This window comes from Pseudomonas sp. B14-6, from assembly GCF_013260315.1.
Taxonomy (GTDB): domain Bacteria; phylum Pseudomonadota; class Gammaproteobacteria; order Pseudomonadales; family Pseudomonadaceae; genus Aquipseudomonas; species Aquipseudomonas mandelii.
Window position 1 is genome coordinate 173,015 of record NZ_CP053929.1, and the last position, 922,746, is coordinate 1,095,760.

General features: G+C 58.9%; 827 protein-coding genes and 45 pseudogenes (2 of these 872 only partly in view). 423 read left to right on the forward strand and 449 right to left on the reverse strand.

Going from position 1 to position 922,746, the window contains the following annotated elements:
• From nuoN to HP062_RS00825, 22 genes and pseudogenes are all read right to left on the reverse strand, one after another.
• Positions 1-842 carry the 5' portion of an NADH-quinone oxidoreductase subunit NuoN gene (gene nuoN / locus HP062_RS00720; RefSeq protein ID WP_010458846.1) on the reverse strand. The gene continues 622 nt to the left of window position 1, outside the view, so 842 of the gene's 1,464 nt are visible here — the first part of the coding sequence; its start codon is at positions 840-842; the stop codon falls past the left edge of the window.
• Positions 843-849: 7 nt separating this feature from the next.
• On the reverse strand, positions 850-2,382 hold the full coding sequence (gene nuoM / locus HP062_RS00725; protein ID WP_010458848.1) for an NADH-quinone oxidoreductase subunit M: 1,533 nt from the start codon (positions 2,380-2,382) through the stop codon (positions 850-852).
• A 40-nt stretch (positions 2,383-2,422) separates the two neighbouring features.
• Positions 2,423-4,276, reverse strand: coding sequence for an NADH-quinone oxidoreductase subunit L (nuoL, locus tag HP062_RS00730; protein ID WP_010458850.1), 1,854 nt, complete (start codon positions 4,274-4,276; stop codon positions 2,423-2,425).
• Positions 4,273-4,581 (reverse strand): NADH-quinone oxidoreductase subunit NuoK, encoded by a 309-nt coding sequence (gene nuoK / locus HP062_RS00735; RefSeq protein WP_010458852.1) that lies wholly within the window; start codon positions 4,579-4,581, stop codon positions 4,273-4,275. Before nuoK ends, nuoL begins: the two co-directional genes overlap by 4 nt.
• Before the next feature lie 2 nt (positions 4,582-4,583).
• Positions 4,584-5,087: an NADH-quinone oxidoreductase subunit J gene (nuoJ, locus tag HP062_RS00740; protein ID WP_007905076.1), complete on the reverse strand. Its 504-nt coding sequence runs from the start codon at positions 5,085-5,087 to the stop codon at positions 4,584-4,586.
• Positions 5,088-5,096: 9 nt separating this feature from the next.
• Positions 5,097-5,642, reverse strand: a complete 546-nt coding sequence (gene nuoI, locus HP062_RS00745) for an NADH-quinone oxidoreductase subunit NuoI (RefSeq protein WP_007905075.1) — start codon at positions 5,640-5,642, stop codon at positions 5,097-5,099.
• 12 nt (positions 5,643-5,654) lie between these two features.
• Positions 5,655-6,662 carry an NADH-quinone oxidoreductase subunit NuoH gene (nuoH, locus tag HP062_RS00750; protein WP_008146046.1) on the reverse strand — a complete coding sequence of 336 codons (1,008 nt, stop codon included), beginning with the start codon at positions 6,660-6,662 and terminating at the stop codon, positions 5,655-5,657.
• Positions 6,659-9,373, reverse strand: a complete 2,715-nt coding sequence (gene nuoG / locus HP062_RS00755) for an NADH-quinone oxidoreductase subunit NuoG (RefSeq protein WP_172790605.1) — start codon at positions 9,371-9,373, stop codon at positions 6,659-6,661. The genes nuoH and nuoG overlap by 4 nt, the downstream gene beginning before the upstream one ends.
• A gap of 137 nt (positions 9,374-9,510) precedes the next feature.
• Positions 9,511-10,866: an NADH-quinone oxidoreductase subunit NuoF gene (gene nuoF, locus HP062_RS00760; protein WP_010458862.1), complete on the reverse strand. Its 1,356-nt coding sequence runs from the start codon at positions 10,864-10,866 to the stop codon at positions 9,511-9,513.
• Positions 10,863-11,360: an NADH-quinone oxidoreductase subunit NuoE gene (gene nuoE / locus HP062_RS00765; protein ID WP_007946422.1), complete on the reverse strand. Its 498-nt coding sequence runs from the start codon at positions 11,358-11,360 to the stop codon at positions 10,863-10,865. Before nuoE ends, nuoF begins: the two co-directional genes overlap by 4 nt.
• Before the next feature lie 2 nt (positions 11,361-11,362).
• Positions 11,363-13,147 (reverse strand): NADH-quinone oxidoreductase subunit C/D, encoded by a 1,785-nt coding sequence (gene nuoC, locus HP062_RS00770; protein ID WP_010458865.1) that lies wholly within the window; start codon positions 13,145-13,147, stop codon positions 11,363-11,365.
• Positions 13,148-13,219: 72 nt separating this feature from the next.
• Positions 13,220-13,893, reverse strand: a pseudogene (locus HP062_RS00775) (NADH-quinone oxidoreductase subunit B family protein).
• A gap of 10 nt (positions 13,894-13,903) precedes the next feature.
• On the reverse strand, positions 13,904-14,317 hold the full coding sequence (locus tag HP062_RS00780; RefSeq protein WP_003223812.1) for an NADH-quinone oxidoreductase subunit A: 414 nt from the start codon (positions 14,315-14,317) through the stop codon (positions 13,904-13,906).
• Positions 14,318-14,952: 635 nt separating this feature from the next.
• Positions 14,953-16,278, reverse strand: coding sequence for an isocitrate lyase (gene aceA, locus HP062_RS00785; protein ID WP_010458877.1), 1,326 nt, complete (start codon positions 16,276-16,278; stop codon positions 14,953-14,955).
• 499 nt (positions 16,279-16,777) lie between these two features.
• A complete protein-coding gene (locus tag HP062_RS00790; protein ID WP_077748740.1) occupies positions 16,778-17,539 on the reverse strand; it encodes a secretin N-terminal domain-containing protein in 762 nt (253 codons plus the stop codon).
• A gap of 252 nt (positions 17,540-17,791) precedes the next feature.
• Positions 17,792-18,217, reverse strand: a complete 426-nt coding sequence (locus HP062_RS00795; protein ID WP_010458881.1) for a GNAT family N-acetyltransferase — start codon at positions 18,215-18,217, stop codon at positions 17,792-17,794.
• Positions 18,210-19,379 (reverse strand): cupin domain-containing protein, encoded by a 1,170-nt coding sequence (locus HP062_RS00800; protein WP_010458883.1) that lies wholly within the window; start codon positions 19,377-19,379, stop codon positions 18,210-18,212. The genes HP062_RS00795 and HP062_RS00800 overlap by 8 nt, the downstream gene beginning before the upstream one ends.
• Positions 19,380-19,465: 86 nt before the next feature.
• Entirely contained in the window at positions 19,466-20,836 is a 1,371-nt protein-coding gene (gene purB / locus HP062_RS00805; protein ID WP_010458886.1) for an adenylosuccinate lyase, read from the reverse strand.
• Between the two features lie 126 nt (positions 20,837-20,962).
• On the reverse strand, positions 20,963-21,586 hold the full coding sequence (gene hflD, locus HP062_RS00810; RefSeq protein WP_010458887.1) for a high frequency lysogenization protein HflD: 624 nt from the start codon (positions 21,584-21,586) through the stop codon (positions 20,963-20,965).
• On the reverse strand, positions 21,583-22,707 hold the full coding sequence (gene mnmA / locus HP062_RS00815; RefSeq protein WP_010458889.1) for a tRNA 2-thiouridine(34) synthase MnmA: 1,125 nt from the start codon (positions 22,705-22,707) through the stop codon (positions 21,583-21,585). Before mnmA ends, hflD begins: the two co-directional genes overlap by 4 nt.
• Positions 22,708-22,766: 59 nt before the next feature.
• Entirely contained in the window at positions 22,767-23,213 is a 447-nt protein-coding gene (locus tag HP062_RS00820) for an NUDIX hydrolase (RefSeq protein ID WP_172790606.1), read from the reverse strand.
• Positions 23,214-23,426: 213 nt separating this feature from the next.
• Positions 23,427-25,652 (reverse strand): NADP-dependent isocitrate dehydrogenase, encoded by a 2,226-nt coding sequence (locus tag HP062_RS00825; protein WP_172790607.1) that lies wholly within the window; start codon positions 25,650-25,652, stop codon positions 23,427-23,429.
• A 494-nt stretch (positions 25,653-26,146) separates the two neighbouring features.
• On the opposite strand from HP062_RS00825, the gene icd reads away from it, so the two are divergent.
• Complete coding sequence (gene icd, locus HP062_RS00830; protein WP_010458895.1) at positions 26,147-27,403, forward strand: NADP-dependent isocitrate dehydrogenase; 1,257 nt, start codon at positions 26,147-26,149, stop codon at positions 27,401-27,403.
• 74 nt (positions 27,404-27,477) lie between these two features.
• Here icd and HP062_RS00835 read toward each other — a convergent pair whose 3' ends face one another.
• The gene (locus HP062_RS00835) at positions 27,478-27,759 is read right to left on the reverse strand and encodes a cold shock domain-containing protein (RefSeq protein WP_042932186.1); all 282 of its coding nucleotides are present in this window, start codon (positions 27,757-27,759) and stop codon (positions 27,478-27,480) included.
• A gap of 224 nt (positions 27,760-27,983) precedes the next feature.
• Between HP062_RS00835 and clpS the strand changes: the two genes are divergently transcribed.
• Both clpS and clpA read left to right on the forward strand, forming a co-directional pair.
• The gene (gene clpS, locus HP062_RS00840; RefSeq protein WP_010458899.1) at positions 27,984-28,367 is read left to right on the forward strand and encodes an ATP-dependent Clp protease adapter ClpS; all 384 of its coding nucleotides are present in this window, start codon (positions 27,984-27,986) and stop codon (positions 28,365-28,367) included.
• A gap of 30 nt (positions 28,368-28,397) precedes the next feature.
• Entirely contained in the window at positions 28,398-30,668 is a 2,271-nt protein-coding gene (gene clpA / locus HP062_RS00845) for an ATP-dependent Clp protease ATP-binding subunit ClpA (protein WP_007946437.1), read from the forward strand.
• Between the two features lie 242 nt (positions 30,669-30,910).
• Here the strand turns inward: clpA and infA are convergent, their stop codons facing one another.
• The 4 genes from infA to trxB all read right to left on the reverse strand — a co-directional run bounded on the left by infA (position 30,911) and on the right by trxB (position 33,698).
• The gene (gene infA, locus HP062_RS00850; protein ID WP_002553999.1) at positions 30,911-31,129 is read right to left on the reverse strand and encodes a translation initiation factor IF-1; all 219 of its coding nucleotides are present in this window, start codon (positions 31,127-31,129) and stop codon (positions 30,911-30,913) included.
• A gap of 100 nt (positions 31,130-31,229) precedes the next feature.
• Complete coding sequence (locus tag HP062_RS00855; RefSeq protein WP_154911560.1) at positions 31,230-31,937, reverse strand: arginyltransferase; 708 nt, start codon at positions 31,935-31,937, stop codon at positions 31,230-31,232.
• Positions 31,938-31,994: 57 nt separating this feature from the next.
• On the reverse strand, positions 31,995-32,675 hold the full coding sequence (gene aat, locus HP062_RS00860) for a leucyl/phenylalanyl-tRNA--protein transferase (protein ID WP_010458902.1): 681 nt from the start codon (positions 32,673-32,675) through the stop codon (positions 31,995-31,997).
• A gap of 63 nt (positions 32,676-32,738) precedes the next feature.
• Entirely contained in the window at positions 32,739-33,698 is a 960-nt protein-coding gene (gene trxB, locus HP062_RS00865; RefSeq protein WP_172790608.1) for a thioredoxin-disulfide reductase, read from the reverse strand.
• Positions 33,699-34,005: 307 nt separating this feature from the next.
• On the opposite strand from trxB, the gene HP062_RS00870 reads away from it, so the two are divergent.
• The 6 genes from HP062_RS00870 (at position 34,006) to cysG (ending at position 41,667) form a co-directional block, all read left to right on the forward strand.
• Positions 34,006-36,414 (forward strand): DNA translocase FtsK, encoded by a 2,409-nt coding sequence (locus tag HP062_RS00870; protein ID WP_010458906.1) that lies wholly within the window; start codon positions 34,006-34,008, stop codon positions 36,412-36,414.
• 66 nt (positions 36,415-36,480) lie between these two features.
• Positions 36,481-37,104 carry an outer membrane lipoprotein chaperone LolA gene (gene lolA, locus HP062_RS00875; protein WP_007904916.1) on the forward strand — a complete coding sequence of 208 codons (624 nt, stop codon included), beginning with the start codon at positions 36,481-36,483 and terminating at the stop codon, positions 37,102-37,104.
• A 174-nt stretch (positions 37,105-37,278) separates the two neighbouring features.
• Positions 37,279-38,601: a replication-associated recombination protein A gene (locus HP062_RS00880; RefSeq protein WP_027925133.1), complete on the forward strand. Its 1,323-nt coding sequence runs from the start codon at positions 37,279-37,281 to the stop codon at positions 38,599-38,601.
• Complete coding sequence (gene crcB, locus HP062_RS00885) at positions 38,602-38,976, forward strand: fluoride efflux transporter CrcB (RefSeq protein ID WP_010458911.1); 375 nt, start codon at positions 38,602-38,604, stop codon at positions 38,974-38,976.
• Between the two features lie 15 nt (positions 38,977-38,991).
• Positions 38,992-40,272, forward strand: coding sequence for a serine--tRNA ligase (serS, locus tag HP062_RS00890; protein ID WP_010458913.1), 1,281 nt, complete (start codon positions 38,992-38,994; stop codon positions 40,270-40,272).
• Positions 40,273-41,667, forward strand: coding sequence for a siroheme synthase CysG (cysG, locus tag HP062_RS00895; protein WP_145309611.1), 1,395 nt, complete (start codon positions 40,273-40,275; stop codon positions 41,665-41,667).
• Between the two features lie 134 nt (positions 41,668-41,801).
• Here cysG and HP062_RS00900 read toward each other — a convergent pair.
• The 9 genes and pseudogenes from HP062_RS00900 to HP062_RS00940 form a co-directional block, all read right to left on the reverse strand.
• Positions 41,802-42,802 (reverse strand): annotated as a pseudogene (locus HP062_RS00900) (glutathione S-transferase family protein).
• A gap of 90 nt (positions 42,803-42,892) precedes the next feature.
• Positions 42,893-43,894, reverse strand: coding sequence for a glycosyl transferase family protein (locus tag HP062_RS00905; protein ID WP_154911561.1), 1,002 nt, complete (start codon positions 43,892-43,894; stop codon positions 42,893-42,895).
• On the reverse strand, positions 43,891-44,226 hold the full coding sequence (locus HP062_RS00910; RefSeq protein WP_010458921.1) for a TusE/DsrC/DsvC family sulfur relay protein: 336 nt from the start codon (positions 44,224-44,226) through the stop codon (positions 43,891-43,893). The genes HP062_RS00905 and HP062_RS00910 overlap by 4 nt, the downstream gene beginning before the upstream one ends.
• On the reverse strand, positions 44,223-44,516 hold the full coding sequence (gene tusB, locus HP062_RS00915) for a sulfurtransferase complex subunit TusB (RefSeq protein WP_172790609.1): 294 nt from the start codon (positions 44,514-44,516) through the stop codon (positions 44,223-44,225). Before tusB ends, HP062_RS00910 begins: the two co-directional genes overlap by 4 nt.
• Positions 44,516-44,878: a sulfurtransferase complex subunit TusC gene (gene tusC / locus HP062_RS00920; RefSeq protein ID WP_010458926.1), complete on the reverse strand. Its 363-nt coding sequence runs from the start codon at positions 44,876-44,878 to the stop codon at positions 44,516-44,518. Before tusC ends, tusB begins: the two co-directional genes overlap by 1 nt.
• Before the next feature lies 1 nt (position 44,879).
• The gene (gene tusD, locus HP062_RS00925; protein ID WP_172792520.1) at positions 44,880-45,272 is read right to left on the reverse strand and encodes a sulfurtransferase complex subunit TusD; all 393 of its coding nucleotides are present in this window, start codon (positions 45,270-45,272) and stop codon (positions 44,880-44,882) included.
• A 222-nt stretch (positions 45,273-45,494) separates the two neighbouring features.
• Entirely contained in the window at positions 45,495-46,199 is a 705-nt protein-coding gene (locus HP062_RS00930) for a YoaK family protein (RefSeq protein WP_042932182.1), read from the reverse strand.
• A gap of 35 nt (positions 46,200-46,234) precedes the next feature.
• Positions 46,235-46,564, reverse strand: coding sequence for a DUF6388 family protein (locus HP062_RS00935; protein ID WP_077748751.1), 330 nt, complete (start codon positions 46,562-46,564; stop codon positions 46,235-46,237).
• 22 nt (positions 46,565-46,586) lie between these two features.
• Complete coding sequence (locus tag HP062_RS00940; RefSeq protein WP_008154823.1) at positions 46,587-46,835, reverse strand: hypothetical protein; 249 nt, start codon at positions 46,833-46,835, stop codon at positions 46,587-46,589.
• Between the two features lie 161 nt (positions 46,836-46,996).
• Between HP062_RS00940 and HP062_RS00945 the strand changes: the two genes are divergently transcribed.
• Entirely contained in the window at positions 46,997-47,347 is a 351-nt protein-coding gene (locus HP062_RS00945; RefSeq protein ID WP_010458939.1) for a hypothetical protein, read from the forward strand.
• A 142-nt stretch (positions 47,348-47,489) separates the two neighbouring features.
• On the opposite strand, the gene HP062_RS00950 is transcribed toward HP062_RS00945, so the two are convergent.
• Positions 47,490-47,921: an N-acetyltransferase gene (locus tag HP062_RS00950; RefSeq protein WP_010458941.1), complete on the reverse strand. Its 432-nt coding sequence runs from the start codon at positions 47,919-47,921 to the stop codon at positions 47,490-47,492.
• Between the two features lie 151 nt (positions 47,922-48,072).
• Here HP062_RS00950 and HP062_RS00955 point away from each other — a divergent pair, with 151 nt between their 5' ends.
• The 4 genes and pseudogenes from HP062_RS00955 (at position 48,073) to HP062_RS00970 (ending at position 51,146) form a co-directional block, all read left to right on the forward strand.
• Positions 48,073-48,510: a hemerythrin domain-containing protein gene (locus tag HP062_RS00955; protein WP_010458944.1), complete on the forward strand. Its 438-nt coding sequence runs from the start codon at positions 48,073-48,075 to the stop codon at positions 48,508-48,510.
• A 221-nt stretch (positions 48,511-48,731) separates the two neighbouring features.
• Entirely contained in the window at positions 48,732-49,367 is a 636-nt protein-coding gene (locus tag HP062_RS00960) for a lytic polysaccharide monooxygenase auxiliary activity family 9 protein (RefSeq protein ID WP_172790610.1), read from the forward strand.
• A gap of 43 nt (positions 49,368-49,410) precedes the next feature.
• Positions 49,411-50,445, forward strand: a pseudogene (locus tag HP062_RS00965) (chitinase); the annotation flags it as partial.
• Positions 50,446-50,552: 107 nt separating this feature from the next.
• Positions 50,553-51,146, forward strand: a complete 594-nt coding sequence (locus HP062_RS00970) for an NUDIX domain-containing protein (RefSeq protein ID WP_042932180.1) — start codon at positions 50,553-50,555, stop codon at positions 51,144-51,146.
• Between the two features lie 165 nt (positions 51,147-51,311).
• Here the strand turns inward: HP062_RS00970 and HP062_RS00975 are convergent, their stop codons facing one another.
• The gene (locus HP062_RS00975; protein WP_010458952.1) at positions 51,312-51,827 is read right to left on the reverse strand and encodes a methylated-DNA--[protein]-cysteine S-methyltransferase; all 516 of its coding nucleotides are present in this window, start codon (positions 51,825-51,827) and stop codon (positions 51,312-51,314) included.
• 149 nt (positions 51,828-51,976) lie between these two features.
• Here HP062_RS00975 and ggt point away from each other — a divergent pair, with 149 nt between their 5' ends.
• The gene (ggt, locus tag HP062_RS00980) at positions 51,977-53,704 is read left to right on the forward strand and encodes a gamma-glutamyltransferase (RefSeq protein ID WP_010458954.1); all 1,728 of its coding nucleotides are present in this window, start codon (positions 51,977-51,979) and stop codon (positions 53,702-53,704) included.
• A gap of 52 nt (positions 53,705-53,756) precedes the next feature.
• Here ggt and HP062_RS00985 read toward each other — a convergent pair whose 3' ends face one another.
• Positions 53,757-57,002 (reverse strand): Ice nucleation protein, encoded by a 3,246-nt coding sequence (locus HP062_RS00985; RefSeq protein ID WP_172790611.1) that lies wholly within the window; start codon positions 57,000-57,002, stop codon positions 53,757-53,759.
• Between the two features lie 493 nt (positions 57,003-57,495).
• On the opposite strand from HP062_RS00985, the gene HP062_RS00990 reads away from it, so the two are divergent.
• Entirely contained in the window at positions 57,496-58,035 is a 540-nt protein-coding gene (locus HP062_RS00990) for a cysteine hydrolase family protein (RefSeq protein ID WP_172790612.1), read from the forward strand.
• Here the strand turns inward: HP062_RS00990 and HP062_RS00995 are convergent.
• Positions 58,025-58,924: a LysR family transcriptional regulator gene (locus HP062_RS00995; protein ID WP_010458960.1), complete on the reverse strand. Its 900-nt coding sequence runs from the start codon at positions 58,922-58,924 to the stop codon at positions 58,025-58,027. The two genes, HP062_RS00990 and HP062_RS00995, sit on opposite strands and share 11 nt — an antisense overlap.
• A gap of 148 nt (positions 58,925-59,072) precedes the next feature.
• On the opposite strand from HP062_RS00995, the gene HP062_RS01000 reads away from it, so the two are divergent.
• The 5 genes and pseudogenes from HP062_RS01000 to HP062_RS01020 all read left to right on the forward strand — a co-directional run.
• A complete protein-coding gene (locus HP062_RS01000) occupies positions 59,073-60,572 on the forward strand; it encodes a cytosine permease (protein WP_172790613.1) in 1,500 nt (499 codons plus the stop codon).
• Positions 60,569-61,408, forward strand: a complete 840-nt coding sequence (locus HP062_RS01005) for a nitrilase family protein (protein ID WP_172790614.1) — start codon at positions 60,569-60,571, stop codon at positions 61,406-61,408. Before HP062_RS01000 ends, HP062_RS01005 begins: the two co-directional genes overlap by 4 nt.
• A gap of 259 nt (positions 61,409-61,667) precedes the next feature.
• Positions 61,668-61,964, forward strand: coding sequence for a helix-turn-helix transcriptional regulator (locus HP062_RS01010; RefSeq protein WP_102595367.1), 297 nt, complete (start codon positions 61,668-61,670; stop codon positions 61,962-61,964).
• A gap of 55 nt (positions 61,965-62,019) precedes the next feature.
• A complete protein-coding gene (locus HP062_RS01015) occupies positions 62,020-63,030 on the forward strand; it encodes an NAD(P)-dependent alcohol dehydrogenase (protein ID WP_083377148.1) in 1,011 nt (336 codons plus the stop codon).
• Positions 63,031-63,150 (forward strand): annotated as a pseudogene (locus HP062_RS01020) (transposase domain-containing protein); the annotation flags it as partial. It abuts the gene before it with no gap.
• A gap of 144 nt (positions 63,151-63,294) precedes the next feature.
• Here the strand turns inward: HP062_RS01020 and HP062_RS01025 are convergent.
• Positions 63,295-64,257, reverse strand: coding sequence for an AraC family transcriptional regulator ligand-binding domain-containing protein (locus tag HP062_RS01025; RefSeq protein ID WP_010458969.1), 963 nt, complete (start codon positions 64,255-64,257; stop codon positions 63,295-63,297).
• Positions 64,258-64,324: 67 nt separating this feature from the next.
• Here HP062_RS01025 and HP062_RS01030 point away from each other — a divergent pair, with 67 nt between their 5' ends.
• Positions 64,325-65,182: a sterol desaturase family protein gene (locus tag HP062_RS01030; protein ID WP_172790615.1), complete on the forward strand. Its 858-nt coding sequence runs from the start codon at positions 64,325-64,327 to the stop codon at positions 65,180-65,182.
• The gene (locus tag HP062_RS01035) at positions 65,179-65,772 is read left to right on the forward strand and encodes an NADPH-dependent FMN reductase (RefSeq protein WP_172790616.1); all 594 of its coding nucleotides are present in this window, start codon (positions 65,179-65,181) and stop codon (positions 65,770-65,772) included. The genes HP062_RS01030 and HP062_RS01035 overlap by 4 nt, the downstream gene beginning before the upstream one ends.
• A 374-nt stretch (positions 65,773-66,146) precedes the next feature.
• Here HP062_RS01035 and HP062_RS01040 read toward each other — a convergent pair whose 3' ends face one another.
• The 3 genes from HP062_RS01040 to HP062_RS01050 form a co-directional block, all read right to left on the reverse strand.
• The gene (locus HP062_RS01040; protein WP_083377145.1) at positions 66,147-66,446 is read right to left on the reverse strand and encodes a hypothetical protein; all 300 of its coding nucleotides are present in this window, start codon (positions 66,444-66,446) and stop codon (positions 66,147-66,149) included.
• Between the two features lie 238 nt (positions 66,447-66,684).
• The gene (locus HP062_RS01045) at positions 66,685-67,167 is read right to left on the reverse strand and encodes a hypothetical protein (RefSeq protein ID WP_010458980.1); all 483 of its coding nucleotides are present in this window, start codon (positions 67,165-67,167) and stop codon (positions 66,685-66,687) included.
• A 180-nt stretch (positions 67,168-67,347) separates the two neighbouring features.
• Positions 67,348-68,421, reverse strand: coding sequence for an FAD-binding oxidoreductase (locus tag HP062_RS01050; RefSeq protein ID WP_172790617.1), 1,074 nt, complete (start codon positions 68,419-68,421; stop codon positions 67,348-67,350).
• A gap of 233 nt (positions 68,422-68,654) precedes the next feature.
• On the opposite strand from HP062_RS01050, the gene HP062_RS01055 reads away from it, so the two are divergent.
• From HP062_RS01055 to HP062_RS01065, 3 genes are all read left to right on the forward strand, one after another.
• Positions 68,655-69,116, forward strand: coding sequence for a hypothetical protein (locus HP062_RS01055; protein ID WP_148058605.1), 462 nt, complete (start codon positions 68,655-68,657; stop codon positions 69,114-69,116).
• A 75-nt stretch (positions 69,117-69,191) separates the two neighbouring features.
• The gene (locus HP062_RS01060; protein ID WP_172790618.1) at positions 69,192-70,628 is read left to right on the forward strand and encodes an IS1182 family transposase; all 1,437 of its coding nucleotides are present in this window, start codon (positions 69,192-69,194) and stop codon (positions 70,626-70,628) included.
• Between the two features lie 668 nt (positions 70,629-71,296).
• A complete protein-coding gene (locus tag HP062_RS01065; protein WP_010458984.1) occupies positions 71,297-71,656 on the forward strand; it encodes a DUF6124 family protein in 360 nt (119 codons plus the stop codon).
• 250 nt (positions 71,657-71,906) lie between these two features.
• Here HP062_RS01065 and HP062_RS01070 read toward each other — a convergent pair whose 3' ends face one another.
• Both HP062_RS01070 and HP062_RS01075 read right to left on the reverse strand, forming a co-directional pair.
• Positions 71,907-72,890, reverse strand: coding sequence for an AEC family transporter (locus HP062_RS01070; RefSeq protein WP_224795470.1), 984 nt, complete (start codon positions 72,888-72,890; stop codon positions 71,907-71,909).
• Positions 72,891-72,952: 62 nt separating this feature from the next.
• The gene (locus tag HP062_RS01075; protein WP_172790619.1) at positions 72,953-74,059 is read right to left on the reverse strand and encodes a mandelate racemase/muconate lactonizing enzyme family protein; all 1,107 of its coding nucleotides are present in this window, start codon (positions 74,057-74,059) and stop codon (positions 72,953-72,955) included.
• 260 nt (positions 74,060-74,319) lie between these two features.
• Here HP062_RS01075 and HP062_RS01080 point away from each other — a divergent pair, with 260 nt between their 5' ends.
• Positions 74,320-75,054 carry a FadR/GntR family transcriptional regulator gene (locus tag HP062_RS01080; protein WP_010458990.1) on the forward strand — a complete coding sequence of 245 codons (735 nt, stop codon included), beginning with the start codon at positions 74,320-74,322 and terminating at the stop codon, positions 75,052-75,054.
• Between the two features lie 133 nt (positions 75,055-75,187).
• Here the strand turns inward: HP062_RS01080 and HP062_RS01085 are convergent, their stop codons facing one another.
• On the reverse strand, positions 75,188-76,120 hold the full coding sequence (locus HP062_RS01085) for a LysR family transcriptional regulator (protein WP_083377141.1): 933 nt from the start codon (positions 76,118-76,120) through the stop codon (positions 75,188-75,190).
• Between the two features lie 138 nt (positions 76,121-76,258).
• On the opposite strand from HP062_RS01085, the gene HP062_RS01090 reads away from it, so the two are divergent.
• The 3 genes from HP062_RS01090 to HP062_RS01100 all read left to right on the forward strand — a co-directional run bounded on the left by HP062_RS01090 (position 76,259) and on the right by HP062_RS01100 (position 79,488).
• The gene (locus tag HP062_RS01090; protein WP_077748771.1) at positions 76,259-77,572 is read left to right on the forward strand and encodes an MFS transporter; all 1,314 of its coding nucleotides are present in this window, start codon (positions 76,259-76,261) and stop codon (positions 77,570-77,572) included.
• 62 nt (positions 77,573-77,634) lie between these two features.
• A complete protein-coding gene (locus HP062_RS01095) occupies positions 77,635-78,384 on the forward strand; it encodes a creatininase family protein (protein WP_033038802.1) in 750 nt (249 codons plus the stop codon).
• A 273-nt stretch (positions 78,385-78,657) separates the two neighbouring features.
• Positions 78,658-79,488 (forward strand): type 1 glutamine amidotransferase domain-containing protein, encoded by an 831-nt coding sequence (locus HP062_RS01100; RefSeq protein WP_145310802.1) that lies wholly within the window; start codon positions 78,658-78,660, stop codon positions 79,486-79,488.
• A 1,193-nt stretch (positions 79,489-80,681) separates the two neighbouring features.
• Here the strand turns inward: HP062_RS01100 and HP062_RS01110 are convergent.
• Together HP062_RS01110 and HP062_RS01115 are read right to left on the reverse strand one after the other, a co-directional pair.
• Positions 80,682-81,713, reverse strand: coding sequence for an IS110 family transposase (locus tag HP062_RS01110; protein WP_172790620.1), 1,032 nt, complete (start codon positions 81,711-81,713; stop codon positions 80,682-80,684).
• A gap of 264 nt (positions 81,714-81,977) precedes the next feature.
• A complete protein-coding gene (locus tag HP062_RS01115; protein ID WP_172790621.1) occupies positions 81,978-82,583 on the reverse strand; it encodes a TetR/AcrR family transcriptional regulator in 606 nt (201 codons plus the stop codon).
• Positions 82,584-82,743: 160 nt separating this feature from the next.
• Between HP062_RS01115 and HP062_RS01120 the strand changes: the two genes are divergently transcribed.
• The 4 genes from HP062_RS01120 (at position 82,744) to HP062_RS01135 (ending at position 88,646) form a co-directional block, all read left to right on the forward strand.
• Entirely contained in the window at positions 82,744-83,910 is a 1,167-nt protein-coding gene (locus HP062_RS01120) for an ATP-NAD kinase family protein (protein WP_172790622.1), read from the forward strand.
• 34 nt (positions 83,911-83,944) lie between these two features.
• Positions 83,945-85,348 (forward strand): aminomethyl-transferring glycine dehydrogenase subunit GcvPA, encoded by a 1,404-nt coding sequence (gene gcvPA / locus HP062_RS01125; RefSeq protein ID WP_172790623.1) that lies wholly within the window; start codon positions 83,945-83,947, stop codon positions 85,346-85,348.
• A complete protein-coding gene (gene gcvPB / locus HP062_RS01130) occupies positions 85,345-86,901 on the forward strand; it encodes an aminomethyl-transferring glycine dehydrogenase subunit GcvPB (protein WP_172790624.1) in 1,557 nt (518 codons plus the stop codon). The genes gcvPA and gcvPB overlap by 4 nt, the downstream gene beginning before the upstream one ends.
• Positions 86,902-87,023: 122 nt before the next feature.
• Complete coding sequence (locus HP062_RS01135) at positions 87,024-88,646, forward strand: acyl-CoA synthetase (RefSeq protein WP_172790625.1); 1,623 nt, start codon at positions 87,024-87,026, stop codon at positions 88,644-88,646.
• Positions 88,647-89,055: 409 nt separating this feature from the next.
• Here the strand turns inward: HP062_RS01135 and HP062_RS01140 are convergent, their stop codons facing one another.
• The gene (locus tag HP062_RS01140; protein WP_172790626.1) at positions 89,056-89,493 is read right to left on the reverse strand and encodes a nuclear transport factor 2 family protein; all 438 of its coding nucleotides are present in this window, start codon (positions 89,491-89,493) and stop codon (positions 89,056-89,058) included.
• Between the two features lie 415 nt (positions 89,494-89,908).
• On the opposite strand from HP062_RS01140, the gene HP062_RS01145 reads away from it, so the two are divergent.
• Positions 89,909-90,667 (forward strand): SDR family oxidoreductase, encoded by a 759-nt coding sequence (locus HP062_RS01145; RefSeq protein ID WP_172790627.1) that lies wholly within the window; start codon positions 89,909-89,911, stop codon positions 90,665-90,667.
• 44 nt (positions 90,668-90,711) lie between these two features.
• Here the strand turns inward: HP062_RS01145 and HP062_RS01150 are convergent, their stop codons facing one another.
• On the reverse strand, positions 90,712-91,605 hold the full coding sequence (locus tag HP062_RS01150; RefSeq protein ID WP_306163354.1) for a LysR family transcriptional regulator: 894 nt from the start codon (positions 91,603-91,605) through the stop codon (positions 90,712-90,714).
• Positions 91,606-91,921: 316 nt separating this feature from the next.
• On the opposite strand from HP062_RS01150, the gene HP062_RS01155 reads away from it, so the two are divergent.
• The 5 genes from HP062_RS01155 to HP062_RS01175 all read left to right on the forward strand — a co-directional run bounded on the left by HP062_RS01155 (position 91,922) and on the right by HP062_RS01175 (position 98,396).
• Positions 91,922-92,962 (forward strand): helix-turn-helix domain-containing protein, encoded by a 1,041-nt coding sequence (locus HP062_RS01155; RefSeq protein WP_172790628.1) that lies wholly within the window; start codon positions 91,922-91,924, stop codon positions 92,960-92,962.
• 82 nt (positions 92,963-93,044) lie between these two features.
• Positions 93,045-93,839, forward strand: coding sequence for an SDR family oxidoreductase UcpA (gene ucpA / locus HP062_RS01160; protein WP_172790629.1), 795 nt, complete (start codon positions 93,045-93,047; stop codon positions 93,837-93,839).
• A 133-nt stretch (positions 93,840-93,972) separates the two neighbouring features.
• A complete protein-coding gene (locus tag HP062_RS01165; protein ID WP_256666061.1) occupies positions 93,973-95,331 on the forward strand; it encodes an APC family permease in 1,359 nt (452 codons plus the stop codon).
• A 195-nt stretch (positions 95,332-95,526) separates the two neighbouring features.
• A complete protein-coding gene (locus tag HP062_RS01170) occupies positions 95,527-97,503 on the forward strand; it encodes a primary-amine oxidase (protein ID WP_172790631.1) in 1,977 nt (658 codons plus the stop codon).
• A gap of 395 nt (positions 97,504-97,898) precedes the next feature.
• Entirely contained in the window at positions 97,899-98,396 is a 498-nt protein-coding gene (locus HP062_RS01175; protein WP_172790632.1) for a hypothetical protein, read from the forward strand.
• Positions 98,397-98,603: 207 nt separating this feature from the next.
• Here HP062_RS01175 and HP062_RS01180 read toward each other — a convergent pair whose 3' ends face one another.
• Positions 98,604-99,233: a TetR/AcrR family transcriptional regulator gene (locus tag HP062_RS01180; protein ID WP_172790633.1), complete on the reverse strand. Its 630-nt coding sequence runs from the start codon at positions 99,231-99,233 to the stop codon at positions 98,604-98,606.
• A 105-nt stretch (positions 99,234-99,338) separates the two neighbouring features.
• Between HP062_RS01180 and HP062_RS01185 the strand changes: the two genes are divergently transcribed.
• Both HP062_RS01185 and HP062_RS01190 read left to right on the forward strand, forming a co-directional pair.
• A complete protein-coding gene (locus HP062_RS01185) occupies positions 99,339-100,544 on the forward strand; it encodes an MFS transporter (protein ID WP_172790634.1) in 1,206 nt (401 codons plus the stop codon).
• A 62-nt stretch (positions 100,545-100,606) separates the two neighbouring features.
• Positions 100,607-101,557, forward strand: a complete 951-nt coding sequence (locus HP062_RS01190; RefSeq protein ID WP_172790635.1) for an alpha/beta fold hydrolase — start codon at positions 100,607-100,609, stop codon at positions 101,555-101,557.
• Between the two features lie 265 nt (positions 101,558-101,822).
• On the opposite strand, the gene HP062_RS01195 is transcribed toward HP062_RS01190, so the two are convergent.
• A complete protein-coding gene (locus HP062_RS01195; RefSeq protein ID WP_172790636.1) occupies positions 101,823-102,719 on the reverse strand; it encodes a LysR substrate-binding domain-containing protein in 897 nt (298 codons plus the stop codon).
• 221 nt (positions 102,720-102,940) lie between these two features.
• On the opposite strand from HP062_RS01195, the gene HP062_RS01200 reads away from it, so the two are divergent.
• The 9 genes from HP062_RS01200 (at position 102,941) to HP062_RS01240 (ending at position 111,211) form a co-directional block, all read left to right on the forward strand.
• Positions 102,941-104,017, forward strand: coding sequence for an ABC transporter substrate-binding protein (locus tag HP062_RS01200; RefSeq protein ID WP_172790637.1), 1,077 nt, complete (start codon positions 102,941-102,943; stop codon positions 104,015-104,017).
• Positions 104,018-104,085: 68 nt separating this feature from the next.
• Positions 104,086-105,159: an ABC transporter ATP-binding protein gene (locus HP062_RS01205; protein WP_172790638.1), complete on the forward strand. Its 1,074-nt coding sequence runs from the start codon at positions 104,086-104,088 to the stop codon at positions 105,157-105,159.
• Entirely contained in the window at positions 105,146-106,018 is an 873-nt protein-coding gene (locus HP062_RS01210; RefSeq protein WP_172790639.1) for an ABC transporter permease, read from the forward strand. The genes HP062_RS01205 and HP062_RS01210 overlap by 14 nt, the downstream gene beginning before the upstream one ends.
• Positions 106,019-106,024: 6 nt before the next feature.
• Positions 106,025-106,822 (forward strand): ABC transporter permease, encoded by a 798-nt coding sequence (locus HP062_RS01215; RefSeq protein WP_172790640.1) that lies wholly within the window; start codon positions 106,025-106,027, stop codon positions 106,820-106,822.
• Positions 106,819-107,961: an FAD-binding oxidoreductase gene (locus HP062_RS01220; protein ID WP_172790641.1), complete on the forward strand. Its 1,143-nt coding sequence runs from the start codon at positions 106,819-106,821 to the stop codon at positions 107,959-107,961. Before HP062_RS01215 ends, HP062_RS01220 begins: the two co-directional genes overlap by 4 nt.
• Positions 107,951-108,304 carry a (2Fe-2S)-binding protein gene (locus tag HP062_RS01225; RefSeq protein WP_172790642.1) on the forward strand — a complete coding sequence of 118 codons (354 nt, stop codon included), beginning with the start codon at positions 107,951-107,953 and terminating at the stop codon, positions 108,302-108,304. The genes HP062_RS01220 and HP062_RS01225 overlap by 11 nt, the downstream gene beginning before the upstream one ends.
• Positions 108,301-109,677 (forward strand): NAD(P)/FAD-dependent oxidoreductase, encoded by a 1,377-nt coding sequence (locus HP062_RS01230; RefSeq protein ID WP_172790643.1) that lies wholly within the window; start codon positions 108,301-108,303, stop codon positions 109,675-109,677. The genes HP062_RS01225 and HP062_RS01230 overlap by 4 nt, the downstream gene beginning before the upstream one ends.
• Complete coding sequence (locus HP062_RS01235; protein WP_172790644.1) at positions 109,670-110,848, forward strand: FAD-binding oxidoreductase; 1,179 nt, start codon at positions 109,670-109,672, stop codon at positions 110,846-110,848. Before HP062_RS01230 ends, HP062_RS01235 begins: the two co-directional genes overlap by 8 nt.
• 9 nt (positions 110,849-110,857) lie before the next feature.
• Positions 110,858-111,211: a RidA family protein gene (locus tag HP062_RS01240; protein WP_172790645.1), complete on the forward strand. Its 354-nt coding sequence runs from the start codon at positions 110,858-110,860 to the stop codon at positions 111,209-111,211.
• 167 nt (positions 111,212-111,378) lie between these two features.
• On the opposite strand, the gene HP062_RS01245 is transcribed toward HP062_RS01240, so the two are convergent.
• A complete protein-coding gene (locus HP062_RS01245) occupies positions 111,379-112,278 on the reverse strand; it encodes a LysR family transcriptional regulator (RefSeq protein WP_010459000.1) in 900 nt (299 codons plus the stop codon).
• Between the two features lie 191 nt (positions 112,279-112,469).
• Between HP062_RS01245 and HP062_RS01250 the strand changes: the two genes are divergently transcribed.
• The 4 genes and pseudogenes from HP062_RS01250 (at position 112,470) to HP062_RS01265 (ending at position 117,668) form a co-directional block, all read left to right on the forward strand.
• Complete coding sequence (locus tag HP062_RS01250; RefSeq protein WP_172790646.1) at positions 112,470-113,498, forward strand: alpha/beta hydrolase; 1,029 nt, start codon at positions 112,470-112,472, stop codon at positions 113,496-113,498.
• Between the two features lie 71 nt (positions 113,499-113,569).
• A complete protein-coding gene (locus HP062_RS01255; RefSeq protein ID WP_010459004.1) occupies positions 113,570-114,763 on the forward strand; it encodes an MFS transporter in 1,194 nt (397 codons plus the stop codon).
• A 534-nt stretch (positions 114,764-115,297) separates the two neighbouring features.
• A pseudogene (locus HP062_RS01260) lies at positions 115,298-116,472 on the forward strand (DUF2252 domain-containing protein).
• Between the two features lie 83 nt (positions 116,473-116,555).
• Positions 116,556-117,668: a hypothetical protein gene (locus HP062_RS01265; RefSeq protein WP_010459008.1), complete on the forward strand. Its 1,113-nt coding sequence runs from the start codon at positions 116,556-116,558 to the stop codon at positions 117,666-117,668.
• 20 nt (positions 117,669-117,688) lie between these two features.
• Here HP062_RS01265 and HP062_RS01270 read toward each other — a convergent pair.
• The 5 genes and pseudogenes from HP062_RS01270 to HP062_RS01290 form a co-directional block, all read right to left on the reverse strand.
• Positions 117,689-117,811 (reverse strand): annotated as a pseudogene (locus tag HP062_RS01270) (GNAT family N-acetyltransferase); the annotation flags it as partial.
• A 168-nt stretch (positions 117,812-117,979) separates the two neighbouring features.
• Positions 117,980-119,545 (reverse strand): amino acid permease, encoded by a 1,566-nt coding sequence (locus HP062_RS01275; protein ID WP_083377137.1) that lies wholly within the window; start codon positions 119,543-119,545, stop codon positions 117,980-117,982.
• Between the two features lie 133 nt (positions 119,546-119,678).
• Positions 119,679-120,839 carry an iron-containing alcohol dehydrogenase gene (locus HP062_RS01280; protein ID WP_083377136.1) on the reverse strand — a complete coding sequence of 387 codons (1,161 nt, stop codon included), beginning with the start codon at positions 120,837-120,839 and terminating at the stop codon, positions 119,679-119,681.
• Positions 120,840-120,842: 3 nt separating this feature from the next.
• The gene (locus HP062_RS01285; protein WP_145310792.1) at positions 120,843-122,234 is read right to left on the reverse strand and encodes an aldehyde dehydrogenase family protein; all 1,392 of its coding nucleotides are present in this window, start codon (positions 122,232-122,234) and stop codon (positions 120,843-120,845) included.
• Positions 122,235-122,244: 10 nt separating this feature from the next.
• On the reverse strand, positions 122,245-123,618 hold the full coding sequence (locus tag HP062_RS01290) for a glutamine synthetase family protein (protein WP_172790647.1): 1,374 nt from the start codon (positions 123,616-123,618) through the stop codon (positions 122,245-122,247).
• A gap of 394 nt (positions 123,619-124,012) precedes the next feature.
• On the opposite strand from HP062_RS01290, the gene HP062_RS01295 reads away from it, so the two are divergent.
• The 4 genes and pseudogenes from HP062_RS01295 (at position 124,013) to HP062_RS01310 (ending at position 127,522) form a co-directional block, all read left to right on the forward strand.
• Entirely contained in the window at positions 124,013-125,914 is a 1,902-nt protein-coding gene (locus HP062_RS01295; RefSeq protein ID WP_172790648.1) for a potassium transporter Kup, read from the forward strand.
• 72 nt (positions 125,915-125,986) lie between these two features.
• Positions 125,987-126,229 (forward strand): annotated as a pseudogene (locus tag HP062_RS01300) (cytosine permease); the annotation flags it as partial.
• Between the two features lie 159 nt (positions 126,230-126,388).
• Positions 126,389-127,042 carry a peroxiredoxin gene (locus tag HP062_RS01305; protein ID WP_172790649.1) on the forward strand — a complete coding sequence of 218 codons (654 nt, stop codon included), beginning with the start codon at positions 126,389-126,391 and terminating at the stop codon, positions 127,040-127,042.
• A gap of 21 nt (positions 127,043-127,063) precedes the next feature.
• Positions 127,064-127,522: an N-acetyltransferase gene (locus tag HP062_RS01310; RefSeq protein WP_172790650.1), complete on the forward strand. Its 459-nt coding sequence runs from the start codon at positions 127,064-127,066 to the stop codon at positions 127,520-127,522.
• Between the two features lie 103 nt (positions 127,523-127,625).
• Here HP062_RS01310 and HP062_RS01315 read toward each other — a convergent pair whose 3' ends face one another.
• Both HP062_RS01315 and HP062_RS01320 read right to left on the reverse strand, forming a co-directional pair.
• Positions 127,626-129,086 (reverse strand): M15 family metallopeptidase, encoded by a 1,461-nt coding sequence (locus HP062_RS01315; protein WP_172792522.1) that lies wholly within the window; start codon positions 129,084-129,086, stop codon positions 127,626-127,628.
• Positions 129,087-129,259: 173 nt separating this feature from the next.
• Complete coding sequence (locus HP062_RS01320) at positions 129,260-130,462, reverse strand: NAD(P)/FAD-dependent oxidoreductase (RefSeq protein ID WP_172790651.1); 1,203 nt, start codon at positions 130,460-130,462, stop codon at positions 129,260-129,262.
• Positions 130,463-130,787: 325 nt separating this feature from the next.
• Between HP062_RS01320 and HP062_RS31375 the strand changes: the two are divergent.
• The 4 genes and pseudogenes from HP062_RS31375 to HP062_RS01335 form a co-directional block, all read left to right on the forward strand.
• Positions 130,788-131,009 (forward strand): annotated as a pseudogene (locus HP062_RS31375) (hypothetical protein); the annotation flags it as partial.
• 130 nt (positions 131,010-131,139) lie between these two features.
• Positions 131,140-131,727 (forward strand): lecithin retinol acyltransferase family protein, encoded by a 588-nt coding sequence (locus tag HP062_RS01325; RefSeq protein WP_145310779.1) that lies wholly within the window; start codon positions 131,140-131,142, stop codon positions 131,725-131,727.
• A gap of 103 nt (positions 131,728-131,830) precedes the next feature.
• Positions 131,831-132,481, forward strand: a complete 651-nt coding sequence (locus tag HP062_RS01330; RefSeq protein WP_172790652.1) for a response regulator transcription factor — start codon at positions 131,831-131,833, stop codon at positions 132,479-132,481.
• Between the two features lie 159 nt (positions 132,482-132,640).
• On the forward strand, positions 132,641-132,976 hold the full coding sequence (locus HP062_RS01335; protein ID WP_372242746.1) for a hypothetical protein: 336 nt from the start codon (positions 132,641-132,643) through the stop codon (positions 132,974-132,976).
• Between the two features lie 150 nt (positions 132,977-133,126).
• Here the strand turns inward: HP062_RS01335 and HP062_RS01340 are convergent, their stop codons facing one another.
• Genes HP062_RS01340 through glcD form a run of 4 tightly spaced genes read right to left on the reverse strand, consistent with a single transcriptional unit; the run spans position 133,127 to position 137,333 of the window.
• Complete coding sequence (locus tag HP062_RS01340; protein ID WP_172790653.1) at positions 133,127-133,528, reverse strand: heme-binding protein; 402 nt, start codon at positions 133,526-133,528, stop codon at positions 133,127-133,129.
• Complete coding sequence (gene glcF, locus HP062_RS01345; protein ID WP_154911589.1) at positions 133,525-134,766, reverse strand: glycolate oxidase subunit GlcF; 1,242 nt, start codon at positions 134,764-134,766, stop codon at positions 133,525-133,527. The genes HP062_RS01340 and glcF overlap by 4 nt, the downstream gene beginning before the upstream one ends.
• Positions 134,767-134,769: 3 nt before the next feature.
• Entirely contained in the window at positions 134,770-135,834 is a 1,065-nt protein-coding gene (gene glcE / locus HP062_RS01350) for a glycolate oxidase subunit GlcE (RefSeq protein WP_172790654.1), read from the reverse strand.
• Positions 135,834-137,333, reverse strand: a complete 1,500-nt coding sequence (gene glcD / locus HP062_RS01355) for a glycolate oxidase subunit GlcD (RefSeq protein ID WP_010459055.1) — start codon at positions 137,331-137,333, stop codon at positions 135,834-135,836. Before glcD ends, glcE begins: the two co-directional genes overlap by 1 nt.
• Positions 137,334-137,568: 235 nt before the next feature.
• Here glcD and glcC point away from each other — a divergent pair, with 235 nt between their 5' ends.
• On the forward strand, positions 137,569-138,336 hold the full coding sequence (gene glcC, locus HP062_RS01360; protein ID WP_077748786.1) for a transcriptional regulator GlcC: 768 nt from the start codon (positions 137,569-137,571) through the stop codon (positions 138,334-138,336).
• 107 nt (positions 138,337-138,443) lie between these two features.
• Entirely contained in the window at positions 138,444-139,079 is a 636-nt protein-coding gene (locus HP062_RS01365; RefSeq protein ID WP_010459059.1) for a hypothetical protein, read from the forward strand.
• Between the two features lie 38 nt (positions 139,080-139,117).
• Here the strand turns inward: HP062_RS01365 and HP062_RS01370 are convergent, their stop codons facing one another.
• Positions 139,118-139,663 carry a hypothetical protein gene (locus HP062_RS01370; RefSeq protein WP_145310771.1) on the reverse strand — a complete coding sequence of 182 codons (546 nt, stop codon included), beginning with the start codon at positions 139,661-139,663 and terminating at the stop codon, positions 139,118-139,120.
• Between the two features lie 304 nt (positions 139,664-139,967).
• Here HP062_RS01370 and HP062_RS31280 point away from each other — a divergent pair, with 304 nt between their 5' ends.
• From HP062_RS31280 to HP062_RS01395, 5 genes are all read left to right on the forward strand, one after another.
• Positions 139,968-141,971 carry an aminotransferase class I/II-fold pyridoxal phosphate-dependent enzyme gene (locus tag HP062_RS31280; protein WP_010459066.1) on the forward strand — a complete coding sequence of 668 codons (2,004 nt, stop codon included), beginning with the start codon at positions 139,968-139,970 and terminating at the stop codon, positions 141,969-141,971.
• A gap of 28 nt (positions 141,972-141,999) precedes the next feature.
• A complete protein-coding gene (locus HP062_RS01380; protein ID WP_154911592.1) occupies positions 142,000-142,788 on the forward strand; it encodes a transporter substrate-binding domain-containing protein in 789 nt (262 codons plus the stop codon).
• Positions 142,789-142,960: 172 nt separating this feature from the next.
• Positions 142,961-143,674 (forward strand): ABC transporter permease, encoded by a 714-nt coding sequence (locus tag HP062_RS01385; RefSeq protein ID WP_172790655.1) that lies wholly within the window; start codon positions 142,961-142,963, stop codon positions 143,672-143,674.
• Positions 143,675-143,679: 5 nt separating this feature from the next.
• The gene (locus HP062_RS01390; protein WP_010459072.1) at positions 143,680-144,378 is read left to right on the forward strand and encodes an ABC transporter permease; all 699 of its coding nucleotides are present in this window, start codon (positions 143,680-143,682) and stop codon (positions 144,376-144,378) included.
• Positions 144,378-145,385, forward strand: coding sequence for a DMT family transporter (locus HP062_RS01395; RefSeq protein ID WP_154504172.1), 1,008 nt, complete (start codon positions 144,378-144,380; stop codon positions 145,383-145,385). Before HP062_RS01390 ends, HP062_RS01395 begins: the two co-directional genes overlap by 1 nt.
• On the opposite strand, the pseudogene HP062_RS30865 reads toward HP062_RS01395, so the two are convergent.
• A pseudogene (locus HP062_RS30865) lies at positions 145,341-145,826 on the reverse strand (TetR family transcriptional regulator C-terminal domain-containing protein); the annotation flags it as partial. The gene HP062_RS01395 and the pseudogene HP062_RS30865 overlap by 45 nt on opposite strands.
• A gap of 173 nt (positions 145,827-145,999) precedes the next feature.
• Between HP062_RS30865 and HP062_RS01400 the strand changes: the two are divergent.
• Positions 146,000-147,016 (forward strand): succinylglutamate desuccinylase/aspartoacylase family protein, encoded by a 1,017-nt coding sequence (locus HP062_RS01400; RefSeq protein WP_169857332.1) that lies wholly within the window; start codon positions 146,000-146,002, stop codon positions 147,014-147,016.
• 63 nt (positions 147,017-147,079) lie between these two features.
• On the opposite strand, the gene HP062_RS01405 is transcribed toward HP062_RS01400, so the two are convergent.
• Positions 147,080-147,229, reverse strand: coding sequence for a hypothetical protein (locus tag HP062_RS01405; RefSeq protein WP_162179681.1), 150 nt, complete (start codon positions 147,227-147,229; stop codon positions 147,080-147,082).
• A 162-nt stretch (positions 147,230-147,391) separates the two neighbouring features.
• Between HP062_RS01405 and HP062_RS01410 the strand changes: the two genes are divergently transcribed.
• The 8 genes from HP062_RS01410 to HP062_RS01445 all read left to right on the forward strand — a co-directional run bounded on the left by HP062_RS01410 (position 147,392) and on the right by HP062_RS01445 (position 153,450).
• Positions 147,392-147,772 (forward strand): RidA family protein, encoded by a 381-nt coding sequence (locus HP062_RS01410; protein WP_010459079.1) that lies wholly within the window; start codon positions 147,392-147,394, stop codon positions 147,770-147,772.
• 236 nt (positions 147,773-148,008) lie between these two features.
• On the forward strand, positions 148,009-148,635 hold the full coding sequence (locus tag HP062_RS01415; protein WP_083377122.1) for a hypothetical protein: 627 nt from the start codon (positions 148,009-148,011) through the stop codon (positions 148,633-148,635).
• Entirely contained in the window at positions 148,635-149,066 is a 432-nt protein-coding gene (locus HP062_RS01420; RefSeq protein ID WP_083377121.1) for a phage holin family protein, read from the forward strand. The genes HP062_RS01415 and HP062_RS01420 overlap by 1 nt, the downstream gene beginning before the upstream one ends.
• Positions 149,063-149,902: a DUF3618 domain-containing protein gene (locus tag HP062_RS01425; protein ID WP_172790656.1), complete on the forward strand. Its 840-nt coding sequence runs from the start codon at positions 149,063-149,065 to the stop codon at positions 149,900-149,902. Before HP062_RS01420 ends, HP062_RS01425 begins: the two co-directional genes overlap by 4 nt.
• A 313-nt stretch (positions 149,903-150,215) precedes the next feature.
• Entirely contained in the window at positions 150,216-151,082 is an 867-nt protein-coding gene (locus HP062_RS01430) for a manganese catalase family protein (protein WP_172790657.1), read from the forward strand.
• Between the two features lie 83 nt (positions 151,083-151,165).
• Positions 151,166-151,336 (forward strand): hypothetical protein, encoded by a 171-nt coding sequence (locus HP062_RS01435; RefSeq protein WP_154504182.1) that lies wholly within the window; start codon positions 151,166-151,168, stop codon positions 151,334-151,336.
• The gene (locus HP062_RS01440) at positions 151,336-152,265 is read left to right on the forward strand and encodes a ZIP family metal transporter (RefSeq protein ID WP_102593353.1); all 930 of its coding nucleotides are present in this window, start codon (positions 151,336-151,338) and stop codon (positions 152,263-152,265) included. The genes HP062_RS01435 and HP062_RS01440 overlap by 1 nt, the downstream gene beginning before the upstream one ends.
• Before the next feature lie 33 nt (positions 152,266-152,298).
• Complete coding sequence (locus HP062_RS01445; protein WP_172790658.1) at positions 152,299-153,450, forward strand: carboxylate-amine ligase; 1,152 nt, start codon at positions 152,299-152,301, stop codon at positions 153,448-153,450.
• 285 nt (positions 153,451-153,735) lie between these two features.
• On the opposite strand, the gene HP062_RS01450 is transcribed toward HP062_RS01445, so the two are convergent.
• Entirely contained in the window at positions 153,736-155,442 is a 1,707-nt protein-coding gene (locus HP062_RS01450; protein WP_172790659.1) for an amidase, read from the reverse strand.
• Between the two features lie 261 nt (positions 155,443-155,703).
• Between HP062_RS01450 and HP062_RS01455 the strand changes: the two genes are divergently transcribed.
• Positions 155,704-156,096, forward strand: coding sequence for a GFA family protein (locus HP062_RS01455; protein ID WP_172790660.1), 393 nt, complete (start codon positions 155,704-155,706; stop codon positions 156,094-156,096).
• 18 nt (positions 156,097-156,114) lie between these two features.
• Here the strand turns inward: HP062_RS01455 and phnE are convergent, their stop codons facing one another.
• Genes phnE through HP062_RS01475 form a run of 4 tightly spaced genes read right to left on the reverse strand, consistent with a single transcriptional unit; the run spans position 156,115 to position 159,345 of the window.
• On the reverse strand, positions 156,115-156,882 hold the full coding sequence (gene phnE, locus HP062_RS01460; RefSeq protein ID WP_172790661.1) for a phosphonate ABC transporter, permease protein PhnE: 768 nt from the start codon (positions 156,880-156,882) through the stop codon (positions 156,115-156,117).
• Positions 156,879-157,706, reverse strand: coding sequence for an ABC transporter permease (locus tag HP062_RS01465; protein ID WP_172790662.1), 828 nt, complete (start codon positions 157,704-157,706; stop codon positions 156,879-156,881). Before HP062_RS01465 ends, phnE begins: the two co-directional genes overlap by 4 nt.
• Positions 157,700-158,497 carry a phosphonate ABC transporter ATP-binding protein gene (locus HP062_RS01470; RefSeq protein ID WP_172790663.1) on the reverse strand — a complete coding sequence of 266 codons (798 nt, stop codon included), beginning with the start codon at positions 158,495-158,497 and terminating at the stop codon, positions 157,700-157,702. The genes HP062_RS01465 and HP062_RS01470 overlap by 7 nt, the downstream gene beginning before the upstream one ends.
• Positions 158,494-159,345, reverse strand: a complete 852-nt coding sequence (locus HP062_RS01475) for a putative selenate ABC transporter substrate-binding protein (RefSeq protein WP_010459090.1) — start codon at positions 159,343-159,345, stop codon at positions 158,494-158,496. Before HP062_RS01475 ends, HP062_RS01470 begins: the two co-directional genes overlap by 4 nt.
• A 645-nt stretch (positions 159,346-159,990) precedes the next feature.
• Between HP062_RS01475 and HP062_RS01480 the strand changes: the two genes are divergently transcribed.
• The 3 genes from HP062_RS01480 (at position 159,991) to HP062_RS31380 (ending at position 161,586) form a co-directional block, all read left to right on the forward strand.
• Positions 159,991-160,353, forward strand: coding sequence for a DUF6124 family protein (locus HP062_RS01480; protein WP_010459091.1), 363 nt, complete (start codon positions 159,991-159,993; stop codon positions 160,351-160,353).
• A gap of 444 nt (positions 160,354-160,797) precedes the next feature.
• A complete protein-coding gene (locus HP062_RS01485; RefSeq protein ID WP_172790664.1) occupies positions 160,798-161,205 on the forward strand; it encodes a hypothetical protein in 408 nt (135 codons plus the stop codon).
• Between the two features lie 204 nt (positions 161,206-161,409).
• Positions 161,410-161,586: a hypothetical protein gene (locus HP062_RS31380; RefSeq protein ID WP_372242832.1), complete on the forward strand. Its 177-nt coding sequence runs from the start codon at positions 161,410-161,412 to the stop codon at positions 161,584-161,586.
• 1 nt (position 161,587) lies between these two features.
• On the opposite strand, the gene HP062_RS01495 is transcribed toward HP062_RS31380, so the two are convergent.
• From HP062_RS01495 to HP062_RS01525, 7 genes and pseudogenes are all read right to left on the reverse strand, one after another.
• The gene (locus HP062_RS01495; RefSeq protein WP_145310895.1) at positions 161,588-162,391 is read right to left on the reverse strand and encodes a 2OG-Fe(II) oxygenase; all 804 of its coding nucleotides are present in this window, start codon (positions 162,389-162,391) and stop codon (positions 161,588-161,590) included.
• 83 nt (positions 162,392-162,474) lie between these two features.
• The gene (locus HP062_RS01500) at positions 162,475-163,281 is read right to left on the reverse strand and encodes a glycosyltransferase family 2 protein (protein WP_083377112.1); all 807 of its coding nucleotides are present in this window, start codon (positions 163,279-163,281) and stop codon (positions 162,475-162,477) included.
• Positions 163,282-164,018: 737 nt separating this feature from the next.
• A pseudogene (locus HP062_RS01505) lies at positions 164,019-165,151 on the reverse strand (aminotransferase class V-fold PLP-dependent enzyme).
• A gap of 499 nt (positions 165,152-165,650) precedes the next feature.
• Positions 165,651-167,086, reverse strand: a pseudogene (locus HP062_RS01510) (IS1182 family transposase).
• 120 nt (positions 167,087-167,206) lie between these two features.
• Entirely contained in the window at positions 167,207-167,449 is a 243-nt protein-coding gene (locus HP062_RS01515) for a hypothetical protein (RefSeq protein ID WP_081853949.1), read from the reverse strand.
• 385 nt (positions 167,450-167,834) lie between these two features.
• On the reverse strand, positions 167,835-168,866 hold the full coding sequence (locus HP062_RS01520; protein WP_172790620.1) for an IS110 family transposase: 1,032 nt from the start codon (positions 168,864-168,866) through the stop codon (positions 167,835-167,837).
• 350 nt (positions 168,867-169,216) lie between these two features.
• Positions 169,217-170,485, reverse strand: coding sequence for an OmpP1/FadL family transporter (locus tag HP062_RS01525; RefSeq protein ID WP_172790665.1), 1,269 nt, complete (start codon positions 170,483-170,485; stop codon positions 169,217-169,219).
• A 220-nt stretch (positions 170,486-170,705) separates the two neighbouring features.
• Between HP062_RS01525 and HP062_RS01530 the strand changes: the two genes are divergently transcribed.
• A complete protein-coding gene (locus HP062_RS01530) occupies positions 170,706-171,500 on the forward strand; it encodes a transporter (protein ID WP_256666187.1) in 795 nt (264 codons plus the stop codon).
• Between the two features lie 109 nt (positions 171,501-171,609).
• On the opposite strand, the gene HP062_RS01535 is transcribed toward HP062_RS01530, so the two are convergent.
• From HP062_RS01535 to HP062_RS01550, 3 genes are all read right to left on the reverse strand, one after another.
• Complete coding sequence (locus tag HP062_RS01535; RefSeq protein WP_010459100.1) at positions 171,610-173,268, reverse strand: arylsulfatase; 1,659 nt, start codon at positions 173,266-173,268, stop codon at positions 171,610-171,612.
• Positions 173,269-173,580: 312 nt separating this feature from the next.
• Positions 173,581-174,030, reverse strand: coding sequence for a hypothetical protein (locus tag HP062_RS01540; RefSeq protein ID WP_010459101.1), 450 nt, complete (start codon positions 174,028-174,030; stop codon positions 173,581-173,583).
• Positions 174,031-174,744: 714 nt separating this feature from the next.
• Positions 174,745-175,032, reverse strand: a complete 288-nt coding sequence (locus tag HP062_RS01550) for a barstar family protein (RefSeq protein WP_105642014.1) — start codon at positions 175,030-175,032, stop codon at positions 174,745-174,747.
• Positions 175,033-175,154: 122 nt separating this feature from the next.
• Here HP062_RS01550 and HP062_RS01555 point away from each other — a divergent pair, with 122 nt between their 5' ends.
• Positions 175,155-176,585 (forward strand): IS1182 family transposase, encoded by a 1,431-nt coding sequence (locus HP062_RS01555; protein ID WP_172790667.1) that lies wholly within the window; start codon positions 175,155-175,157, stop codon positions 176,583-176,585.
• Positions 176,586-176,835: 250 nt separating this feature from the next.
• Here the strand turns inward: HP062_RS01555 and HP062_RS01560 are convergent, their stop codons facing one another.
• Entirely contained in the window at positions 176,836-177,318 is a 483-nt protein-coding gene (locus HP062_RS01560; protein WP_172792524.1) for an HIT family protein, read from the reverse strand.
• Positions 177,319-177,550: 232 nt separating this feature from the next.
• Between HP062_RS01560 and HP062_RS01565 the strand changes: the two genes are divergently transcribed.
• Positions 177,551-177,895 (forward strand): VOC family protein, encoded by a 345-nt coding sequence (locus tag HP062_RS01565; RefSeq protein ID WP_172790668.1) that lies wholly within the window; start codon positions 177,551-177,553, stop codon positions 177,893-177,895.
• Positions 177,896-178,030: 135 nt separating this feature from the next.
• On the opposite strand, the gene HP062_RS01570 is transcribed toward HP062_RS01565, so the two are convergent.
• Positions 178,031-178,279 carry a hypothetical protein gene (locus HP062_RS01570; RefSeq protein WP_172790669.1) on the reverse strand — a complete coding sequence of 83 codons (249 nt, stop codon included), beginning with the start codon at positions 178,277-178,279 and terminating at the stop codon, positions 178,031-178,033.
• Positions 178,280-178,486: 207 nt separating this feature from the next.
• Between HP062_RS01570 and HP062_RS01575 the strand changes: the two genes are divergently transcribed.
• The 3 genes and pseudogenes from HP062_RS01575 to HP062_RS01585 all read left to right on the forward strand — a co-directional run.
• Positions 178,487-178,828: a hypothetical protein gene (locus tag HP062_RS01575; RefSeq protein WP_010459105.1), complete on the forward strand. Its 342-nt coding sequence runs from the start codon at positions 178,487-178,489 to the stop codon at positions 178,826-178,828.
• Between the two features lie 248 nt (positions 178,829-179,076).
• Complete coding sequence (locus tag HP062_RS01580; RefSeq protein ID WP_172790670.1) at positions 179,077-180,075, forward strand: acyltransferase; 999 nt, start codon at positions 179,077-179,079, stop codon at positions 180,073-180,075.
• Positions 180,076-180,090: 15 nt separating this feature from the next.
• Positions 180,091-180,543, forward strand: a pseudogene (locus HP062_RS01585) (MBL fold metallo-hydrolase); the annotation flags it as partial.
• Between the two features lie 21 nt (positions 180,544-180,564).
• On the opposite strand, the gene HP062_RS01590 reads toward HP062_RS01585, so the two are convergent.
• Positions 180,565-180,936: a helix-turn-helix domain-containing protein gene (locus HP062_RS01590; protein WP_234452946.1), complete on the reverse strand. Its 372-nt coding sequence runs from the start codon at positions 180,934-180,936 to the stop codon at positions 180,565-180,567.
• A gap of 117 nt (positions 180,937-181,053) precedes the next feature.
• On the opposite strand from HP062_RS01590, the gene HP062_RS01595 reads away from it, so the two are divergent.
• The 4 genes from HP062_RS01595 to HP062_RS01610 all read left to right on the forward strand — a co-directional run bounded on the left by HP062_RS01595 (position 181,054) and on the right by HP062_RS01610 (position 183,693).
• The gene (locus tag HP062_RS01595; RefSeq protein WP_172790671.1) at positions 181,054-182,190 is read left to right on the forward strand and encodes an alkene reductase; all 1,137 of its coding nucleotides are present in this window, start codon (positions 181,054-181,056) and stop codon (positions 182,188-182,190) included.
• Between the two features lie 179 nt (positions 182,191-182,369).
• Positions 182,370-182,534, forward strand: a complete 165-nt coding sequence (locus tag HP062_RS01600) for a DUF2986 domain-containing protein (RefSeq protein ID WP_010459110.1) — start codon at positions 182,370-182,372, stop codon at positions 182,532-182,534.
• 90 nt (positions 182,535-182,624) lie between these two features.
• A complete protein-coding gene (locus tag HP062_RS01605) occupies positions 182,625-183,215 on the forward strand; it encodes a DUF4157 domain-containing protein (protein ID WP_083377108.1) in 591 nt (196 codons plus the stop codon).
• 19 nt (positions 183,216-183,234) lie between these two features.
• Complete coding sequence (locus HP062_RS01610) at positions 183,235-183,693, forward strand: metallophosphoesterase family protein (RefSeq protein WP_172790672.1); 459 nt, start codon at positions 183,235-183,237, stop codon at positions 183,691-183,693.
• 93 nt (positions 183,694-183,786) lie between these two features.
• Here the strand turns inward: HP062_RS01610 and HP062_RS01615 are convergent, their stop codons facing one another.
• Positions 183,787-184,851, reverse strand: a complete 1,065-nt coding sequence (locus HP062_RS01615; protein ID WP_042932165.1) for an alpha/beta fold hydrolase — start codon at positions 184,849-184,851, stop codon at positions 183,787-183,789.
• Positions 184,852-185,130: 279 nt separating this feature from the next.
• On the opposite strand from HP062_RS01615, the gene HP062_RS01620 reads away from it, so the two are divergent.
• The 6 genes from HP062_RS01620 (at position 185,131) to HP062_RS01645 (ending at position 190,683) form a co-directional block, all read left to right on the forward strand.
• On the forward strand, positions 185,131-186,066 hold the full coding sequence (locus HP062_RS01620) for a Ppx/GppA family phosphatase (protein WP_145310873.1): 936 nt from the start codon (positions 185,131-185,133) through the stop codon (positions 186,064-186,066).
• Positions 186,067-186,196: 130 nt separating this feature from the next.
• The gene (locus HP062_RS01625; protein ID WP_172790673.1) at positions 186,197-186,622 is read left to right on the forward strand and encodes a DUF1801 domain-containing protein; all 426 of its coding nucleotides are present in this window, start codon (positions 186,197-186,199) and stop codon (positions 186,620-186,622) included.
• Positions 186,623-186,926: 304 nt separating this feature from the next.
• Complete coding sequence (locus HP062_RS01630; protein WP_172790674.1) at positions 186,927-187,931, forward strand: PdxA family protein; 1,005 nt, start codon at positions 186,927-186,929, stop codon at positions 187,929-187,931.
• 41 nt (positions 187,932-187,972) lie between these two features.
• Positions 187,973-188,851 (forward strand): alpha/beta fold hydrolase, encoded by an 879-nt coding sequence (locus HP062_RS01635; protein ID WP_010459117.1) that lies wholly within the window; start codon positions 187,973-187,975, stop codon positions 188,849-188,851.
• Between the two features lie 63 nt (positions 188,852-188,914).
• A complete protein-coding gene (locus HP062_RS01640; protein ID WP_172790675.1) occupies positions 188,915-190,195 on the forward strand; it encodes an MFS transporter in 1,281 nt (426 codons plus the stop codon).
• A 152-nt stretch (positions 190,196-190,347) separates the two neighbouring features.
• Positions 190,348-190,683 carry a hypothetical protein gene (locus HP062_RS01645; protein ID WP_010459119.1) on the forward strand — a complete coding sequence of 112 codons (336 nt, stop codon included), beginning with the start codon at positions 190,348-190,350 and terminating at the stop codon, positions 190,681-190,683.
• A 142-nt stretch (positions 190,684-190,825) separates the two neighbouring features.
• Here the strand turns inward: HP062_RS01645 and HP062_RS01650 are convergent, their stop codons facing one another.
• Positions 190,826-192,511: a diguanylate cyclase gene (locus tag HP062_RS01650; RefSeq protein ID WP_172790676.1), complete on the reverse strand. Its 1,686-nt coding sequence runs from the start codon at positions 192,509-192,511 to the stop codon at positions 190,826-190,828.
• Between the two features lie 143 nt (positions 192,512-192,654).
• Entirely contained in the window at positions 192,655-193,548 is an 894-nt protein-coding gene (locus tag HP062_RS01655) for an AraC family transcriptional regulator (protein WP_077750090.1), read from the reverse strand.
• Between the two features lie 138 nt (positions 193,549-193,686).
• Here HP062_RS01655 and HP062_RS01660 point away from each other — a divergent pair, with 138 nt between their 5' ends.
• Genes HP062_RS01660 through HP062_RS01670 form a run of 3 tightly spaced genes read left to right on the forward strand, consistent with a single transcriptional unit; the run spans position 193,687 to position 195,815 of the window.
• A complete protein-coding gene (locus HP062_RS01660; RefSeq protein WP_172790677.1) occupies positions 193,687-194,430 on the forward strand; it encodes an SDR family NAD(P)-dependent oxidoreductase in 744 nt (247 codons plus the stop codon).
• Positions 194,431-194,448: 18 nt separating this feature from the next.
• Positions 194,449-194,847 (forward strand): VOC family protein, encoded by a 399-nt coding sequence (locus HP062_RS01665; RefSeq protein WP_172790678.1) that lies wholly within the window; start codon positions 194,449-194,451, stop codon positions 194,845-194,847.
• On the forward strand, positions 194,847-195,815 hold the full coding sequence (locus HP062_RS01670) for a trans-acting enoyl reductase family protein (RefSeq protein ID WP_172790679.1): 969 nt from the start codon (positions 194,847-194,849) through the stop codon (positions 195,813-195,815). Before HP062_RS01665 ends, HP062_RS01670 begins: the two co-directional genes overlap by 1 nt.
• Here HP062_RS01670 and HP062_RS01675 read toward each other — a convergent pair.
• A complete protein-coding gene (locus tag HP062_RS01675) occupies positions 195,812-196,117 on the reverse strand; it encodes a hypothetical protein (protein WP_010459128.1) in 306 nt (101 codons plus the stop codon). The two genes, HP062_RS01670 and HP062_RS01675, sit on opposite strands and share 4 nt — an antisense overlap.
• A gap of 171 nt (positions 196,118-196,288) precedes the next feature.
• On the opposite strand from HP062_RS01675, the gene HP062_RS01680 reads away from it, so the two are divergent.
• From HP062_RS01680 to HP062_RS01690, 3 genes are all read left to right on the forward strand, one after another.
• The gene (locus HP062_RS01680) at positions 196,289-196,669 is read left to right on the forward strand and encodes a cytochrome c family protein (protein ID WP_077750094.1); all 381 of its coding nucleotides are present in this window, start codon (positions 196,289-196,291) and stop codon (positions 196,667-196,669) included.
• A gap of 868 nt (positions 196,670-197,537) precedes the next feature.
• Positions 197,538-198,746, forward strand: coding sequence for an MFS transporter (locus HP062_RS01685; RefSeq protein WP_172790680.1), 1,209 nt, complete (start codon positions 197,538-197,540; stop codon positions 198,744-198,746).
• A 118-nt stretch (positions 198,747-198,864) separates the two neighbouring features.
• A complete protein-coding gene (locus tag HP062_RS01690) occupies positions 198,865-199,344 on the forward strand; it encodes a VOC family protein (protein WP_010459133.1) in 480 nt (159 codons plus the stop codon).
• A gap of 25 nt (positions 199,345-199,369) precedes the next feature.
• Here HP062_RS01690 and HP062_RS01695 read toward each other — a convergent pair whose 3' ends face one another.
• The 9 genes from HP062_RS01695 to HP062_RS01730 all read right to left on the reverse strand — a co-directional run bounded on the left by HP062_RS01695 (position 199,370) and on the right by HP062_RS01730 (position 211,516).
• Positions 199,370-200,233, reverse strand: a complete 864-nt coding sequence (locus HP062_RS01695; RefSeq protein ID WP_172790681.1) for a hypothetical protein — start codon at positions 200,231-200,233, stop codon at positions 199,370-199,372.
• The gene (locus HP062_RS30870) at positions 200,230-200,637 is read right to left on the reverse strand and encodes a hypothetical protein (protein ID WP_306163361.1); all 408 of its coding nucleotides are present in this window, start codon (positions 200,635-200,637) and stop codon (positions 200,230-200,232) included. Before HP062_RS30870 ends, HP062_RS01695 begins: the two co-directional genes overlap by 4 nt.
• Positions 200,547-201,203 carry a hypothetical protein gene (locus HP062_RS01700; RefSeq protein WP_256666065.1) on the reverse strand — a complete coding sequence of 219 codons (657 nt, stop codon included), beginning with the start codon at positions 201,201-201,203 and terminating at the stop codon, positions 200,547-200,549. The genes HP062_RS30870 and HP062_RS01700 overlap by 91 nt, the downstream gene beginning before the upstream one ends.
• On the reverse strand, positions 201,200-201,853 hold the full coding sequence (locus HP062_RS01705; protein ID WP_172790682.1) for an alginate O-acetyltransferase AlgF: 654 nt from the start codon (positions 201,851-201,853) through the stop codon (positions 201,200-201,202). Before HP062_RS01705 ends, HP062_RS01700 begins: the two co-directional genes overlap by 4 nt.
• An 8-nt stretch (positions 201,854-201,861) precedes the next feature.
• Positions 201,862-204,405, reverse strand: a complete 2,544-nt coding sequence (locus tag HP062_RS01710) for a bacteriophage N4 adsorption protein A (protein WP_172790683.1) — start codon at positions 204,403-204,405, stop codon at positions 201,862-201,864.
• Complete coding sequence (locus HP062_RS01715) at positions 204,402-206,516, reverse strand: glycosyl transferase family protein (RefSeq protein ID WP_083377094.1); 2,115 nt, start codon at positions 206,514-206,516, stop codon at positions 204,402-204,404. Before HP062_RS01715 ends, HP062_RS01710 begins: the two co-directional genes overlap by 4 nt.
• A gap of 12 nt (positions 206,517-206,528) precedes the next feature.
• On the reverse strand, positions 206,529-208,742 hold the full coding sequence (locus tag HP062_RS01720; protein ID WP_172790684.1) for a hypothetical protein: 2,214 nt from the start codon (positions 208,740-208,742) through the stop codon (positions 206,529-206,531).
• 41 nt (positions 208,743-208,783) lie between these two features.
• Entirely contained in the window at positions 208,784-210,022 is a 1,239-nt protein-coding gene (gene wecB / locus HP062_RS01725) for a non-hydrolyzing UDP-N-acetylglucosamine 2-epimerase (RefSeq protein ID WP_081854013.1), read from the reverse strand.
• A gap of 606 nt (positions 210,023-210,628) precedes the next feature.
• On the reverse strand, positions 210,629-211,516 hold the full coding sequence (locus HP062_RS01730; RefSeq protein ID WP_102593380.1) for a LysR substrate-binding domain-containing protein: 888 nt from the start codon (positions 211,514-211,516) through the stop codon (positions 210,629-210,631).
• A 134-nt stretch (positions 211,517-211,650) separates the two neighbouring features.
• Between HP062_RS01730 and HP062_RS01735 the strand changes: the two genes are divergently transcribed.
• From HP062_RS01735 to HP062_RS01750, 4 genes are read left to right on the forward strand one after another with little or no spacing between them, the layout of a single operon-like run.
• A complete protein-coding gene (locus HP062_RS01735) occupies positions 211,651-212,703 on the forward strand; it encodes an agmatine/peptidylarginine deiminase (RefSeq protein WP_010459143.1) in 1,053 nt (350 codons plus the stop codon).
• 4 nt (positions 212,704-212,707) lie between these two features.
• Positions 212,708-213,616 (forward strand): N-carbamoylputrescine amidase, encoded by a 909-nt coding sequence (gene aguB / locus HP062_RS01740; protein ID WP_077750105.1) that lies wholly within the window; start codon positions 212,708-212,710, stop codon positions 213,614-213,616.
• Position 213,617: 1 nt separating this feature from the next.
• Positions 213,618-214,715 carry an extracellular solute-binding protein gene (locus HP062_RS01745; protein ID WP_172790685.1) on the forward strand — a complete coding sequence of 366 codons (1,098 nt, stop codon included), beginning with the start codon at positions 213,618-213,620 and terminating at the stop codon, positions 214,713-214,715.
• Between the two features lie 23 nt (positions 214,716-214,738).
• Positions 214,739-215,857, forward strand: coding sequence for an agmatine/peptidylarginine deiminase (locus HP062_RS01750; protein WP_172790686.1), 1,119 nt, complete (start codon positions 214,739-214,741; stop codon positions 215,855-215,857).
• Positions 215,858-215,906: 49 nt separating this feature from the next.
• On the opposite strand, the gene HP062_RS01755 is transcribed toward HP062_RS01750, so the two are convergent.
• Positions 215,907-216,857 (reverse strand): AraC family transcriptional regulator, encoded by a 951-nt coding sequence (locus HP062_RS01755; RefSeq protein ID WP_172790687.1) that lies wholly within the window; start codon positions 216,855-216,857, stop codon positions 215,907-215,909.
• Positions 216,858-217,151: 294 nt separating this feature from the next.
• On the opposite strand from HP062_RS01755, the gene HP062_RS01760 reads away from it, so the two are divergent.
• From HP062_RS01760 to HP062_RS01785, 6 genes are all read left to right on the forward strand, one after another.
• Positions 217,152-218,459, forward strand: coding sequence for a sugar ABC transporter substrate-binding protein (locus HP062_RS01760; RefSeq protein ID WP_010459149.1), 1,308 nt, complete (start codon positions 217,152-217,154; stop codon positions 218,457-218,459).
• A gap of 196 nt (positions 218,460-218,655) precedes the next feature.
• On the forward strand, positions 218,656-219,429 hold the full coding sequence (locus HP062_RS01765) for an L-iditol 2-dehydrogenase (protein WP_172790688.1): 774 nt from the start codon (positions 218,656-218,658) through the stop codon (positions 219,427-219,429).
• Between the two features lie 227 nt (positions 219,430-219,656).
• Positions 219,657-220,583 (forward strand): Gfo/Idh/MocA family protein, encoded by a 927-nt coding sequence (locus tag HP062_RS01770; protein WP_172790689.1) that lies wholly within the window; start codon positions 219,657-219,659, stop codon positions 220,581-220,583.
• 91 nt (positions 220,584-220,674) lie between these two features.
• Positions 220,675-220,977 carry a helix-turn-helix transcriptional regulator gene (locus HP062_RS01775; RefSeq protein ID WP_010459152.1) on the forward strand — a complete coding sequence of 101 codons (303 nt, stop codon included), beginning with the start codon at positions 220,675-220,677 and terminating at the stop codon, positions 220,975-220,977.
• A 64-nt stretch (positions 220,978-221,041) separates the two neighbouring features.
• On the forward strand, positions 221,042-222,025 hold the full coding sequence (locus tag HP062_RS01780) for a zinc-dependent alcohol dehydrogenase family protein (RefSeq protein WP_172790690.1): 984 nt from the start codon (positions 221,042-221,044) through the stop codon (positions 222,023-222,025).
• A gap of 33 nt (positions 222,026-222,058) precedes the next feature.
• Complete coding sequence (locus HP062_RS01785) at positions 222,059-222,409, forward strand: antibiotic biosynthesis monooxygenase (protein WP_172790691.1); 351 nt, start codon at positions 222,059-222,061, stop codon at positions 222,407-222,409.
• Positions 222,410-222,468: 59 nt separating this feature from the next.
• On the opposite strand, the gene HP062_RS01790 is transcribed toward HP062_RS01785, so the two are convergent.
• Positions 222,469-223,164, reverse strand: coding sequence for a tRNA (adenine(22)-N(1))-methyltransferase TrmK (locus HP062_RS01790; protein WP_186353611.1), 696 nt, complete (start codon positions 223,162-223,164; stop codon positions 222,469-222,471).
• A 276-nt stretch (positions 223,165-223,440) separates the two neighbouring features.
• Between HP062_RS01790 and HP062_RS01795 the strand changes: the two genes are divergently transcribed.
• The 3 genes from HP062_RS01795 (at position 223,441) to HP062_RS01805 (ending at position 226,765) form a co-directional block, all read left to right on the forward strand.
• A complete protein-coding gene (locus HP062_RS01795) occupies positions 223,441-225,300 on the forward strand; it encodes an ABC transporter ATP-binding protein (protein WP_172790692.1) in 1,860 nt (619 codons plus the stop codon).
• Positions 225,301-225,554: 254 nt separating this feature from the next.
• A complete protein-coding gene (locus HP062_RS01800) occupies positions 225,555-226,049 on the forward strand; it encodes a cupin domain-containing protein (RefSeq protein ID WP_077750116.1) in 495 nt (164 codons plus the stop codon).
• Between the two features lie 257 nt (positions 226,050-226,306).
• Positions 226,307-226,765 carry a MarR family winged helix-turn-helix transcriptional regulator gene (locus HP062_RS01805; RefSeq protein WP_172790693.1) on the forward strand — a complete coding sequence of 153 codons (459 nt, stop codon included), beginning with the start codon at positions 226,307-226,309 and terminating at the stop codon, positions 226,763-226,765.
• A 14-nt stretch (positions 226,766-226,779) separates the two neighbouring features.
• On the opposite strand, the gene HP062_RS01810 is transcribed toward HP062_RS01805, so the two are convergent.
• The 4 genes and pseudogenes from HP062_RS01810 to HP062_RS01825 form a co-directional block, all read right to left on the reverse strand.
• On the reverse strand, positions 226,780-227,232 hold the full coding sequence (locus HP062_RS01810; protein WP_172790694.1) for a hypothetical protein: 453 nt from the start codon (positions 227,230-227,232) through the stop codon (positions 226,780-226,782).
• 108 nt (positions 227,233-227,340) lie between these two features.
• Complete coding sequence (locus tag HP062_RS01815) at positions 227,341-227,769, reverse strand: nuclear transport factor 2 family protein (RefSeq protein WP_010459164.1); 429 nt, start codon at positions 227,767-227,769, stop codon at positions 227,341-227,343.
• A gap of 201 nt (positions 227,770-227,970) precedes the next feature.
• Positions 227,971-228,252, reverse strand: a pseudogene (locus HP062_RS01820) (phage infection protein); the annotation flags it as partial.
• 131 nt (positions 228,253-228,383) lie between these two features.
• Positions 228,384-228,956: a chorismate mutase gene (locus HP062_RS01825; RefSeq protein ID WP_172790696.1), complete on the reverse strand. Its 573-nt coding sequence runs from the start codon at positions 228,954-228,956 to the stop codon at positions 228,384-228,386.
• Positions 228,957-229,347: 391 nt separating this feature from the next.
• Here HP062_RS01825 and HP062_RS01830 point away from each other — a divergent pair, with 391 nt between their 5' ends.
• A complete protein-coding gene (locus tag HP062_RS01830; protein WP_172790697.1) occupies positions 229,348-230,193 on the forward strand; it encodes an AraC family transcriptional regulator in 846 nt (281 codons plus the stop codon).
• Positions 230,194-230,239: 46 nt separating this feature from the next.
• Here the strand turns inward: HP062_RS01830 and HP062_RS01835 are convergent, their stop codons facing one another.
• The gene (locus HP062_RS01835; protein WP_077750358.1) at positions 230,240-230,749 is read right to left on the reverse strand and encodes a YkgB family protein; all 510 of its coding nucleotides are present in this window, start codon (positions 230,747-230,749) and stop codon (positions 230,240-230,242) included.
• Between the two features lie 363 nt (positions 230,750-231,112).
• Entirely contained in the window at positions 231,113-232,039 is a 927-nt protein-coding gene (locus HP062_RS01840) for a LysR family transcriptional regulator (RefSeq protein ID WP_102594917.1), read from the reverse strand.
• Between the two features lie 142 nt (positions 232,040-232,181).
• On the opposite strand from HP062_RS01840, the gene HP062_RS01845 reads away from it, so the two are divergent.
• Positions 232,182-232,583, forward strand: coding sequence for a RidA family protein (locus tag HP062_RS01845; protein WP_010459176.1), 402 nt, complete (start codon positions 232,182-232,184; stop codon positions 232,581-232,583).
• Positions 232,584-232,669: 86 nt separating this feature from the next.
• On the opposite strand, the gene HP062_RS01850 is transcribed toward HP062_RS01845, so the two are convergent.
• Positions 232,670-233,074, reverse strand: a complete 405-nt coding sequence (locus HP062_RS01850; RefSeq protein ID WP_172790698.1) for a DUF6632 domain-containing protein — start codon at positions 233,072-233,074, stop codon at positions 232,670-232,672.
• Between the two features lie 396 nt (positions 233,075-233,470).
• Here HP062_RS01850 and HP062_RS01855 point away from each other — a divergent pair, with 396 nt between their 5' ends.
• Positions 233,471-234,013, forward strand: coding sequence for a DinB family protein (locus HP062_RS01855; protein WP_172790699.1), 543 nt, complete (start codon positions 233,471-233,473; stop codon positions 234,011-234,013).
• A gap of 180 nt (positions 234,014-234,193) precedes the next feature.
• Here the strand turns inward: HP062_RS01855 and HP062_RS01860 are convergent, their stop codons facing one another.
• Positions 234,194-235,069, reverse strand: coding sequence for a DMT family transporter (locus HP062_RS01860; RefSeq protein ID WP_172790700.1), 876 nt, complete (start codon positions 235,067-235,069; stop codon positions 234,194-234,196).
• A 133-nt stretch (positions 235,070-235,202) separates the two neighbouring features.
• Between HP062_RS01860 and HP062_RS01865 the strand changes: the two genes are divergently transcribed.
• Entirely contained in the window at positions 235,203-236,057 is an 855-nt protein-coding gene (locus tag HP062_RS01865) for a LysR family transcriptional regulator (RefSeq protein ID WP_145309523.1), read from the forward strand.
• 204 nt (positions 236,058-236,261) lie between these two features.
• Here HP062_RS01865 and HP062_RS30875 read toward each other — a convergent pair whose 3' ends face one another.
• From HP062_RS30875 to HP062_RS01885, 5 genes are all read right to left on the reverse strand, one after another.
• Positions 236,262-236,561, reverse strand: a complete 300-nt coding sequence (locus tag HP062_RS30875) for a hypothetical protein (RefSeq protein WP_077750366.1) — start codon at positions 236,559-236,561, stop codon at positions 236,262-236,264.
• A 92-nt stretch (positions 236,562-236,653) separates the two neighbouring features.
• On the reverse strand, positions 236,654-237,373 hold the full coding sequence (locus HP062_RS01870; RefSeq protein WP_172790701.1) for an NADPH-dependent F420 reductase: 720 nt from the start codon (positions 237,371-237,373) through the stop codon (positions 236,654-236,656).
• A gap of 343 nt (positions 237,374-237,716) precedes the next feature.
• Entirely contained in the window at positions 237,717-238,277 is a 561-nt protein-coding gene (locus HP062_RS01875) for a hypothetical protein (RefSeq protein ID WP_172790702.1), read from the reverse strand.
• A gap of 60 nt (positions 238,278-238,337) precedes the next feature.
• The gene (locus HP062_RS01880; RefSeq protein ID WP_077750369.1) at positions 238,338-238,832 is read right to left on the reverse strand and encodes a PaaI family thioesterase; all 495 of its coding nucleotides are present in this window, start codon (positions 238,830-238,832) and stop codon (positions 238,338-238,340) included.
• Between the two features lie 80 nt (positions 238,833-238,912).
• Positions 238,913-239,917: a LacI family DNA-binding transcriptional regulator gene (locus HP062_RS01885; RefSeq protein ID WP_077750370.1), complete on the reverse strand. Its 1,005-nt coding sequence runs from the start codon at positions 239,915-239,917 to the stop codon at positions 238,913-238,915.
• Positions 239,918-240,117: 200 nt separating this feature from the next.
• Between HP062_RS01885 and HP062_RS01890 the strand changes: the two genes are divergently transcribed.
• The 3 genes from HP062_RS01890 to HP062_RS01900 are packed head-to-tail and all read left to right on the forward strand — an operon-like array spanning position 240,118 to position 243,655.
• On the forward strand, positions 240,118-241,272 hold the full coding sequence (locus HP062_RS01890; RefSeq protein WP_172790703.1) for a Gfo/Idh/MocA family protein: 1,155 nt from the start codon (positions 240,118-240,120) through the stop codon (positions 241,270-241,272).
• Positions 241,269-242,366 (forward strand): sugar phosphate isomerase/epimerase, encoded by a 1,098-nt coding sequence (locus HP062_RS01895; RefSeq protein ID WP_172792525.1) that lies wholly within the window; start codon positions 241,269-241,271, stop codon positions 242,364-242,366. Before HP062_RS01890 ends, HP062_RS01895 begins: the two co-directional genes overlap by 4 nt.
• A 56-nt stretch (positions 242,367-242,422) precedes the next feature.
• Positions 242,423-243,655, forward strand: coding sequence for a nucleoside permease (locus tag HP062_RS01900; RefSeq protein ID WP_077750373.1), 1,233 nt, complete (start codon positions 242,423-242,425; stop codon positions 243,653-243,655).
• Here HP062_RS01900 and HP062_RS01905 read toward each other — a convergent pair.
• The 4 genes from HP062_RS01905 to HP062_RS01920 all read right to left on the reverse strand — a co-directional run bounded on the left by HP062_RS01905 (position 243,640) and on the right by HP062_RS01920 (position 248,213).
• On the reverse strand, positions 243,640-244,332 hold the full coding sequence (locus HP062_RS01905; RefSeq protein ID WP_172790704.1) for a bifunctional 2-polyprenyl-6-hydroxyphenol methylase/3-demethylubiquinol 3-O-methyltransferase UbiG: 693 nt from the start codon (positions 244,330-244,332) through the stop codon (positions 243,640-243,642). The two genes, HP062_RS01900 and HP062_RS01905, sit on opposite strands and share 16 nt — an antisense overlap.
• An 86-nt stretch (positions 244,333-244,418) precedes the next feature.
• The gene (locus HP062_RS01910) at positions 244,419-244,949 is read right to left on the reverse strand and encodes a glyoxalase superfamily protein (protein WP_154911630.1); all 531 of its coding nucleotides are present in this window, start codon (positions 244,947-244,949) and stop codon (positions 244,419-244,421) included.
• 314 nt (positions 244,950-245,263) lie between these two features.
• Entirely contained in the window at positions 245,264-247,237 is a 1,974-nt protein-coding gene (locus HP062_RS01915) for a TonB-dependent siderophore receptor (protein WP_256666067.1), read from the reverse strand.
• Between the two features lie 550 nt (positions 247,238-247,787).
• The gene (locus HP062_RS01920; protein WP_145309509.1) at positions 247,788-248,213 is read right to left on the reverse strand and encodes a hypothetical protein; all 426 of its coding nucleotides are present in this window, start codon (positions 248,211-248,213) and stop codon (positions 247,788-247,790) included.
• Between the two features lie 154 nt (positions 248,214-248,367).
• On the opposite strand from HP062_RS01920, the gene HP062_RS01925 reads away from it, so the two are divergent.
• Positions 248,368-249,042, forward strand: a complete 675-nt coding sequence (locus tag HP062_RS01925) for a TetR/AcrR family transcriptional regulator (protein WP_077750378.1) — start codon at positions 248,368-248,370, stop codon at positions 249,040-249,042.
• A gap of 662 nt (positions 249,043-249,704) precedes the next feature.
• Here the strand turns inward: HP062_RS01925 and HP062_RS01930 are convergent.
• A complete protein-coding gene (locus tag HP062_RS01930) occupies positions 249,705-250,397 on the reverse strand; it encodes an RES family NAD+ phosphorylase (protein WP_010459214.1) in 693 nt (230 codons plus the stop codon).
• Positions 250,391-250,795 carry an antitoxin Xre-like helix-turn-helix domain-containing protein gene (locus HP062_RS01935; protein WP_172790705.1) on the reverse strand — a complete coding sequence of 135 codons (405 nt, stop codon included), beginning with the start codon at positions 250,793-250,795 and terminating at the stop codon, positions 250,391-250,393. Before HP062_RS01935 ends, HP062_RS01930 begins: the two co-directional genes overlap by 7 nt.
• Positions 250,796-250,990: 195 nt before the next feature.
• On the opposite strand from HP062_RS01935, the gene HP062_RS01940 reads away from it, so the two are divergent.
• Both HP062_RS01940 and HP062_RS30880 read left to right on the forward strand, forming a co-directional pair.
• Positions 250,991-251,461, forward strand: coding sequence for an anti-virulence regulator CigR family protein (locus tag HP062_RS01940; RefSeq protein ID WP_145309503.1), 471 nt, complete (start codon positions 250,991-250,993; stop codon positions 251,459-251,461).
• Between the two features lie 171 nt (positions 251,462-251,632).
• On the forward strand, positions 251,633-252,109 hold the full coding sequence (locus HP062_RS30880) for a hypothetical protein (protein ID WP_172790706.1): 477 nt from the start codon (positions 251,633-251,635) through the stop codon (positions 252,107-252,109).
• A gap of 182 nt (positions 252,110-252,291) precedes the next feature.
• On the opposite strand, the pseudogene HP062_RS01950 reads toward HP062_RS30880, so the two are convergent.
• Positions 252,292-252,743 (reverse strand): annotated as a pseudogene (locus tag HP062_RS01950) (GFA family protein).
• Positions 252,744-252,789: 46 nt separating this feature from the next.
• A complete protein-coding gene (locus tag HP062_RS01955; protein ID WP_172790708.1) occupies positions 252,790-253,731 on the reverse strand; it encodes a carbon-nitrogen hydrolase family protein in 942 nt (313 codons plus the stop codon).
• Positions 253,732-253,835: 104 nt separating this feature from the next.
• On the opposite strand from HP062_RS01955, the gene HP062_RS01960 reads away from it, so the two are divergent.
• On the forward strand, positions 253,836-254,525 hold the full coding sequence (locus tag HP062_RS01960; protein WP_010459223.1) for a helix-turn-helix domain-containing protein: 690 nt from the start codon (positions 253,836-253,838) through the stop codon (positions 254,523-254,525).
• A gap of 109 nt (positions 254,526-254,634) precedes the next feature.
• Here HP062_RS01960 and HP062_RS01965 read toward each other — a convergent pair whose 3' ends face one another.
• From HP062_RS01965 to HP062_RS01985, 6 genes are all read right to left on the reverse strand, one after another.
• Positions 254,635-254,922, reverse strand: a complete 288-nt coding sequence (locus HP062_RS01965) for a cyd operon YbgE family protein (protein ID WP_010459225.1) — start codon at positions 254,920-254,922, stop codon at positions 254,635-254,637.
• On the reverse strand, positions 254,919-255,041 hold the full coding sequence (gene cydX, locus HP062_RS01970) for a cytochrome bd-I oxidase subunit CydX (RefSeq protein WP_010459227.1): 123 nt from the start codon (positions 255,039-255,041) through the stop codon (positions 254,919-254,921). Before cydX ends, HP062_RS01965 begins: the two co-directional genes overlap by 4 nt.
• 22 nt (positions 255,042-255,063) lie before the next feature.
• Entirely contained in the window at positions 255,064-256,200 is a 1,137-nt protein-coding gene (cydB, locus tag HP062_RS01975; protein WP_172790709.1) for a cytochrome d ubiquinol oxidase subunit II, read from the reverse strand.
• Positions 256,193-257,764 carry a cytochrome ubiquinol oxidase subunit I gene (locus tag HP062_RS01980; RefSeq protein WP_010459231.1) on the reverse strand — a complete coding sequence of 524 codons (1,572 nt, stop codon included), beginning with the start codon at positions 257,762-257,764 and terminating at the stop codon, positions 256,193-256,195. Before HP062_RS01980 ends, cydB begins: the two co-directional genes overlap by 8 nt.
• Positions 257,761-257,961: a cytochrome oxidase putative small subunit CydP gene (gene cydP / locus HP062_RS31385; RefSeq protein ID WP_331460111.1), complete on the reverse strand. Its 201-nt coding sequence runs from the start codon at positions 257,959-257,961 to the stop codon at positions 257,761-257,763. Before cydP ends, HP062_RS01980 begins: the two co-directional genes overlap by 4 nt.
• 147 nt (positions 257,962-258,108) lie before the next feature.
• Positions 258,109-259,434 (reverse strand): sigma-54-dependent Fis family transcriptional regulator, encoded by a 1,326-nt coding sequence (locus HP062_RS01985; RefSeq protein WP_172790710.1) that lies wholly within the window; start codon positions 259,432-259,434, stop codon positions 258,109-258,111.
• A gap of 236 nt (positions 259,435-259,670) precedes the next feature.
• Here HP062_RS01985 and HP062_RS01990 point away from each other — a divergent pair, with 236 nt between their 5' ends.
• The 6 genes from HP062_RS01990 (at position 259,671) to HP062_RS02015 (ending at position 264,296) form a co-directional block, all read left to right on the forward strand.
• Complete coding sequence (locus HP062_RS01990) at positions 259,671-260,549, forward strand: MBL fold metallo-hydrolase (protein WP_145309493.1); 879 nt, start codon at positions 259,671-259,673, stop codon at positions 260,547-260,549.
• A 52-nt stretch (positions 260,550-260,601) separates the two neighbouring features.
• Complete coding sequence (locus HP062_RS01995; protein ID WP_010459240.1) at positions 260,602-262,272, forward strand: bifunctional protein tyrosine phosphatase family protein/NAD(P)/FAD-dependent oxidoreductase; 1,671 nt, start codon at positions 260,602-260,604, stop codon at positions 262,270-262,272.
• 28 nt (positions 262,273-262,300) lie between these two features.
• A complete protein-coding gene (locus HP062_RS02000) occupies positions 262,301-263,101 on the forward strand; it encodes a sulfite exporter TauE/SafE family protein (protein ID WP_172790711.1) in 801 nt (266 codons plus the stop codon).
• Positions 263,102-263,213: 112 nt separating this feature from the next.
• Positions 263,214-263,654, forward strand: coding sequence for a YeeE/YedE family protein (locus HP062_RS02005; protein ID WP_010459244.1), 441 nt, complete (start codon positions 263,214-263,216; stop codon positions 263,652-263,654).
• The gene (locus tag HP062_RS02010) at positions 263,651-264,070 is read left to right on the forward strand and encodes a DUF6691 family protein (protein ID WP_172790712.1); all 420 of its coding nucleotides are present in this window, start codon (positions 263,651-263,653) and stop codon (positions 264,068-264,070) included. The genes HP062_RS02005 and HP062_RS02010 overlap by 4 nt, the downstream gene beginning before the upstream one ends.
• Positions 264,071-264,083: 13 nt before the next feature.
• The gene (locus tag HP062_RS02015; protein WP_010459248.1) at positions 264,084-264,296 is read left to right on the forward strand and encodes a DUF2892 domain-containing protein; all 213 of its coding nucleotides are present in this window, start codon (positions 264,084-264,086) and stop codon (positions 264,294-264,296) included.
• A gap of 50 nt (positions 264,297-264,346) precedes the next feature.
• On the opposite strand, the gene HP062_RS02020 is transcribed toward HP062_RS02015, so the two are convergent.
• Complete coding sequence (locus HP062_RS02020; protein WP_172790713.1) at positions 264,347-264,997, reverse strand: FMN-dependent NADH-azoreductase; 651 nt, start codon at positions 264,995-264,997, stop codon at positions 264,347-264,349.
• Positions 264,998-265,100: 103 nt separating this feature from the next.
• Between HP062_RS02020 and HP062_RS02025 the strand changes: the two genes are divergently transcribed.
• Positions 265,101-265,955 carry a LysR substrate-binding domain-containing protein gene (locus tag HP062_RS02025; protein ID WP_172792526.1) on the forward strand — a complete coding sequence of 285 codons (855 nt, stop codon included), beginning with the start codon at positions 265,101-265,103 and terminating at the stop codon, positions 265,953-265,955.
• 159 nt (positions 265,956-266,114) lie between these two features.
• Positions 266,115-266,444 (forward strand): DHCW motif cupin fold protein, encoded by a 330-nt coding sequence (locus tag HP062_RS02030; protein ID WP_010459253.1) that lies wholly within the window; start codon positions 266,115-266,117, stop codon positions 266,442-266,444.
• 176 nt (positions 266,445-266,620) lie between these two features.
• Here HP062_RS02030 and HP062_RS02035 read toward each other — a convergent pair whose 3' ends face one another.
• Positions 266,621-267,061, reverse strand: coding sequence for a phage infection protein (locus tag HP062_RS02035; protein ID WP_145309481.1), 441 nt, complete (start codon positions 267,059-267,061; stop codon positions 266,621-266,623).
• 107 nt (positions 267,062-267,168) lie between these two features.
• Between HP062_RS02035 and HP062_RS02040 the strand changes: the two genes are divergently transcribed.
• Positions 267,169-267,819, forward strand: coding sequence for a transporter substrate-binding domain-containing protein (locus HP062_RS02040; RefSeq protein WP_256666068.1), 651 nt, complete (start codon positions 267,169-267,171; stop codon positions 267,817-267,819).
• A 23-nt stretch (positions 267,820-267,842) separates the two neighbouring features.
• Here HP062_RS02040 and HP062_RS02045 read toward each other — a convergent pair whose 3' ends face one another.
• Positions 267,843-268,760, reverse strand: a complete 918-nt coding sequence (locus tag HP062_RS02045; RefSeq protein ID WP_172790714.1) for a LysR family transcriptional regulator — start codon at positions 268,758-268,760, stop codon at positions 267,843-267,845.
• Between the two features lie 125 nt (positions 268,761-268,885).
• Here HP062_RS02045 and HP062_RS02050 point away from each other — a divergent pair, with 125 nt between their 5' ends.
• The 6 genes from HP062_RS02050 (at position 268,886) to HP062_RS02075 (ending at position 274,634) form a co-directional block, all read left to right on the forward strand.
• Positions 268,886-269,644, forward strand: a complete 759-nt coding sequence (locus HP062_RS02050) for a 5-oxoprolinase subunit PxpA (RefSeq protein WP_010459262.1) — start codon at positions 268,886-268,888, stop codon at positions 269,642-269,644.
• A gap of 92 nt (positions 269,645-269,736) precedes the next feature.
• Positions 269,737-269,982 (forward strand): acetyl-CoA carboxylase, encoded by a 246-nt coding sequence (locus HP062_RS02055; RefSeq protein ID WP_077749837.1) that lies wholly within the window; start codon positions 269,737-269,739, stop codon positions 269,980-269,982.
• 10 nt (positions 269,983-269,992) lie between these two features.
• The gene (locus HP062_RS02060; protein ID WP_172790715.1) at positions 269,993-271,366 is read left to right on the forward strand and encodes an acetyl-CoA carboxylase biotin carboxylase subunit; all 1,374 of its coding nucleotides are present in this window, start codon (positions 269,993-269,995) and stop codon (positions 271,364-271,366) included.
• On the forward strand, positions 271,363-272,235 hold the full coding sequence (locus tag HP062_RS02065) for an allophanate hydrolase subunit 1 (RefSeq protein WP_010459270.1): 873 nt from the start codon (positions 271,363-271,365) through the stop codon (positions 272,233-272,235). Before HP062_RS02060 ends, HP062_RS02065 begins: the two co-directional genes overlap by 4 nt.
• Entirely contained in the window at positions 272,232-273,206 is a 975-nt protein-coding gene (locus tag HP062_RS02070; protein ID WP_172790716.1) for a biotin-dependent carboxyltransferase family protein, read from the forward strand. Before HP062_RS02065 ends, HP062_RS02070 begins: the two co-directional genes overlap by 4 nt.
• A 111-nt stretch (positions 273,207-273,317) precedes the next feature.
• Positions 273,318-274,634: a cytosine permease gene (locus tag HP062_RS02075; protein WP_172790717.1), complete on the forward strand. Its 1,317-nt coding sequence runs from the start codon at positions 273,318-273,320 to the stop codon at positions 274,632-274,634.
• A 112-nt stretch (positions 274,635-274,746) separates the two neighbouring features.
• On the opposite strand, the gene HP062_RS02080 is transcribed toward HP062_RS02075, so the two are convergent.
• Positions 274,747-275,232: a DUF6130 family protein gene (locus HP062_RS02080; RefSeq protein WP_172790718.1), complete on the reverse strand. Its 486-nt coding sequence runs from the start codon at positions 275,230-275,232 to the stop codon at positions 274,747-274,749.
• 331 nt (positions 275,233-275,563) lie between these two features.
• Here HP062_RS02080 and HP062_RS02085 point away from each other — a divergent pair, with 331 nt between their 5' ends.
• Positions 275,564-275,839, forward strand: a complete 276-nt coding sequence (locus HP062_RS02085; RefSeq protein ID WP_077749842.1) for a hypothetical protein — start codon at positions 275,564-275,566, stop codon at positions 275,837-275,839.
• Positions 275,840-275,936: 97 nt separating this feature from the next.
• On the opposite strand, the gene HP062_RS02090 is transcribed toward HP062_RS02085, so the two are convergent.
• From HP062_RS02090 to HP062_RS02110, 6 genes are all read right to left on the reverse strand, one after another.
• Positions 275,937-276,263, reverse strand: a complete 327-nt coding sequence (locus HP062_RS02090) for a hypothetical protein (protein WP_256666069.1) — start codon at positions 276,261-276,263, stop codon at positions 275,937-275,939.
• A 202-nt stretch (positions 276,264-276,465) separates the two neighbouring features.
• A complete protein-coding gene (locus HP062_RS02095; RefSeq protein ID WP_077749843.1) occupies positions 276,466-279,048 on the reverse strand; it encodes an EAL domain-containing protein in 2,583 nt (860 codons plus the stop codon).
• A gap of 278 nt (positions 279,049-279,326) precedes the next feature.
• Positions 279,327-280,781, reverse strand: a complete 1,455-nt coding sequence (locus tag HP062_RS02100; protein WP_010459284.1) for a TrkH family potassium uptake protein — start codon at positions 280,779-280,781, stop codon at positions 279,327-279,329.
• Between the two features lie 261 nt (positions 280,782-281,042).
• Positions 281,043-281,177: a hypothetical protein gene (locus HP062_RS30885; protein WP_256580182.1), complete on the reverse strand. Its 135-nt coding sequence runs from the start codon at positions 281,175-281,177 to the stop codon at positions 281,043-281,045.
• Positions 281,178-281,227: 50 nt separating this feature from the next.
• The gene (locus HP062_RS02105) at positions 281,228-281,950 is read right to left on the reverse strand and encodes an NERD domain-containing protein (RefSeq protein ID WP_154911655.1); all 723 of its coding nucleotides are present in this window, start codon (positions 281,948-281,950) and stop codon (positions 281,228-281,230) included.
• Between the two features lie 171 nt (positions 281,951-282,121).
• The gene (locus tag HP062_RS02110) at positions 282,122-282,394 is read right to left on the reverse strand and encodes a hypothetical protein (RefSeq protein WP_077749846.1); all 273 of its coding nucleotides are present in this window, start codon (positions 282,392-282,394) and stop codon (positions 282,122-282,124) included.
• 553 nt (positions 282,395-282,947) lie between these two features.
• Here HP062_RS02110 and HP062_RS02115 point away from each other — a divergent pair.
• Positions 282,948-284,105 carry a hypothetical protein gene (locus HP062_RS02115; protein WP_172790720.1) on the forward strand — a complete coding sequence of 386 codons (1,158 nt, stop codon included), beginning with the start codon at positions 282,948-282,950 and terminating at the stop codon, positions 284,103-284,105.
• Between the two features lie 374 nt (positions 284,106-284,479).
• Here HP062_RS02115 and HP062_RS02120 read toward each other — a convergent pair whose 3' ends face one another.
• The 7 genes and pseudogenes from HP062_RS02120 to HP062_RS02145 all read right to left on the reverse strand — a co-directional run bounded on the left by HP062_RS02120 (position 284,480) and on the right by HP062_RS02145 (position 292,337).
• Positions 284,480-284,746 carry a hypothetical protein gene (locus HP062_RS02120; RefSeq protein ID WP_172790721.1) on the reverse strand — a complete coding sequence of 89 codons (267 nt, stop codon included), beginning with the start codon at positions 284,744-284,746 and terminating at the stop codon, positions 284,480-284,482.
• Between the two features lie 482 nt (positions 284,747-285,228).
• A complete protein-coding gene (locus HP062_RS02125; protein ID WP_172790722.1) occupies positions 285,229-286,785 on the reverse strand; it encodes a methyl-accepting chemotaxis protein in 1,557 nt (518 codons plus the stop codon).
• Between the two features lie 721 nt (positions 286,786-287,506).
• A pseudogene (locus HP062_RS30890) lies at positions 287,507-287,726 on the reverse strand (hypothetical protein).
• Between the two features lie 915 nt (positions 287,727-288,641).
• Positions 288,642-290,078: an IS1182 family transposase gene (locus HP062_RS02130; RefSeq protein WP_172790618.1), complete on the reverse strand. Its 1,437-nt coding sequence runs from the start codon at positions 290,076-290,078 to the stop codon at positions 288,642-288,644.
• Between the two features lie 75 nt (positions 290,079-290,153).
• Positions 290,154-290,615, reverse strand: a complete 462-nt coding sequence (locus HP062_RS02135) for a hypothetical protein (RefSeq protein ID WP_148058605.1) — start codon at positions 290,613-290,615, stop codon at positions 290,154-290,156.
• A 557-nt stretch (positions 290,616-291,172) separates the two neighbouring features.
• Entirely contained in the window at positions 291,173-291,490 is a 318-nt protein-coding gene (locus tag HP062_RS02140) for a hypothetical protein (RefSeq protein ID WP_172790723.1), read from the reverse strand.
• A gap of 217 nt (positions 291,491-291,707) precedes the next feature.
• The gene (locus HP062_RS02145; protein ID WP_145310732.1) at positions 291,708-292,337 is read right to left on the reverse strand and encodes a DUF3885 domain-containing protein; all 630 of its coding nucleotides are present in this window, start codon (positions 292,335-292,337) and stop codon (positions 291,708-291,710) included.
• Positions 292,338-292,437: 100 nt separating this feature from the next.
• Between HP062_RS02145 and HP062_RS02150 the strand changes: the two genes are divergently transcribed.
• The 3 genes from HP062_RS02150 to HP062_RS30895 all read left to right on the forward strand — a co-directional run bounded on the left by HP062_RS02150 (position 292,438) and on the right by HP062_RS30895 (position 295,356).
• Entirely contained in the window at positions 292,438-292,704 is a 267-nt protein-coding gene (locus HP062_RS02150; RefSeq protein ID WP_172790724.1) for a hypothetical protein, read from the forward strand.
• A 41-nt stretch (positions 292,705-292,745) separates the two neighbouring features.
• Positions 292,746-295,010, forward strand: a complete 2,265-nt coding sequence (locus HP062_RS02155) for a restriction endonuclease (RefSeq protein ID WP_172790725.1) — start codon at positions 292,746-292,748, stop codon at positions 295,008-295,010.
• Positions 295,011-295,173: 163 nt separating this feature from the next.
• Entirely contained in the window at positions 295,174-295,356 is a 183-nt protein-coding gene (locus tag HP062_RS30895) for a MerR family DNA-binding transcriptional regulator (RefSeq protein WP_256666071.1), read from the forward strand.
• Between the two features lie 79 nt (positions 295,357-295,435).
• Here HP062_RS30895 and HP062_RS02165 read toward each other — a convergent pair whose 3' ends face one another.
• On the reverse strand, positions 295,436-295,813 hold the full coding sequence (locus tag HP062_RS02165) for a cytochrome c (protein ID WP_172790726.1): 378 nt from the start codon (positions 295,811-295,813) through the stop codon (positions 295,436-295,438).
• A gap of 392 nt (positions 295,814-296,205) precedes the next feature.
• On the opposite strand from HP062_RS02165, the gene HP062_RS02170 reads away from it, so the two are divergent.
• The 7 genes from HP062_RS02170 (at position 296,206) to HP062_RS02200 (ending at position 303,863) form a co-directional block, all read left to right on the forward strand.
• Positions 296,206-297,111 carry a LysR family transcriptional regulator gene (locus tag HP062_RS02170; protein ID WP_172790727.1) on the forward strand — a complete coding sequence of 302 codons (906 nt, stop codon included), beginning with the start codon at positions 296,206-296,208 and terminating at the stop codon, positions 297,109-297,111.
• Positions 297,112-297,214: 103 nt separating this feature from the next.
• Positions 297,215-298,228, forward strand: coding sequence for a succinylglutamate desuccinylase/aspartoacylase family protein (locus HP062_RS02175; RefSeq protein WP_172790728.1), 1,014 nt, complete (start codon positions 297,215-297,217; stop codon positions 298,226-298,228).
• Positions 298,229-298,259: 31 nt separating this feature from the next.
• Positions 298,260-299,615, forward strand: coding sequence for an MFS transporter (locus HP062_RS02180; RefSeq protein WP_172790729.1), 1,356 nt, complete (start codon positions 298,260-298,262; stop codon positions 299,613-299,615).
• A gap of 37 nt (positions 299,616-299,652) precedes the next feature.
• Positions 299,653-300,516 (forward strand): MBL fold metallo-hydrolase, encoded by an 864-nt coding sequence (locus tag HP062_RS02185; protein ID WP_172790730.1) that lies wholly within the window; start codon positions 299,653-299,655, stop codon positions 300,514-300,516.
• A gap of 123 nt (positions 300,517-300,639) precedes the next feature.
• Complete coding sequence (locus HP062_RS02190) at positions 300,640-301,581, forward strand: MBL fold metallo-hydrolase (protein ID WP_172790731.1); 942 nt, start codon at positions 300,640-300,642, stop codon at positions 301,579-301,581.
• A gap of 38 nt (positions 301,582-301,619) precedes the next feature.
• Positions 301,620-302,204, forward strand: a complete 585-nt coding sequence (locus HP062_RS02195; protein WP_172790732.1) for a cysteine hydrolase family protein — start codon at positions 301,620-301,622, stop codon at positions 302,202-302,204.
• A 300-nt stretch (positions 302,205-302,504) separates the two neighbouring features.
• Entirely contained in the window at positions 302,505-303,863 is a 1,359-nt protein-coding gene (locus HP062_RS02200; protein ID WP_042932146.1) for an MATE family efflux transporter, read from the forward strand.
• A 70-nt stretch (positions 303,864-303,933) separates the two neighbouring features.
• On the opposite strand, the gene HP062_RS02205 is transcribed toward HP062_RS02200, so the two are convergent.
• Entirely contained in the window at positions 303,934-304,860 is a 927-nt protein-coding gene (locus HP062_RS02205) for a universal stress protein (RefSeq protein ID WP_077749851.1), read from the reverse strand.
• Positions 304,861-305,133: 273 nt separating this feature from the next.
• On the opposite strand from HP062_RS02205, the gene HP062_RS02210 reads away from it, so the two are divergent.
• A complete protein-coding gene (locus tag HP062_RS02210) occupies positions 305,134-306,375 on the forward strand; it encodes an MgtC/SapB family protein (protein WP_172790733.1) in 1,242 nt (413 codons plus the stop codon).
• A gap of 15 nt (positions 306,376-306,390) precedes the next feature.
• Here HP062_RS02210 and HP062_RS02215 read toward each other — a convergent pair whose 3' ends face one another.
• On the reverse strand, positions 306,391-307,290 hold the full coding sequence (locus HP062_RS02215; protein WP_172790734.1) for a diguanylate cyclase domain-containing protein: 900 nt from the start codon (positions 307,288-307,290) through the stop codon (positions 306,391-306,393).
• A gap of 211 nt (positions 307,291-307,501) precedes the next feature.
• Here HP062_RS02215 and HP062_RS02220 point away from each other — a divergent pair, with 211 nt between their 5' ends.
• Positions 307,502-308,425, forward strand: a complete 924-nt coding sequence (locus HP062_RS02220) for a universal stress protein (RefSeq protein WP_010459306.1) — start codon at positions 307,502-307,504, stop codon at positions 308,423-308,425.
• Between the two features lie 53 nt (positions 308,426-308,478).
• On the opposite strand, the gene HP062_RS02225 is transcribed toward HP062_RS02220, so the two are convergent.
• Positions 308,479-309,042 carry a GNAT family N-acetyltransferase gene (locus HP062_RS02225; protein ID WP_077749854.1) on the reverse strand — a complete coding sequence of 188 codons (564 nt, stop codon included), beginning with the start codon at positions 309,040-309,042 and terminating at the stop codon, positions 308,479-308,481.
• A gap of 228 nt (positions 309,043-309,270) precedes the next feature.
• Here HP062_RS02225 and HP062_RS02230 point away from each other — a divergent pair, with 228 nt between their 5' ends.
• Entirely contained in the window at positions 309,271-310,182 is a 912-nt protein-coding gene (locus tag HP062_RS02230; protein WP_010459308.1) for a universal stress protein, read from the forward strand.
• Here HP062_RS02230 and HP062_RS02235 read toward each other — a convergent pair.
• Together HP062_RS02235 and fnr are read right to left on the reverse strand one after the other, a co-directional pair.
• Positions 310,172-311,155 (reverse strand): zinc-dependent alcohol dehydrogenase family protein, encoded by a 984-nt coding sequence (locus tag HP062_RS02235; RefSeq protein WP_172790735.1) that lies wholly within the window; start codon positions 311,153-311,155, stop codon positions 310,172-310,174. The genes HP062_RS02230 and HP062_RS02235 overlap by 11 nt on opposite strands.
• Positions 311,156-311,178: 23 nt before the next feature.
• Positions 311,179-311,922 (reverse strand): fumarate/nitrate reduction transcriptional regulator Fnr, encoded by a 744-nt coding sequence (gene fnr / locus HP062_RS02240; RefSeq protein WP_102593859.1) that lies wholly within the window; start codon positions 311,920-311,922, stop codon positions 311,179-311,181.
• A 251-nt stretch (positions 311,923-312,173) separates the two neighbouring features.
• Between fnr and HP062_RS02245 the strand changes: the two genes are divergently transcribed.
• On the forward strand, positions 312,174-314,546 hold the full coding sequence (locus tag HP062_RS02245) for a phosphoketolase (protein WP_172790736.1): 2,373 nt from the start codon (positions 312,174-312,176) through the stop codon (positions 314,544-314,546).
• Between the two features lie 52 nt (positions 314,547-314,598).
• The gene (locus tag HP062_RS02250; RefSeq protein ID WP_077749857.1) at positions 314,599-315,483 is read left to right on the forward strand and encodes a universal stress protein; all 885 of its coding nucleotides are present in this window, start codon (positions 314,599-314,601) and stop codon (positions 315,481-315,483) included.
• 33 nt (positions 315,484-315,516) lie between these two features.
• On the opposite strand, the gene HP062_RS02255 is transcribed toward HP062_RS02250, so the two are convergent.
• On the reverse strand, positions 315,517-315,942 hold the full coding sequence (locus HP062_RS02255) for a potassium channel family protein (protein WP_010459314.1): 426 nt from the start codon (positions 315,940-315,942) through the stop codon (positions 315,517-315,519).
• 9 nt (positions 315,943-315,951) lie between these two features.
• The gene (gene ftsH / locus HP062_RS02260) at positions 315,952-317,796 is read right to left on the reverse strand and encodes an ATP-dependent zinc metalloprotease FtsH (protein WP_010459316.1); all 1,845 of its coding nucleotides are present in this window, start codon (positions 317,794-317,796) and stop codon (positions 315,952-315,954) included.
• Positions 317,797-318,099: 303 nt separating this feature from the next.
• Between ftsH and HP062_RS02265 the strand changes: the two genes are divergently transcribed.
• Positions 318,100-319,020: a universal stress protein gene (locus HP062_RS02265; protein WP_172790737.1), complete on the forward strand. Its 921-nt coding sequence runs from the start codon at positions 318,100-318,102 to the stop codon at positions 319,018-319,020.
• Positions 319,021-319,116: 96 nt separating this feature from the next.
• Positions 319,117-320,505 carry an MBL fold metallo-hydrolase RNA specificity domain-containing protein gene (locus HP062_RS02270; protein ID WP_256666073.1) on the forward strand — a complete coding sequence of 463 codons (1,389 nt, stop codon included), beginning with the start codon at positions 319,117-319,119 and terminating at the stop codon, positions 320,503-320,505.
• 52 nt (positions 320,506-320,557) lie between these two features.
• Here the strand turns inward: HP062_RS02270 and HP062_RS02275 are convergent, their stop codons facing one another.
• From HP062_RS02275 to HP062_RS02285, 3 genes are all read right to left on the reverse strand, one after another.
• Positions 320,558-321,100, reverse strand: coding sequence for an Hsp20/alpha crystallin family protein (locus HP062_RS02275; RefSeq protein WP_010459321.1), 543 nt, complete (start codon positions 321,098-321,100; stop codon positions 320,558-320,560).
• 84 nt (positions 321,101-321,184) lie between these two features.
• Positions 321,185-322,678, reverse strand: coding sequence for an arginine-ornithine antiporter (gene arcD / locus HP062_RS02280; protein WP_077749859.1), 1,494 nt, complete (start codon positions 322,676-322,678; stop codon positions 321,185-321,187).
• A gap of 205 nt (positions 322,679-322,883) precedes the next feature.
• Positions 322,884-323,951 carry an ArsO family NAD(P)H-dependent flavin-containing monooxygenase gene (locus HP062_RS02285; RefSeq protein ID WP_172790739.1) on the reverse strand — a complete coding sequence of 356 codons (1,068 nt, stop codon included), beginning with the start codon at positions 323,949-323,951 and terminating at the stop codon, positions 322,884-322,886.
• Between the two features lie 210 nt (positions 323,952-324,161).
• Between HP062_RS02285 and HP062_RS02290 the strand changes: the two genes are divergently transcribed.
• Together HP062_RS02290 and HP062_RS02295 are read left to right on the forward strand one after the other, a co-directional pair.
• Positions 324,162-327,002 (forward strand): cation-translocating P-type ATPase, encoded by a 2,841-nt coding sequence (locus HP062_RS02290; RefSeq protein ID WP_256666074.1) that lies wholly within the window; start codon positions 324,162-324,164, stop codon positions 327,000-327,002.
• 66 nt (positions 327,003-327,068) lie between these two features.
• Positions 327,069-327,521 carry a hypothetical protein gene (locus HP062_RS02295; RefSeq protein ID WP_172790741.1) on the forward strand — a complete coding sequence of 151 codons (453 nt, stop codon included), beginning with the start codon at positions 327,069-327,071 and terminating at the stop codon, positions 327,519-327,521.
• Positions 327,522-327,569: 48 nt separating this feature from the next.
• On the opposite strand, the gene HP062_RS02300 is transcribed toward HP062_RS02295, so the two are convergent.
• Entirely contained in the window at positions 327,570-328,934 is a 1,365-nt protein-coding gene (locus HP062_RS02300; RefSeq protein ID WP_083377027.1) for an erythromycin esterase family protein, read from the reverse strand.
• Between the two features lie 353 nt (positions 328,935-329,287).
• Between HP062_RS02300 and HP062_RS02305 the strand changes: the two genes are divergently transcribed.
• Complete coding sequence (locus HP062_RS02305; protein ID WP_172790742.1) at positions 329,288-329,935, forward strand: c-type cytochrome; 648 nt, start codon at positions 329,288-329,290, stop codon at positions 329,933-329,935.
• Between the two features lie 56 nt (positions 329,936-329,991).
• Here the strand turns inward: HP062_RS02305 and HP062_RS02310 are convergent, their stop codons facing one another.
• The 4 genes from HP062_RS02310 to HP062_RS02325 form a co-directional block, all read right to left on the reverse strand.
• Entirely contained in the window at positions 329,992-330,639 is a 648-nt protein-coding gene (locus HP062_RS02310; protein ID WP_077749865.1) for a BON domain-containing protein, read from the reverse strand.
• A 125-nt stretch (positions 330,640-330,764) separates the two neighbouring features.
• Positions 330,765-330,908, reverse strand: coding sequence for a hypothetical protein (locus HP062_RS02315; RefSeq protein WP_154504316.1), 144 nt, complete (start codon positions 330,906-330,908; stop codon positions 330,765-330,767).
• A 1-nt stretch (position 330,909) separates the two neighbouring features.
• Positions 330,910-332,256, reverse strand: a complete 1,347-nt coding sequence (locus HP062_RS02320) for an HlyD family type I secretion periplasmic adaptor subunit (protein WP_172790743.1) — start codon at positions 332,254-332,256, stop codon at positions 330,910-330,912.
• A complete protein-coding gene (locus HP062_RS02325) occupies positions 332,257-333,990 on the reverse strand; it encodes a type I secretion system permease/ATPase (protein ID WP_154912522.1) in 1,734 nt (577 codons plus the stop codon).
• A gap of 314 nt (positions 333,991-334,304) precedes the next feature.
• On the opposite strand from HP062_RS02325, the gene HP062_RS02330 reads away from it, so the two are divergent.
• Positions 334,305-334,991 (forward strand): response regulator transcription factor, encoded by a 687-nt coding sequence (locus HP062_RS02330; RefSeq protein ID WP_010459343.1) that lies wholly within the window; start codon positions 334,305-334,307, stop codon positions 334,989-334,991.
• 12 nt (positions 334,992-335,003) lie between these two features.
• On the opposite strand, the gene HP062_RS02335 is transcribed toward HP062_RS02330, so the two are convergent.
• Entirely contained in the window at positions 335,004-336,488 is a 1,485-nt protein-coding gene (locus HP062_RS02335) for a sensor histidine kinase (RefSeq protein ID WP_083377024.1), read from the reverse strand.
• Between the two features lie 399 nt (positions 336,489-336,887).
• On the opposite strand from HP062_RS02335, the gene HP062_RS02340 reads away from it, so the two are divergent.
• Genes HP062_RS02340 through HP062_RS31285 form a run of 4 tightly spaced genes read left to right on the forward strand, consistent with a single transcriptional unit; the run spans position 336,888 to position 343,283 of the window.
• A complete protein-coding gene (locus tag HP062_RS02340; protein ID WP_218585111.1) occupies positions 336,888-339,776 on the forward strand; it encodes a peroxidase family protein in 2,889 nt (962 codons plus the stop codon).
• Positions 339,689-340,666 carry a calcium-binding protein gene (locus HP062_RS02345; RefSeq protein WP_172790744.1) on the forward strand — a complete coding sequence of 326 codons (978 nt, stop codon included), beginning with the start codon at positions 339,689-339,691 and terminating at the stop codon, positions 340,664-340,666. Before HP062_RS02340 ends, HP062_RS02345 begins: the two co-directional genes overlap by 88 nt.
• Positions 340,642-340,917 carry a hypothetical protein gene (locus tag HP062_RS02350; protein WP_172790745.1) on the forward strand — a complete coding sequence of 92 codons (276 nt, stop codon included), beginning with the start codon at positions 340,642-340,644 and terminating at the stop codon, positions 340,915-340,917. The genes HP062_RS02345 and HP062_RS02350 overlap by 25 nt, the downstream gene beginning before the upstream one ends.
• Positions 340,914-343,283 (forward strand): calcium-binding protein, encoded by a 2,370-nt coding sequence (locus HP062_RS31285; protein ID WP_172790746.1) that lies wholly within the window; start codon positions 340,914-340,916, stop codon positions 343,281-343,283. Before HP062_RS02350 ends, HP062_RS31285 begins: the two co-directional genes overlap by 4 nt.
• A 71-nt stretch (positions 343,284-343,354) precedes the next feature.
• On the opposite strand, the gene HP062_RS02360 is transcribed toward HP062_RS31285, so the two are convergent.
• From HP062_RS02360 to HP062_RS02380, 5 genes are all read right to left on the reverse strand, one after another.
• Complete coding sequence (locus HP062_RS02360; RefSeq protein WP_010459348.1) at positions 343,355-344,056, reverse strand: VIT family protein; 702 nt, start codon at positions 344,054-344,056, stop codon at positions 343,355-343,357.
• Positions 344,057-344,087: 31 nt separating this feature from the next.
• Positions 344,088-345,065 carry an FAD:protein FMN transferase gene (locus tag HP062_RS02365; RefSeq protein ID WP_256666075.1) on the reverse strand — a complete coding sequence of 326 codons (978 nt, stop codon included), beginning with the start codon at positions 345,063-345,065 and terminating at the stop codon, positions 344,088-344,090.
• Positions 345,049-347,229 carry a PepSY domain-containing protein gene (locus HP062_RS02370; protein WP_172790747.1) on the reverse strand — a complete coding sequence of 727 codons (2,181 nt, stop codon included), beginning with the start codon at positions 347,227-347,229 and terminating at the stop codon, positions 345,049-345,051. The genes HP062_RS02365 and HP062_RS02370 overlap by 17 nt, the downstream gene beginning before the upstream one ends.
• Positions 347,230-347,254: 25 nt before the next feature.
• Positions 347,255-347,725, reverse strand: coding sequence for a DUF2271 domain-containing protein (locus HP062_RS02375; protein WP_010459354.1), 471 nt, complete (start codon positions 347,723-347,725; stop codon positions 347,255-347,257).
• Positions 347,726-347,817: 92 nt separating this feature from the next.
• Positions 347,818-348,141 (reverse strand): PepSY domain-containing protein, encoded by a 324-nt coding sequence (locus HP062_RS02380; protein WP_154912524.1) that lies wholly within the window; start codon positions 348,139-348,141, stop codon positions 347,818-347,820.
• A gap of 132 nt (positions 348,142-348,273) precedes the next feature.
• Between HP062_RS02380 and HP062_RS02385 the strand changes: the two genes are divergently transcribed.
• The 5 genes and pseudogenes from HP062_RS02385 to HP062_RS02405 all read left to right on the forward strand — a co-directional run bounded on the left by HP062_RS02385 (position 348,274) and on the right by HP062_RS02405 (position 353,374).
• On the forward strand, positions 348,274-348,933 hold the full coding sequence (locus HP062_RS02385; protein WP_010459359.1) for a response regulator transcription factor: 660 nt from the start codon (positions 348,274-348,276) through the stop codon (positions 348,931-348,933).
• A pseudogene (locus tag HP062_RS02390) lies at positions 348,930-350,272 on the forward strand (sensor histidine kinase). The gene HP062_RS02385 and the pseudogene HP062_RS02390 overlap by 4 nt, the downstream one beginning before the upstream one ends.
• 562 nt (positions 350,273-350,834) lie before the next feature.
• Complete coding sequence (locus tag HP062_RS02395) at positions 350,835-351,482, forward strand: hypothetical protein (protein WP_042932140.1); 648 nt, start codon at positions 350,835-350,837, stop codon at positions 351,480-351,482.
• Positions 351,483-351,752: 270 nt separating this feature from the next.
• A complete protein-coding gene (locus HP062_RS02400; RefSeq protein WP_102593872.1) occupies positions 351,753-352,880 on the forward strand; it encodes a saccharopine dehydrogenase NADP-binding domain-containing protein in 1,128 nt (375 codons plus the stop codon).
• A gap of 2 nt (positions 352,881-352,882) precedes the next feature.
• Positions 352,883-353,374 carry a DUF2269 domain-containing protein gene (locus HP062_RS02405; RefSeq protein WP_010459366.1) on the forward strand — a complete coding sequence of 164 codons (492 nt, stop codon included), beginning with the start codon at positions 352,883-352,885 and terminating at the stop codon, positions 353,372-353,374.
• Positions 353,375-353,413: 39 nt separating this feature from the next.
• Here HP062_RS02405 and HP062_RS02410 read toward each other — a convergent pair whose 3' ends face one another.
• Positions 353,414-354,160, reverse strand: a complete 747-nt coding sequence (locus HP062_RS02410; protein WP_010459367.1) for an SDR family oxidoreductase — start codon at positions 354,158-354,160, stop codon at positions 353,414-353,416.
• Between the two features lie 179 nt (positions 354,161-354,339).
• Between HP062_RS02410 and HP062_RS02415 the strand changes: the two genes are divergently transcribed.
• Positions 354,340-354,909, forward strand: coding sequence for a YceI family protein (locus HP062_RS02415; RefSeq protein WP_172790748.1), 570 nt, complete (start codon positions 354,340-354,342; stop codon positions 354,907-354,909).
• Positions 354,910-354,922: 13 nt separating this feature from the next.
• Here the strand turns inward: HP062_RS02415 and HP062_RS30915 are convergent, their stop codons facing one another.
• Together HP062_RS30915 and HP062_RS30920 are read right to left on the reverse strand one after the other, a co-directional pair.
• On the reverse strand, positions 354,923-355,366 hold the full coding sequence (locus HP062_RS30915; RefSeq protein WP_256666076.1) for a hypothetical protein: 444 nt from the start codon (positions 355,364-355,366) through the stop codon (positions 354,923-354,925).
• A 237-nt stretch (positions 355,367-355,603) separates the two neighbouring features.
• Positions 355,604-355,735 (reverse strand): hypothetical protein, encoded by a 132-nt coding sequence (locus HP062_RS30920; RefSeq protein WP_256666201.1) that lies wholly within the window; start codon positions 355,733-355,735, stop codon positions 355,604-355,606.
• Between HP062_RS30920 and HP062_RS02425 the strand changes: the two are divergent.
• Positions 355,730-356,790 (forward strand): annotated as a pseudogene (locus HP062_RS02425) (diguanylate cyclase). The gene HP062_RS30920 and the pseudogene HP062_RS02425 overlap by 6 nt on opposite strands.
• 105 nt (positions 356,791-356,895) lie before the next feature.
• On the opposite strand, the gene HP062_RS02430 reads toward HP062_RS02425, so the two are convergent.
• Positions 356,896-357,336 carry a hotdog fold domain-containing protein gene (locus HP062_RS02430; protein WP_010459379.1) on the reverse strand — a complete coding sequence of 147 codons (441 nt, stop codon included), beginning with the start codon at positions 357,334-357,336 and terminating at the stop codon, positions 356,896-356,898.
• Between the two features lie 162 nt (positions 357,337-357,498).
• Here HP062_RS02430 and HP062_RS02435 point away from each other — a divergent pair, with 162 nt between their 5' ends.
• The 4 genes from HP062_RS02435 to HP062_RS02450 all read left to right on the forward strand — a co-directional run bounded on the left by HP062_RS02435 (position 357,499) and on the right by HP062_RS02450 (position 361,316).
• Positions 357,499-358,134 carry a TetR/AcrR family transcriptional regulator gene (locus tag HP062_RS02435; RefSeq protein ID WP_172790749.1) on the forward strand — a complete coding sequence of 212 codons (636 nt, stop codon included), beginning with the start codon at positions 357,499-357,501 and terminating at the stop codon, positions 358,132-358,134.
• A 24-nt stretch (positions 358,135-358,158) separates the two neighbouring features.
• Positions 358,159-358,869, forward strand: a complete 711-nt coding sequence (locus HP062_RS02440; RefSeq protein WP_172790750.1) for a GNAT family N-acetyltransferase — start codon at positions 358,159-358,161, stop codon at positions 358,867-358,869.
• Positions 358,870-359,186: 317 nt separating this feature from the next.
• Positions 359,187-360,839 (forward strand): malate dehydrogenase (quinone), encoded by a 1,653-nt coding sequence (gene mqo, locus HP062_RS02445; protein WP_172790751.1) that lies wholly within the window; start codon positions 359,187-359,189, stop codon positions 360,837-360,839.
• Between the two features lie 180 nt (positions 360,840-361,019).
• Positions 361,020-361,316, forward strand: a complete 297-nt coding sequence (locus HP062_RS02450; RefSeq protein ID WP_177346275.1) for a hypothetical protein — start codon at positions 361,020-361,022, stop codon at positions 361,314-361,316.
• 80 nt (positions 361,317-361,396) lie between these two features.
• Here the strand turns inward: HP062_RS02450 and HP062_RS02455 are convergent, their stop codons facing one another.
• Positions 361,397-362,377, reverse strand: coding sequence for an AraC family transcriptional regulator (locus HP062_RS02455; RefSeq protein ID WP_256666077.1), 981 nt, complete (start codon positions 362,375-362,377; stop codon positions 361,397-361,399).
• Positions 362,378-362,403: 26 nt separating this feature from the next.
• On the opposite strand from HP062_RS02455, the gene HP062_RS02460 reads away from it, so the two are divergent.
• Positions 362,404-363,372: an oxidoreductase gene (locus HP062_RS02460; protein WP_145309403.1), complete on the forward strand. Its 969-nt coding sequence runs from the start codon at positions 362,404-362,406 to the stop codon at positions 363,370-363,372.
• Positions 363,373-363,443: 71 nt separating this feature from the next.
• Here the strand turns inward: HP062_RS02460 and HP062_RS30815 are convergent.
• Both HP062_RS30815 and HP062_RS02465 read right to left on the reverse strand, forming a co-directional pair.
• Positions 363,444-363,551, reverse strand: a pseudogene (locus HP062_RS30815) (integrase); the annotation flags it as partial.
• A 67-nt stretch (positions 363,552-363,618) separates the two neighbouring features.
• Positions 363,619-364,176: an ATP-dependent Clp protease proteolytic subunit gene (locus HP062_RS02465; protein ID WP_145309368.1), complete on the reverse strand. Its 558-nt coding sequence runs from the start codon at positions 364,174-364,176 to the stop codon at positions 363,619-363,621.
• A 264-nt stretch (positions 364,177-364,440) separates the two neighbouring features.
• Between HP062_RS02465 and HP062_RS30925 the strand changes: the two are divergent.
• Positions 364,441-364,602: pseudogene (locus tag HP062_RS30925) on the forward strand (general stress protein); the annotation flags it as partial.
• Positions 364,603-365,202: 600 nt separating this feature from the next.
• Here the strand turns inward: HP062_RS30925 and HP062_RS02475 are convergent.
• Both HP062_RS02475 and HP062_RS02480 read right to left on the reverse strand, forming a co-directional pair.
• The gene (locus HP062_RS02475; RefSeq protein ID WP_172792533.1) at positions 365,203-365,784 is read right to left on the reverse strand and encodes a hypothetical protein; all 582 of its coding nucleotides are present in this window, start codon (positions 365,782-365,784) and stop codon (positions 365,203-365,205) included.
• Between the two features lie 96 nt (positions 365,785-365,880).
• The gene (locus HP062_RS02480; protein WP_172790752.1) at positions 365,881-366,816 is read right to left on the reverse strand and encodes a LysR substrate-binding domain-containing protein; all 936 of its coding nucleotides are present in this window, start codon (positions 366,814-366,816) and stop codon (positions 365,881-365,883) included.
• A 211-nt stretch (positions 366,817-367,027) separates the two neighbouring features.
• Between HP062_RS02480 and HP062_RS02485 the strand changes: the two genes are divergently transcribed.
• From HP062_RS02485 to HP062_RS02510, 6 genes are all read left to right on the forward strand, one after another.
• Positions 367,028-367,996 (forward strand): LysR family transcriptional regulator, encoded by a 969-nt coding sequence (locus HP062_RS02485; RefSeq protein ID WP_172790753.1) that lies wholly within the window; start codon positions 367,028-367,030, stop codon positions 367,994-367,996.
• 68 nt (positions 367,997-368,064) lie between these two features.
• Positions 368,065-369,702, forward strand: coding sequence for a GMC family oxidoreductase (locus tag HP062_RS02490; RefSeq protein ID WP_172790754.1), 1,638 nt, complete (start codon positions 368,065-368,067; stop codon positions 369,700-369,702).
• A gap of 19 nt (positions 369,703-369,721) precedes the next feature.
• Positions 369,722-371,179 (forward strand): aldehyde dehydrogenase family protein, encoded by a 1,458-nt coding sequence (locus HP062_RS02495; RefSeq protein WP_172790755.1) that lies wholly within the window; start codon positions 369,722-369,724, stop codon positions 371,177-371,179.
• Positions 371,180-371,292: 113 nt separating this feature from the next.
• Entirely contained in the window at positions 371,293-372,222 is a 930-nt protein-coding gene (locus tag HP062_RS02500; RefSeq protein WP_172790756.1) for a catalase family peroxidase, read from the forward strand.
• On the forward strand, positions 372,219-372,767 hold the full coding sequence (locus HP062_RS02505; protein WP_172790757.1) for a hypothetical protein: 549 nt from the start codon (positions 372,219-372,221) through the stop codon (positions 372,765-372,767). The genes HP062_RS02500 and HP062_RS02505 overlap by 4 nt, the downstream gene beginning before the upstream one ends.
• A gap of 392 nt (positions 372,768-373,159) precedes the next feature.
• Entirely contained in the window at positions 373,160-373,522 is a 363-nt protein-coding gene (locus tag HP062_RS02510; protein WP_010459485.1) for a DUF6124 family protein, read from the forward strand.
• 836 nt (positions 373,523-374,358) lie between these two features.
• On the opposite strand, the gene HP062_RS02515 is transcribed toward HP062_RS02510, so the two are convergent.
• From HP062_RS02515 to HP062_RS02545, 7 genes are all read right to left on the reverse strand, one after another.
• Positions 374,359-375,375 (reverse strand): AbrB family transcriptional regulator, encoded by a 1,017-nt coding sequence (locus HP062_RS02515; protein WP_172790758.1) that lies wholly within the window; start codon positions 375,373-375,375, stop codon positions 374,359-374,361.
• Positions 375,376-375,563: 188 nt separating this feature from the next.
• The gene (locus tag HP062_RS02520; RefSeq protein WP_010459492.1) at positions 375,564-375,782 is read right to left on the reverse strand and encodes a PLD nuclease N-terminal domain-containing protein; all 219 of its coding nucleotides are present in this window, start codon (positions 375,780-375,782) and stop codon (positions 375,564-375,566) included.
• Between the two features lie 174 nt (positions 375,783-375,956).
• Positions 375,957-377,372 carry a cytosine permease gene (locus HP062_RS02525; RefSeq protein WP_172790759.1) on the reverse strand — a complete coding sequence of 472 codons (1,416 nt, stop codon included), beginning with the start codon at positions 377,370-377,372 and terminating at the stop codon, positions 375,957-375,959.
• 286 nt (positions 377,373-377,658) lie between these two features.
• Positions 377,659-378,810 (reverse strand): acetylornithine deacetylase, encoded by a 1,152-nt coding sequence (argE, locus tag HP062_RS02530; RefSeq protein WP_169857252.1) that lies wholly within the window; start codon positions 378,808-378,810, stop codon positions 377,659-377,661.
• Positions 378,807-379,484, reverse strand: a complete 678-nt coding sequence (locus tag HP062_RS02535) for a DUF1028 domain-containing protein (protein ID WP_154912544.1) — start codon at positions 379,482-379,484, stop codon at positions 378,807-378,809. The genes argE and HP062_RS02535 overlap by 4 nt, the downstream gene beginning before the upstream one ends.
• A gap of 166 nt (positions 379,485-379,650) precedes the next feature.
• The gene (locus HP062_RS02540) at positions 379,651-380,067 is read right to left on the reverse strand and encodes a RidA family protein (RefSeq protein WP_172790760.1); all 417 of its coding nucleotides are present in this window, start codon (positions 380,065-380,067) and stop codon (positions 379,651-379,653) included.
• A 24-nt stretch (positions 380,068-380,091) separates the two neighbouring features.
• Complete coding sequence (locus HP062_RS02545; protein WP_172790761.1) at positions 380,092-381,402, reverse strand: NAD(P)/FAD-dependent oxidoreductase; 1,311 nt, start codon at positions 381,400-381,402, stop codon at positions 380,092-380,094.
• A gap of 269 nt (positions 381,403-381,671) precedes the next feature.
• Here HP062_RS02545 and HP062_RS02550 point away from each other — a divergent pair, with 269 nt between their 5' ends.
• Positions 381,672-382,655 carry a GlxA family transcriptional regulator gene (locus HP062_RS02550; RefSeq protein WP_077750153.1) on the forward strand — a complete coding sequence of 328 codons (984 nt, stop codon included), beginning with the start codon at positions 381,672-381,674 and terminating at the stop codon, positions 382,653-382,655.
• Positions 382,656-382,684: 29 nt separating this feature from the next.
• On the opposite strand, the gene HP062_RS02555 is transcribed toward HP062_RS02550, so the two are convergent.
• Both HP062_RS02555 and HP062_RS02560 read right to left on the reverse strand, forming a co-directional pair.
• Positions 382,685-383,173 (reverse strand): copper chaperone PCu(A)C, encoded by a 489-nt coding sequence (locus HP062_RS02555; RefSeq protein ID WP_083376987.1) that lies wholly within the window; start codon positions 383,171-383,173, stop codon positions 382,685-382,687.
• Positions 383,173-383,778: an SCO family protein gene (locus tag HP062_RS02560; RefSeq protein WP_010459508.1), complete on the reverse strand. Its 606-nt coding sequence runs from the start codon at positions 383,776-383,778 to the stop codon at positions 383,173-383,175. Before HP062_RS02560 ends, HP062_RS02555 begins: the two co-directional genes overlap by 1 nt.
• 328 nt (positions 383,779-384,106) lie before the next feature.
• Here HP062_RS02560 and HP062_RS02565 point away from each other — a divergent pair, with 328 nt between their 5' ends.
• Together HP062_RS02565 and HP062_RS02570 are read left to right on the forward strand one after the other, a co-directional pair.
• Entirely contained in the window at positions 384,107-384,307 is a 201-nt protein-coding gene (locus HP062_RS02565) for a YbdD/YjiX family protein (protein WP_010459510.1), read from the forward strand.
• A gap of 191 nt (positions 384,308-384,498) precedes the next feature.
• Positions 384,499-385,305 (forward strand): hypothetical protein, encoded by an 807-nt coding sequence (locus HP062_RS02570; RefSeq protein ID WP_172790762.1) that lies wholly within the window; start codon positions 384,499-384,501, stop codon positions 385,303-385,305.
• A 39-nt stretch (positions 385,306-385,344) separates the two neighbouring features.
• On the opposite strand, the gene HP062_RS02575 is transcribed toward HP062_RS02570, so the two are convergent.
• From HP062_RS02575 to HP062_RS02590, 4 genes are all read right to left on the reverse strand, one after another.
• Complete coding sequence (locus HP062_RS02575; RefSeq protein WP_172790763.1) at positions 385,345-386,088, reverse strand: hypothetical protein; 744 nt, start codon at positions 386,086-386,088, stop codon at positions 385,345-385,347.
• A gap of 254 nt (positions 386,089-386,342) precedes the next feature.
• Positions 386,343-386,591, reverse strand: a complete 249-nt coding sequence (locus HP062_RS02580) for a hypothetical protein (protein WP_083376984.1) — start codon at positions 386,589-386,591, stop codon at positions 386,343-386,345.
• A 189-nt stretch (positions 386,592-386,780) separates the two neighbouring features.
• Positions 386,781-387,206 (reverse strand): hypothetical protein, encoded by a 426-nt coding sequence (locus HP062_RS02585; RefSeq protein ID WP_077750125.1) that lies wholly within the window; start codon positions 387,204-387,206, stop codon positions 386,781-386,783.
• Between the two features lie 172 nt (positions 387,207-387,378).
• Positions 387,379-389,055: an MFS transporter gene (locus HP062_RS02590; RefSeq protein ID WP_010459519.1), complete on the reverse strand. Its 1,677-nt coding sequence runs from the start codon at positions 389,053-389,055 to the stop codon at positions 387,379-387,381.
• Positions 389,056-389,388: 333 nt separating this feature from the next.
• Here HP062_RS02590 and HP062_RS02595 point away from each other — a divergent pair, with 333 nt between their 5' ends.
• Entirely contained in the window at positions 389,389-390,057 is a 669-nt protein-coding gene (locus HP062_RS02595; RefSeq protein WP_172790764.1) for an ATPase, read from the forward strand.
• 275 nt (positions 390,058-390,332) lie between these two features.
• Here HP062_RS02595 and HP062_RS02600 read toward each other — a convergent pair whose 3' ends face one another.
• Positions 390,333-391,214 (reverse strand): serine hydrolase, encoded by an 882-nt coding sequence (locus HP062_RS02600; protein ID WP_172790765.1) that lies wholly within the window; start codon positions 391,212-391,214, stop codon positions 390,333-390,335.
• 113 nt (positions 391,215-391,327) lie between these two features.
• On the opposite strand from HP062_RS02600, the gene HP062_RS02605 reads away from it, so the two are divergent.
• Positions 391,328-392,116 carry a DeoR/GlpR family DNA-binding transcription regulator gene (locus HP062_RS02605; RefSeq protein ID WP_010459523.1) on the forward strand — a complete coding sequence of 263 codons (789 nt, stop codon included), beginning with the start codon at positions 391,328-391,330 and terminating at the stop codon, positions 392,114-392,116.
• A 203-nt stretch (positions 392,117-392,319) separates the two neighbouring features.
• On the opposite strand, the gene yghX is transcribed toward HP062_RS02605, so the two are convergent.
• Together yghX and HP062_RS02615 are read right to left on the reverse strand one after the other, a co-directional pair.
• Positions 392,320-393,207 (reverse strand): YghX family hydrolase, encoded by an 888-nt coding sequence (gene yghX / locus HP062_RS02610; RefSeq protein ID WP_172790766.1) that lies wholly within the window; start codon positions 393,205-393,207, stop codon positions 392,320-392,322.
• Between the two features lie 58 nt (positions 393,208-393,265).
• Entirely contained in the window at positions 393,266-394,111 is an 846-nt protein-coding gene (locus HP062_RS02615; protein WP_083376979.1) for a LysR family transcriptional regulator, read from the reverse strand.
• A gap of 143 nt (positions 394,112-394,254) precedes the next feature.
• Between HP062_RS02615 and HP062_RS02620 the strand changes: the two genes are divergently transcribed.
• A complete protein-coding gene (locus tag HP062_RS02620; RefSeq protein WP_172790767.1) occupies positions 394,255-395,202 on the forward strand; it encodes a DMT family transporter in 948 nt (315 codons plus the stop codon).
• Positions 395,203-395,680: 478 nt separating this feature from the next.
• A complete protein-coding gene (locus HP062_RS02625) occupies positions 395,681-396,040 on the forward strand; it encodes a DUF6124 family protein (protein ID WP_010459527.1) in 360 nt (119 codons plus the stop codon).
• A 951-nt stretch (positions 396,041-396,991) separates the two neighbouring features.
• Here HP062_RS02625 and HP062_RS02630 read toward each other — a convergent pair.
• Positions 396,992-397,255 carry a DUF2790 domain-containing protein gene (locus HP062_RS02630; RefSeq protein WP_010459529.1) on the reverse strand — a complete coding sequence of 88 codons (264 nt, stop codon included), beginning with the start codon at positions 397,253-397,255 and terminating at the stop codon, positions 396,992-396,994.
• A gap of 175 nt (positions 397,256-397,430) precedes the next feature.
• Positions 397,431-397,844 carry an ester cyclase gene (locus HP062_RS02635; RefSeq protein ID WP_172790768.1) on the reverse strand — a complete coding sequence of 138 codons (414 nt, stop codon included), beginning with the start codon at positions 397,842-397,844 and terminating at the stop codon, positions 397,431-397,433.
• Between the two features lie 101 nt (positions 397,845-397,945).
• Between HP062_RS02635 and HP062_RS02640 the strand changes: the two genes are divergently transcribed.
• A complete protein-coding gene (locus HP062_RS02640; protein WP_256666079.1) occupies positions 397,946-398,734 on the forward strand; it encodes a LysR family transcriptional regulator in 789 nt (262 codons plus the stop codon).
• Positions 398,735-398,882: 148 nt separating this feature from the next.
• On the opposite strand, the gene HP062_RS02645 is transcribed toward HP062_RS02640, so the two are convergent.
• Positions 398,883-400,646, reverse strand: coding sequence for an L-lactate permease (locus HP062_RS02645; RefSeq protein WP_102595342.1), 1,764 nt, complete (start codon positions 400,644-400,646; stop codon positions 398,883-398,885).
• A 243-nt stretch (positions 400,647-400,889) separates the two neighbouring features.
• Between HP062_RS02645 and HP062_RS02650 the strand changes: the two genes are divergently transcribed.
• Entirely contained in the window at positions 400,890-401,126 is a 237-nt protein-coding gene (locus HP062_RS02650) for a hypothetical protein (RefSeq protein ID WP_010459533.1), read from the forward strand.
• A gap of 31 nt (positions 401,127-401,157) precedes the next feature.
• Here the strand turns inward: HP062_RS02650 and HP062_RS02655 are convergent, their stop codons facing one another.
• Positions 401,158-402,009 (reverse strand): CAP domain-containing protein, encoded by an 852-nt coding sequence (locus tag HP062_RS02655; protein WP_010459535.1) that lies wholly within the window; start codon positions 402,007-402,009, stop codon positions 401,158-401,160.
• Positions 402,010-402,175: 166 nt separating this feature from the next.
• Between HP062_RS02655 and HP062_RS02660 the strand changes: the two genes are divergently transcribed.
• From HP062_RS02660 to HP062_RS02670, 3 genes are all read left to right on the forward strand, one after another.
• Positions 402,176-402,796, forward strand: a complete 621-nt coding sequence (locus HP062_RS02660; protein WP_172790769.1) for a cell wall hydrolase — start codon at positions 402,176-402,178, stop codon at positions 402,794-402,796.
• Between the two features lie 107 nt (positions 402,797-402,903).
• On the forward strand, positions 402,904-403,842 hold the full coding sequence (locus HP062_RS02665; protein WP_172790770.1) for a GlxA family transcriptional regulator: 939 nt from the start codon (positions 402,904-402,906) through the stop codon (positions 403,840-403,842).
• Between the two features lie 87 nt (positions 403,843-403,929).
• A complete protein-coding gene (locus HP062_RS02670) occupies positions 403,930-404,904 on the forward strand; it encodes a nitrilase-related carbon-nitrogen hydrolase (protein WP_172790771.1) in 975 nt (324 codons plus the stop codon).
• Positions 404,905-405,070: 166 nt separating this feature from the next.
• Here the strand turns inward: HP062_RS02670 and HP062_RS02675 are convergent, their stop codons facing one another.
• From HP062_RS02675 to HP062_RS02690, 4 genes are read right to left on the reverse strand one after another with little or no spacing between them, the layout of a single operon-like run.
• Positions 405,071-405,769: a dienelactone hydrolase family protein gene (locus HP062_RS02675; protein WP_010459541.1), complete on the reverse strand. Its 699-nt coding sequence runs from the start codon at positions 405,767-405,769 to the stop codon at positions 405,071-405,073.
• A 37-nt stretch (positions 405,770-405,806) separates the two neighbouring features.
• Positions 405,807-406,430 carry a glutathione S-transferase family protein gene (locus HP062_RS02680; RefSeq protein WP_010459543.1) on the reverse strand — a complete coding sequence of 208 codons (624 nt, stop codon included), beginning with the start codon at positions 406,428-406,430 and terminating at the stop codon, positions 405,807-405,809.
• 53 nt (positions 406,431-406,483) lie between these two features.
• Positions 406,484-406,999, reverse strand: a complete 516-nt coding sequence (locus tag HP062_RS02685) for a DoxX family protein (RefSeq protein ID WP_172790772.1) — start codon at positions 406,997-406,999, stop codon at positions 406,484-406,486.
• A gap of 57 nt (positions 407,000-407,056) precedes the next feature.
• Positions 407,057-407,260 (reverse strand): hypothetical protein, encoded by a 204-nt coding sequence (locus HP062_RS02690; protein ID WP_077750139.1) that lies wholly within the window; start codon positions 407,258-407,260, stop codon positions 407,057-407,059.
• A 393-nt stretch (positions 407,261-407,653) separates the two neighbouring features.
• Here HP062_RS02690 and glsB point away from each other — a divergent pair, with 393 nt between their 5' ends.
• The 4 genes from glsB to HP062_RS02710 all read left to right on the forward strand — a co-directional run bounded on the left by glsB (position 407,654) and on the right by HP062_RS02710 (position 411,347).
• Entirely contained in the window at positions 407,654-408,562 is a 909-nt protein-coding gene (gene glsB / locus HP062_RS02695; protein WP_010459549.1) for a glutaminase B, read from the forward strand.
• Positions 408,563-408,646: 84 nt separating this feature from the next.
• Positions 408,647-410,149, forward strand: a complete 1,503-nt coding sequence (locus tag HP062_RS02700) for an aldehyde dehydrogenase family protein (protein WP_172790773.1) — start codon at positions 408,647-408,649, stop codon at positions 410,147-410,149.
• A 74-nt stretch (positions 410,150-410,223) separates the two neighbouring features.
• Positions 410,224-410,571 carry a BON domain-containing protein gene (locus HP062_RS02705; protein ID WP_172790774.1) on the forward strand — a complete coding sequence of 116 codons (348 nt, stop codon included), beginning with the start codon at positions 410,224-410,226 and terminating at the stop codon, positions 410,569-410,571.
• Positions 410,572-410,723: 152 nt separating this feature from the next.
• Positions 410,724-411,347 carry a DJ-1/PfpI family protein gene (locus HP062_RS02710; RefSeq protein WP_010459555.1) on the forward strand — a complete coding sequence of 208 codons (624 nt, stop codon included), beginning with the start codon at positions 410,724-410,726 and terminating at the stop codon, positions 411,345-411,347.
• A gap of 96 nt (positions 411,348-411,443) precedes the next feature.
• On the opposite strand, the gene HP062_RS02715 is transcribed toward HP062_RS02710, so the two are convergent.
• The 3 genes from HP062_RS02715 to cynS all read right to left on the reverse strand — a co-directional run bounded on the left by HP062_RS02715 (position 411,444) and on the right by cynS (position 412,927).
• Complete coding sequence (locus HP062_RS02715; protein ID WP_172790775.1) at positions 411,444-412,103, reverse strand: carbonic anhydrase; 660 nt, start codon at positions 412,101-412,103, stop codon at positions 411,444-411,446.
• Between the two features lie 34 nt (positions 412,104-412,137).
• The gene (locus HP062_RS02720) at positions 412,138-412,374 is read right to left on the reverse strand and encodes a DUF2790 domain-containing protein (protein WP_172790776.1); all 237 of its coding nucleotides are present in this window, start codon (positions 412,372-412,374) and stop codon (positions 412,138-412,140) included.
• A gap of 85 nt (positions 412,375-412,459) precedes the next feature.
• Complete coding sequence (gene cynS, locus HP062_RS02725) at positions 412,460-412,927, reverse strand: cyanase (RefSeq protein WP_010459558.1); 468 nt, start codon at positions 412,925-412,927, stop codon at positions 412,460-412,462.
• Positions 412,928-413,049: 122 nt separating this feature from the next.
• On the opposite strand from cynS, the gene cynR reads away from it, so the two are divergent.
• Positions 413,050-413,946: a transcriptional regulator CynR gene (cynR, locus tag HP062_RS02730; RefSeq protein WP_172790777.1), complete on the forward strand. Its 897-nt coding sequence runs from the start codon at positions 413,050-413,052 to the stop codon at positions 413,944-413,946.
• Here the strand turns inward: cynR and HP062_RS02735 are convergent.
• The 5 genes and pseudogenes from HP062_RS02735 to HP062_RS02755 form a co-directional block, all read right to left on the reverse strand.
• Complete coding sequence (locus tag HP062_RS02735) at positions 413,932-414,234, reverse strand: hypothetical protein (RefSeq protein WP_077750146.1); 303 nt, start codon at positions 414,232-414,234, stop codon at positions 413,932-413,934. The two genes, cynR and HP062_RS02735, sit on opposite strands and share 15 nt — an antisense overlap.
• A 133-nt stretch (positions 414,235-414,367) precedes the next feature.
• Positions 414,368-414,697, reverse strand: a complete 330-nt coding sequence (locus HP062_RS02740; protein WP_042932832.1) for a hypothetical protein — start codon at positions 414,695-414,697, stop codon at positions 414,368-414,370.
• 518 nt (positions 414,698-415,215) lie between these two features.
• Positions 415,216-415,719, reverse strand: coding sequence for a GNAT family N-acetyltransferase (locus HP062_RS02745; protein WP_154504378.1), 504 nt, complete (start codon positions 415,717-415,719; stop codon positions 415,216-415,218).
• A gap of 50 nt (positions 415,720-415,769) precedes the next feature.
• Positions 415,770-416,398, reverse strand: a pseudogene (locus HP062_RS02750) (glutathione S-transferase family protein).
• A 116-nt stretch (positions 416,399-416,514) separates the two neighbouring features.
• The gene (locus tag HP062_RS02755) at positions 416,515-418,464 is read right to left on the reverse strand and encodes a DNA topoisomerase III (RefSeq protein WP_172790778.1); all 1,950 of its coding nucleotides are present in this window, start codon (positions 418,462-418,464) and stop codon (positions 416,515-416,517) included.
• Positions 418,465-418,746: 282 nt separating this feature from the next.
• Here HP062_RS02755 and HP062_RS02760 point away from each other — a divergent pair, with 282 nt between their 5' ends.
• Positions 418,747-419,115 (forward strand): DUF427 domain-containing protein, encoded by a 369-nt coding sequence (locus HP062_RS02760; protein ID WP_077750150.1) that lies wholly within the window; start codon positions 418,747-418,749, stop codon positions 419,113-419,115.
• A gap of 238 nt (positions 419,116-419,353) precedes the next feature.
• Here the strand turns inward: HP062_RS02760 and lldD are convergent, their stop codons facing one another.
• From lldD to HP062_RS02775, 3 genes are all read right to left on the reverse strand, one after another.
• Entirely contained in the window at positions 419,354-420,496 is a 1,143-nt protein-coding gene (gene lldD / locus HP062_RS02765) for an FMN-dependent L-lactate dehydrogenase LldD (RefSeq protein WP_077750151.1), read from the reverse strand.
• A 198-nt stretch (positions 420,497-420,694) separates the two neighbouring features.
• The gene (locus HP062_RS02770) at positions 420,695-422,317 is read right to left on the reverse strand and encodes an MFS transporter (protein ID WP_077750152.1); all 1,623 of its coding nucleotides are present in this window, start codon (positions 422,315-422,317) and stop codon (positions 420,695-420,697) included.
• 1,011 nt (positions 422,318-423,328) lie between these two features.
• Positions 423,329-424,978 (reverse strand): GMC family oxidoreductase, encoded by a 1,650-nt coding sequence (locus HP062_RS02775; RefSeq protein ID WP_077750502.1) that lies wholly within the window; start codon positions 424,976-424,978, stop codon positions 423,329-423,331.
• Positions 424,979-425,109: 131 nt separating this feature from the next.
• Between HP062_RS02775 and HP062_RS02780 the strand changes: the two genes are divergently transcribed.
• Both HP062_RS02780 and HP062_RS02785 read left to right on the forward strand, forming a co-directional pair.
• Positions 425,110-425,994: a LysR family transcriptional regulator gene (locus HP062_RS02780; RefSeq protein ID WP_172790779.1), complete on the forward strand. Its 885-nt coding sequence runs from the start codon at positions 425,110-425,112 to the stop codon at positions 425,992-425,994.
• A 174-nt stretch (positions 425,995-426,168) separates the two neighbouring features.
• Positions 426,169-426,384, forward strand: coding sequence for a DUF4287 domain-containing protein (locus HP062_RS02785; RefSeq protein ID WP_172790780.1), 216 nt, complete (start codon positions 426,169-426,171; stop codon positions 426,382-426,384).
• Positions 426,385-426,574: 190 nt separating this feature from the next.
• On the opposite strand, the gene HP062_RS02790 is transcribed toward HP062_RS02785, so the two are convergent.
• The 7 genes from HP062_RS02790 to HP062_RS02820 are packed head-to-tail and all read right to left on the reverse strand — an operon-like array spanning position 426,575 to position 432,920.
• Positions 426,575-427,993, reverse strand: coding sequence for an ATP-binding protein (locus HP062_RS02790; RefSeq protein WP_172790781.1), 1,419 nt, complete (start codon positions 427,991-427,993; stop codon positions 426,575-426,577).
• Positions 427,990-428,652 (reverse strand): response regulator, encoded by a 663-nt coding sequence (locus HP062_RS02795; protein ID WP_010459585.1) that lies wholly within the window; start codon positions 428,650-428,652, stop codon positions 427,990-427,992. Before HP062_RS02795 ends, HP062_RS02790 begins: the two co-directional genes overlap by 4 nt.
• Before the next feature lie 11 nt (positions 428,653-428,663).
• Positions 428,664-429,308 (reverse strand): tetratricopeptide repeat protein, encoded by a 645-nt coding sequence (locus HP062_RS02800; RefSeq protein ID WP_172790782.1) that lies wholly within the window; start codon positions 429,306-429,308, stop codon positions 428,664-428,666.
• Positions 429,305-430,114: an SDR family oxidoreductase gene (locus tag HP062_RS02805; RefSeq protein WP_010459589.1), complete on the reverse strand. Its 810-nt coding sequence runs from the start codon at positions 430,112-430,114 to the stop codon at positions 429,305-429,307. The genes HP062_RS02800 and HP062_RS02805 overlap by 4 nt, the downstream gene beginning before the upstream one ends.
• The gene (locus HP062_RS02810) at positions 430,101-430,775 is read right to left on the reverse strand and encodes a TenA family transcriptional regulator (protein WP_172790783.1); all 675 of its coding nucleotides are present in this window, start codon (positions 430,773-430,775) and stop codon (positions 430,101-430,103) included. The genes HP062_RS02805 and HP062_RS02810 overlap by 14 nt, the downstream gene beginning before the upstream one ends.
• A complete protein-coding gene (locus HP062_RS02815) occupies positions 430,772-432,253 on the reverse strand; it encodes an AMP-binding protein (RefSeq protein WP_172790784.1) in 1,482 nt (493 codons plus the stop codon). The genes HP062_RS02810 and HP062_RS02815 overlap by 4 nt, the downstream gene beginning before the upstream one ends.
• Entirely contained in the window at positions 432,243-432,920 is a 678-nt protein-coding gene (locus HP062_RS02820) for a thermostable hemolysin (RefSeq protein ID WP_042932122.1), read from the reverse strand. Before HP062_RS02820 ends, HP062_RS02815 begins: the two co-directional genes overlap by 11 nt.
• 204 nt (positions 432,921-433,124) lie before the next feature.
• Between HP062_RS02820 and HP062_RS02825 the strand changes: the two genes are divergently transcribed.
• Entirely contained in the window at positions 433,125-433,697 is a 573-nt protein-coding gene (locus tag HP062_RS02825; RefSeq protein ID WP_172790785.1) for a cytochrome b, read from the forward strand.
• 540 nt (positions 433,698-434,237) lie between these two features.
• Here the strand turns inward: HP062_RS02825 and HP062_RS02830 are convergent.
• From HP062_RS02830 to HP062_RS02840, 3 genes are all read right to left on the reverse strand, one after another.
• Positions 434,238-435,797, reverse strand: coding sequence for a sulfite reductase flavoprotein subunit alpha (locus HP062_RS02830; RefSeq protein WP_172790786.1), 1,560 nt, complete (start codon positions 435,795-435,797; stop codon positions 434,238-434,240).
• 5 nt (positions 435,798-435,802) lie between these two features.
• On the reverse strand, positions 435,803-436,222 hold the full coding sequence (locus HP062_RS02835) for a PAS domain S-box protein (RefSeq protein ID WP_010459602.1): 420 nt from the start codon (positions 436,220-436,222) through the stop codon (positions 435,803-435,805).
• Between the two features lie 181 nt (positions 436,223-436,403).
• Positions 436,404-436,754, reverse strand: a complete 351-nt coding sequence (locus HP062_RS02840) for a hypothetical protein (protein WP_042932121.1) — start codon at positions 436,752-436,754, stop codon at positions 436,404-436,406.
• Positions 436,755-437,292: 538 nt separating this feature from the next.
• Between HP062_RS02840 and HP062_RS31390 the strand changes: the two are divergent.
• Together HP062_RS31390 and HP062_RS02845 are read left to right on the forward strand one after the other, a co-directional pair.
• Positions 437,293-437,427, forward strand: a pseudogene (locus tag HP062_RS31390) (DUF6124 family protein); the annotation flags it as partial.
• Between the two features lie 630 nt (positions 437,428-438,057).
• Entirely contained in the window at positions 438,058-438,420 is a 363-nt protein-coding gene (locus tag HP062_RS02845) for a DUF6124 family protein (protein ID WP_172790787.1), read from the forward strand.
• A 216-nt stretch (positions 438,421-438,636) separates the two neighbouring features.
• Here HP062_RS02845 and HP062_RS02850 read toward each other — a convergent pair whose 3' ends face one another.
• From HP062_RS02850 to HP062_RS02865, 4 genes are all read right to left on the reverse strand, one after another.
• On the reverse strand, positions 438,637-438,993 hold the full coding sequence (locus tag HP062_RS02850; protein WP_154912578.1) for a hypothetical protein: 357 nt from the start codon (positions 438,991-438,993) through the stop codon (positions 438,637-438,639).
• A 263-nt stretch (positions 438,994-439,256) separates the two neighbouring features.
• Positions 439,257-439,613 (reverse strand): hypothetical protein, encoded by a 357-nt coding sequence (locus HP062_RS02855; protein ID WP_172790788.1) that lies wholly within the window; start codon positions 439,611-439,613, stop codon positions 439,257-439,259.
• Positions 439,598-440,380, reverse strand: coding sequence for a hypothetical protein (locus tag HP062_RS02860; protein ID WP_172790789.1), 783 nt, complete (start codon positions 440,378-440,380; stop codon positions 439,598-439,600). The genes HP062_RS02855 and HP062_RS02860 overlap by 16 nt, the downstream gene beginning before the upstream one ends.
• A gap of 10 nt (positions 440,381-440,390) precedes the next feature.
• Entirely contained in the window at positions 440,391-440,936 is a 546-nt protein-coding gene (locus HP062_RS02865; protein ID WP_083376951.1) for a PAAR domain-containing protein, read from the reverse strand.
• A gap of 291 nt (positions 440,937-441,227) precedes the next feature.
• Between HP062_RS02865 and HP062_RS02870 the strand changes: the two genes are divergently transcribed.
• The 3 genes from HP062_RS02870 to HP062_RS02880 all read left to right on the forward strand — a co-directional run bounded on the left by HP062_RS02870 (position 441,228) and on the right by HP062_RS02880 (position 442,810).
• Positions 441,228-441,650 (forward strand): hypothetical protein, encoded by a 423-nt coding sequence (locus tag HP062_RS02870; protein WP_083377318.1) that lies wholly within the window; start codon positions 441,228-441,230, stop codon positions 441,648-441,650.
• Between the two features lie 181 nt (positions 441,651-441,831).
• Positions 441,832-442,149 carry a hypothetical protein gene (locus HP062_RS02875; protein WP_009048737.1) on the forward strand — a complete coding sequence of 106 codons (318 nt, stop codon included), beginning with the start codon at positions 441,832-441,834 and terminating at the stop codon, positions 442,147-442,149.
• Between the two features lie 484 nt (positions 442,150-442,633).
• A complete protein-coding gene (locus HP062_RS02880) occupies positions 442,634-442,810 on the forward strand; it encodes a hypothetical protein (RefSeq protein WP_154504397.1) in 177 nt (58 codons plus the stop codon).
• A 254-nt stretch (positions 442,811-443,064) separates the two neighbouring features.
• Here HP062_RS02880 and HP062_RS02885 read toward each other — a convergent pair.
• Positions 443,065-444,167, reverse strand: a pseudogene (locus tag HP062_RS02885) (DNA alkylation repair protein).
• Positions 444,168-444,519: 352 nt separating this feature from the next.
• On the opposite strand from HP062_RS02885, the gene HP062_RS02890 reads away from it, so the two are divergent.
• The 3 genes from HP062_RS02890 (at position 444,520) to HP062_RS02900 (ending at position 447,672) form a co-directional block, all read left to right on the forward strand.
• Positions 444,520-445,431, forward strand: coding sequence for a LysR family transcriptional regulator (locus HP062_RS02890; protein WP_172790790.1), 912 nt, complete (start codon positions 444,520-444,522; stop codon positions 445,429-445,431).
• Positions 445,432-445,536: 105 nt separating this feature from the next.
• Positions 445,537-446,559 carry an LLM class oxidoreductase gene (locus HP062_RS02895; protein WP_256666080.1) on the forward strand — a complete coding sequence of 341 codons (1,023 nt, stop codon included), beginning with the start codon at positions 445,537-445,539 and terminating at the stop codon, positions 446,557-446,559.
• A 21-nt stretch (positions 446,560-446,580) separates the two neighbouring features.
• Entirely contained in the window at positions 446,581-447,672 is a 1,092-nt protein-coding gene (locus HP062_RS02900; RefSeq protein ID WP_172790792.1) for an alkene reductase, read from the forward strand.
• 71 nt (positions 447,673-447,743) lie between these two features.
• Here HP062_RS02900 and HP062_RS02905 read toward each other — a convergent pair whose 3' ends face one another.
• Positions 447,744-448,355 carry a glutathione S-transferase gene (locus tag HP062_RS02905; protein ID WP_010459617.1) on the reverse strand — a complete coding sequence of 204 codons (612 nt, stop codon included), beginning with the start codon at positions 448,353-448,355 and terminating at the stop codon, positions 447,744-447,746.
• Between the two features lie 75 nt (positions 448,356-448,430).
• Positions 448,431-449,350: pseudogene (locus HP062_RS02910) on the reverse strand (MurR/RpiR family transcriptional regulator).
• Positions 449,351-449,661: 311 nt separating this feature from the next.
• On the opposite strand from HP062_RS02910, the pseudogene iolC reads away from it, so the two are divergent.
• The 13 genes and pseudogenes from iolC (at position 449,662) to HP062_RS02975 (ending at position 466,638) form a co-directional block, all read left to right on the forward strand.
• Positions 449,662-451,598 (forward strand): annotated as a pseudogene (gene iolC, locus HP062_RS02915) (5-dehydro-2-deoxygluconokinase).
• A 137-nt stretch (positions 451,599-451,735) separates the two neighbouring features.
• Positions 451,736-452,629 carry a myo-inosose-2 dehydratase gene (gene iolE, locus HP062_RS02920; protein ID WP_010459620.1) on the forward strand — a complete coding sequence of 298 codons (894 nt, stop codon included), beginning with the start codon at positions 451,736-451,738 and terminating at the stop codon, positions 452,627-452,629.
• Positions 452,626-453,435: a 5-deoxy-glucuronate isomerase gene (iolB, locus tag HP062_RS02925; protein ID WP_083376941.1), complete on the forward strand. Its 810-nt coding sequence runs from the start codon at positions 452,626-452,628 to the stop codon at positions 453,433-453,435. The genes iolE and iolB overlap by 4 nt, the downstream gene beginning before the upstream one ends.
• Before the next feature lie 44 nt (positions 453,436-453,479).
• Positions 453,480-454,982, forward strand: a complete 1,503-nt coding sequence (locus HP062_RS02930) for a CoA-acylating methylmalonate-semialdehyde dehydrogenase (RefSeq protein ID WP_172790793.1) — start codon at positions 453,480-453,482, stop codon at positions 454,980-454,982.
• Between the two features lie 25 nt (positions 454,983-455,007).
• On the forward strand, positions 455,008-455,829 hold the full coding sequence (locus tag HP062_RS02935) for a TIM barrel protein (protein WP_172790794.1): 822 nt from the start codon (positions 455,008-455,010) through the stop codon (positions 455,827-455,829).
• A gap of 130 nt (positions 455,830-455,959) precedes the next feature.
• Entirely contained in the window at positions 455,960-457,891 is a 1,932-nt protein-coding gene (gene iolD, locus HP062_RS02940; protein WP_010459624.1) for a 3D-(3,5/4)-trihydroxycyclohexane-1,2-dione acylhydrolase (decyclizing), read from the forward strand.
• 32 nt (positions 457,892-457,923) lie between these two features.
• A complete protein-coding gene (locus tag HP062_RS02945) occupies positions 457,924-458,934 on the forward strand; it encodes a Gfo/Idh/MocA family protein (protein ID WP_172790795.1) in 1,011 nt (336 codons plus the stop codon).
• A gap of 145 nt (positions 458,935-459,079) precedes the next feature.
• On the forward strand, positions 459,080-460,132 hold the full coding sequence (locus tag HP062_RS02950; RefSeq protein ID WP_169857943.1) for a Gfo/Idh/MocA family protein: 1,053 nt from the start codon (positions 459,080-459,082) through the stop codon (positions 460,130-460,132).
• Positions 460,133-460,289: 157 nt separating this feature from the next.
• A complete protein-coding gene (locus tag HP062_RS02955; RefSeq protein WP_010459630.1) occupies positions 460,290-461,216 on the forward strand; it encodes a sugar ABC transporter substrate-binding protein in 927 nt (308 codons plus the stop codon).
• A gap of 70 nt (positions 461,217-461,286) precedes the next feature.
• Positions 461,287-462,852 (forward strand): sugar ABC transporter ATP-binding protein, encoded by a 1,566-nt coding sequence (locus HP062_RS02960; protein WP_010459632.1) that lies wholly within the window; start codon positions 461,287-461,289, stop codon positions 462,850-462,852.
• 210 nt (positions 462,853-463,062) lie between these two features.
• On the forward strand, positions 463,063-464,085 hold the full coding sequence (locus HP062_RS02965; protein WP_008153855.1) for an ABC transporter permease: 1,023 nt from the start codon (positions 463,063-463,065) through the stop codon (positions 464,083-464,085).
• 327 nt (positions 464,086-464,412) lie between these two features.
• Complete coding sequence (locus tag HP062_RS02970) at positions 464,413-464,817, forward strand: TraR/DksA family transcriptional regulator (protein ID WP_010459637.1); 405 nt, start codon at positions 464,413-464,415, stop codon at positions 464,815-464,817.
• 597 nt (positions 464,818-465,414) lie between these two features.
• Entirely contained in the window at positions 465,415-466,638 is a 1,224-nt protein-coding gene (locus HP062_RS02975) for a methyl-accepting chemotaxis protein (RefSeq protein WP_370655171.1), read from the forward strand.
• A 160-nt stretch (positions 466,639-466,798) separates the two neighbouring features.
• Here HP062_RS02975 and HP062_RS02980 read toward each other — a convergent pair whose 3' ends face one another.
• The 3 genes from HP062_RS02980 to HP062_RS02990 all read right to left on the reverse strand — a co-directional run bounded on the left by HP062_RS02980 (position 466,799) and on the right by HP062_RS02990 (position 467,798).
• Positions 466,799-467,038: a DUF2789 domain-containing protein gene (locus HP062_RS02980; protein WP_010459641.1), complete on the reverse strand. Its 240-nt coding sequence runs from the start codon at positions 467,036-467,038 to the stop codon at positions 466,799-466,801.
• A gap of 121 nt (positions 467,039-467,159) precedes the next feature.
• A complete protein-coding gene (locus tag HP062_RS02985; RefSeq protein ID WP_010459643.1) occupies positions 467,160-467,390 on the reverse strand; it encodes a hypothetical protein in 231 nt (76 codons plus the stop codon).
• Between the two features lie 159 nt (positions 467,391-467,549).
• The gene (locus HP062_RS02990) at positions 467,550-467,798 is read right to left on the reverse strand and encodes a hypothetical protein (protein WP_010459645.1); all 249 of its coding nucleotides are present in this window, start codon (positions 467,796-467,798) and stop codon (positions 467,550-467,552) included.
• 55 nt (positions 467,799-467,853) lie between these two features.
• Between HP062_RS02990 and HP062_RS02995 the strand changes: the two genes are divergently transcribed.
• From HP062_RS02995 to HP062_RS03010, 4 genes are all read left to right on the forward strand, one after another.
• Positions 467,854-468,222: a hypothetical protein gene (locus HP062_RS02995; RefSeq protein ID WP_146012942.1), complete on the forward strand. Its 369-nt coding sequence runs from the start codon at positions 467,854-467,856 to the stop codon at positions 468,220-468,222.
• Positions 468,209-468,679 (forward strand): hypothetical protein, encoded by a 471-nt coding sequence (locus HP062_RS03000; RefSeq protein ID WP_042932119.1) that lies wholly within the window; start codon positions 468,209-468,211, stop codon positions 468,677-468,679. Before HP062_RS02995 ends, HP062_RS03000 begins: the two co-directional genes overlap by 14 nt.
• Positions 468,679-468,882 (forward strand): hypothetical protein, encoded by a 204-nt coding sequence (locus tag HP062_RS03005; RefSeq protein WP_010459649.1) that lies wholly within the window; start codon positions 468,679-468,681, stop codon positions 468,880-468,882. Before HP062_RS03000 ends, HP062_RS03005 begins: the two co-directional genes overlap by 1 nt.
• Before the next feature lie 118 nt (positions 468,883-469,000).
• Positions 469,001-470,017, forward strand: a complete 1,017-nt coding sequence (locus HP062_RS03010) for an ABC transporter substrate-binding protein (RefSeq protein ID WP_172790796.1) — start codon at positions 469,001-469,003, stop codon at positions 470,015-470,017.
• A gap of 48 nt (positions 470,018-470,065) precedes the next feature.
• Here the strand turns inward: HP062_RS03010 and HP062_RS03015 are convergent, their stop codons facing one another.
• Positions 470,066-472,213 (reverse strand): TonB-dependent siderophore receptor, encoded by a 2,148-nt coding sequence (locus HP062_RS03015; protein ID WP_172790797.1) that lies wholly within the window; start codon positions 472,211-472,213, stop codon positions 470,066-470,068.
• A gap of 89 nt (positions 472,214-472,302) precedes the next feature.
• The gene (locus HP062_RS03020) at positions 472,303-472,689 is read right to left on the reverse strand and encodes a DUF2946 domain-containing protein (RefSeq protein ID WP_077749714.1); all 387 of its coding nucleotides are present in this window, start codon (positions 472,687-472,689) and stop codon (positions 472,303-472,305) included.
• A gap of 95 nt (positions 472,690-472,784) precedes the next feature.
• Here HP062_RS03020 and HP062_RS03025 point away from each other — a divergent pair.
• A pseudogene (locus HP062_RS03025) lies at positions 472,785-473,221 on the forward strand (DUF3995 domain-containing protein).
• Positions 473,222-473,349: 128 nt separating this feature from the next.
• Here HP062_RS03025 and HP062_RS03030 read toward each other — a convergent pair.
• The 7 genes from HP062_RS03030 to HP062_RS03060 form a co-directional block, all read right to left on the reverse strand.
• Positions 473,350-473,712 (reverse strand): Na+/H+ antiporter subunit G, encoded by a 363-nt coding sequence (locus tag HP062_RS03030; RefSeq protein ID WP_010459660.1) that lies wholly within the window; start codon positions 473,710-473,712, stop codon positions 473,350-473,352.
• Positions 473,709-473,987 (reverse strand): K+/H+ antiporter subunit F, encoded by a 279-nt coding sequence (locus HP062_RS03035; RefSeq protein WP_007935991.1) that lies wholly within the window; start codon positions 473,985-473,987, stop codon positions 473,709-473,711. Before HP062_RS03035 ends, HP062_RS03030 begins: the two co-directional genes overlap by 4 nt.
• Entirely contained in the window at positions 473,984-474,472 is a 489-nt protein-coding gene (locus HP062_RS03040) for a Na+/H+ antiporter subunit E (RefSeq protein ID WP_145310302.1), read from the reverse strand. Before HP062_RS03040 ends, HP062_RS03035 begins: the two co-directional genes overlap by 4 nt.
• Positions 474,469-476,154 carry a monovalent cation/H+ antiporter subunit D gene (locus HP062_RS03045; protein WP_102595422.1) on the reverse strand — a complete coding sequence of 562 codons (1,686 nt, stop codon included), beginning with the start codon at positions 476,152-476,154 and terminating at the stop codon, positions 474,469-474,471. The genes HP062_RS03040 and HP062_RS03045 overlap by 4 nt, the downstream gene beginning before the upstream one ends.
• Complete coding sequence (locus HP062_RS03050) at positions 476,151-476,495, reverse strand: Na+/H+ antiporter subunit C (RefSeq protein WP_007986256.1); 345 nt, start codon at positions 476,493-476,495, stop codon at positions 476,151-476,153. Before HP062_RS03050 ends, HP062_RS03045 begins: the two co-directional genes overlap by 4 nt.
• Positions 476,495-479,413 (reverse strand): monovalent cation/H+ antiporter subunit A, encoded by a 2,919-nt coding sequence (locus HP062_RS03055; protein WP_154504430.1) that lies wholly within the window; start codon positions 479,411-479,413, stop codon positions 476,495-476,497. The genes HP062_RS03050 and HP062_RS03055 overlap by 1 nt, the downstream gene beginning before the upstream one ends.
• A 270-nt stretch (positions 479,414-479,683) precedes the next feature.
• A complete protein-coding gene (locus HP062_RS03060) occupies positions 479,684-480,709 on the reverse strand; it encodes a DMT family transporter (RefSeq protein WP_172790798.1) in 1,026 nt (341 codons plus the stop codon).
• Between HP062_RS03060 and HP062_RS03065 the strand changes: the two genes are divergently transcribed.
• The 5 genes and pseudogenes from HP062_RS03065 to HP062_RS03085 all read left to right on the forward strand — a co-directional run bounded on the left by HP062_RS03065 (position 480,704) and on the right by HP062_RS03085 (position 485,088).
• Positions 480,704-481,267, forward strand: a complete 564-nt coding sequence (locus HP062_RS03065; RefSeq protein WP_172790799.1) for a helix-turn-helix domain-containing protein — start codon at positions 480,704-480,706, stop codon at positions 481,265-481,267. The two genes, HP062_RS03060 and HP062_RS03065, sit on opposite strands and share 6 nt — an antisense overlap.
• 35 nt (positions 481,268-481,302) lie before the next feature.
• A pseudogene (locus tag HP062_RS03070) lies at positions 481,303-481,567 on the forward strand (ABC transporter ATP-binding protein); the annotation flags it as partial.
• 14 nt (positions 481,568-481,581) lie between these two features.
• Positions 481,582-483,015, forward strand: a complete 1,434-nt coding sequence (locus HP062_RS03075; protein WP_172790800.1) for an FAD/NAD(P)-binding protein — start codon at positions 481,582-481,584, stop codon at positions 483,013-483,015.
• Positions 483,016-483,141: 126 nt separating this feature from the next.
• Positions 483,142-484,638 carry a helix-turn-helix transcriptional regulator gene (locus tag HP062_RS03080; protein ID WP_077749707.1) on the forward strand — a complete coding sequence of 499 codons (1,497 nt, stop codon included), beginning with the start codon at positions 483,142-483,144 and terminating at the stop codon, positions 484,636-484,638.
• 195 nt (positions 484,639-484,833) lie between these two features.
• Positions 484,834-485,088, forward strand: coding sequence for a DUF1652 domain-containing protein (locus HP062_RS03085; RefSeq protein WP_010459680.1), 255 nt, complete (start codon positions 484,834-484,836; stop codon positions 485,086-485,088).
• Positions 485,089-485,579: 491 nt separating this feature from the next.
• Here HP062_RS03085 and HP062_RS03090 read toward each other — a convergent pair whose 3' ends face one another.
• Entirely contained in the window at positions 485,580-486,695 is a 1,116-nt protein-coding gene (locus HP062_RS03090) for a Gfo/Idh/MocA family protein (RefSeq protein WP_102595515.1), read from the reverse strand.
• Positions 486,696-487,307: 612 nt separating this feature from the next.
• Here HP062_RS03090 and HP062_RS03095 point away from each other — a divergent pair.
• Positions 487,308-488,855, forward strand: coding sequence for a TerC family protein (locus tag HP062_RS03095; RefSeq protein WP_172790801.1), 1,548 nt, complete (start codon positions 487,308-487,310; stop codon positions 488,853-488,855).
• A 62-nt stretch (positions 488,856-488,917) separates the two neighbouring features.
• Here HP062_RS03095 and HP062_RS03100 read toward each other — a convergent pair whose 3' ends face one another.
• From HP062_RS03100 to HP062_RS03120, 5 genes are all read right to left on the reverse strand, one after another.
• Positions 488,918-489,685 (reverse strand): SDR family oxidoreductase, encoded by a 768-nt coding sequence (locus tag HP062_RS03100; protein ID WP_010459689.1) that lies wholly within the window; start codon positions 489,683-489,685, stop codon positions 488,918-488,920.
• A 45-nt stretch (positions 489,686-489,730) separates the two neighbouring features.
• Positions 489,731-490,798 (reverse strand): phosphotransferase family protein, encoded by a 1,068-nt coding sequence (locus tag HP062_RS03105; RefSeq protein WP_010459691.1) that lies wholly within the window; start codon positions 490,796-490,798, stop codon positions 489,731-489,733.
• A 144-nt stretch (positions 490,799-490,942) separates the two neighbouring features.
• Positions 490,943-491,908, reverse strand: a complete 966-nt coding sequence (locus tag HP062_RS03110; protein ID WP_010459693.1) for a 2-hydroxyacid dehydrogenase — start codon at positions 491,906-491,908, stop codon at positions 490,943-490,945.
• Positions 491,909-492,009: 101 nt separating this feature from the next.
• Entirely contained in the window at positions 492,010-492,606 is a 597-nt protein-coding gene (locus tag HP062_RS03115; RefSeq protein WP_077749703.1) for a TetR/AcrR family transcriptional regulator, read from the reverse strand.
• A 168-nt stretch (positions 492,607-492,774) separates the two neighbouring features.
• Positions 492,775-493,158, reverse strand: a complete 384-nt coding sequence (locus HP062_RS03120) for a tautomerase family protein (RefSeq protein WP_172790802.1) — start codon at positions 493,156-493,158, stop codon at positions 492,775-492,777.
• 322 nt (positions 493,159-493,480) lie between these two features.
• On the opposite strand from HP062_RS03120, the gene HP062_RS03125 reads away from it, so the two are divergent.
• Together HP062_RS03125 and HP062_RS03130 are read left to right on the forward strand one after the other, a co-directional pair.
• A complete protein-coding gene (locus HP062_RS03125) occupies positions 493,481-494,761 on the forward strand; it encodes a serine/threonine transporter (RefSeq protein WP_010459699.1) in 1,281 nt (426 codons plus the stop codon).
• A 225-nt stretch (positions 494,762-494,986) separates the two neighbouring features.
• Positions 494,987-496,648, forward strand: a complete 1,662-nt coding sequence (locus tag HP062_RS03130) for a SulP family inorganic anion transporter (protein ID WP_010459701.1) — start codon at positions 494,987-494,989, stop codon at positions 496,646-496,648.
• 80 nt (positions 496,649-496,728) lie between these two features.
• On the opposite strand, the gene acnB is transcribed toward HP062_RS03130, so the two are convergent.
• Entirely contained in the window at positions 496,729-499,338 is a 2,610-nt protein-coding gene (gene acnB, locus HP062_RS03135; protein WP_010459703.1) for a bifunctional aconitate hydratase 2/2-methylisocitrate dehydratase, read from the reverse strand.
• A 408-nt stretch (positions 499,339-499,746) separates the two neighbouring features.
• Here acnB and HP062_RS03140 point away from each other — a divergent pair, with 408 nt between their 5' ends.
• Positions 499,747-500,217, forward strand: a complete 471-nt coding sequence (locus HP062_RS03140; protein WP_010459705.1) for a DUF1289 domain-containing protein — start codon at positions 499,747-499,749, stop codon at positions 500,215-500,217.
• A gap of 127 nt (positions 500,218-500,344) precedes the next feature.
• Here HP062_RS03140 and HP062_RS03145 read toward each other — a convergent pair whose 3' ends face one another.
• Positions 500,345-501,208, reverse strand: coding sequence for a universal stress protein (locus HP062_RS03145; RefSeq protein WP_010459707.1), 864 nt, complete (start codon positions 501,206-501,208; stop codon positions 500,345-500,347).
• 161 nt (positions 501,209-501,369) lie between these two features.
• Between HP062_RS03145 and HP062_RS03150 the strand changes: the two genes are divergently transcribed.
• From HP062_RS03150 to HP062_RS03160, 3 genes are all read left to right on the forward strand, one after another.
• Positions 501,370-501,978 (forward strand): tRNA-(ms[2]io[6]A)-hydroxylase, encoded by a 609-nt coding sequence (locus HP062_RS03150; RefSeq protein WP_010459709.1) that lies wholly within the window; start codon positions 501,370-501,372, stop codon positions 501,976-501,978.
• Between the two features lie 176 nt (positions 501,979-502,154).
• Positions 502,155-502,862, forward strand: a complete 708-nt coding sequence (locus tag HP062_RS03155) for a winged helix-turn-helix domain-containing protein (RefSeq protein ID WP_010459711.1) — start codon at positions 502,155-502,157, stop codon at positions 502,860-502,862.
• On the forward strand, positions 502,863-504,149 hold the full coding sequence (locus HP062_RS03160) for an ATP-binding protein (protein WP_172790803.1): 1,287 nt from the start codon (positions 502,863-502,865) through the stop codon (positions 504,147-504,149).
• Positions 504,150-504,369: 220 nt separating this feature from the next.
• Here the strand turns inward: HP062_RS03160 and HP062_RS03165 are convergent, their stop codons facing one another.
• From HP062_RS03165 to HP062_RS30935, 3 genes are all read right to left on the reverse strand, one after another.
• Entirely contained in the window at positions 504,370-505,158 is a 789-nt protein-coding gene (locus HP062_RS03165) for a MipA/OmpV family protein (protein WP_172790804.1), read from the reverse strand.
• 102 nt (positions 505,159-505,260) lie between these two features.
• Positions 505,261-505,749, reverse strand: a complete 489-nt coding sequence (locus tag HP062_RS03170; RefSeq protein ID WP_010459717.1) for a GFA family protein — start codon at positions 505,747-505,749, stop codon at positions 505,261-505,263.
• A gap of 46 nt (positions 505,750-505,795) precedes the next feature.
• Complete coding sequence (locus HP062_RS30935; protein ID WP_256666082.1) at positions 505,796-506,449, reverse strand: PaaI family thioesterase; 654 nt, start codon at positions 506,447-506,449, stop codon at positions 505,796-505,798.
• Between HP062_RS30935 and HP062_RS03180 the strand changes: the two genes are divergently transcribed.
• The 3 genes from HP062_RS03180 to HP062_RS03190 all read left to right on the forward strand — a co-directional run bounded on the left by HP062_RS03180 (position 506,448) and on the right by HP062_RS03190 (position 509,657).
• A complete protein-coding gene (locus HP062_RS03180; RefSeq protein ID WP_077750496.1) occupies positions 506,448-507,332 on the forward strand; it encodes a LysR substrate-binding domain-containing protein in 885 nt (294 codons plus the stop codon). The genes HP062_RS30935 and HP062_RS03180 overlap by 2 nt on opposite strands.
• Before the next feature lie 100 nt (positions 507,333-507,432).
• Positions 507,433-508,557 carry an agmatine deiminase gene (aguA, locus tag HP062_RS03185; protein ID WP_172790805.1) on the forward strand — a complete coding sequence of 375 codons (1,125 nt, stop codon included), beginning with the start codon at positions 507,433-507,435 and terminating at the stop codon, positions 508,555-508,557.
• 2 nt (positions 508,558-508,559) lie between these two features.
• Positions 508,560-509,657 carry an extracellular solute-binding protein gene (locus HP062_RS03190; RefSeq protein WP_010459725.1) on the forward strand — a complete coding sequence of 366 codons (1,098 nt, stop codon included), beginning with the start codon at positions 508,560-508,562 and terminating at the stop codon, positions 509,655-509,657.
• A 132-nt stretch (positions 509,658-509,789) separates the two neighbouring features.
• Here the strand turns inward: HP062_RS03190 and HP062_RS03195 are convergent, their stop codons facing one another.
• The 6 genes from HP062_RS03195 to HP062_RS03220 all read right to left on the reverse strand — a co-directional run bounded on the left by HP062_RS03195 (position 509,790) and on the right by HP062_RS03220 (position 515,678).
• Positions 509,790-510,407, reverse strand: a complete 618-nt coding sequence (locus HP062_RS03195) for a DNA-3-methyladenine glycosylase (RefSeq protein WP_172790806.1) — start codon at positions 510,405-510,407, stop codon at positions 509,790-509,792.
• Between the two features lie 5 nt (positions 510,408-510,412).
• Complete coding sequence (locus HP062_RS03200; protein WP_172790807.1) at positions 510,413-511,216, reverse strand: isocitrate lyase/phosphoenolpyruvate mutase family protein; 804 nt, start codon at positions 511,214-511,216, stop codon at positions 510,413-510,415.
• Between the two features lie 40 nt (positions 511,217-511,256).
• Complete coding sequence (locus HP062_RS03205) at positions 511,257-512,339, reverse strand: bifunctional transcriptional activator/DNA repair enzyme AdaA (RefSeq protein WP_172790808.1); 1,083 nt, start codon at positions 512,337-512,339, stop codon at positions 511,257-511,259.
• Positions 512,340-512,570: 231 nt separating this feature from the next.
• Complete coding sequence (locus HP062_RS03210) at positions 512,571-513,611, reverse strand: DMT family transporter (RefSeq protein WP_172790809.1); 1,041 nt, start codon at positions 513,609-513,611, stop codon at positions 512,571-512,573.
• A gap of 73 nt (positions 513,612-513,684) precedes the next feature.
• Complete coding sequence (locus tag HP062_RS03215; protein WP_172790810.1) at positions 513,685-514,305, reverse strand: LysE family translocator; 621 nt, start codon at positions 514,303-514,305, stop codon at positions 513,685-513,687.
• A gap of 476 nt (positions 514,306-514,781) precedes the next feature.
• Entirely contained in the window at positions 514,782-515,678 is an 897-nt protein-coding gene (locus HP062_RS03220; protein ID WP_042932113.1) for a DMT family transporter, read from the reverse strand.
• Positions 515,679-515,769: 91 nt separating this feature from the next.
• Here HP062_RS03220 and HP062_RS03225 point away from each other — a divergent pair, with 91 nt between their 5' ends.
• The 5 genes from HP062_RS03225 to HP062_RS03245 all read left to right on the forward strand — a co-directional run bounded on the left by HP062_RS03225 (position 515,770) and on the right by HP062_RS03245 (position 520,907).
• A complete protein-coding gene (locus HP062_RS03225) occupies positions 515,770-517,101 on the forward strand; it encodes a PLP-dependent aminotransferase family protein (protein ID WP_172790811.1) in 1,332 nt (443 codons plus the stop codon).
• A gap of 156 nt (positions 517,102-517,257) precedes the next feature.
• Complete coding sequence (locus HP062_RS03230; protein ID WP_083376912.1) at positions 517,258-518,229, forward strand: tripartite tricarboxylate transporter substrate binding protein; 972 nt, start codon at positions 517,258-517,260, stop codon at positions 518,227-518,229.
• Positions 518,226-518,720 carry a tripartite tricarboxylate transporter TctB family protein gene (locus HP062_RS03235; RefSeq protein ID WP_172790812.1) on the forward strand — a complete coding sequence of 165 codons (495 nt, stop codon included), beginning with the start codon at positions 518,226-518,228 and terminating at the stop codon, positions 518,718-518,720. Before HP062_RS03230 ends, HP062_RS03235 begins: the two co-directional genes overlap by 4 nt.
• 14 nt (positions 518,721-518,734) lie before the next feature.
• The gene (locus HP062_RS03240) at positions 518,735-520,243 is read left to right on the forward strand and encodes a tripartite tricarboxylate transporter permease (protein WP_010459748.1); all 1,509 of its coding nucleotides are present in this window, start codon (positions 518,735-518,737) and stop codon (positions 520,241-520,243) included.
• A 76-nt stretch (positions 520,244-520,319) separates the two neighbouring features.
• Positions 520,320-520,907 (forward strand): LysE family translocator, encoded by a 588-nt coding sequence (locus tag HP062_RS03245; RefSeq protein ID WP_010459750.1) that lies wholly within the window; start codon positions 520,320-520,322, stop codon positions 520,905-520,907.
• 66 nt (positions 520,908-520,973) lie between these two features.
• On the opposite strand, the gene HP062_RS03250 is transcribed toward HP062_RS03245, so the two are convergent.
• Positions 520,974-521,807, reverse strand: a complete 834-nt coding sequence (locus HP062_RS03250; protein ID WP_172790813.1) for an AraC family transcriptional regulator — start codon at positions 521,805-521,807, stop codon at positions 520,974-520,976.
• A gap of 35 nt (positions 521,808-521,842) precedes the next feature.
• A complete protein-coding gene (locus HP062_RS03255) occupies positions 521,843-522,340 on the reverse strand; it encodes a VOC family protein (RefSeq protein WP_010459755.1) in 498 nt (165 codons plus the stop codon).
• A 266-nt stretch (positions 522,341-522,606) separates the two neighbouring features.
• Here HP062_RS03255 and HP062_RS03260 point away from each other — a divergent pair, with 266 nt between their 5' ends.
• Positions 522,607-522,855 (forward strand): transmembrane sensor/regulator PpyR, encoded by a 249-nt coding sequence (locus HP062_RS03260; protein WP_077750507.1) that lies wholly within the window; start codon positions 522,607-522,609, stop codon positions 522,853-522,855.
• Positions 522,856-523,044: 189 nt separating this feature from the next.
• On the opposite strand, the gene HP062_RS03265 is transcribed toward HP062_RS03260, so the two are convergent.
• Positions 523,045-523,962, reverse strand: a complete 918-nt coding sequence (locus tag HP062_RS03265) for a LysR family transcriptional regulator (protein ID WP_172790814.1) — start codon at positions 523,960-523,962, stop codon at positions 523,045-523,047.
• Between the two features lie 113 nt (positions 523,963-524,075).
• Between HP062_RS03265 and HP062_RS03270 the strand changes: the two genes are divergently transcribed.
• From HP062_RS03270 to HP062_RS03290, 5 genes are all read left to right on the forward strand, one after another.
• On the forward strand, positions 524,076-524,921 hold the full coding sequence (locus tag HP062_RS03270) for an oxidoreductase (protein WP_172790815.1): 846 nt from the start codon (positions 524,076-524,078) through the stop codon (positions 524,919-524,921).
• Positions 524,922-525,303: 382 nt separating this feature from the next.
• Positions 525,304-525,759 carry a (2Fe-2S)-binding protein gene (locus HP062_RS03275; RefSeq protein WP_010459764.1) on the forward strand — a complete coding sequence of 152 codons (456 nt, stop codon included), beginning with the start codon at positions 525,304-525,306 and terminating at the stop codon, positions 525,757-525,759.
• 24 nt (positions 525,760-525,783) lie between these two features.
• Positions 525,784-527,952 carry a xanthine dehydrogenase family protein molybdopterin-binding subunit gene (locus HP062_RS03280; protein ID WP_172790816.1) on the forward strand — a complete coding sequence of 723 codons (2,169 nt, stop codon included), beginning with the start codon at positions 525,784-525,786 and terminating at the stop codon, positions 527,950-527,952.
• 1 nt (position 527,953) lies between these two features.
• Positions 527,954-528,532, forward strand: coding sequence for a hypothetical protein (locus tag HP062_RS03285; protein ID WP_172790817.1), 579 nt, complete (start codon positions 527,954-527,956; stop codon positions 528,530-528,532).
• Positions 528,533-528,606: 74 nt separating this feature from the next.
• The gene (locus tag HP062_RS03290; RefSeq protein WP_010459770.1) at positions 528,607-529,200 is read left to right on the forward strand and encodes a GGDEF domain-containing protein; all 594 of its coding nucleotides are present in this window, start codon (positions 528,607-528,609) and stop codon (positions 529,198-529,200) included.
• Here HP062_RS03290 and HP062_RS03295 read toward each other — a convergent pair.
• Positions 529,191-530,468 (reverse strand): amidase, encoded by a 1,278-nt coding sequence (locus HP062_RS03295; RefSeq protein WP_172790818.1) that lies wholly within the window; start codon positions 530,466-530,468, stop codon positions 529,191-529,193. The two genes, HP062_RS03290 and HP062_RS03295, sit on opposite strands and share 10 nt — an antisense overlap.
• Positions 530,465-530,890, reverse strand: coding sequence for a VOC family protein (locus HP062_RS03300; protein WP_172790819.1), 426 nt, complete (start codon positions 530,888-530,890; stop codon positions 530,465-530,467). Before HP062_RS03300 ends, HP062_RS03295 begins: the two co-directional genes overlap by 4 nt.
• A gap of 114 nt (positions 530,891-531,004) precedes the next feature.
• Here HP062_RS03300 and HP062_RS03305 point away from each other — a divergent pair, with 114 nt between their 5' ends.
• Both HP062_RS03305 and HP062_RS03310 read left to right on the forward strand, forming a co-directional pair.
• Complete coding sequence (locus HP062_RS03305; RefSeq protein WP_172790820.1) at positions 531,005-531,871, forward strand: LysR family transcriptional regulator; 867 nt, start codon at positions 531,005-531,007, stop codon at positions 531,869-531,871.
• A 195-nt stretch (positions 531,872-532,066) separates the two neighbouring features.
• Positions 532,067-533,278 (forward strand): hypothetical protein, encoded by a 1,212-nt coding sequence (locus HP062_RS03310; protein ID WP_172790821.1) that lies wholly within the window; start codon positions 532,067-532,069, stop codon positions 533,276-533,278.
• Positions 533,279-533,482: 204 nt separating this feature from the next.
• Here the strand turns inward: HP062_RS03310 and fabI are convergent, their stop codons facing one another.
• The 8 genes from fabI to gloB all read right to left on the reverse strand — a co-directional run bounded on the left by fabI (position 533,483) and on the right by gloB (position 544,340).
• Positions 533,483-534,277: an enoyl-ACP reductase FabI gene (fabI, locus tag HP062_RS03315; protein ID WP_010459780.1), complete on the reverse strand. Its 795-nt coding sequence runs from the start codon at positions 534,275-534,277 to the stop codon at positions 533,483-533,485.
• Positions 534,278-534,298: 21 nt separating this feature from the next.
• Positions 534,299-535,909, reverse strand: a complete 1,611-nt coding sequence (locus HP062_RS03320) for an ABC transporter ATP-binding protein (protein ID WP_010459782.1) — start codon at positions 535,907-535,909, stop codon at positions 534,299-534,301.
• Position 535,910: 1 nt separating this feature from the next.
• Positions 535,911-536,930, reverse strand: coding sequence for an ABC transporter permease (locus HP062_RS03325; RefSeq protein WP_010459784.1), 1,020 nt, complete (start codon positions 536,928-536,930; stop codon positions 535,911-535,913).
• 1 nt (position 536,931) lies between these two features.
• A complete protein-coding gene (locus HP062_RS03330) occupies positions 536,932-538,005 on the reverse strand; it encodes a microcin C ABC transporter permease YejB (protein WP_010459785.1) in 1,074 nt (357 codons plus the stop codon).
• A 4-nt stretch (positions 538,006-538,009) separates the two neighbouring features.
• Positions 538,010-539,851: an extracellular solute-binding protein gene (locus HP062_RS03335; RefSeq protein ID WP_077749642.1), complete on the reverse strand. Its 1,842-nt coding sequence runs from the start codon at positions 539,849-539,851 to the stop codon at positions 538,010-538,012.
• Entirely contained in the window at positions 539,848-541,656 is a 1,809-nt protein-coding gene (locus HP062_RS03340) for an extracellular solute-binding protein (RefSeq protein ID WP_372242833.1), read from the reverse strand. Before HP062_RS03340 ends, HP062_RS03335 begins: the two co-directional genes overlap by 4 nt.
• Positions 541,657-542,018: 362 nt before the next feature.
• Positions 542,019-543,473: a transglycosylase SLT domain-containing protein gene (locus HP062_RS03345; RefSeq protein ID WP_154911790.1), complete on the reverse strand. Its 1,455-nt coding sequence runs from the start codon at positions 543,471-543,473 to the stop codon at positions 542,019-542,021.
• 99 nt (positions 543,474-543,572) lie between these two features.
• A complete protein-coding gene (gene gloB / locus HP062_RS03350) occupies positions 543,573-544,340 on the reverse strand; it encodes a hydroxyacylglutathione hydrolase (RefSeq protein ID WP_010459793.1) in 768 nt (255 codons plus the stop codon).
• Positions 544,341-544,405: 65 nt separating this feature from the next.
• Here gloB and HP062_RS03355 point away from each other — a divergent pair, with 65 nt between their 5' ends.
• Both HP062_RS03355 and rnhA read left to right on the forward strand, forming a co-directional pair.
• Positions 544,406-545,164 (forward strand): class I SAM-dependent methyltransferase, encoded by a 759-nt coding sequence (locus tag HP062_RS03355; protein ID WP_010459795.1) that lies wholly within the window; start codon positions 544,406-544,408, stop codon positions 545,162-545,164.
• A 92-nt stretch (positions 545,165-545,256) separates the two neighbouring features.
• Positions 545,257-545,709: a ribonuclease HI gene (rnhA, locus tag HP062_RS03360; protein WP_008152099.1), complete on the forward strand. Its 453-nt coding sequence runs from the start codon at positions 545,257-545,259 to the stop codon at positions 545,707-545,709.
• Positions 545,710-545,847: 138 nt separating this feature from the next.
• Here the strand turns inward: rnhA and HP062_RS03365 are convergent, their stop codons facing one another.
• Complete coding sequence (locus HP062_RS03365; protein WP_049870729.1) at positions 545,848-546,150, reverse strand: DUF2388 domain-containing protein; 303 nt, start codon at positions 546,148-546,150, stop codon at positions 545,848-545,850.
• A 190-nt stretch (positions 546,151-546,340) separates the two neighbouring features.
• Between HP062_RS03365 and dnaQ the strand changes: the two genes are divergently transcribed.
• The 3 genes from dnaQ (at position 546,341) to HP062_RS03380 (ending at position 550,187) form a co-directional block, all read left to right on the forward strand.
• On the forward strand, positions 546,341-547,099 hold the full coding sequence (gene dnaQ, locus HP062_RS03370; protein ID WP_010459800.1) for a DNA polymerase III subunit epsilon: 759 nt from the start codon (positions 546,341-546,343) through the stop codon (positions 547,097-547,099).
• A 203-nt stretch (positions 547,100-547,302) separates the two neighbouring features.
• Complete coding sequence (locus HP062_RS03375; protein WP_172790823.1) at positions 547,303-549,558, forward strand: Orn/Lys/Arg decarboxylase N-terminal domain-containing protein; 2,256 nt, start codon at positions 547,303-547,305, stop codon at positions 549,556-549,558.
• Between the two features lie 14 nt (positions 549,559-549,572).
• Positions 549,573-550,187 carry a GNAT family N-acetyltransferase gene (locus tag HP062_RS03380; protein ID WP_010459805.1) on the forward strand — a complete coding sequence of 205 codons (615 nt, stop codon included), beginning with the start codon at positions 549,573-549,575 and terminating at the stop codon, positions 550,185-550,187.
• Here the strand turns inward: HP062_RS03380 and HP062_RS03385 are convergent.
• Positions 550,153-551,046, reverse strand: coding sequence for a LysR substrate-binding domain-containing protein (locus HP062_RS03385; protein WP_010459807.1), 894 nt, complete (start codon positions 551,044-551,046; stop codon positions 550,153-550,155). The two genes, HP062_RS03380 and HP062_RS03385, sit on opposite strands and share 35 nt — an antisense overlap.
• An 88-nt stretch (positions 551,047-551,134) precedes the next feature.
• The gene (locus HP062_RS03390; RefSeq protein WP_077749645.1) at positions 551,135-551,395 is read right to left on the reverse strand and encodes a hypothetical protein; all 261 of its coding nucleotides are present in this window, start codon (positions 551,393-551,395) and stop codon (positions 551,135-551,137) included.
• 175 nt (positions 551,396-551,570) lie between these two features.
• Here HP062_RS03390 and HP062_RS03395 point away from each other — a divergent pair, with 175 nt between their 5' ends.
• On the forward strand, positions 551,571-552,131 hold the full coding sequence (locus tag HP062_RS03395; protein WP_154911789.1) for an NADPH-dependent FMN reductase: 561 nt from the start codon (positions 551,571-551,573) through the stop codon (positions 552,129-552,131).
• A gap of 112 nt (positions 552,132-552,243) precedes the next feature.
• Entirely contained in the window at positions 552,244-553,527 is a 1,284-nt protein-coding gene (locus HP062_RS03400; protein WP_010459813.1) for an arsenic transporter, read from the forward strand.
• Positions 553,528-553,657: 130 nt separating this feature from the next.
• On the opposite strand, the pseudogene HP062_RS03405 reads toward HP062_RS03400, so the two are convergent.
• Positions 553,658-554,607 (reverse strand): annotated as a pseudogene (locus HP062_RS03405) (DUF1853 family protein).
• A 107-nt stretch (positions 554,608-554,714) separates the two neighbouring features.
• Here HP062_RS03405 and HP062_RS03410 point away from each other — a divergent pair.
• The 8 genes from HP062_RS03410 (at position 554,715) to HP062_RS03445 (ending at position 565,092) form a co-directional block, all read left to right on the forward strand.
• On the forward strand, positions 554,715-555,605 hold the full coding sequence (locus tag HP062_RS03410; RefSeq protein ID WP_010459816.1) for an NAD(+) kinase: 891 nt from the start codon (positions 554,715-554,717) through the stop codon (positions 555,603-555,605).
• Positions 555,602-556,576, forward strand: a complete 975-nt coding sequence (locus tag HP062_RS03415; RefSeq protein WP_370654424.1) for a metallophosphoesterase — start codon at positions 555,602-555,604, stop codon at positions 556,574-556,576. The genes HP062_RS03410 and HP062_RS03415 overlap by 4 nt, the downstream gene beginning before the upstream one ends.
• Entirely contained in the window at positions 556,573-557,442 is an 870-nt protein-coding gene (locus tag HP062_RS03420; protein WP_010459820.1) for a rhomboid family intramembrane serine protease, read from the forward strand. Before HP062_RS03415 ends, HP062_RS03420 begins: the two co-directional genes overlap by 4 nt.
• Before the next feature lie 30 nt (positions 557,443-557,472).
• Entirely contained in the window at positions 557,473-557,733 is a 261-nt protein-coding gene (locus HP062_RS03425; protein ID WP_010459822.1) for a YeaC family protein, read from the forward strand.
• Complete coding sequence (locus HP062_RS03430) at positions 557,730-558,560, forward strand: DUF2797 domain-containing protein (RefSeq protein WP_042932108.1); 831 nt, start codon at positions 557,730-557,732, stop codon at positions 558,558-558,560. The genes HP062_RS03425 and HP062_RS03430 overlap by 4 nt, the downstream gene beginning before the upstream one ends.
• A gap of 10 nt (positions 558,561-558,570) precedes the next feature.
• Positions 558,571-561,228 carry an aminopeptidase N gene (gene pepN / locus HP062_RS03435; protein ID WP_154911786.1) on the forward strand — a complete coding sequence of 886 codons (2,658 nt, stop codon included), beginning with the start codon at positions 558,571-558,573 and terminating at the stop codon, positions 561,226-561,228.
• Between the two features lie 383 nt (positions 561,229-561,611).
• Positions 561,612-562,679 (forward strand): YCF48-related protein, encoded by a 1,068-nt coding sequence (locus HP062_RS03440; protein ID WP_083376878.1) that lies wholly within the window; start codon positions 561,612-561,614, stop codon positions 562,677-562,679.
• A 28-nt stretch (positions 562,680-562,707) separates the two neighbouring features.
• Positions 562,708-565,092 carry an RND family transporter gene (locus HP062_RS03445; protein WP_042932105.1) on the forward strand — a complete coding sequence of 795 codons (2,385 nt, stop codon included), beginning with the start codon at positions 562,708-562,710 and terminating at the stop codon, positions 565,090-565,092.
• Between the two features lie 113 nt (positions 565,093-565,205).
• Here the strand turns inward: HP062_RS03445 and HP062_RS03450 are convergent, their stop codons facing one another.
• Entirely contained in the window at positions 565,206-565,925 is a 720-nt protein-coding gene (locus tag HP062_RS03450) for a FadR/GntR family transcriptional regulator (RefSeq protein WP_010459832.1), read from the reverse strand.
• Between the two features lie 188 nt (positions 565,926-566,113).
• Positions 566,114-567,850 carry an IlvD/Edd family dehydratase gene (locus HP062_RS03455; protein ID WP_010459835.1) on the reverse strand — a complete coding sequence of 579 codons (1,737 nt, stop codon included), beginning with the start codon at positions 567,848-567,850 and terminating at the stop codon, positions 566,114-566,116.
• Positions 567,851-568,043: 193 nt separating this feature from the next.
• Between HP062_RS03455 and HP062_RS03460 the strand changes: the two genes are divergently transcribed.
• From HP062_RS03460 to HP062_RS03495, 9 genes are all read left to right on the forward strand, one after another.
• Positions 568,044-569,366 carry an MFS transporter gene (locus HP062_RS03460; protein WP_172790824.1) on the forward strand — a complete coding sequence of 441 codons (1,323 nt, stop codon included), beginning with the start codon at positions 568,044-568,046 and terminating at the stop codon, positions 569,364-569,366.
• A 150-nt stretch (positions 569,367-569,516) separates the two neighbouring features.
• Entirely contained in the window at positions 569,517-570,509 is a 993-nt protein-coding gene (gene araD1, locus HP062_RS03465) for an AraD1 family protein (protein ID WP_010459837.1), read from the forward strand.
• 10 nt (positions 570,510-570,519) lie between these two features.
• Positions 570,520-572,100 (forward strand): aldehyde dehydrogenase (NADP(+)), encoded by a 1,581-nt coding sequence (locus HP062_RS03470; protein WP_010459838.1) that lies wholly within the window; start codon positions 570,520-570,522, stop codon positions 572,098-572,100.
• 200 nt (positions 572,101-572,300) lie between these two features.
• Positions 572,301-572,597 carry a DUF5629 family protein gene (locus HP062_RS03475; protein WP_010459840.1) on the forward strand — a complete coding sequence of 99 codons (297 nt, stop codon included), beginning with the start codon at positions 572,301-572,303 and terminating at the stop codon, positions 572,595-572,597.
• Entirely contained in the window at positions 572,584-573,759 is a 1,176-nt protein-coding gene (locus HP062_RS03480) for a lactonase family protein (protein WP_172790825.1), read from the forward strand. The genes HP062_RS03475 and HP062_RS03480 overlap by 14 nt, the downstream gene beginning before the upstream one ends.
• 156 nt (positions 573,760-573,915) lie before the next feature.
• On the forward strand, positions 573,916-574,095 hold the full coding sequence (locus HP062_RS03485; protein ID WP_010459844.1) for a hypothetical protein: 180 nt from the start codon (positions 573,916-573,918) through the stop codon (positions 574,093-574,095).
• Positions 574,096-574,305: 210 nt separating this feature from the next.
• The gene (locus HP062_RS30940; RefSeq protein WP_255311789.1) at positions 574,306-574,431 is read left to right on the forward strand and encodes a hypothetical protein; all 126 of its coding nucleotides are present in this window, start codon (positions 574,306-574,308) and stop codon (positions 574,429-574,431) included.
• Positions 574,432-574,546: 115 nt separating this feature from the next.
• The gene (locus tag HP062_RS03490; protein WP_010459849.1) at positions 574,547-574,759 is read left to right on the forward strand and encodes a hypothetical protein; all 213 of its coding nucleotides are present in this window, start codon (positions 574,547-574,549) and stop codon (positions 574,757-574,759) included.
• Positions 574,756-575,013, forward strand: coding sequence for a hypothetical protein (locus HP062_RS03495; RefSeq protein ID WP_010459851.1), 258 nt, complete (start codon positions 574,756-574,758; stop codon positions 575,011-575,013). Before HP062_RS03490 ends, HP062_RS03495 begins: the two co-directional genes overlap by 4 nt.
• Before the next feature lie 25 nt (positions 575,014-575,038).
• On the opposite strand, the gene HP062_RS03500 is transcribed toward HP062_RS03495, so the two are convergent.
• From HP062_RS03500 to HP062_RS03545, 10 genes and pseudogenes are all read right to left on the reverse strand, one after another.
• Positions 575,039-575,635 (reverse strand): glutathione S-transferase, encoded by a 597-nt coding sequence (locus HP062_RS03500; RefSeq protein WP_172790826.1) that lies wholly within the window; start codon positions 575,633-575,635, stop codon positions 575,039-575,041.
• The gene (locus HP062_RS03505; RefSeq protein WP_172790827.1) at positions 575,632-579,273 is read right to left on the reverse strand and encodes an AAA family ATPase; all 3,642 of its coding nucleotides are present in this window, start codon (positions 579,271-579,273) and stop codon (positions 575,632-575,634) included. The genes HP062_RS03500 and HP062_RS03505 overlap by 4 nt, the downstream gene beginning before the upstream one ends.
• Positions 579,270-580,514, reverse strand: coding sequence for an exonuclease SbcCD subunit D C-terminal domain-containing protein (locus HP062_RS03510; protein WP_010459857.1), 1,245 nt, complete (start codon positions 580,512-580,514; stop codon positions 579,270-579,272). The genes HP062_RS03505 and HP062_RS03510 overlap by 4 nt, the downstream gene beginning before the upstream one ends.
• Positions 580,515-580,769: 255 nt before the next feature.
• Complete coding sequence (locus HP062_RS03515; protein WP_145310122.1) at positions 580,770-582,407, reverse strand: BatD family protein; 1,638 nt, start codon at positions 582,405-582,407, stop codon at positions 580,770-580,772.
• Positions 582,404-584,142, reverse strand: a pseudogene (locus HP062_RS03520) (tetratricopeptide repeat protein). The gene HP062_RS03515 and the pseudogene HP062_RS03520 overlap by 4 nt, the downstream one beginning before the upstream one ends.
• Complete coding sequence (locus HP062_RS03525; RefSeq protein ID WP_172790828.1) at positions 584,139-585,218, reverse strand: VWA domain-containing protein; 1,080 nt, start codon at positions 585,216-585,218, stop codon at positions 584,139-584,141. The pseudogene HP062_RS03520 and the gene HP062_RS03525 overlap by 4 nt, the downstream one beginning before the upstream one ends.
• Positions 585,211-585,705, reverse strand: a complete 495-nt coding sequence (locus HP062_RS03530; protein ID WP_010459865.1) for a DUF4381 domain-containing protein — start codon at positions 585,703-585,705, stop codon at positions 585,211-585,213. The genes HP062_RS03525 and HP062_RS03530 overlap by 8 nt, the downstream gene beginning before the upstream one ends.
• On the reverse strand, positions 585,702-586,646 hold the full coding sequence (locus HP062_RS03535) for a DUF58 domain-containing protein (protein WP_010459867.1): 945 nt from the start codon (positions 586,644-586,646) through the stop codon (positions 585,702-585,704). Before HP062_RS03535 ends, HP062_RS03530 begins: the two co-directional genes overlap by 4 nt.
• Positions 586,647-586,651: 5 nt before the next feature.
• Complete coding sequence (locus tag HP062_RS03540) at positions 586,652-587,611, reverse strand: MoxR family ATPase (protein ID WP_003218556.1); 960 nt, start codon at positions 587,609-587,611, stop codon at positions 586,652-586,654.
• Positions 587,612-587,905: 294 nt separating this feature from the next.
• Positions 587,906-588,259, reverse strand: a complete 354-nt coding sequence (locus tag HP062_RS03545) for a hypothetical protein (protein ID WP_010459880.1) — start codon at positions 588,257-588,259, stop codon at positions 587,906-587,908.
• 503 nt (positions 588,260-588,762) lie between these two features.
• On the opposite strand from HP062_RS03545, the gene HP062_RS03550 reads away from it, so the two are divergent.
• Positions 588,763-593,664, forward strand: a complete 4,902-nt coding sequence (locus HP062_RS03550; RefSeq protein ID WP_172790829.1) for an NAD-glutamate dehydrogenase — start codon at positions 588,763-588,765, stop codon at positions 593,662-593,664.
• 100 nt (positions 593,665-593,764) lie between these two features.
• On the opposite strand, the gene HP062_RS03555 is transcribed toward HP062_RS03550, so the two are convergent.
• The 4 genes from HP062_RS03555 to HP062_RS03570 form a co-directional block, all read right to left on the reverse strand.
• Complete coding sequence (locus tag HP062_RS03555; RefSeq protein ID WP_010459884.1) at positions 593,765-594,475, reverse strand: hypothetical protein; 711 nt, start codon at positions 594,473-594,475, stop codon at positions 593,765-593,767.
• Between the two features lie 226 nt (positions 594,476-594,701).
• Positions 594,702-595,115, reverse strand: a complete 414-nt coding sequence (locus HP062_RS03560; RefSeq protein WP_010459886.1) for a cupin domain-containing protein — start codon at positions 595,113-595,115, stop codon at positions 594,702-594,704.
• Positions 595,116-595,271: 156 nt separating this feature from the next.
• Positions 595,272-595,565, reverse strand: a complete 294-nt coding sequence (locus HP062_RS03565) for an antibiotic biosynthesis monooxygenase family protein (RefSeq protein ID WP_010459887.1) — start codon at positions 595,563-595,565, stop codon at positions 595,272-595,274.
• Positions 595,566-595,688: 123 nt separating this feature from the next.
• Positions 595,689-597,122, reverse strand: a complete 1,434-nt coding sequence (locus tag HP062_RS03570) for a PLP-dependent aminotransferase family protein (protein ID WP_010459888.1) — start codon at positions 597,120-597,122, stop codon at positions 595,689-595,691.
• Positions 597,123-597,329: 207 nt separating this feature from the next.
• Here HP062_RS03570 and HP062_RS03575 point away from each other — a divergent pair, with 207 nt between their 5' ends.
• The 3 genes from HP062_RS03575 (at position 597,330) to HP062_RS03585 (ending at position 599,490) form a co-directional block, all read left to right on the forward strand.
• The gene (locus HP062_RS03575; protein WP_010459889.1) at positions 597,330-597,770 is read left to right on the forward strand and encodes a carboxymuconolactone decarboxylase family protein; all 441 of its coding nucleotides are present in this window, start codon (positions 597,330-597,332) and stop codon (positions 597,768-597,770) included.
• Positions 597,771-597,856: 86 nt separating this feature from the next.
• Positions 597,857-598,777 carry a LysR family transcriptional regulator gene (locus HP062_RS03580; RefSeq protein WP_172790830.1) on the forward strand — a complete coding sequence of 307 codons (921 nt, stop codon included), beginning with the start codon at positions 597,857-597,859 and terminating at the stop codon, positions 598,775-598,777.
• A gap of 191 nt (positions 598,778-598,968) precedes the next feature.
• On the forward strand, positions 598,969-599,490 hold the full coding sequence (locus HP062_RS03585) for a GNAT family N-acetyltransferase (RefSeq protein WP_154504499.1): 522 nt from the start codon (positions 598,969-598,971) through the stop codon (positions 599,488-599,490).
• A gap of 1 nt (position 599,491) precedes the next feature.
• Here the strand turns inward: HP062_RS03585 and HP062_RS03590 are convergent, their stop codons facing one another.
• Entirely contained in the window at positions 599,492-600,184 is a 693-nt protein-coding gene (locus HP062_RS03590; RefSeq protein WP_010459892.1) for an aspartate/glutamate racemase family protein, read from the reverse strand.
• A 78-nt stretch (positions 600,185-600,262) separates the two neighbouring features.
• On the opposite strand from HP062_RS03590, the gene HP062_RS03595 reads away from it, so the two are divergent.
• Positions 600,263-601,039, forward strand: coding sequence for a helix-turn-helix domain-containing protein (locus HP062_RS03595; RefSeq protein WP_172790831.1), 777 nt, complete (start codon positions 600,263-600,265; stop codon positions 601,037-601,039).
• A 70-nt stretch (positions 601,040-601,109) separates the two neighbouring features.
• Entirely contained in the window at positions 601,110-601,604 is a 495-nt protein-coding gene (locus HP062_RS03600) for a hypothetical protein (RefSeq protein WP_010459894.1), read from the forward strand.
• Between the two features lie 130 nt (positions 601,605-601,734).
• Here the strand turns inward: HP062_RS03600 and HP062_RS03605 are convergent, their stop codons facing one another.
• Positions 601,735-601,956 (reverse strand): hypothetical protein, encoded by a 222-nt coding sequence (locus tag HP062_RS03605; RefSeq protein WP_042932102.1) that lies wholly within the window; start codon positions 601,954-601,956, stop codon positions 601,735-601,737.
• 8 nt (positions 601,957-601,964) lie between these two features.
• Positions 601,965-603,392 carry a cytochrome-c oxidase, cbb3-type subunit I gene (ccoN, locus tag HP062_RS03610; RefSeq protein ID WP_010459896.1) on the reverse strand — a complete coding sequence of 476 codons (1,428 nt, stop codon included), beginning with the start codon at positions 603,390-603,392 and terminating at the stop codon, positions 601,965-601,967.
• A gap of 273 nt (positions 603,393-603,665) precedes the next feature.
• On the opposite strand from ccoN, the gene HP062_RS03615 reads away from it, so the two are divergent.
• The 3 genes from HP062_RS03615 (at position 603,666) to HP062_RS03625 (ending at position 607,039) form a co-directional block, all read left to right on the forward strand.
• The gene (locus HP062_RS03615; RefSeq protein ID WP_077749666.1) at positions 603,666-605,339 is read left to right on the forward strand and encodes a nitrite/sulfite reductase; all 1,674 of its coding nucleotides are present in this window, start codon (positions 603,666-603,668) and stop codon (positions 605,337-605,339) included.
• Positions 605,336-605,815, forward strand: coding sequence for a DUF934 domain-containing protein (locus tag HP062_RS03620; protein WP_172790832.1), 480 nt, complete (start codon positions 605,336-605,338; stop codon positions 605,813-605,815). The genes HP062_RS03615 and HP062_RS03620 overlap by 4 nt, the downstream gene beginning before the upstream one ends.
• A gap of 255 nt (positions 605,816-606,070) precedes the next feature.
• Entirely contained in the window at positions 606,071-607,039 is a 969-nt protein-coding gene (locus HP062_RS03625) for a hypothetical protein (RefSeq protein WP_010459899.1), read from the forward strand.
• A 115-nt stretch (positions 607,040-607,154) separates the two neighbouring features.
• Here HP062_RS03625 and HP062_RS03630 read toward each other — a convergent pair whose 3' ends face one another.
• On the reverse strand, positions 607,155-609,509 hold the full coding sequence (locus HP062_RS03630; protein WP_172790833.1) for a tetratricopeptide repeat protein: 2,355 nt from the start codon (positions 609,507-609,509) through the stop codon (positions 607,155-607,157).
• 214 nt (positions 609,510-609,723) lie between these two features.
• Here HP062_RS03630 and HP062_RS03635 point away from each other — a divergent pair, with 214 nt between their 5' ends.
• Positions 609,724-610,395 carry a DUF3313 domain-containing protein gene (locus tag HP062_RS03635; protein WP_102594860.1) on the forward strand — a complete coding sequence of 224 codons (672 nt, stop codon included), beginning with the start codon at positions 609,724-609,726 and terminating at the stop codon, positions 610,393-610,395.
• Between the two features lie 136 nt (positions 610,396-610,531).
• Here the strand turns inward: HP062_RS03635 and HP062_RS03640 are convergent, their stop codons facing one another.
• The 7 genes from HP062_RS03640 to HP062_RS03670 form a co-directional block, all read right to left on the reverse strand.
• On the reverse strand, positions 610,532-611,527 hold the full coding sequence (locus tag HP062_RS03640; protein ID WP_172790834.1) for a DUF3829 domain-containing protein: 996 nt from the start codon (positions 611,525-611,527) through the stop codon (positions 610,532-610,534).
• Entirely contained in the window at positions 611,524-612,897 is a 1,374-nt protein-coding gene (locus HP062_RS03645; RefSeq protein WP_172790835.1) for a J domain-containing protein, read from the reverse strand. The genes HP062_RS03640 and HP062_RS03645 overlap by 4 nt, the downstream gene beginning before the upstream one ends.
• Before the next feature lie 146 nt (positions 612,898-613,043).
• The gene (locus tag HP062_RS03650; RefSeq protein ID WP_172790836.1) at positions 613,044-614,072 is read right to left on the reverse strand and encodes an HAD family phosphatase; all 1,029 of its coding nucleotides are present in this window, start codon (positions 614,070-614,072) and stop codon (positions 613,044-613,046) included.
• A complete protein-coding gene (locus tag HP062_RS03655) occupies positions 614,069-614,335 on the reverse strand; it encodes a hypothetical protein (protein ID WP_178119842.1) in 267 nt (88 codons plus the stop codon). Before HP062_RS03655 ends, HP062_RS03650 begins: the two co-directional genes overlap by 4 nt.
• A 58-nt stretch (positions 614,336-614,393) precedes the next feature.
• Complete coding sequence (locus HP062_RS03660) at positions 614,394-615,794, reverse strand: DUF1254 domain-containing protein (RefSeq protein WP_172790837.1); 1,401 nt, start codon at positions 615,792-615,794, stop codon at positions 614,394-614,396.
• A gap of 16 nt (positions 615,795-615,810) precedes the next feature.
• A complete protein-coding gene (locus HP062_RS03665) occupies positions 615,811-616,023 on the reverse strand; it encodes a hypothetical protein (protein WP_145307337.1) in 213 nt (70 codons plus the stop codon).
• Between the two features lie 322 nt (positions 616,024-616,345).
• The gene (locus HP062_RS03670; RefSeq protein WP_172790838.1) at positions 616,346-616,771 is read right to left on the reverse strand and encodes a YciI family protein; all 426 of its coding nucleotides are present in this window, start codon (positions 616,769-616,771) and stop codon (positions 616,346-616,348) included.
• A gap of 495 nt (positions 616,772-617,266) precedes the next feature.
• On the opposite strand from HP062_RS03670, the gene tpx reads away from it, so the two are divergent.
• From tpx to HP062_RS03705, 7 genes and pseudogenes are all read left to right on the forward strand, one after another.
• Entirely contained in the window at positions 617,267-617,767 is a 501-nt protein-coding gene (tpx, locus tag HP062_RS03675) for a thiol peroxidase (RefSeq protein ID WP_077749974.1), read from the forward strand.
• 444 nt (positions 617,768-618,211) lie between these two features.
• Positions 618,212-619,527 (forward strand): annotated as a pseudogene (locus HP062_RS03680) (MdtA/MuxA family multidrug efflux RND transporter periplasmic adaptor subunit).
• On the forward strand, positions 619,524-622,628 hold the full coding sequence (locus HP062_RS03685; RefSeq protein ID WP_010459912.1) for an MdtB/MuxB family multidrug efflux RND transporter permease subunit: 3,105 nt from the start codon (positions 619,524-619,526) through the stop codon (positions 622,626-622,628). The pseudogene HP062_RS03680 and the gene HP062_RS03685 overlap by 4 nt, the downstream one beginning before the upstream one ends.
• Entirely contained in the window at positions 622,625-625,732 is a 3,108-nt protein-coding gene (locus HP062_RS03690) for an efflux RND transporter permease subunit (RefSeq protein WP_010459913.1), read from the forward strand. The genes HP062_RS03685 and HP062_RS03690 overlap by 4 nt, the downstream gene beginning before the upstream one ends.
• A complete protein-coding gene (locus HP062_RS03695) occupies positions 625,729-627,210 on the forward strand; it encodes an efflux transporter outer membrane subunit (RefSeq protein ID WP_102593609.1) in 1,482 nt (493 codons plus the stop codon). Before HP062_RS03690 ends, HP062_RS03695 begins: the two co-directional genes overlap by 4 nt.
• Positions 627,211-627,417: 207 nt before the next feature.
• A complete protein-coding gene (locus tag HP062_RS03700) occupies positions 627,418-629,517 on the forward strand; it encodes a bifunctional diguanylate cyclase/phosphodiesterase (protein ID WP_172790839.1) in 2,100 nt (699 codons plus the stop codon).
• A gap of 136 nt (positions 629,518-629,653) precedes the next feature.
• Positions 629,654-630,400: an SDR family oxidoreductase gene (locus HP062_RS03705; protein ID WP_010459916.1), complete on the forward strand. Its 747-nt coding sequence runs from the start codon at positions 629,654-629,656 to the stop codon at positions 630,398-630,400.
• A gap of 151 nt (positions 630,401-630,551) precedes the next feature.
• Here the strand turns inward: HP062_RS03705 and mapR are convergent, their stop codons facing one another.
• The 3 genes from mapR to HP062_RS03720 form a co-directional block, all read right to left on the reverse strand.
• Positions 630,552-631,961, reverse strand: coding sequence for a GntR family transcriptional regulator MpaR (mapR, locus tag HP062_RS03710; RefSeq protein WP_010459917.1), 1,410 nt, complete (start codon positions 631,959-631,961; stop codon positions 630,552-630,554).
• Positions 631,962-632,091: 130 nt separating this feature from the next.
• Complete coding sequence (ccoG, locus tag HP062_RS03715; protein WP_172790840.1) at positions 632,092-633,519, reverse strand: cytochrome c oxidase accessory protein CcoG; 1,428 nt, start codon at positions 633,517-633,519, stop codon at positions 632,092-632,094.
• A gap of 196 nt (positions 633,520-633,715) precedes the next feature.
• On the reverse strand, positions 633,716-633,949 hold the full coding sequence (locus HP062_RS03720) for a DUF3203 family protein (RefSeq protein ID WP_010459921.1): 234 nt from the start codon (positions 633,947-633,949) through the stop codon (positions 633,716-633,718).
• Between the two features lie 125 nt (positions 633,950-634,074).
• Here HP062_RS03720 and HP062_RS03725 point away from each other — a divergent pair, with 125 nt between their 5' ends.
• Positions 634,075-634,587 (forward strand): MgtC/SapB family protein, encoded by a 513-nt coding sequence (locus tag HP062_RS03725; protein WP_010459923.1) that lies wholly within the window; start codon positions 634,075-634,077, stop codon positions 634,585-634,587.
• A 10-nt stretch (positions 634,588-634,597) separates the two neighbouring features.
• Here the strand turns inward: HP062_RS03725 and HP062_RS03730 are convergent, their stop codons facing one another.
• Entirely contained in the window at positions 634,598-634,765 is a 168-nt protein-coding gene (locus HP062_RS03730; protein ID WP_167362284.1) for a hypothetical protein, read from the reverse strand.
• 208 nt (positions 634,766-634,973) lie between these two features.
• Here HP062_RS03730 and HP062_RS03735 point away from each other — a divergent pair, with 208 nt between their 5' ends.
• From HP062_RS03735 to glgB, 3 genes are all read left to right on the forward strand, one after another.
• Positions 634,974-636,971, forward strand: coding sequence for an alpha-1,4-glucan--maltose-1-phosphate maltosyltransferase (locus tag HP062_RS03735; RefSeq protein ID WP_010459925.1), 1,998 nt, complete (start codon positions 634,974-634,976; stop codon positions 636,969-636,971).
• Between the two features lie 197 nt (positions 636,972-637,168).
• Entirely contained in the window at positions 637,169-640,510 is a 3,342-nt protein-coding gene (gene treS / locus HP062_RS03740) for a maltose alpha-D-glucosyltransferase (RefSeq protein WP_102593613.1), read from the forward strand.
• A gap of 2 nt (positions 640,511-640,512) precedes the next feature.
• Positions 640,513-642,744, forward strand: coding sequence for a 1,4-alpha-glucan branching protein GlgB (glgB, locus tag HP062_RS03745; RefSeq protein WP_145307317.1), 2,232 nt, complete (start codon positions 640,513-640,515; stop codon positions 642,742-642,744).
• Between the two features lie 158 nt (positions 642,745-642,902).
• Here the strand turns inward: glgB and HP062_RS03750 are convergent, their stop codons facing one another.
• Positions 642,903-643,976, reverse strand: coding sequence for an autotransporter outer membrane beta-barrel domain-containing protein (locus HP062_RS03750; protein ID WP_172790841.1), 1,074 nt, complete (start codon positions 643,974-643,976; stop codon positions 642,903-642,905).
• A 527-nt stretch (positions 643,977-644,503) separates the two neighbouring features.
• Here HP062_RS03750 and HP062_RS03755 point away from each other — a divergent pair.
• Entirely contained in the window at positions 644,504-645,274 is a 771-nt protein-coding gene (locus HP062_RS03755) for a DUF2092 domain-containing protein (protein ID WP_010459933.1), read from the forward strand.
• 1 nt (position 645,275) lies between these two features.
• A complete protein-coding gene (locus tag HP062_RS03760) occupies positions 645,276-645,839 on the forward strand; it encodes a hypothetical protein (protein ID WP_010459935.1) in 564 nt (187 codons plus the stop codon).
• A gap of 12 nt (positions 645,840-645,851) precedes the next feature.
• Here HP062_RS03760 and HP062_RS03765 read toward each other — a convergent pair whose 3' ends face one another.
• The 14 genes from HP062_RS03765 to HP062_RS03830 form a co-directional block, all read right to left on the reverse strand.
• Positions 645,852-646,652 (reverse strand): endonuclease/exonuclease/phosphatase family protein, encoded by an 801-nt coding sequence (locus HP062_RS03765; RefSeq protein WP_010459937.1) that lies wholly within the window; start codon positions 646,650-646,652, stop codon positions 645,852-645,854.
• Between the two features lie 196 nt (positions 646,653-646,848).
• Entirely contained in the window at positions 646,849-647,607 is a 759-nt protein-coding gene (locus HP062_RS03770) for a PIG-L deacetylase family protein (protein ID WP_077749963.1), read from the reverse strand.
• 124 nt (positions 647,608-647,731) lie between these two features.
• Entirely contained in the window at positions 647,732-648,391 is a 660-nt protein-coding gene (locus tag HP062_RS03775) for a glycosyltransferase family 2 protein (protein ID WP_010459942.1), read from the reverse strand.
• Positions 648,388-648,987, reverse strand: a complete 600-nt coding sequence (locus HP062_RS03780; protein ID WP_083376847.1) for an SAM-dependent methyltransferase — start codon at positions 648,985-648,987, stop codon at positions 648,388-648,390. Before HP062_RS03780 ends, HP062_RS03775 begins: the two co-directional genes overlap by 4 nt.
• A complete protein-coding gene (locus tag HP062_RS03785; protein ID WP_172790842.1) occupies positions 648,984-649,742 on the reverse strand; it encodes a PIG-L deacetylase family protein in 759 nt (252 codons plus the stop codon). The genes HP062_RS03780 and HP062_RS03785 overlap by 4 nt, the downstream gene beginning before the upstream one ends.
• Positions 649,739-650,728 (reverse strand): acyl-CoA dehydrogenase, encoded by a 990-nt coding sequence (locus HP062_RS03790; RefSeq protein WP_172790843.1) that lies wholly within the window; start codon positions 650,726-650,728, stop codon positions 649,739-649,741. The genes HP062_RS03785 and HP062_RS03790 overlap by 4 nt, the downstream gene beginning before the upstream one ends.
• A gap of 1 nt (position 650,729) precedes the next feature.
• Entirely contained in the window at positions 650,730-652,889 is a 2,160-nt protein-coding gene (gene glgX / locus HP062_RS03795) for a glycogen debranching protein GlgX (protein WP_077749961.1), read from the reverse strand.
• Between the two features lie 194 nt (positions 652,890-653,083).
• Positions 653,084-653,398, reverse strand: coding sequence for a DUF2934 domain-containing protein (locus tag HP062_RS03800; protein WP_083376845.1), 315 nt, complete (start codon positions 653,396-653,398; stop codon positions 653,084-653,086).
• Positions 653,399-653,419: 21 nt separating this feature from the next.
• Entirely contained in the window at positions 653,420-656,200 is a 2,781-nt protein-coding gene (locus tag HP062_RS03805; protein WP_172790844.1) for a malto-oligosyltrehalose synthase, read from the reverse strand.
• Positions 656,197-658,275: a 4-alpha-glucanotransferase gene (gene malQ, locus HP062_RS03810; protein ID WP_172790845.1), complete on the reverse strand. Its 2,079-nt coding sequence runs from the start codon at positions 658,273-658,275 to the stop codon at positions 656,197-656,199. The genes HP062_RS03805 and malQ overlap by 4 nt, the downstream gene beginning before the upstream one ends.
• The gene (gene treZ / locus HP062_RS03815) at positions 658,268-660,067 is read right to left on the reverse strand and encodes a malto-oligosyltrehalose trehalohydrolase (protein ID WP_102593620.1); all 1,800 of its coding nucleotides are present in this window, start codon (positions 660,065-660,067) and stop codon (positions 658,268-658,270) included. Before treZ ends, malQ begins: the two co-directional genes overlap by 8 nt.
• Positions 660,068-660,083: 16 nt before the next feature.
• Positions 660,084-661,670, reverse strand: coding sequence for a glycogen synthase GlgA (gene glgA, locus HP062_RS03820; protein ID WP_172790846.1), 1,587 nt, complete (start codon positions 661,668-661,670; stop codon positions 660,084-660,086).
• A 597-nt stretch (positions 661,671-662,267) separates the two neighbouring features.
• The gene (locus tag HP062_RS03825; protein ID WP_010459960.1) at positions 662,268-663,281 is read right to left on the reverse strand and encodes an aldo/keto reductase; all 1,014 of its coding nucleotides are present in this window, start codon (positions 663,279-663,281) and stop codon (positions 662,268-662,270) included.
• Between the two features lie 68 nt (positions 663,282-663,349).
• Positions 663,350-664,249, reverse strand: coding sequence for a LysR family transcriptional regulator (locus HP062_RS03830; protein ID WP_102593622.1), 900 nt, complete (start codon positions 664,247-664,249; stop codon positions 663,350-663,352).
• Between the two features lie 211 nt (positions 664,250-664,460).
• On the opposite strand from HP062_RS03830, the gene HP062_RS03835 reads away from it, so the two are divergent.
• From HP062_RS03835 to HP062_RS30795, 3 genes are read left to right on the forward strand one after another with little or no spacing between them, the layout of a single operon-like run.
• A complete protein-coding gene (locus tag HP062_RS03835; RefSeq protein WP_172790847.1) occupies positions 664,461-666,065 on the forward strand; it encodes a hypothetical protein in 1,605 nt (534 codons plus the stop codon).
• 44 nt (positions 666,066-666,109) lie between these two features.
• The gene (locus tag HP062_RS03840; protein WP_172790848.1) at positions 666,110-667,351 is read left to right on the forward strand and encodes a hypothetical protein; all 1,242 of its coding nucleotides are present in this window, start codon (positions 666,110-666,112) and stop codon (positions 667,349-667,351) included.
• 2 nt (positions 667,352-667,353) lie between these two features.
• Positions 667,354-668,430 carry a hypothetical protein gene (locus HP062_RS30795; RefSeq protein WP_178119843.1) on the forward strand — a complete coding sequence of 359 codons (1,077 nt, stop codon included), beginning with the start codon at positions 667,354-667,356 and terminating at the stop codon, positions 668,428-668,430.
• 520 nt (positions 668,431-668,950) lie between these two features.
• On the opposite strand, the pseudogene HP062_RS03850 reads toward HP062_RS30795, so the two are convergent.
• A pseudogene (locus HP062_RS03850) lies at positions 668,951-669,064 on the reverse strand (IS6 family transposase); the annotation flags it as partial.
• 446 nt (positions 669,065-669,510) lie between these two features.
• Here HP062_RS03850 and HP062_RS03855 point away from each other — a divergent pair.
• The 3 genes from HP062_RS03855 (at position 669,511) to HP062_RS03865 (ending at position 671,666) form a co-directional block, all read left to right on the forward strand.
• Entirely contained in the window at positions 669,511-670,143 is a 633-nt protein-coding gene (locus HP062_RS03855) for a hypothetical protein (RefSeq protein ID WP_172790849.1), read from the forward strand.
• Positions 670,119-670,919, forward strand: a complete 801-nt coding sequence (locus tag HP062_RS03860) for a hypothetical protein (RefSeq protein ID WP_172790850.1) — start codon at positions 670,119-670,121, stop codon at positions 670,917-670,919. Before HP062_RS03855 ends, HP062_RS03860 begins: the two co-directional genes overlap by 25 nt.
• Positions 670,920-671,303: 384 nt before the next feature.
• Entirely contained in the window at positions 671,304-671,666 is a 363-nt protein-coding gene (locus tag HP062_RS03865) for a DUF6124 family protein (protein ID WP_010459965.1), read from the forward strand.
• Positions 671,667-671,988: 322 nt separating this feature from the next.
• On the opposite strand, the gene HP062_RS03870 is transcribed toward HP062_RS03865, so the two are convergent.
• Entirely contained in the window at positions 671,989-673,299 is a 1,311-nt protein-coding gene (locus tag HP062_RS03870; RefSeq protein ID WP_010459966.1) for an MFS transporter, read from the reverse strand.
• Positions 673,300-673,468: 169 nt separating this feature from the next.
• On the opposite strand from HP062_RS03870, the gene HP062_RS03875 reads away from it, so the two are divergent.
• The 5 genes and pseudogenes from HP062_RS03875 (at position 673,469) to HP062_RS03890 (ending at position 679,158) form a co-directional block, all read left to right on the forward strand.
• The gene (locus HP062_RS03875) at positions 673,469-674,587 is read left to right on the forward strand and encodes a sugar diacid recognition domain-containing protein (RefSeq protein ID WP_172790851.1); all 1,119 of its coding nucleotides are present in this window, start codon (positions 673,469-673,471) and stop codon (positions 674,585-674,587) included.
• 225 nt (positions 674,588-674,812) lie between these two features.
• Positions 674,813-675,955, forward strand: a complete 1,143-nt coding sequence (locus tag HP062_RS03880; RefSeq protein WP_172790852.1) for a glycerate kinase — start codon at positions 674,813-674,815, stop codon at positions 675,953-675,955.
• Positions 675,956-676,301: 346 nt separating this feature from the next.
• Positions 676,302-677,021, forward strand: a pseudogene (locus HP062_RS31395) (MCP four helix bundle domain-containing protein); the annotation flags it as partial.
• A gap of 309 nt (positions 677,022-677,330) precedes the next feature.
• Positions 677,331-677,927 (forward strand): annotated as a pseudogene (locus HP062_RS31400) (methyl-accepting chemotaxis protein); the annotation flags it as partial.
• Positions 677,928-677,970: 43 nt separating this feature from the next.
• Positions 677,971-679,158, forward strand: coding sequence for a pyridoxal phosphate-dependent aminotransferase (locus HP062_RS03890; RefSeq protein WP_172790853.1), 1,188 nt, complete (start codon positions 677,971-677,973; stop codon positions 679,156-679,158).
• Positions 679,159-679,252: 94 nt separating this feature from the next.
• Here the strand turns inward: HP062_RS03890 and HP062_RS03895 are convergent, their stop codons facing one another.
• The 10 genes from HP062_RS03895 to HP062_RS03940 form a co-directional block, all read right to left on the reverse strand.
• Positions 679,253-680,251: an NAD(P)-dependent oxidoreductase gene (locus tag HP062_RS03895; RefSeq protein WP_172790854.1), complete on the reverse strand. Its 999-nt coding sequence runs from the start codon at positions 680,249-680,251 to the stop codon at positions 679,253-679,255.
• Between the two features lie 21 nt (positions 680,252-680,272).
• Positions 680,273-681,571, reverse strand: a complete 1,299-nt coding sequence (locus tag HP062_RS03900; protein ID WP_102593756.1) for an MFS transporter — start codon at positions 681,569-681,571, stop codon at positions 680,273-680,275.
• Positions 681,572-681,616: 45 nt separating this feature from the next.
• On the reverse strand, positions 681,617-682,654 hold the full coding sequence (locus tag HP062_RS03905; protein WP_172790855.1) for a sugar kinase: 1,038 nt from the start codon (positions 682,652-682,654) through the stop codon (positions 681,617-681,619).
• Positions 682,647-683,429 (reverse strand): sugar phosphate isomerase/epimerase, encoded by a 783-nt coding sequence (locus HP062_RS03910; RefSeq protein WP_010459976.1) that lies wholly within the window; start codon positions 683,427-683,429, stop codon positions 682,647-682,649. The genes HP062_RS03905 and HP062_RS03910 overlap by 8 nt, the downstream gene beginning before the upstream one ends.
• Before the next feature lie 140 nt (positions 683,430-683,569).
• Positions 683,570-684,595: a LacI family DNA-binding transcriptional regulator gene (locus HP062_RS03915; protein WP_083376832.1), complete on the reverse strand. Its 1,026-nt coding sequence runs from the start codon at positions 684,593-684,595 to the stop codon at positions 683,570-683,572.
• 132 nt (positions 684,596-684,727) lie between these two features.
• A complete protein-coding gene (locus tag HP062_RS03920; RefSeq protein ID WP_172792536.1) occupies positions 684,728-685,336 on the reverse strand; it encodes a LysE family translocator in 609 nt (202 codons plus the stop codon).
• Between the two features lie 52 nt (positions 685,337-685,388).
• On the reverse strand, positions 685,389-686,228 hold the full coding sequence (locus tag HP062_RS03925; RefSeq protein WP_010459981.1) for an AraC family transcriptional regulator: 840 nt from the start codon (positions 686,226-686,228) through the stop codon (positions 685,389-685,391).
• Positions 686,229-686,304: 76 nt separating this feature from the next.
• Positions 686,305-686,946, reverse strand: a complete 642-nt coding sequence (locus tag HP062_RS03930; RefSeq protein ID WP_172790856.1) for a DUF1345 domain-containing protein — start codon at positions 686,944-686,946, stop codon at positions 686,305-686,307.
• A 102-nt stretch (positions 686,947-687,048) separates the two neighbouring features.
• Positions 687,049-690,147: an efflux RND transporter permease subunit gene (locus HP062_RS03935; protein ID WP_172790857.1), complete on the reverse strand. Its 3,099-nt coding sequence runs from the start codon at positions 690,145-690,147 to the stop codon at positions 687,049-687,051.
• 14 nt (positions 690,148-690,161) lie between these two features.
• A complete protein-coding gene (locus tag HP062_RS03940; RefSeq protein ID WP_102593762.1) occupies positions 690,162-691,319 on the reverse strand; it encodes an efflux RND transporter periplasmic adaptor subunit in 1,158 nt (385 codons plus the stop codon).
• A 294-nt stretch (positions 691,320-691,613) separates the two neighbouring features.
• Here HP062_RS03940 and HP062_RS03945 point away from each other — a divergent pair, with 294 nt between their 5' ends.
• The 4 genes from HP062_RS03945 (at position 691,614) to HP062_RS03960 (ending at position 696,067) form a co-directional block, all read left to right on the forward strand.
• Positions 691,614-692,315, forward strand: coding sequence for a response regulator transcription factor (locus HP062_RS03945; RefSeq protein WP_010459989.1), 702 nt, complete (start codon positions 691,614-691,616; stop codon positions 692,313-692,315).
• Between the two features lie 4 nt (positions 692,316-692,319).
• Positions 692,320-693,633: an ATP-binding protein gene (locus HP062_RS03950; protein WP_172790858.1), complete on the forward strand. Its 1,314-nt coding sequence runs from the start codon at positions 692,320-692,322 to the stop codon at positions 693,631-693,633.
• Between the two features lie 158 nt (positions 693,634-693,791).
• Positions 693,792-694,982, forward strand: coding sequence for a hypothetical protein (locus tag HP062_RS03955; protein ID WP_172790859.1), 1,191 nt, complete (start codon positions 693,792-693,794; stop codon positions 694,980-694,982).
• A 50-nt stretch (positions 694,983-695,032) separates the two neighbouring features.
• On the forward strand, positions 695,033-696,067 hold the full coding sequence (locus HP062_RS03960) for a hypothetical protein (protein WP_172790860.1): 1,035 nt from the start codon (positions 695,033-695,035) through the stop codon (positions 696,065-696,067).
• 137 nt (positions 696,068-696,204) lie between these two features.
• Here HP062_RS03960 and pncA read toward each other — a convergent pair.
• The 4 genes and pseudogenes from pncA to HP062_RS03980 all read right to left on the reverse strand — a co-directional run bounded on the left by pncA (position 696,205) and on the right by HP062_RS03980 (position 698,729).
• Positions 696,205-696,833, reverse strand: a pseudogene (pncA, locus tag HP062_RS03965) (bifunctional nicotinamidase/pyrazinamidase).
• A 49-nt stretch (positions 696,834-696,882) separates the two neighbouring features.
• On the reverse strand, positions 696,883-697,650 hold the full coding sequence (locus HP062_RS03970) for an anti-sigma factor (protein ID WP_010459997.1): 768 nt from the start codon (positions 697,648-697,650) through the stop codon (positions 696,883-696,885).
• A complete protein-coding gene (locus HP062_RS03975; protein ID WP_077748369.1) occupies positions 697,647-698,132 on the reverse strand; it encodes an RNA polymerase sigma factor in 486 nt (161 codons plus the stop codon). The genes HP062_RS03970 and HP062_RS03975 overlap by 4 nt, the downstream gene beginning before the upstream one ends.
• A 66-nt stretch (positions 698,133-698,198) precedes the next feature.
• Positions 698,199-698,729, reverse strand: coding sequence for a tetratricopeptide repeat protein (locus HP062_RS03980; protein ID WP_083376824.1), 531 nt, complete (start codon positions 698,727-698,729; stop codon positions 698,199-698,201).
• A 194-nt stretch (positions 698,730-698,923) separates the two neighbouring features.
• Here HP062_RS03980 and HP062_RS03985 point away from each other — a divergent pair, with 194 nt between their 5' ends.
• The 3 genes from HP062_RS03985 to nudC all read left to right on the forward strand — a co-directional run bounded on the left by HP062_RS03985 (position 698,924) and on the right by nudC (position 701,533).
• Positions 698,924-699,697: a class I SAM-dependent methyltransferase gene (locus HP062_RS03985; protein WP_172790861.1), complete on the forward strand. Its 774-nt coding sequence runs from the start codon at positions 698,924-698,926 to the stop codon at positions 699,695-699,697.
• Between the two features lie 187 nt (positions 699,698-699,884).
• Positions 699,885-700,697: a crotonase/enoyl-CoA hydratase family protein gene (locus HP062_RS03990; RefSeq protein WP_010460005.1), complete on the forward strand. Its 813-nt coding sequence runs from the start codon at positions 699,885-699,887 to the stop codon at positions 700,695-700,697.
• Positions 700,698-700,702: 5 nt separating this feature from the next.
• Positions 700,703-701,533, forward strand: coding sequence for an NAD(+) diphosphatase (gene nudC / locus HP062_RS03995; RefSeq protein WP_010460006.1), 831 nt, complete (start codon positions 700,703-700,705; stop codon positions 701,531-701,533).
• On the opposite strand, the gene HP062_RS04000 is transcribed toward nudC, so the two are convergent.
• From HP062_RS04000 to HP062_RS04010, 3 genes are all read right to left on the reverse strand, one after another.
• On the reverse strand, positions 701,501-702,280 hold the full coding sequence (locus HP062_RS04000; RefSeq protein ID WP_010460008.1) for a TSUP family transporter: 780 nt from the start codon (positions 702,278-702,280) through the stop codon (positions 701,501-701,503). The genes nudC and HP062_RS04000 overlap by 33 nt on opposite strands.
• 264 nt (positions 702,281-702,544) lie before the next feature.
• Entirely contained in the window at positions 702,545-703,021 is a 477-nt protein-coding gene (locus tag HP062_RS04005; RefSeq protein WP_010460010.1) for a nuclear transport factor 2 family protein, read from the reverse strand.
• Positions 703,022-703,077: 56 nt separating this feature from the next.
• Complete coding sequence (locus HP062_RS04010; protein ID WP_102593770.1) at positions 703,078-703,641, reverse strand: TetR/AcrR family transcriptional regulator; 564 nt, start codon at positions 703,639-703,641, stop codon at positions 703,078-703,080.
• 236 nt (positions 703,642-703,877) lie between these two features.
• On the opposite strand from HP062_RS04010, the gene pssA reads away from it, so the two are divergent.
• Positions 703,878-705,221, forward strand: a complete 1,344-nt coding sequence (pssA, locus tag HP062_RS04015; protein WP_010460013.1) for a CDP-diacylglycerol--serine O-phosphatidyltransferase — start codon at positions 703,878-703,880, stop codon at positions 705,219-705,221.
• Positions 705,222-705,224: 3 nt separating this feature from the next.
• Here the strand turns inward: pssA and HP062_RS04020 are convergent, their stop codons facing one another.
• From HP062_RS04020 to efeU, 5 genes are all read right to left on the reverse strand, one after another.
• Positions 705,225-706,394: an MFS transporter gene (locus HP062_RS04020; RefSeq protein ID WP_154504577.1), complete on the reverse strand. Its 1,170-nt coding sequence runs from the start codon at positions 706,392-706,394 to the stop codon at positions 705,225-705,227.
• 161 nt (positions 706,395-706,555) lie between these two features.
• Positions 706,556-707,380, reverse strand: a complete 825-nt coding sequence (gene efeO, locus HP062_RS04025; RefSeq protein WP_172790862.1) for an iron uptake system protein EfeO — start codon at positions 707,378-707,380, stop codon at positions 706,556-706,558.
• Positions 707,381-707,404: 24 nt separating this feature from the next.
• The gene (gene efeB / locus HP062_RS04030; RefSeq protein ID WP_010460019.1) at positions 707,405-708,703 is read right to left on the reverse strand and encodes an iron uptake transporter deferrochelatase/peroxidase subunit; all 1,299 of its coding nucleotides are present in this window, start codon (positions 708,701-708,703) and stop codon (positions 707,405-707,407) included.
• Positions 708,704-708,721: 18 nt separating this feature from the next.
• A complete protein-coding gene (gene efeO / locus HP062_RS04035; RefSeq protein WP_172790863.1) occupies positions 708,722-709,921 on the reverse strand; it encodes an iron uptake system protein EfeO in 1,200 nt (399 codons plus the stop codon).
• 8 nt (positions 709,922-709,929) lie between these two features.
• Complete coding sequence (gene efeU / locus HP062_RS04040) at positions 709,930-710,769, reverse strand: iron uptake transporter permease EfeU (RefSeq protein WP_010460022.1); 840 nt, start codon at positions 710,767-710,769, stop codon at positions 709,930-709,932.
• Positions 710,770-711,061: 292 nt separating this feature from the next.
• Between efeU and HP062_RS04045 the strand changes: the two genes are divergently transcribed.
• From HP062_RS04045 to HP062_RS04070, 6 genes are all read left to right on the forward strand, one after another.
• Positions 711,062-712,078: an AraC family transcriptional regulator gene (locus HP062_RS04045; RefSeq protein WP_172790864.1), complete on the forward strand. Its 1,017-nt coding sequence runs from the start codon at positions 711,062-711,064 to the stop codon at positions 712,076-712,078.
• A gap of 168 nt (positions 712,079-712,246) precedes the next feature.
• A complete protein-coding gene (locus HP062_RS04050) occupies positions 712,247-713,905 on the forward strand; it encodes an AMP-binding protein (RefSeq protein ID WP_169857793.1) in 1,659 nt (552 codons plus the stop codon).
• A gap of 20 nt (positions 713,906-713,925) precedes the next feature.
• Positions 713,926-714,687 (forward strand): SDR family NAD(P)-dependent oxidoreductase, encoded by a 762-nt coding sequence (locus tag HP062_RS04055; RefSeq protein WP_172790865.1) that lies wholly within the window; start codon positions 713,926-713,928, stop codon positions 714,685-714,687.
• 12 nt (positions 714,688-714,699) lie between these two features.
• Positions 714,700-715,893, forward strand: a complete 1,194-nt coding sequence (locus tag HP062_RS04060; protein ID WP_172790866.1) for an acetyl-CoA C-acyltransferase — start codon at positions 714,700-714,702, stop codon at positions 715,891-715,893.
• A 142-nt stretch (positions 715,894-716,035) separates the two neighbouring features.
• Positions 716,036-717,163 (forward strand): acyl-CoA dehydrogenase, encoded by a 1,128-nt coding sequence (locus HP062_RS04065; RefSeq protein ID WP_102593773.1) that lies wholly within the window; start codon positions 716,036-716,038, stop codon positions 717,161-717,163.
• 13 nt (positions 717,164-717,176) lie between these two features.
• Positions 717,177-717,950 carry an enoyl-CoA hydratase gene (locus HP062_RS04070; RefSeq protein WP_077748383.1) on the forward strand — a complete coding sequence of 258 codons (774 nt, stop codon included), beginning with the start codon at positions 717,177-717,179 and terminating at the stop codon, positions 717,948-717,950.
• A 116-nt stretch (positions 717,951-718,066) separates the two neighbouring features.
• On the opposite strand, the gene HP062_RS04075 is transcribed toward HP062_RS04070, so the two are convergent.
• From HP062_RS04075 to argH, 11 genes are all read right to left on the reverse strand, one after another.
• Positions 718,067-719,218 carry an acyl-CoA dehydrogenase family protein gene (locus HP062_RS04075; protein WP_077748384.1) on the reverse strand — a complete coding sequence of 384 codons (1,152 nt, stop codon included), beginning with the start codon at positions 719,216-719,218 and terminating at the stop codon, positions 718,067-718,069.
• A gap of 3 nt (positions 719,219-719,221) precedes the next feature.
• Entirely contained in the window at positions 719,222-720,328 is a 1,107-nt protein-coding gene (locus HP062_RS04080) for an enoyl-CoA hydratase/isomerase family protein (protein WP_077748385.1), read from the reverse strand.
• Between the two features lie 218 nt (positions 720,329-720,546).
• Positions 720,547-721,254, reverse strand: coding sequence for an HPP family protein (locus HP062_RS04085; protein WP_172790867.1), 708 nt, complete (start codon positions 721,252-721,254; stop codon positions 720,547-720,549).
• A 160-nt stretch (positions 721,255-721,414) separates the two neighbouring features.
• Positions 721,415-722,593, reverse strand: coding sequence for an MFS transporter (locus HP062_RS04090; protein ID WP_172790868.1), 1,179 nt, complete (start codon positions 722,591-722,593; stop codon positions 721,415-721,417).
• A gap of 106 nt (positions 722,594-722,699) precedes the next feature.
• Entirely contained in the window at positions 722,700-724,079 is a 1,380-nt protein-coding gene (locus HP062_RS04095; protein WP_172790869.1) for an MmgE/PrpD family protein, read from the reverse strand.
• The gene (locus HP062_RS04100; protein WP_077748388.1) at positions 724,076-724,963 is read right to left on the reverse strand and encodes a polysaccharide deacetylase; all 888 of its coding nucleotides are present in this window, start codon (positions 724,961-724,963) and stop codon (positions 724,076-724,078) included. Before HP062_RS04100 ends, HP062_RS04095 begins: the two co-directional genes overlap by 4 nt.
• Positions 724,956-725,804 carry a polysaccharide deacetylase gene (locus HP062_RS04105; RefSeq protein WP_083376810.1) on the reverse strand — a complete coding sequence of 283 codons (849 nt, stop codon included), beginning with the start codon at positions 725,802-725,804 and terminating at the stop codon, positions 724,956-724,958. Before HP062_RS04105 ends, HP062_RS04100 begins: the two co-directional genes overlap by 8 nt.
• 140 nt (positions 725,805-725,944) lie before the next feature.
• Entirely contained in the window at positions 725,945-726,769 is an 825-nt protein-coding gene (locus tag HP062_RS04110) for an ABC transporter substrate-binding protein (protein ID WP_042932091.1), read from the reverse strand.
• Between the two features lie 39 nt (positions 726,770-726,808).
• Complete coding sequence (locus HP062_RS04115) at positions 726,809-727,573, reverse strand: amino acid ABC transporter ATP-binding protein (protein ID WP_010460050.1); 765 nt, start codon at positions 727,571-727,573, stop codon at positions 726,809-726,811.
• A gap of 10 nt (positions 727,574-727,583) precedes the next feature.
• Entirely contained in the window at positions 727,584-728,462 is an 879-nt protein-coding gene (locus HP062_RS04120) for an amino acid ABC transporter permease (RefSeq protein WP_010460052.1), read from the reverse strand.
• A 153-nt stretch (positions 728,463-728,615) separates the two neighbouring features.
• Positions 728,616-730,043 carry an argininosuccinate lyase gene (gene argH, locus HP062_RS04125; protein WP_172790870.1) on the reverse strand — a complete coding sequence of 476 codons (1,428 nt, stop codon included), beginning with the start codon at positions 730,041-730,043 and terminating at the stop codon, positions 728,616-728,618.
• Positions 730,044-730,402: 359 nt separating this feature from the next.
• On the opposite strand from argH, the gene HP062_RS04130 reads away from it, so the two are divergent.
• Complete coding sequence (locus HP062_RS04130) at positions 730,403-731,368, forward strand: LysR family transcriptional regulator (RefSeq protein WP_172790871.1); 966 nt, start codon at positions 730,403-730,405, stop codon at positions 731,366-731,368.
• Positions 731,369-731,755: 387 nt separating this feature from the next.
• On the opposite strand, the gene HP062_RS04135 is transcribed toward HP062_RS04130, so the two are convergent.
• The 9 genes and pseudogenes from HP062_RS04135 to arnB form a co-directional block, all read right to left on the reverse strand.
• Entirely contained in the window at positions 731,756-733,321 is a 1,566-nt protein-coding gene (locus HP062_RS04135; RefSeq protein WP_256666192.1) for a glycosyltransferase family 39 protein, read from the reverse strand.
• A 45-nt stretch (positions 733,322-733,366) separates the two neighbouring features.
• Positions 733,367-734,748: pseudogene (locus HP062_RS04140) on the reverse strand (UDP-glucose/GDP-mannose dehydrogenase family protein); the annotation flags it as partial.
• The gene (gene arnF, locus HP062_RS04145; protein WP_172790873.1) at positions 734,745-735,146 is read right to left on the reverse strand and encodes a 4-amino-4-deoxy-L-arabinose-phosphoundecaprenol flippase subunit ArnF; all 402 of its coding nucleotides are present in this window, start codon (positions 735,144-735,146) and stop codon (positions 734,745-734,747) included. The gene arnF and the pseudogene HP062_RS04140, both read right to left, overlap by 4 nt.
• Entirely contained in the window at positions 735,143-735,487 is a 345-nt protein-coding gene (gene arnE, locus HP062_RS04150) for a 4-amino-4-deoxy-L-arabinose-phosphoundecaprenol flippase subunit ArnE (protein ID WP_010460060.1), read from the reverse strand. The genes arnF and arnE overlap by 4 nt, the downstream gene beginning before the upstream one ends.
• Positions 735,484-737,133: a lipid IV(A) 4-amino-4-deoxy-L-arabinosyltransferase gene (gene arnT / locus HP062_RS04155; RefSeq protein WP_172790874.1), complete on the reverse strand. Its 1,650-nt coding sequence runs from the start codon at positions 737,131-737,133 to the stop codon at positions 735,484-735,486. The genes arnE and arnT overlap by 4 nt, the downstream gene beginning before the upstream one ends.
• Positions 737,130-738,014 carry a 4-deoxy-4-formamido-L-arabinose-phosphoundecaprenol deformylase gene (gene arnD, locus HP062_RS04160; RefSeq protein ID WP_172790875.1) on the reverse strand — a complete coding sequence of 295 codons (885 nt, stop codon included), beginning with the start codon at positions 738,012-738,014 and terminating at the stop codon, positions 737,130-737,132. The genes arnT and arnD overlap by 4 nt, the downstream gene beginning before the upstream one ends.
• A complete protein-coding gene (gene arnA, locus HP062_RS04165; RefSeq protein WP_172790876.1) occupies positions 738,014-740,020 on the reverse strand; it encodes a bifunctional UDP-4-amino-4-deoxy-L-arabinose formyltransferase/UDP-glucuronic acid oxidase ArnA in 2,007 nt (668 codons plus the stop codon). The genes arnD and arnA overlap by 1 nt, the downstream gene beginning before the upstream one ends.
• Entirely contained in the window at positions 740,017-741,036 is a 1,020-nt protein-coding gene (gene arnC, locus HP062_RS04170; RefSeq protein WP_172790877.1) for an undecaprenyl-phosphate 4-deoxy-4-formamido-L-arabinose transferase, read from the reverse strand. Before arnC ends, arnA begins: the two co-directional genes overlap by 4 nt.
• The gene (gene arnB / locus HP062_RS04175; protein WP_172790878.1) at positions 741,033-742,181 is read right to left on the reverse strand and encodes a UDP-4-amino-4-deoxy-L-arabinose aminotransferase; all 1,149 of its coding nucleotides are present in this window, start codon (positions 742,179-742,181) and stop codon (positions 741,033-741,035) included. The genes arnC and arnB overlap by 4 nt, the downstream gene beginning before the upstream one ends.
• Before the next feature lie 402 nt (positions 742,182-742,583).
• Here arnB and xerC point away from each other — a divergent pair, with 402 nt between their 5' ends.
• Positions 742,584-743,474 carry a tyrosine recombinase XerC gene (xerC, locus tag HP062_RS04180; RefSeq protein WP_010460071.1) on the forward strand — a complete coding sequence of 297 codons (891 nt, stop codon included), beginning with the start codon at positions 742,584-742,586 and terminating at the stop codon, positions 743,472-743,474.
• A gap of 10 nt (positions 743,475-743,484) precedes the next feature.
• Here the strand turns inward: xerC and HP062_RS04185 are convergent, their stop codons facing one another.
• From HP062_RS04185 to HP062_RS04230, 10 genes are all read right to left on the reverse strand, one after another.
• Entirely contained in the window at positions 743,485-744,555 is a 1,071-nt protein-coding gene (locus HP062_RS04185) for an ABC transporter ATP-binding protein (RefSeq protein ID WP_172790879.1), read from the reverse strand.
• On the reverse strand, positions 744,552-746,150 hold the full coding sequence (locus HP062_RS04190; RefSeq protein ID WP_372242834.1) for an ABC transporter permease: 1,599 nt from the start codon (positions 746,148-746,150) through the stop codon (positions 744,552-744,554). Before HP062_RS04190 ends, HP062_RS04185 begins: the two co-directional genes overlap by 4 nt.
• A gap of 3 nt (positions 746,151-746,153) precedes the next feature.
• Positions 746,154-747,164, reverse strand: coding sequence for an iron ABC transporter substrate-binding protein (locus HP062_RS04195; protein WP_154504613.1), 1,011 nt, complete (start codon positions 747,162-747,164; stop codon positions 746,154-746,156).
• Between the two features lie 205 nt (positions 747,165-747,369).
• On the reverse strand, positions 747,370-747,930 hold the full coding sequence (locus HP062_RS04200; protein WP_083376798.1) for a membrane integrity-associated transporter subunit PqiC: 561 nt from the start codon (positions 747,928-747,930) through the stop codon (positions 747,370-747,372).
• A gap of 16 nt (positions 747,931-747,946) precedes the next feature.
• Positions 747,947-749,602 (reverse strand): intermembrane transport protein PqiB, encoded by a 1,656-nt coding sequence (locus HP062_RS04205; protein ID WP_010460081.1) that lies wholly within the window; start codon positions 749,600-749,602, stop codon positions 747,947-747,949.
• Positions 749,583-750,242 (reverse strand): paraquat-inducible protein A, encoded by a 660-nt coding sequence (locus HP062_RS04210; RefSeq protein WP_077748399.1) that lies wholly within the window; start codon positions 750,240-750,242, stop codon positions 749,583-749,585. Before HP062_RS04210 ends, HP062_RS04205 begins: the two co-directional genes overlap by 20 nt.
• Complete coding sequence (locus HP062_RS04215) at positions 750,239-750,835, reverse strand: paraquat-inducible protein A (protein WP_010460085.1); 597 nt, start codon at positions 750,833-750,835, stop codon at positions 750,239-750,241. The genes HP062_RS04210 and HP062_RS04215 overlap by 4 nt, the downstream gene beginning before the upstream one ends.
• Before the next feature lie 212 nt (positions 750,836-751,047).
• Positions 751,048-752,340, reverse strand: coding sequence for an FAD-binding oxidoreductase (locus tag HP062_RS04220; RefSeq protein ID WP_172790881.1), 1,293 nt, complete (start codon positions 752,338-752,340; stop codon positions 751,048-751,050).
• Positions 752,337-753,425: a polyamine ABC transporter substrate-binding protein gene (locus HP062_RS04225; RefSeq protein ID WP_010460089.1), complete on the reverse strand. Its 1,089-nt coding sequence runs from the start codon at positions 753,423-753,425 to the stop codon at positions 752,337-752,339. Before HP062_RS04225 ends, HP062_RS04220 begins: the two co-directional genes overlap by 4 nt.
• Positions 753,426-753,569: 144 nt before the next feature.
• The gene (locus tag HP062_RS04230; protein WP_145307202.1) at positions 753,570-754,928 is read right to left on the reverse strand and encodes a glutamine synthetase family protein; all 1,359 of its coding nucleotides are present in this window, start codon (positions 754,926-754,928) and stop codon (positions 753,570-753,572) included.
• 162 nt (positions 754,929-755,090) lie between these two features.
• On the opposite strand from HP062_RS04230, the gene HP062_RS04235 reads away from it, so the two are divergent.
• Complete coding sequence (locus HP062_RS04235) at positions 755,091-756,005, forward strand: helix-turn-helix domain-containing protein (protein WP_010460092.1); 915 nt, start codon at positions 755,091-755,093, stop codon at positions 756,003-756,005.
• Between the two features lie 59 nt (positions 756,006-756,064).
• Here the strand turns inward: HP062_RS04235 and HP062_RS04240 are convergent, their stop codons facing one another.
• On the reverse strand, positions 756,065-758,452 hold the full coding sequence (locus HP062_RS04240; RefSeq protein ID WP_172790882.1) for a DUF3772 domain-containing protein: 2,388 nt from the start codon (positions 758,450-758,452) through the stop codon (positions 756,065-756,067).
• 209 nt (positions 758,453-758,661) lie between these two features.
• Here HP062_RS04240 and HP062_RS04245 point away from each other — a divergent pair, with 209 nt between their 5' ends.
• Positions 758,662-759,117: a YMGG-like glycine zipper-containing protein gene (locus HP062_RS04245; protein ID WP_145307195.1), complete on the forward strand. Its 456-nt coding sequence runs from the start codon at positions 758,662-758,664 to the stop codon at positions 759,115-759,117.
• On the opposite strand, the gene HP062_RS04250 is transcribed toward HP062_RS04245, so the two are convergent.
• The 5 genes from HP062_RS04250 to HP062_RS04270 form a co-directional block, all read right to left on the reverse strand.
• The gene (locus HP062_RS04250) at positions 759,102-760,127 is read right to left on the reverse strand and encodes a DUF2955 domain-containing protein (protein WP_077748404.1); all 1,026 of its coding nucleotides are present in this window, start codon (positions 760,125-760,127) and stop codon (positions 759,102-759,104) included. The genes HP062_RS04245 and HP062_RS04250 overlap by 16 nt on opposite strands.
• Complete coding sequence (locus tag HP062_RS04255; protein ID WP_172790883.1) at positions 760,117-761,256, reverse strand: HlyD family secretion protein; 1,140 nt, start codon at positions 761,254-761,256, stop codon at positions 760,117-760,119. The genes HP062_RS04250 and HP062_RS04255 overlap by 11 nt, the downstream gene beginning before the upstream one ends.
• Positions 761,253-762,791 (reverse strand): efflux transporter outer membrane subunit, encoded by a 1,539-nt coding sequence (locus tag HP062_RS04260; RefSeq protein ID WP_172790884.1) that lies wholly within the window; start codon positions 762,789-762,791, stop codon positions 761,253-761,255. The genes HP062_RS04255 and HP062_RS04260 overlap by 4 nt, the downstream gene beginning before the upstream one ends.
• Positions 762,792-763,010: 219 nt before the next feature.
• The gene (locus HP062_RS04265; protein WP_010460104.1) at positions 763,011-763,643 is read right to left on the reverse strand and encodes a response regulator transcription factor; all 633 of its coding nucleotides are present in this window, start codon (positions 763,641-763,643) and stop codon (positions 763,011-763,013) included.
• A gap of 33 nt (positions 763,644-763,676) precedes the next feature.
• The gene (locus tag HP062_RS04270; protein ID WP_077748407.1) at positions 763,677-765,044 is read right to left on the reverse strand and encodes a cache domain-containing protein; all 1,368 of its coding nucleotides are present in this window, start codon (positions 765,042-765,044) and stop codon (positions 763,677-763,679) included.
• Positions 765,045-765,424: 380 nt separating this feature from the next.
• On the opposite strand from HP062_RS04270, the gene HP062_RS04275 reads away from it, so the two are divergent.
• The 4 genes from HP062_RS04275 to HP062_RS04290 all read left to right on the forward strand — a co-directional run bounded on the left by HP062_RS04275 (position 765,425) and on the right by HP062_RS04290 (position 771,765).
• Positions 765,425-767,482 (forward strand): carbon starvation CstA family protein, encoded by a 2,058-nt coding sequence (locus HP062_RS04275; RefSeq protein ID WP_172790885.1) that lies wholly within the window; start codon positions 765,425-765,427, stop codon positions 767,480-767,482.
• A 16-nt stretch (positions 767,483-767,498) separates the two neighbouring features.
• Positions 767,499-767,696 (forward strand): YbdD/YjiX family protein, encoded by a 198-nt coding sequence (locus HP062_RS04280; RefSeq protein WP_010460111.1) that lies wholly within the window; start codon positions 767,499-767,501, stop codon positions 767,694-767,696.
• Positions 767,697-767,916: 220 nt separating this feature from the next.
• Positions 767,917-768,738 carry a polyphosphate kinase 2 gene (gene ppk2, locus HP062_RS04285; protein WP_010460112.1) on the forward strand — a complete coding sequence of 274 codons (822 nt, stop codon included), beginning with the start codon at positions 767,917-767,919 and terminating at the stop codon, positions 768,736-768,738.
• A gap of 141 nt (positions 768,739-768,879) precedes the next feature.
• Positions 768,880-771,765 (forward strand): EAL domain-containing protein, encoded by a 2,886-nt coding sequence (locus HP062_RS04290; RefSeq protein WP_172790886.1) that lies wholly within the window; start codon positions 768,880-768,882, stop codon positions 771,763-771,765.
• Between the two features lie 11 nt (positions 771,766-771,776).
• On the opposite strand, the gene HP062_RS04295 is transcribed toward HP062_RS04290, so the two are convergent.
• The 6 genes from HP062_RS04295 to HP062_RS04320 form a co-directional block, all read right to left on the reverse strand.
• On the reverse strand, positions 771,777-772,685 hold the full coding sequence (locus HP062_RS04295) for an amino acid ABC transporter substrate-binding protein (RefSeq protein WP_172790887.1): 909 nt from the start codon (positions 772,683-772,685) through the stop codon (positions 771,777-771,779).
• A 47-nt stretch (positions 772,686-772,732) separates the two neighbouring features.
• Entirely contained in the window at positions 772,733-774,073 is a 1,341-nt protein-coding gene (potE, locus tag HP062_RS04300; protein ID WP_010460119.1) for a putrescine-ornithine antiporter, read from the reverse strand.
• 113 nt (positions 774,074-774,186) lie between these two features.
• A complete protein-coding gene (locus HP062_RS04305; protein ID WP_077748409.1) occupies positions 774,187-775,620 on the reverse strand; it encodes an efflux transporter outer membrane subunit in 1,434 nt (477 codons plus the stop codon).
• Position 775,621: 1 nt separating this feature from the next.
• Positions 775,622-778,831, reverse strand: coding sequence for an efflux RND transporter permease subunit (locus HP062_RS04310; RefSeq protein WP_169857770.1), 3,210 nt, complete (start codon positions 778,829-778,831; stop codon positions 775,622-775,624).
• Positions 778,806-780,041, reverse strand: a complete 1,236-nt coding sequence (locus HP062_RS04315; protein WP_256666086.1) for an efflux RND transporter periplasmic adaptor subunit — start codon at positions 780,039-780,041, stop codon at positions 778,806-778,808. Before HP062_RS04315 ends, HP062_RS04310 begins: the two co-directional genes overlap by 26 nt.
• Before the next feature lie 76 nt (positions 780,042-780,117).
• Positions 780,118-781,308 carry a sodium:proton antiporter gene (locus HP062_RS04320; protein ID WP_010460127.1) on the reverse strand — a complete coding sequence of 397 codons (1,191 nt, stop codon included), beginning with the start codon at positions 781,306-781,308 and terminating at the stop codon, positions 780,118-780,120.
• Between the two features lie 469 nt (positions 781,309-781,777).
• On the opposite strand from HP062_RS04320, the gene HP062_RS04325 reads away from it, so the two are divergent.
• The 10 genes from HP062_RS04325 (at position 781,778) to HP062_RS04370 (ending at position 793,815) form a co-directional block, all read left to right on the forward strand.
• On the forward strand, positions 781,778-782,221 hold the full coding sequence (locus tag HP062_RS04325) for a CopD family copper resistance protein (protein WP_083376787.1): 444 nt from the start codon (positions 781,778-781,780) through the stop codon (positions 782,219-782,221).
• A 116-nt stretch (positions 782,222-782,337) separates the two neighbouring features.
• The gene (locus tag HP062_RS04330) at positions 782,338-783,684 is read left to right on the forward strand and encodes a coproporphyrinogen III oxidase (RefSeq protein ID WP_172790888.1); all 1,347 of its coding nucleotides are present in this window, start codon (positions 782,338-782,340) and stop codon (positions 783,682-783,684) included.
• Between the two features lie 22 nt (positions 783,685-783,706).
• A complete protein-coding gene (gene hemN, locus HP062_RS04335; RefSeq protein ID WP_172790889.1) occupies positions 783,707-785,095 on the forward strand; it encodes an oxygen-independent coproporphyrinogen III oxidase in 1,389 nt (462 codons plus the stop codon).
• A 110-nt stretch (positions 785,096-785,205) separates the two neighbouring features.
• On the forward strand, positions 785,206-787,386 hold the full coding sequence (gene nosR / locus HP062_RS04340; protein ID WP_256666088.1) for a transcriptional regulator NosR: 2,181 nt from the start codon (positions 785,206-785,208) through the stop codon (positions 787,384-787,386).
• 53 nt (positions 787,387-787,439) lie between these two features.
• Entirely contained in the window at positions 787,440-789,362 is a 1,923-nt protein-coding gene (gene nosZ, locus HP062_RS04345; RefSeq protein WP_372242835.1) for a TAT-dependent nitrous-oxide reductase, read from the forward strand.
• Positions 789,363-789,389: 27 nt separating this feature from the next.
• Positions 789,390-790,679, forward strand: coding sequence for a nitrous oxide reductase family maturation protein NosD (locus tag HP062_RS04350; RefSeq protein WP_172790892.1), 1,290 nt, complete (start codon positions 789,390-789,392; stop codon positions 790,677-790,679).
• Positions 790,676-791,599 carry an ABC transporter ATP-binding protein gene (locus tag HP062_RS04355; RefSeq protein WP_172790893.1) on the forward strand — a complete coding sequence of 308 codons (924 nt, stop codon included), beginning with the start codon at positions 790,676-790,678 and terminating at the stop codon, positions 791,597-791,599. The genes HP062_RS04350 and HP062_RS04355 overlap by 4 nt, the downstream gene beginning before the upstream one ends.
• Positions 791,596-792,426, forward strand: coding sequence for an ABC transporter permease (locus tag HP062_RS04360; protein WP_010460145.1), 831 nt, complete (start codon positions 791,596-791,598; stop codon positions 792,424-792,426). The genes HP062_RS04355 and HP062_RS04360 overlap by 4 nt, the downstream gene beginning before the upstream one ends.
• Positions 792,427-792,459: 33 nt before the next feature.
• Entirely contained in the window at positions 792,460-792,963 is a 504-nt protein-coding gene (locus HP062_RS04365) for a nitrous oxide reductase accessory protein NosL (protein ID WP_010460147.1), read from the forward strand.
• 108 nt (positions 792,964-793,071) lie between these two features.
• A complete protein-coding gene (locus HP062_RS04370) occupies positions 793,072-793,815 on the forward strand; it encodes an SDR family NAD(P)-dependent oxidoreductase (RefSeq protein ID WP_172790894.1) in 744 nt (247 codons plus the stop codon).
• A gap of 672 nt (positions 793,816-794,487) precedes the next feature.
• Here the strand turns inward: HP062_RS04370 and HP062_RS04375 are convergent.
• The 11 genes from HP062_RS04375 to nirS all read right to left on the reverse strand — a co-directional run bounded on the left by HP062_RS04375 (position 794,488) and on the right by nirS (position 803,404).
• Positions 794,488-795,981, reverse strand: a complete 1,494-nt coding sequence (locus HP062_RS04375; protein ID WP_172790895.1) for a nitrite reductase — start codon at positions 795,979-795,981, stop codon at positions 794,488-794,490.
• Complete coding sequence (gene cobA, locus HP062_RS04380) at positions 795,978-796,817, reverse strand: uroporphyrinogen-III C-methyltransferase (protein WP_077748420.1); 840 nt, start codon at positions 796,815-796,817, stop codon at positions 795,978-795,980. Before cobA ends, HP062_RS04375 begins: the two co-directional genes overlap by 4 nt.
• Before the next feature lie 70 nt (positions 796,818-796,887).
• On the reverse strand, positions 796,888-798,066 hold the full coding sequence (gene nirJ, locus HP062_RS04385) for a heme d1 biosynthesis radical SAM protein NirJ (RefSeq protein ID WP_172790896.1): 1,179 nt from the start codon (positions 798,064-798,066) through the stop codon (positions 796,888-796,890).
• 26 nt (positions 798,067-798,092) lie between these two features.
• On the reverse strand, positions 798,093-798,596 hold the full coding sequence (locus tag HP062_RS04390; RefSeq protein WP_172790897.1) for a nitrite reductase: 504 nt from the start codon (positions 798,594-798,596) through the stop codon (positions 798,093-798,095).
• Complete coding sequence (locus HP062_RS04395; protein ID WP_010460162.1) at positions 798,571-799,014, reverse strand: Lrp/AsnC family transcriptional regulator; 444 nt, start codon at positions 799,012-799,014, stop codon at positions 798,571-798,573. The genes HP062_RS04390 and HP062_RS04395 overlap by 26 nt, the downstream gene beginning before the upstream one ends.
• Positions 799,007-799,522 (reverse strand): AsnC family protein, encoded by a 516-nt coding sequence (locus HP062_RS04400; RefSeq protein ID WP_172790898.1) that lies wholly within the window; start codon positions 799,520-799,522, stop codon positions 799,007-799,009. The genes HP062_RS04395 and HP062_RS04400 overlap by 8 nt, the downstream gene beginning before the upstream one ends.
• Complete coding sequence (locus HP062_RS04405) at positions 799,519-799,977, reverse strand: Lrp/AsnC family transcriptional regulator (RefSeq protein WP_172790899.1); 459 nt, start codon at positions 799,975-799,977, stop codon at positions 799,519-799,521. Before HP062_RS04405 ends, HP062_RS04400 begins: the two co-directional genes overlap by 4 nt.
• Position 799,978: 1 nt before the next feature.
• Complete coding sequence (locus HP062_RS04410; RefSeq protein ID WP_169857764.1) at positions 799,979-801,157, reverse strand: cytochrome D1 domain-containing protein; 1,179 nt, start codon at positions 801,155-801,157, stop codon at positions 799,979-799,981.
• Positions 801,154-801,477, reverse strand: coding sequence for a cytochrome c (locus tag HP062_RS04415; protein ID WP_017338897.1), 324 nt, complete (start codon positions 801,475-801,477; stop codon positions 801,154-801,156). Before HP062_RS04415 ends, HP062_RS04410 begins: the two co-directional genes overlap by 4 nt.
• Positions 801,478-801,496: 19 nt before the next feature.
• Positions 801,497-801,811: a c-type cytochrome gene (locus HP062_RS04420; protein WP_172790900.1), complete on the reverse strand. Its 315-nt coding sequence runs from the start codon at positions 801,809-801,811 to the stop codon at positions 801,497-801,499.
• 24 nt (positions 801,812-801,835) lie between these two features.
• Positions 801,836-803,404: a nitrite reductase gene (gene nirS / locus HP062_RS04425; protein ID WP_256666194.1), complete on the reverse strand. Its 1,569-nt coding sequence runs from the start codon at positions 803,402-803,404 to the stop codon at positions 801,836-801,838.
• 322 nt (positions 803,405-803,726) lie between these two features.
• Between nirS and HP062_RS04430 the strand changes: the two genes are divergently transcribed.
• The 6 genes from HP062_RS04430 (at position 803,727) to HP062_RS04455 (ending at position 809,392) form a co-directional block, all read left to right on the forward strand.
• Positions 803,727-804,518 carry a CbbQ/NirQ/NorQ/GpvN family protein gene (locus HP062_RS04430; protein WP_172790902.1) on the forward strand — a complete coding sequence of 264 codons (792 nt, stop codon included), beginning with the start codon at positions 803,727-803,729 and terminating at the stop codon, positions 804,516-804,518.
• Positions 804,502-805,089, forward strand: coding sequence for a cytochrome c oxidase subunit 3 (locus HP062_RS04435; RefSeq protein ID WP_077748427.1), 588 nt, complete (start codon positions 804,502-804,504; stop codon positions 805,087-805,089). The genes HP062_RS04430 and HP062_RS04435 overlap by 17 nt, the downstream gene beginning before the upstream one ends.
• A 10-nt stretch (positions 805,090-805,099) precedes the next feature.
• Entirely contained in the window at positions 805,100-805,357 is a 258-nt protein-coding gene (locus tag HP062_RS04440) for a cytochrome C oxidase subunit IV family protein (protein ID WP_077748428.1), read from the forward strand.
• Positions 805,358-805,600: 243 nt separating this feature from the next.
• Positions 805,601-806,041, forward strand: a complete 441-nt coding sequence (locus HP062_RS04445; RefSeq protein WP_010460184.1) for a cytochrome c — start codon at positions 805,601-805,603, stop codon at positions 806,039-806,041.
• Positions 806,042-806,044: 3 nt separating this feature from the next.
• On the forward strand, positions 806,045-807,472 hold the full coding sequence (locus HP062_RS04450; RefSeq protein ID WP_172790903.1) for a cbb3-type cytochrome c oxidase subunit I: 1,428 nt from the start codon (positions 806,045-806,047) through the stop codon (positions 807,470-807,472).
• Between the two features lie 78 nt (positions 807,473-807,550).
• A complete protein-coding gene (locus HP062_RS04455; RefSeq protein WP_077748498.1) occupies positions 807,551-809,392 on the forward strand; it encodes a nitric oxide reductase activation protein NorD in 1,842 nt (613 codons plus the stop codon).
• Between the two features lie 14 nt (positions 809,393-809,406).
• Here the strand turns inward: HP062_RS04455 and HP062_RS04460 are convergent, their stop codons facing one another.
• Entirely contained in the window at positions 809,407-809,607 is a 201-nt protein-coding gene (locus HP062_RS04460; protein WP_077748430.1) for a protein DnrP, read from the reverse strand.
• Positions 809,604-810,287 (reverse strand): Crp/Fnr family transcriptional regulator, encoded by a 684-nt coding sequence (locus HP062_RS04465; protein WP_010460193.1) that lies wholly within the window; start codon positions 810,285-810,287, stop codon positions 809,604-809,606. Before HP062_RS04465 ends, HP062_RS04460 begins: the two co-directional genes overlap by 4 nt.
• 484 nt (positions 810,288-810,771) lie before the next feature.
• Here HP062_RS04465 and HP062_RS04470 point away from each other — a divergent pair, with 484 nt between their 5' ends.
• Both HP062_RS04470 and HP062_RS04475 read left to right on the forward strand, forming a co-directional pair.
• The gene (locus tag HP062_RS04470; RefSeq protein WP_172790904.1) at positions 810,772-811,962 is read left to right on the forward strand and encodes an NnrS family protein; all 1,191 of its coding nucleotides are present in this window, start codon (positions 810,772-810,774) and stop codon (positions 811,960-811,962) included.
• A 28-nt stretch (positions 811,963-811,990) separates the two neighbouring features.
• Positions 811,991-812,428 (forward strand): CopD family copper resistance protein, encoded by a 438-nt coding sequence (locus HP062_RS04475; RefSeq protein ID WP_172790905.1) that lies wholly within the window; start codon positions 811,991-811,993, stop codon positions 812,426-812,428.
• Between the two features lie 136 nt (positions 812,429-812,564).
• Here HP062_RS04475 and ytfE read toward each other — a convergent pair whose 3' ends face one another.
• Positions 812,565-813,239 (reverse strand): iron-sulfur cluster repair protein YtfE, encoded by a 675-nt coding sequence (ytfE, locus tag HP062_RS04480; protein WP_017338886.1) that lies wholly within the window; start codon positions 813,237-813,239, stop codon positions 812,565-812,567.
• Between the two features lie 155 nt (positions 813,240-813,394).
• On the opposite strand from ytfE, the gene norR reads away from it, so the two are divergent.
• From norR to HP062_RS04515, 7 genes are all read left to right on the forward strand, one after another.
• Positions 813,395-814,924 (forward strand): nitric oxide reductase transcriptional regulator NorR, encoded by a 1,530-nt coding sequence (gene norR, locus HP062_RS04485; protein WP_010460201.1) that lies wholly within the window; start codon positions 813,395-813,397, stop codon positions 814,922-814,924.
• An 88-nt stretch (positions 814,925-815,012) separates the two neighbouring features.
• Entirely contained in the window at positions 815,013-815,660 is a 648-nt protein-coding gene (pdxH, locus tag HP062_RS04490; protein WP_010460203.1) for a pyridoxamine 5'-phosphate oxidase, read from the forward strand.
• A gap of 243 nt (positions 815,661-815,903) precedes the next feature.
• Positions 815,904-816,458, forward strand: a complete 555-nt coding sequence (gene moaB / locus HP062_RS04495) for a molybdenum cofactor biosynthesis protein B (RefSeq protein WP_172790906.1) — start codon at positions 815,904-815,906, stop codon at positions 816,456-816,458.
• Positions 816,455-817,690 (forward strand): gephyrin-like molybdotransferase Glp, encoded by a 1,236-nt coding sequence (glp, locus tag HP062_RS04500; protein WP_172790907.1) that lies wholly within the window; start codon positions 816,455-816,457, stop codon positions 817,688-817,690. The genes moaB and glp overlap by 4 nt, the downstream gene beginning before the upstream one ends.
• A 122-nt stretch (positions 817,691-817,812) precedes the next feature.
• Positions 817,813-818,808: a peptidase U32 family protein gene (locus HP062_RS04505; protein ID WP_010460211.1), complete on the forward strand. Its 996-nt coding sequence runs from the start codon at positions 817,813-817,815 to the stop codon at positions 818,806-818,808.
• Between the two features lie 10 nt (positions 818,809-818,818).
• Positions 818,819-819,709: a U32 family peptidase gene (locus HP062_RS04510; RefSeq protein ID WP_172790908.1), complete on the forward strand. Its 891-nt coding sequence runs from the start codon at positions 818,819-818,821 to the stop codon at positions 819,707-819,709.
• The gene (locus HP062_RS04515; RefSeq protein WP_172790909.1) at positions 819,703-820,173 is read left to right on the forward strand and encodes an SCP2 domain-containing protein; all 471 of its coding nucleotides are present in this window, start codon (positions 819,703-819,705) and stop codon (positions 820,171-820,173) included. Before HP062_RS04510 ends, HP062_RS04515 begins: the two co-directional genes overlap by 7 nt.
• Positions 820,174-820,308: 135 nt before the next feature.
• On the opposite strand, the gene HP062_RS04520 is transcribed toward HP062_RS04515, so the two are convergent.
• The 4 genes from HP062_RS04520 to HP062_RS04535 form a co-directional block, all read right to left on the reverse strand.
• The gene (locus HP062_RS04520; RefSeq protein WP_102593695.1) at positions 820,309-820,695 is read right to left on the reverse strand and encodes a putative zinc-binding protein; all 387 of its coding nucleotides are present in this window, start codon (positions 820,693-820,695) and stop codon (positions 820,309-820,311) included.
• 74 nt (positions 820,696-820,769) lie between these two features.
• Positions 820,770-821,444, reverse strand: coding sequence for a Crp/Fnr family transcriptional regulator (locus tag HP062_RS04525; RefSeq protein WP_172790910.1), 675 nt, complete (start codon positions 821,442-821,444; stop codon positions 820,770-820,772).
• A gap of 86 nt (positions 821,445-821,530) precedes the next feature.
• Entirely contained in the window at positions 821,531-822,178 is a 648-nt protein-coding gene (narL, locus tag HP062_RS04530) for a two-component system response regulator NarL (RefSeq protein WP_010460222.1), read from the reverse strand.
• Entirely contained in the window at positions 822,175-823,977 is a 1,803-nt protein-coding gene (locus HP062_RS04535) for a HAMP domain-containing protein (RefSeq protein WP_077748433.1), read from the reverse strand. The genes narL and HP062_RS04535 overlap by 4 nt, the downstream gene beginning before the upstream one ends.
• Before the next feature lie 304 nt (positions 823,978-824,281).
• On the opposite strand from HP062_RS04535, the gene HP062_RS04540 reads away from it, so the two are divergent.
• From HP062_RS04540 to HP062_RS04595, 13 genes and pseudogenes are all read left to right on the forward strand, one after another.
• Positions 824,282-825,586, forward strand: a complete 1,305-nt coding sequence (locus HP062_RS04540; protein WP_172790911.1) for a nitrate/nitrite transporter — start codon at positions 824,282-824,284, stop codon at positions 825,584-825,586.
• On the forward strand, positions 825,564-826,961 hold the full coding sequence (locus tag HP062_RS04545; protein WP_077748435.1) for a NarK family nitrate/nitrite MFS transporter: 1,398 nt from the start codon (positions 825,564-825,566) through the stop codon (positions 826,959-826,961). The genes HP062_RS04540 and HP062_RS04545 overlap by 23 nt, the downstream gene beginning before the upstream one ends.
• A 69-nt stretch (positions 826,962-827,030) precedes the next feature.
• Positions 827,031-830,804 (forward strand): nitrate reductase subunit alpha, encoded by a 3,774-nt coding sequence (locus HP062_RS04550; protein ID WP_172790912.1) that lies wholly within the window; start codon positions 827,031-827,033, stop codon positions 830,802-830,804.
• 1 nt (position 830,805) lies between these two features.
• Entirely contained in the window at positions 830,806-832,344 is a 1,539-nt protein-coding gene (gene narH, locus HP062_RS04555; protein ID WP_010460230.1) for a nitrate reductase subunit beta, read from the forward strand.
• A gap of 2 nt (positions 832,345-832,346) precedes the next feature.
• Positions 832,347-833,102, forward strand: a complete 756-nt coding sequence (gene narJ, locus HP062_RS04560; RefSeq protein WP_010460232.1) for a nitrate reductase molybdenum cofactor assembly chaperone — start codon at positions 832,347-832,349, stop codon at positions 833,100-833,102.
• A complete protein-coding gene (gene narI / locus HP062_RS04565) occupies positions 833,095-833,775 on the forward strand; it encodes a respiratory nitrate reductase subunit gamma (RefSeq protein WP_010460234.1) in 681 nt (226 codons plus the stop codon). Before narJ ends, narI begins: the two co-directional genes overlap by 8 nt.
• Positions 833,776-833,785: 10 nt before the next feature.
• A complete protein-coding gene (locus HP062_RS04570; RefSeq protein ID WP_077748439.1) occupies positions 833,786-834,745 on the forward strand; it encodes a peptidylprolyl isomerase in 960 nt (319 codons plus the stop codon).
• A gap of 25 nt (positions 834,746-834,770) precedes the next feature.
• The gene (gene moaA / locus HP062_RS04575; RefSeq protein ID WP_154911717.1) at positions 834,771-835,763 is read left to right on the forward strand and encodes a GTP 3',8-cyclase MoaA; all 993 of its coding nucleotides are present in this window, start codon (positions 834,771-834,773) and stop codon (positions 835,761-835,763) included.
• Between the two features lie 263 nt (positions 835,764-836,026).
• Positions 836,027-838,042: a ribonucleoside triphosphate reductase gene (locus HP062_RS04580; protein WP_083376764.1), complete on the forward strand. Its 2,016-nt coding sequence runs from the start codon at positions 836,027-836,029 to the stop codon at positions 838,040-838,042.
• Positions 838,043-838,074: 32 nt separating this feature from the next.
• The gene (nrdD, locus tag HP062_RS04585; protein ID WP_010460242.1) at positions 838,075-838,242 is read left to right on the forward strand and encodes an anaerobic ribonucleoside-triphosphate reductase; all 168 of its coding nucleotides are present in this window, start codon (positions 838,075-838,077) and stop codon (positions 838,240-838,242) included.
• Positions 838,239-838,934 (forward strand): anaerobic ribonucleoside-triphosphate reductase activating protein, encoded by a 696-nt coding sequence (locus HP062_RS04590; protein ID WP_172790913.1) that lies wholly within the window; start codon positions 838,239-838,241, stop codon positions 838,932-838,934. The genes nrdD and HP062_RS04590 overlap by 4 nt, the downstream gene beginning before the upstream one ends.
• A gap of 162 nt (positions 838,935-839,096) precedes the next feature.
• Positions 839,097-839,507 (forward strand): annotated as a pseudogene (locus HP062_RS31405) (MCP four helix bundle domain-containing protein); the annotation flags it as partial.
• A 3-nt stretch (positions 839,508-839,510) separates the two neighbouring features.
• A complete protein-coding gene (locus tag HP062_RS04595) occupies positions 839,511-840,647 on the forward strand; it encodes a methyl-accepting chemotaxis protein (protein ID WP_372242836.1) in 1,137 nt (378 codons plus the stop codon).
• Positions 840,648-840,680: 33 nt separating this feature from the next.
• On the opposite strand, the gene HP062_RS04600 is transcribed toward HP062_RS04595, so the two are convergent.
• From HP062_RS04600 to HP062_RS04620, 5 genes are all read right to left on the reverse strand, one after another.
• Entirely contained in the window at positions 840,681-842,060 is a 1,380-nt protein-coding gene (locus HP062_RS04600; protein WP_172790914.1) for a 4Fe-4S binding protein, read from the reverse strand.
• Complete coding sequence (locus tag HP062_RS04605) at positions 842,048-842,902, reverse strand: FTR1 family protein (RefSeq protein ID WP_172790915.1); 855 nt, start codon at positions 842,900-842,902, stop codon at positions 842,048-842,050. Before HP062_RS04605 ends, HP062_RS04600 begins: the two co-directional genes overlap by 13 nt.
• A gap of 22 nt (positions 842,903-842,924) precedes the next feature.
• Complete coding sequence (locus HP062_RS04610) at positions 842,925-843,257, reverse strand: cupredoxin domain-containing protein (RefSeq protein WP_077748444.1); 333 nt, start codon at positions 843,255-843,257, stop codon at positions 842,925-842,927.
• Positions 843,258-843,788, reverse strand: a complete 531-nt coding sequence (locus HP062_RS04615) for an iron transporter (protein WP_172790916.1) — start codon at positions 843,786-843,788, stop codon at positions 843,258-843,260.
• An 87-nt stretch (positions 843,789-843,875) separates the two neighbouring features.
• The gene (locus HP062_RS04620; RefSeq protein ID WP_172790917.1) at positions 843,876-844,214 is read right to left on the reverse strand and encodes a hypothetical protein; all 339 of its coding nucleotides are present in this window, start codon (positions 844,212-844,214) and stop codon (positions 843,876-843,878) included.
• A 157-nt stretch (positions 844,215-844,371) separates the two neighbouring features.
• Here HP062_RS04620 and HP062_RS04625 point away from each other — a divergent pair, with 157 nt between their 5' ends.
• The 6 genes and pseudogenes from HP062_RS04625 (at position 844,372) to HP062_RS04650 (ending at position 849,624) form a co-directional block, all read left to right on the forward strand.
• Positions 844,372-844,611, forward strand: coding sequence for a DUF3079 domain-containing protein (locus HP062_RS04625; RefSeq protein WP_077748447.1), 240 nt, complete (start codon positions 844,372-844,374; stop codon positions 844,609-844,611).
• A 382-nt stretch (positions 844,612-844,993) separates the two neighbouring features.
• Entirely contained in the window at positions 844,994-845,572 is a 579-nt protein-coding gene (locus HP062_RS04630; RefSeq protein WP_172790918.1) for a hypothetical protein, read from the forward strand.
• Positions 845,573-847,030: 1,458 nt separating this feature from the next.
• A pseudogene (locus HP062_RS04635) lies at positions 847,031-848,364 on the forward strand (tyrosine-type recombinase/integrase).
• 228 nt (positions 848,365-848,592) lie between these two features.
• Positions 848,593-848,859: a tyrosine-type recombinase/integrase gene (locus HP062_RS04640; RefSeq protein ID WP_256666090.1), complete on the forward strand. Its 267-nt coding sequence runs from the start codon at positions 848,593-848,595 to the stop codon at positions 848,857-848,859.
• A gap of 196 nt (positions 848,860-849,055) precedes the next feature.
• Positions 849,056-849,253: a hypothetical protein gene (locus HP062_RS04645; protein ID WP_172790919.1), complete on the forward strand. Its 198-nt coding sequence runs from the start codon at positions 849,056-849,058 to the stop codon at positions 849,251-849,253.
• A gap of 59 nt (positions 849,254-849,312) precedes the next feature.
• Positions 849,313-849,624 carry a hypothetical protein gene (locus tag HP062_RS04650; RefSeq protein WP_172790920.1) on the forward strand — a complete coding sequence of 104 codons (312 nt, stop codon included), beginning with the start codon at positions 849,313-849,315 and terminating at the stop codon, positions 849,622-849,624.
• Between the two features lie 268 nt (positions 849,625-849,892).
• Here the strand turns inward: HP062_RS04650 and HP062_RS04655 are convergent, their stop codons facing one another.
• Positions 849,893-850,324 carry a hypothetical protein gene (locus HP062_RS04655; protein WP_256666091.1) on the reverse strand — a complete coding sequence of 144 codons (432 nt, stop codon included), beginning with the start codon at positions 850,322-850,324 and terminating at the stop codon, positions 849,893-849,895.
• Positions 850,325-851,238: 914 nt separating this feature from the next.
• Between HP062_RS04655 and HP062_RS04660 the strand changes: the two genes are divergently transcribed.
• On the forward strand, positions 851,239-851,604 hold the full coding sequence (locus HP062_RS04660) for an MbcA/ParS/Xre antitoxin family protein (protein ID WP_172790921.1): 366 nt from the start codon (positions 851,239-851,241) through the stop codon (positions 851,602-851,604).
• Between the two features lie 823 nt (positions 851,605-852,427).
• Here HP062_RS04660 and HP062_RS04665 read toward each other — a convergent pair.
• Positions 852,428-852,922, reverse strand: a complete 495-nt coding sequence (locus HP062_RS04665) for a hypothetical protein (protein WP_172790922.1) — start codon at positions 852,920-852,922, stop codon at positions 852,428-852,430.
• 358 nt (positions 852,923-853,280) lie between these two features.
• Positions 853,281-857,626 (reverse strand): annotated as a pseudogene (locus HP062_RS04670) (NACHT domain-containing NTPase).
• Between the two features lie 211 nt (positions 857,627-857,837).
• Between HP062_RS04670 and HP062_RS30820 the strand changes: the two are divergent.
• Entirely contained in the window at positions 857,838-859,838 is a 2,001-nt protein-coding gene (locus tag HP062_RS30820) for a hypothetical protein (protein ID WP_218585112.1), read from the forward strand.
• 392 nt (positions 859,839-860,230) lie between these two features.
• Here HP062_RS30820 and HP062_RS04680 read toward each other — a convergent pair whose 3' ends face one another.
• The 5 genes and pseudogenes from HP062_RS04680 to HP062_RS04700 all read right to left on the reverse strand — a co-directional run bounded on the left by HP062_RS04680 (position 860,231) and on the right by HP062_RS04700 (position 864,529).
• Positions 860,231-861,268 (reverse strand): DUF4238 domain-containing protein, encoded by a 1,038-nt coding sequence (locus tag HP062_RS04680; protein ID WP_172790923.1) that lies wholly within the window; start codon positions 861,266-861,268, stop codon positions 860,231-860,233.
• Between the two features lie 127 nt (positions 861,269-861,395).
• Positions 861,396-861,617: pseudogene (locus tag HP062_RS04685) on the reverse strand (restriction endonuclease); the annotation flags it as partial.
• Positions 861,618-861,622: 5 nt separating this feature from the next.
• A pseudogene (locus HP062_RS04690) lies at positions 861,623-861,772 on the reverse strand (IS3 family transposase); the annotation flags it as partial.
• A 258-nt stretch (positions 861,773-862,030) separates the two neighbouring features.
• On the reverse strand, positions 862,031-862,885 hold the full coding sequence (locus HP062_RS04695) for a hypothetical protein (protein WP_172790924.1): 855 nt from the start codon (positions 862,883-862,885) through the stop codon (positions 862,031-862,033).
• 90 nt (positions 862,886-862,975) lie between these two features.
• Positions 862,976-864,529 (reverse strand): caspase family protein, encoded by a 1,554-nt coding sequence (locus HP062_RS04700; protein ID WP_172790925.1) that lies wholly within the window; start codon positions 864,527-864,529, stop codon positions 862,976-862,978.
• A gap of 240 nt (positions 864,530-864,769) precedes the next feature.
• Between HP062_RS04700 and HP062_RS04705 the strand changes: the two genes are divergently transcribed.
• Positions 864,770-865,714 (forward strand): DUF6685 family protein, encoded by a 945-nt coding sequence (locus HP062_RS04705; RefSeq protein ID WP_256666092.1) that lies wholly within the window; start codon positions 864,770-864,772, stop codon positions 865,712-865,714.
• A 52-nt stretch (positions 865,715-865,766) separates the two neighbouring features.
• On the opposite strand, the gene HP062_RS04710 is transcribed toward HP062_RS04705, so the two are convergent.
• A complete protein-coding gene (locus HP062_RS04710; RefSeq protein WP_172790926.1) occupies positions 865,767-866,084 on the reverse strand; it encodes a hypothetical protein in 318 nt (105 codons plus the stop codon).
• A 198-nt stretch (positions 866,085-866,282) separates the two neighbouring features.
• On the opposite strand from HP062_RS04710, the gene HP062_RS04715 reads away from it, so the two are divergent.
• Together HP062_RS04715 and HP062_RS04720 are read left to right on the forward strand one after the other, a co-directional pair.
• A complete protein-coding gene (locus tag HP062_RS04715) occupies positions 866,283-866,543 on the forward strand; it encodes a hypothetical protein (protein WP_172790927.1) in 261 nt (86 codons plus the stop codon).
• 67 nt (positions 866,544-866,610) lie between these two features.
• Positions 866,611-867,830, forward strand: a protein-coding gene (locus HP062_RS04720) for an IS3 family transposase (protein WP_372242693.1) whose coding sequence is annotated in 2 segments (ribosomal slippage) — positions 866,611-866,956 and positions 866,956-867,830 — 1,221 coding nt in all. Because the reading frame shifts where the segments join, the coding sequence is not laid out codon by codon here.
• 705 nt (positions 867,831-868,535) lie between these two features.
• On the opposite strand, the gene HP062_RS04725 is transcribed toward HP062_RS04720, so the two are convergent.
• Positions 868,536-869,000, reverse strand: a complete 465-nt coding sequence (locus tag HP062_RS04725) for a hypothetical protein (protein ID WP_172790929.1) — start codon at positions 868,998-869,000, stop codon at positions 868,536-868,538.
• Positions 869,001-869,091: 91 nt separating this feature from the next.
• Positions 869,092-870,054, reverse strand: a complete 963-nt coding sequence (locus HP062_RS04730) for a restriction endonuclease (protein ID WP_172790930.1) — start codon at positions 870,052-870,054, stop codon at positions 869,092-869,094.
• 365 nt (positions 870,055-870,419) lie between these two features.
• Between HP062_RS04730 and HP062_RS04735 the strand changes: the two genes are divergently transcribed.
• The gene (locus HP062_RS04735; RefSeq protein WP_172790931.1) at positions 870,420-871,082 is read left to right on the forward strand and encodes a histidine phosphatase family protein; all 663 of its coding nucleotides are present in this window, start codon (positions 870,420-870,422) and stop codon (positions 871,080-871,082) included.
• Between the two features lie 52 nt (positions 871,083-871,134).
• Here HP062_RS04735 and HP062_RS04740 read toward each other — a convergent pair whose 3' ends face one another.
• Positions 871,135-872,298, reverse strand: a complete 1,164-nt coding sequence (locus HP062_RS04740; protein WP_172792539.1) for a restriction endonuclease — start codon at positions 872,296-872,298, stop codon at positions 871,135-871,137.
• A 224-nt stretch (positions 872,299-872,522) separates the two neighbouring features.
• Between HP062_RS04740 and HP062_RS04745 the strand changes: the two are divergent.
• From HP062_RS04745 to HP062_RS04770, 6 genes and pseudogenes are all read left to right on the forward strand, one after another.
• Positions 872,523-874,807 (forward strand): annotated as a pseudogene (locus tag HP062_RS04745) (AAA family ATPase).
• On the forward strand, positions 874,804-876,675 hold the full coding sequence (locus HP062_RS04750) for a UvrD-helicase domain-containing protein (protein WP_172790932.1): 1,872 nt from the start codon (positions 874,804-874,806) through the stop codon (positions 876,673-876,675). Before HP062_RS04745 ends, HP062_RS04750 begins: the two are co-directional and overlap by 4 nt.
• A gap of 276 nt (positions 876,676-876,951) precedes the next feature.
• Positions 876,952-877,170, forward strand: a complete 219-nt coding sequence (locus HP062_RS04755) for a hypothetical protein (RefSeq protein ID WP_172790933.1) — start codon at positions 876,952-876,954, stop codon at positions 877,168-877,170.
• Between the two features lie 68 nt (positions 877,171-877,238).
• Entirely contained in the window at positions 877,239-877,793 is a 555-nt protein-coding gene (locus tag HP062_RS04760; protein WP_172790934.1) for a restriction endonuclease, read from the forward strand.
• A gap of 286 nt (positions 877,794-878,079) precedes the next feature.
• On the forward strand, positions 878,080-878,475 hold the full coding sequence (locus HP062_RS04765; RefSeq protein WP_172792540.1) for a GFA family protein: 396 nt from the start codon (positions 878,080-878,082) through the stop codon (positions 878,473-878,475).
• Between the two features lie 487 nt (positions 878,476-878,962).
• Positions 878,963-879,820 carry a sensor domain-containing diguanylate cyclase gene (locus HP062_RS04770; protein ID WP_154503754.1) on the forward strand — a complete coding sequence of 286 codons (858 nt, stop codon included), beginning with the start codon at positions 878,963-878,965 and terminating at the stop codon, positions 879,818-879,820.
• A gap of 526 nt (positions 879,821-880,346) precedes the next feature.
• On the opposite strand, the gene HP062_RS04775 is transcribed toward HP062_RS04770, so the two are convergent.
• Positions 880,347-880,682 (reverse strand): hypothetical protein, encoded by a 336-nt coding sequence (locus HP062_RS04775; protein ID WP_154503751.1) that lies wholly within the window; start codon positions 880,680-880,682, stop codon positions 880,347-880,349.
• Positions 880,683-880,750: 68 nt separating this feature from the next.
• On the opposite strand from HP062_RS04775, the gene HP062_RS04780 reads away from it, so the two are divergent.
• Positions 880,751-880,975: an AbrB/MazE/SpoVT family DNA-binding domain-containing protein gene (locus tag HP062_RS04780; RefSeq protein ID WP_256666093.1), complete on the forward strand. Its 225-nt coding sequence runs from the start codon at positions 880,751-880,753 to the stop codon at positions 880,973-880,975.
• A 253-nt stretch (positions 880,976-881,228) separates the two neighbouring features.
• On the opposite strand, the pseudogene HP062_RS04785 reads toward HP062_RS04780, so the two are convergent.
• A pseudogene (locus HP062_RS04785) lies at positions 881,229-882,265 on the reverse strand (GGDEF domain-containing protein).
• 297 nt (positions 882,266-882,562) lie between these two features.
• Between HP062_RS04785 and HP062_RS04790 the strand changes: the two are divergent.
• Positions 882,563-882,874, forward strand: coding sequence for a hypothetical protein (locus HP062_RS04790; RefSeq protein WP_172790936.1), 312 nt, complete (start codon positions 882,563-882,565; stop codon positions 882,872-882,874).
• Positions 882,875-882,921: 47 nt separating this feature from the next.
• Here the strand turns inward: HP062_RS04790 and HP062_RS04795 are convergent.
• The 4 genes and pseudogenes from HP062_RS04795 to HP062_RS04805 form a co-directional block, all read right to left on the reverse strand.
• Positions 882,922-883,021: pseudogene (locus tag HP062_RS04795) on the reverse strand (LysE family translocator); the annotation flags it as partial.
• A 43-nt stretch (positions 883,022-883,064) separates the two neighbouring features.
• Positions 883,065-883,281 (reverse strand): annotated as a pseudogene (locus tag HP062_RS30945) (hypothetical protein).
• A gap of 248 nt (positions 883,282-883,529) precedes the next feature.
• Positions 883,530-883,982, reverse strand: a complete 453-nt coding sequence (locus HP062_RS04800; protein ID WP_218585113.1) for a hypothetical protein — start codon at positions 883,980-883,982, stop codon at positions 883,530-883,532.
• Positions 883,969-884,445, reverse strand: coding sequence for a DUF3429 domain-containing protein (locus HP062_RS04805; RefSeq protein WP_172790937.1), 477 nt, complete (start codon positions 884,443-884,445; stop codon positions 883,969-883,971). Before HP062_RS04805 ends, HP062_RS04800 begins: the two co-directional genes overlap by 14 nt.
• Before the next feature lie 566 nt (positions 884,446-885,011).
• On the opposite strand from HP062_RS04805, the gene HP062_RS04810 reads away from it, so the two are divergent.
• Positions 885,012-885,476 (forward strand): hemerythrin domain-containing protein, encoded by a 465-nt coding sequence (locus tag HP062_RS04810; protein WP_172790938.1) that lies wholly within the window; start codon positions 885,012-885,014, stop codon positions 885,474-885,476.
• An 88-nt stretch (positions 885,477-885,564) separates the two neighbouring features.
• On the opposite strand, the gene HP062_RS04815 is transcribed toward HP062_RS04810, so the two are convergent.
• Complete coding sequence (locus HP062_RS04815) at positions 885,565-886,251, reverse strand: N-acetyltransferase (RefSeq protein WP_172790939.1); 687 nt, start codon at positions 886,249-886,251, stop codon at positions 885,565-885,567.
• A 447-nt stretch (positions 886,252-886,698) separates the two neighbouring features.
• Between HP062_RS04815 and HP062_RS04820 the strand changes: the two genes are divergently transcribed.
• Entirely contained in the window at positions 886,699-886,911 is a 213-nt protein-coding gene (locus tag HP062_RS04820; RefSeq protein ID WP_172790940.1) for a hypothetical protein, read from the forward strand.
• 118 nt (positions 886,912-887,029) lie between these two features.
• The gene (locus HP062_RS04825) at positions 887,030-887,212 is read left to right on the forward strand and encodes a hypothetical protein (RefSeq protein WP_172790941.1); all 183 of its coding nucleotides are present in this window, start codon (positions 887,030-887,032) and stop codon (positions 887,210-887,212) included.
• 97 nt (positions 887,213-887,309) lie between these two features.
• On the opposite strand, the gene HP062_RS04830 is transcribed toward HP062_RS04825, so the two are convergent.
• Positions 887,310-888,095: a CHAD domain-containing protein gene (locus HP062_RS04830; RefSeq protein ID WP_172790942.1), complete on the reverse strand. Its 786-nt coding sequence runs from the start codon at positions 888,093-888,095 to the stop codon at positions 887,310-887,312.
• Positions 888,096-888,260: 165 nt separating this feature from the next.
• Positions 888,261-890,162, reverse strand: a complete 1,902-nt coding sequence (locus tag HP062_RS04835; RefSeq protein ID WP_172790943.1) for a potassium transporter Kup — start codon at positions 890,160-890,162, stop codon at positions 888,261-888,263.
• Between the two features lie 470 nt (positions 890,163-890,632).
• Here HP062_RS04835 and HP062_RS04840 point away from each other — a divergent pair, with 470 nt between their 5' ends.
• The 3 genes and pseudogenes from HP062_RS04840 (at position 890,633) to HP062_RS04845 (ending at position 891,982) form a co-directional block, all read left to right on the forward strand.
• Positions 890,633-890,842, forward strand: a complete 210-nt coding sequence (locus HP062_RS04840) for a hypothetical protein (RefSeq protein WP_166589644.1) — start codon at positions 890,633-890,635, stop codon at positions 890,840-890,842.
• Positions 890,843-891,005: 163 nt separating this feature from the next.
• A pseudogene (locus HP062_RS30950) lies at positions 891,006-891,356 on the forward strand (hypothetical protein); the annotation flags it as partial.
• Positions 891,357-891,436: 80 nt separating this feature from the next.
• A complete protein-coding gene (locus tag HP062_RS04845; RefSeq protein WP_172790944.1) occupies positions 891,437-891,982 on the forward strand; it encodes a hypothetical protein in 546 nt (181 codons plus the stop codon).
• A 44-nt stretch (positions 891,983-892,026) separates the two neighbouring features.
• Here the strand turns inward: HP062_RS04845 and HP062_RS04850 are convergent, their stop codons facing one another.
• The 9 genes from HP062_RS04850 to HP062_RS04890 all read right to left on the reverse strand — a co-directional run bounded on the left by HP062_RS04850 (position 892,027) and on the right by HP062_RS04890 (position 898,452).
• Positions 892,027-892,398: a cation diffusion facilitator family transporter gene (locus HP062_RS04850; RefSeq protein ID WP_172790945.1), complete on the reverse strand. Its 372-nt coding sequence runs from the start codon at positions 892,396-892,398 to the stop codon at positions 892,027-892,029.
• 175 nt (positions 892,399-892,573) lie between these two features.
• Entirely contained in the window at positions 892,574-893,794 is a 1,221-nt protein-coding gene (arsJ, locus tag HP062_RS04855) for an organoarsenical effux MFS transporter ArsJ (RefSeq protein ID WP_172790946.1), read from the reverse strand.
• Positions 893,795-893,806: 12 nt separating this feature from the next.
• A complete protein-coding gene (locus HP062_RS04860) occupies positions 893,807-894,811 on the reverse strand; it encodes an ArsJ-associated glyceraldehyde-3-phosphate dehydrogenase (RefSeq protein ID WP_172790947.1) in 1,005 nt (334 codons plus the stop codon).
• A 23-nt stretch (positions 894,812-894,834) separates the two neighbouring features.
• Positions 894,835-895,347 (reverse strand): tyrosine-protein phosphatase, encoded by a 513-nt coding sequence (locus HP062_RS04865; protein ID WP_172790948.1) that lies wholly within the window; start codon positions 895,345-895,347, stop codon positions 894,835-894,837.
• 12 nt (positions 895,348-895,359) lie between these two features.
• On the reverse strand, positions 895,360-896,076 hold the full coding sequence (gene arsH, locus HP062_RS04870) for an arsenical resistance protein ArsH (protein ID WP_172790949.1): 717 nt from the start codon (positions 896,074-896,076) through the stop codon (positions 895,360-895,362).
• Between the two features lie 4 nt (positions 896,077-896,080).
• Entirely contained in the window at positions 896,081-897,142 is a 1,062-nt protein-coding gene (gene arsB / locus HP062_RS04875) for an ACR3 family arsenite efflux transporter (RefSeq protein WP_172790950.1), read from the reverse strand.
• A 16-nt stretch (positions 897,143-897,158) separates the two neighbouring features.
• A complete protein-coding gene (locus tag HP062_RS04880; protein ID WP_172790951.1) occupies positions 897,159-897,629 on the reverse strand; it encodes an arsenate reductase ArsC in 471 nt (156 codons plus the stop codon).
• A gap of 45 nt (positions 897,630-897,674) precedes the next feature.
• Positions 897,675-898,031, reverse strand: a complete 357-nt coding sequence (locus HP062_RS04885; protein ID WP_028621210.1) for a metalloregulator ArsR/SmtB family transcription factor — start codon at positions 898,029-898,031, stop codon at positions 897,675-897,677.
• A gap of 7 nt (positions 898,032-898,038) precedes the next feature.
• Positions 898,039-898,452: an arsenate reductase ArsC gene (locus HP062_RS04890; RefSeq protein ID WP_172790952.1), complete on the reverse strand. Its 414-nt coding sequence runs from the start codon at positions 898,450-898,452 to the stop codon at positions 898,039-898,041.
• Between the two features lie 266 nt (positions 898,453-898,718).
• On the opposite strand from HP062_RS04890, the gene HP062_RS04895 reads away from it, so the two are divergent.
• The 5 genes from HP062_RS04895 (at position 898,719) to HP062_RS04915 (ending at position 903,733) form a co-directional block, all read left to right on the forward strand.
• Positions 898,719-898,991 (forward strand): hypothetical protein, encoded by a 273-nt coding sequence (locus tag HP062_RS04895; protein ID WP_090182426.1) that lies wholly within the window; start codon positions 898,719-898,721, stop codon positions 898,989-898,991.
• Positions 898,992-899,082: 91 nt separating this feature from the next.
• Positions 899,083-899,430: a helix-turn-helix transcriptional regulator gene (locus tag HP062_RS04900; protein WP_172790953.1), complete on the forward strand. Its 348-nt coding sequence runs from the start codon at positions 899,083-899,085 to the stop codon at positions 899,428-899,430.
• Positions 899,431-899,467: 37 nt separating this feature from the next.
• Positions 899,468-900,553 carry an NAD(P)/FAD-dependent oxidoreductase gene (locus HP062_RS04905; RefSeq protein WP_172790954.1) on the forward strand — a complete coding sequence of 362 codons (1,086 nt, stop codon included), beginning with the start codon at positions 899,468-899,470 and terminating at the stop codon, positions 900,551-900,553.
• Between the two features lie 163 nt (positions 900,554-900,716).
• The gene (locus HP062_RS04910; RefSeq protein ID WP_172790955.1) at positions 900,717-901,238 is read left to right on the forward strand and encodes an arsenate reductase (azurin) small subunit; all 522 of its coding nucleotides are present in this window, start codon (positions 900,717-900,719) and stop codon (positions 901,236-901,238) included.
• Positions 901,239-901,249: 11 nt separating this feature from the next.
• Entirely contained in the window at positions 901,250-903,733 is a 2,484-nt protein-coding gene (locus HP062_RS04915) for an arsenate reductase (azurin) large subunit (RefSeq protein ID WP_172790956.1), read from the forward strand.
• A 126-nt stretch (positions 903,734-903,859) separates the two neighbouring features.
• On the opposite strand, the gene HP062_RS04920 is transcribed toward HP062_RS04915, so the two are convergent.
• From HP062_RS04920 to HP062_RS04930, 3 genes are read right to left on the reverse strand one after another with little or no spacing between them, the layout of a single operon-like run.
• Entirely contained in the window at positions 903,860-905,218 is a 1,359-nt protein-coding gene (locus HP062_RS04920) for an NAD(P)-binding domain-containing protein (RefSeq protein WP_172790957.1), read from the reverse strand.
• 15 nt (positions 905,219-905,233) lie between these two features.
• A complete protein-coding gene (locus tag HP062_RS04925) occupies positions 905,234-905,737 on the reverse strand; it encodes an arsinothricin resistance N-acetyltransferase ArsN1 family A (protein ID WP_172790958.1) in 504 nt (167 codons plus the stop codon).
• 60 nt (positions 905,738-905,797) lie between these two features.
• Positions 905,798-906,295 (reverse strand): MarR family winged helix-turn-helix transcriptional regulator, encoded by a 498-nt coding sequence (locus tag HP062_RS04930; protein WP_172790959.1) that lies wholly within the window; start codon positions 906,293-906,295, stop codon positions 905,798-905,800.
• Positions 906,296-906,491: 196 nt separating this feature from the next.
• Between HP062_RS04930 and HP062_RS04935 the strand changes: the two genes are divergently transcribed.
• Positions 906,492-907,631, forward strand: coding sequence for an MFS transporter (locus HP062_RS04935; RefSeq protein ID WP_172792541.1), 1,140 nt, complete (start codon positions 906,492-906,494; stop codon positions 907,629-907,631).
• 192 nt (positions 907,632-907,823) lie between these two features.
• Here the strand turns inward: HP062_RS04935 and HP062_RS04940 are convergent, their stop codons facing one another.
• Complete coding sequence (locus HP062_RS04940) at positions 907,824-908,189, reverse strand: histone-like nucleoid-structuring protein, MvaT/MvaU family (protein WP_172790960.1); 366 nt, start codon at positions 908,187-908,189, stop codon at positions 907,824-907,826.
• Positions 908,190-908,556: 367 nt separating this feature from the next.
• Complete coding sequence (locus HP062_RS04945) at positions 908,557-909,474, reverse strand: LysR family transcriptional regulator (protein ID WP_172790961.1); 918 nt, start codon at positions 909,472-909,474, stop codon at positions 908,557-908,559.
• A gap of 74 nt (positions 909,475-909,548) precedes the next feature.
• Here HP062_RS04945 and HP062_RS04950 point away from each other — a divergent pair, with 74 nt between their 5' ends.
• The 8 genes from HP062_RS04950 to HP062_RS04985 are packed head-to-tail and all read left to right on the forward strand — an operon-like array spanning position 909,549 to position 917,331.
• Positions 909,549-910,349: a sulfite exporter TauE/SafE family protein gene (locus HP062_RS04950; RefSeq protein WP_256666094.1), complete on the forward strand. Its 801-nt coding sequence runs from the start codon at positions 909,549-909,551 to the stop codon at positions 910,347-910,349.
• A gap of 51 nt (positions 910,350-910,400) precedes the next feature.
• The gene (locus tag HP062_RS04955; RefSeq protein ID WP_172790962.1) at positions 910,401-911,252 is read left to right on the forward strand and encodes an oxaloacetate decarboxylase; all 852 of its coding nucleotides are present in this window, start codon (positions 910,401-910,403) and stop codon (positions 911,250-911,252) included.
• A 38-nt stretch (positions 911,253-911,290) separates the two neighbouring features.
• Positions 911,291-912,334: an aromatic ring-hydroxylating dioxygenase subunit alpha gene (locus HP062_RS04960; RefSeq protein ID WP_172790963.1), complete on the forward strand. Its 1,044-nt coding sequence runs from the start codon at positions 911,291-911,293 to the stop codon at positions 912,332-912,334.
• Between the two features lie 15 nt (positions 912,335-912,349).
• A complete protein-coding gene (locus HP062_RS04965; protein WP_218585114.1) occupies positions 912,350-913,729 on the forward strand; it encodes a diaminobutyrate--2-oxoglutarate transaminase family protein in 1,380 nt (459 codons plus the stop codon).
• Positions 913,726-915,027 (forward strand): SidA/IucD/PvdA family monooxygenase, encoded by a 1,302-nt coding sequence (locus tag HP062_RS04970; RefSeq protein WP_172790965.1) that lies wholly within the window; start codon positions 913,726-913,728, stop codon positions 915,025-915,027. The genes HP062_RS04965 and HP062_RS04970 overlap by 4 nt, the downstream gene beginning before the upstream one ends.
• Entirely contained in the window at positions 915,020-916,279 is a 1,260-nt protein-coding gene (locus HP062_RS04975; protein WP_172790966.1) for an FAD-binding oxidoreductase, read from the forward strand. Before HP062_RS04970 ends, HP062_RS04975 begins: the two co-directional genes overlap by 8 nt.
• 28 nt (positions 916,280-916,307) lie before the next feature.
• Entirely contained in the window at positions 916,308-916,934 is a 627-nt protein-coding gene (locus tag HP062_RS04980) for an FMN-binding negative transcriptional regulator (RefSeq protein WP_172790967.1), read from the forward strand.
• Between the two features lie 7 nt (positions 916,935-916,941).
• On the forward strand, positions 916,942-917,331 hold the full coding sequence (locus tag HP062_RS04985) for a tautomerase family protein (protein ID WP_172790968.1): 390 nt from the start codon (positions 916,942-916,944) through the stop codon (positions 917,329-917,331).
• Between the two features lie 1,144 nt (positions 917,332-918,475).
• Here the strand turns inward: HP062_RS04985 and HP062_RS04990 are convergent.
• From HP062_RS04990 to HP062_RS05010, 5 genes and pseudogenes are all read right to left on the reverse strand, one after another.
• Positions 918,476-918,886 (reverse strand): annotated as a pseudogene (locus HP062_RS04990) (transposase); the annotation flags it as partial.
• A gap of 79 nt (positions 918,887-918,965) precedes the next feature.
• Positions 918,966-919,631: a polysaccharide lyase family 7 protein gene (locus HP062_RS04995; RefSeq protein WP_172790969.1), complete on the reverse strand. Its 666-nt coding sequence runs from the start codon at positions 919,629-919,631 to the stop codon at positions 918,966-918,968.
• A 678-nt stretch (positions 919,632-920,309) separates the two neighbouring features.
• Positions 920,310-920,675 (reverse strand): histone-like nucleoid-structuring protein, MvaT/MvaU family, encoded by a 366-nt coding sequence (locus HP062_RS05000; protein ID WP_172790970.1) that lies wholly within the window; start codon positions 920,673-920,675, stop codon positions 920,310-920,312.
• Between the two features lie 591 nt (positions 920,676-921,266).
• On the reverse strand, positions 921,267-922,547 hold the full coding sequence (gene umuC, locus HP062_RS05005; RefSeq protein ID WP_306163363.1) for a translesion error-prone DNA polymerase V subunit UmuC: 1,281 nt from the start codon (positions 922,545-922,547) through the stop codon (positions 921,267-921,269).
• Positions 922,534-922,746: the final stretch of a LexA family transcriptional regulator gene (locus HP062_RS05010; RefSeq protein ID WP_172790972.1), read on the reverse strand. The gene runs 222 nt beyond the window's last position; the window shows 213 of its 435 coding nt (coding positions 223-435); its start codon lies beyond the right edge, outside the window — the gene reads right to left on this strand; its stop codon occupies positions 922,534-922,536. Before HP062_RS05010 ends, umuC begins: the two co-directional genes overlap by 14 nt.

Consider the following 922,746-nt stretch of genomic DNA (forward strand, 5'->3'; position numbering starts at 1 on the left):
GCGATGATGGTCAGCACGTCGCTCAGCACACCGCTGCTTGCCGCCGGGGAGATCTGGAACAGACGCACCATCACCGCGAACACAGCCACTTTGGACGCGGTCGCCAGGAACGCCGCTACCGGTGCCGGAGCACCTTCGTAGACGTCCGGGGTCCAGAGATGAAACGGAACCAGCGACAGTTTGAACGCCAGACCGATCAGCATCATGCCCAGGCCCAGTTGTGCCAGCGAGCTTGGCAGGCCGGTGGCCGCGAGGGCCTGGCCGATACCGACGAAGCTCAGGCTGCCGGAGTCGGCGTAGAGCAGGGCCATACCGAACAACAGGAACGCCGAACCGGCCGCCGACAGCACCATGTACTTGATACCGGCTTCCAGCGAGCGCTTGTTGAAGAAGGCATAAGCCACCAGACCGTAGACCGGCACCGAAAGCAGTTCCAGACCGATGAACAACCCGGCCAGGTGCTGCGCGCTGACCAGGACCAGGCCACCGGCGGCGGCCATCAGGATCAGCAGGTAAAGTTCTTCACGGTTGCCCGGGTAACCCGAGCCGCCATCGCCGAGGTAGGCGTGGGCGAGGGTTACACAGGCGAGGGTGGCGACCAGGATCAGCGCCATGTACAGGCAAGCGAAGGTGTCGATCTGCAGCAACGGAGTCACGGCCAGGGGCGCGACTTTCAGGGCTGGCAGGATCGACAGCAACGCCAGGTTCAGACCCGCCACGGAGATCAGGAAGGTCTGTGAGTGGTTGCGGCGCCAGGCGATTGCCAGCATCACCACGATGATCGTGGCGCTGGTGATCAACAACGGCGCAAGCGCAATAAAGTGTTGAGTCGTGAATTCCATAGCGCTCTTACCGGGCCGAAGCGAGTTGAGTGAAGGCGGTGCCGAGCCATTGCTGCACGCCATGCATCGTCGCAGCAGAGGTATCGAGGAACGGTTGCGGGTACACGCCGATGTAAATCAGCAGTGCCGCCAGACCGACCACCATGATCAGTTCGCGACCATCCATGCCATGCAGCACCGCGTCCGATTTGGACGGGCCGAAGTAGGCACGGTGGATCATGATCAGCGAGTAGACCGAACCGAACACCAGACCGGACGTCGCGATGATCGTGATCCATGGGGCGGCCGGGAACGTGCCGATCAGGATCAGGAACTCACCCACAAAGTTACCGGTACCCGGCAAGCCCAGGGACGCGGCGGCAAAGAACAGGCTGATGGCCGGCAGGTAAGCGATCTTCGACCACAGGCCACCCATTTCACGCATGTCGCGGGTGTGGGTGCGTTCGTACAACTGACCGCTGAGGATAAAGAGTGCCGCGGCCGACAGACCGTGCGCCAGCATCTGCATCACCGCGCCCTGCAGCGCCAGTTGGCTGCCGGAGTAGATGCCGATCAACACGAAGCCCATGTGGGAAACGGAGGAGTAGGCGATCAGACGCTTGATGTCGGTTTGGGCGAAGGCCAGGAACGCACCGTAGAAGATCCCGATCAGACCCAGGGTCATGGCAATCGGCGCGAACTCGGCCGAGGCATTCGGGAACAGCGGCAGGGCGAAACGCAGCAGACCGTAAGCCGCCGTCTTCAACAAGATACCGGCCAGGTCGACCGAACCCGCTGTTGGCGCCTGGGCGTGAGCGTCAGGCAGCCAGGAGTGGAACGGCACCACGGGCAGCTTCACCGCAAACGCGATGAAGAAGCCGAGCATCAGGATGTACTCGGTGGTGAGCGACATCTTGGTTTTCAGCAGGTCGGCGTAATTGAACGTGATCACGCCGGTGCTGTTGAAGTTGACCAACACCAGACCCAGGATCGCCACCAACATGATCAGGCCGGACGCCTGAGTGAAGATGAAGAACTTGGTCGCCGCGTAGATCCGGGTTTTCTTGCCGTCCGAAGAACTGTGACCCCAGAGCGCGATGAGGAAGTACATCGGCACCAGCATCATTTCCCAGAAGAAGAAGAACATGAACAGGTCGAGGGCGAGGAACACGCCGACGACACCGCCCAGGATCCACATCAGGTTCAAGTGGAAGAAGCCAACGTGACGCTGGATCTCTTTCCACGAGCAGAGTACCGAGAGGATACCCAGCAGACCGGTCAGCAGGATCATCAGCAGCGACAGGCCATCGAGCGCCAGGTGCACGCTGATGCCGAAGCGCTCGATCCAGATGTGCTTGAACTCAAGCGCCCAGGTCGGATCGGCGCCAGGCGCCGGAGCAAATGAATAATTACCGTGGGCCCACAGCCAGAGGCCGAGTGCGAGTTCCAGGGTCATGGTCAACAGCGCAATCCAGCGGGGGAGGGTAGCGCCGAAGCGCTCACCCATCCAGCACAGCAGGCCGCCGATGAAGGGGATCAGGATTAGCCAAGGCAGAATCATGACGGGCTCAATTCCTTTCGCAAGTTCGCAAGGTTCATATTCAGACCGCTACCAGCACGATGGCGCCGATGACCAGCACGGAGCCGGCTGCCATCGATGCCGCGTACCAACGCAGTTGACCGGTTTCGGTACGGCTCAGGGCGGTGTGACCGCCTTTGGCCATACGCGGGATCAGACCGATGGTCTGGTCGAGCGGGTCTTTGCGCAGTGCGTGGCTGATCGCAAGGTATGGCTTGACGAACAGTTTGTCGTAGATCCAGTCGAAGCCCCAGGCAGCGAACCACCAGGCCGAAAGGAAGCGGCCGATGCCGCTGTTGGCGATTGCAGTGACGAAACGACGCTTGCCGAGGAACAGCAGCGCGGCCAGCAGGATACCGGCCAGGGCGATGGCGCCCGAGGCGATTTCCAGGCTGTGCTTGGCTTCGCCGCCGGCATGGCCGACGCTTTCCGGCAGCACGCCGTGCAGTGGCGGAACGATCATGGCGCCGACGAAGGTCGACAGGACGATCAGCACCGACAGCGGCAGCCAGTGAGCGATGCCGTGACCGGCGTGCGCTTCAGTCTTCGCTTCACCGTGGAACGCGATGAAAATCAGGCGGAAGGTGTACAGCGAAGTCATGAACGCGCCGACCAGACCTGCGTAGAGCAGACCGTGGTTGCCGCTGGCAAACGCTTCCCAGAGGATTTCGTCCTTGGAGTAGAAGCCTGCGGTCACCAGTGGCAGGGCGGACAGTGCCGCGCCGCCGACGATGAAGCTGGCGTAGGCCAGCGGCAGTTTCTTCCACAGGCCGCCCATCTTGAAGATGTTCTGCTCGTGGTGGCAGGCAACGATCACCGCACCGGACGCAAGGAACAACAGTGCCTTGAAGAAGGCGTGGGTCATCAGGTGGAAAATCGCGCCATCCCATGCGCCAACGCCCAGCGCCAGGAACATGTAGCCGATCTGGCTCATGGTCGAGTAGGCGAGGATACGTTTGATGTCGGTCTGGACCAGTGCGGCAAAACCGGCGAGTACCAGGGTCACGCCGCCGACGATGCCAACGAGCTGCAGGATGTCCGGCGCCAACGCAAACAGGCCGTGGGTACGGGCAATCAGGTAGACGCCCGCGGTCACCATCGTTGCGGCGTGGATCAGTGCCGAAACAGGGGTAGGACCGGCCATTGCGTCCGCCAGCCAGGTTTGCAGTGGCAGTTGCGCGGATTTACCGACAGCGCCGCCCAGCAGCATCAGGGTGGCCATGACCATCCAGAAGTCGCCGGCCTGGAATTTCTGCGGTGCCAGCACCAGCAGTTCCTGGATGTTCAGCGTGCCCAACTGTTGGAACAGGATGAACAGGCCGATCGCCATGAACACGTCGCCGATACGGGTCACGATGAAGGCTTTGAGTGCCGCGTTACCGTTGTTGCGGTTGCTGTAGTAGAAACCGATCAACAGGTACGAGCACAGGCCCACGCCTTCCCAACCGAAGTACAGGAACAACAGGTTATCGCCCAGGACCAGGAACAGCATGCTGGCGATAAACAGGTTGGTGTAGGCGAAGAAGCGCGAGTAACCGGCTTCACCGCGCATGTACCAGGACGCGAACAGGTGGATCAGGAAGCCGACACCGACGACCACGCCGAGCATGGTCACGGACAGGCCATCCAGGTACAGCGCGAAGTTCGGCGTGAAGCCTTCCACCGCCATCCACTGCCACAACACTTGCGTGTAGTGACCGCCTTCAGGCGGGGCGACGTTGAATTGCCAGATCACGTAGGCCGTGACAATGGCAGACAAGCCGATGGAACCGACGCCAATCAGCGCCGACAGGTTTTCCGAGAAGCGGCCGCGTGAGAACGACAGCAGCAGGAAACCTATGAGAGGGAATACGAAAGTCAGATAGAGAAGATTCATCCGCGCATCTCGCTGGCAGCGTCGATATCGAGAGTGTGGAAGCGGCGATACAGCTGCAACAGAATCGCCAGGCCAATACTGGCCTCGGCGGCTGCCAGGCTGATCACCAGGATGAACATGATCTGTCCATCCGGCTGACCCCAGCGGCTACCGGCGACGATGAAGGCCAAGGCGGAGGCATTCATCATGATCTCCAGGCTCATCAGCACGAAGAGAATGTTGCGCCGGACCATCAGGCCGACCAGACCGAGGCAGAACAAGATGCCGGCGACCGCCAGACCATGCTCCAAAGGGATAGCAGGCATCGTCATTGCTCCTTGGCTTCGTTGCGGCCCAAGTGGAACGCCGTGACGGCTGCGGCAAGCAGCAGCATCGAGGCGAGTTCGACCACCAGCAGATAAGGACCGAACAGGCTGATGCCCACGGCCTTGGCGTCTACGGTGGTGTGGCCGATGGCCTGGCCGCTGGCGTCGCTGAACAGTACGTACAACAGTTCAACCAGCAGCAGGGTGCCGAGGGCGACCGGTCCGAGCCAGATGCCGGGCTTGAGCCAGACGCGCTCTTGCTGAACCGAGGCCGGGCCCAGGTTCAGCATCATCACCACGAACACGAACAGCACCATGATGGCGCCAGCGTAGGCGATCACTTCCAGCACACCGGCAAACGGTGCGCCGAGGGCGAAGAACGTCATGGCCACGGCGATCAGCGAAATGATCAGGTAGAGCAGGGCGTGCACAGGGTTAGTGTTGGTGATCACGCGAAGCGTGGACACCACAGCGATACCCGATGCGAAATAGAAAGCGAATTCCATCTTTCTTCCTTAAGGCAGCAAGCTCTTCACGTTGATCGGCTGGGCTTCATTCTGCGCGGAGCCTTTAGGCTTCCCGGCAATCGCCATACCTGCAACACGATAGAAGTTGTAATCAGGGTTTTTACCGGGGCCGGAGATCAGCAGATCTTCTTTCTCGTAAACCAGGTCCTGACGTTTGAACTCGGCCATCTCGAAATCCGGTGTCAGCTGGATCGCGGTGGTCGGGCAGGCTTCCTCGCAGAGGCCGCAGAAAATGCAGCGCGAGAAGTTGATGCGGAAGAAGTCCGGGTACCAGCGACCGTCTTCGGTTTCAGCTTTCTGCAGCGAGATGCAGCCAACCGGGCACGCCACGGCGCACAGGTTGCAGGCGACACAACGCTCTTCGCCATCAGGGTCGCGGGTCAGGACGATACGGCCACGAAAGCGCGGCGGCAGGTACACGGCTTCTTCCGGGTACTGCAGCGTGTCGCGCTTGCGGAAGGCATGGCCGAAGATCATCACCAGGCTGCGAAGCTGGGTGAAGAAGCCATGCACGATGTCAAAAATGTACTTCATGATTCTCTATCCTCACTGAGCCGCGACGGCGGGCGTGTTGAGCAACACGATCGCAGCGGTCACCAGCATGTTGACGAGGGTCAGCGGCAGGCAGAACTTCCAGCTGAAATCCATCACTTGGTCATACCGTGGGCGCGGGATCGAGGCGCGCAGCAGGATGAAGAACATGATGAAGAACGCGGTTTTGAGCGCGAACCAGATGAACGGGATCTGCGGCAGAATGCCGAACGGACCGTGCCAGCCACCGAAGAACAAGGTCACCAGCAGCGCCGAAATCAACACGATGCCGATGTACTCGCCGACGAAGAACATGCCCCATTTCATGCCGGCATATTCAATGTGGTAACCGTCGGCCAGTTCCTGCTCCGCTTCCGGCTGGTCGAACGGGTGACGGTGAGTCACGGCGACGCCGGCGATGAAGAAGGTCAGGAAACCGAAGATCTGCGGAATCACGAACCACAGGTTCTGCGCCTGGTATTCAACGATGTCGCGCATGTTGAACGAGCCGACCTGGATCACGATGCCCATCAGCGACAGGCCCATGAACACTTCGTACGACACGGTCTGTGCCGAGGCCCGCAAGCTGCCCAGCAGGGCGAACTTGTTGTTGCTGGACCAGCCGGCAAACAGCACCGCGTAGACCGACAGACCGGCCATGGCGAAGAAGAACAGGATGCCGATGTTGATGTCCGCCACACCCCAGGTCGGGGTGATCGGGATGATCGCGAAGGCAATCAGCAAGGCGCTCATGGCCACGACCGGTGCCAGGGTGAAGATCACCTTGTCGGCGAACGGTGGCGTCCAGTCTTCCTTGAAGAACATCTTGATCATGTCGGCTGCAATCTGGAATGCGCCGAACGGGCCGACGCGGTTCGGACCGTAACGGTCCTGCCAGAGGGCGAGCAGACGACGCTCGACCCAGCTCAGCAGCGCGCCGCACACCACCACGGCGAGCAGAATCACGATGGCCTTGAGGACCGCGATGATCACGTCAATCACTTCAGGCGTGAACCAGGTCATTGAGCTGCCTCCTGCAGACCGTCAACGGTTTTGCCAAAGATCGCTGGCGGAATGCCGGCGATACCGGCCGGCAGTGCGACCAGACCGGCACCCAGCTCTTCGTTGATGCGCAGCGGCAGACGCAAGGTCTGGCCAGCCACGTTCAAGCTGAGCAGGGCGCCGTCATTGACACCCAGGCGATCGGCTTCGGATTTGGCCAGCGACACGTAAGCGGCCGGGATGCGTTCCTGAACCGGCGCGGCTTTGGAAGAGGTCTCTTCGCTGCCGAACAGGTGGAAGAACGGCACAACCTGCCAGGTGCCCGGCGCCGGGTTGAATGCACGTGGAACAGCCGCGAACCAGTTCAGCGAATCACCGGTGCTTTCGATCAGGCGGGTGCCCGGGTCGCCAGCGCGGATGTGACCACCGACTTCGTCCTGGAACTTGTTCCAGGCTTGCGGCGAGTTCCAGCCCGGAGACCAGGCGAATGGCACTTGCTGACGCGGTTCGACCGAGCCCGAGTAACCTTCCATGGAGAAGGAGAACGCGGTGTCGATGTCCTGGGAAGTACGCGGTTCGTGCACGCTGATGTCGGCGCGCATGGCGGTACGGCCGGAGTAACGCAGCGGTTCGCGAGCCAGTTTCAGGCCTTTGATACGGAACGCGGCGGACGGCGCAGCGTCGACGATGCCCGCCAGTTGCGGTGTGCTGGCGGCGACGGCGGCGGTGACGTGGTCCAGTTGGGTCCAGTCGATCGGCTGGTTCAACAGGGTGGCGCGCAGGGCATGCAGCCAGCGCCAGCCTTCGTGAACCAGGATGCTCGCGTCGAGGTAAGTCGGGTCGAACACCTGGAAGAAGCGCTGGGCGCGACCTTCCTGGCTGACCAACGTACCGTCGCCTTCAGCGAAGCTGGCCGCTGGCAGAACCAGATGCGCGCGATCGCTGGTGGCGGTTTTCTGATGGTCTGCAACGATCACCACTTTCGCGGCGGTCAGGGCAGCATCAACCTTGGCTTTGTCGGTGCGGGTGTACAGATCGTTTTCCAGCACGACGAGGGCATCAGCCTTGCCGTCGATCACGGCTTGCAGCGCTGCGTCGACCGAGTCACCACCGAGCATGGCCAGGCCGAGGCTGTTGGCCTCTGGCACGATCAGGCTGATGGAGCCGTTCTTCTCGCGCAGCTTCAAGGCTTTGGCGATGTTGGCGGCGGCTTCGATCAGGGCTTTGGAGCCCAGGGAAGTGCCAGCAATGATCAGCGGGCGCTTGGCCGCGAGCAGGGCGTCGGCGATGCGCTTGGCCAGTTCGAGGGCTTCAGCATCGAGGCCTTCAACCGCCGGGGCGCTGGCGTCGAGGGCGTGAGCCACGGCGAAACCGATGCGCGCCAGGTCGTCTGGAGCGGCGTGAACGCATTCTTCAGCGATGTCGTCGAGCTTGGTTTCAGCCAGGCTGGCGATGAACAGCGGGTTCAGCGCGTGCTGACCGATGTTCTTCACTGCCGCGTCGAGCCAAGGCTGAACGCGCATGGCATCGGCCATGTCTTCGGCTTTGCCCTTGACCGATTGACGCAGGGATAGGGCCATACGTGCAGCGGTCTGGGTCAGGTCTTCGCCGAGGACGAAAATCGCATCGTGATCTTCGATGTCGCGCATGTTCGGGATCGGCAGCGGGCTGTCTTTCAACACCTGCATGACCAGGCGAATGCGTTCCAGCTCGGCGGCTTCGATACCGGAGTAGAAGTGCTCGGCGCCGACCAGTTCGCGCAACGCGTAGTTGCTTTCGAGGCTGGCACGTGGCGAACCGATACCGACAATGTTGCGACCGCGCAGCAGGTCGGCGGCTTTATCCAGCGCTTCGTCCAGGCTCAGCTTGGCGCCGTTGGCCAGCAATGGCTGACGCGGGCGGTCTTCGCGGTTGACGTAGCCATAGCCGAAACGGCCACGGTCGCACAGGAAGTACTGGTTGACCGAACCGTTGAAGCGGTTTTCGATACGACGCAGTTCACCGTAGCGCTCGCCCGGGGAGATGTTGCAACCGCTGGAGCAGCCATGGCAGATGCTCGGCGAGAACTGCATGTCCCACTTGCGGTTGTAGCGCTCGGAGTGAGTCTTGTCGGTGAACACACCGGTCGGGCAGACCTCGGTGAGGTTGCCAGAGAACTCGCTTTCCAGGGTGCCGTCTTCAACGCGACCGAAGTACACGTTGTCGTGGGCGCCGAACACACCGAGGTCGGTGCCGCCGGCGTAATCCTTGTAGAAGCGCACGCAGCGGTAGCAGGCGATGCAGCGGTTCATTTCGTGGGAAATGAACGGGCCCAGTTGCTGGTTCTGGTGAGTGCGCTTGGTGAAGCGATAACGGCGCTCGTTATGGCCGGTCATCACGGTCATGTCTTGCAGGTGGCAGTGACCGCCTTCTTCACAGACCGGGCAGTCGTGAGGGTGGTTGGTCATCAGCCATTCGACTACGCTGGCGCGAAACACTTTCGCTTCTTCGTCGTCGATGGAGATCCAGCTGCCGTCGGTGGCGGGGGTCATGCAGGACATGACGATCCGACCACGCTTGTCGTTCTCGTCGGTGTACTGCTTGACCGCGCACTGGCGGCAAGCGCCAACGCTGCCTAGGGCTGGGTGCCAGCAGAAATAAGGGATATCGAGGCCTAGCGACAGACATGCCTGTAACAGGTTGTCTGCCCCATCGACTTCGAGCTCTTTGCCGTCTACGTGGATAGTGGCCATGGTTCAAAGTTCTTCGTTGGCCCGGTGTCAGCGGGCGTGGCTAATGGAATCTTGTTATTCGCGTGAATCAACACAGCCGTTTACGGCGTCATCACACGACAAAGCGAAGGGCACGGACCCTTCGCTTTTTTAAGCGTTTACGCGCCGACTACGATCGGCCTTGCCAGAGGCGGGACGACGGCGCTGGTGGGCGCGATGCCGGCTTCGAACTCGTGGCGGAAGTATTTGATTGCGCTGCCCAACGGCTCCACGGCGCCCGGTGCGTGAGCACAGAAGGTCTTGCCTGGGCCGAGGAAACCGACCAGACCCAGCAGGGTCTCGATATCGCCGGCTTGCCCTTCACCGTTTTCGATGGCGCGCAGAAGCTTGACGCTCCACGGCAAACCGTCACGGCACGGGGTGCAGAAACCGCACGATTCACGGGAGAAGAACTCTTCCATGTTGCGCAGCAGGGACACCATGTTGACGCTGTCGTCCACCGCCATGGCCAGGCCGGTACCCATACGGGTGCCCACTTTGGCGATGCCGCCGGCGTACATTTGTGCGTCGAGGTGTTCCGGCAACAGGAAACCGGTACCGGCGCCGCCTGGCTGCCAGCACTTGAGCTTGAAGCCATCGCGCATGCCGCCGGCGTAGTCTTCGAACAACTCGCGACCGGTGACGCCGAACGGCAATTCCCACAGGCCCGGGTTCTTGACCTTGCCGGAGAAGCCCATGAGCTTGGTGCCCATGTCTTCGCTGCCTTCGCGGGCCAACGATTTGTACCAGTCCACGCCGTCGGCAATGATCGCCGGCACGTTGCACAGGGTTTCAACGTTGTTCACGCAAGTTGGCTTGCCCCACACGCCAACGGCGGCAGGGAAGGGCGGCTTGGAGCGCGGGTTGGCGCGACGGCCTTCCAGGGAGTTGATCAGTGCGGTTTCTTCACCGCAGATGTAACGCCCGGCGCCGGTGTGGACGAACAGCTCGAAATCGAAGCCGCTGCCCAGGATGTTCTTGCCCAGCAGACCGGCTGCCTTGGCTTCTTCCACGGCACGGTTGAGGTGCTTGGCGGCGGTGGTGTATTCGCCACGCAGGAAAATGTAGCCACGGTAGGTTTTCAGCGCGCGAGCACTGATCAGCATGCCTTCGATCAGCAGATGGGGCAGTTGCTCCATCAGCATGCGGTCTTTCCAGGTGTTCGGTTCCATCTCGTCCGCATTGCACAGCAGGTAGCGGATGTTGATGGATTCGTCTTTGGGCATCAGGCCCCACTTCACGCCCGTGGGGAAGCCTGCACCGCCGCGACCTTTAAGGCCGGCGTCTTTCACGGTCTGGACGATGTCGTCCTGAGCCATGTCAGCGAACGCTTTGCGCGCTGCCGCGTAACCGTTCTTGGCCTGGTACTCGTCGAGCCAGACAGCTTCGCCGTCGTCGCGCAGACGCCAGGTCAGCGGGTGAGTCTCGGCCGAACGCTTGATGCGGTTGGCTGGACCGAAGGAAGTCAGGGTCATACGTAGCCCTCGAGCAATTTGGCAACGCCGGCAGGCTGCACATCGCCGAAAGTGTCGTCGTCGATCATCAACGCCGGCGCCTTGTCACAGTTGCCGAGGCAGCAGACCGGCAGCAGGGTGAAACGACCGTCGGCGGTGGTCTGACCCAGGCCGATACCCAGATTGCTCTGGATTTCGCTGACCACCGATTCATGGCCGCCGATGTAGCAGACCATGCTGTCGCAGACGCGAATGATGTGACGGCCCACTGGCTGACGGAAGATCTGGCTATAGAACGTTGCCACGCCTTCAACGTCGCTCGCCGGGATGCCGAGGATCTCGCCGATGGCGTAGAGCGCGCCGTCAGGCACCCAGCCACGTTCCTTCTGGACGATCTTCAGGGCTTCGATCGACGCCGCGCGCGGGTCTTCGTAGTGATGCAGCTCGTGCTCGATGGCCGAGCGCTCGGTTTCACTCAAGGTGAAACGGTCTGTCTGGATAAGCGTGCTGTTCATGCTTAGCGGTCCACGTCGGCCATAACGAAATCGATACTACCCAGGTACGCGATCAAGTCCGCGACCATGCTGCCTTTGATCACCGAAGGGATCTGCTGCAGGTGCGGGAAGCTTGGGGTGCGAATCCGGGTGCGGTAGCTCATGGTGCCGCCATCGCTCGTCAGGTAATAACTGTTGATGCCCTTGGTCGCTTCGATCATCTGGAAGGATTCGTTGGCCGGCATGACCGGGCCCCACGAAACTTGCAGGAAGTGCGTGATCAGGGTCTCGATGTGCTGCAGCGTGCGTTCTTTCGGTGGCGGCGTGGTCAGCGGGTGATCCGCCTTGTACGGGCCTTCCGGCATGTTGCGCATGCACTGCTCGATGATCTTGATGCTCTGGCGCATTTCTTCGACGCGCACGATGCAACGATCGTAGGCATCGCCATTGACGGCCAGCGGCACTTCGAATTCGAAGTTCTCGTAACCGGAGTACGGGCGCGCTTTGCGCAGGTCGAAGTCGCAACCGGTCGAACGCAAGCCTGCACCAGTGACGCCCCATTCGAAGGCTTCTTTGGTGTTGTAGGCGGCGACACCGATGGTCCGGCCTTTGAGGATGCTGTTGTCCAGCGCGGCTTTCTGGTATTCGTCCAGGCGCTTTGGCATCCACTCGACGAAGTCTTTCACCAGTTTTTCCCAGCCGCGCGGCAGGTCGTGAGCGACGCCGCCGATGCGGTACCAGGCCGGGTGCAGACGGAAACCGGTAATGGCTTCGATCACCGTGTACGCCTTCTGACGGTCGGTGAACGTGAAGAACACCGGGGTCATGGCGCCGACGTCCTGGATGTAAGTCCCCAGGAACAGCAGGTGGCTGGTGATCCGGAAGAACTCGGCCATCATGATGCGGATGACGTCGACCTTCTCTGGCACCTTGATGCCGGCCAGCTTCTCGACCGAGAGCACGTACGGCAGGTTGTTCATCACGCCGCCGAGGTAGTCGATACGGTCGGTGTACGGAATGAAACTGTGCCAGGACTGACGCTCGGCCATCTTCTCGGCACCACGGTGGTGGTAACCGACGTCCGGCACGCAGTCGACGATCTCTTCACCGTCCAGCTGCAAGATGATGCGGAACGCACCGTGCGCAGAAGGGTGGTTAGGACCGAGGTTGAGGAACATGTAGTCTTCGTTCGCCCCGGAACGCTTCATGCCCCAGTCTTCAGGCTTGAAGCGCGCGGCTTCTTCCTCAAGCTGTTGCTTGGCCAGGGTCAGGCTGAACGGATCGAACTCGGTGGCACGGGCCGGGAAGTCTTTGCGCAGCGGGTGACCTTCCCAGGTCGGCGGCATCATGATGCGGGTCAGGTGCGGGTGACCGGCAAAGTTGATGCCGTACATGTCCCACACTTCACGCTCGTACCAGTTGGCGTTCGGCCAGATACCGGTCACGGTCGGCACGCTAAGGTCGCTCTCGGACAAGGCGACCTTGATCATGACGTCACTATTACGTTCGATCGACATCAAGTGATAGAACACAGTGAAGTCGGCGCCGCTTGGCAGCCCTTGACGCTTGGTGCGCAGACGCTCGTCCACGCCGTGCAGGTCATAGAGCATGACGTACGGCTTGGGCAGGTTGCGCAGGAAGGTCAGGACTTCGACGAGTTTGGCGCGGGCAACCCAAAGCACCGGCATGCCGGTGCGGGTAGGCTGGGCGGTGAACGCCTCGGGGCCAAAACGGTTGTTCAGTTCGACGACCACATCCTGGTCGTCTGCCTTATAAGGCGGGATGTACAGAGCACTGCCTGTAGTCATGGTTATTTATCGCTTTCGGTCAACGTAAAGAATGAAGCCAGGTTCTCGTTCTATTAAAGAAGCAGAGCTGGATCAGACTTCGTCGGGGCTGCGCAGGTTGGTGACTGCGATTCGCTGTTCGCGGCGCTGTTCCTTTTGCGAAGGCATCTCGGCGCGGTACACGCCTTGATCACCGACGACCCAGGAAAGCGGACGACGCTCCTGTCCAATCGACTCTTGCAAGAGCATCAAGCCTTGCAAAAAAGCTTCAGGGCGGGCGGGCAGCCAGGCACGTAGACGTCCACGGGCAGGAACTTGTCCACCCCTTGAACGACGGAGTAGATGTCGTACATGCCACCGGAGTTGGCGCACGAACCCATGGAGATAACCCATTTAGGTTCGAGCATTTGCTCGTAGAGACGCTGAATGATCGGCGCCATCTTGATGAAGCAGGTACCAGCGATAACCATGAAATCCGCCTGACGCGGCGATGCCCGGATAACCTCGGCGCCAAAGCGCGCGATGTCGTGGGGCGCCGTGAAGGCGGTGGTCATTTCCACGTAGCAGCACGAAAGACCGAAGTTATACGGCCACAGGGAGTTCTTGCGCCCCCAGTTGACTGTGCCGTTAAGCACGTCTTCGAGCTTGCCCATGAAGATGTTTTTGTGGACTTGATCTTCTAACGGATCGGAAACGGTTTCCCGTTCGCCAATCGGATACTGCTCGTTAGGAGCATCGGGGTCGATCCTGGTGAGATTGTATTGCATTGCCAAAGCCTCATTGTTTCAGCTTCGCCTGCCGCTTGCGACGAGCTTCCGGAGCCCAGTCAAGGGCGCCCACTCGGAACAGGTAGACAAGACCTGCCAACAGAATTGCTATGAAAACGAGAGCTTCGACGAATCCGGTCCAGCCGCTTTCGCGGACGGACACAGACCAGGCAAAGAGAAAGAGGGCTTCGATATCGAAGATCACGAAGAGCATCGCGACCAGATAGAATTTGGCTGAGAGCCGCAAGCGGGCGCCACCTGTAGGTAGCATGCCTGACTCGAACGGTTCGTTTTTGCTGCGGCCCCAGGCTTTTGACCCGAGGAGGCTGGAGACGCCGAGCATGAAGGCGCAGAGGCCGACAACGCCCAGAAGGAAAATGGCAAAGCCCCAGTTGTGGGCCATGAGTCCTGTCGCTTCGGGCATGCTGGAAATCCTTAACAGAGAGCAAAGGTCTCTGAGCTTGAAAAAGAAACAACGCAGTGACGATATGTCGCAGCAATCAATCCCGCTGATTTTATGGCACAACACCGTGCAAGTAAAATTCCTATAGCGAAATTATTTACAGGAATAAGGACATAGCGCACCTCCAAAGCCACGCAGCCCATGCGTTGCGGGCATTAGCCGGGTTTTCATCAATATTGTTTTGTAGGGAATGTAACGAACATAGTTGCCGCCAAATGACAATCATTATTGTTTGCGATGGTTTTTAAACTGGTTATCCAGGTTGGGGCGGGGAAGTTGTCTTATATGCGCGTTACTACAAGTAGCGGGCGGGGTTGTTTTACCCTGCTTTCCTGATCTTGAAACTGCTCTGAATCAAGGTTTTTGGCTGCACGCGTTCCCCCGTAGGAGCGAGGCTTGCCCGCGAAGAATACGCCGCGGTGCTCCAGACTTACCGCGTCATCGTTCTTCGCGGGCAAGCCTCGCTCCTACGGGGCGGTGGTGTTTCAAAAAATGCAGGCAAAAAAACGCCCCGAACCAGTCGGGGCGTCAGATGTGCGACGTTGCGGTTAGCTTTCTATTCGGTCCGCAACGGCCGTTTGCTCAGGCGAATCGGATCAGTGGAACTGTTCTTCTTCGGTCGAACCGGTCAGGGCGGTTACCGAAGACGTGCCACCTTGAATCACGGTGGTCATGTCGTCGAAGTAGCCGGTGCCCACTTCCTGCTGGTGAGCCACGAAGGTGTAGCCCTTCGAAGCGTCAGCGAACTCTTGCTCTTGCAGTTTCACGTAGGCAGTCATGTCGTTGCGGGCGTAGTCGTGCGCCAGGTTGAACATGCTGTGCCACATGTTGTGAATGCCGGCCAGGGTGATGAACTGGTGCTTGTAACCCATGGCGGACAGTTCGCGCTGGAACTTGGCGATGGTCGCGTCGTCCAGGTTTTTCTTCCAGTTGAAGGAAGGCGAGCAGTTGTACGACAGCAGTTGGTCCGGGTATTCCTTTTTGATCGCTTCAGCGAAACGACGAGCTTCGTCCAGGTCCGGCTTGGCGGTTTCGCACCAGATCAGGTCGGCATACGGAGCGTAAGCCAGGCCGCGAGCGATTGCCTGGTCCAGGCCGGCGCGTACTTTGTAGAAGCCTTCCTGAGTACGTTCGCCAGTCACAAACGGCTGGTCGTATGGGTCGCAATCGGAAGTCAGCAGGTCAGCCGCGTTAGCGTCGGTACGAGCCAAAATGATGGTCGGTGTGCCAGCAACGTCAGCTGCCAGACGAGCAGCGGTCAGCTTCTGTACAGCTTCCTGGGTAGGAACCAGTACCTTGCCGCCCATGTGGCCGCATTTTTTCACGGAAGCCAGTTGGTCTTCGAAGTGAACGCCGGCGGCGCCTGCTTCGATCATGCTCTTCATCAGCTCGTAAGCGTTCAGAACGCCGCCGAAACCGGCTTCAGCGTCAGCCACGATCGGTGCGAAGTAGTCGATGTAACCTTCGTCGCCCGGGCCTTTGCCGGCTTTCCACTGGATCTGGTCGGCACGACGGAACGAGTTGTTGATGCGCTTGACCACGGTTGGAACCGAGTCCACCGGGTACAGCGACTGGTCCGGGTACATCGATTCGGCGGAGTTGTTGTCCGCAGCAACCTGCCAGCCCGACAGGTAGATTGCCTGGATACCGGCTTTGACTTGTTGTACAGCCTGGCCGCCGGTCAGGGCGCCCATGCAGTTGACGAAATCTTTATCAGGACGGAAGGATGGCTTGGCGCCCTGGGTGACCAGGTTCCACAGCTTCTCGGCGCCCAGTTTTGCAAAGGTGTGCTCAGGTTGAACCGAGCCACGCAGGCGGACGACGTCAGCAGCGGAGTAAGCGCGTGTCACGCCTTTCCAGCGTGGGTTTTCAGCCCAATCTTTTTCGAGGGCTGCAATTTGCTGTTCGCGTGTCAGTGCCATGGAGATAAACCTCGTCGCATAGGTCTGTGTGGAAAATTCCTGCTCCTGCCAAGTACGCGATTCAATTGGGGCGTAAGAGGCTGCTCGCTGACCAGAAGCTTAGGTGGTCAAGTCGGATTCGGCGGGATTGGCGACGGGATGAACGATGGGCTCGAGGGGAAGTGAGCAGGTAAGGGCGAACTGGCGAGCGCATTCGGGCGTCGTGGGCCTTGGTACGAACTTCAGTGTGGAGCCGGGTTACCTAATTACGCTTCCGTCCCTCGGGACAACTTCGTTCCAGTCGGCAACCTCGTCAAACACACCTTGTGGGCGGTACAGACACGAAGCGGCTCGCGGGGTAGATGCGAGCAGCGCCTCGAAGGCCCTTGCCAGGGCCCCTGATTAGCGGGAGCGAGGCCATCATGCCTTTGCTTTTTTGTATCGTCAAACGTTTTGTAGTGCTTTTTTTCGGGCACTACATCTTTGGTCTAATACGACTAATCAGTCAGTTTTCGGTGGTTTAGTCCAAAGTATCGACTTTCACCCGCAACGTCATGTCATCCCGGCCCTGAGTCGAGTAGCTGCGGGTCTGGCCCTGTTTATCGGCTTGGGTCTGACGGTTCACACCGGCCAGGGTGATCCACTCGCCCAAGCGTCCTGTGACAGTTGTGTCGGTACTTTGCACATTCACTACATCTGGACGTTCCTGGCTCATACGGTCACGGTTGGTACTGATCGCCAGGTGAACGATGTCGCCGGTGACGCTGGCGGTGACGTAGAAGCCCTGAGTGACGTTGCGGTACTCGGTCTGGCTGCGCAGATCACCGTAGGAATCGGTCTGAGTGCTGGTGAGCGGGACGCTTTGGCCGACCTGAATCAGCGCCGGTGTGCCTTCACTGGCCTGAATCTGCTGGATGCCGCCATCACGGCTATCGGTGCTGCGATTGATGATGCGCGTCTGGCTCGGTTTGGCGCCGTTGACCGAGTAGCCCTGGTCGCCCTGGAAGTTGTTTTCGTTGGTGTCGACCGTGATCAGCAGGCGCTTTGCAGCAACGTCGAGTTGTGCGACAAGGGCCTTAAGTTCGTCGATCTTGCGCTGTTCTGCGTTGACAATCAGTTGGTTGCCGTAAGCGCTGACCTGGCCGTCCTTGCCGATGAAATCCTGTGCCATGGGTAGCATATCGGCGCTGGTGTGGTAATTCAGGGGCACGATCTCGGTGGCTGCCATGACTGAAAAACTGCACGTCAGCAGCAGCGTGGTGAGCAGGGTGCGTAGGGACATATCCGTTATCTCCGACATCTTGAAGTGTTGATATTGCCAGTTTGTCGGCCCGGCGTGGGGCAAGTTGAATCGTAGACAGCAAAACGCCCCGGCATCGGTCGATGGCGAGGCGTTTTGTGGTGTTCTGGCGGGCTTTTGTGGCGAGGGAGCTTGCTCCCGCTGGGCTGCACAGCAGCCCTAAAAATCTTGGGGCCGCTTCGCGCCCCAGCGGGAGCAAGCTCCCTCGCCACAGTAATCTCCCATCACAAGGAATTAAGCGGAGTGCCGCACCATGTCCACATGAGAAATCCCGGCTTCCAGGAATTCCTCACTGACCTGTCTGAAGCCCAGGCGCTCATAGAACGCCGTGGCCTGGACCTGTGCGCTCAGCATCTGCTGCTTCAGATCGCGCTTCTCGGCTTCACCGATCACCGCTTGCATCAGCGCATCGCCGACTTTCAAACCGCGCCAGTCTTTCAGCACCGAGACCCGGCCAATGTGCCCATCGGGCAGCAGGCGGGCGGTGCCAATCGGAAAGTCGCCTTCGAAGGCCAGGAAATGCACCGCCGTTGCGTCATCCGCATCCCATTCCAATTCTGGCGGAACGGATTGCTCGGCAATGAACACCGTCTCACGAATGCGCCGGATCTCGGCGTTGTCCTTTTGCCAGTCTGCGACACGAACGTGAATTTTATTCATCGGCAAACCCCAGGCTTCCTTGCTTGATCAGTTCGCACAGCAAGCCGCGGCTGTCTTCGTCGGTCAGCCACTCGCCCAGATTGTCAGCGTGCAGGGAGTCGGCAGCGCAGATCATTTTCAGCAGCTCACGCAGCTTGCCTGGCAGATAACGGCTCTGGCCGCTGGCGAACAGCAACAGATCGTCATCGACTTCGGACCAGGCCAGGCGTGCGCTCGGGTTGCGGATCAGTATTGCGCCTTGCTCCAGGCTGGCAAGCAGGTCGTCTTCTTCGATCTCTTCCGGGCCTACCACGAGTTCCGGGTAGCGCGGCTCGGTCATGTACTGGCCAAACCAGGTCAGCAGCAGGCGCTCGTCGCTCATGTGCTCGGCCAGCAAGGCTTTCAGGCGATCAAGGGCGTCGTGCTGAATCTGGTGCGGATCGACCGCCGGCAGGGCGTCGGCATCGGTGTAGCGCTCTTCATCGGTCAGGAACTGGCTGAGGAAGTCAGTGAAGTGAGTCAGCACTTCAGAAGCGCTCGGGGCGCGGAAGCCGACCGAGTAGGTCATGCAGTCATCAATCGCAACACCGCAGTGGGCCAGGCGCGGCGGCAGGTAGAGCATGTCGCCAGGCTCCAGGACCCACTCATCGGTGGCTTCGAAATCAGCGAGGATGCGCAGGTCCGCGTGTTGCAGCAGCTTGCTCTCGGAATCGCACATCTGGCCGATTTTCCAGTTGCGCTTGCCGTGACCCTGCAGCAGGAACACATCGTAGTTATCGAAGTGCGGACCGACGCTGCCACCCGGGGCGGCGAAGCTGATCATCACGTCGTCGACGCGCCAGCTCGGCAGGAAGCGGAAGTTTTCCAGCAGCTCAGAAACTTCCGGGACGAACTGGTCAACCGCTTGAACCAGCAGGGTCCAGTCACGTTCCGGCAGTTTGCTGAATTCGTCTTCGGCGAACGGACCGCGACGCAATTCCCAAGGGCGCTCGCCGTTTTCGATTACCAGGCGCGATTCAACTTCTTCTTCCAGCGCCAGGCCAGCCAGTTCGTCGGCGTCAATCGGACTTTCGAATTCAGGAATCGCCTGACGGATCAGCAGGGGTTTTTTCTGCCAGTAGTCGCGCAGGAATTCGCGCGCCGTGATGCCGCCCAGAAGTTGAAGAGGAATGTCAGGATTCATGTGTAACCTATTGAAAAAATGCACTTTTCAGACGGGAATAAAAACGCCCGGCGCTGCCGGGCGTCTCAAACGGGTAAAACGGTCGATCAGATGCGTTTGGCTTGTGCCACGGCGTTACCGATGTAGTTCGCCGGGGTGAGCAATTTCAGCTCGGCCTTGGCAGCGGCTGGCATGTCCAAGCCGTCGATGAAAGTTTGCAGTGCTTCAGGGCTGATGCCCTTGCCACGCGTCAACTCTTTCAGCTTTTCATACGGGTTTTCGATGTTGTAGCGACGCATCACGGTCTGGATCGGCTCGGCCAGCACTTCCCAGCACGCGTCCAGGTCAGCTGCGATCTTCTGAGCGTTGAGCTCCAGTTTGCTGATGCCCTTGAGGCTGGCTTCGTACGCGATCACGCTGTGGGCGAAGCCGACACCGAGGTTGCGCAGCACGGTGGAGTCGGTCAGGTCACGCTGCCAGCGGGAGATCGGCAGCTTGCTCGCCAAATGCTGGAACAGCGCGTTGGCGATACCCAGGTTGCCTTCGGAGTTTTCGAAGTCGATCGGGTTGACCTTGTGCGGCATGGTCGACGAACCGATTTCGCCAGCGATGGTGCGCTGCTTGAAATAACCCAGGGAAATGTAGCCCCAGATGTCGCGGTCGAAGTCGATCAGGATGGTGTTGAAGCGGGCGATCGCGTCGAACAGCTCGGCGATGTAGTCGTGCGGTTCGATCTGCGTGGTGTACGGATTGAAGCCCAGGCCCAGCTCGTCTTCGATGAAGGCGCGGGCGTTCTCTTCCCAGTCGATCTCAGGGTAGGCCGACAGGTGAGCGTTGTAGTTGCCGACAGCGCCGTTGATCTTGCCCAGCAGCGGAACGGCAGCGACTTGAGCGATCTGACGCTCCAGACGGTAAACCACGTTCGCCAGCTCTTTGCCCAGGGTGGTCGGCGAGGCCGGTTGACCGTGGGTGCGCGACAGCATTGGCACGTCAGCGAAACGGATGGCCAGTTCGCGGATGGCTTGAGCGGTCTGGCGCATCAGCGGCAGCATCACATCATCACGACCTTCGCGCAGCATCAGGGCGTGGGACAGGTTGTTGATGTCCTCGCTGGTGCAGGCAAAGTGGATGAACTCGCTGACCTTGGCCAGTTCCGGCAGCTTGGCCGCCTGCTCTTTGAGCAGGTATTCGATGGCTTTGACGTCGTGGTTGGTGGTGCGCTCGATCTCTTTGACACGCTCGGCGTGCTCCAGAGCGAAGTTCTCCGCCAGGGTGTTCAGCACCGCGTTGGCTTCGGCGGAGAACGCCGGCACTTCGCTGATGCCTGGGTGAGCGGCCAGGCGCTGGAGCCAGCGCACTTCAACCAGAACGCGAGCACGGATCAGGCCGTACTCGCTGAAAATTGGGCGCAGGGCCTGGGTTTTGCCGGCGTAGCGGCCGTCAACAGGGGAAACCGCAGTGAGCGAAGAAAGCTGCATGGGGTGTTCTCGGACAGTCGGGCAACGAAATGGGGCGCGTATCATACATGAAAAAATCCGCCGGTCCGTTGCCAACTGACCGGCGTATTACGCGTTACAGATCTAAAGCGGTGTTGCGGGCGCGGTTCAGCTGCTGCGCATCAGCGGGTAAAGCTCTTTGAGCAGCTTGCGACGGCTGATCACCAGCTGCCAGCGATGGCCGCCCAACTGCCGCCACAGGCGCGCCGAACGAATCCCGGCCAGCAACAGGGCGCGGATTTTCGAGGCGTTGCTCGGTTGCTGCAGGTTGCGCATGTCGCCGTGGACCTGAATCCGTTGGCGCAAGGTGCTCAGGGTGTCCTGGTACAGTGCACCGCAGGCCGCAATCACGTTTTCGTGGGCTGGGCCGAAGTGCTCGACCTGGGATTGAATCTGCGGCAAACGCTTGCCGATCACATCGAGCAAGTCGTCGCGCTTGGCCAGCTGACGCTCCAGGCCCAGCATGGCCAGGGCGTAACGCAGCGGTTCGCGCTGCAGGGTGCTCGGGTCGCGTTCCAGAGCGCCGATCAATGCGCGATAGCCTTCGCGCAGATTGAGGTCGTCGCCGCCGTACACTTCCAGCGTGTCCTTGGGGTCGCGGATCAGCAGGCTGCCGAGCATGCAGGTCAGGCCGGCTTCGGTGGTCTGGCCGGTCTTGGCAATCTTGTCGACGAGGACGGCGGCGAGGAACACGCCGCCCAGCGCCGTCAGTTGCTCCTGAGTGGGGTTCATGCCTTGCTGCTCCATGGCTCTGCGACTTCAATCACGCCGCCGCCGAGGCAGATTTCACCGTCGTAGAACACCACGGACTGGCCCGGGGTGACCGCGCGCTGTGGGTCATCGAAGGTGGCGCGATAGCCGGTGGCGGTTTTTTCCAGCGTGCAGGGCTGATCGCTTTGGCGATAACGAACCTTGGCGGTCAACTTGCGCGGCTCGGTCAGATCGATCGGGTTGACCCAATAGATGTCCGAGGCGAGCAGGGCGCGGGAGAACAGGTACGGATGGTCATTGCCCTGGCCGACGATCAGCTCGTTGTGTTCCAGGTCCTTGATCAGCACGTACCATGGCTCGTCACCGGCGTCTTTCAAGCCGCCGATGCCCAGGCCCTGACGCTGGCCGATGGTGTGATACATCAAGCCGTGGTGACGGCCGATGACTTCACCTTCGGTGGTCTTGATCTCGCCCGGTTGGGCCGGCAGGTATTGCTTGAGGAAGTCGCTGAAGCGGCGTTCGCCGATAAAGCAGATCCCTGTGGAATCCTTTTTCTTCGCGGTGGCGAGTTCGTGTTTCTCGGCAATCGCGCGCACTTCGGGCTTTTCCAGTTCACCGACCGGGAACAGCGTCTTGGCGATCTGTTCGCCGCCGACGGCGTGCAGGAAATAACTCTGGTCCTTGTTCGGGTCCAGGCCCTTGAGCAGTTCGGTGCGGCCATCGATGTCGCGGCGGCGCACGTAGTGGCCGGTAGCGATCAGGTCGGCGCCGAGCACCATGGCGTAGTCGAGGAACGCCTTGAACTTGATCTCGCGGTTGCACAGGATGTCCGGGTTTGGCGTGCGACCGGCCTTGTACTCGGCCAGGAAGTGCTCGAACACGTTGTCCCAGTACTCGGCGGCGAAATTGGCGGTGTGCAGCTTGATGCCAATCTTGTCGCACACGGCCTGGGCATCCGCCAGGTCGTCCATGGCGGTGCAGTATTCCGTTCCATCGTCTTCTTCCCAGTTCTTCATGAACAGGCCTTCCACCTCATAACCCTGCTCGATCAGCAGGAGAGCGGAAACGGAAGAGTCCACGCCGCCGGACATGCCGACAATGACGCGCTTCTTTTGTGTGTCAGAAGGGGCTGGATCACGCATAGGGATTCAATGAGTGTCTTGAAAAAGGACGCGATTCTAACAGGCCGAAGCCCGCAAGGCTAAAGAGAAGGGCGGATCAGTTCGAGACTGTAGTGCTGGCCGTCCAGATAATCATCGATACAGCGGATGATCAGCTCACTGCGCCAGTTTGCGCGCTGTGCCAGCAATTCGTCACGCGTCAGCCATTTTGCGCCGACGATGCCGTCATCCAGTTGATAGTCGGGGTAGTGTTTGAGCGGCTTTGCGGTGAAACAGACCCGCTGGTAGGTCACGCCGTTGCTGGGGGCGGTGTAGAGGTAAATGCCCACCACGCCGGTCGGTTCGACGTCCCAGCCGGTTTCTTCCAGGGTTTCGCGCACGGCGGCTTCGATCAGGGTTTCGTCCGGGTCCAGATGGCCGGCGGGCTGGTTGAGCACCGTTCGTCCGTGCTTGGTTTCTTCGACCATCAGAAAGCGACCATTGTCTTCGACGATGGTGGCGACGGTGATGTGGGGTAGCCAATCCATGAAGCTTCCTCGGTTTCTAATATTGGAATAAAGAACAGTGTGGGAGCGAGCCTGCTCGCGATGACGGTGGGTCAGTCGACATCAATGTTGAATGATATATCGCTATCGCGAGCAGGCTCGCTCCCACATTGGTGCGTATTTCATAGATGAAAAGTGTGGGGCACAAACAGAAACCCCGGCACTGGGCCGGGGCTTCTTTGCATCCTTACAACCTTAAACCAACGCAGCGATCGCGGCGTTGAAGGTGTTGCTTGGGCGCATGGCCTTGCTGATCAGCTCGGCATTAGCGTGGTAGTAACCGCCGATGTCCACTGGCTTGCCCTGAACGGCGTTGAGCTCGGCAACGATGGTTGCTTCGTTCTCGGCCAGGGTCTTGGCCAGTTCGCCGAACTGCGCTTGCAGTGCAGCGTCTTCGGTCTGGGCGGCCAGGGCCTGGGCCCAGTACAGCGCCAGGTAGAAGTGGCTGCCGCGGTTGTCGATATTGCCGACTTTGCGCGATGGCGACTTGTTGTTGTCCAGGAACTGGCCAGTGGCCTGATCCAGGGTCTTGGCCAGCACCAGCGCTTTCGGGTTGTTGTAAGTAACACCCAGATGCTCAAGGGAAGCGGCCAGGGCCAGGAACTCGCCCAGGGAATCCCAGCGCAGGAAGTTCTCTTCCAGCAGCTGTTGAACGTGCTTCGGTGCCGAACCGCCGGCGCCGGTTTCGAACAGACCGCCGCCATTCATCAGCGGAACGATCGACAGCATCTTGGCGCTGGTGCCCAGCTCCATGATCGGGAACAGGTCGGTCAGGTAGTCGCGCAGTACGTTGCCGGTCACCGAGATGGTGTCCTTGCCTTCGCGGGTACGGCCCAGGGTGAAGGCCATCGCGTCGACTGGCGACATGATGCGGATGTCCAGGCCGGAGGTGTCGTGATCCTTCAGGTAGGCCTGAACTTTCTCGATCACTACACCGTCGTGGGCGCGCATCGGGTCCAGCCAGAAAATAGCCGGGGTTGCGCTTGCACGGGCACGGTTGACGGCCAGTTTGACCCAATCCTGGATCGGCGCGTCTTTGGTCTGGCACATGCGGAAGATGTCGCCGGCTTCAACCGACTGCTCCAGCAGGGTGCGGCCAGCGCTGTCGGAAACCCGAACCACGCCGTTGGCCTTGATCTGGAACGTCTTGTCGTGGGAACCGTACTCTTCGGCTTTTTTCGCCATCAGGCCAACGTTTGGCACGCTGCCCATGGTGGTCGGATCGAAAGCGCCGTGCAGCTTGCAGTCTTCGATCACCGCCTGGTAGATGGTGGCGTAGCAGCGATCCGGGATCACCGCCTTGGTGTCGTGCAGCTGACCGTCAGTGCCCCACATTTTGCCGGAGTCACGGATCATCGCCGGCATCGAGGCGTCGACGATCACGTCGCTCGGCACGTGCAGGTTGGTGATGCCTTTGTCGGAGTTGACCATGGCCAACGACGGACGAACGGCGTAGACCGCCTGGATGTCCGCTTCGATCTGCGCTTGTTGCTCGGCCGGCAAGGCCTTGATGCGAGCGTACAGGTCGCCGATGCCGTTGTTCAGGTTGAAACCGATCTGTGCCAGCACGTCAGCGTGCTTGGCCAGTGCGTCTTTATAGAACTCGGCAACGATCTGGCCGAACATGATCGGGTCGGAGACCTTCATCATGGTGGCTTTCAAGTGAACCGACAGCAGCACGCCTTTTTGCTTGGCGTCCTCGATCTCGGCAGCGATGAAGCTGCGCAGAGCGTTTTTGCTCATGACCGCGCAATCGAGGATCTCACCGGCTTGCACGGTGGTTTTTTCTTTCAGGACGGTGGTGGTGCCGTCTTGAGCGATCAGTTCGATTTTGACGGCATCAGCGGCGTCGATCAGGGCGGCTTTTTCGCTGCCGTAGAAATCACCGGTGCTCATGTGTGCGACATGGGACTTGGAGTCCGCAGCCCAGGCGCCCATTTTGTGCGGGTGCTTGCGTGCATAGTTCTTGACCGACAGCGGTGCACGACGATCAGAGTTGCCTTCGCGCAGAACCGGGTTCACGGCGCTGCCCTTGATCTTGTCGTAGCGCGACTTGGCGAGCTTGTCGGCGTCGGTGGCCACGGTTTCCGGGTAGTCCGGCAGGGCGAAGCCCTGGGCTTGCAGCTCTTTGATTGCGGCTTGCAGTTGCGGAACCGAGGCGCTGATGTTCGGCAGCTTAATGATGTTGGCTTCAGGCGTAACGGCCAGATCGCCCAGTTCGGCGAGGTGGTCGGCTACGGCTTTGTCACCCAATTGCTCGGGGAAGCTGGCCAGGATGCGCCCTGCAAGAGAGATATCGCGGGTTTCCACGGCGATATCAGCCGAAGCGGTGAACGCTTCTACGATAGGCAACAGTGAATAGGTGGCGAGGGCGGGAGCTTCGTCGGTGAAGGTATAGATGATCTTCGAGCGGGTGGGCATATTCGGATTAACTCTCTCTTCTTTGCTAAAGCGTGCGCAGAAACTCGAGGGGCGCCGGGTAAGCGCGTTCGTTCAAAGTCATCCATGAGCCGAATGTCGAGGTTTCTTTGCGGTGATGTTGGGTGCATCGGTCGAGCGTCAAGCGGGTGGGTTGCGGTAACAACCCTGCTTTTTCAGGCCCCAAGCCTCGTAGTAGAGAGGTCGGCCATCGTGACTCTGCGGTCAGCGGGCGGCATTATACATAGGTAGCTGGCAATCTGCCGATGGTTCATACGCAACGATTCTCGTCCATTGGTCTAAAGGTCGCAGGGGCGAGGGGGGCGTAGAGTCTTGCACCGTGCTTGAGTTTGGCGCTTTTCCCTTTGCTTTCAGGCTTGTACGTCGCGAACTGTGCAGCTTTGCGGCAGATGGATGGAACATAGGGTTTGCGTGCCGATTTAACTGGGGTACGCTCGAACGAAGCCAGATGTTCAATCCAAACAATGGAGTTCAGCATGGGATACAAGAAGATTCAGGTTCCAGCAGTCGGCGACAAAATCACCGTCAACGCGGACCATTCTCTCAATGTTCCTAACAACCCGATCATCCCCTTCATCGAAGGTGATGGTATTGGCGTTGATATCAGCCCGGTCATGATCAAGGTTGTCGATGCTGCTGTTAAGAAGGCTTACGGCGGCGAGCGCAAAATTTCCTGGATGGAAGTCTATGCCGGGGAGAAAGCGACTCAGGTTTACGATCAGGACACCTGGCTTCCCCAGGAAACCCTGGACGCAGTCAAGGATTACGTGGTTTCCATCAAGGGCCCTCTGACCACCCCGGTCGGTGGCGGTATCCGTTCCCTGAACGTGGCCCTGCGTCAGCAGCTCGACCTTTATGTATGCCTGCGCCCGGTGCGCTGGTTCGAAGGCGTGCCTAGCCCGGTCAAGAAGCCAGGCGATGTCGATATGACGATCTTCCGTGAGAACTCGGAAGACATCTACGCCGGTATCGAATGGAAAGCCGGTTCGCCGGAAGCGACCAAGGTCATCAAGTTCCTCAAAGATGAAATGGGCGTCACCAAGATCCGTTTCGACGAAAACTGCGGTATCGGCATCAAGCCGGTTTCCCTGCAAGGCACCAAACGTCTGGCGCGCAAGGCGTTGCAGTATGTGGTCGACAACGACCGTGACTCGCTGACCATCGTGCACAAAGGCAACATCATGAAGTTCACCGAAGGTGCCTTCAAGGAATGGGCCTACGAAGTGGCCGCTGAAGAATTCGGTGCGACCCTGCTCGACGGCGGTCCGTGGATGCAGTTCAAGAACCCGAAAACCGGCAAGAACGTCATCGTCAAGGACGCCATCGCCGACGCCATGCTCCAGCAGATCCTGCTGCGCCCGGCCGAATACGATGTGATCGCGACCCTGAACCTGAACGGCGACTATCTCTCTGACGCCCTGGCGGCGGAAGTGGGCGGTATCGGTATTGCACCGGGCGCCAACCTGTCCGACACCATTGCCATGTTCGAAGCGACCCACGGTACTGCGCCGAAATACGCCGGCAAGGACCAGGTCAACCCGGGTTCCCTGATCCTGTCCGCAGAGATGATGCTGCGCCACATGGGTTGGACCGAAGCGGCAGACCTGATCATCAAGGGCACCAACGGCGCGATTTCCGCCAAAACCGTGACCTATGATTTCCATCGTCTGATGGAAGGCGCGAAGCTGCTGTCTTCTTCTGCGTTTGGTGATGCGCTCATCTCGCACATGTAAGCGAGTTCCCGCATAACAAAAACCGCCCGATTCAGTGATTGAGTCGGGCGGTTTTTTTATGACTGAATGATGCGTCAGCTCGTTACTGTTTCCTGCGGGGTGACAGCGGCAGTCTGTTCATTTTCGGTTGTCGCAGCCTTGATTTCGACGGCATGCAGCCCCTTGGGGCCCTGAACAATCTGGAAACTCACGATTTGCCCGGCCTTGAGGGTTTTATATCCGTCCATCTCAATGGCCGAGTAGTGGGCAAAGAAGTCGATATCTTTTCCATCTTCGTCACGACCTTCTCTGGCGTCGGTGTTAATGAAACCGAACCCCTTGGCATTGTTGAACCATTTCACCTTGCCGACTGACATACCCATATCCCTCTGCAACAGACTCCATCACTGGAGTATCATCCAGTACATCCGCAGTCGAATCTCGAAATAAGATTGACTCCGCGGACCTTTTTTACCCACTGTGGGCTCTATTGGTTGTAACACCGTTTTGCCGATAGTCAAGGTGACCGGGCGGTCGGAGTTGAAATCGTCCATAGCCGCCCCCACCACTGTATTTGAACAACTGACGAACCTTTCTTTCCATGCATGCAATCAGCCAGATTCGACTAACATTCAATCAGGATCGCCCGGCTCTCCAAAAAGATCACCCGGAGCCCCACGACGACGATTCCGCAGGCATTGCTGTTCAGGAGGCAAAGCCTGCATTACAGGCGCCGCCGATGTACAAGGTGGTTTTGTTCAACGATGACTACACACCGATGGATTTCGTCGTCGAAGTGCTCGAGGTGTTTTTTAACCTGAATCGGGAGCTGGCGACCAAGGTCATGCTGGCCGTCCACACAGAAGGACGGGCAGTATGTGGAGTGTTTACCCGCGACATCGCCGAGACTAAGGCCATGCAGGTCAACCAGTACGCCAGGGAAAGCCAGCATCCGCTACTCTGTGAAATCGAGAAGGACGGTTAATCGCCGACCACTTGGGTATGAGGTGAAGCTATGTTAAACCGCGAGCTCGAAGTCACCCTCAATCTTGCCTTCAAGGAGGCTAGATCGAAGCGTCATGAATTCATGACCGTCGAACACCTCCTGCTGGCCCTATTGGACAATGAGGCTGCCGCCACCGTTTTGCGTGCCTGCGGCGCAAACCTCGACAAACTCAAGCACGATCTGCAGGAGTTCATCGACTCCACCACGCCCTTGATCCCCGTCCATGACGAAGATCGCGAAACCCAGCCAACCCTGGGCTTCCAGCGTGTCCTGCAACGTGCTGTTTTCCACGTACAGAGCTCGGGCAAACGCGAAGTGACTGGCGCTAACGTGCTGGTCGCCATCTTCAGTGAGCAAGAGAGTCAGGCAGTGTTCCTGCTGAAACAGCAGAGCGTTGCGCGCATTGATGTCGTCAACTACATCGCCCATGGCATTTCCAAAGTGCCTGGGCATGGCGATCACTCTGAAGGTGAGCAAGATATGCAGGACGACGAGGGCGGTGAGTCTTCTTCTTCAGGCAATCCTCTGGATGCTTATGCCAGCAACCTCAACGAACTCGCGCGCCAGGGTCGTATCGATCCGTTGGTAGGCCGTGAGCTGGAAGTCGAGCGTGTCGCGCAGATCCTGGCGCGTCGTCGCAAAAACAACCCGCTGCTGGTGGGCGAGGCGGGCGTGGGTAAAACCGCGATTGCCGAAGGCCTGGCTAAACGCATTGTCGACAACCAGGTGCCGGACTTGCTGGCCAACAGCGTGGTCTATTCCCTCGATCTGGGGGCCTTGCTGGCCGGGACCAAATACCGTGGCGATTTCGAGAAGCGCTTCAAGGCGCTGCTCAATGAGCTGAAAAAACGTCCGCAGGCGATCCTGTTCATCGACGAGATCCACACCATCATTGGTGCGGGTGCCGCGTCCGGTGGCGTCATGGATGCCTCGAACCTGCTCAAACCGCTGCTGTCGTCGGGCGATATCCGTTGCATCGGTTCGACCACGTTCCAGGAATTCCGCGGGATCTTCGAGAAGGACCGTGCCTTGGCCCGGCGCTTCCAGAAGGTCGATGTGTCGGAGCCTTCGGTTGAAGACACCATCGGCATCCTGCGCGGCCTGAAAGGGCGTTTTGAAGCGCACCACAACATCGAATACAGCGATGAGGCGTTGCGTGCCGCCGCTGAACTGGCGTCGCGCTACATCAATGACCGGCACATGCCGGACAAGGCCATCGACGTCATCGACGAGGCGGGCGCCTATCAGCGTCTGCAGCCGATCGAGAAACGCGTGAAACGCATCGAGGTGCCTCAGGTCGAGGACATCGTCGCGAAAATCGCGCGGATTCCGCCTAAGCACGTCACCAGCTCCGACAAAGAGCTGCTGCGCAACCTTGAGCGTGACCTGAAGCTGACGGTATTTGGCCAGGATGCCGCGATCGACTCGCTGTCGACCGCGATCAAACTGTCCCGTGCTGGCCTCAAGTCGCCTGACAAGCCAGTCGGTTCGTTCCTGTTCGCAGGGCCGACCGGCGTCGGTAAAACCGAAGCGGCGCGTCAGCTGGCCAAGGCGTTGGGCATCGAGCTGGTTCGTTTCGACATGTCCGAGTACATGGAGCGCCACACCGTATCGCGTCTGATCGGTGCGCCTCCAGGTTATGTCGGGTTCGATCAGGGGGGTCTGCTGACCGAAGCCATCACCAAGCAGCCTCACTGCGTGCTGTTGCTCGATGAGATCGAGAAGGCGCATCCGGAAGTCTTCAACCTGCTGTTGCAGGTGATGGACCACGGTACGCTGACCGATAACAACGGGCGCAAGGCGGATTTCCGTAACGTGATCGTCATCATGACGACCAACGCCGGTGCCGAAACAGCAGCGCGTGCTTCGATCGGTTTCACCCATCAGGACCACTCGTCCGATGCGATGGAAGTGATCAAGAAGAGCTTCACGCCGGAGTTCCGCAACCGTCTGGACACCATTATCCAGTTTGGTCGCCTCAGCCATGAGGTCATCAAAAGCGTGGTGGACAAGTTCCTTACCGAGCTTCAGGCGCAGCTGGAAGACAAGCGCGTGCAGCTGGAAGTGACCGACGCTGCGCGAAGCTGGCTGGCAGCAGGTGGCTACGACTCGGCAATGGGTGCTCGACCAATGGCGCGTTTGATCCAGGACAAGATCAAGCGTCCGCTGGCGGAAGAGATCCTCTTTGGCGAACTGGCCGACCATGGTGGCGTGGTGCACATCGACCTCAAGGACGGCGAGCTGACCTTCGAGTTCGAAACCACGGCCGAAATGGCCTGACGTTAACCGCGACAAAGCAAAAGGCGCCGAGAGGCGCCTTTTTGCTGTTCGCCGAATTTGAACGCCTGACACCTCGTCCTGTGGGAGCCTGCTCGCGATGGCGGCGGGTCAGCTTGCATTGATGTTGAATGCAATGCCGCTATCGCGAGCAGGCTCGCTCCCACTGGGGGATGGTGTTGATCCATCAAATCGCAGACAAACAAAAACGCCCGGCATAAACCGGGCGTTTTGTATTGACTTGATTAGCGAGCGCGGTAAGTGATACGCCCTTTGCTCAAGTCATAGGGCGTCAGCTCGACGCGCACTTTGTCACCGGTAAGAATACGAATGTAGTTCTTGCGCATCTTGCCGGAGATATGCGCGGTTACGACGTGCCCATTTTCCAACTCCACACGAAACATGGTGTTGGGCAGGGTGTCGACGACAGTGCCTTCCATTTCGAAGCTGTCTTCTTTCGACATGCAGTAAAGCCCTCGGTGTCCAATGAATGGCCCGGTGCAACTGCGCCAGGCAAAAGCGGCGTGCATTGTGCCCGAAAAATGGGGTTTAAGCCAAGGGGTTCTAGTTCAGGATGACCCAGCGCTGATTAATTAGCAGTTCGATAGGTCGATATTGCGTCTTGTAGCTCATCTTTTTGCAGTTTTTGATCCAGTAGCCGAGGTAGACCGCTTCCAGTCCAAGGCGCCGGGCCTCGGCGATTTGCCAGAGGATCGCGTAGCGACCCAGGCTGCGACGTTCTTCATCGGGCTCGTAGAAGGTGTAGACCGCCGACAGACCGTTCGGCAGCAAGTCGGTAACGGCCACTGCCAGGAGCCGGCCTTCGAGACGAAATTCGTAGAATCGCGAGAATGGCAGGTCGCGCACCAGGAACGTCGAAAACTGGTCGCGACTCGGCGGGTACATGTCGCCATCGGCGTGACGTTGTTCGATGTAGCGCTGATAGAGATCGAAATACTCTTCGCTGAATTTCGGCCGGGCCGGGCGCACTTGCAGGTCGGCGTTACGTTTGAAAATGCGCTTCTGCTGACGGTTGGGCGAAAATTGCGCCACAGGGATGCGCGCCGGGACGCAGGCATTGCAATTCTGGCAATGAGGCCGGTAGAGATGATCGCCGCTGCGACGAAAACCCATTTCAGACAGGTCTGCGTAGACATGCACATCCATGGGCTGGCTAGGGTCGAGAAACAGGGTCGTGGCCTGCTCCTCGGGCAGATAGCTGCAAGAGTGGGGCTGAGTGGCATAAAACTTCAAACGCGCCAACTCGGTCATGATCAACCCTCGGGAATAAGCTTTGGATTAAGTGTAAGCCACACGGGCAAAAGTCGCTCAGCAAACCCAGGTTGCACGGCTGGGTTGATCCAGATGTTGTGCGAGGAAGTTGGCGAAATCGCGCCGAGGAATCGCTCGGGCGCCGAGGCTGTGCAGATGGTCGGTCGGCATCTGGCAGTCGATCAGCACAAAACCTGAGTCTTTCAGATGTCGCACCAGCGTGGCAAAGCCATATTTCGAGGCGTTGTCGGCGCGGCTGAACATGGATTCGCCGAAAAACAGCTGACCCATCGCCAGGCCATAGAGCCCGCCGACCAGCACGCCATCATCCCAAACCTCCACGGAATGCGCGTAGCCACGTCGATGCAGCTCGAGGTAAGCCGTCTGCATCGCGTCAGTGATCCAGGTGCCGTCGGCGTAGTCCCGAGGCGCGGCGCAGGCGCTGATCACCGAGGCAAAGTCCTGATCGAAGGTCACTTGATAGCGTTGCTGGCGCAGCAATTTATTCAGGCTGCGCGAGACATGCAGTTCGTCGGGAAATAAGACGGTGCGCGGATCCGGCGACCACCAAAGGATCGGCTGGCCTTCCGAGAACCATGGAAAGCAGCCGTGGCGATAAGCCTGAATCAGACGATCGGCGGACAGATCTCCACCCGCGGCCAGCAACCCGTTGGGGTCGCGCATGGCTTTTTCCAACGGCGGGAACGTCAGGGTGTTGCGTTGTAACCAAGTCAGCATGGCATCCGGGCTTGCAGAAGGGGAGGGCGGTGACGGGCTGGCGGCCCGCCGTGAAGTGTGCCGTCAAACGGTGGGAATGTCGTCGAGGTATTTCTCGGCGTCCAGCGCGGCCATGCAGCCGGCCCCGGCGGAGGTTACGGCCTGGCGGTAGACGTGATCGGCCACGTCGCCGGCGGCGAACACGCCCGGGATCTCGGTAGCTGTGGCATCGCCATCGCTGCCGCCCTTGACCAGCAGATAGCCGTCGCGCATTTTCAACTGGCCCTCGAACAGGTCAGTGTTGGGCTTGTGGCCGATCGCGATGAACACGCCGGCCAGTGGCAATTCACGGGTTTCGCCTGTGTGGCTGTCGCGCAGGCGGGCGCTGGTCACGCCACTGGCATCACCCAGCACTTCATCGAGATTCTGGTTCCAGTGCAGGCGGATATTGCCGTTGGCGGCTTTTTCGAAGAGTTTGTCCTGGAGAATCTTCTCCGAGCGCAACTTGTCGCGCCGGTGAATCAGGTGGACTTCCTTGGCGATGTTCGACAAGTACAGTGCTTCTTCAACCGCAGTGTTGCCGCCGCCGACCACCGCGACCACTTGGTTGCGATAAAAAAATCCGTCGCACGTGGCGCAGGCCGAAACCCCTCGGCCGGCAAAGGCCTCTTCCGAAGGCAGCCCCAGATATTGCGCCGAGGCGCCGGTCGCGATAATCAGCGCGTCGCAGGTGTATGTGCCGCTGTCGCCGATGAGCTCGAACGGGCGTTGTTGCAACTTGGCGGTGTGGATGTGGTCGTAAACGATCTCGGTGGCAAAGCGCTCGGCGTGTTTTTGCATACGTTCCATCAGCACCGGGCCGGTGAGGCCTTCAACGTCGCCGGGCCAGTTATCGACTTCGACGGTCGTGGTCAGCTGGCCACCTGCCTGTATGCCGGTAATGACAACGGGTTTGAGGTTGGCGCGGGCGGCATAAACGGCTGCGCTGTATCCGGCAGGGCCGGAACCCAGAATGATCAGGCGGGAATGCTTCGGTTCGCTCATAAAAACACCTCATAAGCCTTTGTCACAAAAGAGAATGCATGCTCAAATTGAAACGCGCGTAACGTGCTTTTGGCTATGCTACACCGAAGGGCTTCAAGCATGGCATCGGGCGAACAAACCCGTACAATGCCGTCTGTAACAGTGATTGAAACAAAATAAGCTGTGCGTACCGTGTTTATAAAAACCGGGGTGCAATGTTAAAAGTAGTCCCAGTTGCGCGTGTTAACTTTTTTACCTGCCTGGATTGGGCAGTTTTTTATAGTCATTCAACAGATGGACGCGCCATGGGCGCAGGAAAAGAAGCGTTTTGAAGAAATCCACCGCAGCACCCAAAACAGTCGTCGTTCCACTCTGGCGCCAGCACTTGCACTACCGGCTCAAGGAAGGTGCATTGATCGCCATCGGTGGCCTGTGCCTGTTCCTGATGATGGCCTTGTTGACCTATGGCAAGGACGATCCTGGCTGGAGCCATAACAGCAAGATCGACGACGTACAGAACTTCGGCGGGCCGGTCGGCTCCTACAGCGCCGATATCCTGTTCATGGTGCTGGGTTACTTCGCCTACATCTTCCCTTTGTTGCTGGCGATCAAGGCTTATCAGATCTTCCGTCAGCGCCACGAACAGTGGCAGTGGAGCGGCTGGCTGTTCTCCTGGCGCCTGATCGGCCTGGTGTTTCTGGTGCTGTCGGGCGCGGCACTCGCGCATATCCATTTCCATGCGGCGACTGGTCTGCCGGCTGGTGCGGGCGGCGCGTTGGGCGAAAGTCTTGGTGACCTGGCCAGGAACGCGCTGAACATCCAGGGCAGCACGCTCTTGTTCATCGCGCTGTTCCTGTTCGGCCTGACGGTGTTCACTGACCTGTCGTGGTTCAAGGTGATGGACGTTACCGGCAAGATCACCCTCGACCTTTTCGAACTGTTCCAGGGCGCGGCCAATCGCTGGTGGAGCGCCCGTGTCGAGCGCAAACAACTGGTGGCGCAGCTGCGTGAAGTCGACGATCGCGTGCATGACGTGGTCGCCCCGACGGTCACGGACAAACGCGAGCAAGCCAAGGTCAAGGAACGCCTCATCGAGCGTGAGCAGGCCCTGAGCAAGCACATGTCGGACCGCGAGAAGCAGGTGCCGCCTGTCATCGCACCTGCGCCGCCCAAGCCGGCAGCGCCGAGCAAGCGCGTCGAGAAAGAGAAGCAGGCGCCGTTGTTCGTTGACAGCGCCGTCGAAGGCACCTTGCCGCCGATCTCGATTCTCGACCCGGCCGAAAAGAAACAACTCAATTACTCTCCAGAATCGCTGGCCGCCGTCGGCCACTTGCTGGAAATCAAGCTCAAGGAATTCGGCGTCGAAGTCTCGGTGGATTCGATCCATCCGGGCCCGGTCATTACCCGTTACGAAATCCAGCCGGCCGCCGGCGTCAAAGTCAGCCGCATCTCCAACCTGGCGAAAGACTTGGCGCGATCCCTGGCCGTGACCAGCGTTCGTGTGGTGGAAGTGATTCCGGGCAAGACCACCGTCGGTATCGAGATTCCCAACGAGGACCGCCAGATCGTGCGTTTCTCCGAAGTGCTGTCGACCCCTGAGTACGACAACTTCAAGTCGCCGGTCACCCTGGCCCTGGGCCACGACATCGGCGGCAAGCCGGTCATCACTGACCTGGCGAAAATGCCGCACTTGTTGGTGGCCGGTACGACCGGTTCCGGTAAGTCGGTGGGTGTGAACGCGATGATCCTGTCGATCCTGTTCAAGTCCGGCCCGGAAGACGCCAAGCTGATCATGATCGACCCGAAAATGCTCGAGCTGTCGATCTACGAAGGCATTCCGCACCTGCTGTGCCCGGTCGTGACCGACATGAAGGACGCGGCCAACGCCTTGCGCTGGAGCGTGGCGGAGATGGAACGTCGCTACAAACTGATGGCGAAGATGGGCGTACGAAACCTGTCGGGCTTCAACGCCAAGGTCAAGGAAGCTCAGGACGCGGGCACGCCGCTGACCGATCCGTTGTACAAACGCGAAAGCATTCACGACGAAGCGCCGCTGCTGACCAAACTGCCGACCATCGTCGTGGTCGTCGACGAATTCGCCGACATGATGATGATCGTCGGCAAGAAGGTTGAAGAACTGATCGCCCGTATCGCCCAGAAGGCCCGGGCGGCCGGTATCCACTTGATCCTCGCGACCCAGCGTCCGTCGGTTGACGTGATCACCGGTCTGATCAAGGCCAACATCCCGACGCGCATGGCGTTCCAGGTGTCGAGCAAGATCGACTCCCGGACGATCATCGACCAGGGCGGTGCCGAACAACTGCTGGGCCACGGTGACATGCTCTACATGCCGCCGGGCACCAGCCTGCCGATCCGTGTTCACGGTGCGTTCGTGTCCGATGACGAGGTTCACCGGGTGGTTGAAGCCTGGAAACTGCGCGGTGCACCGGAATACAACGACGAGATCCTGGCCGGTGTTGAGGAGGCCGGTAGCGGTTTCGACGGTGGCAGTGGCGGTGGCGACGAAGACAGCGAATCCGATGCGCTTTACGACGAAGCGGTGCAGTTCGTCCTGGAAAGCCGTCGTGCGTCCATCTCTGCGGTTCAGCGCAAGCTGAAAATCGGCTACAACCGCGCCGCACGCATGATCGAAGCCATGGAAATGGCCGGGGTCGTGACGTCCATGAATACCAACGGTTCGCGTGAAGTCCTGGCGCCTGGCCCGGTACGCGACTGATTTGATTTTGAAAGGATGGCGCAGTGATGCGCCACCCGAACTCCCACGAATGTTATGAGGACTCCCATGCGTCTTATCCGCATGCTGTTGCTGCCGGTACTGGCTTTGACCACGCTCTCGGCCCACGCCGATGACAAGGACGTGGCGCGTCTGACCCAACTGCTGGAAAAATCCCAGACCCTGACTGCGCGCTTCTCTCAGCTGACGCTGGATGGCAGCGGCACCCAGTTGCAGGAAACGGCCGGGCAAATGTCCCTGCAGCGTCCTGGCCTGTTCTACTGGCATACCGACGCACCGCAAGAGCAATTGATGGTTTCCGATGGCAAGAAGGTGTCCCTGTGGGACCCGGACCTGGAACAGGTCACCATCAAGACCCTTGACCAGCGCCTGACCCAGACACCTGCGCTGCTGCTGTCCGGCGACGTGTCCAAGATCAGCCAGAGCTTTGACATCAGCGCCAAGGAAGCCGGCGGCGTGATCGACTTCACCTTGAAACCTAAAACCAAGGACACCCTGTTCGACAGCCTGCGCCTGTCGTTCCGCAATGGCCTGGTCAATGACATGCAACTGATCGACAGCGTCGGTCAGCGCACCAATATCCTGTTCACCGGTGTGAAGGCCAACGAGCCGATCCCGGCGTCCAAGTTCAAGTTCGACATTCCCAAGGGTGCCGACGTCATTCAAGAGTAAGACGCAAAACCTGTTGGAGCTGGCTTGTGTGGCGAGGGAGCTTGCTCCCGCTTGGGGCGCGAAGCGCACCCCGAAATGGGACCGCTGCGCAGTCCAGCGGGAGCAAGCTCCCTCGCCACAGGATTTCGCCAGACTTGAGAACTGCGTAATAAAGCGAGGTTTCAACCGCACGTGATGGACCTGTTTCGCAGTGCCCCGATCGCTCAACCCTTGGCCGCCCGCTTGCGCGCAGCCAATCTGGACGAGTACGTCGGTCAGGAACACCTGCTGGCTCGCGGCAAGCCTTTGCGCGAAGCCCTGGAGCAGGGTGCCCTGCACTCGATGATTTTCTGGGGCCCGCCGGGCGTGGGCAAAACCACCCTGGCGCGGTTGCTCGCGGAAGTCTCGGATGCGCACTTTGAAACGGTCTCGGCGGTACTGGCTGGCGTGAAGGAAATCCGTCAGGCAGTGGAAATCGCCAAGCAGCAGGCCGGCCAGTACGGCAAGCGCACCATCCTGTTCGTCGATGAAGTGCATCGCTTCAACAAGTCGCAGCAGGATGCATTCCTGCCATACGTTGAAGACGGCACGCTGATTTTCATCGGCGCAACCACGGAAAACCCTTCCTTCGAACTCAACAACGCGTTGCTCTCCCGGGCACGCGTTTACGTGCTCAAAAGCCTCGACGAAGCGGCCCTGCGCAAACTGGTGCATCGGGCGCTGACCGAAGAGCGTGGCCTGGGCAAGCGCCAGCTGACCCTCAGCGATGAAGGCTTCCAGATGCTCCTGTCGGCTGCCGATGGCGATGGCCGACGTTTGCTGAACCTGCTGGAAAACGCCTCGGACCTGGCAGAAGACAACAGCGAGATCGGCGTCGATCTGCTGCAAAGTCTGCTCGGCGATACCCGCCGGCGTTTCGACAAGGGCGGCGAAGCGTTCTACGACCAGATTTCTGCGCTGCATAAATCGGTGCGCGGCTCCAATCCCGACGGCGCGCTTTACTGGTTCGCGCGGATGATCGACGGCGGTTGCGATCCGCTGTACCTGGCCCGGCGCGTGGTGCGCATGGCCAGCGAAGACATCGGCAACGCTGACCCGCGGGCCCTGAGCCTGTGCCTGGCGGCGTGGGAAGTGCAGGAGCGCCTCGGCAGCCCTGAAGGCGAGTTGGCGGTGGCCCAGGCCATCACTTATCTGGCTTGCGCGCCGAAAAGCAACGCGGTGTACATGGGGTTCAAGGCCGCCATGCGCAGCGCCACCGAACACGGTTCGCTGGAAGTGCCGCTGCATTTGCGCAACGCACCGACCAAGCTGATGAAGCAATTGGGTTACGGCGATGAATACCGTTATGCCCACGATGAGCCGGACGCCTATGCCGCTGGCGAAGACTATTTCCCGGAAGAACTCGAGCCGCAACCGTTCTATCAGCCCGTGCCTCGCGGCCTGGAGCTGAAGATCGGCGAAAAGCTCAATCACCTTGCACAACTTGACCGTCTAAGCCCCCGGCAGCGGAGAAAATAAGTGATTCCTTTGGTTATTGCGGTCTCCGTTGGCGGTGTCGCCGGGACTCTGTTGCGCTTTGCCACCGGTAATTGGGTCAACGCTAATTGGCCGCGGCACTTCTATACCGCGACGCTGGCCGTTAATATCGTCGGCTGTTTGCTGATCGGCGTTCTATACGGTCTGTTTTTGCTACGCCCGGAGGTGCCGATCGAGGTGCGCGCCGGGTTGATGGTCGGCTTCCTCGGGGGGCTGACGACTTTTTCATCCTTTTCACTGGATACGGTGCGCCTGCTCGAAACCGGGCAAATGCCGCTGGCCCTGGGCTATGCTGCCATCAGCGTATTCGGCGGGCTGCTCGCCACCTGGGCTGGCCTGTCCTTGACCAAACTTTGATAACGAGAGACCGACATGCTCGATTCCAAACTGTTACGTAGCAACCTTCAGGACGTAGCGGACCGCCTGGCATCCCGTGGCTACACGCTGGATGTTGCGCGCATCGAAGCGCTGGAAGAACAGCGCAAGACCGTCCAGACCCGCACCGAAGCACTGCAGGCTGAACGTAACGCGCGCTCCAAATCCATCGGCCAGGCAAAGCAGCGCGGCGAAGACATCGCGCCGTTGATGGCCGACGTCGAGCGTATGGCGAACGAATTGAGTGCCGGTAAAGTCGAGCTGGACGGGATCCAGACCGATCTGGATTCGATCCTGCTCGGCATCCCGAACCTGCCGCACGAATCCGTGCCAATCGGTGATGACGAAGACGGCAACGTCGAAGTGCGCCGCTGGGGTACCCCGACCGCGTTCGATTTCCCGGTCCAGGACCACGTGGCCCTGGGCGAGAAGTTCGGCTGGCTGGACTTCGAAACCGCCGCCAAGCTGTCCGGCGCCCGTTTCGCCCTGTTGCGCGGCCCGATCGCCCGTATGCATCGCGCCCTGGCGCAATTCATGATCAACCTGCACACCAGCGAACACGGTTACGAAGAGGCTTACACGCCGTATCTGGTCCAGGCGCCAGCGCTGCAAGGCACCGGTCAACTGCCGAAGTTCGAAGAAGACCTGTTCAAGATCAGCCGCGAAGGCGAAGCCGATCTGTACCTGATCCCGACCGCTGAAGTGTCGCTGACCAACATCGTCGCCGGCGAGATCGTCGATTCGAAGCTGCTGCCGATCAAGTTCGTCGCCCACACGCCTTGCTTCCGCAGCGAAGCCGGTGCCTCGGGTCGCGATACTCGCGGGATGATCCGTCAGCACCAGTTCGACAAGGTCGAGATGGTCCAGATCGTTGAGCCGTCGACCTCGATGGACGCGCTGGAAGGTCTGACGGCCAACGCCGAGAAAGTCCTGCAACTGCTGGAACTGCCTTATCGCACGATTGCACTGTGCACCGGTGACATGGGCTTCAGCGCAGTCAAGACTTACGATCTTGAAGTGTGGATCCCGAGCCAGGACAAGTACCGCGAGATTTCGTCGTGCTCCAACTGCGGCGACTTCCAGGCCCGTCGTATGCAAGCGCGTTTCCGCAACCCGGAAACCGGCAAGCCTGAACTGGTTCACACCCTGAACGGTTCGGGTCTGGCAGTCGGTCGTACCCTGGTGGCGGTGCTGGAAAACTACCAGCAAGCCGACGGTTCGATCCGTGTGCCTGAAGTGCTGAAACCTTACATGGGTGGCCTCGAGGTCATCGGCTAAATGGACTATCTGCCGCTGTTCCATAACCTTCGCGGCAGTCGTGTGTTGGTCGTTGGTGGGGGGGAGATTGCCTTGCGCAAATCCCGCCTGCTGGCCGAAGCCGGTGCGCTGCTGCGGGTGGTCGCACCTCAAATCGAACCGCAGCTGCGCGAGCTGGTTGTCGGCAGCGGCGGCGAGTGCCTGTTACGGGGCTACGTCGAAGCGGACTTGGACGGTTGCGGGCTGGTCATCGCCGCCACCGACGACGAACCGCTGAACGCGCAAGTTTCCGCTGATTCCCATCGGCGTTGCGTGCCGGTCAATGTGGTGGATGCGCCGGCTTTGTGCAGCGTGATCTTCCCGGCGATCGTCGACCGTTCTCCCTTGATCATTGCGGTGTCCAGCGGCGGCGATGCGCCGGTGCTGGCGCGGCTGATCCGCGCCAAACTGGAAACCTGGATTCCGTCCACCTACGGTCAACTGGCCGGTCTGGCGGCGCGTTTTCGCAGCCAGGTCAAACGCCTGTTCCCGGACGTGCAGCAGCGTCGGGCATTCTGGGAGGATGTGTTCCAGGGCCCGATTGCCGACCGGCAACTGGCCGGGCAGGGTGCTGAAGCCGAACGCCTGATGCTGGCGAAGATCAATGGCGAAGCGCCGGTCGCTACCGGTGAAGTGTATTTGGTGGGCGCGGGTCCCGGTGATCCCGACTTGCTGACCTTCCGTGCCTTGCGCCTGATGCAGCAAGCCGATGTGGTGCTCTACGACCGCCTGGTCGCCCCGGCGATTCTCGATCTGTGCCGTCGCGATGCCGAGCGGGTCTACGTCGGCAAGCGTCGCGCCGATCACGCGGTGCCGCAGGACCAGATCAATCAGCAATTGGTCGACCTGGCCAAGCAAGGCAAGCGGGTCGTGCGATTGAAGGGCGGTGATCCGTTCATCTTCGGTCGTGGCGGTGAAGAGATCGAAGAACTGGCGGCCCATGGCATCCCGTTCCAGGTCGTGCCGGGTATCACCGCCGCCAGCGGTTGCGCGGCATATGCCGGGATTCCGCTGACCCATCGCGATTACGCGCAGTCGGTGCGATTTGTCACCGGGCACTTGAAGGACGGTTCCACCGATTTGCCGTGGGCCGACCTGGTTGCGCCGGCACAAACCCTGGTGTTTTACATGGGGCTGGTGGGCTTGCCGATCATCTGCGAGCAACTGATCAAGCACGGTCGCGGGGCGGACACCCCAGCGGCGCTGATTCAGCAGGGCACCACGGTCAATCAGCGGGTATTTACCGGCACGCTGGCTGATCTTCCTCGACTGGTGGCGGAGCATGAAGTGCATGCGCCGACGCTGGTGATCGTTGGGGAAGTGGTGCAATTGCGCGAGAAACTGGCCTGGTTTGAAGGGGCTCAGGCGCAAGTCTGATCGGACCGAGTCGGTCGAGCGCGACCCCGGCCCATCGCTGGCAGGCTATCGTCCACAGGGGATTTGAGAAAGACACAAATCCAGTGTGGGAGCTAGCCTGCTGGCGATTGGGGGCCTCAAAAACGGCACAAACCTCAGGCCCTGCGCCAAACCCCTTTCCCGTTCAACCGCGCCCGATCATGGGTTGCTGTGAAATCCTGCGCCGGCCCTTTCGGCACAATCCCGGTCGGGTTGATGGTCTTGTGGCTGCCGTAGTAATGATTTTTGATGTGCTGAAAATCCACCGTCTCGGCAACGCCCGGCCATTGGTAAATCTCCCGCAGCCAGTTCGACAGATTCGGATAATCGGCAATCCGCCGCAGGTTGCACTTGAAGTGGCCGTGATACACCGCATCAAAGCGAATCAGCGTGGTGAACAGCCGAATATCCGCTTCGGTCAGGTACTCGCCGACCAGGTAACGGTTGGCGCCCAGCAGTTGCTCCAATCGATCCAGTTCGGCAAACACATCATCAAACGCTTCTTCATACGCCTGCTGTGACGTGGCAAACCCTGCGCGATAAACGCCGTTGTTCACGGCCGGATAAATCCGCTCATTCAACGCATCGATCTCGCCGCGCAGGGGGCCGGGTAGAAATCCAGGTCATTGCCGGTCAGGTCATCGAAGGCGCCGTTGAACATGCGGATGATCTCCGCTGATTCATTGTTGACGATGCGGTTTTGCTGTTTGTCCCAGAGCACCGGCACGGTGACGCGACCGGTGTAGTTGGCGGTATCGGCGGTGTAGCGCTGGTGCATGAAATTGAAATGATCGAGTTTGTCGCCGGTCGAGCCCAGGTTCTGGTCGAAGGTCCAGCCGTTTTCCAACATCAACCAGCTGACCACCGAGACGTCGATCAGGTTTTCGAGGCCTTTGAGTTTGCGCAGGATCAGCGTGCGATGCGCCCACGGACAAGCGAGGGATACATAAAGGTGATAGCGGCCAGCTTCGGCTGCAAAGCCACCGACGCCCGTCGGGCCGGGCTTGCCGTCGGCGGTCAGCCAGTTGCGACGTTGCGCCTGTTCGCGCTGGAACGCGCCGTCCTTGCTGCTTTCGTACCACTGGTCCTGCCAGCGACCTTCAACTAACAAACCCATGTTCAAGACTCCTCAATCAATAAGCGTTGGAGAGGAGTCTATTCATATAGGTTCGATTAAATAGCGCAAAGGTTCGAGGGTTATGATCGGTTAAATCGATCTGTCCCGAGCGTCCCAATACTGCTGCGCCGTTTCGAAGGCGTGTTCCCGGGTCTGACCAAGGCCACGCAATGCGAGGGCCATGGTCGAGATCAAGGCCATTTGCGGGTAGCTGTCGACCACGTCACCGCGCCAGACGGCTTTCAAATGTTCAGGATCGAGCGAGGCGGGTTTGACGTGGCGTTGACTCGACAACTGCGGCCATTCCTCGTCCCAGCTTTCGCCGCCGGTGGTGCCGTACAGGTGGCTGTCGGCATCCGGGTTGATCTCGATTTCGCCACCGTCGCCCTTGACCACAATCGCGGTGTCGCCGAGCAAGCCGCTGGCATCGCGATGCACCGCCTGGTAACCCGGGTGGAAAATGCTTTGCAGGCCGCAGCGAGCACCCAACGGGTTGAGAATGCGGGTGAGGGAGTGGATCGGCGAACGCAGGCCCAAGGTGTTGCGCAGGTCGATCATGCGCTGCAACTGCGGTGCCCAATCCACCAGCGGCATAAACGCCAGGCCTCCGTTATCGAGCGCCGAGCCGACCTGTTGCCAGTCGCGGCACAACGGGATGTTCAAGCCTTCCAGCAGTTGTTCGCTGTAGAGCCGGCCGGCCGTATGGGCGCCGCCGCCGTGCATGAAGATGCGCACGCCGTTTTGCGCCAGGCATTTGGCCGCCAGCAGGTACCACGGCAGGTGACGCTTCTTGCCGGCATACGTCGGCCAGTCCAGGTCCACCGCCAGGGCTGGCGGGTTCAACCGTTCGCGCAGGGCTTCGGTGAAACCGGCCATTTCCTCGGCGCTTTCTTCCTTGTGCCGCAACAGCATCAGGAACGCGCCGAGCTGGGTGTCCTCGACTTTGTCGTCGAGCACCATGCCCATGGCTTCACGCGCTTCGGCCCGGGTCAGGTCGCGGGCACCGCGCTTGCCTTTGCCGAGGATCCGCACGAACTGGGCGAACGGGTGTTCGGCGGGCGTTTCGAGGGTCAGCGCTGGAAAGTCAGTCATAAGCAATTCGTCGGTTTGGGCAGGCCCGCCAGTTTCGCGGCGAGTTTGGCAGGGGTGCCTTTGAACAGTCGGTTGAGGTGCAGGCTGTTGCCTTTTTCCGGGCCGAGCTTCAACGCGGTGTACTTGATCAGCGGTCGGGTGGCCGGGGATAGCTGGAATTCGGCGTAGAAGTTGCGGAGCAATTCGAGGATTTCCCAGTGCTCCGGGCTCAACTGGATGTCTTCGGCGGCGGCGAGGGCGCTGGCCACCTCGCTCGACCAGTCACTCAGTTCGACCAGGAAACCGTCCTTGTCCAACTCGATGGCGCGTGCGCCGACTGTCAGGGAATTCATAGCCAACTGTTCACCTTGTCGTAGTGAATCGACAACTCGACGAAGGCGGGGTAATCAATGGCTTTGGCCGCGTCAGGAACCGCCAACGCACGGGCCTGGGCGTCTTCGGCCAGTACGAACAGGTTCAACGGGCGGGCATTCAGCGCGTTGAACGGCGCGGTGCCCGGTTGCAACGCATAGACGGCGTCGCCGGTCAGCAGCAACGCGTCGTTTGTGCCGATCACGCGCAGGCAACTGGTCAGGCGGTCATCGCTGAACGGGGAATGAGACAACACATGCAAAGTCGACATCAGAGGGTGATCACCTGGTCGTAACGGTCAATAAGTGCAGTGACTTCCTGGGTGGCCAGCACCCGGGCTTCTTCAAGCGACCGACCGTTGAGGTCCAGACCTCGTTCGGCAGCGCTGTGGCCACAGACATACAGGTCTTCCACACCGAACATCGGCAACGCTTGCAGGTTGGCGCTCAGGTCTTTTTGTTGCAGGGCCTTGGCGTCTTGTTTCGCAGCGAGCTGGAACACCCCGTCATCGAGAAACAGCAAGCCAATCGGCAGGTCGAACGCGCCACCAGCCAGCACGATGTCCAGCGCTTCCCGAGCGTTCGGCCCGGACCACGGGGCCTGGCGGCTGATAATCAACAAGGATTTAGCCATCTCACGCGCCTCCGAAACAGATCAGGCGGTCAGCGTCTTGCACCGCGTCATGCAACTGGCCGAGGCCGGACAATTCCCACGGTGCGCCCACGGCAACGGCGTCACGCTGATAGCGTCCGGCTTCCTCTGCGTTCAACACGCCACGGCGCAGGGCGGCGGCAATGCACACGACGCCATCCAGCTGATGCTCGCTGACAAAGGCGCGCCATTGCTTGGGCAGGTCCTGCTCATCCTGCGGCGTGACCACGCTGCCGGAGGCGTTGTAGACGCCGTCCTGATAGAAAAACAGCCGGACAATCTCATGCCCGCCGGCCAGCGCTGCCTGGGCAAACAGCAAGGCACGGCGCGAGGAGGGCGCATGGGCGGCGGAAAACAGCGCGATGGCGAACTTCATGACGGACTCGATCAGCAAAACTGCGGTCATGATAAAGCTTTATCGCGAGTGCGGCGAAGGGGGTTTACTCGTAGACCGAGTCGCGGCCATCGCGAGCAGGCTCGCTCCTGCAAGGTATTTGGTGGTGCATGACACTGAAATCCACCACAGAACCCTGCGGGAGCGAGCCTGCTCGCGATAGCGGTCTGTCAGGCGACATCAATGCGGGACGTGATAACCCGCTCAACGCGGCATATACCCCAACTGCCATCGCCGCGGAATCTTCAGCGACAGCAATCCAATCGCGCCCGCCAGCAACCCGCTGACAAACAACGCCTTGAGCCCAAGGTGGTGTTCCAGCACCGCGCCGAGCACGGCACCTGCAAACATCCCCGTCCAGGGAATCAACTGAACCCGCCAGCCATTACGCCGCTCACCGAGCATCCAGCGCCCCAGCCCACGCCCGAAGCGCGACAGGGCGCCGGTGACGTAAGTGAGGCCGACCGGCAAGCCGTTCACTTCCTCCACCGCCGCGTTGAGCATGCCCATGGCGATGATTGTCGCCAGCAGTGCCGGTAATTGTTCGTCAAAAGGCCAGGCCGCGGCGCCGCAGAGCAGCATTGCGATGCCCAGCAGCAAGGGCAGCGCCCGGCGGCCACCGAGGCGGCTGACGACAATGCCCAAGGCGTTGCCGACAATGAAGGTGGTCACGAGAATCAGCAGGCGCAGGGTCAGCCCGAGATCGCCGTCGCTGATGGCCACGGCGAGGCGGGTGGTGTTGCCGCTCATGAAGGAGACAAAGTCGCCGCTGGCCATGAAGCCGATGGCGTCAGTCATGCCGGCGAGTACCGAGAGCGCGGCCACCAGCACCATGCCGATGCGTCCGCGCCATTTCTGGATATGAAGATGGCCCGGGCTGGCGCGAGAAGTCGAGAGGGATGGCAACATCGGCGAAAGTCGTCCTCAGGCAGCGACCATCAGGGTCACTTGATCAATCCATGTAGTTCGCAATACTCCAGCCAGTCCATACCGGCCATCTCGGCCACTTCCTTGTGCACTTCAAGACGCTGAGAATCGTAGTCTTCAGGCGTCACGGCGGTCAATTGCAATGTCAGCTCCCAGGCAAACAGACCCAGGCGCTCGGCTTCGGCCTCGAAGGCCTCATGCAAGCGCTCGTCACGATATTGCGCCGCGGTCTCGCCTTTGGCCTGGGCCAACAGCGGGTTGAGGTTGTCGAGCTCATTGCGCAGCTCAGGACGCTCATCGAGAAACTTCTTCAGCGCTTTCTCGTGTTGCTGTTCGGTTGCCGCCATGGTCGCTCCTTGAGGCCCGGGTTTACGAAGATTGCTTCTTGCTGGCCTTGGCCGCAGCCGCCAGGCACTCGAGGGCAAACTGCTCGGGGTAGGTCATCTGGATCGGCGTGGTCTCGCCTTTGACGGTGCGTTCGCCGTCGAGGATGTAACGGATTCGTTTGTCGGTGACGCCAATGCGCTTGGCGATCCAGGACGGCGTCTGACCGATCTGGCTGATCAGCTTGTCAGCGTATTCGGCGGTCGGTTTGTAATACTCGGCGTTGGGTGTCATGACCTTTCCAGAAAATGAGCCCGGAAAAACGGGCGATGCGACGTTAATGGCGCGACAGGGTGCGCGAATCGTCACGCGATGTCGCGGTATAAATGAAGTAAAGCAGAACGATACGCCGTGCCACGGTGATACAGTCCGCTTTTTCTTGATGAGCGAACACAATGCGAATTCTGATGGTGGCGCTGGCCGTGACGTTGCTGGCGGGATGCGCCGGCTCGGTGATGAACGATGCCCGCACCAAAGCCCCTTACAAAACCCTGAAATCGGACAAGCCGGAAAAAGTCGTCGCCCAGTGCGTGCAGTTTTCCTGGCAGGACGAGGCGGTGTTCGGTGTCGATGCCGGCGCGTATTTGCAGCCGGGAGAGAAGGGTGGGTCCACCGTTTACACGCGTTCTGCGGAGTCCTTTGTCGACGTGACCACCGATGCGTCAGGCACCGTGTTGAGTTACTACGCACAGCAAGATGACTTTGTGGCCAAGCGCCGCCTGGCGGCGCTGGCGACCTGCCTCTGACCTGAGGCGTTGACCCCCATCCCCTGTAGGAGTAAGCCTGCTCGCGAAAGCGGCGGGTCAGTCGACATCAATGTTGGATGTCACCCCGCTATCGCGAGCAGGCTCACTCCTACAGTTGGATGGTGTGGATCATACGAGCAGGTTATGCGTCGTTGATCAGGCGCTTCTGGAAAAAGAAGCGCTTATGCCCCGGCGGGTAGTCGACAATCTGCCCCACCTCGCTGTAGCCCAGCTTCTTGTAGAACTCCGGCGCCTGGAAGTCGAAGGTGTCGAGCCAGACCCCGATGCATTCCTTCTCCCGCGCCACGTCTTCGGCCATCCGCATCAACTTCGAGCCTATGCCTTGTCCCCGACCCTGTTCCGGTACCGATAGCAACTCGATGTACAACCACTGATAAAAAACCCGACCATACAGACCGCCAAGAATCTCGTCATGCTCGTCGCGAATCAGCAGGGCAATGGGCTCCTGCTTCGAAACGCCTGCCTTTGAAGCGTTATAGGCGCGCAACGGCAGCAGGATCGCCTGCTCCTCGGCTTCGGTGGGGTTTTGCGACTGTTCGATACGCAGTTCCATCAGCTCAATCCTTATGGCCATGAGGGGCAACAGCCGCAAGCCTAACGCGACCCCCTGCGGTTGTTCCAGCCCCTTGAGTGGAACCCTCGCTCGCGCCCGGATGTCTAGCCTGAAGAGCGTCCTTCCGGAACGCGGCCAATGAGGATCACCCGTGAATATTTTTGAAGCCCTGCGTGAAAGTCACGACCGCCAGCGCACCTATGCCAAAGCGCTCATCAAGACCAGCGGCGACACCGCGGAGCGGGTCGAGGCTTACAAGCAGCTCAAGTCTGAACTCCAGGCCCACGAAACCGCCGAAGAGCGCCATTTCTACATCCCGCTGATGGCGTTCGACAATGGCGTCGATCTCAGCCGCCACGCCATCTCCGAACACCATGAGATGGACGAAATGATGGAAGAGCTGGATGAGACACAAATGTCCAGCCCGGCCTGGCTGGCGACCGCCAAGAAGCTGTCCGAGAAGGTTCATCATCACTTGGAAGAGGAAGAGCAAAAGTTCTTCCAGATGGCCGGCAAGCTGCTCGACGACAAGCAGAAAGAGGCCCTGGCCGGCCAATACGAAAAGGAATACAAGGCACAGCTTCCCTAGTCGGTACGATGCCCCGATTGCTACCTGGTGATGTAATCCTTTTGCTACACAGGACGTAGGACTTGGATCAGGGTACTGGTTTTATATCCAGTATTTGCGAGTGATCTGCGAAGGCGGGTTCATTCGGGGCTCAAATGGGCTGATGGACAAAAAAAACAGCGCCGTTAGGTTGGAGGCCTCTCCTCAGGAAGGAGAGTTCTCAAAATCAACGGAGTGAAAAAATGAACCAACCACAGACTCAACCTCAACTTCGACACGGTCGTGTCACATCCCCCTCCAGCCGCGGTGCGGTCGCCGTAGAGCTGGGGTTGCTGAGTAGCTGGCAAGTCAACGAAATGGAAGGCGGCAAGAACTTCCCTTCGCTGACGGCGGGGCCCTTCGCGGCGCCGTATCAAACCGACAGCGACAGTGTCACGCCACCTGCCGACCGCTACATCCTCAGCGGTGGCAAGACGGATGCCCGAGACTGCATCAACTTCACCAACAAGGAAATGAGCCTCAAGCTCGGCCGCCCCTTCACCTGGCCTTTGTTGAACGTCGATCCGGGCCAGACCTTCAAGGTCACCTGGGAATACACCGCGCCCCATGTCACCCGTGGCTACAGCTGGTTCATCACCAAGGATGGCTGGAGCCCGGAACAGCGCATCGGCCGTGCGCAATTGGAGCCGACATCGTTCTTCGACGACTTCTACACCCAGGTCCCGTACTACAGCCATTCCGCCGAGATGAAGGCCAAGGTCAACCACGAAGTGAAATTGCCGGGCAACAAGAAAGGCCATCACGTGATCGTGCTGATGTGGATTGTGGCCAACACCGGCAACGCCTTCTACCAAGCATTCGACGTGGACTTCAAGTAAGCCCGCAGCGTTAATCCCCCCACACGTTCTGAAGGAATAGAACATGTCAAAATTCGACTTTACGTTATTGAAATCGCCACTCGCCGATGCGGCATCGTTGATGCCGAGCATTGCCGGCAAAAAGATCCTCATGGGCTTCTGGCACAACTGGCCCGCCGGGCCGAGCGACGGTTATCAGCGTGGCCAGTTCGCCAACATCGCGCTGCAGGATGTGCCCAAGGATTACAACGTGGTGGCCGTGGCCTTCATGAAGGGCAACGGCATCCCGACCTTCAAGCCTTACAACTTGTCCGACGCCGAGTTCCGTCGCCAGGTCGGCGTGCTGAACAGCCAGGGCAGGGCGGTGCTGATTTCCCTCGGTGGCGCCGACGCGCACATCGAGTTGCACAAAGGTAACGAACAGCCGCTGGCCAACGAAATCATCCGTCTGGTGGAAACCTACGGCTTCGATGGGCTGGACATCGATCTTGAACAGAGCGCGATTGATTTCGCCGACAACAAGAGCGTCCTGCCTGCCGCGCTGAAGCTGGTCAAGGACCATTACGCCGGTGAAGGCAAACACTTCATCATCAGCATGGCGCCGGAGTTCCCGTACCTGACCACTGCCGGTAAGTACGTCGGTTATCTCCAGGCCCTGGAAGGCTATTACGACTTCATCGCCCCGCAGTATTACAACCAGGGCGGCGACGGAATCTGGGTGCCGGAAGCCAATAACGGCAATGGCGCGTGGATTGCCCAGAACAACGACGCGATGAAAGAGGACTTCCTGTTTTACCTGACCGAAAGCCTGGTGAGCGGCACTCGCGGGTTCACGAAGATCCCGGCGGACAAGTTCGTGATCGGCCTGCCTGCCAACGTCGACGCGGCGGCCACCGGTTACGTGATCAATCCGGCGGCAGTGGTGAATGCCTTCAAGCGTCTCGACGCCAAGGGGCTTTCGATCAAAGGCCTGATGACTTGGTCGGTGAATTGGGACAACGGGGTCAATAGGGACCACGTGCCTTACAGCTGGGAGTTCAGCCGTCGTTACGGGCCGTTGATCAATGGCAAGCAGCTCTCTTCACAGGAAGACAGCGCGATACCTGACGTCGCCAGCCAGCAGTAAAAAGAAGCCCGGCAGTGATGCCGGGCTTTTTGGTTTTCGCCTACCATGGGGACCTTCTGACGAAAAAAGGATGCGTTGTGATGGCGAACACAGCCGAGCGGGTCAACATCATCGAGTCCCAGGTGTTGTCCCACGACTGGTACTTGCTGAAGAAAATCACCTTCGACTATCTGCGTAACAACGGCGACTGGCAGCGCCAGACCCGCGAGGTGTACGACCGTGGCAATGGCGTGGCGATTCTGTTGTTCAACCGCGACAAAAGAACCGTCGTCCTGACGCGTCAGTTTCGGTTGCCGGTGTTTGTTAACGGCCACGATGGTTTGCTGATCGAAGTGGCGGCGGGGCTGCTCGAAGGCGCGGCACCTGAAGAACGCATCCGCGCCGAAGCCGAAGAGGAAACCGGTTATCGCGTGCACCACGTGCAAAAGGTGTTCGAGGCCTACATGAGCCCAGGCTCGGTCACCGAAAAACTGCACTTCTTCATCGCTGAATATGACGCGGCGTCGAAAGTCAGCGAGGGTGGCGGGCTGGAAGAAGAAACCGAAGAACTGGAAGTGCTGGAGTGGACATTCGACGAGGCGCTCGAGGCGTTTTATCGCGGGGAGATCTGCGATGCGAAGACCATCATGCTGCTGCAGTATGCGGCGATGAAAAATATCTTCACCGCTACCTGAGACCTGAGTCCCGAGATCTGAACCCTTAACCCTGTGGCGAGCGAGCTTGCTCGCGCTGGGCTGCGAAGCGGCCCCAAAATACTGGCTTAGTCGGAGATTTTTGCCAGTGCTGCGCACTGGAGCGGGAGCAAGCTCCCTCGCCACAAAGATCGGGGGGCAGTCGGCTTAAAACAGCTCGCCCGTCCGGCTAGCCCCGGACCACTCGCAACCTTCCAGCGTCAACAACCGTTCCTTTGCCTCAAGTCCGCCGGCAAACCCCGTTAACTTCCCCGACGCCCCAATCACCCGATGGCACGGCGCAACAATCGAAATCGGATTCTTGCCATTCGCCGCGCCCACCGCCCGGACTGCGCTTGGATTGCCGATCTGCTCGGCGATCTCGCTGTAACTGCGCGTTTCGCCAAACGGAATGGTCAGCAGCGCCTGCCACACCTTCTTCTGAAAGTCCGTCCCGGCAAAATCCAGTTCCAGATCGAAGCTATTGCGCGTGCCGGAAAAGTATTCCTGCAACTGCTGAACGGCGCGTAGGAGGATCGGGTTATCCGGTGCCTCGCTCATCGGGCCAAGCCGAACCCGGTTCGGCTTGTCGTTTTCCCAGAGGATGGCGGCCAGTCTTGAATCTTTCGCAACCAGTTTCAGCTCGCCGACCGGGGACGCCAGGGTGGTGAAGGTGTAAGTCATGCCGGCGAACTCCTCAGAAGGGCTGAACAGCGGCCAAGCATACTGCCTCGGCGAGGAGGCGCAAAACGCAATCCCGGCCATACTTGCGTCTGCTTTGAAGCGTTTTCTCCGTTTTTAAACAGAGCCTAAAAACAAAAAGAGACCGACTCATGAAGTTCGAACCTTTTGCCAAATCGCTGATTGCGACCTCATTGGCGCTCAGTTGCCTCAGTGCTTACGCAGCCTCCGTGGCCCCGGTCGCGGCCGAAAACGGCATGGTTGTCACGGCCCAGCACCTGGCCTCCCATGTAGGCGTCGATGTGCTCAAGAACGGTGGCAACGCCGTCGATGCCGCTGTCGCCGTGGGTTATGCGCTGGCGGTGGTTTATCCCGCTGCGGGTAACCTGGGGGGCGGTGGATTCATGACCGTTCAACTGGCAGACGGGCGCAAGACCTTCCTCGATTTCCGCGAAAAAGCGCCGCTGGCCGCGACAGCAGACATGTACCTCGACAAAGAGGGCAACGTCGTGCCGGACCTGAGCACCCGTGGTCACTTGGCCGTTGGCGTGCCCGGCACCGTGTCCGGCATGGAACTGGCGCTGAAGAAATACGGGACCAAACCGCGCAAGGAAGTAATCGCCCCGGCGATCAAACTTGCCGAAGACGGTTTTGTGCTGGAGCAGGGCGATGTCGAATTGCTGGAGTACGCCACCGACGTGTTCAAGAAGGACATCAAGGATTCCGGCGCGATCTTCCTCAGCAATGGCGAACCGATGCAGGTCGGGCAAAAACTGGTGCAGAAGGATCTGGCCAAAACCCTGCGGGAAATTTCCGAGAAGGGCGAAGACGGTTTCTACAAAGGTTGGGTGGCCGACGCCATCGTCACCTCCAGCCAGGCCAACAAGGGCATCATCACCCAGGCCGACCTCGACAAATACAAGACCCGCGAACTGGCGCCGATCGAGTGTGACTACCGCGGTTATCACGTGGTGTCGGCACCGCCGCCCAGCTCCGGTGGTGTGGTGATCTGCGAGATCATGAACATTCTCGAAGGCTACCCGATGAAGGATCTGGGCTACCACTCGGCCCAGGGCATGCATTACCAGATCGAAGCGATGCGCCATGCCTATGTGGACCGCAATAGCTACCTCGGCGACCCGGACTTCGTTAAAAATCCGATCGAGCATCTGCTGGACAAGAACTACGCGACCAAAATCCGCGCGGCGATCAATCCGCAAAAAGCCGGAGTGTCCCGCGAGCTCAAACCCGGCGTAGCGCCCCATGAAGGCAGCAACACCACGCATTACTCCATCGTCGATAAATGGGGCAACGCGGTGTCAGTGACCTACACCCTCAACGACTGGTTCGGTGCCGGTGTGATGGCCAGCAAAACAGGGGTCATCCTCAACGACGAAATGGACGACTTCACCTCGAAAATCGGCGTGCCCAACATGTACGGCCTGGTGCAAGGCGAAGCCAACGCTATTGCGCCCGGCAAGGCACCGCTGTCGTCCATGAGCCCGACCATCGTCACCAAGGACGGCAAAGTGGTCATGGTTGTCGGCACCCCCGGCGGCAGTCGCATCATCACCGCCACCTTGCTGACCATGCTCAACGTGATCGACTACGGCATGAACATCCAGGAAGCGGTCGATGCACCGCGTTTCCACCAGCAATGGCTGCCGGAAGAGACCAACCTGGAGACCTTCACCACCAGTCCGGACACGGTGAAGATGCTTGAGAGCTGGGGCCACAAGTTTGCCGGGCCGCAGGATCCCAACCATTTGGCGGCGATCCTGGTGGGCGCGCCTTCGCTGGAAGGCAAGCCGGTGGGCAAGAACCGCTTCTATGGGGCCAATGACCCGCGCAGGAATACGGGTTTGTCGCTCGGCTACTAAGGCGTAAGTCCATGGCCACCCTCAAGCTGCGAGGGTGGCCCGACCGAGAAAGTTATTCGTCGGGCTTGGTGACAAGGTTATCCGCCTCGTCCACCTGATACGGCACATGCGCTTCCACGCCATCCTTGCCGGTATGCGCCACGACATTCTTGAATCGCTTGCCGTTCCAGCATCGGAAAATCAACGTCGCATTCTCGCCTCCGGTCAACGTTGAACCCAGGCTGCCAATCAGCTTGCTGCGGGCGCCGCCCACCAGGATGCTGTTTTTGCCCGCCGTCAAAACGCTTTTATCGCCGCCCATCAACGTACAGTCATCGCCCGCCGTCAGCTTGCTGCGATCACCGGCCGTGAGGTGGCTATTGCTGCCCGCCAACAGCTTGCTGCGGTCGCCGGCGATTTGGGTGCTGTCCTTGCCGGCTATCAATTTGCTGCGATCACCCGCCGTCTGGACGCTGCCGGCGCCCGCGATGAGGATGCTGCGATAACCCGCGGTCTGTGAGCTGTCCTTGCCGGCAATCAACATGCTTTTGTGCCCGGCAATTTGCGTGCTGTCGGGGCCGGCGATCAATGAGCTTTGATAACTGGCGATCTGGTTACTGCCGTATCCGGCGGTCAGGGTGCTGTGCATGCCGGAGGTCAGGCTGCTGCCATAACCGGCGGTCAATACACTGCGCAATCCGCTGATCAGCGTGCTGCCGTATCCGGCCGTGAGGAAGCTGCGGATGCCGCTGGTCAGGCTACTGCCGTAGCCGGCGATCAGGGAACTGTCCTGGCCCGCGGTTTCGGTGCTGCCGTAGCCGGCGGTGAGGGTGCTGTTGTGCTGAGCGGTAAGGGTGCTGCCGTAGCCAGCGATCAATGTACTGTCGTAACCCGCTGTTTCGGTGCTGCCATAACCGGCGGTAAGGGAGCTGCTGTCCTGAGCGGTGAGGGTGCTGCCGTAACCCGCCGTCAGCGTGCTGTCGTAACCGGCGGTTTGCGTGCTGCCGTAACCGGCGATCAACGAACTTTCGTAGCCGGCGGTTTCGGTGCTGCCATAACCCGCGGTGAGGGAGCTGTTGTCCTGAGCGGTGAGGGTACTGCCATTACCTGCCGTCAGCGTGCTCTCGTAGCCAGCGGTTTGCGTGCTGCCGTATCCGGCGATCAGCGAGCTGTTGCTGCCGGCGGTTCCGGTACTGCCGTAGCCGGCGGTGAGAACACTGCTTTCCCGTGCGGTTTGCGTACTGCCATAACCAGCGGTCAGAGTGCTTTTGTAACCCGCCGTCTGGGTGCTGCCGTAGCCGGCCGTGAGTGAACTGTTTTCCCGAGCGGTGAGGGTGCTGCCGTAACCTGCCGTCAGCGTACTGTCGTGGCCGGCGGTTTGCGTGCTGCCGTAGCCGGCGATCAACGAGCTGTCGCCGCCCGCCGTCGCGGTGCTGCCATAGCCAGCCGTCAGGACACTGCTTTCCCTTGCGGTTTGTGTGCTGCCATAACCGGCGGTCAGGTGGCTTTCATATCCCGCCGTCTGGGTACTGCCGTAGCCGGCGATCAGCGAACTCTCATGCCCGGCGGTTTCCGTGGTCCCGTAACCGGCCGTGAGAGAACTGCCGTCCTGCGCGGTGAGGGTGCTGCCATAGCCGGCGGTCAGACTGCTGTCATAACCGGCGGTCTGAGTGCTGCCGTAGCCAGCGATAAGCGAACTGTCGCCGCCGGCGGTTTCCGTACTGCCGTAACCGGCGGTAAGGGAGCTGCTTTCCTGAGCGGTGAGGGTGCTGCCGTAACCCGCCGTCAGACTGCTTTCATAGCCTGCGGTCTGGGTCGTGCCATAACCGGCGATCAGGGAACTGGCGTACCCGGCGGTTCCGGTGCTGCCGTAGCCTGCCGTCAGGGAACTGCTTTCCTGGGCGGTCTGAGTGCTGCCGTAGCCGGCGGTCAGCGTGCTCTCATAACCGGCCGTTTGCGTACTGCCGTATCCGGCGATCAGCGAACTGTCGTGCCCGGCCGTTGCGGTGCTGCCGTAGCCTGCGGTGAGCGAACTGCTTTCCTGTGCGGTCTGGGTGGTGCCATACCCGGCGGTTAGCGTGCTTTCATGACCGGCTGTTTGTGTACTGCCGTAACCGGCAATCAACGTACTGTCCGATCCCGCCGTGGCGGTGCTGCCGTACCCGGCCGTGAGGGAACTGTTTTCCTGAGCGGTTTGGGTGCTGCCATACCCGGCGGTCAGGGTGCTTTCGTGGCCGGCAGTTTGTGTACTGCCGTAACCGGCGATCAAGGAGCTTTCCGGCCCCGCTGTGCCGGTGCTGCCATAGCCAGCGGTGAGGGCGCTGCTGTCTTGGGCGGTTTGGGTGGTGCCGTAACCCGCGGTCAACGTACTGTCCTGTCCCGCCGTTTGCGTGCTGCCGTAACCGGCAATCAAGGCGCTATCCGATCCGGCTGTTTCGGTGCTGCCGTAGCCGGCGGTGAGGGCGCTGCCCTCTTGGGCGGTTTGAGTGCTGCCATAGCCTGCGGTCAGCGAGCTGTCGCTTCCCGCCGTTTCGGTACTGCCGTAACCGGCGGTGAGGGTGCTGCCGTCCTGGGCGGTCTGGCTGCTGCCGTAATCGGCGGTCAGCGTGCTTTTCTGCCCGGCGATCTGGGTGCTGCCGTACCCGGCGATCAGCGAGCTGTCATCGCCAGCCATTTCCGTACTGCCATACCCGGCGGTCAATGAGCTGTTGTCGGCGGCGGTCAGGGTGCTGCCGTAACCGGCAATCAATGAGCTCTGACCGCCGGCTGTTTCCGTACTGCCGTAACCCGCCAGCAGATAACTTTGATGCCCACCCGTGAGCGTACTGCCGTACACAGCAGTTTCGAAAGTTTGCGAGGCGTCGGTTTTAGCGCCGATGCCGGAAGGACTGTAACCCTGTGCTCGCCGACTTTCGAATTCGCGACTGGAGGTTTTATTTGGTGATTCAAGTGGGGTGTCGATTAAAGGGATGTTTGCTGATTGATAGTGTTCAATGTGCGCTGCAATGTAATTGATCGAGCTGTCTTGAGTGCCCGTGTGAACAACTTCCGCCTCTGGAAACTTGATCATGCCGTCTTCATCAAGTTTTATAATGTGACCAATGTGAACTTCGCACACAACCCATTTGGCATCGGCTCGCAAACTCAGTTGAGTAGAGGAACCTTCTCCCCACAATAAGCCGACCAGGCCGTTCTCGAGTTTCTTGCTGGGCTTCCAGTGCTTGCACACCACCAGGCCGGCGTCCGGCCAGACTTGGCCGGCATGGTCCGACATGTCGTTGGCGCAAGTGCGCAAGACAAGGACTTTGTTGTCACTCATATCATATGTGCTCAATGAATATAACGGCATCAGCGGGAATCAGGATTGTAAGTACCCATAGCGTTCAAATAGAACGGTCAGGTATTACTTACACGTCACTGGCTGAAATCCATTAAGAGCCAGCGGCAAAGCCGCAGTCCTGTCATTAAACAGGTCGCAGTCCCTGGCGAAACTTCTCGATATCGAAGATTCACCCTAAAGCAATGACTCAGGCATGACCACACTTATTGTGCTTTGGAAGTGTTTAATGTTGTTCGTTACAATAGATAAAGTAATACCGTAATAGTTGATGTGGTTTAATGAATTTTCAATTCAGCTTAGCGGTGTTGGGGCGGGCTGTGTCCGACTGGATAAATTCGCGGACAGGCAGCGATTTCAAGCTATTCCATCGTAGGTGTTTTGCGGCATTATCGACGGTACGCACTCTTTGCTCGGCCCCAGGGAGCAGGTGGCGTACCCCTTAATCTGAAGGACTACTTTAAGGCCTGAGCCCATGACCACTGCATTGCTGATCATCGACGTCCAGGACGCCTTGTGCACTGGCGAGTACGAATGTTTTGAGATCAAACGCGTCATCGAGAATATAAACGGCCTGAGTGCCAAGGCCAGGGAGGCAGGAATTCCGGTCATCCTCATCCAGCACGAAGAAAAGGGCGACCAGCTGCAACATGGTTCTGAAGGCTGGCAACTGGCCGAAAGCCTGAAGACTTCACCGCAAGACCGTCGGGTGCGAAAAACCAATCGAGATTCGTTCTACCAGACCCACTTACAAGCCCTACTGCAAGATTTTGGCTCCGACCGCCTGATCATCTGCGGGCTGCAAACCGACTATTGCGTCAACGCCACCGTCCGCCAGGCCCTGAACCTGAACTATGACGTGGTGCTCGCCGCCGACGCGCATTCCACCGTCGACAACGGCAACCTCGCCGCCGAAGACATCATCGCCCAGCACAACGCGGAGCTGGCGCACTTGACGGGGCCCGTGGCACGGATCGACGTCATCCCGGCCAGCGAGATAGCGATTAAGAACTGAAAATATCGATTAGCTCATTCAGGAACGCACTCACCAGATCCCGCTGCCGCGCCGAATGCCGAACCGCCGCATGAAACCCCACCTCATAACGCAGCAGCTCGGGATTCAGCGGATGCAACTGCCCCAGCTGTTCATGCTTCGCCGCATAGTGCTGCGGCAAAAAGCCCAAATGCTGCCCCGACAGAATGAGCAGCGCCGCGCCGTCCATGCTGTCGGTGAGCACGGTCAGGCGTTCGATCGAGGTGGGTGCAGGCATTTCCGGCAAGGGGTGACTGGGCCATACCCAGTCGTAATCGCGGACGTCATCCCGGGTCAGATCCCCCACGTGCTCAAACAGCGGGTGAGCCGGGGCGCAGTAGGCGATCTGGGTTTCCTGGAACAAGGGGAAGTAATCGATGTTGGGCAAGCGGTGCCAGAAGTAACCGATCGCCAGATCGATATGGCTATTGATGATTTTCTCTTCCAGCAGCGACGAAGACAGTTCCGTGAAGTGGAAATACAGGCCTTCATGACGAGCCCTTAAACGCGCGATGGCCAGGGCGATTTTCTTGTTGGCAACAGGATCGATCTGGCCGAGCAAACCGATATTGATGTTGCCCGACACTTTGCGATTGATGTGCTGGACCTCAACCCGGAAACCTTCGGCTGCCGCCAGCAATCGGCGGGCCGCTTCGACAAACTGACCGCCCTTGGGCGTCACCGAAAATCCGCCGCGACCGCGCTCGCACAGTCGAAATCCCACCCGCGCTTCCAGCGTCGCCAATTGCGCACTGATGGTCGGTTGGGTGGTGTTGAGCGCAGTTTGCGCGGCCGAGATGCCGCCCGCTTCAACGACGGTCAAAAAGACCCGGATCAAGCGCAGATCCAGTTCCGATACAGTGCCCAGCATGGGTGTCCCTCAATGTTCATTCACATAGACGCGGATCTATGTAAACAGTGTGCCTGCGATATTTTATAGCCCTGACCCAGGCCCTACATTGCAATGAAACCGGCGCTTTGCCCATAAAAACAACAATCAACTGCATAGGAACAATCGTATGTCAGGGTCTCCTCATTCTGCGCACGCCCTCGAGGCGAGTGGCGGGTTGGCCATCGAAGGCCACTCGATCGATTACATTCCGGAAAACGAACGTCACGCCAAGCTCAGCAGCCAGGGCCCTTTCTGGTTTTTAGGCAACTTCCACTTCTTCACCATCTCCATCGGTTTTGTCGGCCCAAGCCTTGGCTTGTCGGCGCTGTGGACGATGCTGGCCGGTGCGCTCGGGATCATGTTCGGCACCATCTTCATGGCTTTTCACGGCTCGCAAGGTCCCGAAATGGGCCTCCCGCAAATGATCCAGTCCCGTGCCCAGTTCGGGTATCGCGGAGTGATCCTGGCCTTGATGGCGACGATGTTTGTGTTCGTCGGCTTCAACGTGGTGAACATCTCGCTGATCATGAACGGCCTTGAACACGTCTTCGGCATCGACCCAACCATTGTCGCCATCGTCGTGGTGGTGATCGGCGCGCTGCTGTCGATCTACGGCCACGACCTGATGCACAAAGCCTTCAAATGGGCGTTGCTGGCGACCTTGCCGCTGTATGCGCTAGTCACCATCGCCCTGATGTTCGGTGCAGGCCAGGAAGGCGTCGCCCCGGCGACCGACCTGGGCTTCAGCTGGGTTGCGTTCGCCACGCTGTTTGCCATCGGCGCGAGCTACAACATTTCCTACGCGCCCTATGTCTCCGACTATTCCCGTTACCTGCCGAAAAACACCAGTCGGCCAAAACTGATCGCCGCCGTGTTCATCGGCGCATCGTTGTCGGGGAGCTGGATGATCGGCCTCGGCGCCTGGCTCGCGCAGCAGTTGAAAGCGGCGGATGCGCTGGTGGCGCTTAACCAGGTCGGATCGTCGATGATCCCGGGCCTGGGCAACGTGTTGGTCATCGTCTCCGTGGCAGGCTTCCTGCCGATCATCGCGCTCAACACTTACAGCGCGATGCTGACGTTATTGACCGGCGTCGACTCGATCAAAAAAATCACGCCAACCCCTCGCGCCCGGGTCATGTCGATCTCCGCGATCAGCGTCATCCTGTTGACCTGCGTGCTGTCGATCAAGGGCGATGGCATCGCGCTGTTGAACACCTTCCTCGTGCTGCTGTTGTACTTCCTCGTGCCCTGGACCGCGGTCAATCTGGTCGACTACTTCTTCGTGCGCAAAGGCCGCTACGCGATCCCGCATTTCTTCACACCGAAGGGCATCTACGGCGCCTGGCAATTCCGAGGGATCGTTTCGTACCTGATCGGATTTGCCGCGATGGTGCCGTTCTTCTACATCTTCGATGCCGCCGCCGGCAAAGAAGTGTTCGTCGGCCCGCTGGCGCGCATGCTCGAAGGCGTGGACATCGCCTGGCTGGTCGGCCTGGTGGTTTCGGGCCTGGCGTATTACCTGCTCAGCCGTTCGATCGACCTTGAATACGAACGCCGAATCATCGACTCGATCACCGAGAGCGACATTGTTGCCATGGCTCATCAGCCAGTGGAGGAGGGACGTTGAACAGCGTGAAAAATACCGTGGTCGCCTGCTGCCAAGTGGCACCGAAAATAGGCGACCTCGCTTACAACCGGACACTGACAGAACGAGCGATTCGCTCGGCGGCGTTGCAAGGCGCCCAAGTGGTAGTGCTGCCCGAACTGGTGCAGAGCGGCTACCTGTTTGCTGACTGCGACGAAGCGTTGTCCCTGTCCGAAACAACCGACGGACCGGCCCTGCGCCTGTGGACGGCGTTGGCGAAAGAATTGAACGTCGTTGTAGTGGGCGGATTCTGCGAACGACTGCAAGGCGATGCACTGGCCAACAGCGCGGCGATGATCGACCCCCAAGGCCTGCGCGCCGTGTATCGCAAGGCACACCTGTGGGACGCGGAAAGCGAAATCTTCAGCCCCGGCAACGACGCGCCGCCGGTGGTCGAAACGGTCCATGGACGGATCGGCATGCTGATTTGCTACGACCTGGAGTTTCCGGAATGGGTGCGACTGCCGGCGCTGGCGGGTGCAGAATTGCTCTGCGCTCCCGTCAATTGGCCCGATGGACCGAGGCCACCAACCGAGCGCCCGGCCGAGGTGGTGCGGGTTCAGGCCAATGCGTCGGTGAACCGGATGTTTATTGCCGCGTGTGATCGGCATGGGCATGAACGCGGGGTTGGATGGGTGCAAGGTTCGGTGATTGTCGATGCTGATGGTTATCCGTTGGCGGGGCCGGCGGAGCAGGGGGGAGAGCAGATTTTGTTGGCGACACTTAACCTCGCTGAGGCGCGGAATAAGCGGATTAGTGCGCGTAATGATTTGCATCGGGATCGGCGGTTGGGGTTGTATGGAGTCGGCGAGGAGTGAAGCGGTAGGCTGTGCCTATTGGCTATCCGCCCATACTGCTTCTGGCCGATTTTCTGCCTGGTACGAAGGACAGCAATCGGCCAGACGTTCAAACATAGACCGGGGATGTCTACCAGAGCGGAACAGTTCAAGCAGTCATTCAGTACATCGACAAAAGTAGGGGTGATTCAGCTGGATGAGTTTGTTTGATTTCAAACCCTTGCCAATGCTAATAGATTATTTATTGAACATTTCGTAAAAAAGCGTAGCATTGCCGACCATGATACTCGAACAGCTCAAAGCCCTGGCCAATGACACTCGCATGCAAATGATGGAGTGGCTCAAAGACCCACTTAATAATTTCCCACCTCAGGATCATGGAGATCCTGCGATAGGGGTGTGCGTAACCCATTTGCAGCACAAGGCAGGGCTTTCACCTTCTACCGCGTCTGCACACTTAGCTATCCTGCAGCGCGCAGGCTTCGTGCTAACCACCCGCATCGGAAAGTGGACTTACTACCGGCGCAACGAGCAGGCGATTGACGACTTTGCGGCCAAGTTGATCATCGAATTGTAATTTTTAAACTTTCATTTCGTTATTTCGCGTAATTAGAAAACATAAGGAATTCCCTATGAGCAGCAAAACGATCTTCGTCCAACCCGGTGGCGGCTATGAAAACGTTGTGGTTGGCAGCAGCGAAGTCCAAGCCGCAGCGCTTGGCGAAATCACCGTACGACTTCACGCCAACTCGCTCAATTACCACGACTTCGCGGTGGTCAGCGGTATGTGGGGCCCTAGCGAAAAACGCATCCCCATGGCCGATGGTGCAGGTGAAGTCATTGCTGTCGGCCCTGATGTCACTGAATTCAAGGTGGGTGACTCGGTCGTCAGCACCTTCTTCCCGGAGTGGATCGACGGTGTGCCACTGGTTGAAGGCTTTGTCAGCGTGCCAGGCGATGGCATTGACGGCTACGCTCGTGAGCAAGTGACGGCCAAAGCCACATCGTTTACCCTCGCGCCTACTGGCTACAGCCATGCTGAAGCGTCGACGCTTACCACCGCTGGCCTTACTGCATGGCGCGCCCTGATGGCCGATGACTCGCTCAAGCCGGGCGACACCGTGCTCGTCCAAGGCACTGGTGGTGTTTCAATTTTCGCCCTGCAGTTCGCTAAAATGGCCGGTGCTACCGTCATTGCTACCTCTTCAAGCGACGAAAAACTTGAACGTCTGAAAGCTCTAGGCGCCGATCATGTCATCAATTACCGCAAAGACCTTAACTGGGGCGAAACTGCACGCGCTCTAACGGGTGGCCGTGGTGTTGACCACATCATCGAAGTCGGCGGCCCTGCGACGCTTGAGCAATCGATGATTGCAATTCGGGTTGCTGGTCACATTTCCGTCATCGGGATATTGAGTGGCGTAAGCGGTGCAATGAATTTTGTACCGGCACTGATCAAGCAAGTGCGTCTGCAGGGTGTATTGGTGGGTAGCCGCAGCCAGCAGCAAGACATGATCCGAGCCATCAATGCTAATGGCATGCGCCCGATTATTGATCGTCATTTCCCTTTGAGCGAGATTGTCGAAGCGTTCAAGTATCAGGAAACCAACCAGCATTTCGGCAAAATTTGTCTGGATATCTAAGCCCGCATGAATGGGCATGATCCATATGCCTATCTCAAAGAGATGCTGACATGGCTGCCGACGTGGCGGACGAGAGAGATTGGCCCCATTGCTCCCTGTCGCACCGGCAGTTTTGTGTAAAAGGGGGCTGATTTATTTGTGATCCAGGTGCCTGAAGCGCTGTTAAAAATAAATCCGTCCCCTTTTTTCAAAGGAAATTACTGGCGTGGGATGAGGTGATTTGTGAGGTAACGCTGTTGTTCCGAAAAGTTCGGGCCCGCCACATTACTTCCTGTCACGCCATCGACTTCGGGCGTGGAGATACGCCGTCAAATCGCTGTAGCCTAGTTGAGCTGCAATCTCCGTTAATGACTCTCCTTGCAATTCAAGATGCAGTTCCAATTCTGCGCGAATCTGATCGAGCAATTGCCTGAAGGTTGTACCTTCCTCTTCCAGTCGTCTCCGTAAGGTCCTTGGCGTCTGGTGCAGCGCCTTCGCCAGATTGTCCAGATTGGGAGTTTCACCTCTCGCTAGAGATCGTCGCGCTCCTTCAGCAACCTTGGCTGACCAACCGCTGAAATTCCGATGCACGGCGATCCGTCGATCCAGTTCCTGGGTCAATAACTCAAGCATCCCGTGATGACGTGTCTGCATCGGCAGGCTCAAGCTTCGAGCATCGAAATAGAAGCAGTTAATCGGACAGTCAAACTCGACACGGCCCCCAAACCATTGGGTGTATTGCTTGTAATACGACGGACGAGAGTGAGTAAATCTTGCCAGGACCGGCTGCACCTGCTGCCCTGTTCCACGCCGCAACTGCGCGATGGACATTGCGCCGTAGTGCTCAATGACATAGCGCGCCAGCTCACTGGGCGCATCGACGCACAGCTCGATGCCGACGCCGTTTTCATCATTGAGCAGTCTCACCGTGTCTGTGTCCGCCGCAAGCCGCGCGTACCGGGCCCAAAGCTTCATGGATGATAAAACGTCGGGGCTGTACAAGCACAGATAGGCCAGGACGTGCCAGTCCTGAGGCGTGAATAGCGTGAACAGTTTCAACCCGATCGCCGGATCGATGCGCGCCGCCTCGCGCCAAAGCTGATCCAGCTCGATCAGGCTGTAATCCCTGTTTTCTCTCAGGGCCTGGCTATCCAGGAAACGCTCCAGCACCTGGCCCAGTTTGCCGCGGTGAAAGCGCTGGGGGGAACGATTGACCTGTTCTCGCTCAATTTTGTCCGTTTCGCGCATAGGGACGGCTTACTCGTTGGCTTCTAATGAAATGGCATTGCCCGCAAGGGCCTTAATCGAGAGTGCCATGAATACAATAATGCTCGCCAACAATCCTTCCGTAATAGTGGCCGGGATATTCCTTGCCTTCATCTTGCTGGAACTCGCGTGTTCTTCGCTCCGACACCCGTTGAGCCGGAAGCGTGACGTACTGATCGAAGTCATAGGCTCCGGGATCCTGGTTGCAATCACGTTCCCCAGTGTCATGTGGCTCAGTGGAAAAATCCTGAGCCTGGCTGTTCCGGAAATGAAAGGCGCCCTGGCCACCATTCCTTGGGTCGCAGGGTTCGTGTTGTTTCTAGTACTGGATGACATGACTCAATACTGGTGGCATCGACTGACACATCGGGTCCCGGCACTTTATGCGCTGCACCGCGCTCATCACTCCGCGCCCTACATGAGTGTCCGCATCGTTTATCGAAACAACAGCTTCTACTACATGCTGATGCCCGGCATCTGGCTGTCCGGCATACTGATCTATCTAGGGCTTGCGCATATTTACTATGTTTATCTGATCCTGAAGATGATCGTCATCTTCGCAGCGCACAGCAGCGTTGCGTGGGATGACAAACTGTATGGCATCCGTGTGTTGCGTCCTATTGTCTGGGTTCTGGAGCGAACGATTTCCACCCCCTCCACTCATTCAGCCCATCACGGCTTGACTGCCGAGGATGGTGTCACGCATTACAAGGGCAACTTCGGCAACCTGTTGTTCTTCTGGGACATCCTGTTCGGTACGGCCAAAATTACCCGCCGGCGTCCGCCCTTATACGGTATCGAACACTTGTCACCGATCAGCTGGAAAGAAGAGTTGTTCTGGCCCATCGTGCGTTCACGCCGTGTCGCCCCCAAAGCACACAAGGCTAAACAGAAGGTGGCGCAATGAGCCGTCATATCGTTCTGCTGTCTGGATCGAATAGATCAAACAGCCAATCACTCAAAGTCGCAAAATACTTGCGCGACCGATTAGAGCAACTTGGTCTTTGTGATTCAGGCGAACTGCTGAACTTGGCTTCCAGTCGGCTACCGCTGTGGCCAGAAGAAGACATTGATGGAATCTGGAGTGTCCAGCAAACCATCCTCAAAAAAGCTACCGCACTGATCGTGATCAGCCCGGAGTGGAATGGCATGGCTTGCCCGGCGCTGAAAAATTTCTTTTTGTACGCAGGACTCGGTGAACTTGGACACAAGCCTGCGCTCCTGGTGGGGGTTTCGGCTGGGCTCGGGGGAGCCTATCCAATTGCTGAATTGCGTGCTTCGAGCTACAAAAACAGCCGGATCATGTATTTGCCTGAACAACTCATCATAAGAAATGTTGAATCGATGATGAATAGCGAAATTCCCTCAGACGAAAATGATATTCGCATCCGCACACGTATCGACTGGGCTTTGCATTTACTTTGTCAATACGATGACGCCTTACGCACGATACGAACTGCAATCAAACACCCACCTGAGTTCTCTACGGGGATGTAAAACTGTCGCACCTCAACGAATTGAATAAATAAACCTTGCGCTAATGTGTGCATTTCAACCACGTCGATGCAAAAACATTCAATATTGAGCCAGCAGGGTGTTGCATCGACGGGTTGATCTAAGTCAAACGGATACGCGGTTGGTATGGTTAAAAACCACCATCAACGCACCAGCAATTAAGATGCAGCGATTAATTAAAAATGCGATTGTTTACAACTCAATCTTAATAGCTCATGACGCTGGAATAACTATTTCGCGACAGACAACCGTCGGCCAATAATTGCCTGCCATGAATGTCCGTTTAGGGCCGTTTTCTACCCGTCGCGAAGGGCAGTTATCGACCCAAAGCTGACCTTCAGATGGGTAAATTTTTGTCACCTCGTGAATGGCATCTTCAAGGACTTCGCGATCCGACCTAAAATTTTTATGCATTTTTCAGAAACAACGAGCGGTGGTTCGTTAATCATGTAAAGCAGGTGTTCGAACGCTACTCCAGCCTCGTTGTGATCGACATAATCCAGAACTATTTCACCACCATTCTCTAAACCTGCCTGAGCTAATGCATGGTCTTCCGGTACAGGGCCGAGCTGGTCGTATGCAATGGACATCAGCGTCGAGATTTCCTCAAGTGCCTCAACGAAATCGGCCCTCAAGTCGTTGTTAAGGTGGCTCATAACAAACATTCCTTCGATTATGGTGACCTGCGTTCCGTTCCCGTCTGGTCGATTGTTGCCCAAGACCTGGTCTTTGCGCACTGAGCCGATGGACCTGCGTGCCGGTACCGAGACGGCATTGGGCCGGGTGATCGCATTCTTTGGTCGCAAGGAGGCGATCGGCAAGTGAACACAGTATTGGCGCAATTGCTAAAAGCCAACGCTGAATCGGACTTGTGCAGTGTCTGGTTGGCTAGCGTCACCGATGAGTGTAATGCTGCTGTATAAAGTCGTGATCGACTTCGACCAGTCGAGGGTATCTGCTTTCGTCAAGCGTTTCGCGAAGTCGCCTAGAGTAGCTTGCCTGCTCAAAGGCAACCTGGCACCTGGCGCTGTCAAAGAATGACCGGAGATGGGCGAGTGCCTGATCAAATGCAGGGCTTTCAATACGCAGAAATAGACCTGTCAAATCTTGCTGGTCCGTGAGCTCTCGATACAAGTCGATTGCGAAAATACTGCCTCCGTTATTTTGAGCATGATACACATGCACGTCGCCGTAGCCGTTGTAAAGGTGGGCGAAATACAACTCGTGGAGTTCGATAATGTTGACGGGAATTTCAAGGGTGGTAAATACCGCCTGCAGGTCGGCGCTGGGAGCCTTCCGGTCACCTTCCCAGGTTACTAAATCTGACATCGAAACACAGATGTCGAATTCTTTGGCATAGATGGTTTTTTTGGACATTCTCATTCCATCGCTGAGTGTTGGAATTTTTAAGGGTGGAGCTTCATAAGGCATCGACTACGGGTTATGCCTGATATCGACCGGACGAAGCATCAGCTCATCACAGAAAGAACCAGCGGTCGCTATTCTATCTCCGCGAGAGGCCGGAAATGACCTATTGCTGCCTCACAAGAGGATCCCCTACGCCTGCAAAAATCGATCGGGCCGGCATGGGCAAAGGGAACTGGACGCCTTGTCATCGATGATCTCCTCGCTGGCCAGACGTCCCACTATTGCCGCCAAAGTAATTCCGGGGTGCATTGCACAAACATAGACGCCACCTACTTTGGGTAGATAACCGATGATGGGGATGCCATCGGCAGGCATGGGCCTGAGTCCGACACAAGCCCATTCCGGAGCTATGGAAACAACACCATGGAGTTCGTTCTGGATTGTCTTGGCAGTTCGAAGCGCTATCGCTGCCGGCTGATTTTCCATGGCGTCGTCCAGGTAATCTTCTGCCGCCAGCAACGCACCATCCGAACTTTGCCTCACTTCCATTTCAGGGCTGGAGATGAGGGTGTGCACGAGGTTGGGTTGTGACTTGTAACGGATGAAAATGGCAGGCGAGGCCTCTATCGGCAGGGACACTCCAAGCATGTCTGTCAGCTTCGTGATGCCTGTCCCGGCTGCCAATACGACAATATCGGCATCGATGATGCCTATTGTTGTTTCGACTCCGGTCACCGTTGCACTCTGGGTTACAAAACCGAGCACTCGCGTCTGAGTGAGAATCTTCGCCCCATACGCCTGGGCACCTGCGATCAACGCATGCGTAGCTGCCACTGCGTCCAGCGCTCCTTCTTCAGCCGCATATAGAGCAGACTGGGGAGGGTTCTTGAGATTTGGTTCAAGGTCGAGAATCTGCGATCGAGACACCAGATTTGCCGAAGCCTGGTGACCTGGGATCGGCAGCGCTCCAATCGCCATCACGCTGTAAGACAAGGCACCTGTCCATCGTATCTCCAGACCAGGCAGCTGCGTTTCGAGTCGGCGGTACTCCTTGATGGCAGAGCCGCGCAGTTGCGCAATTGGATCAGGTTCGGGGTGTGAGGTATTGAGCCAAGCGAATGAGCTGCCAGTCACTCCCGAAGCTATATCTTCAGCCTCTACCAAGGTGACATTCGCGCCTTTACCCGCCAAGTGATACGCCAATGACGCGCCAACGATGCCTGCACCAATGACAACGACTCGTCTGCCCTGACCATTTCCCATATCAACCTCCGTTCTGTCGATGTGACGATGGTACGACAGCTGGATGATTTCATGACATGAGAACCTGATCGTTCAGGACGCTTTTTGAGTGTCTGCTTTTGGTCCAGGCTGTGTGAAAACACATTTTTATAACGATTCGGCCATGGGGGCATTTGTCCAGGTTTTGAGGCACCATATGGTCTCTAGGAATCCAGCAGCTCGACGCAGCTCGCAAACCAAATCAGGAAGAATGAATGCCTTCCCGTCGCCGCCTCAGTAGTGTCTGTCAAAGTATTGCGCATCACGCTGCCAGCGGTCTGTCGTACGTACACCCACATCTGTTGCAAGCGCTCAAAGTAACCGGGGAGCCTATCGCGACGGTGGATCTACTGAGTGCGACCCCATACCCGAAGGAGCTTCGCAGTCATCCCCACCTTCCCACCGCCCTCTCTTCATTACGTGATCGTTTTGAACAAATTTTGAAATCTGAAGGATTTTTAATAACCGACCTCAACGAGGCCAAACTATTTTTCAAACCTGATGGCCAATACCACGACGAGTATTGTTGCGAATGTCACGCAAGGTTGTCCCATTCAAGCGGCCGTAAATACTTTGCGGCAGTCAATTGCATGGGTAAATCCATTGTTCCCCAGCTCGCCAATTTATGTCCAATCCCCACCGGCAATGTCCTCAATCCAGATGAAAAGCGAGCTTAGCTTTAAGGCCAAAAGCCGAAATACAGCGAGGATGATCTAAGCTTCTGATCGTCTAGATCGTATCGGGGGGCGATCATGAAGCGATTCATTGAAGGCGAGGCCCGGACGCAAGTGACTCTTCTGCCGGAGTGCCTGGACGATTACGTAACCGAAGAAAATCCAGTCCGAGTGGTCGACGTTTTCGTCGATGAACTCGACTTGGGGGCACTTGGGTTTGAAGGTGTTGATCCTGCTGCAACGGGTCGTCCGGCCTATCATCCAGCGGTCTTGCTAAAGATCTATATCTACGGCTATCTCAATCGGATTCAGTCCAGCCGCCGGCTTGAGCGTGAGGCCGAGCGCAACGTCGAGTTAATGTGGCTAACGGGGCGCTTGGCTCCGGACTTCAAAACCATTGCCGACTTTCGCAAAGACAACGGCAAAGCCATTCGCAGCGTATGCCGCCAGTTCGTAGTTCTTTGTCGCAACCTCAATCTCTTCTCCCAATCGATCATCGCCATCGACGGCAGCAAATTCAAAGCCGTCAATAATCGCGACCGCAACTTCACTCAGGGCAAGGTGAAGGCACGCATGCAGCAGATCGAGCAGAGCATTGATCGATATCTGGCGGCGATGGATTCGGCGGATCGGGCAACGCCCGAAGTGGCCGAGGCCAAAGCAGAGCGGCTTAAAGAAAAGATAGAAACACTGAAAAAGCAGATGCAGAAACTCAAGGACATCGAGACGCAGCTCCACGAAAGTCCAGACCAGCAGATCTCCCTCACAGACCCAGATGCACGCTCAATGGCTACGAGCGGCCGAGGCACCGGAACGGTTGGCTACAACGTACAAACAGCTGTCGACGACAAACACCATCTGATCGTTGCCCATGAGGTGACCAACGTTGGTAATGATCGTGGGCAACTGAGCAATATGGCGAACCAAGCGCGTGAAGAAATCGAGGCTGAGTCGCTAACGGTGGTGGTCGACCGAGGCTATTACAAAGGTCTGGAAATCCTTGCTTGCGAGCAAGCCGGCATCACTACCTTCGTACCGAAACCCCTCACATCGGGCAGCAAAGCCGAAGGCCGATTTGGTAAGCAGGACTTCATCTACCTTGCTGCATCGGACGAGTATCGATGCCCTGCGGGACAGTTACTGACCCGGCGGCATTCTTCGGTGGAAGACGGCATGCTACTGCACTGTTATTGGTTCTCGGGCTGCCAGTCCTGCGCAATGCACAAGCAATGTACGACGGGTAAGGAGCGCCGGGTAAAGCGCTGGGAACATGAAGCCGTAATCGATGCGATGCAGGTACGGCTGGAAAATGATCCAACGATGATGAGGCGCCGCCGACAGACCGTTGAACATCCTTTTGGAACGCTCAAATATTGGATGGGAGCCACCCACTTCCTGACCAAAACACTTCCGCGGGTAAGTACCGAAATGAGTCTTCATGTACTCGCCTACAACCTCAAACGAATGATGAGCATCTTCGGCATTGTAGGACTGCTTGAGGCGATCAGGGCGTAAATCCAGCCACTTGGCTCGCCAGTTAGTAGCCGTTTGGGCCGCTGACGCGGCCCAAACGGCATTACGGACGTCTATGTAGCTGACTAAGGTAATTCGCGCTTCCGCCCGCTGATTTCACAGGCAATCCTCGCGCCTCTCAGTTTTCGAGGTATTTAGCGCGTTTTCACACAGCCTGGGTCGATAACAGGCTGATTCAAGAGACCACGTTGCTATCACACTTGTGACGGTCATCTTGTAAATACGGCAGTGGCTTCCTGAATTTTTTTCGAAGCTTTCACCGCCTGTAGGAAGCGCGTATCAGCTTTTTCAACAAACCTTGAGCGCGCATGTTTAAACGCCCTCAAGGTTACGTCCTGAAAGCTACAAAACCTTGCGCCGTTGCCTACGGCTGCACCAGAATCCGCCGGCTTGTGCGCTTTTGGGCTGCTCGGTAACTTGATTCCCGTCACTGCCCTTCAGTGATCGGGTTTAGCAGCCCGGGGTTACAAGCAAGCTGCACGAGCTCTTGTCAGTCAGGCATTCCCACGCCTGCACTTGATGGTGGTTGTGCGCAGGGCGCCTTCGGGCGCGCCGGCTTTGCTAGCTTCCCCGGTCTGCTAACCTGCGTACAGCTGCCTCCCTCTCGTTTAGCAGCAAGAAGGTTGGCGCTCAATTTGAGAAGCGAGCTTATGTTCAAAATTACACCTAACCCACCAGACACCGATCCAGTGTCCCCCTACGAACCCGATTCAAAAAAACTCAACGAAGCCGCCGAACGCGCCCTCGATTTCCACTTCCCATCAAGCGCCGATATCAAAGCCACCCCGCGTACCTCCAGCAAACTGTTTTCCGTGGACCCGGAGGCCACAGCCGAAACCCTGGCGGTTTTTTTGGTCGAGACGTTGGCGTCGGTCGACGTGATGGTCCATCAGTTGGTGGATCATCTGGAGGGGGAGTCGCGCTATGCCTTGCTGGGCATTTCAAACAGCATCATGGTGGCGGAGATCACGGCGAACCGGGTGTTGGATAGGGTTGAGCCGTCTAAGTAGTTGCTGACCTGTGGTGAGGGGGATTGCTTGCACTGGGTGGCGAGGCGGCCTTAACAGATGGGCCTGCTGCGCAGGCCAGCGGGAGCAAGCTCCCTCGCCACAGGTTGTTTGTTGTTTGTTCTATTTGTGTTTGTAAAAACGGGACGCTTGGCGTCCCGTTTTTTAGGGGTGTGGTATCAGCCTCCGGCGCGTTTATTTAACGCCTCTGCCGCTGCAGCGATTCCAGCCTGGCGCCTGCGCGAGCCAGCAGTCAAGCAGCGGCAAGCCCGCCATCAATCAGGTAGATCGCAAAGGAGAACGTCACGATCGACAGCACGGTGCTGACCAGAATGGAGGTCGCGGCTTCGCTTTGATAGGCGCCGGTCTGGTTCGCAAACATTGCCGGGATCGTCGCCGATGGAAGGGCGCAAAGCAGGATCATCTGTTGTGCGTACAGGCCATGAGTGCCGAGCAGTACCGTGGCGCCGAACATTAACACCGGGTGAATTAGCAGCTTGAGCCCAAGGTTGCCCCAGACTTCACCGGACATTTTCAGTTTCTCCGACGACATGATCAGTCCCAGGCACAGCAGGGATACACCGGGCGTGGCCTTGCCGAGAAGGGTGAAAGACTCCGCCGCAAGCGCAGGCAACTCGACCTGCAGCACGGACAGTAGAATCCCCAGGGCCGGCGCCCACATCAGGGGACGACGTACCGCCCCTGAAAGGCTCGACAAAAACGCCTGGCCGCCACTGGCCTTTCCATCGGCGATGGTGAGCAACATGGTCGTCAGCGGGATCATCACCAGGCTCGCGACCAGGTTGAGTACCAGCACCGAGTAGATGCTGCCCGCGCCGAACATTGCACCCAGGATAGGGATGCCCATGAAGGCGGCGTCTGGATAACCGTTCACGAAGCCCTTGAGCGTTGCCACCTTGAGATCGCGAGTGCTGAACCAGCCGATTGCCAGCGCTATCGTGTACATGCCCATGATGCCGATGAACGTCGCCACGATAAACTTGAAGTCGAAGAGCTGTTCACGGGGCGTGCTCGCCATCCCGACAAAAAGCAGCGCCGGGAATATCCAGCCCAGCACCAGGCGGCTGATCAGCAGGCTGTCCGAATGGGTCAGCCGTCCGCGCTTGCCGGCGATATAGCCCAGCGCGATCACAAAGGCGACGGGCAAGATGGGTCCTACGATCCTGTCTAACATGTCATCAATCCTCGTATTTATTTTTATCAAGAATGTCGTCATGGCTGATCGAGGCCGACACGTCGGCGTCGATCAACGTTGCAATGAGCCAGCGGCTTATGGGGTCAAGGTTTGAAGCGGTAATCCCGGATGACGTCCTGGTCAGGCTCGATGCCGAGTCCCGGCCCTTGCGGTACGTCGATGCGTCCGTTACGCGGGATGATGGCGTCGCCATAGAGTTGCGCTTCGAGGTCGAAGTAACGCCATTCGACCAGTGACTTGGCGCCGCCCAGGGCTGCACTTCCATGCACCGCCGCCAGCAGGCCGGGGCCGTCATAAAAGGCGTGGACCATCACGGTGACGCCATGGGCGTTGGCCAGTGCATAGACTTTTTGCAGTTCGGTGATGCCGCCCATTTTGGCGGGGCTTGGCTGCACGAAATCCACCGCGCCGGCCTCAAGCAGGTGCTGGAAGTCCATGAGCGTCGAGGCATTTTCGCCAGCCGCAACCGGGATGCCGCCGTGCGCGCGCACCCTTGCCAGCCCTGAATAGTCTTCCGGCGGCCACACCGGTTCTTCGATCCAGCGCAGGTTCAACGGGCGAAGTTTCTCGGTCATGTCCAGCGCTTCGCGCACCGTCCACGGAGCGTTGACGTCGAGGGTGATTTCCACGCCGGGGCCAGCGGCTTCGCACGCAGCGCTGATGACGTCGATATCCACTTCGTGCAGCTTGAGGTGGCGGAAACCGCTGTTGACTGCGCGCTGCACATTGACGCGGATGAGTTCGGGGTCTGCATACCGGATCAGGCTTGCGTACGCCGCAAGAGACGTGGCCTCACTGCCGCCCAGCAACTGGTAAATCGGTTTTTCGGCGGCTTTGCCCGCGATATCCCACAGCGCGATGTCAATCGCCGAGAGGCCATAGATGAACGCGCCGCTGCGACCGAAAACGTGAAACTTTCTCTGCAGATCGCCCTGTAATTTCTCCCGTCGAGTGACATCGCTGCCAATCAGTTCAGGCGCAAGGATGGTGTCGATCACCACTTTTACCGCCGGGATTGCGGTGAAGCCGAAGGTTTCGCCCCAGCCAACGATCCCGTCGTCGGTGGTGATCTTGACCACGAGAGAGTCGACCATTTGCAGGTCTTTCGGCCCCCAGACCCCGCCGGCCGATGGGCCGCCCGTGGTGAAGGGAATACGAAGCGGAATGGTTTCAATGCTGGCAATTTTCATAGGATTGCGCCTCAAGCGGATTGCGAAGCTGACACGGCAATTTTTTATTCGTCCGTGTCAGGTTGAGGGCAACGTACATCACATCCTGTTGTCCTTCAACAGAACAACTGCGGCATTTCAGCAGGCTTTAACCTATTTATTAGGTAAGGTATTGTTTTAATTGAATTAAGTGTTTGATGTGTTTTGCGAATTTCAGTTTCAACTGTCAGGAACAAGTCTTCTGATGTAGATTAAGTAGACAAGTGAGGGGAGAAAAAAGAATGAGTGAAATGAATGTGCAACCCGTAACCCGCCGACCTCATCTGGCCGAGCACATCGCCCGCTCGCTGAGCGATGAGATTGCTTCCGGGCGGCTGCGGCCGGGAGACCGTTTGCCCACTGAACAGTTTCTCTCGCAGAACTTCGGCGTCAGCCGCAACGTGGTGCGCGAGGGCATCGCCACGCTGCGGGCGCAGGGGCTGATTCAATCTCGCCAGGGCGTAGGCGTCTTCGTCTCCGCCACCTCCCAAGCGTCAGAGCCTTTGGCACCGCAGGCGAGTGCGCCGATGCTGGACGGTGACAACACCATCCGAAACATGTTTGAAGTGCGGGCCGTCCTGGAAAGCCAGGCCGCCGCGCTCACCGCCTCGCACATGACCCCGGCCAAGTTGAAAGTCATTCAGGCCGCGGTCCTGCGCATGCAATACGAAGGCGAACCGACCCTGGAAACGGTCAACGCCGACCTCGATTTTCACAGGGCCGTTGCGGCAGCGTCGGGCAACGACTATCTCGAGACGATGATTCGCACAGTGCTCGAGCCAATGCGCGCACTGATCACCATGAACTTCGCGCGGCGCGGCCCGGTGTTCAGCAACATTCCTCACGCGGCGCGCGGGGAGCATGAAGAACTCGTGCAGGCTTTTATCGATCGAAATGCGACGGCGGCACGCCAGATCATGGGGGAACATATCGTCAACGCAGCCTCGCGATTCGGCTACGAGATCACATTTTTCTGATGATTTGAGCCGAGCGGATCTTGTTTCGTTGTTCTACAACCTCGTCAGGTTGTTCCTTTGGCCTTCCGAGCATATCGAACACGTCTGTTCCATCAGGAGAGAAGGCGAGGCAATAGGGATGACTTGTCTCTGGTCAGGCACTCGGCACTCCCGTATCAGACGCAAACATCGGCAAGCGCTGCAACATCCAGTTCAGTAGCTCTTGAGCAGGGGCGGCCAACGGTCGGCCGGATTTCACCAACAGTTTTGCTTCGACCCCAAGAAACAACGGATGGTCGATCGATACCGCCGCTAGGCTGCCGTTGGCGATTTCCCGATAGGCCGCGAATTCGCCGAGCAACGAAGCAAAACCGCCGTCCTCCACCATGCGCTTGAGCGCCGCGAGGGAGTTGCTGACGAGTACCGGGCGGATCTCGATTTTCTCGGCATACTCGAGCATCTTGATCGCATGACCGATACCGAACGTCGTGGGTGTCAGGACCAGTTGGCAGGCGAGGATATCCTCGACGGTTGCCGCCGCGCCCCGCGATGCCAACGGATGATCCGGGCGAACCAGCAGCATCACCGGTTGCGAAAACGTCGCGCGGTAGTCGATGTGCGGATGCGGCGGCGGATTGTACGCAAGGCCGATGTGCGCACGATTTTCGGCGACTTCGTTGAGAACATCGTCGACGGGCAGAATGTCCAGCCGCACATCAAGCTTGGGGTACTGCTTGCAGAACGGCGCGAGCACGTTGTCGACCAACGCATCGACATAGCCCTCGCTGATGACGACGCGCACATGGCCTTGCTGCAGGCCCTTGATCGCTTGCAACTGATCTTCGAGTTTCTCCTGGTGCGATCGATAGCCGCGCCAGAACTCCAGCAAGTGCGCCGCGGCCTCGGTGGGCTGAACACCGCGTGCCTGGCGCTCGAATAGTTTGGCGCCGATTTCCTCTTCCAGCAGCTTGATCTGGCGCGTGATCACCGAGGGCGACGTGTTGATGTTGTCGGCCGCGCCACGAATCGATCCGTGAGTCAGCACCTCATGAAAATACCGAAGCCGTTGTTGATTGATTTCGCGCATGCCGGGAACTCTCTCCAGAGATGTTGCGTTGCCTGTAGAGCAACACTACACGAACTTAGTTGCTCTTGCTGGTCATGAGGTGCCGGTGCAACATTCTCTGACACGAACTCGGACCAACAAGAATAACGGGAGATTCGCATGTCAATTCTTCAGGCGCCGGCACGAAGTGATGCCATTTCAGCCCTTTACCGCAAGCTCAACTGGCGGCTGCTGCCGCTGCTGTTCATCTGTTACGTATTTGCGTATCTGGACCGGATCAACGTCGGCTTTGCCAAACTGCAGATGCAAAATGACCTTGGGCTTTCCGATGCGGCCTATGGTGCGGGCGCCGGTATTTTCTTTCTGGGATACGTATTGTTCGAGTTGCCGAGCAACCTGATGCTGCCGAAGGTCGGTGCGAGGAAAACCTTCAGCCGTATTCTGGTGTGTTGGGGCATCACCTCGGCCTGCATGTTGTTCGTGCGCAACGTGCCGATGTTTTACGCCATGCGCTTTCTGCTGGGTGTGTTCGAAGCCGGTTTTGCACCGGGCATGATTTATTACCTGTCCTGCTGGTACGGTCCCAAGCGTATGGCGCGGGCCATTGCGATCGTATTTATCGCCGGCCCCATTGGCGGCATTGTGGGCGGCCCACTGTCTGCGTGGTTGATCACAACGTTCGAAGGCGTTGGTGGTCTGGCCGGCTGGCAGTGGATGTTTTTGATTGAAGGCTTGCCGTGCGTTTTCCTCGGTGTGCTGACTTTTTTCATCCTTTCCAATCGACCCGCTGAGGCGCGCTGGCTGAGCCAGGAAGAAAAGGCCTTGCTGGCCAGTGAGCTGGGTGAATCGACCGGGCGCGTCCATTCGTTCCGTGCAGTGTTGCGCGACCCGAAAATCTACATTCTCGCCAGCGCCTATTTCTGCATCATCTTCTCGATCTATGCCATGAGTTTCTGGCTGCCGGCAATCCTCAAGGCCCAGGGCGTCAACGACACCATGCAACTGGGTTGGTACGCCGCGATTCCCTATGTCGCCGCCGCTTGCGGCATGTACTGGATAGGGCGCCGGTCCGACCGTGTCGGTGAAAGACGCTATCACTGCGCAGTGCCGGCGGGGATCGGCGCGATCCTGCTGCTTATGTACCCTTTTGCCGACGGCAACCTGATGGCCGCGCTGGCACTGCTGACCGTGGCAACCGCCATGATGTTCATGGCCTACACCGTGTTGTGGGCGATGCCCTCCGAACACATCAAGGGCGAGGCGGCGGCAGGGGGCATTGCCTTGATTAATACCATCGGTCTTTCCGGCGGCTTCTGGGGGCCGGCCATAATCGGCTGGGCAAAAACCGCAACCGGCAGCGCAAATCTTGGCGTCGTTATCGTGGGTTGCGTATTTTTGTGCGCAGCATTGGTGATCCTGTCGACCAAGCCGAAAACGCGTGACGGCGCGATTCCGGAATACAGTGCGGGTTGATCTGTTGCCACCCGCGTCCTTTGTCATGTTCCGCAAGGAACCCTTTAAAAGAGAGAACTCAAATGCTTTTACACCTGTCGACCTGGGCCGAGATCGGCCAATTTCTTCAACGCAGCCGCACCATCGTGATCCCGATTGGTTCGAACGAACAACACGGTCCTACCGGTCTTCTGGGAACCGACTGGATGTGCCCGGAAATCATTGCCGGTGAAGCGCAAAAAAACGCAGACATCCTGATTGCACCGACCTTCAATATCGGCATGGCCCAGCACCATCTTGGGTTCCCTGGAACCATCTCGCTGCGTCCGTCGACCTTCATTGCGGCGATTGGCGATTGGGTGCGCTCGCTGGCCGCTCACGGGTTTGAAAAAATCCTCTTCCTCAATGGCCACGGTGGCAACGTTGCATCGATTGAGGCGGCGTTCTCTGAGCTCTACGCCGAAGCCAGCTTCGCTCGACGCCCAGCAGGGTTCGCGCTGAAGTTGTGCAATTGGTGGGACCTTGAGGGGGTAGGGGAGCTTGCGCGCGAGCAGTTTCCTACGGGGCACGGCGTTCATGCCACGCCGTCCGAGATTGCGGTCACACAATGGGCCTACCCGGATTCGATCAAATCGGCTGAATACTCGCCGCAGATCGCCCCTTGGGGCCCGATCCGCGAAGCGATGGACTTCCGCGCACGCCACCCCGATGGCCGCATGGGTTCGGACCCGGCGCTGGCGACGCCAGACAAAGGTCGTGAACTGGTCATGCTGGCAGCACAGAGCCTGGTGCGGGAGCTGGACGCTTTCAGCCGCGAATCAATGCCTGGCTGAACAATCACAGTCTTTTCAATTGGCCAACGCCCGGTATTTCCGGGCGTTGGCACGTCCTGTTTGAGGAAATCCCTACGATCGTTGATACGGAGGGTTATCCATGCCCCGGAGTTTTCACCGAGAAAATTTCAACCACAGGCCTAGCACTTCAGCGACAGCAAGCTCCAACTATTGATTACTCAGTGTAATAAGTGAAATTCAATTCTGGGGCTCTATCACTCTCTGCTCTAGTAATAAGATGGCGCCAACAAACCATTGCTACTGGAGAATCGCGTGAAAAAAACCATTATTGCCGCCCTGCTAACCGCTGCCGCTAACTATGCCAACGCCGGCACGGTATTGGTTGTACTGTCGGATCAGGCTCAACTGGACCTGAAAGACGGCAAGGTCATGCAAACAGGCTTCTTCCTGAACGAATTAATGCAACCGGTGCAGACCTTCATCGAGGCGGGTCAAACCGTCGTATTTGCCACCCCTAGCGGCAAGGCGCCAACCGCAGACCAGAAATCCAATGATGTGAGCTTCTGGGGCGGCGATGAAAAGGCCCGTCAGGAAAGTCTTGCGCTGCTGGACACGCTGAAGCTGACCTCGAAGAGCGGCTCGCCGGCAATCAGCTTCGCGCAGGTTCAGAAAATCGGCTACGACAAGTTCGATGCCGTATTCGTGCCTGGCGGTCATATCCCGATGCAGGATCTGCTGAAGGACAAGCAACTGGGCCAACTGCTGACCAACTTCCACGAAAAAGGCAAGATCACCGGCTTCACCTGCCATGGCACCATAGCCATGTTGTCGGCGATCCCGGATGCGCACGGTTTTGTCTCCGCACTGGAATCGGGCAAACAGCCGGCAGCGCCAGCCAATTGGATTTACAAGGGCTACAAAGTCACCGCCTTTACCGACGCGGAAGAGGAGCAGGCCAAAGGTTTCCTCGGCGGCGGCCATATGAAACTGTTCCCGCAGGATGGCCTGACGGCAGCCGGTGCTAACTTCTTTGAAGCCAAGCCATGGAGCGAGAACGTGATCGAAGATCGCGAAGTCATTTCCGGCCAGAACCCACAGTCGGCCAAGGCAGTCGCCGTGGCCATGCTGGCGAAACTGAAGTAATCCTGGGCGGCCGTTCCGGGCAAACCGGGCCGTAGGTGCTGGGGTCGATCTGCATTGGCTCCAGCGCCACCGTCTATCCCGACACGCTGCACGCTTATGTGTCGGAAGACGATACCCGCACATTTCGTTCAAGCCCAAGGGCGGCTCGTAATGCCCTCGTTTAGAGATTTACCGCCCGATAGTTGTTGTTCCCGCCTTCCAATGCCCGGCTTCAAATTCTTGTGCCAACGACGTTATCGCTTGGTAGAGGGCCTTGTACCAAGTACCGGATTGGTCCGAACTGAAGTCAAGATGTGATCGATAATCTGCTAAGTCGCATCTCACCTGCCTCGAAGCGAACGGTTTGAACCGCTTTTTATACGTTAACCCTGTAGCTCAAGGTTGCCTCATCGCCTGTGATCCCTCGGAATCCCCAGCAATGACTTGGCTGCTCAAGTATTGTGATTTCAACATCAACCGGATTTATAGCCAAGTTTCGCTCAAAGGTATTCGACAACTTCCGGTAGATAGTCCGTGATGTGTTCTACATGCAGGGGTGAAAAAAATCATCAGCCTCGGACCACTCCATACCGCACCACAGATACCAGCCGGTTGTGCCGTTTTCCGGATTAACCTTTAGCCCGTTTATGGGCCGAAGCCCCAGAGTCCCCAGCGCTATCCCGACTTTTGACCCGGCGTGTGGACGATCAGGGGTAACTCCCTGCCATTCACAAACGCTTTGCTCCTTCTTTACTCGCAACCTCTCTAGAGGTGTGTCCCATGCCTCCTTGCAACGCTTCATTAGCCCTGTGTGGTCAACCCCACTCATGGGCCTTAAAAATTCGAGACCGCCTGAGTGGAGGTCATGAACCTGCCTTTGAGAGAAATTGAAGGGCTGGTAATTTCGCACGCTAGGGAGACAGATGGATAGCGATATTGAATGACCGTATATGGACTCCTCCTCGTTGCAAGCTTCCCTCGCTTTGGCGCCCGTGCCGACTGCACACGTATATTCGGCCTCTGGATACAGCATCGTTTCGATGCAGGGCCATGATGGGCTATTCGCGCGCCGGCTCCCAATCGCTTCTACGTGCTTCGCGCACCTGGACACTTGAGGGGTTTGCCGACGCCGGTTCGACCGGTTTGCCATCGTTCGGGTTGCTTCGCAATCGTGGTAGACAGTTTTTTACTCGTTGGCGTAATAGATTCGTGGATCAGGCCGCGGCCTTGTCCGGTTGGTAATCAGTGTCGTTGCGCAGCATCGCCCAAGCCATGCGTGCAGTTTTGTTGGCCAGCGCGATAGCGGCCACATTGGGATGTGATCGCTCGGCTAAACGGACGGCCCACTGGCTGAGCCGGTCGTCTTTGGATTTGGCCGTGCGTAGTGCCGAGCGAGCACCATGGATCATCAGCGTTCGCAGATACGCATCACCACGCTTGCTGATACCGAGCAGTCGATCCTTACCCCCAGAACTGTGTTGCCTCGGTGTCAGTCCCAGCGAGGCGGCAAACTGTCGGCCATTGGCAAACTGACGGGCATCACCGAGAGCGACGACGAGTGCTGTGGCGATCATTGGGCCGACGCCACGCAGCTGTTGAAGACGGACGGCGGACGGCTCGCTTGTCGCGATCGCAGTGATCTCGCCGTCGAGTTTGCGTACGCGTTCATCCAGCGCACGAAGGTCGCCCCACAAACCATCCAGCAGACAACGAAAGCGAGCCGTCAAACCGTTATCCGCATCTTCTAGCCAGCACGGTATCGCACGACGCAGCATCAGTAATTCTTTCGGTGCAACGAGGCCGTACTCGGCGACCAGCCCGCGGATCTGATTGGCTTTGGCCGTCCGCTGTTCGATTAAACCGGCCCGAATGCGATGCGTCGCCTGGATATCCTGTTGTTCGATTGTCTTGATGGCGACGAAGCGCATGCTGGGACGGCTCATCGCTTCACAGATTGCCTCGGCATCGTTCGCGTCGTTCTTGTTGCTTTTGACATAGGGTTTAACGAACTGGGGGGCGATCAGCTTGACTCGAAATCCGCGAGTTTCGAGTTGCCGCGCCCAATGATGGGCCCCGCCGCAACTCTCCATGCCGATCTCACAACCAGGTTCGACCTTTTCCAGCACCGTTTGAAGCCAGCGATCACGTGGTAGCCGCTGCCGCCAGACCGGCTTCTCATGGCAATCCACACCGTGGATCTGAAACACGTTCTTGGCCAGGTCGACCCCAATGCGCATAAGCTTCATGTGTGGACTCCTTCTCACTGTTGACTGTGGTTCGCACCTTCAGTCTGGCACTCAAGATGCCGAGGCGAGGAGGAGTCCATCCCATTGCTTCTGGCCGTTTTCAGCCTGTCACGAAGGGTCGCTATCGATCCAGAGTGAGTAAAGAAGCTTACGGGCGTCATCGCTTGGAGCATCGACGTTTGTGAGTATTTCGCCCCGTTTTGAAAAGGCTTCGTCAGCGGCAGCGTTTTGCGCAGAAACGACGTCCGCCGAACTGCCTGATTGCTACTGATGCGCGGTTTTATTCTCCAGCAGCAATCCCGAAGCCAATGCCAGGAAACCTTTAGCCACATGTTCTGAAGCTGCTTGCGGATCTTCAGCATTAGCAATCCATAAAGAGGCGCCGAGCAGTGCACCCATGATCAGTCGCGCCGTGGCCTCGGTATTGACCGCGCGGATCGTCCCTTCATCAATCAGCTTCTGGATGCTGCGCTGAGTGCTGCGGATACACGCATTCTTGCTTGGCCATTGTGATGGATCACCCAGTACCGACGGGCCGTCGAGGAACACAATGCGCTGGATTTCAGGCTCCAGAGACATCTTGATGTAAGCGATGGATTCATCAATAAAGCCCTCCCAAGTCGTGCTGGCCTCAGCAATGATGAGCGACAACCGCGCCATCATCTCTTCATCTATCTGTGCGATGACCACCTGTAGCAAACCTTTCTTGTCACCAAAGTGATGGTAAAGCGCGCCTCGGGTCAGCCCGGCTTTAGCGGTTAAATCATCCATAGAACTGTCCGCATAGCCCTTCGCAGCGAATGCGTCCCGCGCCGCCTTGATCAGCTTGCCGCGGGTCTCGGTAATCATGTCCGCACGCTTCTGTGCCATCGACCTCTTCCTTATCAAAAAATTAACATTCGTGACGTATGTTAGTTGACATGCGCAGCGTATGTCGTATTGTGACTGACATACGAGGCGTATGCAATATATCTGAGCAGTGTGCTGCTCAGGCTGTGATACGCCGTCATTCAGCACAGGATACCGAGCAATGCGTGAGCAGCGCGATTCCGATATTTCACGCCTTGACGCCAGCCAGGGCAAAACCATCGGGCTGATTGTCAACCCTGTCGCCGGCATGGGCGGGCGTGTTGGCTTGAAAGGCACCGATGGTCCTGAAGTTCTGCAGGAAGCGATACGCCGTGGCGCGCGGCCGGTCTCAAGCGAACGGGCCACCCTGGCGCTCAAGCGCCTGGCGGCCTCGGCCACGCCATTTCGATTGATGACCGGCGCCGGCGACCTGGGCGAAGACGTCGCTCGCGCCGCCGGTCTCGCCCCGGTCGTCGTATACCGACCATCTTCTGGATCGAGCCGGCCCGAAGACACTCGAAAGGCGGCCCTTGTCATGGCAGACGCCTGCGTCGATCTGCTGCTTTTCGCCGGGGGCGATGGGACCGCGCGTGACGTGCTGGAAATGGTCGGCGATCGCGTGCCCATCCTCGGTATCCCGACAGGCGTGAAAATGTACTCCGCCGTCTTCGCTACCAATCCGCAGAACGCCGGGAGCCTCGCGGCACGCGTTATTGCCGGCGAGTCCAAGGTGCGCCTTCGCGAGGCTGAGGTCATGGACATCGATGAGGCCGCCATGCGCACTGATCAGATGTCGGCGCGCCTGTATGGCTACGCACTCAGTCCGCACGAACGCCACCTGGTGCAAAACGCCAAGGCCGGTTCCGTCCCCAATGAAAACCTGGCGCTCGACGCCGTGGCCCGGCAGGTCGTCAGACAGATGAAAACCGGCTGCCTTTACCTGCTGGGGCCCGGCACCACGACGCGACGGGTGATGACCGAGCTCGGCCTGCCATCGACCCTGCTTGGCGTCGACGCGGTCATGGACGGCGCACTGGTGGGCGCCGACCTCAACGAACAAGCGTTGATCTGCCTAATGGAAGGCCATGAGACCCGAATCATCGTCGGCGTGCTTGGCGGCCATGGAAGCTTGTTCGGACGCGGCAATCAGCAGATCAGCGCCGAGGTGATCCGCCGCACCGGGCGCGAAAACATCATCGTGATCACCTCGATGGACAAGCTCATTTCCCTCGACGCCGGCTGCCTGTGCGTCGACACCGGTGACGGCGAAGTCGACGCCATGCTCAGTGGCCATATACGCGTTCACACAGGACCCGACCGGTCCGTCATTTTCAGGGTTCGATCCTGATCATTTGTTCCATCCGAAAAACGAGGATAACCCCATGAGTAATCATGTCGCCCACCCCTACATGGCGAACTCTGTTCCCGCACTCAAGCAGGAGATGCTCGATTCGATCGGTGTCGACAGCATCGAAGAACTGTTCCAGCAAATTCCCGAAAGCCATCGCCTGCAACGTCCGATCAACCTGCCGCCGGCACTGAACGAGAGCGAGCTGCGTCGGCACCTGGTCAGTACGCTATCGAAGAACAAAACGTGCGAGCAAAACCTTAACTTCCTGGGCGCCGGCTGCTGGCAGCACCACGTTCCGGCAGCGTGCGACGAGGTTGTGCGCCGCAACGAGTGGCTGACGTCGGTGTTCGGCGAGCCAAGCTCCGACCATGGCCGCAACCAGGCCTGGTTCGAGTTCTGCAGCCAGCTCGGCGAGCTGCTGAACATGGACCTGGTGGGACTGCCGGTGCGCAGTTGGGGATGCGCTGCGGGCCACGCGATTCGAATGGCCACGCGCATTACCGGGCGCAACGAAGTAGCGGTGGTCCGCGCCATTGACCCGGAGCGGCTTTCGATCATCCGCAACTATTGCGAACCGGTCGACATGCCGAGCCACATCGTCGTACGTCTTGTCGACTATGACCCGGCAACCGGATTGCTCGATCTTGATCACCTTCGCGCCTCGATCGGCGCGCAAACGGCTGCCGTCTATTTCGAAACCCCGTCCTACTTCGGGGTGATCGAACAGCAAGGCGCCGAAATTGCCGCCATTGCCCATGCGGTAGGTGCCGAAGTGATTGTCGGTGTCGACCCTATTTCGCTGGGCGTACTGGCTGCACCGATCGATTTCGGAGCGGACATCGTGGTGGGTACCACGCAGCCGCTTGGGGTGCATATGAATTGCGGTGGCGGCGTCAGCGGTTTCATCGCGACGCGCGACGAAGAACTTTATGCCCACCAGTACCCAACGCTGTTCATCAGCATCGGCGAAACCACCAAACCTGGTGAATATGGTTTTGGCCTGAGCCTGTTCGAGCAATCGTCATACGGCTTGCGTGATAAAGGAAACGATTGGACCGGACACTCGGTGTACATGTGGGCCATCGCCAATGCCGTGTACATGGCAATGATGGGGCCCCAAGGCTTTGAAGACGTGGGCAATGTCATCCTGCAACGAGCTCACTATGCGACGAAGTTGCTGGCTGACATTCCAGGCGTGCGCGTGACGTTTCCAAGCGGTTTCTTCAAGGAATTCGTGGTGAATTTTGACGCGACCGGACTCAGTGTGAAGGACATCAACAAGCGGCTTCTCGCACTCGGGATCTTCGGCGGCAAAGACCTGACACAGGACTTCCCGGAGCTGGGCGCCAGCGCCCTTTACTGCGTCACCGAGATTCACACTCAAGCAGATCTCGAGCGTCTGACCGCTGCACTCAAAAAGGTAATCGCACAATGAACACAACACTCAAGGAATACCACGCTCCCGTCTGGAGCGAACCGGTCATTCTGGAGATGGGCTATCCCGGCCGTCGCGGAGTGATTTTTTCTGACGTGGAAGCCGATGTTCAAGCTGCTGTCGGGAGTGCCGACGGCTTGATTCCCGCGAATATGCGCCGCACGCGCAAACCGGCATTGCCGGAAATGTCCGAGCCCGAGGTGCTGTATCACTATTTGCGCCTGTCACAGCAGACTCTGGGCATGATGAACATCAGCCTGTTCGGCACCTGCACCATGAAGTACAACGCGCAGATCAACGAGGCGATGGCTTGGCGGCCGGAAATCACTCATGTGCATCCGTATCAGGATGAGGACACCCTGCAAGGCGCGTTGGAAGTGGTGCATGGCATGGACACGATCCTGCGCGAATTGTCCGGGATGGATCAGTTCATCTTCCAGGCGGGTGGCGGTGCCGACGCGGCGTACACCAACTGCGCCGTGACACGTGCTTACCACGCGTCCCGTGGCGAACTGGCACAGCGTGACGAGATCATCACCACGATCCAGACCCACCCGAGCAGTGCGGCGACCGCCGCTGCGGCCGGGTTCAAGGTGATTACGTTGATGATCGAGGAGAACGGTTACCCGTCGCTCGAATCCCTCAAGGCCGCCGTGTCTGATCGCACCGCGGCGCTGATGGTGAACAATCCCGATGACATGGGCGTGTACAACCCGGAAATCCGCGAGTGGGTGAGGGTGGTGCACGAGGCGGGTGGTCTGTGCTTCTACGACCACGCCAACTTCAACGGCGCGATGACCAAGATCCGTGCCCGCGAACTCGGTTTCGATGCGTGCATGTTCATGTTGCACAAGACCTTTGGCGCACCGAAAAGCGGGGTCGGCGGCCCAGCGGTGGGTGCCTATGGTTGTTCGGCGGAACTCGCGCCGTTCCTGCCGGCACCGGTGGTGGCGTTCGACGGTGAGCGCTACAGCCTTGATTATGATCGGCCGCAGAGCGCCGGCAAGATCCGTGAATTCTGGGGCAACGTTCCCGTTATCCTCAAGGCCTATGCCTGGTCACGGGCCATGGGTGCTCAAGGCATGGCCGAAGCGTCCGATATCTCGGTTCTGGCCAACAACTACATGGAAAAAGGTCTGCTGGCTATACGCGGCGTAACCCGTTCCCACCCCGAAGCCACAAGTCCGCGAATGGAGATGACGCGCTACAGCCTTGAGCAACTCAAGGAAGACACCGGGGTCGACGTCCACGACGTGCAGAATCGCATGAGCGATTTCGGCATTGATCCGATGTGGAGCAGCCATCACCCGTGGTTGGTGCCGGAGCCTTTCACGCCCGAGGCGGGCGAAATGTATGGCAAGGAGGCGCTGGATACCTGGATCGCCGTGCTCGCGCACATTTCGGACGAGGCCTATTCGAACCCGGAGATCGTCAAGACCTCGCCGCATAACCAAGCTATTCACCGGATGAAAAGCGCGCCCCTGGAAGACCCGCAACACTGGGCAATGACCTGGCGCTCGTACCTGCGCAAAAACAACAAGCAGACTGTCTGAGCCGTTGCAGCGTCCCCCCGATGAGGCGGGGACGTCATCGAAACCTGATCAGAGCTAACAATCAGCCATCGGAGGTTGCCAGCATCGCTACACGGCTGGCGACTTCCCCACAGGAAAACGTCATGTCTATTTTCGAAACGGGCCTGATGCCCTCGTCAGTCAACCATATTGCCCTCTCGCCGCTGAGCTTCATCGAGCGGACGGCCTCTGTCTACGGTCAGTATCCGGCGGTGATCCACGGCGCTGTGCGGCGCAACTGGCAACAAACCTATGAACGCTGCAGGCGCCTGGCCAGTGCGCTCAGCGGGCGGGGCATCGGCAAGGGGGATACGGTGGCGGTCATGCTGCCCAACATCCCGGCGATGCTCGAAGCGCACTTCGGTGTGCCGATGATCGGCGCGGTTCTCAATACCCTGAACATACGCCTGGATGCCCAGGCCATTGCCTTCATGCTGGAGCACGGCGAGGCCAAGGTGTTGATCACCGACCGTGAGTTCCACGAGGTCATCCGTGAGGCCTTGAGCGGGCTCTCCAATCCGCCGCTGGTGGTGGATGTGAACGATCCGGAGTACGGCGAAGGCAGTGCCGTCAGCGCGCTGGACTACGAAGCGTTCCTCGCTGAGGGCGATCCGCAGTTTGCCTGGCAATGGCCCGAGGACGAGTGGCAAGCCATCTCCCTCAACTACACCTCCGGCACCACCGGTAACCCCAAGGGCGTGATTTATCACCACCGCGGCGCCTACCTCAATTCCCTGGGCAATCAGATGACCTGGGCGATGGGCAATCACCCGGTGTATCTCTGGACGTTGCCGATGTTCCACTGCAATGGCTGGTGCTATCCGTGGACCGTCACCGCGTTGGCCGGGATTCATGTGTTCCTGCGCCGGGTCGACCCGCAGAAAATCCTCACACTGATTCACGAACATAGGGTCAGCCATTTGTGCGGTGCGCCCATCGTCCTCAATGCGCTGGTCAACCTGCCGGACTCGGCCAAGACCGCCATCGATCATCCAGTCAATGCCATGGTGGCGGGCGCGGCGCCACCGGCCAAGGTCATTGGCGCGGTGGAGGCCATGGGCATCAAGATTACCCACGTTTACGGGCTCACCGAAGTCTACGGTCCGGTGACCGTGTGCGCCTGGCATGAGCAATGGGATCAGCAGCCACTGGATGAGCGTGCGAAGATCAAGTCGCGCCAGGGCGTACGCTACCCGACCCTCGAAGGGCTGATGGTCGCTGACCCGCAAACCCTGGAACCCGTGCCTTGCGACGGCACCAGCATGGGTGAGATTTTCATGCGCGGTAATACGGTGATGAAGGGCTATCTGAAAAACGCCGAAGCCACGGCCGAAGCCTTCAAGGGCGGCTGGTTCCATACCGGCGACCTGGCGGTTCGTCACCCGGACGGCTATATCGAAATCAAGGATCGCCTCAAGGACATCATCATTTCGGGTGGCGAGAACATTTCCACCATCGAAGTCGAAGGCGTCCTCTATCGCCACCCGGCGGTCCTGGAAGCGGCAGTGGTTGCGCGCCCGGATAACAAATGGGGCGAAACACCCTGCGCGTTTATCACGCTCAAAGTCGGGCATGAGGACACACGAGAGGCCGACGTCATTCAGTTCTGCCGTGAGCATCTGGCGGGATTCAAACTGCCCAAAACAGTGGTCTTCGGCGAGCTGCCGAAAACCTCGACGGGCAAGATTCAGAAGTATTTGTTGCGCGACTGGGCCAAGGCATTCTGACAAGAGCGCCCCCTTGGAAACACCTGCGTGGATCGTATGTTGCACATAGACGGGATCGGCCCACTCCCGTATGACAACGGAGGAGGGCCGGGGACATACCGGCCCGGTCTACAGGTTTCCACCGAGTGTCCGGAACATCCCGCTAACGTTCAGCAGCAATCAGGTGACGCCACAGGGGAACCTTGTCGTGGGCGCGCAGCGGATGTCGGTAGTTCGCGGAGTTCATTGGATTCCGTAGCGTCACCCGCGTCGGTGTCCTCTTGTATCAAGGTATCGCAGGCAAGAAAATCGGCGGGTCGGCACTTCTCGATAGAAGCACCGTCAAGATGAAAGGCATACGTTCTGAAAAATGGCATTTCTGGCCTCCGGTGCAATCCTGATGACAGGTTGATGAACAGCGGCTGGCTGACTACAGCCGGGCATCTTTCTGCGGTTCACTGCCACCCCAATACAGCCACGTCCAACCGTCACCCTTGCGCTGGAAGATCCCGGTCGCAACATATTGGACGACCGTTGGCTCTTCGTTCTCAATCGTGTGACCGTCGATGCGGATTTGTGCCCAGGCAATGTCTCCGCGCATCCAGGACACCACGAGCCGTGGTTCCCAGCGGATGTTCAAGGTGGTCACCCAGGTCACTCCATTCTGTACTGCCTCGGCTCCCATGAAGTTCTCGTCCAGGCCGGAACCGGCGATCGCGACGTCAGGATCGGCGAAGTACTTGGCGACGTCCGAGCCTGGGGTGGAAAACCCCTGCAGAACCTTCGTAATAAACGCATTGAGAGATTCCCGGGTGGCCGTGTCGGTGATCATGGACGGCGACTGGTATCCGGCGAGGCGGTCGATCATAAAAACTCCTGATTGCGTGGGCGTTGTAGGGGTTGTCTTCGGCTGACGGAGATGTGTCTGTCCGTTGCTTCTGGTAGTTCATACGCGGCGTATGTATTCATGTTATTTTGCATACGTCACGTATGTCAAGGTGTATGCATGCCGTATGTTTTTGTGTCAGCCGCAGCCGAGGAAGGTAGAAAGCTGGGGGAAGCCTTTGGAGGAAAACGCTGCCGGCGTGGGGGGAGTGATGCGCGCCAGCACTTTCTACCGGCCGTTTTCACTCATCATTTCGCGGATTTTCATTATCCATAGACATGGATACACAAATTGGATTTAGCCCGTTTCTCTAAGTAATCCGACGGCTTAGAGTGAATTCGCCGGTTTGAAAAGCCGAGCTGAAAACCCCACTACGACCTCAATCGGAGATTCAACGTTGAGCAATAAATTGGCAGGTAAAGTTGCATTGGTCACCGGCGGCTCCACCGGCATTGGTCTGGCTTCGGCCCAGGAGTTTGCCGCACAGGGCGCAACGGTGTTCATCACCGGGCGCCGTCAGGCTGAACTGGATGCGGCGGTCGCGCTGATCGGCGATAAGGCGGTCGGGATCAAGGGCGACGTGGCCAACCTGACTGATCTGGACCATGTGTTCTCGCTGATCGCGGCACAAGCCGGGCATCTCGATATTGTGTTTGCCAACGCGGGCGTTGGCGATATGGCGCCGCTGGGCGAGATCACTGAAGAGCATTTCGAGCACATTTTCGGCATCAACGTGAAAGGCCTGCTGTTCACCGTGCAGAAGGCGCTGCCGCTCCTGAGAAATGGCGGTTCGGTGATCCTGAATGCGTCCACCACCGCCACCAAAGGCACCGAAAACTTCAGCGTCTACAGTGCGAGCAAGGCTGCTGTGCGTAACTTTGCCCGCTCCTGGTTGCTGGATCTAAAGCCGCGCAACATTCGTGTGAACGCCATCAGTCCTGGCCCGGTCACCACGCCAGGTGTGGCAGGTGTGGCAGGTATGGTGCCAGCCGAACAGCTCGATGGCCTGTACGCTCATCTGGCCAGCCTGGTTCCGATGGGGCGTATGGGTGATCCAGGAGAGGTTGCCAAGGCTGTGTTGTTCCTGGCGTCGGATGACAGCAGTTTTATCAACGGCATCGAACTGTTCGTTGACGGTGGTGCTGCGCAAATCTGATGGCGAAGGCATGAGTCAAACACACCCTGTGTGGGTGCTTCACTTCAATGTGGAAAAATGTTCAACCAGCCAATCGATGAACACACGAACCCGATTGCTGAGATGTCGGTTGGGTGGGTAAGCCACATGGAAGGGGTAGGGGCTGGACGCCAGTCCTGAAGGATGGGGACCAATGCCCCGCTCTCGATGTAGTGTTGCACGGCATACGTGAACGTATGGATTACGCCCAGACCCGCTAACCCGGCAGCAATGTGTGCGTTGCTTTCATTGACGCTCAACACGCTGTTACCGATCACTTCGACTTTCTCGTCGCCGCGCTGAAAGGCTGCCGGGACCAGTCGATTGGTTCCAGCCGAGTGATAGCTGACAATGCGATGTGCATTTTCCAGCTCCCGTGGATGATTGGGTTCACCGAAACGTTGCAGATACGCAGGGCTTGCGCAGGTGGTACAGGAGGCCTTGCCCAAGAGCCTTGCCGCCAGCGACTGCTGCGCGATGGGACCGCCGCGAATGACACAGTCGACGTTGTCGCTGATCAGGTCGACAGTCCGATCGCTCACGCCCAGGTCGATCTTGATGTCGGGAAACCGTGCATAGAACTCAGGCAGGGCGGGAATGATCAGCGCGGTCGCCACGGAACCGCCGACATTGACATGGATTTTGCCGCGAGGATTGCACTGCTCGCCTTGAAAGCCGGCATTGATCTCCTCCAGATCCAGGATGACCCTTGCGGTCAGTTCGTAGTATTTCGCCCCGTCTACGGTGACCGTCACACTTCGCGTTGTACGCTGGAGCAAGCGTACTCGCAGAAAACTTTCCAGGTCCTGGATCAGCTTGCTGACAGTCGCCTTGGGCATATCCATAGAGTCCGCGGCCTTTACAAATGAGCCGGCTTCAACGACTCGGGCAAACACACGAATGGCTAAAAGTTGGTTCATGTCGCGTGCTCTCCAGAGGGGTGAGTTCTGCCGCAGTGTAATGCGTCACTGGTCGATAACCGTATGCACATGTCCTGAGCGTGAGATAAATCCCGACTGGCGAGTGATTTTGATGCCACGCGCGGTAAATCCGCGGCCCTCGGCGACCAGCTATCAAATAAATGCGCAATCTCGGGCCCCCGTCCGCAGGCCCGCCGAGTATGGTGTAGATTGAAACCGTAGCCATTGAGCGAAGGACGCGGGGCACAGGCTCGACAGGCGCTGAACAGCGCACTTCGAATGATAAAAAGAACAGAACGCGCCCAGGAGATATGGCATGAGATCGCAATTGATCCAGCAAAAATCTCATCAAGTGGCAAGCCACCCCGGTGGCATCCCACTTTCGGCTGCCAAAGCAGGCTTGCAGTGTATTTCCGTCACCGATGCGAATGTATTGGCGAAATCGTTACCGGAATGGCAGCAGGAATACTTGCAGATCAGCCCAGGGCCGTTTGCCGGCTCGGTCAGCGAAATTTCCGTCGGAGTGGTGCAGATCTTTCGCGAAGTGATCAATCAGTCGGTTGATCAGCATGGGCAGACCTTGCCGGGCAAGTTTGCCTTGGGCATTCCGGTTGCCCTGCGCGGCCGGGGTTTTTGGTGTGGAAAAGAGCTTGATTGCATTGATTCGGTGTTCTTTCTTCGTCCGGACTCCGAACTTAAGTTCAAGACCCCTGGCTACTCGGATATCTACGGCGCCTCCGTAGATGTCGAGGCGTTCAGCCAGTATGCTTTGAATGATGAATTCGAAGACAGAAGTATCATCAGTAGAACCAAAGAAGTCAGTGTACTGGCACCACAGAAGTGCGCCGCGTTCAGACTTGGCTTCGATAGTTTCTTCCGTGCTGTCGAGGCCAACCCGCTTATTCTTCAGTCCGCCTCCGCTAGGAAACAACTGACGTTCGATATCATGCACCTGCTGTTGAGCATGACCGCGGACTTGCCGCTGTCGAAGAAAGCCTATGCAGAGCAATTCATTCACCGTCATGTTGTCGACAGTGCGCGTGATTATATTCTTTCAAGAAAAAGTGAAGCGTTAACGGTGACCGATTTGTGTGAAGGCCTGCGCACCAGCCATCGTTCGCTGCATTACGCATTCAACAAAGTCCTGGGTATCAGCCCGGTGACGTATCTGCGTTATGTACGCCTGAACGGCGTCCGGGCAGACCTTATCGCCAGCGATAAGTCGACCCTGGTCAGTGACGTCGCGTCCAAGTGGGGCTTCTGGCACATGGGCATGTTCAGCGTCTACTACAAACATCTGTTTGGCGAACGACCTTCGGAAACGCTGAAAGTCTATCGTTCAACGCCAGTCATATAACACATCAGTTGTAAACAACAGGCCCGGACATATTGCCCGGGCGTGTGAAGGGTTTCGTTTGCCCAAAAAACTGGAGAGAACCATGAGCAAGTTAACTGGAAGGGTAGCCTTGATTACGGGCGCCTCAAAAGGCATGGGTAAGTCACATGCCACTGTTTATGCAAAATATGGCGCTAACTTGATCCTGGTTGATCTGGATGAGTCAGTTCACGAAGTTGCCGCGGATATTCAAAAGCAATATGGCGTGGAAGTGCTTGCCCAGGTCTGTGATGTCACCGATCCGCAAGCCATGCGGCTGATTGCCGACAAGGGCATGCAGCGCTTCGGCAAGTTGAACGCACTGGTCTGCAATGCCGGTGTGTGCCGTTTCGCCAGGTTTCTCGATTCCAGCGACGCCGAGCTCGACCTGCACATCAACGTCAATATCAAGGGCGCCTGGCATACCGCCCGCGCGGTTCTCCCGCACATGATCGAATCCGGCGGCGGTGCCGTGGTGGTCATGTCCTCCATCACCGGCGACATGACCGCAGACCCCGGTGAAGTGGCCTACGCGCTGTCGAAGTCGGCCCTGATCGGTTTCACCAAAGCGCTGGCGGTCGAAATGGCGCCCTACAACATTCGAGTGAATGCCATCTGCCCGGGTTTTGTGCTGACGCCGATGGCCGATCAGGTCGCACGCCAGGTCAACCCGGATGATCCCGAGTCGGTGCTGGTCGAATTGGCCAAGGCGATTCCCATGAAACGCCTGGCCAGGCCGGATGAAATCGGTGAGTTGTCGGCATTCCTGGCGTCCGAGGAGTCCAGTTACATCAATGGCGCGCAAATTGTGATCGACGGTGCCAGCAGCATTACCGAAACCGTCAGCGTCGGTATTTGATCGGCATTCAACACTTGGCAAGGACGCTCTTTCATCCGATCCGTTCCATTTGATCCATAACAATAAATAGCGTGGAGCATCTGTCATGACAGAGTTTACTGACGCACTGAGTCACAACGAGCCTCGAACTTCCGTGGCACTGCGCGGCAATCTGGGTATTTTTCAAATCACCTTGTTGGTCATCGCAGCCGCAGCGCCTTTAGGGGCGGTGGTGAGTGCGGCACCTATCGGCTTCATGGTCGGCAACGGGCCTGGGCTCGCGGGCGCGTTCCTGGTGGCGGGCTTGATGATGCTGTGTTTCTCGGTGGGCTACGGTGAACTTATTCGCGCGATTCCCGGTGCGGGTGCTTTTTACAAATATCTGTCGGTGGTCTTTGGCGCAAGAGTGGGCGTCGGCGCGGCGTGGGTGGCGTTGGCGTCTTACCTGGCGATAGCGATTTCTCTGGCTACCGTCACCGGTTATTTCACCGATTTGACCATGCAGTCCCTGGGCATCAATTTGGGCTGGAAAACCTGGACGGTATTGGTTATCGCACTGACGGCGTATTTGGGCCGGGCCAACATCGATTTTGCCGCCAAGGTGCTGGTGCCGCTGGTGCTGGCAGAGTTCTTCATGCTGTTTGTCCTGGGCTTGTCCATTTTCATGGATAAGGGCAGCGCCGCGCTGCCATTGCAGGCTATTTCGGTCAGTGCCATAACAGCCCCTGGAATGGGGGTCGGTTTGATGATCGCATTGGCGGCGTTCCTGGGTGTCGAGTCTGCGGCGCTCTACGCAATGGAAGCCCGGCGCCCGGAAAAATCCATTCCGGGTGCTACTCGTCTAGCCGTGGCGTTGGTCGCCGCCACCTACTTTGTGGTGATCTGGTTAGTCGTGGGCGATATTGGTGTCGACACGATCAAGGAGGAGGCCTCAACGGCTCAGGGCGAACTGGTGATCAACTTGTTCTCCAGTCATCTGGGCGGGACGGTTGCAACCATTGTCTCGATCATGTTGTGTACCAGCAACTTTGCTTGCCTGTTATCACTGCATAACGCCGCCACTCGCTACGTCCATGTACTGGCCCAGGACAAACATCTACCGAGCGTTCTGGCGAACACCCATCTGCAAAACAAATCTCCAGCCAACGCGAGTCTGTTCGTCACCGTATTGGTTGCGATATGCATCGCCGTTCCAGCGTCATTGGGTTATGACCCGTTTGTATTTCTTTTTCCGGTAACCCTGGCACTGGGCACGATTGGTTTGATTGGACTCCAGGCGTTTGTTTCGCTGGCGGTCATCGCCCACTTCAAGAAAGTCAGTGATCGGCGCTATTTCAGAATATTGATCAGCCCGCTCTGTGCGTTAGGCGGGCTGAGCGTAGCGGTCTACCTGATCTGCGCGAACTACGGGTTGCTGACCGGAAGTGAATCGGTATGGGTGAATGGCTCGCCAATTCTTCTGCTGGTGCTGTTCTTCTACGGCCTGATCAAAGGCCATTCAAAACGTGTTTGATGCAAACGCCTGTCGGACGTTGTAGCACCGCCCAGGACTTCGCCCACTCCGTTTCTGCCAGTTTGTGTTAATGCGCCTGCGCAAGTTGGCCGCAGCCTTTATGTGGTCGTCATTACCGCAGTGCCGCAGTGCCGCAGTGATCAGCGTGCGCGCGCTTTTTAAGTGAACAGCCCATTTGACTGGAAGAGTACAAACATGACCGTGAATTTAAACTTGACGAGTGCATCACACCCCCTTGATCCACTGTCACTCCAGGAACTTGCTCTGGCGAGCAGCATTCTCAAGCGGGAAAAGAACCTTGGCGATAAGTGTCGCTTTCCCTATCTGCATCTGGCCGAGCCAGATAAACACCAAGTGCTGGCCCATGTTCCGGGCCAACCCATTTCCCGGCGCGCATTTGCGCTGGTCCTGGATAAGTTGACCGGGCATACATTCGAGGCGCTGGTCGATCTCAATAGCCAGACACTTGTCAGCTGGCAGCCACTCGACCTCGACACCCAAGGGCATGCCCCCATCATGATCGAGGAGTTCGACCTGTGTGTGGAGGCCGTGCAAAAAGATCCGGCCTGGCGCGCGGCGGTCAAACGCCGTGGTCTGACCGATGCCGATATTGAAAATGTGCAAATCGATCCGTGGTCATTCGGCCATTTCGGCGACGAAGAGCGCTATCGAGGCAAGCGCCTGATGCGCGGTGTCGCCTTTTACCGCGACAAGCTCACCGACAATGGCTACGCCCACCCGATCGAAGGGCTGGTCGCAATCATTGATCTGAATGCCGGAAAGGTTATCGAACTGCTGGATGACGGCCGCCTGACGCCGATCCCCAAAGCCACGATCAACTACGACTCCGCCTCCCTCGGCCCGCCGCGCGAAGGGCTCAAGCCTTTGCACATCACCCAGCCCGAAGGCGTGAGTTTCACCGTCGACGACTGGAAGGTCAGTTGGCAGAATTGGGAGTTTCGCGTCGGCTTCACCCCCCGTGAAGGGCTGGTCCTGCATCAATTGGGCTACAAGGACGGCGAGGTGGTTCGGCCGATCCTGTATCGCGCCAGTGTCACGGACATGGGCGTGCCCTATTCGGACAACGAGCTGAATCATTACTGGAAATGCGCCTTCGATGGTGGCGAGTACGGGCTCGGTCGGCTGGCCAACCAACTGGAGCTGGGCTGCGACTGCCTGGGCGCGATTCGCTACTTCGATGTGCCCTCGGTGAACGACCAGGGCGAACCCTTTTTGATGAAGAACGCCATCTGCATGCATGAGGAAGATTACGGCACGCTATGGAAGCACTATGAATTTCGCACCGGCGTGTTCGAGATGCGGCGTTCCCGGCGTCTGGTGATCAGCTTCTTCTGCACCGTGGCCAACTACGACTACGGCTTTTTCTGGTACCTCTACCAGGACGGTACCATCGAGCTTGAAGCCAAGCTGACCGGGATCATCCAGACCGCTGCGCTGGCACCGGGTCAACGCCCGGGCAGTGGCGGCGGCATGGTAACTCCGGAGTTCTACGGCCCGACTCACCAGCATTTCTTCAGTGCGCGCTTGCACATGATGGTGGACGGCGAGCACAACTCCGTTACCGAAACCAATTTTCAATCGCGCCCGCAAGGTAAGGGCAACACCTGGGGTAACGTCTTCGACAGTATCACTACCACGTTTACCCATGAACTGGACGCGGCACGGGAGGCCAACGGCCAATCCGGGCGTTTCTGGAAGATCATCAATCCGAACGTCAGGAACGCCGTCGGCAATCATCCGGGCTACAAGCTGATGGCAGAGCACAACCCGGTCATGCTCGCCCAGCCAGACAGCCCGTTCGGCCGCCGCGCCGGGTTTGCCAGCAAGCACTTGTGGGTAACGCCTTACGCCGCGAACGAGCGTTACGGCTCGGGCGACTACCCCAACCAGCACCGTGGTGACGGACTGCCGGTGTACACGCAAAACAATCGCCGGATCGACAATCAGGACCTGGTGGTCTGGCACACTTTCGGCCACACCCACATCTGCAAGCCGGAGGACTTTCCGGTGATGCCTGTGGAATACGTCGGCTTCAAGCTCAAGCCCAACAACTTCTTCAACGGCAACCCGGCCATGGATTTACCGGCGAGCAGGGACCACGCCAGTGTCCAGGACGGCCAAGCGGCCAGTTGCTGCAAACACAACGCCTGATCAGGCCTCAATCGATGAATGCCCAAGTGCTCCGGCGCTTGGGCGGAGGGTGTTGTCATGTCTGAATTATCGGGTTGGGCCTGGCTGGAGTGGGTGACGATAGCCGTGTTTGTTTGCTGGGTGAGCGGGGGACCGAAGGGGTGGAACCGTCAACCTGTATTGCTGGGCGGAGCCGCGCTGGTGTTTTTTCTCGGGATGCAGCCAGCGCTGGACCTGGCTGCGCGTCACAGTGTGTGGTTGCACTGCCTGCAAAGCGCGTTGATTCATCACCTGGCGCCCATACTTCTGTTGTTTGCAGTCGCTCGGGAGCCAGTCAGCCAAGCGAGATTCGTGGGGGGAGGCGGGGTCTGCGAGTGTGGGTGGTCGTGGCTTTCGGGGCAATGAGTGGTGTATGGATGCTGCCACAACTGCATCAAAGACTGATGGACGATGCCACGCTGTATGCGCTGATGAAATGGGGTATGGCGGTAAGCGGGCTGTGGCTCTGTCGGGTCATGGGTCGCTACTGCCATAGCGCGCACATCCCTTCGTACAAACAGTGGTCGTTCAGCCTTGCCGTTGCGCTGCCGCAGCTACTGGTGGGGCTGATGCTGCTGTTCAGTCCGCCGCTGTATCCGATGCCTGTCCAGCCGATGGCGCACCTGCACGGGATGGAGATGACGGCTGGCGGCATGAGCGCGCGACTGGACCAGGCAATCGGTGGTGCACTGATGGGCCTGTCAGCGCTGCTGTTGCTGTGGGCCGATCGCGTTATGCAGCGCAAGTCACGTCGGAGAGGCAGCGCCTGTCCTGCGGCGGTGAATGCCGGAACAAGCGCTTGTACTCTTGGCTGTGTAAAAACGTTTTTTCAGCGCGATTGGATCTCAGTGTTGGACCGGAAATCGCGTTTCTAAGCAAAATCCAGATCGGCTGAGCAACCGATAATTTTCGGATTTCACATCGACGCGCAAACTTCAATTTTGACGAAGCGTTTTTTCACACTCTGGACCCAAAGCGGACATTCTTCAGGTACAACAAGCTCATCAACAGCCAAAGAGCTATCTATACCGATGCGCTTACTGGGAACAGGGTTCGCTGTTTACTGCCGTTTAGGGATTGCCTTAACCAATCGCCGGACGTCCGATACACGACGCATCCCATACCGTCATGATTTGTGTCACCGCGTCATCTATCTGTTTGAGGGGGACGCCGTCTCGGACCAGTACCGAAATCCCCAGCAGGAAGCTGTCAAACACTGTCGCCAATGCTTCGGGCACAACCGTGGGTGACAGCTCCCCGGATGCGATAGCGCGTTCGACACACGCCACCATCCCTTCACGGTTCAAGGATCTCGCGTCAGCCAGCGGCTGGGAGATGGCTTTGCTTTCATCCGTGCAGGCACTCAGCAGACCCAGCGCCACCAGGCATCCTGTCGGGTGGTCGGTCTCACACTGCATTTTCGCGGAGCGCCGCAGCGTGAGTTCGATTGACTCTCTCGGAGATAGCGTGGTGTCAAACAGGCTATCGGTCACCCGGCCGTGGGTGTTCAGATAACGTTCCATCACTTCATTGAATAGCGCCTGCTTTGAGCCGAATGCCGCGTAGAAGCTGGGTGCGGTGATGCCGCCGCCGATATGTGCCTTGAGCTGGCTGAGGGATGTTGCGTCATAGCCGTGCTCCCAGAACAAATGCATTGCCTGATTAATCGCCACGCCACGGTCAAAGGTGCGTGGACGTCCCATCTGTGCCATGTGAACCTCCTTTAGATCACTTAAATACTAATCGATATATAAGTCGTTGACTACATCGTGGCACACCTCCATATTATACCGATCGGTATATATGTGAGGTGGCAAATGACTAAAGATGAGCAACAGAGCGGAAAGCTTCCGCTTGGGGCCCTGCTTGCACTGGCGATGACGGGTTTCATTTGCATTGTCACTGAGACCTTGCCAGCAGGTTTGCTACCCGAAATCGGCAGTGGCCTGGGTGTCTCTGCGTCTCTGGCCGGACAGATGGTGACTGTCTATGCGTTGGGGTCGTTGCTGGCAGCAATCCCGCTGACCATTGCCACGCAAAGCTGGCGCCGCAGGACGGTGCTGCTGGTGACGATTGTCGGCTTTCTGGTATTCAACTCCCTCACGGCGCTGTCTTCCGATTACTGGCTGACGCTGATTGCACGGTTTTTCGCCGGGGTTTCAGCGGGGCTGGCCTGGAGCCTTATCGCGGGCTACGCACGGCGCATGGTCGCCCCTTATTTGCAGGGGCGCGCATTGGCGGTGGCGATGGTGGGTACGCCCATCGCGTTGTCGTTGGGGGTGCCGATGGGAACCTGGTTGGGTGGATTCATGGGCTGGCGCATGGCCTTTGGATTGATGTCTGGCATGACCCTGGTGTTGATCGTTTGGGTGCTGATCAAAGTACCGGATTACCCAGGCCAATCATCCTCACAGCGCATGCCGTTACGCCAGGTGTTTTTCACCCCAGGCGTCCGCTCGGTATTGGCTGTCGTCTTCACCTGGATGCTGGCTCACAACATTCTTTACACCTATGTCGCGCCTTTCGTTTCCAAGGCTGGGCTGAACAGTGACGTCGATTTGGTCTTGCTCACATTTGGTGTCGCGGCGCTGGCCAGCATCTGGCTCACGGGCCGACTGGTCGACCGGCACCTGCGAACAACCGTGCTGGCCAGCCTTGCAACCTTCGCAGCGGTTTCGATTTTCCTCGGCGTGTTCTCAGGCTCCGCCGCAGCCATCTACGTGGGTGTCTTCATGTGGGGGCTGACCTTTGGTGGCGCGGCCACCCTGCTGCAAACAGCACTCGCCGACGCCGCAGGCAAGGGCTCTGACGTGGCGCTCTCCATGAACGTAGTGGTCTGGAACAGCGCTATTGCCGGCGGTGGACTGCTGGGTGGCGTGTTACTCGGCCAATGGGGAACGAGTGCATTTCCTGGCGTCTTGCTGGCGTTGCTATTGATCAGCCTGGCCATTGCATTTCGGGCACGGGCGCATGGTTTTCCGCAAGGTCAACGGCACACCACTCAGGCGATCCACGGTCATTGATCGGGGGATAGCACGCCTGCGCACAGTCGTAATTTTCAGCCATAACTCGATGGAGAAATAAAATGAAAAAGCGCATTAGATTGGCACTCGCAGCAGTCGCAATCACCCTGGCTTTGCCATGCTTGGCTCAAGCGGCAGAGTTTCCTGTTCCAGCAGGATTCAAGAGTGAATTCAAAACCATAGACGGCGTTAGGCTCCACTATGTGAAGGGCGGTTCCGGGCCTTTGGTTTACCTGGTCCACGGATTTGGTCAAGCCTGGTATGAGTGGCACAGCTTGATGCCCGAACTCGCGAAGACTCACACCGTAGTTGCGGTGGATTTACCGGGCCTGGGCGAGTCGGAACCGCCCAAGACCAGTTACTCCGGCACTGACGTCTCGAAATATCTGTTCGCCCTCGCGACACAGCTAAGCGGGAACCAACCGTTTGACTTGGTTGCGCATGACATCGGTATCTGGAACACCTATCCCATGGCAGTCACCCACCAAAGTCAGATAAGGAAACTGGTGTACATGGAGGCGCCGATTCCCGACAAGCGCATTTACGATTTTCCGGCATTCTCACCACAGGGTGAGTCGCTGGTCTGGCATTTCAGCTTCTTTGCCGCTGGCCACCAATTGGCCGAAAAGTTGATCACCGGGCATGAAAAATTGTTCCTATCGCACTTCATCAAAGAACACGCGACCAACAAGGATGCCTTTACGCCCGAGCTGCTGGATCTTTACGCCACGTCATACGCCAAGCCCCATACGTTGAACGCGTCGTTCGAATACTACCGAGCGCTTAACCAATCGGTCACTGAAAACGTCGAGCTGTCGAAGACCTCCCTGAACATGCCCGTGCTGGCAATCGGCGGTGGAGGGCACGGCGGAATGGGGCAATTTCAAGTCGATCAGATGAAAGAGTACGCGACCAATGTACAAGGCCAGGTCTTGCCCAATTGCGGGCACTGGTTGCCGGAGGAATGCTCCGCTGAATTGAATCCTCTGGTGGTCAAATTCTTGAATAACTGAAGGATATTCTTGATGCGTAAGGTGGCTGCTATTTGAGGCGTGGCGGCCACCGGTGTGAACCGCGGTCGGGGCTTGGCGCATGTCCGCTTTTGGCCGATCTCTGCCGTTCACGTATTAGCAGAGTTTCTCTGTTGAACTGTTCAGCAGATAGCTGCGTCAGACGCAAAATCATGTCGAGCGGACGCCGTGTCCAAAGTCGAAATAAAAGCCTTATCTATCCTGTTTGAAAAACTCCGGGTCTATCCCTATTGCCCGCGATCGACTTCTAAATAGAGTTCAGCGAGTCTCTGTAATACGTCTTCAGCGTATCGGCGAATTCCTCGGCCAGTCGCGTCCTTGACTGGGCTGTCGGCCAGATCAAGTAGGTTGGAAATAGGATGTCCGGTCTGAACGGTCTAATCACGATATCCCGATGCTGATAATCCTTGGCGACCAATGGATGGGCGAGGGTGATGCCCATGCCGAGCGCAACCATTTCGCAGTTGATCGCGCTGTATTGCGCTTCGACTGCCATCACCCGTTCGACGCCAGCTTGCTCGAACAAACCATCCACCAATGAGCGTGTGCCATCGCCATGACAGAGCGAAATGAATGCTTGCCCTTCGAGGTCTTCGTAGGTGATCTGCGAGCTTTCTGCCAGCACATGTGAGCGCGGCAACACGCACACGGCCGCTATTTCGGCGAGCAACTCGACCTGTTGACTGTTGACGTCGCCGGGATGAACCACGATGCCGAGGTCGCAAAACTGCGATTTCACCCATTGCTCCACCGTCGGCGAAGAGTTCACGTGCAACGACACCGTGAGCTCCGGGCGTGAATCGGTGAAGTGCTTGATCACCCCGGGAAGCACGCTCATGCCCGTTGAGGGCACGGCCGCCACGCGCAAACGTCCGGTGCCCAGATTGCGGATGTTCTTCGCCGAATGCTTGAGACTGTCGAGGCCGACATAAGCGCGTTCCACTTCATGAAAGAACGCCTGACCCTCCTGAGTCGGAATCAGCCGCACTCCCGCGCGTTTGAACAGGGTCAACCCGGTGCTCAGTTCCAGTTGTGCAATCAGCCGACTGACATTGGGCTGCGAGGTATACAGCACTTCCGCCGCGGCGGTCATGGAACCCAATCGCATGACGCTGCGGAACGCTTCTATCTGCCTGAGATTCATGCCGACCATCCATATCAAATATGAATAACTAACCCGGATATTGTGATTTGACCACATGGATAGTGCATCGCAATACTCCAGACCAGCAACCCATAGCGCACATGAAGATGCGCCATCCCGTGATGTATTCGCCGGGACATGCACCACGGTGCATGGCTTCGATTGACACCGAAGCGACTGACGCATTGTTCGATCTGCCCCACGCACTTCGGAGATAGTCTGTGAATAACCCTAACTCGACCTTGATCACGCCGTCGTTTCGCCCTCTAACCCGCATCGCCACTGCTGTCGCTGTCGCCCTTGTCGGGCTGGGCAGTGGCGCCGCATTCGCCGAGCCGACGCTGTATGTCGCGGGTGTCGGCGGTTCCACCGAGCAGATGTACAAGACTCAAGTCATCCCCGCGTTCGAGAAACAGCACAACGTCAAAGTGGTTTACGTCGCAGGCAACTCCACCGAAACCCTGGCCAAACTGCAGGCTCAGAAAGGTCGTCAGCAGATCAATGTGGCGATGATGGACGATGGGCCGATGTACCAGGCACTCCAGTTGGGCCTGTGCGAAAAACTCAGCGATGCTCCCGTCTACAAAGACCTCTATCCGCTGGCGCGACTCAGCCCTGAAGCAACCGCTGTCGGCATGGTCGCCACTGGCATTGGTTACAACGAAGAGGCGTTCAGGAAACGTGGCTGGGCACCACCCGATTCCTGGGAAAACCTGACCGACCCACGCTACAAGCAATTGCTTGGCATGCCGCCAGTCACCAACACCTACGGCTTGCACACCCTGGTGGAAATGGCCCGTCTGCGCGGCGGGGGTGAAAAGGACATCGACCCCGGCTTCAAGGCGCTCAAAGATGAAATCGGCCCGAACGTACTGGCCTGGGTATCGGCGCCCGGTGAAATGGACGGGATGATGCAGAACGGTGACGTGGTCATGGCGGTGTATGGCAGTGGTCGTGCGGTGGCGCTGCAGGAGACCGGTTTCCCCCTCAAATTTATTTACCCCAAAGAAGGCGCGATTGCTTTGCAGGTCGCCGCTTGTGGCATCACGCCCAACGCGCAGCCCGAACTGTCGCAGCAATTCATTCAGTACGTGTTGTCACCTGAAGTGCAGAAAATCCAGGCCCGGCAAAACGGTTTCGCCCCGGTCAACCAGACCGTCACCCTCGAGCCGGACATTGCCGCACGCATGCCCTATGGCCCGGAGAAGGTCAATGCGTTGATCAAAGTCGACTGGGACACGATCAACCCGCAGCGCAGCGAGTGGACGACGCGCTGGAATCGCACGGTCGAACGCTAGCCGCTCATTGCTCCGATCCTTCCCGAAATCATTCTGGAGACGCAGGCCCGTGCCTGCGTGGCAAGCCAATGGCATTTCTCACACTTGAAGGCATCGTCAAGACGTATGGCAGTTTCAGGGCCATCGACGGATTGAACCTGGAAGTCCGGCACGGCGAATTCATCGCGTTGCTCGGGCCCTCTGGATGCGGCAAGACCACCACGCTGCAATCCATTGCAGGCTTCGTCCAGCCAACCGAAGGGCGCATCGTCCTCGATGGCCGCGACATTACCCATGTGCGTCCCGAGCAGCGGGGCTTGGGCATCGTCTTTCAAAGCTACGCGTTGTTCCCGCACATGACCGTGGCGCAAAACATCAGTTTTGGCCTGGAAATGCGCGGCGTACCAAAGGCCGAACGCAGCCAGCGCATCGACGAAGCTCTGGGTCTGGTGCGCCTCGGTGGCCTGGGTGAGCGTTATCCCAAAGCGCTGTCCGGCGGGCAACGGCAACGGGTTGCCATTGCTCGGGCCCTGGCGATTCGACCTAACCTGTTGCTGCTCGACGAGCCCATGTCCAACCTCGATGCCAAGCTGCGCGAAGAGATGCACATTGAGTTGCGGGCGATTCAGCGTGACCTGGGCATTACCACGATTCTGGTGACCCACGATCAGGTCGAGGCCATGACCATGAGCGACCGCATCGCGGTGATGCAAAAAGGTCGAATCGTGCAAATCGATACGCCGTACGAAGCGTACGAACGGCCGCATTCACCGTTCGCCTCAGCGTTCCTGGGCAAGACCAACGCCTTCGCCGGCGCGGTGCAAACCCGTAACGATCGCTGCTGCAATGTGCAGGTCAAGGACACGTTGTTGCACGTGCCCCACGAAGATCGCTCGCTGGGTAACGACGTCAATGTCTACATCCGTCCGGAAAAAATACGTCTGACGGAGGCGGGCAGGGGGCGTTTGAACGGACGCATTCGCTTGCGCGTGTTCCTCGGCAACCTGTGGTTGATTGCGGTGGAAAGTAACTTTGGTGTGGTGCACATGACCCAGCCCAACCTGGGCACGCCACCGCCCGATGAAAGCACTGAAGTCGGGTTGGACTGGTCCGACGACGACCTGCGCCTGTTGGACCGGGAGGTCGCCCATGGCCAGGTATGATGCCGAACACGTCGGCGTGGCGCCGTGGTTGCTGAGTGGCCCGGCGTTGCTGGTCTTCATCGCGCTGTTGCTGGTGCCTCTGCTATTGACCGCGGTGTTGTCACTCAACCTGTTCAGCGACACCGAAGGCGTGTTGCCGGTCTACAGCCTCGGTAACTATCTGGAGGTGTTCAAGGACGGTTATTTCCACGAAATCTTCCTGCGCACCGGCGGCATGGCGCTGGCTGTCACGGTCCTCTGCGTGCTGCTCGGCGTGCCGGAAACTATCATCATTGCGCGCATGGCACCGCGTTGGCGTTCGTTGTTTCTGCTGGTGGTGCTGGGGCCGCTGCTGATCTCGGTGGTGGTCCGCACGCTCGGCTGGGCGATCCTGCTGGGCAACAACGGCCTGATCAATGACGCCTTGCAGACGTTGGGAATTACTGATCAGCCGGTGAAGATGTTGTTCACCCAGCTCGGTGTGATCATCGCCCTGACCCACGTGCTGGTGCCGTTCATGGTGATTGCCGTGTGGGCCACCTTGCAGCGCCTGGATCTGCAGGTGGAATGGGCCGGACTGTCCCTCGGTGCGTCGCGTCTCACGGTGTTCCGCCGCATCATCCTGCCGCAGATCATGCCCGGCATTCTCTCCGGCTCGATCATTGTCTTCGCCCTGGCGGCGTCAGCTTTCGCTACCCCCGCGATCATTGGTGGTCGACGCCTGAAAGTGGTGGCGACGGCGGCCTACGACGAATTCCTCGGCACCCTCAACTGGCCTCTCGGCGCCGCCATCGCAATGCTCCTGCTGGTTGCCAACCTGATCATCATTCTGGGTTGCAGCAAGCTGGCCGAGCGTCGCTTCAAGCAAGTCTTCGAGTAACCCGCCATGCACAAGAACGGATTTTTCTCGCTGCTGTTTCATTTGCTGTTCATCACTTTTATCGTCGCGCCGCTGGTGGTGGTCATGGCGATGGCATTTACCGACAAGGGCTATCTGTCACTGCCCACCAATGGTTTGTCGTTGCGCTGGTTTCGGGCATTGCTGGAGAACCAGGAAATGCTCGATGCGTTCATTCTGTCACTCAAGCTGGGCTTGGTGTCGGCCACCGTCGCCACGTTGCTGGCCGTCCCGGCGGCCCTGGCGATCAGCCGTTACGAGTTTCCGGGGCGTGGCACCCTGACCGGCTTTCTGCTGTCGCCGCTGATGATTCCCTCCGTGGTGCTGGGCATCGCATTCCTGCGGTTCTTCTCCATGGCGCAGATTGGCGGATCATTTTGGGCGCTGAGCATTACCCACGTGATCGTGGTGCTGCCCTATGCATTGCGCCTGACATTGGCCTCGACCATTGGCCTGGAACGAGACATCGAACAGGCTGCCCTGTCGCTCGGCGCCCCGCGCTGGACCGCCTTTTACCGGGTGGTCCTGCCACGGATTCGCACCGGTGTCATCGGTGGCTGGATGCTGGCCTTCATCCAGAGCTTCGACGAACTGACGATGACCGTATTCGTCGCCACGCCCGGTACCACCACCTTGCCGGTGGCCATGTACAACCAGATTTCCCAGACCATCGATCCACTGATCACCGCCGTCTCCACGGTGCTGATCGTCGGCACTGTGTTGTTGATGCTGGTGCTGGATCGCATGGTCGGGCTGGATCGAGTACTCATCGGAGAAGGCAAATGAGCCAGGACAGACACAGCGTCGTGCAGTCGGACGTGATTGTGATCGGCGGCGGGCTGGTGGGGACGGCGGTGGCCTATGGGTTGGCACGCAGCGGTGTCGACACGGTAGTCCTCGATCAGGGCGACGATGCGTTTCGTGCCTCGCGGGGCAATTTCGGTCTGGTCTGGGTTCAGGGCAAAGGCCATGACCTGCCGGATTACGCGCGCTGGACCCGGTCTTCTGCGAATCGCTGGCCGGCGTTCGCGCAAGCACTGATGGCGGACAGCGGCGTCGACGTCCAGCTCAAGCAACCGGGTGGTTTTCACCCGTGCTTCAGCGACGAAGAACTGCTGGAGCGCCAGTCACGCTTGCAGACTTTGCAGGATGCGCTGGGCGATTACCCGTTCGAGATGCTGGACGCCGCCGAAGTAAAAGCGCGATTGCCGCTGATCGGGCCCGCAGTGATCGGCGCCAGTTACACGACGCAGGACGGCCACGTCAATCCATTGAAACTGCTGCGTGCTCTGCACACGTCGGCGCAGGCCAAGGGCGCGCGACTGCATGGCGGCGTGCAGGTCGAGCGCATCGATTGCGCCCCCGGAGAATTTCGTGTCAAAGCCGGCCAGCGTTGCTTTGTCGCGCCACGGGTCGTGCTGGCTGCCGGGCTGGGCAACGCGGCGCTGGCGCGGCAGGTGGGTCTGTATGCACCGGTGACGCCCAATCGCGGCCAAGTGTTGATCAGCGAACGGGTCCGGCCATTTCTCGAGTACCCGACCTTCAACGTCCGACAGACCGACGAAGGCACGGTGCAGCTTGGCGATTCCATGGAGGAAGTGGGGTTCGACGACGGCACTTCCACTGAAGTCTTGGCGGCCATCGCCAAACGCGGCGTCTCGACTTTTCCGTTGCTGCGTGATGTGCGGTTGGTCAGGGCCTGGGGCGCATTGCGGGTGCTGAGCCCGGACGGATTTCCCATCTACCAGCAATCCAGCGCCCACCCTGGTGCCTTCGTGGTCACCTGCCACAGCGGCGTGACCCTGGCGGCGGCCCATGCCTTGCGCATCGCGCCGTGGATCATGGGCGGGGCTCCCCCCGATGAGCTGGAGGTGTTTACCGGTGATCGCTTTCTAACTGACAAGGTGTTTTCACATGCGCACTGATCCGCTGTTTCAACCGATCATCAGTGAAGTCAGGGCGACGCGGACCGTGAGCCTGACCTTCAACGATCAACCGCTGAATGTGCCCGCCGGCATAAGCGTTGCCGCTGCATTGCTGATGTCCGGCATCAGCCGCTTTCGCGCCACGCCGGTCAGCGAGTCGCCCCGTGCACCGTATTGCATGATGGGCGTGTGCTTCGAGTGCCTGGTGGACATCGACGGCGTGCCCAATCGCCAAAGTTGCCTGATCGAAGTGGCCGACGGCATGCGCATTCGTTCACAGGAAGGCGCTCGGGATTTGATCTATCAACCGATGAATGTCCAGGCCGTGGAGGTGCAGTCATGAACCGCGAAACCGTCGATGTTGTAGTGGTGGGTGCAGGCGCGGCCGGCATGGCGGCCGCGACGCAGATGGCCGGGCTGGGCTTGCAGGTGGTGTTGCTGGATGAGCAGGGCAGTCCGGGTGGACAGATTTATCGGGGCATCACCCTGGCACCATTGTCCCGCCGGGATCTGCTGGGGCCGGATTATGCTCACGGCAATCAACTCGCCCAAGCCTTGGCGTCCTCGAATGTGCGCTATGAAAAAGGTGCCTCGGTGTGGCAGGTGAACCGGGATCATCAGGTCAGTTATCTGCGCGACGGTCGTCTGTACACGCTGGACGCCAGGGCCGTGTTGCTGGCGACCGGTGCCATGGAACGGCCGTTTCCGATTGCTGGTTGGACCTTGCCCGGGGTGATGAGCGCCGGTGCGGCGCAGATCCTGCTGAAAAGCTCTGGCCTGGCGCCGAGCGAACCGGTGGTCCTGGCCGGTTGTGGCCCGCTCCTGTATTTGCTCGGCTGGCAGTACCTGCGGGCCGGCGTGACGATCAAGGCCTTGGTCGACACCACGCGCCCCGAAGATTACTGGCGTGCCCGCCGTCACCTGTTTGCCGCTCTGCGCGCCTGGCCTTATTTGCGCAAGGGGCTGGACTTGATGCGCAGTCTGCGCGGCGCCGGGATCGCTCATTACACGGGGGCCGAGCAACTGGCGGTCGAAGGCGAGGAGGCGGCGCGGGCACTGACATTCAGCGTGTCCGGCACGGCGCAGCGCATCGCCACCCGCTGTGTGCTGCTGCATCAGGGTGTGGTGCCGAATATCCAGTTCAGTCAGGCGTTGCGCGCCCGACATGAATGGGACCTGGATCAGCTGTGTTTCCGGCCGGTCACCGATCCATGGGGCGAGCTGGATGTGCCGGGTGTCTACGTTGCCGGCGACGGTGCCGGTATCGGTGGCGCCCAGGCCGCGGCGGTGCAGGGGCAACTGGCGGCGTTGGGGATCGCCTCACAACTCAAGACCCTCAGCACCGCTGAGCGTGATGACAAGGCTCGCTCGTTGCGCGTGCAACTTGAGACCAACTTGCGGATTAGGCCTTTTCTCGATGCGCTCTATCAGCCAAAAGAACAAAACCGTATTCCGGCCGATGAGGTCATGGTCTGCCGCTGCGAAGAAGTGACGGCGGGTGAACTGCGCAGCTTTGTCGCCCTGGGTTGCGCAGGTCCGAATCAGGCCAAGTCATTCGGTCGCTGTGGCATGGGGCCATGTCAGGGGCGCATGTGCGGCCTGACCGTGACCGAAGTCATCGCCAAGGCCCGCGGCGTGTCGGCGGCAGAGGTGGGTTACTACCGCATCCGTCCGCCGATCAAGCCGATTACCCTGGGAGAGCTGGCCGGTGAGTGAGTCGAGCAAACGCCAGGCAGATGTGCTGGTGATCGGCGGCGGCATCCATGGTCTGAGCACCGCGTTTTACCTGGCGCAAGCCGGCGTCAAGGTGATCGTCCTGGAAGCGGAGTATTGCGGGCGCCATGCCTCCGGCGTCAATGCCGGTGGCGTGCGTACCCTGGGCCGTCACCTGGCGGAAATTCCATTGGCGCTGGCGTCGCGTGATCTGTGGCATGACCTCAAAAATACCTTGGGCGACGACGGCGGTTTTGTCCCCAGCGGGCAGCTCAAACTGGCGGAGAGCCTGGCCGATCTGGAGGAATGCCGGTTGCGGGTCGAGCAACTTCAGGCGTTGGGTTTCAGCCATGAAGTGTTGATCGATCAGCAACAGGTGTTCGACACAGTGCCGACCGTGTCACGGCATGTGACGGGCGGCATCTGGGTCAAGGACGATGGTCACGCGTTACCTTTCAAGACCGTCACCGCGTTTCGCCTGGCCGCGCAAAAACACGGCGTACAGATTGACGAAAATACCCCGGCGCAACAGATCGAACAGACAGGTAACCAGTGGCGGGTGAGCACACCCCAAGGCATGTACAGCGCGGAACACCTGGTAGTGACGGCGGGCGCCTGGGCCGGAGGACTGGCGGCGCAGATTGGCGAGCCGGTGCCGGTGCATCCGGAAGGTCTGATGCTGATGGTCACCCATCGCGTCGCACCTTTCTGTGTCCCAGTGCTGGGTGCCACAACCAGAGCGCTGTCGTTCAAACAGTTTGCCAATGGTACGGTGGTGATCGGTGGCAAGCTGATCGGGTCGCTGGATTTTCTGTCACGCCATGGCGAAGTCGAGATGGAGCGTCTGGGCAGCAGCGCACGCACGGTCACCGACTTGTTTCCGCATTTGCGACACTTGGGCGTCAACCGCGTCTGGGCCGGTGTCGAGGCCTTCACCGCCGATGACCTGCCGGTGATAGGCTCCAGCCGCAAAGCCAGTAACCTGAGTTATTCATTCGGTTTTTGCGGCAGCGGCTTTCAGATGGGCCCCGGCACCGGTAAACGGCTGGCCCAACTCATTCTTGGCGAGCATTCGGACATATCACTGGAGCCGTTCGCCATCGACCGTTTCAAACTGGCTACCAGTGCGCAGCCTTCATCTTTTCAATCTGCTTCAACCATCGCGAAACATTGAGGAGTTCACATGCTGGAAATTAAACGCATCGAAACCAACCAACGCATGAGCCGCGTCGTTCAATGCAACGGTTTCACCTTTCTTGGCGGCCAGACGGCCACCGACCGCACCCAGGACATCAAGGGCCAGACCGCTCAGGTGCTGGCCAAGATCGACAATTTCCTGGCCCAGGCCGGCTTGGACAAAACTCGTATCCTCACCGCGCAGGTCTGGCTGTCGGACATCCAGGCCAACTTCGCTGGCATGAACGAGGTGTGGGACGCCTGGGCACCCGAAGGCCACGCGCCTGCACGTGCCACCGTTGAATCGCGTCTGGCTGCGCAGGACCTGCTGGTGGAAATTACCGTTGTCGCGGCGGGCTGATAACAAGTGGCTCATGGAGTGGACCGGGAGTACCGGTTGACTCCATAGTTCTTCAACATTCCCACCCGTCTTCTGCGTGTCTTGTGGTTATTGTTTAAGCGGCATCTTGATGGGAGTGTGGCGGTAACCGCATTCGATCCAACACAACCCCCATCCCATCCGCCGCGTTAATAGAAAGCTTCACCGCGTAGAGCATTCAGAACGAGCGAGAAGGCTGGAGTCGGCAAACGACGGCTTGGGTAGTACAGGTGATAACCCGGGAATAAAGGGCACCAGTCTTCCAGTACCCGCACCAAGCGGCCCTCTTCAATGTGCGGTGCAAATTCTTCCTCCGGTAAGTATGCGATGCCCAAACCGTTAACTGCCGCTGCCGGGACATGTGCGCTGGTATTCACAATGACCTGGCCCACGACACGCACGTTGATCTTTCGACCACGCTTTTCGAATTCCCAGGCGTCAACTCCGCCAAGGGTTGGATAGCGTATGTCGATGCATGTGTGATTCACCAGATCCTGCGGTTTCTTGGGCATGCTGTTGCGTGCGAAATACGAAGGCGATGCCACCGCAGCCATCCGTACTTCAGGTCCGATAGGCGCGGCGATCATATCTTTATCGACGGTGTCGCCGAATCTGATGCCCGCATCGAAGCGATCTGCAACGATGTCCCGGAAGCCATAGTTGATATCAAACTCAACCTTGATGTCAGGGTATTCGAGGAGCAAAGGTGTGAGTCGCGGAAGGAGAATTGTCTTCAGGACAAAATCACCGCAAGTAATGCGCACCGTGCCCGCCGGCTTGTCACGAAGTTCGGTCAAAGCATCCAGTTCAGCCTCGATCTCGTCAAAACGATGACCAATGGCTTGCATCAGGCGTTCCCCCGCGCTCGTCGGCGAAACGCTGCGAGTGGTACGCGTCAGTAGGCGAATTTTCAGGCGCTTTTCAAGCCCGGAAACAGTCTGGCTCAGGGCGGATTGCGTGACACCCAAGAGGGCGGCCGCTCGGGTGAAGCTGCCTTCCCTGGCGACCGTCACAAAGGCCAGAAGGTCGTTCAAATTATGTCGTGGCATCGGAGCCTGCCTATCGCAATTGATTAGCTGGGCTTATAACTTCAACAAGCTTTCATTAGATTATCAAGCACTGCGTATTCCCAGAGAATAGGGCAAGCCTCACCTGTGGTCACAGGCAGAGCCCACACGATCCGCTGATCCAGGCCCGGCAACCATGTCGATCAGCACCTATTCACTGATGGGAGCAGCACATGAGAAAACTCGTTATCTTGCTCGGCCTTCTGATGGCGTCGCTCTCTGCACTGGGAGCCGACATGTCTAACGGAGCCGATAACTTTTACAAAAGTGAGAAGGTCACGATGAAGAAGGTGACCTTCAACAATCAGTACCAGATGAAAACTGCAGGGAATCTGTTTGTTCCTAAAGATTTGAAACCAGGCGGCAAAAGCGCAGCGATCATCGTTGGCCATCCCATGGGCGCGGTCAAAGAGCAGAGTTCGAGCCTGTATGCCCAGAAACTGGCGGAGCAAGGTTTCGTGACCCTTGCCATCGACCTGTCGTTCTGGGGCGAAAGTGATGGGCAACCGCGCAACGCGGTCTCGTCAGAAATTTATGCTGAGGACTTCAGTGCCGCTGTTGATTACCTTGGCACACAGACGTTCATTGATCGGAACCGGATTGGTGTCCTGGGCATTTGCGGTAGCGGCAGCTTCGTCATCAGCGCTGCCAAGATCGACCCTCGGATGAAGGCCATTGCCACGGTCAGCATGTACGACATGGGCGCGGCCAATCGAAATGGCCTGAAGCATTCCGTCACTGTCGAGCAGAGGAAACAAGCGATCGCCGCTGCTGCCGCGCAGCGCTATGTCGAGTTCATCGGGGGCGAAACCCAGTACACCAGCGGAACTGTCCATGAGCTGACGGACAAGTCCAACGCTATCGAGCGTGAGTTCTACGATTTTTACCGCACGCCACGCGGTGAGTTCACCCCCAAAGGCCAGTCGCCGTTACTGACCACTCACCCGACGCTGGCCAGCAATACCAAGTTCATGAATTTCTATCCGTTCAACGATATCGAGACGATCTCGCCACGTCCGATGCTGTTTATCGCCGGTGAAAACGCTCACTCCCGTGAGTTCAGTGAAGAGGCCTATCGTCTGGCTGGTCAACTCAAAGAGCTTGTCATCATTCCAGGTGCGGGCCACGTGGATCTCTATGATCGGGTCGATCTTATCCCGTTTGCCAAGCTGACCTCGTTCTTCCAAACCAACCTTAAGTGACACTGATCGTTGGGCTATCAGGCCATGCGCTCTCAACAGGCGTTGGCGCTCTACGTATTGAAGGAAATCAGATGAGCAGCACTGCCTTACCTATTCAAGCCGCGAGCCGACAGGTATGGGGCGCCGTCCTGGCGATGTCGCTGTGCGCCTTTGCGTTGGTGACATCGGAGTTTCTGCCGGTGAGCTTGCTCACACCGATTGCGACCGATCTCGCGCTGACAGAGGGGCAGGCCGGACAAGCGATTTCAATTTCCGGCCTCTTCGCGGTTGTCACCAGCCTTTTCATCTCTTCAGTCATTCGCCGGCTCGACCGAAGACCCGTTTTGCTTTTCCTGACGGCCTTGATGATTGCCTCTGGCACGCTCGTCGCTTTTGCCCCGAACTACTCGACACTGATGGTGGGTCGAGCCATTTTGGGGATCGCCATTGGTGGCAGTTGGTCAATGTCGACCGCTGTCATGATACGGATTGCTCCCGAAAGTTTTGTGCCTAAAGCCATCGCTTTGATTCAGGGCGGTACCGCACTCGCCACTGCAGTCGCAGCCCCCATTGGCAGTTTCATGGGCGGGCTGATCGGCTGGCGAGGTGCATTCTTCTGCGTGGTTCCGCTCGCCGCTCTGGCGCTCTGTTGGCAAGCATTCACGCTGCCGAAAATGCCTGGGCAAATTGAGTCTGGATCTGCACTTGATGTGTTTCGGCTGTTAGGTAGCGCCAACGTCTCGCTGGGCATGGCCGCAGTGGCATTTTTGTTTATGGGGCAGTTCGCGTTATTCACCTATCTGCGTCCGTTTCTAGAGTCGGTGACCCGCGTTGATGTGTCTGGACTGTCACTGCTATTGCTGATTATCGGAATGGCCGGATTGGTGGGCACCATGGTGATCGGCCCGGTGTTGAACAGAAGCCTAAATCGAGTGCTGATGATCATTCCACTGCTGATGTCGGGGATTGCTGTGGCTCTACTCGTCTTCGGCAACTCGATGTGGGCGACAGCCGTTTTGCTGGGTGTGTGGGGCCTGATTGCTACGTGCGCGCCTGTGGGCTGGTTCACATGGCTATCACGCACGCTTCCCCGTGATGCCGAAACCGGAGGCGGTTTGATGGTGGCGGTTATTCAGTTGGCTATCACACTCGGCGCGACGCTGGGTGGGCTGCTTTATGACGGAGCTGGCTACCAGGCAACATTCATCGCGAGTGGACTATTTCTTCTGGTGGCTGCCGTGCTTGCACTGTTCGTATCACGATCGGATCTGCCCCCGTTGCGATGACAATGCCGCTGTTGCGTGGGGGGAAGTGTGAGAGGAAAAAAAGGGAAGGGAAAAAAAGGGGACGGATTTATTTTTCCATCGAACGCCCGGTAGATCCGGGCGTTGGCACATCTGCTTGAAGGCATCCCATCACTGAACGCTTTTCCCGTCGCTGCATTGATTTTTGTCAGAAATGCCAATGCCATCTGGTGTTAGCGTTTTGATGAACAATGGCTACGGCCTTGCCCTGATATGGCTCATTACAACCGTGGTTGACTCAATGGTGCCCCAGAGAACAAAGGAGCGGACATGTCTCGCAACAAGCAGAGTCCTATCAAAGGTACGTTGAAGGACGCAAAAGGCATGGAGAGCGATGAACCGATATTTCGCTCGCGCAAAGAACGACTGGAAGCAGGTGAGCGTTTATCCGAGAGCGTGCCGCACGCACTTCACGCCGTTTGGAAGCCGAAGCGTAAACACCGCGACCCGATTGAAATCCTGGAAGCGTCTAACCGATATCGCCTGCCCAATCTGATTCCGGTTCGCTACGGGCGCATGTTACGCAGCCCGTTTACCTTTTTGCGTGGCTCTGCCGGGGTGATGGCTCATGACTTGGCTAATACGCCGAACACAGGCATTCAAGTCCAAGCCTGCGGGGATTGTCATCTTTTGAACTTCGGACTTTTTGCCACTCCTGAACGCAACCTGATTTTTGACATTAACGATTTCGACGAAACGCTTCCAGCCCTTGGGAATGGGATGTAAAACGCCTCGCAATCAGTTTCGTCGTGGCTGCCCGTGACAACCGGCTCAGCGACAAAGACGCCCAGGCGATAGCGGTCCAGTGTGTTCGTGCTTACCGCGAGCGCCTGCGCAAACTGTCGAAGATGAGCCCGCTGGACGTCTGGTATGACCGCCTGGACGCTCAAACGATCATCGACATGGCCCCCAACGCCAAAATCAAAAAGAACCGAGTTCAGCTGATTGCCAAGGCCAAAGCACGCATCGGCGAATACCTTTATCCGACAATCAGCAGCGTAGTAGCGGGACGTCGACGCCTGCTCGATCAGCCACCGATACTGTTTCATATCTATGAAAAGGACTTTGCACAACGTGTGCAGGTGGCGCTGCAAGACTATCGATTATCGCTACCGCTTGAACGGCGTGTGCTGTTCGATCGTTACCGTCTCGAAGACTTTGTCGTCAAGGCTGTCGGGATCGGAAGCGTCGGCACCTATTGTTTTGTCGGCCTGTTCTTTTCTGCTGAAAATCACCCGTTGCTCCTTCAATTCAAGGAAGCCTGTCCTTCGGTGTTGGCTCCTTTTGCGGGCAAGAGTGACTTTGAGAATCAAGGTGAGCGCGTGGTCACCGGGCAACGCCTGATGCAGTCCTCCAGCGATATTTTCCTGGGCTGGACGCAGGGGGAAAGTGGCCGGCATTTCTTCGTCCGGCAGTTACGAGACATGAAAATGGCGGCCCCTGTCGAGGGCGCGACGGTCGATCAGATGAAGCTGTATGCCGAGTTGTGCGGTCTCACACTGGCCCGTGCCCACGCCAAATCCGGGGATGCTGCGCTCATCAGCGGCTATTTGGGCAAGTCGGACACCTTCGATCTGGCTATTGGCGAATTTGCCCAGAGCTACGCCAAGCAAAACGCGAAAGACCATGCCTCGTTGGTGGCCGCTGAAAAATCAGGGCGCATCAAAGTGTTGATAGAAGAAGACTTATGAAACCGATCCAGTGCGCAGTCATTACCTCGCGTGCTGAACCCGATTGCCCAGTGCAACAGAACAATACGTTGTGAGGCAAGGTCATGGATCACGATCTTTCAACGGCGAAGACCAGGCTATTGCCGGGCCGTACTCGTCAAGTAGCGCTCTTCTTCGTTGCCTGCTGCGTGACCGGGTGCACAACGATGGGACCGAACTCGATTCAGCGTGACCGTACAGATTACAGTGCAGTTATTGCCTCGACCTGGAAAGAACAGACACTGCTCAATATCGTCAAATTACGCTACGCAGATGCGCCCGTGTTCCTCGAGGTTTCCTCGGTCATTGCCTCCAGCGCGATGCAGAGCCAGGTCACCCTCGCAGCGAGTTGGTATTCTGGACTTCCCAGCGATGGAAACAGCCAGGCCATAGGGGCATCCGGGGTGTACACGGATCGTCCGACGATCAGCTACACCCCGCTTTCCGGGGAGAGATTCTCTCGTTATTTATTGCAGCCCCTATCGCCGGCTGCCGTGTTTTCCCTGATTCAGGCCGGCTATCCTATCGATCGCGTCCTGCAATTGACCACCAGCGCCGTTAATGGTGTCTATAACCGATCCACATCCCCCTCGCGTTTTCGAGCAGCAGATCCGCGTTTCTACGAGTTACTGGAGGCCTTCAGACGGATCCAGCGCTCTGAGTCGCTGGGGATGCGCATCAATCAACGAAGCAACGATGAAAGCATGCTCGTCCTGATCTCGCGGGACGTCTCCGACGACATCGAGAAAGATCGCCGAAAGGTGCGCGAACTCCTTCACTTGAGCCCCGATGCCAGCGAGCTGAATCTAAAGTTCGGCATGGTGCAGCAGGATGATACCGAGGTCGTGCTACTCACTCGTTCCATGTCGGAAATCTTCGTGGAGCTGGCCGCTACCATCGAGGTTCCACCTGCCCATGTGCAAGAAGGACGTGCAAACCCGGCGCCTGCCGCGCCTGAGCATCCAAGCCCATGGGACGAACCATTAGTGCGCATTCACTCAAGCAGGGAGCGGCCAATCGATGCCTATGCAGCCGTTCGCTATCGCGACTATTGGTTCTGGATCGATGACCGTGACATGAAATCCAAATCGGAGTTCTTGTTTATTCTTGTACTGTTTTCGCTGGCCGAAACGGGCGTGGCGCCACAAACGCCTGTGATCACCGTGCCCGCAAACTGAGCGACTAGGGGGGTAGCCTCAAGCCGCTTTTCCATAACGATGGTGTGCTCAGCCCCATGGAACTCGTCGCGGATGTTCTGATAACCCAACGCAGCGTAAAACTCCTCTGCTGTAATCGACGACGGTACCCGCACAGCGGCAACACACCTCGGGATTGCTGCCGGGGAACAGGCTCAGGCGGTAGTGGCTTTGTGGGCGTTGTCGAAGCTATCAGTGCCCGTAGGAAGTGAATGTCAGTTCATTAAACAACTCCTGATCTATCTGTTTTCATAAAACGGGACGCTTGGCGTCCCGTTTTTATGGTGGTGGCATCAGTCTCCGAAACGTTTGTTCAGCGCCTCTTCCGCCGCAGCGATTTCAGCCTGACGCCTGATGATCACGTCGCCCACCGGCGGCCCCTGGAAGCGGCGGGCTTCAAAACCGAACCAGACAATCGCCGTCAGCACCAGGAAACCAATGGTGATGTACAGCGCCCAATCGTTCGGTGGCTGGATGCCGATGACGAAGATGATCACCATCGAGAGGATCGAGAGGAGGGCGAACACGGTGAACCAGAAGCGTCCCATGTTCCACGGTCCCATGGTTGGCCACCTCGAGGTCCCGTAGGTGAACAGGCCGAGCACGATAGGGATGATGAAGGAGAAGAACAGGAAGATCACCGTGCAAGACACGACGATGGTGTAGACCGGTGTTTCACCGATCGAGATCACCGACGAGCCCCAGACGAACAACACCGCGAGGGTGGCGCCGGTCCAGATTGCCGCCACCGGGCTGCGCAGGGTTGGCGAGACCGATGACAATGCTCTGGAGAAGGGCAGGCCTCCGTCGCGGGAGAAGGCGAAGATCATGCGCGAGACCGAGGTCACGGTCGCCAGTCCGCAGAGGAATTGCGAGATGAAAATGGCCACGTACAGCGCCGTTTTTACCGTCGGGTTCACTTGCGTGTCCATCGCCCAGAAAAACACGGTCCAGCCATGCTTCGCCGCTTCGTCCATGCTCGGCAGCATCAGCACGAACGAGCTGAGCATCACCCAGCCGAACAGCATCGACCAGACCACCGACATGACCATGCCCCGTGGCACGGACAGGGCGGCATTGCGGGTTTCTTCGGAGGTGTGCGCGGAGGCGTCATAACCGGTGATGGTGTAGATCGGCAAGAGCAGGCCGAGCATGAAGATCCAGCCGTTCGAGACCTGCGGCCAGACGTTGCCGCCTGCTTCGCCGGAGTAGTTGCTGAAGGTCCATAACCGGGCAAACTCATAACTGGGCGCCGAGATCAGGCAGACGATGGTCAGCGCCAGTGCAGTGGCGAAGATCAGATAGCCCGAGAAATCGGTGAGCTTCGCGGTCAGGCCAATCCCCAGGTGGTTAAACAAGGCCTGCAACCCCGTGAGGATCGCCAGGAAAATCATCCGTGTCGTGATGGTGTCTTCCATCCCCAATGCGGGTCCGAAAGCACCAAAAAAGAAGTAGTAAGTGCCGACGTTGATCGCGCCGAGCACGGTCACCAGCCCCAACAAGTTGAACCAGGCCGTCAGCCACCCGGTAAAGCGGTTCCCGAGAATCGAGCCCCAGTGATAGAGGCCGCCAGCGGTTGGGTAGGCTGATGAGATCTGCGCCATGGCCATGGCGAAGACCCCGGAGATCAGGCAACCGACCGGCCAGCCGATGCCGATGGACGCACCACCCGCGCCCGAGGTGCCCTGGGCGAGTGAGTTGATGCCACCCGAGAGGATGCAGATGATCGAAAAGGAAATGGCAAAGTTGGAGAAAACGCCCATTCGTCGCGAGAGTTGCTGGGCATAGCCCATGCTGTGCAGCACCTTGACGTCATCGTCGTGCGACGCGTTGGTGCCGGCTTGGCTTGCTGGCTTCATGTTGTGTGCCCCTTCAGGTTTTGATACGCATCCATCCGTGTCCCGGATGGGCTGGCTTTCAACCCCTTGTCGTACTGCTCCTTTTTCAACCGGTACACCCTGTCCATGCCCGATGTCTGGACAGACAACTGCTCTAGATACGGCCGTGATAAGCCGCGTCGAAAATGCTTGCCGCGCCAGCCCGGGTCAATGGCAGCGGGTTGCCGCCGGCAGAGGGGTCGACAATGGCCATGTCCGCGATCAGGTCGGCCTGTTGGTCATCCACGCCCAACTCGACCAGCGTGTGCGGCACGCCGATGTCTTTGCGCAGTTTGAGGATGAAGGCCAGAAAGCTGTCGAAGCCGGGCGAGGGCAGGCGCAGATAAGCCGCCAGGCGCGTGATGCGTTCTTCGATGGCGGGGCGATTGAATTGCAGTACGTAGGGCATGAAGGTGGCGTTGGTCATGCCGTGATGGGTGTCGTACAGCGCGCCGACCGGATGCGAGAGGGCGTGCATGCCGCCCAGGCCTTTCTGGAATGCGGTGGCGCCCATCGCGGCGGCGGCGAGCATTTGCGCTCGCGCATCGAGATCGGACGGGGTGTGGACTGCCCGCACCAGCGCGTTGGCCACCAAGCGGATGCCTTCCACTGCGATGCCATCGGCCAGCGGGTGAAAACCAGGCGCGCAGTAGGCTTCCAGGCAGTGCGCCAAGGCGTCCATGCCGGTGCCGGCGGTGACTTTGGCCGGCATGCCGACGGTCAGGGCCGGGTCGCTGATGACCACGCGCGGCATCATTTTGGGGTGGAAGATGATGCGTTTGGTGTGGGTGCGTTCATCGATAATCACCGCTGCGCGGCCTACTTCCGAACCGGTGCCCGCCGTCGTCGGCACCGCGATAACCGGAGCGATTTGGCTCTCGTTGGCGCGTGTCCAGTAGTCGCCGATGTCTTCGAAATCCCAGACCGGCCGGGTCTGGCCGCTCATGAAAGCGATGAGCTTGCCCATGTCCAGGCCGCTGCCGCCGCCAAAAGCCACCACGCCATCGTGTTTGCCGGCGCGCCAGGCATCGAGTCCGCCTGCGAGGTTGGCTTCGACAGGATTGGGCTTGAGGTCGCAAAACAGCGCGACGCCGAGGCCGGCGGCGCGCAAGGAATCCAACGCTGCCGTGGTGATCGGCGCGCGCCCCAGGCCGCTGTCGGTGACCAGCAACGGTCGCTGGATACCCTGGCTGCGACAGACCTCGGCCAGCTCGCCGATGCGACCGACACCGAAGCGGATGCTCGTGGGGTAGTTCCAGTTTCCGGTCAGGCTCATGGCTCAGATCTCATGGCGCAAATGGAAGGATTTTGCTCGGGTCAGATGCTCGTAGCCCAGGCGCGATAGCGTCACGCCGCGACCGCTGTTCTTGACGCCGGTCCAGGCCAGGGCCGGGTCCAGGTAATCGCAGCGGTTCATGAACACGGTGCCGGTGTCGATCGCGTTGCCCAAGCGTTCGGCGGCGGCGAGGTCCTGAGTCCAGACGGAAGCGCTGAGCCCGAACTCGCTGTCGTTCATCAAGGCAATGGCCTGGTCATTGCTGGTCACCGGCATGATGCCGACCACGGGACCAAAACTTTCTTCGCGCATCACCGACATGTGATGGCTGACATCGACCAGCACCTGGGGCGCGAGGTAGGCGCTGCCGGGTGCGTCGAGGGGAAAGGCCTTCGGATCGATCAGCGCTGTTGCGCCCTTGGCCAGCGCATCGGCGATTTGCCCGCGCACAAATTCAGCCGCGCCCGGATTGACCAGCGGACCGAGTGTGGTGGCTTCGTCCAATGGATTGCCCAGTACGTATTGATTCGTCAGCGCGACGAATCGCTCGACAAACGCCGGGTAGATTTTTTCATCGACATAAATGCGCTCGACGGCGCAGCAGCTTTGCCCTGAGTTGAAGAAGCTGCCGTCCACCAGGTTCTCCACCGCGTGGTCGAGGTTGGCGTCTGCGCGAACGTAGGCCGGGTCCTTGCCGCCGAGTTCCAGGCCGAGGCCGAGGAAGTGGCCTGACGCTGCGCTTTCCATCGTTCTGCCACCGCCGACCGAGCCGGTGAAGTTCACCTGCTGCACGCGGCCAGAGGCAATGATTGCGGCGGTCTGGTCATGATTGAGCAGCAGGTTATGGAACAGGCCTTCGGGCAGATTGGCGCGGCGAAACGCTTCGGCGAACCGTTCGCCCACCAGCAGCGTTTGTGAGGCGTGTTTGAGGATGACGCTGTTGCCGGCCATCAGTGCCGGAATGATCGTATTCACTGCCGTCAGATAGGGGTAATTCCAAGGAGCGACGACCAGCACCGTACCCATCGGCTCGCGCTTGATACAGCGGCGGAAACCGGCGACAGGTGTGGGTTCAATGGCTGCCAACGCTTCGGGTGCAATGGCGATCATATGCCGGGCGCGCTCTTCGAAACCGCGCAGTTCGCCCGCGCCAAAGCGCACGGGGCGGCCCATTTGCCAGGCCAGTTCCGGGACGATTTCGTCCTTCATGGCCAGCATCGCGTCCACGGCGGCATCGCAAAAATCGGCGCGCTCGTTCAGCGGTCGGTGCTTCCATTGCGCCTGGGCCGCTGCGGCAGCCGCCAGCGCCTGCTCGATCTGCGCAGCATCGGCGCAGCGACGTTCGGCATAGACCCGGCCATCGACCGGTGAAATGAGTTGAATCGTTGCAGTCATGATGGCGGTCTCAATAGCGCTCGAAACCGCGCTGCAATTCCCAGTCGGTGATGCGCCGGTCGTACTCTTTCTGCTCCCACTCGGCGGTGTGCACGTAGTGGTCGATCACTTCATCACCGAATGCCTCGCGCAACATGGTGGAGCCCTGAAGGGCGGCGCAGGCTTCGCGCAGTGTCTTCGACACTTCAGGCAAGTGTTCGTCGACGTAGGCATCGCCTTCAAAGGGCGGCGTGAGGTTGAGCTTCTCGTCGATACCGGCCAGCCCCGCAGCGATCAACGCGGCAAAGGCCAGATAAGGGTTGAGGTCGGCGCCGCCGATGCGGCATTCGATGCGGATGGATTTGCTGCTTTCTGCACACAGACGAAAGCCTGCGGTGCGATTGTCGCGGCTCCAGACCGCCCGGGTCGGCGCAAAGGTGCCGGCCTGAAAGCGCTTGTAGGAGTTGATGTACGGCGCGAGAAAGCAGGTGATGTCGTTGGCGTATTTCAGCTGGCCGGCCACCCAGGCACGCATCAACTTCGACATGCCGAACTCGGCCTTGGCGTCGAAGAACAGCGGCTTCTTGGCGTTTTTGTCCCACAGCGAATTGTGAATGTGGCTGCTGGACCCGGCGGCGTCATACCGCCACTTGGCCATGAACGTGATCGCCTTGCCCTGCAACTGCGCGATCTCTTTGCAGGCGTGCTTGATGATGACGTGGTGGTCCGCCATCGTCAGCGCATCGGCGTAACGAATGTTGATCTCTTCCTGGCCCGGGCCCCATTCACCCTTGGAGTTTTCCACGGGAATGCCGGACGCTTGCAGATGCTTGCGAATCGCCCGCAGCACCGGCTCCTCGCGGGTGGTCTGGAGGATGTTGTAATCCTCGATGTAGTGGCCGGCGGTTTTTGGCTTGTGGTAGTTGCGCTCGTGGATGGCCTCGTAGCTTTCGTCGAACAGATAGAACTCCAGTTCCGAGGCGAACATGCCGGTGTAGCCGCGTTCGCGCAGTCGCTCGATCTGCTTTTTCAGAATCGCCCGCGGGCTGTGCGGCAGATCCCGCCGATGGTGATGATCGAGGACATCACACAGCACCAGCGCCGTGCATTCCAGCCAGGGTACCCGCCGCAAGGTCGACATGTCGGGCTTGAGGACGAAGTCGCCGTAGCCTTTGCTCCAACTGGCGGCGGCGTACCCCGGCACGGGTTCCATGTCGATGTCGTCGGCCAGCAGGTAATTGCAGCAGTGGGTTTCTTCGTGGCCGCTGTCGATAAAAAACTCGACCTGGAATCGCTTGCCGACCAGTCGGCCTTGCATGTCGACCATGCAAACCAGAACAGTATCAATCTCGCCGGAGGCGGCAGCACGTTTGAGTTGATCAAAACTGAGGAAGGGCTCGGTCATCACGTAGTCCTGCGTGAATAGGTTGGGCCTGTCTGAAATAGCTGTTGCAGACGCTCTCCAGAACAACCCCAAACCTGCAGACGCGAGCATCGTGTGCAATAAGCTGCTCTAAGCTTAGCTTACGGTTGCTGAACGCAAGTTTTCTCGCGACGAGACAAAAAAAGCGCAAAAAAAAAGTGCACAACAGCTACCCACGTCTCGAACAGCAGCCCCCGGATTACCTGGCTGCCGTAAAAATTTTTACGCTTTCTTTACGATCGGTGTTTTTGCCCGCAACGATACTGGGCGCGATTTTTTTGATCGTCCATGCGCCTTGCTTTTCAAATGGCCCTGGCAAACTGTATTGCCCAAGGATGGGATGCACTTCCTCCCCGTAATTTGAGAGAAGCGACCCTTGAGTAAGACAGCAACCGTTGCATACGAAGACTCCCCATCAAAAACGTCAGGAGTGGGCTTGCTCGTCGCCGCTGTCGGAGTGGTTTACGGGGACATTGGCACCAGCCCCCTCTACACGCTGAAAGAAGTATTTTCCGGCCACTACGGCGTCCAGGTAAACCATGACGGCGTGCTGGGCATTCTGTCGTTGATCTTTTGGTCACTGATCTGGGTCGTCTCGATCAAATACGTACTGTTCATCCTGCGTGCCAACAATCAGGGTGAAGGCGGCATCATGGCGTTGACGGCCTTAGCACGTCGTGCGGCCGCACCTTATCCGCACATGAGCAAGGTCCTGGTGTTGCTCGGCCTGTTCGGTGCGGCACTTTTTTACGGGGACAGCATGATCACCCCGGCTATTTCGGTGCTCTCTGCGGTCGAAGGACTTCAGCTGGCGTTTGACGGGATAGAGCACTGGGTCGTGCCCTTGTCAGTGATCGTGTTGGTGGCGCTGTTCTTGATCCAGAAACATGGCACGGCCCGAATCGGCATCCTGTTTGGCCCTGTCATGGTGCTGTGGTTTGTGGTGTTGGGTGCACTCGGTGTCTACGGTATTTTTCAGCGCCCCGAAGTCCTGCAAGCGCTCAACCCCGCTTGGGCCGTGCAATTTTTCGTGGTTCATCCGGGCATGGGTGTAGCGATTTTGGGCGCTGTCGTGTTGGCACTGACCGGTGCTGAGGCGCTGTATGCCGACATGGGCCACTTTGGTCGCAAACCGATTGCCCGTGCCTGGTTCATTCTGGTGTTGCCAGGGTTGGTACTCAATTATTTTGGCCAGGGAGCCTTGATCCTGGGCAACCCGGAGGCTGTGCGCAATCCGTTCTACCTTCTGGCTCCCGAGTGGGCACTGCTGCCGATGGTCGCGCTCTCCACGCTGGCAACCATCATCGCGTCTCAAGCCGTGATCTCTGGTGCTTTTTCCCTGACGCGCCAGGCCATCCAGTTAGGGTACGTCCCTCGCATGTTCATCCAGCACACTTCGAGCAAGGAGCAGGGGCAAATTTACATCGGCACGGTTAACTGGGCGTTGATGGTCGGTGTTGTGCTGCTTGTGATCGGCTTCGAGTCGTCCAGTGCCTTGGCTGCTGCCTATGGGGTCGCTGTGACGGGCACCATGTTGATCACCACCATTTTATCTTCAGCTGTCGTCCTGCTTCTTTGGAAAACGCCGCGCTGGCTGGCCATCCCGATGCTGATCGGATTTTTGCTGGTAGACGGTCTGTACTTCGCCGCCAATGCGCCGAAGATTTTTCAGGGCGGTGCGTTTCCGGTGATCGCCGGTATTGGCCTGTTCATCTTGATGACCACCTGGAAGCGAGGGCGAAAAATCATCGTCGAGCGGTTGGACGAGACCGCGCTGCCTCTGCCGTTGTTCATCAGCAGCATTCGTTCGCAGCCTCCGCATCGGGTGCAGGGAACGGCGGTTTTTCTGACGGCCAGGGCCGATGCTGTTCCGCATGCGTTACTGCACAATCTGCTGCATAACCAGGTTTTGCACGAGCAGGTGGTACTTCTAACCGTGGTGTCTGAAGACAGTCCTCGGGTGTCTGCTGATCGACGGTTTGAGGTTGAAGCCTATGGCGAAGGGTTCTTCCGAGTCAGTCTGCACTTCGGTTTCATGGAGGAGCCCGATGTACCGATGGCCTTAAGTCTTTGTCACTTGAATGAGCTGGATTTCAGCCCGATGCGCACGACCTATTTCCTCAGTCGGGAGACGGTGATCCCTACCAAGCGCATTGGGATGGCGCGCTGGCGAGAAAGTCTGTTCGCGTTCCTGCTGAAAAACGCCAACAGCAACCTGAAATATTTCAGATTGCCACTAAACAGGGTGATTGAACTGGGGACTCAGGTGGAGATGTAAGGACAAACAAGGACGCGAATATGGTCAGTTCACTCACAGAGTTTCTGTGAGTGTCTTGAGGTGCAGATTGAGCTGTCCGATCCGGCGGGCCGGTATGGTCGCTGGAACGCGCGCGGGATCAGCGTGTATGTCATCGGCGTATTGATCCAGTTGCCTTTCGTCGACACGCATTTCTACTCCGGGCCGATGGTCGCGCAGCTCGGCGGTGTCGATGTTTCCTGGATCGTGGGACTGGTGGTGCCGGGCATTCTCTACTACCTGATGGCGAGAACATCAGCGCTGGCGGTGTTGCCTGAGCAGCCTTCAAGGGCCTGAATCAACGACTTACAAAGTGAATGTCCCGGTTACCGGCAGGTCTTGAAGCGTCTCCTATACTGATGCGCGTTGATCGGCTCAACACAGATCCCGAATGCCGTTGGAACAGCGACTCGCGTTCCGGCGGCTTCCCTGCGAACTCACAGTCAGGAGAACGATATGACCATCCGCATTGGCGACGAAGCACCGGACTTTACCGTCGAAAGCACCGAGGGCACGCTGCATTTCCATGAGTGGATCGGCGACAAGTGGGCGATTCTGTTCTCGCATCCCAAGGACTTCACCCCGGTGTGCACCACTGAGCTCGGTTACATGGCAGGGCTCAAGCCGGAATTCGATAAACGCAACACCAAGGTGGTCGGGCTCAGCGTCGACCCCGTCAGCAATCATGCGAGCTGGGCCAAGGACATCGAAGAAACCCAGGGGCATGCGGTCAACTACCCCATGATCGGCGACGAAAACCTGGTGGTGGCCAAGCTCTACGACATGATCCATCCGAATGCCAGCGGCGGTGCACGCACGGCCGTGGACAACGCCACGGTGCGTTCCGTGTTCATCATCGGGCCGGACAAAAAGGTCAAGGCGATGCTCATCTACCCGATGAGTGCCGGGCGCAACTTTGATGAGGTATTGCGTCTGCTCGATGCACTGCAGCTGAACGCCAAGCACACCGTTGCCACGCCGGTGAACTGGCGTCCGGGCGAGGACGTGATTATTCCGACTTCCGTCTCCGACGAGGACGCGAAGAAAAAATACCCGGAGGGTTTCAAGACAGTGAAACCTTATTTGCGCACGGTGGCGCAACCCAAGTAACCGCCTACGGAGACCCCAGGCATGGCCGTCCAAGTCTTGCGCGTCGAGGCAACGCACATCGACAAAATCGCCCACCTCTTCGACGCTTATCGAGGCTTCTACGGCCAGCCCTCGAACCTTCAACAGTCCCGGGACTTCATCGCCGAACGCATTGCGCGGGATGAATCCGTGATCTTTTTCGCATCGGACCTTTGCGGTGATGCGTTGGGGTTCGTCCAGCTGTACCCGACGTTCTCCTCCATCGACGCCCACCGCACCTGGCTGCTCAGCGACCTGTTCACCGCTCCCGAAGCCCGGGGGCAGGGCGTAGGCAGGTTGCTGATGAATGCTGCCCGGGCCTTTGCGCTGTCGACCGGCGCCAAGGGCATGGTGCTGGAAACGGCCACGGATAATTTCGGCGCGCAGCGGTTGTATGAATCATTGGGTTACGTGCGCGATCCGGGGTATTACACCTACTGCCTTGATTTGAAGCAGGGCTGACCAAGGCCTGGCGAACACCCTTAAACACCAACGTTCATGCTGCAGCTGCCCGGTGATTAACCCGCCGGAACGTGGTTATCCAGCATTCGAGTCACCTGTTCCATCAACGCCGCGGCAACTTCCATCGCTCGCGCAATTGCTCATATTCCCCTTCAGGCATCTGCACCAACACCGGAGACTCACGGGGATTCAGCCACTCGAACAACCGCGAAATATCCCCCTGATCCATTGCCGTACACCCCAACGTAGGCGAGGCAGGTCCCCGCCAGATATGGAAAAAGATGCACGAACCTGCACCCGGTGACGCTGGCGTGTTGTGCTCGATAAAGATCCCTTTGCGATACCCAGCCTCTTCGCGCATCTGCTCGGAACTGTTCCAGTCCTTGGCTATCGCCGCGCCGTCGACCAATTCGTTGTAACGTTCGGATTTTCTGTCATCCACGCACTCTGTGGTCGAGGTCAGCGCAAGATAAGGCAGCTTTGTCGCGGCCGTCGCGTCATAACCAAACGCAGTCCCGAGTCTGAAGATCCCGGCAGGTGCTTTCCCATCACCTTCACGTTTGACCGGTCCTTCACCAGCCTCAACGTTGCCCAACCCTTTACCCCACGCCATCCCGTTCTTGCCGACCACCACCGCAAAGCCGTCGCCGACTTTTCGAAAGCTGGCCCCGTCTCGTTCATAGCGCTGGGCGATGCCCTGAATGTCGTCCCAGTTTTTTGTGGTGACCACAATCAATTGGTGACTGCTGTCCAGTACCTCGCTGGTACTCAGCGGCGTGATGGGAAAATCCATCACGTTCTTCGGCGCTCCGTCTCCACCGAAAGTGAAGTGCCACCATTCTTTCGAGTAACCGGCGAAACCCTGTTTCTCCATGGCGCTGCTGAGCCGCTGACGGTTTTCCTTCGCCGTCGCATTGATCGTCGGGTTGGCGGTGTGCGCACGCTCATCGAAGCAATCGTACCCGGTGCCCATGTCGAGTGCGCCGTCGCGCCAGCGCTGGGCATAAGGCGCGGTGCAATCGACTTGCGCGGCCTTGGGTATCCAGGTGTCGGCGGGCAGAGCCTTGGGGCCGATGAGCGTCAGGTCCACGGTTGAGCCTCTGGAGTGATTCGACACCCGCGCCACATACCCCAGCCGCCAGAAGTCCTGCTTGTCGACGCGCGGATAGAACTCGGCTTTTCGCGGGTTCCCCGGCTCAGTCGCGAAGCGGCCCATATCGGCCACCGCACGGCTGGGTCGATAGCAGTCGAACACCTTCAAGCCGTAGCCTTGCTTTTGAAGTGCCTGTTGCACCCGGGCGAGGGCCTGGGCGGTGTCCAGCGACAGCAGGCACTCGGCGGCATCGTATCCGTCGAGCGAGTGTCCGGTGAAGTTGTGGGCGCTGGCGTAGCGGATATCTTGCTCGATGGTGGGGTCAATCGTGCGCAGATAAACCATGTTGTCGGGTCTGGGCCCGGCATTGGCGATGCCTGGCAGGATGGCGCTCAGCAACAGCAGTGACCGCAGCCATGTGCGGGCGGGCTGGCGGGGGCATTGAACCGGCAAGGGTAGCGAGGAGGGCATACGAACCTTCAGGTTTAAGCGCATGAAGTGGTTATCAAGTCCGGAGGACGCTTCAAACGATCTTAAACCATGACCGCCAGTGTCTGGCTGATTCATATCTGGGTGCACGCATTACGATGGAAAATGCAAAGGCGCCCGCGATGCTGTCGCGGACGCCACGTTCGGGCGGGTCTTCAGGCCACCGGAATCATCGGGTCGGCCGCTGCCAGAGCGGTGGCACGATCAGCGGCTGGCGGGTAGATCCACTGAGTGTTGATCTGCGTCTTGAGCTCCTTGGCCTCGTCCTTGACCAGTTTGAGCTGGCGATCCCAGCCTTCGGTGAACACTGCGCCCCAGGCGCCCAGGTCGAGGCAGGTCACGTACTTCGGTTGACGGTAAGGGGTCGGCGCGACACCCAGCAGATCCGCGGCGACGTTGTTCCCGGCATGACGGCCCAAGGCGATCGCGTGCTGGCACGACATGGCGGCGAAGTTGCCAAGGTCGTCGGTCGCGGCATAGGCGACGTCGCCGGCAGCATAGACATGCGTCTGGCCCAATACCTTCAGGTTCTCATCGACGTGCAAGCGCCCTTGTGGGTCGCGATCGCTGGTCAGGTGTTCGGTCAGCGGGCTGGCGCGGAAACCGACGGTCCAGATCACCGTCTGGGCTTCGATGTGGCGGCCATCGGCGAGGGTCACGCCGTTGGCATCCACTGCCGCGACAGTGGCGTTGACCACCCACTCGACGCCCAGGTGTTCGGACGCTTCGATGATGGAGGGACGAATGCCATCACCCATCGTCGCGCCGATCTGCGGCGCACGGTCGACAATGATCACGCGCACATCCTGATCGTCACCGAGCACGGCCCGCAGGCGCGCCGGCATTTCGGTGCCGGTCTCGATGCCGGTAAAACCACCACCGGCGACCACCACCGTATTGCGGGCAACGCTGGCAGGGCGGTCTTTCAGGGATTTGAGGTGGTCTTCAAGGCGCACGGCGGCTTCGATCTGATCCACATCGAAGGCGTGCTCGGCAAGACCTGGCACCTTCGGCCGGACCAGCTGGCTGCCTGCGGCCAATATCAGACGGTCGTAGCTCAACGTGCCCTCGTGGCCCGCCTCATCGCGGTAGCCGACGGTTTTGGTCTGCTCGTCGATACGCTCGGCCATGCCTTTGACGAAACGCACACCCACCGAATCGAACAGCGCGTCGAGGGGGGCGAACATCTTGTGCACGTCGGTTTCGTAGAAGCGCGGACGTATACGCAATTCCGCCTGAGGCGCCAGCAGAGTGATGTCCACGTCCTTACGGTCGTGCATGTCCAGCAGACGGGCGGCGCTCAATGCACTCCAGACACCACCGAACCCCGCACCGATAACCAGAATTTGCTGTTTCATGATTTGTTCCTGAAAAGAAGTGGTCAATAGTCTTGAAGTTGTTCTTCAAGTTGGCGGGACGGCAGTCGTCCGCTGTGAGTGCATGGTATTGGCGGAACTTTTCCGGCGCACTGCTACGTCGGTTCAGAAAAGTCATACCTCAGTGGCAGGGATCTATACAAAGGTATTAACAGGGGCGCGGAGCAATACATTCAGGAATGTTCTCAGTGGTGTGAAGGTCTGCGAAGTGGCGCTAGTCTGTAAGGTGGTGACACTGGACGACAGCCTGACCGCAGTGCGGCCTATAAAAAAACCAACGTGTGTTCACCCTCAGATGAACAAAAGCATGCAGTTATCCTGGGACGACGGTGAGCGTATTTTCTGTCGGGAGCTACGCGCGAACGCCGGCAGCGACAGCCCTGTGCTCATCGCGCGGCCTGCGGCGGAACAACCTCTCCCGGCCTGCCTTGGCCGACTCGCACATGAGTTTGGCCTGAAGGACGAACTCGATCGCACGTGGGCGGTGCAGCCGCCTGAGATGTTGCGTGCCACGGTGCAATTCACGCTGCCCGGCCCCCGGATTAATACTTAGGTTTAGGGGAGGTATATTCATAGGTCGTTCAGACTAATCGTATGTACAAATGAAACTCCGCAACCCTGTCGATAGAGTCAATGCAAGGGTTACGGAGGAAGTTGTCATGAGTGCTTTTACCGCCAAGTTCGTCGAACGCTGTTTATCGCTTCGCTCAACTGCACGTGTTTGCCTGACCATCATGACAACGGAGATGTCCAGTCAGTTAAGCGCCCTGTTGCCCGGCAATCACCCCTTCGCCGAAACCTACCTGTCGTCCGGCGTTGTGTTGAAACTGATCGACGTCCAGGAGGCCGCGGACAGGGTGCCTGTCGGTGCGCATCTGGTGGGGCCACGCACGTTCTATATGCATCACGGCATACATCTAGGCGGTGGAAAAGTGGCTCACTATTCCGGGTTCAGCAGTTCATTCAAACCCGGCCCCGTCGAAGTCATCGATCTTGAACGTTTCGCCCACGGCAAACCGGTCTGGATGTATCAGGAGCCAGGCGACTTTCCCTGCCATGAAATCGCCAACCGGGCGCGCTCCAGGATCGGCGAGAATCAATACCGGATTTTCTCCAATAACTGCGAGCACTTTTGCAGTTGGTGCACCCGCGGCAAAAGTTACAGCGCCCAGGTCAATGCCTGGTTGCACAGCCCACGTTCTTTGTTCTCTTTTATTTCGGCGCTGGAGCACAACTTTATTGCATAGTGCGGTTAGGCCCGAGCGCGACCCTACAAAAACGTCGCGCCTCGGAAATCGGCCTCAGGTGCTGCTACACTTTTTTGCTACCCATTCTCATTGAGGACCGCCCATGAGCGGCAATCCTTCCTCCAGTAAGCAAGGCAATCAAGGTTCGATGGTGTACGTGGTGGATGACGATGCGCCCATTCGTGACGCCTTGGCTAATCTGTTGCGCTCTGCCGGGATCCAGGTCCAGACATTCGCTTCCACGGCCGAGTATCTTCAGCATCCGAAGACCGGGGGCGCCAGTTGCCTGGTCCTTGATGTACGACTGCAAGGGAGCAGTGGCCTGGACTTCCAGCGTCAGTTGGTGGAATCAAACGCGAACATCCCCATTATTTTTATCACCGGTCATGGCGACATCGAGATGTCGGTCAAGGCGATGAAAGCAGGGGCCGTGGACTTTCTGGCCAAGCCGTTCCGTGAACAGGACCTGCTGGACGCGGTGTCAGGCGCACTTCAGGCCGATATCCGCCGCCGGGAAGTCGAGCAACAGCGATCAGACCTGCACAGCAACTACCAATCGCTGACGGCCCGGGAAAAAGAGGTGATGGCCCTTGCCGCCAAAGGCCTGATGAACAAGCAGATTGCCGGGCAGATGAACCTGAGCGAGATCACCGTGAAAATCCACCGCGCCCATGCCATGAAAAAAATGCACGCCAAGTCATTTGCGGACCTGGTGCGCATGGCCGAGTCCTTGGGGATTGGCCACGATCAATGACTCAAGAGGCCCGCTGGCCCGATCCATTTCGTGCTTCTGAGTCAATTCCTGCCTGTCGTAGACGCTCAAGCTGCAATAGCTGAAAAAGAGGCATTTTGCTGGCCCCGAAGCGTCACGGTTGTCGCCAAAATCCACTTCATTTTCAGGTGGTTAGGCGGAATGCAATTGCGAAGTGTATTTGTCACGATGATCTCGTTTGCCCTGGCCAGCGTTGCAGCCTCTGCCCAAGCCAAGGAACTGGCGTCCAATGACCGGTATATGTGCAGCTGGGGGGCGGGCACGGCGGCGAGGGCCCAGGAACTCAAGCTGGCCGGGGTCTCCCTGTATGCCGCCCGGCAGAAGCTACAGGCCTACAAATTCAGCAAGGCGTGGATGCGCATGATGGCGATGGGCATCACCGAACAGACTTACGACAGCAAGTCGCGGTTCAAGCCAGCGGATGTCCGGCAGAATTTTTATGAAGAGTGCGTGCGATACAAATTGGCGCGCCAGTAAAACTGAGGTGTAGGACCCACCGCAATTCCCTGTGGGAGCGAGCCTGCTCGCGAAAGCGGTGTGTCAATCAACATTGATATCAGCTGATCCACCGCATTCGCGAGCAGGCTCGCTCCCACAGGGTTATGCGGTGATGATTTGGTTTGCCGCTCAGTTCAGACACAGCGCGCCGGCCTTGGCCACTTGCGCATCCTGCTCGGCCTTGACGCCGGACACGCCGACCGCGCCGATCACCTGGCCATCGACGATGATTGGTACGCCACCTTCCAGGGACGTCAGCAACGGCGCGGACAAAAACGCGTAGCGTCCACCGTTGACCATCTCTTCATAGCCTTTCGATTCCCGTCGGCCAAGGGCTGAGGTGCGGGCCTTTTCGGTCGCGATGTAGGCGCCGATCGGGGCGCAACCGTCGAGGCGCTCCAGGGCCAAAGGATGGCCTCCGTCGTCGACAATCACGATGGTCACGGCCCATTGATTATTCTGTGCTTCGTTGCGTGCGGCGCTGAGAATCCGGCTGACTTCGGTCTGGCTGAGGACGGCTTTGCTTTTCATGGGGATACTCCGGGGTTCGATGAGGGCAACGCGGCTTCGACCAGTTCGATCCAGTGGCGCACAGGGGTTCGGCCCGCACCGTCAAGGTGGGACTGACAGCCGATATTAGCCGTGACAATGACTTCGGGATGACCGCTTTCCAGCGCATTGAGCTTGTTGTCGCGCAGTTGCCGGGACAGCTCCGGTTGGGTCAGCGAATAGGTGCCCGCCGAGCCGCAACACAGGTGACCGTCGGGAACGAACGTGAGGTTGAAACCCAGGCGCGTCAGCAGCGCCTCAACCGCACCGCCGAGTTTCTGTGCGTGCTGCAAGGTGCAGGGGCAATGGAAGGCCAGGCGCTGGTCGCTGTGGATGCCGAGCTGGTCCAGCGGCTCCTCGCGCAACACTTCAACCAGATCCTTGGCCAGTGCGCTGACCTTTCTGGCCTTCTCGGCATACGCCGCATCGGTGCTGAGCAGGTGGCCGTAGTCTTTGATGAAGGCACCGCAACCGCTGGCGGTTTGCACGATGGCCTCGGCGCCTTGTTCAATGCTCGGCCACCACGCGTCTATATTGCGGCGCGCGCGATCAAGGCCGGCCGCCTGGGCGTCCAGGTGATAATCGACCGCGCCGCAGCAACCGGCCTCGCGCGCCGGTGTCACGCTGATCCCCAGTCGATCCAGGACACGCGCGGTGGCCGCGTTGGTGTTCGGCGACAGACTCGGCTGCACGCATCCTTCGAGCATCAGCACCTGCCGGGTGTGGCGGGCGGTCGGACGTTGTTTGGCCGGATACACACGGCGCGGCAGCTTGGCTCGCAGCGTGTTGGGCAGCAGCGCACGGAACACCTGGCCGCTGCTGAGCAGCGCTTTGAACAACCCCGGGTTGGGTACGATGCTGCGCAAGCCTTCGCGCAACAAGCGTTGGTCGAGCGAACGCGGCACAGCCGCATCGACCACCGCGCGGCCGATGTCGAGCAAGTTGTGATAGTCGACGCCCGAGGGGCAGGTGGTTTCGCAGTTACGGCAAGACAGGCAGCGATCCAGATGCTGTTGGGTCTTCTGGGTGACCTCGTTGCCTTCCAGCACCTGTTTGATCAGGTAGATGCGCCCGCGCGGCCCGTCCAGTTCATCGCCGAGCAGTTGATAGGTCGGGCAGGTGGCGTTGCAGAAACCGCAGTGCACACACGTGCGCAGGATGCTTTCGGCTTCTTCGGCGCGGGGCAGTTGGCGGGCCTGTTCGCTCAAGGTGGTCTGCATGGGTCAAAGCTCCGCGTACAGGCGACCGGGGTTGAAGATGCCCCGTGGATCGAGTTGGTCCTTCAAGTTGCGGTGATAGCGCATCAGCGCGTCCGGCAACGGTTGGAAGGGGCTGTCGATCAGGCCGTGGCTGTAGCAGGTCACGTGCCCGCCGACTTCAGCGACGACCTTGCGGATGAACGCTGCTTCGGCATCGGATTTGAGCCAGCGCTGGGCGCCGCCCCAGTCGATCATTTGCAGGCCGGGCAGTGACAGTCGAGGCGTGTTGTGCGGGACCGACAGGCGCCACAGCGGCTGGTCTTCATCAAAGAAGCTCAGTCGATGTTCGTTGAGATCCGCCCAATACGAAGCCTCCAGCACTTCGCCACCCAAGCGGTCATGCGCCGCTGCCACCGAGCCTTCGCCACCTTCAAGCCGCAAGTGCAGGCGCTGACCGTCGTGGCACGCGGCGCTGATCGGCAGCGGTTGCTGCCCCCATTCGGCGAGGCGCAGCAAGGCACGATCGCTGTCCATTTCCAGGCTGATGCTTAACGCTTGCCGAGGTTTCGGCAGCACTTTCAGCGAGACTTCAGTGATCACACCCACTGCGCCATAACTGCCGGCCATCAAACGCGACAAATCGTAGCCGGCGACGTTTTTCATGACTTCGCCGCCGAAGCGCAAATGCTTGCCGTGGCCGGTGATGACCCGTGTCCCGAGCACAAAGTCCCTGACCGAGCCTGACCACGGGCGCCGCGGCCCGGACAGTCCACTGGCAATCATCCCGCCCACGGTGGCGCCGTCTCCGAAGGAGGGTGGTTCGCACGGCAGCATCTGCTGCGCCGCATCCAGCACGTCGGCCAGTTCTGCCAACGGCGTGCCGCAGCGTGCGGTGATCACCAATTCGGTCGGGTCGTAGCTGACGATGCCTCGGTGGCTGCGGGTGTCGAGCACTTCGCCCGCCGCGATACGGCCCAGAAACGCTTTGCTGTTGGCGCCCTGGATCCGCAGGGGCGTGGCGTTTTGCAGGGCCTGATTAACCTGGTCCAGTAGCGCGCCGCTGTCATCGATGTCGTGTTCGCTGCGCATCAAAATCGCTCCAGATCAGGGAAGGGCATCTGACCCAGGTGAACGTGCATCGCGCCGAATTCGGCGCAGCGATGCAGCGTCGGGATGTTCTTGCCAGGGTTGAGCAGGCCGCCCGGATCGAACGCGGCTTTGACGGCATGAAACAGGGTCAGCTCGTCGCTGTTGAACTGCGCGCACATCTGATTGATTTTCTCGCGGCCGACCCCGTGTTCACCGGTGATGCTGCCGCCGACTTTCACGCACAATTCGAGGATCTTGCCGCCCAGGGCTTCGGCGCGGTCGAGTTCGCCGGGTTGGTTGGCGTCGAACAGAATCAGCGGGTGCATGTTGCCGTCACCGGCATGGAAAACGTTGGCCACCCGCAGGTCGTATTCAGCCGACAGCGCGGCAATCGCCTGCAGCACGCCGGGCAGCTCGCGGCGCGGGATCGTCCCGTCCATGCAGTAATAATCCGGCGAGAGGCGGCCCACTGCCGGGAACGCATTCTTGCGCCCGGCCCAGAAGCGCACGCGCTCCGCCTCATCCCGGGCCTGGCGGACTTCGGTGGCGCCGGCCTGTTCCAGCACCTGGCGCACACGGTCGCAGTCATCGTGGACGTCTGCTTCGACGCCATCGAGCTCGCACAGCAGAATGGCTTCGGCGTCGACCGGATAACCGGCGTGAATAAAATCTTCTGCGGCGCGAATGGCCAGGTTGTCCATCATTTCCAGACCGCCCGGAATGATGCCGGCGGCAATAATGTCGCCGACTGCACGACCCGCCTTTTCGACGGAATCGAACGCTGCCAGCAGCACCTTGGCGGTTTGCGGTTTGGGCAGCAGTTTGACCGTGACTTCGGTGATCACCCCCAGCATGCCTTCGGAACCGGTAAACAACGCCAGCAGGTCAAACCCGGGCGAGTCGAGCGCTTCGGAGCCCAGGCTCAGGTGTTCGCCATCGACGGTGAGGATGTCGACCTTGAGCAGGTTGTGCACGGTCAGGCCGTATTTCAGGCAATGCACGCCACCGGCGTTTTCGGCCACGTTGCCGCCGATTGAACAGGCGATCTGCGAGGAGGGGTCCGGCGCGTAATACAGGCCGAACGGTGCGGCGGCCTGGGAAATCGCCAGGTTGCGCACACCCGGTTGAACCCGCGCCGTGCGTGCAGCGGGGTCGATGTGCAGGATGTTGTTGAAACGCGCCATCACCAGCAGTACGCCTTTTTCGAGCGGTAGAGCACCGCCGGACAAACCGGTGCCGGCGCCGCGAGCAACCACCGGGACGTGAAACTCATGGCAGAGCTTGAGCACACCCTGGACTTCGTCGATATGGCGCGGCAGCACCACCAGCATCGGCGTAGTGCGGTAAGCGGACAGTCCGTCGCATTCATACGGCTTGAGTTCTTCGCGCTGATGCAGGACTTCCAGGTCCGGCAGGCGAGCGCTCAGTGCCTGGAGCAGGGCGGCTCTGTCGACATCAGGCAGAACGCCGTCGACGCGTTCATCGTAGAGGATGTTCATAGGCGGTTCACGACCCTCCGTTTGTTTTTATTAGAGGTCTGTTTGCGGTGAAAGCTCACTTGCATCATTGGCCTGACGCGACCTACTGTCCATGCGTTGTTTGAGTGGTCGAACCAGTTCTTCAGGGGTTGTTTCTCCGATTTTGAGAAAAATAACCGCCTTTACATAAACTTAGGGTTGTATTCGAACGTGACGGGTTTTGCCGGTGAGGCTGGTCATACCAGTGGGAGGTTCGATGGAGAGTGCGAAAGTGACCCGTAATCCTCAAGTCGCAGACGTGGTCTGTGAGCGCATAGAACGCCTGATCGTCGACGGGGTCCTCAAGACCGGGCAATTGTTGCCTTCGGAACGGCGCCTGACCGAAAAACTCGGCGTCTCGCGCACGGCGCTGCGCGAGGGCCTGAAGTTGTTGCGCGCCCGGGGGATTATCAAGACGGAGCAGGGCAAGGGATCCTTCGTCGCTGATCTGTCGGGCCACGGCGCCGCATCGCCGCTGATGCATTTGTTCAGCTCACAACCGCGCACACTTTACGATTTGTTCGAGGTGCGCAGCCTGCTTGAGGGAGAGTCCGCTCGCCTGGCCGCCTTGCGCGGGACCGAGGCGGATTTTGTCCTCATCACCCGCAGCTATGAAGCGCTGCTCGATGCCCGCACGCGGTCGATGGAAGCGAGCGAACACGCCCGGCTCGATCATGCCTTTCACCTGGCGATCTGCGAGGCCTCGCACAACCCGGTGCTGGTGCAAACCTTGCGCTCGCTGACGGACTTGCTGCTCAACACCGTGTTTGCCTCGGTCAACAACCTCTACCACCGCGCACCGCAAAAACGCCAGATCGACCGTCAGCACGCCCGGCTCTACAACGCCGTGACCGGCCGCATGCCGGAGCAGGCGCGCAAGGCGGCCATCGCGCATATCCAGAGCATCTGCGAGAACCTCAGGGAAATCGAAAGCGAGGAGCAGCGTCTGGTCCGGGCCACGCTGCGCCTGGAAGGGTGGGCGTGAGGCCTGCCGTTTTTGAGTGATGGCCTTTTACTATTGCTGGCAACGCTCTAGAATTCGCGGCCGCCCTCTGGTGTGGAGGCGCAATGCCATCATTTAAAGGAGTTGTCATGCAATTTGGGAAAATTCTAGGGTTGGCCTTGGTGCTCGGGCTAAGTGGTTGCGCCAGCTTTACCAAAGACGAAGTCGCTCCGGTCAATTTGCCGTCGATGGCCAGTTATTCGAACAAACCGAATGTCTACGTAGACTTCGATTTCTATCAAGGCGAGCCGAAAAGCGCTTCAGCCGTTGAAATGCCGCAAGCACGCGACATGCTAAAGCCGGAGCTGCAAAAAGTGCTGACCGATTCCGGTCTGTTCGGTCGCGTCACACTGGACGAGTTCCAGAAGCAGCCGGGTGATTACAACCTGCGCTTGAAGGTTTACAACCATCCACCGGGCGGTGGTCAGATGGTCATGGCCTTTATCAGTGGCCTGACGTTTACCGTCATCCCGACACTGGCGACCGACCAATACACCATGAGCCTGGAGACGCTGGATTCCCAAGGGCAGACGCTGACCAACGCGAGCAACCATGACGGAATCAATACCTGGATGGGCATCTGGTTTGTGCCGTTGATGGCCAACACCCCGAAAGAGGCAATCAGCGATACCTTCAGCCGCCAGGTCAATGCTCTGCTCAAGCAAGTCGTCGAGAGCAAAAGCCTGAAATACTCGGCACTCGATGCACAGGTGCCGCGGGCCTGACAAAAAAAAGAGCCGCACAAGCGGCTCTTTTTTTGCCCTTACTTGAGGGCTTGAATGAACTGCGGGTCGCTGTACAACGTCTTCAGCAAATCACGAACCATCGGGTTGTAGGCATTGGCCGCATTGGGGATCGCAATGGCGCCGAAAAAGCTGCTGTCCCACTGGCGGCTGACATCCTTGGTCGCGTCGTAAACCACCTCGTTGCCCTTGAGCAATGTAAAGCGCGCAGCAAGCTGGCCCGTGCCAGTGCCCATGCCTGCGGTCAGTTCATTCTTGACGACCAGCACATCCAGATGTCGCTGAGCTTGCGGGTTCAGCAGGCCCGCCCGACCCAGTTCTTCGGTAATCGCATCCTGTATGTGTTGCGTGATACTGCCGCTCGGCGAGCTGATCGGGTTGGCCCGGACTGTCAGTGAGCCCTGACCGGCATCCGCCTTGACCAGAGCATTGCTGATCGATTGCAGGGGTGGGGTTTGCTTGAGCTGTTGGACGTTTTCAAAGCTCGGCTCATAACGGGTCATGGTCACGCCACAACCTTGCAGCAGCAGGGCGAACAGAGGGACCAACAATAGAAGTTTTTTCACGGCGTTTCCTTACGTGAGTGTTACCGGGGGGCAGGATTATCGACTGATGGCATATGGCTAGCAACTCGCTTTTAAACGTCGCTCAGAGAAGCGTTGCGCACATGGCAAGTTGTTTCCCTTAAGTTGATTGGGCTGTCGATTACCCCTGGAAACGGCACGACTGTCGTAAAAACGACCTGTTTACGCTGAACGCGAACCCTGTTCACTTTTCTGTTGAACGAGTGTTCAGCTTCGACTATGTTCGTTCCACCTCCCCGGCTGGTTGCGCGGGCTTGCGTTTCTTCTTTTCGAACGAGGCACTGGCATGCGGTTTTCACCCTTTGTTGAGCGGATTTCTGGCGACGGTGTAGCGGCCTGGGATATTCACAATGCGGCATTTGAAGCCCAGCGCCGTGGTGAGGATGTGATTATTCTCAGTGTCGGCGACCCGGATTTCCCCACCCCCGACTTCATCACCGATGCCGCGATTCATGCGCTGCGCGAGGGTGACACCCATTACACCGAGATCGCCGGTCGCCAGGCTTTGCGGGAAGCCATCGCCGCTCGGTACAGCGTGCTGTTTGACCGTGAGGTGACGGCGCCAAACGTCATCATTTCGGCGGGGGCACAGAACGCGCTGTTCATCACCTCGATGTGCCTGCTCAATACCGGCGACGAAGTGATTGCCCTGGACCCGATGTACGTGACCTATGAGGCAACGCTCAAGGCGTCCGGCGCCACGCTGGTGCGCGTGCCGTGCTCGGCGGATTCAGGTTTCCGGCTCGATGCCGCCGTACTGGCCAAGGCCATCACCCCGCGCACCCGGGCGCTGTTCTTCTCCAATCCGAATAATCCGACCGGTGTGGTGCTCAACCGTGAAGAGCTGCAAGCCATCGCCGACCTCGCCATCCAGTACGACCTGTGGGTCGTGGTGGACGAGGTCTATGAAAGCCTGACCTTCGAACGCGAGCACCTCAGCCTGGCCGCGTTGCCGGGCATGGCCGAGCGCTGCGTGGTGATCGGCAGCCTGTCCAAATCCCACGCGATGACCGGCTGGCGTACCGGTTGGATCGTTGCCGATGAAGCCCTCGTGGCTCATGCCGAAACCCTGGTGTTGAGCATGCTTTACGGTTTACCGGGCTTTGTCATGGAGGCTGCGCTCAAGGCAGTTCAAGCCCATGAAGAGGTGACCCACGGCATGCGCGACATCTATCGCCGTCGTCGCGATCTGGTGGTGACCAGCCTGTCGGATTGCCCGGGAATTTCTGTGCTCACTCCCGATGCCGGCATGTTCGTGCTGGTGGACGTGCGTGACACCGGCCTGACCTCTCTGGAGTTCGCCTGGCGGCTGTTGCGCGAGGCGCGTGTCTCGGTGCTGGATGCGGCGGCGTTCGGCGAGCCGGCCCAAGGCTTTGTGCGGCTCTCGTTCACTCTGGGTGAAGAACGACTGGCCCAGGCCTGCCAGCGCATTCGCGACTTTGTGCGGGTGTTGAAAGGCGAAGCGCCGCGGCCGGTGATCAGCCGTGTGACCTGCGAAGCGGCGGTTGAGCCGGTCAAGGCCAAAACCATGATCGAAGTCGATGGCCTGCACAAACGCTTTGGCAATATCGAGGTCCTCAAAGGCGTTTCCCTTACTGCTCGCGAAGGCGATGTGATCTCACTGATCGGTGCCAGCGGCTCGGGCAAAAGCACCTTGCTGCGCTGCATCAATATGCTCGAAGTGCCGGACCAGGGACGCATTCTGGTGGACGGCGAAAGCATTCACCTGAACTTCGATCGTCCCGGCACGCCGCTGGTGAAGGACGCCAGGCAACTGGTGCGTATCCGTTCGAGCCTGGGCATGGTGTTCCAGAACTTCAACCTCTGGCCCCATCGCACGGTGCTGGAAAACCTCATCGAGGCGCCGACCCAGGTCCTGCGTGAAAGCCGTGCGGAGGCCACTGAACGGGCCGAAGCCTTGCTCGAACGCGTGGGGCTGGCGGCCAAGCGCAACGAGTACCCGGCGTTTCTCTCCGGGGGACAGCAGCAGCGGGTGGCCATCGCCCGGGCCCTGGCCATGCGGCCCAAGGTCATGCTGTTCGATGAACCCACCTCGGCACTCGACCCGGAACTGGTCGGCGAAGTGCTGCGGGTGATCCGCTCCCTCGCGGAAGAAGGCCGGACCATGATCCTGGTGACCCATGAAATGGCTTTCGCCCGCGATGTCTCTTCCCAAGTCGCCTACCTGCACCAAGGGCTGATCGAGGAAACCGGTTCGCCGGACGACGTGTTTGTACACCCACGCAGCGAGCGTTGCCGACAATTCGTCAACGCTCATCAGACTCGCTGAAAACATCATAAAAAGACGGGGAAAAATCATGGGAAATCGACGTTTGGCAAACTGGATGACGGGCGTGGCCTGCGTATTGCTGGCCGGGATGAGCGCGGCACAAGCACAACCTATACGGTTCGCAGTCGCAGCCGAACCCTATCCGCCGTACACCGAGAAGCAGGCCAACGGTGAATGGAAAGGCTTTGAAGTCGACCTGATCCACAAGCTGTGCAGCGAAATGAAAGCCGAGTGCGAGATCAAGGAAGTGGCGTGGGACGGGATCATTCCGTCGTTGCTGGCGAAGAAGATCGACGTGATTTTCTCGTCGATGTCGGTGACTGAGGAGCGCGAAAAACAGATCGCCTTCAGCAAGGCGTATTACGACTCCGTGATTGCGATTGTCGGGCCGAAGGGCTCGTCGGTGAAAACGTATCCGGATGACCTCAAGGGCAAGATCATCGGTGTGCAGAACTCGACGGTGAGCGCCAGTTACCTCAAGCAGTACTACGAAAAAATCGCTGACGTGAAGTATTACGACACCCAGGACTCGGCCAACGCCGACCTGATTGCCGGTCGCATCGACCTGATGATGGCGGACGGCACGGCGATGGCAGCCTTCGTGCAGACCCCGGATGCCCGCAACAGCAACCTGGAATACCTGGGCGCCGTGCCGTATGACCCGATTTTCGGCAAAGGCGTAGGCGCCGGCCTGCGCAAGGATGACGCCGAACTCAAGGCCCGACTCGACAAAGCCATCACCTCTTTGCTGGCCAGCAAAGACTACGACAACCTGTCCCAGCATTACTTCGGCACCAGCGTGAAACCCGCGTTCTGACGGCCACGCGCAAAACAACTCCATGGAATGAAATTTTCCTGAGGAAACACCCATCCCCGTAGGAGCGAGGCTTGCCCGCGAAGGGGCCCTTGAAGCCGCCAAAAGCTTCGCGGGCAAGCCTCGCTCCTACAAGAGGGCGGTGGTGCATCCAGGCCACCGATTGGAGACTGAAATGCCAGCCATGTTCGAATTGATCAACTTCAGCGAAACAGGATGGGGCAGTGCGCTGTTGAAGGGTCTTTGGATGACCCTGCAAATCTCGGCCGGGGCTTTTGTGGTCGGGCTGTTCATCGGTCTGGTGGTGGCCTGCCTGAAGCTCGGCGCGCCAAAGCCGATTGCGGCGCTGATGCGTGGTTACACGACCTTGTTCCGGGCGATTCCGGAGTTGCTGTTGATCCTGCTGCTGTACTACGTCGGCTCAATGCTCCTCAATTCGCTGATGACCCAGATGGGCTACGGCGTCGTCAATGTCAGCGGTCCGTTGGCCGCCATCGTGGTGCTGGGGCTGGTGCAGGGCGCGTACGCCTCGGAGATTTTCCGCGCGGCGATCCAGGCGATCCCCTTCGGCCAGATTGAAGCGGCGAAGGCCTTCGGGCTGAGCGGTTTCGGTCTGTTCCGACGCGTCACGCTGCCGATCATGGCGCCGTATGCGATGGCCGGCATGGCTAACCTTTGGATCAACCTGATCAAGGACAGCGCCTTGATCAGTGTGGTCGGCACCAACGAGTTGTTGTACACCGCCAAGCAAGGGGCGGGTTCGACGCGTCATTACTTGTTGTTCTACCTCACGGCCGCGGCGTTGTATTACGCGGTGACGTTGGTGTCCAACTACGTGTCTGGACGGCTCGAGCGGCGTATTCGTCGTTGGATGCCTTTGGCTGAGTGAATGAAATGATTCCAGCGTGGATAGTTGAATATGCGGCGCTGTTGGGCCGGGGACTGCAAACGACCATCACCATCCTGTTAATTTCAAGTGTGCTCGGTTTTGCGCTGGCGGTGCTGGTGGCGCTGGCGCGGATCTCGAAAAACAAGGGGATCGCCAAGGCCAGCCAGTTCTACACCAGCGTGTTGCGCGGTACGCCGTTGCTGATCCAGATCTACATCTTCTACTACGGACTCGGCAGCGTGTTTGCGCAGTTCCCGCTGATACGCGGCAGTTTTCTCTGGCCGTATTTGCGCGACGGTTACTGGTACATCGTGTTCGCCCTGGTGTTGTCGGTGGGCGCGTATGTCGGCGAAGTGATTCGCGGCGGGCTGCTGGCGGTGCCAAAAGGCGAGATGGAAGCGGCCTCGGCGTTTGGCATGACACCGCGCCAATCGCTGCTGCGGGTGCGATTGCCTCGGGCGCTGCGGTTGCTGTTGCCGACACTGGCCGGGGAAACCGTGATGTTGCTGAAATCCACGGCGCTGGCCTCGACGATTGCGATTGTCGATCTGCTGGGTGCCGCGAACGTGGTGCGGGCGCAGACCTTGCAGGTTTATGAACCGTTGTTGCTGGTGGCCGGGGTCTACGTCTGCCTGACGTTCCTGATCGAGGCGCTGTTTGCCTTTGCCGAACGGCGCGGGACGCCTGTGCGCAGGTCGGTGTAATGAGCACCTCACAGGTCGTCGACCGTTCGCTGCAGGGCATCGGCCTGTGCACCTTGGGGTACATGTTTCTGACGTTGCAGGACGCGGTCATCAAGTGGCTGGTGACCGATTATTCGGTGGTCACCATCCTGTTCTGGCGCAGCCTGGTGGTGGTCGTCGCGTGCCTGTTGGCCGGGCGCCTGCGCCTGGTCCAGCGGGCCTGGCGTTCGCCGAGCCGGCGCTTGCTGGTGGTGCGCGGTTTGTTGTCGATCGTGGCCTGGCTGCTGTATTACACGGCCGCCCGGGACCTGTCGCTGGCGGAAATGACCACCCTGTATTTTTCCGCGCCGATCATGGTCACGGTGCTGGCGGCGGTGATTCTCAAGGAGCGGGCCAGCGGCTGGCAGTGGTTTTCCCTGATCCTGGGGTTTGTCGGGGTGATCATCGCTTGTCGTCCAAGCAACATCGCCGATCCGTGGCCCATCGTGCTGACGCTGCTGGCGGCGATGTGCTGGGCGTTCACTTACATCCAGTTGCGTCAGGTGGATGACCAGACGTCAGTGCTGGAGCAGATGCTGATCACCAACGTGGTGTTCGTGCTGTGCATGACCGTCGCGCTGCCCTGGACGTTCACCCCGGCGCCGACGCCGGCGTGGCTGGGCATGCTGGTTGCCGGTCTGGTGGGTGGTATCGGTCAGTTCCTGCTGTTTGCCAGTTTTCAACGGGCCACTGCCACCTTGCTCGCGCCGTTCGAGTACACCGGGTTGATCTGGGCGTTCCTGCTGTCGAGTCTGATCTGGGGCACATTGATGGATGTGTCGCTGATGATCGGTGCCGGCCTGATCGCGGTCAGCGGCACCCTGGCGATGATCTTCGGGCGCCACCCCTCACAGGATGTCGTCGGTGCTGAATGCTCCGTGACGCAGCCCCTTTATCCAGCAGCGACAGATGTGGAGGCCGTTGGCGGGGCTGAAGGTTTCGGGGTTGAGGCACCACTCGATCCAGAGTCCGTCGAGCATCGCCGATAAACCGATGGCGGCCAGGCGTGTGTCGTGGATCACGAAACCTTCGCTGGCGGCCATGTCATCGAGCAACTGGCGCAGCAGATCGAGGTAGGCGCGGTAGCTTTTTTCGTGGGACTGGCTGACGTGTTCGGAGTGCCGAATCAGGCTCCAGAACACCACCCAGACGCCAAGCAATTGCGGGTCCATGACCCTTGGCGAAAAAGAACCGACGAGAAATGCGTCCATTTTTTGCGCCGGGGTGGCGGCCTGCTGGATTTCCAGGCGCAGGGCGGTGGTCAGTTCGCTGGCGATCTTCTGGTACGTGTCGGCAATCAACGCATCGATGCTGCCGAAATGGTGATTGAGCAGGCCGACGGACACCCCGGCTTCGGTGGCTATACGGCGCACGGAAATGCCCGCATGGCCGTCGCGGACCAGGCAACGCAACGTGGCGGCCACCAGCATCTCGCGACGCTCATCGGGCTCCGCGCGACGGTTTTTTGGAGAGGGGGTTGTCACACGGGAATCCTTGGGTGCAGTGCCAGGTTGGCGAGCTTAGTTGAACATGCGTTCAATCTCCAGCGTCGGCCGCAGTGATGCGTCGGTTTTTAACGTTCATGACGGGGGAGGACAAGCAGATGGCGCAGGATATTTCGTTCAGTGTTCGCAACAACAATGGCGATCCGGTGCAGGTCGGCGCGTGGCGTTTCGGGGGCGACGGCAGCGGGCCGAAGGTGCATTTGCAGGCGGGGGTGCACGCTGATGAAATCGCCGGGATGCTGGTGTTGCATCTGTTGATGCAACGGCTTCTAGTCGTCGAGGCCGAGGGCCGGCTCAAGGGCAGTGTGACGGTGGTGCCGCAGGCCAATCCCCTGGGTATCGGGCAGTTTCGCCAGGGGCGGATTCTCGGTCGCTTTCACGATGCGACCGGGCATAACTTCAACCGCGCGTTCGACCAGTCAGCCGCGATGGAGCAACCTTCGACCAACGTCCAGGAATGGCAGAAAAGCCTGGTGCAACTGGCGTCCACGGCGCAGGTGATGCTCGACCTGCACACCGATGACGAAGCCTTGCCCTACCTCTACGTGCACCGCAGTTTCTGGCCCCGTGCCCGCGAATTGGCGGCGGCGATGAAGATGGACGTGGCGATCATCTGGGATGACGGCGGCGACGGCTCCTTCGAAGAAACCATCATCGCACCGTGGCTGCGTGATGGCGTCACCGCGCAACGCATGGCCGCGACCCTGGAGCTGCGTGGGCAGGGCGATGTCAGCGATCGGTTGGCCGAGCAGGACGCCGCGGGACTGTACGCCTGGCTGTGCAGTTGCGGGGTCATCGACGAGGCGTTGTCACCCGGTGACTGGCCCGTCGAAGTGATGGAAATGGGCCAGATGGAAACCATCCTCGCGCCGCAACCCGGGGTGTTGATCTTTGAAAAGGAACTCGGTGACTTCGTCGAGGAAGGGCAGCGCTTTGCGCGGATTCTGCGACGGCCCGGTGATCCGTCTTCCGAAGTGGTGCTGGTGGCCGAGCAGGCGGGGCGGATGGTCACACGCTATCGGGACCGGCTCGTGTCGCAGGGCATGGTGGTGGCGAAATTCACCGGGAGCCGGATTTCGCGCAACTGGAGTGGCGGGTTGCTGGACCCGAACTAGGCGCAGAGCATTCGTTCAGCCTGTTGGCCACCTCCGCTGAAGATAAGCGGGGTGGCCTTCACGCTAGTTCCCATCCGCCACTTTGCGTTCTATCTCATCTATCTTTCGTTGGAGCGCCTCGGCTTCATCCTCTTCGGGATGCGTTTCTGAATCGAGCTCTTCGGCGTCCTTGTCTTTCCGATCCCGTTCGATGTCACTGTCATCGCTGTTCATCGCGTGTACCTCCGTTGATCTACACATTGGATGCAGGGGCGCAGAGGGAGTTCGAGATTTTTGCCGGGGTTCAAGCGCACATGCAATCCCGGCTTCGGCCTGTAAACTGTCCGCGCTCAAGGCATCGACCGCCTCGTTATTCCTTCAAGAAAGAGATCCTCCATGGCAAACCAAGACATCACGTTCACCCCTGATCCCGACGCGGATTCCATCTCCTCCGACGTCGCCGGTTTCGGCGGCATGCTGGTCTCCACCCAAATCCCCACCCGCGCCGATGGCAGCCTGGAACTGGGCGATATCACCCTGCAGAGCGAGTGCACGCTGCAGGCGCTGAAGGTCGCGCTGGAGCGTGCCGGCAGTTCCATGGACCGGGTGCTGCACCTGACCATCTACCTCACCGACATGGCCGACCGCGCCGCGTTCAACGAGGTTTATAAACGCTTCTTCGCCAAACCGTGGCCGGTTCGTGCCGCCGTTGGTGTGGCCGCCTTGGCGGTCGAAGGCATGCGAGTGGAAGTCACCGCGATGGCCGCCAAAGCCTGACGGTGCGGGTCAGGTGTGATGAAAATCCGCCTGACCCAGTTTCAAAAACAACGACCTTGCATGCCTCCTCGCGATGCCCCTTATCCCTCTACGAATTTAGTTTCGCCTCCCACAGAAAAGCAGATCATCACTCCGTTGGAACTCCCCATCACCCCCTTCGTCATCTGCAGTGAGGGAGGCTGCACTCACTGCGAACTCCCGGAACGCTTGATTACAGACAGAAGGCGAGGGATGACATGAATACTTCAGACAGCACCACCGGGAGTCAGCCAGACAAACCCGATTCCCCAGGGCCGGAGCCAGGCTTTGAACACTTGAAGGAGGACGTGACGGAGGCACTTGAGGGTGCACGACAACAGGCGGACGCTCAGTTCGGGCAATACCGCGACACCGCCGCCGATCAGATCGAGGCTTTGGCCAAGGGCGCGAAATCGGTTGTCTCCGAACTCGAAAGCAAGGACACCCTCGGCATGTCCGACTACCTGGCCGACATGGCGGAATCCATGAGTGGCCTGGCCGGAAACTTGCGCGGCAAAAGTGCCGAACAGCTGCTGCATGACGGGGCCGAGCTGGCCCGCAGCAATCCAGGGCTGTTCATTGCCGGCAGCATCGCGCTGGGCTTCGGCCTGTCGCGATTCCTGAAGGCCGGCAGCTCCCCGGCGGCCACCTTCACCGATGCCAACAACCCGGCAGCCGGCCACTCGATGCCTCCGCCAGGCGGTTTTGGTGCGCAACGCCCCTATGAAACCTCCGTCGCGTCACGCACTGACAACACGCCGGCCCCACCGAGCGAGCAAGACCACCCTTCGAACTTCGCGACGACCTCCACACCGGGTTCGACAAACGTCAATGGAGCACTGTGATGAACAGAGAAGATCCAGATTTTCCAGGCTCGAGACCGGTGCACGCGCCGGACCATGACGCTTCGGTCGTCGGTCTGTTACGTCAGTTATCCCGTGAAGTGCCCGCGCTGTTCACCAAGGAACTGGCGCTGGCCAAAGCCGAACTTCAAGCCAGTCTCACAACACTCAAAGCCGGCATCGCCGGGGTTGCGGGAGGGGCGATTGTCCTGTTAGCGGGGTTCATCATTCTGTTGATGTCCGCAGTCTATGGCCTCAGCACCGTGATGGCGCCGTGGCTGGCGGCGCTGATTGTCGGTGTGGTGGTGATGATCGTCGGGTTTGCCATGCTGCAGTCCGGGAAAAAACAATTCGAGCCGTCCCACTTCAAGCCTGATCGCACGCTGGATGCCTTGAACAAAGACCAGGAAGCGCTGCGGAGGAAAGTCTCATGAACAGTGAATTCGACATCGAAGCGGCAAAAAGCCCTGAAGCCATCGAGCGTGAAATCGATGCTCAGCGGGCGAGTATCGGCAACATCGTCGATGCGCTGGAAAGCAAGTTCACCCCTGGGCAGATGTTCGATCAGGCGCTGACGATGATGCAAAGCAACGGCACGACATTCCTGACTAACCTGGGCACCAGCGTTCGCAACAATCCGGTTCCCGCCGTCCTGACATCCGTCGGTTTGCTGTGGTTGATGATGAGTCAGAATCGCCCGCCGTCACCCCGTCCAGGCTATCGCGTGGGTCCGGATCAAAACAAAGTCGGCGAGTGGGCCGACGGTCTGGCTGATGGCATCGACAGTGCCCGTGACCATTTGCACCAGACGACTGACACGCTCAAGGACGGTTATCAGACCATCAAGGGCAAGGCCGCTCACATGGGCGACAACCTGGGTGCTGCTACCGACACCATCAGTCATGCCGTGCATGATGCCAGTGACCGATTGGTCCGCAGTTCGCAGGTGCTGGGGACTCAATTCAGTCAGTTGTTGAAGGAGCAACCCCTGATGGTCGCCGCCGCGGGCATCGCGTTAGGTGCCATGCTGGGTGCGGCATTGCCTTCGACAGCGACCGAGCAACGCTACATGGGCAAAACCAGCGCCGGCCTGGCCGATAAGGTAAAGCAACAGGCGAGGGAGGGGTTCGAGGCTGTGCGCGACACCGTGACCAAAACCACCGATCACTCGGACGTAGAAACGAAACCGCAAGGGGAATACCACGCGGCCTCCGATACACCAGCCGATCTGTCACGAGGTTTGGGCACCTCGCAATCCGGCGCTTCATAAAGGGCTGCAAAAAACAGCGGGAGGCCTGACACAGACCTCCCGTTTTTTTCCGCTTCTCAAGCACCGTCGAACGATGAAAAACAGGTTTGACAGCGGTGGAGATCTGGCGGCCGATAAAAGTTTGAATCGATTGATTGATCGCCGACGACTGGTGACAAAAACATGCCAAAACCCGCCGCCAATGCCGCCTGTCGCGAGCGGCCAATCTTTTTAAAATTTTCTCAGGCGCGGCACCTTCAGATAACTGTGGGCGGCGCATTTGGTCATTTGCCGGATGGATATCGACGCCCCTTCAGGCCTGAGGAGATTCGTCATGTTTCTACATAACAAACGACTTCAATACACCGTGCGTGTCGCCCAACCCAACCCGGGATTGGCGAACCTTTTGCTCGAACAATTCGGCGGCGCCCAAGGCGAACTGGCGGCGGCGTCCCGCTACTTCACCCAGGCTTTGGCCGAGGATGATCCGGGAAGAAAGGATCTGCTGATGGACATTGCCACCGAAGAGCTCAGTCACCTGGAGGTCGTCGGATCGATCATCGTGATGCTCAACAAGGGCGCCAAGGGTCAACTGGCAGAAGGGGTGGACGAAGAAGGCGAGCTGTACCGCGCGATCAATGGAGCGGGCAATGACTCGCACATTACCAGCCTGCTGTACGGCGCCGGGGCACCGCTGACCAATTCGGCCGGAGTGCCGTGGTCGGCCGCGTATGTCGACACCATCGGTGAGCCGACCGCTGACTTCCGCTCCAACATCGCCGCCGAGGCTCGCGCCAAAATCGTCTACGAGCGCTTGATGAACATCACGGATGATCCCGGGGTGAAAGAGGCGCTGGGGTTTCTGATGACGCGCGAGATCGCCCATCAACTCTCCTTTGAAAAAGCCCTGCACGCGATCCAGCCGAACTTTCCGCAGGGCAAGCTTCCCGGCATGCCGGAATTCACCAACGTCTATTTCAACTTGTCCCAGGGCGAAGGCAGCACTCGCGGGCCATGGAACCAGGGCGAGGACTGGAACTACGTGGACGATCCACAGTCGGCAGTCGATGGCGGGGACGGCACGGCAAGCGTCCAGCTCAGCGCCGAAGACGAGGAGCTGTTGCTGGCCATGAAAGTCCGCACGATGTCTGACCCTGAAAGCGATCCGATCACGGGTGCTGACTTGGGGGCGGGCCTCTAAGGAAAACCCGATGCGTGACGAGGGTCACCGCACGCCACCCGGCGTGCGGTTTTTTGTGGTGCTGGAGAGTTGAGGCGAACCCCATGAATTCCAATCCAGACGCTTTTTCCGCAGAGGCTACACAGGACTTTTATCGGCTGTTCAATACCACTGCAATGGCGTTCGAACGAGACGCTTTGCGGATATCAAAACAGATCCGGATGGCTGCGCCTGAAGCGACCCGTAAGCGCTCCAACGGAAAACAGGTGTCCTGATGTCGGACCATTCTTCGCCTGCAAGAGGCCCCTGGCGCGCCTGGTTTGCCCCAGGAAAAAGCGGCAGTTGGCTGAGCATTCTGTTCTGGTCAACTCTGGTGGGTGTCACCGCTCTGCTGCTGGTCAGCGGCTACAGCGCCTTGACCGGGGCGGACCGAGTCAACTTGCGGTATGCATTCCTGGGCGGCGTCTCGGGTTTCGGCGCGACCGCACTTGGCGCCGTTTTGGCCGTGGTCTTGCGTGACATTGCCGCACGGACTCAGGACATCATGCTGGGTTTCGCCGCGGGCATGATGCTCGCGGCCAGCTCGTTCTCTCTCATTCTTCCTGGTATCGCGGCGGCGCAGGCCATTTGCGGCAATAAGCTGCTGGCGGCGTGTGTCGTGGTCCTTGGGTTGGGTTTGGGCGTGGCTCTGATGATCGGGCTGGATCGCTTTGTCCCACATGAGCATCAGAAGATTGGTCGCAAGGGCCCGCACGCACAGCGCATCAATCGAGTCTGGCTGTTCGTGTTGGCTATCACGCTACATAACTTGCCGGAAGGCATGGCCATCGGCGTCAGTTTTGCCAACGGGGACATGAAGGTGGGTCTGCCATTGACCACCGCGATTGCCATCCAGGACATCCCCGAAGGACTGGCCATTGCACTGGCGCTGCGAGTGACGGGTGTGTCGACGTTGCGGGCGGCGCTGATTGCGGTCGGCTCAGGGCTGATGGAGCCATTGGGCGCTGTCGTGGGACTGGGCATTTCCACCGGCTTCGCGCTGGGTTACCCGGTTGCCCTGGGCCTGGCGGCGGGCGCGATGATTTTCGTCGTCTCCCACGAGGTGATTCCCGAGACTCACCGCAATGGCCACGAAACCCCGGCGACGCTGGGCCTGATGCTAGGGTTCGGGCTCATGATGTTTCTCGATACGGCGTTAGGCTAGGCTTGATTCAAGGGCAAGGTGAGGGGTGAGGCGATGGACAGGCACCTGAAGTTTGGCATTGAAGAGGAATACTTCATTACGGACCTGGCCACCCGGCGTATGGCCGAGAATCCTCCCGACGCATCGATTGAAGCGTGTCAGGGGGTGCTCGGCGATTGTTTCGCCCATGAAATGTTCAAGGGGCAGATCGAAGTCGCGTCCCCCATCTTCACCAGCGTCGCGCAAGCAGCGCAGTACCTGTTTTCTGCGCGCTCAAGGTTGCGGGGGACGCTCGAACGTCACGGTCTGGGACTGCTCAGTGCCGGCAGCCACCCATTGAGCGATTGGCGTTTGCAGCACGCCACCGACCATCCTCATTTTGTTCAACTGTTTGAAGACTACCAGCGCGTGGCAAGGCGCAGCGTGCTGTCCGGCCTGCACGTGCATGTTGAAGTGCCAGGGCACGTGGACCGTATTCAAGTGATGAACGAAGTCCTGCCGTGGTTGCCGCTGTTGTTGGCACTGAGCACATCGTCACCTTTTTGGGACGGCGCCGACAGCGGCTTCATGAGCTACCGTCAAACGGCGTGTGATGAATGGCCGCGGATGGGCATTCCTGAATTCTTCGAAGATCAAAGCGCCTATGAAGCCTACGTCGCCATGCTGATCCGCACGGGCACGATCAAGCAGGCGGGCGATTGCTGGTGGGGCTTACGACCTGCCGCGAAATACCCAACGCTGGAGATGCGCATGACGGATGCCTGTCCGCGCCTGGATGACGTCTTGTGCATCGCCTCTTTGTTTCGCTTGCTGGTGGCCCATGCCATTGACCAACCTCGCCCGGGATTGAGCTATTCGCAAGTGTCGCAATGGATCCTCAAGGAAAATCGCTGGCGGGCGAAACGGTCCGGCATCCACGCAGCCTTCATCGTTGAAGGCTACGATCGACCGTTCTCTGCGGCGCAATGGCTGTTCAGGGCGCAACAGATTCTTGGAGACACGGCGCAGAAGATGGGCGTGGAGGATGTGTTCGCCCAGGCCCGCCGGATTCTCCGGGACGGCACCAGTGCAGACCGGCAGCGGAGAGTGTATGGGCGAGCCTTGCGTGGGGGAGGGGATGTTGACGCCGCGCTGTCGCAAGTGGTGGATCAGCTGCTGATGGAAACGTTGCAGGCGCCATGCATCAGTGAAACGGCGCTCACCTAAGACCGAAGATAATCTCCAGCCGAACAAGCCCCCTGTGGCGAGTAATGCTGTTCACTTAAACGCAACGTCGTATCTGTGGCGAGGGAGCTTGCTCCCGTTGGACTGCGCAGCAGGCCCTTTTTGGGGGCGCTTCGCGACCCAGCGGGAGCAAGCTCCCTCGCCACAGGGTTCTTGTTCGACTGGAGATTGTCTTGGATCAGTGAAGGTTTGAGTTTTGGAGTCCGGGTGAATTGATGACAAGGCGGGATTGGAGCCTGCACTGGCCCAATCCCGCGCGCTGCTATTTCAGCCCTGCAACGGCGGTGTCCGAGGCGGGATCATTCGTTTGCTGCCGGCCGACTCAAACGCCGAAGCAAAGCGCAGCAGCGCTGAGTCGTCATAGGCACGACCGGCAAAGGTCAGCCCGACCGGCATGCCGATGTCCGGCATGACGCCCATCGGCACCGTGACCGTCGGCACACCGAGGTGGCGGATGGCGAGGTTGCCGTTGGCGACCCACACACCGTTACTCCACGCGATGTCCGCCGACTGCGGATCGACATCGGCATTTGCCGGCCCGACGTCGGCCACTGTCGGGAATAGCACCGCATCGAGCTTCAGCCGGTCCATCCAGTCTTCAAGGTCGATTCGACGTGTTTCTTCAAGCCCGCGCAGGCCGTCCGGCAGCGTGGTGATCTGATCCCACGGCGTGATGCCACGCTCGGCCATCTTCACGTATTCGTCCATGCCGGCGGCAAGGTCGTCTTCGCGATTGGGCAGGGTGCCTGGGTCATGCGGGAAGATCAGCGGCCCGTCGACATCGGCCAGGCGATTCAGTTTCGGATCACCGTTGGCCCGCAGAAAATCATCGAACGCCCAGGCCGACAGGTCCCACAACTCATGGTGCAGGAACTCCTTGGACACCAGGCCGCGGGTGAACACGGTCGGTGCGCCCGGACGATCGCCTTCGCAATTCGATACCAGCGGGAAGTCGACTTCGACCACCTCGGCACCAGCGGCTTCGAGTGCCCGCCGGGCGTCTTCCCAAAGATCGATCACGCTAGGGCGGGTATTGATTTTCTGCCCCGTCGGGCCACCGATGCCCGGCGCCTCGCTGGTGCCCGCGTCAGGGTCCGCGTTGATGTACATGCGCGGCACGCCGAAGCGTTTTCCAGCGAGCGCATCGGTGGTCGCGGCCAGCCCGGCGTAGGACGCGGGGCGCACCAACGCGACGCTCGGTATCGGCACCCAGGGTTGCATTCGCCACAGATCGCCGCGTGTATCCGGGTCTTGCGCCACCACCACGTCGAGCACCTCAAGCAGGTCGGCCATGGTTCGCGCGTAGGGCACAACCACGTCCATCGTCGGCGTCAGCGGCCAATTGCCGCGCACCGAAATCACCCCGCGCGAAGGGGTATAGGCGCACAAGCCATTGTTCGAGGCCGGACCGCGTCCGCTCGACCAGGTTTCTTCGGCAAGGCCGAAGGCCGCGAAACTGGCGGCGGTGGCCGTCCCGGCGCCGTTCGATGAGCCCGATGCAAAAGGCGCCGTCAGGTAGTCAGCGTTGTACGGGCTCTCGGCCCGGCCATAGACCCCGCGCTGCATGCCGCCATTGGCCATCGGCGGCATGTTGGTCTTGCCCAGGCAGATGGCCCCGGCGGCGCGCAGCCGTTCGATGGTGAAGGCATCGCGATAGGCAATCAGGTTTTTGAAGGCCGGACTGCCAGAGGCCGCGGTGAGGCCTTTCACCAGATAACTGTCCTTGGCCGTGTAGGGAATGCCATCCAGCGGGCCGAGCGTTTCGCCCTTGGCCCGACGGGCATCGGACGCTTGCGCTTCGTTGAGCGCCTCGGGGTTGCGAACCACCACCGCGTTGAGCGCGGTTGGCGTGTCGGGGCCGTCGTAGGCGTCGATCCTGGCAAGGTAGGCCTGGACCAGTTCAACTGCCGTGGTCTGGCCAGACTCCAGCGCCGCTCGCAATCGGGCAATGGACACTTCGGTGACTTCGATCATGCTGTTACCACTGACGGCTGATGGGGAAGGAGGTGGCGGTTGGCCTCTTGCCAGGTCTTGGGCTCAGGGGTATCACTTGTCTGAAAATGGGTGTTCATATCGATTTCTCGTTTCACGGCAATACACGACAGGGTCTGGACTTGAAACCTGGGCTGCCTATTTAGCACCAAGGAAGGCACGGAGGGAAACGGTGCAGCGGATTGTGCCGGTTACGACACCTTCTGTTCCATCCCGTCGTGTTTGATTCAGAGGAGATGCAACATGGACCGATTCACCGGTGGCTGCGTGTGCGGCAATGTTCGAATCGAGGCATCAGGACGGCCCTACCGGGTCGGCCTCTGCCACTGTCTCGATTGCCGCAAGCATCATGGGGCCCTTTTCAATGCCAGCGCGATCTTCCCTCAGGAGGCGGTGACGATCGAGGGCGAAACACGCGACTACGCCGGGCGGCATTTTTGTCCGCGCTGTGGATCGTCCGTTTTCGCAAGCACCGCCGATGAAATCGAAGTGAACCTGGGGTCTCTCGATGCCCCTGATCAACTGACGCCAACCTACGAAAGCTGGATTGTGCGTCGCGAGTCCTGGTTGCCGGCGTTTGCGCTCATCAGGCACTACGAACACGACCGTGAGGGTACGGGGCGTTTGGAGGAGTAGGGCGTTCTGCGAAAGCAGTCAAGCCTTGACCCAGCGTTGACGGCTCCAGCTGCTCAATGAATCGACGGCGATCACCAGTAGCAACATGGCCAGGATTACCGTGCTGGCTTGAGCTTCCTGGAACAGGCTGAGGCTGACATACAGCATTTGCCCCAAACCACCGGCGCCGACGAATCCGAGCACACTGGCCATGCGAATGTTGTTTTCCCAGCGGTACAGGATGTAGGCGAGAAGCTGCGGCAACAGGTTGGGCAGGGTGCCGTAACAGAACGCCGAGATGGCATTGCCGCCCTGCAGGCGGATGGCATCGGCCGGTTCGGGCGGGGTGTTTTCCAGTGCTTCGGCAAACAGCCGGCCGAGTACGCCGGTGGTGTGCAGGGCCAAGGCGAGGGTGCCTGCATTGGGGCCGAGTCCGGCGGCAAGCACCATCAGCGCCGCCCATACCAGTTCCGGAACCGCGCGCAAGGCATTGAGGACCAGGCGCGATGCACTCTGCAACGGCCAGCCGAAACGCCCGGCCGCGGGCAATGCCAACAGCAGCCCGAAGACCGCCGCGAGCAGGGTGCCCAAGACGGACATGGCAATGGTTTCCAGCGCGCCGTGACCGATGGCTTGCAGATGACCCGCGCTCAGGTCCGGGCTCAGGAAACGCTGCACATAGGCAGCCATCTGCTTCAGGTTGCCGGCGCTGCCGAGTTCGCCGAGGTCGATGCTCAGGTAGATGAACGAGGCGACTGCCGCAGCGCCAATGCCCAGGAGCAGCACCAGATTGATCAGGCGATTCATGTCAGCCTCCAGCGCAGCAGGCGGCTGAGTTGATCGGCGAGCAGCACCAGGACGAGGAACGTCAGTAACAAACTGGCCACTTCACCCCCGGCGAACATGCGTAGCGACAGATCCATTTGCTGACCCAGACCGCCGGCACCGACAAAGCCCATCACCACCGAGGCGCGGATCGCGCACTCCCAGCGGTACACCGTGTACGACAGCAGCTCCGCCGCGACATTGGGCAAAATCCCGTAGCAAAACGCTGCCAGTCGACCGCTGCCTGAACGCAGTAATGCATGGGCTGGTCGCTGGTCGACCGACTCGAAAATTTCTGCGTAGACCTTGCCCAACATGCCGCTGTAGGTAATCGCAATAGCCAATACCCCGGCGGTCGGGCCGAGGCCGACGGCGCGCACGAACAGCAGGGCCCAGACGATTTCCGGCACGCTGCGCAGGAAGATCAACAAACCGCGTACCGGCCAACGCAGCAGTTGGCCGCCGAAGCTTGGGTGACCGGCACGGGATGCGGCCGACAGCGACAGGGCGCGACTGGCCAGCAGGCTGGCAGGGACGGCCAATAGCAACGCCAGGGCCATACCGGCCGTGGCGATGGCCAGTGTCTGCAGAGTGGCTTGCAACAGCAGTTCGATGAACTCGGCGTCATGGGCCGGAGGCCAGAAGGCGGAAACAAACCGGCCCATCTCGCTCTGACTGTCACTCGCCACTAAAACGCCGAGGTCCAATTCGCTGAAGTGGATGCCCGGCCACAACAGGGCGAGCGCCAGCAGGGTGAGGAGCAAACGGGGCAGGGCGGCGGGATCGCGCGAGGCAGACGTCAGCATCGGGGAATCTGCACACTCAAGGACACTGGAGGCACCGGTAAGGTGTGCAATTGCTCATTGGCGTAGAGCGTGTCGAGCAGCTCGCGGTCGACGTCGCCGGCGGCAAGGTCGAACAGGATCTTCCCGTCACGCAGGCCGATGATCCGCGAAAAGTGCGCCAGGGCCAGCTCCACCGCATGCAGGCTGGCGATCAGGGTGACGTTGTGCTCCCGGGCATGGCGGCAGAGCACCGAAAGCGTGTGTTCGGCCAGCACCGGGTCCATTGCCGAAACCGGCTCATCGGCCAGCAGCACCTCGGGCGCTTGATACAACACGCGGGCAATGCCCACGCGCTGTAGCTGGCCGCCGGACAGTTGCTGGCAGTGTGCGAACAGTTTATCGCCCAGGTCCAGCCTGGCCAGCGCCGCGCGGGCGCCCGGAATATCCAGAGGATGCATCAGGTTCAGCAGGCTCTTGCCCAGGCCCCATTGACCCAACTTTCCGGCCAGCACCGCGGTGACCACACGCTGGCGCGGTGGCAGGGGCGGCGATTGATGGATCAGACCGATGCGTGCGCGCAAACGCTGGCGCTGCCGGGCAGACAGCTGCCACGCTCGCTCGCCGAGCACCTGCAACTCGCCGTTGTCCGGTCGCAACGCGGTGGCCAGCAAGTTGAGCAGGCTCGACTTGCCAGCGCCGGACGGGCCGATGACGGCAACCTGCTCGCCTGCACCGATGTGCAGGTTCACCTCTCGCAATGCCTTGACGCCGTTGGCATGGGTCAGGCTGGCCTGGGTCAGACGCAAGGTCATTTCAGCAGGTCGGCAGCGCGTGCGGCTTCCTCGATGCCTTTGTAATTGTCAGGGCTGGTTTCGATGAACCGGCTGGCCGCCTGCAAATCGAGAATTTCCTTGTCCTTCGGGTTCGCCGGATCGAGTGCCAGGAAGGCCGCCTTGATCTTCGCCGCCAGCGCCGGGTCGAGGGTCCCGCGCACTGTCCAGTTGTAGTCGAAGTAGGCCGGGGTGGTCGCAAACACTTTGACTTTGGCGGTGTCGACCTTGCCGGCAGCGACCAGTTTTTCCCACACGCTGGCGTTCAGCACCCCGGCGTCCACCTTGCCGGCCTGGACCCAGGCGACGGTGGCGTCATGGGCGCCCGAGTAGCCGACGCGGCTGAAGTAGGTTTCTGGCTTGATGCCATCCTTGAGCATGAAATAGCGCGGCATGAGACTGCCCGACGTGGAGGACACCGAGCCGAACGCGAAGGTCTTGCCTTTCAGGTCGGCGAGGGATTTGACGTTCGGGTCGGCGGTGATGAATTTGCTGGTGAACTGGGCATCCTGTTCGCGCTGCACCAGCGGAATGGCATTACCGGTTTTCAGGCGTGCCTGCACAAACGTAAAGCCGCCCAGCCAGGCCAGGTCGATGCGGTCGGTGGCCAGCGCTTCGACCACGGCCGGATAGTCGCTCACCGGCACGAACTCGACCTTCATGCCCAGCTTTTGCTCCAGATAAACGCCCAGCGGCTTGAACTTGCGCAGCAGTTCAGTCGGGGCTTCATCGGGAATCGCGCTGACTTTCAAGGTGTCGGCGGCCTGCGCCAACAGGCTGCCAAATGTCAGGGTAAGGCCGACGGCCAATGCCAGGGTACGCTTGAGCATGGAAGCTCTCCGGTGAATGAACTGAAAAATGATCGATGCGCCTGACGCAAGCTGAACTTGCTTGGCGCTTTGTGAGGGTAGACGAAGCGGGGGCATATTAACCGGTTTTGACCTAGTCAATATGTGTCGTGATGGACTGCACAACCATTGCTCGAACTGAACCTTGACTACGCCGTTGGCATTTAACCGGCATTTTAATCTCTCACATTGTTTTCTGACGCAAACAGGCCTGCGTGTACGCTTTTGGGCGAGCGCTACGCGTCGCTGTTTTTTGAGTGCTTTAAACATGTTTGGGCGCGCGCGTTTAAAGACACTCGGCGTTACGTCCTAACGGCTACAACGCCTTGCGTCGTTGCCTACGCGTGCGCCAGAATCCGCCGGCTTGTGCGGCTTTTGGGGGGGCTATATCGTTTCCCTGTCACTGAAAAACAGTGATCGGGTTTGGTAGCCCGCTTGTGACAGTCGCATGGCGACACCTTAGGCAGTCCCTTCTTTCGGACTCTGCTTTTATGGTGGGCATGCGTGGGGCTCCTTTGTGAGCGCCGGGTTTCCTGTCGCAACCGGTCTACCAACCCACGTATGGCCGCCACCCTCGTTTGGTAGCGAGAGTGATGGCTCCTTATATTTGTGACGGGAGCTTCATCTATGATCAAACCAACACCCAACCCACCGGACACCAATCCGGCATCCCCCTACGAATCCCTCGATTCCAGAAAACTCCACGAAGCCGCCGAACGCGCCCTCGACCACTACCTCAATCCGGGCGCCCACATCATGGCCAGCAACCACGAACCCGAACCCATGTTCCTCGCCAACCCGGCATACGACACCGAGTCCCTGCTGGCCAACGCCAGCGAATCACTGGGCTCGGCCACTACTATGCTCAGCAATTTTGCGGCGTTATTGGATAACTCACATCGCAAGACGCTGTTGGGGATTACCCAAGTGGTGATGTTGGGGGAGTTGGCGGTGAATCAGGCGTTGGATAAGGTTGAGGTGAAGGAGTAAGAGTGCACCCTCTGTGACGGTGGGTTAACCCGTCGTCACAGAGGGGAGGTGACTGCATCAGAATCAAAGGTCCGAACCGGAGGGCATTCGGTTATGAAAGATTTGCACGAAGTTGCCCAGCCTATTGCCCAGGTGTGTTCGTCCCTCTTCCTTCCCGTTCGAAGAACCGTTGCACTGGCGGGATGAGCGGGGGCGCATCGCCCCCTGACGCGAGGCCCCTGCAAAAAGTAACGACGAATTTGCCTCGACACATCCTGCGCTTTGGGTCGACTGCGGCATTTCGTGACTGACTGCAGTCGGCCAATAGCTGACCTTGCAGATCGGCTGCCAGAAAGCCACTTTTCCACTGCTATGCTAACAACGTCTGTTTCTACGCCAGAGACGAGCACATGGCAGCACAAGGCATTTTTTATTCATTGCACATCGTCAGAGGAACGCCCCGCGATGCGACACTTACTTAAGCATTCGAGACTTCGTTTTGGCTTTTTGCTGACTGTTATCTCAATGGGGCTAACTGCTTGTTCCAGTAACGACAATATCAATACACCTGCCAAAGCCATTGCTCGACCACCGATCGATGATAGCGAGACGTCTTCTGTACGTGTCACTACCAGTTGGATACAACACTCGCTTAGTCAAGCTGAATGCCTGAAGCACGCTCAATCAGCGCTTACAAAAGCGAGATATTTTGTTGATGCCGGAGACAGGTCCGTTTTTGGGTTTCGTCAAGGGATGACTTTTTCGATCCGCTGCGACTACGAAGGCGTTGCATTTTTAGCAGTGGCTTATCGCCACAGACCCAGTGTTGAAACGCAGGATCGGATCTTGAATGAAATAACCAGGTTATTTTAAGGACTGGTGACAGGCTGCAAACCGCCAAAAGCAGTCGGTCGGTCTAGTCTACGAAATCTTGGTTATTCAGAGCGTTCAAGGTTGTTCTAGTGAAGTCACATCGCAATTGTCATCCGGTTGGCCGAGTATTACCGCATAAACTCGGCGGTTACCCTTACCGGACACGACGTATCTGACGTTGTCGAAGAAGTGGGGCCGGGTGTGATGGCCTTGGCACCAGGAGACAAAGTCTGGTACACCCCGGCCAGGAAGTTATGCCGAGTACCACGCTGCTGCAGAAAGCATTATCGGGAAGAAGTCTCCCTCGCCGAGCCATCTTTAGGCGGCAAGCCTGAGCCTGGTCTGCGGAACGGCGGGGGGGCGTCCTCTCTAGCGATATAGCTTAGTTTCTCTTTTTGATTAGTTTGTTCAAGTAGTACTTGAGGCTTAAACGATCTTTGGGCCTTGGCTTGTAATGTGTTTTATTTCTTTGTGCGGGATCGGCCGCCATGGTTTGTGCGGTGTAATAATAAAGCGCTATAGACCTGCGCGTGATGTGCTCCGGAGTCGTTAAAGGCTCGGGGTGCCCATGATTACTGTCTTTGTCTGTGTTGAAAATGACACAGCGGTTATAAATTGGCAGGACTTTTTTAAGACAAGTCTTCATGTCGACATCCCAAAGTTCCAGGTTGCCGCCGTACTCCTCTTGCCAGTCTTCATTCAGATAAATTATGGCATTCAACCTGCGTTCAATATTAAGCTTTTTGTTGAGTCTGAAGTCCGAGTGAACACCTAGGAAGCCACCACTTTTCGTTTCATGTAGCCCGCCACCGATAAAGTAGGGGTCGGGTATCAAACCTTCGATGCCCGTGAGCTTTTCAAGAAACTGCAACATGGGGGCCGAGTTAAAGGCGTTGAAAACAGTCTTCAAATAGGGGGCGCATTCGTTGGGACTGATTTGTCGTTTGCGCTGACCTTTATAGCCGCGCTCGTAGAGCATTTCGTTGTTAGTTGGCTCGACTGGGAAGTGCGAACAGATACTCGCAATCAGGTCTTCCTGTAAAAAGTTATCGATGACTATATGTGGAAATGGCGTAGCCTGGATATAGCTACTGGCTAGCGAGTCACCCAAAGCGCTGGCGGCGCTCTGGTCGAAATCAAGCTCCGGGGAGAGGGTGATAGGTAGTGTTTGAGTGATGGGGGCCATTACCGCTCCAATAACTTAATATAAAAACCCAAGGATAATTTCAAGCCGTGTCGCACACACTACTCGCTGCGTGCCTTCAACGCTTAGCTTTGGCTGTTGTCTTTGTTAAGACGCTTGAGAATGTTGTTGTACATTTTGGTTCGTCTATGAGTCTTTTCATAGCCACCAGCCGCTGCGACAGTGCCGGACTGAATGTGATCTAGATAGCTGAAAATTTTACGCGGCGATAACATTTCAATGACATAGCCAAGCTCGGTCATGCGGTCTTGGAGGGTGTAGCCGGGCACACGATCATCCATCGAGAAACGCAAGCCGTGCTGTTTGATAAGTTTGCAGTTCCACAATGTACAGAAACTCTTCAAGTAGACTTCTCTGTACGGTTTTGGTTCTCTGGAACGTAATCCCAAGGAGATTTTCAGGCGTCTGAAATGGTGCTTTAACAATCGTGAGCTAAACCGCCAAAGGGTTCTCGTGGTCCCACGATTTAGTTGCTCTACACAACCGACGGCTACAATGTTGGGGTTTTTCATGCATTTATTTAGCATCATTGGAAAAACATTTTTATCGAAAATAAATGTATCGGTGTGCATCAGGAGTAAATAATCAGACTCAATCCGCTCCAAAACCATGTCAAGTGCTTTGCCATGGGCGATATGGCCCTGCTCTGGTTCAGAAACAGTACGCTCGATTAAGTTGATCCAGTCAAGAGTCCGCAAGTACTCAGTACTTTCATCGGCGGAATAGTTGTCAACTACCCATATTGGAACGATACCACCCACATGCTGATGCAATAAATCCAAACATATCTTGGTGATTTCTGGTGTCTTGTAATTCACTATCACTATACTGAAGCTCTTAGCGCTTTCACCCAGAAAACTAGTGTTATTCATCGCTCAGGCACCCAACGGTGTTGTATGTGAATATAGAAATAACTGACCTATGGACAGTTGCCGCTTATTTGTCTGCGAAAAATTTTGCGTGACTATAAAACACAATTTGTTAATCCGTTTTGTCATACACCGAATAACCATAGCTTACTCAGACGTGATGGGCAGGAATAAATGCGGACTCCATCGTATAAGGACCTACTCCATCGGTAAATATCCGTGAATTAATTCGTCACATAAGGAGGCTGGTCAGGCGACCTTCTCGGGGAAGGGAGAGCTGAGCTTACGTGTGGCGTTCACATTCGGTGTGTTAGCACCTACAGAGTCTTCCCAAGCAGGGACGTCATGCGTGTGCCGCGTTTGAGCGTGCATAGGGTGCACGCGATCCATTTTTAGGGTACGCCCACATCAGTGAATGTAACTTGGGGTTAAGGCACAAGCAGCGTCTGCTCTTGGCCGATTTTTGACCGTTGTCACCGTCTGCAATGGGGAAATCCAAGTCATTCAGCCGCCAATCATCCACCCCGCGTAAGGCTTCGTTGGAACCCTTTTCTGATAGCGCTGAAGGGTGCACGTGTCAGTAAGACGCGTGCATGGGCGTTCCCTTGTGGTTCTAATATGACGTCCGGGCGACTAGCGTCAAATTTGTCGAAGATTAGCGCCATGGGCCGGCAGTGCCCGGGGCAGGATGCCTTCCTGGAACTCACAGGTCCGGCATCTGCTGCGGGCACGATGAGGGCTTAGTTAACCAACACCTCGTCCAATGCCTGCTCGAGGGTGCTGACCGTGCGCTCGATATTGTGCAGCTTTTCGAGTCCGAACAGACCGATGCGGAAGGTCTGGAAGTCGGCCGGCTCGTCGCATTGCAACGGCACTCCGGCGGCGATCTGCAGGCCGTGGTTGGCAAATTTCTTGCCGCTCTTGATATCGGCATCATCGGTGTAGCTCACCACTACGCCAGGCGCCTGAAAGCCCGCTGCGGCCACGCTTTTGATGCCTTTGCCGGTCAACATTGCGCGCACCCGATCGCCCAAGGCCTGTTGTTCGTCGCGGACCTTGTCGAAACCGTAGGCTTGCGTCTCTTTCATCACTTCGTTAAATCGCGCGAGGGAATCGCTGGGCATGGTCGCATGGTAGGCATGTCCGCCCTGTTCGTAGGCCTGCATGATCTGAAGCCACTTTTTCAGGTCGCAGGCGAAGCTGGTGCTTTGCGTCTGCTCGATGCGCTCGAGGGCCAACGAACTGAGCATCACCAGTGCGCAGCAAGGGGAGGCGCTCCAGCCTTTCTGCGGTGCGCTGATCAGCAGGTCGACTGCGCATTGCTGCATATCAACCCAAAGCGTGCCTGAGGCGATGCAGTCCAGCACGAACAGGCCACCCACCGCGTGCACGGCGTCGCCGACGGCCCGCAGGTACTCGTCGGGCAGGATAATCCCTGATGAGGTTTCAACGTGGGGGGCGAAGACAATCTGCGGCTTCTGCGTCTGAATGGCTGCCAGCACTTCGTCCAGAGGGGCGGGGCGTAGGCCGCCTGGCGACCAGTCTCGACCGGTCGGGCTTTCAGCACCGTGGTGGCCGCCGGGATGTTGCCCATCTCAAGGATCTGGCTCCAGCGATAACTGAACCAGCCGTTGCGTATCACCAGGCATTGCTGGTCGGTGGCAAACTGGCGCGCCACCGCTTCCATGCCAAATGTGCCGCTGCCCGGAACCACCGCAACAGCCTGGGCGTTGTAGACCTGATTCAAGGTCCTGGAAATGTTCTTCATCACGTCTTGAAATGACTGCGACATGTGGTTGAGCGAGCGGTCGGTGTAGACCACTGAGTACTCGACCAACCCCTCGGGATCGATACTGGGATATACCTTTGACATGGGGTGACTCCTTTGGCAGAGATGTCAGTGGTATCGACCCTGCCCTAAGCCTTGGCAAATGACAAGATTGCTCGGGATCGAATTGCGATTTCTGTCGAGCGGCTGGCATCACCTGTGGGCGGCAACGGGTTCTAACTGCGTAGATTGCGCATATGAAATACAACGGTAAAAAGCAGGCAATTACCGATAACGAGTAAAACGGTGCAACTGCCCCCAGTCCGGTTGGCCGACAACGATGGTGCAACGCGGCAATCAGGTTACAACCAGTCTGTCCACTGACTGCTTATGACCGATTACAGCCTGTCGCGAAGGGCAGCAACCGACCCAGGCCGTGTGAAAACGCGCTAAACACCTCGAAAACTGAGAGTCGCGAGGGTTGCCTATGGAATCAGCGGGCGAAAGCGCAAATTAGCTCAGTCAGAGACATAGACGTTCGTAATGCCGTTTGGGCCGCGTCAGCGGCCCAAACGGCTACTCACGGACGATCAAGTAGCTGGGTTCACACCCTGATCGCCTCAAGCAGTCCTGCGATGCCGAAGATACTCATCATTCGTTTGAGGTTGTAGGCGAGCACATGAAGGCTCATCTCGATGCTCACCCTCGGCAGGGTTTTGGTCAGGAAGTGGGTACTTCCCATCCAGAACTTGAGCGCTCCAAAAGGATGTTCAACGGTCTGTCGACGAACCCTCATCATCGCTGGATCATTTTCCAGCCGTACCTGCATCGCATCGACTACAGCCTCATGTTCCCAGCGTTTCACACGGCGCTCCTTACCCGTCGTACATTGCTTTTGCATTGAGCAGGACTGGCAGCCCGAGAAGTAGTAACAATGCAATAACATGCCGTCTTCCATCGACGAATGCCGCCTAGTTAGTAACTGCCCCGCAGGGCATCGATACTCGTCCGACGCCGCAAGATAGATGAAGTCCTGCTTACCAAATCGGCCTTCGGCTTTGCTGCCAGATGTGAGGGGTTTCGGTACGAAGGTAGTGATGCCGGCTTGCTCGCAAGCAAGGATTTCCAGACCTTTGTAATAACCTCGGTCGGCCACCACCGTTAGCGATTCAGCCTCGATTTCTTCACGCGCCTGGTTCGCCATATTGCTCAGTTGCCCACGATCATTACCAACGTTGGTCACCTCGTGGGCAACGATCAGATGGTGTTTGTCGTCGACAGCTGTTTGTGCGTTGTAGCCAACCGTTCCGGTGCCTCGACCGCTTGTGGCCATTGAGCGTGCATCTGGGTCTGTGAGGGAGATCTGCTGGTCTGGACTTTCGTGGAGCTGCGCCTCGATTTCCTTGAGTTTCTGCATCTGCTTTTTCAGTGTTTCTATCTTTTCTTTAAGCCGCTCTGCTTTGGCCTCGGCGACTTCGGGTGTTGCCCGATCCGCCGAATCCATCGCCGCCAGATATCGATCAATACTCTGCTCGATCTGCTGCATGCGTGCCTTCACTTTGCCCTGAGTGAAGTTGCGGTCGCGATTATTGTCGGCTTTGAATTTGCTGCCGTCGATGGCGATGATCGACTGGGAGAAGAGATTGAGGTTGCGGCAAAGAACTACGAACTGGCGGCATACGCTGCGAATGGCTTTGCCGTTGTCTTTGCGAAAGTCGGCAATGGTTTGAAGTCCGGGGCCAAACGCCCCGTTAGCCACATCAACTCGACGTTGCGCTCGGCCTCACGCTCAAGCCGGCGGCTGGACTGAATCCGATTGAGATAGCCGTAGATATAGATCTTTAGCAAGACCGCTGGATGATAGGCCGGACGACCCGTTGCAGCAGGATCGACGCCCTCAAACCCAAGTGCGCCCAGGTCGAGTTCATCGACGAAAACGTCGACCACTCGGACTGGATTTTCTTCGGTTACGTAATCGTCCAGGCACTCCGGCAGCAGAGTCACTTGCGTCCGGGCCTCGCCTTCAATGAATCGCTTCATGATCGTCCTCGATACGATCTAGACGATCAGAAGATTAGACAATTGCAGGTGTTTTCACACAGCCTGGACCCAAAGCGGACGTCATTGGCGAACATCGGCGAATGGTCGTCTGGAAGTTTTTCACGCGGCAAAAGTAAGCACTCTAGTTTCTTGAGTATCTTCAATTAACGCGACCACTTGCTCTTTTGGATGCGGTAAAAGTTCGGGGTATTCATCTGCTAGATATTCGATAATCGCATCTGCATCCCAGGGTCCGAGCGAAGTCACGTAGTCAGGGTACTGATTTTGAACCTCTCTCCACGATGGGTAAGGATGCTTGGAGAGCAACATGCCTGTTTGAGTGTAAATAATTTGAATCTGCACAAGTCTATTTCCCGTATGTAGACAGCGGTCTGAATCGAGGCAAAACGAGTGTAAATCCTTTTTAGGAATGCCTGCCAGGCGGTGACGTATTGCCGAAAAAGAGTGGGCTGAGCGTCCGTATATGGACTCCTCCTCGTTGCAAGCTTCCCTCGCTTTGGCGCCCGTGCCGACTGCACACGTATATTCGGCCTCTGGATACAGCATCGTTTCGATGCAGGGCCATGATGGGCTATTCGCGCGCCGGCTCCCAATCGCTTCTACGTGCTTCGCGCACCTGGACACTTGAGGGGTTTGCCGACGCCGGTTCGACCGGTTTGCCATCGTTCGGGTTGCTTCGCAATCGTGGTAGACAGTTTTTTACTCGTTGGCGTAATAGATTCGTGGATCAGGCCGCGGCCTTGTCCGGTTGGTAATCAGTGTCGTTGCGCAGCATCGCCCAAGCCATGCGTGCAGTTTTGTTGGCCAGCGCGATAGCGGCCACATTGGGATGTGATCGCTCGGCTAAACGGACGGCCCACTGGCTGAGCCGGTCGTCTTTGGATTTGGCCGTGCGTAGTGCCGAGCGAGCACCATGGATCATCAGCGTTCGCAGATACGCATCACCACGCTTGCTGATACCGAGCAGTCGATCCTTACCCCCAGAACTGTGTTGCCTCGGTGTCAGTCCCAGCGAGGCGGCAAACTGTCGGCCATTGGCAAACTGACGGGCATCACCGAGAGCGACGACGAGTGCTGTGGCGATCATTGGGCCGACGCCACGCAGCTGTTGAAGACGGACGGCGGACGGCTCGCTTGTCGCGATCGCAGTGATCTCGCCGTCGAGTTTGCGTACGCGTTCATCCAGCGCACGAAGGTCGCCCCACAAACCATCCAGCAGACAACGAAAGCGAGCCGTCAAACCGTTATCCGCATCTTCTAGCCAGCACGGTATCGCACGACGCAGCATCAGTAATTCTTTCGGTGCAACGAGGCCGTACTCGGCGACCAGCCCGCGGATCTGATTGGCTTTGGCCGTCCGCTGTTCGATTAAACCGGCCCGAATGCGATGCGTCGCCTGGATATCCTGTTGTTCGATTGTCTTGATGGCGACGAAGCGCATGCTGGGACGGCTCATCGCTTCACAGATTGCCTCGGCATCGTTCGCGTCGTTCTTGTTGCTTTTGACATAGGGTTTAACGAACTGGGGGGCGATCAGCTTGACTCGAAATCCGCGAGTTTCGAGTTGCCGCGCCCAATGATGGGCCCCGCCGCAACTCTCCATGCCGATCTCACAACCAGGTTCGACCTTTTCCAGCACCGTTTGAAGCCAGCGATCACGTGGTAGCCGCTGCCGCCAGACCGGCTTCTCATGGCAATCCACACCGTGGATCTGAAACACGTTCTTGGCCAGGTCGACCCCAATGCGCATAAGCTTCATGTGTGGACTCCTTCTCACTGTTGACTGTGGTTCGCACCTTCAGTCTGGCACTCAAGATGCCGAGGCGAGGAGGAGTCCATCCCATTGCTTCTGGCCGAGACTGTGTAAAAACGTTTGTGAGCGCGTCAGGTACTCAAAACAGGACTGGAAATCGCGCCTCTACACGAAATCCACATCTGCTGACGTGCAGATAAATTTCAGATTTAACGTAGACGCGTACACTTCAATTTTGGCGAAGCGTTTTTACACACTCTGGGCCCATTGCAGACATTCATGTCTGCCTCTACAGAGGAATTTAGGGCTCAAAATGCGATTCATGGATTGAGTCATCATTTTTCGATAGCGGAACTTCAGAAACGCCACGTCATGTTGCCGGTCAGGGCTTGAATCCAGGCATCGTCGAACTGACCGGAGACTCGGTTGCCCGAGATCGACTTGGTCTGGTCCACCGGCATGTCGCCGAGCCAGACCATGGCCCAACTGACGTTGATGTCGGTGTCTTGGTTCAGAGCATAGGTGGCGCCTGTGGCGATGCGCCAGGACTCGCCCATAGGTACGATCACGCTGCGTTTGCTATCGGAGACAGCGCTGCTGTCGTAGGCCACGCCGACATTCCACAGCCATTGCTCGGTGGCCTGGTACTGCGCGCCAAGGGACAGGTGCCAGGTGTCCTTGAAACCGGCATCGACCGATTTCGACTGCGCGCCAAACGCCGTGGTGTCGACCTGTACGCCGATCTCACCGAATTCCGACCAGTCCTGCCAGTTGGCCGAGGCCAGCAAGGCCCATTGCCGGTCCAGTTGCTGGAACAGGCTGAGGGTCACGGTCTGCGGCACGGTGGTGTCGAGTTTGGTGTTGGTGTCGTTGATGCGTTCCAGCAAACGGCCGTCGCCTTTCACATCCAGCCGGTCTTCGAAGTCCAGGTCGACTTTGCTGGTGTAGGCCAGGCCAATGCGGGTGCCGGATTGCGGGGCATAGATCACCCCGACGTTGGCGCCATAACCCCAGGCACCATCCTTGTACTTGTACTGACCGTCAGCGCGATCGGTGAAACCGAAGGGAGAGCGGTCGATGGCGGTTTGCGCCTGCAACATGCCGTACATGGCCTTGACGCCAACGCCCACCGACCATTGCTCGTTGAAGCGATACGCCACGCTGGGCACCAGGGACAGACCCAGCAGGCTGGAGTTCTGCGCGAAGTAGCGGCCGGACCAATCGTTGTCGTAGTTGACCGCCAAGCCGAAGTCGCCGTACTGGCCGAAGCCGACGCTCCAATGTTCATCCAGTTCATGGCTGATGAAGAAACTGCCACCGGGGATCGGTTCGAGGGCATTGCCACTGCCGCTGCCGGCCACATTGCTGCCGGCGTCGCGATCGAAGCTCAGGTCGCCATACAGCACTTGCAAGCCGCCGGTGATCTGCGTGCCCGGCAGGTAACTCATACCCGCCGGGTTACTGGCGATGGTCGCTGGGCCTTGGGCCCGGGCGGCGGCACCGGCGTTGGCCAGGCCAGCGTTATCGGTGCTGATTTCGTAGAGCATGATGCCGCCGGCCCAGGCTTGCTGGCAGCACAGCGCGAGGAGCGTACAAGCAGGCAGGGCAGTGGTTTTGGTTGGCATGGTTAACCTCTATCCATTTTCGAATTAACGTAGCGCACGCCCGCATGTCCATGGAGTAACAGCAGGCATCCCACGCGCCTTCTCAAGTCGAATTGATACTAGTCGAGAAAACCTGAACTAAGCTCTCCGGGTCGCTTCGCATCGAGGCGGCACAACCGCAGTGGTAGTGCATATTCTCGTTATCGAGAAGGAGCTACTGATGAGCAAAGTCGTCCACCTCATGCCTGTCATTGCCCTGGTAATTATCTGGCCCGATACCGGCAAAACTGCCGATAGCCAGGCCGAGCTGGCCAAACAATCACTGAACCCGGTTGCTGCGCTGTACAGCGTGCCGATTCAGTACAACTGGAACCAGAAACTCGGCCCCAGTGGCGAGGGCTACCAAAGCGTCACCAATATCCAGCCGGTGCTGCCCTTCACCCTCAATGACGAGTGGAACCTTATTTCCCGAACCATCCTTCCAGTTATCGATCAACACGGTCTGGTACCGGGTGGGCAGGCGGACAAGTCCGGGGTCGGTGATGTGACCCAGAGCTTCTTTTTTTCACCCAAACACCCGACCGCGAGCGGCTGGATTTGGGGGGCAGGACCGGTAATCCTGGTGCCAACCGGCAGTGATGAGCTGTTGAGTGGTGAGCAGTGGGGGGCGGGTCCTACCGTGGTTGCCCTCAAGCAAAGTAACGGCTGGACCCGCGGTATCCTGGCCAATCACATTTGGTCGCTGGACCACAGCCCTCCCGATGACAAAGACAAAATCAACCAGACCTTCCTGCAACCGTTCTTCAGCTACACCACCCCTACCTACACCACCTTCGGCATCAACACTGAGTCCACCTACGACTGGAAAACCCGCGAATGGTCAGTGCCAATCAACCTGTTCGTGACCCAGCTGTTCAAAGTGGGTCATCAACCCATGAGCTTGCAAGTGGGCCCACGGTATTGGGCTGAAAGTCCGAAAGATGGCGCACAAGGCTGGGGGTTTCGGGTGGCGTATACGCTGTTGTTTCCAAAATGATTCCAGCTCCGCTGATGCATCTGTAGGCGTCACGAGTGGTCGCTGCTCGCAAACGTCAAAATGGCGAAGTGGCGGCCTCTGATGAAGCCGCCATGTTTCTCCTGTCTGATCAGTTACCTGCTGGCATCGGCAGGTTGATGCCTTCTTTTTTCAAGGTGTCACGCACGGTTTGGAATTTCTGGTATTGCGACAGCTCGATCGGCCCGTCATAACCCATGCTTTGCAGTTTGCGTGGTGGGTAATCGACGTAGGTTTTCATTAGCTTCATGATCGCGCCTGTGATCGGCACCATCGTCCAGGTACGCTCAGTAAAGTTGTTCATGAACAGGTCATAGCGCTCTTGCGGGTCTTGCCACAAGTCAAAGACCTGCGGCACGGTAGCTACATATTTTTCTGCGCCTTTCCATCCCAGGTTAGTGTCCACCGCCAGGCCGCCAGTTTGCGCGCCATCATCGCCGCGCAGGTTGAAAACGGCCTTGTAGTTTCCGACACGCGCCGCACCCGGGGACAGTTCGTTCTCGGTGAAGTAGAACCACTCCTTGCGCGGAGAAGGGCCACTGCCGGTGAGTACAGGGGTCATGTCGTAACTGTCGAAGATGATTGGCTGACCTTCGCGATCTTTTTCCGGCAGCTTCACGCCAGCGACAGAGGCGAAGGTCGCCATCAAATCCAGGCCACCGAGCAGCTCGTGGTTTTTTGTGTCGGGCTTGATCTTGTCTGGCCAGACGGCAATGGCTGGTACCCGGTTACCGCCCTCACGCACTGTGCCCTTGGTCCCGCGGAACGGGGTGTAGCCGGCGTCCGGATAAACATCCTGCCAGGCCCCGTTGTCAGTGGTGTAAACCACAAGCGTGTTCTTATCCAGGCCCAGTGCCTTGAGCTTGTCCAAAATGCGGCCGATGTGGGTATCGAGTTCGACCACCGAGTCGGCGTACTTGGACTTAGACATGGATTTATGCACGAACTCCGGTGCAGGCATGTTCGGCTGGTGCACTTTCATGAAATTGACGTTGATGAAAAACGGCTTGTCCGATTTGGCTGCCGTGTCGAGAAACTCCAGGGCAGCTTTTTCGACATAGTTGTCAAAGAACGGAATGCCGACCACGCCAGGTTTTCCATCCACGACAGGCGTGTCCACGTACTGGCCGTTGACCTTGAATTCTTCGATCGGTTTTTCCCCGGCCTTGCCGGACAATGCGCCCTTGGTCACCCGTTGGAACATGGCGCGGGTTTCCGGGTCCATGTCCGGGAACCAGGTCGGATCGGCGTAGGTGTAAGCGTTGAGGTGATACAGGCCGACGTATTTCATCACGTCATAACCTTGCGCATTGGGTAGCGCATAATCGGCTTCGCCCAAATGCCATTTGCCGGTGAAATAGGTGTCGTAGCCACCGGTTTTCAGCACCGATGCCAGCGTCCACTCGGCTGCTGGCAGACCACCGCCCTGGCCCTGGAAGGCCACGGTGGTCATGCCGCTACGATTAGGAATACGCCCGGTTTGCATGGCTGCCCGACCCGGTGTGCAGCTTGGCTGGGCATAAAAAGAGTAAAAAGTGACCCCTTCCGCCGCCAGCTCATCGATGCTGGGCGTCGGCATGCCTCGACCGACCCCACCGCCGTAAGGGCCCAGGTCGCCATAGCCGGTATCGTCGGAGACGATAAACAGAATATTGGTCTTTTCCGTCTGAGCCGCATGGGCAAGTCCGTTCAGTGACAAAAGCGCAGCAAACACTATTGATAGTTTGAAACGGTCCGATAACTGTTCCATACCAGGATTCCTCGTTGTTTCATGGTGCTGGCAACCGGTGATGGTGCACATCAACATTGACCCATGGTGCATTGACCACCGAGTAATTAGCCTAGGTACTGCGTACAGAATCATTTCCCCCTGTGGCATGACCATGCACGGGTTAAGGCGCAGGAAGGAGTCTAGTGCGGTTTTTTCAAATCAACGGGGCGATAGCCGTGTTTTGTTGGTGTATGTAACGCCAGGATTACAAACTGACTAGATACCAACCATGAACGCGGTAAACACAATCGCCACAAAGCGCGACTCGACTTAAAAATGACTACCGACGGTTCATCGAGTCGCGTGTGCAATATCGCCGCAGAAAATATCGGCGCTGCCATCCTCGGGTGAAGTACGCACGACAACGGCGTACTTGCCGGAAAGCAGGTCTGGCATTGTAATGGGCGCGCTTCTGTAAAAGGTCCATCCACCGGTGCCTGCATTGGGTTCGGTGTTGACCTTATCGTTCATTGCGTACGCGACTGGCCCGGGTTGCTGGCAACTGCCTTTGTTGATGAAGGTGTAGATGCGCGGCGGCAGGATGGTCCCGTTTGGAACGCCGGTAATGTAGAAGTCAAAGTTGGTTTGATTGCCTTCGCCAGTCAATGTAGTCGTGGCGGTATGACCAGGGTTTTTATGGGTCGCTGCCAACGGAAGATTCATTGATTGGTGTGAGGAGCTGGTGCAGCCGAAGAGACTTGCGGTAGTCAATAGCACTGACAGGGGGAGACGGAGTTTCATTGCCAACCTCCAATATTGGAAGAAGTGCGGTGGGAGGACTATTGGGTATAGCTCAATAACGTCGCTGTGCGTTCTTGAACGTCTACTTTTATAGCCCGTTAAATCCCTGAATCCCCCCGGTTTATCAATCAGACGTTGTGAGCTCGCATGCTCACACGCTTGAGCACCTGCAAGTAGGTGGGTGGCTGCGGCACGATGCCGCGCTGGCGCTAAAGTGCATGCAATTTAGGCAAGCGGAAATAGGGCGCTGACGCCATCAGATGATGCTCAATATGAAAATTGACCCGGATCGGCGCCACGCAAGCGCGGGCGATCCAACACGGACTGTGTGGTTCAGGTACTGAGCAGTACGTCCGGGCTTGATTCCAGGCAGGCCTGCTCCGCCATGGAGCGAATGTGTCTCACTGATCGAACAGACCTGCTGGCAATTGGCGGCTGCGAAGGACTCTGCGTCGAATTGCGTCCAGAAGGCCTTCAGCCACAACGTGACCATCCCGCGTAACCCGCAATCCGGTCAGCCAACCGGCCAGAAAGAAGAAAGGGACAGATTTGTTTTCTGTACTTTTGACCGGCAGCTTCTGGCCCAGAGTGTGTAAAAACAGATCAGCCAACGGCACTGAACCAAGGATCTCGTTGCTGGGTCTGCTAAAAGTTTCCCTGGGTGAAGCTGACGTTTTTACGTGGCCCCGACCGAATGTAGGCTTGAAAAATCGTTTAGTCGAACTCCACATCTGATGCGAGTTCTGGATACTCAATCTTCATGTCTGCAAGGCATTTTTGCATGAGCTTCGCATCCCCCGGCAAACGTCTGGATAAAGTATCCCACCCTGAAATTTTCAGTTGCGCGGGCATTTGCACAAGTCCTGTAATTGCGTCCCAGAAAGCATCCCAATTACAGCCGTACCAGCCGGGGAATCCGAGCGCAACCCTCAAGGTGGAATGGAGTTCATCGGAACTCGCCACCCCACTTAAGTCAATCTTTACAACCTGTAAGCGCGTCATCGTCAGCACCTCAAAAATTGTTCACCGGTGAGAGGGGTAACTGAAGTCTGCTTCTGCCATGGAGCCTATACCTCCACGCACCTTTGCTATGATTTCCGAGGGAGTTAACTCAGGGATCGTCAATGAAGCGCTTCATCCAAGGCGAACATCGCGGCCAAAGCACCTTGCTTCCCGAGAGCCTTGACGACTACGTCAGCGATACCAATCCGGTGCGTGTAGTTGACGTTTTCGTCGATGAACTCGACCTGGTCAAGCTGGGTTTTGACGGTGTCATACCGGCAGATACGGGCCGGCCAGCTTATCATCCCGCGATCCTGCTGAAGATTTACATCTACGGCTATCTCAACCGCATTCAGTCGAGCAGGCGCCTTGAGCGAGAGACGCAGCGCAATGTCGAATTGATGTGGCTGACCGGGCGATTGACGCCGGATTTCAAGACCATCGCCAACTTCCGAAAAGACAACAGCAAGGCCATCCGAGGAGTCTGCCGTCAGTTCGTCGTGCTCTGTCAGCAGCTAGGATTGTTCGGAGAAAATCTGGTTGCCATCGACGGCAGTAAATTCAAGGCCGTCAACAATCGTGACCGCAACTTCACCAGCGCCAAACTGAAGCGGCGAATGGAAGAAATTGAATCGAGCATCAGCCGTTACCTGACTGCGCTCGATGCTGCCGATCGGCAAGAACCAACTTCCTCTGAGCCCAGCGCCGTGCGGCTGGAGGAAAAAATCGCCAAGCTCAAAACTCAAATGAAGGAGCTTCAAGCGATCGAAATCCAGCTCAATGAATCGCCGGATAAACAGGTCTCACTGACCGATCCAGACGCCCGCTCCATGATGACGCGCGGTACGGGAATCGTCGGCTACAACGTGCAGACAGCGGTCGATACTCAGCACCATTTGATCGTTGCGCACGAGGTGACCAACGTCGGTTCCGACCGCGATCAACTCAGCTCGATGGCCAAGCAGGCCCGCGAGGCGATGGCGTCAGATACGTTGTCGGTAGTGGCTGACCGAGGTTACTTCAAAAGCGAACAAATCCTGGCTTGTCACGATGCAGGTATCACCGCCTATGTGCCCAAGCCGATGACCTCTGGAGCCAAGGCTGACGGGCGTTTCAATAACGATGCCTTCATCTATGACGCGGAAAAAAACGAATACATTTGCCCGGCTGGAGAGGCGCTGATCTGGCGCTATACCAACGTTGAAAAAGGCCTGACGTTGCACCGTTACTGGAGTTCGAAATGCCGGGGCTGCGCAATGAAACCGCAGTGCACACCGAGCACGGAACGGCGGGTTCGACGCTGGGAGCATGAAGCCGTACTGGAGGAAATGCAGAACCGGCTGAGCAACGCGCCGGAAATGATGCGGATCCGAAAACGGACGGTTGAGCATCCCTTCGGGACGCTCAAGCAATGGATGGGCGCGACACACTTCCTGACCCGAAAGCTTAACGGGGTGAGTGCAGAGATGAGCCTGAACGTGCTCGCCTACAACCTGAAAAGGGTCATGAAAATCATCGGCACCACTGGTTTGATGAAAGCGTTAACGGCGTAAAAACCGGTCTTTTTTACCCCTTCCAAATGACTTTAAAAGGCTGCTGAGCTGTTTTAACTGTTCCTGAAAGCGTCGTGACCTTGATCAGTTTGCGAAACGTGAGCACGGTCTCCTAGCGTCGATGATAGAAAACCCAATCTGACGTTTTTACACACTCTGGGCCGATTGCAGTCCCTGGTGACGGGCAGAAGTCGGCCAATAGCTACCATTCACGAAGGACATCGACCCCAAACGAACAAACCCGCTCCCCCTATCTGAATGCTATTCGTAAATCATCAATAACCTGCTTGATTGACGGCCCTTGAGCTTCAGGCGGCTCAGGGCTTTCTCCAAATTCACGCCAGATGAACAGCGTGAGTTCCGCTCCATCAGTCAGTGACTGGGCGTTTTCGTCGCTGGCGAAAGTCTGCAAAAGCCTGTACCGGGCATCTTTCCAGAAAAGCGTCTCGACCCAGGCGTACACCGGAATGAAGTGAAAGTGGATGGGGTAGCCAGGGGCGTGACCGAATCGGCTGATGTAGAGCCATTTCGGCTTCAGCTGCCATTCAAGGGTTTTCTGGATGTTGGCCATCAGCCCACCCAACTCTGCGAGTGCATCTTCGGGAAGTTCAGCCAGTGAGTTGACCTGAGTTTTCGCCCCCAGCATCAAATAGCCGGGAAGCGCCGACGACCTATGATGATTGAGAAGCCAATGGGTGGTTTCAAGAATGACGAATGGTGGTGCTATTTCCATGTGCTGATGTCCATGGTCATGGGGCACACAGAGTATCAAGGCATCGACTGTTGTGAAGGCCACCTCTGTGCCTATGCGCTTCTCACATCGGATTAATGCCGATTCATCACTGTTTTTCAAAGGCTCGGGGCACATTTTTGGCCAAACCCCGACGCCGTACTGCGCGTCATTCTCCACCTGACGAAGCGCAAAAAAATGCGTATTCACTGACGTTTCAGTCGGCACCAATGATTTGAACAACGCCCGCAGTTTCTACGACAGCTTACTGGGCGAATTGGGCCAGAAGCGTATTGCCGACCTCGGCGACAACGGTTCTATCTGGGGCGAGAACTTACCGTCCTTCTTTGTTCTGAAACCGGCGAACGACGCACCTGCCAGCGTCGGTAATGGGGTGACCATCAGTTTCGAAGCGCCGCCCCGTGCCGCCATCGACGCGTTCCATGCAGCCGCCTTGGCCGCTGGCGGTACCTGTGAATGCCTGCCGCGACCGCGTGGCTGGGCACCGAATGCCTACGCTGCCTATGCCCGTGATCTGGACGGCAACAAGAGGGCGGCCTATTGCTTCAGTCCCGATTAAAACCCGGTTCGCCTTGATTTTCGCCACCATGATCCTGTTGGACATACCCAGCAGGGCGTAGCGCGATTACCCCACTAGATGATCCACCAACGGGTGAACCGTCTCATCCACCGAGACCGGAGTCTGGACCCGCTGTCATTGGTCGGGTGCTAGCCACGTATCCACCACCCGCCGATCCAGTTCCTCCCAATCAGCCATGCCCAACACCCGCGTGGTGTTCAGCCCGCGCAAATAACCACGCAGCTGGTTGGCGGTGGTACGAGTTAACTCCCGGTCGGGCGGGTTTTCGCACAGCAGTACAGTTTCGTACTCGATCAGATACTCGGCCACCCGGTCACGGAACTCGGGCAGGACGGCGTCGCGGATCAGGTCAAACGTTCTCAAGGAGAGGCCTCATCAATGTATTTCGGTTGTGATTGAGTGTGTACGAGTCTGCACGGCGCGCAACTATTGCGTGAGGTAATAGTGACAATCACGAAAGACAAGTTCTGCTTTGTCAGTAATCACCGGAAAATCGCCCCCATCGAACACAGCCCGTGATGCTGACCCGTCACGCGATGAACCGGACTTTTTATTTTCAGGATGACACCCATGCGCCCTTTATTTGTGCCTGCCATGGCGTTTGCCTCTCTATTGCTCGCCGGTTGCGCCTCTGCGCCGAACGACCCGACGCTGACCCTGCAGACCAGTAAGACACCTGCGCAATACGCCGACTGCGTCGTACCGAAATTGCAGGGCAGTGCGTTGAGCCCGACCGTCTCGCAGACCCAGCGCAGCTACCGGATCGTGGTGCCGAGCAAAGTCTCTGCGGACAACGTGCTGGAGGCCTACAAGTCCGGCAGTGGCGGCAAGGTGTTCATCTACGAGCGGCACTTGCTGGCCTCGAACTTCCTGCCGTCGAGTTTCGGACGCGCCGCCCAGGATTGCATCTGACCCCGGCCCGTAAACGTTTTTCAAGCGCTCCTTTGGTTGGCCGCAACCAACCAATTTTTTGCCCCGCACCGCCTTTCGGTCGCGGGGCTTTTTTTTGTCAGGGCCAATTCGAATCGCCATACGGCACGGATTGCCTGGTCGATCTCACACGAATGTAAACAGGTTCCCGCAGCACGAAATAATCCTGTTCTCAGGACGCAAAGCATCGTAGTTTACGCGCCATAAATACAAGGACGTCAGGAGTGTAAGTGGGCGCTTATCGTTTGCTGTTGGCTATTCTTGTAGCCGTTTCTCATATGGGTAAAACGTTCGCGGGGCTTAACCCTGGCGTGGTTGCCGTGATTTCCTTTCTGATCATCAGCGGCTTTGTAATGACCTCGCTCATCGAGCGCAATTACAAGGCGCCGCAGAAAATCGGGCTGTTCTACATGGACAGGGCCTTGAGGCTTTACCCTCAATTCCTGTTCTACTTCCTGGCATCGTGCGCCGTGATTTATTGCCTGCTGCCCGGCACGCCTCAAGCCGCCGAGCTGACGCTCGGGAACGTCGCGGCGAGCCTCACGATGGTGCCCCTCGGCTTCTACATGTTCGGGCTCGCCGGGCCGCTGATTCTGCCGCCGGCCTGGTCTCTGGGGCTGGAGATGTGTTTCTACCTGGTGATTCCATTCCTGTTGATCTACAAGGCGAGGGGCGTTGCGTTTGTCCTGTCTGTCGCCGTATTTATGACTGCGTGTCTTGGTTTCCTCAACACCGATGTGTACGGCTATCGCCTGTTGCCGGGCGTCTTGTTCATGTTCCTGTGCGGCAGCTACCTGTACAAACCGCAGGCGAAGGGTTTAGCGATCGCTGCCGGCACTGCCGTGGTGGCTGCCTTGATGTTTGCGGCCATCGAAGCGGGACTGATTGAGCGTCGGCCGTTTAACGCGGAGGTGACGGCGGGCATCGCCTTAGGCATCCCGGCCGTGTACGTGCTGACGAAACTCAAGTTTCACCGGGTTGACGAATTCCTCGGGGACATCAGCTATGGCGTGTTTTTGAATCACTTTGTGGTGATGTACTTCCTGCGTGCTTTCTGGCCGGTTGCCTACGACGCGCACATCGTTGCCGCCGTTCTGATCCTGTCGTTCGGGTTGAGTTGCGTTTCGTACTACAGCATCGAACGGCCGGCGCTGAAACTCCGCCATGCGCTTCGGGCGGGCGCGAGGTTCAGCGTGGGTAAACGGCGAGGCGGCGAAAAGGTGGCTTAGTGCGTGTGACTTCGTAGAGCCATCCTGGTCGACGCTGGGCTGGGTGGGCAGTTCCCCGGCTTTCCGCGGGCCGGGCAGTTCCCCAAGCGTCTGGAGTCGCCCGGCATTGACCTGGCGTCGGTGACCGACGTGGTGATCACCCACATGCACATGGACCATATCGGCGGGCTGCTCGTCGATGAGGTGAAGAACCGGTTGCGTCCTGATGTGCGAATTCACGTTTCGGCGACCGAGGTCGATTTCTGGGCGACTCCCGACTTCACCCAAACCACCATGCCGACGCCGGTGCCCGACGTTTTGCGGTCCACGGCCCAGCAGTTCATGGATGCCTTCCACAACCAGCTGAAGACGTTCGAAGACGAATATGAGGTGGCACCGGGCGTGGTCGTCAAGCTGACCGGCGGCCACACTCCGGGGGGCACAACTTTTACCGGGCCAGCGCTAACCTGGCCCAATGCGTATCACCATGGCGCGATGCCGGGCACTCAGTCAGGCATTCTCATTCTCTGATCGGATAATGCGATCTCGAACAACTGCCTCGCAGGGCAACAGCCGATCGGCCTCGTCGAGTTCCATCGCGTGATGGACGCCCCATTCGATCAACAATTCGAGGATGGGTCGCAGGCTTTCGCCCAGCGGGGTGAGCAGGTATTCGATCCCCTGACGATCCCGGGCGCTGGGTTGCCGGCTCACCATCCCGTGTTCCTCAAGCGCTCGCAGTTGCTCGATCAACACCTTCTGTGAAACGCCGACGATGCGCTTCTCCAGATCACAGGTGCGTTGCGGTCCGTCCAGCAGCACATGAAGGATGACTCCCTTCCAGCGCCCGGAGAGCACAGCCAGCGTGCGCTCGATCGGCAAGCCCGGCAGTCTATTGATTGTCTTCATTGGGTACCACTGACTAAACGGTGTGTAGATAGGCCTGATTTAGGAACAGTACGCTTTCCTTCCGATCAGATCCGACCCGAAGGAAGCCCAATGATAGACCTGTTTGAATCTCAGTTGGTTGGCGGCACCCTCAGACTGAAAAACCGTATCGTCATGGCGCCCATGACGCGCACGCGGACGTCCGAGGGTGACGTCCCCAATGAATTGATGGCCACCTATTATGGGCAGCGAGCCAGTGCCGGCCTGATCGTCGCCGAGGCAACGGACGTTGCGCCTTCCAGCAATGGCTACGCCATGACACCCGGTATCTACACGCCAGCCCAACGGCAAGGCTGGCACCTGGTGACCGATCAGGTTCACCGCAACGGCGGCACGATATTTCTGCAACTGTGGCACGTCGGCCGGATGGCCCATCCATCGCTCATGCCGAACGGCGAGGCGCCTTGGGGCGTGACCGACGAAAGGGCTGAGTCGCAAGTGTTCGCTCACGGCCCGGATGGCAAGTTGGACCACATCCCGGCGGGCCAGCCTCGGCGCCTGACGTCAGAGGAGGTGATGGCATTGGTCGACACGTTTACACAAGAGTGCATCCACGCCCGGGAGGCCGGGTTTGACGGTGTCGAAATCCATGGTGCCAATGGCTATCTGGTCGAGCAGTTCATGAACTCGGTGCTCAATACGCGCACCGATTCATATGGAGGCGGCAGCTTGGAAAACCGTACACGGTTCCTGCTGGAAGTCGTTGAAGCGGCGGTGCGTGAGTGGTGGCCGGGGCGTGTGGGTGTGCGCCTGTCGCCGTTTGGCAAGTTCAACGGTATTCCGGCGGACCCGCTGACCGAGGAAACCTTGCTGTACGTGGCTGAGCGTCTGGGTCGTCTCGGCGTCGCCTATCTGCACCTGGTCTACGAGCTGATGCCTGAGGAAAACATGGAGTTGGCCGAGTTCAAATCGAACCACCTCGACCACGCTCTGCTGGCCAAGGTTCGGGCCGCGTTCCCTGGCGCAATCATCTGGTGTGGCGGGTTCACTGATCGCAACAGCGCGCAGGCTGCGCTCGACACCGGGTTGGTGGACTTAATTGCCTTCGGCAGACCCTTTATCGCCAACCCGGACCTTGCAGAGCGTCTCAAGCACGGCTGGCCGTTAGCCGAAGCGGACCGATCAGCGTATTACACCCGCCGCGGCGAGGTCGGTTATACGGACTTCCCCGCCTATTCCCTGGTGTAGTGCTTTTCGCAGCCTTGGCCTGATTGCGGCGGTGGCAGGCGTTCGGTGGCGGGCGGTTCTGCCAGCGCCTGCGATTTGTCGTCAATTGCCCGCGTTGTGCACCCTGTGCGCACCCCGGGGATCGGGTCCGGCCATTTAAGCTGATATCATTCGGGCGCTGACACACCGAGTGGAAAACCATGAATCGTCAAAAAAAAATCAAGCAGCTATTAAAGGCGCATGCCAAAAAAGCCAGTGCCAAACTGGCACCGGCAAGCAAGTCTAAATACATCAGCAAGGCTGATCGATTGAAGCTCGCGGCTGAATCCACTCTCGACCCCACCACTTCCTCTGAGAGCGAGTGAGTTGCAGGAAAAAGTGGTCTGTCGTGTTCAGCGATGTTTTGCCGACACGCCGATTCACTGTTAGCGCCGCATCCGTCCCTGGAGCGTCCAATGCCGTCCATCATCACGCGCCTGGTGGCGCTTGTTGTTCTTTGCCTGACGCTTGAAGTGCCAGCCCAGACCGGCGCCTGCCCGGCTGGCGAGAAGCAAGTGTGCCTGGACGGCTGCATCTGCCTGCCAGATATGGGACTGACGGATGACCTTTACCAGATCGCCGCGCCAGCCTTGGCGCTGTGGCTGACCCAGGCCCGCGCCGACGCCGCCGTCACCGGCCTGCAACCCATTCCACCGCACATCCGGGAGCAATTGCTGCGCTGGTACGATCCCGTCGTCCTCGATGCCGCGCGCTACAAAGTCAGCGATAGCGGCCAGTTCAACGCCGCCACTGCCATGCTGCAAAACCCCGATGTCGGTGCCGTGACGCTGATCGACATCATCCTCTTCCGGGATGCTGAAAGCGCAGAGCAGAACATCGTGCTCTGGGCTCACGAGCTCAAGCATGTGCAGCAGTTTCAGGAATGGGGGGTAGAAGGATTTGCCCAGCGGTATACACAAGATTTCAATGCGGTGGAGGCGCCGGCTTATGCCATACAGGCTGAGGTCAGGCGGACGTTGCGGGACGGAGCTGTCACTCATCCTTGAACCTGATCTGGAGCGGCGCATGAAAGTTGGTGTGATTTCCGATACTCACGGCTTGCTCCGTGCCGAAGCCCTGGCTGCCCTGGCGGGTTGTGAGCGGATCATTCACGCGGGTGACATCGGCAACGCCGGCATTCTCGATCAACTCAAGGCTATCGCTGCGCTGTACGTTGTCCGTGGGAATAATGACCTGGACGCCCCGTGGGCAGAAAAACTTCCTGACCTTCTTCGTTTTGATCTCGATGGATGGGAAACGCTGCTGGTGCATGACGTCGCTGATGTCCCGGCCGCGCTCGACTCAGCCATCAAGCTGGTGATCACCGGTCATTCGCACAAGCCACGGATAGAGTGGCGTGGCGACCGGCTTTACCTCAATCCCGGCAGTGCGGGGCGGCGGCGTTTCAAGCTGCCGGTGACGCTGGCGCTGCTGGATGTGTTCGAAACGTCCCTGGAACCGCGTCTGGTCTCTTTGCTGGAATGATGTTCAGAACGGGGTCGGCGGAATTTTTTCCAACATAAAACGGCTCGTTGATAAAACGAGCCGTCGTTGTGAAAGGACTATTTCAGATCGGCCTCAAAGGTGATCCGCATCAATCACCGCCTTGGCGAACGCCTGTGGATCTTCCTGCGGCAAGTTGTGACCGATGCCACCGCTGATCAGCCGGAATTCGTATTTGCCGGTGAAGCGCTTGGCGTAATCCTCGGGGGCTGGGTGCGGCGCACCGTTGGCATCGCCTTCAAGGGTGATGGTCGGCACGCTGATGGACGGCGCCGTGGCCAGTTTCTGTTCGAGCGCCTCGTATTGAGGCTCGCCCTGGACCATGCCCAGGCGCCAGCGGTAATTGAAGACGGTGATCTCGACGTGGTCGGGGTTGTCCAGGGCCTTGGCGCTGCGGTCAAACGTGGCGTCATCGAACGCCCATTTTGGCGACGCCAGTTGCCAGATCAGCTTGGCAAAATCATGAGTGTTTTTCTCGTACCCGGCACGACCACGGTCGGTGGCGAAGTAAAACTGGTACCACCACTGCAATTCGGCCTTGGGTGGCAGCGGGTTTTTACCGGCCGCCTGATTACCGATCAGGTAGCCGCTGACCGAAACCAGCGCCTTGACCCGCTCTGGCCACAGCGCCGAGACGATGCCGGCGGAACGTGCGCCCCAGTCATAGCCACCGAGCACCGCTTGTTTGATCTTCAACGCATCCATGAAATCAATGACGTCGCTGGCCAATGCAGCCGGTTGGCCGTTGCGAAGGGTTTTATCGGACAGGAAATGCGTATCGCCATAACCGCGCGCATACGGCATCAGCACGCGATAGCCCTTCGCTGCAAGCAGCGGGGCGACTTCGTCATAGCTGTGAATGTCATACGGCCAGCCGTGCAGAAGGATCACCACCGGCCCATCAGCCGGGCCTGTTTCGGCGTAGGCCACGTTCAGCAGTCCGGCCTTGATGTGCTTCAGCGGGCCGAACGGGGAGGGTGTGGCCTGAGCGGCGTCGGCCTTGATCGCCGCCGGCTGCACGGTGGCGCTCGTTTGTGCGTGGGCCGCACCGAGCGCGCCGAACAGGGCGAATGCCAGGATCGACGAGCTGACCAGGTGGCGACGAGTCATGCCGGTTTTGTTCTGCATTGCCATCTTCATGGTGATGTCTCCGTTGCAAGGCGTTGGCCAGGGGGTCTGGCTGAGCCCCTTGAAACCTTGAAAACATTTGAACGCGGCGACGTATCTGGCCTGTGTCGAAACGCAGGCCCGGTGAAAACGCATGTATCAAGAGGGTAGCCGTACACACTGTGATACACAGCGGCGCAAGGGGGCGGTGTCATCTTGGTGTCACCTAAGGCATGGCAGGATCATCACAAACCATCTTCAGTACCCAGCGCACCCGCCCGCGGGCTGATGAATCTGCCAGGAATCCCCACCATGAAAGGGAACGCCTCTCTGTTTGCGGCCATCGACCTGGGCTCCAACGCGTTTCGCCTGATGATTGGCCAGTCGGTCAGACGCAACCAGCAGATCGTGATCCAGGAAGTCAAAACCCTGCGCGAGCCCGTCCGTTTGGCGGAAGGATTCCAGGGCGGCGCGCTGGATGAGTTGGCGTTGGATCGAGGGTGGCAGGCGCTCGCGCGATTCGGCAAAAAACTGCGCGGCTTCGAGGCTGGACGGGTGCGGGCCGTGGCGACCAGCGCGGTGCGCGAAGCCGACAATGCCCAGTTGTTTTTGACCAGCGCCGAGCGTCACCTGGGGTTTCGGATTGACGTGATCTCCGGGCATGAAGAAGCCCGGCTGGTGTATGCCGGGGTTGCCCACACGACACCGAGTGCCGCGAGTATGCGGCTCGTGGTGGACATTGGCGGCGGCTCCACCGAGTTGATTCTGGGGCAGGGCGCACAGCCCCTGTTGACCGAAAGCATTGCCATTGGCAGCAGCACTTTTGGCACGCGTTATTTTCACGGAGGCTGCATTACGGCTCAGGGCCTGCTGGAAGCCGAGCGCGTCGCCACGGTACAGTTTGAAAAGGTCGCACGTCGTTACCGGGCGCTGGGTTGGCAGCAGGCCATCGGCTCTTCAGGCACCGCGCGGATGCTCGCCAAAGTCCTCAAGGCCAACGGCTTGAACGATGATGACCAAGACGGAATCACCTACGGCGGCCTGCTGCGCCTGTCGTTGCGCCTGCTTGAAGCGGGGCAGGTCAATCACCTCAGGCTGGCGGGTTTGCAACCCCATCGCCTGAATAGCTTGCCTGGCGGACTGGTGGTTATGCTGGCCGCGTTCAAGGTCTTTGGCCTGTCGCAAATGACGCCTTCGGAAGCGGGGTTAAGGGTCGGGGTGTTACATGGGTTGATGGCCAGGCATTGACTGGATTCTGATGACTGACTGCAGTCATTACCGGTCAGGGACGCAAGCCGTCAGTCAGCGCGCCTCAAAGGCGGGTGAACGCCATCTATCATGAACCGGGCGAATCCATCCTGAAGGAGGCGGTTATCTCATGAACAAGGAACCCATCGGCTCAAAGAACGCAGAGGACGAAGGCGCCTCTGCGCTGATAGACGCGAGAATCAAAGAGCTGAGTGACTGGCGGGGCGAAACGCTCGCCCGGGTCCGAGCGCTGATCCAACAGGCAGACCCTGACGTAGTGGAAGAATGGAAGTGGCGGATTCCGGTCTGGTCACACGCGGGCATCATCTGCACCGGCGAGACGTACAAGAACGCCGTGAAGATGACCTTCGCCAAGGGCGCTTCGCTGGAGGATCCTTCGGGACTATTCAATGCCAGTCTTGAAGGCAATACCCGACGGGCGATTGATGTGCATGAAGGCGATGAGATTGATGAGAGTGCGTTGAAGGCGTTGATCGTTGCCGCCGTCGTCCTCAACAGTTCGCGAAAAACCGCGGGTGCCAAAACGGCGAAATGAGAGCAAGGGAGGTGGGGTTATTCATCATGATCCCATTGCGCGTGCTCGTTTGCTTCTCCAGCTCTTGTAGGGCACTTCGTCGGTATCCGTAGATACCGTCCGAATACCTTGCTTCACCACCTCCTGCTACACCCCTCTCAAACCACATTCTGTGAACCCCCACCCCACGTTTTGCACCTTGAAGGCCCGGCCCGTCGGCCTAGGATGGGCCTCAGTGGTTGCACCGGACTTCTGGCCTGCGTTCCGCCATCGGCGCTGCCCATAACAATAAAAGACACACCTTGCCTGGACTGGAGAAGAACTGATGAAACCCCTGATTGGACTTATGCTGGGCGATGTCACCGGCATTGGCCCTGAGTTGGTCGTCAAGCTGTTGTCGACGCCTGAAGCACGTGAGCGGGCGGATGTGGTGATCATTGGTGACGAGCGAGTGCTCGAGCTCGGCATGCGTGACGCCGGGCAGCGCATTCCTTACCAGAAGATTGTGCACCTGCGCGAGGCCGACCACTCCCAGGCTGCCGTGCCCTTGATCGATTTACATAACGTGGATCCTGCGTTGTATGAGCGCGGTCTGGTCAACGCGGAGTCGGGTCGTCTGACCGGCGAAACCCTCAAGATCATGACCGACATGGCCCTGGCCGGTCAGCTCGATGGCATTTGCTTCGCGCCGCTCAACAAGGCCGGGCTGCATCGCGGTGGCTGGAAGTACCACGACGAACACCAGATGTTTGCCGCCTGGACCGAACACGTCGGTTACTTCGGCGAAGTGAACATCATCCCGCAGTTTTCGACCTTCCGCGTGACCTCCCATGTAGCGCTGCGCAAAGCCGTCGATATGGTGCAACCGGACCGCATCGAAGGGGCGCTGCAACTGGCCCACGACACGTTGCGTGCGCTGGGCAACAACGCGCCGCGGATCGGCGTCGCGGCGCTCAATCCCCATGGCGGCGAGAACGGCCTGTTTGGTGATGAAGAGATCACGATCATCCGCCCGACGCTCGAAGCCTTGCGCCTCAAAGGCCTGGCCTGCGAGGGGCCGTTCCCATCGGACACGGTGTTTATCAAGGCGCGCAACGGTGATTTCGACGCAGTGGTGATCATGTATCACGACCAGGGCCAGATCGCGACCAAGCTGCTGGGCTTCTCATCCGGCGTGACCCTGACCGGTGGCCTGAAGACTGTTTACGCGACTCCGGCACACGGCGTGGCTTATGACATCGTCGGTAAAGGCATTGCAGACGTCGGCGCGATGGCGGCTGCGTTCCGGGTCGCCGCTGACAACGCTGCCGCGCGCAAATCCAAACGCTAAACACCCGCCAAGTGATCGAGAAGAAAATCGAGGCTGACACCATGTTCGAGCATTTCACCAAGACCATTACCAAAACCAGCGGTGCCGAGATTGTCACCGTCGTGGGCGGCGAAGGCCCACCGTTGCTGCTGATGCACGGCAACCCGTTCAATCACCTGTCCTGGCACAAGATCGCGCCGCGCCTGGCCAGGGATTTCACCGTGGTCTGCACCGACTTGCGCGGTTACGGCGACAGCTCCAAGCCCGAGGGCGGTGGCGATCATTCGGCCTATTCCTTCCGTGCCATGGCCCAGGACCAGGTTGAAGTCATGCAATCGCTGGGTTTCGAGCAGTTCTACGCCGCCGGTCACGACCGTGGCGCGCGGGTCCTGCATCGCATGTGCCTGGATCACGGCGACAAGGTGCTCAAGGCCGGTTTCGTCGACATGCTGCCGCAACATTATTTGTTGAATAACGTGACACGCCAGTGGGGCAAGTTTTCCTGGCACTGGTTCTTCATGACCCAGGACGCCCCGACGCCAGAGCGAATGATGGACGCCGATCCGGAGTTCTTCATCCGCCGCAAGCTGTCGAAGACCGATCAGGGCACCAGTTTCTTTGGGCCCGAAGCGCTGGCCGATTACATCCGCTGCATCAAGAATCCGGCCACCACCCACGCTATGTGCGAAGACTATCGCGCCACCTTCGGCATCGACCTGGACATGGACACCGCCGATTTCGACGCGGGCCGGCGGATCGACAATCCGGCACTGATTCTCTGGGGCGAAAAGGGTGGCGTCGGGCGCAACCATAACGCCGCGGAAATCTGGAGCCGCTACGCCACCAACATCGTGCAGACCGCCACCGTGCCCTCAGGCCACTACCTGCAGGAAGAATGCCCGGACGAGACCTACGAGGTGTTGCACGGCTTCTTCAAGTAACGCAATGACAGGCGGTCCGGGATGACCGCCTGCCCACTAGAACTATAAAAAAAGGTGGAAAAAATGATTCCGACTACGCTCGCGCAAAAACGCAGGGCAACGCTGACGTTCGTGTTGCTTTGCATCATGGCGTTCATCATGTACGTGGACCGCACCAACCTGGCCGTCGCCGCCCCGACGATCAGCAAGGAGCTGGGTTTCAGCAACACCAACCTGGGCATGATGTTTTCAGCCTTCGCCATCGCCTACAGCTGCTTCATGATTCCCGGCGGCTGGTTCAGTGACCGTATCGGCTCGCGCAAGGCGATGTTGCTGTACGGCATAATCTGGTCGGCCGCGACCATTGCCACAGGGCTGGTCAGTGGTCTGGTGGTCTTGGTGATTGCACGTTTCGTGGTCGGTATCGGCGAAGCGCCGATCTACCCGACAGCGGCGCGCATGATTGCCCGCGCCATCCCTATCACCCAACGCGGCACGGCCCAGGGCATGATGCATGCGTCGGGACGCCTGGCCAATGCACTGGCGCCTTTGATCGTGACGTTCATGATCATTCAGTTTTCGTGGCGACTGACCTTCGTCATTCTCGGCGTGGTGACGTTGATCTACATGTTCGTCATGTATTTCAGCCTGAGCGAATCGAAGAAAGTGCTCGAAACCGCCGCCGTGCCGCTACCAGCCGTGGCGGCCAAACCGGTGAATTGGCCGCAGATGCTGCGCAAAGTGTGGCCGGCCGCTGCCACTTGTTTCTGTCACGGTTGGGTGCTGTGGTTTTTCCTCAACTGGATTCCATCGTTCTTCACCCAGCGCTACGGCATGGACCTGACCCACACCGCGTTGTTTTCGACCTTTGTGCTGCTCGGCGGGACCGTCGGCACCGCGGTCGGCGGCATGCTCTCGGACTGGCGCTTCAAAGTCACCGGCAACCGTCTGCGCTCACGCCGTGACTTGATCATCTTTGGCTTCCTGGCCTCGATCATCGGCTTGATTCCGCTGATGTTCACCCACGACCTGATCATCTGCGCCTGCGGCCTGAGCTTCTCGTTCTTCTGCTCGGAACTGGCCGACTCGCCGCTCTGGGTCATTGGCACCGAGGTGTCCCACGAACATTCGGCGACTTCCAGCGCGTGCACCTTCACCGGCATGGCCTTGGCGGGCGCCGTGTCACCGGTGGTGATCGGCTGGTTGCTGGATATCACGGGGAACAACTGGGCCGTGGCGTTCGGCGCTTCCATCGCCGTGGTGCTGATGGGGCCGTTGCTGGCGATGTTTATCAAGCTGGACGACGAGCCTGCTCCCGAGCCTGTTCCCTCTGCGCATTCACCGGCTGCGATAACTCAGAGCTGAGGCGCGACGTTTCACTCTCTCGAACAAAAGCCGCCGCCAACCAAGGGGCGGCCAATCACCTGCTTTAGCTGATACCAATTGGCCACCTCATCCGTTAGAGTGTGCGCCGCCCGAGAGATGGATCCCGGGCAATATCTCATGGAGCTTTTTCAGTGAAGTACGTTAGTAAAGTTGTCGCAGTGGCCCTGTTCGGTCTGGTTCTGGCGGGTTGCACCGGCACGCCGATGAACACCCAGCATTATGAAAGCAGTCAATACACCGTCCTGGGCCACAGTGAAGCGAGCGCCACGGGCCTGCTGCTGTTCGGCGTGATCCCGATCCAGCAGAACAACCGTTTTGTTCGCGCTCAGAACGCGGCGATCAAAGCCAAGGGCGGTGACGCGATGATCAACACCCAGGTGCAGGAAAACTGGTTCTGGGCGTGGGTCCTGACCGGCTACACCACCAAGATCTCCGGTGATGTGGTCAAGCTGAAAAACGTTCAGTAAGCCCAATACCCGGTCTTGATTGCGGATGCGCAATTGTGGCGAGGGGATCAGTCCCCTCGCCACAGGTTGTCGCTCAGTTGAAGATGTTCTTAAGTGAATAGCCTTGCGGTTTAACCGGGTTTTCATCAGTGGACGCTGGAGGTCAGTGGCGTTCCGTCACGCGAGCCTGCGGAGCCACCCGATTCCTTCCCGACCACTTCGCCTGATAAAGCTGCTGATCGGCACGTTTGATCAGCGCGGTGGTATTGCTGTCCGATATCTCGGCCAGGCCAATGCCGATGCTGACCGTGACGTGCCCGACCGTAGCAAAAATGGCTGCGGCAATCGCGGCACGAATCTTCTCGGCAACGACCTCGGGGCTCTCGGGTTCCTCGACTTCCGGTAACAGCACCGCAAACTCCTCACCACCGTAACGGGCCACGAAGTCAGTGGCGCGGGTGTTGCCCTGGATTAGCCGGGCGAGTTGGTGCAGCACCTCATCGCCGATCGCGTGGCCGTGGGTGTCATTGATTTGCTTGAAGTGGTCGGCGTCGATGAACAGCAACGCAAAGGGCCGTCCGGTGCGTTGAAACAGCAGGTTGCACTCATTCAGTTTCTCGTCGAATCGGCGCCGGTTGTACACGCCGGTCAGTGCGTCGTGGGTGGCCAGTTTCAACAGATCGGCGTTGGCCTGGGTGAGGGCGGCGGTGCGTTGCGCGACCGTGGCTTCCAGCGATGCATTGGCTTCCTGCAACTCGCGCTCCTTGCCGAGCAAGGACTCCGTCATGCCCTGAAGGGATTGGCCCAGCTGGGCAATTTCTCGCACCGAGTGGTCCCGCGGAAACGTCATACCCGGTTGTTGGTTTTGTACCCGTTTGGCTGACTTTGCCAGCTGTTCGATCGGGCGGCTGAGGTACAGCGCCAGGTAGTACGCCACCAGAGCAAACACGATGGCGGCAATGACCCCCAACAGCAGCAATTTGTAAAACAGAATACGTGCGGGTTGAAGCGCAATATCGAGTGGCTGGCGGACCGCGATGTACCACGTCAGGTCCGTGCTCGAGGGCGTGGGCACCGCGACCACGCTGGTCAGGTAACCGTCGCCGACTGACCAGCCGGCGGTATCGGAATGGTTTTCCCGGGCGACCGGCATGTTCGCCAAACGTTGCCCCATGAGCGCTTCGGGATAGAGCACTTTGCCGTCGTGGTCGACGATCAGCGCCTCCACCTCGGGCGTCATGTCCTTGCGCAGCACGGCCGCGTCGACAATCCGCGTCGCCCAGCTCCAATGGGCATGGGCGCCCAGCACACCGATCACCTGGCCCTCGGCATTACGGATCGGCGCGGCGAAATCGATGAAGCGCAAAGGCTCGCCACTGGCGGTTCCGGGCAGCAGTTTGGCCAGCAGGACCGCTTCATGAGGATCGCCGGTATAAGCACCGCGCAACCCGGCCTGGAACCAGGGGCGCTCTTTCACCGATTGATTGACCAGAAGACCGTTCACGGCTTGCCGAACACGTCCGTTGGCGTCAGCCACGCCCATCCAGGCGTACTCGGCGCGGGATTGCGAACGCAGCTCCATCGACGACAAGATATCCGGATCGCCCAGGTCGCCGTGCTTGAATAACGGCGCTCGACTGAGCAGAGACACTTCGAGCTGACGCTCATGCAGTTGTGCGCCCAATAGCTCGGCCGCCGACCTTGCCGTACTCAACAACGCATTGCCGCTGGCCTGCTTCATTTGCTCTGTGGCGATGTGGCCCACGTAGAAACCCACACTCACCAGCGTGAGCAACGACAGACCGGCAAACCAGAGTGTCAGGTGGCTTCGCAAGCTGGCTTTGATCATGGAAGACACCTGACGGTTTGAAGTCGCAGCATGGTATGCGCATTGGTCGGGTGGGGCCAGTGGCGGCGCTTTCATGGCATCGATCGGTACACGCATTCGCCAACGCGATGACAAGAAACAGAGTCAGTCGGACCGAGGCGTCCTCAGTCGGCACGTCCGCGCAGTTGCGCGAGAATCCGAGCGGCATCCCGGGCCGGAGGCAAACCGAAAACGCGGGCGTAGTCCCGGCTGAATTGGGTAGCGCTTTCATAGCCGACATCGAACGCGGCGCTGGTGACGCTTTTAGCGTTCGCCACCAACAAAGTCCGCGCCTGAAGCAGCCGCACGCGTTTTTGATACTGCAAGGGGCTGAGCGTGGTGACGGCTTTGAAATGGCGGTGGAACGCTGACACGCTCATCGACGCTGTGCGGGCCATGTCCTCGACCCGCAGCGGCTCGGCGAAGGCGCGGCGAATCCACTGGATCGCGAGGCTGACACGGGCCATGGCCGTATCGGGCGCGGCAATCTCGCGCAGCATCCAGCCGTGCGGTCCTTGCAAAACCCGATAGAGAATCTCCCGCTCGTACACCGGGCTCAGGGCCGCGATGTCCGCCGGCCGGTCCATCAATCGCAGCATGCGCACCCAGGCGTCCATCAGCTCGGGTGTGACTGCGGCCACTGAAAAGCCGGCCTCCTGTCCTGACGGTGCGACAGGTTTTGGCAGGTCTGTCAGTAACGTTGCCAGTACGGCAGGGTCCAGCGTCAAGGCGACGGCGAGGTACGGCTCGCCGGACGTGGCCGGGTGCACACTGCCGACCGCCGGCAGTTCAATCGACATCACGAAATAGGTCGCCGGGTCATACCTCAGTGTGCGATCACCGACAGTGATGGTCTTACTGCCTTGCAGGATCAGGTTGATCATCGGCTCGTAGACAGCGGCCAACTGATGTTCGGGAATCGCACCCTGGACCATGGCCACGCGCGGAATGCCCGTCTCTGTACGCCTGTTTTCGGCCCTGGCGGCGAGGGTTCTGAGTTCATGCAGTTGGTTTTCCATGGGGAGACATCTGACCGCAGGGGGACGCACGGCGCAAGCGAAAAGCAGAAACAGGCAGGATTGGAGTAGTAACGGCTGCGCTCGCCCGAGGGTCTATGGTTACCGTGGTTGCTCATCTGATTGACAGTGGAGCAAGCCATGGGCGTTATCGTCATTACCGGCGGCAGTCGAGGCATTGGTGCCAGCGCCGCAGTGCACTGTGCCCGGCGTGGAATGGGCGTCATCCTGACCTACAAGAGCAACGTGCAAGCGGCGGATTCGGTGGTTCAGCGCATCAAGTCCGAAGGTGGTCATGCCGTCGCCCTTGAACTGGATGTCTGCCATGCCGGGCGCTTCGGCGTGTTCGTCGATGCGGTACGACAGGCGCTGCAATCGAACTGGCAAACCACCACCCTGGGTGGTCTGGTCAACAATGCCGGCCACGGCCTGTTCAATCCGCTTGAGACGGTCACCGAGGCGCAGTTCGACGACCTCATGAACGTTCACCTCAAGGGCCCGTTCTTCCTGACCCAGGCCTTGCTGCCGCTGATGGAGGAGGGCGCAAGCATCGTCAACCTGACCAGCGCGACGACACGGGTGGTCACGCCAGGCGTGGCGCCTTATGCCGCTTTCAAGGGCGGACTGGAAGTACTGACCCGCTACATGGCCAAGGAGTTTGGTGAGCGACGCATCCGTGCCAATGCCGTCTCGCCCGGCGCCATTCGCACCGAACTGGGCGGCGGCTTGAGCGAAGAATTCGAGGCGCTGCTGGCCTCGCAAACGGCGCTCGGTCGCATCGGCGAACCGGACGACGTCGGTCGAGTGATCGCCACGTTGCTGTCCGAAGAAAGTGCCTGGATCAACGCGCAATCCATTGAGGTTTCCGGCGGTTACATCATCTGAACCAGCGAGGCGCATTCCATGCTTGATCATGTGTTTATCTCAGTCAGCGACACCCAACGCTCCGTCAATTTCTATACCGCGGCGCTCACACCGCTCCGCATCACTCACTCGCTCGATTTCGACGGCAAGGATGGCCCGCCGGGCCACCCGGACCTCAAGGGTTTCGGTGCGCAAGGCCGGGTGTTTTTCTGGCTGCGTGAAGGGGTGGTGGAGGGGCGGGCTGCGCATGTCGGGTTCGTTGCGAACAGCAGGGGCGAGGTCGATGCGGCCTATGCCGCTGCGATGAAAGCAGGCGCTACCGATAACGGCGCTCCCGGCGCACGGTTGCATTACGACCCGAATTATTACGCGGCTAACGTCCTGGACCCAGATGGCTACAGCCTCGAATTCGTCTATAAAAACTGGCAGCACCGATAATGAGCAAACTTCTGATATATGGCGCAACCGGGTACACCGGCCGAATGATCGCGGCACAGGCGAAGGCAGCCGGGCTGGACTTCGAAGTCGCTGGACGTGACGCGACAAGCGTGGCTGCGCTTGCCCGGCAGCTGAGCGTGCCTTATCGCACCTTCACGGCCGACGCTCAAACGGCGCAAGCGCTGAGCGGCGTCACGGTCTTGTTGAACTGCGCCGGTCCTTTTGTGATGACTGCAGAGCCGTTGATGCGGGCCTGCATCGAGGCCGGGGTCGACTATCTCGACATTACTGCCGAAATCAACGTTTACCGGCTGGCGGAGCGGTTGGGCGAGGATGCCGGAGTGATGCTATTGCCAGGCGTCGGCTGGGACGTTGTCCCCACTGACTGCCTCGCTCTGCACGTTGCCCGTCGTGTCGAACATCCGCAATCGCTACGGATCGCGCTGCAGGTTGCAGGCTCCATGTCCCGTGGATCGGCCAACAGCGTTGGCGAGATCATCGGTGCAGGATTGATGGCGCGGGTCGACGGCGTACTCGTTCCTGCGCCGGATGCGCAACCGCGTCACTTCGACTTCGGCGCCGGGCCTGTGCTCTGCGCGCCGCTGTCGTTCGGTGATCTGGTCACGGGTGGGCGCTCGACGGGTATCCCCAACATTGCGATGTTCGTGCACATCAGCGGTGACGCATTCCCAGAGGGCGACTTGTCCCGACTTCCCGATGGCCCCAGCGAGCAAGAGCGCCTGTCGCATCGGGCCTATGCGGTTGCTGAGGTGACGGGGGCAGATGGGCAGGTTGCGCGGTCGGTGATTGAGACTATCAACGGCTACTCCTACACACCGTTGGCCGCGGTGGAAGCGGCGCGACGCGTGTTGGCCGGGGAGCGGCGTTCCGGGTTCGAGACACCGGGTCGTCTGTTCGGAGTCGAATTCGCCGAGAGCATTGCCGGGACGGTGATCGTTGATCTCTAAGGCTGGCGCTGAAGGCACAGCAAGCGCTCGATCTGCGCTAACTCCCAGGTGCTGAGCAAACTGACCGGGTCGGTGCCGTAACGTTGCCAGCGGTCGAGTTCACCCTCGCGGCCGTCCGGGGCCTGGCAACGTTGGCAATGCAGCAGACGGGCGCCGTCGACACCGAGGCTCAGGCGCCAGCCTTCGATATCGACGTGCACGTGGCCGGGCTCGGGTTGTCTGGCGAGGCGCGATAGCGGCCGGAGTTCCAGCGCGGCGTCGCGCAACTGCTGGTAAACCTCGCGGGCGGTCAAGGGTGGCACAGGGCATCTCCGGTGGAATCGCAGGGTTGCACAGGATAGAGTCTGCGCTTGCCGCTGTCAGCGGATAGCGGGGTCGTTATTCCACCCGTCTGCCGGCGGCTTACTGGAAGTAGGTTCACCGGGTGCGAGCTGATTTACGTGCGCTTGGCCACAAATGATTTGGAGCAGGACATGAATAAAGCCGCAGCCCTTATGGTGCTTATTGCGGGGGTGTTCGGCGCGCAAGTCCAGGCGGCCGGCGATGCTGAAGCCGGCGCGACACTGTTCAAACGGATATGCGGCGGCTGCCATCAAGTGGGGGAGTCGGCGCGGGGTTCGTTCGGGCCGCAACTCAATGGCATTTTTGGACGCCCGTCAGGTAGCACGACGGATTATCAATACTCCGACGCCATGAAATCGGCCGGCATTGTCTGGACCCGCGAGACCCTGATCGCGTACCTCGAAGATCCAAAGGAAGTAGTGCCCGGTACCCGGATGATTTTCTGGGGGCTCAGCGATCCGGAGAAGATTGAAAACCTGTTGGCGTATCTACAGACCTTTCAGCCGCAGTAGGGCACCCTGCATTGACGCAGCGTGGCTTTCGATCAAACGCTCGGACCCACCCTCAGCAAGGTGACGTGCGTACCATGACGATCTATATGTAGGAAGGCACCTACAAAAACTCACGAAACCATGATTTTTCACACTCATAACCGCCCGGTGGGGCGGTTTTACTTCGTTAGGATGTGTCAGTTTTTCCCCGGTATTTGACTTCGATGTTTCAGGGGTAGACTCTTGGCGTCGCTGGAACCCGTAGCTGAAACCGGATAGAAATGCTCTTGCCAAATAGACTCGAAGATCATCGTGTATCTCTAGTGCAGAAACAAAACATTCTGGTTTTCTGGCCGTGAATGTTGTTTTTCATGCGCCATGAATACACCTTTTTTGTTAGCTGCGAGCTGTCTGGGATGGGCGTTTTAGGTGGCATTGGTTACATGTGATAACACGGGTAAGAGGGGGTGGCGGATATGCCTGCCCTAAATAGTTAGTTCTAATGATCGACGCGTTGCCATTGGATAGTTTGCGGCAGATGGCAGGTTGGATTGATTAGATAATATTCCAAGGACTGCACTTGCATGATGTAAGTGCGAACAATCGATAGAAGTGAGTTTGTTCACTTCTGGAGGCAAGGATGCGCGACCAAGTTACGTCTGAATTTTCTGTTCATCTGTGTATTCATCAACTATTCGAAGCCCAGGTTGCACGCAGTCCTGAAGCCACGGCGCTGGTCTTTGAGGGTTAGACGCTCAGCTATGGTGAACAACTGCCTCGCTTGCTTGCTGGTTCACATGTGCCATTGAGTCGCCGATAAACCGCCCGCAACAGTTTGCGGGCGTGCAGCGGGGTACCCATCGGCGAAGCATTATAAAAAGGAGAAATCATGGCAAATCCCTACCGCGAACTGCTCACCACCCCGGGCGTCATGGGGTTGGTGATCGCGAGTTCCATTGCCCGTCTGCCACAGGCAATGATCGGCATCGGCATCATTACCATGTTGGTGCAGCAGACGGGACTTTATTGGCTGGCTGGCTCGGTCGCCGGTACCTTTACCCTGGCCAATGCGCTGATCGGCCCGCAGGTGTCGAAACTCGTCGATCAGCGGGGGCAGAGTCGGGTGCTGCCCTTAGTCACCACCTTCAGCATTGGCATGTTGCTGGCGCTGATCGTTGCCGTCTCTATGAGGGCGCCGACCCCGCTGTTGTTTATTCTTGCGGCACTGGCGGGCACGATGCCCAGCATGCCCGCGATGATAAGAGCACGCTGGACACAGCTTTTCCGTGGCAAGCCGCAGTTGCACACGGCTTTCTCCCTGGACACGGTGCTGACTGAGCTCGCTTTCATTATCGGTCCACCCCTGGCCATCGGTCTGAGCGTCAGTTTTTTTGCCGAAGCCGGACCGCTTGTCGCGGTCTTGCTGCTGGTCATCGGCGTGAGCGCTTTTCTTCTGCAAAAGCAGACAGAACCGAAGGTCGTCGTGGGCGTCAGGAAGAGCACTGGCTCTACCTTGCTGATTCCCGGCGTTCGCACCATCGTTCTGGCACTCTTGGCGATGGGGGTGATTGGCGGATCAATCGATGTGGCGGTGGTGGCCTTCGCCAACGCACAAGACTGGCCAGCGTCCGCCAGCTTCATCCTCGCAGCCTATGCGCTCGGCTCAATGATCGCGGGCCTGACGTTCGGCGCGTTGAGGGTCTCCTTGTCGATTGAAAAGCAATTCTTCGTTGGCGTTCTGATCACGGCAGTTACAGCCGTCTTGCCCATTTTCTCGCCGGACGTCTACATCCTTTCCGGGATGCTGTTTGTGGCAGGCATGTCATTCGCACCAACGATGGTCGTCGTCATGAACCTTGGTACGATCATCGTTCCACCGTCCAGGATCACCGAAGGCCTGACGTGGATGACGACGGGCATCAGCATCGGCGTGGCGCTCGGTGGCGTACTCGCGGGGCTGGTCATCGACGCCTATGGCGCACGGGCAGGGTTCGGCGTCGCCATCGGCGCGGGGCTGGTCATGGTGGTGATCGTGCTGTTGGGGCTACGTACACTTCGCTCCACATCAGCGGTTTGCGCCGAGCCGAGTATCCAGTAATCAGCACGCTGGACTTCGTCACAGCATTGATCTGCCGACAAGGGGCATGGCCCTCTTCGTGGTCCATCTGGTCGCTCAGCTAGAATGACCATTCATTCCCCATTGATGGAGAACCAGAATGGTCAGCAAAAACACGATTTGCCTCTGGTACGACGGCGCCGCGCTGGAGGCCGCGACGTTCTACGCCAAGACGTTTCCCGACAGCGCGGTGGGCACCATCCTTCGCGCGCCTGGCGACTATCCAGCGGGCAAGCAGGGCGATGTATTGACGGTCGAATTCACGGTGATGGGCATTCCGTGTCTCGGCCTGAACGGGGGCTCGGGGGTCAAGCACAACGAGGCGTTCTCGTTCCAGGTGGCGACTGACGACCAGGCCGAAACCGATCGCTTGTGGAGCGCGATTGTCGGAAACGGCGGCCAGGAAAACGTCTGTGGCTGGTGCCAGGACAAATGGGGATTGTCGTGGCAGATCACGCCCCGCGTCCTGACGGATGCCATCAATAATCCCGATCAAGCAGCGGCCAAGCGCGCGTTCAACGCGATGATGCAGATGGGGAAAATCGATGTCGCGGCGATCGAAGCGGCGGTCAAGGGTTAATCCGACCTGACGCTGATGATCTACGTTATCGCGCCAGTTGCTCCACCAGCTCAGGCGTCACGTAGTGCGGTCCGTCGAACAGGTACAGCGGAAAACCGTCATAGGCCGCCAGTTGCGGTTTGAGTTCGGCGGCGGTGGCGGAGCGAAATCCGCCGCCGAAGTTGGGGCGAAAGGCTTCGACGATGATGCGCACCCGGTCTTTGCCCAGACGCTCGCGCAACGCGTCGGCGTAGGTCCTGGCGACCGGTGCGGTGCGGGCGTAGACACCGACGCCGTCCTGGAAGAACACGCCAATGTCATTCGGCAGCCACTGCTTGAGCCATTCTGCCGTGGCGACAGGGCCGATGTTCGCACCGTCATACACGCTGATCCATAACGGTCGTGGCAGCTTGGCCAGCAGGGCGGGCAGTTCTTTGGCGCGGGTCCAGCTGGGGTCGACTTCGGCGGGGAAATACCAGCCGGTGACGTGCAAGGGCGTCGGCAATTTGGCGATGCGTGCCGAGACTGCCGCCAGTTGCTCGATGTTGTCCCGTGAGCGGTTTTCGCTGAAATAGCCGGCCAGTCCAAGGATGACGTCTTGCGCCCAAGGGGCCTTGGCGATGCGTGCCCAATCGGGCAGAACCGGCACGCTGGGCAGGCCGGAACCGGCAACGAATGCCTGATCGTCGACGACAGTCCATTGCACCAGCAGCTCGCGGGCCCCCAGCTTTTCCCAGTGGCCATTGATGCCGACGGTCTTGTTGTCCGGCTGCCAGACGATGCCGACGATCCCTGGGGTCTGGGCCTTTTTGTCCGTCACGTAGAGCACGCCGGTCCCGGTGCCGAGAATGGCGGCAAACAACAGACCCGCAATGGTCGCGCGACTGGCGGTGTAACCAAGAATGTTCACGGAAGCGCCTTATTGATGCGCTGATGCCATTGGCTCAGCGAGGTGACGCCTTTGGCGTTCCAGTTAGCTGCGGCATCGGGGCCGAGGTGGAACTGGCCCTCGTTGAATTGCCAGACGATCACTTGCGGTTTGTGTTGGGCGAAATCCGCAGACTCCAGGTATTGCAGCAGCGTAGCCCATGGGCCGACATCGCCAGGATTCCAGGTCAGCGCGACGGGACGGTCCAGGGCATTGGAAAGCTTTTGCGTAAAGCCCAGGTAAGGTTGGACAAAGCTGTTGCCGATCACCTGAACCGGTGCCGGTGCGTCATCGATCAGCAAGTCGTTCTGGGCCTGATGGCGAACGGTGTAGATGTCGCGACCAATCGATTTACGTTTGATCGCCGGCAGGAAATTGCTCGCCAGATCGCCGAACGCGCGTCGGTCGAACCACTCGCCCAGCGCCGCGCCACCGCCGGGTTCGCCTGCAGGCGGTAACGCTCGGTAATCAGTTGCGCCGTGGCGTCGGCGGTGTTTTCCGCGCTCCAGGCGGTCCAGTGGTAGTCGGCGCGATAAAACGCGGTCTGTTTGCCGTGTTCAGTGCGTTGCAGGACGGGCTTGATGTTCAGCGTGGTCAGGCCTGCCTGAGTCAGCTCGCTCTGCAAGAGCTCGTAGCGCTGCATCACGGCCGGGCTCAAGGGCTGACTGGCGGGCAGGCGCGAGGCATAAAACGGCGCTTTCATCGGCACTACCAATACGACCAGACTGATGTGTTCCCGCGCAAGGTTCTGCTGGAGTTGTTTCACCAGCGCAATGTTGCGAGTCGTGCCGGGGTTATCGACCTTGCTCAGGCTTTCCCAGGCCGGGAACAGCCAGCCACCTTCGCCGGTAATGACCGCCGAGGCCGCTTCAACGCCGGTGCCCGACAGGCTCAACAAGACACCGGCGATCAGGGCGGAAACCGGCCAGCGAGATTTCCATTGAAGGGTCATGGCGCGGTCTGGTCGACAAGGCCGATCAGGCGTGGAGCCTGCCGGGAGCCGACCAGGAACAGGCTGTAACGATCGCCGGCCTTGAAGGGCGTCAGCTTGAACGGCAGGCTGATGTTCTGCTCGCAATTGGCAACCAGCGTTGCTTGCACCGGGTTAATCGTGCGCTGAGCCTGACCGTTGAACGGGACTTGATTGAACACCGGGGCATGGTTAGCCAGTTTCACCCCGGCCTTCTCGCAACCGCTGGCCAGGTTGTAGAGGTTGAGTTCGGCACGCAAGTCTTTGCCGCGCAGCGGCGGGTCGATGACCAGGCGGGGTGCCCGCGCCGGGTCACTGTCGAGAATCAGCGTGACCCACGCACTTTTCGGTGCACTCAGGCCCTTTATCTCGCGACCGTTGACGGTCACTTGCAGCGGCTGTCGCGAGTCCACGACCTGAAAAGGACTGGCCACCGTCGCCTGGGTCGAAAGGGCGAAACTCGCGCCCTGGCCCACCTGGACCTGCATGGCAGTGTCGGAGGGGTTGACCACCCGCACCCAGGCCGAACCCTCCGGCAGTTTTGGCGCGTACAACTGGGCAATTTCAGGGGCGGCGTTTGCCCCCATCGGGATCAGGCCAAGTCCCAACCACAAACAGAATCGAATCTTCATGCAAGTCCTCAATAGGAATAAGTCAGGCGACCGAAGACACCTTGAGCGCGATCATCGCCCAGCACCTTGACGCGGTACTGCAGGGAGAAGTCGAGATAGGAGCGGGGCGCGTTGTACGCATCTTCGCGGAACCAGTAGCGCACGTTGTTGCCGACACCGATGCCACCGGCCTTGCCGGACGATGAGTCCGATTTGCCATCGGAGTCGGTGCCACTGTTCATCTTCGAGTCGTAATCGAACGCAGCCACCACATGAGGGAACGTCACCCAGCGTGAGCCCGCGCCACCGATGGCATAGCTGCGGCCGACCTGCCATTCGCTGTTGAAATAGTCTCGCGAGTCGTTGACGTAATGTCCGGCTTCAGCGAACAACTGCGAAGTCCACCAACTGGAGGCATCGACCCGCAGATCGGTCCCGACGCTTGCGCCATAGCCCAGACGCAGCAGCCAGTCACCGTCGACGTCCGACGATCCCAAGGGGAATGTGCGCTCGACGGCGGCCATCACGTTCAGTGACGTAAAGGGTTTGACCCGTACACCCACCGCGCCTTGCAGCGCATCGAAACCGGTGTCCGAATCGCTGTTCTTGCTCCACAGCGTGTCGGTGACGCGTCCGTAGAGTTCGACAAAACGTGCATTGCGATAGCCCAACGGGCGCCAGGACAATTCGGTGCTGTTCTGCAGGCTGTCATTGCTGCTATTGCCGCCGCTCGGCGCTGAGCTCAGGCCGCTGCTGGTGCTGTTGCCGCGGTAACTGGTGGTGTTGGTCAGGCCCCAGGTGCGCGACACATCGGCCACGGTGCGACGGGTGTCGAACAGCTGCTGCGGGGACAGGTCCGGTTCACCGGCATTGTTTGCGTCGATGACGCGCTTGAAGTAGCTGACGGCTTGTTCGTCATCATTGACCCGCATCGCGTTATAGGCCGCGTCCTGAGTGGCTGTCGGCGTCAGTCGCGTCTCGGCATCGGCCTTGCGGAACGATGCGTGGGCACCGTCATCGTCGCCGGCCTGGACCGACAAGTAAGCGATCTGCAGGTCGCTCATCGATTCCAGTTCACCCGTGTCCCGCGCTTGTTGCAGCCGTTCGCGCGCGGTTCGGCGCTGGCCGATGGCGCTATACAAACTGGCTTCTTCATAAGCAGGCAGGCTCCCCAGTGCCAAGGCCTGGGTAAAGTCTTCGCGAGCCCCGGCGTCGTCACCCGATTGCTGGCGCAGACGACCGCGTTGGGCCAGCAGTCGGGCGTCATCGCCGCTGAGCTTGAGGCCCTCGCTGGCCGCCGCGATGGCTTCGGGCACTCGTTTCTGATCACTCAAGGCGCTGACGAGCAACCGTCGATACGCTGGATTCTGCGGCGCACGGGCAATGGCTTCGTTGGCCAGGACGACGGCCGAGGCGGGGTCCTTGCTGGCGAGTGCGGCGTAAGCCTGACCGGCCTTGTCGGTTCCGCCGTCGCGCTGGTTGCCCGGCCAGATATCGCAGACCAGGCCAAAAGCGGTTTCCTGACAGTTCAGGGCCGGGGCCGGAAACTGGGCGACAGCGTTTAACCCGTTGTTTTTTTGCCTGAGGGCCATCCGGGCGGCAGTGCGTCGACGGGCCACTTCGCCGCCTTCGTCATCGATCAAAGGTTGTAGCTGATCGAGCGCCCGCTGAGGCTCGCCATGGGCTAGCGCAGCGTCGGCGGCGAAGAAGCGAATGTCGCGGGTTTCGGTTTCCAGCAGGCCATCGATGGCCAAGGCGTGATTCAGGTCAGCCTCGGCTGCCGCTGTTTTACCCTGACGATCAAGGGCGTAGCTGCGCAGGATCCACGGCGCGATTTCGCCATCGTCCTGAGCCAGTGCGCCAGACGCGGCCAGCTCGGCCCCTCGGTAATCCTTGTCTGCGAGCAGGGCGCTGATCAGCAGTTGCTGATTGGCGCCGATTTCCGGTGCCCAGGCGACGGCTTTCCGGGCCTGATCCACGGCCAACGGCACCTGGCCTTGCTCCAGGGCGCGATAACTTTCGACGGCCAGCGGTGCGGCCAATTGCCGACGAATCGCTTCGCGGCGCATCAGCAACGTATCGTCGTCCGGGAACACGGCCAATGCCTGAGTGGTGGCCTGATCCGCTTCTTGAAGATGTTGTTGACGCTGCAACGACTCGATCAGCAGCAGTCGATAATCCATGCGTTTGGGCGCCTGGGCGATGGCTTTGCGTGACGCCTGTGCCGCCGCGCCGAAATCATCGCGATCATAGGCCTTGAAGGCCTGGGCGGCGGCGCCGAAGCCTGGAGCCTGACGTGACTGTGGGTAGCGCTTGGGATGATCACGCAGATCCTTGTCCCGTTGAGCCAGCACGATCAGCCTGTTCAAACGGGTGATGTCGGCGCGCTGACGCAACGCTTCGCGGGCCTTGGCGATGGCCAGGTCGTAGTCTTTGCGCTCGTAGGCGCTGTAGGCCTCGTTGGCAGTGACGTAGGCTGGACCGGTCAACGGTAATGGCAGTGTTTCGGCATGAGCCAGCGCAGGTATCAGGCTCAGCCCCGTGGCCATGAGGGTCAGCAAGGGGCGATTCATGCCGGAAGCTCCGCAGGGTAGTGGCTGTGCTGACGTGCCACGGCCTTTTCGATGGTGGCGCGGGGCAGCACGCCGCTGTCGACCAGATAGTCGCCGATGCGTCCGTGACGCTGCGGGCGGTACTGCAACATGGTGCGGTTGAACACGTCGCGATCCAGCAGGCCCATTTCGATCAACAGGTCACCCAACAGTGGCGCGCGGGCATCTGGTACCGACTGGCCTTCGCGCACATTCATCAGGCGCAACTGCGCAACGATTTCGCTTTCACGGGCAATCAGCTGCACCGGCTCGCTGCCCAGTACCTCGCTGACTTGTTGCAGACCTTCGGCCGGCAACGGACTGGCCACGGCCAATTGCACTCGGCCGTCGGCGTTCAAGCCCACCGGCACCACCCGCCAGCGCAGGGCGAATTCATCGTCCAGGGTCAGGGTTGACGCTTGCGCCTTGTGGGCCACATCGAACACCCGCGGCAGGTCATTCTGGAAGGCGATGGCTTCGGCCAGCGTCTCGTCGTCCAGCCAGCCATTGCTGAGCAAGATCCGCCCCAAGGGCATGTGCCGGGTTTTCTGTTCGGCGAGGGCGCTTTGCAGGTCGGTTTCGTTGATCGCCTGCCAGGACAGCAACACGCTGCCCAGCTTGCGCGGGGCGGCGGCGACCAGGTCGGTGGACGGGAAGTCGTGCATGGTCTTGTCCCACACCAGTTTGCGGTTCATGACCTTGCCGACCAGGAACATGCGCCAGGCCCGTGACGCGGCCATGAAGTTGACGAAGTTGCCCACCACCATGCGCGGGATCGACAGCAAACCGTGCTGCCAGCCGTACAGCACGGTGGTGAAATAACAGCGATGCGCGATGCGCCAGGCCAGCGCAACACCGTTGGCCAGCAGCAAGTATTTGATGAAGCCGTTGGTTTCGAACGGCGTGGGGAAACTCACGTCCCACAGGCCGCTCTGGCGCAGGATGATCAGGCCCAACAGCTGCACCAGAATCACGTAGGCGATGATGCTGACAAACGCCGTCACCACGCCTTTGCGGTCACGGAACAACAGATATCGATTGGCCAGCGAACCGTTCCAGCCCATTTGCTCCCAGCCTTGCAGGCCGATTCCCAGTGTCCAGCGGGCCTTCTGCCGGAACGCGGTGCGGAAGGTGTCGGGAAAGAACTCGCGCACGCACAACGGCATCTTCAGCGTCGATTCGTAAGGCTTGCGAAACCAGGATTTGCGCAGCACACGAAACTGCACCGGGAAGCGCACGAAGATCGCGTTCATGCCGACCTTGGCCAGGCGTGCGCCGACGTCGTAGTCCTCGGTGAGGCTGTCAGTGTTGAACGGCTGGTTCTGGGTTTCCCCGGCCAGCACACGCAGGGCCCGATGGGAAAAACAGGTGCCGACGCCGGCAGACGGCACCGTGTCGGTCATGCTTTCACGCACCACCAGGTCCTTGCCGTGCCATTCGGCGAACTCGTCCATGTAGGTGCCGGCCACCCATTCGTACCAGTTGCGTTCCAGCGAAACCACGGGCAACTGGATCATGTCCTTGCGCGGCAGCAAGTAGTTGAACAGGCGCAATTCCATCGGGTGCAGCACGTCTTCGCTGTCGTGCAACACGACGCCGGCGAAGGTCATGCCGTGGGTTTTCTCATGCAGGAAGATCGCCTGGATCACCCAGTTCAGGCAGTCGGCCTTGCAGGTCGGCCCGGCATGCGGGACTTCCACGCGGTGCAACTGCTTGTAGCGCCGACGCATGCGCTCCACTTCGTCAATGGTGCGCTGATCGTTGATGTAGGTGCCGACGAAAACCACATAGTTCTGGTAATCGAGGGTCGACACCATGTTTTCGATCATCGGCGCGATGACGTCATATTCCAGCCAGGCCGGGACCATGATTGCCAGCGGCTGTTCGTCCCGGGCCATCAACTGCTCGGCGGTCAGCGGTCGGTATTTGCGGTCCGCGGTGAACTTGCGAAACAGGCGGCGCGACCAGTACCACAGGTCAATGAACAGGTCGTCCAGGCTGGAAATCAGGATCAGCACCGCGACCACGATGGTCGAGATCTCCAGAAAGCTGTAGTAGTGAGCCAGCCAATAGGGCCAATAAAGCGACGTCATCGAAGGGTTCCGTTACTGGCGATTGCGACGGGCATTACGGCCAGCCAGCAACAGGATGAGAACCAACAGGATGCCACCCGGAATCAGCCACAACAGCGACGGTGTCCGCCAGGCGTCGAGGCCCTTGGGTTCTTCGTTGTCGATCAATTGGCTGCCGCTTGGATCCTGAGTGTCGAAGGTGGTCAGGGCACCGTTGTCACCCAGGATGGCCACATCGCCGCGGGTCAGCAGAATCTGTTTGGCGAAGCGTGGCGAGTCATTGCCCAATGCGCGATAGACCATACCGCGCTGGCCGCCGGCATCGACCACTTGCAACGAGGCAAGGTGATTGAGCGGATGCACGTCAAGCAACACTTGATCCTTGTGATTGATGCGCAGACGCCCCTGCTCATCGACCTGCACGGACTCCTTGCTGTCTTTGATCGGCAGCTCGAAGGCGAGGAAGGCCTTGTCCAGCGTGACCGAGGCTTTCGGATCTGTGATGACCTTCAATTGTGAACGCAGCGGCGAGACCCCGGCGGCATCGGCGACTGAAATCACTTGCGGCAAGCTGCTCGCCGGATGATCGAGGTAGGCCTGAGGCACCAGGAGTTGGGTGTCCACGGCAAAGCGCGCGGCCATGCCGGAGAAGTCATCACCCAGCGCGGTTTTTTCCAGCACGATGTGGCTGGTCGGCAGCACGGAAACCGGGAAGGCTTGCGGCGTTTCCAGGCAACGATCACTCACGGGCTGGCGCTGGAACGACACGCGTAGCACGTTGGTCGCGCCCACGGCGTAACGCGGGATGCGCGCTTCGATGCGTTGTTTTTCACCGTTGGCCACCAGCTGCTGCGCGCCAATCAGGTAGTCATTGAGAAACAGCGAGGCCACCGGCGCAGTGTCTGATGCGCCGGGCGCGGCAGACACGTCGACCACAGCCTTCACCGGCAAGCGACCGTCGTAAGCCACGCTGCCCAGAGGGAATGACGTGCTCCAGTCAGACTTGGCCAGCACGTCGATGGCGCCGGGATTGCCGCCCAGGCGAGACAGGGCGACACGGCCGTCGCTGCTCAAGGGCAGCTGCGCTTCGCTGACGGTCAATTGGCGACTGCGTGCCAGTTTGTTCCAGGCGCTACTGAACAAGGCCAGCGCCTTGTCGGTGGCATGCGGCGCAATCATCAGAACAGGGCGCGTGCCCACCAGGGCCAGGCGCACATTGTCAGTGCCATCGGCGGCAAGGCCGGCATTGATATGCGTCTCACGCCATTGCGTGAACGCGTTGGCCGCCGTGGCATCGAAGCCCTGGATCTGGCTCTGCAGCGCGTCGAGGGACGCATTAATCGCTGTGAGCAGTTGCGGGTCGTTGACCGCCAGATCCGCCTGGACGTTCGGCGTCTGGCCCAATACCAGCAACGCGCCGATCTCCGCCGGGTTTGCCAACGTGTGCGGACCTTTGCCGTTGAGGCTGGCGAACGCTGGAATACCTTGCAGTTCGGCCGGAATGCGCAGGCCGCTCAGGTCGACGCTGTCTTGTACGGCAGGGAAGGGCAGGATTTGACTGCGCTTGCCAATCCGCTCCAGTGCCACGCCCAGACGCCATGCCGAATCGTAGCTTTCAGCGGATAAGGTGCCGGGCGCGACCATGATCCCCGGTTTGCCAGGCAAGGCCGTCCACGCAGCGCCGACGTCGCGCAACTGGCTGGCGTCATAGCTGTAAGTCAGGCGGGTGTCGGGTTCGATACGCAGAACATTGCCGATGGCGCGTTCGTCTTCGCACAGCACACGGGACACGATCGACGACCAGGCGATGCCCAGGCGCAGCGAGCCGCTGTCCCGCGCTTTTTTGTCCACGCCCAGCGTGACGCTGGCGTCACCCTGGGTTTCGCTCAGCCCTTCGGCACGCACCGGATAACCGTCCAGCGACAGCAGCAGCGTGTTGCGGCCGCCTTCGCCATTGAGGTAACTGGCGTCGAAATTCAACGTCGCATCCGTCAGCGGAACACCTGCCGGCACCGGCAGATACAGTTCGCGGCGGGCATCGGTGGAGCCGAGGATGATCGGTGCATCGATCCCCAGATCGCTCAAGCGCACCTCACGCTCTTGTCGGGTGTCGGCGTTGAGCCGGTTGATCGCCTGGGTGAGCGGACTGTCCGCGGCCAAGGCAAAGGTCGGCATGAGCGCGAGCAGGCTCACACCACAGGCAAGGGCGCTGAGGGCACCCGTATGGATGGCAACGGAAGACTTCATTCAGGTAGATCTCGAGCTGATAAGGGGAGAAACGGTTTGGTTTATCGAGAGGTAAAAGCGGGGTAATGCTTCTCGGGCGCAGGCTGTGCAGACGGGTATTGCAGGAACTTGGGCAAGGACTGGCCGGCCACGATGAAATCGTCCACCGGACGGCCCATCAGGGCATCGACGATGCGCGCACTGGCCTTGCCGTCGCCGTAAGGGTTGGCCGCCTGGGAGCAGCGGCGCCACAACAGGTCGTCATCGAACAGCGCGTTAACGCCAGCGATGATCGAGCCCGGCGAGGTACCGACCAGGCGCACAGTGCCCGCCGCCACAGCTTCCGGGCGTTCGGTCACATCACGCATGACCAGCACCGGTTTGCCCAGGGACGGTGCTTCTTCCTGCACGCCACCGGAATCGGTGAGGATCACATGGGCCCGTTGCATCAGGCGCACGAAGGCCAGGTAGTCCAGCGGCTGGATCAGGTGCACGTTGGGCAGACCGCCCAGATGCTCGGTGACCGGGCCCATGACATTGGGGTTCAAGTGCACCGGGTAAACGATCTGGATATCCGAACGCCGAGCCAGATGACTCAGGGCCTTGCAGATATCCAGGAAGCCTTCACCGAAATTTTCCCGACGATGCCCGGTCACCAACAGGACCTTGCGGCCGGTCTGCAGGAACGAAAACTGCCGGTCCAGGCTTGCGCGCAGGTCGGCATCCTGTTCAATGCGCCGTGCGGTCATCTGCAGCGCGTCGATCACCGTATTGCCGGTGACGAAGGTGCGACCCTGTAGGCGTTCGTCGAGCAGGTTCTGGCGCGACTCGTGGGTGGGCGCAAACAGCATGTCCGCCCCCAGGTCGATGCAGCGACGGTTCATTTCTTCCGGCCACGGGCTGTAGATATCACCGGTTCGCAGCCCGGCTTCCACATGGCCGACCGGGATCCGTCGATGGAACGCCGCCATCGCGGCCACCATGGCCGAGGTCGTGTCGCCGTGCACCAGCACCCGGTCCGGGCAGGTCATTTCCAGCACCGGGTCGATCGCCCCGTAAAGCGCCGCCGTCAGGGAGTTGAGCGTTTGCTGCGGGGTCATGACATCGAGGGTGTAATCGGCCTTGAGGTCGAACAGGTCCAACACCTGTTTGAGCATGCTTTGGTGTTGGCCGGTGATGCATATCTGCGAATCAATGCCGGGTTCCGCAGCGAGGGCTTTGACTAACGGCGCCATCTTGATGGCTTCTGGACGGGTACCGAAGATCGAAAGGATTTTAATCCTTGAATGATGACGAGCGATGATGCCTTCCTCGCGCAGTTTCAGTGCGCAGCACAATGCAGGCCCAAGTTTTATTGAACTTGAGCAAGCCGGTGTTATTTGAATTTGATTAATGCCGGGGATCAGCGTTGATGCTGATATTCACTTCGTGTGAGGGGGAAAGCGCCTGTAAGCCCGGAAGCGGCGGAATTATTAGCATTGAAGAGAGATGTTTTAAAGCGTTACATGGGATTTATTATTTATTAAATGAGTTTGAAACTTTTATAACTGATCCCTGTCTTTTTTTGGTTTTGTGTTTTTCTGAAGGGGTTTTGTTTTAGTTGGTAATAGAATATTAACTTATTGTTTTTAAAGGGTTTTAATATTTAAAGTCCATTCGTCGGTGTGTTTGAATTTTTGAATGATTGTTGCAGTCTCGGTCGGCGGCATTAGCGAGTGGTTTTTGTGAAATACAAGTCACTTAAATGGCGCCTGAATAATGTCATGGCGCACTGGAAGTTCTTTTGAACTAATTAAGTTTTTTGTAAGCGACTTCTCTCAATAGCACTAGGCTGAGTGTTCTGTTGTTCAATATGAACTTCATCAACGGACTTGGCTGAGGATACTGGCCATTAGCCGAGTCCCCTTTCATATTGCAAGTGCGGGAGACGTCTGGCTCGTTGCGTCCAGGTTACTTAACAGCCACTCGACGAAGCTTCGCGCCAGCGGATTGTTCTCGCTGTCACGATGGGTCAGCAAGGCCCAGTTCGGGCCGCGAATGGTGTCTTCCACCAAGGGCTGCAACAGTCCGCTGTCACGTGCCGGCCGACTCAGCAACTGACTGACCAGGGCGATGCCGAGCCCCGCGCAGGCGGCGTCCAGCAGCAGGCCGGGGTCGGAGAAATTCAGCCCCTGATCCTTCTGCCCGACATCAATCCCGGCCTCCACCGCCCAATGACTCCAGTCCATCTCCCGCTCTCCGTGAAGGGTGGTGCGCTGCTCGACGGGCACCGTCAACACGTCTGGATGACACGCCGGGTACAGGCGGTCGGCGTGCAACACCTTGAAGCTGCACTCGGCCTGGGAACTGATGTCGTCACGCACCGCGAGGTCGATGGTCTGGGTGGTCATGTCCGGGACTTCATCGGTGCTGAAAATCCACAGGTCGACCTCCGGGTGCTGACGACGAAAATCCCCCAGACGCGGCAGCAACCAATGACGGGCGAATGTCGGCGTGGTGTTGAGCACCAGTTGGTTGGGTTTCTGGTATTGCCCGAGGCGACGAATGCCGACCGCCAGTTGCTGCAATAACGCCTGGGTGGTGCTGAGCAGATCGTGGCCGGCATCGGTCAGGCTGACGCTGCGTCCACTGCGAAAAAACAACGGCTGCTCAAGGTACGCCTCAAGCGTGCGGATCTGCTGGCTGATGGCCGACTGGGTCAGGTGCAACTCGTCGGCCGCCTTGTGAAAACTGCCCAGGCGGGCGGCGGCTTCAAAGCCGCGAAGGGTGTTGAGCGGGGGCCAGTGCTTGAGCATATCGATAAGTTCCTCTAATCACTTTTCTACAAAATCCATCGTTTGTTGGCCTTGTTTTACGACCGTAGCATGCATGCCAAGACCGCGAAGGCAGTTTTCATTGAACACAATGACTTAACTCAAGGGTGCTTGTCATGCAGCAGAACGAACTTCAGAACAGTGGCTGGTGGATGCCGGCAGAGTGGGTGAAGCACGCCGCGACCTGGATGGTCTGGCCACACAACCAGGCGCTTTGGGAGTCGGGCTGGGGCGTCACCTTGCCGTTGGTGCAGGAGGATTTCGCACGGGTGGCGAACGCCATCGCCCGGTTCGAACCGGTGAAAATGGTCGTCGACCCTTCGGCTATCGCAAGTGCCAAAGCGCTGTGTGGACCCAACATCGAACTGATCCCGTTGGCGGTCAACGACAGTTGGTGCCGCGACTCCGGCCCGAGCTTCGTCTGCCATCCGCAACACGGTCTGGGCGGGGTGAGCTGGCGCTTCAATGCCTGGGGCGGCAAGTCGCTGCATAACCTCGACGAAAGCCTGGCGCGCCGCGCACTCAATCGCCTCGGCGTGCCGTGCTTTGGCACCCCGCTGAGCAACGAAGGCGGTGCGATTCATGTCGACGGCGAGGGCACGCTGATCACCACCGAATCGGTGTTGCTCAACCCCAATCGCAACCCGGGCATGACCAAGGCCGAGATCGAGGAAATCTTCACGCAGTTATTGGGCGTGAAGAAAACCATCTGGCTGCCGGGTGACCCGGACTACGTGACGGGCGACATGACTGACGGCCACGTCGATGGCGTCTGCGCCTTCGCCCGCCCCGGCGTGTTGCTGGTGGATGCCACCCACGACAAAGATTCGGTGTACGCCGAGATTGCACGGGAAAACCGTCGCGCACTGGAGCTGGCTACCGATGCCCACGGGCGCACGTTCGAGCTGATCGAACTCTATGAAGCCACCGATGCCGTGGACACCGAAGCCGAAGTGTTCTGTGCCTCGTACACCAACTTCTACATCGCCAACCACGCGATCATCATGCCGGCCTATGGCATCGACGCCGACCACGCGGCGGCCGAAGTGTTGGCCCGGGCGTTCCCGGGGCGCGAGGTGGTGCCGGTGCGGATCAATCACCTGGCCCATGGCGGCGGCGGGGTGCATTGCATCACCCAGCAGCAGCCGGCCTGGCCCGTGCAGGAGTGATGCCATGACCCTGTTGACGATTGCTACCACCCAGATGCCGTGCACCTGGGACTTGCCGAACAATCTCGATCAGGCCGAGCGACTGATCCGTGAGGCGGCCGCGAAGGGCGCCCAGGTCATCCTGTTACAGGAGCTGTTCGCTACGCCGTATTTCTGCATCGAGCAAAGCCATAAACATTTGGCGTTGGCCGAAGAGTATCGATACAGCGGCGTACTCAAACGCTTTGCTGCGCTGGCCAAGGAGTTGGGGGTGGTGTTGCCGCTGAGCTGGTTCGAGAAGGCTGGCAATGCCTACTTCAATTCCCTGAGCGTGGCCGACGCCGACGGGCGCTTGCTGGGGGTGTATCGCAAGACCCACATCCCCAACGCCATCGGTTACCAGGAGAAGGAATACTTCAGCCCCGGCGACACCGGTTTCCGTGTCTGGGACACGGCGTTCGGGCGCCTCGGTGTCGGGATCTGCTGGGATCAGTGGTTCCCCGAGACCGCCCGCTGCCTGGCGTTGATGGGCGCCGAAGTCTTGCTGTTTCCCACCGCCATCGGCTCTGAGCCGGGGTGTGCAGCGCTGGATTCCCGTGACCACTGGCAGATGACCATGCGTGGCCATGCCGCTGCAAACATCCTGCCGGTGGTGGCGGCCAATCGCGTCGGTCGTGAGGTGGCGACCACCGATGCGGCCTTGCAAATGAGCTTCTACGGCTCGTCGTTTATCTGCAACCACAAGGGCAAGTTGCTCGCCGAGGCCGATCGCGACAGCAGCGGCGTGCTGGTCCACAGCCTGGACTTGCACGCCATGCGCGAAGAACGCCTGAGCTGGGGCATCTACCGCGACCGTCGCCCGGACATGTACGGGGCGTTGCTGAGTCAGGACGGTCGTCACCTTCATGCACGCTGGAACACTCAAGGAGTTTGATATGCGCATTCCCCGCAAGCTGTTGCTCGGCGCCTTGGGATGGGCAATCGCCTCGTCGCCGCTGCACGCCGAAGAGAAGACCCTGCGGCTCTACAACTGGGCCGATTACTTCGCCGAAGACACCCTCGCCAGATTCACTGCCGAAACCGGGATCAAGGTGATCTACGACGTCATGGACGGCAGCGAAACCCTGGAGGCCAAGATGCTCGCCGGCGGCAGTGGTTATGACCTGATCTTCCCCGGCGACACCGTCGCCGAACGCTTGATGCGCGCCGGCAGCCTGCTGCCGCTGGATCGCTCAAAACTCACCGCTGTGGACGACATCGAACCCGGTTTGCAGAAGCTGCGCAGGCAGTACGAAACGTCGAGCCAGGCCACCGTCCCCTACACCTGGGGCACCATCGGCCTGACCTACAATGACGAACAGGTCAAACAGCGTTCACCCAACGCCCCGGTCAACAGCCTGGACATGTTGTTCAAACCGGAACTGGCGGCGAAATTTGCCGATTGCGGCATCTCGATAATCGACTCGCCGGACGAAGTGCTGGCGGTGGTGCTCAACTACCTCGGGCGTGAACCGCGCAGCGCCAAGCCTGAAGACCTGGCCGCAGCGAGTGAGTTGCTGATGAAGCTGCGACCGCACATTCGCAAGTTTCAGTCGCAACCCGTGACCGATCTGGTCAACGGCAACCTGTGCCTGTCCCTCGGTTACAGCGGTGACATGACCCAGGCACAACGCACCTCGGACAGCGCCGGCAAGCACACCCGATTCGAGTACCGCATTCCCCGCGAAGGCACGACCGTGTGGATGGACACCATGGCCATTCCGGTCGACGCCAAACACCCGGAGTACGCCTACGCGTTCATCAACTTCGTCATGCGCCCGCAGAACATGGCGGCCATCAGCAATTTCACCGGCTACCCGACATCCAACGCCAAGGCCCGCCCGGACGTCGATGCGACGATGCGCAACAACCCGGATATTTACCTCGATGAGGCCACCTATGCGCGGCTGATTCCGGGCAAGGACATTCCCCAATCCGACATGCGGGCGCGGATGCGCACCTGGACCAAATTCAAGACGGCGACAGCGAAATGAGTGCTTCAGACAAGGATCAACACATGCCGACACGTCGGGATTTCATCAAGCAGGTGTCGGTGATTGCCGGTCTCGGCGCCGCAGCTTCCCTCGGCTTCAGCTTTGCGCCCGTGCACGCAGCGACGCAAGGTCGTTGGCGCATGCCGGACGAGGGCGACCTACACGAACGGGCCTTCATCGCGTTCGGCGCACAGAGCGCCATCTGGGAGGATTTCACGCCCGAAGTGCAAGCGACCATGGGCCTGATCGCCCGCACCATCGCCCGTTATGAGCCGGTCACCGTGTTCTGCCGCCAGGGCGAGCGGCGTCTGGCCGAACGACAGTGCGGCACGGCCAATATCACCTACGTCACCACTGAGCTTGACGACATCTGGATGCGCGATATCAGCGCCAATTTTGTCATCGATGGCGAAGGCGGACTCGGCGCCGTTGATTTCAACTTCAACGGCTGGGGCAACAAACAGCAGCATGACGAGGATGCGCAAGTGGCCGCTTTGGTGGCCGAGACTACGCAGGCACGTTATCTGCGCAGCGAACTGGTGGGCGAGGGCGGCGGTATCGAAGTGGATGGCCACGGCACGGGGATCATGACCGAAAGCAGCTGGATCAACCGCAACCGCAACCCCGACTGGACCAAAGCCGAGGTCGAGCAGGAACTGAAAGACCGTTTGGGGTTGCGCAAAATAATCTGGTTGCCGGGCATCAAGGGCAAGGACATCACCGACGCTCACGTTGATTTCTACGCGCGGTTCGTCAAGCCGGGCGTGGTGGTCGCCAACCTCGACAACGACCCCGATTCATACGACCGGAACGTGACATTGGCGCACCTGGATATCCTCAAAAACGCCACCGATGCGGATGGCCGCAAGCTGCAGGTGCATACCTTGTCGCCACCGCTCAATCCGCGCAAAAGTCAGTTCACCCGCAACAACCCGGACTTTGCTGCCGGATACATCAACTACTTTCTGGTGAATGGCGCGGTCATTGCGCCCGAGTTTGGTGACAAAGCGGCGGATACGAAGGCCTTTGAACTGTTGTCGCAGCTGTACCCGGACCGGGAGGTGGTACAGCTCAATATCGACGCCGTCGCGGCGGGTGGCGGAGGGATTCACTGTGTGACCAGTCATCAGCCGGCGGTTTGAGCGCAATGGAAGCGAGTCCAGGCTGAACCGCCTGGCCCGCATCGCTCATTCAATGGGCTTTGGTGAACGGCAGGGAGGCGTGGGGACCGTTGCGATTGAACTGGGTCATCGCCGAACCGCGACGGTATTCACTCGGGGTCTGGTCCATTTCGATACGGAAGTGCCGATTGAAGTTGGACAGGTTTTCATAGCCCACTTCAAAACAGATGCCCGCCACTGACATCTCGGTTTGCAACAGTAGCCGGCAGGCACGCTGAACCCTGAGCTTGCGCATCAGGTCGATGAAACCGTGGCCGGTGACTCGCTTGAAGAAGCGCGAAAAACCGGGCTCGCTCATGTTCAGGCGCTGGGCAATCACCGATAGGCGAATGTCGCCTGTGAGCTCGGTCAACAAGTAGTCAAAGGCCTTGTGGATGCGCTCGGAGCTTTGGGCATCCAGGGTTGGCGCGTAGTAAGCGCTGGCGAGCACATGGACGTCTTGGGAAGGCGCTTTCATCAGTGCATTGATCAGTTGCAGAAACAGAATCAGGCGTTCGAGCCCCTGAGCGGGGCCAATGTCTTCCAGCAGATGTGCGGCCTGCACAGCCGTTGCGCCGCAGAACTCCAGGCCCCGGCGTGCACGTTCAAACAGGTGCTGAAGCTCGCCCAGTTCGGGCATCGTTTCACGCAAGGCCAGAATCGCGGCACCGTCGAATTGCAGAACCACATCGCGTCCTGCCAGGAACTCGCCGGGTGCCAGATCGCCTATCCAGTCATGGGGCAGATCAGGGCCGATCAGCGCCACATGTCCGGCACCGAATGCGCCGATGTAATCGCCCGCAACCAGCTTGCCGCTGCCTTGGCGGATCAGATGGATTTCGAATTCCGGGTGGTGATTCCAGCGAGCCAGGGAGTAGGGGTAGTCGTGTTCATACCAGCGAAAACAATGATCGGGCTCGGGAAGAATGACCTCCAGTTCGGCGGGGCGCTGTTCAAACAGCGCGGCTCGGCTATCAGGCATGGCAGGTCTCTTTCTTTGTTATTTGTTGTTCGTATGCAGGCAACATACGCCTTCCTGCCTGGCGCTTGCTAGCTCGGGGATTGCTTGGCACTGATACTTTTTTGATCGCCAGGCTGTGTCCCGGGGACGGTAAAAAAAGTATCGGGTTGCCGTCCTCTGTGCGTTTGTCCGGGGTTTTCCAAGCTGGTGTAATCAAGCCGTCCACCATGGCTGCGCAGCTGTATTTGCCCGGCAATGGTTAACAACAAAAATAATAGCTTCCGTCGTCCAGGGCGCGAAGCGGAGAGCACTACGATGACCATCCCGAAAGCACTGTACATTTTTGCCGGCCTGTCTTTTGCCCTCGTCAGTCATGCAGCCGAAACGGTCACCATCGCCACTGTGAACAATGGCGATATGATCCGGATGCAGCGGCTCTCCAAGATCTTTGAACAGCAGCACCCCGACGTGAAGCTCAACTGGGTGGTGCTGGAAGAAAACGTCCTGCGTCAGCGCCTGACCACCGATATCGCGACTCAGGGCGGGCAGTTCGACGTGCTGACAATTGGTACTTATGAAACACCGCTGTGGGGTGCCAAGCATTGGCTTGAGCCGATCACGGCACTGCCGCCGGCCTACGATCTGCAAGACATCTTCCCCTCGGTACGCCAGGGCTTGTCGGTCGACAACACGCTCTATGCCTTGCCTTTCTATGGTGAAAGCACGATCACTTATTACCGCACCGACCTGTTCAAGGGCGCCGGGTTGACCATGCCGGAGCATCCGACCTGGACGCAGCTCGGCGAGTTCGCCTCCAGGCTGCACGAACCCGATAAAGGACAGTACGGCATGTGCCTGCGGGGCAAGGCAGGGTGGGGTGAGAACATTGCGTTGTTGAGCACCATGGCCAATGCCTTTGGCGCCCGCTGGTTCGATGAACAGTGGCACCCGGAGCTGGCCAGCCCGGAGTGGACCGCCGCGGCGCACTTCTACGTCGACACCCTGAAAAAGTATGGGCCACCCGGTGTGTCGAGCAATGGCTTCAACGAGAGCCTCGCACTGTTCAACAGCGGCAAGTGCGCGATCTGGGTGGATGCCAGCGTGGCGGGATCTTTCACGACGGACAAGGAACAGAGCAACGTCGTCGACCGCGTTGGCTTTGCCCCGGCACCGACGCAGGTCACCGACAAGGGTTCGTCGTGGCTGTATGCGTGGTCGCTGGCGATACCGGCCACCTCCAAGCATAAAGAGACAGCCAAGGCGTTCATCACGTGGGCCACGTCGAAAGAATACATTCAGCTGGTCGCTGAAAAAGACGGCATCGCCAATGTTCCGCCAGGCACGCGTCAATCCACGTACAACGAGGCCTATCTGCAAGCGGCGCCTTTCGCGCAAGTGACCTTGCAGATGATGCAGCACGCTGACCCTGCACACCCCTCGATCAAGCCGGTTCCTTACGTCGGCATCCAGTACGTCACGATTCCTGAGTTCCAGGCGATAGGCACCTCCGTGGGGAAACTGTTTTCCGCTGCGCTGACGGGGCAAATGTCTGTCGATCAGGCACTCGCTGCCGCACAGACCTCCACCGAACGTGAAATGAAACGCGCCGGTTATCCCAAGTAGCCAACGGTGCATCGGGGCCACTGTCCTGGTTTATCTGGACACCGAGTGGCCTCCATCGCGGACAAGCCACGCGCCCACAGGATTGCGCAATTAATGTGGGATCGGGTCTGTCCTGATGCGTCTCGCTGCCTGAACGCTACACCCCGCTAGCCCTTGATCGGGCTTACCCGAATGTTAGAAAACGGATGAACCATCAATGAAACGACTCGAAGGAAAAAGCGCGCTTGTCACAGGGGCTGCCCGAGGCATTGGACGTTCCTTTGCCCAGGCTTACATTCGCGAGGGAGCGACCGTCGCTATCGCGGACATCAACCTGGAGCGTGCCCAAGCCACGGCCACCGAGCTGGGGTCTGACGCATACGCTGTCGAGATGGACGTTACCCGCCAGTCGTCCATCGATGCGGCCATCGCCGCTGTCATCGCGCAGACCGGCAAGCTGGATATCTTGATCAACAACGCCGCACTGTTCGACCTTGCGCCCATTGTCGATATCACCCGCGACAGCTTCGAGCGTCTGTTTTCGATCAATGTGGCAGGAACGCTTTTCACCCTGCAGGCAGCGGCCCGTCAGATGATCATTCAGGGGCATGGCGGCAAGATCATCAACATGGCCAGCCAGGCCGGACGAAGAGGGGAGGCCCTCGTGGGGGTGTATTGCGCGACCAAAGCGGCGGTGATCAGCCTTACCCAATCCGCAGGGTTGGACCTGATCAAGCATGGGATCAATGTGAATGCCATCGCCCCAGGTGTCGTCGATGGCGAGCATTGGGACGGCGTCGATGCAATGTTTGCCCGCTATGAGAACCGGCCATTGGGTGAAAAGAAAAAGCGCGTGGGGCAGGAAGTGCCTTTTGGGCGGATGGGCACCGCTGAGGACCTGACGGGCATGGCGATTTTCCTCGCGTCGTCCGAGAGCGAATATGTGGTGGCTCAGACCTACAATGTCGACGGTGGTAACTGGATGAGCTGACCTGTTTTTGCGCTGGCGTGGCGGCGGGGCAATGCCTTCGCCACGCAGGGTTCAGGGGGGCGTCGGTGGCGGGCCGCTATCGACCCGCGGCGTCCGTTGGCAGGGATAGCATCGCTCCAGCTCGCGTGCCAGATGAAACGTCAGCACATCATCAATGACTTCCCCGCCACACAAACGTAATCTTGCCGATTCGCGTATCAAGAAAAACAAAAAAACAGGAGTCATTGATGCAACCGATCCGTCTCGGTCTGGTGGGCTACGGCAAGATTGCCCAGGATCAACACGTCCCCGCTATCAACGCCAACCCCGCGTTCCAGTTGGTTTCTGTCGCCACGCAAGGCCAGCCCTGCGCCGGGGTCGAGAACTTTCGGTCCCTGGGCGAGTTGCTCGACAAGGGCCCGCAGGTCGATGCGATTGCGTTTTGCACTCCGCCGCAGGGGCGCTTCGCGCTGGTGCAACAAGCGATGGCCGCCGGCAAACACGTGCTGGTCGAAAAACCGCCGTGCGCCACGCTGGGTGAAGCGATGGCATTGGTGAGCCAGGTGCAGGAGCAAGGCGTCAGCGGATTGTTCGCCTGGCATTCACGCTATGCGCCCGGTATCGAAGCCGCCCGTGCGTGGCTGGCTACCCGCACCCTGCACAGCGTGCAGATCGACTGGAAGGAAGACGTACGCAAATGGCACCCCGGTCAGGCGTGGATCTGGCAACCGGGCGGCCTGGGCGTCTTCGATCCCGGTATCAACGCGTTGTCGATTGCAACCCATCTGTTGGCGCTGCCGCTGTTTGTCGAGTCTGCTGAACTGCGAGTCCCCAATAACTGCCAGTCGCCGATTGCCGCTTCGATCAAAATGTCTGACGCGCGTCACCTCGACGTGCGCGCAGAGTTCGATTTCGACCACGGTCATGACGAACTCTGGAGCATCGAGATTCGCTGCACCGAAGGCACCCTGCGCCTGGATAACGGTGGCGCATTGTTGAGTATCGATGGCGTGCGTCAAGCCGTCTCGGAGGAGGGCGAGTACGCGGCGGTGTACCGACATTTCCAACAGCTGATTGGCGACAAAACCAGTGACCTGGACCTCCAGCCGCTGCGACTGGTGGCTGACAGCTTTTTTGTCGGCAGTCGGGTATCGGTTGAGCCGTTCTACGATTAACGGCTGCTCGGTCAAAGGTTGGGGCAAGCGTCAGCCGCTTGCTCTCGTATTAATGTATTGACATATCGGTAAATGTCGATATCTTCGAGTTATGGAATTACTCGAAATATTCAAAGCCCTCTCAAACCGTACACGCCTTGAAATCTTGAAAGGTTTGAAGGATCCAGCCAAGAACTTCCCTCCGCAGGATGAAGGTGACGTTCATACGGTGGGCGTCTGCGTCAGTAGTATTCAAGAAGGCGTCGGCCTGTCGCAGTCGACGGTGTCTGATTATCTGGCAACGCTGCAACGAGTGGGCCTGGTCGAGGTCAGGCGCATCGGTCAGTGGACCTACTACAAGCGCAATGAAGCAACCATCAGTGCTCTTGTCGAGCTCATGGGGAAAGAGCTGTAGCTTTTTTTTACCGTAAGATATCGAGAAATCCCGATATCCCTTTTTATCGAAACGAGGATTGACCATGAAAGCGCTCATACTCAAATCATTTGGCGGCCCGGAATCGTTCGAACTTCGTGACGTGCCCAAGCCAGTACCGCACACAGGACAGGTCCTGGTCCGGGTACACGCAACCTCCATCAACCCGCTGGATTACCAGGTACGACGTGGCGATTATCCCGATCTGGTGCAACTGCCATCCATTACCGGACACGACGTATCTGGCGTTGTCGAAGCCGTTGGGCCGGGTGTGACGACCTTCGCCCCGGGAGACGAAGTCTGGTACACCCCGCAAATATTCGACGGGCCAGGCAGTTATGCCGAGTACCACGTTGCTGCCGAAAGCATTGTCGGGAAGAAGCCTCCCTCGATCAGCCATCTTGAGGCGGCAAGCCTGAGTCTGGTCGGAGGAACGGCGTGGGAAGCACTGGCTGTGCGTGCTGAGCTCCGAGTGGGGGAAAGCATCCTGGTCCACGGCGGCGCGGGAGGCGTCGGTCATGTGGCGATCCAGCTGGCAAAAGCCATGGGCGCAAGGGTGTTCACGACTGTGCGCGAAGCAAACGTTGAGTTCGCTCGAAGTATGGGTGCCGACGTGATCATCGACTACGAAAAGGAGGATTACGTCGACGCCATCATCCGGGAAACCGGTGGTCGCGGAGTCGATGTCGTGTTCGACACCATCGGCGGCAACACACTGTCGCGTAGCCCCGACGTGCTCGCACAACTGGGCCGCGTTGTCTCGATTGTGGACATTGCCCAGCCACAAAACGTCGTTCAGGCCTGGGGCAAGAACGCGAGTTATCACTTCGTTTTCACAAGACAAAACCGCGGCAAGCTTGATGAGTTGAGCGCATTGATAGAACGCGGTCAGCTGCGGCCGCACGTTGGCGCTGTCTATTCGCTTGCCGACATTGCGCTCGCCCATGCCCTTCTGGAGAGGCCCAACAACGGTGTTCAAGGAAAAATCGCGATTGCAGTAGGGCCGTCGTCCCATCTCGTCAGTGCGTAATTTTGACCGTTGAACTCACTTTAAGGGAACGCCATGATTTACGAGATCGCTCTGCTACCCGTGCACAAAGAACACATTGAAACGTTCAGGCGTGCATTTGCCGAGGTCGCTCCTTTGCTCAGCCGCGCAAAGGGTTACCGCGGTCACTTGCTCGCACAAGGGATCGAAACTCCCCAGCTATTCAACCTGATCGTGCGATGGCAATCACTCGAGGATCACACGCCGGGCTTCGAGGCGAGTGAAGACCATCGGATATTCATGATGGGCTTGGAGGAATATTTTTCGGAGGAACCGACGGTCTATCACCTCGAGGGTGGACCCTTTGCTACAGGCGAATATGATGATCCGAACAGCGCCGCCGGCATGGGGAATGCTGTTGCCTGAGGTGTTTTTAGCTTTGCCGGATCACCGCTCTGCACTGTTCGCGTAAGCCCTGCACAATCTCAAGCCAGCAGCTCGGTGATCCATCGGGCCTGCCGGGCGATCTCTTGCAGCTTCGCCTCGGGCACGGCCTGCCGCGCACGGGCGAAGTGGGTCAGGGTCTGCTGCTTGTGGCGCAAGATGCGCTGCCACTTGAGCAGGAACGCCGGGCTGCGTGCCTGCATCTGCAGCGGGCCGAAGTACAGCTCCTCGGCGGTGTACGTCACCGCAGAGGCGCGCTCGGCGACGATGATTTCGTAGTCAAAGCGGTTTTCCCGCAGCAGTTCCTCGCAGAGGATGCGGTAACCGTTGTCCATCAGCCATTGGCGCAACGGCTGCTCGCCGCCGTTGGGTTGCAGGATCAGGCGTTCCTGGCCGCTCAGGTGCGCCTTGCCGCTGTCGAGGATGTCGCGGATCGTCTCGCCGCCCATGCCGCAGATGCTGATCGCCGTGATCCCGTCTTCCGGCTCGATGGCCGCCAGGCCATTGGCCAGGCGCACGGTGATTCGCAGGTCTTGACCGCTCTCGCGCACGGTGCGTTCAGCCGAGTGGAACGGCGTCAATGCCACCTCACCGGCCACCGCCGATGCGATGACGCCCCGGCGCATCAACGCCACCGGCAGGTAGCCGTGATCCGAGCCGATATCGGCGAGGCGCGCACCGGCTGGCACATGCGCCGCCACGCGTTCCAGGCGCATGGACAATGTCTGTTCGTTCAACCGCAACCCCTTTTCACCACAAACGACCGGCACTTTGGCCGAATCGGGGCGCCATTCTGTCGAGCAACGCCGTGCATTTCAAATTCCTGCGACCGGGGCCATGGATCGCCCGGTGCCTTGGCGCTCGAAGCGAACATGAATCCGAGCACTTTCTGTCATTGCTGAGTCAGTTCGGCGGTGCAATCGGCCAGCAGCGCCTTACCTCAATTTCACAAAACCCTCAAAGCAACCGTTCAATGGCAGAATCTCCCCCACTTGATCGTTTTGGAGAACACCATGCTTCGTGCGTTTGAACGAAGACTCGACCCTTTTCCTCCTGACGAGGTACCACCACCACCCGCCGGTCTGGCTCGTTTCCTGTGGGCCTGTACCCGGGGCGCCCGCGGTTACATCCTTGCGCTTGCGTTGCTCAGTGCCTGTGTATCGATCTACGAAGCCTGGCTGTTTTCCTTCCTCGGTCAGGTCGTGGACCTGCTCTCGACCTGGCAGGCGGGCGGTGAAGCGGCGGCGCAGGAAAGTCGCGTGTTGTGGGGCATGGGCATCGTCATGGTGACCAGTGTCGGGCTGGTGGCGTTGCGCACCATGGTGCAGCACCAGATATTGGCGATTAACTTGCCGTTGCGGCTGCGTTGGGACTTCCATCGCCTGATGCTGCGGCAAAGCCTTTCGTTTTTCTCCGATGAGTTTTCCGGGCGAGTCACTACCAAGGTGATGCAGACGGCGCTAGCGGTGCGCGACGTGCTCTTCACCCTGATCGAGATCGCACCCGGGATCGGGGTGTATTTCATCGCGATCATCGCACTGGCCGGCGGCTTCGCGCTGAAACTGATGCTGCCGTTCGTTGCCTGGGTCGTGTTGTTCGGTCTGGCCATGCTGTACTTCGTACCCCGTCTGGGGAAAGTCGGGCAGGAACAGGCCAATGCGCGGTCGATGATGACCGGGCGTATCTCGGACGCCTACACCAACATCACGACGGTCAAACTGTTCTCCCACTCCAATCGTGAAGCGCACTTCGCGCGTGCCGCGATGGAGGATTTCAAGCAAACCGGCTTTCGCCAGATGCGTCTGGTCAGCCAGTTCGAGATCGTCAACCAGGCATTGGTGGTGGCGTTGATCATGGCAGCCGGTGGTTATGCCCTGTGGCTATGGCACTTGGGTGAGGTTGGCGCGGGTGCCGTGGCGGCAATCACCGCCATGGCGTTGCGGATCAATGGCATGTCGCACTGGATCATGTGGCAAATGACCTCGCTGTTCGAGAGCATCGGCACCGTACAGGACGGCATGGCAACACTGACCCTGGGCGCCAAGGTGCAGGATGCACCGGGCGCGGGCGCGCTGGTGACCTCTGGCGGCGCAGTCACCTTCGATAAGGTGAGCTTCAACTACAATGGCGAACGCCAGGTGCTCGACGGCCTGAGCCTGAGCATTTGCGCGGGCGAAAAAATCGGCCTGGTCGGCCGCTCTGGCGCTGGCAAATCCACGCTGATCAACCTGCTGCTGCGCTTCTACGACGTCGACAGCGGGGAGATTCGCATTGACGGCCAAAACATCGCACACGTGACGCAAGAAAGCCTGCGCGGCTCCATCGGCATGGTCACGCAGGACACCTCCCTGCTGCACCGTTCTATTCGCGACAACATCGCTTATGGCCGTCCCGATGCGACCGAGGCGCAAATTCGCAACGCCGCGGCCAATGCCCAGGCCGATGGGTTCATTAACCAACTGAGCGACCGGCAAGGCCGTACCGGCTACGACACCCTTGTGGGTGAGCGCGGCATCAAGCTGTCGGGCGGCCAGCGCCAACGCGTCGCGATTGCCCGTGTGATGCTCAAGAACGCCCCGATCCTGCTGCTTGACGAGGCCACCAGCGCCCTGGACTCGGAAGTCGAAGTCGCCATTCAGGAAAGCCTCGATGAAATGATGCAGGGCAAGACCGTGATCGCTATCGCCCATAGGTTGTCGACGATTGCGGCCATGGACCGACTCATCGTCATGGATGACGGACGCATCATCGAACAGGGCACTCACAGCGAATTGCTTGGGAAGAACGGCGTCTATGCGCGGCTGTGGCAGCACCAAAGCGGCGGATTCCTGGGTGAGGACAAAGGTGTGTTCGAGGCGATGGATCAGGTGTGAGGGGGGAGGGTGAGCGTCCGAGCGAACTGTTGATTGGCAAGAGCCCGGACTGAATTCATCCCTCCGTTGGAGGTTGTGTCAGCGCAGACGCTCGCGAAGTGAAAGGGCTGGCCATCGCCGTGAGTCGGGGGGCTGTTATGACACCTGTTATTGAATTGATTACATTGCGTATCAACTGAAATACGCATCAGCGGCATTATCACAGGCGATCGCCACCCCTACAGTAGAGAGGACATTTTTCTCAGGGGCCTCCCATGATTCAGAGCATTATGAAAACTGCTTGCCTGACTACGTTTCTTGCCCTGTGTACAACCCTGTCGGTGGTTCAAGCACAACCATTGCCGCTCGGTAAAACCGGTGCTTTGTATAACGAAGACGTGGAGTGGCGTAGCTTTCCAGCGTTTCCGCAAGAAGTAAAACTGGCTGTACTGGTCGGTGATCCTGCCAAGCCAGGCCCCTACGTCGTGCGAGTCAAAGTACCGAATGGCACGAAGTTAATGCCCCATACCCATCCTGAAGACCGTATATACACCGTCATGTCCGGTGTGTTTTACATTGGTTTTGGCTCTGTGTTTGATCCGGACAAGTTGGTCGCTTATGGCCCGGGCAGTGTCGTGGTGCTCCCGGCTAATACGCCGCATTTTCACTGGGCCAGATCGGGGGAATATATTTCTCAGGTGTACGGAACAGGTCCGCTGGGGCTTGAGTACATTGACCGTCGTGACGATCCTCGTCATGCGTCAAAGTGAAGAAGAGGGGCAGGGCAGGCTCACCCCTTGGCCCGGAGACGCAAGCGCGAGTATGAAATCAGCATGCTGGTCAGCTCCTGCGTGAAAGTGATCTGAACCGCGCGATCAAGGGGCGTTCCCGTTGGACCGGTCGTCGGCCTTCAAAGGCCTGATCGACCTGAAAGCGCCGGCCGTAGCAGTGAGCACTTCCGATGCCATCGCATGCGACGTATAGTCTGACCTTGCAGTCCATCCGTCTTTGGCCACAGAGAACGCTCATGAAATCCACCGAAAAGACAGCCGCCCTCGACCTGAAGCTTTCCGACTTCCTGTGCTTTGCGGTCTATTCCTCTAACCTCGCTTTCGGCAAGGCATACAAGCCAATGCTTGAACGGCTCGGACTTACCTACACGCAATACATCACCCTTGTGGTGCTGTGGGAAGAAGACAACCAGACCGTTGGCAGCCTCGGCGAAAAGCTGTTCCTCGAATCCAACACCCTCACGCCGATCCTGAAGAAACTGGAGGCGATGGGTTATCTGCTGCGCCAGCGCGATCCGGAAGACGAGCGGCAGGTTCGCATCCGCCTCACAAGCGAGGGGCGAAAACTGCGTGAAGGCCTCACGGAAGAAGGCTTCCCGCAAACCGGTCTTGATCCCGACGAATTCGTGCAAATGCAGAATGCCATTGTGAAATTACGGGACAACCTCATCCGTACTACAAAAGACAGGGAATAAGCCGTTTCGAATGGCTACTTCACTGCGCCTCCCTGCTTGATGTCACCGCAAAAAATATCGACGTTGCCACTCTCCGGAGCCGTTCGCACGACGATGGAATACTCGCTGGAAAGCAGCTCTTGCAGGGCGATCGGTGCACTTCTTGAGAACGACCAGCCGCGTACAGGTTCGCGCTGGGTGTTGACCTTGTCGTTCATTGCAAAGGCCACTGGCCCGGGCTGCTGACAGGTGCCTTTATGGATGAAGCTGTAGAGACGCAAGGGCAAAGTCGCTCCGCTGGGAGCTCCCGTGATGAAGAAGCTGAGTCCGGTCTGTTTTTCCCAGCTTGTCAGCGTGACGTTGCCGATCTGCCCGGTGTTCTGTCGGGTGGCGACCAAGGGGACAGACACGCCATGGTCTGTTGAAGTGGCGCAGCCGAAGAGGCTTACGCTGATCATTAGGGTTGCAAGTGAGCATCTGAAGTTCATTGCCAACTCCTGCGTAAGAACTGCAATGGGTGATTAGCCGGTATAGAGCGAGGTGCTCGGGTTGCCTGTCGGCCCTCCTGCAGCACCGCGCCCCAACCGATGCTGCAATCAGGCTTTGCTGGCGGCCAGAAAAGCGCCAAGGCGTTGTCCCATCTGCTCGCCCAAGGCTTGCAAGGCACTGAATGGGCGAACCATCACCTCGAATTCAACGATTTTTCCGTGTTCATTGAAGCGGATCATGTCGATACCCTTTAACTCTTTACCGTTCACTTTGGCGCTGAACTCCAGGACGACGCTCAAGCCGTCGGCCGTCGACAGTTCCCGGTGATAGGCAAAATCCTCAAATACGTTGACTACCGTGTTGAGAATCATCGATACCACGGCCGCTCCCGGGTAGGGTGTGTGGGCCATCGGTGAGCGGAATACTGCCTGTGGGTCCAACAACTCGGGCAGGGCGCTCAAGTCACCCTTGCGGATCATGTCGTGCCATTGCTTCAGGGAGTGTGCGGCGTTGGGGTGCAGGTTCAGCTCAGACATTTTCAACTCCTGTATTTTTGTTGTTCTGTAGAACGTTTCAGTGTTGCCCATGCAGTGTCGCCCGATGGCTTGCGGCAAGACCCTGATAGTGCCGCCAAGATCGACTGACGGCTATGCGAATGTACTAAAAGTAGCTCACGAAAAAGCCCGGCGGGTCAGGCCGGGCTTTTTGATGGGTACCGCTGTGAAGCCATTCATTCAGGCAACGCGGTTTTCGATCAGACGGTCGGAACCACCTTCGGCGACGCGGTTCTCGATCAGACGGTCGGAACCACCTTCGGCGACGCGGTTTTCAATCAGACGATCCGAACCACCTTCAGCAACGCGGTTTTCGATCAAACGATCCGAACCACCCTCAGCCACACGACTTTCAATCAGACGATCCGAGCCGCCTTCAGCGACAACCGGGTGAGCAGAGGTAGCGGCGAAAGCGTTAACTGCAAAAACCGAGAAAGCAATGCTGAGAAGGATTTGGCGTTTCATGATGGTGTGCTCCGGGGTGTAGTTGTTTGGTATGGAGGCGATGTTACGCCCCGGAGTTTTTAAGAGAACTTCATTGAGTTAATGGTGACTATTGATGCAGTCAATGGCTGCCCGAGACTACCGTCGGCCTGTCACTGATCGGCGACACACAGCTCCCCGGTCGCGCGTATCAATGCCTGACCATGCAGTTGGTCCTTGATCAGGCCGGCGCGTGCCTCGCCCAGCCAGTTGGGGCAGTTCGGGTCTTTGCGATAGGGCGCGAACTCAGCGTATTGCTGCAACAGCCGGTTTTGCAGCTCATCCAGTTGGGGCCTGATCTGTCTGGCAAGGTCCGGCCGCGGTGTGTCAGGCGCCTTGCCGGCCGCCCGCCAATTGGCGAGCAGTCCGTACTGCACGAGCTTGTTGGCTTCGATCTGTGCGGCGATCAACTCGGCGACCTGTTCCGGGTCCAGTTTGCGTTTAACCGCCATCTTCCTGGCGTTAGCGATCACTTGCGCTTCTCGGGCACTGTCCTGGATGGGTTTGCCGCTGTCCCACTTGGCCAACGCCACCAAATCACCAATGTTCAGTCGCTCATTCATCGTCACCAGCAGCGGTTGCAAACTCTCGGGCGCTGGGGAGGGCGTGCTCGCCTGTGCGCCGCCAGCGAATAAACCGATCAGGGCGCAGGCCAGCAGTTGCGGGATGCGTGGGGAGTGGGGCATAAGCAAAACCTCGTCAGAACTCAGGATTCACACAATCAGGTGTTGTGTATCACACAGGTGCGCCAAGCATACAACGCCTGGAGCGCCCGCTGAGTCAGACTGGAACTCAGAACAAACATACTGATTTCAGTCTGCACTGTGCAGACTCATGGACAGTCAGGCTGCATGTTCATTTTTTGTAAGTGTTGTTGAAACAGGCTCTTTCAGCCGGGCCGCAGACCCACTGGCGCGCGAGGTCAAAAGCGCAAGCGGGTGGACACCTGAGGTCGATGCGCCGGTCTCATTCGCCAATTGCCTGCTGATACCCGCCGCGTGGGGAAAGGACTCAATCGGACCGCAACCCCCTCGGTGATATGCTCTTTCGTGTCTACACTTCGCCCAGAGATCGCCCATGGATCGCTTGTCTACACTGTTGTCGCAGTTCGGCGTGCGCGCCAACCTCTTTTACAACGGCAAGCTTTGCGGCATGGCGTCTTACGATGGTGCTGACACGCGAGGTCATATTCACCTGCTTCAGGCCGGTTCCCTCACGTTGCTGGGGCTCGATCGCAAGGACTTGCTGCTGACTCGTCCCAGTCTGATTTTTCTGCCCCGACCACGCCGGCATCAACTGTTCGCCAATGAACCCGAAGGGGCTCAACTCCTGTGCGCATCAATGGAGTTCGAGGGTGGGGTCGATAACCCGCTGTCGGCTTCGTTACCCGATTTGCTGGTGCTGCCCCTGGACGAGCTACCGATGCTGGCCTACACGTTGAGATGGATGTTTGTTGAGGCGGCGGGCGGACATTGCGGCAGGGAGGCTGCGCTGGATCGCTTGTTCGAATTGCTGATCATCCTGTTGTTTCGGCATCTGCTCGACCACCACCAGTTGCACACCGGAATGATGGCCGGGCTGGCCGATTCACGATTGGCGCGCTCCCTGGTCCAGATTCACAACGCACCGCATCGTCCCTGGTCGATTGCCGAGCTTGCGAGCGAGTCAAACATGTCGCGCGCGGCCTATGCCGTGCATTTCCGGGCCGTTATCGGGCAGACACCGGCCGATTATCTGTTGAGTTGGCGTATCAGCCTGGCGCAGAAGCGTCTGCGTGAAGGGCGACCGATCACGCTGATCGCCGCCGAGGTCGGTTATGAAAGTCCTTCGGCGCTTGCCCGCGCTTTTCGTCGCAAGACGGGCTACAGCCCTCGGGACTGGATGAAGGATTCGGCAGGAGAGGCTGATGGCGAAATGGCCTGAAAACCTCGAGCGGTTTCAGGCCATTCCTGGAGGACAAATCATCGGTTCAACGCGATTCCAGTGCAGTCAGAGAATGGCCGGCCACGAAAACCGAAGCGGCAAGCAAGCCGATATCCTTCAGGAGAAACTGACCAGGTGCAACCGAAATGGCCGGGAAACCGAGGCCGGGTTCAATCACGCCAGGTGTCGACAACATGAAGCTCAAGGTCGTGAAAAACAATCCGGCAGACAACGCACCCCCGATCAATGAAAGCTTGGGTGACAGCAGGCGCCCCGCAATAAGGAGTCCGATCGAGACTTCCAGGATACCGAGCAGACTGGAGAACGTATCCACACTGAAAATGTTGTAAACCCAACCGAGGAAAGGGCTGTTGCTTACCAACGGGACCAGGCCCTCGGCTTCATAGTGCGTGAACTTCATGCCGCCGAACCAGAAGTAAATGATGGCCAGAGCAACGTAAGCACCGTAGGTGCCGATCGCCGTGGTTCTAACCCCGAGCGATGCTTTCTGAGTGACGCCGGTCGTTCTGCAGTTCTCATTGTTCAAGGTAGTCATGATTCAGGCTTCCAATAATGTGGGGATTCAAACCCAGCGCGGTTTACGTTGGGAGTGGACACAGTGTTGCCTTTGACTCCACGCTCTTGGCTTCTGAACGTATTGAGAACTGTGCAGATCGTCTTGACTCACTTCAGGTCTTGAAAAGAGGAGGGCGGCTGGACCATCGCGTCCCGACGCCTGCCCATGACACTGGCCAGCCTGTTGCTGTCCCTGGAAATGATCTTCGCGACCTGCCTGGGGCTGCTGTTGTACTTACCAGGGCCCTCGGTGCCGGAGGGGCATCGCACTGATTGTGGTGGGAGCCGTCACAGCGATCATTTGGACAAAGCGACCGCCATGGCGAATTCCCCAACGCTGTATTCACGAGTCATGTCCGTCGCTGACCGGCGCATGGTGTGCCATCAGCTCAGCGACCCAATCGATGAACACGCGCAGTTTGATACTGATATGCCGATTTGGCGGAAATGCCACGTAGATGGGCATCGGATCGAGTTTCCAGTTCTCGAACAGGGGCACTAACTCGCCGCGCGCTTCGAAGGTCTTGGACATGTACTTTGGCAGCCACAGCACGCCCAGTCCGGCAAGGCCGGCCGCGAGGTAGGCATTGCCATCGTCGACTGCCAGCGCGTAGCGACCTTTGATCCGGACACTCTCAACGTCGTTGTGCAGGGCATAGGGCACGGCTTTGCCGGTGCGCGCCCACAGGAAACCGACGATACGGTGATGCGAATCTTCCAGCTCCCGCGGATGCGCAGGCGTACCGACGCGTGCCAGGTAGCTGGGCGCTGCAAAAACACCAAGCTGGAGGTCGCCTACTCGTCGGGCCATTAACGACTGATCCGTCAGCTCGCCGCCGCGCACCACGCAATCGACGTTCTCATCAATCATATCCACGATACGATCGCTGACGCCCATGTCGATCTGGATGTCTGGGTACCGCTCGTAAAACGCAGGCAACGCGGGTACGAGAATCATGCTGGCCAGCGGGCTTGGCACATCCACTCGCAACCGGCCCCTGGGCAGCGTCGAGGCGCCGGACAGGCTGGTCTCGGCGTCGTCCATGTCGGCCAGCAATTGAAGCACTCGCTCGTAATAAACGGCACCGTCGGCGGTGACGTTGACTTTGCGAGTCGTGCGGTTAAGTAATTTGACGCGCAACCGTGCCTCAAGCTGCTGGACCAGTTGTGTCACGGTGGTCTTGCTCATGTGCAGTGTTTCGGCTGCCTTGGTGAAGCTGCCCGCTTCCACCACTCGAGCAAATGCCTGCATTGCATCAAAACGGTCCATTGCTGCCCCGGCTATCGATCAGATTGTTTGGATTTCACAAACAGTGATAGCTACGGTTGCTTGTTTATCGCCCAGGCACAAGTCCTTACAGTCTCGACATCGTTTGTTCCGGGTCTGCGTAGACCCATTGATGGAGGCACCTATGACACAGCGTGATGTTGTTTTTCCACCCGGACGCCAGGCGCTTTATGAGCGCAATCGCTATTCGCCGGCTATCAAGTCCAATGGTTTCCTATTCGTGTCGGGACAAGTCGGCAGTAACGAAGACGGCTCGCCCGAACCCGATCTGGAGGCCCAGGTTCGACTCGCGTTCAACAATTTGAATGCAATCCTGGGCGCTGCCGGTTGCACCTTCGACGATGTGATTGACGTCACCGTCTTCATCGTCGATCCCGAATCAAAGTTCGAGACGATCTGGAAGGTTCTGCCAGAGTTCTGGGGTAACGCGCCGCACCCGACGCTGACCGGCGTCGGCGTCACGTGGCTCTACGGTTACCAGTTCGAGATCAAGGTGATCGCCAAGCTTCCAGAAACCACGGGATGACCTGAGATCTGACGTATCGACAGCTCGCCTGTGGTTGCTTTACTGAAACGCAATTTTCGTCCCGATCCTGACAGTCAAACCTGCTCTTAGGCCCCATTGTGTGTCCGGGGCTGAGCAGCCAATTGCGAGCGGGGCGTCAAGATGGCCAAGGCAACCGCCACGATGAAAAGCGCCGGCACGTCACCTGCCAAGTGCCCCATTTGCCCCGGCTGGGTGAGCGCCTGGACGGTCATGATTCCTCCGTGAACGGCGCTAGACCATACGGTGAACCAGATTAGGCTCAGATTGGCTAATGGGTCGCGTGCGGCCAGGATCAAGAACACTCCAAGTGTGGCGTAGATGCCAACGATCATCATCGGGTAGTCCGAGTGACCGACGTGCCAGGCCCAGCCGGACGGCCAGAACAACATCAGTGGGTAGAGAGCAAGGCACGCGAGGCCAGCCAAAACTAGAACGACGCGCAAATACCTGAGGCGATCGACTACGGTCATGGCGGACTCCTCTTTGGGCCTAAATCTAAAGTGACCTCAAGTGGGGTGATAACACCTTCACGGGCTTGGTCGACTACATTCCTTGCTCTGTCATCTTGCCTGGCTAGACCGGGCATTGTGACTGTCGGGCGACCGCTGAAGGGGTTATACACCATGGTCGAAAAGCCCATCTGCTCAATCAGTTCCGGCAGTAGACCAAGGATAGCTACTCATTAGCTATCGGTTCGTTCACCGGCTGTTTTTGGCCGATAGTTGCCTGTCGCGAAGTGCAGCAACCGACCCGATGTAGCCGGTCACGTGTCTACGAAATTAAGGGCGATTCAAAAAGCCTTGCTCTAGAATGGCCCCAGATGAGCGTGGAACGCTTGTCTAGTATTCACTCAAAGGATGAACACGATGGGCCGCACCGACCATATCTGCCTGATGGCTATCTATAACGATTGGATGAACGCAAAGGTTTATGAGGCGGCCAGAAGTCTGACAGATGAAGAGCTGTCAGTGGATAGGAAAGCATTCTTTGGTTCTATTCTCGGGACGTTGAATCACCTGGTGGCCGGGGACACTATCTGGCTAAAGCGATTTGCCAGGCACCCGGCGAATCAGTTGGCTCTGGAGCCGATTCGACAGCTCCCGGCCCCTAAAAGCCTCGACCAGTTACTGCTCTCAAATATCCGAGAACTTTCGGCACATCGCGTTTGGCTCGATCAGGTGATTGTCGAGTGGTCTCGCTCGATTACAGAGGCGGATTTAGATTACACCCTCAATTACACAAGCATGAAAGGAACCCCCGCTGACAGGAGCTTTTATGGTTTGGTCATGCATTTCTTCAACCACCAGACTCATCACCGAGGCCAAGTTACTACTTTGCTGTCACAAGCGGGTGTCGACGTAGGCGATACTGATCTGGTCCTCCTCATTCCTTCCGAGTCGCGCACATAATCTAAAAACCAGCGCTAGACCGGGGTTTTCATGTCATACCGGGCTGGTAAACCAGCGTGGCCATCTGCAACACTCCTTCTGCTTACACAGAATTTAGATGTGTTGCATCGACCGGTTGAATCCACAGCCGATTGCAGTCTGTCGACAAGAGTAACTTCTGCCCCGAAACATCCATCAGCTTTACCGCCGGGCCTGCCGAGCCTCCGACCGAACCACCATCCAGATGCCGACCCCGGACACTGCCATGCCTGACACCATTTGCCATGACAACGGTTCGTTGAACATGGCCCAGGCCCAAAGCATCGTGACGGGCGGGCTCAGGTACAAGACGCTGGCCACTCGTGTGGCTGTCGCCCGGCGCAGGCAGACCCAATAAAGCCCGTAGCCGCCTAACGTAGACAATCCCACCGTCCACAGTACGCTTAGCGCAAACCCCATGCCGGGTATCGGCGCCAGGCTACCTTGCGTGCCCTCGATCAAGGCGAATGCAAAACTCGACACGCAACATTGCAGCCACAGGTTGGGCAGCAGGTCCAGCGATTCAGAGGCGTGCAGATGCTTCTGCCAGAGTGTCGCGATGGCGAGCGAAAGCGTACCGAGCACCGGCAGGCCATACGCCCAGAGGGGCGCGCTACCCCAGGCCAGCGCGCCAAGCGTCACCACCACAACCCCAACCAGGCCGATGCCCAGCCCTGCCCAGACTTGCCAGGCCAGTTTTTGCCCCAGCACGCCAGCGGCCAGCAATGCGACCGCCATCGGCAGCAGGTTGGCGAACACCGCGGCAAGGCCCGCCGGTACGCCCAGGGCTATGCCTTGTATGACGCCGGCCAGATAGCCAGCCATGGCCAGAAGACCGATGCCGGCGTTTTTCAGCAACACGGCAGGGGAGGTTTGCCGCAACTGCCTGGCGACGAAAGGAAACAGGATCAGCGTGACCACGACGCAGCGCCAAAACACCACCAACAAGGGGGGCGCATAGTCCATCGAGAATCGCGCGCCGACGAATCCGGAACTCCAGGTCAGAATCAAAGCCGCCTCGAGCAGCGGCAGCGGCATCTTCTGGCGCCAGTGGGGATGACTTGCTGCTGAGAGGAGATCGGTGTGGGCTGGTTCATTGCCACAGGCTACGAAATCGGCCTAATCTAATAAATCAAAATAAAGTGCAGCAGTCATTCACGAAGATTAAATCATGACGGCGATACTCGATATCGAGCTGGTACGTACATTTCATGCGGTGGCGCGGATTGGCAAATTCAGTGCGGCGGCCGAGCAGCTGCATAAAAGCCCGGCGGCGGTGAGCGTGCATATCCAGCGGCTTGAGGCAGTCGCCGGGGGGCGCTTGCTGAATCGCGATAATCAGTCCGTCTCCCTGACCGCACTGGGCAAGCGTTTGCTTTTGTCGACGACAGAACTGTTGAGCACCCATGACCGGGTGCTGGCCGACCTGCATGGAAACCACCTGGCAGGACGCATTACCCTGGGTGTCCCCGACGAATACGCCGCCCATGTCATCCGCGACATCCTGCCGACATTCGCCGCTGCCTGGCCCAACGTGGTGCTGGAGTTGAAGACAGCCCCCAGTGATTCGCTGCGTGACCAGGTCCAGCGTGGAAAGCTTCAGGCCGCGGTGATTGCCCAAGCCAGGGGGCAACTGACCATGCAGGCGCAATTTCTCGTCGCCACCACGCCGATCTGGGTGGGGCCGGCAAACAAGTCGCTGGCCTCGATGGATCCGCTGCCACTGGCCGTGCATGCGGCGCAATGCCCTTATCGGCAAGCCATGGTGGCATCACTCAAACAAAGCGGCCGCCGGTGGCGCGTGGTGCTGGACAGTCCGTCCAACCAGGCCGTCAGCGCCTGCGTGGAGGCCGGGTTGGCGATCAGTCTGATAGACCGCGCCCGGGTGACGGAAAGTATGCAGATTCTCGACGGTTTGCCCGTCATACCGGAGCATGAGGTCGTGTTTGTCCGATCGCCGTCTTCAGATGGGGATGAAGCGGTGGATTTGCTCTCCCAAGCCATGCAGCAGCACTTTCGGCTCTAGTCCGCGAGCAAGGGAAACTGTCAGGCTCGATCGTCCCATGCTGAATGGCATTGCGAGCAAAGCTGCACTACCGTGTAGGTGTAAGCCTTCGTGCCGCAGTCCTATTCTGGTTGAGAGGTGGGTTTCATGAACAACATCATCTACATCGTCGGGTTAGTGGTGGTCGTCGTGGTTATCCTGTCGTTCCTCGGCTTTGCATAGGTTTCAATGTCTGCACTCCGCCAACACCACTTGGCAGGTAGTCGGCGTGCCACCGGATCGGCCGGCATAGCGGATGCAATTATCCATGGATTTTTTACGCGCCATGCTCAAGGTGGAGCCCCAAGCCAGTCCACCCTCGCCAGCGGTGGGAAGCGCTTTTGCATAGCAGGCTGAGCCCACGCTTGAAGTTGCATAGCGAGCGGTGGACGCTTTGCCGGAACATCCCGCGATCAGCGCCAGGTTGATGGCGAGCAGGGAGGGTATGACCCATGACGAGCATTGGCGCGCTGTTCTATTGGCCATCCCGTTTCCCCTGTATCAAGAGGCGAGCCGTGTGGGGTTGTGCTTCATTGAGATTAGACGGTGTTGGACCTGACCCTCTATCGATTTCAACACTAACGAGCTTCAGCGCAGGTCGCCTCTACATTCAGACAAAGCTCACCGACGCCCCGTCGTTGCTTGAGTTCGGCCTCACGCCAGACGCCGCTGAGCGGGCCGCCCGGCAACCCCTCATTGGCGCGCGCCAGCGGGAACAGCACCGGTACAAACCCGGCATCACGCACTAACCGGACGCCGATATCCCGGGCCTGGGCATCATCGGCGAAAACAGGAATCGCCTTGTTTTTGCCGGAAAGGCCTTTCATTGAGGCGAAGCCAATGGCGTTGAACGCCCGCACCAGGTGCACGCCGGGCAGATACTGCTGATCCGCCAGGGCCACGCCCATGTCCAGCGCCTTGCGCCCGACATCTGCGTCACGGCCGCCGAATGGATTACTGGTGCTGAATATCACTTTGCCGTCCAGTTTGCCCTTCAACTGTTCGGACAGCGCCGGCATGGCGCCATAGGGAACACTCAACACGATCACATCACCCCAGGCCGCGGCCTCGGTGACCGAGCCGGCCCGCGCGTTGGGGCCGGCCTCCTTGACCAGGTCCGCCAGCGCCTCGGGGTGGCGTGATGAAAACATCACCGAGTGCCCGGCCTTAACCCAGAGCGTGCCAAGCGTACCGCCGACCTTGCCGGCGCCGATCACGCCGATCTTGAGGGTGTCTGCCATCGCCTGGCTGGTGTACAGAACCAGGCCGGCGAGCATCAGAGAGAAGATTCTGGACATGCACTGGGCTCCTCGGTTGGACAGCGGTCTTGGAATCACCGTAGTTGAGCTTACGTCTAAACGAAAGCTGCGGAGGGAGGCGGCGGACGAGCAGGGGTATTTGATGAGCGGCGTGAGGGCTGTTCAGCAAGGGAAGCTATTGTCTATGTGTTCGCCTCGCCAGTTGCCGTCCAACCAGCTCGTCCCTGAGGTGGCTGGCGAGGTGAACCCTCTTGGCCGATTGCTGCCTTTTGATTTCGCTTGTACTGGATGGGACAGCTGCCATGCCGACTCTCGCCAACTGCGAAGATGGTCTATTCACCCTCCAGGGTTGCGGCCACCCGCGCCACTTTCCACGACCCGCCTAGCTGGTCAGTGTAATGGCGACGTCCAGGGCAGAGATGGGCACATAAATCAGGGCAATCGTCGAATACGCTTTGCGCGATTTGGCCTTGAATGCGCAGACCGGGAGAATAATCATGACGACATCCAGCGCCCCCCAAAGCGCCATCGGCGATACCTGAAAGAAGAGGACGTTCACGATGAGGCCGAGCACGAGGTAGGTCGAAAACGATAGAAGGGCGTAGCGCCCATCCTGTTCGAAGTAAACGCGAAGCCCGCTTTGCTCGTCCTCACTTCGACTGGGCAGCAGTAACGCGGCAGAGACAAAAAGCGAGAGCGCCAGGAGCACCAGCAATAAAAACTCGGCAAACGAAAAGGTCGCTTTGATCGTCGGCAGCGCGTTGACCGCCCACCAAAAATCCAGCTGGGACGTGAAAAGCATGACCGCCCAGACCAGCGCCACCCAATCAGGCGCGGCGACGCGGCGGATGCGGAACACCGTCAGCGCACCCATCAGCAGGCGAGTGACGGAGAGCCCCAATATCATCGCGAGTACCGTGGCCACGATGGGGAAGTTGCTCATGACACCTCCTTGTAAATTACACGACCCACACGCAGGATCGATTCCGCTTTCGGGTAGGTCCTACCGACTGTGCGCCGCCGCCGCCAATTGATCGGTATCCACGCGGACAAAAACGGAATCGCCAACCGCCGTGAGTACGTCCCCGGCATAGACCTCGCAGATGACACGGGTTTTGCGTCCGACATCGCCTTCCACTCTGGCACGCAGGGTCAATGGCACACCCATCGGCGTCGGTTTGATGAACTTGATGCCAAGGTTGCCGGTGACGCAGTTGATCCGGGGCAGGCTGGCGACTTCGCGGTTTTCCTCACGGTAGTGATAAGCCATCGCCGTCCAGTTGGAATGACAGTCCACCAGCATCGCGATCAACCCGCCGTACACCAACTCCGGCCAGCCGCAATACATGGGATCAGGCACGTGCTCGGCCATGACATGCACGCCGTCCGCATGCCAGAAGCTCTTGATGTGCAGCCCGTGCGGATTGCTGCTGCCGCAGCCGTAACAGACGCCGTCAGGCGCGGCGGTGTCTTGCAGGGAGTTGTCGAGACTGGACATGACAGGCGCTTCCTCATACGAATGAACTCAACCGTCGGATTCTAACGCTGGTATCGGGGTGCGGTCACTTTGGTCATCCGTTAGCGCGCCCTGACAACTGCGGTGCTGTTGCGCAACGTCAACTTGAACGGCAACACCACATGCCGCTGTTCGATCGGTTTCTTCTCGATCAGCGCGATCAACATCTCGACGGCTTTCTGACCGAATGTTTCGGCGGGTTGCGAGATGGTCGTCAGCGGCGGGTCGCAGTACGCCGCGAAGGGGATGTCGTCGAAGCCCACCAATGAAATGTCCTCAGGAACGCGCAGGCCTTGTTGCTTGATGCGTTTCAACGCGCCGATGGCCATTTCATCGTTTTCGCAAAACAACGCCGTGGGACGGTCGGGCAATTCCAGCATCGCGGCGGCGCCGTCATGTCCGGCCTTCAAACTGAAATCGCCATGGCAGATCAGCGCGGCATCCGACGTGATACCGGCCTGTTGCAAGGCGTCCTGATAACCGGCCACGCGATCGCGGGTCAGCGGGCTGCTTTTCGGGCCTTTGATCAGGCCGATCCGGCGGTGGCCGAGTTCGATCAAATGTTCGGTCATGGCCTTGGCAGCCGCGCGGTTGTCCAGGCTGATGGTGGGATGACGGCCGCCCTGTATCACCTCGCAGGCATTGACGATCGGCGGTAAATCGGCGCTGGGGAAGGGCGCTTCGAAAGGGTCATAGGCGCGCAACTGGATCACGCCATCGGCCTGATGGGCGTAGACCAATTCGGCAAACTCCCGTTCCACTTCCTCGCGGCCCTGGGTGTCGCACAGCAACAGCCGATACCCGGCGAGCTGGGCGGCTTGCTGCGCGCCGCTGATCACCTTGGCGAAAAACGTGTTGGCGATGGTCGGCACCAGAATCACCAGGTTGCCGGTTCTGCGCGAGCGAAATTGCACCGCCATCTGGTTCGGTCGATAACCGGCTTTTTCCACCGCGGCGTTGACCTTGTCGCGCGTGTCGGGGAGCACGCGTTCAGGCGACTTCAGCGTCCTGGAGACCGTGGCGACGGAGACGCCGGCCAGCCTGGCTACTTCGCGGATATTGGACAAGACCACCTCGTTATCGAACTGTGCAGGGGCGAGCTTAACGCAGGTAAGCCCACCCCTGAAATTTTCCTGGAGATTCATCTGGGGTTTGACACCTCGTCAAACAGGGCCTAGATTTCCGTCGCGATGTAACCGGTTACATCGGCTTTCGGGTGCATTCCTGAAAAGCCGCCGGAAACCGCCTCAAATAGAGAAGCATTGCGATGAAAAAAATAAGAATGGGTTTTGTCGGTGGTGGGGAGGGCGCCTTCATCGGTCAGGCCCACCGTCAGGCCGCCGGACTCGATGGCCGTTTTGAGTTGGTGTGTGGCGCGTTCAGTCGCGACGCCCGCAACAATCAGGACACCGGCGCCGCGCTGGGATTGTGCGCTTCGCGTTGCTACAGCGACTGGCGGCAGATGCTGGAGGCCGAGCGCGCGCTGCCGGTCGATCAGCGCATGGAGCTGCTGATCATTGTCACCCCCAATCACCTGCACGCGCCGATTGCCAGCCAGGCGCTGAGTGCGGGATTTCATGTGTTCAGTGAGAAACCGGCGGCGTTGAATCTGGCCGAGTTGCTGCCGCTCAAGGCTGTGCTTGAACGCAGCGATCGCCTCTATGGCCTGGCCCACACGTACCTGGGCTATCCGATGGTCTGGCAGGCGCGGCAGATGGTTCGCGACGGGGCGATCGGCTCCGTGCGCAAGGTGATTGTCGAGTACCCCCAAGGCTGGCTGAGCGAGGATGTGGCGGGGCAGGGTAACAAGCAGGCCGGCTGGCGCGACCTGCCTGAGCAGTCCGGGTTGGGCGGCTGCATCGGCGATATCGGCACCCATGCCTTTTCATTGGCCGAATTCGTGGCGGACCAGCCCATCCAGCACCTGTGCGCGATGTTGAATACCCACGTTGCCAGCCGGCAACTGGACGACGATGCCGCGATGCTGTTCAAGATGGCTGACGGCGCGAGTGGTGTGTTGATTGCCAGCCAGGTCTGCGCGGGTGAAGAGAACCCGTTGAAAATCCACGTCTACGGCGACAAGGGCGGCCTGGAATGGCGCCAGGAAGAGCCGTCGAGCCTGATCCATCGTTCCCTTGACCAACCAATGCGCGTGCTGCGTTCCGGTGTCGGCCAACCCTGGTTGTGCGACGCCGCGACCCGGCGCATGCGTCTGCCGGCTGGACATCCCGAAGGCTATCTGGAAGCCATGGCCAACCTCTACGGCGATTTCGCCACGGCGATTCGCAGCAACGTCGACGGCAACGTGGCCCCCGGCGTGCCGGGCATCGACGTCGGGCTGCGCGGCATGGCCTTCATCGAAACCGTGATTGCCAGTCATCGTGGCGACACGAAATGGACCGAACTGGTCTGCCCTCAATGAACCCGGAGCACTCGCCCGTGAACCCTACTTCTCAAGCAGGCCTGCGCGGCCCGGGGATCTTCCTCGCGCAGTTCATGTCCGCCGAAGCGCCCTTCGACACCCTGGCCAATATTGCCCAGTGGGCGGCGTCGCAAGGCTACAAGGCCATTCAGTTGCCGACCTTGGGCACGCAATACATCGACCTGACGCGCGCCGCTGAAAGCCAGGAATACTGCGACGAATTGAAGGCCGTCTGCGCTAAAGCGGGCGTCGAGATCAGCGAGTTGTCGACGCACCTGCAAGGCCAACTGGTGGCGGTGCATCCGGCGTTCGACGCCCTGTTCGACGACTTTGCCCCGGCGCATCTACGCGGCCAGCCGCAAGCACGCACCGAATGGGCCATCGAGCAGTTGAAGCTCGCAGCCCGGGCCAGTCAGCGCTTGGGACTGAAGGCCCACGCAACCTTTTCCGGTGCGCTGCTGTGGCCGTATGTCTACCCCTGGCCGCAACGCCCAAGCGGATTGGTCGAACAGGGTTTTGCCGAACTGGCCAAACGCTGGTTGCCGATTCTTGATTGCTTCGAGGAGGCCGGTGTCGACCTGTGCTACGAAATCCACCCCGGTGAAGACCTGCACGACGGCGCCTCGTTCGAGCGTTTTCTGGAAGCGGTGGATCACCATCCACGCGCCGCGATTTTGTATGACCCCAGCCATCTGCTGCTCCAGCAAATGGACTACCTGGGCTTCATCGATCGCTACCACGCGCGCATCCGCATGTTCCACGTCAAAGACGCCGAGTTCCGCCCCGATGCGCGTTCGGGCGTCTACGGCGGTTACCAGGGCTGGGTTGAGCGGCCGGGACGTTTCCGTTCCCTGGGCGATGGCCAGATCGACTTCAAATCGATCTTCAGCAAACTGACCCAATACGACTTCAGCGGTTGGGCCGTGCTTGAGTGGGAGTGTTGCCTCAAGGACTCCGCCCAGGGTGCCGCAGAAGGGGCGGCGTTCATCGAGCGGCACATGATCAGCAAGACGCAGAAGGCCTTCGACGATTTCGCCAGCGTGCAGTCGGACGCAGGTTTCAATCGACGATTGCTAGGGTTGCCCGAGGCCTGATCAAAAAGTTATTCGCTTCTCTCTCCAACAAGAAAAACAATAAGACGGTGACTGTTATGTCCACGATGACCGCGCGCCTGAGCGCCATGATGTTCCTGCAATTCTTTATCTGGGGCGGATGGTTCGTCACCCTCGGTACGTTCCTCGCCAGTAACCTGGGCGCCAGCGGCGGGCAGATCGGCATGGCGTTCTCCACCCAGTCCTGGGGCGCGATCATCGCGCCCTTTGTGATCGGCTTGATCGCCGACCGCTTCTTCAATGCCGAACGCATCCTTGCGGTGCTGCACCTGGTGGGCGCCGTGTTGCTGTATCAGCTGTATCGAGCGCCGGACTTCAGTACGTTTTACCCTTACGTGCTGGCGTACATGATGATCTACATGCCGACCCTGGCACTGGTGAATTCAGTGGCGTTCCGGCAGATGAGCGACCCGGCCCTCGAGTTTTCCCGCATCCGCGTGTGGGGCACCATCGGCTGGATCGTGGCCGGCGTGGTCATCAGCTTTGTGTTTGCCTGGGACTCCCAGGCCCTGATTTCGTCAGGCGGGCTGCGCAACACCTTTCTGATGTCGGCGATTGCGTCTCTGGTGCTCGGCCTCTACAGCTTCACCTTGCCGCGCACCGCGCCACTGAAACCGGAGGTGGGCCGCAGCGGCCTCAAGCAAATGCTCGGGCTGGATGCGTTGAGTTTGCTGAAGGACCGCAGTTACCTGGTGTTCTTCATCGCCTCCATTCTGATCTGCATTCCGTTGGCGTTTTATTACCAGAATGCCAATCCGTTTCTGGCGGAAATCGGCGTGACCAATCCGACGGCGAAAATGGCCATCGGGCAGGTTTCCGAAGTGCTGTTCATGCTGCTTCTGCCGCTGTTCATTCACCGCTTCGGGATCAAGATTGCGCTTTTGGTGGGGATGTTGGCGTGGGCCTTGCGCTACTTGCTGTTCGCCTACGGTAACAATGGCGACCTGGCGTTCATGTTGTTTACCGGCATCGCCTTGCACGGTATCTGCTACGACTTCTTCTTCGTGTCCGGCCAGATCTACACCGACGCCAAAGCACCGGAGCGTTTCAGAAGCTCGGCCCAAGGGCTCATTACTTTGGCGACCTATGGCCTGGGCATGCTGATCGGCTTCTGGGTCGCGGGGCAGGTGACCGACCACTATGCGCTGACGGGCAGCCATGACTGGAAGAGCATCTGGTTGTTTCCGGCGGGGTTCGCCCTGGCGATCTTTTTCTGCTTTGCGCTGGCGTTCAAGGGGCGGCAGGCAGCGGTTGTTCAATCGACCGTCTGAACAACGCCTTGCCCGCTTTCGGCCACCAACAGCAACGACTGCGGCACCGGACTTTGCGGGTGCTGCGGCTCTTGCAGGACGGCCAGCCGAAAGCCGGCCATGTCCAGCGCATTCAGCCAGCTGGACAAGGTGCGGAAGTACCACGGCATGGGCTGCCACTGGCCCTTGAACCCGGCAAAGGTTTCTTCCCGCCAGCCATCCTGATAGTCGCCTGCCGCGACAGCCCACGGGTGCAGTGTCTGGATCACCAGTGCACCACCAGGGCGGAGCAGGGCGTTCATGGCGGCGAGCAGCGGAATGATGTCCTGGTGCAACAGGGCGAAGTTGGCGCAGATCAGGTCGTAGTCGCGGCCGATGTTCACCTTGGCCTCCACCAATTCTTCATAGCTCGCCACATGCACCTGTGATGACCCCGACGCCCGCGCCGCGTCGACCAGCGTCGCATCGCCATCCACACCGACGGCCGTGATGCCCCGTTGAGCCAGCGCGCGCAGCAACCAGCCCTCGCCGCATCCGAGGTCGAGCACGCGCTTGGGTTGGCGGCCCAGCACGGCCAGCAGGATGGCCTGGTCGGTCACCGTGAGGCGGCTTTCGATGGCGCCGCTGCGGATGGCTGCGATCCAGGCGTGGGCGTTGTGGTGCCAGCTGTCGAGGAGGGTGGATTCGGAGGCGGGCATGTTGGCGTCTGGCGTGGTGGGTTGGTTAGAAGGATAGGACACGTATCAAGGAAACGGGCTGGGTCACCCCAGCCCGCCAGGCAGGATCAGCTTTGGCAGAATCGAATGCGATTGCCGAAGGGGTCATGGACTTCCAACACTTGCCCCCAACCTTGCTGAACGATATCTGGCCGTCCGTATCCGTAGCGTTTGCCCTGTAATTCGTCGCGCAACAGTTCGATGTTGTGCATCGGGACAAATATCGTCGATCCCGGGCTCGCATCGCCATGATGTTCGGAAAGATGGAGCTGCAGACCGTTTCGGCTGATGCCCAGGTACAGCGGCAGATCTGCTTCGAAGCGGTGCTCGAATTCGACGCTGAAGCCTAGAAAATCAAGGTAGAACTCGCGCGCCTTGGTTTCGTCAAACATCCGCAGTATCGGGATGGCTCTGTCGAAGGTAATGGCGGGTTGATCAGGTTCTTGGGGAAGCGTCGCAGACGCTGTGTTCCAGTCCTTGTAACCCATTTGATGCGCGACCAGCTCAAGCGCGGTTGAGTGAGACGTCGCTTGATTGCGCGCCTCAAGCGAGGCTCGCAGCCTCTTGGCCATCTGCTTGGCTTGTTCGATTGAAAACATCGTTCCTCCTGTAGCCAAGGCATTCTGGTGCTCGCGTTGCCAAACCTCGGCTCTCAAGAGATACGACAGGATTTGGGGGAGAAGCAATGCTTTCACCTTTCCCTTCGGGAGCGAGCGGCGGGCAGCATCGGCCCGGGACTGATGATACACAGCGGTCAATGAGTGCGGAAGTCAGGCGCAGGTGAACGAGAGAATGGGCTATTTATTCGACATGAGGCGAGGACGCTTTCGTGTTTGTCTGTCGTCAAAAAGCACAACACCGGCGCAAGGCCGGTGTTGTGTCAGCAGAGTGCAGCGCCACCCGATCGGGTGCCTTAGAAGCGGTATTTCGCCGAAGCCGTAATGCTACGCGGTGCACCGTATGTCAGGGCGCCGTAGGCATCGAAGATGTCGAAGTACTTCTCGTCGGTGACGTTGTTGGCATTCACCTGGCCCGAGAGGTTTTCGGTGAACTCGTAGCGAGCCATCAGGTTGACCAGGGCATAGGCATCCTGCTGGATCTTCTCGGAATTGCCGGCCGGGTTGACGGCGTAGGTGTAGATCGAATCCTGCCAGTTAACCCCGCCGCCGATGGTCAGCTTGTTGAAAGCCCCTGGCAGGCGGTAGGTGGTAAAGGTGCGCAGCAACTTGGTCGGGTACAACGTGTTGACGTCGTCGCCGTTGGCATCTTCGGCCGTGAACTGGGTGTAACCCATCGATGCATTCCAGTCCGTTGCGAGCTCGCCGGAAACTTCCAGCTCGAAACCCTTGCTGGTCGCGCCTTCACTCGCCTCGTAGGCGAAGCCGCCGACCGGGTTTGAAGGATCGATCAGCGCGCCGGTGTTCTGGCCCAGATTGTCTTGTTTGATCTGGAAAACCGCTGCGGAGGCGTTCAAGCGGCCACCGAAGTACTCACCCTTCAGGCCTAATTCAGTGCTCTCGCCAACGATCGGTTCCAATGTCTGGCCACTGCGGTCGCGTACCGATTGCGGCAGGAAAATTTCTGTGTAGCTGGCATAAGCCGAAAGGTTGTCGGTGAGGTCGTAGACAATACCTGCATAGGGTGTCAGCTCATGATCGACATCGATCTTGCTCACTTCCGAGAAGACGTCATCACTGGTCTTCTCGTACCAGCTTTCACGCGCGCCAAGGATCACTTTCAAATCGTCGGTCACGTTCAGGCGGGTTGCCGCGTACAGGCCCTTCTGGCGGGTCTCGCTGTAACCGTAGTCGGTCCTTGGGCCCCATACCGGTTCTGCGAAATTACCGTTGTAGGAATCGAAATCGGCGACACCGCCAAAGCCTGTTTGCGCGTCGAGTGAATCGGTGTCGAACTTCTGCTTGCTGTCCACATAGCCGAAGGCCAATTCGTGCTCGCGCCCAAGGAACGAGAACGGGCCATTGAAGCGGATGCCGTAGTCGTCCTGGGTGGTCTCGGTCTTGTAGGTCGCCGGGAACGAAGACATCGCGGAGCTGCCGTTCCTGCCTGGATTGCCGGACAGGTACAGCAGGGAAGAGTCGCCGGTGCGTTCGCCACGGTTGTAGCTCAGATTGACTTGCCAGTCGTTGGCAAAGGTGTGATCAAGATTGACGAAGTAGGTCTCGTAGGTCGTGTCCCACTTGCTCCATTTGGCGGAGGTCGACTTCGAGCGGCTCCAGTTGGTGCGGCCGCCGTCTGCGTACCAGACTGGCAGGCCTCCCCACATCGGCGAGTCGGCGTTGCTTTCTTGCCGGCTCAAGCCGAACCAGAGCGTGGTGTCGGGCGTCAGGTCGATATCCATCGTGCCGTAGAGGGTCTGGCGCTTGTTCGAGTTCATATCGATCCACGTGTCGCCCTCGTTGGTCTCCCCGACCAGCCGCGCGCGAACGGTGCCTTCCTCGTTCAGCGCCGTGGACACATCAGCCTCGACGCCGTAGGTGTCCCAGGTGCCGGCGCTCAGTTCTACAGATCCCTTCAGGTCTTTACTGTTGGCGCGCTTGCGCACCATGTTGATGGAGGCGGATGGATCGCCGGCACCGGTCATCAGACCGTTGGCGCCGCGTACTACTTCGACGCGGTCATACATGGCCAGGCTGCTGAAAATTTCCCCCGAACTCCATGGCTGCTCGTAGATGGTGGGCACGCCATCGATCATCAGCGAGTTGAGCTCAAACCCTCGGGCGTTGAACTGCGCCCGGCTGGTCTCGTAGCGGTTGACCGACACACCGGTGGCATTGTTGACCACGTCGAGGATCGTATGCAGATCCTGGTCCTGTATGCGTTGCTGGGTGATGACGCTGACCGACTGCGGCGTCTCCCGCAGCGACATGCTCAACGGCGTGGCCGTGCGTGCAGCCTCAGTCGTGTAAGAGTTGGTGTCTTCGGTGACGGCACTGCGTTCGCGAATGGCCGTCTCAGTGATCGCGATAGGGCCAAGGTCACAGAGCTTCCAGTCTCCGTCTGCTCAGTCTGTTCCGCCGCCTGCAAGGAGGGCGCAGTGATGGCGATACCGGCTGCCAGCATGTGCACTGCGAGCGCCAGGGGGCGCAGGGTCGAAGGCATGCGCGGCGTCACGGAGGTTTGTGTACACAGGGAGATGGGGGCGGTCATGCGAACACTCATTTGATTTTGCTGTTATTGAGAATCCGTATCATACGCAATGGAAATTGATTCTGGAATAGGATTTATACTCATTTGAGATGGTTTATCAAATGAGATATGTCCAGCGCATTGCGTGCACGCCTGGAGCGAGGCTGCATCGGCCGTTGACACAGGCTTGATCGCAGCGCAGCCGGATCATGTCGGAGGCAGCAATCGATCCGAGGCAGAGTCACCCCGGACCGATACGCTGCCCAAAAAGCGGGGACGTGTTTGGCGCGTCAAGACAGGCGCGATTCGCCTGTCGGGCTGCTCAGGTACACGGTTTTCACACCGATGCGCGAGAACACCAGCCACACAAACAGCAGCACACTGCAACCGATGAGGAGCGAGGCGACGCCAATCAACGGCTCGACTGAGGGGAAGCCCTTGAGCCGCAGCGTCAGCGCGCCGAGCATCAGGGGGACGCCAACGTTGTATATCCAGAACTGCGCTGCGGCCACGCGCCCTTCGGTGATGGACGGGTGGGCTGTGCCGATGATGCCGAACAGGGCCATCGACACCCATCCCAACAGATTGATATGGGCATGTACCGCGAAGAGCGAATGATCGCCGGAAGCGCCCATTGCCACGCCCAGCATCACGCCAATGGCAAAGTAGAGGGCAGCGAGCCGAAACCAGGTCCGGGAACGGGGTGTGTGATTCATGGCATTCACCTCATGCGCCCTGGGGCGCGTTCAGTTGCTCAAACAATTGATTTGAAGTCGTCAGGCGCTCCTGCGTGCGACTTCTTGTGGGTTGGATATCGAGTGTCTATGATGAGACTCGTGTCTCACGACAAGACAGGATCTCATTTACTCCATGCCAATTTCCAAGTCAAGCCCGTCCAGCGGAGACGGCGATCAGGGCCGCGACAACCAGAAGCGCCGCACGCGTCAGGCGCTGATCGATGCCGCCATCGCCTTGCGCGACGAGGGCCATAACCCGACGGTTGCGCAAGTGGCCGAGCGGGCGATGGTGTCGCGCGCCACGGCGTATCGCTACTTTCCCTCGACGGAGGCGTTGATCAGCGAGACGGCGGCAGACCGAGACATGACGCCGCTGGAGCAGATCTGGCGGCCGGGGGACGATCCGGTAAAGGGCATCGGTCTGGCGGCGAACGCGTTGAACAAACTGTTGATCGACGACGAGATTGGTCTGCACGTGATGGAACGTTCGTTCATGACGGTGTGGCTCGAAAACGAATCCCGTGAGGCACTGCGACCAGGCCGACGCATGAGCTACATCGAGCCGATTGTCGACTCGCTGAAGGACGTGCTCTCACCTCGGGCGCGAAAGCGATTGAAGCAGGCGCTGTCGATCGTCATGGGCACCGAGGCGTTGATCGCCGTGCGCGATATCAGCCGCGCGAGCGTCGCAGAATCACTCGACGCCGCCGCTTGGGCGGCTCGGGCGCTGGTGCGTCAGGCACTGGCGGAGGATGAAGAGGCACGACGAAAACGCAACGCTTCGAGCGCGCGGTCTTCGGCTCCTTGACACCGCATGCCCCTAAACTGCCTGTGATCCGGGCTGATACCGATCAAGCGTAAAGACGGCGGCGTCTCGCTGGTCAATAGAAAACCGCAACCATAATTCGCCACAGCCTCCAAGGACGGTACTTTGAATCACATCTACACCTGCGCGTCTCAAACATCCACCATCGTGTCGCCCTTGGTTTGGTTGTCGGTATTGGCAAGCGTGCTCATCGCCGGCTGTTCCAGTCCGCCTCCACCGGTCACCCCGGTCTACCGCGAACCCTGCCTGGAGGCTGGCCCTGTCAACAGCGCGGTCTACGATACGTGTGTGCAAGATCGGGAACTCGACAAAGCCTTGGCATACAAAGCACTTTTCGAAGATCTCGGGCCTTCTTTCCGGCACAGACACCCGAAGCACCGATGCTTTCATCGCTCGGGCACAGGCCGCCTTGGCACCGACCGGACCATACCCTGTCGAGTTGAGCGCAGGCAAAGAACCCGCGTGGCACGCCGACGAGCTCACGGGAGATAACCTGCATCGGGAAATCCGGATCACGCCAAAACGGTGCGTGGAGTGATGTAAACCTGGGTGCAAACCGGTGGTAACGCCCGCCCAATACGACAATGGGTAGGCCCGTGCAACGCAGCTTCAGTGTAATTCGATCAGACGATCAGACGATCGTTTCAAGCCTCGCTGATCTTGCTGACGCTGGTGACCTGACCATTCCAGACCATCTCGTAATGCGCTGTTTGAATGATTGATAGAACCGGCTTGGGCGTCATCAGCGCCCAGCAATAACTGCCTTGCATCCGCACCGAGTGGTAACGAATTCCTGGACAGCGCGCCTCTTTGACGGACCTGCCCAAGCGCCGCGAGTGCGTGTAGTCGTCAGGGTCATAAACCGGATCAGTCAGCGCAATGGCAGCAGCGTCTTTCATTGCCACATCCACGAAGGCGCAGGACAACCCCCGGAACACAAACCGCTCATAATTGAGGCTCGGCACATTTGACCAATAAAGACTCTGGTGATGCCGAACCTCGGCCAATGCCGTGTCCATGGAGTCCGCCAGGTACAACACCCCAAAACGGCCATCGCTGAACCGCGAACCCGCCGGGTTGACGTGAGTAAACGGCGCCGTCGCATAAGAGCAGCCAGGGATGCCGAACGGGATTTGATCCCGCGCAATCAACTCAAGATGACCCACTTCATTTTTCAACCGGGGATTGGTCAGCGCCTGAATCTGATACAGCACCTCGAACTCGTCCGCATCCGCCACGTCATCAAACATCGCAATCGGTGGAAACTTCGAATTGACCAGTCGATAAGCCTGCAGCTGTTCGCCAGCCAGTTCTGCCAGTTCGCTCACCGTCACCATTGCGCACCACGCAGCACGTCAATGCGCTTGAAGGTTTCATACAAGGAAATCATGTCGCCCTGAGCCATGATCTCCAGCGGACTGCGCCCATTGAAAAACTCGTTGTGGTTGGCCATCGACGGGAAGCCGTAGACGTTGTCCGGGTTGTCGAAGACTAGGCGCAATGCGGCGTGGATGTTGAGCACGAAGCTGATGCGCTGCATCTGGTCCGAATCGAGCGTCACGGACCATGCGGGATCGCGCTGCCGGGCGCGGGTGTAGGTGCTGCGGGAAATGCGCAAGATGCGACAAGCCTTATCGCTGGAGGCGCTCCACTTTTCGAGGATGCCGACGGCAGCGCGCAGGCCTGTTACGCATTGGGTTTTGGTAAAGGCTTGTTCCTGGAGGGGGACTGCCATAATCAATAGCTCTTTCTGGGTCTGTAGATTCGAAGATAGGTTTAATGAATCTATAGAGCAAGTCTGCTTCGACCAATGGACATTGAAGTCATTGTTATCGGTTAAATACTTTTGGCGACGGGAAGGGAACCAATCTCCTCAATAACGACTAAATTTTAACGAGGGATATTTCCCCCTGACTGAAGGAACGACCCAATGTTCACATCACGCTCATTGATTGCCGCTGTTACAAGTCTTGCACTGGTCTGCGGCTCGGCAACGGCATTGGCCGATCCAGGTAATGGAAAAGGCCAGGGGAACGGCAAGGGAAACCCGCAAAACGGCCAGGCCCATGGCAACCAGGGAGGCCAGGCCGGCCAAGGCAAAAACGCCGGGGGCGGCGAATGGGGTCATGGCCCGAGTATCAATCACAACAGTATTCTGGGGATTGTCGGCGGCTATCGGGACTACTGGAGCCCCGGCCCTGCGTTGCCACCGGGCATCCAAAAGAACCTCGCGCGCGGTAAGCCGCTGCCCCCCGGCATTGCCAAAAAACTGGATGGCCGCCTGGTTGGCAGGCTGCCTCATTACGACGGATACGAATGGCAGCAAGCGGGGACCGATTTGATCTTGGTGGCGCTGGCCACCGGGCTGATTTATGAAGTGTTGAACGGTGCGTTTGATTAGCGCTTGAGTGGCGAATGCGATTGGAATCCACTCACAAAAGCCTCGTGATTCATTCCAGGCTCTGATGCTGATCAGAGCCCGCATCCATTGCAGTCCGTCCGTCGCAGGGCCAGGAACCGAAATGGGATTCTTGCGTCCTATGGCATGCGATATCAACCTACGGAAGCCACCATGCTTTTAAAGAACAAGAGTCTTTTTGCTGTCATGTCCTGCGCCCTGATGCTTGCGGCTGCGCCATTGCTCCCCGTTGACCTGTCCGTCATGAACTCCGCCTATGCGAAAGAGGGTGGTGGTGGTGGTGGTGGTGGCGGTAACGGCGGTGGCAATGGAGGTGGCCATGGCGGTGGCACGGGTGGCGGTCACAGCGGGTCCGGTCACGCCGGCAACGCTGACAGCAGTGGCCGTGGAAAGGGACTGTCCAGCGATCATGCCGGCAAGGCCGTTCGCGACCGTGGTGAAAGCGGAAACCACTATGGCAGTGAACGCAACGGTGATCGCAGTAAAGGCTCAACGACTTCAGGCATCGCCCAATCCAGAGATACGCGCGGCGTCACCAAAGCCGGTGCGATTTCGACCTCGACTCCAGGCGATCACAACGCGAAAGGGTTGAGTAACGCGGCTTCCTCGGGATCAAAAAACCCGTACTGACCCGCGAGGCTGAATCGGTCTGCTGCCTGGCCGGGCGTTGAAGCCGTATCGGTTGATGTACGCGACTACACCGAAAAAAACGGGCGCCTTTACGGTGCCCGTTTTCAGTTGTGCCGCTGCTTGAGCGCCGATCAGGTAGCAACCGGCATAAGCTGCAATCCCGGACACTTCTTTTGCCAGCACTATTCCTCCACGATGATCCCCGATCCCCCTGATTCGCCGGGAACATCCTTCAGCTTCGGCAATCCATCCTTGAGCCGCAGCACCGTCTCCTGATAGTGCACGTGGACAGCCGGCGAGTACGCGAGATCCGGAATGACCGCGGCATACACGTCAATCAGCCCCATCTCGGGGTGGTCCGTAAAGAGGTGCCCGCCACACGTCTTGCACCATTTGCGGTAGCTGCGCGGTGTCTTGTTGTAGGTGCCGATGTTGTCGGCACCCCGAGTCACTTGCACCGCGTCGGGTTTCCACAGCGTGAAGGCATTGACCGGTCCTGCTGACCAATGCCGACACGACTCGCAATGGCAATAGCCCATTGCGGCCGGTTCACCGCTGACGGTGAACTCGACTGCGCCGCAGAAACAACTGCGCCGCAGAAACAACTGCCTTTGTACGACCGTTCAATGCTCATGGCATGACTCCTTTATCAATGGCCGATACAGCACGGATGCCTGTCTTCACTCGTCGATGTAGCGAACCGGTATCGCTGGCGAGCGCCGCACGTGCAGTTCGAAAATGTCAGGGCGCGCGTAATGCCCGGTGACGTCGAGCGCCCGTCGCGCCGGCGCCACGAGTGCGACGTCAATGTCCGCATACAGAATGCCGGCCTCCCGATGCAAGGGGCCGGCCACAATCCGGCCTTGAGGACTGACCACCACCGAGTCGCCATCGTTGATCCATTCGTCCGGATCGGCAAACAGTTGCATACGCGCTGGAAAGTCCTCGGGAATGTCACTGCCGCGCAGCGCGGTGCCGCTGCCGAGCACCCAACAGCGGCCTTCAAGTGCAATGTGCCGCATCGTGCTGATCCAGCCTTCGCCGGTGTCATAGGTGGGCGCGATATAGATCTCCACCCCTTGGGCATACAGGGAATAGCGCGCCAGCGGCATGTAGTTTTCCCAGCAGATCAGCGCACCGACGCGGCCGACCGGTGTATCGACCGCACGCAACCCGGACGCATCACCGAAGCCATGCACCATGCGTTCCGGATTGGTCGGCATCAGCTTGCGATGGCGGTTGAGCACTGCGCCATCCGCACCGATAACGACTACGCTGTTATAGAGCGTGCCGCCTCCCGTAGATCGGTCGCATTCATTGATGCCACACACAATCGTCACGGCGTGAACCCTGGCGGCTTCGCATAATTCGCCCAGATCACCGTTGGCGATATCGACCGCGTTGGCCAGCAGCCGCGTGTGCAACTGGCCCATGACAGCCCCGTCCTTGCCCGCCGCCAGTCGCCAGATCCACGACGGGTAACCGGGAATGAACGATTCGGGCAAAACGATCAGCGAGGCGCCTGCTGCCGCCGCCTCGGCGACCGATTGCACGGCCCGGGCGATCGTCGCGCTGCGATCGAGCAGCACGGACGGTCGCTGAATGATGGCTACCTTGGTCATGGCGTTCTCCATTGGCTTTTGGCTTTCGAAGGCTTGAGCGTGCGCGTGGCGAAGGGGCCGGGCTAGTTCAAAAAGTGAAGCGTTGCAGTTGCGGAGTCCAGGCAATGGAAGAGAGCTACGGCCAGTTCTGCACAGTCGCCCGCGGTGCTGAAGCCCTGTGCGAGCGCTGGACACCGTTGGTGGTGCGCGAGCTGCTGTGCGGCAGCAAACGCTTTAACGAACTGCACCGTGGCGTCCCCCGAATGTCCACCAATCTGCTGGCACAACGGCTACGCCATCTGGAAGACATCGGCGTCGTACACCGCACGGCCACCGGCAAAGTCTGGGAGTACAGCCTGACCGCGGCGGGCGAGGAACTGCGCCCCATCATCATGGCGCTGGGGCACTGGGGAGCGCGCTGGATCGGCAGTCGCCTGCGCGATGACCAACTCGACGCCGGCCTGCTGATGTGGGATGTGCGGCGGTTCGTGCGCATTGAGACGTTTCCGTCGCGACCGGTAGTCATCCAGTTCACGTTCCGCGACGCGCGGCCCGGCGAGCAAGCCTGGTGGCTGGTGGTGGAGCAGGGCGTGGCGGATCTATGCCGCGATGACCCGGGCCGCGAGCTGACGCTGGTCGTGGACTCCAGCGTGCGCGCGTTGACCGAAGTGTGGGCGGGCGACCGCACACCGCGGGAGGTGCTTGAGTCGCAAGAACTGCGTGTGGATGGCGCGGTGAAGGACGCGGAAAACCTGTGGCGCTGGCTGGGGACGAGTGCGTTTGCGGGGACCAGGAGGGCGGCAGTCACTCGTTAGCTTGGCGAAATACCCATCAGTGAGCGAGCGGCGCTGGCCGATCTGAGCATGATCTGACCGGCCTCAGTTCCTTATGTTGAAGAATCAGATCAAATCGTGTCGTCAGTCCTCACTGTAGAAACTTTACCCAGCCAGCAACGGCAAGTAACACGAAACAAGTCCAGCCTGAGAGAAGCCAGCGCCAGACGAGCATCCGCGGGACAAAACCCACACCTTTCACAAAGGCCACGCTCATGGCTGCGAATAATGCTGTAGCCAGCGCGTGGTCAGGCTTCCCGTCAGGAGCGGCCATCATGGGAGGATAGAGCGTACAAGCGAGCATGATTGCTAAAGCGATCACCAAACTCGGCAAATGAAGGTGTGAGGTTGGTTGAGGGTTAGCGACGCGCGGCATCATGACAGCGTCTCGTCGTTGTCGCTCAAGGCTCGGCCAACTTCGTTCTCGCCCCACATCGCGTTCAATATAGCCAGTAGCAATGCAAAACCGACCCCCAGCATCCAGGCGAAATACCACATGTTCATTACTCCTTTGCCGGCACTAATAGGCAGAATGTTCGTTGGCTTTGATCTGTGCAACGGTGACCTTGCCCCGCATGACGCGATAAGCCCACGAGGTATAAAGCACAATCAGTGGCATGAAGATCAACGCGGCCCAGAACATGATGGCCAGGCTTAAGTGACTGGCGACGCTGTCCCACACGGTAAGACTTGCCGCAGGCATCGTTGATGACGGCATGACGAACGGAAACATCGATACGCCGGCCGTGCAGATAACACCGATGACTGAAAGCGATGACGCAATAAACGCTGAAAGTGTATGGCGCGCCATCAACAGCACGGCGGCACCTGCTGCGCCGATCAATCCCAGTGCGGGCAGCAGCCACAGCAAAGGATAATGGCCATAGTTGGCCATCCAGGCTCCCGCTTCGCGCACCACGGACTTGCTGAGAATGTCAGGCAGTCCTGCCGTATCAACTACCGATGTAATGCGATAGCCATCAATCCATTGCAGCCAGATGCCGGCAACGATAAATGAACACACGAGCACGATCGCTGCACCCACCCCGCCTTTGATTGCCCTCGCCTGGATAACCCCTTCAGTGCGATGTGCCAGATAAGCACCACCTTGCAGGGTGATCATTGCGCTGCTTACAACGCCGGTGAGTAACGCGAAGGGGTTGAGCAGTTGCCAGAAGCTGCCGGTGTAGGTCGAAACCAGCAGGTCGTTAAACTGGAACGGCACACCTTGCAGCAGGTTGCCAAACGCAATCCCGAACACCAGAGGCGGCACTGCTCCACCCACAAAGAGTCCCCAGTCCCAAGTACTGCGCCAGGTGGAGTTGTGGATCTTGCTGCGATAGTCAAAACCCACCGGGCGGAAGAACAGCGCCCAGAGGACCAGAATCATCGCCCAGTAGAATCCGCTGAATGCGGTGGCATACACCACAGGCCACGCCGCAAACAAAGCGCCACCCGCAGTAATGAACCAGACCTGATTTCCATCCCAATGCGGACCGACGGTATTGATAACGACGCGCCGCTCCATGTCATTGCGGCCGACAAAGGGCAGCAGCGTGCCGACCCCCATGTCGTGGCCATCCATGATGGCGAAGCCGATCAGCAATACACCGACCAGCACCCACCAGATAATTTTCAGGGTGAAGTAATCAAGCATGGTGGAGTTCCTTCAAATGGGCATCGTGTACATAACGGCCAGTTCCGAGGCTGCCAGGACCTTGACGGGCAAACTTGACCATCAGGAACATTTCAACCACCAGCAGCACGGTGTAGAAAACGATGAATCCCGCCAGCGAGCCATAGAGGTTGTTGACGCTAAGCGTGGATACGCTCATGTGGGTCGGCAGCACGCCGTAAATGGTCCAGGGCTGGCGGCCGTATTCAGCGACGAACCAGCCCAGCTCGCAGGCAATCCATGGCGCAGGCAGCATGCAGAGCGCCCAACGCAGTAACCAGCGGCGTCGTGTGCAGGTCGACTTCAAGGTGCTCCAAAAGGCAAGTCCGAAGAGCACAAGCATGGCAAAACCTAGCGCGACCATGATCCGGAACCCCCAGAACATAGGTGTCACGCGCGGTACGGTATCGTTTACGGCCTTTTCGATAATGGCCGGCGTGGCCTGGTTGACGTCCTCGACATACTTCTTGAGCAACAGGCCAAAGCCCAGATCGGTTTTGTATTCATCGAATGTCTTCAGAGCTGCCGAATCGGTGCGATTGGCTCTGACGGCTTCAAGGGCATTGACGGCGGTAATACCTCGGAGAATTCGAGCGCGGTTCTTTTCTTTGATCTCATGAATGCCTGGAATCTGTTTGCTGACTGATCGTGTGCCAATCAGGCCCATCAGCCACGGCACTTCAACTTCCCAGTTATTTTTGGACTCGGCTTCATTAATACTGGCCACCAATGTCAGGCCCGCCGGAGCAGGCTTCGTTTCCCACATGGCCTCCATGGCTGCCATCTTGGTTTGCTGCGCCTCACCCACCGTGTAACCCGACTCGTCACCCAACACGATCACGCTCAGCACTGATGCGAGACCAAAGGCCGCCGCCACCCGGAAACTGCGTTTGGCAAACTCGACATCACGATTCTTGAGCAAGTACCAACTGGAAATCGACAGCACAAACATCGAACCGGTGACATAACCGGCTGAGACGGTGTGCACAAACTTGGCCTGTGCTACCGGATTGAAAACCACTGCCCAAAAATCAACCATCTCCATGCGCATGGTGATGTAACTGAATTCTGAACCTACCGGGTTCTGCATCCAGCCATTGGCGATCAGAATCCACAAGGCTGAAAGGTTTGTACCAATCGCCATCAGCAGCGTGACCAGCAAGTGGTGCTCTTTCTTCAGACGATCCCAACCAAAAAAGAACAGGCCGATCATGGTCGATTCAAGAAAGAACGCCATCATGCCCTCGATCGCCAGTGGGGCTCCGAAGATGTCGCCGACGTAATGCGAGTAATACGCCCAGTTGGTACCGAACTGGAATTCCAGGGTGATGCCCGTAGTCACCCCCAGGGCGAAGTTGATGCCGAACAACTTGCCCCAGAAGCGCGTCATGTCTTTCCAGATAACATTACCGGTCATCACATAGACACTTTCCATGATGACCAGCAGCCAGACCATGCCAACCGTGAGCGGTACAAAAAGAAAGTGATAAAGCGCTGTGGCTGCAAACTGCAGCCGAGACAAATCCACCAGGTGTTCTGAAATCACTTGCTTGCCCCTTGAGTCGAGGTGGGTACACCGAAACGGTTTCCGATGGTGTTCGAGTCGACACTGACGTGCGAATCCCGGATGAACAGCCACCACAGCACTGTCAGCACCAGTAGCTTGATCACTACTGCTGTGAGCAGATGGCGTCGCAGTCGTTTGTCGGAAATGGTCATGACTATGCAGTTAGCACACGGCATGCCAAGGGGAGAAGTAAGTTTTTATCGTTTTAAAACAGGCGGTTAGATACTAATCCAGCGATGCGTGAAATGTGTTGGCAGGTCAGTGCGCTGCCAATCTGCCAGGGTTGGCAGTCATTGGCAGTCTTACGGCGTGAGCACTCACTACTAGGCCAAACCTTGTTCTTTCAATCGTCTGTACAAAGTACGTTCGCTAATTCCAAGGTGCTTGGCCAGTTCAGCGCGGGTACCTTTGAAAGTAGCCAGTTCCTGTACCAGCGAGCTGCCATCGAAAGCAGTTGAAGTCGAGACCTGAGCAGATGCCACCACGGATACCTGAGGCAAATGTATGGAGCGAATCACACCATCGTCAGCAAACAGACTGGCTCTTTCCAGAACATTGCGTAACTCACGGATATTGCCGGGCCAGGAAAACCGCTGCAATTGCGTCAGCGCATCAGCGTCTATTGTCAGTCGGCGCTTGCCTGAACCGGCGCGTTGCAGAAATGAATTCACCAGCAACCCAATGTCTTCAATTCGGTCGCGCAAGGGAGGTAACTGAATGGGGAAGGCGCTGATGCGGTAGTACAGGTCCTGCCTGAACTCACCTTTCTCCATCATTTTTTCCAGTGGTTTGTGGGTCGCCGCAATTAACCTGAAGTTAGCGTGAAGGGTCTCGACACCCCCGACACGGCGATAGGTGCCCGATTCGATCAGGCGCAACAGTTTCACCTGCATCGCCAGCGGAACATCGCCAATCTCATCGAGAAACAACGTGCCGCCCTGGGCCGTTTCAACCAGGCCAGGCTTACGCATGGTGGCACCGGTGAATGCTCCTTTTTCATGGCCGAACAGCTCGCTCTCAAATAACGTTTCAGTCAAGCCAGAGCAATCAACGACGACAAAGGGTCCAGTGGCCCGCTCGCTGGTTTCATGTACGGCGCGGGCGAACAGTTCTTTGCCCGTACCGGATTCACCGAGCAGCAGCACCGGCAGCATTGAGGGTGCCACCCGCTGCAGCTCCGACAGGGCCCGGTTAAAGGCGGGTGAACGGCCGACCAACCCTTCGTTGCTGGGCCGCGCTGATGCGCTGCGAACCAGTGTCAGACGCTCCACATAGGCAGTAATAATACCGTGCTCATCTAGAATCGGGCGTAATTCGACGTCGACATGCTCAGGACCGCGAGGCGTGTGGTGAATGTGCAAAACGCGATCCGGTCCGCGCATTTCCTGCGCCTTTTTCATCGGACAGTTCTCACCCGCCTGATCACAGGGGACATCGTAATGGTGTGAGATTTGATAACACTTATGGCCGATAAAGGGCTTGTCAGCGCTGCCAAACTGCCGCTGATAGGCCGTGTTGGCAGCCAGAATGTTGTAGTCCGGATCGAGCACGATCATCGGCTGGGGTTCGTACTCAAGAAACGAAACAAGTGACTGCACTTGATCCGAGTGCGGGAGTGAGTGGGGTGGGGCGGGCAGGATAATCTTCATCGTGGCTCCTGAGAATCCATCCATCCTGTTGTGGCACTGCCACCTCTGTCAACAAGCACTGCCAATGGCAGTAAATCCAGGTGAATGTAGAAGAACTAAAACCATACTGAAAAAATAAACTTAATGAAATCAAATAGGTAGGAGCATATTTTTGTGCGGGTCGGGCTTGGCAGACTTATTGCTATATCTGCCTCAGTGTGAGCGGCTTGGTAAAAGCCCCCTAAGGAGACAGGCCAATGAGTGTAAAACTTCACGTCGAAGGATTCTTCGATTCTGCTACCAATACCGTCAGCTATCTTGTGCTGGATGAGGCGACCCACCACTGCGCTTTGATCGACAGCGTACTTGATTACGACCCTAAGTCCGGCCACACCAGCACAACGTCTGCCGACAAGTTGATTGCGAGGGTGAAGGAACTCAATGCGAGGGTCGACTGGATTCTTGAGACTCACGTCCACGCAGACCACCTGACGGCCGCGCCCTACCTGAAGGAAAAGCTCGGTGGGAAAATAGGGATCGGCAGTCAGATTTCTACGGTGCAGGAGGTGTTCGGCACGCTGTTCAATACAGGTCGCGATATGGCCCGCGATGGAAGCCAGTTCGATCACCTGTTCGTCAATGACGAGCCGTTTGCCATTGGCACGCTGCAATGCCACGCGCTCCATACACCCGGCCATACACCCGCCTGTATGACGTATGTCATCAGCGATGGGATCGAAACGGCTGCCTTCGTTGGCGATACCTTGTTTATGCCCGACTACGGTACTGCACGCTGTGACTTTCCCGGCGGCAATGCGCGCACGTTGTTCCAGTCAATCAACAAGGTGCTGAGTCTGCCGGCCAATACCTTGCTGTACATGTGTCACGACTACCAGCCGGGTGGCCGCGAGGTGCAGTTCGTCAGCACCGTTGCAGACCAGCGCGCGCACAACGTTCATGTGCGTAATGGCATCAGCGAAGAGGAGTTTGTGGCGATGCGCACAAAGCGTGATGCATCGTTGGAAATGCCGACACTGATCCTGCCATCGGTTCAGGTCAACATGCGAGCAGGGCACTTGCCCGAGCCTGAAGCGAACGGAACGCGCTACCTGAAAATCCCGCTCAACGTCGCCTGACGTTGCCTTTCCCAGAAAACGCATAAGAAAAATACCCATAACGGAGATCCTTATGGACATTCGCCACCTTGCGCCCGGACTGTCGGTATCAGAACAGATTTTCCCCAACCAATTGGCTGAACTCAAAGAAGCCGGTTTTCGCACCGTCGTGTGTAACCGTCCCGATGGCGAAGGCAGTGATCAGCCCTTGTTTGCCGAAATCAAACGAGCCGCCGAAGCGGCCGGCATCGAGGCGCACTACCTCCCCGCAGAGTCAGGCAAAGTCACTGACGAGCAAGGTATTGCCTTCGGCAAGCTCCTTGAAACACTGCCAAAGCCGGTGTTGGCCTATTGCCGTTCCGGCATGCGCTCGACAACGATGTGGGCACTGTCACAAGCGGGCCAGCAACCCCTGCCACAGATCGTCGAGACGGCCAAAAAAGCCGGGTTCGATATGAAAGGCGTCATTCGCCGGATCGCGAATCAGGGGCGCACGCCGGTCGAAGTGGCCGAGGCGCAGCATACCGTGGTCATTATCGGGGGCGGTGCGGCAGGTATCGCGACCGCTTCCAGTTTGCTGGCACGAGAACCCGGACTCGACGTTGCCATCATCGACCCGGCCGATGTGCACTACTACCAGCCTGGCTGGACTCTTGTCGGCTGTGGAGTCTTCGATGCGCCACAAACTGCCAGAACGATGGGCACGACCATCCCTCGCGGTGTGCATTGGATCAAGTCGGCGGTCGCTGCTTTCGAACCCGAGAGAAATGCCGTCATTCTTGATGGGTGCAGAGTCGTCAAATACGAGCAACTGATCGTGTGCCCTGGCCTCAAGCTCAATTGGCATGCAATCGAAGGTTTGTCGGACACCCTGGGCCGCAACGGCGTGACCTCAAACTACCTGTATCAACTCGCCCCCTATACGTGGGAACTGGTGCAACAACTGCGTGGTGGCCGAGCCATTTTCACGCAACCGCCCATGCCGATCAAATGTGCCGGGGCGCCGCAAAAAGCCATGTACTTATCTGCCGATCATTGGAAACGTACCGGTGTATTGGATAAGGTCGAGATCGAGTTTTGCAGCGCCGGCGCGGTGCTGTTCGGAGTTCCCGACTACGTGCCCGCACTCATGGAATACATCAAGGCCTATGGTATCGACCTGAATTTCGGCAACACACTCACCAGCGTGAATGGGCCTGCACGGACTGCAACGTTCAACTGCGTCAACCCGGATGGCAGCGCCCATCTTGTTACGCGCGACTTCGATCTACTTCATGTGGTGCCACCGCAGATTGCACCCGATTTCATTCGCGTCAGCCCTCTCGCTGACGCGGCGGGCTGGATTGATGTCGACCCAGCCACGCTGCGGCATAAAACCTGGGTCAATATTCACGCGCTGGGCGACGCCACCAACACCAGCAACGCCAAGACCGCGGCTGCAGCACGCAAGCAGGCGCCCGTCGTTGCCCATAATGTGTTGGCCGCAATGGGTAAAGCCAAAGGCAGTGCCCATTACGACGGTTACGGCTCCTGCCCGCTGACGGTTGAACGCGGCAAGATCGTACTGGCTGAGTTCACCTATGGCGGCAAGGTCGCCCCCAGCTTTCCATCCTGGCTGATTGACGGTACCCGGCCATCGAGGCTGGCATGGCTGCTCAAAGAGCGGATTCTTCCACCGCTGTATTGGAAGGGAATGCTCAAGGGCCATGAGTGGATGGCGAAACCTGAGTTGGCTGACGTATGAAATCAGACCTGAAAGCAAGGAGACTGAGATGACCGTCGTCTTACTGCTCGGGCTTACTGTTGGCGTCATTCTGGCGCTGACCGGCGCCGGTGGAGGAATACTGGCTGTTCCATTACTGGTGTTTGGAGTGGGATTGAGCATGGCCGAGGCAGGGCCAATCGGTTTACTGGCTGTCGGTTTAGCCGCGACCCTGGGTGCCGTAATGGGGCTCAAAAACGGCACCGTCCGCTATAAAGCGGCGCTTTTAGTTGCAGGCGCGGGCATCGTCTGTTCTCCACTTGGCCTTTGGCTGGCGCAGCGCACGCCTAACCGTCCGTTGACGATCATGTTTGCCTTCGTGCTGATGTACGTTGCGTTCCGGGTCTATCAACGATCGCTCACTCCCTCCACGGAGTCGAAGACCCCCGTCACATCCAAACCACCGCCTTGTCTATTGGATGTGAACCGGGGAAAGCTGAACTGGACGGGGCCGTGTGCATGGGCACTCACCGTTTCCGGCATTGTCGCGGGTGGGCTTTCCGGCTTGCTCGGCGTGGGCGGTGGCTTTGTGATGGTGCCGGCACTCCAGCGATACACCAATTTGACAGCGCAGTCGGTGCTTGCAACGTCTCTTGCCGTTATTGCGCTGGTTTCCATTTCCGGCGTTGCTGCAAGCTCCGCAGCCGGGCATTTGCAGTGGGCGGTCGCCCTTCCGTTTTCCATTGGAGCATTGGTCGGAATGGTGTGCGGGCGTCTGATCGCTGCACGGCTGGCGGGTCCACACTTACAAAAAGGCTTCGCCGCAGTTTCCATGGTGGTGGCGGTGGCCTTGCTAGTGAAAGCTATTTAGTCATGTGCATACGCCGCCGTGACGCAAAGCCGGTGTTCAATCGCATCGGCAGTCCCGCTGCATTGGCAGTCATCCAAACCCTCTATCAACCATTTCGTGCCGGAGAATCTTCATGAATGTCGACTGGCTTAACTTCACCCCCTGGTCATCCCTTGCCGGTGGCGCACTGATTGGTCTGGCGGCCAGTCTTTTCGTCGTCGCCAACGGGCGTATCGCAGGCATCAGCGGTCTGATCGGCAGTCTTTTACAGCGGGGGAGCGAAGGGGTGAGTGAGAAAGCACTTTTTCTCCTGGGCCTGCTCATCGCACCGATTCTATGGGGCTTGTTCGCCACGCTGCCGCAGATCGAATTCAAAACTGGCTGGTTCGGGCTGATCGTCGCCGGTGTATTGGTGGGCATCGGCACACGCTACGGGTCAGGTTGCACCAGTGGCCATGGGGTGTGCGGCATATCGCGCCTTTCGCCGCGATCGATGGTTGCCACTGCGTGCTTCATGTTCAGTGGTTTCGCCACAGTGTTTGTCCTGCGTCATCTTCTGGGAGGTTGGACATGACCAAACTGAGTGCATTCATTGCAGGTCTGCTGTTCGGCTTGGGTCTGCTTCTGGCCGGCATGGCCAACCCGAGCAAAGTACTCGCTTTCCTGGATCTGACCGGTGCCTGGGACCCTTCCTTGGCGTTGGTCATGGTCGGCGCAATCGGCATAGCCATTGGCCCGCTGAGCTGGGCACGCCGACAATCCAGTTCGCTGCTGGGAAAGCCAATGCAGCTACCGATCAAACGTGAGTTGGACCCGCGCCTGATTGGCGGGAGCCTGTTGTTTGGCATCGGCTGGGGAATAGCAGGCATCTGTCCAGGCCCCGCAGTGGCCATTCTGCTGACAGGACGCTGGCAAATAATCGTATTCATGTTGGCCATGCTGGCCGGCATGTTGTTGTTTACTGCGCTGGAGACCCGGCGCAACCATTGATCGGGAGATCGCCATGAAAGCGAATGTCGGAACCATTGATCGAACCCTGCGCATTGTCGCCGGTCTGCTTCTCATTGGCCTCAGTCTGTCCGGGGTGATCGGCGTATGGGGCTGGATAGGTTTAGTGCCGCTGGCCACAGGCATTTTCCGTTTTTGCCCTGTCTATACGTTGCTCGGCATCAAATCGTGCCAGTCGACCTGTTCGGACAGCAGAGAACGGCCATAAGGGTTTAGTCTCGCAGGCCGTGCTTCAAAACCCTCAGATACCTGCTGCCATTATTGCGGGGAGGGGATGAAGCGGTCTGCCAGGCGCCTGGCCTGCTGAGTCGCGGCCTCACGCGCACGCAGGTCAACGTCTTCCCCCAGGATGGTTTTCTCCACAATCACCGAATGCACATCGGTGACGCCGATAAATCTCAGCCAGGCTTCCACGTAGGGCTTCTGAAAGTCGAAGCGTTCTGCGGGTGTGATCGACTGCGCCGAAAAATCCAGGCCGCGGGCGTACATCACCACGGCGCGTTTGTTGTGCAGCATGCCTTCCAGGCCGCGCTCCGGGTCAACGCTGAACAAGATGTCCTTCTGCGATACCAGGTCGATGAAGTGCTTGAGTTTGTACGGGATGCTGAAATTCCACAGCGGTACGGACATCACCAGTACATCCGCGCGGTGCAGGTGCGCAGCCAGTTCTTTCAACGTGTTCCAGGCCTCCTGTTGCGCTGTGGTCAACGGCGTGCCACTGAGCCCGGCGTATTTGGCCTCCATCGCCACATCATCAAATTCCGGCAGCGCCATGTTCCAGAGGTCGAGGGTGACGATTTCTGTGTCCGGGGTGTTTGCTTGATAACGCGCAATGAAACTGCGAGCGACTTCAAGGGAAGCCGAGCGCTGTTTGCGTGGAGAGCATTGAATATGCAGAAGGGTTGTCATGGCACACCTTGAATGATGAGGGCGGGGCAGGTGACGCATTGCAACATAGTTGTATTTGAAATATAAATCGTAAATTCCAACTAGATTAATCATGAATAAAACTATGTTCGACACGTTGCTGCTCAAGACATTTGTCACGGTCGTCGATGAAGACGGCTTCAGCCGTGCCGCCCAGAAGCTGCACCTGACTCAGTCGGCGGTCAGTGGTCATGTGCGGCGATTGGAAGAGCAGATTGGTAAGCCGCTGTTGACGCGTACCACCCGTTCCCAGCAACTGACGGCCGATGGCGAGCGCCTGGTCGCTTATGCACGCACGATCCTCGCGCTGAACCGTGATGCCTGGACTGACCTGACACGCACACCGTTTCACGGGCGGTTGCGGATCGGGTTGTCCGAAGATTTTGTCGAGTCTCGATTGCTGCGCACTGTTCAGGATTTCGCGGCGCAGTACCCCGGGATGGAAATCGAGGTGCAGGTGAACATCCCCGGTTCGTTGCTGACGCTGATGAAGCAAGGGCAACTGGACGTGGTCATCGGTTCGTTGTGCGAAACCAGCGAAGCGGGGTTGCTGCTGTGGCAAGAGCCGCTGGTGTGGGCGTGGTCGGCGCAACCCGTTACCCGATTACCGACGCCGTTGCCGCTGGCCCTGTTCCCCGCGCCGTGCCCTTATCGCGAAGCCGCGTTGACGAGGCTGGCGCAGGCGGGAATCGCCCAACGCACGGCAATGTTGTGCAGCAGCACCGCCGGGTTGCGGGCGGCGGCACTGGCAGGCTTCGCGATAGCGCCCATGCCTCTCAGTCAGTTGGGGCAGGGGCTGGCGGTTATCGGGGCTGAACAAGGATTGCCGGCATTGCCGGATGCGCAATGTCGGCTGTTCGCCTCACCTGAAGCGGATCAGACGATGGTGGCAGCGGTCACTCAGCTCATTGTGGAGTATTGCTCCACGCGCAGGGCTTGATTGGCATGGGCTAGCGGCATCCATTTGAGTCAGTGATTGCAAGCTGGCAATCTTGGTTGAATGGGCGCCTGTATCTCCTAAATGCGGGGCATCTGTATCTATCGAGAATCCCACTGGAGCGGTACGGTCCACAGATCCTCTGTCATTGATGAGCCACCCATGGATCTAACGGATGTTCCCTTTGGTACGACCGATTGGTCGACTGTCGAACCTGTCCAGTACGCCGGACAGACGGGCACTGCCTATTGGCGAACCTGTCAGTTTGGTTCGACGCGTGTGCGGATGGTTGAATACAGTCCTGGTTATCTGGCCGATCACTGGTGCTGGAGAGGGCATATCCTGTTGTGCCTGGAAGGCGAGTTGCACACGGAACTGGAGGATGGTCGCCAATTCACGCTTACAGCGGGGATGAGCTATCAGGTGGGCAACAACGCTGAGGGGCATCGATCTTTCAGCACCACAGGCGCGAAGTTGTTTATCGTGGATTGACTCTGTACCAACCACGATCGTCCCATTGCAGAGTCAGGTGCTCATCGAAGGACGTTTGTGGCAGCACTGTGTGCCCGTTCTGCCTGTCCAGAGCTTGACTGAGTAAAAACAGAGCGTAAAAAAGCCCGGCATGTCAGGCCGGGCTTCTTGTTGGATGCCGCAGTAAAGCCATTCATTCAGGCAGCGCGGCTTTCGATCAGACGGTCAGAACCACCTTCAGCGACGCGGTTTTCGATCAGGCGGTCGGAACCACCTTCAGCGACGCGGTTTTCGATCAGACGGTCGGAACCACCTTCAGCGACGCGGTTTTCGATCAGACGGTCGGAACCACCTTCAGCAACGCGGTTTTCGATCAGACGATCCGAACCACCTTCAGCGACGCGGTTTTCGATCAGACGATCCGAACCACCTTCAGCAACGCGGTTTTCGATCAGGCGATCCGAACCACCTTCAGCGACGCGGTTTTCGATCAGACGATCGGAACCACCTTCAGCCACGCGGCTTTCAATCAGACGATCCGAGCCGCCTTCAGCGACGACCGGGTGAGCAGAAGAAGCGGCGAAAGCGTTAACTGCAAAAACCGAGAAAGCGATGCTGAGAAGGATTTGGCGTTTCATGATGGTGTGCTCCGGGGTGTAGTTGTTTGGTATGGAGGCGATGTTACGCCCCGGAGTTTTTAAGAGAACTTCATTGAGTTGATGGTGACTATCGATGGCAGCAATGGATGCGCCTCACGCCCGTGCCGTCCGCGCAAACCCGCATTCCGTTGCTGGTCAATGGCACATACGATCTGGAGTGCGGATCCACCACCAACAACGCTGCGCGTGGCAAGGATGTGGCTTTTGCAATTAGCCATTTCTACACAGGCACGCGCCTGTTGACCAAGAAGACCTCCGGCATAAAGAACTACGCCGATCTCGCAAAGAAGACTGTCGCCAGTACCGTCGGCAGCACGAACGAGAAGGTCCTTCGCCAATACAGTGCCGACAACAATCTAGACGTACAGGTCGTCTTGGGCAAAGACTATGACGACTCCATGGCGCTGGTTGAAAATGATCGTGCCGTGGCGTTTGCCATGGACGATATCCTGCTGTTTGGCCTCATGGCGAACTCGAAAAATCCTGATTCGCTCGAAGTCGTGGGTGATGCGCTGCAAGTCGAACCCTACGGCTGCATGCTTCGCAAAGATGATCCTGAATTCAAGCAATTGGTCGATGGCACCATAGCCCGCCTGATGGAGTCGGGCGAATTTGCAAGGCTATACACCAAGTGGTTTCAATCACCGATTCCTCCAAAAGGAATGAACCTGAACATGCCGATGAGCGAACAGCTCAAAGCCAATCTCAAGGCGCGCAGTGACAAACCAGCGCTGTAAAGCTTGACGAACTTTGCTCGACTTCAGCGTCGCGCAGACAGTTGTTGCGGCGCCAAAAACGCATCGTGGAAGTAATTACGAAACGCCTGCATGGCCGGGCTGAATTCGCGCTCGCGATGCCACGCCAGACCAACGCTCATGGGCGTCACTTTATCGGTGACGGTGAGGGTCTCGATGCGTTTTCCTTCCAGTGACCAAGGGCGGTGCACCAGGTCCGAAAGGATCGCCACGCCGCTGCCATTGGCGACCATGCTGCGTACCGCTTCCACTGAACTGGTGCGCACCCGCACGTTCGGCTGTTGGTGCGCGTGTTCCCAGTAGCGCATGGCGCTTTGTTCGGCTTCGTCGACGGTCAGCAGGATGTAGGGTTCTTTCGCCACGTCGGCGAGGCTGACCGCCGAACGTTCGCACAGTGGATGGTGGCTGGGCAGCCAAAGCCGTCGTTCGGAGTTGAAGAGGATTTCCGAGACGATGTCCGGGTGAGTGAGGTTCGCGGTAAGCACCACGGCCATGTCGAATCGACCCTCCAGCAAGCCTTCTTCGATGGCCGTCCGTTCCTGTTCGTGGACTTCGATGGCCACGTCAGGATGCCAGTGTTCCAGGCGTTGCAGGTGGTGCGGCAGGAAGTAGCCGATCACCGTGTAACTCGCTGCCACACGCAGCAGGCCACTGGCGCGAATGTCCGGCAACGGACTGTTCATCGCATCATCGACACTGCGCAAAATCACATACGCGCGATTCAGAAAGTGCCGCCCGGCATCGGTCAGGCTCATGCCCTGGGCCGAGCGCTGGAACAACAGCGCACCCAGCATACCCTCCAGTTCCTTGATCGCCGTGGTCACCGCCGACTGGGAAATATTCAAATGGATCGCGGCCTGGGAAATTTGCCCGATCTCGGCGGTGGCGACGAAATAGCGGACCTGGCGCAGGGTCAGTGACATGGGCACTCCGGATGAGGGGGTATCTGTTTTTCAGAAGATACCCTATCTGTTAATAGATCTTCCCAAGGGGTACGGAGAAATCTAACTTGGCCTGCATGAAGTCACAAGTGTCAGGAGCAAGCGTCATGCAAGCAGTAGATTTCAATTCGGACATGGGCGAAGGCTTCGGCCCATGGACCATCGGCGATGGCGTCGACAACGAACTGATGGGCTTCATCAGTTCAGCCAATATCGCCACCGGTTTTCATGCCGGCGACCCCGGCACCATGCGACGCACCATCGAGCAGGCCAAGCGCCTGGGCGTGGCCATCGGCGCGCACCCGGGGTTCCGCGACCTGGTTGGATTTGGCCGCCGGCACATCAATGCACCGGCCCAGGAGCTGGTCGACGACATGCTCTACCAGTTGGGCGCCCTGCGTGAACTCGCCCGGGTTCAAGGCGTAGCCCTGCAACACATCAAGCCCCATGGCGCGCTCTACATGCACCTGGCCCGGGACGAACAGGCCGCCCGTCTGCTGGTGGAAAACCTCCAGCGCCTGGAGCCTGAGTTGCTGCTGTATTGCATGCCCGACTCGGTGATCTGGCGGGTCGCCAAGGAGCTTGGCCAACCGGTAATCCGCGAGTTCTACGCCGACCGCGAATACGACCTCACGGGCTCCATCGTCTTCACCCGCAACGTACGAGCCTACGATCCGGCGCAAGTGGCCGCGCGAGTACTGCGTGCCTGTCAGCAAGGCGTGGTGCGCACGGTCGAGGGTGAAGACCTGGCGATCGAATTCGATTCGATCTGTTTACACAGCGACACCCCTGGCGCCCTGGCGTTGGTCGAAGCCACGCGCAGTGCCCTCGACAGCGCCGGGATCGAGGTTCGTGCACCGCGCTAAATCAGGACGAGACACCTGGCACACAGATGCCAGGGTTTGCACACCGATTCATTTTTGCCTGCCTTTCTACAACTATTCCAAGAGGAACAGACATGGCCGAACACACTGTAATCACCCCGTTGCCCGGGACCTTCTACCGCAAAGCGACTCCTGAATCGGCGAACTTCGTCGAGGTGGGCGCGCAGGTCAGTGCCGACACGGTGATTGGCCTGATCGAGGTCATGAAGCAGTTTTCCGAACTGACCGCCGGAAAGGCCGGTCGCCTCAGCGCATTCCTGGTAGAAGACGGCGATCCGGTGGAACCGGGTCAGGTCGTCGCAACACTCGACGACGAGTGAGGGCGCGATCATGACTCAAGGTATTCGTAAATTATTGATTGCCAACCGTGGCGAGATCGCCGTGCGGATTATCCACGCCGCCAAAGCGTTGGGGATCCCCACCGTTGCGGCATGCAGCGAGGCAGACGTCGATTCCCAGGCCGCGCGCATGGCCGATGAAGTCCACGTCCTTGGCCCGGCCCGTGCGGATAAAAGTTACCTGAACGTCGAAGCGTTGCTCGGTGCCTTGAAAACCACCGGCGCCAATGCAGTACACCCCGGTTATGGTTTTCTCTCGGAGAACGCCGATTTTGCCGAAGCGGTCCTTGCCGCCGGCGCCATTTTCGTCGGCCCGAGCCCGGACACGATCCGGCGCATGGGCGACAAAGCCGAGGCCCGACGCACTGCGCAAGCCGCTGGCGTGCCGGTGGTGCCGGGTTCCCCCGGTGAATTGTTCGACGTCGAATCGGCGCTTGAGGCCGCCGAAGCCGTGGGCTTCCCTCTGTTGATCAAAGCTTCGGCCGGTGGGGGCGGGCGCGGCATTCGCCTGGCGGAAAACGCCCAGCAACTGACAGAAGAGTTTCCCCGCTCACAGCGTGAAGCCCAGGCCGCGTTTGGCAATGGCGCGGTTTACCTGGAGCGGTTTATCAGCAAGGCTCGGCACATTGAAGTGCAGGTCTTGGGCGACGGTCAGCACGCCGTGCATTTGTTTGAGCGGGAATGTTCCCTGCAACGTCGCAGGCAGAAAATCTTTGAAGAAGCGCCGTCACCGGCCCTCAGTCAGCAGCAACGGGAAACCCTCTGCGCCAGCGCCGTGCGCCTGACCGAATCCCTCGGCTACAAGGGCGCCGGGACGCTGGAGTATCTGTATGACGACGCCACCGGCGAGTTTTTCTTTATCGAGATGAATACGCGGATTCAGGTTGAGCACCCGGTCAGCGAATTAATCACCGGCATCGATCTGGTCCAGGCCATGTTGCGCATTGCCGGGGGTGAACCGCTGGGCTTCCAGCAAAGTGATATCCAGCTCAACGGCGCCGCCCTGCAGATGCGCCTGAACGCTGAAGACCCGGCGCGGGATTTCTTTCCCAGCCCGGGGCTGGTCGAGGAACTGATCTGGCCGCAGGGTGAGGGCATTCGCGTCGATACTCATCTGTATCAAGGCTACCGTGTGCCGCCGTACTATGACTCGCTGCTGGCCAAGCTGATCGTGCATGGCGCTGATCGCGCGGAAGCCCTGGCCCGTGCGCGGGTTGCGGTAAGGCGAACCACGCTCACTGGCATGGCCAGCACCTTGTCCCTGCACGGCGTACTGCTGGAGCAACCGTGGCTGCACAGCGCCGACTTTCACACCGGCACCCTGGAAACCTGGCTGGCCGAGCGCCGTTTCGGAGGTGAAGTATGAGCACTCCCATCCGCTACAGCTTTGGCGCCGATGAGCACCTGTTCGCCGAAGTCAGCGACAGCATGTCCCTGGACGCGTTCTTCAAGGGCCTGGCCGTCACTCGCGCGGTGGAACGGCTGGCACTGGATGGCGTGCTCGATATCTGCCTGGCCAACGCGTCATTCCAGATCCGTTTTGACCCGGATCGCATCGCCCCTCATACCTTGCTCGAAGCGGTAAAGATCGCCGAAGTCGGGGCCGTCGCCGAACGCACGTTGCAGACGCGGATCATCGAGATTCCGGTGCTGTACAACGACCCCTGGACCCACGAAACCCTGATGCGCTTTCGCGACCGGCATCAGGACCCGAGCGCCACGGACCTGGAATACGCCGCACGGATCAACGGCCTGGCGGACGTCGACGCGTTTATCGCCGCCCACAGTGGTGCGCCGTGGTTTGTCTCGATGGTCGGCTTCGTCGCCGGGCTGCCGTTCATGTTCCAGATGGTCGAGCGCGAGCGGCAGTTGCAGGTGCCCAAATACCTGCGCCCGCGTACCGACACGCCAAAACTGACCTTGGGTCATGGCGGTTGCTTTGGCTGCATCTACTCGGTGCGCGGTGCCGGTGGATATCAGATGTTTGGCGTCACGCCGGCACCGATCTACGACCCACAGCAGAACCTGGCGTATCTGAAAGAGCACATGGTGTTTTTCCGCCCCGGTGACATCGTGCAGTTCAAACCGATGGACCGTGAGGCCTATGACCACGCGGTGGCCGAAGTGGAAGCAGGGCGCTTCGATCTGCGGATCCGGCCGGTGGAGTTTTCGCTGGATGCGTTTCTGGCCGATCCCGTTGGCTATCCCAAGTCGCTGCAGGAGGTGTTGGCATGATCAAGGTACTCAAACCCGGTCTCGCCACGTCGGTACAGGACCTGGGCCGCGAAGGGTATTACCACTTGGGCATTCCGCCCTCCGGCGCGCTTGATCAGTACGCCTTGAGTGCGGCCAATCAACTGGTCGGTAACCCGGCGGGGGCGGCAGCACTGGAATGCACGTTGCTGGGGCCGGAGCTGGAGTTTCAACAAGACGCGCTGGTGGCTGTGTCCGGCGCGCACATGACGCCACGGGTCGACGGCGTGGAAATGCACCACGACACGGCGTTTGAGGTGAAGGCCGGGCAAGTGCTGCGCTTTGACTTTCCCAAGGCTGGCGCCCGCGCTTACGTGGCGGTGGCCGGCGGCATCGATGTGCCGATCGTGCTCGGCAGTCGTTCCACTTATGCGCTGGGTGCGCTCGGTGGTTTTCAGGGGCGCAGGCTGGTGGCGGGTGATGAACTGCCCGTCGGTATCGCCAGCGGCAAGAGCCGCGCCGGGGCCAGTTTGCCCATGGCGTTGCGCCAGTCCTTGGGGGGCGAAATCACTCTGCGGGTGGTGCCGGGTCTTTACTACCACCGCTTGAGCGAATCCGCCGCGCATAGTTTCTTTGCCGAACCCTGGACGGTGGGCTCGGAAGCAGACCGCATCGGCTACCGCTTCAAGGGCGGCAGCGCGCTGAGCTTTCAGCCCCGCGAGCAGCCGTTCGGCGCCGGTTCTGATCCGTCGAACATCGTCGACAGTTGCTACCCCATTGGCTCGATCCAGGTCCCGGCCGGGCTCGAACCGATCGTGTTGCATCGCGACGCCGTGTCCGGCGGAGGCTACGCGATGATCGGCACGGTGATCAGCGCCGACCTCGACTTGATCGGCCAGATGCAACCGAACCAGAAGGCCCGCTTTGTCGCGGTGACCCTCGAAGAGGCGCTGGAAGCGCGACGTTCCTATAAGAAAAAACTCAGCTGCCTGAGCAAGCTGTTCCCTTCCTGATTCTGCCCGCCGCATTGCGCGGGTAATGCCAAACGGTGAGCCAACGCCGCACTTCGGTGCGGTGGCGGCTGCCCGCGCTTCAACCTTTGACTGGTTTTGGAGTTCACGCACATGGCTGCTTTATCGCAATCGAGTCAAACCGGGCAAGACCCGGCCAATCAACCCGTTCCAGCCGAAGCGCGCATGGGGCGATTGTCCCTGACCATGGCCTGGTGGGCGGTGTGCAGTGCGATGTTTTACATCGTGGTCGGCGCCTCACTGGCGTTGTCGTATGGAGCCCGCAACGCACTGATCGGCATGGTTCTGTCGGTGATCAGCTATGGGCTGGTCAATAGCGTGCTCAGCCGCTTTGCGATCCGCAGCGGCTTGTCGGTGGCGTTGTTTTCACGGTTGCTGTTCGGCAGTACCGGGGCGTGCCTGGCAACGTTGATCTTCTTTTCCACGGCGATCTACTACGCGGTATTCGAAGGCTCGGTAATCGCCGTGGCGCTCAATCACCTGTATCCGGAGCTGGTTTATCCGCTGGCCGCATTGGCGGTGGTGCTCTACAGCGTGCCAATGATTCTGGGCAGCGTGCAGCATTGGCTGGACAAGCTCAACGGCGTGTTGTTGCCGGTGTATCTGGGCGGTTTGCTGGTGGCGGTCGGGCTCTCGATCAGTCGATATGGCTACCAGCCGCAATGGCTGGATTTCGGCCCGGCAACACCCAGCGCCTTCGGCTGGTGGGACTGCTTTGTCGCTTACATGGGGGTCTGGGTGCTGATGCTGTTCACCTTCGACTACGCGCGTTTCGGCAAGCCTGAAGACGCCGAGTATCACGGGCGCTGGAACTTCGGCATGCCGTTCTACGCGGTGACCTTCCTGCTCAATGGCGCGGCGGGCATCTATCTGGTCAGCAGTATTCCCCACGAAGGTGCGCTGAACGAAGTCTCGGTGGTGATGGCGATTCTGCAATTGATGGGCTTGTGGGGCTTGTTGTTTGTCTGGGCCACGCAAACCCGGATCAACACCGCCAATTACTACCTGGCGACACTGAACATGCAGGCGTTCTTCGGGCGTTTTGGCCTGCGCGGTTCGTACTTGATGTGGGCATTGGTAGTGGGGGTGATCGTCTACGGCTTGATGCTCGCGGACGTGTTTGCCTACCTCCTCAAAGCGTTGGCCTATCAGGGGATCTTCGTGGTGGCCTGGGTCGGCGTGGCGTTGGCGCAGATACACTACGGGCTCAATGAAATGGCGGCACTCGAACGGGGGCCCGCGTTCAATTCCGTGGGTTTGACGGCGTGGTTTGGTGCCACCGCTTTGGGGCTTGCGTTGATGTTTGTTGGCGGTGGCCTGAGCAGTTTTTCCGCACCCTCTACGGTGATCGCTGCATTTGCGTTGCAGTCGGGCTTATCCCATCGGCACCGGTTAGTGTTGGCTGAGTAGGATTTTTCAGTCACTCGTTGTGTGCCTGCCTGCTCTAGCACGTTAGAGCAGGCATCGGACGCTCATGAAGAATCCGCTGATGAATGGTCCAGGGCTGCTGATGGCACAACCGTTATGGTTTCACTGCGTGGCTTTCTTCAACATGAGGAGCGTCCGCTGGGTTCTTCTGCGGAACGACAAAGTTCACCACCGTACTGGTCAAAATCTTATGACTCGGATCAGCCACTTCAAGTAGAACCTTGTGAGCGCCCGGCGTCAGCCCAACCAAAATAATCGGGTCTTCACTGGTGTGCGCCCAAGTACCTTTCCAGTCGTCGACGGTCACGTGAAGGTGGCCGAGCCGTGGTGATACTTCGACAGCCGTTTTGCCAAATACCGGCATGATCCGGGCGTGCTCGGTTCGATACTGAATAATGACAACCCCGCGGGCCAGCGGCGCGGCGAGCGGCGGGTAGGCAATGAGTTTTGGTCCTGTCTCAGACTCCAATGGGAGTATGGCCGGTGGCTGATCGGTGTCTGCTACCCCTTGACCCCACGCGGCTACGCAAAGGAAGGCACCCAACGCAAAGGTAGATAGATTTCTGAGAGCAAGGGACATGGTGTTTTTCTCCCGCGTGATCTCATCCAAGGCTAGATCAAACCGGGCAGTTGTCTATGCCCAAGCTGCCTCTCTCTGCAAAACAGCCGAGTGGGGAAGGGCAGAAAACGGGTGTTGAATACGAGCCTTTTAATGACGGTGATCGGCTAAAAACAGCCAGTAAATGGATCGACGCAAAATGACAGCTAAGCTTCCTTCTACTGTCGGGCTTATTAAGCAGACCGGGTTTTGCGGCCATGCCGTGTCGCCGCCTTCAGCGGTCACCACGTCGTTACAACAGCCAGTCCGATCTTGAGCGTCAGCCCTTCACAACAGCCTCGGAGGGGAGCCAATGAAACGTATCGTCATGCTTATCGCGATCTCTTTGCTGACCACTGCTTGTCAGAGCACACATGATAATGGCGTCACCCGACTAGACAATTGTGTCTGCTATAAATCGACCGAGGCACAACATTTGCCAGCATCGCAAATGGCATGGACAGACCCCGAAACGTTGCAGGAGCAATTCTCACATTGCATTTGCCGGGCTTTGGTTGACCTGAAGAAGGTCGATGATCCCGGCAAATTTTTCGTACCCGGAACCGAAATAAGAACGGAACTGAAATAAAACATGATCGGGGTTGTGAGCCATCCGTACGCTTTGGTGTTTGCGATCACTTGCTCGAGGTGGTGCAGCGTGCGAAACAGACCAGAACCGTCTGGGCTCAACGTCCATCTTCAACGTAAGGGCCCAAGTAGAAAGCTTGCGTATCCCAGTTGATTCGATAAATCACTTCTTTGCCTGGCTTGATCCTGGCCGCGACCGTTTTGATCGCGGCACCCGAACATAATCCAGACTCGGCGAGCCCGGCACCGAGATTCACTTCACCGGCAGGCAAAACGAAAGATGCCTTTTGACCGGGGCCTATCTTGGCTGCGCGCTGACCATCGATGTAGAACATGGCGTCACATCCCGCACCGACAAACCCGTCATCACGGACAATAGTCAGGCGTCCAGGCGCTTTCGTGCCCTGGCTTTTGAACGCGTACATCTTGTCGGCCGGCACTGGCCGGGCTTCAGAAACCGGCAGGGGTGAGGTTGCGCACCCGCCCAAAGCCAGCAAGAGCGCCCCCGTTGCGATACTCCTTCGCATCGTTTTTCCTCCCGAAAAGGGCGAATGCATCAGGCGCCATTCTGTATTGCTTGATGACGCCATTCGCCAAAAACGCTTTAAATGGATTTGTTACCTTTTACTAAACCTTGCTCTTGGCGTCTGTGTTTTTTCGGGCCTTCACCAGCAGGTTAAAGGCGTCAGTATCAAGTGGCCGACTTAGAAAGAAACCTTGGCCTTCATCGCACGACACTGCTTTGAGCAAATCCAACTGTTCGGCAGTTTCAATCCCTTCCGCCGTAACGGTGAGTGATAACGCTCGGCCCAAACCCACAATCGCCTGGATGATGGACTCATCATCACTTTCGACCAGTTTGTTTAGAAAGCTCCGGTCTATCTTCAGGCCATCGAAGGGGAACGTGCGCAAATAACTCAGTGAAGAATACCCCGTGCCAAAGTCGTCCATGCATATGCGCACGCCCAGGCGCTTCAATGTACGCATCAGCTCTAGTGCGCCGGGGGCATCTTCGAGCATGACGTTTTCAGTAATCTCCAACTCTACCCGGGTAGGCGCGATTCCTGAGTCTTGAAGTGCTTTCTGCACACGCTCCACCAAATTGCCTCGCTTGAATTCGCTAGGTGAAAGGTTGACGGATACAAACAAATGTTCCGGCCATCGTGCGGCGCAACGGCAGGCGGTGTCGATGACCCAGTCACTCAAGGAAAGAATCAGGCCGGATTCTTCAGCGATGGGGATGAACGTATCGGGAGGTATTAACCCGCGCTCAGGATGTTGCCACCGTATCAACGCTTCAGCACCGACCATCTGCCCGTCTGAGATACGGTAGCGCGGTTGGAAGTGGAGTCGAAGTTCTCCATTTTTTATTGCAAAGCGCAGATCACTTTCCAGACGACGTCGCTCAATAATCCTGGCGTTCATATCCCCCGCATAGAAACGCCAGGTATTACGACCTCCAGCCTTGGCTTCATACAACGCAATATCCGCATAACGTAGCAGCTCAGTCGCCTCGCAAGCGTCATTTGGCGCCATCGCGATACCAATACTGGCACTGACAAATACCTCTTGCTCATTGATTTGAATCGGCTGCTCGATGGACTCGATCAAACGGCGACAAAGCGCCTCGACTTCCTCCTGGGAACTGACATCGGTGAGTATCAGTACAAACTCGTCCCCCCCGATCCGAGCGACAAGATCACCGTGGCGAACACAGTCTGCCAAGCGGCTCGACACCTGGTTAAGCACCAGGTCACCTGCGGCATGTCCTAACAGATCATTCACTGGTTTGAATCGATCAAGGTCCAGACTGAGCATGACCAAGGGTTGTTCTAGTGTCGGCAACGCTTTGAGTTTGCCATCAAGAAACTCCTGTAGTCGTGTCCTGTTGGGAAGGCCGGTCAGGGCATCATGTTGTGAGAGGAATTCGATTCGTCGACGGGCTTCAACTTCCTCCGTGACGTCGGTTGCTGTCCCCCGGAATCCTCCTCCTGCCATGACTCGCGCCGAAAGACGGGTGATTCGCTCTTGGCCATTTGTATCCACGTAGCGGCACTGAACACTGATATCCGGACGACGATTCGGAATACTGAGCCACTGAGATAAAGTGCCTAATTCAGTGCGCAGCAGATCATCCATCGCCGCACCAATCCATGCAGTCCTGGAAAAGCCCGTGATATCTTCAAATCGCTCGGATAGATAGGTGAAGCGCCAACCGGCGTCCATTTCCCATACCCAATCCGAACTGGCCTCAACAACATCACGAAAGCGCGCCTCACTGGTGGCAAGGTCGGTCTGACTGCTTTGCAGCGATGCATAGCTGGCGTCAAGCGCCTGCGCAGCGGCCGTCGTACGACGCAAGATCACCCACGTCATCAGGCACACCAGCAGCGCAGCGAGTCCCACCAAGGGCAACCCCAGCGCCAATAATTGCAGCCCTGGTTTGTGCGGACTCCATTGCAGGACGCCTGCTGTACCGGCCTCGCCCAGGGGATAGGCAGACACCAAGGGGATTTCGTCGGGAGCGGCCGTGTGCAGGCCATCTACCCCGAAATCCCGGCCTATTGTTGCGAGCTTGGCGCTGTCCAACATTTCAACGAATATCAACACCGACGCCGATCTATCATCCGCTATGACCGTTGGATCGGTTCCGGGCGTAATCGCAGCCGCAGCGACGAGGGCAGGTATCCCTCCCACATTAATGAACGTAGTCGTCGGCGTTTCGGTTTCCGCTCCCTCACGTGCTTGATCGAGAATCGCATCAACAGACTGTTCTAGCCATTGTTCGACTTCAACTGACACCCTCTGACCCTTGACCAAGGAATAAACGGTACGATTGACATCGTTGACTACAAACACTCCCCGAAACCCAAACTCTGTATAAAGTGTCGTCCCGAGATTTTGCCGAACGTACGCCCAGTCCACGTCTACCTGAGTATGCAAGTGCTTGTAAGCATCGCCCCAAAAGGCGTAATCCTTGACGGTCGAGCTCAGCGATTTTTCCAACGATTCCACGGCTTTCTTCGTGTAAAACGCACTGTCACGCTCCTCCGTCCGATCTAGATTTTGCGCAACATAAACAAGTGAATAGCAGGCAAATAAGAAAACCCCCGCCAAAAGACCCACAAACTTGAATAGCGAAGTTCGAGTCAGGGCCACGCTTGAGCGATTGGTTGAAGAACAAGAGATGGTGGGGAGAGCGTTAGGCATAAATGACCGGTACTCGTTGAAGCTAGTTATTTACATATCAGGTTGTCGGCAGTCGACGCTGAATAGTGAGCGCCCGTCCGTCGCGCCAAGCAGGTCTGCCCAGTCTGCCGGAGACGGGATTTCACGAAGACGCGTTGCGCTACCGATGCAATAGGCCTGTTGTCAACGGCGACGGACAGTTATCGGCCGAACCAGCAACTCAAACGACTACTGATCTTTCTATGGCAGTACTCGCCGCCCCCCATGTACTTTTTAGACTCAGCCCTCGACAAGGTGGGTCAATATTTCCAGAAAACTGGAGTGACAAGTACCAGCACCGTCAGGATTTCCAGCCTTCCCAGAAGCATTCCAATGGTCAGTAGCCATTTGGCCGCATCAGGTAATGTTGAGAAATTACCGGCGGGCCCAATGATCGTGCCCAGCCCTGGCCCGACGTTACACACCGCAGTAGCGGCACCGCTCAACGCTGTAGTCCAATCAAGCCCAATGAGCGCCAGGCCCAAGGCGATGGCCGCAATAGTGATCGTGAAGAAGAACGAGAAGGTCAAAAGCGAGCGCACGATTTCCTCGTCGATCGGATGACCGTTGTACTTCTTCTGTATCACGGCTCGAGGATGGATCAACTGCTTCAAGCTACTGACCAGGAGAGCGGCTGCAACCTGGAAACGGAAGATTTTAAGGCCACCTGCCGTTGAGCCTGAACATCCACCGACAAAGGTCAGGTAGAAAAAGAGCAAGACAGCGAAGCTGCCCCACAAGGTGTAGTCGCCAACCGCAACTCCGGTGGTCGTGACAACCGAGGTCACGTTCACTGCCACGATACGAAACGCGTCCCACCAACCGTAATCGCTGTGAAAGTACAGCCAGGTGCCCACGCAGAGTGATGTGACGAACAGGAACCCAATAAATCCGCGGACCTGGTGATCCTTGAGCAGCGCGCGCCGATTGCCCCGCAATGTCGCGACGTACAGGGTGAAGGGGAGGCTGCCCAAAATCATGATGGCCACCGCTACCCAGTGAATCGCTGGTTGCGTCCAATGCCCAAGTGAGGAGTCCGAAGTCGAAAATCCCCCGGTGGAGATCAATGACATTGCGTGGTTGACCGCTTCGAATGGCGTCATTCCAGCGAGCCAGAGCGCCAGGGTTCCGATGCCAGTCAGCCCAAGGTAGAGCAAAAGAATGTACTTGGCTGCCATGTGGGAGCGAGGTGTCACTTTCTCCGACCAGTCTGAGGACTCTGTCTGGAACAGACGCATGCCGCCTACTCGCAACAGCGGGAGGATCGCCACCGCCATGCCGATGAAGCCAATGCCTCCCAACCAATGCAGCATGGAGCGCCATATCAACAAGCCGGGAGATGAGCTATCCAAACCGGTGAGGACAGTCGAGCCAGTGGTTGTGATACCAGACATCGTTTCAAAGAATGCATCGGTGTAGCTGATATCGCTGATGAACACCATTGGCAACGCTGCGAAGGTGCACACGACTACCCAGCTTCCGGTCGTCAGCAGGTACATATCCCTGGGACGAAGCTGGCCAGTATCCGGGCGTCCCCTCACGATTAACAGGAGGCCACAGATAAAGGTAATCAAACTCGACCAGAGAAATGCTGACAGATCGTCGCTACGCTCATAGACCACCAGTGTGATCATGGGAATAGCCATGCTCACGGCCAGCGTGATCAGAAAAAGCCCAAGGATGAATCCGATAAGCCGAATGGCTGCGAGGGACATAACAATAACGTTCCAAATTTGCACCGCGCAGTATCGGATGCGCACCCCGTCAAACCCGTAAATTTTGCGTAAAATTTCTGCCAGCAACCCGTCGGGATAAGTGAGGCTAGCAAGAGCGCCCCTGTTGCGATAATCCTTCGCATAATGCGTTCCCTCCTGAAAAAGGGCGCATGTATCAGCGCGTCATGATGCTTTGCTTCATAAAACCATTCGGCCAAAACACTTTAAATCGATCTGTCACCTTTCATCTTCTTTTCATCTTCAAGGCTTCTTCGGCGGGTAGTTACCGCGCAAGCCCCCGGACTTGTTGCCGGTTTTGCTGGGCAGGTCAGGTACGACCGGGCGGGACTTGGGCTGAGGGTTGGAGCGGCTACGGGGTTGAGGTTGCTTGCTCATTTTGCGCCTCCTGAATTGTGGCACTTCGCGAAAGGGCCTACTCGTTCAGCTTAGCTGCCTGGCGAAATGGGCTGCACCGTTCGGCACTTGGGGAAAGTGCTGCAGCCCCAAAACTGTTGACCGCTCCTCGGGCCACCGTTGTATGTCCGCACCACCAGCGCACTGCCGCAGCGCGGGCATTGGCGCGAGGCCGATGGATCGTCGCGTTGCTTCAGGCGTTGCACATGTTCACGCCGGGTAGCGAGCGTCGGCGCCAGGCGACCTGCTTGCAAGGTCTGCAACATGGCCGTCACCTGCGCCTCGCTGAACACCGTTTGCTGGAAAGACTTGATGTAATGGACCCAGCCACCGCCTCGGGTGACATTAGCCGGCATCCTGGTCTTGAAAGTGCTTGGGCCGACAAACACGATGACCGAATGCACAAAGTCCGGGCCGATGCCCAACGCCGCTTGCAGGGCCTTCAAGTGTTTGTAGTTCTGGCGGTTCGGGTTCTGGAAGGCGAAGCGCTTCTTGTAAATCAGCTGCGTCCACTGAGCCTGCTTCTCACCACCGAAGATCCAGCCTTTCATGTGCTTGGTCTCCAGCACAAAAATGCCGAAGGGCGACACAAACACATGGTCGATCTGCGTGGTGCCGTCCGGGGTGATCAGTGTCACGTCATGCAGGCGACGGTAAACCTGACGATCCAATCTAAAGTGTGCGCGCAAACGCACCAGACGTTCACCGAACCAGCCTTTGAACAGGCGCGTGCGCAGCAGCGTCCATACCAGCATCAGCGGTAGCAGCCAGACCAGGATGTTGAGTAAGGGGTGCAGGATAACGGAGATGTTCACTTGGCAGTCCTTTGCAGTGAGGGGAGGGGTGTTGAGTTGTCCGATGCTACGTCCCAGTAAAGCATTCCGGACCGCAAACAAAACGGGCGCCCGATAGGCGCCCGTTTTCATTTACTCCGCCGCCTGCGCCCGCAAGCGTCGGCCGATCACATCCATCAAGTCACAGCCATCGCGCAATGGGATGGCCAGCAATTTCGAGAAGTCCGTCAACACCACCGTGTCACAACCGAGCTCGGCGCGGAAGGCGATGTTTTCCAGCACCTGCGTGACGGTGCGGATGCGGTAGTCGGCCATGGCTTGAAGGACGTCGAGTGGAGCTTGGGTGTCGATGAGCAGGGAGGCCGGGATCAGGTCGATTCCGGTGAGAGGCATGTATCTATTCATTTGAAGATCTCTGTTTGATTGGCTCAAGGCCGACACTCAGTCGTCGCCAAACGATTGGGTGGCAGCTGTGCGCAGGTTGGCGAACCGGCACAGAGAAAACCGGCAGACCCGAAGGTCTCCCGCGCACAGCCGCCATAACAGCGGCTTTGCGGGTGCAATGACCCCTGCAATAAAGCGGACAGCCCTCGCATTCTCTATGATCAGGTCGCCAAACCTGAATCGCCATTTTGGGCGACGGGGCGGACTATAAGCTTCATCGGAACGACGGGCAAGGTTAGGAATTCCGAAGTTTATGTAGGAGATTAATGGCGGTCCTAGGACCGTTACATCCCTTCCGTGAACGAATGCTATCGGCCAAAAGTAGTCATTCGGGAGTATCTAGGAAACCCGGATCAACTCACCTCAAGCTTGGATTCGAGAACTGAATCGCAAAAAATCTTATTTCCTTGCATCATCTCCAATTTGACAGGCATTTGCGGCAGATGAGTAATGAGGATCTGAACGTCAAAGCGACGACAAACAAAAGTCCCAAAGCTAGGACCGATAAAAAACTATGCGCTCAAGTCGCGATGATTTTTCGCCTAAGACAGTTCGCCTGCTGCGTGATATGGCAGGGAACGTTTGCTCAAAACCTGACTGTCATGTGCACACTCATGGCTCGAAATCCAAGCGAGATGGAGCATTCAGCGTCGGTGTCGCTTGCCACATCAAAGCGGCTGCTCCTGGGGGGGCTCGTTACGATCCCGACCAATCCCCGGCGCAGCGCAAGCATCCTGATAATGGCATCTGGATGTGCCAGACGCATTCTAGGCTCGTTGACGCAGACGACTCACCGTATCCAGTGGAGATTCTGGAGGCGTGGAAACGCCTTGCCGAACTTCGTGCGAACGACATGGTGAACAAGCGGGCGTTCACCGAAACGGAATTAAGCAATGCAGCGCGCACAGAATCAGTTGCGCTACTGGAACAACTCGTAAACCGGATAGGTACACTTACCTCACCGACAGCAAAAGCTGACATTGAGGGCAGGTGGAATCTTTCGGCAGCACAACAACTGGCAGAAAGAGCCCTTGAAAATGCTGATTGGTCAGTGCTGATTCCTGAGCCTCAGCAGCCTGTCGCCCACTACTTTGAAAATGAGTACTACCTCCACCTTCGAGATCGAGAGCGCATTGTTTTGGCCTACAGTTCAAAGGAGCTCGATGCCGAATACCACGCCTGCTCCCCACATATGAGTTTTTTCGAATTCGAAAAGTCTGATGAGGGCTGGAATCTAATTGCCGAGGGAATTGGGGTCTTCTGGGGTGGGAGCTGGGGCAATCCACCGGAGATACAGATACTGCCAATCTCCCATGAGACTTTCGGCGTATTTATGAAAGATGGTGGTGGAAATCAAGGGTGGTTCAATATGCGCCAATCCTTGCACATTAAAATGGGCGATACCTTCAAGTTAGTACTCGAGTTGATCGTCGGGCAATGTGCACCTGATGACCGTGGATGGAGCAGCGAGCTGCGAGTTGTTGAGCGGCCCAACGGCTATTATGACATTGAGGTGACACGCTCGGGGGATAACGGCCCCAAAGACCTACAGATGTTGGACACAGTCGAAAACGGCTATGCAACGATTTGCGATTTGAACGGTAAGATTAGTTCGCATGACGTCTTCAAGTTTGACGGGCGTCAGTACCGGAGAGATATTGCGATTCGATAAGTTCAATTTTATTTGTTGAGCCTAAAAAAAGAAGGGCAGATCTATTTTCAGACAATAAATCCGCCAACTCTGATACCGTGTATCAATTTTGAAAAGTACGGGAGATCTCACCTGACTACCATTATCTCTGTGCCCGTACTTGGATCGCGAGAACGTTCAATGTGGCAAGGATCATCACTGCCAACTTGGGTAAATAATGAAATCACTTGATCAATATTGATGAAGTACAAGTGGCTGTCCTTATCCCGATCAGAGCTAAAGAACGCCCCGTAAAGGCCGCCGGTTTCTGACTCGCAGGGCGCAAAAACGAAGCTGTGGATAATTCGTCCACAACGAACAGCACATCCCGAGTCTCCTTACAACTCCTGGATGGGTCATAAAGCTCTGAGTTTGTGGTTATTTCGCCACGTTACGGGTTTTAGGTTTGAATGTTTTTGAAGGAAGAGAGAAAGGCCGCGTGTCCTATCTGTAATCTTGGCGGAGGCATCGAAAAGCTTCCTTGCTGAATAGAAACCAATGAAGATGTCTCGCTCCACTTGAGCGATTTGGTCTTCGGATAGATCATTGGACGCCTTGAAACTCTCAAGACGCTCCGCCACCTCCAGCAGCGGTTGCTTCCAGTACCAACTCTCCCAGATCATCTTGTAGTCCTAACAATTAAGCTAACGGGCAGGAAAACACTACACGGTCACACTGAAATTCGAATTGTTAGCGGCGTGTCCATGGCTGCTTCTGGCCGCGGGCTGCTCTCGGCGAAGGGCAGCTCAGGGTCGATTGCAGCCGGTGGTGACTGGCACCAATCGGCCAATAGCTGGCGTACCCAAGGTTCGCACCCGTAGTTCGCACTTCTGGTTCGCACCCTCCTACACGATGCTGGCGCGAACCTGGCTAACGGTTACCAGAGCGGGTGGTTGCCAAGTGCAAAGTTTCCACTGTGGTTTCCACGGTATCGCAGCGTTTTTCACCGTAGACGTCGGTTTGCGAAAATATCCATGAATGAGGCCGGTCAACCCCGATTCGCGAAACACCCCACGCAATCCCCCGCGAAATGCAATGCTAGCCAGCGTCAGCTTCAATCTATCCTTCTACCGGCTAGCTAATTGGGGTGCACTTTAGATCAGCCCTATAATCGAAAGCGCTTAACCAAAACATCAAGCTCCTGGCCTAAGCGTGCCAACTCGATACTTGAGGCAGCTGTCTCATCACTAGCGCCGGCGGTTTGTTCAGAGATATCACGCACGTTGAGCACGCTCCGGTTGATCTCTTCAGCCACTGCGCTCTGCTGTTCGGCAGCTGAGGCAATCTGCTGATTCATCGACTGTATCGTAGACACCGTGCGGGTGATATTTTCCAGCGAGGCTCCGGCACGACGAGTTAATTCAACACTGCTATCAGTCAATATACGACTGCTCTCCATAAAGGCGGAGACCTCTCGAGTGCCACTTTGCAAGCTGGAGATCAGCTTTTCAATTTCTTCGGTGGATTCCTGGGTACGCTGCGCCAGGCTACGAACTTCATCGGCAACTACCGCAAAGCCTCTTCCAGCTTCACCAGCTCGCGCGGCCTCAATGGCGGCATTGAGAGCGAGAAGGTTGGTTTGTTGTGCGACCGCCTTAATAACATCGAGTACGCCGCCGATTTTGTTGCTCTCCTCTCTGAGATTACTCATAGCCACGGTGGAGTTGCCGACTTCCATAGCTAGACGTTCGATTTGAGCCACGGCCTCGCCAACAACTTTGTCACCTTCGCGGGCCTGCTGATCTGCGGCCGCCGCGGCGTCAGAGGCCTCTTCAGCATTACGCGCTACCTCTTGCACCGTGGAGGTCATTTCGTTCATGGCAGTAGCAACTTGATCGGTTTCGACTCTTTGGCTATTCACACCAGCACTGGTCTGCTCGGTGACGGCTGACAACTCTTCGGCAGCGCTAGAAATCTGGATGACGCTAGCGCCGATACCGCCAATCAGTTCGCGCAGGCTGGTGGTCATTCGTTGCAGGCCTATCTGCAATTGCCCCACCTCATCGCGGCGATTGACCTGCAAGTCCTGACTCAAATCGCCGGAGGCAATACGATCGACGTCTTTGAGGACATGATGCAACGGTGTAACGATTTGCCGGGTAATGACCCAGGCCGCGACGGCACCGAGCAGCAACGCCAGCGCAGCGATGCTAGCAAGCAGGGTTTTAGCAAAAGACAAATCGGCATCGCGCTTCGCGGATTGCGACGCTATCAACTGCTGGGTGGTATTGAGCAGAATTTCGCCTTGCACACCCATTCGGGCGAACACCGGAGCCAGATCGGCTCCCGCTTGGCTTAAGGCACCCTGGGCATCGCGGTACACCTTGACCGCGGCTATCTGCTGCTCAATCAGCGCCAAATCGCTGGGCGCAGTCAGGTCAACACGCACAGTGTTCAAATGCTCAGTTAGTTTCTCAAGTGTCTGGAGGATCAACTGGGCGCCATCGCCCTTGGGGTTGAGCTCCATCTGCAAACGATGAATTCGCAGGTCCTTGGTCATCTCGCTGACACGAGCGATGCCCTGTACTTTTACGCCGCGCTCATCGAGGCTATTGATTGCTTTCCAGCCAGTGAGAGCGAGCAGAAAACTTAGCGTCAACACCAGGCCGAAGCCAAGACCAAGTTTCGTGCCTACACGGATATTGCTGATCCAATCGAACATACATGCTCCAAGCGGTAGATTATGTTTACTAGCGGGCAGAACTTCAGATGTTTATTGGCTGGCTCGCCGCTAGGCTGAGCAACAGAATATTGTGGGATGTGTCACTAGGCTCAGAGGCTCACTCCCCCCATCTGATCGCCAATGCCTGTTGCGAAAGCACGAATCCATGAATGATGCGCCGCCAGTTGTTTGAATGACCGGTTCCTGCGTGTAGAAAACGACGCTTTGTGTAGGAATCAACGCAGTGTCGGAGCGCCCAAGTGATGGGATATGCATACACCCTAAACCTACGCCACTTTGCCTACGCCGTGACGGAATATTTGACAGGATTTGACGGATAGCGAGGCGACGATGCGCCAGCGCCAGGCTGAACGCCTTGATCTGTAAGGGCTGGTGAGGATTTAGCGGAGTATCGGTGAGCGCGCACTGTCAAATATTCACGCACCGTGTACGCAGCGAGGTAAGCACGATTGGAACGCAGGGGAAGTGTGTACCGACCGCGGCCGAAGCACTGCCTGCCATTGGGCGGACAACTGCCTCGTCTTCCAAGGCAGTGCTAAGCTTTGAAGCTGGCACGACCTCCATTTATTTAATCGAACCAGTCGCTCGCTGCGCAGCTCGATGGGTCGCGTCTCATCCATAAAGCGTATGCACATGAGCAACCTCCTCATTCAACCTCGCATTTTTAGAGCCCGCGAAGCACCGAAGTATTTGGGCATACCTATAACCGCCGCAGTCGCATGATCGCGTCTGTGATGTCTTGAGCATTCCGGTCCAGGGCTTCCATCGCCGCAATTGCGTTAGCGGCAACGCTCCCCCACCCCATTCTCAGAAAGCCACTTGGTCACCTCCTCAATGGCCGCACATATGGCGTGCTGGTTGTGCAGGAGTAGTGTGAGTGCGTCTGCTGTCGCTATGTTGGCTTCTGAGTTATCTGACATGGGTATCTTCCTTGAACAACTGGTAAGGGAAGACTAGCTGAACTCGCCGCAGGCTCCAGCTACTTGTCCAGATCCGCTGACGCCTGGGCAATTACACTGCCTTGACCACTCATTTGAATTCGACCTAACCAGCCATCTAGGCCGGATTTGACGCGCCCCCTTAGCAAACATGACCGGCAGTGAAAGGCCAAGAGCTGCGGTCAGGATTGATCTCGGCTGGGTTGGTGACTGTGTGATCGTCACGAGCGAAAATAGGGGTCAGTCAGGCGCCACCCTCCGTGACCGGATGCGACAGCTTGTTGATTTTTCTCAAAGTTAGAGGCTCCAGATATCGTTTAATATCTGAAACGAGCCAGAGAGTGGTGGCTGCAATGCTAGAAGTGGACCCGTGTGTGCTGACGTGTCCAAATTGCGGCGCTGATCTTCAGCCTGCCGTGCATCGGTTCGCCTCGTTTAAAGATTTACTCAGATTGAAGTGTTTCGAATGCGGACTGGATGTCACTGGCGACGAGATTCTTCAACTTTTTGACTCCCTTGAGTATCAGCTCAGGCAATTCAGACCAAGGGAATAGGCACATCATGTATTGCTGCTGCGTACTTCAATCCCCGTCTTAGCGAACTAATCGAGCTGTCACGACCACTTTTCAGTGACGACAATTTCAGGTCGCGACACATCGCTGCCACTAGCGAAAGGCAGCTTCTGGCCGTTTTTTGCCTGTCGTGAAGGGCGGAAATCGACCCAGGCTGTGTGAAAACGCGCTAAATACCTCGAAAACTGAGAGGCGCGAGGATTGCCTGTGAAATCAGCGGGCGGAAGCGCGAATTACCTTAGTCAGCTACATAGACGTCCGTAATGCCGTTTGGGCCGCGTCAGCGGCCCAAACGGCTACTAACTGGCGAGCCAAGTGGCTGGATTTACGCCCTGATCGCCTCAAGCAGTCCTACAATGCCGAAGATGCTCATCATTCGTTTGAGGTTGTAGGCGAGTACATGAAGACTCATTTCGGTACTTACCCGCGGAAGTGTTTTGGTCAGGAAGTGGGTGGCTCCCATCCAATATTTGAGCGTTCCAAAAGGATGTTCAACGGTCTGTCGGCGGCGCCTCATCATCGTTGGATCATTTTCCAGCCGTACCTGCATCGCATCGATTACGGCTTCATGTTCCCAGCGCTTTACCCGGCGCTCCTTACCCGTCGTACATTGCTTGTGCATTGCGCAGGACTGGCAGCCCGAGAACCAATAACAGTGCAGTAGCATGCCGTCTTCCACCGAAGAATGCCGCCGGGTCAGTAACTGTCCCGCAGGGCATCGATACTCGTCCGATGCAGCAAGGTAGATGAAGTCCTGCTTACCAAATCGGCCTTCGGCTTTGCTGCCCGATGTGAGGGGTTTCGGTACGAAGGTAGTGATGCCGGCTTGCTCGCAAGCAAGGATTTCCAGACCTTTGTAATAGCCTCGGTCGACCACCACCGTTAGCGACTCAGCCTCGATTTCTTCACGCGCTTGGTTCGCCATATTGCTCAGTTGCCCACGATCATTACCAACGTTGGTCACCTCATGGGCAACGATCAGATGGTGTTTGTCGTCGACAGCTGTTTGTACGTTGTAGCCAACCGTTCCGGTGCCTCGGCCGCTCGTAGCCATTGAGCGTGCATCTGGGTCTGTGAGGGAGATCTGCTGGTCTGGACTTTCGTGGAGCTGCGTCTCGATGTCCTTGAGTTTCTGCATCTGCTTTTTCAGTGTTTCTATCTTTTCTTTAAGCCGCTCTGCTTTGGCCTCGGCCACTTCGGGCGTTGCCCGATCCGCCGAATCCATCGCCGCCAGATATCGATCAATGCTCTGCTCGATCTGCTGCATGCGTGCCTTCACCTTGCCCTGAGTGAAGTTGCGGTCGCGATTATTGACGGCTTTGAATTTGCTGCCGTCGATGGCGATGATCGATTGGGAGAAGAGATTGAGGTTGCGACAAAGAACTACGAACTGGCGGCATACGCTGCGAATGGCTTTGCCGTTGTCTTTGCGAAAGTCGGCAATGGTTTTGAAGTCCGGAGCCAAGCGCCCCGTTAGCCACATTAACTCGACGTTGCGCTCGGCCTCACGCTCAAGCCGGCGGCTGGACTGAATCCGATTGAGATAGCCGTAGATATAGATCTTTAGCAAGACCGCTGGATGATAGGCCGGACGACCCGTTGCAGCAGGATCAACACCTTCAAACCCAAGTGCCCCCAAGTCGAGTTCATCGACGAAAACGTCGACCACTCGGACTGGATTTTCTTCGGTTACGTAATCGTCCAGGCACTCCGGCAGAAGAGTCACTTGCGTCCGGGCCTCGCCTTCAATGAATCGCTTCATGATCGCCCCCCGATACGATCTAGACGATCAGAAGCTTAGATCATCCTCGCTGTATTTCGGCTTTTGGCCTTAAAGCTAAGCTCGCTTTTCATCTGGATTGAGGACATTGCCGGTGGGGATTGGACATAAATTGGCGAGCTGGGGAACAATGGATTTACCCATGCAATTGACTGCCGCAAAGTATTTACGGCCGCTTGAATGGGACAACCTTGCGTGACATTCGCAACAATACTCGTCGTGGTATTGGCCATCAGGTTTGAAAAATAGTTTGGCCTCGTTGAGGTCGGTTATTAAAAATCCTTCAGATTTCAAAATTTGTTCAAAACGATCACGTAATGAAGAGAGGGCGGTGGGAAGGTGGGGATGACTGCGAAGCTCCTTCGGGTATGGGGTCGCACTCAGTAGATCCACCGTCGCGATAGGCTCCCCGGTTACTTTGAGCGCTTGCAACAGATGTGGGTGTACGTACGACAGACCGCTGGCAGCGTGATGCGCAATACTTTGACAGACACTACTGAGGCGGCGACGGGAAGGCATTCATTCTTCCTGATTTGGTTTGCGAGCTGCGTCGAGCTGCTGGATTCCTAGAGACCATATGGTGCCTCAAAACCTGGACAAATGCCCCCATGGCCGAATCGTTATAAAAATGTGTTTTCACACAGCCTGGACCCATTGCAGACGTTCCCGAACGCCCAGGCACGCATTCCCAGTAAGCGGAGCGAATGACTTGAGTCGCCTGTCAGGAGCTGATCGAATAGCTTTTGCAGAAAAACATCGCCCACCACTGAGTTTGATAGCAAATAATGCCCAGACCAATTGTCCCAGCCGGCTGCGAGGCTGAACTCAGCACATTGGAAATTCTGGTGAATTTTTTCATCAATGCTTATGACAGGTGAACCCAATCGTTTGAACCCTCGGAGTTTGATCAGGTTTTCAGCTAGCAATAGCCAACAAGCGTCTGACAACTCGTTGAAACTGAGTGTCAGATGTCCATTAGCTGCCGTGTCGAGAGTTGGGTTCATCTATTGCCGTCTAAGGTTTGGCGCGAAGGGAATACAGAAACGTGGCTGCGGGGGCGTTGTTTAGGTGCCTGATCAAGTTTGAGACCGTTTTATTGCGTTGGCGAGCTGTTCAGCGTTGTTGCGCAATTCAATGAATTTTTCGTTTAGCTCGACATGACCTGGATTCCAAGAAAGGACGCCATCGACATAGCTTTGACCAAGAATGAGATCATTTAATGAGCCCATTCCGCCATAGGCTGACAGTAGATACTCAATCCCATAGTAATCAGAATCCAGCAATAGTGCCCTTGCCTTACGCATCCAAAAGCACCAGTGGGTGTCTCCATCGCTTTCAAGCACGATTGCAAGCTGATCAAGAATGCAGATCAGCTCTTCAGTTTTCGGTCCCATTTCTCGACATCGTCCAAAGTGAAACACGGCATGGGCGGGATGATCCGCTGTTGAGTATTTCTCGCCCGCTAGCTACATAAGCTACTGTTTCGCCATTAGGGTGTCCACGGGCCGCTTTTGGCCGATTACTGCCTGACATGAAGTGCCGATCGACCCAAAGGAGACGGTGGCCATGTGGGCTGTGGGCACGGTTTCAGCTCCAATGTAAGCAATGAGACTAGCGCGCAGGCGCTGCAAATGTGGTGTCCATCGTGTGTCGGTCGTAATCCAGCAGGTATGTATGATGCAGACGATACAGCTGTGAAAGCAGATCTTTGTTGGGGCCGACCACATCCATACCTCTATCGTCGTAGGGAAAAACCATGACGTGCTTCTTCAAATTGAAGAGGTATAAAACGCAGTTGGGTTTAGGCTGAATTGCGGCAAAGTCCCTAGCCAAAGCACACCAAAGAAATGCTTGAAGCAGAGTCGCAGGCGCTTCAAATGCGATGTTGATCCAATACTCCGGATGCCTTTCGCAAAACCATTCCTCCGGATCTATCTCCTCACTCCAGACTGAGAATTCCGTGGGTATGTTAATGCCGGCAGATCGAAGAGCGTGAATCAGGGGCCGATGAGCAAATCGGTTGCTGCCAGAATGAATGCGCAGACAAGCAACAAGCGTCGCGTCATCAAGGAAGATATCGCTGCAGATCTTTGTTGATTTTCGTAGTGCTGTTAGAAATTGCTCAATCACTCCGCCAGTTTCAGAGAGCTCAAAACGCAGACCTCCTGGATAGGAATAGAAAAGCGGCCTGGCAAATGCTTTACCCCCAAAGATCCTCTCAATTTCAAGTTGTAGATTCACTTGATACCTTCATGGCTAATAGCCCGACTCCATAGCTTGGGCGGTGCAGACGGATATTACTGTATACGTAAGATCTGAGCTAAGCCGCGAGCGTCCGCTGTTGGCCGATTTCCGCCTGTTGCGCAAGGCAACTTTTGACCGAATTCTGCCTGTCGCCACCGTCAGCTATGTGCCGGTTTCAACCGGTTGTGGAAGGCAGAAACCGGCCAGAAGCGGCCAGTCAGATCATCCGTTATTCGACATCGCGTTGCTGTATTGGAGCAATGCACTAAGTCATATGGCTGACCAGCCCAAGAAAGCACGCATCATTGCTGCTATCACTGCGATGGTTCATGTGCGGCTTCCATCAACTACACTTTCATGCTGAGCGGTTTACTGGCATGTGGTCCATTTCTGAGCGAGGCTTTTGTGAGCGATTACGATTTTTCGCGGCTAAACGATAAAGAGTTCGAAGTCTTTTGCGCTGACCTGCTAAGCGCGAGGGAAGGGGGTAGATTCGAAAGATTCAAGCCCGGACGTGACGCTGGAGTGGATGGGCGCTTTTTTAGGTCCGAGGGGGATGAGTGGATTCTCCAGTGTAAGCATTGGATTTCGACGCCGTTAGAAAAGCTCGTTAAATCTATTGCGGATTCTGAAAGCCTTAAAGTTCAAAAATTATCGCCAAGTCGATATATCTTAGCCTTGTCTCACTCGCTTTCACTTAATGATAAAAAAATTTTGATGCAGAAACTTTCACCATTTGTTTTGTCTCCAGCAGATATACTGGGTCGACAGGATTTGAGTGATATGCTCGCGAAGTATCCAGATGTTGAAAGACGGCACTATAAGCTCTGGATTGCTAGTTCGAATGTTCTTGCGTATATGCTTAATAAGCCCATACATGATAGGAGCCAGTTTGAGCTTGGCGAGATAATTGAGGCCTCTAAGCTATATGTGGCTACGGTAAATCATAATCAAGCGATTGATAAACTGGAATCTACGAGTGTTGTTATCATCACGGGTCCAGCTGGCATTGGTAAGACAACATTGGCTGGGCAGCTAATCCTACAGTACGTCGCAGACGGCTTTGAGCTTTCGGTCATTTCTGATGATATTAAAGAGGCTGAGAGTATCTTCGACCCTGACTCAAAGCAAATTTTCTATTTTGATGATTTTTTGGGCCGCAACTACCTAGAAGCGCTTTCTGGCCATGAGGGCGCCAAGATTGTTGGTTTTATTAGGCGCATAGTCAAAAATCCCCAAAAGCGATTTGTATTGACATCTCGAACTACTATTCTAAATCAAGGAAAAATTTTAAACGATGTTTTCTACAACTCAAATATAAATAGAAATGAGTTTGAGATTACACTTGAATCTTTGGCGGAGATCGATAAGGCGAGAATTCTTTACAATTATATCTGGCATTCTGAAATAGATGCTGAATATGTTGAGCAGTTGTACTCGCATAAACGTTATCGAACTATTATTGATCATAGGAATTTTAATCCTCGGCTAATCCGATTTATTACCGATGCCCAGCGATTGGAGGATGTCCCATCCGAGTCTTACTGGGCTCATATAGCTGGTTTGCTAGATGATCCGTCTCAGGTCTGGGATCATCCATTTCAAGCGCAACTGGATGACTGTGGCCGTGCCTTGGTTTTGCTGGTCGCTATGAACGGGCGCGTGATTACTGAGCCTGAGCTTTCAGAGGCATTTGCGCGATATCTAGAGAATCCAGGAGCCGCCAGTCTTACTGGAAAAAAAGATTTTCTACTAAACCTCCGTCACCTATCTGGTTCGATGCTCACGAGATTAGTAGTAAGCGAAAATCAGCCTTTTGTTCGGTTATTTAACCCGTCTTTAGGTGACTTCGTACTCAACAGATATGCCCGTAACACCCCTGTTTTACGGCAGTGCTTTGGTAGCCTGAAGACACAATCTTCATTGAAGACGCTGAAGGATATGCAGGATAACAAGATAATCAGTGCTGGCGTGGCGACTGAAGTGATAGGTCATATCTTTTCATCCGTTTTAGATGTTAATTTCCTTGGGTCTAATGCCGAATTTGTAGCTCAATTATGTATTTCAAGGTCTGAGCTTGGTAAAAAATTTAACTTATCAGACCAAAGTCTTTTAAAAGCGATTGATTTTATTTGTGGCGAGAAGTGTTGCCGATCCTTCTTGGCATCGGCACGAGTACTTTTATGGGCGCTGCGCAGTGGCAGTGTTGATAAAATGACTGTGGAAGCGTTCTTGGCTGGAGCCTTTGCCAATGACCCAAGTTATGACGAATTACTGATTTTAAGTCAGCTTGTCAAATGCTTTGAAGTTGTAGAGCATCAATCGCTTTACGATGCATATGATCAAGTCATCACGGATTACCTAATCGCGTCAGTTGAAGATGAGTTTCCAGATGCAGAGGTATTTTCTGATGGTGGTTCGCAATCAGCAGCTCGCAGAAAATTTATGGAGCTAATGGATGAAAAAGCTGTCGAGTTGGGTGCTAATGATTCATCCAGTGTGGCTGATGGTGTTGTAGACTTAGTTGATGTAGATAGATTCTACGATAAATATTTTAATGAAGCAGAGCATGAGCCAGATTATGAGTCTTATAGAGATCAACGCGTGAGTTTGTCCGAGCGATTATTTAGTGCTATCGATCCAATTGACGATTTGTTTTCGCGTGATTAAAGCATTCATCCTGAATTCATATTGCGGATGAATAATATGGTGGATTTGATTCGCCCTAGGTTTCCAGGCACTTTCAAGGTCTTCATTTGGCCGACTGCTGTCTGTCACGAATGGCAGCTAATGGCCGCTTTCTGCCTGTCGCGGTGCCGCTGAGCGACTCTGCATGAACACCGTGTGCACCAGGACGACATCCGGTCACAGCCAGCAAACAGCGGGCCGGCGCTGGATCAGGGAGGAGCGTCATTTATACATAGGTGAACTTGCCAAGTTGTCGGGGTGCACTCCAAAAGCCATTCGTTTGTATGAGCAACCGGGTCTGCTGAGCCCTCAGCGCCATGGCAGTTAAGGGTTGCCCCAAGGGACAGAGTCAAGCGCTGGCGTCATGTCAATCGAAGGTGACAGCACAGGACCAGGCACTTCAAATGTCATCGGTTTTGTGAAACCATACCACCCATGTATTGACTTAAATCGCGCAAATCCTTAACGCTCCATGAGTGCGGCGATAGCTTTACTCCATTCTCACGCAAGGTTCTTGGAATTAAGTCGCCATTTGGGCGAAGTATTATCGAAGATACAATCACGCCCGGATAATCAGTTAATCGTTTTTTGAAAGCGGACGTTGTTAGATCAGGTGTAGGCGGATTGCTTTTATTAGCCAGCGGTCCTGTTGCTTTGAGATCCATTCCGTGGCACATGCTGCATCGCTGTAGATAGAGATTTTTTCCATTAGCATTATCCGCGAAGGATAGTGATGTTTGAGTCAGCGATAAAATTCCTAGCGAAGCGATGAATAATATTTTCATTGTTTTTATCTTCCTTGATGGGATCGGCGTCGATTGGACGCGATTTGCAGCGCGGGAAAGATATCAGCCATCGCGTCGGCACACACAGTCATTCCTGATGCCCATTAAATCAACACGTTTTCCCGGCGCATCCCGGTGACCATTCTTGGCCGATTTCTTCCTGTCACGATGGGCAGAAATCGACCCAAAGCTGCCCTTCGCATAAGGCAGATTGCTTCTCGTAAAGAAGGACAGCTATCGACCTAATGCGCTTACCTGATCAGTTGAAAGAGTTCGACGTAGAAACCAATAGATTTGCGGGATTTTTACCCTACTCCAGAAAACCTCGTAGCTTGAGCCCGGTAGCGTAACCTGTAGGCAGATTGTCTCGACCATTTGACGAAGGAGTCAAAATGGAGCTGCGCCATCTTCGCTACTTTGTTGCCGTCGCTGAGCATAAGAGCATTCGTCTAGCGTCCGAGCGGATTCATGTCACTCAACCTGCCGTTTCGCGTCAGATCCATGACCTTGAGGAGGAGCTTGGGTTAGAGCTATTCGACCGGCACCCTCGCGGTTTGACTCTGACGACCGCCGGCGAGTCATTCTTGTTCGATGTGCACAAACTCATGAGGGATCTTGAGGCGGCAGCACGCAAGGCAAAACGCATTTCTACCGGTTGGGCAGGCAGGTTGCGCCTTGGATTCGTCGAGAACAGCAGCTGGGACGGAATTGTTCCAGAAGCACTCAGGCGTTTTCAGGTCGCAACGCCTAGTGCCAGCTTGGAGCTGAGCCCGCTCAATACACCTGAACAGGTCCAGCGAATTGAAGACGGGGCGCTCGATGGTGGATTTGTTTACCGTTATCGCCCGTTTGCTGAGGAACTGGCAACGCTGCAATTGGCGCAGCACAGTTTGCTATTGGCGATACCCGCGGATTGGCCACACCGTGGCGATCAACTGACACTCAAGGATGTAGCCGACCGGCCCTTCATCACATTTCCGCGCTGGGTTTATCCGGTCTATTACGATCAACTTATGGCCACCTGCTTTGAACTGGGAGTAAGCCTCAACGTCGCCCAGGAAGAGCAAACTGAGTCCGCTATTCTCGCACTGGTCGGGGCGGGGATTGGTGCGGCTCTGGTGAACTCGGCCAACCTTGGTCGGCCGCCAGCGTCAGTCCGGTTTATCAAACTCGCCGATCTGTCGTTACCGATGCCACTGGTCTTTGTTTACAAAGGCGATAACAACAGTCCTTTACTGTTGAGATTTGTCGAAGCACTCACTACTGCGCGGGAAAAAATCGCCATGGGCGATGCCTAAAAGGCATCACTGACCTCATAAAACGGCATTTTCGTTGTTAAGCACTCTGGCGGACAGTGGGGTAGTCGTTTTCCACGGCCACCCTTCAGTTCAGGAGTGTTGTATGAGTAATAACAATCAAAGATCACTCATTGCCTCTACGGTCGATTTTTCACAAGAAGGATTTCAGCAGGGAGCATTGATGCTTCCTCATTCCCACGACCGCTCGGCTTATGGCCGTATCCCAATTCCCATAGTCGTGCTCAAGTGTGGGGTCGGCCCAACGGTTTTATTGACCGGAGGAAATCACGGCGACGAGTTGGAGGGGCCGGTTGCGCTAATGAAGTTGATACAGCGTATGAAATCCCTGGAAATCAACGGGCGGTTGATCGTTGTACCCGGGCTCAATTTTCCTGCATTTCAGAACGGCACTCGCACCTCTCCAATCGACCATGGAAATCTCAACCGCCTTTTTCCAGGCAACCGTAGCGGTAGCCTGACCGAGATGATTGCCCACTATGTCGATACCGAGCTTTTCCCCATCTCGGACGTGATTCTTGATTTACATGCTGGAGGAGCCTCCTTCCAGCATGCACCAGCGTTACTTGCTTCCTTGCCGGCCAACATAGCTTTGCACGATGACTACCTGCATCTTGTCGACGCTTTCGCCGCTCCTACCACCATGGTCATGAACCTGCTGGGAGAGGATCGAACCTACGGCGCAGCAGCCGAGCGCCAGGGGAAGCTGTTCCTGTGTGGAGAATTCGGCGGTGGGGCGTCGTGCGATCCCGAAAACCTCAAGATCGTCGAGGATGGATTGCACAGGGTCCTGCATAGCCTGGGCGTCCTCCATGAAGTTCCACCGACGGCCGTCCATAAGACACGACTGGTCAAGGTTGAAGATGCTGGCCACTACCTTTTTGCAACCGCCCGCGGCGTATTTGAACCTTGTTTCTCCATAGGCACCCGCGTGCTCAAAGGGCAATTGGCGGGGCGCTTGTTTGACATCGACGCACCATGGGAACCGGCGGAGGAGTTGCACTTTGCAAAAGACGGGGAAGTGATGGTCCAGCGCACCTTTGCTCACGTAGCCGCCGGTGACTGCATCGCCGTGCTGGCGTCTCCTGCTACTTGGTAGTGACTGCCGATCCACGTCTGGAGTGTGCGTTATGAACGTATTCCGCTCTGCGGGACCTGCTTCTGAAGACAATCGAGGTTCGGCGTACAGCGTCGGCCTGTTTCTGCTCTGTTTTGCCTTTTCTTACCTCGACCGCCAGATCGTCAGCATCCTGGTGCAGCCGCTTAAAGCAACGCTAGGTCTGTCTGATACACAGATCGGGATGTTGCAAGGTTTCTCATTCACCTTGTGTTATGCGACGGCCGGGGTTGTCGTGGCGCGTTTGGTAGACCGATCCAATAGGGTGAACATCATCGCTATCTGCGTGGCGATTTGGGCTTGTTTCACGGCACTTTGCGCAACCGCGGGAAGTTTTTCCGAGCTACTGGTGTGGAGAGCAGGCACCGCGATCGCGGAAGCAGCGCTCAGCCCCGCGGTGTTATCGCTGCTGGCCGATCTCTACGCTCCACGTCGATTGAGTCGTGCCACCGGTGTTTTCATGCTAGGCCCCTATATCGGAAGCGGCGCCGCACTGACGGGCGGGGGGGCGTTGCTGGGTTGGCTGAACCAACCAGGTAATGACGTTCTCGACGCTACCTCTATGCACGCCTGGCAAGTGGTTTTCCTGTGTGTTGGTTTGCCAGGTTTCCTATTGGCAGCACTGGTGTTTTTCACCGTTAAAGAACCTTCAAGGCGAGAACATGCGGGAGGGGCGAACGCAGTCAATTCAGATGTGGCGCCGCCCTTCAGCGAAGTACTCAGGGAGCTATTTGTTCGAAACCGGTTCTGCCTGCCGTATTTCTTCGGCTATGCCTGCCTGATCATGTTGTTCTACTCGTTCACTGCCTGGTTTCCCACCGTATTAATCCGGCACTTTGCGCTTGAGGCGAGCTACGTGGGGAAAGTCACCGGGCCTATCTACATGATTGGCGGAGTCGTCGGTGTACTCACCGCTGGACTATTGGTCAGACGTGCCAAGGATGCACAAGCGTTAGGTACTGCCCTCAAGGTTGCGGCATACGCCTGCACATTATTGATCCCACTCGCGCTAGTTGCGCCGTTGGCCCCCTTCAGCATCGCAGTGACCTTTTACGGCTTGTGTGCTTTTGCGGCGAGCATTGTGATGGCGTTAGCGCCCATTCCATTGCAGATCGCCATTCCAAATCGAATGCGAGGGCGTTCTATCGCACTGTTGGTGTTCATGACCAATGTGATTGGCGGGGGAATCGGGCCATTCGCGGTGGGTTATATCAGCCAATCAATGGCTGACGACCAGAACGGGCTGGGCATCGCGCTGGCCATTGTCGGGACCGTTTCAGCAGCTCTCGCTGCGGTCCTCTATACCTGGGCGACCCTGGCTGTTGGGCGATCTCGGGTCATCACAACGTCTGCCGTGCAAACCCGCTGAATAGCGTCACATTTTTTGCTGCCAAGAAGGAGAACTCATGAACAGTTCCGATGTTTATGACATGGGTGATATTCGAATAACGAAAATCACCGAACAGATATTTCGCACGTTGACTGTCGGTCAACTCTATCCAGATTCCACTCCGGAACGACTAAAAAAGGCAAACACCGCTGTTGAGTTAACGCAAGACAGTGCGGTTGAAATGAGCATTCACAGTTGGCTGGTAGAAACGCCGCAACACCGACTGCTGATCGACACGGCTTCGGGTAATGCCAAAGACCGCCCTTTCAGCAGTCTGTTCCACCAACTGCGTAGCCCATGGCTGGAAAATTTAACGTCAACCGGCGTGAATCCTGGCGACATTGATTACGTCCTCCATACCCATCTGCACGTCGATCATGTCGGCTGGAATACCGTGTGGAATGGCGATCGCTGGATACCGACTTTTGTTAATGCTATGCACGTGTGCTCTCAGGCGGAAATGGATTTTTACGACTCGCCGGCGTCTGCATCACGAGCGGTGGTTTTCGAGGACAGCATCCGCCCGGTGCGCGACGCTGGTCAATTACAGGTGATTGGAAATCATGGTGTAGAGATTTTACCGGGGATCAAATTTCATCCCACTCCCGGCCACAGCCCAGGGCACATGAGCATCACTATCGAATCCGCTAATCAAATTGCATTGTTCTGCGGAGACGTCATGCACAGTCCGCTGCAAGTGGTAAGTCCGGGGTGGAATTCGATGTTCTGCGGGGAGCAGCCGGCGGCTTGTGAATCGCGAGAATGGTTACTGCAACACGCTTGTTCTGGTCGTACAACCGTATTCACCAGCCATTTCACCGAGTCCTCCGTTGGTCGCGTTACCCAGGCTGCCGGGCAATACGTTTGGGAGTTTATCTAACCGTCAAAACGGAAGCTGAACATGCAAGCCACTACGTGAGCAATCACTATTTCTGCTTAAGCCGAATGGCAGCAGATGAGTCTTCACGGCATAACTTTTCACACGATGTATGAGGAAAGCCCAATGAACGTACTACGCAGCTTTTTAGTTCCCGCGTTAGCCGCGCTACTCCTTGCGACCGGCCCGGCAAGCGCTGATGTGTTGAAGCAGGCGCCTGGCTATTACCGAATTCCTCTTGGGGATTTCAAGGTCACGGTTCTGTCTGACGGAACCGCCCCCAGGGATCTCGCTTCGATTATGAGCAAGCCTGATGTGGTACGCGCCGCCTACGCCGGAGCGCATGAAGCACTGCCGGTCGAGCTTTCCATCAATTGCTTTTTGATCGATACGGGTAAGCAACGGATCCTGGTAGATACAGGTGCCGGTGAATTGTTTGGCCCCACCTCAGGAAAGATCGTCGCCAATCTTCACGCCGCCGGTTATAGCCCAGAGGACATCGACACGGTCCTGCTCACCCATATTCATGCCGACCACTCGGGTGGTTTAACCGTAGCGGGTAAGCGTGTGTTCCCAAACGCAGCCGTCTATGTAGACAAGGCAGACCCTGCGCTGTGGCTCAGTCAGGCCGAGGAGGCAAAAGTCCCCGCCGCCCGCAAAACCACCTTCGAGCAGTCGCGTAAAACGGTCGGCCCCTATGTCGACTCAGGTCAGTTGAAAACATTTACCGCGCCGGCGACCCTGTTTCCTGGGGTGAGCGCTGTTCCATTACACGGTCACACACCGGGTCACACGGGCTACATGATCGAAAGTAAGGGGCAAAAACTATTGCTGTGGGGTGACACCGTTCACTCGACCGAGGTTCAACTGGACCATCCCGAAATAACGATCCAATACGACGTGAACGCTACCGACGCTGCCAGTTCGCGGCGTAAAGCTTTAGATCAAGCTGCCAAAGAAGGCTACCTGGTCGGGGGCGCCCACATATCCTTCCCAGGCTTGGGCCATGTCGAACATCGTGACCGGACCTACATTTGGCATCCGATTCCCTATTCGGCCGGAAACTAAACGTCGTTAATTCACGCGAAGTGTGCGCGGATGCATCCTTGAATCAGGAGAAAAATACGATGTCGGAAACAATGAACAGCGCTTTACTAATCCTCGATTACCAGGTGGGTGTCGGCGATCAGGCCTATGCCCATGAAGCTTCTCTTCGTGCGGCGCAGGCACTGGCGGCGGGCCGCAAAGCAGGTCTGCTTATTATCTTCAGCAAGGTCAACTTCCTGCCTGACTACTCGGACATTGCCCTGACCAACAAGGCATTCGCGCCCTTCAGAACAAAAAATCTGTTGCCGCCCGGCGCAAGTAAGCTCATTCCGCTGTTCCAGCCGACACACGACGAAGCCGTTGTCGATAAAGACCGTTTCAGTGCATTTTGCGGAAATGATCTAACCGATGTGCTCCGCGCGGCGAACGTTAAGCACCTGATCATGGCGGGAGTCTCCACAAGTGGCGTCATCTTATCGACCTTTGCAGCTGCGGCAGACGAGGACTATGTAATGACCATTCTCTTCGACGCTTGCGCTGACCCGAAGCCCACACTACACAACGAACTTATGACCAACCTGTTTCCGCGCTCCGCAACCGTCATTACGGTCAACGATTGGATTACATCGCTTACCGTCAAGTAGCCCCATTTTTTGTGAAATAGAAAGATTGAAGAGAAGAGTGAACGCTATGGCAGACAAGAAATTGTCGTCGATGCTTTGCTCAACATGGCCGAAGAGCAAGCAGCTCTGTTCGGCGCAACCAACACCATCCGCTTGTCGTAGTGCCTAATCATGCAGGTGAAGCTTATGCAGCTATCAATGACCGCTATTGGCCGAAAGTGGACATTTACACGCACTGTCCAAACCCACGAAATCGAACAGGTGACGCCCAGCCCCTAGCGTAGAATTCCCAAACCGCGCCCACCCCGAGACGGACCCTCAATGCAAACCCCAGCCCCTCAACATCCCCTCTGGAAAACCTACCTCCTTTTCCTCGCCCCCATGGTCCTCTCCAATTTCCTCCAATCCATGTCGGGCACCATCAACAGCATCTACATCGGCCAAATGCTCGGCACCCAGGCCCTGGCCGCCGTGTCGGGCATGTTCCCCATCGTCTTCTTCTTCATCGCCCTGGTCATTGGCCTCGGCGCAGGTGCTGGCGTGCTCATCGGCCAAGCCTGGGGCGCGCGCGAGCCGCACTTGGTGAAAACCATCGCCGGCACCACGTTGCTCCTGGGCGCAATGATCGGACTGGTAGTGGCGATTTTGGGCAGCGTCTTCGCACGGCCCGCCCTGCAAGGCCTCGGCACACCGGCCGACGTGATTGACGATGCGGTGTCTTACGCCCACGTGATGATGTGGATCATGCCGTCGCTGCTGGTCTACGTGCTGTTCACTCAGTTGCTGCGCGGGGTCAGCGATACGGTGTCGCCGTTGATTGCGTTGGTGGTGTCGACGTGTATCGGGTTGGCGCTGACGCCGGCGTTGATTCGGGGGTGGTTCGGGTTGCCGATGATGGGGATTCAGAGTGCAGCGTATGCGGGGCTGGCGGGGAATTTGTCGGCGATGGGCTGGTTGGCGTGGCGCTTGATTCGCAAGGGGCATCCGTTGGCGCCGGATCGGGAGATGTTTGCGGCGATGCGCCTGGACCTGGTGATTCTCGGCAAGGTGTTGCGCATCGGTTTGCCGACCGGGTTGCAGATGGTGGTGTTGTCGGTGTCGGAGTTGGTGATTCTGGCGCTGGTGAATCGGCACGGTTCACAGGCGACGGCGGCGTATGGGGCGGTGACGCAGATCGTCAATTACGTGCAGTTTCCGGCGTTGTCGATTGCGATCACCGCGTCGATCCTTGGCGCTCAGGCGATCGGGGCAGGGCGGCTTGAGCGCATGGGGCCGATTTTGCGCACGGGGCTGTTGATCAATGTGTGCCTGACCGGTGGTCTGGTGGTGTTGGGGTATTTGCTGTCGCACTGGTTGCTGGGGTTGTTTCTCACCGAGGATTCGACCCGGGCGATGGCAGAGCATCTGTTGCACATCATGCTCTGGAGCCTGTTGGTGTTTGGATTCCAGGCGATTGTCGGCGGCATCATGCGCGCCAGCGGTTCGGTGCTGGTGCCAATGGCGATTTCGATTTTCTGCGTGGTCGGCGTGCAGTTGCCGGTGGCGTATGTGCTGGACGGGCAGTTTGGGTTGCAGGGCGTGTGGATGGCCTTTCCCGTGGCCTACCTGGGCATGCTGGTGTTGCAGACGGCGTATTACAAAAAGGTCTGGAAGCATCAGGCGATCGAGCGGTTGGTGTAGCGCCGCGCCATAAAAAATGGGCTGCCGTGCAAACGGCGGCCCATTTTTTTCGATGGCGCGCGGTCGTTGCTTATTCCTCGATGACTTCCGGCGACACCACCCACACGCTGCACGGCATTTTGTACAGCAGGTGTTCCACTGTGCTGCCGATCAGCCGCCCGATGCCGCGGTGGCCAACCCGGCCCATGACGATCACGTCGACGTTGTAGGCATCGGCATAACTGGACAGGACTTTGGCCGGGTTGCCCATCACCATGTGCCGCTGTTCCGGCGGAATGCCGTTGCGTTCGGCCAGCGCGTTGAAGGCTTCACCTTGGGCGTCGAACAGGGTTTTGGCCTTGGTCGAGGAGAAGAATTTGGTGGCGTCGCCGAAACCGAACTCATCGGCGCCGATGGACGACAGGTCATAGGCGTACACCACGTCGACCTGGGCGTTGCAGGCCGTACCCAGCTTCACCGCCTCATGCAGGATGCGGTCATTGAAGCCTTCGTATTGGCCATCGCGATGGAACGGGTCGACGGCCGCGACGATCCGGCGCGGCAAGGCGTGTTGCACGTTGCTGACAAAATGCAGCGGCACCGGGCATTCGCGCAGCAGGTGGATGTCCAGCGGCGTGAACATCATCCGTGACAGCAGCGATTCGTGTTGCAGCGCCTTGATCACCAGGGTCATCGGCTGCTCTTTGAGGTGGATCAGGATTTCCTGCAACGGACGTTCGACCCAGACCACTTCCGTGGTGACGGTCACGCCGATCTTGCGCAAGGGCCGGGCCTGATCTTCCAGCCACTGGCGGTGGCGCTCGACGTACCCCAGGCGCATCTGCTCCAGGGCGTCGCGGTTGACCAGGCTTGCGGTGGCCAGGCCTTCCAGGAAATCGAACGCGACGATGTGCAGCGCCGCGTCTTGCGCCTTGGCCAGCGCGGCGGCCCGGTCGAACGCGGGGCTGTTTTCCATCAGGGGCGAGGCAATGAGCATGAAGCGTGCTTGTTCGGTCATGACAATTCTCCCTTGGGTCTTCACACAGACGCAGGCCTGAAGTGGCCGCGAGGGTTGGCTGGAGCGTTTACCTGAAGTCCATAGTGGCAATGGTGAGGATGGGCCGCTTGATCTTTGTCAAACCTGCGCGTGTCGGCGCGAGGGCGGCCGACGTTTGGTTGCCTGGGCCATACTCGGAGAGGTTGATCATGATCAACCTGGGCATGAACGGTTTGGCGCACGCTGGCGTCAACTGAATGCAGATCCCCCCGGCCTGGCCGGATTGAGAGTCCAATGAATGAAACCCTCGGTGGCATGACCGGCGCGGCGGCTGCGCTGGGGATCGGCATGCTCATCGGCCTTGAACGCGAACGGCACAAGGGGCGAGGGGACAGCCGTGCCTGTGCCGGTTTGCGCACGTTCGCGATTACCGCGTTACTGGGGTATGGCGCGATGCAAGTGGGCGGCGGCTTGCTGTTGGGGATCATGGCCACCTGTGTGGCGTTGCTGGTCACGGTGGCGTACTGGCGCAGCCTGAGCGATGACCCCGGCGTGACCAGCGAAGTGGCCTTGTTCACGGTGTTGGTGCTGGGCGGGTTGTGCGTTACCGCGCCGGCGCTGGCCACGGCCATCGGTGTGGCGATGGCGGGGTTGCTGGCGTATCGGCAGAAATTGCATCACTTTGCGCGCAGTCAATTGACCGAGGCGGAAATGCGCGACGCGCTGGTGCTGCTGGTGGCGGTGCTGGTGGTATTGCCGTTGGCGCCGGACCGCTTCATCGGCCCCTATTCGGCGATCAACCTGCGAACCATTTGCGCCTTGACCGTGCTGCTGATGGCGGTAGGCGCAGTGGGCCATATTGCCGTGCGAACGCTCGGCAGCCGTTACGGTTATGCGCTCAGTGCCATTGCCTCCGGGTTTGCCTCCAGCACTGTGACCATCGCCACGATGGGGCATCGGGTCAGCGCGGAGCCCGGCAACATCAAGATTCTCGGCGCGGCGGCGATTTTCTCCAACCTGGCCACCTTCACGCAGGTCGGCCTGATCCTGGGGGCGGTTGAACCCGATCTGCTGCGTCACGTGTGGGGACCGCTGTTGTGCGGGACCATCGCCACCGCGCTCTATGGCCTGGGTCTGATGTTTCACAAGCCGGTGACCGGCCCCAGCCAGCCGATCAAGGTCGGTGGGGCCTTCAACCTCAAGCTGGCCGTGGTGGTCGCGCTGGCCATGACCGGTATTACCTTTCTGTCGTCGATGATGCTCAACTACTTCGGCGAGGTGGGGGTGATGCTGACGGCAGCCTTCACCGGGTTCGCCGATGCGCATGCCTCGACGGCCTCGATTGCGGCCCTGGCCAAGTCCGGGTTGTTGCCGTTTGATGTCATTGCCGCGCCTGTGCTGCTCGCGGTCAGCAGCAATTCCCTGAGCAAATGCGTCGTGGCCTGGGTCAGCGGCGGGCGCCGGTTCGCCGTGTATGTGGTGCCCGGCCAGGTGTTGCTGACACTGGCGATGTGGGCGGGCCTCTGGTTGCTCTGAGGCCCTGTTTGCGATCTAGTCATCGGGCGACAGTCGTTTGAAGCGGCAGGCGTTGCCACCGGCTCGCTTGGCCAGGTACATGGCCCCGTCAGCCTGTTCGAGCAGGTCTTCGACACTCGCGCCATTGGCAGGAAACAGGCTGATCCCGACGCTGATGGCCGTGTTGATGCGGTGCGCATCGATCATGAACGGCTCACCGATCGCGGCGATCAGCTTGTTGGCCAGGGCTTCAAGCTGGTCGGCTTGTTCCATGCACGTGATCAGGATTGCGAACTCGTCGCCACTCAAGCGAGCGACCACGTCAGACCTGCGCACGGACTGGCCCAGGCGCTCGGCGACGGCCACCAGCAGCTTGTCGCCACAGGCGTGTCCCAACGTGTCGTTGACCGATTTGAAGTGGTCCAGGTCGATAAACATCAACGCCAGTGACTGCTGGTGTTTGGTGGCGTGGTTGATCGCCTGATTGAGCAGGTTCAGAAACAGACTGCGGTTGGGCAATCCAGTCAGGGCGTCATGGAACGCCAGTTGCTGCATGTTGGCGCGTTCTTCATCCGTGACCTTGAAATTGTGCAGGATGGCGATGAAATGCGTCACCACGCCATGAGGGTCGAGCACGGGGGTGATGATCTGATTGACCGTGCAGCTGGCGCCGTCCTTGCGTCGCTCGACCATTTCGCCCTGCCAGGGCAGGCCCGCCAGAATCGTCAGCCACAGGTCTCGGTAGAAGGTAGAACTTTGTCGACCGGAAGACAGCAGGTGCGGGGTTTTCCCCACCAGCTCCGGCTTGGAATAGCCGCTCAAGCGACAGAACGCATTATTGATCCAGACGATGCACCCCGTGCGCTCGGTGATCAACACCGGGTTAGTCGCAGCGTCCCATGCTCTTGCCAACACCTGCTGGTCATAATCGATCATTGCCCCCTCCCATGTAGCCCTGGACGCATCAGGCCTTGATTCAGGCTAAGAGGAAGGGGCCGGGAATCTGTTGATCAAAATCAACTTTTACGGACGCAACGGGCATCAAAAACGCGCGTTATAGCTGATAAAGATCAAGTTGCCCGAAGCAGGAACGCTCACTCTGAATACCTGTTCATTCCATTGATACGACCACGTGCCGAGGTGCCCCATGTCGCAGACTCAGCGTTTACTGTTAATCGCTCCCCAAAACATGACCCACACGCCGGCCTTCGACCGTGCCGCCGCGTTGTCGCTGGCCATGCAGATGCCCTTGCACATCGTCGCCTTCGATTATTTGCAGGCCCTGGCGGTGGCGGGGTTGTTCGCCCCCGAACAGATCAGCCTGGCCCGTGACGGGTATTTGCAAACCCATCGGGAATGGCTCGCCGAGCAAGCCGCGCTGATGAGAAAGCACGGCGTCGAGGTCACCAGCGAGGTGGTCTGGGTGCAGCATCCGTATGAGGAGATCCTGCATTTCGTCAACGAGATGTCCTTGGCGTTGATCATCAAGGATGCGCAGGAAGAGTCAGCCTTGAAGCGCGTGTTTTTCACGCCGCTGGACTGGCAGTTGTTGCGCGATTGCCCGGTGCCGGTGCACCTGGTGACCAACGCCGTCAACCCTAAGCCGCACAACGTGCTGGCCATCATCGATGTGTTGCGCAGCGAGGACCAGGACCACGTGTTCAACGACCAGATCATCGACGCCGCAGCGAAGCTGGCCTCCGTGTGTGGTGCAACCCTTGAGCTGGTGCATGTGTATGACTGGACGGCCGTGTATGCCCAGGACATTGGCTTTGGCGCGCTGCCATTGGCCGTCGGGATTTATGAAACCCTGGGCAGCGCCCAGCACGAAGCGTTTGCGGCGATTGCCGAACGCCACGGGGTAGCGCCGCAAAATCGCCATTTCATCGAGGGCGTGCCGCTGACGAGCATTTGTGATTTTGCTGCTGAGCACCGCACCGATGTCATCGTGATGGGGACGGTGCAGCACAAGGGGCTGAACAAGCTGTTGGGGACCACGGCCGAGCAACTGTTGCATCGGGCACCTTGCAGCGTATTGGCCATCAAGCCGGGCCGGGTTTTACAATCCTGAAGGCTGGATCGTCCCGCGATGAACCGTTGGCCTGAACATCGCGGGACGATTTTTTACAGGGCTAGACGGTGAATGACCTGACGCGTGTCATCAGGATCGTTGTGTGTTTCGAAACCCAGCGCTTTGGCCAGGTCACGCATCGGCGTGTTGCTGGCGGCGTCCACCGAATACATCTGGCGGAAACCGTTCTTGCGCGCGGCTTTGATTAAATGCTCCATCAACAAGGTGCCCAGGCCCAGGTGCATCCATTCATCGGCGACGGTCACGGCGCATTCACATTCATGTTCCCCCGTAGCGGCATAGCGGCTGACACCGATCTCGATCAGTTGGCCATTTTCGTGGACCAGCGCAATGAAAGCCGTGCGCTGTTTGTTATCGGTGTCCATCAGCTGGTCGAGCATCGCCGTGCCGGGTTCGTTGATCTGTGCGAGAAAGCGCATATGCCGGGACTCGGGCGACAGGCGCTTGATAAACGCGCGTTCACGTTCGCGGTCTTTTTCCGCCAGTGGCCGGATCAGCACATGACGCCCGTCCTTGAGCGCTTCGATCCAGTATTTGCCGGTGACGGCGGCATAGGCCGCAGCGGCTCGGTCATTGTGGTCTTTGACAGTCAGCATGGGGTATTCCTCCATCCGGTTTGAAAGGTGTGCGGCACGATGACGAGCCGTTCGGTGACTTCCTTTCTACGCCGTTGGCGGCGCCTGAATCTGATCTGGATCAGAGAGTCGCGACGGCAGGCGTTGATTGGCCCATGTTTGATGTAAATCAAGCGGGAGGAGGGGGCGAGGAGCGCAGTCTTGGACACTTGCCGGCGTTTGATGACCGGTGTCGAGCCGAGGTGTGTGATGGGCCAATATCAACGTTTGTTGCTGATCGCCGACCAAACCCTGCATCAGTCCCCCGCCATGTTGCGGGCCGTCGCGCTGGCCAGGGCGAGCGGGGCCGAACTGGCGGTGCGGGCCTTTGTCGAGCCGGCGCCGGTGGTGCATGTGTGGGAAGACAAAATCGACGACGCACGCTATCAGGGCTATTTGCGCCGCTACCGTCGTTGGGCCGCCGATGAAGTCGAACGGCTCAACGAGATGGGGCTGGACGCAACGGTCGAGGTGGTGTTCACCACCCATCCGCTGCTGGACATTCTGCGAACGGTCGAAGACTTCAAGCCGGATCTGCTGATCAAGGATGTCACCTTCGAACCGTTGCTCAAACGGGTGTTCATCACACCGCTCGATTGTCACTTGCTGCGCGAGTGCTCGGTGCCCGTGCACTTGGTCAACCAGGCGCGTTACGGCTTGCCGCACCGGGTCGTGGCGGCGGTGGACCCGTTCGACCCGTCGACGCAAATCAATGGCTTGAATGACACGATCATCCAGACCGCGAACGCCCTGGCCCTGCAATGCGACGCTCCGCTGCACCTGCTTTACGCCTACGACTTGTCACCGGCGTTCAACGGCGATGCGCCGTTGGCCAGCGGTGGCTGGGACGTGGATTTAATCGAGGAACTGCGCCAATCCTTGCACCAGGCCTTTGTCGCCCTGGCGGATCGCTACGGTGTACCGCCAGAGCGGCGGCATTTCGTGATGGGCCTGCCCGTGCCGGTGATCAGTGAATTCGTCGAGCACTACCTGGCGGATGTGGTGGTGATGGGCACGGAGCACAGAGTGGGGATCGACCGGTTGATCGGCAGTAACACCGAGCGGGCGCTGTACTCGGTGCCGGGCAGCATTCTGGCCGTCAGGTCGAACGTCAGGGGGTGAGCACGATGGCACCCTTGAACTGCCCGGCCCGTAAACAGGCGAGCGCTTGGTTGGCGTCTTCCAGGGCAAAACGGGTGACGTCGCAATGCACTGGCGTGTGTTGCAGTTCTTCGAAAAACGCGGTGCCGTCTTCACGGGTCAGGTTGGCCACCGAGCGCACGCTGCGTTCGCCCCACAGCAGCCGATAAGGGAACGCGGGAATGTCGCTCATGTGAATACCGGCGCAAATCACGCAGCCGCCCTTGGCAGTGACGGCCAGTGCCAGCGGCACCAGCGCACCGACGGGGGCGAAAATCAGGCTGGCATCGAGCAGGTGCGGCGGAGGCTGGTCCGACGGGCCGGCCCACTCGGCGCCCAGTGACCGGGCATAGGCCTGGCCTTCGCTGTCCTCAGGTCGAGTGAAGGCCGATACCCGTTGACCCCGGCCCCGCGCCACCTGAATCGCCAGATGCGCGGCGGCCCCGAAGCCATAAAGGCCCAGGTGCCGAGCGCCCTTGGCCATTTGCAACGCGCGAAAGCCGATCAGCCCGGCACACAGCAATGGCGCGGCCTGGAGGTCCGAGAGCACCTCGGGAATGGGGAAACAGAAGCGCTGGTCGGCCACGGTGTACTCGGCATAACCGCCGTCCAGGTGACAACCGGTGAACTGCGCGTGGTCGCAAAGGTTTTCCCGGCCCGAAGTACAGAACGCGCATTCACCGCAGGTCCAGCCCAGCCACGGAACGCCTACCCGCCGGCCGATCCAGTCGGGCGCGACCTCGCTGCCCACCGCCGTGACTTCGCCGACGATTTCATGGCCGGGTACCCGTGGCAGCACGGCTTGCGGCAATTCACCGTCCACCAGGTGCAGGTCGGTGCGGCATACGCCGCAGGCGAGCACTTTAAGCAGCAATTGATGTGGGCCAGGTATCGGGATGGGACGTTCTTGCAATTGCAACGGTTGGCCGGGAGTAGTCAGAACCATGGCGCGCATGACGAAGCTCCAGGCGGGCGAAATCAGCGAGGTTGGCGATGACAGCCGGCGACCATCTGCTTGAGCCCTTCCATGTCCTGGATCTTGACGTCGCGGCCGGCGATTTCCACCAGCCCTTGGTCCCGCAGGTGCGCAATGCCCCGGCAAATGGTTTCCAGGCGTAGCCCAAGATAGGAGCCGATTTCTTCGCGACGCATTTTCAGCACGAACTCCTTGGATGAATAGCCACGGATGCTGAACCGTTGGGACAGGTTCAGCAAAAAAGCCGCCAGGCGCTCATCAGAGTTCATGTTGCCCATCAACATCAGCATGCTGTGATCGCGCACGATTTCGCGGCTCAGCAGCCGGTTGAGGTTGTGCTGCAACGACGGCAGGGTTTGCGCCAGTTTTTCCAGCTGCGCAAAGTGAATGGGGCAGACTTCGCTGTCCTCCAGGGCAAACGCCGTGCAAGCGTGCGCATCGGCACTGATGGCATCCAGACCGAGCATTTCGCCGGGTATGTGAAACCCGGTGACTTGTTCACGGCCATCGACGGACACCACGCAGGTCTTGAATGAGCCGATACGCACTGCGTAAAGCGAACGCAGAGGGTCACCGGTGCGGTACAGCGCGGCGCCCTTTTTGACCTTGAAGCGTTGCACGATCAGCGTATCGAGCCGTTCGACCTCCTCTCCGGTCATGCCAATGGGAAGACACAACTCCAACACACTGCAGCTGGAACACGCAGACTTGAGGTGATGAACTTGCAGTGGACGAATTTCAGGCATGAGAGGAACGCCGTCTGGGAGTCGTTTAAGCATAGTTGGTGAGCCATCGGGGGGAGGGTTCATTCGAATGTTTGACGGGGTAATCGACGAACGGGGAAAACCGTCCCTTACGGTTTGATTTTCATGGCATTTCAACGCCCTTCAACTTGAGCGCCGACGGTAATACTTGATGTAAATCAAGTCTTGAGCGTTCCAGACTCCCAGAATTGGTCAAGGATTGCCGGCCGGTCGGATCTTTTAAGGAGAACTTCATGAGCGATTTCCTCAGTGATGAGCAACTGGAGGGGCTGGACGCCTATTGGCGGGCATCCAATTACCTGGCCGTCGGGCAGATCTACCTCAAGGACAACCCGCTGCTGCACCAGCCTTTGACCCTGGCGCACATCAAGCCGCGTTTGCTCGGTCACTGGGGCACAACGCCGGGGCTGAACCTGATCTATACGCACCTCAACCGGCTGATCAAACAGTACGACTTGAACATGCTGTTCGTCGCAGGGCCTGGTCACGGCGGCCCCGCCGTGGTGGCGCAGACTTACCTGGAAGGCACCTATACCGAGTGTTACCCCTCGGTGGAGCGCGACACCAACGGCCTGGTTCGTCTGTTCCGCCAGTTTTCCTGGCCTTACGGAATCTCCAGCCATGTGTCGGCGCAGATTCCGGGCTCGATCCACGAAGGCGGCGAACTCGGTTACAGCCTGGCCCACGCCTATGGCGCGGCGTTCGATAATCCCGATTTGATCGTCGCCTGCGTGATTGGCGACGGTGAAGCCGAAACCGGCACGCTGGCGGCGAGCTGGCACTCCAACAAGTTTCTCAACCCGGCGCGTGACGGGGCGGTATTGCCGATCCTGCACCTCAATGGTTACAAAATCGCGAACCCCACGGTGCTGGCCCGAATCAGCGAGGATGAGCTGTCGGCGCTGATGTATGGCTATGGCTACGACCCGTATTTCGTTGAAGGTGATGAGCCGGCGCAGGTGCATCAGGCCCTGGCCCGAACGCTGGACACGATGGTGCTGAAAATCCGCGAGATCCAGCGCGAAGCACGCCAGCCTCGGTCATCGGAGGCGCCAGAGCGGCCGCTTTGGCCGATGTTGGTGTTGCGCACCCCCAAAGGCTGGACCGGGCCGAAATTCGTCGATGGCCATCGTGTCGAAGGCACCTGCCGTGCGCATCAGGTGCCCTTGGCCGATTTCCAGCAACCGATCCATCTGCGGCAACTGGAGGAATGGCTCCACAGTTACCGTCCCGATGAGCTATTTGATGCCAATGGTGCGTTGTTGCCCGACATCGCGGCGCTGGCACCGACCGGGCATCGGCGCATGAGTGCCAATCCCCATGGCAACGGCGGCGCGTTGTTGCGACCGCTGGACCTGCCGCGATTTGCCGACTACGCGGTGAAACTCGAGGCTCCCGGCAGCCTGCGCGCCGAGGCCACGCGCGTCTTGGGCACGTTTTTGCGCGACGTGATGAAAAACAGCCTGGCCTCGAACAACTTTCGCCTGTTCGGCCCGGATGAAACCGCCTCGAACCGGCTGGACGCGGTCTACGAGGTCAGCGCCAAGACATGGATGGCGCCACTGGAGGCGGACGACAACCATTTGGCCGCCGATGGCCGGGTCATGGAAATCCTCAGCGAACAGGTGTGCGAGGGCTGGCTCGAAGGCTATCTGCTGACCGGGCGACATGGCCTGCTGTCCTGTTACGAGGCGTTCATCCATATCGTCGATTCGATGGTCAATCAGCACGCCAAATGGCTGAAAACCGCCAGCGAAGTGCCGTGGCGCAAACCGATTGCTTCGCTCAATTATTTGCTGACCTCCCATGTCTGGCGTCAGGACCATAACGGCTTCTCTCATCAGGACCCCGGGTTCATCGATCTGGTGGCGAACAAAAAATCGGACGTGGTGCGCATCTACCTGCCGCCCGACGCCAATTGCCTGTTGTCGGTGGCTGACCATTGCCTCAAGAGCTGCAATTACATCAACGTCATCGTCGCCGGCAAACAACCGGAATGGCAGTGGCTGGACATCGATGCCGCCATTTGCCATTGCCAGGCCGGCGTTGGTCGCTGGGGGTGGGCCAGCCAGAACGATGACGACCCCGACGTGGTCATGGCCTGCGCCGGTGACGTGCCGACCCTCGAAACCCTGGCCGCCGTGACGCTGTTGCGCGAGTACGTGCCGGACTTGCGGGTGAGGGTGGTCAATGTGGTCGACTTGATGGTGTTGCAGCCGTCCTATCAGCATCCCCACGGGATGTCGGACTCGGCGTTTGATGAGCTGTTCACCGTCGACAAACCGGTGATTTTCGCCTTCCACGGTTATCCCGCGCTGATCCACCGCCTGCTCTACAAACGCACCAATCATGACAATTTCCACGTCCGGGGCTTCAAGGAGGAGGGCGCGACCACCACCCCGTTCGACATGGCGGTAATCAACAATCTGGATCGGTATCAACTGGCGCTGGACGTCGTCGAGCGGGTGCCGCGGCTGCGCGATCAACTGCAAACCGAGCGGTCGCGCTACTGGTCGACGATGGAGCGGCACAAGCTCTACCTCATCGAGCACGGGCAAGACATGCCCGAGGTGCTGAACTGGCAATGGACGCCGGCAAATCCCTGAGTCTTGCCGCGCCGCGGTGCGTGTCGAATGTTCACCTGACGGGAGTCACATCATGAGCCAGTATCAACGCTTGTTACTCATCATCAACCCGGCCCTGCGCCATTCCCCGGCGATCAAACACGCGGCGGCATTGGCCAGGGCCAGCGGCGCGAGCCTGCATATCGCCGCTTTCATTCCTTCGTTCAAATTGTTGTCGCTGCTGGAGGAAGGTGATCGGGAACAGGCCCGTCAGCGCTACCTGCAAGACCATCGTGATTGGCTCCAGGTGCAGGCCGAGACGCTGCGTTGCGAGGGCATCGATGCGACCACGGAGGTGGCCTGGGCCGAGGATATGGAGCAAGACATCCTCGATCATGTCACGGAAATGCAGCCCGACCTGTTGATCAAGCAGGTGCAGCACGAGTCAGCGCTCAAGCGCGCCTTTTTCACCCCGCTGGATTGGTACTTGCTGCGCCACTGTCCGATGCCGGTGTATCTGGTGGGCGGGCGCGGCGACGGCTGGCCGCGCAAGATCGTGGCCGCGGTGGAAGTGTCCGACACCGAGTCCCCCGACAATACGCTGAACGACCGCATCATCAGGCAGGCCAACAGCCTGGCCATCCAGTGCGATGCCGAATTGCATTTGCTGTACGCCTGTGACATTTCGGCGGCCTTTCTGGCGGACATGGATGGATTGACCCTGGCGGACCTGACCAAAGCACTGCGCAAGGACCTGCAGCAAGCCTTCGTGAAACTCGCCGGCCAATACGGTGTGCCTGCGGATCGTCGTCACCTGGTGTCCGGCCATCCGGTCAAGGCGTTGAGTGAATTTGCCCACGAACACGAGGTGGATGTGATCGTGATGGGCAAGGTCCAGTCCTCCGGCGTCGACAAGCTCCTGGGCAGCACCACCGAGCACATTTTGTATCAGGTGCCGTGCAACGTGCTGGCGGTCTAGAGGCCCCGGGAGGGCTGCGTGCCTTCGGGCCGGCTATTTGCGCTTCCAGTACTTCTGCATTTCAAGAAACAGGAAGGACGCCGTCCAGGTGATGAGTACCAGACCGGTCAAGGCTTGCAGGCCGGTCAGGTATTTGAGGTTGCCCACCGGTGAAATATCGCCGAAGCCGATGGTCGTGTAGGTGGTGAAGGAAAAATACACGCAGTCCATGAACGAGCCATCGAAGTTACCCGTCAAGGTGCCCCATTCGCCGGAACGCACCATCAGGTAATAGACCAGTGCGAAGCACCAGACTTCTGTTGCGTGGGCAAACAGGGCACCGAATACCCCGACGACGATCCTGAAGCGGCTCCAGAGTCTCAGGCGGGGCAGCCAGTCGTTCAGGCGTAACAGGCATTCGTAGTGGATGACCACGACGATGATCACCACCAGTGTATTGATCAGCGTGACTGCCAGCATGGCGAACCTCTAGCGATCGCGCAGTGTCACGGCGAGGGGGAGTGTCAGGACCGGCTTCATGGGCTGAAGCGGGGGGAACTCTTCAGGGGTCAAGGTTTCTTTCTCCAGCAAGAGACGGGCCCCGGCGTCCAGATCGGTGCGGCGGCTCTGCAGCAACGCCTTGGCCCGGGTGTAGGCTTCGTCGAGCAGGGCGCGGATGCCCAGGTCGATCTCCCTGGCGGTTTGTTCCGAATAGTCTTTCTCACTGACGCCCTGCATGCTGTCGCCAAGGTAGGTGGCCGTTTTTCGCTCCAGCACCGCCAGACCCAGTTCGGCGCTCATGCCAAACCGGGTGAGCAATTGACGAGCAATATCGGTGGCGCGGGCCAGGTCGTCGGCCGCGCCGGTGGAGATCTGGCCATAAGCAAGGAATTCGGCGGCTCGACCGGCCATCAGCACGGCAATCCGGTCCTTGAGCATCTGGCAGCTGATGAGGAAGTGATCTTCAGTGGGGCGCTGCAGTGTATAGCCCAGCGAGCCAATGGCCCGGGGCACAATCGAGACTTTATGCACGGGGTCCATGGCCGGCAGACTGCTGGCGGCCAGGGCATGCCCCATCTCGTGATAGGCCACCACCTGACGCTCGTCGGCACGCAACACGCTGCTCTTGCGCTCGACCCCGGCGACAATGCGTTCCACCGCTGCGGTGAAGTCTGCAAGATTGACCGCATCAGCGCCGCGGCGCGTAGCGACGATGGCCGCTTCGTTGACCAGATTGGCCAGGTCAGCGCCCGTGAAGCCCGTGGTGATGTCGGCAATCTGCTCGCTATCCAGCGTGGGTTCCACGACGATTTTTTGAAGATGAACCTTGAGGATGGCCTGACGGCCTTTGCGGTCTGGGCGATCAATCAGCAGCTGGCGATCGATCCGACCCGCTCGCAGCAGGGCGGGGTCGAGAATTTCCGGGCGATTGGTCGCGGCGAGTAGAACGACGCCTTCACGCGGATCGAATCCGTCCAGTTCGGCAAGTAATTGATTGAGGGTTTGCTCTTTTTCATCATTGCCGCCAAATGCGCCGACGCCACGCATTTTGCCCAAGGCATCCAGTTCGTCGATGAAAATGATACAGGGCGCCGCTTCCCGAGCCTGTTCGAACAAGTCGTGCACGCGGGCGGCGCCGACGCCGACGAACATTTCGACGAACTCAGACCCCGAGATCGAGAAGAACGGCACACCGGCTTCACCCGCGATCGCTTTAGCCACCAGCGTCTTGCCAGTGCCGGGCGGGCCGACCAGCAACGTACCCTTGGGAATGTGCGCACCCAGGCGTGAGTATTTGGCCTTGTCCTTGAGGAATGAAACGATTTCCACCAGTTCGGCCTTGGCTTCATCGATGCCGGCGACATCGGCGAAGGTCACCCCGGTATCGCGCTGGACGAACACTTTGGCGCGGGACTTGCCAATGCTCATCAGCCCGCCCATGCCTTGTTTTTCCGCCAGCCCGCGAAACAGGAAATGCCAGACCACCATGATCAGCACAAAGGGCAACAGCCAGCCCAGCAGGCCACTCAGGAAAGTATTTTCATTGATGCCGGTAAAGCCGACACCTGAATGCGCGAGGTCGCTCGCCAGTGCTGGATCGACCCGCACCGTCGAGAACTGGAGGCGTCCGTCGATGGGCTCTTGAAGCTTGCCGCTGATCTGGTCTTTCTCGATCCGCAAATCGCTGACTTTCTGTTCGCTCAGCAGTTGCAGGAACTGACTGTACGGAATGCTCTGCACCACACGCCGTTCGATAAACAAAAACTGAACGAGGGTCAGCACGACAAACGCGATGGCGAAGTAAGACAGGTTCCATTGGTGGGTTTTTTTCATGGACGTGGCTCAGAGAAGGGGCCGCGGCGGGGATGGCGCAACCGTGAGTCTGGTCAGTGTTTTCTACGCCTGAGCGACAAAAAATCATTGAGTTAAATCAACAATGCTTCTGTGCGCCCGAAGTCGATGGGGACGCCCGCCGAAAGCCTTCCATTAGTTGACAAAGATCAGAGCCACCACGGGATAACGCCTGATACTCAAACAACAGCTTTCCAGCCGCCATCAGCCTGTAGAGCTGCACAAACGCCGACAGGAATCGGGTTTGCGGTAAGGCAATAGGTCGATCCCAGGACGAGGTAGGTGATGCTGAATATCAAACGTATCTTATTGATTGCCCCTTCCGAGATGGTCCGCACCCCGGCATTCGACCGCGCACATGCACTGGCCTGTGCCACCGGTGCCTTGCTGCACATCGTTGCCTTCGACTATGTGCAGGTGCTGGCCGTTGCCGGACTGTTTGACCACGATGCGATGGCTCAGGCGCGGGAAGGCTATTTGCAAGTGCACCGTCACTGGCTGGAGCAGCAGGCACGGTTCCAGCGGTGCATCGGGTTGCAAGTGACCACTGAAGTGGTCTGGGCCAAATCCAGCCGGGCGAACGTGCTTGAGTACGTCAACGATTTCCATCCGGACCTGGTGATCAAGGACACCCACCATGTACCGGCACTCGACCGCGCGTTCCATCGGCCACTGGACTGGCTGTTGCTGCGCGACTGCCCGTCCCATTTGCATTTGGTCACCGAGGCCAGGAATCCCAAGCCGTTGAACATTCTTGCGGTCATCGATCTGTCCCATCTGGAGGAACTGACGCAGGGTCTCAACGACCGGATTCTCGACCTGGCCTCGACGCTGGCGGCCTCCTGTGGCTCAACCGTGCAACTGCTCAACGTCAGCAGCTGGTCGGTGGTGGGCGACGCAACGATGAGTGTGCCGACGCTGAGTCTGAATGACAGCCTCAGAGATGCGGTCAACGATGCCCAGGAGGAGGCCTTCGAGGCGCTTGCCGAACGCTATGGCATCGACAGACAACACCGACACCTGCTGACCGGCATTCCGCACAAAGTCATCGGGCTGTTCGCCAAACGGCACGCATTCGACATGGTGGTGCTGGGGACGGCCTATAGCCATGGGGTTGACCGGTTCATCGGCAGTACCGCCGAGAGCGTATTGAACCGCGCACCGTGCAGTTTGATGTTCGTCAAGCCACGCCCCTGGCTCGACTGAACGGCCACCCGTTGCGCCACAGTTGATAAAAATCAACTGCCCTTGAGCCGAAAGGAGCGATCAATAGCGCTTCCATGAATGTTCAAGGAGACGGCCATGCGAATGACATTTCTTGGTGCTGCGGGCACCGTCACGGTCAGCAAGTACTTGCTGGAGCATCGCGATCAACATGTGCTGATCGATTGCGGATTGTTCCAGGGCTACAAGCAACTGCGCTTGCACAACTGGGACCCTTTCCAGCTGCCGGTTCGCGACCTCCAGGCCATCGTGCTGACCCATGCCCATCTGGATCACAGCGGCTACTTGCCGGTGCTGGCGCGCAATGGTTATCGCGGCCCGGTGTATGCCACGCCCGCCACCTGTGAACTGGTCAAAATCCTGCTGCGAGACAGTGGTCGCTTGCAGGAAGAAGAGGCCGAATTCGCCAATCGACACGGCTTTTCCAAACACGCCCCGGCCTTGCCGCTTTATACCGAGCAGGACGCCGAACGCGCACTGAAGCTGTTGCATCCGGTTGAGTTGCATCACCGGGTCACGATTGTTCCGGGGCTCAGTATTCTGTTGCGCGGGGCCGGGCATATCCTGGGCGCCGCGACCGTTGAAATCGTCGCCGATGGCATCACGCTGGTGTGTTCCGGGGACCTGGGGCGGCCGAACGATCCGTTGATGTTCGCCCCGGAAACCATCGAACAGACCGATTACCTGCTCATAGAGTCGACCTACGGTGACCGTCGGCACCCTGAAGAGTCGCCGGAGAAGCAACTGGCCGAGGTCATCACCCGCACCGCGTTGCGCCATGGCATCACCCTGGTGCCCTCGTTTGCGGTCGGGCGAGCGCAGTTGTTGATGTATCACTTGTACCGACTCAAACAGCAGCACGCGATCCCGGACCTGCCGATCTACCTCAACAGCCCCATGGCGACGGATGTCACGCGCTTGTATCAGCGTTTTCGCAGTGAGCACCGGTTGTCGCTGGAGGACTGCGAAGGCATGTGCCAGGGCACGCATTTTGTGCGGGCGACCCGTGACTCGATCGAGTTGGATCAGCAACGCACCCCGGCGGTGATCATCGCCGCCAGCGGCATGGCGACCGGAGGACGGGTGCTGCACCACCTCAAGGCATTGGCGCCCAATCCGCTCAATACCCTGCTGATCCCGGGCTTTCAGGCCGGCGGCACCCGCGGTGCGCAGATCATCGCCGGTGCGCCTTCGGTGCGTATCCACGGCAAGGAGGTGCCAATCCGGGCCGAGGTGGTGCCGATGGAAACCCTGTCGGCGCACGCCGACGCCGACGAGATCATCGAGTGGTTGCGCGGGTTCAAGCGGCCGCCGAAACACACCTATGTGGTGCACGGCGAGCCCAATGCCTCGGATGTCTTGCGCCGGCGCATCAGCCTGGAGCTGGGTTGGTCGGTGTCGGTGCCGGAGTACCGTGACAGCGTCGAGCTCACGCCCATCGATCCGTCTTCAAGTTCATCGTCCTGATAAAAAGCCCCCTGGCCGGTTTTCCGGCCAGGGGGCGAGGGCTGCTCGGGACTTACTCGCCCTTGATCGGCACGACTTTGTCCGCTTTCATCGCGTCAGGCTTTTTCGGCAGCGAGATGCTCAGCACGCCTTTGCTGAAACTCGCGTCGATCTTCTCGGCATCGACGCCTTTGGGCAAGCTGAACACCCGTTCGAAGGAGCCGTAATGGCGCTCACTGAGGTGATAGCCTTTGCGTTTTTCCTCCTTGTCTTCTTTCTTTTCCCCTTTGATGATCAGGCTGCCGTTGGACAGTTTGATCTCAATGTTTTTCTGATCCATGCCGGGCAGTTCGGCGGTGATTTCGTAGCTTTTGTCTTTCTCGGTGATGTCCACGGCCGGCAGGCTAGGGACCGTCAACTCCTGCGACCATAAAGGCTCGACATCGAACAGCCCACGACTGAAGGGGGATAGCCCCCGGCCGTGACCAAAGTCCGAGAACAGTTGATCCACCTGCTGCCGGAGTTTTTCCAGAGGTCTCCAAAGGTCTGTCGTGACGGAGGGCTGATTCCCTTTTTCCTCAGTCTTTATCGGCATTTTTTTCACGGAATTGCTCATTTTCAATACTCCTCTTGGGATTGAAGGGTGGACTGAACATCCCTCGCTGCATTCCACCCGGAAAACACTCAGCAGTCCCTTGCGTTACAAGGCCAGCGTCCCGGACCACAGCATCCACCCGGCAAAGGCGGCCGCCGTCCAGATGATGATTAACAGCCCGGTTTCAGGGCCGCTGAGCGGTTGGCCCTGGCGAGACTTCATCGTGACCAGGTAAATCAACGAGCCGGGGGCGTAAAGCAACGCGCTGAGCAGCATGTATTTAGGCCCGGCGGCATACAGCAGCCATGTGCAATACAGCGTGGCGACCAGGGCGATGGCCATGTCGCGCAGTTGCAGGCCCCTGTGACCGGCGTAGGTCTGGCCCTGCCAGGTCAATTTCAGCGCGTACAGACCGCTGAACAGGTACGGCAGCAGAATCATCGACGTGGCCAGGGAAATCAGCGCGAGGTAAGTGGCGCTCGAATACAGCGTCAGCAACAGGAACAGTTGAATGCAGCCGTTGGTGATCCACAGCGCATGGGCCGGCACGCCTTGGGTGTTCTCCACGGCGAGTGTCCCCGGCATGACGTTTTCCTTGGCCGGTGTGAACACTGATTCGGCTGCCAGCAGCGTCCAGGCGAGCAGGGCACCGCCCACCGAAATAATCAAGCCGATGCTGATCAGCACCGCGCCCCATGGCCCGGCCGCCGCCTCAAGCACGCCCGCCATCGACGGGTTTTTCAGCGCCGCCAGTTCTGGCTGTCTGAGAATGCCCAGCGACAACAGGGACACCGCGATCAGCAGCAACAGGGTGATGACAAAACCGATGACCGTGGCACGACCAACGTTGGCCCGTTCTGCGGCTCGGGCGGAAAACACGTTGGCGCCCTCGATCCCGATGAACACCCACACGGTGACCAGCATGGTGCTTTTGACTTGATCAAGCGTGCTGCCCAGTGCCGACGAACCCCAGAAGTCGACCGAGAAGGTTTCTTTCTGAAAGGCCGCGATCACCAGGCCGATAAACAGCAGCAACGGCACAATTTTGGCGATCGTCGTCAACGCGTTGGCCCGCGCCGCGGTACGCATGCCCCTGAGGATCATCCAGTGCAACGACCACAGCACCACGGACGCTCCGGCAATGGCCGCTTTGTTATTGCCTTCACCAAACAGCGGGAAGAAGTAACTCAGCGCCGCGAACAGAATCACCAGGTAACTGACGTTGCCGATCCAGGCGCTGATCCAGTAGCCCCAGGCGGAATTGAAGCCGAGGAATTCGCCGCCCAGGGCGCGGGCATAGGCAAACACTCCGTTGTCCAAGGCAGGCTGGCGGTTGGACAAGGTCTGGTAGACCAGGGCCAGGGACAGCATGCCCACGCCGGTAATCAGCCAGCCAATCAGAATCGCCCCGGCTCCGGCACTGGCCGCCATGTTCTGCGGCAGACTGAAAATACCGCTGCCGATCATCGAACCGACCACCAGCGCGATCAGCAAACTCAGGGAAAGTCGTTTGGGCTCGACCTTTCGCAAGCTGCCCGCCAACGGATGGGGGACCGTCGGTGGGATGATCGGTTGAGTGCCTTGCAGTTGGGTAGCCATGTCAGCCTCCACGAGACGAGACGAGAGTCCTCTGCACTCACCGCGAATGCGCTGGTGCGAATACTGGCTCTAAATGTCGGCGTGAACGGGCTGCCCGTCTTTGATTTAAGTCAGAGACAGGGGAAACAGTTTTGCCGGCGTCGGCGAGTTATTGACGAAGGACCCTGGGGGATGAATCGCCCCATCGCGGCGATCACCCCTGGATTCAATGCTCGGTTAAAAATCTGTCGATTTCTTCCACGGTGCTGCGTGCTGTGCGCGTGACGCCAATCAGTGTCGCGGAAGCGGCGCCGGTCCAGTCGCCATAGCCCACCAGCCACAAGCGCGGCTCTTGAATGGAATGCGTGCCTTCGACGGCCACGCGCCCATCGGCGGTGCACACGCCCAGTGATCCCAGATAGCCGAGGGCAGGGCGGAAACCGGTGCACCAGATCACCGCGTCGACCGGCGTTTGCGAGCCATCGGCCCACTCCACGCCGGTGTCGGTAAAGCGCAGAAACGGCCGGACCGCGTGCAGTACACCGCGCTCCCGGGCTTCGACGACGGGCGGCACCATCACGATATCGCCCAAGCCACCGACCGGTTGTTCAATGACGGTGCCGGCGAGTTGGGCTTTCCAGCGTTCGGTGGCGCGTTCGAACAGCACTCGGCCATCGACGTCATCGGCGAGAAACTGTGGCGGCTGCGGCGTGACCCAGGTGGCGTCGGCCACTTGCGAGACTTCAGCGAGGATCTGGGCACCGGAGTTGCCACCGCCCACCACCAGGACTTTTTTGCCGGCAAACGGTTTGGCGTCGACGTAGTGGGCCGAATGCACTTGCTGGCCGGTAAAGGTTTCACTGCCGGGGTAGTGAGGCAGGAAGGGATGGCGCCAGGTGCCCGTCGCGCTAACCACCGTGCGGGCCAGCCAGCTAAGGCTCTCGGTCTTGACGAGCAGCCGATTATCCCGGCGTTCAATAGCGTTCACCCAATAGGGCCGCGCGGTAGGGAATTGGTAGCGTTGCTCATACTCGCGCAGGTAATCGAGGACGTTGTCGCGGCTTGGGTAGCCGTCCGTGACCGGCGGCATCATCCAGCCGGCGATGGAGCTCCAGGTCGAGGGTGAAAACAGTCGCAGGGAATGCCAGCCGTGCCGCCAGGCGCCGCCCGGCCCGGCTTCGGCATCAATAATCACAAACGAACGCCCTGTTCGGCGCAGAAAGTAAGCCACGGCGAGTGCGGACTGGCCACCGCCGATAATTGCGACGTCCACTTCGGTGGGGGTAGAAGGCATGGCGAATCCTCAGGGCGCAAAGTCACGCCAAGATACCCGATGCAGATCGGCCATTTGTTGATGTTGCTCAAGCGATTAATGCAGCGGCTCATTCAGGGAATGCTGCACAACGCACTCAACCGGTTATCGTCACCTATCATTTCGGTGCATTCGCGTTCGTTACGCTATCAATGGATCAACGGCGCACGCTCCGTTGTAAAAGGGGATCAAATGAATCGCGCAGTTGAGAGTGGTAAGCACCGTATCGTTTCTCCCCACCTCGAAGACGTCGAAACGCTTGTCCGCGAGCTGGACGCTGATCTGCGCGTGGGCTTGTCCAGCGCGCAAGCCCAGGCCCGTCTGAGTCGTGACGGACCCAATGAGTTACGGACCCAGCCGGTCAAGCCCGCCTGGCATTATCTTCTGCGGCAGTTTCAAGATCCGCTGGTGTACCTGCTGCTTGTCGCGGTGGGCATCACCCTGGCCATCTGGTTGCTGATGGACCGTCAGGAATGGCCGGTCGATGCGTTGGTGATCACGCTGATTGTGCTGGCTAATGCGTTGCTGGGGTTTTTCCAGGAAACCCGCTCACAGCGAGCTGTTGCGGCGTTGGCCAACCTGACCCAGACCTCTTCTTCCGTCATCCGCGACGGGGCCCTGACGCGAATCCCCAGTCAGCAACTGGTGATCGGTGACCTGCTGGTGTTATCCGAGGGCGACTCGGTGGGCGCCGATGCTCGCCTCATCCAGGCCAATGAATTGCGCGTGCTGGAAGCGTCACTGACCGGAGAGAGTGAAGCGGTGTCGAAAAATACCGCGTGTTCAAGCACCGAGGTGCCTTTGGCGGAGCGCTCCAATATGATTTTCAAGGGCACAGCCATCGCCCAGGGGACGGGAGTCGGCATGGTCACGGCGGTCGGTATGGCGACTGAAGTCGGGGCCATCGCTCATCTGCTGGATGTCACGCCTGAAGAGGTCACACCTCTGCAAAAGGAAGTGCGCGCCATAGGGCGGATGCTCGGCATTGCGGTTCTGGTGATCGCTACGGTGGTCGTCGTGGCCGTGCTGATGCTCACTGACATTCAGACGGTCGACGATGTGCTGCGGGTTTTGCTGCTGGGTGTGTCCCTGGCGGTGGCGGCGGTGCCAGAGGGGCTGCCTGCCGTTCTGTCACTGGTGCTCGCCTTCGGCATGCTGCGCATGGCGCGCAGCAAAGCCATCATCAAGCGACTGTCTTCAGTGGAGACCCTGGGGTCTGCATCGGTCATCTGTACCGACAAGACCGGCACGCTGACCCGTTCCGAAATGACCATCCAGCAAACCATGACTGCGTCGGGTAAAGGAGTGGTCAGCGGTGTCGGCTACGCCCCGCAAGGGCAGATTCATCACCAGGACCTGCCCCTGAGTGGGGGGCCAGTGCACAGCGAAAACGTGCTGTTATTGCGCGGCGGCAGCTTGGCTGGCAATGCCGTGCTGGCGCAGCAGGAAGACGGCACCTGGGTGGTTCAAGGCGATCCGACCGAGGGTGCCTTTCTGGTGGCGGAGCGCAAGCTCGATGCGCCGGCACGCAGCGTGAACCGCTTCGAGCGTGTGGCTGAAATACCCTTTACCTCTGATCGAAAAATGATGTCGGCCCTGGTCATCGATCATGAGCACAACGACGAGCGGCTGCTGATCAGCAAGGGCGCGCCCGATGTGCTCCTCCAGCATTGCACACAAGTCCAGGTCGGCATGGATGTCGTGCCACTCACCGACGACCTGCGTGCAAAAGCCGTGGCTGATGTGAATGAGTTGTCGGGCGTGGGATTGCGCACGCTTTCCGTGGCGTACCGTCCCTTGGCCGCTGGCGAGGAGGTCACGAGCGGTGAACCCCTTGAGGCCGGCCTTGTTTTCATCGGTACGGTCGGCATCAGTGACCCGCCGCGTGAAGAAGTCGCGCCGGCCATTGCCGAAGCTCATCGGGCAGGCATCCGCATCATTATGATCACCGGTGACCATCCGCGAACGGCAGCGCGCATCGCCGAGGATCTGGGCATCATCCAGGCCGGTGCCGGGGCGTTGACCGGGGCCGATCTGGATAAGCTGGACGATGCGGCCCTGGCCGAGGCGGTCCGGTCGACCTCGGTCTATGCCCGTGTGGCGCCCTCGCATAAGTTGCGGATTGTCGATGCGCTGCAAGCGCAGGGGCATGTGGTGGCGATGACCGGCGATGGTGTGAATGACGCTCCGGCACTGAAGTCAGCCGACATCGGCATTGCCATGGGCATCACCGGAACGGAGGTGACCAAGCAGGCGGGAAAAATGATCCTGGCCGATGATAACTTCGCGACCATCGTATTGGCCGTGCGTGAAGGCCGCGGGATTCTGGACAATATCCGCAAGTTTCTTCGTTACTTGCTGTCTTCCAATATGGGCGAGGTGCTGACGGTCTTTCTCGCCGTTGTGGGGGCCAGCGTCATCGGCCTGGTGGATGAGAACGGCGGGATCATCCTGCCGCTGCTGGCCACGCAGATTCTGTGGATCAACCTGGTCACGGATGCGGCACCGGCCATCGCCATGGGCCTTGATCCGCATAGCGAGGATGTCATGACACGCAGCCCGCGCAAGCCTTCGGACCGCATCATCGACACACGCATGTGGGTGGGGGTGTTCGAGGTGGGGCTGGTCATGGCATTGGCGAGTTTGTTAACGGTCGACTGGATGCTGCCGGGAGGGTTGATACCGGGGGATGCGTCGCTGGAGGAAGCACGCACGGGCGCTTTTACCGTCCTTGTTTTGGCGCAGCTGTTTAACGCGTTGAACGCGCGCTCTGAATCAACCAGTGCGTTTATCGGCCTGTTCGCCAATCGATGGCTCTGGGGCGCCATCGTCCTGGCCATGGTCTTGCAGATTGCAGTGGTGCACTGGGCGCCACTCAACAAGGCGTTCGGCACGAGTGCATTGACGCTCAGCCAGTGGGGTCTTTGTCTGGCAATGGCGAGCCTGGTCTTCTGGTTCAGCGAGCTGCGCAAGCTGTGCAGGCATTGGCACCGTGCAAGACGAGAAGACAGGACACAACTGCACTCAAGTTGATCAAGATCAAACGGCATTTGCTGATCGGCGTCATTGTTTTAATAAACATGGGCGAGAGATACGGTCATGACAGACAACAAACTCGTCAGCAGCGGGGTTCACGTGACCCAAGGCAGAGGGACGGCACTCGGGCAGTTGCGCTGGCCGGGTCCCCGTTCCTGGAAACGTGAGGCAACCTTCCTGGTGGCGATCCTGATGGGGCTGACGGCGGGATACTTTACGGTGTCTCACTTCGCCTCCCAGGCGGCGCAAGACTTGGCAGGCAGGTGCACAGCGCGTTTTGAGATCGAGCTTGAGAATGCCGACATCGATTCCCTCACAAGAGCCCTGCCTCAGTCCTTGTGTGAATGTCTGGCGAATTCGCTCCTCGACAAAAACGGCATTGCGCGGATGGCGATGGTCAACTGGCGCCTGCTTGATCCTTTGGCCCTTGAGCCGGTGACGGAAAAGGACGAGGACAGCTGCATCAACGCGCTGTGGGTGCCCAGTGTTGAATTGGCCAAGCGCCTGAGTCTTTGAAAAAGGGGCACCTCGCAGGGGCGCCGCTTTCATCGACCTTGTTGCGCCTCACAAACCAAACGGAAAGGTCTCGTCCTCCGGTTCGATCGCCTGGCCTTTCGGCAGCGCCAGTGCGGTCACGGGGCGGGTCTGTTCGATCCAGATCATTGCGTCAAACTGGTCGGCCAGCGCCGCCTCGAAGTAATGGCTGCGACGCTCGGTTTCAGGACGATAAATCACGCCGATGGCCCGCTCCAGCAATGGCTTGCTCAGGACGCGACGCAGTTCTTTGCGGCGCGGGTCTCGCCAGTCGGTCAACGACGCTGGAATGCCGGCTTTGAAAAACTGATGCTCCCAGCTGTCCGGGTGCGAGGGCCTGATGTCCTTGATGAGCAGGTCGCCGTCCCAGTCATCGGCCGCCGCCACCTGGCCCCGGTCGGTGCTCATGCCAATCAGCACGACCTCGCGACCATAGGCACTGCGGCATAGATGACCGATATTGAACTGGCCCTTCCAGCCCATTTCGGTGGCGGCCGCATTGCCGATATGGGAGTTGTGCGCCCAGACCACGGCCTTGGCGTGGGGCCCCCGGTGCTCAAGCAGCCGCTGCAGGGTGTCGAACATATGCCGGTCGCGCAGATTCCACGAGGCCGTCGAGCCTCGATAAATCGCGCGGTAGTATTGCTCCGCTGCCTGCACCACCCGGGCGTTTTGCGCCGCATTGAAGAACCCTTCATCATCCCGCACGAGCCCGGCCAGTTGTTTGGCCAGCATGGCGTTGAGTTGCTCGACCACCGGCTGTTCGCAGGGCATCAGGCCGCCGCGTTCGACGAAGTGACCGTACAGCGCCGGATCATCCTGCCACGGCGTCAGGCATCCATAACGCCGCCGCGCTTCGTGGGCCAACTGCGGGTCGACCTGGTCCAGGTAGCGCAGCACTTCATGAATGGAGTTGCGCAAGCTGTAAATGTCGAGGCCACGGAATTCGACACGACGTTCAGGGGCGAGTGAGTGATTGAATTGATGCAGCCAATGGACGAATGACCTCACCTCGGCATTGCGCCACATCCAGGTCGGAAAACGGCTGAAAATGTGGCGCTTCCACGCCGAACGGGCCAGGCCCCGGACGTAATGGTCGACATGGCCGGCGTCCGGCCAGTCGGCTTCCACCGCCACAATGTTGAACCCGTGGTGTTCAATCAGCCTTTGGGTGATCGCTGCCCGGGTTTCATAGAAGTCGCGGGTGCCATGGCTGGCCTCACCGATCATGACGACACGGGCATCGGCGTAGCGATCGAACATTTCACCAAAGGTCGATGAGTCCCGCGTCGGCAGGGGTTCTGCGTATTGACGCAGGAGCGGTGCGATGGTGGCCACGTCGATGTGTCGAGGAGAGCCATCCCTGTCCGGCGAGTCGTGGGAGGGGGTGTTCATGACGGTTATCCCCTTGAGTCAGGTCACTGCCACAGGCCTGGCGTGCGTCTTCCATCAGATGCTTTATCGTCTGGTGGGTATTCCAACACCTCGATTCAGACAAATGATTGAGTTTGATCAACAAAGGGGGCAATGCCTTGAGCGATGGTGTTTGAGACAGCGTTCCCGGCACACGGGATATAAGGCGAAGCGATGGCCTTTAGTTCGAATCAGGCTGAACGGTTCGTTGTCATTGACCTGTAACGGGCGGCCTCTGGCTAAGCTCAATTCAGAGGGTCGCTCCGACAGCCTTCAAGGTGTGACGGACGTGTATTGATCGTCGAATCGAGGGTGAGACCATGGAAGCCTGTGACATGAAGCGTACTCCCCGCCAATCACATCGTTTACTTGCCATGTGCATCGTGACGTTGATGGGCTGCACGAGTAGCAACGAGCAGACCTCGCAAGACGCGTCAGCCATGTCCGGTGTCGCCATGGTGGATCAGATCTGCTCCTTGTGTCATGGCTTGACGGGGGAGTCCGTCTCACCGATGTTTCCCAAGCTGGCCGGGCAGCAAAAAGAGTACCTGAAGCTGCAACTGGGCGACTTCAAGCGGCATCTGCGCAGCGATACATCCGGGGCTCAGTACATGCGCGGGTTTGATCATTTGACCGAGACCCAGATCACCGAACTGGCCGATTATTTTTCACGTCAAAGTCCAATGAAGGCGGATGCCGACAGCGCCGATGCCCGGGGTGAATCCATCTTTGGCAATGGCATTCCCGAGTCAGGCGTCGCTCGGTGCAGTTCGTGTCACGGTGCTGGCGGGGAAGGCAATGGTCGGATTCCCCGGGTGGCAGGTCAACATGCGGAGTATGCGATTCGCCAGATCAAGGTGCTGCAGCAGACGGAGCAGCGCCCCCGTGACGACTCGATGAAGTCGTCGAATCATTCACTGTCTGAGGCGGACACCGAATCTGTCGCTCGTTACATGGCGACACTCGGCGCCCAGCCACAATGACCTTTGAGTCTCAATACAGCGGCCCGGGGAGATCGCACACTCCCCGGTGCCGTGACTCAGGCGAGCAGTATGTGATCGATCACCTCTTTTACACCGGGTACTGACCAGGCCGCCCGTTCTGCAACCTGACGCTGGCGCCATAAATGGACCCGGCCTTCGAGTATCACCACATCGCCCTGGACCTTGACGTGTATCCCCTCGGCTTCTACTTCGGCATTGCGCTTGAGTGCCGCTTCGATGCTGCGCTGGATATTACCGGCGTCGACCCGGGGACGAAGGGCGAGCTGATTGTCGATGCCCAGCACGCCGGACAATTTGCGCACGGCCCGTTCCGCGGTTTCTTTTTGGTATTGCCAGTCCACTTGGCCTTCCAGGGTGACCCACCCATGTTGCACGACGACTTTGATGTCGCCTTCGGGCACGTCGGAACTCCAATTAATGATTTTCAACGCGCGACTGGCGATGGTGTCATCTGCCGTGCCGGCGCCTTTCTCGGGGCGGATCTGAATTTCCTCGGCGACCGCGCGTACCCCTTTGAGGCTTTTGACGGCACGCTCTGCGTCGATTTTCTGGGCATAGGTGGAAACGTGACCGGTGAGGGTCACCACACCATCGTCCACGGCCACGCCAATGTTCGCAGCATTGATTTCAGGCTGGAATTCCAGTTCATCCAGGATGGCATTACGCAGACTCAAGTCGTTCATGATGAAGTCCTCTGTGAAGGGCGTGAGACAGGACGGACCGTGAGCGCCCGGTCAGTCTTTTCTACGCCTGAACGACGAAAAATCCTTGAGGTATATCAATAATGCGGCCGACAGGCCCGCGGTGTTCAAAACGCCAACTTCGGTCCCGGGCAGGCATTGGCGCTGGCGATGTCGTCATCGTCCAGCGCGTCCATATCCGCCGCCAGCCGCAGGTTGGCCAGCAGGCGCAACAGGGCGAAGAAGCCGATGAACCGAGCGCGGCTGCTCAAGTCATTGCTCCTTGAACGCACTGTTGACTCGGTCCAGCAGCGGCTTCAGCAGATAGCTGAGCATGTTGCGTTCACCGGTCTTGATGGTGACTGATGCGGGCATGCCCGCGCGGATGTGATTGCTGCCGAGCATGGCCATGCCGGCGTGCGTCACTTCGATCTGCGCCAGGTAGTAGGGTTGTTTGTTGTCGTCGCTGACCAGGCGATCGGCGGAAATGGTCAGCACCTGGCCCGGAATGTTCGGTGTCTGCACGTGATTGAACGCGGGGAACGAGATGGTCACCGGCAGGCCTGGCGTCATCCGGTCGATGGCTTGCACCGGCACCATCGCGTCGATTTGCAACGGTTCGTGGGCCGGCACGATTTCCATGATCTTGAAACCGGGCGCGATCACGCCGCCGATGGTCGAGACGTTCAGGCCCTGGACCACACCGTCGATGGGCGAACGGATCACCGTGTGCCGGACCTGATAATCCAGGGCCTGCAACCGGTCGGTCAGGGCGCTGTTTTCCTTCTGCACATCGGCCAGCAGCGACTGCACTTCCTTGCGGTAGTCGAACCCCCGCTGAAGGATGCGCAACTTGATTTCGGCGACCTGGCCCCGCGCCCTGGCAATGTTGTTGAGGTTGTCGGCCTGGGAGGCATTGAGATCAGAACCGGTGCGTTCCAGTTCGAGCATACGGTTGCGCGGCACATAGCCTTCGGCGGCCAGTTGCCGTATCCCGACCAGTTCCTGATTGAGAAACCCGAGCTGTGTCGAGCGGGCACTGTAGACGTGTTGCAACCCTTTGATCTGTGCTTCGGCGGAGTTTTGCGATTCGCGCAGGATGCCAATCTCGCCCTCAAGGGCGGCGCGGCGCGTGGTGAACAAATGCCGTTGCAGGAGGATCGCATTGTTCAGGTGCTCGCTGCCGGCGTAGCGCTGCAACATGGCGGGGTCGAAGATGACCTCGGGTACGCCGTCACGCTCGGCTTGCAAACGGTTTTCCATGGTTTTGGTGGCGATGAACTCAGCGTTGACCACCCCTTGTTCCGAGAGCGCCTGGGTGGCGTCGAGCCGAACCAGCTCCTGATCCTTGCTGACGCTGTCGCCTTCGCGCACCAGAATCGCTTCGACACTACCACCGGTAAGGTGCTGGATGGCTTTGCGGTTGCTGGTGACCTTGACCGTGGCGGTGGCGACGATGCCGGCGTCCAGCGGGGCCAGCCATGACCAAAGCAGAAATCCGCCAAAGCCGAGGATCACTAGCAGCACGCCCCAACGAGCCAGGCGGTGGTCGTTGATATCGATATTGGCCGCCGCGCGGACCAATTCCTGGCTACGAGGATCAAGACTCAAGGCGCCCATTTATTCTCTCCCGCGAACGGCTGACAGGGTGGGTGCGCCGACGGGCAGCACGCTGGTTTGACGCAGTGCAGCAAACACTTCGTCCCTGGGGCCGAACAATTGCGTGCTGCCTTCGCGCAGCATCAGGATTTTGTCGACGGTGCCGAGGATGCTCGGACGGTGGCTGATCAGCACCGTGGTGCACCCCCGGGACTTGAGGTCTTCCAGCACCTCGATCAGGGCTTTTTCCCCGGCGTCGTCAAGGTTGGCGTTCGGCTCATCGAGCACGATGATCGACGGTTCACCATAAAGTGCACGGGCCAGGCCGATACGCTGGCGCTGTCCACCGGACAGCGGGTTACCGTCTACATCCAGGGTCGTGTCATAACCGTGGGCAAAGCGCAAAATCATGTCGTGCACACCGGCCCGCTTGGCCGCCACGATCACGGCATCACTGTCGACTGCGCCGAAACGGGCGATGTTGTCGGCAATCGTGCCTTCGAACAACTCCACGTCCTGGGGCAGGTAACCGACCCAGGGACCGAGCTCTTCCTTGTTCCACAGGTAGACGTCCACGCCGTCGAGCCGCACTTTGCCGCTTTGCGCCGGCCAGATGCCCACCAGCAGCCGTGCCAGGGTTGATTTGCCCGAGGCGGACGGGCCGATGATGCCTAGGGATTCACCCGGCGACAGGTTGAAGTGCGGTCCGCGAAGGATCGATTGGCTCATGCCCGGCGCCCCGGCGTGCAGGTGTTCAACCGAGAGCATGCCCAAGGGCCGTTGCAGCTTCATCGCATCGGCCCGGGGTGGAAACTCCTGCAGCAGTTGCTTGAGCCGCGACCAGGCGCGGCGGCTGGTCAGCAATTGCTTCCAGGCGCCGATCAGTTGCTCCACGGGGGCCAGGGCGCGGCCGCTGAGGATCGAGCTGGCGATCATCATGCCTGGGGTGATCGAGCCTTCGATCGCCAGCAGGGCACCGGTGCCGAGGATCAGCGATTGCAGAGTGATCCGCACGAAACGCGCGAGGCCGCTGATGTAGGCAGCCCGATCGGAAGCCAGGGTTTGCATTTCGAGAATCCGCAGGTGGCTGCCAAACCAGCGCTGGGTGATGGCAGGCAACATGCCCATGGCTTCAATGACTTCGGCGTTGCGCAAATTGTTGTTGGCGAAAGTACCTGAGATTTGTGACGCCAGGTTCGCCTCGTTCAACGGCTTTTTGGTGGCGATTTCGGTGAGCCAGGTCAGGGACACCAGAATCAGCGAACCGCACAGGGTGACGATCCCGAGCAAGGGGTGGATCAGGTAGGCGACGAACAGGTAAATGGGCGTCCACGGCGCATCGAAGAACGCAAACAGCCCGTTGCCGGTAAGAAACTGGCGTACTTGCGCGAGGTCTTGCAGGGCTTGCGCCGGGTTACCGCCGGTGCGTTGCAGATTGCGCTCGAAAGCGGCGGTGAACACGCGACGGTTCAGGGCCATGTCCAGTCGATTGCCGACTCGGATCAGCACCCGCGTGCGCACCACTTCCAGTATGGCCATCAAGGTGTACAAACCGATCATCAGAAGGGTCAGCATCAGCAGCGTGGTGACATTGCTGCTGACCAGCGCCCGGTCATACACCTGCAGCATATAAATGGCCGGCGCCAGCATCAGCACGTTGATGACACCACTGAATCCCGCCAGCGAATAGAACGTATGGCGCAACCGAAAAAGCAACTCGGCAAACTCGGATCGCCGCTGGTTTTTCTTGTTCATCGGAAGGGTCCAATGCCGTGGTTTTATGTACCTCAGCGTAGGAGAACGACTGTTGGTCGGATGACGTCCCGATCCAGTTTTTACGCGTCAATATTTTATTGACGCTTTTGACAGTGTTTAAAAACAATGGGTTGGGCGCTGTACTGTCTGGCGCTTGTAATGAAGTTGGCTTGTTGGCGATCAAATTTCGTGCGACTTAAGTCTAGTTATCGTCCTCGAAGCCTGCGGCGCTTGCGACCAGAGCCCTGCATCCGCCGGGGTTAGCTGCTATTAATCAATAGTGTTCGAGTAATTGACCCTGTCAGGAGCGCGTCATGAACCCTTTCATCCGGATTGGCATTGTCGATGACCACCCTATGTTGCGTGAAGGCGTGGCCAATACGCTGAGGAAGAGGACGGACTTACAAGTCGTGGAGCAGGGGGGCAGCGCGGACGAAGCCCGGGACATCGCTCTGCGATTGAGACCGGACGTGATGCTGATGGACGTTAATATGCCGGGCGATGTGTTTGCTGCCGTGCGGTACATTTCGACCCAACTGCCGGACGTGAAGGTGCTGATGCTGACAGTTTCCGAATCCGAAGATGACGCTTATTCAGCGCTCGAAGCGGGGGCTCGTGGCTATGTGTTGAAAGGGATCAGCGGACCGGATCTGGTGCTGGCAATTCGCTCGATCTCCAGGGGTGAAACGTACATCACCCCTGAATTTGCCAAAAAGCTGCTGAGCAACTTCAGAAAGCATGAAGCCGAAGTCCGCAAGATCGACCTCACCCATCGGGAGGAGCAGATCATTCGTGAAGTCTCAATGGGCTTGACCAATAAGGAAGTCGCTTCAAAACTCTTGATCAGCGAAAAAACCGTCAAGTACTACATGACTTGCGTGATGCAAAAGCTGCATGCCCGCAACCGTGTCGAGGCTGTCACCGCCCTGCGCCGCTATTGGGAGCGCGAGGCTATGGATCGCCTGCGCATCGGGACAGTAAATTCTCACTTGGATGTATAGGGTGGCCCCTGACTAAAGCTTGAACTGTGCATTTACCGAAGTGCCGGCAGCGGATGAGTCGATGCTGAACAGTCCTCCCAGGGATTCAACGCGATAACGCAAACCGGCCAGCCCCAGTCGGATTCTGCCCGCTGTGTCGACCACCATGGCGTCAGCCGCCATGCCCGGTCCATTGTCCTTGACGCTGATGTGTAGCAACCCGTCCATGTAATCCGCGCTGATGGCCTGGCCGTGGCCATGGGCATGACGGTAGGCATTGTTGAGGGTTTCCTGCACAAACCGGTAAAGACACAATTTGAGTGGCAGTGAAGCCTCCTCGGGCAGCACCCCCAGGGTTAATTTGACCTTGGTGCCGGTGCGTTGCTCGTGTCGTTGAGCCACCAGTTGAAGCTCCTCCTGCAAGCTAAGGTCGTTGATTTCCGGAAGCGCCAGACCCCGTGATAATTCCCGCACCTCACGCAATGCATCGGTGGCTGCACCTCGGATGGTTTCCAGGGATTCCTGATCGACTGCCGTGCAGTTCTCGGCCAGGTCATCGAGCCGGATCAGTATCAAGGTCAACAACTGTGCCGGCCCATCATGCAGGTCTGCACCGATGCGGCGCAGGGTCAGTTCGTTGATCCGCGAGAACTCCTCAGTCGCCGTGGTCATCTTGCGCTGGAGCGCGGCATTACTGATGCGCAACCGTGTTTGCTCCAGTAGCCGCAGCCTCAAAGCCACTTGCTGGCGCTGGATGATCGTGTCACCGCGCCTCACGAGGAAGAACAGTAGCGTCAGCATCGCCAGTGTCGCGGCGCCCACGACCATCCACACCTGCTGGCGGATGCGCCTGATCTCCTGTTCCAGGCTGTCGGCCTTTTCATAGAACTCGCCCACGGCAATGATTTTTCCGGTATTGAACTCGCGCAGCGGTGCATAAATTTCATAGAGCGGCACATTCATATTGCGCTCGAACTGGTTCTCTTCCTGTTTAAGATCCTCGAGGTCGGTCACCACGTTGCCTTTGAGCGCATCGGCAATCTCTTCCATCGGGAACTTGCGATTAGTAATGGATTTATCTGTGCTGTAAACCACCGTGCCGTCGGGTCGCCAGATCTTGATCGAGACGATGTGCCGTTTCAGTGAGTGGGTCTCCATCAAGCGGTCCAAGGATTTGACGCTTTCGGTCGAGAGGACATTTTCGCGACTCAGCTCCTGCACATAGGGCTCCAGAAACGCTTCCATGTAGTGTGCGCCGGCCTCTGCGGCGCTTTGTACGGCGGCTCTCTCTATTCGCTCACTGACCAGTTCGCCGACGAAAAACATCGTCAGCCCCAGAATCAGTGCGGCGGCAATCACGAACTGCGTAGAGCGGCTTAGCTTGCGTGCCTGAACTATCAGTCGGCTGCGCATCGGATTCCGACGACGATCAGGTCCAGGTATCGTCCCGTCCGGGATCTCACTCGGTTCAGCGACAAACGTCTCGGTTTCCGGGTGGGCTTTTGAGTCATTTGCCATCGCTTCAATTCCCTGGTCATAGCTCGACGTTGATTGAACAGCCTGCGCGTCACCGGATATCCGCAGCGTGTCATGTTCAAGCTGCCTGTACGAACAGGCTCACTATAGATGGACAATCAGTACAGCACCCGACGGCTTGTTGTGTGGCCTGGAACGGCCTGCCAAACCAGGGGATTCGTACTTCAGTGGCCGACCAAGGTCAGGTTTGCACCTGCGACTTAGGTCCCGATTCTTGATTGGACCTTCGCATCTATCGCTGTTCGTTCACCTCCACGATGCTTTAGATGACGAATTAACGATTTGGAATCCAGCTGACAGGCTGCCCGAAAGGTTGGGATCAAGGCCAGGTCAGTCATGACGGATCTGAAGTTTGAAACCCAATTTGACAGGTGAAATATCATGGCCACGCGCTATATTTTGAAACCTTTTCGATTCAATCTTTCCGATCTGGACTTCATGCGGGATCAGATTGATTTTCGTCCGCTCTACGATGCGGATGGCAACGCGATTGTCGATTGGAGCGGGTCGAGTGCGATATACGATGCGCAACACCGGTTAATCTACGATCCAGGCAGCACACCCCTGAGCCAGGCCCAGATTGACAGTAACCTTGCGATGTATGGTCACTCCTACGCGTCGGTGACGGCCTCTCAAGGCCTGCGCGATCCGTCGGGGCTTAACAACAACCTGTACCTGGTCAATGCCACTTGGGGATCAGCCGATCAACCCTTCCTGCAACGCATGGCGGTGTCGTTCGATCATTACGTCAAGCCCATGGCGGGACTTGGCAGCGACCCCAACGCGTTCTACGCCAATACGTTTACAACCAGCCCCGACCCTGCGGCGGCGGACTACACCAAGCGAGGCGACAACCTCGCGACGCCGATCAATGAGGCGTCTCCCGCTCACGACGTTGTGGATTACACGCCGCGCATGATTAGCCGGTTAGTCACCACCGCAGACGTTACCTTCCAGACGGAGCCCGGTAGCACTCACCTCGTCAAGGACGTCAACGGTTTCACCCAGGTGACTGACTACGGCATGCTGGAAGCGCTCGGCCAGCAAGACGCCCAACGCGGCTATGACTTGCAGTTCGATGCCAACGGCAATCCGGTCTGGCAGCTGGATGGCAATGGCAATCCGGTCACTGACCCGCTGACCGGCGCCAACGTACAAGCGTATTCGTCTGTGCCAAATGATGAGTTCTTCATCGGCGCACAGAACCCTGGTGTGTCACCGGTCAATGGCTGGTTTGTCTTGTTCGGCCAGTTTTTCGATCACGGCCTCGATTTCATCGGCAAGGGCGCAGACGGCACCAAAATCACGATCAACCTGTCCCCGGACGATCCGCTCTATGGCGTGATCAACCCCACCACCGGCCAGCCTGCCACCAAGATCGTGATTTCCCGCGCTGATGTGAGCGGCTTCACCGCCGACGGTACACCGCAATGGAACAACCACACATCGCCCTATATTGATCAGAGCCAGACCTATGGCTCCGACCAGGAAGTCACCGATCTGCTGCGAGCGTGGGTGTCCACCGATGGCGGTATCACCTACCATGCCGGCGCCCAAATGCTGGACGGCAACACGTCGGTCGCCTGGACGAATGCGTTTGGCGAAACGACGCACGCCACGCTGCCTACGCTGAACGAACTGCGTGCGCACCTGATGCTCACCCAACGTGCTGACTTGACCTGGGAAGACGTGCTCGATCTGCGCAATCGCGACGCGGCTGGCAACGTGGAAACCGGGGCCGAGGCCGGCAACTCTGGCCAGGCGCTGATTCTTGATATGAACCCGCGCTTCGACGAGGCGCACTTCAAGAACCCGTTGAACCCTGAGGCTGCGACTGATTTCCAGGCCAATATTGCGACCCTCCAGGCTGCGGCGCTGGCGTTGGGCGCCGGTTATGAGTTCGCCTATGTCGACGGTGCTGGCCCCAATGATGGTTACCTGGAACTGAAACTGCCGGCCGGCGCCATGGGCCCGGGATCACCGGCGGTGACGCTGACGGGAGCCAGCGCATTGGCGCTGTGGGTGAATTTCAGCGACTTCAGCATCAAGACATCGATGCAGGCGGGACCCACCGTGATCGCACTCACTCCAGAAGTGCACGCCGCCGTCGGCGAGCTGTTGATGGCGGCGGTGGGCGATCACTACATTGCCGGTGACGGCCGAGTGAACGAGAACATCGGTCTGACTGCGGTACACCATGTGTGGCACGAAGAGCACAACTTCCAGGTGCGCAACATTCAGGAAGCCGTTGCGGTCGAGGACTTGCGTCAGGAGCGGCTCGATCAGGCGGGTACTTACAACCATGACCTGCTGCATGAGTGGCAGGTATCGGTGGTCACCCAGGCGACAGATGTCGTGGCGGCCGGGGTGAGCGTGGTCGGCAATCACTACGAAGATGCACAAGGCAATTACGTTTACGCCGGTGGTGCCATCGCCTGGGACGATAACAAACTGTTCAATGCAGCCAAAATCACGGTCGAGATGGAGTATCAGCATACGGCGGTGGACCAGTTTGCCCGAACCATCACACCCAATATCGCCGAGTTCGTGGGCTACAACAGCGGCGAACAAGCCGATGTGAGCCTGGACTTCTCGCAAGTGGCCTACCGCTTCGGCCACAGCACCCTGCGCGAATCAATCGACCTGATTGATCCGTCGGGAGGCATCACCAGCGGTGTGATGCGCGTTGCACTCGAGCGAGCTTTCCTCACCCCTGAGCTGTTTGCGCAAAAGGGCGCGGCCGCTATCGCCCTGGGCATGACCCACCAACAGGCGAACGAGGTTGACGAATATGTCACGCCAGCGCTGAACCAGGGTCTGCTCGGCCAGCCGCTGGACCTGGCTGCGATCAACATCGCCCGTGGCCGCGACGTCGGCATCCCTACACTCAATGAGTTCCGCGCGGCCATCGGCCTGAGCGAATACAGCAGTTGGGCCGACTTTGGCGCCAACATGATCCACCCGGACAACCTGGTGAATTTCATTGCGGCTTATTCGTTCGACGGCAACGTCGCACGCGCCGCCGCGCTGATCGGTCTGGAGAACGGCACGATCTCCGAAGGCAGCACCGAAGCCCAAGGGTATACGTACAACCAAGCACTGGATTTCCTCAACAACACCTTCAACAGCCCGCTGACGCGGGTAGCTATGGCGTCGACGGCTTTCAACACATCGACACTTGGTTGGGCGGCCTGGCGGAGGTGCACGTCACCGGGGGCATTCTGGGTGAAACCTTCGACACGGTGTTTGTCGACCAGATCAGCCGACTGATGAACGGCGACCGCTTTTACTACCTCTATCGCCTGGACCAGTTGCAGATGGGCGAGGGCATCGTCAATGAACAGTTCAAGGACATCGTCGAGCGCAACACTGGCGCCGAGCACCTCAATGGCAGCGTTTTCGCCTATGCCGACAAGTACTACGACCTGGCGCAGAACGAGGTCGCCAATGCCAAGACTGAGCACAAATACGCCGATGCGATCAAGGCTTACGAGGATGCTCATCCTCTCTACGCCGCCGATGGCATTACGGTGATTGGTCACCAGTCGCTGGGCGTTTATTCAACCCGGGGCAATGCCACCACCAACAACGGCGACATCGTGACCGTCAATGGCGTGCAGTACATCCGTGACTTCCGTGTCGAAGACAGCGCCGCGACCTCTGGCACCACGGCGATCAACGGAGGGGGAAATCTCGACGGCACGCTGAACAGCGGTGCCGAGTCCCACGAGGTGATAGTGGCCAGCGACAGTAACGACCTGATTTACGCCTGGGGCGGTGACGATACGGTCTATGGCGAAGGCGGCAACGACATAATCTACGGCGGCAACGGTATCGACCGCCTGTACGGCGGTGATGGCAACGACCGCATCTACGGCGGCGATGGCGGCGATCTGCTGGACGGTGGCGCCGGTGACGACTACGTGAGCGGCGAACAATCCGCCACGGCTGCGGCGGGCATCGACCAGATCATTGGCGGCGAAGGCAACGACATCCTGCACAGCGGTGTCGGCATCGACAAGCTGTCGGGCGAATCGGGTGACGACTTCCTGTTCGGCGAAGGCGATACCGATGCCTTCACCCACGGTGGTGATGGCAACGACATCCTTGACGGCGGTGCCGGTGGTGATCTGCTGTGGGGGACGGCGGTGACGACCTGATCATCGCCGGCGACGACCAGGATATTTCGGGCGGCCTCGATGGCGACGATATCTTGCGCCCGGGGGCCTTCTCCCAAGCCATGGGCGGTGGGCCGGACGAAGTACTGGGTGGCGACGGCAAGACCGACCTGGGCAACGATGGCAAGGGCATTGGATTCGACTTGATCGACTTCAGCGACCATGCCAAGGCCCCCAAGGTCTCACGATCGATTTCTCGACCCAACAAAACCCGGCGGTGGCCATCGACTTGACCACTCCGTTCCCTGCGTGGGTCGGTATTGAAGGGGTCATTGCCAGCCAGAACAACGACACCATCCTGGGTGATGCGAGCGGCAACTGGCTGATCGGCGGCAGCGGCAATGACAAGCTGGTCGGCGGCATTGGCAACGACGTGATCGTCGGTGACGGCATCCGTCTGGACAGCCTGATCGGCACCTACGCCGGTGGTTACGACAATTATCAGGATGGCGCCAATTACCGTGCTGCCGGATTTATCGGCACCAACGGCCTGCTGGACGCGGTGGGGCCTGGCTACGACAAGCACTTCACCGAGATGCTGAAGTCGGCCACTTTCGAGAATCTGGAATTAGGCGGTAGCCAGGTCACCCGTTTGTGGCGCAATGGGGTTGCGAGTACCAATCCTGCCGATCTCGCCGATAGCGTCACGGTCGGTGACGGTGGCACGGCAGGCGTGTCGGACATGGCAATGTTTACGGGCAACCGGTCGGAATACACGATTCAGAGGATCAACTTTCTGACCCAGCATCAGGGGCTCATCACCGCCTTCAAGATCACCGACAGCGTGGCGGGCCGCGATGGCAGCGACATTGTGGTTGGCGTGGAGAAACTGGGCTTCGCCGACCGCACGGTCAACCTGAGCATCACCAATCATCTGCCGACCGGTAATGTGGTGCTGTCGGGCTATGCCACTTCACCGACCACGCCAAGTCGTCCGGTGCCGGCCCAATACCGGCTGACCGCGAACACCTCGGCCATCCAGGACGCCGACGGCTTGCCTGGGCCAAGCGGGTTCTCCTATCAGTGGCAAGCGCTGGTGGGAGCGACCTGGTTGAGTATCACCGGGGCGAATGCGTCAACCTTTGCGCCCACCTCGGCGCAGTTCGGCCAGCAACTGCGGGTGATCACCACGTACACCGATGACAGCGGCTCGGTGGAACAGCTGACGTCGGCCCCGTCGGAGGCAGTCGGGCGCTTGATCGAGGGCACCAACTTCTTCAACAACACGCTCAATGGCACCAACTTTCAGGACATCCTGATGGGCTACTCGGGCAATGACATCCTCAACGGTGGCTTGGGCTCCGACGTGCTGGACGGCGGCACGGGCAACGACACAATGCGTGGCAATACCGGCAATGATGTCTATATGCTCGATGCCAATGGCGATGTGGTTCAGGAGAATCTGAACGAGGGCACCGATACTGTCATGTCGTCGGTCAGCTACACCCTGGGCGCCAACGTTGAAAACCTGACCTTGCTGGGGGCGAACAACATCAACGGCACCGGTAACGCACTGGACAACGTTATCAATGGCAACAGCGGCAACAACCAGCTCACTGGCTTGACGGGTAATGACACGGTATTCGGGGACGCGGGCAACGATACGCTTCTGGCCTCCTTGAACGATGGCAACGACCACTATGACGGCGGTGCGGATGTCGACACCTATGATTTGTCGGCCACGTCGGCGGCGGCCACGGTGGACTTGCTGGCCGGCACCTCAACCAGTGCCCAGACTGGCAGCGACAGTCTGACCGGCATCGAGAACGTCACCGGCAGTTCGGGCAACGATCACATTCAGGGCGACGGGGTCAGCAACCTGTTGCAAGGCCAGGGCGGCAATGACTGGATGGACGGTGGCAGCGGCGCCGATACGTTGATTGGCGGGCAAGGCACGGACAGCCTGTTCGGTGGGCTTGGCAATGACACCTTCCAAGCGTCGCTCAATGACGGCAACGACAGTTACGACGGCGGTGGCGACACCGATACCTACGACCTGTCGGGGACCTCCGCCAACGCATCGGTCAACCTGCTCACCGGCCTTGCCAGCAGTTCGCAAACCGGCAATGACACCTTGACCGGTATCGAGAATGTGATCGGCGGCAGTGGCGCCAACACCCTGACCGGTGACGGTGGCGCTAACGTGCTGACAGGCCTGGGAGGCAATGACACGCTCGGCGGTGGTGGTGGCAACGATACTCTGGTCGGTGGCGCGAACCGGGACTCCCTGACTGGTGGAGCGGGCGATGATCTGTTTGTCTTCTCGGCCATTGGAGATTCAGGTACGTCAACCCTTACCCGAGATGCAATTACCGACTTTACCCAAGGGCAAGACCGCATCGATTTGTCCCTGATCGATGCCCGGACCTCCGGCGCAGGTTCCGCCGGTAATCAGGACTTCACCTTCCTCGGCGAGTGGAACGGCGCCGGCAATGAGTTCAACAACCAGGCGCAATTGAAGTACCACTTCGTTAATGTCGGCGGGGTCGATCACACCTATGTGGAGGGCAATGTGAACAGCGGCAATGGCGCCGACTTCCAGATTGATCTGGTCGGGCATGTGGCCCTTACTGCGAGCGATTTCGTCGGCGTGGTTTAGGTTGGCAGCGTAAAAAGGGCGCCCCTTTTCACTAAGGGGGCGCCCTTTGTTTTTTGCAGGAGGGACGCGCGCTAGACCACAGCGCCAAACAAGTGCCCCACCAGTGCCGTAACCGCCATGGCCAACGCGCCCCAAAAGGTCACCCGCCAGGCACCGGTGATGACCTTGGCGCCGCCGGCCCTGGCGGCAATGGCGCCCAGCGTCCCGAGAAACACCAATGACATGCCCGATATCCAGGGTACCACGCTGTGCTCCGGTGCGACAAACGTCACCGCCAGGGGCAGGGCGGCACCCACCACAAAGCTGGCGGCGGAAGCCAGGGCGGCCTGCAAGGGTTTGGCGGTAAGGGTGGCGCTGATACCCAGTTCGTCCCGGGCGTGCGAACCCAACGCATCATGGGCCATCAATTGATCGGCCACCTGATGCGCCAGTTCGGGTGATACGCCACGGTGCATGTAGATGTTGGCGAGCTCGATGTGTTCGGCTTTCGGGTCACTGGCCAGCTCGGCCCGTTCGCGGGACAAATCGGCACGCTCGGTATCCGCCTGGGAGTGTACGGAGATGTACTCGCCTGCCGCCATGGACATGGCGCCGGCCATCAGCCCCGCCATGCCCGTGACCAGCAACGTGGCGTGGCTGGCGTTGGCGGCGGCGACGCCGATCAGCAGGCTGGCGGTGGAGACAATGCCGTCGTTGGCCCCAAGGACGGCGGCGCGCAGCCAGCCGATACGATCACTGCGGTGGGACTCGGTGTGTCTGTGCATGAATTTCATGGTTGAGCGCGACTCACTGTCATTGGGCGGTTCACATCGGGCGGGTTTCAATCTGCGCCTGCAACTGGCCGCCGACAATGGATATTTCCTTGAATTGTTGGCCGTCGCGCAGCACGAACAGCGCGTCCATCCCGCGTTCCTGTGCCAGACGTGGCCCTTCGGTTTCACCCAGCACCATCAGCGCCGTGGCCCAGGCATCGGCGAGCATGCACGAAGCAGCCACCACAGTGACGGCGGCGAGCGGGTTGCACAGCGGCGCGCCGGTGGCCGGGTTCATGGTATGAGCATAGGCTTGACCGGCCACGTCGACCCACTGTCGGTAGTCCCCGGAGGTCGCGATCGCGGCGTCGCCAAGTTCCATCACACCCATGACTTCACGCACGCCCCGGTCAGGCTTTTCCACCGCCACGGTCCAGCACTGGCCATCGGGTTTGACGCCCCGGGCGCGCATCTCGCCATCGATACCGACCAGGTAGCGGGTGATGCCAAAACCATCCAGGCAACGGGCCAACTCATCGACGCCAAACCCCTTGGCGATGCCATTCAAATCAAGGTGCAGTGGCGCGCGCTTGCGCACCTGATTGCGTAACGGGTCGACCACCAACGCGGCGCTGGCTGACAGCCGGGTGCGCGGCGGCATCGTCGCGCGCGCCTGTTCTGTAACGGTCGGTTCTGCGGGGCCGAACCCCCAGGCATTCACCAGATCACCGACGGCAATGTCGAAGGCGCCGCCGGATTGCTGACTGACACGCAGTGCCGCTGACAGCACCGTTGCCAGTTCCTGGGGCACCGTAATCCATTGCTGCTCGGGGGCGGCATTGAGGCGGTTGAGGCCCGAGTCGGGTTTCCAGGTGGACATTTGCTGGTCCACCCGGGCCACCGCGCACGCCAAGTGACGACCCACTTCGTCGGTATCGATTCCGGCCCCGGCATAGAACAGGGCGGTGTAGCGGCTGCCCATGGTTTCGCCGTTCAGGCTGTAGCGCTGCAACTCAGTAGACGTCTTCACGGTAGCGTCCTTGTGCCTTGAGGGTCAGCACCGTCAGGTTGAGAGGTGCCAACACCTCATCGAGGGCGTGCATCACGCCTTTGGCCATTTCGCGACTGCCACACACCAGCACCTGGGCGCCTTTTTCAATCAGTCGACGCAGGGCCTGGGCATCGCCGATCAGCCGGTCTTGCACGTAGCAGCGGTCCTGAACCTGAGAGAAGGCGGCGCGCAATGCCGTCAGGCGCCGGTCGGCCAGGTACTGCTTGAGTTGCGGCTCGTAGAGGAAGTCCGAGGCCGGGTTGCGCCCGCCCCAATACAAGTGCATCGGGTGGTGGGCCGTGTTGTTGCGGATAAAACCGGCCAATGGACCGATGCCGGTACCGGCACCGATCAGGATCACCGGGTGCGCGCCCGACGCCGGGCGAAATTGCGGGTTGGGCTGGATAAACGCTTCGATCGATGCTCCGATGTCCAGGCCATGAAGGAATTCCGAGCACACGCCGCCGTTGTGTTTGCGCACGCAGATTTCCAGCACGCCGTCCTGCGAACCGCTGGCCAGCGAGTAGAAACGGGGGATCGGACTGCCCGGAGGCACAATCCCGACCAGGTCACCGGCCAGGAAGTCCGGCAGCGCACCGGGTGCCTTGAAGCGCAAGACGTGGGTCGGTGCGTTCACCTGTTCGCCATAGACGATGCGCTCTGTCAGCAGCAATGGATGGGTCTGTGGCCGCTGCGGGGCATGGACCAGTGTCAGGTCATGTTTGAGCACGTCGCCCAGCGCGTGGCCCCAACGTGCAAATTCCTGAGAGGATTGGCGGTTGACGGTTTCCAGCCCCAGTAACGGCGAGCCACCGGCTTGCAACATCGCGTCCTGCACCTGATGGGCGAACTGACAGAACTGCGCAAACTGGCGGTCACCAAAGCCCAGCACGGCAAAGGGCAGGCCGGGCTTGAGACCGGTTTTGGCCAGCCGCGCCATGAACTGCGAAGCCGAGGCTGGCGCGTCGCCGTCACCGTGGGTCGCGGTGAGGATGATCACGCGTTGGGCGCTGCGGTAGTCGTTGGCGTATTGATTCATCGCCGCGCTATGCACTCGGTGTCCGGCCAGGTGCAAGGCGTCATGCAAGGTCTTGGCAAAGCCCCAGGTGCTGTTGTTTTCACTGCCCACCAGAATCACGCTGTCGGCAGAGTGGGCAGGGCTGTTGTGGCGGATGTTCGGGCTCGCCTTGCGCCGACGCCACCACAGCAGAAGGCCGGTGACGCTCATCAACGGCACACAGAGGGCGCAGAGCCCAAGCGGCAGGCCCAGCCACCACAGGCCTTCACCGGTGTGCAGCTGATAGATCAATTCGTAGAGGTTGTGCATCGAGTCGTGGGCCTGGTAGGACAACAAGGCGCCGCTGGCCTGATCCACGTAGCCGTCGCCCTGGGCCGTGCGCAGGGAAAACACGTCCTTCGGGTTGCCAGGACTGGGGTAGACCAGTTCGCGCAGGTCATTCAGATCGGTGGCCTGCAAGGCTTGCAGGCTCGCCACCGGCAAGGCCGGCCCGGCACTGACGTGGGCGGGGAAGGCGGGTTCATTCTGACTGCCGTCGGCGATAAAGCCGAAGGTGGTGGCGGACATATACAGCCCGCTCAAGGCCGACAGCAGCAGCCCGAGCAAAGCCAGTCGTCCGACTTCAGCATGCCAGCGTTGGTTGAACGTGCCGCGCAGTGGCCGCAGCAGGTTGCGCCAGCCACCCAGGCGTCGGGCCAGCAACAGCGCGCCGGACACTGACAGCATCAGCATGAACAACGCGCCGACACCCGACACCCCATGGCCCGGCGTACCAAGGAACATCGAGCGGTGCAGCTCTTTCACCCAACGCGTGAACCCGGAGGGCGCATAAGGCGCGAGGCCTTCGCCAGTCAGTGGGTCGACCGTTTCAGCCCCGGCCTGACCGTTCTGGTTGTAGTAGACGATGACCGTCCCGGACGCTGTTCGCTGGATCTGCTCCACGCCCGGAAAGTGATTGGCCACACGCCCGGCCAATTGACCGACGTTGAGTTGCCCGGCCGCGGTGGGGGTGCTGTGCAAGCGTTCCAGCGCCGGGTCGACCGACAGGATCGCGCCGCTGATGGCCAACAGCATGACCAACAGGGCGGCGATCAGGCCGGACAGGGAATGGGACTGGCGAAGCATGTTCAGCCTCCAGAAAGGGCAGGTGCTACAAATCGTAAGTAAAGGACTCGACATAGGTGCTGCCGGTCGCCGGCTGGCCTGCGCCCTTGGACGTCAGGGGCACGCTGACATCGGCGCGGGCGTCACGTTTGTCCTCGACGGCACTGTCGATGCGGATCTGATACCCGGCATCGATCAGGGTGTCTGCCAGTTCGACGCTGACTTTGAGCGTGCGCCCACTGCCGACACTGGCGCCGCTGACGCCGTCAAACTCGCTCGGGTTCATCCCGCTGCCACGGGCCCAGTCGCCCAGGTGTTTGTAGTACTTGGCCTTCTTGCCGGCCACCCACAGGGTTTTCTGGTATTGGCCGTTGGCGTCGGTCACGTAGATCGCCAGGTAGGCATCATTGCCGCTGTAGTCCTTGAGCTGGGTGGTCAGGGTTACTTCCCGGGCCTGGGCCAACCCCGGCAGGGCAATGGCGCCGGCGAGACAGGTGGCTGCGATGATCTTTTTCATGAGGGTGTCCTTGTGATCGTTAGGTCGAGAGCCTGGACCTGCTTGCTGACAGCAACCTGAATCGCAGGAAAAACTCATCGACGGGTGAGGCGTCATTCGGTGAGCGGGCTGCCGAGATAATCCCTGGCATCGCCGTCGTCGCGGAAATGGATCTCGAGCGTGCGCAGGCGCAGCGAGGCCGGTGAGTAGCTGGCTTCGATGGCGTTGCCCTTGCGGTCCAACCCCTTGAGTTCGTAACAACCGTCGTCGACCTTGATGCGTTGCACGCTCCAGCCGTATTGCCGCTCGACCTGCTGTCGTAAAGTCTCGCGCGGTTGCCAGTCGCTCACCGGGTCGCTGCAGTCGTCGTCGGCCATGGCGAAACCGCTAAGCAGCAGGCCCAACAGCGCGGCATGGGCAATAAAACCTGATTTCATGATCTGTCTCCTGCCGAGGTCGGCGTCTGTGGCATACCCTAAGGTGCATTCCTGACAACCAGCTGAATCTTCAGATTCACGTCAGGTAAGGCGATTAAGGTGCGGCACGACAACCACCACAGGAGGTGCCAGATGCGGGTTTTATTGGTCGAGGACGCCCCAGGGCTGGGGGAAGCGGTGCGCGAACAGATCGCCGATGACGGTCACGCCGTCGATTGGGTGCAGCGCCTGGACCATGCGCGCAACAGCGTGCGCACCACGCCTTACGACCTGATCCTGCTGGACCTGATGCTGCCGGACGGTCGCGGGCTGGATTTTTTGCGTCAGCAGCGCTCGGCGGGGGACGTGACCCCGGTGATTATCCTGACGGCCCAGGATCAGATTTCCGATCGCATCGCCGGCCTCAATGCCGGGGCCGACGATTACCTGGTCAAACCGTTCGACCTGTTTGAACTCTCGGCCCGTGTGGCGGCGGTGGCCCGCCGTTACAGCGGCAACCCCAATCCGCAGATCAGACTTGGTGATGTGCAGGTCGACATGAGCGCCCGCACCGTGCAGCGTGCCGGCACCACCGTGGACCTGACGGCCCGGGAATGGGCGCTGTTCGAAGCGTTCGTGCAGCGCCCCAGCGCGTTGTTGTCCAAGTCGCAGCTCGAAGAGCGGCTGTATGCCTTCGGTGCCGAAATCGAGAGCAATACCATCGAGGTGTACATCAGCCGTCTGCGTAAAAAACTGGGGCGCGATCTGATTGAAACCGTGCGCGGCATGGGCTACCGGTTGGCGGCTGCATGAAGTCTTCTTCGAGCCTGCAAAAACGCCTCGGCCTGGGGCTGACCCTGGGCATGACCTTACTGTGGCTGGGCGCGACTGTCGGCGCCTGGCTGGTGGTGCAACATGAGTTGAACGAGGCGTTCGACAGTGCGCTGGAAGAGACCGCGCAACGGATCTTGCCGCTGGCCGTGCTGGAAATCAGCAACCGGGAGGAACCCCGTGAAGCGCAGCACGTTGCGACGTTGAAAATGCACAACGAATACCTGACATACCTGGTGCGCGATGCCAGCGGCAAGATCCTGATGCAGTCCCACGACGCCAACCCGAAGATCTTCAGTAAGCGGCCGACCGAGGGATTTTCCACTTCTGAAAAGTACCGCTTGTATGGCGCCAGTGCGTTACGCGAGACGCTGTTCATTGAGATCGCCGAGCCGCTGGGTCATCGCCGTGAAGCCGCGCGGGAGGCTTTGTTTGCCTTGTTGTTGCCGCTGTTGGCGCTGATTCCCGTCAGCCTGTTGGGCACCTGGTTGTTCGTGCGGATCAGCCTGCGCAGTGTGTTGGCGTATCGTCGGGCGGTCGAGGCGCGTGGGGTGGGGGATCTGTCGCCGATCAAGGTGGCCCGCCTGCCCGCAGAAATCGATCCGTTGGCCGAGGCGGTCAACCACCTGCTGGAGCGCTTGCGCAAGGCTCTGGAGGCCGAGCGCAGTTTTACCGCCAACAGCGCCCATGAACTGCGCACGCCACTGGCCGCGACCCTGGCGCAGATCCAGCGCTTGCACCACGAGGCGCCCGAAGGTCCGTTGCGGGTGCGGGCGGCGAAGATCGAAAACGCCTTGCGTGAGCTGGCGCGGCTTTCGGAAAAGCTCATGCAATTGGCCAAGGCCGAGGGCGGGGGCTGTTGTCCGAAACGCCTCAGGACCTGATTCCGTTGCTGGCCCATGGCGTTGATGAGTGGAACCAGCGCAGCGGCCAGCGCATTGAATTGCATTTGCCAGGGCAGGCCAGCGTGTACTCGAACATCGACCCGGATGCCTTTGGCATCTTGTTGCGCAACCTGATCGAGAACGCGCTGAAGTACGGCGCCACCGACCAGCCGATCGAAGTCAGCCTCACCGAACAGGCCCAACTGCGGGTAGTCAATGGCGGCCCGGCGGTACCGGCGTCGGTGTTGCAGCACCTGACCGAGCGTTTTGTGCGAGGTCACAGTGAAATAAGCGGTTCTGGATTAGGGCTGGCGATCGCCAAAACTATTGTCCAAGGGGTCAACGCGAGTATGAAATTGGTCTCTCCTGCAACCGGTCGACAAGAGGGTTTTGAAGTGTGCGTCTGGTTACCGCTCGCGACGGTGATCGGAGACTGATAACGGCCGGGTCATTGTCGTAAATCCGCTTGCGTTAAAAAGTCCGACTGTTTCAGCGGTGAGGACAGCGAATGAGAGCGGGTTTCTCAGGCACTTATCGTAAGTAATGCAACAACTAATGGATCCAATGGAAGTATCTGGCGCTCATCTAATTTACGCGGGCCAGTTATCATGCGGCTTTCCGGGAAGTTGCCGACTTACCGTCGGGATGAGTTGCTTTAACTGAAGTAACCGTTTGTCGGTAGTCTGCTCAAAAAATGAACATTCTAGCCTCTGCGCCCTCTGATACTTCAGCATGTCACCATGACGTGCTAATGCTGTCGTAAAAAAGAAGTGGAAAAAAACCTCATGTGCAGTGAATGCAAATGGGGATTTTTTTATCTGAAATTCAGGAGGTAATAACTAAGCCGGTCATTGAATTGCCAGGTAATTCAATGGGCTAAGCAGTGTCAGGTCGACGATTTGGCATATCTTATAAAAAGTAAGATCGCACAGGGTTTGAAGAGCGAAATGCCCTGTTGAAGAACCGATCTGTACTATCGAATAAGGTGGGGAACTTACCGTGGCGATAAATACAATTATGAGCCTGTTGGAAAACAAAGAATGTATGGAATTTTTGCGGCTGGGCGTTATTTACGTTCATTTATTGTCGTGTTGCGTGGCTATTGGTCTGGTGTTGACCAGTGATATTGCAATGGTTAAAGATTTATTGAAACGGAAAACGTCCACTGGGCATGATCATGCTCACATGGAAAGTCTGCAGAAGTCGGTGGTGGTTGCGTTAATCGCGTTATGGGTAACCGGTATCGCTGTCATGGGAATTGATTACCTGGATAAAGGTATGAACTACTTCATGAACCCAAAACTTCAAGCCAAAGTCATTATTGTCATGTTGCTGACCTACAACGGCATGTTGTTGCATCGCCTGGTATTGCCCGCTTTGCAAAAGGCCGGCTCCTTGCTCGATCTCGGATTCAGCGCACGGATGCTGGCGCTGTTTTGCGGCTCGCTGTCGGCGGTGTCGTGGATGTACGCGGCCATGCTGGGCGTCGGTCGCCCGTTGGCCTGGAAATACTCGCTTTCCGAACTGTTGATGGCGTATCCGGTGCTGATCGCGTTGGGTTTCCTGACCATGCTGGTGTTGACTCAGCGAGTCAAACAACAGGACTACGCCGTTTTCTCTGCGCGGACCGTTGCGAGCCAGTGCTAGGCCCGTTCAGCGCGTAAGTCTGGCGGGCTTGTTTTAAAGCCTGGCAGTGGCGACTTTCTTAGTGCAAGGCAATATAGGCCTGCACTGAGAAGGTCGCTTTTTTTTTGCCGCCATCTTGGCGCGTAACTGTAAGCGGGCACGGTGAATGGATGCTCGCTTATGGCTAGCGGTGCTTCGCGGCTTGCCTGTCCGTTCGATATCAGTAAAGCTTTGCCGCGCCCGGTCCCGGGCGGGTTGGCTACATGATCCAATGGTTAAGGAAAGCGTTGAATGACACTCAGGGTGATGGTGGTCGGTGGCTACGGAAATTTCGGCAGCATCGTTTGCAGGCATTTAGTTGCGATGCCAGACGTAGAGCTGGTGGTCTCCGGTCGTAACTCACACAAGTTGCAGCGCCAGGTCAATGAACTGAAAACCCAGTCCGGCCGTGTCTGTGAAAGTTGGTGCGGTGATGCCATGGGCAGTGCGTTCGGCTCCGCGCTGAGCGCGATGGGCATCCAGTGGGTCGTGCACACCGGCGGCCCGTTTCAGGGGCAATCCTATGCCGTCGCGCAAAGCTGCATCGACGCGGGCGTGAACTACTGCGATCTGGCTGACTGCCGCACCTTCGTCAATGGCATTGATGTGCTCGACGCGAGCGCAAAACAGGCCGGCGTGGCCGTTCTCAGTGGGTGCAGTTCGGTGCCGACGCTGTCGTCGGCGCTCATCGACCACTATCGATATCGCTTCAAACGCATCGACTCGATCGCGCATGGCATTTCTTCCTCGGCCAAGATGCCCGGCCTCTCGACCGTCGAAGGGGTGCTGGCCTATGCGGGCAAACCAATCAAGCAGCTCAAGAACGGCCAGGTGCACGAAGTGTCGGGCTGGCAGGATTTGACCCTGCGCAAGATGCCGCAATTGGGGACTCGTGTCCTGTCCAATGTCGATGTGCCGGACATGGATATCTTCGCGGCCCGTTACGGCGCCCATACCTTGAGTTTCAAGGCAGGTTCGGGCCTGAAACTCGGTGGCGTGGTCAACTACGTGCTCGCCGAAGCGTTGAGAATCGGGCTGGTGCGAGACTCCGCGGCGTGGGCGGCAAGGCTGCATCGTTGGGGGACGTGGTTTGAGCGATTCGGTGATGGCTTGAGTGCGATGTACATCGACGTCGAAGGGCAGGGCGTTGACGGGCAACCGCTGTCCATGACCGTGCAATTGACGGCGCACAATGACAAGGGCCCTGAAATCCCGAGCTGCGCGGCTGTCGCCCTGGTAGCAAAACGGGGCGCGGGTTACGTGCCGGCACCCGGCGCCCGTCCCTGCGTGGGCGAGATCAGCGTCGACGAGTACATGGCCGCGATCAACGACCCCGCCAATCTGCAGCTGTCCGTGCGCTTTTCTGACGAGCAGGGCTGAGCATGCTCTATCTGTGCCTGAAGTACCTGCACGTCATTGCCGCGATTTTCCTGTTCGGGTTCGGCATGGGCTCCTACCTCTATCTGATCGCGGCCAGTCGCACAGCCAACCCGCAAGTGATCGCGCACGTCGCCAGAATGGTGGTGCGCTTCGACACCTGGATTACCACCCCGGCAGGCTTCATTCAGATCGTCTCCGGCTACCTGCTGATGAAAGTGTCCGGGCTGCCCATGAGCACTGAATGGATTCTGACCTCGTTGATCATTTTCCTGTGCGTGGGGTCATTGTGGCTGCCGGTGTTGGTGCTGCAGAAGCGGCTGCACGGGATGGCGTTGAGCGCGGTGGAGACGGGCGAGGGGCTCGACGCGCAATACCGGTCGGTCTACCAGAAGTGGTTCTGGATGGGCGTGATGGGTTTTGCGGGGATGTTTGTGATCGTGATGATGATGGTCACGAAGATGACGCCGATGCAGTTGATCGAGGCGGTGGCCTAGCGCAACGGCCACGCCTCATATTTGACCTGGCTTTGTCGCCTAGTGGGTCTCAAGCCACTCCTGAAACCGGGTCGCGCCGACAATGGGATTGGCACCTGGTGTCAGCGACTGGTCATTGATCGGCGCACCGAAGTAAGGAACCGTGTCGTCCGCGACGGTCTGGCGTGGGTCCCGGGTGTGCTTCAAATAGTCGCTCGCGAACTCGATGAGCGGGCGGTTTTCAGGGCCGGCCACTTCGACGGTCTGATTGATCGGTGCTTTCAACGCGATGTCCGTCAGTGCCGCCGCCACATCGGCCGAGGCCACCGGTTGCAGCGCGGCGGACGTCAAGTGAATGGTGTCGCCTTCCTCGCGCCCGGAGTGAGCAATGGCATGGATAAACTCGAAAAACTGCGTGGCCCGCACAATGGTGTAGGGAATGCCCGACTTCTTGATGAGTTTTTCCTGGGCCATTTTCGCCCGGAAGTAACCACTGTCGAGCATCCGCTCGGTGCCGACCACCGACAGCGCAACATGGTGTTTGACGCCGTCGATTTTCTCCGCCGCGATCAGGTTATGCCCGGCGGTTTCGAAGAAGTGCAACGCCGCGTGGTCCTCGAACGAGGGCGAGTTCGACACGTCGACCACCACGTCCGCACCTTTCAACGCCTGCGTCAGCCCCTCGCCGCTGATGACATTGACGCCGGTGCTTGGCGACGCCGCCAAGGCTTCATGCCCCAGATCCTGCAGGTTCTGGCAGAGCTTGCTGCCGATCAGCCCGGTGCCGCCGATGACGACGATTTTCATGTCCTGTCTCCCGAAGCGGTGAGTGCTTGAATCATTAAACACCTGTGCAGGTGGCCGTATCGGGCGCTGGTGCACGTTGCCGACAGGAGGTCGGAAGTCTCAATGCCTGGTGGAATAAACGGTGGTTCTTTGCTTTAGTCCACCTGTCTGGCCAGCGTGTGCCACGACTGGAGCGCCCCATGAACACTCGATTCCCGTCGTTTTCCGTACTGGCTGCTGCGCTTGCCTTCGGCTTTTCTCCAGGTGCCGAAGCGGCCGAATACACGCAAGTGAATGAAACCGCCAGCACGATCTCCTTTACGTACAACCAGTTCAGCTCGCGGGTGTACGGCACGTTTGATACGTTCAAGGCCACGCTCGACTTCGACACGAACAACCCCGAGGAGGGCCGTGCCGCGCTGACCATCCAGCTCGACAGCATCGATGCCGGTAGCGAAGACGCAAACACCGAACTGCAAAGGCCCGCCTGGTTCGACACGCAGAAGTATCCCGAGGCGACGTTTGAATCGACCGCCGTGAACGCGCTGGGTGACCACCGCTATTCGATCACCGGCAAACTGACGCTCAGAGGTGTCACCCGTGAGGTGACCGTTCCGGTCCTCCTGAAAGAGGAGGAGGCCATCGGGATCTTCGATGGCCAGCTAACGCTCAAGCGTAGCGACTTCAAGGTCGGCGAGGGTGAATGGGGCGACACGGTTGTTTCCGACGACATCATTATCCGGTTTCGGATGGTTGCGCCGCAGCGGTAGCGGTCAGTGGGGTCTAACGGCAAGCATCCGTCACGGCCTTCTCGGCCCGTTCAATTTCCTGCTTGATGTCCGTGGTGATCCGCTGTTCCTTGAACTTCTGTTCGAGGAATTGCTGACTGCCCTGGTTTTTCAGCTCCGCGTCGGTGGCGGCGTCCTGCGCCTTCAACTCGGCAGCGTGTGCGTCTATGACGGCTTCAACCTCGGCATCATTCTTCGCGGTATCCAGGGAACTGACCAATTTGCCGACTTCGGCTTTCTCGGCTTCGGCGTAAGCATCGACAGACAGCCCGGCAGCCATCGCTCGAGCTCGAATTTCCACCTCTTCCTTGTGCTGTCGAGCTGCCTTGCACACTGCATCCCGGCGCGCGCGTTCGCCAGTGTTCCATTCTATAAACCCATACGTCGTCACTCCGATCATGGTCAGGGTAATGACGGCGCTGATAAGTTGGGCTCTCACATCGCGCAACCTCAACAGTCAAGTGGATCCGTATGGGTCACTATCGCCCGATTCCATGGGAGGCTTCAAAAGCGTAGCAGGACGAACGCGTTGTACGTTGCTGGCGCAATGTCATTTGGCTCGATGCCTAGGGATAGCTCACTTTGTGCTATTACTTTTCTGACGATTGTCACAGAGGCTTTAAGGGCGCATTGCCGTGAATGTGCGGGTACCCACGAGTCGTAATTGTTTGTTTGCCTAGGTGGCAGGATGCCACAATCGCTTTTTTTGTCGCAGCATCATGATCAGGCGGATCAAATGGGTGGCCCAGGATTTCGGCACGACCAGGATGCTTTCATCGCAGCGCAGGTGCGCAGTGATCGATTGCATCAGCTTTTCCACCAGTCATTCCCTGCGATTTTCGGCAGTTTTCTGGCCGCGATCATGCTGTGCGGGCTGTGCTGGGAGCGTTTTGATCACTCCATCATTTTCACCTGGATAGGGCTGCTGACAGCGTCGTCGTTGCTGCGCCTCCTGATGTTCGTGGCCTGGTTTCGCTGCCCGGACAGTGAGCGCACCCCGCAACGCTGGGAGAAGAAATACGGGTTCACGCTGGTGTTGTCCGCCGGGATATGGGGGCGGGTGCATTTGCGGTCATGCCGGCAAACGACCTGTTGGCCCAGGCACTGGTCATGCTTTTTGCCGTCGGCATGTCGGTCAGCGCGGTGTCGTGTTATTCGGCGTATCGATACATGACGCTGGCGTCGATTGGCCTTGTGTTGTTGCCGTGTACGCTCTGGCTGCTGTTTCAATCGTCAGCGATTCAGGTCGGCATGGCGCTGGCCGTCATTGTGTTCGCCTCATTCGTGGCCAGCGCGACACGCAAACTGGCCGAAGCCCTGGAAACCGCCTTCCTGCTAACCCGCGAAATGGAACGCGCCCATCGCATTGCCACTTACGCCGCACAGACCGATGAACTCACCGGCCTGAAAAATCGCCGCGCTTTTTTCGAGCATGCCCAGCAACTGTTCCATGACTGCCAACACAACCGGTTACCGTTGTGCGCGGTGATGCTGGACATGGATCACTTCAAGCACATCAATGACACCTACGGTCATCAGGTCGGGGATCAGGTGTTGCGGCAAATGGGCGTGATCATCAACCGGTCCTTCCGCGACACGGATGTCTTCGGCAGGCTCGGCGGTGAAGAGTTCGCGATCCTGCTCCCGGATACTTCCATTGAAGTCGCCCTTAACATCGCCGAGCAACTTATCCAGTCGATCGGTGGATTGATGACCGGACCGGTTCACCGTATATCGGCCAGCCTCGGTGTGGCAGCGATGGACATCGGCGACAACGATTTTCAAAGTTTGCTGAATAACGCGGATAAAGCGCTGTATCGAGCCAAGGCGCGTGGGCGTAATCAGGTAGCTGTTTCGGAGTAGGGAGATAGAAAGGTTTTTCGGCCCTGCTTGAAAGCATTCACGCGATTGGCGGGTTGCGCAATTGTTGTAGCAGCCGGACGCTGGCTGCTACAGGCAGGCGGGCGTTTAAGCGAGCTTCACATTCATGGTGATGCGCGCCGTGAACACCTTCTTGCCTTCGGCATCATGAATATCCACCGGCACGATCTTGTCGCCCTCCGTCCGCCAATCCACCGCCTCGCCATCGGCCACCGCCGTCACATCGCTCTTGGCCTTGGCCAGATACTCGACCGTCATCCCTTTCGGAATCCAGCGCGCACCGGCGGGAATGGACACGTCGGTCATCGTCCCTGCCGCCAGTTCGGCGGCGTTGCACATCGCAATCGCATGCACCGAGCCCAAGTGGTTGGTGATCTCCTTGCTGAACGGCACCTGCACCGTGGCATGACCGGGGCGCAACGCCGAGATCAGCGGCTTGATGGTGCTGAAGTAGGGCGCCACCTGGCAGGCCATTTTGCTGAACGCTTCCGGGCCGGCGCTGTTGAACATGCTGAGAAACTGACTCATTTTGAAGCCTCGCTGAGGGATGGTTTTACAGAATTATGTTCCGTAACAGAATAATGTTCTGTAACGGAACAGTATTCTGTTGCGATTAAATCTGTCAACCTAGCGCAGCTTTCTCACCGGCAGCCGCCTGCCTTGTCATGAATTTTCTGGCCTGTATCCCGCATGGAAACCGCAGATCTACTCGAGCGCAGCTACCCCGGCAGAAGAGCCGAACTCAAGCGCGACATCTTCAGAAAAGCCTTGGCCCTGTTCAACGAACAAGGGCTCGAAGCCACGACCATCGAAATGATCCGCGCCGAATGCGATACCAGCGTCGGCGCGATTTACCATCATTTCGGCAACAAGGAAGGCTTGGTGGCCGCGCTGTTTTTTACGGCGCTGGACGATCAGGCACTGCTTCGCGACAGCTACCTCGCCGAGGCACAGACGACCGAAGAGGGCGTGCACGCGCTGGTCCACAGCTACGTCGATTGGGTCGACAGCCAACCCGAGTGGGCACGTTTCCAGTACCACGCGCGATTTGCCGTCACCAAAGGGCCGTTCAAGGAAGAACTGGCCACCCGCAACAAAATCCGTAACCTGACACTCGGCCAATGGCTGGCAGAGCCCGGCCGACGCGATGAATTGCGCGCGTTTCCGGCCGAATTGCTGCCGTCGCTGATCATCGGTCAGGCGGACAGTTACTGCCGGGCCTGGTTGTCGGGGAGGGTGGTCGCCAGTCCGAAGGCCTACCGGGAATTGCTGGCAGAAGCGGCGTGGCGATCAATCTGTGACAATAGCCCCGCCGAAACCCAGTAAAGCGATCCCGGAGTCAGAATTTCAATGCCCGAACTCACCCACTTCGACGCCCCGTGCCCGGAGCACATCAACAGCCAGATCCTGCAGATGGTCGTCGACAACCTGACCGACATCAGCATGGTCGGCATCGTGCCGAGCAACCCGCTGTACAACGTGTATCAGTACGCGGTCGGTTACGAAGTGCATCTGTACCTGGAAGCCCTCGGCGGGTCCAAGGGCATTGCGGTCGAGTTGATCGTCGCCACCGACGATGAAGACCCTGAAAAGGTCATCGGCTTTCTGCTGTACCTGCCGGTCAAGGACGATCCCGAAGCCTGCGGCGTGGCCTACATGGCCGTTGACTCGGGTCATCGCCGCCGAGGCGTCGCGCGGACCATGTTGCAAGACATGATCAGCCGTTATCCGCACGCCGAACTGACCTGCACCGTGGCCAAGGTGCCGTGGTTCGAGTCGATGGGTTTTCAGGTGCTGGGCGTGCGCGGCACGCAGGTGCTGATGAACACCCGCGACCACAGCAGCGAAGGCTTGATGGGACTGTTGGATGTCACATTTATCTACAGTTCTCTAGAGGTTCGGCAGATACATAACTACTTGCTGCAAAAACACGGAAAGCGCGCGATGGTCGATGCCGAAAAGCAACGCGACCGGCATCTGGACCAAATGACCCACAACGCCAAGGTGTTTGTGCTGAATCGTTTGGGCCGGGACGCGGCGAACGAGCCCCGTCTGGACTAGACTCATAAGTCCTTTTGGGAGCGCGTGGTCGTCCTGCCATGATATTCTGCGCGCCAACTTGGTTTGACCTATTCAGTTGGCCCGTCCTTGAGACGTGCCGACAGGATCGATGTCGCTCAAGTAGCTGAAGCCAATAATGATAAAAAGTCAGTTCAGTAGGGACATATAAATTGAGGTCGATGCAGACAGTCGGCCTTGTGTGCCCACCCTTCGATTCTTGTGTACGAGCACCCACGACGTCCTGCCTGAATGTCGTGAACCAAGGGGCCGTGAGCGGGAATGGAAGGGCGGATGGCGTTTTATCATAGGTGCTACAGATGTTTAAGAAAATGAACACGGCCCTGCTGGGGCTGGCTTTGTCGATGGGGATCACGTCCGTTCACGCGGCAGAGGCAAAGAAAGTCGATGTACTGCTGATCGGCGGCGGCATCATGAGCGCGACCCTGGGTGTCTGGCTCAACGAGCTGGAACCTGGCACTTCGATGGAAATGATCGAGCGCCTCGACGGCGTCGCCCTGGAGAGCTCCAACGGCTGGAACAACGCCGGTACCGGTCACTCCGCCCTGGCCGAGTTGAACTACACCCCGGAAGACGACAAGGGCAACGTACAGATCCCGAAAGCCGTTGAAATCAACGAAGCGTTCCAGATCTCCCGTCAGTTCTGGGCCTGGCAGGTTCAGCAAGGCGTGCTGAAAAACCCGCGTTCGTTCATCAACTCCACGCCGCACATGAGCTTTGTGTGGGGCGATGACAACATCAAGTTCCTGAAGAAGCGCTACGAAGCCCTGCAAGCGAGCCCGCTGTTCGCCGGCATGCAGTACTCCGAAGACCCGGCTGTGATCAAGAAGTGGGTTCCGCTGATGATGGAAGGGCGCGACCCGAACCAGAAAATCGCGGCCACCTGGAGCCCGATCGGCACCGACGTCAACTTTGGCGAAATCACCCGCCAGTTCGTCGCGCACCTGCAAACCACACCGAAGTTCGACTTGAAACTGTCTAGCGAAGTGCAAGACATCACCAAGAACGACGACGGCACCTGGCGCGTCAGCTACAAAAACCTGAAAGACGGCACCAAGTCCGAAACCGACGCCAAGTTCGTGTTCATCGGCGCGGGCGGCGGTGCACTGCACCTGCTGCAGAAGTCCGGTATTCCTGAAGCCAAGGAATACGCAGGCTTCCCGGTAGGCGGCTCGTTCCTCGTCACCGAAAACCCGACCCTGGCCGAACAACACCTGGCCAAGGCCTACGGCAAAGCCTCCGTTGGCGCACCGCCAATGTCGGTTCCGCACCTGGACACCCGTGTCCTGGACGGCAAGCGCGTCATTCTGTTTGGCCCATTCGCGACCTTCAGCACCAAGTTCCTGAAGGAAGGCTCGTACCTGGACCTGCTGACCACCACCACCACGCACAACGTGTGGCCAATGACCAAAGTCGGCATCAAGGAATACCCGCTGGTCGAGTACCTCGCCGGCCAACTGATGCTGTCTGACGAAGACCGCCTCAACGCCCTGAAAGAATACTTCCCGAACGCCAAAGCTGAAGACTGGCGCCTGTGGCAAGCCGGCCAACGCGTGCAAATCATCAAGCGTGATGAAGCGGCGGGTGGCGTGCTGAAGCTGGGCACCGAGATCGTTGCATCGCAAGACAGCACCATTGCCGGCCTGCTGGGCGCATCGCCGGGCGCCTCGACGGCTGCACCGATCATGCTGACCGTGCTGCAGAAAGTGTTCAAGGACAAGGTGGCTTCGCCTGCCTGGCAGGAAAAGCTGCATCAGATCGTGCCGAGCTATGGCACTCAGCTGAACGGCAGCCCTGAGAAGGTTGCGCAGGAGTGGGCTTACACCGCCAAGGTGCTGCAACTGACTCCGCCGCCAGCGATTGGTCAGGTAGCGGCTCCGGCTGCTGCTCCGGCTGATGCTGATAAGGCGAAAGCGCCGAAGGCTAATGCTGCCAGTGATATGGCTTTGTAAGTAGAAGCGTAATCAGAGAAAGCCCACTGATCGGAGACGGTCAGTGGGCTTTTTTGTGGGGAGTGGTTTTCGAGGGGGTAGATTCATCGGGGCTCACGTCTCGGTGCTTCATCCAAAGCCTGTCTCAACGCATCAAAAATTTTGAACCGCCTTTGGGTGCGCTCGCCTAATGATTAGCTTGTGGACGAATCGCACAGGCAATGTGCCAATACCGGCATTTTCCGAGAGGTGGTCAACGTGGCTAAAGACGAGAAGAAAAGCAAAGGTGATGCTTCGAACGCCAGCAAGGATTTGAAAGACAAAAAGTCATCGAAGGCAAAGAAATCAGCTGCGGCTTCGGCTCTTTCGAAATCTTCCGAAAAGAAAGACAAGAAAAAAGATGCCGAACCGAAGAAATCTGCAAAAAAAGCTGATAGCAAGCCAGACAAGGCTAAGAAATCAGACAAGGCAGAAAAGCCGGCGAAAAAGAATAAGTGACCTCTGCGATCTGCTAGGGCGTTACGCCCTAGCTTCCTCAGGCCGTATTGCGAGCAAACCTGGCCCACCTCAGTACCCGGTTATCGCAGTGCTTCGCGTCGATATTGTCCGGGCGATTTTCCGTGAACACGGCGGAACGCGACTCCAAAGGCAGCGTCCGACAGATAACCCAGCGAAGCGGCAACGGTAGCGACGTTGTCCGTGCCATCGCGCAACCTCGACGCTGCCACTTGCATGCGCCAGCGCGTGACATATTCGCCGGGCGACTGCCCCACGCGCGTCTTGAATAATGCAGTAAAGCCAGAGCGGGACATGCAAGCCATATCCGCCATTTCAGCCAGCCTCAAAGATTTTTCGGGTGCGCCATGAATGGCACGCAACACCTTGGCGATGACCGGATCTCGAAGTCCTCCCAGCCAATTCAAATCAGTAGCGTCGGCGGCGGTGATGCGATGGCGAAGCACGTGAATGAAGATCAGCCGCAGTAGATCGTTGCACATTGCATGCGCGCCAGCTTGATTCGATTGCCACTCACGATCCAGTTCATCCAGCAGCCAGCCAAACGACGATGCGCCTCCGGACCCGGCGCGGATGATGAGTGCAGGCGGCAATGCATCGAGCAACTCCATCGCCGCAGGACCGACAAGTGAAACGCTGCCGCCCAGCAACTCGACATCGTCACCCACGCCGAACATTGCCGACGCCCCCGCATGGGAAAACACATCGGAGGCATTTATCGCCTCCACATCCGGCCCGCTGGCCAGAACGAACGGCGTACGAGAAACGACAAAACAGTCGCCGGCCCTTAGATGACAAGGCGCCATGCCGTCCATGCGCAACCAGCACTCGCCTCGGCGCACGACATTGAATTTCAATTCGATGGGCCGGAACTGTAATGCCCAAGTGCCGCCTGCCTGCAATCGCACGGAGCAGGCGGCACGCAGTCCTGACAGCGCCAGGACTTCGGACAAGGGATCAGAAACTGAATTTTGGATGATCACGATAGAAAACCGGGTTTCTTGAGCTGTTTCGTCCAGCGAGCTTAGTGAAGAATCGAGCACTTCGATACCTGCGAGGGAGATTTCTCATGCCGACGCTTCAAAACCCTATTCACTCCGACTTCAATGCCGCCAGTACCGCCGCCGAGGTCATGGCAGGTGTTGACCTGACCGGCAAAATTGCGATCGTCACCGGCGGTTATTCGGGAATCGGACTGGTCACCACGAAAAGCCTGGCTGCCGCCGGCGCACACGTTATCGTTCCCGCCCGAGATCCGGTCCGGGCCCTGGCCGCCCTGGCAGAGGTCAAGCGGGTCGAAGTACTGGAGATGGACTTGATGCAACCCGCATCGGTTGAAGCCTTCAGCCGACGCATGCTCAACAGTGGCCGTCCGATCTCGCTGCTGATCAACTGCGCCGGGGTCATGGCCTCGCCACTGACGCGAGACGGCGATGGGCATGAAAGTCAGTTCGCTACGAACCATCTCGGTCATTACCGCCTGACTTGCGGGCTGTGGCCGGCACTGATTGCCGCGGGTGCGGCGCGCGTGGTTTCGGTCTCGTCACGAGGGCATCAGATCGCCGGGGTGGATTTTGACGACATCGATTTTTTGCGCCGGCCATACGACAAGTGGGTGGCGTACGGTCAGTCGAAAACCGCCAACGCACTGTTTGCGTTGGCGCTCGACAAACTCGGACGTCATCGCGGCGTGCGGGCATTCTCGCTGCACCCGGGGCAAGTCCTGACCAGCCTCGGACGCCATCTGAGCAGCGCCGAAATAGCCGCATTCGACGTGCTGGATGAGCACGGTCGTCAGCGCCTGAACCCGGAGATCGGACTCAAGACACTGGAGCAAGGTGCTGCAACCGGCCTGTGGTGTGCGACCAGCGCCACGCTTGCAACCTTGGGCGGTGTTTACTGCGAAGATTGCAATATCGCCTCTATCAACGAATCGGAGACGGGACGCAAGGGCGTGGCCAGATGGGCAGTCGATCTTGAGTATGCCGAGCGTCTTTGGGCCGCATCGGAGCAATGGACAGAGATGACAGTTTCATAATGCGGCTCAAGAGCCGCTAACCGCTTTGGGTCGCAGAGCGACGGTCTAGAATCGACCGTCGCAGTGGGTACTTAGACTTCCGTCTGTTCCGCCATTTCCAAGGCATCATCGACCTCGATTCCCTGGTATCTGACGATGCTTTCAGGTTGCGGATGACCAAGCAGGAGTTGAACGACTCTCCCTGGCAGAGTTGTCGGTGAGTCGGGTGCTGGATCAGCTCGATCCGCAAGAGAGGATCCAGATCAATCATCCACCACTAACCTTCCAATGTTTCACGTCATCCGCAAACACCATCTGCTTCATCTCATGAGCAATACCATAAGCCAGCGATTCATGGGCGGCGATGACCTTTTCCTCCGCAGACAAGCAATGAAAAATATCGAGTTTGGTCGCTGCGTCAGCGGTTTCGAGCATGAAGATTTGCACGTAGCGCGCAAGGTCATTGTCGAGGCTGGACAGGTATTCCCTCAGCCGTTGATGGTCGACGGATTTTTGGCTGAAGTACCAGTTCATCGGGTGAATCAGAAAGCGTGCGTGAGGCGATGTGATGCGCCGGCCTGCCGCCAGAAACATGATGATGCCCATCGACTCGATATTGCCGGCGTTGATTGCGCAAAGCGGTACGGGCAAGGACTTCAGGAACGTGTAGAGCGTGAAGCCAAAATTGGTGCTGCCCCCGCAAGTGGATAGGTTCAGGAGAAGGGAGGTGGCACCCTGATCGATGGCTTCAAGGCAGCAATCCCTGAAGCGCTCGGTCGTTGCCTGGTCGATCTGGCAATGAAAATGCACGATGTGTTCAGTCATTGATTGACCTCCTGGGTGCGATGCGGGGGAGGGCTTCCAAGCGCTATTGAGTCTAGTAAACATCGATTATTCAGGGCGAAAAACCGCCGTAAGGTGACACCGATGAATGGGACAGCCGTCAGTCGACTGGTCGCCGTTTCCAATGGAACCAAACGCCCGAATCCGCTCGTCGCGAGCACCGTATTTCCGTTCAAACTTTCCGTTTTGTGGATCCTCCGAATTGTACGGGCCCATGCTCGTGCCAACGATGTAGAGGTGAACAAAATGGCCAATACAGGAAATAACAATCCAGGCAATTTTTCCAATGATCCTGACAAGGCTTCAGAAGCCGGAAAGAAAGGCGGAGAAGCGTCTGGCGGCAACTTTGCGATCGATCCACAACGCGCGTCTGAAGCGGGTCAAAAGGGAGGTCAAGCTTCTGGCGGACAGCCCTCGCGCGATAAAGACAGCATGTCCGGAGGTGGGCAGGGTACAAATCGCGGAGGGGAATTTGCCGACGATAAGGAAAACATGTCCAAACCAGGCCAAAAAGGCGGCCAGGCTTCCGGCGGACAGCAGTCCAACAAGGCTGATCAATCGTCCAGCGGCGGGCAAGGAAGCGGACGCGGTGGCAATTTCGCCGATGACCGCGATAAGTCGTCTGGAACGGGGCGCAATGATGATGGGATGAGCGGAGGTGGAGGACGTAAGTCCTGATGTCGTCTGACCCTATCAAGCCCCGAACTTTTCGGGGCTTGATATCGATGGCAATGCTCGTCTTATCTTGCTTAAGTCATGCTGATGGGGCTAGATCGCCTTCACCCTTGTCTCCTCGCCAGGATCAATTTATGCCACTGAGATTTCACAAGATGCACGCCAATGGCGATGACTTCGTTGTTGTGGACTCGCGAAACTCGACCAATCTAGCGCCTTTTTCGGGAGCACTCACAGGTAGCTGGTAATGAGCATGGGGTAGGGCAGTTGAAGGATTGAATGGAACATCTTCACTATATTGCGCGGTTTCTTTCGCCGCCTTAGACATCACTGTTACGTAAGGTCAAATCGCTCCAACGCATAATCCTTACCTGCCAAGGTCAGTTCAAAAATGGTGGCGCCAAACGTACCGCGGGTCACTTTTTGCGTCACCAGACGTTTAGCCTGGAGTTGCTTTAGGCCGGCTTCAACTTCTACCGTGCTGAGGGAGACAAGTTTGCAAACCGAGTTCAAGTTTGCAACTTTTCTGAAGTTCGCATGATAGGCCAAAACTTCCATCAGTAGCGTTTGGTTATCGGTCAACTTTGGAAACTGAGGGTTGTTCTTTTTGTAAACCTTTCGCTCTATCTCGTGTAACTCGCCGTCAGTTCCATCAGGGATGCGGACGTAGTAAATCGCTACAGACAGAGTGCTGATGAAAATCGCGATAATCACCAGCAACGTCCAATTCGGCATTGGCGTTTCCAGCAAAAGCCACTCGCCCAAACGTAGCAGCCAGCTCGTGGTGTCGGCCAACAATGTCAGGTCGAAATAAGTTTCGAGCGACGTTATGGCCACCCAAGCGACAACGAAAATGCCAGCCAGGAAGGCCATAGCCTTGGGCGTGAACGAGGAATGCTTGCCTTGTGCTGCCATGCTACTCGTCTCGACCGCAGAAACTGATGCTATCAGCATAGCAGTGGAAAAGCGGGCGTCTGGCACCTCACCTGCAAGGTCCAGCATTAGGCTTTATCAAACCAACGGACTCCCGCGCATCCCCCGCGCCGGATCATCCAGCAACCTGAATTGCTCCACCATGAAATCAATCAACATCCGCATCGACGGCAGCATCCCTTGCCGGCTCGCAAACACCGCATAAATCATCTCGGTCCGCGGTGCCCAATCAGGCAACACCACCACCAGCTGCCCGCGCTCGATAAAGTCATGCACCAGCGACATCGGCATCTGCGCAATGCCGACGCTGTCTATCGCCGCGCAGCGCAGCATCGGCAGCCCCTTAGTAATCAGTTGAGGACGGTGCTGGATCGTGAATTCCAAGCCATCTTGATGGAACAGCGTCCAGCTGTAATCGCGTTGCGGGCTGCCGTGATGGACGCTGGGGAAGCGTGACAGGTCTTCCGGCTCCTTGGGTTCACCGAGGCGGTTCAACAGCGCGGGACTGGCCACCAGGCATTGCGGCCGCTGGGACATGACGCGGTTGACCAGGTCCGAATCCTGAAGGGGAGGCGGGCGAACTCTCAGTGCCAGGTCAACGCCTTCGGCGACCACGTCGACCTGACGGTCGCTGGCTTCCAGATGCACTTCGACACGCGGGTGCATGGCCATGAACCGGGTGATGATGCCGCCGACGCATTCTTCCAGTAAAACCGTCGGGCAGGTGACGCGCAGCAAGCCGCCTGGTTCTGAGTGGGTCATGGCAACCGCCGCTTCAGCGGCTTCAGCCCCTTTGAGCATGGCGCGGCAATGGGCGTAATACGTCTGCCCTAATTCCGTCACCGTGAAATGGCGGGTGTTGCGGATGATCAGGCGCACGCCCAGGCGTTCTTCGAGCAGTGCAATGCGCCGGCTGAGGTTGGATTTTGGAATGCCCAGCGCCCGTGCGGTCGGCGCGAAGCCGCCGTGGTCCACCACCATCACAAAGTACTGAAGGTCATTGAGATCGAGCACCGGGCGACATCCATTCGGCCAAAAGAGGCCAACTATACAAGAACGATCGTCCAATGAATGGGAAAGACAAACCCGTTTTTCGGGACTGGTTCACAAGACAGCGAAGCACCTAGATTGCCGCCGTTCGGTGGATTCATTAAAGGAGCTTCAGATGTTACACAGGATGATTCTCGCGATGTCTCCACGCTTTTTTTTACTGGATGACTAAAACTTGAACAAGCTGTCCGAGATGCAATCTTTTGTCATGGTGGTGGACACCGGTAGTATTTCCGAAGCCGCTCGGCGTTTGGGTATCGCAAAATCCATGGTCAGCCTGCGGATCCAGCAACTGGAAAAGCGCCTGGGCAGTATTCTGCTGGAGCGTGGGCGCCAAGCCCGGCTGACGGAGGCGGGCGATGTGTTTTACCGTTATTGCGTGCGCATTCTGGCGGATGTCGAAGATGCCGAAGACGCGGTGCAGGCGTTTCAATCGAGCTTGCGCGGAGTGCTGCGGCTTGCTGCGCCGATGGCCTTCAGCATTCGTTACCTGACGCCGATTCTGTCGTCCTTCGCGGTGCGTTACCCGGAGTTGCAGCTGGATATCGAGTTCGATGACCGCCACGTCAATCTGCACGAAGAACGCTATGACGCGGCCATCCGCATCGGCGAGTTGCCGGACTCCTCCCTGGTCGCCAAGACCATCACGCCCAACCGCCACATCATTTGCGCGAGCCCCGGATATCTTGCCGAACACGGCACACCGCAAACCCCGCAAGAGCTGTCCCAGCACTTCGCCATGCTCTATGTGAATCGCGAACCCCACGGCATGTGGACGCTGCCGGTGAACAACACCCTGGAATCGTTCCGTGTGCGCTGCCGGATGCGCACCAACAACGGCCATCAACTCATGGAAGGCGCCAAGGCCGGCATGGGCCTGGCGATTCTGCCGACCTTCCTGGCGGCGCCGGCGATTGTGGCCGGTGAGCTCAAGGAAGTGCTGGCGCCTTATGCCCCACGTGGCGGCAATATTTCGGCGGTCTACCGGCAATCCCAGCGAGCGTCGCCCAAGCTTCATGCGCTGACCAGCTTCCTCATCGAACAGATCGGCAACCCGCCGGTGTGGGAGCAAATGCTTGCGGCTCACACGCGTTCAATCGTTCTGGAAAAACGAAACCGGGAATCGTCTTTTGCCGGCTTATGAGCCTGCGCACCGTCCAATATGCTTTTTCCCAACAGACGCATTCTGACGTCTGACAGGGAAGAAAACGGATGAAGAGTACCCTTGACAATCCTGCTCGCCGGGCGGTCCTGGCCGGCGGAGTTGTGGCCGCTGCGACGTTGGCGGCGGGCAGTGGTTTGGCGCAGGCGTTTGAGTCCAGCGGTATGGCTGGCAAGCGTGGCGCTGATCGTGCGTCGGTTGATGTGATCATTGTCGGCGGTGGTTCGGCGGGGGCGGTGCTGGCCCGTCGGTTGAGCGAGAACACCACGCGTGAGGTGTTATTGCTCGAAGCCGGCCATGGCTACGGCCCGCACAATTACCCCGAGATCGTGGCCAGCAGCGACATCGTTGGCGCTAACGCCAACCCTGAATTCGAGTGGGGTTATAAGACCCGACCGGGCTACATCGACCACCCCATCGGCGCCTTGCGCGGCAAAGTGTTGGGTGGGAGTTCGGCGATCAACGGCGCGGTGGCCATCCGTGCCCGTGCCACCGATTTCAAGCGCTGGGATCTACCAGGCTGGAGCTACGAAGAGCTGCTGCCGTCGTTCAAAAAACTGGAAACCCACAGCGGTGGTGCGAGCGCGTTGCACGGCCACGAAGGGCCGCTGCCGGTGCATCAACTCGGCAAGGCCGACGTCACGCCCATGCAGCGCGCGTTCATCTACGCGACCTTCGCCAATGGCTATCGCGTAATCGAAGACTTTGACGGCGCTGACGCCCACGGCGTCGGCCCGTACCCGATGAACATTGTCAACGGCGTGCGGGTCAACACCGGCATGGCGTACCTCACCGACGAGGTGCGCGCCCGCGACAACCTGCACATCCAGACTGACAGCCTGGTGGACAAAGTGCTGTTCGACGGCAAGCGTGCGATCGGCGTGCAACTGGCCAACGGTGAAAAATTGTTGGCCGCTGAAGTGATCCTTTCCGCCGGCAGCTACGGCAGCGCCGCGATCCTCTTGCGTTCCGGCGTTGGGCCTGGCGAAGACCTGCGTGCCTTGCAGGTTCCGCCAGTCGCCGAGCTGCCGGTCGGGCAAAACCTGGTGGATCACCCGTTCTATTACAACGCCTACGCCGCCAAGCCAGACGCCATCGGCAGCCAGTCGCCCGCCATCGGCGCCAAACTCTGGACCCACAGCCGTTCCGCCGAGACTGGCGAGCTGGACCTGCACATCACCGCCACCCACTTGTTTCCTCATGATCAAAGCCCGACCGGCGTCGGCTTCGTGCTCGCCGTCGCCCTGACGCGGCCACTGTCTCGGGGCAAGGTGACGCTGGCCAGTCGTGATCCGTTCGTGGCACCGACCATCGACCTGAATTTTCTCGCCGAGCCCAAGGACCGCCAGCGCCTGCTGGATGGCATCCGCCTGGCCCGCAAAATCGGCGGCACGGGGCCGCTGAATGCGTTGATTCATTCCGAGCTCAACCCCGGTCAAGGCAACGACTCGGACGAGGCGCTGCTGGCCAGCGTCAAAGCCAGTCTCGACACCTATCACCACCCGACCTCGACGGCGCCGATGGGCAAGCCGGGGGATGCGCGGGCGGTGGTCGACCTGCAAGCGCGGGTCATTGGTGTGCAGGGGCTGCGCGTCGTGGACGCGTCGATCTTCCCCGACGTGCCCTCGGTCGCCACCAACATCACCGTGATTGCCGCCGCCGAGCACATTGCCCGTCTCTACGCTTAATTTTCAGGAACCTGCCTCTATGAACAGCACCCCGGTATTGAACTGGATCGACGGCCAATGGCTGGACTCCGGTGTTTACAAAGACTCCATCGACCCGGCGACTTACGAGCTGATCGGCCGATACGCCGAAGGCGGCTTGAACGAAGCGCAAGCCGGCATCGAGGCCGCGCAACGGGCATTTGCCGAATCGCCCTGGAAAGATGACCGACACTTGCGCGCTCAGGTCTTGCTTGAGCTGGCGGATGCCTTCGAGCGCAACGCCGATGAGCTGATCGACACTCTGGCACTGGAGAACGGCAAGATTCGGCCCGAAGCCGAGTTTGAAGTCGGCATGGTGCCCTCCAAGTTGCGCTATTACGCGGCCCTGGCGCGTGCCGAATACGGGCGTGCGGCGGAGCCAAAACCCGGCAGGATTTCCCTGGTGATTCGTCAGGCGGTGGGCGTGGCGGGCATCATCGTGCCGTGGAACTCGCCGGTGGTCTTGATGATCCGCTCGCTGGCTCCGGCGCTGGCGGCCGGTTGCACCACGGTCATCAAGATGCCCGGGCAAACCGCCCAGACCAACTGCCTGGTGGCCCGGATCATGAGCGAGGCGCTGTCGCTGCCGCGTGGCGTGATCAATCTGTTCAGCGAGCAGGGCGCGGCGGGCTCGATCCATCTGGTGGAATCACCGCGTGTTCCGGTGATCAGCTTCACCGGCAGCACCAGTACCGGCCGGGCGATTTCCGCCGCGGGTGCCCAGCACCTCAAGCGTTTTGGCCTGGAGCTTGGTGGAAAAACGCCGATGCTGGTGTTCAACGACGCCGACCTGGACGCGGCCGTGCCGACCCTGGTGAAAGCCCTGACGGTATTCGCCGGCCAGTTCTGCATGACCGGTTCGCGGCTGTTGGTGCAACGGGATATCGCCACGGTGTTGACTGAGCGTTTGGCCGCAAAACTGGACGCAGTGCGCGTCGGGCCCGCCGCCGATTCGGCCAGCGAGATGGGGCCGTTGATCGATAAACCCAACGTGCAACGGGTCAATCAAATCGTCAAAGAGGCGATTACCGCCGGTGCCCAGGTCATCGTGCGCGGTGGCCCGGTGACCGAGGGGCCGTTGGCCAAGGGTGCGTTCTATCGCCCGACGCTGCTGCGGGTCAGCGACCCCGAAATGGCCATCGTCCAGCGCGAGACCTTCGGCCCGGTGCTGACATTGCAAGTGTTTGACAGCGAAGCCGAAGGCATCGAACTGGCCAACAACAGCGAGTTCGGCCTGGCCGCCAGTGTCTGGACCCGCGATGTCGACCGCGCGCTGCGGGTGGCTCGCGAACTGGAGGCGGGCACGGTATGGGTCAATGACTGGGCCGTGGTCTACGACGAGTTTGAGGAGGGCGGTTTCAAACAGTCGGGGCAGGGGCGGCTGAACGGCGTGGCGGCCATGGATGATTTTGTCGAGTACAAACACATCGCTCTCAATCCCGGCCTGCGCAAGGGCTGAATCTAATGCGGCCCACCCGATTTATGATCGGCGCGCTGCTGGCGGGGACGCTGATTGCGTCCTCCGCTTTTGCCGCCCACGAAAATGATGTGTCACCCATGAGAAGTGCCCCCATGTCCAAGGACAGACTTTACGACGCCTTACTTGACGCGCTGGTCGCAACGTTCGGCCACCATCCGGGCTTTCGCGCGACCCATGCCAAGGGTGTGTTGCTCAGCGGAACCTTTATGGCATCGCCGCCCGCGCCGGTATTGAGTCGGGCGGCGCATTTGCAGGGTCAACCGGTGCCGGTGTTGCTGCGGTTCTCCAACTTCAGCGGCGTACCCGCCACCGAGGACGGCGACCCGATGGCCAGTCCTCATGGCCTGGCCATTCGTTTTGCCCTGCCGGACGGTGAGTCCACGGATATCGTGACCCACTCGTTCGACGGCTTCCCGGTGGCCACCCCCGAAGACTTTCTGAGTTTTCTGCAAGGCATCGCCGCCAATGTCGCCACGCCGCCGGACCCGCTGCCGCTGCAAACCTTTCTGGCCAGTCATCCCCGAGCCGAACATTTCCTTCAAACGCCCAAGCCCGCGCCGAGCAGTTACGCCGGTATCGAGTACTTCGGCATCAACGCCCTGGTGTTCACCAACCGTCAGGGTGAAGCGCATGTCGGTCGCTACCGGATTGAACCGTTGCGAGCGGAGCCAGTATTGAGTGAGCAGCAAGCCGACGCGATGCCTGCCGATTATTTGCAGGATGAAATCAGCGCACGGTTGGGCAGGGGCGCTGTGAAGTTGCGTCTGGTGGTGCAGTTGGCGGCGCCCGGGGATGCCATCGAGGACGGTTCGATCCCTTGGTCGCGCAGCCACGATGAAGTTGAGCTGGGGATTCTGACCCTCGATGCGTTTGTCCCGGCCGGGGAGCAGCAATCCGCCCAACAGCGCCTCGACTTCAACCCCGGGCGCTTGATCGACGGCATTGCACCCAGTGACGACCCGATGATTCTGGCGCGCGAACGCATCTACCAGCGGGCGCTGCTCCGGCGGCAGCAACCATGAGCATCGACGCTGAGATTGGCGTCAGCGTGATTGTGCATGAGGTCAATCCGCAGCATCAGGCGTTGTATGAGCAGTGGATGAACAAGGCCATCGACGCGCATCGGCAGTTTCCGGGTTACCTGGCAACGGACGTGGTCAAGCCTGTTGGCTCGCACCTGCGTTACGCGATCATTTTGCGCTTTGTCAGCAAGGGGCACGTTGTGGCGTGGCTGGAATCTCAGGTGCGGCATGCGTTGTTGCGCGAGTCATTACCCTGGTTGCGGCAGGACTATCACCGTACTGACGATGATTCGAAATTCTGGTTTGAACCGGTGCAGGGGCGGGTGACTGTTGCGCGATGGAAGCAATGGGTGCTGTCTTGGATGATCGTTTTGCCGTTGACGGTGTTCTTGCCTTGGGGGTTGGCGGTGCTGCTTGAACTGGCTGATCTGCGATGGCCGGTCTGGGTATTCAAGGTCACGGTAGCCGGGTTGGTATCGTTCAACATGGTGTATTGGCTGATGCCGTTTACGACGCGGTTGATGTCGCGGTGGTTGTTGAAGTGATGATCGAATGAGGATTGCCCGCAGTCTGTTTAAACAGAAAAAATCACTCACGTTTAAATGAAGCTTGCTGTTACCGCATCGAGGCTACAACGCCTTGCGCCACCCCCTACACGTAAGACAGAATCCGCCGGCTTGTGCGTCTGGGGCGCGGGTTTTATCGTTCCTGGGTCACTGAAAAACAGTGATCGGGTTTGGTAGCCCGGTATATCCAGGCGCATGGCGCCACCTTATGCAGAGGTCGTTTTCATCTCTGTTTTTTATGGTGGCCATGCGCAGGGCTCCTTCGGGGGCGCCGGGTTCCTGGACCGGTCTACCAACCTGTGTATGGCCGCCACCCTACGTTTGGTAGCGAAGGGTGATGGCTCCTCATTAGTTATCCAGGAGTTCCATCCATGATCAAACCAACGCCAAACCCGCCGGGCATCGACCCTGCTTCCCCCTACGAATCCCTCGATTCGAAAAAACTCCACGAAGCCGCCGAGCGCGCCCTCGACCACTACCTCAACCCGGGTGCCCACATCATGGCCAGCACCCACGAACCCGAACCCATGTTCCTCGCCAACCCCAAGTACGACACCGAATCCCTGCTGGCCAACGCCAGCGAATCACTGGGCTCGGCCACCACCATGCTCAGCAACTTCGCCGCGCTGTTGGACAACTCACACCGCAAGACCCTGCTGGGGATCACACAAGTGGTGATGCTGGGGGAATTGGCCGTGAACCAGGCGCTGGATAACGTCGAGCCCAAGGCGTAAATCACCAATCCCTGTCGGAGTGAGCCTGCGCACGATGGCGGTGGATCAGCCAACATTTCTGTTGAATGTAAATCCGCTATCGCGAGCAGGCTCGCTCCCACATTGGATGGGGTCGTCCCTCAGGTATTGTTATCGCCGCTGCTCCCTGTAGGAGTGAGCCTGCTCGCGATGGCGGCGGGTCAGCCAACATTTCTGTTGAATGTAAATCCGCTATCGCGAGCAGGCTCGCTCCCACATTGGATGGGGTCGTCCCACAGGTATTGTTATCGCCGCCGCTCCCTGTAGGAGTGAGCCTGCTCGCGATGGCAGTGGATCAGCCAACATTTCTGTTGAATGTAAATCCGCCATCGCGAGCAGGCTCGCTCCCACATTGGATCGGGTCATCCCACAGGTATTGTTATCGCCGCTGCTCCCTGTAGGAGCGAGCCTGCTCGCGATGGCGATGGATCAGGCAACATTTCCGTTGAATGTAAATCCGCTATCGCGAGCAGGCTCGCTCCCACATTGGATGGGGTCGTCCCACAGGCCTCGCGCTGCTCGGCAGCGGCTACACGTCCAGCATCTGATCCGCATTTTCCTTCGCCATCTGCCTCTGTCATGCACCCACCCTCACGCTCACAATGACAGCACGGTCCGCAGTCGCGCAGTCACTGCACCGTAAACTCATAATGTAGGAGGCCCCATGGGCAAGATGGCAATTTTCCTCGGTGGATTTCTGGTGTTAACCATTTTGATTGGTGCCCTGGCCACCATCTCTCCCGTTTAGTCCCTTCCTCCCGGCAGCACAAAGCAAAACGCCTCCACATCGGGAGGTGTTTGCGATTTGTGTTCGGCAATCACTCCGCCCGCCAGCGCCGCGCCTGCACAATCAGCGCCGGGGCAAAGTGCAGCACGACCATCCGCACCAAATGATGCGTCAGGATAAACACCACGTTCAGCCCGCCACTGAACGCGACGATGGCAATGGTTTCAATGGCGCCCGGCATGTAGGCCAGCCACAACGACAGCGGATCGCTGCCCAGCACCTGCCCGGCCACGCCGGCAAACGCGGCGGCGATCAGCAACATGAGGCCGACGGCGAGCAGCCCGGCGCGGCCATGGCGGACCAGCTCGGCGAAGGTGATGTCCTTGAATTTCGAGCCGATCAGCACGCCGATCAGCACGGAGGCGGAGTCGACACTCCACTGCGGCAGGTGGAATGTCTGGAGGTAGCCCAGCTTGATGCAGGCGGCGGTGAGCACGATGGCGGTGAGCATGAACGGCGCTGGCACGCCGACGCTCAACAGCACGCGGCCTAGTAGCAGGCACAAGGCGATCAGCGACAGCAGGGTCAGCGCCGTGCTCACGTCCAGCGGGCTGCTCTGGGCCAGCGCCACGTCGACATGCCCGGGAATGCAAAAACTGACCAGCAAGGTGATCGACAACAGGCGGACCAGGTGCACGACGATCACTTTGCTGGACGCGCGTTCAGACTCGATCAAGTCGAAGACGGCGGCGAGTGCGCCGGGGTACACGGATAACAGCGAGTCCTTGAGGTTCCAGCCCGAGACTCTGAACAACCAGAAACCGGCCACGGAACTCTGGACCATCAGGCACAGCAGCATGAAGCCGAGGCTGGGCAACATGGCCGCCACGGTGTGGTTGTCCCACGAGGTAAACATCAGGCCGGTCGCAATCCCCAGCACTATTTGCACATAGCCAAGGCCGAAGGGCAGGGTGGGGGAAAATCGCAGATTGCTGGCGATCAACGCGCTCGCGAGTATCGAACCCAACAACAGGCCGTGGGGGATACCGGCGTATTGCAACACGGTGCCGACGCCGGTGGCGATCAGCAAACACACCAGGGTTTTCATGAGTCTTCCTTGATTCTTGAAGTGCGCCAACGCTTCCATTTGGGCCGTGTACGTTTTCCCACTTAATGGCGTGAGGCGTCAAGTACGTGCGTCTCAGTGGTGTCAGTGTGAGTTACCGGGTATGGCGAGCGGCCGTCCGTGGCTCGCCCCTGTCGATCAGAAACGGGTCATCACTAACCCTCCAAGCATCATTGCCTGGCCTGCGGCGAATGCGGGTTGTGGTCGGTGTGTTTCGGTCCAGCCAATGCCCACGCCACCACCCCAATCAGCGGCACAAACACGATCACCACGATCCACAAGAGTTTGTTGGTGGATTTGCCTTCGGCTTTGCGCACTCGGTTGATTGCCCATAGCTCGACCAGCAACAGAACGGCTGTCAGCACGATCCAGATTGTTTCGATTTGCATGAGTCACCCTCCAGATAGTCCTTCTGTTAGGTGAGCCGTGGTGGGCAGGGTTCATTAAATTTTGGTGGAGGCTTGTGCTGGGTTGCTCGCGAGGGTGATCTGTCAGTCAAATCTGTTTTGACTGTCAGGGCCTCATCGCGAGCAGGCTCGCTCCTACAGGGATTGCGGGGGGCATTAGATCGAGTTGGCGAGCTTTCCGGTGGAGAGGCGGCGTTTGTAGGCGCTGTCGCGGTTGGCCAGCCAGTAGTAGAGCGGCGAGGTGATGAGCAGGCCGACCAGCCAGGACAGGTCAGCGCCGTTGATGTGTTCGGAGATGGGCCCGACGTACAGCGGCGTGTTCATGAACGGAATCTGCACCGCGATCCCGATCGCATACGCCAGCAACGCTTGCGGGTTGTAGCGTCCATAGATCCCGCCATCGACCTTGAAGATCGAATCGATGTCGTACTGACCTTTGTGAATCGCATAGAAATCGATCAGGTTGATCGCGGTCCACGGCACCAGCACCACGAGCAGCACCAGCACCATATCGACGAAGTGCCCGATGAAGTTGGCGGAGGCGCCGACGGCGGCGAAGCAGCAGGCGGCAAGGATGATGACGGAGAGGACGGCGCGGCTTTTGGCGGTCGGGATCCAGCGGTAGGCGAAGGTTTGCACCAGGGTGATGACCGACAGCACAGCGCCGTAGAGGTTGAGGGCGTTGTGGCTGATGACGCTGAGCAAGAACAGCACGAGCATCAACGGGCCGATGGAGCCGGTGGCGAGTTTGACCGCGTCCATCGTGTCCATGCCCACGGGCGTGGCGAGGACGGCGACGGCGCCGAAGATGAACGAGAGGCTGGAGCCGAGGACGGTGCCCAGGTAAGTGGTCCAGAACGTAGCGGCCACCGGCACGCTCGCCGGCAGGTAGCGCGAGTAGTCGGAGACGTAGGGGGCGAAGGCGATTTGCCAGAGCGCGGCGAGGGAGACGGTGGCCAGCCAGCCGGAGATGTTGAAGCTGCCACGGGTGAGGAAATCGGCGGTCTGCACGTGGGTGAAGATGTAGCCGAAACCAAGCACGATGCCGGCGCCCAGCACCCAGGTGCCGATGCGGTTGAGTACGTGGATGAACCGGTAGCCGATGATGCCGATGATGCCGGAACCGAGGGCGCCGATGACGATGCCGACCGGCACCGGCACGCTGTCCACCACGCCGTGCAGGGATTTGCCGGCAAGAACGATGTTGGAAGCGAAGAAGCCGATGTACATGATGCCGGCGATCAGCACCACCAGCAGGGCGCCGAGGGAGCCGAACTGGGCGCGGCTCTGGATCATCTGCGGGATGCCCATCTGCGGGCCTTGCGCCGAGTGCAGCGCCATCAGCACGCCGCCGACCAGGTGGCCAACGAGGATGGCGACGATGCCCCACACCAGGTTGAGGTGGAACATCTGCACGCCAAGGGCGCCGGTGACGATGGGCAGCGGGGCGATGTTGCCGCCGAACCAGAGGGTGAACAGGTCACGGGTCTTGCCGTGGCGATCTTCGGGCGGCACGTAGCCGATGGTGTGTTTTTCGATGAGCGGGGCGGCGGTTGTTGCGGTGGTAACCATGACGGACTCCAAGGCAATTTGAGTACGTGGACGTACTTCGGTGAGCGCCGCACGGGGGCGACGCTTTTCTTGTTGGAGTGATGATGTGCGGTGGGGGCGGATAGATAAATTAGTAAGATTGTGGGTATAGACGTTAAAAAAAGTAGGTCGTTTGGTCACCGCAAAACCCTGTGGGAGCTAGCCCGCCAGCGATAGTGATTTGACAGTCAACATTGATTTGGCTGTCAGATCGCTATCGCTGGCGGGCTAGCCCCCACAGGGTTTTTTTGGGTGTTCGGAATCTTTGTTATTCAGTGATCGATAGCAGCATCCGTTGCAACATGGCGTCGCAGGCAGTGAGTTGTTCGAGGCTGACGAATTCGTCGGGTTTATGGCCCTGGTCCATGCTGCCGGGGCCGCAGACGACGGTGGGAATGCCGGCGGCATCGAACAGGCCGCCCTCGGTGCCGAAGGCCACGGTGCCGAACGCTCGGGAGCCACAGAAACTGGCGATCAACTCGGCCGCTTCGCTGTGTGCATCAGTCGCCAATCCCGGATACGCCGACAACTGGCTGAATCGAATCTCGCTCTGTTCACTCACGGCACGCATGCGCGGCAACACCTGTTGCTCGGCAAAGGCCTTCAACGCCTGTGCAACTTCACTCGGATCATACGAGGGCAACGCGCGGATTTCGAAGTCGAAGCGGCAATCGGCGGGGACGATGTTCAAGGCCTTGCCACCGCAAATCACCCCGGTTTGCACGGTGCTGAACGGCGGGTCGAACCGCGCATCGTGATGCTCGGGGGCTTTGAGTCGGTTGCCGATCCGCCCCAGCTCACCGATCAGTTCGGCGGCGTATTCGATGGCATTGACCCCCAGCGGCGCGTAGGCGGAGTGGCACGCTTCACCGTGGACATCGCAGCGCATCGCCAGTTTGCCTTTATGCCCGAGCACCGGCTTGAGTTCGGTCGGCTCGCCGATAATGCACAGCATCGGTTTGACCGGTCGCTGTTCCAACTCCGCCAGCAACGAACGCACGCCGAGGCAGCCGACCTCTTCATCGTATGAAAGCGCGATGTGCACCGGCAGCCGCAACCGGGCGTTCACCAGCGACGGAACGAGGGCGAGAACACAAGCGATGTAGCCTTTCATGTCCGCCGTGCCGCGCCCGAACAGTTTGCCGCCGCGCTCGGTGAGTTCAAACGGCGCAACAGTCCACGGCTGGCCGTCGACGGGCACCACGTCGGTGTGCCCCGACAGCACGATGCCCGGCCGATCCGCCGGGCCAATGGTCGCGAACAGATTGGCCTTGCTGCGCTGCTCGTTGTAGATCAGCTCGCAAGGCACATCGAAACCCTCGAGGTAGTCGCGGATGAACTCGATCAGGTGCAGGTTGGATTCGCGGCTGGTGGTGTCGAACGCCACCAGGGTTTCCAGCAAATCACGGCTGCTGCTCATCGGTCGTCTCCGGCGACGCCGTAGCCGGGGGACTTGTCGGGGGCGAGGGCGCGGTCGATGTAGTCCTGAACTTGCGGGCGATAAGCGTCCCAGAGTTTTTCCAGCTGGCCGATGGGATTTTCGTCCGCCCAATCGACCCGCAGGTTGATGATCGGCCAAGTCAGTTCGCCGACCACCACCATCGCCGCCGAATGCACCGGCCCGGCTTCGCCACCGGCGGCGATGGCCGCTTTCATGGCAGCGAGCAAGCGGTCGGCGAGTTGTCCTTCGCCGTGTTCGAACGCTTGGACCATGGCCTCGATAACCGAACGGTCGGCAAGCATGTTGCCGGCGGCGACGCATTGTTCACCGGACACGGCGTTGTGGTTACCGAGGGTTTGCGCGCCGCTGAAATGCGCGGTCTGGCCGAGGTGGTCGATGGCGGTAATCTGGCGGTATTGGCTGTAGCCGTTGCGGGTCAGGACTTTGTCCAGCGCCTCGGCCGGCGCCAGGCCTTGTTCCATCATGGCGAGCACTTCCGGGCCTAACGACGGCAAGGTGATGTTTTGTGTGGAGACGGCGCCGACACCCGGTAACAGCCAGGGGCAACGGGCGCCGACGGCGATGCTGGAGGAACTGATCGCAATGCCGAACTGACCGGTTTCGGGGCATCGGGCGGCGATGGAGAAAGTCATGGGTTTAGCTCCTTGGTTTGCCTTGGAGAAATAGGTGTTGTGCGGGCCTCTTCGCGAGCAGGCTCGCTCCCACAGTTGGATCTGTGTCGTAGACAAATCCGCGGCCACTGAAGATTTCCCTGTGGGAGCGAGCCTGCTCGCGAAGGCCGCGACTCGGTCTAACGACTTACTCAGGAATCACCGCAATCACATCAATCTCCATCAACCACTGCGGCTGCCCCAGCGCCGTCACCACCAACCCGGTCGAAATCGGAAACACGCCTTTGAGCCACTTGCCCACTTCCTGATACACCGGCTCGCGATACCGCGGGTCAATCAGATAAGTCGTGGTTTTCACAATGTGGGTGAGGTCGCTGCCAGCCTCTTCCAGCAACTGTTTGACGTTGCGCATGGCCTGCTCGGCCTGCGCACGCGGGTCACCCAGACCCACCAGCCGGCCCTCGAAATCCGTTCCGACCTGGCCGCGAACATAAACGGTATTGCCTGCCCGCACGGCTTGGCACAGGTCATTGTCCAGGCTCTGGTTCGGGTAGGTTTCCTTGGTGTTGAACATGCGAATACGGGTATGGGTTGGCGTGGACATTTTTAGCTCCTGACAGAAAAAGGCTTAGGCACTGACCGTGGTTTTGAGGGCGACCGGGGCCTGTTCAGCCTCGCGTTGCGCCGCATCGTGGTAGTCGAGGTAAGAGCGCTGAATGGCAATGTGATCCGCCACGTACTTGGCGTCATGCCAGACACCCCAGATGAACGACGAGCCGCGACGGGACTGCCACGGCAGGCCAAGGAAATACACGCCAGCCTCGCTCGACACGCCGCGCTGATGCTGGGGCTTGCCGTTGTCGTCGAAGGCATCGACCTTGAGCCAGCTGTAATCCGTGGCAAAACCGGTGGCCCAGATGATCGAAGTCACGCCGGCCCTGGTCAGGTCGAGTTCAAGAATCGGGTGGGTCACGCATTCGGGATCCGGGAACACGTGGCGGGCTTCAGGTTCTTCCGGCAGGTCCAGGCCGTTGCGTTCGATATAAGCGTCGGCGGCATTTAGCAGCGCCAGGTAGTTCTCATCGCCACGCGCCAGGTTGTCCGCCAGATTCGGCTGGAACGTCGCTACGCTACCGTTGAACGATTGAGTCAGCCCCACCAGCGTCATGCCGCGATGGGCGAGTCCACGGAAGTCCACCGTGCGCCCGCCATGGGCACCGCTGACCGCGATGGTCACGTGCTCCCGTCCCGGTTTCATCGCCGCCTGATCCCACTCGCCCAGCACGCCCAGCCACCAGCAGAAATCACGGTTGCGGTAAGCGCGAGGAGGGCGGTCGTGGGCGCCGACGGAGAGGTAAACCTTCTTCCCCGCACGCTGCAATTCATCGGCAATCTGCACGCCGGACGAACCCGCGCCGACCACCAGCACCGCGCCTTCAGGCAGTTGCGCCGGGTTGCGGTAGTCGGCCGAGTGGATCTGCATGAAAGGCTGATCTTTCGGCGCAATCGGCGGAATGACCGGCCGCTGGAAAGGCCCGGTGGCCGCCACCACGCGGTTGGCCTCGATCACGCCTTCAGAGGTTTCAATGGTGAAGCCCGGGCGACCGACATTGCGCTCGACTTTCAGCACGTCGACGCCGGTGCGGATCGGCGCGTTGAATTTCCTGGCGTAGGCTTCGAAGTAGTCGGCGACGCGTTCTTTCGGGGCAAATTCGTCGGGGCTGAGGTCGTCGAAATCAAGACCCGGGAACCGGTCATGCCACGCCGGACCATTGGCTACCAGCGAATCCCAGCGCCCGGTGCGCCAACGCTCGGCAATGCGGCTGCGCTCCAGCACCAGGTGCGGCACCCCGAGTTTGCTCAAGTGTTCACTCATGGCCACGCCAGCCTGACCGGCGCCAACAATCAGCGTATCTGTTTTTATTTTTTCGGTGGTCATCTCAATACCCTTCGAAGTTGGAGTGAGGTCGCGAACGACCCGCCATTTCTTGGGCTCAAGACTAGGGATGACCCTGGTATCGGTAAAATATTATTAAGCTGGCATTTGAGTATAAATAACTGAGGCAGAGCGCCGTCTGGCGCTCGGGTGGATACGCCGAAGAGGCTCCACGGGTTAACATGGCGCTTTATCAGCGCACCATACAACCGGTTGGGTAATGTAATGGAGTGGATCGAGCATTGATCGAACGACGCCAATTCAGCGGAGGCATGAAGGGCAAAAACCTTCGCTATCTCAATGAACACCCTGATGGGACCCGGCAAACGGTCCGCGCAGGCTTTCTGCTGCTCGAACATTTCTCGCTGCCGGCGTTTACCCAGGCGCTGGATACGGTCGTCACGGCCAATCTGCTACGACCCGACTCGTTCTCTTCTCGCACCTTTGGTTTGAACGATGGCGAAGTCGTCAGCGATCTGGGCCTGGTCATTCGGCCCGATGCCCGTATCGATTGCGCAGCGGTCAAAGCGCTGGACCTGCTGGTGATCTGCGGTGGCTACCGGACAGAACTCAAGGCCAGCGAAGGCTTGATCAGTCTGTTGCGCACGGCGTCGGACCAGGGCGTCAGCCTGGCCGGGCTGTGGAATGGTGCATGGTTTTTGGGGAAGGCCGGTCTGCTGGACGGTTACCGTTGCGCGATTCACCCGGAGCATCGCCCGGCGCTGGCGGATTTCTGCAAGGCCACGCAGGTCAGCAGCGAGCCCTACATCATTGATCGAGACCGGCTGACGGCTTCGAGCCCGTCCGGGGCCTTCCACATGGCGCTGGACTGGATCAAAGGCCTTTACGGCAAAGCGCTTGTCGAGGGGATCGAGGACATCCTGGCGTTCGAGGAGTCGCGCTACCGGCGCATCAAGCCTACGGAAAATGTCTGTGTGAGCGCGCCATTGCGCGAGGTGGTGAAGCTGATGGACGCCAACCTCGAAGAGCCGCTGGAGCTGGAGCAACTGGCGGTCTACGCGGGTCGTTCTCGTCGACAGCTCGAACGGTTGTTCAAGGAGCAACTGGGCACGACACCGCAACGGTATTACATGGAACTGCGAATTACCGAAGCGCGACGGCTGCTCCAGCATACGGAGCTGTCCCAGGTGGACGTGCTGGTGGCATGTGGCTTTGTGTCGCCGAGCCATTTCAGCAAGTGCTACAGCTCGTATTTCGGCTACCGGCCATCCAAGGAGAAGCGACTCGTCAAATAGGAGCCGCTCGCCCTGAGAAACCCCGACCGTTAATGCATCTTGCTGTGATCAGCCATGCCGAGTGCCCGGGCCTCGGCTTCCACTTTAATCGTCTCTTTGTCGCCCTTGGCGTTTTCCACGGTCAGGATCAGCGGGACTTTATCGCCTTCCTTCACCTGCGCCGTCAGGTCCATCAGCATCACGTGATAGCCGTGGGGATCAAAGCTCACCGGCTTGCCGGCCGGCAGCTCGACAGACTCGACCTGACGCATGCTCATCACATCATCTTTCATGCTGGATTGGTGAATCTGTACGGTTTTGGCGACAGGCGATTGCACGCTGAGCAGCTTGCTGTCGCTGTCGGCTTGCAGGGTCATGAAGGCGCCGGTCGATGGCTGGCCGGCAACAGTTGCGCGGACCCAGGCGTCGTCCACTCTGGTTTGTGCCGATACCTGCCAGGCCATGCCGATCAGGGCGCACCCCAGGACCAGTTGTTTGACGCGTCGCGAGAAAGCGGTGTTGGCGTGGATCGAATTCATCAGCAGACTTCCATGACGGTGAGCAGGTCTTCTGCGCACTCTTGAGCCGTAAGGGACGCGGACAGCCCCAGACGCAAGTTGCCCCGGGAGTCGAAGACGTAGCTGGTCGCGGTGTGGGAAAGGGTGTAGGTCGAACCGCTCGGGATCTTTTCGAAGAACACGCCGAACTCCTTGGCGGTGGCGGCGGTTTCTTCCAGCGTGCCGTGCAGCGCCTCGAAGCTCGGGTCGAACGTCTTGACGTAGGCGTCGAGCATTTGCGGCGTGTCGCGTTCCGGGTCGAGGGTGATGAAGATCACCTGCAGCTTCTCGCCGTCTCGGCCCATCAGTTTCTTGGCCTGTGCCGCGCGGGCCAGGGTCGTGGGGCAGACCGCCGGGCATTGGGTGAAACCGAAGAACACCATCGGCATCAGGCCGCGATAACTGGTGAGCATCTTCGTTTCGCCCTGGGCGTCTTTGAGCTTGAAGGTACGCCCCATGATCTTGTCGCTGAGGTCCTTGCCGTACTTGAACGACAGCCTGGAGCTGTCATCGCAGCCGGCGAGCAGGCCAAGACTCAACAAGCCCATACCGCGCAGGACCGTGCGGCGGGTAAACAACGTACTCATGGAAAAGCATTCCTGTGTTGCGACGGGAAATCTGTAGCGCCTGATGAGTCAGACGAAAAAAGCGCGTTGATATTAACAAACTGTGGCCGTGTTTCGCTCATTGTTGGACGAGGGGTGGTTTTGGTACAGCATCAGAAGTTGCAGAAAACTACGGATCAGCGTCGGACCTGTAGGAGCCAGGCTTGCCGGCGAAGGCGCTCTCAAGTACGCCTTCGCCGGCAAGCCTGGCTCCTACAGGTACTGATTTACGTCCGGTCGAGCGTCGACACATTCCAGATACAAAAGTGCGCTTTCATGGCCCTGCCCCCCTCACAATGAGAGCGTTGCCATGATCCGTAAACTGCAGCAAGCCGCCCGCTTCCTCAGCCAGAGCGCGCGTTTGATGGTCGGCGTCCCTGATTACGACAACTATGTCGCCCAGATGGCGCTCAAACACCCCGAAGAACCGGTGATGAGCCATTCGGCGTTTCTTCGCGAGCGTCAGGAAGCCCGCTACGGCGGCAAGCAATGCACCACGCGTTGCTGCTGATTACCCGGGCAAACGCCGCGATCAGCACAATATCTTCGCCATTGCGTAACCACTGCTAAGCTTCGACGTTGCAGCGTCCGAGCCTTTACGGGATCGGGCGTTGAGCGTGGCCATGGAGTACGACTTCAGTATCAATATCCACTTCTACAGGGGTGGCGAGCGATTGTCGGTAACCTGCACGGAGGCAGGCAATGGTAATCAAGCACGTAGGCCATTCAAGTGCCGAGGGCGTTCCCGAGCCACTCGATCACGAAGAGATAGAGCGGGTGCTGGCGCTGTTGCTGGCCAGTCCGGTGTTTGCCAAGTCCAGGCGCATGGGCAGTTTGCTGCGTTTCCTGGTCGATCACGATCTTCAGTTTTCCACTATCCCACTCACCGAGCATGCCATCGGCATCGCCGTGTTTCGCCGTGACCCGGCTGTTTACTGCACCGGAGACGATCCGGTGGTGCGCGTGCAGGTGGGCCGGTTGCGGCGCAAACTCGCGATCCATTACGCCACCCTCGGGCAGCAAGACCCGGTACGCCTGAGCATTCCGGCCGGTTGTTATCGGCTGGCTTACCAGCGGATCAGACCCAAAACCATCTCGATGCGCCATCCTGTTTTGCAGATTCAGCCGTTTACCTGCATCACCCGTGACGGCGATGACTTCACCAGGGGCTTGTCTGAAGAATTGAGCTGCCGGCTTTTCGAGTCGTTCGAGCAGACGCAAAGCCATGGCAACCACGTGTTGATGAAAGTGTCACGCTCCAGAGTCAAGGCACTGGACGTTGTGCGTGCCGGGCGCGGTAACTATTCCCTTGAGGGCAGCGTGCGGGTGGAACCGAGCCGAGTCCGGGCATCGGTGCGCCTGATTGATGTCGCACAGGGGCGGATCCGCTGGTCCGAGCAGTTCGATCGCAATCAACCTTACGGCATCGCGACCCAGGAAGATCTGGCGGAGTCCATCTGTCGGTCGTTGACGGGCTATTTCGCCCGGGGAAGCGGTGATGTTTCTTGAGAGGAAGGGGCAACCGCGAGGTTGCCCCCGGTGCGACGATTACACGGTTTTCCATGCACCGCCTTCGTAGAGACGGGTTGCTGCGTTAGCGACAGTCAGGTCGATTTCGATGGCCTTGGACCGCGACGTGCTGAACATGGTGCTGGTCTGCACGTTCTGCTCGAACCACACGAGAATGGTCTCGACAGGGGTCAAAACAGTGTTGCCGGTAACCACCTGGTTGATGGCGACGTAGATCGGCGTGCTGACCTGCGTGCCGTCGATGCCGACTGACAACTGGTTGATGCCGGGGTGGATCGGGCCGTATTCGTTATCCAGGGTAATGGATATGTCTGGGCCGCCGGTTACCGCCTGGCCCAGCAAGCCTTCCGGGCTGAGTATCGATTGTTGCCCCAGGCCGATCGTGACGATGTTGGTCGACACCTTCACCGTCACGTCAGCCTGAAAAGTATTGGACCCGAACAGTTGGTATTGCGGGGTCCAGCTGAAGCCGTTGTTGCTCAGGTACTTATCATAGGACTGCCAGACAACGTTATAGGCTTCGTTGCCGACTTTCTTGGCGAAGCACAGCTTGTAGCCTGACTGCTTGAGAAGGGTCAGGTCATCGGCTGCGATCTCGATCGTGACGGACTTTTGCGTGGCTGCCAGGGTTGACGTCAACACCTTGCAGTAGTCCGACGTTTTCAGAGCCGTGGGGGCAATGCTCTGGAACGACTTGAGGGCCTCTTGCACATCATTGTGAAGTTGCAGAGCTTGCTTGCTTACAGCGCTCGACTTACTCATGGCTTTCCTCTTCCTTGGTTGTGTTGGGCAATCAATGAGCAGCGGGCAGCGAATCCGACAAGTGATCGGGCAGCACCCTCTAAACACATTGACGGCTTCACGGTAGGCGCAGGATTCAGGGCGGCGAAGTGTCTTGGCGTTACAGCGGGGAGGGCGGTTAAACCAGCAAGGTAACAGCCTGCGTAACCGGGTTGTATCAAGGGAATCTGTGAGTTGAAACAGCGGAGCGGCCGTGCGACCGCCCCACCGTGGCTTCATGCAGTCGGGCTACTCACCTTCGCGTCGGCCCAGACGAAGTTCCAGCTGGTTCGTTTGCCCTTGGCAATCTCGATCAGCTTGTTCTCATATACGGTGTGATTGACCGTGCCGGTGTAAGTCAGCTTCCGGGCCGCGTTGGTCCCGGTGACTTCCCCGGGTTCGCCGCCAGATTCAGTCATGGCCTTTTTCATATCGGCTTCCGACGGGGCGCTGCTCTGGTTTTTTTCAACGGTTACGAAACTCATGGTGTCACCTCTTCCGTGATGGGGGGATCGGCGGACAGTCGGGTCGAGACGTTCTCGACCCGGCCAACACACCGAAGCCAATACTCTATTGGCCCGCCGGGCACCGCAGAAGTGACAACACGGTCGGTAAGGTAACACCGCGGATACAGCGAATCGCACGATGTAACGGCGACGTATCAGCCAGTGGCATCATTTCGCTTTCCAGTGTCCACCGCCCGATTCGCAATCAGTCTTCGATTGGGCCAAGTGTTCCGCACCGTAGTAATACGTGGTGACCTGGGCGTTGTCGGGGATGTTCAGCGACTTGCTGTTCTTGTCCTTGCTGGTGGAGTGAGGGTTGGCCAGGGATTCCTGGGTCAGGGTCGCGATGCAGGAGGCCTGATAATGGTCGTCGCACTGGTCGACTTTTTTCTTGGTGCTGGTGAGCATGTCCTTGCTCTCGTTGCTGCATGACCAATCGATGGCATTTACCGGCATGCCTTCGTACTCATAGCAACTATGGGACTCGACCACCGGAACGGATGGGCTTTGGGATCGGGTCAGGACGTCACAGCCTTCAGCGAATACCAGCGTGGGGCTCAGGCTGGCGAGCAGAAACAGCAGTCTACGGTTCATCGGGAATTCCTCTCCAATGGCGCTGCTCGTGATCAAAGATCGGCGCTTATGGAGTTTCGAAAACACGATGAGGCGTGGGGTTCAATTCGTTTTTGAGCCGCGACGGCATTTAATCCATCTGCGTGCATTAAAAAGGCCTGCCCTCTCGCTCACGAGAGGGCAGGTGCCCGTTTTATGTGTGATGAATCTCCCGATCCTTGGTTTCCGGCATGAAGAATATGCCCAGGACGGCGGTCATCACGGCGATGACAATCGGGTACCAGAGGCCGTAGTAGATATCACCCGTGGCTGCGACCATGGCGAACGCCACCGTCGGCAGGAAGCCGCCGAACCAGCCGTTGCCGATGTGGTAGGGCAGCGACATCGAGGTGTAGCGGATGCGCGCCGGGAACAGTTCCACCAGCCAGGCGGCAATCGGTCCGTAGACCATGGTCACGTAGATCACGAGGATGGTCAGAAGCAACAGCACCATCGGGTAGTTGGTCTTGGCCGGGTCGGCTTTCTCGGGGTAACCGGCTTCTTTGAGGGCGGTGCCGAGAGTGGCGGTGAACGCGTCGTTCTTGGCCTTGAAGTCGGCGGCCGGCATGCCGGTGCCCTCAAAACTCTGAAGCACTTTGTCGCCGATGCGCACCTGCGCGACCGTGCCCGGTTCAGCCTTTTCGTTCTTGTAGGGAATGGCCCGTTTGGCCAGCACGGTCTTGGCGAGGTCGCAGGAACTGGTGAATTTGGCCTTGCCCACCGGGTCGAACTGGAACGAGCACTGGTCGGGATCGGCGATCACCGTGACCGGGTTCTTCTCCTGCGCGACGAACACGTCGGGGTTTCCGTACTGAGTCAACGCATGGAAGATCGGGAAGTAGGTCAATGCTGCGAGGATGCAGCCGGCCATGATGATGCCTTTGCGGCCGATACGGTCGGACAGGCTGCCGAAGATGACGAAGAACGGCGTGCCGATCAGCAGCGAGCCAGCAATCAGCAGGTTAGCCGTCTGCGCGTCGATCTTCAGTGTCTGCAGCAGGAAGAACAGCGCGTAAAACTGCCCGGTGTACCAGACGACGGCTTGGCCGGCCGTACCGCCGAGCAGGGCCATGATCACGATTTTCAGGTTATCCCAGCGGGCGAAGGATTCGGTCAGCGGCGCCTTGGAAGACTTGCCCTCAGCCTTCATTTTCACGAATACCGGTGATTCGCTGAGCTGCAAGCGGATGTACACCGACACAATCAGCAGCAGGATCGACAGCAGGAACGGAATCCGCCAGCCCCAGGCCTCGAAGGCTTCGTTGCCCAGGATCGTCCGGCAAGCAAGGATCACCAGCAGCGAAAGGAACAGGCCCAGGGTCGCGGTGGTTTGAATCCATGAGGTGAAATAACCGCGTTTGCCTTTCGGCGCATGCTCCGCGACGTAGGTCGCCGCGCCACCGTACTCACCGCCCAGCGCCAGGCCTTGCAACAGGCGCAAGGTGATCAGGATGATCGGCGCCGCCACGCCAATGGTCGCGTAGCCGGGCAGAAAACCGACGACGGCGGTGGAGACACCCATGATCACAATGGTGATGAGGAACGTGTGCTTGCGTCCGATCATGTCACCCAGGCGCCCGAACACGATGGCGCCGAAGGGACGCACCGCGAAACCCGCAGCGAACGCGAGCAGCGCGAAGATGAAGGACGTTGTCTCATTGACCCCGGCAAAGAAATGCTTGGCGATAATCGCGGCCAGGGAGCCGTAAAGGTAGAAGTCGTACCACTCGAACACGGTGCCCAGGGACGAGGCAAAAATGACCTTGCGCTCCTCCTTGGTTATACCGCGTTGGGGCGCGCTGCCCGTGGAGGTGTTGTCGATTGCGGCCATGAGTCTTCTCCGTCGTTCTTGTTATAGGCCGGAGTACCTCGTTACCTTTCTTGCCGCACCCAGGCCCTTGGGCTGATGTCGTCGGATTACGGATTGCACGAAGCATGCACACAGGTTGACCGCCTCGCATCGCTGCAAGGTTTCTTGAAGCATAATCGGCTTCACGCAGATATCCACTCGACGTCACTTCTCACCCCACGGAGTCACGCCTGACGCCTCGGTACGCAACCATTCGTTTAATCAATAATCACCATCAAGGAATGCAAGTTCTGTTTTTTTGTCATGAGAGGAGGATAGCGTCATACCAAAGTCGCCTCTGAAGGAACCTGCGCGATGAGAATCTCTACCTTGCTGGCCCTTGTCGCCGTATTGACCGGCAGTGTTGCCGCCACCGTGCCGGCCTACGCGGCCGACCCGTCCTGCCATTTCCTGCCGATGGGCGACAGCCCCGCGAGCTTGCAACCCACTCAGTCGGTGGGCGTGCTCTACAGCGAAAACACCCTCAACACGATCGAATACCTTGAGCAGTACCATTCGGTCGCGCTGAATGGGGCGAAGAACCCGGCGCTGGATTCGCGCATCAGCAGCGCCTTCGTCAACAGCTCCGATCCGAAGCGGGCGATCAACTGGCTGATGGGATCGCTGCAAAAACAATTTGCTTCGGTGACCGTCTACGACAATCTCGACGCCCTGGTACAAGCCCATCCCGATGTGGTGGTGATGCTCGACACCTACAACCGTCTGGTGTCCAAGCGCAACAAGCAGGTCGAAGCGCGATTCCTCGCCAAGTTCTACGACTCGAACCTGCAATACATCGGCAAGGCTGAAGGCTCACGTGAGCAGCAGATGCCTTCGGTGTGGGTGCATGGCAAAGCTGCCCCGGAAATTGCTGCGCAAATCGACCAGCAAAATGCGGTGCAGGTGAATGCGTTGAAGCAGTTTGATGCGTCGTTGAAGGCGTTGGTGACGTCTGGTAATGGGGCGCAAGTCGCCAGTTACTGATGCACATTCAACGTGATCAATAACTTACTTGTGAATTCCACACATTGAGATGTGACCGCTTCTGTACCTGTGGCGAGGGAGCTTGCTCCCGTTCGGCTGCGCAGCCGTCGTAAATCCAGTGCACGCGGTTTATCTGAATGATCCGGGTTGCGGATTTTGGGTCCGCTTCGCACCCCAGCGGGAGCAAGCTCCCTCGCCACAGGATATTGGTGAGTTGAGGCATCGAGGTCTCAACGCTCCTTTTTTGAGGAAGGGCGGTCAGGTGATTTTCAGGTTTATTCAAGTGCCGCGCATATCAGGTGGCGCACGACCTCGGCCTCCACAGCCCCTTCGTTGCCGCTTTCATCAAAAACCGCGCAACTCGCCGTGCTGTTTCCACCAATGCAGCGGTAAACCGCAATGATGCTGCCCGGTCCGACTCCCGTGTGACCACTCAAGGTCAGGCCACTTTCCACCATGCCCTGCATCAGACCGAGGCCGTATCCCGGAGCAACCCAGGGACGCCCAGCGATCGGTCCGCCCAGCGTGCGTACCGTTTGCATCTCCCGCAGCAGTGATTGCGGCAACAGATGCCCGTCCAATAGACGATCCAGACACAGGGCCGCTTCAACAAGCGGGCCGACCAGCAAACCGTGATAAACCCAGCCCGGGTCGTAAGTCGAAGCCGCTCCCATGTTGACGTACGCCAGATCGGCGCGGGTCGTGGCGAGGCGGATGCGCGATAAACCGAGCGGGGCAAACACGCGTTGCGTCAGCGCTTCTTCAAGTCTCAGCCCGGTGACGCGCGCAATGAGCCTGGCGATGAACAAGTAGCCGACGTTCGAGTATCGCCAGCCGTCTCCGGGTGCATAACGTAACCTGGTCGCATCAAGACGCTGCAGCATTTCGGCGGCTGACCACGGTGTCTCATGGCGCGCGACGGCGGTGTGGTAATCGGCGAGTTCACTGTAATCCGCCAATCCGGCTTCATGCCGCAGCAGTTGACGCAACGTGAACGGGCCTTCAGGCACTCCCTCATCCAGACCGATCAATCCATCACGCACCAGCGACAACGCTGCGGCGGCGAGAACCGTCTTGGTGAAACTCCACCAGGGCACGGTTACGTCGGGCTGCTCAGGCGTGAGGAGTGAACCGTTTGAGACAAGGGCGAAGGGCATGGGCTGACTGCTCTGGGGGAGACGCCGGGGAGTTTGCCAGAAAACAAAACCGCGATTGTGTTTACGCAACGGTTTGGCTAATCTCGCACAAACACGCAAACTCAGGCATAAACATGCAAGATCAGCATTCGGCCACCGAGCTTCCTTCCGTGCGCCGGCAAAAAATCCTCCTGATCCTCGAGCGCGACGGCAAGGTCATGGCCTCGGAATTGAGCCAGCATTTCGCCGTTTCGGAAGACACCATTCGCCGCGACCTGTCGGAGCTGCACAGCGCCGGCCTGGTGCAACGCGTGCACGGTGGCGCGTTGCCTCGGCCCAAGGATACGGGCAAGGATTTCCTCACTCGGGTAGGTGAAACCGACGAGGTGAAAGTGCACCTCGCGCAACTTGCCGCGCGACACGTCCGGGATGGTCAGATCGTGATGTTCGATTCGGGGAGTACCACGCTGCAGATCGCCCGGTCCTTGCCTTCGACTATTTCCATCACGGCCATCACCACATCGCCGTTAACCGCGATTACCCTCGCGGAATACCCAGGCATCAAGGTGATTCTGGCGGGTGGGCAACTTAACCTGGCGACGATGTCGGTCAGCGGTCACGAGACCGTGCGCTTGTTGCAAGGCATCAAGGCTGACGTGCTGTTTACCGGGGTTTGTGCGATTCATCCGGAGGTCGGCATCAGCTCGCTGCATTTTGATGAGGTGCCAGTGAAGCAGGCGCTGTTTGACAGTGCCTCTCAAGTGATCGCCGTCACCACGGCGGACAAATTGGGTGCGGTGGAACCGTACATCGTCGTGCCGTGCTCACGTTTGCACACCCTGATTACCGAGCGTCACGTGGCGTCAGGCGACATCGACGACTATCGCAAGCTGGGAATCGAAGTGGTGCAAGCGCACGCCTGAGCGGTCAGCCATGCCCCAGGGCAATCGCAAACGACACCACGATCAAGCACGCAAACGCAAAATTGATGTTCATGAAGCTTTCGCCCGAATAATCAGAAGTGGCGCCATCCTGGACTCGCCGCTTAAAAATAAGAAATTCGGCTTCATGATTTAAAAGATCGAAGCAATTGATAACGGTGTAGCCCACACCTGCAAACAGCAGCCTAAACCAGGTATTTGTTGAACCAGGCCACGGTCCTGTCCCACGCGAGCTTCGCAGCGGCTTCATCGTAGCGAGGCGTGGAATCGTTATGAAAACCGTGATTGCAGCCTGCGTAAATGAATGCCTCGTAAGTTTTGCCCGACGCTTTCAACGCTTTCTCATACGCCGGCCATCCTTCATTGATGCCCTTGTCCAGTTCGCCGTAATGCAACAGCAGCGGCGCCTTGATTTTCGGCACATCCTCAGCTTTTGGCTGACGGCCATAAAAGGGCACGGCCGCCGCCAGTTCCGGGTAGGCCACCGCCGCCGCATTGGAGACGCCACCGCCATAGCAGAACCCGGTGATGCCGACCTTCCCCGTGGTCTTGTCATTTTTCATCAACCAGTCAATGGCGGCGAAAAAGTCATTCATCAGCTTTTCCGGATCGACAGTCGCTTGTAACTCCTTGCCTTTTTCATCGTTGCCCGGATAGCCGCCCACCGAACTCAGGCCATCGGGTGCGAAGGCAATAAACCCCGCTTTGGCAACGCGCCGGGCGACGTCCTCGATGTAAGGGTTGAGCCCACGGTTTTCATGCACGACCAACACCGCCGGCACCTTGCCGGTGGCTTTGGCCGGGCGCACCAGATAGCCGCGGACATTGCCGTGGCCCTTGGGTGATGGATAGGAAATGTACTCGGGGAGGATGTCCGGGTCGGTGAATTCAACCTGCTCGGCGAGCGCGTAGTTCGGGCTCAGGGAGGCGAGGAGGGCGCTGGCTGTCAAACCGCCCAGGGTGAACAGCGCCGCTCGATCAAGAAACTCGCGCCGGTTGATCTTGCCGTGGGCGTAGTAGTCGTAGAGCTCCAGCAGTTCCGGGGCGAAGTCTTTGGCGGTGAGACGTTCCATGGGGCACTTCCCGTTGGTTCAGGATCTGAATCAGTAAAGCAGCGTTTGGCGCACTGACTCAGTTTTCGAAACAGGACGCCAGAAAACTCATCACCGCCTGCACCGACGGGGTGTGCCGGATGTCGCTGTGGACCACCAGCCACACTTCACGCGCCAGCCCCGCGCCCACGGTCTCCATCGCTTGCAATCCGTAGTGCTCGCCAAGGAAGTACGGCAGTGCCGCAACGCCGGCGCCTGCCTGGGCAATGGTTGCCTGGATGTTCAGATCATTGCTGCGCAGCAGGATCGGCCGATCCCCCGCTTGTTGCTTGAGCCAGATCTGTTGCGGGGTTTGCTCCATGGTCTGGTCGTAAGCGATGAACGCCAGATCTTCCGGGGCGGTCTTGGACAAGTAATCTGCCGAGCCGTACAGGTTGAACTGCACCGTCGCCACCTTGCGCGCCACCAGGTCCGGCTCCTTGGGGCGGCTCAGGCGCACGGCAATATCGGCTTCGCGCCGCGACAACGAAGCGCTGTCCAGACTGCCGATCAACTGCACAGACAGTTGCGGATGCAGGGTGCGCAACGCCTTGATTCGCGGCGCTATCAACGCGCAGGCCAGGGCGGGCGGGGCACTGACGGTGACTTCGCCGGTAAAGCTTTCCTGCCCGGCGAGCGCCGAGCGTTGCACCGCGAAGGACTCGCTTTCCATGCGCTGCCCGAGCTGGGCAATTCGCTCGCCGTCCTCGGTGATGACATAGGAACGAGGGCGCCGGTCCACCAGCTTGAGGTTCAGCGAACTCTCCAGCGCGCTGATGCGTCGCGCCACGGTGGCGTGGTCGACCTTGAGCTTGCGCGCCGCCGCCGACAACGACTGCTCGTGGGCGAAGACGATGAAGTAGCGAAGATCCTCCCAATCGAACATGGGCGTTTTCTCACATGAAGGGTGAATAAATGGGGGATTTTGCCCCACCGCCAAGCCTGCAAGAATTCTTCTACACCTGACAAGCAGGTCTGAAGCGCGCCGTGTGCGGCGTGTTCATCGCACGACTTGACGAGGAAACAGCCATGTCCAAATCAACGCCTCTCGCGTATGCCGGCATCGTCGGCGCCACGTTTTTCTGGGGCACCAACTTCAATGCCGGTGCCTATATCATCAAGAGCATGGCACCGATCAGCGCGTCCATTGAGCGCTTTGCCATTTCTACCCTGTTGCTGTTGCTGATTTTCGGCCTGGCGGGCAAGTTGCGCCTCACCACGCTGAAAAACAATCTTGCCGCGTTTATCGGTCTGGGCCTGCTGGGCTTTACCGCGTTCAACCTCGCGACCTTCTTCGGCCTGCAAACCACCACGCCCATCAACGGCGCGCTGATCCTGGCGACCACGCCGCTGTGGACCATGATCTTCGCGGTGCTGCTGGAAGGCGAACGCATTGATCGCGGCCGCGCCATCGGGCTGGTGCTGGGATTGCTGGGCGTGGGCCTGGTGATCACGCGCGGGGATATCCAGGTGCTGCTCGGGCTGAAAGTGGCGACCGGCGACGCGATCATTCTGGCCGGCAGCATCGCCTGGGCAGCTAACATGGTCGGCACCCGACGCTTCGTCAAAGACTCGACACCGCTGGAAACCACCACGTTTTCGATGCTGTTCGGTGTCATTGGCCTGATCGTGTTGGGCTTCATCTATGAAAGCCCGATGACCTCGATCAGTACGGCTTCGCTGTCTGTGCATGGAGCGGTTTTCTACTTGGCGATCTGTGGTTCGTTGATTGCCTACTTGCTGTGGTTCAAAGGCATTCATGCGATCGGTGCGGCGCGCACGTCGATCTTCTTCAACCTGGCGCCTGTGTTCACCATGCTGGTGTCCTCGATACTCGGTGTGCTGCCCAATGTGTGGCAGTTGCTGGGGGCGGGCGGCGTGATTCTTGGGGTGGTGTTTGCTTCGGGGTTGGTGTTCAGCACGACGCAACCCTCGGTGGTGAAGGTCCGTACTGGCCTGGCAGATAAGGCCGCCTGATCCCCCCGCCAGCTGCTACAGATCGCGTTTTGGCTTACATGATTTTTCGAACTCGGCAGCTCAAATGCTTCGTCGATTATCGAGGTTTCGTCTGGTGTGGGAAGCACGCGCCACGTCAATAAACATCGCCGCAGATTTTTTGTTTAAAACCTCCAAAGGTTACGTCCTGAAAGCTACAAAACCTTGCGCCGTTGCCTACGGCTGCGCCAGAATCCGCCGGCTTGTGCGCCTTGGGGTCACTCGGTAACTTGATTCGTGTCACTGCCCATCAGTGATCGGGTTTAGCAGCCCGGGATATCTCGGCTGAACGTGCATCTGTTATGCAGGTATTTCATTGCCTGTACTTAATGGTAGCTGTACGTAGGGCGCCCTTGGGCGCGCCGGATTGCTGAGTGTCCCGGTCTGCTAACCTGCGTGCAGTTGCCACCCTCTTCGTTTAGCAGCAGGAGGGATGGCACACCATTAGGACACTCAGCAAATGATAAAGCCTTCACCAAATCCGCCTGACACCGATCCGGCCTCCCCATACGAACCCGATTCAAAGAAGCTCAATGAGGCCGCCGAGCGGGCTCTCGATTACCACTTTCCATCGAACGCCGACATCAAAGCCACCCCGCGAACACGCAGCACCCTGTTTTCCGTAGACCCTGAGACTACGGTCGAAACCCTGGCGGTTTATTTGGTCGAGATACTGGCGTCGGTTGACGTGATGGTCCATCAGTTGGTGGATCATTTAGAGGGGGAATCGCGCTACGCTTTGCTGGGCATTTCCAACAGCATCATGGTGGCGGAGATCACGGCGAATCGGGTGTTGGATAAGATCGATCTGCCTAAGTAGGTGCTGTCTTCTGTGAGTAAGTAGCGGACGTTGGGCTGTGCAGCGGTGCCTTTTTGGGGCCGTTGCGCGGTCTAGCGGGAGCAACCTCTCTCACCACAGGTTTCTCGGTGCTTGGTGTTTCTGCTAGCTGTCTGGCGTTTGGGCTTGTACGTGATGTGATTAGTCTGGACGCCGCGTTATCGTCCTTCGCAAGTAAGTTTTGCTCCTACAGGGGCGCGTTGTGAGAAAGCGGTTATGCTGCCAACCAGGAATGGGTAGTCGATGGAGTGGTTGGTGATTGGGGGGAAGTTGAAGCGTTCAAGCTATTAGCCAGGCATACTTAACTCGTTTCTCAGAAGAGTGCGTCGCGACTGTTTCTAATATAATTTCAATGGTGTTACGTCGAAAAGTTATAAACAACTGTCATTTCTTACAGGTGATATTGAACAGTTGTCGATTTAGGATGAAGCCTCTATGAATAGATGGAGCTATTGAAATGCCATACTCACAAGATTCGTTCACTAATATTGCCGTCGACACCCCTATCGATGTTCAAACACCTACTAGCCATGAGGGCAGTTTTAAATCTGCTACTGCTACTAAAGTGGTTATGCACTGGAAGGGAAAGCTGAGGGAGTTTGAATATTGGGAGATTAAGCAAGTTAATGTCGGGGTTCTATTGGACGACTTTTTGAGGGAGGATGGAACCGTATGGACACGACCTGATCATGACCTGTTAGTACGATCACCCATATGACTATTTGATCACCACCAAGCTGCATCATCGCCGCGTATTGTTTGTTGCTGTTGACCCAGTCCAGAGCTGGCGGTGGTGCGGGTGGCTTGTTGCAGGTGTTGGTGGCCGGCGCCTGATCTTCATTAATTCGTCGTAAAAAAAGATCCGCTGATGCAATGCAACAGCGGGTCAATTGGCTTTCCGTTCAATCCGGCTTTTGTTGTACAGCCCCCCATTCAGTTTTGCTCTTCACAGGCCTGGGCCATTTTGAAGTAGGTAAAGGCCTCGACATTTCCGGAGGTGTCCAGATAAGTGAGTTTGGCGCTGACCACTTCGCAATCGGCGGAACGAGGCTCCTCAAGGGAAATGACTTTCGCCACGTGGATCGGCATGCCATAGCGATAAGGCTTGGCGGGTACATTGGGCGTGTCTGCAAACGCGTTATGGGTGAGTACTACCAGGGCAACAGCAGCACTGGCGAACAAAGTACGAGTATTCATGGTGTCTCTCCGGTTACTTCATATAGGTCGGCGGATACTGCAACGCCGACCCTTGCAGAAGACTTCTGACATCCATCACAATTTCAGGTGGACGCGCACCGTGTGGGGGAGTCAGGATCTGCAGAAGCAATATGAAAAAAGTTGCGGGTTTCATGTTTCACTTCAACTTGGCTACTCAGAGCCCGATCAGATCGCGATGAACTTCCAGCGCATTACGCTCCACCCAGTTATGCGCCAGCAGCCCGTCCGGTCGAACTTCCCAGACCGCAGTGCCGAGCATTTCAAAGGGGCTGTTACACGTGCGGCCACCAATAAAGCCCTGGTTCTTTCCGGCCAGTTTCCAGCGGGAAGCGACGCGAGTGCCTTCGGCGTTCTGAAACGTCTCGATACTGCTGAATTCGAAGTCTTCGATCTTCGACAGAAAGACACCGATCCATTGAATAAAGGCATCGCGGCCGACGATATCCATCCCGCCAGACGTGATCACAAAGTCTTCGGCTACAAAGCGCGCTGCGGCTTGCGGGTCCTTGGCTTGCCAGACTTCGCGCCAGAAACTTTCAACAATATCTACTGCTTTATTGACTGCCATTTTCGAACGCCTCGTATTGGATTGAGTACGATGTTCGGCAATTGCTATCTAGAACACAAACGCATAAATTTAATGGCATCCAGTAGAAAGGCGAATCCATCATGCAAGCCAGCGACCTTGAGATCGACCTGCTTCGGGCGTTTATCGCCGTGGCGGAGACCGGCAGTTTCACTGCTGCTGCCGAGGTGATCGCGCGGTCGCAATCGGCAGTGAGCCAGAAGATCATCCGGCTGGAGGAGGTGCTTGGTTTTCGTGTCTTCGAACGCACCAGCCGCGCCCTGACCCTGACCCCGGACGGCGAGCGACTGCTGGCAGGCGCACGCCGAATGATGGTGCATTTCGACACCTTCATGCGGGACATCAAGGCGCCGGCGACCGTCACCCTGCTGCGCTTGGGGATCTCGGAAAACCTCGTGCCGACCCAGCTGCCCAAGCTGCTGTCGCGCTTCACCCAGTTGTATCCAGACATTCAACTCGAACTCACCACAGGCTTGAGCGACGACCTGCTCACCGACTACGAAGCCGGGCTACTGGACGTGGTTATTTCCAAGCGAAAATTCAGCTCCGGCACCACGCGAGGCCGAGTCATCTGGCGCGAGCCGCTGGTGTGGATTGCCGCGAAGGATTACCAAATCGAATCGTCGAAACCGGTGCGGTTGGTGATGATGCGGCCGCCCTGTGCGTACCGCGCCATCATGATCGAAGCCCTGGCCACGGTCGGGCGGGAATGGGCATCCGCGTGCCTGGCCAGCAATTTGATGGGGGTGCAGGCGGCGGTTGCGGGGGGTTGGGGATTACGGCGTTGGGAACGTCATTTTTGCAGGAAGGGATGCGCATACTGGAACCGTCGCAGAAGTTGCCGACTTTACCCAGCACCGAGGTGGCGGTGATTGGTGATGATGTTCGGACTCAGCATCTGGTGCAGCCGTTGGTGTCGTTGCTGACCGAGGGGTTGATGTCGGGCGGCCGTCTGACTTGATCCGCGCGTTTTTAAGCCCTGACCCGGGCGACTCGCCCGGGTCTGGGACCTTTTGACGTCTAGTGTCCGCCCACCACCATACTGCTGAACGGCGCCACATAAGCCTGCAACGTCACCAACCCACCGACCAAGATCGCCAGCACAATCGAGTGGAAGAACACATATCGCAGAATCTCCCCTTCATGCCCGTACCAGCGAGTCGCCGTGGACGCGACCACGATCGACTGGGCGTCGACCATTTTGCCCATGACCCCACCGGAACTGTTGGCCGCGGCCATCAGCACCGGGCTGATGCCCAGTTGCTCGGCGGTCACTCGTTGCAAGCCGCCGAACAGCACGTTGGAGGCGGTGTCGGAGCCGGTCAACGCCACGCCGAGCCAGCCCAGGAGGGTGCCGAACATGGGGTAGAAGATGCCGGTCGCGGCGAAGGCCAGGCCCATGGTGGCGTCGAGGCCCGAGTAGCGCGTGAGGAAACCGAGCGCAAGCATGGCCACGATGGTGATGAGTGAGTAACGCACCACCCACAGCGTTCGCAGGTATTGGCGGGCCAGTTGCGGGATGGAATAACCCATCAGCAGGCCGCCGACGATGGCCGCCAGGAGGATGCCGCTGCCGGTGCTGGTGAACCAGGTGAATTTGTAGACCGCTTCCTCGGTTTTTGCCGCGGGCACCACGGGCGGCACCTTTTCGATTTGCTGATGAATGGTGGTGAAGGTCACGATCGGGGCGAAGATCGGGTTGGCTTCGCGCATCGGTTTGCCCTGAGGGTCGAGCTTGGCCGAATTGGTGGCCGGATCGATTGCCGGGCGGGTATCGAACATGTTCTTGAAGCCCTGGGTGCCCCAGGCGAACACAAACACGGTGAGGATGATCCACGGCATCCAGGCGCGCATCACCGCTGGTTTGGCATCACTGGCGAAGGTCCCGCTGGCCTCGGGTTTTTGCTGATGCTCCTCGTCGATCTTCGAGTTGTCGACGCGCCCGGACAGGGCCGCCGAGGTGTGGATCGTGGCCGGTTTCCAGACCTTGAGGAAACCGGTCAGGCACGCCATGGATATCAGCGCGGCGATCACGTCCACCAGCATCGGCCCGTGGTAGTTGGACACCAGAAACTGCGGCACGGCGAAACTGACCCCGGCTACCAGAATGGCCGGCCAGATTTCCAGCATTTTGCGCCAGCCGGCAAAGGCCCAGATTAACCAGAACGGCACGAGCACCGAGAAGAACGGCAACTGCCGGCCGACCATCATCGACAGCTCCATTTCATCCAGGCCGGTGACCTTGGCCAAGGTGATGATGGGTGTGCCCAGTGCACCAAACGCCACGGGCGCGGTGTTGGCGATCAGCGCCAGGCCTGAGGCGGCCAGCGGCGAGAAGCCCAAGCCGATCAGAATCGCCCCGGTCACCGCCACCGGCGTGCCGAACCCGGCAGCCCCTTCAAAGAAGGCGCCGAAGCAGAAGGCGATCAGCAGCAGTTGCAGGCGTCGATCGTCGGTGATGCGCGCAAGGGAATCCTGCAGCACTTTGAACGAACCGTTTTCGGTGGTCAGCCGGTGCAGGAAGATGATGTTGAGGACAATCCAGCCAATCGGCAGCAGGCCGTTGGCGGCGCCGTAGAGTGCCGCCGAGCCGGCCATGTCCGCGGGCATGCCGAAGGCAAAAATGGCAATCAACAACGCCGAGCCAAGGGCCAGCAAGGCTGCCAGATGCGCCTTGATATGGAAAAACGCCAGGGATGCCAGCATCACCACCACCGGCACCGCCGCCATGATGGTTGAAAGCACCGGGTTACCAAAGGGATCGTAGATTTGCTGCCAGACCATGTTCCACCTCTGCTTTTTATTGTTGGTAGTGCAGGCCCCGGACGGGGTTGGTGGCATGGAGTATAGGTGGCATTACGCCGCTGTCCTGTGAGGTTTGTCGGCGTTAATACCTTGTATCAGTGTCCAGTCCTGACCCGGACGATCTTCTACTACGCTCAGAAAGAATGACGGCGCGAGCCCCGATCCAGGGCTTGCGCGTCCAATGCTCTGGCCCGATCCATTCACCACGAGAGGGAGACAGCGATGACTGAACGCCATGAGGAACACAAGGAAACGCTATCCAACGGATGCAGGATCGACGTGAAAGCCGAGATATTGAGGGACGGCTCCCTGAAGATGTTCATCGGTGTTTACCGGCCGGATGGCTCGGTCATAAAAGAGGACAATGACCCGCGTCCGCATCTGTTGGACATGGAGGACGCTTTGGCCTGGGCAGTTGAAAAAGCCAAAGACATCGGTAACCGCCAGCACACGTTGTAAGAGCGGTGAACCACCGCTCTGACCATCGCCTTTATTGCGTACCAAACATGGCTGTCCAGTAAATCCCGGCGTCACTCTTTGGATCAACCGCATAGGCCGCGCCCAGTTCGCGGAACTGTGGGTTCATCAGGTTGGCGCAATGCCCGGGGCTGGCCAGCCAGCCATCGACGACCTTGCGCGGGGTGTCTTGCCCGGCAGCGATGTTCTCGCCGATTTCCTGATAGGTGTATCCCGCCAGTTCAGCGCGATCCCCCGGTGTGCGACCGTCCTGGTCCTTGTGGTCGAAGAAATTGTTATTCGCCATGGCCCGGGTATGCGCTTCGGCCGCGGCCGCCAACGTCGCATTCCAGGCCAGCGGCGTGGTCGCGGCAAACGGTTGACCGCCGCACTGGCGCGGTTGGGCGCGGGCGGTATTGAGCAAGCCCAGCAACTTCTGGCCCTCAGCCGCGGCGTCACCCATGCGCGCGGTCAATTGCGGTCGCGCGAGCACAATGCGCCAGTCGCGTCCCTGGTGGCTGACACCGACGTCGATGAATTGCGGGTTCAGCACGACCTGGCAGAAGCTCTCCTTGATCGCCGTCATGGCGGACTGTGCATCACGCGGTCCGGACAACATAATCGCTTGCACGTTGGTCATCGGGTACGACGCTTGAGCCATGGCCTGCTGCAAGTCGACAGCTCCGCTGGGTGACAGGTTCAGGCGCGAATCGCTCGTCAGCGGCGGCAACACCGATGACGCCTGACCGGCGCAACGCTGTACCTGGCTGCGGTAAACGTTGATCGACTCGACCAATTGCGTTTCTTCGCTGGCCACAGCAGTGGCGGCGAACACCAACCCCAGTGGCAACACGGCAAAACGCAGAGCGGATGACAGGACGCGCATGGAAATCTCCCTTGAATTGACTGCGCCCATGATGCGCGATTCCACCCCATGCCGCGCAATGCCTTTTTGCGCTTTGTTGTCCGGCGGTTGACATGATTTGGCTACTACACTGAAGCCAAGTCGCCAAACGGGCGCTTCCCTCGACGCCAAACAGAGTGTCTCCATCATGTCCTTCAAATGGTCCGTTGCGTTCCTCGTGGTTACCCTTGTCGCAGGCCAGGTTATTGCCGACGACCAGCAGCAAAAAAAAGAAGTGGCTGAAGACAAGGCTCAGGTGCTTGAGCAAAAAGCCGCGGACAAGAGCGCCGATGGACCGGTGCCTAAATCCGAGGCGATCACCCAATCCGAAGTCCAGGCCGTCGATCCCGCCGGCAAGTCTCCGCTGGACGATGCAATAACCTGCATGGCCCGCTCCATCTACTGGGAGGCCAAAGGCAAGGACACCGACGACATGGCCGCCGTCGCCAACGTGGTCATGAACCGCCTCGGCCACGCTGGTTTCCCCGACACGGTGTGCGCGGTGGTCAAGCAAGGTTCAGAGACCAAGAGCTGCCAGTTTTCGTGGTGGTGCGACGGGCGCCCGGACACCGTCCAGGAAGAGACGCAATATGCCCTGGCCAAGGAAATCGCGCGCAAGGCGCTGAACAAGCAGCTCCCGGATCGCACCGGTGGCGCGATGTATTTTCATGACCGCACGGTGAAACCGGACTGGGCCAAGGAGTACATCAAAACCGCTGAAATCGGGATGTTCCGGTTTTATAAACCGCATGATGGTTCGGCGAAGTAGGTCCAGGCCATATCCTTATTTGACCAACGACTGGTTCCATTTCGAAGGAGGCAGGGTTCTACTACGATGGCTTGAAACACGTCATGCCACGTAATCGGACAGCCGCCATGCACAACATCGGACTCATCGTTTACCCCGGTTTCCAGGTGCTGGGCCTGGCCATGTGCGCTACCTTCGAGTTGGCCAATATGGCGGCCGACGAGCCGGTGTACAGCATTGCGCTGCTGTCGGAGCAGGGCGGCTCTGTAATGACGTCGGCCGGTTTTGGCGTGGAAACCCGCGCGTTTGACGAGCGTTCCTTCGATACGCTGCTGGTGATGGGGGACAACCTGATCCGGCCGACATCACCGGGCATGGTTAAGTTTTTGCGCAACGCCAGCCTGACCACCCGACGCCTGGGCTCGATCTGCACCGGCGCGATTGTGCTGGCGGAGGCGGGTTTACTGGATGGTCGGCGGGCCACGACTCACTGGTGTCATGCGTCGGCCTTGCAGCGGGCGTACCCGAAAGTGAAGGTCGAAGAAGACCGCATCTTCATCAATGACGGCAATATCTGGACCGCAGCGGGCATGAGCGCTTGCGTGGACCTCGCACTGGCGCTGGTGGAAAAGGATCTGGGCGCCCAGGTCGCACGTGTGGTGGCCCGGCAATTGGTGGTTTATCACCGTCGTGCGGGAGGGCAGTCGCAGTTTTCGGTGATGCTCGAACTCGAGCCCAAGACCGATCGCATCCAGGCCGCGTTGACCTATGCCAAACACAACCTCAAATCAACGCTGTCGGTCGAAGAGCTGGCCAGCGCAGCCAATCTCAGCCCACGGCAGTTCAGCCGGGTTTTCCATGCCGAAACCGGTCAATCCCCGGCCAAAGCCATCGAAAACCTGCGGGTGGAAGCCGCCCGGCTGATGATGGAAACCGGTCGGCACTCCATCGATGTGGTGGCCAGCGACACCGGTTTTGGTGATCGCGAGCGTATGCGTCGGGCGTTTATCCGGGCGTTCGGGCAGCCGCCGCAAGTGATCCAGCGCGCCAATCGGATCATGTCCTGAAAGGTGGTGTATTCGACATTTAAGACAAAATATGACTGCCGTAATCTAGATCTCGTTGAAGCCGTTTCCCTCAGTGAGATCACCACCATGACCCTCGTCAAAGCTGCCGCCGTACAAATCAGCCCAGTGCTCTACAGCCGTGAAGGCACCGTCAATAAAGTCGTGCAGAAGATTCTTGAACTCGGTGACCAAGGCGTTCAGTTCGCCGTGTTCCCGGAAACCATCGTGCCGTACTATCCGTACTTTTCTTTCGTGCAGGCGCCGTTCGAAATGGGCGCCGAGCACCTCAAGCTGCTGGATCAGGCCGTTACGGTCCCTTCGGACGCCACCGATGCCATCGGCGCCGCTGCCAAACAGGCCGGCATGGTCGTGTCCATCGGCGTCAACGAACGTGACGGCGGCACGCTGTACAACGCGCAGTTGCTGTTCGATGCCGATGGCACGCTGATCCAGCACCGGCGCAAGATTTCCCCGACTTATCACGAGCGGATGATCTGGGGCATGGGCGATGGCTCCGGGCTGCGCGCTGTCGACAGCGTGGTAGGGCGCATCGGCCAACTGGCGTGCTGGGAACATTACAACCCGCTGGCCCGTTACGCCTTGATGGCCGATGGCGAACAGATTCATGCCTCGATGTACCCGGGGTCGTTTGCCGGTCCGCTGTTTGCCTCGCAAATGGAAGTCAACATTCGCCAGCATGCCCTCGAATCGGCGTGCTTTGTGGTGAACTCCACAGCCTGGCTCAACCCTGAGCAACAGGCACAAATCATGGCCGACACCGGTTGCCCTATCGGTCCGATTTCCGGTGGTTGCTTCACGGCAATCATCAGCCCGGATGGTGTGGTGTTGGGCTCGCTGCAGGAAGGCGAGGGAGACGTGATCGTCGACCTCGACATGGGCCTTATCGACAAGCGCAAACGCATGATGGATTCGCGCGGCCACTATAGCCGCCCGGAGTTACTCAGCCTGCTGATCGACCGCACGCCGACGACCCCTATGCATGAGCGCGGTGCTCATCCGCAGGTGCCAGTGATCGATGCTGTGGAAGAGATCAGCCGCTGATTGGCTTGAGACCGCGCCGCCCCCTTCGCGTACAGATCATGCGCCATATCAAAATGGGCGCATGAACTGTAGGAGCAAGGCTTGCCCGCGAAGAGGCCATCACGGTTGCAAACAAAAAAGGGACTTCCACGAAGCAATGGAAGTCCCTTTTTTTCTCATCTTGTCTTTACAGCTCCTGCCCCAAAAAGATCAACGTATTGCCATGGGCCTCAGCCGCTGCACGCTGGTTGTAACTGTCGCGGTGCGAGCAGTTGAAGCCATGCTCGGCCTCCGGGTACACGACGATTTCCACGTTGTCGTTGTTGTCGAAACGCTCGGCGATTTTCTCCACCGCTTCCAGGGGAATGTGGCTGTCCTGTTCACCGAAGTGCATCAGCAACGGCACCTCGATTTCATCGGCGCGGTCCAGGTGGTTCTGGATGCCGCCACCGTAGTAGGCGATGGCCACATCCACCAGGCCGTTAGTGGCGGTGAGGTAGGACAGCAAGCCGCCGAAGCAATAACCGATGGAAGCGATGCCTCCGTCCAGGCCCGGTTGCGCATCGAGCGCTTCGATGGCCAGTTTGATGTCGTCCTGCGCCTTGTCGATGTCGGTGGCGTTCATCAGCTCGACGGCGCGTTTCCAGCCCGCTTCGTCGTAACCCAGTTCGATACGGTGGCCGTTGCGCCAGAACAGGTCCGGCGCAATCACCAGGTAACCATCGGCGGCGTATTGCTCCGCGACCGAGCGGATGTGTTCATTCACGCCGAAGATCTCCTGGATCAGCACGATCCCCGGACCTTTGCGAGTATGCGGAATCGCCAGGTAAGCGCCGAAGGTGCCTTCGTCGCTGTCGATCTCGATCCATTGGGTGGTTACGCTCATGGTGGCTCCTGTCTACGCAAGTGAGTGAGGTTGAGGCTTATTTCGGCTGCGTGGCCTTGTAGCTTGGCAGAGACTGCATACGTTTCCACCATCCGTCGAAACCGTCCACCGAAAACACCTGTGGCGCATCCGGCGTCATCGCGATGTAGGCGCAGCCCGGTGCGAGGTAAAAGTCACCGATACTGGGTTCAAGACCGGCGATATATGGATCGGTGCCTTTTATTTTCATCAGCTCGCGCAACACCCGTTTCGAATGTTCGATCCCTTTGCGGCGCGCCTCTTCATTCTGACCGCCAATGAAGTCAGGAAAAAGATGGTAGCCGAACACTTGCACCAGATTGCCATAGCCATAGGCATCGTAGATGCCCTGGGCCATGTGAGTGCGAGCGCGGTCGTGGGCGTTATCCGGTGTGATGGACGGCCCGGGCAGGACTTCGTCCAGGTAGGCGATGATCGCGCCGGTTTCGATGACCCGGAAGCCGTCATGGTCGATGACGGGCACCTTGCCAAAAGGGTGCCGCACCAAATGTTCCGGCAGATGCGGCTCGCCTTTGATCACATTGACCTGCACCTGGTCGAAGTCCGCGTCTTTTTCCGCAAGCAGCATTTTCACTGTGCGCACATAGGTACTGCCGTCAAAACCGTAGAGAGTGAGGCTCATGGCGATTGCTCCGTTTTCAAGGGAGTGGAGGACGCGCCCGAGACTCTGGTCGGTCAATGCTGAGTGCGACGCCAGAAGAATCGAGCCAACAGTGCATCCAGGCTGAGCTTGCCGGCACCCGAGAGCAACAACGGCATCATGGCGGCGAGGTAGATCAGCGGCAGCTTGAAGTTGCCGTGACCCTTGTTGCTGATGGCGTAACCCTGGGCAAGCTCACTCAATGTAGACCAATCGGTCGGCCAGTGAACGGCAGCGGTCGCGACAATCGTGACGACGATCAGAACGATGGCCGACACCCGCGTTCCGAAGCCGACCAGGATGGCCAGGGCGCAAATCAGCTCCGCCCACATCGACAGTTCCCAGTTCAGCGTGGCGGGCACATGGTTGAACGGAAACGGGAAGGCGTCCTGGATGTCGGCGAACCAGTTCTCGCCGTTCCATTTTTCCAGGCCCGACTCGAAGAATTCCCAGGCAATGAACAGCCGCAGCGTCAAAGGCGCGAGCCAGCTGCCGGCACGATCAAGGTTTAGGTGCAGGCCTTTCACGGCCGATGAAAGTGAGGTGTTCATGAGCGTGATCTCCGTTCAGTCAGTAAGGCGGGGCAGCGGTTGCCCCGCGAAACAGGGTTATTCGCCAGCGCCGCACTTGCCTTCGCCACATTTGCCTTCAGCCGGTTTTTCCGCGGTATCGGCCTGGGCTTGGCTGTAGCCGTGGGCCAGTTGTTTCATGCTGAACGCTTCGGATTCGGAAGCCGAAGCCGCGTTGGACAGGGCCAGGCCACCGGCGATGATCAGGCCGAGGGTCAGGGAAGAAGTCGAGAGCTTGAACATGGTGATACTCCGTAGCGTTGAGTGAGTTGAGCGCTTTGATCGGCTTGGCCAATCGACACGCACAGTTCATCAAGCGGGTGTATCTGCGATGTGTCTTTGGTGCGGGGTTTTATGGATGGGGTGTGTCGCAAGGGCGTCTGTACACACTCCGATACACGGCCCCGACACCTTGAGCCTGTGCAAACCCCCTGTGGGAGCGAGCCTGCTCGCGATAGCGGTGTGTCAGACACCATCAATGTCGACTGACAGGCAGCTATCGCGAGCAGGCGCGCTCCTACAGGGGGGATGGGTGATGTTGAGATTGTGGTCGGGTCATCTGTGATCCGGCGCTCACCAACAGCGTCTAGCCTCCGTGTCCCCGCAATCCCACGGGGCGAGACTTCGGAACCCGGCATGCAAGCGCTGTTGAACGAGATCCTTGACGCCGTCCGGCCGCTGATCGGTCAGGGCAAGGTGGCTGACTACATTCCCGCCCTCGGCACGGTGCCGGCCAATCAGTTGGGCATTGCCGTGTATGGCAACGATGGCGAGCTGTATTGCGCGGGCGATGCCGATACACCGTTTTCGGTGCAGAGTATTTCCAAGGTGTTCAGCCTGGTGCAGGCCATCGATCACTCCGGCGAGGCGATCTGGGAACGCCTCGGTCACGAGCCTTCCGGGCAGCCGTTCAACTCGCTGGTGCAGCTGGAATTCGAGCGCGGCCGCCCGCGCAATCCCTTTATCAATGCCGGTGCACTGGTGATCTGCGACATCAACCAGTCACGCTTTGCCGCGCCAGCGTTGTCGATGCGCGACTTCGTCCGTCGCTTGTCCGGCAATCCGCAGGTGATGGTGGACGGCAAGGTCGCCGAATCCGAATACCAGCACCGCGCGCGCAATGCGGCCATGGCCTACCTGATGCAGTCGTTCGGCAATTTTCACAACGACGTCGAGGCCGTGTTGCGTAGCTATTTCAGCCATTGCGCGGTGCGCATGAATTGCGTGGACCTGGCCCGGGCGTTCTGCTTCCTGGCCAACGACGGGTTCTGCAAACACAGCGGCGAACAGATCCTGACAGCGCGCCAGACCCAGCAGGTCAACTCGATCATGGCCACCAGCGGGCTGTACGACGAAGCCGGCAACTTCGCCTACCGCGTCGGTTTGCCGGGCAAAAGCGGTGTGGGCGGGGGAATCGTCGCGGTGGTGCCGGGGCAGTTCACGGTGTGCGTCTGGTCACCGGAACTGAATGCCGCCGGCAACTCGCTGGCCGGCATGGCGGCGCTGGAATTGTTGAGCCAGCGAATTGGCTGGTCGGTGTTCTGAGGCATTCGGGCCTGAGCGGTTAATGACGCTCCCTGGATTTTCCTATACATTTTCCAGCCGCCCACAGCATGGTGAAACCGCTTCATGTCTCTTGCGCTCGAACGTCTAGTCGCTGGCACGCCGATCCCTTTTTCCGGTAATCGTGTCACTGTCGTCAGCCCCGAACTGGCCGCGCGCTTTCAGCCCGGGGACCATTTGCTGGTCGAGCAGGTCAGTGGCGAATTGTTGCTGATCCCGGTAGTTGACCAGCAAGCGGCCGCCGTCGCCATCGAGCGCGCCGAAGCGGCGTTCGGTGCGCTGTCCAGCGTCCCGGATCAGGCGATCAGTGCGTTCTTCGATCTGTTTGCCCAACGCCTGGAAACCCCCGAGTGCTGGGCCTTGATCGAGGCGGCCAACCTGGCCGACATCGAACGCGCCAAGGCCCGCGGGCGTTCCACCACGCGACTGCTCGCCGATGAACGCATGCGCCGCGACATGATCGCCGGCCTGCGGGCCTGGCGCGATGCGTCGGCGACTCGCGGCAAGGTCATCAGTTGCGTCGAGCACGACGGCTGGACGGTCGAGCAAGTGGTGTCGCCGCTGGGCATCGTCGCGTTTGTGTTCGAAGGCCGGCCGAATGTGTTCGCCGACGCCGCCGGTGTGTTGCGCACCGGCAACACCGCCGTGCTGCGCATTGGCAGCGATGCGTTGGGCACCGCTCAGGCCATCGTCACTCACGCATTGAACCCGGCACTCAGCGACGCCGGTTTGCCGAACGGCGCGGTGTCCTTGGTGGAAAGCGTCAATCACGCCGCCGGTTGGGCGATGTTCGCCGACCGTCGTTTGTCGCTGGCCGTGGCCCGGGGTTCGGGGCGGGCGGTCAGCCAACTGGGCAGCATCGCCCAACAGGCCGGCACTGCTGTCAGTCTGCACGGCACTGGTGGCGCCTGGCTGATCGCTGACAAAGACGCCGATGCCCAGCGCTTTGCTGCCGTGGTACGCAATTCACTGGACCGCAAAGTCTGCAACACCTTGAACGTCTGCCTGATCCAGCGCGACCGCGCCGCTGAGCTGGTGCCGTTGTTTCTCGACGCCCTCCAGCAGGCGGGCACCGCCCGGGGCCAGGGTTGCAAGCTGCATATCGTTGAAGGCAGCGAGTCGTGGTTGCCGACTGAATGGCAAACCGGCAGCGTTGAGGTGTATCGCGCCGAAGGCTACCAGACCGAGGCACTGGCCGAACCGTTGCCCGAGGAGCAGTTGGGCCGCGAGTGGGAATGGGAAGAAACTCCGGAAGTCAGCCTGAAGATCGTCGATGACCTGGACAGCGCCATCGCCTTGTTCAATCGCTACAGCCCGCAGTTCACCGTGTCGCTGATCAGCGAAGACGGGGCCGCGCATGAGCGTTTCTACAACGCGGTCAACGCGCCGTTTGTGGGCAACGGAATTACCCGCTGGGTCGACGGCCAATATGCGCTGAACAAGCCGGAACTGGGACTTTCGAACTGGGAGAGCGGTCGGCTGTTTGCCCGCAGTGCGATTCTTTCGGGAGACGGGGTGTTCACCATTCGCAGTCGCATGACCCAGACCGATCTGTCGGTAAAACGCTGACATTCCTGGCACAGGCAACGATCGCACTATAATTAAGGTGTGTTTGCGTCTGTGTCTTGAGTGAGGGCTGCGTCATGAAACTTCATTCTTTTCGGCATTACTCCCACGATCTGGAAACGGTCGTGCACGACACATGGATCACCGGCCGGGTGAAGTCCGCCTTGGCTTTGGCCGAACCCAGCCTCGGCCTGCAGATCCATGTCAAAACCCTTGCGGGTACGGTGGCGTTGAGCGGTCGGGTCAACACCCATAAACAGTGTGAGCAGGCTGTTGCTCTGGCCCGTTCGGTGCCGGGCGTCGTCGAAATCGATGCCAGGGATTTGCGGACCCACGTGTTCACGCCAGGCAGTAATCCGGTTCCCCCCAACGCCGAAGAAACCGCCGAGCGTCGGCCACCATCGTCAGCAAAAGACGATCACTGATCAGGGCGACCTTGTGAGTGCAGCGCTCCCGTGAACCGGGAGCGCCTTGGTGTGGGCATTTCAGCTCGAACAACAATGGATTGCGTTTTTTGGGTGTTCTCTCGCTGGAAGCAAAGGCGGATGATTGGCCGTTCCCCAGAGAGGTGTACCCGATGAAACGTGTCCTCATGTTGTTGGCCAACGGTGTCGAGCCACTGGAAATGGCGGCGTTCACCGATGTGCTCGGTTGGGCCAATCTGCTTGGCGACCAACCCGTGGAATTGATCAACGCCGGCCTCCGACGGAATATCGTGACGACCTTCGGGTTATCGTTCAATCCGGCTCATTTATTGAGCGAGGTGGATCTCGACAGCTTCGACGCTTTGGCATTGCCCGGTGGTTTCGAACCCTCGGGCTTCTACGAAGAGGCCTTGAGTGAGCCGTTTCTGGCGGTCATCCGGCACTTTGTCGCGGCCGGTAAAACCGTCGCCAGTGTCTGCGTGTCGTCGGTGTGCCTGGGCGTTGCCGGGGTGCTGAAAGACAAAGATGCCACGACCTATCACCAGGTCGGTGGCAAGCGCAAAAACCAGCTGGTTGAAACCGGCGCCCGTTTCGTCGACTGGCCTGTGGTGGTGGATGGCCGCATCATCACGTCAAGCGGCCCCGGCACGGCAACGGAAGTCGCCTTCGTGCTGCTGGAACAACTGACCAGTGCTGCAAATGCGGCGGATATCCGGCAGAAAATGCGTTTTCCAACACCGTCTCGCCAGTGGTATGAAACGCCGCAAGTGCCTTGATCCGGCACGCCCTTCATTTGCCTCGTACATCCAGGGAACCGCTTTAGTCGAGCGCATTCGTCGCGCTCGACCTTCCAGGTTCTGCCACCCATCCCATCAAGCAGCTTCGACGGCTTTGCCATACACGGCGCACGTGGTCGGGTGTTCGGCCAGTGACACAAAGCGGCGACTGCCGGCCTCCAGGGCATCGATCGAACCGGTCTCGATGTCGTAGACCCAGCCATGCAGGTTCAACTGACCTTTTTCCTGGGCCAGGCGCACGCTCGGATGCGTCTGGATGTTGGCCAGTTGCGCGATGACGTTCTCCCGGACCATCGAACTCACCTTCGCCGCGTCATCGGCGTGAGGGCGGGATTCGTTGATGACCTTGGCGGATTCAGCGTGTTGCAACCAGCCACTGACGGCGGGCAGGTGATCCATGCATTTGCACTTGGCGATGGCGGTCATGGCGCCGCAATCCGAGTGGCCGCAGATGACAATGTCGGTCACGCCGAGCACTGCGACTGCATATTCGACCGTGGCCGAGACACCACCCGGGTGCGGGCTGTAGGAGGGCACGATATTGCCGGCGTTGCGGATCACAAACAGTTCTCCGGGTTCTTGCTGGGTCAGCAGTTCGGGGACCACGCGGCTGTCGGAACAGGTGATGAATAACGTGCCGGGATGCTGGGTGGTGGCCAGGTGTTTGAACAGGTCGGTGCGTTGCGGGAACGCTTCGTTCTGGAACTTCAAAAAACCTTCGATGAGCGCTTTCATGGTGACGTCCTCATAAGTGATGAACAGGGGCTACTCAGCTCGAGCAACCGGTTCCGAATTCGCTGAATTGCAGAATGTGAGTGGTGCCTTTGGAATCCTGGTACGTCATTTCCACCGGGACCACGCCGCAGACATCGGCGGTCGGGGTGATTGCCACGACGTGGGCGATGTCCAGGCTCATGCCGTATTGATAGGCAACGGCTGCGTCCTGGGCTTGAACCTGGGCCGATACGCCCGCGATCAAACAAAGAGCCAGCATCATTTTTTTCATGGGGCATCCTCCAGACGAGTGTGGTGGCTGACAAAGTGTGTGGGGTGTTGGGTCTGGCCCGCACCGGAGTGCGGACCGGTTCAACTTAGAAAGGACGCAGGGGCAGGAACTTGCCGTCGAGGGTGATGACTGCGCGGTGGCCGCCTTCCGGGTCTTCGACTTTCTTCATGTCCAGCTTGAAGTTGATCGCGCTGATGATGCCGTCGCCGAACTGTTCGTGAACCAGGGCTTTCAACGTGGTGCCGTAGATCTGGATCATCTCGTGGAAACGGTAGATGGTCGGGTCGGTTGGAACGCCTGAGAGGCTGCCGCGCAGCGGGATGATTTGCAGGCGGGCCACGGCGTCGGCGTCCAGGTCCAGTTTTTCGCCAACCACTTTGGCGGCTTTTTCTGGCAGCGGGTGTTGGCCGAGCAGGGCGGCGGTGACGTAGGCCAGGCTCAGGCCGGTGCCCTCGGCCATGTCTGCGAAGGACAGGTTTTTGCGCGCTTTGGCGTCGAGGATTTTGGCGGTCAGCTCGAGACTGGTGTCGTTGTAAGCGTGGGACTGTTGCATAGTGTTTCTCCTATCGGGGTTGTGTTGCTTGGGTGTGAAGCAATCTTCTGCCGATTGATCCATAGCGTCCAAGACCGATATACAATGCGTTGCATAAGTCCTGCCTATAGATGGTGAGCCCCATGCTGCTGCGACATCTGCGTTATTTGCTGGCGGTTGCCGACCACGGCGGCTTCACCCGCGCCGCCGAGGCGCTGCACGTTTCACAACCGACCCTGTCCCAGCAAATCCGCCAGCTTGAAGAAACCCTGGGCGTGAGCCTGTTCGACCGAACGTCGCGCAGGGTCAAGCCGACCGATGCGGGGCAGGCCTACATCGAGTGTGCACGTCGGGTATTGGTGGAACTGGAAGCCGGCAAACGGGCGCTGCATGATGTGAAGGACTTGTCGCGCGGCACCTTGCGCCTGGCGATGACGCCAACGTTCATGGCGTATCTGGTGGGGCCGTTGGTGCGCGATTACGTGGCGCGGTATCCGAACATCCATCTGCAGATTTTCGAGTTGTCGATGGACGACATCGAGGCGGGGCTGGTGGATGACTCGCTGGACATCGCCATCGCATTTACTCAGGTGAGAAACGCCGACATCGAATCGATCCCGGCATTTACCGAAACCCTGGGGGTGATGGTGGGACGGGATCACCCGCTATATGAACGGCGAGCCGCGTTGTCCGCTGAAGAGGTGGCGCAGTTGGATTTTGCGCTGCTGGCCCCGGACTTCGTCACCCGCACCCGCATCGATGACTATTTTGCGCAGGAGCAGATCACGCCGAAGGTGGTGATTGAGGTGAATTCGGTGAGCACCTTGCTGGAGGTGATTCGGCACACGGCTATCGCCACCATTCTTCCCGAACCGATTGCCACCCAGGACCGGGCACTGCGCAAAATTCCGTTGCTGGGGGACGCGCCTACACGCGGGGCGGCGCTGCTTCGACGCAAGAACAACTATCACAGCGCGGCGTCGGTGGCCTTTATGAATCTGGTGTTGGGCGCGGTGGCGACGGAGTCAGTCGTCCAGTGATTGGCAGATGCCATTGGGGGCTTTGCCCGTGGAGCTCACGGTCACCGAGTCGTCATCGGCGAGAATGATTAAGATCGTGACGCCCGAACCCTTGGCTTCAAAACTGCGCTCGTTGATGGCTTTGGTAACGGCATCTTTGTCATTGATTGTTACCGGACCCTCCTGATCTGCATGGACGGCAATATTGCCGGGGCAAATCACATCAAATGAAGGAAGGTTGGGGATGCTGTCTGCGTGGGCAACATTTGCCATTGTCAGTAACAGCAGGGTTGTCAGGGCATTTTTCATCGCAAGTCTCCATGGGCACAGCAGCGAATACGCTTAACGATAGCTGCATTTGCCGCGCACGAGACAAACAAAAAAAGCCCCGCTCGATATTACGAGCGGGGCCTTTTTTATAGAGGAGCAGCGGGGGGAGATATCAGTAGAACCGGTCAATCACCCGAACTTCGTTCTGGTTCTGCATCGAGGCCCACGCCTGTTTCAGCGTTTGCAGAACATTACCGATGAAGTCCTTGTCGGCTGCGGCTTTCTTGCCGACATAGCCTTGGCCGCGACGGTACATCTTCAGTCGGGCCAGCAGGTTCTGGTTGTTCTGGTCGAACTCCGCTTCATGGGCGTGTGGCGACAGGCAATCGATATGAACCTGGCCCGATTTGCTGATCCACAGAATGTGGCTGTCGTGGCTGTCTTTTTGCGCAGCGAAGATACGAGCCAGTTCATCGATAGTAGGTTGATTGTTCAGATTCATAATATGCCCCTTGACCATTTGGTGATCTTTCAAAGTTGATTCGCTAATACAGGTAGCCCATCGGTTAGTTGATCCCTGGCACCGAAACCAGGACGTCAGCGGTCAGCCGTCAATTCGACGGGGTCTCGCGTCTGTTGCATGTAGTCGTGTTGAATAACTGCTACGCAATAGCGTCACAACGAAGAGAAGCAGCGAAAACCTGGAGGCCACCGCCGACTTTTTAGGGTCGGCCACAAGCTTCATGAGGATTGATCGCCAGCGCTTCTCGTCCTTGTACTGGACGTTCGGGCCAGGTCAGCTTCTTCAATCTGCCTTGTGGGCAGCGTGTATCCGGGAAAAACAGCTCGGCGGTCAGACGAGCTTGCTCAAACATGTTGCTGTACTCCCGATCGGGGAGATGTCTGCATCATGCAAGGGCAAATCGGAGGCGTCAACCGTTATGTAGTGATTATTTTTAGTCACTACATATTGTCGGACAAAGCGCTTTGGAATTAAAAAGCAGCGACGCAACGCCCGGGTCAGGACGACGGCAGCAGATGTTGGAAGCGATAGAAGGTGCAGGGATAACCGTCTACCGACCGTTGATGCAGGGTGAATTCATCGCCTGCGAACTCGGGCATCACCTTGGCCCAGAAGCGCCGTGCAGGCACGTTCACGTCGATGTGGAAAATCTGCCATTGACCGGGGATCCGGCTCAAGAGGGTGGACACGACAAACTTCGCGACACCTTGGCCACGAAAGCGCCGACTGACAAACAAGTAGCCGATGTTGTGCTCGGCGCCGTCGATATGCGTGTCGTCGTCCACGGTCACGAAACCGGCGAGTTCACCGTCCACCTTGATCAGAAATGGCTGGGTCCCAGGCTTGCGCCAGTAATCTTGGTTGGATCGGATGTCGAAGAAACCGTGCTCGCCGAGTTTCAGCGGTAGAAACTCGCTGAAGTCATGCATGTAGAACTGCATCAGGTTTTCAATCGTTTCCAGTTCGTCGCGGTGTGCGGCATGCAGTTCTATCGAGGGCATGCTGGGTTTTCTCCAGATCGAAGGGCCGTCCGTGGCTCTTTCGGGATCACTCAGTGCGGAGCGAAGTCGTATGTCCCACCCGTCTTCAACGCCGCGGCGTAAGCAGGACGTGCCTGGAAGCGATCAACCCAGGCCGCTACATGAGGGTAGTTGCCCAGCTTGCCTTGGGCGCGGGCAATCTCGCCGATAAAGCTCATCTGGATATCGGCGGCGCTGAATTCGTCACCCAGCAAATAATCGGACTGGCTCAAGGCTGTGTCGAGGTAGCCAAGGTAGTTGGCCACTTCGGAGTTGATGCGCGGATGCAGTGGCGCACCGGCTTCACCCAGGCGCCCGACGTACAGGTTCAGCATCAGTGGCAGCATGGCCGAGCCTTCGGCGAAGTGCAGCCACTGGACGTATTCGTCATAGGCGGGGTAGACGGATCGGGTTGCAGGCGCCCCTGGCCATGACGACGGATCAGGTAATCGATGATCGCAGAGGACTCGATCAATTTCTGCGCGCCATCTTCGATGACCGGCGATTTGCCCAGGGCGTTGATCGCTTTCAATTCCGGCGGTGCCAGATTGGTTTTCGGGTCGCGCTGATAGCGTTTCAGCTCATAAGGAATGGCCAGTTCTTCCAGCAACCAGAGAATCCGCTGGGAGCGGGAGTTGTTGAGGTGGTGCACGATAATCATAAACAAGATTCCTGTAGCAGCTGTCGATTGAAACGAGGCTGCGATGCCGTTTCAGAAAATGGGGCCATCGCCGGGCTTGAAGAACACTAGACCATTACGGTCCGTTCGAAGTGCCCTCAAGCTTTACTGGCCGGTTTCGCCGCGCGTTTGGCGCCTGTCGACGGCTTGCGCTTGGCGGGCTTTCGTTTGTTTTTCCACGGAGTGGCGCCACGACCGGCCGGGCTCGCCGGCCCGCTGATGGTCAGGCTCAGGCCGGCGCAACGGGCGACCTGTTTGCTCATCCACGCGGCCTGTTTGGTGACGAATTCTTCCAGGCTCATCTCGCCGCTTTGCACCATGTCCAGCGCCTGTTCCCAGATGGCCGTGGTGCCGGGGTCGGCGATGGCGCGCGGCACCGCATCGATCAGGCTGAAGGCCGCCGGGGTCGCGGCCAGGGCCTTGCCGTTCTTGATCAGGTAACCACGGTCGAGCAGGCCCTGGATGATCGAGGCGCGTGTCGCCTCGGTGCCAATGCCGGTGGTGTCCTTGAGCTTCTGTTTGAGCAGCGGGTCTTCCACCAGTTTGGCGACGCTCTTCATCGCTTTGATCAGGTCGCCTTCGGTGAATGGCTTGGGCGGTTGCGTCCAGAGGTCCTTGAGCTTCACGTCGGCCACCGCGCAGTCACACCCTTCGGCCAATGCCGGGAGTGTTTGCGGTGCGGGTGCCTCGCGACCCTTGGCCGGGGCGAGCGCCTCGGGCAGGGCGCGTTTCCAGCCGGGCTCGACGATCTGCTTGCCGACGGCGCGCAAGGCTTCACCGGCGCAGTCGAAGTCGGCCTGGGTGCGGTCGTATTCATGGTTGGGCAGGAACTGCGCCAGATAGCGTGCGCGGATCAGGGTGTAGACCGCCCGTTGCTTGCCCACCAGTCGATCGAGATGCTTGGCCGCCGCCGTCGGGATGATGCCGTGGTGAGCCGTGACCTTGGCGTCGTTCCAGGCCCGTGAACGGCGCTGTGGCTCCAGGTGATCGTTCAAGGCGTTCAGGGACGGATCGGCCTGCCGGAGCGCGGCGAGAATGCCCGGGGCTTCATTGTGCTGGCTCAGCGGCAGGAAACCGCAATCGCTGCGCGGGTAGGTGATGACTTTGTGGGTTTCGTAGAGCGCCTGAGCGATGTCGAGGGTTTCCTGGGCGCCGAGCCCGAGCTTCTTCGAACAGACTTCCTGCAACGTGCCCAGGTCGAACGGCAACGGCGCGACTTCACGCATTCGCTCGGTGCGCAACTTGATCACCCGGGCACTCGCCGCGCTGCTGATGGCCGCAGCCGCTTGCTGGGCCAGCGGCTGATTCAGGCAACGATCCTGATCGTCACAGACGTCGGATGCCGCGCGCCACTGGGCGGTGAACGCCGTGCCGTCATGCAACAGCTGCACGTCGATGGCCCAATAGGCCACCGGTACGAAATCGGCAATGCTGCGGTCACGATCCACCACCAGCCGCAAGGTCGGTGTCTGCACCCGGCCCACCGGCAACACGCCCTGATAACCGGACTGACGGCCCAGTAACGTGAACAAGCGGCTCATGTTCATCCCGATCAACCAGTCGGCCCGGGAACGTCCCAGCGCCGAATGATAAAGGCTGAAAGTTTCGGCTCCCGGTTTGAGCGCCGCCAGCGCCTTGCGTATCGACGCATCGTCCAGCGCCGACAGCCACAGGCGCCGGATCGGCCCGCGATAGCGGCAATGCTCGACCAGTTCCCGGGCAATCATCTCGCCCTCACGGTCGGCGTCAGTGGCAATCACCAGCTCGTCAGCCTCGCCCAGCAGGCGTTTGACGGCCTTGTACTGGCTGGCGGTGCGCGGTTTGACCGTCATCTTCCATTTTTCCGGAATGATCGGCAGATCCGCCAGCACCCAACGCTTGTAGCGCGCGTCGTAGGCGTCCGGCGGCGCGGTTTCCAGCAGATGGCCGATGCACCAGGTCACCGTGACGTCCGTTCCCAGCCAGCAACCGTCGCCCCGACGCTTGGCGCCGAGCACTGCCGCGATGTCTTTGGCCTGGGAAGGTTTTTCACAGAGGTACAGCTGCATAACCACCATCGTTCATCAAGTGTGCAAGAGGCGCACAGAATGGCGGGTGATGAGCAAGGGATCAATCATTATCTGTATGGATGTACAGCAAAGCTGTTGCGTTTGTTTGCGCCAGTCAAAACGGCCCGTTCGGCTGCGGGGCCGTCGTGCTGACGAAATTTGGGTTATACCTGACATTCGCAGTCTCAGGTTTCGGGGCCGCTGCGCGACCCATCGCGGGCAAGCCGGATCACCGTACCGCACGCTCCCACAGGTCCATCACCTTCATGAGGCACGTATTCCATGAAAAGCACCGGTCCCAGTCCTGTCATCACCATCGCCATGCAGCCGGGCTGTCTGTTGGTGAAATTTCACGGTATTCAAGTGGCCGCTTCCTCGCGCGCACGGGTGCTGCTGGAGGCCAATTATCCTCCGGTGTACTACGTGCCCTGGGAGGACATCGACGAACAGTATTTCGCCCGCACCGACCACACGACCTATTGCCCGTACAAGGGCGACGCCACGTATTACAGCCTGCAAATCCCGGGGCATGAGGGCGCCAACGCGGTGTGGCGCTATGAAGACCCCAAAGTGTCGGTCGATCAGATTCGCGGGTATGTGGCGTTCTATCCCGATCAGGTTACGTTTGAGGTGCTCAAAGACGTTGAGTGAGGTTCGGCATTGACGGCAATGCTGCTCACTCACGCGCGATTTTTCAGGCCTACCTGCTTTAGTGGCTAGGGAGCTTGCTCCCGCTGGGCTGCGTAGCGGCCCCAAAAACAGGGCAACGCTACCGATTTTTGTGAGTGCTGCGCACTCAAGCGGGAGCAAGCTCCCTCGCCACAGGTTTTTAATTGGCTGAAGAGGTGATCAGGTGAGCAAATGCCCACACTGATGGGGCGTGTTCATTTCAGCGAACAGCCCCCACCAACGTCGATTCATCAATCTGCCCAATCGAAGTGACCCCGGTCAGGGTCATGGCCACGCGCATTTCCTTGGCGAAAATATCCAGCATGTTCTCCACCCCGCGTTGACCATCGGCCGCCAGCGCATAAGCCATGGATCGCCCCAGCAATACACCTTTGGCGCCCATGGCCAGCATCCGCACCACATCCAGCCCCGAGCGAATACCCGAGTCGACCAGCACCGTCAGGTCATTGCCCACCGCTTGCATGATCGGCGGCAATGCCTGGGCGGTAGAAAGGACGCCGTCGAGCTGCCGTCCCCCATGGTTCGACACCACGATGCCATCCGCGCCAAAGCTCACCGCGTCCCTGGCGTCCTGCGGGTCGAGGATGCCTTTGATGATCATCGGGCCTTTCCAGAAATCACGAATCCACTCCAGATCACTCCAGCTGATCGACGGGTCGAAGTTATTGGCCAGCCAGCCCATGTAGTCTTCAAGCGTGACGGCTTTGCCCAGGTACTTCGAGATGTTGCCCAGGTCGTGCGGGCGGCCCATGACCCCAACGTTGAACGCCCAGTCGGGGCGTGTCATGGCCTGAAGCATGCGTCGCGATGACGCAAAAGGCCCGGACATGCCCGAATGCGCATCCCGGTAGCGGGCCCCCGGGGTCGGCATGTCGACAGTAAACACCAGGTTTTTCACCCCGGCGGCCTTCGCTCGCTCCAGGGCGTTTTTCATGAAGCCCCGGTCTTTGAGCACGTACAGCTGAAACCAGATGGCTTGCTGGCTCTGCGCCACGACTTCCTCGATCGAACACACCGATACGGTTGAAAGACACAGCGGAATACCTTTTTTCTCCGCCGCTCTGACCGCCTGCACCTCACCCCGGCGGGCGAACATGCCCGTCAGGCCGACCGGCGCCAATATGACGGGCATTGATAGGGGCTGATCGAAGAGGGTGGTTTCCAGGCTCAGGGTTTCGACGTTTTTCAGAATCCGCTGACGCAGGCTGATGCCCGCCAGGTCGGCGCTGTTGGCCCGTAGCGTATGCTCGGCATACGCCCCGCCATCGATGTAATCGAACAGAAAACGCGGGAGTTTGCGACGTGCTGCCTCGCGGTAGTCGGATGCGGATGAAATGATCATGGGGCCTCGGTCTGGTGAGTGTCGGGGCTGTAGAGATCGTTGAGCTTAACCTGTGGCGAGGGAGCTTGCTCCCGCTGGGTGGCGAAGCCACCCCAATCCAGCCGACTCGATTGTTCTGACACACCGAGGCGGCTGGTTTGGGCCTGCTACGCAGGCCAGCGGGAGCAAGCTCCCTCGCCACAGGGGATTGTGGTGGACTCAGTTAGTGTCCAGATCCACGTTTTTGGTCTCACGCAGACAGATCATCCCCACCACCAGGCTCACCGCGGTAATCACCACCGGGTACCACAGCCCGTAGAAGATGTCCCCGGTATACACCACCAAGGCAAACGACACGGTCGGCAGGAAGCCGCCAAACCAGCCGTTACCAATGTGGTACGGCAGGGACATCGAGGTGTAGCGGATACGGGTCGGGAACAGTTCGACCATCAGCGCTGCCAACGGGCCGTAACACATGGCGGAAATGATGATCAGCACCACCATCAGTCCCACGATCATGGGCTTGTTGACCTGTTGCGTATCGGCTTGTGACGGATACCCCGCCAAGGTCACCGCACCGCGCAGGGCTGCTTCGTCGAAGCCATCCAGTTTCACGTCACCGACGCTGACCTGCACGTCGCTGCCGGCCGGTGCGGCTTCGCTCGTGTAGGGCAGGCCCTGCTTCACCAGGAAGGTTTTGACCTTGTCGCACGGGCTGTCAAATTTCGCCTTGCCCACCGGGTCGAACTGGAAGGTGCAGGTGGCCGGGTCGGCCAGTACGGTAATCGGTGCCTGACGGCTGGCCTGGTCGATGGCCGGGTTGGCGTAGTGGGCGATGGACTTGAAGATCGGGAAGTACAACGCAGTCGCCAGCAACAGACCAATCATCAGCACCGGTTTGCGCCCGACCTTGTCCGACAGCCAGCCAAAAAAGATGAAGAACGGCGCGCCGATGATCACGCTGACAATCAGCAGACTGTTGGCCAACGCCGGGTCCATCTTCAGGAACTGCGTGAGGAAAAACAGCACATAGAACTGTGCGGCGTAGAAGGTCACCGCTTGCCCGGCGTTGATGCTGAACAGGGCGATCAGTACGACTTTGAGGTTTTCCCATTTACCGAAGGAATCGCGCAGCGGCGACTTGCAGAGTTTGCCTTCCTCTTTCATTTTCACGAAGGCCGGCGACTCGTGCAGGCTCAAGCGAATCCAGGTCGAGATGCCCAACAGCACGATGGAAAACAGAAACGGAATGCGCCAGCCCCAGACTTCAAACTGGTCGCCGGTGAAATAACGGCAGCCAAGCACCACCAGCAGCGACAGCAACAGGCCGAGGGTGGCGGTGGACTGAATCCAGCTGGTGTGGAAACCGCGCTTGCCCATCGGCGCGTGTTCGGCGACGTAAGTGGCAGCGCCGCCGTACTCACCGCCCAGGGCCAGGCCCTGAAGCATGCGCAACACCACGAGGATGATTGGCGCGGCGATGCCGATGCTCGCATAAGTCGGCAGCAGCCCGACACAGAAGGTCGCCAGGCCCATGAGGACGATGGTCGCGAGGAACGTGTATTTACGCCCGATCATGTCCCCCAGCCGTCCGAACACCAACGCGCCGAAGGGCCGCACGATGAAACCGGCGGCGAAGGCCATCAGCGCAAAGATAAACGCCGTGGTGTCGTTGACCCCGGCGAAAAACTGCTTGCTGATCACCGCCGCGAGGGCGCCGTAGAGGAAAAAGTCGTACCACTCGAACACCGTCCCGAGTGACGACGCGAAGATGACTTTGCGGGTATCGGGGCTGGTGTCGACGCTGAGCGTGGCATCCAGGGGCTGAACATGTTCTGACATATCGGTATCCCTCACAGTGATTGTTTTTGTTGTTCCACTGTCGGCGCCAGCCTTGTGGGCGGGCGCCGCGTTTATCCATAAAGCCGGGTGTACGTCGATCTTTGTAGGCGCGAAGCTTGCTCGCGAAGGCGTCAGACCTGACACACCGCGTCATCGTTCTTCGCGGGCAAGCCTCGCTCCTACAGTGGGTTGCTCCATAAAGCCGGGTGTACGTCGATCTTCGTAGGAACGAAGCTTGCTCGCGAAGGCGTCAAACCTGACACACCACGTCATCGTTCTTCGCGGGCAAGCCTCGCTCCTACAGTGGGTTGCTCCATAAAGCCGGGTGTACGTCGATCTTTGTAGGAGCGAAGCTTGCTCGCGAAGGCGTCAGACCTGACACACCGCGTCATCGTTCTTCGCGGGCAAGCCTCGTTCCTACAGTGGGTTGCTCCATAAAGCCGGGTGTACGTCGATCTTTGTAGGAGCGAAGCTTGCTCGCGAAGGCGTCAGGCCTGACACATCGCGTCATCGTTCTTCGCGGGCAAGCCTCGTTCCTACAGTGGGTTGCTCCATAAAGCCGGGTGTACGTCGATCTTCGTAGGAGCGAAGCTTGCTCGCGAAGGCGTCAAACCTGACACACCGCGTCATCGTTCTTCGCGGGCAAGCCTCGCTCCTACAGTGGGTTGCTCCATAAAGCCGGGTGTACGTCGATCTTTGTAGGAGCGAAGCTTGCTCGCGAAGGCGTCAGGCCTGACACATCGCGTCATCGTTCTTCGCGGGCAAGCCTCGCTCCTACAGTGGGTTGCTCCATAAAGCCGGGTGTACGTCGATCTTTGTAGGAGCGAAGCTTGCTCGCGAAGGCGTCAGACCTGACACATCGCGTCATCGTTCTTCGCGGGCAAGCCTCGCTCCTACAGTGGGTTGCTCATAAAGCCGGGTGTACGTCGATCTTTGTAGGAGCGAAGCTTGCTCGCGAAGGCGTCAGACCTGACACATCGCGTCATCGTTCTTCGCGGGCAAGCCTCGCTCCTACAGTGGGTTGCTCAGCAGTTCCTTCTGCGGGTTGAGGCTCCTTGTGCTGGGGTTGAGGATCATCAGCGCAGCCTTTTCGGCAATCATCAGCGTAGGCGAGCACGTATTGCCCGAGGTAATGCGCGGCATGATCGAGGCATCAGCGATGCGCAGTCCGGGAATCCCGTGAACGCGCAACTCGGCATCGACCACGGCCTGCACATCGTTGCCCATGCGGCAGGTGCCCACCGGATGGAAAATCGTCGTGCCAATTCGTGCGGCGGCTTCGTGCAGTTCCTCTTCGGTCTGCAAGCTATCGCCGGGCAAGTACTCGACCGGTTTGAACGCTCGCAGGGCCGGGGCGGCGACGATGCGCCGGGTCAGGCGAATGGCATCGGCCGCGACCCGCAAATCCTCTGGATGGCTTAAATAGTTGGGTTGAATCAGCGGCGCTTCCTGCGGATCGGCGGAACGAATCTCCACCCGTCCGCGACTCTGTGGCCTCAGGTCGCAAACCGACGCCGTGAAAGCAGGGAAGGCGTGCAGCGGTTCGCCGAAGCGTTCCAGCGACAGCGGTTGGACGTGGTATTCGAGATTGGCCGAGGTCTGTTCCGGTCCTGACCGGGCAAACGCCCCCAGCTGACTCGGCGCCATCGACAGCGGGCCGCTGCGGTCGTACAGATAACGCAGGCCCATGCCCATCTTGCCCCACACGCTGCCAGCGATCTGGTTCAGGGTGCGGGCGTTTTCTAGTTTGTAGATCAGCCGCAGTTGCAGGTGATCCTGCAGATTGCCGCCCACTCCCGGCAGCTCATGAGCCACACCGATCCCCAGTTTTTCCAGGAGCGGGCGAGGGCCGATGCCGGAGCGTTGCAGAATGCTCGGTGAACCGACGGAGCCTGCGCACAGCACGATTTCCTTGCGTGCCTTGAAGGTTTTTGCCTGACCTTGGTAACGGGTGCTGACCGCCGAAGCACGGCCGTTTTCCAGCAGCACGCGGTCCACTTCGACGTCGGTCAGCACGGTGAGATTGGCGCGATTGCGGATCGGTTTGAGAAACGCCTTGGCCGCATTCCAGCGAATCCCGGCCTTCTGGTTGACCTGAAAATAGCCGCAGCCTTCGTTGTCGCCCTGATTGAAGTCATCGATGCTGGCAATGCCGCTTTGCTCGGCGGCGCTGCGGAACGCATCCAGAATCGGCCACGACAGCCGCTGACGCTCGACCCGCCAGTCGCCGCTGGCGCCGTGAAATTGCGAGTCGCCGGCAAAATGGTTTTCGCTTTTCTTGAACAGCGGCAGCACGTCGTTCCAGCGCCAGCCCGGATTGCCGTCAGCGGCCCAGCCGTCATAGTCGCCAGCCTGGCCGCGCATGTAGATCATGCCGTTGATCGAGGAACAGCCGCCCAGCACTTTGCCGCGCGGGTAACTCAGGGCGCGACCTTGCAGGCCGGGTTGCGCTTCGGTCTTGAAGCACCAGTCGGTGCGCGGGTTGCCGATGCAGAACAGGTAACCCACGGGGATGTGAATCCACGCATAGTTATCGCGGCCGCCGGCTTCGAGCAGCAAGACGCGGTGTTGCGGGTCGGCCGACAGCCGATTGGCCAGCAAACAACCGGCCGGCCCGGCGCCGACCACGATGTAGTCGAATTCATCAAGGGAAGTCTGCATCCCTGACCTCGTATTGTTGTTCTTGTTGTCGGTCATCCTAGTTGTTAGCTTTCGTCAAAAGAATGTTAGTTTTTGCGCAGCCGCTGTGCGTTTTCAGACAGCCTCAAACAGCGTAGCCCCAAGGACGACTCATGTTCGACTGGAATGACCTGCGGTTTTTTCTCGAATTGCAACGCAGCGGGCGTTTGCTCACCGCCGCCCGCCGTTTGAACACCACCCACGCCACCGTCGCCCGGCACATCGAGGCCATTGAAAAGAGCCTTGGCACCGCGCTGTTTGTCCAGCATGCCCAGGGCTACGAAATGACCCCGGCCGGCGAAGCGCTGCTCAAGCACGCCGAAGCCATGGAAAACGTCGCGTTGCTGGCGCAAGAGGAAATCACCCAGTCCACGGCGCCACTGGGCAAGATCCGCGTTGGCGTGACCGAAGGGTTGGGCATCATGTTCCTCGCCAGCCGCATGAACGGGCTGTTCGAACGCTACCCCGGACTGGAAGTGGAGCTGGTGGCGGTGCCGCGCTTCGTCAGCATCCTCAACCGCGAAGCCGAAATCAGCATCCACCTTGAACGCCCGGCCGCCGACATGCTGGTCACGCGCAAACTCACCGACTATCGCCTGGCGCTCTACGCCAGCCAGGCCTACCTCGACAAGGCACCGCCGCTGCACAGCCGCGAAGACCTCGGCCGCCACGCGTGGATCGGCTACGTCGATGACTTGCTGTTCAGCCAGGAACTGATGTTCCTCAACAGTTTTTGCCGCAACCCGCAGGTGGTGTTCCACAGCACCAGCGTCATCGCCCAGCAACAGGCGGCACGGTCGGGATTGGGGATCGCAGTGCTGCCGTGCTACATGGCCAGCGCCGATCCGGAACTGGTGCCGCTGTTTCCGGACGAGAGCATTGAGCGCAGCTACTGGATCAGCACGCGGCGGGAATTGCACAAGTCGGTGAGATTGCGGGTGATGTGGGATTACGTGGTGGAGTTGTGCGAGACGGAGCAGGGGTTGTTGATGGGATAGCCTGCCAATCCTCCATCATAGATCTCTGATCAACCAAGCAATGAAGCAACCAACACAACCCCTGTGGCGAGGGAGCTTGCTCCCGCTGGACTGCGCAGCTGTCCTGGTCTTCAATTCGGGATGAAGACAAGGAGCGTCCTCCGACACTCCGTCGCGAACAAGGGAGCGTGCAGCATGAGCGAAGAGACAAAAGTGAAAGGCCCGGCGTCGTATTTTCCGTCCATCGAGAAAAAGTACGGCCAGCCGATCAGCCATTGGCTGGACCTGCTCGGGACGGTGAGCGGCAAGAAGCATATGGAAATGGTGGCTTGGTTGAAGGATGAGCATGGAATGGGGCATGGGCATGCGAATGCGTTGGTGGCGCATTATTTGGCGGGTGTTAAAAAGTGAGGCCGCTGTAAACGGCTGCAATGTGGAATGGCGGTGAGAGGGGGGCTGGATGTGCCACCGCCATCGCGAGCAGGCTCACTCCTACATGGGTTCTGCGTCGTTCGCGAGTGTTGTGGTCAGCATAGACTCCTGTGGGAGTGAGCCAGCTCGCGATGGCGCCAGCTGGCTCACCGCATTCTGCCGGGATCACTCAAACATTCGGCGGCAACTCGCGGGTGGTGCGCTGTAGTGGGTCGCGGGGTTGGCTGTCGGGAATCGACAGCGTGGCGCGCAAGCCGCCTTCCGGGCGATTGGCCAGGGTGATGCGTCCGCCCAGCCGGGTGGCGATGGTGTTGACGATGGTCAGGCCCAAACCCGCGCCATGGGCATTGCCACGGCTGTAGAAGCGTTCGAACAACCTCCCGCGATCCGCCTCGTCGATGCCGGGCCCCTGGTCCTCGACGCTCAGCGAATAGAAGCCGTCCGCCTGACTGAGTTGCACCGTGATGACCCCATGGTCCGGGGAAAAGTTCGCCGCGTTGCTGATCAGGTTGTTCAAGGCGATGTCGATGGCGGCGGCGTCGGCCACCACTTCAAAGGGGCGATCGGTGACGTCGAAGGCCAGCTCAAGGTTCTTGCTCAGCAACCACGGCGTGAGCTGCACGAGGCTGTCGCGCACGGTGGCGGCCAGGTCGATGCGTTGCTGTACAGGTGCGATGGCTTTGGGTTCGAGGCGGGCCATGGTCAGCAATTGATTGACCAGGCGGCTGGTGCGGTCGACGCCGGCGATCAGGAATTCCAGGGATTCACGGCGCTCCTGTTCCGTTCCGGCTTCCAGCAGGTTTTGCGCATGCACACGCAGCACGGCCAGCGGTGTGCGCATTTCGTGGGCGGCATCGGCGATGAAGCGCCGCTCGCGGCCCATCACTTCCTGAATCTGCGCGAGCATGCGGTTGAGCGCCGCTTGCATCGGCTCCAGTTCACTGGGCAACGGCGTCAGTTGCAGAGGCTCCAGCGAACCGCTGTGCCGCGCGCGCAAGGTCGCCGCCATGTCTTCCAGCGGCTTGAGGCCCCAGCCGATGGCCAACCAGATCATCGCCGCCAGAATCAGGCTGCCCAGCACATTGGGCCCCAGGGTATGGCGCACGATCCGGTCCACCAGGTCCGAACGCACGTCGTCCCGTTCGCCCACCCAGATTCTCAGACCGTTCTGTTTGTCTACCAACAGGAACGCACGCCAATGGCGGTTGTTGAGGTCCACGACGTCGCTGAAGCCGGGTGTCGACGGCGGCGCGCTGAAGGAGGGCGCACTGGCCGTGTGCACCAGCACTTCGCCGTTGAGGGTCCAGACCTGAAAGGCCATCTTGGTTTCATAGGGATGGCCATCGACCCTCGGCTCGGCCTCGCCCAGCGCCTTGTTGAAGGCCTGATACAGATCGGCGTGTTCCTTGCTCGCCATCGGCATGCGCATCACCCCCTGCAACAGCCGGGCGTTTTGCGCGAGTTGGGCATCGTAGACTTCGGCGATTTCGTGATTGCTGTCGTGCAGGTTCAACAGGCTGATCACCGCCAGCCCTACCAGCATCAGTCCAATGATCAGCGTGAGCGTGCGGCGCCGGATCGACGTCATCGGCGCTCCTCCACCAGGTAACCGACACCACGAATGGTGCGGATCAGGTCGGTGGAGAATTTTTTGCGCAGGTGATGGATGTGCACTTCCAGGGTGTTGCTTTCGGCTTCTTCATTCCAGCCATACAGCAACTGCATCAGATGATCGCGGGTCATGACCCGGCCCGGCGGCGAGAGCAATTCGTGGAGCAACTGATATTCCTTGGGCGTCAAGGCCACCGGCTCGCCCAGGTAACTGACTTGCTGGGTGCCGGGGTTCAGGCTGATGCCGGCGTGTTCGATCAGCACCTGGGCGCGGCCGGCACTGCGCCGCAACAAGGCCCGCAGGCGAGCCTTGAGTTCCGCCAGATCAAAGGGTTTGACCAGGTAGTCGTCGGCCCCGGCGTCCAGCCCGGCAATGCGGTCTTCGGTCGCATCCCGGGCGGTGAGGATCAGCACCGGCAGGTTGGAGCCGCTGTCCCGCAAGCGGCGCAGCACTTCCAGCCCGTCCATGCGCGGCAGACCGAGGTCGAGCACCGCCAGGTCAAAGGTTTCACTGAGCAGCGCGTGCAAGGCGCTGGTGCCGTCCTTTAGCCAATCGACGGTATAACCTTCGCGGCCCAGGGCTTGATGGATGCCCTCGCCGAGGGCCACGTCGTCCTCAATCAGTAATAAGCGCACACGGACTCCTGTCAGTTGAGTTTCTTGTTCACGTCCACCAGCAACGTTTCGATCTCTTTGCGTCGCCCGGCGTCGGCGAGTTCACGGCCTGGCCTTGGGGCGGCCTGCAGGGCTTTTTGCAACGCGGCCCGCGCTTCGCTGTAGCGTTTTTGACGGTAGAGGTGATCGCCCCAGAAGTACAGACTATCGATGCCCTCCGGGTTCAGTTGCAAGGCCTGTTTGAGTAACTGTTCGGCCTTGTCCGAGTCACCGAAACCGATGGGCCAGCCGGGGACGCGATCATACAACGCGCCGAGGCTGGTATAGGCCGAGCCTTGCAGGGCTTTGGGGTCCAGCGTCATGGCTTTTTCCAGATCGGCTTTCGCGGCCTTCACCTTGCTCAGCGCACCGAGGCCACCTTGGGCGCCGGCCCAGCTGCTGTTGACGATGCCGGACCAGATCCAGGCTTCGGCCACCGATTGACGTTCCTGGGTGAACGCGGATGCCTGGCCTGCCAGTTTCTCGAATGCAGCGGTGCGTTGCGCTTCCGGGACTTCGTATTGAATGTGCGCCCAGCTTTGCTGGATGCCCTGGAGGCGTTGCTGATCGGCGGGTTCCAGTGCCCAGACGCTCTGGCTCAGGGCTCCCAGCAGCAGGCAAGCGATGATTTTCTTCATGGTTTGAGGGTCTCGTTGTCGGGCTTCTGACTCAGGCGGCGGATCAGCGGCAATTGCTTGCGCAAGCCACGGTCCACCAGATTGGGCAGCAGGCTGTTGAGGCGCACAAAAAAGCGCTCCGGCCAGCCGAGGTACAAGTCGCGCCGGTCACCGGCAATCGCGTGCATCACCGCGGCGGCAACGGTTTGCGGATCGTCGACATTGGCCTTGAGCGCATCGTTCAACGCCTGCGCCGCCGGGCTGTTCATGCTGGTGCGGGTAGCGCGCGGGGCGACGTAGAGCACGCTGACCCGGGTGTCCGCCAACTCCCGGCGCAGGGCCTCGGAGAACCCGCGCAAGGCAAACTTGGTGGCGCAATAACTGGCGTAACCGGGGTAACCGATGGAGCCGTAAGTCGAGCCGACGTTCACCACCATCGCGCTCTCGGCTTGTTTGAGCAGCGGCAGCAGGGTTTTGGTCAGGCAAATCGGCGCGCTGATGTTAAGGGCCATCATGGCGTGGATATCGCTGTCCTCCAGCTGCTCAAGCATGGCGAAGTGATTGATCCCGGCGGCGTTGATCAGCAGGTTGATCCCGCCAATCGATTCGGCTGCGGTCAGCACCTTGCGTCGGTCGGACAGCACGGTCAGGTCCGCGCCGACCCAGCACAGGTTTTGCGGATAGCGTTCAAGCAAAGGCCGCAGCGGTTCCTGGTGCCGAGCCACCGCCAGCACCCGGGCGCCGCTGGCGCACAACGCGGTGGCGATCGCCAGGCCGATACCGCCGCTGGCGCCGGTCAGCACCACGCGGGCATCATGCAACTTCATGCAGGGCCTCCCCGTCACGCGGCAAGCCGCGGAACATATCGGTGTAAAGTTTGTACACCACTTTGGAGGCGTGAATCACAGCGGCCTGGTCGTCCGGATCGTCGAGGGTATTCATCAACCGGCGATAGGTCTGCATGTGTTCGATGTCCAAAGAGCCATGGGAACTGAGGTAACTGAAGGCGCTTTCCGGCAACGCCAGGCGCTCGCGGATGCTGCCGGCGGCGTGGGTAGCCAAGGCAATGCTGGTGCCTTCCAGCACGTTGACCATGCCGAACAGGCCGACCGGGTTGTCGCGGGCAATCAGGTCGTAGAGGTAGCTGACCATCAATTCAATCGGCAGGCTCGGACGACCGTCGCGCACGGCAATGCGGTCGCCGCCGCAGGCTTCGATATCGTCCAGCACCCACTGTTCGTGACCGTATTCATCCTCGATGTATTCGCACACCGCTTTGCGCAGCCATTCCAGGCGCGACGGCAATTTCGCCCCGCACGCCATCATCAACGGCACGGTGTGGCGCACGTGGTAATAGGCTTGCGCCAGGAAGGCCCGGTAGCTTTCCAGGCTGACCTTGCCCTCAAGGGCATCGCGGATGACCGGCAGGTTGAACAGTTCATGACGTTCGTGTTGCGTGGCTTCTTGCAGCGTGTCAAAAAAACTCATGATGCGGATTCCTCGGAAAGTACAGATTCAGTCAGTTGCGCCCGGTAACGCTCGATGATGGCGTCACGGCGCGGGCGGCCATTGGCGGTAAGCAGGCCATTGGCGGGGGTGAACGGTTGATCGAGACGGGTCCAGTGATGGACCTGCGCATAACCGGGCAAGGCCTCGTTGGCCTCGGCGACGGCGGCTGCCAGTTCGGCGTCGGTGCAGTCCGGGCGATGGGGCCAGAGCAGCGCATGGTTGTGCGGCATGGCTTCGCCGTAGACGAAGGCCTGGGCGATATGGCGGCGCTGGGTCAATTCGGCCTCGACCCATTCCGGGTTGACGTTGCGTCCGAAACTGGTGACGAATTGATGCTTCTTGCGACCCTTGAGGTAGAGAAAACCGTCCGGGTCGAACTCGCCGAGATCGCCGGTCGGCCACCATTCATCGGTGTGCGGCGCCTCTCCCAGATAACCGAGCAAGGTCGAACCCTTGACCAGCACCTCGCCGTCCTCGGCCAGGCGAATCGTGACGTGGGGCAGGGGCCGGCCGACACTGCCGAGACGGCGCGCTTCGGGGCGATTGAGGCACACCACCGAGGCGCACTCCGACAGGCCGTAACCTTCGTAAACAGGGATGCCGATGCGTTGCGCGCGGTGCAGCAACTCCTCGGCCACCCGCGCGCCACCCACCGCCGCAAACCGCAACGAGTAGGGACTGAAGGCTTTCTGCTCGGCGGCGCTGACCAACATCTGCAACAACTGCGGCACCAGGATCAGGCTCTCGGGCGCCCGGGTGGCCAGGCAACCGAGCAGACGCGGCACATCAACACCGCTGGCGCCCTGAATCCCCAGGGTTTTCTGGCTGGGCAAACTCAACGTGGCCCCGGCATACAGCGCGGCGTAGCAACCGAGGTTTTCCAGCAAAATCGCCAGGGGTAACAACGCCAGATGATGCTGCGGATCGGCGGGTTTGCTCGCCTGATTCAGTTCGCGAGCGACCGTCAACAGGCTCTCGGCGCTGAGGCACACGCCTTTGGGCGTACCCGTGGTGCCCGAGGTGAAGGTCAGTTTGGCGGTCCCTTCCGGCATACGGTTCGGGCCGCTGAACGTGCGGCGCCAGAACTCACCGGTTTTCTCGTAGCCGGCCGCTTGTAACTCGTCGTCCAGCGCGGGTTCGGCAATCACCCGTTCGGCCTGGCTCTGTTCCAGACAATGGGCGCGCTGAGCGGGGCTGAAAAAAGGCGGCAACGTCAGACAAGTCAGGCCTTCGAACAGCGCGGCCAAGTCCCAGAGCATCGCTTCGACGCCATTGTCCAACGCCAGCGCAATCACCTTGACCTGCTCATCGCGCAGCCGTTGCTGGCGATACACCACCTCGGCATACAGCGTGGCGTAATCCACCTTCTGATGATCACCCCACAACGCGATGGCGCTGGTCTTGCGCTCGGCATGGCTGCGCAAGGTCTGTTTGAAACGCTCGGTTTCAGGCGACATGGCTGGATTCCTCAAGGGATGTCGGCAAACCCAGGCGATTGAACATCCCGATGTTGCGCAAATGAATAAAACCGGCGCGGATGTTGCCGACGTGCACCCAAGGCTTGCTCTCGTAATAACTGCCCCAGTGCTGGCGTTCGTCCCCCAGCCGCTCAGGGTCGGCCGCGCACAGCGTCACCGGTTTCAAGCCCAGGCGATGAAAGCTGTTCACCAAGCCGATGTTGCCGGTGAACGCCACCCATTCCAGGCCGCCCATGGCCAGCAAGTAAGTGATGGCGATGATGCTCATCCGCGCACTGCCGGTGTCACTGGCGGCCAGATTGCCGACCTCGACGATACCGGCACGATCCACCGGGCGGTCCGCCGCAGCGCTGATCAGCGGCTCGATCGACTCGTCCAGATAACGTTCCAGAAACAACGACTCAGCATTGGCCATGCGCACACCGGCCACCGCACACAGCGAGCCGGAGGCATCGCTCATGCCAAACAGCTCCGGCATGAAATGACGAATATCGGCGCCATGGGCCTTACGAAAACGTTGCTGAATAAAGGCTTCAAAGACCGGGCGCTCGACGTCGTCCGGTAACGCCCTGGCCAGGTTCATCGGCGGAGCTTCGGCCTGGCCGAAGCGTAGGGGTAGAGGAATATTCCATTCAAAGTCAGGCATTGGAAGACGCCTCCCGAGTAAGTGTGGGAGAAGTATCGAAGCCATTTCTTAACGGAATCTGAAGGTAAGAAAAAGATCATCTCCGCTGTCTTCAGATTGCCTTAAGACTTCGCGGGCAGGGTGTGCCCCGTCGGTGCGTTGACACACCGCACCCCGGCCGCACGAATGACTCGGCCGCCGGCAATGACATTCATGAGGCCCGTTATGACCCGCGAATCAATGACCCATCGGTATGGAAAACTCTCGATCACCTTGCACTGGCTGATGCTGGCACTGTTCGTCGGCGTGTACGCCTGCATCGAAATCAAAGGCCTGCTGCCCAAGGGCCACCCGTTGAGAGCCATGTTTCTCGGGCTGCACGGCCTCTTCGGCTTAAGCATCTTCGCCCTGGTGTGGGTGCGACTGCTCGGTCGCCTGACGCCTCGGCCACCGATCACCCCGGCACTGCCCAAATGGCAGACCGGCGTTTCGCACCTGATGCACCTGGCCTTGTACGTATTAATGATCGCCACGCCGCTGCTGGCCTGGCTGATGCTGTCCGCCGGCGGCAAACCGATGCCTTATTTCGAGTTCTACCTGCCATCGCCGGTCGCGGTAGACCCGGACCTGGCCAAGCAATTCAAGTACTGGCACGAACTGCTGGGCAGCGCGGGTTACTGGCTGATCGGCTTGCACGCGGCGGCGGGGTTGTTTCACCACTATTGGGTCCGCGACAACACCCTGACCCGCATGCTGCCCGGCCGATCCAACAATCCCATCAACCAGCGCCAGCGTTAATCCCAAGCCCGGTGCCAACCAGGCACCGGCCATATCCATAGCCACCCCGAGACCCCGAATTCACCCCAACCCCCCTGTGGGAGCGAGCCTGCTCGCGATGGCGTCATCCCAGACGCCATCAATCTCAGCCATGGATTCCCACTTCGATATTCACTGCCTTAAACACGTTTGAGCCCCCACGTTTAAAGACACTCAGTGTTACGTCCAAACGGCTACAAGGCCTTGCGTCGTTGCCTACGCGTACGCCAGAATCCGCCGGCTTGTGCGTCTAGGGGCCCGTCGGTAACTTGATTCCTGTCACTGATCATCAGTGATCGGGTCTGCAAGCCCGCCGGAATGACAGTCGTATAGCCCTGTCACAGGACGCTCATTCAGGTCCTTGAAATGGCGGCTTTGTGCGGGAGACCTGACGGTCTGCCGGGTTCCTGGTTTCCCGAACCCATGTTCCTCGCCAACCCCAAGTACGATACAGAATCCCTGCTGGCCATCGCCAGCGAGTCACTGGGCTCGGCGTCCGTTGCCGGGCATCGCTTCATAGGCTCAATACACTTCCTTGTGCAGGCGATTTCCGGCTGATAACTCGTCGACGAAGGCCTGCGCGTCGTCTTCATCCAGTTGGCCGAAGTTCATTGCGATGTTCTTCAGGGCCTGCTCGATGGCGCGTTCCAGATTATTTTTGTTGCCACACACATACAGATGTGCGCCCAGGTTCAGTATTCCCCACAAGTAAGCACCGTGTTCAAGCATTGCGTCCTGCACGTAGTAACGGGTTTGCGAGTCCCGGGAGAACGCGGTAATCACCCGATCGAGCACGCCATTGGCTTGCCAATTTTCCAGGCGCGACTGGTAGAGGAAATCCGCTTCACGGCGCCGGTCCCCGAAGATCAGACAGGTTTGCAGAGGGTTGTTTTGCTGCTCCATCTGCTCCATCTGCTCCAGCAGCGCGATCAATGGCGCGATGCCGGTGCCGGTACCGATCAGCACCACCGGGTGTCCGACCTGGCGTGGCAGGTGAAAGCGCGGATTGCTGCGGACAAATACCCGGGCGCTGGGATGCTCCCCGGTGAGGTGCCCGGTCGCAGTGCCGGTGCGCGAGCGGTCCGCCATGTCATAAGCGATTTCGCGAATGCACACGTCCACGTAACCGGGTTTGTCATGAGAGGCAATCGAATAGGCGCGCGGCAAACAGTCGGGCAACCATTCGATCAAATCTTCCAGGCTCAGCTGCGCGGGATCACAGAAATCGTCCAGCACGTCGAGCACATCCTTGCCGTACAGATAGACTTCCAGATCCTTGCGGTTGCTGACTTTCAGTAAGGTTTTCAAGGTGTCGTGCTGACTGCACCGAGCAAGTTCGCGCAGCAGCGATTTGCCCAGCTGCCGAAGCTCCTTGGTAGCCAGCAAAGTGGCGGCCTCTTCGCGGCCGAACCATTGGCTGATTTGCGCCAGCAGTTGCGGATCGTTTTGCGCCAGCACGTACAGGTTGTCACCCGCACGGTACTTGATGCCGCTGCCTTCAATGTCGAGGCGAATCTGCCAGGCGTAAGGCGCCGTGGTGTTCAGCCGGGTGCGAGAGATGACGCGTGCCGGCCACGCGGCGTTTTCGCCATAGGCGGTGACTTGCAGGTTCAAGGTGCTGCCGGCACGCCGATCACCCTTGAGCACTGCTGCAAGGGTTGCGCACCAGATGTCGAAAAAACCGTCGAAATCGGTGTCGGCGTCCACGCGGGTGATCCACGGGCGGGCTTGTTTTTGCAGCAGTGCGGCATCCAGGCTTTTGGTAAAACCGCAGAAGGTCGGGTAAGCCGTGTCGCCCAGCCCGAAGATCGCGTAGGGCTGGCCGTTCAGGGATGGCGAAGCATTCAGTTGATCCATGAAACGATCGGCATTTACCGGCGGATCACCGTCGCCGAAAGAGCTGCAAACGATGATCAACACGTCACGAGGCGTCAGTTTGTCGAGATTCAGCGAGTTGAGATCCTGCACGGCCAGTTCATACGGCTGCAGACAGGGCAGACGCAATAAGCGTTGCGTCAACCCGCGTGCATTGCCGGACTCAGAGCCGTAACCGATCACAATGCGTTCGATTACGTCTGTCATGACGGTTACCTGTCGTAATGTTCGTCGAATTGCTCCTTGGAAAACTCCAGTGCTTCGAAGTCACTCATCAAGTCGTTGATTACCCTGCGGATACTGATGTACTCGACGATATTTCCCTGTTCATCAAACAGCGGCTGCACCGTGGTATCTACCACGTACAGGCCGCCGCCCTTGCCAACGTTGGGGATCACGCCGGTCCAGATCTCACCTTTCTTGATGGTGTCCCACATCTGCTTGTAGGTGCTCTTTGGCACCGAATGATGGCGCACCACGTTATGTGGCTGGCCCAGTAATTCCTCTTTGGTGTACCCGGTAAGCTTGCAAAACAGGTCATTGACGTAAGTGATGTTGCCTTGCAAGTCAGTGGTGGAAATAACCATGACGTTTTCCAGTGCACTCAAGACTTTGGCGTTGATGGCTTGCATTGTGTTTCCCCTGAAATGATTGAAAAGTTGTTGCTGCGAATTCGAATTCGGCGCACCCACGGCTTAGGCACTTCTATTTTTAGTCGTGATAAATCAGTCAACTGACTGAGGGGCATACTGAGAAAAAAGAGGATCCGACCCATGAGCGGATCCTAAAAAGGAGTTCGTGGCGATGGCGGTTTCAGCTGTCCTGAGGTATCAGGCGCGGGCCTTTCCGAGTGACTTGCTGACCCGGTTCGAAGCGAGCATTGGGCGAGCGAACGGTGCTGATTTCGCCTTGGGTGTCTTTCACTTCGTAAGCGGTTTCCGTGAGGCCGGTTGCTTCTTGAACCGAGCTGCCGGCAAAGAATCCGGCGCCGGCACCGATCAGTGCTCCAACGGGGCCACCCACGGCACCGACCATCAACCCGGTCACGACACCGACGGCCTTGCCGGCGGTGGTATCAGGCACCTCACGAACGACCTGATCGGCCATACACACAGGCGAGAGCAACAAGAAGAGGGTGAAAGGTAGGAGGATAGAACGAGACATGGCGTATTCCTGCTTCGGGTTCATTTCCCTAAACAATCCATAAAGCATGCCAATATTTTATTCTTTATATATCAATTAGATAGGAAATCATGTCGTCATATGTACAACACAAAAATTAGTCTATATGACTACTGACTGGTCTTAAAGACTATGTGGAATTCGGCAATCCTTACCCGGTCACGCATGCGAAACCCTCGCATCCCCTGAATGTTATTGCCGTCGATCAGCCGTGCGAACTGGAAGGTTTATAGTGTCGCGGGCCCCCTAAAAGCAGCTCATATGCAGTGGTGGAGGTGCGGCCGCACAATAAAAGCCGACCCCATTCAGCTAAATATCGAGGGCGATAGCTGCTGCGTTTTCTTGTGTGGGTTGCACGTGTGCGGTCAGCAAAGGCTGTTGTGAACTCGTATTGCGTTTGAGTCACTCAGCTGGAGGACAACCGATTACTTTCAGATAACTTTTTGAAAAAGACTGCCGGTCGTGGAGGGCGGAGATCGACCCAAAGCAGCCCCTTGGGTTTAGACGAGTCGTTAACGACACTAAATCCATGCTGTCCAACGCCAGCGAATCAGTGGGCTCGGCTAGGACCATGTTCAGCCATTTTGCGGCGTTGCGGGATAACTCGCACCGCAAAACGTTGTTGGGAATTACCCGGTTGGTAATGTTGGGGTGAAGGAGTAAGTCCAAACCCCTTTGTGGCGGTCGGTTCGTTCGTCACAAAGGGGAGAGTCCGTCGGCAACCGTATCCGTGCCACCTCAAATTTCCGGTGAAATCGGCATTTGAAAATCAATCCATGATCCGAGGCCGGCCCGGTCCAGTCATCCCATCAAGTAGAGGCAAACTCGCCCCGAACGTTCAGGCCGACACAATCCCCTGTAGGAGTGAGCCTGCTCGCGATGGCGTCAGACCTGACGCCCCAGATCCAGGCTCGGATGTTTTGCTCGACTATTGATGCACTTAAACAGGTTTCAAGGCTCACGTTTAAAGACACTCAGTGTTACGTCCCAAGGCCTACAACGCCTTGCGTCATTACCTACGCGTACGCCAGAATCCGCCGGCTTGTGCGCCTGTGGGGCGAGCTATATCGTTTCCCGGTCACTGAAAAACAGTGATCGGGTTTGGTAGCCCGGTTTCGTATCACGGCGCATAGCATCACCTTTTATGGTGGCCATGCGCGGGGTCCTTTCGAGGGCGCCGGGAACTGATACGACCGGTCTACCAACCCGCGTATGGCCGCCACCTATCGTTGGTAGCGAGGGTGACGGCTCTCTTTTAAATAAACTCGTATCAGGAGTTTTATTCATGATCAAACCAACACCCAACCCACCGGACACCAATCCGGCATCCCCCTACGAATCCCTCGATTCCAAAAAACTCCACGAAGCCGCCGAACGCGCCCTCGACCACTACCTCAATCCAGGTGCCAACATCATGGCCAGCACCCACGAACCCGAACCCATGTTCCTCGCCAACCCCAAATACGACACCGAATCTCTGCTGGCCAACGCCAGCGAGTCACTGGGCTCGGCGACTACTATGCTCAGCAATTTTGCGGCGTTGCTGGATAACTCGCACCGCAAGACGTTGTTGGGGATTACGCAGGTGGTGATGTTGGGGGAATTGGCGGTGAATCAGGCGTTGGATAAGGTTGAGGTGAAGGAGTAAGGGCGAACCCTCTGTGGCGGTCGGGTAGGCCGCCGTCACAGAGGGAGGGCAAGTCGGCAACGGTATCCATGAGGTCTCAGTTTTTTGGCCGAAAATCGGATAATTGCTGGCGACCATCGCCCAAAAGCTGGCTAAAACGGGAGCAGAAAGTAGCCAGTAATGGTCATCGGTTTTTCAGGATGTTCAGCGAGTAAACAGTCCATTGAGCGTTCGGGTTCAGAGCCTGCAAGCAATTTCCTTCCACATGTAGTCGTATTCGTATCGCAGCCATCGGACCAGCAACTTATCAAACTGCCTGCGTAGCCAATTACGCTTGCGCGCCGCGAGCCTTTCCTCGATCGTCGCTCTGAGCCAGTCGGGGTCAAAGCCTGTCCAGACAGAGGGCAAGACTGCTGCAAGGTTGGAGAAGCAAACGGGCGCCACTTCTGAATAAAAGATTTCGTAGAGGACGTCAGGATCGACGCCTTTGACCTGGCGCGCGATGTAGTCGTAATCGGTCGGAAAATAGTTGAATGGTTCGGACAGTGCGGCTCTGACGTCTGTCAGTTGTGGTTCGGTCAGAAAATGTCCCAATGCGAAAATTCCTCCAGTTCCTCATCCAGCGATTCCGCGACCACTCCGCCCGCGACGCCACCGACGACCGATCCCATCAAGACCTCCCCAATTGCGCAGATCGGGGCTCCAGGGCGCCACAATGCACTGATGCCCCATCCAGTAGTGCGCCGCCTAACGCACCGGCCAAAAGCTGCCTGACTTTCTGAATGGAAAGCAGCCACAAATGGTCAGCGGGTTTTTTATAACGTTCAGCAAGTCTCTTGACCCTAGTGCATTCCGGTTCAAAGCCTGCTGGAGATCTCTTTCCAGATGTAGGCGTAGTTATATTTCAGCCAGCGAACCAGCACTTTATCGAACTGCCGGCGAAACCAATTACGCTCTCTTGCTACCAGCCTTGTCTCTACCGATTCCCTGAGTATGTCGGGATCGAAGCCCGTCCATACCGGTGGTACAGCGGCCACTAGATTGGTGAAACACACCGGTGCGACTTCTGAATAGAGGATTTCGTACAGAATGTCAGGGTCAACGCCTCTGACCTTCTGCGCTACAAAGTCATACTCAACCGGAAAATCGTTGAATGGCTCGGAGAGTGCGGCTCTGATCTTTGTCAGTTGTGGTTCAGTCAGAAGATGTCCCAATGCGAAAACTCCTCCAGTTCTTCATCCAGTGAACTCGCAACCGCTTCGCCCGCGAAACCGCCGGCAACTGTTCCAGCCAAGACAATCGCAATCGCGCAAATGGGCATGGCAGGGCCGCAAAACGTGCTGACGCCCATCCCCGCGAAGATGCCGCCCAACGCACCCGCACCCACAATGATGCCTTGGCGCGCCGCTTCTTTAGGTTTGTTTTCAGCATCCAGTATTTGATAGGTCGCCAGAGCGGCCGTCACCAGAACGCCGAGCTTGCCCATGATCAGCATTTTCTTGGTGCCGGTCGTGAATTTGGCATTATCACGTCCCGAGGATTCCAGAATGGCGTAGTGGACCTTATTCTTTTCTACTTCTGAAAGGCTGTCGTAACCTTTTTGGAATAGGCTTTCAGCGTACATATTCAGGAGTGTTATGAGACCCTTTCCGTCCTTTTTCTTCCTTTGGACGATAGCCAAACCCTGCACCGAGGTGAATTTGCGATGTTCCATCATGATTTTGTTTCGCATCTCATGACTGAACTTCACACCTTCTTGCGCGGTAATCTTCCCAGCTTTCACGTCATCCCGAGTTTGCTGAGACATGCGATTGATGTTCCTGGTGTAGCTTGCCCTGACTTTTTCATCAGAGATGGCATCCAGCGAAAACCTCAGGGCAGTGCCTTCCATCAGCTCTAACGCCCTGTCGAGAGGAGAGTCTTGCAAGGCGTGCTCACGCTGAACAACATAGCTGCCAGTGACAATGTACGGCTCTGTCATAGGATGGTCCTTATCCTAGAATTGTGTTCAATAGGCTCTCGGTAAGAGAGAGGGCCTCTGCGGATGCTTGCTCTTCAAACTTGAGCATCACGCACGTCTTGCCCGATGGATTCGAAAATTTAACAGCGTTGTCCTTATCGAATACACCGGGAAGCGATGAGCCATCTTCAAAGTGCGCGGTGCACGATAAGCCCTCATAGCTTTCTTCAGCGGGGATTCTGAAGCCAATCCAGCTCGCGTAACCCGCCAACAGCGAGGGAGGAACAAACTCGCAGGGTGTATGGGTACTGCCGATTATCACCGTCCCCGACCCGCCAACTACAACGCCGCCATGGGTGCCACCACTGTCGATGGTTGCGGCATTCTTGCCGTTGATGAACACAGTCGAAGACAGCCCTGATGAAAGCGCACTGCCGCACGTGCAGGTGTCGCCTTGACGTGCTGCGGAAAGGCCATCGAAAAACACGTCGGGAGAGCCTGTCGCAATGGGATTAGTACCGTGCCCCGGCAAGGGGCAACTGTATGGATCACTCTTACGCGCCGCTGGCTTAGCCACTATGACCTCCTGTCAAATCCGTGTGAGCGTCGTAACCTATCAGAACAGATCCTCGAATAGAAATCCGTGGTGATGGGCGTATGCAATGATCAGGCGATCAGCGCTCGCATGAACTGGTCAGCGCATGAAGCGAGAATTCGTTGTGGATGAAGAAAAAGCTGCATTTGATTGCAAAGGTCAAGGGCAGTAATCGGCCAGGAGCAGACATTCGAACCGCTGACCAATACACTGCCGCGACAATCGTACTCAAAAACTTTTGAGCAAATGTTCACGCAGGAAGAAGGGTTTCAAATGAGTCTTGATCTGTACCTGGAAGCGGATAATGCACTCACAGCCCCGACATTGAGGAAAGCCTTAAACGATGCTGATGCCTGCGAAATCAACGTAGTTGGCGACAGTTTGGAAGCTACCTTTATCTCGGGACTAACGTTGAGTACCGATGGCGTAATCACGGACTCAACAATTTACTCCGAGGATACGAAGGGCATCGACTTCCGTGTTGCTATGCGTTGTACCATCAGAATCAAAGGCCCCGAGCCGGAGGGGCAGTCTGCTATGGACGATCTGGACAAAATAGCGCAATCCATCGCTCAGACGTGCTCATCCCTCTTCCTGATAAGCTTCCAGCTCGAAGAAACATTGTACTGGCGGGACACAGCGGGGCTGCACCGTCCTGATGCCAGAACCTCCAAAAACAATGACGAATCCACCTGAGCGCACTCTGTCTACTACTGGGCATTTGCTGCACATCTCGATGAAATGGCTATTAGCTGATTTTCGCGAAGGGCCGCTTTGGATCGGTTCGGGCCTGTCTCGACCACAATAAAACGGCAAAAAAGCAGATGCTTGATTATGAAGCAGTTAAATCCAGAATATTTACTAAAAGAAAATGTACATGAAGAAGCTAAGTAATGATTTCAGTGGAGCACTCCGAACATTTGCGTACTTCATGGCAAGTGGAAGCCACTACATGCTTGAAAACGTAGAGTACCTCGACATTTATGGATCTGAGCCGAGTGCAATTGAGATGGTCTTCGCGATATTCGCGAACGTAATAGAGATGGACAGCGAAGGCAACGTGCTCAATTTCACCTACGCCCAAAGGAGAGCGACTGACTACTTAAGGTCATACTGCGACCCATCTTTCAAAGTAACGCCGCCTCTTGAAGACTGGGAAACCGAGCTCTATGGGCCGCCCTCACTCGGACGCTAAGAAATGGCTTTAGCTCGCAGACACGGGGGACCGGAAAGGGTCGAAAGATCCAGCCGAATGGCTGCTTTTGGCCGAATGCTGCCCGTCGCCAAGCTGTAATCGCCCCCAAACGAACGACACAAAGAGCAATTTTTTGCGATAACGCGGCAGTTCAGGCCTGACGCCATCGCGAGCAAGCCTCGCTCCTACAGAAGAACGGCGTGTCTAAGGCGAGGATTTCGAATGAGGTGCCGGCAAGGCATTCACAAGAATGTGCGCTGCATGTTTGCCCACATAGTGCTTGCACGTGATGAGCTCGTTGATCTGCTGACCACGACAGCGGAAAAAAGGGATGGATGTATTTTCCAAAAAGGACCGATAAATACACCAGTTCCCGTTTTAGCTTCTCAACTCCCGGAACCATCTTTGCCTAGTTAATGCCCCCCATGCCATGGCCATCAATCCACAGGTAGACTCCCTCACTTCTAATAGCATCGGAGGCATCATGAAGTACATTCTCTGGGTCGTTCTTAGCGGCGCGTCGCCCGTTGCATCGATTGATCATGCTGAGTACGAGAATCTGGAGGCATGTCAGTACGCAGCTGAACAGCTCAAGGAAGAAGTCGGGCAGGGGCAGCTCGCTGTTCACACCAGATGTACGCCCACGAAAAAGACAAAATAAGGCGCGACCATCCGGCGATGCTGCCATTTTTGATGTGCTGGCAAGATGGGTTTGGAGACAGCGGGGTGGATTTACTTAACATGCAATCAGAGCCTGCATGTGTAGCGGCTGACGAGCAGGGCGAGGCTGCGTTTGAGGACGTGGTCTTTGCAAGCCAGTAAACGCGGTTTGCCTGAAAGAACCCGTTGCCTGATTTCAAGACTGCTTCGCAGCCGAACGCAGCCTCGCGCTGCTCGGCAGCTGCTACAAAAAAGTTAGGCTAGGATTTCGAAGGCGGTGGTGGCTAGGCGTTCGCCGTTCACCATGATGTGCACCGCATGTTTCCCCACATAGTGCTTCCGAGTAGTCAGCTCCTTGATCTGCTGCCCACGACTAACCCGCTCAGTCGCCCCACCAGCCAACGTCAACGCCTTCAGCTTGAACACCTTCGCCGAAGTGCTGCCATTGGCCTTCACATAATCAATCGCATAATCAATCACCAACCGCTGACTCTCCGCCACCGTGGATTTCACCGCAAACGACAACGTAATCTTCTCCCCCAACCGAATCACCGCCGGCTCCACCTTCACCCCAACAATCTCAACCTCAGCCTTACCACTCGCCCCAATAATCGCCAACGCCCGCTGATTCCCCTGTTTGATCAAACTGCGCAACGCATGCTTGGCAATCCACGCCGTGTGCTTGTTCTCCAGCGACCACCCCTCAATCAAGTCCAGCACCCACTCCGGATGGTCCTTGGTGATGTCATTCAGGTGATTGGCCACCGACTTGCGCACGTAAAGGCTGTCATCCGCCTTGAGGTTGTCGAGAATCGCAGCCGCCAATGTCGGATCGCTCTGTATCTGCTCCAACCGAAACGACCACGGCAAACGCGGTCGGCTGCCTTCGCTGGCCAGGCGTCGCACATGCTCGTTCTCATCCCGAGACCATGCCTGCATCAGCGCCAATGACCGTTGCAGATCGCTGCGCAGAAAATACCGGATCGCAAATTCTGCCGAGCCAAACGCGGTGAAGTATTTGAGCGCGTCCATCGATTGCTCGAAGTCATGCGTGCCATACATCGCCACGTAATGCGGCAGCGAGATGCTGACGAAGCCGCTGTTGAGGCGGGGGCGAGGGCGCGCAGGACTTCGAGGGATTCGTCGTAATCCAGCGGGAGTACGGCGTGTAGGCATTCGCTGACGCGGGCCATGCGTTGCATGATCGACAGGTCGGCGAGGCCGTCGTTGGCCATTTTCAGGAAGGCTTTGGCGTTGAAGGCCGGGTAAACCGCCGTCATTTCGGTTGCGATGTGTTTGAGGCGTTCGGCGTTGAAGATTTCCTTCAGGGCCGGGGCTGGTTGTTCGGCGGCGGTCATGGTCGGGTCCGTTCGAGGGGGCCGGTCAGGTTATCGGGGTACTGATGAAAGCCTCAAGCTTTTCTGTCTGCGTGGCGAATTCCGTGATAGTGGCGGGCTCACGGGTCAAATCATTCCCCTGGGGGATCGACGTTCGCTGACGCTGACGATGGACGCTCGGGCCGGTTCAGGAGGGGAGTTGAGTGGGTCCATACGGACGGTGCCTGTGAAGTACGCTTCAGGGCCTTTTATCGAGGGTTGCGAGCCTGCGCGCTTGAGGATCATGATCCGGTCCTATTGATAAATGAACAGGAAATTTTATGGGCCTCACGCTCCACATACACTCTATGCATGTCCTGGAGTAAAGCGCGCCATGGAAGCCAACCGTTTTGGTGACATCGCTGCATTTGTCTGCGCCGTAAAGGCTGGAAGCTTTACCGCTGCGGCGGCTTCTCTTGGCCTGACCCGGTCGGCGGTGGGGAAAAGTATAGTTCGCCTGGAAAGCCGGATGGGTGCACGGCTTCTCAATCGCACGACGCGCAAACTGAGCCTGACTGACGAGGGGCAGGTCGCCTATGAGCGCTGGCGTCAGATTCTCGAAGACCTGGATGAAGTGGACGCGACCATGGCCTTGCGTCGTGGGCGGCCCACCGGGACCTTTAAGCTCACGGCACCGCTGTCCTTTGGTCAGCGCCACATTCTGCCGATTCTGGATGCTTATCTGAAGCAGTGGCCTGAACTGCGGGCGGATGTCTGGTTTACCGATCGCTTTGTTGATCTGATCGAGGAGGGCATCGACATCGCCATACGAATTGGCATGCCCAAAGATGACTCCCAATTATTTACCCGTACCGTGGCTTGGCAGCAATTCGCGACGTGTGCATCGCCTGCTTATCTGGCCCAACGCGGCGTGCCGCAAACGCCCGCTGACCTTGTCGGGCATGACACCATCGCTTTATTCAGTGGGGAGCGGCCGACCGTCTGGCGTTACCAGACACCTGCCGGCCTTCATCTTTACGAACAGCCGGGGCGACTGAACATCGACAGTTCAGAAGCCACGCGAGAAGCGGCGCTGGCAGGCATCGGCCTGATTCATCTGCCGACCTACATTACCGGTAACGACCTGCGCGATGGCACGTTAGTGGAAGTGTTGAAACCCTATCGCGCACCTCCTGATCCCATCAGAGTCGTCTACACCAGCAAGCGTCACCTGTCCCCCCGCGTTCGCAGGTTTATTGACCTGTTGATCGAGCGTTGGGAAACAGGCGTGCCGTGGGAAAGATAGCGATATTGGGGATTCAGCGGACCGTGTAAGGGGCGCGAACTGCTGTTTATCCAACCTGAGGAATCAATAAATATGTCAGTCATCGTCACTCACGGGACTGCCATCATGACTACTGCCACACACTTCTCGCCGCCAGCTCAACCGACCACGTTACCGACCGCCCATCCTTCGCTTGAGCGCCATCCCGGGTTTCAACGTTTGTTTAAACCGCAGGCGCTCACGATTGGCCTGATCTTGCCCCTCGAAACCCACCCGGGCAGACCGGCTCCGACCATGCGTGATCACGTGGAGATGGCGCAACGCGCCGAAGCGCTGGGCTTTGGTGCCTTGTGGATGCGCGACATACCTTTCTACGACCCGGACTATGGCGATGTGGCGCAGATCTTTGAGCCGCTGGTCTACATCGGTTACCTGGCCGCCGCCACCCGCAGCATTGTCTTGGGCACCACGGGTATTGTGCTGCCGACCCGTGATCCGATGTATCTGGCCAAGCAAGCGACGTCCCTCGATCAACTCAGTGAAGGTCGACTGGTGTTGGGGCTGTCCTCGGGTGATCGATACAGTGATTACCCGATGCTGGGCATCGATTATGAATCCCGTGGTGATCGCTACCGTGATGCTTTTTCGGTGTTTCGAACCCTGATCGAGCAGAGCTTTCCGCGTTTCCGCTCCCAGCGATTCGGTGGCTCACACGGAAACCTGGACCTGGTGCCGAAAGCGCCGTATGGCCGTGTCCCGTCAATTGCTGTCGGCCAGGCGCAACAGAGCGTTGAATGGTTAGCTCAGCACCTTGATGGCTATCTTGCTGGCGTTCAAAGCCCGGAGCGGTTGGCAGCGTTGGGCGAGAGCTGGCACGCCGCCGTGCAGGAGGCAGAGAACCGCAACGCTTTCAAACCGTTGGGCCTGGGCGGCTATTTTGACCTCAGCGATAACCCGGATCAGCCATTCCAGCGCATCCAGGGTGGCTTCCGGGCAGGGCGCAACGGCCTGCGCAATTACCTGGAGCACGCGCAATCTGCCGGTGTTTCGCATATCGCGCTCAACCCCAAGGTCAGCCGTCAACCCTATGGCGAAATCCTCGACGAACTCGGCGAGTACGTTCTGCCGTACTTCCCGTCACATGCCTGAGATCACGCGGAGGAATCACTCATGTCATCACTTTTCGACTCTTATGACCTCGCGGATCAGGTGCTGCCCAATCGCATCGTCATGGCGCCGATGACCCGCGCTCGCGTCGAGGGCACCGTGCCGTCTGAAGACATGGCGACCTACTACGCCCAGCGCGCCGGAGCCGGCCTGATCATCAGTGAAAGCGCGCAGGTTTCTCCGCAGGGACGTGGCTACCTGTATACCCCGGGGATCCACAGCGCAGCGCAAATTGAAGGCTGGAAGCGCGTGACTGATGCGGTTCATCAAGCCGGGGGACGCATGTTCCTCCAGCTCTGGCATGTGGGGCGCGTCTCGCACTCTTCGCTGTTGGACGGACGCTCGCCTGTCGCGCCTGTGGCCATGCCCGCCAGTCAAACGTTGGTGCATGCTTACGACAGCGACGGCAAGCCTGCGCAAGTTGCGGTGAGTGCGCCCGTGGCGTTGGATGCCGAGGGGATTCGGCAGGTCATTGCAGACTTTCGCCTGGCCTCGGCCAACGCCCTGTCGGCAGGTTTTGACGGTGTCGAAATTCACGCCGGCAACGGCTATCTGTTTGAACAATTCATCAACGGCGGCTTCAACACACGTGAAGACCGCTACGGTGGTGCACCGATTGCGAATCGCCTGCGATTGCTGCTTGAGACGGTCGATGCGGTGAGTGCGCAGATCGGCAGTGCGAAGGTGGGTGTGCGCGTGTCGCCTTTCGCCCACCTGGCGGATCTGCACCCGTTCGATGGCGAAGAGGCCACTTGGCTCGCTCTGGCTGGAGCACTGTCGCAACGCCAGATTGCCTACTTGCATGCGAGCCATCTCGGCACGGTGGACTTTCAAAAAGACTTCCGCGCAGCCTACGACGGCACCTTGATGGTGTCGGGCGGGTTCACCCTTGAAACCGCGCAGCAGGCCATCGAAGAAGGATTAAGCGACCTGGTGGTGTTTGGCCGGCCGTTTATAGCCAACCCCGATCTGGTCAATCGCTTGCGCCATGGCTGGCCACTGGCCGAAGCGGGAAGGGAGGCTTACTACGGCGGGGGCGCGCATGGCTACATCGATTATCCCGCGTACTCGTCGCCAGTCGCAGAAAGTGCCTAGCGGACCCGTCGTGCAGCGCCGGGGCAGGTTGTTCGGCGGCGGTCATGGTCGGGGCCGTTCGAGGGGGCCGGTCAGGTTATCGGGGTACTGATGAAGGCCTCAAGCTTTTCCGCCTGCGCGGTGAATTCGGCGATGCGCGGGAAGCGTGAGGCGTCGACTTGGTCCGGTGTCACCAGGTTGGTGAAGCTCCAGGCGACGGCGAGGGTGATGCCGTCTTGTTCGATCAAGGCACCGTTTGCCAGAGGCTGTTTTTCCAGTTCGCGTTCAAGCGCTGAATAGGCTGCGGCGAGTTGCCCTTCGACGCGCTCAACCCAAGGCTGGTATTGAATTTCGGCGGGGCGCAGGTTGCGTTCGTAGTAAAGCTGAACGGACTTTTCGCACGCCGCCAACCCGAGCCCGATCAGGCGCCATGCGCGCAGTCGTTGCTTGAGGTCGTCGGGCATCAGGCTTTTGCCAGGGCCGGCGAGGGCTTCGAGGTAGTCGATGATCAGGGTCGAGTCGATCAATACTTCGCCGTCGTCCAGCACCAGGGTCGGCGCCTTGACCACGGGGTTGATCTGCTGGAAGTGCTCGAAATGGCGGAACACCGAAACCGATTCGTGCTCCAGGTCGATGCCCAGGTGTCTGGCGGAAATAGCCACGCGCCGCACGTAGGGCGAATCCAGCATGCCGATCAGTTTCATTGAGCCGCTCCTTCAGGTGTCCATGTCGTGATGGACTACCTTAGCTGAGGTTCGGCGACCTGCAAACGGCCTAGGTTAATCTTCGAAACCGACTTGCTCGTGTATCTCGTCGACCTTCAATTCCAGTCGATAGGCCACGGCGATGAACAGCGCCTGGCACAGGCACAACGTCGCGCTCAACGAGCGGAAGGCGAACGAGCTGCCTTCGTTGACCAGCAGCACGGTGTTGGCGCGCTTGGCCAGGGGCGAGAGGTTGCTGTCGGTGATGATCAGGGTTTTCGCCTGGTTGTGCTGGGCGATGCGCAGGCAGTGCTGGGTTTCCTTGCCGTAGGGCGTGAAGCTGATGGCGATGACCAGGTCATTGGCGCGCACGCTGCGCATCTGCTCGCGATAACTGCCGCCGAGGCCGGAGACCAGATGGATGCGCTTGTTGGTGTGTTGCAGGTTGTAGACCAGGTAATCCGCGACGGCGAACGAGCGGCGCACGCCGACCACGTAGATGTTGTCGGCGTTGACCACGAGGTCCACGGCTTTGTCGAAGGCCTGGTCATCGAGTTCCAGCCCCAGCCGTTCGATGCCGGACAGGGTCGCGTCGATGCACTCGCGGGCGAGGTCGCCGCCGCTGGCTTTCTGCGATTTGTTGGCGATCATGCTGCGGATGCGCTGCTGGTAGTTCTGCACCGGCGTGGTTTTGTGCGTGTACGCCTCGCGGAACAGGGCCTGCATTTCGCTGAAACCGCTGAACCCGAAACGCTGGGAGAACCGCACGATGGCCGACGGGTGCACTTCGCACTCGCGGGCGATGTCGCTGATGCGGTCGACCATGATCCGGTCGCTTTGCTGGCTCATGTAACTGGCGATGCGTTTGAGCTGGCGCGGCAGGCTTTCGTATTCGTTGGTGATCAGCTGCAACAGACGCTCGGCATTGATCGGGGGCTGGCGAGATCGCTGTCGGGCGTGCTCTCGGTCGTAGCCGGCTGATCGGTGCGGGACATAGGGAATCCTTCTGGCTTGTTCTTATAGGGCTGACTGGTGTGTCGGCCCCTGACAATAGGTTGGCTGTGCGCAGTCTACAGGGTAGGCCGGAATAAAATCTTGAGCTTGCGGCCGGCGTGCGGTTTGCTGAAACGATGCACTGTGTCTGGAATGCTTTTGTAGAAGTTTATTGGAAAAAATATTCCACGTAAAAATTATTTGGAATAATTATTGATTGTTCGGTCCCGGTCGTTTTAGTCTGCATCCCACCAAGAGCGTTCGGCGCCTCCATCGCCCCGAACGCAGGCTGATAAAAATAACAGGAGCCAGCATGGGCCAGACTCGTTTTGCCAGTGGGCGTCAATTGGATCTGATTTGCCTGGGGCGCCTTGGCGTCGACCTCTATGCGCAGCAAGTCGGAGCGCGGCTGGAAGATGTTTCAAGCTTCGCCAAATACCTTGGGGGATCGTCCGCCAACATTGCGTTCGGCACCGCTCGACTGGGCCTGAAATCGGCGATGTTGAGCCGGGTAGGGGACGACCACATGGGGCGGTTCCTCCTGGAATCCCTGGCGCGTGAAGGCTGTGATGTCAGCGGCGTCAAGGTCGATCCGGAACGCCTGACCGCCATGGTCCTGCTCGGTCTCAAGGACCGCGAAACCTTTCCTTTAGTCTTCTATCGCGAAAACTGCGCCGACATGGCGCTGCGGGCCGAGGACATCAGCGAAGCCTTTATTGCCTCCAGCAAAGCCTTGCTGATCACCGGCACCCATTTCTCCACCGACGGCGTCTATAAGGCGAGCATCCAGGCGCTGGATTACGCCGAGAAGCACAACGTCAAACGGGTGCTCGATATCGATTATCGCCCGGTGCTGTGGGGCTGGCGGGCAAGGCGGACGGGGAAACCCGGTTTGTTGCCGATCAGAACGTCAGCCAGCATGTGCAGAAAATCCTGCCGCGTTTCGACCTGATTGTCGGCACTGAAGAAGAGTTTTTGATTGCGGGCGGTTCCGAGGATTTGCTCACGGCGTTGCGCAATGTTCGGCGTCTGAGCGATGCAACATTGGTGGTCAAGCTTGGGCCGCAGGGTTGCACGGTGATTCACGGGGTGATTCCGGTGCGGCTAGAAGACGGGGCGATTTACCCCGGCGTCCGGGTGGAAGTGCTCAACGTGTTGGGGGCCGGCGATGCCTTTATGTCGGGTTTCCTCAGCGGTTGGCTGGAAGACGCCAGCGATGAGCGCTGCTGCCAGTTGGCCAATGCTTGCGGCGGGCTGGTGGTGTCGCGCCATGCCTGCGCCCCGGCGATGCCGACCCGGGCCGAACTCGATTACCTGTTCAACAGCCCGGTGCCGATTACCCGGCCGGATCAGGACGAAGTGCTGCAGCGTCTGCATCAGGTAAGCGTGCCGCGCAAACAGTGGAAGCAGCTGTTCATTTTTGCCTTTGATCACCGTGGGCAACTGGTGGAACTGGCGCACAAGGGCGGTCGCGACCTCAACGCCATCTGCGAACTCAAGCAACTCTTTATCAAAGCCGTGGAGCGGGTCGAAACGGATTTGCGTGAGCAAGGGATCGAAGCGGATGTCGGCTTGCTGGCTGATCAGCGTTTCGGCCAGGACTCGCTGAACGCCGCCACCGGTCGTGGCTGGTGGGTGGCGCGGCCGGTGGAAGTGCAGGGCTCGCGGCCGTTGGCCTTCGAACATGGGCGCTCGATCGGCAGCAACCTGATCGCCTGGCCGCAAGAGCAGATCATCAAGTGCCTGGTGCAATTTCATCCTGATGATGAGCCGTTGCTGCGCCTGGAACAGGAAGCGCAGATCAAGGGTTTGTATCAGGCGTCCCAGGTCAGCGGTCATGAACTGCTGCTGGAAATCATCCCGCCCAAGGATCATCCGTCGACCCATCCGGACGTGCTGTATCGCGCGCTGAAACGCCTCTACAACCTGGGGATTTACCCGGCGTGGTGGAAGATCGAAGCGCAGAGTGCCGAGGAGTGGAAGCAGCTTGATGAGTTGATTCAGGAGCGAGATCCGTATTGCCGGGGCGTGGTGTTGCTGGGGCTGAATGCGCCGGCGGCGGCACTGGCCGAAGGGTTTCAGCAAGCGAGCCAGAGCCAGACCTGTCGCGGGTTCGCGGTGGGGAGGACGATCTTCCAGGAACCGAGCCGCGCGTGGCTGGCCGGTGAAATCGATGATGAGGCGCTGATTGCTCAGGTGCAGGGCACCTTCGTCGAACTCATCGACGCCTGGCGCACGGCCCGCGCCTGACGTGACACCGCGTTATCGTTCTTCGCGGGCAAGCCTCGCTCCTACGGGAAGCCGCGTTGATCTGTAGGAGCGAGGCTTGCCCGCGAAGTCGGCCTCAGACTCAACGGAAATTTAGAAAACAACAAAAAGGTGCAGCCATGCCCGCTATCCGAATTGGCATCAACCCGATCTCCTGGAGCAACGACGACTTGCCGTCCCTCGGTGGCGAGACGCCGTTGAGCACCGCGTTGAGCGAAGGCAAGGAGATCGGTTACGAAGGTTTTGAACTCAACGGCAAATTCCCCAAGGATGCCAAAGGCGTCGGTGACGTGCTGCGGCCTTACGATCTGGCGCTGGTGTCCGGTTGGTATTCCAGCCGTCTGGCGCGCCGTTCCGTGGCCGAAGAAATCGACGCCATTGGCAGTCACGTCGAGTTGCTGGCGAAGAACGGCGCCAAGGTGCTGGTTTACGGCGAAGTGGCGGACTCGATTCAGGGCCAGCGCATCCCCTTGGTTGAACGCCCGCGTTTCCACACCGAACAGGCCTGGCAGGAATACGCCGACAAGCTCACCGAACTGGCGCGTTTCACCCTGTCCCAAGGCGTGCGCCTGGCCTATCACCACCACATGGGCGCTTACGTCGAATCCCCGGCCGACATCGACAAGTTGATGGCGTTGACCGGCAGCGAAGTCGGTCTGCTGTTCGATTCGGGCCATTGCTACATGGGCGGCGGCGAGCCGTTGCACGTCTTGCGCAAACACATCGAACGCATCTGCCACGTGCATTTCAAGGACGTGCGCAAACCGGTGGTGCAACTGGCGCGCAACAACTTGTGGAGCTTTCCGGACTGCATCATCAACGGCACCTTCACCGTGCCCGGCGATGGCGACATCGACTTCGCCGCGCTGCTCGATGTGTTGCTGGCCAACGATTACCACGGCTGGCTGGTGGTCGAGGCTGAGCAAGACCCGGCCGTGGCGCCGAGTTACGTCTACGCGAAAAAAGGCTACGACACCTTGCGAGCGTTGCTCGACGAGAGGGTTGCGCTATGAGCCTGCTGGTCAAAAGCAATGCCCGTGGCCGGACCATGGTCGAGTTGGGCAAAGGTGAGCTGGAATACGTCGGCTTCGCTGCCTACCGCCTAAGCCTGGGCGAAACCTTGCCGGTGGCGGCGGGTGATAAAGAGCTGTGCCTGGTGCTGCTCAGCGGCCGGGTCAGCATCAAGGGCGAAGCGCCGGGGCAGGGCGCCTTCGAATGGGACAACCTCGGCGATCGCCAGTCGGTGTTCGAGGACAAATCGCCGTTCGCCGCTTATTTGCCGCCGGGCAGTCAGGCCCAGGTCGTCGCGTTGAGCGATGTGCAGATCGCCGTCTGCGCCGCACCGGGGTCAGCCGAAAAGGGCCTCGGTCCACGGCTGATCAAACCCGACACCATGAAGCGCAGCGTGCGCGGCAAGGGCGCCAACACCCGTTACGTCTGCGACATTCTGCCGGACACCGAGCCCGCCCATTCGCTGCTGGTGGTGGAAGTGCGCACGCCGTCGGGACACTCGTCGAGCTACCCGCCGCACAAGCACGACACCGACGATTTGCCGCACCAGAGCTTTCTCGAAGAAACCTATTACCACCAGATCAACCCGCCCCAGGGGTTCGTGTTCCAGCGCGTCTACACCGACGACCGCAGCATCGATCAAGCCATGGCCGTGGAAAACAGCGACCTCGTGGTCGTGCCCAAGGGCTATCACCCGGTCAGCGTGCCCTACGGCTACGAGTCGTATTACCTGAACGTGATGGCCGGCCCGAAACGGGTCTGGCAGTTCCACAACGATCCGCAGCACAGTTGGCTGCTTGATCTCTGATCTAAAAAGCCTGAATTCCACTATTCGAACGGAGAACAAGAACAATGAGCGACGCCCCGGTCATCGGCCATTACCTCGACGGTCACGTGCAAGACAGCGGTAGCGAGCGGTTCAGCAATGTCTTCAACCCGGCGACCGGCGAGGTACAAGCGCGTGTCGGGCTGGCCAGTTCGAAGACCGTGGACGATGCCGTTGCCTCGGCCCTGAAAGCATTCCCGGCCTGGTCCGAGCAATCGTCTTTGCGCCGTTCGCGGGTGATGTTCAAGTTCAAGGAATTGCTCGACCGTCATCACGACGAACTGGCCGAAATCATCAGCCGCGAACACGGCAAGGTGTTCTCCGACGCCAAGGGCGAAGTCACCCGTGGCATCGAGATCGTCGAATACGCCTGTGGCGCGCCGAGCCTGCTGAAAACCGAATTCAGCGACAACATCGGCGGCGGCATCGACAATTGGAACCTGCGCCAGCCGCTGGGCGTGTGCGCCGGTGTCACGCCGTTCAACTTCCCGGTGATGGTGCCACTGTGGATGATCCCGCTGGCGCTGGTTACCGGTAACTGCTTCATTCTCAAACCCTCCGAACGCGACCCATCCGCCAGTTTGCTGATGGCCCGTTTGCTGACCGAAGCCGGTTTGCCGGACGGCGTGTTCAACGTGGTTCAGGGCGACAAGACAGCGGTCGATGCGCTGCTGCAACACCCGGACATCGAGGCGATTTCCTTTGTCGGCTCGACGCCGATTGCCGAGTACATCCACCAGCAAGCCACCTCGCGCGGCAAGCGGGTGCAGGCGCTGGGCGGGGCGAAAAATCATATGATCGTCATGCCCGACGCGGATCTGGATCAGGCCGCAGACGCCTTGATCGGCGCGGCTTACGGATCGGCCGGCGAGCGCTGCATGGCGATCTCGATTGCTGTGGCGGTGGGCGATGTTGCAGACCAACTGATTGCCAAACTGCTGCCGCGCATCGATCAACTCAAGGTCGGCAACGGCATGCAGGGCGACAGCGACATGGGGCCGTTGGTGACGGCCGAACACAAGGCCAAGGTCGAAGGCTTTATCGACCAGGGCGTGGCGCAAGGCGCGCAGCTGATTGTCGATGGTCGTGGGTTCAAGGTGCCGGGGGCGGAGAACGGCTTCTTCGTCGGCTCGACGTTGTTCGATCACGTCACTACCGAGATGAGCATTTATCAGCAGGAAATCTTCGGGCCGGTCTTGGGCATCGTCCGCGTCCCGGATTTCGCCAGTGCCGTGGCGTTGATCAACGCCCACGAATTCGGCAACGGCGTGTCATGTTTCACCAGCGACGGCGGCATCGCCCGGGCGTTTGCACGCACTATCAAGGTCGGTATGGTCGGCATCAACGTGCCGATTCCTGTGCCCATGGCCTGGCACTCGTTTGGCGGCTGGAAACGCTCGCTGTTCGGCGACCATCACGCCTATGGCGAAGAAGGCATCCGTTTCTACAGCCGCTACAAAAGCGTGATGCAACGCTGGCCGGACAGCATCGCCAAGGGCCCTGAATTCAGCATGCCGACAGCCAAGTGATTCACCTGTGCGGAGAATAACAATAATGAGCAAACCCCTGCGTTTCGCCCTGAACCGTATGGTCGCCCCACGTTTGTCCCTGCCCGCGTTCATCGACCTGGCGGTGGCCCTCAAGGCTGACGCCATCGAGATTCGCAATGACCTCAAGGGTGTCGAGATAGAAGACGGCACCGCGCCCGAGCGCGTCCGTGAGTTGTGCGCGGCCCAAGGCATCAGCGTGCTGTCGATCAACGCGCTGTACCCGTTTGATGTGTGGAATGACGAGCGCCGGACGCTGGCCTTGAAACTGGCGGCTTATGCTCGTGATTGCGGCGCGCAGGGGTTGGTCATGTGCCCGCTGAATGATCGCGCGGATACTCGTAGCGAAGCCGAGCGCGCTTCAGGGTTGCGCACCGCCTTGAGTGAACTGGCGCCGATCCTGCGCGATCACGGCATTCTCGGTTTCATCGAGCCGTTGGGTTTCGAAGAATGCTCGCTGCGGCTTAAACGCACGGCGGTGGAAGCGATCAAGGTTGTCGGTGGGCTGGATGTGTTCCGGCTCGTCCACGACACCTTTCACCATCACCTTGCCGGCGAGTCCGAGTTTTTCCCCGAACTGACCGGGCTGGTGCACATCTCCGGCGTCGAGGATGCCGAGGCGCCGTTGGCGACGATCCGCGACGGCCATCGCGTGCTGGTGGGCGAGGGCGACATTCTTGGCAATGCCGCACAAATCGACACCTTGCTCAGCGGCGGTTACAGCGGCTACCTGTCATTCGAACCGTTTGCCGACAGCGTCCACGGCCTGGCCAACATCGAGCAGGCCATTGGAGCAAGCATGAATCACCTACAAAAATCCCAAGGCTAATGAAGAACCCCTGTAGGAGTGAGCCTGCTCGCGATTGCGCAGTGTCAGGCAGCATCAATGTCGACGGACACTGCGCAATCGCGAGCAGGCTCACTCCTACAAGTTTTCTGCGTGTATTGAAGGATCAGTTATGACCACAACAAGACTGACCATGGCCCAGGCCCTGGTGAAATTCCTCGATAACCAGTACATCGAGGTCGACGGGGTCCAGAGCAAATTCATCGCCGGGATCTTTACCATTTTCGGCCACGGCAACGTGCTGGGCCTGGGGCAAGCCCTGGAGCAGGACAGCGGTGACCTGATCGTTCATCAAGGCCGCAACGAACAAGGCATGGCCCACGCCGCCATCGGTTTCGCCAAGCAACACTTGCGGCGCAAAATCTACGCCTGTACCTCATCCGTCGGCCCAGGCGCTGCGAACATGCTGACCGCCGCCGCGACGGCCACCGCCAACCGTATTCCCTTGCTGCTGTTGCCCGGCGACGTCTACGCCTGCCGCCAGCCGGACCCGGTGTTGCAGCAAATCGAACAGTTCCACGACCTGAGCATCAGCACCAACGATGCATTCAAGGCCGTGAGCAAATACTGGGACCGCATCAACCGCCCCGAGCAGTTGATGACCGCGGCGATCCACGCCATGCGGGTGCTCACCGACCCTGCCGAAACCGGCGCGGTGACCCTGGCCTTGCCGCAAGACGTGCAAGGCGAGGCCTACGACTATCCCGATTACTTCCTGCAAAAACGCGTGCACCGCATCGAACGTCGTCCGGCCACCGACGCGATGCTGGGTGATGCGCTGGCGCTGTTCAAAGGCAAGCGCAAACCGCTGATCATTTGCGGTGGCGGGGTCAAATACTCCGGGGCCAACGCGGCGTTACAGGCGTTTGCCGAGCGCTTCGACATCCCCTTCGCCGAAACCCAGGCCGGCAAGAGCGCGGTGGTGTCCAGCCATCCGCTGAACGTCGGCGGGATTGGCGAAACCGGGTGCCTGGCGGCGAACCTGTTGGCAAAAGACGCCGATCTGATCATCGGTATCGGCACCCGCTACAGCGATTTCACCACCGCGTCGAAGTCCCTGTTCCAGCATCCGGACGTGCAGTTTCTCAACCTCAACATCAGCCCGTGCGATGCCCTGAAACTGGATGGCGTGCAACTGCTGGCGGATGCGAAAACCGGTTTGCTGGCGCTGGCCGAAGCACTGGGCGATTACCGTTCCAGCTGGGGCGATCAACCGCGTCAGGCCAAGGTGCAACTGGACGAAGAGGTCGATCGGCTCTTTCAGATCGAGTACCAGACTCAAGACTTCTCCCCAGAAATCAACGACCACATGGACCCGGCGGTCCTGCGCGAATTCATCGAGCTGACCGGCTCGTGCCTGACCCAGAGCCGCGTGCTCGGCGTGCTCAACGAAACCCTCGACGATGACGCCGTGATCGTCGCCGCCGCCGGCAGTCTGCCCGGTGACTTGCAGCGCAGCTGGCGCAGCAAGGGCGTGAACACCTATCACGTCGAATACGGTTATTCGTGTATGGGTTACGAGGTCAACGCCGCACTGGGCGTGAAGCTCGCCGAGCCTGAGCGTGAGGTGTATGCGCTGGTCGGCGACGGCTCTTACATGATGCTGCACTCGGAGCTGGCGACCTCAATCCAGGAGCGCCGCAAGATCAACGTGGTGCTGCTCGACAACATGACCTTCGGCTGCATCAACAACTTGCAGATGGGCAACGGCATGGACAGCTTCGGCACCGAGTTCCGTTTCCGCAACCCGGACACCGGCAAACTCGATGGCGGCTTCGTGCCGGTGGATTTCGCCATGAGCGCGGCGGCCTATGGCTGCAAGACTTACAAAGTGAACACCGCTGACGAGCTGAAAGCCGCGCTGGCGGATGCGCGTTTGCAGACCGTGTCGACGCTGATCGACATCAAGGTCCTGCCCAAGACCATGATTCATGGCTACCTGTCGTGGTGGCGGGTCGGCGTGGCGCAAGTCTCCACCAGCGCCCGCACCAACGCGGTGGCCAAGACCCTCAATGAACGACTGGCCAAGGCCCGTCAGTACTGATTGCCCTGAATCGAACAATAAGGAGTCCTTACATGTCATTAAAGTTAGGCGTCATCGGCACCGGGGCCATCGGCCAGGACCACATTCGTCGTTGCAGCCAGACCTTGCTCAACAGCCAGGTGGTCGCCGTCACCGACATCAATTTGCAGCAAGCGGCCAAGGTCGTGTCCGACCTGAATCTGACCGCCGAGGTCTACCCCGACGGGCTGGCGCTGATCAACGCGCCAGAAGTCGAAGCGATCCTCGTCACCTCTTGGGGCCCGAGCCACGAAGCGTTTGTGCTGGCGGCGATTGCGGCGGGTAAACCGGTGTTCTGCGAGAAGCCCCTGGCCGTCACCGCCGAAGGCTGTCGCAACATCGTCGAGGCCGAAGTGGCCCACGGCAAGCGCCTGGTGCAGGTCGGTTTCATGCGGCCGTATGACGAAGGCTACCGTGCACTCAAAGCGGTGATCGACAGCGGTCAGATCGGTGAACCGTTGATGCTCCATTGCGCGCACCGCAACCCGACCGTGGGCGAGAACTACAAGACCGACATGGCCATCACCGATACGCTGATTCACGAACTCGACGTGCTGCGCTGGTTGCTCGATGACGATTACGTGTCCGTGCAAGTGGTGTTCCCACGCAAGAGCAGCAAGGCCCTCGCGCATTTGAAAGACCCGCAAATCGTCCTGCTGGAGACTGCCAAGGGCACACGCATCGACGTCGAAGTGTTCGTCAACTGCCAGTACGGCTACGACATCCAGTGCGAAGTGGTGGGGGAGACCGGCATCGCCAAACTGCCGGAGCCTTCGCAGGTTCAACTGCGCAGTGGCGCGAAGTTGTCGAACGCGATTTTGATGGACTGGAAGGATCGCTTCATTGCGGCCTATGACGTGGAGTTGCAGGCCTTCATCAATGGCGTGCGAGCGGGGCAGGTCGGTGGCCCGTCAGCATGGGATGGCTTCGCCGCTGCCGTCGCAGCAGATGCCTGCATCGAAGCACAAAACAGCGGAGCGATCGTCAACGTCACACTCCCTGACCGCCCCCGTTTCTACGGTTGAGCACCGTCCCCTGTGGGAGCGAGCCTGCTCGCGATAGCGCCAGCACATTCAACATTAATGTCGGCTGACACTCCGCTATCGCGAGCAGGCTAGCTCCCACAGGGGGCGTGTATATCCGGCAGCTATTTATAAGGAGAACATTTTCATGCGCATCGGACTTGTCGGTTACGGCCATGGCGGCCGGTTTTTCCATGCTCCGCTGATCAGCAGCCTGCCGGCGGCTACGTTCGTGGGCGTGGTCACCCGTTCCCCGGAACGCCGACAATTGCTGGCGGCCGAACACCCCGGTGTACCGGCCTTCGACAGCATCGGCCAATTGGTCGAAGCCGGGATCGATGTGCTGGTGGTATCGACGCCGCTCAAGGGGCGCCCGGCGCTGGTGCTCGACGGCATCGAACACGGCGTGGCGGTGGTTAGCGACAAGCCGTTTGCCGCCGATGCGCAGCAAGCGCAAACCCTGATCACCATGGCCGAGCGCCAGGGCGTGCGGCTCAGCGTCTACCAGAACCGTCGCTGGGACTCGGACTTCCTCACCGTGCGCAAACTCATCGAGTCCGGCGCTCTGGGCCGTGTCACCCGTTTCGAGTCGCGGATCGAGCGTTACTCGCCGCAATCGGTGAACAACAGCAGTGGCGGCGGCTTCCTGCGCGATTTGGGCAGCCACCTGGTGGATCAGGCGTTGCTGCTGTTCGGCCCGGTGACCCGGGTGTACGCCGAACTGGATTACCGGGAAAAAGACCAGGCCTTCGACAACGGCTTCTTTGTGTCCCTGACCCACGCCAACGGAGTGATCTCGCACCTGGGCGGCAGTTGCCTGCAAAACACCCCCGGCCCGCGTTTTCGCGTGACCGGCACTCAAGGTTGTTACAGCGTCGATGGCCTGGACGGGCAGGAAGCTTCAGCGCTCGCCGGGCTATCGCCGAAATCCGAGGGTGAGCGCTGGGGCGGGGAAGAGCATCGCCGCTGGGGCTGGTTTGAACAGGGCGAAGTGCGTGAGCGGGTGCCGTCGGAACGCGGATGCTGGAATCAGTTCTATTTGCAGCTACAAACCGCGTTACAGAGCGGTGGCCCACTGCCTGTCGAAGCCCGTGATGCACTGGCGACCACCCGCGTTCTAGACGCTGCGCGCTTGAGTTTCGAACGGCGTCAGGTCGTGGAATTGAGCCCGTTTGAGAGCCATGGAACAAAATCAGAATAAAATTCTAAAATGAGTTGATATAGAAATAATATTCCAATAAAGTCATTTCCAGCGAATTGCCTCTCGCTCGTTTTCACAGCTTTTCCCGCTTGCCTGCTTACTGAAAATCGTCACGCCTCATCCATAAAACCAACAAGAATGTGGAGAAAGACTTTTCATGAAGACCAAGATCCGTTTTGCCTCACTGGCCTTGTCCCTGATGTTCGCCAGTGGCGCTGCACTCGCCGACATGAAGATCGGCGTCAGCATGTCCCAGTTCGATGACACCTGGCTGACCTACCTGCGCGAATCCATGGACAAGAAAGCCAAGTCCTACCCCGACGGCGTGCAGCTGCAATTCGAAGATGCGCGCAGCGACGTGGTCAAGCAGTTGAGCCAGGTCGAAAGCTTCATCAGCCAGAAAGTCGATGCCATCGTGGTCAACCCGGTGGACACCGCCGCCACCAAGAAAATCACCGAAGCCGCCGTCAAGGCCGGCATCCCGCTGGTCTACGTCAACCGTCGTCCCGATGACCTGAAACTGCCCAAAGGCGTGGTCACTGTGGCCTCCAACGACCTGGAAGCCGGTGAAATGCAGATGCAATACCTGGCCGACAAAATGGGCGGCAAGGGCGACATCGTGATTTTGCTGGGCGACCTCGCGAACAACTCCACCACCAACCGCACCAAGGGCGTGAAAGAGGTGCTGGCCAAATACCCGAACATCAAGATCGAGCAAGAACAGACCGGCACCTGGCTGCGGGATAAAGGCATGACCCTGGTCAACGACTGGCTGACCCAGGGCCGCAAGTTCGATGCAGTGGTGGCTAACAACGACGAAATGGCCATTGGTGCCGCGATGGCCCTGCAACAGGCCGGCGTCGACAAGGGCAGTGTGCTGATCGCGGGTGTCGACGGGACGCCGGACGGCTTGAACGCAATCAAGAAAGGCAGTCTGGCGGTCTCGGTGTTCCAGGATGCGAAAGGTCAGGCCGACGGCTCTATCGACACGGCAGTGAAAATGGCCAAAAACGAGCCGGTTGAACAGGCCGTGTGGGTGCCATACCGCTTGATCACGCCGCAAAACGTCGACACGTTCAAATAGCCCGTCCGCCCCATAACAACAATAAGCACGCAAGGTTGCCACCGCGACCTTGCTGATGGAGTACCTGATCATGTTCGCTTCAGCGACTGCTTCGAGCACCCCGTTGGTGGGTATCCAGCCAACCGCAACACCTGTCGATGAGCCGTACCTGCTGGAGATCATCAACGTCAGCAAGGGTTTTCCCGGTGTGGTGGCGTTGTCGGACGTGCAGCTGCGGGTGCGCCCCGGTTCTGTCCTGGCGCTGATGGGCGAGAACGGCGCGGGCAAATCCACCCTGATGAAAATCATCGCCGGCATCTACCAGCCGGACGCCGGCGAGTTGCGCCTTCGCGGCCAACCAGTGGTGTTCGATACGCCGCTGGCCGCGCTGCAGGCCGGGATCGCAATGATCCACCAGGAACTCAACCTGATGCCGCACATGAGCATCGCCGAGAACATCTGGATCGGCCGCGAGCAGCTCAACAGCCTGCACATGATCGACCACCGCGAAATGCACCGCTGCACTGCGAAACTGCTCGAACGCCTGCGGATCAACCTCGACCCGGAGGAGCAGGTCGGCAACCTGAGCATCGCCGAGCGGCAGATGGTCGAGATCGCCAAGGCGGTGTCCTACGATTCCGACATCCTGATCATGGACGAACCGACCTCGGCCATCACCGACAAGGAAGTCGCCCACCTGTTCTCGATCATTGCCGACCTCAAGAGCCAGGGCAAAGGCATCATCTACATCACCCACAAAATGAACGAAGTGTTCGAGATCGCCGATGAAGTAGCGGTGTTCCGCGACGGCGCCTACATCGGCTTGCAACGGGCTGACAGCATGGACGGCGACAGCCTGATTTCTATGATGGTCGGCCGCGAGCTGAGTCAGCTGTTCCCTGTGCGCGAAAAACCGATTGGCGATCTGCTGCTGTCGGTGCGCGACCTCAAGCTCGACGGCATTTTCAAAGGGGTGTCCTTCGACCTGCATGCGGGCGAGATCCTCGGCATCGCCGGGCTGATGGGCTCAGGCCGCACCAACGTTGCCGAAGCGATTTTTGGCATCACTCCGAGCGACGGTGGCGAGATTCGTCTCGACGGCCAGGTGGTGCGCATCAGCGATCCGCACATGGCGATCGAGAAGGGCTTCGCCTTGCTGACCGAGGATCGCAAGCTCAGCGGCCTGTTCCCGTGCCTGTCGGTGCTGGAGAACATGGAAATGGCGGTGCTGCCGCATTATGCCGGGCACGGGTTCATCCAGCAGAAAGCCCTGCGGGTCTTGTGCGAAGACATGTGCAAGAAGCTGCGGGTGAAAACCCCGTCGCTTGAGCAGTGCATCGACACCTTGTCCGGCGGCAACCAACAGAAAGCCTTGCTGGCGCGCTGGCTGATGACCAATCCACGCATCCTGATCCTCGACGAACCGACTCGTGGCATCGATGTCGGCGCCAAGGCCGAGATCTACCGGCTGATCTCCTACCTCGCCAGCGAAGGCATGGCGGTGATCATGATTTCCTCGGAGCTGCCGGAAGTGCTCGGCATGAGCGACCGGGTGATGGTCATGCACGAGGGCGACCTGATGGGCACCCTCGACCGCAGCGAAGCGACCCAGGAACGAGTCATGCAACTGGCCTCGGGCATGTCCGTACGCCATTGAGTCAAGGGCAAACAGAGTCCAAAGGTGAGCAGAGTCCAGAGGTGAACCGGGATTCTGTGGCGAGGGAGCTTGCTCCCGCTGGGCTGCGAAGCGGCCCCAATGTCTCGAACATACCGTAGAACTGGCGAGCGCTGCGCACTCGAGCGGGAGCAAGCTCCCTCGCCACAGGTATGTAGTCGATGCCGGAATTCATTAGAAGGGTGAATGGTTATGAACGCGATACTGGAAAACAAGCCAGCAACGGCACCGGTCAAGAGTCGTCGGCGCTTTCCGACCGAGTTGAGTATCTTCCTGGTGCTGATTGGCATCGGCCTGGTCTTCGAAGTCTTTGGCTGGATCGTGCGCGACCAGAGCTTCCTGATGAACTCCCAGCGCCTGGTGCTGATGATCCTGCAAGTGTCGATCATCGGCCTGCTGGCGATTGGCGTGACCCAGGTGATCATCACCACCGGGATCGACCTGTCCTCCGGTTCGGTGCTGGCGCTGTCAGCGATGATCGCTGCGAGTCTGGCCCAGACCTCGGATTTCGCCCGGGCGGTGTTTCCGTCGCTGACCGACTTGCCCGTGTGGATTCCGGTGATCGCCGGGCTCGGCGTCGGGCTGCTGGCGGGCGCGATCAATGGCAGCATCATTGCCATCACCGGGATTCCGCCGTTTATTGCCACCCTCGGCATGATGGTCTCGGCGCGTGGCCTGGCGCGTTATTACACCGAAGGCCAGCCGGTGAGCATGCTCTCGGATTCCTACACGGCCATCGGTCATGGCGCCATGCCGGTGATCATTTTCCTGGTGGTGGCGGTGATCTTTCACATCGCCCTGCGCTACACCAAGTACGGCAAGTACACCTACGCCATCGGCGGCAACATGCAGGCGGCGCGCACTTCGGGGATCAACGTCAAGCGTCATCTGGTGATCGTCTACAGTATCGCCGGGTTGCTGGCGGGCCTGGCGGGCGTGGTGGCTTCGGCGCGTGCCGCGACCGGGCAGGCGGGGATGGGCATGTCTTATGAGCTGGACGCGATTGCCGCGGCGGTCATTGGCGGCACCAGCCTGGCCGGTGGCGTCGGGCGCATTACCGGCACCGTGATCGGTGCCTTGATTCTCGGAGTGATGGCCAGTGGGTTTACCTTTGTCGGTGTTGATGCGTATATTCAGGACATCATCAAGGGACTGATTATTGTGGTGGCGGTGGTGATCGACCAATACCGCAACAAGCGTAAACTCAAGCGCTGAGTCGTAGAACCGACAGCCAATGCGCCACGCCTGACCCGCGTGGCGCAACCATTTGTCTTCTCTATACAGCCGCTCGATTGAATTTCTTGCTATAAACGCACTCCGATAACCACCGCAGAGGCTGCCATAGAGCACTTTCCGGGCTTTGTCGGACAAATTCGCTGTCTTTTCAGTTGCTGAGGCCTCAAGTCGGCCTTAGACTGCCGGCCCTCGTAAATTGAGTGCCGGGTGGCGCTTGGAATAAACGGCGCCTTTCCGATGGCCAGACCTGGTTCACCGGAACGCTCCCTAATTCGCCTTAATGCACGTTTTTTTATAGAGATATCAATGACAAAGGACAAGTTGCTGGCCATGCCGGCGGATGACTACATGAATGCCGAGCAACATGCTTTTTTCTATGAGCTGTTGCAGAACATGAAAGTCGAAACCCATGAGCGCATCGAACAGAACCGCATCGCCATCGAGAGCCTGGACACTCCAGCCGATCCGGCCGACGCTGCTTCTGTCGAAGAAGAGCGCACCTGGCTGGTGAACGCGATCGATCGCGACCAGCGCATGCTGCCTCAGTTGGAACAGGCTCTGGAACGCATCAAAGAAGACAGCTTCGGCTGGTGCGACGACAGCGGCGAGGCCATCGGCCTGAAACGCCTGCTGATCAGCCCGACCACCAAATACTGCATCGAAGCTCAAGAGCGTCACGAACAGATCGACAAGCACCAGCGTCAGGCCTGATTTCGTAGCGCCCCGCATCGCGGGCAAGCCCGCTCCCACGGTTCACGATGAACCTGCAGGAGTGAGGCTTGCCCGCGATGCTTTTTGCCGTCTGCGAAAACCTCAGGCACTTCTATTGATCTGCTGCAACGCCCACTACTAATGGACCATAGATAATGGCCTTGTGGTGGCGTTTAATGCATGCACAACAATTAGAAGAGCCTTGGGGTGACGAAGATGACGAGAGACGGATCTCTGGTTGCGGCAGTGCCTGCACCAGTGTTTTTGCCGAAAAACCTTTGGCTGACGCCAACCCTGCAAAGCATCGCCCTGATGCTCTTGCTGTGCGGCATGGCGTTGGGTGGCTGGTCGCTTTACCTTTGCCTGCCACTGGCGGTGCTGGTGATCTGGCTGCCTCGCCTGCGCTCGCGCGCCACGCCCGAAGCAGCGCCCGCCGACGGCGCCAGCGCCATCGCCGAGTTGACTCGCGATCTTTCCTACACCACCAGCCATAACGCTTTGTCGGCCGCAGGCGTGGCCTTTTCGGTCAAGCAACTGGCGGACAAACTGCAATCGCAACTCGACGCGGCGGCGCAAATCGTCAGCAACGCCGAAGTGATGATCGGGACCGAACAAGCCACGTCGAAACTCAGCCGCGAAGCCCTCAGTGCCGCCAGCGAAGCTCATCAGAGCAGCGCAGCAGGGCGCACGGAACTGATCGAGTCCATCAGCCGTATGCATCAGCTCAGTCAGCGCGCCAATAACAGCCGTGAACTGATCGAAGCCCTGAGCCTGCGCAGCGACGATATTCAACGGGTCACCCTGGTGATTCAGTCCATCGCCAGTCAGACCAACCTGCTGGCCTTGAACGCCGCGATTGAAGCGGCTCGGGCCGGGGAACATGGTCGCGGGTTCGCGGTGGTGGCGGATGAGGTTCGCGGCCTGGCGGCGCGCACGGCGACGGCGACTGGCGAAGTCGGGGAGATGGTCGCCGATATCCAGCAACGCACGGCGCAGGTGGTGGAGCAGATCCGCCAACTGTCCAGCGACCTCGACATCGGCGTCAAGCAGGTCGAGCACACCGGCCAGCACCTGGAAAACATCGCGCGTCTGGCTGCCGGCGTCGAGCATCAGGTCGGGGAAATCGCCAAGGGGGCGGACACCAACCGCGAACAACTCGACAGCCTGTTCCATGCCATTGAACAGATGCGCAGCGACCTGGCGATCAGCGACCAACAGACCCAGCGCCTGGCCCAGGCTGCGGTGCAAATGGAAGGCCAGGCCGAAACCATCAGCGAGCGTCTGGCCGAAGTCGGGCTGGATGACTACCACCAACGCATCTATGACCTTGCCCGCGAAGGCGCCAGCCAGATTGCCGCGCGTTTCGAAGCGGATATTGATCAGGGCCGTGTCAGCCTCGATGATCTGTTTGATCGCAATTACCAGGCGATCCCCAACACCAGCCCGGCCAAGTTTCAGACGCGTTTTGATCGTTACACCGATCAGGTCTTGCCCGCCATCCAGGAACCATTGCTGCCGCGCCATGAAGGCCTGGTGTTTGCCATCGCCTGCACCCAGCAGGGTTACGTGCCCACCCATAACAAAATCTTCAGCCAACCGCTGACCGGCGATGCGCAGGTCGATACGGTCCAAAACCGCACCAAGCGCAAATTTGCCGACCGCACCGGCATCCGCTGTGGCAGCCATCAACAGCCGGTGTTGTTGCAGACTTACACCCGCGACACAGGCGAACTGATGCACGACCTTTCGGTGCCGATCATGCTCAAGGGGCGGCATTGGGGTGGGTTGCGGTTGGGGTATAAACCGCAAAGTCCTCGCTAGATGCTCAACATGATAACCGGTGAGCAAGCCTGAAACTCAACTGTGGCGAGGGAGCTTGCTCCCGCTGGGCTGCGTAGCGGCCCCAAGATGGGCCTGCTGCGCAGTCCAACGGGAGCAAGCTCCCTCGCCACAGGTTTATCGCTGACGGAAGACAGGCAGGCTAGTGAATCTGATGCATGCGCAGGTTCAGGTCGTCGACCACCCGCGCCCAATCGGCGTCTTCACGCAATTGTTCTTTGAGGAAGCCGGCTTGTTGCGGCGTCCAGAACTCCGCATCGATGAGTTTCTTGTCGTCGGCCAAAGGTGAATGGCTGGCGATGAATTCATCGATGGCTTTCTGACTGGAGTCCAGACCGAGCTGGTCGAACAAACCTTTCAAGTCGTGTATAGGTGAATCCATCTTCATCTCCTTGCGGGTCGCGATCTGAGGTGCGGCTTCATGGCATCTGAGCGGGCCGCGCTTCAGGAGTTCGATTGCGATGTGGGGAAGCAGGAGAGAGCATAGACGGCAAATCCGACGATCAGGCTTTCAATGCACCTTCATCGACAGCAGTTTTCAGAGCCTGGGCAGCTTCTTTGGCGGCGATGGCAGCGACGTCCGAGGTCTTGAACCAGCGATCCTTCTCGACTTGGTGATACGTCACCGTGGTCAACGGTGGTTTGGCACGCATGACAATGACTGCCTGGAATTCGCCTTCGACCTCTCTGGCTTCGCCCCGGATAAAAAATTCACCGATATCAAATTCCGTCACGTAGCTGCCTTCCCTTGGAAATATATTGTTGTGTTGAATGCCGTCCGTCCTGGGGACGAATTTCATTGGTCGGGCAGTATGGCAGTAGTTGCCTGCCGGCGGCTGAGTTAAGTCGCCGGCATGACGAAACGTCTATAGGCATGAAGGCAGGCGAACGCGTCAGATGCGAGACTCAAGTGAGCGGGCAAGTGCGCAGGCTTCGTTATGGCAGCCACGGAAACCTCTTACACGACCCGTAGAAATTTCCTTGATATGGAAGAAGGCGTTACCGGCCAGCACCACCTGAAAGCGTGGCAGCAGCAGGCTTTCAGGCTGCAATTCATGCGGCTGGAACACCGCCGGGTGCAACGGGGCGTAATTGTTTGCGCGCGTTGTCTGGGGGGAAGCGAAGTGAGTCATGGTGCACATGTGAAGTCCTTTTCATTGTTTTACCGACGTGTGTACATCGTTTTGGGTAGTCTCGGTGAGCATCGCTGCTCTAGAATCACCCGCACTGGTTAGCGAACGGTGTTCATCTAAAGCAATTTTTTATTTGCGATATGTCGGAAAAGTGCTTTTTTTAAAGAGTTTTTTCCCTAAAGTTGGTAATCCGGTTTCCTCTGGCTGTGAGAAGGGCTTTTTCCTTCAACATCTGACGACTTTCACAGAGGACGGCGCGAGTGATATTCCAGTAATCTCACTGACCTCGCGAGGCATGAGCGCTCTGCTCGGCTCAGGATTTCAACCCGGGTCTTACGGCAACACTTCGGCATGGCCGCTTTTTTCTGCTGTGCGCTTTTTCTGCGTGCGGCATCATTTTCAGATGTGGGGATGTTTCCTTGGCAGTAAGTAATCTCGATATGCATGCTTTGTTCGTGCTGGGTGATTTGCGCGCAAAGCTGGTTAAACAGTTTCAGTCACGTTTCGTTTACATCACCGAACAGAACGCTGAAGGCATTTACATTGCCGAGATCGACACCGAAGAGGCGCTGGTGGTCGACGACAAGCCTGGGCTGAAGCTCAAGGTCGGCGATCATTTCAGCGCTTCGGTTCTGCCCAGTCGTGAAGGCGGTAAGCTCGACATCAAGTTCCGTGAAATCAAACTGACGGTTTACGGGCTGGGCGATTACGCCTTTGTCACCACCGCAGAGGGTCACGCGATTGTGTTCAAGGAAGGTCATAGCGTGGTGATGGTCTTCGCCGCGCACCAGCAGTTGCAGGAAGGCCTGACCAAAACCCTCAAAGCCGTGACCGCCAAAGCCGCCAAGTGGCGCAAAGGCGAACTGATCACGTTCAAGGCCAGCGAGTAATGACCCTGACCCGCGCCGACTTCCACGAACAGAACCAGGCCAGTGCACACCTCGAAGCCCGACGGCTGTTCGAGCACAAGGCTGTTCTGCAGGGAGGCTGGCTGACGTGGGTGGCGTCACAGATTTACACGCTGCGCCCGGCGGCTTACGCCAGCATGGTCAGAAGAGAGCTGGCACGCTTGCAGGAAACTTCCGAAAATTAAATCGCCCCTCTCGAAAGCAGGAACCTCTACTACAGTCAGTTGACTGAGTATTCAGAGGCTTGCGGTCTTCTGTCAGGCCATCCTGCTATTTGCTGTGAACAGCACGAGGTGCAAAAGCATGAAAGGATTTCGACGGTTGTTGGTTGGTGCACTGGCCGCCTTGGGTGTATTGAGTTCACCCATTCCGGTATCCGCTGCCCAGGCGCCGATCCATTTTGCCGACCTGAACTGGGAAAGTGGCAGCCTGATCACCGACATCCTGCGGATCATCGTCGAGAAGGGCTACGGCCTGCCGACCGACACCTTGCCCGGGACCACCATCACCCTGGAAACCGCCTTGGCCAACAATGACATTCAGGTCATTGGCGAGGAGTGGGCCGGTCGCAGCCCGGTCTGGGTCAAGGCTGAAGCCGAGGGCAAGGTCGTGAGCCTGGGCGACACGGTCAAGGGTGCCACTGAAGGCTGGTGGGTGCCGGAATATGTGATCAAGGGCGACCCGGCCAAGGGTATCAAGCCACTGGCGCCAGATCTGCGCAGTGTCAGCGACCTGCCCAAGTACAAGGATGTGTTCAGCGATCCGGAAAGCCCGGGCAAGGGACGCTTCCTCAACAGTCCGATTGGCTGGACATCGGAAGTGGTGAACAAGCAGAAACTCACGGCTTATGGCCTGAACGACAGCTATGTGAATTTCCGCAGCGGTTCCGGGGCGGCGCTGGATGCAGAGATCAGTTCGTCGATCCGTCGTGGCAAGCCTGTGCTGTTTTATTACTGGTCACCGACGCCGTTGCTTGGGCGCTTCAAGCTGATTCAGCTGGAGGAACCGCCCTTTGATGCCGAAGCCTGGAAAACCCTGACGGACGCTGATAACCCTAATCCGAAACCGACTCGCTCGCTGGCCTCGAAGCTGTCGATTGGCGTGTCCACAACTTTTCAAAAGCAGTACCCGCAGATTGCCGACTTCTTCAGCAAGGTCGATTTTCCGATCGACCCCTTGAACAAGGCACTGGCCCAAATGAGCGAAAAACACACCCCGCCACGGCAAGCGGCGGAGGCGTTCATGAAGGCGCACCCAGAGGTATGGCAGGCATGGGTGCCGAAGGATGTGGCGGATAAAGTCTCCGCCAGTCTCCAGTGACTATTGTGGCTAGGGAGCAAGCTCCCTCGCCACAAGACATGTGCAGGGTTAAAAACGCGTTTGCACCGCAAGCTCAAACGTTCGCGGTGTTCCGAGGTAATACGCCGGCGATACATGCGCAAACTCGGCATACACCTCGTTGGTCAGATTTCGCACTCGGCCGGTGACGGTGGTGTGGCGGTCGACCTCGTAACGGAGAAACGTGCCGTAGAGCGTGTACGACGGCACCGTCATGGTGTTGGCGCTGTCGGCAAACACTGAGGCCACATAGCGCGCATCGACACCCCCTTGCCACTGCGGTGCGAAGTCATAGGTCAGCCACACATTGCCGACCCGGTCCGGCACATTGGTCGGCGTGTTGCCCTTGCGTGATACCACCACGCCCGCCGCATTTTTCTCGGTGAACGCGTCGTACTGTGCGTCAACCCACGCGAAGTTGCCCTCGGCCAACAGCTTGTCGGTGATTTGCAACGAACTGGCCAATTCAATCCCCTTCGACGTCTGCTGACCCACTGGAATGCTGAGGGTCGGGTCCAGCGGATCGGTCACTGCGAAATCCTTGCGCTCAATCGTGTACGCCGCCACCGTTGCCGAACCGCGCCCGTCCAGATAATCGAACTTGCTGCCGACTTCCCATTGCTTGCCGGTGGACACGTCGAAATCCTGCGTGCCGTTAGGTTGTTCGGCAGCGGTGCTGTATTGCACGTAGACGTTGGCGGAGGGAATGAACTGGTAGGTCAGGCCGACCCTTCCCGTCACCGGCTCCCAGCTGCGTTTCAAATGGCGGGGATTGCTGGCGGTCACTTGCCGGTGATTGGTCACGTCCAGGTCGATATCGTCGTAACGCAGGCCGGTCAGCAACGCCAGTTTGTCGGTCAACGCCAGGCGGTTTTCGGCGAACAGGGCTTTGGTGGTGACCTCGTTGGTCTTGTCGCTGACAAATCCCGGTCGGGTGCCGGGAATGTCGTAGAAGTGCCCCGGCTGGAAGTTATTCGGGTCAACGGTGCTTGCGCCTTTGACGTTCAACGGCGAGTTGGTGGTCTGGTTGACCTTGTACTCGAAACCGCCAGACCAGGTGGTCTCCAGACCCAATAGCGTGTTGTCGTGGCGCAGTTCGAACTGGTTGCCGTTCTGTTCGCCCTGATGCCGGACCTGATACGCCGTGGAGCGATTCACCGCGCTGTTGTCGGCGTTGTACTGATAGGTTTCCAGGTTGCGGTAATCGCGCTGGCTGTCGAGGTGGTAAAGCGTGTTGCGCAGGGTGGTGCTGTCGGTGATCCGGTAGTCGATGATCGAGCGAGCCCAGATCGTGCGCTGCTCGTAACGCCCGTCTTCAACGTTGTAATTGTTGAAACGATTGTGTTTGTCGATTTTCAGCTCGCCCGCCTTGGGATTGAGCACGGGTGTGCCCCAGTAAGGACTGTCTTCGTGTTCGTCCTGGTATTCCAGCGCGAGGGTGTGGGACAGGTTGGGCGTCAGGTCGCTGAGCAGCGAAAACGCGACACTCCAGGCATCGCGCTCCTGGCGGTCGATGTAGCCATTGCCGGTGTTGTGGCTGACGTCGAGGCGCGCGTAGTGCTGCACATCATCCCCGGCCTCGCTGAGTGCGTGGTTAAGGCCGAACGCGGTCTCGGTCGTGTCATAAGTCCCGTAACTGACACGACCTTCGACCGCTTGCTCTTCGCGGGTCGCAAGTTTGGTCACGTAGTTCAATGAGCCACCCACGGAGCCGGCGCCATTGATCAGCGACGAGGGGCCACCCACCAGTTCGACCCGATCGTATATCCATGCATCCACTGGCCGGGCGAGGCCGCCAGAGACGTTGATGCCGTTGAACATCTGTGTGATCTGACCGCTGGTGAAACCGCGGTAGGAAACGAACCCGCCGAAACCCGGCGGTGCGCTGGCGTTGACACCCGGCAAGGTGTTGGCGGCGTCCTGGAAGTTTTGCGCGCCGTGGCGCTCGATGTCGTGGCGGTTGGCGATGGCGACTGATGCCGGGGTTTCCCGCACGCTCAAGCCCAGACGCGAGGCCATGCCGCTGGACTGATCGAGGCTCAGCCCTGGCTCGGTCGTCGCTTCGCCATCAATGGTAATCGGTGCGAGGTCGACGGTGGATTGCGCCCAAGCGTTAACAGACAGGCAGCCGCACAGGCTGGCCAGCAAAGGACTTACTAACAAAGCAGCATGTTTCATCGATGAATCCTGAATTCCTGGCTAAGAAACAGCGCACGAGCGAACGCCACGCGTTGGCGCAGTGGGCTGATCGGGAAAGGCGAAGAAATTCAGGCGACAGGCGGAGCGCGAGGATTGGCCGAGGGCCAGGTGAAACGGGCGGGGAGGTCAGCGTTGGCGATGACAGCCAGAGGCGGGCTGTGCTGCTCCGGGAGTATCGCCAGGGTCAGGCTGGAGTTGAGCGCCGGGCCCATGCCGCCGGTGGAACACAGCGGGCAACCAAAGGCTTTGGACAGGGTCGGCAGGTTGTCGTCCGAGGAGTTCGAGGAAACTGGCGCCTGGGTCGCCGGATCAACCGAACAGAACGGGCCGCCGATGCCGTTGAGCTGCATCCCGACCATTTGCCCGTGACCGATACTGCAGGCGAACACATTGAACAGGACGCAGCAATAAAGCATCCATGCCATCAATGTGCGATCAGTTCGGGCGAGTTTCATGGAGCGGCACTTTATCATCGTCGATGACGAATACCCTTACAAAATCGTTCAATGAAGTTCATCCTGCTGCGACATTTCACGCTGGATGTCTGAACATGAGCCTATTGATCGCGCAATGGATGGCTGCCATCTTCCTGTTGATCAGCCTGATCCACCTGTACTGGGCGGCAGGCGGCAAGTTAGGTAGCGAGGCAGCGGTCCCGCGAATATCGCCAGAGGGGGAGGGGAATCCAGGCCGGCCTTCAAGCCGTCGGGGTTTGCCACGTTGCTGGTCGCGGTGGGATTGCTGTTGATCGCGATGCTGGTATGCCTGCGGGTCGGCCTGTACTTGCCGACGGTGCATCACTGGTCGCTGCAATGGGTAATCAGCGCCATTGCGATGCTGATGTTTGCCCGGGCAATCGGCGATTCGAATCTGATCGGGTTTTTCAAGCAGGTCAAGGATTCGAAGTTTGCCCGACTCGACACCTGGGCTTATTCGCCGCTGTGTGTGGTGTTGGGGGCCGGGTTGTTGGCTGTTGCCTGGATCTGAAAAAGCTTCGCGGGCAAGCCTCGCTCCTACAGGTTTTGTGTCGATCACACGTTGGTGATTTCCCACGATCCTGTAGGAGCGAGGCTTGCCCGCGAAGAGGCCCTGACATCCAACACAAATCTTCCGAACTAACTCCCGCTTTCTGTGCGCCGACTACTCACCTCAGCCGGCACATCATCCCCCGCCATGCGCTTGCGAAACAGCGCCGCCCGCGCCAGCAGCAATGTGGTCACCGGCACCGTAATCGACAACAGGATCGGAATCAGCCAGGCATGCAGCACCGGCCCGGACTTCAGCGCCGAAAAATATATGATCGAGGCCAGCGCCACACACCACGCCCCCAGGGTCGAGGCCAGTGCCGGCGGGTGCATACGCTGGAAATAATCCTTCATCCGCACCAGGCCAATGGCGCCGATCAGCGCAAACAGACTGCCGAGCACCAGCAGGATCGCCACGGGTATTTCAACCCACAGAGACAGTTCCGCGTTCATTCGATCACCTCGCCACGCAGCAGGAATTTGGCCAGGGCAAACGAGCCGACGAAGCCGAACAGGGCGATCAGCAGCGCCGCCTCGAAGTAAGTGTCACTGGCATACCGAATGCCAAGCGCCAGCATCATCAGCATCGCGATGATGTACAGGTAGTCCAGTGCCAGAACCCGGTCCTGGGCCGACGGGCCTTTGAACAGGCGAATCAGGGTCAGGATCATCGCCAGCGAAAAGATGAACAGGCTCAGCAGGATCGCGTTCGACAGCAATTCGCTCATTCGAAGATCTCCATCAAGGGGCGCTCGTAGGTCGCCTTGAAGTGTTCGATAAACAGCGTTTCATCCTCCAGATCGAACACGTGCAGCAACAGAATGCTGCGGTCCAGCGCCAGTTCCGACCAGACCGTCCCGGGGACCACCGTGCAGATCATCGACAGTGCCGCGAGGCCGTTGGCATCGCGCAAGTCCAGCGGGACCTTGATGAAGCGCGGGCGCGGTGGACGGCGACCGGCATTGAGCACGCCCCAGGCCACGACGAGGTTGGACACCAGCACGTCACGACCGACCAGGAAGAACAAACGCAGGATCACCCCCGGTCGACGAATGCGGATCGGCAGCGGCCGCAGCTTGCGCATCATCAGCGGCGCGCAGAACCCCAGCACCGCGCCGAGCAACAAGTTGCCGGGGCTTATCGACAGGTTCAGCACCAGCCACAACAGCCACAATGCCAGGGACAACCACGGTGCCGGAAACAGACGCTTCATGGCTGCACCTCCAGCATCGCCGCCCTGGCTTCCGGGCTCGGCACCACACGCGTGCCCAGTACCGCCATCACGTATTGCTGCGGATTGTTCAAGGCATCAGCGGCCGCCTGGGTGTAGCGCATCAGCGGTTCGGCCTTGAAGGTCAGCGCAACACTCAGCCCCAGCAGGACGATGATCGGCACGCACTCGAAGCGTCGCAGCAACGGTGATGGCCGTTCTTCGGGTGTCCAGAAACGCTGGATGCCCAACCGCGAGAAGGCAATCAACGACGCCAGCCCGGACAGGATCAGCAACGCCAGCAAGCCCCACGCCGCGTTCGATATCGGCACATCGGTGCTATTGCCCAACCCCAACGGGTTGAGCAGGGCACTCAACAGGCTGAGTTTGCCGATAAACCCGGACAACGGCGGCATGCCGATAATCAGCAGCGAGCAGGCAATAAAGCTCAAGCCAAGGAAGGCCATGGTCCAGGGAATCACCTGGCCGACCACGGCTTTCTGTTCGTCATCGAGGTTGATGCCTTTGGGCGGTTGCAGGGATTCCATCGGCCGTGGAAGCAGGTCGCCGTCGTCGAACAGCGGCATTTCATTGGCCGAACGGGAGCGCTCGATCAGCTCGGCCAACAGGAACAACGCGCTCAACGCCAGGGTCGAGCTGACCAGATAGAACAGCGCCGCGCCGATCAGGTTCGGCTGGGCAAAGCCGATGGCCGACAGCAGAATCCCCGCCGACACCAGAATGCTCAGGCTGGCCATGCGTTCCAGTCGTTGCGCGGCGAGGATAGCCACGCCGGCGCAGACGATGGTCGCCATGCCGCCGTAAATCAGCCAGTCGCCACCAAAGTACGCCGACGCCCCGGCCTGGCCGGAGAACAACAAGGTCCACAAGCGCAGCAAGGTGTAGACGCCGACCTTGGTCATGATCGCGAACATCGCCGCCACCGGTGCGCTGGCGGCGGAATAGGCCGGCACCAGCCAGAAGTTCAGCGGCCACATCCCTGCCTTGGCCAGGAACGCCACCGCGAGAATCCCCGCGCCGGCGTGCAGCAGGCCGCGATCGGCTTCCGGCACCAGCGGGATTTTCAGCGCCAGGTCGGCCATGTTCAGCGTGCCGGTGACGCCATAAATCAGCGCCGCGCCAATCAGGAACAGCGACGACGCCAGCAGGTTGATCGAGATGTAATGCAAGCCCGAGGACACCCGCGCCCGGCCCGAACCGTGGAGCATCAGGCCGTAGGAGGCCGCCAGCAGCACTTCGAAAAACACGAACAGGTTGAACAGATCCGCCGTCAAGAACGCGCCGTAAAGGCCCATCATCTGAATCTGGAACAGTGCGTGGAAACTCGAACCGGCGCCGTCCCAACGGGCCATGGCGAACAGCAAGGCACTGACGCCGATGATCCCGGTCAGCACCAGCATCAACGCCGACAGGCGATCGACCACCAGCACGATTCCGAATGGCACTTGCCAGTTACCCGGCAGGTAGACGCCGATCGAACCGGGCACGCCAGTGGCTTGCGTCCACTGCAGCAACAGTACGGAAATCCCCAGGCCCAGCAGGCTGGAGAACAGGTTGATCTTGGCTTTCAACGGGCGGTGTTTCTCACCGAGCATCAGCATGAGGGCGGCGGTCAGTAGCGGCAGCAGAATCGGTGCCGCGATCAGGTGCGTCATCGCATTCATTCTTTAGGCTCCCGGCCATCGACGTGGTCGGTCCCGGTCAAGCCGCGCGAGGCCAGCAACACCACCAGAAACAGCGCGGTCATGGCGAAGCTGATCACGATCGCGGTCAGCACCAGCGCTTGCGGCAGCGGGTCGGTGTAGTGCAACAGGTCCTGGGGCACGCCGTCCTTGATGATCGGCTCCTTGCCGATGAACAAGCTGCCCATGCTGAAGATGAACAGGTTGACGCCGTAGGACAGCAGGCACAGGCCCATCACCACCTGAAACGTCCGTGGCCGCAGGATCAGCCAGACGCCGGACGCGGCGAGCACGCCGATGGCGATTGCGATGACTTCTTCCATCAGACGGCTCCTTTGGTGGCGACGGATCTGGGCAGGGCAGCGGTCTTGTGACCCCGGACCGATTGGTGAGCGATGGCGGTGAGGATCAACAGCGTCGACCCGACCACCACCGCGTACACGCCGATGTCGAAAAACAGCGCACTGGCGATGTGAATGTCGCCCAGCACCGGCAGTTCAAAATGCCAGGTGTGGGTGGTCAGGAACGGATACCCGACCGCCATCGCGCCGAGCCCGGTGATCGTGGCGAACAACAGGCCGGTGCCCATCCAGCGCAACGGTCGCAGGCTCATTTGTGCCTCGACCCACTGGGTGCCGGCGACCATGTATTGCAGGATGAAGGCGACCGACATCACCAGCCCGGCGACAAAACCGCCACCCGGTTGATTGTGCCCGCGCATGAACAGGTAGAAGGACACCACCACCGCAATCGGTAGCAGCAGGCGCACCAGCACCGCCGGGACCATCATGAAACCGAGCGCGGTGTCGCTGGCCTGGCGCGGGTTGACCAGATCGGTGACCACGTCGGGCGCCAGCAGGCGTTGCTGAGCCGGCAATTGCAGGCTTTCTTTCGGCGGTCGGAAGCGGCGCAGCAGGGCGAAGACGGTCAGGGCCACGGCGGCCAGCACAGTGATTTCACCGAGGGTATCGAAACCACGGAAGTCCACCAGCATCACGTTGACCACGTTGCTGCCGCCGCCTTCGGGCAGGGCGCGACTGAGGTAGAACGAGGAAATGTGGTTGGGCGTCTGGCGCGTCAGCATCGCATAGGCCAGCAACGCCATGCCGCCACCGACGACACTCGACAGCAGCAAGTCGCGGATCCGGCGGATGCGCGCCTTGCGCAGGGTGCTCGGCAGGGGCGACACCTCTTCGATCCGCCGTGGCAACCAGCGCAGACCGAGGAGGATCAGCACCGTAGTCACCACTTCCACGACCAGTTGCGTCAATGCCAGGTCCGGGGCCGAGAACCAGACAAAGGTGACACAGGTCATCAGGCCGCAGACGCTGACCATGGTCAGGGCGGCGAGCCGGTGATACTTGGCCTGCCACGCCGCGCCGAGGGCACAGGCAATCGCCAGCAGCCACAGGGTCACGAACACGATCGAGCCCGGAATCTTCGGCCGGTCACCCCAGCTCAGGCTGCTGTGCAGCATCGGAATCAACCCGGCGAACACCGCCGCGAGGACCACCAGGAACAATTGGGTTTGCAGGCGCTTGGTGCTGATTCGCCGCTCCAGCCGACGGGCCAGGCGCATCATGACCACCAGGCTGCGTTCGAACAGGCGCTTGCCGTTGAAACGCCCAATGATCGGCGGGTATTTGAAACGCCCGCGCTTGAGCTGATTGCGCAGCAGCAGGTAGAGCACGATGCCGCAGGACATGGCGATCAGGCTCATGATCATCGGCGCGTTCCAGCCGTGCCAGATCGCCAGGCTGTACTCCGGCAAGGTGCCGCCCACCACCGGCAGGGCCGCAGCGGACAGCAACGGGCCGACCACTTGCGCCGGGAAAATCCCCACGACCAGACAGGCGAACACCAGCAACTCCACCGGCGCGCGCATCCAGCGTGGCGGTTCGTGCGGGGTGTGGGGCAGGTCGGTGGCGGTCGGGCCGAAGAACACGTCAACGGTAAAGCGCAGCGAGTAGGCGACGCTGAAAGTACCGGCGATGGTCGCCACGATTGGCAAGGTCATCTCGACCCAGGCCGTGGCGTTGATGAACACTGTTTCGGCGAAGAACATCTCTTTGGACAGGAAGCCGTTGAGCAGCGGCACACCGGCCATCGAGGCACTGGCGACCATGGCCAGGGTGGCGGTGAACGGGATCAGCTTGATCAGGCCGCTGAGCTTGCGGATGTCACGGGTGCCGCTTTCATGGTCGATGATCCCGGCGGCCATGAACAGCGAGGCCTTGAATGTGGCGTGGTTGAGGATGTGAAACACGGCGGCCACGGCGGCCAGCGGACTGTTAAGTCCCAGCAACAAGGTGATCAGGCCGAGGTGGCTGATGGTCGAGTAGGCCAGCAAACCCTTGAGGTCGTTCTGGAACATCGCGCAGTACGCGCCAAGCAACAGGGTGCAAGCCCCTGCGCCGCTGACGATGTAGAACCATTCTTCACTGCCGGACAACGACGGCCAGAGCCGCGCGAGCAGAAACACCCCGGCCTTGACCATGGTCGCCGAGTGCAGATAAGCCGAAACCGGTGTCGGCGCCGCCATCGCGTGGGGCAGCCAGAAGTGGAAGGGGAATTGCGCACTTTTGCTAAGGGCGCCGATCAGGATCAGGGGCAGCAGGATAGGGTAGAGGTGATGCGCGCGAATCAGGTCGCCGGCGGCCAGGACCTTGTCCAGGTCATAGCTGCCGACCACATGGCCGAGCAGCATCACCCCCGCCAGCAAACACAAACCGCCCGCGCCGGTGACCATCAGTGCCATATAGGCGCCGCGTCGCGCATCGGCGCGGTGGTGCCAATAGCCGATCAACAGGAATGAAAAGAGGCTGGTCAGCTCCCAGAAAAACACGATCTGGATAAGGTTGCCGGAGATCACCAACCCGAGCATCGCACCCATGAACGCCAGGAAAAACGCAAAGAAACGCGGCACCGGATCGTCCGGCGACATGTAATAGCGGGCGTATAAAGAAACCAGCGTGCCGATGCCCAGCACCAGCATCGAGAACAGCCAGGCGAAGCCGTCCATGCGCAGGACGAAGTTCAGGCCCAGGCTGGGCAGCCAGAAAAATTCTTCACGAATGACGCCGCCATCGGCGATTTGCGGGTACAAGAGGGCAACCTGGACGGTGCCAATCAAAGCCACCAGGCCAGCCAGTAAAGATTCGGTATTACGCGCGTTGTGTGGCAGCAAAGCCGCCAGACAGCTGCCAATAAAAGGCAGAAGCAGTAGAACTATCAGGGACATAGGCTTCTAATCTGCGGAAGTTTGTGAAGCATCATACGTGCCAGCTCCCGGATCACCAAACGCCAAGCTGTCGCAGAATCCTTCAAGGTAGACGGGAAAAGCCGGATTTACAGTGTTGCGAAGGACTGTTTTAGCAGGTCCGGCCCCTTCGCGGGCAAGCCTCGCTCCTACGGGTTTTGTGTCGTTCGCAAGTTCGGGTATCGACACAAAACCCGTAGGAGCGAGGCTTGCCCGCGAAGGCAATCCGCCAGGCACTGAAAATCTTAAAGCTTAACCTTGGATTTCCCGTTCCAACTCTTCTTCGGTCGCAGCTGCCTTACCCTTCGTCTTCAACTCACTCACTATCACCGCCGCCACAATTAACCCCGCACCCGCCAGAGCAATCGCCGGCAACCGCTCCCCGGCGATCCGCCCGACAATCCCGGCCCACACCGGCTCGCCCGCATAGATCAACGTCGCCCGAGTCGGCGATACGCTCTTCTGCGCCCAGTTCATCGCCACCTGGATTGCCGCGCTCGCGGCGCCCAGGCCCAGTGCACTGCACAGCAACAACCACGAGAAATCCGGAATCACTTCCTGGGTCGGCACCACCATCAGGAACGCCAGCACCGACGTGGTCGCCAGTTGCACCACCGTCACCCGGCGCACATCGACCTGACCGGCATAGGTGCTGATCAGAATGATCTCTGCCGCAATCGCGACCGCGCTGATGAGCGTGGCGATTTCACCGGGGCTGAAATTAAAGGAAGCGCCCGCAGGCCCGGACAGCAACATCAACCCGGAAAACGCCAGCATGATCCCGATGCTCGGCATCAGCCCCGGACGCCGCCCCAGCACCAGCCATTGCAGCAACGGCACGAAGGGTACGTACAGCGCGGTAATAAACGCCGACTGACTGCTGGGAATACTTTGCAAACCCACGGTCTGCAAGCCGTAACCGAGCATGATCGCCACGCCAATAAAGGCACCGGCCTTGAGTTCGAACAGGGTCAGGTCCCGCAGGTGACGCCATGAGAACAACGCAACAATGATTGCCGCCGCGGCAAAGCGCAGGCCAACGAAAAACATCGGCCCGCTGACGGTCATTGCATGCTGCACCAGCAGGAATGTCCCGCCCCAGACCATGGTGATCAGCACCAGCACGCACTCGGCCTTGCTGAACCGAGAGAAACGGGGAGAAGTGTGAGAGGGGTTCACAGACGTCATGACCTTGCGCGCTACCTGAGGGCGACGCACAATGCGTCGAATGTTGCGCAGTATACTGCCCAACCCCACCGAGTGAGCAATATAGTGCACAAAGATTCTACCCCGCGGGCTTCGGTCCTCCAGCACGTCAGCCATAACGTCCGACGCCTGCGCCATGCCGCCGACATGAGCCAGACCGCGCTGGCCGAAAAGTCCGGAGTTAGCCGTCGCATGCTGGTGGCGATCGAGGCTGGCGAGAAAAACGTCAGCCTGACCACCCTCGATCGCGTGGCCGAAGCGCTGGACGTGGCGTTCAGTGATTTGATCCAGGCGCCGGATGCCCGAGATCCGAGCCGTATCAACGAAGTGGCCTGGGCCGGTACGATCCCCGGGAGCAAAGCCGTTCTGCTGTCCAAAGCCACCGCTACCCGCGAAGTGGAGCAATGGGAGTGGTGCCTGCAGCCAGGAGAAATCTACCCCTCGCAACCGGATGCCGAGGGCTGGAGTGAGCAGATCTTTGTATTTGAAGGCTGCCTGACCTTGATGCTGGGCGACACGCCGCATGAGATCGCCGCCGGCGAGTTCTACATGTTCCCCAGCAACCAGCCGCATGCCTACCGCAATGATGGGGTTGTGGCGACGCGGTTTGTGCGAAACGTGGTGATTTGACTGCGGACTATCGCTCAGCGGAAACGATGAGCTACCTGGTCGCCATCGGCCGGGTGCTGATGACACGTCCTACTTTGGTACTGCTTGATGAACCATCCGTGGGTTTGGCGCCTATTATCGTCCCGGAGATTGTCGAGATCGTTGCGCAACTCAATCGTGCCGAGCAGGTGAGCTTCCTGATTGCCGAGCAAAACATTAACTTGGCACTCAACTACGCATCGACGGCCTGCGCCCTCGATACCGGCCGAGTCGTTGCTGGCGCGGGGCGACCTGCCCGGTTTCTATTCAGGTAAACATTGACCAGTGAGAACGCCATGACTCAAACCCAGCGCGCACAGGCGACCGACGCCATCCGCCACGCGGACATCCTGATCGTCGGCGGCGGCCTCAGCGGCGCGATGCTGGCGGCGCAGCTGTTGCGATTGCCTGGCAAGCGTTCGGTGCTGGTGATCGAGCCGCGCGCGGAACTCGGGCGGGGCGAGGCGTACAGCGCGGTCGAGCTGGGCCATACGCTCAACGGCAACGCTGCGCGCATGAGCGTTGACCCGGACAACGCTGACGACCTGACCCAATGGCTTACCGAACACATCGCGGCCGGTGGCTGGCCGGAATCCGATGAGCAGCATGTGCCGATCAGTGAGTTGTTCCCGCCCCGGGGCCTGTTCGGGGTGTACGTGCAGCAGCGCTTGGCGCAAGCGCAGGCGGTGGGGGCGGTGGACGGTTCGACGGTCGAGCACGTGCGGGCCGAGGTGGTCGATCTGCAAACCGGGGATGATTCGGTATGGCTGACCTTGAGTAATGGGCAGCGCTTGCAAGGCGCTTACGCGGTGCTGGCCACGGGGATGTTTCCCGCTGCGCGCACCCCGCAGACCGAATCCAGCGGTTTGAACGCTGCGGCGCTGGATCCTTGGGATGTCGCGGCCATGCGCCGGCTGGACCCGCAGTCGACGGTGTTGATCATCGGTTCGGGCCTGACCATGGTCGATGCCGTGGTGTCGTTGGAGCAGGCCGGGCATCTTGGCCCGATTGAAGTGTTTTCCCGGCACGGCTTGCTGCCGCACGTGCGTCGGCAGCCGCCGGCCTGGGTGGATTTTCTCGCTGAGGATCAGAGCATTCGCACCCCGCGACAGTTGGTGCGCGAACTGCGTCGGCATTGCCGGGACGCCCTCGCTCAAGGCATCGACTGGCAGGCGCCGCTCGATACCGTGCGGGCGCACATCGGCCGGTTGTGGAATCAGGCGACGGACGTGCAGCGCCGACAGTTTGTGCGGCATGTGCGGCCCTGGTGGGAAAGTCATCACCACCGCTCGCCACCGTTGAGTGCCGAGTTGGTGGCGCGGCTGCACAAGGAAGGGCGGTTGCGGATCCAGGCGGCGTCGTTCAAAGGGCTGGAATCGACGGTCGAGGGGCGGGTGAGCATCCGCATCCGCCGTCGTGGCGAGGTTGAAACCACGGTGGTCAGCGGCGCAGCGTTGATCAATTCCAGCGGCATCGAATACGACTGGCGCCGGGTAGCCCGACCGCTACCACAGCAACTGCTGGCGCGCGGATTGATTCGCCCGGGGCCATTGGCGTTGGGGATTGCGGCGGCGGTTGATGGCGCCGTGCTGGACGCCGACGGACAGGTCGCCCAACGGCTGTTCGCCATGGGCCCGCCGTTGCGCGGCATGTGGTGGGAAAGCACGGCCGTCACCGACGTCGCCAGTCAGGCCAAAGCCCTCGCCGAACGCCTTGCCCGGCCGCTGTAGCGGCTATCGAGCCTGTGAGGCTGCGCAGTCAGTGCAGCTTCAGGTGCTTTGCACTATCCCAACCCCCTGCGGTCGTAATCTTCACAGGGCGGCGCGTCACTGCGCCGCCGCAACCTTGGAGATCCAATGAGCCAGGACGTCCTGACCACCGAAGCCAATCGCCGTCAGTTGCAGCAAATCATCGCCGGTTTGTCCGATGGGGTGATTTTGCTGGAACTCGACCAGACCATTGTGTGGGCCAATGAAGCCGCGCTGGCCATGCATGGCGTCAGTCAGATCGGCGAGTTGGGCGCCAATGCCAAGGAGTACGCCAAGCGCTTCGCCTTGCGCTATCGCAATAATCACCCGGTGCCGCCAGAGAACTACCCGATCAGCCGCGTCGCCAAGGGCGAGACCTTCGCCGATGTGCTGGTCGAGGTGACGCCGGTCGACGATGAGGAACGCATGTGGGTTCATAACGTGCGCAGCATGGTCCTCGCCGACAGCGCCGGCGAGGCGGAGTCGCTGGTGTTGATCATGGACGATGTCACGGAATGGGCGAGCGCCGAGCAGCGTTTCGAGAAGACGTTCAATGCGAACCCGGCACCGGCGGTGATCTGTCGTCTCAGCGATTTGCGTTACATCAAAGTCAATTCGGGCTTCCTGGAAATGACCGGCTATGCCCGCGATCAGGTGATCGGGACTTCGACCTATGAGCTGGACATTCTGGATGGCGCCGAAAACAGGGACCTGGCCATCGAGCGTCTGCGCGAGCACGCCACGATCCCGCAGATGCAGGCTGAGCTGAAACTGCCTGAAGGCGGCAGCAAGCAGGTGATCGTCGCCGGTCAACCGCTGGAGTTCAACGAGGAAGACTGCATGCTGTTTTCCTTCGTCGACATGGAGCCGCGGCACAAGGCCGAGGTTGCCTTGCGCCAGAGCGAGGAGCGGTTCGCCAAGGCCTTTCGCCTGACGCCGGTGCCGACGCTGGTCTGTGGTGCACAGGATCAGGTGGTGATCGACGTCAACGAGGCCTTCCTGGATACCCTCGCGTACCCCAGCGAAGAAGTGCTCGGAAAAACCGTTGCCGAACTCGACTTTATCGATGACAAGGGCGCGCGCACACGGCTGTTCGCGGCGCTGGAGAAGGCGGGAAGCCTGGATCGGGTCGATGTCAGAATCCGCAGGAAAGACTCGAGCGTGATTGACTGCACGGTGTCGGCCGACACCGTGAACATTCAGGACAACCCGTGCTACCTGCTGGTGTTGATGAACATCACCGAACGCAAACGTACCGAGCTGGAACTGGTGGCGGCGATCGAAGAAGTGATGAAAGACGCTTCCTGGTTCACCCGTACGTTGATCGAAAAACTCGCCAACGTGAAGAACATTAACTCGCCGCAGTTACCCAGCGTGTCCTTCACCGACCTGACCGCCCGCGAGCGCGATGTGCTCGGCCTGATCTGCGAAGGCCTGGCGGACAAGGAAATCGCGGCACGCCTGAAACTGGCGCCCAACACTGTGCGCAACCACGTGTCGACGGTGTATTCCAAGCTGGATGTGCACAGTCGCAGCGAGGCGATTGTGTGGGCGCGGGAGCGAGGTTTGTTCTCCAGTGAGTGGCGGCCCAAAGGCCAGCGTTAAGGTGCAAATGCACTAGACGTGGCAGTGCAAATGGATGTTCTGGCGGGGTGCAGCAGTTCCTAACCTGTCAGGGTGCGAAACGGGCCTTTGGTCGGTATCGCGTCCTCTACGAAACAGCTTAAGGAACAGTCGTATGCTCGGCCAATTCAACAAGTTCTCAGTCGACGGGGTCAGCCGGCCCATGGGTGAATCGCAATGATTTATCTGGCGCAATTGCGTGCGCAACTGGAACAGCACTTTTCCCCGCTGGCTTGCGATTGCAGCGTGTCGGGGGACAACTCGGTGACGGTGAAGCTGTATCACCCCGCGTCGGGGCAGGTGGATCTGGTGGTCAGTGGGCTGAGTGTCGCTCACCTCAGAACGCCGGAAGCGGTCGCTTCGTTGATTGAGGAACTGCGTTACGAGCTCGAAAGCAACAATTTGCATCAGAGGCAGGACTCGGTTTCGTAGCTGTCGTTTTTCAGTGTTGAAAACGAGTTAAGTGCCTTATTGACTGGCATTGGCGGCGGGCTAGGCTATAAGAAATGCGAGGGTATTATTTTCTGTGGCCAATCCGCGGCTACGCGGTAGGGGTGTCGGGTCGCGGAAAGTGTCGATGACTTATCGCGGGACAGCCTATGAACAGTCTTGGGAAACGTGCTTTTTCGCCCCTGTCGCTCGCCTTTTGCGTAGCGATGCTCAGCGGTTGCGCCAGTCCGCCACCTCCACCGCCCGCCGCACCACCGCCTGTTCCGCAGCGCACCTGCGAAACCACTGAACAAACGGATGTGATGGGCGATGCAAGAGTGACCGAGGAAGTGACCCGGCAAACGAAAGTGACCCGTTGTGTCACTCAGTAGGTCTGAGTGACTGCTTCGTTGCTTTCTTCGTTGCTTTCTTCATGTGTTGAATGCGCAATGATCCGGCACCCTCACGGGTGCCGACACCTGGGGGCCTGAACCTCAGACATCCTCGATCCTGACCCAGCGTGACTCGCTTGCCGCCAACCGGATTGCCGTCGCCAGACGTTCCACTTCCCATGCTTGCTCAAAGTCAGTCCCGCCCTGTGAAAGGCCGGCCAGGGCCATCACCAGGTCATGTACCTCTAGCGTCTTGAGTTCGTTGTATCCCAGCTGATGACCCGCCGCCGGGCTGAACGCCGCGTAACCCGGCAGGTTCGGTCCGGCGAGCAAGCGCTGGAAACCGTCCTGGCCGGCGCGATACAGCCGCAGCTCGTTCAAGCGCTCCTGGTCGAACGTCAGCGTGCCTTCAGTGCCGCTGATCTCGAAGCTCAGGTGGTTCTTGTAGCCATGCTTGAGCCAACTGCTGCTGAACGTACCGCGTGCGCCGTTGGCAAACCGCAGCAGCGCGTGGACCTGATCGTCGACTGCAATGGGCCGTTGCTCCTGGCTGCCTGACGTCGCAGGACGCTGCCGGTGCACGGTTTGAGCGTCGGCGCACACCGATTCGATATCGCCCATCAGATAGCGCGCCATCGCCAGTAAATGACTGCCCAGATCCGCCAGCGCGCCGCCCGCGTGATCGGCATCGCAGCGCCACGACCACGGCGAAGCTGGATCGGCCATGAAGTCTTCGCTGAATTCGCCCTGAAAACTGATGAGCTGCCCCAGTTTGCCGCTGTCGATCAGTTCCCTGGCCAGCCCGATCATCGGATTGTGCTGATAGTTGTAACCCACCCGCGTCACGATGCCCGCTGCGTTGGCGGCCTGACGCATCGCGTTGGCTTGCTGCAGATTCACCGCCAGAGGCTTCTCGCAATACACCGCTTTACCCGCCGCGAGGGCGGCCATGGCCATGGGGTAGTGGAGGTGATTGGGCGTAGTGATGGCGACCAGATTGACCTTGGGATCATCGATCAGCTGTTGCCAGTCGGTGTGAGCGGTTTCGAAACTCCAGGCGTCGGCACAGTGCCGTGCACGATGTGGATCGACGTCGGCGAGGGCCGCCAGCCTGAGCTTCAGCGGGAGCTCGAACACCGCGCTGACGTTGCGAAAGGCCAGGGCGTGGGCGCGACCCATGAAACCTGTGCCGATGAGTCCGATACCGAGTTCGCGCATAGCTGGGGACCTTTTGGGATTTTTGTTGTTGGGACGCTATTTATGGAATATAAATTCCTAAAATGCAATTGGTGGAATAATAATTCGTTATGTGTATGGGGTCAGCGAAATGACAACAACGCTATGCGCTCAGTAAGCGGTGCTGGAAGGTGAGGGGGCGAGTCATTGGGGGAATATTCGGTGGACCACTCTTGCTGACCTCTTTTACCGCTCTGTCAGATTCTGAAATAACTCGTCTCGTATGAGGCGCTCCGAAACATTGTAGGATCTCATCCCCCATTTCTTTCAGGTCTATATGAACACCCTCCTGGAGCCTCCCAGTCGCTTTTTTCAATCCACACCCTGTATCCATTCGGCCTTCGCTATTCGGCGCAGGTCTCGCTTTCTAATATCGCTTAACCTCGAAATCCCGGCTGCAGGTTGCTCAGTGATGTCCTTCTCCAGGACTGACCGTGCCATCTCGAAGGGCTCACCTCCTTGCCTGCGCTCGGTGAAACCTTTCTTTCTTGCGCCTTGTGCCCTGAACATCGCATCCGCTCCGTCGAGCAGGCGTTCGTGTGTTTCTGCCATTCACTCATTCGCCCCCACTCTACGAGAGACTGAATAATTCCTATGGAATGGATTGCTGATCCCACGGCCTGGCTTGGCCTGCTGACCCTGATCGTGCTGGAGCTGGTGCTCGGCATCGACAACCTTGTGTTCATTGCCATCCTGGCTGACAAGCTACCGCCAGAGCAGCGAGATCGCGCGCGTGTCATCGGGCTGTCCCTTGCATTGCTGATGCGTCTTGGCTTGCTCGCGAGCATCTCCTGGATGGTCACCCTGACCGAACCTTTGTTCGAGGTCTTCGACAAGACGTTCTCGGGCCGGGATTTGATCATGCTGTTCGGTGGTGTGTTCTTGTTGTTCAAGGCAACCATGGAATTGCATGAGCGACTTGAAGGGCATGTGACACAACGCTCAGGCAATGCGGCCTATGCGATGTTCTGGCCTATCGTTGCGCAAATTGTGGTGCTGGATGCCGTCTTCTCGCTGGACGCTGTGATCACTGCCGTGGGCATGGTGGAGCACTTGTCGGTCATGATGATCGCTGTGATTTTCTCCATTGGCTTGATGATCATCGCAAGCAAGCCATTGACCAATTTCGTCAACGGGCACCCCACCGTCATCATGCTCTGCCTGGGTTTCTTGATGATGATCGGTTTCAGCCTCACCGCTGAGGGCCTTGGCTTCCACATTCCGAAAGGCTATCTCTACGCAGCGATCGGCTTCTCGATCCTGATCGAGTTGTTCAATCAGGTGGCTCGCTCACGCCGCAAGAAGAGTGTGCAAGGTCATCGCCCTATGCGTGAGCGTACCGCGCATGCCGTTTTGCGTTTGCTGGGTGGCCACAAGCTGGGGGCCGATGAAGTCGGCGAGGAAATCGCTGACATGCTGTCAGGTGCAGAGGCCGAGCAGGTTTTCCATCGACGGGAGCGCGTCATGATCAGTGGCGTGCTGCAGTTGGCGGAACGCCCGATACGCGGCGTCATGACTCCGCGTGCGGAAATCGACCATATTGACCTGGCCGATTCTGCGGAAAAAATCCGCACCCAGCTGATGCACTCTCCGTACTCCCGATTGCCGTTGATCCGCAGTGGGCGCGTTGATGAACCTTTGGGGTTCGTCCACAAGAAGGAGCTGCTCAAAGAGCTGTTGGCCGGGCACCAGCCCAACCTGGAAACCATTGCCCGCCAGGCCATCAACTTGCTGGACAACTTCTCGATTCTCAACGCACTGGAACAGATGCGCAAAGAGTCGACTCACATCGCGTTCGTGGTGAACGAATTCGGCGACTTCATGGGTATTCTGACCATGACCGACATTCTCGAATCCATCGCGGGTGAGTTGCCGGATGCCAGTGAAATTGAAGGCCCGAACATCATTGTCGAGGAGGGAGGCTTCCTCGTCAGTGGTGCGCTGAATCTCAGCCAGATTCGCGAACACATTGGCTTCCAGGCTAAAGCGACTGATGACTATCAGACGCTCGCAGGGTTGGTCATGAGTTTGCTGGATCGTCTGCCGGTCATTGGCGACAAGCTCGATTGGCAGGAGTGGAGCATGACCGTTGTGGAGGTCGAAGAACGACGAGTGACGAGGGTGCGATTGCGTAAAAAGTAAGCCGTAATCTGCTCGGCAAAAGGCAGCGCTGAGGCTGCCTTTTGTTCATCCTGGGCAGTGAATCAGGACAAGAACCCGCCATCCACATTCAACGAAACCCCGGTCGTGTAGCTCGACGCATCGCTGGCGAGGTACAGCACCGCGCCAGCCATCTCGCTCGGATCCGCTACGCGCTTGAGCGGGATCTGCTGCAACGCGGTCTTCAGGATCGCGTCGTTCTTCACCAATGCCGACGCAAACTTGGTGTCGGTCAGGCCCGGCAGCAGGGCGTTGCAGCGGATGCCGAACTGCGCGCATTCCTTGGCGAACACCTTGGTCATGTTGATCACGGCGGCCTTGGTCACCGAGTAGATGCCCTGGAAGATGCCCGGCGAGATGCCATTGATCGACGCGACGTTGATGATGCTGCCGCCGCCGTTTTCGCGCATCAGTTTGCCGGCTTCGACCGACATGAAGAAGTAGCCGCGGATGTTGACGTCGACGGTCTTCTGGAAAGCGCCTAGGTCGGTGTCCAGTACGTTGCAGAATTGCGGGTTGGTCGCGGCGTTGTTGACCAGGATGTCCAGGCGCCCGAACTGTTCCTTGATGCCGGCGAAGACCTGGCTGATCTGTTCCATTTCACCAATGTGGCACGCGACGGCGGTGGCTTTGCCGCCGGCGGCGATGATGGCGTCGGCCACGTGCTGGCAGCCGTCAAGTTTGCGGCTCGAGACGATGACGTGGGCGCCTTGCTGGGCCAACAGTTTGGCGATGGCCTCACCGATACCGCGGCTGGCGCCGGAGACGAAGGCGATTTTGCCGTCGAGGTCGAACAAGTGAGTCTTGGACATGAGGTTTCCTTGTTATTAGGGCCCGGAATGTAGTTAAAGCCGCGATCAGAGCGTAGATTTCTGGATGACTTGCAGGCTCATCTGCTCCAGCAGTTTGTTCATGTGAATGAACTGCGCGAAGCGTTTGTCCTGGGTCTGACCGTGGAAGAAGCGGTAGTAGATCTGCTGCACGATGCCGGCCAGGCGGAACAGGCCGTAGGTGTAATAGAAGTCGAAATTGTCGATCTGGATGCCAGAGCGCTGGGCGTAGTAATCGACGAATTCGCGACGGGTCAGCATGCCCGGGGCGTGGCTCGGCTGGCGACGCATCAGTTGCACCGGCGCCGGGTCTGTGGCTTCGATCCAGTAGGCGAGGGTGTTGCCGAGGTCCATCAGCGGGTCGCCGAGGGTGGTGAGTTCCCAGTCGAGCACGCCGATGATTTGCATCGGGTTGTTCGGGTCGAGAATCACGTTGTCGAAGCGGTAGTCGTTGTGGACGATGCTGGAGGTCGGGTGGTCGGCCGGCATCTTGTCGTTGAGCCAGGCCTTGACCGCCTCCCACTTCGGCGCGTCCGGCGTCAGGGCTTTTTCGTAGCGATCGCTCCAGCCCTTGATTTGCCGTGCCACATAACCTTCGGGCTTGCCCAGGTCGCCCAGGCCAAAGGCCTTGTAGTCGACACGATGCAGTTCAACGAACTTGTCGATGAAGCTTTTGCACAAGGCTTCGGTTTTCGCCGAATCCAGGCCCAGTTCCGGTGGCAGTTCCGAGCGCAGGATGATCCCGTTGACCCGTTCCATCACGTAGAACTCGGCGCCGATCACCGATTCGTCGGTGCAGTGCACATAGGCCTTGGGGCAATACGGAAAACCGTCGCGCAGTTGATTGAGAATGCGAAATTCGCGGCCCATGTCGTGTGCGGACTTGGCTTTGTGGCCAAACGGCGGCCGACGCAGGACGAACTCCTGCTCCGGGTATTCCAGCAGGTAGGTCAGGTTCGACGCACCGCCTGGAAACTGGCTGATCTGAGGCAAGCCACTCAAGCCCGGAATGTGGGCCTTGAGGTACGGATCGATCAGGCTGGCATCGAGTTCTTCGCCGGTGCGGATACGGGTGGACTGGTCAGTAAGCGCCATGCTTATCCCTTCTGCTTATTCTGGAGGCCTGCGATTATTGGCTAATCTAATGCGCGCACCCGGCACCCACAACCACGAACGGCCCTTATAGGTGAGCGTGTTGCCGGGCAATCATTGCTTTTGATACACCTGTTTGAATGACCCTCAAGGCGCAACCTTGCTCAGTGAGGCCGGCAGGGCAATAGGCGTCAACACGGGACTGCCGGAGAAGAATGCCACCAGGTTACGACCCACCAACTCCACGGTGCCTTGCGTTGCCTCCGGAGACAACCCAGCGACATGCGGCGTCAGGATCACGTTGGTCAGCGCCTTGAGCGCCTCCGGCACGTGAGGCTCGGCATCGAACACATCCAGGGCGGCACCGGCAATGCGTCGTTGCTCAAGCGCAGTGACCAGGTCTGCCGTGGCGATCACCGAGGCTCGGGCGATGTTCACGACGAACCCTTTGGGGCCCAAGGCATCAAGGACGTGTTTATTGATCAGGTGTTTGGTGCCCAGGCCGCCAGGGGTGGCAACGATCAAAAAGTCCGAGGCACGAGCCAGTTCGGTCGGTGTCGAGCAGAAGGTATAGGGGACGTCGCTGCGATGCTGGCGGTTGTGGTAACTCACGGTCATGTCGAAGCCGGCGGCGGCGCGTTTGGCGATGGCCATGCCGACCGCGCCAAGGCCGAGGATCCCCAGGCGCTTGCCGGCCAGGGAGGGGCGCATGATTTTCGGCCACTCGCCGCGGCGTACTGCTGCGTCGCAACGGGGAATGTCGCGAACCAGCGCCAGCAACATCGCCATGGCATGGTCGGCCACTGAAGAGGCGTTGACGCCGGCGCCATTGGTGACGGTGATGTCCCGGTTGGCGGCGGCTTGCAGGTCGACGTGCTCGTAACCGGCACCGATCACGCAGATGATTTTGAGGTTGGGCAGGGCGGCAATTTCATCGGCGTACAAGCCCAATGGACCGCGAGTCAGTACCGCATCAATCTGCGGGCCATGCCGTGAGATGGCGGCGGCGCGCTCGGCCGGCGTCGGGGCCAGAATCAGGTGAAAGCCCTGATGTTCGAGAATCGGCAAGTAATCGTTGATGGTTTCAACCAGTACCAGAACGGTTGCAGGCATGCTGAGCTCCTGTGGGGATTGAATGTCGGATCTCGAATGTTGCTTCAGATTGCTGATTCCAGAGGAGTTTAGCAACGACCGGGGATTGCACACGCCGTTGATCAGACTGATTCACCTTGGGAGGTCAGAAAATGGCGGGCGGCGTCGAGAATCTCATCAGACAGTTCATCCCCCCGCGTGGCGCGAGCCAGGGTCAGCGCGCCGACCATCAAGGAATAATCCACCAAGGCTTGCTGGCGATTGGCTTGGGGCTGATCCGAGCCCATCAAAGGGGTGAGCATCTGCAACAACGCTTCCAGCCCCTGGGTGTAGGTCTGGTGCAAACCGCTTTCGGCGGTTTCATGGCACATGTCGCCGGCAAACGCCGTGACCGGGCAGCTTTCGCCCGGGTTATCGCGGTTGGCCGCCGACAGGTAGGGCGCGATGATGCTCGTGCGGGCCGAGACGCGGTTATCGTTGGCGTCGATTTTCTGCTTCCAGCGTTCCATCGACTGGGTGAACGCCCGGGTGCAGGCCTCTTTCGCCAGCGCTTCCTTAGAGTCGAAATGACCGTAGAACCCGCCATGGGTCAAGCCGGCCGCGCCCATTACATCAACGACGCTGATCCCGTGCAGGCCGCGCTCGCGAAACAGTCGCGTGGCGGCTTCGACGATGATCTCGCGGTTGAGTTCGGCTTGTTTGCGAGAGACTCGAGGCATGGCGGCTCACAGGTAGGGAAGGTGTTTAGATGACTGGCATCATAAGGAACTGTCGAGCGCGTGTCAGTGAATGACTTTCGCGGCAACAGTCGGCCCGGTCGAAGGATGTTTCTATCCCGATTGAGAGATGTCCTCCGAGACCTTGTAAAACGCCAGGCGTGGCGGCAATCAGTTGGCGTATTGAGCGATGCCATTGCCGAATGACCAGTTATCGGGTTTGCCTTCCACCAGATTGATGAAGACATCTTCCAGGCGAACACCCAGTTCAGCGTTGAGGCTTTCGGCGATGGTCTTGTAGAGCAGTTTTTTCTGCTCGAGGGTGCGGCCTTCCCGCAAGGTGATCTGGATGATCACCAGGTTGTCCGTGCGATTGATGCCCATGTAAACGGGGTCAAAGATGAAGTGGTTCTCGTCGTGTTCGGCGAGGATCTGGAAGTTATCGTTCTCGGGGACGCCAATGGTGGCATGCATGGCAGCGTAGATCAGTTTGCCGATGCGCTTGGCGAAGGTCGGGTCCTGGTTCTTTTTGATATCGACGCGAACGAGTGGCATGAGAGGTTTCCGTAAAAGAGGGCTGCCGGTCAGTAGGTGATTTGAAATTACATGACGCTAATCCTTCATCGAATAGATTTATCAAGACATCTATTTAATTTGATGCAAGAGCGCCACGGGAGCAAGTGTAGGAGAGCGCCACAAAGGCACGCGCCCACGGGGTCTGGATCTGATCCGCACAACCACTCCTCAGCTAAGTCTTTGCTTCTGTTCATTAATCCCGGACAATCGCGCCCCTGTTTCGGCCAGGGCGCTGCCCGTCGGATTTTTCCGACTCGTCCTGACCGGGTAGCAAATGACCGGAATGCGGAGATCCCACCGGATGAATGATCAGGCCAATAGCGTCGACGAACGCTATGTAGCGGCGACACCAGCGACTCTCACTAGCTGGAATCGCCATGACACCACCTGGATGCTCGGCCTGTTTGGCACGGCCATCGGAGCCGGTACCCTGTTTTTGCCGATCAACGCAGGCCTGGGAGGTTTCTGGCCGTTGCTGATCCTGGCGGTGCTGGCATTCCCGATGACCTTTTATGCGCACCGTGGCCTGACCCGCTTCGTGTTGTCCGGCCGCGAAGGCGCGGACATCACCGAAGTGGTGGAAGAACACTTCGGCATCAAGGCCGGTGCGTTGATCACCTTGCTGTACTTCTTCGCGATCTTCCCGATCCTGCTGATCTACAGCGTGGCCCTGACTAACACCGTGGGCAGTTTCCTTGAACATCAACTGCACATCATGCCGCCACCGCGCGCCGTGCTGTCGCTGGTGCTGATCCTCGGCCTGCTGGCGGTGGTGCGTTGTGGCGAGCAGGCGATCGTCAAGGCCATGAGCCTGATGGTGTACCCGTTCATCGTGGCACTGCTGTTTCTCGCGGTGTTCCTGATTCCGCACTGGAACGGTGGCATCCTGGCCACGGCGTCGACCCTGCCTGAACCGTCGGCGCTGCTGCACACGCTGTGGCTGGCCATTCCGGTGATGGTGTTCTCGTTCAACCACTCGCCGATCATTTCGGCGTTCGCGGTGGACCAGAAGCGTCGTTACGGCGAACACGCTGAAGAACGCAGCTCGCAGATCCTCTCCCGCGCCCACCTCTTGATGGTGGCGATGGTGCTGTTCTTCGTCTTCAGCTGCGTGCTGACCCTGTCGCCGGGGCAACTGGCGGAAGCCAAGGCGCAGAATCTGTCGATCCTGTCGTACCTGGCCAACCACTTCAGCAACCCGACCATTGCCTTTGCGGCGCCGTTGATTGCGTTCGTGGCCATTTCCAAGTCATTCCTGGGCCACTACATCGGCGCCAGCGAAGGCCTCAAAGGCTTGATCGTAAAAAGCGGCAAACGCCCGGCGCCCAAGACCCTGGACCGCATGACCGCCGCGTTCATGCTGGTGGTGTGCTGGATTGTCGCGACCCTGAACCCGAGCATCCTCGGCATGATCGAAACCCTCGGTGGCCCGATCATCGCCGCGATCCTGTTCCTGATGCCGATGTACGCGATCCGCAAAGTGCCGGCGATGGCGCGCTTCCGAGGTCAGGCGTCCAACGTCTTCGTGACGGCGGTGGGGCTGGTGGCGATTTCGGCGTTGATCTATTCGCTGACGGCCTGAGCACTGCTTTGATCATTCCCACGCGGGGCGGGGGAACGATCAGGGAACGATCAGGCATAAATAAACGCTGCTCATCTTTCGATGGGCGGCGTTTTTTATTGCGTAGAAGAACGCACACCCCTGACCCAGCGCACCCGTCCCCCGGGATTAGCGGCTAAGCTTGCGGCTGCATCAGCGCGTCGTAGACCGTTTGCCGCAGATTGACCCTTTCTCTGGAGACGCTTTATGGCAGGTGCCCCCGGCGCATCGGTGCAACCCCGTGCCGATACGCCCAACCGCTGGCTCGACGTTATGGCCGGTGTGTCGATTGCCGGTTTGTTGTTGCCCGAGGCCGTTGCCTATTCCAGCATTGCGGCGTTGCCGCCCCAGGCCGGGGTGATTGCGCTGTTTGCCGGGTTGCTGTGCTACGGACTGTTCGGCACCAGCCGTTTTGCCATTGTTTCCGCGACTTCATCTTCGGCAGCGGTGCTTGCCGCCGCCACCGCCACGCTGGCCAACGGTGATTCAGGGCTGCGCATGACGCTGGCGATCGGCCTGGTGCTGGTGACGGGTGGTTTCTTCCTGTTGGCCGGACTGTTCAAGCTTGGCCGCGTGACGTCATTTATCGCCAAACCGGTACTGCGCGGCTTTGCATTGGGCCTGGCCGTGACCATCATCCTCAAGCAACTGGCGAGCATCGTTGACGTGCACTTGAGCAACGGCAACCTGATCCGTTTCCTGCCGCAACTGCTGGAGCAGTGGGCGCAGTGGAATCGGGTTGGCTTGCTGGTCGCCGCGGTGGCGCTGCTGGTGTTGTGGGTGTGCGCACGTTTTCGGCGATTACCGGGAGGCTTGCTGGTGGTGGCGCTCGGCATTGCCGCCGGCCAATGGCTGAACCTGCCGGCCTACGGAGTGAAACTGATCGGTGTGATCGACCTGAGCCTTGAAGTGCCCCGGCTGCCGGTGCTGCCGTTTGCCGACTGGCTGCACCTGGGGGAATTGGCGTTTGCCATGGTGATGATTCTGTATGCCGAATCCTATGGATCGATTACCTCGTTTGCACTCAAGCATGGCGACCGGGTTTCCTCGAACCGCGATCTGCTGGCCCTCGGGGCGGCCAATCTGCTGTCAGGCCTGTTCCACGGCATGCCGAGCGGCGCCGGTTACTCCGCGACGTCGGCCAATGAGGCGGCCGGTGCCGGTTCACGCCTGGCCGGTGTGGTTGCGGCGGGGGTGGTGTTGCTGATTGTCTTGACCGTGTTGCCCTGGATTGCCTTGACGCCCGAACCGGTGCTGGCGGCCATCGTCATTCATGCACTGGCGCGCGGCTTGAGCCTGCAGCCATTGGGTCGGTATTTCATCTGGCGTCGCGACCGCTTGCTGGTGATCTGCGCGGTGGCCGCCGTGTTGGTGCTTGGCGTGCTGGACGGCTTGCTGGTGGCGGTGGTGATCAGCGTGGTGCTGATGCTCAAGCAGATGTCTTCGGCGGATATTCAAGTGCTGGGGCAAATGGGTAACGGCCATGATTATGTCGACCTGCAGCGCCATCCCGATGCCCGGGCAATCCCCGGCGTGCTGATCGTGAGGCCCAGCGAGGCGCTGTTTTTCGCGAACGTGGAGCGCATTCTGAGTGGCGCGCTGCACCTGGCCCGGCACGCGGAGCCGCCGGTGCATACGATCATTCTCAGCCTGGAAGAATCCCCCGATCTGGACGGCACCAGTATCGAAGCGCTGGAAGCGTTCTTTATGCAGGTGCGGGCGCTGGACATGCTGTTGATCCTGGCGCGGCTCAAGCACGAAGCCAAAGCGGTGCTCGCACGGTTACCGACGCAGGAAATGGAGCAGGTGATTCTGAGTGGCCTGAGCGTCGACGGCGCGGTGCAACAAGCCCTCAAGCCATCCACATAACCCCTGTGGTAGAGGGCTTGCGGGCATAAAAAAACGCCGCTCATCTCACGATGGGCGGCGTTTTTTATTGCGTTGCAGCGTTAGGCTTGAACGACCGGGATGTTGGCGTTCGCAGCAGCTTCACGGAACTCGGCGATCTGGTCGAAGGACAGGTAGCGGTAAACGTCGGCCGCCATGCTGTCAATCTTGCCAGCGTATTCCATGTACTCCTCGACGGTCGGCAGGCGACCCAGGATGGAAGCAACGGACGCCAGCTCGGCCGAGGCCAGGTAGACGTTCGCGCCGTCACCCAGACGGTTCGGGAAGTTACGGGTCGATGTCGACACCACGGTGGAGTTCGGCTCTACACGTGCCTGGTTACCCATGCACAGCGAGCAGCCTGGCATTTCCATGCGAGCGCCGGCCTTGCCGTAGATGCCGTAGTAGCCTTCTTCGGTCAGCTGGTGAGCGTCCATCTTGGTCGGCGGCGACAGCCACAGACGGGTTGGAAGCTGACCTTTGACCTGATCCAGCAGTTTACCGGCAGCGCGGAAGTGACCGATGTTGGTCATGCACGAACCGATGAACACTTCGTCGATCTTCTCGCCAGCAACGCTGGACAGCAGACGGGCGTCGTCCGGATCGTTTGGCGCGCAGAGCACAGGCTCTTTGATATCGGCCAGGTCGATTTCGATGATTTCAGCGTATTCGGCGTCAGCATCGGCAACCATCAGCTCAGGGTTGGCAACCCAGGCTTCCATCGCTTGAGCACGACGTTCCAGGGTACGCGCATCGCCGTAGCCTTCACCGATCATCCAGCGCAGCAGGGTGATGTTGGAGTTCAGGTACTCGGTGATGGATTCTTTCGACAGCTTGATGGTGCAACCGGCAGCCGAACGTTCAGCCGAGGCGTCGGACAGCTCGAAAGCTTGTTCGATGCTCAGGTTGTCCAGGCCTTCGATTTCCAGGATGCGACCGGAGAAGGCGTTCTTCTTGCCTTTCTTCTCAACGGTCAGCAGGCCAGCCTGAATCGCGAAGTAAGGAATGGCGTGAACCAGGTCACGCAGGGTGACGCCCGGTTGCATTTTGCCTTTGAAGCGCACCAGGATCGATTCCGGCATGTCCAGCGGCATGACGCCAGTGGCGGCGGCGAACGCTACCAGGCCAGAACCGGCCGGGAACGAAATGCCCATCGGGAAACGGGTGTGCGAGTCACCACCGGTACCGACGGTGTCCGGCAGCAGCATGCGGTTCAGCCAGCTGTGGATGATGCCGTCGCCCGGACGCAGGGAAACGCCGCCGCGGGTCATGATGAAGTCTGGCAGGGTGTGGTGGGTGGTCACGTCGATCGGCTTTGGATAGGCCGCGGTGTGGCAGAAGGACTGCATCACCAGATCGGTCGAGAAGCCCAGGCACGCCAGGTCTTTCAGTTCGTCACGGGTCATAGGACCGGTGGTGTCCTGAGAGCCGACGGTGGTCATCTTCGGTTCGCAGTAGGTGCCAGGACGAACGCCTTTGCCTTCTGGCAGACCGCACGCCTTGCCGACCATTTTCTGTGCCAGGGTGAAGCCTTTGCCGGTATCGACAGGCGCTTCAGGCAGCTTGAACAGATCGGTAGGGCCCAGGCCCAGTTCGGCACGTGCCTTGTCGGTCAGGCCGCGACCGATGATCAGCGGAATACGGCCGCCAGCACGAACTTCGTCCAACAGTACCGGGGTCTTCATTTCGAAGGTGGTCAGGACTTCGTCAGTGCCGTGTTTGCAGACTTTGCCAGCATGCGGGTACAGGTCGATCACGTCGCCCATGTGCATGTTGGTCACGTCGAATTCGATTGGCAGTGCGCCGGCATCTTCCATGGTGTTGTAGAAGATCGGAGCGATTTTGCTGCCGAAGCAGAAACCGCCGGCACGCTTGTTCGGCACGAAAGGCACGTCGTCACCGAAGAACCACAGCACCGAGTTGGTGGCGGACTTACGCGAAGAACCGGTACCGACCACGTCACCGACGTAGGCGATCGGGAAGCCTTGACCGCGCATTTCTTCGATCTGCTTCATCGGACCGGTGACGCCCTGGGCGTCAGGCACGATGCCTTCACGGGCCATTTTCAGCATGGCGAGGGCGTGCAGCGGGATGTCCGGGCGGGACCAGGCGTCCGGAGCAGGGGACAGGTCGTCGGTGTTGGTTTCGCCGGTGACCTTGAACACGCGCAGGCTGATCTTGTCGGCCAGCACAGGGCGGTTCTTGAACCACTCGCCGTCAGCCCAGGATTGCAGCACGCCTTTAGCGTGTACGTTGCCGTTCTTGGCTTTTTCAGCGACGTCGTGGAACGCGTCGAACATCAGCAGGGTGTGCTTGAGTTCTTTGGCAGCGACTGGCGCCAGTTCGGCGTCGTCCAGCAGATTGACCAGGGTCACGATGTTGTAGCCGCCCTGCATGGTGCCGAGCAGTTCAACAGCGCGTTTCTTGTCGATCAGAGGGGAGGTTGCTTCGCCTTTGGCGAGGGCAGACAGGAAACCGGCCTTTACATAGGCTGCTTCGTCCACGCCTGGCGGAATGCGATTGGTGATCAGGTCAACGAGGAAAGCTTCTTCGCCAGCCGGGGGATTCTTCAGCAGCTCGACCAGGCCTGCAGTTTGTTCGGCGTTTAGCGGCTGGGGAACGATACCCAGTGCTGCACGCTCTTCGATATGTTTGCGGTAGGCTTCAAGCACAGTTATTACCCTCATCAGTGGTCCCAAATGGGTGTCCGGGACGCTCATCCCGAAATTGCCGTACTCATGCGCTGCGTGGCGTTGTGGGCCACTTAGCCAGAATTACCGACAATTCCTTACAGAAGCTGCTTTCAAAGTTTTACGCCTGCAGAACGGGGAGCTGATGAGGGTTGGCGTAGAGCTTTTCCCCGCTGGAAAAACCCTTCGCCAACTCCGCTCTGAAGGAACGACTGTGCTCGTGACGCTTTGAAAACAGCTTCTAACGGACATTGGCGCCTTAAAAGGCTGGCTGATTCTACGGCAAAAAAAAATTAAAGGTAAGTTGGCCCCTCAAGATTGAGGGGTGATCAATGTTAGACAAAGGGCTAACATGCCGGCCTGTTCTGCTTTCCCGTGTCCTCCTGACCTATGCCCAATCAGACCATCAAGACCCCCTGCGTCGGCCTCTGTTCCACTGTTTACGGTGATCTGGTGTGCCGTGGCTGCAAGCGTTTCCACCATGAAGTGATCAACTGGAATGGTTACAACGAGGAGGAAAAGCGCGCGGTGTGGCTGCGTCTTGAGCAGTTGTTGTCCCAGGTGATGGCCAGCAAGCTGGAAATTTTCGACCCGCAGCGCCTGCGCTTGCAACTGGAGCAGCGCAAGATCCGCTTTGTGCCGCATCAATCCGAGTATTGCTGGGCTTATCAGCTGATCGCCCGTGGTGCGCGGGTCATCAATAACCTGGAAGCCTACGGGATGGTGCTGATGCCGGAGTTTCGCGACTGGAACCTGCCGGAATTGCGTGACGCCATTGATCGGGAATTCTTTTTGCTCTCTGAGGCGCATTATCAGCGCTACATTGCGCCGGGGTTTCTGAAAGACGCTTTTGGCGGCTGAACATTAAGTGCTTCGCGGGCAAGCCTCGCTCCTACAGGGGGTGTGTCGTACACAACGGGTGTGATCAACACAAACCCTGTAGGAGCGAGGCTTGCCCGCGAAGGCGTACTACCCGACGCCGCAAATCTCAATGCTGCGTCACAATCTCCTCCAGATGATCCATGATCGTATCCGGCTTCAGCACCAGCACATCGCTCTCCACCGCATCCAGCACCACTTCCGCCGTATTCCCGATCAACGCTCCGGACAACCCGGACCGCGCAACAGTGCCAATCACCGTCACCGCCGCCTGCAGCTTGTGCACCATGAACGGAATCAACACATCCGCCGGACCTTCCTCGATGTGCAGGTGATCATCATCGATATCGAACTCGGCCTGAAAGGCCTTGCACTGCTCGCGATAGCGCTCCTCGATGGTTTCGCTGAGCTGCAGCGTAGGGTCCGCCGCCGACAGCATCGGTGACGGATGGGCACTGACCACGTGCAGTTTGGCCTTGGCCAGGCTGGCGATGTCGTAACCGTGATCGACGATGGTGGCGTGCAACGTGCGGTGTTCGCCATCGGCATTGCCGACGTCAATGGCCGCGAGAATGACCCCGCCGGTCCACGGTTTAGAGGTTTTCACCAGCAGCACCGGCGTCGGGCAATAACGCAGCAGTTTCCAGTCCGCCGGGGTCAGCAGGGCTTTTTTCAACGGGCTGTCGGGGTAATGCTGTTTGATCACCAGCCCGCAGCCTTCCGCCTGCTGCACATCGACGATGGTTTCATGCAGGCTCTCATTCCAGGCCTGCTCGGTGGTGACGCTGTAGCCGTCCTGTAACAGTGCCGCCTTGAGCACGCCCAACATGCCGCTGTGGTCATGCTTGCGATCGCACACCAGCAGATGCAGATGCGCCTGGGTCACGCCTGCAATCAGTTTGGCCCGTTTGAGCGCCAGGCTTTCCGAGTGTTCGGGTTCGATGACCACCAGGATGCTGCGAATGGCTTGCATGATCGGGATCTCCAGGAAGGTAAAAAATACTGCGTTGGACAACTATAGTTGGTCACCGCCAACCCGGTACTTGATGCATATCAACGGCGGCGACTGGTGGTCTGGCGGCAGGCCGGTATAATCGGCGCCCTTCGATTCAGACCTTTTATTCCGTGAGCCCCATGATCCTTCCCGAAATTCACGAGTTCCTCGGCTGCCGAACCCCCGATGGCTGGGTCCAGGCCGCGCTTGCCGATCAGGACACCTTGCTGATCGACCACAAGAACTGTGAGTTCAAGGCGGCCAGCACGGCGTTGAGCCTGATCGCCAAGTATCACTCCCATGTCGACCTGATCAACCTGATGTCGCGCCTGGCCCGGGAAGAGCTGGTGCACCACGAGCAGGTCATGCGCCTGATGAAAAAGCGCAAGATCGAGCTGCGTCAGCTGTCCGCCGGGCGTTATGCCTCGGGCCTGCGCAAAGTGGTGCGCAGCCACGAGCCGGTCAAGCTGGTGGACACGCTGGTGGTCGGCGCATTTATCGAAGCCCGCAGCTGCGAGCGTTTCGAGGCGCTGGTGCCGCATCTGGACGAAGAACTGGGCAAGTTCTATTTCGGCTTGCTGAAAAGCGAAGCGCGGCATTTCCAGGGTTACCTGAAACTGGCTTACCAGTACGGTGATGCCAAGGATGTTGCGCAAGTCATTGACCGGGTCCGTGCCGCCGAGCAGGAACTGATCGAGTCGCCGGACGTGGAGTTCCGTTTTCACAGCGGTGTCCCGGCATCGGCGTGATTCGCCCTCCGCACGTTGCAATCTTTTGCGACTGAATTGTTAAAAACTCTTAAGAGTATGAAAGATCACTGAAAACCGGCCCTCGAGGCCGGTTTTTGCTGCCCGTCATCACCGTCCCGTCACCGATTGGCGCCATAATGCCGCCCACTTTTCACAAGGGTTGGCAGACGGTCGTTATGGATAACCTGGGTTTTGGCAAAGTATTGCTGGTGGAAGACGACGAGAAGCTCGCCGGGCTGATCGCGCATTTCCTGTCCCAACATGGCTTTGAGGTCCGCCAGGTTCACCGCGGCGACCTCGCGTTGGCCGCGTTCCTCGAATTCAAACCGAAAATCGTCGTGCTCGACCTGATGCTGCCGGGGCAGAGCGGCCTGCATGTGTGCCGCGAGATCCGCAGCGTGTCCGACACGCCGATCGTCATCCTGACGGCCAAGGAAGATGACCTCGATCACATCCTCGGCCTGGAGTCCGGTGCCGACGACTACGTGATCAAACCAATCAAACCGCCTGTATTGCTGGCCCGCCTGCGTGCGTTGCAACGGCGTCAGGCGCCGGACAGCGGCGTGTGCAGCGCCCTGGAATTCGGCAACCTGAGCATCGACCGCAGCTGTCGCGAAGTGCGGTTGGCGGGGGAGGTCATCGAAATGACCACCATGGAATTCGAACTGCTGTGGTTGCTGGCCAGCGCTGCCGGCAAGGTTCTGTCCCGCGACGACATCCTCAACCGCATGCGCGGTATTGCGTTTGACGGCCTCAACCGCAGTGTCGACGTCTACATCAGCAAGTTGCGCGGCAAGCTCAAGGACAACCCGCGCGAACCGGTGTGCATCAAGACCATCTGGGGCAAGGGTTACCTGTTCAATCCGTTTGCGTGGGAGCTGTAAATGCTGCGGTTATTTCTTGGGCTGTTTCTGGTGATGACGGTCGGCCTGGTACTGGGGTTGCAAACGGTCGAGCGCACGTTCGATGCACTTCTCGATGATCAGATGCAGAGCTACAACCGCGAGGCGGTGCGTGGCCAGGCCTGGTCACTGGCCGAGCAGTTGCGCGATCTGGACGGGTCAGACCGGGAGCGCGAACTGGAAGCGGTGCGCCCGCACTATGGCTTGGGCCTGACGCTGGTCGAGAGCCGTCAACTGTCCCTGACCGATCAGGAGAAAGCCGAGTTGGCCCAAGGGCTGCTGGTGATCCGTGACAAGTACACGCAGTTCATCTCGCGCATTGACGAGGGTTCGCAGTTGCTCAGCATCAAGCTGCCGGCCGAGCCCAGTCTGATGCCGTTCTACATTGCCGCGGCGTATCTGATGATCGCGGTGATGATCGGTTTTGTGTTGATGTTCTGGGTACGCCCGCATTGGCGAGATCTGGAGAAACTGCGCCTGGCGGCCGAACGTTTTGGCGATAACGACCTGTCGTCGCGGATCCAGCTGTCCAAACGCTCGAACATTCGTGACCTGGCCGAGCACTTCAACCTGATGGCGGCGCGCATCGAAGGCTTGATCGCCAATCAGCGCGAACTGACAAACGCGGTGTCCCACGAGTTGCGCACGCCGATTGCCCGGCTGTCATTCGAACTCGATCAGCTCAAGCAACAACCCGATCCGACCCAGAACCGCGAACTGATTGCCGACATGTACGCCGACCTGGGCGAGCTGGAAGAAATGGTTTCCGAGCTGCTGACCTACGCCAGCCTTGAGCGCGGCGCTGCGGTCATCAGCCGGGAAAACATCCAGGCCAACAGTTGGCTGGACAGCGTGGTCGGCAGCGTGGCCCTTGAGGCTGAGGCTGCCGGGGTGCAGTTGTTGATTGTCGAGTGTCAGGTCGATGAGGTTCGCATTGAGCCACGCTTCATGGCCCGGGCGGTGATCAACCTGCTGCGCAATGCCATTCGTTATGCCGATGAGCGGGTGGAGGTGTCGTTGGTCCGTACCGGTGATCACTACGAAGTGCGGGTCAACGATGATGGGCCGGGTGTGCCGGTGGACGGGCGCGAGAAAATTTTCGAACCGTTCTCGCGCCTGGACGCCAGCCGTGATCGCCGCACAGGTGGGTTTGGTTTGGGGTTGGCGTTGGTGCGGCGGGTGTCGCAATCCCATGGCGGGCAGGTGGAAGTGGGGGATTCGCCTTGGGGTGGGGCGTCGTTTCGCATGACGTGGGCGCATCTGGATTGATTGCGTTGATCTCACCGGCCCCATCGCGAGCAGGCTCACTCCCACAGGGGAATGCATTCCAAGTGTAGGAGTGAGCCTGCTCGCGATGGGGCCATCCGCAACACCGAAGAGCTAAAAGGTGTACACCACCTGCCCACCCACCGAAGTCTCCCACAGGGGAATGCATTCCAAGTGTAGGAGTGAGCCTGCTCGTGATGGGGCCATTCGCAACACCGAAGCGCTAAAAGGTGTACACGACCTGCCCAGCCAAAGAGGTCTGCATGCGCCGCTCGACAATCGGACTGTCGGCCGCATAACCTGCCAGATACTGCGCGGCCAGCACCGTCGACACACTCCACTGATCATCAATCGGCATCGACCAGCTCAACTCCGCCCCTCGACTCACCAACCCTCCGCGAGTGTCATGCGTCCTGAACTGGCTGCGCGAAGCCTGCGCCGCACTGACGCCATACCAGGTGCGCACGTAATGGCTGTCGCCAAACTGACTGTTCAGGCTGCCCACGACCTTGCCATAGTCGCCCTCATAAAACGGCGCGCTGATGCTCAGCTTCAGGCGATTCCAGGATGAACCGGTGTCGTGATCGTCATCGTCCTTTTCCAGCGCATGCTCGAAACGGGCCCCGAGAATGATCGGGCCCATGTGGTAAGTCCCGTCCAGACCCAACGCCGGCCGCGACTTGATCGAGCCCATGCCGTTGAGCTCGTCCGAGCCTTTGAACCCGCTCTTGCGATCCTTGCGCACATCGCTCGCGCCGATGTACACGCTCAGGCCGAAGTCGTCCTCATCAAAAGCCCAGCCCAAACCCTTTTCCGTGTCCAGAAAGAGGCCATAGGGGCTGATAACCTTGGCGCCCAGCAGCGGCGCCACTACGCGCTCGTCGCTGCCGCTGTACCGCGGCGCGCTGACGGCACCGGCGCGCAAGGTGTATTGCCAGTCTTCAGCGTGTAATGAGTCGGTGGGAAGCAGCAGGCAAAACGAAGTCAACGACAGACACATCGAACGTAACATGGGAGCACCCGAGGGGAGGTTGGATGCGCCCATGCTAGGCGGCCGCCGGCCGGCAATCTTTGAGAGCTTTGTCGGGAAACTGTCAAAGACTGTGAAGCGGCTTTAGCGGCTCAAACCCAGGCGTTCATGCCATTGGGCGATGGACTCCTCGGGGTAGACGTCGAATTGCTGGTCTGCAGGATGCGCCTCGACTTCCACCCACGGCGCCTTGGAGCCGAGCATCAAGTGCGTGTGTTCCGGTGGCACCGGCAATGGCGTGTCGATGGCCGAGGCAAACGGGTGGATCAGCTCCGGCCACTCAGGACTGAACAGCCACAAACCTGACCCGCAAAGGCTGCAGAAATGCCGTTCGGCGCTGCTGCTGTGGGCGCGTTTGTCGCCTTCGTCCTTGAGTCGTGCATGATAAATCGCGATGTGCTTGCGGCCGCGGACTTTCAGGCTGGCGGCATCACCGGCAATATTGATCGAGTAACCGCCACCGCCCTGAGTCTTGCGGCAGATCGAGCAGTAGCAACGCTGATAAGGGTAGGGGTGGGCGCTGGTCAAACTGAACGACACAGCGCTGCAGTGGCAGGAACCTTCGAGCTGCATGGGAACCTCCGACAAGGGTTGGGTTTACCCCAGACAGCCTAGACCGTCAGCGGACGTCGACCGGCACCAGAATCGCATCACCGGTCGCCACCAGCTTCAGCTGGTCGCCGGTTTGCGCGAACAACTCGGCGCGGGCAAACACCTGCTTTTTGCCGGCCTTCACCACCCGGCCCCTCGTGATGAACACTTCGCCAATGGCGGGTGCCAGGCAGTTGACCGAAAAATGTGAAGCCAGCACGTTGCCGGCAACCGTCCCTGCGGCGAATCCGCAGGCCGTGTCGAGCAGCGCGCCGATCAGGCCGGCGTGCAGAAAGCCTGCGTATTGCGCCATGTCGGCCTCGCGAAAAGCCAGGGTCAGCTCGGCTTCACCGCTCGCGGCTGCGGTCACTTCGAAGCCTGCCCAGCGGTTGAAGGCTGAGGTTGAATTGATGTGTTTGAGTGCGTCGAGCATGTCGAATCCCTCCGGTTGAGACACCAACATGCGCCGGGTTCCGGGGGAAGTCATGGTGGATAAGGGAGGGTGATGGGCCGCAGGATTTGTGGTGAATGTGCCGCCTTCGCGAGCAGGCTCGCTCCTACAGTTGAAATGCATTCCCCTGTAGGAGTGAGCCTGCTCGCGAAGAACGATAGCGCGGTCCCGCTGGACGCCCACCCATGCCCAAGGCAGCATGGTTGCCTTCATCACCGGGGCTGAATTCATGCGACGACTGCCTTCCTTAGCAGCACTCAGAACCTTCGAATGCGCCGCCCGTCACGCCCATTTCGGCCGGGCCGCCGCCGAGTTGTGCGTCACCGACAGTGCCGTCAGCCATCAGATCCGCCAGCTCGAAGAGCACCTGGGCGTTTCGCTGTTCATCCGCGAGGGCCGACAAATCCGCCCGACCATGGCCGCGGGGCGATTGATGCAAAGCCTGCAGCACGCCTTCGAACTGATCGGCGAGGCCTGCGATGAATTGCGCGACCCGTCGTCGTTGGCGGTGTTGCGCCTGGCGGTCACCGCCGAGCTGGCGCAAAAGTGGCTGATGAGTCGGCTCACGGACTTCTATGCGCGCTATCCGCACATCACGCTGCACCTCTACGAACAACCGATCGACGCCACGGCGCCGGGGGAGGACATCGACCTGGCGATCACGTATGGAACGGGCCCGGTCGACAGCAGCGCGTACTTCGTCCGTCCCTTGCCGGCGTTGCAATTTTTCCCGGTGTGCAGCCCCGGCCTCTTCAACCAAGGCACCCTGAAAACCCCGAAGGACCTGGCGCGCCATTGCCTGCTGCACGACGATCAGGACGGCAAGACCTGGACCGCCTGGCTCACCAGTCATGCCGGCGATCAGCGTCCCGAACGCCAACTGTATTTCGCCCACGCGGGCCTGGCGCTGGAAGCGGCGGCGCAAGGGCAGGGCGTGGCCATGGGCGACAATCTGACGGCTCAGGAAGACTTGCTCAGCGGTCGTCTGGTCCGGCCATTCACCGCCAGCATGACCGCGCTCGGGCAATATGCACTGGTGTGTGAGCGGGTGCGTCTGGAGCGTCCGGCCGTGGCGCAGATGCTGGAGTGGTTCAACGATCAGCTGATCGATTGATGAGTTGAATTCAAGTATTCCGAAATAATCATCGTTGGCGAGGAGGGCGCCGACGACCTTAGCCTGTGGTCATTCCAATCCCCGCTGATGAGGTCTGACCATGGCACGTTTGCTCGATTCCACCCCGAAACTCGACGGCTTCCGCCTGCCCGGCGAATTCGAAACCAAGGCCGGTTGCTGGCTCGGCTGGCCGGAACGTACCGACGTCTGGCGCAACGGTGCCAAGCCTGCGCAGAAAGTCTGGGTGCAGATCGTCACCGCCATTGCCCAGAGCGAACCCGTGACGGTGTGTGCTTCCGCCGCCCAGTTCGCCACCGCTCGCCGCCAGTTGCCGCCTCAGGTTCGCGTGGTGGAAATGACCTGCAACGACACCTGGTTCCGCGACAGTGGCCCGTGCTTTGTGGTCAACGACGACAGCGGTGAAGTGCGCGGCGTCGACTTCGAGTTCAACGCCTATGGCGGTCTCGACGGCGGGTTGTACTACCCGTGGGACAAGGACGATCAGATCGCCAGCAAGATCCTCGAAATCGAGCGTTTCGACCGTTATCGCGCGCCGTTGATTGCCGAGATGGGCGGGATCCAGAGTGACGGCCAGGGCAGCATCCTCACCACCGAGCAATGCCTGCTCAACCGCAATCGCAACCAACATCTGGGCAAGGAAGAAGTGACCCGTCGCCTGACCGATTACCTCGGTGCCGAGCAAATCATCTGGCTGCCACGGGGTTGCAAGTTCGACGAAACCGACGGCCACGTCGACGATCTCGCCTGCTTCGTGCGCCCCGGCGAAGTGGTGCTGCAATGGACCGATAATCGCGATGACCCGCAGTGGGAAATCTATCAAGAGGCCTACGACATTTTGCGCAGCACTCGCGACAGCCGTGGCCGCGAGTTGATCGTGCACAAGCTGCCGCAACCGGATGTGCTGGAGTGGACCGCTGAAGAAGCCGAAGGCCTGGACCAGCAAGACAGCACCCATACCCGTCAGGCCGGGACCCAAATCTGCGCGTCGTACATCAACTACTACGCCGGCAACAGCTCGATCGTGGTGCCGCTGTTTGGTGATCGCAACGATCAGGCGGCGCAGGCGACGCTGGCCGAATTGTTCCCGCAGCACACAATTGTCGGCATCGAAAACTCCCGGGAAATCCTCCTCGGTGGCGGCAACGTTGCGTGCATCACCATGCCGCAATACGCCGCCCCCGCCAATAACAGGAAGGGAGTTTAATCATGGGCCTGCACAAACTGACTCAAGCGTTATTGCTGGTGCTTGCACCCATGTGTGTGCAGGCCGCCGACACCGCGAAACCGGTGGTGAACCTGTACATCTGGGGCGAATACCTGGCCCCGGATACCCTGGCCAATTTCGAGAAGAAAACCGGCATCCATGTGGTGGTCGATCACTTCGACTCCCTTGAAACTGCCGAGACCAAACTGCTGACCGGCCGCAGCGGTTATGACCTGGTGCTGACGGCGGGGCAGCACCTGTCCCGGGCGATCCAGAGCGGGGCGATTCAAACACTGAACCTGCAACGGCTGCCGCACTTTGCTGGCGTCGGCGAAGAATTCCGCCAGCACATGGCGGCGTTCGATCCGGGCAATCGTTATGCCGGGATCTACGCCTGGGGCACTACCGGGGTCGGCTATCAGGAAGAGGCGATCAAACAGCGTTTGCCCGATGCGCCACGGGACAGCTGGGCGATGCTGTTCGACCCGGCCGTGGTGTCGAAATTTGCCGATTGCGGGGTCAGTCTGCTCAACGACCCGAACGAGGTGTTTGCCGCGGTCATGAAGTACATGGGCCTGGACATCAACCGCCAGAACCTCGATGACCTGAAACTGGCCGAACAACAATTGGCGAAGATCCGGCCGTACATCCGCTACTTCGACAATGACCTGAACATCAGCGACCTGGCCAACGGCAATACCTGCGTGGCGATGTCGTGGAACGGTAACGTGGCCATCGCGGCCGGGCAGGCCGAGGCGGCGAACAAACCGTTCAAACTCAGTTACCGGATACCGAAGGAGGGCACGTTGATCTGGTTTGACGCCATGGTCATTCCCAAGGATGCACCGCACCCCGAGGCCGGGCTGGCGTTGATGGATTACCTGATGACACCCGAAGTGATTGCGCCGATCACGGACACCATTCACTATGCCAATGCGATTACGGCGGCGGACGGGTTGATTGATCCGGCGATTCGTAACGATCCAGGGACGTATCCGTCGGCGCAGGTGAGGGCTTCGTTGTATAGCAAGAATGACAATGGCAAGGCGTTCAACCGGGCGCTGATTCGGGCGTTCAGTCGGTTGAAATCCGGGTTGTGATCGGCTTTGAGTGATGCGGTGAATGGGCAATCGCCTTCGCGGGCAAGCCAGCTCCCACAGGTCGGGCACAGATGCTGCGTACACAAAAATCCTTGTGGGAGCCGGCTTGCTCGCGATGAACGATAACCCGGTTTATTTGCCGGTCATCCGCCACAAATACCAGGAAGCCACCGTCCGATACGGACGCCACGCCACGCCAATCTCCACCATCTGCTTACGCGTCGGCTGCACCTCCAGGCCCTTCAGCCGGCGATACCCTTCACGCACCCCAAAGTCATCCGCCGGCAAAATATCCGGGCGATCCAGGCTGTAAATCAGCAGCATCTCGACCGTCCAGCGCCCAACCCCGCGCAAGGTAATCAACCGCTCGATCAGCGCCTCATCGTCCATCGCCAGTGCGGTGGCGTAATCCGGTACGACACCGTCCAGAGCCGCCTGCGCAATCCCTTGAATGGTCGCGATCTTGCCCGCGGAAAACCCGCAACTGCGCAGTGGATCAAAGCCTGTCGCCAGAATCTGCTCAGGCCTTGGAAACGTCGTCGCCGGAAACAACGCCAGCAGCCGGCCGATAATCGCATCCCCGGCCTTGGCGTGCAGTTGCTGATAGGCAATCGCCCGCACCAGCGATTCATAAGGATCGCGAGCTGCGTGGGGCTCATGCAGGCAGGGGCCAACGGCGGCGATGTGGCGCCGCCAGTCGTCATCGATTGATGACAGAAACCCGGTCGCGGGCAGATAGGGATCGGGCATGGCGATCAAGCGTTCCCGGCAGGTTTCAGCAGGGCATTGATTTCCCCATACGTGAAGGCCTTGAGGTGGCTGCTGTCGAGTTTGCCAGTTTCCAGAAAACCTTTGGCCAGGGACGCCATGGCGCCATACAGAAATTCGGCGATGCCCGAGCCGGCACTCAGGCGTCGCACGCCGAGTGCTTGCAGCGCTTCAGGCGATGGCAACCCCGGCAACCCGAGCACATTCACCGGCAGCGGTGTGCCCTGGCACAGGGCAGCGATTTCATACTCCGCCGTGACGCCCGCCGCAAACAGCCCGTCAGCCCCCGCCGCCTGATACAACGCGGCACGCCTGAGCGTTTCGGCGACGCGGTCTTCGGCAGGCACCAGGCCCCTTAAGTACACGTCGGTGCGGGCATTGATGAACAGCTTCACCTTGCGCCGACCGGCCACCTGCCGGGCGACTTCGATCTTGCGCACCAGCAGCTCAGGCGCGCAGGCACCGTCCTCGATATTGATCCCCACCGCGCCGGCCGCGATTACCGCATCAACGACTTCGGCCACCCGCGTCAGGTCGTCGGAATAACCGGCCTCGATGTCGACGGTCAACGGCACCGAGATCACCCGGGCGATGGACTCGACGGTCGATATCAGGCGTTCGAGGGGCAGGGCATTGCCGTCCGCATATCCATGCGCCCAGGCCACCGCCGCGCTGCTGGTGGCCACGGCCTTGCAGCCCAGTTGCTCGACGATGCGCGCCCCGGTGGCGTCGGCGACGTTAGTCAGGATCAATAAGCCGTCGCGGTGCAGTTGATGAAATCGAGTGTCCATCGAATGTCCTTCCATATGACGTTTGCAGAAAATCAGGGGATCAGAATGCGAGTTGTCCGGTCAGCTGCACCGCGGCTTTTTCCAACCGGAGCAAAAACGCCTTGCGCGGTTGCCCTCCACCATAGCCCGTCAACGAGCCGTCTGCACCGATCACCCGGTGGCAGGGCAATACAATCGAAAGACGGTTCTGCCCGTTGGCCAGGCCCACGGCGCGACTGGCGCCGGGCTTGCCCAGTGTCGCGGCGATGGTGCCGTAGGTGCTGGTCTGGCCGTAGGGAATCTTCGCCAACTCGGCCCAGACTTGCCGCGCAAATTCGCTGCCGGGCAAGTGCAGTGCAACGGTGAATTCAGTGAGTTTGCCGGCGAAATACTGCGCCAGTTCGGCTTCAATCTGCTGCAAATGGGCGTTGTGTCCCGGCGCCACGGCATAGCCGTAACGCTTCTGCAGTTCTTCGACTTCCCGGGTCAGTGCCGGTCGATCCAGAAACTCCAGCAGCACCAGCCCACGGCGTTCGGCCATGGCGATCATCGGCCCAAGCGGTGTGGTCAGGCGCGTGAACAACAGCGGCTCGCTGTTGGCCGCGCGGCCCGGCGTGATGTGAAAGGATTTTTGAAACGCATCGCGAAAACCGCTCAAGGATTCGTAGCCCGAGTCAAACGCCGCATTGTCGATGGAGTCGCCCTGTTTGATACCGCCCAACGCCATCCCCAGGCGTCGGGTGCGCAGCCAGGCGTGGAAGGTCATGCCGAAATGCTGCTTGAACCAGCGGCGCAGTTTCAGCGGCTCGATGCCCTCTGCCAATAACTGGGCATCGGTCCAGCGCAGGTCGGGATCGTTGTCCACCGACTTGAGCAGCCCCTGCACCCAGTCCGGCGCAATGGCCGCGGCGTCCAGCGGTTTGCAGCGCAGGCAAGCGCGATAGCCCGCCGACAGGCACTCATCGGCGTGGGCGAAGAACTCGACGTTCTCCGGCTTGGGCTTGCGCGCCGTGCAACTGGGGCGGCAGAAGATTCCGGTGGTCTTCACGGCAGTAAAGAACACCCCCTCGTAGGCGGTGTCTCGTTCGAGCATGGCGCGAACCATCTCGGCGTGGGGCGGAAGCAAAGCGTTTTGTAGGTTCATGGGCTGAGCATAAGGCCCGTTGGGCGACGTCTCCACCGGAAAATCGACAGGGAATTTCGCTGACTCGTTACAGGGGGGGCGATGCGGTCCCATTCGATTTTCGGTTCGACGTGCGGTGCCATGCACCCGCGACGGGCCGGCCAGTCCCCAATGGCTTTTGTGCCGGCGAATTCCGAAGAGTCTTTGTTATAGACATGCTCGCGACCAAAACCAACGCACTTTTCCTCCCTGCTAATGCTTGTGTCGATGATGGATGTCCGGAAAGTGTGGATGGCTGTGGCGGATCGGCGTGTGCTGATGTTCGTGGCTGTGCGGCTCGGTCCCGTCCCACTCGAACGAATGCTCATGTTGATGATGCTCGTCATGCACGTGCCGATGGCCATGGGTGAGTGCCACGTGCTGATGCTCATGGGCATGATGCTCCCTGAGATGTATCCAGACGCCCAGGCCCATCAGCAACGATGCGATCCAGAACGTCAGGGAAACCGTCTCACCGAACAGCAGGAGGGCGATGGCGGCGCCGAGAAAAGGCGCCGTGGAAAAGTAGGCGCCCGTGCGTGCAGTGCCCAGCCCGCGCAACGCCAGCACGAACAACACCAGGCTGATGCCGTAGCCGAGGAAACCGACGATCAACGTCGGCCCGATTACCGTGATGTGCGGCAGTTTTGCCCCCAGCAGCAACGCCAGCGAGCAGTTCACCAACCCTGCGGCCAGCCCCTTGATCCCGGCGATGAACACGGCATCCGAGGCCGACACCTTGCGCGTGAGGTTGTTATCGATCGCCCAACAGGCGCAGGCCAGTGCGACCGCCAGTGGCCCGATCCAGCCTTGTGGCTGAGCCGAATCGTGCGGCCACGCCAGGAGCAATCCACCCGCGACAATGGCCAGCATCCCGGCGACGATGCGTCGGTCTGCATTTTCCTTGAACACGACCCACGCCAGCACGGCAGTCAGTACCGCTTCGAGGTTGAGCATCAGCGAGGCCGTGGCGCCGGAGGTCAGGGTCAAACCAAACATCAGCGCCACCGGCCCCAGCACGCCGCCAAACACGATGGCACCGATCAGCCAGGGCCATTCAGACGCTTTCAGGCCGCTGGACTGCCAGCCCCGGTCGCGGATCAGCCTGACGAGGGTCAAGCCCAGCCCGCTCCCCAAATACAGCAATCCAGCCAGCAGGATCGGCGAGACGTCCAGGCCCAACACCTTGGCCAGCGGCGTACTCGCCCCAAACAGCGCGGCTGCGCTCAGGGCATAGACAACGTTCAGGTTCATTCGAGGCTCGGCGAGTATTGATTAGTGATGCAGCGCAGTTTGAACCTGCGCTGCATCCCGTCAACCCCTGGAATCAGGCCCGACGCGCCATCAGCAGCACCGAAGCCGCCGCCGACAACAACCCCGCGCAGCAACGGTTGAATAGCCGCTTGCCCCGGGGCTCGGCAAACCAGCGGCGCATGTGCAGGCCCATGTAGGCGTAGGCGCTGATGGCGATCCATTCCAGCATCAGGAACAACGCACCGAGCAGCGCAAACTGTGGCGTCACGGCCCGGGTCGGGTCGACGAACTGCGGCAGGAATGCGGTGAAGATCAGGATCGCCTTGGGGTTGCCGGCCGCCACCAGAAACTCCTGTCGCGCCAGCGCCAACACGCCGACCGACGCACCCGTCGTGGCTTTTTCGACCCCAGGATCGGCGCGCCACAATTGCCATGCGAGGTAAAACAGATACGCCGCGCCAACGATCTTGATGCCGTAGAACAGTAACTCGGACGTTTGCAGCACCACCGCCAACCCGGCGGACGCCAGGGCGATCATCCCGGCAAACGCCAACAACCGCCCGATCCCCGCCACACAGGAGATGCGGTAGCCGTAGCGGGTCGAGTTGCTGACCGACAGCAGATTGTTCGGGCCCGGCGCCATGTTCAGGGCGAAGCAGGCGGGGATAAACAGCGTGAGCGTGGCGATGTCCATGACAGGTCTCCGGTAACGAGAGCGGTATTTTTATCATGGCCGGCGGGGGCTTTCCCCGTACAGCGGTGGACGCAAGTCGCCGTACACTTTTGTTGTTTGTCGTGAGTGCGCGCCTGCTTATTCAACATGATTTGCGGGCGCTTGTTTAAAACCCGTCGGGTTTACTTCCTGAAAGCTACAAATCCTTGCGCCGTTGCCTACGGCTGCGCCAGAATCCGCCGGCTTGTGTGCCTTGGGCCTGGGTTTTATCGTTTCCGGGTCGCTGCCAATTCAGCGTCTGGATTTGACCGTCCGACTCAATCAAGGCGCACCAGTGCCCAAGAAAAGCTTTCGGCTTTTTTGCGGTGGCTGTGCGTGGGACATCTTCGGGTGTGCCGGATTCCTTGATTTCCGGTCGGTCAACCCGCGTACAGCTGCCACCTCTACTCGTTTGACCGCGAACGGTGGCGGCTCCAGTAATCAAGGACACCGACGCGTTACCTCGCAAACCTCCTCGCACCCACCACACACAAAATCACCGCAACGGTAACCCCCAGCATGCCGAGACTAACCTGCTCGTGCAGCAGCGTAGCCGCCAGCGCCAATCCAAAAAACGGCTGTAGCAGCTGCAGCTGCCCAACGGCTGCAATCCCCCCTTGGGCCAGCCCCCGATACCAGAATACAAAGCCGATCAGCATGCTGAAGAGCGACACATACGCCAGGCTCAACCAGGCTGGTGCGCTGATGCCCGAGAACGAAGAGGGCGTCAGCCACCAGGTCAGTGGCGCCACGATCGGCAGCGACACTACCAGCGCCCAGGAAATCACCTGCCAGCCGCCCAGGGTTTTGGAAAGCTTCGCCCCTTCGGCGTAACCGAGGCCGCAGGCAAGAATGGCCAGTAGCATCAGGATGTCGCCGGCCGGCGAAGCGGTGAGTCCCTGGGAAACGGCGAACCCGACCACCAGTAAACTGCCCAGGACCGAGAAGAACCAAAAGGCCGGCCGGGGACGCTCGCCGCCGCGCAACACCCCGAACGCGGCGGTCGCGAGCGGCAACATGCCGACGAAGACAATGGAGTGCGCGGACGTCACATATTGAAGCGCCAGCGCCGTCAGCAGCGGAAACCCGACCACCACGCCCAGCGCGACGATGACCAAGGGCAGGAACTGGTGTCGTGCAGGGCGCTTTTCCTTGAACAGCCACAACATGCACAGCGCCAGCACGCCGGCGATGGTGGCTCGGGCGACGGTCAGAAAGACCGGCTCGAATTCCAGGACGGCCACCCGTGTCGCGGGCAGCGAACCGCTGAAGATCAGGACGCCGATGAGTCCATTGATCAACCCGCTGGTGTTCTTTTCCACTGTCTGGTTTTGCAGCTTCGATGTGCGTTCCATTTGGCGTCCACTCAAGGGGCGGGGTTGCGTTCAGCGCATCGTATGACCGACTATCGATACAATCAAAAAATTGTCATGGATACATTTCCCTATGCCTCGCTCCCGGTACAAGTCGCTGGTGGACGCCTTCGCAGCCGATATCCGCTCAGGGCGTTTGCCGCCCGGTACGCGCCTGCCGACTCATCGTTTGCTCGCCGCCAGCCATGGCTTGGCCTTGGTCACTGCCAGCCGGGTCTATGCAGAGCTGGAGGCCATGGGCCTCGTCAGTGGCGAAACGGGGCGCGGGACTTTCGTCCGGGAGACTTCGCTGCCGCCCAGCCTGGGCATTCATCAGCCCAGCGTGGCGGCGGGGATGATCGACCTCAACTTCAACTATCCCTCGGTACCGGGGCAGGCCGATCTGCTGCGCAATGCCTTGCGTCAGCTCGCATTGTCCGGTGACCTGGAATCCCATCTGCGCTATCAACCGCACGCGGGGCGTCTGCACGAGCGGGCATCGGTCGCGCGCCATCTGGAGGTGCGCGGGCTGACGGTACAGGCCGAGCAGGTGTTGCTCGTCAGTGGCGCGCAGCATGGTTTGACGGTGGCGTTGATGGCGCTGCTGCAACCGGGTGACGTGATCGCGGCCGACGCCTTGACCTATCCAGGGTTCAAGGTGCTGGCTGAAACGCTGCATCTGGAAGTCGTGCCCATTCCCGGGACCGATACCGGGCCGGATCTGGAGGCGCTGGAAAAGCTCTGCCGGAGCCGATCGGTGCGAGCCGTCTACACCATGCCGACGCTGCACAATCCGCTGGGATGGGTGATGGCCGCCGATCAGCGTGAACGCCTGGTGGCGATTGCGCGCCAGTATGACCTGCACATCATCGAGGACGCTGCCTACGCGTTCCTGGCCGAAGACTCGCTGCCACCGCTCGCGCAACTGGCCCCCGAAAGAACGGTGTACGTTTCAGGCTTTTCCAAGAGCGTCGCCACCGGCCTGCGCGTCGGATTCGTCGCTGCGCCCCTGCAAACCGTGCCCGCACTGGAGCGCACGATCAGGGCGACTACCTGGAATACCCCCGGGGTGATGACGGCGATTGCGTGTGCGTGGATCGATGACGGCACCGTCAGCCAGCTCGAAGCGCAAAAACGTGCAGACGCACAGGCCCGCCAGGCCGTAGCCGATCAGCACCTGGCCGGCCTGCACTTCGTGCGCCATCCATCCTCCTACTTTATCTGGCTGCCCTTGTCGGAAGACGCACGGGCCGACCAGATTGCCATGGCATTGATGCGCGAGCAGGTGGCGGTCTCGACCGCCGAACCGTTTGCGACTTCTGTCCATGTGCCCCACGCAATCCGCCTGGCGCTGGGTTCGGTGGATTTGGGCGCACTTGCCGTGGCACTGGAGAAAGTGAAGCGGGTGGTCGGGGCGTACACGTAGCGAAGTCATTGCCCGGGTGTGATCACTTCGCTAGCCACACACCCATAACCACAACCATGACCTACGCTTGTTCACAGACGCATGTTCAGAGAGCAGGGTTTGCTCCTGAGCGCGATTCAATCGGCACCCCACAAAAATAATATCGGGAGAGTCCCTATGCTTGCCTTGCTCCGTCGATCAAGCCGCTTCATGGCAATTGCCGTCACCGCTGCCGCGCTCGCTGCACCGGCGTTTGCGCTGGACACCGTCAAGTTCATGGCCCCTGGCTCGGTCGGTGGCGGCTATGACCAGACCGCACGGGATCTGGGCAAAGCCCTGGTCGAGGCCAAGGCGGCCAAATCCGTCACCTTCGAGAACAAGGGCGGCGCTGGCGGTACGCTCGGGCTGGCGCAATTTGCCAACAGCACCAAGGGCGACCCGAATGCGCTGCTTGTGGTCGGGGCGATCATGGTCGCAGGTATTGAACAGAACAAACCGCAAATCACCTTGAAGGACGTGACACCGATTGCCCGGCTGTTCACCGAATACAACGTCATTGCCGTACGCAAGGAGTCCGAGTTCAAAACCCTGGAGGACTTGCTCAAAGCCTTCAAGGACAAACCCTCCAGCATCACGTGGGGCGGAGGTTCCAAGGGGTCGATTGATCACATCGGGATCGCCGACCTGGCCGGCAAAATGGGAATCCCCGTTAACAAGGTGAACTACGTGGCGTTCGCGGGTGGGGGCGAAGTGGTGGCGCAGGTACTCGGAGGCCAGATCAAGGTGATCACCGGAGGTTATGCCGAACTGGGCCAATACATCCGCAACGGCCAGTTCCGGGTGCTCGCCATCGGCGCGCCCGAGCGCATTGCTGGCATCGACGCGCCAACGCTCAAAGAGAATGGCTACGACGTGATAATCGGCAACTGGCGCGGTGTTTACGGTGCCGCGGGCCTCACACCCGAGCAGCGCAAGGAAGTGACGGACGCCGTGCTGGCCGCCGCCGCCAGCGATGGCTGGAAAGCCAATGTCGAGACCAATAAATGGGCGCCCAACCTTCTGACCGGCGATGAGTTCGGCAAATTCGTCGACGAAGAACACGTGCGGCTGCGCGCGATGCTGGTCGAGGTCGGGTTGATTGCGAAATGAACCCGACTCGTAGAATCCTGCCGGTGCAACTGGCGATTGGCCTCGGTGTGGTCGCCATCAGTACAGTGTTGGCGCTCGGCGCCAACCGCTTTCCTGAGGAAATGGGTTTCGTCATCCTCGGCGCTCACGTCTATCCCTACGCATTAGCAGTGTTCCTCGGTGTGGTCGGTCTGTTGCTGTGTTATCAGGCCGTCACCGGTGGTTTTCGCGAATTGGCCGATCACGAAGACGAGTCTGCCAAGGCGCTGCCCGGGGGCAAACTCGGGGCTGCCTGGGTGACCGCGGGCCTGTTGGGCGTGGCGGTGCTGATCAACCTCATCGGGTTCGTGCTGTCGGCGGGGTTGTTGTTCGCGTGTTCGGCCCGGGGGTTTGGCAGTCGTCGCCCGGTGCGCGACCTCGCCATCGGCATTGCCCTGACGCTGCCGATTTACTGGCTGTTCAACGCCGGGCTCGGCGTGTCCCTTCCGCCCCTGATCAACGCCTGGATCTGAGGAGGTAAAGCACGGTGGATATTCTCTCAAGCCTGGCCATCGGTTTCGCCGCCGCGCTGACCCCGATCAATCTGATGTGGGGATTCATCGGCTGCCTGCTCGGCACGGCCATCGGTGTGTTGCCGGGGATCGGACCGGCGCTGACCGTTGCGCTGCTTTTGCCGATCACGGCCAAGGTCGACCCCACCGGGGCGCTGATCATGTTCGCCGGGATCTATTACGGCGCTCAGTTCGGCGGCTCGACCACGTCCATCCTGCTCAATACCCCCGGGGAATCGTCGTCCATGGTCACGGCCCTGGAAGGCAACCTCATGGCCCGAAACGGACGGGCAGGGCCGGCCCTGGCGACGGCGGCTATCGGGTCGTTTGTCGCCGGCACCATCGCGACGGTCCTGCTCACCTTGTTTGCGCCCATCGTTGCCACATTGGCGCTGAAGTTTGGTCCGGCGGAGTATTTTGCGATTCTGGTGCTGTCCTTCACGACGGTGTCGGCAGTGCTCGGCGCTTCGATGCTGCGGGGTTTCGTCTCGCTGGGGATTGGCTTGACGATTGGCTTGATCGGCCTGGATTCGACCTCAGGCATTGCTCGCTACACCCTGGGCGTGCCGGAGTTGGTGGATGGCATTGAAGTCGTGCTCGTGGCAGTCGGTTTGTTTGCCGTGGGCGAGGCGCTGTACAGCTTGCTGTATCAAAAAGAAGAAGCGTCCGGTCGGCACCGGCTGACGTCTTTGTGGATGACACGCGCCGACTGGAAACGCTCGATTCCTGCCTGGCTGCGGGGCACTCTGATCGGTTTTCCTTTCGGCTCCATTCCAGCCGGTGGCGCTGAAATCCCGACCTTTTTGTCCTATTCGGCCGAACGCAAACTGAGCAAGTTTCCCAAAGAGTTTGCAGGCAGCAAGGGCGAGGGTGCCATCGAAGGCGTTGCCGGCCCCGAGGCCGCCAACAATGCCAGCGCGACCGGTTCCCTGGTGCCGCTGCTGACGCTGGGCATTCCGACTTCCGCCACGGCTGCAATCCTGTTGGCCGCGTTCCAGAACTACAACCTGCAACCGGGGCCGATGCTGTTCCAGACCTCGGGTGATCTGGTCTGGACCCTTGTCGCCTCGCTCTACATCGGCAACGTCATCCTGCTGGTGTTGAACCTGCCGTTGGTGGGGTTGTGGGTCAAGTTGTTGCAGATTCCCCGACCGTACCTGAACGCCGGCATTCTGGTGTTCGCCACCATTGGTGTATACGGCATGCGCCACTCTTCGTTCGACTTGCTGCTGATGCTGGCAATCGGTTGGGGCGGGGTGCTGATGCGGCGCTTCGATTTCCCTGTCGCGCCGGTGATCGTGGGCATGCTGCTGGGGCCGATGGCCGAAAAACAGCTGCGCAACGCGTTGTCCATCAGCGAAGGTGACTGGATGATCTTTCTGACGCAACCTATCGCCGCGTCGTTTCTCGCGCTGACCCTGTTGGTGTTGATCGTGCCCCATCTGCTGCACGCTCGGGGCATCAAGTTGCATGAGGATGATTAGGCAGTTTTCTTCAATACGCAGGGCAGGGCGCTCAGTACCTTGGGCGCTGGTTTTCCTGAATTGAAGAAGGTGTGCGATGAGTCTGATTATCTCCATGGCCACATTTGCCCTGGTGGCGTCGATAACGCCGGGTCCGGTCAACATTGTCGCGTTGAGTTCGGGGGCGCAGTTCGGCTTTCGCGCCAGTCAGCGGCATGTGGCCGGGGCCACGTTGGGCTTTGTGTTATTGCTGGTGTTGATGGGCCTGGGGCTGCATGAGGTGTTGCGCATCTGGCCCGCGCTGACACAGGTGGTGCAACTGGCGGGCGTGGCGTTTTTGTTGTTCATGGCCTGGAAGCTTGCGGCAGACGATGGTCGCATCGACGCCAAAGAGTCACGCCGGGCACCGTCGATGCTGTATGGCGCGGTGATGCAATGGCTTAACCCGAAAGCCTGGCTGGCGTGTGTGGCGGGCATGGGCGCCTTCGTCGCGGACGGCGAGGCGCGGTTGGTCTGGCAGTTTGCAGCGGTGTATCTGGTGATTTGCTACGTGTCGGTGGGGTGCTGGGCGTATGCCGGAACTTTTCTGCAGGGTTATCTGAATAACCCTGCAGGCATGCGCTTGTTTAACCGCGTCATGGCGCTATTGCTGGGGGCGAGTGCCGTGTATCTGCTGGTTTCCTAGCCCCCGGCCACTCACCTCAATCGAGACCGTGCAGCAAACTGAACTCATTTTTTATCAACGGCGTGCTTAGCCTCGATACTGTCCCGGTGTCGCTGCCAGATGCTGTTTGAATACCCGCTGGAAATGCGCCTGATCGGCAAATCCCGCTTCCAGTGCTACCTCCGCAATCAACTTGCCATTGCGCAGTTGATCACGGGCGAACTGGATACGCCGGTTGACCAGAAAGGCATGGGGCGTCATGCCGTAATGGTGCTTGAAGGCGCGAATCAGGTAGGACGGAGACAGTTGAGCCGCGTCGCAAATATCCTCGAGCTTGAGTGGGTGTGTACAGTTGTCACGAATGTAGTCGGCGGCCCGTTCCAGCTTGAAATTGGGTTCGCGCAACGCTTGATCGACCGGGTTTAGCCGCTGTTGCACATCGGTAAAAAACTCCACCGCCGCACTGTGTTTGCACAACACGTCCTGCCAGGGATCAACCAGTATTTCGTACAAACTGTTGAGGCCGTCGAACAGGTTGCCATCGCGGGTGTGGGTGACGGAAAACCGCCTGAAGGCGGAGTCCTGGCTGAAGCCGAGCTGACGCTGCAAATCGGTCAGCCAGGGCGTTTCGACGTACAGCATCAAGTATGACCACGGCTGGTCGTCGATCGGATTGCAGGCATGGACATCATCAGGGTTCATCAACACCACGGTGCCGGCGCTGACCTGGAACTGCGCTTGCTCATGAAGGTAAGTACTGCGCCCGGCGGTGATCGCACCGATGGAAAAGTGCTCGTGGGAATGCCGGGTATAGCAGACCTCGCGGCCGTCGGCGATGGAACGGGCCTCGATGAAGGGCAGGGTATCGTCTCGCCAGAAACGGGGTGCCGTGTCAGCGTCTTTGGCAAAGGTGTGCTTCATCGTCAATGTCCTCGGCAGGCCAGCAACGGAGTGTATTAGCTCTCGCCGTCAAAGGCTCGTCGCAACGCGGCAATGTCGAGCTTTTTCATCTGCATCATGGCTTGCATGGCGCGTTGGGATTTCTTCGTGTCGGGGTCTTTGAGCATGTCCATCATGGCGACCGGCACGATCTGCCAGGACAAGCCGAACTTGTCCTTGACCCAACCGCACTGCTCGTTCTGCGGATGGGCGGAAAGCGAGCCCCAGAAATAGTCGACTTCTTCCTGGGTCTGGCAGTTGACCTGAAACGAAATCGCTTCGCTGAACGTGAACACCGGGCCGCCATTGAGGCCTGTCATGGGCTGCCCGTCGAGTTCGAAGCTGACCGTCATCACAGAGCCTTCGGGCATGCCATGAACCTCCTGGCCGGCCTTGCCGTAGTGAGTGATGGCAGTGATTTTCGAATGATCGAAGATCGAACAGTAAAACTTCGCCGCCTCTTCGGCCTGATTGTCGAACCAGAGGCAGGGCGTCAGTTTTTGCACGCGTTGCATGATGAAGCTCCTCTACGGGTGATTCATGCTGGATTATCAGCGTAGCCAGCTTGTAGTCGATTGGCTGGACCGTAGATCGACATTTACTCTCAGGTCTTGGTGTGCGATTGAGTCAAAATGACACTTATGTGAGTCATATAGACCATTAACGAGAGTGGTCGTTATGACTCATATCGCTTCAGGGTGCTGATTTGGAAGGATTAAAAAACTGGCATGAGACTTGATACGTAAAACGTACAACTGAACTGCTTCAGGAGTACGGAAAAATGTTCGAGTTCTTCAACAATCCTCAGAACGTTCTGAACCTGTCGAGTCGCGTGCTGGGCGCGGGTCTGGCACTGCTTTTGGCGGGCATCTACGGCGCGTATCTCTACGGCGGCCATGTGCCAATCGTGGCGCTGGTGATGATGCATGCCATGACCATCGTCGGGCCGACCTTGCTCAAGATCGGCTACGTGATGCGCCTGCTGGCCCAGCATCGGTTGAGTAAAGGTTTGGTCAGGGCGTTGGCCTGATGCGCAGACTCGCCGCTGCACCCCTTTTCAGTCTCGGCTTTCGACCCTTCTTTCTGGCGATCACCGGTGCGAGCCGGGTGTTTCCGGTACCGTTTTCCGGGTGGGGGCTGGGCTCTCGGCGCTGTTGTGGAGCGGCGCTTTCGGCCTGTTTCTCATGCACTACACCGGCATCCTGTTGAGGCCGAGACTCTAATGCCCGAGGCCGCCGCGATCAGCGATCCACTGCGTGGCCATGTCGATGAAGGCGCGCAGTTTCGGTTGAGTCTGGGTACGGCTGGGAAAGTACAGGTACAACCCCGAACTCAGTGGCACAAACGGCTGCAGCACTCGCTCCAGCTGACCGTTCGCCAGCTCGTCGATGATCTCCAGGTTGCAGGCGTAAGCTAATCCGAGCCCGTTTCGGGCGGCGCTGATCAGTAGCTTGCGATCATTGACGAGCACGCCACTCTCGACGCCCACCGTGAAGTCTCGCCCGTCGCGGCGAAACTCCCAGCGATGCGCGCTGCCGGAGCTGGCGAAGCGGAAGCCGATGCACGCATGCCGGGTCAGCTCTTCCGGGCTGAGCGGTTTGCCGGCCTTGGCGAAGTACGCTGGCGAACCCACCACCGACCATTGCAGGTCCGGTGTCAGGCGCACGGCGATCATGTCTTTCTCGATGGACTCTCCCAGCCGGATCCCGGCATCGAAACCGCTTTCCATCAAGTCGACTGTGGCGTCGTCCAATGAAATGTCGAGGCTGACCTGCGGATAAGCCTGGCGAAACAGCGGCATCAGCGGCTCGATCAACAAGGCGCCGGACAGGCGTGGCGCGGTGATGCGCAACGTGCCCATCGGTTGGTCGCGAAAACCGCTGAGCACCGCCAGGGCTTCGTCGATTTCACTGGCCGCCGGACGCAAGCGAGCGAACAGGCTGGCGCCAGCCTCGGTCAACGCCACCCGGCGCGTAGTGCGCTGGAACAGCAACACGCCGGTGCGCTGCTCGAGCAGTTTGATCGCGTGGCTGACCGCCGTGGGCGTCACCGCCAACCGGGTGGCGGCGAGGGTGAAGCTTTTGTGCTCGGCCACCGCCAGAAACTCGGTCAAGCCATCGAAAGGATCACGATTCATATCGACGCCATTATGAAAGACAGTTTCATAGTGCTTGTAACACGAGGGTATTTTTCAGACCAATCTTCCTGCGTACCTTGTGCTTACCCCAACCCGAACAAGGAACTCGATTCATGACCACTTCCCACACCTTCAAACGTGTCTGGCTCATCACTGGCGCTTCCCGCGGTATCGGCGCCAAGATCGCGGCCGCTGCACTGGCCAATGGCGACGCCGTGGTGGCCACCGCCCGTGATGCCAGCAGCGTCACCCAACGTTTCGGCACTCAACCCGCGTTGCTCGCCGTGTCCCTGGATGTCACCAACGAAGCGCAAGGCGTTGCGGTCGCCAAGGCCGCCATCGAGCATTTCGGGCGCATCGATGTGTTGGTCAACAACGCCGGCTTTGGTTTGCTGGGCGCGGTGGAAGAGGCCAGCGCCGATGAAGTGCGCCGCGTGTACGAAACCAACGTCTTCGGTTTGCTGAACATCACTCGGGCCGTGTTGCCATACATGCGCGCCGCCCGCAGTGGGCATGTGATCAACCTGTCATCGGTGGGTGGTTACGCGTCGGGGCCGGGGTTTGGCGTCTATTGCTCGACCAAGTTTGCCGTCGAAGGCCTGAGCGAGGCGTTGCACGCCGAGTTGGCACCTGTGGGCGTCAAAGTCACCGTGGTTGAGCCTGGATATTTCCGGACCGAATTCCTCGAGGGCAACTCCCTGGTCGAATCCCCGTCGACGATTGCCGACTACGACAGCACGGCGGGTGAGGTGCGCAAAATTGCCAAGGCCGTGACCCTGAACCAGCCGGGCGACCCGGACAAGCTCGCCCAGGCCATGATTATCCTGGTGGAAGCGAAAAAGGCACCGCTGCGCTTGCCGCTGGGCAGTGATTGCGTCGCGGCGATCGAAGCCAAGAACGCCTTCGTCGCTGATGAGTTGCAGACGTGGCGCGAGGTGTCGGTGTCCACCGACTACTGATCGCAATCTTTGTGGCCAGGGAGCTGCTGTGGCGAGGGAGCTTGCTCCCGCTGGGCTGCGAAGCGGCCCCAAGCCCTCCAAACCCGGTACATCAGAAAAACCGTGTTAGCTGGTTTTGCGAGGCTTCGCCGCCGAGCGGGAGCAAGCGCCCTCGCCACAAATGCCCACCAGGCACAAAAGCCCGCTAGCCGCCCAAGCGCCATCACTACAAAACCTCATTCCAAGGCCACTCATCAAGGTGGCCTTTTTTTGACCGGTGGTCGATGAACCGGTCTCGCCCGGCATTTTGCGCTTAGCTGTAGGGATAACCGGAGGCGCGCGTAGGCATTCCGTGTCACAGCGACGCCCCCTTCAGAACACCGTGAGTCTGAGGAAATTCGCAATGCTGACCCTGAATATCAACGGCAAGGATCAGGAGTTGGATGTCCCCGCGGACATGCCGCTGCTCTGGGTCCTGCGCGATGTCGCGCACCTGACCGGGACCAAATTCGGTTGCGGCATGGCCCAGTGTGGTGCCTGCACCGTGCACGTCGACGGCGCGCCGCTGCGCTCGTGCATCACGCCCGCCACCGCGGTGGCCCACGGGCAAAAAATCCTCACCATCGAAGGCCTGTCCACGGATGGTTCGCACCCAGTGCAGCAAGCCTGGGCCGAACTCGACGTGGTGCAGTGCGGTTACTGCCAGTCCGGGCAAATCATGTCCGCCGCCGCGCTGCTGGCGAAAATCCCCAAACCCACCGACAGCGACATCGATCAGGCGCTCTCCGGCAATATCTGTCGCTGCGGCACCTACCCAAGGATCCGCGCCGCGGTCAAACGCGCCGCCGAGATCGGTTGATGCCACGTTGAAGGGAGTCTGAACATGAACAGCATCAACCCGGTGTCACGTCGCGGTTTTCTCAAGGGCAGCGCGCTGTTGGGCGGAGGTCTGGTGGTGGCGTTCGTCATTCCCGGCGCCCATCGCTTTGCCGTGGGGGCGGAGAATGAAGGCAACGTGTTTGCGCCCAATGCGTTTTTACGGATCGGCAACGACAACGTCGTCACCGTACTGCTCGGCCACTCGGAAATGGGCCAGGGCATCTGGACCGGCCTCACCATGCTGATCGCAGAAGAGCTGGACGCCGACTGGTCGAAAATCCGCGTCGAACATTCACCCGCCTCGGCGGCTGACTACGGCATGGCGGGTTTCGGCGGAATGCAGATCACCGGCGGCTCGACTTCGACGTGGATGGAGTTCGATCGCTATCGGCAAGCCGGCGCGGCAGCGCGTCTGATGCTGATCGACGCAGCCGCCAAGCGTTTCAACGTCGCCCCCTCGGCGATTCACACAGAGTCAGGCGTGGTCATTGCCGGCGACAATCGCGCGACCTACGGCGAACTGGCGGACGACGCCGGCAAGCTGCCGGTGCCGGATCCGGCTTCGATCAAGTTCAAAGAGGCCAAGGACTGGAAACTGATCGGCAAACCCACCAAGCGCCTGGACACCCCGGAGAAAATCACCGGCCGGGCCAAGTTCGGCATGGACGTGCAATTTGAGGGCTTGATGACCGCCATGGTCGCCCGCTCACCCGTGTTTGGCGGCAGCGTCAAATCTTTCGAAGGCGCCGAAGCGCTGGCCGTGCCGGGCGTGCATAAAGTGGTGCAGGTGCCCACCGGCGTGGCGGTGATTGCCGACCATTACTGGGCGGCGAAGCTGGGGCGTGATGCGCTGAAGGTCGAGTGGGGCCTGGGGCCGAATGCCGGCCTCGACAGCCAGAAATTGCTGGAAAGCTTCCGCAAACTCGCGACCACGCCTGGCGTCTCGGCCAGCAAGGCCGGGGATACCACCGCCGCGCTGGGCAAGGCGGCCAAGACCGTCGACGTCGAATACAGCGTGCCGTACCTGGCCCATGCGCCGATGGAGCCGCTCAATTGCACGGTGAAAATCAGCAAGGACAAGTGCGAGATCTGGACCGGCACGCAGTTCCAGACCCTGGATCAAATGATCGCGGGCAAGATCACCGGGCTCAAACCCGAGCAGGTTGAAATCCACACCGAATTCCTCGGCGGCGGCTTCGGTCGTAGGGCCAATCCGACCTCGGACTTTGTCGCTGAAGCCGTGCAGGTCGCCAAGGCGGCAGGCGGGCCGGTGAAAACCGTCTGGTCCCGGGAGGATGACGTCCGCGGCGGTTATTACCGCTCGGCGTTCCTGCATCAGGCACGGATCGGCCTGGATGCTGGCGGCATGCCTGTGGCCTGGAAGCATGTGATGGTCGGTCAGTCGATCATGGCCGGCACCATGATGGAGGCGACGATGGTCAAGGACGGTATCGACAAGACCTCGGTCGAAGGCGTTGCCGACAGCCCGTACCTTGAAGACCTGGCCAATCACCAAGTGGAACTGCACTCGCCGACTACCGGCATCAGCGTGTTGTGGCTGCGTTCGGTGGGGCACAGCCACACGGCGTTTGTCATGGAGTCGTTGATTGATGAACTGGCGGAGGCGGCTGGCAAGGATCCGGTGGAATACCGACGAACCTTGCTCAAGGCGCATCCGCGACATTTGGGCGTGTTGAACCTCGCCGTCGAAAAAGCCAACTGGAAGGCGGAACTGCCGGACGGCCATGCCTTGGGTGTGGCGGTGCATGAGTCTTTCGGCAGTTACGTCGCGCAGGTCGCTGAGGTGTCTCAGGACAACCTGAAAATCCGCGTGCACCGGGTGGTGTGCGCGGTGGACTGCGGGATTGCGGTCAACCCGATGAGCATCGCGGCGCAGATGGAGTCCTGCATCACCTTCGGCCTCGGCTTTACCTTGCACAGCAAACTGACGTTCAAGGACGGCCAGGTGGTGCAATCCAATTACCACGACTATCAGGTGCTGCGGCTCAACGAAATGCCGGTGGTCGAAGTGCATATCGTGCCGAGCACTGAACGGTCCGGCGGTATTGGCGAAGCCGGCGTCCCACCCACGGCGCCGGCAGTGGCCAACGCGGTGTTCGTCCTGACCGGGCAGCGCTTGCGGGAACTGCCGTTGCAACTGTCGGGGGTGTGAGATGAGACGACATCTGATTCTGGGGACGGTGGTGTTGATCGGCTTGGTCAGCTATGCCGAGCACCTGTTTGCTGACGATAAGGAAGCCATCAAGGCGTTTGATACGGTGCAGAAGGTCTTTCAAAGTCCGCGTTGCCAGAACTGTCATATCCCGGGCGATTCGCCGTTGCAGTTCGACGCAGGCACCCCCCATGCCATGAGCGTAGTGCGCGGGATGGACGGCAAGGGCGCAGCGGGTTTGCCCTGCGCGACCTGTCACGCCGAGTCCAATCCGCCCCCCAGTTACGGGCCGCATACGCCACCGGGGGCGCCGCACTGGAGCTTGCCGCCCGCGGCGCACAAGATGGCCTGGATCGGGCTGCCGGCCGACCAGTTGTGCGCGATGATCAAGGATCGCTCCAGTAATGGTGACCGTGATTTCGCGGCCCTGATCAAGCACGTCACCGAGGACAAACTGGTGCTCTGGGGCTGGAATCCGGGTGAGGGAAGGGCGCCGGTGCCGGTGCCGCACGACATTTTCGTCACCCAATTCAAGCTGTGGGCGGCCGCTGGAGGCCCGTGTCCGGTGCAGGGCAGTTGACCGGCGGTCCGTTAACAGGGAGTCAAACCGGGTATGCACGACTCTAAAGTACATACCCGCCAATGGAGTGAGTCATGCTGATCCCAGGCAAACCGGTCAAGCGCGGTGCTTGTACAGACCCGTTACGTTCGCCACTGCAGGAGCGTGAGCTGTTGCGTGACCTGGCCCGCAAGGCCGAGCAAGAACTGATGGGCGTGCAGATGGCGAGCATGGACGAGTTGACGCTGCTGCCCAACCGCCACGGTTTTACAGCGCTGGCCCAACAGGGGATGGACGCCTGTCAGCAACTGGGGCTGCCGGCGACGCTGCTGTTTTTCGACCTCGATAACTTCAAGCGAATCAACTATCTGTACGGGCGCGCCGAGGGTGATCACGCCCTGAAGACCTTCGCTGACGTGCTGCGTATCGCCTTTCGCGAAAGCGATGTGATTGGTCGACTGGGCAACGATGAGTTTGTCGCCCTGTTGACGGGTGCAAGCGTTGTTGAGCTGTCCGCGATCAAGGCCCGGCTCGAAGAAATACTCGCCGAGCGCAATGCCACGGCGAATCGCAGTTTTGCCATTCACTTCAGCATTGGCCAGGTCGAGTTTGATGCTCGGCTAAACCCGACAGCGGAAGACGTGTTGACCCTGGCCGATAAGGCGATGCACGACACGGATCATTGCTGAGCGGCGCCTTGCAACGCTGCGGCAACGTAGGCGGCCGTTCGCAACAGGCGGCCATCGTCCCTGAACCTCCCGATGATCTGTAGCCCGACCGGCAACATGGGGTGGGCGCGCACCAGCGGGACGTTCACCTGCGGCCAGCCAAACGCCCCCCAGAACTTGATGAAATCCGACGGTCCGGTGCTTTCCAGGCCCATCGGCGCGACCATCCCGCAGGAGGCACCGAGCATGGCGTCGAACGGTTGGCAAAGCTCATTCAAACGGGGCGCAAGGGTGGCCAGGCGCGCCTTGGCAGCGGATTCCTGCTCCCAGGTTGTTGCCGCCGCTCGCTCGAACATGGCCAGTGTCGATGGGCTCAGTTGAGCACGATGGCGTTGGAATTCCTTGGCCAGCGAGCGGGCACCTTCGCAATCGTTGATCAGCTGATGGTCGTCGAACACTGCGGCAAACTCATCGGGCAGTTCCAGTTCGCTCACATAATGGCCGGCGCTGCGCAACTGATCCGTGGCCTGCTCCAGAGCGCAGGCCACCTCGGCGTCCACCTGATCCCAGCGTGAGGTGCGGCAGAAACCCAGCCGCAGTGGACGCCGCTCAACGTCAGGCACTACAAAACCGGGAATCAACACCCGCGCCACAAGGTGCAGATCGCGCACCGATCGTCCATACCAGCCCACGGTGTCGAAGCTCGGCGCCAGCGGCTTTACACCTTCCAGCGACACCAGTCCCAGGGACGGTTTGTAGGCGAAGAGACCGCAATATGACGCCGGCTTGAGCAACGAGCCAGCCGTCTGGGTACCCAGCGCCACCGCGAAGAAACCCGCTGCCATCCCCGCCGCCGAACCCGCGCTGGAGCTGCCCGGCGTGCGAGCGAGATCGTGAGGATTTCGGGTCGGGCCAGTGTGCATGTAGGCAAATTCGGTGGTGTGGGTCTTGCCCATGATCAGCGCCCCGGCCTGGCGCAGCAGCGTCACGACGTGGGCATCCCGGGACGGTTGATGGTCGGCGTAGATGGGCGAGAAAAATTGCGTGGGGTAGGCGGCCGTGTCGAAGATGTCCTTGATGCCGACGGGGACGCCGGCCAGCAGGCCGCGCCCGGTGATCTGCGCAGCATCGGCACGCACCTGCCGGTCGTCGAACGAGACGAACGCCTGAATCTCCGGCTCCCGCGCCTGAATGCACTCAAGAAAGGATTCGGCGATGGCGGCAGCGGTCGTATCGCCATTGACTACCGCTTCACTGAGGGTGGTCGCGTCAAGGGCTGGGAGGTTCATTTGGCGAACAACTGGCTGATGTTTTTAAATGCCTTGAACTCCAACGCGTTGCCGCAAGGGTCGAAGAGAAACATCGTGGACTGCTCGCCCACCAATCCCTGAAAGCGGATGCCTGGCTCGATCACGAAGCGTGTCCCAAGGCCTTTCAAGCGCTCGGCCAGCGCCTCCCATTCCGCCATCCCCAGCACCACACCGAAATGCGGCACCGGTACGTCATGACCGTCCACGGCATTGGTGTGCGCCGCGTCCTGTGAAGCGTTTTTCGGTGCCAGGTGTATCACCAGTTGATGGCCGAAAAAGTTGAAGTCGACCCAATGCTCGCTGGAACGGCCTTCTTCAAGACCGAAGACTTCGCCATAGAAACGCCGGGCAGCGGCCAGATCGTAAACCGGTACAGCCAAGTGAAAAGGGGAGAGTTGCATCGGATTCGCCTCGGATTGTCAGGAGATGAGGCTGAGTTTAGCGCTATGATTTTTGATTGAAAGACGATAGTTTTTGCGTCGAGCTCAAATTATTTCGATCAATCGAGAAGTCCAATGCTGCGCGAATTGAAAACCTTCGTCGCCGTCACACGCTACGGCACATTCGCCGCCGCCGGCATGCACATCGGTCTGACGCAGTCGGCGGTCAGCGCGCAGATGCGCAACCTGGAAAAGGCGCTGGGCATCCGCCTGTTCGATCGCACCGGGCGACAGGCGATTCTGAATGCCGCAGGGCAACGGGCGTTGCCGATGGCGCAGCAGATCCTCGACACGTTTAGCCGGATGGCCATCAGTGAGGATGTCAGCGAGTACCGTGGCGAGTTGAAAATCGGTGCGGTGGCCACGGTCCAGACCGGGTTGTTGCCTCAGGCATTTTTGCGTTTGAGGGAGCAGGCACCGCTGCTGGAACCGAAACTGGTGCCGGGCGTGTCGTTGAACCTGCTGAGTCAGGTCGATACGGGTGAGGTGGATCTGGCGATATTGATCAAGCCGCCCTTCGAACTGCCCAAGGAGCTGTCGGCGCAGGTGATTCGCCGGGAACCGTTTGTATTGATCGTGCCGATGGATCTTGAGGGCGATGACCCGCTGCAGATCCTCGCGAGCCAGCCGCACGTGCGGTACGACCGTAACTCATTCGGAGGGCGCCTGATTACGCGATTTTTGCGTGAACAGCAGATTGATGTGCACGTGGCGATGGAGATGGATGAGCTGGAAGCCATTGTGAAAATGGTTGAATGCGGGTTTGGTGTTTCACTGCTGCCCGAGGCCGGGTTATGGCTTGAACATGGGGCGAGGGTCAGGATCATTGCGCTGGGCGAGCTGACGTTTTATCGGGAGATTGTCTTGTTGCAGCGCTACAGCCAACGCACGCAGCCGATCCAGCTGTTGTTTGCCAAGTGCCTGGCGCAACCTGCCGGCTAACGCAGGCGTGGCAGTGTATGTGCTGTAAAGAATGAATTTTGGCTCTTGAAGACAGTAAGACTGTTATTTATGACAGTGATATGCGTGTCGGCTTTCGCATTAGGGTGGCGCTGTCAAACGGATCTGGCTGTCGGGATGGATGTTTGTTGGCATTCCCCTGATTGCATGGAGCCCTTACTTCAGGAGGATATCGGCATGACAGCGCAAGCCAACACGCAGCAAGCACCAGGTGACCTGGATGTGGGATTTGCTGACAACGGTATGATCAATATTCCCCAAGGTTCGTCTCAGTGTGTCGTTGAAACATCTGCCGGCAAACTTCTTTACGTGGCTCAAACAGGCCGTGTCTCATGGGTTTATCAGGCCATGGCTGATGGCACTTCCGATCCGACCTTCCAACCGTTCGCGTGGGACTTCGCCAAAGGCCAATTCGAAAGTGTCACACGTTTACTTGCTCGAAGAGACGGCAAATTCCTCTTGATTGGTAACTCGGGTAATGAGCCCTTTATCCGGCAGGCTGCGATCACGCGATTCAACGAGGGAGGAAGTCCTGATTTAGTCTTTGGCACAAAAATGCTGCCTTTACCCGTAGACCCCGTCCCTCCGGAGCAGGGTTTGCAGACATTCGGACCTACGGGATGCCTCACTGCTGATAACCATGTGTTAGTGGCCGCAAGTTACCAATTGGCGGACAGCGAGGGCACAACTATCGATTCGGCAGGTAGGGTATACACCCTGGATGACCAAGGTCATCCCGACACTGGATTTGAAGTCAGATTCAAGGGGCCGATTACCACGATTCATAGTATCGGCGTCCTGTCAGACGGGCGCATCGTTGTGTTTGGGATTGTTGACCGCCCGGCATCAGGCACATCAGTGCCGAACGCGGTCTTGGCTTGCTACAACCGAGACGGCACGTTGAACAAAACCTTCGGCATTGACGGATTTTGGGAAGACAAAAACTACGCTGGTTTTGGCTCGATGGTGGTGGATGATGACAAGATAATCATCGCCGCTGTCACGTCGATTAATAACGATGGCAACCGTTATGTTTCCGTGCAACGGGTATTGGGTGATGGCACCTCGGATAAGACCTTTAACAATGGAGCGCCGTTGGTGGTTGATCTGGGTTCCGGCTTTATAAACATCCCGTCCATCACCGTACAGCCGGATAAAAAAATCGTGGTCGCAGGGAGTGAGAATTTTCCTGTGCAAAACCTGTACTGGCTGCGTACCACCGAGGGCGGTGAGCTAGACACTTCTTTCGGTGATTCTGGGGTGGTTCGACAGCAAGCTGGCCGGGTGAATGACATTATTGTCCAGCGCACCGGCAATCGACTCATCCTCGCAGTTAATCTGGACTCAAGTGAAGCTCAAGGTCCGAAAGTCTTGGGTATCCTGAGCTGATAGCGTCTTTACGACCACGCAAGCCACAAATCCTTGTGGGAGCGAGCCTGCTCGCGATTGCAGTGTGTCAGTCAACATCAATACTGAATGTCAGACCGCAATCGCGAGCAGGCTCGCTCCCACAGGGGATTTGCGTCGGGCATTGATAATGCAGGCATAAAAAACCCGCCAGACGAGGCGGGTTTTTTCATGGCTAACCGAAGATCACTCTTCGATGTTGCCCATGGCGGTGGTGTTGAAGCCGCCGTCTACGTACATGATTTCGCCGCTGATGCCGGACGCCAGGTCCGAGCACAGGAAGGCGCCGGCGTTGCCGACTTCGTCGATGGTGACGTTACGACGCAGCGGGGTTTGCGCTTCGTTGGCGGCCAGCATCTTGCGGAAGTTCTTGATGCCGGAAGCGGCGAGGGTGCGGATCGGGCCAGCCGATACGCAGTTGACGCGGGTGCCGTCCGGGCCCAGGGAGCCGGCCAGGTAACGCACGCCGGCTTCCAGCGAAGCCTTGGCCATGCCCATTACGTTGTAGTTCGGCATGGTGCGCTCGGCACCCAGGTACGACAGGGTCAGCAGGCTGCCATTGCGGCCTTTCATCATTTCGCGGCCAGCTTTGGCCAGGGCCACGAAGCTGTAGGCGCTGATGTCGTGAGCGATGCGGAAACCTTCACGGGTGGTGGCTTCGGTGAAGTCGCCGTCCAGTTGGTCGCCCGGGGCGAAGCCGACGGAGTGCACGATGCAATCCAGTCCGTCCCACTTCTTGCTCAGCTCAACGAAAACCTTGGCGATTTCTTCATCGCTGGCCACGTCGCACGGGAAGCACAGGTCAGGGTTGGAACCCCAGCTTTGTGCGAACTCTTCGACACGACCCTTGAGTTTGTCGTTCTGATAAGTGAAGGCAAGCTCAGCGCCCTCGCGATGCATGGCGGCAGCGATGCCGGATGCGATGGACAGCTTGCTGGCGACACCGACGATCAGTACGCGCTTACCGGCGAGAAAACCCATGTGTTGCTCCTCTCTTTCAGGTTATTGCGCAGTGGCCGGAGCCAGGAAAGCGGCTTCCAGCAACTGCTGTGTATACGGATGTTGGGGGGCGGCAAAGATACTTTGCGCGTCTCCCTGTTCGACCACTTGGCCCTGCTTGACCACCATCAGCTGGTGGCTCAGCGCCTTGACGACAGCCAGGTCATGGCTGATAAACAGATACGTCAGGTTGTACTTGGTTTGCAGTGAGCGCAGCAGCTCCACCACTTGGCGTTGCACGGTGCGGTCGAGGGCCGATGTCGGCTCGTCCAGCAAAATCAACGCCGGTTTTAGCACTAATGCCCGGGCAATGGCGATTCTCTGCCGCTGCCCACCGGAAAATTCGTGGGGGTAGCGGTTCCGGGTTTCCGGGTCCAGGCCTACCTCCTTCAATGCCGCAATAATCGCTTGTTCCTGTTCCGCCTCGGTGCCCATCTTGTGGATCCGCAGGCCTTCGCCGACGATCTGGCTCACGCACATCCGTGGGCTCAGGCTGCCAAACGGGTCCTGAAACACCACCTGCATCTCCCGGCGCAACGGCCGAACCTCGGCCTGCGTCAGGCAGTCTAGCTGCTTGCCTTCAAACCGGATGGCGCCTTTGCTGCCGATCAGCCGCAAAATCGCCAAACCCAGTGTCGACTTGCCCGAACCGCTTTCTCCCACAATCCCCAGGGTCTGGCCCTGAGGCAGGCTGAAATTGATCCCGTCCACCGCTTTGATGTGGTCAACGGTCTTTTTCAGAAAGCCTTTCTTGATCGGGAACCAGACTTTCAGGTCCTCGACCTGCAGCAGCGGCGGGCCAATCACGTTGGTCGCAGGCGTCCCGCTGGGCTCCGCTGCCAGCAGTTCCCGAGTGTACGGATGCTGCGGCGCGCGGAACAACTCTTCGCACGATGCCTGTTCGACGATGCAACCGCGCTGCATGACACATACGCGATGCGCAATTCTTCGTACAAGGTTCAAATCGTGACTGATCAGTAGCAAGGCCATGCCCAGGCGGGCCTGCAATTCCTTGAGCAATTCGAGGATTTTCAGCTGAACGGTCACGTCCAGCGCGGTGGTTGGCTCGTCGGCAATCAGCAGTTCCGGCTCGTTGGCCAGGGCCATGGCAATCATCACCCGCTGGCGCTGGCCACCGGACAACTCGTGGGGTAAAGCCTTGAGGCGCTTGTGCGGTTCAGGAATGCCGACCATTTCCAGCAATTCCAGGGTGCGCTTGGTCGCCACTTTGCCGACAAGGCCCTTGTGAATGCCCAGCACCTCGTTGATCTGCTTCTCGATCGAGTGCAGCGGATTGAGCGAGGTCATCGGTTCCTGGAAGATCATCGCGATCCGGTTGCCGCGGATGTGGCGGATGGTTTTCTCTTTCAGACTCAGCAGGTCTTGCCCCGAATACTCGATGGTCCCGGACGGATGCCGGGCGAGCGGGTAGGGCAGCAGTCGCAGGATCGAATGCGCGGTCACCGATTTGCCTGAGCCGCTTTCGCCAACCAGAGCCAGGGTTTCGCCGCGCTTGATGTCGAAGCTGACGCCTTCCACCACCCGCTGGCAGTGATCGCCGACGACGAATTCGACGGCCAGGTCGCGCACTTCGATCAGATTGTCCTGATTCATTTCACTTCCTCGGGTCGAAGGCATCGCGAGCGGACTCGCCGATGAACACCAGCAAACTCAACATCAATGCCAACACGGCAAACGCGCTCATGCCCAGCCACGGTGCTTGCAGGTTGGATTTGCCCTGGGCCACCAGTTCACCCAGGGACGGCGCACCCGGCGGCAAACCGAAGCCCAGGAAGTCGAGGGCGGTCAGGGTGCCGATGGCGCCGGTCAAAATGAACGGCATGAAGGTCATGGTCGAAACCATGGCGTTGGGCAGGATGTGGCGGAACATGATCGCGCCATTCTGCATCCCCAGCGCCCGGGCCGCGCGCACATATTCCAGGTTACGCCCGCGCAGGAACTCGGCGCGCACCACGTCCACCAGGCTCATCCACGAGAACAACAGCATGATGCCCAGCAGCCACCAGAAGTTCGGCTGCACGAAACTGGCGAGAATGATCAGCAAATACAACACTGGCAGCCCGGACCAGATTTCCAGGAAACGCTGCCCGGCCAGATCCACCCAGCCGCCATAGAACCCCTGCAAGGCCCCGGCAATCACGCCGATGATCGAACTGAGAATGGTCAGCGTCAGGGCAAACAGTACCGAAATGCGGAAGCCGTAAATCACCCGCGCCAACACATCGCGGCCCTGATCGTCGGTGCCCAGCAGGTTGTCGGCCGAAGGTGGCGCCGGCGCCGGGACCTTCAGATCGTAATTGATGCTTTGGTAGCTGTAGGGGATCGGCGCCCACAGCACCCAGGCATCCTTGGCCTTGAGCAATTCACGGATGTACGGGCTCTTGTAGTTGGCCTCCAGCGGAAATTCTCCGCCGAACGCGGTTTCCGGGTAGCGCTTGAGCGCCGGGAAATACCAGCCGTTGTCGTAATGCACCACCAACGGTTTGTCGTTGGCAATCAGTTCGGCGCCGAGGCTCAGGCCGAACAGCACCAGAAACAGCCACAGCGACCACCAGCCACGCTTGTTGGCCTTGAACAGTTCGAAACGCCGGCGATTGAGCGGGGACAGATTCATCTCAATGCTCCCGGCTTTCGAAGTCGATGCGCGGATCGACAAAGGTGTACGTCAAATCGCCAATCAGTTTCACCACCAGCCCCAGCAACGTGAAGATAAACAGCGTGCCGAACACCACCGGGTAATCGCGGTTGATCGCTGCTTCGAAACTCATCAAACCGAGACCGTCCAGGGAGAAGATCACTTCCACCAGCAGCGAGCCGGTGAAGAAGATCCCGATAAACGCCGACGGGAAGCCGGCGATCACCAGCAGCATCGCATTGCGGAACACATGACCGTAAAGCACACGGTGATTGGTCAGGCCCTTGGCCTTGGCAGTGACCACGTACTGCTTGTTGATTTCGTCGAGGAAGCTGTTTTTGGTCAGCAGGGTCATGGTCGCGAAGTTGCCGATCACCAGCGCGGTCACCGGCAATGCCAGGTGCCAGAAGTAATCGAGAATCTTGCCGCCGGTGCTCAGCTCATCAAAGTTGTTCGACGTCAGTCCCCTGAGCGGGAACCAGTCCAGGTAGCTGCCGCCGGCAAACACCACTATCAGCAGGATCGCAAACAGGAACGCCGGGATCGCGTAACCGACGATGATCAGCGAACTTGTCCAGACGTCAAAGTGGCTGCCGTGTCGCGTTGCCTTGGCGATCCCCAGCGGGATCGACACCAGGTACATGATCAGCGTGCTCCACAGCCCGAGCGAGATCGACACCGGCATCTTTTCCTTGATCAGGTCGATGACCTTGGCGTCGCGGAAGAAACTGTCGCCGAAGTCCAGGGTGGCGTAGTTCTTGATCATGATCCACAAGCGTTCCGGCGCCGATTTGTCGAAGCCGTACATGTGCTCGATTTCCTTGACCAGCATCGGGTCCAGGCCCTGCGCGCCGCGATAGGCCGAGCCGGCCACCGAGACTTCGGCACCGCCGCCGGCAATGCGGCTGGTGGCGCCTTCGAAGCCTTCGAGCTTGGCGATCATCTGCTCCACCGGCCCACCGGGGGCGGCCTGGATGATCACGAAGTTGATCAGCAGAATGCCGAGCAAGGTCGGGATGATCAGCAGCAGTCGCCGAAAAATATACGCCAGCATCTGATTACTCCGTGCCTGCAGGGTCGGCTTGCAGTTTGGTTTCGACTTCTACCGCAGGTTTCGCATCAGGCTTGACCCACCAGGTAGTGGTGCCGATGTCGTACTTGGGAGAGACTTTCGGGCGAGCGATGTGGTTCCAGTACGCCACGCGCCAGGTTTTGATGTGCCAGTTGGGGATCACGTAATAGCCCCATTGCAGCACGCGGTCCAGTGCCCGGGCATGAGCCACCAGACTTTTGCGCGAATCGGCGTTGATCAGTTGTTCGACCAGTTGATCGACCACCGGGTCCTTGAGGCCCATGGAATTGCGGCTACCGGGTTTGTCGGCCGCGGCGGACATCCAGAACTCGCGCTGCTCGTTGCCCGGCGAGTTGGATTGCGGGAAGCTGCCGACGATCATGTCGAAGTCCCGTGAACGCACGCGGTTGATGTACTGCGAGACATCGACCCGACGAATCACCAGGTCAATGCCCAGGTCGCTGAGGTTGCGTTTGAACGGCAGCAGCACGCGTTCGAATTCGGTCTGGGCCAACAGGAACTCGATGGTCACCGGTTTGCCGTTGGCGTCGACCATCTTGTCGTCGACGATCCGCCAGCCCGCCTCTTGCAGCAGTTGGTAGGCTTTGCGCTGCTGGGCGCGGATCATGCCGCTGGCGTCGGTCATCGGGTTCTGGAACGCTTCGCTGAATACCTGCTCGGGGATCTTGCCGCGGAACGGACTCAAAATTTCAAGCTGATCGGCGTCGGGCAGGCCGGTCGCGGCCATTTCCGAGTTTTCGAAGAAACTGCGGGTACGCACGTAGGCGCCGTTGAACAGTTGCTTGTTGGTCCATTCAAAGTCCAGCAGCAACGTAAATGCCTGGCGCACGCGCACGTCCTGGAACACCGGACGGCGCAGGTTGAACACAAAGCCTTGCATGCCGGTCGGGTTGCCGTTCGGGATCTGTTCCTTGTTCAATCGGCCTTCGGTGACCGCCGGGATGTTGTAGGCGTTCGCCCAGTTCTTCGCGCTCATTTCCAGCCAGTAATCGAACTGCCCCGCCTTGAGGGCTTCCAGCGCCACCGTGTTGTCGCGGTAGTAATCGGTGGTCATCACGTCGAAATTGTAGAAACCACGGTTGGCCGGCAGGTCCTTGCCCCAGTAATCCTTGACCCGCTCGTAGCGGATCGAACGCCCGGCCTTCACGTCGGTCACCTTGTAGGGGCCGCTGCCCAACGGTATTTCGAGGTTGCCTTTGTTGAAATCGCGATTGGCCCACCAGTGTTTGGGCAACACCGGCAACTGGCCGAGGATCAGCGGCAGTTCGCGGTTGTTGTTGTGCTTGAACTTGAACAGCACGGTGAGCGGGTCTTCGGCGACCGCTTCCTCGACATCGCTGTAGTAACCGCGATAGAGCGGGGCGCCTTCTTTGGTCAGCATCTGGAAACTGAACACCACGTCTTCGGCGCGCATCGGATGGCCGTCGTGGAAGCGCGCTTCAGGACGCAGGTAGAAGCGCACCCAGCTGTTGTCCGGGGCTTTCTCGATCTTGCCGGCGACCAGCCCGTATTCAGTGAACGGTTCGTCCAGTCCCTGTTTGGCCAAGGTGTCGTAGATCATGCCGATGTCGTCGGCCGGTACGCCTTTGCTGATGAAGGGGTTGAGGCTGTCGAAGCCGCCGAACCCGGCCTGGCGAAAGATTCCGCCCTTGGGGGCGTCGGGGTTCACGTAGTCGAAATGCTTGAAGTCGGCCGGATATTTCGGCGGCTCGTTGTACAGGGTCACGGCGTGTTGCGGGGCGGCGCAGGCCAGCCCGGCGAACAGCAGACCGCTGGCCTGCATCAGCAGTGCGCATAGGGGCTTCATCGATCTTTCTCCGAAGATTTCAGCCACCACGCGGAGAGGCCCAGGGTATAGGGCGGCGTGGTGACGAAGGCGAACCGGTTGCGGTAGGCCAGGCGGTGATAATTGAGGTACCAGTTGGGAATCATGTAGTGCTGCCACAACAAGACCCGGTCCAGGGCTTTGCCGGCGGCCACTTGTTCGTCGCGGGTTTGCGCGGCGAGCAATTGTTCGAGCAGGTGATCGACCACCGGGTTGGCGATGCCGGCGTAGTTTTTACTGCCCTTGACCCCGACCTGGCCGGAATGGAAATACTGCCATTGCTCCAGGCCCGGGCTGAGGGTCTGGTTGAGCGTCATCAGGATCATGTCGAAATCGAACTGATCGAGGCGTTGTTTGTACTGCGCGCGATCCACTGTGCGCAGCCGCGCATCGATGCCAATGTTGGCGAGGTTCTCGACGTAAGGCTGAAGGATGCGCTCCAGGTTCGGGTTGACCAGCAGGATCTCGAGCTTGAGCGGTTGGCCTTTGGCGTTCTCGATCCGTTGTCCATTGAGCTTCCACCCGGCCTCGGCGAGCAGCGCCAGGGCCTTGCGCATGGTTTCCCGAGGGATGCCGCGTCCGTCGGTCTTTGGCAGGCTGAACGGCTCGGTGAGGAGCTTGGCGGGCAATTGCTCGCGATAGGGATTGAGCAACAGCCATTCATGACCGACCGGCAGGCCCGTGGCGGAGAATTCGCTGTTGGGGTAGTAACTCATGGCGCGCTTGTAGGCGCCGCTGAACAGCGTGCGGTTGGTCCACTCGAAGTCGAACATCAGCCCCATGGCTTCACGGACTTTGGTCTCGGAGAAGATCGGGCGCCGGCTATTCATGAACAGACCCTGAGTCTGGGTCGGGATCTGGTGCGGGATCTGCGCCTTGATCACGTCTCCACGGCGCACGGCCGGGAAGTTGTAACCGTTTTCCCAGTTCTTCGCCTGGTGCTCGATGTAAATGTCGAATTCGCCGGCCTTGAAGGCTTCGAACGCCACATCGCTGTCGCGGTAGAACTCGACTTCCATGCGGTCGACGTTGTACTTGCCACGATTGACCGGCAGGTCCTTGCCCCAGTAATCCTTGACCCGCTCGAAAATGATCTGGCGTCCTGGCGTCACCGAGGTGATGCGATAAGGCCCGCTGCCCAGCGGTGGTTCGAAGGTTGTAGCCTTGAAGTCGCGACCTTTCCAGTAATGCTGCGGCAGCACCGGCAATTCGCCCAGGCGCAGGATCTGCAACGGATTGCCGGCACGCTTGAAGACGAATCGAATGCGCTGCGGGTTAAGGATGTCGACCCGCAACACTTCCTGAAGGCTGGTGCGGTACTGCGGGTGACCTTCCTTGAGCAGCAAGCGGTAGGAAAACGCCACGTCGTAGGCGGTAATCGGCGTGCCGTCGTGAAAGCGCGCTTCGGGGCGCAGGTTGAACACCACCCAACTGCGGTCCTCGCTGTACTCCACCGATTGCGCGATCAAGCCATAACTGGAGGTCGGCTCATCGCCGGACGGCGCGTATTGACCGGTGCCGACCATCAGCGGTTCGTTGAGCTCGTTGATGCCGTATTGCAGGAAATTGGCGGTGGAAACCGGGCTTGAGCCCTTGAATGTGTAGGGGTTGAGCGTATCGAAGGTGCCAAACGCCATCACCCGCAACGTACCGCCCTTGGGCGCTTGCGGGTTGACCCAGTCGAAGTGGGTAAATCTGGCCGGGTACTTGAGCGTGCCGAACTGCGCATAACCATGGCTTTCGCTGATCGTCGCGCTTGCGGTGGAGCTCAAGGCCAGGCTGATCAGGAAGAGGAGGAGGGGACGCTTCAAGTCAGAGATCCGATCCAGGCGGCTTGGGCTTTGTGGGCCGTACAGTAACAGCTTGTATCGACAGGAAAAAGACAGGGGGTTAATGCGCTGTTAATTGCCGAGGTGACGATGCGGCAGGTGCTGTGCCTGTGGCGAGGGAGCTTGCTGCCGCTGGGCTGCGAAGCGGCCCCAAAACCTGAAAATTTTTATAATTCCTGACACACCGCATGTTCAGGGTTTACGAGTGCTTCGCAGCCGAGCGGGAGCAAGCGCCCTCGCCACAGTTCCCATGCATCCCCCGATTCCAGCAGAGCTCAAATTGCAGGCGAAAAAAAGCCCCTGGATTCAGGGGCTCGTTTTTAGCGCGGCGAAGAAACTGTCAGCATCTGCCCAGGCTTGAGCGCCTGGCCAACACGCGGATTCCAGCGCTTGAGGTGCTGCATTTCAACGTTGAAGCGTTTGGCGACCATGTATAGCGAATCGCCTTGCTTGACCTTGTATTGGGTCTGCGGCTTCTGTTTGTCGGCTTTGCTGTTGGTCTTGCTGTTCGCCGCCACAACGGTGTTGACGCGACCGCCGCTACGTTTGGCAGTGTCCTGCATCACCAGGGTCTGGCCGACCTTGAGGTTCTTGCCGGTCATCTTGTTCCAGCGCTGCAGGTCCTTGACGTCGACCTTGTTCGCCTTGGCGATGGCGGCCAGGTTGTCGCCGCGTTTGACGCGGTAGGCACGTTTCAGGCTGGCGACTTCGGATTCATCGGCGCCTTCGAAGACCGGCTTGAGCGACTTCTTGCTGATCAACTCTTCAGGACGCATGGTCGAGAGGCTGGCGGTCAGCAACTGCGCCTTGGACGTTGGCACGAGCAAATGCTGGGGGCCGTCGATGGTGGTGCGCTGTTTGAAGGCCGGGTTGAGCTGGAACAACTCGTCTTCGTCGATGTTGGCCACCGCGGCAACCTTGGACAGGTCCATGCGCTGGTTGATTTCGACGACCTGGAAATAAGGTTCGTTGGCGATCGGGTTGAGGTTCACGCCGTAGGCTTCGGGGGCCAGCACAACCTGGGACAAGGCTAGCAGCTTGGGCACGTAAGCCTGGGTTTCGGCTGGCAGCGGCAGGTTCCAGTAATCGGTCGGCAGGCCCAGCTTCTCGTTGCGCTCGATGGCACGGCTGACCGTGCCTTCACCGGCGTTGTAAGCCGCCAGAGCCAGCAACCAGTCACCGTTGAACATGTCGTGCAGGCGGGTCAGGTAATCCATGGCCGCAGTGGTCGAGGCGGTGATGTCGCGACGGCCATCATAGAAGCGGGTCTGACGCAGGTTGAAGTAACGGCCGGTGGAAGGAATGAATTGCCAAAGGCCCACCGCATTGGCCCGGGAGTAGGCCATCGGGTTGTAGGCGCTTTCAATCACTGGCAGCAGCGCCAGTTCCAGCGGCATGTTGCGTTCTTCAAGGCGTTCGACGATGTAGTGAATGTAGAGGCTGCCACGTTCACCGGCGTTTTCAAGGAAGGACGGGTTGCTGGCGAACCACAGGCGCTGTTGCTCGATGCGCGGGTTGACGCCCAGGTTGTCCTGCAACTGGAAGCCCTGGCGCATGCGCTCCCAGACATCCTGTGGAATTTGTGGAGTCGGCTTTTCGCTGAGCCAGATAGGTTTCTGCTTGGCGCGAGCGGCGATGTTCGGAGTGTGTGTCGCTTCGGTCTGCGGCACATGGCTGGAACAGCCCGCCAGAGTGGCGGACACAGCCACCGCTATGGCTTGAGCCAAGCGGGTCAATGCGTCTGAATTGATGGCTTTACGAATAGATGACGACATTGGCTGGAAGTAAGTTCCGGGCAAAAATGTCGGGCGATTCTAGAAAGCGCACCCTCTGCGGTCAACCATTCAGAATTTTTGTACCAACGGGACGGTGACTTAGAACTTATCTTTCCAAGCCCGAAGAGCAGCAAAGACCGCACTCGGAGACCGGTTTTGGGTTCCATTCCGTTCGTCCACTTTTTCTTTAACGGATGTTTCGTCGACACGCAAAAAGGGGTTGGTCAGTTTTTCAAGCGCCAGAGTAGAGGGCAGCGTCATGATTCCGGCCGCACGTTGCTCGGTAACTTTTTCCAGACGTGCGGCGGTGTCAGGATTGCCGGGTTCGACCGCTGCGGCAAATTTCAGATTGCTCAGGGTGTATTCGTGGGTGCAATAGACCAGCGTATCTTCCGGCAGCGCAGCGAGGCGGCTCAGCGAGGTGTGCATCTGCTCGGGCGTGCCTTCAAACAAGCGCCCGCAACCGGCGGCGAAAAGGGTGTCGCCGCAGAACAGCAGGCCGTGGTGATAATAGGCAATATGCCCCAGGGTGTGTCCGGGAACCGCATAGACGTCGAAGTCCCAGCCCAGCACGCTGACACGGTCGTTGTCCTTGAGCGCCACGTCTCGCGCCGGGATGGTTTCGCTGGCTGGACCATAGACTTTCGCGTCTGTCGCTTTTTTCAGCTGCTCGACACCGCCGACATGATCATGATGATGGTGAGTGATCAGGATATCGCTCAGTACCCAACCCTTATGCGCCGCCAGCCATGCTTGCACGGGCGCGGCATCACCCGGATCGACCACGGCGCAGCGCTGGGTGTTGTGGTCCTGTAACAACCAGATGTAGTTGTCGGTGAAGGCGGGCAGGGCACTGATCTGTATCATCGTCGGATTCGCCAAGCTGAAAACAATGGCGCATCTTAGAACTTCCTGGCGCGTTGGAGAATGCAATGACCGATAAAGCGTTCGCTCAGGCCGATCCTGAGTGGCTGAATTTGATCAGCGCGGCCCGTGAATGGCTGTCCGGGCCCATCGGGCAATTTCTGTTGGACGAAGAGCGGCGCATGCTCGAAGACGAGCTGGGCCGCTTCTTCGGTGGCTATCTGGTGCATTACGGCCCGTCGGCCCAGACACCGCCGTCGGCACCCCAGGTTCAGCGCAATGTGCGACTTGGCGCGCCGTTGCCGGGGGTCGAGATCGTCTGCGAAGAGCAGGCATGGCCGTTGAGCGAGCATGCCGCTGATGTGGTGGTGATGCAGCACGGCCTGGATTTCTGCCTGTCGCCCCACGGCTTGCTGCGTGAAGCCGCGAGCAGCGTGCGGCCCGGCGGGCATCTGCTGATCATCGGGATCAACCCCTGGAGCAGCTGGGGCTTGCGCCATGTGTTCGCTCACGACGGCTTGCGCAAGGCGCGCTGCATCTCACCGTCGCGGGTCGGCGACTGGCTGAATCTGCTGGGCTTCGCGCTGGAGAAACGCCGCTTCGGGTGCTATCGTCCGCCGCTTGCGTCACCCGCCTGGCAGGCTCGCCTGGCCGGTTGGGAGCGCAAGGCCGGTGACTGGCAACTGTCGGGCGGCGGCTTCTATTTATTGGTGGCGCGCAAGATCGTTGTTGGCCTGCGACCCGTCCGTCAGGAGCGGCGCGAACCGATGGGCAAGCTGATTCCATTGCCGATGGCCAAGGTCAACCGTCGTAACATCGAGCCGTAATACACTCTTTATTTTCCCGGCCGGGTTCGCCCCGGCCTCGGGCATCGTCGGTCACTGATCGGCGAGCCACCGCATTTTCTGGATAGATTGGCATGAGCGATAGCGTAGAACTCTTCACCGACGGCGCCTGCAAAGGCAACCCTGGCCCTGGCGGCTGGGGCGCGTTGCTGGTGTGCAAAGGCATTGAAAAGGAGCTGTGGGGCGGCGAAGCCAACACCACCAACAACCGCATGGAGCTGATGGGCGCGATTCGTGGCCTGGAAGAACTCAAGCGCTCCTGCGACGTGCTGCTGGTGACCGACTCCCAGTACGTGATGAAAGGCATCAACGAGTGGATGGACAACTGGAAGAAGCGCGGCTGGAAAACGGCGGCGAAGGAACCGGTCAAAAACGCTGACCTCTGGAAACTGCTGGATGAGCAGGTCAACCGCCACAACGTCACCTGGAAATGGGTACGCGGGCACATCGGCCACCATGGCAACGAACGGGCTGACCAACTGGCCAACCGTGGCGTGGATGAAGTGCGCGGGTACAAGCAGGCTTGATCGGTAGTGCCGCCCTTCGCGAGCACTGTCTGCCGGAGATCCATGCAGGAGCGAGGCTTGCCCGCGAAGAAAGCGCCGCGGTGTAACTGAGAGACCGGGTTATCGTTCTTCGCGAGCAAGCTTCGCTCCTCCAGGGTGTCACAGCATCAAGATCGCGGTGGCCAGTTGTTGGTCTGAATACGGTTCGTTGACCACCCCGCGAATCCGCAAAAACGCCGCCTGGATCCGCGCCCCGCGAATCACCCCCTCGCTCGCCACAAACGCTGCCGCATCATCCTTGGCCGCCAGTACGATCTTGTCGTCGCTGAATGAGCCACTGGTGCCTTTGGTGGAGCTCATCGTCAGACTGACGGTGACGTCTGTGCTGATGACAAAACTGGTGGCGTGGGCGCCGGAACCCAGCAAACAGGTACTCAATAAAACCAGCCGTGCAGTCTTCATGACGATTTCAAACCCTGGGTCAGCAAGGGGTGCACGCTAGCAATCCATCGGCTTCCAGACTTTATGAACATTGCTAATGATTGTTAAAAACTGCATGAGCGCCCGTCACCTGGCAGTGCGCGCGCCGGATCCCGCGAGCGTGTTAACATCGCCGCTTTTGCACGATTGACCCGTTGAGAGCTGAGCACTGATGGCCACCAGATCCGTTGTACTCGATACCGAAACCACCGGCATGCCGGTGACCGACGGCCACCGGATTATCGAAATCGGTTGTGTCGAGTTGATCGGTCGGCGCCTGACGGGCCGGCATTTCCACGTTTACCTGCAACCGGATCGCGAGAGTGACGAAGGCGCCATCGGCGTCCACGGCATTACCAACGAATTCCTGGTGGGCAAACCGCGGTTCACTGAAGTGGCCGATGAGTTTTTCGAATTCATCAAAGGCGCGCAGCTGATCATCCATAACGCGGCGTTCGACGTTGGCTTCATCAACAACGAATTCGCCCTGATGGGCCAGCACGACCGTGCGGACATCACGCAACACTGCTCGATCCTCGACACCCTGATGATGGCCCGGGAACGTCACCCGGGGCAGCGCAACAGCCTCGATGCGTTGTGCAAACGTTATGGCGTCGACAACTCCGGTCGTGAACTTCACGGCGCCTTGCTCGACTCCGAGATCCTCGCCGACGTTTACCTGACCATGACCGGCGGCCAGACCAGCCTGTCACTGGCCGGTAATGCGTCCGACGGCAACGGTTCCGGCGAAGGCGCTGACAACTCCGCCACCGAAATCCGCCGCTTGCCGGCCGACCGCCAGCCGACCCGGATCATCCCCGCCAGCGAAGATGACCTGGCCCGGCACGTGGCACGCCTGGAAGCCATCGCCAAGTCCGCCGGCGCCCCGTCGCTGTGGCAGCAGTTGGTCGAGGCCAAGGCGCAGGCTTGAGGCGAATCAGATGTAACAGGGCTTTTGTGGTGAGGGAGCTTCCTTGCCACAAGTAGTCCTGCTGAATGTTGGAGAGTTGATGGCCACATGATGGTGCACTCATTGACCCGCTTCAGGGCATCGTCGCTCGCCACATCCGCTTCAACCCTCTACCCTGAGCATATTGGCAGGCCACGGTCTGCAGCCTCAGGACACTGAGCCTCATGTATAAAGATTTGAAATTCCCGGTCTTGATCGTGCATCGCGACATCAAGGCCGACACCGTCGCCGGTGATCGCGTGCGTGGCATCGCCCGGGAACTGGAGCAGGAAGGCTTCAGCATCGTTTCGGCGGTGGACTACACCGAAGGGCGGCTGGTCGCTTCGACCCATCACGGCCTTTCCTGCATGTTGATCGCCGCCGAAGACGCCAGCGTCCACTCTCATTTGTTACACAATATGGCCGAGCTGATCGGCCTGGCGCGAGTGCGGGCGCCGGACTTGCCGATCTTTGCGCTGGGCGAACAGGTCACGCTGGAAAACGCCCCGGCCGATGCCATGGCCGAACTCAATCAACTGCGCGGCATTCTCTATCTGTTCGAAGACACCGTGCCCTTTCTGGCGCGGCAAGTGGCCCGGGCGGCCCGTAAATACCTGGATGGTTTGCTTCCGCCGTTTTTCAAGGCGCTGGTGCAACACACCGCCGATTCCAACTATTCCTGGCACACACCCGGCCATGGCGGTGGCGTGGCGTATCACAAGAGCCCGGTGGGGCAGGCGTTTCACCAGTTTTTCGGGGAAAACACCCTGCGCTCGGACTTGTCGGTGTCGGTGCCGGAACTGGGTTCCTTGCTCGATCACACCGGCCCGCTCGCCGAAGCGGAAGCCAGGGCTGCGCGCAATTTCGGCGCCGATCACACCTTTTTCGTGATCAATGGCACCTCGACCGCCAACAAGATCGTCTGGCATTCGATGGTCGCTCGCGATGACCTGGTACTGGTGGACCGCAACTGCCACAAATCGGTACTGCACTCGATCATCATGACCGGCGCGATTCCGTTGTACCTGTGCCCGGAGCGCAATGAACTGGGGATCATCGGACCGATTCCGCTGAGCGAGTTCAGCCGCGAATCGATTCAGGCAAAGATCGACGCCAGCCCGCTGACCCAGGGGCGTGAGCTCAAGGTCAAGTTGGCCGTGGTGACCAATTCGACCTACGATGGCCTTTGCTACAACGCCGAACTGATCAAGCAGAGCCTGGGCAACAGCGTCGAGGTCCTGCATTTCGACGAGGCCTGGTATGCCTACGCGGCGTTCCACGAGTTTTTCGCCGGTCGTTATGGCATGGGCACGTCCCGTAGCGAAGACAGCCCGCTGGTATTCACCACGCATTCCACACACAAACTGTTGGCCGCGTTCAGCCAGGCCTCGATGATTCATGTTCAGGACGGGGGTGCGCGGCAACTGGATCGCGATCGCTTCAATGAAGCATTCATGATGCACATCTCGACGTCGCCGCAGTACAGCATCATCGCTTCGCTGGACGTGGCATCGGCGATGATGGAAGGCCCGGCCGGGCGTTCGCTGTTGCAGGAAATGTTCGACGAAGCCCTGAGTTTTCGCCGGGCGCTGGCCAATCTGCGCCAGCACATCGCTGCGGACGACTGGTGGTTTTCCATCTGGCAGCCACCGTCGGTGGAAGGCATCGAGCGTGTGGTCACCGAAGACTGGCTGCTGCAACCCGACGCCGACTGGCATGGCTTTGGTGGGGTGACTGACGATTACGTGTTGCTTGATCCGATTAAAGTCACCTTGGTGATGCCTGGCCTGACGGCGGGCGGTGCGCTGAGCGAACGCGGGATTCCGGCGGCCGTGGTCAGCAAGTTCCTTTGGGAGCGCGGGCTGGTGGTCGAGAAGACCGGCCTTTATTCATTCCTGGTGCTGTTCTCGATGGGCATCACCAAGGGCAAATGGAGCACGTTGCTGACCGAATTGTTGGAGTTCAAGCGCAGTTACGACGCCAATGTCAGTCTGGCGTCGTGCCTGCCATGCGTGGCGCAACAGAACGTCGCGCGTTATCAGGGCATGGGTTTGCGGGATTTGTGCGATCAACTGCACGCCTGTTATCGCAGCAATGCCACGGCCAAGCACCTCAAACGCATGTACACCGTGTTGCCGGAAATCGCCATGAAACCGGCTGACGCCTATGATCATTTGGTGCGGGGTGAGGTGGAAGCAGTGTCGATCGATGCCCTGGAAGGGCGAATTGCCGCGGTGATGCTGGTGCCGTACCCACCCGGCATCCCGCTGATCATGCCGGGGGAGCGGTTCACCGAGTCGACCCGGTCGATCATCGATTACCTGTCGTTTGCTCGCACGTTTGACAGCAGCTTCCCCGGGTTTGTCGTTGATGTGCACGGACTGCAACACGAAGACGAGGGCAATGGACGGCATTACACCGTCGATTGCATCAAGGAATGAGGACCTTTCCCAGCATGCAACCGATCATGAATCCCAAATACCCAGGACTCTCGGTGCGTGTCGCCGATGAGGGGTTTGCGCCCTATATCTGGGGCAGCGATTTCAGTTTTGAAGTCGCGGCCTATGGTGCAGCTGAAATCGGCAAACCGGTGGAGCAGTGGCGGGTCACGCCGATCACCCCTTATCGAAAGTGCTACGGGATTGATCCCGAGGAGTTCAGCAGTTTTCGCGATGCCGCCGACAGTGCGGTGTTCATGGCCTATCTCGATGACGAGCCCGTCGGTCATCTGGTGGTCAGCACCAACTGGAACGGCTTTGCCCATATCGATGAGTTGGCCGTGCATGCGCCAGCGCGCCGTCACGGTGTGGCCAAGGCGTTGCTGGATGTGGCGCAGTTCTGGAGTCGCAAGAAGAAGTTGCCGGGCATCATGCTCGAAACCCAGAACAACAATCTGGGCGCCTGTCGACTCTATGAGCGCTGTGGTTTCGTGATAGGCGGGATCGATCATCTGCGTTATCGCGGCATCGACCCGAACACCGCCGAAGTCGCGCTGTTCTGGTATCGCCTGTTCGATAATCCGCTGGAAAACCCGCTCAGCTCGACAACATCGCCACGGCTTGTTCCGTGAGGATGTCCAGCAGCACCTGAACGGCGGGCATGGGCTCGCCGTTCTTCAGGGTCAGGGCATAGAGGCTGATCGGCACCGCAGGCGCCAAGGGGCAGGCATCCAGGCCGCTCGACTTGGCCCCAAGGGCGGTGAAGGGGTCGACAATCGCCAGGCCTTCGCCGGCCTCGACCATGCTGCGCATCATCTGATGAGTCTGCACCCGCGTCTGGATGACCGGTGCAGGGCGCAAGGCATGCAATTTGTTATCGAGCGCCGGGCTTAGCGGATCATGACCTTCCAGGCCAACCATCGACTGGCCGGCCAGATCCTGCAACGAAATGTACTTCTGTTTCGGTTGCAGCCAGCCATGGGGCGCCAACAGCTGGAGCTTGCCTTGGGCAATCACTTGGCAATAGATGTCGGCGTGGTCGGGATCGTGCAGGCTCAGCCCCAGATCGCTTTCACGCAGCAGCAGGCTTCTGACGATCTCGCGGGTGGGTTGGCTCAGCAGGGTGCAAGCCGCATCGGGAAGGCGTCGGCGCAGGGCGGCGATGCTGTGGGGCAATAACTGCTGGGCCAGCGGCGGGGTGCAGATGATGCGCAGCGGGTGCGCCTGATACTGCTTGAGGCTGCTGGCCAGGCGCTGGACCGGCTCAAGCGCGTCATACACGCGGGCGATTTCAACCTGCAGCTCCCGCGCCTCGCGCGTCGCCTGCAAACGTCCACGCACGCTGGAAAACAGCATAAATCCCAGCTGATCCTCGGCGTCGCGCAAAATGCCTTCGACCTCGGCCACCGGCAACTGCAGCCATTCGGCGGCGGTGCCCAGATGACCGGTCTGCAAGAGCGCGTGGATCACTTCGATATGACGTAAACGCATGCGTGAAGTCCATGTTCAGCAGGTGAGGGAGTCAGTGACTGAATCCTAACTCAAGTGCGCGCATATGACTTCTGCTCATAACGCGGGGTTATGAGGCGGCGTTGATTTCCGGCCGGCTGCCGACATAGGTGTCGGGCTCGCGCACGATGGTGATTTTCGATTGCACCAGCTGAAACTGGTTGTCGTCGAGCTTATCGACGCGATCGCCAATAGCCAGTTTGTAGGTGGTCACAGGCGCCGAGCCAGTGAGTCCGTCATGCGAGGGGGTGGATTCCTGGAACTCATGCACGGAATAAACGCGGCCTTCCGCGTCTCTTGCATGGAACTGACCGACGAGTACTGCTGCCATCTGCTTAGAACCTCTGGAGATAAATCACTCAATTTGCGGTTCTGTAGACCGTGGTTAAGCGAAGTAAGTTTTCCTACAGGAAAAAAATAGTCAGGGGCGGTGAATTCAACAGCCCACTGGGTGAATCGTCATCTATAACTACAAGTCTTTCCCATCGAACAGTCGAGAATCTTCAATGAGCAACGTCTACACGATCGCCGTACTGGTCGGCAGCTTGAGAAAGGAATCAATCAACCGCAAGGTTGCGCTCGCCCTGGCCGACCTGGCGCCTGCCAATCTCAAGCTCACCATCGTCGAAATCGGCGATCTGGCGCTCTACAACGAAGACATTGACGGGACTTCACCGCCGGCAGCCTACAGCACTTTCCGACAACAAGTGAGTTCATCCGACGCAGTGCTGTTCGTCACCCCTGAATACAACCGCTCGGTGCCGGCACCGCTGAAGAATGCGATTGACGTGGGATCGCGTCCCTATGGCAAGAGCGCCTGGAGCGGCAAGCCAGGAGCGGTGATCAGCGTTTCGCCGGGGGCTGTCGGCGGGTTTGGGGCCAACCATCACTTGCGTCAGTCAATGGTGTTTCTGGACGTGCCGTGCATGCAGCAGCCGGAAGCCTATCTGGGGGGCGCAGGTTCGGCGTTCGATGAGTCGGGCAAATTGTCCGAATCGGTGAGGCCGTTCTTGCAGAATTTCATCAATGCGTATGGCAAATGGGTCGAGCAGCATAAGAAAGAGTGACCTGAACGCAACACATCCCCTGTAGCAGCTGCCAGGTTGTTCAGTCTTTGCTTTACTGCATATTCGGAATTCCATATATTCACGCCTCGTTTTTCCAGAGGCGTTTACCCGCATGCTTATAGCGTCGCTGATTTTCCTGCTGACCATCACCCTGGTGATCTGGCAACCCAAAGGCCTGGGGGTTGGCTGGAGTGCGACATTCGGCGCCGTGCTGGCGCTGATTTTCGGGGTGGTGCATCTGGCTGATATCCCGATTGTGTGGCAGATCATCTGGAACGCCACCGGCACCTTCGTGGCGCTGATCATCATCAGTCTGTTGCTGGATGAGGCGGGATTCTTTGCCTGGGCAGCCTTGCATGTGGCCCGTTGGGGAAAGGGCAGCGGGCGCAAACTCTTCGCTTATATGGTGCTGCTCGGGGCGCTGGTGTCGGCGTTGTTCGCCAATGACGGTGCGGCGCTGATTCTCACCCCGATCGTGATTTCCATGCTGCTGGCGCTACGCTTTTCCCCGGCGGCGACGTTGGCATTCGTGATGGGCGCCGGGTTCATCGCCGATACCGCGAGCCTGCCGTTGGTGGTGTCGAACCTGGTGAACATCGTTTCGGCGGACTACTTCGATATCACCTTCAACCGCTATGCGGCGGTGATGATTCCGGTCAACTTCGTCAGCGTCGCCGCCACGCTGGCGATGCTGATGTGGTTTTTTCGTCGTGACATCCCCAAGGCTTACGACCCCGAGCAACTGGAACATCCGTCGACGGCGATCCATGACAAGGCGACGTTTTATGCCGGTTGGGCAGTGCTGGCCATCCTGTTGATCGGCTGCTTCGCCCTTGAGCCGCTGGGCATTCCGATCAGTGCCATTTCCGCTGTCTGTGCCGCGTTGCTGCTGGCCATCGCCGCCCGTGGCCACAAGATCTCCACGCGCAAGGTGATGAAAGAAGCGCCATGGCAGATCGTGATTTTCTCGTTGGGCATGTACCTGGTGGTCTATGGCCTGCGCAATGCCGGGCTCACCGGGTATCTGGCGGGGTGGCTGGACGGGTTCGCGCAGTACGGCGTTTGGGGCGCGGCGATGGGCACGGGCGTGCTGACGGCGCTGTTGTCGTCGATGATGAACAACTTGCCGACGGTGTTGATTGGTTTGCTGTCGATCGATGCCAGCCAGGCCACGGGAGTGGTGAAGGAAGCGATGATTTATGCCAACGTCATTGGCAGCGACCTGGGGCCGAAAATCACGCCGATTGGCAGTCTGGCGACGCTGTTGTGGTTGCATGTACTGCAACGCAAGAACATTCAGATCGGCTGGGGGTACTACTTCAAGGTCGGGGTGGTGTTGACGGTGCCGGTGTTGTTGGTGACGTTGGCGGCTTTGGCTTTGCGGTTATCCATTTAGAACGGGGTGGCTTCTTCGCGGGCAAGCCTCGCTCCTACAGGATTTATGACGAATGCAAATTCAGCGAACGATACAAAACCTGTAGTAGCGAGGCTTGCCCGCGAAGGGGCCAACCCAGGCACTACAAGTCTCAACCACTGCCCGGCACGTTCGGCCAAAGATCCGCCACCAGAAACAACCGTTCCGCTTCCTCCCAATCCCCATCCGCGTTCTCGATCAGGCGCACCATCAACTGCGCCGGGGCCAAAGGCTCCAGGTCACTGAGCCATGCGTCCAGCTGCCCGGTGTTCCAGGTCTGTTCCGCCGGGTAATGCGCCGGCGCCAGCCACGCATGGCGGGGCAGGGGTTGCCAGCGGCCGAACGGGCGCTGCACGACAAAGTCCGCCCAGTCTTTCTGATGCAGCCAGCTGCCGCGCAGATGCTGTGGATGGGCACCGTGGGGGGCTCGGCTTGTCCTGGCCACGGATACAGCAGATAACCGCCCAGCCACAGATGCGCGCTGAACTGCTGAATATCCAGCGCCGCCAGCACCTCGCGACTCTCGGGGCGGGCGGAAATCGGCAGTTGGTGTTGCGTCAGATGCGCCAGTTTGCGGTCCAGTCGATCATGACAACCTGGTCCGAGCCACTGCGCCGTGTCCTGTCCGTCACCATTCTGCGGCCCCAGATACAGCTTGATCGCCAGTTCCAGATGATGCACGCCGTCGCGGTCGCGCAACAGCATGTCCAGCTCGCCCAAGGTGTGGCCTTCGCGGCGGATCGGCATGTTGGCGGCAATCAACTCGATACCCGGCGCATGGCGCACGGCGTATTGCCACAAGCGTTCGTAATACAGGCCCAGTCGCCGGGTCCTGGCCTGCGCCAGCCAGTGCAGCAAGTCGTAACTGTCGCGGTCGAGTTGCTTCAGCCAGCGTTCCAGCTGCTCAGGTGCCTGCACCCAGTCGCTGCCGGCCAGCGGATGGCGTTGCGGCCACGGAGTGGTGTCGAGCATCGGCGGCGCGAGGATGACCCAGGCAAGGTCGCGCACCTCGGGGTGGCGCAACTGGTGGGGTAACTGGAGCAAATCGGGAAATAGGATCATCTTGCGAGCATAGCTCTAAACATGAGTACACCCTTGTGGCTGAAAGGATTTTGTCTATCCCGCGCTTTCGCCCATAATCGTGTTTTTCACCGTCGCGCAGGAACCCCATGGAGCAATTTCGTAATATCGGCATCATCGGTCGCCTGGGCAGTTCGCAGGTGCTGGATACCGTCCGCCGACTGAAACGGTTTCTGCTTGATCGTCACCTGCACGTGATTCTCGAAGACACCATCGCCGAAGTCCTGCCCGGTCATGGCCTGCAAACCTCGTCTCGCAAGATGCTCGGCGAAGTCTGTGACATGGTGATTGTGGTCGGCGGTGACGGCAGCCTGCTTGGCGCCGCGCGTGCCTTGGCCCGACACAATATTCCGGTGCTCGGCATCAACCGGGGCAGCCTCGGTTTCCTGACCGACATTCGCCCGGATGAACTGGAAGTCAAAGTCGCCGAAGTGCTCGATGGCCATTACCTGGTGGAAAACCGCTTCCTGCTGCAAGCCGAAGTCCGGCGCCATGCCGAGGCCATCGGCCAGGGCGATGCGCTGAACGACGTGGTCCTGCACCCGGGCAAATCGACGCGGATGATCGAATTCGAGTTGTACATCGACGGCCAGTTCGTCTGCAGCCAGAAGGCCGACGGCCTGATCGTCGCAACGCCCACCGGTTCGACCGCCTATGCGTTGTCGGCGGGCGGGCCGATCATGCACCCCAAGCTCGACGCTATTGTGATTGTGCCGATGTACCCCCATACCTTGTCGGGCAGGCCAATTGTGGTCGATGGCAACAGTGAGCTGAAAATCGTCGTGTCCAAAGATATGCAGATTTACCCGCAAGTCTCCTGTGACGGGCAGAACCATTTCACCTGCGCGCCGGGCGACACCATCACCATCAGCAAAAAAGCCCAGAAACTGCGGCTGATCCACCCGCTCGACCACAACTACTATGAGGTCTGCCGGACCAAGCTTGGCTGGGGCAGCCGGTTGGGCGGTGGAGGCGACTGATGCTCGATCCCGCGCGTAGCTACGACCTGATCGGTGACGTGCACGGTTGCGCTCTGACCCTTGAGCACTTGCTCGACCGGCTCGGTTATCACAAACAAGGTGGCGTCTGGCGGCATCCATCGCGCATGGCGGTGTTCGTCGGCGACATCATCGACCGCGGCCCGCGGATTCGCGAGGCGCTGCATATCGTCCACGACATGGTCGAGGCCGGTCAGGCGCTGTGCATCATGGGCAACCATGAATTCAACGCCCTCGGCTGGGCCACGCCGGCGCCGCCAGGCAGCGGCAAGCAGTTCGTGCGCGAACACACGCCACGCCATGCGCGCCTGCTCGGTGAAACCCTGACGCAATTTGAACATCACCCCGGCGACTGGCATGACTTCCAGCAATGGTTTTACGAACTGCCATTGTTTGTGGATGCCGGGCGTTTCCGCGTGGTGCACGCCTGCTGGGATGCCGGCCTGATCGAGCCGCTGCGCGCGCTGTTCCCCGATGGCTGCGTCGACGAACATTTCCTCCAGGCCTCGGCCGTGCCGGGCAGTTTCGCCTGCACCGTGTTCGATCGTTTGCTGCGCGGGACCGACATGCGCCTGCCCCACGGGCTGACCATGACCAGCGGCGATGGCCTGACGCGTTCGTTCTTCCGCACCAAATTCTGGGAAGACGACCCGCAAACCTACGGAGACATTGTGTTCCAGCCCGACGCCTTGCCCGAACCCGTGGCCCAGACGCCCCTGTCGTCCACCGAAAAAAATACCTTGCTGCGTTACGGCGTCGATGAGCCGCTGTTGTTCGTTGGCCATTACTGGCGCAGCGGCAAACCGGCGCCGATCCGTCCGAACCTGGCCTGCCTGGATTACAGCGCGGTGCTCTACGGCAAACTGGTCGCCTATCGCCTGGATCAGGAAACCCGCCTCGACCCGCACAAGTTTGTCTGGGTCGATGTCGAGCGGCCGGAGGTGTTGCGATGACTACCGTTGCTGTTTTACGCCTGCCGCTGGCCGTGGATTTGAGCGGGTTCGTCAAACTGCTGCAACGCATGCAGGTGCCGCATCGGGTCAGCGAAGAGTCCGGTGAACAGGTGCTGTGGGTGCCGGCCAATATCAGCGAAGACGTCCGTTCCTTATATGAACGTTTCCCGGCGGGCGACCCTGATCAGCAGCTGGACATTCCGGTCGCGCAAACCACCAGGCGGCCTGGTTTCGTCGAGCAGATGCGCCATGCCAAGGCAACCGGCTTGGTGTTGCTGCTGAGCCTGATCGTCGGTGCGGTGACGCTGCTGGGGGAAAACCTCGACACGCTGCGTTGGCTGACCTTCCTCGATTTTCGTATCGTTGGCGAGTACATCCATTTTGTGCCCTTGGCCGACAGCCTGGCGGCGGGGCAGTGGTGGCGTCTGGTGACGCCGATGCTGATCCACTTCGGCATCCTGCACCTGGCCATGAACGGCATGTGGTACTGGGAGCTGGGGCGGCGCATCGAGTCGCGTCAGGGCAGCATCAACCTGATCGGCTTGACCTTGCTTTTCAGCCTGGTGTCGAACTACGCCCAGTTTGTTTTCAGTGGCCCGACCCTGTTCGGCGGGTTGTCCGGGGTGCTTTACGGCCTGCTCGGGCATTGCTGGATTTTCCAGATGTTGTCGCCGAACCCGGCATATCGCCTGCCGCGCGGTGTGCTGGTGATGATGCTGGTGTGGCTGGTGCTGTGCCTGTCGGGCCTGGTCTCGATGATCGGTTTCGGTGAAATCGCCAACGCAGCCCATGTCAGCGGGTTGCTCGTCGGATGCTTGACCGGTTTGTTGGGCGGTTTGTACAACCGCCGTAAACTGGCCGTCTAATCAGTTATGTATTAAAGAGCGGAGCCCTTGATGTCCTCTTTTAACGAAATGATTCAAAACATCACCCCCGATATCTACCAGAGCCTGAAGCTGGCGGTGGAGATCGGCAAATGGTCCGACGGTGGCAAACTCACCGCCGAACAACGTGAATTGTCGCTGCAAGCGATGATCGCCTGGGAAATCCAGAACCTGCCCGAGGAAGAGCGTACCGGCTACATGGGCCCGCAGGAATGCAGCTCGAAGTCGATCAGCGTGCCGAACATCCTGTTCAAATCGGATGCCATCCATTGATTGAGATTGGCCGTGGTGCAATCAGCAAAATGTCGGCGCGCCTTGACGGGCCGAACGTGCAGTACGCGTTTCGTCTGGATGACGTCGAGGTGCCGGTCAATCCCTTGATCGGCAGCACGGTGCGTCTGGAATATCTGGGGGCGATTCATTGCACCCATTGCGGGCGCAAGACCAAAACCAGTTTCAGCCAGGGGTATTGCTATCCGTGCATGACCAAACTGGCGCAGTGCGACCTCTGCATCATGAGCCCGGAGCGTTGCCACTACGACGCTGGCACCTGCCGTGAGCCGGAGTGGGGCGAGAAGTTCTGCATGACCGATCACATTGTGTATCTGTCGAATTCGTCCGGGGTGAAAGTCGGGATTACCCGCGCCACCCAGCTGCCGACTCGCTGGATCGACCAGGGCGCCCGTCAGGCGTTGCCGATCATGCGCGTTTCGACCCGCCAGCAATCGGGGTTTGTCGAGGACCTGTTCCGCAGTCAGGTGGCAGACAAGACCAACTGGCGTGCTTTACTCAAGGGTGACGCGGTGTCGGTGAACCTGGCCGAGGTTCGCGATCAGTTGTTCGACAGCTGCGCCGAAGGGTTGCAAGGTTTGCAGGAACGATTCGGCCTACAAGCAATCCAGACCATTGCCGACGTAGAAACCCTCGAAATCCGCTATCCGGTCGAGCAATACCCGGCCAAAATCGTCAGCTTCAACCTGGACAAGAATCCGATTGCCGAAGGCACGTTGTTGGGGATCAAGGGCCAATACCTGATTTTCGACACAGGCGTCATCAATATTCGTAAATACACGGCTTATCAGCTCGCCGTGCATCAGTAAGGACTCCAGCATGCGCACCGAACAACCGAAGATGATCTATTTGAAAGACTATCAGGCGCCCGAGTACCTGATCGACGAGACGCACCTGACCTTCGAGTTGTTCGAGGACCACAGCCTGGTCCATGCGCAACTGGTGATGCGCCGCAATCCCGAGCGCGGCCCGGGCCTGCCGCCGCTGGTGCTGGACGGCCAGCAACTCGAGCTGCTGTCGGTCACCGTGGCTGACCGCGAGCTGAGCGACGCTGATTATCAGCTGACGGAAAACCACCTGACCCTGCACCCGACCAGCACCACCTTCACGGTCGATACCAGCGTCAAGATCCACCCGGAAACCAACACCGCCCTGGAAGGTTTGTACAAATCCGGCACGATGTTCTGCACCCAGTGCGAGGCCGAAGGCTTCCGCAAGATCACCTATTACCTCGACCGCCCGGACGTGATGAGCACGTTCACCACCACGGTCATTGCCGAGCAGCATAGCTATCCGGTGTTGCTGTCCAACGGCAATCCGATTGCCTCAGGTCCCGGCGAAGACGGCCGGCACTGGGCGACCTGGGAAGACCCGTTCAAGAAGCCGGCGTACCTGTTCGCGCTGGTGGCCGGTGACTTGTGGTGCGTCGAAGACAGCTTCACCACCATGAGCGAACGCTCGGTGGCGCTGCGCATTTACGTCGAGCCGGAAAACATCGACAAGTGCCAGCACGCGATGAACAGCCTCAAGAAGTCGATGCGTTGGGACGAAGAGGTCTACGGTCGCGAGTACGATCTGGACATCTTCATGATCGTCGCGGTCAACGACTTCAACATGGGCGCCATGGAGAACAAGGGCCTCAACATCTTCAACTCCAGCGCCGTACTGGCCCGCGCCGAAACCGCCACCGATGCCGCGCACCAGCGTGTCGAGGCGATCGTCGCGCACGAATACTTCCACAACTGGTCGGGCAACCGCGTGACCTGCCGCGACTGGTTCCAGTTGTCGCTCAAGGAAGGCTTCACCGTGTTCCGTGATTCGGGCTTCTCCGCCGACATGAACTCGGCCACCGTGAAACGCATCCAGGACGTGGCTTACCTGCGTACTCACCAGTTTGCTGAAGACGCAGGTCCCATGGCTCACGCCGTGCGCCCGGACAGCTTCATCGAGATTTCCAATTTCTATACCCTGACCGTGTACGAAAAAGGTTCGGAAGTGGTCGGCATGATCCACACCTTGCTCGGCGCCGAAGGCTTCCGCAAAGGCAGCGACCTGTATTTCGAACGCCATGACGGCCAGGCCGTGACCTGCGACGACTTCATCAAAGCCATGGAAGATGCCAACGGTGTCGATCTGACCCAGTTCAAACGCTGGTACAGCCAGGCCGGTACCCCGCGTCTGGCGGTGAGCGAGTCCTACGACGCCGCCGCGAAAACCTACAGCCTGACTTTCCGCCAAAGCTGCCCGGCGACCCCGGACAAGGTGGAAAAACTGCCGTTCGTGATTCCTGTGGAATTGGGCCTGCTTGACTCGAAAGGGGCGGCCATTGCGTTGCGTCTTTCCGGTGAAGCCCAGACGCAGGGTACTTCGCGGGTGATCTCGGTGACCGAAGCGGAGCAGACCTTCACCTTCGTCGACATCGCTGAACAGCCGCTGCCTTCATTACTGCGCGGCTTCTCGGCGCCAGTCAAACTGAGCTTCCCGTACAATCGCGATCAACTGATGTTCCTGATGCAGCACGACAGCGACGGTTTCAACCGCTGGGATGCCGGTCAGCAATTGTCGGTTCAGGTGCTGCAAGAGCTGATCGCTCAGCAGCAGAAGGGCGAAGCACTGGTGCTGGATCAACGTCTGGTTTCTGCTCTGCGCACCGTGCTGTCCGACGAGACGCTGGACCAGGCGATGGTTGCGGAAATGCTTTCGCTGCCGGGCGAGGCGTATCTGACCGAAATCAGCGACGTGGCTGACGTCGACGCCATCCATATCGCTCGCGAGTTTGCCCGCAAGCAATTGGCTGAAGGTTTGTTCGAGGCGCTGTGGTTGCGTTATCAGGCCAACCGCGATCTGTCGAAGAAAACCCCGTATGTGGCCGAAGCCGAGCATTTTGCCCGTCGTGCCTTGCAGAACATTGCGCTGTCGTACCTGATGCTCAGCGGCAAGCCGGAAGTGTTGGCGGCGACGCTGGAACAATTCGAGACCAGCGACAACATGACCGAACGCCTGACCGCGCTGGCGGTGTTGGTCAATTCGCCGTTTGAAGAGCAGAAGGCCTTGGCGCTGGCGAGTTTTGCCGAGCACTTCAAGGACAATCCGCTGGTCATGGATCAGTGGTTCAGTGTCCAGGCGGGCAGCACGTTGCCCGGTGGTCTGGAACGTGTTCGTCAGTTGATGGAGCACCCGGCGTTCAACATCAAGAACCCGAACAAGGTGCGGGCGCTGGTCGGTGCGTTTGCCGGGCAGAACCTGATCAACTTCCATGCGGCGGACGGTTCCGGGTATCGCTTCCTGGCGGATCTGGTGATCGAGTTGAATGGCTTCAACCCGCAGATCGCTTCCCGCCAGTTGGCGCCGCTGACTCGCTGGCGCAAATACGACGACGCCCGTCAGGCGTTGATGAAAGGCGAGCTGGAGCGGATTCGTGCTTCGGGTCAGCTGTCCAGCGATGTGTTTGAAGTGGTCAGCAAAAGCCTGGCTTGATCCCTGTTCCGCGGAGTACCTGATCGTTCCCACGCTCTGCGTGGGAATGCATCCCGTGAAGCTCCGCGCACAGCCTCTACAGCGGACGCTGAGCGTCCATCGCGGCTTTCCCACGCAGAGTGGGAACGATCTTCACGATCTTGCTTAACATCACCCCTCCGAATGCCTCCCCATTCATCCACACCCGCTATCCCCCAGTTAACAAAACATAACGTGGCGTCGATTGTCAGACCTTTCCAAACCCCGATAGGATAAGCCAGCTTCCGAAGGGGCTCTAGATTGCGCATTTCAGGACTATGCTCCAGAACAGGCAATCCCGATGAGCACCCCTTACGGCGCCCTGAAAGGTTGAACGACCTAACAATAATAATGGGGGAAGGTCTATGAGTGAGCCTGTCATGGGTGTGGGTATCTGCCGCCCGCCGGCATTACGCAAGTTCGCGTTGCTGGCCACAGCGCTCTCGCTGTTGGGTTGTGCCGTGCTGTCGGCACCTGCGGTGGCCGCTGCGGCGCCAGCGTCCGACACTGTTTATGCCGTTGAATCTGCCAAAGCCAGCAAGAGCCTGATGCTCGACGTCGTGCACGTCGGCAAGCGCCTGGTGGCTGTTGGTGATCGCGGGCACATTCTGTATTCCGATGACCAGGGTGCAACCTGGACCCAGGCCAAAGTGCCGACCCGGCAATTGTTGACGTCGGTGTTTTTCGCCGATGACCAACACGGCTGGGCCGTCGGCCATGACGCTCAGATCCTCGCCAGCGAGGACGGTGGCGCCACCTGGACCAAGCAATTCGAAGATTTGAAACGCGAATCGCCGCTGCTCGACGTCTGGTTCCAGGACGTCAACAGCGGCTTTGCCGTGGGCGCCTACGGTGCGTTGCTGGCCACCACCGACGGTGGCAAACACTGGGAAGATGCCAGTGATCGCCTCGACAACGAAGACCAATACCACCTCAATGGCATTGCGGCGGTCAAGGATGCCGGGCTGTTCATCGTCGGCGAGCAGGGCAGCATGTTCCGCTCCGCCGACTGGGGCCAGACCTGGGAAAAACTGGAAGGTCCATACGAAGGTTCGCTGTTCGGCGTGATCGGCACCGCTCAGGCCAACACACTGCTGGCCTACGGGTTGCGGGGCAATCTGTTCCGCTCGACCGATTTCGGCACGACCTGGGAACCGGTCGAACTCAAGGCTGCTCGCGGTGCGCTGGAGTTCGGTCTGTCCGGCGCGACGCTGCTCGACGACGGCTCCATTGTCATCGTCGGCAACGGCGGCTCGGTGATCCGCAGCAACGATAACGGCGAAACCTTCAGCGTGTTCAACCGCCCGGATCGCATTTCCGTTTCGGCGGTGACCGCGGCAGGCAACGGCAATCTGATTCTGGCAGGACAGGGTGGCGTTCGCGTCACCACGCCAACCGGCGCAGAGAATGGCAAAAACGGGTCGTCCAAATGAGCCGGGCAAATAATAAGAAGGCGGGTCTATGACATCCTTGAGCAGTCATCACCAAGACAAGGCGACGTTTCTGGAACGCCTGATTTTCAACAACCGCCCGGCAGTGATCGTCATCTGCCTGCTGGTCAGCATCTTCCTGTTCTGGCAGGCGACGCTGATCCGGCCGTCCACCAGTTTCGAAAAAATGATCCCCCTGGATCATCCCTTCATTCAAAAGATGATGGAGCACCGCAACGATCTGGCGAACCTGGGCAACACGGTGCGCATTTCCGTGGAAGCCACCGACGGTGACATATTCTCCAAGGAATACATGGAGACTCTGCGTCAGATCAACGACGAAGTGTTCTACATTTCCGGCGTCGACCGTTCCGGCCTCAAGTCGCTGTGGAGCCCGAGCGTGCGCTGGACCGAGGTGACGGAGGAGGGCTTTGCCGGTGGCGAAGTGATCCCGCAGAGCTATAACGGCTCCCAGCAAAGCCTCGACCTGCTTCGCAACAACGTACTCAAGTCCGGTCAGGTCGGGCGCCTGGTGGCCAACGACTTCAAGTCGAGCATCGTCGACATCCCGCTGCTGGAGTCCTACCCGGACCCGCAGGATCAGGGCAAGTTGCTGGCGCTGGACTACCGCAAGTTCTCCCACGAGCTGGAAGAAAAGATCCGCGACAAGTTTGAAGCGCAGAACCCTAACGTGCAGATCCACATCGTCGGTTTCGCCAAGAAAGTCGGCGACCTGATCGATGGCCTGGTCATGGTGGTGATGTTCTTCGGCGTCGCCTTCGTCATCACCCTGATCCTGCTGTACTGGTTCACCAACTGCATGCGCAGCACCGTGGCGGTGTTGAGTACGACGCTGGTGGCGGTGGTCTGGCAGTTGGGGTTGATGCACTTCTTCGGTTTCGGGCTTGATCCGTATTCGATGCTGGTGCCGTTCCTGATCTTCGCCATCGGTATTTCCCACGGCGTACAGAAGATCAACGGGATCGCCTTGCAGTCCAGCGAAGCCGACAACGCCTTGACCGCCGCACGCCGCACGTTCCGCCAGTTGTTCCTGCCAGGGATGATCGCGATCCTTGCGGACGCGGTGGGCTTCATCACGCTGTTGATCATCGACATCGGTGTGATTCGTGAACTGGCCATCGGTGCCTCCATCGGTGTCGCGGTGATCGTGTTCACCAACCTGATCCTGCTGCCGGTCGCCATCTCCTACGTCGGCATCAGCAAGCGCGCTGTCGAACGCAGCAAGAAAGACGCGCACCGCGAACACCCGTTCTGGCGCCTGCTGTCGAGCTTTGCCAGCCCGAAAGTCGCACCGGTGTCGATCGTCCTGGCCTTGCTGGCCTTCGGCGGCGGCCTCTGGTACAGCCAGAACCTGAAAATCGGCGACCTCGACCAGGGTGCCCCGGAACTGCGGCCGGACTCGCGTTACAACAAGGACAACAACTTCATCATCAGCAACTACTCGACCAGCTCCGACGTATTGGTGGTGATGGTCAAGACCAAGTCCGAAGGTTGCTCGCGCTATGAAGCCATGGCGCCGATCGACGAACTGATGTGGAAGATGCAGAACACCGAGGGCGTGCAGTCGGCGATCTCCCTGGTGACCGTGTCCAAGCAGATGATCAAGGGCATGAACGAGGGCAACCTGAAATGGGAAACCCTGTCGCGTAACCCGGACGTACTGAACAACTCCATTGCCCGTGCCGATGGCTTGTACAACAACAGTTGCTCCCTGGCGCCGGTACTGGTGTTCCTCAACGACCACAAGGCCGCCACCCTGGATCGCGCCGTGCATGCGGTGCAGGACTTCGCCAAGGAAAACAACAAGGACGGCCTTGAGTTCATCCTCGCGGCGGGTAACGCCGGTATCGAGGCGGCGACCAACGAGGTGATCAAGGAATCCGAGCTGACCATCCTGATCCTCGTTTACATCTGCGTCGCGACCATGTGCATGATCACCTTCCGTTCCTGGGCGGCGACCTTGTGCATCGTGCTGCCGCTGGTGCTGACCTCGGTACTCGGCAACGCCCTGATGGCCTTCATGGGCATCGGCGTGAAAGTCGCGACCCTGCCGGTCGTGGCGCTGGGGGTGGGGATTGGCGTGGACTACGGCATCTACATCTATAGCCGTCTGGAAAGCTTCCTGCGTGCAGGCCTGCCGTTGCAAGAAGCCTACTACCAGACGCTCAAGTCCACTGGTAAAGCCGTGCTGTTCACCGGCCTGTGCCTGGCGATCGGTGTGTGCACCTGGATCTTCTCGGCCATCAAGTTCCAGGCCGACATGGGCCTGATGCTGACCTTCATGCTGCTCTGGAACATGTTCGGCGCGCTTTGGCTGCTGCCGGCGCTGGCTCGCTTCCTGATCAAGCCGGAGAAACTGGCGGGGCAGAAGGGCAATTCGTTGTTCGCTCACTGATCCCTGGCTGAAATAGAAAAGCCGCAACCTGGGTTGCGGCTTTTTTTCATCTGGGGATTAACACAACCCTTTGCAGGAGCCGGCTTGCTGGCTCCTAAAAAGGATCGCGTTGGTTATGAGGGATCTGTGCCGAGCACGACGTTCAGCGCACTGCGCGCATCGTCGAGCTGAACGAGGGTCGCATGCCGCGCACCCAGCGCATCGCGGTTCTCGATCGCCGTCAGGATCGCCTTGTGTCGGGGCAGCGCCAGTTCATGCAGGTTCGGCCGCTGGTTGGAATGTTTCAGCGCTTCAGCAATCGCCACCGACAGCATGTTGCACAGGTTGGCCAGCAGATCGTTGTGGGTCGCATCGGCGATGCGGCTGTGAAAATCCAGGTCCGGCTGCAACAGCGCTTCCGGCGTCGGTGCGGCTTCCATGCGCTGGTAGGCTTCACCGATGGAGGCGATGTCTGCGTCGGTCGCGAACTGCGCGGCGAGGGCGGCGGCAGCGGGTTCGATGATGCTGCGCACGCTGGTCAGCAACTCGAAAAATTCATTCTGCGGGCTGCTTTGCATCAGCCAGTGCAGCACATCCGGGTCGAGCATGTGCCATTCCTTGCGCTGCTTGACCACGGTGCCGACCCGAGGACGGGAATACACCAGGCCTTTGGCGACCAGCACGCGGGTGGCTTCACGCAGCACCGGGCGGCTGACCGCGTACTCCTCGCACAGCAGGGCTTCGGCGGGCAGTTTGTCGCACGGTTTGAAGCGCCCGGAAACGATCTGCATGCCCAATTCCTGGACGATGCGCGAGTGCATGCTTTTGCGGTCGGAGGGTTTGCGGTAATCCATGGGGAACGGCGCGATCCTGTGCGATGGAGATGCCGCGCATGATAGCAGGCGCGGACCCGGTCCTGAATCAGATGAAGAGCCAATGTGGAAGTGAGCCTGCACGCGATAGCGGTCGTTCAGTCAACATCAATGTTGAATGTTCGACCGCTATCGCGAGCAGGCTCGCTCCTACAGGGGGATTGATGTGATCAGTGAGAGTGGCGCGGGACTTCGGAACCGCGGCAGCCAACCAGGAAGTCGAAATCGCAGCCCTGATCCGCTTGCAGCACATGGTCGATGTACAGCTGACGATAACCGCCCACGATCAGATTTTGCGGCGGTTGCAGATCCGCCATGCGCGCCGCCAGTTCAGCATCCGGGATGTCCAGGTGCAAACGCCCGTTGGCGCAATCCAGTTCGATCCAGTCGCCTTCCTTCACTGTCGCCAGAGGCCCGCCGGCCGCTGCTTCCGGGGCCACGTGCAAAACCACGGTGCCATACGCCGTGCCGCTCATGCGTGCGTCGGAAATGCGCACCATGTCCGTCACGCCCTGGGCCAGCAGCTTGGCCGGCAAGCCCATGTTGCCGACTTCGGCCATGCCCGGATAACCCTTCGGCCCGCAGTTCTTCATCACCAGAATCGAGTTGGCATCGACGTCAAGGTCCGGATCGTTGATCCGCGCCTTGTACATGTCGAAATTCTCGAACACCACCGCGCGCCCGCGATGCTGCATCAATTCGGCACTGGCCGCAGATGGCTTGAGCACTGCACCGAGGGGCGCGAGGTTACCGCGCAATACGCAAATGCCGCCGTCGGCGCGGATCGGGTTGTCGAGGGTGCGGATCACTTCGTCCTGACCGTAGATCGGCGCGTCCTTGGTGTTCTCGCCCAGGGTTTTGCCGTTGACGGTCAAGGCGTTCGGGTTGGGGATCAGGTTGGCTTCACCGAGGCGACGCAATACCGCTGGCAGGCCGCCGGCGTAGTAGAACTCTTCCATCAGGAAACGGCCGGACGGTTGCAGGTCGACAATGGTCGGCATGCCGCGACCGATGCGGGTCCAGTCATCCAGGTCCAGCTCGACGCCGATACGACCGGCGATGGCTTTCAAGTGGATCACGGCGTTGGTCGAGCCGCCGATGGCGGCGTTGACGCGGATGGCGTTTTCGAAGGCTTCCTTGGTCAGGATCTTCGACAGCCGCAGATCTTCACGGACCATCTCCACCGCGCGCATGCCGGACATATGCGCCAACACATAACGCCGCGCATCCACCGCGGGAATCGCCGCGTTGTGGGGCAGGGACGTGCCCAGTGCTTCGGCCATGCAGGCCATGGTCGACGCCGTGCCCATGGTGTTGCAGGTGCCGGCCGAACGGGACATGCCGCCCTCGGCCGCGAGGAAATCGTCAATCGTGATGGTGCCGGCTTTGACTTGCTCGCTGAGCTGCCAGACCACGGTGCCGGAGCCAATGTCCTGGCCTTTGTGCTTGCCGTTGAGCATCGGCCCGCCGGTAACGACGATGGCCGGTACGTCGCAACTGGCCGCGCCCATCAGCAGCGCCGGGGTGGTTTTGTCGCAACCGGTCAGCAGGACCACGCCATCAATCGGGTTGCCACGAATCGCTTCTTCAACGTCCATGCTTGCCAGGTTGCGGGTGAGCATGGCGGTAGGGCGCAGGTTCGATTCGCCATTGGAGAACACCGGGAATTCCACCGGAAAACCACCGGCCTCGATCACCCCGCGTTTGACATGCTCCGCGATCTGGCGGAAATGCGCGTTGCACGGGGTCAGTTCCGACCAGGTGTTGCAGATGCCGATGATCGGCTTGCCGTGGAACTGGTGGTCGGCGATGCCCTGATTTTTCATCCAGCTGCGGTACATGAAGCCGTTCTTGTCAGCGGTGCCAAACCATTGGGCGGAGCGCAGGTTGGGTTTTTTATCGGACATGATCGATTCTCTTATTGTATGACTATATTGTTCGAGCTAAGGCGTAACATAAGCGCAATTTCGCCGGTTTGGAAGTGTTGTTGGTTAATTAGTATTACTATATAGTCGCTTTCAACGGAGGGATTGCCCTGGCGGTTTTCAGCGAGAGGCGTCCCCCGAGGTTCTATAACAACAACAATCGGAGACCGATCTCATGAGCCAGGAACTGCGGCTTATTCGTCGCATTACGCTGAAACTGATTCCCTTCCTGATCCTGCTGTACCTGATCGCCTATGTGGATCGCTCCGCCGTAGGTTTCGCCAAGCTGCACATGGGCGCCGACATTGGCCTGGGTGACGCAGCCTATGGCCTCGGTGCAGGGTTGTTCTTCATTGGCTACTTCCTGCTGGAAATCCCCAGCAACCTGATGCTCGACCGCTTCGGTGCCCGACGCTGGTTCGCACGGATCATGGTCACCTGGGGCGCCATCACCATCGGCATGGCGTTCGTCCAAGGGCCGCACAGCTTCTATGTCATGCGCTTTCTGCTCGGCGCGGCCGAAGCCGGGTTCTTCCCGGGCGTTCTCTACTACATCACCCAATGGTTCCCGGTTCGCCATCGCGGCAAGATCCTTGGTCTGTTCATTCTTTCCCAGCCCATCGCGATGATGATCACCGGCCCGGTGTCTGGCGGCTTGCTCGGCATGGACGGCATCCTTGGTCTGCAAGGGTGGCAGTGGCTGTTCATCGTCATCGGCACCCCGGCGATCCTGCTGACCTGGCCGGTACTGCGTTACCTGCCGGACGGGCCCCAGCAAGTGAAATGGATGGATCAGGCCGAGAAAGACTGGCTGACCGGCGAGCTGAAAAAGGACCTGGAGGCCTACGGCCAGACCCGTCATGGCAATCCGCTGCATGCCCTGAAAGACAAACGCGTGTTGCTGCTGGCGCTGTTTTATCTGCCGGTGACCTTGAGCATTTATGGCCTGGGCCTGTGGCTGCCGACGTTGATCAAACAGTTTGGTGGTACGGACCTGGTGACCGGTTTCGTGTCATCGGTGCCCTATATCTTCGGGATCATCGGGCTGCTGATCATTCCGCGCAGTTCCGACCGCCTGAATGATCGTTACGGTCACCTCGCCGTGCTTTACGTGCTGGGCGCCATCGGGCTGTTCCTCAGCGCCTGGCTGACGGTGCCTGTGCTGCAACTTGCGGCGTTGTGCCTGGTGGCGTTTGCGCTGTTTTCCTGCACCGCAGTGTTCTGGACCTTGCCCGGTCGTTTCTTCGCCGGCGCCAGTGCCGCGGCCGGGATCGCGTTGATCAACTCGGTGGGCAACTTGGGCGGCTACATTGGCCCGTTCGTGATCGGTGCACTGAAGGAGTACACCGGCAACCTGGCGTCGGGGCTGTACTTCCTGTCGGGGGTGATGGTGTTCGGGCTGGTGTTGACCGGCGTGGTCTATCGGTTACTGGAGCGCAAGCATGTGCTGGCGGCCGACCAGTTCGCGGCCAGTGCTCGCGGCGCGACTCGCACCTGAGAGATCACACAAATGCCCTGTGGGAGCGAGCCTGCTCGCGAAGGCGGAGTGTCAGTCGATAATGATTTTGGATTTGACGGCCTCATCGCGAGCAGGCTCGCCCCCACAGGGTGCAATGCCGCCTTCAAGATTGTTTACAGGAGAAAATCCATGCGTTTAGTGCAGTTCGAACTGAGTAACGGCGAGCGCCGGGTAGGCGTGGTCGAGGAGGGGCTGGTGCGCGAAGTGCAGGACGCGCGCACGGTCCGTGACCTGGCCCTGGCGGCTATCGAGGCGGGCGTCAATCTGCAGCAGCAGGTGAAAACCCTGGGCCTGGGCATCGGTCATGACTACGCGGAGCTGCTGGCGCAACTGCGGATCCTCCCTCCGCTGGATCACCCGGACCCGGCGCACATGCTGGTCAGCGGTACCGGCCTGACCCATCTGGGCAGCGCTTCGGCCCGCGACAAGATGCACCAGCAGGCCGGCGACGAAGCGGCAATGACCGACACCATGCGCATTTTCAAATGGGGCGTGGAGGGCGGTAAACCGGCGGCCGGGCAGGCCGGTGTGCAACCAGAGTGGTTCTACAAGGGGGACGGCAGCATCGTCGTGCGTCCGGGCCAGCCGTTCCCGCTGCCACCCTTTGCCGAAGACGCGGGTGAAGAGCCTGAACTCAGCGGCCTCTACGTCATCGGCCACGACGGTAAACCGTATCGCCTCGGTTTCGCGGTGGGCAACGAGTTCTCCGACCATGTGATGGAGCGCAAGAATTACCTCTACCTGGCACATTCGAAATTGCGTAGTTGCAGCTATGGCCCGGAGCTGCGGGTCGGCGAATTGCCGGCACATCTGGCTGGCACCAGCCGCATCCTGCGTGACGGTGAAGTGCTGTGGCAGAACGAGTTCCTCAGCGGCGAGGCCAACATGTGCCACAGCTTCGAGAACCTTGAGTACCACCATTTCAAGTACAGCCAGTTCTTGCGTCCGGGGGACGTGCACATTCATTTTTTCGGCACCGCGACCCTGTCCTTTGCCGACGGCATTCGCACCCGGGAGGGTGATGTGTTCGAGATCAGTCAGGCCGAGTTCGGCGCGCCTTTGATCAACGGGATCGCCCCGGTTGAAGCCGCTTTCGAGCCCGGCACCGTCGGCACCCTTTAAGGAGATACGCATGCCTCAGATTCTTGGTCACAACTACATTGGCGGTCAGCGCAGCGCGACTGGCACCGTCAAAATGCAAAGTGTTGATGCCAGCACCGGCGAAGCCTTGCCTCATGATTTCTTCCAGGCAACGCCTGAGGAAGTCGATGCCGCCGCCAAGGCTGCTGCCGCCGCTTACCCGGCCTATCGCAGTCTGAGCGCGGAACGTCGCGCGCAATTTCTCGATGCGATTGCCGATGAACTCGACGCCTTGGGCGATGACTTTGTCGCGGTGGTCTGCCGCGAAACGGCATTGCCGGCCGGACGTATTCAAGGCGAGCGCGGGCGCACCAGCGGGCAGATGCGTCTGTTCGCCAAAGTGCTGCGTCGCGGTGATTTCTACGGCGCGCGAATTGATCTGGCAATGCCGGATCGCCAACCGCTGCCACGACCGGACCTGCGCCAATACCGCATCGGTCTTGGGCCTGTTGCGGTGTTCGGTGCGAGCAACTTTCCGTTGGCCTTCTCCACGGCGGGCGGCGACACCGCGTCGGCACTGGCCGCCGGTTGCCCGGTGGTGTTCAAGGCTCACGGCGGCCACATGGCCACCGCCGAACTGGTTGCCGATGCGCTGATTCGCGCGGCGGAAAAAACCGGCATGCCGGCCGGCGTGTTCAACATGATCTACGGCGGCGGAGTCGGCGAAGCGCTGGTCAAACACCCGGCGATTCAGGCGGTCGGTTTTACCGGTTCGCTGAAGGGTGGCCGCGCCCTGTGCGACATGGCTGCCGCACGTCCACAACCGATCCCGGTGTTCGCCGAGATGTCGAGTATCAATCCGGTGATCGTGTTGCCGAAGGCATTGGCTGCTCGGGCCGACACCGTCGCCCGTGACCTGACCGCTTCGGTCGTGCAGGGGTGCGGTCAGTTCTGCACCAATCCCGGTCTGGTCATCGGTATTCGCTCGCCGCAATTCACCGCGTTTGTGCAGCAGGTCGCGGGCCTCATCGGCGATCAGGCGGCGCAAACAATGCTCAATGCCGGGACGTTGAGCAGCTATGGCAACGGCCTGCAAAAACTCCTTGCTCACCCGGGCATTGAGCATCTGGCTGGCAATCCGCAGCAAGGCAATCAGGCGCAACCGCAGTTGTTCAAGGCTGACGTCAGCCTGCTGATCAATGGCGATGCAGTGCTGCAGGAAGAAGTGTTCGGCCCGACCACTGTGTTCGTCGAAGTGGCGGATCAGGCGCAACTCAGTGCCGCGTTGAACGGCCTGCACGGGCAGCTGACGGCGACGATCATTGGTGAGCCGGCGGACTTCGAACAGTTCGGCGAGCTGACGGCGTTGCTGGAGCAAAAGGTCGGACGGATCCTGCTCAATGGCTATCCGACGGGCGTTGAAGTCTGCGACTCGATGGTCCACGGCGGGCCGTACCCGGCAACTTCCGATGCACGCGGCACGTCGGTCGGCACGTTGGCGATTGATCGATTCCTGCGGCCGGTGTGTTTCCAGAACTATCCCGACAGCCTGTTGCCGGAACCGCTGAAGAACGCCAACCCCCTGCGCATCCAGCGTCTGGTGGACGGCAAACCTTCCCGCGACGCCCTTTAACAGCTCACCGCAATCCCCGTGGGAGCGAGCCTGCTCGCGAAAGTGGTGCATCAGTCAACAACAATATCGACTGACACTCCGCATTCGCGAGCAGGCTCGCTCCCACAGTATTTTGTGTCGCCAGCATGTTGGATGAGCGACACAGACCCACCCTCACATTGAGCTATCATTGCGTCTTTCCCATTCAAAGATTGACTGCCATGACTGCCGCATCCGACACCTTGATCAACGCCCTCGAACACTGTGACATGCTGGAAATCGACGGGCTGCACGCCTTCGATTTTTCCCTCGATGAAGACGAAAACCTGCACATCGAATGCATGGACGGCCGAGCACTCAAACGTTGGGAGTTCAGCATTGCGCAGATCACAGCGGCGACTTTCGATCCTGATTTGAAGAGCTGGATCATTACCGGCGATTCCGGTGAGCATCGACTAGTGCCTATGGACGCGTTCGGCGGTGGTGACGACGAGGAAGAAGGGAATGAGGATGCATAAGCTCTGGCCGCTGTTGATGGCCGGCAGCATCGGCGCGATGGGCATTGAAGCCGCGTCGGCCGACGACTATCAGTTGCTGGTCGGTTCCTACACGGCGGGGCAGAGCCAGGGGATTCATCGCCTGAACTTCGACAGCGCCACCGGGCAGATCAACCCCAAGCCGCTGCAAGTGGTCACCAGTGAAAACCCGTCCTGGCTGACCGTTTCCAAGGATCAGCAGCGTTTGTTCGTGGTCAATGAAAACGGCCCCGGCCAGAAAGACCCGGTCGGGCGCGTCAGCAGTTATTCAATCGATCCTAAGACCCATGCGTTGAGCTTGATCAATCAGGTGCAGAGCCTGGGCAACGAGCCGACGCATTCGAGCCTCAGCGGTGAGGCCAGTCATTTGTTCGTCAGCAACTATTCAGTGGTTGAAGACCCGGGCGGCACGTTGGCGGTGTTGCCCGTGGGCGCCGACGGTAAGCTCCAGCCCGTGGTGCAGATGAGCAGTCACCCGTCGAGCCGGGTCAATCCCGAGCGGCAGATGTCGGCGCATGTGCATTCGACGGTTTCCTCGCCGGACGGCCAGTACGTGTTCTCCAATGACTTGGGCGCCGACAAGATCTTTGTCTACCGCTTCGATCCCAAGGCCAATCCGGAGCTACCGTTGACTGCCGCCACACCGGCGTCGGTCCAGTTGCCAGCCGGCAGCGGGCCGCGTCATTTGCTGTTCAGCGCCGATGGCAAACACGCCTGGCTGACCATGGAAATGAGCGCGCAGGTCGCGGTGTTCGATTACCAGAACGGCAAACTTGAGCAAACCCAGATGGTTGATCTGGCGGCGGGCCAGCCTGTTTCCGACAAGGCCGCCGCTGCGTTGCACGCCTCGGCCGATGGCAAGTTCCTTTACGTCAGCAACCGTGGCACCGCCAATCAGGTGCTGGTGTTTGCCATCGATCCTGCGTCCGGCCATCTTAAGGAGCTACAGCGTCGTTCGGTGGACGGTGATCACCCGCGCGAGTTCAGCCTCGACCCGAGTGGCCAGTTCTTGCTGATTGCCAACCAGAAGAGCAACCAGATTGTTGTGGTCGAACGCGATGCCAAGAGCGGTTTGTTGGGTAAAACCGTACAGAAACTGCCGATGGATGCCCCGAGCGACCTCAAGTTTCTGGTGCGTCAATAGGCCGCAGGCCCCGGTTGATGGGGCCTGCATCCTTGTATTAATGAGGCTGATATCTGCTAATGCTACAAAAGATTTCAAGGCGCCAACCCTCGAAGGTTAAGTTTGCTCCACGGCCCCATCGGGCAAACAAGCCAACTGAATCCGAGGAATACCGCCATGAACTTCAATCTCTTCTCCATCATCGCCGCTTCTGCCATCTCCGCCACCGTTGCTCTGCCAGCCAGCGCCAACGTTGAGATCAGCGACAAAAAATCCCACGCCCAGAGCTACACCCAGAAATACCTGCAACAGAGCGCCAACTTCTACGCGGCACTGGATCACAAGACCCAAGCCTGAAATTCAAGCCCTGCACCCTTTATGCAGGAGCGAAGTCACTTGCGCCGATCGATCGAAATACGTCGAACGTCGATGAGTGATGTCGCTCCTGCATAACGCGTTTACGACAGCATCACATTGCCATCAATGTATCGCTTGATATCACATGGCCATGCATTTAGATTTGACGTTGATTTTTTGACTCAACATCTAATAACAAGGATCGACAGCATGGCGATGCGTCTGGCAGTGGTTCTTCTGTTCCTCTATTCAACCCCCATTCTTTCGGCTGCTCAGCCCGTTTCCCAGGAGCCGGACGCGGCCCGCGAACGCTTGATGAGTTTTATTCAAGACTGAGATAGACGGGCTTAATGATCAATGAAGCTGATGGTGACTATGGAAAACCCTGAGTGGTTGTCACCGCTTTTTTGATCGATTCTGTGGGCACTTAAACATGCCCACGGAGAACACCATGGCCAGCTCAATCCTCACTTCTGCCAAATACGGCGCCTACCTGGCCATAGGTCTTTACGTGGCCCTGGTGCTGATCGTCAGCGTTTCGTCCAATTTGCAGCACACCTTTGAAGCGCCGGTTCAGGTCGCTTATCCCGCCATCCAGTTCGAACACCGTGCTCAAAGCGTCGTGGTCGATCAAGCCGCATCGGCGGGAGTGGCAGGGGCATGAAAGGCAGCAAACTCTGGGTCATTGCCTTCCTGGCATTCATGACCAATGGCGCTTCCCTGTTGGGGATAGGGCAGGGCTCGGCGGGTTCGGTTGCGCGGTCCATCGAAGCCAATCACAACCTGGCGCGTAATATTGAAACGGCGAAAGCGCTTGGGTTGTTGGCGGGTAATCCACCTGTGAAACGCCAGGAGGATTTCTTCGGGCCATTCCAGGTGGATTGCTCGGTGTTGCAGATGTGTGATGTGTTTGCCTGAGCGCGAGCGGCCACAGAAGGGGCGATTACTTGTGCATGACTGCGGTGAACAACTCTGACGCCAGAAACCGCTGCAACCACCCCTGCAACCGCACATAAGGCGTCTGCCCGAACCACTCGCGATCGACATGGGCGAATTGCCGTATGAACGGCATCAACGCCACATCCGCCAGGCTCGGATGCGCCGCCAGCAGGTAATCGCGTCCCTCCAGCAACACCTCCAGCTTGCGCAAGAACACCTCACCTTCAGCACGATAGGTTTCCATCGGCTGCTCGGGGTAACGCTCGGCGTACTTGTAGCGATTCAAATGCACCTTGAACGTCTGATCATTCTCTTCAATCAGCGCGGCGATGTGCGCCTGTCCGGCAAGATCACCCTTGAGCAACCAATCCTGCGGATCGTTCTGCGCCAAGGACCAGTGCATGATCGCCAGGCTTTCATCGATGACTTGACCGTCGATACTCAGCACGGGGACCGTGCCCTTGGCCGACAGCGCAAGCATTTCGGCAGGTTTGGCTTTCAGGCTGACCTCGACAATCTGCACCGCAACGCCCGAATAGCGCAGGGCCATGCGCGCCCGCATGGCGTAAGGGCAGCGGCGGAACGAGTACAGCGTATTCATTTGACCTCCAGGGTACTCAAGCCATTGCCCTGGCGTTGGACCTGAATCTGCACCGGAATCCGCTCATGCATTTCCTGCACATGGGAAATCACCGCGACCTTGCGGCCCTGGGCTTGCAAGCCGTCGAGTGCGTCCATGGCCAGTTGCAGGGATTCCGGATCGAGGCTGCCGAAGCCTTCGTCGATGAACAGCGATTCGATTTTCAGTGTGCTCGAAGCCATCGACGCCAAACCGAGCGCCAGGGCCAACGACACCAGGAACGTCTCGCCGCCCGACAACGAATGCACCGAACGCAGCTCTTCGCCCATCTCGGTGTCCATCACCAGCAACCCGAGCATGCTGCCGCCGCGTTTCAGGCGATAGCGCCGCACCAGTTGTCGCAGCTGTACGTTGGCGTGATGCACCAGCAAGTCGAGGTTGTAGGCTTGGGCGATCTTGCGGAAGGTGTCGCCGGTCGCCGAGCCGATCAAGGCATTCAGGCGAGCCCAGCGCTGGTACTCGCTGTAGGCGTCGGCGATCTGCTGCGCCAGGGCTTGGTTGGCATTCTGCCGACGCTGATCCTCGGCCTGTTCGGCGCGCAGTTCGGCGCAACGGTGCTCGCTGGCGGCGAACAGGTTTTGCAGGTCTGTCAGTGCCGTGGCGAGTTGCTCGGCGTCGAGATTGCCGTTGTGTTGCGCCTGATGATTGAGCAGGCGCTGGTCCCGTTCCTGCAATCGCACGTTGGCCTGTTCGATGGCTTTTTCGCTTTGCTGCAAGTGCTGCCGCAGTTCGCTGACGTGCTGGTCGTCGACGCTCAGCAGCGCTTCCAGTCCTCCATCGTCGAGCTCTGGATGCAAGGCGCGCCAGTCGGCGATCTTTGCGCTCAGTTCGCGGTCTTCGGTTTCCAGGGCCAGCAGGCGCTCTTGTCTGGCTTTGAGTTCAGCGGCCAGTTCGACTAACCGCGTGCGCACGGTTTGCAGTTCCTGATGGGCTGTTGCCTGGGCAGTGCGCGCCTGTTCGACGGCTTGATCCAGTTGCTGCTGCCAGTGTTCGGCGCTGCTGTGTTCGCCCAGCAATTGCGTCAGCCGTTCCTGGCAAGCCTGTTGTTGCTCGGCGAGGACGGTGAATTGCTGCTGCGCCAATTCCAGTGCCTGGGCGCGGGCCAGTTGGCGGTCCTGTTCTTTTTCCAGTGTCTGCTGGCGTTGTTGCTGGTCGCCGAGTTCATCGCGTTGCTGTTCGAGTTGCTCCAGGCGCTGGGCGATCAGCCGGTCGAGTTGCATGAAGGTCGCGGCCGGTTCGTTGCGCAAGGCCTCCAGTGTCTCGGCCGGAAGCAGGGTGCTGAAGGCGCTCAGCTCTTCGTCGAGACGCTGGCGATCACTGCCCAGCTCACGCTGCTGGTTACTCAAGTGCTGCGTCGCTTGCTGGCTAGTAGCCTCGGCGCTGCGCAGTTGCTGCTGAAGGCGAGCCGCATCTTGTTGCAGGGTGAGCAGGGCGGTCTGCCGTTGTTCATCCTGGGTGATGCTCTGGTTCAACTGGCTGTTTTGCTGCGCCAGCCAACTGTCGCGCTTGTTCGCGTCCTGAGCCAGCAGTTGCGTCGACAACGGATGGGCTTCGAGGCTCGGCGTAAGGCCTTGTTGCTGGCTGGCGAGTTGCTCCTGTTGCTGCAGCAGTTCTTTTTGCTGAGCAATCAAACCGCCGACTTCACCGCGCAAATCGGTGAGTTTCTCTTTCAGCAGGTCGACGGCCTTCTGCGCATTGGCCTGCTCGCTTTCATCGTGGCGACCGAGGCTTTGCAGCAACGCTTCGGGTTGATGATAGGGATGGTCGGGGCTGCCGCAGACCGGGCAGGGCTGATCGTCCTGTAGCTGTGCGCGCAGTTCTTCGACGCTGGCGCTGCGGGCCAGACGCTGACGCTCCAGCAGTTCGCGAGTGACGGTCAGGGTCTGTTCGGCGATGACCAACTCGTTCTTGGTCTTCACGCCGTCCTGGGTCAGGCGATCACGTTCCTGCTGGGCGCTGAGCTGGCGTTGCGTCAGCTCGGCGCTGCGCTTGTCGATCTCCTGCTGGCTGGCCCACAGCCGTGTCAGTTCTTCAAACGCCCGCAGTTGTTTGCGGTTGTCCTGCAACAAGTTGCCCAGTAACTGGATTTGTTCGGCCACGGCTTCCGGCTCGGCACCGGCTTCTTTGTAGAGCACTTCCAGATGCTGCTTTTGAGCCGTCAGTTCTTCGCCGGCGCGGGCGGCGCTTTGCTCCAGAGCCGCCAGTTCAGCCTGGCCCTTGTTCAAGCGATTACCGATCAACATCAGCTGTTGCAGGCGATCACGGTAGGCGTTCCACGCCTCGCTCAACGGTGCTAAATGCGTGCTTTGCTCAAGCTCCCCGGCAATCCGCTCCAGACGTGCAGCCACCTGTTTTTGTTGCTCGAGCAGGCCCTGAATCGTGTTCTGTCCTTGAGTGCTGGCCAGTTCCGCTTGTTGCTTGTGCTCTGCACTCACACTGGCGTCTTTGACCAGCCGGGCGAGGGTGCTTTGCTCTTCAAAGGCCTGGCGCAGCAACGGAGCTTTTTTCGTGTGCTGGCTTTGGGCGTCGACCAGCGCGGTCTGCGCAGCACTCAAGCTCTGTTCGAGTTGCGCCTGCCGCTCGTTCAACTCGGCCTGCTGTTGGATGTGCTGCTGAATCTGCGCCGCCAGCGGGGTGAGCTGGGCGGTGAGTTCGGTCTTGCGGGCGAACTGGTGCCGTTGCGGGGCCAGTTGTTCCAGGCGCGTCAGCTTCAACCGGTCACCAGCCAGGCTTTCCCAGTGCTGCCGGGCGCTGGTCAGCTGTTCGGTGGCGCTCTGTTGTTCGTCCTGCAATTGCCGCAGGTCCTTGAGCCAGGTGTGCTGCAATTCAAGTTGTTTGAGCTGCGCTTGCTGGGTCTTGAGTTGCTGCTGCGCTTCGTTGAAGCGCGCATCGAGCTCGGCCCGGGCTTCGGGAGCCAGCGGTGTCACACCCGTGGCCTGATCCTGCAACAGCTTGTGCGCTTCACGCGCCTCTTTGGCTTTGTCGAAGGCGCGGCGACCGAGGCGGGTGTACAGCGCGGTATCGGTGAGCTTTTCCAGCAGTTCGCTGCGTTCGTTGTCGTTGGCCTTGAGGAAGGCACTGAACTCGCTCTGGGCCAGCAGCACGGCGCGGGTGAACTGTTCGAAGTTCAGGCCCAGCACGGCTTCGAGCTGGGTTTTGAACTCGACTTTCTGACTGGCCAGCAACTGATCCTGATCGATGTCGCGCAGACTCTGGCGACTGGCTTGCAGCTTGCCGCCGGCCTTTTCGCGAGCGCGATTGGCTTCCCAGCGCGCGCGGTAACGACGGCCATCGATGCCGACGAAATCCACCTCGGCATACCCTTCGCCGGTGCCACGCCGCAGCAAGGTGCGCGGGTCGCCGGTGCTGATTTCGCCATCGGCGTCCGGTGCCTTGGCCGACACCTGAGCGTTGCTCAATCGCGGAACGGCGCCAAACAGTGCGAGACACAAGGCGTCGAGCAAGGTGCTTTTGCCCGCGCCGGTCGGCCCGGTGATCGCGAACAGGCCGGCACTCGCCAGCGGTTCAGCGGTAAAGTCGATTTCAAAGGGCCCGGCCAGTGAGGCGAGGTTTTTCAGGCGGATCGCGAGGATCTTCATGGTTGTTCGCTCTCCATCTGCACGTCCTGCAACAGCTCGGCAAAGTCTTTCAGCGTTTGCTCATCGACCTCGCTGCCGTAGCTGTCCTGCCAGGCACGACTGAACAATTCCTGCGGCGTGAGCTGGTCCAGTTCGATCAACGTGGTGCCGTCTTCGACACCCTCGCGACTGCCGTTGCCGGCATATTCGGCGGCAATGCGCACCAGGCGCACGGCTTTGCCTTGAAGGGCGCTTTCAACCTGGTGACGCAAGTCGGGTTGTGGTTCGTCGAGACGCACCCGCACTTCCAGCCACGGCTGGCGCTGGATGTCGGCCAGCAAATCGATGTTCGGCAGGTCGGCCAGTTGCAAGAGAATCTCGGCCAGCGGTGCCGGGCCGATGCGTTGCAGGTTGACCGCACGGGGAATCAGTTTTGGCTCGACGCTGACCAGGGTTTCGCCGTCGAGCGTGACGTCGAGAATCTGATGCTGATAACCGATTTCCGAGAACGACAATGGAATCGGCGAGCCGCTGTAGCGGATGCGCTCTTCACCGTTGACCTTCTGCGGCTTGTGTAAATGCCCCAGCGCGACGTAGCTGATGCTCGGCCCGAACAGGCTGGCGGGCAGGGCTTCGGCATTGCCGATGATCAGGCTGCGCTCGGAGTCTTCCGACACGGAACCACCGGCCATGTGCGCATGGCTGATCGCAATCAGCGCCTGGCCAGGCTTGCGCTTGGCATTGGCCGCTTCGATCAGCCACTCGTGCACCTGACCGATGCCGCGCAGGTAGTTGTCACCCAACTGCGCGCCAGTCACTTCGGCAGGGCGCAAAAACGGCAGCGCCAGGCACCAGCCGGCAATTTCGCCGCTGGCATCTGGCAACGGCAGTAACAGCCGTTCGGCGTCCAGTTGACCGTCGTCGAGCCACAGCACGCGGCCAAGCGCATGGGTGCGCAAACGCCGCATCAACGGCGCGGGCAATTCGATCCGCGAGCCGGAGTCGTGGTTGCCGGCGATGATGACGATGGTCAGCAGCGGTTGCTGCTCGTGGGCGCTGACGATGAATTCGTAGAGGCGTTCCTGGGCTTTGACTGGCGGGTTGACCGTGTCGAAGATATCGCCGGCGATCAACAGCACATCAGGCTGGTCCAGCTTCAGCTGGCGCAACAGCCATTCAAGAAAGCAGGCGTGCTCGAAATCGCGGTCCTGGCCGTGCAGGTTTTGCCCAAGGTGCCAGTCGGAGGTGTGAAACAGACGCAAGGCGTACTCCGTAGGAAATAAGGTGATGGCCGCGTGGAAATTGATGGCGGCGAAAAGAGTGGGAGTTTACTGGCAAACCGTCGTTTGGGTGCGGCAAGGGGGGGTATTTTTGCCCTGACTTAAAGTATTCGGCGATCTTTAGGCCGTCATCGCGAGCAGGCTCACTCCCACATTGGTCCTGCGTTGACTCCAATGTTGTGCCCAGTACCGTCCCTTGTGGGAGCGAGCCTGCTCGCGATGAACGATGATGCGGTGTTACTTCGGATACAGCGGCGGCAGGCCACTGTCTCCCACCGGATCTTGAACCCGTTCGGCAATCGGGATCGCCTTGATCGCCCGCCACAGTTCTTCGCCTTGCCAGTGCTGGCCGGTTTCGCTGTAGAGCGCGCCGTTCAAGCCGTCCAGGGCGTCGGACAGTGGCACGAAACGGGCGGCCATGTCGGCCAGGGTTTCCGGTTGTTGCCGGGCCCAGGCGTCGAGGGCCTGGCGGGTGGCGTGGGGATCGTTGGCCTGGCAGGCGCGTTTCAGTTCGTCGAGGACGGTGCGTGGGCTCGGGCCGGTCTGCGCGGCGCGCAGCACGGCGGGTTGCCAGCGGCCACGCCACCAGAGACCGAAACCGAGCAGGGTGGTGCAGGCCAGGATCAGGGTGCTGAGTTTCCAGCGCCAAAGGGTTTCGCTGTCGGCTGCGGACATGACCGACGGCGTGCCAGCCGGAGTATCGACCACCAGGCTCGGATTACTCGCCACTTGCAGGCTTCGGGCCGGCAGGCTGCTGTGTTCCAGGTGATCTTCGAAGGTGTTCCACCAGACCACTTCCACCGCAGGCAACTCGATGGCGCCACTGCGGCCCGGCACCAGCGCTTCGCGCTCTTCACGACTGCCGATCAGGCCGCGCTCGGTGCTTTGGTTGCTCAGCACTGGTTGGTCCGGGTAACGGCGCAGGCCGTTGACGTCGGTGGCCGGCAGCGGCGGCAGTTGGGAACTGGCCAAGCCTTCGGCCTTCAAGGTGAGGCTACGAGTCAGCGAATCACCCGCCTGCGCATGGTCCGGCTCCGGGTTCCAGCTTTCGCTCAGGCTCAGGCTGCGGGCCGGCAACCAGGGCAGGTCGGCAGGGTAGGTAATGGGTTTGGCCTTGACCGTCAGCAGAATCGGAGTGGAGCTGACACGCATCAGTTTCCCGGACTTCGGCGCCTGGGTGGCGTCCTGGGTGGGTTGGGTGTCGACGAGCGTTGCACTGAAAATCTGCGCCGGAATGGTCAATTCGCCGCTGTGTTGCGGGTAGATCGCATAGCGCATTTCAATCACGCCATGACGCAGGCCGTTGATGGCTTTCTCGTAAGTGCGCGACTCGCCCAATTGTTCGATGCGCGCATCAGGAATTTGCAACGGAGTCAGGCTGCTGTCGTCGTACAGCGACACCGAATGATAGATGCGTAAAGTCAGGATGGCCTGGGCCTGCACATAAACACTGGACTGGTCGAGGCTCGCGTCGATAAACACCGGGGCCAGTTTGTTCGCGGTGTCCTGGGTTTCGCTTTCGACCACTTGCACGGTAATCGGCTGGCTCTGCACCTCGCCCAGTTGCAGCGGGGGAATCGTCACGCTGCCGTTTTCCTTGGGCAGCAAGGTGATGATCCAGCGGGTGGTAGCGCGGTTGTCGCCGTTCAGGGTGGTCAGTTGGTTGACCTGGCGGGTGCCACGCACTTCGAACAGCGGTTCCAGCGGTGCCAGGTCAGGCTTGCCGAATTGGGTGACGTCGTTGGATTCCAGGGTCAGTTCGACCGTCTCGCCGGAGTTCAGGCGACTGCGATCGACACTGGCGACCAGCGTCGCCGCCTGAGCCTGGACGGTGCTGAGCAGCAGGGCGAGCATGAAAAGGGTGAAGCGGGTCATCGCGTTTTTTCCTGATCCTGATGTTGTTGCTGTTCGTACCAGAATTTGCGCCTGAGCAATTCGCCCGGGTCATCGGGGATCTTGCGCAGCCATTGCTCCAGCGCCTGACGCTGTTCGCCGTCGATATTGTCGCTGGCCGGCCGCATCGGTGGTGTGGTGCTTTGCTCGTCCCCCAGCTCGCTGCCCGGGACTTCATTGGCGCCCGGTTTCGGCGGTGTTGTGGCCTGTTGCCCGGCGTCCGGCGTGGTCTGCCCGGCGTCGGACTTCGGTGGGTTGTTGTCCGCAGGCTGTGTGGCGGCACCCGGTGGCGTTTCTTGCTCGGTGTCCTTGGTCTCGTCATCGGCGGATTTCTGCGGCTCAACCGGTGGCGGTGCGTTTTTCTGTTTGAGCAGACTTTCTACCAGTGCCTTGTTGGTCTGCGCGGGGCGCAGATCCGGCTGGCGTTCCAGCGCCTGATCGTAAGCGTCCAGCGCCGCTTCCAGCTCACCGCTTTTGGCCAGGGCATTGCCACGATTGTAGTGGGCGTGGGCATCGTTGCCCTCGGCGAACCGCTGGGCGGCGCCGCTGTAGTCGCCGGCCTCATACAGCGCGACGCCTTGCCACTGCGGATCCTCAAAATGCTGCGACGCCTTCGCCGGATGGCCTTGCCTAAGCAGATGCAGGCCCCGTTGATCGGGGCGCAACCACAAGTCTTCAAAGTCGAAGGCATAGCTCGGTTGCGGCAACAGGAACAGTAAAGGCAGGCAGAACAACCAGCCACGGCGACCGGCGCACGCCGCCAGTAGCAACAGCGGCAGCAGCAGCCAGTAGCCCTGATCGGCCCAGGTGTCCAGGCGCAAGGTCTGGCCGTCGTTGCGCAGGGTGCGTGGACCGTCAAGCAGGCCGAGCCCGCGCAGGTCGGTATCGCCCAGTCGCGCTGGGCGATAGCGTCCGCCAAGCTCGTTGGCAAAAGCTTTCAGGCTTGGACTGTCCAGGTACGGCACAAGGATCGCGCCCTGATCGTCCTTGAGAAAACTGCCGTCCTCCTGTGCGACCGGTGCGCCTTCGGCGGTGCCGATGCCGAGCATCAGGAACTGCGTCGATTTTCGATCCAGTGCCTGGCGAATGCCTTCACGTTCCAGGTCCGTCAGGGTGGAACCGATCAACAGGATCCGGCCTTCACCCAATCCCCCTGACTCAGCAGTGCCAGGGCCTTGGTCACAGCGAGGTCCGCGCGATGGCCGGCTTCGGGCATCAGCGACGGCTTGAGCGCATCGAGCAGATTACGGCTGGTCGACAGGTCATCCGACAGAGGCACCAGGGTGTGGGCGCTGCCGGCGTAAACGACGATTGCAGTCTGGGCGTCGCTGCGCACTTGCAGCAGGTCCAACAGTTTGCGCCGAGCCTGTTCGAGTCGGTTCGGCGCAACGTCGGTGGCGAGCATTTCCGGGGTCAGCTCAAGCACGACCACCAGCGGGTCGGCGGGTTTCTGACTGATTTGTTCGACGCGCTGCCAACTCGGCCCCAACAAGGCCAGGACGGTCAGTATCCACGCCAGGCCGAGGACGACCCACGGCAGTTTGCTGTCGCGCCCGTTTCCACCGCTCAGCAAAGCAGCGTGGAAGGCCGGTGGCAGGATCATCTGCCAGCGCCCGGCGCGTTTTTGTCGATGCCAGAGTTGCCAGAGCAGCCAGCCCAACAGCGGCAACAACAGCAACCACCAGGGGCGGAACCAGTACGGCCACAGCGCACTCATCGGCGCCTCCGCAGGCGCAGGCGTTTGAGTCGCTGGCGCCAGTCAGGCAATTGCGTTTGCAAAAACAGGTCCTTCGTAAAGAGCCGTTGCAGCGGGTTGTCCGGCCAACGCTCGCGCACCACCAACAACATGCTCAACAACAACGCCAGCGCCAAAGGCCAGTGATACAGCGCCTGCGCCGGGCGGGCCTGGGTCGGCTGTTGGGTCACGGGCTCAAGTGTGTCGAGGGTGTCCTTGATCGTTTGCAGCTCTTTGCCATCGTGGGCGCGGAAGTACTGACCGCCGGTGACTTGGGCGATGGCCATCAACGCCGGTTCATCCAGATCCAGGCTCGGATTGACCCCCAGGAACCCCAAGGTGCCGCTTTGCTCCGGGTCAGCGCCGATGCCGATCGGGTAGATTTTCACGCCTTCCTTGGCCGCCAGGCGCGCCGCCGTGAGCGGGTCGATTTCACCGCCATTGTTGGCGCCATCCGTGACCAGGATCAACACACGGCTCTGGGCCGGACGCATGCGCAGGCGCTTAATCGCCAGGCCGATGGCATCACCGATTGCCGTGTTCTTGCCGGCGATACCGATTCGCGCTTCGTCGAGCCACACGCGCACGGTGTGCCGGTCGAACGTCAAGGGCGCTTGCAGGTAAGCCTGGCTGCCGAACAGGATCAGGCCGACACGGTCACCGTCGCGACTTTCAAGGAAGTCACCGAGCAAGTGCTGAACCAGCGACAGTCGACTGACGTCTTCGTCCTGCCACTGCATGTCGGGGAAATCCATGGAGCCTGACACGTCCACGGCCACCAGCAGATCGCGACCACTGGCGGCAATCGGCAGGGGACCGCCCAGCCATTGCGGGCGCGCCGCCGCTATCAGCAACAACAGCCACAACAGAATGAACGGTGCTTGCTGGCGCCAGGCCGGCAGGTTGGCGCGCGCACGGCGGCGGGCCAGGCCTTCGAGGTCATTGAGGAAGCTGACCTTGAGCGCCGGTTCGCCGCTGTCGGCCACCGGCAGCAGCACGCGCATCAACCACGGCAGCGGCAGCAGGGCAAAGATCCACGGCCAGGCGAACTCAAACATGTTTGCGAATCCAGGTATCGACGGCTTGAGTGAGGCCGGCGATGGCCTTGTCGTCGAGTTTGCATTCGGGTTTGTAGGCGCCTTCGACCAGCACCATCCAGCGGGTCAGACCGGCGGCCGGGCAGCGGTTGTCGAGGAACGCCAGCCACTTGCGCCCGTTGAGGGTGTGGCTCTGGCTGTAGGGGTAATGGTTGCGGCACAGGCGCTTGAGCAAGCCGTTAAGCTGCTGCAACCAGGCGCCGGCCGGTGCGCCGTCGTAGGGCTTTGGCATCCGCGCCAATTCGGCGAGTGCGGCGATGCGCACCGGGTCCAGCGGTTGTTCGGCGCGTACGATCGGGCGCTTGTTCGGAATGAATCGCCGCGCCTTCCACAGGCCGAAACCGATCAGCGGCAGCAACAACAGCAACAGCCACCAGCCGGGCGCGGGGGGCCAGAACTCGATGGGCGGTGGGGTAATCAGCGGTTGCAGTTGATCGAGGCTGCTCATCGACCTTTCCCCGGTTTCTGTGGGTTGAGGTACTCGCGCAGTTGCTCGACCATCTCGCTCTGGGTGCTCAGCGGCATCAGCAATACCCGCAGCTTTTGCGCGAGCAATTCCCAGCGGGCGATGCGCGCTTCGGCCTGGGCGCGGTAGGTCTGGCGCAGGTCGAAATTCAGGGTGTCGAGTTCCAGTTGCGCGCCACGTTCAACGAAACGAAGCAGCCCGGCGGCGGGCAGGGCGTGGTCCAGCGGATCGGACAGCGGCAGCAGCAACAGGTCGCAATGGCGCGACAACAGGCTCAGTTGCTGTTCAGAACCTTCGGTCAAGGCGCGTTCATCGCAGATCACAATCACCAGGCTGCCGGGGCGCAGCACCTCCCGTGCACGACGCAGGGCCATGTTGAGGGAATCGCGGTTCTGTTCGCTTTCGGTGTGCAGCGACTGATTGACCCGCACCAGACGGTTAAGCAGTTGCAGCAGGCTTTGTTTGCTGCGCCGGGGTTTGATTTCGTAGTGCTCGTTGTCGCCGAACACCAGCCCGCCGACCCGGTCGTTATGGCCAAGGGCCGCCCAGCCAATCAGGCTCGCTGCCTGAGCGGCCAGCACTGATTTGAACATCAGCCCCGAACCGAAAAACAGCCGACGGCTTTGCTCGACCATGATGAAAATCGGTCGCTCGCGTTCTTCGTGAAACAGCTTGGTGTGGGGCTCCTGGGTGCGGGCGGTAACGCGCCAGTCGATGGTGCGCACGTCGTCGCCGGCCTGATAAACCCGAACCTGATCGAAGTCCACGCCACGGCCGCGCAGTTTGGAGTGGTGCAGGCCGATCAGGGGGCTGCGCTGGCTCGGCGTGGAAAACAGCTGCACTTCGCGCACGCGATGGCGCATCTCGATCAGCTCGGCGAGGCTGACGCGGATGCCCGGCTCGGGCGGAAGGAGGGCGTTCATGGGGGTCAAGCGACGGCTACGACGTCGAGAATCCGCTGGACCACCCGGTCCTGATCGATGCCAGCAGCTTCGGCTTCAAAGGACAGAATGATGCGGTGGCGCAGTACGTCGAACAGCACGGCCTGGATGTCTTCCGGGCTGACGAAGTCGCGACCGGCCAGCCAGGCATGGGCCCGGGCACAGCGATCGAGGGCAATCGAACCGCGAGGACTGGCGCCATAGGCGATCCACTCGGCCATCTCCGGGTCGAACTTGGCCGGGGTGCGCGTGGCCATGACCAGTTGCACCAGGTATTCCTCCACGGCGTCGGCCATGTACAGGCCGAGGATTTCCTTGCGTGCGGCAAAAATCGCCTGCTGGCTGACCCGGCGCTCGGGCTTGGTTTCGCCGTTCAGGGCTTCGCCACGGGCCTGTTGCAGGATTCGGCGTTCGACGGCGGCATCGGGGAAGCCGATTTTCACGTGCATCAGGAAGCGGTCGAGCTGGGCTTCCGGCAGGGGATAGGTGCCCTCCTGCTCGATCGGGTTCTGCGTGGCCATCACCAGAAACAGCGGTGACAGCTCGTAAGTGCTGCGCCCGACACTGACCTGGCGCTCGGCCATGGCTTCCAGCAATGCCGATTGAACCTTGGCCGGGGCGCGGTTGATTTCGTCCGCCAGCACCAGGTTATGGAAGATCGGGCCCTGCTGGAACACGAAGCTGCCGGTTTCCGGGCGATAGATTTCCGTGCCGGTGATGTCGGCCGGCAGCAGGTCGGGGGTGAACTGGATGCGATGGAACTGGGCTTCGATGCCTTCGGCGAGTTCTTTAATGGCCTTGGTCTTGGCCAGCCCCGGGGCGCCCTCGACCAGCATGTGGCCGTCGGCGAGCAAGGCGATGAGCAAGCGCTCGATGAGTTTTTCCTGGCCGAGAATCTGCGTTGAAAGAAAGGTTCGCAGCGCTAGCAGCGCTTCACGATGTTCCATCGATGACTGTTCCTGGAAAGGGTGACCGAAGACGTTCGAATAACGCCAGGGCTGGGGGCGTTACTTTAATCCATCGCGGGGGGCGGCGACTAACGGCATTTTGTGCAAAGTGCGGGAATTGATGGGTGAAATTGTTGGAAATTTGTAGGCGAGGGACAGGGTGGTGATCTGGCTGGCCTCATCGCGAGCGGGCTCGCTCCCACAGGTGACCGGGTTCTCACATGAAAATACGATCAAATGTGGGAGCGAGCCTGCTCGCGATGAGGCAGGTTCAGGCACCCGAGATTCCGAGGCTTAGAGCTGGCTTATATAGGTGCCGGTGCCTTTAAGGATGTTCTGCAAGGTCTCTTCCACTTCCGCCAGATCCTGCGCATCGGTGCCGTGCAGGATTTCCAGCGAGTCTTCGCCATCGAGCACATCGATGTCCGCAGCGGCGATTTCGATCAGCAGGCGGTCAGGGCTGAGGGTGACTTTCACACCGTTGAGGGCCGAAGGTTTGTCGTGGAAGATGATCTCCAGCTCATCCTCGTCCGGAAAGCGGCTCATCAGGAACATTTCGCCCTCGACGCTGTTGCAGCAGAGCATGGCCAAGTTGTCTTCTTCTTCGTCGCACGGGTTGACGATCAAGAGGTCAGTTGTCATTTGCATGGGAAAATCCTGGCTCGGCGAGCGTGGTGAACGTAACAAAAGGCAATTCTGCCAGCCCTCGGGAATTTCTGCTCGCCTGAGTGTCAGATCATGTGTCGTGAACACTTGGAGTGTTACTGGTCATTTCTGGTACGGATGTGCCGCAAAACCGGGGATAAAGCGCCCGTTTTCCTGCACGACTGCTAGTGTTGTTCGAGGCGCATGTCGTGAGCTGCGTACCGATGACCGAATATGTCGCAGCGCCGCAAGCACAGGCCTTGCCGCACTCGTTAAGCTGCGCATCGAATGGATATCCGTAAAGACAGTGTGCAATTCATCGCACAGGCGTTTTTGCCGATACCCCTTCATGGAAGGTGAATGTGACCTGAGTGTCTCGTCCAGCTTCACCCACCTGTCACCCTGTTTCCTCTGCCCGAGAATCAGGAACAGGGTGACGGATCGCCCCGAAAGGGGTTTTGCGCGCGACGCTTCCATCAATAACAAGCCCAAGCGGAGTACCACAGATGGCGTTCTTCACCGCAGCCAGCAAAGCCGACTTCCAGCACCAACTGCAAGCGGCACTGGCCCAGCACATCAGTGAACAGGCACTGCCACAAGTGGCGCTGTTCGCTGAACAATTCTTCGGCATCATTTCCCTGGACGAGCTGACCCAGCGTCGGTTGTCCGACCTCGCCGGCTGCACCCTTTCTGCGTGGCGCCTGCTTGAGCGCTTCGATCACGCGCAACCGCAAGTGCGCGTCTACAACCCGGATTACGAACGCCACGGCTGGCAGTCGACCCACACCGCGGTCGAAGTGCTGCACCACGACCTGCCATTTCTGGTGGACTCGGTGCGTACCGAGCTGAACCGTCGCGGCTACAGCATTCACACCCTGCAAACCACTGTGCTGAGCGTGCGTCGCGGCAGCAAGGGCGAGCTGCTGGAAATCCTGCCGAAAGGCACCCAGGGCGAAGGCATTCTGCAAGAATCGCTGATGTACCTGGAAATCGACCGTTGCGCCAACGCGGCCGAACTCAATGTCCTGACCAAAGAGCTGGAGCAGGTTCTCGGTGAAGTCCGCGTCGCGGTCACCGATTTCGAACCGATGAAAGACAAGGTCCAGGAAATTCTCTCCGGCCTGGACAACAGCCAGTACGCCGTCGATCCAGAAGAAAAAGCCGAAATCAAAAGCTTCCTGGAATGGCTGGTGGGCAACCACTTCACATTCCTGGGCTATGAAGAGTTCGTGGTTCGCGATGAAGTCGACGGTGGTCACATCGTCTACGACCAGGATTCCTTCCTGGGCCTGACCAAACTGCTGCGCACCGGCCTGACCTACGATGACCTGCGCATCGAAGACTACGCCGTGAACTACCTGCGTGAACCGACCCTGCTGTCGTTCGCCAAGGCTGCGCACCCAAGCCGTGTACACCGTCCGGCTTACCCGGATTACGTGTCGATCCGCGAAATTGACGCCGACGGCAAAGTCATCAAGGAATGCCGTTTCATGGGCCTGTACACCTCTTCGGTGTATGGCGAGAGCGTGCGGGTCATTCCGTACATCCGCCGCAAGGTCGAAGAAATCGAACGCCGTTCCGGCTTCCAGCCCAAGGCTCACCTGGGCAAGGAACTGGCGCAGGTGGTCGAAGTGCTGCCGCGTGACGATCTGTTCCAGACGCCGGTGGACGAGCTGTTCAGCACCGTGATGTCGATCGTGCAGATCCAGGAGCGCAACAAGATTCGCGTGTTCCTGCGCAAAGACCCTTATGGCCGTTTCTGCTACTGCCTGGCCTACGTGCCGCGCGACATCTACTCCACCGAAGTGCGCCAGAAGATCCAGCAAGTGCTGATGGATCGCCTGAAAGCCTCGGACTGCGAGTTCTGGACCTTCTTCTCCGAGTCCGTGCTGGCACGCGTGCAACTGATTCTGCGCGTCGATCCGAAGAACCGCCTCGACATCGACCCGGTCCTGCTGGAAAAAGAAGTGGTCCAGGCCTGCCGCAGCTGGCAGGACGACTACGCCAGTCTGGTAGTCGAAAGCTTCGGCGAAGCCCACGGCACCAACGTGCTGGCTGACTTCCCGAAAGGCTTTCCGGCCGGTTACCGCGAGCGTTTCGCTGCCCATTCGGCCGTGGTCGACATGCAGCACCTGCTGAGCCTGACCGAAAAAAATCCGCTGGTGATGAGCTTCTATCAGCCACTGGGCCAGGTGTCTGGTCAGCGCGAATTGCACTGCAAGCTGTATCACGCCGATACACCGCTGGCGCTGTCCGACGTGTTGCCGATCCTGGAAAACCTCGGTCTGCGCGTGTTGGGTGAATTCCCGTATCGCCTGCGCCACAACAGTGGCCGCGAGTTCTGGATTCACGACTTCGCGTTCACCGCCGCTGAAGGCCTGGAACTCGACATCCAGCAACTCAACGACACCTTGCAGGACGCCTTCGTCCACATCGTGCGTGGCGATGCCGAGAACGATGCGTTCAACCGCCTGGTGCTGACCGCCGGCCTGCCTTGGCGCGATGTGGCGCTGTTGCGTGCCTACGCCCGTTACATGAAGCAGATTCGCCTGGGCTTCGACCTGGGTTACATCGCCAGCACCCTGAACAACCACACCGACATCGCTCGCGAGTTGACCCGGTTGTTCAAGACCCGTTTCTACCTGGCGCGCAAGTTGACCAGCGACGATCTGGAAGACAAGCAGCAACGCCTGGAACACGCGATCATTACCGCGCTGGACGAAGTCCAGGTGCTCAACGAAGACCGTATCCTGCGTCGCTACCTGGACCTGATCAAGGCCACGCTGCGGACCAACTTCTACCAGACCGATGCGAACGGCAAGAACAAGTCCTACTTCAGCTTCAAGTTCAACCCGCACCAGATTCCAGAGCTGCCCAAGCCCGTACCGAAGTTCGAAATCTTCGTTTACTCGCCACGCGTCGAAGGCGTGCACCTGCGCTTCGGCAACGTCGCTCGCGGTGGTCTGCGCTGGTCTGACCGTGAAGAAGACTTCCGTACCGAAGTGCTGGGCCTGGTAAAAGCCCAGCAAGTGAAGAACTCGGTCATCGTGCCAGTGGGCGCCAAGGGCGGCTTCCTGCCGCGTCGTCTGCCACTGGGCGGTAGCCGAGACGAGATCGCGGCCGAGGGCATCGCCTGCTACCGCATCTTCATTTCGGGCCTGTTGGACATCACCGACAACCTGAAGGACGGTGCGCTGGTTCCGCCGGCCAACGTCGTGCGTCATGACGACGATGACCCGTACCTCGTGGTCGCTGCGGACAAGGGCACTGCCACCTTCTCCGACATCGCCAACGGTATCGCCATCGACTACGGCTTCTGGCTCGGCGATGCATTCGCATCGGGCGGTTCTGCCGGTTACGACCACAAGAAGATGGGCATCACCGCCAAAGGCGCGTGGGTGGGCGTTCAACGTCACTTCCGCGAGCGCGGAATCAATGTCCAGGAAGACAGCATCACCGTGGTGGGCGTCGGCGACATGGCCGGTGACGTGTTCGGTAACGGCTTGTTGATGTCCGACAAGCTGCAACTGGTCGCAGCCTTCAACCACTTGCACATCTTCATTGACCCGAACCCGGAGCCTGCCAACAGCTTCGCCGAGCGTCAGCGCCTGTTCGACCTGCCGCGCTCGGCCTGGTCGGATTACGACACCAGCATCATGTCCGAAGGCGGCGGGATCTTCTCCCGCAGCGCGAAAAGCATCGCGATTTCCCCGCAGATGAAAGAGCGCTTCGACATCCAGGCGGACAAACTGACCCCGACCGAACTGCTGAATGCCTTGCTCAAGGCACCGGTAGACCTGTTGTGGAACGGCGGTATCGGCACCTACGTCAAAGCCAGCACCGAAAGCCACGCCGATGTCGGCGACAAGGCCAACGATGCATTGCGCGTGAACGGCAACGAACTGCGCTGCAAAGTGGTGGGCGAGGGCGGTAACCTCGGTATGACCCAACTGGGTCGTGTCGAATTCGGCCTCAATGGCGGCGGTTCCAACACCGACTTCATCGACAACGCCGGTGGCGTGGACTGCTCCGACCACGAAGTGAACATCAAGATCCTGCTGAACGAAGTGGTTCAGGCCGGTGACATGACCGACAAGCAACGTAACCAGTTGCTGGCGAGCATGACCGACGAAGTCGGCAACCTGGTGCTGGGCAACAACTACAAGCAGACCCAGGCCCTGTCCCTGGCGGCTCGCCGTGCTTTCGTGCGGATTGCCGAATACAAGCGCCTGATGAACGATCTGGAAGGTCGCGGCAAGCTGGATCGCGCCATCGAGTTCCTGCCGGCCGAAGAAGCCATCAACGAGCGCGTCGCTGCAGGCCATGGCCTGACCCGTGCCGAGCTGTCGGTGCTGATCTCCTACAGCAAGATCGACCTCAAGGAAGCGCTGCTCAATTCCCAGGTGCCGGACGACGACTACCTGACGCGCGACATGGAAACCGCTTTCCCGCCAAGCCTGGTGAGCAAGTTTTCCCAAGCCATGCGCCGTCACCGTCTGAAGCGCGAAATCGTCAGCACCCAGATCGCCAACGATCTGGTCAACCACATGGGTATTACCTTCGTTCAACGACTCAAAGAGTCGACCGGCATGAGCCCGGCGAACGTGGCCGGTGCGTATGTGATCGTGCGTGACATCTTCCATCTCCCGCATTGGTTCCGTCAGATCGAATCCCTGGATTATCAGGTTTCCGCCGACGTGCAACTGGAGCTGATGGACGAGCTGATGCGCCTGGGCCGTCGCGCCACGCGCTGGTTCCTGCGTGCCCGTCGCAACGAGCAGAACGCTGCCCGTGACGTTGCGCACTTCGGTCCGCACCTCAAGGAGCTGGGGCTGAAGCTCGACGAACTGCTCAGTGGCGAGATCCGCGACACCTGGCAGGCCCGCTATCAGGCGTACGTCGAAGCCGGTGTGCCGGAGTTGCTCGCACGCATGGTGGCTGGCACTTCGCACTTGTACACCCTGCTGCCGATCATCGAGGCCTCCGACGTGACCGGCCAGAACCCTGCAGACGTGGCCAAGGCCTACTTCGCCGTGGGCAGCGCGCTGGACATCACCTGGTACCTGCAACAGATCAGCGCTCTGCCGGTTGAAAACAACTGGCAGGCCCTGGCCCGTGAAGCGTTCCGTGATGACGTCGACTGGCAGCAACGTGCGATCACCATCTCCGTCCTGCAACAGGGCGACGGCACTCAGGACGTGGAAACCCGCCTGGCGCTGTGGATGGAAGAGCACGAAGGCATGATCGAACGCTGGCGCGCCATGCTGGTGGAAATCCGTGCCGCCAGCGGTACCGATTACGCCATGTACGCGGTGGCCAACCGTGAGTTGCTGGACCTGGCGTTGAGCGGGCAAGCGGTAGTGCCTGCGCCTGTCACAGCAGCTGCGGAGCTGGAACCGGCTGCCTGATCGGCTGTTGAATGAAAAAAACCCGCATTGAGAGATGCGGGTTTTTTTTGGGGTAGACGTGCTCATTTCATTGTGATTAAAGGCAAGATTATGCTGAGCGCTAGTACGACGCTTGAAGTTGTTTTGACTCAATGGCTGATAGTGTCTCTGTGGGTTGCATCACTAAATTGTTGAGCGATTGATCAAACTTTTGCAGTGCCCGAATTTGCACATTCTGTTGCTCGTTAATATCCGCCACAATCTCTTCACTGCGCTTGTAATCGGCCCATAACGGACTCAACGCTTTGGCATCATGCCCTTGAGCAGTGCCGATGTAATTGAAGTTTGAGTCGTAGAACTGCGCACTCACATGCGCTTCGATATCCGAACTGCGCGATGTGATCAATTGGCTGCGGGTGTCGACAATGGCGACCACGTCGGGCTTCGCCGCCCTGAGGCTTTGCATGTCCGGATACACCGTCACCGAGCCGAACTGGCGTTGTAACGATGCCTTGACCCAGTCCACGGCATGGTCCGGTCTGGAGGTGGCCACGTAGGCGTCGTGGATCGATTGCACCAGCAGGCTCTGGCCGAAGCCGGTGCCGGCGTTGGCCTGGTAGTGTTGCAGGTAGTCGCGGTTGGCCTGGGTGTTGCGGCTGTAGACGATACCCAACGAAACCTGGTGGCCGTTGGGGACGTGCGTGGCATTGCTGCGGCCAACCGGTCCAGTAAAAAGGCCTTCCAGTGAAGACCCGGCTTTGGGCGCAGTGGGAACAGAGCAGCCCGCCAGGATGAGGGTCATTGTTAATGTACTGACAAGCGCGAGTTTCATGGTGTTACTCCAGTGAAACAACATGAGTCGGAAGTTGTAATGTCGGAATATCCGGCGAGTTGTCCAGACTAAACCTGTCGCTGCACAATGAAATAGCCAGTCGCTGCACTTCTTGGCTGGGCGATAGTTTAATTGGGTTTAAGCGAGGCCCAGTAATTACGCCGGGAAATAAAAAGGCCCGAAATGTTAATTCGCGCCTTTTTATTTATGGCTATCCCTTCAGCTATCAGTTTTCCAAGGGGATCAACACTTTCTCGTCGGGGGACAACACCATGAATACCAACAGCTTGGCAGGCTTGGTTGCACTGGCGTTTTTCGAAACCAAGTGTTCCGAACCGGCGGGTTCGTACCAATACTGTCCGGCCTTGTAAGTGATTGCTTTCTCACCCTTCACTTGAGAAATAACCGCACCTGACAGCACGTAGGCCATGGCAGTGCCTTCATGCTTGTGGGCAATCGACGATTGGCCGGGTTTGTAGTCGACCTCGATCATCATGGCTTTTTTGCCGGGCACGTTTTTCAGCGCTTCATCCTGCAATACCGTGATCTTTTCTGAAGGGCCTTCGTGAGCAATGGCAGTCGCAGAAACGGTCAGGGCAAGGGCAGCCAGGGGAGCAGCAAGGATACGCAAAGCTTTCATGGTCATTCACCTGCGGTTGGTTTAGTTGTCAGAAACAACAGTAGTGCGCAGGTGGGGCCAATCAAACAGCCAATATTCGCGAAGGTGAGGGGACCAATCTGTAGCGGCCCTGTGGCGAGGGGACAAGCCCTCCGCCACAGGGCCGCTACAGGGCGTTCAGCGGATCGGGAAGCTGTTGAAGTCGACGGAGTTCGCCAATCGGTTGTCGATCAGGCCAATAAAGCCTTGTACTTCAGGGCAGTTGAAATGCGATTGCATGGCCGCTTCCGATTGCCAGCGGGCGCTGACGGTCCAGCGGTTGCTGTCCTCTGGGCAGCGGTCGACCATATAGGAATCACAGCCCGGTTGCTGACGCAGGGTGTCGACAATCTTTTGCAGTTGCTTACCCAGTTCTTCCGAGCGGCCGGCGGCGGCCTGCACCTGTACGGTATTGATCACTTCGTTGGACATTGCTCACACTCCTGAATCAGGCCGGACGAATCCTGCTCACTGAGGGATAACGCTTATGCAGGATAGGCCTGCACCTGTGGACCGCCAATAGCCAATCGCTGGATAAAGACGCAGACCAATCGATCAGGCCACCTGCTGCAAAATGTCGCGCAAACGGTCCAGGGCGATGTCGATGTCCAGGGTTTCGATGGCGCCAAAGCCCAGGAACAGCCCGGCCCGTGGCGCTTGCTGGTAGAAAAAGCTGTCGATAGCGTAGAGGCCGACTTCGACCTTTTTCGCCAGTTCGATCACCAACGGAATATCGATAGGCACTTTGCACATCACCACCATGTGAAACCCGGCCGTGGTGGGCACGGGTTCAAGCCAGGGCGAAAGGTCGCCCGCCATGCGCGACAGGATCCGCTCGCGACGTCCGGCATAGATCGTATGGCAGCGCCGGATGTGCTTGAGCAGGCAACCTTCGGCGATGAATTTGGCCAGCGCCCACTGGGGCAGGGTGGAGGTGTGCAGATCGGTCAGTTGCTTGGCGCGGATGACGGCTTCAAGAATCGCCGGCGGCAACACCGCATAACCGAGGCGCAGCTCCGGCAGCATGGTTTTCGAAAAGGTCCCGACGTAGGCGACGATGCCGCGCTCATCCATGCTTTGCAGTGAATCGGTCGGGCGGCCTTCGTAGCGAAACTCGCTGTCGTAATCGTCCTCGATGATGATTGCGCCCAACTCATAAGCCCGTTCCAGCAGCGCAACCCGGCGTGCCTGACTCATCGGCATGCCCAGCGGAAACTGGTGGGACGGCGTGACGTAAATCAGCCGGGTGCCCAAGGGGATCTTGTCCACTTCAATGCCTTCGGCATCCACCGGCACCCCGATCACCGTGGCCCCATGGGTGCCAAACAACAGGCGAGCCGGCGGATAGCCGGGGTCTTCCATGGCGACAATGCTGCCCGGACGGGTCAGCACCCGGGAGATCAGGTCCAGCGCCTGTTGCGCGCCGTTGCACACCACCACGTCTTCGTCCTGGCAATTGACCCCACGGGAAAATGCGATGTGCCGGGCGATCGCGTTGCGCAGCGCCGGCAGGCCTTCGGGCAGGCTGTAGAAGCCCTTGGAACCGGCAATCTGGCGCAACGCGTGAGAGGTGCAGCGCCGCCAATCGTCCTGCGGAAACTGGCCTTTGCTGGTCGCGCCACCGATGAAGTCGTAGCGTAACGAGCCCTCCAGGGTCGGGTGGCGCAGAAACACCGGCAGGTTGCGCCAGGACTCGATCACCTCGAAGCTCGCCAGCTGTGAATGGCTTTGCTTGGGGGCGGCTTTGGCCGTCCGGGCGTTGACGAACGTGCCTTTGCCGATCACCCCGGTGAGGAAGTTCTCATAGGTCAGTTGGGCGTAGGTGTCGGAAATGGTCTTGCGCGAAATGCCCAGCTGTTCGGCCAGCAAACGGCTGGGTGGCAGTTGCGTTCCGGCTGCCAAGCGGCCGGATTCAATGGCGCTGCGCAGTTGGTTGTACAACTGGCCTGCCAGGTCCTTGCGGCCGTTGATGACAACATGAAGTTCCATACCGGCGAGGCTCCTGGAGCGATTGAGGCGCGTGTGCGTCGCGCCAGATTACCCGCATGAGCCGCCGTGCAGAAGTTGCGTGGGCGAAAAACCCGGGATTGGTCTGCCGCCGAATGGTCCACGGCTTTTCCGTCGAATTGGATCTGTAACGCCGCTGCGTCAGCGCCTACCTTGGGGGTCTCCATTTGATCCAAGAGGGTCGCCCCCATGAGTTCCCGCCTGGATTACTACAGTGCGTCGCCCAAAGCGATGAAAGCGATGATCGCCATGGAGGCCTTGACCAGCAACCTCAGTATCGAGCCAGCCTTGCTGCATTTGATCAAGATCCGCGCCTCGCAACTCAATGGCTGCGCCTTCTGCACCGACATGCATTCAGTGGACGCGCGGCGCCTTGGCGAGACGGATCGGCGCTTGTATTCGATTGTGGTGTGGCGCGACAGCGGCTTCTTCAACCCTCGTGAACGCGCGGCGCTGGCCTGGACCGAAGCGGTGACCTTGCTTTCCGAAAGCCATGTGCCGGATGACGTCTACGCCGTGGCGCGTGAGCAGTTCAACGAAAGCGAAATGGTCGACTTGACCATCGCGGTCACCACCATCAACAGCTGGAATCGCCTGGCGGTGAGTTTTCGGCAAAGCCCCAGCAGCTGAATCGATTTTCCGCCGTAGGTGTCACGTCAGGTTCATAAACGCTGCGCAGGATGAGGGCTTCAAGGATAGATCGACAGGAGTCATTGATGTCATTCATGGAATCCACCCGCGCCGCCGGTATCGATCCGGTACTGGCGCAGTCTTTCCGGGTCAGCGCCCGTTGCGGCTGTTTCATGCAAGCGGCCCGCAGCCTCAACATCAAATCAACTCAGTTGCGCAAACACCTCGCGCAGCTCGAAACGCAATTGCAGTGTTCGCTGTTCAATCACCAGGACAATGGCCTGGCCTTGAGCCGTGAAGGGTTGCAGCTTCAGGCGCAATTGATCGCCCTGGCCCATGAACACGACGTGCCGGTGATCGAACAGCCGCTGATTCGGTTGGCTGTGGCCGAGTCGATCCTGCACGACATCCTGGGCCGCGATCTGGTCTCGTTGCTGCGACGCAACGCCAGCGTGCGCCTGGACATCATCACGCTGGACAGCGAACTGTCGCTGCGAGCGGTCAGTGCAGATGTGGTGCTGTGGCTGGCAGGCACCGAGTCACCGCTGCCGGGCCCGAGTTTCCCTGTCAGCGAGCCTCAGCCTTTGGTGCGACTGGATTATCTGCCGCATATCGCCAAACGTTATTCACGGGTAGCGGCCCGCCCCGACAGCCTCGATGACCTCGCTGACTTCATGTTGGTGCAATGGCAGCCTGATCGTCAGATCGAGAGTTTTCGGCCGTGGAATGGCGTGGTCGATCAGCGTCTGGCCGGCGTGGTGCAGTTGCATTCTTATGAGCTGATGCTGGAAATGATTCGTTGCAGCGCCTGCATTGGTTTGCTGCCCAATTACATGAGCCAGTTTGACAGGGGGCTGGTCGGGTTATCGGGGTTGTTCGACCAGCCGATGCAGCGCCAGGTGTGGATGGCGGTCAATGCCGAGTCTGCGGGGCAGGCCGAGGTGCAGATGATCGTCGAACTGATTCACAACACCTTCAACGAGCGGCGGGAGTGGTTCGAAGCCTGAACGCCTATCCAACCCTGTAGGAGCGAGCCTGCTCGCGAAGAGGGAATGTCAGTGACATCAATGTCGACAGTCACGCCGTCATCGCGAGCAGGCTCACTCCTACAGGGCTTGTCCTGCAATCGGGTTCTGGTCACATCGCGAGATGGTGTTGTAGAGTAAGCGGCCATGTCTGCATCAAGGATGAGTCAACCATGCCCGCCACCGATTCTGTCATCACCCTCGAACGCTTCAGCGAATCCCACATCGACGGCGTCACCGCGCTCTACAACGAGCCGGCGATTACCCGTCAGGTCCTGCAAATGCCGTTTCAATCCACCGAGATCTGGCGCCAACGCCTGGCTTCGGATAACGAGCGGCTGGTGAAGCTGGTGGCGCTGCATCAGGGCGCGGTCATCGGCAACATTGGTCTGGAGCAGTTCTCGCGGATCCGCCGCAGCCATGCCGGCAATATCGGCATGGCGGTCGCGGTGCAATGGCAAGGCAAAGGCGTGGGCTCAAAACTGCTGGCAGCGGCGCTGGACGTCGCCGACAACTGGATGAACCTGCAACGGGTCGAGCTTTCGGTGTACGCCGACAACGAAGCGGCCATCGGGCTCTACCGCAAGTTCGGTTTCGAGACCGAAGGCCTGTTCCGTGACTACGCCGTGCGGGACGGCCGACTGGTCGATACCCTGAGCATGGCGCGCCTGCGCCGCTCACTCAAGTCCGACTGACTCAGTCGCCCAACGCGAACGCCACTGCCGCCTGCGCATGCAGTGCGGTGGTGTCTAGCAAGGGCAGGGCGCTGTGCTCGGGTTTGATCAGCAGGCCGATTTCCGTGCAGCCGAGAATGATCGCCTGGGCGCCACGCCGAGTCAGCGACTCGATGACCTGCTGATACACCTTGCGTGACGCCTCGCTGATCACCCCGACGCACAACTCGTCATAGATGATCCGGTGCACGGCGTTGCGTTCCTCGGCGTCCGGCACCAGCACCGTCAACCCCGTCGCGCTCAGGCGATCCTTAAGAAAGTCCTGTTCCATGGTGAATGCTGTCCCGAGCAACCCGACTTTCAGCGTTCCGGCCTCCACGGCGGCCTGACCGGTCGGGTCGGCGATGTGCAGGAACGGAATACTGATCGCGGCCTGAATCTGCCCGGCCACCTTGTGCATGGTGTTGGTACACAGCACCACGCATTCGGCACCACCGGCCTGCAGTCGCTGCGCCGCATCCACCAGAATCGCCGCCGCGTCGTCCCAGCGCCCGGCATGCTGGGCCTGTTCGACAGGGCCGAAGTCGACGCTGTACATTAGCAATTTCGCCGAACGCAACGGCCCGAGCCGGTCGCGAACCTGTTGGTTGATGAGGCGGTAATACTCGGCGCTGGACTCCCAGCTCATGCCGCCGATAAGGCCGATGGTGCGCATGGCGTGCTCCTGTTGTTGGCAACCCTTTGCGAGAGAGTGTCCAGTGGATCCCGGTTTCGATCTATCAGGAAATTTCACATGCCTGATGTCATGAGTCAGCGTTTGTTCGACGGCAAAGTCTGCCTGCAACTCTTGCCCCGTGCGGCGTACAGCGCGCGTGATGCGGCGCAGTCGCAAACGCTTGGGGTCACGCTGGAGCGTCAGCAGGGTGTGCACGCCATCGATTCCGACCGTCGGGTGGATTTCGATACCTTGCCCGGCGTTTTGGCGTATACGCCGATCGGCGTCGAGGTGTTCTCCGAGTCCGTCACCGGTGGTGAATACCTGCTGATGCGCCTGGACGAACCGTTTGCCGATGAACAGTTACCCTGTGTCACCCGCCGTGTGCAGTCTTCAGGCAATCGACGTGCGCTGACCCTGGCACGAGCGGTGCGGCGTCTGTTGCTCGCGCCGCAGCCCGATCTACTGGCGTTTGAGCAGTGTGCGCTGGGGCTCGTTGGCTTGACCCGGCAGAAAATCGACACCACACAGCGGATCACGTCCATGTCCTTCGTCCGGGTGCTGGAGCAGATCGCCGAGCAGTTCCACCAGCCTCTGACGCTTGCGCAACTGGCCGACACTTACGGGCAGAATCCGCTGCGTTTCCTGCGCGATTTCACCCAGGCCATGGGCCTGACGCCCCATGCTTATCTGGTGGAAGTTCGCCTTCAAGCGGCACGCCGCATGATCGAACGCACAGACCTGAGCCTGGCCAATATCGCCCTGGATTCGGGGTTCGCCCATCAGTCGCACATGGGCAGCGCGTTTCGCAAATACCTGGCCATGACCCCCAGCCAATACCGTTCACGCTTTTAGTCGTACGCCGGCAGCGCGCATCTGCCATGCTCAACGTCCGCAGCACCGCTTCAACCAAAGGAACACCGCAATGGACGACGTACAGCAACTGGGCGAGATGCTTCGCCACTATGCAGAAAGCGAAGCGCACAAGAAGCAAGTGTTTGAGTCGCAATCGGCCGTGTGGGCGACGCGCATTGGTGAACTGTTCGACCAGATCCAGCAATGGCTGGAGCCGATCCAGGTGCCGAACCTGCTGGAAGTGAGTCGCGAGGTGTATGTCGCTTCAGGGCCGAGCGTTCCGGTCGAGTCGTCGACGTTCAAGACCGAGAAACTGAGCATTGTCATTGCCGGCAAACCGGTGGAGTTCGTGCCGGACGTGATGGGCGTCGGTGGTCAGATTTCGTTGGCGGTGATGGGGTTGACGGCCGCGCGGTATGGCAGTATTTCGCTGGTGTGCCTGCCGCCTTCGACGAGCTGGCAATGGCGCAAGACCAATGGTTTGAAAGACCCGGATACGTTTGCCTTCGACGCGAACTTCCTGGCGCAGCAGTTGCAGAGCCTGATCCCCCGCGAACGCGGCTGATTCTCTGACCTTACACATAATCCTGTGGGAGCGAGCCTGTTCACGATGACGGTGTATCAGTCAGCATTAATATCGACTGACACTGCGCCATCGCGAGCAGGCTCGCTCCCACATTTGGATGTGTGGTGTGTCAGATTTCCAGGTTGACCCAACCGGGTTTAGCTTCTTCGGGGGCTACCGCCTTCACAGTCTTCCCCGTCGCCAACTCCACCCGCCGCGCCACCTCAGGGTCATCGGCAAACGGAATCAGGCTCGCGTCCTCCAGGCTCTCGGCCGTCTGGTGTTTCAGGCAGTACTCGATTGCCAGCCAAAACCCCACGACCCCAAACAGATTCAGCACTATCTCGGTCATCTCAAACCTCACGCAATCTGCGCTTCACGTTCGGCCATCGCCATGTCCGAAACCCGCACGGTGCGCCACGTGTTGTAGGCCATCAGCAACATGCCGCTGAGGAAGAAAACCCCGCCGGCAAAGCGCACCACGAACCCCGGATGGCTGGCCTGCAAGGCCTCGACGAACGAGTAGGTCAGGGTGCCGTCGTCGTTGATCGCACGCCACATCAACCCTTGGGTGATGCCGTTGACCCACATCGAGGCGATATACAACACCGTGCCGATGGTCGCGAGCCAGAAGTGCAAGTTGATCAGCGGCGTACTGAACATCTGCTCACGACCGAAGACTTTTGGCACCATGTGGTAAATGGCCCCGAAGGTGATCATCGCCACCCAACCGAGGGCGCCAGCGTGGACGTGGCCGATGGTCCAGTCGGTGTAATGGGAGAGGGCGTTGACCGTTTTGATGGCCATCATCGGTCCTTCGAACGTCGACATCCCGTAGAACGCCAGCGACAGCACCAAAAAGCGCAGGATTGGGTCGGTGCGCAATTTATGCCAGGCGCCCGACAGGGTCATCATGCCGTTAATCATCCCGCCCCAGCTCGGTGCCAGCAGGATCAGCGACATCGCCATGCCCAGCGACTGCGCCCAGTCCGGCAGTGCGGTGTAGTGCAAGTGGTGCGGACCGGCCCAGATGTACAGGGTGATCAGCGCCCAGAAATGCACGATCGACAACCGATACGAATACACCGGCCGCCCGACCTGTTTCGGCACGAAGTAATACATCATCCCCAGGAACCCGGTGGTCAGGAAAAAGCCCACCGCGTTATGCCCGTACCACCACTGCACCATGGCGTCGGTGGCCCCCGAATACACCGGATAGGACTTGAACCAGTCCACCGGAATCGACAGGTGATTGACCACGTGCAGCATCGCGATCACGACGATGAAGGCACCGAAGAACCAGTTGCCGACGTAGATGTGCCTGGTCTTGCGCTGCACCACGGTGGTGAAGAAGACGATGGCGTAGGCGACCCAGACCACGGTCATCCACACCGCGCCGGAGAACTCGATCTCGGCGTATTCCTTGGTGGTGGTGTAGCCCAGCGGCAGGGTGATCAGCATCACCACAATCACCGACTGCCAGCCCCAAAAGGTGAACGCGGCCAGTTTGTCGGAGTACAGCCGTACCTGACACGTGCGCTGCACCGCGTAGTAACTGGCGGCGAACTGCGCGCTGCCGGCAAAGCCGAAAATGACCAGGCTGGTGTGCAGCGGGCGCAAGCGGCCGAAGGTGGTCCACGGCAGGTCGAGGTTCATCTCGGGCCATACCAGTTGCGAGGCGATCCACACCCCCATTGCCATCCCCACGACGCCCCAGACGATGGTTGCCACGACGAATTGGCGGACGACCTTGTAGTTATAGGCCTGTCCGATTGTTGCTGTGCTCATGGTCAATGCTTCCACGGTTGCAAAGTCTTGCCAGGCCACCCGGACTGGCATGTCGTCCACTGTAGAAACCCTGCCCGAAACAAAACAGACTCAGAAAAACCGAGTTTATGCGGATCAGATACGAGGCCTGCCTGCGGTGATCTGACGCACTCTGATACGGTTTTTTAGCATTCAGGTGAATCTGTAACGCGCTGCGCCGTAGGTTCATAGTCACTGCCACAAGCACCGCCACCCTGTAGCAGAGCGTGCGATCCACCCTGATGAGGTAGCCACATGTATCAGTACGACGACTATGACCGGGCCTTGGTCTTCGAGCGGGTTGCGCAGTTTCGCGATCAGGTCGAGCGTTTCATGACGGGCGAGTTGAGCGAGGAAGAGTTCCTGCCGTTGCGTCTGCAGAACGGCCTGTATATGCAAAAGCACGCCTACATGCTGCGCGTGGCGATTCCTTACGGCACCCTGAGCGCCAGGCAGATGCGCACGCTGGCGAGCATCGCCCGGGACTATGATCGCGGTTACGGCCACTTCACCACTCGGCAGAACATGCAGTTCAACTGGATCGAACTGGCGCAGGTGCCGGATATCCTCGAACGACTTGCCCAGGTCGAGATGCACGCGATCCAGACCTCCGGCAACTGCGTGCGCAACATCACCACCGAAGCGTTTGCCGGTGTGGCGGCGGACGAACTGATGGACCCGCGACCGCTGGCCGAAATCCTGCGCCAGTGGTCGACCATCAACCCGGAATTTCTGTACCTGCCGCGCAAGTTCAAAATTGCCATCTGCTCGGCGGAGCAGGACCGCGCCGCGATCATGATGCATGACATCGGCCTTTATCTTTATCGCGATGACAGTGGGCAGATGCTGCTGCGGGTCATTGTCGGTGGCGGGTTGGGGCGCACGCCGATTCTTGGATTGCAGATTCGCGAGGGTTTGCCCTGGCAGCATTTGCTTTCCTATGTCGAGGCGGTGCTGCGGGTCTACAACCGTCACGGCCGACGCGACAACAAGTACAAGGCGCGGATCAAGATTCTGGTCAAGGCCCTGGGCATCGAAGCTTTCGCCAGGGAAGTGGAGGAAGAATGGCAGTACCTCAAGGACGGTCCGGCGCAGTTGACCAACGTCGAATATGAGCGGGTCGCCAGTGCCTTCGTGGCTCCCGATTACCGTTCACTGTCCGACACGGACCTGAATTTCGGCACGCGCCTGGCCGAGAACCCGGCCTTCGCACGTTGGGTTACGCGCAACGTTCAACCGCACAAGGTCGCGGGTTACACCAGCGTGGTGCTGTCGACCAAACCGGGCTTCGACTCACCACCGGGGGACGTGACGACTGAGCAAATGTTGGCCGTGGCCGAGTGGTCCGAACAGTTCGGGTTCGGCGAAATTCGCATCGCCCATGAACAGAACATCGTGCTGCCGGACGTACCCAAGGCTGATCTCTACGCCCTGTGGTGCCTGGCCTGCGAGCAGGGCCTGGGCTGCGCCAATATCGGTTTGCTGACCGACATCATCGCGTGCCCCGGCGGCGATTTCTGCGCGCTGGCCAACGCCAAATCGATCCCGATTGCCCAGGCGATCCAGGCACGTTTCGAAGACTTGGATTACCTCCACGACCTGGGCGACATCAGCCTGAACATTTCCGGCTGCATGAACGCCTGCGGTCACCACCACATCGGCAACATCGGCATTCTGGGCGTCGATAAGAACGGCAGCGAGTGGTACCAGATCACCCTCGGCGGCAGCCAGGGCAAGAACAGCGCCCTGGGCAAAGTCATCGGCCCGTCCTTCAGCGCTGCCGAAGTGCCCGAGGTTATCGAGCGGATCATCGCCACGTTCGTCGATTACCGCGAGAGCGAAGAACTGTTTGTCGACACCTTGCAGCGCATTGGTCTTGAGCCGTTCAAGGAGCAGGTTTATCCAAAGTTGCTGGAGGTCTCGGCATGAACAATCTGTTGCGACTGGAGGAGGGCGTGGCGCGGATTGTGGCTGACGATCCTTGGGGGCTGGTCAGGGACGCAGAGGGTGAATTGCCGGACGGGTCAGTGATTTTACCGTTGAGTCGCTGGCTTCAAGCGCCCGCACAGCATGCGGTCTGGCTGGGGCCTGACGACGAGGTGGAAAGTCTCAAGCCGTGGTTTGACTCATTGCCGCTGATTGCCCTGGACTTCCCGAGTTTTCGCGACGGACGCGGTTACAGCCAGGCGTACCTGTTGCGTACTCGGTTGGGCTGGACGGGGGAATTGCGCGCGGTCGGTGATGTGCTGCGCGATCAGCTCAGCCACATGCGCCAATGCGGATTCGATAGTTTCGCGGTGCGCGAAGACAAATCCGCCGAGGACGCGCTGAAGGGACTGGCCGGGATGAGTGTGCTCTATGGGCGTTCAGTGATTGAACCGCGGCCGTTATTCAGAAGACGCTGAAACCGACACCGATGTTTGCAGCAACGGTCGAGCCGCACGAGGTTGCGTTCGGCGGCGGAGCCGTCGTAAACCCGGAGCACGCGGTACTCATGACACAACGTGCAAACTGATTTCTCGACTGCTGCGCAGGCGAACGCAGACTCGCAAACTCGACAGCTGCTATGGGCGCGCCCTCGGCATTTTTGCTTGGGCCGCTGATGGCATTTTGGTAGAGTCCACGCCTCATCAGGGAGTCGGTAAAGAAAGGAGTCTGGTTTGAGTGTGGGCAAAAAGATTTTGGGGCTGATTGCGCTGTTGCTGATGTTGGCGCTGTGGGCCAGTTATTTTTATGTGTTCAAGGAAAACCGCGACGGCCAGTTGGGCGGAGCCTTCGACAGCACGGCCTGGTGCGGCACGCCACCGGCCAGCGATGCCGCGCTACTGGGCAAGGATCAACTGACGCTGCGCATCACCAACACGGTGCGCGGCGAGTTCATGCTCAGTGGTGCCGTGGTGGTGTCCGAGCGCACCTTCAACCGCTATGACCTTGGCCGCAACGAACTGCGCCTGCGTCTGGAACCTTTGCAGTGGTCGTTCGGCGTCACGCCGATTTTCCTTGAGCAGGTCAAGGTCCAGCCGCTGAGCCGCAACCTAGCGTCGGCCAACAAAAGCGCCTACGCCGAACTTGAGCCAAGGCCCATCGGCGTGCAGGGCCGGGCCACGGATTTTCCCTTCGATACCTACCGTTATGGCTACAAACCGGTGCTGTATTACCTCAAGGGCAACGAGCGCATCGACTTGAGGTTCAAAAACATCACCACGCTGATGGAGATGTCGAACACCTTCACACCGGTCCAAAAGTACAACCGCGTCGACTACATCAACGAACGCAACGCGATGATCCGCGATGAAGACTACAAGGCCTACGGCGCCCACGAGTGTGCGTTCAGCGTCGAGCGCAAAGGCTCGTTCAAGGTGATCGTGCTGCTCTTGTTGCTGGTGCTGTGCCTGCCGCTGCTGCACGTGTTCTATCGCGATGAACCGGGGATCGATTTTCTCGCCACGCTGGTGAGTATCGGCGCGATCCGGGTGTTGCTGGTGGGGCCGATGAAGGACTTCCAGCTGTACACCATCGACTTTTTGTTCGCAGGGGTGATTATCCTGGTGGGCACGGTGTCGCTGATCAAGGCGATGCGGGCGAACAGCCGGCGGGAGTTGGCGTTGAAGAGTGGTTCTTCGTGGTAAATCCGATCTGAAACCGGGTTGACGCCATCGCGGGCAAACCACGCTCTCACAAGGATTGCATAAACCCTGTAGGAGCGAGGCTTGCCCGCGAAGAGGCCTTCGGGTCAACCATCGGTCATTTCAACGCCGGATCGCCCCCGTTCATTTTCTTCCAGCGTTGCAACAGCACCTGCGCCTTCGGTTCCTGCCCGTTATCCAGGTAGTACTGGATCAGCGACAACCGCGCATTGCGGTTGGCCGGCTGCACGTTCAACAACCGCTCCAGCTCTTCGCAAGCCTCATCAACCTTGCCGCTGTCGTGCAACGCCACCGCCAGCACGTAGCCGTATTGGGCGTTCTGCGGTTCCAGTTGCGCGGCTTTGCGCAAGGCTGGCATGGCTTGCGCTGACTGGCCCGCACGCACCAGCGCCAAGCCCTGGGTGTGTTGCAGCAGGGCGTTGTCCGGGTGTTCTTTCAGGCTTTGTGCCAACAGCGTCTGCGCTTCCTGGCCGCGTCCATTGGCTTCCAGCCATTGCACCAGCGTGACCAGCGCCGGGTAGAAATCCGGATCACGCTTGAGGGCGGTGCGCAGCAGCGATTCGACTTCGTCGTTGCGCCCGCTGGCCTGGTAGAGCATCGCCAGGTTCAGGTTGGACTCGGCGCGCTCGGCCAGGCTTTTTTGCACCGCTTCGTATTCGGCAATGGCCGCGTTCCAGTTGGCCTGGGCGCTGCCCAATCCGTTACGCGCGACGCTCAGCAAGTCTCGGGCCGCGACGATCCGCACCGCCTTCACCGGATCGTCCAGCAACGGCGTCAGCAGCGGCGCACGCTCCGGTGGCGGCAGGAACGCACTGATTGCCCGCACTGCGCTTTCACGCACCTGCGGTGCAGGGTTGCTCAAGTCCTTGGTCGCGAGTTTCAAGGCCTGTTCGCTTGGGTACAGCGGCAGTTCTGCCAGCAAGGTGGCGCGCTGAATCGCCGGCAGGTTGCTGCGCTGCAACTGTTCGTACAAGGCTTGCGCGGCGCCGGGCTGGCCGTTGCGAATCAGCCACAGGCTTTCGTCGTAGCGTGGCGCCTGCGCCGTGGTGGCGGTGTTCCAGAGTTTGAATTGCTCAGTGACCTTGTCGCCGGCCTTGCCTTGGTGACAGGTCAGGCAGGCGTCCGGCGTGCCGAGTTTTTTTGCCCGCTCCGGGTTGGGAATGCTGAAGCTGTGGTCGTGCCGGAAGTCGTTGCCCATGTAGAACTTGCCGGGCATGTGGCAATCCACGCATTGGGAGCCAGGCTGGCCCGGGGTGTGGCGGGTGTGTTCGATGGAGTCGTAGTTCTTGGCTTGCAAACCCTTGCCGTCGACGCCTGTCACCGAAGTCTTGCCGGCGGTGTTGTGGCATTGCAGGCAAACGCCGTTGCCCGGGGCCTTGAGTTCGGTGCTGTGGGGGTTGTGGCAGTTGCTGCAACGCACGCCCTTGTCGAACATTTTGCTTTGGGCGAAGGAGCCGTGTTCGAACACTTCATCCTTGATCTTGCCGTCCAGCGCGTACAGCTCGCGGGTCAGGGGGCTCAGCAGGTAGTCGTCCATCAAACGCTTGCCAACGGTGTAGCCGTCGCCCAGCGGTGCGCGGCGCGAATGGCAGCGGGCACAGGTTTCGATTTCGACCGTGGCGTCCTTGTCCTTGAGGTCGACCGCAAAGCCGGCGTGGATCAGATCACCTTTCTTCGCCGTCCATTCCAAGTGGTTGGACGCGGGCCCGTGGCATGCCTGACAACCGACACCGAGGCTGTTCCACTGGCTGTCGAAGGTGTTTTTGGCCGCGTCGAAATTGCGCTTGTAACCAGTGGTGTGGCATTCGACACACATGAAATTGGCGTTCTGGCTGGGCTTGCTCCAGTGCAGCGGGTTCTTGAAATTCACGCCCTGGCCCGGATAGAGGTGGAACCAGCGGTTTCTCTCGGTATCCCAAGCCACACCCAGCGCTTGCAAGCGACCTTCGCCGACCTCTATCAGGTATTGCTGCAACGGCGCGATGCCAAAGGTGTAGGCCACTTTGAAGTCGGCATTCTTGCCGTCAATCCCGGGCGTGTTGACCCAGAAACCGTCGTCCTTGCGCGAGAAACGGGTGGTTTCGTTTTGCGCCTTGAACGTGACGTTATTGAAATCGCCCAGCATCGTTTCGGCATTGGCCTCCTGCATCGCCAACTGGTGATGGGAGCCTTGCCAATCTTTCATCTGTTCGCTGTGGCAGCCCCGGCATTGTTGCTCATCGACCATCTTCGCCGGTGTCACGACGACGGATTGCGCTTTGGCCGGCTGAACAGTCGGCGTACTGACGGGCACGGTATTGATCGGCGCTGGCGTGCTGTACAGCAGAAACCAGCCGATTGCCGCCACGGCCACCAGCAAGACGCCGATGGTCACGGGAAACAGGTAACGGTTAATCAATGTCGGTGGTGAATCAGGGGTTGGGGTTGCTGCTTTATTTTTATATTTCGGCATTGCAGCTTCCATAGTCCAGTGCATTTGCCGTCAGGCGTGCGTTGAGGCTTGATGCAGCTTTGCCGGAGGTTCTGTGTCTGTCAAATGGCGCTTGTGAGCCATTGCGCAGCGATAGATAAATAGTGTGCTTTTTGACAACAACACGCTGTGCGTTGGCTATAACTGTAATTCCCGTATGCAATACCGTTGTCGGCCTTCTGACAGGAGTTACAGCATGAAGCTTGCGTTAATGATGGGCACGTTGTGCATTGCCTCGATCGGGGTGGTGGGCTGTGCCAGCAAAGTCGTAGAGCCGGACCAGTATTCAGGTTTTCTCAAGGACTACAGTCAACTCAAGGAAGCCAAGTCACCCTCGGGCGCGACAGTGATGCGCTGGGTCGATCCCAAGCTCGACATCCGTCAATACACCAGCGTCTACATTGAGCCGACCCAGCTCTATCCGAAACCACAACCGACGGTGAAAATCCCCCAGGCGACCCTCAACGGCATCACCGGATACTACGACCAGGCGCTGAAGCGCGAGGTGGGTAAATCCCTGCCATTGGCTGCAGGTCCTGGCCCGGGCGTGATGGTGGTGCGTGCCGCGATTACGGCGGTAAGCAGCAAGACAGAAGGGCTGAAACCTTATGAAGTGATCCCGATTGCGCTGGTGGCCGCTGCTGTCAGCACGGCCAGCGGTATTCGTGATCAGGAGACCGATCTGGCCACCGAGGCGGTGTTCCTCGATGGCGGCAATAACCATGTGTTAGCCCAGGTCGTGCGCAAGGGCACCGGCAAGCCGCTGGAAAACGAGTCTCAGGTGATGAAGGCCGATGACGTGAAAGGCGTGATTGATGGTTGGGCGTCGGATTTGCATCAGTCTTTTCTAAAGCTTAAGTCCAAGTGATGCGTTGACGCTTGATGGTCGCTTCGCGGGCAAGCCTCGCTCCTACGCTATTGAGTCGTTAGTCAACTTTATGAACGACCTGATCCTGTAGGAGCAAGGCTTGCCCGCGAAGGAGGCCTCAAGAACAACACATCACTCAATACTCAGCACGTGCCAGCCGGTTGTAATGGCTGATCAGCGAATCATATCCACGCGTCACCGCATAAAAATCATCACTCAATCGCTGTGGTTCAGCCTTGTTCTTCCAGTCCTTGTGCAGCGCATTCAAGGCATCCAGATACTTCTGTGTCGGCCTGGCGATGTGCGACCAGAGATAACTGGGTGCTTCGTTACGGTTTTGCGTTTCCTGCATATGGCGTTGGCCGAACTGCTGCAGGTAATCCCAGGCCAATTGCAGTTCAGCGATGGCTTTAGCCAGTGCCTGCGGCGTCAGGGTTCGATTGTTAACGCCCTCGGTTACAAGGTTCAGCGTGTCCCTGGCCTGGATCATGTAGGCCAGCAAATACCAGTGAATGTCCTTGCCCAGGCGCGCTTCGATCAGTTTGAGTTGCTCGCGCCGCTGTTCAAGGTCCAGCGCTTCAACCTGCTGCCTCAGTACCGTTGACGCCGTGAGGTAGTCCTCGGCCCTGGGTCTGAATTGATCGGCAAAGGCGGGCTGCACCTCACTGATGGCGGTCGAAAAACGCGCCTGTCGGTAAAAGGTGATTTGCTGCGTAAAGGGCGTCACTTGCTGTAATGCCTGTGCGTAGGCATCGGCTTTCAACGCCAGTGTTGGGTCGTAGTCCAGCAACTTGAGTTTTTCGCTGATTTTCGGCGAACAGATATCCCTTTGAATGGCGGGCGCATCACGGGCACCGTTGTCGTCGAAATCATGCTGGTTGGCGATCCAGTCTCGCACCGGTTCCGCAGGTTGCTTCGGCGATTTGTACAGTGCGTAGGCGACCCGCCAATGCACGTCGACCCGGTTGATGCAATCGATCACCGGGCTCAGGGCATTGGCCTGCGCGGTAAGCGGAGCGTCGTGTCGATCCAGCCACAAATCGATGCGGGCGACGAATGTCGAAGAGCCGGCCAGCCCCATCAGGATCAGCATCACAAGGGTCGCCACCGGGAACAGCCATTTCGGGTTCATGGCTGTTTCTCCTGGCCGTACCACTGCTCAACAGTGGCCGGTGCGTTGCATTCGCTGGCGGTGGCCGGCATCCGGCTGCACAAGCGTTCGGTCCACTGTTGCAGGCCCTGGTTGCGGTTGACCGTACTTTGGCTTGAGATCACTTTGAACACGCCGAGTACTAAAACCAGCACCAAAATGCCCGCGCCCATCAGGCTGCGTTTGAGCAAGGGGCTGGCGTGTTGCCAGGAAACGTGCGGTTTGACCTTCCGTCGGCGTATAAGTCCGACACTCATCAGTGTTGTGATGTAAACGATGCTGCCGACCACTCCATACACGGTGCCAATGCCCGCCGCCATCGCAATGCAGGGAATCAAGTCGCGCAGCACTCCAAACGGCAGGGGCATGAGCGAGGGCGAAAGGCGCACACTCAATCGATCGTCCAGCCACCAAAAGCGATGGGCAACGTGCGCCATCAGCCAGTTGAGTGCCCATCCGACGACCGCGAATATCACCGACCAGAACACCGTGACGCCGATCAATTCGCCCAGACGCGTGCCCAACGGCGCGAACTGAATAAAGGTGCCGACCAGACAGGCCAGGACAATACCCAGGTAAATCGGCCAGCTGTCATAGGTATGTTCCCAGTCACGCCAGAAGAACGGCGTACCGCCGGGCAGGTCTGCGCAGATGTCGGGGTGGTTGGCGTATAACGCAGAACTCAGCTTTCGACAGTGCACCCAATCGTCTTCGCGCAAGCGTCGAGCCAAGGCTCGGCGCTGACTGAATGGGCCCGGCGCCAGCAGCAAGTGGGCGGCGCGATGCTCTGGCGTGGCAGCGGGTTCTGCGGCGAGGCGTTGTTGCCGGGCCAGAAATATCGGCGCTTCACGACGCTCCGCCAAGCGCTCGCGCTGTAGCGACAGTTCTACAATCAGTTCTTCGTCCAGTTCCAGGCGCTGCCAGAGACTGAACCAGTGAAAGGTTTCCATCGCCCATTCGAGCAGTGTTTCACAGGTCTCGAAGTGTTCGACGCAATGCCTGAGCACGGCGTCTTCCATCACATCGGCCGCGCCATGTTCGAGGGCGGCGGCATAACGTTGTTCGAGCTCGACACGGCTGACACCGTCCAGCGAACGCGTGACCCGTTGCAGCGTGTCGACTTCCACCACCGACAGCCCGCTCAGGTCCCACGGGGCATCGTTACCCGAGTCATCCTCGCGCAATTGCTCCCATTCCTTGATGCTCAGCGCTTGCTCATACGCCTCACGCAGACGCTGAAAGCCCTCTGGGTCTTCATCCGGGCGCGTCTGTTTGAGCAGGATTGCGTATTGGCGTTTGATACTGCGTGTATCGGCATCAGCCGGGAGGCCAAGGGTGGTCCAGCAACTCATTGCGTGTGCAACTCCATGAAAACCCGGGACGCGTCCACTAGTGGCAATTTGATTTTGCGCACCCTACCTGTTTCCCGTCGAAAAGTCCTCGGGTCTTACCTTCAGTCACCGACAAACGTTTATTGCAGTCCGGCGTAACGCTTTTTTTATTGCACTTGCTCGGGAGTGGGCGCATCGAACGGATAGATCTGGCGCCATTCGGATGCCATATCCACAATCGTCCAGCCACGGGTTTTGGCTTCGTCCAGGGCCTTGTCCAGACGCCCGATCTGCGATTGACGGTCATAGGCCCATTCGCGCTTGGCGTCGGTGTGGTGCACCAACCCCATGAAGCGTTTGCCCGGCCCGGCGGCGGTCCACTGCAGCATTTGCAGGTCGCCATCGGAGTTGCCGAACGCGAGGATCGGCCGGCGCCCGATCACCGCGTCGATGCTTTCCGGTTTGCCCGGGCCGTCGTCGTTGTGGGCCAGTTTCGGGGTGCGCACGATCGAGGCTTTGCCGTCCTTGAACTGGAACGCGGTGACAAAGGTGGTGCCGATCACTTGCTCGGGTGGAATGCCGTAGACCTTCTCGGCAAAGGCGCGCATGAACGCGGTGTCGCCCCCGGAGACGATGTAGGTCTTGAAGTCCTGGCTGCGCAGGTAATCGAGCATTTCCAGCATCGGCTGGAAGATCATCTCGGTGTACGGCTTGCCGGTTTTCGGATGTTTGGCTTGGCTCAGCCAGGTCTTGGCGTAGTCATCGAAGGCGTCGGTGGTCATGCCGGTGTGGGTGGCGCCGAAGATCTTCAGGATGCCGTCCATACCGGTGGCAGCCAGGGCCTGGTGATCGTTTTCCAGCACGGCTTTGAAGGGCTGGGTGGTTTTCCATTCCGGGTGTTGCGGTGCGGTGCGCTTGACCTCTTCGAGGGCAAACAGCAACTCGAAATACATCGGCTGTTCGCTCCACAACGTGCCGTCATTGTCAAAGACGGCGATGCGGTCCTCGGGTTTGACGAAGTCCTTGCCGGACTGGTCGGTGACGGTCTGGACGAACTCGATGATGCTTTTCTTCGATGGGCCGTCGTTCCACGAGGGCAAGGGTTCGGCTGCCAGGGCCAGCAGCGGCATGCTCAAGACCAGCGCAAACAGAAGCCTCAGCCCATGGCGTCGGCGGGTCGACATCAGGTTTGTCATGGGAAGTCGTTCTCGTGAATAGGGTTGAGTGGGCGCAACGCGTCAGCTGCCGGGGGCGGGTGGTGACAGGTCTGACTATGCAGCGTAGCCAAGGATTTCTTCAGTTGGCGCAGCGCCTGATCTTCGGTCGGTTGCCGGCTGCAACAGGCGCGCAACAGGTTTTGCAGGCGCGGGCCGAGGTTGCCCGGTTTCAGGCCCAGGCGGCTGCGTCTGCCCCAGAGGTACAGGGCGCTCAGTTGTGCCGGTTTGCCATCGATCTGCACCGGAGTTTTGCACTGGGTGCGTCGGTCGGGGTGCTCCTGCGGTCTACGGAGTGGGAATTCATGGTTTAGCCGGCACGGGGTTTAGCGGCGGAATTTGCCACTGGCCGCTGGTGACTTCCGGTTTTGGCAGGTAAAGGCGCAAGACCCCATAGAACGGGCCTTCCGGCGCAGGCAGCCAGTTGCTTTGCAGGTCCTTGGCCGGTGCACTGTTTTGCAGATAAAGGGTCAAGCCACCGTCGGTGTCGAGCTTGAGATCGGGCAGCATTCGCGAGTTGATCAGGTAGCGGTTCAGCGGGTTGGCCACCAGCAACTTGTTCTTGCTGTCGTACATCGTCAGCGACCAGAACGCATCGGCCGGGGGCAGGGCGCCTTTGTCGAAATGCAGGGTGTAATCGTGTTTCGAGGCGTCGAGCGGCTTGCCGTCCTTGTCGACGAAATAGCCGATGTAATTGGCCTCTTCGGCCGAGTTGCCGAAAATCCCCAGGTTGGCGCCAGCGTAGCGGTACAGGTAATTGCCCTTGAGGTGATCGCGGGTACCGTAGAAATCGCCGCTGGTGACCTCGTGAGTATCGACTTTGTCTTTCTTGAACCGGGCGAATTCGGCCTTGGCATCACTGATACCGTCTTCCAGGGCCTGGCGTTGTTCTGCGGTGAAGTCGTGTAGGTTGAAAGGCTCGCCGGCCTCGATGCCGATGGTCTTGAAGCGCGCGAGCAAGTCCGTTTCCGCGTCCTGCGCCGGGGCGAAGGCCAGCATGAAGTTAAGGTAGCGGAACAGATCAGGGGTATCGCTCATGGTCGGGGTGGGTTTGGGCCAGGCAATCTTCGGCGCGGCGGGTGGGGCCTTCTGCTTGACGTAGTGGCTCAGCGTTTCGACCTTGTAGCCTTTCTGAATCTTCTTGACCTGGGCCAGGTCCTTTTCATCGAACAGCTGCGTGCGATAAAGGGCGTAGGCGATGTGGGTTTCGCTGCGCAGCAGTCGATCCATTTTTACTGGTTGCTGACCCTGCCAATTGGGGCCGGCGACCATGAAATGCCCGCCGTTGTTGCCCGTACTGCGGGTGCCCAGGTACGCAAAGTTTTGCGTGTAGGCGTCGATCAATTGCACGGAGTAGTAACGGTGCTCGTCGATGGGCGGCAAGGTCAGCACAACGGGTTCGGCGCGCAGGTCCATCCACACAAAGGAGTAGGGCGTGTCGGCGTTGGGTGTGACGAACGCGGTGTCCTTGGCGGTGAACGCCTTCGCAGTGTTGCCGATCCGGTTGAACGGCGCCTTGAAGTTCGCGCTCTTTGTGTCAACCGCTTGGGAGTAGAGGGTTTTGTACATCTCCACCACCGGAAATCCGTACAGGTAGGCTTCCTTGGCGATGCCCCGGGCGTCTTCGGGAGTAGCAGTGAAGTCGGCCCAGGCGCTGGTGCTCAGGGCGAGCGAGAGCGCGGTGAGCAACAGGCGGTTAGTCATAGTGAACCCTTGGGCGTCATTTCACCGCTGTGACGGCGTCGAGTACCGGACGGGATGGGGGGGCGATCGCCATAGAACCCGTGTAGAAACAAAGGATCGCTTCTTGGGCCGGCAGACTGTTTTCCAGCGCCGCCTTGCGGATTTGGGTATCGAGGTCCTGGGCACCGACGCCGCAACTGACGAACATGGTCATCAGGCTGTAGCCGGCCAAGCGAATTGCACAGTGCATACGAGACTCCTATTTACCGAAAGGCAGTTGTGTCGCGGTTGCCACTGCTGCGTAATCTCTTTCCTATCAAGCCTGTATGACATGTTTGTTGAAGTTAGCAGCTAACGTCGGATTCGCCAGCCGGACGGGGGCTTTGGATGTTTGTTCAGGTTTTCGGTATTTTTTGTGCATTGAAATTGAATGCAAACCTGAGGCTTGGGTGATGTGGCAGAAAAGCCATCGCGGGCAAGCCTGGCACCTGCAAGAGAGCGCGGTGTGGTGATCGACTTGCCCGAGAAAGGTGTTGATGAGGTGGCGCTGGACGCTTAACCCCCTGCAATGTTCAGCGCTTTATCATCTGCTCGCGTATCCGTTCTTCCTGCTCACGCAGTTGCGGAGTGAATTCCTCGCCGAAATCTTCCGCTCCGTATATAGGGCGGATCTCGATCTCCGCTTCGGTGCCCGGCATCGGATTGGGGCAGCGTTTGACCCACTCGATCGCTTCCTCTTTCGACTTGACCTCCCAAATCCAGTAACCGGCGATCAGCTCTTTGGTTTCGGTGAACGGGCCGTCGATGACCGTGCGTTTTTCGCCGGAGAAACGCACCCGGGCGCCTTTGCTGCTTGGTTGCAGGCCGTCGCAGTCGATGAGGATGCCGGCCTTGGTCAGTTCCTCGTTGTAATTGCCCATCGCTGTCATCAATTCCTCGGTGGGCAGCACACCGGCCTCGGAGTCCGGGCTGGCTTTCACAATGATCATGAATCGCATGGTTTTATCTCCGCTGGAGGGTGGGTGATTCACTGTCTAGTCGAATGGGCGTGAGCCGAATCGACAGGCAATGTGTGAAATGTAGAGGCGGTGGCTGCCTTTCATCTTGAACGCCGGGTGAAGGCGGGAGAGGGCGGTACGCTGTACACCGGCTGCGCGAACTGTTCGGCTGTCGGTGGTGCGTTGATATGCGCCGGATTTTCGAGACGCGGCACCAAAATGTGCTGCGGTTGCTGAGACAGTGGGCACGCATCCGACCCTGTGGGAGCGAGCCTGCTCGCGAAAGCGGTGTACCAATCGACATCCATTTTGAATGTTCGTCTGCTATCGCGAGCAGGCTCGCTCCTACAGGTTTCTGTGTCGTTTGGAAGAGTTGTATCCAGTTTAGGGGGCGACACTTCACAATTTGTATCCGGGCATAGGTCGTCGGCCCATTTCGTGGTTAACTTCGGCCTCTTCAAAATTCTCCACAACAATGTCAGAAGGACTCCGTTCATGGCTCAAGTCACTCTTAAAGGCTCCCCGGTTCAAGTCAACGGCCAACTGCCACAAGCCGGTTCCAAGGCGCCAGCCTTTTCCCTGGTCGCCGGCAATCTGTCCGACGTGACCCTGGCGAGCTTCGCCGGCAAACGCAAAGTGCTGAACATCTTCCCAAGCGTCGACACCCCGACCTGCGCCACTTCGGTACGCAAGTTCAACGCCCAGGCCAACGACATCGCCAACACCGTGGTGCTGTGCATCTCCGCTGACCTGCCGTTCGCTCAAGCTCGCTTCTGCGGCGCCGAAGGCCTGGAAAACGTACAGAACCTGTCGACCCTGCGCGGTGCCGAGTTCATCGAGAACTACGGCGTGGCCATCGCTGATGGCCCGCTCAAAGGCCTGACCGCCCGTGCCGTCGTGGTACTGGACGAAAACGACAACGTTCTGCACAGCGAACTGGTCAAGGAAATTGCTGAAGAACCGAACTACGAAGCGGCACTCGCCGTTCTGAAATAAGGTTACTTTTACAATTGTTAACGGCCTGAGGGGGCGTTCTCAGTTAATTTCCCCGCCGCGTTGTCGCCTTAAAGCGGGCCAGGCAAGGCGCAGGCCGCCGGGAATGGTTGTTCCCTTTCCAAGGCCTGCAACGCAGGCTGGCCCGCTTTAAGGCACAACCCGAAGGGCCGGGCCTGCTGTTGTGCAGGGCTGCGTTGCTCGAAGCTTATTTGGAATGACCAAACCACGCTTCTCGCGCCTTGCCCTGCACAACAGCAGACCCGGCGCGGCGGGGTAATTAGCTGAGAACGCCCCCTCTGTCAAGGCCGTTTTCATTTGTGCTTCAGTGTCTTAGATAAATCTCCTGTTACGTAAGCCGAAGGTAAATTGCCGGTAAAGGCGCTTTGCTTAATGCCCACCAGTGCTTATCGTTCAGCCTCCCGTAGAAAGAAGCTCACGCGCCCAATGGTTGATCATTCCATGCAATCCTCCGCTTCCCGTAATCCTCGTCGCTGGCTGCTCGGCCTGCTTGTCCTGTTGGTCATCGCGGGCCTGTGCTGGAAATTCTGGCCCGCCGGCACTGCCAATAAGGACGGAGCTGCGCCGAAAGCCGTGGCCGGCCACACAGGCAAGTCGGGGGGATGCGTCCTGGCTTCGGCGGGGCGACCGGACCGATCCCGGTGCGCGTGGCGCCGGCGGTCAAGGGTGATTTTCCGCTGTACTACAAGGCACTGGGCACCGTTACCGCACTGAACACCATCAATGTGCGCAGTCGGGTTGGCGGCGAACTGATGAAGATTTCCTTCGAAGAAGGGCAGATGGTCAAGGCCGGCGACCTGCTGGCTGAAATTGATCCGCGCCCTTACCAGAACGCCTTGCTCCAGGCCGAAGGCACGCTGCTGCAGAACCAGGCACAACTGAAAAACGCGCAGGTCGACGTCGAGCGTTATCGCGGCCTGTTCAAGGAAGACAGCATCGCCAAGCAAACCCTGGACACCGCCGAAGCACTGGTCGCCCAGTACCAGGGCACGGTCAAGACCAATCAGGCGGCGGTCAACGACGCCAAGCTCAATCTCGAATTCACCAGGATCCGCGCCCCGATTACCGGGCGCGTGGGTCTGCGGCAGCTGGACGTCGGCAACCTGGTGGCGGCCAACGACACCACGGCGCTGGCGATCATCACCCAGACCCAGCCGATCAGCGTCGCCTTCACCTTGCCGGAAAACAGCCTCGACATCGTCCTGGCACGCTACCGCACCGGCGCCAAATTGCCGGCCGAAGCCTGGGACCGTGGTGACACCAAGTTGCAGGCCACCGGTGTGTTGCAGAGCCTGGACAACCAGATCGACGTGACCACCGGCACCCTGAAATTCAAGGCACGCTACGAGAACCGTGATCAGGCGCTGTTCCCCAATCAGTTCGTCAACGTCCACCTGCTGGCCGACACCTTGAAAGACGTGGTGCTCGCGCCATCGGCGGCGATTCAGTTCGGCACTAACGGCACCTTCGTCTACGCCATGGACGGTGACAAGAAAGTCGCGATCCGCCAGTTGAAAGTCGGTGCCAGTGACGGTGAAAACACTGTGATTGCCGAAGGCCTGGCGCCTGGGGACCGTGTGGTCCTCGAAGGCACTGACCGCCTGAAGGAAGGCAGCGAAGTGGAGGTGGTCAACGACACCAAGGACGTGCCGACCACCCCGACCGGGCACCTGCAAGGCAAGTCGGCAGCCAGCTCGGCTGAGCCGGCGACCACCGACAAGGCGAAAAAGGGCGGCGCATGAACATCTCGCGGCTGTTCATCCTTCGCCCGGTCGCCACCACGCTGAGCATGCTGGCCATTATCCTGGCCGGCGTGATTGCTTATAGGCTGCTGCCGGTGTCGGCATTGCCTCAGGTGGATTACCCGACCATCCGCGTCATGACGCTGTATCCCGGCGCCAGCCCGGATGTCATGACCAGCGCCGTGACCGCGCCGCTGGAGCGTCAGTTCGGGCAGATGCCCGGCCTGACTCAGATGGCGTCGACCAGTTCCGGTGGCGCGTCGGTGCTGACCCTGCGTTTCAGCCTCGACATCAACATGGACGTCGCCGAACAGCAGGTGCAGGCCGCGATCAACGCTGCGACCAATCTGCTGCCCAAGGACCTGCCGGCACCGCCGGTGTACAACAAGGTCAACCCGGCGGACACCCCGGTGCTGACCCTGGCCATCACCTCCAAAACCATGCTGTTGCCCAAGCTTAACGACTTGGTCGATACGCGCATGGCGCAGAAAATCGCCCAGATCAGCGGCGTCGGCATGGTCAGCATTGCCGGCGGCCAGCGCCAGGCGGTGCGGATCAAGGTCAACCCGGAGGCGTTGGCGGCCAACGGCTTGAACCTGTCGGATGTGCGCACCCTGATCGGCGCGTCCAACGTCAACCAGCCCAAGGGCAACTTCGACGGCCCGACCCGGGTCTCGATGCTCGATGCCAACGACCAACTGACCTCGCCGAAGGACTATGCCAACCTGATTTTGGCCTATGCCAACGGCGCGCCGCTGCGCCTCAAGGACGTGGCCGAGATTGTCGACGGCGCCGAGAACGAACGCCTGGCGGCGTGGGCCAATGAAAACCAGGCGGTGTTGCTGAACATTCAGCGTCAGCCCGGCGCGAACGTTATCGAGGTGGTCGACCGTATCAAGGCCTTGCTGCCGAGCATCACCGACAACCTGCCGGCCGGCCTCGACGTCACGGTCCTCACCGACCGCACCCAGACCATCCGCGCCTCCGTCACCGACGTGCAGCACGAATTGCTGATCGCCATCGCGCTGGTGGTCATGGTCACGTTTCTGTTCCTGCGCCGGTTCAGCGCCACGATCATTCCGTCGGTGGCCGTACCACTGTCGTTGATCGGCACATTCGGCGTGATGTACCTCGCCGGCTTCTCGGTCAACAACCTGACCTTGATGGCCCTGACCATCGCCACCGGTTTCGTGGTGGACGATGCGATCGTGATGCTGGAGAACATTTCCCGGTTTATCGAAGAAGGGGACAGTCCCCTTAATGCGGCGCTGAAGGGCGCCAAGCAGATCGGCTTTACCCTGATTTCCCTGACCCTGTCGTTGATCGCGGTACTGATCCCGCTGTTGTTCATGGCGGATGTGGTGGGGCGCTTGTTCCGCGAATTCGCCATCACCCTGGCGGTGGCGATCCTGATTTCCCTGGTCGTGTCGCTGACCCTGACGCCGATGATGTGCGCACGGTTGTTGAAACGTGAACCCAAGGAAGAAGAACAGGGCCGTTTCTACCGGGCCAGCGGCGCGACAATTGATTGGATGATCGCGGCTTACGGCCGCAAGTTAAAGTGGGTTCTCAAGCATCAACCGCTGACACTGATGGTAGCCATCGGCACCCTGGCGCTGACGGTGTTCCTGTATTTGATCGTGCCCAAGGGCTTTTTTCCGGTGCAGGACACGGGCGTTATCCAGGGCATTTCCGAGGCGCCGCAGTCGATTTCCTTTGCCGCGATGAGCGAGCGGCAGCAGGAACTGGCCAAGGTGATCCTGGCCGATCCGGCGGTGGAGAGCCTGTCGTCCTACATCGGTGTCGACGGCGACAACTCGACGCTCAACAGCGGTCGCCTGCTGATCAACCTCAAGTCCCACAGCAACCGCGACCTGAGCGCCACCGAAGTGATCGCCCGTCTGCAACCGGAACTGGACAAGCTGGTTGGCATTCGCCTGTTCATGCAGCCGGTGCAGGACTTGACCATTGAAGACCGTGTCAGCCGCACGCAATACCAGTTCAGCATGTCGTCGCCAGATTCCGAGTTGCTCAGCCTGTGGAGCGGTCGTCTGGTGGACGCACTGACGCAACGGCCGGAGTTGACCGACGTCGCCAGCGACTTGCAGGACAAGGGCTTGCAGGTCTATCTGGTGATTGACCGCGATGCAGCGTCGCGGGTCGGCGTATCGGTGTCGAACATCACCGATGCGCTGTACGACGCCTTCGGCCAGCGGCAGATTTCCACCATTTACACCCAGGCCAGCCAGTACCGCGTGGTGCTGCAATCGCAGTCCGGCGAGAAGATCGGCCCGGATGCGCTGAACCAGATTCACGTCAAGACCACCGACGGCGGGCAAGTGCGCCTGTCCAGCCTGGCGCGCATCGAGGAGCGTCAGGCGCAACTGGCGATCACTCACATCGGCCAATTCCCGGCCGTGATGATGTCCTTCAACCTCGCACCCGGCGTGGCGCTGGGGCACGCGGTGGAAATCATCGAACAAGTGCAAAAAGACATCGGCATGCCGATTGGCGTGCAGACCCAGTTCCAGGGCGCCGCCGAGGCATTCCAGGCATCGTTGTCGAGCACCTTGCTGCTGATTCTGGCGGCGGTGGTGACCATGTACATCGTGCTCGGCGTGCTCTACGAGAGCTACATCCACCCGATCACCATTCTCTCGACCTTGCCCTCGGCGGCGGTCGGCGCCTTGCTGGCGTTGTTGTTGAGCGGCAATGACCTGGGCATGATCGCGATCATCGGCATCATTTTGCTGATCGGCATCGTGAAAAAGAACGCGATCATGATGATCGACTTCGCCCTCGACGCCGAGCGCAATCAGGGCATGGACCCGGAAACCGCGATTTATCAAGCGGCGCTGCTGCGTTTCAGGCCCATCCTGATGACTACCCTGGCGGCATTGTTTGGTGCGGTGCCGTTGATGCTGGCCACCGGTTCCGGCGCTGAATTGCGCCAGCCGTTGGGCCTGGTGATGGTCGGCGGTTTGCTGCTGAGTCAGGTGCTGACGTTGTTCACCACGCCGGTGATCTACCTGTATTTCGACCGTCTCGGTCGGCGCTGGGGTCGCAAGTCTGAAGCCGCGGAAGCGGTAGAGCAGCCATGAACCTGTCCGGACCTTTCATCAAGCGGCCGGTCGCGACCATGCTGCTGAGCCTGGCGATCATGCTGCTGGGCGGCGTGAGCTTCGGCCTGTTGCCGGTGTCGCCGTTGCCGCAGATGGATTTCCCGGTGATCGTGGTCCAGGCCAGCTTGCCCGGCGCCAGCCCTGAGGTTATGGCCTCGACCGTGGCCACGCCGCTGGAACGCTCCTTCGGCGCCATCGCCGGCGTCAACACCATGAGCAGCCGCTCCAGCCAGGGCTCGACCCGGGTGATTTTGCAGTTCGACCTCGACCGCGACATCAACGGTGCGGCCCGGGAAGTGCAAGCGGCCATCAACGCCTCGCGCAACCTGCTGCCGAGCGGGATGCGCAGCATGCCGACCTACAAGAAGGTCAACCCGTCCCAGGCGCCGATCATGGTGCTGTCGCTGACCTCCGACGTGCTGGAAAAAGGCCAGCTCTATGATTTGGCCTCGACGATCCTGTCCCAGAGCCTGTCCCAGGTGCAGGGCGTCGGTGAGGTACAGATCGGCGGCAGCTCCCTGCCGGCGGTGCGCATCGAACTCGAACCCCAGGCGCTCAACCAGTACGGCGTGGCCCTGGACGATGTGCGCAACACCATCGCCAATGCCAACGTGCGCCGGCCCAAGGGCTCGGTCGAAGACGGCCAGCGGCTGTGGCAGGTGCAGGCCAACGATCAACTGGAAAAGGCCAAGGATTACGAATCGCTGATCATCCACTACGCCGACGGCGCGGCATTGCGCCTGAAAGACGTGGCCAAGGTCAGCGATGGCGTCGAGGACCGCTACAACAGCGGCTTCTTCAACAATGACGCGGCGGTGCTGCTGGTGATCAACCGCCAGGCCGGTGCGAACATCATCGAGACGGTCAACGAAATCAAGGCTCAGCTGCCGGCGTTGCAGGCGGTGCTGCCGGCCAGCGTCAAGCTGAACCTGGCGATGGACCGCTCGCCGGTGATCAAGGCGACGTTGCACGAAGCGGAAATGACCCTGCTGATCGCCGTGGCGCTGGTGATTCTGGTGGTGTTCCTGTTCCTCGGTAACTTCCGCGCCTCGCTGATTCCGACCCTGGCGGTACCGGTGTCGCTGGTCGGCACGTTTGCGGTGATGTACCTGTACGGGTTCTCCCTGAACAACCTGTCGCTGATGGCGCTGATCCTGGCCACCGGGCTGGTGGTGGACGACGCCATCGTGGTGTTGGAGAACATTTCCCGGCACATCGATGAAGGCGTGCCGCCGATGAAGGCCGCCTACCTGGGGGCTGAGGAAGTCGGCTTCACGTTACTGTCGATGAACGTCTCGCTGGTGGCGGTGTTCCTGTCGATCCTGTTCATGGGCGGGATTGTCGAAAGCCTGTTCCGCGAGTTTTCCATCACCTTGGCAGCGTCCATCGTGGTCTCGCTGGTGGTCTCGCTGACGCTGACGCCGATGCTCTGCGCCCGTTGGCTCAAGCCGCACACGCCGGGGCAGGAAAACCGTTTGCAGCGCTGGAGCCAGCGGGCCAACGAGTGGATGGTCGGCAAATACGCCACCAGCCTGGACTGGGTGCTGCGTCACCGCCGGCTGACCTTGCTCAGCCTGATCGTGACAGTCGGCGTTAACATTGCGTTGTATGTCGTTGTTCCTAAAACGTTTATGCCGCAACAAGACACCGGCCAGCTCATCGGTTTCGTGCGCGGCGACGACGGTCTGTCGTTCAGCGTCATGCAGCCGAAAATGGAAACGTTCCGCCGTGCCGTGCTCAAGGACGATGCGGTGCAAAGCGTCGCCGGGTTCATCGGCGGCACCAACGGCACCAACAACGCCTTCATGCTGGTGCGCTTGAAGCCGATCAAGGAACGCAACATTTCCGCGCAGAAAGTCATCGAGCGCCTGCGCAAGGAAATGCCCAAGGTCCCTGGTGCGCAGTTGATGCTGATGGCGGACCAGGACTTGCAGTTCGGCGGGGGGCGTGAACAGACCACGGCGCAGTATTCCTACATCTTGCAAAGCGGTGATCTGGGCGCATTGCGCCAGTGGTACCCGAAAGTCGTCGCCGCTTTGAAAGCATTGCCAGAGCTGACGGCGATCGATGCCCGTGAAGGTCGGGGCGCCCAGCAAGTAACGCTGATCGTCGACCGCGATCAGGCGAAACGCTTGGGAGTCGACATGGACATGGTCACCTCAGTGTTGAACAACGCCTACAGCCAGCGGCAGATCTCGACGATTTACGACAGCCTCAACCAATACCAAGTGGTGATGGAGGTCAATCCGAAATACGCCCAGGACCCGATCACGCTCAAGCAGGTGCAAGTGATCACCGCTGACGGCGCGCGGATTCCGCTGTCGACCATCGCGCACTATGAAAACAGTCTGGAAGATGACCGGGTCAGCCATGAAGGCCAGTTCGCCTCCGAAAGCATTGCCTTCGACATGGCGGAAGGCGTCACGGTGGAGCAGGGCAGCGCCGCCATCGAGCGCGCAGTTGCCAAGGTGGGCCTGCCGGAGGATGTCATTGCGAAAATGGCCGGCACCGCCGATGCCTTCGCCGCCACCCAGAAGAGCCAGCCGTGGATGATTCTCGGCGCGCTGGTGGCGGTCTATCTGGTGCTGGGCGTGCTGTACGAAAGCTACATTCATCCGCTGACCATTTTGTCGACATTGCCGTCGGCCGGGGTTGGCGCGTTGCTGTCGATCTACGCGCTGGGGGGCGAATTCAGCCTGATTTCGTTGCTCGGGCTGTTCCTGCTGATCGGCGTGGTCAAGAAAAACGCCATCCTGATGATCGACCTCGCGCTGCAACTGGAGCGCCAGCAGGGCCTGGCGCCGCTGGAGTCGATTCGCAGTGCCTGTCTGCAACGTCTGCGGCCGATTCTGATGACCACCCTGGCGGCGATCCTCGGCGCGTTGCCGTTGCTGTTGGGTCGTGCCGAAGGCGCGGAAATGCGTCAGCCGCTGGGCCTGACCATCATCGGCGGGCTGATTTTCAGCCAGGTGCTGACCCTTTACACCACCCCGGTGGTTTACCTCTATCTCGACAAACTGCGCCATCGCTTCAACAAATGGCGTGGCGTGCGTACCGATGCTGCTCTGGAAACTCCGCTATGACTGACCGTTCGCTTATCAATCTGGCCACGCCACTGGCAGCCGCCCGGGGCTCGCGTTTGTTGAGCCTGGCGCTGTGCGTGGCGATGCTCAGCGCTTGCGCTGTCGGCCCGGACTACCAGCGCCCGCCAGCCGCCGCGCCGGTGCAATACAAGGAAGCCGCCGGCTGGCGTCAGGCCAGCCCGAGTGATTCACTGGCCCGTGGTGCCTGGTGGGAGTTGTATGGCGATCAGCAGCTCAACGGCCTGATCGAAAAACTCAACCGCTCCAACCAGACTGTCGCCCAGTCTGAAGCCCAGTACCGTCAGGCCCAAGCCTTGGTGCGCAGTGCCCGGGGCGCGTTTTTTCCGACGGTGGACCTTACAGTCGGGAAAAATCGTTCCAGCCAGGGCACCGGCAGCAGCAGTTCGAGTTTGACCAGTTCCTCCAGCGGGATTCGCGACACCTACACTGCGCAGGCCGGGGTCAGTTGGGAGGCGGATATCTGGGGCAAATTGCGCCGAGGCCTGGAAGCCGACACTGCCAACGCCGAAGCCAGCTTCGCCGACCTGGCAGCGATGCGCCTGAGCCAGCAATCGGAGCTGGTGCAGAACTACCTGCAATTGCGGGTGATCGACGAACAGAAACGCCTGTTGGAAGCGACCGTCGAGGCCTATCAGCGCTCGCTGAAAATGACCGAAAACCAGTACCGCGCCGGTGTCTCCGGCAAGGACGCGGTGGCCCAGGCGCAGACTCAGCTTAAAAGCACCCAGGCGGACATGGTCGATCTGATCTGGCAGCGTGCCCAGTTCGAGAACGCCATCGCCGTGCTGATCGGGCTACCACCCGCCGAGTTCAACCTGGCCGAAACCAAGACCATCCCGGCATTGCCTGAAGTGCCGCTGGGCCTGCCGTCGCAGCTGCTCGAGCGTCGCCCGGACATCGCTTCCGCCGAGCGTTCGGTGATGGCGGCCAACGCCAACATCGGCGTGGCCAAGGCCGCCTACTACCCGGACCTGACCCTGAGCCTGAACGGCGGTTACAGCAGCAGCACCTATGCCAACTGGATCAGCGTGCCGAACCGCTTCTGGTCGGTAGGGCCGCAACTGGCCATGACCCTGTTTGATGGCGGCCAGCGTTCGGCCGAGGTCGATCGCAGTGAAGCGGCCTACGACGAAACGGTCGCCAAGTACCGCCAGACCGTGCTCGATGGTTTCCGCGAGGTGGAAAACTATCTGGTTCAGCTCAAGGTGCTGGAAGACGAAGCCGGTGTGCGCCAGGAAGCACTGGATGCTGCGCGTGAATCCCTGCGGTTGACGCGAAATCAATACAAGGCCGGATTGATTGCTTACCTGGACGTGGTGGTCATCCAGGCCACAGCGTTGAATAACGAACGTAACGTTTTGAGTCTGTTACAGAGCCGCTTGATCGCCAGTGTGCAGTTGATTGCAGCGCTGGGCGGTGGTTGGGACGGGGCGCTTCAAGTCAGCGAAAACAAATAGCCCTGACACCCACCCCCTTTGTTGATCGTTCCCACGCAGAGTTCGGGAACGATCAACTTGAGCCTATGGGGCGATCAAACAAGCGTTTCATCGGGTTGATGGCCATTTGATTACTTTGTCAGTGCGTTCTTTTGCGCAATCAGTACAATCGCCCGATTTGCCCTGCCGAGAACGGAAGCAGTACGGGGGGCGATCGCGAGAAGTCACATGCTCATCGGTAGCTATTCCCCCACGCTGGTTATCATTTCGCTCTGTGTAGCGATTCTCGCCTCCTATACCGCGCTCGACCTGACCGAACGCATTGCCACCGCCAAGGGCCGTGCCGTGTTCCTTTGGACCGCGGGCGGCGCCTTTGCCATGGGCGTGGGCGTGTGGTCGATGCACTTTATCGGCATGCTCGCGTTCACCTTGCCCATCGATCTGGGGTACGACTTCAGCCTTACGTCCCTGTCGCTGCTGACCGCGATCCTGTCCTGCGGTTTTGCCCTGTGGCTGGTCAGTCAGCCCCGGTTGCCGTCCTGGCAACTGGCGTTCGGCGCGCTGATCATGGGCGCCGGGATCAGTGCCATGCATTACACCGGCATGGCGGCCATGCGCATGCAGCCGGGCATCGATTACGACCCGACGCTGTTTGGTGCATCGCTGCTTATCGCCGTCGGTGCTTCCGGCGCCGCGTTATGGATCGCCTTCCGCCTGCGCCAGCACACGCCGTATGTGGGCCTGTTTCGCGCCGGTGCGGCGGTGATCATGGGCCTGGCCATCGTCGGCATGCATTACACCGGAATGGCGGCGGCACGCTTCCCGGACGGCAGTTTCTGTGGCGCCGCCCTCAGCGGCTTGAACGGCAAAGGCCTCGACAACCTGGTGCTGATCACCACGCTTGCGGTATTGAGCATCGCCTTGTTGACCTCGGTTCTCGATGCGCGTCTGGAAGCCCGTACCGCGGATCTTGCGCGCTCGTTGACGCAAGCCAATCGTGAACTGACCCAACTGGCCCTGCACGACACCCTGACCGGCTTGCCCAATCGCATGTTGCTGGCCGACCGTATCGAACAGGCCATGTCCAAGGTTCAGGAGCAGGGCGGTTGCTTTGCGCTGATGTTTATCGACCTCGACGGCTTCAAACCGGTCAACGATGCCTTCGGCCACCACATGGGCGATCAGTTGCTGCGCGAGGTCGGTTTGCGTCTTCGCGAAGACATGCGCAGTCAGGACACCTTGGCGCGGATCGGCGGCGATGAATTCGTCCTGCTGGTACGCCTCAGCGAGCCAAATGACGCGCTGAACGTCGCCGCGCGGCAGGTCGGGCTGATCGGCAGTTCGTTCCGGGTCGCCGAGCAAGACCTGCAGATTTCCGCCAGCCTTGGCATCGCGCTGTACCCGGGGAACGGCCAGACCGCCCAGGAATTGCTGATGAACGCCGACGCAGCGATGTACCACGCCAAGGGCGCCGGGAAAAACGGCTACAGCTTCTTCGACGCCTCGATGAACAGCAACGCGCGCAAACAGCTGCAACTGCTCCAGGATTTGCGCAATGCTCTCGATCAGCAGCAGTTCAGCCTCTATTACCAACCCAAGTTCGACGCCAGCAATGGTCGTCCGGTGGGTGCTGAGGCGTTGCTGCGTTGGGAGCATCCGACCCAGGGCATGCTGCTGCCGGACAAGTTTATCGAGCTGGCGGAAAGGACCGGGCTGATCATTCCCATTGGTGAATGGGTGCTGAACGAAGCCTGCCGCCAGATGCGCGAGTGGTACGTGCTCGGCTACACCGACTGGCGCATTGCGGTGAACCTCTCGGCGTTGCAGTTCTGCCATACGGGCCTGGTCAAGAGCGTCTCCAACGCCTTGACCCGGCATCAGTTGCCGGCCAACAGCCTGACCCTTGAAATCACCGAAACCACCGCCATGAGCGATGCCGATGCGAGCATGACGGTGCTTCAGGAACTTTCGGAAATGGGTGTCGATCTGTCCATCGATGACTTCGGCACGGGTTATTCGAGCTTGATGTACCTCAAGCGCCTGCCGGCCAATGAGCTAAAGATCGACCGCGGTTTTGTCCGCGATCTGGAACACGACAGTGACGACGCCGCCATCGTGTCCGCCATCGTCGCGCTCGGCCAGGCGCTGGGCTTGCGCATTGTCGCCGAAGGCGTCGAGACCGGTGTCCAGCAAGACTTCCTGACCAAACTCGGTTGCGATTCGTTGCAGGGCTACCTGCTCGGGCACCCGCTGCCGGCGGATCGCTTCATGGCCGACATAGTTCGTGGTGAACGATGGGTGCCTGTGGCCGCTGTCGAACCTGCCTGATCGTGAGGGGCGACGGCGTCTACAGAGACCCCAATGCACACAGCGTTGGCGAGTTCAGTTGATGTGAGTCCATGCAAAAGCTGGCAATGGAGGTTATTCTTGCCCCCGATTGCTTACGCGTGAAGGGGAAGTCAACATGGACAAAGTCATTGTCATCACCGGCGGCGGCCGTGGTATCGGCGCGGCAACCGCGCTGTTGGCTGCAGGGCTTGGTTATCGGGTCTGTATCAACTATCAGTCCGACGAATCGGCTGCACAAAGCGTCCTTGAGCAAGTTCGGGCTCTGGGTGCTCAAGCCATTCTCGTGCGTGCCGACGTCAGCATCGAAGACGAAGTGATCAGTCTGTTCCACCGCGTGGACACCGAACTGGGTCGCGTCACGGCGCTGGTGAACAACGCCGGCACCGTGGGTCAAAAATCCCGCGTCGACGAAATGTCCGAGTTCCGCATTCTCAAAACGCTCAAGACCAATGTCCTGGCACCGATCCTCTGCGCCAAGCACGCGATCATGCGCATGTCGCCCAAGCATGGCGGGCAGGGCGGCAGCATCGTCAATGTGTCCTCTGTAGCCTCACGTCTGGGTTCACCCAACGAATACGTGGATTACGCAGCGTCAAAAGGCGCGCTGGACAGCTTCACCATCGGCCTGTCCAAGGAAGTGGCGGGCGAGGGCATTCGCGTCAACGCGGTGCGGCCAGGCTTTATTTACACCGACTTCCATGCGCTGAGCGGTGACCCGGATCGGGTCAGCAAGCTGGAATCGGCGATCCCGATGGCCCGCGGTGGACGGCCGGACGAAGTGGCCGAGGCGATTATCTGGTTGCTGTCGGACAAGGCTTCTTATGCGACCGGGACTTTTGTTGACCTGGGTGGTGGGCGTTAATCCTTAAGATTTGTATTGTCCGGCCCGGCCCCTTCGCGAGCAGGCTCGCTCCCACGGTGGATTGATGTGAACACAGTATTTGTGAACGACACTAAATTCCTGTGGGGGCGAGCCTGCTCGCGATGACGGTAGCCCAAACGACATCAACGCTTCAGAACGACCGCACTATCCGCCCCAACGTCTCCATCGCCTTCTCCGAATCCTCGGTCCACGGGCTGCCATAATTCAGCCGGATACAATTCCTGAACCGCTGCGTCGGTGAAAAGATCGGCCCCGGCGCGATGCTGATGCCTTGCGCCAGTGCCATCTGGAACAACTTCAGCGAATCCATCTGCGGCGGCAGTTCCAGCCACAGGAAGTATCCGCCGGCCGGTTGGCTGACACGTGTCTGCGCCGGAAAATAGCGGGCGATGGCGGCGAGCATGGCGCTTTGCTGTTCTTCCAGGGCGTAGCGCAGTTTGCGCAGGTGCCGGTCGTAGCCGCCGTGTTGCAGGTAGTCGGCGATGGCGGCCTGGGCCGGCATCGAGGCGCACAGTGAAGTCATCAGTTTCAGCCGTTCGATCTTCTGCGCATATCGCCCGGCGGCGACCCAGCCGATGCGGTAGCCGGGGGCGAGGCTCTTGGCGAAGGAACCGCAATGCATCACCAGCCCTTCGGTATCAAACGCCTTAGCCGGTTTCGGCGCCTGCTGGCCGTAATAGAGTTCGGCGTAGACGTCGTCCTCGATCAGCGGCACCTGGTGGCTGCGCAACAGCTCGACCAGCTCCTGCTTCTTCGCCTCGGGCATGGTCGCGCCCATCGGGTTCTGGAAACTGGTCATGCACCAGCAGGCCTTGATCGGGTGGCGCTCCAGGGTTTGCGCGAGCACGCCCAGGTCGATACCGTCGCGCGGGTGCACCGGGATCTCGACGGCTTTGAGTTTCAGCCGTTCCAGGATTTGCAGGCAGGCATAGAACGCTGGTGCTTCAATGGCCACCAGGTCACCGGGTTCGGTGACCGCTTGCAGGCACAGATTCAGGGCTTCCAGCGCGCCGTTGGTAATCAGCAGTTCTTCCATCGGCAACATCAGGCCGCCGACCATGTAGCGCAGGGCAATCTGGCGCCGCAGCTGCGGGTTGCCCGGCGACATGTCGGTGACGACCATGCGCGGGTCCATGTCCCGTGCGGCGCTGGCCAGGGAGCGGGACAGGCGCTGCAACGGGAACAGGGTCGGGCTGGGAAAGGCCGAGCCGAAGGGCACGGTGGTCGGGTCCTTGATCGAGTCGAGGACCGAAAACACCAGCTCGCTGACGTCGACTTCGGTGGATTCATTGACCTGGCTGCTGATCACCGGCTCCGAGAACGGACTCGGCGCGTGCGCGTTGACGAAATAGCCGGAACGCGGCCGGGCGCGGATCAGGCCACGGCGTTCGAGCAGGTAGTAGGCCTGGAATACCGTGGACGGGCTGACCCCGTAAGTCTGGCTGGCATAGCGCACCGACGGCACGCGCTGGCCAGGGCCCAAGACGCCGGAGCGAATCAGTTCAGCGATGTCTTCGGCGAATTTTTCGTAGCGTTTCATCGAGTGCCTGGATTGGTGTTTTTCAGTGAAATCGAGGTGACTTCTTCGCGGGCAAGCACCGCTCCTACAGTCAGCACGAAACCGAAGGAGCGAGGCTTGCCCGCGAATGGCAGCACCGCAGTCTAAGGGATCAACGGTTCATCGGCGCAACAAACCGGCTCTTGGCCACGCTATAGATGTCCGGTTCGTCACTGTCGACAATCTTGAAACTGATCGTCTGCGAGCTGCTGCTGGGGCGTTCGGCGGTCATGGCCACTGACACCGGTACATCGACAATCTCACCCGGCGCCAGGCTCAGCTCGGTCTTGCCTTGCAGCACGAAGCCTTCGCCGTCCACCAGGCTCAGCCGATAGTCCTGACGCAGCTGGGTCTTGTTGATGACCTTCAAGCTGTAGATGTTTTCGATCTGCCCCTGGCTGTTCTCTCGGAACAGGCCGCGGTCCTTGCTCACGTCCAGCGACACCATCGGCCGCTCGACCAACGCCAGGGCGAGGGCGCCGATCATCACCAGCAGCACCGCGGTGTAACCGATCAGCCGTGGCCGCAGCAGATGAGTCTTGCCCCCTTGCAACTCATGCTCCGAGGTATAGCTGATCAAGCCACGGGCATAACCCATTTTGTCCATGATCGAATCGCAGGCGTCGATACACGCCGCGCAGCCGATGCACTCCATTTGCAAGCCGTCGCGTATGTCGATCCCGGTCGGGCAGACCTGCACGCACAGCTGGCAATCGATGCAATCACCCAGGCCCACCTCGGCCGGGTTCACCTCGCGTTTGCGCGGGCCACGGTTTTCACCACGGGCCACGTCGTAGGAAATGGTCAAGGTGTCCTTGTCGAACATCACGCTCTGGAATCGCGCATACGGGCACATGTGCATGCACACCGCTTCACGCAGCCAGCCGGCATTGATGTAAGTCGCGCCGGTGAAAAACAGCACCCAGAACAGACTGACACCGCCCATCTGCAAGGTCAGCAGCTCTTCGGCCAAGGGCCGGATCGGCGTGAAATACCCCACAAAGGTCAGCCCGGTGAGCAGACTGATGGCCAGCCACAGTGTGTGCTTGGCCGAGCGGCGAATAAGTTTGTTCAGGCCCCACGGCGCGGCTTGCAGCTTGATGCGCTGGTTGCGTTCGCCTTCGGTGATTTTCTCGCACCACATGAAGATCCAGGTCCAGGAACTCTGTGGGCAGGTGTAGCCGCACCAGACCCTGCCGGCGAACACGGTGATTGCGAACAGTCCGAACGCGGCGATGATCAGCAGCGCCGAAAGCAGGATGAAGTCCTGGGGCCAGAAAGTTGCGCCGAAGATGTGGAATTTGCTTTCGGAAAGGTCCCAGAGCACCGCCTGACGGTCACCCCAGTTCAGCCACACGGTGCCGAAGAACAGCAAAAACAGAACGCCCGCACCGCTCAGGCGCAATGTGCGGAACAGGCCGGTGAAGCTGCGGGTGTGAATCAGGTTGTCGCTGGACTTGGCCTTTATCTTTGGACGCAAAGGCTCGGTTTTTATAAATGAGGCAGGTTCTACGATTCGGACGGGGATTCTTTCGCTCATGGTCTTTCGCTCATCAGCCTCCATCAGGCATGAGCACTATGACCAGCGATCTGTTTGCATAACAGACTCAGGTATTGCAATAAAAAGCGGATCAGATGGGGATTGATCCGCTGCCTGCGACAACTTGATGCACCCCGTCACAGCAGGGCGCAGACGCCTATATCAGGCGCTTGCGGGGCTTGTTGATCGGGGTCAGTCAAATCACCGAATCACTGTCGGTAGCCTTCAAATGCTTACGGCCGTCCACTGCGCCTGCTACGGTCAATGCATCGGCTTCTGCTTCGGTGATGTACACGCGCTGGCCGTTGAGTTCCACCGCCGACATGGCTTTTTCCGAGTCGGTGATGATCGTGACGTCGGGGCACAGACGAATTTCTTCGCCGTTCTCGGTGATGAAGAAGCAGGTCTGGCTTTCGATGCGCACAGTCATGGCGATGTCCTTTTTTTAGCGGGTTCTAAACTGTTAGGGCGCATCCGACGGACATCGTTCTGTGCAACCGATTAATGGTCGGCGCGGTCCATCCTCCCATAACGATCAATCACAAGGATTGCACCATGAACGCCTGGTGGCATGAGGTTTGGGTAACGCTGCAAGCGGAGTTCGCCGACATCGGCGATGCGTCACAACTGACGCGTATAACCGTGAGATTACTGATGGCTGCGATCCTGGGCGGCATTCTGGGTTTCGAGCGTGAGCAAAAGGGCAAGGCCGCCGGCGTGCGTACGCACATGCTGGTAGCGCTGGGAGCTGCATTGTTTGTGCTGGTGCCACAGATGTCCGGCTCCCAGGCCGATGCCATGAGCCGGGTGGTGCAAGGCGTGATCGCCGGGATCGGCTTCCTCGGCGCCGGCACCATTCTGAAAAACCAGGAGGGCGATGAAGGCCACGTAAAAGGCCTGACCACCGCCGCCGGTTTATGGCTGACCGCCGCCATCGGTGTCTCGGCCGGGCTGGGCCGCGAGGCGACGGCGGTGTTTAGTACGCTGCTGGCGTTGGCGATTTTCAGCGTGATGCCGAGGATCGTGCAAATGCTCGACAGGGACAAAGACGAGCAGGAACGACCCTAGATCGCCATCGTCACTCAGGCGAGACGATCACCGGCGGCATCGTGCTCGGTGGTTCTTCCCGGGGTGGCGGCGTAGTGCCAGGCGGTTCCTTCTCAGGCACCGGTTGCGGTTCGGTCGGCGGAATGGTCGGGGTGTCGATGTTCGGATCAGGTGTCTCGGCAGGGATTGGAATACTCATCGTTGAAGCCTCCAGTGGCACATGGCGTAAGTCGTGCTTAAGTGAGTTGACCGTCACGCAAGGGATTTGATTCCGCAGCAAATGGGCGTGAACTTTTCCCCGCGCTTGTCGCTCGGAACCTAAGTGAGTTCATTTCGGGCCCGACGGGTTTCGTGTGAAAGACGACCAGACACAAGAGCGTCCATGGGGCGTTAAGGAGAGATGCTCGATGACTGCTGAAAAACCGACAGAGCTGAACTACAACCCTCATATGCCACTGTCGCAGGCGTTACTGCTGCCGCGCATCGCGATTGAAAACGTGATGCCGACCCTGGATGGCGGGCAGTTCGCGGCCAAGGCCGTGGTGGGCCAGGACGTGGTGGTGACCAGCAAAGTGTTCGCCGACGGCCACGACAAACTGGCCGTACGCATACGCTGGCGTGCCGACGGCGACGAGGCCTGGCAGAGCGAGGTCATGACCGAACTCGGCAATAACGGCTGGGAAGGGCAGTTCCGCGTTGAAGATCAAGGCCGCTACGTCTTTTGTATCGAAGCCTGGATCGATCAGTACGCCAGCTTTCTATACGAGATCGAGAAGAAGCACATTGCCGGCGTGCCCATCAGCCTGGAGTTGCAGGAAGGGCGCAATCAGGTGAAACAGGCGGCCGAGCGCTCGGAAGGGCCGCTGAGCGAAGACCTGGCGGCGTTGCACCATGAACTGTCCGGGTTGCTCGAAGCGGAACAAGTCACTTTGTTTCTGCACCAACGCAGTGCGGACCTGATGGCTCAGGCGGATCACCGTGCCTACTTGAGCCTCAGTCCCGAATTTCCGCTGGACGTCGAGCGCGAGCTCGCCCAGTTCGCCAGCTGGTATGAGTTGTTTCCGCGCTCGATCACCGACGATCCAAACCGTCACGGCACGTTCAACGACGTGCATGCTCGGTTGGCGATGATTCAGGACATGGGTTTCGACGTGCTGTATTTCCCGCCCATTCATCCAATCGGTCGCAGCTTCCGCAAAGGCCCGAACAATTCACTGAGCGCCGGCCCCGACGATCCGGGCAGCCCGTATGCCATCGGCAGCGAAGAGGGCGGGCACGAGGCGATTCACTCCGAACTCGGCACCCGCGAAGACTTTCGTCGACTGGTGGCGGCGGCGGCGGATTACGGACTGGAAATTGCCCTCGATTTCGCGATCCAGTGTTCCCAGGATCACCCGTGGCTCAAACAGCACCCGGGCTGGTTCAACTGGCGCCCGGACGGCACGATCAAATACGCCGAGAACCCGCCGAAAAAGTACCAGGACATCGTCAACGTCGATTTCTATGCCAGCGATGCAATTCCCAGCCTGTGGGTCGAGCTGCGGGACATTGTGGTCGGTTGGGTCGAAGAGGGCGTGAAGATCTTTCGTGTCGACAACCCTCACACCAAGCCGCTGCCGTTCTGGCAATGGCTGATCGCCGATGTGCGGGCGTTGTATCCCGAGGTGATCTTCCTGGCGGAGGCCTTTACCACGCCGGCGATGATGGCGCGGCTGGGCAAGGTCGGTTACTCCCAGAGTTACACCTACTTCACCTGGCGCAATACCAAGCGGGAACTGGCGACCTATTTCACCGAACTCAACGAGTCGCCATGGCGCGAATGCTACCGGCCGAATTTCTTCGTCAACACGCCGGACATCAACCCCGCGTTTCTGCATGAATCCGGACGCGCCGGCTTTCTCATCCGCGCGGCGCTGGCGACCATGGGCTCGGGTCTGTGGGGCATGTATTCGGGCTTCGAACTCTGTGAAGCCGCGCCGGTACCGGGCAAAGAGGAATACCTCAATTCCGAGAAATACGAGATCCGCCCACGGGACTTTACCGCGCCGGGCAACATCATCGCCGAGATCGCCCAGCTCAACCGCATCCGCCGGCAAAACCCGGCACTGCACACGCACCTGGGCCTGAAGGTCTACAACGCGTGGAACGACAACATTCTGTACTTCGGCAAACGCAGCGCGGATGGCAGCAACTTCATTCTGGTGGCCGTCAGCCTCGATCCGCATAACGTCCAGGAAGCGAATTTTGAATTGCCTCTGTGGGAAATGGGCTTGCCCGATGACGCCAGCACTCAGGGTGAAGACTTGATGAGCGGACATCGCTGGACCTGGTACGGCAAGTATCAGTTCATGCGAATCGACCCGGCGCATCAACCGTTCGGTATCTGGCGAATCACAACTTCTTGAAGCCCCCCAGATTTGCGATGGGATGAACTTTTGTGGCGAGGGAGCTTGCTCCCGCTGTGGCGCGCAGCGGCCCTATTTTTTCAGGGTCAACTGATTTACAGGTTTTGCGACTGCTTCGCAGCCGAGCGGGAGCAAGCTCCCTCGCCACAGGTAGGCGTTCGGCTCAGGGGCTGCACTGAATTCAACAGGAGTTTCAAATGGCGAAGAAACCCAAGGCAGCCACCTTTATCAAGGACCCGCTCTGGTACAAGGATGCGGTGATCTACCAGGTTCACGTTAAGTCTTTTTTCGACTCCAACAACGACGGGATCGGCGACTTTCCCGGCCTTATCGCCAAACTCGATTACATTGCCGACCTCGGCGTCAACACCATCTGGCTCTTGCCGTTCTATCCGTCGCCACGGCGCGATGATGGCTACGACATTGCCGAATACCGTGGCGTCCACCCCGATTACGGCACTATGGCCGACGCCAAACGTTTCATCTCCGAGGCCCACAAACGCGGCCTGCGGGTGATTACCGAGCTGGTCATCAACCACACCTCCGACCAGCACGCCTGGTTCCAGCGCGCACGAAAAGCCAAACCCGGTTCGGCGGCGCGGGACTTCTACGTCTGGTCCGACGATGACCACAAATACGACGGCACCCGGATCATCTTTCTCGACACCGAAAAGTCCAACTGGACCTGGGACCCGGTCGCCGGCCAGTACTTCTGGCACCGGTTCTATTCGCACCAGCCAGACCTCAACTTCGACAACCCGCAAGTCATGAAAGCGGTGCTGTCGGTGATGCGCTACTGGCTCGACATGGGCATCGACGGCCTGCGCCTGGACGCGATTCCCTACCTGATCGAGCGCGACGGCACCAACAACGAAAACCTGCCCGAGACCCACGACGTCCTCAAGCAGATCCGTGCCGAGATCGACGCCAACTATCCAGACCGCATGCTTCTGGCCGAGGCCAATCAATGGCCGGAAGACACGCAGCTGTACTTCGGTGACACCGATAAAAAAGGCCTCAACGGTGATGAATGCCACATGGCCTTTCACTTCCCGTTGATGCCGCGCATGTACATGGCGCTGGCTCAGGAAGATCGTTTCCCGATCACCGACATCCTGCGCCAGACCCCGGAGATCCCGGCCAACTGTCAGTGGGCGATTTTCCTGCGCAACCACGATGAGTTGACCCTGGAAATGGTCACCGACAAGGAACGCGATTACCTGTGGAACTACTACGCGGCCGACCGTCGGGCGCGGATCAACCTCGGTATTCGCCGCCGCCTCGCACCGTTGATGGAGCGGGATCGCCGTCGGGTGGAACTGCTCAACAGTCTGCTGCTGTCGATGCCGGGCACACCGACGATGTATTACGGCGATGAAATCGGCATGGGCGACAACATCTACCTCGGCGACCGTGACGGCGTGCGCACGCCCATGCAGTGGTCGATCGACCGTAACGGCGGTTTTTCCCGCGCCGACCCGGCGAGCCTGGTACTGCCGCCGATCATGGACCCGCAATACGGGTACCTGTCGGTCAATGTCGAGACCCAGGCCGGCGACCCGCATTCGCTGCTGAACTGGACCCGACGCATGCTCGCCGTGCGCAAACAGTCCAAGGCCTTCGGGCGTGGCACGCTGAAAATGCTCTCGCCGAGCAACCGGCGAATTCTGGCCTACACCCGTGAATACGACGGGCCGGACGGCAAATACGAAATCATCCTGTGTGTGGCCAACGTATCGCGCAGTGCGCAAGCGGCGGAGCTGGACCTGTCGGCTTACGCCGGTATGGTGCCGGTGGAGATGCTCGGGGGTAACGCCTTCCCGCCGATCGGCCAGTTGAATTTCCTCCTGACGCTGGCGCCTTACGGCTTTTATTGGTTTGGACTTGCTGCGGAGAATCAAATGCCCAGCTGGCACGTAGAACCGGCGCAAAGCCTGCCGGACTTCACCACCCTGGTGTTGAAAAAACGCATGGAAGAACTGCTCGAAGCGCCGTCACGCGGCACGCTGGAGCAGGGCATCTTGCCGAACTGGCTGCAAAACCGTCGCTGGTTCGCCGGCAAGGACGCGGCCATCGAGAAGGTCAACCTGGTCTATGGCGTGCGCTTCGGCGATGCGCAGCATCCGGTGCTTTTGAGTGAAATCGAAGTCACCAGCGGCGGCCAGACCAGCCGTTACCAGTTGCCTTTCGGCTTCATTGCCGATGATCAGGTCGGGCCGGCGCTGCCGCAGCAATTGGCGCTGTCTCGAGTGCGACGTGGCCCTCAGGTGGGGTTGATCACCGATGCGTTCAGCCTGGAAAACTTCATCCGCGCGGTGCTGCGAGGCATGCAGGAAAACACCGTGTTGCCTTCCGATGGCGGCGAGATCCGTTTCGAACCGACCGAGGAGTTGGCCAAACTGGGCCTGACGGCCGAATCCGAAGTGCGCTACCTGTCGGCCGAGCAGTCCAACAGTTCGGTGGTGATCGGCAGCAGCCTGGTGCTGAAGCTGATCCGCAAGGTCGCCTCGGGCGTGCACCCGGAACTGGAAATGAGCGCCTATCTGACCAACGCCGGTTTTAGCAATATCTCGCCGCTGCTGGGGTCGGTGGTTCGCCGCGACGCCAAGGGCGAGGACAATCTGCTGATGATTGCCCAAGGCTATTTGAGCAATCAGGGCGATGCCTGGGAATGGACCCAGAACAACCTCGAACGGGCACTGCGCGACGAACTGGCCGACGCCATGTCCGAGCAAGAGCAGCACTACAACGCACTGGGTGAGCTCAAAGACTTCGCCGGCATGCTAGGCCAACGGCTGGGTGAGATGCACCAGGTGCTGGCGGCCCCGACCGATGACCCGGACTTCGCTCCGCAGGTCACCACGCAAAAAGAGGCCCTGGCCTCGGCCAAGGACGTCGCGGCGCAACTGGAGCACTCGCTGAAGTTGCTCAAACAGCATCAAAGCGAACTGAACCCGGCGGACAAAGCGCTGGTCACTCGTTTACTGGACAACAAAAAAGCCATCCTCAGTCATGTCCAGGACCTGGGCGAAAAAGCCGTCGGTGGTTTGCGCATTCGCGTCCACGGCGATTTGCACCTGGGTCAGGTGCTGGTGATCAAGGGCGACGCCTTCTTGATCGACTTCGAAGGCGAGCCGGCACGGCCGCTGAGCGAACGACGCGGCAAGCACAGCCCGTACAAAGATGTCAGTGGCGTGTTGCGCTCCTTCGATTACGCCGCGGCGATGGCGATCAACGTGCATAACGTCGACAACACCGCCGAAGCCCGAGCGGCACGGCAACGGGTAGCCGACCGTTATTTGAATGAAGCAAAACAGGCATTTGTCGACGCTTATCGGCTGGCGGCAGCTAGTCTTGCTCATGCGTGGCAAGATCCGGAAGGCGAGGACGCCGCGTTGGCGTTGTTCGGGCTGGAGAAGGCGGCGTATGAGGTGGCTTATGAGGCTGAAAATCGCCCCACGTGGCTGCCGGTGCCATTGCACGGTTTGTATGGATTATTGAGTGGGCTTAAACCCTTTTCCGAGCTTGGTGGAGAGTAGTCATGAGTTTCTCGAACAAGGAACAGGGTCACGCTAAAGAAGCGTTGCTGCCCAGATCGCGGGATATCGACGCGCTGGTACGCGCCGAACATCACGACCCTTTTGCAATTCTCGGCCCCCACGGCGATGACGCCGGCGGGCAATTCATTCGAGCGTATCTGCCAGACGCACTGAGCGTGCAGGTACTGGCCAGGGACTCCGGGGAAGAACTCGGCAACCTTGAAGCCACTCAGACGCCGGGCCTTTTTGTCGGGCACTTCGATCGGGCGCAGCCGTATCTTTTGCGCACCCGTTGGGCCGGTGGCGAACAGGTTTCCGAGGACCCTTACAGCTTTGGCCCATTACTCGGCGAAATGGACTTGTACCTGTTCGCCGAAGGCAATCATCGCGACCTCAGCGCCTGCCTCGGCGCGCAGCTGAAGACGGTGGACGGCGTCGACGGCGTGCGTTTCGCCGTGTGGGCGCCGAATGCCAAACGGGTGTCGGTGGTCGGTGACTTCAACAACTGGGACGGTCGTCGGCACCCGATGCGTTTGCGCCATCCCACCGGGGTCTGGGAAGTGTTCATCCCGCGTTTGCAGGCAGGGGAAACCTACAAATACGAAATCCTCGGCGCCCACGGGATTCTGCCGCTCAAGGCTGACCCGATGGCTTTGGCCACCTCGCTGCCGCCGGATACCGCGTCCAAAGTCGCCTCACCGTTGAACATCGACTGGCAGGATCAGGCGTGGATGGAGTCTCGTGGCGAGCGTCATCTGCCGAGTGCGCCGCTGTCGATCTATGAATTGCACGCCGGCTCGTGGCAATGCGAGCTGGACGATCTGGGTGAAGTGGCGCGCCAGTACACCTGGCACGAACTGGGCGAGCGGCTGATTCCTTATGTGAAGGAACTGGGCTTCACCCACATCGAGCTGATGCCGATCATGGAACACCCGTTCGGCGGTTCCTGGGGTTACCAGTTGCTGTCGCAATTCGCCCCGAGCGCCCGTTATGGTTCGCCGGATGACTTCGCCGCCTTCGTCAACGCCTGTCACCAGGCTGACATCGGCGTGATCCTCGATTGGGTGCCGGCGCATTTCCCCACCGATACCCACGGCCTGGCGCAATTCGATGGCACCGCGTTGTACGAATACGGCAATCCGCAGGAAGGTTTCCATCAGGACTGGGACACGCTGATCTATAACCTGGGCCGCACCGAAGTGCACGGCTACATGCTGGCCTCGGCGCTGCACTGGCTCAAGCATTTCCACGTCGATGGCCTGCGGGTCGATGCCGTGGCGTCGATGCTCTATCGCGATTACTCGCGCAAGGCCGGGGAATGGGTGCCAAACCGTCACGGCGGGCGCGAGAACCTCGAAGCCATCGACTTCCTGCGCCACCTCAACGACGTGGTCAACATCGAAGCGCCCGGTGCGCTGGTGATTGCCGAGGAGTCCACCGCGTGGCCGGGTGTCAGCCAGAGCACGCAACAGGGCGGGCTGGGCTTTGACTACAAATGGAACATGGGCTGGATGCACGATTCACTGCATTACATCCAACAGGATCCGGTGTACCGCGCCCATCACCACAACGAGCTGAGTTTCGGCCTGGTGTATGCCTGGTCTGAGCGTTTCATTCTGCCGATCTCCCACGATGAAGTGGTGCACGGCAAGCACTCGCTGATCGACAAGATGCCTGGCGACCGCTGGCAGAAATTTGCCAACCTGCGGGCCTATTTGAGCTTCATGTGGGCGCATCCTGGCAAGAAACTGCTGTTCATGGGCTGCGAGTTCGGCCAGTGGCGCGAGTGGAATCACGATCAGCAACTGGATTGGTACCTGCTGCAATACTCCGAACACAAGGGTGTGCAGAAACTGGTCGGCGACCTCAATCGGCTGTACCGCGAAGAGCCGGCGATGCATGACCAGGACGACGCGCCGCAAGGCTTCCAGTGGTTGATCGGCGATGATGCGATCAACAGCGTTTACGCGTTCCTGCGTTGGAGCAAGGAAGGGCGGCCGGTGTTGGTGGTGGCGAACTTCACGCCGGTGCCGCGTCAGGCCTATCGCATCGGCGTACCGTTCGCCGGGCGCTGGGGCGAGGTGATCAACAGCGACGCGGCGATGTATGCCGGGTCCAACTATGGCAACAACGGCGGGGCGTTTACCGAGGAAGAGCCGAGCCATGGCCAGAACATTTCACTGGTGTTGAATCTGCCACCGTTGGCGGTGTTGATCCTGAGTCCTGAGGGTTGATCCAGTACGGGGTCTCTCCCATCGCGAGCAGGCTCGCTCCGACATGATCGTTCCCCACGCTCCGCGTGGGAATGCAGCCCCGGGACGCTCCGCGTCCCTACGATGTGACGCAGAGCGCCACTGGAGGCATTCCCACGCGGAGCGTGGGAACGATCACTTCACCACCGCATCCGCACACCCAGACTCCCGATCAACCCATTCAAATCATTTTCATCCACATCACTGCTGTAATCGGCGCTGACGTAGAAACTCACCGCGGGCGTGACTCTGGCCACCAGCCCCAACCCCACTTCGACCGTCGATGAGTTGCGGCTGCTGCTGATCTTGTCGACCTGATCGAGGGTCACGGTGTTGCCGGTGTACACGGTGTGCCACAAGTTGGTCCGCACATAGGGTTCGACCCCCAGGCCGTTGATGTCGTAACTACCTTTCAACCTTGCGCCGACCCGGCCGCTCCAGGACGTCAGGTCGCTGGACGATGCATTACTTGAACCGGCATAAGGCGTATCCAGCGTGATGCGCTGATTGATCAACTGCGCTTGCGGTTCGACAACCCAGTTTTCGCTGACCCCAATCGGAAATCCGCCTTCCACCGACAACGTCACCGCACTGCCTTCGGTTGCCATCCGCGCGCCCTGGTCGTTACGGCTGAAACCGGCGACCCGTCCACCACTGGCCGACAGATCCACGTGCCAGCCTTGTGGCCCGGTCAGGCTCCAGTAGGCGCCGAGGCTCTGGCCTTGAAGGTTGAGGGTGTCGGTCTCGGGGGCGGCGAGGGCGCGACTGGTCAACAGGCCGTTGCTGTTGCCTTGTAACTGCGTCATCCCGCCGATCAGGCCGACCCGTTGGGTATGGCCGCTACCGCTTTGCAGGGTCAGGATCGCCGGGCCTTTGAATTCGGTGCTGCCAGGGCTGGAAAACCCTTGGGTCATTACATCGGTCTGTGCTTGTCGCGATGCCTGTCCGTACAACTGGTCCCAGGTCGAAGGCGCGGCATCTTCGATGGTCAGGCGAGAACTTCGTGTATCGGAGGCGGCGCTGAAATGGCCGGGGTAGGGGGCGGTGATGTGTATCGTGGGCAAGGTCATTGCCGGAACATCCTGGCGATACCAGGGGGCGGTTTCATCCTCTGCGTGCCCGGCTTGCACCTCCATGGACGAACACAGCAGCAGAGAACTCGAGACAGTGCAAAAAGTGATTTTGATCTCTTGTTGGGTGAATGAAGTTTTCATGGGGGTCTACCTTGCAATCGCATGCCGTATCTCGCTTTGGCGTCTCTCCTACCCCGAATGAGGGGCGACCGAATGGATTGAGGCAAGCCGCTGGCCGCCCGATTTCGCGGGTGTCTGGAGGTTTGCCCCTGGTGGATTTCCGGGGGTAGTAACGTGAAGCTAAGAAGACCCTTGACAATGCGTCAAGAAAATGGCCGATAGGCGGTAATGGAATTTTAGTGCTCGCAAGTGACTGATTTTTGCCGCGCATCTAAGTACTTGTTTGTTCGAAAAATCGTCAAAAAACCCTCGGGCCAGAGCCTTTGGGTAGTGGGCTACCGGTCTGTCCGGACGGGGTTCAGGGCCTGCTTGCCCGACGATGTCCATGTCTCGATTCTGTCAGTAATGCTGCGCTGAAATGAACGCAAGGGAATCGCTGTCCTCACACCGGTTTGTCTATCTGGCGAACAGGACTGGCCGCAACTAGGCTGAACATTCAGCCACAAGGTTTCGGGCGGCAGCCCGGCGCAGGGACAGGAGCAAAATCGATGAAAACCCAACCCAGTGTTTTCTGCCTGATGTTTACCCTGCTCCTTGCCCCAGGGGCTCGCGCCGAAGAGGCACCGGCGGCGGACGCCACCCCGATCATCAATCCGCAGGTGGTCGATAAGCTGATTGATATGGGCAACTACCTGCGCAGCCTGTCGAAGTTTCAGGTAGATGCCGAAGTGACCCTGGATACCGTCCTGGAGACCGGGCAGAAGATCAAGTCCGAGGCTTCCACTACTCTGAAAGTGCTGGGGCATGACCGTATGTATGCCCGGACAGAAGGCGATGTCCGAACGCGAGAGTTCTTCTATAACGGCAAGAAACTGACCCAGTACTCACCGTACCTCAAGTACTACACCACGGTGGATGCTCCGCCCAAGGTGTCCGAAACCCTGCACATGATCGAAAACCATTACGGGATCCAGATCCCCATGGAAGACCTGTTTCTGTTTGGCAGCGATCAGGCCCAGATCGATGCACTCAAGGAAGCCCTGTACGTGGGACCGTCGACGATCAAGGGCCAACTCTGTGATCACTTGGCCTTTCGGCAGGAGGGCGTCGACTGGCAATTGTGGATCACACGGTCCGAGAAGCCACTGCCGTGCAAACTGGTGATTACCACCACCGATGAGCAAAGCTTTCCGGAATACAGCGCGGTGTATCACTGGAACCTGAAGCCTGGCCTCCAGGAGTCGATGTTCACCTTCAAACCGGCCAAGGGTGATGTGGCGATTGCGCTGAAGAAAGCCGCTGATCAGGGAGGGGAATGACATGAACCGGTCGATGTCGTGGAGCCTGTTTGTATCGCTAGCCACTGCCGCAGTGCTGACTGTCGGCCTGATCGCCGAAGCGGATGCCCGGCCACGGGGTCAGGGGCAGGCAAGGGCGTCAGTCAACCGTGCGCCAGCCCCCAATGCCCAGCGGGCGCAGCGGATCAATACCCCGCCGCGCGCGAGCAACGTCAATGCGGGCAATCGGGTGAACTCAGGCAACCGGGTCAATGCCGGGAACACTGTCGGCAACCGTACCAACATCAACAACAGCACTCGTAACGTCAACATCAACAACAATCGCGACGTCGACATTGATGTCGATGGGCATGGCCGCTATGGCTACGACGATCACTATCATCCGATCGCCACGGCGGCGGCGGTGACCGCGACGGTCGCGGTGACAGCAGCGGTGGTTGGCTCGATCCTGACGCCGGCACAAATGCCCACCAGTTGCGTGCAGGTCATGCAATACAACACGGTGTACATGCAGTGCGGTTCGACCTGGTACCAGCCGCAGTATCAGGGCAGCAATGTGACCTATGTTGTGGTCAACGCACCTTGATGCATTGATCGCTCAGAGGTGCACTTCCACCGCCAACGGCAAGTGGTCCGACAGGTGCGTCCAGGGTTTATTGCCGAGAATTCGCGGGTTGTGGCTGCTGGCGTTGCGCAGGTAGACCCGGTCCAGGCGCAGCAGCGGAAAGCGCGCCGGGTAGGTTTTCGCCGGGCGGCCATTGTGGCGTTCGAAGGCTTCGTGCAGGTAATTGCGACGGGAGAGGGCGGCGTTGCCTTGCAGCTGCCAGTCGTTGAAGTCGCCGGCGATGATGACCGGCGCATCGTCGGGCAGGGATTCGAGCAGTAGGCAGAGCAGTTGCAGCTGCAACTGGCGATGACTTTCCAGCAAGCTCAAGTGCACGCAGATCGCATGGACTTCCGCGTGCCCCGGCACGTCCAGTACACAGTGCAGCAAGCCGCGGCGTTCGGGGCCGGTGATCGAGACATCGAGATTGCGGTGTTCGCGAATCGGGTATTTCGATAGCAGCGCGTTGCCATGATGGCCGTTGGGGTAAACGGCGTTGCGACCGTAGGCGAAATCGCTCCACATGCTGTCGGCCAGGAACTCGTATTGCGAGGTCTGCGGCCAGTCGTTGTAACGGGAGGAATGCCGATCGTGCTCGCCGACCACTTCCTGCAGGAATACAAGATCGGCCGACGTACTGCGCACCGCTTCTCGCAGCTCCGGAAGGATGAAACGCCGGTTGAGGGCGGTAAACCCTTTGTGGGTGTTGACCGTCAGCACCCTCAATCGATGAATCGCCGGGGGCGAGTCCAAGGGCACTGATTCAACGGCTCGCTGCTCGGAATCGCTGGTCACGTTCACTCCTCTGAATCTGGGCTGCTTATGCATGCGACTGATGCAGCGGCGGGCAGTTCAGTTTGAGCGACACCCATTCCATGTGGGAGCGAGCCTGCTCGCGATAGCGGAGTGACATCCAGCATTGATGTCGACTGCCCCAACGATATCGCGAGCAGGCTCTCTCCCGCAGGGATGGGTTGGATGGGGAATTGGGTCAGACAAAGACAACTTCATAGGGCAAACGCATGCGCTCCAGTATCACCCGGGGCAGCAGTGGCGCGATGCCGATGGCCGGTTCGCCGTCGAGCTGGCTGGCGTAGGCGTGGGTGGCGTGGCTTTTGCGCGCGACGGTCCAGGTGTCGAGGCGTACTTTGCGCGCACGATGCCAGGGAAAGAGTCCTTGATCTCGGGTCGGCCAGTGCCAGGCCCAGACCGGCAGTTCGTTGATCGTCGCGCCGACCATGCTCGCCGCATTGGCGCTGGCGCGGCCGACGGCGTCATGATCGCAGGTGCCGTCTTCGCGCCAGGTAGTGAACACCACATCGCCGGGGCGCAAATAACGGGCGATGAATTGGGTCAATTGGGTTTCATGCTTGGCCAGGGCGTTGTCGGTAAAGCCGCCGCGAATCCACTTCAGGCTGTGCATCGGCAAACCGAGCCGGCGCAAGGCTTCGACGCTTTCCTGGCCGCGAAACACACTCAGGCGTTTCTCTGACCACTGTTGCGAGCCCGGATGGCTGGCGCTGCCATCGGTGATCGAGATCAATTGCAGGGGATGACCCAACGAGGATAGGAGCTGAAGCAAGCCTCCACACATGACCACTTCATCGCCAGGATGCGGCGCAATGACCACGGCACGCGCGCCAGTGGGGACCAGGGTCTCGGTGTTGATGACGGGGATGTTGTCCAGTTGCCGGGCGCTGTTCCAGACCTGTCCCGGCAAGCTGCTTTCGATGAGGGAAACGGGTTTCATCGGGCTACGTCCTTGTTCTGTTTGAGAGCAATGTGCAGCGCTCCATACCCTGGATTGCCGCGAGGAGAGTATTGCTCAAGTCTCGCTATTCGTCGCGTGGTGCTGGCATCTGAGACGGTATTTTTTAACCAGGCTGTACCAGGTCTCGCAAATAATCGCCGAAACCACCGCGTGCGCGACTGTCCAGCCGAGCACTGGTCAGCACTTGCGGGCGATGGCTCCAGGCTATGTTTGCGCCACAGCGTTCGAGTTGTCGCACCAGTTGCACATCTTCGTCACAGGCCAGCGGTTCGAAACCGCCGGCGCGCTGATAGGCGTCAGCACTGATGCCCAGATTGGCTCCATGAATGTGCCGATGACCTTCGCGGGCCTGATAGTGCTGGTGATAGCGAATCTGAGCCGACTCATCGAACGCCTCGTGCCACGCCTCCACCGTAACCGTGCCGCACACCGCATCGACGTCGAGGGCCAGTTGCGCCACCAGCCAATCGTGCGCCACACGGCTGTCGGCATCGGAACAGGAAATCCAGCGAGCCCCGCGCTCCAGCAGAAACCGTGCGCCGGCGGCGCGAGCCTGACCGACGTTGCGTGCCTCGATCGCCAGACTGTGCACCGGATAGGCGCTGACGATCTCCGAGGACCGGTCGGTGCAACTGTCGAGCACCACCAATACCTCGACCGTTTCACCGCCCAGCCGCTCGTGTTGCGCGGCGAGCAGGGCCGCCTCAAGGCAGTCTTCGAGCAAGTCTTCTTCGTTATGCGCGGGGATCAGAATGCCGATCATCGCAAGCCCTCCAGAGCCGCCACGGAGCGTGGTTCACGACTCCAGAGTTCCAGTAGAAAATCCGCTTCCTGATGCAGGGCCAGTCGCGGCAAATGCAAATGTTCGTGGAGCAAGTCATGGACTTGCCGGGCGTTCAACGGACAGCCGTCGATGGGCGGGCGCCAGTGGCAGGCCAGCAGTTGGCCGTCGGCGGTCAGCGATTGTGCGGCCTGTTCGATCAGGCGTTTCAGATCATCGGCGTCGAGGTAGTAGCCGATCTCGCTGAGCACGATCAGGTCGAATTTCTCGTCCGGCCAATCGGCAGGCAAGCGGCTGTGGCGGACTTCGGCGTGGTCGAACGGGCCGAGTCGGGTGCGAGCCAGCGTCACGGCTGCGGGGGCGGTGTCGCAACACAGCAGACGATCGCAGCGGCTGGCCAGCTCAAAGCTCAACTCGCCGTTGGCGCAGCCGGGCTCAAAGATCGCCCGGTAGTGAGGGCGGGGCAGTGCGGCGAGGGTGATTGCGCGTTTGCGCTGTTCATACCAGCGCTGACGGAACGACCAGGGATCATCGTTGCCGGCAAACAGACCGTCGAAATAGCGGTCGTCGACGCTCATACAAACACCACTTCGAACGGTTGCAGCAGCCGTTCCAGCACATAGGGCGCCAGCACGGGCGGCAAGCCGATGTGCGGGTCACCCTCCAACTGGCTGGCAAAGGCGTGGATCGCGTGGCGTTTGCGCGCGACCAGGTGCGGGGCCAGGAGAATTTTTCGCGCCCGGTGCCACGGCACGAAACTGTCTTCAGGTGTCGCCCAGTGCCAGGTCCACACGGGCAATTCATAGACGGTCGCACCCGCTCGTCTTGCCGCTGTGGCGCTGGCCCGGCCCACGGCTTCGTGGTCGCAATGGCCGTCCTCGCGCCACGTGGTGAATACCACGTCGTTGGGGTGCAAGTGACGTTCGATGAACTCGCTCAGCTCGCTTTCTCGATCAGCGACCTGGCTGTCCTTGAATCCACCGCGCAGCCATTTCAGGCTGTGCAGGGGCACACCGAGACGTCGCAAGGCTTCGACCGATTCCTGTGGCCGCACCGCGCTCAGGCGCTCCACCGGCCAGCGCTCGGAGCCGGGATGGCTGGCGCTGCCATCGGTGACCGAGATCAGTTGCAAGGGTCGACCGGCGTCGGCGAGCAATTGCAGGAAACCGCCGCAGCCCAGCACTTCGTCATCCGGGTGCGGAGCGATGATCACTGCGCGGGCACCTTCCGGCACCAGGCTCAGGATATCGATCACCGGTAACTGCGCCAGGTGGCTGGAGGTCTGCCACCGATGAAGCGACGTGCCCTGGCCGACGATAGGGTTGGTTTTCATAACGTCCATGTTCCGGTAATGACGGTTTGGCCGAGGGCGGCGAGGTCCCGTTCGGCGTGGCTTTGGCGCAGGAACACCGGCAGGTCGGCGATCAATCGGGCGAACTGCCGATCCCTACAGTAGGGACCCGCGCCGAGGGCGTGGCCGACATGCAACATGACCTGTTCGGCGGTGTGTTCCACCACCGCCCGGGCGCGCCGGGCCAGCAGTTCGGCGTCGTCCCGCGGGGCGGCGTCGATCATCAGCGCGCTGACCCGCAAGACCTCGGCGGCGGCATGCAGCGCACTGTCGACGGCACCGAGGTGAGCGAGGGCGTGGGGTTCTTCATGGTGCGCGCAATGGCTGCGCAGGCGTTCGGCAATGCTTTGCGCCGCGCCGTACCAGCAGGCGGCAATGCCAATGCCGCCCTGCCAAAAACCGGGCCGATTCAGGTAATCGCCGGGTGAACCGATGGCTTGGCCTTCGGCGCCTTCGAACAGCACTTCGACGCTGCCGGAGGCGCCCATGCCGACCGCTTGCCAGCCTTGATCGGTCACGGTCACGCCGGGTTGATCCAGCGCCACCGCAACCAATTGCTGGCAGTCCTGTTGATCCCAGGCCGTGAGCAGCGCATGACTCAACACCGCCGCGCCCGAGCACCAGGCCTTGCGCCCGTTCAACTCGACCATGTGTCCCTGCGGACGGACGCGCACCCGGGCGTTTGGCGGTTCAGCGGCCCACATCCCCCACGTGCTGCCCGGTGTCGGCGAGCCACCCAACTGCTGGATGATCGCCAGCGCATCGGTATGGCCTTCGTACAACTTGCACAACCCCAGGTCATGCCCACCGACGTCGGCCAATCGCTGGAATCGCTCCAGTGTCCGGCCACTGCCTGGCAGCGGAAGCTGATCAAGCCCGGCCTCCACCAACGCCCGCAGGCACCGGCCTAGCGCCTGAGTATCGGCGTAGTCCGGTGGCTGGCGAGTGAGAAACGCTTGAAGGTCCATTTCACTCTTCTTCCTCATGCTGCAATTCGAACAGCAGCAGCGAACGACCGGTGACGGAGTACTCGTGACCGAACTCGAAGCGTTCCTGCCCGCGAATCGACGGTTGATTGGTGTCGACCATGCACGTCCAGTGATAGCCGTCCGGCACTTCCGGCAAGGTGAAGTTGACGATGTCGTGGTGCGCGTTGACCACCAGCAACAGGGTTGCGTTACCGCCCTTGCGGCGGATACCGGTTTCCTGGGCGCGGCCGTCCATCAACATGCCGAGGCAGCGGCCGTGCGGTTCTTCCCACTGCTCGGTGGACATTTCACTGCCATCCGGGGCGAGCCAGGTCACGTCCTTGACGCCGATGTCCTCGTTGTAATTGCCCACCAGGAAGCGTCCGCGACGCAGGATCGGATAGGCCAGGCGCAACTTGATCAGGCGCTTGACGAACTTGAGCAGGGCCTTGCCGTCTTCGCTCAGGTCCCAATTGACCCAGCCGATGTCGCTGTCCTGGCAATAGGCGTTGTTGTTGCCTTCCTGGGTCCGGGCGAACTCGTCGCCGGCCACCAGCATCGGGGTGCCTTGGGACAGCAGCAGCGTGGCGAAGAAATTGCGCATTTGCCGCTGACGCAGTTCATTGATTTCCGGATCGTCAGTCGGGCCTTCGACGCCGTGGTTCCAGGACAGGTTGTTATTGCTGCCGTCCTGATTGTTCTCGTCGTTGGCTTCGTTGTGCTTGTCGTTGTACGACACCAGGTCATTGAGGGTAAAACCGTCATGGGCGGTGATGAAGTTCAACGAGGCATAGGGCCGTCGGCCGCGCTGATTGAACATCTCGCCGGACGCCGTCATGCGGCTGGCGAAGTCGGCCAGTTGGCCGTCATCGCCTTTCCAGAACGCGCGCACGGTGTCGCGGAACTTGTCGTTCCACTCGACCCAGCCCGGCGGAAAACCGCCGACCTGATAACCGCCGGGGCCGCAATCCCATGGCTCGGCGATCATCTTCACCTGGCGCAGCACCGGGTCCTGGCGGCAGGCCACAAGGAAGCTGTGACGTTCGTCGAAGCCTTCATGGTAGCGGCCGAGAATGGTCGCCAGGTCGAAGCGGAAACCGTCCACGTGCATTTCCGTGGCCCAATAGCGCAGGGAGTCGGTGACCATTTGCAGCACGCAAGGGTGACTCAAATCGAGGGTGTTGCCGGTGCCGGAATCGTTGATGTAGTAACGCTTGTCATCAGGCATCAAGCGGTAATACGAGGCGTTGTCGATGCCGCGCATGGACAGGGTAGGGCCTTGTTCGTTGCCCTCGGCGGTGTGGTTGTAGACCACATCGAGGATCACTTCCAGATTGGCTTCGTGCAGGTGCGCGACCATCTCCTTGAACTCGGCGATCTTGCCGCTGGCCAGGTAACGCGGGTCCGGGGCAAAGAAGGCGATGCTGTTGTAGCCCCAGTAATTGGTCATGCCTTTGTGCAGCAGGTGCTGGTCGTTCACGAAAGCGTGGATCGGCAGCAACTCCACCGACGACACCCCGAGCTTGCGAATGTGTTCCAGCACGTCATCGACCATCAACCCGGCGAAGGTGCCACGCACGTTCTCGGGGACCGAAGGGTGGCGCATGCTGATGCCGCGCACATGGGTTTCATAAATGATCGTCTTGTCCCACGGCACGCTGACGCGATGGTCGTTGCCCCAGGTGTGAGCCGGGTCGATCACCTTGCACTTGGGGACAAACGGTGCGCTGTCGCGTTCATCGAAACTCAAATCGGCGTCAGGATGCCCGATGGTGTAGCCGAACAACGCTTCGGACCATTTCAGCTGGCCGACCAGTTGTTTTGCATAGGGGTCGATCAGCAGTTTGTTGTGGTTGAAACGATGACCGTTGGCCGGGTCGTATGGGCCATAGACACGGTAGCCGTAAATCAGCCCTGGGTGGGCGTCGGGCAAATAGCCGTGGTAGATCTCGTCGGTGTATTCCGGCAGTTCGATACGTTCGAGTTCGACCTCGCCGGCATCGTCGAAGATGCACAGTTCGACTTTGGTGGCGTTGGCGGAAAACAAGGCAAAGTTGACCCCCAGACCATCCCAGGTCGCACCCAGCGGGAAGGGCAAGCCTTCACGGATTCGCGAGGCCTCGGCGTGAGGTTCTGGCGCGGCTTTCTTTGGATTGGACATAGATGCTCCTGCAAAAAGGGGATTCTTTGTAGGAGCGAGGCTTGCCCGCGAAGGCGGTGTTTCAGTCACAGTTGAATCGACTGACATGCCGCCTTCGCGGGCAAGCCTCGCTCCTACAGGTTTTTCGTGGGCGAGCAAGCCCACGGTGGCCAGGGGGCTGGCCACGAGGTCAATCAGGACGCGATAGTGAAGCGTCAGACAGCAGGTGGTTTGCGCGCTGCTTTAGGCTTCTTCTCGGCAGCTTTTTCGCCGGGCGGAATTACCTTTGAAGCCGCTGCAGGCTTGGCCTTGGCTTTCGGCTCGGGCACCTTGCCATTGGCTTTGGCCACAGCAGGCTTGGCAACCGTTTTACTGCCGGCAGCCTTGGGCAATTTTTTGGGGGCCAGGGCTTCGGCTTCAGCCAGCTTGCGCGCCATCTCCCAATGCCGGGCGTCCTGGCCCTCAGGCTTACCTTCCGATTCCCAGATTTGATAGGCAAATTCGCGAACGCGTTTATCGTCGGTACTCATCGCAATACTCCTGAACTGAACTCAAGCTTGGGTAAACGTTTGAATAAAGAGATTGACCGGGAAATCCCCCAGCGCGGCGCTGATGTTCAGCTCCCTGTGGTGTGTGACTGCGGTGCTCGAGAAAAGTCCCTTCAGATTTTCCTCGGAGGCGGTGAACGGTAATTTCACCCGTGTATCGCCCCAGCGCAGCGCGTCAACCCAGGGTTCGGCACTGTTTTCCAGCAGCGGGGCGCATCGAATCGGTACGATCACGATGGCCCGTTTTCCCTGATGTTCGCGAGCAAAGGCCAGCACTCGGTGAGCCTGGCTGCCCACGACCTCAAGGGCTTGATACGTCCCTCGTCGAAACAGCTCCGCATGCTCGGCCCGCAGGTTCAACACCTGCTTGATCAGGGTTTGCTTGATGTGCCCGTCACGCCAGTTGGTCAACAGGTCAGGCAGATTCAACGGCACCTGCATCGCCTGTTGGCGGCTCACGTAATCCACCGGCCGGCGGTTGTCCGGGTCCACTAGCGAGAAGTCCCAGTACTCGTTGCCCTGGTAGAGGTCCGGGATCCCCGGCACGGTCATGCGCAGCAAGGTTTGCGCCAACCCGTTGAGGGCACCGGGGACGGCGATGCTCTTGGCGGCTTTGCTGAGTGCGGTGCACAAGAGCTCGCCTTCAGGGCTGAGCAGCAAGCGTTGCAGGAATTGCTGAACGGCGTTTTCGTAAGCCTCGTTCGGCGCGCTCCAGCTGCTTTGCAATTTGGCTTCACGCAAGGCTTTTTGTTGCCACTGCCACACCCGTTGAGTGTAGTTCTCCAGCGCCGGTTGATCGTAACCGTGCAAGTCGAGTGGCCAGCTGCCGAGGAGCGCTTGATACAGGATCAATTCATCGCCCGCCGAGGGCATCTGGTCGTCTTCACGCAGGGGCCGGGCAAGTGTCCGCCACAGCGGGACCTGCTCGGCGTACCAGGTGCTGCGTTCACTCAACACCGCCAACCGCGCGCGGGTGTCTTCGCCGCGTTTGTGGTCGTGGGTGGCGGTGGCCAGCAGGTTGTCCGGAAACTGCTCCAGGCGATTGATGCAGACGGCATGGAAATCGGCGACCGGCGCACTGAATTGCTCGGTGCTGAAGCCCACATCATTGCGTGACAGCAGCACCGCTGAGCGATAGAACGCGGTGTCTTCCACGGCCTTGGCTGCGGCGGGTGAAGTCAGTTGCTGGAACCGCACACAGGCATGCTTGAGGATCTTGCGCTGACGACCCACCGGGCGTTTGCGCCACGGCTCACCGCCGAGCCAACCGGCCAGGCAATCGAGCACCGGCCAATCGGCCTCGCCGAGGGTCTGCCGGGCACCGTCCATGGCCTGCTGGAAAAACACATCGTCTTCGGCAGAACGGCCACGCGGGCTGATGTAGGTGCGGTACACCGGGAAATGCACGATCAGTTCCTGCAACGCCCGACGGATCGCGCCCAAGGTCAGGTCGCGGGTCATCAGATCGTCCCGAGCCACTTGCAGCAACGCCTGGGCCACACTCTCGAAATCACCGGCCAAGGAGCCGTTGAGAATCTGCTGGCGCGCCAATTGCGCTTCCTGACGGAAGTCGGCGGGTCGTTCGCTGAAGCGATTCCACAGTTCACCCAGAACCTTTTCACCCTCGGGATCGTGCTGCAGCAACGACATCTGGTTCATGAATTCGTACCCGGTGGTGCCGTCCACCGACCAGTCGCGGTGCAGGGTTTCACCTTCACCGAGAATCTTCTCCACGTAAATCGGCAGGTGCCGGTCGGGCGACAGGGTATCGACCCGACGCCGTAGTTTGCGGCAGTAGCCACGCGGGTCGGCGAGGCCGTCGATGTGGTCGATGCGCAGACCGTCGACCAGGCCTTCAGCCACCAACTCGAAGATTTTCGCGTGGGTCGCTTCGAACACGGCGGGGCGTTCGACCCGCAGGCCGCCCAATTCGTTGACATCGAAAAAACGCCGCCAATTGATGTCATCCGCCGCCGTGCGCCAACTGGCCAGCCGATAGCTTTGGCGTTCGAGCAGGTTGTGCAGCCGCTTAAAACCATCGGGCGTCAGCGAATCGTAGGCACTGAGATTCTGCTGAATGCACTGCAGGATCGCAGGGTCACTGGCCAGTTCGCGCAGCTCTGCCTTCAGCGGTTGCGCCAGGCTGTGCGAGTCGGTCTGGTAGCTCAAAGCACTGAAACGGTCGGCGAGAAACTTGAGTTGCTCGTCGTCGGTTCGCAGCAGTTCACCGTAGCTCGACGGGCAGATCGGGAAGTGATGCTCGTAGTGCTCGACATAAAACGCACCGCGTTGTGCATCAAAGCGCAAGGGCAGGGTGCCGTCTTGCAAGGCGACGCCGTAATCGCTGCCGAGGAAAGGCAGCAGCAACTGGCCCTCCATCAGCGGGTCGGGTGAGTGCCATTGAATGTCGAAAAACTCGCCGTAAGGGCTCAGGCGTCCCCACTCCAGCAAATCCAGCCACCAAGGGTTATCACTACCACCGACGGCCATGTGGTTGGAGACGATGTCGAGGATCAGCCCCATCTTGTGTTCGCGCAGGGCCGCAACCAGGCGGCGCAGGGCCGCTTCGCCGCCCAGCTCAGGGTTGACCGTGGTCGGGTCCACCACGTCGTACCCGTGCATTGAACCGGCGCGGGCAGCAAGCAGTGGCGAGGCATAGACGTGGCTGATGCCCAGGCTGGCAAAGTACGGCACCAACGGCACGGCTTGATCCAGCGTGAAGCCTTTATGGAATTGCAGGCGCAACGACGCGCGAAGCGGCAGCGGTTGTATTGACTGATTCATTGGTCACGCTCGCCAGCCTGAAGTCGCGCGCAGGCGAGCAATTCCAGGCGCCGCGAGGCGTCCGGGTCATCGAGCAGCGCTTCACTGCTGCCCGGCAAGCGCCGCGACCAGTTGGGGTGCGTGTCGATGGTGCCGGGCAGGTTGGCCTGTTGTTCGATGCCCAGGGCATCTTCCAGTGGCAGCAACACCAGCGGTGCCCGCGTATGCCCGAGAAAGCGTACCGCCGCGTCCAGTATCTGGTCCGTCTCATAGGATTCTTCGCGGAAGTTCTGCGGGTCCTCGCTCAGCACGCGACGCAGGCCTTCACGCTCGCGCTCACGGTGATGGCGCCATTCGATTTCACCCGTGGCATCGACCAGGCCCAATCGGGCGTTCCAGTCGATGTCACGGCCATGCCACCAGCCATTGAGCGTCGGCAGGTCATGGGTGCTGGTGGTCGCGAGGGCGTTGTCCGGCCAGTCGAGAATCGATTTGAAGTGCGCGTTGTCCTGTTCAAACAGCAGCACGCGCATGCCGAGGATCGACCGGGCGATGAGTTTTTCCCGCAGACCATCGGCCACCGTCCCGAGGTCTTCGCCCAGTACGATCGCCTGATGGCGATGGGATTCAAGGCTGAGCAGGCGCAGCAGGTCGTCCACCGGGTAATACAGGTAGGCGCCGTCGGCGGGCGGCGAGCCATTGGGGATCACCCACAGCCGTTGCAGGCCCATGACGTGATCAATGCGCAAGCCGCCGGCGTGGGCGAAATTGGCCCGGAGCATTTCGATGAAAGCGCGAAAGCCGTTGCGCACCAGGCCTTCAGGAGAGAATGCGGAAATGCCCCAGCCCTGGCCGGTGCGGTTGAGAATGTCCGGTGGCGCTCCCACCGTCAGTGAGGCGAGCAGTTCGTCCTGGCGACTCCACGCCTGACTGCCACCGCCGTCGGCACCCACCGCCAGATCAGCGATCAGCCCAATGCTCATCCCCGCGCTGCGGGCGGCGGTTTGTGCGCGCTCCAGGCAACGGGTGATCAGCCATTGGCTGAATGCGAAGAAGCCAATGCGACCGGCGTTCTCTTCGGCAAATTCGGCGAGGGCGGCGCTGCGCGGGTCGCGCCATTGTTCCGGCCACTCGCGCCAGTCGAGGGTTTCACCCTTGGCGGCGCGCGCTTCTTGTATGGCTTCGAAGCGGCAGTGGTTTTCCAGAGCCTCACCGGCCGCGTGGCGGAAACTGCTGAAATCGGCATGCAACGGGTGTTCGCCCTGGACGAAGCCCTCATACAAGGCTTGCAGCAAACGATGCTTGGCTTCGGCGGCCACGGGCCAGTCAATCAGCGGCTGTTCTTCCAGGTGTTGCAGTTCGGCAGCGAGGCCGGTGGCGTCTATCGCGGCACGCCACGCGCGCTCACCGAGAATAGCGCCCGGCGCAGCGTAGAGGCTGTTGAGAAACAACCGGCTGGATGGTGAATACGGGCTGTAGCGTTGGGTGTCGCTGCCAAACATCGCGTGGAGCGGACTGATCGCCAGCGCCTCGGCACCGCGTTCGCCGGCCACTCGAGCGAGGTCTTCCAGCGCCTGGGTATCGCCGAACCCGCCATCGCCGGCGCGACGCAGCGAGTACAACTGCACGCTGAGGCCCCAGGTGCGCGGGATCGGACTGTCGACGGCATCGCCGACGCTGTAGCAGCGCGCCGGTGCCACGGCCAGGGTAAATGATTGTCCGTCGATGCTGACGTGCTGATACCCGACCGGAACCAGGCCGGGCAGTTGGGCCTCGGCGTCCAGTTTCAGGTTGAGTCGTGAGCCATCTTCAAGGTGGATCTCGCACGGCGATTCCGGTTCAAAGAAATGCGCCAGGTCGAGGCTGACGCCGAAATCGGCGGTAATGAGCGGCGGCAGATGCCGGGTCTGTTGCACCTCCTGCAATTGCAGGAGGCTGGCGTCAATTTCCTGTGCGGTGCTGGCCGGGTGGCCGAGTCCGATCAGGACATTGCGCAATACCGAGGGGGCGACTTTCTGCGGGCGGCCGTTGGCGTCGATCCAGTCGACTGCCAAACCGGCACGGCCGGCCAGTATTTCCAATTGCGCATCACTCATTGGCGCTCTCCATCCGGGGGTAGCAAGGGGCTGCGGCCGTGAGGCTGACTAGCGCGCAATACGGGGCAAGGGTGCCCTGTTCCAACAGGCCGGCTGACTGAGGCGGCGTTTCGAACAACAACCTGGCGTCGGCCTGTGGGGAGTGGACCACTGGCTTGTCGCTGAGGTTCAGGTCAATGCGCAGCTGACGGCCATTGCCCAGTCGCCAGCGCGCTGTCACTGCACCTTCGCCCAACACCTCGGCACCCAGGGCTTGAGCGCCCGGCAGGTGGGGGATGATGTGGTCGTGGCGAATCCGCAGCAGTTGGTGATACAGCCCCTGCATGGCCGATTGCCGGGTGGCGGTCAGTTTTGGCCGCGACGCTTCAAAGGTCTGTGGCGCGTTCGGATCGGGGATCTGTTCGCGTCTATGAGGATCGGCAAAGGCGCTGAAGGCCGCGAATTCATTCCGTCGCCCTTCGCGGACCAGCTCCGCCAGTTCACCGTGATGGCTGGTAAAGAACAGGAACGGCTCTTCGGCCGCGAATTCGTCGCCCATGAACATCAGAGGGATCATCGGCGACAGCAGCAACAGCGCGGTCGCCGCTTTCAGGGCTTCGAGGGGAGCCAGTTGATGCAAGCGTTCGCCGAAGGCACGGTTGCCGATCTGGTCATGGTTCTGCAAAAACAGCACGAACGCGCTGGGCGGCAGGTGACCGCTGGGCTCGCCCCGGGTTGTCCCGTGGCGGGTCACGTGGCCCTGAAACACGAAGCCCTGGCTCAGGCAGCGCGCCAGTTTTTCCGTGGGGTTGTCGGCATAGTCGGCGTAGTAGGCGTCGGTTTCACCGGTCAGCAAAACGTGCAAGGCGTTGTGGCCGTCATCGTTCCACTGCGCGTCGAATCCTTCCTCCAGCAGGCTGGCCTGGTTGTGTTCGTTCTCGACCGTCAGCCAGACGTGCCGCGCCGGGTTGGTTTGCTCGCGAACCGTCTGCGCCAGTTCCTGAAGAAAGTCCGGGCTCTCAATGGCGTGCACGGCATCCAGGCGCAGACCATCGAAGCGGTATTCCAGCAACCACATCAGCGCATTGTCGATAAAAAAGTCCCGCACTTCTCGGCGCCGGAAATCGATGGCCGCGCCCCAAGGCGTGTGCTTGTCTTCGCGAAAAAAACCCTTGGCGTAGTGATGCAGGTAATTGCCGTCCGGGCCGAAGTGGTTGTAGACCACGTCGAGAATCACCGCCAGGCCATGGCCGTGGGCGGTGTCGATCAGGTGTTTAAGTTGTTCGGGAGTGCCATAGGACGATTGGGGCGCGTAGGGCAGAACCCCGTCGTAACCCCAGTTGCGATCGCCGGGGAACTGCGCCAGCGGCATCAGCTCGATCGCGGTGATGCCCAGATCAACGAGGCGCGCCAGGTGCTTCTCGACTTCACTGAAGCCGCCGAGCGCACCGACATGCAATTCGTAGATGACCGCCTCGTTCCAGGGGCGGCCGGTCCAGGCGCTGTTCTGCCACTGATAGGCGAGTGGATCGACCACCACGCTGTGGTCGCCGATATCGCCGGCCTGCGCGCGGGAGGCCGGGTCCGGCACTTCCAGCTCGCCATCGATGTTGTAGCGGTAACGCGTACCCGCCGTGCAACGGGTCTTGATCACGAACCAGCCATCAGCCTGAGGCAGTAGCGGCAAGGATTGTCCATCTTCCAGTTCGACACTGACGTAAAACGCATCTGGCGCCCACAAGGCAAAACGCGTGTGTTCTGCGTCCAGCATGATTGCGCCGTGGGGCCAGGTCTCAAGGGTCCGTAACGGCATCGTTGAAAGCCTCTTTTTACTGTTTGCCCGATTTACCCAGGGCTTTGGCGACCAGTCGTTCGTAGAGTTCGGCGTAGGGTTCAACCGCCTTGCACCAGTTGAACGGCGCGGCCATGGCGCGGCACCGCATGGCGCTGAGCAGGTCGGGGAAGGCGAACACCTTGAACGCGCGGCTCAGGGCTTCTTGATAGCTCTCCACCGTGGATTCGTCGAACAGGAAACCGGTCACGCCGTTTTCGATGGTGTCGGCCAGACCGCCGGTATTGCGGGCCACCGGCAGCGAGCCGAAGCGCTGGGCGTACATCTGGCTCAAGCCGCATGGCTCGTAACGCGACGGCATCAACAGGAAATCACTGCCGGCGAACATGCGACGGGCGTCGGTTTCATTGAAGCCGATGCGCACGCCGATTTGCCCGGGGAAGCGCAGGGCGAGTTCCCGCATGGCTTGTTCTTCTTCGGGCTCGCCACGACCGATGATCGCGATCTGGCCCCCGTTGTTGACGATGTATTCGGAGACCGCTTCGGTCAGGTCCAGACCTTTCTGATAGACCAGGCGCGAGACCACGGCGAACAGCGGGCCTTCGGAGTCTTCCAGGCCGAACAGGTCGCGGACATGGGCGGCGTTGACTGCTTTGCCGTCCCAGTCGCCGATGCCGAACGGGCAGAACAGGTGCGGGTCGGTGGCGGCGTCCCAGCTTTCATCGATGCCATTGGGAATACCGCTGAGCAGGCCTTGCTGGGTCTTGGCGGCGAGAAAGCCGTCGAGACCGCAGCCGAAGGCCGGCGTGGTGATTTCCTGGGCGTAAGTGGCGCTGACAGTGGTGATGTGGCTCGAATAGGCCATGCCGGCCTTGAGGAACGACATCTTGCCGTAGAACTCCATGCCTTCCTGTTGCAAGGCATGGTTGGGAATACCGAGTTCAGGGCACGAGCCCAGGCTGGTGACGCCTTGATAGGCCAGGTTGTGAATGGTGAAGAGCGTCGGGGTGCGCTGTCCACGCCAGTGCATGTAGGCCGGCGCCAGGCCGGCTGGCCAGTCATGGGCATGCACCAGATCCGGGCACCAGTGAATTTGTGCCAGATTGGCGGCGATATCGGCGGCGGCCAGGCCCAGGCGGGCGAAACGAATGTGGTTGTCCGGCCAATCGCGGCCGTTGTTGGCGCCGTAAGGCGAACCTTCGCGCTCGTAGAGTTCGGGGCAGATCAACACGTAAATGACCAGACCGTCCGGCATGTCCATGCGTCCGATCTTGCAGGGTGGCAGTGCGGCGTGCCCACCCAGTTCACCGATGATATGGATCGGGTTTTCACTGTGCAGCACTTGCGGGTAACCGGGGATCAGCACCCGCACATCGTGCAGATGAGACATGGCCCGGGGCAGCGCTGCGGAAACGTCACCCAGGCCGCCGGTCTTGACCAGATCGGCGATCTCGGAGGTGACGAACAATACCTTCTTTCTGTTCGGATTCTGACTGGCAGCCGGTGACAGCGTTTTGGTGCCTGGTACGCTGATCGATTTGGCGCTCGGAGCATTCACGGCGCTTGATTCGCCGACCTGCTGATGAGCACGCTCTCCCTGAATATCTAAAGCCGCACTAATCATATGAATCTCCCGTGTTGTTGATCTAATTCTAGGTCTGGCACCAACGGTGTTCGTGGCCAAATCCTGTGGCCGGGCGCAAACGCGCTTCGCATCGGTGAGCAAATGCTGCCCCATGCGCTAATGCAGAAAGGGTGAATGGGCCGTTGCAAGGAATGCACCAGTCGCTGAGGCCCTACCTTTAACCTGACCCTTGGGCAGGACCGAAAGTTTCGAGTTTTTTACCACCAGATGACTGACCGGTTTTACCTCGCGAAAATGAGTCTAGGCCAGATCCTAGAGCGGGGCAGGTCAAGTGGCGAAATTGTTCGACAATCGGTGGGGAGAGGGTAAAGGCACAACGCTTGTAGGGGGAAACGCACCGACGAAGGGCAGGTTTATTTTTCGGTATGGGTCAAAACGGGACTGGCAAGTCACGGTAACGGGCGTGGTTTACGGGGTTTTGCACCATTGCAGTGCGAGGTGTGTCGGGTGTGAGGGCCTCATCGCGAGCAGGCTCGCTCCCACAGGATCGCGGTCATCTGTGGACTATTTTCACTGCAAGCCGCTCCCACCTTGAAATGCGGTCCACTGTGGGAGCGAGCCTGCTCGCGAAAAATCTCAAGCCGTGCGCGGTTTGCGCCCTGAAACAAAATGACTCACATCATTGAACCCTGGCGTCGATGAATGCCCCGGCGTGACCAGCGAATCAATAAACGCCTCGTCTTCAGCCGTGATCTTCACTGCCTGCGCCTTGGTGTACGCATCCCATTGCTCCTCGGTGCGCGGTCCGACAATCGCCGATGTCACGGCGCTGTTGTTCAACACCCAGGCAATGGCGAACTCGACAATGCCCACGCCACGTTCCTGCGTGTACCGTTGAATCTGCTGGGCAATACGCAACGACTCCACTCGCCATTCGGTTTCCAGAATACGTTTGTCAGCGCGACCGGCGCGGCTGTTGGCGTCCGGTTTCACGTCCGGCGCATATTTGCCGCTGAGCACTCCGCGCGCAAGCGGACTGTAAGGCACCACGCCCAAACCATAATTTTGCGCGGCCGTGATCTGCTCGGTCTCGGCCTGACGGTTGACGATGTTGTACAGCGGCTGACTGATCACCGGCCGATCAACACCCAACTGATCCGCCACCCGGATCACCTCGGCAATCCGCCAGCCACGGTAGTTCGACAGGCCCCAGTACCGGATCTTGCCCTGGCGAATCAGATCGCCAATCGCCGACACGGTCACTTCCAGCGGCGTGTTGTGGTCTTCGCGGTGCAGGTAATAGATGTCGAGGTAGTCAGTGCCCAAACGCGTCAGGCTGGCATCAAGGCCATTGAAAATATGCTTGCGGCTCAACCCGCTGCGGTTCGGCACACCGTCCACCGGGCCAAAGCCGACCTTGGTCGCCAGCACCCATTCGTGACGGTTGCCGGCAATCGCTTCGCCGACGATCTCTTCGGAACGGCCGCCGGTGTAGACGTCCGCGGTGTCGATGAAATTGATGCCCTGGTCCCAGGCCTTGTCGATGATCCGCAGGGAATCTTCGGTACTGGTCTGTTCGCCGAACATCATGGTGCCCAGGGTCAGGGTCGACACCTGTAAACCCGAATGACCCAGCGTGCGATAACTCATGAGGAAATCCTTTTACCGTGGGAAAGCTTCAATCAAATACCAGAACGCCTGCGCGTCGAAAAGTGAATTTATACGCAAAGTGCATGACAACGTTCTTGCAGAAACGCTTGCAACACCTTGACCCGCTCTGAGACCTGCACCCGATGCGGGCACAGCAAATTGAACGGCACGCTTTCGCCTTGCCAGTCATCAAACAGCGTCACCAGCCGCCCGGCCTGCACATCGGCGGCGACATCCAGCCAGGCTTTATAAGCAATGCCATGCCCGGCCAACGCCCAGCGACGGGCGACTTCGCCGTCGTCGGTGAGGTAGTCGCCGCGCACCTCAACCTCCAACACTTCATGCTGCCGACTGAAACGCCAACAGTTATAAGGCCGGCCGTTCCGCAGGTAGAGCAGGGCGCTGTGCTCGCCGAGGTCCGCCGGCGTTTTCGGCATGCCGTGGCGGGCGAGGTAATCGGGACTGGCGCAGGCCACACGACGATGCCCCGGCAGAATCGGCAACGCCACCAGCGTCGAATCGCTGGGCACGCCGAAACGCAACGCGACGTCGACGGTTTCGCGAAAGAGGTCTGAGTGGCGGTCATTGAGCAACAGTTGCAGTTGGATATTCGGGTGCTGGCGCTTGAAGTCATCCAGCCACGGCAACAACACATTGCGCCCGAAGTCTGACGGCGCGGCCAGTTGCAACACGCCGCTCAAGCCTTGGGTTTGAGGCTTGAGGGCCTGTTCACCTTCCGCCAGGGCGGCCAGGGCCAGACGCACGCTTTCCAGATAACGCCGGCCTTCCTCGGTCAGGCGCATGCTGCGCGTGGAGCGCGCGAACAGGCGGATGCCGAGGCGGGTTTCCAGGCGTTTGAGGGCGATGCTGGCAGCGGCAGGGGTGAGTTCCAAAGTACGGGCGGCGGCGGAGATGCTGCCGGAGTCGGCGGTGCGAACGAAGATCTCCAGGTCGAGAATCGAGCTCATGGGTAAAAATCCTTTAAAGATCCGGCGCTTTTACCGTCATATTTTGTTGATTCGCAAGCACATGCTTGAGATCGAAGCGACGCGTCGCTCCGATACGGGATGTACCACTTGTCGGGAAAGCGCCTCCACCTGTCATTTCTGACAGTAGCCAATCGCCGTGACTCACACTTTAAATAACTCCGTCGCCCAGCCCCCTCGACAGGAGTCCCCCATGCTCGTGCAACCCGTCCGTCACCTCGTTTCCAGGCTGCTGCGTGAACCAGAGATCCCCGGTGCCCGTCTACTGGACTCTTCCACTGACGTCTGGGCAATCAACCGTGCCGCCGCCCTGGACAACTTCCCCATCAACGGGCTCAAGGTCTACGTCCCGGCCTGGTCAAGCATGGGCAAAGGCGACAAGGTCGAGCTGCTGTTCAACGGCCAGGTGGTCAATCAGCACATCATCACCGACGACGCCGAAGTCGGTCAGCGGGTGACCTTGTGGGTCGAGCCCAGGCATTGGCTGACCGGGGCGCACACGCTGGCGTACCGGGTGACCCGTTTCAATCAGGGCGCCGAGACGTTTACGCCGGCGCTCAAGCTCTACGCCAAGCTGGAGATTCCTGCGGGCCAGGACACGGACGACACCCCAGGCAGCCACTCGAACCTGTACCTGTTCATCGATCCGGCCATCGTCGAGAACATCGTCGACAAGGAGATCGCCGCGGCCGGGGTGGACATCATCATTCGGGCCGAGTCCGGGACCGGCGTGCCTTATCCGGATGCGGCGGTGGGCGATGTCATGGTGCTGAGCTGGGGCGGTGTGCTCGTGGAATCCGCGCCGCTGACTGCCGAGCAGATCAGCGACCCGGCCACTCACCCGATCGTGATCCACGTCGACGAAGCCACCATCCTGGCCGCGGGCGACACCGACATCTCCGGGCTGGCGGTCACCTTCCGCGTGCGCGATGTGGTGCACAATTTTTCGGAAGACTGGTGCAAGGCCACGCGGCTGGTGGTCATGACCGGCGTCGATTTTCTGGACGCACCGGTCGTCCAGGAGGCCGTGAACAACGTTCTCGACCTCGATGCGCTGGGCGAAGATGACATCACGGGCGAGGTCTGGGCCAAAGCGCCGGCGTTCGAGCAGGACGACCGCATCATCCTGAAGATGCGCGGCACCACCGTGGACAACGAGGCCGTGGAAGTCATCGCGCCGGCCCAGACGGTCGACAACCTGCCGCATACTTACAAAGTCATCCTGTCCAACGCCGACGTGCGCCAACTGGCCAAAACCCAGGTGACCTTTTCCTATCGCGTAGAGCGCCCGGGCGTGACCGACCCCCTGCCGTCAAAGGGGCAATTTGTCACCTTCATCGGCGAACCGAAACACCTGGCCGCGCCCAAGGCCGAAGATGAACAAAACGGCGCGATTGATCCGGACCTGCCTCACCCTCGCGTGCGGATTCCGTTCGATCCGATCATGCAGCAGGGCATGGCCATCGAGCTGATCTGGTTCGGCACCCGCCCGGATAGCAGCAGTTATACCCCGGAGCTGGATTGGTATTTTCCAAGTAGGGACGAGATCGAGGCCGAGAACGATTTTTTCATCACGGTGGAGAGCCAGCACCTGAAAACCCTGGAAGGCGGCACGCTGGAGCTGTGGTACCACCTGCTCAGCGAAGACCAGAACGGCGACCGAGTCCGCCGCGAATCCTTGCATGCGGCGCTGCTGCAGGTGGGCGAGCCGCAACTCGAACTGGTCAAACCCATCGTCCTCGGTGAACAGGACGGAGCGCTGGAGCCCGGGACCTGCCCGGCGGCATCGGCAAACTGACCGCGCCAAGACCCACCGTCAAACCGACCCAATCCGGTGACATCGTGACCTACACCTGGACGGGTGAAGTCACGGGCCTCAAGGAAGACTCCATCACCCTCAACGGGCTGTCCAAAGACAAGGATGTGAATTTCACCCTCAACGCCACGTTTGTCGCCGAGCATATCGAGCCGAACCGCAGCAAGAAGGTGACGGTGAGTTACCGGATCTGGCGGGCGGCGACGAACGAGACGAGTTATTCGAATGTGCTGGAATTTGGGGTTGGCCAGGCGATTGGCCAACTGTTACCCCCGGCCGTGAAAGAAGCGGACGGCGGCACCCGCCTTGATCCGTTGAATGCCCAGACCCATCTGACCGCCGTCGTCAACTACGACGGAATGCTGGTCGGCGACCAGATCACTGCAATCTGGACCGGTGCCGACGGCACGCTGCCCGAGGGTTCGCATACCACCGCACCGTGGCCTGTGACCACGCTCGGGCCGCAGGAGATACCGTTGGAGCCTAAGGTGGTCGCCTTCAGCCTCGGCAAAGCGGTAACGGTGAACTACAAGGTAACTCGCGGCAGCAGCAGCCCCATGCCCTCGGACACCCTGACGTTATCGGTGCTGCCACTGCCGGAAAACGTGCTCGACAAACCATTGATCCTCCAGGCCGCGGACAACGGTGAAGGGGCCGAATTCGACGTCAGCCAGCTGACCGCCAACGCGGTGATCCAGGTTAACGCCTGGCCGTTCATTGCGCTGAAACAGTTTGTCTGGTTGCGGGTGCAAGGCACCAACAATGACGACAGTCCCTACGCCCAGACATTTTGGCAGCCGCCTTTCTCGCAAACCAACGAAACCTGGATTATCCAGGGCTTTTATACGCATCCGATTCCATTCAATGAGTTGAAAAACCTGAAGGACGGGAGCGAGCTGAAAGTTGAGTTCAAGGCAGGGTTGAGTGGCAGTCAGGATGAAAACAATGCGCTGCTGTTTCAGGTGCGTACCTACACGGTCAAGGCTGTGGAGGATGTGAAGCCTGCGATCATCCGTTTGACCGATTCCAATGGGGATGAGATCGCAGAAGGCGGGAGCACGGTTGATACCAGCATCACGCTGACCGGTACGGCCAGCAAAGGCCAGAAAATCGATGTGCTCGACGGTACGGTCTCCAAAGGTCAGCCGACGGCGGATTCGGGCACGGGGGTCTGGACCTTGCTGGTGTCCGGGTTGAGTGCGGGGCCCATAGCTTTACCGCGAAGGCGTTGTACGGTTCGGGTCAGAGCTCCGCGCCACGAACCTTGACCGTGGCGGTAGCGGTCACACCGACCATTGATTCGGTCAAAGGCTCGCCGAGCGGTGTCGAAATTCCCCCCGGCGAAACGACTGTTGAAACCGCCGTGACGCTGACCGGTACAGCCAGCAAAGGCCAGAAAGTCGATGTGCTCGACGGTACGGTCTCCAAAGGTCAGCCAACGGCGGATCCGGGCACGGGGGTCTGGACCTTGCTGGTGTCCGGGTTGAGTGCGGGGGCCCATAGCTTTACCGCGAAGGCGTTGTACGGTTCGGGTCAGAGCTCCGCGCCACGAACCTTGACCGTGGCGGTAGCGGTCACACCGACCATTGATTCGGTCAAAGGCTCGCCAAGCGGTGTCGAAATTCCCCCCGGCGAAACGACTGTTGAAACCGCCGTGACGCTGACCGGTACAGCCAGCAAAGGCCAGAAAGTCGATGTGCTCGACGGTACGGTCTCCAAAGGTCAGCCAACGGCGGATCCGGGCACGGGGGTCTGGACCTTGCTGGTGTCCGGGTTGAGTGCGGTGGCCCATAGCTTTACCGCGAAGGCGTTGTACGGTTCGGGTCAGAGCTCCGCGCCACGAACCTTGACCGTGACGGCACTGATCCCACCGACCATTTCCTCGGTCAAAGGCTCGCCGAGCGGGGTCGAAATCCCCAACGGCGGCACGACTATTGAAACCGCCGTGACGCTGACCGGCACGGCCAGCAAAGGTCAGAAAGTCGAAGTGTTTGATGGCGCCGTTCCCAAAGGTCAGGAGACCGCGGATCTGATCACGGGGATCTGGACGTTGCTGGTGTCCGGGTTGAGTGAGGCGGCTCATAGTTTTACCGCCAAGGCGTTGTACGGTCCGGGTCAGGTGTCGGCGGCCAGGACGTTGACGGTCAGGATGGAACTGATCGTGGACACAACGCCCATTATCCTGAGCGGGGCGAATATCTCGATTGCGGGAACCTCAATCGCATGGGTTCCTACCGGGGTAGATCCGGATGGCACTTACGAGCGTCGTTCAGCGACCGGCGGAATACCCCCTATACATACACATCGTCCCGGCCTCTCGTCGCTTCGGTTGACAACTTCGGAATGATACGAAGTGAGGGAAACGGGCGGGCGACCATCGTCATCCAAGACGACGTGGGCCAAACAAAAGAAGTCCAAGTATCATGTTCCAACGTCGCGCAATACATTTTACTCTCCACCCTCGGGAACTACAGCGACTACGATGCATGGCGCATCCGATCAAGCGCATACTACATAGCCGACCAGAATGGATTAGTCCATGGTACCGCCCTCAACGCCAAATTCCGCTTACCCCAGCACATCCCGCATGAATTCTATTGGGGAGGATCCGCATCCTCGTCGGCACAAGTTAGCGGACTCATTGTGGCTTATAATTCCCAAAAACAATTCTACACAGGCCACTTTTACTGGGAACCTTCCGTCCCTGCGTATTTCCCGAAACAAGGACTGGCGTACATTTTACCCCCCCTCAAGATTAGTAAGAGAAACCGTTAATCCACTTCATCCACTTCCCCTTAAGGGGAAGCGGCTGAGGTGGTTCTGTCGCACTAAGGAAGAGGTGCAGCAAATTATGAAGCGCTGCTGTCTTAAGCGGCCAACAGATAAAATTGATCTGCCGGGGACAAACTGTCCCCGGTTGGATGTTGAAATTGCCCTTTACGCAACATGTGTACCAGTTCAATACCGTTCAGTATCGTTTGAGGAAATGGGGACGTATTTATTTTATCCGGCGGACATTTATTGATTAGCCCTGAGTGAGGATTAAGCAGGAATGTTTAACAGACATCTCCAGACACTCTCTCAGGCTACACAACCTTGCGCCGTTGCCTACGACTGCGCCAGAATCCGCCGGCTTATGCGCCTTGGGCCTGGGTTTTATCGTTTGTCCCGTCGCTGAATATCAGCGATCGGGTTTGGTAGCCCGGGTCATCTTTAGACGTACAACGTTCGCTCTTAATGTTATGGCGGCTTTGCATGGGGCACTTCGGTGCGCCGGGTTCTAGAGTCCTGGTCTGCTAACCCCGTATAAGCACGCCTACCGCTTGTCAGCCACCTCCGGTTACCTGTTATTTCTGACAGTAGCCAATACCATCGTCTTACGCCTTAATTGACTCCGTCACTCATACCCTCGACAGGAGTCATCATCATGTCTGTTCAATCCGACCGCACCACTTCAACGTCAGAAGCATCCGAAAAAGCCGTGATAGGCTCAGGTCGCCTGAAAGTCATGGGCGCGCGCTCAAATCCCCACCTGTTTGGGCTGTCCGGTACGTCACGTCTACTGCGCGCCTTTGATACCCTTACCGGGGAGCCGGTCGTTGCGCAGTGGAAGTACGCGACTGACAGTGATTGGACAACGGCCCACACCTGGCGCGATACCCAGCAACAGGCACTGCATGTTCGCGTCGGCGACGATCAGGTCATCCTGAATTCGGCGAACATTATTGGCAGTTGGGGCGCCTTCGTCGCGCGTACTGATGACGGGGCCCTCGTCGGCTGGGGGCATCCGGATTTGGGTGCAGCGATCCCTGCGGACACTGCGCCCCCGAATGACATCGCTGCTGTCAGCGCCACCTCCAGCGCTTTTGCCGCCCTTCGAGCCGATGGAACGGTGGCGGTTTGGGGCGACGCGGGGGCTGGCGGGAATATGGGCGGTATCAGTTCTTCGGATTTTGTTGAGGTCAGCGGTGGCAAAAGCGCGTTCGCCGGTATAAAAAACACTGGGCAAGTGGTGGCCTGGGGCAGGGTAGCGAAGTGCCCGAGTCCATCGGCGCGCTGAGGGACATTGTGCAGTGCGTGGGCAGTGACGGTGTATTTGTCGCACGACGGGAAACCGGGCATTTGGTGGCTTGGGGCAAACCTGACACCGGTGGAACGCTGCCGCCCGAGATCGCGATGCTTTCCGACTTCAAAACCTTCCTCGGCACCCAATATGCTTTTGCCGCATTGCGCGCAAAGGGCAGTCTCGTCGCCTGGGGCCGGAGTACCGGGGGAACCCTGCCGGCACCCATCGCCTCACTGACCGATGTCAACGAACTGTGCTGCGCCAATCAGTTCGCCTTTGCTGCAACGCGTTCCACCGGCCAGGTTGTGGCCTGGGGCCACCAAATGGGAGGTGGCACCATCGGCAACCCAGAAATAGAGGCCCGGACTGATATTGAAGTAGTCTGCTGCACCTTTTCCGCATTTGCTGCTCTTTGCACCAACGGTCAGGTTGTCGCTTGGGGAGATGGCTCAGCTGGTGGCGAAATACCTGTCGATATTGCACAACGGCGCGACATTGTTCAGGTGGTTGGCTCGTCGGCAGCCTTTGCAGCCCTGTGCAAGGATGGCAGCGTTGTGGCCTGGGGGAATAAAAGCTTGGGGGGCGATACATCTGCGGTGGAAAGCCGGTTGACCGATGTACGAGCCATTTACGCCAATAGTAACGCGTTCACGGCGCTGACCTCGGACGGCCGCGTGGTGACTTGGGGGAGCGCTCAAACGGGCGGCGACAGCAGTCCGGTGCAAGAACTGTTGGATGGCAAGGTTTCCTATCAGGTGCAAGCGGGTTAGTCAGGGCTGTTGCAACAGCCGTGATGAGTAAGTAATAAACGGAGATGTTTAACAGACATCTCCAGACACTCTCTCGGACTACACAACCTTGCGCCGTTGCCTACGACTGCGCCAGAATCCGCCGGCTTGTGCGTCTTGGGCCTGGGTTTTATCGTTTGTCCCGTCGCTGAATATCAGTGATCGGGTTTGGTAGCCCGGGTTTTTAGACGCAAAGCACCTTCCTTTGCTGAGATTTTTCGTCTCGGTTTTATGGTGGTCATGCGCAGGGCGCCTTCGGGCGCGCCGCTTCCTAAAGCCCGGTCTACCAACCTGCGTATGGCCACCACCCGTTCGTTTGGTAGCGAGGGGTGATGGCTCCTTTTAAGCGCTTTAGGAGTTTCATCCATGTTCAAACCAACACCAAACCCACCCGAAGCGGACGACGTTTCCCCCTACGAATCCACCGATTCCAAAAAACTCAACGATGCCGCCGAACGAGCGCTCGACTTTCACTTCCCATCCAATGCCGACATCAAGGCCACCCCGCGAACCCGCAGCACCCTGTTTTCCGTAGACCCCGAAGCCACGACCGAAACCCTTGCGGTGTATCTGGTCGAGACGCTGGCGTCGGTCGATGTGATGGTTCATCAGTTGGTGGATCATCTGGCGGGTGAATCGCGTTATGCGCTGTTGGGTATTTCCAACAGCATTATGACGGCGGAGATCACGGCGAATCGGCTGCTGGATAACGTTGGCCCGCAGGGCTAAAGCCAATTTCGAAGAGGGCACATACTCGTGGCGAGGGAGCTTGCTCCCGCTCGGCTGCGCAGCAGTCGTACATCCGGTATCTGCGGTGTACCTGAAAGGTCGCGGTTGCAGCTTTTGGGGCTGCTTCGCAGCCGAGCGGGAGCAAGCTCCCTCGCCACAACAGCTTGAGTGTTCACAAAAGTGTGTCTGGCCACATAAGACCTGTGTGCACACGCGAAATAAGAAACGGCCCGTAAGGGCCTTTTTTTGTTGATCGGAAGGGACGCGGAGCGTCCCGGGCTGCATTCCCACGCGGAGCGTGGGAACGATCATCTGTAACGCCTTACACCCGCAACGTGCGCGTCATGCGCAGCGCCAACAAGCTCCCGCACACAATCACACCCGCCAGCAGATAAAGCGCGGCATCGGTCGAGCCGGTGCTGTCCTTGACCCAACCCACCAGGTACGGGCTCAGGAAACCCGCCATCTGTCCCATGGAGTTGATCAGCGCCAGACCACCCGCCGCCGCGCCCGCGCTCAACATCGCTGTCGGCACTGGCCAGAACATTGGCAAACCGGTGAGGGCGCCCATGGTGGCGATGGTCAAACCGAGAATCGCGATGGCCGGTGTTGTGGCAAAGTTGACGGCAATCAGCAAGCCCACCGCGCCCATCAGCATCGGCACCACCAAATGCCAGCGTCGTTCTTTGCGCAAGTCCGCCGAGCGGCCAACCATCAACATGAACAGCGCCGCCAGCAGATACGGAATCGCGCTCAACCAACCAATCACCAGGTTATCGCTGAAGCCCAGGTTCTTGATGATCGACGGCAGCCAGAAGTTGATCGCGTAGACGCCGCTCTGGATGCAGAAGTAAATCAAACCGAAGGCCCAGATCGCCGGGTTCTTGAACACGGCCAGCAGCGAGTCAGTGGCGGTTTTCGGTTTGTTGGCCAGATCGATGGCGTGGTCGGCTTCCAGCACCGAACGCTCGAACGGTGTGAGCCACTTGGCATTGGCGTAACTGTCGCTCAGCAGGAAATAGGCGAGGGCGCCGAGGATTACGGTCGGGATGCCTTGCAACAGGAACATCCACTGCCAGCCCGCCAAACCGCCTTGGCCCGCGGCGAAGTGGTTGAGGATCCAGCCGGAGAACGGGCTGCCGAGCAGGCCGGACACCGGGATCGCCGACATGAACAGCGCCATGATGCGGCCACGGCGGAAGGTCGGGAACCACTGCGAAAGATACAGCACCACGCCCGGGAAGAACCCGGCTTCGGCCGCGCCGGTGAACAGGCGCAAGGTGTAGAACTCGGTCGGGGTGGTGACGAACAGCAGGCAGGTCGACAGCGTGCCCCAGACGATCATCATCAGCGCGATCCAGCGCCGTGGGCCGAATTTGGTCAGGGCCAGGTTGCTCGGTACGCCGCACAGCACGTAGCCGATGAAGAAGATCCCGGCCCCGAGGCCGTACACGGTTTCGCTGAATTTCAGCGCGTCGAGCATCTGCAGTTTGGCGAATCCAACGTTGACCCGGTCGAGGTAGTTGAACAGGTAGCAGATGAAGATGAAGGGGATCAAACGCAGGGTAATGCGTTTGTAGACGGCGTTTTTGTCGTCAACGATGGCCTGGGTAGCGGCGGCGCTCTGTGACATGGCGGGCTCTCTCTTTATTATGATTTTTTGCGATGCGCAGGGTAACGTTGATCGCCCAGAGAGTCTCGACCACCCTCGGGGTGGCTGTCTTTGTGCCTGAGCACAGGGTTTGCGACCCAGCCCTGTGCGGGTGAACAACCTGCCCCATCACCCGTTAAAGGATCCCGATATGTTCGAACTCGATCACGACCTGGCCCAGGACATCGTCGACCGGGCGATGGCCATCCTGCCGTACAACGTCAACGTGATGGACAGCCAGGGATTGATTCTCGGCAGCGGCGAGCCGGAGCGCATCAACACCCGCCATGAAGGCGCGCAATTGGTGTTGGCCAATGGGCGCGTGGTGGAGATCGATGCGCAGACGGCGATTCACCTCAAAGGCGTACAGCCGGGGATCAACTTGCCGTTGCTGCTCGATCAGCGCTTGATCGGTGTGCTGGGCATTACCGGTGAGCCGGAGCAACTGCGCACCTATGCCGAGCTGGTGCGGATGACCGCCGAAATGTTGGTAGGCCAACGCAATCAGCAGGCCGAGCAGCAATGGCGGCGTCAGCGTTGCGATGATCTGCTGGCATTGCTGTTGAGCGAGGCCGGGGATTCGCCGCGCTTGCTGGATGAAGCGCAGCAATTGGGCCTGAAACCGCAAATGACGCGGGTGCCTTATCTGTTCGAGTTGGGCATGGAGCACGGTCCCGGGCAGACGGTGGAGGCGCTCAGTGCCTGGCTGACTTCGCGTTACCCGGACAGCTGGTGCGTGAGTTCGGCCAAGTCTTCGTTGCTGTGGTGTCGGCCGGCGAGTCAGGCGATCGAGAATGAACGGCTGCTGGAAAAACTCGATGGCCTGGGCTGGAACATTTTGCGCATTGCCGTGGGTGGGCAGGCGGATGGGTTGTCCGGGCTGCGTCGTTGTTATCGACGGGTCGGCGACTTGCTGGCGTATGGGCGCGATGTGTTGCCGCGTTCGCGTTTGCTGACGCTCAACCGATATCGGTTGCCGGTGATGCTGTGGCGGCATCGCAACGATGACGCGCTGGATGAATTGCTCAAGCCACTGCGCAAAGTCATCGCCAAGGACGGCAACGGCCAACTGCTGACGACCTTGCGCAGTTGGTGCGAGCACGACGGGCAGAGTCAGGCCTGCGCGGATGCGCTGGGGATTCATCGCAACAGCTTGCGCTATCGGATGGAGCGGATTGCCGAGCTGAGCGGGGTTGATCCGCTGAAACTGGACGGCATGCTCGCGCTCTACCTCGGCGTGCAGCTTTTGCCACAAACGGATGTCCCGTAGCGATCTCAAGGACGCCATCGCGAGCAGGGGTTTTGTGAACACCGCAGGACCAATGTGGGAGCGAGCCTGCTCGCGATGGCGGACCAGCAGCCGCACAGATGCTGGATCTGAAAACAGGCGTTTTGTAGAAATGAACAACAAACGCCACCCCCGCTTGTGCAGCGGACCGGCGTTATTGTGCGGGGCTGCTGGCAGCATGGAACGCATTGGAACTGGAGAATTCGCATGAAAATCGTGATCGCCCCCGATTCGTTCAAGGACAGCCTGAGTGCCCAGGGTGTGGCCGATGCCATTGCTGTAGGGCTGGCGCAGGTCTGGCCGGATGCGCAACTGGTCAAATGCCCGATGGCCGACGGCGGCGAAGGCACGGTCGAGTCGATTCTGGCCGCGTGCGAAGGCGAATTGCGCAGGACCCAAGTTCGCGGTCCGCTTGGCATCACCGTCGATGCCGCGTGGGGCTGGTTGCCGCAAACCCGCACCGCAATCATCGAAATGGCCGAAGCCAGCGGTCTGCAACTGGTGCCGCCGTGGCAGCGCGATGCGTGCGTCAGCAGCACCTTTGGCACCGGAGAACTGATTCGCGCCGCGCTGGATGCCGGGGCGCAACGGGTGATCCTGGCCATTGGCGGCAGCGCCACCAATGATGGCGGCGCCGGAGCGATGCAGGCGCTGGGCGTGAAGTTACTGGACGTGCAAGGGCAAGCGCTGGCCCCGGGTGGATTGGCGCTGGCGCAACTGGCTTGCATCGACCTGAGTGCAATTGATCCGCGCCTGGCCGACGTGCGTTTCGACATCGCCGCCGACGTCAACAACCCCCTGTGCGGTCCGCACGGTGCTTCCGCGATTTTTGGTCCGCAGAAAGGTGCGTCGCCCGAGCAAGTCCTGCAATTGGACGCTGCCCTGGGGCACTTCGCCGAACTGTGCGCCCAGGCGTTGGGCAAGGACGTCCAGCACGAGCCGGGCAGCGGCGCGGCGGGAGGGTTGGGATTTGCGGCCAAGGCGTTTCTGGAGGCGCAATTCAAGGCCGGGGTTGAAGTGGTGGCCGAACTGGTCGGGCTGTCCGAGGCGGTGAAGGGCGCTGATCTGGTCATCACCGGCGAAGGCCGTTTTGACGCCCAGACCTTGCGCGGCAAAACCCCATTCGGCGTCGCACGCGTTGCCCGGGAGCAGGGCGTGCCAGTGATTGTGATTGCGGGGACGTTGGGCGAGGGTTATCAGGACTTGTATGAACATGGCATTGATGCCGCGTTTGCCTTGGCCAGTGGGCCGATGACGCTCGAGCAGGCGTGTGCCGAGGCGCCGCGATTGTTGCGCGAGCGAGCGAGTGATATTGCCCGTGTTTGGCGGATCGCCAGCCGCAAACCCTGACCAAAATTGTCTGCACACAGGAATCTTGTGGCGAGGGAGCTTGCTCCCGCTGGGCTGCGAAGCGGCCCCAAAATCTACGGCCGCTGCGCAGCCGGACGGGAGCAAGCTCCCTCGCCACAAATGTTCATCAGGGCCGCCACTGTGTTTCAGCGTTGAAACAGATGTCGCCCAGCAAAAATATTTTTCTCCAATCCCCGCAAAAAACCTCATCCCCAGCCGATACAGCCAATAAGCGCACACAAACCTATTACAACAGTGGCGCCCCGCTGATCCTGTGCGCCTCACGCCCGCCACTCAGCCATCACCGCAAGGACGCTCGCCGCCTCAATCACCCGAGTATCGTCCTATGTCCCTGCGTAATCTGAATATCGCACCTCGAGCCTTCCTGGGGTTTGCTTTCATTGCCTTGCTCGTCATCGTGCTCGGTGTGTTTGCGGTGAATCGCATGTCGATCATCCGCCAGGCCTCGATCGACATGGGCAGTACCCAACTGCCCAGCATCGGCTTCCTGGGCAATGTCACCGAAAACATCCTGCGCATGCGTATCTTGTCGTTCCGGATTCTGGTCAACCGCGAGCCGGCCAGTTTGCAGGAAGCTGAAGCGCGGATCGCGGTGCTTATCGACAAGGCGCGCAAGGCCCAGGCCAGTTATGCCGAGTTGCCGATGGAGTCGGACGAAGAGGCGCTGTACAAGGTATTCAGCGCGACGCTGGAAAAATACATGCAAGCGCAACGCGAGATGCTGGACCTGTCGCGCCAGAACAAGGTGGATGAGATGCGCGCCTTGATCAACACGCGGATCAAGGAAGGCACCGACCAGATGGGCGAGCAGCTCAATAAACTGGTGGCTTACAACCAGCAGGGCGCAAAAGCGGCCGGGATGATTGCGCAAGAAAACTACAACACCGCCGTGAACGGCATCATCGTGGTGTCGGTGGTCGCGTCGCTCCTGACCGTGCTGCTGGCCTGGCTACTGACCCGCAGCATCGTCACGCCGCTCAATCGCGCAGTCCAGGCCGCAGAAACCATTGCCGGCGGCAACCTGAGCAAAGCCATCGAAATCGACGGCAAGGACGAACCGGCACGCTTGCTCGGGGCCTTGTCCGTCATGCAGGCCAACCTGCGCAAAACCATCGAACAGATCGCCGGGTCCGCGACGCAACTGGGTGCTGCCGCAGAAGAACTCAGCACCGTGACCGAGGAAGCGTCCCGCGGCCTGCAACAACAGAACAACGAAATCGAACAGGCCGCCACGGCGGTCAACGAAATGACCGCTGCCGTGGAAGAAGTCGCGCGCAACGCGGTGTCGACCTCCGAAGCGTCGAGCCAGTCGACCCAGGCCGCCCGTGAAGGCCGCGACCGCGTGGTGGAAACCGTGGACGCGATCCAGACCATGACCCACGACGTGCAAAACACTTCATTGATGATCGAAGGCCTGGCCGCACAGGGCCGCGACATCGGCAAAGTGCTGGACGTGATCCGCGCCATCGCCGAACAGACCAACCTGCTGGCGCTCAACGCAGCCATTGAAGCGGCCCGTGCCGGTGAAGCCGGACGTGGTTTTGCCGTGGTGGCAGACGAAGTCCGGGCCCTGGCCCATCGCACGGCGCAATCGACCCAGGAAATCGAAAAAATGGTTGCCGGCATCCAGAACGGCACGGGCGAAGCCGTCTCGTCGATGCAGCAGAGCAATCAGCGCACCCAGAGCACCTTGGAGATGGCCCGCGCCGCTGGTGTGGCGCTGGAGCAGATCACCCAGTCAATCCACTTGATCAACGAACGCAACCTGGTGATCGCCAGCGCTTCCGAAGAGCAGGCGCAGGTATCTCGTGAAGTCGACCGCAACCTGGTGAACATCCGCGACCTCGCCACCCAGTCCGCCGCCGGTGCCAATCAGACCAGCGCCGCGACCCATGAGCTGTCGCGCCTGGCGGTCGATTTGAATGCGATGGTGGCGCGTTTCGTGATTTGAGATAGGGTTGAGACTGGGAGTCCGCGCGCGACAGGAGAAACACATGCGCTATTCAGCCTTGACCCAACGAATCGCCGGCGACGGAGCGGCAGCCTGGCAGATTCATGACCGAGCGCTGGAAATGCGCGAGCAAGGAGTCGATGTACTGCTGTTGTCGATCGGCGATCCTGATTTCGATACGCCGGCGCCCATCGTGCAGGCGGCCGTCGACAGTTTGCGGGCCGGCGACACGCATTACCCGGAGGTGCGCGGCAGTCGCGGATTGCGCAGCAGCATTGCGCGGCGCCATCGACAGCGCAGTGGTCAGGCGGTGGACGCCGATCATGTGATCGTGTTTCCGGGCGCGCAGTGTGCGGTGTATTCGGTCGCGCAATGCCTGCTCGATCCCGGCGATGAGGTGATCGTCGCCGAACCGATGTACGTGACCTATGAAGGGGTGTTCGGCGCTTGCGCGGCCAAGGTGGTGCCGGTGGCAGTGCGGCCGGAGAACGGCTTTCGCGTTGACCCGGCGGATGTCGCGGCGCTGATTACGCCGAAGACCCGCGTCCTGTTGCTCAACAGTCCAAACAATCCGTCCGGCGCAAGCCTGTCATTGAAGACCTGGCAAGCGCTGGCGGTGTTGTGCGTGCGTCATGATCTGTGGCTGATCAGCGACGAGGTCTACAGCGATCTGTTGTTCGAGGGCGAACACATCAGCCCGGCAAGCCTGCCGGGCATGGCCGAACGCACCGCGACCATCAACAGCCTGTCCAAATCCCACGCCATGAGCGGCTGGCGCGTGGGTTGGTCAATCGGCCCGAAAATGTTGGCCGAGCACCTGGTGCATTTGTCGTTGTGCATGCTGTTCGGCATTCCCGATTTTGTGCAGAAAGCCGCGCAGGTGGCGCTGGATGAAGACCTGCCGGAAGTGGCGCTGATGCGGGAGGAATATCGCCTGCGTCGCGATCTGGTGTGCGCGAGGTTGAGTGGTTGCCCGGGGATCCGCCCGATCCGGCCGGATGGCGGGATGTTCGTGATGGTCGATGTGCGCCCGACCGGGTTGTGCGCCCAAGGGTTTGCCGAGCGTCTGCTGGAGGGTTACGGCGTGTCGGTGCTTGCCGGCGAGGCATTCGGGCCGAGTGCGGCGGGGCATATCCGCATCGGGTTGGTGGTGGATCAAGTGAAACTGGCGGATGCGTGCCGGCGGATTGCGTTGTGTGCAGCGGACCTGCTCGAAGCGCGGCGGGCCTGACAGTGTTGTGTGAGTGCCGGCCTCTTCGCGGGCAAGCCTTGCTCCTACAGGATCGGCGAAGCCCGTAGGAGCGAGGCATGCCCGCGAAGGCTGACTAACAGACGCCGAAATCCTTACGCTCGGACCACGCCCCGACATTCACCAGGTTCTTCGGCCGTTCTCCAGCCAACGCCATCAGCAGATTATCCACCGCGCACCCAGCCATCGCTTCCCGAGTCTCATGCGTCGCCGACCCCATATGCGGCGTCGCCACCACGTTGTTCAACGTCAACAACGGCGAATCAACATTCAGCGGCTCACGCTCAAACACATCCAGTCCCGCAGCGCGAATCTGTCCGGTGCGCAATGCCTCAATCAGCGCGGCCTCATCGACGACTTTTCCTCGGGAAATGTTGATGAAAATACTCTCCGGGCGCATCAAGGCGAACTCTTCAGCGCCAATCAACCCTTCGGTTTCAGCCGTCAACGGCAAGGTCAGGCAAATGAAATCGGCCTGTTGCAACAGCGCCGTCAGGCTGCGGTACTGAGCATCAAAGCGTTGCTCAACCGCCGGTTTTGGCGAATGGCTGTGATAGATAACCGGCATGCCAAAACCAAAATGCCCGCGCTGGGCCAACGCCTCACCAATGCGCCCCATGCCGATGATGCCCAGGGTCTTGCCGTGCACGTCGGTGCCGAAATGCACCGGACCGATGTTGCGGTTCCACTGACCGGCGCGGACCATGTTGGCCAGTTCCACCACGCGCCGGGCCGTCGCCAGAATCAGCGCAAACCCCGTGTCCGCCGTGGTTTCCGTCAGCACGTCCGGGGTGTTGCTGAGCAGAATGCGCCGCTCGGTCAGGTAGTCGATGTCATAGTTGTCGACGCCCACCGAGACACTGGCGATCGCTTCAAGATTGGGCGCCAGATCAAGCAATTCGCCGTCCAGCTTCAGACTCGCGCCAAGCAAGCCATGGGCGCGGGGCAGGGCGGCGCGAAGTTGTTCGATGCCCTCCGGGTTGAGGTTGTCGATCAGTGTCACGTCGGTGTGCTCATGCAGGCGAGCCATCAACAGCGGCGAGAGTTTCTTGTACAGCACGACCTGCTTTTTCATCGTCATCATCTCAACTTCAAATCAAGGGTGAGCCGGGACTGACCGTTGCGTATCGGCCTTCGCCACGACCCGGTCACTGGCGCCGGGCTTGAGGAAAATCGTCAAAATCACGGAGAGCATCAACGCGCCGCTCATCAGCAAGTAAGACGCGCCGGGCGAGCCGGTGGAGCTGTTCAGGTAGCCGACCAGATACGAACCGCCGAATGAACCCAGCGCGCCCATGCTGTTGATCAGCGCCATGGCCCCGCCAGCAACGTTGGCCGGGAGGATTTCCGGAACGATGGCGAAAAACGGCCCATACGGCGCATACATGCAGGCGCCGGCGATCACCAGCAGGGTGTAGGACCACCAGAAATGTTCGGCGCCCAAGGCGTAGGAACCGTAGAACGCAATCGAGGCGATCAGCAGCGGCGGCCAGACGAAGCGTTTGCGCTTCTGCAATTTGTCCGAGCCCCAGGACACCAGCAGCATGCCGATCACCGCGGCCAGGTACGGCAGCGCCGAGAGCCAGCCGGCTTCGATCATGTCCATCTGCGCGCCGGCCTTGAGGATCGACGGCAGCCACAACACGAAACCGTAGACACCAATGCTCCAGCAGAAAAACTGCAGCGCAAGGATGATCACTTTCGGCGAACGGAAGGCTTCGGCGTAGTTCTTCACTGCTTTGATGCCGACCTGTTCGGCGGCGAGAGCGCTTTCCAGGTCGTGCTTCTCCTGGTCGGTCAGCCACTTGGCCTGGGCCGGACGGTCATCGGCCAGACGCCACCAGATAAACGCCCAGAATACCGCCGGCAAACCTTCAATGATGAACATCCAGCGCCAGCTGTAATGCTGCACCAGATAACCTGATACCACTGACATCCACAGCATGGTCACCGGGTTGCCGAGGATCAGGAAAGTATTGGCCCGGGAGCGTTCGGCGCGGGTGAACCAGTGGCACAAGTACACCAGCATCGCTGGCATCACCGCGGCCTCGACCACACCGAGCATGAAACGGATCACGATCAGCCAATAGGCGTTGGAGACGACCCCGGTCAACGTCGCGAGCCCGCCCCAGAGGATCAGGCTGACGAAAATCAGCTTCTTCACGCTGTGTTTCTGCGCATAGATCGCGCCCGGTATCTGGAAGAAAAAGTAACCGAGGAAAAACAGCGCGCCGAGCATTGAAGACAGGCCGGGCGTGATCATCAGGTCGGCGGCCATCCCGGAGGCGGCAGCGAAGCCGTAATTGGCGCGGTCCAGATACGCCAGGCTGTAGGTGATGAAGACGATGGGCATGATGTACCACCAACGGCGGGTGGCGAGTGAGGCGGTTTTCATAGTGGTGCTCCTGAGCTTGTTGTTTTTGTCGCAGCAGGTAACGGGTCAGAAATCTTCAGTGGCTGTGCGGGGCTCTTCGCGGGCAAGCCTCGCTCCTACAAGAGCGCCGCTGTCCTGTAGGCGCGAAGCTTGCCCGCGAACAGCGGTCTCAAATTCGACGGACATCTCAAGTCGGGTCGGCAACCCCTCCATATCCCCGCGACTCTGCACCGCACGGCTGCCAATCCAGTTGGCCCGCTGCACGGCATCGGCGAAGCTGTGGTTTTCGAGCAAGGCGCTGATCATGCCGACGGCAAAGCCATCACCGGCGCCGACGGTATCGACCACCGTTGCCACCGGCACACCCGCGACAAACCCTTGATCTTGCTGCGTGCGGTAATACGCGCCATGGGGCCCGAGCTTGATTGCCACCGCTTCTGCACCCTGATCGAGATAAAACGCCGCAATGTCCTCCGGGTCTTCATACCCGGTCAGCAAACGTCCTTCACTCAACCCCGGCATCACCCAGTGGGCGAGGGCGGCGAGGCGGTTGATCTCGCTGATCATCAGTTGCTCGCTGGCCCACAGACTTGGGCGCAGGTTCGGGTCGAAGGACACGCTGCGCCCGGCAGTGCGCATGCGGGTCATCAGTTCAAAAGACATTTCCCGGGCCGACGCAGACAGCGCCGGAGGAATGCCGGTAGCGTGCAGATGTCGCGCGTTGAGCAACGGCGGGGAGATCGATTGCACCGACAAATGACTCGCCGCCGAGCCGCGACGGAAATACTCGACCGCCGGATCACTGCCATCGTCGGTACGAGACTTGAGCTGAAACCCGGTCGGGTGTGCCGGGTCGATGGCGACATGGCTGCAATCCAGGCCTTCCTTTTCCAACGTATCAACGACAAACCGTCCTAACGAATCGGCACCGACCCGGCTCAGCCACGCCACGTTGAACCCCAGCCGCGACAGGCCGATCGCGACGTTGCTGTCCGCCCCGGCAATGCGCTTGTGGAATTGGCCGACGGCCGCCAGATCACCGTTCTGATCGGCGACGAACATCGCCATGGTTTCGCCGAACGAGAGGATATCGAACTCAGACATGGGCACTCTCCAGACGGGATTGGCCGAGGCGGGCGAGGGTGGCGACGTGGTCGGTGGTCAACTGCACCAGGTCATCGCCTTGCAGCGGATATTCCGCCGCGCGCATGACGCCTTGGGCCATGTGCCGCAGCAGTTGTTCCCACAGGTGCACATCGCTGGCAGCTGGCGGGGTGGCGACCAGTTTGCCGTCAGCCCGGCGCGCAACGGCTTTGCAATGCACGTAGCCGACATGCCGACCGAGCAGCCGAGCGGCATTGACGGCGGACTGGTCCTGCCATTGCCAGTTGCCGATGTCGAAGGTCATTTTGATCGGCAGTCGGTGTTGCTCGACTTCGCCGAAGAAGCGTTGGAACGGCTCGATACGCCCGCCGTGCAAGGTCTGGTCGTTTTCCACCAGCAGCTGCACCGGGCTTCGCGCGAGGATCCGGCTCAAGGTGTGCAGATCGTTGTTGTCGGTGAAGTAGCCCAAGGAAACTTTCAGCCATTTGGCGCCGAACGTTTCAGCGCGCTGGAGGGTGCAAAGCAGTTCAGGGTTGGGTTTCGACTGGCCGGCCAGCCACAGTTCCATCGGTGAGGAATAGATGCTTTCCAGGCCATGTGAGCGAGTGGCGTCGGCCAGTTGCACCGGGTTTTCATGGGTCAGCAATTCTTCGCGCCATTCAATGCGCGTGGCACCGGCAGCCGCCAATACCTCGATAAAACTGCCTTGGCCGCGTTGGCGGACCAGATCGGCGCCGTAGCTCGACAGGCTGATGGAAACGGGTGGTTTATTCATTGTTTTGCACCTCTGAAACCGGTTTCATTTTTGTTCAAAAAAAATGGCTTAAGTAATGTGGGGTTCTTTCGGGCCTCATCGCGAGCAGGTGTACGCATTCCAATGTGGGAGCGAGCCTGCTGGCGATAGGGCCATCACATTCACTGAAGATTCCCAAGGGTCGACCCACGCACAATCAACCGCGCCGAAAAATCCATCGTCCGCACCGGTCCGTCATCCCCACGCAACCGCTTGAGCAAACACTCAAACGCGCTCGCGCCAATCTCCGCCGTCGGCTGGGCCAGCGCCGTAATCCCGCTGCCCACCAGCGGATACCAATCCAGATCATCCAAAGCAATCAACCCGACATCCTCGAACAGATTGCACTGCAACTCGCGCAAGGCATGGGTTGCGGCCAACGCCGCAATGCCATTGGCACAGAACAACGCTTTGTGACCAGGGCCGGGGGTTTCCAGGAAGGTTTTCAGTTGCGCAGTCAGCTCGCTACCGGTTTCGACCACCGCGCCGGTCAGCGTCGGACGCTGCCCGATCTGCGCCTTGAAACTGCTGACCCGCTCAATCCGCGAGCTGGTGCCGTCAAACGGTTCGGTCACCATCAGCACGTCGCGATAGCCGCGTTCCTGCAAGTGGGCGATGGCCATTTCCACTGCGGCCGGGTTGTCCAGACCGACCAGATCACTTTCAAGCTGCTCAACCTTGCGATCCACCAGCACCATCGGCATCTCCCGATGCAGCTCGCGCAACTCATCGCGGTGGTGGCCCAGGGTATTCACGATCAAGCCTTCGATGTTGTACGAGCGCAGCAACGCGAGGTGCTGGCGCTCCTGCTCGTCATCGCGATCGGTGTTGCACACCACCAGGCTGTAGCCGTGCTGACGGCAGGCGGTTTCCACCCCGTGCATCACGGCAATCGAATAAGGGTTACGGATGTCGGCTACCAGCATGCCGATCAGGCGAGTGCGGCCGCGTTTCAGGCCGCGGGCCATCTGGTTGGGGCGATAGCCGAGTTGGGCAATTGCCTGCTCGATGCGCAAGGCAATGGCATCGGAGAGCAGAGCGCGATCATCGCCGATGAAGCGCGAGACGCTGGCCTTGGAGACGCCGGCGTGTTCGGCGACGTCGAGCATGGTGACGCGGCTGCGCTGGGCGGCGGAGAAATCGTTCACGGTCTGAAACCTTCTTATTGGATTTATCAGGTTAAGTGCCAAGCACTGAAACCGGTTTCAGAAGACACCAGAAACGAATCCCCCGTCAAGTAGCGAATGAACGATGAGCCTATAAACGCCGACGGATGGAGGTCACAACCAGACACTCAGCCAGGCCGATACCAGCAGCAACACCGCCATGCCACGGTTGAAACGTTGCATCGCCTGCGGCGAGCGTAACCAACGCATGGAGCCTGCGCCGAGCAGTGCCCATACGCCGAGGCAAGGCAGGGAAATCAGGAAAAATGCCAGCGACAGATACACCACCTGTACCAGCCGATATTCACCCGTTCCGGCAAAGACGCTGACGACGGCGAGGGCCATCATCCATGTTTTCGGGTTAATCAATTGCAAGCTGGCGGCGCCCACCGCTCCAAGTCGCGCCTTGGTTTCCTGCGCGGCAACGGATTGCGCCGGGGCGCTGAAAATCTGCCACGCGAGGTAACTCAGCCACATCACTCCGATCCATTGCATGGCGGTTTGCACGGCGGGCAACGCGCTCAGCGACGAACCAGCTCCGGTACCCACCACCAAAACAAGGGTGGCGGCGCTGGCACAGGCACCGAAAATGATCGGCAGTGCGGCAGAAAGTCCATATCGGGCGCTGTTACTCAGCACCAGAATGTTGGTGGGTCCGGGCGTGATCGACGCCACGAAAGCAAACAGCAGGAAAGGCAGGAACGTCGGGAAAGAGGGCAGCATCGCGGGCAAACTCCGGTGAAGATCGATGATGACGATCTTCACAATCGGCGTATCACCTGTCTGGAAGATTTGAGCAGCGCTTGCGGTACAGCGCGGGTGTCAGGCCATAGGCTCTTACAAACCAGCGGCCCAGATGACTTTGATCGGAAAACCCCAATTCCATGGCGATTGTGGCCGGTAGTTCTCCGCGGGCCAGCAGGCGACGCGCGGTGGCCAGGCGTAATTGCACGAGGTAAGCATGGGGTGCGATGCCATAAGCGGCCTTGAACGCGCGGGTCAAACGGAATCGATCTACGCCAGTTGCCGCAGCTAATTGATCGAGACCGATGTCGTAACGGGCGTTGGCATGCAGGTACTCCCGGGCCTTCTGCGCCACCCGGGGCAGGCGCGGGTCTTCCGCATAACGGGTGCGCCAGTGCAAGTGAGTGGTGAGGCGCTCCAGTAACCCGTCAAGAGCGCTCTGGCGCACGATTCTCAATTCCGCCCCGTGCAAGGCTTCAAAGGCGAGGCTGATGGCGTGAGCCAGCCTTGTATCACTGGCCAGGGTGGTGGCGAAACTCAATTGACTATTAAGCGGCGCGTCTTCGAACAGCGCGCTCAACTCACGTTCCAGCCACTGTGGATCGAGGTACAACATGCGGTAGGTGAACCCATCCTCCGTCGGCGCCTCTCCGTCGTGGATGTCTCCCGGTTCGAGCAAGAATACTTTGCCCGGCGTGCTCTGATGCCTGGCGCGCCGGCAATTGAATTGCTGAACGCCTTGCTCGGTCACGCCCACCAGGTAGCTGTCATGCCAGTGCGGATCGTAAGCGTGGCCCTTGAAATGCGCGCGCAGGGTTTCGATGCCGGTGTCGGCGTCTTGGGTCAGGTCGATCCAGTTGTGGGTGGTCATGTTGCACCTGCGAAACCGTTTACCAACGTATTTAACGCCGACGCCGGGAACAATGACTAGAACGTTTGTGCAGCGCTCAGCCAAATAACCCGGCTGCGATGTTGATCGAAAAACCGAGAATCGCCGTATTGAACAAAAAACCGATCAGTGATTGCGCCAGCACAATCTTGCGCATGCTCCGAGTCGCCACGCCCACATCCGAAGTCTGCACCGCCACGCCAATGGTGAAAGAGAAGTACAGAAAGTCCCAGTAATTGGGGGTTTCCAGTCCTTCGGCGAAGCGTAGTGCCAGGTCCTTGCCGTCCCAGGTGTAGAACAGGCGAGCGTAATGCACGCTGAAAATCACCCCGATCAGCAGCCATGAGCCGATGAGCGTCAGCGCGGTGAAGCCGTAATGCAGAAGCTTGCGGGTGGTTTCCAGGTCTTTGCTGCCGGCCAGCTCGAAGGTGATGGTCGCGAGGCTGGCAATCGCCGCGATGCACACCACAAACAACACCAACCCGGCGTTTTCGTCTTCGATCTCGGCAATACGCCTTACATCAGGCGCCTTGGCGCGGGCGGCGAGCCAGAGCATCAGGATCAAGTACGTCCAGACCCCGACATTCCAGCCAATGAGGATTTTGCTGATGATCGAATCGACTGGAGCCAGAATGCCTGCCGCGAGGCCAAGGGTGGCTGCGGCAGACAGGCGAGGGTGGGTGCGGGCGAGATAGGGCATGGGTGCTCGATGGGCCAGGGTATGCGACCACCTTAGTCCAGTGTGGTCTGTTGTGACCACACCAGAGAAAACAACCCGCTCCCGCAGGGGATATGTTGTGGGTTAGATGTCTTTATGGCGTTTGCGGACCAGCTTCATCACCACCACAAAAAACACCGGCACAAACACCACCGCCAGCGTCGCCGTGATCATCCCGCCGATCACCCCGGTGCCGATTGCTTGCTGACTCGCCGAACTGGCCCCGGTAGCAATTGCCAACGGCACCACACCCAGAATGAACGCCAGCGACGTCATCACAATCGGCCGCAACCGCAAGCGCGCGGCTTGCAGCGTGGCGTCGATCAAGTCATGCCCTTCGTCGTACAGGCTCTTGGCGAACTCGATGATCAGGATCGCGTTCTTCGCCGACAGGCCAATGATGGTGATCAGTCCGACCTTGAAGAACACGTCGTTGGGCATCCCGCGAAAGGTCACGGCCAGCACGGCGCCGAGCACACCCAGCGGCACTACCAGCAGCACCGATGTCGGAATCGACCAGCTTTCATACAGCGCCGCCAGACAGAGGAACACGATCAACAGCGACAGCCCGAGCAGAATCGGTGCCTGACTGCCGGACAAACGTTCCTGCAACGACAACCCGGTCCACTCCTGACCCAACCCGGCCGGGCCGAGCGCAACCAGCCGCTCGATTTCCGCCATGGCTTCGCCGGTGCTGTGGCCGGGCGCCGGCTCGCCGGAAATGCTGATCGCCGGGTAGCCGTTGTAACGGGTCAACTGCGCCGGGCCCTGGGTCCATTTCGCCTGGACGAAGGCCGACAACGGCACCATTTTTCCGCCGTCGTTACGCACGTGGATCTTCAGCAGATCGGCCACCTGGCTGCGTTGATCGCCTTCAGCCTGAACCACCACCCGTTGCATCCGCCCCTGATTGGGGAAGTCGTTGATGTAGGCCGAACCGACCGCCGTGGAGAGCACGTTGCCAATGTCGGCAAAGGACACGCCCAAAGCGTTGGCCTGTTTGCGGTCGACTTCCAGCTGCACTTGCGGCGCCTCGGCCAGCGCGCTTTCGCGCACGTTCATCAGGATCGGGCTTTTCTCGGCGGCGGCGAGCAATTCGCTACGCGCTTTCATCAGCGTGGCATGACCGAGGCCGCCACGGTCCTGCAAGCGGAACTCGAAGCCGCTGGAAGTGCCGAGACCGTCAACCGGCGGCGGCAGCACCGAGAAGGCCACCGCATCCTTTATCTGGCTCAGGGCAATGTTGGCGCGGTCGGCAATCGAACTCGCCGAGTCGTCGCTGCCCCGATCCGACCAATCCTTCAGCGTGGTAAATGCCAGCGCGGCGTTTTGTCCGCTGCCGGAAAAACTGAAACCGAGAATCACTGTGCTGTCGCCGACACCCGGTTCCGTGGCGTTGTGCGCTTCAACTTGTTCCACGACCTTGACCGTGCGGTTTTTGCTCGCGCCCGGTGGTAGCTGAATGTCGGTGATGGTGTAGCCCTGATCCTCAACCGGCAGAAACGAGGAGGGCAGGCGACTGAAACACAGGCCCAGACCAATCAGCAGTACGCCGTAGATCAGCAGATAACGGCCCGTGCGTTTCAGTGCATACGCCACCCAACCTTGATAACGCTCGGTCAAACGATCGAAACCACGGTTGAACCAACCAAAGAACCCGCTCTTTTCGTGATGCTCGCCCTTGGCAATCGGCTTGAGCAGCGTCGCGCACAGCGCCGGGGTCAGGGTCAGCGCAAGGAAGGCGGAGAACAGGATCGAGGTGGCCATCGACAGCGAGAACTGTCGGTAAATCACCCCGACCGAGCCCTGCATGAACGCCATCGGAATAAACACCGCCACCAGCACCAGGGTGATGCCGATGATTGCCCCGGTAATCTGCTTCATCGCCTTGCGCGTCGCCTCTTTGGGCGACAGGCCCTCGGTGGCCATGATCCGCTCGACGTTTTCCACCACGACGATGGCGTCATCCACCAGAATGCCGATGGCCAGTACCATGCCGAACATGGTCAGCACGTTGATCGAGAAGCCCAGCGCGAGCATGGTCGCAAACGTGCCCATCAGCGCCACCGGCACCACCAGCGTCGGGATCAGCGTGTAGCGGATGTTCTGCAGGAACAGGAACATCACCGCAAACACCAGCAGCATCGCCTCGCCGAGGGTGTAAACCACTTTGGTGATCGAGACTTTGACGAACGGCGAGGTGTCGTAAGGAATCTTGTATTCCACGTTCGCCGGGAAGTAGCGCGCCAGTTCATCCATCTTCGCTCGCACCAGGGTCGCGGTGCTCAGCGCATTGGCGCCCGGCGCCAACTGTACGCTGACGGCGGTGGAAGGCTTGCCGTTCAGGCGCGTGCCGAACTGATATTCCTGGCTGCCGATCTCGACCCGCGCCACGTCCTTGATGCGCACGGTGGAACCGTCGGGGTTGGCTTTGAGGACGATGTCGGCGAATTCTTCCGGCGTCGACAATTGGCCTTTTACCAGAATGGTCGCGGTGATTTCCTGGGTGGTGCGCGTCGGCAAATCGCCGATGCTGCCGGCCGAGACCTGGGCGTTCTGCGCGACGATGGCGGCGTTGACGTCGCCCGGGGTCAGGTTGAAACCGATCAGCTTCTGCGGGTCGATCCAGATGCGCATCGCCCGTTCGGCGCCATACAACTGGGCTTTGCCGACGCCGTCCAGACGCTTGATCTCGTTCATCACGTTGCGCGCCAGGTAATCACTGAGCGCCACATCGTCGAGCTTGCCGTCGCTGGAAGTCAGGGTGATCAACAACAGGAAACCGGCGGAGACTTTCTCCACCTGCAAGCCTTGCTGATTGACCGCTTGGGGCAGGCGCGATTCCACGACTTTCAGCCGGTTTTGCACGTCGACCTGGGCCATTTCCGGGTGGGTGCCCGGCTGGAAAGTGGCCTTGATGGTGGCGCTGCCGAGGCTGCTCTGGGATTCGAAATACAACAGGTGATCAGCGCCGTTGAGCTCTTCCTCGATCAGGCTGACTACGCTCTCGTCGATGGTCTGCGCCGAAGCGCCGGGGTACACGGCGTAGATTTCGATCTGCGGCGGCGCGACGTCGGGGTATTGCGCCACCGGCAACTGAGGAATGGCCAAGGCGCCGGCCAGCAGGATGAACAGGGCAACCACCCAGGCGAACACCGGGCGATCGATAAAGAACTGCGGCATAAAAAGCGTCCTGCTTACTGACCAGAAACCTGGGCAAGTGGAAGAGGGGTGTTGTCGATCTGGACTTTTTCACCGGGCTTGGCGTGTTGCAGGCCTTCGGTGACGATGCGGTCGCCGGGGTTAAGGCCGGCGGTGACGATCCAGCGATCGTTCTGTACCGCGCCCAGTTCTACCGTTTGCTGGCCGATGCGCTGCTCGGCGTCGATGACCAACACCTGGGCAATGCCGGCGCTGTCACGCTGAATGGACCGTTGCGGTACGCTGATGCCTTGCTGATTGACGGCTTGTTCGAGGCGCACCCGCACGAAGCTGCCCGGCAGCAAGTCGAGGTCCGGGTTGGGGAACTCGCTGCGCACGATAATCTGGCCAGTGCCCGGGTCGACAGTGATGTCGGTGAACAGCAGCTTGCCCGGCAGCGGGTAAAGGCTGCCGTCATCCTGAATCAGCGTGGCTTTGGCCTGGCCCTGGCCCACTTCCTTCAACTGCCCGGAACGGAAGGCGCGGCGCAGGTCGTTGAGTTCCCGGGTCGATTGGGTCAGGTCGGCGTGAATCGGGTTCAGCTGCTGGATCAGTGCCAGCGGCGTGGTTTCGTTCTGCCCGACCAGCGCACCTTCGGTCACCAGCGCGCGGCCGATGCGCCCGGAAATCGGTGCGGTGACGGTGGCGTAGCCGAGGTTGAGTTTCGCCCGGTCCACGGCGGCCTTGTTGGCGGCGACATCAGCAGCGGTTTGCCGGGCACTGGCCCGGGCGTTGTCGTAATCCTGGCCGCTGATGGCGTTGCCTTCGATCAACTGGGCATAACGCTGTTCCTGCAATTTGGCCTGGAACGCATTGGCTTCAGCCTTGCGCAAGGACGCTTCGGCGCTGTCGAGGTCAGCCTTGAAGGGTGCCGGGTCGATACGGAACAGCACATCGCCTTTTTTGACGTCGCTGCCTTCGCGAAAGGTGCGTTGCAACACGACGCCGGCGACCCGGGCGCGGACTTCGGCAATCCGTGGCGCGGCAATCCGCCCGCTCAGTTCACTGGTGATCGACAGGGGCCGGGCTTCGACTGTTTCGACGCGCACCGTGGCCAGAGGCGCCTGTTCTTCGGCGTTCGAGGACTTGTCACAAGCGCTCAGCGTCAATGCCAGCGCCATCAGGCTGAGCTTGGCAAGCAGGTTCTTTGACATGTAATTACCCCAATAATGACTGCCCGCATCCTACGGGGAGGCGAGGAGAGTAGCGGTGAAGCTTTGTTGGTGCTGTGTGAAATTGTGTAAGGGTTTTGCTCGCGGGCGTGCGGGGGCGTATATCCTTGGCCGCTTGAAACTTTTTGCGCCTGTCAGGCCGCCTTCGCGGGCAAGCCTCGCTCCTACCGTTAATCGCATTCCCTCGTTGGAGCGGGTATGCGCATTTCCCTGTAGGAGCGAGGCTTGCCCGCGAAGAGGCCCCAAAGGTCGCCACTGCACTTTCTGGAAACACCCATGCCCAACATCCTCCTGGTCGAAGACGACACCGCGCTCTCCGAACTGATTGCCAGCTACCTGGAACGCAATGGCTATAGCGTCAGTGTGATCAGCCGTGGCGACCACGTGCGCGAGCGGGCGCGGGTCAATCCGCCGGACCTGGTCATCCTCGACCTGATGCTGCCCGGGCTCGATGGCCTGCAAGTCTGCCGCTTGCTGCGGGCGGATTCGGCCACGCTGCCGATCCTGATGCTCACCGCTCGCGACGACAGCCACGATCAGGTGCTGGGGCTGGAAATGGGCGCCGACGACTACGTCACCAAACCCTGCGAACCCCGCGTCTTGCTGGCCCGCGTGCGCACGCTGCTGCGCCGCAGCAGCCTCAGCGAACCGCAGACCGCCAACGACCGCATCCTCATGGGCAACTTGTGCATCGACTTGTCCGAGCGCACCGTGACTTGGCGCGATCAGCTGGTGGAGCTGTCCAGCGGTGAATACAACCTGCTGGTGGTGCTGGCCCGGCATGCCGGCGAAGTACTGAGCCGCGACCAGATCCTGCAACGCCTGCGCGGCATCGAATTCAACGGCACCGACCGCTCGGTGGACGTGGCGATTTCCAAGTTGCGGCGCAAGTTCGACGACCACGCGGGCGAGGCGCGCAAGATCAAGACCGTGTGGGGCAAGGGCTACCTGTTCAGCCGTTCCGAGTGGGAATGCTGAGACGATGTTCAGGATCCTGTTTCGCCTCTATCTGGTGATGATCGTCTCGTACAGCGCGGCGATCTACCTGATGCCGGACTTGGTGATCAAGCTCTTCCATGAGCGGTTCGTCACTTACAACCTCGATTATTCGCGCGGGCTGCAAACCCTCATCGTCAAACAGTTCCATGCCGTGCCGGAAGCTCAATGGCCAGCGTTGGCGACTGAAATGGACAAGGAGTTTGCCCCGCTGCGCATCGTTCTGACCCGCCATGACGATCCCGACTTCACCCTCCAGGAGCGCCAGCGTTTGCAGCGTGGCGAGAACGTCGTGCGCATTGGTGACTGGGGCTGGCGCACGCTCGCCGTGGCACCGCTGAATGAGCAGTCCATTGTCGAAATGGTCGTACCGCCGGACCCGATGGACGTCAGCCTGTTGTACTGGAGCATCAACGTCCTGATCGGCGCGACCATGCTCGCCTGCCTGTTGCTGTGGCTGCGTCCGCACTGGCGCGATCTGGAACGGCTCAAAGGCACCGCCGAACGTTTCGGCAAGGGCCACCTCGGCGAACGCACACAGATCTCCTCGCACTCCAACATCGGCAGCCTGGCCACTGTCTTCGACACCATGGCCGGCGACATCGAAAACCTGCTCAACCAGCAACGCGACTTGCTTAACGCCGTGTCCCACGAACTGCGCACACCGCTGACGCGCCTGGACTTCGGCCTGGCCCTGGCGCTGTCCGACGACTTGCCGGCCGCCAGTCGCGAGCGGCTGCTGGGGCTGGTCGCGCACATACGGGAGCTGGATGAGCTGGTGCTGGAGTTGCTGTCCTACAGCCGACTGCAAAACCCGGCGCGTCTGCCGGAGCAGGTTGAAGTGTCGCTGGACGAGTTCATCGACAGCATTCTGGGCAGCGTCGATGAAGAACTGGAATCGCCGGACATCGTGATCGACGTGCTGCTGCATGGGCAACTTGAACGCTTCGTGCTGGACCCGCGACTGACGGCTCGCGCGATACAGAACCTGCTGCGCAATGCCATGCGCTATTGCGAAAAGCGTATTCAGATTGGCGTAAAGGTCTGTCCGAAAGGGTGTGAAATCTGGGTCGACGACGACGGCATCGGCATTCCCGACGATGAGCGCGAGAGGATTTTTGAACCGTTCTATCGACTGGATCGCAGCCGGGATCGGGCAACGGGCGGATTTGGCCTGGGGCTGGCGATCAGTCGTCGGGCGCTGGAAGCGCAGGGTGGCACGCTGACCGTTGAGGCATCGCCGCTCGGCGGAGCGCGATTCAAATTGTGGTTGCCGACGCCGGCCAGCACTTCGGCTTAAGGTCAGGCGCGTTTTCAGACTAAAGGTAGTCATTCAGGTTTTTAAGGTGCTGTACCTGTCAGATCTGACAGTAGCGGTCATCGGCCGGGCGGTGTTGAATAAAAAGGACGTGCTCTTTTCTATCCAGCCATCGCAGCCCGGCCTACAGGGACTTTCCCATGAATACGATGACCACATTCACCCTCGACAAACCCCTCATTCCGGGAATGAAAGAACCGATTCCGGGGCCGGACGGCGTCGACGCCGGGCTGCCACTGGCGTTGACTTACCTGTATCCGGAAGGGGTCAAAGTGTTCATCGAGCCTTCGTCCCTCGCACAAGCCGGTGACACCTTCAAGCTGCAGCTCAACGGCGCAGCGGTGGCCTCATTCCCCGTGATGGCGGGTGAAGAAGACAAGCGTGCGACTGTTTACGTGCAGACCCGGCACTGGACGGACGGGCTCAATACGCTCGATTGCTTGCTTGATCGCGCAGGCACCGAGATCGACGCTTCGGCGCCGTTGCGAGTGTTATTCCATGCGCAGCGCCCCGGCCTCGTGGATCAGTTTCCTGGCGAGGAAGGTCATTCGGAGCTATCGATTGAAGTCGAGTCAGAAGTGCTGGATCAAGGCGTGGACCCTGAGCGGGCAAGCGAAGGCGTTATCGTCACGCTGTCCTATCCGTTGATGAGGACGTTTGACCAGATTCGGCTCGATTGCAATTCCATTGTGCTCAACCACACGGTGACCCAGCCTGAAGTCGATCAGGGTTGGCTCGAGATGACGGTCGACGAAGCGACATTTGTTGCGGCTGGCGATAATCCGCGTTTTCGCATCAATTACACAGTGATCGATCGCGTAGGTAACGGGCCGGATGTCAACAGCCCGTACTCGGCCAGTCTGTATCTGTACGTCAACCTGAAGGGCACGTGGTATGACCCACCGATCGTCAGTGAAGACCCCGCCGATGCCGAAGACGATCCCGATACCATCGAGCTTGAAAAACTCGCGGGCAAACCGGCCACGGCGCAGGTTTACGTGCCGCGCGGTTGGTTGAAAGACGACGAAATCCACCTCACTTGCCGCTTCCGCAGCGCCGACGGATCGGAACCGGAAGACGTGTTGACGCTCATTGAAACAATCAAGAATGTCCCTTTCATGTATTCGCTGTCCGTTCCATACGATCGATTCGCCCGAGTTGCGGGCGGGACTGCCGTGTTCAGTTACACCCGCATGAGTCAGGGCAATAGGCTTGATCGTTCCATTGCGTTGAAGGTCGACGTCAAAGGCAAGGCTGTCTCCTTGCTGCAACCGCCAACGCTGGTGGGGCGGGCACTCCACTGGACCCACTGGACTTTGTTGATGGCGTGACCGCTCGTGTGGAATTTCTTGACGATGTTCCCGGTGATCAGGCCCGACTGTTGGCCGAAGGTACACCCGGTCTCGGCTCGCCGACGTTCGCCGCCATAGCCTTCAACAAAAACCATCGGGCGAACTTTCTGCTCAAGCCACAGATGTTGATGGCCAATCATGGTGCGGTCATGAGCCTGTCCTGGGCGTTGCTCCGCGATACTGCGGCGCAAGCCAGCGATTCACTGGATGTGACGATCAATCGAATAAATGACAAGGATCCGCGCCTGCCAAAGCCGTCGATCCCTCAAGCCATCGGCAATAAGGTGCTGGATCTCGGCTCGTTTGCGGGCCCAGTGCAGGCGCAATGCGCGCCATGGCCCGGGATAGGACTTGGGCAATTGCGTTGGTTTCGCCTGCACGGTGTTGATGTAAATGGCAACGAGTACGTCATCCCTATCGCTCAGGGCGCACCTGTCACGAATGTGGAGATAGGCGGGCTGGACAACACGGTGCCACGGGATCTGCTGCTGAAGTTCAAGCCCGGAAGCCAGCTGCAAATGGTGTTGAAAGTGGGGTTCGACGGCAAGGACGATGAAAGCGCTGCCGTGGTGTTTGCCACACAGGAACTGACAGTATTGAACCTGCCCGCTCAGCCTCTGGAGGACTTTGACGGTGCGCCCACCCAAACGGTGCGGCACGGCGGTGTCATTGATCTGTCCAGCATGCGGATCACGTTCAAGTCGGGAGAAGGCGAGGTTGCCGTCACTCCCCGCACTGAAATTGGCGAATCGTTTCCCGGACAGGTAGAAAACCAGGTGCTGAGCATCGGTCGCGAAGCGTTTGGCACAGCGGCGGTGAACGTGGAATTGAAACTCAAGAACAGTTATTCACGGATCAGTTTCTGGCACGTCAGCTCCAATTACGACAACAGCACCGTGTCGTATTACACCGCCGCTGGAGCCTTGCTGGGCACACAGAAACTGGGGACATCATACGGTGGTCCGGTGAATGTTTCGTTTGATGCACCGGGTATCGCTCGGCTGGATTTTCACTGCCCTACGCCGGACTGGTTCTCACTCGATAATTTCAGAGTGGCTGATTAGTGTGGGGCCGAAACGGAACAGACTTGGTTATCGGTGAGTGAGCGATTGCAATTTCCAGGTAGCGTCTGCCAAGCCTGCGAAACTGCGTTCGAATCGTGGCGCACTCGAACGCAGTCCTTGTGGGCAGGTGCCGGGGGTTAACCCGGCACTTGATCCGCTGAAACCAGATCAACGCCAGCCACCTGCATCCGCGAGATCGCAGCCGCTAACGATCCGTCCAGGTCAATCGCCCGGCACGCATCCAACACCACGAACACATTGAACCCCGCCGCCCGCGCATCCAGCGCCGAGAACATCACGCAGAAATCCAGCGCCAGTCCGACCAGATAGAGCGTGTCGATGCCGCGTTCTTTCAAATAGCCGGCCAGGCCGGTGGTGGTCTTGCGATCCGCTTCCAGAAATGCCGAGTAACTGTCGATGTCCGGGTTGCAGCCCTTGCGGATGATCAGTTGCGCGTGGGGCAGGTTGAGATCCTTGTGTAACTCGGCCCCTGCCGTCGCCCGTACACAATGATCCGGCCACAGTGTTTGCGGGCCGTAAGGCAGCTCGATGACCTCGTAAGGTTCGCGATCGGGATGGCTGGACGCGAACGAGGCGTGGCCGGGCGGGTGCCAGTCCTGGGTAATGATGACCTGTTTGAACCGGTCGCCCAGGCGGTTGATCAAGGGCACGATCAAGTCTCCCTCGGGCACCGGCAGTTGCCCCCGGGGATGAAGTCGTTCTGTACGTCGATGACCAGCAAGGCTGTGCGAGAAACGTTTGGCATGGGGAGGTTCCTCCTTGGAAAACAGACGCCAAGCATAGGGCAACTTCGCTCACGCGCTAAGTCGGCTACGCAACGATTTCGCCATGCCTTCCAGTTCCGCCGCCGGGTTATGCCCGATCAGCATCCACGCATGTTCCATGTCTGCCCAATACACCACATTCATCCTGTGCCGAATCTCATGGGAAAAATGCCGGCTACCACTGTTGGAGCGCTTGGCGCACAAGGCAATCGGACCATGTGCCGGGTCCAGATAAGTAATCTGCGCGATCGGCATGCCGTCGTATTCGAGGATCTGCGCGCGCTTCAATTCGGACCGTGGCAGGGCCAGTTTTGCAGGCGTCAGGCTCAGGCCCAGGCGCGCGTCGATGGTTCGCAGTTGCGCCCGTTGCGAGGCTTCGTCGACGGGCAAGTGTTCCAGGGTTTGCGGCACGTACAGCGACATATAGTCGGCGACCAGGCCCCGCCAGTTGCTTTTTTCCTGGCTCAGTTGCCAGGCAAGGAACAATCGATCCGCCACCACGCCACTCACCACCAGGCCGGCCGCCGCCGCGAGGAATCGGCGTCGATTCAGGGCCGGACGTTCAGGCGAGGGCAAAGTGTCGAGCATCGACTGCAAGCGGTGGACAGGCGCCTGTTGGGTCAGTTCGTCATAAGCCTCTTTGAACGGCAGGCTGCTGCGGGCCAGCCATTGCAGGCGCAAGTTGAGTGTCGAGTCTTCGGCGACGGCCGCGTCGATGCGGGTGCGCTGGTCGGCATCGAGCTGATCGTCGAGGTACGCCACCAGTTCCTCGTCCGAAGGTGTCGCGCGCTCGTTCATCGACGTTCTCCCGTGAAAGGGTTCGGCACTGTGTGCAGTGGCGGATATTCAGCCAGTTTCACCCGTGCGGCGGCGAGGCGGCTCATGACGGTGCCGATGGGCACTTGCAGCACCTCGGCGACTTCGCGATACGACAGGCCTTCGACATACGCCAGGTACACCGTTTCACGTTGGGCCTCGGGCAGGGCGTCGACCCGGCGGATGACCTGGGCGGCGAGCACATGGGTCTGCGCTACCGATTCTCCGTCAACCGACAACTGGCTGTCGGCATCGACCAGGCCCTGACCTTGGCGCACCCGTCGGGAGCGCACTTCGTTGAGCCAGATCGAATGCAAAATGCTCAACAGCCAGCGGTCCATGCGGGTGCCAGGTACAAACTGCCCGGCACGCTCAAGTGCCCGAACGCAGGTGGCTTGCACCAGGTCTTCGGCCACATGCCGTTGCCGGGACAGCAGCAGGCCGTAACGCCATAAACGCGTCAAATGCTGGCCCAGTTCTGTTCGTATTGCCTGATCGCTGGCGATGGCGACCTCCGTCTGTTCGGTGTGTCAGGTTTTCGATGAATCATTGATCGCTTCGGCCAGGTCCTGATATTCCTCACACGTACTGCCACAGATCGATTTGATCTGCTGCAACTGCTCTTGCGCAAGGTCCAGCCGACCTTTGATCACGTAAGCCTCGCCGAGGTATTCACGCACTTGCGCATAGTGCGGGTCGAGTTTGACCGATTGCAGGTAATAACCGATGCCTTCGTCGGTACGCCCCAGTTTACGCGTGGCATAGCCGCGGTAGTTCAGAGCCTTGGCCGTATTTGGATTCTTGAGCGTATCGAGCAGGGCCAGGGCTTCTTCGTAGCGACCGTCCTTGGCCAGGCGGTAGGCGTAATCGGTGCGGTCAGCGTCCGGGACCAGGCTGCTGGTTTGCATGACGCACTTCTGCGATTTGGTGTCGAACACCTGGCCTTTGGGGCAGTTGGGTTTGGCCGGAGCGTCATCGTCGCCATCGGCCAGGGCCAGTGAACCGGACAACGCAACGGCGAGCAACAGCGGGGCGGTGAAAACAGCAAAACGGATAGTCATGGAAAATGCTCGGCGAGTTGATTCGATTGAGTGTAAACCACGCCCCGGCCGCAGGCGGCAGCCGCAGGGGCAATTCTCATGGGGCGTTGATTGGAGAACACCGCAGGGTGAACAATTATTCATTTCTTTGGCGGGGAAAGCTCAAATCGAGGCGCTATGCTCGACAGCATTCGTTGTTGTTCAGGAGCACTGCCATGAAAGATCAGGTCCATCATTCTGCGGCTGCGGGTTACAAAACCGGGGCCGATACGTATGTTCGCGGCCGCCCGGACTACCCGCCGCAAGTGGCCGAGTGGCTGAGCGAAACCCTGGGCTTGAACGCGGGCAAAACCGTGATCGATCTGGGCGCGGGCACCGGTAAATTCACTGGGCGCCTGGTCGCGACCGGCGCGCAGGTGATTGCCGTGGAACCGGTGCCGCAGATGCTTGAGAAGTTGTCCGACGCGTTCCCCGATGTGTTGGCGGTGAGCGGCACCGCGATGGATTTGCCGCTGCCGGATGCATCGGTGGACGTGGTGGTCTGCGCCCAGGCCTTTCACTGGTTTGCCAGCACTGAAGCTCTGACCGAAATCGCCCGGATCCTCAAGCCCGGTGGCAGGCTGGGCCTGGTGTGGAACCTGCGCGATACCAAGGTGAGTTGGGTGCCGAAACTGGATGCGATCGTCAACGCGCTGGAAGGCGATACGCCGCGCTACTACACGGGAGCCTGGCGTCAGGCCTTTCCTCATCCGGCGTTCGGGCCGTTGCAAGCCCAGTATTTCAGCCATGGGCACACGGGGGCGCCGGAAGATGTGATCTTCAATCGCGTGCGCTCGACCAGTTTTATAGCGGCGTTGCCCGAGGAGCAGCGGGAGAGGGTGGATGAACAGATGCGGGCGTTGATTGCCGGGGAGCCTGACTTGCGCGGCAAGGATGTGGTGACCGTACCTTATGAAACCGTGGCGTTTGTGGCGGTGAAGGGCAGTTAGATCGGCGGTGCTGCCTTCGCGGGCAAGCCTCGCTCCTACAAAGGCACCGTATGCCCGCGAAGAGGTCAGATCAGACACTGGAGAACCCGAGGCAGTCCCGCTTTTGGCCGAACCACTGCCTTACTCCCCCACGCAATGCCTTGTTATAGTCCGGTCCTCATTTTTGCCCGGTAAAAGGATCACTGCCATGTCTCAGTACACCGCGTTCACCGTCGAACTGGCCGATAAAATCGCCCATGTGCAGATCAACCGCCCGGAAAAGATCAATTCGATGAACGCCGCGTTCTGGAGCGAGATCATCGACATTTTCCAGTGGATCGATGACACCGATGAAGCCCGGGTTGTTGTACTCAGTGGCGCCGGCAAGCACTTTTCCTCCGGCATCGACCTGATGATGCTGGCCGGAGTGGCCAATGAACTGGGCAAGGACGTCGGCCGCAATGCACGTCTGCTGCGCCGCAAGATCCTCGCTCTGCAAGCGTCGTTCAACGCCGTCGATAACTGCCGCAAGCCGGTGCTGGCGGCGATTCAGGGTTATTGCCTCGGCGGCGCCATCGACCTGATTGCCGCGTGCGACATGCGTTACGCCGCCGAGGACGCGCAATTTTCGATCAAGGAAATCGACATCGGCATGGCCGCCGACGTTGGCACTTTGCAACGTTTGCCGCGGATCATCGGTGACGGCATGCTGCGTGAACTGGCTTACACTGGTCGCACCTTTGGCGCCGAGGAAGCGCGCAACATCGGCCTGGTCAATCGCGTTTACAGCGACCAGGCCAGCCTGTTGGATGGTGTGATGGGCATTGCCCGGGAAATCGCCAGCAAGTCGCCGATCGCGGTTACCGGCACCAAAGAGATGATCAGCTACATGCGCGACCACCGCATCGACGACGGCCTCGAATACGTTGCCACCTGGAACGCCGCCATGTTGCAATCCACCGATTTGCGGGTGGCCATGGCTGCCCATATGAGCAAACAGAAACCCGAATTTCTGGACTGATTAAAATGACTTCACGCTGGACCACCGCAGTACTGGACACCGATCAACCTGGCGGCTGGGCCGTGGCTCGCAGCCCCGAAGGCTTTCTGTTCGACGACAATGGCGCGCTGTTCCCCCGCGAATGGCTCAAACGCCAGGACCTGTCGATCCTGGCCGAACATGGCATCGGTCACCTGGATGGCGAACCGGTCTACCTGCTGGAATTGCGCAGTCACAGCGAAGTACCGGGCTGCAACTGGAAAGGCTTGCGGGCGTTCATGCTCGATGGCGATCACACGGTGTACAAGGTGCTTGGTTATGCCGCGCAGATCGGCACCTGGTACCGCGAACATCGCTTTTGTGGCAATTGCGGTCAGGCGGCGACGCAAGTTCCTCGTGAGCGTGCGATGTACTGCGAACCGTGTGATTTACGCTATTACCCGCGCATCTCGCCGAGCATGATTGTGCTGGTGACCCGGGGCGACGAGGTGCTGTTGGCCCGTTCGCCACGTTTCGTGACCGGGGTCTACAGCACGTTGGCGGGGTTTGCCGAGCCGGGCGAGTCAGCCGAGGACTGCCTGATTCGCGAAGTGCGCGAGGAGGTGCAGATCGAGGTCAAGAACATCCAGTACCTGGGCAGCCAGTGCTGGCCGTTCCCGCATTCGATGATGCTCGGCTTTCACGCCGAGTACGCCGGTGGCGAGATTGTCTGTCAGGAAGACGAGATTGAAGACGCCCAGTGGTTCAACGTTCATGAGTTGCCACCCTTGCCGGCGTCGCGCTCGATTGCCCGTTACCTCATCGACGTCTACGTGGCGCGGCGCTTAGGTCACGCTGAACCAGTGCTGCCAGGCTAGCCGCACGGTCAAGCCCAGCACCACGGTGATGAACACCGGGCGAATGAACTTCGCGCCGCCGCTGATGGCGGTGCGAGCCCCGAAGAACGCGCCGACCATCACCGACAGGCCCATGCTCAGGCCGATGATCCAGTCCACCTGCCCGGAAAACACGAACACCGACAGCGCCGCGATGTTGCTGACGAAGTTCATGCTGCGCGCCACGCCGCTGGCCTTCACCAGGTCGATGGGATACATCAGCAGACTGCTGACAGTCCAGAACGCGCCGGTTCCCGGACCGGCCACACCGTCGTAGAAACCGAGGCTGAAGCCTTGGGTCGATTGCCACTTTTTCTTGATCGGAGCGTCGCTGTCCAGCGGCGCTTTTGGCGTGCCGCCGAACAACAGGTACAGGCCACAGGCAAACACAATCACCGGCAGCATTTTGTTCAGCCATTCGGCGGGCAGGTAATGCGCGACCACGGCGCCGGTCAGCGCACCGACCAGCGTACCGACGATGGCGTGCACCCACTGCCGGGGATGGAACAGCTTGCGGCGGTAGAAGGTAAAACTGGCGGTGGCGGAGCCGAAGGTCGAACTCAGCTTGTTGGTGCCCAGCACCAGGTGTGGCGGCAGGCCGGCGGTCAACAGCGCCGGGGTAGTCAGCAGACCGCCACCGCCGGCGATGGCGTCGATGAAACCGGCAATGAAGGCGACAATGGCCAGAATGGCCAGGGTGGTGAGGTCAACGCTGAGTTCAAAAGGCATGGAAATCGGCTTATTCGGCGGGGTGCAGCAAGGGGCTGCGGGGAAGGGCCGATATCTTACCTAGATCCAGACTTTGCGGCGACTGGTCTGGCCCTTTCGCGGGCAAGCCTCGCTCCTACAGGATTTATGTCGTCCGCCCGTTTTGTGATGACCACAATCCCGTAGGAGCGAGGCTTGCCCGCGAAGGCTGATTCACAGTCAACAAATAAGTGGCCTGTTACATCGCCTTCGCGGGCAAACCTCGTTCCTACAGGGGATCAGCGGTTACAGACCGAGGTCGGACAAGCTCGGATGATCATCCGGGCGACGTCCCAGTGGCCAATGGAACTTGCGGTCGCTTTCCTTGATCGGCATGTCGTTGATGCAGGCAAACCGGTTGGCCATCAAACCGTTTTCATCGAACTCCCAGTTTTCGTTGCCGTAGGAACGGAACCAGTTACCCGAGTCGTCGTGCCATTCATAGGCGTAACGTACGGCGATGCGGTTGCCGGTGAAGGCCCAGAGTTCCTTGATCAGGCGATAATCCAGTTCCTTGGCCCACTTGCGGGTCAGGAAACCTTTGGCTTCTTCGCGGTTGTAGGCGAACTCGGCGCGGTTACGCCACTTGGTGTCCAGGGTGTAGGCCAGCGACACGCGTTCCGGGTCGCGGGAGTTCCAGCCGTCTTCGGCCAGGCGAACTTTTTCAATGGCTGATTCACGGGTAAACGGCGGCAATGGCGGACGAACTTCGGCGTTAGACATATATAGTCTCCCTTTCAAGTTAGAGTTCGAGCAAGTTGTCAGGCTTGGTTCAAGTGTTACAGGTCCAATAACTTTCGCGCCATGCATTGCGCATTATCGGCGGCACTGTGATCACCCATCACAAGCGCTACGGTAATGGCGCCGTCGATCAGGATCAGCAGCTGTTTGGCCAGCGTCTCCGGGTCGTTAGCGCCATGTTCGGTGCAGAGCTCGCACACGTAGTCGAGCAGCTTTTGTTTGTGGTCTTTGGCGACCAGGCGAACCGGGTCTGACGGGTCGCCGGTTTCACCACTGGTATTGATGAACGCACAGCCACGGAAGCCTTCAGAGGCGAACCAGGCCTTGAGCACGGTAAACAGGTTGAGCAGGCGGTCGGCCGGGGTTTCAGCCTGGTCGACTTCACTTCTGTACCAGTGCATCCAGCGCGCGTCGCGGCGTTGCAGGGCGGCGACGGTCAGCTCCTCCTTGTTGGCGAAGTAGCGGTAGATACTTTTTCTGGAGACGCCGGCGGTCTTTACCAGAAGATCCATGCCGGTGGCGGCGATGCCACTTTTATAGATCAACTTTTCGGTGACATCCAGAATGATGTCGCGTGTGTCGTTGCTTGTGATTTCGTTCATGTGGCGAACAGTAGAACGATCGTTCTCCTTGGTCAACAGATTTTTAGAAAGATCGTTCCCGCGCTCTGCGTGGGAATGCATCCCGTGACGTTCCGCGTCACATTTCGAAGCGGACGCAGAGCGTCCATGGCGGCATTCCCACGCAGAGCGCGGGAACGATCGGTGCCGTGGGAAGACCCAAGCGGATCCATGGTGTAAGCTCTCGGACTCTTCGGAATTGACCCTTTGCGAGCCCTATGCCGTCGCTTTTCAAACGCTCTCTGCTGCCTAAGCTGCGCAGTTTTCCGCTGACCGCCGATGCCGTCACCATTCTTTCCGGCGCTGCCGAGTTCCGGCGTTGCCTGCTGGAAAAAATCGCCAGTGCCACCCAACGCATCTATATCGTTGCGCTGTACTTGCAACAGGACGAGGCCGGCCAGGAAATCCTTGATGCCTTGCACGCCGCCAAACTGAAGCGTCCGGAACTGGACGTGGTCGTGGTGGTTGACTGGCTGCGCGCTCAGCGCGGCTTGATCGGTGCCGGCAAACAGCCGGGCAACTCGGCCTGGTACCAGGAAGCGACGCGCACCCACGAAAGTGTTGTGCCGGTGTACGGCGTGCCGGTGCAGACTCGCGAGTTGTTCGGCGTGCTGCATTTGAAAGGCTTTGTGATCGATGACTGCGTGATCTACAGCGGCGCGAGCCTGAACAACGTTTACCTGCACAAGTTCGACAAGTACCGCTACGACCGTTATCACCTGCTGCAGAACCACGCACTGGCTGATTCCATGCAGCACTTGATCCAGCACGGTCTGATCGCTTCCAAAGCGGTGCATCGCCTCGACCTGCCGAACCTGCCGACCACCCGCAGCCTGCGCAACGACATTGGCGATTTGCGCAGCCGCCTCAAGCACGCCGCGTACGACACCACGGCCGGCAGTACGGCGAAGGGCGGTTTGTCGGTGAGTCCGCTGCTCGGTGTGGGCAAGAACAACCCGTTGAGCCGAGTGATTTGCGAGTTGATCGCCAGCGCTCAGCATCAGTTGACCATCTGCACACCGTATTTCAACCTGCCATTGGCGGTGACCCGGGAAATCAACCGGGCCCTGGGGCGCGGCGTGAAAATCGATATCGTGGTCGGCGACAAGACCGCCAACGACTTCTTCATCCCGCCGAGCGAGCCGTTCAAGGTGATCGCCGCGCTGCCGTATCTTTACGAGATCAGCCTGCGGCGCTTTGCCAAACGCCATCAACACAGCATCGACAGCGGCAAGCTGAACCTGCATTTGTGGAAGGACGGCGACAACACCTATCACCTCAAGGGCATGTGGATCGACAAGCGCTACACCTTGCTGACCGGTAATAACCTCAACCCACGGGCGTTCCGCCTCGACCTTGAGAACGCGTTGCTGATCGATGACCCGAAAGGCGAATTGCTGGAGCCGCGCAGTAAAGAACTGGGCGAGATTTTCCACAACACCACGCGCATCCAGCGATATCAGGATCTGGAAACGCTGCTGGAATACCCGGCGGCGGTGGCCAAGTTCCTCAAGCGTGTCAGTCGGGTGCGGATCGAGCGGTTGCTCTATCGGATTTTGTAACCCTCAGTGCTGCCGCGTCTGTGGCCACAACGCCACCAGCAGCAACAGCGCAGCGGCAAACAGGTAGGGGAGGCGCGGATCGACGTCGTAGATCAACGTCGCCGCCAGCGGTCCGATGACCACGCCAAAGCCTTGCGCGGCACCAATGGAGCCGGCGGTGGCGCCTTGTTCCGAGGCGTCGACCGCGTTGGCCGCCAGTGCGGCGAACGACGGAAAGATCAGCCCCATCCCGCCCGCCGACACGAAAAAGCACAGCCATAAACCCCACGCAGCATCCGCCAGGATGCTGCCGGCAAAGCCCACGGCCGCCACCAGTGCGCCCGCGCGGATGAGCCGCAGCGGCGGCCATTCAAGCCGGCGCACCAGCAGTTGCGAACAGATCAGCGCGAAACCGACCATGGTCAAGGCGATGCCCGCGGTTTGCGCGGCATCGGCCGGGTTCATGCCGAGTCGGTCGAGGGCGAAGAAGCCGACGGTGATCTGCGCAATCGACACACAGAGCATCGCCACAAACGCGACGGCCATTGGGCGACGCAGTCGTGGATCGTTCAGATGAACCTTGCGCGGCGCTTGCCGCAGGTGCAGTTCCTGACCCTTGAGTTTGTAGTGCAGCACCACAAACGCCAGTAACGGCAGGATCGCCATGGCATAGAACGGCAGGCTCAGACTGAAGCGCGACAACAACGCCGCAATCGCCGGGCCGATCACCAGCCCGCAGGCGTTGGCCGCGCCCAGGGCCGCCATGGCTTTGGCGCGGTGTTGCGGCTCGATGTTGTCGGCGATCAGCGCGTTGCCGCCCACCGGAATCGCGGCATAGAACACGCCGATCAGGCCGCGTCCGATCATCAACCCGATAAACCCCAACAGCGCCGACGGCAGAAAACGCAACGAGGCATCGATGAACAGGCACAAGGCCCAGTAGGCGAGGGTGAAGCCGGCTGTGGCGATCAACAGAATCCGTCGCCGGCCATAGCGATCACTGGCCCGGCCCCAGGGGCGGGCGAGCAACATCCAGATCACCCCGGACACCGTCACCGCCGCGCCGGCCTGCCAGGTGGCCAGGCCCAATACCCGGGCGATAGGTCCGATCAGGGAGACGAACGCCATCATCGACATGGAACAGGCCATGTTGGCGACCATGAGTGGGCGCAGGTCGAAGGCAGGGGTGGTCATGGTGAGTCTTCCGTGAGCTTTTATTATTGGCGGGGGATGTTAGCGCGGGTTATGTGCAAGGCAGGAGGAATATCGGTGAGCGTGATAATGCCTTCGCGGGCAAGCCTCGCTGCAGGAGCGAGGCTTGGCCGCGAAAAGGCCCGCCAAAACGCTACAAAAAATCAGTTCAAACCCAATTTCCCACGCAATGTGGAAAGGTCTTCAGCCAACGTATTCACCGGCCCAACCAACGCCTTGCGGTCGTTCTCTTTCACCTTGTCATACGTCTCGAACCCACCATCCCCGGTTTTGTACTTCGCCAGAATCTTGTTCACGCTGGCAAAGTTCTTGTCGACCTTGGCAATAAACGCCGCGTCCTGCTTTTCGATCTGCGGACGGAACAGGTCGACGATTTTCTTCGCGCCGTTGATGTTGCCCTGGAAGTCATACAGGTCAGTGTGGCTGTAGCGGTCTTCTTCACCGGAGATCTTGGTGGCCGCCACTTCTTCAAGCAAGGCAGCGGCGCCGCCCACCACTTTCTCGGGCGGGAAGGTCAGGCTGGCGACGCGGGTTTGCAGGTCTTTGACGTCTTTGTTCAAGCCATCGGCCAGTTCATCGAGACCCTGGGTGCTGTTTTGCGAGAACAGCGAATATTCAATGCGGTGGAAACCGGTGAAATTTTCGGCCTTCACGCCTTTTTCGTGGTCATCAACGCGTGAGTCGATGGACGCATCGAGGTCGCTGAACAGCTCGGCAATCGGCTCGATCGATTCGTAGAAAACCCGGGTCGGTGCGTACAGTTTCCTGGCGGTGGCCAAGTCGCCTTTTTTCACTGCATCGGTGAACTGCTGTGTGTGGCTGGCCAGCTCATCCAGTTGCTCGGTGACATAGATTTTGTAATCCGAAATCGGCTGCACCAACTCCAGCGGCGCCGTCGCCGCGAAAGCCGACAGCGGGGTATTGAGCAAGCCTAGGGTCAGCAATAACGCGAGGGGCGACTTTTTCATGGGACGGTTCCGTATGGGGGTTGTTCAGGTGTTTGTTTTGGGTGAGGCAGCGTCAAGCAGCGAGCGACCGATGAAGTCCTGGTCGCCCGTCACACCCGGCAGGGTGAAGAAGTAACCGCCGCCGACCGGCTTGAGGTATTCCTCCAGCGGCTCGCCGTTGAGTCGGGTCTGCACGGTGATAAAACCTTTGTCCAGATCGGCCTGGTAGCAGATGAACAACAAACCCATGTCCAACTGGCCGTTCTTGTTCACGCCGTTGGAGTAGTTGAACGGCCGGCGCAGGATCAGGTTGGCCTGGGTCGCAGCAGTGCGCGGGTTGGCCAGGCGGATATGCGCGTCGAGTTTGGTCAGTTTGCCTTGCGGGTCCTTGGCGTAGTCCGGAACTTCAGTTTCATGGGCGCCGCCCATGGGCGCGCCGGTGGCTTTTATGCGTCCGAGAATGCTTTCCTGTTCCTGCAAGGGCGTGCGGTCCCAGCGCTCGACGAAGTTGCGGATGATCCGCACCGCCTGATAGCTGCCATTGGCGGCCCACGCCGGTTCGTCGCTGCCCGGTTGCACCCAGACGATGCTGTCCATGGACTTGGCATCGTTGGAGTCCGGGTTCGCCGAGCCGTCGCGAAAACCGAGGAAATTGCGTGCGCTCTGCGCCGGCACACCGGGTTTCGTCGGCGCCTGGGGCGGCACGCTGCCTTCCTGTTTCCAGCGCACCAGCAGCAGGTCCGGCAGGTTTTTCACAATGTCGCGCAGGGCGTGGATGTTGGTGTCGGTGGTGTTGGCGCAAAACTGCAGACTCAGGTCGCCGTGGCAGCAATCGGCGTCCAGAGCATCGTTAGGAAAACCGACCATGCGGCTCAACCGTTTGGGCTTGGCCGCGGCCAGGCCGAAGCGCTCGTCGAACAGCGACTCGCCCACCGATACGGTGATGGTCAGGTTGTCCGGCGTGACCACCGGGCCGAGGATGCCCGAATCCACCGGCGGCAGTTTCGGATCGACTTGCGCCACCGGTCCGCCCTGCATCAGGAACGCGATGCGCTCGTTGAGGGTGCGGAACAACCGTTCCAGGTCCTCGCGATCACTGGCCAACACATCAAACGACACCAGCATGCCGGACGCCGGGCGCGGAGTGACGATGCCGGTCTGGTGCTTGCCATGGAACGCGTGGCGGTCTTCGGTCTTGTCGCTGCTTGGCGCTTCGGTGACTTGCGCGGGGCTTGCGGCCATCGCCGGGCAGCTCAGTGCGGAGCCTGCCAGCGCAACACCCGCAGCGCCCATGCCCATCAATACCCGGCGACGCTGGAGGTTGAAGTGTTCTGAATCGTTCATCGGTTTTGAGTCTTCTGTTTAAAGGCCGGAAAGGCCGAGGGCGGGATCGATTCCATCGAGTGCGTCGGCCAGCGCCTTGGCCTTGTCGGCGATCTGTTTACGCTGCGCGGCACTCACCGTGTCGTAGCTCGCGTAGCCGTCCTGGACCTTCAACCCATTGAGTTCGGCATCGAGGGCGGTGATCGCGCTGTCGATCTTCGGCAGCAACTCGACGGCGGACGTGGTCAGCAACGGGCGCAAAAGGTCGACGACTTTGCGCGCAGCAAATAGGTTGGCGGCAAAACCGTTCAGGTCGGTGTGGCTGTAGCGTTCTTCTTCACCGCTGCTGGCACGCACATCGGCGAGGCTGTGCAGATTGCGCACGACAATGCTCACCAACTGCTCCGGTGGCAGCGATTGCGCGAGCAGTTGCTGTTTGAGCGTGGCGACGTCGCTGTTCAAGCGCTGGGCAACCGGTGCCAGACCGTCGAGGTTGCGTTGCTGGAACAGCGCGTACTCGATGCGGTGGAAACCGCTGAAGGCTGGATCCTGTTCGCGTTTCTCGAAGTAATCGGCGCGGGCATTGATGGCGTTGTCCAGTTCAGCCAGACGCTGGGCGGCGGGGGCGATCCGTTGATAAGCGGCGCGGGCGGGCACATACAGCGCTTGTGCCTGGCTCAGGTCGCCAGCGGCGATTGCTTGCTCAAGGGCGGCGACGGCTTTGATCAGCGCGCTGCTTTGACTGCTCAGGTACACACGGAATTCCGACAACGGCCCTACGAAGGCGACCATCGACGGCTTGGCCTTGGCGGCTGCGTCGGAGGCGGCAGTCGGAGTCACGTGCAAGGTGCCTCGCGGGTTGCTCAGCAATCCGCAGGTGATCGCATAGTCGCCGGGTAGCAGGTTGGCATTGATCACCTGGCTCAGGCCCGGCGCGATGTTTTCCCGCTCTTCGACCACCAGCACGCCGTCAAGGATCTCCCATTCCACCGCCCGATCCGAGCGATTGACGATGCGGAAGCTGGCGCGACCCGCCGGAACGGACAGCGCATTCGGCTCGCAGCTGTGCGGGTGAATGGTCACCAGCACTTCGTCATGGTTAACCTGGCGCTTGGCCGCCGCCATTTTCGAGGCGTAGTAGAACAGGCCGCCGGCGGCGATCATCACGATCACCGAACCGGCCACCGCCCAGCGCAAGGCGCGGGGAGGCGAGGCCTGGGGAGGGGCTTGATTTGGCATGGGTGCCCTTATTGGCTGGAAACGGAAGAAGGTTGTTCAGCGGGTGCCGGGGCTGGGATGAAGAACATCACCAGCGCCACTGCCAGGTAAATCAGATAGGCCCCGAGGGTGCTGACCGTCGGCGCGTCCTGGTAACCAAACATGCCGGCCAGCACCGATCCCACCGGGCCGTCCATCGGCAGCGTCGCACTGAAGTCCAAGAGCACGGTTTGCAGGTGATTCCAGACTCCGGCTTCATGCAGCGCCTGCACCGAGTTGGCGAGAATGCCCGCCGCCACCACCAGGATGAACAAGCCGGTCCAGCGGAAGAACGCGCCGAGGTTCAGGCGCATGCTGCCGGTGTAGATCAGGAAGCCGACGATGATCGCCAGGATCAGGCCGAGGAGGGCGCCGATCGGTGCCGCCGGGCCTTCGCTCTGCTGGAACACTGCGAGCAGGAAGAACACCGTCTCCAGGCCTTCCCGGGCCACGGCGAAAAACACCATGGCGATCAGTGCCGTGACCTGGTGTTTGGAGCCGGTCAGCGCGTGGTCGAGGGAGACGTGCAGCGAGTGCTTGATCGAACGCGCCACTTTGCGCATCCAGAAGACCATGGAGCTGAGAATGCCGACAGCCACCAGGCCGACCACACCTTCAAACAACTCCTGTTGTTTCTGCGGGAATTCGGCGCTCACCAGCTCCAGTCCACCGCCCACCAGCAAGGCCAGCGCAACGGCAAGGAAAACGCCGATCCAAACGGCGGGCATCCACTGGCCACGGCCGGTCTGCTTGAGGTAGCTGGCGATGATGCCAACGATCAACGCGGCTTCAATACCTTCGCGCAGCATGATCAGAAAAGGAACAAGCATTCAGCACCGACTCAGGATTAGATAGGGTGCTAAGTTGTAACATGATGACACATGTTCTCAAATGGCATTCATTAGCATTTACCTGAACCTAACCTGAACAACTCTAAAGATCACATCCCCCCCCTTGTAGGAGCGAGGCTTGCCCGCGAAGAACGATTACTCGGTATCAGGGCAAGACCGAGTCGCCTGCTTCGCGGGCAAGTCGGATCGCCGCACCGCTCGCTCCTACAGGATTGGGTCGCTGTGCGCTAAGATGCCGGCACTCAAACAAGATCAAGGCCCACCTCGCTCAATGTCGGAAAAAGACACCATCGCCATCCAACTGGTGCGTGAAGCCCTGTTGCAAAGCTGCGCCCCCGGAGCCGCCCCCGACGAGGTATTGAACAAGGTCGGCATTGATCCGCAGCTGCTGCAAACCAGTGATGCCCGCGTTCCGGCGACGGCGTATGCACGGCTTTGGCGCTTGCTGGCCCGGCGCGGGGACGATGAATTTTTTGGCATGGACCCGCGCAAGCTCAAATCCGGCAGCCTTGAGTTTCTCTGCCGCAGCTCGATGATCCAGCCGAGCCTGGCAGCCGGCCTGACCTCAGGCCTGAGTTTCCTGTCGTTGATGCTCGAACGCATGCCGGCGCAGCTGGTTCGTCAGCAAAGCCTGGCAGAGATCGTGTTGCTGGAAGATGAGCTGGACCCGCGCCGGGCCTTTACCTATTTCACCTACTGGATGATCGTGCACGGCGTTGCCTGTTGGCTGGCGGGGCGACGGATACCGATTCTGGCCATTGAATTACGCTGCCCGGCGCCGGATTTCTGCGATGACTATCAGGTGATGTTCTCCGAGAACCTGCGATTCGACCGGCCCCGCACGCGGATGATTTTCTCGGCGGATTGCCTGGACCTGCCGATCAAGCGCAGCCCGGAAGAACTCAAGCGCTTCCTGGCCCATGCGCCAGCGAATATTCTGGTCAAGTACCGCGACCCGGAGAGCCTGGCGAGCCGGATCAAGCATGATCTACGCCAGTTGCCCGCCGATCAGTGGCCGGAGACCGAGCCTCTGGCGCAGCAACTGTGCATGTCGGCCTCGACCTTGCGCCGGCGCCTGGCGGAGGAAGGGCAGACCTATCAAGGGCTCAAGGACAGCGTGCGCAAGGAATTGGCCATTGTCTGGCTGGCTGAGCCGAGTATCAGCTTTGCCGAGATCGCCACGCGGCTGGGGTTTGCGGATGCGAGTTCGTTCTACAAGGCGTTTCGCAAGTGGTCGGGGTCCAATCCGGGGCATTATCGGAGTTTGATCCTCAACGAAGCGAGCTAGATACCGATCATTCCCGCGCAGAGCGTGGGAACGATCATTGGCTACCTTGGCCAAACCAGTCAGACAACTTGATAGCTTTGACCATTGCCCCGAGCCCCGCGTGGGGTGAGTATTTCTGTGGTTTTTACGGTTCCCCCAACCTAATAAAAATACACAGGGATTCTGGCAATGCGCGATTACTTGTCTGCCACGTCACAGTTCAATTATCAGCACACCGTCGACGCCGCCCTGGCGGGTGATCTGACTGCCCTAAACGCCTGCGTCGAGTGTTGCGACCGGCATGCCTTGCCGGGGCGTATTGCGCTGTTCTGGGAAGGCCGCGACGGCACCAGCGCCACGTACACCTTCAAGGACTTGCAGGACAAAGCCGCGCGCTTTGCCAACTTCCTTCTGGCCCAGGGCGTGAAAAAAGGCGACAAGGTCGCCGGCCTGCTGCCACGTAATATCGAATTGCTGATCACCGTCTTCGCCACCTGGCGCATCGGCGCGGTCTATCAGCCGTTGTTTACCGCCTTCGGCCCGAAAGCCATCGAACACCGACTCAGCTGCTCCGGCGCCAAAGTGGTGGTAACCGATGCGGTCAATCGCCCCAAACTCATTGAAGTCGCCGACTGCCCGACCATCGTTACCGTTGGCGGTGCGAAAGGCCAAGGCATCGTCCGTGGCGATTACAGCTTCTGGGCCGAACTGGCCAATTATTCCCCCGAGTGCGAACCGGTGTTGCTGACCGGCGAAGAACCGTTCCTGCTGATGTTCACCTCGGGCACCACCGGCCCGTCGAAAGCCCTGTCGGTGCCGCTCAAAGCCATTGTCGCTTTCCAGAGCTACACCCGCGACGCCGTGGACCTGCGCCCCGAAGACGCGTTCTGGAACGTCGCCGATCCGGGCTGGGCCTACGGCATCTATTTCGGCGTCACCGGTCCCATGGCGATGGGGCATCCGATCACCTTTTACGATGGCCCGTTCACCCTCGAAAGCACCTGCCGGGTGATCAATAAATACGGGATCACCAACCTCACCGGGTCACCGACGGCCTATCGCTTGCTGATTGCCGGTGGCGACGAGTTCGCCAAGTCGATCAAGGGCAAACTGCGCATTGTCAGCAGCGCCGGTGAGCCGCTGAACCCGGAAGTGATCCGTTGGTTCGCCGACAACCTCGGGGTGGTCATTCATGACCATTACGGCCAGACCGAACTGGGCATGGTCCTGTGCAATCACCATGGCCTGGAGCACCCGATCCACATGGGCGCCGCCGGGTTTGCCTCGCCGGGCCACCGCATCGTGGTGCTCGACGACGAATACAAGGAACTCGGCGTCGGCCAGCCCGGCATCCTCGCCATCGACCGTACCCAGTCGCCGATGTGCTGGTTCGCCGGTTACGAAGGCGCGCCAACCAAGGCCTTCGTTGGCAACTACTACCTGAGCGGCGACACCGTCGAGTGGAACCCGGACGGCAGCATCAGCTTCGTCGGGCGCAGCGATGACGTGATCACCACTTCCGGCTACCGCGTCGGCCCGTTCGATGTGGAAAGTGCATTGATCGAACACCCGTCAGTGATCGAAGCCGCCGTCGTCGGAAAACCCGATCCGGAGCGCACCGAACTGGTCAAAGCCTTCGTCGTGATTTGCGAGCAATACCGCCCGACGCCGGAGCTGGCCGAAGAACTGCGCCAACACGTGCGCAAGCGTCTGGCCGCGCATTCGTACCCGCGTGAAATCGAATTTGTCAGCGAGTTGCCGAAAACCCCAAGCGGCAAATTGCAGCGCTTTATCTTGCGCAACCAGGAAATCGCCAAGGCTCAAGAGGCTGCGGCGAAGAACGTTTAGCTTGAATCAAGGACACAATGATGCAGATCGAAAACAAGGTTTTTCTCGTCACCGGCGGTGCCTCGGGCCTCGGTGCGGCCACCGCTGAAATGCTGGTCGCGGCTGGCGCCAAAGTGATGCTGGTGGACATGAAGGCCGAGGCGGTCGCGGCCCAGGCGCAACGTCTCGGCGCGCAAAGCGTAGTGGCCGACATCAGCGACGAAACCGCCGCCGAAGCCGCTGTGCAGGCGACGGTGAAAGCCTTCGGCGGTCTCAACGGTCTGGTCAATTGCGCCGGCATCGTGCGTGGCGAGAAGATCCTCGGCAAGACCGGCCCGCACGCGCTGGCCAGTTTCAGCCAGGTGATCAACGTCAACCTGATCGGCAGCTTCAATATGCTGCGCCTGGCTTCGGCGGCCATCGCCGAAGCCGAAGCGGATGCCGACGGCGAACGCGGCGTGATCATCAACACCGCCTCAGCCGCGGCTTACGATGGCCAGATCGGCCAGGCCGCTTATGCAGCGTCCAAAGGCGCGATCGTCAGCCTGACCTTGCCCGCCGCCCGTGAACTGGCGCGCTTCGGCATCCGCGTGATGACCATCGCCCCCGGCATTTTTGAAACCCCGATGATGGCCGGCATGACCCCGGAAGTCCGCGCGTCCCTGGCGGCTGGTGTGCCATTTCCGCCACGTCTGGGCAAACCGGGCGAGTATGCCGCGCTGGTCAGGCATATCATTGAAAACAGCATGCTCAATGGCGAGGTGATCCGTCTCGACGGTGCCTTGCGCATGGCCGCTAAATAAGGAGGATTTGTCATGACTATTGCCAACGATCCCATCGTTATCGTCAGCGCCGTCCGCACCCCGATGGGCGGTTTCCAGGGCGAACTGAAAAGCCTGACCGCGCCGCAACTGGGGGCTGCCGCGATCCGCGCTGCCGTCGAACGCGCGGGTATCAAACCTGAATCCGTAGAAGAAGTGCTGTTTGGCTGCGTACTGCCCGCCGGGCTCGGTCAGGCACCGGCGCGGCAAGCTGCATTGGGCGCGGGGCTGGATAAATCGACCCGCTGCACCACCCTGAACAAGATGTGCGGCTCGGGCATGGAAGCAGCGATTCTGGCCCACGACATGCTCGTTGCCGGCAGCGCCGACGTGGTCGTCGCGGGCGGCATGGAAAGCATGTCCAACGCACCGTACCTGCTGGACCGCGCTCGCAGCGGTTACCGCATGGGCCATGGCCGCGTGCTCGATTCCATGTTCCTCGACGGTCTGGAAGACGCCTACGACAAGGGCCGCCTGATGGGCACCTTCGCCGAGGATTGCGCCGAAACCAACGGTTTCAGCCGCGAAGCCCAGGACGCGTTCGCCATTGCCTCGACCACCCGCGCGCAGCAGGCGATCAAGGACGGCAGCTTCAAGGACGAGATCGTGCCGATTACCGTGACTGTCGGAAAAGAGCAGGTGCTGATCAGCAGCGACGAACAACCACCGAAAGCCAAGCTGGACAAGATCACTTCGCTGAAACCGGCATTCCGCGAAGGCGGCACGGTGACCGCGGCCAACTCCAGTTCGATTTCCGACGGTGCGGCGGCGCTGGTGCTGATGCGCCGGTCCGAAGCACAGAAACAAGGTCTGAAACCGCTGGCAGTGATTCACGGCCATGCTGCATTTGCCGATACCCCGGGCCTGTTCCCGGTGGCACCGGTGGGCGCGATCAAGAAGCTGCTGAAGAAAACCGGCTGGTCCGTGGACGACGTCGAGCTGTTCGAAGTCAACGAAGCATTCGCGGTGGTCAGTCTGGTGACCATGACCAAACTGGAAATCCCCCACGAGAAGATCAACGTGCACGGCGGCGCCTGCGCCCTGGGCCACCCGATTGGTGCGTCTGGCGCGCGGATTCTCGTGACCTTGCTCTCGGCCCTGCGCCAGAAAGGCCTGAAACGCGGCGTTGCAGCGATCTGCATCGGCGGCGGTGAAGCCACGGCCATGGCTGTGGAATGCCTTTACTAAGGTTGACGCAATTCCCACTGTAGGAGCGAGCCTGCTCGAGAATGCGGTGTGTCATTCAACGTTAATGTCGACTGACACGGCTCTTCGCGAGCAGGCTCGCTCCTACAGGTTCTGCGTCAGGCTCAATTTTTAAGGATTCACCATGATTCCCGATGACGACCAACAACAGATCCGCGACATGGCCCGACAATTCGCCCAGGAACGGCTGAAACCGTTTGCCGCCGAGTGGGACCGCGAACACCGCTTCCCCAAGGAAGCCATCGGTGAGATGGCCGAACTGGGCTTCTTCGGCATGCTGGTGCCGGAGGAGTGGGGCGGTTGCAACACCGGTTACCTGGCCTACGCCATGGCTTTGGAAGAAATCGCCGCCGGTGACGGCGCCTGCTCGACGATCATGAGCGTGCACAACTCCGTGGGTTGCGTACCTATCCTCAAGTACGGCAACGACGATCAGAAAGAACGCTTCCTCAAGCCACTGGCCAGCGGCGCGATGCTCGGCGCCTTTGCCCTGACCGAACCGCAGGCCGGTTCCGACGCCAGCGGCCTGAAAACCCGTGCGCGCCTGGAAGGCGATCACTACGTGCTCAACGGCTGCAAGCAGTTCATCACGTCCGGGCAGAACGCCGGGGTGGTGATCGTGTTTGCCGTGACCGACCCGAGTGCCGGCAAGCGCGGCATCACGGCGCTGATCGTGCCGACCGATTCGCCGGGCTACAAAGTCGCCCGGGTCGAAGACAAACTCGGTCAGCACGCCTCCGACACCTGCCAGATTCTCTTCGAAGACGTCAAAGTGCCGGTGGCCAACCGGTTAGGTGAGGAGGGCGAAGGTTACCGGATCGCCCTGGCCAACCTTGAAGGCGGCCGCGTCGGCATCGCTTCGCAATCGGTGGGCATGGCCCGCGCCGCGTTTGAAGCGGCCCGCGACTACGCCCGTGAGCGTGAGAGTTTCGGCAAGCCGATCATCGAACATCAAGCCGTAGCCTTCCGCTTGGCAGACATGGCGACGCAAATCGCCGTCGCCCGGCAGATGGTGCATTACGCAGCGGCACTGCGGGACAGCGGTCAACCGGCCCTGGTCGAAGCGTCCATGGCCAAGCTGTTCGCCTCGGAAATGGCCGAGAAGGTCTGCTCCTCGGCGTTGCAAACCCTCGGCGGTTACGGTTACCTGAACGACTTCCCGCTGGAGCGGATCTACCGCGACGTGCGGGTTTGCCAGATCTACGAAGGCACCAGCGATATTCAGCGCATGGTTATTTCGCGCAATCTTTAAGAAGGAGTCCATTGTGAGTTACGAAACGATTTTGCTGGAAACCCACGGTCGTGTAGGCCTGATCACCCTCAACCGTCCGCAGGCGCTGAACGCGTTGAATGCGCAGATCGTCAGCGAACTGAACCACGCCCTCGATGGCCTGGAAGCTGATTCGAACATCGGCTGCATCGTGCTGACCGGCTCGAAAAAAGCCTTCGCCGCCGGCGCCGATATCAAGGAAATGGCCGAACTAACCTACCCGCAGATCTATCTGGACGACCTGTTCAGCGACAGCGATCGCGTGGCCAACCGCCGCAAGCCGATCATTGCAGCGGTCAACGGTTTCGCCCTGGGCGGTGGCTGTGAACTGGCGCTGATGTGCGATTTCATCCTTGCCGGCGACAATGCGAAATTCGGCCAGCCGGAAATCAACCTCGGCGTGCTGCCGGGTATGGGCGGCACCCAGCGCCTGACCCGCGCCGTGGGCAAGGCCAAGGCCATGGAAATGTGCCTGAGCGGACGTTTGATTGATGCGGTAGAAGCCGAGCGCTGCGGGATCGTCGCGCGGATCGTGCCGGCGGATGAACTGCTGGAAGAAGCGCTGAAAGTCGCCGCGTTGATCGCCAAGAAGTCGTTGCCGATCGCGATGATGATCAAGGAAAGCGTCAACCGCGCGTTTGAAGTGAGCCTGTCGGAAGGCGTGCGCTTTGAGCGCCGGGTGTTCCATGCGGCGTTTGCGACGCAGGATCAGAAGGAAGGGATGGCGGCGTTCATTGCCAAGCGTGAGGCGCAGTTCCAGGGTAAGTGATGTAGCGACCTCACCGACGCCTTCGCGGGCAAGCCTCGCTCCTACTGGGTTACGGGTCGTTCATGCGAACACCGATAACCTGTAGGAGCGAGGCTTGCCCGCGAAGCTTTCAAGCTTCACACCAGATAGTTTTTCAACTCCCGGGCAATCACCATCCGCTGTATCTCGCTCGACCCTTCATAAATCTGCGTAATCCGCGCATCCCGGTAATAGCGCTCCACCGGGTAATCTTCCAGATACCCGTACCCGCCATGAATCTGAATCGCCGACGAGCAGACTTTCTCGGCCATTTCCGACGCAAACAGCTTGGCCTGCGAAGCCTCGGACAGGCACGGTTTGCCGGCACTGCGCAGCCGAGCCGCATGCAGGATCAGCAAGCGCGCCGCGTTTAGCCGTGTGTGCATGTCAGCGAGCATATTCGCGATGCTCTGGTGCTCGATGATCGGTTTGTCGAACTGCACCCGATCCCGCGAATACGCCAGTGCGGCTTCGAACGCTGCCCGGGCAATGCCCAGCGCCTGGGCAGCGATGCCGATGCGGCCGCCTTCGAGGTTGGACAGGGCGATGGCCAGCCCTTTACCGCGATCACCCAGCAGATTGGCTTCGGGAATCGTGCAGTTGCTCAAAGTCACCGCGCAGGTGTCGGAGGCCCGAATGCCCATTTTGTGTTCGGTGCGGTCGACGATGAAACCGGCGGTATCGGTCGGCACCAGGAACGCCGAGATGCCGCGCTTGCCCAGGTCCGGATCGGTCACGGCAAACACAATCGCCAGTTTTGCCCGCTTGCCATTGCTGACGAATTGCTTGGCGCCGTTGATCACCCATTGGCCGTCGCGCAGTTCGGCGCGGGTGCGCAGGTTGTGCGCTTCGGAGCCGGCTTGCGGCTCGGTCAGGCAGAAGCAGCCGATCGCCTGGCCGCTGGCCAGATCCGGCAACCAGGTTTGTTTCTGTTCTTCGGTGCCGTAGTTGAGCACCGGGCCGCAGCCCACGGAATTGTGGATGCTCATCAATGCGCCCGTGGCGCCGTCGCCGGCCGAAATCTCTTCTACCGCCAGGGCGTAGGCGACGTAGTCGACATAGGTGCCGCCCCATTCTTCCGGCACCACCATGCCCAGCAGGCCGAGTTCACCCATCTTCGCCACCAGACCGTCATCGATCCAGCCGGCCTTTTCCCAGGCTTGCGCATGGGGCGCGATTTCGCCGCGGGCAAAGTCCCGGGCCATGTCGCGGATCATGACTTGCTCTTCGCTCAATTCGATATCGTGCATGGCTCAGTTCCCGCTCTGGTCAAAACCGCTGAAGAAACTCGCGACGTGCTCGGCGTCCAGCGCCTGCAAGGTTGGCGGATTCCAGCGTGGTTGCTTGTCTTTATCGATCAGCAAGGCGCGCACGCCTTCGATCAGGTCGCCGCGCGCGAACCACTGACGGTCCAGGTGCAGCTCAAGGGCGAAACAGTCTTCGAGGCTCAAGTGCCGACCACGGCGCAGCATTTCCAGGGTCACGCCCATCGCCAGCGGCGAACGGCTCTCCAGCAGGTCGGCGGTGGTCATGGCCCATTCATGGCTGTCGGCGACCGTCACTTCACGCAGTTGCTCAACAATACTCGGCACATCGGGCAGGGCGAAGAAGTGATCGATGGCCGGGCGCAGCGCTTCCAGTGGCGCATCGGGCAGTTGTTGCACCGCGAGTTTCGCCAGCAGCCCTTGCAGGTCCTTGAGCGGCGTGTCGCGCCATTCGAGCTGGTCGAGTTGCTCGTCGAGGGCGCCGAGTTTTTCGCTTTCCAGAAACCAGTCTGCCAAGCCGCAATAGAGCGCATCGGCTGCGCGGATTTGCACGCCGCTGACGCCCAGATAAATCCCCAGCTCACCGGGAATCCGTGGCAAGAAATGACTGCCACCGACGTCCGGGAAATAACCGATGGCCACTTCCGGCATCGCCAGACGGCTTTTCTCGGTAACCACCCGCAAGTCAGCGCCTTGCACCAGGCCCATACCGCCGCCGAGGACAAAACCGTCCATCAGGGCCAGCACCGGTTTGCAGTAGTGATGAATGGCGAGGTCGAGGGCGTATTCCTCGACGAAGAAGTCTTCGTGCAACGTGTCGCCGCTTTTGAAACTGTCATACAGCGAGCGAATATCGCCGCCGGCACAGAACGCTTTCTCGCCGGCACCGCGCAAGACCACCGCGTGAACCTGCGGATCCTGCGCCCAGGCGTCGAGCTGGCGCTGCAGGTGGCGGACCATGTTCAGGGTAATGGCGTTGAGACCGGCGGGGCGATTGAGGATCAGGTGACCGATGTGGTTGCGGACCTCAGCCAGCACTTCGTTTTGCGTGGCATCCATGAACGAAGTCTCTTTCGATGAAACCTGAGCAGTCATCACTAACTCCCTGCTTTTATTGTTCTTTATAGAGAAGCTCGCGCGCGAGCGATCCCGGATCGTACCAGTGCAAATTTATGATGTACAACCGGGATATATGCAGGTGCTTTCTGCATATTTGCATGGGCCTGTGAGAGCGAGCCTGCTCGCGAAGGCGTTGTGTGATTCAACATTGAGGTTGACGGGCAGGGCGTCTTCGCGAGCAGGGAGGTGTGCCGTCAGGAACTATGACGCAGCACTTCACTAATACTGCGACGTTTGGCGTGTAACTCACTGATATGAATCAGTTGTTCCAGGTCTTCCGGGGTGACATCGAAGAACGCCTCCATATCCGCCAATGCCAGTTTCAAGTCCTGGGCGGTGATGGCCTGGCTGTCGATCGGCGGATGATCCGCCGGCACCATGGGCACCGGTTCGGCGGCGCGCTTGGGGTAGCGAATGCGCGTCAGGTTGTTATAGGCCAGCGCGCAGAGCAGCATGGTCGATGCGGCGAGCATCACCGCGCCGAGGGCTTTCCAGTCCCGCGCGATGGTTGCCGGATCGGCCAGCACCAACAGCAACGCCAGCGCTCCGGCCGGTGGGTGCAGGCAACGCAGCCAGCACATCAGGATCAGCGCCATGCCCGCCGCCAGGCAGGCGCTGCCAAGGGTTCGGCCGAGGACATGTGCGACCAGCAGCGCAACGACGCCGGCACTCAAGTATCCGCCCAGAATCGACCATGGCTGGGCGAGGGCGCCGGAGGACACCGCGAACAGCAACACCGCCGATGCGCCCAACGGCCCGATCAAATGTTGCGCCACTTCCATGCCGAACACTTGGGCGCACAGCCAGACGCTGAACAGCGTGCCCAGGGACATGCCAATGGCAGCACGGCTCCATTCGGAAGGACGGGTGTTGATGGCGGCAGGTAACCAGCGAGCGAGCATGAGGCAAACGATCCGTTGGTAAAAATCCAGGAAAAAAAAAGGCTTAACTGGGAAACCCAGAAAGCCCTTGAAGGTGTTCCAACTATTGGGGGAGGAACGGGGCACAGTGTGCCGTTCATTCCCGATGCTGACAAATTCATATTAATGCAGTTTGAGTGCATTATTTTTGCTGTAACGTGACTCGGCGACCGCTCATGAAACACAGGAACCCGCCCATGGCCGTCAGCGCGCTCAGGGCATAAAACATGGTGGGCGCCGGTGTGTGCATCAGCAGGAAACCACAAATCACCGGGCTCAGGGCTCCGCCGAGGGCCGCGAGGTTTTGTGCGCCGTAGTAACTGCCGCGCAGTTCTTCCGGGGCCAGGGTGTCGACGAAGAGAAATTCGGCGGGGTAAATGATCATTTCGCCGAGGGTGAAGATGAACATCGCCACGCACCAGCTCACCAGGCTGTCGGCCAGACTGAAGCCGATCAGCCCGACGATAAACAGGCTGGTGCCGCCGGCGATCCAGTAACGCAGCTGTTCGCGTTTGAGGAATCGGCCGATCTGGTATTGCAGCAGGATCACGCTGATGGCGTTGCAGGCGAGCAGGGCGGCCATGGTTTCCAGCGCGCGTTTGGAATCATGGGTCACCAGCAGGTATTGCGACAGGTACAGGGTGAATCGACCGTGGACCACGGTGCTGAGCAGGCAACCGCAGGTGAACATGATCAGTGTGCGGTCGTTCTTCAGAGTAATCAGCGTCTTGAGAAAACTTTGGGGTTGGCCGATCGGGGGTGTCTGCGACGAGTCCCTGGGAATGCCGATCATCAGGAAAATGCTGAAGAACGCGATGCCGCCGGCTATCAGGAACGGCGCAATCGGGTACACCCCGGCAATCACCACACCGAGCATCGGGCCGGTGGCGTAGCCGATGTTGGTCAGGGTGTAGCGCAGGGAAAACGCCTTGGCGCGTTGGCCAATCGGCAGGTTTTCGCTGAGGATCGCCTTCGAGCCGATCAGGAACAGCGCCGAGGCGGTTTCGGTGATGACCAGGGTGGCGGTGGTCAGGTAGAGGTTTTCGGCGAAGGTCAGCAGGACGAAGCCGATGGCGCTGGAGAGCATCGCCAGAATCAGCAGCCGACGTTTTTCGAGGCGGTCGATGATGTAGCCGCCATAGAGCGCGAGCAGGGTGGCGATGAACACCGCGATGCCCAGCAGCAAACCGACGTCCTGCTGGTTGAGGCCGAGCTTGTTGCTCAGGAACAAGGTGAGCAGCGGGCTGGTGATGGCGCGGCTGACGACGATGGTCAGCGAAACGATCATCAACCGGCGGATTACGAGCGAGTAAGTGGCCACGGTGGGGCAAATGTCCTTATTTAGGTTGTGTAGTGTTCGTCGTGGAGCCGCGTCGCCTTCATTCGCGGGCAAGCCTCGCTCCTACAGGTTGTTGGTGTCCGCATGATCAACGCAGGACCTGTAGGAGCGAGGCTTGCCCGCGAAGAGGCCCGCACAGGCAAAACACCGATTCAAGTGTGTCCAACCGCCACAATTGCTCAAGCAATTCCCCAGCCTGCTTCTGGGGCATCACCCGCCCGGCCAGGCTGAAAAACTTCTCCTCCAGCGCCGCATCACTCAACGGATTCCCCGGCGCGCCCAATGGCGGGTCGATACAAAGATTTGCCTGCCGACCGTCCACCGTCCGCACGCGGATGACGGGCTCGCCATCCTCTGACAGTTGCGGATCCACTTCAAGACGAATGCGCGCCATCCAGTGAGCAATCCGAGGGTCGCCCCGTTGCGCCTCGTCATAGGCTTCCAGCCGGCAATGACCATGAACCAGCCGGGCGGCGAGGGCATAGGGCAAACTCATCTGTGCCGCCGCGAGCGTGCTGACATCCTGTCCACCGCACATGTCCTGAAGAAACCCGCACAACGAGACGTCGATGTCTTCAATCTGATCGGCGCCGACCTGCAGTTGATCCATTAACAACCCCAACGCATCGATTGCCGAATGAGTCCCCCGGCACGCGGCGTAGGGCTTGATCGAGCAGCGGGCGAGCTTCCACACGACGCCCAGATCCGCATCGAGCGCGGTCGGGTCTGAGGCCACGCCGGCCAGGGTTCTGAGAAAACCGCCCCAGACATCCTCGAACAACTTTTTCGGTCCGCTGATGCCTTGTTGAGCAAACCGCGCCGCCAGCAATCCACCTTCGGCCGCTCGACCGCTGTGCAGCTTTTTACTCTGCGAGCCGTCGTGGATGAAGGCCCACAGCCCACCGCTGAAACTGCCAGCGATGCCCAGTGCCGACACGGTTTGCGCGGCGTCCAGTCCAAGGATCCGCGCGCTCGCCGCTGCGGCGCCGAACACCCCGCAGGTCGCGGTCGAATGCCAGCCCGCGCCGTTGTGCGCCGAATAGCCGCCGCAGGCTTCGAGCACGCGACGGCTGACGTCGTAGCCAATCACCACGGCGGTAATCAACTCGCGGCCGTTGACCGGTTCGGTCTTCATCGACACCGCAGCCATCACCGCCGGCAGCACCACCGCGCCGGAGTGGTCGCAGCCCCCGGTGTCGTCCAGTTCCAGGGCGTGGGCGGCGATGCCATTAAGGATCGCGGCCTGAGCGGCGCCCATGCGCAGATCAGTGCCCCAGACCAGGGTGTCACCGGCTTCACTTGCGAATACCTGACGCGCCTGTTTCGCCACTTCGCTGTCAGCCCCGGCCAATGTCACGCCGAAGGTGTCGAGGATGTGCCGTTTGGCTTGCGCCACCAGGGCCGGTGGCAAATCTTCAAAGCGCGTGTCGACGCAAAACTGCGCGAGTCGCTGCATGCGTTCAGTCATACGAGGTAATCCCGGTAATGCCGCTCATACACCGATGCCGGATGATCCTCGGTCACGGGGACTGCCGAATCGGCCCACCATTGCGCGACCTCGCCGGCCGTGGCGATCCACACGTCATCGTGCTGCTGCATGCCCTCAAGCAATTCACGCAACACGCCAATTCGCCCCGGCGTGGCAATGATTTCCGGGTGCAGGCGCAGCACGTAACACAGGCCAAACCGGCGAAACCCGGCGAAGTCCATTTGCAGGTTGCCCAGGGTGTGGCTGTAAGAGGCGATTCGCGATTGTGCCGGCGGCACCGCCGGGCTGAGATTGAAGGCGAAATAGGGCTCGTCTTCCAGTTCGTAGTGCAACGGCAGCTCGATCACTTCGGGGGCGGTGGGGTGAGCGAACGGCAAATCATCGCCGCGCCACGACGAAGACCAGCGAATGCCTTGGTTCCTCAGCGCCTCGATGAAGCCCGGCGCACCGTTACCGGCCGGGATTCGAAACCCGCTTGGACGCTGGCCGGTCAGTGCCGCGAGCGCTTCGCAACCCTTGGCAATCTCGGCGCTTTGTCCGGCCAGATCGAGCAGGTCGTAGTTCTGGTGGCGATAGCCGGCGCAGGCGATCTCATGCCCGCCGGCCTGAATCGCCCGAAGGTGTTGCGGGTTTTCCTCGGCAACGATGCCCGGGATGCACCAGCTGCTTTTTACCCCGAGTTCGGCGAACAAACCGAGCAACCGCTCGACGCCGCGCTGGGTGCCGTAACGCCAGACCGACAGCGTCTTGTCGCGGCCGGCGACTTCAGGCGCCTGGGTCAGGATGCCGTGGATGTCGTTGTAGTCGACGGTCAGGACCACGGCGCAGCGGTAGCCTTTGGGCCAGACGGTGGAATCAGCCATGGTGATGCTCCTTGAGCCACCACTGGGCGACATCGCGGCAGGTGGCAAACCACACGTCGTCGCGCTGACGCATGTGTTCGAAGAGTTTTTCCAACAGCAGGATGCGCCCCGGCTTGCCGGTGATCTTGGGGTGGAACAGGGTGGTCAGGCACAGCCCTTCATTCATCGCGCCGTCGTACTCGCGGCACCAGTTGTCGAGGGTCAGTGCGTAGCTGGCGGTGCGGTCCAGCCCCGAGGGGAAGTCCGGCGCACGGGTATAGGCGAGGGAGGCGTAGTCGTCCATTTCCCAGCGGCCGGGGATTTCCACCAGCGGGGTTTCATGGCCCGGCACTTTCACCAGGTACGGGCGGTCATCGCCGCGCATGCTGCTGGAGTAAGTCACGCCGGCTTCCACCAGCATCGCCGGGGTCTCGGCTCGCCAGTCGCCGGAGGGGGTGCGGAAACCTTCGGCGCGGATGTTCAGGTGTTTCCAGAACACCTCGCGGGATTTGTTCATCACGTCCTTTTGCTGTTCCAGCGCCAGGGCGTAAAAGGATTCGTGTTTGTAGCCGTGGTACGCCACCTCATGCCCGCGCTCGACAATCGCCTGGCACTGTTTCGGCCAGTTTTCCACGACCCAGGCCGGGACGAAAAAGGTCGTCGGGATCCGGTATTCGTCGAGCAAATCCAGAATCCGCGGCAAGGCCCGGTAAGGACCATAACCGCCGAAACCGAAGTACTCGGGCTTGCGCCAGATCGAACCGTTGAGCATCGCATCGCCCGTCGGGCCATCGAGGTCGAAGGCCAGGGCGAGGCAGGCTTTGTTCGGGTCGGGCCAGGTGGGTTGGGGGGAGGAGGACATCGTGGCGCTCCATTTTATCTATAAGTAAAACGCAGTTCCTGTAGGAGCGAAGCTTGCTCGCGAAGAGGCCGGTACATTCAACATCTCTGCTGACTGAAACACCGCCTTCGCGGGCAAGCCTCGCGCCTACAGGGCAAGCATTACTTGCCGGCGTTGATGGTCACGGTCTTGATCGCGCCCAGTTCCAGGTCCCATTTCTTGAGGATCGCCTGATAGCTGCCGTCATCGACCATGCTCTGCAACGCGACCTTCACCGCTTCACTCAACTCAGGCTTTTTCTTGCTCACGCCAAGGCCGGTGAACTGCTGGGAGATTGGCAGGCCCACGGTCTTGTACATGTCCTTTTCCTGGGTCTTGAGATACGGCAGGGTTTCGCTACCCTGCATGGCCGCATCGATACGGCTCTGACGCAATTGCGCGCGGGCATCGGCCGAGCCTTCGGTGCCGACCACCACGATGGCCGGTTTGCCGGCGCCTTCGCAGTGGGCCTTGCTGTATTCAGCAATTTCCGCCGGGAAGGTGGTACGACGGCTGGTGCCGACTTTCTTGCCGCACAGGTCGGTGATCTCGTTGAAGTCCTTGTTCTTCTGCAAGGTGTAGAACTGCGGGCCACTGGTGAAGTAGTCGACAAAGGTCACGCTGGCCTGGCGTTCAGCGGTGTCGGTCATGCCCGACATCACCATGTCCACGCGGTCGGTGGTCAGGGCATTGATCATTTGCTCGAAGCCGGTTTCCTGCCACTTGATCTTCACGCCCAGACGTTCGGCCAGGGCATTGCCCAGGTCAACGTCGAGACCGGTGAGGGTGTTGGTGGCCGGGTCCTTGAAATCCATCGGCGGGTAGTTCGGCATGATCGCCACAACGACCTCGCCTTTTTCCTTGATGCCGGCCGGAAGCTCAGCGGCGAAGGTGAAGCCGCAAGCCATAACGCCTGCGAGTACTGTTGGGATAACTATTTTCTTCATGGTCGTTCTCTTATGAGTGTTGTGAGCGCCAAACGGCGCTTAGGTTCGAACGGCAGAAATGAAGCTTTGGGTGCGCGGGTTTTGCGGACTTATTAGTATTTCTTCGGGGCTTCCAGCCTCCACGATCTGCCCGCCGTCCATGAACACCATGCGGTTGGCAACCTCACGGGCAAAGCCCAGTTCATGGGTGACGACGATCATGGTCATGCCGGTTTGCGCGAGGTCACGCATCACCGACAGCACCTCACCGACCAGTTCCGGGTCGAGTGCCGAAGTGGGTTCATCGAACAGCATCAGCTTGGGACGCATGGCCAGGGCACGGGCAATGGCGACGCGTTGCTGCTGACCACCCGAGAGTTCGATCGGGTAGCTGTTACGCTTGTCGGCCAGGCCGACGCGAGCGAGCAATTCCACGGCTTCTTCGTGCGCCTCTTTGGGCGAACGCTTGAGCACCTGGCACGGCCCTTCGATGATGTTTTGCAGCACAGTCATGTGCGGGAACAGGTTGAAACGCTGGAACACCATGCCGGTGGACAGGCGTTGACGGGCGATCTGCGACTCATTGAGCTCGTGCAATTTGTTGCCGACGACCCGGTAACCCACCAGTTCGCCGTCGACCCACAGGCCGCCCTTGTCGATCTTTTCCAGCTGGTTGACGCAACGCAGCAAGGTACTTTTGCCGGAGCCGGACGGGCCAATGATGCACAGCACTTCGCCTTGCTCGACTTCGATATTGACGTCCTTGAGCGCGTGGAACTGGTCGTAATATTTGTTCAGGCTCACGGCCTTGACGATGCTTCTCATGTGGGGCTCCTCAAGAACGCTTGCCGGCGCCGCGAGCGAAACGACGCTCCAGACGGCTTTGACCGAAGGACAGCACGGTGACGGTGGCCAGGTACCAGATACCGGCGACGATCAGCAGCTCCATCACGCGGGCGTTGGCGTAGTAGATGTTCTGGGCGTTGTAGAGCAGCTCCGAGTACTGGATGACGCTCGCCAGGGAGGTCATTTTCACCATACCGATGAACTCGTTGCCCACCGGCGGAATGATCACCCGCATGGCTTGCGGCAGGATGATCCGGCGCAGGGCTTGCAGGCGTGGCATGCCGATCGACTTGGCGGCTTCGTACTGCCCGGTGTCCACCGACAGCAGGCCGGCGCGCACCACTTCGGCGGTGTAGGCGCCCTGGTTGATGCTCAAGCCGAGCAGGGCGGCCACGAACGGGGTCATCAGAGTCACGGTGTCCATCTCGAACACGCCGGGAATGCCGATGGTGGGAAAGATCAGCGCCAGGTTGAACCACAACAGCAGTTGCAGGATCAGCGGCGTACCGCGAAACAGCCAGGTGTAGGTCACCGCCACATAACGCAGGATCGGATTGGCCGACATGCGCATGATCGCCGTGATCACCCCGAAGACGATGCCCAGGGCCATCGCCAGCACCGCCATGACGATGGTGTTGAGCAAACCCCACATGATCGCTTGCGAGGTAAGGAACTGGCCGATGTACGACCATTCGATCTTGCCTTCGGCGAAGGCGCGTACCAGCCCGAGGATCGCAATGACGATGACGGTGGCGAAGAAAATCCGCCCGTAATAACGCCGGGGCACGTGGTGGTATTGGGTAATGTCGAACTGGTTTTCCGCCAGTTTTCGCTCCCGCTGGAGTCGTTCTGCCTGAGTCTGGCTCATGTTGTTTCTCCGTACACTGTTCTTTCAGATCAACCAAAATCCCCTGTAGGAGCGAAGCTTGCTCGCGAAAGCGGTGTGACATTCAACATTGAGGTCGACTGACATGACTTCTTCGCGAGCAAGATTCGCTCCTACGGATTTTTGCGTGCTGCTTCAGAGGCGGAAACCCTGATAGTTCTCGGTCCATTGCTGCTGCGCCGCGAGGGCGGTTTTCAGACGGCCGATCTGCTCGCGCACCTGTTGCGGCGCCGTGCCACCCCAGCCACTGCGGGCGGCGATGGCTGCTTCGAGGGTCAGACTCTCGCGCACTTCCGCGGTCAGGCGTGGATCAATCTCGGCCAGCAGCGCCGGCGATGCTTCCCACAATTCAATGTCGTGTTTCTCACAGGCCTGGACCAGCGCGCCGGTGATTTCATGCGCTTCCTTGAACGGTACGCCGCGCATGGCCAGCCAGTCGGCGACTTCGGTGGCCAGGGTGAAACCGAGCGGTGCCTGGCGACGCAGTTCTTCGACGTTGACCTTCATGGTTGCGACCATCCCGGCCATGGCTGGCAACACCAGCAGCAGCGTGTCGACGCTGTCGAGCACGCCGTTCTTGTCTTCGCTCAAGTCGCGGTTGTACGACAGCGGCAGGGATTTCAACGTCGATAACAACCCGGTGAGGTTGCCGATCAAGCGGCCAGCCTTGCCCCGTGCGAGTTCGGCAATGTCCGGGTTCTTCTTCTGCGGCATGATCGAACTGCCGGTGGCGTAGGCATCGTCCAGCGCGACCCAGCGAAATTGCCGCGACGACCACAGGCAAAACTCTTCGGCGAGGCGGGAAATGTTGATCCCGAGCATGCTGGCGATAAACAGAAACTCGGCGACGTGATCGCGGCTGGCCACGGCGTCAATGGAGTTTTCGCAGACGCCGCTGTAGCCCATTTCCTTGGCCGACTGCTGCGGCAGGCGCGCGATGGCGGAACCGGCCATGGCCGCCGCGCCGAGTGGCGACAGCGAGGTGCGATTGTCCCAGTCCACCAGGCGTTGCACGTCACGCAGCATCGATTGAGCGTGAGCCAGCAAGTGGTGAGCGAAGACGATCGGTTGCGCTTGCTGCAAGTGAGTGAAGCCTGGACAGATGCTCTCGATGTGTTGCTCGGCCTGATCCACAAGCGCTTGCTGCAAGGCCAGTACTTCGACGGCCAGGGTGCGCACGTGATCCCGCAGGAACAGACGCAGGTCGTTGGCGGTCTGGTCGTTACGGGACCGCCCGGCGCGCAGTTTGCCACCGAGGGCGCCGAGGCGTTCGGTCAGCAGGCGTTCGATAAAGGTGTGGACGTCTTCGTCGTCCAGGGTCGGCGCGATGCTGCCGGCACGGAAGTCATCACCGATGCGCGTCAGAGCGTCGAGCATGGTCAGGGTTTCCTGCTCGCTCAACAGCCCGGCGCGCTGCAATTCACGGGCATGCGCCTTGGAACCGGCGAGGTCATACGGGGTAAGGCGAAAGTAGCGTTCGGGGCAACGGGACAAGGCCGCCAGGGCTTCGGATGGGCCGCTTTTGAAGCGCGCACCCCAGAGACGGTCGGTGGTTTGAGACATTGTTGTTTTCCTCGTCGTAGCCGGAAGTTAGTCATTAGTTTGGTGTGATGCCGAAGAGCTTCGCGGGCAAGCCTCGCTCCTACAGATCGGTATGCCGGACCTGGAACCCGTGCCGGGATCGTTAAAAAATCAACCGGGCGTGGTCAGGCCAAAGCAGTTTCAATAGGGGCAGTTATATCGTTGCGAGAGCTGATCGAAGTGTCAGCTTTTAATAGTTCGAAATCAGTGAGTTGGCACTGAAGTACGGGGATTATTAGCGGTTGCCAAGCCTGGTTTTCTGTGTTCATTATTATTTACCAGCACTATTTTTGTTGTTGGACACAGAGTGTTGAATAGGGCGCCAGAGGTAAATAAGCATTATGGAAACCCCACTTTCCAATTCCGGAAACCCGCCACCGAAAACGTCGCATCGGGCGCCGCTGGCCCTCAGTGGCCTGGATTTCAAACTGCTCAAAGTGTTCAAGGCCGTGGTCGAGGCCGGAGGCTTCAGTGCCGCCCAGAACGAGCTGAATGTGGGGCTGGCAGCCATCAGCAAACAGATTTCCGACCTTGAAATCCGCATCGGCATGCGCCTGTGCACCCGAGGCCGGGAAGGCTTTCACCTGACCGAAGAAGGCAGTCTGGTGTACCAGGCATCCATCGACTTGTTTGCCTCGGTCGACAACTTTCGTGATCGGCTTAGTTCGGCGCAGAATGAACTTGTCGGTGACCTTGGGGTGGGTGTTATTGACAATACAATCTCCGACGATAATTCACCGTTAGTGGCCGCGCTTAGAAGAATCAATGAAGAGTCACCTAAAGTAAGGTTCCAGCTTCAGTCATCGCAACTGGATGAAGTCGAAAGAGGCGTCGTAGAGGGGCGGTTAGTGGCGGGCATCGTTCCTGTTTATCAGAAGCGTGAAGAGTTCGATTACTACGCGCTGTATGAAGAGCGCTCGGAGGTTTACTGCGCGCTCGGTCATCCGCTGTTCTCGATGCCGGACGCCGAAATCGGCAGCCACGTGCTCAAGGATTACGAGTTCATCAACCACCGCTACGCGATTCATCGCGACAAACTCAATTTCGTCCACTACGACAGTTTTTCAGCCTCGGCAACTCAGGTGGAAGCCGTGGCATTGCTGATCAAGACCGGACGTTTCCTGGGCTTTTTGCCGCAGCATTACGCCGCATCGATGGCGGCTCAGGGACAATTTCGCGCGGTGCGCCCGGACCTGATCAGCATCGTCACGCCGTTCAATCTGATCCTGCGCCACAACACCGTGCGCAGCCTGCTGGTCAAGGCGTTTGCGCAGGCATTGGGTGTGGATCTGAAGGCGCCGGTTTGAAAGTCAGACACATCTGATACGCAAGACAGGGATTATTTCAGGCTGCGCATCGTCATCTGTTTTAATCAATCTGATTTGTTTTTTACAGTACCTTCTCAAGTTTTTTTGGCAAGGCGATCAAAAGATAAAATGATAAGCCGATATAACAAGTCCCGCCCCTTATTCTGCGAATAATAGAATCAATATCTGCAAAGTCAGTAATCACGGAAAAAACAATCATGGTGTGGAAGCCAGCGCAAGAAATGATCAACAAGTAAATTCTTGCGAAAAATATTCTTCTTTTAAACTTGGCGGTGGCCAGCCGCCGAACGCTCGATGGCGGGGAGGGCGGCGTCGGTGGAGTGGGCGGCGGGCAATGACATTGATCCGTGCACTTTAGCAGCAGCCTCACGGGCTCGGCATCTGCGAAGGCGGGTTGAGGTGCAGCAAGACGTAATCATCTTTGTCGAATCGGCCGCTTAACACCGGCGGCACGGCTGCGAACGGCGTGCCTTGCAAGGCCCGATAGTCACGCGCGTCCATCATCAACCACGCCGGCAGTTGAAGCTGTTCCAGCTCCTGAATCGACTCGGTGAACACCGGTTGCAAGTCCTCATCGATATTGACCATGAACTTGATCGCCTTCGCGTCTTTACCCATGCCATGCAATACCAGCGGCGCCGGATCGTTTTGCACGAGCGCAAAGGCCGCGCGGCTGAACGTCTGGGTGTCGTAGAGCCGGCGTTCGACCGGTTCGAACACCAGAATGTACACCGACCACAACGCCAGAACCGCGCAAAACGCCAAGGTTTGTGCCCGCCATCGGGGCCTGAAAAGCGTGGCCAGTGCGATCACTTGCAGCGCGGCGAGGATGATCAGCATCGAAGTGATCGAGGGCAGTTGCTCGGGAAACCGTCGATGGGCGTACAGCAACACGCCGATCAATACGCAGGGCGTCAACAACCACACTCCTTGCATCAATCCGCGCAACCAAACGAAAACGCGCCCCCCCGCCACCTGGAACGGGTACGCGGCAATGATCGCGGCCATGGGCAACATCGGCAGCAGGTAGCGGGCCTTTTTTGCTTGGGGAATCGACAGTCCGACCATCACGATCAACGCCGCCGCCGTGCAGTACTGCAACAGGCGCAGCGCCGGACCTGCCTGGCGCTGATGGGGCAGCCAGACTGCCGCCAACACCAGCAGCGCCAACGGATACGCCAGCGCATAGTTGCCCAGCGATCCGGTGAAGTAATACAGCGAACCGCTCACGCCTTCACTGCCGTCCATTCGCCCCAGAAACTGCATGCGCACGACATCCTGCATGAACAGGGGACCGCCACGGCTTTCGGCCAGCCATAACAACGTGCCGACGCTTGCGGCCAGCAGCACCGCCGCCGTCAGGCCGAAGCCGAACAGCCGCTGCCATTGGCGATTGAGCAGCCAATAACTGCATAGCATGCCAGTCGGGACCACCAGCCCGATCGGGCCACGAACCGCAAAGCCCAGAAGCAACAGGGCAAAAATCAGCAGCCAGCGCCGGGGTGCCGAAAAGTGGTCCGCGGCATAACCCAGATAGAACACTGCAAAGGCGATCGCCGCGAGCATCAGGTCCTGGGACACCGCTCGGACTTCGGTGACGAAGGTGTTGGTCATCAACATCAACGCGATGCTCAGCAGCGCCCAACGTGGGGAGTAGGGCGCCAGCAAGCGGTACATCAGCGTAACGATTACCGCCCCGGCAATTGCGCTTGGTAACCAGGCACTGAGGCTGTTGACCTGTCCGAAGGGCAATGACAGGACCCAGATGAACAGGGTCGAAAGCGCCGAGTAATCGGCGTAGGGCTGGCCATAGGTGGTCGGAAAAACCGACGGCCCATGGCGCAGCATTTCCTCGGCAAACAGCACAAAACGCGAATCGAAACCGATGGCGGCCTGCTGATAAACCCCGGCGCTGAACAGCCCCAGCGCCATCAGCCCCAGCCACAAGGACTGCCGGCGTATGGGCGCCGATACGGCGATCAAGCGACGACCTGATTCGCGGGCCACTGCTGGAACGGAATCGGCAATTTGCGTGATTCCCCACGGCCTATCGGGAAGTACAGGAAACCGCTGCGTGCCAGGCGTTCGGCGTCGTACAAATTGCGTCCGTCGAAGATCACCGGCGCCTTCAACCGTTGCTGGATCAGGTTGAAATCGGGGGCCTTGAACTGCTGCCATTCGGTGCAAATGATCAGCGCGTCGGCACCGGCTAATACCGATTCCGGTGTGCCCATCAGCATCAACTTCGACTCCTCGGGATACAGGTGCTGGGTTTCCTGCATGGCTTCCGGGTCGAATGCGCGCACGCTGGCGCCGGCGGCCCACAGTGATTCCAGCAGCACCCGGCTCGGCGCATCACGCATGTCATCGGTGTTGGGTTTGAAGGCCAGGCCCCACACGGCGAAGGTCTTGCCGCGCAAGTCACCCTTGTAGAACGCGTTGATACGCTCGAACAGCTTGTGCTTCTGCCGCTGATTGATCGCTTCCACCGCTTGCAACAGGTCGCTGGAGCAGTGCGCCTCTTCGGCGCTGTGAATCAGCGCGCGCATGTCTTTGGGGAAACACGAACCGCCATACCCGCAGCCGGGGTAGATGAAGTGGTAACCGATGCGCGAGTCGGCGCCGATGCCCAGGCGCACCGATTCGATGTCCGCACCCAGATGCTCGGCCAGTTCGGCGATCTGGTTGATGAAGCTGATCTTGGTGGCCAGCATGCAGTTGGCGGCGTACTTGGTCAGCTCGGCGCTGCGCAGGTCCATGAACATGATGCGGTCGTGGTTGCGATTGAACGGCGCGTAAAGGTCGCGCATCACGTCGCGCACGTCATCGCTGTCGCAGCCGATGACGATCCGGTCCGGGCGCCGGCAGTCCGCCACGGCCGAACCTTCCTTCAGAAATTCGGGGTTGGAGACGATATCGAACTGCAGCAAGCGGCCGACCTTGATCAGGCACTTGTCGATATGCGCTCGCAAGGTGTCGCCCGTGCCCACCGGTACCGTGGATTTCTCCACCAGAATCACCGGCTGCTCACGATGCCGTGCAACCGCTTCGCCCACCGACAACACGTAACGCAGGTCCGCCGAGCCATCGTCCCGGGACGGTGTACCGACCGCGATAAACAGCACCTGACCATGCTGCACCGCGAGTTTTTCATCGGTGGTGAATTGCAGGCGTTTGGCTTCCAGGCTTTCGCGCACCAGGCTGGCCAGCCCCGGTTCGAAAATGCTCACGTGGCCTTGTTGCAGCAATTCGACTTTCTTCTCGTCAATGTCCATGCAGACCACGTCGTGGCCGACTTCCGCCAGGACGGCGGCTTGCACCAGGCCAACGTAACCGCTACCAAATACACTGATTTTCATGAGGCACTCCTGCGTTCGGGCGCGCGAGCCGGACGTGAGTTGATGGTGATGACTCCGAGCATGACCAGGGCCACGCCGATGGTTTTTGTAACGCTGAACGCTTCGTTGAACACCGGCAGGCTGGCGGCCAGCAGATACACCAGCGCGTAGCTGATGCTCAGCAGCGAATAGGCCCGGCCCAGCGGCACATCCCGCAGGGCGGCGAGCCAGGACAGCATTGAAACTCCGTAGGCCAGAATCGCTCCCAGCACCACGGCGACCGCCGCTGGATCGATGCTGGAAGTCAGTAGATGTTCGGGGGACGGCAGGCGCGTCATGCTCCAGCGCATGCCCAACTGCGCCGCGCTGCCGAGCAGCACGCTGCCCATGGCGAAGGTGATTCCGCGACGCAGGCTCATGCGTGTTGCCCCAGCAGAATCACACCGCCGATCACCAGCGCCACGCCCAGCCAGTGCCGGCGGTCGATGGGCTCGTGGAAGACAAACCGGGCGATCAGGGTAATCAGCACGAAATTCAGGCTGAGCATCGGGTAGGCAATGCCGACTTCAAGGCGCTGCAACACCAGCAGCCAGACCAGCAAACCCAACCCCAGCGCAGCGAGTGCCAGCCACAACCACGGCGAGCGCAGTTTCTCGCCCCAGGCTGACGGCTTCGCCCGCCAACTGTCGACGGCGTACTTCTGGGCGATCTGGCCCAGGCAGGTCAGCAGGCACGCGGCCAACAGCAGGAGCAGGCTCATGACGCACCCTGAGGAAAGATCAGAATCACCAGATTGCCTTGTTCATAGCGCTTGCCATCCTTGGGCAGCCGTTCGATTTCTTGCAGCTCGTCCTCACCCTTGACCCGCATCACCACGCCGACCGAGCCGCTCTGACGGGCGTTGCGCATCCACTGCTGAACCTGATCGGGATCGACGCGCTGCTGCACCGAGTCAGGATAAGCAAGGCCATATTTCAGTTCGCCTATCGTGTTGTACAACGCCACGTCCGGGCGCTTCAGACGCCAGGCCAGGGCAGCCGCGGCGCCGAGATCGTTGCTCAACAGTTTCCCGGTCTGCGCCAGTTCATCGGAGTGATGGCGGATGAACTGGTCGGGCATCTTGTTGGCCACCACCGAGTCGGGCAGCCCGGCGGGCAGCAGACCGATCAGCAGCAGGCTGCCGAAGGCCGGTGCGGCCCAGCATTGCAGGGGTCTGAAAGCTTGCAGCAGGTTGGCCATGATCCAGCCGATCAGGCCGATGAACACCAGCACCAGGTTGTGCAGTTCATGGTTATACAGCGGCTTTTTCAGTTGCAGGTAGACCAGGGCGAGCAGGGCGGTCAGCCCCAGCAGCAAGTTCAGCAAACCGTTGAGGCCCAGGACCCGGCCTTGCTCCAGCTTGAGTCGGTCGGCCAGGGTATGCCCCAACAGCAAGGCCAATGGCAGCAGGCAGGGCAAGATGTAGCTCGGCAATTTGCCGTTGCTCAGGCTGAAAAACAGCAGCGGCATCACTAGCCACAGCAGCAGAAAACCAATGCGGACCTGGCCACGGGTTGTCCATGCTTGCCGCAACGCCGACGGCAGCAATGCCACCCACGGCAGACTGAACGCCACCAGCAACGGCAAATAGAACCACCACGGCGCGTCATGCTGGGCGTCGTCACCGGCAAAGCGACGGATGTGTTCGTGCCAGAAGAAAAATCGCCAGTAATCGGGTTGCTGCGAGTGAATCGCCAGCGCCCACGGCAGACTGACCGCAATAGCCACGATGATCGCCACGGGGCCGTAGACCAGCAGCTCACGCCAGCGTTTTTGCCAAATCATGAAGGGCAGGGCGATCAGCACCGGCAGTAACCAGGCGAGAAAGCCCTTGGTCATGAATCCAATGCCGCAGGCCACCCCCAGCACCGCCCAACCGGTCAGGCGCGGACCCCGGCGGTCGCTGTCGAGCGCGAACCATAACGCGACCAGGCTCAGATTGACCCAGAAGGTGAATTGCGGGTCGAGATTGGCGTAGCCGGCCTGGCCCGCGACCACGGTGAAACTCATGTACAGCAACGCACAGGCAAAGCTTTTGCGCGGTTCGTTCCACAAACGACGGGCGATCAGAAAACACAACAACACACTCAGGCCCATGCTCAGCGCCGAGGCAAAGCGCACTCCAAACAGGTTCTGGCCAAACAAGGCCTGGCTGGCCGCAATCACCCAGTACCCGGCTGCCGGTTTTTCGAAATAGCGCAGGCCCATGAAATGCGGCGATACCCAGTCGCCGCTCAGGAGCATGCCTTGGCTGATCTGCGCATAGCGGGTTTCATCGGGAATCCATAAGCCGTGGCTGCCCAACGGCAACAGATACGCCAACAGAAAAAAACCCAATAGCAGCGGCAGTCCCCAGCGTCTGCTCATGCGCCTTGCACTCCCAGCCAGCCTTCCCGGCCTTCGAGTTGGCCGCGCACGACCCGGCCCGCTGGCAAGGCGCCCGGGGCTGCGGGAAGCAGGTCGCCCAAGGGTTTAAAGCCGATACCACGCTGGCGCGCATCGGCCAGCAGTTGACGGAAATCGTTGGCCATCAGAATCCCTTCTACTTCGGCGTGGATCGTGTAGACGTTGAGTTTTTCAGCGGAGAATTGGTCGAGGATGAACCCGTTGAAGTCTTTGGCTGCGACGGCAGGGCCCACCACTTCATCGAAGGTCGGCAGGTCCACCGGAATCTGCGGCGCCCCCAAGCCACCGCCGGCCAACCTTGGTTGGAACAGGCTCTGGCCGCGGCAATCGCTGTTGTAGCGAAAGCCGAAGGCCTGCTTGGCCTCGATCACGCGTTCGTCCGCACGCCAACCGGCCGACGCCGAGCACTCGACGGCTTGCCCGAGGATGTCGCTGAGGGTGTCGACGCCCTGGCGGATCTGTTCGATCAGCTGCGCCTCGCTCCAACGCCCGGCATTGGCCTGCCAGCCATGGTGATCCCAGGCGTGCAGACCGACTTCATGGCCCGCATCCCGGGCCTGACGCATCAAGTGCCCGAGGTCGCGGCCGATCGGTTTGCCCGGCCAGGCCGTGCCGGCCAGCAGAATGTCCCAGCCGTACAGGCCGGCCGCGTTGGAACGGAGCATTTTCCAGAGGAATTGCGGGCGGATCAGGCGCCACAGATGGCGCCCCATATTGTCCGGCCCGACACTGAAGAAAAACGTCGCCTTGACCTGCGCTTCATCGAGGATTTCCAGCAGTCGCGGCACCCCCTCACGGGTGCCCCGGTAAGTGTCGACATCGATCCGAAGGCCTGCCCGCATCAGCATGATTCTTCTTTGGAGTGCTCGGCTATTTCGAGCATGGCCTCGCGCAGGAAGAAATCCAGGGTGTTGCCGATGGTCTCGCTCATCTCCACCGTCGGCGTCCAGTCCAGCAGGCGCTTGGCGTTGGCGATGCTCGGTTTGCGGTGGGACACGTCCTGGTAGCCGGTGCCGTAGAACGCCTTGCTTTCCACGTCGCGGAAACCAGCGAACGGCGGGAAGTTGGCGCGCAACGGGTGCGCTTCGAATTGACGCAACAGTTCTTCGCCCAACTGACGAATGCTGGCCTCGTTGTCCGGGTTGCCGATGTTGATGATCTGGCCATTGCAGGCATCGTTCTCGTTGTCGATGATCCGTGCCAGCGCTTCGACGCCGTCGGCAATGTCAGTAAAGCAGCGTTTCTGCTCGCCGCCGTCGAACAGGCGAATCGGCGTGCCTTCCACCAGGTTCAGGATCAGTTGGGTGATGGCCCGGGAGCTGCCGATCCGCGCCGAGTCCAGCCGGTCGAGGCGCGGGCCCATCCAGTTGAAAGGACGGAACAGGGTGAAGTTCAGGCCTTTCTGGCCGTAAGCCCAGATCACCCGGTCGAGCAACTGTTTGGAGATCGAGTAGATCCAGCGTTGCTTGTTGATCGGGCCGACGACGAGGTTGGAGCTGTCTTCGTCGAAGTTCTGGTCCTGGCACATGCCATACACTTCGGAGGTCGACGGGAAGATCACGCGCTTGTTGTATTTGACGCAGTAGCGCACCAGTTTCAGGTTCTCTTCGAAGTCCAGTTCGAACACCCGCAGCGGGTTGCGGGTGTATTCGATTGGCGTGGCTATCGCCACCAGCGGCAGGATCACGTCGCACTTCTTGATGTGGTATTCGATCCACTCGGAGTGAATGCTGATGTCGCCTTCGACGAAGTGAAAACGCGGATGGCTGCGCAAGCGGTCAATGGCATCGGAGCCGATATCGAGGCCGTACACCTCGTATCGGTCGTCGCGCAAAAGCCGCTCGGACAGGTGATTGCCGATGAAGCCGTTGACGCCCAGGATCAGCACCCGAGTGCGGCGTGGCGCGCGGCCGGACTCGGCGCCACGCAACACGGAACCGTCGACCAGCCCCAGTTCACTGGCCAGTTGCGGACCGCTCAGGTACAAGCCGTTGTCGTTACGCTGGCCGGAGGTGATGACCAAAGAGTCTTCGCCACAGGCAATGCGCAGCGGATCGACGCTGATGACCCGGCCCGGTGCCAGGCCCGCGTTGCCCTTGGCAACTTCTGCGCTCCAGACGATCAGCTTGTGTTCGCCGACGGCACAGAACGCGCCTGGGTACGGCTGGGTGACGGCGCGAACCAGGTTGAACAGATCTTCGGCGGGGCGCTTCCATACAAGCTTGCCGTCGGCCGGGGTGCGACGTCCGAATACCGTGGCTTTGGATTCGTCCTGCGGGGTTTCGCTGACGGTGCCTTGACGCAACGCCGGCAAGGCATCGCGCAGCAGGTCGATGGCGGCCACACGCAATTTGCCGTGCAGGCTCAGCGCCGTGTCGCTGCGTTCAATGGCCACCCGTTGCTGGGCGATGATTGCGCCGGCGTCGGCGCGCTTGACCATACGGTGAAGGGTCACGCCGGTTTCACTTTCACCGTTGACCAGCACCCAGTTGGCCGGTGCACGACCCCGATAGCGTGGCAACAACGAACCGTGCAAGTTGAACGCGCCTTTGCGTGCCGTGGCCAACAGCGGTTCGCTCAGCAGCTGGCGGTAGTAGAACGAGAACAGGTAATCGGGTTTCAGCTTGCTGATGCGCTCGATCCACAACGGATGGTTGGCATCTTCCGGGGCATGAACCGGGATGCCCTTGCGCGCACACAGTTGCGCCACGGAGGCGTAAAACGCGTTTTCCTTCGGATCATCGGCGTGGGTAAACACCGCGGCGATCTCGAAGCCTGAGTCGAGCAGGGTTTCGATGCCGGCACAGCCGATATCGTGATAGGCGAAGACAACAGCTTTTGCGCTCATGAGAGAACCTGATCGGAAGAAGTGTTAGTGAGGCCGTCGACGGTGACAACGGGTGCTGGCGTGGCGGGTTGGCTACGCAGGACTTTCTCGACGAAGAATCGGGGGCGGGCGCGGACGTCGCTGTACATGCGGCCCAGGTATTCGCCCAACAGGCCCATGCCGATGAACTGCCCGCCGGTGAACACAAACAGCACGGCGAACAACACGAATGTGCCGTCGCCGGCCCATTCGGCGCCGAACACCAGGCGCAGGACGATCAAAGCCGTGGCGAACAGCAAGCCGAGTCCGGCCATGGCGAAGCCGACGATGCTCAGCAACCGCAGCGGCGTGGTGGTCATGCAGGTGATCAGGTCGAACATCAGGTTGACCAGGCGCATGGGGCTGTATTTGGATTCGCCGTGTTCACGTTCGGCGTGGGTCACCAGGATCTCCGTGGTGTGCCGGGCAAAGCTGTTGGCCAGGATCGGAATGAAGGTGCTGCGTTCGCGGCAGGCGAGCATCGCGTCGACAATGCTGCGGCGGTAGGCGCGCATCATGCAGCCGTAATCGCTCATGGCCACACCGGTCGAGCGCTGCACGGCCAGGTTGATCAGCTTCGACGGCCAGCGGCGCAGCGCGGAGTCCTGGCGGTTGTTGCGTACCGTGGCAACCACGTCATAGCCCAGCTCGGCCTGCGCCACCAGGCGAGGGATTTCTTCCGGCGGGTTTTGCAGGTCGGCGTCGAGGGTGATCCCCACATCACCTTTGCACTGCTCGAAACCGGCCATGATTGCCGCGTGCTGGCCGTAGTTGCGGTTGAGAATGACCGCCACCACCGGGCTGCACTCTCGATTGGCGGCCTCCTCGAGGATTTGTGCGGAGTTGTCGCGGCTGCCGTCATCAACCAGCACGATTTCATAGTCATGGCGCAACAAACGGCAGGCCGCTTCGGTCCGCCTGAGCAGCTCGGGCAGGCTGTCCTGTTCGTTGTAGACCGGGATGACGATCGACACGCAACGGATCGGATACGGTTTCACAGGCTTTTTTCCAGTGTGTTTTCGATGGCGTCGACGACACGATTGACGTCATCGAGGGTCATGTCGGGGAACAACGGAATCGAGCACAGGCGCTCCGAGTTCCATTCGGTGTTGGGCAGGTGAAGGTCAGGGAAACGCTGGCGGTACCAGGTGTGCAGGTGCGTGGCGATGAAGTGAATGCCGGTGCCGATGTTCTGTTCCTGCAAGGCCCTCATGAAGGCATCGCGATCCAGTCCGCAACGCTCGGCGTCGATGCGCAGGACGAACAGGTGCCACGCGTGCCGCTGCGGATACGTCGGGATGGCCAGCGGTTGCACCGGTAAACCTTCGAGGCGTTGCAGGTAGGTGCGCGCCAGCTCGGTGCGCTTGGCGTTGATCGCACCCAGACGCTCCAGCTGCACCAGGGCGATGGCGGCATTGATGTCGGCCAGGTTGTATTTGAAACCCGGCTCCATCACTTGTGCCTGAGGTCTGCGACCGTGGGTCAGCCGATCGTAGGCATCAACGCCCAGCCCATGAAACTTGAGCATGCGTACCCGGTTGGCCAACGCGGTGTCGTCGCTGACGAACATCGCGCCCTCGGCGCAGGTCATGTTCTTGATCGCGTGGAACGAGAAGATCGCCGTGCCTTTCGCGCCGACATGTCGACCTTTATAGAAGGTGCCTGCTGCATGGGCGGCGTCTTCGATGACTGGGATGCCGTGTTTGTCGGCCAATGCGTAAAGTGGATCAAGGTCGAAGGCGGCACCGGCGTAATGCACCGGAATGATTGCCCGGGTGCGCGGCGTGATCGCCGCCTCGATGCTGGCCAGGTCACACATGAGCGTGTCGCGGTCAACGTCGACAAAGACCGGTTTGGCACCCAACAGGCAAATCATGTTGGCCGTGGACACCCAGGTCTGGGATGGCGTGATGACTTCATCCCCCGCACCGATTCCCAAGGCCAGTAACGTGATATGCATACCACCAGTGGCCGAAGAAAGTGCAACGGCATGACGGCAGCCGACATAGTGGGCAAATTGCTCTTCCAGTTGCTGGGTTTTCGGCCCGGTAGTGATCCAGCCGGAGCGCAATACTTGCTCTACGGCTGCGATTTCCTCATCGCCGATAGTCGGGCGGGAGAAGGGGAGAAACGCCTCATTCATAAGAATCTCCGGGCGAACGGCTTCCTTCAGCAAAATCGCCGAAAGAAGCGTGTTTTCAAGGGGTTGACTACCGGAGCAGGAAGCCATCAATTGACTTTCCGGGCCGCGACCGGCAGCGTGACGACCCACAAGGGCTCGTCGGGTTGATTGAAGGTTATGCCCGATTTTGTGAAAGGAACATGAAAAACCGGTCTTCGAATCGTTTATCTGAAAGTCATACAGCCACTGTTCAGACTTCTGCCGTTTATCGCGATTTTTAGAAGAGAAGTCCTGCGGAAGTGTTCCCCTTTATATGAACAATGTTTCAATCCTTAGTTGTTTTTACTGAATTGTTTCCACTCAAGGCCGTTTCGTTTGATTGACTTAGTTAATACCCACTCTGTTGCTTCGAAGACCAACCCGATGACTGTCTACCTGGCCCGACTGGCGCCCTCCAGTCAGTTGACCATGCGCTACGTTTTGCAGGATGCGGCCGACCGTTTGGGTTTCGAAGACATGAACGTCGAGGAGATTCCCTGGCATCAGCTCCAACCCGACAATGTGATTGCGCTGGTCGCAGCGCTGCGTGAAGACGGGTACGCACCGAATACCTCGTCGCTGTACGTCAATGCGGTACGCGGGGTGATGAACGAAGCGTGGCGCATGAGCCTGATCAGTCAGGAACACTTGCTGAAAATGCGCTCGGTGAAAGGGATTGCCGGCACGCGTCTGTCCCAGGGGCGCAACCTCAGGCGCTCGCTGATTCAGGAGATGATGGCGGTGTGTGCCGCCGACCCGCGTCCTCAAGGCTTGAGAGACGCCGCCATCATCGGGATTTTGTACGGTTCGGGAATGCGCAAATCCGAGTCGGTGAACCTGGACCTGTCACAGGTGGATTTCAGCGAGCGCAGCTTGCGGGTCACCGCCAAGGGCAACAAGCAGTTGATCAAATACGCCCCGGCCTGGGCCTTTGAAAAACTGCAGGCCTGGCTGGAACTGCGCCGTTCGCACCTCAAGGAAGGCGAGGTGGACGACCCGTTCCTGTTCAACCGCATCCGTCGCGGCAGCCACATCACCCGCGAGCGCATCACCAAACACGCGATCTATTACATCGCCCGGCAGCGCGGTGCGCAGGTCGGGGTAAAGATCATGCCGCATGATTTCCGGCGCTCGTTCATCACCCGGGTGATCGAAGAGCATGACCTGTCGATCGCGCAAAAACTCGCTCATCACAGCAACATCCAGACGACGGCCAACTACGATGTGCGCGACGACAACGAGCGGCGTCGGGCGGTTGACCGCTTCGATCTCTGATGGACTTGATTCACGGTTCACTCAGCACATGGGCATGGCCGATGGTTGATACGTGAACCTCGCTGCCAGCGGGCGGCGCGTACAGGCCAGAGCTGCGCACCATCAGTGATCGACCGTGCGGGTCGCCGGCGACGGCAGGCTGCAACTCCACGGTCAAGGTGCAGGTGTTGCCGCTGAAATCCCGCTCGGTCACCACGGCGCGGCACCCGGCGACTTCGGTCGGGCTGGGCTGGATGCTGACCAGTTGCAGCTGCTCGGGGCGCAGCATGATCTGCGCCGCATTGTTATTACGGTGGTTGTTAACCGGAATACGGCCCAGATCGCAATGGGCCCACCCGGCCTCGATCCTGGCGGGCATGACCACGGCATCTCCAAGAAACAGCGCAGTTTGTTCGTCGTCGGGATAGCGGTAAAGGTCCAGCGGATGGCCCGACTGCACCAGCCGGCCGTCACGCATTACCGCTAACTGATCGGCGAACGACAAGGCTTCGCTCTGGTCATGGGTGACCAGGATGGTGGTGACGCCGGCGTCGGACAGCAATCGCGCGACCATTTTGCGCATTTCGCCCCGCAGGCCGGTATCAAGGGCCGAAAACGGCTCATCCAGCAACATCAGCCGTGGTTGCTGCGCCAACGCACGCGCCAGCGCCACTCGCTGTTGCTGACCGCCGGAAAGCTCATGGGGCCAACGTTGGGCCATGCTCGAGTCGAGGGCCACGCTGTCCATCAACTCAGCGATTCGCTGGTGCTTCGCCTCGCCTTTGGTCGACAGCCCGAAACCGATATTGGCGGCCACCGTCATGTGCGGGAACAGCGCGCCGTCCTGGGGGACATAGCCGATCAAGCGCTGATGCGCCGGGACTTCATGGGTGTCGTCGACGAGTGTCTGGCCGTCGAGCGAAATACTGCCCGTGTCCGGGAATTCGAAACCGGCGATCATCCGCAGCAACGTGGTTTTGCCGGAACCCGAGGGGCCAACGATGACTGTCCGGCTGCCTTTTGGCACCGACAAGCTGACGTTCTCCAGCGCTCGCTGAGAACCGTAATATTTGCAGATCGCGTGCAGTTCCAGAGCGTTCATCGTCCAGCCGTTCGTTTGGATTGGTAATAAAGAATTGCGGTCAACGGAAGCGACAGCACAATCATCAGCAGGGCGTAGGGCGCCGCGGCGGCATAGTCGATTTCGCTGGTCATGGCCCAGAAACCGGTGGCCAGGGTGCGCGTGCCGTTGGGGGCGAGCAGCAGGGTCGCGGTCAGCTCATTGGTGATCGCCAGAAACACCAGCGCGGCACCGGCGGCGGCACCGGGCGCGGCCAGGCGCAGGGTGATCAGCCACAGTGCCCGCGCAGGCGAGCGGCCGAGGCTGCGCGCCATGTTTTCCAGTTCGACCGGTGCCTGCGCGATGCCCGCACGCAAACTCACCAGGGCGCGGGGCAAAAACATCAGCAGATACGCCAACAGGACGGTGATCGTGGTCTGGTAGATCGGTCGGGCGAAATGGATGGTGATAGTCACCAACGCCAGGGCCACGACGATGCCGGGCAATGAACTGGTGATGTAATTGCAGCTTTCCAGCAACCGCTGCAGCCGACCCGGCGAGCGAATCGACAGCCAGGCGATCGGGATGGCGGCGCAGGTGGTCAGGACTGCGCCGCAAATCCCCAGCAGCAGGGTTTGTTCCAGCGCCGGCACAAGCTCTGCCAAGTCCCAGACTTGCGGGCCGCCCGCGATCAGCCATTTGCCCAAGGTGATCAGCGGCACACCCAAGGCCAGGGCGCAGGTGGTGATTTGCAGCATCAACCCCAGCACCGTGGCTTGAGCGTCCAGGCGCACCACCCGTTGTTCACGCGCGCTGCCGGAACCGACCCGGGCGTAACGCGCCGTACCGCGAGCGGCCGATTCGGCGGTCAGCATCACCAGGCAACACAGGGCGAGCACGCTGGCCAGCATGTGGGCAGCGGGGCCGTTGAAGGTGGATTTGAACTGATCGAAGATCGCCGTGGTGAAGGTGTCGAAGCGGATCATCGCGTACAGGCCATATTCGGCCAGCAGGTGCAGGCCCACGAGCAACGCACCGCCACAGATGGCCAGGCGCAGTTGCGGCAACACCACCCGGAAAAAGATCGCCCAGGGCTTGAGCCCCAGGGATTCGGCCACGTCTTCGATCGCCGGGTCGAGCCGGCGCAACGTCGCTGCAATCGGCAAGTACAGGAACGGGAAGTAGGCGATCACCGAGACCAGAACCCCGGCAAACAGGCCGTGAATCGGTGGTACCAGGCTGACCCAGGCATAGCTGTGCACGAAGGCCGGCACCGCCAGCGGCGCGATCGCCAGCAACGACCAGCCACGTCGCCCGGGCAGGTTGGTGCGCTCCGTCAACCAGGCCAGGGCCAGGCCCAGGCTGATGCACAACGGAATCGTGATCACCACCAGCAACACGGTGTTGATCAGTAACTCGCCGACCCGAGGCCGGAACACCAGCGGCACCAGCGTTGCCCAGCCGGTTTGTATCGACACGCCGATGACGAAGGCAATCGGCATCAGTGCCAGCAACGACACCAGCACCGACAAACCGATTACCCAGGCGCCACCGCGACCGGCGAAGACGCCACGGGTGCGTCGTCGCAGGTTGACGGGTATCGCCGCAGGGATACCGGTTGGCAGGGATTCAGGGATCAATTAGAGCAGCCCCGCCTGAGTCATCAGGTCCACGGCTTTTTTGCTGTCGAGTTTCGACGCATCGACCACCGGGGCGTCGAGTTGCGACAAAGGCACCAGTTTCGGATTGGATGGGGCGTTTTTGCCCACGGCGTATTCGAACGACTTGCCAGTCTTGAGGATGTCCTGGCCGTCCTTGCCGGTGATCCATTTGAGCAACGCCTGGGCTTGTTCCTTGTGCTTGCTGGACGCCAATACGCCGCCCCCCGAGACGCTGACAAAGGCCCCCGGGTCCTTGTGCTTGAAGTAGTGCAGGGCCGTGTTGTTGCTGTTTTCGCCGGTCTTGGCTTGATCGCCGAAGCTGTAATAGTGATAGATCACGCCGCTGTCGATCTGCCCGGCATTCACCGCCTTGAGCACGGCGCTGTTACCGCGATAGGCCGTAACGTTGCTTTTCATCCCTTTGAGCCATTCCAGCGTTGCGGCTTCACCCTTGAGTTCCAGCACTGCGGCGACGATTGCCTGGAAGTCGGCACCGGCCGGAGAAGCGCCCCAACGACCTTTCCACGCCGGACCCGCGAGGTCCATCAGTGATTTCGGCAAGTCGGCCTCGGGCAGCTTCGCAGGGTTATAGACAAACACGGTTGAGCGCGCGGCAATCCCGACCCATTTGCCATGGGCCGGACGGTAAGCCGCCTCGACTTGCTCCAGCGTTGTCGGGGCAACCGGCGCAAACAGGCCGGCGTTGTCCACCAGCACCATCGCTGGGGAGTTCTCGGTCAGGAACACATCGGCCGGGGACGCGGCGCCTTCCTGCACGATCTGATTGCCCATCTCGGTATCGTCACCATTGCGCACGGTGACCTTGATGCCGGTTTCCTTGGTGAAGCCCTCGACCCAGGCTTTGGTCAGGCTTTCGTGCTGCGCGTTGTAGACCACAATGCCGTCATCCGCTGCAAACACCTGTGTGGCGCCGAGCAGGGCAGTGGCCAGCAAGGCCGCTTTGAGGAAGGAAGGGGTAGGGGTGAACATTCTGTCGGCAGCTCCTGTTCTTTTGGAAGGCATGCACGTCCATTCGCGGATCAATCAATGCGAACCATTTGCATGTTTGAATCGCAGGGAATGTAGAGCTCAAAATGAGAAAAAAACGTCAAAGAAACCGTTAATACATGTCATTTACATTCAGATTAGCAGCACCTCGACCCCTTGCCCGATGGGTCTGAATCAAACGGTGTGATCACTGGCTCGATGGGCAGCCTTTCGAAGTTCCGCCGGCCGCCTGATTAATCGCAGCGGCCAGACGCTTGACGTTGTTCTGATGCGCCACCACCAACTCATCAATGCTGGGGCCGGAAGGTGACTGCAACGTGCTGCGGCAAGTAATCAGCGTGTTATCACTGTCGCCAAGGCTGCGCAGGCGCCATTTGACGTCGATCAGCGCGTATTGCCCTGGAATCGAGTCGAAGCGCTGCACATCCAGGCGCAGTGACATTTTGCGTTGTGAATGGCTGTTGAGCAGTTGGTCAACCATGGCGCTGCGCAATTCATCCACCAAGCTCGCGGCCCACCATTCGGTTTCGAGTATCGCCAGGCCGCTGTTGCCCTGGCGGATCACGATCTGCGGACGATCGACCTGGGGCGGCACGCTGATGCTTTCAATCTCGATCTCCGAGGTACCGCCTCTGGATTGATTACCCAATTGCGCCGGAATCAGGGTGTGAAACTGAATCGGGTCACTGCGGCAAGCGGTGAGCAGTAACAGCGCGGTGACCAAGGTGATCTTCAGCGAAAAAGCCATGGTGTTGCTCCTGTGGTCAGTTGCGCGGTGGCGCCTGCAGATCCATCGGTGCGGCGTTGTTGGGGCGGCCGCGAATCAGCGATTCCGGATGGCGTCCCAGGTAATCCGAGAGCTCACGCAAGGAGCGCGACATGCGTCCGAGTTCGTCCAGGGTCTGGGTCAGCTGTTCCCGCTGCGGCGAATCTTCGGCGAGCGTCGAACTGGCCGATTGCAGGGTCTTGCTGACGTCGGCCAGGGTGGTTTGCACGCCCGGCAGCGTCTTGGCGTTGAATTGGGCGAGGCCTTTGCGCAGTTCGACGAGGTTACTGTCCAGATTGCCGGCAATTCGCTCGATCGGCAGTTGGTTGATCTTGTTGACCATGCCTTCGAGTTTTTCCTGCAACTGTTCGAGGCTGCCGGGAATGGTCGGAATACTGACCGGACGGGCGCTTGGATCGAACGCGACTTTCTCGGCCTTGGGGTAGAAATCCAGTGAGATGTACAGCTGGCCGGTCAGCAGATTGCCGCTGCGTGCCTGGGCGCGCAGACCGTTCTCGATAAAGGAACCCATCAAGCGCACGGCTGCGGCTTCATCATTGGGATCATGATTGAGCGCCTTGAGCATTTTGGTATGGGCCGAACCCAGGCGCTGCGGGTAGATCACGATGCCAACGTTGACCGGGAAGCTGCGCTTTTTCGCATCGAAATCCAGATTGATCGACACCACTTTGCCGAACTCCACGCCGAGGAATTCCACCGGTGCATCGACTTTGAGGCCACGCAGGGCCTGGTCGAAACGCAGGCTCAAGTATTGGCCCTTGCCACTGGGCGGGGCGAGGGCGGTTTGCTGGTCGGGGAACAGTTCATAGGCATACTCTTCGGCCGCCGGTTTATCGTTGGGGCTGTACTCCGGCGCGCGGAAGGCGATGCCGCCAACCAGCAGCGATGACAATGACTCGGTCTTCACCGCGAAGCCATTGGCGCCGACGCTGACATCAATACCGCTGGCGTTCCAGAACCGGGTGTTTTCGGTGACATAGGCATCGTTGGGCGCGTGAATGAACAAGTCGATGTTCACACCGTTGCCGTCAGGGTCCAGCGCATAGGCTACCACCTGGCCGACCGGAATTTTTCGGTAATAGACCGGCGAGCCGATGTCCAGCGATCCGAGGTCCTGGGTGTGCAAGGTAAAGCGTTTGCCCGGTTCGCCATAGGTAATCGCTGGCGGGTTTTCCTGGCCTTTGAAGTGTTTCGAACGGGTGTTGGACTGGCCGATATCCGCGCCGATGTAGTCACCGGAGAACAGGGTATCGATGCCCGACACGCCGCCGGCACCGATACGCGGACGCACCACCCAGAACTGTGAGTCTTCACGGGTGAAGCTTTCCGCCTGTTTGGCCAGTTTGATCGTGGCGTTGACACTCTTCTGGTCGCTGCTCAGTTCCACGTCCGAGACCTGTCCGATCACCACATTGCGGTATTTGACCTCGGTCTTGTTGGCAGTCAGGCCGCTGCCGGTCTTGAACGTGACCGTGATGGTCGGGCCTTCCTGCATCATGCTGTGGACCACCAGGGAAATGCCCACCAGTACTGCGACGATTGGCACGATCCAGACCAGCGAAACGCTGAAACGACGAGTCTTGATTGGGGCCTGGCCAGGGGCTTGCGGCCCGTCAGTGGCTTGCGACTTCATCCATGTCCTCCTCGGTGTGTGAGTTTTTATCCTGCTCGTTATCCCAGATCAGACGCGGGTCGAAACTCATCGCTGACAGCATGGTGAACACCACCACCAGTCCGAAAAACAGAATGCCCGGACGCGGTTCGATATCGGCCAGGGCTTGAAACTTCACCAGTGAGGCCACCAGGGCCACCACGATCACGTCGAGCATGGACCAATAACCGATGAGCTCGACGAAGCGGTATAACGTCGATCGTTCCTTGCGCGCCCATAGGCTGTTGCGATGCACCGTAATCAGCAGCAGCATTAACGCGACGAACTTGACGCCCGGCACCGCGATGCTGGCGATAAAAATGATCAGGGCGATGTCCCAGGCACCGTGCTGCCAGAAATCCAGCACGCCGCCCATGATCGTGCTGTCAGCACCGTTACCGACCATCTTCGTATTCATCACCGGCAGCAGATTGGCCGGGACGTAAAACACCAATGAGGTCAGCAGGTAGGCCCAGGTGCGGGTCAGCGAGTTGGTTTTGCGCCGATGCAACGGCGCGCCGCAGCGCTCGCATTGGTGCGGTTCACCTGTCATGTCGCAGGCCAGTCCGCAGCTGTGGCACAGGCAGAGGTTGAGTTCGCTGGCGACCGGAGGCGTTGTCATAGAATGTCCCACAGCTCACGGATATCGCGCCCGGCGATGCGGATCATCATCAGGCTGAGCACGGCCAGGGCAAACAGACCGATGCCGGGCAGCACATCCAGCAACCCGGCGAGCTTGATCACCGCAACCATGGCCCCCAGCAGACAGACTTCGAGCATGCTCCAGGGCCGCAGGGTTTCCAGCCAGCGCATGCAGAAGCTGAAACCGGGTGAGCGCCGGGAGGCGAGGGCATAGCTCAGCACCCAGATCAGCAGCAACAGCTGGAAAATCGGCGCGATGATCATCGCGATCGCCGCCACCATGGCAATGAAGGTGATCGGCCCCAGGCTCAGGGCCAGCACCGAGTCCCAGAGGGTTGCGCTGTTTTTCAGGCCTTTGAGGCTGATGCTCATGACCGGGTAGAAATTGGCGAAAATCCATAGCATCAACGCCGTCCAGGTCAACGCCAGGCGTTGTTCCACCGTCAGGCCGTTATAGCGCTGGAGCACACCGCCGCAGCGTGTGCACAGGGTTTTTTGATGTTTGGCGAGCGTGACTTTTTCATACACGCAGTCGCAGTGCTCGCAGATGATCAGTTGGTCAGTCGTAGCCATTGGCCGCACTCGCCAGGACGCAGGAAAGTCAGAGCACCTCCTCAATATAGAAGTGCCTTGCGATTGAGCAAATCGAAAGGCCTAAACAACTGATTGACCGCGTTATCGTTTATCGCGAGCAGGCTCACTCCCACAGGGATCGTCGTCGTTCACAAATGCTGTGTCCGCCGAAAATCCCCTGTGGGAGTGAGCCTGCTCGCGATAGCGGCCTGTCAGCCAACCAGTTCGCGCAGTCGATACCAGAACATCCCAAGCGCCAGCAACGGCGAGCGCAGCATCGGCCCGCCGGGAAAGGTCATGTGCGGCACGGCGCTGAACACGTCGAACCCTCGACTGTGCCCGGCATGGATCGCTTCACCCAACAGCTTCGCGCACCAATGCGTGACGTTCAGCCCATGCCCCGAGTAACCCTGGGCATAAAACACATTCGGGTGCTGACTCAAGCGGCCAACTTGCGGGAAGCGATTGGCGGAGATGCCGATCCGGCCGCCCCATTGATAGTCGATGCGCACATCGCGCAATTGCGGGAAGACTTTGAGCATCTGCGGGCGCATGTACGCCGTGATGTCAGCCGGATCGCGCCCGGAATAATGGCAGGCGCCGCCGAACAGCAAGCGCCGGTCCGCCGAGAGCCGGTAGTAATCCAGGCCGACTTTCTGGTCGCACAACGCCAGGTTCTGCGGGATCAACTGCGCGGCAACCTCAGGTGCCAACGGCTCGGTGGCAATGATGTAGCTGCCGGCCGGGAGCACCTTGCCGCTGAGCTTCGGTTCGAGTTCTTCAAGGTGCGCGTTGCAGGCCAGCACCAGACTTCCCGCGCGTACCGTGCCACCGGCACAGCGAACCTGCACCGTGCTGCCATGGATCAACTCCAGAACCGGGCTCTGCTCGAAGACCTGCACCCCAAGGGATTGCGCCAGCCTTGCTTCGCCCAGCACCAGATTGAGCGGATGCAAATGGCCCGAACCCATGTCGACCAGACCACCGGCATAGACGCTTGAGTCCACCACTTGCTCACGGATCTGCTCCGGCCCGACCAGACGGGTTTCGTGGGCGTAACCTGATTCGGCCAGACTGTCCCGCTCCGCCTTGAACACCGCGAATTGCGCCTTGGTGTTGGCCAGCTCGCAGAACCCCCAGCGCAGGTCGCACTCAATCCCGTGTTCACGGATGCGATTGCCCACCAGTTCCACCGATTCGATCCCCGCGCGCTCCAGATAGCCCACCCCGTCCTCACCGACGTACCGGGTGAAACCGCTGACGTCATGGCCGATTCCGCGGATCAACTGCCCGCCATTGCGCCCGCTGGCGCCCCAGCCAATCCGCCGGCCCTCCAGCACAATCACCGAGAGCCCGCGCTGAGCCAGCTCGATCGCGGTGTTGACGCCGGTAAAACCGCCGCCGATCACGCAGACATCGGCCACAAGGTCCGAGGCCAGCGTGGGGCAGGGCGTCAGGCCTTTGGCGGTGGCCGCGTAGTAGGAATGTGCGTGTTCGTTATTCATTTGTTGGACTTCACTTTGCTCCAGGAACGGGTCATCAGTCGCATGATCGCCTGGGGCGGGGTGGTCGAAATGTAGAGTTTGTCGAGGACTGCCTGAGGTGGGTAAACCTCAGGGTTGTTCACCAGCTCCGCGTCCATGTATTCCTTGGCGGCGGGGTTCGGGTTGGCATAGCCGACCGAGGCGCTGACCTTGGCAATCACTTGCGGGTCCAGAAGGTAGTTGATGAAGGCATGGGCTTCTTTCGGGTTGCTGGCATCGGCAGGAATCGCCAACAGGTCAAACCACAAGTTACTGCCTTCCTTCGGAATGGCGTAGGCGATGTTCACGCCGTTCTTGGCTTCCTTGGCCCGGTTGGCGGCCTGGAACACGTCACCGGAATAGCCGAAGGCAACGCAGATGTCGCCGTTTGCCAGGTCCGATACGTATTTGGAGGAGTGGAAATAGGTGATGTAAGGCCGGATGCTCAACAGTTTGGCTTCGGCTTTTTTGAAGTCTTCAGGGTTCTCGCTGCGCGGGTCCATGCCCATGTAATTGAGAATCGCCGGGAACACTTCATCGGCCGAGTCCATCATCGATACGCCGCACTGGCTGAGTTTCTTGATGTTTTCCGGTTCGAACAGCACTTCCCAGGAATCGATGCGGTCGATGCCGAGCACTTGCTTGACCTTGTCGACGTTGTAGCCGATGCCGTTGGTGCCCCACAGGTACGGCACGGAATGCTCGTTACCCGGATCGTTTTTCTCCAGCAGCGCCAACAATTTCGGGTCGAGGTTCTTGAAGTTGGGCAACTGCGCACGGTCCAGCTTGAGGAACGCCCCGGCCTTCACCTGACGGGCGAGGAAGTGGTTGGACGGCACGACCACGTCATACCCGGTACGCCCGGCGAGCAACTTGCCCTCCAGGGTTTCGTTGGAATCGAAGACGTCGTAGATCACCTTGATCCCGGATTTGGCCTGGAAGTCGGCGAGGGTGGTTTCGCCGATGTAATCGGTCCAGTTGTAGACGCTGACGGTGGGTTGAGCCTGGGCAACGGCACTGAACAGCACGGCAAGCGCGGCCGGCACCATGGATTTCAATAGACGCATTCGACACCTCTTTAGTTATTAGACTGTGTAGGAGCGAGGCTTGCCCGCGAAGGAGGCCTGACTGTCAACGATGATGTTGAACGGACCGGCCTCTTCGCGGGCAAGCCTCGCTCCTACAGGGGGGCGCGTGATCTCGCGTGGTTTTCAGACGCTAAGCATCAAGAACTCACGCTCCCAGGAACTGATCACTCGCTTGAAATTCTCGTGTTCGGCACGCTTGACTGCCACGTAACCGCGCACGAATTTGTCGCCCAGATACCGTCCGATGGTTTCGCTCTCTTCCATCTGCGTCAGCGCATCCTCGATGGTGATCGGCAGGCGCAGGTTGCGGCGCTCGTAGGCTCGACCTTGCACCGCCGCACTCGGTTCGACGCGTTCAACCATGCCCAGATAACCGCACAACAAACTGGCCGCGATCGCCAGGTACGGGTTGGCGTCAGCCCCCGGCAAGCGGTTCTCCACGCGCATCGAATCTGGCGTCGAGGTCGGCACTCGCAGGCCGACGGTGCGGTTTTCTTCGCCCCATTCAACGTTGACCGGGGCCGAGGTGTCCGGCAGGAAGCGGCGGAACGAGTTGACGTTGGGCGCGAACATCGGCAGCACTTTGGGGATGTACTTTTGCAGACCGCCGATGTGGTGCAGGAAAAGCTCGCTCATCGTGCCGTCGGCATTGGCGAAGATCGGCTGACCGGTGGCAATGTCGACTACGCTCTGGTGGATGTGCATGGCGCTGCCGGGCTCGTCGCCAATCGGCTTGGCCATGAACGTCGCCGCGACGTTGTGCTTGAGCGCCGCCTCACGCATGGTGCGTTTGAACACAGTGATCTGGTCGGCCAGGTCCAGCGCATCGCCATGACGGAAGTTGATTTCCATCTGCGCCGGGCCGTCTTCGTGGATCAGTGTGTCGAGGTCCAGGCCTTGCAGTTCGCACCAGTCGTAGACGTCTTCGAACAGCGGATCGAATTCGTTCGCGGCGTCGATGGAAAACGACTGACGACCGCTTTCCGCACGGCCCGAACGGCCCAGCGGCGCCTTGAGCGGCAAGTCCGGGTCTTCACAGCGCTGGGTCAGGTAGAACTCCATTTCCGGCGCGACAATCGGCCGCCAGCCTTTGTCGGTGTACAGCTGCAGCACTTTCTTCAGCACGTTGCGCGGCGATAGTTCGATCGGGTTGCCGAACTTGTCGAAGGTGTCGTGGATCACGATGGCGGTCGGCTCGATGGCCCATGGAATCACATACACCGCGTCGGCGACGGGCTTGCAGACCATGTCGATGTCGGCCGGGTCGAGCAGGTCGTAGTAGATGTCGTCGTCGACAAAGTCCCCGGTTACCGTTTGCAAAAGCACACTTTCCGGCAGGCGCATGCCTCGCTCATGCAGGAACTTGTTGGTGGGTGCGATTTTGCCGCGTGCAATGCCGGTCAAGTCACTGACCACACACTCGACTTCGGTAATCTTGTGATCTTTCAGCCACGTGAGGAGCTGATCGAAAGGGGCATTCATAAAGACCTCGTTATTGGTTTTTTTTAACGTCGGGGAGGACGGTTTCATCCACCGCACACTTCCCCTGAGACGCGTTGACGACTATCTTGGGCGAGCCTTGCGGTTCCATCTATCCACTTTCAGCAGCACCAAAACGCACCAAACGAGTGCGTAAGGTCATTCATGTCAGCGTCCAGTCCAATACAGGTTCAAGCGTTCAACACCGACGATGTCGCTGCGCAAATCCGCGCCACGCCGGGTTGGGTCCAGCATTACCAGCAAATGTCGCCGGGGCATTTCGCCGGGCGTGTGCGCTACCTGGACCTGCAAGGCGTGGAGATTTACGAAGAGCAGATGAACACCCGGGTCGAACAGAATTTCAGCGCGCCCGAGGGTTCGCTGGCGTTCTGTTTCGATCGCAGCGACAACGCGCTGTATGTGTTGAATGGCGAAAGCCGCAACATCTGGATCACCCCGGAGAACTACCAGGAAGTCGCCGTGGTGTTTGGTCCGGAGTTCGTGCAGCGTCACGGTTTGAATGTTGCGCGGCTGGAAGGCTTGTTCATGTCGCCGCTGAACTCGGGGCAGAACGCCTTGTTCAGCCGCTGGTTGAGCGGCACCTTGACCCGCCTCGCCGAAACGCTCGACCCGCCGAGCAAAGAAGCGCTGACCCAGCAACTGCTCGAAGACTGCCTGTACATCCTCGACAACGCCTGTGTGTGCCTCGATCACGGCGGCCTGCAGCGCCGCACCGAAGAACGCGCAGTGATGAAACGCATCGGCGAATGGGCCGCCGACTCACCGGAAGAAACCCTCAACCTGCTGGAGCTCTCCCAGGTGGCCGGGGTTTCACTGCGGCAGTTGCAGCACGCGTTCAAGGCCTTCACCGGGATGACGCCCACCCATTGGCTGCGCCTGCGCCGCCTCAACAGCGCCCACCGCGAATTGCTCGCGCGAACACCGAATGACACCACCGTTGCCGAAGTGGCGATGAATTGGTCGTTCTGGCATCTGGGGCGGTTTTCCAGCAGTTACCGGGCGCTGTTCAAGGAACTGCCGAGTGAAACGCTCAAGCGCATTCGCCCGAGCAGGACCTGATTCGCAAGTTCAGCCTCGCCGAGAGGGCGCAGTGACTGGCTGAACGACCGGTTTTTTGTTCAAACCGTCGATGCAGGTTTCGCCAGTTCAATCCCGGCCGCACCCAATCGCTTGAGAATTTCAAACAACAAATCGCTTTTAGTCGTGCCGACGATTCTCGGGCTGCTGACGTAGCCCGTGACCGTCAGCGTGATGCCTTCGGGGGTCAGTTTGCTGAACCGGACGAAGGTAGCCGGTTTGTCGAGGATGGTTTCGTTCTCGCGGTACGTGTCGTACAGCAGGTTTTGAACTTGCTCCGGATCGATGTCCAGCGGGAACATCAGCTCCAGTGTCGCCACCCCTTGTGCGCTGCCGCCAAGGGTGACGTTGCGCAGGTTCTGCGAGATCAGTTGTGAGTTGGGCACGATGACGATCGAGCGGTCACTGAGTTGTATTTCGGTGGCCCTGACGTTGATGCGGCGGATGTCGCCTTCGACGCCACTGATGCTGATCAGGTCGCCGACCTTGACCGGGCGCTCGGTCAGCAGAATCAGCCCGGAGACGAAGTTTTTGACGATTTCCTGCAAGCCGAAGCCGATCCCCACCGACAGGGCGCTGACAATCCACGCCAGGTTGGTCCACTCGATGCCCAGGGATGACAAGGTCAGCAGTATCACCAGGGCGTAACCGATATTGGAGAACAGTGTGCTGAGCGAGGCACACATGCCGGGGTCCATGTCGGTCTTGGGCAGGAACTCGTTATCCAGCCATCGGCGCAGTGCGCGAATCAGGTAGATGCCGATGAACAGGGCCAGTAGCGCATTCAGCAAATGGCCCGGGATGATATTGAGTTTGCGCAGGCCATCGCCGCCGAGGATGGCGAACGTCTGGGTAAACAGTTGTCCCAGCGTCGTGCCGACGCCACCGACAAACAGTGAAATGACCGCCAGCAGCATTAAACCGGCGCGACCGACACCGGACAGAATGATCGACGCTTGCTCAAGGCGTACATCGCCGATTCCGAGCAATTGTTTGAGCGCCTTGCCGCTTGGACTCTTGGGTGAAAACAGGTACTCACAGCTGTCTCTGAACAATTGCGTCAGCAAGTAGAAGCCCGACAGGATGATAAAACCCCAGACCAGTTGGTACGTAATGAACCGTGCCAGGGAGATGTAGCCGATCAGCAGCGCAATCAGCGATACCACCGTCGCAAAACCGGCCAACGAATAAATCAGGCCGGCAAGGGTGGTACTCGATTCGGGCGCTTCCCCGGTAGCCGCAACGGCTCTGCGGACTCTGCTGGCTCGCCGGAACAACGTGCCGATAATCAGCGTGACCACCAGCGCGATCAAACCGCGGCCAAACAGAATGGCCGGCGGGCTCATGCCGGTGACGTTGGTGATTTGTGCCAGGCTGACCAGAATCAGCAGTGTGACGGCCAGTATCCTGGGGAAGGGCTGAATTGCCAGTGCCACGGGATCGGAGATGGCCGGCAGCCGCCAGGAAGGATGTCGGGTCGACAGCAGCGCCCGGCTCAGACCGGTAATCAGGATGCACACATAGATGATTTTTTCGAATTCATCGGCAAAGTTCTGAATCAAAGGCGACAACGGCAATTGCCGGGTGAGCGCATAAAACAGCAGTTGCATTGCAAAAGCCGTGGTCAGCAGCGTGGCCACGACAGAGGCCAGTGCGAGCGAGCTTCGACGCAAACGTCCTTCCGGCATTCGATGAATACACACCCAGGTCAGCCCGCGCTCCGCGATTCTTCGGCCCCAGGACCAAACACCCAGGGCCAGCACGATCAATGCGATGGTGAACAGGCGTTCGCCGGGTTGCCAGGCGGCCTTGATTGCGCTGGAAGCCTGCTGGATGAATTCGCTCAGCCGCTGGCGGTCCTCCTTCAGCGGACTGAACAATGGCGCCCAGAACCCCGGCCCCAGGATACTGCCGCTGCGCAGCGTGACTTCGGATTCCAGCAGGTTGCGGCGAATGCCGGCGATTTGAATAAGGAGACCGGCAGCATTGTTTCTGAGTGCTGTCAGGGTTTTGAGGCTGGAATCGACTTTGGTCTTTTGCTCGGAGAGATAGGCTCTTTGCGTCGCGATATCCGATTTCTCTGACTCTACATCGTCGAGTGATACCGGGCCCAAAACATCAAGTTGGGCTTGCAGTTGCTTCTGTTCGGGCAGCAGGGATGACTGCAGGCTATCCACGTCGTTGATAAACGACTGAACAGCATCTTGCAGGCCGACCATCTGGGTGAGGTTATTGGCCAGCGAAATCTGTTGCTTGATTCGGTCAAGGCGGATTTGCAGGTTTTGCAGATCACTCTGAGAAATGACTAACGACGAAGTACCCGATGTAATACCTGCAGCCGGCGGTATGTCGGCGGCCGACAGCGCTCCGTCACTGGTTGCAAGCAGCGTGAGCACGACGAACATCATTGACTTCAATGCATTACGCATGGGGGTGCTCGACTCTGTGGTGGGTCGCTCAACCTATGAGGTTAGGCCATCACGCCAAAACGATCGAAAAGAATCCTGTTCGCCGTCAGGATCAGGCAATACCGTGCAGAGAGTGAGTGCCGCGTGATCTACACTCTTTGTTGCTGAATCAAGCCCGGGATCAGCTACCCGGGGTTAATGCAGAGTGACGGGCTGCGTTGGAGGTCATTATGAGCAAGGTGTCATCCATCGGCCTGAGCATCGCATTGGCGGTTGCGTGCACCCAGGGTTGGGCTGCAACGGTCGTTCCGATGAAAGGGCAGAGTTCGCAACAGACCCAACTGGACATCAATGAATGCAACAGCATCGCGTCCAGTCAGGCCGCGTCGACCGCACAGCCTGCTTCCGGAGGGCGATTGCGCGGTGCTGCCGCGGGGGCCGCCGCGGGATCGGCCGGGGCAGAAGTGCGCGGGCGTCAGCATGACGAGTTTTATGAGCGCATCGATGACGACACGAAACAGGACTATCGGCAGGACCGCGCGAAAGAGACCGCCGTGGCCGGTGCCGTGGTGGGCGGCTCGCGTCAGCGTCAGGAGCGCCGGGCACAAGAGAAAACCAGTGCCGCAACCACCTCGACGGCGTACACCAGTTGCCTGCAGGGCAAGGGGTATCAGGTTAACCCCTGAGCCTTTCGCGGCCGCTGCTCGAGCAGATAAACCATCAGGCAGGCGTACAACGTGACGGCGAGGAACAAGCCCATGCGCACCGCAAACGCGGTGTACACGTCCTTGCCTGCGATGCTGTCCTGAACCGACTGGCCCAGCAGGATAATCAGCGTGATCAGGGTGTTGAGCCAGAACCCCGGGCTGAACCCGGTCGGGCTCAGCGCGTAGAGCTTGCGCGCCAGCACCAGGCCGAACAGCAGCATCCACAGAAAGAACATCCACAGGTGCACAAACAGGCTGAGGGCGCTCCAGAACAGGATCGCCAGCAGGCCTGCGAGCAAGGTTGAGCCAACGAGTTCGCGACCGGCTGTGTGGGCGTTGGTCGTGGAGCTTTGTTGGCCCAGGCTGACGGCTTTGAGGATGATCGGCAGGTAACCGGCCGGGTCGATCAACGCGAGCAGGAACGTCGGTAACACGATCAGGGTTGCACGTAGCGCCACTCGGCTGACCTCTTCGGCGGGCAACGTCGGGGTGGGCGGCGGGGAAGGGGCGTTGGGCGGATCCGGGAATAACCCGTGACTGATCGCCACGACCGCTACGGCGAGCAGCAAGCCCTTGACCAGGGCACCGATGACCATCGCCGCCAGATCGAATTCGGCAACGCCGGCCGAGGAAATCATCGTCAGGCCAATCACCAGAAAGGTCACGATCAGGGCATTTCCACCGCGCAGGCCAAAACGGAAGACCAGGAACAGGCTCAGACCGATCAGCAGCACGCCGCTGAAGGGGTAATAACGCAGGATCGGGATCAACAACAGGCCAAGGCCCGTGGTCAACATCGCAGCCAGTGCGAGCACCACGGCTGCCTTGAACGGCAACGGGCGATTGATCGAGGCCAGCAGGATCAGGCACAGCACCGGCGCGAGAAAGGGGATCGGCAACCCGAGGCCGAAGCTGGCGGCAAGGCACAGCGCCGTGCCAGTGGCCAGGCGTAATGCGCGCTGTTCCCGGGGCGTGCGTTTAGTAGGCATAGCTCAGCCAGCTCATGAAACCCACAAACAGCCGACCCAACGGGTTCAGCGGGTTGCCTTGAGTCGGGAAGGCCATGACTTCGGCCTGCCCGCCAGCACGGATGGCGCCGCTGTCACGCAAGGTTTTTCGGGCGTCTTCGGAGAGCTCGATAATCACCGGAAAACGCTGGGCCGGTCGCAGCCAGTCGCGGCTGTTCTGGACACTGGGTAAGGTGCCAGGCGCCGGTGTCTGTCCGACACTGACGCCATAACCGACACTGCGCACGCGTCCGTCGAACACTTCGCCCGGGAATGCATCCAGGACGATCGCCACGGGCGTATCGACTTTCACCAGACCGAGGTTGTTTTCAGTCATGTCCGCGCTGATCCAGACATCGTGGATGGCAATCAGGGTCATGACCGGGCCACCGGCCGCGGCGAACTGCCCGGCGTCGGTGCGCAGGTCGGTGACCAACCCCGCCGAGCGGGCGCGAATCTGCGTGTTGGACAGATCCAGCTCGGCTTTCGACAGCGCCGTGGCGGCGCTTCGCAGCAGGGCGTTGTCTTCCTCGCTGCCACCTTCTTGCTCGCGGGCGCGTTGCACTTCGGCGCGGGCGGCCGCGACCTGGCTGACCGCCTGTTCACGATTGGCGCGAGACACTTCGAGCAGACGCACGGAAATGGTTCCGGGGTCTTCGCGGTACAAACCTTCCAAACGTTGATTGTCTTGTTTCGCCTTCAGTTCGTTGGCCTGGGCCGCGCGCAAGTTGGCTTGCGCCGAAGCGATGCCGGCGGTGCTGGCGCCGATCTGCCGACGGGTCGATTCAAGGTCTGCGCGGGCGCGGTCGACGGCGATCTGATACGGCTGCGGGTCCACTTCGAACAGCACGTCGCCCGCCTGGACGTCCTTATTGTTGCGCACGTTGACGCGGATCACCCGGCCGGCGACTTCCGAGGCGACCGGAATGACAAAGGCGCCTACGCGGGCTTGTTGCGTATAGGGCGTGAAACGGTCGGCCGCCAAGTACCACGCCAGGCTCAGGAGGATCAGGAGCAGCACCCATTTGATGCCTTTTTTCGCCGGGTCAGCGGCAGGCTCAGGAGGCTTTGGGGCGGGCACCTCGGGGACAGGCTGCACGGTTTCACTCATGGCTGTTTACCTTGTGGGGCAGGGAGGGCGGCGGGCTCGCTCAGCAGGTCGCCCCAGTCGGTGCGTTTTTCCATCTGCTGGCGGGTGGCTTCATCGACTTTGGGCTGGGCGCTGTACCAACCGCCACCGAGGGATTTGTACAGGGCAATCAGGTTGCTCACCGCGTTGCTGCGGGCGACCAGGTAGCTGTCCTGCTGTTCGAGCAGTGCGCGCTGAGCATCGAGCACCCGCTGAAAGTCTGAGTAACCTTCGCGGTACTGCGTGCTGGCCAGCACCAGCGAGCGTTTGGCGGCCACTCCGGCTTCGCTCAGGATGCGTTCGCGCTCCAGCGATTTGATCAAACCAGTGGCGGCATCGTCAGCCTCCCGCGCGGCCTGGCGGACTTTGTCGCGGTACGCCTCGATCAGTTGCTGCAACCGCGCATCCTGGACGCGCACGTTATTGCTGATCTGACCATGGTCGAACAGGTTCCAGCGCAGGCTGGGGCCGCCGATCAGGTCCAGGCTTCGGGACGTACCGTTGAGCGTGTCGGCAGACCAGACGATGCTGCCAAGCAAGGTCAGCGACGGATAGAAATCACTTTCGGCCACGCCAATCAATGCCGACTGGGCGGCGACATTCAGCTCGGCGGCGCGCACATCGGGCCGACGCAGCAGCAGATTGGCCGGCACATCCTGGAGCACGGCGCGATCGACCAGCGGGATCAAGCCTTCGTTGCTCACGAGCATCGGTAACGCGCCGGGCGGTTGTCCGATCAGCACGGCCAACGCATTACGCGTTCGTTGCAACTGGTCTTCGAGGGAGGGGATGGTGCTCAGGGTGCCGAGGTATTGGGTTTTGGCCTGTTGCAGGTCGAGTTCCGCTTGCTGGCCGCTGTTGAACAGTTTTTCGGTGATCTCGAAATTACGCTTTTGTTGTTTGGCGTTCTCCCGGGCGACGCGTAACCGGGCCTCAGTGGTGCGCAATGAAAAGTAGGTGTCCGCGACCTGGGCGCGCAGCAATACCAGCACGTCTTCATAGTTGGCCTGAGCGGCAAAATAACTGGCGTCGGACGATTCGATGGCCCGGCTGAAACGCCCCCAGAAGTCCAGCTCCCAACCCATGTCGAACCCAGCGCTGTATTGCCAGAAATGGCTGTCCTGGGGATTGGTACCACCCGATTGCCGGCGATTGAAGTACAAACTGTCGGCGCTGGCTTGTTGCAGTTGCGGGTACAGAGCGCTTTGCGCAATGCCCAGCTGGGCACGGGCTTCCAGCACGCGCAAGCCGGCGATTTTCAGGCTGGAATTATTTGCATCCGACTCGGCGATCAGCTGATTCAGTAGCGGATCGTTGAAGACCTGCCACCACTGGCGGATATCCGGATTCGGTCCGCGCTGACTGGCGTGTTCAAGGGCTGCGGTATTCCAGTGTTCGACCCACGTTTCGCCCGGCGGCTGGAAGTCCGGCCCCAGCCGCACGCAGCCACTCAGGCCAAGTGCGCCGAGCAGGAGGAGGTGGCCTGGCAGTCTTTGCAAGGAACGGCCTCGAGGCATCGCGTATCGTCCAACCAGAGAAGGTCACTGGAGCATAGCCGTCCAAATGAGCAACCGGCTGTTAAGCTTCTCAGGCAACCTCAAACCTTCTGCGATCATTGATAGGCAGGACACTCATGAGTCTTTTTGTGCTGGGGGGCAATTTCTGGGAGAAGGCGCGGGCGTTGTTTATCCGCTCTGCCAAGGTGGTCAATCCCGAGGCGGTGTAAGGCGTGCCTGCTAGCGCGAAATGATCCCGTGATCGATCGCGTACTTGACCAGGGCTGCGGGTTTGTCGATGTTCAGTTTGCGGCGGATGCTCAAACGATGGGTTTCCACAGTACGCACGCTGATGTCGAGCTCGCGGGCCATTTCCTTGTTGTTCAATCCTTGCGCCATTTTGTACAACACCTGGCTTTCGCGAGGGGTCAGCTCATTGTCGGTGCTTTTGTCGGCTATCAGCCGCTGGGCGATTTCGGCGCTGTAGAACGTGCCGCCACTGACGATGGCTTCGATGGCCGCAATGATTTCCCGCGACGGTGAGTTCTTCAACACATAGCCGCTGGCGCCGGCGCGAACGGATTCACTTACGTATTCATAATTGTCGTACATGCTCAGCATCAGCACCTTGAGCGACGGATACTGGCTGCGCAGCACGCGGGTCAGCTCAAGCCCGTTCATGTCGCGCAGGCTGATGTCGACCAGCAACAAGTCTGGCTGGCAGCGCCCGACCATCTCGATGGCCTGCGCGCCACTTTCGGCTTCGCCCACCACTTCCAGGGGCGCCATGACCGCGAGCAGCGCTTTGATCCCGTCGCGGACCAGGGAGTGATCGTCGACCAGGGCGACGCGGATCGGATAGGGCAGGTTCATCGCAGATATTCACTCTTGTTGTAAGGGGGTGGGTCAGCGTTTCGCACCGGGCATTTTCATCGGCAGCAGCACGTCCAGCTCACTTCTTCCAGGCATCGATATCAGGTCGAACCGCCCGCCAAAATGTTCGACACGCTCACGGATATTACGCAGACCGATGCCCGCGTGGCGACGTTCGACCTGGGCGACATTAAAACCGACACCGTCGTCGACCACCGTCAACCGCACGGATTCCTGTGACCCATGCAGGGTAATCGAAACGTTTTTGGCCTGTGCGTGGCGTTCAATGTTGGTCAGGCCTTCCTGCACAATCCGGAACAGCGAAACCGCCGCGCCGTCGACCAGGTCACAGTCAAATTCATTATCGTCGTAAGTCACGGTGAGACCGCTGCGCTGCTCGAATTCGGCGGCGAGCTGGCCGATCGCCGCCGGCAGGCCCAGCGTGTCGAGCAATGACGAGCGCAGGTCGTGAGAGAGGCTGCGAACCTCGCCAATCGCGTCGCCAAGGCGCTCCGTGGCATCTTTCAGCGTATTCAAACCCTTGTCGTTGGCCTGGCCATTCTCCAGCAGCAGGCTGGCCAGTTCGAACTGGAATTTTATGGAGACGAGCACCTGGCTGATGCCGTCGTGCAGCTCCCGGGAAACCCGTGAGCGCTCTTCCTCCTGGAGGCTGACGATCCGCTGGGTCAGGCGCTGGAGCTTTTTGTCCGCCAGGCGATGCTCGCTGACGTTGAGCGTCATGCCGCTGGCGAAGACAAACAGCACGGCCACGAGGGCCACCGCGGCAATCGCCAGCATGGTCTTGCGGATGCCGTGGGCCACTTCGTCACGCGCCTGCTGGGTGGCGCGCTCAACGTCTTCAAGGTAGATGCCGGTACCGAGCATCCAGCCCCAACGGTCCAGCATCACTACATACGCGAGTTTGTCGGTGACCTGGCCGGAGGAAGGCTTGTTCCAGGCGTAGCGCTGAAAACCTTCGCCGGATTGCGCACTTTTGAGCAGTGCCTGAATCACCGGCAAACCTTGGGGATCTTTCATGTCCCACAGGTATTTGCCCACCAGTTCCGACTGGCGCGCGTGCATCAGGCTGCGACCCTCACGGTCGTAGACGAAGAAGTAGCCGTTGATGCCAAAGCTGAGCTTGCGCAGTTCTTCCAGCACCTGTTGCTGGGCGTGCTCGTCACCGTGCCCGTCGTCGTAGAGCGGCGCGATCAGGCTCTGGGCCATTTCCACGTAGTTTTTAAGCTCGGCGCGTTTGCTCGCCAGAATGCTGTCTTCAATCAGCTGCGCCTGTTGATCGCCGAGTTGGCGATTGAGGGAAATCACCAGCGCGCAGATCACCGCGATCGCCAACACCAGCGGCAGAATCCCGAGCGCGACGATTTTGTGTTTGAGCTGCATCTTGGCTCCTGACCGGACCGAGGGAAGGCGATGGCCCGGCATCATATGCCAAAGATACGCGCGTCCAGTAGCGGTGCTGGACGGAATGACCTGCGGCGGGGATGTCTGTCAGGTGAAATGCAAAACCCTTGTAGGAGCGAGCCTGCTCGCGATAGCGGTAGTCAGACGACATTGATGGTGAATGTCAGTCCGCTATCGCGAGCAGGCTCGCTCCTAGAGAGGAATCAGCGCGTCTACGTAGAACTACGTAGGCGCCATGTACGTAGTAACGCGGATTTATTTGTGGACGGCATGCGGGGATATTGGGCCAGCTCCGCACCGCGGACACAATTATAAAAAATTACCGCCGCAGTCCACTGGCTGTCGGCAGGAGACACGCTATGCCCCGTATGGCTAAACACCTCGCCTGGTTTGCCGTGGCTGTTCTGGGAGCGTTTGCGCTAAGTGTCGTGGCCTTGCGCCGCGGCGAAGCGATCAACGCCCTGTGGATCGTAGTCGCAGCAGTCGCTATCTACCTCGTTGCCTACCGCTACTACAGCCTGTTCATCGCCACCAAGGTGATGCAACTCGACCCCAATCGTGCCACGCCCGCCGTCATCAATAATGATGGCCTGGACTACGTGCCGACCAACAAACACGTACTTTTTGGTCACCACTTCGCGGCCATCGCCGGCGCAGGTCCGCTGGTCGGTCCCGTTTTGGCGGCGCAGATGGGCTATCTGCCCGGTACGCTTTGGCTGATTGCCGGCGTGGTGCTGGCCGGTGCGGTTCAGGACTTCATGGTCCTGTTCATGTCCACCCGCCGCAACGGCCGTTCCCTGGGCGATATGGTCCGCGAAGAAATGGGCCGCATCCCCGGGACCATTGCGCTGTTCGGCTGCTTCCTGATCATGATCATCATCCTTGCGGTGCTGGCATTGATCGTCGTGAAAGCCTTGGCCGAGAGCCCGTGGGGGATTTTCACGGTGATGGCGACCATCCCGATCGCGATGTTCATGGGCATCTACATGCGCTACATCCGCCCGGGTCGCATTGGTGAAATCTCCATCATTGGTGTGCTGTTGCTGCTCGGTTCGATCTGGCTCGGTGGGCAGATTGCTGCTGATCCGGTCTGGGCCAAAGCGTTTACGTTTACTGGCATTCAGATCACCTGGATGTTGATCGGCTACGGTTTTGTCGCCGCGGTATTGCCGGTGTGGCTGATTCTGGCCCCGCGTGATTACCTGTCGACTTTCCTGAAGATCGGCACCATCGTCGCCTTGGCGATCGGCATTCTGATCACCATGCCCGACCTGAAAATGCCGGCACTGACCCAGTTCATCGACGGCACTGGCCCGGTGTGGAAAGGCGGGTTGTTCCCGTTCCTGTTCATCACTATCGCCTGCGGCGCGGTCTCGGGTTTCCATGCACTGATTGCATCCGGCACCACGCCGAAACTGTTGGCCAGCGAAGGTCATGCCCGTTACATCGGTTACGGCGGCATGCTGATGGAATCCTTCGTCGCCATCATGGCGATGGTCGCGGCTTCGGTGATCGAACCGGGCGTGTACTTCGCCATGAACAGCCCGGCGGCGCTGGTTGGCTCTGATGCTGTTTCGGTTGCTCAGACCGTCAGCAGCTGGGGTTTTGCAATTACTCCGGAAGCGCTGCAAGCGGTGTCCAAGGACATCGGTGAAACCACGATCCTGGCCCGTGCCGGCGGTGCGCCGACTCTGGCGGTCGGTATCGCGCAGATCCTGCATCACGTTCTGCCAGGTGAAAACACCATGGCGTTCTGGTACCACTTCGCGATCCTGTTTGAAGCGTTGTTCATCCTGACAGCCGTCGATGCGGGCACCCGTGCCGGGCGTTTCATGTTGCAGGATTTGCTCGGTTCGTTCGTACCGTCGCTGAAGCGCACTGAATCCTGGACCGCCAACCTGATCGCGACCGCTGGTTGCGTGGCGATGTGGGGTTATCTGCTGTACCAAGGCGTGATCGACCCTCTGGGCGGCATCAACACCTTGTGGCCGCTGTTTGGTATCTCCAACCAGATGCTGGCCGGTATCGCGCTGATGTTGGCGACCGTTGTGCTGATCAAAATGAAACGTCAGCGCTACGTCTGGGTGACCATGTTGCCAGCCGTGTGGCTGCTGATCTGCACCACCACCGCAGGCTTTATCAAGCTGTTCGATGCCAACCCGGCGATCGGTTTCCTGGCCCTGGCCAAGAAGTACAGCGATGCGCTGGCCAACGGCCAGATCCTCGCCCCGGCGAAGAGCATCGACCAGATGCACCACGTGATCTACAACGCCTACACCAACGCAACGCTGACCGCGCTGTTCCTGCTGGTGGTCTTCAGCATCCTGTTCTTTGCGCTCAAGGTCGGCATTGCGGCCTGGGGCTCCAAGGAGCGTACGGATAAAGAAGCCCCATACCAGGCGCTGCCGCAAGCGTGAGGGAGGAGGGCGCCAAATGTTCAATGACCTGAGTCGCCTCGGTAAATACCTCGGTCAGGCCGCGCGCTTGATGGTGGGCATGCCGGACTACGACACCTACGTCGAACACATGCAGGGCAAACACCCGGACAAGCCGGTGATGAGCTACGAAGTGTTCTTCCGGGAACGCCAGGAAGCGCGTTACGGGAGCAAGGCCGGGCCTAAATGTTGTTGAGGTAACTGGCGGCTTGATGCAATCCCCGTGGGAGCGGGCTTGTTCGCGAAAGCGGTGTGTCATTCAACACTGATGTTGACTGACACGACCTCTTCGCGAGCAAGCCCGCTCCCACTTTTGTTTTGTGTTGTCTTTTAAATCCTCGACGGCGTCCTCGGCGCCGGTAAATCTTCAACCATGGACTAAACTCAGCGAGCCAATCGACTGCGAGGTGTTGTTCATGGCAAAGGACAAGAAATCCACCAAGAAACGTCATTCCGTCGACATCGCGAAGATGTCCAACAAGGACTACCTGAGTGAACTGCGCCGACTGCATGTCGAAATAGTGAAGTTGCAGGAATGGGTGCGGCATGAGGGCATCAAGATCTGCATTGTCTTCGAGGGCCGCGACGGGGCGGGCAAGGGCGGCACCATCAAGGCGCTGACCGAGCGCGTGAGCCCACGGATCTTTCGCGTTGTGGCGTTACCTGCCCCGACCGATCGCGAAAAAAGCCAGATGTACGTGCAGCGTTACCTGCCACATTTGCCTGCGGCTGGGGAAGTGGTGATCTTTGATCGCAGTTGGTACAACCGTGCGGGCGTCGAGCGCGTGATGGGGTTTTGCACCAAAGAGCAGGCGGTCAGTTTCCTGAGGGCTGTCCCCTTGGTCGAGCGCGCAATCGTCGACTCGGGGATTATGTTGTTCAAGTATTGGCTGGAAGTCAGCCCGCAGGAACAGACCCGACGGCTTGAAGCGCGGATTGAGGACGGCCGCAAAATCTGGAAGCTCACCCCAATGGACCTGAAGTCGTACAGCCGCTGGTATGACTACTCGCGTGCACGTGATGACATGTTCAAGGCGACGGATACCGGACATGCTCCCTGGCTGGTAGCCAACTCGAACGACAAACGACGGGCTCGTCTGAACATCATCACCGATTTGCTCAGCCGCATTCCTTATGAAGAGGTGCCGCGCGAGAAAGTGAAGTTGCCCAAGCGTCAGCGGCCAGGCGGTTATCACGAACCGGATTACCCACTAAAACGCATTCCCGAAAAGTTCTGAGTGCGTCGTCAAATCTTTCATGGGTACTAAAGCGAATAAAACTATTGATAAAAAGGCACATAAGCTTTAAACGGGAAGAACACTGGCGTATTGCTAGCAACTAAAAAGTGGATATCGCCAGTTTTGGCACAGGGAGCGCTGATGAGTTTTTGTCTATTGTCCGACTCCCCGCAGCAATCCGTTGTCGCCACGCTACCGAAGAGTCGGCCGGATGCTGTCGGCACAGCCTGCAAGGGCCATGAAGAAACGGTTGAACAATTGCTGACTTCGGCTCGCCACTGGTCTCACACCACCGCATGGGGGGTGTACCGTGCCGGCGAACAAATGCATCTGGTCGGGCAGGGCGACCCGCAGGCGAATTGGCCGTCCAGTGTGGCGAGTGAAGAATTTGAGACCTTTTGCCAGGCCCAGCACTTGCGCCGATGGCCGACCGGTCGAGGTGAAAGTGTATTGGGATGGCTGCTCGCGCCCATCAAGGATGCTGCGGAGCCGGCGCTCGCCGAATTTGCCCAGCGCCTGGGCATGCAGGTACAGACCGATACCCTTGCCCGAGCGCAAATTACTCAACGGGTGCTGTATGAAATTACCTACCTCGCGAGCTCGACCCGCGACCGGTTTGTATTTCTGGTGGGGGTTCACCGGCTACTCGCCAGCCTGATCGACGCCGAGAACTTCTATCTCGCACTGTATGACCCGCACACCGGCAAGATTGACTATCCGTATTACGTCGACATCATCGACGTTGATGCCGTGGAGGCCGAACACTACGAGTACCTTGATGTTTCACACCTGTCGTTGACCGGCCAGGTGTTGACCACCGGCCAGCCGTTGCTGATCGACGCCGCCGGTATTCGCGCGGCTCAGGCCGAGGGCCGCTTCTACTGCGTGGGGGATCGTCCCGAGTTCTGGATGGGCGCGCCGTTGAAAAATGCCTCGGATGACGTGTTTGGCATGCTGGCCATGCAGGTCTACGACGTTTCCCGTACCTACAGCGCCGAAGACCGCGCATTGTTTCTGGTGGTGGTCCGCCACGTGGCCATGGCGCTGGACCGGATCCTGCACCGCGAGAATCTCGAAGGGATCGTCATGCGTCGCACCCTGGAGCTTTCGGCACTCAACGACGCCTTGAGGCAGGAAGTGGCAGAACGTGAGCGCGCCGAACATTTGCAGAGCGCGCTGTTCCAGATTGCTGAACTGTCAAGCCAGCCTGGCGATATGGCTGAACTGTTTCAAACATTGCATGGCATCGTCGGTGATCTGCTGTTCGCGCAGAACTTCTACATCGCACTGTTCGACGACACGACCACTGAAGTGACTTTTCCGTATTACGTTGATGATCGGCAGACAACTTGTCCGTCGGCACGGCGTGGACGCCGGGGCCTGACTGAGTACGTTATTCGTCAGCGTCGACCTTGCTTGATTGACGCCGACGAGGCTGAACGATTGCATGTGCACGGTGAAATCGAAATTGCCGAAGAGTGTTACCGGTCCTACTCCTGGCTGGGCATTCCCTTGTTCGATGGCGATGTGGTGCGTGGTGTACTGGCGGTACAAAGCTATACCTCGCAAGTGCGGTATACCCTGCGTGATCAGGAACTGCTGACGTTTGTGTCGCGGCACATCGACACCGCGTTGTCGCGACGCACGGCCGCCGAAGCCATCCATTCCGCCAATCTCAAGCTCGAAGCCCGGGTGCAGAGCCGCACCCGAGAACTCGATCACGCCAATGCCAAGCTGCAACACGAAAACTCCCACGATGCGCTGACCGGGCTGCCGAACCGAACCTACCTGCAACAGCACCTCAATCAGGCCTGGTTGCGATTCGGCAGCGAAGGCGGGCACCTGGCGGTGATGTTCATCGACCTTGATCGTTTCAAAATGGTCAACGACAGCCTCGGCCACCATTTTGGCGATCTGCTGTTGAGGCAAGCCGCCCACCGTTTGCGCAGTTGCCTGCGTGACACCGACATGCTCGCACGACTGGGGGGCGATGAATTTTCGGTGCTCGCTCCCGAAGCGCCGCTGGACGTGGTGATCGAAATCGCCGAACGGATCCTGGTGGCGTTTGACCTGCCGTTTTTTATCAATGGCCATGAGGTTTTTTCATCCTGCAGTATCGGTATTGTCAGCGCCGACAATCAGTTCCATCACGAACCGGCCGACTTGCTGCGCGATGCCGATGCGGCGATGTACCGGGTCAAGAGTGCCGGTCGCGACAGCTACGCGGTGTTCAATCAGGAAGTGCGCCGAGAAGTCTCGGACCAGATGGAGCGCGAAGGGGCCTTGCGCAATGCGCTGAAACGCACCGACGAACTGCTACCGTATTTCCAGCCGATTGTCAGCGTTGAAACGGGTGAACTCCTGGCCCTTGAAGCGCTGATCCGCTGGCATCAGCCGGGCGGCCGAGTGATCGCACCAGGGGAGTTTTTGCCGAACGTCGAAGGGTTGCGCCTGATCGGTCGACTGGACCTGTACATGCTCACCAGCGTCGCAGTAATCCTCGCACTCCCTCAACACGCCAATTGGCCGCCGGTGCACGTGAATTGCTCCAGCTACAGCATGACGCGCCCGGACTTTGCCAGTGATGTGCTTGCCCTGTTGGCGCAGCACCGGGTCGCGCCGTCGCGGATCTGCCTGGAGTTGACCGAAGGTGCCCTGGTGGCCGAGCCGGCTATTGCCCGGCAGAACATGCAGCAATTGGCCGACAATGGCATGTCGGTGGTGCTCGATGACTTCGGTGCAGGATTTTCATCCCTGAGCTACGTGCATCAATACCGTTTCAGCGGCTTGAAGATCGACAAGTCTTTCATCCTTGAACTGACCACCAGCGCCCGCAGTCGCGCGATCGTGCGGGCAATTGTGCGGATGGCCGAATCGCTGGACCTGAGCGTGGTGGCCGAAGGTGTCGAGGATGAAGCGACGCTAATCTTGCTGCGCGAAATGGGGGCAGGGCAGGCTCAGGGCTATTATTTTGCCAAGCCCATGGGGTTGCAGGCGTTGCTGGATACGTTACTTGTCGCTCGCTAAAACGGGGTGTGTTATTGCGGCAATGCATAGACCTTGAACAGCTTTTTGGCCGTGTCGTCGGCGCCACCCAGGTATTTGTCGAATGCCTGCTCAATATCGCCCGAGCGGTACATGTCACTTAGCGCGGTATCGACCAGCAAACGGAAGTCTTCATCGTTTTGATCCACTGCCATTGCAGTCGGTGCGTACTCGAAAATTCGGTCGAGCAAAACCAGATTGCTTGCAGACTTATCCGTGGCGAGAAGATTTTTCAGCACCATGCGTTCAGCGAAGAAGGCATCGGCCTTGCCTTCGGCGACCTGCTTGAGGCCTGCCGCGGTATTTTCGACAGTGACAAGCGTGGCCACGACCCCGAGTAATCGCATCCGCTCACGGATCCATGTCTCGGTGACTCCGCCTGCAATGGCGGCATAGGTCTGGTTGGATAACCCATGGTTGATCGTCGCTCGCCACGTTGGTCCGGTGTTAGCCACCTTGCCAGCAAGCGCATTGAGCAACGGCTGCGGTGCATCCTGACGCACCACTACCGAGAGGCCAGCCGTGTAGACCGGTACTGAGTAGCTCACCCTCTTGCGCCGCTCCAGAGTGGGGGCGGTCGGTGTACAGAGAATGTCGATTTTCCCCGAGCTGACGGCATTTATCTCGTCGGTGGGTGAGACCGACAGGTAGCGTATTTGCAAACCAGGCAAAGCCAATTCGGTCTTGACCTTGTCGGCGATCTTCAGGCACAGATCGATCGCATAACCGCTCGGTATATCGCTTGCCTGGACGCTAAAAGGGGGGAAGTTCGGCAAGTAGCCGAGGGTGAAGGATTGAGTCGTCCGCACGCGCTCAAGCGTATCGGCACCCGCCAATACCGGCATCAGCGTGAGCAGGCAGACGAGCAGCAGGTTGTTGGCTTTGGACAATTTAACGTTCATATCCTGGTTCCCCGAATTCAGATGGCTGGCAGTCCTGAAGACGACGGTCAAGGGATGTTGGCCTGAGTCTGAGGCGGTGCAGATGGCTCGACAAATCGTTTGGAGAGGAAGCCGTAAAGCAGGTAGCCGAACGCCAGGACAAGGGCTCCGCCGAACACGGCTTCTTTGCCGCAGGCATACAAAGCGTACAAGGAGTAAGCCACGGCAATCAGTAACAGCGCCGTATTGCGGGTGTATACGCCTGCGCTGACTTTGGCTTTGTACATCATGACCAGCAGGCCGGTGGCCGCCGTCACATAGGGGATCAGGTTGGTCACTGCCGCCAGGCTGACGAGTTTTGCAAACTGAGCGCTGGCGTTGGGCGAAATGGTCGACAGCGCCATCAAGGTCTGCAACACACCGCAGACAAGCATGCCGACAATGGGCGCGTTCAGCGCGCTGACCTTGCTGAACAGTTTGGGAAACATGCCCTGGTCAGCCGTCATCTTGGCCGTTTGTGCCAGGGTGAACTGCCAGCCCAGCAGCGAACCGACACAAGCCAATACTGCCAGCGCCATGATGATGTTGCCGACTGTCGGGTTGAACATGTGTGCGTAGACGAGCGCGAAAGGGGCCGATGAGTTGGCCAGTTCGGCATTGGGTATGATGCCCTGAATAACGGATGTCGACAGCACGTAAACCACTGCTGCACCGAGCGTGCCGAACAGGCAAGCCAGCGGCACCGTGCGCTTGGGATCGTCCACGGCATCGGAAGCCTGAGCCGCCGACTCCATGCCGAGGAAGGCCCACAGCGTCAGGGGGATCGCTTTGCTGATGGCTTCGGAGATGGGCAGTTCGTTCGGGTTCCATGCGGCAGCCAGCACGTCAGGCTTGAACCAGAACCAACCGATGATGCACAAGCCGGCCACCGGGATGATGACACCCCACACGGTGATTGCACCGATCTTGCCGGTGATGCCGGGGCCGCCAAAGTTGGCCACGGTGGTCAACCAGAGCAAGCCGACCGTTCCGATGAACAATGGAATGGCGCCACTTCCCAGCCACGGCAGGAACGATGTCATGTACCCCACCGCGGAGATGGCGACGGCCACGTTGGCGATGGCCAGCGAAAGGAAGTACAGGTACGAGCAGAGGAAAAACCCTGATTTGGCGTGTGCCTCTTCGGTGTAGGCAGACAACCCTCCTGGACGCGGGCAGAAAATACCGCACTGGGAAAAGCAGTAGGCGATGGACATTGAGCCAATGGCCGTGACGATCCATGACAACAATGAAACGGCCCCGAGTTGCGCCATGCTTGTCGGCAACATGATGATGCCTGAGCCCATCATGTTCACCGTGACCAGTGTGGTGAGCCCCATGAGGCTCATTTTCTTGCTTGAGTCGGCCATCGGAAACTCCTGGATCTGCTCGACGCATTGACCCTGTGCCCGACGCTTGGATACTTGTCGTCGGGCAAGGGCTTAACCTTGGTGTTTTTGTGACCCCATCTGTCTAGCGCTAATCAGGGTGGCTTTTCGCTTGCAGTGACAGTCAGCTTGTCCGCTTCGGTAACCCAGCCTCCGCCAGTAGCCTTGTAAACATCGACCATGGCGCTGAACACCGAACCCCGGGTCCGGGTGTAATTCAACTCGGCGTCGAACAAGCTGCGTTCGGCATCCAGTACTTCTATGTAGCTGGTGTACCCGTTGTCGTAGCGCAGGCGCGCAAACCGGGTGTAAGTGCGCAACGCCTCGACCTGATTGGCCTGGGACATCATCTGCTCGCGGGATTTGCTCGCCGCCACCAGTGCGTTTTCAACATCCCTGAAAGCCGACTGAATGGTCTTTTGGTAGGCCAGCAAGGTTTGTTGCTGGAACGCCTCGGCTTGCTGGACTTCACCGGCGATGCCACCCGCGGTGAAAATCGGCATGCTCGCGGCGACACCATAGGACCAGGTGGCGGCCGGCCCGGTGAACAAATTCGAGAGTTGATCACTGACTGAGCCCAGTAGCCCGGTCAGGGAGATCGTCGGGAAATACAGCGCCTTGGCGGCACCGATGCGGGCATTGGCGGAAATCAGATCCAGCTCGGCCTGACGCAGATCGGGGCGTCGTTCCAATAAGTCCGAAGGCAAACCGGCAGGCACCAACGGTAGCGTCAGTTGGGCCAGGTCACGTCCGCGCAGGATTGGGCCCGGGTTGCGTCCCAACAGCACGGCCAGGTTGTTTTCCTGCTGTGCAACCTGGGACTCGAATTGCGATACAGAGGCCTGAGTGCGCTGGAACTCGGAAAGGTTTTGCGCCAGTTCCATTTCGGAAATGGTGCCGGCACCAAAGCGCAGTTTGAAAATCTCGTAGGAGTCGCCGCGGGCCTTGGCAGTGGTGCGGGCGATTTCCAGTTCGCGGTCGAGATCGCGAAGCAGGATGTAGCTGGATGCCACCGACGACACCAGGCTCAGAATGACCGTGCGCCGGCCTTCTTCAGAGGCCAGCAGGTCAGCACGTGCGGATTCATTGAGGCGCCGCAAACGACCCCAGATATCCAGCTCCCAGCTGACACTGAGGGTGGCCTGGTAGTTGTTGTAAATCGGATCGACGTTGGCATCCAAAGGCACCGGGCCGTTGTCGCGTGGCGCCCTGGACCGACTGCCTTGCGCGCCGGCGCCGATTTGCGGAAACATCTGCGAGCGCACCACTCCGTAACGGCCTTGGAATTCCTCGACCCGGGCGGCGGCAATCTTGATGTCTTTGTTTTCCGCCAGCGCCGTGCGAATCAGGTCATTGAGCGCCGGATCCTTGAACTGTTCCCACCACAGCGTATTGGACAGGTCATGGGCCTCCTGGTCTGCATAACGGTAGGTTGCCGGGGTGTCCGTGGTCGGACGTTGGTAGTCCGGGCCGAGCATGCAGCCCGTCAGGCCCAGGCACACCACGAGGGGAAGATGAAAGGTGCGCATCTCAATCCCCCTCATGTCGGTGTTGCGCAGCGCCGCCGGGAATTTCCCCGGTCGACGTAGACGGCGGTGGTTGAGTGGTCTGCTTGACCGTGCCTTTTTTCTCGGTCAACCGTTCGACCAGGTAGTAAAACAGCGGGATAAAGAAGATTGCGATGACTGTCGCCGCCAGCATCCCGCCAATGACCCCGGTGCCGATGGAGTGGCGACTGTTTTCGGATGCACCGACGGCAATGGCCAGCGGGACGCAGCCAAGAATAAACGCCAGGGATGTCATCACAATCGGGCGCAAGCGCTCCTTCGCGGCGGTCATGGCGGCATCGTAAGCAGACATGCCGCTTTCGCGGTTCAGTACCGCAAACTCGAAAATCAGGATGGCGTTCTTGGCGGCCAGGGCCACCAGCATGGTCAAGCCGATCTGGAAATAAACGTCATTGCTCAACCCACGGATCAGCACAGCCAGCAGCGCACCGAACAATGCAAAGGGCACCGCCAGCAGCACCCCGACAGGCAGTGACCATTTCTCGTATTGAGCCGCCAGGATCAGGAACACCATGATCAGGCCGAAGATGAACACCCGGGACGAGGCACCGCCGCTTTTTTTCTCCTCGAAGGCTTCACCACTCAAGGCCAGGGCGTAGTCGTTGGTCATGATTTCAGCGCTTATTTCTTCCAGCGCCTTGAGTGCCTGGCCGGAGCTGTAACCGGGGGCTGCGTTGGCGGTGAGTTTGACTGCGGGGAAGTTATTGAAACGGGTCAGCAGGTCGGGACCGGTGACGTAGCGGGTTGTCAGCACGGCTTTGAGCGGCACCATTTCCTGGTTTTTGTTGCGCACGTAGATCTGTTGCAGGTCCTCGGCCTTGAGGCGATAGCTTGGTTCTGCCTGCAGGATCACCTGCCACAGCCGGCTGAATTTGTTGAATTGCGACACATAGAGCGAGCCGAACATGGTTTGCATGGTGCTATAGACTTCTTCCACCGGCACACCCAGCGACTCTGCCTTTTCCCGGTCTACGTCGACCAGCAATTGCCGGGAAAACACGTTGAAGGTGGAGGTGATGGCGCCGAGTTCGGGGCGCTGCCTGGCTTTGGCGACAAACGTGCCGACCATTTCTGCCAGTTGATTAACGCCGGCGTCCCCTTTGCTCTGAATCCATACCTCCATGCCGCCGGTGGTGCCAAGGCCGGGAATGGACGGCGGATTCACCGGCAGAATGATCCCGCCTTGAACGTTGGCAAAAGCATGGACTGCTTTCTGGATGACGGCGGGGGCGCTTTGTTCCTTGATTGTGTCCGAGTCCTTGTAGCGCTCCTCGAAATCCTTGAACCCGACAAAAAAGGCGCCGGCATTGTTCTTGTTCTGGCCGTCGAGCAGGCTGTAACCATTAACGATGGCAACGCCCTCGACGGCCTCATCGTTCATGAAGAAGTCACTGGCTACTTTGCCCACCTCGCCGGTGCGATCGAGACTGGCGGCATCGGGCATGATCACGGCCCCCAGCAGATACCCCTGATCTTCCGGCGGCAAAAAGGCGCTGGGAATGCGCTGCGCCATGAGCAGAATCAACGCGATCATGCCGGCGAACAGTAACAACGCCAGCACGAAGCGCTTGATCATGAAGGCCACCGAGCGCGAGTAGCCCTCGGTCATGCGTTCGAAGCTGTGCTCGAACCAGCGGAAAAAAGCATTTTTTTCGCCGTGTTGGGGTTTGAGCAGAAGGGCGGCCAAGGCAGGCGAAAGTGTCAACGCCACCAGACCGGATATCACCACAGAGATGGCGATGGTGATCGCGAACTGTTTGTAGAGCTGGCCCGTGATCCCGCCCATGAAGGCCACCGGGATGAACACCGCGCACAGCACCAGCACGATGGCCACCACCGGGCCTGCGACTTCATCCATGGCTTTTTTCGCGGCGTCCTTGGGCGTCATCTTGTGGACATGCATGTTGCGTTCGACGTTCTCGATCACCACGATGGCGTCGTCGACCACAATACCGATGGCCAAGACCATCCCGAACAGCGTCAGCATGTTCACTGAAAAGCCCAATGCCGACATCCCGATGAAGGTGCCGACGATCGACACCGGCACCGCAAGCACCGGGATCAGGGTGGCACGCAGGCTCTGCAGAAAGATGAACACCACGATGACCACCAACACCAGCGCTTCGAAAAAGGTGTATATCACCTCGGAAATCGAGGCGCGGGTAAACGCGGTGGTGTCCATTACGATCTTGTATTCGATGCCCTCGGGGAAGGTCGTCTTCATGTCTGCCAGGGTCTTGGTAACCGCAGCAGACACGTCGAGGGCGTTGGCGCCCGGTTGTTGATACACCGCAATCAGCGTCGCCGGACGGCCCTGATAGGTGCTGCGCAGCGAGTAGTCTTTTTGTCCGAGTTCGGCACGGCCGATGTCCTTGAGACGAACGATTGCCGCCCCTTCGTTGCTGGCGCGCAGAATGATGTTCTCGAACTCTACCGGCTCGGTCAGACGTCCCTTGGTGGTCACGGCAAACGACTGCTCTACCGCCTGGCCGGTGGGCGACTGGCCAACGCGACCGACAGCAAATTGCTGGTTCTGATTGGACACGGCTTTTTGCACGTCTGCCGCAGTGATGCCCAACTGGGCCATCCGGTCGGGCTTGAGCCAGATCCGCATGGCGTAGTCGGGTGTGCCGAAAATACTGGCCTGGTTGGCGCCCGGAATACGCTTGATCGCATCCAGAATGTAGAGGTTGGCGTAGTTGGCCACATAGGTGCTGTCAAAACGATCACCTGCGGAGTACACGGCGAGGACCATCATGAAGGCCGAAGATTTCTTCTGCACCTGAATACCCTGGCTCTGAACCGCGGAGGGCAGTTGCGGCAGGGCCAGGTTGACCCGGTTCTGCACGTCTACCTGGGCAAGGGAAGGGTCGGTGCCAATCTCGAAGAACACATTGAGGGTCATGTTGCCGGTCGCTGAGCTCGACGAGTTCATGTAGATCATGTTGTCGGCGCCGTTGACCTGCTGCTCGATAGGCGCTGCCACATTATTGGCCACGACCTGGGCATCCGCGCCCGGGTAGGTGGCTGACACCGTAATCTGCGGCGGTGTGATATCCGGGTACTGGGCGACCGGCAAACTGACCATCGCCACTGCACCGGCCAAGGTGATGATGATCGAGATAACGGAAGCAAAAATGGGGCGATCAATGCAATAGTGAGAGATGCTCATGGGCGACGCCCACTGTCTTGCACCGACGCGGTGGCTGTCGGTTTTGCCGTCGTCTCGGTTGCCGGGGGAGGGGGGCGATGATATTCAGCGGCCCTCCGGGGGTCACTCTGATCGCACCATCGACCACGATGCGTTCACCGGCTTGCAATCCTTGGGTGATAAACCAGTCATTGCCATGCCAGTCACCCACTTCGACCACCCGTTGCTCGGGCTTGCCCTGTGCATTGATCACCCAGACGAAACGGCTTTTGGCTCCCTCCAGAACGGCTTTCTGCGGCACCGTAATGGCGTTCGGCCTGGAAGCCCCGATGGCCCGCACCCGCACGAACTGTCCGGGTCTAAGTAGGCCTGTCGGGTTGGCAACCACCGCCCGGACCAGAAAGGTCCCGGTATCCTGGCTATAAGAAGGCGCTGCAAAATTCAGGCGGCCACGCTCAGGGACAACGGTGCCGTCGGCCAGGACGACCTCTACGACGAACTCACTGCGCAGGGGAAATATAAGGTGTCCAGACGCAATCTCGTCGCGGAACTTGAGCGTCTCGTTTTCCGAAAGACTGAAGTTGACGTAGATAGGGTCCATCTGTGAAACGGTGGTCAGCAGCCCGGATTCACCCGGCGTGACGTAACTGCCTTCCTGCTTTTTGGCAAAACTTGAAAGGCCGGTGAGGGGCGAGGCTATGGTGGTGTAACTGAGGTTCAACTGTTCGGTTCGAACCGTGCCCTCGGCGGCAAGCACGGCAGCCCGTGTCTGACGCTCATCACCGACAGCATTGTCCAGATCCATCTTGCTGACCGCATTCTGCGCCGCCAAGGGACGGACACGGGCCAGCGTAGCCTTGGCGACTTCCCAGCGTGCCTGTTGTTGAGCCAATTGGCCCTGAGCCGACAGCAATGACGCTTCAAAAGGTTTACGGTCCATCTGGAACAGCGTTTGCCCGGTTTTTACCAAATCGCCTTCGGTGTACAGCCGCTTCTCCAGGAAGCCGGCAACCCGGGCGCGGATCTCAACCTCGCGGGAACTTTGTGTCTGGGCAACGAATTCGAATGTTACCGGGGTGTCGCGGGCGGTGACCGTCATGACCGTCACATCGGGGGCTTGGCGAGCCAGGGTCACGGGCTCTTTGCCGCAACCGACCAGGCTCAAGACCCCGACCATAATGGCAACAGGCAAACCGACGAGCTGCCTGACAACAATCATGTTTGCGCCCATTCTCACGCTCCCTAAACGCTTAGCCACGCTTTCGTAAAACGCTAACACCCGCAGACCGTGGCATTTCTGACAATAATCAATGAATACGACCGGCCAGCCGCGAGACCCATGGATTGGCGCTCAAGCCGTGCAGCAGCACGCTGAGTAAAACGGTACAGGCAGCGACAGATACCAAGGTGCGACTGGTTTCTAGAGGGTAGTCCAATATCATGACGGCGAAGACGATGCTGGCCAGGCCGCGTGGGCCGAACCAGCCGATGAACAGGCGGGTTTCGAAATCAAAGCCGGTTCCTGTCAGGCTGATCAGCACGGGCACTATGCGAATCACGGTCAGACTAAGCACTGCATACAGGCAGATGTTCAGGGTGAGATTGTTCCAGGCCCAAGGGATCACAATTGCGCCGAATACGACCCACGTGATGACCGACAGCAGGCTGGCGAATTCTTCACTGGCTTCGAGCAGATGATGCTTTTGTTCGGTAAACAAAAAGCTGGCGAGCAACCCACCGACGAACGCGCCGATAAAACCGCTACCGCCCAATGTTTGCGCGGTGGCAAAGCACAAAATGGCGAGCCCCGGCAGCGTCAGTTGCGACCACATGGGGGCTTGCCAATGGTGTTTTGCGGCGTAACGCTGCAACAGCCAGGCAATGAGCGTAAGCGCCACACCACTGATTGCACCGATGCCCAGCTCCTCGATAACCAACTCTACCGCGAGTGAAAGCGGCGACTGCGTCTGCTCTTCGACCAGCAGTGCAAGGAACATCAGCAGCACTGGAACACAGATCCCGTCATTCAGCCCGCTTTCTACGTTCAGTCCTTCACGCACGGGGGCGGGCACCTTGGGATTACTCACCACCGCCTTCCCCAGCGCAGCGTCGGTGGGCGCCAGAAGGGTCGCCAGTATGGCCAGTTCCAATGGCGGTACTTGCGGGAACAGCCAGATACCGACCAGCCAGCCACTGAGCATGGTCAGTGGCAGACCTATCATCAATAAACGCAATGGCAACCCTTCGTGCGCCCTTAAAACCTTGAGATCAGCGTTGGCCGCATCGCTAAAGAGAACAATGGCCAATGTCAGCTCTGCCAGAATCCTGAGGCCGTCCTTGTCAATCCGGGGTTGCAGAATTCCCAAGAACGCAGGGCCAAGAATCAGGCCGGCAAGCATGAACATGAGTGGACCGTTGAGCAGGCGAGATTCGAAGCGCCCCGCAAATATGCTGTAGGTCAGGAGGAAGGCGGCAAGCAGAGCTAAGTTCTGATACATCGCAGACCTGCTTATCCAGGTTGATGTAAAGGCAATGATGTCATTGCCAGGACGAGGCGCAGCCGAAATCAAAACATCAGGTTAGTCCACATGCTCGGGTTTGACCGGCTCGCCCGACTTCAAACCCAGCTGCGCCCTGACATCGTCGAGACTGGAGAAGCGATAACGCAGGATGAGTTCGTTCGTTGTCGATTCGTCTGATTTAAATCAAGGCAGGGCCACTCGGTACGTCCATTGAAACAAGTATTGCCTTGCCAACTGACTCAGTGGTGACCCAGGTTTCAGTTTTTTCTCTCGACCAACGATAAGAACGGTCGCTCCTGCACGTTCGATACTGATGGAGTGCGGTGAGTGTGGGTTTTGTGGCTTTCTTGATCGATGTCAACCACATGGAGCGGACGGTTCTGTAGTCTCCAGAGATCGACATACCCGTGCGTAACGGGTTGCCTTGACTCAAGGCGACACCTCCATGATCTATCCGCTGATTCTGACGTTGCATCTGTTTGCCGCCCTGATCTTTATCGGCACGGTGTTCTTCGAAGTGCTGTTCCTTGAAAGCATCCGCAAACAGCTACCCACCAGAGTCATGTTGCTGGTGGAGGAAGGCATCGGCCGGCGAGCGCGCTCGCTGATGCCGTGGGTGCTGCTGGTATTGTTCGGTGCGGGGCTCGGCATGGTCTGGCTGCGCTACCTGCCAGTCCTTGCCTCACCGTTGGCTTCATCGTTAGGCACATTGCTTGCCTTGAAAGTCGCGGTGGCCGTGAGCGTACTGCTGCACTTCCTGGTGGCCATGTTTTTATTCAAACGTGGCCGAATGAGTCCGCGGTACCTGCAGTTCATCCACGGCAGCCTGTTTTGTCACATGGTCGTTATCGTGCTGCTGGCCAAGGGAATGTTTTATCTGACCTGGTGATCGGCTTTGACGGGTAGTCTGTTCTTCCAAGACTTTGCTTGTGCTTGATGCAAATCAAGGCGTATTGATCGTTGGACCCCGACACTGATGATCCGCAGCCAGTGTCGGAGACCTTCATGCTCGATTTCTTTCACAACCCCGGCGAGCTGGTCGCCCGGTGCGATCAGGGCGTGCTCGACCCCAACTGTCATGCCGACACGCAAAAATTCCATGAGGGTATCGGATCACTGGATCTGCTTCGCGCTTTGCGCGTCAGCCGCCAGAAGCGACGTCCGCTGTCCCTGAACGTGCAGCTACCCTCCAGCCTCAAGCTTTCCTTTTGTTCCCCTCGTGACAGCGCCGACGAGCACCAGGTTATTGAGCAGTACCTCCAGCATCTGGAGCAGGAGATCGACCTCGTCGGTTGCCACCTGGATGCGCAGCAACGGGTGGAACAGTTTCATCTGGGCGGCGGAACACTCACCACTGCTCACATAGGGCGGCTGATGAGTCACCTGCGTAGCCGTTTCAACTTTCTCTTACATGATTGCGGCGACTACAGCGTCGAGGTGGACCTCTATCAAACCGATTGGGCGACCATGGGTGTGCTGCGCGACCACGGTTTCAACCATGTCAGTATCGGCGTTCCGGATTTCGACAGCGACTGTGAAAGGTCGGTGGCCTGTTACCAGAACCCGGCGCCGATCCAGTCGCTCATGGACGCGGCGCGGACCTTTGGTTTTCGATCCATCAACGTCGATCTGGGTTTTGGCCATGCCTGGCAGACGCCAGACAGTTTTGCGTTGAAGCTGGCGAGCATTATCAAGCTGGAGCCAGACCGGCTGATGGTGTTCGATTATGCCCGGCCACCACGGCGCTATCGTCCGGTGCCCGGTGACAAAGTCAGAGCGCCGTGCAGCCAGGTCGATAAAGGCGCGATGCGCCAAATCTGCTTTGATCAACTGCTTTGCGCGGGTTATCACTACATCGGTATGGGGCAGTTTGTCCGGCCCGATGATGATTTGGCCGTCGCCCAGGAGCGAGGCCGGTTGCGCCGTACCTGTGAGGGTTTCTCCCGTCACGGCTATTGCGATCATGTTGGATTCGGTTTGGGTGCCATTAGCCAGATCGACGATTTGTACACGCAAAACACCGACGAGATTGAATGCTATCAGCAGCAACTGGACATGCGGCAGTTGCCGACGTGTCGAGGCTGGCGCTTCGAGGCGGGGGAGCAAATCAGGCAAATGGTCATGGAGCGACTGGCGTGTGATCTGGAACTGGATATACGCGCCATCGAAAGACGTTATGGACTGGTTTTTTCCAGGTATTTCTCGTCGGTCTGGCCGTTGCTGGAGCAATTGAGTCGTGAGGGGTTGATTGAGTTGTCGGACCGCTTCATCAGCATTCTCCCTGCCGGTCGGCCGGAAGTGGATGCCATCTGCAACCTGTTTGAAAAGGATGTGGGCGGTGCGAGGTGTTAACCCATTTGCGAGTTGATTGATCATGAAGCCTTCCTTTGATTTCAATCGCGCCCTGGTCGAAAAGTATGACCGCCCGGGGCCGCGCTACACTTCTTACCCAACCGCGCCACAGTTCCATCAGGCCTTTGCCGTTGACGACTACCAGCGCGCCGCCCGCGAGAGCAACCAGGCGAGCGCGTCGAAACCGCTGTCGGTGTATATCCACATTCCGTTTTGCAAAAGTCTTTGTTACTACTGCGCCTGCAACAAAATCATTACCCAGAAAACCCATCGCGCCGTCGAGTACCTTCGGTACCTCAAGCTTGAGATTGCGATGCAGGCGGCCTTGTTCGATAGCACCCGTAAACTCACGCAATTGCACCTGGGCGGCGGCACGCCTACTTATTTAACCAGTGAACAGCTCGCGGACCTGATGGATTGCCTGCACCAGGCGTTCAACATGGATGACAGCGATGACCATGAATTTTCCATCGAAGTCGACCCGCGCACCATCAGCACCGAGCAGATCCGGTCGCTGCGCCAGTTGGGCTTCAATCGCCTGAGCTTCGGTGTTCAGGATTTCGACCCCGACGTGCAGGCCGCGGTCAATCGCCAGCAAAGTGAAGAGCAGATTTATGCGCTGGTTGCTGCGGCACGCGAGGCGCAATTCAAGTCGATCAGCGTCGATCTGATCTATGGCCTGCCGTTGCAAACCGTGCAGAGTTTCGACGTCACCCTCGGCAAGATCATCGCGCTGCGTCCGGACCGGATTGCCGCCTACAGCTACGCGCATCTGCCGGAAATGGTTCGCGCACAACGGTTGATTCGTCCCGCCGACATGCCGCCGCCGGAGCGCAAGCTGGAATTGCTTGAACTGACCATCCGCCGTCTGACCGCGGCCGGTTACGTCTATATCGGCATGGATCATTTCGCCTTGCCGGACGACGAGCTGTCGCTGGCCCGCGCCAATGGCACCCTGCAGCGTAACTTTCAGGGCTACTCCACCCACGCCGACTGCGACTTGATCGGCCTCGGCGTGTCCTCGATCGGCAAGGTCGGCGACAGCTACAGCCAGAGCGTAAAGGAGCTGTCTCAGTACTACGCGCGTCTGGACCAAGGCCTGCTACCGGTGCATCGCGGTTACCGCTTGAGCGCAGACGACTTGCTGCGCCGCGAAGTGATCAGCGACCTGATGTGCCATGGCCGTATTACGTTTAACCGCTATGAAATGCGTCATGACATTCTCTTCACCGAGTACTTTGCCGACGCCTTGTCCCAACTGGAGGAGCATGTTCGCGACGGACTGCTGCAGATCCACTGCGACGAACTGGTGCTGTTACCACAGGGGTACTTGATGATGCGCAGTGCCGCGATGGCGTTTGACGCCTATCTGGGTAGTGAGCAAAAAGGCCTGTTTTCACGCACGGTTTGAGTCATTGGCGCCTGTCCTCATGGGCTAATTTCTCAAGTTGATTTCAATCAAGGGCAGGGGGCGCAACGCTCCCTAACATGACCGAAAGCCCTTTTGAAATCAGCGAGCCCATGACAATCCATCCGCCTTCGATACACGGCAACCTACGCGCCTGGGGCGTCGGGCTGGTGGTCATGCTAATGCTGATGCTCGCCACCTTTGAGGCGGTGCAAGCCAAGGAATACGGCGACATCGAGCAGCAGCGCATCGAGAAAACCTTCCCTCAGACCGATTCCGTTTCCGCCCCCGAAGGCCGGTTCAAGGTGCGCACGCTGTCCGCCGCCGGCAAGGTGCTCGGCTATGTGTTCCAGAGTCTGGACGTGGTGGACATTCCTGCCTACTCGGGCAAGCCGATCAATACCCAGGTGATCCTCGACACTGCTGGTGCGATTCAGGATGCCTATGTGCTGGAGCACCATGAGCCCATTCTGCTGATCGGCATTCCTGAGGCAAAACTTCACGGCTTCAGCGCCAGGTACAAGGGCATCAAGGTCAGCCAGCGGGTGGTCGTCGGCCATTCCAGCGACCCGAAGGCCGTCACCGTCGATGCGATTGCCGGGGCTACCGTCACGGCGATGGTGGTCAACGAGGTCATCATGCGCGCCGCCCACGACGTGGCCGTATCGCTCAAGCTGATCGAGGACACGGGCGGTGTGGCACGCATGCCTGCCACCGTGCGCCAGGACTTTTTCGAACCCGCCACCTGGGAACAACTGACCGGCAACGGCGCCATCCGCCGCTTGAACCTGACCCGTGGCCAGGTCGACGCCGCCTTCAAGGGCACCGACGCCGAAGGCGTGGAAAACGCCGCCGCCGATCAGGTGGATGAGACCTTTATCGAGCTCTACACCGCCGACCTGAATCCGCCGACCATCGGCCGTGCGCTGCTGGGCGACAATCAATATCGCTTACTTATGCAGGACCTCAAGCCCGGCGAGCAGGCCATTGTGGTGGTGGGTCGTGGGCTTTTTTCCTATAAAGGCTCGGGGTATGTGCGCGGCGGGATTTTCGATCGGGTGCAATTGCGCCAGTTCGGCAACGTCATCAGTTTTCGCGACATGGACCATCAGCGGCTCTCCGACGTCTTTGCCAAGGGCATGCCGGAATTCACCGAAATGTCGATTTTCATTGTGCGCGAGCCGGCCCGGTTCGACCCGGGATCGCCCTGGTCCCTGGAATTGCTGGTGCGTCGTCAAACCGGGCCGCTCAGTGGCACGTTCAGCAGCTTCGAACTGCCTTATCAACTGCCCGAGCCATACCTTGAGCGGCCACTGCCCAGCGCCGAAGAATTGGCCGCCCTCGAGGAAGCCGGTCGGCCGATGTGGTTGACCATCTGGTACCAGAAATCCTTTCAGATCACCGTGCTCGGCAGCGCATTACTGCTGCTGATGGCGATCCTGTTCCTGCAGGACTCCTTCACACGTCGGCCACGTTTTTTGCACTGGCTGCGCCGAGGTTACCTGGTCTTTACCGTGGTGTTTCTCGGCTGGTATGCGCTGGGACAGCTGTCGGTGGTCAATGTGCTGACCTTCGCCCATGCGCTGTTCGATCACTTTCGCTGGGAGCTGTTTCTCACCGACCCGCTGATCTTCATGCTCTGGGTCTTCACCGCTGCGAGCATTCTGCTGTGGGGGCGGGGCGTATTCTGCGGCTGGTTGTGCCCGTTCGGTGCCTTGCAGGAGCTGATCAACGAAGCCGCGCGCAAGCTGAGAATCCCCCAATACGAATTGCCTTTCGCGGTGCATGAACGGCTGTGGGCCATCAAATACATCATTTTGCTGCTGCTGTTCGGCCTCTCCCTTGAGTCGATGTCCACCGCCGAATTGTTCGCCGAGGTGGAACCGTTCAAGACCGCTGTCACCCTCAAGTTCGACCGCCAATGGTGGTTCGTCCTCTACGCGGTAGCACTGCTGGTCATCAACCTCTTCACCCGCAAAGTCTATTGCCGCTACATCTGCCCGTTGGGAGCCGCGCTGGCGATTCCGAGCAAATTTCGCCTGTTCGACTGGCTCAAACGCCGCAAGGACTGTGGCACTCCCTGCCAGCTGTGCGCCAAGGAGTGCGAGATCCAGGCGATTCATCCCGATGGCCGAATCAATGCCAACGAGTGCCACTACTGCCTCGATTGCCAGATGACTTACCAGAACGACAACAAGTGTCCGCCGCTGATCAACAAGCGCAAGAAGCGCGGCAAACCGGCACCCATCGCTGTGCAACTGATACCTGTCGTGGAAGTGAGCGCTCTGGAATGAATCCCGCGAGCGCCTGTGCGCTGCGACCGTTTTTATCCCTTCAAGGAACACACCTGATGAACGACACAGAATCCAAGAAAACCACTGAAGTGCCGGAATCGACCGGCCTCAGTCGTCGCGGTTTCCTGGGCACCAGTGCGGTGACCGGTGCGGTACTGGCCGGTGCCACGGCCATCGGTGGCGGGGTGTTTACCCGTGAGACCTGGGCGGCAGCGGCCAAGGACGCGCAACTCAAAACCCACGTCGGGCCGGGCGAACTGGACCAGTACTACGGTTTCTGGAGTGGCGGTCATCAGGGGGAAGTGCGGATCATGGGCATTCCGTCGATGCGCGAGCTGTTGCGTGTACCGGTGTTCAACGTCGACTCCGCCACTGGCTGGGGCCTGACCAACGAAAGCAAACGGATCATGGGCGACAGCGCGCATTTCCAGAATGGCGACTGCCACCACCCGCATTTGTCCATGACTGACGGCAAGTACGACGGCAAATACCTGTTCATCAATGACAAGGCCAACAGCCGTGTTGCGCGTATCCGTCTGGACATCATGAAGTGCGACAAGATGCTCACCGTGCCCAATGTGCAGGCCGTTCACGGGCTGCGCCTGCAAAAAGTGCCGCACACAAAATACGTGTTCGCCAATGCCGAATTCGTGATTCCACACCCCAATGACGGCAGCACCTTCGACCTGCAGGACAAGAACAGCTACACGATGTTTAACGCCATCGATGCCGAGAAAATGGAGATGGCCTTCCAGGTCATTGTCGATGGCAATCTGGACAACACCGATGCCGACTACACCGGCAAATACGCGGCGTCCACCTGCTACAACTCGGAGAAGGCCTACGACCTGGGCGGCATGATGCGCAACGAGCGCGACTGGGTGGTGGTGTTCAACATCCCGCGCATCGAAGCGGCGATCAAGGCTGGCAAGTTCATCACCCTGGACGGCTCGAAAGTGCCGGTGGTCGACGGTCGTAAAACCGATGGCAAGGACAGCGCATTCACCCGTTACATCCCGACGCCGAAGAACCCCCACGGCCTCAATACCTCGCCTGATGGCAAATACTTCATTGCCAACGGCAAGCTTTCGCCGACCTGCACCATCATTGCCATCGCCAAGCTTGACGATCTGTTCGACGACAAATTCAAGGACCCGCGCGACGTGGTGGTCGGTGAACCCGAGCTCGGTCTGGGCCCGCTGCACACCACTTTCGACGGCCGCGGCAATGCCTATACCACGCTGTTTATCGACAGCCAGGTGGTGAAGTGGAACGTCGAGGAGGCCATTCGCGCGTACACCGGCGAGAAGGTCAACTACATCAAGCAGAAACTCGACGTGCAATACCAGCCAGGCCACAACCATGCGTCGCTGACCGAAACCAGTGAGGCCGACGGCCAATGGCTGATGGTGCTCAGCAAGTTTTCCAAGGATCGCTTCCTGCCGACCGGCCCGCTGCACCCGGAAAACGATCAACTGATCGATATCTCCGGCGAGGAAATGAAACTGGTGCATGACGGCCCGGCCTTCGCCGAACCCCACGACTGCGTCATGGCCCGCCGCGACCAGATCAAGACCAAGAAGATCTGGGACCGCAACGACCCGTTTTTTGCCGAGACGGTGGCGATCGCCGCCAAAGACGGGATCAAGCTGGAGACCGATAACAAGGTCATCCGCGACGGCAACAAAGTCCGCGTCTACATGACCTCGATGGCTCCGGCCTACGGTTTGCCGGAGTTCACCGTCAAACAAGGCAACGAGGTCACGGTGACCATCACCAACATCGACCAGATTGAAGACGTGACCCACGGCTTCGTGATGACCAACCATGGCGTGAGCATGGAAATAAGCCCGCAGCAGACCTCGTCGATCACCTTCATCGCCGACAAGGCCGGCCTGCACTGGTACTACTGCAGCTGGTTCTGCCATGCGCTGCACATGGAAATGGTCGGCCGCATGAAGGTCGAGAAGGCCTGACCGTTGCCCATCGACAGGAGCGAAGCAATGACTGATAGCAAGGGAAACCCGATGACGGTCATTGCATTTGCGCTCCTGCTGATGTCCGGCAGCGCGCTGGCGGTGCAACCCATCACCTCGTTGCCGCTGCGGGTGGACGCCAATCAACGCTGGCACCTGCCGGTGGGGGAATACCGGGGCTCGTTCAGTGTCGATCAACCGATGCAGATTCTCTGCGAGCCCGGCGCGGTATTTCAGGGGGAGGGGCAGGGCAACGGTGTGATCATCAGCGCGCCGGATGTCGCCATCGAAGGCTGCACCTTTCTAAACTGGGGACACGACCTCACCGCCATGAATGCGGCGGTGTTTATCCAGCCCAAGGCCCATGGTGCGGTGATTAAAGGCAATCGCCTGCAGGGTAAGGGCTTCGGTATCTGGGTCGACGGCACTCAGGATGTGAGCCTGATCGACAACCGCATTCAGGGTGATCCGGCGATGCGTTCGCAAGATCGCGGCAACGGCATTCACCTGTATGCCGTGCATGGCGCCAAGGTCATTGGCAACCAGGTGCGCGACACCCGCGATGGCATCTACATCGACACCTCCAACGGCAACCTGCTGCAGGGCAATACCCTGGAAGACCTGCGCTACGGGGTGCATTACATGTTCGCCAACGATAACCAACTGATCGGCAACACCACCCGCCGCACCCGCACCGGCTACGCCTTGATGCAAAGCCGCAAGCTCACGGTGATCGGCAATCGCTCCGAACAGGACCAGAACTACGGGATCCTGATGAACTACATCACCTATTCAACCTTGCGTGACAACTTCGTCACTGACGTGCGCGACGGCTCGACCGGCGACAGCATGATCAGCGGCGCCGAGGGCAAGGCGCTGTTCATCTTCAACTCGCTGTTCAACAGCATCGAACACAACCACTTCGAGCACAGCGCCGTGGGCATCCATCTCACCGCCGGCTCGGAAGACAACCGCATCGCCGACAACGCGTTTGTCGGCAACCAGCGGCAGGTCAAGTACGTCGCCACCCGCTTGCAGGAATGGTCGGTGGATGGCCGTGGTAACTACTGGAGCGATTACCTGGGCTGGGACCGCAACAACGACGGCCTCGGCGATATCGCCTACGAACCCAATGACAACGTCGACCGCCTGCTCTGGCTGTACCCGCAGGTACGACTGTTGATGAACAGCCCCGGCATCGAGTTGCTGCGCTGGGTGCAACGGGCCTTTCCGGTGATGAAATCGCCGGGGGTGCTGGACAGCCATCCGCTGATGAAATCATCCACTCAACCCCTGACCCAGGAGCCCAACTCATGAACGTCATCGACATCGAAGGCGTCAGCCAGCGCTATGGGCATGCCACCGTGTTGCATCAGCTCAACCTCAGCCTGGCGGAAGGTGAAGTGCTGGGTTTGTTCGGTCATAACGGCGCGGGCAAGACCACCAGCATGAAACTGGTGCTGGGCCTGCTCCAGCCCAGCGAAGGGCAGGTCCGGGTGTTCGGTCGCTTGCCCTGCGATCCCCACGTACGACGCCTGCTCGGTTATCTGCCGGAGAACGTGACGTTTTACCCGCAGCTGAGCGGTGTTGAAACCTTGCGCCATTTCGCGCGACTCAAAGGCGCCGCGTCCGCCCAAGTGGACGCACTGCTGGAGGAAGTCGGCCTGGCCGGTGCGGCGCATCGACGGGTCAAGACCTACTCCAAGGGCATGCGTCAACGCCTCGGGCTGGCGCAAGCGCTGCTTGGTGAGCCGCGTTTGTTGTTGCTTGACGAACCAACAGTCGGCCTCGATCCCATCGCCACTCAGGACTTGTATCGGTTGCTCGATCGCCTGCGCAGCCAAGGCACCAGCATCATTCTGTGTTCCCACGTCTTGCCCGGTGTCGAGGCGCACATCAACCGCGCCGCGATTCTGACCCAGGGACGTCTGCTGGCACTGGGGAGTCTACGCAGTTTGCGCGAGGAAGCCGGGTTGCCGACGCTGATTCGCGCCAACGGCCTCAAGCACGCCGGGCCCTTGCAGCAACGCTGGAACAACGCCGGGCATCTCACCGAACGCTGGGGCGTCGAAGGTCTTGAAGTGGCCGCGCTCAATGGCAGCAAGCTCGGGCTGTTGCGCCAGCTGCTCAATGAAGACGAACCGGCCGACGTGGAAATCCATCAACCGTCGCTGGAAGATATTTACCGCTACTACATGAGCCGGGCCGGTGCGACGCCAATCGGGGAGGCCGTATGAACGCTGTCTGGAACATGGCCCGCAAGGAATTCAGTGACGGTTTGCGCAATCGCTGGTTATTGGCAATCAGTGTGTTGTTCGCGGTGCTGGCCATCGGCATCGCCTGGCTGGGCGCGGCGGCCTCCGGGCAATTGGGTTTTACCTCGGTGCCAGCCACCATTGCCAGCCTCGCCAGTCTGGCAACGTTTTTGATGCCGTTGATTGCGTTGCTGTTGGCTTATGACGCCATCGTCGGCGAGGACGAGAGCGGCACGTTGCTGCTGTTGCTGACATACCCCTTGGGTCGCGGGCAGATTCTGCTCGGCAAGTTTGTCGGCCACGGGTTGATCCTGGCGCTGGCGACGCTGATCGGTTTCGGCTGCGCCATGCTGGCCATCGCGGTGCTGGTGGACAACGTCGAACTGAGCCTGCTGCTTTGGGCGTTTGGCCGGTTCATGGCGTCGTCGACGTTGTTGGGTTGGGGGTTTCTGGGGTTGGCCTATGTGCTGAGCAGTGCTTCGGCCGAGAAATCCACGGCGGCCGGGCTGGCGCTGGGCGTGTGGTTCTTCTTCGTGCTGGTGTTCGATCTGGCCCTGCTGGCGCTGTTGGTGCTCAGCGAAGGGCAGTTCAACCCGAAAGTGCTGCCCTGGTTGCTGCTGCTCAACCCCGCTGACATCTATCGCCTGATCAACCTTTCCGGTTTTGAACCCGGTGCCGGCAACACGGGTGTGCTGACGCTGGGCAGCGATTTGCCGATGCCGGGCTCGATGCTCTGGCTATGCCTGTCGCTGTGGGTGGCGGTGCCATTGGGTTCGGCCTGGTTGTTGTTTCGTCGCCGAGCGACATGAATTTTCACTTTGATGGTTTTGGAGTAGTTGACGATGAATGCGTTTTATCTGACGACGATGCGCGCGGTGGCGGGCCTGATGATGTGCCTCCTGCTGACGGCCTGTGACAACCCAGTGCAAGCCACTTACAGCGACACCGCCGCGGCCTTTCATCCCAGTGATGAATGCCATGTCTGCGGGATGATTATCGACGGATTCCCCGGGCCCAAGGGCGAAGTGGTCGAGCGGGCGGGGATCAAGAAGTTCTGTTCCACGGCGGAAATGATCGGCTGGTGGTTGCAGCCGGAAAACCATCATGGCGATGCAAAACTGTATGTCCATGACATGGGCCGCAGCCCGTGGAACGCGCCGAATGACGCCCACCTGATCGATGCCAAAGACGCCTTCTACGTGGTCGGTACCCAACTCAAAGGCGCCATGGGCGTGGTGCTGGCGTCGTTCTCAAGTCGCGAGGCCGCTGAAAAGCTTGCCGCTGAACAGGGCGGTCGCTTGCTGCGCTTCAGCGAGATCACTCCGGCGCTGCTGCAACAACACTAACGTCGTTTTAAAAGCCTGATCGCCGTCAAGTCGTTTTTTTGTCTCCTGCTCAAAGATAGGGCTCGCTACGTCCTCAGTGCTGGCATCCGTGATGCCCAGGAGAAAATGATGAAAACCGAGTTTCAAGATCGTTTGGCGGTGGTCACAGGTGCCAGCTCCGGGATCGGCCTTGCGCTGTGCGCCGCGCTGTTACCGCGCGGGGTCAAGGTGCTGGCGATGTCACGGACCCTCGGTGAATTGCCGGCCTTGCAGCAGATCTACGGCGAGCGGTTGCAGTGGTTTGCCGGGGACGTCACAAGTCAGCAAGACCTGAGCGAACTGGCCGAGCGCGCTGCGGCGATGGGCCCCGTGGACTATTTGGTTCCTAACGCGGGTGTCGCCGAAATGGCCGACAGCCTGGATATGCAGGCCTTCCAGCGTCAGTGGGCGGTCAACGGCGCCGGTGCATTGAACACCTTGGCGGCGTTACGCGGTGAATTGGCGAGCCCGGCTTCGGTAGTGTTTGTCGGGAGCTTCCTGACCGGATCGAGCTTTCCCGGGTTGGCCGCTTGCATTGCCAGCAAGGCTGCGCTCGCGGCTCAGGCGCGGACGTTGGCGGTGGAGTTCGCGAATTTTGATGTGCGCATCAATCTGGTCTCGCCGGGACCGACGGCTACCTCGATGTGGGATCACTTGGGGTTGAGCGATGGGGAGCTTGACGATGTTGCCGACACGCTTGGTAAACGTCTGTTGCCGGGGCATTTTCTTGATGCGGCGGCGGTGGCCAATGTGATTGTTTTTCAGCTGTCGCAGGGGGCTCGGGGTGTTTACGGCCAGGACTGGAAGGTTGATAACGGTTACACCTTGGGCTGAAGTCCGTTCGGGGTACATATCCGTTTCTGCGGTAACGGCTACTATTGGTTCCGCTTTTACAGCGGGTCACTTGGAAAAGCGCCAAGTAACCAAACGCTTTCGCCCCTGACGTACGGTGCCTCGCCTAGGCTCGGCATGCCCTCGCTCCGGTCCTGCTCCGTGGGCCCGCCGCCATCGGCCATCCATGGCCGGGGGCGGCTACCGCGGCATCCTTGCCGCGGTGCCCACTGCGCAGAACCTGCGCTCGGCCTTCCGACGGGGCAGATCAAGATCAAGTTCAAAAGCCAGATCAAAAGCCAAAGCGAGGCGGCCTGATAGCCGACCTGATGTCTGTCAAGGTCATCGGCGGTGGACCTCTATGTCATGCCCGCCAAAAATCCAACTGTGGGAGCGAGCCTGCTCGCGAAGGCGGACTGACATTCAACATTGATGTCGACTGACAGGGCCTCATCGCGAGCAGGCTCGCTCCCACAGGGGAATGCGTACGCTTGAAGATACAGGCCGGCCGGTAGGCCGCCTCGCAGTGTTTTTGCGGTAGTCGCCCCCTCGAGAGGCCCACCGAACGAAAAGGGTAGAAGCGCTTTGGTTACTTTGGCGCTTTTCCAAAGTGACTCGCTGTAAAAGCGAAACCAATAGCCGCCGTTACCAAAGAAACGGATATACCCCCAAGGCCTAGTGCGAAGTCCCCTCGGCAAACTCAATCTTGTTCCCCACGTTGTACTTGCCCGAAGGCTTGTTCATCGGAATACGTTTGATCTCCTTGAGGGTGTTGCTGTCGTAGACAATCAGCGCACCGTCGGTGGCCCAGATGCTCAACAGCAGGAAACGGCCATCCCGGGTGAACTCAACATGAGCGGCGGTTTTACCGGGCATCGGGCGTAAGGTGTGGGCAATCGCCAGCGTCTGTTTGTCGATCAGGTGGATCGCATCGTTGTCGGGCCCGAAGAACACGTCAGTCCAGGCGTACCGCGAGTTGACATGACTGCGCATGAAGAAGCCCGGCCCCAGGGTCGGGATTTCCTTGATCAGTTTCCAGGTCTTGAAGTCGATGACCGAGATCAGACCCTTGCTGATATTCGGCGTGGCGAACACCCATTCACCGTTGCGTTTCCAATAGGTCCCCGACCCCAAATGCGGCATGCCCGGCAGCGGTATGTCGGTGACCACCTTGCCGCTGTCGAGGTCGATGACCTGGCCGCCCAGGGCCTTGCGCGACGTGGCCAGCAGCTGTTTGTAGTCGGGCGAAAAGGAAAAATCATCGAGAAAATCCCCGGCAGGAATCCGCCGGGGTTCGAAATCCGGTGTGCCCGCCCAGGACAGCTCCCAGACTTCCTTCACGTCCTTGAGTGCGACGATGAAGCTGTCGCGCGGCGGAGCGGAGTAAACCGCGCTGACCCGTGACGCGGTACCGTTCTGACCGATGGTCGGGATGGTTTTGACCAGCGACAGATCGCGGGCATCGAGCACCACCAGGTTGCCGGGCAAATAGTTGCCCACCAGCACCCAGCGTCCATCCTTGCTCACCGCCAGGTTGCGGGTGTTAAGGCCGGCGCGGACCTCGGCGATCAGCTTCAGGTTGTGCAAGTCATACAGACTGATCCAGCCGTCACGGGAGGCGAAGTAGACAAAGCGCCCATCGGGCGAGAACTTCGGTCCGCCGTGCACGGCGAAGTGCGAAGCGAACCGCGCGAGCACCTCAAATCGGTCACCGTCGAGGATGTCGATGTGATGGTCGCCAGCTTCTACCACCACAAACAGGTTCAGCGGGTCGGCGCCGTGCTGGGGCGTGGAGGGCAGTTTGCTCAGGTCCGCGAGCATCGAGTAACTGCCGAGAATGTCGTCATTGCTCCAGGTGGGCGGGGTGGCGGGCGGTTGCTGAAGGTAATCCACCAGCGCGTCGACCTGCGCGGGGCTGAACACGTTGGCATAGCCGGTCATCTGGCTCGCGGGGCGACCGTTTTGAATCACGCTGCGGATTTCATCAGGTTTGATCCGGCTGAGGCTCTCAGGCAACAACGCCGGCCCTGCGCCGCCGAGACGGTTGATACCGTGACAGCTCTGGCAATGCTGCTGATAGAGTTGCGCCGCGTGTTCAAGTGCCGGCACTGCTGCGCCGGCCTGGGCCGCACTGACCCCTAACAGGTGGGCAAGTACGATGCGCCTCATATCGCCACCTTGGCGCGACGTAGCAGGGCTTGGGTCGGGTAGAGTCGCGCCGGGTATTCCAGCTGTTCTGCGTCAAACATATCGACCACTGAGCCGATTACCGTCAGTGTCGGAATACCCGGTGGACAATCCAGCGCGAGGGTCGGCAATTGGTGCAGCTTGCCGCGGGCGACGTGCTGGTCGGGTCGCGTGCCGTTGCTGATCAGCGCCGCCGGTGTGTCGGCCGACAGCCCGGCTTCGATCAAGCGTTGAGCGATGATCCCCAGGTTCGACAAGCCCATGTAAAACACCAGCGTCTGGCTACTGTCGGCGAGGCTGCTCCAAGGCAACGACAACTCGCCATCGCGTTGCAAATGGCCGGTGATGAACCGGCAGGAATTGACCAGATCGCGGTGGGTCAACGGTATGCCTGCATAGGCGCTGCAGCCGGAAGCGGCGGTGATTCCCGGCACCACCTGGCAATCAATGCCGCGTTGCAGCAGGTACTCCAGCTCCTCGGCACCGCGACCGAAAATGAACGGGTCGCCGCCCTTGAGCCGGACCACGCGTTGCCCTTGATCGGCGAGGTCGGCCAGCAGCTCGTTGATCTGTTCCTGGGGCAGGCTGTGGCAGCCACTGGCCTTGCCGACGTAATGCCGAGCGCAGGTCAGGGGAATCAAGTTCAGCAGTTCGGGGCTGATCAGCCGGTCGTACACCACGGCGTCGGCCTGCATCAACAGGCTCCAGGCGCGCAGGGTCAGCAGGCGTGGATCGCCGGGGCCGGCGCCGACCAGGGCAACTTCGCCCGGCCGGAACGGCGACTCAAGTGTGGCCGGTATAGCAATTGATGGAGGCATGGGACGTCCTTGGTGCTTCATCAGGTTGGCCGGCCCCAGCCTTTGTCAGGTGGTTGGCCGGACGGGCTATTCAGTGGGTGATGCAAGGGATGTTCGTTGACGGCGTAACACCGATTTCGTCATCGCTGAGGTGGCAGCCGGGGTCCTGGCCCCACAGATCTCCCTCGGCCCAGGCACGCGTGCGAGTGTTGCCGTTGCAGATGGGCAACCAGCGGCATTGCGCGCAACGACCACCGACGGCGCGGGGATGCTCACGCAGGCGCAACAGCAGGGCATCCGGCTGATCCAGCCACAACGTGCGGAACGGCGTGCGGCGGACATTGCCCACCGAGTGCTGCCACCAGTAGGTGTCCGGGTGCACTTCGCCGGTGTTGTCGATATTGGCAATGCCGCTGCCGGAGGCGTTGCCACCCCAGGCGCGGAGCATGTTTTCCAGGCGTGGGTAATGCTCGGGAATACTGAGGGCTGCCCATTGCAGCAGCAGAACGGCATCGGCATCGTTGTTACCGCTGACAAAATCGCTGTCGCGCCCCTGTTGGATGTCTTCCCAGGCTCGCTCAAAGATCAACGTCATGGCCTCGCGGCTCATCTGCTGGTGCGCGTCGAGTTTGCGACTGCGTTTACCGCGACCGCTGTAGTTGAAGTGCGACAGATAAAACTTCTGCACGTCGTACTCGCGCATCAGCGCCAGTAATTGGGGTAACTGCGGATGGTTTTCCTGGGTCAGGGTAGTTCGCAGCCCGACGCGAATGCCTTGTTCGCGACAGAGCCGGATCGCCTGCATGGAGCGGGCGAAGCTGCCCTTGAGTTGGCGGAAGGCGTCATGGGTGGCTTCCAGTCCATCGATGCTGATGCCGACGTAATCGAAACTCGCTGCGCTGATCTGCGCAATGTTCTGCTCATCGATCAGCGTGCCGTTGGTGGACAAGGCCACATAGAAACCTTTGGCCCGGGCGTAGGCGCTGAGCACAAACAGATCCTCGCGCAACAGCGGTTCGCCACCGGAAAGAATCAATACCTTCACCCCGGCATCGTGCAAATCGTCGATCACGGTCAGCGCGGCGGCCGTATCCAGTTCGTCGCGAAAGACACTGTCGGCCGAGGTGGCGTAGCAATGTTTGCAGGTCAGGTTGCAGCGCCTGAGCAGGTTCCAGATCACCACCGGCGCCCGGTTACTGCCCGGTGGACTGGTTCTGGGTGCAGGCGCCTGGCGTGCCAGCGCACGCAAGTATTGGCTGATCCTCAACATGCAACTCTCCTTGAGTCAGGGCGTGTTCAGTGCGAAGCGACAGGTAATCGCAAGCCGGTTTTCTTCAGGATGCGGCTGCTCACCAGCATCTCGTCGCCAACACAGGCCTCGCCCAACAAATAGCGCAGGTGCTCGCGGTAGCTGTTGATCTCATCGCGGCTGCGGCCATGCACCATGGCGAACAGGTTGTAGCGCCATCCGGTTCGGCGCGGGCGGCGATAGCAGTGGCTGACGAAAGGCTGCGCGCCGATCAGCGCGCCGAGGCGCGTTATGTCGGTGTCGCGCACATCCCAGACCGTCATGCCGTTGTGGCGATAGCCCAGTCGGTAGTGATTGGGTACGGCGGCAATGCGCCGAATCGCGCCCTCGGCCTGCAAGCGCTTAAGTAGGTCCAGGGTGGATTCGATGCTTAATTGCAGTTGTTCGGCGAGCCACGCCCACGGGTCATCCAGCAACGGCAGACCGGCCTGGGTCAACGCAATCAGACGCTGGGCGAGGGTGTCTTCAGACCGGGAAATACAGACCGACATGGTAAGTCTCCTCTTTAGGCAGGTTGAGCAGAGGCAGGCCGGTCAGGGTTTCGATGCGCTGCAGCGTCTCGGCGATGCCTTCTTCGGTCGCGCAGCCAAGCACGAACCACATGTTCCAGGCGTGTTCGCGTCGGTAGTTGTGCGCCACTTCCGGCAGGCCATTGAGCTGTTCGGCGACGTCATCGAAACGTTCTTCCGGCACCGCCAACGCGGCGAGGGTGAAGGCGCCGCCCAGCCGTTCAATGTCGAACATCGGGCCGAAGCGTGTGAGCACGCCATCAGCGAGCAGGGTGTGCAATCGGTCGAGCAGTTCAGTGCTGCTGCTCTGCAGTTCGGCTGCCAATACCCGCCAGGGGTGGCGCACCAGCGGCAAGCCCAATTGCAAACGGTTGATCAGTCGGCGGTCGAGGTCATCCATGGGTCGGTACTCCAGTGTGCGAGGGCGCAAAGCGGCCGCCGCACTGTTTGAAGACCTGGGTGCTGAACAGTAATTGATGGGGCAGGTCGCTCAGCAGATGCTCCTCCAACAACGCCTGGATCTGCGCCTCAACCTGCTCACGTTGACGCCCGTGCACCATGCAAAACAGGTTGTACCGCCACTGCGGCAGGCGCCGGGGCCGCTGATAGCAGAGGTTGATGCCGGGCGCTCGCCCCAGGCGCTGGCCGACTTCGTCAATCAGCGCATCGGGAACATCCAGCACCAGCATGGCGTTGGCGGTAAAGCCCAGCGCTCGATGGTGCAGCACCAGGCCGATACGGCGAAACAGCCCTTGCTCGCTCCATTGGCGCATCTGTTCGAGTACCTGGTTTTCGTCAGCGTTGAGCCGTTCGGCGAGAGCCTGATACGGGCGCGACACCAGCGGCAACCCGCCTTCGAGGTGCCGGCGCAGCGCCAATGCTTGTTTGGGGTTCAATCCTGGTGTCATGAGTTTTCTCCCAGGGCAAAGCCCAGGTCGATGCGGTAGGCGGTCAACATCGGCAGGTCCAGCGGCATGAGGCCGGTGTCGTCCTCCAGTTCCTTGAGCACGCGGTCGATGTGTTGGCGATCAGGGCCGGTCAGCACAAACCACAGGTTGTAGAAATGCTCCCGTGCGTAGTTGTGATTGACCTCCGGGTACTGACTGACGCGCTCGGCCACCTGTTGCAGGCGGTCGGCGGGCACGGCGAAGGCGGCGAGGGTGCTGGCCCCGGCGCGGCTGTGTTCGAACACCGGGCCGATGCGTGAAAGGGTGCCGGCCTGATCCATTTCTTCCAGGCAGGCCATCACCTGGGATTCGCGGCAACCGAGAATCCTGGCCATCTCCTTGTACGGTGACGGACACAGCGGCATGCCGTGCTGAAAGCGGTCGATGAGTTGGCGGCTGAGTCGTACAAGGTCCATTTCAATACCCCATTTTCTGCGCGCGACTGCTGAAGAAGATGCCGCTCGGTGCTCTGGCGGGCAGAGTGCTCAGCAGCTTCAGGCGGTACGGATCCCAGACCTGGACCTGATCACCGTCGCGTAATGACAGCCACAATTGGTCGCCGCGTGCGGTGAATTCCATGTGCAGCACCGCTGGCCCGGGGCGCAGATCGGCGACCACGGCGTGGGTTTCGGTGTCGATGACCTGAACCCGATCGTTGTCCGGGTAGGCGAAATTGACCCACAGCTGCCGACCGTCCGGGCGCGATGTGACGAACACCGGTTGGCCGGCCACCGGAATCACGGCGGTCTGCTGCCAGGTGCGTGAATCCATCACCAACACTTGATGCCGGCCGACGGCGGGCACGAAGGCCTGGTTATCGGCGACGGCCCAGCCTTCCAGGTGCGGCATCTTGTAGACCGGGAGTTTCGCCTGACCGCGTCCGTAATCGCCGAGTACTCGCTGCACGCCGCGTTCTGGATGCCAGAGGTCGAGTTGCGCCATGCCGTCTTCACCGAACAGGCCGGCCATGTAATAGCGTCCGTCCGGGGTGATCAAGGCATCGTAGGGTTGCTCACCAATGCCGGTGAAACGGCTGATTTGTGGTGTGCTGCCCTGACTGAAATCGGCGGTCCAGATCTCGCCGGTATCGAACAGGCTGAAGACAAAACGTTGCCCCGGCGCGTCGACCAGGCCGACCACCCGGGAGCGCTTGCTGCCATCGGCCAGGGGCGTGGCCGGAATATCGGCCACCAGTTGCAGGGTGTCGGCATCAAAGACCTTGACCCCGCCGGGCACGTAGTTGGACACGGCGATCAGCTTGCCGTCCTGACTGATGGCGCCACCAATGCTGTTGCCGCCCTGGATGACGCGATGGTCGATACGCCAGGTCAGCAAGTCGATTTTGCTCAACCCGCCGTCGCGCCCGAACACATAGGCGTAGCGCTGGTCACGGGAGAACACCACCGAGGCATGGGACAGATCGCCCAAACCCTCGAGTCGGGCCAGTGCGGTGTGGGTGTCGCTTTCGATGATTTGTACGCTTGCGGTGGCGCGCTCCACGACCAGGCCCAAGTCGCCGGTGCCACGCAATGGTGGCTGAACGCAAGCGGACAACAACAGCCCGGTCGCCGCTGACAGCAGGATTGAACGGATCATGGTGCGGGATATCCCTGGAGAAGTAGATCGACCAGCCAACGGATGTCGCCGGGGCTGAGCAACGGGGCCCAACCGGGCATCGCGGTGCCGGGCCGGCCTTGGGTGACGGTGGCAATCAGGCTGTCCCTGGATTTGCCGGCCAGCGCTGCGCGCGTCAGTTCGGGGCCTAGCCCGCCAGTCAGGTGCAGCCCATGGCAGGCACCGCAGTCCTGGGTCAGCAGGTGTTCGAGTTGCGCCTGACGCTGGGCGTCCGGCGCCGCAACCGCGGTTGCGCAAATGAGGAGGAGGGCCGCCAGAATCACAGCGTGTCGATACACCATCAAGACGCCCTCCTGGCGGTTATTTGAGTGTCAGTACCCAAGTCGCGAGCGTTTTCGCTTCTTCTTCAGTCACCGGGTTGGCCGGCATGGGCATCGGCCCCCAGTTGCCTTGTGTACCGTTCTTGATGTGGCTCGCGAGGGTGTCCACGGCTCCGGGTACGCCAGCGTTCTTGGCCGCTACATCCTTGAGCGCAGGGCCGACAATCTTGGTGTCGATGGAATGACAGGCTGCGCAGGGTTTGCTCTTGAACAGCTCCAGCGCCTCTTGGGCCATGGCCGGTTGCACACTCAGCGCAGCGGTCAGGGCGAACAGTGAAAACAGAGTATTTTTCATGGTGTTTCCTTGCATTGATGGAGCTCAATAGATGTCGTGTTGGGTGTTGTAGACGTTGAACTTTCCGGTGGGTGTGATCAGTCGCTTGTCCTTGATGACTGACTTGAGCTTCAGTGTTTTGTCGTCGATCACCACCAGCGCCGACTCGTCTGCCTGGCCACTCCACACGGAGAACCAGACTTCATCGCCGGCCTTGTTGTATTCCGGTTGCACGACGCGCATGGCGCCTTGCTTGATGCCCGCGTATTCAGCGATGGGCAGCACGGTGTAGCCGGCGTCGAGTTTGTCGAGGTTGAACACCGCCACTGACTGGCTGAGTTTTGTATCCGGGTTGAGGGTGGTATCGACGTACAGATGACGGGAGTTGGGATGGGTTTTGATGAACAGCGATCCACCGCCCTGACCCTTGAGCGAGGCGACCTGCTTCCAGGCGTATTGCGGGTGTTTGGTCGGGTCGGTGCCGATCAGCGAGATGCCGTCATCACCCAGATGGCTGGTGGCCCAGACCGGGCCATAGGTCGGGTGGTTGAAGTTGGCGCCGCGACCCGGGTGAGGGGTTTTGCCGACGTCCACCAGTGCGGTCAACTTGCGCTCCTTGGAGTCGATCACGGCGACCTTGTTGGAGTTGTTGGCGGCGGTCATGAAGTAGCGGTGCGTGCTGTCCCAACCGCCGTCATGCAGGAACGGCGCGGCATCGATGTAGGTGACAGTGAGGTTTTTGATGTCCTGGTAATTGACCAGCATGACCTTGCCGGTTTCCTTGACGTTGACGATGAACTCCGGCCATTCGTGGGAGGCGATGATCGCCGCGACCCGAGGCTCGGGGTGATATTCCTGTTTGTCGACGGTCATGCCGCGGGTCGAAACGATCTGCTTCGGCTCCAGGGTTTCGCCATCCATGATGGTGAACTGCGGCGGCCAATAAGAACCGGCGATGGTGTATTTGTCTTCGTAGCCCTTGAACTTGGAGGTCTCGACCGAGCGCGCCTCGATGCCCACTTTGACTTCGGCGACCTTGGTCGGCTCCACCGGCCACAGGTCGATCATGTCGATCCGGGCGTCTCGACCGATCACCAGCAGGTAGCGGCCTGAGGCAGAGATTCGCGAGATGTGCACCGCGTAACCGGTCTCGATGAGTTTGACGATCTTCTTGCTGTCACCGTCGACCAGGGCGATCTTGCCGTCATCGCGCAACGTCACCGAAAACAGGTTCGGCAGGTAGAGTTTGCTCAGCTGCTTCTTCGGACGATCTTCGGGTTTGACCAACACTTTCCAGGTTTTCAGCGTCTCGGCCATGCCCCATTCCGGTGGCGTTGGCGGCGTGTGCTGAATGAACTTGGCCATGACCGTGATCTGATCCTTGGTCAGTGCATTGGACGTCCCCCAGTTCGGCATGCCCGCCGGTGACCCGTAGGTAATCAAGGCTTCCAGATACGGTTGCCCGCGGCTTTGGGTAATGTCCGGCGTCAGCGGTTTGCCCGTGGCCCCTTTGCGCAAAACGCCGTGGCAGCCTGCGCAGCGCTGGAAATAGATTTCCTTGGATGAGTCGAACTCGGCCTGGCTCATGTCGGGAGCGCCAGCAGTTTTAACCATGGGCAGGTTGGCCACCACTGCGGCGGGCTCTTCAGCGCTGGCGGCATGACCCACCACCAGGGCCAGTGACGAACACAATGCAGCGCGGGTCAGGGCAAACGTTTTTCTATTGCTGATCAGCATTCCATTTCTCCTCAGGCAAGACCTTTGCGATGTGCTGAAACGGCAGCACAGAACGCAGGTTCTTAGTGCCGTGCAAGGCTATGCCCGAGCAGGCCAATGTTCGCTTGACGACGATCAAGTTTGCCGGCCATCTCACTTGCCAGGTTGTCGCAGGGGCCCGTAGCGTGTTCCTTGAATCCGCTTTTGGAACAGGCAGCCCATGGACCGTAACCCGTCTTGCGAACCCTTCTATCAACCGCTCAACAATGAGGAGGCGCTGTTCGAGCAAGCCTGGCGACACGGCATGCCGGTGCTGATCAAAGGCCCGACGGGATGCGGCAAGACCCGCTTTGTCCAGCACATGGCTCATCGGCTGAAACTGCCGCTGTACACCGTGGCTTGCCATGACGATCTGAGCGCGGCCGACCTGATCGGCCGCCACCTGATCGGTGCCCAGGGCACCTGGTGGCAGGACGGACCGCTGACCCGCGCGGTGCGTGAAGGCGGCATCTGTTACCTCGACGAAGTGGTCGAGGCGCGTCAGGACACCGTGGTGGTGTTGCATCCATTGGCCGATGATCGTCGTGAACTGTTCCTGGAACGCACCGGCGAAGTGCTGAAGGCGCCGCCGTCCTTCATGCTGGTGGTCTCCTACAACCCCGGTTACCAGAACCTGCTCAAAGGCATGAAACCCAGCACCCGCCAACGTTTCGTGGCGATGCGTTTCGACTATCCACCGGTGGCCGACGAGGAACGTATCGTGGCCCGGGAAGCCCAGGTGGACAACGCGCTGGCGGCGCAAGTGGTGCGGTTGGGCCAGGCGCTGCGCCGGCTCGATCAACATGATCTGGAAGAGGTCGCCTCAACGCGGCTGCTGATCTTTACCGCGCGCATGATCCGCTCCGGCATGAGCCCGCGTGAGGCCTGCATGGCCTGCCTGGCCGAGCCGCTGAGCGACGATCCGTTGACCGTTGCCGCGCTGATGGACGTGGTTGATGTCCACTTCGGCTGAGTCCGCGGGCGTCTTGCGCCGTCACTTGCCGGGCGATCTGGCGATGTGGTTTTTCATTCTGGCCGAGCTGTCGGTGTTCGCCATCCTGATCCTGGCGTTCGCCGTGACCCAAGCGCTCAAACCGCAGATGTTCAGTGAAAGCCGCCTATTGCTGAACACCTCAACCGGGTTGGCGATGACCCTGAGCCTGCTCACTGCGGGGCTGTTCGCCGCGTTGGCGCAAGAGCAAGTCAGGCACTCGCGGCCGCGTCACGGTGCGGTCTTCCTGCTGATGGCGTTACTCGCCGCCAGTGTCTACGTGGTGCTGAAACTCACGGAATATCGGCACTTGCTCGCCTCGGGGCTGGGCATGGAGCACAACACCTTTTTCACCCTCTACTGGATCCTCACCGGTTTTCATTTTCTCCACGTACTGCTCGGCATGGTCATTCTCGGGTGGCTCGCGGAGCGCTGTCGCCGTGGCTTGTACGACGCCAGCAAGCGCAGCGGGTTTGAATCCGGCGTGCTCTATTGGCACATGGTCGATCTGATCTGGGTCATGCTGTTTCCGCTGGTCTACGTGCTGAGTTGACGAGGTTCTCATGTCTGTTTCCAGGGTATTGCTCGTCTGTTGGGCGGCGCTTGCCACGTTAAGTGTGTGCACGGTGGTGTTGGCCCACGTTGGCGCGACATCGCTGCTGTCGATGGCCATCTTGCTGGTGGCGGTGGGCAAGGCGTGGCTGATTACCGACGGCTTCATGGAGATGCGCCACGCACCGCGACTGTGGCGCCGGTTGATGTTGAGCTGGGCGCTGGTGTTGGCGACGGTTGTAGGCCTGACGCTGGAGGTGGTCCGCTGAAGGAATACAGCCCGTAAAACAGCACAACTTTATAACGTGGGAGCGAGCCTGCTCGCGAAGGAGCCGTCACATTCAACATCCAAGTTGACTGACACTCTGCCTTTGCGAGCAGGCTCGCTCCCACATTCGATCTGCGTTGTCAGTAATACCCGACCAAAACCATCTGACTTTCTTGATCGCCATCAAGCAGGTTCCAACCCTTCGCTTCCTATCATGGACGGGCCAAGCAAAGAGGAAGCGACCATGTCAGAGACCTTCACCAAAGGCATGGCCAGGAATATCTATTTCGGGGGAAGCATCTTCTTCTTCCTGATATTCCTGGCCTTGACCTATCACACGGAACAGACCTTTCCGGCCCGCAGCAATGAGGCGCAGCTCACCGAATCCGTGGTGCGCGGAAAGTTGGTCTGGGAGCAAAACAATTGCATCGGCTGCCACACGCTGCTGGGCGAGGGCGCCTACTTTGCGCCTGAGCTGGGCAACGTGTTCCAGCGGCGCGGTGGGGAAGCGGGCTTCAAACCCTTTCTGCATGCCTGGATGAAAATGCAGCCACTGGGTGTACCCGGCCGGCGCGCGATGCCGCAGTTCAAGTTGAGTGACCAGGAGGTGGATGACATCGCCGAGTTCCTCAAATGGAGCTCGAACATCAACACCAATGGCTGGCCGCCAAACAAGGAGGGCTAAGCGATGAGCATTGCTAATCCGCATCTGAAATTTGCCTCGCAAGCCGTGGCCAAACCGTACTTCGTGTTCGCCCTGATGCTGTTTCTCGGGCAGGTGCTGTTCGGGTTGATCATGGGCCTGCAATACGTGATAGGGGACTTTCTGTTCCCGATCATTCCCTTCAACGTGGCGCGGATGGTGCACACCAACCTGCTGATCGTCTGGCTGCTGTTCGGGTTCATGGGCGCTGCCTATTACCTGATTCCGGAAGATGCCGACCGCGAACTGCACAGTCCGAAGCTGGCGATCATCCTGTTCTGGGTCTTCGCCGCCGCGGGTGTGCTGACGATCCTGGGCTATCTGCTGGTGCCGTATGCCGGCCTGGCCAGGCTGACCCACAACGAATTGCTGCCGACCATGGGCCGGGAGTTCCTGGAGCAACCGACCATCACCAAGATGGGCATTGTGGTGGTGTGCCTGGGCTTCCTCTACAACATCGGCATGACCCTGCTCAAAGGTCGCAAGACCACCGTCAGCATGGTGATGATGACCGGGTTGATCGGGCTCGCGGTGTTCTTCCTGTTCTCCTTCTATAACCCCGGCAACCTGGCCCGCGACAAGTTCTACTGGTGGTGGGTGGTGCATCTTTGGGTGGAAGGCGTGTGGGAACTGATCATGGGTTCGATGCTCGCGTTTGTCCTGATCAAGATCACCGGGGTAGACCGGGAAGTCGTGGAGAAATGGCTGTATGTGATCATCGCCATGGCGCTGATTACCGGGATCATCGGCACCGGTCACCACTTCTTCTGGATTGGTGCGCCTGAGGTCTGGTTGTGGGTCGGTTCAATCTTCTCGGCACTCGAACCGCTGCCGTTCCTGGCCATGGTGATTTTCGCCTTCAGCATGGTGAAGAACCGCCGCCGACAACACCCGAACCGCGCCGCCACCCTGTGGGCCAAGGGAACCGTCGTCACAGCGTTCTTCGGTGCTGGCGTCTGGGGCTTTTTACATACCCTGGCACCGGTCAACTTCTACACCCACGGTTCGCAACTGACGGCGGCGCACGGCCACCTGGCTTTCTACGGTGCTTACGCGATGATCGTGATGACCTTGATCAGCTACGCCATGCCACGACTGCGCGGGTTGGGTGAAGCAGGCGATGAGCGCTCGCAGACCTTCGAAATCTGGGGCTTTTGGTTGATGACCCTGTCGATGGTGATGATCACGCTGTTCCTCACCGCAGCCGGTGTCGTTCAGGTCTACCTGCAACGCTGGCAGGTCGATGGTGTTGCGTTGCCCTTCATGGCCACGGTCGAACAACTGCAGGTGCTGTTCTGGGCCCGTTTTGGTGCCGGTCTTGGTTTCCTTGCGGGACTGCTCTGTTACCTGTTCAGCTTCAAGCAACGTGGCCGCGCAGCCTTGCGCGCCCCGGCGGCCGTGGTGCCTTCATGAGCCGGTGTCAAGGTTAGAAAAGGTCGGCCCGGCTGATACAGCGGGCCGTTTTTTTGCTTTACAAAAAGGGCAATGATCATGGCCTTTACCGTCGAACTGGAAGAGTGGGTCGGCAGCGTCTGGCATCGCTTCATCACCCGGCGCGCCAGCCCGGACTTCCCCGAAGCACGCGTTGAACTGGCCAGCCAGCAACGTCCGCTGGCGCTGCTGTTTCGCGCCATGGGCGGTGCCAGTGGTATCGGTGTCGAAGCCGCCAGCGACCGCGATCTGCTGTTGCGGCGCAACGTGTTGCAGCAGATCGCCGGCACCTGCAAGCAAGTGCCCCTGGCGTGGTGCGATGCGAGCAACCTTCGTCTACCGTCGAGCCTCGCGGTGTTTCCCGAAGTCGCACTGAACGAAGAACTCTATCGTTGGCTCGCCTTGCTGGCGGCACAGGCCGGCCAGATGCGGCACTGGGGACGGGACAATCAACGCTGGACGCAACTGCTGTTAGGGCGTTATCCCGCGTTGCGTGCCCGGTACAAACGTCTGGTCGATGCTCACCTGCAATTGCGCCCGGATCCGGCCACATTGAGTAGCGGCGAAGCGGCCCTGGAACGGGCGTTATGCCAGGCGCTGCGCGAGCCCGGCAGTGTCGAACATTTTCCCCGCAGCGAACGGGCCGCGTGGCCGTTGCCCCTGTGGTTGTACCCGCCGCAAAACCTTGCGAGCCCTCAGGCTGCCGACCTGGGGGAGGAGTCCGAAGAATCGTTGACGACCCCGCCCGGTGAGCAAAAGGGCGCAAGCAAACGCGCCAAGCGGATAGATGAAAGCACCCGTGACGGCGGGTTGTTGATCGTGCGTCTGGAGAACCTGTTCAGCTGGACCGAACACGTGGACCTGGATCGCTGGTCGGACGACAGCGAGGACCCGGACGCGGCCAAAGTCGCCGAGGACCTCGACGAGTTGAGCCTGTCGCGCACCCGTCTGCGCAAGGGCGGCGGCCTCAAGCTGCACCTGGATTTACCGCCGGCCGATGTCGACGATATTCCCCTGGGCGAGGGCATCAAGTTGCCGGAGTGGGACTATCGCAAACAGCAGATGCAAGACGCCTTCGTCAATCTGCAAATGATGGTGCCCCGGGACTGCGAGGCGCAGCCACTGCCGCCACGGCTGAAAGCTTCGGCGCACCGTCTGCGGCGCCAGTTCGAGCACCTGCGCAATGACCGCCAATGGTTACGCCAGCAACCCCAAGGGTCTGAACTGGATATGCAGGCCTGGCTGGATTTTCACGTTGAACGCGAGCATGGCCAGTGTGCGGAACGCGGTTTGTTCATGGAACAACGGCAGACACGCCGTGACCTGGCGTGCCTGTTGCTGGCCGATGTGTCGATGTCCACCGACGCGCACCTGAACGATGAGCATCGGGTGATTGATGTCATCCGCGACAGCTTGCTGCTGTTCGGTGAGACCCTGTCGGTGCTCGGTGACGATTTCGCCCTGTACGGGTTTTCCTCGTTGCGCCGTCATCAAGTGCGGATGCAGGAACTCAAGTCTTTCACCCAGCGTTATGACGACAACACCCGCGGTCGTATTCAAGGGCTCAAACCGGGTTATTACACGCGCATGGGCGCCGCCATCCGCCAGGCCACCCAACTGCTGGGCAAGAGCAAGCGCCGCAGCAAATTGTTGCTGCTGCTCACGGATGGCAAACCGAATGATCTGGACTTGTATGAGGGACGTTACGGTGTTGAAGACACCCGCGAAGCGGTGCTGGAGGCGCGGCGCAAGGGGTTGACGCCGTTTTGCATCACGATTGATCGCGAGGCCGGGGATTACCTGCCTTACATGTTCGGCGCCAATGGCTACACCTTGATCCGTCAGCCCGAGCAATTACCTCTGCGATTGCCGCAGCTGTACCGCCAGTTGACCCAACCTTGAGGGGGGACGCAGCATCAACTGATGCCGCGTGGCAGCCAGAAAAACATCGTCACGCAGAAGATCGTCAGGCCAATGCAGAACCACGTGAATCGGCGCAGCCGACATTGCGCCGCGTGTGCGGCCAATACTGGCAAGGGCATGCCGCACTGGCGGCACTCGGTTTCTTGTGCGGGGTTGGCGCGTTGGCAATACAAGCAGACGGGCATGGCACTCACTCAAACTGCTCCAGGCGCAGACGATCGAGAATGGCGATCTGGCGGCCGTCCTGGGTGATGATGTTTTCATCGATCAGGCGACGGATAATCCGCGAAAAGGTTTCCGGCTGGATCGACAGGTGCCCGGCAATCAGTTGCTTGGCCATTGGCAATTCGAATTGGCTGCCAACGGTTTGCTGGCGCACCAGTTGCGTCAGCAGATAACGCACGACCCGGTGGGTGGCGTTTTTCAGTGACAGGGTTTCGATTTCGTTGACCCGTTGATGCAAGCGAACGCACAGCTTGCCGAGCAGCGCAAAGGTCAGGCGGCTGTTACTTTGCAGCAGGCGCATATAGGTGCTGTTGGATAACCGATAGAGCTGAGTGGGGCAGATCGCTTCGGCCGAGGCCACATAGTTCGGGGTGTCCATCAGCATCATCGCTTCGGCGAAGGTTTGCCGGTCACCAATGACCTCAAACACTTTCTCCTGCCCGTCCGGCGTCAGGCGATAGATTTTCACCGCGCCGGCAATCACGAAATAGAACGAGTCTGCCGGCTCGCCCTGACGGAACAACGGTTCGCCTTTGTCGATGCTCAGCAAATGGCTGGTACTCATCAACTCATCCAGCTGTTCTTCGTTCAACGGCTCGAACAAGTGATGACTGCGCAGAATCTGGTGATGGACGCGATGAAGCACCATAAGAATTCATCCTGAAGTTTGAAGAGGGGATGGCGATCAAGTCAAACGAGGCCCAGCGAGACACCGCTGGCCAACGCCAGCACCGAGGTCAGCACCACAAACCAGGCCAATGGCTGGATGACTTTTTTCATGACGACTCCTGGGGATCGAGAAGGATCAGGTTTTCCTTAATTTCTGAACCATTGAGCAAGACGCGGGCCATCCCTGGAGTCCTTTGTTTACTGGGGTTGCCAGATAGGAGGGTAAAAACGACCACGGGGTTTAGGGTTCAAATAACCCTTTGATGGTCATTTCTACCCTGGCCCGGTCCCGCAAGGGCGCGGGTCCTCTCACCACAGCGGGCGAATGAACATCAGGGCACGGCCCTTGCACACTTGATCTGCGACAAAGGCAATTAATCGTCAATACCCGATGATTGCCCCCGGACTTGCCTCGACGCGTGTGGGTTGGCGTCAGGTCAGCAGCAAGGTAAAGGAGTAGCTTTATGCAAGTGCTTGACCGCCGTAAAGCGATGGCTATCGCGCCGCTGTTGCGTTTGGCCTTTCGGCCGTTTTTCCTCGCCAGCTGCCTGCTGGCGGTGCTGGTCATTCCGCTCTGGCTGTTCGCCTTCAGTGGTGAGCTTTCCGGCTGGCAGCCGGCGGGTGGCTGGCTGAGCTGGCATCGACACGAATTGCTGTTCGGATTCGGCTTGGCGATCATCGCCGGCTTTCTGCTGACGGCGGTGCAGACCTGGACCGGTCGCCCCGGCATCAGCGGGCAACCACTGGCCATGCTGGCGCTGCTGTGGTTGTTGGCGCGCGTGGCCTGGCTGGTCAATGCACCGTTGCCGGTGCTTGCGGTGCTGGAACTGGCGTTCCCGCTGGCGGTGGCTGCGCTCATGGGATTCACCTTGTGGAAGGTGCGGCAGAAACGTAACTACCCCATTGCGGTGGTGTTGCTGCTGTTAGCAGCGGCCGATGGGTTGTCCCTGTATGGTCTGGTCGAAGGTCATGAAGGCTGGCAGCGTCAAGGCGTGTTGACGGGTATGTGGCTGGTGGCGGCAATGATGGGTTTGATCGGTGGGCGCGTCATTCCGTTCTTCATCCAGCGCGGCCTCGGCAAGGTCGAGGGCGTAACCCCTTGGCCGTGGCTGGATTGGCTGCTGCTGATTGGCTCACCGCTGGTAGCGTTGCTCTATGCCGCGGGACCTGCGCTTGCCCCCGATTTCTGGGTGGGCTTGTTGTTCGCGGTGTTGGCCGCTGGGCATCTGGTGCGCCTGGTGCGCTGGCATGATCGCGCCCTCTGGCATGTGCCGTTGTTGTGGTCGTTGTACCTGGCTTATGCCTGGCTGGCGGTGGCCTGTCTCGGGATGGCGCTGTGGCATTTCGGTGTGCCGATCAATCCGAGTCTGGCGGTGCATTGCCTGACCATTGGCGCCATGGGCGGCCTGGTGCTGGCGATGATTGCACGGGTCAGCCTGGGGCATACCGGCCGCGCGCTGGAGCCGCCGTCGGCCATGACCCTGGCGTTCATTCTGCTCAACCTGGCCTGTCTGAGCCGGGTCGTGTTGATCCTGTTTTTCCCCTTGCCGGCGTTGTGGCTGGCCGGTCTGTGTTGGGTGCTGGCGTTTGCGCTATACGCCTGGCGCTATGGGCCGATGCTGTTGCAGTCCCGGGTGGACGGCCATCCGGGCTAAGCACGCTAACTGATGGAGGCTGCCGGTGATGTATCCCTTTTTACTGGTCACCCACTTGCTGGCGGCGATTGCCTTCATCGGCACGCTGTTTTTCGAGGTGGTGATCTGGCACAACGCCCGCCGGCAGGTGGCGGTTAGCGCGCAAACGAGCGCCGATCAAGCGATTGCAGTGCGTTCGCGCAAGGTGCTGCATGGCGTGGTGCTGCTGTTGTATGGCGCCGGTATCAGCCTGGCGTGGCAACACCGGGGTGTATTGAGTCAGCCGCTGGCGAGCAGTTTTGGTACGTTGCTGAGCCTGAAGATCATCCTGGCCCTGAGCATCATCGGCCATTACTTTCTGCTGGCGTACTGGCTGAAAAGCGCATGCCTGACCACGACCCGCGCCACTTGGATTCGCCGCAGCATCCTCGGGCACATGGTGTTGATCGTGATCCTGGCCAAGGCCATGTTCTATTGGCACGGTTGATCGCGCTGGAGAACCCGCAACCCTGTAACGGCGCCATTCGCGAGCAGGCTCGCTCCCACATTGGGATACCGTTCCCCTGTGAGAGCGAGCCTGCTCGCGAAAGCTGTGTCACTGGTTTTGTATGACCCGCAATCGATCAATGGCGAGGTTTAAGTGCGTTGACGAACAACACGTTGTTTTCCAGATGGATGTGTTGCATCAAGTCATCACGGAACTCCAGCAGCCCGCGATACAGGGCACGCCAGGTATTACAGGCATCGGCCGGCGGGGTTATGTTGTTGGTCAGCGCAAGCAGCCTTTCCAGTGCTTCGCCATGTTGATCATGTTCAAAGCGCAGCACCTGGATCGGCGGTGCGGCCTGAGGGCCGATGCCTTGTTGCAGCATCGGGAAGAGCACTTGTTCTTCCTTGAGCATGTGGCCTTCAAGTTCTTGTTGCATGTCGGTCAAGAGATCGGCCAGGCCGTTGGGGCAACTGCTGCGGGCACCATGGACCTGCTCGACGCGGCGGGCCAGACGAATCAGTTCCGGCAGTTGTTCGCGATGGCGGGCGTGGTAGCGCGCCAGAAGATGGGCGATCAACAGCTCCGAGGGTTCGTTGCGCCAGTCGTGCTGGGTTTCGCCGGTGTCTTGCAGCCGGTGCAGCGCATCGGCAATCAGGGCCGGATCGAGGCCTTTGCCAGCGGCCGCTTCAAGCAGGCTTTTATGCCCGCCACAACAGAAGTCCAGTTTAAAGGTGTGGAAAATCCGTGTGGCGCCGGGAATGTCGCACGCCAGTTGGCCGAGGCTTTGTTCCAATAGAGTCAGGCTCATCAGGGGTTCCTTGTTTGGATTTCAACGGTTTCCCAGGCTCATTGCATCCGGCATGCCATATTTAACATATTGAAAAATATGGCTTAATTTTTAGTTGTGGTGATAGACACCCGGACGCTTTAGGGTGAATCCAACCATAGAGGGTAATAACTACCATGCTGCGTGAAAGCCTGGCGGCCGACCTGATCGTCGAGTTGCCGAATGCTGTGCGGTTGCAACGTTTGGTCCAGACCCTGCGCGAGTACTTCAACAGTGGCGCCGTGGGATTGCTGCGTCTGGATGACGACAGCCTCAGGCCGGTCGCGACGGTGGGGCTGGTGCATGAAGCGTTGGGCCGCCGGTTTGTCATCGCTCAGCATCCGCGGCTGGCGGCGATCATGGCGTCGCGCGAACCCACCTGGTTCGAGCCCGACAGTCGGCTGCCGGATCCCTATGATGGCTTGCTCGACAATCACGCCGGCGAACCGATGCCAGTGCATGACTGCATGGGCGTGAGTCTGTATGTGGAAGGTCGGATCTGGGGGGCGATCACCCTCGATGCGCTGCATGCCGGGACCTTCGACAGCCGTGCGCGGGAAGAACTCAAGCGCTGCACCTTGCAGATCGAAGCCGCCGTGCGAGTCACCCGACTGGAACAGGAAAACCGCAGCCTGCGCTTGTCCCGCAGCGATATTCAAGACGTACGCAGACCGGCGGACGAAGGCGAAATCCTCGGGCAAAGTGAAGTGCTGCACCAGTTGCTCAATGAACTGGATGTACTGGCCGATTCCGAGCTGCCGGTGTTGCTGCTGGGCGAGACCGGCGTCGGCAAAGAGCTGTTCGCCCGGCGCTTGCATCGTCTGTCGCGTCGCAGTCATAAGCCGCTGGTGCAGGTCAACTGCGCTGCTTTGCCGGAGTCTCTGGCGGAAAGTGAATTGTTCGGCCATGTCAAAGGCGCGTTTTCCGGCGCCACCAGTGACCGTGCCGGGCGTTTCGATGCGGCCAACGGCGGCACGCTGTTTCTCGATGAAGTCGGTGAATTGCCGTTGGCTGTGCAGGCGAAACTGCTGCGCACCCTGCAGAACGGCGAGATCCAGCGCCTCGGCGCCGACAAGCCGTTGCACGTCGATGTGCGCATCATCGCCGCGACTAACCGGCACCTGCCGGACAGCATCCGCGATGGCTTGTTTCGGGCGGATCTGTATCACCGGCTCTCGGTCTATCCGGTGCCGATTCCGCCGTTGCGCGAGCGGGGTAACGATGTGTTGATGCTGGCCGGGCACTTCCTTGAGCTGAATCGGGCGCGGCTTGGCTTGCGCGGTTTGCGTCTGTCGCCGGCCGCCGAGCGCGCGCTGCTGACTTACAACTGGCCGGGCAACGTGCGCGAGCTGGAACATGTGATCAGCCGAGCCGCGTTGAAGACGCTCAGCCGCGGCACGAGTCGTACCCTGATCATGACGCTGGAACCCGAGATTCTGGACCTCGACAGTGCCATGGGCGGGCAGGGCGTGGTCGTCGAAAGTCCTCTGGACGAAACGGCTGACGCGCCGTTCCAGCCCCTGGGGGAAGCGGTCGACGATTACCAGCGCAAGAAAATTCTCCAGGCCTTGAGCCTGTCCGGGGATAACTGGGCCAGCGCCGCGCGGATCCTGGAAATCGATCCCAGCAACCTGCACAAACTGGCGCGGCGGTTACGCCTCAAATAAGGCGGGGCATGCTCAGTGTTGATGGTGGTCAAGGTGCTGTTGCGCGAAGTCTCGCACGCTGGGCAGAACCTTTTCGGAGATCACCGTCATGCCCCTTTCTCTGGCACAGATGCGCCGCAACTACACCCTTTTTGGCCTGCAAGACGAAGCGGCGCTGGACGACCCGCTGGCCATGTTCCGACAGTGGATGCAACTGGCCCGCGACACCGAGCGTGCGCCTGTCGAAGCCAACAGCATGGTGCTGGCGACCGTCGACAGTGAAGGTCGCCCGCACTGTCGGGTCCTGCTGCTCAAGGGCTTTAGTGATGAAGGCTTCACGTTTTTCGGTCATTACCAGAGCGACAAGGGGCAGCAATTGGCTGCTAATCCGTATGCTGCGATGACCTTTTTTTGGCCGGGGCTGGAGCGTCAGGTGCGGATCGAGGGTCAGGTGTCCAGGCTCGCCCCGACGCTGTCGGATGCGTACTTCGATTCCCGCTCACAGGACAGTCGCCTGGGCGCCTGGGCCTCACCGCAAAGCCGACCATTGGCCAATCGGGCCGAGCTTGAGTCGCTGTTGACACAAACCACCCAACGGTTTGCCGGCCAGACCGTGCCGCGGCCCGAGCATTGGGGCGGCTACTGCTTGCAGCCGGATCGCCTGGAATTCTGGCAAGGCCGTGCCGACCGCTTGCATGACCGCCTCGATTACCGGTTGCGCGATGGCGTATGGCAACGCAACCGCCTGGCACCTTGAACCCGCAGAACGCGCAGCGATGGAGAACAATGTGGGAGCGAGCCTGCTCGCGATAGCAGTGGGTCAGTCGACATCAATGTTGCCTGACAAGCCGCTATCGCGAGCAGGCTCGCTCCCACAGGTATCGTGTGGCCTACACGTTCTTCATATGTCCCTGTAGAGGTACCTCCTTGGAGGAATAGGCTCATCGGGCATTCCAGTTCAGGCTTTGCCCCATACCCTCATTTACGGGAAGGCTTGGATATGGCCCATCTGGCGCAACGCACGTTTGAACCCCTGAACATTGCCGTACTGACCATCAGCGATACGCGCACCTTTGACACCGACACCTCGGGGCAGACCCTCACGGATTTGCTGCAAACGGCCGGGCATGTATTGATCGATCGTGGTCTGGTCAAGGACGACATTTATCAGATCCGCGCCAAGGTTTCCCACTGGATCGCCGACTCCAAGGTGCAGGTGGTATTGATGACCGGCGGCACCGGTTTCACCGCGCGCGACAACACACCACAAGCGGTCTTGCCGTTGCTGGACAAACACGTGGAAGGCTTCGGTGAACTGTTTCGTCAGGTGTCCCTTGCGGAAATCGGCATGTCCAGCCTGCAGTCACGGGCATTGGCGGGGATGAGCAATGGCGTGCTGGTGTGCTGCGTTCCGGGTTCGCCGGGCGCGTGTCGAACGGCCTGGAACCAGATTCTGCTCGAACAGCTGGACAGCCGCACCGGCCCATGCAATTTCGCCCCCCATTTGAAACCGCAAGGGCAACGGGTCGTCGACGCCTGCGAGACCCGCTCATGACCGGCCGGGTGTGTGACCTTGGTCACTTGATGCCGGTGGACGAGGCCATCAATCGTTTGCTGGACCAGGCACCGCCGCCGCCCCTGCCGCAAAAGATCGACCTGGATCAAGCCTTGGGTCGGGTGCTGGCGGCGGACATTCATTCCCCCGTCAACCTGCCGGCCTGGGACAACAGCGCCATGGACGGTTATGCCCTCAGGGCCGCTGACCTGCCACCGGAGGGTGGCTGGTTGTTGATTGGCGGACGAATCGCAGCGGGGGATTCGGCGTGCTCACCGTTGCTCGCGCAGCAAGCAGTGCAGATTTTTACCGGCGCTCCATTACCTGCAGGCGCCGACACCGTGGTGCCGCAAGAGCGCTGTCGGATCGAGGGCGAGCGCGTGTGGTTCCCGCCCGTCAGTACTGGCGATCACGTGCGCAAAGAAGGTGAGGAGGTTCGCCGCGGCGACCTGTTAATCCAGGCCGGCAAACGTCTGCGTGCGCAAGAAGTGGGGTTGCTGGCTGGCGCTGGCATCGGGCAGGTTGAGGTCTATCGTCCGTTGCAGGTGTGCTTGCTCAGCAGTGGCAATGAACTGCGTGAGCCGGGTGATTCATTGGCGCCCGGGCAGATTTACAACAGCAATCGCTACTGCCTCGCCACGTTGTTGAGCGGTTGGGGGGTGGAGGTGCATGACTATGGCGTCATGGCCGATGAGTTGGCCGCCAGCCGGCATGCCTTGAGCCTGGCGTCTTCGGAATGCGACCTGTTGTTGAGTTCCGGTGGCGTCTCGGTGGGTGAGGAAGATCACCTCAAACAAGCGATCGAGGAACTCGGCAGCCTGGATTTCTGGCGGCTGGCCATTCAGCCGGGCAAGCCGCTGGCCTTCGGCGAAGTCGCCGGCAAACCCTGGATCGGCATGCCGGGCAATCCTTCGGCGGCGCTGATTACCGCGTTGGTGGTGGTGCGCCCGTTCCTGCTCAGGGCCCAGGGCGTCAGCGATGTGTTGCCGGCGCCACTGGCCGTGCCCGCCGGGTTCGATTGGTTGCAGCGCAACAAACGTCGGCAGTACCTGCGGGCTCGGCTGACACCCGGTGCTGATGGTCAGTTGAGCGTGGAGCTGCACCCTCAGCAAAGCTCGGCGATGTTGACCGCCGCGTGCTGGGCCGATGGCCTTGCGGTGATCGAGTGCGAGCAGCAAGTGCTCAAGCACGACAACGTGATGTTCCTGTCCTTCGCCGACCTGATGCATTAATCGCAATTGATTGCCGTCAAGGCCGTGCCTGCCGGTCTCGCTAGACTGGCAGCGCCTTTTTCGATCGCTGTGCCACAGGCATCGAGGGAGGGTCCAGACGCGTTTTTCCATGAGGATTACCCATGCAACTGGTCTGCCCGGCAGGCAACCTGCCTGCGCTGAAAGCGGCGGTGCGCCAAGGCGCCGATGCCGTTTATGTCGGTTTTCGCGATGACACCAATGCCCGGCATTTTGCAGGGCTGAACATGGACGACAAACAATTCGACGCGGCGGTCGCCCACATCCGTCAGCACCAACGCAAACTCTACGTCGCGGTCAACACCTACCCGCAACCCAAGGGCTGGGAACGCTGGCAGCGCGCGGTTGATCGCGCCGCCGATTTTGGTGTGGATGCGCTGATCGCCGCCGACCCCGGCGTACTCAACTACGCCAGCCAGCGGCATCCGCAACTGGCGCTGCACCTGTCGGTGCAGGGCTCGGCGACCCATGCCGCGGCCCTGGAGTTTTATGCGCAACGCTACGGAATTCGTCGCGCGGTACTGCCTCGGGTGTTGTCGTTGGCGCAGGTGCGCCAGGTCGCTGCAAGCAGCCCGGTGCCCATCGAAGTCTTTGGCTTCGGCAGCTTGTGCATCATGGCTGAAGGGCGTTGCCATCTGTCTTCGTACATTACCGGTGAGTCGCCGAACCTCTGTGGCGTCTGTTCGCCGGCCAAAGCGGTGCGCTGGAGCGAAGACGCCGACGGCTTGAGCGCACGGCTCAGTGAAGTGCTGATCGACCGTTACACCCCTGAGGAACCCGCCGGTTATCCGACCTTGTGCAAAGGCCGTTTCCTGGTCGGCGGCAAACGCTTTCATGCGCTGGAAGAACCCACCAGCCTCGACACCCTGGACTTGCTGCCGGAATTGACGGCCATCGGCGTCGAGGCGGTCAAAATCGAGGGCCGGCAACGCAGCCCGGCGTATGTCGAACAAGTCACCCGTGTCTGGCGTGCGGCGCTGGATGCCCATCGTGGCTCGCCTGGCAGTTTTCGGGTCAAGGAGGAATGGCGCCGGGTGTTGGCCGGTTTGTCCGAAGGCAGCCAGACCACTTTGGGTGCTTACCATCGATCATGGCAATGAGGGAGGCGACATGAAGCTCAGCCTTGGACCGGTCCTGTTTTATTGGGACAAAGCGCAACTCAGCAACTTTTACGCCGAGATGTCGGCCTTGCCCCTGGATGTGATTTATCTGGGGGAAACCGTGTGCTCGAAACGCCGGTCATTTTCATTGGATCAATGGTTGGGCCTGGGGCGCGAGTTACAAGAATGCAGCCAGGCACAACTGGTTCTCTCCAGCCTGACGCTTATCGAAGCGGCCTCTGAGCTCTCTAGCCTGCGGCGGCTCTGCGACAACGGCCAACTGTTGGTGGAAGCCAACGACATGGGCGCGGTGCAGTTTCTGGCCGAGCGCAAGTTGCCGTTCGTGGGCGGTCCTGCGCTGAATGTGTACAACGGGCATACGCTCACGCAACTGCTGGACGGCGGGATGACCCGTTGGGTGCCGCCCGTGGAGTGTTCGGCGACGCTGATTAGCGATGTGCTCGATCAGGTGCGGGAACTGGGTCGAGAGGTCCCGGAAGTCGAAGTCTTTGCTTACGGGCATTTGCCGTTGGCCTATTCCGCACGCTGCTTCACCGCGCGGGCGGAAAACCGGCCCAAGGACAACTGCCAGTTTTGCTGCATCAACTACCCCGATGGTCTGCCGCTGACCAGTCAGGAAGGGCAAGCACTGTTCACCATTAACGGCATTCAAACAATGTCGGCCGAGGTGACCAATCTCCTGGCAGATTACGCGGGGCTGGTGGCCTGCGGCGCTGATTTGTTGCGACTGAGCCCTCGTTATCAAGGCATGGCGCAGGTCATTGCCGCCTATCAACGGGTTCGTCTGGGCGAGACACCGCCGGTGTTCGTCGACGGTTGTAACGGTTACTGGCATGGCCAGGCCGGCATGTTGCGCATCGAGGAGGTCGGCTTGTGTTGAACCGAAAAAAATGGCTGTTGAAAGGTGCCGACCGGTTATTGCCACTGGTGAGCCGGGTGCCTTTTGCAGTGCAGCGTCTGGCGTTGCAGCAGGCGTTGAATCGTTGCCTTGCCGAGCCTTTGCGCGACGGCGAGTTTGAAGTGTTGCGTGGGCGCTGGTTGTGCCTGCGGATTCCGGATTTGGGCTTGTCCTGGTATTTGACGCTGACCCGTCAAGGGTTGCGAATTGCCGAGCATGCCACGGCGCATGTGACCATCAGCGGTAACTGGCGCGAGTTTTTATTGCTGGCCAGCCGTCAGGAGGATCCGGATACGTTGTTCTTTCGCAGGCGTTTGGTGATTGAGGGTGATACGGAGTTGGGGCTGGCGCTGAAGAACCTGATCGACAGCCTCGATCCCGACGTGTTGCCTGTGTGGCTGTGGCGCAATCTGGAGCGGGCAGGGAAGGGGTTGGCGACGGTTTGACCCACACAGATTAACAGTGGGAGCGAGCTTGCTCGCGAAGGGGCCAGTCCATCCATATGGAGGCTGACTGACACGCCGCCTTCGCGAGCAGGCGCGCTCCCCCTGTTGGAATTTCGGTGGCCGTCAGACCATTGTTTACTGGCGTTTTTCATGCTGGCGAGCATCACTCGCAATCAACTGCCTGATCTCTTCGAACAACTCATCCCCCTGCGCTGGCGTGCAATCCTCGCCATTGCGTTTACGCAACCCGTAATGGCTAAGAATCAAGTGCACGTTCGCGTGCAGGCCATGTTGCTTCAGGCAGTTTTCGACGCATTGCAGCGGGCAGCCGTCCAACGCAAAAATCCGCCGTCCCGAACGGGCCTTGTTGACCAGCGCCGCCACATGCCCGCCAACACCGACGATGCAGGACATTTCCGCCAGTCCGCTGCGATCAAGCCGCACGGCCAGGGTATTGGCCAGTTGGGCAACGTTGGAACAGCCTGAGCAGGCATAAATCAGCGGCAAGGTTGAACGGGGCATGAGCACTCTCCATGGAGGGACTTCTTCAGTCTGCAAGAGCGGTGGCATTGCGCATTGACGGCGGTCAATTACGACTATTGGAAGGCCGCGAGATCCTCTTCGGCGAGGATGCTGATAGTGCGGCGTTCCATCGCGATCAGGCCGCTGTCCACCAGGCGGTGCAAGATCCGCGAAAAGGTTTCCGGCTGAATGCCCAGCTTCGAGGCCACCAGGCGTTTGGACACCTGCAACACAATCAAACCGCTGACCGGGTTGCGTTCCTGCAACAGGAAATTGATCACCCGGCGGCTCGCACTGGCCATGGTCAAGGTGTCGATGTCGCGCAGACGCAGGTGCAGGTGCACGCTCATGCTCGCCAGGATCGCCAGGCAGACTTTCGGCTGATCTTCCAGGGCATTGCGGTAGTGGTTGCCCTCGATACTCACCAGTACGCTGTCTTTCAGCGCCGTGGCGCTGACCGGGTAGAGACGGGCCTGGCTGAACAGTAAGGCTTCGGCAAAGGTCTGGCCCGGCTGGATGATCTCCACCAGATTCTCCTGGCCTTCGCCGGTCAGCCGATACAACTTGATCTGGCCGCTGACCAGCAGGAAGAAACGCTTGGCCGGATCCCCTTGGTGCATGAGTGTGCTGTGACAACTCAGGCGCTTGAGCATCGCCAGGCCGCAGACTTCCTCGAAGACTTTCTCCGGAAGTTGGCTGAACAGATGGTGACGGCGCAACGTTAAAACGATGGAAGGGTGGGTCAGCATGGCGTACCTCCGCTGACGCTCATAGTAGAGAGTGTCGGCCGGATGACCTATGCCTCTGCCGGTCTACCTCCAAAGAGGCATACCCGTCATCCGGCATTGCGCAGATGCTCCATGGCCCATACCGCAGCCTCGACCCGCGAGCGCAAACCGAGTTTGTGCAGCAGGTTTTTCACATGAACCTTGACCGTCCCTTCAGTGATGCCGAGCTTGTGCCCGATGACTTTGTTGCTGAAGCCGCTGGCGATGGTTTTCAGCACCTGACGTTCACGCTCGGTCAGTTCCACCACGGTCTGGCGCTGGGGTGAGCGCAGTGCCTGGGCCATGACCTGGGTCAGCCCCGGGCTGATCACCAATTCGCCGTTCAAGGCATTGCGGATGTACTGAATCAACAGTTCGGGCTCCATGTCCTTGAGCAGGTAGCCGTCGGCATCCAGGCGCAGTGCGTCGCGAATATCGTCTTCGGCATCCGAGACCGTGAACAGCAGCACCTTGCCGGTGTAGTGCATCGCCCGTAACTGGCGCAGGGTTTCAATGCCATTCATCACCGGCATGTTGTTATCGAGCAACACCAGATCCGGTTGCAGCGGCTCGATCAGTCCGAGCGCTTCTTCACCGTTGCTGGCTTCACCGACGATCAGGAAATCATCTTCGAGTTCGAGCATCTGGCGGATGCCGTGACGCATCATCGGATGGTCATCGACCAGCAGGATGGTGTGTTGCAGGGATGGGTTCATGTGACGCTACCTTCTGTTTTTTGTCCCAGAAACTCCGGTTGGAATTCCAGTTGGACACGGGTGCCTTGCGGCTCCCTGGAGACTATTTCGAGTTGACCGCGCAAGCTGCGGGCCCGCTCATCCATGATTTTCAGGCCGTGATGCTCGCGTTGGTCGACGTTGCCGCTGAAGCCACGCCCGTCGTCTTCGACGATGAGCCTCACGGTTTCACCGTCCTGACGCAGTTGCAGCCAGGCGTTTTGCGCATGGGCGTGACGCAGGCAATTGGAGAGCGCCTCGCGGGTGATCTGCAGAATGTGGATTTGTTCGCTGGCCGATAATTGAAAGGCCAGCGCGTCGACGTGCAGGTGCACCTGGCACTCCCCGCGACGGGAGAATTCTTCGGCGGTGTCCTTGAGCTCCTGTACCAGCCCCGCATCGTGAATCTGCAAGCGAAAGGTGGTCAGCAATTCGCGTAACTGGCGGTAGGCATTGTTCAACCCTTCGCGCAGTTCGGCGGTGACGTTTTCCAGGGTCTCGATCGGTTCGCCACGACGCATCAGGGTTTGCAGGCGGCTGACTTGCAGCTTCATGTAGGACAGGGCCTGGGCCAGTGAATCGTGCAGCTCGCGGGCAATGATCGTGCGTTCGTCGAGCAACAGCAGGCGATGATCCTGTTCCCGTTGGCGCTTGAGCGAGAGCGAGGTGCCGATCAGGTTGGCCAGGGCCTGGATCAGTTGGGTTTCCCAGGCTTGCGTCGGGTGTCCATCGACAAAATGCGCCTTGAGCTCACCCAGTTCGCTGCCCTGGTTGCTGATGCTGAAGGTTTGCGGGCTGGCTTTATGGTGCTTCTGGCACGTGGCGCAATCGCTGCTGGCGCAAACTTCGCGGATGTTGGCGCCATGCAGGGCGAGCAACTGTTGGGCCGGGGCCTGCAATTGACCTTGCAGGCACAGCGACAGGCGCAAGCCGGGCAGGCGTTGCTGGAAGCGCCGGATCAACTCATCCAAACCTTCGGCATTGGCCAGGCGTGTGGCCAGGCTTCGACTGCTTTGGTACAGCAATTCAAGGGCAGCATTGGCTTGTTGCAGGTTCAGGGTTTTTTGCTGCACCTGACTCTCAAGGGTGCGATGCGAGTCTTCGATCGTCTCGGCCATGGCGTTGAAACTCATGGCCAATTGGCCCAATTCGTCCTGGGACTGATGGTTGACCCGTACCTTGAAATCGCCACGACGAAAACGCTGGGTCGCGTCCACCAACTCTTTCAAAGGCGTGACCACGCCATATTGCAGTTCGTAAAGCCCAAGCAGCAGGACGATCATCGTGGTGAACAGCGCCAAGCCCTGGATAACTTGTTGCCAGCCTTGCTTCTGTTCGCTTTGGCGCTGCAACAGGTCGACGAAATGGTTCAGTTGCTCAACGAAGGACAGGGCCTGGACCTGAAAATAGGCGGCATCACCGCGCTCCAGCGCCGGACGCAAATCCTCGTTCCATTGTTGCTGGATTTGCCCGTAGCTGATCTGCAGCGCGGTGGTCGGGCCATCTTCCAGCACGGCTTTGAGTGACTGGCTGTTTAGACGGGTTTGCAGGCTGTCGGTGATGGCCAGGATTTCTTCGCCGGTTGCCCCTGCGGCCAGTTTCCAGCTCAGGTGGTAAGTCTCCATGCGCACAGAGCCTGCGGTGTTGATGGCAGCCGCATCACCCTGGCTGAACCAGGCGATCAGTCCGGCGCTCAACGAACTGGCGAGGGCGAGCACGGCGATCAGGATCACGGCCAGCCCGGCGCGAGCGGGCAGGGAGCTGCGCAACCAGCGCATCATCAGCGCAGGTCCCGGAAAATTTCAGGAAAACAGAGCATGCGGAACCCCAGGTCAGGGCTTTGCCGCCGATCCCGGGCGCGCTACCTCTAAAGAGTTGTCGACTGATCCTTGTCAGCAAAAACCTTGGCGAAAAACCTTAAGACACTGATAAAAAAACGGTTTTAGGGTTCTTCTGTACTACCTCCTTAGAGGTAGACCCCGCAAGCATAGGCCTATGCCCCCATGGGCTTCGTTGACGTAGGTCAAGTTTTTGCGGGGTTGGCCTCTCTAGTCTGCCGCCATGGCTAACTGACTGGAGAGCATTGTGACCGAACCCCGTGTACGACAAGGCCTGGTGCTGGGCATGAGCACATTGGCCTTCACTGTCTGCTTCATGGTCTGGATGATGTTTGCCGTGCTCGGGGTGCCGATCAAGGACCTTCTCCAGCTCAACGAAACCCAGTTCGGCCTGCTGGCCGCGACGCCGGTGCTGACCGGTTCGCTGGTGCGTCTGCCACTGGGGCTGCTGACCGACCGCTTTGGTGGGCGCAGCGTGTTCTTCCTGCTGATGCTGGCCTGCGTCGCGCCGTTGTACCTGATCAGTCACGCCACCGCCTATTGGCAGTTCCTGGTGCTGGGCTTGTTCGTCGGCCTGGCCGGCGGCTCGTTCTCGGTGGGGATTGCCTACGTCGCCAAATGGTTCGACAAGGATAATCAGGGCTTCGCCATGGGCATCTTCGGCGCCGGTAACGCCGGAGCCGCGGTGACCAAGTTTCTGGCCCCGGCATTGATCGCTGCCGGCAGTTGGCAGTTGGTGCCGAAAGTTTTCAGCGCCATTCTATTTATCACCGCGCTGTTGTTCTGGTTCCTCAGCGCCGAGAACAAAAACCACCGCAGCGCTTCGGGCGCCACGTTGCGTGAGCAATTGAGTTCGCTGAAGGACCCGGCCGTGTGGCGCTACTGCCAGTACTACTCGATCGTCTTCGGTGGCTACGTCGCCCTCGCGCTGTGGATGACCAAATACTACGTACAGGAATACGGTTTCAGCCTGCAAAGCGCGGCGCTGCTGGCGGCCTGTTTTTCCCTGCCCGGTGGCGTGCTGCGTGCGGTCGGTGGCTGGATGTCGGATCGCTGGGGTGCGCAAAGCGTGACCTGGTGGGTGTTGTGGGTCAGCTGGATCTGCCTGTTCCTGCTCTCGTATCCCCAGACCCAACTGCAAGTGCAAACGATCAACGGCCCGGTGGATTTTCACATCGGCCTCAACCCTGCGCTGTTCACCGTACTGCTGTTCGTCATGGGCATCGCCTTCGCGTTCGGCAAGGCCTCGGTCTTCAAATACATCGCCAATGACTACCCGAAAAACATGGGTGCGGTGTCCGGCATCGTCGGCCTCGCCGGTGGCCTGGGCGGCTTCGTGTTGCCAATCCTGTTCGGCGCCCTGGTGGACCTCACCGGCGTGCGCTCTTCCTGCTTCATGTTGATGTACGGCGTGGTCTGGGTCTCCCTCACCTGGATGTACTTCAGCGAAATACGCAAAAGCCCGGTGCTGGGTAAAGCGCCGCTGCTGACACCGTCCCCGATTTCCAGCATTGCCCTAGGAGAAGAACATGTCCGTTCTGCAAAAGCCTGACAAAGGCCCGGTCATTCATGACTGGCGCCCCGAGGACCCCGCTTTCTGGGGAAGTAGCGGTAAACAGACCGCAACGCGCAACTTGTGGATTTCCATTCCTGCGCTGCTGCTGGCCTTTGCGGTGTGGATGGTCTGGAGCACGGTGATCGTGCGTTTGAACGCCATCGGTTTCTCCTTCACCACCGACCAGCTGTTCTGGCTGGCGGCGTTGCCGGGGCTGTCCGGGGCGACCTTGCGGATCTTCTATTCCTTTATGGTGCCGATCTTCGGTGGCCGTCGCTGGACCGCCCTGAGCACCGCGTCGCTGTTGCTGCCATCGATCTGGATGGGCTTCGCCGTGCAGGACCCGAGCACCTCCTACAGCGTGTTCGTGTTGATTGCGTTGCTCTGCGGTTTTGGTGGCGGCAACTTCGCGTCGAGCATGTCCAACATCAGTTTCTTCTATCCCAAGTCGCAGCAGGGCACGGCCCTTGGCCTCAACGCGGGGCTGGGTAACCTGGGCGTCTCGGTGATGCAGTTCTGTGTGCCGCTGGTGATTACCTTCGGTGTGTTCGGTTTCATGGGCGGCTCGCCGCAAGCACTGCCGGACGGCGGCCAGTTGTGGTTGCAGAACGCCGGCTTCATCTGGGTACCGTTTATTGTCCTGGTGACCGTGCTGGCCTGGTTTGGCATGAATGATCTGTCCAGTGCCCGGGCCTCGTTCAGCGAACAGGCGGTGATCTTCAAACGCAAACACAACTGGCTGATGTGCTGGTTGTACCTGGCGACCTTCGGTTCGTTCATCGGTTTCTCCGCCGCGTTTCCGCTGCTGATCAAAACCTCGTTCCCTGACGTCATTGCCTTGAAATTCGCTTTCCTCGGCCCGTTGGTGGGTGCGCTGGTGCGTCCATTGGGCGGCTGGCTGGCGGACAAGCTCGGCGGTGCGAAGGTGACCTTGTGGAACTTCGTGCTGATGATCGTGATGGTCTTCGGTGTTCTGCACTTTCTTCCCGAAAGTGGCCAGGGCGGCAACTTCTACGGCTTCCTCGGCCTGTTCATGCTGCTGTTTATCACCACCGGCGTCGGCAATGGCTCCACCTTCCGCATGATCCCGGTGATCTTCCGCACCCAGCATGAGAAAGCCTCGGCTGGAAAATCAGCCGCCGTGCGCGAACAAGCGCTGAAAAATGCCGGCAAAGAGTCCGCTGCCGTCCTGGGCTTCAGTTCGGCCATGGGCGCCTTCGGTGCGTTCTTCATTCCCAAATCCTTCGGTTCTTCGATGGCCCTGACCGGCGGCCCGGAGATGGCCTTCTACATGTTCGTCGGCTTTTACCTGAGCTGCATCGTGGTGACGTGGTGGTGGTACGCGCGCAAAGGCGCCGCGACACCCTGCTGAGCCGAGCTGCATCCAACCATTGCGTGGGCGGGGCACAGACCCCGCGACAAAGCCTGAGAGGACTACACCGTGAGTCATTTACTGGATCAATTGCGGTTTTTCAACCGCAAGCAAAACGAGTTTTCCGACGGTCATGGCGAGACCCGCAAAGAGTCCCGTGACTGGGAGAACGTCTACCGTTCGCGCTGGCAGTACGACAAGATCGTGCGTTCCACCCACGGGGTGAACTGCACCGGTTCCTGCTCGTGGAAAATCTACGTCAAGAACGGCCTGATCACCTGGGAAACCCAGCAGACCGACTACCCGCGTACCCGTAACGATCTGCCGAACCATGAGCCCCGTGGCTGTCCGCGTGGTGCCAGTTACAGCTGGTACATCTACAGCGCCAACCGGCTCAAGTACCCGAAAATCCGCAAGCCATTGCTCAAGCTCTGGCGCGATGCGCGGCAGACCATGGCGCCAGTGGAAGCCTGGGCCAGCATCGTCGAGGACAAGGCCAAGGCCGACTCCTATAAAAGCAAGCGTGGCATGGGTGGCTTCATCCGCTCCAACTGGGAGGAAGTCAACGAGATCATTGCCGCGGCCAACGTCTATACGATCAAGCAATACGGCCCGGACCGGATCGTCGGCTTCTCGCCGATCCCGGCCATGTCGATGGTCAGCTATGCCGCAGGCTCGCGTTACCTGTCGCTGATCGGTGGCGCCTGCCTGAGTTTCTACGACTGGTACTGCGACTTGCCACCGGCCTCGCCGATGGTCTGGGGCGAGCAGACCGACGTGCCGGAATCGGCCGACTGGTACAACTCCAACTACATCATTGCCTGGGGTTCCAACGTCCCGCAAACCCGTACCCCCGACGCGCACTTCTTCACCGAAGTCCGTTACAAGGGCACCAAGACGGTCGCGATCACCCCGGATTACTCGGAAGTCGCCAAACTCACCGACCTGTGGCTGAACCCTAAACAAGGCACCGATGCGGCGCTGGCCCAGGCGTTCAACCATGTGATCTTCAAAGAATTCCACCTGGACAAACCGAGCGCCTATTTCACCGACTACGCCAAGCGCTTCACCGATTTGCCGGTGCTGGTGCTGCTCAAGCAAATGGTCGACAAGGCACCGGGCGCCGGTTACCAGCCAGACCGTTTCCTGCGCGCCAGCGACCTGACCGACAACCTCGGCCAGGAAAACAACCCGGAATGGAAAACCATCGCGCTGGATGTCAGTGGCGAACTGGTGTCCCCTCAGGGCTCCATCGGCTATCGCTGGGGCGAGAAGGGCAAGTGGAACATCCTTCCCCGCGAAGGCGGCGAAGGCCGTGAGATCGATCTGAAGCTGAGCCTGATCGGCGATGACGTGGCCGAAGTGGCGTTCCCGTATTTTGCCGGCGAGTCCCACGAACACTTCCAGCACGTGGCCGGCGATGCCGTGCAATACCGCCGCGTGCCGGTACACAGCGTGGTGCTGGCGGACGGCAGTGTGGCCAAAGTCGCCACCGTGTTCGACCTGTCGGCGGCCAATCTGGCGATCGACCGTGGCTTGGGGGGTGAAAACGTCGCCAAGGATTACAACGACGCCTCGGTGCCCGGCACCCCGGCCTGGCAGGAGCAGATCACTGGCGTCAGCCGCGAGAAGGCCATCCAGATCGCCCGTGAGTTCGCCGACAACGCCGACAAGACCAAGGGCCGCTCGATGATCATCGTCGGCGCGGCGATGAACCACTGGTACCACATGGACATGAACTACCGCGGGCTGATCAACATGCTCATGCTCTGTGGGTGTGTCGGTCAGACCGGTGGCGGTTGGGCGCACTACGTTGGCCAGGAAAAACTCCGTCCGCAATGCGGCTGGCTGCCATTGGCGTTCGGCCTGGACTGGAACCGTCCGCCTCGCCAGATGAACGGCACCAGCTTCTTCTACGCTCACAGTTCGCAGTGGCGCCACGAGAAGATGAGCATGCACGACGTGCTCTCGCCATTGGCCGATAAATCACAATTCCCTGAGCATGCCCTGGACTACAACATCCGCGCCGAACGCGCCGGCTGGTTGCCCAGCGCACCGCAACTCAACACTAACCCTTTGCACATTTGCCGTGACGCGGCGGCGGCCGGCATGGACCCGAAAGACTACGTGGTCAAGTCGTTGCAGGACGGTTCGCTGCGCTTCTCCTGCGAACAGCCGGACAGCCCGGTCAACTTCCCGCGCAACATGTTCATCTGGCGTTCCAACCTGCTGGGCTCCTCGGGCAAGGGCCACGAGTACATGCTCAAGTACCTGCTGGGCACCAAAAACGGGGTGATGAACGAAGACATCGGCCAGGTCGGCGATTGCAAACCTGAAGAAGCCGAATGGGTGGATGAGGGCGCCATCGGCAAGCTTGATCTGGTCACTACGCTGGACTTCCGCATGTCCTCGACCTGCGTCTATTCCGACATCGTGTTGCCGACCGCAACCTGGTACGAAAAAGACGACATGAACACCTCGGACATGCACCCGTTCATTCACCCGTTGTCGGCAGCGATCGACCCGGCGTGGGAATCGCGTTCCGACTGGGAAATCTACAAAGGCATCGCCAAGGCGTTTTCCAGTATGTCCGAAGGGCACCTGGGCGTTGAGAAGGATCTGGTGACCATCCCGCTGATGCACGACAGCGTCGGCGAACTGGCCCAGCCGTTTGGCGGCACCGACTGGAAAAGCGACGGCGTGGCACCGGTGCCGGGCAAGAACGCACCCAACCTGCATGTGGTCGAGCGTGACTACCCGAACATCTACAAACAGTTCTCGTCCCTCGGGCCATTGCTGGAAAAACACGGCAACGGCGGCAAGGGCATCAACTGGAACACCGAAGACGAAGTGAAATTCCTCGGTGAACTCAATCACAAAGAAGGCGATGCCGGTATCAGCCAGGGTCGGCCAAAAATCGACACGGCCATTGATGCCGCTGAAGTGATTCTGTCCCTGGCGCCGGAAACCAACGGCCAGGTTGCGGTCAAGGCCTGGGCCGCGCTGTCGGAATTTACCGGCATCGATCACAGCCACCTGGCGCTGTCCAAGGCCCACGAGGCGATTCGTTTTCGCGACATTCAGGCACAGCCGCGCAAGATCATTTCCAGCCCGACCTGGTCGGGCCTCGAAGACGATCACGTCAGCTACAACGCCGGCTACACCAACGTTCACGAAGGGATCCCGTGGCGCACCATCACCGGTCGCCAGCAGTTCTATCAGGATCACCCGTGGATGCAGGCATTCGGTGAACAACTGATGAGTTATCGCCCGCCGGTCAACACCCGCACCATCGAAGGGGTGAAAGGCAAGCGCAGCAACGGCGAGATCGAAATCGTCCTGAACTGGATTACCCCGCATCAAAAATGGGGCATCCACAGCACCTACAGCGACAACCTGCTGATGCTCACCCTCAGCCGCGGCGGGCCGATTGTCTGGCTCTCGGAGAATGACGCGAAAAGCGCCGGCATCGAGGACAACGACTGGATCGAGTGCTTCAACGTCAACGGTGCACTGACCGCCCGGGCGGTGGTCAGCCAGCGCGTCAAGGACGGCATGGTGATGATGTATCACGCACAGGAGCGGATCGTGAACGTGCCAGGTTCGGAAACCACCAAGACCCGTGGCGGCCACCACAACTCGGTTACCCGCGTCGTGCTCAAGCCGACCCACATGATCGGCGGCTATGCGCAGCAAGCCTACGGTTTCAACTATTACGGCACGGTCGGTTGCAACCGCGATGAGTTCGTCGTGGTGCGCAAAATGTCCAAAGTCGACTGGCTCGATGGTTCAAGTGGCGATGACCTGCCACGTCCGCTGCCGACCGATATTGAGGAGAACTGAGATGAAGATTCGCTCACAAATCGGCATGGTTCTGAACCTGGACAAATGCATCGGTTGCCACACCTGTTCGATCACCTGCAAAAACGTCTGGACCAGCCGCGAAGGCATGGAATACGCCTGGTTCAACAACGTCGAATCAAAACCCGGGATCGGCTACCCGAAAGAATGGGAAAACCAGGACAAGTGGAAGGGCGGCTGGATCCGCAACGCCAACGGCACGATCAACCCGCGCATCGGCGGTAAATTCCGCGTGCTGGCAAACATTTTCGCCAACCCGGACCTGCCGAGCCTCGACGACTACTACGAACCGTTCGATTTCGATTACCAGCACCTGCACACCGCGCCGCTGGGCGAGCATCAACCCACCGCGCGTCCGCGTTCGCTGATCTCCGGCAAGCGCATGGAAAAAATCGAGTGGGGTCCGAACTGGGAAGAAATCCTCGGCACCGAATTCGCCAAACGTCGCAAGGACAAGAACTTCGACAAGATTCAGGCGGACATTTACGGCGAGTACGAAAACACGTTCATGATGTATTTGCCGCGCCTGTGCGAGCACTGCCTCAACCCGACGTGCGCGGCGTCGTGCCCGAGCGGGGCGATCTACAAGCGTGAAGAAGACGGCATTGTCCTGATCGACCAGGAGAAATGCCGTGGCTGGCGGATGTGCATCAGCGGCTGCCCGTACAAGAAGATCTATTTCAACTGGAAAAGCGGTAAGTCCGAGAAATGCATCTTCTGCTACCCGCGTATCGAAGCCGGGATGCCGACCGTTTGCGCGGAAACTTGCGTCGGGCGCATCCGCTACCTCGGCGTGCTGCTGTATGACGCCGACCGCATCAGCGAAGTGGCGAGCACCGCCAATGAGCAGGACCTGTACGAGAAACAACTGGAGATCTTCCTCGATCCGAACGATCCGGCAGTGATTCGTCAGGCCCTGGCCGATGGCGTACCGCAATCGGTGATCGATTCAGCCCAGCGTTCGCCGGTCTACAAAATGGCCGTGGACTGGAAACTCGCCCTGCCGCTGCACCCGGAATACCGCACCTTGCCGATGGTCTGGTACGTGCCGCCACTGTCGCCGATCCAGAACGCTGCCACTGCCGGCACCGTCGGCATGAACGGGGTGATCCCGGATGTCGACAGCCTGCGTATTCCCCTGAAGTACCTGGCGAACCTGCTGACGGCGGGTGATGAAAAACCGGTCAAGCGTGCGCTTAAACGCTTGCTGGCGATGCGCGCCTACAAACGTTCCGAGCAAGTCGACGGCGTGCAGGACCTGCAGGTGCTGGCGGATGTCGGCCTGAGTGTGGCCCAGGTCGAGGAGATGTATCGCTACCTGGCAATCGCCAACTACGAAGACCGCTTTGTGGTACCGAGCGCGCACCGTGAAGACGCCATGAGCGACGCCTTTGCCGAGCGCTCCGGTTGCGGTTTCAGCTTTGGTAGCGGCTGCAGCGGCAGTTCCGACACCAACATGTTCGGTGCGAAGAAAGCCAACCGCCGCGACATCCTGAAAACCGTCCAGTTGTGGGAGGAATGAGCATGCAAATTCTCAAAGTGATTTCGCTGCTGCTCGATTACCCGACCGAGACACTGATTGGCGGTCGCGACGAACTCGAGCAAGCGATCATCCAGTCACGGGAAATCAGCCCCAAGCAACGCGGCGCGTTGTTCGAATTGTTGGAGTTGATCTGCGCCAATGACCTGATGGATGGGCAGGAGCACTACGGTGCGCTGTTCGGTCGAGGTCGCTCGCTGTCGCTGCTCTTGTTCGAGCACGTGCATGGCGAATCCCGCGATCGTGGCCAGGCGATGGTCGACATGATGGCGCAATACGAAGAAGCCGGTTTTGCCATCGGTGTCAAAGAGCTGCCCGATTACATCCCGCTGTACCTGGAGTTCCTGTCCACCCGCGAAGACATCGAGGCCCGGGAGGGCCTGGCGGATGTGTCGCACTTGCTGGCCTTGCTCGCGGCGCGTCTTGAAGAGCGTGAAAGTGCCTATGCCAGCTGCTTCCGGGCGCTGCTGCAAATTGCCGGGGCCGAGCCGCATCAAGCGGTGGCCGACCTGCGGGCGCAGGTGGCGGCGGAGCCGCGCGACGACTCCCTGGAAGCCCTCGACAAGATCTGGGAAGAGGAGGCCGTGGACTTTCTCCAGGCCGAACAGCAGGACCGTTGCAGTGGACTGCCAAGCGCACCGGGCAAGGCCCGGGAAGAAAGCGCGGTGCCGTTGCACTGGGTGGATTTTCAGCATGAAGGGTTGGCCGTCGTGCCGGCCAAGGAGGTAGGCAATGTCTAAATGGAACCTGTTGTTGTTCGGGGTCTATCCCTACGTCGCCCTGGCGATTTGCCTGATTGGCAGCTGGGCGCGTTTCGATCTGTCGCAGTACACCTGGAAGGCCGGCTCGAGCCAGATGCTCAATCAGCGCGGCATGCGCGTGGCGAGCAACTTTTTCCACATCGGTGTGTTGTTCGTACTGGCCGGACACTTTGTCGGCCTGCTGACCCCGGCGTCGGTGTATCACCACGTGATCAGCACTGAGAACAAGCAGTTGCTGGCGATGGTGTCCGGTGGCTTCTTTGGTCTGTTGTGCCTGATTGGCTTGCTGATGCTGGTCAATCGGCGGCTCACCGATCCACGGGTCCGCGCCACGTCCAGCCCCTCGGACATTCTGGTTCTGCTGGTGCTGCTGGCGCAGTTGCTGCTGGGGCTGCTGACGATCGTTGCGTCCACCGCGCACATGGACGGCTCGGTGATGGTGATGCTCGCCGATTGGGCACAGAACACCGTGTTGTTGCGTCCGGTGGAAGCCGCGGCGGCCATCGCGCCGGTCGGGCTGATCTACAAGCTGCATGTGTTTCTCGGTTTGACCCTGTTTGTGCTGTTCCCCTTCACCCGTCTCGTACACATGATCAGCGCACCGATCTGGTACCTGGGGCGTCGTTATCAAATCGTTCGTCAGAAGTACTGAGGAGACAATCATGTCAGGTGGATGCGGATGTGGTGGCGGTAATGGGGGCAGCGGTGGCTGCGGTTCTTCAAAAAAAGCGGAGGCCGTTCTCGACATGGCGCCGGTCGCAGAGGCGCAGTTCGAGGCGCTGCCGGTTGAGCCCGCAGGGGCCGATGACGCCCCGGCGCAGTTGATCGCCAGCAGTGAACAGGAGTGGCCGATCATCAGCGTCAACGAGGTGTCGATCACCCCGGAAGCGATGGCGCTGGAGCTGCAATATCATCCGGCCGAAAGCCGCGAAGAAGCGGTGTACCTGGCCGCCAGGGCGTTGGTGATCCGCGAGTTGTTGCAGCAGCGCATTGCCGAACTCGGCGTATCGATGGAGATCGGTGCTGGCGAGAACGAAGAAGAAGCGGCCACGCGTTTGTTGCTTGAACGCGAGGTGCATGTGCCGCAGTGCGACGAGGAAACCAGTCTTCGTTACTACGAAAACAATCGCGGGCGCTTTCACAGCGCACCATTGCTGGCGGTACGGCACATCCTGCTCGAATGTGCGCCGGACGATGTAGAGGCGCGCAGCCTTGCGCATGTTCAGGCGGAAGTCCTGCTGCAACGTCTGGATGAATTCCCCGGCACTTTCGCCGAACTGGCGTTGAAATATTCGGCCTGCCCTTCGAAGGCTCAGGGTGGTTCTTTGGGGCAGATCAGTAAGGGCCAGACCGTGCCTGAACTGGAACGTCAGTTGTTCACTCTGGCACCGGGCCTGGCCAGCAAACCGCTGGAAAGTCGCTACGGCTGGCATGTGGTCAGTGTCGATCAGCGGATCGAAGGCATGCCGTTGCCCTATGAAGTGGTGTCGACGGCGATCCGCACGCAGTTGCAGCAAGGCGTGTGGCAAAAAGCCCTGGTGCAATACCTGCAAACCCTGATTGGTGCGGCGGATATTCGCGGTATCCATTTGCAGGGCGCCGACTCACCGCTGGTGCAGTGAGCATCGAGGCAAACCGGGAGATGTGATGAACGCTGTAATGCAGGATGGCTTTGGACGGCAGATTGATTATCTGCGGATGTCGGTGACGGACCGCTGTGATTTTCGCTGTGTGTATTGCATGGCCAAAAACATGACCTTCCTGCCGCGTCAGCAGGTGCTCACCCTTGAAGAGTTGCAGCGTTTGGCAACGCTGTTCGTTGGCCTGGGTGTACGCAAGATTCGCCTGACCGGCGGCGAGCCGCTGATTCGTCCGGGCATTGTCGAACTTTGTCGCAACATCGCCGCGTTGCCCGGTTTGCGCGAATTGGTGATGACCAGCAACGGCTCGCAGCTGGGCCGTCTGGCCCGGCCGTTGGTCGATGCCGGGGTGAAGCGGATGAACATCAGCCTCGATAGCCTGGACGGGCAGAAGTTTCGCGCGATCACCCGCATTGGCGATCTCGATCAAGTGCTCAACGGCATCGAGGCAGCACGGGACGCGGGGTTCGAGCGGATCAAACTCAACTGCGTGGTGATGAAGGGCCGCAACTTTGATGAAGTCCCGGCGTTGGTGCAGTACGCCATCGACCAGCGCATCGATATCAGTTTCATCGAGGAAATGCCCTTGGGCGATGTCGGGCGTTCCCGGGGTGAATCGTTGTGTTCCAGCGACGAGGTTCGGTCGCTGATCGCCAGCCAGCATCGGTTACTCGACAGCACCGAAAACAGCGGCGGACCGGCACGCTATGTGCGTCTGGAACGCCATCCAGAGACCCGGATCGGCTTCATTTCACCCAACAGCCACAACTTCTGCGGCAGCTGCAACCGGGTACGGATGACCGTTGAAGGGAAGCTGTTGCTGTGTTTAGGGCAGGACGATGCCCTGGATTTAAGAGGATTGCTGCGGCGTTATCCGCTGGATGATCAGCCCGTGATCAATGCCGTGCAGAAGGCCTTGCGCGGCAAACCGTTGCGCCACGATTTCAGCCCCGAAGGGGAGGTGCAGATTGTACGGTTCATGAACATGAGTGGCGGTTGAGCTGATCTGTAAAACACAGCAAATCACTGTGGGAGCGAGCCTGCTCGCGATAGCGGTAGAACAATCGACATCAATGTTGAGCGTGCTGCAGCCATCGCGAGCAGGCTCGCTCCCACATTAGATTTTCTTCTGCCGTCATCGGACGTTCTTTCGCCGGGGAATCTTGATGTCGATCAATTGCAGATCAGCACTTTTTCCGTAGCCTTCACTGCATGTTGTGGTTTTAGATTTTTTTAAGTCTATATGTAGTGTCTGGAGGCCAAATGCAAAGCACGCTGATCGCAGTAGGATGTAACCGCTTGCACAAACGCGATGGCAGTCAGGTCGCCTTCGATGCCGACAAAATCCGTCAGGCATTGATCGCCGCCGGCAAGGCGACGGGGGAGTACGCCGAGGTTGAGGTTGAAGGCTTGCTTAACGCGGTATTGGCCAGGCTCGAAGGTTTGCCAAGACTCCATGTCGAGCAAATCCAGGACCGTGTTGAACGGGTGTTGATGGACGCCGGATATTTCCTCGCCATGCGTGCCTACATCGTCTACCGCGAACAGCACGGGCGCTTGCGCCGCGACCGCCGGACCATGGTCGAGGTGGCGACTTCGATGAACGAATACCTGGACCGTGAAGACTGGCGGGTCCAGGCCAACGCCAATCAGGGGTATTCACTGGGCGGACTGGTGTTGAACGTGTCGGGCAAGGTCACTGCCAACTACTGGCTGGACGAGGTGTACAGCGAGGCCATAGGCCAGGCCCACCGCGAGGCGGATTTGCATGTGCACGACCTCGACATGCTCGCCGGTTACTGCGCCGGCTGGTCGCTGCGCACCCTGTTGCACGAAGGGCTCAACGGTGTGCCGGGGCGTGTTGAAGCCGGTCCGCCAAAGCACTTGAGCAGTGCCTTGGGGCAGATGGTGAATTTTCTCGGCACCCTGCAAAACGAATGGGCCGGTGCCCAGGCGTTCAGCTCGTTCGACACCTATCTGGCGCCCTACGTGCGCAAGGATCAACTGAGTTTTCAGGAAGTACGCCAGGCGATCCAGGAGTTCATCTACAACCTCAACGTACCGTCACGCTGGGGCACGCAGACGCCATTTACCAACCTGACCTTCGACTGGGTGTGCCCCCAGGATTTGCGTGAGCAAATACCCGTCATCGGCGGTGAAGAAATGCCGTTTGCCTATGGTGACCTGCAAGCCGAAATGGAGCTGCTCAACCGCGCTTACATCGAAGTGATGCAGGCCGGCGACGCGAAAGGGCGGGTGTTCACCTTTCCGATCCCGACCTACAACATCACCCATGACTTTCCGTGGGACAGTGAAAACGCCGATCGTCTGTTCGAGATGACCGCGCGGTACGGCCTGCCGTATTTCCAGAACTTCCTCAATTCTGATCTGCAACCCAATCAGGTGCGTTCAATGTGCTGCCGTTTGCAGCTCGATGTGCGCGAGTTGCTCAAGCGTGGCGGCGGCTTGTTCGGCTCAGCGGAACAGACCGGATCGCTTGGCGTTGTCACCATCAACTGCGCACGGCTGGGGTATGTGTTCAAGGGTGATACCAGTGGATTATTGCAGCGCCTGGACACACTGATGGAACTGGCGATGGAAAGCCTGGAGGTCAAGCGCAAGGTGATTCAGCACCACATGGATGCCGGTTTGTACCCGTACACCAAGCGCTACCTCGGAACCCTGCGCAACCATTTCTCGACCATCGGCCTCAACGGCATGCATGAAATGCTGCGCAATTTCACCGGCGACGAGGAGGGCATGCACACCGAGCATGGCCGGCAGTTTGCCCTGAACATGCTCGATCATGTGCGCGCCACGTTGCTGCGTTTTCAAGAGGAAACCGGCCACATGTACAACCTGGAAGCGACGCCGGCCGAGGGCACGACTTACCGCTTCGCCAAGGAAGACCTCAAGCGTTACCCCGGCATTCTCCAGGCTGGCAGCGTGCAAGCGCCGTATTACACCAACTCTTCCCAACTGCCCGTGGGCTACACCGAAGACCCCTTCGAGGCCCTGGAGCTTCAAGACGAACTGCAATGCAAATACACCGGCGGCACCGTCTTGCATCTGTACATGGCCGAGCGGATTTCCTCGACCGAGGCGTGCAAGCAACTGGTGCGCAAAGCGCTTGGCCGCTTCCGCCTGCCGTACCTGACCGTGACCCCGACGTTCTCCATCTGCCCGGTGCACGGCTACCTCGATGGCGAGCATGAGTTCTGCCCCAAATGCGACGAGGTCTTGCTGCTGCAAGAACAGAAGCTCGGCACCGTTCATTGATTTCGATCCACTCAACCGCAAGGAGCTTCACCATGACTGCATCGCAAGCACTGCCCCAGGCTCAACGTCAACGCTGCGAAGTCTGGACCCGGGTGATGGGCTATCACCGCCCTGTGTCAGCGTTCAATCCGGGTAAACAGTCGGAGCACCGTGAGCGGGTGCACTTCACTGAAAGCGCGGCGCTGGCCGGGCGCCAATGAGTCGAACGCTTCGGGTCGGGGGCATGGTGCCCCTGACCACTATCGACTATCCGGGACAGCTCGCCTGCGTGCTGTTTTGCCAGGGTTGCGCCTGGCGTTGTCGTTACTGCCATAACCCGCAGTTGATCCCGCCTCGTGGCACAGACGAAGTGGAATGGCGGCGGGTGCTGGCGTTTCTGCAACGGCGTCAGGACCTGCTCGATGCGGTGGTGTTCAGTGGCGGTGAGCCGACCCTGCAGGACGGTTTGCTCGGCGCCATGGAGGAGGTGCGGGCGATGGGGTTTCGCATTGGTTTGCACAGTGCCGGTATCAAGCCGGCTGCGTTCGCCAAGGCATTGCCTGGCGCTGATTGGGTTGGCTTCGATGTGAAGGCGCTGCCGGAGGATTGCCAGGCGATCACCCGGGTCGAAGGCAGCGGTACCGCCAATTGGCGCAGTCTTGAGCATCTGCTGGCCAGTGGTGTCGATTATGAATGTCGTACCACCGTGCACTGGCATCTGTTTGAACCGGCGCGTCTGCTGATCCTCGCCAAGCGCTTGAGCGAACTCGGCGTCAAGCGTTTCGCCGTGCAACTGGTTCGCACCGAGCGGATGTTCGACCCGTTGCTGCCGAGTATTTCGGCACAAGCCTTGCTACCTGACTTATGGGAAGCCATGCGCGAGCTGTTTCCCGCTTTCGTGTTACGGGGGTAACCGTGGCTGCGAATCAACGTTTAACGGTGACATCCATCATTAGGTTTTCAAATGCGCTGCCAATCGGCAGGTATCAAACAGGGAGCATTTGATATGGCCAAATTAACGACAGCACAACGTATCGTCATCGGCTTTGCCATCGCGCCGTTGGCGCTGATGGGCATGGCGTTTTACGCGTTGCACGATCTGGCAACGCTCAAGGAACAGGCGGTAGTAATCGTCAAGCAGGACTGGCCGAAGATCGATCCGATCATGGTCATCGCCACCGGCGTACGTGATAACGCCAGGAACACCCGGGATCTACTGATCGATAAAGATAATCAGCAGGTGCAGCAGTCAATCGACGCTACCAAGAAACGGATTACCCAGGCACTCGATACGCTTGAACCATTGTTCTATTTGCCAGAGGGCAAAACCGCTTATGCCGCGTTGAAGAAGAATCGTGAAGCCTACGTGGCGGCGTTCACTCAAGTGCAGGTGTTGATCCGGCAAGGGGCTTTCGATGACGCCATGGCACAGCTGAAACAAAAGGTCGTGCCGGCCGAACGCGAGGTTTATGGCAGCCTGGATCAATTGATGGCGCTGCAAGGCAAAATATTCGCCGACAGAGAACAATCAGCGCAGGCGTTGTACAGCGATGCCCGGCGCAATATGCTCGGGTTGTTTTTGTTCTGTGTGGCGCTGGTCATCGCCGCGGCGGTGATCGTCACGCGCAGTGTGACCCGTCCATTGGGCGGCGAGCCGGACGATGCCGCACGGTTTTTAAGTCAGATCGCTCAAGGCGACCTGACGATTCAGGTACCCGTGAACTCAAGTGCCGGCGGCAGCGTGATGATGAACATGCATCAGATGCAGCAAAGTCTGAATGCCATGGTCAGGCACATCGCGATGTCGGTGGACCAGGTGGCCAGTTCCTCCGAAGAGCTGAGTGCGGTCAGCAGCCAGACCAGCAGCAACCTGCAATTGCAAGGGCTGGAGATCGAGCAGGCGGCCACCGCCGTGAACCAGATGACCGCTGCGGTCGATGAAGTGGCGCGCAATGCGGTCAGCACCTCCGAGGCCTCGCGGCAGTCCGAGCAAACCGCGCAACGCGGGCGTGAACAGGTTCAGGAAACCGTGGTTTCAATCGGCGCACTGGCCGATGGGGTCACCGACACCTCACAGCGCATCGAGCAACTGGCGGGCCGGGTGCAGGACATCAGCAAGGTGCTGGACGTGATTCGCAGCATCGCCGAGCAGACCAATTTACTGGCCCTTAACGCGGCCATTGAAGCGGCTCGTGCCGGTGATGCCGGACGCGGTTTTGCCGTGGTCGCCGATGAAGTGCGCGCCCTGGCGCATCGCACTCAAGAGTCCACCCAGGAAATCGAGCAGATGATCGGCAACATTCGTCTCGATACCGGGCATGCGGTGACGGCCATGCAAAGCAGCAGCAACCTGGTGCGGGCCACCCTGGAAGTGGCGCAACGGTCGGGCGATGCATTGGATGAAATCACCCGGTCGATCTCGCAGATCAACGAGCGCAACATGATGATTGCCAGCGCTACGGAGGAGCAGGCATTGGTGGCGCGTGAGGTGGACCGCAATCTGATGGGGATTCGCAACTTGTCAGAGCAGGTCTTGCTGGGTGCCCAACATACTCACACCGCAGGTCACGATTTGGCGCAGATGGCCGGGGCGCTGCACCAGACGGTGGCGCGTTTTAAAGTCTAGGTAATTCGGGTTGGTGGTTGTGGATGAGGGCGCTCAGGACCAGCCCCAGAACTGCAACCACCAGTCGAACCCTACCAAGCCGATGGCGAGTAACAGGCAAGTGCTGCCAGCGCAGCGACGAACCTGGGAAAGGCCTTCGCGGTCCAGCCGTTTCCAACCCAGCAACAGGCTCCAGCCCATCGCAGCCATTAACAGACAAGCCCTGGCCGGTTGTACCCACTCAAGCAGCAGACCTTCATAGCGCAGCAATTTCACCGTTGTGGCCGACAGCCCTAGAAACAATCCCGCACCACCCAAGGGCGTGAGTGTCAGCGCCAGGGGCCAATACAGTGCAGGATCTTGTGCTAGCCGAGCCGTCAGGCGCAGAAGGATCATCAACGCCGTGCCCAACACCATCGAACTCAAACTCAAGTAAGCGACGATGCTGAAACCGTCGAGCCAGCTGAAGCTGTCGTTGAGCTGCGGGTAATGGGTCAGCAGCCACCAGGGCGCGTTGTCCTCAAGGGCCCAGAGTTGGTCGTGCTCGACCAGCCATTGGGCGAGGGTTTGTTTGAGGGCGACGAACCATGGGCTGACCGTCCACTGAAAGGCGCCCATGGCCAGACCGATCACACCGAACAGCAATAGACGCGCGTCCCATGGTGAAAGCGTCTGCGCCGTCGCATGAAGAATCTCTTGGTTGCTGGAGCGCGCGATCAGCTGAACCGCGCCGCGTTGTCCGCTGCAACGTCCGCAGGCATGGCAGTCACTGGCGCCTTGCATACGACGGATATCGAGCAAGGGCGCGCAGTTGGGCGGCGGCAGGCGTGGCGCGGCGTTTTCCATCCAGCGTTGTTCGTCGACCTGAAAATGCACGGGCGCCAGTCGGGCGAGCAGGGCGAAGACGCCACTGACCGGGCACAGGTAACGGCACCAGACCCGCTTGCCTCGGGCGAACAGCAACCCGACGACGACCGCGGCGACGGTCGAACCGCCCAGAATCAACAGCGCCGCCTGGGCGTAGTCATAGACGCTGATCAACTGGCCGTAGAGGGTTGTCAGGCAGAACGCCAGGGTTGGCCAGCCGCCCCAGCGCAACCAGCGCGGTACACCCAAACCTTTGCCGTAATGGCTGGCCCATTCGCTGAGTGAGCCTTCCGGACAGAGAACGCCACACCAGATTCGTCCAAACAGTACGATCGACAGCAACACGAACGGCCACCAAATGCCCCAGAACAAAAACTGCGCGAACAGGGTCAGGTTATCGAGCAGCCGTGCCTGGCTGTCCGGCAGCGGCAACACCGCCGGGATCACCAACAGCAACGCGTAAAACAGTACAACGACCCACTGCACGGCACGGATGACGGGCGCGTGACGACGCATGCCGTCGCCCAGGCGCTGCAGCCATTGATTGCGGCGACTCAGCTCAGGCATGGGACTTTTTCCACAGCACGCTGGCGCAGCCAACCCCCGACGGTCAGCCAATAACCGGCCAGCACCAGTAACGTCATGCCGCTGGGCGTCGCACGATAACCGGCAAAACCGGCAACAAAACCACCCAGTCCATGGCTGTCGCTGAGCAAGGCACTGCTGTCCCAAAGCGCATCACCAACGAGGCTGTACATCACCTCCGGTAAATCCATGGCGAGTAATTGGCCGCCAATTCGCTCGGTACCGCTGACCAGCAACGCCGCGCCGAGTATCAGCAAAACAGCTTCGCTGATGGAAAAGAATCGCTGCCACGAGATGAACCGGCGACTGCTGTGCAGCAAGGCAATGGTCAGCGCCGACAGCACCAATCCCATTGCGCCGCCGACGACAAACAAACTGAGCTGCGGACCTCGCAACTGAGCACCGGAGCCATAGAGAAAGACTACCGTTTCACTGCCTTCGCGGCTGACGGCGAGCAGGGCCAGCAGTAACAGACCCGCGCCACCATGCCGAGCCAGGTGGCTATCAGCGTGTCGTTGCAAATCGTGCTTGAGCGTGCGCCCGTGGCGGTGCATCCAGCCGACCATTTGCACGATCAGCAGGCTGGCCACCAGCGCAAGTGCAGCCTGGAACCATTCACTGGCTGAACCGCTCATGGCCTCACCGGCAAACAGAATCAACACCGCCAGCAGGCCCGAAAGCATCAACCCCAGCACGACGCCTGCCCACAAGTACTTCGCCAGCCGATCACCCTGATGCTGCTGACTGACCCAGGCCTGGAGAATGCCGATCACCAGCAGCGCCTCGACGCTTTCGCGCCAGACAATGAACATTGATTGATACATGAAAACTCCGTGTTTGAACGGGTTATTTCGCGAGGATGCCGCCCTCGGGCAGTTGTGGATTGAACTCGTCGAAGAAGGGGTAGTGGCCGGGCCTGAGCGGGTGAATGACCACGAAGGTTGTCACGCCCGGCGACAGTACTTTTTCAACCCGCAATGGTGTGCTCTCAAATTCGGCTGGGCCTTGGCCGATATTTCTCAGGATGATCTTGAAGCGCTGACCGGCCGGAACCTCCAACAGGGCAGGAGTGAAGTGGCCATCGCGCAGGCTGAGTTCATAGCTGGGTAATTCGGCATAGGCCGTGAACGGCGCCACTGCTCCGGCAAGCATCAGCCAGGCAATCTGCAGGCGCTTCATTCAATAGCCGCCTTTTTTACCAATGCCGGCGTAGATGAACTCGTAGTGCAATTCGCAGCGTTCAAACCAGGGGGCTACGCCGGTTTCCTTATCGGTATGACGGCCAAGGGACCCATGACCGCCGGGTGGCAGGACGGTGAAGGTCAGCTGATATTTGCCTGGGCCGAGCAGCTTTACATTGTCGCCATAGTGCGGCCCGTCATTGGCGACCATGGCGTGGAAATCGCCTTTGAGTTCGTTCTCGCTGCCCTGTTTTTTCAGATTGAACGAGACATTGAGGTAAGGCACGAAACTGCCTTCCTGAAAGCCCTGTCGATTGTCCGCCGTGGCGCGAATGTCGGCTTCCAGATGCACATCGGAATCCGCGGTGGCCCGCATCATTCCAGCAGGTGCCATCTCGATCGGCTGCAAATACACCGCCCCGACTTCCAGCCCAGGACACAACTGTGGTTCACCGATCGGGTATTCCTTAGCGTGAGCCAGCGGTGTGAGCAAGAGCAGGGCAAGCGAATGCGACAAGGGGGTACGCATAATTTCTTCCTGGGCATTGACGAGTAGGAGCCCGAGTCTAGGAAGCTTTGCTGCGAACAATAATGATTGGCATCAAGTTTCGAGCAATTAAACCGATGCCTCATCACGCTGGCGAAATCGCTGGGCGCGCTCGACGGTGTGGGTCATCTGTTCGGCTGCGTGAATGGTCAGCGGATGCTGGGTAAAACCGGGTCTGGGGGATATGTAGGTGGCCATTTCTCGCGCAATGGCGAACTGATGTTCCGAACCATCGGCCAGCAGGGCGATGACCAGGTTTTCCAAGGCAATCACTCGGACACGCAGATGAACCAGTTCAGCGTTGGTCAAGGCGGGCGGGGCGGTAAACGCTTTGTCATCAAGAGATGTTGCAGCATCTTGATCGTCCCAAGTTGATAGGCCGCTTGGGAAAGGATTTTTATTGAGCATGAGAGACGTCTCCAAGTCTGTTAAAGCGTTAGCTTAGCCCCGGGATTGCGAAGGAGGAGAGCGCAGTCATCTGATGTCGATTCTTGATGTGTATCAAGGCTGGCTTTGCGTAAGGGCTATAGGTTGGAAAAACGCCTCCCAATGACCGGAGATCGGCATGGCCAAGAACTTCCCCATCAACCCCAAGCACCCCGAACGGATTTGTTGGGGGTGCGACCGTTATTGTCCGGCGAAGTCCCTGGCCTGCGGCAATGGTTCCGACCGTACGATGCACCCGGCCGAACTTTTCGGCGAGGATTGGAATGTGCCTGGTGACTGGGGCATCGAGAAGCTCATCACTACTGACAAGCCGACAGATGATGTTGCGGACACCTGGACTGGCAGTCGGAGCGAGTAGCGGGTGACAGAAGCAAACAACCAGACAGCTTCATGCTGTTAGTTACCATTTTTTAGGATATTTAGTTCGGATAGCTGGCAGGCTGCTCAAAAAACATCACATCGATCATCGATGAGATTTCGCCACATTAATATAACTAAACTAAATGCCTATTTAGCTTAGTTATAATTATCCGTTATTAATAGGGAAGGGTAGTGCATTAAATGAACTAGGGGTCGTTCTTCCTTGGTCGCTATCTTTCAATCATGTGCGGTATCTTTCAAAGCTTCAAGCAGACACGTGTAATCGGTAACAAGCCAAGTAAATCAAGGGCTCCAGCGTTATGAAGCTTCTGGCTTTGGCTTCTAAGAGCTGAACGAAAACGAGTGAAAAGACTGTTGTAATGACATATTTATCGCCCTGGTTGGTTGAAAGCGCTTATCGCTATTTGAAGGCTGCGAAGCACCTTAGACGTGGCCATGACATGCTGGACATTGCGCAGATCAATGCTGCAATTGGCATGGAAATCCTGCTCAAAAGCTTCGTGTCAAAGCCCAATGGCAACCTTGGCCAGGTTAATGAAACTTACGAACTAGACCTGGTAGCAATAAAAGCTGCGCATGAGCATTTGAAAGCGACAGACAGAATTCCGGCTTATCGGAAAGACAGAGGGCCAAATAAGCACGATCTGCTTACGTTGTTTCACGCGATACCTGAACCGATCAGGCAGCATATTCGGCTTGATCGTCACGAGCATTGGATCGAGAAGGATCGTGAAGTTTTCACCAATGCGCGTTATCGATATGAAGCCGGTGCTCCTGGAGGTTACGACGATATTTTGATCGGTGTCTTGGACGAACTGATTGAGGACGTTGTGCGCTGGTATCGTGAGCTGGGCAGCAAAGATGTGTTCATCGTGTTTTATGGAATGCCGCCGCCGGCGCAGTTGCCGGATTCCGATCAGGAGCCGGACAACCTGTGAGCCTGCCTTAAAATCTGATCACCAGAGCCCCCAGCCCCATATAAGGTGGTACGCATAATGTATATTATGTTAAATGATGTGTCAGAGCGGAACTTCTACCGAAGGTTCTTTCGAGCTACCACTGCGCCAATCGCGGTTTAAGTGGAAAACCCCTTGCTATTCCCCTCAAACCCTTGATTCCCGAGGGCTTGAGCGCATTCAGCATGCCAATGCGACAGGTTTTTTTAACGAAATCAGTGGAAAAATCTGTTAGGTGAAAATTCGTAAACTACTGATTAACAACAGTATTTATTAATTAAGCTCAAATGTAATAGCTCCCTAGCCCAAGGAGAAATTAATGGACTGAGATCCGAAGGTGCGGATCCATGGCTGCCCTGAAACCCACGAAAGACAGGGGTTTCAGCGATTTTTAGGTAATGAGTGGACATTCACACCCTCCGTTTCCTGAGACGAAACAAGTGGACATTCCATGCCAACAGAGCGCTGCCAAGGTCTTTCCGTAGACCTGCTGAAACTCAGCGTCCGCTTGCACACCAGCCCCTAAACCGAAGCCTCTCAAAGCCGCTGCGACTTCCTCAAAGCCCCGTAATACCGGGCCAGCGCCATATCCACCATCGTTCGTGTTGCAATCACGCACTGATGCATGCCTGCTCGCCGCCGCTCCTGAACGACATGATCAACAACACGTAGCTGGATCGTGGCCTCCCTCGATGGCGCCGTTGTTTATTAAAACAATAAGTGGAAATGCCATGTGCTAATCGTAATTAAAACCCGTGAAACCCACGAAAACAGGGCTCTCTTAGGTATTCAACGAAATAAGTGGATGTTCCAGAGGGCGTTTCCATTTAAAGATTTAAATGGAAAAACCATTCGTGCTTTTTCACTCATTTATTGAGATCTGCCTGGACTACGTTGCAGCGCATATCATTCGGTCAATGCAGAGCCTGAAGCATGAATTACACAACAATTGCCACTGACCGTGTGCCGAGAAAAGCCGCTCCAACAAGCCCAACTCCGCTTTAAGCCCACAAACCCCAAAGAAGCAAAAACAGAATTCGCACACTCTGACAATATTAGGTTAAATGATTTTTGGAGTAATTCAGAAAGATCTCAATCCATAATGGTACGGAGAATTAAGCTGGATCTGACAATACATAGTTAAATAAAAAAATCCCGAGCACGACATAAAGAGAAAAAATCCACACAAAGAAATTAGCGGAAAAACCAACAGAGCAATCGCTCTTAGTGCACGCTTCAGGCTTTTGTCAAGTTGAAACTAAAAACTATATCCGCTGAGCAAGGGGAGTTGCAGCGGCGTCTTTCAGGGGCTACCATCGATCAATGTTCATCAGTTCAGATTAGGGAAGATGAAAAATGCAGCCGCCCTGCCCTAACTTCCAGTTACTTCCATTACTGGAAGTTTCCAATCACAGCCAAATCATACGGTAGTGCACCAAGATGTCTACGCAACCAATGCCTATTTTTGAGACCTATGAAATTTTCATTGATATGGACTTTAGTTTGCGTGAACCTAGTATGACTTGCATTCGCCTGTATATTGAAAAGTTTCCCGCGTTAGTGGAGGCCAACAAGGGTTATCTGACGACTCGGGAATTTCTTCGTGCGTTTTCGGACAATAGCCTGACTTTCACTTCTTATAGAACTCATGTCGAGCGGTTGCTGTTATGGGCACTTATCATAAGGCAAAAAGCTTTCTCTCAGCTCAAACGACAAGATGCTGAAGATTATCTGGAATTTTGCCGTAATCCTCCCGCTGAGTGGATAGGCCCAATTGTGCGCGGTCGGTTCGTGACTTGTGACCATACCGAATCAGCGTGGGGTGAGCCCGTCATTCCGAATCCAAAATGGAGACCATTCAGCCTAAAATGTACTAAGGATTCATCGGACGGACTGACACCGGCTCCAGACGATGCCTCCCAGGATATAGAGCTTGGCGCGGCTCCCGGTGTCGTCACGCGATACAAGGCTTCCCAAAGCACCATTAACCAGATTTACACGATTTGCAGCCGTTTCTTTGAGTACATGGTTGAAGACGGAACGGTTGCAGCCAACCTTTCCGGATGATCAAGAAGAAAAGCCTCAACCGTGGAACCCCTCAGGAGGAAGGGACAAACCGTGCTCTGACCCCTTTGCAGTGGGACTATGTGCTGGAAACCGCTGAGCATATGGCCGTTGAGGAGCCCGACCGGCATGAGCGCACATTGTTCATTGTCGCGACCTTGTTCGCTATGTATCTGCGGGTGTCCGACATCGTCGGCAGACCGAACTGGCATCCGGTCATGGGTGATTTCCGACTCGATCCTGAGGGCAACTGGTGGTACCACGTGATCGGGAAAGGTAACAAGGCCGGGAAGGTCGCGGTCAGGGAAGAGTATATTTCCAAGTATCTGACGCGCTACCGGCGTTTTGTTGGGCTGTCTCCGCTGCCTGAGTGGAATGAACAGACGCCTCTGCTCATGACTCTGCGTGGTCGTCCAGGGCTCTCCGGTCGGCAGGTGCGCGCCCTCCTCCAATCGGTATTCGATAACGCGTTGGCGCGGATGCGCGAGGAGGAGCGCGGCGAGCACGAGACGAATAGTCTGCGGGTGGCTTCCGCGCACTGGCTCAGACATACCTCTGCGACGCTCGATGCGCCGCTGCGAAGTCCCAAGGATCTGCAGATGGACTTGCGTCATAGCAGTCTCAGCACAACTCAGGATGTCTACTACCACTCGCACGACCAGGAGCGCAGTCGTTCGGTGCGAGGCATAGGGATGCGCGACAGAGGTTAAAGAAAGTCCCGGATACTCGATCTGATCGATCCCTTTCCGGGCATCGTGACGAAGCTATTTCCCAAACGGCTCCTCATCCGCCTCTCAAAGATTCGTGGCTGCAACTAGGCTGGAGGCCTAAATCAACTGGATAACAGTTACCGGGATCGCGAAAGGCCCGGTGTTCCAGCGGATTGATCGCTGGGGCAATTTGTCAGGCAACGCCATGCAGCCGCATAGCCTGATCCCGTGCTGCGCCGCATTTTCAAAGAGGCAGGATTGCCAGCGGAGTTGTATAGCAGCCACTCGATGAGGCGCGGCTTTGCAACTTGGGCGTCCGCCAACGGGTGGGACATCAAGGGGCTGATGAGCTATGTGGGCTGGAAGGACATGAAGTCGGCGCTGCGCTACGTGGATGCCAGCATGTCGTTCGGCGGAATCGTTTTGCGCGCGGCCCAGCAGGCGCCCTCCATTGAGAGTAGAAGAGTTTCCGGTGATCACCCACGCACTGATTGACTCCTAGGCATGCGAGGCCTACAGGTGTTCTGCTCTGCCCCGTCGGCGCCACGTCACTAGCCGCCAGTGTTACCTTGCGTGCTATGTCGATGATGGGGGGCGTTTGCATGGCTGGCGGTTCGAGCCCCAATGGCGCAAGTCGATGGGCCCTAAGCTACACAACGTGAAGGCAAGTTAGAGAGGAAGGAGTAACGCCATGGCATGGTTTACTGATGATCGTTCGGAGCGGGAGAAAAACAGAGAAAAAGCCTTCATCAAAGCTGTTAACAACCTCAAGACCCTCGCCGTCACCGCGGATGGAGGCATGTCCATTGACCCAATTGAGATTCAGGACAAAGTCATAGCGGCGCGCTTAGGGCTTCGGCATTTCGTCACACTGAAAAGGGACAAATAATTTCTATGCAAGGTGAAGTACGCTGTTGTGTTTGAGATCCGCAGGCCGAGAGGAACGCCATGTCAGATAAAAAAATGCTCACTGCTCGAGAGGTCTACCTGGTTCTGCGTGACGTCTCCATGATTTCACGCTCAGTGCGCAGAATTACAAACGCCACTTGGGATGAGATCTATTGCGGGCTGATGACCGTTAACGTCGACGACTGGGTGATAACGCTCTACAGCGACTGCGGAGAGTTAGACTACTGCGATAGCTGTTACAGCCCCGAAGGCCGAAGGTACGAATTCAGCTCAAGAGATGCATCCGAACCTATCGACCTTCTGACTCCTGCCGAGCATCGCCAGCTCGAGGAGCTCCTTCGCCGTATCTGATTCCACCTAAACGTATCACTCGACAATCCCCGTGGCGAAAACGCTCTTCGGAAAACAGGACTTCACAAAAAGCGCAGCTGATTGCACAGAATGGACTATTGCTACACTCGGATTTCAGCTGGATGGATGCCTGTCATTGGACTGCAACTCATGCTCGTTGTCTCCAGGGTATCCAGTGGTTCACGCCCCATCGCTTCCATTAGTGCATTAGCAAGCCAAACCGCATCGTGCATGCTGAATGAATAACCAATGAAGTCGAACACAAGCTCTACCCCACCGCCTTCAATTGTATAGACCCCACCGCCTCAGTTTTGTCGCTCTTATCCACCGCAAGCTCAACAACATAGACTTGATCTTTTGTCTCATGGCCGTCGAATCGGCCATCAGCACTGTAGCTCCATTCGCCCGACACCCTTTTTCGAAATGTCCTCTCAAGCTTGCTATCGCGTACGGTAGGCGTTGGTACAAATCCTGCCAAATTCCCAACGGTAACGAGCACGGCATCGTAGAGACAGCTCGCGATATCTTCAGCTATGGCGTCGGAGAGCCTGATCGGCATGATGTCTAAAATCAGGCCGACATAGTGATCCCCCTGCCTGGACACCTTGCACGAATACAGCTCGTCATGTTCCCGCCCGCGCCAGCAAACAAATTCGCGCTCCGCAAAAAACGTTGCTGGTAGTACTTCATTTTTGCCCACAAATTTCACCAATACGTTGTTCTTAAAAATAACAACGGACGCTGCGCAGGAAAACTTTAGCGACAGGGTGAAATATTTTTGGACGCTAGAATTCTAGGCCTTTGAACCAAGCGGCCAGAAAGTGGCTTAGGTTCGTGCAAGCTGGTACGGCGTATCGCGAACTCGCTTCGATACGCTAGCTGAAAGCGTCAGCCAGTTTTGTCGCCCGCTGGTACTGGCGTTGTTCGTGCGGCCCTGCTTCGGTGACGCCACGCACCTACCGCTATTGAAATAATCCTCGATCGACCTCAAGTTTTTTTATAACGATCCGTTTTTCATCTGTATGCCCTCAGCGAGAAAGCAATTTTGAACCGATCAACAACTGACTTTGCCCAGTCCCTGAGTGGCGCTATAGCGTTTTCTCAAACGATTCAAGGCAATCGGCAGCGCAGAGCGTGGGAGCGACTCATCAATTACATCGGTTCGTCCGACTCCCTTCCGGAGTTTGACAAAGCTTCGGCCCGGGCTGAGGGATATGCCCAAGCCCTGGTAGACAGCGAACAGATCTACACCCAATCCACTGAGCGCGACCTACTGATAATTGCGACCATTGATGAATGGCGCCGGCACCACATTCACTCAAATACTCCGATCAGCGTGTAGCACTACCCTCCCCTTGGGGCCACTTGGTTACTCATTATGCGGGCTGGTGAGAGGCCATGGTTTTGGGCGTGCCCCTGGTCGGGGATGGCTGTCGTAAACCAAGCCTACGCGCAAGGCGCTGGTCTTGGCCCTAGCGGGCTTCCATCCGCACGCCTGCGCGCTATGCTTGCCTGCCCCCTCGCCCCGTTTGGGGGCTGTAACGTAGCTTTGTGCGCTGTAACGCATGCAGAGTTACAAAGCACAAAATTACGTTACAGCTCATATGGTGGAGCATGAAATCAGTCACATCCAGCGCCGAAAACGCTGTGCTTAGCAAAGCTTTTATCCAAGCCGGAAAAGGGTTGGGGCTTGATGACACTGATCTATCAGCTGTCTTGGGCGAGCAGGTTTCCACTGTGCTGCGTCTACATCACGGACATGAACTGCTTGAACCTAGCACCGAAGCGCGGAGACGGGCCATCCTCTTGGTTGAGCTGTATCTGTCATTGCTCGCGCTTGCAGGAACCGAGCAAAATGCGAAGATCTGGCTAAGCAGCATGAATCGAGGTCTGAGTGGTCGACCACGCGATCTCATCGCATGCCGAGCAGGACTGGAGCAGGTCGTCCAGTATCTCGCTGCTAATCGTTCACTCATTTAACATCTCCTGCACATCGCTGAAAATGCTGCCATGGAACACGAAATCAGGAGTGCGGCATGAAGTGGTTCGGTCGATTGATAGGACTTGTTTGTCGAGACAACAGATCTGGCCAAGAGCAAGCCAGAGATCGGGCGTTCATAGCAGCCCTCAACAATCTGAATTCTCTGCGCGTGACACCAGACGGCGGTATGTCGATCGATCCCGATGAGATACGAGAGCAAGTGATAGCGAGTCGCCTGTCACTCAAGCGATTCGTGCGATGACCAACTGGGATTCAACTGACGAATTGAGCCGAGCCTTAGGCTCGAAGGGGCGATAGCAGGGACAGCATTGCATCGTGCTCAACTACCACCCCTTGAATCACACAAGCACTCCCTTCTCTCAGATCGTACCCTCCAAGCGCTTAACGGAATGCGTGACTTCTCGAATGGTGAGTTGATCCATCTCAATTTTACGGATTCGACCTTACCCCCAGGTTGTAAGCCCAGAGCGACCCGCACCTAAGTCGAAGAGGTGGCTGGGCCTGTGAAGTCGTGCTCGCTATCCCATCGAATCCATGGCCAAACATCTTGGCTCATTTTTGGTGGTACTCCCGGATCCCCACGTTAATGCAGGCACCTTCAGTGACCGTTATAGGAGAGGTATGGGCTGAGTGCTCGATCAAGCTAAATCATCATTTGCCTTCGATACCTGCGCTCTACCTTCGCGCGATGGCTCGACGCCGCCCGCGCGATGCGGCATACGATCGGTTTTTTCGCGAGCTGCTTGAAATCTACCGTGGTGATTAGCTTCTAGTACAGCGCTTAACCACGGGCATGATAATTCACCAGCTCAGATGAAGGCCCATCTCATGCCAGGTGCTGATGTCATCGGAAGCCAACGCCTGGATATACCTGAAGCCTTCCGCTTTAAAGCGATCAACGTATTCATCTCTGCAACGCAAATGGATGCCCTTTTTGTTCAGCTTTTGAAAGTGTTCCTCCATGCAGCCTATCAGCATCGCGATGCTGCGATAGTCATGGCTCATTGTGTCCACTGCAACCGATCTGATGTGAGCGTAAGGTGCGGTAGTGCCTTGACCGCACTGAGCCTTGAACCCGTCTTCAGAAATAAAATCGTCGTTGGAGTGGCCGAAATGGACAAACCCGGCAAATTCATCATTCATTTCACAGATAATGAAGTTATTAGGATTCAGTCGAATCCATTGTTCAAATTCATCTAGCGTCGCCAACCCGTCGCCGACCCAAGAGGCGCTTTCGACACGATGGCAGTTGACCGCGTCGCTAGCAATGGCTGAGCGTAATACGAAGTAAGACATGAGAAGCGCCTAGCAGAGAGTTGAGGCCGTAATGGTAAACGGCCATCACAGTACTTGCATCAAATGCTTAATCTGATGCTTCACCGCTCTGTTCCTATAGGCCTCATTGAGAGAAAGCTACAAACCGGGAACCGCTTCTCGCTTAGAAGGTTTCACAGTTGCTCACTACCCACCTAATGATAGGAAGCTGAGACGAGCTGGTTTGGTGGAGACATGGCATCCCTGCCGTGTCCGGCATCAGCTTCCTCTCACTAGCTATGCAAGCCATCTTGGGTGGATGCGATTGTATTGCTGAGAAATCCCTAAAGCTCCACCACCCTTCTCGCTCTCTTTCAAATTGCTCAGCCACCGCTGGCTTTCATTCATCAGTGCTCTGACTAGCCTCCGCCTGATTGGCCTCGATGGCTTTGATCGCGGCAGCTCCTCCTCGCTTGGTGAGATCTATGCCGATGACCTTGATGTCTTCGACGTTAGGAAACCTCGAAGCTATGACCAACCAGTGTTCTTGCAATGCGATTACTAGATCATTAAACCCGACCCGGTCTTTGGTGGGCGTTTCCCACGTCACCTGACCTCCATGATTTACCAGCAAAAAGATGCCGCAGCTTGAGCTTATGTCGCGTAGGTAGTCCCCGCAGAGTTGGTTTTCAAGTCGTTCGAAATGCCCAGGGCCGCTCCAGTTCTGTGAAAGCTTAAGCTCGACAGGCACGGGCGCGTAGTTCTGGCTGTTTTGGAATCGATAATCAGGGCGTTTGTCATCGGCAAGCTGCTCTTCCTGCGGCACGACGTAGCGTCCCGCAGCATGATCCCTCAGCCACTTACCGATGAACTTCCGGATGGAAGTCTCCTGATTGGTCTGGAGCAAAATTTCTGCGTAGCTCGAATCGCTATCTTCAAGATCATGCTTTAAGTCCAGAAGTCGATCTATCGCGAGATTCCAGAGGTCACGGTGGGTGGATGGCGTGCTTTCCAGCGACTTATGAAATTCAACGATCTTCGATGGTTCCCACGGCGGCGTCTGCGAGTCGGCTGTAGCTTTTTGCTGAGCGTAGAATGCACTCCAGGAACGTAATCGCTCTGCAGGGTGGGCCTGTGCGATTTCCTGCAATGCTAGGAATGATTCCTTCCCAGGCGTCTCTCGGATAAAAGCTAAAAGCCCATCACGAGCATTCTGGGCATCGTCCCTAAGTCCTGGCGAATAGACTCCTTTTCCTGCACGGTCAATGTCTTTTGCAATACGTATGTATGTGTGCATCAGCAGATACAGCGATTTGACATGCTCAACCGTTTTGTACTTCTGCCGACAACGGCTGGCAGTGCGGCTTCCGACAATCGCAATCAGGCAAAGCATGGCAAATGTGGCTTTTTCCTCATCTGAAGATAACGAGTCGATGCGAGCTACCAATGCTGGGATAGCAAGCGCCGGCTCCACTCCAACCCACACGGCATACCAAGTCGGCGCAATCTCCGAATTGACCTCTTCTATGGCACGCTTGCAGGCGAGCTCAGCCAGTAACTCATCAGCGACCGACGACTCCTGCACAATGCTCAGCACGAGCTGGATCGACTCAAGGTCGCTTATGTGCTGTGTCAGCCGGAGCATGAGCGGAGCAGCAAGCTCCTCGTACATCCAGCTCCCCCCCAACGCATTCTCTGTAGCACCCGATTGCCGCCTAACTCCAAACTTGGCGCATCCATCTCGTAATTGATTTCACGCAGTACGACTTCTTGGATAACTCGCGGGTACAGCCCAAAGAGCTTGGGAAACCACTCCGGAAAACCGTTCAGCTCAAGCATCCCATAGCGAGCTGCGTACTCAGCGTCATCGACGGACAACTGCGAGAAGCGGGATGGCTCCTCTTTGGCCTCGATAGCGAGCCCAGCCAATCCAAAAATCACCTGGTATGGGGTCGAATTGGCAGGAGCCCCCTCAGATGGCAAAGTTGGGCAATACTCCCGCCAGAAATTAACAGCGCCAATACGAAACGCTTGGGCGACTGGCAGGCTAAACTCAGTTATGAGCGACTGCCAATCGCCGCTGCTCCAAGTACTTGACGACGATGAGCCCTCACGCATCCGTTCCATTAGGTAAGATTGGCTTCGAGTCATCACGCCTGGCTTGGGGCCATTTATCTGGGCCACTTCGGCGGCGAGCCCTTCTCGCCAAGAGCGCCGATGCTCTGCCTCTTCAGACTTTCGCTGGGCGGCTTCTTCCTTCCACTGAGCCTGCTTGATCTCCCACTCCTCAACTTCTCGCTCCGGTGGGTTTAAGAGAATTTCAAGCTTCTCGCGAAGCTCGTCCTGAGCATCAGCTGATTGCCGAAGTTGGGTCTCCCACGAGGATGGTTTGCCGTGCTGTGTGTAGATGTTAAACGCCATGCTGAGCGATATCTGTCGATCATGCATATTCGTGAGGCTAGCGATGTTGTCGCAGGCGAGGCCAAAGTTTTCGCTATTCAACGACCAGAATGGCCGGAAACCAATCAACTGCCAGACGTTAACTACAGGTTCCCCGCGATGCACTCGACCGTTACGAGCTACTCCAACATCATACCAAAACAGCTTGTAATCGAGCTCCGGCCAAGTAGGCACGATCTCCCGGAGTTTTTCTCCGAGCTCTCGAGTATCTCGCTCTTCATAACTGTGCGCTTGGGCCAGCTTGCTCAGAATCGCGAGGGCCGAGTCATCAAGCGCAAACGGGTCTCGTGCCTGGAGCAAACGGAGCACTGCCATACCAGCTATCTCGGCTAGCCAGCCGTACCTTTTAGAGATAGCGCTGAAACCGTGCTGTTCAGTTGGAGGCTTGTCCAAAAGCACACCGAGCCCGCATATGAGGGCTGGCAGATTTTCTAGCGGACAATCCATCGCCAGGGAAGAAAGCTTCAACGCTAGGGCATCTCTACCGCTATAGCGCTCCTTCTTCGCACTTCTCTCGATTGCCTTTAGCAGCCAAGGGAGCCATTGAGTATCGAGCGCAAGCCCATCAAGCAGCTCAGCTAACCATTCCCGGTTAACTTTGGAGTCTCCTGCCAGCAACGCTAGGCGCACATCGGCTACATCTTGGGCAGTTCCCAGGTCGATAACAGCTCGGATTGCTGCCAAACGAGTATGTTTGTGCTGAGCATTGAGGGCAAATTGCTTAGTCTCTGCAAGTGCCCCCACCACCTCACCCTGCCATACCATTCTTAAAAGGAACCAGGCGATGTCATCGTTGGTACGGTAAAGCGTCAGTAGCTCTTTGATGTCTTCAGTGAGATCGTGGTGCGCGAATCGCTGCACGGCTGAATAGTCAGTCATCGCCCAACTGTGAGCCGGCTGCGCCAAGTGCTCGCACGCTTTACGCAACACTCTCCGACGTGTACTCAGTGGAAGCTGTCCAGGATCGCCGCCCTCAAAAAACACTTCCGGAGCAACCTCCTCTAGCCGTGTACAAATGGGCTCATCCAATAGCGCTAGCCAGGGCAAAACTGGACGCATCGAAGGATTGATAACCTCCAGCCCGTATTGTGTACAGAAGAACAAGTTCTCGATTTTGACCCGCGAACCTGCGCCACGTATCAGCTCGTGGAGCCATTCAGCTGTTAGGTATTCTCGGACAGTACGATGGTGGAAACGAACGGTTCCATAGATGCCAGGCTCGAAAATTGGCCGATTCAGCAAGGCTGCTGATTCGGTGTCATTCCAATCCGTCAGCACGTCGCGAATGGGAATCCCACTTTTATTGGTCTCACCATCAGGAGGGATGCGGATCGCAGACGTTTGCCCTAATGTTGTTGCTGCTGCAATTAGGCGCACGCCTTCTCTGAGCCTATCTGGAGCAATGGGTCTAGATTCGGCGCGATCTTGGTCACGCTCTTCAAGGCGGCGATTAATGCTGCTTTTCATGAGTTCCCAGCGCGAGCCTATTCGATGGTGCTCAAGCCAAAAATCGACGAGCTCCAGGAAATCCAGAGGGCGCGTGGTTAGCGACCAAGCTTCCTTGCGCTCAACTGCGGAACGAAACCCTTTGATGTCTTGGACGCCAGTGGCATTTAAGAAGCGATCAATCTGCTCGTCATGGATGTCGTCCAACGTCACCAAGAGGAACGACGTTTCTGGCTCGGTTTTGTCTGTAACCGTTTGCATAACTTCCACAAAACCATCAGTAGTTTTGGAAGATGCGCGCCGAGCTACAGGCCCAAAAGCAAAAGCCTTTTCACAGATAGCAAGATCCGTCTTTGCGCGCCATGCTGTGCTTCGTCCAGTGATGATTATGTGCGCTCGGGTCAAAGCGTTTTGGGTCAATCGGCCAAGTTTTCGGATCGCACGATCGAAATCCTTCGGATCATTTAACCGAGCCTCGTCGACTGAATCCATGAGGAGCCAGCCCTCTGCATCTGAAGAGCGCCAGCTCTCAAACTCATCAAACGTCCCCACCTCGAAGGCGTCCTCCAAGTCTGAAGTGACGTTCTCAATACGAAGAAAGAAAGAAGTTTTGCCTTGGCTCCGGAGCTGGCAAGCGACGTTTCGGATCTCAGCAGTTTTACCTGATCCCGCCTCGGACAGCAGTATCACCCGATTATGAGTTAGCAAGTCAGGCCAGTGGAGCTCTCCCTGCCGGCTATGCCTACCGCTTAGGTCGACATCGTCAGACGCATCAGCATCAAAAGGGATTTTGGAGAAAGTGCGGCCAAGGTCAATGAAGGCGTCCGAGTGCTTGGTCATAGCAGATCTCAAAGCAGGTCAGGAGCAGTCCCGACGAGGGCTGCAGAGTCTCCACCATCCTACTCGAATGCTGTCTTCGCCGGTGACCTGTGGTGGGAGATCGACTCGTATTCCGGATCCCCTCATGGCGAGAGCGGCCTGATTGCTTTGTGGTGCCATGGCGCTCACGCAAGCCTGGCTGCTTTCCCCGGCCCGCGCTGGGATCTGGCCTATGCATGAATTCAACCTAGCCAATCTCAACTTGCTCAAGAGTCCGCCGTTTGCGGTGCCCGACATTTATCGCCAAATCGATCAAAGCAACCACCATAGTCATCTAGACGCACTAATGGCAATGGGCTACGGTTCTAGTCCTACGGGCTCCATATTGCGACCCTGTTTTCGTAAGGACACGGATATGATCGATGAGCTTCAAGCCAGTAAATCTTGCTTTTTCTACCGTCAGAAAGTTTCGATCACATCCATTGCGATTACCGCCCTGTTTAGAGCAGTCAGGGGCGCCCAGACGTCCCCTTCGAACAACTTTTTCTCCTACATCCGCCAGCCCCAAGGGGCCGCAATCTGGTCTGCGCTTTGCTTTCAGTTCGATAAAACACCGGCGTTCCTGCCTGGCGCGGACGAGGTTATCGACCGGGTTACGGGGTATCTTCTAATCGTCGAACACCGTGGCCACGTAGCCATCTTCAAGTCTCAGATCGATGTCACTCCGGACTTCTCCAAGCGCCATCTTCAGCGCATCGGTGCCCAAGACGTCGACCGTGGCTTGACCAGCAAGGATTCAGTATTCGCCCGGGTTCGGCTGCGGCACATGACGCTGTCCCGATTCGCTTTGAGAAGTAAGACACTCGAAGGAGAGAATCTCCAGAACAACGTGGGTATGGCCTCCTCGGCTCGTTTTGCCCCCCTGGGTTACAGCTTCACTGAGGCGAACGAGCACTTTTCAACTACACCACGAACCGGCCGAATTTCACTTCGAGCGGATCGTGCTGGCTACCCGGAGTTGGTGGATTACGCCTGCGGTATTATCGACCGTCTGCATCCTCGACCCGGAAGGCCTTCGTCTTCTCCCTTCTTGGCAGCTTTCGCCAGACCGCTCGAGCTATCGGATCTGAATGCTTCGCCTACCCAATTTGCGGTAGACACAGCCATCCTGGGGCAAGCGGTCTTTGACGACAAAGTAATTCGTTTGGTCAGGCGTGATGGTGTTGGTTTTCGCGAGCTGCCGAAGGCCGAGGTCGACCCGATATTAGCTGAGCTGACGGACGTATTGGGGGTTGGTAAAAACGCCACTGGCAAGTTGGTGGTCTCCCAGTCCGACACAGGCGCCGAGGTGGGAGAGATATCCATCAACAAAACGCGAATTGCACTGAAGCGCCTGACGCTTCCAGCGCTCTCCGATGTCTTTGTCGAGGACACCCAATTCGCCTTGGGCGCGGACGAAAATCGTACCCTGCTGAAGCAGTTCATCGATAAGGAGGACACGTTCATCGTCCTTTTCGACCAGCCTCGTTTTGCCTACTTGGACGGCAGCCTGTACCAGGATGACTCTTTGATCAACGGAGGAACTCAATTCCTTGGCTACTTGTTCGGCAACGCTGAACTTGCAGGTGTCACGGACGAGAAAGGAGCCTTCACGGCTGCGCACCGTACGTTCGATCGATACTCTACATTCGGCGCAGTATTATCGACGGTTGCTCCAGAAGACGACGTCATGGTGTGCGATGACTTAGGTGAGGAATGGGCTGACTTCATTGGTCTTTGGACAAATCCGACCTCGCCCCGAATCACTTTTTACCACGCGAAGCATGGGCCACTGTCTCTTGGCGCAAGTTCGTTCCACGTGTCTGTCGGCCAGGCGATCAAAAACCTAGGCAACCTCTCGCTACCCGCCACCGCCATGGGAAAGAAATTTACGCGTTGGGGTCGTGCCTATACGAATAACAGAGTGAGGACTAGTATTTCTCGCACATGCCGGGGAACAGCAGCCCAGTCGCAGGCGGCAGTTGAGTTTTGCCGGAACGCTCCACATACAGTCAAACGGGTCGCTATCGTTACCTCGTCACTGAGCAAGGCAGCCGTAGAGCAGGAGTTCAGTAACATCCAGGCGGGACGTACCGCGAACCCTTACTTCGTACAGTTGTACTGGCTGCTCTCTTCTTTTTTTGCCGCTTGCAGCGAAGTAGGGGCTTTTGGGTGCGTGATCTGCCAGGACTGAATGCCTTAGGATATTCAGTCTCTCAGAAAAGGGTACCCGATTCGACTCCTCCATCAATACTGGCGAGCGCAGACTTGCTTGTAACGAAGACCGCTTACCTGGGCGGGCATGGTCGCGCCTGAAACCGCAGCGTGCTTGAGCAAATTGTCGATGGACTCTGACGCCGTTTACTCAAGGTTCATCTATGCGTACAGCACAGAGCCATAGGTTCTGAAGAACGCACTTACAGCGAACCAGCAGTCCACGCTGGAGAAGACACCCGAGCTTCGTCGACGTATTGTCACGGCGCTAGCACACCACTTTCATCTCCTCCAAACCCAAGCGTTTCCCGATACTCAAGGGGTTGTCGCTGGGGTTATCACTCACCAGCATTTGGCTCTGCTTGGGTTGCATCAAGCTAACTTCTTGCTCATCAACTCCGTGAGTATCGAGCTCATTTCTCGTGCCGAAAGCCAGCTGGCATTACTTCCTATCTGTGCCTGAACATCAGCAGCACGATCACTCTGGTGTGCGCATATGAAATACCCCATAGAGCACCTTGCGATTTCAAGCGGCAAGTTTTGGGGAGGCGGTGACTGGGATACATCTGTCACCCCTAGAAGGTATTTGTCCGACGCCAGCGGCAGAATCACGTGAACAAGCTCATCATCCTTATCCATAAACGGCTTGAAGGCTCGCTCGCCTCTCACATGGAACAGTACAACGGAATCTCCCAGAGGCAGGTCGCCAGGCTCAAATTTTTGAACGGAGTAATGGAGCGCGGTGAAGCGTTGAGCACGGGCAGCTGGCGACACGGATTCGTTGAGCACGCCAACGTGACTGCGTCTGACCAAATCCGGTATTGAAGACTTGAAACGATCCAACTGGGCAGGCATCTGAGCGGCAAATATCGCAACGAGGGGCTTAAAGATCTGGTCGAGGATTGACTCGTCCAGGGCGAGCAGAGCATGAACCTGCTGATGACTGAGGCCTTGCTCGGCTAGGGCCTGGTTAAACACCGGAGAGCCTGGCCTGAAATGATCTTTAGCCAACGCACTGAGGTTCGCAGGATCTGATAGATGCTCAAGAATGCCACTGGCACATTTATCGACCATTGAATGCATATTCTGGCGCACGTGCCGGCTTCTGATTTCCAGGTGAGCTAACAACCCGGGGATCTTCTCGACCACCGCCTCACTAAGATTGCCGGCACGCAGGTTGTCTACCAACGGTGCGTAAACGTCCTGCTCTTCGTCGGTAATTTTATCGTCCAAATCCGGCTCACTGTCGATGGCATAGAAATGCCTTTCCAGCCCTACGTCTTGAATATTTGCAGATCTGGGAGATTTGCTTTGTTCGTACACCCAGCAACGGACGATTTTTCCGTTACCTGGAATTCTGAACCCTTTTTGCAAAAACCTTGGAATGAAGTGCTGTCGTACCCCTGACATATCGCCCCCCTCCTTTTAGTCTCTATGCAATGTTCTCAGACTTAAGCGCCGTGTCATGCCGCCCCGACGCTTTCAATACGACCAAGGCGTCCACTACGCAACATCATGACCACCAAACGGCAAACGATTAGGCACTTTCTTCCTCGGCCTGGAAAACCTCGATGAGCTTCTGGTTGTATTCATCCAGATAGCTCTGAAGCCCGTCCCGGTCGATCAGCCGGACGCCTGCTGTGCCGGCCAACTCTTTTGCAGACTTTGTATAGTAGGAGTTCGTGACTACCATAGCCTCGTCGCACCCGTAAAAAGCTTTAGCCGAAATGGCTTGCTGCACAGCCGCGTTGCCTACTGTAGTGGTCAACTAATCCCGGACACGACGTTAAGTTTTTTCTCGGCCTGAGCTGGGGCCAGTCCGTTGTTGAATTGGTGCGGTCTAATCCAGTTGTACCGATGCATCAGGTAATGACTGATGTCGCGGTGCGCCTCTTGAGCCGTCATGTAGCCCAGACACCTCTATCTGGCGAGCATTCTCGCCTAAATGGGTGTCCGGCTTCATTAGATCACTTCACGAATGCAGAGCCTTGAGGGTTCATGAGCGTTTACAATAAAACCAATATCCGCAGCCATGGAATCCTCCTCTTATAATGACGTCTAAATTCAAGCACAATTACCACAACCCTTTTAAAGGTTTGATTAATATAATTTTCTATCCTCATTGAAATTCCAGAATTACCATCATAAAAACTTCAGTATTGCATCAGAGGGCTATACTCGATACGGTTGAACGATGACTTTATTAATGGGTTGCCAGCACTCCAATTCGCTCTTGCTGATAGTCCCATCAAAATCCAAGAATTCTCCAGGAACGAGATATTCACAACCATCAAGGTCAAATAGATATTCGTCACCACCTGGAGAACGCCCCGGTTCGGGGACATCATAGATTGAAAATTTCAGATTATCGCCCTGAACCACGAACTCAGGCGACTCTACGCGATAGCGTCTTCCCCAGCGTATCGGCCTATCTAAACTGACCTTTCTAAGCTCTACGCCCTTGTCAGCCCGGTACTCGTCCTTAAACTCAGCCACACAGGCAACGGCGGAGTTGTACATGGCGGCAACCATGATCTGGTGGTAACGATCCACCTCCCCTTTCAGCTTTGAACGCATCAGAGCGATACCATACAAAATCGAAAGGCCATCTGCTGTAATGTCTAAATGGATGGGGGTTTTTCTCTTGGTTTTATACGAGCAAACCAAACGTTCATCAATCCAGCTAAGCTGGCTCTTGTTGTGGGTGATGACGTTCCTAAGCATCGTGAGTATCCGATAAGTCTCTTTTACAGCAATTTCATAGTTATTTTGCTCTGGTAGGGACTTATACTTGAACACATATCCCTTATCCTCCAAGTCGGGGTTTTCCGACTCGAAAACGGCATCCAGTAGTGAGTGAATGATGGTATGCCGCAAGTAAAAACCTACAGTCGTTCGGCCCTGTAGGCTGATCGGAGCGTTACGGGGAGCTTCGTCTTTCCTTACTATGAGAATTTCCGGAGATGGAAATCTAACCCCTCCCATGTAGATAAACTGAAAAATCTCTTGTTTCAATGCGTCAATCATAAGGCTAAGACCAGAATCAGGTTCAGAGAAAGTAATTTAGCTCCGAGGCTTACTCAAGGGCTGACAATCCAGCTCATTGAAACTGCGAGACTAGCTTCCAGAGGCTGCAAGCATAGGGCTCGGCCGCGCATTTCCAAGCTGGAAATCTCTCACTCCATCCAAAATATCTAAAGTATCAGCACCAGCAATCTCGATTTCCAGTCTTCGAGTGTTTAGATCAAAGGTAAAGCAGGCGTCATTGCGAGAGTATGTGACTCGCTTGGCACGATCATCATCCTCAAGTTCTCCTCCATGAGTGTCCCGAATATCTTCAAGGATCTCTACGAGATCATCATAGGAGACCTTCATACGCGAAAATGTAATTACCAAGCGATCAAATTCGCAGTCGAAAACCTCTTCGATGGCATCCCGGTGCGCGTCCCATCCATCCCTCAGCTCCAGTGTCCTATAGATTACATATTCTGTGTGATCATCTGGGTTCTGCCCACTATGAATGGAGTAGCGAAAGAATTGATATGCTAGGTCGCCAGCACCATAGTCCTCTCCCTTTTGCACCTCTTTGCGGCGAGCGCCAAATGCCGCTAGTGTCGCTTGATAAAACTGCTGTATTTCTTCACGTATTTGCTTGTCCAACAGTCCCCTACAAAATTTATCAGCCGAATCGCTATGGCCGTCCGGCTCTCGATGCTTTGAGCGGAATTCAGTGAGTGACCGAATCCGGCCTGTTTCGACGCCCTCTAGATATTCGCTATTGTTAGTAAAGGCGATATTCGCCAACGCCTCATTTGCTGGAGCAACCACGACGGAGGGGTTATCCACGTGACGGATACGGAAGCTTCCGCTGCCAGAGAGGATTGCCTGCGGTGTCTGGTTGCCTTTTATCGTCGTTTCGCGTGAGATGTACTGCGGTACCTTTGCGCGAAGGTAATCGCGAAGACTGGTATCAGTCAGCCAACTTTCGCGCAGAGCCTCTTCAGCCCGGCCCTCCAAAGCTTCAAGCAAAAAATGCGTCCAAATTCCGTGGCCTAGGGGCTCCGCTGGATATGATTTTTCGCGAGGTGAGCAGGAGAGAAAAACACCGCAGTACCAATTACTGTCCAAGAACCGTTCGACTTCAGCCGGCACAAGGCTTGAAATCACATCTCGGGATTCGACCACCGCTGCGAATTTTTCAGCGCAGGCATCTACGAAGATCAGAGCCTGACGGCACTGGCTGCCTTCGATGTGCTCAAGCAAGTCGCCTTGAAGGCTAAGGGTGGTATCCGCGACGTTAACCCGATTGGTATCGAAAACGCTCAGTCGATTTTGCCCAGCCCCGTGGAACCCATGACCAGCGTAATAGAAGATGAATAACTCATTCTCTTCAAGATTCTTGAGGATGTAGCTCAGGTCTTGAAGGGCCGTAAGGGTGGCATCTCCATCTTTGATGACATCGAGATGAAGGATATCCGCCGGGTAAATTTGGCGAAGCGCTGCGGCAAACGCGTCTGCGTCGGCATGAGCGTAAGCTACAGCGGGCAATTCGCCCCTACGGTAGTTTTCCAGAGCAACCACGACTGCGGTCACCCGCGTCGGGGCTACATAGGGAAGATGCATTTCCTCATTGGCTTGCCCTGCAGATCTCCCCTTTACCTTCTTACTCATCCTTGCTCCCCATTCAAGCGACAACCGCCTGACTCTAATGATTACAAACCAGCCTCTGGCTGGTGTGCGGCGCGATCCCGAATGCTAGCGAGTAGCCACCGTTAACTCAATCAGCCTGAGTCAGGATTACGAATGCCCCTCCATTCAATGAGCATATTTAACTACCCATTGAAATTTCTACCTTCGCTTACGACTAAGTCGTTTCTGACACTGGGTTGAGTCGCATTGCTACGCCAGTAAATGCATTCTAATGAAGGAACCCCATCACAAAAGAAAAACCATATGCTCAAAGCGGCAGCTCAATTCGTTGTAGACGCGATCAAAGAAGAATTAGGACACCCTTCCTCCTTAGTAAAACTGATTACCAAGGAACCGGGTCTCAACAAGCCATTGGTTGAATACGACAAAGGTATTTCCAGCGATGAGGTCGTGAAGTGGCATGAGTTCGGCAACCTTTCTTATGAACGTAGCCGCCCATGCAAAGGGAGCCTCAACGGGTTTGGGCACTGCCCTGGAGCCAATCGAAACTATGGGGGCGTGTCGGTACGTCGTGAAGACTTACTCAACCTCGGCACGACTCGAGAGGTGGAGAAATGGGAATGCGACATTCAGGACGTAGATGGCTTTTCGGCTTCAAAGTCAGAGCTCCACTTGTTCAAAAGCATGGATGCGATGGTGGAGAAAAACTCGAGAGAGATGATCGATGAAATCACCCCAGAGAAACTAGCCGAGAACTTGGCTTGGGATGAAATCCGAATCATCAGCCGTGTGGATCATGACTTTTTTCAGACGTGGTCGTGGGATGGACGAGTTTTCTTGATGAATAGCGGTGGCTCCCATCATTTTGCTGCATCTAAGTACATCGCGAAACGCCTCACCATCAAGGTACCTCTAAGCGGTAGATACCTAGTTCACAGCATCAATCAGGTGGCTTTGGAGAGCCTCACTCGAGATTTCGAAATCTTCGTGATGTCGTCTCATCACAGGCATCAAATGGGCTTTCACAGGGCCATGCAGAGCTTCAAGGCAACCTACTACTGGAAGGATCTGCCACGCCCGTACAGCGATCAATGCGCGGTTTTTTTACCGAAAACTGAGAAGAGGTCGGCCAAAGTCGCCGAGATTTTACGCGCATCCGCTTTCCAAGACCTCGGACGCTATTTGAAAGATCTAAGCACACGTTGATTGGAAATCGCATAGGACTTCCGGCTACTTTAGGGGAGTCCTGTATGCGAATTCACTCTCTTCCCACGACCCTTTTCTTCAGCGCATCCAGCTTTCGCTTTACACCTATTTTTGGGTTCAAAACGATGGCTTCCTCATAAACCTGGATAGCCTCATGCAGCTCATCCAGCACCTCATGAGCGAGCCCTTGCACCTTTAGAGCATTTGGTGTCCATGCAGGGTTGGAGTCGGCTCCAAGCGACCTAGCTCGAATCACAGCTTCAAGAGCTTCCCGAGCACGGGATTGGGAAATGTCGGGCTCGTTCAGTATCTTTTCAGCTGCTCCAATAATCCGACTGTAATCGGATGACTTAAGGTTAGCCTTGTCCAAATTCTCCGCATCGACAAAGTTACCGCCCCTGTCATACCGAAATTTACCCATGGAAGAAAAAATAGAACAGGCATGTGATTTCCTCGCTGCATACATCGATGGGTCGCAATCATCGAATTGCCAATCCGGCCAACATGATTGACCCTAGACTACAAGCAGAGTCGACCGGGTGTCGGAATGCATATGACAGGAGCAATGATGCGCGTACTCATCAAATACCAGGATGGCTCGGGCCAGATTACGGAACGGGAAATCTCGGATCTGCGCAAGGAAAACGATGCCAATATTGATGCGTTTTGCCATACCAGAGAGGAGCGTCGGACATTCAATCTCGACCGGATAATGCATGCACTGGCCCCTGATACAGGAGAGGTATTGAACCCATATCAATTAGTGCCATTGATGCGTGATCCCGAATCACTTGACTCTCTAACCTGGAAATTTCGTCAGGCTATCTGAACGAGCCCCATGAAAGACAGGACACCGTTTCCCCCTTACGATAAGGGATAGGCAAACGGTTATGTTTATGACTAATAGCAACGACAAGAGTGGGGAGCTTTTGGGCCAGGAGCGGCGGCGCCGCTGGAGTCCAGAGCAAAAGCTGGCCATGGTTCGCGAGAGCCTTGAGCCAGGACAAAGTGTGTCGGTCGTCGCTCGGCGCAACGGCATCAATGCCAATCAGTTGTTCTTGTGGCGCAAGCTGTATCAGGACGGCAGCCTGTCGGCGGTCAGTGCTGGCGAAGCCGTGGTGCCTGCCTCCGAGCTGAGCGATGCGCTCAAGCAGATCCGTGAACTGCAACGGATGCTGGGCAAGAAAACGATGGAAGCCGAAATCCTCAAAGAGGCCGTGGAGATCGCCCGGTCGCGAAAATGGATTGCGCACTCACCCTTGTTGCCGGGGGACGACCAGTGAAGCTGGTCAGCGAATGTCTCGGTGTGGCGCGCTCGCAATTAACGGTTCGAATCAAGCAATCGGTATCGCCCAAAGTGCGGCGAAGCAGGCCTGTGAACGATGCTGAGCTGGTCGCTGAAATCCAGCAAGAGGTCAGCGAACTGCCCAGCTATGGATACCGTCGCGTCTGGGGACTGCTGCGTCGTGCACGTGAAAAGCGGTCGCTGCCGGCGGTCAACGTGAAACGGGTTTACCGGGTGATGCGTGACCACAACCTTTTGCTTGAACGCCGGATCAAACAGCCCGGCGTGCCGCGTCGGCACGAAGGCCGTATTGCGGTGGAAACCAGTGATACGCGTTGGTGCTCGGACGGCTTTGAGTTCCGTTGTGAGGACGGCGCCAAACTGAGCGTGACCTTCGCCCTCGATTGCTGTGATCGCGAAGCCATCGGCTGGGTCGCGAGCCCGACCGGGTACAGCGGCGATGATATCCGCGACTTGATGCTGGAAAGCGTGGAGAAGCGCTTTGGTGATCAACTGCCCGCTACGCCGGTGCAATGGCTAAGCGACAACGGCTCGGCGTACACCGCCGAACAGACACGCCTGTTTGCTCGACAGATCGGTTTGCAGCCGGTGACCACCCCAGTTCGCAGCCCGCAGAGCAACGGCATGGCCGAGAGCTTCGTGAAGACGCTCAAACGTGATTATGTGGCGCACATGCCCAAGCCGGATCGAGAAACGGCGCTGCGCAACCTGGCAATTGCCTTCGAGCATTACAACGAGCAGCATCCGCACAGCGCCTTGAAATATCGTTCACCGAGGGAGTTCAGGCGCTTAGCGGGAACATCAATTTAACGGGGAGTTGGTGTCCGGTTTGGTAGGGGCAAGTCCACTATCAAGGCACTAAAATTCTTCAGCCTGACTACTCGCGGATTCGCTAAGCGTGAACGCAAGCACGTAGACGCCTTCGTCAAATCCTTAGCCAACACCTCGTCATACACAGATGAAGATATCAGCGAGTGGGTCTACAGCCTTTGGTGCGCAGACCTGTATGACTACCGTGACGGTAACGTTGAAGAATACAAAGGATTGTTAGAACAGATCCCAAATTCACTGCTTGATGAGTGCCGAGCATTCGCTGTACGGATCGTCATGGGTTCCGCTAGGCAGCCAGAAAACCTCGACTGGATGCAGAGGGTTGATGAAGAGTTTTGCCCTCGTCCCCTGGTGCGGAAGCCTTTGCGACCAAGCTGCGATGACTGACGCACGCCCAGAGGCTAACTATCCGTATTAGGTCTTACTGACGGCCCTTGGGCGCTGCACTCAAAAATTTCTTGTTCGGATTGGGCCTCACATTCGCGAATCAGCCCCGAAGTGAACAGTCCAATATTGTACCTGCGCTGTTAGATGCCAGTTTGGGCATCGCGGATACCCAACCCCGGCAGGCCACTGTTGAGGTGATTTCCCTTTCCTGCGTTGCCACGGTGTGCTGCGATTCCTCAAGAAAATGACTTTCTCACCATCCACGAATCACACATCATTCTTCATCCTTCCGGTAGCTCAACCCTTAAGCTTGGAATCAGCCAACGCCTGTGACAGATAGGTATCTGGCGATTGCAATGACTTACGAAACTCGATCGTAAAGCGGTCTCCATCATAGTGGGTGAGACGACCAATCAGGTCTTCCCGGATGGAGAAGGTGTTGTTCAGTTTGCTGGCATCACCACCCTTCCCAACCGCCGTAGGATTATCGGTCTTTGCAAGCACGAGCCTAACTTCCAGTTTCCCTGCCAGGGTCATTTCAAGGTGTCTTCGCAGCAAGTTCCAGCCCGCACGATTGCTGCCGTTCCACCGCGACAGCGAGTCGACATATCGAAGAACCCCATCCGCCGGGCGTTCGAAGTATTGCTCCCAACAACTGATCACCAGAGCGCCATCTGCGGAAATGGCGGAAACGGCCCAATTAGGGTTATCAAGCTTTGCTTTGTAGCGATTAAAAGCTGTCGTGTAGTTCAAGCTTGGCATTTTGCTTTACATCCTTGAATCTGGCAGTGAAAGGATCCGTATATGGACGATCTCAGTCCGGATATTCGTAGTCAACTCAGAGAGATGCTGGTCACCACTTCCCAATGCCCTGCTCGATCAGAAGCTTCGCGAACTGATCACCATCTACCAGTTCGATCTGAATCCCCGTAGCTTCGGCGTACTCCTCGGCCGCCTTTACAGCGCTTTCCGCAATTGTGCCGGATGTGATAACCATCCCTAGATTGGCGTTCGCCGCCTCTATGCCGTCAATTAGCTGCTCGACGACCTTGTTGTTCACCGGGGCTTTGTCATTCCAGTGTTTGGCTTGTACGGCGAGTGTGTATTGGAAAGTTTCGGCAACGCGAAACGTGGCAAGTATGTCTGCACCTTTATCCAAAAGTCTGGGAACAACCGTTGCTGTCTTTGCGCCCATCTGGATCAGCAAATCCTTAATCAGATGCTCGAAAGCGAAGCTGTCCATATGGCCTGACCTGAGATGCTCAACGGTCTCTTTGACCAATGCGGTCTGCAGTTCGTCCTTAAACGATGGTTTGTTCCCGGCCTCCGCCCGTGCAAGAGCATCACGAATGTCGTCGAGCACATCGGTTGCCAGGGCAGTCGTACCATATACCTTCATTCTGGAAATCAATGGAGCTTTTGCGAAATCACGTGGAATCGCTTTCTTATTGTTGAGCCACCGTACGTTGCGCCGATAGCTCGTATCCTCGCCAGCGTGTTCCGGGAGATACAACGCGTCGCTTGTGATTTCAGCCAGGTAAAATTTTGGGCCGTTTGGAACGACCACCAGGTCGCCCATCTTCATGTCTCGGACAAACCGCCACATATGTCCGGCAGCAGCACCAGCACGGCGGAGATTTTTTTCGGTTGCGTAATGGGTGTCATGAAGTTTCTTTCTAAACGCCTTCCAAGATAGCGTCTGATCAAGAAGTCCGGCGGTTGCAGACCAGCCGATGATTACTTGATCGCTTTTGAGCGCCAGCGGCACCTTGTTTACGTTGCTGGGTGCGATTCTGAGAATGAATGCCTGTTGCATGCTAACCGCCTTTTTACCAGCCTCTGTATCGCTCTAGGGCGGAGGCTAGATTGGTTGATTACGTCCGACTCCATGGCGTGGAGAACACGAAGACGGTAAACCTCTTGATGTCTTTGATTGAGCCTATCCGTCAGTTCTATATAAAACTCGTCATCAACCTCTGAGACTAGAGCCAGTGAAATCAGCTTTGTATTCTGGTTGAGCTGTGTGAATTCACAGTCCAAAAAAAGCTTCATGGCCTTCCTTCCTATGCCAATCCGTACGCATAACTGCGGTGTATCCTAGACCAAGGGCAGAAACCAGCTGCGAGTACCTTAGCGAATCTGGGAGAAGCGAATGGCCGAAGCTGTGCGGGAATCTGATTAATGAAGCATGTCCGACTAATACGCCATGGAGAAAGTGCAGCCAACGTTGGTGAAGCCAGTCCGGATCACGCAACCATTCCCCTCACTCCGAAGGGAGTTGAACAAGCGCATCTGGTGGCCCAGTCGTTCAACCATGCTCCAGCTTTAATCATTGCCTCCCCATTCACTCGAGCGCAGGCAACCGCGAAGGCTACGGTAGCTGCCTATCCTGCCACCCCGCTTGAGACTTGGCCCATTCACGAATTCACCTACCTTGAACCCGCTCGGTGTACGAACACGACTGTTGCCCAGAGACGGGATTGGGTCGAAGCATATTGGGCCAAGTCAGAACCCACATTCACTGATGGTGAAGGCGCCGAGTCGTTCTTGGACTTCATATTTCGAGTCCAGTCCTTTCTGGATAAACTCGCAAAGCATCCCGCCCAAGACATCTCGGTATTTTCACATGGTCAGTTCATCAATTCAGTGGCTTGGCTAATTGAGCGCAAGCCGGAGGTACTTGATGCCGCAGCTATGGCTGACTGGCGTGAGTATGAAATCAGGAACCATGTGCCGAACTGCCCTGGTTACCTTCTCGACAGGCATCCAGCGGACGATGCCTGGCAAATAAGCCCTCAAGTGGGCCAAGATGGTTTGTATTCACAACTTGCTCTGTCGCCGTGAGAGAAATGATCTCTTCCTCGACGTTCATGCAACGGCAACGGCAACGGCAACGCTAGTAACTTTCTTCCTCGGCTTGGAAGACCTCGATTAGTTTCTGATTGTAGTCGTCCAAGTAGCTCTGAAGTCCTTCCCGGTCGATCAGTCGGACACCTGCTGTCCCGGCCAATTCTTTCGCGGATTTTGTGTAGTAGGAGTTCGTGACAACCATGGCCTCGTCACACCCATAAAAGGCCTTAGCGGAAATGGCTTGCTGGACAGCCGCGTTACCTACCGAGCCAGAGTAATTCTTGGCCTGGATCACCATGTTTTTCCCGAAGCGGTTGACGAAAAGATCTGCACCTTGGTCAGCAGTCTTCTTGGTCTCTTTTACGTCATAGCCAATGGTCTGGAAGATCTCGACCAGGAAGGCTTCGAACTGAAAACCGTCCATCGCGTCCACCAGGTACATGGTGATGAACTGGTTTGGATTGAAATGCTCGAGTTGTGAGCCCAGCCGCTCGACGAGGATATCGAAATAAATCTCCTCGCACAGACTCAAGCCATTCCGAAAAGCTTGTAGCGGAAGCAGCGGTACGCCAGATGTGGAGGCAGCCTGGGGATTGAATTGGACATTGGGAAAGGGGACATCATTTTCCCAAAGGTAGTAGTAGAACAGGGCTAAGTCAGACCTGAACGTTGTCCCAGCCTCTTCAATCCAAGAACGTAAGGTGTCTGCCAGATCAACTCGAATGTGGCGGGTCAGCTCTCTCGAGAAGCCCAGATAAGCCGAGTTGAAGGCGGTGGTCTGCAGCAGTTTGTCCAAGAGAGATGGAAGCCCTTCTAGCTCGTCAAAGCCTTTGCGAATCAAGACCTCCCTGAACAGTTCCCTCTCGCTGTAAACGCCATCCAGTCGAGGGCCAGGCACACCTGTGTCATCACTCCCCGCTCTTTCGCGAGTCGTGTGAATGAAGTTAGTGAAGTATGGCTGCTTCAGTTCAGCGTATTTTCTCAACACGTTGTTCAGAAGGTCGTTGAGCTGAGCTTGCTCCTTCTTCTTACCGAGGAAGTCTTTAATTAAGCCTTTGGATCTGTATTGGAAATCTGGATAGAACGAAGGATCCAGCGGAGTAAGGTGCCGCAACGTGAGCTCAGATGACGGCGAAACTTGGGAGCCCATGCACCACGGGCATGCTGTTTCGAAGGTAGTCCTGTTGCATCCGTTGCATTGGTAAATCATCGTTTCCGTTCCTTCCCAAGTCATCGCGCGCCTTCACGCACATCCTGCCAGCGACCATAGCTCAGTGCTATCACTCAGTCCACGAGCTTGTTTCCACTGCACACAGACGCATCAATGATGGCGAAATCCCATCACAGCAGTTGGAGTGCCGGGCCGGCTAAGCTAGAGTTCCAGCATCTATCAGCCGGACGCTCCGTTGCTGAGCAGTCATCAGGGAAGAGACTATGCAAATTCAGCATCTGGAAATCGCGAACTTCCGCAAGCTCCTATCGGTACGGGTCGACCTCGCAGCCGAGACCACACTCCTCGTCGGAGCCAACAACAGTGGCAAATCATCTGCGATGCTGGCCTTGCGCAAGTTCCTACTTTCGAAAGCGTCGATTTTCAGATTGCAAGATCTTACTCTGAGCCATCTCGCCACAATCGACGCCATTGGTGAAGCTTGGGAGGCTGCAGATGATAGCTTCCCCATCCCTGTCGCAAATGAATGGGCTGACTGGTTGCCAACGCTAGATATTTGGCTTGAAGCAGCTTTCACATTCGAGATCTCATACCGAACTTCACTTGGAAAGGCGGCCATGTCGGTATGCGGTTCCGGCTGGAACCAGATGATATGCCAACGCTGTTTGTCGATTACCGCAAAGAGCGAGCACGAGTGAGGGAGCTTCAGCAAGAAATTCAAAAACAGGCAGCGCTAGGTACGCAGCCACCATCGCTTCCGCTCTGGCCGCAGAGCTTGCATGACTACCTGAATCGGCGAATCGGTAAAACCTTCAAGATCCGATGGTACCGACTTGATCCAGGCCAGCTACGGGCTCCAGATCCTGCAACTCGTAAAGCTAACCAGCAACCGCTTGCGGCCACTGCAACGCCACTCGAGCGCAATCCCCTAACAGACCTGATTCGAGTCCACGAAATCAATGCTCAACGCGGCTTTGGTGACAGCGCTGACGAAGGCGTCCTAGAGGGCGGACATGGATCGGGCAGGAAGCTCTCGGAACAATTGCGAGCGTACTACAGCAGGCATCTCGATCCAGGCGATAGCCCAGATATTTCAGATTTGGAGGCACTCAGAGCAATTGAGGCAGCTCAAACTGCCTTTGACACTCGCTTGAGCACGAGCTTCGCGCCTGCGCTCAGGGAAGTCGCCGGCTTGGGCTATCCGAATAACTCAGACCCGTCCATCCGAGTTTCCACCCGCCTCGCCCCTACGGACGGGATGAACCACGAAGCAGCTGTGCTGTTTGAATTGGATTCTGTTGGAGGAGCCCCTGGCGCACCGCCTCTTAGGCTTCCGGAGACGTCCAACGGGCTCGGCTACCAAAACCTCATCTCAATGATATTCCGATTGATGGCATTTCGAGATGAATGGCTGAAGAAGTACAGAAGTCCTGAAGAACAAAGCGCTACTGGTGTTGAGCCTATACATTTGGTTCTAATCGAAGAACCGGAGGCCCACCTGCACGTCCAGGTTCAGCAAGCATTCATAAAACACGCCTACCATGTGCTGTGCAGCGACCCATTGCTAGCGAAGTATCCGAACCTCAGGACACAGCTGATGGTCAGTTCCCATTCCAGCCACGTAGCTCATGAAATTGACTACGAAAACTTGAGATACTTTCGCAGACTTCCGTCCGGCATGGCCGGGATATCAATCCCAGTCTCTACCGTCTCGAACCTAAGTACAGTGTTCGGCGAGTCCAATCAAACGAAGGAATTCGTTACCCGTTACCTTCGGGCCCAACATGCCGACCTGTTCTTTGCGGATGCGGTGATCCTCGTTGAGGGGGCCGCTGAGCGCATGATGCTTCCACATTTTTTGAGGCAACACTTTCGTTTCCTAGACCAGTGCTACATAACCATTTTGGATATTGGGGGAAGCCACGCGCATCGGCTCCGCCCCCTGATCGATGCGTTGGGTATTGTCACTCTGGTGATAACTGACTTGGACGCGGGTCTCCTACAGGTCGGCAAACCTGTCGAGCGAAAGAAAGGCCAAACCACTAACAACCCAACCGTGCGCCATTGGATGCGAGCAGCAGGCCTAGGACATGATGTGGACTCATTACTGGATCTGCCCTTCGACAGTAAAGCTCAGCAAATTGACGAGCTGTTTTCGATCAGGATCGCTTATCAGACGCCCATTACTGTCCGTTTACCCAAAACTGGGCTAGATGTCGAAGCATTACCAAATACCTTTGAAGACAGCCTTGTCTTGAGCAATACAGAGCATTTTGCTAACAAAGCGGGACGCGGGCTGATGCGATCTTTTGCCAAGGCACTACGTGAAGCAGAAACATCCTTAGAGCTTGGCACAGAGCTGTTCACCAAGCTCAAGGATGGTGATAAGGCTGAGTTCGCACTACACGTTCTCGGCGATTCTGATTTCGCCAAGTTGACGGTGCCTACTTACATCCATGAAGGCTTGGCGTGGTTGCAGTCCAAGCTCGAAAGAAAAAGCAAAGAGCTACTGGTCATCCCTTCAGCGATTGTCGAGGTGACACCATGAGCCGGCAGCCGGAAGCTGCTATGGATGATGTTCCAGATGCCGATCAGATCATTCAGGAATGTCTGAATCTCGACCATCCAAAGAGTTTTTTCCTATACGCCGGCGCTGGCTCTGGAAAAACCCATTCGTTAGTCGAAGCCGTGAAAATTCTAAAGAATAGGGAACGGCAACGACTGACTTTTGAAGGACGCCAAATCGCGATCATCACCTATACCAAAGCGGCGTCCGAGGAAATTACCCGCCGTCTTGAACACGACCCACTGGTGATTGTGTCAACCATTCACGCCTTTTCTTGGCGGATGATTCAGGGTTTCAATGATGACATTCGTGAGTGGCTTCGGGTCAAGCTCACCCAAGACATTGGCGAGCTTAATGAGAAGCTCGGAAAGGCTCGAGGGCAAAACAAAACATTTCTAGCAAATCAAGCTTCGAGGGATAGCAAAGCTCGTCGGCTCGATTCCCTGGATCAGATATCGACATTCATTTACAGCCCTACCGGCGACAATCGCGGTAGGCAGGCCCTAAACCATAGTGAAGTCATTCAAATGGCCGCTGTATTTATCCAGCAGCCTCCGTTGCTGAACGTTATGGCGGATCAGCACCCGGTACTTTTGATCGATGAGAGCCAAGATACTTATGGGCCGCTCATGGACGCTTTTCTGCGAGCACAATCACTCATCCCCGACCGTTTCTCTCTCGGGCTTCTCGGCGATACCATGCAACGCATCTACAACGATGGGAAGGTGCGTTTGGAGGAAGCGATCCCTCCAGATTGGGCCGTGCCCGAAAAACGAATGAACCGTCGCTGCCCAACAAGGGTTGTTGATCTTATCAACGTAATCCGTGCGGGCGCAGACAGTCATCAGCAGAAGTCAAAGCCGGACGCTATAGAAGGCACGGTGCGAATGTTTTGTACCCAACAGACACCGGGGCAAGGTTTCGGGCTGGAGGAAGATATCGCACAGCGTATGGCAGCCATCACCGGCGACGCTCAGTGGGCAGCAGGCAAGGATGGAAGAAAGACCCTAATACTTGAACACAAGATGGCCGGACGCCGAATGGGGTTTGAGGGTGTGTTCACACCATTGTATGGGGTAGAGCATCTGCGAACGGGGCTACTGGACGGAACACTGCCAATCTTGAAACTGTTCTTCGAGCGGGTAGCCCCGATTCTTCAAGCCGCTAAGACGAACAGTTTCAGCCTCATAGAAGCTGTCCGACTTCACTCTCCGCTTCTCGATACTAAATCCATGAAAGAGGCGCCTGACCAGTTAGCCTTGCTTGAAAAAGCAGGAGCCGCTACTGGGTCACTGTGCGAGCTGTTCGATGACAACGATCCCCTCATAGGTGACGTGGCTCATGTCCTACACCAAACAGGACTACTAGATCTCCCTGATCGCCTCGTCGCTGCACTGTTAACTGGCGCCACCACTGATGCCCCTCCCGAAACATCGGATCGTGATGCATTAGAAACACATGCATACCAGGTTCTACTGGGACGCCCTTTTTCGGAAATGGCTGCATTCGCTGGCTATACCGAGGGGCTTTCCCCTTTCGACACGCACCAAGGTGTAAAGGGCCTGGAGTTCCCCAGAGTAATGGTCATCCTCAATGATGAAGAAGCAGGTGGCTTCCTTTTCAGTTACGACAAGCTCTTGGGGGGCAAGCCAGCTTCTGATAGCGACGTAAAAAATCAACGTGAGGGCAAAGATGACTCCTTGGCTCGCACTCGTCGTCTGCTGTACGTCACTTGTAGCCGGGCCGAAGAAGGTCTCGCAATTGTGGTTTACAGCGCGCAGCCTGACATAGCTAAGCAGCGAGTGATCGACGCTGGATGGCTCAAGCCAGAAGAGATCGAGATTCTGTGACCTGCTATCGCACCTTTCCACCATGCAGGGGAAAATCACAGCTCCCCTGTGAGGAATGGTCGCTTCGCGCCGGCCTCTAGGTATCCATCACATCTGTGGTCTACATACCAAGCACAAACGGTGATGAGTAAGCCTTCTGGCCACCATCCCCCTGCCGACAAAGTCAGCCTTAGGTCGCCCTTTGCCAAAATTGGGTAGATCTACGCAACTACCCACGCCGCTTCAGCCTGCGGCGAGATGAACTAGGCTCTGTGCACCATCCCAAGGAAGACCGCCATGCCAGATAATTCGAACTACAAGATCGCCACGGCGGACGCCCTGACATTGCTGCTGCATAACCAGCACGCACTAGGTGCAGCAATAGAAGAATTAACCAAGTGGCTTTCAGAAAATGGCGTGGGAAGCGTCGCCGCTCATGCGACGTCGGCCATGGAAGTGCTGGACGCAAATGCTCAAGCCATTACCGATTCCATTTTGAGGATTCGACAGTCTTAGGTGCTGCTACCCCGAGCCCTGCGCACCTATCGCACCACTGCCAATTCGACTGAACGATAAGGAAAAGAATGTTCCCACCGATGGCGAACCCCAATCTCGAAATCAAAGCCACCGAATTCGAGCGGTTGGTCAGGGACTGGATCCTCAAACAGGGTGGTGAGCTGACATCCCTAGAGGTTACGCACGACGCGAAAGTCGAGGCCTATGACTCGACCTACCAGATCGACGTGCTAGCGAAATTCCAAGCCTTTGCAGGAGCCGAATTCACCGTGCTGATTGAGTGCAAAAAATACCGTAGCGCAGTCGAACGGGAATTGGTTCAGGTACTGCACGACAAGGTCAGATCTGTGGGCGCTCATAAAGGAATGCTATTCGCCACGTCAGGATTTCAATCCGGAGCGATAAAGTACGCGACAGCACACGGTATTGCGCTGGTGTCGATCATTGACGGTGCAGCTACCTACGAAACCCGCTCAGCCTTCCCGATTGCGGCGAAGCCACCAGCCTGGCTGAACCTTCCGAAATATGCTCTATGGCACGTCGGAGAAAACGACGCCGGGAACATATCGATGAGATCTTTGGGCCGCACCGACACGGAAATTAATGAGATGCTCGGTCATTAAACCGGATTTGGCAGCACGCCTATATGCCACAGATTTCGGTCTGGGCGATAGTTCCGCTACCAGAGATTCTCGTGCATTCAAAACCGAGGCCTCAATGAAACGCGTAAGGTTGATCCGTCATGCTGAAAGCGCCGCGAACGAGGGCCTCAGCCAGCAAGCAGGGTATCTTCAAAGTAAGGACAGAGTCGGAAGGCATGCGTTCCGTGTAGCACTATATTCACTGTTTGTTGGTTCGATTTACGATGGTGACCATAATCTTCGCACTGTGTCGAAATCGGAGGATGAAATGAAAGGAAGCTGCGCTTGTGGGGCTGTAGGTTATGAGATCGATAGCATTGATACGCCAATTAGCCATTGTCATTGTGGTACCTGCCGGAAGACCCATGCTGCTGCTTATGTCTCAACAGCAGGGGTGCTGAGAGAGCATTTTAAATGGACTCAAGGCTTGGACGCATTGAGGGCTTTCGAGTCATCTCCTGGCAAGATCCGGCACTTCTGCTCCCGCTGCGGATCGCACCTTGCAGCTGAGCGTAACGGCTCAGCTGCAATGATCGTGCGCGTTGCGACGTTAGACGAGGAGCCTGGCTCTAGGCCCAAGTATCACATCTGGACGGAGCAGGACGTAGCGTGGCTGGATGGGGAAGATCTCCCAAGGTACTCACAATGGCAGCCTGATCGATAACAGAAACGTTGCTTGGCCATATCGCCCGCTAGGTGCCTAGGTACGCGGACTTGATACGCCTTATGGGAGAGAAAATGGGGCACCACTCAGCAAACGTATCCTTAGCATACGTAGCCTGACTACCGACAACAGCGATTTAATAAATTCACTTTGGGCTTGCCCCCTTCGGGGTATGGCTGTCGTGAACCAAATCCGGCTGCGCCAGGTTTTGGCCCTGCGGGCGTCCATCCTCAAGCCTTTGGCCCATCGTGGGCCGGCGCGCTCCGCTTGCTTTAGGGGTTTGCGCAGGCTGCCTGTAACGTCGCTTTTCCCTTGTAACGTAAGCAGTGTTATTGGGCAAAAAGCACGTTACAGACTAATTAAATCGCATGCCTGCAGTGCGCACCGTGCTCATGCTCTGAGCTACCTCATGCCTACAAGATTCCTCGCAGTCCACCCTATGAATCGGGATATGATCGCGCTCTACGACTCGGATAGCACATGACTTATGGCCATCGATTTACAGGCGCTCTACCCCAAACTGATCCACCTAATGCTGGATACTGTATTTGTGGTTGATGGAAGCGACCACATTGTTTTTGTGAGTGATGCCTGTAAGGCCCTGTTGGGCTACCGCGCTGATGAACTGATTGGCACCACTATCACCAGCTATATGCATCCTGAAGATTTGGATGCGACGCGAGCTTCGATTACCCGGGTCATGAATGGTCAACCTCATTTCGATTTCCGGAACCGTTACATCCGCAAGGATGGGGCAGTCGTTTACATCCTGTGGGCTGCATTCTGGTCGGAGGAGGTTGGTGCTAGGATTGGGGTCGCAAGAAACGTGACAGCTTTAGCTAAAGCTGAGGAGGAATTACGCTTCCTTGCTCATCATGATCCGCTGACGAAATTAACCAATCGTTCGCTCTTTAGTGATCGACTGATATCTGCACTGCAGACTGCGCACCGCCACGGTAATGAGCTAGCTTTGCTTTTTTTGGATGTAAATGACTTCAAGAGTATCAATGATGTCCATGGTCACGCAGCGGGAGATCGTGTTCTGTGCATTATTGCCCAACGTCTCAAAAACTGTGTGCGTGAGACAGACACCGTGGCTCGGATTGGCGGCGATGAATTCACCGTGCTGCTGACAGAAGTCCAGTCGAGGGACGCGATTTCCAAAAAGCTAGATCAGATTCACAAAGTCCTGTCTGAACCACTGGGCCCTGAATTCGGCACACTCAAAATGCCATTGTGCAGTATCGGCGTTGCATATTATCCCGAGCACGGAAAGGATGCCGATACACTGCTCACTCACTCGGATAGTGAAATGTACCGCATGAAGAGGTATCGCAACTTATAAAGTTAAGGGCGGAGCGATAAGTTGCACTAAGAAGATTATAAGAAATAATGTGATATTGTCGTAGAAGTGCCATATATCGTTTGACCACAATTCAATGGAGACTTATGCGGCTCCTCAATTAGCCAGAATCAACGCAAGAGCGAGAACGGTAAACTTCCTGCGCGGGGAGTAAGCCCAAGCAGAATTGGATGCGTCGGCGGCGCTGGCATGCGCCGGAATGCCATCTCCTGATCTGATCCTATAGCATCAGCGCCAATGGCATCAAGAGCCCAAAAATGCGAGCGGTCTTAAGGTCTCTGGGGCGCGCTACGATGTCTGATCTACTCCAAGACCAACTTCAAACCGGGCTCCTCACAGGCTGGTTGAGCAAGGATGCAGGTAACGTTGGTAATTCGGGCCAACATCTAATTGAGGCGAGTGCAGGTGAGTCTAAAGCACTAGAATCACGACTCCTGCCACGACATTCAGCACAGTCGATGATCCTGTTACCGACACGCTCCCTCGCCTAACCAGGTCAGTTGGGGGGCTACATCGATTTAACCGATACTACTTCAACATACTTGTACTTCTTCCTGGCAGCTTTCACAGCCTCTTGCTCAGCAAGCAACGAGCTCAACGTGTCGGCTTCGTGAATCAATTCGTGCATCTTCCCCTCAAATTCGTTGCCAACCCGGAGCGTGACCCTAAGCCTAGGCGTAAACGCTTTCGTTACTGCTTTCTTGACGGTCGGAGGTGCAACCGGCTCGGTAAGTAAAACCTTGGGCGCAGACTCCTGCACCGGAGGAGCAGAAACCTGTACTTCGGGCTCATCCGTACCGAACAGGGCACGACGCATTTCTTCTTCAGTTAACTCAGAGTTCATAGGGCATCTCAAAGGAGTAGTACTTAGCTCGATAATTTTACTAGGATTGTTACTGATCGGTGTCATCGGTGACTGCTATCGAAGAATGGGATGGTGACGGTGCGATTCGAATTCCCGATGAAGCGTTGCAGGAGCTTGAATTCGATGTAGGCAACGCGGTGTATCTGATCGAGGAGTTTGTCGGCAACACGCGCTGCCTTGTCCTATCAAAAAAGCCTCAAATCACAGATCGAATAGACGAGCTCACTGAAGCCTGGAATAGCGAACAGCGTGACAGCCTCGAAGACAAATGAGGAAGGCATAAAATGCTTCGCTGAAACAGTACATCAGGCTGAACTTCAGAGTCCTTCACCAAGCCGGAAACGCATACTTGGATACATCACCTGAAGGCGCGAGATCGAGCCGGGCTTAAGCCCGAAGGAGCGACCTCTCCATTGATGACGCGTCACACCACAGCTTAGTTACGGCTGCCAGGCGGAATAAAAACAAATCGAATCACCATATCCTGTGGGCTATGTGATTGCGGCTAGAGTCCGAACGCAAGTTTCAGTTCACTCGGTTGCGTCCGCTGCGTTTGGCTTGATAGAGGGCATCATCGGCCCGAATCAGAAGGTTTCCACATCGTCACCAGCTTTGGCGAGGGCGACACCAAAGGACGCAGTTACGGTGTCTAGCACTTCATCCGTGCCACGAACCTTGATCCGCAGCGCCTGAATTTTTAGGCGCAACTGCTCAGCAAAAGTATGAGCGCTGGTGAGATCAAAACACTCTTGCAGGACTACACAGAACTCTTCACCGCCATAGCGTGCCGCCAGGGCCTGAGGCGGGATTGAGTTCCGCAACACCTGACCAACATGCTCAAGTACGCGGTCGCCCAAAGGATGGCCATACCGGTCATTGAACTGCTTGAAATGATCGATATCCAGCATGACCAACGCCACCCCTTGAGGTGCGTCTTTCAGCAATTGCTCCAACAGACGAGTGAACGTGGATCGGTTCAACACCTTAGTCAGGCCATCCAGCGTCGCGTCCAATTGCGCTCGCTCCAGTTTTTCTCTTAGGCTCTTTATCTCCTTTTGTGCAGAGTGCAATTGAGAAAGAAATAGCGCTTGCTGATCCTGCATGAGCTGGGTGCTTTGTTGCAGTTCGTTGAGTATGGCCGGTAACCCCTTGTCAACCGGCTCTTCGAGCATTTCCAGGCAATGCCAAAGACTGGTTTGAAAGTTGACGCTGCCATTCATGCTACGCGAGACATCGCGCTCCATATTGTCGACCAGTTTGATCGCTTGCTGCTGCCCCGCACGGGCGTCCTCCAATTCATCGCGAATTATGAACTCGCGAAACAACTTGGCAGCGGCCTCTGGGGGGAAGCAATTGAAGTCTTTGACCACCCTGTCCAGATGGCGATTGAGCTCGGGCTCCCGGCCTCTGCTGTAGGTGTACCAAAGCGCGTAGTGCACCGGATTTGGGGGAATGTTATGACGCACCATCAGTGGTACAGCTTGCTTCAGCAAGGTTGCAGCCTCGCGGGAGTCCTCTGGATACAGCGCTAGGGCAGTCGCACGCGTCTCTGATTGGCTCATAACGTCACTATGGTTGGTTTTTATTGGCATATATGAAGTCGGGGGGCAGCATATCCTTATGTACAGTAAGCAGCCATACATAAGTCCATGAGCAAAACATCCAGCGTTCCTGGCGATTACGAAATCATCCCAGGCATGTTCCCAATTTGACACGATCGCCGTGTTGGAAGAAATTGATGATCCGCTTCTTCTCTTCGACTGCCGCTCAAATCTTCATTACGATCGATTGGATATTTCCCTACCGGCCACCAACTCAGTCGATTACTGGGTGCCTGGTCTTCTAATAGGAGTGACAAATTGCTGAATCGGCCCGACAAAGATGCGCTACGTGCGATGCTGGAATCGCAAGTTCAAGAAAAGCTACAACACGGCCCTGATGCAGTAACGACTTATGCAGCACAGCCTGAACCTGAACGAAAGCCATACACGAGCAAGCCCACGGTTCAGGACAAGGCATTTCACAGAGAGCTCGATCAGATGCGTGCGGTTGCTGAAGCCGGAGTGACACATAAATCAGTGCGCGAACCAATGGACGATGGTGAGTCTAGCCTTGCGCTCGATGACTACCCTGGTTTGAAAGAGGCAGGCTCTGCACCAAATCGATGGTGATGTTTTGGCACCTTTACTACCGCAATCGGTACCTAGCCGCCCTCCTCTTATGCAGCCTGTCGACGCATGGTCAGGATGGCCGCTCCAAAGCCGATGAACGTAGACCCAAATCCACCGGGATAGCTCGGAACGGGTCAACACGCCCTTGAGACCAGTGCGGCAACAAACTAAGAGACGTCACCGAGACCGATCACGCGAGCCTTATAGCTCCGCCCTGGATATCGTCACGCGCCATTCGTAAGTCAATAGCGTCCTGGTTGAGTCGGTGAATCATGTTGAGCAACCGTTGGCGTAGCACTTCGTCTTGAAGCTGCTCTACTGCGCGCGATCATATCGAGCGCCGCTACCTCATTGTTAGTGGCGACGGAGTCGAGCAGTTTGCGCATGCTTCTTGATGGTCGATTCATCTCCAACTCCCTGGATTTCAGTGACGCGAATCATATGACCAGAATGTTTCATCAGTATTTCAGCTGCACGAACTGGTTTTAATTACCGGCTCGGGCTGATTTTAGGCTAGCTGGAGGGTGCCCCATGAGGTGTCAATTACCCTATACGCTCAACATGCTGTACACGTCGTTGAACTGCGACGCAATCGGCCACGCGTAGTAATCCATCTGAGGAAGTATGCGAGGCTCGATTTAAGCCTCTCTGAAGCTTAGGCAGGTTTGAAGCAGTACGCGGCCAGCTTGATGGACGCTGCCGCCAATGGCGTGAAGGAAAACCGTTCAAAGCGCCCTTCCCACCCCTTGCCCCAGCTTTCGTTGAGGATTGCCACCAACTGGCTCATAGGCATAGGGTGAGCGTCGCAACACAGACGAGAAAGGATTTCGCTGAACTCGCGCGGCAACAAATCACCTGCATCCATCGATAACAACTGCCCAACCTTCATGGCGGCGCCACGCAGTTGCGACAGTTGCTCGACCACCCGATGTACATTGCCCGACGTCAACAGAAGTTCGCTGAGCGCCGGACGTTTGCCCTGAACCCACTGCCGAGCGCCTTCGGCTAGCATGCCGCCCGCGACCCCCGAGGCCAAACTGCCAAAACGCATCAACCGCGATAAGCGGCTGCCAGGCACGGGCAACGAACCGGGCTCACGAGGCTTCATGAATGAAAAGCGCCTCAATGATCGCGGCAAGCAGCAAGCAGACGCTCGCCACGAGGGTAAGCCGTAATCGCATCGGCAGGTACCAAGCGGGCAAGCTCGTAACCCGCAACAGCTGCCTGTCCTGCCGGAGGTGGACAACTAAGCCGATGACCAACAGCAAGCAACCCAATGGCATTGGCAGTAATGTGGCAATCCAAGCAATAAGCGCAGGAATGACACTCCAGATGAACCGGTCGCTGCCCTGCTCGGCGCTCATGTCTTGCACGGTCATGGCGAAGCCCCAGTGTAAGGCGCCGACGAAGCTCAGGATGACTGCGCCATAGTTAACAAGCGCAATCGCAAACAACGGCCGATAGTCGAGCGAGAACGGGATCAGCAGCGTCAGAAAAATAAACGGCAACAGACCGCCATAACCCAGCAGGCTGACGTGCTTTGGCAGAGAGGTTGAAGGCAACGCGTTCATTTCTATTCCTTGCAGTGAGCGACACTCAAGACTGTAGGCCCAAAAGCCCCGCTTGGGCGAGATTGATGGCGATCCGAAGCTGGGGTCAGCGTAATGAATCGCTTTGTAGAATTGGATCATTGCCCATTGCTTTGCGGGCAAGGAGGCGACGGCATATGAGGGGTTTCGCATCCTTGAGATCATGCTCAGTGCCTGCATTTACCAAGTCGACCGCATCCTAGAACCCTTCCAGTCTTCAGTTCTTAGTGATCGGGTTTTTAAAGCGTTCCAATGCAATGAACAGATTCTTGAAAACCAAAATTAATAGGGAAACCGCGCCAGCTGTGCTTTGGCTGGTCGTCCAAGGCTCCCTGCCCTGCGGCGAGTTTAAGATGTTTACAGACCTCCCTTCAGCGAGGCAAAGCGCGAACTCTGTGCTCGCCTATACTAATAATGTTAAATCATGCTGGTGAGCTCGGCTAACAAGGCATTGATAAATATGGAGATTTAAAAAATTGTTTGCCTTGGAGGTCGCGGGTTAAGAAATATTTCGCCGTGACGGTTTGGTGTCGTTTAGAGGTTTTGATATGAACGTCTTGTTGAAAGAACTTCAGGCATATCATCATGAGGTCGCTATAAAAATCACTCAGATCAAAGAGTTGCTGAGGAAGATGAGGCATGAATCCGAATCCGATGGTGCTGATGACTGCAAGCTGTTGTTCAAGATGCTGGAAGCCATGCATGGTGATGCAGAACGACAACACCATGAAAATGAAGAACTTATTCGGCTGGCATTGCTAGCGACTGAGGCACCGATCCACCAACGGGTCAAGGATATCGAGCGAGATCATCAAGCATTTGGGCGCATTGCTGGACAGTTGAAGATGTTGGAGGACACAACTCAGGAAACGAGAGTAATTGCTGACACTATCGATGACTTCATAAAAAAATATTTCGATCATATGGACTCGGAGGAGAATATTTTCTTTCCGTTGGCAGACAAGTGGCTGTCAAACGAGCAGTGGCAGAAAATAAAGCGTCAATGGCATTAATTGGAGTTCACCCGTAGACCTTCAAAATTAGCTACTACTTAGTCCGCGAGTTGACAAAGTGATTATATGCCCCCCCGAGCTTTGTATCTCAGACTGGCGCTATAACAGTAAGGAGTCCAGGTTTGCGCAGCAGGTCAAGTCGCGAGCCGCTGTAGCGGCTTTCGCGGAAGAAACGCCAGCGCCCAAATAAGCCATAGACATGCATGATCCTACCCTGCTCGTGATATCCCATGCGAATGTGCAATTTGAGCGCAGGAATATTATGCGTCTCGCAGACGTCCACCACCTTGTTAAAGCCTTGAGCATGCATGGCCTGCCACAGACTGATTTGGGCATCGACTGAAAGCGCGGTACCGAAGTATGGTCGCGTCATCTCGCCACCGAATTCGAAGAACTCGCCCTCTTTGACCGGGAACCAGCAACCGTAATAGTGGCGATCGTGGTAATTACGTTTGCTGCCCCAAATGAAACCCACGGCGTCGTCCTTGTCATCCAGGTACATGTGTCCGGTATGCCCCTCGGCGGCCAGTTCGCGCATGGTTTCTACGCGGTCACCAAAGTGCTTCGCGAACGCATCGGCGTTTTGTGTATCGATGTCGACCAAGCGTAACCCCGAATAGGGTCTAAGTTGATGGGGCGATACCGGGGTGACTAGGTCGCGCTCCATCCATAGCAGCTCCCAGTGGAAGAACACGTAGCGCTCCCACAGCGTATGGAAAGTTCGGCGCAGGCCTTTTTGTCTGATTCGTTCTTGCAGCTTCTGCCATGTACTCATGATGCCTCCTAGTGGAGTTGGTCTGTGCAAAATGCAGAAGATCTGGAAATGCACGTTGGATAAGCGGCGACTGCCCCCTAGGTCGGATATCCGTGCGGTGAATAGGTCGCAGCGGATGCGACTTAATCGCAATGCTGGGCCCGCAGGAATGGAACCTTGAAGTGGGTATAGATCAGCGCAGCCTGCACCAATCAAAATGCCACTACCAATTTTGTATCAAAACTATTCAGCGCTAACTTTCATGTTGCTAATCAATATGGAATTGCTTGAGCGCTGCTAAGAACAGGCTTTTCAACGTATCCTCGCAGCGCAGAGAGATAGCCGAAATGGTCTACATGTCATGGGCTGATTTCTGTCGGTTGCACAACCTAGCTGAATGGCCTTGATACTCAGGCAAGCTCGGTTTGATACTGCTAGGCTTTAACTTCGACCTGAGGAAATGTCGCCATGTCATCCCTTCCCCAGCTGCCAGACATACTCGAAACACTCCACGAAAACCAACTCGCGCTTGCCGACGCCATTGAATCGATAGCAATGTGGATTGATCAGAGGGGATCCACTGGCGTTTCCAGCACCGCCCTTGGCGCTATCGCCACGCTCGACTTGAATGCCGAGTCCGTCAGAAAGGGCATTGAGGCACTGAGAAAAACCATCAGATGAAACCTAGCACCCAACTGCCTGTATCGCTTGAAAGTCGATACTTAGACGTCAAAAGGGTACGAGCTCTTTTGTTGAGGCTCGTCATTGACCCTAGCTACCTCATGAAAGGATTCTCGTGATGCTGATCAGAATCGAAGAAGCGAACACGTCCGAAGGTTGGCTTGTGTGGATGGATGCATGTTACGTCAAATTTCGCAGCTATGCCGAAGCTGAGGCGTTCGTAAAAACGCTGGAAGATCGTGTAAATGCAGCCCACCCTTTGTCTATCAGCATAAACAGACCTGTGGTTGAACTGTCTTAAGGCGCAGGCATCGATGGACAAAAAACCATCATCGGTTTGTAACTTCTGCCCGCAATACTCAGACTATTCAAAACGCGCTCATTCTTGTGCTGCCACTTTAGGCGGCATTTTTTTTGCCCGACGATTTTGGCAGCCGTGTTGCCAAGTCTTTCAACTGGATCTCAGCTTTTTCAAGTGCGGTTGCTGCGCATCGCTGCCAAACATTTTCCAGCGGGAGTAGGTCAGATTCGATCAGTGCCTTTTGGTACCACTGATAGTGGTCATGCCAGGCACCTAAAGCCGATTGCAGGGCTTTGAGAGAACTCGCCGCTTTACCCGAAAGCGGTGACAGTTTTGGAAAAGCCTCTGTGAGGTAGCGAGTCTGCTTGACCAGAATTCTCAACTCATGTCGATCAAATCCAGCGTCATCCACAGCAGCATGTAGCCGGTCGATCTGCTTTATTAGCGCTTTTTCAATTTGAGGCTGGACGTGCTTCAAGCCGCCGTTGACTTCAACTGAACGAAAAACAGTAGGCCACTCGTCCAATTGAATGAACAAGTTATTGAGGTGGGGGCTTTTTAGAATCTTGGCATAGTTAGATGCCAAGCGCGCTTTTCTGAGCTGAACTTGGGCAAGAAAGCCCCTGCTCTCCAGTTCCTGAATCATCACCTCCAGATCGCGAGTGGGTGTGGTTATCCTTCCCACCTCAGCTGCCGCGATGTTCAGCCCCGCCACCTCGCTCATGCTGCGCATCGGTCGTAGTAAGCTCCTGAGGCGTCTCACAGCTATCCTGAGATCATGCAAAGCCTCGCCATCAGTCCGCGCCTCCAGCCGAGCGCGCGAGTGATACAAAGCAACCTGAAGCGCCAGTATCTCAGCAACGAACTTGTCTACGAAAGACATGCAGTCATCTCATTGAAATGTTAGAGAACGAGCTTAGCAGATGCTCAGATCACCAAATATTGACCCAGCTTAAGAACTGCCACGCGCCCTCGGCGACCGCTTGAAACAATAAACGCGGCAAGAACGCTACCCATGGGTACTACAGAGGCGCGGCCTTGTTCGTCCTTACATCTCCACCTGAGTCCCCAGTTCAATCACCCTGTTTAGCGGCAATCTGAAATATTTCAGGTTGCTGTTGGCATTCTTCAGCAGGAACGCGAACAGACTTTCTCGCCAGCGCGCCATACCAATGCGTTTGGTAGGGATCACCGTCTCCCGACTGAGGAAATAGGTCGTCCGCATCGGGCTGAAATCCAGCTCATTCAAGTGACAAAGACTCAAGGCCGTCGGTACATCGGGCTCCTCCATGAAACCGAAGTGCAGACTGACTCGGAAGAAACCTTCACCATAAGCTTCAACCTCAAACCGTCGATCAGCAGGCACCCGAGGACTGTCTTCGGACACCACGGTTAGAAGTACCACCTGCTCGTGCAAAACCTGGTTATGTAGCAGATTGTGCAGTAGCGCATGCGGAACAGCATCGGCCCTGGCCGTGAGAAAAACCGCTGTTCCCTGCACCCGATGCGGAGGCTGCGAACGAATGCTGCTGATGAACAACGGCAGAGGCAGCGCGGTCTCGTCCAACCGCTCGACGATGATTTTTCGCCCTCGCTTCCAGGTGGTCATCAAGATGAACAGGCCAATGCCGGCGATCACCGGAAACGCACCGCCCTGAAAAATCTTCGGAGCATTGGCGGCAAAGTACAGACCGTCTACCAGCAAAAATCCGAGCAGCATCGGGATGGCCAGCCAGCGCGGCGTTTTCCAAAGAAGCAGGACGACCGCCGAAGACAGAATGGTCGTGATCAACATGGTGCCCGTCACAGCGACCCCATAGGCAGCGGCCAAGGCACTGGACGACTCGAAGCCGATCACCAGCAGCACAACACCGACCATCAACGCCCAGTTAACCGTGCCGATGTAAATCTGACCCTGCTCTTGGCTGGAGGTGTGCTGGATAAACATGCGAGGGACGTACCCTAACTGGATGGCCTGGCGCGTCAGGGAAAAAGCACCAGAGATCACGGCTTGAGACGCGATGATGGTTGCCAGCGTGGAGAGCGCGACCATCGGCAGCAGTGCCCACTCGGGAGCCAGAAGGTAGAACGGATTGCGCACAGCCTCCGGGTTGCCCAGGATCAAGGCTCCCTGGCCAAAATAATTGAGCACCAGCCCCGGCAACACCAGAATGAACCAAGCACGGGAAATCGGTTTACGACCGAAGTGGCCCATGTCGGCATACAGCGCTTCAGCACCGGTCAATGCCAACACGACGGCGCCTAGAATCGCCACACCCATTCCCGGATGTACCACAAAGAATTGCACTGCCCAAGTAGGGTTAAGCGCTTCCAACACTTCGGGGCGCTGCAAAATGCCGTAGATTCCGAGCGCGCCCAGTACCACAAACCACAGCACCATGACCGGGCCAAACAGGATGCCGATGCGTGCTGTGCCGTGTTTTTGTATCAAGAACAGCGCCACCAACACGACCACTGACAGTGGCACAACCCAGTGCTCTATTCCGTCAAACGCCAGCTGCAGGCCTTCAACCGCCGAGAGCACCGAAATCGCAGGGGTGATCATGCTGTCCCCGTAAAAAAGTGCCGCTCCAAACAGGCCGAGCAGAACCAGTACTTTGCTCATGTGCGGATAAGGTGCGGCTGCTCGGCGGGCTAACGCGGTCAACGCTATAATGCCGCCCTCACCCTGGTTACTGGCACGCAGGATGAAAAGCACGTACTTGATCGAGACGACCCAGATCAGCGACCAAAAAATCAACGACAGGATGCCTAGCACACCGTCGTGGTTCACCTGGACTCCATAGTGGCCGGAAAATACTTCTTTCAGCGTATAGAGGGGGCTGGTGCCAATATCCCCGTATACCACTCCGACAGCCGCGACGAGCAAGCCCACTCCTGACGTTTTGGATGGAGAGTCTTCGTGTGCAACGGTCGCTGTTTCACTCAAGGGGCGCTTCTCTCAATTATCGTGGAGTTACTGCACGCCATCCTTGGGCAATACATTTTTTCAAGGCCATCGGAAAAGCGAGGCGCATGGACAATCTAAAAAATCGCGGCCAGTATCGTTGCGGGTAAAAGCATCTATCGTAAAGAAAGCGTAAAAAAATTTTACGGCAGATACGACCCAATTCCAATCGAACTGTTAGACATCAGGTTGGGTGTAATGGGAGGTTTTTGTTGATTTAGATTTAAACCACACATCTTCTACGTTCCCTCGATCTGGGATCATCTGCTGGGTACCGCTTTGTCTTCGTCCGTAAAATGAGATACTTAAGCGTTTAGCACAAAGGGCCCTCGCAAGGCCCTTATTTGTACTCAAACCGAATTCACTTGGTCAGCCAAGACTCGACGGCGTCGGAGCCGCGTCCGGCTTCCCAGACCTTTTGCTACGCTGACCTCTTTCATGGAGGATTCGCGATGCCAAATTCAGACCTGCTCCCTTCCCTGCTATTTAAGATCAATCAAAACCAACTCGCCCTTGAGGCCGCCATCATGGAGCTCACCCTATGGGTCGAGCAGCGTGGATCGGGTGAGGTTGGAGGGAATGTGCGTGGTGCACTGGAAACGATCAGCAAGAACGAAGATTTCATCAATATGACTCTCGCGGTGCTCATGGCACCGGAGTGATCTACCCCATGATCCATGTGCCTACCCGCGCAATGTACGGCACCTGAAGTCAGTCATGGAGCGAGAACTGCCACGATCAAGAGTGCGTTTGGTACGGCTCTATGCACGTCTTCTATAGCGCCCTCACTTGCGCCATGCGCAGAGGGTGCTTCGGCGTCAGTGAGAAGCAGAATGCAGCGACTTCGTCGTAGAGATCGTCCTTCCGCAGCTCTGGGGGGGAAGCTCTGCACTAACGATCATTGGGGCAAGGTCAGCGCTGTTCGAGTTTCTTGCGTCGTTCGAGGAAGCCTTGGAGATTGTCACAGACGCTCCTCAGTACGACTGGGAGCTTTTCTGCGAGCTCGCATACGCAGATGGGAAATGGCCAAGGAATGTCCGGAATTACCCAACTGACGCAACCACTCTAGATGCCGTGAGCGACGGAACTCCGCTTCCGCATCACGCTCTCTTGGATGCCCGTATTATCGCTAGCATGTTCGCCCCAGAGAGTCCAAAGAAAGGGCTACCCTGCTAAGGCGCATGAAACCGAAGTCAGTATTGGCCAAGCGAGTCGCGCGAATCGAAACTGCTAATGCATGATAATCGAGTAGTGCCATGAAAAAAAAACATCACCATGAGCATCACCTTCAACTCCGGGTAAGCGAACTTGCACAGTTGTTTAACTCGATGGATCCGACACCTTTTCTTAACAAGGATCTTGATCGCGAAGCTGAAGCGTTCATCGAGACCTGGGCAGCAGAGTTTCCGTCGGACAGTCTGCTTCGTATCACAATCCACCTTGAGCACCTGCCAGCAGAAGGCGATCCAAGTGCGATCATGATCGAGGCAATCCACAATTACTTTGATCACAAGGCAGGCCTCACGCGCAGAGAGTTAAAACACCTCCTTCGAGATGGCCGCATTAGCCTGGTGATCGGCATCGCCTTTGTTACCCTCTGCCTGATTGCAGTCGATGTCATTGACCAACTTGGTACTGGCGCTGTAGTCGGCATAGCGCGCGAAAGCCTAATGATCGTTGGCTGGGTGGCAATGTGGCGACCGCTGCAGATTTTTCTATATGACTGGTGGCCGCTTTTAAGATCGATACGCGTCTACAAAGCTATAAGCCATGCACATGTTCGAGTAGTGCAGGGCAAATAATGCCTACCGCAAGCCGCAATAGGTGAGAGCCCTATGGGGCGTTCTCAATAGAGCCAAGTAGGAGGTATAGGAACTGGCGTCTGCAAGCGCTGGAGAGACTTCCAGCCGAGCGAGCCCATGGCCACCAGCACAATTACGGCATTGATAAAGCTGGCGAGAATCGAGCCGCGTCGCCAACCAAAGGTATGCCGATCATTTGGTTGTAAGCGTGTAGCAGCCAACGCCGCCCAAGCCAGAATCAATCCTCCCACATCGCTAAGGTTATGGCCTGCATCCGCCAAGAGAGCCAGTGAGTCGATTTTCCAGCCATAGAACGCTTCGATTAAAACAAAACCGAAATTTAGCGCTATACCAAGACCGAAAGCCTTGTCGTATCTCTTGGGTACGTCAGCATGACAACCATGCGAATGAGTCATTTTATGAAACCTTCCGGCTAGGGCTAGGGTATGAGCAATGCCATATGCCTTAGGAAATTGTCAGTTATGCCTAAAATCTCTTCAGTGGAAATGGGGACTGATTCTCACTCGGTTAACCTCTCGCGACTTGCAAGCTGGATCTCGAGAACATGGCAATTATCTCAGCATAACTTCTTCATATCGTCTCGGCATGCCTAGGTAAGGCGATAGAAATCAAGGCAGCCAGCAATACGAAGGCCGAGGAAACCCACAAGCAGGCCTCCAATCCGTAACCCTGATAAATCCAGCCGGACAGCACGGTGCCTATCAGCCGCCCCATGGCGTTCGACATGTAATAAAACCCCACATCCAGCGACACGCCATCTTCCTTGGCGTAGGAGACGATCAGGTAGCTGTGCAGCGACGAATTCACCGCGAACAACGCGCCGAAAACCATTAATCCGCCGAGCAGCACCACCTGTTGCGACAGCCCAGTGTTGAGCCCGAGAGCAATGGCCGCTGGCAGACCCGCCAGTGCAAGTGCCCACAGAAACGCCGCTCGACCATCCGGTAAGTGCCCTCGTTTCATGCCGGTGATGTTGGGTGCGAAGGACTGCACGATGCCGTAGCCAATCACCCAGGCTGCCAGGAAGCCGCCAACCTTCCAGAAGTCCCAGCCGAAGACACTGCTCAGATACACCGGCAAGGCCACGACAAACCAGACATCGCGGGCGCCGAACAGGAACATCCGCGCCGCCGAAAGGATGTTGATTGCCCGGCTCTTGGACAAGATGTCGCGAAACTTGGGCTTGGCTTTTGCCTTGCCCAGATCCTTCTTCAACAAAATTACGCTGCTAATCCAGATCAGCGCCAGGACAACCGCCATGGCCAGCAACGCGCCTTTAAAGCCGATCAATGCCAGCAAGGCTCCGCCAAGAAAGAAGCCGACACCCTTGAGCGCGTTCTTCGAGCCGGTGAGAATCGCCACCCACTTATAGAGCTTGCCCTGCTGCCCATCAGGAACCAGAAGCTTGATGGAGCTTTTGGCACTCATCTTGTTCAGGTCTTTGGCAATCCCCGACAGCGCCTGGGCCCCCATCACCCAAGGGATGGTCAGCCAGGCGGCGGGCACCGTCAGCATCAACAAGGCTGCCACCTGCAAGCCCAAACCAATGTTCATGGTTCGATTCAGGCCTAGACGGGCCCCCAGGTAACCGCCCACCAGATTGGTAATGACACCGAAGATTTCGTAGAACAGAAACAGAAACGCAATCTGTAACGGGCTGTAGCCCAACGCATGGAAGTGCAACACCACCAACATGCGTAGCGCACCGTCGGTGAGGGTAAAGGCCCAGTAATTGCCGGTCACCAACAGGTACTGGCGCACTTGCGGGGAAAGGGCTGACAACGCGTTCATGATCGCTTCCTGTTAATCGGCCAAACCGACCAGTTTGGCCAGCTCAACAGCGCGGTTGGCGTAACCCCATTCGTTGTCGTACCAGGCATAGATCTTCACTTGAGTGCCATTGATCACCATCGTCGACAGCGCATCGATGATCGATGAGCGCGGGTCGGTGCGGTAGTCGATGGACACCAATGGGCGCACTTCATAGCCGAGGATATTCTTCAGTGGGCCTTCTGCCGCCGCCTTGAGCAAAGCATTGACCTCATCCACCGAGGTTGCGCGCTCCACTTCGAACACACAATCGGTGAGCGAGGCGTTGGCCAGCGGAACGCGCACTGCGTGACCATTCAGGCGGCCACGCAGTTCGGGGAAGATTTCTGCAATGGCGGTGGCCGAGCCGGTGCTGGTCGGGATGAGGCTCATGCCCGAGGCGCGGGCACGGCGCAGATCTTTGTGCGGTTGATCGAGAATGCTCTGGGTGTTGGTCAGGTCGTGAATCGTGGTGATCGAGCCGTGGCGGATGCCCAGGTTCTCGTGGATCACTTTAACCACTGGTGCCAGACAGTTGGTAGTGCAGGAGGCCGCTGTGACAATGCGGTGCTGCGCCGGGTCGAACAGGTGTTGGTTAACGCCCATCACCACATTCAAGGCGCCTTGTTCCTTGACCGGCGCACAGACCACCACACGCTTAACGCCCTGATCCAGGTAGGCCTGCAACACCGCCACAGTCTTCATCTTGCCGCTGGCCTCGATCACCAGATCGCAAGCCGACCAGTCGGTGTCGCCAATCGCTTTGTTCGCGGTGACCTTGATGCGCTTGCCGCCAATCACGACATGATCGCCTTCGGCGCTTGCTTCGCTGTGCCAACGGCCATGTACAGAGTCGAAGTTGATCAGGTGCGCATGGGTTGCTGCATCGCCTGCAGGATCGTTGATCTGCACAAACTCGAACTCTGGCCAGCCCCAGGCTGCACGCAGGGCGAGACGACCGATGCGACCGAAACCGTTAATACCAACTTTGATAGTCATGTTGTTTTGCTCTGTATCTGTAGTCAGTGGGAGTTCGACTCAGTGTCAAACTGGCCGATGTATTCAATATGGGCAGGATGCTGGATAGCGCGTGGACGCAACGACTGAACGTCACGGATGGCATCGTTGAATGGCACACCGCTCTCGATTAACAGCTGCGCCGCAATCAAGCCGGTACGACCCGAGCCGCCCTTGCAATGGATGGCAATGGTTTTCCCTTCGCTCAGCAGATGCTTAAGTCGTGAATGGTGCTGTTCCCATGCGGTTTTGAATGCTTCGCCAGGAGCTTGATCATCGTCCACCGGCAGGTGAAACCACTCGATGCCGAGCATTTGGCACTCTTCGGGCAGCAGGTCAATTTCGTTCTGAAGCAACTCCTCGGTAGGCATCAGCGTCAGTAATGCCGATGCACCGGCTTCCTTAAGGGTTTTCAGCGCCTCGAAAGGTAGGGTGCCCTTCGTGCCGGGGCACGGGGTGAAGATCAATTGGCCACTGAACTGTGCCAGGGGTAGTACGGAATATGGGTGTTGTTGCACGGCGAAATATCCTCAAATGGAGCGCTGATTAACACGTTTCATGAGTTCTTCCGCCGATTCCTTGCGTTCGGAATAGCGGTCGACCAAATAGTCCTGGCGGTCGCGAAGCAGTAGTGTGAATTTCACCAACTCTTCCATTACGTCCACAACACGGTCGTAGAACGGAGAAGGTTTCATCCGACCGTTGTCATCGAACTCTAGGTAGGCCTTCGGCACCGAGGACTGGTTGGGAATAGTGAACATAAGCATCCAGCGACCCAGCACACGCAGCTGGTTGACCACGTTGAAGGATTGCGAGCCGCCACAGACCTGCATCACAGCCAGTGTCTTACCCTGGGTTGGGCGCACCGCGCCCATGGTCAACGGAATCCAGTCGATCTGCGCCTTGAACACCGCGCTCATCGAACCGTGGCGCTCGGGGGAGCACCAGACCTGACCTTCTGACCAGAGCACCAGCTCGCGAAGCTCTTGCACTCTGGGATGGCTGTCCGGCACGTCATCCGGCAACGGCAGCCCAGATGGGTTGAAGATGCGTGTTTCTGCGCCCAAGTGCTGCAACAAACGCGCAGCTTCCTCGGTCAGCAGGCGGCTGAACGAACGCTCGCGGGTCGAGCCGTAGAGCAGCAGGATGCGCGGCTTGTGTGTGGCCGACAGCGTACTGCCGAGCTTATCAAGGGTCGGCAGATCGACCAGTTCGGCATCGAGGTTGGGGATCATTTCTTCAGTCATAAATTTACTCCTGAGCGAGGGCGCCCTTCGGATGATCGAACCAGCGGCGCTTGAGCCAGAGGGCCACACTGACCAGCATGATCAAAACCGGCACTTCAACCAGAGGGCCGATCACCGTAGCGAACGCCACTGGCGAGGCCAGGCCAAATGTGGCGATGGCCACAGCTATGGCCAGCTCGAAGTTGTTGCTGGCGGAGGTAAAGGCCAGTGCGGTGGTGCGTGGATAGTCAGCGCGGAGCAGCTTCCCCATCCAAAAGCTTATGAAAAACATCACCACGAAGTAGATGGTCAGCGGGATGGCGATGCGCAGCACATCCAGCGGCAGCTGCAACACCATGTCGCCCTTGAGGCTGAACATCGCGACGATGGTCAGCAGGAGCGCGACCAGGGTGAGCGGGCTGATCTTCGGGATGAAACGCTCGCTGTACCAGGTTTGGCCCTTGCGGTTGATGAGGATCTTGCGCGTCAGGAAGCCAGCCAGAAATGGGATGCCCAGGTAGATCAGCACGGACTCGCCGATGCTGACAAAGTTGGTGTCAATCACGCTGCCCTGCAGGCCGAACAATGGCGGCAGCAGACCGAGGAAGATCCATGCATACACACTGAAGAACAAAATCTGGAAGATGCTGTTGAAGGCCACCAGCCCAGCGACGTATTGGTTGTTGCCGCCTGCGATTTGATTCCACACCAGCACCATGGCGATGCAGCGCGCCAGGCCGATGAGGATCAGACCGGTCATGTACTCAGGCTTGTCGGCGAGAAATACGATGGCCAGTACGAACATCAGCACCGGGCCAATTACCCAGTTCTGGATCAGCGATAACGCCAAGATGCGCTTGTCCTTGAACACCTCCGGCAGCTCTTCGTACCTGACCTTGGCTAACGGCGGATACATCATCACAATCAGGCCGATGGCAATCGGGATGTTGGTCGAACCCACCGAAAGGCTGTTAAGCCAGGCCGGCAGCCCCTCGAACAGACTGCCCAAGCTGACACCAATCGCCATGGCGAGAAAGATCCAGACCGTCAGATAGCGATCCAAAAAAGAAAGACGGCTTTTACTCATAGTCATGTCTCCAGTGTCAGAGGGTGCCGATCAGGGCCAGCTCGGCCTTGAGTTGTTCGGCACTTAACTGCTTGAGCGGTAACGCCAGGAAGGATTCGATTCGGGTTCTGATCTGTTCCAGAGTGGCTTCGAAAGCCGCATCGATTTCTTCTTGAGTCCCTTGATATTCCGATGGGTCAGCCAACCCCCAGTGGGCCTTGATGGCCGGCCCGAAAAATACCGGGCAGGCGTCACCGGCAGCCTTGTCGCACACCGTGATGACGAAATCAGGTGCCAGGTTCTCGTGGACTTCACTGGATTTGCTGTAGAGCCCTGCAGTCGAGACTCCAGCCATATTCAGCGTTTTCAGGCTCAACGGATGCACTTCACCCTTAGGCTGGCTGCCGGCGCTGTAAGCGTGCATCTCAGCCGGAGCCAAGTGATTGAACATGGCCTCACAAAGAATGCTGCGGCAGCTGTTGGCGGTGCAGAGAAACAGAATCTTCATTGGGCTATCTCGTAGAGGCCGAGCGCTGCTCAGGCACGCGTTAACTCAGCAGCAAGCGGCTAGGCGCTGAGGGCGATCACCCATCACGTCGAGGCGTTTGGCGTCGGGACTGAGCCAATGCTGGTTGGCGTCAAGAGTGGTTTTCAGTACGGCGATCACCCAATCCGGCAGGCTGGGATGCAGGCGGTAATACACCCACTGACCTTGCCGACGATCCTCCAGCAAACCGCAATTGCGCAGTTGCGCCAGATGGCGGGAAATCTTCGGCTGGCTCTCATCGAGCGCGCAGGTCAGTTCGCAAACGCACAGATCGTCCTCACGGGTGATAAGCAACATAAGGCGAATGCGGGTTTCGTCGGCCAGGCACTTGAATACGGTGGTCGGTGTCAGATGGTCAGCCATAGGGGTCTCAACGTTTAGATTTCACCAACACGAACATCTTGATGCGTTCATGGATCTCGTGAAGGGTGTGACGAAATGCATCGTGCTTGGTGCTGGTCACCGGATCTTCAAAGTTCCAGGCCAGCACCTCTCCGGCGCCTGGAAGGGCATGACATTCCAGAGACGATTTATCGCACAGCGTGATGACGTAATCGAAGCGCTCTCCCGCAAACTCATCGATAGACTTGCTGTACAGCCCTTCGGGGCTCACACCTAGGTGCTGAAGTGCTCCCAAGGTACGGGGATCGATCTCGCCAGGCGCAGTACCGGCACTGAAGGCGTCGAATCGCTCTGAGTCAGTGTGCCGCAGCAGCGCTTCAGCCAGCTGCGAGCGGGCAGCATTAGCCACACAAACAAATAGCACGCGGGTCTTATCGGTCATTGCCAAGTCTCGGAGAGTATATGGTTTAACGAATATATGGTTTTACGTATATCTAGTAAAGCACTAACACCAGTTTCTGACTGAGAAGCTGATTCACTTAGATGATATTGGCAGAAAATTAGGAGCATAAGCGCAAGCGCCGGTCGTTTCTCAGCAAGTTCCGCCCTGCAACATCTGGTTACTCGTATATGCGCATTTTGTAATTAATCTGTCATCGCAGCGGCTTTAGGCTCCCCCACACCTCAACCTCAAGCAGGAACCTTGCGATGAACAAACTGCCCCTGACCGCGATGCTACTCACCAGCCTGTTCGCCAGCGCTACATTCGCCAGTCAATACGACAAGCCAGGCTTCATTACCGAGGTCGAAGATGGTCGACTTTGGGTATTCCGCGAAGGCTCCAAGGAACTGGTAGATTTCAAAAAAACTGGTGAGCCCGCCAAACAGTTCTCCGACATCGGTGCTGGCCCGAACGGAATGACGGTGAAATCGGCTGATGAAAAAACCCTGAAAGACTATCTGCAGACCATTAAGAAATAAGCTGTAGTGGCACTGCTCTCTACTGAAGGAGGCAGTGCCACCCTCCAAACAGGGCTTTACATGTGCATGTGCATGCACATATATTCTCGACATGGACGTCACCACCAACCGATCACAAGCCATTGAGTCTGCCATTGAGTCTTTCGACGGCACATTTTTCAGAGCCCTCTGCGAGCCGGCAAGAGTTGCTGTGCTGAAGCGCGTGATGCAATTAGGTCGAGCAGATGTGACCGCGATTGCAGCTGACCTACCTCAAGAGCGTTCTGTGGTATCTCGTCATCTTCAGGTGCTGCTGGATGCCGGGATCGTGCGCGCCACGAAGGTGGGACGTCAGATGTTCTATGAAGTAGATGGCCCAGCCATCGTCAAGCGACTGGAGGACATCCTCCATCACACCAAGAGCATTGCTTTATTGTGCTGCCCAGGCGGATCTAGCTGATTTTTTCTTACCGTAATATGTGTATAGGTGCGCACACATGAACACAATAGATCGCCAATTCGATATTGTCGTAATAGGCGCAGGGCAGGCAGGACTGGCCTGTGGCCGGCATTTGAAACAGCAGGGGCTCGATTTCCTTATCCTGGATGAGCAGCAGCAACCGGGTGGTAACTGGCGTAACTACTACGACAGCCTCGAACTGTTCTCGCCGGCAGCGTACTCCTCACTACCGGGGCTGCCGTTTCCTGGAGAACCGGGGCACTACCCCTCCCGCGATGAAGTAGTGAGCTATCTGGAGCAGTACGCCAGCTTTTTCCAGTTGCCGATTCTTCCGGGGATACAGGTCATAAAGGTGAATAGAGAAGCTGGGGGGTTCCAGATAGTGGCTGCCAATGGGCAGCGCTTCTCTACCAGGGCGCTGATCGTGGCGTCGGGGGCATTCAGTCGCCCCTATACACCTGAAATTCCTGGGCTCGAAAGCTTCCAAGGTGTTCGCCTTCACAGTGCCGAGTATCGGAATGTGGAAATGCTCAGTGGGCAACGCATCGTAGTGATTGGAGCGGCGAACTCAGCAGTGCAGATTGCTTACGAGCTAGCCAAGGTGGCCGAGGTCACGCTTGCCACGCGCGAGGCGATTCGATTCTTTCCGCAGAAGCTACTCGGCGCGGATTTCCATGCCTGGCTGAAATGGACAGGCCTGGAAAGAACCCGCTGGCTCAATGATCAGAGCACGCCGGTGCTGGATGACGGCACTTACAAAAAGGCGCTGAAGTCAGGACTATTCAATCAGCGGTCGATGTTCGGGCAAGTAACCCCAACCGGAGTTGTTTGGGCGGATGGTCACCACGAAGCGGTTGATTGCCTGGTCTTCGCCACTGGATTCCGCCCAAATATTTCCTTTCTTGAAGGCCTCGCAGTAACGGATGATCGGGGGCGATTGATGCAGCGCGATGGACGAGCACTGCACATCCCGGGCCTGTACTTTATGGGGTTACCAAAGCAGCGCAATTTCACCTCAGCAACCCTCAGAGGTGTAGGGCCTGACGCTGAAGCCATCCTTCCACATTTGCTACGCCATCTGCGTTCCACAAGTACAGAACTGGTGGTAGCCGCGCAGCGATGAGATTTTTGCATTGCCACTAGCAGGCCCTGTGTACTCACTCGACATCCAAAGCCACTTTGGCCACAGAACAGGGCTTTCTATCCTATGCTGAGTAAGTTGAATAAAAAGTCGCTTACGAAACAGACGAGGTCGACTGCATCGCAAGCGTAATGCGGAGGCAGAGATGGCATCTATTTCTAGAAGAGGCTTCCTGAAAATGGGAGGCGGGGTTGCTGCGAGCGTGGCTATCGGGCTGCCCGAACTCACACAAGCGGCGACATCAACGCCTGCGGTAGAGGGGCGAGTCAATCTCCCCTACCAAATGAAAGCGATCACTACAGCGCAGAAATTACAGGTCAATACGCCAGTCCAATTTTCCTATCCCGATGCCGCCTCGCCTTGTGCATTGATCAAAATGGGCGCTCCTGTTCACGGCGGCGTTGGCCCGGAACGTGACATTGTCGCCTACAGCATCCTATGCACACACATGGGCTGCCCGGTTGCCTATGACCCAGGGCAAAAGGTGTTCAAATGCCCCTGCCATTTCAGCATTTTCGACCCAGAGAATATTGGCCAAATGGTTTCCGGGCAAGCCACTGAGAACCTGCCGAACATAGTGCTCGAATACAACCCCAAAGACGATTCGGTACGGGCAGTTGCCGTCGAAGGATTGATCTACGGGCGTCAGTCCAACCTCCTTTCATAAGGAGATTAAAAATGGCAACCAACAAAGATCGTGTGGCACTGCCTCCGACAGATGCCCAAAAGACCAACCTGACATGCCACTTCTGCATCGTGGGTTGTGGCTATCACGTATACAAATGGCCGGAGAGCCAGGAAGGTGGACGGGCTCCTGATGAAAATGCGCTCGGACTCGACTTCCGCAAACAGTTACCCCCGTTGGCTGTCACCATGACACCGGCAATGCAGAACACGATCACCGACAAGGATGGCAAGCGCTACAACATCATGATTGTGCCGGACAAACAGTGCGACGTTAATAAAGGGCTCTCGTCCACACGAGGCGGACAACTGGCTAAGGTCATGTACAGCCCCGACGGGGTAGGCAGGGAGCGCTTACGCAGTCCGCGCGTTTATGTGGCTGATCAGTGGGTGGACACCAGTTGGGATGATGCGCTGGCGCTTTATGCGGGAGTGACCAAGAAAATTCTCGATAATGACGGGCCAGCCGCTCTCGCCTTTGACTGCTTCGATCACGGAGGCGCTGGAGGCGGGTTTGAGAATACCTGGGGCACCGGCAAGCTGATGTTCACCGCACTGAAAACCCCATTGGTGCGAATTCACAACCGCCCTGCCTATAACTCCGAGTGCCACGCCACCCGCGAGATGGGCATTGGCGAACTCAACAACAGCTACGAAGATGCGGAGTTGGCTGACGTCATTGTTGCCATTGGCTGCAACTCATACGAAACCCAAACCAACTACTTCCTGGCGCATTGGCTGCCCAACTTGCAGGGGCAGACAGTCGACAAACGTAAGCAGCGTTTTCCAGGAGAGGCCGTTGTCCCAGCCAAGGTGATTTTTGTCGACCCTCGCAGGACGCCGACCATCGCTATAGCGGAGCAAGCAGCAGGTAAAGACAATGTGCTTCACCTGGATATCGAACCGGGAACGGATATCGCTCTGTTCAATGGTCTGCTGACCTACGTGGTCGACCAAAAATGGCATGACCAGGAATTTATCGCGGCCCATACCAAAGCGTTTGACCAGGCACTTCAAGCCAATCGAATGTCGCTGGAGGAAACCAGTCGCGTTACCGGGGTATCGGTGGACAAGCTCAAACAAGCAGCCGAATGGGCTTACAAACCCAAAGCCTCCGGTCACCGCCCCCACACCATGCACGCCTACGAAAAAGGCATCATCTGGGGCAATGACAACTACCTCATCCAGTCGGCATTGGTCGACTTGGTGCTGGCCACTCACAACGTCGGACGACGAGGTACGGGGGTGGTGCGGATGGGTGGGCACCAAGAGGGGTACACTCGCCCCCCTTATCCAGGCAGTACCAAGATCTATGTGGATCAGGAGATCATCAACGGCAAAGGCATGATGTACACGGCATGGGGGGCCAATCCCTTCCAGACCACACTCAATGCTGAGCAACATCGTGCGGTCATTCTAAAACGCGCGAACATTGTCAGGGAGGCCATGGCCAATGTTCGCGGCGGTACAACTGCGCAGATGGTGGACGCAATCTACGACGCGGTGAAAAACAAAGGCGGTCTCTTTTTCGCCAACATCAACCTCTACCCTACCAAGCTGGCAGAAGCCGCCCATGTGATGCTGCCGGCGACTCATCCTGGCGAAATGAATCTCACCTCAATGAATGGCGAGCGCCGGATGCGCCTTTCACAAAAATTCATGGATCCCCCTGGTTCGGCGAAAGCCGATTGCCTCATCGCAGCGGCTATCGCTAACACCCTTCGGCAGATGTATACGGACGAAGGGAAACAGGACATGGCGGCGCGTTTTGCAGGGTTCGACTGGAAAAGCGAGGAGGACGCCTTCAATGACGGCTTCCGTATGGCTGGCCAACCCGGTGCTGGCCCAATCGACAGCCAGGGAGGCACCACGGGAAATCTCGTCACCTACGAGCGGCTGAGGGTCATGGGCAATAATGGAGTCCAGTTACCCGCCAAAGAATACCGAGACGGTAAGCTGATCGGCACCGAGATGCTCTACACCGACTACAAGTTTGACACTCCGGACGGCAAGGCTGAGTTCAAGTCCGCGAAGTGGCCAGGGCTGCCGAAGCCAGTGGCAGAGCAGAAGGAGAAATACCAGTTCTGGGTCAACAGCGGGCGCATCAACGAGGTGTGGCAAACGCTCTACCACGATCAATACAACGACTTCGTGCAACGGCGTGTACCGATGGCCTATCTGGAAATTAACCCCGACGATGCACAAGTCTTGGCTATTACATCTGGGGACGTGGTCGAGGTGTTTAATGACTACGGTTCATCCTACGCGCTGGCCTACCTGGAGCCGGATATCAAGCGTAACCAGACGTTTATGCAGTTCGGCCATTTCAACGGCGTGATGGGCGATCTGACCACGCCATGGACAGACCGAAACGTAATCCCATATTACAAAGGGACGTGGGCGAGCATTCGCCGCATCGGGAAAGTGGAGGAATTCAAAGAGAAGATCAGCTTCAAGTCGCGGAGGTTTAATGTGTAACTGCGGTTGCACAATCTTATAGGCCAAGCCTCCATGCCCTACTTGAATGGGCATGGGGGCAGTTAGCCAGGCAGACGTCTGGTCGAATACAAATGCCTAGTTGAGTGCATGCAACTTCGCGCACAGTTACGAGCAGCAGGAACCCTTCAACGCAGGCGCAACTTCGGCAACCTTATCCGAATCGGTGCAGCAACTTGGCTCGCAACAGCCAGAGTTTGCCGCTCGGTCGCAGCACTCAGAATCATCGAATTGCGTGCTGCACACGCCTGTCTCTGGCAAGACCAGTTCAACTCGCTTAGCCGCATCCCAATCACCGGCCAGCGCTGCTACCACTGAACGCACCTGCTCATAGCCTGTCAGGAGCAGGAAGGTCGGGGCGCGGCCATAGCTCTTCATTCCTACGATGAAAATCCCTTCATCAGGGTGAGCCAGCTCGACGGCACCATGTGGGCGAACAGTGCCGCAACTATGCTCATTCGGATCAATCAGCGGAGCAAGATGAATGGGGCTCTGAGTCGTTGAATCCAGCGCCAAACGCAGCTCGGCAAGCAGCTCCAATTTAGGTCGGAAGCCGGTTGCGACCACGACTTCATCCACCAAGGGGAGAGCTTGACCGCCCGCCTCAACAACGATGCCCTTGTCGGTTGCGGTGACCCTATCGATGGCGGTGTTGGCGAACAGCTCAATGGCCCCATCATTCAATAGCTGGCGAACCGTCTGCCCCAGCTTCCCTCGCTCCTCCAGCTTATCGTTTGCCCCACCGCCCAATATGCGGTCTAAGGAGGCGCCACGAATCACCCAAAAGATCCTCGTGCGAGGCTCCTGCAGGGCAAGCCGAGCCAAGTCTTGCAAGACATTGAACGCAGAGTGACCGCTGCCAACCACCATGACTCGCCGATTTGCATAGCGTTGCCGTTCACTACGAAGCACTTCGGGAATGCCATAAGCGATACGGTCAGCCAAATCCTTTTCGCCCAAGGCAGGAATTCCATGTGCCCCCATCCAATTTGGCGAGCGGAACGTACCCGATGCATCTATGACGGCGCTGGCCAACACATCCTTTTCGCCCTCTGGAGTCCTGACCCGTAGCAGAAATGGTGCAGCCACACGGCTCTTCGTCTTCATGACATCCTGGCCAAACCGAGTCACCGCCAAGACTTCGGTATTCAGGCAAAGGTGTCTACTCAGGGATGGCAACGCGGCAAGTGGATACACGTACTGATCCAGCAGTTCACGTCCAGATGGATAAGTATCTTCAGCAGGCGCCACCCATCCGTGAGCCGCAAGCAGCTTGGCAGCCTGCTTGTCGATGTTGAATCCCCATGGAGAGAACATCCGTACGCGCGCCCATTTTTCGATGCTTGCACCTGCATTGGGCCCTACCTCGAAGATCAAAGGAGTCAGCCCCCTCGCGATGGCGTGGCAGGCTGCAGCTAGCCCTACGGGGCCGGCACCTATGATCGCAACAGGAAGTGTACTGTCCATGGTTGACTCCTCACGTTATTGCGGCTGATTGGTAGGAATTAGATACTCGACGATTACACAATCGAGCCACCGCCCCTCGAGGCAAGCATGTTTTTCGTACACACCCACCTCCCGAAATCCACACGAACGGCACAGCGCCAAACTGGCCGCATTAAAGGTGAAGATGCGTGAAAGCACTTTCCAAAAGCCTCGAGCTTGAGCCTCTTCCAGTAGCGCCTGAAGCAAAACTCTCCCCAATCCCTGGCCTCGAATACTCCGATCCAAATAGATCGAGAAATCTGCGATACCGTCGTAACAAGCGCGGGAACGGTAACTACTCAAGCCTGCCCAAGCGACCACCTCATCTGCATCGCTGACCATTACCAGGGTCGGGTAGCGCTCTATCAAGGCAATGCGCTCAAGCATGTCATTTGGCATGCGCAACGTGGTCTCGAATGTAGAGCTTCTCTCCTCAATACCCTGGTTGTAGATATCAGCTATCGACGCAGCGTCCCTAACTTCAGCAAATCGAATGTGCATGCTTGAATCCACCAAGTTGGTAGTAACAACATTTCTAACAAAAAAAAGGGTGCTTCCCCCTCAATTGACATCGGGCACCGACGGGCAGCAGCCACTTACCAAACCACAGCGAATCTCAGTCGCTCGAGTGATTTGTTTCAGCAAGCTCAACGCGCCTTGCCGCGCTTCGGGTGATAACTGTTCGATCATTGCCCGCTCTTCAGCGATCAGGTCAGCGCGGATCTTTTGGTAAAGCTCATGACCAGACTCACTAACCTCAACCTGCACTGCGCGACGATCCTCGCTGTCTTCCACACGCGACACATAGCCTTTGCGTTCAAGCGTATCGACCACCCGGCTCGCGGTGCTTTTATCCAGAAACATCTCTTCTGCCAGCGCTTGCAGGCGGAGTCGGCCCTTTTTGACCAGAGTCTCGATGGCATAGCATTGTGTGACCGAAACGTCGTAGCAGCAGATGCGATCCCGGTCGCGGAACTGATACACCCGAACGAGCTGGTTTAAGGCTTCGTATATATCTTCGGAATCCTGAGTCAGCTGGTCTTTTTTTCGCTTTGCCATGATCATCACAAATTAGTTGTTAGGTGCAACAATAATCCCGATCTTAGGAAACGGTCAACCACTCCTTCATTTTGGTTGACGATGCTGTACCGGCGTCGCTAATTTGTTGCATCTAACAACTAAAATAGGCTCGCACCTTGTGAGTTATCCAATCAGCAGTCAGGTAACAATCAATCGAGTTGGGCTGGTCTGGGCGATGGGCATCGCACAGATACTCGCGTGGAGTACAACGTACTACTTGCCCGCAGTCCTCGCGACGCCGATTGCACGAGAGATGGGATGGTCAATTACCAGCACCGTAGCGGGACTTTCATGGGGTTTGTTGGTCGCAGGGGCCTGCTCCCCTATGGTCGGGAGGCAGATAGATCGGCATGGTGGCCGCCCCGTCCTCGCAACCAGTTCGATGCTGATGGCACTGGGGCTGCTGCTGATGGGTTTGGCTAGCAATCTGATCATCTACTACCTGGCCTGGACATTCATTGGCGCCGCCATGGCTGCCGGCCTGTATGACGCAGCCTTCTCGACTCTGGGACGACTATTTGGGGACAGCGCACGCACTTCGATGACCGGCCTCACTCTACTGGGTGGGTTCGCCAGCACTTTAGGCTGGCCATTGATCGCCGGCCTGGAACATCAGATTGGCTGGAGATATAGCTGCGTCACATTAGCCGCAGCTCATCTGGTCATAGGATTACCGATTCATCTCTTGTTGATTCCAAAGAGTGAGAGCATTCCTAACAGTGCTGCAGTTCCTACCCACACCTCTTCCGTGGCCACCGCCCATCACACAAAATCAGGCAATCGCCTCTTTTTGCTGTTGGCAACGCTACTGACACTCCAGTCGCTGGTGATCTCTTCAATTTCTGTCCATCTGCTTGATGTGCTGAAAATGCTCGGCATTGCTACGGCCACCGCACTGGCCATCGGCATGATAATCGGGCCATCGCAAGTCGTAGCCCGGCTTGCAGAGTTCTCCCTTGGGCGAAACTTGCATCCGACCACATCCGCCAAGGTCGCTATATTGCTAAGTGGGATAGGAATCGGGCTTCTGTTACCGGCTATTCCATGGCTGGCATTCATTGCGATGGCGCTATATGGCGCTGGAAACGGGATTCTGACCATTGCACGAGGGACACTACCATTAGCTCTTTTTGGGCAAGATGGCTACGGTACTCGCATGGGCTTATTGGCCCGTCCAATGCTGGTCGCACAGGCCGTAGGCCCCGTGGCAGCTGCTGTTATTCTAGACAAACTCGGCTCAACACCGTTGCTCGTTGTGATGAGCACTTTAGCGACGGCAAGTCTCATCGCCAGCTTCGGTCTTCCTTCGAAATAAACTGTTGTTTGAGGGGAAGAGCTTTATGTCCGACTTGGGTCGAAAGCAAATTGCTATGGCCGGCAGGCGGCAAGCCTGCCATCTAAAGGCAAAAGCTTAGGAAACTTCTCTGCCTCTCCATTTTTCTCCATCCGCCCTCATCCTAGCCGACAAAAAGTGCCCTCAATAGGCCCTTTTGTACTCAAACCAAACTCACTTGGTCAGCCAAGACTCGACGGTCGCGGAGCCGTGTTCCGCTTTCCATTCTTTCAAGGTCTTGTGGTTGCCGCCTTTGGTTTCGACGACTTCACCAGATTCCGGATTTTTGTAAACATTCACCTGGCGAGGCTTACGGCTGCCGGCTTTGGACTCGACGGCTGGAGTGCGGCGGCGCGCTTGCGGATCAAGCAAATTGACCACATCTTTCAAGCTGTAACCGTACTTGGCAAGCAAGGCATGCAGTTTCGTTTCGAATTCAATTTCTTGCTTCAGGCCAGCATCACCCTTCAGTGCTTCCAGTGCTTGGAGTTGTTCTGCTAGGTGTTTTTCGAGTTGGCGGAATTCGGCGAGCTTGGACATGGGAAATCTCTATCTGATTAGTATCCTTAACGTCACACCAAAAACTCCGAATTGCATGAAGGAAGCGCGAGTGCTTTGCTCATTCGGTCGCATCCGCTGCAGGACTCGCACTTGAGCAAGCGTCCGTCAATCAACATTTGGCGGCGAGAGAGGGTTCGTAAATTTGCAATGGGTCATTGGGGTGATGGCGCCGCATCTGAACGCTTGCGGAACGAAATTGCGAGCGGAGGTGTCGTTTGTATTAGACGACCTTGGTGTCGAAAATCCCGTTCAGATAGAGAGGTAGTTTTCATGAACAATATCATCTACATCGTTGGGGCAATTGCGATCGTCCTAGTTATCCTGTCGTTTGTCGGTCTTGTATAGCCTATGGACTGAGACCTGCTGTGGTGGCGCCGGAGACGGAAAATGCATCTCGAAAGTGCTTAACGAAAGCCCCGACCAGAGTGGAATCGCGCTCGTGATGGGCAAGAACGACCCCGCTTTCACAACCCTCATCTGTGATATCAATGGCATGTAAGGAAGAAGCTTTAACCATCGAAACGGGAAGCAGAGCTATGCCGAATCCTGCTTGGATAAGCAACGATTGCGTACTTTTTAACGAATAAACCTGAGCTGACTTCGGAGCAAATCCTGCACGAGCGCAAAGTTCAAATGAAAGATAACTAAGCCCACCGCGTTTTGGATGTGCTATCGAGACGAATGGCTCGTCTCGCAACTCGGCAAGTGATATGGACTTTCTTGATGACAGAGGATGGGTAGGGCCGACTGCGACGACAACTTTCTCACTAAACAGGGTAAGAAGCTTAATCTCATTTAATTGATGTAAAACCGGCAGTCGAAATAATCCCACATCAATGCGATTGTTAACTAAATTCATTAGTTGTGTTTCTGAAGACTCCTCCGACACTTCAATATGAACATCGGTCATGCACTCCAGATAAAGCCCAAGCGCATCTTTTAACTTTCCTATGAGCGGCACCGTGCTGGCATGGCCAAGCCGAATAGTACCACTTTGACCGTTGCCTACCGAAGTAGCCAGTCGAGCTGCGCTGTCGACGTCAATCAAAATTGCTTTGGCCCTTGGCAAGAAGGCTAACCCAGCATGTGTTAGATGGGGCTGTCTTGCGGTGCGCTCGAACAAAAGCGTATCAAGGTTACTTTCTAGCTCCTTCATTTGTCGACTTAGCGCTGATTGAGCAATAAACAGCCTCTGCGCTGCGACACTGAAGCTTCCATGTTCCGCGATTTCTACAAAATATCGCAACTGCTTCATTGATATCATAACAGCTATGCCAAAATGTGATCAGTAAGATGTTATTTCCATATTAGTAGATTTTTTCCCTGTTGGGTAGGGTGATGAAACAACACGTCACGGAAATCCCGATAATGCTAGACGCTTTTCTCCACGCCCCATTCGACAATGCAACCTTGGCAATAATGTTCGTGACCATCAGCCTGGCATACGTAATTTTTTCTATTGCAGGTTTTGGAACGGCACTGGTAGCGGGGCCTGTGTTAGTGAATTACATGCCTCTGTCGCAAGCGATCCCTCTATTGGTGCTCCTTGACTGCGTGGCTGCATTTGGAAAACTAGCGCGATCTCATCAGCATGTGGTGCGCATTGAACTCGCTAGGCTGCTGCCATTTATGGCCATTGGTAGCATGGCTGGAATAGCGGTGCTACTAAAAACTAAATCTGACGTCTTAATGCTCGCGATGGGGTGTTTCGTAACCTTGTACGCGTTGTATATGCTTACAAAGCCTGTACGAACTATTTACATATCTGCTGCGTGGGCAATGCCCCTGGGTGTCTGCGGCGGCCTGTTTGGCGCCCTGTTTGGCAGCGGCGGCTTCCTGTACGCGATATATTTGAACGGTAGAATAAACACCAAAGAGAAAGCAAGCTCCACTCAAAGCACATTAATAGGAATTAGCACGCTCGTACGCATTTCCATGCTCACCGTAGCAGGAGCCTACTCCGATCTTGCGTTAGTTGTGACTGCGATCTACTTATTGCCAGCCTTAATGTTTGGACTTTGGGCTGGCGATCACATCTCATTTAAAATGTCTCGTAACACGTTCACCAGGCTAATCAACATTATTATATTGGTTAGTGGCATTACTCTCGTTTATCGAGCCTATCTTGGCGGTAATTAAAAAAATCTGGCATGTTTGCCTGAAATTAACTATTTGAAGCGAGGTTTGCAATTGAAAAACTCTCAAGCTCTACGTGATCTATTGAATTCAGGAAAAACCATCATGGCTCCTGGTGCATATGACGGCCTGTCGTCAAGATTAGTCAGCCTGGCTGGTTTTGACGCTGTGTATGCAAGTGGTGGCGCTATCGCTAGATCTGCTGGGTATCCAGATATAGGTCTGCTGAGCTTTACTGAAGTTATCGAGCGGATTGAGAAAATCGTAGAAGCCAGCGATATCCCCGTTATCGCAGACGCGGACACTGGATTTGGCGGAACTGCCAACGTACAACGCACCGTGAGGGCACTGGAACGGATCGGTGTAGCAGCCTTCCATCTAGAAGATCAAACATTCCCTAAGCGATGCGGGCACTTAGATAACAAATCGCTTATTGATGTCGAAGAAATGTGCCAGAAGATCAAAGTAGCGCGTGCTAGCTTGCAGGACGCTAATTGTTTGGTTATTGCGCGCACCGACGCGATAGCGATTGAAGGTTTCGAAGCAGCGCTTGTTAGGGCGCAACGTTACGTTGATGCTGGTGCCGATATGATTTTTGTAGAAGCGCCGGAGACGCTGGAACAAATTCAGATTATTGCCCAACGGCTTCCTGGGCCTAAGCTCATGAACATGTTCTATGGCGGTAAAACCCCTCTCGTTTCTCTGCCAGCACTTGCAGAACTCGGCTATCAACTTGTCATTGTGCCATCGGATCTTCAGCGAGCAGCCATCCATGCTATGAAAAAAACCCTGATTGAACTCAAGCACTCAGGAGATAGCCATGCCATGGCGGCTGAATTGACGAGTTTTTCGGAGCGCGAGTTGATTATCCAAACTGCAAAGTTTCTAGCACTCGACGATTTGTAAAAACAGATTTTAGCTAATATGCACTACAAGGAGATGGCATGTTATACAAAGGCGAATGGAATCCTAACGAACTCGATTACCGGGCGCTCGCAGGGCAATGGCATGTGGTTTGCCTGAGTACGGATGTCGGCGCCGATCAACCCAAGGCTGTGCGCTTACTTGGCGAGGAATTGGTTTTATGGCGAGACGACCAAGGAAAAGTGAATGCTTGGAAGGATTACTGCGGCCACCGAGGTGCAAAATTGTCACTTGGTTGTGTCAAACAAGGACAGATCGAGTGCCCTTATCATGGGTGGCGCTACAGCAGCCAAGGCGAATGCACGTTAGTTCCTGCACATCCAGAGCGAAAAGGCCCCTCATCACAGCGCCTCATTTTTCGCCACTTCGCTGAAGAGCGTTACGGGTATATCTGGGTAAGCCTGGAGGAACCGCTGCGACCGCTGCCTGAATTGCCACAGTGGCATGACGACAGCTTCCGCAAGGTGTTTGCGGGCCCATACCTTTACAACGCAAACGCGTTGCGCTCACTCGAAAACTTCATCGATGCGTCACACTTTCCCTTTGTGCATGCCAATCTCAATGGTTTGCCGGACGCACCTGAACCGCTGAAGCGGTACAACGTGAAGGAAGACGAGCATGGCCTGCACTCTTCTGAAATTTGCGTCTTTCAACCTTACGGCGACCATCGTGGGATACCGGTTAATGCCCGCTATACCTATTCAGTCCTGAATCCTACGACTGCATATTTCGTCAAAAAAACAGGTGAAACGGAACGCTTCTGTACCTTTTTCAATGCCACTCCGGTGGATGAATCGCAATGCATTATCTGGCTGATAGTCGCTATTAACTTTGGCCAGGATCTCACGCTCGAACAGATCCTTTCTCGGCAAAATATTGTTTTCGAACAGGATCGCCGTATTGTCGAATCCCAACGCCCTCCGCGCCTGCCACTAGACCCACAAGCGGAAATGCATGTGGTCAGCGATCGAATGGGTATTGAGTACCGCCGCTGGATTCGTGCCTTGGGTGAGGCCGCAACCACCAGTAAACAAACGCAGCTCATTGAATCTGTTTCTATCTGACAAGGAATGTCAACCATGACTGAATCATCTATCGATTTTCTCACGCGCCTGGAATCCAATGCCCGGACGTACGCTAGGAATATTCCGACAGTTCTGAGCCAAGGTGCAGGCACCGAGGTTGTAGACATCGATGGGCGCCGTTACCTGGATTGCCTTGCTTGCGCAGGTGCTCTTCCCCTTGGACATAATCACCCATTTGTTCAGCAACGCGTCATCCAGTTTCTGCAGTCCGGGCAGTTGCAACAGGCCCTCGATATCGCGACTCCGGCAAAGCTGCATTTCGTCCAGGAGCTCTACGAGATGCTTCCGCCTGCCTTCGCCAAACGAGCGAAGATCCAGTTCTGCGGGCCTACGGGAGCCGACGCCGCCGAGGCTGCCCTAAAACTGTTCAAAACCGCGACGAAACGCCGCCCGATCATCGTTTTTCAGGGTGCTTATCACGGTATGACTCACGGCACGCTCGGCATGATGGGCAACCTAGCACCCAAACAAGAGATTACTGGTCTGCCTGGCGAAGTGCACTTTCTGCCCTACCCCTACGTATATCGCAGCCCATTTGGCGCCGGCACCAGTCCGGAAGAGACAGAACGGCTCAGCCTCGTTTGCCTGGAAAACGCCCTCAGCGATCCGGAAAGTGGCATTGGTAAACCGGCAATGGTTTTGCTTGAGGCAATCCAGGGCGAAGGGGGCTGCATTCCAGCAAGCGCGCATTGGCTGCGCCAGGTGAGGGAAATCACCCAACGGCATGACGTTCCACTGGTCATTGACGAAATCCAGGCCGGTGTTGGTCGCAGCGGCGACCTGTTCGCGTTCCAGCAGGCGGATATCGTGCCGGACGCCATCCTCCTTTCAAAGGCTATCGGTGGTGGCTACCCACTGTCATTGTTGTTGTATTTGGATCAGTACGACCAATGGAAGCCGGGAGCACACACCGGCACGTTCAGGGGCAATCAGATCGCTCTGGTCAGCGGAGCCGCAACCCTGGAGTTCATCAGAAATGAAGGGCTGCTGGATCACGTCAAGGTTGTCGGTGATCAACTACGCCAGGGCCTGTTGCAGCTGCAGAATCGCTATCCATGCATCGGTGACGTGCGTGGACGGGGTTTGATGCTCGGTATGGAGATGGTTGAACCGGATGGCCGCGTCGATGCACTTGGACACCCACAGGCGGCGGGAGCCATAGCTGCAAGTCTCAAGCGTGCGTGTCTGAACGAGGGCCTGATTATTGAAACGGGAGGACGTCATGGTGCAGTACTGCGCTTTCTCCCGCCCTTGGTAATCACCAGTGCTCAAGTCGACCTGGTATTGGAGCGGCTTGACCGTGCTCTGGCCACACAAATGGTCAGTTCAACTCGGGTCACGAAAGGTACTCGTCACGCGGAGGTGCTGGCATGAGCACTCCTGGAAAGATCCTTGATGTTCTGGGTATCGGATTTGGCCCGGCAAACATCGCATTGGCAATCGCCCTGGAAGAATTGGCTCCAGGGATGAGCGTCCAATTTCTTGAAAAGCGCCTGGGCCCATTGTGGCAGCCGAACATGCTGCTGCCGGGCTCGGATATCCAGAATCATCCGTTGCGAGATCTAGTGACCCCACGCAATCCGCGTAGCCGTTACACCTTCACGAACTTCCTGTTTGAACAAGACCGCCTGTACGAGCATTTGAACCTTCCGTTGCATCATCCCCTGCGTGCGGAATATGCCCAGTACGTTTCTTGGGCTGCAGATTTCTTTGAAGACATCGTCGCCTACGGTTGTGAAGCTGCATCGGTGGAAGCAGTAAACCCATCAAATGGCGAAGGCGCCCACTACAAAGTGTGCTGCGTCGATGGCCGAGTATTTCTTGCTCGTTCTTTGGTGCTCGCCCCTGGCCGTACGCCTCACATTCCTGCCCCTTTCGCAGGCATCAAAGATCGACGCGTCCGCCATTTAAACGACTATTTGCCTGCCCTCGCTGAAGCTGTGGCTGCCACCGATGGACGATGCCGCATAGCCGTAATCGGCGGCAGTCAGAGCGCGGTAGAGATTTTGCTTCACGCCAGTGATCAGACTGGCGTACGAGAGGTCGTTGGGTTCACACGTAATTTTGGCTATCGCCAGAAGGATACAAGCCCGTTTTCCGACGAGGTCTACTTCCCCTCATTTGTGGACACATTCCACAACGCCAGCGCAGAACATAAGGCGCGGTTACGTCAGGAACTGGTGTATACCAATTATTCGGCTGCGGACATCGATGTCCTAAACCAGCTCTATGTACGTAAATATGAGCAAATGCTGAAAGGTGAAAGTCGGTTGCAGCTACGAACGTGTGAGGACATGGTCGGTTGCATACCTTCCCCTACCGGGGTGCAAATCGAAAGTCGGCAGTATCTTCAAGGGAGCATACATAGCCAGTCGTTCGATTTGGTGATTCTGGCCACGGGTTTTCTCGACCTCGGCACCGGAGATCGTCAGGAGCCCTTCCCGAGCTTGCTAGCCCCAATCGCCCGTGAAAATGAAATCGACACGTTGACCATTGCCAGGGATTATCGCGTCGACTTGCTCAACGGCTTGCCCACCTACCTCAACGGGTTGTGCGAGTCTTCACATGGCATGGGGGACGCAGGCTCGTTCAGCTTGCTGGCGTTACGTTCACAAAGCATCGTGGAATCACTGACCAGGAACTCGGAAGCCAGGGTGCAGCGCCATGCTTAACCAGGCCATAAGCGAAATGCTGGCGGCGCCCTCTTGTTGGCAAAAACAACTGCCCTGCCGCACCGCTCGCGCCGGTAACCTTCCGTTTGAAAGTGATGTAGTGATTGTGGGAGCGGGAATTGGCGGATTAGCGGCAGCGCTACGGGCGCTTGAGTCAGGTTACTCGGTAACCGTGTTGGAAGCCGGGGATGTTGGCTCTGGGGCAAGCGGTCGCAATTCGGGCTTCGTGGTTCCCATACCATCGAGGCACTCGCCGGAGTCACTCCAACGTTTGCTTGGCGAGGATACAGCGCCATTTTTAGCCGCTCTGAGCGAAACAGCGAAGGCTGTGTTTGAGTACGCCCCATCGGATTTAACGGTCAAAGGCTGGGTACAACCAATGGTTGGAGCTGCGGGGGTTGGGGCCCATAAACTGGCAAAGGATTGGACGCACCTGGGGGTCAAGGTAGACCCCATGGAGCCCGATGCACTGGAAACGGCATTAGGGACTACTGAGTATGCCGAAGGCCTCCATTTTACCGATGCTGGTGCAATCAATCCCCTGGCATTCGTGTACCAACTGGCAGACACGGTCAACCGCAAAGGTGGGCATATCATCGAACGTTGCAGTGCGCTCGATGTTCGACCGCAGGGCGGCTGGGTCACCGTCCAAACTCAGCGGGGTGAGATCAGGGCTGGGCGCGTATTTATGGCCGGCAATGCCTATGGTTCTGCGGCCAGCCGTACGACTCGGCGAGCAGTTAGTCCGCTAGCCCTAACGCTTGCGACTTTCGCCGTACCGCAGCTGTGCCGTGCCGAAAGACTGCTGCCATTTTCAGACAACCGCAAGGACATGTGGTTTGCACGCCGCTTGGGGCCTACAAAGCTGCTGACGGGCTGCTTCGCGTTACCGCTCCAGCGATCTGCCGCTTGCAGTGCATTGCTCCAGGATCGCATCAAGCGCCTCTACGGCACTGTTGTGCAAGAACCCGAGCAACAGTGGGCCGGGTGGGTGGGCCTCACTACAGACGGGATGCCGAAGGTTCACCAGCACGACGAACGAATCATGGGGTGGAGTGGCTGTAACGGTCGAGGCATTGCGCTTTCAATGCTGATGGGGCGAACGTTGATGGATCGACTGTGTGGGGTCAACGGCCTACATCTGCCGCCTTCATCAGGCACTTACAAGACGGGTAACGCCCTGACTTGGCTGGCGCAAATGGTCATCGCACTTGATCGCCGGAAACAACGTCGCACCGTGCTTGCGTCCTGATCTTATCTACCAAATTCGAGTACACACTATGTCTGCATGCCCCTTTCATTATCCTCAATACCGTTCCACAGACAAGGGATTAATCGACCGTTTCGTTGATGTGTTTCCGCTGGCAATGATCACATCGCATCGGGACGGACAATTTCTTTGTAGCCACATTCCGCTATGGCGTCAGCCGGATGGGTCGTTGTTCGGACATGTCGACGGCAATAACTCACAGTTCAAAGGCGAAAAGTTTCTGAGTGCTCAAATCGTCTTCATGGGGCCATCGGCTTACATTCCTCCACAGGCTTACGTCTCGCGCCAACTCCCCACCTGGAATTACCTCGCCGTTCACATGCAGGCGAACATAACTGTGGTGGACGCCCCACACCAAAAGCTCGAAATCCTCGAGAAAACCGCGAAACGGTTGTCAGAGCAGCCCTCTGACTATCAGGTCGACGAGCGCGACCCTCGGGTGATATCGAACCTGCCACACATTCTTGGGTTGGTCATACAGCCGGAAAATACCGAGGGGCGCTTTAAACTCTCCCAAGAAAAATCCTCGCCGGATTCGTCAGCGGCTCTGCGGTGGTTACTCGAAAACCGAAAACACGATCATACCGAGCTCTTGATGGAGCTCCTGCACGCTGCTACCAAGCCGCATTCAAACTGAGGTCAGTATGCCCATCGTTAGAGTAGAAGACCCTGTACAGCGTGACGCCGATACCCAACTAGCCATAATCGAGACAATTTATGGTTGCTTGAAATCGGTGTTCAAGGTCAGTGACGAAGAGCTCCAGGCGCGCTATGTCTGCTATGACAAAGACCACTTCCGTTCCCCAGGAGATCGCAGTGAGTTCATCCAAATTGAAATCACGGTCTTCAAAGGACGCAAGCTGGAAACCAAGCGCCAGCTTTATCAGTTGATCAGTAAAAGTATCGCTGCGCAGCTCGATATTTCAGAGCATGCCCCTCTGATACTGCTGGTTGAGCAAGAGCCAGAGAACTGGGGTATGCGTGGCGGAGTGCCGGCGAGTGAGATCGACTTTGGATATGCTATTTCCATTTGATATCGCTCCGCTTTTGCATCAATAGCCTATGCAGGTCAGTTTCAGCTTTGAGCTATCTGCCGGTTGCGCTGACCTAGCATTTAGCATTTGACCGACGCTCTGCGGAATTAAGGTTTTTTGATTATTGGACTTGGCAAGTGCCTCATCTTGAGCCTTTCGCAGCGTAGACTCGGTGTAAGCGTCTGTCCAATACACCTTGCGTAATGAAACTGACCTTCACTGGGTTGAAATCGCAATCGCAACGTCAGGGATGCTGGAAGCGATGCCTTAAGCGCAAATGGACGTGCGCGTTGTGAGCAATGAAGCCGAAGTCAGAGCGATGAAGGTAAGACAGGTGTGCCCATGTCAGCCGCAAACTTAGCCGTTGCTCTACAACCCTCGGGGGACTGAATATGCCATGTTCGTCGTGATTGCTGTCATCGAATAAGAGGCTCTTGAGGACGGATAACGTGGGGACGACTTTAAGTCCAACCTTTATGCGGCAGTGTCACCTGATTACTCGGTAAGCTAGGCTTATAGCTTGCTGAAAAGCCTCTCGTACTACACCTGATGATTAATATGCTCGACTGGGATAGCCTCCGTTTTTTCTTTGCCTTTGTTCATGAGGGCACCTTAGCCGTTGCGGCACGCTCGCTTGGGGTGGAGTACGCGACTGTGGTTCGCCGAATAGGTGCCTTCTCCGGACGCTACTCAGCATGCGCGTAATTGTCATGCACGGCGGGAAGCTTGCTACCTCACCGCTGTAATAAAAAAGGGCCTAAATGGCCCTTTTGTACTCAAACCAGATCACTTGGTCAGCCGTGACTCAACGGTCGCGGAAGCGGTACAACGTGAAGGAAGACAAGCATGGCATGCACTCTTCTGAAATTTGCGTCTTTCAACCGCACGGCGACCATCGTGGGATACCGGTTAATGCCCGCTATACCTATTCAGTCCTGGCCAAACCTAATCGACACGTTGTATGGCAGTCCAGGTAGTCGTCTGCTTGATCACCGTTAGGGAAGGTCTGAAGTACCCACCGATTTTTCATGCCCTCGCTGCTTGAGGCTCAAAAAATCATAAGTCGGTCGAAAATCAGACCTTTCTTACCCTTAATTCATGGTTCTTTCCGCTGATCGCGCTGCTTCAGGGCGATCAGCCCGCATTACAGGCGCACCTCGCCCATACCCATCAACCGTTTTCGCACCATCCACAGATTCGACAAGGCGAACAACGTGGTCTGCTGAGCGATGTTTTTTGACAAGCCACGAAAGCGCACTTTCGTATAGCCGAACTGGCGCTTGATCACGCGAAATGGATGCTCAACCTTGGCCCGTACCTGTGCTTTCGCGTATTCGATCTTGCGTCGCAGGCGACCGATCAAACTTTTCTTCGCGTGCTTTTTATAGCTGCTTGGGCGGGCGGCAATCGACCAGATCATCTTGCGACCCTGATGCTCCGGGCGCTTGTCCACGCCGGTGTAACCCGCATCGCCGTAGACGTAAATTTCCTCGCCATGCAGCAACTGATCGACCTGTGTTACGTCCGCCACATTGGCCGCCGTGCCCACCAGGCTAGCTGAGCGCTGGCCCGAGTTGCCGCTCATCGTGACTTAGAGTTACCGCTTATCCAGGGGCGTGGTCGAGCACGCAAAGTCAACCCTTGCTGTGCTTGACCTCCAGCTTGTTGAACGTCACCTGCGCGCCTTCGGTCTTGTAGCCGGTGTTGTCCAGGGTGTAGGCCCCGGCCTTGAAATACAGCTGTTTGCTCTGCCAGCTTTTGCTGAGCTGCTTGCCCCACCGGTAACCTTGCGAAATCACATGCAGGTAGCCCGCCGAGCTCAAGCGAACCTCGTAGGTGAACCGCTTGTTCAACTCGATATCCTCGGCAATCACCACCTTGGTGTCCGCGCTGCCCGGCTTGAGTCGATAGTTGGCAATCACGCTGCCGGTCTGCTTGGCCTTGTCATAGACATACTCGACCTTCAGCAGCGGGCCCTTGCCCTGGTAGATATGAATCTGCCCGATCACCACCCTCCCTTCCGACGGCACCTGGTTGACTGACAGGCTGGCCGTCATCCGGTGATCGGCCTCGGGGTATGTCCAATTGCGCAGTTCACCGTCCTTGTACGTCTCGCGAAGTTCGCTGCGTGGAAACTCGGATTTGGACGTAGTCCCGCCCGTCACCGGCGCCCAGAAAAACAGCGTATTGCCGGAGCGGAAATACGAATCCGAGTAACCGTCCACCATGCGCGGCGTCTCGATGACTCGGGCAGGCGTGCCAACCGGGATGGTTAGGTTCCAAGTGCTTAGATCGATCATCGCATGGGCTCCCTGATAGGCCGTGGGTTAATTCGCAGGTAAAGCAAAAGCCCTGATCGACAGGGCTTTTGCTGGGCAGCAACAGGGCTGACGGGCTTCCTTAGAATGGTTATGAACACCAGAATGCTCACATCACCCCATGTTTAACATGAAATGATCAACCAGACCGCAGCTAAACCCAGGCGAGCGGTGTACTGGTAAGGCGCGAGCTAAGGGAGTAGGGCTTACGTTGGTTCTTGTCGGGTAACAGCAGCGCATTACTGCGCCGCCGTCCCCTAAAGCGCAAATGCGGGCCAAGGTTGAGCATCCGTTTCGCGTGATCAAGCGCCAGTTTGGTTATACGAAAGTGCGCTTTCGTGGTTTGTCTGTAAGTGTCCGGCTAACGCACCTTGCGTAGTCGAACGGAGGCAAGCCCGGTAGCGTCGCCCCCGGTTGCAGGCATTCCTGAACAACCTGGGCCTTGAAGAGTTTTGGATAAGAGCTTCGTTGGCGCATGGAAATCCTGACGTTAAGGACTATCGCGTCCGCTTAAAAATATGCGGACACCATCGCCCTTAATGCTGGAGTTCGGGAGGTGACTTGGCCAGACGCTTACGGCGAGTCGTCTTACTGCACTCCTAGCCACAGGGCCCAGAGCAAAAAAGGGCCCTCGCGGGCCCTTTCGTACTAAAACCAAGCTCACTTGGTCAGCCAAGACTCAACGGTCGCGGAACCGTGCTCAGCCTTCCATTCTTTCAAGGTCTTATGATTGCCGCCTTTGGTTTCGACGACTTCGCCAGTGTGGGGATTTTTGTAGATCTTCACCTGGCGTGGTTTACGGCTGCCGGATTTTGACTCGGCAGCTGGGGCGCGACGACCAGCCTTAGGGTCAAGTAAGTTGATCACGTTCAGCAGGCTGTAGCCGTACTCGGCAAGCAGAGCGCGCAGCTTAGTTTCAAATTCGATTTCTTTCTTCAGGCCAGCATCGCCTTTCAGGACTTCGAGAGCTTCGAGCTGCTCTGCTAGGTGTTTTTCGAGCTGACGAAATTCTGCGAGTTTAGACATTAGAAATCTCTATGTGATTAGTTTCCTAACGGTACACCAAAACTTGGACTTACATGAAGCAAGCGCGTTCACTTTGATCAGTAAGTAGCATCCATTGCAGTATTACCAGCAGCCAAAACGTCCAGTGGCGACAAGAGAATGATGCAAGGTCGCAACGTTTTACGGAACGGAAATGCGTACCAGGGTGTCATTTGAATTAGGCACCTTGGTGTCTTACGCCCTGTTGAGATAGAGAGGTTGTTATGAACAATATTATCTACATCGTTGGAGCAGTTGTGATTGTCCTGGTGATTCTGTCGTTTGTCGGAATTGTATAGCCTGTAAACTGAGCCCCGGTCTGGTGACTCCACGAGCAGTTCAGTAAAAGCCGAGCCGCAATAATCGGAGGCTTTTTTCCGAAGGCTAAAATAGCATCTAGCGAGCGACGCGTAGCCTTGTGTGACGGTCATAAAAACGTGCTGAGGCCTTGACGTCATTGCCCCCCTATGAACAGCGCCTCCTCGAACGGGGTACCTCCTACGTCGACCCCATTGCCAAGTTCGACATTGAAAGCAACTCAAAAAAAAATTCGTTCACTGGCTTTAGACCCGCTCATTTGCAGTACACAGTCCAAAGCTGATCCACACGTGTGGTGAAGCTTTGGCTCATCATCTCCCGTCGCATCCCCCAATCAGGATTGATTGGCACACTCGCCGAGCGCAGTGTTCCCCTACCCCATCGATTATTGATGGAGTCCAGCACGGTCATGACCTTTTCAGTGGCGACCGGCTGGGAAATTGAAAACAGGTCATCGGTGTACTCCCCTTTTTGGCAAAGGTTGAGCAGAAGTACCTCAGCCTTACTGTATTTGAACCCCGGTCGGAAGACTCGATCTACCGCGTCTACCGCAGCCTTTGTCATCAAACGAACGTCGTCCGTTGGGTACGGCAATTCGACCAAGACTCCATTGGCGTATTTTGCTTCCTCCGGATTGAACATGCCGGTGCGAATGCTCACCCTGATTTTCTTGCACAGCGATTGCTGAGCCCGGAGCTTCTCCGTGGCCCGCATCATGTATGTCGCCACGGCCTCTTTGATCGGAGTAATCTCAGTAAGCCGTTTGCCGAACATCCGGCTGCAGCAAATCTCTTGCTTCGTTGGGTCAGGTTCATCGAGCTCAAGGCATGGCGTACCCGCGAGCTCCCGTGCCGTCTTCTCGATCACTACGCTGAATTTTTTGCGCAGCGTCCAGGGATCGGTTTTGGAGAGATCCCAAGCGGACTTGATGCCCATGCCTTCCAAGTGAAGAGTCATCTTCCGACCTACACCCCAGACGTCTGAGACCGAGCATTTTTTAAGCACCCAGTCGCGCTTAACCTGGTCACGTAGATCAACGACACCGCCACTCTGCGCCTGCCATTTTTTTGCTGCATGGTTGGCGAGCTTGCTGAGGGTTTTAGTCGCAGCGATACCTACGCCGACAGGGATGCCTGTGCTGCGATAAACCTGCGCACGTATCCGTCGCCCGAGCGCTTCTAGATCTCCCGGTACACCCGCCAAGTCTGCGAAGGCTTCATCGATGCTGTAGACCTCAACGACTGGCACCAGGGACTCGATGACAGTCATCACGCGTTGGCTCAGATCGCCGTAGAGCGCGTAGTTCGATGAGAACGCGACGATGCCGTGCTGCTTGAGTTTGTGTTTGATCTGGAAGTACGGCTCGCCCATCTTTATGAACGGCTTGCTGTCCGCGCTGCGGGCGATCACACAACCGTCGTTGTTCGAGAGCACCACAATGGGTGTCTTCGCCAGGTCGGGACAGAAGACTCGTTCACAGCTCGCATAGAAGCTGTTGCAATCGATGAGAGCGAAGACGGGCTCAGGCTTTTGGATCATGAGCGCGCACACTGAACGTCACCACTCCCCAGATGATCAGCTCATCGCCTTCGAGAATGTAGCGCGGCGGATAACCTGCATTCTCGGACATTAGGATGATGTCAGAGCCTCGCTTGCGCAGGCGCTTGCACACCGGTTCGCAATTCACAGCCGCAATCACGATGTGGCCGTGTTCAGCGGTGATCGAGCGATCAAC

Coding starts and splice junctions, on each gene's coding strand:
- nuoM (WP_010458848.1), bottom strand. CDS start 2,382: ATGATTCTGCCTTGGCTAATCCTGATCCCCTTCATCGGCGGCCTGCTG.
- nuoL (WP_010458850.1), bottom strand. CDS start 4,276: ATGAATCTTCTCTATCTGACTTTCGTATTCCCTCTCATAGGTTTCCTG.
- nuoK (WP_010458852.1), bottom strand. CDS start 4,581: ATGCCTGCTATCCCTTTGGAGCATGGTCTGGCGGTCGCCGGCATCTTG.
- nuoJ (WP_007905076.1), bottom strand. CDS start 5,087: ATGGAATTCGCTTTCTATTTCGCATCGGGTATCGCTGTGGTGTCCACG.
- nuoI (WP_007905075.1), bottom strand. CDS start 5,642: ATGAAGTACATTTTTGACATCGTGCATGGCTTCTTCACCCAGCTTCGC.
- nuoH (WP_008146046.1), bottom strand. CDS start 6,662: ATGACCTGGTTCACGCCTGAAGTGATTGACGTGATCATCGCGGTCCTC.
- nuoG (WP_172790605.1), bottom strand. CDS start 9,373: ATGGCCACTATCCACGTAGACGGCAAAGAGCTCGAAGTCGATGGGGCA.
- nuoF (WP_010458862.1), bottom strand. CDS start 10,866: ATGACCCTGACTTCCTTCGGTCCAGCCAACCGCATCAAGCGTTCGGCC.
- nuoE (WP_007946422.1), bottom strand. CDS start 11,360: ATGAACAGCACGCTTATCCAGACAGACCGTTTCACCTTGAGTGAAACC.
- nuoC (WP_010458865.1), bottom strand. CDS start 13,147: ATGACTACAGGCAGTGCTCTGTACATCCCGCCTTATAAGGCAGACGAC.
- HP062_RS00780 (WP_003223812.1), bottom strand. CDS start 14,317: ATGCCCGAAGCGACAGGACTCATGGCCCACAACTGGGGCTTTGCCATT.
- aceA (WP_010458877.1), bottom strand. CDS start 16,278: ATGGCACTGACACGCGAACAGCAAATTGCAGCCCTCGAAAAAGATTGG.
- HP062_RS00790 (WP_077748740.1), bottom strand. CDS start 17,539: ATGTCCCTACGCACCCTGCTCACCACGCTGCTGCTGACGTGCAGTTTT.
- HP062_RS00795 (WP_010458881.1), bottom strand. CDS start 18,217: ATGAATAAAATTCACGTTCGTGTCGCAGACTGGCAAAAGGACAACGCC.
- HP062_RS00800 (WP_010458883.1), bottom strand. CDS start 19,379: ATGAATCCTGACATTCCTCTTCAACTTCTGGGCGGCATCACGGCGCGC.
- purB (WP_010458886.1), bottom strand. CDS start 20,836: ATGCAGCTTTCTTCGCTCACTGCGGTTTCCCCTGTTGACGGCCGCTAC.
- hflD (WP_010458887.1), bottom strand. CDS start 21,586: ATGAACCCCACTCAGGAGCAACTGACGGCGCTGGGCGGCGTGTTCCTC.
- mnmA (WP_010458889.1), bottom strand. CDS start 22,707: ATGCGTGATCCAGCCCCTTCTGACACACAAAAGAAGCGCGTCATTGTC.
- HP062_RS00820 (WP_172790606.1), bottom strand. CDS start 23,213: ATGGATTGGCTACCCCACATCACCGTCGCCACCATCGTCGAAGACAAT.
- HP062_RS00825 (WP_172790607.1), bottom strand. CDS start 25,652: ATGCCCACCCGCTCGAAGATCATCTATACCTTCACCGACGAAGCTCCC.
- icd (WP_010458895.1), top strand. CDS start 26,147: ATGGGATACAAGAAGATTCAGGTTCCAGCAGTCGGCGACAAAATCACC.
- HP062_RS00835 (WP_042932186.1), bottom strand. CDS start 27,759: ATGTCAGTCGGCAAGGTGAAATGGTTCAACAATGCCAAGGGGTTCGGT.
- clpS (WP_010458899.1), top strand. CDS start 27,984: ATGCATGCAATCAGCCAGATTCGACTAACATTCAATCAGGATCGCCCG.
- clpA (WP_007946437.1), top strand. CDS start 28,398: ATGTTAAACCGCGAGCTCGAAGTCACCCTCAATCTTGCCTTCAAGGAG.
- infA (WP_002553999.1), bottom strand. CDS start 31,129: ATGTCGAAAGAAGACAGCTTCGAAATGGAAGGCACTGTCGTCGACACC.
- HP062_RS00855 (WP_154911560.1), bottom strand. CDS start 31,937: ATGACCGAGTTGGCGCGTTTGAAGTTTTATGCCACTCAGCCCCACTCT.
- aat (WP_010458902.1), bottom strand. CDS start 32,675: ATGCTGACTTGGTTACAACGCAACACCCTGACGTTCCCGCCGTTGGAA.
- trxB (WP_172790608.1), bottom strand. CDS start 33,698: ATGAGCGAACCGAAGCATTCCCGCCTGATCATTCTGGGTTCCGGCCCT.
- lolA (WP_007904916.1), top strand. CDS start 36,481: ATGCGTCTTATCCGCATGCTGTTGCTGCCGGTACTGGCTTTGACCACG.
- HP062_RS00880 (WP_027925133.1), top strand. CDS start 37,279: ATGGACCTGTTTCGCAGTGCCCCGATCGCTCAACCCTTGGCCGCCCGC.
- serS (WP_010458913.1), top strand. CDS start 38,992: ATGCTCGATTCCAAACTGTTACGTAGCAACCTTCAGGACGTAGCGGAC.
- cysG (WP_145309611.1), top strand. CDS start 40,273: ATGGACTATCTGCCGCTGTTCCATAACCTTCGCGGCAGTCGTGTGTTG.
- HP062_RS00905 (WP_154911561.1), bottom strand. CDS start 43,894: ATGACTGACTTTCCAGCGCTGACCCTCGAAACGCCCGCCGAACACCCG.
- HP062_RS00910 (WP_010458921.1), bottom strand. CDS start 44,226: ATGAATTCCCTGACAGTCGGCGCACGCGCCATCGAGTTGGACAAGGAC.
- tusB (WP_172790609.1), bottom strand. CDS start 44,516: ATGTCGACTTTGCATGTGTTGTCTCATTCCCCGTTCAGCGATGACCGC.
- tusC (WP_010458926.1), bottom strand. CDS start 44,878: ATGGCTAAATCCTTGTTGATTATCAGCCGCCAGGCCCCGTGGTCCGGG.
- tusD (WP_172792520.1), bottom strand. CDS start 45,272: ATGAAGTTCGCCATCGCGCTGTTTTCCGCCGCCCATGCGCCCTCCTCG.
- HP062_RS00930 (WP_042932182.1), bottom strand. CDS start 46,199: ATGTTGCCATCCCTCTCGACTTCTCGCGCCAGCCCGGGCCATCTTCAT.
- HP062_RS00935 (WP_077748751.1), bottom strand. CDS start 46,564: ATGGCGGCAACCGAACAGCAACACGAGAAAGCGCTGAAGAAGTTTCTC.
- HP062_RS00940 (WP_008154823.1), bottom strand. CDS start 46,835: ATGACACCCAACGCCGAGTATTACAAACCGACCGCCGAATACGCTGAC.
- HP062_RS00945 (WP_010458939.1), top strand. CDS start 46,997: ATGCGAATTCTGATGGTGGCGCTGGCCGTGACGTTGCTGGCGGGATGC.
- HP062_RS00950 (WP_010458941.1), bottom strand. CDS start 47,921: ATGGAACTGCGTATCGAACAGTCGCAAAACCCCACCGAAGCCGAGGAG.
- HP062_RS00960 (WP_172790610.1), top strand. CDS start 48,732: ATGAACCAACCACAGACTCAACCTCAACTTCGACACGGTCGTGTCACA.
- HP062_RS00970 (WP_042932180.1), top strand. CDS start 50,553: ATGGCGAACACAGCCGAGCGGGTCAACATCATCGAGTCCCAGGTGTTG.
- HP062_RS00975 (WP_010458952.1), bottom strand. CDS start 51,827: ATGACTTACACCTTCACCACCCTGGCGTCCCCGGTCGGCGAGCTGAAA.
- ggt (WP_010458954.1), top strand. CDS start 51,977: ATGAAGTTCGAACCTTTTGCCAAATCGCTGATTGCGACCTCATTGGCG.
- HP062_RS00985 (WP_172790611.1), bottom strand. CDS start 57,002: ATGAGTGACAACAAAGTCCTTGTCTTGCGCACTTGCGCCAACGACATG.
- HP062_RS00990 (WP_172790612.1), top strand. CDS start 57,496: ATGACCACTGCATTGCTGATCATCGACGTCCAGGACGCCTTGTGCACT.
- HP062_RS00995 (WP_010458960.1), bottom strand. CDS start 58,924: ATGCTGGGCACTGTATCGGAACTGGATCTGCGCTTGATCCGGGTCTTT.
- HP062_RS01000 (WP_172790613.1), top strand. CDS start 59,073: ATGTCAGGGTCTCCTCATTCTGCGCACGCCCTCGAGGCGAGTGGCGGG.
- HP062_RS01010 (WP_102595367.1), top strand. CDS start 61,668: ATGATACTCGAACAGCTCAAAGCCCTGGCCAATGACACTCGCATGCAA.
- HP062_RS01015 (WP_083377148.1), top strand. CDS start 62,020: ATGAGCAGCAAAACGATCTTCGTCCAACCCGGTGGCGGCTATGAAAAC.
- HP062_RS01025 (WP_010458969.1), bottom strand. CDS start 64,257: ATGCGCGAAACGGACAAAATTGAGCGAGAACAGGTCAATCGTTCCCCC.
- HP062_RS01030 (WP_172790615.1), top strand. CDS start 64,325: ATGAATACAATAATGCTCGCCAACAATCCTTCCGTAATAGTGGCCGGG.
- HP062_RS01035 (WP_172790616.1), top strand. CDS start 65,179: ATGAGCCGTCATATCGTTCTGCTGTCTGGATCGAATAGATCAAACAGC.
- HP062_RS01040 (WP_083377145.1), bottom strand. CDS start 66,446: ATGAGCCACCTTAACAACGACTTGAGGGCCGATTTCGTTGAGGCACTT.
- HP062_RS01045 (WP_010458980.1), bottom strand. CDS start 67,167: ATGTCCAAAAAAACCATCTATGCCAAAGAATTCGACATCTGTGTTTCG.
- HP062_RS01050 (WP_172790617.1), bottom strand. CDS start 68,421: ATGGGAAATGGTCAGGGCAGACGAGTCGTTGTCATTGGTGCAGGCATC.
- HP062_RS01055 (WP_148058605.1), top strand. CDS start 68,655: ATGCCTTCCCGTCGCCGCCTCAGTAGTGTCTGTCAAAGTATTGCGCAT.
- HP062_RS01060 (WP_172790618.1), top strand. CDS start 69,192: ATGAAGCGATTCATTGAAGGCGAGGCCCGGACGCAAGTGACTCTTCTG.
- HP062_RS01065 (WP_010458984.1), top strand. CDS start 71,297: ATGTTCAAAATTACACCTAACCCACCAGACACCGATCCAGTGTCCCCC.
- HP062_RS01070 (WP_224795470.1), bottom strand. CDS start 72,890: ATGACGACATTCTTGATAAAAATAAATACGAGGATTGATGACATGTTA.
- HP062_RS01075 (WP_172790619.1), bottom strand. CDS start 74,059: ATGAAAATTGCCAGCATTGAAACCATTCCGCTTCGTATTCCCTTCACC.
- HP062_RS01080 (WP_010458990.1), top strand. CDS start 74,320: ATGAGTGAAATGAATGTGCAACCCGTAACCCGCCGACCTCATCTGGCC.
- HP062_RS01085 (WP_083377141.1), bottom strand. CDS start 76,120: ATGCGCGAAATCAATCAACAACGGCTTCGGTATTTTCATGAGGTGCTG.
- HP062_RS01090 (WP_077748771.1), top strand. CDS start 76,259: ATGTCAATTCTTCAGGCGCCGGCACGAAGTGATGCCATTTCAGCCCTT.
- HP062_RS01095 (WP_033038802.1), top strand. CDS start 77,635: ATGCTTTTACACCTGTCGACCTGGGCCGAGATCGGCCAATTTCTTCAA.
- HP062_RS01110 (WP_172790620.1), bottom strand. CDS start 81,713: ATGAAGCTTATGCGCATTGGGGTCGACCTGGCCAAGAACGTGTTTCAG.
- HP062_RS01115 (WP_172790621.1), bottom strand. CDS start 82,583: ATGGCACAGAAGCGTGCGGACATGATTACCGAGACCCGCGGCAAGCTG.
- HP062_RS01120 (WP_172790622.1), top strand. CDS start 82,744: ATGCGTGAGCAGCGCGATTCCGATATTTCACGCCTTGACGCCAGCCAG.
- gcvPA (WP_172790623.1), top strand. CDS start 83,945: ATGAGTAATCATGTCGCCCACCCCTACATGGCGAACTCTGTTCCCGCA.
- gcvPB (WP_172790624.1), top strand. CDS start 85,345: ATGAACACAACACTCAAGGAATACCACGCTCCCGTCTGGAGCGAACCG.
- HP062_RS01135 (WP_172790625.1), top strand. CDS start 87,024: ATGTCTATTTTCGAAACGGGCCTGATGCCCTCGTCAGTCAACCATATT.
- HP062_RS01140 (WP_172790626.1), bottom strand. CDS start 89,493: ATGATCGACCGCCTCGCCGGATACCAGTCGCCGTCCATGATCACCGAC.
- HP062_RS01150 (WP_306163354.1), bottom strand. CDS start 91,605: ATGAACCAACTTTTAGCCATTCGTGTGTTTGCCCGAGTCGTTGAAGCC.
- HP062_RS01155 (WP_172790628.1), top strand. CDS start 91,922: ATGAGATCGCAATTGATCCAGCAAAAATCTCATCAAGTGGCAAGCCAC.
- ucpA (WP_172790629.1), top strand. CDS start 93,045: ATGAGCAAGTTAACTGGAAGGGTAGCCTTGATTACGGGCGCCTCAAAA.
- HP062_RS01170 (WP_172790631.1), top strand. CDS start 95,527: ATGACCGTGAATTTAAACTTGACGAGTGCATCACACCCCCTTGATCCA.
- HP062_RS01175 (WP_172790632.1), top strand. CDS start 97,899: ATGCTGCCACAACTGCATCAAAGACTGATGGACGATGCCACGCTGTAT.
- HP062_RS01180 (WP_172790633.1), bottom strand. CDS start 99,233: ATGGCACAGATGGGACGTCCACGCACCTTTGACCGTGGCGTGGCGATT.
- HP062_RS01185 (WP_172790634.1), top strand. CDS start 99,339: ATGACTAAAGATGAGCAACAGAGCGGAAAGCTTCCGCTTGGGGCCCTG.
- HP062_RS01190 (WP_172790635.1), top strand. CDS start 100,607: ATGAAAAAGCGCATTAGATTGGCACTCGCAGCAGTCGCAATCACCCTG.
- HP062_RS01195 (WP_172790636.1), bottom strand. CDS start 102,719: ATGAATCTCAGGCAGATAGAAGCGTTCCGCAGCGTCATGCGATTGGGT.
- HP062_RS01205 (WP_172790638.1), top strand. CDS start 104,086: ATGGCATTTCTCACACTTGAAGGCATCGTCAAGACGTATGGCAGTTTC.
- HP062_RS01210 (WP_172790639.1), top strand. CDS start 105,146: ATGGCCAGGTATGATGCCGAACACGTCGGCGTGGCGCCGTGGTTGCTG.
- HP062_RS01215 (WP_172790640.1), top strand. CDS start 106,025: ATGCACAAGAACGGATTTTTCTCGCTGCTGTTTCATTTGCTGTTCATC.
- HP062_RS01220 (WP_172790641.1), top strand. CDS start 106,819: ATGAGCCAGGACAGACACAGCGTCGTGCAGTCGGACGTGATTGTGATC.
- HP062_RS01225 (WP_172790642.1), top strand. CDS start 107,951: ATGCGCACTGATCCGCTGTTTCAACCGATCATCAGTGAAGTCAGGGCG.
- HP062_RS01230 (WP_172790643.1), top strand. CDS start 108,301: ATGAACCGCGAAACCGTCGATGTTGTAGTGGTGGGTGCAGGCGCGGCC.
- HP062_RS01240 (WP_172790645.1), top strand. CDS start 110,858: ATGCTGGAAATTAAACGCATCGAAACCAACCAACGCATGAGCCGCGTC.
- HP062_RS01245 (WP_010459000.1), bottom strand. CDS start 112,278: ATGCCACGACATAATTTGAACGACCTTCTGGCCTTTGTGACGGTCGCC.
- HP062_RS01250 (WP_172790646.1), top strand. CDS start 112,470: ATGAGAAAACTCGTTATCTTGCTCGGCCTTCTGATGGCGTCGCTCTCT.
- HP062_RS01255 (WP_010459004.1), top strand. CDS start 113,570: ATGAGCAGCACTGCCTTACCTATTCAAGCCGCGAGCCGACAGGTATGG.
- HP062_RS01265 (WP_010459008.1), top strand. CDS start 116,556: ATGGATCACGATCTTTCAACGGCGAAGACCAGGCTATTGCCGGGCCGT.
- HP062_RS01275 (WP_083377137.1), bottom strand. CDS start 119,545: ATGAAGCCAGCAAGCCAAGCCGGCACCAACGCGTCGCACGACGATGAC.
- HP062_RS01280 (WP_083377136.1), bottom strand. CDS start 120,839: ATGAGCCTGACCGGAAACTGGAACTACCCCACGAGCATCCGCTTCGGT.
- HP062_RS01285 (WP_145310792.1), bottom strand. CDS start 122,234: ATGACTGCAACGATTCAACTCATTTCACCGGTCGATGGCCGGGTCTAT.
- HP062_RS01290 (WP_172790647.1), bottom strand. CDS start 123,618: ATGACCGAGCCCTTCCTCAGTTTTGATCAACTCAAACGTGCTGCCGCC.
- HP062_RS01305 (WP_172790649.1), top strand. CDS start 126,389: ATGACCATCCGCATTGGCGACGAAGCACCGGACTTTACCGTCGAAAGC.
- HP062_RS01310 (WP_172790650.1), top strand. CDS start 127,064: ATGGCCGTCCAAGTCTTGCGCGTCGAGGCAACGCACATCGACAAAATC.
- HP062_RS01315 (WP_172792522.1), bottom strand. CDS start 129,086: ATGCCCTCCTCGCTACCCTTGCCGGTTCAATGCCCCCGCCAGCCCGCC.
- HP062_RS01320 (WP_172790651.1), bottom strand. CDS start 130,462: ATGAAACAGCAAATTCTGGTTATCGGTGCGGGGTTCGGTGGTGTCTGG.
- HP062_RS01325 (WP_145310779.1), top strand. CDS start 131,140: ATGAGTGCTTTTACCGCCAAGTTCGTCGAACGCTGTTTATCGCTTCGC.
- HP062_RS01330 (WP_172790652.1), top strand. CDS start 131,831: ATGAGCGGCAATCCTTCCTCCAGTAAGCAAGGCAATCAAGGTTCGATG.
- HP062_RS01335 (WP_372242746.1), top strand. CDS start 132,641: ATGCAATTGCGAAGTGTATTTGTCACGATGATCTCGTTTGCCCTGGCC.
- HP062_RS01340 (WP_172790653.1), bottom strand. CDS start 133,528: ATGAAAAGCAAAGCCGTCCTCAGCCAGACCGAAGTCAGCCGGATTCTC.
- glcF (WP_154911589.1), bottom strand. CDS start 134,766: ATGCAGACCACCTTGAGCGAACAGGCCCGCCAACTGCCCCGCGCCGAA.
- glcE (WP_172790654.1), bottom strand. CDS start 135,834: ATGCGCAGCGAACACGACATCGATGACAGCGGCGCGCTACTGGACCAG.
- glcD (WP_010459055.1), bottom strand. CDS start 137,333: ATGAACATCCTCTACGATGAACGCGTCGACGGCGTTCTGCCTGATGTC.
- glcC (WP_077748786.1), top strand. CDS start 137,569: ATGGAGAGTGCGAAAGTGACCCGTAATCCTCAAGTCGCAGACGTGGTC.
- HP062_RS01365 (WP_010459059.1), top strand. CDS start 138,444: ATGCAATTTGGGAAAATTCTAGGGTTGGCCTTGGTGCTCGGGCTAAGT.
- HP062_RS31280 (WP_010459066.1), top strand. CDS start 139,968: ATGCGGTTTTCACCCTTTGTTGAGCGGATTTCTGGCGACGGTGTAGCG.
- HP062_RS01380 (WP_154911592.1), top strand. CDS start 142,000: ATGGGAAATCGACGTTTGGCAAACTGGATGACGGGCGTGGCCTGCGTA.
- HP062_RS01385 (WP_172790655.1), top strand. CDS start 142,961: ATGCCAGCCATGTTCGAATTGATCAACTTCAGCGAAACAGGATGGGGC.
- HP062_RS01390 (WP_010459072.1), top strand. CDS start 143,680: ATGATTCCAGCGTGGATAGTTGAATATGCGGCGCTGTTGGGCCGGGGA.
- HP062_RS01395 (WP_154504172.1), top strand. CDS start 144,378: ATGAGCACCTCACAGGTCGTCGACCGTTCGCTGCAGGGCATCGGCCTG.
- HP062_RS01400 (WP_169857332.1), top strand. CDS start 146,000: ATGGCGCAGGATATTTCGTTCAGTGTTCGCAACAACAATGGCGATCCG.
- HP062_RS01405 (WP_162179681.1), bottom strand. CDS start 147,229: ATGAACAGCGATGACAGTGACATCGAACGGGATCGGAAAGACAAGGAC.
- HP062_RS01410 (WP_010459079.1), top strand. CDS start 147,392: ATGGCAAACCAAGACATCACGTTCACCCCTGATCCCGACGCGGATTCC.
- HP062_RS01415 (WP_083377122.1), top strand. CDS start 148,009: ATGAATACTTCAGACAGCACCACCGGGAGTCAGCCAGACAAACCCGAT.
- HP062_RS01420 (WP_083377121.1), top strand. CDS start 148,635: ATGAACAGAGAAGATCCAGATTTTCCAGGCTCGAGACCGGTGCACGCG.
- HP062_RS01425 (WP_172790656.1), top strand. CDS start 149,063: ATGAACAGTGAATTCGACATCGAAGCGGCAAAAAGCCCTGAAGCCATC.
- HP062_RS01430 (WP_172790657.1), top strand. CDS start 150,216: ATGTTTCTACATAACAAACGACTTCAATACACCGTGCGTGTCGCCCAA.
- HP062_RS01435 (WP_154504182.1), top strand. CDS start 151,166: ATGAATTCCAATCCAGACGCTTTTTCCGCAGAGGCTACACAGGACTTT.
- HP062_RS01440 (WP_102593353.1), top strand. CDS start 151,336: ATGTCGGACCATTCTTCGCCTGCAAGAGGCCCCTGGCGCGCCTGGTTT.
- HP062_RS01445 (WP_172790658.1), top strand. CDS start 152,299: ATGGACAGGCACCTGAAGTTTGGCATTGAAGAGGAATACTTCATTACG.
- HP062_RS01450 (WP_172790659.1), bottom strand. CDS start 155,442: ATGATCGAAGTCACCGAAGTGTCCATTGCCCGATTGCGAGCGGCGCTG.
- HP062_RS01455 (WP_172790660.1), top strand. CDS start 155,704: ATGGACCGATTCACCGGTGGCTGCGTGTGCGGCAATGTTCGAATCGAG.
- phnE (WP_172790661.1), bottom strand. CDS start 156,882: ATGAATCGCCTGATCAATCTGGTGCTGCTCCTGGGCATTGGCGCTGCG.
- HP062_RS01465 (WP_172790662.1), bottom strand. CDS start 157,706: ATGCTGACGTCTGCCTCGCGCGATCCCGCCGCCCTGCCCCGTTTGCTC.
- HP062_RS01470 (WP_172790663.1), bottom strand. CDS start 158,497: ATGACCTTGCGTCTGACCCAGGCCAGCCTGACCCATGCCAACGGCGTC.
- HP062_RS01475 (WP_010459090.1), bottom strand. CDS start 159,345: ATGCTCAAGCGTACCCTGGCATTGGCCGTCGGCCTTACCCTGACATTT.
- HP062_RS01480 (WP_010459091.1), top strand. CDS start 159,991: ATGATCAAACCAACACCCAACCCACCGGACACCAATCCGGCATCCCCC.
- HP062_RS01485 (WP_172790664.1), top strand. CDS start 160,798: ATGCGACACTTACTTAAGCATTCGAGACTTCGTTTTGGCTTTTTGCTG.
- HP062_RS31380 (WP_372242832.1), top strand. CDS start 161,410: ATGGCCTTGGCACCAGGAGACAAAGTCTGGTACACCCCGGCCAGGAAG.
- HP062_RS01495 (WP_145310895.1), bottom strand. CDS start 162,391: ATGGCCCCCATCACTCAAACACTACCTATCACCCTCTCCCCGGAGCTT.
- HP062_RS01500 (WP_083377112.1), bottom strand. CDS start 163,281: ATGAATAACACTAGTTTTCTGGGTGAAAGCGCTAAGAGCTTCAGTATA.
- HP062_RS01520 (WP_172790620.1), bottom strand. CDS start 168,866: ATGAAGCTTATGCGCATTGGGGTCGACCTGGCCAAGAACGTGTTTCAG.
- HP062_RS01525 (WP_172790665.1), bottom strand. CDS start 170,485: ATGCCAACCAAAACCACTGCCCTGCCTGCTTGTACGCTCCTCGCGCTG.
- HP062_RS01530 (WP_256666187.1), top strand. CDS start 170,706: ATGCCTGTCATTGCCCTGGTAATTATCTGGCCCGATACCGGCAAAACT.
- HP062_RS01535 (WP_010459100.1), bottom strand. CDS start 173,268: ATGGAACAGTTATCGGACCGTTTCAAACTATCAATAGTGTTTGCTGCG.
- HP062_RS01540 (WP_010459101.1), bottom strand. CDS start 174,030: ATGAAACTCCGTCTCCCCCTGTCAGTGCTATTGACTACCGCAAGTCTC.
- HP062_RS01550 (WP_105642014.1), bottom strand. CDS start 175,032: ATGACGCGCTTACAGGTTGTAAAGATTGACTTAAGTGGGGTGGCGAGT.
- HP062_RS01555 (WP_172790667.1), top strand. CDS start 175,155: ATGAAGCGCTTCATCCAAGGCGAACATCGCGGCCAAAGCACCTTGCTT.
- HP062_RS01560 (WP_172792524.1), bottom strand. CDS start 177,318: ATGGAAATAGCACCACCATTCGTCATTCTTGAAACCACCCATTGGCTT.
- HP062_RS01575 (WP_010459105.1), top strand. CDS start 178,487: ATGCGCCCTTTATTTGTGCCTGCCATGGCGTTTGCCTCTCTATTGCTC.
- HP062_RS01595 (WP_172790671.1), top strand. CDS start 181,054: ATGATAGACCTGTTTGAATCTCAGTTGGTTGGCGGCACCCTCAGACTG.
- HP062_RS01600 (WP_010459110.1), top strand. CDS start 182,370: ATGAATCGTCAAAAAAAAATCAAGCAGCTATTAAAGGCGCATGCCAAA.
- HP062_RS01605 (WP_083377108.1), top strand. CDS start 182,625: ATGCCGTCCATCATCACGCGCCTGGTGGCGCTTGTTGTTCTTTGCCTG.
- HP062_RS01610 (WP_172790672.1), top strand. CDS start 183,235: ATGAAAGTTGGTGTGATTTCCGATACTCACGGCTTGCTCCGTGCCGAA.
- HP062_RS01615 (WP_042932165.1), bottom strand. CDS start 184,851: ATGAAGATGGCAATGCAGAACAAAACCGGCATGACTCGTCGCCACCTG.
- HP062_RS01620 (WP_145310873.1), top strand. CDS start 185,131: ATGAAAGGGAACGCCTCTCTGTTTGCGGCCATCGACCTGGGCTCCAAC.
- HP062_RS01625 (WP_172790673.1), top strand. CDS start 186,197: ATGAACAAGGAACCCATCGGCTCAAAGAACGCAGAGGACGAAGGCGCC.
- HP062_RS01630 (WP_172790674.1), top strand. CDS start 186,927: ATGAAACCCCTGATTGGACTTATGCTGGGCGATGTCACCGGCATTGGC.
- HP062_RS01635 (WP_010459117.1), top strand. CDS start 187,973: ATGTTCGAGCATTTCACCAAGACCATTACCAAAACCAGCGGTGCCGAG.
- HP062_RS01640 (WP_172790675.1), top strand. CDS start 188,915: ATGATTCCGACTACGCTCGCGCAAAAACGCAGGGCAACGCTGACGTTC.
- HP062_RS01650 (WP_172790676.1), bottom strand. CDS start 192,511: ATGATCAAAGCCAGCTTGCGAAGCCACCTGACACTCTGGTTTGCCGGT.
- HP062_RS01655 (WP_077750090.1), bottom strand. CDS start 193,548: ATGGAAAACCAACTGCATGAACTCAGAACCCTCGCCGCCAGGGCCGAA.
- HP062_RS01660 (WP_172790677.1), top strand. CDS start 193,687: ATGGGCGTTATCGTCATTACCGGCGGCAGTCGAGGCATTGGTGCCAGC.
- HP062_RS01665 (WP_172790678.1), top strand. CDS start 194,449: ATGCTTGATCATGTGTTTATCTCAGTCAGCGACACCCAACGCTCCGTC.
- HP062_RS01670 (WP_172790679.1), top strand. CDS start 194,847: ATGAGCAAACTTCTGATATATGGCGCAACCGGGTACACCGGCCGAATG.
- HP062_RS01680 (WP_077750094.1), top strand. CDS start 196,289: ATGAATAAAGCCGCAGCCCTTATGGTGCTTATTGCGGGGGTGTTCGGC.
- HP062_RS01685 (WP_172790680.1), top strand. CDS start 197,538: ATGGCAAATCCCTACCGCGAACTGCTCACCACCCCGGGCGTCATGGGG.
- HP062_RS01690 (WP_010459133.1), top strand. CDS start 198,865: ATGGTCAGCAAAAACACGATTTGCCTCTGGTACGACGGCGCCGCGCTG.
- HP062_RS01700 (WP_256666065.1), bottom strand. CDS start 201,203: ATGACCCTTCAATGGAAATCTCGCTGGCCGGTTTCCGCCCTGATCGCC.
- HP062_RS01705 (WP_172790682.1), bottom strand. CDS start 201,853: ATGAAGATTCGATTCTGTTTGTGGTTGGGACTTGGCCTGATCCCGATG.
- HP062_RS01710 (WP_172790683.1), bottom strand. CDS start 204,405: ATGAATCGCCCCTTGCTGACCCTCATGGCCACGGGGCTGAGCCTGATA.
- HP062_RS01715 (WP_083377094.1), bottom strand. CDS start 206,516: ATGACGTCGCTTTATTGGCCCTATTGGCTGGCTCACTACTACAGCTTT.
- HP062_RS01720 (WP_172790684.1), bottom strand. CDS start 208,742: ATGAAGTCTTCCGTTGCCATCCATACGGGTGCCCTCAGCGCCCTTGCC.
- HP062_RS01730 (WP_102593380.1), bottom strand. CDS start 211,516: ATGCTCAAGCACTGGCCCCCGCTCAACACCCTTCGCGGCTTTGAAGCC.
- HP062_RS01735 (WP_010459143.1), top strand. CDS start 211,651: ATGCAGCAGAACGAACTTCAGAACAGTGGCTGGTGGATGCCGGCAGAG.
- aguB (WP_077750105.1), top strand. CDS start 212,708: ATGACCCTGTTGACGATTGCTACCACCCAGATGCCGTGCACCTGGGAC.
- HP062_RS01745 (WP_172790685.1), top strand. CDS start 213,618: ATGCGCATTCCCCGCAAGCTGTTGCTCGGCGCCTTGGGATGGGCAATC.
- HP062_RS01750 (WP_172790686.1), top strand. CDS start 214,739: ATGCCGACACGTCGGGATTTCATCAAGCAGGTGTCGGTGATTGCCGGT.
- HP062_RS01755 (WP_172790687.1), bottom strand. CDS start 216,857: ATGCCTGATAGCCGAGCCGCGCTGTTTGAACAGCGCCCCGCCGAACTG.
- HP062_RS01760 (WP_010459149.1), top strand. CDS start 217,152: ATGACCATCCCGAAAGCACTGTACATTTTTGCCGGCCTGTCTTTTGCC.
- HP062_RS01765 (WP_172790688.1), top strand. CDS start 218,656: ATGAAACGACTCGAAGGAAAAAGCGCGCTTGTCACAGGGGCTGCCCGA.
- HP062_RS01770 (WP_172790689.1), top strand. CDS start 219,657: ATGCAACCGATCCGTCTCGGTCTGGTGGGCTACGGCAAGATTGCCCAG.
- HP062_RS01775 (WP_010459152.1), top strand. CDS start 220,675: ATGGAATTACTCGAAATATTCAAAGCCCTCTCAAACCGTACACGCCTT.
- HP062_RS01780 (WP_172790690.1), top strand. CDS start 221,042: ATGAAAGCGCTCATACTCAAATCATTTGGCGGCCCGGAATCGTTCGAA.
- HP062_RS01785 (WP_172790691.1), top strand. CDS start 222,059: ATGATTTACGAGATCGCTCTGCTACCCGTGCACAAAGAACACATTGAA.
- HP062_RS01795 (WP_172790692.1), top strand. CDS start 223,441: ATGCTTCGTGCGTTTGAACGAAGACTCGACCCTTTTCCTCCTGACGAG.
- HP062_RS01800 (WP_077750116.1), top strand. CDS start 225,555: ATGATTCAGAGCATTATGAAAACTGCTTGCCTGACTACGTTTCTTGCC.
- HP062_RS01805 (WP_172790693.1), top strand. CDS start 226,307: ATGAAATCCACCGAAAAGACAGCCGCCCTCGACCTGAAGCTTTCCGAC.
- HP062_RS01810 (WP_172790694.1), bottom strand. CDS start 227,232: ATGAACTTCAGATGCTCACTTGCAACCCTAATGATCAGCGTAAGCCTC.
- HP062_RS01815 (WP_010459164.1), bottom strand. CDS start 227,769: ATGTCTGAGCTGAACCTGCACCCCAACGCCGCACACTCCCTGAAGCAA.
- HP062_RS01825 (WP_172790696.1), bottom strand. CDS start 228,956: ATGCCCCACTCCCCACGCATCCCGCAACTGCTGGCCTGCGCCCTGATC.
- HP062_RS01830 (WP_172790697.1), top strand. CDS start 229,348: ATGGATCGCTTGTCTACACTGTTGTCGCAGTTCGGCGTGCGCGCCAAC.
- HP062_RS01835 (WP_077750358.1), bottom strand. CDS start 230,749: ATGACTACCTTGAACAATGAGAACTGCAGAACGACCGGCGTCACTCAG.
- HP062_RS01840 (WP_102594917.1), bottom strand. CDS start 232,039: ATGGACCGTTTTGATGCAATGCAGGCATTTGCTCGAGTGGTGGAAGCG.
- HP062_RS01845 (WP_010459176.1), top strand. CDS start 232,182: ATGACACAGCGTGATGTTGTTTTTCCACCCGGACGCCAGGCGCTTTAT.
- HP062_RS01850 (WP_172790698.1), bottom strand. CDS start 233,074: ATGACCGTAGTCGATCGCCTCAGGTATTTGCGCGTCGTTCTAGTTTTG.
- HP062_RS01855 (WP_172790699.1), top strand. CDS start 233,471: ATGGGCCGCACCGACCATATCTGCCTGATGGCTATCTATAACGATTGG.
- HP062_RS01860 (WP_172790700.1), bottom strand. CDS start 235,069: ATGCCGCTGCCGCTGCTCGAGGCGGCTTTGATTCTGACCTGGAGTTCC.
- HP062_RS01865 (WP_145309523.1), top strand. CDS start 235,203: ATGACGGCGATACTCGATATCGAGCTGGTACGTACATTTCATGCGGTG.
- HP062_RS30875 (WP_077750366.1), bottom strand. CDS start 236,561: ATGGCCAATAGAACAGCGCGCCAATGCTCGTCATGGGTCATACCCTCC.
- HP062_RS01870 (WP_172790701.1), bottom strand. CDS start 237,373: ATGTCCAGAATCTTCTCTCTGATGCTCGCCGGCCTGGTTCTGTACACC.
- HP062_RS01875 (WP_172790702.1), bottom strand. CDS start 238,277: ATGAGCAACTTCCCCATCGTGGCCACGGTACTCGCGATGATATTGGGG.
- HP062_RS01880 (WP_077750369.1), bottom strand. CDS start 238,832: ATGTCCAGTCTCGACAACTCCCTGCAAGACACCGCCGCGCCTGACGGC.
- HP062_RS01890 (WP_172790703.1), top strand. CDS start 240,118: ATGAAAAAAATAAGAATGGGTTTTGTCGGTGGTGGGGAGGGCGCCTTC.
- HP062_RS01895 (WP_172792525.1), top strand. CDS start 241,269: ATGAACCCGGAGCACTCGCCCGTGAACCCTACTTCTCAAGCAGGCCTG.
- HP062_RS01900 (WP_077750373.1), top strand. CDS start 242,423: ATGTCCACGATGACCGCGCGCCTGAGCGCCATGATGTTCCTGCAATTC.
- HP062_RS01905 (WP_172790704.1), bottom strand. CDS start 244,332: ATGCCCGCCTCCGAATCCACCCTCCTCGACAGCTGGCACCACAACGCC.
- HP062_RS01910 (WP_154911630.1), bottom strand. CDS start 244,949: ATGTTTTCAATCGAACAAGCCAAGCAGATGGCCAAGAGGCTGCGAGCC.
- HP062_RS01915 (WP_256666067.1), bottom strand. CDS start 247,237: ATGTCGCTGCGGGAGACGCCGCAGTCGGTCAGCGTCATCACCCAGCAA.
- HP062_RS01920 (WP_145309509.1), bottom strand. CDS start 248,213: ATGAATCACACACCCCGTTCCCGGACCTGGTTTCGGCTCGCTGCCCTC.
- HP062_RS01925 (WP_077750378.1), top strand. CDS start 248,368: ATGCCAATTTCCAAGTCAAGCCCGTCCAGCGGAGACGGCGATCAGGGC.
- HP062_RS01930 (WP_010459214.1), bottom strand. CDS start 250,397: ATGGTGACGGTGAGCGAACTGGCAGAACTGGCTGGCGAACAGCTGCAG.
- HP062_RS01935 (WP_172790705.1), bottom strand. CDS start 250,795: ATGGCAGTCCCCCTCCAGGAACAAGCCTTTACCAAAACCCAATGCGTA.
- HP062_RS01940 (WP_145309503.1), top strand. CDS start 250,991: ATGTTCACATCACGCTCATTGATTGCCGCTGTTACAAGTCTTGCACTG.
- HP062_RS30880 (WP_172790706.1), top strand. CDS start 251,633: ATGCTTTTAAAGAACAAGAGTCTTTTTGCTGTCATGTCCTGCGCCCTG.
- HP062_RS01955 (WP_172790708.1), bottom strand. CDS start 253,731: ATGACCAAGGTAGCCATCATTCAGCGACCGTCCGTGCTGCTCGATCGC.
- HP062_RS01960 (WP_010459223.1), top strand. CDS start 253,836: ATGGAAGAGAGCTACGGCCAGTTCTGCACAGTCGCCCGCGGTGCTGAA.
- HP062_RS01965 (WP_010459225.1), bottom strand. CDS start 254,922: ATGATGCCGCGCGTCGCTAACCCTCAACCAACCTCACACCTTCATTTG.
- cydX (WP_010459227.1), bottom strand. CDS start 255,041: ATGTGGTATTTCGCCTGGATGCTGGGGGTCGGTTTTGCATTGCTACTG.
- cydB (WP_172790709.1), bottom strand. CDS start 256,200: ATGCTTGATTACTTCACCCTGAAAATTATCTGGTGGGTGCTGGTCGGT.
- cydP (WP_331460111.1), bottom strand. CDS start 257,961: ATGCCGTGTGCTAACTGCATAGTCATGACCATTTCCGACAAACGACTG.
- HP062_RS01985 (WP_172790710.1), bottom strand. CDS start 259,434: ATGAAGATTATCCTGCCCGCCCCACCCCACTCACTCCCGCACTCGGAT.
- HP062_RS01990 (WP_145309493.1), top strand. CDS start 259,671: ATGAGTGTAAAACTTCACGTCGAAGGATTCTTCGATTCTGCTACCAAT.
- HP062_RS01995 (WP_010459240.1), top strand. CDS start 260,602: ATGGACATTCGCCACCTTGCGCCCGGACTGTCGGTATCAGAACAGATT.
- HP062_RS02000 (WP_172790711.1), top strand. CDS start 262,301: ATGACCGTCGTCTTACTGCTCGGGCTTACTGTTGGCGTCATTCTGGCG.
- HP062_RS02005 (WP_010459244.1), top strand. CDS start 263,214: ATGAATGTCGACTGGCTTAACTTCACCCCCTGGTCATCCCTTGCCGGT.
- HP062_RS02010 (WP_172790712.1), top strand. CDS start 263,651: ATGACCAAACTGAGTGCATTCATTGCAGGTCTGCTGTTCGGCTTGGGT.
- HP062_RS02015 (WP_010459248.1), top strand. CDS start 264,084: ATGAAAGCGAATGTCGGAACCATTGATCGAACCCTGCGCATTGTCGCC.
- HP062_RS02020 (WP_172790713.1), bottom strand. CDS start 264,997: ATGACAACCCTTCTGCATATTCAATGCTCTCCACGCAAACAGCGCTCG.
- HP062_RS02025 (WP_172792526.1), top strand. CDS start 265,101: ATGTTCGACACGTTGCTGCTCAAGACATTTGTCACGGTCGTCGATGAA.
- HP062_RS02030 (WP_010459253.1), top strand. CDS start 266,115: ATGGATCTAACGGATGTTCCCTTTGGTACGACCGATTGGTCGACTGTC.
- HP062_RS02035 (WP_145309481.1), bottom strand. CDS start 267,061: ATGAAACGCCAAATCCTTCTCAGCATCGCTTTCTCGGTTTTTGCAGTT.
- HP062_RS02040 (WP_256666068.1), top strand. CDS start 267,169: ATGCGCCTCACGCCCGTGCCGTCCGCGCAAACCCGCATTCCGTTGCTG.
- HP062_RS02045 (WP_172790714.1), bottom strand. CDS start 268,760: ATGTCACTGACCCTGCGCCAGGTCCGCTATTTCGTCGCCACCGCCGAG.
- HP062_RS02050 (WP_010459262.1), top strand. CDS start 268,886: ATGCAAGCAGTAGATTTCAATTCGGACATGGGCGAAGGCTTCGGCCCA.
- HP062_RS02055 (WP_077749837.1), top strand. CDS start 269,737: ATGGCCGAACACACTGTAATCACCCCGTTGCCCGGGACCTTCTACCGC.
- HP062_RS02060 (WP_172790715.1), top strand. CDS start 269,993: ATGACTCAAGGTATTCGTAAATTATTGATTGCCAACCGTGGCGAGATC.
- HP062_RS02065 (WP_010459270.1), top strand. CDS start 271,363: ATGAGCACTCCCATCCGCTACAGCTTTGGCGCCGATGAGCACCTGTTC.
- HP062_RS02070 (WP_172790716.1), top strand. CDS start 272,232: ATGATCAAGGTACTCAAACCCGGTCTCGCCACGTCGGTACAGGACCTG.
- HP062_RS02075 (WP_172790717.1), top strand. CDS start 273,318: ATGGCTGCTTTATCGCAATCGAGTCAAACCGGGCAAGACCCGGCCAAT.
- HP062_RS02080 (WP_172790718.1), bottom strand. CDS start 275,232: ATGTCCCTTGCTCTCAGAAATCTATCTACCTTTGCGTTGGGTGCCTTC.
- HP062_RS02085 (WP_077749842.1), top strand. CDS start 275,564: ATGAAACGTATCGTCATGCTTATCGCGATCTCTTTGCTGACCACTGCT.
- HP062_RS02090 (WP_256666069.1), bottom strand. CDS start 276,263: ATGTACGCGTTCAAAAGCCAGGGCACGAAAGCGCCTGGACGCCTGACT.
- HP062_RS02095 (WP_077749843.1), bottom strand. CDS start 279,048: ATGCCTAACGCTCTCCCCACCATCTCTTGTTCTTCAACCAATCGCTCA.
- HP062_RS02100 (WP_010459284.1), bottom strand. CDS start 280,781: ATGTCCCTCGCAGCCATTCGGCTTATCGGATTCATCCTTGGGCTTTTT.
- HP062_RS30885 (WP_256580182.1), bottom strand. CDS start 281,177: ATGAGCAAGCAACCTCAACCCCGTAGCCGCTCCAACCCTCAGCCCAAG.
- HP062_RS02105 (WP_154911655.1), bottom strand. CDS start 281,950: ATGCTGGTATGGACGCTGCTGCGCACGCGCCTGTTCAAAGGCTGGTTC.
- HP062_RS02110 (WP_077749846.1), bottom strand. CDS start 282,394: ATGAATAGATACATGCCTCTCACCGGAATCGACCTGATCCCGGCCTCC.
- HP062_RS02115 (WP_172790720.1), top strand. CDS start 282,948: ATGCGCTCAAGTCGCGATGATTTTTCGCCTAAGACAGTTCGCCTGCTG.
- HP062_RS02120 (WP_172790721.1), bottom strand. CDS start 284,746: ATGATCTGGGAGAGTTGGTACTGGAAGCAACCGCTGCTGGAGGTGGCG.
- HP062_RS02125 (WP_172790722.1), bottom strand. CDS start 286,785: ATGTTCGATTGGATCAGCAATATCCGTGTAGGCACGAAACTTGGTCTT.
- HP062_RS02130 (WP_172790618.1), bottom strand. CDS start 290,078: ATGAAGCGATTCATTGAAGGCGAGGCCCGGACGCAAGTGACTCTTCTG.
- HP062_RS02135 (WP_148058605.1), bottom strand. CDS start 290,615: ATGCCTTCCCGTCGCCGCCTCAGTAGTGTCTGTCAAAGTATTGCGCAT.
- HP062_RS02140 (WP_172790723.1), bottom strand. CDS start 291,490: ATGGGACCGAAAACTGAAGAGCTGATCTGCATTCTTGATCAGCTTGCA.
- HP062_RS30895 (WP_256666071.1), top strand. CDS start 295,174: ATGAACACCGTGTGCACCAGGACGACATCCGGTCACAGCCAGCAAACA.
- HP062_RS02165 (WP_172790726.1), bottom strand. CDS start 295,813: ATGAAAATATTATTCATCGCTTCGCTAGGAATTTTATCGCTGACTCAA.
- HP062_RS02170 (WP_172790727.1), top strand. CDS start 296,206: ATGGAGCTGCGCCATCTTCGCTACTTTGTTGCCGTCGCTGAGCATAAG.
- HP062_RS02175 (WP_172790728.1), top strand. CDS start 297,215: ATGAGTAATAACAATCAAAGATCACTCATTGCCTCTACGGTCGATTTT.
- HP062_RS02180 (WP_172790729.1), top strand. CDS start 298,260: ATGAACGTATTCCGCTCTGCGGGACCTGCTTCTGAAGACAATCGAGGT.
- HP062_RS02185 (WP_172790730.1), top strand. CDS start 299,653: ATGAACAGTTCCGATGTTTATGACATGGGTGATATTCGAATAACGAAA.
- HP062_RS02190 (WP_172790731.1), top strand. CDS start 300,640: ATGAACGTACTACGCAGCTTTTTAGTTCCCGCGTTAGCCGCGCTACTC.
- HP062_RS02200 (WP_042932146.1), top strand. CDS start 302,505: ATGCAAACCCCAGCCCCTCAACATCCCCTCTGGAAAACCTACCTCCTT.
- HP062_RS02205 (WP_077749851.1), bottom strand. CDS start 304,860: ATGACCGAACAAGCACGCTTCATGCTCATTGCCTCGCCCCTGATGGAA.
- HP062_RS02210 (WP_172790733.1), top strand. CDS start 305,134: ATGAATGAAACCCTCGGTGGCATGACCGGCGCGGCGGCTGCGCTGGGG.
- HP062_RS02215 (WP_172790734.1), bottom strand. CDS start 307,290: ATGATCGATTATGACCAGCAGGTGTTGGCAAGAGCATGGGACGCTGCG.
- HP062_RS02220 (WP_010459306.1), top strand. CDS start 307,502: ATGTCGCAGACTCAGCGTTTACTGTTAATCGCTCCCCAAAACATGACC.
- HP062_RS02225 (WP_077749854.1), bottom strand. CDS start 309,042: ATGCTGACTGTCAAAGACCACAATGACCGAGCCGCTGCGGCCTATGCC.
- HP062_RS02230 (WP_010459308.1), top strand. CDS start 309,271: ATGGGCCAATATCAACGTTTGTTGCTGATCGCCGACCAAACCCTGCAT.
- HP062_RS02235 (WP_172790735.1), bottom strand. CDS start 311,155: ATGCGCGCCATGGTTCTGACTACTCCCGGCCAACCGTTGCAATTGCAA.
- fnr (WP_102593859.1), bottom strand. CDS start 311,922: ATGCCTGAAATTCGTCCACTGCAAGTTCATCACCTCAAGTCTGCGTGT.
- HP062_RS02245 (WP_172790736.1), top strand. CDS start 312,174: ATGAGCGATTTCCTCAGTGATGAGCAACTGGAGGGGCTGGACGCCTAT.
- HP062_RS02250 (WP_077749857.1), top strand. CDS start 314,599: ATGAGCCAGTATCAACGCTTGTTACTCATCATCAACCCGGCCCTGCGC.
- HP062_RS02255 (WP_010459314.1), bottom strand. CDS start 315,942: ATGCTGGCAGTCACGCTGATCAATACACTGGTGGTGATCATCGTCGTG.
- ftsH (WP_010459316.1), bottom strand. CDS start 317,796: ATGAAAAAAACCCACCAATGGAACCTGTCTTACTTCGCCATCGCGTTT.
- HP062_RS02265 (WP_172790737.1), top strand. CDS start 318,100: ATGCTGAATATCAAACGTATCTTATTGATTGCCCCTTCCGAGATGGTC.
- HP062_RS02270 (WP_256666073.1), top strand. CDS start 319,117: ATGCGAATGACATTTCTTGGTGCTGCGGGCACCGTCACGGTCAGCAAG.
- HP062_RS02275 (WP_010459321.1), bottom strand. CDS start 321,100: ATGAGCAATTCCGTGAAAAAAATGCCGATAAAGACTGAGGAAAAAGGG.
- arcD (WP_077749859.1), bottom strand. CDS start 322,678: ATGGCTACCCAACTGCAAGGCACTCAACCGATCATCCCACCGACGGTC.
- HP062_RS02285 (WP_172790739.1), bottom strand. CDS start 323,951: ATGCCTTCTACCCCCACCGAAGTGGACGTCGCAATTATCGGCGGTGGC.
- HP062_RS02290 (WP_256666074.1), top strand. CDS start 324,162: ATGAATCGCGCAGTTGAGAGTGGTAAGCACCGTATCGTTTCTCCCCAC.
- HP062_RS02295 (WP_172790741.1), top strand. CDS start 327,069: ATGACAGACAACAAACTCGTCAGCAGCGGGGTTCACGTGACCCAAGGC.
- HP062_RS02300 (WP_083377027.1), bottom strand. CDS start 328,934: ATGAACACCCCCTCCCACGACTCGCCGGACAGGGATGGCTCTCCTCGA.
- HP062_RS02305 (WP_172790742.1), top strand. CDS start 329,288: ATGAAGCGTACTCCCCGCCAATCACATCGTTTACTTGCCATGTGCATC.
- HP062_RS02310 (WP_077749865.1), bottom strand. CDS start 330,639: ATGAACGACTTGAGTCTGCGTAATGCCATCCTGGATGAACTGGAATTC.
- HP062_RS02320 (WP_172790743.1), bottom strand. CDS start 332,256: ATGGGCGCCTTGAGTCTTGATCCTCGTAGCCAGGAATTGGTCCGCGCG.
- HP062_RS02325 (WP_154912522.1), bottom strand. CDS start 333,990: ATGAACAAGAAAAACCAGCGGCGATCCGAGTTTGCCGAGTTGCTTTTT.
- HP062_RS02330 (WP_010459343.1), top strand. CDS start 334,305: ATGAACCCTTTCATCCGGATTGGCATTGTCGATGACCACCCTATGTTG.
- HP062_RS02335 (WP_083377024.1), bottom strand. CDS start 336,488: ATGGCAAATGACTCAAAAGCCCACCCGGAAACCGAGACGTTTGTCGCT.
- HP062_RS02340 (WP_218585111.1), top strand. CDS start 336,888: ATGGCCACGCGCTATATTTTGAAACCTTTTCGATTCAATCTTTCCGAT.
- HP062_RS02360 (WP_010459348.1), bottom strand. CDS start 344,056: ATGAAATTCATGCACAGACACACCGAGTCCCACCGCAGTGATCGTATC.
- HP062_RS02370 (WP_172790747.1), bottom strand. CDS start 347,229: ATGCTTCGCCAGTCCCATTCCCTGTCCGGCCTGATCGCCGCCCTGTTG.
- HP062_RS02375 (WP_010459354.1), bottom strand. CDS start 347,725: ATGAAAAAGATCATCGCAGCCACCTGTCTCGCCGGCGCCATTGCCCTG.
- HP062_RS02380 (WP_154912524.1), bottom strand. CDS start 348,141: ATGAAATCAGGTTTTATTGCCCATGCCGCGCTGTTGGGCCTGCTGCTT.
- HP062_RS02385 (WP_010459359.1), top strand. CDS start 348,274: ATGCGGGTTTTATTGGTCGAGGACGCCCCAGGGCTGGGGGAAGCGGTG.
- HP062_RS02400 (WP_102593872.1), top strand. CDS start 351,753: ATGACACTCAGGGTGATGGTGGTCGGTGGCTACGGAAATTTCGGCAGC.
- HP062_RS02405 (WP_010459366.1), top strand. CDS start 352,883: ATGCTCTATCTGTGCCTGAAGTACCTGCACGTCATTGCCGCGATTTTC.
- HP062_RS02410 (WP_010459367.1), bottom strand. CDS start 354,160: ATGAAAATCGTCGTCATCGGCGGCACCGGGCTGATCGGCAGCAAGCTC.
- HP062_RS02415 (WP_172790748.1), top strand. CDS start 354,340: ATGAACACTCGATTCCCGTCGTTTTCCGTACTGGCTGCTGCGCTTGCC.
- HP062_RS30920 (WP_256666201.1), bottom strand. CDS start 355,735: ATGCAATCGATCACTGCGCACCTGCGCTGCGATGAAAGCATCCTGGTC.
- HP062_RS02430 (WP_010459379.1), bottom strand. CDS start 357,336: ATGAGTCAGTTTCTCAGCATGTTCAACAGCGCCGGCCCGGAAGCGTTC.
- HP062_RS02435 (WP_172790749.1), top strand. CDS start 357,499: ATGGAAACCGCAGATCTACTCGAGCGCAGCTACCCCGGCAGAAGAGCC.
- HP062_RS02440 (WP_172790750.1), top strand. CDS start 358,159: ATGCCCGAACTCACCCACTTCGACGCCCCGTGCCCGGAGCACATCAAC.
- mqo (WP_172790751.1), top strand. CDS start 359,187: ATGTTTAAGAAAATGAACACGGCCCTGCTGGGGCTGGCTTTGTCGATG.
- HP062_RS02460 (WP_145309403.1), top strand. CDS start 362,404: ATGCCGACGCTTCAAAACCCTATTCACTCCGACTTCAATGCCGCCAGT.
- HP062_RS02465 (WP_145309368.1), bottom strand. CDS start 364,176: ATGACTGAACACATCGTGCATTTTCATTGCCAGATCGACCAGGCAACG.
- HP062_RS02475 (WP_172792533.1), bottom strand. CDS start 365,784: ATGGCAGCACAAGGCAAGCATTCCTCGTTCACGCCCAAGGCTATGGCC.
- HP062_RS02490 (WP_172790754.1), top strand. CDS start 368,065: ATGAAGAGTACCCTTGACAATCCTGCTCGCCGGGCGGTCCTGGCCGGC.
- HP062_RS02495 (WP_172790755.1), top strand. CDS start 369,722: ATGAACAGCACCCCGGTATTGAACTGGATCGACGGCCAATGGCTGGAC.
- HP062_RS02500 (WP_172790756.1), top strand. CDS start 371,293: ATGTCCAAGGACAGACTTTACGACGCCTTACTTGACGCGCTGGTCGCA.
- HP062_RS02505 (WP_172790757.1), top strand. CDS start 372,219: ATGAGCATCGACGCTGAGATTGGCGTCAGCGTGATTGTGCATGAGGTC.
- HP062_RS02510 (WP_010459485.1), top strand. CDS start 373,160: ATGATCAAACCAACGCCAAACCCGCCGGGCATCGACCCTGCTTCCCCC.
- HP062_RS02515 (WP_172790758.1), bottom strand. CDS start 375,375: ATGAAAACCCTGGTGTGTTTGCTGATCGCCACCGGCGTCGGCACCGTG.
- HP062_RS02520 (WP_010459492.1), bottom strand. CDS start 375,782: ATGCAAATCGAAACAATCTGGATCGTGCTGACAGCCGTTCTGTTGCTG.
- HP062_RS02525 (WP_172790759.1), bottom strand. CDS start 377,372: ATGGTTACCACCGCAACAACCGCCGCCCCGCTCATCGAAAAACACACC.
- argE (WP_169857252.1), bottom strand. CDS start 378,810: ATGAGCAGCAGCCGTGATTTGCTGGAAACCCTGGTGGCGTTCGACACC.
- HP062_RS02535 (WP_154912544.1), bottom strand. CDS start 379,484: ATGACTTTCTCCATCGCCGCCCGATGCCCCGAAACCGGTCAGTTCGGC.
- HP062_RS02540 (WP_172790760.1), bottom strand. CDS start 380,067: ATGTCCACGCCAACCCATACCCGTATTCGCATGTTCAACACCAAGGAA.
- HP062_RS02545 (WP_172790761.1), bottom strand. CDS start 381,402: ATGACCACCGAAAAAATAAAAACAGATACGCTGATTGTTGGCGCCGGT.
- HP062_RS02550 (WP_077750153.1), top strand. CDS start 381,672: ATGAAGGGCAAAAACCTTCGCTATCTCAATGAACACCCTGATGGGACC.
- HP062_RS02555 (WP_083376987.1), bottom strand. CDS start 383,173: ATGAATTCGATCCACGCCAACACCGCTTTCTCGCGACGCGTCAAACAA.
- HP062_RS02560 (WP_010459508.1), bottom strand. CDS start 383,778: ATGAGTACGTTGTTTACCCGCCGCACGGTCCTGCGCGGTATGGGCTTG.
- HP062_RS02565 (WP_010459510.1), top strand. CDS start 384,107: ATGATCCGTAAACTGCAGCAAGCCGCCCGCTTCCTCAGCCAGAGCGCG.
- HP062_RS02570 (WP_172790762.1), top strand. CDS start 384,499: ATGGTAATCAAGCACGTAGGCCATTCAAGTGCCGAGGGCGTTCCCGAG.
- HP062_RS02575 (WP_172790763.1), bottom strand. CDS start 386,088: ATGAGTAAGTCGAGCGCTGTAAGCAAGCAAGCTCTGCAACTTCACAAT.
- HP062_RS02580 (WP_083376984.1), bottom strand. CDS start 386,591: ATGAGTTTCGTAACCGTTGAAAAAAACCAGAGCAGCGCCCCGTCGGAA.
- HP062_RS02585 (WP_077750125.1), bottom strand. CDS start 387,206: ATGAACCGTAGACTGCTGTTTCTGCTCGCCAGCCTGAGCCCCACGCTG.
- HP062_RS02590 (WP_010459519.1), bottom strand. CDS start 389,055: ATGGCCGCAATCGACAACACCTCCACGGGCAGCGCGCCCCAACGCGGT.
- HP062_RS02595 (WP_172790764.1), top strand. CDS start 389,389: ATGAGAATCTCTACCTTGCTGGCCCTTGTCGCCGTATTGACCGGCAGT.
- HP062_RS02600 (WP_172790765.1), bottom strand. CDS start 391,214: ATGCCCTTCGCCCTTGTCTCAAACGGTTCACTCCTCACGCCTGAGCAG.
- HP062_RS02605 (WP_010459523.1), top strand. CDS start 391,328: ATGCAAGATCAGCATTCGGCCACCGAGCTTCCTTCCGTGCGCCGGCAA.
- yghX (WP_172790766.1), bottom strand. CDS start 393,207: ATGGAACGTCTCACCGCCAAAGACTTCGCCCCGGAACTGCTGGAGCTC.
- HP062_RS02615 (WP_083376979.1), bottom strand. CDS start 394,111: ATGTTCGATTGGGAGGATCTTCGCTACTTCATCGTCTTCGCCCACGAG.
- HP062_RS02620 (WP_172790767.1), top strand. CDS start 394,255: ATGTCCAAATCAACGCCTCTCGCGTATGCCGGCATCGTCGGCGCCACG.
- HP062_RS02625 (WP_010459527.1), top strand. CDS start 395,681: ATGATAAAGCCTTCACCAAATCCGCCTGACACCGATCCGGCCTCCCCA.
- HP062_RS02630 (WP_010459529.1), bottom strand. CDS start 397,255: ATGAATACTCGTACTTTGTTCGCCAGTGCTGCTGTTGCCCTGGTAGTA.
- HP062_RS02635 (WP_172790768.1), bottom strand. CDS start 397,844: ATGGCAGTCAATAAAGCAGTAGATATTGTTGAAAGTTTCTGGCGCGAA.
- HP062_RS02640 (WP_256666079.1), top strand. CDS start 397,946: ATGCAAGCCAGCGACCTTGAGATCGACCTGCTTCGGGCGTTTATCGCC.
- HP062_RS02645 (WP_102595342.1), bottom strand. CDS start 400,646: ATGGTCTGGCAGCAAATCTACGATCCCTTTGGTAACCCGGTGCTTTCA.
- HP062_RS02650 (WP_010459533.1), top strand. CDS start 400,890: ATGACTGAACGCCATGAGGAACACAAGGAAACGCTATCCAACGGATGC.
- HP062_RS02655 (WP_010459535.1), bottom strand. CDS start 402,009: ATGCGCGTCCTGTCATCCGCTCTGCGTTTTGCCGTGTTGCCACTGGGG.
- HP062_RS02660 (WP_172790769.1), top strand. CDS start 402,176: ATGTCCTTCAAATGGTCCGTTGCGTTCCTCGTGGTTACCCTTGTCGCA.
- HP062_RS02665 (WP_172790770.1), top strand. CDS start 402,904: ATGCACAACATCGGACTCATCGTTTACCCCGGTTTCCAGGTGCTGGGC.
- HP062_RS02670 (WP_172790771.1), top strand. CDS start 403,930: ATGACCCTCGTCAAAGCTGCCGCCGTACAAATCAGCCCAGTGCTCTAC.
- HP062_RS02675 (WP_010459541.1), bottom strand. CDS start 405,769: ATGAGCGTAACCACCCAATGGATCGAGATCGACAGCGACGAAGGCACC.
- HP062_RS02680 (WP_010459543.1), bottom strand. CDS start 406,430: ATGAGCCTCACTCTCTACGGTTTTGACGGCAGTACCTATGTGCGCACA.
- HP062_RS02685 (WP_172790772.1), bottom strand. CDS start 406,999: ATGAACACCTCACTTTCATCGGCCGTGAAAGGCCTGCACCTAAACCTT.
- HP062_RS02690 (WP_077750139.1), bottom strand. CDS start 407,260: ATGTTCAAGCTCTCGACTTCTTCCCTGACCCTCGGCCTGATCATCGCC.
- glsB (WP_010459549.1), top strand. CDS start 407,654: ATGCAAGCGCTGTTGAACGAGATCCTTGACGCCGTCCGGCCGCTGATC.
- HP062_RS02700 (WP_172790773.1), top strand. CDS start 408,647: ATGTCTCTTGCGCTCGAACGTCTAGTCGCTGGCACGCCGATCCCTTTT.
- HP062_RS02705 (WP_172790774.1), top strand. CDS start 410,224: ATGAAACTTCATTCTTTTCGGCATTACTCCCACGATCTGGAAACGGTC.
- HP062_RS02710 (WP_010459555.1), top strand. CDS start 410,724: ATGAAACGTGTCCTCATGTTGTTGGCCAACGGTGTCGAGCCACTGGAA.
- HP062_RS02715 (WP_172790775.1), bottom strand. CDS start 412,103: ATGAAAGCGCTCATCGAAGGTTTTTTGAAGTTCCAGAACGAAGCGTTC.
- HP062_RS02720 (WP_172790776.1), bottom strand. CDS start 412,374: ATGAAAAAAATGATGCTGGCTCTTTGTTTGATCGCGGGCGTATCGGCC.
- cynS (WP_010459558.1), bottom strand. CDS start 412,927: ATGCAACAGTCCCACGCTTACAACGACACCAGTCTCGAGCTGACCGCC.
- cynR (WP_172790777.1), top strand. CDS start 413,050: ATGCTGCTGCGACATCTGCGTTATTTGCTGGCGGTTGCCGACCACGGC.
- HP062_RS02735 (WP_077750146.1), bottom strand. CDS start 414,234: ATGAAAAATGCCCTGACAACCCTGCTGTTACTGACAATGGCAAATGTT.
- HP062_RS02740 (WP_042932832.1), bottom strand. CDS start 414,697: ATGAATCTGAACAATCAACCTACTATCGATGAACTGGCTCGTATCTTC.
- HP062_RS02745 (WP_154504378.1), bottom strand. CDS start 415,719: ATGCCCTCGATAGAACTGCATGCCGCACACCGCGACGAACTGGAAACG.
- HP062_RS02755 (WP_172790778.1), bottom strand. CDS start 418,464: ATGCAGCTGTACCTCTGTGAAAAACCTTCCCAGGCCAAAGACATCGCG.
- HP062_RS02760 (WP_077750150.1), top strand. CDS start 418,747: ATGAAAAGCACCGGTCCCAGTCCTGTCATCACCATCGCCATGCAGCCG.
- lldD (WP_077750151.1), bottom strand. CDS start 420,496: ATGATCATTTCATCCGCATCCGACTACCGCGAGGCAGCACGTCGCAAA.
- HP062_RS02770 (WP_077750152.1), bottom strand. CDS start 422,317: ATGTCAGAACATGTTCAGCCCCTGGATGCCACGCTCAGCGTCGACACC.
- HP062_RS02775 (WP_077750502.1), bottom strand. CDS start 424,978: ATGCAGACTTCCCTTGATGAATTCGACTACATCGTGGTCGGCGCCGGG.
- HP062_RS02780 (WP_172790779.1), top strand. CDS start 425,110: ATGTTCGACTGGAATGACCTGCGGTTTTTTCTCGAATTGCAACGCAGC.
- HP062_RS02785 (WP_172790780.1), top strand. CDS start 426,169: ATGAGCGAAGAGACAAAAGTGAAAGGCCCGGCGTCGTATTTTCCGTCC.
- HP062_RS02790 (WP_172790781.1), bottom strand. CDS start 427,993: ATGACGTCGATCCGGCGCCGCACGCTCACGCTGATCATTGGACTGATG.
- HP062_RS02800 (WP_172790782.1), bottom strand. CDS start 429,308: ATGAAGAAAATCATCGCTTGCCTGCTGCTGGGAGCCCTGAGCCAGAGC.
- HP062_RS02805 (WP_010459589.1), bottom strand. CDS start 430,114: ATGAAGTTGCATGATGCCCGCGTGGTGCTGACCGGCGCCAGCGGCGGT.
- HP062_RS02810 (WP_172790783.1), bottom strand. CDS start 430,775: ATGAGTTTTTTTGACACGCTGCAAGAAGCCACGCAACACGAACGTCAT.
- HP062_RS02815 (WP_172790784.1), bottom strand. CDS start 432,253: ATGTCGCCTGAAACCGAGCGTTTCAAACAGACCTTGCGCAGCCATGCC.
- HP062_RS02820 (WP_042932122.1), bottom strand. CDS start 432,920: ATGCCTGACTTTGAATGGAATATTCCTCTACCCCTACGCTTCGGCCAG.
- HP062_RS02825 (WP_172790785.1), top strand. CDS start 433,125: ATGACCCGCGAATCAATGACCCATCGGTATGGAAAACTCTCGATCACC.
- HP062_RS02830 (WP_172790786.1), bottom strand. CDS start 435,797: ATGACAGACGTAATCGAACGCATTGTGATCGGTTACGGCTCTGAGTCC.
- HP062_RS02835 (WP_010459602.1), bottom strand. CDS start 436,222: ATGCAAGCCATCAACGCCAAAGTCTTGAGTGCACTGGAAAACGTCATG.
- HP062_RS02840 (WP_042932121.1), bottom strand. CDS start 436,754: ATGTCTCGTTCTATCCTCCTACCTTTCACCCTCTTCTTGTTGCTCTCG.
- HP062_RS02845 (WP_172790787.1), top strand. CDS start 438,058: ATGATCAAACCAACACCCAACCCACCGGACACCAATCCGGCATCCCCC.
- HP062_RS02860 (WP_172790789.1), bottom strand. CDS start 440,380: ATGACAGAGCCGTACATTGTCACTGGCAGCTATGTTGTTCAGCGTGAG.
- HP062_RS02870 (WP_083377318.1), top strand. CDS start 441,228: ATGAGTCTTGATCTGTACCTGGAAGCGGATAATGCACTCACAGCCCCG.
- HP062_RS02875 (WP_009048737.1), top strand. CDS start 441,832: ATGAAGAAGCTAAGTAATGATTTCAGTGGAGCACTCCGAACATTTGCG.
- HP062_RS02880 (WP_154504397.1), top strand. CDS start 442,634: ATGAAGTACATTCTCTGGGTCGTTCTTAGCGGCGCGTCGCCCGTTGCA.
- HP062_RS02890 (WP_172790790.1), top strand. CDS start 444,520: ATGGAAGCCAACCGTTTTGGTGACATCGCTGCATTTGTCTGCGCCGTA.
- HP062_RS02895 (WP_256666080.1), top strand. CDS start 445,537: ATGACTACTGCCACACACTTCTCGCCGCCAGCTCAACCGACCACGTTA.
- HP062_RS02900 (WP_172790792.1), top strand. CDS start 446,581: ATGTCATCACTTTTCGACTCTTATGACCTCGCGGATCAGGTGCTGCCC.
- HP062_RS02905 (WP_010459617.1), bottom strand. CDS start 448,355: ATGAAACTGATCGGCATGCTGGATTCGCCCTACGTGCGGCGCGTGGCT.
- iolE (WP_010459620.1), top strand. CDS start 451,736: ATGCCCGCTATCCGAATTGGCATCAACCCGATCTCCTGGAGCAACGAC.
- iolB (WP_083376941.1), top strand. CDS start 452,626: ATGAGCCTGCTGGTCAAAAGCAATGCCCGTGGCCGGACCATGGTCGAG.
- HP062_RS02930 (WP_172790793.1), top strand. CDS start 453,480: ATGAGCGACGCCCCGGTCATCGGCCATTACCTCGACGGTCACGTGCAA.
- HP062_RS02935 (WP_172790794.1), top strand. CDS start 455,008: ATGAGCAAACCCCTGCGTTTCGCCCTGAACCGTATGGTCGCCCCACGT.
- iolD (WP_010459624.1), top strand. CDS start 455,960: ATGACCACAACAAGACTGACCATGGCCCAGGCCCTGGTGAAATTCCTC.
- HP062_RS02945 (WP_172790795.1), top strand. CDS start 457,924: ATGTCATTAAAGTTAGGCGTCATCGGCACCGGGGCCATCGGCCAGGAC.
- HP062_RS02950 (WP_169857943.1), top strand. CDS start 459,080: ATGCGCATCGGACTTGTCGGTTACGGCCATGGCGGCCGGTTTTTCCAT.
- HP062_RS02955 (WP_010459630.1), top strand. CDS start 460,290: ATGAAGACCAAGATCCGTTTTGCCTCACTGGCCTTGTCCCTGATGTTC.
- HP062_RS02960 (WP_010459632.1), top strand. CDS start 461,287: ATGTTCGCTTCAGCGACTGCTTCGAGCACCCCGTTGGTGGGTATCCAG.
- HP062_RS02965 (WP_008153855.1), top strand. CDS start 463,063: ATGAACGCGATACTGGAAAACAAGCCAGCAACGGCACCGGTCAAGAGT.
- HP062_RS02970 (WP_010459637.1), top strand. CDS start 464,413: ATGACAAAGGACAAGTTGCTGGCCATGCCGGCGGATGACTACATGAAT.
- HP062_RS02975 (WP_370655171.1), top strand. CDS start 465,415: ATGATCGGGACCGAACAAGCCACGTCGAAACTCAGCCGCGAAGCCCTC.
- HP062_RS02980 (WP_010459641.1), bottom strand. CDS start 467,038: ATGGATTCACCTATACACGACTTGAAAGGTTTGTTCGACCAGCTCGGT.
- HP062_RS02990 (WP_010459645.1), bottom strand. CDS start 467,798: ATGTGCACCATGACTCACTTCGCTTCCCCCCAGACAACGCGCGCAAAC.
- HP062_RS03005 (WP_010459649.1), top strand. CDS start 468,679: ATGACCCTGACCCGCGCCGACTTCCACGAACAGAACCAGGCCAGTGCA.
- HP062_RS03010 (WP_172790796.1), top strand. CDS start 469,001: ATGAAAGGATTTCGACGGTTGTTGGTTGGTGCACTGGCCGCCTTGGGT.
- HP062_RS03015 (WP_172790797.1), bottom strand. CDS start 472,213: ATGAAACATGCTGCTTTGTTAGTAAGTCCTTTGCTGGCCAGCCTGTGC.
- HP062_RS03020 (WP_077749714.1), bottom strand. CDS start 472,689: ATGAAACTCGCCCGAACTGATCGCACATTGATGGCATGGATGCTTTAT.
- HP062_RS03030 (WP_010459660.1), bottom strand. CDS start 473,712: ATGAACGCGGAACTGTCTCTGTGGGTTGAAATACCCGTGGCGATCCTG.
- HP062_RS03035 (WP_007935991.1), bottom strand. CDS start 473,987: ATGAGCGAATTGCTGTCGAACGCGATCCTGCTGAGCCTGTTCATCTTT.
- HP062_RS03040 (WP_145310302.1), bottom strand. CDS start 474,472: ATGAAGCGTCTGTTTCCGGCACCGTGGTTGTCCCTGGCATTGTGGCTG.
- HP062_RS03045 (WP_102595422.1), bottom strand. CDS start 476,154: ATGAATGCGATGACGCACCTGATCGCGGCACCGATTCTGCTGCCGCTA.
- HP062_RS03050 (WP_007986256.1), bottom strand. CDS start 476,495: ATGGAAGAAGTCATCGCAATCGCCATCGGCGTGCTCGCCGCGTCCGGC.
- HP062_RS03055 (WP_154504430.1), bottom strand. CDS start 479,413: ATGTCCCTGATAGTTCTACTGCTTCTGCCTTTTATTGGCAGCTGTCTG.
- HP062_RS03075 (WP_172790800.1), top strand. CDS start 481,582: ATGACTCAAACCCAGCGCGCACAGGCGACCGACGCCATCCGCCACGCG.
- HP062_RS03080 (WP_077749707.1), top strand. CDS start 483,142: ATGAGCCAGGACGTCCTGACCACCGAAGCCAATCGCCGTCAGTTGCAG.
- HP062_RS03085 (WP_010459680.1), top strand. CDS start 484,834: ATGATTTATCTGGCGCAATTGCGTGCGCAACTGGAACAGCACTTTTCC.
- HP062_RS03090 (WP_102595515.1), bottom strand. CDS start 486,695: ATGCGCGAACTCGGTATCGGACTCATCGGCACAGGTTTCATGGGTCGC.
- HP062_RS03095 (WP_172790801.1), top strand. CDS start 487,308: ATGGAATGGATTGCTGATCCCACGGCCTGGCTTGGCCTGCTGACCCTG.
- HP062_RS03100 (WP_010459689.1), bottom strand. CDS start 489,685: ATGTCCAAGACTCACTTGTTCGACCTCGACGGCAAAATCGCCTTCGTC.
- HP062_RS03105 (WP_010459691.1), bottom strand. CDS start 490,798: ATGGCGCTTACTGACCAGTCCACCCGTATCCGCACCGGCGAAGAACTC.
- HP062_RS03110 (WP_010459693.1), bottom strand. CDS start 491,908: ATGCCTGCAACCGTTCTGGTACTGGTTGAAACCATCAACGATTACTTG.
- HP062_RS03115 (WP_077749703.1), bottom strand. CDS start 492,606: ATGCCTCGAGTCTCTCGCAAACAAGCCGAACTCAACCGCGAGATCATC.
- HP062_RS03120 (WP_172790802.1), bottom strand. CDS start 493,158: ATGCCACTCGTTCGCGTCGATATCAAAAAGAACCAGGACCCGACCTTC.
- HP062_RS03125 (WP_010459699.1), top strand. CDS start 493,481: ATGAATGATCAGGCCAATAGCGTCGACGAACGCTATGTAGCGGCGACA.
- HP062_RS03130 (WP_010459701.1), top strand. CDS start 494,987: ATGGCAGGTGCCCCCGGCGCATCGGTGCAACCCCGTGCCGATACGCCC.
- HP062_RS03140 (WP_010459705.1), top strand. CDS start 499,747: ATGCCCAATCAGACCATCAAGACCCCCTGCGTCGGCCTCTGTTCCACT.
- HP062_RS03145 (WP_010459707.1), bottom strand. CDS start 501,208: ATGCAAGCCATTCGCAGCATCCTGGTGGTCATCGAACCCGAACACTCG.
- HP062_RS03150 (WP_010459709.1), top strand. CDS start 501,370: ATGATCCTTCCCGAAATTCACGAGTTCCTCGGCTGCCGAACCCCCGAT.
- HP062_RS03155 (WP_010459711.1), top strand. CDS start 502,155: ATGGATAACCTGGGTTTTGGCAAAGTATTGCTGGTGGAAGACGACGAG.
- HP062_RS03160 (WP_172790803.1), top strand. CDS start 502,863: ATGCTGCGGTTATTTCTTGGGCTGTTTCTGGTGATGACGGTCGGCCTG.
- HP062_RS03165 (WP_172790804.1), bottom strand. CDS start 505,158: ATGTTACGTTCGATGTGTCTGTCGTTGACTTCGTTTTGCCTGCTGCTT.
- HP062_RS03170 (WP_010459717.1), bottom strand. CDS start 505,749: ATGCAGCTCGAAGGTTCCTGCCACTGCAGCGCTGTGTCGTTCAGTTTG.
- HP062_RS03180 (WP_077750496.1), top strand. CDS start 506,448: ATGCGACGACTGCCTTCCTTAGCAGCACTCAGAACCTTCGAATGCGCC.
- HP062_RS30935 (WP_256666082.1), bottom strand. CDS start 506,449: ATGAATTCAGCCCCGGTGATGAAGGCAACCATGCTGCCTTGGGCATGG.
- aguA (WP_172790805.1), top strand. CDS start 507,433: ATGGCACGTTTGCTCGATTCCACCCCGAAACTCGACGGCTTCCGCCTG.
- HP062_RS03190 (WP_010459725.1), top strand. CDS start 508,560: ATGGGCCTGCACAAACTGACTCAAGCGTTATTGCTGGTGCTTGCACCC.
- HP062_RS03195 (WP_172790806.1), bottom strand. CDS start 510,407: ATGCCCGATCCCTATCTGCCCGCGACCGGGTTTCTGTCATCAATCGAT.
- HP062_RS03200 (WP_172790807.1), bottom strand. CDS start 511,216: ATGGACACTCGATTTCATCAACTGCACCGCGACGGCTTATTGATCCTG.
- HP062_RS03205 (WP_172790808.1), bottom strand. CDS start 512,339: ATGAACCTACAAAACGCTTTGCTTCCGCCCCACGCCGAGATGGTTCGC.
- HP062_RS03210 (WP_172790809.1), bottom strand. CDS start 513,611: ATGAACCTGAACGTTGTCTATGCCCTGAGCGCAGCCGCGCTGTTTGGG.
- HP062_RS03215 (WP_172790810.1), bottom strand. CDS start 514,305: ATGGACATCGCCACGCTCACGCTGTTTATCCCCGCCTGCTTCGCCCTG.
- HP062_RS03220 (WP_042932113.1), bottom strand. CDS start 515,678: ATGGAACGCACATCGAAGCTGCAAAACCAGACAGTGGAAAAGAACACC.
- HP062_RS03225 (WP_172790811.1), top strand. CDS start 515,770: ATGCCTCGCTCCCGGTACAAGTCGCTGGTGGACGCCTTCGCAGCCGAT.
- HP062_RS03230 (WP_083376912.1), top strand. CDS start 517,258: ATGCTTGCCTTGCTCCGTCGATCAAGCCGCTTCATGGCAATTGCCGTC.
- HP062_RS03235 (WP_172790812.1), top strand. CDS start 518,226: ATGAACCCGACTCGTAGAATCCTGCCGGTGCAACTGGCGATTGGCCTC.
- HP062_RS03245 (WP_010459750.1), top strand. CDS start 520,320: ATGAGTCTGATTATCTCCATGGCCACATTTGCCCTGGTGGCGTCGATA.
- HP062_RS03250 (WP_172790813.1), bottom strand. CDS start 521,807: ATGAAGCACACCTTTGCCAAAGACGCTGACACGGCACCCCGTTTCTGG.
- HP062_RS03255 (WP_010459755.1), bottom strand. CDS start 522,340: ATGCAACGCGTGCAAAAACTGACGCCCTGCCTCTGGTTCGACAATCAG.
- HP062_RS03260 (WP_077750507.1), top strand. CDS start 522,607: ATGTTCGAGTTCTTCAACAATCCTCAGAACGTTCTGAACCTGTCGAGT.
- HP062_RS03265 (WP_172790814.1), bottom strand. CDS start 523,962: ATGAATCGTGATCCTTTCGATGGCTTGACCGAGTTTCTGGCGGTGGCC.
- HP062_RS03270 (WP_172790815.1), top strand. CDS start 524,076: ATGACCACTTCCCACACCTTCAAACGTGTCTGGCTCATCACTGGCGCT.
- HP062_RS03275 (WP_010459764.1), top strand. CDS start 525,304: ATGCTGACCCTGAATATCAACGGCAAGGATCAGGAGTTGGATGTCCCC.
- HP062_RS03280 (WP_172790816.1), top strand. CDS start 525,784: ATGAACAGCATCAACCCGGTGTCACGTCGCGGTTTTCTCAAGGGCAGC.
- HP062_RS03285 (WP_172790817.1), top strand. CDS start 527,954: ATGAGACGACATCTGATTCTGGGGACGGTGGTGTTGATCGGCTTGGTC.
- HP062_RS03290 (WP_010459770.1), top strand. CDS start 528,607: ATGCTGATCCCAGGCAAACCGGTCAAGCGCGGTGCTTGTACAGACCCG.
- HP062_RS03295 (WP_172790818.1), bottom strand. CDS start 530,468: ATGAACCTCCCAGCCCTTGACGCGACCACCCTCAGTGAAGCGGTAGTC.
- HP062_RS03300 (WP_172790819.1), bottom strand. CDS start 530,890: ATGCAACTCTCCCCTTTTCACTTGGCTGTACCGGTTTACGATCTGGCC.
- HP062_RS03305 (WP_172790820.1), top strand. CDS start 531,005: ATGCTGCGCGAATTGAAAACCTTCGTCGCCGTCACACGCTACGGCACA.
- HP062_RS03310 (WP_172790821.1), top strand. CDS start 532,067: ATGACAGCGCAAGCCAACACGCAGCAAGCACCAGGTGACCTGGATGTG.
- fabI (WP_010459780.1), bottom strand. CDS start 534,277: ATGGGTTTTCTCGCCGGTAAGCGCGTACTGATCGTCGGTGTCGCCAGC.
- HP062_RS03320 (WP_010459782.1), bottom strand. CDS start 535,909: ATGAATCAGGACAATCTGATCGAAGTGCGCGACCTGGCCGTCGAATTC.
- HP062_RS03325 (WP_010459784.1), bottom strand. CDS start 536,930: ATGAATCTGTCCCCGCTCAATCGCCGGCGTTTCGAACTGTTCAAGGCC.
- HP062_RS03330 (WP_010459785.1), bottom strand. CDS start 538,005: ATGCTGGCGTATATTTTTCGGCGACTGCTGCTGATCATCCCGACCTTG.
- HP062_RS03335 (WP_077749642.1), bottom strand. CDS start 539,851: ATGAAGCCCCTATGCGCACTGCTGATGCAGGCCAGCGGTCTGCTGTTC.
- HP062_RS03345 (WP_154911790.1), bottom strand. CDS start 543,473: ATGTCGTCATCTATTCGTAAAGCCATCAATTCAGACGCATTGACCCGC.
- gloB (WP_010459793.1), bottom strand. CDS start 544,340: ATGATACAGATCAGTGCCCTGCCCGCCTTCACCGACAACTACATCTGG.
- HP062_RS03355 (WP_010459795.1), top strand. CDS start 544,406: ATGACCGATAAAGCGTTCGCTCAGGCCGATCCTGAGTGGCTGAATTTG.
- rnhA (WP_008152099.1), top strand. CDS start 545,257: ATGAGCGATAGCGTAGAACTCTTCACCGACGGCGCCTGCAAAGGCAAC.
- HP062_RS03365 (WP_049870729.1), bottom strand. CDS start 546,150: ATGAAGACTGCACGGCTGGTTTTATTGAGTACCTGTTTGCTGGGTTCC.
- dnaQ (WP_010459800.1), top strand. CDS start 546,341: ATGGCCACCAGATCCGTTGTACTCGATACCGAAACCACCGGCATGCCG.
- HP062_RS03375 (WP_172790823.1), top strand. CDS start 547,303: ATGTATAAAGATTTGAAATTCCCGGTCTTGATCGTGCATCGCGACATC.
- HP062_RS03380 (WP_010459805.1), top strand. CDS start 549,573: ATGCAACCGATCATGAATCCCAAATACCCAGGACTCTCGGTGCGTGTC.
- HP062_RS03385 (WP_010459807.1), bottom strand. CDS start 551,046: ATGCGTTTACGTCATATCGAAGTGATCCACGCGCTCTTGCAGACCGGT.
- HP062_RS03390 (WP_077749645.1), bottom strand. CDS start 551,395: ATGGCAGCAGTACTCGTCGGTCAGTTCCATGCAAGAGACGCGGAAGGC.
- HP062_RS03395 (WP_154911789.1), top strand. CDS start 551,571: ATGAGCAACGTCTACACGATCGCCGTACTGGTCGGCAGCTTGAGAAAG.
- HP062_RS03400 (WP_010459813.1), top strand. CDS start 552,244: ATGCTTATAGCGTCGCTGATTTTCCTGCTGACCATCACCCTGGTGATC.
- HP062_RS03410 (WP_010459816.1), top strand. CDS start 554,715: ATGGAGCAATTTCGTAATATCGGCATCATCGGTCGCCTGGGCAGTTCG.
- HP062_RS03420 (WP_010459820.1), top strand. CDS start 556,573: ATGACTACCGTTGCTGTTTTACGCCTGCCGCTGGCCGTGGATTTGAGC.
- HP062_RS03425 (WP_010459822.1), top strand. CDS start 557,473: ATGTCCTCTTTTAACGAAATGATTCAAAACATCACCCCCGATATCTAC.
- pepN (WP_154911786.1), top strand. CDS start 558,571: ATGCGCACCGAACAACCGAAGATGATCTATTTGAAAGACTATCAGGCG.
- HP062_RS03440 (WP_083376878.1), top strand. CDS start 561,612: ATGAGTGAGCCTGTCATGGGTGTGGGTATCTGCCGCCCGCCGGCATTA.
- HP062_RS03445 (WP_042932105.1), top strand. CDS start 562,708: ATGACATCCTTGAGCAGTCATCACCAAGACAAGGCGACGTTTCTGGAA.
- HP062_RS03450 (WP_010459832.1), bottom strand. CDS start 565,925: ATGGATTACCGCAAACCCTCCGACCGCAAAAGCATGCACTCGCGCATC.
- HP062_RS03455 (WP_010459835.1), bottom strand. CDS start 567,850: ATGTCCGATAAAAAACCCAACCTGCGCTCCGCCCAATGGTTTGGCACC.
- HP062_RS03460 (WP_172790824.1), top strand. CDS start 568,044: ATGAGCCAGGAACTGCGGCTTATTCGTCGCATTACGCTGAAACTGATT.
- araD1 (WP_010459837.1), top strand. CDS start 569,517: ATGCGTTTAGTGCAGTTCGAACTGAGTAACGGCGAGCGCCGGGTAGGC.
- HP062_RS03470 (WP_010459838.1), top strand. CDS start 570,520: ATGCCTCAGATTCTTGGTCACAACTACATTGGCGGTCAGCGCAGCGCG.
- HP062_RS03475 (WP_010459840.1), top strand. CDS start 572,301: ATGACTGCCGCATCCGACACCTTGATCAACGCCCTCGAACACTGTGAC.
- HP062_RS03480 (WP_172790825.1), top strand. CDS start 572,584: ATGAGGATGCATAAGCTCTGGCCGCTGTTGATGGCCGGCAGCATCGGC.
- HP062_RS03485 (WP_010459844.1), top strand. CDS start 573,916: ATGAACTTCAATCTCTTCTCCATCATCGCCGCTTCTGCCATCTCCGCC.
- HP062_RS30940 (WP_255311789.1), top strand. CDS start 574,306: ATGGCGATGCGTCTGGCAGTGGTTCTTCTGTTCCTCTATTCAACCCCC.
- HP062_RS03490 (WP_010459849.1), top strand. CDS start 574,547: ATGGCCAGCTCAATCCTCACTTCTGCCAAATACGGCGCCTACCTGGCC.
- HP062_RS03495 (WP_010459851.1), top strand. CDS start 574,756: ATGAAAGGCAGCAAACTCTGGGTCATTGCCTTCCTGGCATTCATGACC.
- HP062_RS03500 (WP_172790826.1), bottom strand. CDS start 575,635: ATGAATACGCTGTACTCGTTCCGCCGCTGCCCTTACGCCATGCGGGCG.
- HP062_RS03505 (WP_172790827.1), bottom strand. CDS start 579,273: ATGAAGATCCTCGCGATCCGCCTGAAAAACCTCGCCTCACTGGCCGGG.
- HP062_RS03515 (WP_145310122.1), bottom strand. CDS start 582,407: ATGACCCGCTTCACCCTTTTCATGCTCGCCCTGCTGCTCAGCACCGTC.
- HP062_RS03525 (WP_172790828.1), bottom strand. CDS start 585,218: ATGTTTGAGTTCGCCTGGCCGTGGATCTTTGCCCTGCTGCCGCTGCCG.
- HP062_RS03530 (WP_010459865.1), bottom strand. CDS start 585,705: ATGAGCAGCCTCGATCAACTGCAACCGCTGATTACCCCACCGCCCATC.
- HP062_RS03535 (WP_010459867.1), bottom strand. CDS start 586,646: ATGAACGCCCTCCTTCCGCCCGAGCCGGGCATCCGCGTCAGCCTCGCC.
- HP062_RS03540 (WP_003218556.1), bottom strand. CDS start 587,611: ATGGAACATCGTGAAGCGCTGCTAGCGCTGCGAACCTTTCTTTCAACG.
- HP062_RS03545 (WP_010459880.1), bottom strand. CDS start 588,259: ATGCAAATGACAACTGACCTCTTGATCGTCAACCCGTGCGACGAAGAA.
- HP062_RS03550 (WP_172790829.1), top strand. CDS start 588,763: ATGGCGTTCTTCACCGCAGCCAGCAAAGCCGACTTCCAGCACCAACTG.
- HP062_RS03555 (WP_010459884.1), bottom strand. CDS start 594,475: ATGAAACTCGCGCTTGTCAGTACATTAACAATGACCCTCATCCTGGCG.
- HP062_RS03560 (WP_010459886.1), bottom strand. CDS start 595,115: ATGAAAGCTTTGCGTATCCTTGCTGCTCCCCTGGCTGCCCTTGCCCTG.
- HP062_RS03565 (WP_010459887.1), bottom strand. CDS start 595,565: ATGTCCAACGAAGTGATCAATACCGTACAGGTGCAGGCCGCCGCCGGC.
- HP062_RS03570 (WP_010459888.1), bottom strand. CDS start 597,122: ATGGAACTTCATGTTGTCATCAACGGCCGCAAGGACCTGGCAGGCCAG.
- HP062_RS03575 (WP_010459889.1), top strand. CDS start 597,330: ATGAGTTCCCGCCTGGATTACTACAGTGCGTCGCCCAAAGCGATGAAA.
- HP062_RS03580 (WP_172790830.1), top strand. CDS start 597,857: ATGTCATTCATGGAATCCACCCGCGCCGCCGGTATCGATCCGGTACTG.
- HP062_RS03585 (WP_154504499.1), top strand. CDS start 598,969: ATGCCCGCCACCGATTCTGTCATCACCCTCGAACGCTTCAGCGAATCC.
- HP062_RS03590 (WP_010459892.1), bottom strand. CDS start 600,184: ATGCGCACCATCGGCCTTATCGGCGGCATGAGCTGGGAGTCCAGCGCC.
- HP062_RS03595 (WP_172790831.1), top strand. CDS start 600,263: ATGCCTGATGTCATGAGTCAGCGTTTGTTCGACGGCAAAGTCTGCCTG.
- HP062_RS03600 (WP_010459894.1), top strand. CDS start 601,110: ATGGACGACGTACAGCAACTGGGCGAGATGCTTCGCCACTATGCAGAA.
- HP062_RS03605 (WP_042932102.1), bottom strand. CDS start 601,956: ATGACCGAGATAGTGCTGAATCTGTTTGGGGTCGTGGGGTTTTGGCTG.
- ccoN (WP_010459896.1), bottom strand. CDS start 603,392: ATGAGCACAGCAACAATCGGACAGGCCTATAACTACAAGGTCGTCCGC.
- HP062_RS03615 (WP_077749666.1), top strand. CDS start 603,666: ATGTATCAGTACGACGACTATGACCGGGCCTTGGTCTTCGAGCGGGTT.
- HP062_RS03620 (WP_172790832.1), top strand. CDS start 605,336: ATGAACAATCTGTTGCGACTGGAGGAGGGCGTGGCGCGGATTGTGGCT.
- HP062_RS03630 (WP_172790833.1), bottom strand. CDS start 609,509: ATGCCGAAATATAAAAATAAAGCAGCAACCCCAACCCCTGATTCACCA.
- HP062_RS03635 (WP_102594860.1), top strand. CDS start 609,724: ATGAAGCTTGCGTTAATGATGGGCACGTTGTGCATTGCCTCGATCGGG.
- HP062_RS03640 (WP_172790834.1), bottom strand. CDS start 611,527: ATGAACCCGAAATGGCTGTTCCCGGTGGCGACCCTTGTGATGCTGATC.
- HP062_RS03645 (WP_172790835.1), bottom strand. CDS start 612,897: ATGAGTTGCTGGACCACCCTTGGCCTCCCGGCTGATGCCGATACACGC.
- HP062_RS03650 (WP_172790836.1), bottom strand. CDS start 614,072: ATGACAAACCTGATGTCGACCCGCCGACGCCATGGGCTGAGGCTTCTG.
- HP062_RS03660 (WP_172790837.1), bottom strand. CDS start 615,794: ATGACTAACCGCCTGTTGCTCACCGCGCTCTCGCTCGCCCTGAGCACC.
- HP062_RS03665 (WP_145307337.1), bottom strand. CDS start 616,023: ATGCACTGTGCAATTCGCTTGGCCGGCTACAGCCTGATGACCATGTTC.
- HP062_RS03670 (WP_172790838.1), bottom strand. CDS start 616,771: ATGCGATTCATGATCATTGTGAAAGCCAGCCCGGACTCCGAGGCCGGT.
- tpx (WP_077749974.1), top strand. CDS start 617,267: ATGGCTCAAGTCACTCTTAAAGGCTCCCCGGTTCAAGTCAACGGCCAA.
- HP062_RS03685 (WP_010459912.1), top strand. CDS start 619,524: ATGAACATCTCGCGGCTGTTCATCCTTCGCCCGGTCGCCACCACGCTG.
- HP062_RS03690 (WP_010459913.1), top strand. CDS start 622,625: ATGAACCTGTCCGGACCTTTCATCAAGCGGCCGGTCGCGACCATGCTG.
- HP062_RS03695 (WP_102593609.1), top strand. CDS start 625,729: ATGACTGACCGTTCGCTTATCAATCTGGCCACGCCACTGGCAGCCGCC.
- HP062_RS03700 (WP_172790839.1), top strand. CDS start 627,418: ATGCTCATCGGTAGCTATTCCCCCACGCTGGTTATCATTTCGCTCTGT.
- HP062_RS03705 (WP_010459916.1), top strand. CDS start 629,654: ATGGACAAAGTCATTGTCATCACCGGCGGCGGCCGTGGTATCGGCGCG.
- mapR (WP_010459917.1), bottom strand. CDS start 631,961: ATGAAACGCTACGAAAAATTCGCCGAAGACATCGCTGAACTGATTCGC.
- ccoG (WP_172790840.1), bottom strand. CDS start 633,519: ATGAGCGAAAGAATCCCCGTCCGAATCGTAGAACCTGCCTCATTTATA.
- HP062_RS03720 (WP_010459921.1), bottom strand. CDS start 633,949: ATGACTGTGCGCATCGAAAGCCAGACCTGCTTCTTCATCACCGAGAAC.
- HP062_RS03725 (WP_010459923.1), top strand. CDS start 634,075: ATGAACGCCTGGTGGCATGAGGTTTGGGTAACGCTGCAAGCGGAGTTC.
- HP062_RS03730 (WP_167362284.1), bottom strand. CDS start 634,765: ATGAGTATTCCAATCCCTGCCGAGACACCTGATCCGAACATCGACACC.
- HP062_RS03735 (WP_010459925.1), top strand. CDS start 634,974: ATGACTGCTGAAAAACCGACAGAGCTGAACTACAACCCTCATATGCCA.
- treS (WP_102593613.1), top strand. CDS start 637,169: ATGGCGAAGAAACCCAAGGCAGCCACCTTTATCAAGGACCCGCTCTGG.
- glgB (WP_145307317.1), top strand. CDS start 640,513: ATGAGTTTCTCGAACAAGGAACAGGGTCACGCTAAAGAAGCGTTGCTG.
- HP062_RS03750 (WP_172790841.1), bottom strand. CDS start 643,976: ATGAAAACTTCATTCACCCAACAAGAGATCAAAATCACTTTTTGCACT.
- HP062_RS03755 (WP_010459933.1), top strand. CDS start 644,504: ATGAAAACCCAACCCAGTGTTTTCTGCCTGATGTTTACCCTGCTCCTT.
- HP062_RS03760 (WP_010459935.1), top strand. CDS start 645,276: ATGAACCGGTCGATGTCGTGGAGCCTGTTTGTATCGCTAGCCACTGCC.
- HP062_RS03770 (WP_077749963.1), bottom strand. CDS start 647,607: ATGAAACCCGTTTCCCTCATCGAAAGCAGCTTGCCGGGACAGGTCTGG.
- HP062_RS03775 (WP_010459942.1), bottom strand. CDS start 648,391: ATGATCGGCATTCTGATCCCCGCGCATAACGAAGAAGACTTGCTCGAA.
- HP062_RS03780 (WP_083376847.1), bottom strand. CDS start 648,987: ATGAGCGTCGACGACCGCTATTTCGACGGTCTGTTTGCCGGCAACGAT.
- HP062_RS03785 (WP_172790842.1), bottom strand. CDS start 649,742: ATGAAAACCAACCCTATCGTCGGCCAGGGCACGTCGCTTCATCGGTGG.
- HP062_RS03790 (WP_172790843.1), bottom strand. CDS start 650,728: ATGGACCTTCAAGCGTTTCTCACTCGCCAGCCACCGGACTACGCCGAT.
- glgX (WP_077749961.1), bottom strand. CDS start 652,889: ATGTCCAATCCAAAGAAAGCCGCGCCAGAACCTCACGCCGAGGCCTCG.
- HP062_RS03800 (WP_083376845.1), bottom strand. CDS start 653,398: ATGAGTACCGACGATAAACGCGTTCGCGAATTTGCCTATCAAATCTGG.
- HP062_RS03805 (WP_172790844.1), bottom strand. CDS start 656,200: ATGAATCAGTCAATACAACCGCTGCCGCTTCGCGCGTCGTTGCGCCTG.
- malQ (WP_172790845.1), bottom strand. CDS start 658,275: ATGAGTGATGCGCAATTGGAAATACTGGCCGGCCGTGCCGGTTTGGCA.
- treZ (WP_102593620.1), bottom strand. CDS start 660,067: ATGCCGTTACGGACCCTTGAGACCTGGCCCCACGGCGCAATCATGCTG.
- glgA (WP_172790846.1), bottom strand. CDS start 661,670: ATGATTAGTGCGGCTTTAGATATTCAGGGAGAGCGTGCTCATCAGCAG.
- HP062_RS03825 (WP_010459960.1), bottom strand. CDS start 663,281: ATGAGTTATCGCACGCTGGGTCATTCGGGTTTACAGGTGTCGACCCTG.
- HP062_RS03830 (WP_102593622.1), bottom strand. CDS start 664,249: ATGAGCTCGATTCTCGACCTGGAGATCTTCGTTCGCACCGCCGACTCC.
- HP062_RS03835 (WP_172790847.1), top strand. CDS start 664,461: ATGCTCGTGCAACCCGTCCGTCACCTCGTTTCCAGGCTGCTGCGTGAA.
- HP062_RS03855 (WP_172790849.1), top strand. CDS start 669,511: ATGTCTGTTCAATCCGACCGCACCACTTCAACGTCAGAAGCATCCGAA.
- HP062_RS03865 (WP_010459965.1), top strand. CDS start 671,304: ATGTTCAAACCAACACCAAACCCACCCGAAGCGGACGACGTTTCCCCC.
- HP062_RS03870 (WP_010459966.1), bottom strand. CDS start 673,299: ATGTCACAGAGCGCCGCCGCTACCCAGGCCATCGTTGACGACAAAAAC.
- HP062_RS03875 (WP_172790851.1), top strand. CDS start 673,469: ATGTTCGAACTCGATCACGACCTGGCCCAGGACATCGTCGACCGGGCG.
- HP062_RS03880 (WP_172790852.1), top strand. CDS start 674,813: ATGAAAATCGTGATCGCCCCCGATTCGTTCAAGGACAGCCTGAGTGCC.
- HP062_RS03890 (WP_172790853.1), top strand. CDS start 677,971: ATGCGCTATTCAGCCTTGACCCAACGAATCGCCGGCGACGGAGCGGCA.
- HP062_RS03895 (WP_172790854.1), bottom strand. CDS start 680,251: ATGAAAAAGCAGGTCGTGCTGTACAAGAAACTCTCGCCGCTGTTGATG.
- HP062_RS03900 (WP_102593756.1), bottom strand. CDS start 681,571: ATGAAAACCGCCTCACTCGCCACCCGCCGTTGGTGGTACATCATGCCC.
- HP062_RS03905 (WP_172790855.1), bottom strand. CDS start 682,654: ATGTCTGAGTTCGATATCCTCTCGTTCGGCGAAACCATGGCGATGTTC.
- HP062_RS03910 (WP_010459976.1), bottom strand. CDS start 683,429: ATGAATAAACCACCCGTTTCCATCAGCCTGTCGAGCTACGGCGCCGAT.
- HP062_RS03920 (WP_172792536.1), bottom strand. CDS start 685,336: ATGCTGCCCTCTTTCCCGACGTTCCTGCCTTTCCTGCTGTTTGCTTTC.
- HP062_RS03925 (WP_010459981.1), bottom strand. CDS start 686,228: ATGACCACCCACAACTGGATCGACCTGACCCAAGACGCCGACACCGGC.
- HP062_RS03930 (WP_172790856.1), bottom strand. CDS start 686,946: ATGCCCTATCTCGCCCGCACCCACCCTCGCCTGTCTGCCGCAGCCACC.
- HP062_RS03935 (WP_172790857.1), bottom strand. CDS start 690,147: ATGCCGCAGTTCTTTATCGATCGCCCGGTGTTCGCCTGGGTGGTTGCC.
- HP062_RS03940 (WP_102593762.1), bottom strand. CDS start 691,319: ATGTCAAAGAACCTGCTTGCCAAGCTCAGCCTGATGGCGCTGGCATTG.
- HP062_RS03945 (WP_010459989.1), top strand. CDS start 691,614: ATGCCCAACATCCTCCTGGTCGAAGACGACACCGCGCTCTCCGAACTG.
- HP062_RS03950 (WP_172790858.1), top strand. CDS start 692,320: ATGTTCAGGATCCTGTTTCGCCTCTATCTGGTGATGATCGTCTCGTAC.
- HP062_RS03955 (WP_172790859.1), top strand. CDS start 693,792: ATGAATACGATGACCACATTCACCCTCGACAAACCCCTCATTCCGGGA.
- HP062_RS03970 (WP_010459997.1), bottom strand. CDS start 697,650: ATGAACGAGCGCGCGACACCTTCGGACGAGGAACTGGTGGCGTACCTC.
- HP062_RS03980 (WP_083376824.1), bottom strand. CDS start 698,729: ATGACTATCCGTTTTGCTGTTTTCACCGCCCCGCTGTTGCTCGCCGTT.
- HP062_RS03985 (WP_172790861.1), top strand. CDS start 698,924: ATGAAAGATCAGGTCCATCATTCTGCGGCTGCGGGTTACAAAACCGGG.
- HP062_RS03990 (WP_010460005.1), top strand. CDS start 699,885: ATGTCTCAGTACACCGCGTTCACCGTCGAACTGGCCGATAAAATCGCC.
- nudC (WP_010460006.1), top strand. CDS start 700,703: ATGACTTCACGCTGGACCACCGCAGTACTGGACACCGATCAACCTGGC.
- HP062_RS04000 (WP_010460008.1), bottom strand. CDS start 702,280: ATGCCTTTTGAACTCAGCGTTGACCTCACCACCCTGGCCATTCTGGCC.
- HP062_RS04005 (WP_010460010.1), bottom strand. CDS start 703,021: ATGTCTAACGCCGAAGTTCGTCCGCCATTGCCGCCGTTTACCCGTGAA.
- HP062_RS04010 (WP_102593770.1), bottom strand. CDS start 703,641: ATGAACGAAATCACAAGCAACGACACACGCGACATCATTCTGGATGTC.
- pssA (WP_010460013.1), top strand. CDS start 703,878: ATGCCGTCGCTTTTCAAACGCTCTCTGCTGCCTAAGCTGCGCAGTTTT.
- HP062_RS04020 (WP_154504577.1), bottom strand. CDS start 706,394: ATGACCACCCCTGCCTTCGACCTGCGCCCACTCATGGTCGCCAACATG.
- efeO (WP_172790862.1), bottom strand. CDS start 707,380: ATGAAAAAGTCGCCCCTCGCGTTATTGCTGACCCTAGGCTTGCTCAAT.
- efeB (WP_010460019.1), bottom strand. CDS start 708,703: ATGAACGATTCAGAACACTTCAACCTCCAGCGTCGCCGGGTATTGATG.
- efeO (WP_172790863.1), bottom strand. CDS start 709,921: ATGCCAAATCAAGCCCCTCCCCAGGCCTCGCCTCCCCGCGCCTTGCGC.
- efeU (WP_010460022.1), bottom strand. CDS start 710,769: ATGCTTGTTCCTTTTCTGATCATGCTGCGCGAAGGTATTGAAGCCGCG.
- HP062_RS04045 (WP_172790864.1), top strand. CDS start 711,062: ATGTCGGAAAAAGACACCATCGCCATCCAACTGGTGCGTGAAGCCCTG.
- HP062_RS04050 (WP_169857793.1), top strand. CDS start 712,247: ATGCGCGATTACTTGTCTGCCACGTCACAGTTCAATTATCAGCACACC.
- HP062_RS04055 (WP_172790865.1), top strand. CDS start 713,926: ATGCAGATCGAAAACAAGGTTTTTCTCGTCACCGGCGGTGCCTCGGGC.
- HP062_RS04060 (WP_172790866.1), top strand. CDS start 714,700: ATGACTATTGCCAACGATCCCATCGTTATCGTCAGCGCCGTCCGCACC.
- HP062_RS04065 (WP_102593773.1), top strand. CDS start 716,036: ATGATTCCCGATGACGACCAACAACAGATCCGCGACATGGCCCGACAA.
- HP062_RS04075 (WP_077748384.1), bottom strand. CDS start 719,218: ATGCACGATATCGAATTGAGCGAAGAGCAAGTCATGATCCGCGACATG.
- HP062_RS04080 (WP_077748385.1), bottom strand. CDS start 720,328: ATGACTGCTCAGGTTTCATCGAAAGAGACTTCGTTCATGGATGCCACG.
- HP062_RS04085 (WP_172790867.1), bottom strand. CDS start 721,254: ATGCTCGCTCGCTGGTTACCTGCCGCCATCAACACCCGTCCTTCCGAA.
- HP062_RS04095 (WP_172790869.1), bottom strand. CDS start 724,079: ATGACTGAACGCATGCAGCGACTCGCGCAGTTTTGCGTCGACACGCGC.
- HP062_RS04100 (WP_077748388.1), bottom strand. CDS start 724,963: ATGGCTGATTCCACCGTCTGGCCCAAAGGCTACCGCTGCGCCGTGGTC.
- HP062_RS04105 (WP_083376810.1), bottom strand. CDS start 725,804: ATGTCCTCCTCCCCCCAACCCACCTGGCCCGACCCGAACAAAGCCTGC.
- HP062_RS04110 (WP_042932091.1), bottom strand. CDS start 726,769: ATGAAGAAAATAGTTATCCCAACAGTACTCGCAGGCGTTATGGCTTGC.
- HP062_RS04115 (WP_010460050.1), bottom strand. CDS start 727,573: ATGAGAAGCATCGTCAAGGCCGTGAGCCTGAACAAATATTACGACCAG.
- HP062_RS04120 (WP_010460052.1), bottom strand. CDS start 728,462: ATGAGCCAGACTCAGGCAGAACGACTCCAGCGGGAGCGAAAACTGGCG.
- argH (WP_172790870.1), bottom strand. CDS start 730,043: ATGTCTCAAACCACCGACCGTCTCTGGGGTGCGCGCTTCAAAAGCGGC.
- HP062_RS04130 (WP_172790871.1), top strand. CDS start 730,403: ATGGAAACCCCACTTTCCAATTCCGGAAACCCGCCACCGAAAACGTCG.
- HP062_RS04135 (WP_256666192.1), bottom strand. CDS start 733,321: ATGGCGCTGGGGCTGTTCAGCGCCGGGGTTTATCAGCAGGCCGCCATC.
- arnF (WP_172790873.1), bottom strand. CDS start 735,146: ATGAGCCTGCGTCGCGGAATCACCTTCGCCATGGGCAGCGTGCTGCTC.
- arnE (WP_010460060.1), bottom strand. CDS start 735,487: ATGAGCCTGCTCCTGCTGTTGGCCGCGTGCCTGCTGACCTGCCTGGGC.
- arnT (WP_172790874.1), bottom strand. CDS start 737,133: ATGAGCAGACGCTGGGGACTGCCGCTGCTATTGGGTTTTTTTCTGTTG.
- arnD (WP_172790875.1), bottom strand. CDS start 738,014: ATGCGGGCAGGCCTTCGGATCGATGTCGACACTTACCGGGGCACCCGT.
- arnA (WP_172790876.1), bottom strand. CDS start 740,020: ATGAGCGCAAAAGCTGTTGTCTTCGCCTATCACGATATCGGCTGTGCC.
- arnB (WP_172790878.1), bottom strand. CDS start 742,181: ATGAATGAGGCGTTTCTCCCCTTCTCCCGCCCGACTATCGGCGATGAG.
- xerC (WP_010460071.1), top strand. CDS start 742,584: ATGACTGTCTACCTGGCCCGACTGGCGCCCTCCAGTCAGTTGACCATG.
- HP062_RS04185 (WP_172790879.1), bottom strand. CDS start 744,555: ATGAACGCTCTGGAACTGCACGCGATCTGCAAATATTACGGTTCTCAG.
- HP062_RS04195 (WP_154504613.1), bottom strand. CDS start 747,164: ATGTTCACCCCTACCCCTTCCTTCCTCAAAGCGGCCTTGCTGGCCACT.
- HP062_RS04200 (WP_083376798.1), bottom strand. CDS start 747,930: ATGGCTTTTTCGCTGAAGATCACCTTGGTCACCGCGCTGTTACTGCTC.
- HP062_RS04205 (WP_010460081.1), bottom strand. CDS start 749,602: ATGAAGTCGCAAGCCACTGACGGGCCGCAAGCCCCTGGCCAGGCCCCA.
- HP062_RS04210 (WP_077748399.1), bottom strand. CDS start 750,242: ATGACAACGCCTCCGGTCGCCAGCGAACTCAACCTCTGCCTGTGCCAC.
- HP062_RS04215 (WP_010460085.1), bottom strand. CDS start 750,835: ATGGCTACGACTGACCAACTGATCATCTGCGAGCACTGCGACTGCGTG.
- HP062_RS04220 (WP_172790881.1), bottom strand. CDS start 752,340: ATGAATAACGAACACGCACATTCCTACTACGCGGCCACCGCCAAAGGC.
- HP062_RS04225 (WP_010460089.1), bottom strand. CDS start 753,425: ATGCGTCTATTGAAATCCATGGTGCCGGCCGCGCTTGCCGTGCTGTTC.
- HP062_RS04230 (WP_145307202.1), bottom strand. CDS start 754,928: ATGAATGCCCCTTTCGATCAGCTCCTCACGTGGCTGAAAGATCACAAG.
- HP062_RS04235 (WP_010460092.1), top strand. CDS start 755,091: ATGTCAGCGTCCAGTCCAATACAGGTTCAAGCGTTCAACACCGACGAT.
- HP062_RS04240 (WP_172790882.1), bottom strand. CDS start 758,452: ATGCGTAATGCATTGAAGTCAATGATGTTCGTCGTGCTCACGCTGCTT.
- HP062_RS04245 (WP_145307195.1), top strand. CDS start 758,662: ATGAGCAAGGTGTCATCCATCGGCCTGAGCATCGCATTGGCGGTTGCG.
- HP062_RS04250 (WP_077748404.1), bottom strand. CDS start 760,127: ATGCCTACTAAACGCACGCCCCGGGAACAGCGCGCATTACGCCTGGCC.
- HP062_RS04255 (WP_172790883.1), bottom strand. CDS start 761,256: ATGAGTGAAACCGTGCAGCCTGTCCCCGAGGTGCCCGCCCCAAAGCCT.
- HP062_RS04260 (WP_172790884.1), bottom strand. CDS start 762,791: ATGCCTCGAGGCCGTTCCTTGCAAAGACTGCCAGGCCACCTCCTCCTG.
- HP062_RS04265 (WP_010460104.1), bottom strand. CDS start 763,643: ATGAACCTGCCCTATCCGATCCGCGTCGCCCTGGTCGACGATCACTCC.
- HP062_RS04270 (WP_077748407.1), bottom strand. CDS start 765,044: ATGCAGCTCAAACACAAAATCGTCGCGCTCGGGATTCTGCCGCTGGTG.
- HP062_RS04275 (WP_172790885.1), top strand. CDS start 765,425: ATGCCCCGTATGGCTAAACACCTCGCCTGGTTTGCCGTGGCTGTTCTG.
- HP062_RS04280 (WP_010460111.1), top strand. CDS start 767,499: ATGTTCAATGACCTGAGTCGCCTCGGTAAATACCTCGGTCAGGCCGCG.
- ppk2 (WP_010460112.1), top strand. CDS start 767,917: ATGGCAAAGGACAAGAAATCCACCAAGAAACGTCATTCCGTCGACATC.
- HP062_RS04290 (WP_172790886.1), top strand. CDS start 768,880: ATGAGTTTTTGTCTATTGTCCGACTCCCCGCAGCAATCCGTTGTCGCC.
- HP062_RS04295 (WP_172790887.1), bottom strand. CDS start 772,685: ATGAACGTTAAATTGTCCAAAGCCAACAACCTGCTGCTCGTCTGCCTG.
- potE (WP_010460119.1), bottom strand. CDS start 774,073: ATGGCCGACTCAAGCAAGAAAATGAGCCTCATGGGGCTCACCACACTG.
- HP062_RS04305 (WP_077748409.1), bottom strand. CDS start 775,620: ATGCGCACCTTTCATCTTCCCCTCGTGGTGTGCCTGGGCCTGACGGGC.
- HP062_RS04310 (WP_169857770.1), bottom strand. CDS start 778,831: ATGAGCATCTCTCACTATTGCATTGATCGCCCCATTTTTGCTTCCGTT.
- HP062_RS04315 (WP_256666086.1), bottom strand. CDS start 780,041: ATGGGCGCAAACATGATTGTTGTCAGGCAGCTCGTCGGTTTGCCTGTT.
- HP062_RS04320 (WP_010460127.1), bottom strand. CDS start 781,308: ATGTATCAGAACTTAGCTCTGCTTGCCGCCTTCCTCCTGACCTACAGC.
- HP062_RS04325 (WP_083376787.1), top strand. CDS start 781,778: ATGATCTATCCGCTGATTCTGACGTTGCATCTGTTTGCCGCCCTGATC.
- HP062_RS04330 (WP_172790888.1), top strand. CDS start 782,338: ATGCTCGATTTCTTTCACAACCCCGGCGAGCTGGTCGCCCGGTGCGAT.
- hemN (WP_172790889.1), top strand. CDS start 783,707: ATGAAGCCTTCCTTTGATTTCAATCGCGCCCTGGTCGAAAAGTATGAC.
- nosR (WP_256666088.1), top strand. CDS start 785,206: ATGACAATCCATCCGCCTTCGATACACGGCAACCTACGCGCCTGGGGC.
- HP062_RS04350 (WP_172790892.1), top strand. CDS start 789,390: ATGACTGATAGCAAGGGAAACCCGATGACGGTCATTGCATTTGCGCTC.
- HP062_RS04355 (WP_172790893.1), top strand. CDS start 790,676: ATGAACGTCATCGACATCGAAGGCGTCAGCCAGCGCTATGGGCATGCC.
- HP062_RS04360 (WP_010460145.1), top strand. CDS start 791,596: ATGAACGCTGTCTGGAACATGGCCCGCAAGGAATTCAGTGACGGTTTG.
- HP062_RS04365 (WP_010460147.1), top strand. CDS start 792,460: ATGAATGCGTTTTATCTGACGACGATGCGCGCGGTGGCGGGCCTGATG.
- HP062_RS04370 (WP_172790894.1), top strand. CDS start 793,072: ATGAAAACCGAGTTTCAAGATCGTTTGGCGGTGGTCACAGGTGCCAGC.
- HP062_RS04375 (WP_172790895.1), bottom strand. CDS start 795,981: ATGAGGCGCATCGTACTTGCCCACCTGTTAGGGGTCAGTGCGGCCCAG.
- cobA (WP_077748420.1), bottom strand. CDS start 796,817: ATGCCTCCATCAATTGCTATACCGGCCACACTTGAGTCGCCGTTCCGG.
- nirJ (WP_172790896.1), bottom strand. CDS start 798,066: ATGTTGAGGATCAGCCAATACTTGCGTGCGCTGGCACGCCAGGCGCCT.
- HP062_RS04390 (WP_172790897.1), bottom strand. CDS start 798,596: ATGTCGGTCTGTATTTCCCGGTCTGAAGACACCCTCGCCCAGCGTCTG.
- HP062_RS04395 (WP_010460162.1), bottom strand. CDS start 799,014: ATGGATGACCTCGACCGCCGACTGATCAACCGTTTGCAATTGGGCTTG.
- HP062_RS04400 (WP_172790898.1), bottom strand. CDS start 799,522: ATGACACCAGGATTGAACCCCAAACAAGCATTGGCGCTGCGCCGGCAC.
- HP062_RS04405 (WP_172790899.1), bottom strand. CDS start 799,977: ATGGACCTTGTACGACTCAGCCGCCAACTCATCGACCGCTTTCAGCAC.
- HP062_RS04410 (WP_169857764.1), bottom strand. CDS start 801,157: ATGATCCGTTCAATCCTGCTGTCAGCGGCGACCGGGCTGTTGTTGTCC.
- HP062_RS04415 (WP_017338897.1), bottom strand. CDS start 801,477: ATGGTGTATCGACACGCTGTGATTCTGGCGGCCCTCCTCCTCATTTGC.
- HP062_RS04420 (WP_172790900.1), bottom strand. CDS start 801,811: ATGAAAAATACTCTGTTTTCACTGTTCGCCCTGACCGCTGCGCTGAGT.
- nirS (WP_256666194.1), bottom strand. CDS start 803,404: ATGGTTAAAACTGCTGGCGCTCCCGACATGAGCCAGGCCGAGTTCGAC.
- HP062_RS04430 (WP_172790902.1), top strand. CDS start 803,727: ATGGACCGTAACCCGTCTTGCGAACCCTTCTATCAACCGCTCAACAAT.
- HP062_RS04435 (WP_077748427.1), top strand. CDS start 804,502: ATGTCCACTTCGGCTGAGTCCGCGGGCGTCTTGCGCCGTCACTTGCCG.
- HP062_RS04440 (WP_077748428.1), top strand. CDS start 805,100: ATGTCTGTTTCCAGGGTATTGCTCGTCTGTTGGGCGGCGCTTGCCACG.
- HP062_RS04445 (WP_010460184.1), top strand. CDS start 805,601: ATGTCAGAGACCTTCACCAAAGGCATGGCCAGGAATATCTATTTCGGG.
- HP062_RS04450 (WP_172790903.1), top strand. CDS start 806,045: ATGAGCATTGCTAATCCGCATCTGAAATTTGCCTCGCAAGCCGTGGCC.
- HP062_RS04455 (WP_077748498.1), top strand. CDS start 807,551: ATGGCCTTTACCGTCGAACTGGAAGAGTGGGTCGGCAGCGTCTGGCAT.
- HP062_RS04465 (WP_010460193.1), bottom strand. CDS start 810,287: ATGGTGCTTCATCGCGTCCATCACCAGATTCTGCGCAGTCATCACTTG.
- HP062_RS04470 (WP_172790904.1), top strand. CDS start 810,772: ATGCAAGTGCTTGACCGCCGTAAAGCGATGGCTATCGCGCCGCTGTTG.
- HP062_RS04475 (WP_172790905.1), top strand. CDS start 811,991: ATGTATCCCTTTTTACTGGTCACCCACTTGCTGGCGGCGATTGCCTTC.
- ytfE (WP_017338886.1), bottom strand. CDS start 813,239: ATGAGCCTGACTCTATTGGAACAAAGCCTCGGCCAACTGGCGTGCGAC.
- norR (WP_010460201.1), top strand. CDS start 813,395: ATGCTGCGTGAAAGCCTGGCGGCCGACCTGATCGTCGAGTTGCCGAAT.
- pdxH (WP_010460203.1), top strand. CDS start 815,013: ATGCCCCTTTCTCTGGCACAGATGCGCCGCAACTACACCCTTTTTGGC.
- moaB (WP_172790906.1), top strand. CDS start 815,904: ATGGCCCATCTGGCGCAACGCACGTTTGAACCCCTGAACATTGCCGTA.
- glp (WP_172790907.1), top strand. CDS start 816,455: ATGACCGGCCGGGTGTGTGACCTTGGTCACTTGATGCCGGTGGACGAG.
- HP062_RS04505 (WP_010460211.1), top strand. CDS start 817,813: ATGCAACTGGTCTGCCCGGCAGGCAACCTGCCTGCGCTGAAAGCGGCG.
- HP062_RS04510 (WP_172790908.1), top strand. CDS start 818,819: ATGAAGCTCAGCCTTGGACCGGTCCTGTTTTATTGGGACAAAGCGCAA.
- HP062_RS04520 (WP_102593695.1), bottom strand. CDS start 820,695: ATGCCCCGTTCAACCTTGCCGCTGATTTATGCCTGCTCAGGCTGTTCC.
- HP062_RS04525 (WP_172790910.1), bottom strand. CDS start 821,444: ATGCTGACCCACCCTTCCATCGTTTTAACGTTGCGCCGTCACCATCTG.
- narL (WP_010460222.1), bottom strand. CDS start 822,178: ATGAACCCATCCCTGCAACACACCATCCTGCTGGTCGATGACCATCCG.
- HP062_RS04535 (WP_077748433.1), bottom strand. CDS start 823,977: ATGATGCGCTGGTTGCGCAGCTCCCTGCCCGCTCGCGCCGGGCTGGCC.
- HP062_RS04545 (WP_077748435.1), top strand. CDS start 825,564: ATGTCCGTTCTGCAAAAGCCTGACAAAGGCCCGGTCATTCATGACTGG.
- narH (WP_010460230.1), top strand. CDS start 830,806: ATGAAGATTCGCTCACAAATCGGCATGGTTCTGAACCTGGACAAATGC.
- narJ (WP_010460232.1), top strand. CDS start 832,347: ATGCAAATTCTCAAAGTGATTTCGCTGCTGCTCGATTACCCGACCGAG.
- narI (WP_010460234.1), top strand. CDS start 833,095: ATGTCTAAATGGAACCTGTTGTTGTTCGGGGTCTATCCCTACGTCGCC.
- HP062_RS04570 (WP_077748439.1), top strand. CDS start 833,786: ATGTCAGGTGGATGCGGATGTGGTGGCGGTAATGGGGGCAGCGGTGGC.
- moaA (WP_154911717.1), top strand. CDS start 834,771: ATGAACGCTGTAATGCAGGATGGCTTTGGACGGCAGATTGATTATCTG.
- HP062_RS04580 (WP_083376764.1), top strand. CDS start 836,027: ATGCAAAGCACGCTGATCGCAGTAGGATGTAACCGCTTGCACAAACGC.
- nrdD (WP_010460242.1), top strand. CDS start 838,075: ATGACTGCATCGCAAGCACTGCCCCAGGCTCAACGTCAACGCTGCGAA.
- HP062_RS04590 (WP_172790913.1), top strand. CDS start 838,239: ATGAGTCGAACGCTTCGGGTCGGGGGCATGGTGCCCCTGACCACTATC.
- HP062_RS04595 (WP_372242836.1), top strand. CDS start 839,511: ATGGCGCTGCAAGGCAAAATATTCGCCGACAGAGAACAATCAGCGCAG.
- HP062_RS04600 (WP_172790914.1), bottom strand. CDS start 842,060: ATGCCTGAGCTGAGTCGCCGCAATCAATGGCTGCAGCGCCTGGGCGAC.
- HP062_RS04605 (WP_172790915.1), bottom strand. CDS start 842,902: ATGTATCAATCAATGTTCATTGTCTGGCGCGAAAGCGTCGAGGCGCTG.
- HP062_RS04610 (WP_077748444.1), bottom strand. CDS start 843,257: ATGAAGCGCCTGCAGATTGCCTGGCTGATGCTTGCCGGAGCAGTGGCG.
- HP062_RS04615 (WP_172790916.1), bottom strand. CDS start 843,788: ATGCGTACCCCCTTGTCGCATTCGCTTGCCCTGCTCTTGCTCACACCG.
- HP062_RS04620 (WP_172790917.1), bottom strand. CDS start 844,214: ATGCTCAATAAAAATCCTTTCCCAAGCGGCCTATCAACTTGGGACGAT.
- HP062_RS04625 (WP_077748447.1), top strand. CDS start 844,372: ATGGCCAAGAACTTCCCCATCAACCCCAAGCACCCCGAACGGATTTGT.
- HP062_RS04630 (WP_172790918.1), top strand. CDS start 844,994: ATGACATATTTATCGCCCTGGTTGGTTGAAAGCGCTTATCGCTATTTG.
- HP062_RS04645 (WP_172790919.1), top strand. CDS start 849,056: ATGGCATGGTTTACTGATGATCGTTCGGAGCGGGAGAAAAACAGAGAA.
- HP062_RS04650 (WP_172790920.1), top strand. CDS start 849,313: ATGTCAGATAAAAAAATGCTCACTGCTCGAGAGGTCTACCTGGTTCTG.
- HP062_RS04660 (WP_172790921.1), top strand. CDS start 851,239: ATGAAATCAGTCACATCCAGCGCCGAAAACGCTGTGCTTAGCAAAGCT.
- HP062_RS04665 (WP_172790922.1), bottom strand. CDS start 852,922: ATGTCTTACTTCGTATTACGCTCAGCCATTGCTAGCGACGCGGTCAAC.
- HP062_RS30820 (WP_218585112.1), top strand. CDS start 857,838: ATGCATGAATTCAACCTAGCCAATCTCAACTTGCTCAAGAGTCCGCCG.
- HP062_RS04680 (WP_172790923.1), bottom strand. CDS start 861,268: ATGTCAGGGGTACGACAGCACTTCATTCCAAGGTTTTTGCAAAAAGGG.
- HP062_RS04695 (WP_172790924.1), bottom strand. CDS start 862,885: ATGATTGACGCATTGAAACAAGAGATTTTTCAGTTTATCTACATGGGA.
- HP062_RS04700 (WP_172790925.1), bottom strand. CDS start 864,529: ATGAGTAAGAAGGTAAAGGGGAGATCTGCAGGGCAAGCCAATGAGGAA.
- HP062_RS04705 (WP_256666092.1), top strand. CDS start 864,770: ATGCATTCTAATGAAGGAACCCCATCACAAAAGAAAAACCATATGCTC.
- HP062_RS04715 (WP_172790927.1), top strand. CDS start 866,283: ATGCGCGTACTCATCAAATACCAGGATGGCTCGGGCCAGATTACGGAA.
- HP062_RS04725 (WP_172790929.1), bottom strand. CDS start 869,000: ATGCCAAGCTTGAACTACACGACAGCTTTTAATCGCTACAAAGCAAAG.
- HP062_RS04730 (WP_172790930.1), bottom strand. CDS start 870,054: ATGCAACAGGCATTCATTCTCAGAATCGCACCCAGCAACGTAAACAAG.
- HP062_RS04735 (WP_172790931.1), top strand. CDS start 870,420: ATGAAGCATGTCCGACTAATACGCCATGGAGAAAGTGCAGCCAACGTT.
- HP062_RS04740 (WP_172792539.1), bottom strand. CDS start 872,298: ATGATTTACCAATGCAACGGATGCAACAGGACTACCTTCGAAACAGCA.
- HP062_RS04750 (WP_172790932.1), top strand. CDS start 874,804: ATGAGCCGGCAGCCGGAAGCTGCTATGGATGATGTTCCAGATGCCGAT.
- HP062_RS04755 (WP_172790933.1), top strand. CDS start 876,952: ATGCCAGATAATTCGAACTACAAGATCGCCACGGCGGACGCCCTGACA.
- HP062_RS04760 (WP_172790934.1), top strand. CDS start 877,239: ATGTTCCCACCGATGGCGAACCCCAATCTCGAAATCAAAGCCACCGAA.
- HP062_RS04765 (WP_172792540.1), top strand. CDS start 878,080: ATGAAAGGAAGCTGCGCTTGTGGGGCTGTAGGTTATGAGATCGATAGC.
- HP062_RS04770 (WP_154503754.1), top strand. CDS start 878,963: ATGGCCATCGATTTACAGGCGCTCTACCCCAAACTGATCCACCTAATG.
- HP062_RS04775 (WP_154503751.1), bottom strand. CDS start 880,682: ATGAACTCTGAGTTAACTGAAGAAGAAATGCGTCGTGCCCTGTTCGGT.
- HP062_RS04800 (WP_218585113.1), bottom strand. CDS start 883,982: ATGAAGCCTCGTGAGCCCGGTTCGTTGCCCGTGCCTGGCAGCCGCTTA.
- HP062_RS04805 (WP_172790937.1), bottom strand. CDS start 884,445: ATGAACGCGTTGCCTTCAACCTCTCTGCCAAAGCACGTCAGCCTGCTG.
- HP062_RS04810 (WP_172790938.1), top strand. CDS start 885,012: ATGAACGTCTTGTTGAAAGAACTTCAGGCATATCATCATGAGGTCGCT.
- HP062_RS04815 (WP_172790939.1), bottom strand. CDS start 886,251: ATGAGTACATGGCAGAAGCTGCAAGAACGAATCAGACAAAAAGGCCTG.
- HP062_RS04820 (WP_172790940.1), top strand. CDS start 886,699: ATGTCATCCCTTCCCCAGCTGCCAGACATACTCGAAACACTCCACGAA.
- HP062_RS04825 (WP_172790941.1), top strand. CDS start 887,030: ATGCTGATCAGAATCGAAGAAGCGAACACGTCCGAAGGTTGGCTTGTG.
- HP062_RS04830 (WP_172790942.1), bottom strand. CDS start 888,095: ATGTCTTTCGTAGACAAGTTCGTTGCTGAGATACTGGCGCTTCAGGTT.
- HP062_RS04840 (WP_166589644.1), top strand. CDS start 890,633: ATGCCAAATTCAGACCTGCTCCCTTCCCTGCTATTTAAGATCAATCAA.
- HP062_RS04845 (WP_172790944.1), top strand. CDS start 891,437: ATGAAAAAAAAACATCACCATGAGCATCACCTTCAACTCCGGGTAAGC.
- HP062_RS04850 (WP_172790945.1), bottom strand. CDS start 892,398: ATGACTCATTCGCATGGTTGTCATGCTGACGTACCCAAGAGATACGAC.
- arsJ (WP_172790946.1), bottom strand. CDS start 893,794: ATGAACGCGTTGTCAGCCCTTTCCCCGCAAGTGCGCCAGTACCTGTTG.
- HP062_RS04860 (WP_172790947.1), bottom strand. CDS start 894,811: ATGACTATCAAAGTTGGTATTAACGGTTTCGGTCGCATCGGTCGTCTC.
- arsH (WP_172790949.1), bottom strand. CDS start 896,076: ATGACTGAAGAAATGATCCCCAACCTCGATGCCGAACTGGTCGATCTG.
- arsB (WP_172790950.1), bottom strand. CDS start 897,142: ATGAGTAAAAGCCGTCTTTCTTTTTTGGATCGCTATCTGACGGTCTGG.
- HP062_RS04880 (WP_172790951.1), bottom strand. CDS start 897,629: ATGAAGATTCTGTTTCTCTGCACCGCCAACAGCTGCCGCAGCATTCTT.
- HP062_RS04885 (WP_028621210.1), bottom strand. CDS start 898,031: ATGGCTGACCATCTGACACCGACCACCGTATTCAAGTGCCTGGCCGAC.
- HP062_RS04890 (WP_172790952.1), bottom strand. CDS start 898,452: ATGACCGATAAGACCCGCGTGCTATTTGTTTGTGTGGCTAATGCTGCC.
- HP062_RS04895 (WP_090182426.1), top strand. CDS start 898,719: ATGAACAAACTGCCCCTGACCGCGATGCTACTCACCAGCCTGTTCGCC.
- HP062_RS04900 (WP_172790953.1), top strand. CDS start 899,083: ATGGACGTCACCACCAACCGATCACAAGCCATTGAGTCTGCCATTGAG.
- HP062_RS04905 (WP_172790954.1), top strand. CDS start 899,468: ATGAACACAATAGATCGCCAATTCGATATTGTCGTAATAGGCGCAGGG.
- HP062_RS04910 (WP_172790955.1), top strand. CDS start 900,717: ATGGCATCTATTTCTAGAAGAGGCTTCCTGAAAATGGGAGGCGGGGTT.
- HP062_RS04915 (WP_172790956.1), top strand. CDS start 901,250: ATGGCAACCAACAAAGATCGTGTGGCACTGCCTCCGACAGATGCCCAA.
- HP062_RS04920 (WP_172790957.1), bottom strand. CDS start 905,218: ATGGACAGTACACTTCCTGTTGCGATCATAGGTGCCGGCCCCGTAGGG.
- HP062_RS04925 (WP_172790958.1), bottom strand. CDS start 905,737: ATGCACATTCGATTTGCTGAAGTTAGGGACGCTGCGTCGATAGCTGAT.
- HP062_RS04930 (WP_172790959.1), bottom strand. CDS start 906,295: ATGGCAAAGCGAAAAAAAGACCAGCTGACTCAGGATTCCGAAGATATA.
- HP062_RS04935 (WP_172792541.1), top strand. CDS start 906,492: ATGGGCATCGCACAGATACTCGCGTGGAGTACAACGTACTACTTGCCC.
- HP062_RS04940 (WP_172790960.1), bottom strand. CDS start 908,189: ATGTCCAAGCTCGCCGAATTCCGCCAACTCGAAAAACACCTAGCAGAA.
- HP062_RS04945 (WP_172790961.1), bottom strand. CDS start 909,474: ATGATATCAATGAAGCAGTTGCGATATTTTGTAGAAATCGCGGAACAT.
- HP062_RS04950 (WP_256666094.1), top strand. CDS start 909,549: ATGAAACAACACGTCACGGAAATCCCGATAATGCTAGACGCTTTTCTC.
- HP062_RS04960 (WP_172790963.1), top strand. CDS start 911,291: ATGTTATACAAAGGCGAATGGAATCCTAACGAACTCGATTACCGGGCG.
- HP062_RS04965 (WP_218585114.1), top strand. CDS start 912,350: ATGACTGAATCATCTATCGATTTTCTCACGCGCCTGGAATCCAATGCC.
- HP062_RS04970 (WP_172790965.1), top strand. CDS start 913,726: ATGAGCACTCCTGGAAAGATCCTTGATGTTCTGGGTATCGGATTTGGC.
- HP062_RS04975 (WP_172790966.1), top strand. CDS start 915,020: ATGCTTAACCAGGCCATAAGCGAAATGCTGGCGGCGCCCTCTTGTTGG.
- HP062_RS04980 (WP_172790967.1), top strand. CDS start 916,308: ATGTCTGCATGCCCCTTTCATTATCCTCAATACCGTTCCACAGACAAG.
- HP062_RS04985 (WP_172790968.1), top strand. CDS start 916,942: ATGCCCATCGTTAGAGTAGAAGACCCTGTACAGCGTGACGCCGATACC.
- HP062_RS04995 (WP_172790969.1), bottom strand. CDS start 919,631: ATGATCGATCTAAGCACTTGGAACCTAACCATCCCGGTTGGCACGCCT.
- HP062_RS05000 (WP_172790970.1), bottom strand. CDS start 920,675: ATGTCTAAACTCGCAGAATTTCGTCAGCTCGAAAAACACCTAGCAGAG.